Below are 922,746 nucleotides of genomic sequence, written 5' to 3'. Positions count from 1 at the left end.
GAAGAAAATACTAAGTATATTCGAGCTTCTTTCTATAAAAATAATTTAGACGCTTTAACCTTTGTTAAAAAGATCATAAAAAATAGTGATGATGGAATTAGTGATATTATCATTGAAACAGTGAAAGATGTATCTGGTAATGATGTTGATTTCCCTTTATTTATTCATAAATATGGCGATGAGGAATTTAGTCTTATTTATTCAGATGAATCTATGGGGACAAAAACACTGTTTAATGTTCTTTTTAATTATTGGGCTATATTGAAGAGTGGAGGATTATTAATTGTAGATGAATTTGATCTTCATTTACATGCTATGATATTACCTGAAATTATTAATTTATTTACAGATTTATCCATTAATACTAAAGGTGCTCAGCTTATTGTTACTACACATAATACTGAAATAATCGATAAGTTAGGGCGATATCATACGCTGTTAGTAAATAAAGAAAATAATGAAAGCTATTGTTATCGTTTAGACGAAATTCCTTTATTAAGAAATGATAGAGCAATATCTCCTTTTTATAATAAAGGGAAAATTGGAGGTGTTCCTAAAGCGCTCTTTTAATGAAATAATCTAATAAAATAAAAGGATGTTTAATGATTAAAAAGAATTTCAAAAATAATAGATTAGTCAGAGAATTTATTAAGGATATTCCTCATTATACCATTGATAAATCAGGTATTGAGAGTAAGTGTAAGTTTAATTTTGCTTATTTTGATGCTGATCAGGAAGCGGGACAAAGCTTTACTGATTGGAATAATAATATTGGTATTTCATCACTTGAAAATTTAATGGAAAAACTAAAAGAATATACAAAGGAACCATTAAATTATTGGCAGAACCAGCGTGTTGGTAGCGGTGGGCTTAAAATACTTGAATATTATGGAAAATTTCCTAGAAATACGGTTTTTAAACATCCCGCATTTGTACCTGAAGATGCTCATTGGGCAAGATTTAGATTAGGCAATAAAGTGCGGCTTATTGGTTTTGTGATCCATCCATCGACTTTTAATCATTTAACTGAAAAACATAAAGTGCAATTCGATACGAATACGTTTTATATTGTTTTTCTAGATAAAGATCATCTTTTTTACCAAATCGAAGATGAATAGCCAAAAAACAAAATAGGAAAACATAATGCCAATAGAAAAAAGAGCATTACCTTATTTTAAATATCACCCTGAACCGATAAAAACAGGTGCTTTTATCACAGATGATACCGTTATATGTGATTGTTGTGGAAAGAAAACCGATATTTACTACGAAGGGCCTTTTTTTAGTGTTGATGATATTGAAGCACTTTGTCCTTGGTGTATCGCAGATGGCTCTGCCAGTGAGAAATTTGAAGGTGATTTTCAAGATCTCTCCTCTGTTGAAGGAACATTATCAACCTATGACAGTAACGGTGAATATTCAGGTTATCAATCAGGTGTACCTAAAGAAAATCTTGAAGAGTTGATCCGTAGAACGCCGGGATATCAAGGATGGCAACAAGAACATTGGCTTATACATTGTGGCGATCTTTGTGCATTTGTTGGTTATGTTGGGTGGGAAGATATTGCTGATAAATTAGATGAATTTGTTTCTTTGGAAGACGATATTGGTGAAATAGGTATGAATATGGATGACTTACCTAATAATTTAACCAATGGAGACCATTGCCAAGGGTATTTATTTAAGTGTTGTTGTTGTGGAAAACTACGTCTACATATCGATTTTAGTTAAAAAACATTACTCAATTAATATTAAGTCTATTTTTAGTATATAGACTTAATATTAATTTTTTTAAAATAACCTATTTATATTATCTCTATTAAAAATGGAAATAGTCATTGCTCAATATTTTACGCTATAAAGCGAAAAAATAAAAAGAGGAGCATTGAATATGAACATTAAAAGAAAGATACTTATAAAATTAAACAATCTTGATTGTGATAATAAAAATCTGTCATTTCCTACTTCCCATGAAATGCATCACTCCCTTTTAACTAATATATCTTTAGTTCCAGTAATTTCATCTGTTCATCAATTACCACCTAGAAGTCATATTGATTCTATCTCAATAAACTTTAATGATCTAAATAAATATTATTATCTTAATTTACCAGAGAATAATCATTATGCTTTAGATGAAATTATTAAAGTATTAAAACAACACCCTGATATTGAATATATACAAACAGTGCCTATACAGCCTATTGAACCTCCTAATATTACGCCTGACTTTACTCAATATCAGCAATATCTAAATACACCAGAAAAAACGGTGAATATTAATAAAATTAAAGGGCTAGGAATTTGCGAAGCATGGGAACAAGAAGCCTATGGGCAAGGAATACAAGTAGCTGATATTGAATGGGATTTTAATCTTTCTCATCATGATTTATCAACGGATAACATTACATCATTATTACCTTTTAATGAAAAAACCAGTCAGGCAGATCATGGAACGGCAGTAGCTGGCTTAATTATGGGGAAAAATGATGGTAAAGGGATCACTGGACTCGCTTATAAATTAGATATGTTTTATGCCATCTCCGAATTAACTTGTGGACGTATTGATGCGATCATTGCGAGTAAACGCATACTACATGCTGGTGATATCGTGTTATATGAAATGCAGACAATCTGCGAGCATCAAGCTTACGTACCTGCGGATTATGAAATGCATATTTGGGAGGCGACTCGCGCCTTAACCGATGCTGGGATCATTGTGATTATGGCGGCAGGTAATGGAGGGGTAGATCTAGATTTGCCTGCTTATGAAAGTTATCGACAGCGTCATGATAATAATTCAATACGTGTTGGTGCTGGTTCGCCCTATACATTAAATCGATTACCTTTTTCAACACATGGTTCACCTATTCATGTACAAGCGTGGGGAGAGGATGTTGCAACCGCGGGTTATGGTGATCTATTTCGAAGTGATGATAACCATACTTATACAGCTAATTTTAGTGGTACATCGTCAGCCAGTGCTTTAGTTGCGGGAGCGGCTGCTGTGATCCAATCTTGGTATAAAGACCATACAAACAGTGTGTTAACGCCGATACAAATGCGTGACTTATTAATTAGAACAGGCACTTTTCCACTGTTAAATGACAAAATTGGGCCTTTACCCAATGTGAATAACGCAATTCTGTATTTAAAAAAACTAATAAAACGTCATTAAGAACAATAGTATTAATTCTTTTAGCACCTCCTAAATATTAGGAGGTGTTATTTAAACTTCATCTCTATGATATATAAAGTTTTTATTATCATAATAAGACTGAGATCTAAAAATAAGCACAATTTAATCCACTTTTTTGTATAAATAATAACCATAAAATAGTATTGCAAATAAACGTGATAATCAGTTTTTATAGGAAAATAAGGTGATTAGACAACTTCTAAGAGAAAATTTATTTAATCATAAACTTAGTCGTTTTTTACGATTTATATAAATCAATAGCATTTTGATTTTATTGGATTTTTATCATGCTCCTCGAAGAGTGTGGTTTATTATGAAAAACTTAAATATGAATAGTTTTTCATTGTTTATGCACCTTTTTGCTTTCAATTTCACGTCACTGCGTTTATCATTTTCCGCTTGTACTATACATACGGCGTCGCTGGTTTTGGGCTTCTGTGGAGCATAATGCTCCGGCAGCTCACACAGTCTTTTCCAGTGGCGGTTCTATCTGCATTATTCTTCGGGATAGAGTATTACCTTAAATGACTGAGAAAACATCTCTGACACCAGTTGTCGAATTAAAATCCTTAAGTAAAGGTTTCGACGGAAAACAAATTATTTCCCGCCTCGATCTCACTATCAACCATGGCGAGTTTTTAACCATCCTCGGTCCTTCGGGCTGTGGTAAGACGACAGTTTTGCGTTTAATCGCGGGTTTAGAAGACGTTGACGATGGGCAAATTATCCTTGATGGGCAAGATATTACGGATATCCCAGCGGAACAACGTTTTGTAAATACGGTTTTTCAAAGTTACGCGCTTTTCCCACATATGACTGTTTTTGAAAACGTCGCATTTGGTCTTCGTATGCAGAAAACACCTGCTGATGAGATTAACATTCGCGTTGAAGAAGCTTTGCGTATGGTGCAACTTGAAGATTTCGCACAACGCCGTCCTGCACACCTTTCTGGTGGACAACAACAACGTGTCGCGATTGCGCGTGCTGTTGTGAATAAACCAAAGGTCTTATTGCTTGATGAATCATTATCTGCACTGGATTACAAATTACGTAAACAGATGCAAAATGAATTAAAAGCCTTACAGCGTAAATTAGGGATCACCTTTATTTTCGTGACTCATGACCAAGAAGAGGCGCTGACGATGTCAGACCGGATCGTGGTGATGCGTGAAGGACGTATTGAGCAAGATGGTACTCCGCGTGAAATTTATGAAGAGCCAACAAATCTGTTTGTTGCGCAATTTATAGGTGAAATTAATATCTTTGATGCTCGCGTTCTCCATCGTATTGATGAAACGCGTATTCGTGCTGATGTTGAAGGTCATGAATGTGATATTTACACCACATTACCTGTGACACAAAACCAGAAACTCAAAGTATTGCTTCGACCTGAAGATCTCCGTGTTGAAGAAATTCACGATCTCGAAAACCTTCCTGGGCTAATTGGTTATGTTCGTGAACGTAACTATAAAGGCATGACGCTAGATTCTGTTGTTGAAATGGAAAATGGTAAGGTGGTGATGGTCAGTGAGTTCTTTAATGAAGATGATCCGGATGTTGATCACTCGTTAGACCAAAAAATTGCAGTAACTTGGGTTGAAAGCTGGGAGGTCGTGCTGGCAGATGAAGAAAACACGTAAACTATTTCAAAACATCGTAATTACCGGTGTTGTGGGTTGGTTGATGGTGTTCGTCTTCTTGCCGAATATCATGATCATTGCGACCAGTTTTTTAACGCGTGATGATGCCAATCTTGTCGAGATGGTCTTTACACTCGATAACTACTATCGCTTATTTGATCCTATGTATGCAGAAGTGTTACTGCATTCTATTAATATGGCGGTAGTCGCAACATTAGCTTGTTTATTATTAGGTTATCCCTTTGCTTATTTTCTGGCAAAAATGCCTAAAAAAATACAGCCTCTAATGTTGTTTTTATTGATAGTACCTTTTTGGACAAACTCGCTTATTCGTATTTATGGATTAAAGATATTCCTAAGTACCAAAGGTTATTTTAACGAATTCCTGTTGTGGATTGGACTTATTGATAAACCACTCAGAATTATTTATACCCCAGAAGCAGTTGTACTGGGGCTGGTTTATATTTTATTACCTTTTATGGTATTACCGTTATATTCCAGCATTGAAAAGTTAGACAAACCTTGTTTAGAAGCAGCGCGTGATCTAGGTGCTAATAAATTTCAGACCTTTATTCGTATTATTATTCCATTAACAATGCCGGGAATTATTGCGGGTTGTTTACTCGTAATGCTACCTGCAATGGGCTTATTCTTTGTCGCTGATCTAATGGGTGGTGCGAAAAATTTATTAATTGGTAACGTAATTAAAAGCCAATTCTTAAATATTCGTGACTGGCCTTTTGGTGCAGCCACAAGTATTTGTTTAACATTGGTGATGGGATTAATGCTGTTTGTGTATTACCGAGCCGTGAAGCTACTGCATAAGAAGGTAGAAATAGAATGATAGGACGGTTATTGCGTGGTGGATTTATGTCCATTATTTACGCGTATCTTTATATCCCGATCATCATTCTGATAGTTAACTCTTTTAACTCATCACGTTTCGGGATTAATTGGAAAGGATTTACCACAGATTGGTACACCATTTTATTTAATAATGACAGTCTGCTTCAAGCAGCTGGACATTCATTAACAATGGCCGTTACTTCTGCGACATTTGCGACATTAATTGGCTCGTTAGCGGCAGTTGCTCTTTATCGCTACCGTTTCCGTGGCAAAAAATTTGTCGGTGGAATGCTGTTTGTTGTGATGATGTCGCCAGATATTGTTATGGCGATTTCGTTGCTTGTACTGTTTATGATCCTAGGTGTTTCATTAGGATTTTGGTCGCTTCTATTTTCACATATTACATTTTGTCTGCCTTTTGTTGTGGTTACTGTGTACTCACGATTAAGTGGATTTGATGTGAAAATGTTGGAAGCAGCGAAAGATTTAGGGGCAGGTGAATTTACTATTTTACGTAAAATTATTATGCCTCTGGCGATGCCAGCAGTGGCTTCAGGTTGGTTATTAAGCTTTACGTTATCCATGGATGACGTTGTGGTTTCTTCTTTTGTGACGGGCCCAAGCTATGAAATTTTGCCATTGAAAATATACTCAATGGTAAAAGTTGGGGTTTCACCTGAGGTGAATGCGCTTGCAACCATCCTTTTAGGTCTATCCTTAGTATTAGTGTTAATTAGTCAGTTGATCTTAAGAGACAGAACTGGCAAAGCGTAAACATGTATTAGTGCGAGTTTCTCGCACTTTTTGGGGTCTGAAGACCAATCTGTTGGAGGTAGGCTCGCTGCCTATTTGATATTAACGCATCAACCACTGAAGGAAACATAAATGAAAAAGTGGTCCTCAGTACTTGCTGCCAGCGTAATGGCATTAAGTATCGGCACAGCATCGGCTGATGATGGTAAGACATTATATTTCTACAACTGGACGGAGTATGTTCCGCCTGGTCTGCTTGAACAGTTTACGAAAGAAACTGGGATTAAGGTGATTTATTCCACCTACGAATCCAATGAAAGCATGTATACCAAGTTAAAGACCTATAAAGATGGTGCTTATGACTTGGTGGTTCCTTCTACTTATTTTATTTCTAAAATGAGTCATGAAGGAATGCTACAAAAAATCGATAAATCAAAATTAACCCATTTTGATAATCTCGATCCTAGTTTATTACATAAATCATTCGACCCCCAAAATGACTACTCCATTCCTTATATTTGGGGTGCGACCGCTATTGGTATTAATAGTGATGAAGTTGATGTGAGTGACATAACTTCATGGGCAGATTTATGGAAACCTGAATATAAAGATAGCCTGTTATTAACCGATGATGCCCGTGAAGTTTTCCAAATGGCATTATTAAAATTAGGCTATTCAGGCAATACAACCGATCCTAAAGAGATTGAAGAAGCCTATAAAGAGCTGCAAAAACTGATGCCAAACGTATTAGCATTTAATTCAGATAATCCCGCTAACCCTTATATGCAAGGGGAAGTTAATTTAGGGATGATTTGGAATGGCTCGGCATTTATTGCGCGCGATGCGGGTGCACCTATTGAAATGGTGTGGCCAAAAGAAGGGGGCATTTTCTGGATGGATAGCTTAGCTATTCCTGCGAATGCCAAGAATGTCGAAGGTGCTCATAAACTTATCGATTTCTTATTACGCCCAGAAGTTGCAGCAAAAGTAGCTGAAAACATTGGCTATCCAACTCCTAACTTAGCGGCACAAAAATTATTGCCAAATGTGATCACTAAAGATAATTCTCTTTATCCAACAGAAGAGATTATTAACAAAGGTGAATGGCAAAATGATGTGGGTGATGCAACCGTATTATACGAAAGCTATTACCAAAAATTAAAAGCTGGACGCTGATCGCGTTTGAGTATAGTTCTGAGCCACCTTTAAGGTGGCTTTTTTATGGTGAAAAAAACGCATTTTTATTTAAGGATATAAGTTGAATTTATTTGTTGAAAGCGTAAAGGTAATTAACACTTTTTATTAGTGAGTTAATAAACTTAATTGAAGGCACAAAATGATATCTAGCGCATCAAAAGGGACGTTATATGGCATTGTTGCTATTTTTCTTTGGAGCACCATTGTTGGCTTAATTCGTAATATTAGTGAGTATTTTGGTGCCGTAGGGGGTGCTGCACTGATTTATACCACAGGCACACTCTTTCTTATTTTGATCTTAGGTGTCCCTAAATTATCACGCTTTCCTAAACGCTATCTTATCTGGGGGGGGCTATTATTTGTCACTTATGAAGTGTGCTTATCTCTGGCTTTAGGATTTGCAACAGACCGAACACAAGCCATAGAGCTAGGAATGGTTAACTATTTATGGCCTAGTTTTACGTTAGCCCTTGCCGTAATACTTAATAAACAGCGATTCTCTATTTTGCTGATTGTCGGATTATTATGTGCATTTAGTGGATTAGTTTGGGTTGTTAGTGGTGATAATCCGCTGACAATTGACGGTTTATGGACGAATATTCAAAGTAATCCATTAAGCTATATATTAGCGTTTTCAGGTGCTATTTTATGGGCGTTTTATAGTAATTTAACTCGCCTTATGTCTGGCGGGAATAACGGCATTGTGCCATTCTTCCTATTAACGTCACTTGCCTTGTGGGGGCAATATTTATTTTCTACACCCGTAGAATGGATTGTTAATACAAAAAGTATCACGCTATTGTTAATAACCGGTGCCGCTATTGGGCTTGCAAATGCTGCTTGGACAATCGGTATGATCAGGGGCAATGTGACATTATTGGCGACACTCTCTTATTTTACTCCCGTTATTTCTACTGCATTCTCATCAATATTATTGTCTACCGCACTCTCTTTCTCATTTTGGCAAGGTGTAATGATGGTGACTGGTGGCTCTTTAATTTGCTGGTTAGCGACTCGTCAAAAAACGATAAAACCACTTAAAACGGTAAAATAGAGGGTTATTAAGTTAAATATTGATGCAAATAGAGGTCATTGGCTCAATAAACGCTATTTAAAAAAAGAAGCATTTGTGTAAGTTGAAATTTTTTCACTATGCGATGAGATGAATATCGGCTTATCTATACTTATCATTTATCAGATTGCAGCATTGTTGATTAGTGATTCATTCACTTGTCACTTGGCTGTATCTCGAATTATTTAGAGTATAAGTAATACTATAAGAACAAATGCAACAAAAAAGGAATTGCTATGAAACTTGAGACACTCTCTGTTCACGCGGGTTATTCACCTGATCCAACTACAAAAGCCGTTGCTGTACCTATTTACCAAACAACATCTTATGCATTTGATGATACGCAGCATGGTGCGGATCTCTTTGACTTAAAAGTGCCTGGTAATATTTACACCCGAATAATGAATCCAACCAATGACGTATTAGAAAAACGTGTTGCAGCATTAGAAGGTGGAATTGCGGCAGTTGCCGTAGCATCAGGTATGGCAGCTATCACTTATGCAATTCAAACTATTGCACAAGTGGGTGACAATATTGTTTCTGTCGCTAAGCTTTATGGTGGCACTTATAACTTAATGGCGCATACATTCCCTCGTATTGGTATTGAGGCTCGCTTTGCTCCTCATGATGATATTGCTGCTCTTGAAGAGTTAATTGACGATAAAACAAAAGCGGTATTTTGTGAAACCATCACAAACCCAAGTGGAAATATTGTTGATATCCAAGCATTGGCCGATGTCGCTCATCGTCATGGTGTACCTTTAATTGTTGATAATACGGTTGCAACACCTTATTTATGCCGCCCTTTTGAGCATGGTGCGGATATTATTATTCACTCTTTAACTAAATATATTGGTGGTCACGGTAATTCTATCGGCGGCATTGTTGTTGATTCCGGTAAATTCCCTTGGGCTGAGCATAAAGATCGTTTTGAGATACTAAATACACCTGATGTTTCTTATCACGGGGTAAATTATGTCGAGCATTTTGGTGCCGCTGCTTATATAGCAAGATGTCGTGTTGCGCCTTTGCGTGGAACTGGTGCGGCGTTGTCGCCATTTAATGCATTCTTGATCCTACAAGGATTAGAAACACTGGCATTGCGTATGGATCGTCATACTGAGAATGCCCAAAAAGTAGCTGAATATCTGCAAAATCACGCTCAAGTTGCGTGGGTTAAATATGCAGGTTTAAGCAATCATCCTGAGCATGATTTAGCGGTACGTTATATGTCAGGTAAACCAGCCGGTATTCTCTCTTTTGGGATCAAAGGTGGTGCAGAAGCAGGAGCTAGATTTATTGATGCATTGCAGCTTATTGTTCGTCTAGTGAATATTGGTGATGCAAAATCATTAGCATGTCATCCAGCTTCAACCACTCATCGCCAATTAAATGATGAAGAATTAGAACGCGCGGGTGTTTCACGAGATTTAATTCGTTTATCTATCGGTATTGAACATATCGACGATATTCTTACAGATTTAGATCAGGCATTAAAAGCCAGCATTTAATTAATATTATCAAATTAAAACCTTCTTTATTTAAAGGAGGTTTTTTTATACTTAAATTTCTTAAATTTACTAATCTATTTTAGAAGGGCTAATTTTATTATTTTTAATATAAGGATATATAATGAATATTACTTCTATATTTAGAGATGCAGTGAATCAACTGACAACAGGAGCAGGAAAAGCAATAAACAGTGTTGTCGATTTTTTTTCTAGTCTTCGTTCGGGTATAACGGGTTTATTTAATAGTAATACTTCTTTTAGACAAGCAGCAACAGATCTGAGTCTTATTAATCATAATGATCCAAAAAAAACTTCACTCGGTAATTTAAAGGATTTTTTAAATGAAAAATGTGGAATGAATACGACAGAAGATCAAGTGAATGGAGAAATAGATAATATAGAAAACGACATATATGAAGGAAGGAATATATATGAAGAAATGAATAATAAAGAAGATCCTATATATGAAGAAATAAATGAAAATATTTTAGATTTAATAAGAAAACTCCCTGAGTCAAGGAATGAAAATAAATCATCAGTAATTGAAGATGAATATAGTATTGTAGTTGATAGCATAGAAGAATCTAGTGAAAATATTTATTCTGAGCCTTACGAGGCTGCTCTTTCTGATGGAAATAAATATAATACCATTTAAATGGTATTATATTTTTATTAACTTTTATTAATAGATGAAATAATAAACATATTTATTTTTTGATAAAAATCAAATTTTAGTCATCCTTAAATTTAAATTTAATTAATTAGATCAATTTTATAAAATAATTTTATTTTTTAAATTAAGTTTTATTAAAAAATAAAGGAATGTGAAGTCAACTCCATTATTTACATATAATAAGCCTCAGTCGAAATCAGATTGATTTCGATCAATAAGGAACATACCGACTGGTCGGTATCATCCTATGCATGAATACAACTGCGCATCACCGAAAAAAAGACCCTATCCGAGTTCAAGAGCAATTATTGGAAGCGGCAAGTGTTATTGTGGCTAATGAAGGAATAGCTTCCCTCTCTTTAAATGCCGTAGCAAAAGAAGCAGGGGTAAGTAAAGGTGGTCTACTTCATCATTTCCCCGGAAAATTAGAATTGGTGCAGGCAGTATTTAAACGGCTATTAGGTATTATGGATAGTCGCATTGCAGTTATTATGGAAAATGATCCTATTGAAGCGGGGCGTTTTTCTCGCGCATATTTAACTTATATTTCTGATTTAAAACAGTCAGACGAAAGTCGCCAATTAGCCATACTGTCTTTAGCAATGCCAAACGAGCCTATTATGCGTAAATGCTGGCGAGATTGGATGTTAGATCATTTAGCCAAAGGCGATAAATTAGATAATAGCTATTTAGGTACATTAATTCGTTATGCCGCAGATGGTCTTTGGTTATCTGAATTAACAGAAGGCCCTACGATTTCACAAGAAGAGCGTAGCGCATTAGTTGAAAGATTATCTGAGATGACATTTGACTATATGGCAAACACAGCAAATCAGTAATTTTAATCAGGATGAATGAGGGCACAATGAAATACAAAATAAATGCCTTAATTTATTACGACGCAACGGATGGCGCGATATCGTTAGAAAAAGAGAGTGTTGATACACATCTTTCTATTACCGCAAATGCGTTACTGTTTTATTTTATTCAGCATCCAGGTGTTGTTAATCGTGATGAAGTATTAAAACGTGTTTGGGATGATAATGGGCTAGTTTCATCAAACAGTAATTTAAACCAATATTTGAGTTTATTACGAAAAACATTTCGCCATTACGGTATTGAAAATATCATTGTCACTATTGCGAAAGGGCGACTAGAGTTTAATCCGGATATTTCAGTTGAACTCATTGATGATTCAACGCTATTACCTTCAACTCAAACAAATGAAGAAGAACCTATTTTAGTTAAAGATGAAGACAAAATAGCCATTGAAACAACGACACCTTTATCTTTAACGCAAACTCAAACACCTTTAGAGTCGACACAAGAAGAAGCACCGCAACAAAAACAGAAACCAGAAATTTGTTGGTATTTAGCCAGCATTGGTTTTCTATTAGGTGCAGTATTTCTTGCGGTAATTATCTTTTTTAATCAACATCAATCAAAGCCAATTTCACTGACACCATTAACACACAATGATTGTGAATTACTTTCTAATGAAGCCATGATTAACTCTGCGGTAAGTGATAATTATGTTCGCAATTTTGATGCTGTAAGAAAGAAGCTTAATTTACAGTGCGTGAAAGGTGAGCGATTCGTTTTCTTCTATGGTGATAAACTACAAACAAATGGATTGGGGCGAGTATTTTTAGCGCACTGTGCAAAGAACGAAGATAATCCATTTAGTTATTGCGACAATTACTTTTACTATTCTTGGAAATACTAATGAAAATCTCAGGGAAACTTTTATGTTTTTTATCGGCCCTGATTTTTATCTTGGTCGCTACTTATGCTGCAACAAGATTATTAACCATTAAAAATGAAGGTGTCATGGTTTGTTCAACCAAAGGCATTATGCGTTTTGAAAATATGGAAGATGAAAATGTAAATGGCAATATTCATTTTTCATTTGGTGCCAATGGTAAAGGATCAATTGTTGTTGAAGGCTATACCACCTCAAAAGCCGGATGGTTGTATTTACAACGCTATGTGAAATTTGATTATACGACCAAACGTGTTTCACCGACCGAACGTCACTATTTTGTTAGCCAATGGGACGCTAGTGCATCCTCAATCGATGAATCCCCAGACGTTATTTTTGACTATTTTATGCGTGAAATGTCAGATAGCCATGATGGGCTATTTATTAATGCACAGAAGCTAAATGAAAAAACATTACTATTAAGTTCGCTCAATTCACCGCTCTATATTTGCACCTTAAAACCGGGCAGTAAATTCGATTAACCGTCCTGATTATCCTATCTTATTTTTGCAAGGTGGCCTCTATATAGCCGCCTTTTTGTTTATCTAAAACGCGATACATTCCATCCTGTTAATTGACCTTCTCTTCTCACATAGTTTTAGGTTTAGCTCTTAAATTTAGTGCTTTGCTTATTCCGTAATTTGAACTGATTGCTTGCATGACTTTTATCGCATAAGAGGACTCATCTTTATTTTTTATACACCGCAGTAAAGGTTTAGATTTAATAAATACGGTATCGACAAAAAAATAGCACGATTTGTATATAGACTCGATTTAGCCTTTTTCAATTATTGATCTCACATTGAAATATCAGTGATATCTCGCACATCTTTCTCGTCAATATGTACTGCCTTTTTGCACCTTTTCAACATCCTCCTAACAAAGTTAATTCGCCTGCTTTTTCATCTATTTTTTGCGGAAATCAATAAATTTATAACGATGAAAAAAACAAATTAACAGCATAGATATATAAATGCAGGCATAAAAAACACTAAATAGCAGAGTTAAATTCTATATATGTTCATATCATGGATTTATATTTTGTTTTCATTTTTACGCGTTATAGTGATTTTGAAACCAAAGTCTGCGTTTAAAAAATCACCACGCAGACACAATGGGCAAACGTAAACCGTTAAACGGCTTCTCGGAGGAAATGAAAATGGGTGATGCATTAGGTCTGATCGAAACCAAAGGTCTGGTGGCATGTATTGAAGCCGCTGACGCTATGTGTAAAGCCGCGAACGTTGAACTTATTGGCTATGAAAATGTGGGTTCAGGTCTCGTGACTGCGATGGTGAAAGGCGACGTAGGCGCAGTGAAAGCTGCAGTAGATTCAGGTGTGGAGTCAGCACAGCGCGTGGGTGAAGTTGTTACATCGCTCGTGATTGCTCGTCCTCACAATGACATCAACAAGATTGTTATCAAACACAAGGCATAGTTTTTGCCTTAGGAGAACGTATGGGTGATGCATTAGGACTTATTGAAACTCAAGGGCTGGTTGCTTGTATTGAAGCAGCTGACGCGATGTGTAAAGCGGCAAATGTTGAGTTAATCGGCTACGAAAATGTGGGTTCAGGTTTAGTTACTGCAATGGTGAAAGGTGATGTCGGTGCCGTTAAAGCCGCTGTGGAATCTGGCTTAGAAGCTGCTCAACGTGTTGGTACTGTTGTGACTTCATTAGTTATCGCTCGTCCACATAACGATATTCAAAAAATCGTTGCCCAGTACAAAGTGACTGAATAACGAAGGAAATAAATATGAAAGAAGCACTAGGTCTAGTTGAAACCAAAGGTCTTGTCGCTTGCATTGAAGCTGCTGATGCAATGTGCAAAGCAGCCAATGTTGAACTGATTGGTTATGAAAACGTCGGTTCAGGTTTAGTGACAGCAATGGTGAAAGGCGATGTCGGTGCAGTAAATGCAGCGGTTGAGTCAGGTGTTGAAGCGGCAAAACGTATCGGCACTGTGGTGACTTCTCGTGTTATTGCAAGACCGCATAACGATATCGAGAAAATCGCACAACAGCACAAAGCCTGATTTTTCAGGCGTGCTGTAAAGCAAAGAAATAAGTTATTCAGCTAAATTTTTTAACTCCTGTATGGGGGAAGACATGGTTGCATTAGATAAAGATTTGCAATCCAGACAACTGGCTCGTGAGCTAGTTCGTAACGCGAAAAATGCACAACTTGTTTATGCTAAGTTTTCGCAGGAAAAAATCGACAGTATTGTAAAACACATTGCATTTGAAGCCGCTCGTCATGCAGAAGAGCTGGCAAAAATGGCAAACGAAGAGACAGGCTTTGGTAAGTGGGAAGACAAAGTCCTGAAAAATACCTTCGCGTCATTGCGTGTGTATGAACATATGAAAGACATGAAGACCGTTGGCATCATCAATGACGATAAAGTGAAAAAAGTCATGGATGTTGGCGTGCCTTTAGGTGTTATCACGGCGTTAGTTCCTTCAACTAACCCAACATCAACCATTATCTATAAAACCCTAATTGCACTGAAAGCGGGTAATGCGATTATTTTCTCTCCGCATCCAAATGCAAAACAGTGTAGTTTCCGTGCGTTAGAAATTGTTAAAAAAGCAGCGCTAGAAGCCGGTGCGCCAGCAGGTATCGTTGATGGTGTGACATTACTGACACTTGAAGCGACAAAAGAATTAATGCACAGCAAAGATGTGTCATTAATTTTAGCGACTGGCGGCGAAGGTATGGTGCGTGCAGCTTATGCATCAGGCACACCGACAATCAGTGGTGGTCCAGGTAATGGCCCTGCCTTTATCGAACGCAGTGCCGATATCAAAAAAGCAGTGAGCGATATCATCACCAGTAAAACATTCGACAATGGGGTTATCTGTGCATCAGAGCAATCCATTATCGTTGAACGTTGCATTTATAACGAAGTTCACCGCGAGTTATTAGCGCAAGGTGCTTACTTTATGAATGACGAAGAAGCAACAAAAGTGGCTTCAATGTTACTGCGTGCTAACGGCACAATTAACCCAGCAGTTGTGGGTAAAGATGCGATTTATTTAAGTCAGCGTGCAGGTTTTAGCGTACCCGCAAATACGCGTGTATTAATCGCATTACAAGATACTGTTTCACCAAAAAATCCGTATTCACGTGAAAAATTATGCCCAATCTTAGGGATGTATATCGAAGAAGATTGGAAATCAGCGTGCGATCGCGTGGTGCAATTACTGACTAACGAAGGTTTAGGTCATACCTTAGTTATTCATACCAAAAATGAAGATGTTATTCGTCAGTTCTCCTTAGAAAAACCGGTTAACCGTATTCTGATTAATACTCCTGCGGCATTAGGCGGTATCGGTGCAACAACCAATATTACTCCTGCACTTACTTTAGGTTGCGGTGCTGTTGGTGGTGGTTCTAGCTCTGACAACGTTGGCCCAATGAATCTACTGAATATTCGTAAAGTAGGTTATGGCGTGCGTACTGTTGAAGAGTTGAAACAACCTTGTCCTTTAGCACAAGAAGCTGCTCAACCTGCTGTTTCTGCTTGTGCTGTTTCTAGCGCAAATCACCAGACCAGCATTCTTGATGATGACCGTTTTCGTTCACCGTCTTTAACCCCTGTTCATGCGGAATGTGCAACTGCACAACGTCAAACTCAAGGTGATGATCGCTTTGGCGCATCTCCTTATGCAACGACGGTCAGTGCTTGTGCGCAACAAGTGATTGAACAAGGTGATATTACCGAAGAAAACGTGGAACGCATTATCAAGGAAGTTCTCGGACGTCTGAGTAAATAACTCATTGATATAAGGCGATATAAACCATGATCCTCGCAAAGGTAATCGGACACGTAGTAGCGACACAAAAAAGCCCAGAACTTAAAGGGAGCAATTTATTAATGATTGCCACTTTAGATGATGAGCTTAAGCCACTGAAAAACAAAACGTATGTTGCAGTGGATAGTGTAGGTGCAGGTATCAACGATGTTGTGTTGGCTGAAGAATACTTCGCACTGAACAAAGAGCGTTACAAAGCGATGTCAGTGGTTGCCATTGTTGAGAAGGTTTATCGGGACAGTAAGGAGTAATAACGACATGAGTGAGTTTCTGATAAAACCCAAAATTCAGTTTGGCACCAATGCACTGGATTTTCTTTCTGGGTTAACTGCCCGCCGCGCATTTGTGGTGACAGATAAAGCAATGGTGAAGTTTGGCTTTGCAAATAAAGTCACTGACAAGTTAATGCAACGGGGTATCGAGTTCCAAGTTTACGATGATGTTGCTTCAGATCCGGATATTTCAGCCATCGTAAGTGGCATGAAGATGATGGATGCGCATTATCCAGATTTGGTTATCGCACTCGGTGGTGGATCAGTGATTGATGCTGCGAAAGCCGTTATGTACTCCCTCTGGCATACCCGTAAAGAGAGCAACAGAACAAAACCACAATTTATTGCTATCCCAACCACTAGCGGTACCGGTTCGGAAGTGACCTCTTTTTCAGTGATCAAATCACGCAGTGAAAAACTGGTCTTGGTTGATGAGTTTATGTTGCCTGATGTCGCCATTCTCGATCCTGAGTTGGTGAAATCTGTACCACCTGCAATTACGGCAGATACAGGTATGGATGTTCTTTGTCATGCACTAGAAGCTTATGTTTCTAAAGCGGCATCTGATTTTTCCGATGCGATGGCAGAGAAAGCCGTCAAGTTAGTATTTGGTCATCTTATTGATTGCCACCATCAAGGTGACAACTTATCTGCTCGCGAAAAAATGCATAACGCATCTTGTATTGCAGGTATGGCATTTACTAACGCTTCGTTGGGTATTACTCACAGTCTTGCCCACGCATTAGGTGGTGTATTCCACGTTCCTCACGGTCGTGCAAATGCGTTATTGATGACACATGTCGTCGCCTTTAACGCCAATCTTCATGGTGATTGTAATAGTGAAGCAGCAAAACGTTACGCCTATCTTGCTCAAAGCTTAGGACTTCCGGCTAACACAGTAAGAGAAGGGGTAACCAGTTTAATCGTCGCCATTAATGTATTGAAAGATGAAATGGGTATGCCGAAGAGTATTCGCGATACCGGTGTCAGTGAAGCGGACTTTTATGCCCGTTTAACGGAAATGGTCGGACAGGCTTTACGAGATAGCTGTACGCCGACAAATCCGCGTGACGTGAACACACACCAATTAGAAACATTGTATCGTCAGGCATTTGCCGGTGTATCACACAGTTAATGCTCAACCGAATTAATACCGATTAGGTCAAGTAAAGAACATCAGGAGAGCCTCACATGGCCAAATATTCTTTGACGCCACGCGTAAAAATGCTGGCAGAACGTTTAGTTTCACGTAATAGCTCAATCAGTACAGAGCGCGCGACAATTTTTGATTCATTAGACAACAGCATTGCGGGTGTTCCACAAGCGATTAAGCCTGCACAACGCTTTTATGAGTTTATCCGCCATTTTCCAAGCTATATTGCACAAGATGAACTGATTATCGGCAGCCAGTCATCAACACCACGCGGTGCGATTTTTCACACTGAAGATGAAGTGCGTAGCGACTCTATCTATCGCTTCTTAAGTATTAATAATAGCGTTGCATCACCTGATTATATGCTGGTGGTAAACCAAGGTTTCTTAGCGATCAAAGCACAGCTTGAAGACAGAATTAGAAGCATTGGTAGTGCCGTAAATCGTAGCAGTATGGATGAAGCTAATTACTGTAAATCAGCTATTTATGCATGTGATGCAGCACTGTATTTTGCACAAATTCTGTCTGCAAAAGCAGAGAATTTAGCGGCAATGGAAGGTAACCCATACCGTAAAGCAGAATTATTAGATAGCGCAGCGGTATTACGTAAAGTACCTGCAAAACCAGCAGAAACCTTTAAAGAAGCGGTCCAAGTATTCTATTTACTGCAATTAGTCTTACATCTGGAAAATGGTAGCTATGCCATTAATCCAATGGGATTTGATAAAGCACTTTATCCATTCTATCAACGTGATCTCGACCAAGGTCGTTTAACACAAGCACAAGCGTATGAAATTGTTGAAAGTGTATGGCTGAAATTAGCTGAGCTTTCAGAAGTGCGTGCGACCAAAGAAGTTGATGGTTACCCAATGTTTGATGCTATGGCGCAAGGCATTGATATCAACGATCCACGTGTCAGCATTAACGAATTGTCAGAAATGCTGTTATCAGCTCGCGCTAATCTGTCAACTTTACATAGTTCACTGCAAGTGCGTTTATACAATGGTCGTATGAATTCACAACCTCAATACGCTGCACCTTCTGCAAACGTTGTTGCACCAAGCGCTGATGCAGGTGAATTCAAAGTGATGGAAGGTTTAACGCCTCGCTTACAACGCTTACGTAATCGCTATTTAGAAGCTCGCCCAAGTGTCTCTATCTACAGAGCATTAGCGTTTACTGAAATTGTCCGTAATAACCCAGGTTTACCGCCGATTTTACTGCGCGCGAAAGCATTCCGTCGTGCATGTGAAACCGCACCTATCTTAATTCAAGATGAAGAACTGATTGTTGGACACCCTTGTGGAAAAGCGCGTGCGGGTGCTTTCTCTCCTGATATCGCATGGCGCTGGGTTCGTGATGAACTCGATACCATGAGCACACGTCCACAAGATCCATTCCAAATTTCAGAAGAAGACAAAAAAATCATTCGCGAAGAGATTGTTCCATTCTGGGAAGGTCGTTCTTTAGATGAAATTTGTGAAGCACAATATCGCGAAGCGGGTGTGTGGGAATTTAGTGGTGAAACCTTTGTCAGTGACCTTTCTTATCACCAAATTAATGGTGGTGGCGATACTTGTCCAGGTTATGACGTATTGCTTTTCACCAAAGGTATGAACGGTATTAAAGCCGATGCGCAAGCAAAACTGGCTGAATTAAGCATGGAAAACCCTGCTGATATCGACCGTATCTACTTCTACAAAGCGTCTATTGAAAGCTGTGAAGGTGTGATTGCTTACGCCCATCGCATTGCAGAACATGCGCGTGAATTAGCATCAAAAGAGAGCAATCCACAACGTCGTGAAGAGTTACTGACGATTGCTCAAGTTAACGAAAACGTACCGGCTAATCCACCAAAAACACTGCAAGAAGCACTGCAAAGTATCTGGACGGTTGAGTCACTGTTTGAAGTGGAAGAGAACCAAACGGGTCTTTCTTTAGGTCGTTTAGACCAATACTGCTTCCCAATGTATGAAAACGATATCAAATCAGGTCGTTTAACACGTGAACAAGCACTGGAAATGATGCAAGCCTTTATCATCAAATGTGCTGAGTTAATGTGGATGTCGAGTGAGCTAGGTGCGAAGTATTTCGCAGGTTATCAGCCATTTATCAACTTAACCATTGGTGGACAAAAACGCTCTGGTGGTGATGCGTGTAACGACTTAACTTACCTGATTATGGATGCAGTGCGCTTTGTGAAAGTGTATCAACCATCACTAGCATGTCGTATTCATAACCAATCTCCACAGCAATATATGGAAAAAATTGTTGATGTGGTTAAAGCCGGTATGGGCTTCCCTGCATGTCACTTCGATGATTCTCATATCAAAATGATGCTACGTAAAGGCTTCGACTTTGAAGATGCGCGTGATTACTGCTTGATGGGTTGTGTTGAGCCACAAAAATCAGGTCGTATTTATCAATGGACATCAACAGGTTACACCCAATGGCCTATTGCGATTGAGTTTGTATTAAACCGTGGTCGTATGGTGTTGTTCGATAGCTATCAAGGTCTAGATACTGGTGATTTACGTGATCTGCGTACTTATGAAGATTTCGACCGAGCTGTAAAAGAGCAAGTTGCTCATATTGTTCGCTTATCCGCAATTGGTACAGTGATCAGCCAACGTGTTCACCGTGATGTTGCACCAAAACCATTAATGTCTCTGCTGGTTGAAGGCTGTATGGAACAAGGTAAAGACGTTACTGCTGGCGGTGCAATGGTTAACCATGGTCCTGGTCTTATCTTCTCAGGTTTAGCAACTTATGTGGACTCAATGGCAGCGATTCGCAAACTTGTTTATGAAGATAAAAAATACACCTTAGAGCAAATCCGTGATGCGTTATTAGCTAACTTTGAAGGCCAAGAAGAGTTGCTACGCGACTGCTTAAATGCACCGAAATTTGGTAACGATGATGATGTTGTTGACCAATATGCGCTAGATATTACGGAATGGACTGAGCGTGAATGCCGTAAATACAAAATGCTCTATTCCACTCTGAGCCACGGTACGCTGTCTATCTCTAACAATACGCCAATTGGTGAGTTAACAGCAGCCACACCAAATGGTCGCTTAGCATGGAAACCATTGTCAGATGGTATCAGCCCAACACAAGGTGCTGATAAACATGGTCCAACTGCGATTATCAAATCAATCAGCAAGATGAATGTTGAAACCATGAACATCGGTATGGTTCATAACTTCAAATTCCTGAAAGGATTATTAGATACCAATGAAGGACGCCAAGGTTTAATTACCTTATTAAGAACGGCTTCCATTTTGGGTAACGGCCAGATGCAATTTAGCTATGTCGATAATGAAGTGCTGAAAAAAGCGCAATTAGAGCCTGAAAAATACCGCGATTTGATTGTTCGCGTTGCAGGATACAGTGCTTACTTCGTTGAATTATGTAAAGAAGTTCAGGATGAAATTATCAGTCGTACTGTGATTGAGAAATTCTAATTACAGCTATAGGGATGGCGTAGGCTATCCCTTTTAATCGACAAGACAAGATTTAAATTTATCGAACAGGGATGTTTGATGCAGATTTGGAGGCGTAAAGATGGAGACGGCAGCAGAAATAAGAGGGCGGATATTTAATATCCAGAAATACTCTATTTATGACGGTGATGGTATTCGTACTCTCGTTTTTTTAAAAGGCTGTAATATCCGCTGCCCTTGGTGTTCAAATCCAGAAGGTCTTAGCAGTGAGTTTCAGGTGATGTACTCTCACGACAAATGTGTAGATTGCGGTAAATGTGTTGATGTTTGTCCGGCGGGTGTGCACTACATGACAACCAATGAAAGTGGTAAACAAGTTCATCGTGTTGATCGCGCTGTTGATTGTATTGGTTGTCGTAAATGTGAAGAAGTCTGTATCTCTGATGCCCTTGATATTATGGGAAAAGATGTTTCTGTCTCTGAGCTAATGAAAATCATCATGCAAGATTATGACTTTTACATCTCTTCAGGAGGTGGTGTCACAATCGGTGGCGGTGAAATGAGTTTACAAACTGATTTTGCGGTTGCGCTTTTACGTGAATGTAAAAAGATGATGATCAATACCGCGGTGGAAACACAAGCGACTACCAACGTGGCGAATTATGAAAAATTAGCGGAAGTGGTTGATCAATTTCTTATTGATATCAAACACATTGATACCACTCAGCATAAAGCGCTGTTTGGCATTGGTAATGAGAATGTCCGTCGTAACCTAGAACGTTTAATGGATCTCGGTGCAAACGTGGTGATCCGTATGCCTTTAGTACGAGGCTATAACGACTCTTATGACGCAATCACTGGGGCGATTAACTACGCAATGGAACTCTCTAAACGCGGCAATATTCAGCGTATCGATATTCTTCCTTATCACCAATTTGGACGTAACAAATACGAAAAATTGGAAATGATCTACCCGATAAAAAACGATCCAAGTTATACGCCAGAAGAGTTAGACAGTTTAGAAGCCTTCTTTAAGAAATTTGATTTCGATATCCGTCTTGTCCGTCACTAAGTAGGAGAGAAAGATGAACAGTTTAGGTGTAATTGAAACGCGAGGATTAACCGCAGCTATTCAAGCCGCAGATGCAGCTTGTAAAGCGGCAAATGTAGAAATTATCGGATACCGAAAAGTGGGATCTGGCTTGGTATCGATCTGTTTTCAGGGAGAGATCAGTGCAGTAAGAACAGCTGTTGATCATGGCGTTGATGTGGTGAGCCAAAAAGAGCTGGTGATTGGTTCATTGGTTATCGCAAGACCAGAGCCAAGCGTTATTACTAAACTGCTTACAGTAAAAGGTAAGAAAAAAGCCTCTATTGTTGCTGAAAAAGCACAAGAGACGGTCATTGAAAAAGTTGTTGAAACAGCCGTTAAAACAAGAGTTGAAGCTCCTGTTAAAAACGAAATTGAGCACATTGAAGTCACAAAAGAAGTGGCGGATTTGAAGGCTCAAAATATTGCTTCTGAAACTAAGGTCGCTACAGATAAAGCACAAAGCAGTAAAAAAGAGATCAAACCAGAAAGCCGTAAAGGTAAAAAATAATGATTAATCAACAACTCATGGGAAAAATTCTCTCTCGCTTACCCGCTCATGGCGTGATGTTAGGTGAGACACAAGGAATGGCTATCCCTGTTGGTATTTCTAATCGTCATGTGCATCTTTCACAGCAAGATGTTGAAGCGTTATTTGGTAAAGGTTATCAACTCACACCGTTTAAAGATCTTAAACAACCGGGTCAGTTTGCAGCAAAAGAGTGTGTGATGGTTGTAGGACCAAAAGGCTCGATCAGTAAAGTTCGTGTTTTAGGGCCGGTTCGTCCACAAAGTCAGTTAGAAATTTCAAAAGCAGACTGTTTTGCATTAGGTGTAAAAGCGCCAGTACGTGAATCAGGTGATCTGGTTGGCTCAGGTCAAGCGGTATTAATGGGACCTGCGGGTCATGTTGAATTACAAGAGCAAGTGATCTGTGCTCAACGCCATATTCATATGAGTGAAATTGACGCCAGAATGCTAAATGTCACCAATGGGCAAAAAGTACACGTTAAAACAGAAGGTGAGCGTAGCCTGATTTTTGATGAAGTTGTTGTTCGTGTCAGTGAAAAATTTACTTTGGAATTTCATATAGATACTGATGAAGCTAATGCCGCAGGACTTCGTAACAACGATAGCGTATTTATTGTCAGCTAAGACAATGAGGTGACGTAATGGACAATCAGTTAATTGAAAGGATAGTGGCTGAAATAGAAAAAAGAATGAAAAAGTCGGTGTTGTTGGCACTTACACCAGCACCGGGATACCAAGATGAAATCTGTCAGCGTATCAACACGTTTTCTCATATTCGATTTTCTCTTTTTGTCACAACACAGGCACAAGTCAGTCATGATTTGTCGAAATGGCGTCATCTAGGGGAAATATATAATGCGAGTGAGTTCGACTGCCAGCAGTTATCGACTTATCACGCACTGTTTGTTCCTTATTTTGATAAAAAGCTGGTGGGTGAAATTATTAATGGATTATTTATAAGTGAAGAAGGAAAGCTAATTCATTCCGCACTTGCTCAAAATATTCCTATTATTGCATTACCTTATTTTTGCCAACCAGAAAGTGAATTAAATGAGATTTTAGGTTTAAATAAAAATAAAGAGTACAACCTGCTTATTCAGGAAAATATTAGTCGATTAAAATCAATGGGTATTATGTTTCACTCTATAAATGATGTTGAATCTAATTTAATAAACCATGATGTTAAGCATCAAACTAAACCTGAATATAAACCTGAATATAAACCTGAAATTAAACAAGAGAATAATAATCGCTATATTACTTTGAAAGAAGTAATGAATAAGCCTGGAGAATATCATTTATCGCAAGATAAATTGACGGATTCTGCTATTGAATATTTAAAAAGTTTGAAAAATTAATCTTAAATTATATCTGATAACTCAGGAGTCTTATTATGTCACCAAAAGCTAAATCATGGCTTTGGATGCTGGCGGTTATTATTTCAGAAACCTCAGCAACCTCTACTTTAAAAATGTTTGATAATAGTGAAGGAACAACCAAAACATTATTATTAGGCTTAATTGTTGTTTTATACGTTATTTGTTATTACTCATTATCACGTGCAGTTAAAAATATTCCTGTTGGCCTGGCTTATGCAACGTGGTCAGGTACAGGGATTTTAGTGGTTTCTTCTTTAGGTATGTTGTTTTATGGCCAACATCCTGATACGGCTGCCATGATTGGTATGGCTGTTATTGCCAGTGGTATTGTGATTATGAATCTCTTCTCGAAAATGGGTTCTGAAGAAGAGGAAGAAGAAACAACTGAAACCTCTAATATTAAACAAACTGCATCGCCAGTTAATAAATAAGTCTATTTCTTGATAAATATTTTTTAATAAATCTATTTTTAATAATAGTTATTTTATTAAAACAAATAAGGATAACAATTATGTTTACCGGATTCTTATGGCTGGCGCTGTCTATTGGTTCTGAAATCACTGGTACGTCAATGATTAAAAAGACCAACGGTTTTAGTAAATTAGCCCCTTCTGTTTTAGTTATTGCTGCTTACTGTATTTGTTATTTCGCCTTAACACGCGCAATGGGATATATCCCTGTTGGTGTGGCGTATTCGCTGTGGTGTGGATTTGGTATTGTCGGTGTGACCTTAGTGGCGATGATTTTATATAAGCAAAAACCAGACTTACCAGCCATATTCTCGATGGCACTGATTATCTCTGGCGGGATAATTATGAATACATTCTCTACTATGTAGTTACATATTAATTATTTTTAATAGAAACACTGAGTGTTAGATAAAATAGACTCAGTGTTTCTATTTTTTTAAATATAAAAATCACGATATGATATTATTATACTATGATTTCATTTAACGATTTTTTTCAAAACAGATCTGAGTTTATCTTGATAACTTTAAAGATAAAATCCCCATTGCATTCACAATGGGGATTGGTTTTACGACATGACTGCTTTTTATTTATCTAAATTTAAAGATGAAATACACGACCTTCACCAGTAGGTAATTCAATTGTTAAGCTAAGCTTACCGCCTAAAGCTTCAACATAGCGTTTTAATGTTGCCAGTTTTAGATCGTTACCTCTTTGCTCTATCTGGGTAATCGCAGGTTGAGAAATTCCTAGGTGAGTAGCAAGTTCTCTTTGTGAAATATTTAACTCTTCTCTTAAGATTTGCAGCCCTGTTTCTAATATCAATTCATCAGCCATTTTTTTTATACGTTCTTGGCTTTCAGGAGAACGTTCAGCGATAGCTTGTTGAAGTGTTTTCATTGTCTTCTCTTATTGATAAAAGATATGAGGTAAACTCTCGATCCGCTATATGGATCATCGTTTGGTAAAATTTCTTATTGTTAGCTTTATTTCCTGCACATAACACAATGGCTTTTCTAGTTGGATCAAACGCAAAAAATATTCGTATAGGCTTCCCTATGTGTTGTATCCGGAGCTCTTTCATATTGGGATATTTTGAACCTTTGATGTTATCAGCATGGGGTCTTGGTAACCTAGGTCCATAAACCTCCAGATTCTGTAAGGCTGCTAAAATTCGTTCTTGTAACTCGCTACTTTGCTCTGATAACCAAGAATCAAAATTATTTGTAAGTAATACATTCCACACAGTTCACCTCATATAAGTTATAGCTTATTTTTAGAGTAATAAGCTACAACTTATATTTCAATACTCGTCAGAGTAGCAAGGTAGTGTTTATTTTTCAAAGTATTCCCATTAATAAATAAAATCCCCATTGCATTCACAATGGGGATTGGTTTTACGACATGACTGCTTTTTATTTTTTATTTTTACTGCTCACCGACTTGCTGTAACTGTTTTTGACGCTCAGTTTGAGCACTGATTTGATGGTTTCTAGCCAAGAAACTGTACATTGTTGGTAACACGAATAGGGTAAACAGTGTGCCGACTAACATACCTGACACAATAATCAGCCCTAATCCATAGCGACTATTAGCACCTGCACCACTGGCAAATAACAGAGGAATAAGTCCAATCACCATTGCTGCCGTTGTCATTAAAACAGGGCGCAGTCGGATTTTTGCAGCTTCAATAATGGCATCACGACGGTTTAGATTTTTATGAACTTGTAATTCATTAGCGAATTCCACCATTAAAATACCGTGCTTACTGATAAGCCCTATTAGTGTGACTAAACCAATTTGAGTGTAGATATTTAGCGTCACCATCCCTAAAGCGAGAGGAACTAATGCGCCGCAAATTGATAGCGGTACAGTAATTAAGATAATCAAAGGATCAACCAAACTTTCATACTGTGCCGCTAACACTAAATAAATAATGATAAGCGCGGCAATAAAGGCGAAGACTAACGTATTTCCTTCTTGAGTGAATTGGCGAGAATCAGATTGCCAATCATGGCTAAAGCCCGCAGGTAATGAATCTGCCACAGTTTCAAGAAACGCAACGGCTTGTCCCATCGTGACACCAGGTGCGGGGATCGCTTGGAAAATAGCGGCGTTTTGTTGATTAAACTGTGTCAGTTTATTGGGTTCAACTTGAGTCGTAATATTCACAACTGTTGATAATGGGATCAAAACATTATCTTGAGTACGAATATAGTGCCCAGCAAGTGCAGCTGGTGTTAAACGTTGGTGGCGTACACTTTGTGGAATAACATCATAAGAGCGACCATCCATACCAAAGCGGTTGATATAGTGTTCACCAACTAAGAGTGAGAGTGATTCACCAATATCCTGCATACGAATACCCAAACTATTGGCCTTAGCTCTGTCTATGGCAACTTGAACGACAGGATTGTTGTAATCTAAATCGCTATCCACCACGACAAACAAACCACTTTCTCTTGCTTGCTGTTTAATGTTTTCCATTGTTTCAAATAGAACGGGATAACCTAACGGGCTACGTAAAACCATTTGTACAGGTAATCCACCTACCGAGCCGGGTAAAGAAGCTAATTGGAAAGCAAAAATACTAGTACCTTCAACATTATTGACGCGGTTTTGTAAGTCGGCTTGAATTTGATCTGCATTGCGATCGCGGAGATCCCAACCATCAAAGTTAATACCACCAAAGCTAGCTGAAGGCCCATCTGTACCGTTAATTATCCAAGTGCTGTCTGTTTCAGGCAGACTCATATAAATTTCATCAAGCTTCTGATTAAAGCGCTCAGCATAAGCAAGATTTGCATGTTGCGGTGCTTTTACGGCAGTTAAGACACTCGCCTGATCTTCTGAAGGAGCCAGTTCTTGTTTTGTCTGACTATACAAAAACGGCAAGCTGACAAACACAGCTAAGGCAAAAACAATGGTTAACCAGCGATTAGCTAAAGAAAAATTGAGTACGTAACCATAATAATGAGCCAGTTTATCAAAGACATATTCGGCTATTTTAGCCATTCTGCCTTCATTTTCTTTTGGTTTTAACATTAACGAGCTCATCACTGGCGATAAGGTTAATGCCACAATACCGGATACAATCACACTACCTGCCAATGTTATGGCAAATTCTTTAAATAATGCCCCCGTTAATCCAGCCATCAAGCCAATAGGAGCATAAACGGCGGCTAATGTGATCGTCATTGCAATAACAGGGCCGGCAACTTCTCTCGCACCGACTAAAGCGGCTTGAACAGGCGATAACCCTTCTTCAATATGGCGATGGACGTTTTCAACAACCACTATCGCATCATCCACAACTAATCCGATTGCTAAAACCATTGCCAGTAGAGTGAGCAAGTTAATACTAAAACCAAAGGCAAGCATTAAACCGGCGGCACCTAACATCGATAATGGAATAGCAAGCACAGGAATAAGAACAGAGCGGAACGATCCCAAACAGAGATAAATAACTGCAATAACAATTAAAATAGCTTCAATTAAGGTTTGTACGACTTGGTTAATAGAGGCTTTGATAAAACGTGAGGTTTCAAATGCCAGTTCTACATCGACACTAGGAGGTAAGGTTTTTTCAATATCGATAAGATGATCTCTAATACCATCAACAATGACTAATGGATTCCCCGTTGGTGTCGGAAATAGACCTAAGAATACGGCTTTTTTACCATTCATAATACCGCTGGTTTCAGTAGCCGCAGCACCTAATTCGACAGTGCCGACATCACGTAAACGTACAAGATTATTGCCATCATTAATGATAACCATGTCTTTAAATTCTTCGACATTAGTGAGATCAGTATTGACATAAACGTTGGCAATCACAAATTCGCCTTCAACTTTCCCAGGGGCGGCTTGATAGTTATTACGACGTACTGCATTTGCGACATCGCTTGCCGTTAAATTACGACCAGCCAGTTTATCTGTATCTAACCACAAGCGCATCGCCAATTGTTGCCCACCAAAAACCTGTACTTTAGCAACACCATTGATGGATGAGAACATCGGTTCCACAACACGAGAAAGGTAGTCAGTGAGTTCAGGGATAGAAAGCTGCTCACTTGAAAATCCGACATAAGCTACCGCTGTAGATTCTCCTGATGAAAGCTCAATAACAGGATCATAAGCTTGTTCTGGCAACTTATAACGAACTTGATTTACCTTCGCCATTACCTGCGTTAAGGCCTGAGTTGGATCACGGTTTAATTCCATTCTGACGGTGACTAAGCTTTTTCCTTGAACAGACGAAGAGGAAATATAATCAACGCCCTCAACAGAGGAAACAGCTTGAGTAATCGGTTGTGTCACAAATCCTTGCATCAGTTCAGATGATGCTCCGGGATAATCTGTTGCAATCGTAATAGTGGAATTTTGCAACATAGGGTACTGGCGAATTGGCAATTTACTGAACGCAAATGCGCCCAGTAAAAAAATCAGTGTGCTAACAACTAATGCCAAAACAGGGCGCCGAACAAAAATATCGGTAAACTTCATTATTAACTCCCGTTATGGTTTAGTCGTCGCTGATTGAGCTAGCGTTAATGTATCTTGCTCAATAGGTTCAATTGAGATGCCATCACTTAACTTAATTTGTCCTGATGAAACAATTTGATCCCCAAGGGCTAAGCCCTCTTTTATTTCGATCATGCCGTTGTAGCGCAATCCAACTTTCACAGAGACACGCTTAGCGATAAGGTTTTTTTGATTGTCAGACTGCGCTACAAACACGGTATCTCCATAAGCAGTATAAGTGACTGCTGTTTCTGGTACGGTTAATACCATAGGACTATCTGGAGAGGTAACTTGTACACGAGCAAACATGCCCGCTTTTAATTTGTTATCGGTATTAGGTAAAACAGCTTGTACTTGTACAGTACGAGAAGGGCCAATAAGAGGATCGATGGCATTAATAGAACCTGTAAATACCATTTCAGGATAAGCATCGACTTCGATATTGATTGGCTGTTTTGTTGAAATTTTTGGTGCTGCTTGTTCATCAAGTGAAAAATTGAGTTTTAAATGGCTCGCATCGACAAGTGAAGCTACACGTTCACCTGCATTAAGGTATTGGCCTTCATGAACAAGTTTTATTCCGACAATGCCATCAAAAGGCGCTTTTATTGCTTTTTGTGCAATTCGCGCTTTTACTTCGCGAATGGATGCGGCAATCATATCGCGCTCAGATAACGTACTGTCTAATTGCGCGGCAGCTGCGACATTTTTACTATAAAGCTGTCTTGTTCGGGAATAGAGTTTATCCGCGTTAGTTAATTGCGCTTGTAAGCGTAATAACTCGGCTTGTTCAGGCTCATCATTTAATTTAGCTAAAACTTGGCCTGCTTTAACAGTTTGCCCTGACTCAAAATTAATCACAGCAATTCGACCATTGGTTTCAGCGGCTAAATAAACTTGGCGTGCAGCTTCTAATTCTCCAACACCTTGCATATTGTTTGGTAATTTTGATGATTGTACGGTTGCTAATGCCACTTTCGTGGGTGGGTAAGCAAATTGCTGTGTTGCATCTTCATCAGATGACGTAGTTGCATAAACCGCAGCACCTGCACTGAGTAAAAAGAGTGAGGCACATATCGTAATAGTAAGTTTTTTATTCATTTTATTGCCGATCCCATAGTGAAAGTTTTTATATTTCTTATCGTTTTATGCGTTAGTTTTTTTCCATAACGCTCTGAAATGACTTGCCATTGCTGTAGTGATTAATCCACCAATAACAGCGAGATGTTCTATCGCAAAAAACATCGACAACATGGCCTTATCTCCCGTCATATTCCAAAAAGTATGAACAATCACGATAGTTAAAAATAAAAAGAGAGCTAAAGCGCCAGCACCTAGCCATAAATAGCGATCGAAAAGCACTAAAAGTGAGCCACAAAGTAAAACGATCGCGGTGGCAATATTAAAAAACCAATCCGGAGTTAATCCTGCTGCACGCATTTCAGCCAAACTATTTTGGTAATCAAAAACCTTGGCAAAGCCAGAGGAGAGAAACAAAACAAGAATGAGTAATCTGGCGATCAGCCACATAGAGCGACTTTCGAGAATACGTGCAATTGAATTAGGCATTCATTTGACCTCAACATTCTTAAAAAATAAAAGTCAGCATCCCACTGACTTGACTTAATTTGAGGAGGGGACTATAAAACCTCAAGTTAAGTTGAGGTCAAGAGGAAAAAATAAAAAATGAAAAAAGAAAAAATAGATTTCAATAGAGCACTTACTGTCGGTGAGGTAGCAAAACGAAGTGGTGTTGCAATTTCAACGTTACATTTTTATGAAGAAAAAGGGTTGATAGAAAGCTATCGAAGTGCAGGTAATCAGCGCCGTTACCCACCAGTTGTATTGCGTTATGTGGCGATTATAAAAGCCGCGCAAAGTACAGGTATTCCGTTAAAAGAAATTCAGGAAATACTAGGAAAATATCCGCCAAATAGTAAATTGACCGCAGAACAATGGCACGAAATATCAACGGATTGGAAAGTAAGGTTAGATGAAAGGATCCGCCGCCTTAAGAGACTACGTAATGGATTAGATCACTGTATTGGTTGTGGTTGCTTATCGTTAAGTGACTGCCCATTACGTAATCCTGATGATATTTTAGGTGAGAAAGGTGCGGGAGCTCAGATCCTCTAATTTCCGTTAAAACGAAAATGAAGCGCTGTCAGGTTTAAAAAATTCCTCATAGTCTTCTTGGTTATCGTTCATACCTAATAAATCAAGAGTAAATTGATGATAAAAACCTTGATAAGAAAGAAGTGAAACTAACGCCTGATTAATTATCTCTTTATTGTCGCTATTTTCTAATTCGCTCGCTTGGCGTGCATAGATTAATAGTGCGACTTGGCGCTTCTCTTTTAAGGTTTGGTTATTTTCATTTTTGACATCAAATTGATTCAATAACGCTAGTACATCTTTGACACTATTAATGTTGGAGTCTTTTAATAATTGATAAAAAGAAGAATTCAATATGGCCATTAAAGGATCTGATTTTTTATTGATGATATGTTTTGGTGAAGGTGAAGAAGCTTGTGGTTCATACAACGCTTGTGACTTTAAAGTATCAATCTTCATCATCATTGTTCTCACTAGAGATGTTACTTTGAGAGGAAATATTATCGAATACATCGAATGTATTAATATATTTCAGTAGAGTTTCTTTAATTTCTTGAGTAAAAATAGGTTGGTAAGATTCAGTATAAGGGCGATGGAATTGAGCCTTGAGATCATCAATTAATAGAGTGGGATCAAAAAAAGTAATTTGATCACCCGCATGGACAGCAATTGTTTTACTTTCATGAGAGATCAATTCAATATCAAGCTTATTGAGCTTCTTTTCAAGATAACTGCGTAATGTTGCAGGGATATCGAGCGTAATTTTTTTCTCTGAAGGTATTGTTGATATTAAGCGGTGTGTAAGTTCAGTTTGAATTTCAGGGGAGTCAAAAAGTTGAGCAATGGTTGCCGTTAATTGTTCTCTTTGCTGAAACTCATATTGTGTCAGTTTCTCTTGATATTGAACTACGAAATTTAAGATATCCCCTAATAATGCCTGTAACCCTGTTCTATAAGCTTGGGTTGCTATCTCTTTACTATGTTCTTCTAGTTTATGATTAAAATCGCGAATTATTTTTTTTGCCGTGTGTTTGGCTGCTAGTTCTGTTTTATAAATATTATCAAGTTGTCGAACATAGCGAGCTCGTATTAATACACCTTCACAAGTGTATGTTAAAAGATCTTCAGGCAGAGAGCGCAGCATAATCGAGTACCAAAAGAAAAAGTGAACGAGATAAGAAAAGTGATTGAGGTAATTCAATCGATGAGGATTGTGGTGCAAAAAGAAATGTAAAGCGCTGAGCAAGTGCAATTGAAATTGAATTAATAAAATCAAATAGCAATTGATAGCCGATATTTATTGGTGCTCTATTTTCTAGAGAAATAGTCATCTTTTTATCAATATTTAAAACAGGATAAAGAGATAAAAACGCTTTTAATTGAGGTTCTAGTTGATAGTAATTACCAGATAATAAAAGCGTTTCTCTAGAGTACAAATAGCCTAAAAATAGAGCACAACGGGGAAGTAATACCCAATGAGTAAAAATTTTTTCTACAATAATATCGATATCACAATCTAGCTGATTAATAAGTTCATATTGCTGAATTAATTGGCGATTAGCTAATTTTTGCCAGATTATACTCTCTTTATTTGAAGCCAATACGTTGTAATCTGTATGAAGATAACTCAGTGGTTCATACATTACATTGGATATCATTTCGAATTGCTCAGAAGTTAGATTTGTCATTATTCTCTTCCTTCTGTGTTTTTCTGCGTCGGAATATTATCAATAAAACTGTAATGATGATGGCGATAACCATCAATAATAAGCTTAGAAATAACCAAGAACTAAGAAATGAATCAGAGCTATTTTGATAAAGTTGATTATTTATTATGTTGAACTTATTAATATTTCGTGGATACAACAAGACGGTAATATTATCCTCATTCATATCGTTAAAGGCATTATGAATAAAAGCACGAACATCTTCACTTAGCTGATCATTATCAAGCATCCCCTCTTCATAAAAAACTAATGCTGAAGCGTGAGGTGTCGGAATAATTCGCTCAGTAGGAGAGATGGGATAGCTAACATGAACTCTAGCATCAATAATATGATCAATAGTGAGTAATGATTGTTCTAATCGCTGCTCAATAGCGGAAATTAAGCGTGCTTTTTCGGCTTGTGGAGATGATACCAATGCATCAGATGGAAATAATTGAGTCACTTCAATTCGAGATAATGTGGGTAATTGATATTCCTCTAAAATTTGAATCGCAACTCCCATATCTTCTTTTTTAACAGAAATATCAAATAACCCTTTCCCTAATGCTTTACGAGTACTAGTTATTTGGTGCTTTTGTAAAACCGCTTGAATTTCCGTTGCCTGTCTTTGATCCAAATTAGTGAGTAGTGATTGATCTTTACAACCACTTAATAATGGAAACAGGCAACATAATAACGCCAATAACAAATATCGTATTTTCATTACTATTGAGCCTTGAGTAATGTTTCGACAATATTCAGTGACTTTCTAGCCAAAGTACTCGCTAAATTCATTGTAATTGTATAGTCATTAAGTGTGGTTTGCAGCTTGGTATAACTTTGAACATCACTTAATTGACTTAATGTTGTTAGTTTTTCTTGGATCTGTTTTTCATACTGAAAGCCGCTTGTCACAGTGTTAATCATCATTGACGATAAATTATTATCACTATCGCTGTTATCATTTGGCAGTGTTGCTAAATGAACGGGAACAACAGGGGTAATTGCCATATATAATCTCCATTAAATAAAAATCAACGCATATTCCCGATAATGCTCATTGCCAAGTCTTTCACAACTTTAATCGACGTTGATTGTGCATTACGCGTAATATTATATTCAGCGAGCTTGGCTTGATAATCAGCTAAGGCAGCCGCATTTGATGTATCTGCTTTTAATGCATCTAATGCAACTTTTAGTGCATCACTTTGTTTTTTTACCGGCTCTTGAAAATAATCATCAATTTTATCAATAGAGCTGACATCATCGGCAACAGGATAGGCTGGCATAATATTATTCCTCTAATTTCAATTCTAATTTACTGCTTATAAATATCACTATTAGCCTTGAGGAAAATAGCGATGTTGATTATCTAGAAAAATATATCCACGATCTTCTTGTAAAATCGCTTTATTTTTCAACATTGGATTACTTATATTTTCACGGTAAAAGATAAATTTTCTTCCAAAAATAGCCGTTTGTTTTTTGATATAAGTATCAAGTTTTTCTTTGTTTTTCCTCTCTAATAAATCATCAAAAATAAAGACGAAGCCATTGTTTTTTTCTTCAATGGTATAACCTATTGTTTTAGTTAGTTCTAATTTGTTTACATCATTAATGATGCTTGGAATTGAAATCTCTTTAATTGTAGGGGAACAATTTTCTGAAAAGTGATTATTTATGGCATCAATGATTTTTAGTTTTTCATTATCATTATGATAAATGAAATTAACAATGGGCTTGGTTTTATCTTTTAAAATTAAATGTATTTTTTTATGATTATTTTCAATCACTAAATTTTCTATTTTTGCTTTGTCTATATAAAAAACTTTATTTTTTGAGTTGTTGTTTTCTTTTGAGATGATGTAGGAATCATCAAAAATACAATAATATCCATTTTTTCCTTGGAAACCTTTAAAATTTAGACTTTTTGATACGACAGGTGTGATTATTTTTTCTGTTGATTTATTTATATAATATATAAATATTATAAGAAGTGGAATTGTTAACATTAATGTCATGAATATCTTTTTACCAGAGATCAATCTCTTCTTATTTTTTTTAAAGTAAGATGGGTTAAGAGGTAGGTCATTTCTATTACTAACTAAAAAGATAGGAATATCATTGGAATATACAGGTTCATTTAGTGGTAATGTATATTCGTTATCCACTTCTTCTGATATGAAACTACTCTCAATTATATATTTGTTATTTTCACTATTATTTTCATCAAGTATAATGGCGAGCTTTTTTTTACATTCCTTATTATCACAAGGAATGTAAAGCACCGATTTTTCATTTTTTTCTTTATTATCATTGGTTTCTTCATTTTGTAAAAAAAATGAGTAATGATTAGGCGGTAAAGGAACAACTGCTCCTTTTAATGGGCCAGAAAGAATATAAATGTAATACAACATAGATTTAGCCTAATGATAAAATGTTATTAATTCACAATGTAAATATAGTTTAGTGAAATAGTCATTGAATTTCTTTTAAAAAAAAGCACATGTTTTTTATTTGATAGTGGGTATTGATATATTACTAGTACTTTTTTTAAATAATAAACAGAAAAAATTTGTTATTCATCTTTATAGTTAATAATTAGTAATATTATTGTAATGTTATATAAGATGAAAACATAAGAATAAGTTTGTTGATAGTTTGCTATCTTTAACTTTTTATTATTTAACAAGAATAAGGTAAGGTGTTTTTTATGTTAATAAATGATATAAAAATAAGTGGTGATAAAAATATATTGCTGGGAAATTCATTGTTCTTTTGTATTCCTCTGAAGAATGATTTTCCAGTGAAAATATATGATGAAAAAAAGACTAAAATTATAAAAGGAAGGGCTTTTATTTATAATTCAAAAAATGAAGATGTTATTTTCCAATCTGAAAATCAGTCATGGAAAATTGAGAAACGATCATTTTTTATTTGTGCAAGATTATTAGCATTTATTGATTATGCACGTGATTTTTCCAAAATGACGGCAATAGGATCCGAATTTGATATTAATCAGCAGGTTTTTTATATAGAAGATACTAATAAATCCCTAGAATACGTACTAATAAATGAAGCAATAAAAGCAGAAAGCCAATTAGAGCCTCTATTTGTCACAATAAGACATAGTGAAAGTTATTGGCTTATTTTACATCTCATTAGTTATTTAGATGAGAAGAAAAGTAATATTGCACAAATTGGAGAGCGATATGGGGTATCAGGTACACATTTTAGACGACTGTGTAAACGCTATTTAGGCAATTGTGGAAAAAGTCAATTACGTTCATGGCGTGCGGCATCTTCCATTTTAACCACGCTATCAACTGATGAATCATTAACACAAATTGCCGTCGATAATGGATTTAGTTCAGCGTCTCATTTCTCAAATGAAATCAAAACGCTATTTGGTATTACACCAACAGAATTTCGTCGAATTGGTCAGCATCTTTATGAAAATAAAAAATAAGATTTATTGTGTCATTGGGCTAGTACTTTGTTGTGGCTTTTCTTTTCAAATTCAAGCTGCACAAGGAAAGGTTATCTATACACATCAGGTAAAAAAGCCTGATGTGTTTATCGCTGTTGATACTCGGGTAGAACAATTCTTTCTTGTGCTATCAGATAAATTAAATAAACCTTTTATTCTAAGTAGTGCTGTAAAAAAAGAGAGAGTAACCGGAAATTTTGATATTTCTTCACCAGAGGAAGCATTTGAATTGATGGTGAAACGTTTGTCATTACTCTATTTTAATGATGGAAAATCAATCTATATTTATGAGAGCAGTGAGATTTTACAAGAACTCTTTCAGGTAAAAAACATAGGTTTAATCGAGCTAAAAGAATATTTACAAGATGTGGGATTATACGATCCCCGTTATCCGTTACGTGCTGGTCGAGACCAACGTACTTTTTATATTTCTGGTCCTCCTGTTTATATTAAATTAGTCAAAGCTGCCGCTGAGTTTTTGGATAATGATGTACAAGAGCAAATTAATGAAAATACAAATAACCAAGTACCAGTGGGAAGTTCTCGTTATGGTGATGAATTTGTACAGATATTTCCATTAAAAAATACTTTTGTACAAGACAGAACTTATACCTTACGTGATGAAAAAGTGGTATTACCTGGAATTACTTCTGTTTTACAGCAGTTATTTATGACCTCTAAAGAAATAAAAAGAACAGCAGTGGAACCTCATCAAACGCTAGAAAATAACGATAGTCAGGAATACGATGAAGCGATAAATGGTATTGAAGAAACTAATACTCCAATTATAACTAAAGTAGGGCAATATAACGTCGAATTAGTGCCATTACCGGGTTCAAATAGTCTTTTAGTGAAAACAAGTCGAGAAGGATTGGTATTAATAGGTTCTCTCATTGCTCAATTAGATAAACCCAAAAGACAAGTCGAATTGTCATTATGGATAATAGATATTTCTAAGAGTAAAGCAGATAGTTTAGGTGTTAATTGGCAAGCAAGTTATGGTTCAGGCAAAGGCAGTTTCTTTTTTAATACGGCAAGTTTGAGTGCTGCATCTGGCTTTAATTTTTTGGGTAAAATTAAAGCATTGAGTGAAGATGGCGAAGCTCAAATGGTCTCTCGCCCAATATTATTAACACAAGAAAACACCCCTGCTATTTTTGATAATAACACAACTTTTTATACTCAAATAAAAGGTGAACGCGTTGCTTCATTAGAATCAACAACATTTGGCACAATGATTAGTGTATTACCACGTATTGGTAATTCAAATAAAGATATTGAGATGATCATTAATCTTGAAGATGGCGCAGAAAAAAAAGATGACAATGGTGATGATGAAAGTGTTGAAAAACTGCCAGTGATTAACCGTACAAATATTAGTACGGTTGCTCGAGTTTCGGAAGGTGGAAGCTTACTAATTGGTGGGTATACACGAGAAGATAATGTGAAAGCAGAAAATAGAGTTCCTTTTTTAGGTGCTATTCCTTTAATTGGTCGAGCATTCAGATATGAATCTGACAATAATAAAAAAATGATCCGTATATTTATGCTACAACCCCGTTTATTAGAAAAAACGCAGACCGAATCTTTAGGATCTGTTACTGAAAATCCATTTGAACCAATGGATAAAAAAACATCTCAGGCATTAAAACAACTTCAGGCTTTTATGAGGTAATATCATGATTGGGCCAATTAATACCTCTACTTCAACCCATTCTGCACCTAGTAATATTGGTAAAAAAATCCAACAAGAAACGGAATATAAGCAGCCTAAAATTAATGAAAATCAAAACTATCAAAATCAATTAATAGAGATATCTGATGATATGTCTATGGTTGCAACTCTTTTCTCGCAACGTTTTGGTCAACAATTAGATAAAAAGGCGAATAGAGGGCAAAGCACATTATATATTGCAGAAGAGGGTGCTGATAAAAAATTAGATAAAGTAATGATGTTATTTAGGAAATCAGGGCGAAGTTTGCAAGAATTACTTCAATACTTACGTAAAATGTTCCCCGATGAAAGTGATCTCGTGATGGTTTTGCGAGAATTACTCAGGAAAAAAAAACTAGGCGCACAATTAAATGCAGGAATTGAGAATGAGATAAATAATCTACTCGAAGGTGAGAATGGCAAGCAAATCCGAGCAGGCATTAATATTGCTTTACAAGCAAAAGCATTTGCTAAATTACTTTCTCTCGATGCTTCAACATTAAGAAATCTTTATCGTAGCTATATTAATCTAGAACTTGAACCTATTTATTTTTTTAAAATGTGGGTTGAAGAATATGATCTTAAACAATGCACTATTATTTTGAGTTTTTTAACGCAAAGCTTAATTTGTGATATGCAATCACTTACGCCAAGTTGCTCTCAAAGTTCAGAGTTTGGTTATCTTCTTGAGAGAGTTAACAAATTACGTACTTTATATAGCTTTATAGAAATAAATATAAAAAAATTAGAAATAAGCGATTTAAAAAATAAGATAGCTGAAAAAGATCTTTATCAATTGATTTTTCACGGTATGACATTTCCTGATGAAATGGAAAAGTATTTAATTTCCCTTTTGGAAAATGAGTGGCTTAATTATTTAATTAATATAAAAATGAAATTATTACAAGGGATAAAAACAATGTTCAATGAATATCCGAGTTCATTGTATTTATCTGATGATTTTAGAGATGAATGCCAAATAATTATGCAGAAATTTATAGATAATCACCTTCGATTAGAACAATATCAACAGAGAAAATAAATAAAATAATTTACGGATAATTTCTATGATTTATAGATTTCTATTGGCAATAAAAAATAGACCAGAATTAATCGTGTTGTCGGTTATGATTTTAGTTATTATGATGTTAATCATACCATTGCCAACTTATATTGTAGACTTTCTTATTGGGCTCAATATTACTATTTCTTTACTGATCTTCATGAGTTCATTTTATATTACTCGTATATTGAATTTTATGACTTTCCCTGCATTATTACTTATTACAACACTTTTTCGGCTTGCTCTTTTTATTAGTACGAGTCGATTAATCTTATTAGATGCAGATGCGGGTGAAATAATCACTTCATTTGGTGAGTTTGTTATCGGTGAAAATTTAGTCGTTGGTTTTGTTGTTTTCTCTATTGTCACTATCGTGCAATTTTTAGTTATTACTAAAGGTTCAGAGCGAGTTGCAGAAGTTGCTGCTCGTTTCTCTTTGGATGGAATGCCCGGAAAACAGATGAGCATCGATGCTGATTTAAAGTCTGGCATTATTAATAACGAAGAAGTGAAAATAAGAAGAAAAGAATTAGGTCAAGAAAGCCAGTTATATGGTTCTTTTGATGGTGCAATGAAGTTTATTAAAGGTGATGCCATTGCCGGTATTGTGATTATCTTTGTTAACTTAATCGGAGGGATCTCTGTTGGTATGGCACAAATTGATCTCTCAATTACACAAGCGCTACATACTTACACACTTTTAACCATTGGTGATGGATTGGTTGCTCAAATCCCAGCATTACTGATTTCTATTAGTGCTGGTTTTATTGTCACACGCGTTGGCGGTGAAAATAACAACCTTGGTTTTAGCATTATGAACGAGTTGCTTGCTCAAGACTTTGCTTTACTCGTGACTGCGATCCTCGCTTTTGTTATTGGTTTCTTACCTGGATTTCCAACTCCAGTATTTCTTATTCTATCTGTCTTATTAGGTGGGTATTTCTTTAAAAAACAGTGGAAAAGTAAGAAGAAAGAAACGATAACGGATAATAAAGAAGATAAGAATGAAGATAATGATTCAGATACTGATGGTAAAAAAGGACTTATTTCAAATTTATTTTCAAATAAAAATGAGTCAGAAGATGAAAATAGCTTATTAAAAGAGAATATCACATTATCTCAGGCTGAAACTTTGCCATTAATTATTACTGTATCTTCTAAGAAAAAGACATATCTTTCGAAACTTGTTTTTGAAAAATGGTTAAAAAAAGAATTTATTTTACAATATGGCGTATTACTTCCTGATATTGTCATTCATTATTCAGATAAAATTGACGATAATAGGATTATTGTTTTAATAAACGAAGTCAAGGCTGATGAGTTTGACTGTCCTTTTCCACTTGTTTATATAGAAAACCCTAATGATGAATTTTTATCTCTAGATTTTAAAATAATAGAAACAAAAGATAATGATATTAAAAATTACTGGGTGAGTAAAAATGATAAAGAAAGAATAGCATTATTAGGTTATCGATTTGAATTACCAGAGGTTTATTTTTATAAGAAATTCTCTAATTTAATTACATCTAATATTGTTGAGTTTCTTGGAATACAAGAAACGAAAAATATTCTTGATAAAATAGAAGAAAGTTCACCTGAACTATTGAAAGAATGTTATAGACAAGTTTCTATTCAGCGAATTAATGATGTCTTACAACGTTTAGTACAAGAAAAAATCCCTATTAGAAATATAAAAACAATTATAGGTGGATTAGTACAATGGGGGAGTAAAGAGAAAGATCCAATACTTTTAACTGAACATATTCGTTCTCTACTTTCGCGTTATATTAGCCATTTTTTTTCAAATAATGGAACACTTAATGTAATTATTTTATCTCATAATGTGGAAGAGATAATTCGCGGTGGAATTAGGCAAAGTTCTTCAGGAACGTTTTTAAATTTAGAACCTGCTGAGCTTGATATGATAATAGAAAAAACATCTGCTGCTATTGATGAAATTAAATATGTACAGAATTATATATTTTTAACAGCAATAGATATAAGACGATTTGTTAAAAAACTAATAGAAACACAATATCCACAATTATCTGTGTTGTCCTATGATGAAGTTACATCAGATATTGAAATTAACGTTCTACAATCTATTTAGGAGAAGTTATGTCTTTTGATCTAGCAAGTTTAATTATGGATGCTATGAATGTAATTGGGAGAAATGATTTATTCTCAGAAGGAAAATCTGTTGATAATCATTCAACAATCACAATTAGCTTGGGAGATATGCCGGATATAAATTTGTTAGTTGTTGATGAAGTTCCGATGATCTGGTCTGTACTTGGTGAATATAATGAAAATTTGTTATCACAAACCAGCACTTCATTATTATTAAATAGTATTAATAATCAAACGGAAAGCTTTTATCCTGGCCAACCAGCTTTGGTAAAAGTAGAGTCTGAATTAGAGTTACGAGCTTCATTTATGCCTATTGCTTTACAAAACGGTGAATCAATGGCAAAAGCAATCGATGAATATTTTCAAATGATGAATACTATTCACCAACAATTTATCAATTAAAAATGAATAACGTATTTTCAATATTTCATCACGCAGCTCATCCGATACGAATACAAGGCAATATTCTTGAAGTGATGTTGCGTGATGTATTTATTGGAGAGATTTGCCTATTAAAAGATTCTATTATTAATGGACAAATTATTGGTGAAGCGATTGTGATTGGTTTTCGCAATGGTATTACGATTTTAAGTATGATGGGGAGTTCACAAGGTTATTCTTTGCAAATAATCGTAGTACCAACTGGAAATGCTTTTTCTGTTGCTTTAAGCCCTAATATTTTAGGGAGTATGATTGATATTAAAGGTAATTATTTATTGCGCTTCAACGATAAGAAAGTGGTAGAAGAAAATTTCTATTCATATTTACCTATTGATGGTCATCCTCCCTCATTTAGTGATCGCCGACCTATTACAAAAATATTTGAGTCAGGTGTTCGAGCTGTTGATGGCTTATTAAGCTGTGGATTAGGGCAGAGAATGGGAATTTTTGCCAGTGCAGGAACAGGTAAAACCATGTTGATGAATATGTTTATCCGTTTCTCTCAGGCTGATATTTTTGTTATTGGACTTATTGGTGAAAGAGGGAGAGAAGTTACCGAATTTGTCGAGGAACTAAAAAGAGATAAACGCTGTGAGAAAACAGTATTAATTTGTTCCACCTCGGATCAACCTGCAATAGAACGTTGTAACGCTGCACTTGTTGCCACTACGGTTGCTGAATATTTCAGAGAACAAGGTAAAAATGTCGTGTTATTTATTGATTCTATGACACGCTACTGTCGAGCTTTAAGGGATGTGGCACTGACAGCGGGCGAGCTTCCTGTTCGTAAAGGCTATCCAGCTTCTGTTTTTGATAAATTACCTGCAATTTTAGAAAGACCAGGGGTGACTCATCAAGGCTCAATTACAGCGTTTTATACTGTTTTGCTCGAAAGTGATGATGAACCAGATGCTATAGGTGAAGAAATTCGTTCTATTCTGGATGGACATATTTATTTGTCACGAAAAATAGCGGCTTCAGGCCATTATCCAGCTATTGATATTTTAGGTAGTGTGAGTCGTATTTTTCAGCAAATAACGAGTACCGAACAACAAAAAGCAGCATTAAAAATAAGACAAATATTGATGCGTTTGCAGGATATTAAGTTATTACAAGAATTGGGTGAGTATCGCGCAGGAGAGAACGAGTTAAATGATCTGGCCGTCAATAAGCAATCGGCAATAGAGGCTTTTCTTATACAATCATTTAAAGAAAAATCAGAATTTCAAACAACATTGAATCAACTTTATGCGCTTACCTCTTAATCAGCAATTCCTGATAAATGCGATTGCGAAGCGTCAACAAAGAATAGAGAAAGAACAACAAAAGCAGCAACAATTAATAAAAGAAGCAGAAAATAGAAAGGAAGAGCAAATTTTGTTGGCTTCAGCATTAGAAAAAGAAATCCCTTTTTATGAAAAAGTAGGAATTTATTCGACTCTCTCTTTAAATCAACAAAAACGTAAACAAGCAATTATATTAGCTTCGTTGAATATATCTACTACCCAAATTAAAGAGATAGAGTATCAACTAGAAAAACTAAAAAAAGGTAGCTTATTTTTAAAAAAAGAAAGAGATGTAGCAATCAAAAAACAAAATAAAATGAAGCTTTATCTTGAAAGAAAAGCACTAGAAAAAGAGTTATATATTGAAAGATTAGAGCAAAACGAAATTCAGGAGATGGTATTATATGATGTCCATAAAGACAGATAATTTAAGATTAAATAAAAGTTTAATCAACGAACAAAATAGTGAGATTAAAACTATTTGTTCTAAAAAATCATCACCATTTTCTACAATTGTAGAATTATTACATATTGAAAAAGAAAAAATTTCTTCTGATGAGCTTAGTAAAATAAAACAAAAATTAGATGATTTTTATGATCTTGATTGTAAAGGGGATACTGAGTTAAGAGATAATTTAAAAGAAAATTCAAAAATAAAAGCTGATAACTCAGTGAATAAATTAGGTGAGAAAAGCGATAAAGATGAAGATGATTACTCAAATATAGAAGGATTATTATTAACTCAAAGGAAAATATATTCACAAGTTTGTTCTTTCACAAAAGGAAGTAAAATAGAACAAAAAGGTTTATTACATCATGTAAGTAAACAAAATAATGTGGATGATGAAATTGCCATTAAAAATGATTTAAATCCTAAGAGAGAAGGAAATATTAGTATTTCTGAGGTTAAGAAAGAAGTTAGTCGCAATTATAATGAGTTAAATGTTAGTGTAAAGAACGATAAATTTAACCAAAAAATAGAAAGGAAAAACTCGACAGATAAATTCTTGGAATATGTTGAAAATAAAAATTTTTCTAATCAAGAGAAGATTGGAAATTTTAAAAATAAAAATTTATTAATACGTGAAGAAGATAAAACAAACACTAAAGGCAGTGCCGTTATTGAAAATAATAAATTATCTGAAAAGGTTAATTACTCAGATAGTAGAGAAGTAATCAAAAATACTGCTGCAATGAATGTTAAAAATGAAAACTCAAATATAGATAGTTTATATAAAGAAAAAATAAAAGAAAATGTCAGCGATATGCTTCCATTAAGCAGCATAAAGCCAGCATATCAACAAATGCTATCAGAACCATTATCGGATAGAAAAATACTCGATATACCTGCCTTTAGTATTCTTTATAAGAAAGTATCTACTTTATCCCAACCTCCTAGTATTACTTATGTCTTTAAAAAATGGGGAAGTGAACTTCATCAAATAAAGGTGAACTTCGATATCGATAAAAAAATCCAATTAATTGCTTCTACAGGGCGAGTCTATCAATCTTCTTTAGAAAATTTTAATCAATATCAAGGACGATTATCTCTTTCATTAGAGAATGATAATAATCATTGGCATATTAATGCGATAGATCCTTCTTCTGAAAATAAAGAAGATGAAAAATGATAAGATCAGATCCTGAAAATAGTATTAATAATAAAGAAGATAGCTATTCAATGGATATCTTATCATCTTTATATACATCTCAGTTACCTATCTCTTCGGCTCATTATTTTAAAATAAAGGGTAATAACACATTAGGTTCATTTACAGGCATTGTCGAAGTTAGCCAAGTAATGGATAAAATTTATCCTGAGAAAAAAATAGATTGGGAGCTTATTCCAGAAACTTATCTCTATACACTATTTTCACAGAAATGTTCACAAATATTGTTTCCTTTTTCGAAAGAGCCTATGCCATTAATCATTGATAATATCTGTTTAGGAGAGCAAGAAAAACTTAGCTATCCCGTTATTAATACTGAAATCGGTGACATATTTATTTGTTCTTTCGATAAATATTATGAATGGACGTTGTCATCAAAAAATAAAATTAGTGCGATTGCTCAATATAAATTTGGCAAAAGCACAATGTCATTTTCATTATTAAAAACGCTCTCTTTGGGCGATATTGTACTGATTGATAGCGTAGATTTTTCACTTATTATTGGTGAAAAAAAATGGATGCGTTATCAGTGGCAAGAAGGAGAAAATGCTGTGATTTTAGATGAAAAGTTATTTGCTAATGAAACAGAGCGTGAAGAGTCAGTTGAAGATACGGAAATTACATTACAAAAAAATATAGAACTGAAAGCGATTCAATCTATTCCTGTTACTCTCTCTTTTTTACTAGCAAATAAGACTATGTTGCTTGAACAAATTGAAGAGTTATCACCGGGACAACAAATTACTTTGCCAGATAATGCATTACGCCATATCACATTAATTGCTAATGGTGTTGCTATTGCTCAAGGAGAGTTGATTAAAGTTGGTGAACGATTAGCTGTTGAAATTCAACGTGCTTATTTAAAGCAAGATTAAAGATATGGAAAGCTCAACAACACTTATTTTAACACTGTCGTTAGCCACATTAGCGCCTTTTATTATTGCGGCGGGAACTTGTTATTTAAAATTTTCTATTGTGTTGGTTATGACTCGTAATGCGTTAGGTGTTCAACAAGTTCCTTCTAATATGGTGCTTAATGCAATTGCATTGATGATGGCGTTATTTGTCATGACGCCAATAGCAAAAAATACCTATCAATACCTTATTGAAAACCCAATTGATGTTACTTCTCCTGATTCACTTGAACGATTTTCAGATGATGCATTAGGGGAATATAAGCGATATTTGTACAAATATTCTGAACCTGAACTATTAGATTTTTTTGAACAAGCACAAGGTAATCGACCTGATAGCTATGGCGACAAAGAGAACATAGAAAATTCTTTATTATCATTACTCCCTGCTTATGCACTAAGTGAAATAAAATCTGCTTTTATTATTGGTTTTTATCTTTATTTACCTTTTATTGTTATTGATTTAGTCGTTTCTTGTATTTTGTTAGCCTTAGGTATGATGATGATGAGCCCAATTACATTATCAGTTCCTTTAAAATTAATTTTATTTATCGCTATGGATGGTTGGACTCTTCTAGCTAAAGGATTAATTAATCAATATCTTGATCTGATGGCGGTAAGCTAATGGATATGGTCTATGCTGCAAATAAAGCCGTTTATTTAGTGATATTACTTTCGGCTGCACCTATTGCAATAGCAACATTTATTGGATTGGCAATAGGCCTTTTACAAACAATTACTCAAGTACAGGAGCAAACATTACCTTTTGGTGTAAAACTTGTTGGTGTTTTTGTTTGTCTGTTAGTTACGATGGGTTGGATGGGCGATAAAGTACTCGTATATGCCAAAGAAATGATGACGTTAGGATTAGCTGGATAAATAAAATGTTAATACTGTTAGAGTATGTACAACTTTATTTAATTGATCTTTTTTTACTTGTTGCAAGACTATTTCCCGTTTTTCTTTTTATTCCTTTTTTGAATAGCCGAGTATTAAATAGCCAACTATTAAAATATATTATTATTTTTTATATTGCTATGGGAATAAAACCAAGTATTTTAATTACTGATGAAATAAGAAATACATGGGAAATAATAATATTAAGTGAGTTAATTCTTGGCATTTTAATTGGGCTTCTCTTTGCTACTCCTTTTTGGATCGCTTCTGCTTTTGGTGAATTTGTTGATAATCAGAGAGGGGCAAGTATTGGCGATACTATTAATCCAACAACAGGAATTGAATCTTCTGAATTTGCTTCATTAACAGGGTTGTTCTGTGCTGCTTATTTTTTGTCAGTAGGAGGATTAAGCTCATTAATGGGTACGATAAAAGATAGCTATGATGTATTCCCGATTGGTTATTTTAATAAAGAGATTGGCTATTCATTTATTGGTCATTGGCTGAATGACATGGTCCGCACTGCAATTGTTTTAGTATCGCCTGTTCTTATTATTATGTTTTTGAGTGAAGTTGCATTGGGTGTTTATTCTTTATTTTGTCCTCAATTAAATGCATTTTCCTTATCATTATGTATAAAAGGTATTATTGCATTTATTTCACTGCTTTTTTTCTTCGCTTCTGCAATGACTTCAGAATTATATGAATTTTTTAATAATAGATACTTTTATACTATTTTTATGAGTATTTTTCATGGCTGAAAAAACGGAAAAACCCACACAGAAAAAACTCGATGATTCTGCAAAAAAAGGGCAAAGTTTCAAGAGCAAAGAGTTAACATCAGGACTTGTTTATCTTATTGGCGTTATGTATTTATTTCATCAAATTGACTTAGATGAATTTAGCCGCTTTTATCAATCTCTTTTACTTCATCCAAACAATATTACTTTAAAAAGCTATGTTAATGTTATTTCAAAGCTTTTTTTTGATATTATTCTACCGATACTTGTTGTCACTTTTTTATCTGGTGCTATTCCTTCTTTATTTAGTTCGCGTTTTAAACTTGCTACGGAAGCGATTAAAATCGATCTAAATCATATTAATCCAATCTCTGGATTTAAAAAAATATTTAGCATAAGAACAATCAAAGATCTTTTAAAAACATTATTATTTATAATTATATTTTTAGTCACGTGTTATGTTTTTATTGTTTTACATGGACATGAGATATTTATATTATATCGTTCAAGCTTAAATGTTGTTATTGATAAATGGTGTTCACTTGTTGTTAGCTTTATATTTGTTTTTTTTATTTTATCAATACCTATACTTATTTTAAATATTATTGCTGATTTTTTCATTTTTATGAAAGATATGATGATGGAAAAACATGAAGTTAAGCAAGAAAATAAAAATATGGAAGGTAATCCTGAAATAAAATCAACACGCCGGCAGATCCATCAAGAGTTACTTGATGAACCAATGAAAAAAGTTATCCGTGATTCATCGGCTGTTATTGTGAATCCAACTCATGTGGCAGTCGGTATTTATTTTGATCCCGATAATGGCATTATGCCATTAGTTTCACTGAAATGTGTTAACGATAAGGCATTGGCAGTGAAATCCTATGCCAAAAAAGTAGGCACCCCCGTTGTTCGTTATCCTGAACTTGCGAGAAAATTTTATCATAAATATCATTTGTTTGAGGTAATGATAGATCAAGATTTATTGAATATTATGGATATTCTTATTTGGCTTAAGAGAATAGAAATTGAAGGTTTGTTAAGAGAAGAGATGGATTATATACATCATTAATAAATCCCCCATGTGCATTCATATCTTAATTATAAAAATAATATATTTATATTTATAAATATAGACGTGTGTTTTATTAAAGTAATTAATTAATGATTACTTTAGAATTTATTTATTAATTATTCATCATAGATGAAAGGATTAACGTTATGTCAATATATGAAAAAATATCAGAAAAAGAACTTGATCAATTAGCGAGCTATATTGTTTCTATTGTTCAAAATGGGGCACCACTTAAGGATGAAGGCGCTATCCCTGAAGGATTTATGGAAGGAATTTATTCATTTGCATATGATTTTTACCAGAAAGGAAAACTGGATGAAGCAGAAGCTATTTTTAAATTTTTGTGTCTTTATGACTTTTATAATGTTGATTATATTATGGGCCTTGCAGCTGTTAAACAATTAAAAAAACAATATCAAGCAGCAATAGATCTTTATGCATTAGCTTATTTAAATGCAAAGAACGATTATCGACCTGTTTTTTATGCTGGGCAATGTAATTTATCATTAGGTGAAAAAGAAAAAGCTAAATACTGTTTCGATCAAGTTTCAAAAAATATCAATGATCTTTCTCTCAAAGAGAGAGCTAATGTTTACTTAGGATCTTTAAAAGATGTTCCTCTTGCTGTTTTTAATACCGATAAGGAAGAAACAGTATGATTAAAGTTAATAATGATGGCACTGTATTATCTACCCCTTTAACCTCTAAAGAGGTAGATAAGGTCACTAAAGATAACGTGCAACAAGCACAAAAAATTAATGCGGCAAGTGAGCATTTTGTCGCATCACAACTTAAGGATAAAGAAAATAATTTTTTAGCTCCTTCTCTTCGTGTACCACTCGAACAAAAAAAGAATAACCAAAGAATTAATATTCAAGGTGATATTAAATATAAGATAAATACTTTCTCATCACAGAATGAAAATAATAATGAGAAATTGATATTTAATAAAATTAAAGAGGTTGAATTAAGTAAAGATGATAAGGTAAATAAGAAATTCGATATTCTTACCAACGAAAAACACTTTTATGATCAAAGGGAAGGGGAGAATTCAAATATATCTATAAATAAATCATCATCTATACCTTCAAAATCAATTCAAACAGAAAATAAAAAATCAAATAAAGATTATGATTTTTTATTCTTACAATTATCATATCAAAATATTATTCATCAAAATATTTTAGATAGAATTAAAGATCCAGATAAGCTTGATTGTTATCTCGACAAACTAAATATTTTATCTAAAGGTATTGATGGTTTGAGAGATCAAATAAACACAGTTGTAGATGAAATTAAAAATAATAAAGATGCTTATACTGATTATTGGATGGAAATAAATAATCAAATAAAAGACAATGGTTTTAAAACAGAGGCGGAAGTTGAAAATTTCTTAAAAAATAAAAATATTCCTGACTCTTTAATAAAAGAATTACTTTCCGGAAAAGTTAGATCTAAAGAAGATATGGAAAAGTTACTTGAAAAAACTTTCCCATTTATGAAGTTACCTGATGATCTTTCAAAAATGTCATTAGATGAATTAGATAAATTATATGGAAAGTTATCTAGCTTCTTTGATAATGCTTTTAAATATATGCCTAACGTCTCTATGAGTGACGATAAGATAAATCAAATTACATCCCATAGAGATGAATTAAAAGCACTAATTAATAAGAAAGAAAATGACTCAATCAAAGAAAAACTGGAGCAAATAAGAGAAACCTATAGAACACTAACACTTTCACAAAGTGCATTAGAGCTTGAAATAATGTCTGACTCATTATCAGGAATGGCGTTATTAACTTTTTTGTTGGCTAAAACACGAGAGCTAACATTAAAAATAATGTTACAACGAACTGAAAATGAACAGAAACTGTTTGAAGAAATGCAGAAAGTTACTGAAAAATCACTGCAAGATAAAGTTAATGATCAAAAAGCCCAAATTAAGAAACAAGAAGAAATACAATTTTGGGCAGGTATTGGCTTAAAAATCTTAGGTGGATTACTGACACTTATTGCAGGTATTGCTTCTGTTTTTACGGCAGGGGCTTCAATGGCACTAGTAGCAGTTGCTGTTACACTATTTGTTGCTGATATTGCATTAACAATTGCTGATGAAGTGTATCAAGCTATACATGGTACATCATTTATGGATGAAATCATGCAACCTATCTCTGACGCTATTATGAAGGCAATAGATAAAATTGTCGATTTTCTGGTAGATATGGTTAATAGCACTATTGATGGTTTGAAGGGATTGGGTATAGATAAGAAAGCTCTCGATGAGTTAAAAAATACAATTCAAGATAAACTAAAAATGGCATTAAAAATTGCCATTACTGTTATTTTATTTGTTGCAGCGATGGCATTAAGTTTTGTGATTGGACCCGCAATGAAAGGTATTGGAGATGCTGCTAAGAAAATATTTAACCAACAAGTAAGAGATACATTAAAAAGAATATTACATGATGCACTAGAAGCCATGTTGGGAAATATGATTAAAGAAATTATTGTTCAAGCACTAGAAGAAATAATGGAAAAAATTAATCAGCAACTAGCAAAGGATATCTCAAAAAAAGCTGCTCTCATGTTAAATCGAACAGTTGTTATTTCTAAATTAGTAAATTCGACAGCAACAAATGCAGTTAATATATACAGCACTATTATTTCATCTAAGATTTTACAGTCGATGGCGGATAGTAAAAAGTTAGAAGTCATATTAGATTTAATTCAGAAGTTAATGGAAAAAATAATGGAAAGTTACCATGATAATATTGATTCACTAACTGAAATTTTAAAAAATATGAGTAATGCTTCTTCTGTAAGTAATAAAGCTAAATCAGATATGATAAAGAGCATATCTATTTAATAAAATTTATTTTAGTGAGGTTTTTATATGAATATGAAAATTGATAATAATACCAGTTTATCTGATAAATATAAATTTGAAAGTAATGACATTGAAAGTAACAAAATTGAAAAAAATGAGAATGCCAACGATAATAAATCGCGAATTAAAAAATTCGAACTAAAAATAGATGAAATCATAGAAGGAAATGAAAATAGTAAAATACCTATTTTAGTCGAACCAATAGTAAAAACACCAGATATAGATTCAATAATGAAATCACTTAATGTTGATAACGATAATGATATTTATGACCATGTTAAATCAGAAGTTTTAGGCATGTTTAATTTTTTATCTGATAAAGATATGGCTTTAATTAACAAAATTATTTCATTTTCACTGCTGATGGTGGAAATATTTAGATCATCTAGAGAAATTAATGCTGTTTTAATGAAAGTTCAATTAAATCTAGCTGAAAAAATGAAAGATAATCTTGATCATAAAGCTAGGATTATGGTGGGTGCAGCAATTGCTAGTGCGGGAGCTTCGATAGCAATCCATTCCGTAGGTGCAACAGTTTCAATACATGGAATGGGAATGTTGAATGGAGTGCAGAGTACCAACCCAACAATGATAAAAGGTAATTTAATTTCGACCACTGCAGACCCTTTAGCTAGAGTTATAGATCAGACTTTACAATCTAAAGGAATTGTACTTGATGGTGAGCAAAAGGTATTAGAAGCAAGAAGTAGTATTAATAACAATGTTATTAGTAATAACAATGATATACAACGAGAAGCTGTCGAAGTAGCAAGAATTATAATACAAGCAATAATGGCGCTTATTCAAAATAAACAAGAAGCCGCTTCTTTTATTGTTACCAAGTGCTAGAGGATAATTTTTATGAATCAAGCGGTTAATTCAAGGATGTTTAACACAGCTAATTCTTTAATAAACCAGTCATCAGCCATGGAGTCTGACTCTATTTCAAAAGAAACAATGGAATTTTTGAATAGAATTGAAAGTTTACTAATAGATATAAAAAAAGAACATAAAGATTTTAATTTTGATAACTGGATATACTGTAATAAGTTGAAAGGAAAATCGGAGAGAGAAATATATTTTTCTCTCTCTGAACAATATGATAAAAATTTTATTAAAAATAAGAAGTGTTTGAGTTTGTTAAATAAATCATCATCACTAATAAAAAATGCATTTTCTAATCACGGTTATCCTACGGATTCATTAAGTGATTTTTTTCAGGAAGTCAAACAATCTATTGTTGCGGGTAAGAATGATTATTTAGATATTTTAAAAGATATTTTTTCTAGCTATATGGATTATGTTAGAGAATTAAGAGAAGCGATGGCTTCTTTGGGCAAGTATACTAAAGCAGGAAAAAAAGATGGATATATTGCTGTTAACTTTATTGAATTTAAGAATGAACTAGAGAAAATTAGAAGCGATTATATTAATAAATTCAAAAATAAACCTTTTTTTAAAAGCGAGTTTAAATTTGAATATAATAATGAAGGGTATATTAGAAATATAGAACAGCAAAAAATAAATTATTCAAATAAATCACAGGTTGATCATGCTTTAAATTCAGTTGAAAAATTATTGATGAATATTAAGGGAATTAAAATAGTAAAGCATGATAACTCAACAAAAACAAAGAATGATATCAATATTGATTTTTGGGGTGATATTAACTTTGATGATTTTGATAAGATTATCAATGGAGTTAAAGAGAAAATACCAGATAAAAAAATATTAACAAATGAAGAGATAGAAAGTAAAAAAAATAGCATAATTGATGGTTATCGTAAGGAACTATCAGCAAATAGTCTATTTATTAATTCTGAATTAAAGAAGAAAATTGAAAGTGGATTTGAGGCGAGGGCTAATGAAGAAATTAAAAGATTAAAAAAAGAGCGAGATGAAGAAAAGTTTAATAATATGCTACAAACAGAATTTGATTTACTAAAAAAGTCAATTGATGCATTTGAAAAGAAATTGAGTAATAATTTAGATGAACTATCTAAAAAATATAGTTCAGCAAATAGTAATTATGATAATTTTGTGAAGATAATGAGTAGCACAATGAATACATTATTAGAAATGGCAAAAGGTTTTTTACGATTTTAAATTTAATATATTAAAAATAATGTAATTATATTTTAGAGAGAATGGCCTAACACTGTTAATAATATATATAGTTTTGAGTTTTTAAAGCTATCTTTTACTATTATATAAGGTTAATGTTATGGCTACTGCTATTGATTCGAATATATCTAAAGTAAGTAATGTTACAAATATAGAGAATGATTTTTATAATGAAATAACAAACGATGATTTTTACGATGGAGTTGACTATTTATTAGAAAATATAAAAAGAGAGTATCAGGATATCTATCTGAATAAATATCAAATTAATAAAAAATTAAAAGATATATCAAATAATGAAATGGTTTTTTATCTTGATGAACAATATGTAAAAAACTCTATTGGTGAACAGAAAAGTCTGAATGTAATCAGCCATGTCGCTCGTTCTATTGCAAATACTTTACCAGATGATAGTTATCCAACAGATTCATTAAGTGATTTATTTGATGATATAAAGCAGTCTATTGTTGCTGGAAAAAATGATTATTTAGATGTTTTAAAAGATATTTTTTCTAAATATATGGAATATGTTAAGGAACTGAGAGAAATATTATCTGAGTTGAGTAAAGCAACATCTGCCGGAAGTAAAGATGGATATATAAGTGTAGATGTTGATGATTTGATTAATAAATTAATAGCTTTAAAAACGAAAGTTGATAGGCCTGGTTTTTTTAGTATATGGATGTATTTTATCAAAGATGATGATGGTCGGTATTATAGAATAATTAATGGTGAAAAAGTATATTATCCGGATAACTTTGATGCAGATAATGCGGTTAAGGCTGTAGAAAAATTACTTGATCAAATAAAAGGTGTGACATCAAAAAAAGAAGATAATTCAGACTCTGTTAGACCTGATTTATCTTTTTTATTTAATGTGAGTTTAGATTTATCAGGGCTGGATAAATTAATTGATTATTTAAGTAAAATGCCGACAGGAAAACATGATATTTTACAAACTGAATTTGATTTATTGAAAAAAACACTAGATGCTATTGAAAAAGGACTTAATACAAATCTTGATGAACTTTCTAAAAAATACAGTTCGGCGAATAGTAACTATGATAATTTCGTTAAAATAGTGAGTAGCACTATGAATACATTATTAGAAATGGCAAAAGGATTTTTACGTTTTTAATTTTATATAGAGTAATGTTATGGATAATAAAATTATTTTAGGGATAAAAAAGAGCTGATATATGATTAATATCAGCTCTTGATTTTGAAAATAACTGTTTAAATTAGAATTTATATTCTACACCTAACCAGTAATTACGACCGTCTTCCATATAACCTTGAGTGTATTCATAAGATTTATCGAAGAGGTTATTAACAGAAGCATTTGCAGAAACACCATAACCAAAGTCATAATCTAAACGAAGGTCAGTTTTTGCATAACCTGCTAATTTTTCATCTTCATCAATGCGGTTATAAGTCCAACCTTGTGCTTCTTCCATAATGGTAAAGCGAACTTGTTCAACAGGAATAAATGTCATCCACATATAGGCTTTATGTTTTGGTAAGCCTTCAACATGTGCGACTTGTTTAGGGTCGCTATGGATATAGCTGTAATTTAAGCCAAGCTCTAACCAATCGGTCACATTACCTTTAGTTCCTAAATCAACACCAACATAGTCAATGCGTCCACTATTTTGATTTTGGAAGAATGCTTTGCCATCACGATAAACCGTGTGTGCCATAATCGCATCACTGACACGGTTGTAGTAAACGCTGGTTTGATAACCCCATTTATCCGTAATGTGTCCTTCATAGGTTAAATCGAAAGATAATGCGCGTTCAGGATCTAAGTCTGGATTGATGATCCCTTTTGAGCCATCTTTTGGTTTTTCAGTCGTGTAACGCTCTTTTTGAGTCGGGAAGCGGCTACGATCAGAAACAGAGAAACGAACGTTATCATTATTAGCTAATGAATATTTCGCCATCATCTCCCAGTTAAAGGCGGTTTGTTTGTTATCATCAGCGCCTTTATCGGTATCAACACTGTCGCGCCAGTCGTAGCTAATTGCACCGACTAAATCGAGATCATTTGTAGCAGCCCATTGATATTCTGTCGCTAAAGACCATGTTCTGTCTTTATAACGCATCCAATCACCATTTTTCTCTTTCTGAGAACGGTGAACGTCATCTTTCCAATGAGCGGCAAAAGAGAGTAGATCATTTTCGCGTGTATCAATACCTAATTGTAATGCGGCACCCGTGCTGTAGTCGTCATAGTGGCTGTAGTCAGCAGTATCGCCTTTTTTAGGGTACATATAGAGGGTATTTTCAAATTTATCGTGGTATGCACGGCTTTGCAGATTAATACCATCAGTGATTTGAGTGATACCGCTATAGTAGTAACTCTCTTTGTTGTAATCCGGCCATGCCCAATATTTATATTTACCTTTTGCATTAGCAGAGGTATTTGGTGGGCTATTTTTTTCACCGTCTTGTTTTACATAAGTCAGGGTATATTCGTCAGAAGCGCGTGGCGTCCAACCCACTTTGATCATGCCACGTTTGTCATCAGTTGCTGAATTATCACGACGTCCATGAGTTCCTGCTGCTGCATTATTTTCATCCGCACCAGGAATTGGCGTAAAGCGTTGTTTTAATTGGCTACCACTGATTTGAATAAAGCCTAAGTCATTACGTGCACCTAAACGGGCACTCATGTTATGTGCATAATCAGCACCACGAGCAAAACCTTGAGAATAAGCAATGCTTCCTTCTAATGGTTTTTTTGGTGTCGCTGTAGTGATATTAATTGCACCACCCATTAAGTTAGGGCCCTGCAATAATGAGGTATAACCTTTGTTAACTTCAATACTGGCCAGATCGTTAGTGGTAAAACGCGCTAAGTCTAAGTTGCCATCATAAGGAACATACGTTGGAATGCCATCAAAGAACACAGGTACTTGACGGCTATCAAAGCCACGTACTTTTATGGTGTATTCATTACGGTTGCCCGATTTTTGCATCACAACGCCGGGTAATGTTGCAATGGCTTGTGCGGCATTCACTTTATTTTGTTCAAGCATTTGCTCTTGTGTTAACACGTCTGGGTTCGCTGCAATAGGGCTACTCCAAACGGTTAATAAATCAGGTGTTGACTGCCCATAAGTGGTGTCAGCAAGTGCAATACTTGGCAGTAGAGCAAGAGATAAACAGTAGCATAGAGGTTTTAATTTCATCATTCCAATCTCAGTTCACAATCTATATATAGTTTTTTATATAACGATATGCGTAAAAATAAATGAATAAATTGAGTGCTAACAAAGTGTTAGCACTCGGTTTTTATAAAATAAAGTCACAAACTCAAATAAAAGAGGCTCAGCAAAGATATTCCTCTATGCCACTACAACCATTTCCTTGTTATAACTTCTTTCATATTGAGTAGATGTTGTCTCTATTTATTGTTGATTAAATATGTAAATACTCACTTACTTATAAGCTATTATTTTTATTTAATCTTTTGGGTAAAGACGAACTTTAATATCCGTCGGTGGTGCATAATAAGGTGAAGACGTTACCATTAAGGTAATGCCGGTTTGTGCGTATTTTTCGATAGTATTGAGGTTAATACCGCCAGCCACAGATAAGTGACAATGAGGCGCAATTTGAGGCGCTTCTTGTTGTAACTGTGAGATATCTTCAATTGAGAATTTATCTAGCTGTAAAATATCAGGCTGTGCTTTTAATGCTTCTCTTGCTTGTTCAATATCGTCGGCTTCCACAACAATGCATTTTTCAGGCGCTGCTTGGCGCAACTGCTTAACGTGTTGTGCCCAATTATCAGGCTCTGATAAAAATCGACGATGATTAGCAAAGAGTAAAATAGTTTCTGAGCAACCTTGGCGATGGATAACACCACCACCCGCAAGTACCGCTTGAGTTGCCAGTAATTTGGTATTAGGGATATTTTTACGTGTGCACGCAATTTGCCCTTTAGGTTGATAGCGATGATAGATTTCTAGCATTCTTGCCATATAGTCACTAACACCACAACTCCACTCAAGCACGTTTTGCACGACTTTCCAGCCTTGGTGTAGTGCATCAGCACGACCTTCAGCGGTGATTAAGCAATCGCCTTTATCGGCAAAATCGCCATCTTGTAGATGTGCTGTAACCTCTAATCCTAGTTTCTCTAATAAGCGACAACCTAGCGTGATCCCACTGACACAACCTGCTTCACGGCGTGTAAATGTCATTGTACCTAGCTGATCACTAATATTGAGCGCTCGACTAGTGAGATCACCATATTGGATATCTTCCATTAATAAATTATCAAGAAAGGCATCAGGATAATAAATCATAGGTTTAGCTCGCTTTCAGGGACAACATCCCAAGAAACCATTGCCCAATCACGAGTGGGTGAAATCAGTGAAACACCTTTTTCAATGCTTTCATGATAGTAATTAGTTAGGCGTACAATTTCGTCTTCGCTTAATGGCCCTACGGAGAAATTAATACCTTCAATAAATTGCTCAAGGCTATTGAAATTGCTTTGGCAATTACGGCTACGGATATAATCCACTTTAGGGTGAATACCCATTTGGTTTAGCATATTCACAGCATAAATGTATGTTGGGAGCGTAGGAACTTCACGACCCAATAAGCGAATAATGCGTTGATCAACAAAAGTCGGAGAAACGGTATGTGTAGTATAAACACGTAATTTAGCTTGGCGATTCAGCTTTAAAAGAGCCGTTTTTAAATCCATCACCAGTGTTGAACGTGATGCAACCGCGATATCACAACGAGGAAGTTCGTCCCAGCTATCTTCCCATGAGCAAGTTATAAATTCAGCGTGGTTGATACCTGCTTGTTCTGCTCTGCGTTTAGCGACAGCTAACATACCTGTACTGTAATCAATACCAATGGTTTTCTTGAATTTGTCTGCTACATGAATGCTGATAGAGCCAGGGCCACAGCCTACATCTAATAGGGTTTCTGCACCTGTAAAATCCATCATTTCACGAAATTTGATTAAATAAGGATCATTAGGATTAGCACAGGTTTCTGCCATTTTTTCAGCACGTTTATCCCAATGTTCAGGCTCTTTTTTGGTTCTTTCTGCCTGTACCATGTGGTTTTTATAAAGTTCAGCAAAATCCGTGGTTTCAATTGTGTTCATATTCTTGCCTATAGTCATTTTTATTATCAGAGTAGGCGTGAAAATGCGCCTGAATATCTGTTGGTTGTACACCATAAAGGTGCGCTAAATTATCGGGTGTCAGCAAAACTTCAGGGCTGTTTTGCAAAACAGGGGTATGAGGTGTCAGTAAAATAACATCATCCGCCAAAGAGGCTGCATGTTGAGGGTGATGTGTAGACATAAACACACTGATCCCCAACGCTTTTAATGCCTTAACTTGGGTAAGCAATTTGATTTGATTACCAAAATCAAGGCTTGCTGCGGGTTCATCCATGATCAGCAACTTAGGTTGTTGCACTAACGCACGAGCAATCAAAACCATCTGTTTTTCACCGCCACTTAAAGTATCAAAAGTTCGGTGAGCAAGATGAGAAAGCGAGAGCATTTCTAAGGTTTCCATTGCCATCGCTTTATCTTGCGAGCTAGGCATAGAGAAAAAGGAGAGATGCGCACCTCGTCCCATCACCACCATATCGATGACATTAAACGAAAAGGGGATATGTGTGGCTTGAGGAACATAGGCAACCACTTTGGCAAGCTCTGTTGGTGACCACTCACTTAGTGTTTTACCCGCAATATTAATCTCACCATCAATACAGGGTATTAGCCCTAATAGTGTTCGCATCAGTGTCGTTTTACCGCAACCATTGGCACCTAATAAGCAGATGATTTGCCCTTGTTCGATGTGAAACGAGAGATCTTTAATTAAGGTTTTGCCTTTATAACCAATGGCGAGTTGTTTCGCATTCGCAATGACCATCAGCCTTTCCTCGTTCTAAGTAACAACATTAGGAAGAATGGCGCACCAATGGCTGATGTTAAAATACCTAATGGAAGTTCAATATTGGCAATTGTGCGAGCTAATGTATCTGTAATTAACAACATTATGGCTCCCACAAGTAAGGAAACAGGGAGTTGTTGACTGAAGTTAGCGCCCACTAACAACCTTGCGATATGAGGAACAATTAAACCTAACCAGCCAATAATACCTGCGATAGAAACCGCACTTGCGGTGATTAATGTGGCTGACAAAATAAAGACAAGTCGGGTGACTTCGACGTTTAAACCTAATGCTCTGGCTTCTTCATCAGATAAACTGAGAATATTCATACGCCAGCGTAATAAAATCAGTGGAATAAATCCGACTAACATTAAGGGTGCAACGGAAATTAAATCAGAAGCCGTAATGGTCGAAAGTCCGCCTAAGAGCCAAAAGGTAATGGAAGGCAATTGAGTATAAGGATCAGCGAGAATTTTCATTAATGAGATTGCTGAGCCACATAAGGCACTGATAGCAATACCAACCAACACAAGGGAAAGCACTGGATCGTGTTGTTTCGCAAGCCTTGCAATAAAGTAGACAAGGGCAACTGTTGCCAAACCGCCAGCGAAGGCAAAAAGCTGGATCGACAACATCGATTGCCCAAGAAAAATACCCAATACAGCACCCACGCCAGCACCTGAAGAAACACCTAGAATATCGGGTGATACTAAAGGGTTACGAAACATGCCTTGATAAGCGGCACCCGCAATCGCAAGTCCTCCACCAATTAAAATTGCCGCTAGAACGCGGGGAAATCTTATTTGCCAGAAGACGGTTTCAGTGCGGTTATACTCTACATTGCCCGTTAATTTATTACTTATCAGTGTCCATAACTCACTAGTAGTAAGTGAATACTTACCACTTGTGATCGCAATTAACGCAACGATGGAAAATAATGTAAATAAAAGCGTGATGCGTACTGATTGACTCATGAATACCCCAGCAATTGCTGACATTGTTCAGCACTTAATTGCGTATGGTAAAAATGAGCAAAGTAAGCTTGCAGATCTTGAGCCGCTTGTTTTTCTATTCGAGTGTCAAAATGGCTTTGTAAGCGACGCATTCCCATTAAACGGTTGATCCCCGGAGGACCATCTAACCAACCAAATGGTAAGCCTTTAAACAGTAGCACTTTGTTGTTTTTAACGGCTTGAATACTTTTCCATACCGAGCCTTGCATAATTTGCTGATAGGCATTTTCATCTTGTGTGATGATAATTTCAGGGTCCCACATCAACAGTTGTTCTGGTGAAACATCTGTTAATCCAGTGAAGTCAGGAATATCTACCACATTTTCAAAGCCTAACGTTTCAATCGCCTCGGTATGAATAGAGCTTCTTGCACCCGTTTGTAGCCCTTTTGCACCACGGGCAAGGTAAAAACGAGGGTTTGTTTTTTGTTTAGAAGCAAACAAAGCGGCATCACTAAGATATTGCTCTGCAATAAGCGCTAATGTTTCTGCTCTTTCTGCAACACCGAGTAAAGCGCCTGTTTGACGTAACTGAGCTGGACTATCTTTTAATGTGCCATCAATTAATACATAAGGTACACCCGTTTGATCAGAAACACGTTTCGCTAATGAACGATAGGTTTCATCCACATTTCCGCTATCAATAATAATATCGGGCTCTAACGTCAATAAAGCTTCTAAAGAGAGGGTACTTCCTCGTCCTGATAAGCGCCCTAAACGAGGCAATTTACGCAGGTCATCTGAAAACAAAGGACTTTTTTCTAAATTAAGTGAGGAAAAACCCAATAATTTTTCAGGTGCTAATGCAAGTAACAATTGATCAGTCGGAGGTCCTGCACTTATTACGCGATGGATCGCGGTTGATGCCGGAACATGACCGAATTGTGCTGCAATACGTGAGGTTATTGCTGCTCTTACAGAATGCGGAAGTGCTGATAATGTCGCAATTGTCGTGAGGTAAGTTAGAAATTGTCGTCTACGGATCGCCATAAGTTCACACTATTTATTGTTTTATGTTGGTATCGTTGTTTCATTTATTATATAGCGAAGAATACTATATTTCCTTTGGCTTAAGTCAAGGGATCATCAGTCAAAATCAAATCTAAGCACACATCTGAAAAACTTTATTCGAAATAGTGTATAACCTAGGGCTATAATCAGCGTTCTTGGAAAATTAAAGCGCGTATTAATACGAGTGTTTTTGGATAGTTGCGATATAAAATGAAGAAAAAACGCCCCTCATTACAGGATGTCGCTTCACGAGTCGGTGTTACCAAAATGACGGTTAGTCGTTTTTTGCGTAATCCCGAACAAGTCTCTGAAGCTTTACGAGAAAAAATTGCGCGTGAATTAGATAGCCTCAATTATATTCCTAATCGCGCCCCTGATATTTTATCGAATTCGACCAGTCATGCGATTGGGGTATTGCTACCTTCTTTAACTAACCAAGTTTTTGCTGAAGTTATTCGTGGCATTGAATCAGTGACCGATAAATACGGTTATCAAACCATGTTAGCGCACTACGGATATCGTGCTGAAAAAGAAGAAGAACGCCTGCTTTCATTACTCTCTTATAATATTGATGGGCTTATTCTTGCTGAAAGAACGCATACACCAAAAACGATGAAAATGTTAGAAACCGCAGGTATTCCAGTGGTGGAAATCATGGATAGCGTTTCCCCTTGTTTTGATTCGGCAGTGGGATTAGATAACGTTGATGCTTCAGAACAGATGGTCAATGAGATGATCAAACGTGGATGTAAACGGGTTATCTACCTTGGCGCAAGACAGGATGAACGAACCTTAATGCGGTTACAAGGTTATGAAAAAGCAATGCAAAATGCAGGCTTACCTATTGGCAATGTGATGACGCCAAAGAGCTCATCTTATTCGTTAGGTGCTGAATTATTACATGCTGCACGTAAGCAATATCCTGATTTAGATGGACTTTATTGCACCAATGACGATATCGCAATTGGCGCCATTTTTGAGTGTCAACGTTTAGGTATTTCTGTGCCAGAGGATATTGCGATATCGGGTTTCCATGGACACGATGTTGGGCAAGTAATGACACCTCGTCTGGCAAGTATCTTTACTCCTCGTGATGAAATGGGGCAACAAGCTGCTGATTTATTGCTTAAACGGATGAAGGGTAAAATTGCTCGTGGTCAAGTGATTGATGTAGGTTTCCGCATTATTACGGGTGAAAGCATATAATTAATTAACTTATTGATAATTTTTAAAAATAATGATTTTTAAGCCCTATTGTTATGTTTGTAACAGTAGGGTTTTTTATTGAGATGCCTTTTCTCTTTCAGTGTTATTACTCTCAATTGGGCTGTGAATAAAAAGAAGTTGGTCGGATATTTTGTTGTCATTTTGTAGATCATCTTACTTTCATTTGAGAGTCGCTTCACATTTTCACTTCTTAGTTGATCTTCGTTGTTGTATTTACCTTGTCACTTCGGATATGTTACCCGTAACAGTTACGGGTAACATTACAAGAAAGACTTAATATCTGCCTTAAAGGAGCATTCTATGAACGATACCCAATCCCTACACCATGTTTTCATCTTAATGGGGGTATCAGGCAGCGGTAAATCTGCGGTCGCAAGTGGTGTAGCACAACGTACAGGTGCTGCATTTTTGGACGGTGATTTCCTCCATCCTCGCTCAAATATTACTAAAATGGCATCAGGCCACGCTTTAAATGATGAAGATCGTAAACCTTGGCTACAAGCATTAAATGATGCCGCATTTGCAATGCAAAGAACCAATAGTGTTTCGTTAATTGTTTGTTCTGCATTGAAAAAACAGTATCGCGATATGTTGAGAGACGGCAATCAATGCCTGCACTTTTTATATTTAAAAGGTGACTATGAGCTGATTGAAAGTCGTTTAAAAGCACGTAAAGGGCACTTCTTTAAACCTCAAATGTTAGTAACTCAATTTGAAACCCTAGAAGAGCCAACAACAGCTGAAAATGATGTGTATGAAATTGATATTTCAATGCCACTTGATGATGTGATTGAAAGTGCAATTAATAAGATAAATTCAGTCACTCAAGGGACTTTTGAAGGGGAAACGGTATGAGTACATTAACACTTGTGCTAACAGCAGTTGGCTCTGTTTTATTACTGCTCTTTTTTGTTATGTATGCACGCTTACATGCTTTTATTGCATTAATGATTGTTGCGATTGGTGCGGGTATTTTCTCAGGCATGCCTTTGGAAAAAATCACACAAACCATGCAAAACGGAATGGGAGGTACTTTAGGTTTCCTCTCTATCGTTGTCGCACTGGGTGCAATGTTTGGTAAAGTGCTGCATGAAACAGGGGCATTAGACCAAATCGCAGTACGGTTATTAAAGTATTTTGGTGAGAAACGTGCCAACTACGCATTAGGTATCGCAGGTTTAATTTGTGCCCTACCTCTGTTCTTTGATGTCGCCGTTGTTTTATTAATTGGCGTTGTATTTGCTGTTGCTCGCCGTACAGGTGGCAATGTAGTGAAAATGGCGATCCCTTTATTTGCGGGTGTTGCAGGTGCAGCAGCCTTCTTATTACCGGGGCCAACACCAATGTTATTAGCTGACCAAATGAATGCAGATTTTGGTTGGATGATCTTAATTGGTCTGTGTGCGGCTATTCCGGGCATGTTATTAGCAGGTCCTATCTTCGGTAACTTTATCAGCCGTTACGTTACCTTAGAATTACCAAAAGATTTGTCTGAACCAAGTTTAGGTCAAAACAAGATGCCTTCCTTTGGTTTCAGCCTTGCACTGGTGTTATTACCTTTAGTGTTAGTGGGATGCAAAACCATTGGTGCGCGTTTTGTTGAGAAAGGTTCAGAGCTGTATAACATTCTTGAATTTGTTGGTCATCCATTTATCGCTATTCTTGTCGCTTGTTTAGTGGCTATTTACGGCTTAGCAATCCGCCGTGGTATGAGTAAAGAAAAAGTGATGGAGATTTGTTCTGCGGCTATCCAACCTGCGGGGATCATTTTACTGGTCACAGGTGCGGGCGGTGTCTTTAAACAAGTGCTGGTCGATTCTGGTGTTGGCCCTGCATTGGGTAATGCTTTAATTGGTGCTGGGATGCCAATCGCAGTAGCGTGTTTTATTCTGGCGGGTGCAGTGCGTGTTATTCAAGGTTCAGCAACGGTTGCTTGTTTAACTGCTGTCGGTTTAGTTTTACCTGTTATCAATGAACTGGGTTACAGCGGTGCTCAAATGGCTGCATTATCAGTTTGTATTGCGGGTGGCTCTATTATTCTTAGTCACGTTAATGACTCTGGTTTCTGGTTGTTTGGTAAATTTACAGGCGCAACAGAAGCTCAAACCTTAAAAACATGGTCATTAATGGAAACTATTCTTGGCACAACCGGTGCTGTAATCGGTATGATTTTCTTCGCATTTCTTTGATATCTAATCTTTATTTTTCAAATTATTAGCGCGTCCTTTGACGCGCTTTTTTCATTGCTATAAATGGCTATCAAATATGACAGAAAATACCTCGTGTCTCATTAACCTATAGGTTTCTTTATTCTGTGGGCACATTGGGGTTGTCATATTATGGTTGACTATAATTCGCTTTTTATTAAACACACGGATTGTAATATTCACACAATCACACTTATACGTGATTCGATTTTAGCATCAAGCAATAAGCTACAAGATAAACTTAATTTGCTCGATGAGATGGAACATCTATTTAGCAAGATGTTGGATAATTCCCGCTTATTAACTCAATTTTTAAATGAGGTTGATACACATTTTACACATAGCCGAGAAGAGATAGAAAATTTCTCTGGTTGGCTAAAAAAAATCAAAGAGAGCGCCAGTAATATTGATAGGCTTTCCAGTCAGGCGAATCTTTTATCGATAAATTCAGCGATTGAAGCAGGGCATATAGGGCGAGAAGGCGCGGGATTTTCAGTCTTAGCCCAAGAGATGAAAAAGTTGTCATTAGAAATCCAGAAACAAGCTTCTTCTATTGCCAGTATTAATAATAATTTAGGTGCTCGCTTTATTCCCGTGAAAGAAACCACAGAAAAAAACCAAGAGCAGGTTCAACAAATAAAAATACAGGTTGAAGAAGGGCATCAAAATTTAACGTCATTGTCAGAACAAGCGAGCGAGCTTAAACATATTTTTACCTTTATTTCGATGCAGCAATTTTTTAATACCGTCAAACTTGATCATGTTTTATGGAAAGAAGCTATTTATATTCATTTATTAAATAATGATGATGAGCACTGCGTTAATCAACATACTGAATGTCGATTAGGAAAATGGTATTACCAAGGTGACGGACGGAAATTTGCAGGTACAGAGGCTTTTCGTCGTTTAGATGAGCCACATAAATTAGTACACGAATGTGGTCGTTTAGCGTTAAGCGCTAATATAAACGGCGATCAAGAAACAGTAACGCAATATATAGAGCGAATGGAACAGGCCAGTGTCGATGTTATCAAGTATGTGGATGTTTTATTAAACTCAGTGGGTTACTAATTCGCGAAATAAAAATCAGAAAAACAAAAAGGAGCGATAAGCTCCTTTTTGTGTGTTGAAAAGAGTGGATTAGCCTTTGTTCATTAATGTGTTCAATTGGCTATAAAGTGTATTGGCACTGCTTTCATAACCTTCACGAGAAAGATGAACACCATCAGGTCTTGCTAAATCATACAATGCCCACGCTTTTATGGAGCACTCTCCACCCATATAGTCACGCCAATCCCAGAATAGCGTTTTCTCTTGTTGGGCGACTTCTTTTTGAATTCTGACAATATCAGTTAGCCATTGAGGCTGCTGTGAACGACAGTCAGAGGCTTCTTTATTTTTGATTGAGTCAGACGGCCCAATTAATAAAATAGCGCTATTAGGGGCTTGCTGGCGAATTTGGCGAATTTTATCCGTAAGCTGCTGGCGATAGGCACTTAAATCAAAAGTGTCATTAAAGGCTTCGTTTGTACCATAAGCCAAAATCACCATATCAGGATGTAATTGTCCTAATGTTTCAGTCCACTGTGAACCCCATCTATCCATCATATTAATAGTGGCACCGTTAATGCCTAATGAGGATAACATCACGCCGGGTTGTTGATTGGTGATCAACCAACCACCTAATTTAACTGGCTGGTTTTTGTTAACGGTAATGCTGACAGGGAATGTCATGGCAGTCGGATTTGAAAATTGCCATTTACCTTGTGTTTGTGACAGTGAAAGGACTTTGCTTGTCGATGACTGTACATTCACCTGCGCTGTCGTTGGCGTTTTATAAAGTGCTTGTAACTGATAGCGCTGCTGAGTTACTGGATTTTCAGATAACTGTAATTTTGCCCATTTAGCTTGAGGTTCACTAATAAAACCCCCTAATGGGAAATCAGGATCGCTATCTTTTCTGCTTGAAAGCAGTGTCCATGCTTTTTTGTCACTCTGGTATTGTACGTTTGCAATACGTTGACCTGCGATATTCGTCGGAGGAATAAAACCAATACCGCCATTACCATAGTCTGCCTGAAAACGTTCACGCAACTTACCACTGAAAAAATCAGCTGCAGTATGGGAATCCCCTAACTGAACAATATGCACAGTTTGGCGACCTTGCTGTAATTTCTTAACAAAGCCCGCAAAGTGAGGATCGTGATAATTGTAAAGCTGTCTTGAACCATCAGCAGGTAATACTGTTGGTGTGGGGAGCTTCACTGTTTTTTCAGTGTCTTGGTTACAAGCAACTAAGAGTGAAACTAGAGCCAGTATAATTGAGCTACTGACTAACGTTTTACGCTCAAGGATGTGCGTTATTTGTTTCATTTACAATAACCGTAGTTTTATCTTTTACATCATCGACTGCATTATCTTCTTTAATTTCTTCTTGAAGATGAATACGTGAGAATACGTGTTGAGCAATAATTTGCTGACCTTTTAAGCTAAAATGAATGCCATCACCGGCTCTTAACTTAACACGACTGCTACCATCGCCCATATAATCAGAATAAATATCTTTCTCATATTTAAACATATCATTGACGGAAAGGTAAATTTCGCCCATTTTCTCAGCTTCTTCGCGGTAAAGTTTATCAAGATATGCCATACCTTCAGATAACTTCTGTTTACGCATATTAGGGGGACCAACCCAAATCACCGTGACATTATTCTGTCTTGCATTTTCTATAATGCCTGCAATACGTGATCGGTAGGTAGATTCCCATGCTTCACTGGCAAATTTTAAGTAGCGTCCTCCGCCATCAGGCGGCATATCCCAAGGATCGTTAGGGCCTAAAAAGACCACTAATAATTTGATGGAGTCGTCATTGGCTAAGCGTGTCGCAATAGTTTGTGGCCAATTGAAAAAGCGTGGATAGGCAAGTCCTGTACTTTGTTTACTTAAATCGATACTGCTGATGTTGTAATCCGTTTGCAGTTGACGTTTAAGTAAAGGTGCAACACCTTGCATCATTGAATCGCCCGCAAATAACACTTTATCTTCTGGTGATAAGATAATTTCTGTTTTTTGAACGATAGGTTTTAAGGCTTCTAATGCGGCATCAGACACGTCTGTAACAGAATGGTAAGGTAACCCACCCATTGCCTGCTTGCGCTCTAATAACTGAGGAAAGCGTTGCGTTAATTGAGTCGCTGGTCGTGTATACCCATTAAAGAAGTGTAAGCCAACAGCAAAGCCTTCAGGAAGCTGCTCAGGAGCTGAGGTTTGCACTATTGGTTTAGCCTGATTATCAGGATGATTAACTTGTAGGTAATCTCCATAGCTTTCTATTGCAACGAATACGCCATCACGCAGTTGTCCACCCACTTGCCAAGCATAATAGTGAGAAAGTCCAGACCAAGGTGCAGGGCGATGATATTGTTGTTGCCAAAAACGCTCTAGTGATGTTTGGTTTAGCCAAATCAGAAAGAGTGTGCTGAATAGCACCATTAAGGCAACTTTTGCTGTCTTTTTTAAGTTTGAGCAGAAATCAAAAGCTGGCATAAATAAATCCTGGCACCCCATCTGGAGACAACATGAAAATAATCGTGAGGATCAACGCAAGTGGTAGCGGATAAACATACCACGGCACTCTTTTCTCAAGACGAGCCACAATATCCCTTAATGTTACAAAGCAAGGGTAAAGTAAGAAAAGTCCCCAGAACATAAAGAGGGTTAAGCCTTCAGCTTGTAATGACGCCCAAGCACCCACACTAAAGAGTTGCTGTATTAAAACAAAAGCATCTCCCACGGTTTGACTGCGGAAAAATATCCAAGCAAAGCAAACAAAGTGGAAAGTAATTATCCATGACAACAACATATTCAATGACGATAACGCGCTTGGTGGGGTATTTTTCTTCACAGGGAAGAGACGGTGTTTAATATTTAATAACACCACACCAATTCCGTGAATAGCACCCCAAATAATAAAGGTCATAGCAGCACCGTGCCATAATCCAGAAATTACCATCGCGGCAAAGGCATTAAAGTTTTGTCTAATCACTCCTTTACGATTACCCCCTAAAGGAATATAGACGTAATCACGAATAAAGGTAGATAAACTGATGTGCCAGCGACGCCAGAAATCAGCTAAGTTTATCGCTAAATAAGGCGCATTAAAGTTGCGAGGGACAACAAAGCCCAGTAATAAGGCAATACCTGTAACAAGATTGGTATAACCAGAGAAATTAAAATAGATATGCCATGCATAGGCATAAACCGCCGTCAGCACTTGCCCACTTTGCGCTAAATCAGGCGCGTTAAATACCGGATCAACATAGTTTGTTGAAAACCAACCACTTAACCAAAAGAGTTTTGCGATAGCTAAAACAATCAGCATTATCGCCCCTTTATAATCAATGATTTTTCGGGTTGGAGCCTGAATTTGTGGAAGAAATTCTTTAGCGCGATTAATCGGCCCCGCAACTATGCTTGGGAAAAAGCATAGATAAAGAACGACATCTAAAAACGGTGCTTTAGGGATCTCTTTTCGGCAAACAGAAACGACATAACTAACTGAATGGAAAATATAGAAAGAGAGTCCTAGTGGCGCAAGCAACTCAATAAGAGGCAGCTCAATACTGAGTCCCCATTGCTGGAATGCTTGTGTCAGCGTTTCTTGGAAGAATGAGTAATATTTAAAGGCAGTAAAATAGACCGCAACTAATAACCCTAATAGCCAGTATATGACTTTAGAGGACGTGTATTTAGTTAATATATTCGCCAGTAAATAAATAAAGAGCGTGTAACTTAATAAGATAATCGCAGGACGATAATCCGCATAAAAGAGAAAAGCATAACTGACTGTTATCAGTAGAATATTTTGGATCTTGACGTGCTTTTGGAAGAGCCAGTATAGAACAAAAAAGCTAACAAAGGCTCCGAGAAACTCGAATGAAAAAAAATTCATAAAGGGCTCTAAGGGTGTGATTTAAAAGTCATACCAAACGTGTTACCCCATATATTATGAATTCTAAGCAGGCTTTCAATCAAAAGATTATCTTGTAATAAATAAAAGCCACTTTTCTCTAGAAAGAAAAGTGGCTTTTTGTCAGATGAAAGCTTGTTAAAGCTTAGCTATCTTGCTTCGACTGCAACTGAACTTGAGTGATCAGCTTTTTATTTGAGTCGAACATTTCGGTCAGATAATCGTTATAACTTGAACCCAATTCTGAGTAACCTTTCAAGTCAGTGATTAACTGGCGAGAGTCGAGTTGTTGCTGCGTCATTCTTTGCTGTGCTCTTGAGGAGCGCAATGAATTATAGGCGCGGTGCGTATTAAGATTACGCATATAAGCAATCACTGAGCCTTCAATATCAGGGTAGGCTGCATAGCCTTTGGTTTTCCCTGGAACGTTATTGCAAGACTGACTCCCACATCGCATACCGAATAGATTGTTATTTTGTTGTGCCAACTTCGATGTTCCCCAGCCAGATTCCGTTGCAGCTTGCGTTGCGACAAAGTGTGTCGGAATAATGTCAACGCGAGTTAATAAAGAATCCCAATTTACTTTTTTCGGGCTGGTACATGTAACACCATAGTATTGACAGATTTCACGCAATTTTTTCAAATCTGCGCTGCCCCAGTGCTGGGCTTTACGTTGAGCGGTTAACCACTCACGATCTCTCAAAATCTTATTATTAACATTGTCAATAATAGGAACTATGACATTTAAAAACGCTTTCTTACGCTGTGTTCCCGAAGGGTATTTTTTCAAATCTGGCAACGGTGTTGACGTGCTTTTGAAAGAATACGCCTGCAGCATCTGGGAACTGCCGGTACTGGTTGAAGCAAAGCTTACACCAGTAAATAGTAGTGAAATCAAGAAAGCGAAGACGGCACTTGTCCTCATCAATTGAGAGGGCATTGCTTCTCCTCGTTTAACTGGATAAAAATCGAACGAATACTAGCAAATTACTTTTTTCATATCTACAAAATATCGTCTCACATTAGGATAACTACGAGTGATTTGTTAAATAAATGTATAAGATTTACTGGAAAGCCTCGTTTTATAATCGCTTTTTTCCTTTAACAAAAAGTGCTTTTTTATCGTAAACTTAAATTTATCTTATGACAAAAGCGGTGACTTAACCTAAATTTAGTAAAATTAAGCGTTTTTAATGTGTCAATTTTGTTTGTTATTTAGTCAATTTTTGTTGTTTTTGGTCTAGTTTTATTATCAATTTCACGCGCTTTTTCTGTTAAATCAGTGAAATCCGCTTCACGCCAGTAGGTTTTAGGGTGCGGTAAATTTCCCATTTCCTTTGTTGGCCAAAGCTGAAATTCTGCTAATTGTTCTAAAACGTAACCAGAATAAGCACTAGGTAAAGTGAGGTAGTGAGGGGCTGTTATTTCCTCAAAAGGTAACACCGGATACCGTTGGTCTGAGATATGATAATCACGCAGTAAAACTAAGAATTTATCGGGGACTCGTTGCTGACTATCCCACCATTGTCCATCAATCACATCAAACCATTGTTGCGTTAATTGGCGGGGTTGAGCCTCTAACTGATAAAGTGCGGAAGGAATAATGCCCTGCATTGATTGATTATATTGCTCAAGGCTGGTGGCATGACCCTTTAAAATAAGTGTAAGAGAAAGCCTTGCTCCAATTAAATTGGAATAGAGATCTTCGGGTGAAAATGCAGAGATACCTTCTGAAAAACCGGGTACAGAGCGAAAACCATACCATTGTGCAATTTCATGCCATACCGCAAGGCGATAACCGAGGTGTGCAGCAAGATAGGCACTTAAGGTATAACGTTCTAATTCATTTTTAGGTGGTGTGAATGCATTAAAGCGGATTTTACGTTGTGCCAACTCATCACTTAACGTTAGCGTCCACTCTTGTCCTAATTTTGGATAGATATGGCTAAAGAGATAATAAGTGTAATCCGCGGTATCACGAATATGGGCGATATCAAGAAATCCCCCTTTATGAGAATAAATTAAGCCTGATTTTTCACTTCCTAAGCCCAATACTGCGCCTGTACCTAGCCAAAAACTATCGTTATAACGATGATTACCCAATGCTGAGGCCTCAACAACGTTATCAATACGATAGAACGGAATAGGGATTTCAAACGCTTTAACTTTTAAGTCGTAACCAAAGGCACAACAAGGTCTTAAGCCATTGGGTGCCGTTAACGGTTCGGGTGTTTGCCAAAGTTGTGTTGCTTCTTCGTGGGTAACACTATCAAGATTGGCGTGTAGAGATTTAACAGGTATGACTTGAGTGCAACCTGCAATAAATAAGAAGAAGACAATGGTGTTGATAAAAAGAAACCGCTTAAACATCAAAATGCTTCACCTACTTGAAAATAGAATCCTGTACTTTCTTTACCTATACCAAAATCGAGACGTACATTCATACGTGGTTTAAATTCAAATCGATAACCCACACCAACACTCGGTAGCCAATGACCTTTACCTAAATCACGCGCTTGGTCGCTTAACGTACCACCACCAACCCAAAGTGCAATGCCATGACGCCAATCGAGTTTTTGGCGGTACTCTAATTGAGTTGAAAATACGTGATTATCTTGATATCGCCCTTCGTAATAGCCTCGCATTTGCTGTCCATTACTCAGTTTAGATAATTGGCTCCAAGGCACATCACCTGATGTGAAACGGGCATAATTATCAAATGCTAATACCGCATTATCACTTAAGGGATAATAGTAGTTATATTGTATCTGTGTCGCATTAAAACGATTATTACTGCCCGTATCTGGTGAGTAATGGGTATAGCTGATATCAAAAGCCTGACCTTGATAAGCGTTCGGTAAAAAATCGCGACTATCGTAAGTAAATCGAACTGTTATTCCTGAACTAGTTGAACGCAAAGGTAAATCACGTGCCTTCATATAGTCTTTAAAGGGATTATCTGGGGCAGCGGCTTGTAGGTTGGAGTAATCCCACCCTAATCCTATATAGGTGTTTTTGGTAATTTGGCGCAGTAACGTGGGCGTTAGACGCAATTCTTGAGAGCGAAATTCGCCGAAATGATCTTTTACACGTCCTTCGTGATAACCCTCACCCCAATAATTGGTAGGGACATTATTTAATGTTCCTGTGAGATAAAAGCGCCAAGTATCATCAGCCAGATAAGTGTAGTTGTTAAAGTTCATGCCAAAAGCACCGGTTGATGAACCAAAGCCACTTAATGAGAGAGACGAGATTTTGCTATCAGGGCGACTATCGGCTTGATAAAGACCAACAAGGGCGATGCCTACACCCAATTCTAGCTCTGGCGTATAAAATGGGCCTGGTAATACGCCCCAGTCGATAGTTTTACTGCGGTCAAAGTTATTTTCTCCCCCTAATCCAACTAGCCATTGGTCTATTTGTTGTCTATCGGGGAAGAGTTGTGCTTGTGCTGTATGCGAAATAAATAGGCTGGCAAATGCCAGCCCAAAAATAAAAGGGTATTTAACCATTAAAAACGGAACTCACCTGAAACAAAGAAGCTATTACGGTTGTTGAAACCAAGCTCAGTGATCACATTAAAATTACGAGTCACTTCTAAACGAGCACCCACAGTTTGGTTCCATTTATGAGCAAGATGCTGTTCAACATCGAATTTCATATTAGGATCACCCATTGCTTCAATAAAACCAGCAAAATCTGGTGGGAGATTTAATCCATTAATATCTCCTTTAAAGCGTTGGGTAATATCTTGGTACATCGCACCTGTCCAAACTTGTAATTTAGTATTACCTTGACCTGATATTAAAGGCTCAAAAACAAACTCATAACCCACTCGAGGTGAGATTATTAACGCTTTAATATCACCGTCTAAAATATCTAAATTAGTTTTTGTGTAGTTTAAGTCAAAAGTAGTAAAAAATTGGTTATAACCACCCGCTAAAGTAAAACCAGCACCATAAGTTTTACCTTCAAAATCCAATTTAAACGGCTTATCTTTAAGTAGCCCATCTAATGAGATAGGACCTAAACTACCGCCCGCTAATGTGGTATTGGATGTTCCTTTGGTTTTCCCATACAGTCCATAAACATTTAAAAATGGAAAGACCCAGCTATCAAGTTTCAGCATATGGGTTTCACTTTTTTCACGAGTATGACCAGCATCTATTTTTAGTGCTTTTGCTGTTTCGGGGTTTTCTGGCATGATAAAACCAATTTTATCCACAATAATATCTTGGCGTAGATTCATATAGCTATAGCTAGCGCCAAATGGCTCTGGAATATCATAACCGCGGGCACGAGCTTCATCGCCCCAAATAGGTAAAACACGAGATTGGCTTGCTGGGGTACGAGTATCTAATGAACCTTCATTATTTAAAGCAGTACCACCGGATTGGCTAACACTTAAAGAAAGCATTGGGCGATCGCTATCCGCGTAAGAAAAGCCAGTCGCAAGAAGAGAGGCGGTTAATACCACCTTATTTAAATTGGAAAAGTTCATACATAACCCACAGGAAATTAAAAAAGTAAGTAGTAAAAGAGTAGCGGAAAATTCTAATCTTTTTCTAATTGATGGTCACCAGCTATAAGTGCGATATACAGTAATTGATGCTTGCATTTCGCATTATTATAGTATTATTAAGGGATTATTAAGTTAATATCCCTATTTCTCCTAAGAAAACCTTAATAAAACTAGTCGATTAAAATTATAAAAGAGAATGATAATTCTTCTTTTAATTATTACTGTTTTATTACTCTCCCTATTACTGATGAAATTAACATCGAAATAAGCTATTTCGGTGATAAACCGTTATGATAATAGTTGCTTTATATGGACTCTTTTAATAAAGGAACGTTATGACCTATCAAGAGCTTTATCAGTACGCTATTTTTATGCTATCTCGTCGTGATTACAGTACAAGCGAACTGCAACGTCGTATCGAACGCCGAATTCGCGAAACCGAGAAAGACTCACCGACTGCACCTGAATGCTTACCTCAAGTGATCGAACGTTTGCTTGAAAGCCAGTACCTTGATGACAGTCGCACCATTTATAGTTTTTTTCGTAGTTATTTAAATAAATCCTATGGGCCGTTACGTATTCGCCAAGAGTTACGTCTAAAAGGATTTCCTAGCGAAATTATTGAACGTGTATTAGAAGAAACAGACACTGATTGGTACGCACTCTGCCAAGATCTGAAAGAGAAAAAATTCGGTACAGCTAAACCCAAAGATTTTAAAGAGAGAGCCAAGCAAATTCGTTATCTGCAATATCGTGGGTTTACCTCGGATTATATCAATGCGCTGTTTTAACTTTTTTATTGCAAGATTTTTATGATGAAATTTATCTTAATAATTAAGAAGTTCGTAAATATTCTATTTAATTGTTTATTTACAACTTCTTTTTTATTCTTAATAATATTAAGAAGTTAATTTTATTTATTATTCCAGTAAAATATCATCATCTAATTAATATTAATATGGTGTTTTATTCTCGCTTTGATATTAAATTAAATAGCGATATCGCTCACAAATATAAATAAATGAATATTTAATTATCTTTTTTTGACTAATATATATTGTGATTTATTCAATCATTATATTTAAAAATACTTATTAATAATTATGAGGATTTATTATGAAGAAAAATAAACTTATGGTATTCACTGCAACATTATTATTATCATCAGCGGGTTTTATTTCAACAGCGTCAGCTGATGTGACGTTAAAACATGGTTATATTGATGTCCCTCCGAGCAGAGCTTTCCTTTGTTCAGCAAAAGGGAAAAATTTAAATAAAAATTGTGGTCCAATACAGTATGAACCTCAATCAATTGAAGGGACAAAAGGCTTTCCTAACGATGGACCTGCTGATGGTCAAATTGCTAGTGGTGGAAAAGAGGCTTTTTCTGCTTTAAATGTACAAAGTGCTGATCGCTGGCATAAAGTGGCAATGAAAAGTGGCGAAAATACCTTTAAATGGACATTAACCGCTAAACACAGTACAGCTTCATGGCAATTCTTTATTACCAAACCAGAGTGGGATGTAAATAAGCCACTGACTCGTGCTGATTTTGATTTAACACCATTTTGTCAACAAAATGATAATGGGAAAATACCAACAGAAACCGTAGAATTAAATTGTAATATACCCGAACGTTCAGGTTATCAGGTTATTTTAGGCGTTTGGAATATTGCAGATACAGGCAATGCATTTTATCAAGTCATTGATGCTGATTTTAAAAAATAATCCATTTAACTCAATGTAATAAATTATTTAATATCAATAATTGTATTGTAATTAATCTTATTTATTTTAAGTTATAAATAGATAGTAAATCTGAATTCTAAATTTGGAACAGTGCTAATGTTTTTTATTAAATAAAAACATGACTATTTATTATCGTTATTTAATTAATAGCGCCTTTGCTCGGGCGCTATTTTTATTGATTCTACTAGAAATCCCTCGCTCACAATGCTACTTTCTAATCTATACCTATAATTATTTAGCTTAAAAACCAACATTATTGAGGCGCGATTATGGAAATTTATTTAGATACAGCGGATATCGAAGAAGTCAGAAAACTCTCTCAAGTTCTTCCTATTGCAGGTGTCACCACCAATCCGTCTATTATTGCTAAATCGGCACAAAATATTGAAACGTTACTACCTGAATTAAAAGCAGCTATGGGCGGTAAAGGTCGCGTATTTGCACAGGTCATTGCCAGTGATGTCGATACCATGATTGAAGAAGCATTACGTATCGGAAATATTGCAGATAATACCGTGATTAAAATTCCGGTTACAGAAGCAGGGCTTGTCGCTATTAAACAATTAAAGCAAAAAAATATGCTGGTATTGGGTACTGCTATTTACAGTGTCTCACAAGGATTAATGGCAGCATTAGCTGGCGCGGATTATATTGCCCCTTATGTGCATCGAATGGATAGACAAGGCTCTGATGGTGTAAGAGTGGTAAAAGAATTACAAACTCTGATTACGATGCATAATTTACCCACAAAAATCCTAGCGGCGAGTTTTAAAACACCACGACAAGTTGTCGATTGTTTATTAGCAGGCGCTTCTTCGGTGACATTACCGATTGAGCTTGCTTACTCTATTATTCGTTCTCCGGTTGTAGATGATGCGGTAAATAGATTTGCTGATGATTGGCAAACTGCATTTGATCGTCGCTTTCTTTAGTAGGATCTACTTAGACGTTATATGATCAAGCGCTATTCTATTTATATAGCGCTTAATTGATTTTTATTTGAGATAAGCGTGAATGAGTCTTATTTGAAATATTATTTCATTATTTTTAAATAAAAATAAATAGACAAGTTTTATTGAAATAATCTTCTTTTATTAGTGATTTTAAATAGAGTGATCATCTGCCTATTTTAGCTAATTTTATAGAATTATATTATAGATACATGATTTATAACTATTATTATCTGGGTGGATTATTGACAATATAATAGATAAACGAGTATTAAAATTAAATCCTTTCCTATCATTCTATTTAATCTTTAATTTTTCTAATGAATTTTTTATGGTCATATCAGAAAGTGAAGGTAAACGATTATTGATTTACATCTAATAATAAGCCACCTTTCTGGCAATCTAAATTAAAATCTATTACTATAATCTTAGTCTATAAATGGATTATTAATATAATCTATTTCTTTTTTATTTTGTTGATTGAAATGCTTTTAAAATCAATGTGATAAATTCTGTTTTTAAAAGTGTATTTTATATTTTAATATTTAATTAATTTTTTGTTTTTACTCGGTTTAATTGTTATTACTTTGGCTTTAATAACAAAATAATAAATTGTGACGGGTGTGTTAATTAAAGGGTTTGGTTGTTAAAAATAAACTAAGTATTATTTTGATGGGTTTGTTAACTTATCAAATTAACAGGGAAAACCGATACTCCGCGGTGCAATGATAATTAACATATATAGTTATTATCTTTATTTAGTGATAAATAAATTTCATTTGTGATATTGGAGTAATTATGTGTGAAGAATACATGAGTAAGCCACTCTATCTGTCAATTGCTGATTGGGTTCAAGAGCAAGAACGTTGGGTAAGTGCAAAGGAAATCGCAAAAAAATTCGATATTCCTCAATGCAACGCAATTAATATCGTTTCTTACATTCTTTCTGATGTAAAAGAGATTGAGTGTGAAACGAAAAGTGTTCCTAACCAACTAGAAGGTAGAGGCTGTCAGTGTCAACGGATGATCAAAGTCAGTCATATTGATCCTCAAGTCTATTCACGTTTAAAAGGCCATATTCAAGAAAAAAGTAGTCAAAGTTCTCCTGAAAAATTAGCGGCGATGATCCCTCATGGATTGAACCATGAGCAAAAATGGCAATGGATGTTGTCAAAATCTCAACGTCGCTAATTTACGTGACTTCGTTTCATACTAAACAAATTGAATAATGACGACAGGCGCTCGCAACGCCTGTCGTAGTTTGTTACTGACCTTTCGGCTTTACATCTGTTGTACCACGCAAACGTGGGCGATTAGGTTCTGGTGCAGTTAATGGCGTGGTTTCAACTAAGCTTTGGCGACAACGAACCGCCAAGTCTTGATATTCGCGTGTGTTCATACGCTTCCATTCCATGTCATTATCAGTAATATCCCGCACATGTTTTGCAGGGCTACCAATCAGCATTTGCCGAGGTTGTCCTTGAAAGCCTGCTTTCACAAAGCTCATCGCGGCAACAATACTTTCTTCGCCAATCACTGCACCATCCATAATCACGCTATTCATACCCACTAAACTGTCACGCCCGATAATACAACTATGAAGAATTGCACCGTGTCCAATATGTCCATTTTCTCTAACAATGGTATCCATATCGGTATAACCGTGCATGATACAACCGTCTTGAAGGTTAGCACCTGCTTCAACAATCAAGCGCCCATAATCCCCTCTGAGTGATGCAAATGGGCCGATATAAACACCTGCACCGATAATCACATCACCAATTAATACAGCAGATGGATGAACATAAGCTGTTGGATGAACTACAGGAATAAGACCTTCAAACGCGTAGATACTCATCAGTTTTCCTCTTTGTTGTATTATCGAGATTAACGATAACTACCGGCCTTTCCACTCAGGTGCGCGTTTTTCAGCAAAGGCTAATGGGCCTTCTGTGGCGTCTTCTGAATGTAAAACACTTGGGTAATGTTTTAGCACACCACTGCGCATGAGCTTATAACCCTCTTCAATGGAAAGTTCGCTAGTGGCACGATAAATCTCTTTTAATGCCGCTACAGCCAGTGGGGCACTGTTGGCAATTTGGTCTGCAAGTTCACGTGCGCTGTCCATAAGTTCAGCGGAGCTGACAACACGGTTTGCAATACCCCAACGCAGTGCTTCGTCAGCATTCATGCGACGACCTGTCATCAGCATTTCGTTGACGATAGCGGGTGGTAAACGTTTAGGTAAACGCAGAACACCGCCACTGTCAGGTACAATACCTAACTGCGCTTCAGGCAAAGCAAAAGAAGCATTGTCTGAACACACCATCATGTCGGCGGCGAGTGCTAATTCAAAGCCACCACCAAAAGCATAGCCGTTAACCGCCGCAATGACAGGCTTATCCAGATTGAAAAGCTCAGTTAAACCGGCAAAACCACCAGCACCAAAGTCAGCATCAGGTGCTTCGCCTTCAGCCGCGGCTTTTAAATCCCATCCCGCAGAGAAAAAGCGTTCTCCTGCACCTGTAATAATCGCGACACGTAAGCTTGGATCATCACGAAAACGGAGAAAAACTTCGCCCATTTCATGGCTTGTTTTCGCATCAATAGCATTTGCTTTTGGTCTGTCTAATACAATTTCAAGTACTGAACCACGAGTTGTTAGGTGTAATGACTGGCTCATGTTGTATTCCTTTTCGTCATCAAAAATAAGCATTTATGATTGAGGTTATTAATTTGTGGTTAAACCTACCTATGCCTTATTTCAAATGCTTTTTAATCACTTTTCCTGAGCAGTTACGAGGCAAGCCGTCTCTAAATTCAACTTCAGAAGGGACTTTGAATTTCGCCATATTTTGCTCACAGAAATGGAAGAACTCTTCTTCACTCAAGGTTTCATTTTCAACCAGTACAACAAACGCTTTTATCGCTTCATCACGAATATTGTCAGGTACACCAATTACAGCCACATCTTGAATTTTAGGATGTGAAGAAATGATATTTTCAATCTCAACACAAGAGACATTCTCGCCACCGCGTTTGATCATATTGCAACTGCGATCAACGAAATAGAAAAAGCCTTCATCGTCACGATAACCATAATCGCCAGTATGTAACCAACCATCAGGCTCTAATGCTTTTGCAGTGGCATCAGGTCGGTTGTAATACTCTTTAAAAATGGTTTTCCCGGGTTCGCCTTTTACGCAAATTTCACCTACAACCCCATCAGGGACTTCGTTGTTTTGTTTGTCTCTGATTTGAGCTTGATAGCAGAAACCGGGTCTACCAATTGATGGCCAACGGCGTTTATCGCCAGGTCTGTCACCAATTAAACCTACAATGGTTTCTGTCATGCCATAAGAGGTGAGTAATCGCACGTTAAAGCGTTCAAGGAAGGCATCTTTTTCTTCATCGGCAAGATTGAGATAAAACATCACTTCACGTAATTTGTGCTGCTTTTCTTCTGATGAAACAGGTTGCGCCATTAAGGTTCTCATCATCATTGGAATACATTCCGCGACCGTTGCTTGGTATTTAAGGATCTGTTTCCAAAAGGCTCTGGCACTGTATTTTTCTAACAATACAAAGGTGGCACCCACAGAAAATGCGGCGAGTGATGCTGTGCATTGGCAGTCAATATGAAAAGCTGGCATAACCGTAAGATAAACGTCGTCTTCACGTAGTGCGTTTTGCCATGATGAGTAATAACCCGCAAAGCGTAGGTTATAGTGTGTGATAACTACGCCTTTAGGTTGAGAAGTTGTTCCTGAGGTAAAAAGAATTTCAGCAGTGTCATCCACACTTAATGGTGTGTGATGATTAAGCGTAACAGGGTGCTTGGCTTTCTCTTTTAAAAAGTCGATAACGCCTTTTTCAGCAGGCAGACTGTTTTCTGTTATTAAAAACAGTTGCGTTAAAGGGCATTGTTCATCCTGCAACATAGGTTGGTAAATAGGATAGAAATTATCGCGAGTGACCACGTAATGGGCTTGGCAGTGATTGATTATCCATGCGCTCTCTTCATACATAAAGCGCGCATTAATTGGCACCATAACAGCGCCAATTTTTGCCAAGCCAAACCAGCAAAAGAAAAATTCAGGACAGTTATCAAGATGTAAGGCAACGTGATCGCCTTTTTTTATGCCACCAGCATGAAAAAGATTTGCAGTTCTATTTATCTCTTCATTTAATTCACTGTAGCTAAATTGTCTCACGTGTCCTTGTGCGGATTCAAAAATTAGCGCTGTTTTTGTACCATAAACCTCTGCCAAATCATCCCACATCTGACGTAAGTTTTGTTTGCCAATCACATCCATTAAACTGTTACCCTATTCTTTTGCTGTAAATTCAGACGTGTTTTATGCCTATACAACGCCTGAATTTTACAGTGTTACTTTACGATTTTAGCCAGTCCCTTATCGACCAGCCCCCTGATTTGTTCGTCGCTATAACCGATGTTTTTCAAAATCGCATTAGTGTCCATGCCGTGAGATGGCATTCCACGCCAGATTTTTCCCGGATTATTTTTAAATTTAGGCATTACATTCGGCCCTTTACAGGTTTCGCCATTCATGGTTTGCCATTCGGTAATCGATTCACGCGCGACATATTGCGGATTGTCTTCAAGCTCTGGAATAGTCAGCACTTTAGCGCTGGCAATATTGAGTTCTGAAAGACGTTTAAGTACTTCTGTGATGGGTTGCTTAGCTAACCATTCATCTAATTTGTCTTCAAATAATTGACCATGAGGGCAATTAATACGGTGAATAAGTTGAGTGCCTTCAGGCACTTCAGGTGTACCAAGCAGATGAGCAAGTCCGATATCTTTGAAGATTTCTTGAATTTGAGTGATACCAACAACTTCCATCACGATATAACCATCTTGGCAACGGTAAAGCCCACAGCCTGCATAGTACGGATCTTTCCCTTTTGTCATACGAGGGCAGATTTCGCCGCCATTGAAATAGTCCATCATGAAGTATTGCCCCATACGTAACATCACTTCATACATAGCAATATCAATACTTTCGCCTTTCCCTGTTTGTTGAACTTTATACAGTGCCGCTAACGCAGAAGTGGTTGCGGTCATCCCTGAGAAATAGTCTGCGGTATAAGGGAAGGCAGGCATTGGCTGATCTTTGTCACCGTTTTGAATAAGGTAACCACTGAAAGCCTGAGCAATGGTGTTATAAGCGGGTAAGTTGGTGTATTGCGGATCGCCATACTGACCAAAACCAGATAAATGAGCGATAACTAATTTAGGGTTATGTTCCCATAATACTTCATCCGTAATACCGCGACGTGCAAAGGCTGGACCTTTACTCGCTTCGATAAAGATGTCGGTTGTTTCCATTAATTTTAGGAACGCATCACGACCTTCGTCTTTAAAGATATTTAACGATAGTGCATGAAGATTACGGCGAGAAAGTTGAGGGTAGTGAGGTTGAACGCGAATGGTGTCAGCCCATGCAACGTTTTCAATCCAAATCACTTCAGCTCCCCATTCTGCGAACATTTGTCCTGCGAATGGCCCTGCAATTTCAATTCCTGAAAACACAACACGAACCCCTGAAAGTGGGCCGAATTGTGGCATTGGTAAATGTTCTGTCATAGCGTCACCTCGTAAGTGGTCTGAGTGAAAACTCTCTCATCATTGGATGAGAGAGTTATTCGTGATTAATTAGCGATACTGTTTAAGTACTGAACGTCCTAATGTCAGGATCTGCATTTCATCAGAACCACCAGATACACGGTCAACACGAAGGTCACGCCAGAAACGAGAAATACGGTGCTCGCCAGCAATACCGACACCACCAAGCACTTGCATTGCACTATCAACCACTTCAAACGCCGCATTTGCACAGAAGTATTTACACATAGCTGCATCACCGGAAGTGATTAAGTTGTTGTCACTCTTCCATGCAGTTTCATATAACATGTTGCGCATTGAATTGAGTTTGATCGCCATATGAGCAAATTTTTCTTGAATAAGTTGGAAGCGACCAATTGCTTCACCAAATTGCACACGTTGGTTGGCATAACGCGCTGCATCTTCAAATGCACACATTGCTGTACCGTAGTTAGTAAGAGCCACTAAGAAACGCTCGTGGTCGAACTCTTCTTTCACACGGTTAAAGCCGTTACCTTCACGACCAAACATGTCTTTTTCTTCAAGTTCAACGTTGTCGAAAGTGATTTCACAGCAGCTATCCATACGTAAACCCAGTTTTTCTAACTTGTTTACTTTGATACCCGGTTTGCTCATATCCACAAACCATTCCGTGAAGATAGGTTTATCTGGAGATGCTGAGTCACGGCTCATCACAACAACGTAAGGGGTATAGGCACTACTGGTGATAAAGCATTTGCTACCATTGAGGTAAACTTTGCCATCTTTACGAGTATAAGTAGTTTGTAAGCTACCTACGTCAGAGCCTGCACCGGGTTCTGTGATAGCAGAGTTCCACATCTGTTTACCTGTACCACGGAACGCCATAATTTTATCAATTTGCTCTTGAGTCCCTTCACGCAAGACGGTGTTAAATCCACCCGGTAATTGATAAAGCACGTAAGTTGGCGCACCTAAGCGACCTAATTCCATCCAGATTGCAGCAACAGTAACAAAACCTGCATTTAAGCCACCGTGTTCTTCAGGGATAAGCAAATTGTCAATTTCCATATCCGCTAAGGCTTTGACAAAACGTTCAGGGTATTTACTTTCGCGATCACACTGTGCGAAATAAGCTTCCCAGTTTTCACTGGCCATTAATTCGCGGACACCGTCAACAAACAGTTCCTGCTCATCATTCAATCTAAAATCCATGTTAATAACCTCTTAATATGTCATTCTTTGCGTATAGCGGATCAGTCTTTCCAATGTACTTTGGCATCTTTAATAAAGGACAAGGTGACCATGATATTGACGAAAAATAGTGGGCATCCTCCAGCAATAATGGCGGTTTGAATTGGTTTTAAACCGCCAAGTGCGAGCAGAATGATGCCGATAACACCGACCAGCACAGACCAGCCGATACGCACTAATAAAGGTGGCTCAGAGCCTTCCTTCATAGAGCGACAAGTGGACATTGCTAGTGTGTAAGAACAGGCGTTAATTAAGGTGACAGTGGCAATAAAGCAGAGGATAAAGAAGCCCCACATTGTCGCTGTGCTCAACGGTAATGCCGCCCATGTTTCGATGATTGCGCGAGGTACACCGTATTGTTCAATCAGTTGTGGAATGTTGAGAATGTTTTGGTCAATCAGTTGTAAGGTGTTACCACCAAGGATTGTCCAGATTAACCAAGTCCCTGCGGTTAAACCTGAAACCATCCCTAAACATAATTCACGAACAGTACGGCCTTTAGAGATACGTGCTAAGAAGATACTCATTTGGATGGCATAAATAACCCACCATGCCCAATAGAAGACCGTCCAACCTTGAGGGAATCCACCTTTACCGATTGGGTCTGTATAGAACAGCATACGAGGCATATACATCATCAATGTACCAACAGAGTCTGTGAAGTAATTGACGATAAAGCTCGCACCACCAACGATAAATACCCAACCCAGCATTAAGAAGCTTAGGTAAGTACGAATATCACTGGCGATTTTCACCCCTTTTTGCAGACCGAATGCCACGCAAATTGCGTTTAATAAGATCCAGCAAGTGATAATGATGGCATCTAATTGCAGGGTATGAGGAATACCAAATAAGTATTGAATACATTCAGTCACTAACGGTGTTGCTAAACCAAGGCTAGTCCCCATTGCCAGAATTAAAGCAACAAGATAGAAGTTATCAATAATGGTTCCGACGATCCCATTAACGTGTTTTTCACCGATTAATGGGGTTAAGGTACTACTTGGACGGATAACTTCCATTTTGCGAACAAAGAAGAAGTAAGCGAATGCAACAGAAAGGAAACTATAAGTTGCCCAAGGTAAAGGACCCCAGTGGAACAAGCTGTAAGCAAGACCAATTTCTTTAGCTTGAGTTGAGTAAGCTTCCATCCCAAAAGGAGGGCTTGAAATATAGTAGTATATTTCAATCGAACCCCAGAAGAGGACGGCTGCTGATGTACAAGACGCAAACATCATAAAGATCCAGCTTGCGGTACTAAATTCAGGTTTATCTTCTCCTAGGCGTTTATTGGCATAACGACCGAAGACTAACCAAAACCAACCCCCGAACATAATGACCATGTACCATTCGAAGGCCCAACCCCAGACATTGGTAACATAGCTGAATACGGCATTAATCACTTCATTTGAAGCGTCAAGATCACGTACCGTTAGCCAGCATAAAATACCAACAATGATTAATGGCGGAAAAAAAACCTTCGGTTCTATTCCTGCCTTTTTATTATCTTTGCTCATAGGTAAATTTTCCAAATATATTTAACGCAGAAGTTTAAGTAGTGTTAATTCCTAATATCTAATAAAGCATTTGAGTTTATTTATGAGTATTTCGTCTATTGGTGTTTCATCATAATAGATAAATAAACTTATTGGCTAATCCACAAATCGATTAATGATGATGAATAATGGATATTATAAGAAATCCATTCTGTTATTTACTTCACACTATTCTTTTTGTCGATTTTATGTTACGTTTTATAACGTTTCGTTTTCATTGTAACTAATTGATAATTATATCTATCGTCTTGTATGTAATAGGGTTGTTATATTCCGTCTTTCAATATTGTTGATCTTGGTGGCAATATTGAACGTTAAATACCATTATCTTTATTATGTTCAATATTGTTGATCGATGTAGCAATATTGAAAGTTGTTCACTTCAATTAAAACTAATTTCAATATTGGTGATATGTTTAGCAATATTGAAACCTATCCATTCTTTATTTAGTAATGTTCAATATTGGTGACCTAGGTTTAATTTTTTAATCTCTTAATTGTGTTAATTCTATATTACATTGCCAGAGCAAATGACATTGTTTATTAATTTCAGGAGATGTAATGAATATTATTACATGTTACAAGAGTGTTCCCGACGAGCAGGATATTACGGTAAATAGCGCAGATAGTTCGCTGGATTTTTCTCGTGCTAACACCAAAATCAGCCAATATGATTTAAATGCGATTGAAGCTGCTAATCAGCTTAAGACTCAACTTGATGGCATTCAAATCACGGCAATGAGTGTTGGTGGTAAAGCACTGACAAACGCGAAAGCACGTAAAGACGTTCTTTCTCGTGGTGCTGACGAACTCGTGGTTGTGGTTGATGACCAACTTGAAGCCTCTTTACCTTACCAAACAGCGGTTGCGCTGGCGGCGGCTGCGACTAAAAAAGGTTACGACTTAATTCTTTGCGGTGATGGCTCTGCGGATCTTAGCTCACAACAAGTTAGCTTGCTGGTGGGTGAATTTTTAAATATTCCTGCAATCAATGGTATTAACAAAATTGTTTCTCTTTCTAATGACTCAATTACGGTTGAGCGTGAATTAGAAAATGAAATCGAAACACTGACTATTCCATTACCTGCTGTTATCGCGGTTTCTACCGACATTAACACACCTCAAATTCCTTCGATGAAAGCCATTCTTGGCGCTGCCAAGAAACCTGTTCAGCAATGGAGTGTTGCCGATCTTGGTTTGGATGCGATGACTGCGCGTTCAGAGCAAACAGTGGCAGCGCCGAAACAGAAAGTGCGTCAACGCATCATTATTGAAGGTGATGGCGATGATCAGATTGCTGAGTTGGCAGAACATTTACGTAAAATTCTTAAGTAATAGGGGGAGTTATGAGCCAATTTTCAACTGTTTGGGTATTTAGTGATGCACTTTCCCGTTTACCAGAATTAGTGGGTGGCGCTTCTTCATTAGGGCAATCTATCAATGTATTTACATTGAATGATGAACAAAGCGTTGCTGCTTTTAAATTAGGGGCAACAGAGGTTTTCCAATTAGAAGGTAAACCTGACGATCGCATTATCGAAGACTATGCACAGAGCATGGTTGAAACCATCAAACAAAAAGGTGATGCAGGTTTAGTGCTACTGCCTAATACACGTCGCGGAAAATTATTAGCTGCACGTTTAGGTCACCGTTTAGACGCGGTCGTTTCTAACGACGCGCAATCTTTAAAGGCAGATGGTGATGCATTAGTGGCAAAACACATGGTTTATGGTGGTCTTGCCTTTGGTGATGAAACGCTGAAAACCCCTTATTGTGTGGTAACTGCAAGCGTGGGTGCTTTTGATGTTGCACCAGAAACTGGTGCTACGGGTAATGCACAAAAAGTCGCATGGATTGCTCCAGCTCAAACCATCGTTCGCAATTCAGTTCAACCACGCGCAATCAATGCGGTTGATTTAGATAAAGCGCGCTTTGTTGTCAGCGTCGGTCGCGGTATTGGTAGCAAAGAGAATATCGCCATTGCAGAAGAGTTAGCGAAAGCCATTGGTGCTGAAATCGCTTGTTCTCGCCCTGTTGCTGAAAATGAGAAGTGGATGGAACACGAGCGTTATGTCGGTATTTCTAACCTGATGCTAAAACCTGAACTCTATTTAGCTGCCGGTATTTCAGGACAAATTCAACATATGGTCGGCGCTAATGGCGCACAAACCATAGTTGCTATTAATAAAGACAAAAATGCACCTATCTTCCAATTCGCTGACTACGGCATTGTCGGTGATTTAATGAAGATTTTACCTGCATTAACTCGTCAATTATCTAACTGATTTATTTAAGCAGGGAAGGAAACTTCTCTGCTGTTTATCGCAAATTCTGGAGATGTTATGTCCGATTCCGAAGATATTTTCGATGCCATTATTGTTGGCGCAGGATTAGCAGGATCTGTGGCTGCACTTGTTTTGGCAAGGGAAGGCGCACAAGTATTGCTAATAGAAAGAGGTAACTACGCTGGCGGGAAAAATGTAACCGGTGGTCGTATGTATGCACATACCCTTGAGCGCATCATTCCTGAGTTTGCGCAAGAAGCGCCTGTTGAACGAGTTATTACTCATGAAAAATTGTCATTTATGACCGAAACCGGCGCAATGACAATTGATTACCAAAATACAGAAGGAAAGAACCCAAAAACTGCCTCTTGGTCTGTATTACGTGGCGAGTTTGACCAATGGCTAATGGAACAAGCCGAAAACGCGGGGGCGCAATGTATTACGGGTATTCGTGTTGATAAGCTCGTTGAGCGTGATGGCAAGATTGTCGGCGTTGAGGCAGACGGTGATGTGTTAGAAGCCAAAGCGGTGATCCTCGCCGATGGTGTGAATTCCATCTTGGCTGAACAGTTAGGGATGACAAAACGTGTTGCCGCTGAAAATGTGGCGGTGGGTGTAAAAGAGATCATCGAACTGCCTGAAAATGTCATTAAAGATCGTTTTAACCTAAAAGATAACGAAGGTGCGGCTTGGTTATTCGCAGGTTCACCTACCGATGGACTAATGGGTGGCGGTTTCTTATATACCAATAAAACCACACTTTCTTTAGGTCTTGTCTGTGGACTTCACCATATTAAAGACGCGAAAAAATCAGTACCACAAATGCTGGAAGATTTTAAACAGCATCCCGTTGTTGCTCCGCTCATTGAAGGTGGAAAAATGGTGGAATATGGTGCACACGTTGTTCCTGAAGCTGGGTTGAGAATGCAAAACGAATTAGTACGTGATGGCGTATTGATTGCTGGTGATGCAGCAGGGATGTGTATGAACCTTGGTTTTACTATCCGTGGCATGGATTTAGCGATGGCATCAGGTGAAGCCGCAGCAAAAGCTGTGCTCTCTGCCATGGAGAAAAATGATTTTAGCAAGCAAACGCTAAATGAGTATCTCAAACATTTAGAAGATGGCCCGTTACGCGATATGAAAGCCTATCAGCGTATGCCTGATTTACTTGATAACCCTCGTATGTTCACCGCCTACCCTGAAATGGTAGTTGGTATCGCAAAAGATCTCTTCACCGTAACTGGCGAAGCGCCAGTACCAATGCGTAAAACCATGATGCGCCATACCAAAAAAGTGGGCTGGATGAATCTGATCAAAGATGGGATCAAAGGAGTAAAAGCAATATGAGTTCTCCCGTAAATGTCGATGTCAAATTAGGCATCAATAAATTTAATGTCGATGAGGAAAATCCACATATCGTCGTTAAAGAGCAGCCTGATATGCAGGTATTGGAAACTTTAGTCAAAGCATGTCCAGCAGGTCTTTATAAAAAACAAGAAGATGGCACCATCAGCTTTGACTATGCAGGGTGCTTAGAGTGTGGAACTTGTCGAATTCTTGGTTTAGATAGTGCGCTTGAAAAATGGGAATACCCACGCGGAACGTTTGGCGTGGAATATCGTTACGGATGATGTATCGCTACTTTTCTCCCAGTGCTGCTCCGGCCTGGGAGCTTTTCTTTTTTGCTTTATTTAGAAAAAATACCAGGACGCAGTCATGCAACCCAGAAACTTTGATGATATTCGCTTTACCTCTGTGCATCGTAGAGTGATGTTATGGGGGAGTGGTGGCCCTTTTCTTGATGGCTATGTATTAGTGATTATCGGCGTGGCGTTAGAGCAACTCACACCGTTATTACAGCTTGATACACAATGGATTGGTCTGCTTGGTGCGGCAACATTAGCAGGGCTGTTTATTGGTACGTCACTCTTTGGTTATATTTGTGACAAAGTCGGTCGTCGCAAAATGTTCCTTGTGGATATTGTGGCTATTGCCATTATTTCTATTGCGACGATGTTTGTTTCCACGCCAGTGGGCTTGTTGGTGATGCGATTCCTTATTGGGATTGTAATTGGTGCCGATTATCCAATTGCAACCTCGATGATCACTGAGTTTTCCAATAAAAAACAACGCGCTTTTGCCGTCGGTTTTATTGCTGCAATGTGGTATATCGGGGCGACTTGCGCCAACTTAGTCGGTTATCTTTTATATGATGTTGCAGATGGCTGGCGTTGGATGTTGGGCAGTGCCTTTATCCCTTGTGTCATTATTTTAATTGGTCGTTTTGATTTACCTGAATCACCGCTTTGGCTAATACGCAAAGGGCGTATTAAAGAGTGTAATGAGATGATGGTAAAACTCTTTGGTGAACCCGTAGTATTTGAAGCGGAAGATGCTAAAACAACACGTTTTATTGAGCTATTTAATAAACGTCACTTCTCTTTTGTTCTCTTTGTTGCGGTTATTTGGACTTGCCAAGTTATCCCGATGTTTGCCATTTATACCTTTGGACCACAAATTGTCGGTTTATTAGGATGGGATGCGGGAAGAAGTGCGGCATTGGGGAATGTGGTTATTAGCTTGTTCTTTATGTTTGGGTGTATTCCCGCCATGTTCTGGTTAAATCAAACAGGGCGACGTCCACTATTGATTGGTAGTTTTGGCATGATGACATTGGCATTATTAGTGCTAGGTGTCTTCCCTGATTTACCTATTTTATTTGTCATCTTAGCGTTTGCGACTTACGCATTCTTTTCTGGTGGCCCCGGAATTTTACAATGGCTCTATCCTAACGAATTGTTTCCGACAGATATTCGGGCATCAGCAGTGGGCATTATCATGTCAATAAGCCGTATTGGTACGGTTATTTCAACGTGTGCTCTTCCTGCCTTTATCGCCACTTATGGTATTAACACCACGATGCTGGTGGGTGCTGCGATCTCCTTATTCGGAATGATAGTTTCTGTCTTGTTTGCACCAGAAACTAAAGGACTAACACTCAATCAAACCTCAACCATGCCAATGCGACGAGGAAAATAACCTCTTTAATCGATGATTAATAAAATAAGTTAAGTAATTTAAATTATTTTTTATTTAGATGTTATAAAATTTAATCGTTATTGTATTTATTTTTATATTGTTTTTATTTAAATAATTACATTAATATTTATTGATAAGATTTGTTTATATCTTAAAGTGAGGTGAGTGTGTTTATATTAAAAAGAGAGTGGTTTTATTATTTTATTTAAATAAAATGACTCTCCTTTTTCTTTATTAAAAATAACACCTTTATAACGCCTTAGTTTCAAATTTATCTCATTGTTATTAATTACTCTTCAATTACAAATTGTATTTAACTCACCAAATCTAGACCTCAATCACAAATCTCTCTCAGACTATTCAAATGACGAAAAACAGTTCGTTATTTACCAAGAATGAATAATTTCCCCTACCCAGAATAAGGTCATTACAGACGTAAACACCAGCAAAGAAGCGGTTGAGTAGGTATTTATGACCTTATTAGAAACGACAGTTAAAGAATGTCTAAACAATGTAGTAAAGCAACATGCTTTACAAATAGCCTTGATTGAAAATCAAAGTAAAACAACACTGACTTGGCAACAATTACAACAAGAAGTAGAAAGTGTTGCGCGTGGTTTTTTAGCCATTGGTTTAAAAAAAGGTGATCGTTTAGGTATTTGGTCTGCTAATAGTAAAGAGTGGATAATCTGTTTTCTTGCCGCTGCTCAAATTGGAGTTCCTGTTGTTTGTATTAATTTTCATTTTAAGAAAAGAGAGTTATTAGATTTATGTCGATTAACTGGAATTAAAGCACTGTGTTTTTCAGATGGTTTTAAAAGTAATCATTTTATTGAAGTTATTAATTGCCTTTCTAAAAAAGCATCTGAAAATAAAGATGTATTACCTCAGTTATTTATTAGCATGGGAAATGAACATGCAGAAAAAAGTGTTTCTTTATCTCAATTAAAAGAAGTTAGCCAAAAAATATCAGATAAAGAATATCAACATGCGGTTGCACAAGTCAGTGTAAAAGATTTACTGACAATTCAAATGACCTCTGGCAGTACTGCAATGCCTAAAGGTGTCATGCTAAGCCAATATAATGTCATTAATAATGCAATGCTGTCAGCACAGCGCTTAGGTGTTACGCATGACGATGTGATTTGTCTTGCAGTGCCTCTGTTCCACTGTTTTGGGCTTTCTTCCTGCCTCTTTTTTGCATTAACAACCGGATGCCAATTAGTTCTTCTAGATAACTACTGTGCTGAAGATGTTTTAAAAGTGGTGCAAGACTATCGTTGTACAGTTATGCATGGCGTACCAACGATTTTTAGTCGCTTAATGAAGCATGAGCAGTTCTCTCACTACGATTTATCTAGCCTTGATAAAGGCATTATCGCAGGGGCGAGTTTTCCTCCTGCGTTAATCGATGACATCGAAAATATCCTCGGCATGAAAGGGATCACCGTCTCTTATGGCCAAACAGAAGCTTCACCTTGTTGCACTCAAACTCTCCCTAACGATGCTTTAGAGATCAAACGCAGCTCTATTGGTAAGCCTTTGCCTTTTGTCGAAATGAAAATTATCAATCCGAAAACAGGTAAGCCTGTACCAATGGGCACTTTAGGTGAAATTTGTACGCGTGGCTTCCATGTGATGATGGGTTATGACAATGCGCCAGACAAAACTAAAGAAGCGTTAGACGAAGAGGGTTGGTTACATACGGGAGATATCGGCTGTATCGATGAACAAGGAAATTATCACTATGCCTATCGCATGAAAGAGATTGTGGTGCGCGGTGGTGAAAATATCAGTCTTTGTGAAATAGAAGAAGCGATTGCTGAATATCCCGGTGTTGATGCGACAAAAGCATTTGGGGTTCCATCTGCTGACTTAGGCGAAGAAGTGATTGCCACTATTTGTGTGCAAAAAGGCCACAGCATTGACGAAAGTGAATTACGTGAATTTCTACAAGAGCGACTGGCTCGCTACAAAATCCCCAAAGAACTCCATTTCTTTACAGAATTTCCTCATACCCCTTGCGGAAAAATTGATGTGCAAGCTCTGAAATTGCAACTGGGTTATAGCGTTTCAATCAAGGATGAAAAAACCAAAGTAGCGGGTTAAGTGACAATGGATTTATCCACATTCTGACAACAGCAGTATGAAGTCTAAAAATAATTAGGAGAAGAAATGACAAGTCATAAAGCACTGGAAGGCGTCACCGTAGTTGAGTTGGCGACCTTTATCGCAGTACCTGCAGCAGGTCGTATTTTAGCTGATATGGGTGCGAACGTAATCAAAATCGAATCTCCAAGTGGCGATAACTTACGCTATACCGCACCAACAGAAGGTCGCCCATTAGATCAACATGAAAACACCAGTTTTGATTTAGAAAACGCCAATAAACGTGGAATTGTGTTAAATACGAAAACAGAAGCAGGGAAAAAAATCCTGTTTGAACTGTTAGAAAAAGCGGACATTTTCTTAACTAACTGGCGTCCCGGTGCAAGAGAGCGCGCAGGTTTAGATTATGAAACCTTAAAACAACGTTTTCCAAAATTAGTTTACGCCAGCGTGACCGGTTATGGTGATGAAGGTCCAGATAAAGATCTGCCCGGATTTGACTACACTGCCTTCTTTGCGCGTGGCGGTATTTTAGGATCACTGTACCAAAAAGGCACAGTACCTATGAACGTGATCCCAGGTCTTGGCGATCACCAGTGTGCATTAGGCTTGGTTTCAGGTGTGTTAGCCGCTTATATTCGCGCTAAAAATATCGGTCAAGGCGAGTATGTTTCAACCAACTTGTTACATACCTCTATTTATACCCAAGCTATCATGATCCAAGCGGCGCAATACCCAGATTATGGTCAGCCTTATCCAATCGACCGTCGCAATACCACCAGTCCATTTATTCTGGCTTATAAAACGAAAGATGATCGTTTTATTCAAGTCTGCATGCCTGTTTACGACGCTTATTATCCAACCTTTATTTCTTGTATTGGTCGTCCAGATTTAGCGGAAGACGCGCGTTATACACGTCTACAAGAAGTAGCGAAAAATAATCGCTCTCCTGAATTATATGACCTGATTTGGCAACAAGTTGAGCAAAAAACAGCGTCAGAGTGGGCAGATATTTTCACCAAAAACGATATCCCATTCAGCATTGCACAAACTTGGGAAGAAGTGTTGGAAGACAAACAAGCTTGGGCAATCAACACCTTCTACAACATGAAATACAAAAATGGCAGTGAAAAAGCCTTAGTTCGTCCACCAATTGATTTCTTAGAGAGTGGTTTACCTGAATACCGCCGTGGTCCTTTGTTAGGTGAAGACACACCGTCTGTATTAGCTGAATTAGGGTATAGCGCTGAAGAGATAGCAAACCTTGAAGCCAATAAAGACGTGATGACGTGGAAAGAATAATCCACTTACTTTTTTAATTTTCAGGAGAGCAAAGGCATGCAACAAGACATTTTCACAATGGGCGTTGATATCGGATCGTCTGCATCAAAATGCATCATCATGAAAAATGGTGACGCTATTGTCGCGAAGTCATTGGCATCTGTCGGTGCTGGGACATCTGGCCCTGAAAAAGCGATCAATGAAGTCTTGCGCCAATTTGGTGGCGATCTCAGTCAGATCAGCTGGATCTGCGCAACAGGATATGGCCGTAATTCGCTGAAAGAAGCCAACAAAGAAGTGAGCGAACTTAGCTGTCATGCGAAAGGCGCACACTTTCTTTTTCCGGGCGTGAAAACAGTGATTGATATCGGTGGTCAAGACGTTAAAGCACTTCATATGGATGGTGCAGGACGTTTATTAAACTTTGTGATGAATGACAAGTGCGCTGCTGGTACAGGACGCTTTCTCGATGTGATGTCGCGAGTATTAGAAACCAAAATTTCTGATCTCGCTCAAGAGGGTGCTAAGTCCACTAAAAAAGTCACGATTAGCTCAACCTGTACCGTGTTCTCTGAATCGGAAGTTATCTCCCATCTCGCAAATAACGAAACAATACCCGACGTGATTAATGGTATTCACTGCTCTGTGGCTAGCCGTATTGCTGGCCTTGCAAAACGGGTTGGTGTTGAAGCACCTGTTGTTATGACAGGCGGTGTTGCCAGCAATTTTGAAGTTGTTCGTTATGTTAGCGAAGAGTTGAACGCCTCTATCGCCACCTCTCCATTATCACAATACAACGGGGCGATAGGTGCCGCCATTTATGCCTTTGAAGCGTACCGCCATCAACTGGAAGACGATGCGTTAACAATAGGAACATCAAAATGAGCAATGTAGATATGAATGCGCCGGATTATATTCCTGCGAAAAAACGACTGCAAAAAATCGCTGCTGATGCTTATCAGCGTGCGTGGGATGCGAAAAATAGCGGTGAAAAAATAGGGTGGTGTGCCTCTAACTTCCCTCAAGAAATCGCTGAAACATTAGGTTTATGTGTGGTTTACCCTGAAAACCAAGCTGCTGCAATTGCAGCGAAAGGTGCAGGTTTAAAAATGTGTGAACACGCAGAAAGCATGGGATATTCCAACGACATCTGTGCTTATGCTCGCATCAGCCTCTCTTACATGGATATTAAACAGTGTGAAGAGATGGATATGCCACAGCCAGACTTCTTACTGTGCTGTAACAATATCTGTAACTGCATGATCAAATGGTATGAAAATATCGCTTATGAGCTGAATATCCCGATGATCCTTATCGATATTCCTTATAAAAATGACTATGACACTGATGATGTCACGGTGAAATACGTTCAAGCTCAATTTGATGATGCGATTAAACAACTCGAAAGAGTCACTGGCAAAGTCTTCTCCGAAGAGAAATTCAAGGAAGTTTGTGAGATCTCACAACGCACAGGGCGCGCATGGTTAAAAGCGGCAGAATATTGCCAATATGAACCGTCTCCAATGAATGGTTTTGATCTCTTTAATCACATGGCTGTTGCGGTTTGTGCTCGCGGTAAATTAGAAGCTGCACTGGCTTTTGAGCAACTGTGTGAAGAGATGGAACAAAACATCAAAGAGAAAAAATCGACTTATCGCGGTGAAGAAAAATACCGTGTTCTCTTTGAAGGTATTGCCTGCTGGCCTTACTTACGTGCCACATCGACCCCGTTAAAAGAGCAGGGTATCAACGTTACCGCTACTGTTTATGCCACCGCGTTTGGTGTGATTTATCAAAATAGCGACGAGATGATGCGCGCTTACTCTTACGTTCCTAACTGTGTCTCTGTTGAGCGTGCGGCGGATATGCGTATTGATGTCAGTCGTCAGAATAAAGTGGACGGCGCGATTATTCACGTTAACCGCAGTTGTAAGCTCTGGAGTGGCATTATGCCTGAAATTGAGCGCCGTATTCGTCATGAACTTAAGATCCCAACAGTGACTTTTGATGGCGACCAAGCTGATCCTCGTGTTTTCTCTGAAGCGCAGTATGTCACCCGTGTTGAAGCATTGACTGAAATTATGGCTGCTAACAAAGCAGAAATGAAAAAGGGAGACATCTAATGAAAACATTAACGGAGTTGTTTGATGAGTTGCAAGCCGTGGTGGATAACCCTGTTGCTCAATTAGATGGTTTTATTCGCAGTGGCAAAAAGGTTATTGGCTGTTTTCCTGAATATACCCCGAATGAAATTGTCTATGCGGCAGGTATGGTGCCTTTTGGTATTTGGGGTGCAGAAGGACGTGAGATCTCAGAAGCGAAGAAATATTTTCCTCCTTTCTATTGTGCGTTAGTGCTTTCTTCTCTTGAGATGGGATTGGATGGGGCATTAAACAAATTGTCTGCTGCCTTAATTCCTTCTTTGTGTGACACCTTAAAATGCTTAGGACAAAACTGGAAAGCCGGTGTACCACAAGTTCCTTTTATTCAATTAGTCCATCCACAGAACCGTAAAACACCAGCAGGTATTGCATTCTTAACTGAACAATACAAAAAAATTGCACTGCAATTAGGGGAAATTTCCGGTCAAGCCGTGACAGATGAGGCACTAAAAAATGCTATTCATCTGTTTAATCAACGTCGTCGCGCATTACGTGAGTTTTCAGATATCGCGGCACTTCATCCAAATTTAGTCACACCACAACGCCGTAATACCGTGATCAAAAGTGGTTATTTTATGGATGTGGTTGAACATACCAAAGCCGTTGAAGCCATTGTTGCACAATGCAAAACCTTGTCTCCAGAACCTTGGAAAGGGCACAAGATTGTTGTAACAGGCATTATTGCGGATAGCCCTTCAATTCTACAAATTTTGGCTGATAACAAGATGGCGATTGTGGCAGATGAAGTTGCACATGAGTCTCGTCAATTCCGCCAAGATATCCCTGAAAATAAAGCACCTTATGAGGCGATGGCAGAGCAAATTGCTCAGCTTGAAGGGTGTTCACTTTTGTATGATCCAGAGAAAAAACGCGGTCGTTTAATTGCCGATATGGTGAAAAACACAGGCGCTGATGGTGTCGTCTATTTACTGACGAAGTTCTGTGATCCTGAAGAATTTGATGCCCCTATTGTGAAGAAATTCCTCGATAGAGAAGGCATTCCTTCCATCATCATCGAAATCGATCAGCAAACTAAAACATATGAACAGGCAAGAACGGCACTGCAAACTTTTGCAGATGTGCTCTCTGCTTAACAACGTTAATCAATAGTCACAAAAGACCTGTGTGGATAGCACAGGTCAATTGAACCCTAACACATATAAGTGGGGCAATCATGGGTATTATTTGTTTAATCATCGGGCTAGCGATATTAATGATTATGTGTATGAAAGGCATACATATCTTCATTTCTGTCTTTACCACCAGCCTGTTTCTTGCTGTGACTGCATGGCTTGTATCACCAGATATGCTTAATCCTGTCGATGCACTATTACAAGTGTATACCGGCGGATTAGGTGGTTATTTTGGCAGCTTCTTCTTCATTTTCGTACTCGGTGCGATTTTTGGCAAATTAACCGCTATCAGTGGCGCTGCTGATAGTGTTGCCTCTTTTATTATTGGCAAATTTGGCGAAAGGGCCGTTATTCCTTCATTAGTTGCGGCTTGTGCCATTTTAGCTTACGGCGGTGTTTCAGTGTTTGTTGCACTGTTTACCGTTTATTCCATGATGGTGAGTTTATTCCGCAAAGCGAATCTTCCTCGCAGACTTATTCCAGCTGTCTATTTTGCAGGTGCGGGTACGTTTGTGATGATAATGCCGGGCTCCCCTCAGATCCAAAACCTTATCCCAATGAAGTTCTTAGGTACGTCAGCAACAGCTGGTTTAGTCCCAGGTATGTTGACGGCACTGTTCCAAGTCACCTTAGTCATTATTTACCTCACTTGGTTATTTAAGCGTGTAAAAGCAAAAGGCGAAGGCTGGGTTGAAGATGAAAAAACAGCAAAAGCAGAGGAAGGTAAGAAAGATCGTCAATTACCTAATGTGCTAGTTGCATTACTCCCTATGCTTATTCTGCTTGTCGTGCTGAATATCCTGAAATGGGACCCTGCTATTGCACTGTTCTGCGCGATTATTGCCGCCTTAATTGTGTATTTACGCTATCTCGATTGGAAAAAACTCGTCCCTAATTTAGCTGCGGGAACGATGGAAGGGGTGACCTCCCTCTTTAACACGGCGGTTATTGTTGGGTTTGGTGCGTTAGTCATGACCTTACCTGCGTTCAAAGAATCATTTCAAGCGATTGCTCAATCGGGTCTTAATCCACTTGTTGTGACTGCAATTTCAGTCGGTGCCTTGGTGTTTATCAGTGGTTCAGGCTCTGGTGCGTTAAGTATTGCTATGCCAATGATTGCTGCAATGTTCCCTGCAACGGTGGTTGATCAAGGCTCCTTACACCGTGTAGCCACAATGGCATCTATGAGTACAACACCTCCATTTAACGGATTGATTATTACTGTCTTTAGCGTCTGTGGTGTCAGCCATAAAGAGGGATACGGTCCTGTGGGTACATTAACCCTCGCTATCCCACTGTTAGCAATGATGTTTATGTTGCTGCTGTACACCTTTTTACCTGCATCTATAGCGACGATGTAGAAATAACGTTAACCCATTAATGCGTGCGATAAGGCGACAAACGTGAAATCGCACGCCATAGAGATAACCATAAATATTCTCAGAGGAAAATAAACATGGATTTTCAGCTAACAGAAGAACAAGTCCTGATCCGCGATATGGTCAGAGAGTTTGTTGAAAACGATATTAAACCAATTGCGGGTGCAATTGATAAAGAGCACCGTTTTCCAAGTGAAAGCGTCGCCCCGATGGCTGAATTAGGACTCTTTGGTTTCAATATTGATGAGGCTTATGGTGGTACAGAAGCGGATGCAATTAGCTATGTATTAGCAACAGAAGAGATGGCAAAAGTCAGTGCCTCTCACGCGATGATCATGGGTTCACAATGCTCTTTAACTGGCCCAATTATTCAAAAATATGCTGATGAAGAAACTAAAGCCCGCATTTTACCGGGTGTAGTTTCGGGCGAAAAATTAGGGTGCTTCTGTTTGTCAGAACCTAGCGCGGGTTGTGATGCTGCGGCTCAAGAAACAACTGCTGTTCGCCAAGGTGATAACTATGTGATTAATGGCTCTAAATTGTGGATCACCGCAGCACCTCAAGGTGCGTTTTTTATCGTATTTGCCATGACGGATAAAAGTAAAGGTGTTAAAGGGATCACTGCATTCTTAGTTGAGCGTGATAACCCGGGTATCAGCATTGGTTTACCTGAAGACAAAATGGGCATGAACGGCTCTGAAACTTGCTCTGTGAGTTTTAGTGATTGTGTTGTTTCAGCCAGCGCCATGTTAGGCGAAGAAGGTAAAGGCTTTAATATCGCGATGGAAACCTTAGACGGTGGACGTTTAAGTTGTTCTGCGCTTGCATTAGGGATCGCACAAAGTGCATTAGATGCCACGATTGCTTACACCAAAGAGCGTATTCAATTTGGTAAGCCAATTGCGGCTAACCAAGGTATTCAATGGGTATTAGTGGATATGGCAACTCGTGTTGATTGCGCACGTATGCTGGTTTATCGCGCTGCCGCTGCCAAAATGGCGGGCCTTCCTTATACCCGTGAATCTGCTCAAGCCAAACTTTATGCAGCAGAGGCTGCCACTTATGTGACTCAAAAAGCCGTCCAATTACATGGCGGTATGGGTTACACCAAATCCTATCCTGTTGAACGTCTGATGCGTGAAGCAAAACTCACCGAAATTTTTGAAGGCACAAGTGAAGTGCAACGCATGGTTATCGCTAAGCATATTTTAGCGTAATGGGATTTGAGCTTATTAATTTGTTGCATTGTGCAAAACGGAGAATGTGAATTATGAAACTTATTGCCTGCTGTAAGGTTGTTCATGACGAACAAGACATCACAACACGGCCTGATCGTACACTCGCAACCGATAATGCGGGTTTAAAAATTAGTTTGTATGACTTGAATGCCATTGAAACCGCAGTAGAAATTGCCTCTACCCTTGGTGATAGCACCGTAACGGCATTAAGTGTGGGTACAAGTGCAATGGTTGAAAACGCGAAAATCAAAAAAGACATTTTATCGCGTGGTCCTGATGCATTAACGCTAGTTGCTGATGATGCGTGTAGCGCTCTTTATTCAACAGATACTGCCAATATTATTGCGCAAGCTGCAAAAAAAGTCGGTTTTGACTTATTAGTTTTTGGTGAGGGTTCTGGTGATTTATACGCTCAACAAACGGGTTTGGCGGTAGGTGAATATTTAGGTTTACCTTGTGTCAACGCAGTAAACAAAATTACCGTTGAAGGCGACAAAATCATAGTTGAACGTGATTTAGAAAATATCACTGAAGAACTTGAACTGACATTACCAGCGATTGTGTGTGTCACTTCGAGCATTAACACACCCAAACTCCCTTCAATGAAAGCCATTTTAGCAGCGAATAAAAAACCTGTTGAAAAGCTGGGTTTAGGAGATATCGGTGTTGATATTTCTGCTCTGACTGTTGTGCAAACACAAGTTTGTGCGCCAGAGCAATCTGATCGCCTTGGTATTATTTTAGAAGGTGATTCAGATGAAAATATTGCCACTTTTGCTGAACATTTACGCCAAGCGGTTAATCAATAAGGAGATTAAAAATGGCTAGTTTACTACCTACTACCTTTGTTTATGCCGAAAAAGCGGATGATTTAGCAAAGCTGATTGCATTGGCTCGTGGTCTTGGTGAAAAGGTTAATGTGCTGTTTATCGGTGATGATGAAAGCACGCGTGAATGTGTCAACTTAGGCGCTGACTGTGTTTATTGTTTCGCACCACAAGAAGGTGTGATTGCTGACGATTATGCCGCCTCTTTTGCCGCCATTATTAAAGAGGCGGGCGAGAATGCATTGGTTCTTCTTGCTTCATCAAAACGTGCAAAAGCCATTGCCGCTCGCCTTGGCGTGACGTTAAAAGCGGGTGTCGTCAGTGATGCATTAAGCCTTGCTATTGAAAACAATACCGTGATTGCAACACACCAAGTTTATGGTGGTTTAGCACATGCTAAAGCAGAAATTCGTTCACCTTATGCTATTGCCACTGTGGGCAGTGCGCTCGATGTGGAAGCAATCAAAGACGCACCCAATGCACCTGTGGTGCAAAGTGCCTTTATCGCCCCCGCACATACATTAAAAGTGTTAGCACGTAAGCCAAAACAAGGTAGTACTGTTGATTTAGGTAAAGCGCACTGTGTTGTTGGTGTTGGACGCGGTTTTGCTAAGGCAGATGATATTGCATTAGCGTCAGCATTAGCGAAAGCCCTTCAAGGTGAAGTAGGTTGTTCTCGTCCAATTGCTGAAGGTGAAGGCTGGATGGAACACGATCGCTACATTGGTGTTTCAGGCGTGACTTTAGGTGCGGACGTTTATGTTGCTGTCGGTATTTCAGGGCAAATCCAACATATGGTCGGTGTGGATAGAGCAAAAATCATTGTTGGTATCAACAAAGATAAAAATGCCCCAATTTTCAATATGGTGGATTACGGTATTGTTGGCGACCTCTACAAAGTGTTACCTGCATTAACCGCGAAGCTTGGCGGCTAATCACCGTAGGTCGCTTAGTGATAATTTGCTAAGCGACCACACATAATAAAAGGATAGGAAAGTATGTCAGACGATATTTTTGACGCCATTATTGTGGGTGGTGGACTTGCTGGTGGTACTGCTGCCTATGTATTAGCACAAGCAGGGTGTGATGTTTTAGTGGTAGAGCGAGGTAATTTCGCTGGCAGTAAAAATATGACAGGTGGGCGTTTGTACGCACATAGTCTTGAAAAAATCATTCCCAATTTTGCTCAAGAAGCCCCTGTTGAACGACTAGTGACGCGCGAAAAAATTTCCATGCTAACGGAAACCGATGGGGTCACTTTAGATTATCAACATACTCAGCAAGAAGAGGAAGCGGCACGCTCTTATACCGTATTGCGTTCTTCATTTGATCAATGGTTAATGGAAAAAGCAGAAGACGCTGGCGCACAAGTGATCACGGGTGTGCGTGTCGATGAAGTGTTGGTAAAAGATGGAAAGGTGTGTGGTGTAAAAGCGGGTGATGATGAAATTGAAGCTCACGTCGTTATTCTTGCTGATGGTGTTAACTCATTATTAGCAAAACAGTTAGGTATGACACAAAAAGTTAATCCTCACACTGTGGCTGTAGGGGTTAAAGAGTTATTGGAATTCACGCCACAACAAATGGAAGACCGATTTGGTTGTACTAATGATGAAGGCTTAGCTTGGCTTTTTGCTGGCGCACCATCAGGCGGATATTTAGGTGGCGGATTCTTATATACCAATAAAAACACCGTCTCTTTAGGCCTTGTTTTAGGGCTACATAATGTCGACAAATTCGAAAAAACGGTTCCTCAATTATTAGAAGATTTTAAACAACACCCTGTTGTTGCACCACTTATCAAAGACGGCAAATTATTAGAATATTCAGCGCATATGGTGCCAGAAGGTGGCATGAATATGGTGTCTGAATTAGTCAAAGATGGCGTATTAGTTGCGGGAGATGCTGCTGGATTTTGCCTTAACGTTGGCTATACCGTAAGAGGGATGGATTTAGCAATTGCCTCTGGTGAAGCAGCTGCAAAAGCAGTATTAATGGCGAAAGAGCAAAACAGCTATAGCCAAAAAGAATTAAGTTGCTATCAATCGTTATTAAATGACAGTTTCGTCATGAAAGATATGAAGTTATATAAAGACTTACCTTCTTTCCTCGATAATACAAGATTCTTTACGGATTACCCGCAAATGGCTGCCAATGTCATGCATGATTTATTCGTGATTAATGGCCCAGAAAAACCTGTGCGTAAGAAAATACTGTCTCAAGTTAAGAAAGTCGGTGTGATGAACTTAATTAAAGATGGATTTAAGGGGGTACGTTCTTTATGAGTCAAGTAAATGTAGACGTTAAATTAGGCGTCAATAAATTTAATGTGGATGAAGAAAATCCACATATCGTTTTAAAGGATGATATCGATCCTGCACAATTTGAAATCTTAATGAAAGCTTGCCCTGCAGGGTTATATAAAAAAGATGAAAAAGGACAATATCTTTTTGATTATGCAGGGTGTTTAGAGTGTGGTACTTGCCGTGTTTTATGTGGCGATACGATTTTAAAAAAATGGGAGTATCCGTGTGGCACATTAGGCATTGAGTTTCGTTACGGCTAATGAAATAAATTTTATCTCCCCTCTAGAATAACCTCCAAAATGTAAACTAGGGGGGAGATAATTAATCTACTTATCTTAATGAGTGTATTTTTCGATACTCGGAAGGTGTCATAAAAAATTCAGATTTAAATTTTCGACTTAAATTAGAAATATCGCTAAATCCACATTCATAAGCTAACTGTGTAATATTTTTCTCTGCCAAGAGAGGATTCACTAAAGCTGCTTTATAATTCTCAAGACGTTTTTGGTAGATCCAACGAAGTACAGACGTATTTTGTTCTTTAAATAACATCTGTAAATAGCGCACGGAGATCCCACACGCATTTGCGCATTCATTAACACTCAAATCTGGATCAGAAAGATGTTGCTCAAGATAGTGCTGAGCAAAATAAAATAGCGTTGACCTTCCTAAGCTTTGCGGTGGTGTCGCTATACTGTATTCACTGAAAGCAGACGTAATTAAATTCAATAAAATATCGGCAAGTTGTTGTGCATGCTGTGGCGGCATTGAATCTAAGAACGGAATGTAGCGCATCACAAAGCTATAAACGAGAGAGCCGGTAATACTATTACCACGTATCGCTCTTGCAGTGAGATTTTGGGTATTACCTAAACGGGATGCCAGTTTCTCCCTTGGGATCAAAATTTTAAATAATGAGTAATCGTTATCAAAAGACCATGATACTGGTCTTGCCATATCAAAAATACAAAAGTCACCTTGCCGTAGAAATGCGGTTCTTCCATCTTGAGTAAGATGGCTGGTTCCTGAACGCTGGATTTCAATTTGAAAATGCTCTTCTAAGCTAAGTTTATGAGTTAATGGACGGCTACTCGCCCAGTGCCCATTAGACTCTAGCTGAATAAAGCGCATATTGGTCACCTGTTGCTCGACAATATTGGCATAAAATCGAGAATGAGGAGGCAATTCGACTTCATTGCATTCATAAGACGATAAAAAGCGGTCTTTTATTGTATCCCTGAATACGGAAAACCGATCTACGTCAGGGAGTTCCCGAGTCGTAAACATGCTTTTCATAGTACGCCCACTTTTATTGAAAGTATTTTGTTGTGTTGCTACTTGTCGGGTATAAAAATGCCTTAAACCAGACAAAAATAGAATAATTTTTCGATAACTTTAATCTAAAAATTAGAATAGTACGTTTAAATAATTATTGATGAAGATATCTATTATCTTCCTTGTTAATAAATTGAAGACAATATATTTAAAAGTTTTTAATTTATTTAAACTAAAGTCATGTAAATTATAGAATTAATTTATAGCATTTTTGATGCTATCATTTCTATGCTATTAATCCTAAGTTAATTTCCTATCTTTAGAGAGAGATCTCATAAATAGATTAAGAGTGATTCTTATTAATATCTCGTTTATTTCATTCTTTTCAGAGTGTGAGTTAATATGGATTTTATGTACTGGATATAATCATTTGTTAAATAATATTGTTATTTATTGTTAATCGTAGCGTTATTAATTATATAAAATATAATTAAATTTCTATAAATTTAATTATTAATAGAATTCGTAATATATATTACAACAATTCTTCCTTTGATATCATGATTTATTAATAGTAAATATATTTAATCTTAACGATGTTCACGCTTTCATTTGTTGTGAACAAATCAATATCGTGAACGTGAAATAGGTTTCTCGATTTATAAAACATTATTTATGTAGTATTTAGCCCACTAAAATAAGTGGGCTAAACATGACTATTTTTTATCTTTAACGTAGACCTTGCACACTTTCCACTAAATTGGCTAACTGTGATACTACGCGGTCGCCAATATCAGCGTTATCACCACCCAATGCCTTATTACGCATAAAGTCTTTCTTGATTTGTGTCCAACGAGTAGTATCTTTTTCGGTTAATTTTCCACGTAATTCAGCGAGTTTTAGTAAGTTCTCTTCAGCGCCCGTTGTTAGCAGTTGTGCTTCACCAAGATAGTGATCGTCTAGCAAGCGTTCAATTTCTTCATCATTCATTACCGCAGACACTTTCTCACTTAACTTATTCATATTGCGGTAACTGCCTTGCAAACGGAATGCTGGCTCTGTGCGATATTTATCTGATTGAGCGGCGCTGGCAATATATTGATGATTCACTTTTAAGATAACATTTCGTAAGGTAATTAAGTGTTTAAGTACCATTACAATTTCATTAATTTCAGCATCTGAATATGGATAACTTAATGTGTTGGTCGAAACGGATTTCCCCATTGCTTTATCCACTAAAACATAGAGATCGTTAAGATCACGCAGAGCCAGCGGTGCCAATACCGCATTGGATGTTAGGCTGTTTTCGATATAACTCAGCGCAAAGGCTTCATCCATACCCCCTAATACTTCACCTAAGTTATAAATATCAGCACGGTTAGCCAGCATATCAGGAATACGGAAAACTTCGCCTGATTCGGTATAAGGGTTTCCTGCCATCACGACACAGAATTTTTTACCCCGCATATCATAGGTTTTGGTTTTTCCTTTCCATACCCCTTCAATACGTCTTGTTCCATCACACAGTGAGATAAATTTCTGTAAGAATTCAGGGTGAGTATGCTGAATATCATCCACATACAGCATAACGTTATTACCCATTTCTAGCGCTAAGTTGAGCTTCTCAAGCTCTTGTCTCGCAGTTGCGTTGGGCGCTTGTTCCGGATCGAGCGATAGCACGTTATGTCCTAATGCAGGACCATTGATCTTCATAAAAATCAGACCTAAACGTGCCGCAGCATATTCCATTAATGTGGTTTTACCGTAACCTGGAGGGGAGATCATTAACAATAATCCCATTAAATCGGTGCGCTTACCTTCTCCTAAAGCCCCGATTTGTTTTGCCATATTGTCACCAATAATCGGCAAGTAAACATCATTAATCAGCTTGTTACGGACAAAAGAGCTTAATGGTTTGGCTTTAAATTCATGCAATTTTAAGCGCTCACGTTCATCACTGACTATTTTCTGGCGCAAGGTGAGGTACTGTCGAAATGCAGGAATAAAGTTCTTTCTTTGCCCACGCATTCGACTGAAATAATCATCTAAACTGAGTGATAACGCTTGGTTTTCAATCGTTGGGTGAGAGCCTAATAAACCTGTTACTGTAAAGTATAAATCGGCTTCGCTATAACGCGCTGATGCGACTTTATCTAAAATAATGATAGCGATAGCACCCGGAATATAAGGGGTAAGATCGGCATAATCAGGTAGAGAGCATAACCCTTGTAGCCAATTTTGGATCAGTGCCCAACGCTGTGCGTATCGCGTGCCTAAATTTTGTTGTGAACGATTAAAGTCCATCCACATATGGGCTTCTTCTAATCGACTTTGCAGTGCAACCACTAACTCTTTAGCATATTTGCTATAAACCAATTCAATGGGTGTTCTCGCCAAAGCAAAGCTTAAATATTCAGAGGCTTGTATCGGAATATAGTGTTCGCACTCAATCGGATTATTATGAAGGAATAGGCGTATATCCGCTTCGATTTCAGCTTGCAGATCGGTTAACGCGTCATCTGTATGGAATAATTGCTGAATATTCAGTGCAGTTCTTGCACGTTCAGGCCACAAAGCAGGGTATTGCTCATTTTGTTTGGTTTCCCAAAATAGTGCGGCTACTGCGCGAGCAGTCGGGTTGTAGCGTAGAAGATCGGCACTTTCACCTATTGGGAGCAGCTTTTTCAATATAGCGATCGCATCGTGATCGTGGATCCCTTTTTCATAGCCTTCTTTATAACGTGGTGTTGCGAAATCACGTACGAGCTTTTCCAGTTTTTCTGGAATGGTGAGTGCTTCTTTTAGCGTTTCGTAATCAAGGCCATCTTGACGTTTTGCTGCGGCATAAATAATGGAATAAGCGAGGTATTCTGCGCGATAAACGGTGTCAGATTCAGACTCAAGTGAGGCATTCCAATAAGGTTGTAATTGGGCTAGCTCTGCATTTTCAATCGGCTCTTGGTAATCTGTGCCTGTTAGGTATAACCAGAGTTTATCTTCTTTAGGTAAGATAGTGAGATCAAGCTCTTGCGTATTAACACTAAAACGATGGCGAGGCCCTAATTTAATGACATTACCGCCGTCTTCAAAAATATCAGTTTTATCCCGCAGAATACGAATAGCTTGGTCGCGAGAGGATTTTAGACGCGCATCAATATCATCAGCTTTGACGTTATCATTGATTTCTCTTAGCTTTTCAATGATTTCTCGTGTTTTTAATGATAGTGGATCGGATGCGAAAAATGCATTTAATTCATCTTGTGATTGCAAACGAGAAGTACGACGTTGCAGATTTTCCAGCAAGCGATTTGCTGCAGTAAGCAGGCTTTGTGAGCGACGTTGACGATCATCAAGCAGTACTTGTTTGTGCGACTCAAAGGTTTCAACTAACTCTTCACGTTTAGCGAGAATATCATCAAGAAACTCATCATGATGACTAAATTGGCTTTCAAGCTCTTCTAATTGAAGCAATAAGCGAGAAAGCTGATCGTCACAACGCTCAGGATCGGTTGCAAGGGATAATGCATTGGTGATCCCTTGGCTAAATAAGCGAAATTGTGCGCCAAATTGTGCCACGCTTTCGACACTACTTTGTGATTTGCGTTTTTGTTGTAGTCGAGCGCGGGATTGGTTTAGTTGAGCATAGATCTGTGAAATCGCGTCAATAATATGGGTTTGTTGAGTGACATCTTGGAATGTTAAAGATGCCATTAAGTTAGAAAGCATATCCAAATCAGCGGACATTTTTTCCATGTCATTCATCGGGATATCTAACTGTGCGCTGTTTTGCGCTTTTTCAATGAGATTTTCAAAAGTAACTAGCTGAGTTTTAAACGGTTGTAACGCTTTATCACTGGCAAGAAACAGCGCTGTGGCTTGAGAAACACGTTGCTGAGTTTCTGTAATTTCCGTTTCCATCGCGCTGAGCTTGGTTAAATCCATATAACGGAATTCACGCAATGAAATCAGATGCCCACGATGAGCATTCAGTGAATTTAAGCTATCAACAAATTGTTGTATATCTGTCCAGCTATCAGGCAGTGTTAAGGAGAGTAGTGATTTTTGGCGATTCACCGCTTCAAGCATGGATTTCGCAGATTGCTGACGAATACTTTCTACTTTTTCATATTCATCAAGCACTAATTCGCTGGTTTGAGCGATATCTTTGAGAAGTTTTCCAATACCCAAACAGTGTTCATCGTTAAACCAATAATAGAGATCTAATAAATTTTTAGGTTGTGAACTAAGCTGTTCATAACGAGCAATAGAAATTTGATTACCTTCAATTTCTTTTGCGACATGCAATATTTCAGAAATACCTCGCACTAAATCAGCATTACCAATTCTTCCATAGAAACCATTACGAGGCGGTTGTTTATCGGCAAATTCTTCTGAATAGAACGGGGTTTGCCAAACTTGCATTGGATGAACGCGCGTTGCTTCTTCGCCTTCACCTTCAAACAGTACCATTTTCCCGTCTTCTAACATCGCATAGCCATGACCGACTAAAGGCACAGCAAGTTTGCGTTCAATCATATTGTAATTGAAAAGCGCGAGGCGACCTTGTGAAGGCGAGTAGAAAACATATAACACGTCTTCACCATTAGGCGAACGGCGCAGACGGCGGAAATACATACCTTCCATCGGTTGATCAAAGGTTTTGTATTCACCATTTTGCAGGTAATAGCCACCAGGGAAAATAATGCCATGATCTTCAGGTAATTGGACGCAAGCTTGCCCAATCGCATCAATGCGTTGTACGGTTTGCGCCAAAATGTTGTAGACCAAATAACGCCAATTTTCTTCTCGATACGGCAAGATTTTTAACAGAATTAAACTGCCTGTTTGAGCATATTCAATTTGTGCATCATCGAGAGATTGGTTCTTATCTAATACAGCTTCACGATAAATACCTAAACCATCTTCAGTATTATTTTCACATTTAACGGTTAGATCGCCACCAGTTGTTTCGACAAAAACGGTATCAAGAATATTGATATGAGGAAAACGGCCGTTGACCGTATCTTCACGTTGGGTTTTTGTCCATTCAAAATCATAAGCAGGAGGAAGAGCAATATCGCGTTCACCACGATTATCAATATATTCAATACGTTGCTTATCACTTGAAATTGACCAACGAAAAACACGCACATCAGTAATACGAGCACCAATCTGGAAACTGGCGAGTAACTTTCCGTCACGCTCAACTAACTGTAATAGTTGCGTATTTTTATAGTAAGTATAGAGCTCAGTAAAATCTTGAATAAAGCGATTGTCGTTTAAGAACGTATTTTCATAAGGTACGGCTTCAACATCAAACTCGCCCTCATTTTCAATTAAACGATAAAGTGAAAAAACATCTTCAAGATGTGTTTCACGTTTTAATCCAAGGAAAACGTTATAACCAAATAGTAACCACTCACCTACACGAACAATATCTCTGGCTTGGCAGTTATTTTCAGTGCGAATACGAATACGGCCAATAATATCCATTTGGCTTTGACCAAATTCATCTAAGCGATACTGATTGAGCTCAGTGGCTTTTTGATGAAGTTGTTGGCCTTGTTCAGTGAGGCGTTTGCGTAAAATTTCATACGCACCACCTTGTGCAACGGCGCTATCGAGTATTTCCTGCTCGCGATTCGTATCCAGAATGTCAGACATGGTATAACGGATTTCCTTGGCTTAAACGATAAAAACAAAAGAAAAGACACAGAGATAAACGCTATGTCTTTTCACCTCCTTTAAATAAAATTATTCTTCTTTAGAGGAGTCTGATTTAGTTGTCACATCTTTAATTAGCTGACTGGCGCCTTTTGTTGCCATAAATCCATTAATTAAATCTTGAACTTCAGGATTTTTTAATAAAGAAGCGATATCGAGTTTTTTATCTTGTTGAGTACGGTTAATCAGCTTTTCAACGTTCTCTTTGGCAAAACTGCTTTTATCCATAAAACCATCAACAGCTTTACCTAAGCTTAATGCTTTAGAGAAGGTATTAAAGAAGTTGCCATCACCACCCACAATTTCAATATTGGTTTTGCTTAGAGCGGCTGCCAATACATCAGCTTGTTCGCGTGCAATTTCTTTATTGGCTTCAATAGACGCCATTGCTTGTTCAAATTGTTTTTCAAGACGCATACGGAACTCTTCGTGCGAACGTGCCGTATCGCTGAGGTGATCCATCGATTTAAATTTATCCGTTAAACCATCTGCTTCTGCTTTCAGACGTTGACGAATAACTTCGGCTTGTGCTGAACCTAATTGGCCTTCACCACGCGCTTGAGCAGCGAGTTTTTCTTCAAGGATCTTAGCATCCGCTAAACCTAGCTTCTCTTTTGCATGGGCTTGTTGTTCTTCACCACGCGCTTGAGCGGCTAATTTTTCTTCCAAGATTTTCGCTTCTGCAAGGCCTTGTTGTTGCTGAGCTTGTGCTTTAGCTTCCATCACTTGCGCTTCAGTTAAGCCTTTTTCTTTCATGCCTCGAGCTTCTGCTAATAGTTTTTCAGCAGTGACATTAGCAAGTACTAAGCCTTCTTTCTCTTCAGCTTCCGCCGTTGCTTGACGTACACGAGCTTCAGCAAGACCTAATGCTGCGTGCTCTGCTTCAATACCTTCAGCTAAACGTTTTTTCGCTTCGGCTTGTTTTACTGAGGCTTCTAATTCAGCTTTTGCCATTGTGCTGATTTCTTCAGCTTTATGTTTAGCACTAGATTCATCGGCTTCAGCTCTTTTCACTTGGCGAACTAAAGATTCTTCCGCTTCCGCTTGTGCATTAATCACAGTGACTTGGCGCATACGTTCAGCTTCTGAAACTTCACGTACTTCTTTAATGCGTTCTTCTTCTTGAGCTACGGTTTTCTCTACGGCAACACGTTCACGGATAACATTTGAGATGTTTTTACGTTCTTCTTCTAACGCTTTTTCTTTCTCAATACGTTGCAACTCAACTTCACGTTCACGAGCCACAATTTCTAATTCACGTGCACGATTTACACGTTCTTGTTCAATAGTGACGGCGCGGGTACGATTTTGTTGTGCAACTTCCACTTCGCGCATACGGTTTTCTTCACGGATCTCAATTTCTTGTTGAGTCTGAATGCGAGCTTGTTCTGCTTTAAGACGCTCTTCTTCTTGAACGCGTAGTGTTTCTGACGTTTCACGAGCGCGAATATTGTCGATTTCTCGTTTTTGGCGTGCTTCTGCATCTGCTTGTTGGCGCTCTAAAGCCAGACTTGCTTCGCGAGTTTCAACGTTTTTCTTTTGAATAGCGAGCTCTTGATCGCGCTCTTTTTGGTTGGTTTCAATATTATGAATGGCGGTAATTTCCGTGATTTTACGGATACCTTCAGAGTCAAAAATATTATTAGGATCAAGCGCTGATTTCGGGGTTTGTTCTAAATAGTCGATAGCAACGTCTTCTAATGCATAGCCGTTTAGATCTTTACCGATGACATCAACAATGCGATCACGGAAATTTTGTCTATCTTCAAAAAGCTTAGACAGTTCCAGTTGTTTACCTACGGTTTTTAATGCTTCAGAAAATTTTGCACTAAAAAGCGTACTGACTGCTTGATGATCGGAGGCTCTATCAACACCAATGGCTTTCGCGACTTTTAGTACGTCTTCAGTGGTTTCATTAACACGTAGATAGAAAGCAACCGTGATATCTGCACGTAAGTTATCCTGACAAATCAGGCCATCTTTACCACGACGGTCTACTTCTAATGTTAAAAGAGAAATACGCATAAACTCTTTTTTGTAGATAACAGGATAAACCAATGCACCCGTAAAATGGACTTTAGGTTGTGAGGTCATATCGTTGACAATTAAGGCTGTACCTTGAGGCACCTTAATATAGAAAGCCTTAAATAATCCAAATAGCCCTAAAATAATTAGGATTGTGAAACCAACGACAGTTAAGAAAGGCATAACGAAAGCCAAATCCATACTTTTTTCTCCATAGGTTCAGACGATACCGTCATTTTTTAATAGTGTTTGTCTGTTAACTAAATTGTCTTTCATCAAATGTAGATATTAGCGATGAAATTCATCTTCCGTTACGACTTGATAACTGTGAGTGGGCGCGTCATAACTAATAATAACTACGCTATCCCCTCGTTTAATATTTTCTGTTTCAGGCGCTCTAATTTGTAAAATTAAACCCGCACCTCCATCTTCTAAAACAGCTTCACCTTTGTTTTCTGTTACATTGATTGACCGTACTAACGCTAATTTACCTACCAATTGGTGTACTGATTTAGGCTTATTACGTGACATCAGTTTTTTACGGATCGGTTTTAAACATACCGCCGTAAGATTAAGTGCAATAAAAGAGGTAATGATAAAGGCAACAAAGCCTGTTAAATAACGAATAAAATTCGTTTCAATAGCACTAATAATCCAATAATTAGTAAAGTAACTGATAAACCAGCCAAAAAGGGTGAAGAAAGTTAAAATAATGGTGACAGGAATACCGGCTAATCCTAATTTAGTTAACCAACCAGCAAGCCCTGTTGCATCAACATTGATATCTAATTCACTATCAATATTAAATAAATCAATATCTAATAATCCAAAAGCAGCGCAAAGCCAATAGAAAGAGATAATAATAAGTAATGCACTAAAAATAATGCTGGGAAACGCTAGGCTATTTTGGAAAAACAAATTCATAAAGGTTCTCTTAATTTAAGAAAATGGCAATGTTATTGTCATATTAATATCTCTTATCATACTTCAAAACGTTGAAAAAGCATGTAGTTATAATCACATTCTCTATTTATTTTTCGATTTTATCTTTTATAGAATTTAATATAACTTATTGAGATAATTATAAATAATATTCGGTATTATTGCGTATAGAATCAGATCATTCTCTAAAAAATAATAAAAATATTTTCATCTATTAAATATCATTTCTTTTTAAGTGAATAAGTATTTTGTTATAAAAAATAGAAATTTATTAAATAAAAACTCTATAACATTAAAAAAACGATACTGATTGTATTGTGTATCCCATGTAACACTATTGGTGCGATTAATGAACGAGTTCCTATTCTGATTTGGCAAAACACAACACCCACAACAAAAATAAGGATAAATGTAGTGATTGACTCATATTGAGTGTGCATCGCTGCAAATAGAAGTGACGAGAGAATAATGGCTACCCATTTGCCAATATTGCCATACCACATACCTGCATTTAGTAGAAAACCTCTAAAAATGATTTCTTCAGTAATTGGAGCAATAAAGATAACTGAGAGTGCAAATAAGAAGAAGGCAAAACCTGTAATAGATTCGATTTCTGTAACCCATGAATCATCTTCAGAGCCTAAAAATAGACTAATAAAATATAATCCCACTAAGGCTAAAAAGGGGGCTTTTAGTGTACTCCATTGAAGGCGACCTAACGGCATTAATTTAATATGTTTTTGATAGGCAAACCAAATAATTAGACAGTAGGGGAGATAAATAAAAAAACTGACTAATGAGATGATATAAGGTGATTGAAATAGCGCTGCAGGCGCTGGCGTCAGTAATAGACTAAAAGAAGAGAAAAAATAACCTATAAAGGCAAGTATACAGATAAAGGAGTGATAAATTCGGTCTTTGGGAAATTCCATTTTTGTTGATCCTTGGGTGATAAATCATACCGTTTAGAGCGATATTATAGAAAACAGAGTTTAGATATTAATTATATCTAATGAAAATGATATTACTCTACTTTAATAATTAAGATGAAAATCAATGATTATAAAATATTTTGTATATTCTATTTTTCACTTTCAAAAAATGATAACGTTCTTCACTAAGAGATTTATTGTATTTCTAAAAATTATAGGCAAATATTCAATCGATTATTGACTTAATAAGAATTATCTTTTTTTGTAAACAAAAACTTATCACCTTAAAAAGTGATAAGAGATAGAAAATTAATGATCCTGACAGTCAGCTTCATTTATACAGTCACTAAATAAATCATTCCAATTTTTAGGCGGGTGACCTTTCTTTAGTTTTTTCTCAAAGACTCGGTAAGCATCAGTTTTATTGCCATAAGTTCGCAAAGTATCATTATCATTTATCCATGCCAGAATGATGATCTTTTCCTTAAAACTGAATCTAAAAAATAAACGATATCTTCCATTTACTAATTTAATTCGTGACCAATTTTTATTTTCTTCTCCTAAAGTATTACCCAACCTAAACTCTGGTGCCCGTGTATCATTTGTGATGTTTACTATAGATTTCAATACATGAGCAAAAATTTTTGTATCTGCTTGTTTCTGATAATCTTCGGGATATTTTTTTTTCAGTGCTTCAACTTTTTGTAGTAATTCATCATATTGTTGTTTAAAGCAAGGATGTGCATAGATTGTCCATCCATTCAAATCTGTAGGGAAATCCATATTATTTTATTCGTTATCGGTGATGTCATCGTCAAGGTTGATATCCATACCTTCAACTAATTCAAAACCGCGAGATATATCGAGAGGTTGAATGGTTTGAGGATGATTAGTTATATCTTGAGCGAGAAAATTAAGAAACGATGCCATAACAGGATCTTTTGATCCATCGCTGTGACGTGAGATAAGTACATCACCAGTGCTCAGTAATTTGTAGTGAATACGATCTCCACCACTAAGATGTAGAGCTTCTCTAATTGACGCGGGAATTGTGGTTTGATGACGTTCTGTTATTTTTGAATCAGCTTCAAGAGCGATGTTGTCAGTGCAAACGTGGGTTAGCATGATTTGCTCCTTTTACTTACGGTGTATGTTTTATGAACTGATTATAGATAATAGAAGAAAACAATGCAAATGCATTGCAATTTAATTGCATTGTTTTTTTGCTCTAAAATTAATTGAAAATCTATGAATACGGCTATGTCTTTAATGTATGAATTGATGTGAGGTTACGTCAGTGTTGTTAAATATATAAGAAAAGAAAATAGCTAGGATCTTGAGAGAATGATTTTCAAACCGCTAGAAAGCAAAAAACCAGCCCTAAGGCTGGTTTTTCTAAAGATGGTGCCCGAACTCGGAATCGAACCAAGGACACGGGGATTTTCAATCCCCTGCTCTACCGACTGAGCTATTCGGGCTAACGAGGCGCATTAAACCGTATTCAGCGTGATGCGTCAACGTCTTTTTAATAAAAAATGCAAAAATAAGTTTGTTTGCTTTCTTTTTATTCTATTCGAGTTTAATTTTTCATCATAAGCTATTTTTTAGTAAAAAATGCTTAAATAACAATCAGTAAAGATATTCACTTTTTTGCATATCAAAGAGAAAACTTTCTCTTTTTTTGATGATTTAATTTATTTTTCGCTACTCAACAGAGAGAAATTGAGTACAAGCGAAAAAATAACTCATTTCTTTCGTTTTCCAACACTCAAAACTAACTTAGTGCACCATTTTTACGGCATTGAGCAATCTTGAGAATATCTTCTGCCAATAATTTTGCTGTAATAATATCATCAGCGTGATGATTCACCATTAAACGGCTTAAACAGCCTTCTAAGATGAGTTCCATCTGTTTGGCAACTAACTCACTATCTTCGATATCAAGCTCGCGTAGTAGCGTTCTAGAGTAATCAAATGAGCTTTGCTTTTGACGTTGGCTTAATTGGTGAATTTGAGAGTGCTCATCAGGATATGCGCTACAAGCCGCTACGAATAGACAACCGGGAAAACGATTTTTCTCTAAACGTATCGCCAGTTGATCATAACGAGCCAGTAATTTTTGTTCGATAGTCAGTTCTTCATCTAGCATGACTTGGCGTTGCCAAATATCAATTTGCTGTCCGTGGTGGCGAAGACAATCAAAAATCAAGGCGTCTCTATCTGGCCAGAAAGGGTGAAGATCAGATTCATGGATACCAGAATCTTGAAGAAGCTCAGGTAAGGTTGCAGCTAAGCCGTATTGCTCTAACTGGATAAGTACGTGGTCTAATAACGCTTCACGTTGCACGGAAATCTCCTTAAATCACGTTGTCGCGAGAACATCATAATTAGCAGACTTTAGCTAAAAATGAAAGCAAGGAACGACAGGCTAAAATGAAAATACCCCATCTTGCGACGGGGTATTTTCTTGTTTTTTTATTTCTTGTAAGCGCTAGGCGCTTTTTTGCAATGTTTTAATTTTTTACTTCAAACTACAGGATCATACCGCCGAAGAGGAAACCAAATCCGACAGCTAATACCACACCAATAGTACCTGGGATAAAGAATGGGTGGTTGAAGACTAATTTACCGATACGAGTTGTACCTGTGTCATCCATTTGAACCGCCGCAACCAGTGTTGGGTAAGTTGGCAGAATGAACAGACCAGAAACTGCAGAGAAAGATGCAATCGCAGTTAATGGAGATACACCTAATGCTAAAGCCATTGGCATTAACGCTTTCGCTGTTGCTGCTTGAGAATATAACAGAGCAGAACAGAAGAAGAAGATAACCGCTAATAACCAAGGATGGCCAGTGATTAAGTCACCCGCAGTCAGTTTGATCCAATCGATGTTGCTTGAAACGAAAGTATCACCTAACCATGCAACACCCAGAATACAAATACATGCACTCATACCTGCTTTAAAGGTACTTGAGTTTAGGATGTTGTCAGTTTTAACTTTACAGAAAACAGTGATTAAGGTTGCAACACTCAGCATGATGATAAGAATAGCGTTAGTCGTATTCATCAGTGGAGTTTTGACAATACCTAAGCTTGGGCTGTTGATGATTGCATAAGTGACAACACACAGAACACCCAGTAGGAACAGCATTACAGATGATTTAGCACCTGGTAATGTTTCTCTACGCGCTTGGCTACCACGTAATTCAACCAGACCTTGTTCTAAACGCTCACGATAGACAGCATCATCAGACAGTTTTGAGTTAAATACCCAAGACACGATGAATGACATCAGGATGATTGCAAGGAAAGTCGCTGGTAATAAGATAGACAGCAGAGTGATGTAGCTTACTGTATTACCTTCACCAACCATTGCTGGGTTTTCCATGACAGATGCCATGTAAACAACAGCAGCAGAGATTGGAGATGCAGTAATACCGATTTGGGCTGCAACAACACCAGTTGATAAAGGACGGCAAGGTTTGATGCCTTGTTCTTTTGCAACTTCAGCGATAACTGGCAGTGTTGCTAAAGAGATGTTCCCTGTACCTGCAAATAGAGTTAAGAAATAAGTCACAATTGGCGCAAGAATTGTGATGTATTTTGGATTACGTCTTAACAGTTTTTCAGTTTGGCCAACAAGGTAATCCAAACCACCAGCAACCTGCATCGCAGAGATTGCGGCAATAACAGCCATAATGATGGAGATAACATCAAAAGGGATTGAACCAGGTTTAACACCGATAGCAGCTAAAACTAAAACCCCTAAACCACCGGCAAACCCGATACCAATTCCCCCAAGTCTCGCACCGAGGAAAATGGCCAGCAGAACGATAATCAATTCTACGGCTAACATAGCGTTTACTCCTTGAGATAATTAAAAAAATGAGAAAAATAAGTTAAATTTATGTTTTTACAATCAAGTAAAAAGGCACGTCTCTTAAAGAGTCCGTGCCTTGTGTTTTTAAGAGCTCATTCTTATGTTTAACAGTGTCATGTTATAAAACACAATTATTAATCATCGAAGCGTTTTGCTTTGTAAGCCGGGTTTTTTAAGTTCTCAACAGAGAAGATATCATCCAGTTGTTCTTCGGTTAATAAACCGCGTTCTAGAACAACTTCACGTACACTCTTACCTGTTTCAGCACAAATCTTACCAACGATGTCGCCGTTATGGTGACCGATGAATGGGTTCAGATAAGTAACGATACCGATTGAGTTGAATACGAAGTGTTCACAGATTTCTTTATTCGCAGTGATACCATCAACACATTTTTCTACTAAGTTACGGCAAGCGTTGCTTAATAGAGAGATTGATTCGAACATTGCTTGACCGATTGCTGGTTCCATTACGTTTAATTGTAATTGACCTGCTTCAGCAGCCATAGTCACACAAGTGTCATTACCGATAACTTTAAAGCAAGCTTGGTTAACAACTTCTGGAATTACTGGGTTTACTTTAGCTGGCATGATTGAAGAGCCTGCTTGTAGTTCTGGAAGATTGATTTCTTTCAGACCTGCACGAGGACCAGAGGACAGTAAACGTAAGTCATTACAGATTTTAGACATTTTCACAGCTAAGCGTTTTAATGCGCCGTGAACCATCACATAAGCACCACAGTCAGAAGTTGCTTCAATTAAGTCTTCTGCTGGAACACATGCTAAACCAGTAACTTCTGCTAATTTTTTAACAGACAGTTCTTGGTAACCAGGCGCTGTATTCAGACCAGTACCGATAGCTGTTGCACCTAAGTTCATTTCTAACAATAACTCAGCAGTGCGTTTCAGGTTTTTGATTTCTTCTTTCATCAGTACAGAGAAAGCGTGGAATTCTTGACCTAAAGTCATTGGTACAGCATCTTGTAATTGAGTACGACCCATTTTCAGGATGTCTTTGAACTCAACCGCTTTTCTATCAAAACCTGCTTTCAGCAGTTCGATAGATTCAGTTAATTTGATAACAGAGTTATAAACCGCTACACGGAAGCCACAAGGATAAGCGTCGTTTGTTGATTGGCTCTTATTGACGTGGTCATTCGGGTTCAGGTATTGGTATTCACCTTTTTGGTGGCCCATTAATTCCAGACCGATGTTTGCGATAACTTCATTGGTATTCATATTTAATGAAGTACCAGCACCGCCTTGGAATACATCAACTGGGAATTGATCCATGTGTTTACCTGTTTCTAATACTACGTCACAGGCTTTGATAATCGTATCAGCGATTTCGCGAGGAATAGTGTGAAGTTCTTTGTTTGCTAATGCAGCAGCTTTTTTCACCATTACCATACCGCGGATGAATTCTGGAACATCATTGATGGTACGATCACTGATGTAGAAGTTTTCAATAGCACGTAAAGTGTGGACGCCGTAATAAGCATCAGCAGGAACTTCTCTTTTACCTAACAGGTCTTCTTCGATACGAGTTTTATTTGACATGAGAACCTTCTTATTAAAATTTTAACTGTCTAGTTATGCGCTTGTTAATAAAATATATCGTTAACGGTTAATAATGTAATATAACTTACCGTTTTGCTTGGTACTGACACGATCATATTCGGGTTGTGAACAAATACCTTTAAGCTGGATCACTTTATAAGTAAATAATGTCCAAATATTTTCTTTTTGTGATCTATCTCATGGATTTTACAGTTCTACTTCTCTTTTTAACGCCCCTTGAAAAGGAGTGTTAGGCTCCCCATTATTATGTAGATAAACTAAGAAAAAGCGAGTTTGTAAACCATCACCTTAGATGTAGTTCACACTCCTTTCTATTAATAATATGAATCTTTTTTATAAAAAGGAGAACCAAGTGCGTTGGCTCCCATTAATTATTATCTGCCTTCTTATCTATATAGAAGCTGTTATTTTCGTCAATGTGGCATCTTCTATTGGCGTTCTTACAACACTATTCCTTGTGGTGCTGACTTCTTGTGTTGGTGTCTCACTGGTAAAAAATCAGGGCGTAAAAAATATTGCTTCAATGCAACAAAAACTTGCAGTAGGTGAAGTCCCCGCAGCAGAAATGGTGAAAAGCGTTTCGTTAATATTGGCGGGTATTTTATTGTTGATCCCCGGCTTCTTTACGGATTTCTTGGGCTTGCTGTTGTTATTACCCCCATTGCAAGCGCTATTAGTGACGAAATTGATCTCTCGAATTCAAATTTATTCAGCAGGTCATGGTCAAAGTGGATTTTCTTCTAATCAGAATGGAACAACATTCGAAGGCGAGTTTCAGCGTAAAGAGGATTCACCGAGTAACCAGCTGAATAATAAGGCTGAAGATCAGGATAACGACCATTTTTCTGACAAAAAATAATTAGCCCAAAGCATAATCAACTGAAATGGGGAAAATTTGAAAAAAAATCACACTTCTCCCCTTGAAGTTTTACCGGATGCCCCCACCTGTATCGTCATGGTACTGGTTCATCTTGGGCACTGGTATCAACCTTAATCCTGATATGGACTTTTTTATAGGAGCACTATTAATGAAGATTCGTCCATTACATGACCGTGTTATTGTTAAACGTAAAGAAGTCGAAGCTAAATCAGCAGGCGGTATCGTACTGACTGGCACAGCGGCGGGTAAATCTACTCGTGGCGAAATTTTAGCCGTAGGTCAAGGCCGTATTATGGAAAACGGCGACGTTAAACCGCTGGATGTTAAAGTTGGCGATATCGTAATTTTTAACGACGGTTATGGCGTTAAAACAGAAAAAATTGATAACGAAGACGTGCTTATCATGTCTGAAAGCGACATTTTAGCAATTGTAGAAGAATAATTTTTCTCTTTTAAGATCTTCTTAAACTGAACGAATTCAAAGGAAATATACGATGGCAGCTAAAGACGTCAAATTCGGTGTAGATGCTCGTAATAAAATGTTACGTGGTGTTAATGTTCTTGCAGATGCAGTTAAAGTAACTTTAGGCCCTAAAGGTCGTAACGTTGTTTTAGATAAATCTTTCGGCGCACCTGTTATTACTAAAGATGGTGTATCTGTTGCACGTGAAATTGAACTCGAAGATAAATTCGAGAACATGGGTGCACAGATGGTGAAAGAAGTTGCTTCTAAAGCCAATGATGCGGCAGGTGACGGTACTACAACTGCAACAGTATTAGCACAATCAATCATTGCCGAAGGCTTAAAAGCAGTTGCTGCTGGCATGAACCCAATGGATCTGAAACGCGGTATCGATAAAGCCGTTGTTGCAGCAGTCGAAGAACTGAAAAAACTGTCTGTTCCATGTTCAGATACTAAAGCGATTGCTCAGGTTGGTACAATTTCTGCTAACTCTGATGAAACCGTCGGTACTCTGATCGCACAAGCGATGGATAAAGTTGGTAAAGAAGGTGTTATCACCGTTGAAGAAGGTACTGGCTTAGAAGATGAGCTAGACGTTGTTGAAGGTATGCAGTTTGACCGCGGTTATCTGTCTCCTTACTTCATCAACAAACCAGAAACAGGCACAGCAGAATTAGAAAACCCATTCATTCTGTTAGTTGACAAAAAAGTTTCTAACATCCGTGAATTACTGCCTGTATTAGAAGGCGTTGCTAAAGCTAACAAACCTCTGCTTATCATTGCAGAAGATGTTGAAGGTGAAGCACTGGCAACATTAGTTGTGAACAACATGCGTGGTATCGTTAAAGTTGCTGCTGTTAAAGCACCTGGCTTTGGTGATCGTCGTAAAGCAATGCTGCAAGATATTGCAACATTAACTAACGGTGCTGTAATTTCTGAAGAAATCGGCATGGAGTTAGAAAAAGCGACATTAGAAGACTTAGGTCAAGCAAAACGCGTTGTTATCAACAAAGATACAACAACAATTATTGATGGTTTAGGTGATCAAGACGCAATCAGCGGTCGTGTATCTCAAATCCGTCAACAAATCGAAGATGCAACTTCAGATTATGACCGTGAAAAATTACAAGAACGCGTTGCTAAATTAGCTGGCGGTGTTGCAGTAATTAAAGTCGGTGCAGCAACTGAAGTTGAAATGAAAGAAAAACGTGCTCGTGTTGACGATGCTCTGCACGCAACTCGCGCAGCAGTTGAAGAAGGCGTTGTTGCTGGTGGTGGTACTGCTCTGGTTCGTGTTGCTAACGCTCTGCGTGAGATGGTTGGTGATAACGAAGAACAAACAGTAGGTATCCGCGTTGCATTACGTGCAATGGAATCCCCAATGCGTCAAATCGTTGCTAACGCAGGTGAAGAGCCATCTGTTGTTGTAAACAACGTGAAAGCAGGTGAAGGTAACTACGGTTATAACGCTGCAACAGATGTTTACGGCGATATGATTGATATGGGTATCTTAGATCCAACTAAAGTGACTCGTTCTGCACTGCAATTTGCTGCATCTATCGCAGGTCTGATGATCACAACAGAAGCGATGATCACAGATTTACCTAAAGACGACAAAATGGATTTAGGTGGCGCTGGTGGTATGGGCGGCATGGGTGGAATGGGCGGCATGATGTAATTCATCAGCTAACTGTTTTGCACGAAGAACCCGAGCTTAGGCTCGGGTTTTTTTATGCATTTTTACTTCAGAAGTCTCTAATAATTTATTTTTTATATAATTAGAAACAACTTATTTCTTTACAACTAGGCAACAGATCGTTTTTACTGCATCGCTTAAAAAATAATTAAATAAATTGGGGTGTTCACCATGTCTGTCGTCGCCATCGTGCTTATTTTTCTTTTTGCCGTGATTGTGAGTGTATTTATCTCTCGATTACTGTCAGAAAAAATTCCTTTGCCCTTGATCCAGATTGCTGTCGGAGCTTGTTTATCTATCTTTGGCTTTGAAGTTGATTTCGATCCGCATCTTTTCTTATTCCTGTTTATTCCTCCATTGCTCTTTTTAGATGGTTGGCGTATTCCCAAAGAGGCGTTATTCCAAGAAATTAAACCGATTATGTCGCTGGCAATTGGTTTAGTCGTAGTGACAGTGATTGGTATGGGCTTTTTTATTCACTGGCTTATTCCTTCAATTTCACTTGCGATTGCTTTTGCATTAGCGGCAATTTTGTCACCAACCGATCCTGTTTCAGTTTCGGCTATGACCGTAAATTCGCCACTTCCTTCGCGTATGACGCATATTTTAGAAGGCGAATCATTGCTTAATGACGCGACAGGTTTAGTCTGCTTTAGCTTTGCTGTTGCAGCTGCATTAACGGGATCTTTTTCTATTGCTTCAGCGACAGGACAATTTTTAGTTGTGGCTTTAGGTGGTGCTGCAATTGGATTAATTGTGGCGGGCGTTATTGGTCGATTAAATCAGTTTTTGGTTAAACGTACCGGTGAAGATCCGGCTATCCAAATTTTGATAAGCTTATTGATGCCATTTATTGCTTATTTATTGGCGGAGCATTTCCATGTATCGGGGATCTTAGCCGCAGTTGTTGCTGGTATTGCAATGCACTACGAGAAAATTGTGGGTCGTATGCAAGCCGCTACACGTATGCAAAGTAAAGCGGTTTGGGATACGGTTCAAGTTGCACTTAATGGGATGATTTTTATTTTATTAGGTGAACAACTTCCTGCAATGTGGAAAGTGTTACCTGAAGTGACGCAATCCGCTGGCGCGACTAATCCGTGGGCGGTAGTAGGTTACATCATTATTATTACGATAGGGCTTGCTGTATTACGTTTTACATGGGTGTGGATCTCGATGTCGCTGACAGTATTCCGCTCTCCTGATAAACGTTTATCTCGCCATGATCTGCGTTTAATGGCCATTATGGCAACCGCAGGAGTACGAGGTGCAATTACACTAGCAGGTATCTTAACTCTTCCTTTATTAATGACAGATGGTTCACCTTTCCCAACGCGTGATCTCGCAATCTTTATTGCTATGGGCGTTATTCTCTGTTCATTATTAATTGCAACTATCGCATTGCCGATTTTAACCAAAGGGCTATCAGAAGATTTACCGTATGAAGATGATGAAATTCGTACTCGCTTGGCGTTAAACGAAGCGGCGATTGCACATATTAATGAATTGATGAATCAACCTTGTGAAGATCTTGATGAAATGTCATTACGTATAGAAGCGGGTTCTCATTTGTTAGAAATCTACAGTCGTCGTCTTGATAGCGAAGACAGTGTGCAAGAAGGTGCACTTGATCTTAAACGCTTGTTTAGTATGGAGCGTAAATTGTCGCGTAGTGCGTTAAAAATTGAGCGAGATACATTGCAACAATTACGCAAATCTCGTCATATTAGTGAACATATTTACCACCGTTTACGACATGAATTAGATTTAAAAGAAGAAGCACTGAATCATCATTTGAGTTAATTTGGACAATATTATCTTCAGATAGCGATTTGCTGTCTGAAGATTTTTAAAAAATGAACTAATTGTGTGTTCATTCTCGCACTGTATAGACCGAAAATAAGCCAGATCGTTTTAAAAGCATAAAAGCGGTGTAGAATAGAGACATTATTGCTTTGTCTATCTCAAAGCTGAATTTGTACGTTAAAATAAGTTTAAAGCGAAAATAATATCTTAAGGCTATTGGCTAATGTGAGATAGCAATGATGATTTATTTTTGCGCATAATAGGGATGACAAGGTATATTGTTGTCGTGACTAAACGGACACTCAAATAAATGAGGGGATCATGCGAATTAAATTGTTATTGGGAGCTGCTGCAGCGTTGTTACTAGCAGGCTGTTCTGCAACAAACACATTAAGCACTGCGGGCTCACAGGTACAAATCACTGATACGCAACCAGGCAGTGAATGCCAATTATTAGGAACAGTGACAGGTGTTCAAAATAACTGGTTATCAGGTTCCCGTACTGAAAGCCAATCACTGCGAGGTGCTGCTAACGATCTACGTAATAAAGCAGCCGCAATGGGTGGTAACGTTATTTTTAACGTTGGTACTGGCGCAGGTAGCTTTGTTGATAGCTTTGCACCATTAGATAGCAAAATGAGTGGACAAGTTTATAAATGCCAATAAGGGCATTTAATTTATTCACTATTTATTAGTCTGCTAATAGATAAAAAAGCTGTAGTCACTTCATCTATTTGAACTGAGCTACAGCTTTTTTGTTTTTGTGGCATTGATTATTGCTGGCGTAACCCAAGATCTAACAATGTTTTACTCGGTTCACCACCGATTTCACGCGTGAGTTTGGGAACCATATAACCTGAAACTAAGCTCATCAGTGCTTTCATAATTTCTCTCGCTTCACTGTCTGGCACCATAAAGTGAGCAGCACCTTGTACTTTATCTAGAACGTGTAAGTAATACGGCATAACACCGGCATCAAAGAGGGTACGACTTAAATCCGCAAGGACTTCAGCACTGTCATTGACACCTCGTAATAACACACCTTGATTCAATAAAGTGACATTGGCATTTTTTAGTTTTGCACAGGCTTCTCTTAATGCATCATCAATCTCATTGGCGTGATTGGTATGCAGTACCATGATATTTTGCAAACGTGATTGTTGTAAGCGTTGACATAGCGCATCAGTGACACGTGCTGGGATGACCACAGGTAAACGAGAATGAATACGTAAGCGCTTAAGATGAGGAATAGCCTCTAATTGTGTAATCAACCAATCAAGCTCATCATCTTTCGCCATAAGGGGATCTCCCCCAGAGAAGATGATTTCATCGAGTTTTGGGTTATTTTTGATATACTCAATTGCTTTTTGCCAATTCGCTTTATTTCCTTTGTTATCTTCGTAAGGAAAATGACGACGAAAACAGTAGCGACAATTGACAGCGCAACCACCTTTGACCAGAAGCAATGCACGATTCTGATATTTATGTAATAAACCCGGCACCGCATTTTGTTGCTCATCTAACGGATCCGTAGAAAATCCCGGTGTTATGGTAAATTCAGCATTTGCAGTTAATACTTGTAAAAGTAATGGATCGTTAGGATCGCCTTTTTTCATGCGTGCAACGAATTCACGGGGAACCCGTAGCGGAAAAAGCCGTCGTGCCTGAGCCCCTTTTTGGAGATCAGCGTGATGTTCCAACGCTAAAAGTTGGAGTAATTCAACAGGATCACTGATTGCCTGCGCGAGTTGTGTTAACCAGACTTCTCTGGTGGGGTGATTATGAGTTACAATGTGTGCCATTTTTTGGCTATGCCATTTTAAATTAAAAAAGTTAGAGGATATTCATGGCTTCTTATAATACCAACGATTTTCGTTCAGGTCTTAAAATCATGTTAGATGGCGAGCCAGCCGTCATTACTGAATGTGAATTTGTTAAACCAGGTAAAGGTCAGGCATTTGCTCGTGTGCGTCTGCGTAAACTGATTTCTAACAAATTACTGGAAAAAACATTTAAATCTACTGATTCAGCAGATGGTGCTGATGTCATGGATATCAACTTAACTTACCTGTACAACGACGGTGAGTTCTGGCATTTCATGAACAATGAAACCTTCGAACAATTAGCAGCAGACGAGAAAGCTGTTGGCGAAAACGCTAAATGGCTGATCGACCAAGCTGAGTGTATCGTAACATTGTGGGATGGTCGTCCTATCGCTGTTGTTCCACCAAACTTTGTTGAATTAGAAATCGTTGATACTGATCCAGGTCTGAAAGGTGACACCGCAGGTACAGGTGGTAAACCAGCAACATTAAGCACTGGTGCTGTTGTTAAAGTTCCACTGTTTGTACAAATCGGTGAAGTTATCAAAGTTGATACTCGTTCAGGTGAATACGTATCGCGCGTAAAATAATCGCGTAGATTATTTTACTGAGTGCAACGTTAAGCACAATAAATAATTACCGCAGATAATGTTAAATATCTGCGGTATTTTTTTATTTTAATTTATAAATATTGATTAATAGGCAGTATTTTCTTTCTAAAAATTTGAGTGATTTGTATTACTGCATTATTTAATTTTTTGTGTTATTATTTTGTTTCTGATTTATTTATCCCTTCATTATATCTAATGCCAAAATAGAATGCCGTATTCAATATTGGAATTGGTAAAAAATAACCATTTTCTTAGAATGAATGTGTAGGTTGTTTTGGTAAAGATAATCCACAGCAATATTTATTTAAGTTATTTTGACTTTCCTTTAAGAGATATTGAAGAGTATAGATAAAAACATTAATCCTGTAATATTATTGATCTTTATTTTATATTTTAGTTGTACTAGGGAAACCCTTTCAATATAGACATTTACTTTGATATATCTCTTTTGTTTTTTTAGAAACACTTTATTATCTATTTAATCCTTTCTATTTGTTGTTCATTTCTTTATTTTAAAATATTTTAACGTGTCCAAAAATAACGTTTCTATACCTATTTTTTTAAATATCCTATTTAAAAATTATTTATTATAAATAAAAAATTTATTTATTTTTCAAAGATTGAGCTAGTGCCATTTGCTCGCTACACTAAAAAATACTTAAAACAATAAATCAAAAGTAGGTGAACAATGGAACATCAACACTCTGATGCAGTAAATGCCCCATTACGTATTACCTCTAAAACCCGTGATGTTGGAGGGATTGAAACTTATCGTGCTTTACCTGATAAAAAACAACGCTTAATTGGACCTTGGTGTTTTCTCGATCATTTAGGCCCTACCGTTTTTAATGATTCTGTCGATAAATTAGCCATTTCGCCACATCCCCATATTGGCTTGCAAACCTTTACTTGGATGTTAGATGGGGAAATATTACATCGTGATAGCCTCGGTTTTCAGCAAGTTATTCGTCCTCAACAAGTTAATTTAATGACAGCAGGGCATGGTATTAGCCATTCAGAAGATAGCCATGGTGATAAAAAAGAAGTTCATCTGGCACAATTATGGATAGTGCTACCAAACGATAAAAGAAATATGCCACCGCGTTTTGATCACTATCCTGACCTACCCAAATGGCAAGCCGACGGTGCTGATTTCACGTTATTAATTGGTGATTATCAAAATCAGAACTCTCCCGTATTATGTTTATTACCCATGGTTGGCATGGATATTATGGCAAAACATGCCACTCGTATTCTTTTATCATTAAATCCTAAATATGAATATGGGCTTTTTGTCTTAACGGGAGAAATGATAATAGAAGGGGAAACCTTTGCTGCGAATGAACTTGCTTATATTGGGATACAAAACTCAGAGTCATTAACGATTGAACTTAGTGATAATGCCCAAATTCTCTTTTTAGGTGGTGAACCTTTAAATGAAAAAATTTTGATGTGGTGGAATTTTATTGGTCGTAGCAAAGAGGAAATTCAGCAAGCAATTACCGATTGGAATGCGGGCAGTGAGCGTTTTGGTAAAGTGGTTAATGATGAAAGAACACCGCTGGTATCACCTTTAATGCCTTAATCCTATGTTATAAAGGTAAGTCTTAATATTACGCGTTTAAACTTAGCTGAATTATCTAAATATAATTCAGCTATTTTTTTCTTTGTACTCCACCATTTTTGATACCTCATCATAGTGACGACGAAATTGTTGTTTAGTACACACCTCTTACTGTCAACGTCATTATTGTCGACACGTCATTCTTAATCCCTTCTTGTATTTCTATCTCAATGATTTTTATCGTAAATAAATTAAATCCTCTCTTGGCATGAAATATGCTTTATCTAAAGAAAAATTGACGACAGTAATGCTGTTAAACGTTTTTCTCGGAGGATGTGGCGAATGAATCGCTTTGTAATTGCAGAGCCACAACGATGCATAGGGTGTAATACCTGTATGGCAGCTTGTTCAGAAGTTCACCAAGCTGTGGGTTTACAGGCGCATCCGCGTCTTACAGTGGTAAAAGTGGAGGATCAGACAGCACCGATGCTTTGTCGGCACTGTGAGGATGCTCCTTGTGCTCGCGTGTGCCCAGTCAATGCCATCACTCATGAAGATAATATGATCTTTCTTAATGAGAGCCTGTGTATTGGCTGTAAGTTGTGTGGTCTGGTTTGTCCTTTTGGTGCAATTACACCATCAGGCAGTAAACCCGTTAACTTACCGGCTGTTTTTGAACACTTTGTGCCTGAAGAAATGTTGGCTGATGTACCAGCAAGCCTTCCAACAACCAACCCATTCCTTGCATGGAATGTGGGTGTCCGCGCAATCGCAGTGAAATGCGATTTATGTGCTTTCTCAGATGAAGGCCCTGCTTGTGTCAACGTATGTCCAACAGATGCATTGCATTTAGTTGAAGAAGACAAACTTGAAGAGCAGATGAAAACGCGTCGCTTAGGCTCAGTGATGGAACCAATTACCAGTCTTGACGATTTATCTACTTTGACACAGGAGCGGAAGTAATATGGAACCTCTTCAGTTACTGCTGTGGTCAGTCATCCTGTATGTTGTTGGTGGCGTTATTGCACTGTTTTTAAAAAAACAGGAAGGGTTGGCAATCCTTATTTCAGGGATCAGCGCAATCATTGGTGGTGTCTTAGGTATTTTAAGTGCATTACCGGTTATTTTTGGCGGTGAGATTGCGACTTTTACCGCTGCAGGGCCTTTCGATTTTGCCGCCTTCGTGGTGCGTATGGATATGTTAGGCGCGTTTATGGTGTTCGTCATTTCATTACTGGTCAGCGTATGTGCACTTTATTCTCTTGCTTATGTACAAGAATATAAAGGACGTGGCGCTTGGAGCATGGGATTCTTTATGAATCTGTTTATTGCTTCTATGGTTGGCTTAGTGGTGATGGATAATGCGTTCTACTTTATTATCCTATTCGAAATGATGTCACTGGCTTCTTGGTTCTTAGTTATTGCTGACCAAGATGACGAATCTATTCACGCAGGTCTACTTTACTTCTTTATCGCTCACGCAGGCTCCGTGTTAATCATGATTGCCTTCTTCTTGATGTGGCGTGAAAGTGGTAGCCTTGATTTTGATTCATTCCGTCAACTCTCTCTTTCTCCTGCAATGGCCTCTGTGGTGTTCTTACTGGGCTTCTTTGGTTTTGGTGCCAAAGCCGGTATGTTGCCATTACACAGTTGGTTACCAAAAGCTCACCCCGCAGCACCTTCACATGCATCGGCATTAATGTCAGGTGTGATGGTCAAAATTGGTATCTTCGGGATAATCAAAGTGGGTATCGATTTACTGGGTGCAACTGAAATGTGGTGGGGAATTGTTGTCCTCGCATTCGGTGCAGTTTCTTCTGTACTGGGTGTTATGTACGCATTAGCAGAGCACGATTTAAAACGTTTACTTGCATGGCATACCGTTGAAAATATCGGCATCATCTTAATGGGTGTTGGTGTGGGTATGGTAGGAATGGCAACAGATCATCCTGTTATTGCTGCACTTGGCCTGTTAGGTGCTTTATATCACTTATTAAACCATGCCGTGTTCAAAGGATTATTATTCCTTGGTGCTGGCGCGATTATTAACCAAATTCACACTCGTGATATGGATAAAATGGGTGGGTTAGCCAAACTGATGCCTTACACTGCAACGGCATTCTTAATCGGTTGTATGGCGATCTCCGCGTTACCACCATTAAACGGTTTTGTGAGTGAATGGTATACCTATCAGTCTCTATTCACGATGAGTCACGAAGGTAACTTCGTGATGCGCTTAAGTGGTCCTATTGCCATTATTATGTTGGCAATTACAGGGGCATTAGCAGCAATGTGTTTCGTTAAAGTCTATGGTGTTAGCTTCTGTGGCGGTCCTCGTAGTGAGCAAGCAACAAAAGCAAAAGAAGTACCACTACCAATGACGATTGCGATGGGTTTATTAGCGCTTTTCTGTGTTGTGTTAGGTGTGGGTGCTGCTTTTGTCGCACCAATTATTGCCAATATTGCAATGTCTCTTAGCGAAACCAGCGCATTAACTGTGGCTCAAGGCTCTATGCTTGTTCCTGATGCTGCATCACAAGCAATGTTCTCTCCAGCATTAACATTTGTTTTATTAATCGCTCTGCCGCTTATCCCATTCCTGATTTACCTCGGCCTGAAAGGTAATCAACCAGCGTTTCGTCGTAAAGGTAATCCTTGGGCGTGTGGTTATGTGTGGGAAAAAGACATGGCAGTGTCAGCAGGTGGCTTTACTCAAGCATTACGTAGCATGTTTGCACCGCTTTATCGTATGCGTAAACAACTTGATCCATCTCCATTGCTGTCTCGTGGTTTTAATAAAACACAGCTCGGTGCTGAAAAGGTCGAACCATTCTGGGATGAACGCATTATTTATCCTCTGGTTCGTGGTATCCAACGCTTTGCAAAACGTATCCAATGCCTACAAGGCGGGGATTTCAGACTCTATTGTCTATACGTTGTCGCAGCGCTGGTCATCTTGCTTTTAGTCATCGCAGCGTAAGGAGAGGGACTTATGACTTTCCAAGAAGCACCTACGTTAATGATGGGAATATTCGCGTTAATACAAGCACTCTTTTTGCTGGCGATAACCCCATTATGTACAGGTATTTCGCGCACAATTCGCGCCAAGATGCATTCGCGTCAAGGCCCCGGAATTCTGCAAGATTATCGAGATATCTTTAAGTTATTTAAACGTCAATCAGTGGCACCTGAGCAATCTGGTGTGATCTTCCAAGTGATGCCGTATGTGTTACTCGGAAGCATGCTGGTGGTTGCTATGGCACTGCCTGTCTTTACAGCAACGTCACTGTTTGCAGGTGCAGCGGATCTTATCGCACTGATTTATCTGTTTGCACTTTATCGTTTCTTCTTCTCTTTATCTGGTTTGGATTCAGGAAGCCCATTTGCTGGTATTGGTGCTAGCCGTGAATTAACACTGGGTGTGTTAGTTGAGCCAATCTTAGTGTTATCACTGATTGTGGTGGCTTTAATTGTGGGTTCAACCAACGTTGGCACTATCAGTGCAACACTGGCTCAAGGTTGGGTATCTCCAACTGCCACACTGTTAGCCTTACTCGCTTGTGCTTTTGCTGCATTTATTGAAATGGGCAAAATGCCATTCGACGTTGCGGAAGCTGAGCAAGAGTTACAAGAAGGGCCATTAACTGAGTATTCAGGCTCTGGTTTTGCAATGGTAAAACTGGGTCTTGGTTTAAAACAAGTGGTTGTGGCTGAACTGTTCTTAGCCATCTTTATTCCTTTCGGTAAAGCAACAGAATTCACCTTTATTGCATTGATCATTGCGCTAGTTTTAATGGCAGTGAAATTGTTAGTAGTGTTTGTATTAGCGTCATTGGTTGAAAACAGTTTAGCGCGTGGTCGCTTCTTACTGACTCACCATGTGACATGGTTAGGATTCGGTGTTGCGGCACTGGCTCTTGTTTTCTATTTAACCGGTCTATAAGGAGCGATGATTACAATGGAAAATATAGCTCTTGCGACCTTACTCATCCCATTTGCGGGGGCGTTGATTACGTCCTTAATGCCAAATCGGATGGCGAAGTGGTTATGTACACTGTTCGCTTTATTAGCCACATTAGGAACGGTTGTTTTAGGTTGGCAGTTCCTCGCTGAAGGTAAAGTCGATACCACAATTACGCTAGTACAATATGGTGATGTTGCGCTCTTTGGTTTTACCATTGACCGTGTCAGTACATTGATTGCTTTCGCTGTTGTGTTCTTAGGATTGTTAGTGAGTTTTTACTCTACTGGCTATCTGACCAATGGCAACCGTGAGCATCCACATGATGGTACTCGTCGCTATTATGCCTTTTTACTGATTTTTATTGGTGCAATGGCGGGATTAGTCCTTTCATCGACTATTTTAGGTCAACTCCTGTTTTTCGAAATCACAGGGGGATGTTCTTGGGGATTAATCGGCTACTACCAATCTGAAAAATCACTGCGCTCAGCAATGAAAGCGTTGTTGATCACTCACGTTGCTTCAATCGGTCTTTATCTTGCAGCAGCAACCTTGTTTGTGAGTACGGGTACCTTTGAGTTAACCGCAATTGCAACTTTAGATGAACCAACCAAACTGATTGTGTTTGGCGGAATTCTCTTTGCTGCTTGGGGTAAATCAGCTCAATTACCACTGCAAGCTTGGTTACCTGATGCGATGGAAGCACCAACTCCTGTGAGTGCTTACTTACACGCAGCATCAATGGTAAAAGTCGGTGTTTACATCTTTGCTCGTGCGATTATGTCAGCAGATGGTGATGTCCCTCATCTTATTGGTTGGGTGGGTATTACGATGGCAGTTATCACGTTGATTTATGGCTTTATGATGTATCTGCCACAAAAAGATATGAAACGCCTGTTAGCATGGTCAACCATTACTCAGCTCTCTTATATCTTCCTTGCATTATCTATTTCTATCTTTGGACCGCGCGAAGCGTTCGAAGGCGGTATCGCTTATATCTTTAACCATGCCTTCGCTAAAAGCTTGTTCTTCTTAGTTGCAGGTGCGTTGAGTTATAGCTGTGGTACTCGTATGTTGCCTCGCTTAAAAGGGTTAATTAACAAATATCCATTATTGGGTGTCGGTTTCTGTGTTGCCGCACTGGCAATCGCAGGTGTTCCACCAATGAATGGTTTCTTTAGTAAATTCCCAATTTTTGCCGCAGGTTTTGAACTGTCGAGTGTTTTCTGGGTGATGACACCAATTATGGTGCTGGTACTGATTGAATCTGTTGCTAGCTTCACTTGGTTTATCTACTGGTTTGGTCGAGTTGTTCCTGGCAAACCAAGTACAGAAGTTGCACAAGGGCAACCTGTTCCTATGGCAATGCAAATTGTGATTGGAATACTGATTGTGATGTCCTTTGCATCCAGTGTTATCGCAGTCACTTGGCTAGGATAAGGGAGATAAATCATGACTGGAGCACTTATCGTAAACAATTTAGCGGGGTTAATGATGATCACCTCGCTACTGGTAATTGGCGCTAAAAAGCCGATTGCTTCATGTTGGTTTTATGCATTGCAATCTTTCGTTTTAGTGATGATCTTCGTCACTTTAGCCAATACATTGGATGCACACCAACTCACACTTTGGGCGATTACCGCCTTCTTTACTAAAGTTCTGCTTGTGCCACTTATTTTAGGATTTGCATTCCGTAAGTTATCCGATCCTAGTGCGAATATCAGTGTTATTAGCCCTGCACTTTTAATGTTGTTGGCTGCTGTTATCGTTATTTTAAGTTGGTTTGTGGTTGAGCCAATTCAAATACCAATGGTTGTTGATTTGAAACCTGCACTCGCGGTTTCTTTAGGACACTTTATGTTGGGTCTGCTTTGTATCGTGACTCAACGAAATATCCTAAAACAAGCTTTTGGTTACTGCTTAATGGAAAACGGCTCTCACTTAACACTGGCACTATTAGCGTGGAGAGCACCAGAACTGGTCGAAATCGGTATCGCCACTGACGCCATCTTTGCTGTGATTGTTATGGCAGTGTTGGCTCGTAAGATTTACCGCACGCTCAACACACTGAACGTGGATCAACTGACCGCGCTGAAGGGGTGAGGAGATGAACCAAACAACCATGTTAACAATTTTAATGTTTGCACCGCTGGTATTTTCAATACTGGCGTTTCTAAGTCCGTTATTAAAAGCGGGTGCGCGTCCTGTCGTGACGGGTATTCATGCTATTGGTATCACCGTATTGTTAATCGCTGCATTAGGGACTGTGGCAGATGTCATGTCTCATGGCGAAATATTGGCTGCTGCTAATTGGGTTCATGTGGATAGCCTAGGCGCATTATTTCTTGCCATCTTAGGTATTATCGGCTTTTTAACTGGGCTTTATTCTATTGGCTATATGAATCATGAAGTGGATGAGGGTGAAATCTCAGTGCGCACTTTGTGTAACTACTATGGTTTCTTCCACCTCTTTTTATTCACCATGTTATTAGCAATCACAAGTAATAACTTGATCTTAATGTGGGCGGCCATTGAAGCAACAACCCTAAGCTCTGCATTCTTAGTCGGAATTTATGGTCAACGTTCTTCTCTGGAAGCAGCGTGGAAGTACATCATCATTTGTAGTGTGGGTGTGGCGTTTGGTCTTTTCGGTACTATTTTGGTTTATGCCAATGCCGCAAGCTTTATGCCTGATCCAGATCAGGCTATCTTCTGGACTGAAGTGTTGAAATATACAGACCAGTTAGACCCAACACTGATGCATTTAGCTTTTGTCTTTATTTTAATCGGTTTCGGTACCAAAACGGGTTTATTCCCAATGCATGCATGGTTACCCGATGCGCACAGTGAAGCACCAAGCCCAGTCAGTGCGCTGTTATCAGCTGTACTACTGAATTGTGCGCTGTTAATCATCATTCGTTACTACATCATTATTGATGCGGCAATTGGTACTGAATTTACACGTAACTTACTGTTAATCTTTGGTTTCCTCTCTGTTGCTATCGCGGCGTTCTTTATCCTTATTCAGCGTGATATGAAACGTCTTTTAGCATATTCCAGTGTGGAAAACATGGGGTTAATCGCCGTCGCATTAGGAATTGGTGGACCGATCGGTATTTTGGCTGCTTTATTCCACACCTTAAACCACAGTCTGGCGAAAGCCCTGTTGTTCTGTGGCTCTGGTAACGTGTTATTGAAATACGGTACTCGTGATTTAAATGTCGTGAAAGGCATGTTTAAAGTGATGCCATTAAGTGCAGCGCTTTTTGCTGGTGGTGCTTTAGCGTTAGGCGGTATGCCTCCTTTCAACGTCTTTATCAGTGAATTTATGATTGTTGTAGCAGGTTTAGCTTCTCAGCACATTGGCTTAACTATCCTATTATTATTGTTATTGACCGTGGTATTAGGTGGGTTAGTTCGTATGGTGGCTAAAACTGTCTTTGGTCCAAAACCTGATGTTGTTGCTAAAGGTGAACTGGGAATTTTAACCACATTACCAATGGTCATTCTGATTGCACTTATGCTGTTAATGGGAACTCACATTCCTAAGCCTGTCAGCGAGCTGTTAGAAAATGCCGCTAATATCGTGATGAATATTGATAAAAGTGAGTCACCTACTTATGCATGGCCAACGGCTTTAATCAGCAATCCATCCACATCGGTTCAGGAGATGTAACGTGAGCTACCAAAATTATGTCAGTAGAAAAGAGGGAAAAGAATTAGGCGGAGATTATGTTGCCAAAGTTCGTGAAAAATTCCCATCAGCTGTTCTTGATGAAGAGCGACAAACCGCTGATCAATTGACGATAACAGTAAAAACGGAATCACTTCCTGAAGTGGTGGAATACCTGTATTACGGCTTAGGCGGTTGGTTACCTGTTTTATTTGGTAATGATGAACGTAGTTTAAACGGGGACTATGCTGTTTATTACGCATTATCAATGGAAGAGGGTGAAAAGTGCTGGGTTGTTGTAAAAGCCCATGTTAGCCCAATCACTTTAGAATTCCCGTCAGTAACACCGCGTGTACCTGCTGCGGTGTGGGGCGAACGTGAAATCCGTGATATGTACGGCCTTATCCCTGTTGGTTTACCTGATGAACGTCGTTTAGTGCTTCCAGATGACTGGCCTGAAGAGATGTATCCACTGCGTAAAGACGCGATGGATTACCGCCAACGTCCAGCACCAGCAACTGAAGTTGAAACTTATCCTTTCTTGAATGAAGGTAAGCAAGATGCACGCGTTGTACCAATTGGCCCTATGCACATTACCTCAGATGAACCGGGACACTTCCGCTTATTCGTAGACGGTGAAAACATTGTCGATGCTGATTACCGCATGTTCTATGTTCATCGTGGTATGGAAAAACTGGCTGAAACCCGTATGGGTTATAACGAAGTCACATTCTTATCAGACCGCGTGTGTGGTATTTGTGGTTTTACTCACAGTGTGGCGTATGTGACTTCTGTTGAAAATGCGTTAGGCATTGAAGTGCCTCGTCGTGCGCATACTATTCGTTCTATCTTATTAGAAGTCGAACGTCTTCATAGCCATTTATTAAATATTGGTTTAGCTAGCCACTTTACAGGCTTTGATACTGGTTTTATGCAATTTTTCCGTATTCGTGAAAAATCAATGCAAATTGCAGAAATGCTGACCGGTGCGCGTAAAACGTATGGCTTAAACTTAATTGGTGGTATTCGTCGCGATATCTTAAAAGATCAGCGTCTGAAAACAATTCAGTTAGTTAGAGAAATGCGTCTAGAAGTCACTGAACTGGTAGATATTCTTCTATCAGCGCCTAATATGGAACAGCGTACAGTCGGCGTAGGTATTTTAGATAAGAAAGTGGCTCGTGATTTCAGCCCAGTAGGTCCAATGATCAGAGCAAGTGGTTTTAAACGTGACGTGCGTTTTGACCACCCATTTGCAGATTATGGCAATCTTCCACTGACTCTATTTAGTTATGAAGGTGGCGACGTATTCTCCCGTGTGATGGTACGTATCAAAGAGGTTTTGGATTCAATGGCAATGATTGAATACGCCTTAGATAATTTGCCAGAAGGCCCATTGTTAACCGAAGGCTTTACTTATCAACCTTATAAATTTGCACTAGGCTTTACTGAAGCACCACGAGGCGAAGACGTTCACTGGAGTATGTTGGGTGATAACCAAAAATTATTCCGCTGGCGTTGTCGTGCTGCAACTTATGCTAACTGGCCTGTATTACGTTATATGTTGCAAGGAAATACCGTCTCTGATGCGCCGTTAATTATCGGTAGTCTTGACCCTTGTTATTCCTGTACTGACAGGGTAACGCTCGTCGATGTGAAAAAACGTAAATCTAAAACAGTTTCTTATAAAGAAATTGAACGTTACAGCATCGAACGTAAAAATTCGCCGCTCAAGTGAGGGAATGAACGATGTTAAAATTGTTTAAAACCATAATCAAAACAGGCGAAGCAACGACCAAATATCCGTTTAAGCCTCTGGATTTACCTGATGGTTTCAGAGGAAAGCCTGAATATGATGCACAGCAATGTATTGTCTGTGGTGCTTGCACCGCAGCCTGTCCTGCTAATGCGTTAACGATGGAAACGAATTTGGAAACAGGCGAGCGTCATTGGCAATTATTCATTGGTCGCTGTATTTACTGCGGTCGTTGTGAAGAAGTTTGCCCAACAAGAGCGATTGTTTTATCCGATATGTTTGAAACGGCAGTGACTAAAAAGTCAGATCTTTATATTAAAGGGACTTTTAAATTATTGAATTGCCGAGAATGCCATCAACCATTTACGCCTAGAAAATCAGTTGAATATGCGATGGAACTATTAGTGCAATCAGGTTGGGATGAGCAAACTGTTGAAGCGATGCGCCCACAATTTGAAACTTGCCCTGAATGTAAGCGTAAACATAACTTGTTATCTGATGGTCGTGAAAATATTAGTGTGGGCGAAATTGGGAGTACAATAAAATGAGTCTACCAGAAATTCCCATTAATCATCATGTTAGCCAACCGATCACCCTTGATGATCAGGTACAAAAGCTAAAACAGACATTGTTGAAAGATATTCAGCGTTCAGCTTATGTTTATCGTGTTGACTGTGGTGGTTGTAATGGTTGTGAGATTGAAATTTTCTCCGCAATTACACCGGTTTTTGATGCTGAACGTTTTGGTATCAAAGTGGTAGCCTCGCCTCGTCACGCTGATATTTTATTATTCACTGGCGCAGTAACGCGCCAGATGCGTGTACCTGCATTACGTGCTTATGAATCAGCGCCAGATCCAAAAATCTGTATCTCTTATGGCGCTTGTGGCTGTGGTGGCGGTATTTTCCACGATCTCTATTGTGTATGGGGTGGTAGTGAATCTATTGTTCCTATTGATGTGTGGATCCCTGGTTGTCCTCCAACACCGGCGGCGACAATTTATGGATTTGCTGTCGCACTGGGTTTGTTAGACCAAAAATTAAAAGGCGAATCACACATTGAAGTAGAAAATGAGAAAGCATCTCTCATTCTGCCTTCCATTCCTTTAGATGCTCGAGTGATGATTGAACGTGAAGCACGTCGTCTTGCTGGCTATTATCAAGGAAGACAAATCAGTGATCACTTCCTTACCTTATTAGAAGGTGCCACTATTCAAGAAGTGAGTGGACGTGTTGATGAATGGCTACGACAAGCTAACGATCCTCGTTTATCAGAGATTGTAAAACGCCTGGTCTATTCATTAAGCCAAGGGGGAATTTATGCCTGATGACGCTAAAGTTTACTTTTGGTCACTAAGACAAAAGTTTGTTGATAGCGATGATGATATTCCTGAGCAAGCGCAACAGGTGATGTACTATTCGCTCGCGATTGGTCACCACGTGGGTATGATTGATTGTCTAAAAACAGAGCTAGTCTGTCCTTTAGAAAAATATAAAGCATGGATTGATTTATTACCTGAAGGTGAAGCAAAACGCAAAATGCAGGGATTGCTGACATTTGGTGAAATCAATATTAACTCGGAGCATACTCACTTATTAGCGTTAGCATTTGATCCTATTATCAAAAATGACGATCCTATTTTTAGTGAATGGAGTCAAACGCTGATTAAATTACTGGGTGAGATCCACGCAGAACCTGCTATTTATTTGATTGTGAAGAGAAAACCATGAGTAAAGCAATGACAGCACCTAAAGTGGTATTAACGGTTGGCAACAGCATGATGGGTGACGATGGTGCAGGCCCTCTGCTTGCTGAGTTAATGGAAGCAAATCCTATTGATGGATGGATTGTTATCAACGGGGGAAGCGCACCTGAAAATGTCTCTTATCAAGTAAGAGAATTACAACCTCAATGTGTTGTCATTGTTGATGCAGCAGATATTGGTCTAAACCCCGGTGAAATTAGGGTGATAGATCCTGACTACATAGCGGAAATGTTTATTATGAGCACCCATAATATGCCGCTGAATTTTCTTATCGATCAATTAAAAGATGATATTCCAGATATCACTTTCTTGGGGATCCAGCCGGATCTCGTCGGTTTTTATTATCCAATGACCGAAGCGGTAAAAAATGCCGTTGATGAAGTGTATCAAGGGATCAAGTCTTGGCGAGTTGATTACTTTCCAGAACTTGAAGTCTGCGATGAAGAAGATATTGAAGAATAAAAATATAACAAGTATCCACTGATTATTTATATAAATAAAAACTAAAACATCCGCTTTGCGGATGTTTTTCGTTAATGTCACTTATATTACTCATTAACTACAAAAATGAGCACTAATGACACTTATATTACTCATTAATAAATGGCATAACGACTGATAACATGTTTTTTCTGTATAAACCTTAATTTTTCCTTTAGTTATTTCTTTTAAAAAATAAACCACCTTAACCCTTTCTTCATGGGATATCTTCAAAGTTAACTATACTTATTCTTTATTAATAATGATTTTTACTTCGAATCGGCAGAAAAGTAACTTTTTATTTAAGCATAACGAGTGAATAGCAAGAATAGCTCCATATTGAGGTTGGTATCTTTGCTATCCTTAACCAATATGTTCAGAACGAAAGTTACTTATTAGAAAGAATAAAAGGTTGGTTATGTCTTCTTTTGTACCTCAATTAAGTATTATCGTTGCCGTTTATAATGGTGAGAAATTTTTATCGAAATTTTTTAACTATTTACAAGCGCAGAAACTACCGAGTTGGGAGCTTATTCTTGTTGATGATGGTTCTAAAGATAATTCACTGAAATTACTTTATGAATGGGAAGATAAATTCCCTGATGTCACTATTTTGACACAAGAAAACCAAGGCGTTTCCGTTGCTCGCAATACTGGTTTTCATGCTGCTCGTGGAAAATACGTCGCTTTCCCTGATATTGACGATGTTATCGATGCTAGAATGTATTCTCGTTTGCTCGAAATCGCTCTTGCTGATGATTTAGATATTGCGACTTGCAATGGTAATTATGTCTATGCAGATGGACGACCTTCACGACCTATATTCCCATCTAACCGATTACATTCAACCGATGTTTTAACTGGGCCACAATGGCTAGAAATGGCATTAAATTCTAAGAAATTTTTGCATGTGACTTGGTTAAATATTTATCGACGCGAATTTCTACTTGCTCATGGTTATTATTTTGAGCCTGGTTTACATCATCAAGATATTCCGTGGACAACAGAAGCATTATTAACCGCTAAACGTGTCAAATATATTGATGAGCGTTACTACGATTACTTTATTCACTCTGGATCTGTTTCTCATACAACACCTAATGATTCTATTCATGTTAGAACAATTCATAATTACATGAAAATATTAGAAATGCTTGATGCTATTAATCAAAAGCATAAGGAAGTGTCTCAAAATATCAATGCATGTTATTGGCAAATAGCAAAAGAGGGGTTGGGGATCATCCATTCAATTGGTTCTATTCAATCTATTGAAGTTAAAAAACAGATAGTTAAAGAGTTTTTTGATAGAGGAATATGGTCATTAATTTGGAATAATGCGAAAGATTTTAGATTGCGTTGGCGTCTAGGACGACGCTATTTTAAATTAAAAAGAATATTAAATTCATAATCACAAGAGGGCACAATAATGTGCCTTTTTTATTTTCAGTGCATATTAAATAAAATGAAATAATCTAATTTCGTTAAAAAGTCACTTTATTTCGTTTTGCGCTCACTAATAAATTCAATGATAAATATATAACTTATTTATTAGAAAAATACTGTGCACTTGCTAGAAGTTTGCCATAATGAGAATTACTGCCTAATAAAAGTTTATGTAAAATCAATAAACTGTCGAATATTATTCGAGTAGTTGAATAAAAAAACTTATTATGATGCCACTGGTTTAGCCTTTATCTGTACCAAGTTGCAGAACATCATAATTATCATTGTTATTTATCTTGTTTCAGCCTCTTCATCTTATTTAGATAGAGACTGATGATAAGTCGTATCTAAAAAATCGGAGAATGTTTTATGTCTATTCGGTTTGGTTGGCGTCAATCATTAGTAACGTTAACTTGCTTAGCCGCGTTAAGCGTCCCTTTTGCAACATCTGCTCAAACGTTGAAATTAGCGATTGGTGAAGAGCCAACAGAGGGATTCGACCCAATGCTGGGTTGGAGTCATGGTAGTTATTTACTTCTTCATAGCCCATTGTTAAAGCAAAATGCGGATCTCTCTTGGTATAGCAATATGTTAAGTGACTATCAGCCAAGTGAAGATGGTAAAACATGGAAATTAACGTTAAAGCCAGATTTAAAATTCTCTGACGGTCTGCCACTTACAGCAAAAGATATCGTTTTTACCTATAACAATGCCGCTGCAAGTGGCGGTAAAGTTGATATGGGTAACTTCCTTTCTGCAAAAGCAGATGATGACTTACATGTCACTATTACATTAAAAGCGCCACAAAGTACTTTTGTTAACGTACTTGGCTCTTTAGGCATTGTTTCTGCTGATAAGTATGATGAAAAAACCTATGCACAAAAGCCAATTGGTGCTGGTCCTTATCGCATGGTCAGCTTCCAACCCGGTCAGCAATTAATTGTTGAAGCTAACCCTTATTATGCAGGACAGAAAAACGATTTTGAAAAACTCATCTTTGTTTTCCTTGATGAAGATGCTGCCTTTGCTGCTGCTCAAAGTGGGCAATTAGGCATTGTGCGTATTCCACCAGCAACGGCTGCAATCGCTAAGAATTTACCAAATACCAAATTGTGGGAAAGACCAAGTGTTGAAAACCGCGGTATTGTTTTCCCAATGGTAAAATCAGGTGAGAAGAACGCCCTAGGTTATGACATTGGTAACGACATCACCGCAGATATCGCTATTCGTAAAGCGATTAACTATGCTCTTGACCGTAAATTGTTATCAGAGCAAGTGCTTGATGGTTATGCCGTTCCTGCATATACCGGCGTAAAAGGTTTACCTTGGGATCAAACTGACGCTGCCTTCAAAGATGGTGATGTTGAAAAAGCGAAGCAAATTCTTGAAGATGCAGGTTGGAAACTGAATAAAAACGGTATTCGTGAAAAGGACGGTTTAGAAGCCAAACTGACCTTATGGTATACCAGTGGTGATGCAACTCGTCGCGATTTAGCCGAGTCAATTCGTGCGCTAGTGCAACCTCTTGGGATTCAAATGGATCTTAAATCAGGAAGTTGGGATACAGTAGAACGCTATATGCACTCAAATCCAACTTTATTTGGTTGGGGTAGCCTTGATCCTATGGAGCTTTATCATCATTACAGTGCTAATGCCGCTGGTGTTGGTTATTATAATCCGGGTTATTATAAAAATCCTGAAGTCGAAAAACACCTACAAGCCGCACTTGATGCCCATACGTGGCAAGAAGCTGTTCCTCATTGGAAAGCCGTTGAGTGGGATGGTAAAAATGGCGTTGGTGTAAAAGGTGATGCTGCTTGGGCTTGGTTGATGAATGTGCAACATACTTACCTAACTAACCCTTGTGTTGATCTGGGTACAGGAACACCTGAAATCCATGGTTCATGGTCATTATTAAATAGCGTAGATACTTGGAAGTGGACTTGTCAGTAATACGTCAAAGTGCGGGTTTTTTCCTGCGATTACTCTGCCTGCTGTTGGTGACAACAGCAGGTGTTTTTATTTTATTAAGTTTTTCACCGATCGATCCCATTAAGGCCTATATCGGTAGTGATCTACTGAATGTTCCTCCGGAACAATATCCTTTAATTGCGGCGCGTTGGGGAATTGACCAACCTTTATGGATGCGATTTTGGCTTTGGTTTAGCCAAATTATTCAAGGGGATTTTGGCTATTCCATGTTGTATAACATGCCTGTTATTGATGTTATTCGTGAGCGTGCCGGGCCTTCGTTTATCTTGCTTTTCTCAGCGTGGGTATTTTCAGGTGTTATTGGCGTTGTGATGGGATTAGTCGCAGGTCGATATCTTAATCGTTGGCCAGATAGAATTATCTCTACTTTATCTTATCTATTAGCCGCATTACCGACATTTTGGGTGGGATTACTGCTGCTATCTCTGTTTTCTGTCACCTTACATTGGGCACCAATTTGTTGTGCGTGGCCGATGGGAAGTAGTGCCGAAACGGCAACATTAAGTCAGCGTTTTTCTCATCTGATCTTACCTATGATTGCGCTTGGATTATTAGGCACTGGGAATATCGCTTTGCATACTCGCGCAAAAGTTGCCGAAGTTATGGGCAGTGAATTTATCCATTTTGCTAAGGCTCAAGGTGATAAAGGGTGGGCTATGATGCTATTTCATGTTCTACGTCATGCCATTACACCTGCACTTTGCTTACAGTTTGCATCAATCGGCGAATTGCTTGGAGGCTCTCTCTTAGCAGAGAAAGTGTTTGCTTATCCTGGATTAGGGCAAGCAACGGTTGATGCCGGATTACGAGGAGATATTCCTCTGTTAATGGGTATTGTTGTTTTTAGTACTATTTTGATTTTCTTTGGCAATAGTATTTCTAACTTGCTATTGCGACGTATTAATAAAGGAATTTTGCGAGACTCATGATTTACGATCCAAATAGGCCTTTGTTGCGACTTTTATTAGTAGCCCTCGCGTTAATTGGGTTAGTGGCGTATGGCTTTTCTGTTTCTCATACGGATATCGCAATGGATTTTCTGGCTAGGAATCAAGCTCCGTCAGATCAGTATTGGTTTGGGACTGATAACTTAGGTCGTTCTTTATGGCTACGTTGTTTCCAAGGTATGTTGAGCAGTTTAAATATCGGAGTGACGAGTGCAGTTGTTAGTGGTGCAATCGCCTTGATTTTTGCTGGTATCTCCTCAATTAACCGTTATTGTGATTTTTTTGTAAGAGGCGTTGTTGACGCGCTTTTAGCATTACCTCATTTATTACTGTTGATTTTAATTTGTTTTACATTAGGTGGTGGGCAACAAGGGGTAATTTGGGCGGTGGCATTAACCCATTGGCCTAAATTAGCTTTAATTTTAAGAGGCGAAATTCAGCGTATTAGAGAAGCTGATTATGTGATGTTATCACGCCGTATTGGTAATACTCCTTTTGAGTGCGTGAAAAAACACTATATCCCTATGCTATTACCTCAGTGGATCGTGGGAACATTGTTAATGTTTCCTCATGCCGTATTGCATAGCGCAGCCTTAAGTTTCCTCGGTTTTGGTCAGGCAGCTCATGAACCTTCACTCGGCTTGTTACTGGCTGATGCACTGCGTTATTTAAGTACGGGCTCATGGTGGATGGTGGTGTTTCCGGGATTGATTTTGATGTGCTTGGTATTGATCTTCGATCAATTTGCTAAAGCAATGCAACAGTTATGGTTAAGAGGGGCAGGATGTTAAGTTTTGAACAGCTTTCCATTGATATCGCACAATTTCGTTGGCTAGGAAAACGAAATTGGCAACCGTTGCTAAAATCAATCTCATTGGATATTAAACCCGGAAAGATGCTGGCATTAGTCGGTGGCAGTGGTGAAGGTAAAAGCCTGTTATTACAAAGTGCATTAGGACTTTTGCCTGCCAATATGCGAGTCCGTGGTGCGATTAAATTGAATGGGCATACACTAAGTGAACGGGAACTTATCGCTTATCGAGGGAATACCTTTTGTTATATTCCTCAAGGTGTGAGCGCTCTTAATCCGTTGATCTGTATCGGTGATCAATTAAGTCGCTCTGCGCGTTTAAGTGGCGCAGATGTCTCGTCTGATGATATCGTGCAACAGTTAGGGCTGTATCATCTATCAGGCTCTTTGGTAAAAACGTACCCAGCAAAACTTTCTGGTGGGATGGCAAAACGAGTGTTGGCCTGTAATGCGACACTCTCTAATGCACAATATATTTTGGCTGATGAGATCACCTCATGGCTTGATGATGAACATGCATGTTTGTTATTAGGGCATTTAAGAGAGTTATGCAATCAAGGTAAATCAGTGCTTTGGGTTACGCATGATTTAGCTTTAGCCGCACGATTTGCGGATACAATAGCGGTGCTTAATCAGGGTGAAGTTAACGAGATTATTCCAGCTAATGTGCTTAATCGCCATGAAGGTAGTGAGTGGTTGAAAACACTCTGGAATGCATTACCTGAACAGCAATTTATAAATACAAAAGAAGCATCACTTAACCCATTATAATATTGAGTTCTTAAGTTTTATTTTTATACGTTTAATTTGTTATTTCTGGAGTTATCTTTATGCCACTTTTAGAGTTAAAACAATTATCTGTGGAGCAAGCAGGTAAAGTGTTATGGCAAGATCTCTCCTTTTCGTTAGATGCGGGAGAGCGACTCGGTATTTCAGCGCCAAGTGGCACAGGAAAAACGACATTAGGTCGTGTTTTAGCTCAGTGGCAAACGCCTACTCAAGGTTCAATTCTTGTTAATGGTAAACCATTATCTAACAAGGGGTATTGCCCTATTCAGTTAGTTCCTCAACACCCTGATAAATGTTTTAATCCCTTTCGAACAACGGGAGATAGTGTTCGTGATGCTTGGTCACCAGATGAAAGTTGGTTTGAAAAACTAAGGATCAAGCAAGAGTGGTTAACGCGTAGACCTAATGAATTATCTGGCGGAGAGCTTGCACGTATTGCGTTATTACGAGCATTAGATCCTCGTACTCAAATCTTAATTGCTGATGAAGTAACTGCGCAGTTAGATGCACAAATCCAAGCTGATATTTGGCAAGTATTGATCGATGAAAGTCAGAAGCGTCCTTTAAGTTTGATTATTTTTAGCCACAATAAAGCACTACTTGAGAAGGTTTCGACCAAAGTGTGGTGGGTCGATAAAGAAGAGTATTTCTATAATAAGAACGGATAACTATCCTCTTTAATAAAAAAGCTTCCTATATTTTGATATAGGAAGCCAAATATAACGGCTAAATGTAACAATAAGGAATTAGAAGCGATAAGTGTAACTTACACCTATTTGCATATCGTGATTACGATAGGTTGTCATTTCCCAATTTACGGATGTATTGATGGAAGACTGTTTATCAAATTGATAAGTTAACCCTACATTAGCAAATGGGCGTTGTTTGAGTTGCTTTTTATTGCCAACGTGATCAATGTTTTGCTGACCTATGTAATCAATATGGCTACGGAAATCTCCTTGATGGTGCGATAAGTTCCACAATAAGCCCGCCTTAGTATTAAATATGAATGATGAACCTAGTAAATAATCCATACCTAATCCCATTTTGGCTAATAGCGAATGTGTTTTCAGTGCATCATAGTGCGCTACAAATTGCGCATTCTTAGTTTCGCTGTAGGCTGTGCGAGAAATCTGATTGAAAGTAAGCCCTGCAAACGGAGTAAGCAGTAAATTATCTGATAGTGAATAAGGATAATAAGCTTTTAAATCAATGTGATAACCAGAAACCTTAGCGTTACCCTTACCTGATTCAGTATCTGCTAATGCTTGTCTTTCAATAGAAACTTTACGATTTAAATAAGCTCCCTTTAAGGAAAGATGCAGTGCATTACTGTTTAACTCAGCATTGAGTGACGGCATTAAATCTAAGCTAAAACCAATTAAAGGTAATGCATAGCCTTGATATTGATAGCCTTTCGGTAACGAAGAGTAGACATCAGTATCAATTGCTAAACCAACAACGAATGGAATATGTTTAATGTCAAAACGATAAGCTCCACTTAATCCTGTTTGTGTCGCATTGGCTTTATTTAAATTTTGATAATGTGTAAAACCACTAATGCAAGCTTTTTCAGTGCCTACAGAGCAAGTTGCAGATGCCAGATAACGTAATTGACCTTGTTGCATATCCATTAATTTATAGCTATTTTCAGCCATTAATTGCATGGATTTATAAGTATTTTCAATATCAATAGGCTTACTAATAACAACGGATGGTTTGGTATTTGCTTTCTCTTTAGCGCGCAGTGCTAATTCGTCTTCAGCGAGTAGTATTTCTTTCGCCAAATGCTCTTTTTCAGCTTGCTCTTTTTGTTTGGCAATCTCGGCTAAGTGTTCTTTCTCAGCTTGCTCTTTTTGTTTGGCAATCTGGGCTAAGTGTTCTTTCTCAGCTTGCTCTTTTTGTTTGGCAATCTGGGCTAAGTGTTCTTTCTCAGCTTGCTCTTTTTGTTTGGCAATCTGGGCTAAGTGTTCTTTCTCAGCTTGCTCTTTTTGTTTGGCAATCTGGGCTAAGTGTTCTTTCTCAGCTTGCTCTTTTTGTTTGGCAATCTCGGCTAAGTGCTCTTTCTCAGCTTGCCCTTTTTGTTTGGCAATCTGGGCTAGGTGCTCTTTTTCAGCTTGCTCTTTTTGTTTAGCAATCTGGGCTAGGTGTTCTTTCTCTGTTGTTGTTTTATCTTGATCCTCTTTATTTTTATTTATTGCCATGCCTTGTTGTATATCAAGCGCTTCTTTGTATACGTTATATTGATATTCTCTGGCTTTTAATTCAGGTGTTAATGCTAATGATTCAAAATTATTTAAAGTATTTTGTATATTATCGAGTTCATTTTGTGCTAAATTCTCGTTATCTTGATATTTTGTATATTCACCAATGTACTTATTGAATAAATCAGGATCATCTAATTTTTTTTCTAAACTTAATTTATTTAAATTTGCTTCATTTCTTCTTTTTTCAGTCTCTTTTTGTTTTTCTAAAAGCGTGAGTCTAATTTTTTCTCTTTCTTTATTAATATCTAAGGAAAGATTATCAACTATATTCTTCATTGATGAAATGTTATTATTAGTAATTAATGCTTGATAATCTTTATCTATTTTATTGGTTTCTTCTATTTTCCAACTAACAAATTTCCAGATATTATCTTTATTATTAGCGACACCAAAAGCAACCTTACCGTCACTTGAGATAGCGTGTGCTTCAGATTCTAATTCATTGGAGTGGTTTAAGTTTGGTAGTAATAATGAAGTATCATTATCTCTAAAGTAGATAAAGGCACTTCTAGGATATCTCGATTCTAAATCTTTATTATAGTCAAAGCTTCTATTGATATTTCGTTTATATCCTTGCTCTACCCAGCCTACAATAGTATTACCATTGTCTGAAATTCCAGTAGCTTCTGAATTATAATAATCATTATTATCTGGGTTTATTCTGCTAGGAATAATGGTTTTGTTCTCTTTTGTATCGAAAATAAATGCTTGTCTAAGTAGTCTTTGATTTCGCTCATTTTTATACTTTACTCTATCTTCTAACCAGCCTACTGCAATATTATTTTTTGACATTGCATTTATTTTTGCGTCACCATGTTCTGATTTTGAAATAAAATTAATAGTGTTGTTAATTGAGTCATAAATAAAAGCAGGTTTACTTTCTGAAATAGATGATGTTCTGTTTAACGTGCCATATAAATATTTCCCATCAAAAGAAACACCTGTCAAAATAGGTTTTCTATCTATAATATCATTAATAAAATCTAAATTTAGGAAAGATTTAAATCTGTTTTTTTCTAAATGATTATTTATGTCCGTATTTTCAATATCTTTTAGTGAGATTGTTTTTTTAGTTTTATTATCATAGATAAAGTAGGACATTTTATTATAAGGAAGATAACCATTGTTAGCTTCTTTTATGGTTTCATACTCTGTTGAATAATCAGCGTAAAGGCTAAATCTACCATCTTTTGTTGTAAGGAAATAATCTTCCTTATCATAATAAGTATCTTCTTTTGAATTAAATTGATGAACCGTTTTTAGATAAGTATCATAGATAAAAAATCGTTTTAATATATTTTTTTCTTTATTTTTAAGATGATTTCCATGAGCTGTAATGTAACGGCCATCTTCTGATAACGAAAGGAAATTTATATTACTATAATGTTCAATTTCTAAACTTTGGAAATTAACCCCAGCATCATAACTTATACTGTTTTTATTATTGTTAGATAGAATAATAATGTTTGAATATTTTGATGATAATATTGTTGGCGTTGTTTTAGATGATAGCTTTCCGTGATGATAAAAATTATTTGGTAGAGTTAAGTTATTTTTATTTACTTCATAAAATTTAAAATCAATAGGAGATGTTTCTATTAATTCGTAAGTGATATATTTAGAGTAACTTAATGAAGGGGTGACTATTAGCGATATAATAATTGAAGTTTTTAATTTCTTTCTATTTATAAGCATAAGGAATGACTCCGTCTATTTTGCAGGTTTTTGAAGATTAATTTGAACGTATAAACCTGTCAATATTAGAGTGTTTTATTTAAAAAATTTTATTTTAATTATTTTAGATATTATTAGTTTTTAATTTGTTTTATTTTATTTAATATATTTTTATTATGAATATATGTTAGGTGTTTTTATGAATGTGATGTTTCTTTTATTAAGTTCTATTTTCAGTCGATTAATATCATCTTTATTGGCGGATTGCCAATTTACAGCTTCTCCATAAACACCATGTTGATGAAATGCATTAATACGAATCAATACAGATTCACCAAGTGAATTAATAAACTGCGAAAGTAATTCAATATTTTCTAAATAATCGGTTTTTTCTGGAATATATAAAAGACGTAATTCTGTAAGTAATTTATTATTAGCTAACCATTTGATTGATTCTTTAATCCGCTGATTTCCTCGCCCAGTTAAATAAATATGGATATCTTCATCCCAGCTTTTTAAATCAATCATGGCTCCATCCATAAAAGGGGCGACTTTTTGCCATCCATTAAGAGAAAGAGTGCCGTTACTGTCAATTAAACAAGTCAGATGTTTGAGATCAGGTGCTTCTTTGATTGCTTTAAAATAATCAATTAAAAAAGGTAGTTGCAATGTTGATTCACCACCGCTGACTGTCACCCCATTAATAAATGCTGCATATTTTCGTGTAATAACCATTAACTCATCAACAGTATAGGTTAAGGTCATTGGACTTGATTGCCGTGGGCATTGCTGAATACAAGTGTCACACTGTTCGCAACTGGTACTGTTCCAACTCATGACACCATTTTGCAGTGAAAGTGCTTGCTGTGGGCACGTTGGAATGCAGTCACCACAATTGTCACAGATCCCCATGGTGTAGGGATTGTGGCAATTTTTGCACCGCAGATTACATCCTTGTAGAAAGATAGCCAGACGATTGCCTGGACCATCAACACAAGAGAAGGGGAGTATCTTATTTATCGAAGCGCATCTGCTGTTCATGACTGATAACTCGTGGTTTTCGTTCAGCAATATGACAGTTTGCTGTGGCTTCATCACCTAACCAAGTAGTATTAAGACGAGAGCCTTCTTCTTTATATTTTTTCAAATCAGATAAGCGCACCATGTAACCCGTTACACGAACGAGATCATTTCCACCCACATTGGCGGTAAATTCTCTTAGTCCAGAGGAAAATGCCCCTAAACAGAGTTGCATTAGGGCATCAGGATTCTGTTTGATGGTTTCATCCACGGTTAAAATATCGCTGATCCCTGAGGTATAAAATTGATGGTGAGGAGCAACCGTCATTAAGTGGGTAACAGGATCAGGCTCTTTACCATAAGGGATACGAGTCGCAGGCGTTGTGCCGATATCAGAACTGATACCCGATTGAGCATGTAACATCGCTCGGTGGTTCCAGCCGTATTTTACGGGAGTTTCTGTAACAAATTGTGCCAGTTTCTCGCTGATCATATAGCTAAGTTTATTGGCAGATTCATTATCGCCATAAGCAGCATTTTTACCTTCTTTTTCAAGTAAAAGCGCTACTGCTTCAGCCATTCCATAAATACCAAACATCGGCGCAAAACGATCAGGCGAGATCAACCCTTCTTCAACTAAGAAACTTTGTTTAAAGAAGTTAGATTTTTCATAGAGAAACTCACAACGAGCATCAATGATCTCAATCTGTTTTTGCATATAAAAAGGCAATACATTATTAAGAAAATCGAGGCTATTTTGGCTACGCTGTGCAACCTCTTTAAGGTTTATACGCACTAAGGTGCTGCCACCACCACTTTGAGGCAGCGAGTTATAACAACTCACAATGCCGTATTCATCTTTGCCAAATACCGCATCTTGCAGCGTACCATTCGCAATGTGGGGTTTACTGCTGTGGCAAATATTGGTGATAGCTTGGTGAAGTAAATCAGCAGGCGTTGATTTCGCATCATAAATAAACGTGAGATTAGGTGCGACTTGCTGAAGTTCAACATCCACTTTAAGAATTAGACGCGTAAGAACAGAGTCTTCAGGGCCGATATTGGCGTGCATAAAGGCATCTGGTAGCGTTCTATCAAGATAGCGCCAGAAATGTTTTAATTTAGGGTAAAGCTGTTCTTCGGTCAGTTCGCCAACATAAGGCAATAAGATTTTATCAATGCGCCCTAAATAAACAGGCATAGAGGTTACAGAAGGAACATGATGATAAAGAATAGTCAGCATGTTTAAAGCATCATCAAAATCTTGCGCAGGTTCCAGTTCTAAATAGCGAGAGCCTTGTGCTAAAAACTTCGCATAATCGGGTAAGACATAACGCGGTTTATAAGGGGCGTGACCTTCATACATATCACAGATAACCCGTTCATTAAGCGCTTTAGCTGCATCCTCAGGAAGTGAGGGATAAGGCAACATATTTTCAGCTTCTAAAGCGAGAAAATGACGTTTTTGTTCAGGGGAAAGGGTTGGGTTTTCTACGATTTGTTGACAACGTTGGATAACAGATTGTTCAGTCATAACCACCTCAGTACTCAAAGAGCCAGAAAAAGATTTAAAACCTATCTTTTTAGGTTAATGACTTGATTAGAATTTACCGTGACTTTAAACAAAACCCCTTTAAAGATTAAGGAAATAGCACGAAAATACGTATAAATTAGATATATCTAAATAAAGTTATGGTTAGCTAGAAATAAAAAAAGTGAGCTCAGCTAATGAATAACTCAACCCACTTAGTGACTTCTTAATGTAATAAAAATCTATGGCTTATCTGTTTTATTCTCGGTGTCGTTATCTTTCTCTTCATCACCCTCATTTTCTTCTACTTCCTCTTTTTCAGTACGAGGCGGTAAGTTGGCAGTTAATAAATAAGGTGATTGTTGCCAATGAACAGGGGTTAACTGAAGAAGGTTATGAGAAAGCAAAAAGCCAATTGCAAGCGCAACTAATAACATGACACGTAGTAAATTTGTCGTGTTATCGACTTGGCTTGATTCAGTGACAAGCTGGTGAGTATCCAGAGTGAGTCTTAAAAAGCCTTTGGGTTTATCTTTGCCCGGTACAGGTACAACAAGTTGGTGATTAAAAGAACCGCCACTCTTTTGCCCTTCTAAAGCTAATCGCTCTTTAACAGTGACATTTTCACCACTATGCGCTATTTGTGTACCATCTTCTAAATAGAGACTGGCATCAAGCACCCGACTATCATGAGTCAGATGATTTAAATTAGCCATAATGAGGGGATTTACGTTATCTTTGCTACTGTCATCTATATAAGTGGATAAAGAGAACGCAACTTGTTCTGCCAGCGTTTTTGCAAGCTCTTCAAACTGAGTAATACGGGCGTGCTGATTTGCACGGCTAAAATAAGACGCGCCTTGCATAAGAAATGCCAATAGTGCGATACAAATCAGTATAATCGCCGTTTTTTGTAGTTTGAATTTTAGTTTGTCTTTAAGCATGTTCATCCTTTTGCGTAAGCAAGTATGTGCATGTTGCCAGATGAGTCAGAGATAGAATAGGCTGAATAACGATTATTTTGTTCAGACAGGGGAAAACAGGAGAATAAGTATGTCAAATAGTCTGACCTATTGCTATTTACCGGATGAAATCCGTAAATGGCCAGGTCTGCCATTATCACTCAGCGGTGAAGAGGTAATGCCACTAGATTACCGCGCTGGCGATAGTGGGTGGTTACTTTATGGACGTGAACTTGATAAGAAAAGAATAAGCGAGTTCCAACATAAATTAGGTGTGGCAATCGTAGTGGTTTCTTCATGGCGCATTGATGATTACCAAGTTGTGCGTATTGCAGGTAGCCTAACTCGCCGAATCCGCCGTTTATCCGATGAATGTGGCCTAGATGTCGTTCCTCTAGGTGAAATTCCTCGTTTACGCTCTCCTGGGCTTTTAGTGATGGATATGGATTCAACGGCTATTCAAATTGAATGTATTGATGAAATCGCCAAACTTGCTGGAGTAGGTGATAAAGTTGCTGCGATAACAGAGCGAGCAATGCAAGGTGAAATGGATTTTAGTGAAAGCTTAAAACTCCGTGTTGCTGAGCTTAAAGGTGCGGACGCTTCTATTTTACAAAAAGTGATGGATGATTTGCCTCTTATGCCGGGGTTAACGAGCTTAGTTCGAAAACTTCAGGCAATGGATTGGCATATTGCTATCGCATCTGGCGGTTTTACTTATTTTGCTGATAACTTAAAACAAAAATTACGTTTAGTGGCTGCTGTTGCTAATCATCTTGAAATTAAAGATGGCAAACTAACAGGTAAAGTTAAAGGTCCTATTGTTGATGCGAAATATAAAGCGCAAGTCCTTGCTCGTTTAGCTAAGGATTTAGAGATCCCAATAGAGCAAACAATTGCCATTGGTGATGGTGCAAACGATCTTAAAATGTTGAGAAAAGCAGGGCTAGGTATTGCTTATCATGCAAAACCTAAAGTATATGCTCAGGCGAAAGTGGCGATCCGCCACGCTGATCTAATGGGTGTATTGTGCATTTTAAGTGGTGGCTTAAAACACGAAGAGCGCTAAAGGCGTTTTTCTAAAATAGTTATTGTTGGGAGAGAAGTGTGGCAAAAGCAGCAAAAAGAGCGTTTGTATGTAATGAATGTGGTGCAGATTATCCTCGCTGGCAAGGACAATGTTCTGCTTGTCATGCATGGAATACAATTACAGAAGTGCGCCTTGCAGCAGCCCCTTCTTCCCGCAACGACCGTTTTAGTGGATTTGCGGGTGATGCAAAAGGTGTTAGCCGTGTTCAAAAACTATCGGAAATTAGCCTTGAAGCGTTACCTCGATTCTCCACAGGATTTAAAGAGTTTGATCGTGTATTAGGTGGTGGTGTTGTTCCCGGAAGTGCCATTTTAATCGGGGGAAGCCCCGGCGCAGGTAAGAGTACTTTATTGCTACAAACCATGTGCCGTTTAGCGACTGAAATGAAAACACTGTATGTCACAGGTGAAGAGTCGCTACAACAAGTCGCTATGCGCGCTCATCGATTAGGTTTACCGACAGCAGAACTGAATATGTTGTCAGAAACCAGTATTGAACAGATTTGTTTAATTGCCTCACAAGAACAACCTAAATTAATGGTGATTGACTCTATTCAAGTGATGCATATGGCGGATATTCAATCTTCACCGGGCAGTGTTGCTCAAGTTCGAGAAACCGCTGCTTATCTGACTCGTTTTGCTAAAACTAATGATGTTGCCATTATTATGGTAGGTCATGTGACAAAAGATGGCACATTGGCAGGGCCTAAAGTGTTGGAACACTGTATTGACTGCTCAGTGATGTTGGATGGCGAAACAGACTCTCGTTTTCGTACTTTACGTAGTCATAAAAACCGTTTTGGTGCCGTTAATGAATTAGGCGTTTTTGCCATGACAGAACAAGGATTACGAGAAGTGAGCAATCCCTCAGCTATCTTTTTAAGTCGAGGTGATGAAGTTACATCGGGCAGCTCTGTGATGGTGGTGTGGGAAGGTACAAGACCTTTGCTGGTGGAGATCCAAGCCTTAGTTGACCACTCAATGTTATCCAATCCACGCCGTGTTGCAGTGGGATTAGAACAAAATCGACTGGCTATTCTACTTGCTGTTTTACATCGCCATGGCGGATTACAAATGTCTGACCAAGACGTTTTTGTGAATGTGGTTGGTGGGGTAAAAGTGACAGAAACCAGTGCAGATTTAGCCTTGTTATTATCATTGGTATCAAGTTTTCGTAATCGTCCTTTACCGCGTGATTTAGTGATATTTGGTGAAGTAGGGCTTGCGGGAGAAATTCGACCTGTACCTAGTGGACAAGAGCGTATTGCAGAAGCAGCAAAACATGGATTTAAACGGGCAATTGTACCTAGTGCAAATATGCCGAAAAAGAATCCACCTGATATGAAAGTGTATGGTGTGAAGAAGCTGTCAGATGCGTTATCTGTCCTTGATGATTTGGAAGATTTCTAAAGGAGAAAAGTATGGGTTCTTTTGATTATATCAAACAGGCTATCAGAAAAAATGGATATACTTTACAACAAGTTGCTGATGAAAGTGATATGACGAAAGGCTATCTTAGCCAATTGATTAATAATAAAATCAAGAGTCCCAGTGCTCAAAAGATGTCGGCATTACACCAATTTTTAGGGTTAGAATACCCAGTGAAAAAGAAAACTATCGGTGTGATTTTTGGCAAATTTTATCCTCTTCACACAGGACATATTTATTTAATTCAACGCGCTTGTAGTCAAGTTGATGAATTGCACGTCATTTTATGTCATGACGAGCCTCGTGATAAAAACCTATTTATCAACAGTGCGATGTCACAACAACCGACAGTCAGTGATAGATTGCGCTGGTTATTACAAACCTTTAAATATCAAAAAAATATCCGTATTCATGAGTTTGATGAACACGGTATAGAGCCACAGCCTCACGGTTGGGAAATGTGGAGTGAGGGGATCAAAACATTTTTACGTGAAAAGCAAATAACCCCCGATTTTATCTATACCAGTGAACGGGAAGATGCGGATCAATATAATGCTTTCTTGGGTATTGAAACGGTATTGATTGATCCTGAACGCTCATTTATGAATATCAGTGGCAGTCAAATTCGCCAAGCACCTTTTAAATATTGGGAATATATTCCAACAGAAGTTAAACCCTTCTTTGTGCGCACAGTGGCGATTTTGGGTGGCGAATCCAGTGGTAAATCAACGTTAGTGAATAAGCTTGCCAATATTTTTAATACGACGAGTGCATGGGAATATGGTCGTGATTATGTATTTTCTCACCTTGGTGGCGATGAAATGGCATTACAATATTCCGACTACGATAAAATTGCTTTAGGACATGCTCAATATATTGATTTTGCTGTTAAATATGCAAATAAAGTCGCTTTTGTTGATACGGATTTTGTCACAACACAGGCATTCTGCTTGCGTTATGAAGGTAAAGAACATCCCTTTGTTCAAGCCCTGATTGATGAATACCGTTTTGATTTAGTTATTTTGCTAGAAAATAATACGCCGTGGGTAGCAGATGGTTTGCGTAGTTTAGGTAGTGATAAAGATCGTCGCCGTTTCCAAACCTTACTAATGGAAATGCTCGATAAAAACAATATCGAGTATATTAAAGTTAACTCACCTGATTATGACGAACGCTTCTTAAGTTGCGTTGAATTAGTCAGAGAATTATTGATGATGCAATCAAAGCATATTGAGTGAATACATTAATATAAAACGCCTTATGGGGCGTTTTATATTTTAGAATAAAAATAATCACTGTTCTCAAAACTCAACGCTTTCCTCTCAGAGTAAATTCCTTTTATTTATTATTCTTTATCACTGATGCCCTATCAGAACAAAATCACTCACCAAAAGATAAAAATACATAAAAAAATCTGTCAAATAAGCTATCTACGTAATAATGCTATTTTTTTCAATAAGGTGAAAAAGGTTACTGAAAATTAATGCGGGGATCTCTATTATAGATAACAGGTATAGATTTATCGGTGTGTATTTCTTTTGCCATTAGGTGTGAGGAGTCACACTCTCTATCTTCATTCGCTCAAGTGAAGAAGCAGACTATTTTTCGTAAAAGGACAAGATAATGGCGCAACCTTCCCGTGTTTCACTTCATATCAAGAAAACAGTCATTTCGTTAGCGATTGCTGCTTTAGGTTTTACCGTCTCATCAAATGCATTGGCTTATCAAAAAGTTCATCAACCAGATAATAGCTATCAGCAGTATGTCTCTCAGCGCCAAACGGTTGATAGCTTGATCCAAGATGCATTAGATGCCTTTAAGTCACCAGCGCGTGTCTCTGATGCTGGTTTTACGGGAAAACTGCCATCAAATATGGAAATTGTGGCGCAAAAACTGCAACAAGCTTATAAATTAGAGCCTTATCGCCTCGATTTATTATTTAGTACTGCTAGCGCTTATATTTATAACAATGATGTTCCTCGTGCGATTACGATTTATAAACAGATCCTAGAAGCGGCTCCTGATGATATTGATGCGCTAATTTACGTCACTTCATGGACTCGTTTTGAAGGTAAAGACAAAGAGAGCGAAGCGTATTTCGCTAAATTGAAATCATTAAATCCAGCTAAAGCTGAAGAGATCAGCCGCTTCTTTGCACAAATTGATCGCGTAAGCACAATGCCATTAAGTGATAAATTAACACAAACAGATTTAGCGAAATTAAATAAAACCAAAGATAACAACGCGATTGTGACATTGGGTTATGCATTAAATCCCGATGGTACAATGAACAAAATCTTAATTGAGCGTCTAAATAAAACCTTAGAAGTGGCTAAGCAATTGCCTGAAGCCATGATTGTCGTTACGGGTGGTGTGCCTAAAGCTCATCAAACAGAAGGTAAATTAATGGCGGATTGGTTGGTGAAAAATGGTATCGCACCAGAGCGTATTTTCCAAGAGAACTATGCGCGCACAACCGTCGAAAATGCGTTATTTAGTCGCTATGCCTTAACCAAACATCGTATTAAAACAGCCGTTATTATTAGCTCTGGTAGTCATGTTCGTCGTGCAGATGCGATTTTCACGCTTGCAAGCTGGCAAAGTGGCCCAAGTGACATTACTTATCTAACGGTTGTTGCACCAGATAAGCCATTAGCTGAATTACAAAAGGCAAGTAAATCAGATATACAAGGTATTTATCGTGATGGCTTAAAAGCGCTAGGATTATGGAGTTTCCGTAGTTATCCACTAGAAGAGCGTTAATGGGAGCGTTTTAACGTTAATTAGCTTAGAAAGGAAGCCTCCTCAATAACAAAAATGATTGAGGAGGTTTTTATTATTTTTTACTGAGGTACTAAATTTATTATAAATTTGTACACGCTTAATTTTTATTGAATTGATAACAATTATCATTACTATTGATTCTCACAATAGTTAATAATGAGAAATAAAGTGAGAATTCCTCTGATGATATGCGCATTGATGGCCTCTTTTCCCAGTTTTGCTAGTTGCTTAGCAGTAACTGAAAATATAGAAATGACAGGTCAGTTTGATAACAACAATACGTTGTGTTTTACCGCTCATTTCGAAAGCCAACGTTATGTTGAATTAAACGCAAAAGGGATACAAAACCTACGGTTAGAGAAACAAGATGGCACTCATATTCGTAGTTTATTAAAGGATATTCCCGCTGATGGGCAACAAAAAGTACGCTTTTTATTACCTGAAACGGCAAATTATCAATTGGTTGCACAAGGTGAAGCTAAAAAACAGTGGCAATTCACGTTAACAACACAGCCTTATCAACCGTTAGATAAAGATGCCGGTATTGCACCAACAAGCCCCCGTTTACAAACACTCGCAAAACAGCTTAATCAACAAAATATTCAGGCGTTTTGGCAACAAATACGTCAGGAAGGCGCTCCTCTGATTGAGCCTTATGATAATGATAAAAAGCGAGTGACTTTTTTATGGCGAGGCGCAAAAAAGAATGTCTATTTATTGGGATCACCTGATGGTAATCATGATCCATTAACGCATTTAGCCAATAGTGATATTTGGTATCGTAGTTATATCGTGCCTAACGATACATTAATGCAATATAAGTTAGCGCCAGATGTACCTGTTATTGAAAATTCAGCACCATTTGAGCAACGTCGCGCAATTTTAACCACAGCACAAGCTGATCCGTTTAATTCCCAAAATTCTCCAAGTCAATCTGAGGATATCTATAATCACTTTTCGTTATTGTCGTTAGACAGTAAACGTGAATGCCAATTGCCTGATATTCTTGATAGAACAATGAAGGGTAAGACAGAGATTGTTCGTTTTCACAGTAAGATCTTAAATAATGATCGTGAAATCGCACTTTATCAGCCAGCCCAAAAAATGGAAATACCGCGGATCTTGGTCTTATTTGATGGTCAAACTTATCGTCGCCAATATGGTATTGATCGGTTTTTTGATAAACAGATCGAGGAAGGCAAATTGGCACCTATGATGATCTTATTTGTTGATAGCATTGATAGTGATCGCCGTAGTGTTGAGTTACCACCAAACCCTGATTTTTACCGTTTCTTAGCAGATGAACTATTTGTTTGGCTAGAAAAAGAGAAGGGCGTTCACGTATCTGGAGAGGAAACGATAGTATCTGGCTCAAGTTATGGCGGATTAGCATCTTCATGGGTCGCATTTAATCGCCCTGATCGCTTTGGTAAAGTGTTGAGTATGTCTGGCTCTTATTGGTGGACGCCTGAAAATGAAGAGCCTGAATGGCTTATTCGACAATTTGAGCAAGCAGATAGAAAGCCATTGCAGTTTTTCTTAGAGGCTGGGCTATTTGAAAGTCGGGGAGATAAAGGCGGAATTTTAAATAATAACCGTCACCTTAAGCAGGTTTTAGAGCAAAAAGGTTATCCGGTTCAATCACTCGAAATGGCCAGTGGGCATGATTATATTTCTTGGTGTGAAACCCTGTATTTGGGGGCTAAAGCATTAACCCAAGAGAATGACTAGTTTAAGGCCTCAACTCGATACCTCGCTTTAACAATATGCTTTAATACAACAGAAGCTTATACATGCATTCGCGGTATAAGCTTTTTGTTTGTCATTAACTTGTCATAAAGTTGTCATCGAAATCGCTTTTACTCTTCATTTCTCTGTCATTTAACTGCCGTAAGCTTTTCCTGACTTAAAACATTAATCCTGTTTTTTTTACTTTAGAGTGCAAGGAAAAAGCTATGTCTCATCGTTACCAACGTTCTATTTTATCCGTTATTGTAACAACGCTATTGGCTGGCGCGAGTTTCTCTTCTTTTGCAGCTCCCGTTGCTGCTGATGCAATTTTGGCACAAGATCGCGCAGCAAAAGGTAATATCACGGAATTTGGCGGTGCTCGCCGTATGACTCAAGATCAAACTGAGGCATTAAAAGCAGCTTTAAATAATAACCAAGCAAAAAATGTGATCCTCTTTATTGGTGATGGTATGGGGGATTCTGAAATCACTGTTGCGCGTAACTACGCGGAAGGTGCAGGTGGTTTCTTTAAAGGTATCGATGCCTTACCGATGACGGGTCAATACACACACTATGCTTTAGATAGAAAAACACAAAAACCTAACTATGTAACAGACTCCGCCGCTTCTGCGACAGCATGGGCTTCGGGTGTGAAAACTTATAATGGTGCATTAGGAATTGATGTGTTTGGTAAGGATCACCAAACTATTTTGGAATTAGCAAAAGCCAATGGAAAGGCAACAGGGAATGTGACGACATCGGAAATTCAAGATGCAACACCTGCGGCACTGTTTTCGCATGTGACAGGACGTAAATGCTATGGTCCCGTTGAGACTTTAGAAAAATGCTCAACAAACGCATTAGAAAATGGCGGTAGAGGCTCTATCTCTGAGCAACTTTTAGTGACTCGCGCAGACGTTACATTAGGGGGCGGAGCGAAAAGTTTTGCTCAGACTGCGGCTGCGGGTGAGTACAAAGGTAAAACATTAGAACAGCAAGCGATTGAACGTGGTTATCAAATCGTGAAGGATGCAAAATCACTGGATGCGATTACGTTGGCAAACCAAGATAAACCAGTATTAGGTTTGTTCCACGAGGGCAATATGGCTGTGGCGTGGGAAGGCCCTAAAGCGACATATCATGGTAATTTGAACAATCCACCCTTAGAGTGCAAACCTAATTCTAAACTTGATCCAAATGCGCCAACACTGGCACAAATGACCAAAAAAGCGATCGACTTACTGAAGAGCAATGAAAAAGGTTTCTTCTTACAAGTCGAAAGTGCCTCTATTGATAAGCAAGATCATAATGCTAATCCTTGCGGACAAATTGGTGAAACTGTTGCATTAGATGAAGCCGTACAAATCGGTTTAGATTTCGCTAAGCAAAACGGTGACACTCTGATTATCGTGACGGCTGACCATGCTCATTCAAGCCAAATTATTGAAGCAGATGTGAAATCAAGTGGCTTAACACAAGCGCTTATCACTAAAGATGGTGCAGTAATGGTGGTGAATTACGGTAACTCGGAAGAAGAATCCCAAGAACATACAGGGGCTCAGTTACGTGTTGCTGCTTATGGCCCACACGCTGCCAATGTGGTTGGGTTAACTGACCAAACAGACTTGTTCTTCACAATGCGTGATGCGATGGGTCTGAAATAAATTTAAGTTGAATTTATAGTCTGTCTGAACTTGTAGTCGAATTGCCTTACTAAATTGTTGTATTTTCGCGCGACTTAGAGAGATACCCTCTGGTCGCGTTTTTTTATTAATAATTTAGTCTATTTAAAATAAAATGATAATAAATCAATAGGTTATTTACAGGCTGATTTTGAAAGTTACACATTCTCTGCTATAATTAACAGAATTTACAAATTAATCTATGTAATATTCTCAACTTCTCCATTGATTATTGCACTTAAGTTGCAATATCTTTTTGTCTAATAACGCTCTACGTTATTAAGGCATTACCCGTAAAAAATCTTTTCTCAGATAGATTATCTGCTCGTGGTCTTTCTCTTTTTTATGAGATTGAAGGAGAACAGAGTCAAACAAACAACGATAAAAATAAGGTTATTCTTTCTATGCTGACACTGCTTCATTTACTCTCATCAGTCGCGCTTCTTGTCTGGGGAACACATATTGTTCGTACAGGCATTATGCGTGTCTTTGGTTCTGATTTACGCCGAATTTTAGGTAAAAGTATTAATAAGAAATCCAACGCTTTCCTTGCGGGGGTGGGAGTAACGGCATTAGTCCAAAGCAGTAATGCGACGGCACTTTTGGTTATCTCTTTTGTGACGCAAGGACTGATTTCGATTACACCAGCACTGGTTATTATGTTAGGTGCAGATGTGGGTACTGCACTTATGGCGCGAGTGTTAACCTTTGATCTCTCTTGGTTATCACCACTGCTTATTCTTGTCGGGGTGATCACTTTTCTAAGTCGTAAAAAAGAGCGAGTTGGGCAATTAGGGCGCGTAGGAATTGGTCTTGGTTTAATTATTTTAGCCTTACAACTGATAGTCACCTCTGCCGAGCCAATTACCCATGCCAGTGCGGTACAAGCTATCTTTACTTCATTAAGTGGCGATACTGTTTTAGCGCTTCTCGTGGGTGCTTTATTTGCGATGGTAAGTTACTCGAGCCTTGCCGCCGTATTATTAACCGCGACACTGAGTGCAACTGGGCTAATGCCTTTATATATCAGCTTATGCATTGTGATTGGTTCTAATATTGGTAGTGGTTTGCTGGCGCTAATGAGTAGTCGAGGTCAAAGTGTTGTTTCACGCCAAGTAGTACTAGGAAGTCTATTTTTTAAATTGATTGGTGCGCTATTGGTTTTACCTTGGATTACCATCATTGCAAATAAAATTCAGCAGTATGGATTTTCACCGGCTGAAGTCGTTATCTATTTTCATGTTATTTATAATCTTGTTCGCTGTATTTTGATGATCCCTTTTGTCGGTATAATGGCGAAATTATGTCAGCGACTTATTCCTGAATTACCGGTTACTGAATCTGAAATGGCGCCGCGGTATTTAGACCAATCCGCGATTGATACACCGTCGTTGGCAATTGCTAATGCGGTTAGAGAATCACTACGATTAGGTGATGTTATAGAACAAATGCTGCAACGTTTTACTGCATTAATGGAAGGCGATCGTCAGCAAAAAAGGGAAATTAGCCAGTTAGAAGAAGAGGTGGAATTACTCCACAGCAGCATTAAATTGTATATGGCACAAATTCAACAGCATGATCTAGGAACTGAAGATTCTCGACGTTGGGCTGAAATTATTGATACAGCGATGAATTTACAACAATCATCCGCTATCATTGCGCGTATGTCGGCTGAAGTGGTGAGTAAAGGTTTAAATCATCACTTATTTTTATCGGAGGAAGGACGTCGTGAATTACAGACACTCCTTGAGCGTCTGCAAAGTAATCTGAATCTGGCGATGTCGGTATTTGTTTCCGGCAATATGGAACATGCTCGTAAATTACGTCGAGCAAAGCATCGTTTCCGTTTACTCAACCAGCGTTACTCGTTTGCTCATGTAGAACGTCTTCATTTGCATAATATGCAAAGCATTGAAACCAGTTCTCTGCATACCAGTTTGCTCGGTGATATGAAACGGTTGAATTCCTTATTCTGTGCAGTGGCTTACCACGCATTAGAACGAAGTGAATCATCATCAGAACAGGTTAATCTTTAATAATGAAAAACAATATTCGTCAATTAACAAGAAATGAAATTCCACAAGTGTGGGAAATTGATAGAACTGAGCTTATTGAAAAGCTATATGTATTAAAAGACGGAACGTTGCATTTATCAGAACAACGCTTTGATATGAAAGGTTGGCCAGAAGGTGAAGCAGAGCATTACACTCCTGTTTTACTCGAAAGTTTTGACCGAGGAGCGCCTTTCTGGGGTGTTTTTAAACAAGGTCAATTGGTTGCAGCTGCGAGTGTTGATCCGCAAAAACGCGGTCAAAATGGTACTCTACTTCAACTCTCTTTTTTACATGTTAGCCACCAGCAACGTAGGCAAGGTTTAGCACGAATATTATTTGATTATTGTGTGGAATATGCGAAGAAAAAAGGGGCTGGTGGATTATATATCTCATCAACACCTTCTGAAAATAGTGTGAATTTTTATCAGCATTTAGGGTGTCGTTTAATTGATATTCCTGATCCTGAACTTTATGAAAGAGAGCCTGAAGATATTCATTTAGTCTTTCATTTTATCAAGTCAAATAATGCTTAGTTTCGTTTATTGATCAGTACAACACATAATAAAATTAAACGCCTTATCATGAAAATGATAAGGCTTTTTTTGTTTATGACACTAATGAATAGACATAACCCTTTAAAAAATAAGGATATAAAGTAAGTTTTTTCTTTATATAAGTTGATTTAGTATAGGTGTTATATATAATAATGAAAATCATTATCATTAATGGTGGGTTATTATGGCTAAACCAACACGTATATCTCCAGTGACATCTTGGACATCTCGCATTAGTTTATGGGAAATGTTGGCGGTTTCTTCTTTACTAACAGTGATCATGCATTCTATTGCAGGGACATCTGCCTTTACGCTGGTTTTAGTGGTTTCAATGCTGTTATCCACCTTGATGCTATTTCATAAAAAATTACAGATGTGGGTAATGATCCCCGCAGGTGTTGTATTGACCTACAGTTTTATGACACTTTTAGTCGCATATTATGGATAGAGAATAGAATATTCGGTGTGTAATAGAATGGGTGTTATCACAAGGAGAAAAAAGGGTTATTGAGTGGTGCGAAGAGGGGGACTTGAACCCCCACGTCCGTAAGAACACTAACACCTGAAGCTAGCGCGTCTACCAATTCCGCCATCCTCGCAGTCTTACTCAATTAATTGTGTCTGTTGGTGCGAAAGGGGGGACTTGAACCCCCACGTCCGTAAGGACACTAACACCTGAAGCTAGCGCGTCTACCAATTCCGCCACTCTCGCATTCAGACAGGAAGCGAATTTTATGCCTTTTATTTTTGGCGTCAATTATTTTTTATCAATAAATTATCTTAGTGATGAAAAATAAAACAGCGAGAGAAATACATAAAATAGATCGACTATATTTTTTTTAGAGCTAAGATTAATAATCATTACAAAAACCAATTTCGCAATACGTTCATGAGGTTTTTTATGAAAAAAATCAATATGTTGATTGTTATTTTATCTGTGATGATATCAAGTAATGTATATGCAGAAATCTTCAAAGATAAAACGGGTCAAGTTGTTGGCTCAACCCGTGCAGGTAGTAGCGGTGAGACCATTTACCTAAATAAAAGTGGTCAAGTCATTGGTTCATCCCGTACAAGTAGTAACGGTGAGATCACTTACCTAAATAAAAGTGGCCAGGTCATTGGCTCAGCCCGTACAGGTAGTAATGGTGAGACTACTTACCTAAATAAAAGTGGCCAAGTCACTGGCTCAGCCCGTACAGGCAGTAACGGTGAGACTACCTACCTAAATAAAAGTGGCCAAATCACTGGTTCAGCCCGTACAGGTAGTAATGGTGAGACCATTTACCTAAATAAAAGTGGTCAGGTTATTGGCTCAAAAAAATGATAACTTTCGCTTGAAAATGAAAGGATTTGTTATTAGATGACTGTTTTTAGACGTAAACTGAAGACCCCCAGTAGTTGGAAAATCAATTACTGGGAGGGCTTATAACAGGGCTTGTGATTAGTCTTTTTTAGTTGCTTGGTAAACTTTGAATTTACCTGTTGATGCAAGCACTTCGTGAGAGCCAAATACATGATCCAATATATCTGGATAAGGGATAAACGAATTCGCCACAATTCGTAATTTACCGCCTCTTTTCAAATAATTTGGTGCAAGACGAATGATATCTTCAGCTGCTTCATAGCTTGTGCCTAAACCATCATGGAAAGGCGGGTTTGAGATTATCCAATCATAAGTTTCTTCAATTGCTGAATAGACATTACTTGCAATCACTCGACCTTCTAATTCATTCACGTTTAAGGTGGCGATACTAGAAGAAATTGCTGCGGCATTCACATCACACAGTGTCAGTTTTAACATTGGGTTTTTCTTACCGAGTACAGTGGCGAGGACACCACAGCCACATGCCATATCCAGTAAGTCGCCAACCATTGCATCATCAAAAGTTGAAAGTAATAAGCGGCTACCCTCATCTAATGCATTTTGGCTAAAGACGCCCGGTAATGCCATTACAGTAAGATCATCATGGCGATAAGTTTGCCACCAGTTATTACGGTCAAACAGTGTTTGATATGTTTGAGTACCAAAAAATAAGCTGCAACGGCGTGCTGAATCTATTTTTTTTAGTTTAGCGATACCGTTCATTAATTCAGTGGCACTTTTAACACCGCTACGGTTTTCACCAACGATAAAGATTTCAGTACCCACTTGTAAGTTAGAGCAAAGGCTACGCAGTTGGAAAGTGGCTTCGTTTTTATTTTTAGGCCAAAAATAGATCAAGGTATTGCAATATTTCACAAAGGACTGATCTGCAACTAAACCGAAGAGTGCGTTATCACCCATTGATTTTAGTAATGGTAGCCACTGGTGATATTGGTTGGTATATGCTCTGACACTTTTCGCCTGAATTTGCGCCGCGAAAGTATCTTGAAGATCACCTGCAATAAGTACATGCCTGTCTGCGAAATGATCTAGGTGACGAAGAATAACTTCGCTAGCAGGGGACAGTGAGGACATTATGATTATTACTCCTTAAAAAACATGAGACGCATGATATCAGATATAAAGAAACCGACGCTATTTATTGGCGTAGTTTATGCCCTCTGATACTATGTACCGTTGTTCTACACTTGATAGGTAAGCATAATGAGCCGTAAAGACAGAATGTTATCCCAACTTGGAATTCGTCAGTGGGTACTTCGTAAGCCTGCTGTGTTAAAAGGCGAGCATTCTGTTCAATTTCCGGATACAACACGTTTACTTATCATTACTGATGATACCGTTGATCTAAATAACGGGCTTTTCTCTGATATTTTTAGCGCCATGGGGATAGATAAAGACGAAATCTATTGTATTACAACAGATGATGTGAGCATGCTCACAGAATCATTTGATCTTCCCTGCTGGTTATTAGGCACTGATCTCATACTTCCCTCTGAATATACTTCTCTGAGAAGCCCTTCATTACATCAGTTATATTTTGATGCTGATGCAAAACGCGATCTTTGGAAACAAATCTATCAATATGAAGACCATTTCACTCTTAAACCCTGCTGATTTACCTTTAGCATGGCAAATTGAAAAATTAAGTCATTCATTCCCTTGGAGTGAAGAAACATTTTATAGTAACCAAGGAAGTCATTATTTTAATCTGAAAATTTGCATTGATAATATTATTGTAGGTTTCGCAATTACGCAATTAATATTAGATGAGGCAACACTTTTTAATATTGCAATCCATCCTGATTATCAGGGGAAAGGTTACGGCAAAGCTCTTTTATTAGAACTGATTGAAACACTTGAGAAAAAAAATATCACTACCTTGTGGTTAGAGGTGCGAGAATCCAATGAAAAAGCGTTCAATCTCTATGAATCTATTGGATTTAATTTCGTTTCAAAACGCAAAAACTATTACCCAACAAAGACGGGGAATGAAGATGCGATTATCATGGCTTATCCTATTTCTTTCTAATTAAATCTTTATTTAAGTTAAATTTAAAACGCCTTCTATTAGGCGTTTTTTTTATTTTATTTGAAGTATGAAAATTTTATTTTTTATTAATTGTATTTAAAATTTATCTTTATTTTTACTTAATGTAAATTTATCAAGTTAATTTCACTTTTGTCATTGTTTAATTTTAAAACGTTAGGTGATTATAACAGTGTTAAAAAGGTGAATAGTATTTGAAATAAGTAAATTGAGTATTTGTTTTTGTTTTAAATAAAGTGATTAGTCTCTAAATATAGACAAAATTAAATCTAAATAAAGGTGTATTTATATAGGATCTTATATTCAATCCCGATTTTAACCGAAAATAAATAGGCTAATTCAGGGCTTTATTAATGGTATTGGTTTTTTTAATAGCAGAGTAGTCAATCAACAACTCTCAATGCACTTGCTACATTTATAAATCAAACCATGACATTCTTCACAGAACAAATGGCTAACTGGGTTAGAAATTGTAGATCTTTGTATGTAATGCATACAGAAAAGAAGAGTGGAAATTTGCTGTACAAGGTTGATTGGTTGAAATCTATGCAATATAATCTCTTTTGGTACGGAAAAGATACGTACAAAGGAGATTATATGGCAACAACACGTCTTGATATTCGGCTTGACGAAGAGATAAAAGCAAAAGCTGAAAAAGCATCAGCGTTGTTAGGGCTTAAGAGTTTAACGGAGTATGTTGTTAGGTTAATGGATGAAAATGCAACACAGGTCATTTTGCAACACGAAAGTATTGAAGTTAAAAATGATATTTTTGATGAGTTTCTAACAGCTTGTGATAATGCTAAAGCCCCTAACCAAGCACTTATTGATGCAGTCCAACTTGCAAATAAAAGTGGTATTAAGTGAGTATAGGCAAAGAGTTTGAAGAATTATGTAAGCTAAAACATGATAGGACGTCGTTTGATTGTGGGGAAGTGGAGCTTAATACATTTCTTCAAACCCAAGCAATTAAGCATATGCAAGCTGGGATAAGCCGGACAATGGTTTTACCCAGCAAACAGTTGTTGGATAATCAAAAATACTCGATATGTGCATTTTACAGCATAACGCCTAGTGCTATACATCGAGAAACATTACCAACAAGTTTAGCCAAAAAGCTCCCTCGTTATCCTATACCTGTTTTTTTACTTGCTCAGTTAGCTGTGCATAAAGATTTTCATGGCGTTGGTTTGGGGAAAATAAGCCTTGTTCGTGCGCTTCATTATTTGTGGAAGGTAAATACCTATATGAGAGCGTATGCAGTCGTTGTTGATTGCTTAACTGATGCCTCAAAATCATTTTATGCAAAGTTTGGCTTTGATGTTCTTTGTGAGCATAATGGGCGAGTTAGAATGTTTCTTCCGATGAAAACGATAAAACAGCTTTTTGAATAAGCTGATTCATCTCTCGCCAATAAAGCACCATAATACAGTGAGATCATAATTGATGAATGTTATTACCTATCACGAACACTAGGCATCACTCCCTCAAGCAGATAAAATAGTAACCATTGATTGTTTATACAGACAAGATAGGCGAAAATAAGCGCCAATTAAGATTAACTTACGGGTTGAATGTCTTTTATAGTCACTTTAATTATTACTTATCGCAATATATCAGTGCCTTACATTCTCTCGTCTATCAACCAGAAGATCACCATTGATGTCTAATCCTATTTTTCAGCAAGAAGTTGCTCGTCGTAGAACTTTTGCCATTATTTCCCACCCCGATGCGGGTAAAACAACCATCACTGAAAAAGTGTTGTTATTCGGACAAGCAATTCAACGTGCAGGAACCGTAAAAGGCCGTGGTTCAAATCAGCATGCAAAATCTGACTGGATGGAAATGGAAAAACAACGTGGTATTTCTATTACAACCTCAGTCATGCAGTTCCCTTATGCCGATTGCTTAGTTAACTTATTAGATACCCCAGGGCACGAAGACTTCTCTGAAGATACTTATCGTACTTTAACCGCAGTTGACTGCTGTTTAATGGTAATTGACTCCTCTAAAGGGGTTGAAGATCGTACTCGTAAGTTAATGGAAGTAACACGTTTACGTGACACTCCAATTCTGACTTTTATGAATAAACTCGACCGTGATATTCGTGATCCAATGGAAGTCATGGACGAAGTTGAAACAGAATTGAAAATTGCATGTAGCCCTGTGACTTGGCCTATTGGTTGCGGAAAACTCTTTAAAGGGGTTTATCACATTCTTAAAGATGAAACCTATCTTTATCAAACAGGTCAAGGTCATACTATTCAGGATTCTCGTGTCATTAAAGGGTTAGATAACCCAGAGCTTGATGAAGCTATTGGTGATGATTTAGCAAGCCAATTACGTGATGAATTAGAGTTGGTATTAGGTGCATCTCATGAATTTGATCATGAAGCATTCTTAGCTGGCGAATTAACTCCCGTGTTCTTTGGTACTGCATTAGGTAACTTTGGTGTTAACCATATGCTTGATGGCCTTGTAAAATGGGCACCAGCACCAATGCCTCGTCAAACTGATATGCGTGAAATTACCGCTTCTGAAGAGACGTTCACAGGTTTCGTCTTTAAGATCCAAGCCAATATGGACCCTAAACACCGTGACCGTGTTGCATTCCTGCGTGTTGTTTCAGGTATGTATGATAAAGGCATGAAGTTACACCAAGTCCGCATCAAAAAAGATGTGGTGATTTCTGATGCATTAACCTTTATGGCAGGCGATCGTTCTCACGTAGAACATGCTTATCCAGGGGATATCATTGGTCTTCATAACCACGGTACAATCCAAATTGGTGATACCTTTACTCAAGGTGAAATCCTGAAATTTACCGGTATTCCAAACTTTGCGCCTGAGTTATTCCGCCGTATTCGTTTACGTGATCCGTTAAAACAGAAGCAGTTACTTAAAGGATTGGTACAGTTATCAGAAGAAGGTGCTGTACAGGTCTTTAGACCACTGGCAAATAACGATTTAATCGTAGGGGCGGTGGGTGTACTTCAGTTTGATGTAGTTGTTGCAAGACTTAAGAGTGAATATAACGTTGAAGCAATTTATGAATCCGTTAACGTTTCAACAGCTCGCTGGGTTGAGTGTAATAACGAGAAAAAACTCGAAGAGTTTAAACGTAAAAATGAACAAAACTTGGCACTTGATGGCGGCGATAACTTAACTTATATCGCACCAACGATGGTTAACTTGAATTTAACGCGTGAGCGTTATCCTGATGTTGAGTTTCATCAGACGCGTGAACACTGATACTCGTCTTACTCGTCATACTTCAAGGTGTAGCGTTGTTGACGGCGTTCATTCGCACTAGTCACATACTTGTGTATGCTCCTAGCGACTCATTTACTTGTCGCCTAGCTACAACTTGAATTATTTAGAGTAATGGCATTGGCATACTTACAGTTGTAACTTGAATTATTTAGAGTATGTAATCTAATGAAAAGGCTATATATTTTAATATAGCCTTTTTTGTGTTTTTACTTTTTTAAGTGTTTGTAGCCAATAAATCTTAGTAATAAACTCGTTTTTCTTTGTTAAATCTACTCTGCATATCACTAATATCCTGCCAAAAAGCCCTTCTCCATTTGGAATTACTCTCTTTTTTTTCTGTTAACATTGTGCCCGTTTTTATACTTATTTATAAATATATGTAAAATTTCTTATAGTTTTATTTGTTATTATTAGAATAAAATTATTAGGATTAGTCTTTATTTGTTATTTTTTACTTTATTTAACTCAAATAGCTTATTAGTGTAATAGCTTAGATTGTTAAAATTTTGTAGTACTTCATAAAAATACAGATATTAAAACACACATATTTCCTATCGCAGTTATTGTGATTAGGGGGAGAGCAATGAAACAATATAAAACGCTAAAATTAGCGTTAGTGATGTCAATGGGCTTAGCTGTTGTTAGTATGGGTGCATCAGCTGAAACATCGTGGTATAGCGAAATTAATAACAGTGGAAATAACACGGGTTATTATTTAAGTGATACTTCCATCTCGAATAAAATTAAAGATACGCTATTACCAATGCAAGATATTGATAGTGAAAATATTTCTATTCGCACTGAGTTTGGGCATGTCTTTCTTTCAGGTTTTGTTGATAGTAAAGCACAAGAAGAAAAAATCTTACAAATTATTGAAAAGATTGAAGGTGTTAAAAGCGTAGACTCAGATGTAAATATCAAATCATAAACATGATTTTCTTTTGTATTCGTCATATTCCAAGAAGATATTGTCTAATTTATTTGTATGAATACGTAAAAATAATGACGTCAAAAAGATGTGCGGGTATCCTTTAATAAGTTGTATAAAGGAGACATTATGGGGAAGTATATACCTGTCACATTAAATAATATTACGGCACTTGAATTTCAATCCTCACTACCACAAGGCAAAGTGGCTTTAGTTTGTGAAGGCGGAGGTCAACGCGGGATCTTTACTGCGGGTGTCCTTGATGAATTTATGCGATCACAATTTGATCCCTTTGATATTCTACTTGGAGTGTCTGCGGGAGCACAAAATTTATCTGCTTTTGCCTGTGGTCAGCGTGGATATGCACGTAAAATTATTAATCGTTATACAACCAATAATCAATTCTTCAATCCTATTCGTTTTGTCCGTGGTGGCAATTTACTCGATCTTGATTGGTATATAGATACAACAGCCAAAGAAATGCCTCTTGATATGCCAACAGCACTACGCCGTTTTGATGCTGGGCGTGAGTTTTATATGGTGGCAAGTCGTTCTGATAATTTTCAGGCAAATTATTTTCAACCAGATGAACCGACTTGGCTTGAGATAATCAAAGCGTCCAGTGCTATTCCTGCTTTTTATCGTAATGGTGTCTTATTTCATGATGTTGTTTATCATGATGGTGGGATCAGCGATGCTATTCCTGTGAGAGAAGCTTATCGACGAGGTTGTCGTACTATTGTCGTTGTTCGTACTGTTCCTTCTGAATACCAATACACAACAGAGTGGGTTGAGCGTATGGGAAAATGGTTTGAAAATAGCCGTTTACAGCGCTTTATGGAGATGGCTCAAGTACATATCGAAACCTATACCGAAACAATTAAATTTATCCAATCCCCCCCAGAAGATGTTGTGGTTATTGAAATTTATCCACCAACGACATTGCAATCTAGTGCATTAGGAAGTCGTTTAAGTGCATTAAATCATGATTATCATGTGGGTAGACGTTGTGGCCGCTATTTTTTGGCGACAATTGGTCAGCACTTTTCTAAGAAAAAATTCAAACAGCACGATAAAAAAGTCTTTAGCTTATTTGAACAAGAAGCAAAGGCGGATAAAGCAGAGAATGCTTCTATTATTCAACAAGGAACTCGAAGCGTACATCCTGATGTGAGGCAAATTCAGAATGAATAAATTTATTGATACTCACTGCCATTTTGATTTCCCAGTTTTTTATGATGATATTGCCAATAGCTTGTCATTAGCGCATCAAGCTCATGTTGAAAAAATAATTATTCCTGCCGTTGCCCGTTGGAATTTTGATGTTGTTGCTGAGCTCGCTAATAATCATCATCAATTATATTGTGCATTGGGGTTACACCCTTTATATATTGAAGAGCACACTGAACAACATCTATTGGAATTAGAACAAAAATTAAAAACAGCTTCTCGTTGTGTCGCCATTGGAGAGATTGGGCTTGATGACTATATGGAAAATCCTCAGCTAGAGAAGCAAGAGGCATTTTTAATTGCACAGCTTAAGTTAGCGATTAAATTTGATTTACCCGTGATCCTACATTCACGTAAAACCCACGATAAACTAAGTGCGCTTTTACGCCGTTATGATGTGCCTCGTAAAGGGGTTATTCATGGTTTTGCAGGAAGTCTGCAACAGGCAGAAAAGTTTATTCAGCAAGGCTATTTTATTGGCGTTGGTGGAACCATTACTTATGAGCGAGCACAAAAAACTCGCCGTGCAATTGCCTCGTTACCGCTAGAATATCTGTTACTAGAAACAGATGCACCTGATATGCCTGTGAGTGGTTTTCAAGGTGAACCTAATCGTCCAGAACGTATTCAGAACGTTTTTTCCCAACTCTGTGAGCTACGTCAAGGATCACCAGAGGTGATCGCAGAGCAACTCTATCTCAATAGCCTACAATTATTTGGGCTCAACAATATTACCTAGCGCTTGAATGAAAATGCGGTTTATCTAAAGGTTAAAAACACCCCTTATTTTAATCTTATTAATATGAATAGGGCGTTTGTTTATTCCCTCGATTTAAGATTGAAAATACGTTTTGTTAATCCCAAGCGCATTTTTTCTAATTAGCCTGTTCAACAAATGCGTTTTCTTTCTTGTTTATGTGATCAACTTCTCATTTGTGACTTTTGTGTTACTTTTTTCAGACTCTATTTGTGATGGATATTGAGGGTTCTTTTCTTAGACTAGGTATAATTATCCGGCAAAAAGAGTCAATAAGCTCTGGCAAGGGCATTATTGATAATCCATTAAATTTTTATGTGAACAGGGATCCTTCAATGCAACTCATTATGAGCTTGGTCGGAATGGTAACATTAATATTGATAGCCATTCTGTTTTCCAGCAATCGACGTGCAATTAGACTACGTACAGTTGGTGGCGCATTCCTTATTCAGATTGGCTTAGGTGCCTTCGTTCTTTATTCTGACGGTGGTCGCGAGGTACTTCTTGCGGTTTCTGATGGCGTTAAGAATGTTATTGATTACGGCAATAATGGGATGAGCTTCCTATTCGCAGGCCTAGTATCAGATAAAATGTTCGAGTTGTTTGGTGGTGGCGGCTTCGTATTCGCCCTACGCGTACTACCTGTTATCGTGTTCTTCTCTTCATTAATTGCAGTGCTGTATTACCTCGGCATTATGCAAATAGTTATTAAAATTCTGGGTGGTGGCTTACAAAAAGTACTTGGCACATCACGAACAGAATCTATGTCTGCAACTGCAAATATTTTCGTTGGACAAACCGAAGCACCACTTGTTGTTCGCCCTTATATTGCAAGAATGACAACCTCAGAACTCTTTGCGGTTATGTGTGGTGGTTTAGCCTCTGTTGCGGGTTCAGTACTCGCTGGATACGCGAGTATGGGCGTACCGTTGGAGTATCTGATCACAGCATCCTTTATGGCAGCTCCAGGTGGTTTACTCTTTGCTAAATTGCTGATCCCTGAAACAGAAACACCGGATGATCAAAAAGATGCGCTGGATAAAATGGCGGAAGACGAAAAACCTGCCAATATTATCGATGCCGCTGCTGCGGGTGCCTCTTCAGGTTTACAACTTGCGCTTAACGTCGGTGCTATGTTACTTGCTTTCGTTGCATTGATTGCATTAGTTAATGGTATCCTTGGTGGTATTGGTGGCTGGTTTGGTTATGAAAATTTCTCATTAGAACTAGTGCTAGGTTGGGTATTTGCACCAATTGCTTTCCTGATTGGTGTACCTTGGAGTGAAGCAACCATTGCAGGCTCATTTATTGGACAAAAAATTGTTATCAATGAGTTCTATGCTTACTCTGAATTTAGTAAATACCTCAAAGAAGATGCACTAGTCGCAGGTTCTGGATTGGTTGTATTATCGGCTCAAACGAAGGTCATCATCTCCTTTGCACTGTGTGGTTTTGCTAACCTCTCTTCTGTTGCTGTACTGCTAGGTGGTTTAGGTGGAATGGCACCAAACCGTCGTAAAGATGTAGCGCGTTTAGGTATGAAAGCTGTGCTGGCTGGTACGCTCTCTAACTTAATGAGTGCAACAATTGCAGGTTTCTTCTTTGCATTAACAGCAATGGCTGTTGTTGCTGCTTAATTGATTTTTATTGTGAAGAGCAGATGGGGTTTGCCTATCTGCTCTTTTATGTTTGTTTTCTGCTGTAATGTTAACTACTTTTATTGTGTGAGATATTTCGCAATTTGTATTGAATAGGGTCAATAGCAATATCATTTCATATTGATCACGCTTTTTTTGCGTTATAAAGACGACTTAAAGGCGCTATTCGAGTAACATTAAACCAGAAAATGACCTAATTGTGATGTTAGTCACACTTTTATGTCATTGTTTGCAAGTTGCATTTGATTAGTGTGACGCAAAGCACATCTAATTGTTCCTTAGCGTGTTCAAATAAGATGTGCTGAAACTTCATGGAATGGCGAAGGCTCAATGACGGGTCGCCGAAGTGAGCATAGCGCGGTGAGAGGGAGCTCAGCTGTCGTTGTAGCGCAAGTTACAACAACATCTTCAAGGAACCAAGTCCGCTCGCCAACAAATTTAATCGCTAACCTTAAGCGTATGCCCAAAAGGGCTTGAGAAACATCGTTGGAGAGTTTTATGACAGATTTAACCGCTGCAGCGCGCCTTGCGCTGTCTTTGATGGATTTAACTACATTAAATGATGACGACACTGATGCAAAAGTGACTGCATTATGTCATCAGGCTAAAAGCCCAGAAGGTAATACAGCCGCTATTTGTATCTACCCACGTTTTATTCCGTTAGCACGTAAAGTGTTACGCGAACAGGGTACTCCAGACGTCCGTATCGCAACCGTAACTAACTTCCCTCATGGTAATGATGATTTAGATATCGCATTAGCAGAAACCAACGCGGCATTAGCTTATGGCGCAGATGAGGTTGACGTAGTTTTCCCTTACCGTGCATTTATGGCAGGTAACGAGCAAATCGGTTTTGATATCGTTAAAGCTTGTAAAGAAGCTTGTGCAGAAGCAGGTTCTTTACTGAAAGTAATTATTGAAACGGGTGAGCTGAAAGATCCAGCACTTATCCGTAAAGCATCTGAAATTTCAATCAAAGCAGGTGCTGACTTTATTAAAACTTCCACAGGTAAAGTACCTGTAAATGCAACACTGGAAAGCGCTGAGTTAATGATCCAAGTGATCCACGATATGGGTGTTGGCAAAGAAGTTGGTTTCAAACCAGCTGGTGGTGTACGTACCGCTGAAGAAGCCGCACAATACCTTGCATTAGCTAACCGCATTATGGGTGACAACTGGGTTGATGCCCGTCACTTCCGCTTTGGCGCGTCAAGCCTGTTAGGTAATTTATTAGCCACTTTAGGTCATGGCGAACAAAAATCGTCTAGTGGTTACTAATCCATTCGTAAAATATGCCCACTTTTCATTATTGTGGGCATTACCAATGCTATAAAACCAGGAGGTTGCAGTGTTTCTTGCCCAAGAGATTATTCGTAAAAAGCGTGATGGTCATCCTTTAACTGAGGAAGAAATTCGTTTTTTCATTAATGGCGTCAGAGATAATACTGTTTCTGAAGGTCAAATTGCTGCATTAGCAATGACTATTTATTTCCACGACATGACAATGCCAGAGCGTGTTGCTTTGACATTAGCTATGCGTGATTCCGGTACAGTACTGAACTGGAAAAGCCTAAATTTAAATGGCCCAATCGTTGATAAACACTCAACAGGTGGTGTAGGCGATGTAACTTCACTGATGTTAGGGCCAATGGTTGCGGCTTGTGGTGGTTATGTTCCTATGATCTCTGGCCGTGGATTAGGCCACACAGGTGGAACATTAGATAAGCTTGAAGCAATTCCAGGCTTTGATATTTTCCCTGATGATGAGAAATTCCGCGACATTATTCGTAATGTCGGCGTTGCTATTATTGGGCAGACTAATTCATTAGCACCTGCTGACAAACGCTTTTACGCTACCCGTGATATTACTGCTACAGTTGACTCAATCCCGCTTATCACTGCCTCTATTTTAGGTAAAAAATTAGCTGAAGGCTTAGATGCGTTAGTGATGGACGTTAAAGTGGGCTCGGGTGCCTTTATGCCGACTTATCAGAAATCTGAAGAGCTGGCTGAGTCAATTGTTCAAGTAGCAAATGGCGCAGGCTGTCAAACCACTGCACTGTTAACTGATATGAACGAAGTATTAGCTTCTAGCGCAGGTAATGCGGTTGAAGTTCGTGAAGCTGTTCAATTCTTAACAGGTGAATATCGTAATCCACGTCTATTTGAAGTCACTATGGCGCTGTGTGTTGAAATGTTAGTATCAGGCCGTTTAGCGGATGATCGTCAACAAGCTCGTCAAAAACTGCAAGATGTGTTGGATAACGGTAAAGCGGCAGAAGTCTTTGGTCGTATGGTTGCAGCACAGAAAGGCCCATCTGATTTTGTTGAAAACTACAATAAATACCTGCCAACTGCGGTATTAAGTAAACCTGTATTCGCTGAGAAAGCAGGATTTATCACTGAAATGGATACGCGTGCATTAGGTATGTCAGTTGTGACATTAGGTGGTGGTCGTCGTAAAGCAACTGATGCTATTGATTACAGTGTTGGCTTAAGCGACATCGTAGCGCTTGGTGCTGAAATCAATACAGATACACCTTTAGCGATGATCCACGCTAACAGTGAAAAATCATGGCAAGAAGCTGCGGCTGAAGTCCGTAAAGCGATGGTAATTGGTGACAGCAAACGCGAAGCTTCACCAATGGTGTACCGCCAAATCAGCGAATAAGAACTCAATTACGATTTATAAGTGACATATCCGTGGTCTACGGAGAATGACACAGGAGAGAGAATTATGAAACGTGTACATATCATGGTATTAGATTCCTTCGGTATCGGTGCTGCCGGTGATGCGGAGAAATTCGGTGACCAAGGTTCAGACACTTTAGGGCATATCGCACAAGCGTTTGCTGACGGTAAAGCAGATAGAGATGGCCGTAAAGGTCCTCTTCATTTACCTAATCTTTGCCGTTTAGGTTTAGGTAAAGCTGCGGAAGAATCAACAGGTAAATTCCCTATTGGTTTAGATAAAGACGCAGATATTATCGGTGCTTATGGCTACGCGAGTGAAATCTCTTCTGGTAAAGATACTCCGTCAGGCCACTGGGAAATCGCAGGTGTTCCTGTTCTGTTTGATTGGGGATACTTCAAAGAGCTGAAAAATTCATTCCCACAAGAACTGTTAGAAAACATCGTTAAACGTGCAAAATTACCAGGTTACTTAGGTAACTGCCATGCATCTGGTACAGTGATTTTGGATGAACTGGGCGAAGAGCATATGAAAACCGGTAAGCCGATTTTCTATACCTCTGCTGACTCTGTATTCCAAATCGCATGTCATGAAGAAACTTACGGTTTAGATGAATTATATGAGCTGTGTGAAATTGCTCGTGATGAACTAAACAAAGGCGATTACAACATTGGTCGTGTTATTGCGCGTCCATTTATCGGTGACAAACCAGGTAACTTCGCTCGTACAGGTAACCGTCATGATTTAGCGGTTGAGCCACCAGCACCAACTATGTTGAAAAAACTGGTTGATGAAAAACAAGGTCACGTTGTTTCTATCGGTAAAATTGCTGACATCTACGCAAACGTAGGTATCACTAAAAAAGTGAAAGCAACGGGTATTAATGCTCTGTTTGATGCGACACTTGAAGAAATGAAACTCGCGGGCGACAACACAATTGTATTCACCAACTTTGTTGACTTTGACTCATCTTACGGCCACCGTCGTGATGTAGTAGGTTACGGTGAAGCACTTGAGTTATTCGACCGTCGTTTACCAGAATTAATGGAACTGGTAAAAGAAGATGACATTCTTATCTTAACAGCAGACCACGGTTGCGACCCAACTTGGCCGGGTTCTGATCATACTCGTGAGCACATCCCTGTTCTTGTTTATGGTCCAAAAGTTAAACCAGGTTCATTAGGTCATCGTGAAACCTTCGCTGATATCGGCCAAACTGTTGTTAAATACTTCGGTGTGTCTCCAGTCGATTACGGTAAAGCAATGTTTTAATTTTACTTCGGTAGGCATAGCAATATGCCTACCGAATTATATTTAAATAGTAAAAAGATCAATTAAAAGGAAGAATTATGGCTACCCCTCATATTAACGCAGAAATGGGCGATTTTGCTGATGTCGTTTTAATGCCGGGCGACCCGCTTCGTGCTAAATACATCGCTGAAACTTTTTTACAAGACGTGCGTCAGGTAAACAATGTTCGTGGTATGTTAGGTTTTACAGGTACGTATAAAGGCCGTAAAGTTTCTGTAATGGGCCACGGTATGGGTATTCCTTCCTGCTCAATTTACGCAAAAGAATTAATTACAGATTTCGGCGTGAAAGTTATCATCCGTGTTGGTTCATGTGGTGCAGTATTACCAGATGTTGAACTGCGTGATGTTGTTATCGGTATGGGCGCATGTACTGACTCTAAAGTTAACCGTCTGCGTTTCAAAGACCAAGACTTTGCCGCTATCGCTGATTACCAATTAGTTCAAAATGCTGTTGATGCAGCAAAAGCGAAAGATATTAAAGTTCGCGTTGGTAACATCTTCTCTGCTGATCTGTTCTACTCTCCAGATCCAGAAATGTTTGATGTAATGGAAAAATACGGCATCCTAGGTGTTGAAATGGAAGCCGCAGGTATCTACGGTGTTGCAGCTGAATACGGCGCAAAAGCACTGACTATCTGTACTGTATCTGACCACATCAAAAAAGGTACACAGACCACTGCAGAAGAGCGTCAAACTACCTTTAATGAAATGATTGAAATTGCATTAGAATCTGTTCTGTTATTAGAAGACTAATCAATACATTTCGTTGCTTAAAAATAATAAAAACCCAATTTTTAAATTGGGTTTTTTTATGTCTAATTACTCAATAAAATAAACGAAAAGCTTTAATAAGATGTTTAAAATCAATGTGTTAGTTGTTATTTTTTTAGCTTGTAACTATCTATTTTCTTGACTATCAATAGTGTATTTTGTAGCCTATATAACATAGGTAATGAGATTGAAGATCTCTATTCCTACATTTTTATAGCAAAGTAGGAGGGTAATATGAACTTTGATATGTGCATAGCCCAAAATTGTGCATCTTTTTTTAACCCGATAACAAAAGTATTTGTTGTGGTTGATTCATTTAATAATTATGAGTTTGATGTACGTACAGGAACTTTATCTCATACGGAATTTGTAGGTACGATTACCGCAACAAGTGATGAAGAATTGAATAAAAAACTCGCTGAGATCACGGCTGCCTATATATGATAACAGAGCAAGAAATAAATCAGTTAGTTGCAAATATTAATGAAATTCTTCAAGAAGATAGGGCTAAATTAAAAATATCATTCCATTTTGCAGCCGAACGACTTAATGATAATCGTAATAACCCACCAATTACTTTAAATGAACTTAGAACTATATTTATAAAATTTATTAAGCATCATTTACAGAAAATATTAGAGAAAGAAGAAGGGTTTTCTTTTACGATAAAATGTAAAAACTCAGGTATTGCAATACCTTGCGCTATTGAACATGAGTTTGATATTGGTTCAAAATGGGTAATACAGCAAGTCATTACTATTATGAGAAAATGGGATTTTAACGCTTATCACGGCGATGCCCTTTTTGAAATTTAGATAATTCAACACTTTAAAGTCATTATTCAATTTATTCTCTTTAATATATTCTCTTTAATATAGCTATTAGTTATAGGGGAGCGCTTAATATATTAATTATTAGAGCGTCAATTTAAATAATAAAAACCCAATTTTTAAATTGGGTTTTTTTATGTCTAATTAATAAAGCTAAAAACTATGGAGCATAAATATACGTTTCTAAGTAAGGGTCCATTTTGATGGAATAATCTTTGATATTATCCAGACTTGGTGTTAATGGCTCTTTACACTCTTTCTTACTGATAATGTTATTGTCTTTATAAACAATAATACCGTTAAAATTCCAGCCTCTTCCTTCACCGTCATAAACGACGTAGCTATAGTTTCCATTCTTAAAACGAACATAGGTCGATGCCCCTGCAACAAACATCTGATGTCCATAAAAGACATTATTATTGGGTTGCTGAGGGACTGGTAGCGTGATCTCTGTTTTAGCAAGTGTGCCATAACGATAAACAGGAGGCTTTCCATGTTCAACGAACACACTGACATACTTACCATTTTCAAGTTGGCAGGTAAATTCTTCAGCATGGACACTTGCGGATAATAATACGAATACAGCAGCAACAGCGATATGTGCTTTCATATTGTGTTCTCCGTTAATTACCTACTCTATTACCTTAAGTATCGGCAAAGAACACAAAATATGTAGAGTAAATATTCTGATTATTTAGTTAGGTTACTAATTTTCATTTTAACCAATATTTATAGTATTACCAGAACAATCAACTGTGATAATTTCTTTATTTATATTTTCATTAAACACTATCTATTAACTTAGCCTTATCCAATATTTTGTACCTAATAATAGTTAAAATTAAAATTAATTTGCTAATTATGAAAAATATCATAGTGTTTTCGTTTGATTTTGTTCGTTGTAATTAAATTAAATGTAATTTTTGCTGTACCAATTGTGGAAATAACAGATTAATTCAATTAATTAAATTAAGAATTCAGTAATATCAGTTGGTTAGCATGTGATTATTATATTTTGATTATATTTCAAATAGTTAATAGTATTGCAGGTGATTATTTTTGTTTATAGCTTTATTTTCACTGTGATGTCAGTCACATAAGCATATAAATGAAATAATAACATCTGTAAATTTAACTTTCCGAAGATTTCTATTGTATTGATATTAAATAAAATATTTTGTTTTATGTGGTTGCCAACAGAACCTATGTGATCGCATGAAGCACTAACTAATTTAATTAGAAAATGTATAGTATTGCTATGCAATCAATTTGAATTTTTGTCGGTTTCTATTTGGAGAATATAGTGAAAAATCAAGATTTATTAGGTCTATCTTCTGCTAACATTCTGAATGCGGAATTTGAGAAGAAATACCACGACGTTATTGCTCACTTTTTCAGCCGAGATCCGAAGTATTGGCCGATATTTCAGGATAAAACAATCCAATCGATTACACAGTTTAGAAAAACAACAACTAACGATAATGACCAATTACAACGTTACTCAAATGGGCAACAGCTATTCGATCGTTTAATGGCGGATACGCAAATCCAACAAAATATTAATTACCCAGAAAACGATCCTAATGAATTACTGATGTTAGTTTCGACACTGTGTAAAAACTGGGAAAATCCATTAGCTGTTGAAAACGTTATTGCAATGCCAAGTGATCCGGGTGTTTATGGTTCAATCTTGGGGTTAATGGGCAACCCTAACATGGTGTATTGTGAATATTCAGGTGTCGCTGATGCGTTAGAAAAAGTGACGATTAAAAAAGTCGCTAAATTGGTTGGTTACGATCCTGAAGTTGCATCTGGTGTGTTCACTCAAGGTGGCACCATGTGTAATTTATATGGTTATCTATTTGGTTTACGCAAATCTATGCCTAATTCTAAACACTTAGGTATGGCAGCAGATCAAGATTATCGCATCATTAACTCTCAAGGTGGTCACTACTCAAACATGACTAACCTTGCGCTGTTAGGTGTTGATGTTGATAACAAAACCATCCGTATTAAAGTGTCTGAAGATAACACCATTAATTTAGAGCACTTAGAGCGTGAATTAAGAGCGTGCTTTACCGTTAAGTGTAAAGTGCCAACGATCATGTTAACTACCGGAACAACAGATACCTTTGGTGTGGATGATGTGAAAGGTGTTTGTGAGTTACGTGACCGTTTATGTGAAGAGTTCGAGATCCCTGTTAAGCCACACGTACACGTTGATGCGGCTGTTGGTTGGCCGATCATTTTCTTCTTAGAATATGACTTTAGCGGTAACCCACTGGCAATTAATGATGTCACTTTAGAAGGTTTACGTCAGAACGTAGAGAAATTCAAACATCTGAAATATGCCGATTCTATCACTATCGACTTCCATAAGTGGGGCTACGTTCCTTACACCTCAAGTTTAGTGCTGGTGAAAAACGGAAATGACTTCGTTGCACTTGAAAACGATCCTGAAAACTTCACCTATTTTGAGCATGAGTTAGAAGGGCAGACTCACTTACAATCTACTATTGAATGTACACGTAGTGGTGTGGGTATTTTTGGTGCTTACTCTGCAATGCATTATATGGGAATTGAGGGTTATCAAACCATTATTGCTCACTGCCTGCAAAATGCGAACTATATGCGCCATCAACTCTTAGAGATGGGTAACGCAAAAGTTATCGTTCCTCAAAACCAAGGTCCAAGTGTTGGTTTTAAACTGTATGATCCTAACTTAGTAAAAGATCCTAACGTTGCGTTTGATTTAGAACAGACATGTTCTACTGACAAAGAAGCGTATGATTTTATGGTTCATAACACACAATGGCATAGAAAACTTTTCTTACAGCGTGGTCGAGAAGGATTATTTACTAACTGGGTGGATTCTATTGCCTGCTCTAAATATGCGAAAAATAACCGTTATGTTTATCTTCCGGGTGAAAAAGCCGTATTTATGAACCCAAATACTGAACGTGCGCATATTGATAATTTTATGAAGATTTTAACCGACATGAGTCAAAATATGAGCTCAAAAAAGGCTGCGAAAATCTAATCAAATTATTGGCTGATTAAATAAAATAAACTGTACTTTAATAGAGGAAACTCATATTAAGGTACAGTTTTTGTTTTATCGGATAATAGTTGCAGATTATCTGAGTTGGCTATCTTTACTACCACGACGATTATACCCACTAAACGTATTATTCTTTTTATCGAACGCTTCTTGGCAATTTAAACAATAGCGTACACCTGGAACGGCTTTTTGCCGAGCCAGAGAGATTGGCTCACCACATTCATCACAAAACTCTGCACTTTCACCTTGTGCCATTTGATTGCGAGCTCTTGCAATTGCATCATCAATGGTGGCATCTATTTGCTCTTGAACAGCATTATCATTAGCCCATCCACTTGCCATCATATTCTCCTATTTTAACAGTGAATATAAATACTATTATTAGGGCGATGGCGAAAAAATCAACAGAATAAAAGAGAATATAGATTGAGAAGATAGGGTGATAGAAATAAAAACCCCCTCATAAAGAGGGGGAAAATTTCAGAGGCATAATACGTCGTTGTTATTGTTTTTGTTCTCTAATAAACAGAGAAATGATAAAGAAGAGGGCGACGAATACGATAATTAGGTTAAAGCCAACAGAAACATTATAGCTTTCTGAAACCTGACCGATTAATGAACCTGCTAACGCACCGCCCAATCCTGAAGCCACATAAATAAGTCCCATCACCGAGCCACTTTTACTGGTTAATTTTGTGGCAACCGCTGCGGCTGTTGGAAATAGCACAGATAATGCAAAACCAAATACCATAAAGAGATAAACAACATCTTGCACAAAGATACGGCTAACAATAATGGCGATAAGCGAGAACAGTGAAAATAAAATCAATGTTTTGCGATCACCCAGTGCAAGGTTAATAAAGCCACCAATAAAGCGACCGATAGTAAATAAGAATGCAAAACTAGAAATAACATAAGCGGCTGTTTCTGCTTTTTGCGCATTACTCATATTCCCAATATCCATAGAGGTATAGAAAATAGGGAAGAAGTTTAAGAATGCGGCTTCAGCTGCCACATATAAAGTGATAAATAAAATAACCAGCAACAGTGATTTTTGTGTCAGTAACTCTAAAAAGTCACTGAATTTCATATCGACTTGTGCGCTACTTTCTATTTTTAGCGTACTTAATACTAAAATAATCACAGCAACAATAACGGCAACACCAACATAAAAGGTACGCCATGAAATAGAGTGTGAGAATAGATATTGTAAAATAAGTGGCGTAACAATCATCCCTACACCAAACATAGCGTTAGAGACATTAAACATCATTCCTGCTTTCTCTTTATAGAAAGTTGGAATAACAGTAACGATAGAGACAAGCATTGAGCCAATCCCTAAACCAATGACCAGATAAAAGCCAAAAAATAGCATCACGTTGAAAGCAAGGCTGGTTCCTGTTAAACCAACAGCCATCATTAATGAGCCAATAAACATCATGACTTTTAACCCTTTCTTATCGGTAAAATAGCCCGTTAATAAACTGGCGACTAAAAAGCCGATTTGGAAAAAGGTAATTAATGAGCCCACTTGGCTCATATTTAATGAAATATCATGTTGAACTTGTTCGAGAATAAGTCCTTTTGTATTTTGAATGCCACCGAGTAAAAACATCGTGACAAACAGAAGGAAAAAGACTTTCCATTTTTGTTGTTTAGCCATAATTTGATCCTGATTTTCCGCGGTGTATTATTCTTTAATTGTGTTGTTGTTATTGTTGTTATAAGCGTTATTAGGTGCATTGTGTTCACCAATCGCATCAAATAATTCTTGAGTCGCCCATCCATAGCAATAATAAAGTAAGTCATCACAAGCACTTTCTTCTGCGGCAATAACGGCTTCAATTAATTGAGCGGCAGGTAAATTCCACATTTGAATACCGCTATAAATAAAGGTATTTGGCTGTGAAAGCTGGCGAACTTTATTATTTTGTTCAGCAACAAAGTGAATAGGGAAACCTTGCTGTTTAAAGGTTTCATATGAAATATCATAAGGTAATTCAAATAAGCGTTTAAACGCAGTAAATGCACGCTCTTGGCTTTCACTATCATGAGCAAAATGATTAATTAATCCTTGAACATCCGCACCGCCCCCTAATTTGTGATAAGGGAAATGTTTAAGTGTTGATGAATAACGCGTTAATTCATGATAGTCCTGACCCAAAATCCAACTGTATGCCGGTGGCCACAAATCGAGCCATAACGTAATTCCACCCGCCGTTTGTTTGGCATCAGACAGCAATTTTTTAACTAATTGAGTCACACTCTGTTGGCGAAATAGCTGCCATGCTTTTAACAGAGGTTCTTCTTTTAGTGCAGTAACAGGTGCTTCGAAATCCCCTTGTTTTAATGAATCCGCTAAAGCCGCAAGGCGATGCTTGATTTCATTAACGGGTAAGCCTTGTTGCACCATTTTCTTTTCACAATGAGGGCAAAAACAGGTAAATAATCCCGCTGGATTGACTTCTTTACCTGCCCAATCAGGGAAACGAATGCGGTCAATTAAAAAAGTGTCATAACCGTAGTTTTGTTTTAATGCTGTGAATGTTTTTTGCCATAATTGAGCAACATCAGGGGCATTAGGGCAGAGCCAGTGTTCTTGTGGACGGCCTTTAAAATCGACAACCTGATTGTTTTCTACATCACCAATAAAATCGCCATTCAGAATATTTGCCCATGGAATGACTTTATATTTTCCACCGTCGGTGGCTTTTTTTATCGTCATTAGCGGATCAGCACCCGATAAAATGGTGGGATCAACTCGTTGGCCCAGACGAGGAAAATCAGTATGAGTATTGATATGTAGTGTACCTGTTCCCATAACCACATTATGAATAGGGTTATGAGGCAGATCGCCAACAGGGTAAGGGTTACGTTCAAATATAGTATTAATTTCGACAAATAAATGCTCAACATGCTTCATACCATCAAGGCGTTGAAGAATAGCGGGCATGCCTTCGTCTAAAATATCATGTGGGTGAAGATGTATTCCTGCCATGAGTCGCTCCCATCTCGTTTAAAGACTTTTTATTAGGGTTATCTCAATTGGATCTCGGGCATAAATTGAATTGATGGATAAACCGTGGCTAAGGCGAGAATAGCAATGCCATAAAGCGGGCCTTTTTCCCATAATTCAGAAAGCTCGATATTCACTTTGGTGTTAGCAAATAAATGTCTATCTAGATTTGCCTGAACACGCGGTAAAAAGGTGTCAGCAGAGCGTGTGATCCCGCCTGTTAATACCACTTTTTCCAGATTTGCAATGGCGACTAAATTCATAATGCCGATAGCAAGATAATCAGCCATTTCCTCAACTAAGGATTGAGCAAGCGGATCGCCTTGTTGTGAGGCTTGAATAATCTCAATGGCACTAAGATTTTCTCCTCGTAAGTTTGCCATTCGCTCACTTAAACCTGAGCCAGAGCAGAAACTTTCAAAGCATCCTTTGTTACGCCAATTGCGAAAGAGATGGTCACGAGCAAACATCATATAGCCGATTTCACCAGCCGCATTGTTTGCACCGCGGATAACTTTTCCATCCATCAGCAAGGCGGAGCCTAATCCTGTGCCGATCCCAATCAGCGCACAACTGTGCGTATGACGGCAACGGCCTTTCCACATTTCACCCACAAGTGCTGCACGAATATCATTTTCGAGTACAACGGGTACATTGAGTTTTTCTGTAAGCTGTTGTGCTAGAGGTAAATTATCCCATTGAGGTAAGTTAGGGGAGCCTTCTAGTACAACACCATTTTTGATATCGATGATCCCTGGTGTGGCGACACCGATAACATTGATCTTTTGACGGTCTACGCCGCTTTTTTCGATCACATTTTCAATACTTTGTGCAAATTGCGTAATAAAGTACTCACGATCGTCAGTATCAAAGGTAGGCTCTTGATATTCATACAACAATTCGGCATCTAAGTTAAAAACCGCATAAGCGATTTTTGTTCCACCTAAGTCAATGCTGACACCTAAACTGTGTTGAGGATCGAAGTTAACTAAAATACCTTTCCTGCCTTGTCCTGCTGGCGAACTGACTCCGCTTTCATAAACGATTTTTTCTTCAAGGAGATCGTTAATAATTTCAGACACCGTCGCTTTTGTAATCCCGCTAATTTTGGCTATCTGAGCCCGTGACAAAGGACCTTGATGACGAATGACATTTAATACAAGCGAGGCATTCATTTGCCGTAATGTATTGGGTACGTTCGGTGTCACGTTACTACTCCATTTGTTTAGAAACAAAACTAAAAGATGTTTTTTTTATATAAAATCGTCTGTGTTTGATAGTTATGCACCGTTTTATTTACTTTGTAAAGTATAAAACGACTAATTAGTTTAGAAACCATTCTAAATGAGTTTGTGATCACAATTTGATGAGTCTGATTTGTACAATCAGATCTTCGAAAAGATCTTCAATGTATATATTCGTTGCACATATTCTTAGAGCAATAAAACGACTAGAATGAAATCAATATCTATTGAACTAAAGAGAAAATTAGCATGAAAAAAGGAATGTTATTAAAAGGGTTAATAGGGATGTTACTGCTATTCCCACTTTATTCACAGGCAGTGACATTAAGTGGTTATCTTGAGGTAAAACGATTATTAGCCTTAGACCATCCTTCTAATAAACAACTAGAATCGGTGACACAAGCTTACTTGAACGGTATTGCGAATGGATTTAATTTTTATGCAGTATCAGTAAGATTGCATAATGAAGGTAATGATTTTAAGCCACTTTATTGTCCACCCAAAAAAGTCATACAAAATGGCGATTTTATGGTAAAGCATATTGATGCTTATCTTGATAAATATCCTATTGCTAAGCAAAAATATAAAGATACATCAATAGAGTTAGTTTATATTGCCGCATTACAAGATGCCTATCCTTGCGATGAATAAAAAGAAAAATAGCCACAATCCTTGTGGCTAAAATGATTTGGTGTGCTCTTTTTCTTGTTATTTACTTCAGGTTGCCTCTCTCATAAGCCCCTTGATGGAAGACACTCAAGCCGTTGCTGCTTCAACTTGTTTTACAGGAACAAGATGACAACAATCGCTTTCACCCGTTTTTTCAAAGGTTGATAAACGGGTAATTAAGAGTGAATTCATGTCTGTTAATAATCCCTCTGCTTGCAGTTTTTGCATGATGCTTTCATCGCAGTCATTGGTGTTTTGACGTTGATAAGCCACAGGCGTTACACCACGTAATACAGTCAATTGACCAGCAAGTGCAGGATTATCTGTTAATGCATATACGTTGTTGTTTGGCATAAAGCGTGACAATAAGGTCACTGATTTGCCGTTTTCGGTTAATGCGGCAACGCTTAAATGCTTGTCGTCATGGAAAGCCGTTGTGGCAGCAGCTAATGCAATCCAACGACCAGTTTGTGAATAGTAAGACGGTGATTGCCAAGGATTTTCAGCATTAGCGGCAAAAGAGCGCTCTGCACCTTCAGCTACGCGTGCCATTGCACTAACGGCTTCCACTGGATATTTCCCTGCCGCCGTTTCAGCTGACAACATGACGGCATCTGTTCCGTCACCAACCGCATTCGCAATATCCATAACTTCTGCACGGGTTGGCATTGGGCTTTCAATCATTGATTCCATCATTTGGGTTGCCGTGATCACAGGACAACCTAATGCGCGACAGCGTGCAATCAGTTGTTTTTGTGCGCCCGGTAAGCTGGCATCACCAATTTCTACGGCTAAATCGCCTCGTGCCACCATAATGACATCAGATGCTTTAATGATGTCGTCCATGTTTTCTTCACAAGAAACCACTTCTGCACGTTCAACTTTAGCAACGATTTTGGCGTGACTTCCTGCTGCAATTACTAAACCACGAGCATATTCAATATCTGCCCCATTACGAGGGAATGAAACGGCGATATAGTCTGCTTGAATGGCGGCTGCTGTGTGTATGTCTTGTTTATCTTTGTCTGTTAATGCAGGTGCAGATAAACCACCGCCGAGTAAGTTAATGCCTTTACGGTTAGATAATTTTCCACCAACAGTAACGACAGTCTCTATTTTATTATTATTGACGGCGCTGACTTGTAATTGAATATTGCCATCATCAAGTAACAGAATATTCCCTGGTGTGACTTCTTGAACAAGTTGTGGGTAGTCCAAACCAACTTGCTGCTCGTCGCCTAATGTGCTGTCTAAATCTGCATTTAGAATAAAGCTATCGCCTTGTTTTAATTGAATTGAATCATTTTTAAAGTTAGCGATACGAATTTTCGGGCCTTGCAGGTCTGCTAAGATCCCGATAAATACACGATGTTTTTCTGCGACCTGACGGATAGTTGCGGCAGTGGCCTGATGCTGTTCGCGAGTACCATGTGAAAAGTTTAAACGAAATACGTTAGCACCAGCCATAATCAGCTTTTCAATCATCTGTTCTGAACAGCTAGCTGGGCCAAGAGTCGCAACAATTTTTGTCTTACGCATAATGACATTCTCTTTTTAAAGAGGGATACCCAACGGTATCCCTTGATGACAACTTAATTAATTCATTAATCCATGGTAACTTTTTTCGCATTCCAGACTAGCGTCGCTAAAATCATGGAAACGATGGCAGAACCTATCCAGAAATACTGTACTGTGGTGAAGTCGTAATTAGTGATATCACCCACTTGAGTTACTTTAATCAGTGATGCTGAAATCAGTTCTTGAGCGGATGCTGCAATGTAAGCGAACAGTCCGATAAAGCCTTTTACTGCACCTACTGCGTTTTTCGGCATCAGGTCACAAGCGGTTAAGCCTGCTAAGAACACAACCAGACCACCCATTGCAAAACCAACCATACTTAATGCAATAGCATCCATAACACGGCTTTGTGGACCCCAGAACATCAGTGCAAAACCAGCGATGTTGGCGATACCGTAAATCAGTGTTGGAATATGACGGTTAGCGTTAAACAGTTTGTCAGAAGCCATACCCGCTAAGATTGCGCCGAAGAAACCCGCGATTGGGTAAGTTGACATTGCGAAACCTGCATCAATCAGTGAGTAACCTTTTGAACCTTGTAGGTAAAGCACTGCCCATGAACTGATTGCGTAGCGAGAGATATACATAGCCGCACATGCTGCTGCGATGATCCACACTGTTGGTTGTTTTAATACGAATAACTGAGCGCGACGAGTTTCTTTAGGATCACTTGATTTAACCGCTTCTGACTCTTCGCCATACGCAGTTGCTGGATCAGGTAAACCATAAGTACGAGGACGGTCTTTTAAGATCATCAGTAAGATGATACCCGCAGCAATACCTGCGATACCTGCACCGATAAAACCTGCACGCCAGCCGAAGAAGCTCACTATGGTTGCAGTCAAGATCCACGTAATTGCTTCACCGATATTACGCGAGCCACCCCAGATGGAATAAACCGTACCGCGCTGTTTTGGTGAGAACCACTGGAAGATGGAGACACAAGAAGGTGCTGAACCAACAGATTGGAACCAACCGTTAATACCCCATAACAGGATAAAGAACAGGCTCGCCGTTGACATTCCCATGAAGATACAAACAAAGGAAGAAGCAATTAACGAGATGGACATAAAGCGTCCAATATTGGCATAATCTGACAAGAAGCCGTTAGAGAACTTACCAAATGCGTAGGTAAAGAAGAACGCAGAACCCATTAAACCGAGTTCAGCGGTGGTTACGATACCTGCATCCAGCATAGGTTTTTTCACCACACCGAGTGCCATACGAACCACATAGAACATGGCATAACCAAGAACAAGACCAAAGAAGACCTGCCATTGGTGCTTTTTATATATTGCGCGGATCTTTTCACTTGACGCTTCTATTAGCGGCAGATCCTTTCTGGTTTTAAAGAAACTTAGCATAGAGATGACTCCGAATATTATTCATGTCTGAAGCTGATTTTGGTTTTCAGAGCTGATGCTATTCATTTAGGTCATCTTGGTGCAAAAGAGGGATTTTGAGTCATCGATGACACATTCTGCTGAATCGGTGAGTCAAATTTGTAACATCGCTATTAGGCGTTGGTTTAAAAATGAGTGAAGATATCGTCGTATCATTGTTGTAAATGGGTCATTAAGGACTCATTAGCTCAAAATAATAAATATTGCTAAATATCAGAAGTTTGAAGTTCGACACATTTTTATGTTTATTCAAAACAAAACCAGGGGTATGTCATGAGAATAAAAATAACACTAAGCCTCGTCTGTTTATTGTTTAGTTGGCTGTTTATCACACCAGTGCGTAGTGATGAGCAGCCACTTGTTATACTGACGACACTTTCAGATACACCAATGCGACCACTTACAGAGGCCTTTAGTGCACGTTATCCTGATACTAAGGTGCAAGTGGTTTATCGTCGCGTCGCGATTGCGACACGGATGATGAAACAATATCCCACACAGCCTGTTGATATTGTGATGTCGTCATCGGCTAACTTTTTCCATCATCTAGATAGAGAAGGGCTACTGGCGCGATTACCCGTCAAGTATGAAACGCCAAAATGGTTAACTCGTCATAGTGATATCTTAAACGATAAGATAACCACGGTGGGCTATTCTGGCATCGGCATTATGAGTAATACGCAATACCTACAAAAACTTGGTATTCCGGCACCGAAAAGTTGGGTCGATTTAAGTGATCCGATTTATCAAGGGCACTTAACCATGACGACGCCGGCAAACTCTGGCACGATGCAATTGATGGTAGAAAATGTGCTACAAGAGTATGGCTGGGAGCGTGGATGGCAGATCTTACTCGAAACCAGTGGTAATCTTTCTTCCATTTCTGCACGTAGTTCGCGTGTCAGTGATGCTATCGCCAGAGGCATTGTTGGCGCTGGGCCCATTATTGATAACTACGCTTTTAACCATCAAAAACGCTTTGATTTTGTTGAGTTTAGCTATTTTGATAAGTCGATTATTTTACCGGCTTATGTCGCCATTGTGGCAGAAAGCAGTAAAAGAGACACAGCAGCCAAATTTATTGCCTTCCTTTTATCGGATGAAGGTCAAGAGATCATCTATAAAAGCGATATGGCAAAGATCCCATTAAGTAAAGAGATCTTACGTAATAACGACGAACTTGCCAATAACACGGAATTTATTTTAAACAGCAATGAGGCTTATCGTCGTAGTGAAGTGGTTAATGTGTTATTTGATCAAATGATCACCCATAACTTCCCTTTAATGCGCCAAGTTTGGAATGATATCCACGAAGCAGAAAGACAGGACAATAAAACGCCAGAACGTATTTCTGCGATCAGTAAAGCTCGAAAAATAGCAAGTTCGGTGCTTATTAGCGAAAAAGAGGCTAATTCACCGACATTACAAGCATTATTTATGAAAGAAGCCGATCAGCGAGAGTATTCTGATCAAGCGTTAGCTGTGTTGTATCAATGGCGTACATTAGAAGCTGAAAGGCTTGAACAAGCATTGGTTTTATTGAAAGAGACAAAATCACCCTAACCGCCTTGTGGTTCAAATATACAGCAGGAAGCGCTGTTTTTATGAAAGGTATTACGGATGAAATTATTAGTGCCTAAACAATTTGGCAAACTAGGTAGACGCTTGTATATGGCGTTTATCTTTAGTTCTTTACTCACCTTATTGATTGGTGTGGTTATCTTTTTTATGTGGGGAAAACTGGCGACACAAATTAATGCGTCAGTGGGTGAATCTCTGCCGATGTTAACCACCAGCTATAACATGGAGCGTTATAGCACCAATTTGCAAATGCTATTAAAAGAGCGAGAGCAGACACAGAGAAAATCAGTTTCAGAGCAACAACAGCAGGAAATTCATCAGTTATTAGATAATTTGCGAGAGTTTCCTATAGAGCAAAAACCACAACGTGATTTTTATACTCAACTTGTTGATGAGCTTTCAGAACTCATTAATAAACAAGATGTGTTACTGGATAAGCGGCGTGAATTAGAAAATCGTCTTGCTCAATTATTAGGGCAATTAGCGTGGATGCATGACGCCGTTGGTGAAGATATTAAACCGCTACTTAATGAAATTGAGTGGCATGTCAGCCAAATGCTCAATGAAAAAAACGTACAGGAAAATAGCTTACAACTGTTATTAGAATCGACGTTGTTACAAGAGTTATTCACCACAGAAAATGAGTTAATTAGCTTAGTCGAGGAAATCGCGCATCAACGTTATAGCCGTGATATTGATGTCGCTTTCCACTATATCAGCGTTAAAATTGACGAAATTATCGCTTTAAATCAGAAGCTAAAAAGCTACCCGTCAACCATTGCTCATCGTCAGGTATTACAAGAGATTATCGCTATCACCCGTTATGATGGTGATATCTATCAAACACTGATTGATGATGTAGAAAACGAAAAAAAGCTTAAAGCATTAACCCCTGAATTAAATGAAAAGTTATCTCAGTTTGATAATGCGGTAAGAGGCAATGTTTTTGCCACAAGCGAAGCGCTAAACAAGCTTAATGATAATACTCGTAAACTAATGGCAACGGGGAAAATCGTTATTGTTGTGATTATTATTGCATCACTATTGCTGAGTATTATTGTGATGAAAATCTTGATTGATAGAAGACTTATCGCAAGATTGAATAAACTCAGTGATGACTTAGCGCATGTTGCCAAAGGTAATTTAACGGAGCCTGTACTGATTGAAGGGCAAGATGAAATTGGTCTATTAAGTCGGCGGCTTCGCCGATTTTGGCGTCAAATGAAAGAAGTTGAAGCCAGCAATGCGTTAAATCTTATCAATAATACCGATGCCAGTTTAATTACCTGCCACCACGATGGCAGAATGGAAACCGTCAATCCAAGTGCGGCAACGTTATTAGGAACAGGAAAAGAGCAAAGTAATAAACCTCTTTGGTTACTGTTTAGTGGTGAGGCGAGCACAATGCTTAAAGCGCAATTTAGCTCAAGCAGTCAGCTTTATCGCTTAGGGCAAAGTGAATGCACTATTCGCATGGTAAAAGTAGGTGAGCCTCATTTCTTACAATTTAATATTCGTGAATATCCGCATAAAGATGAGCATAAATATATTGTGACTATCACAGATATTACGCGCCAAGAGTTAAGCCGATTAGAGCTTCAACGGCTGGTGGCATTAAAAACACAAGATTTGCAGGATAAAAATCAGCAATTAAATGAAGAGATGTTGCGCCGTGAACAAGCACAAAAACATCTAATTCAAACACAAGAAGAACTAGTTCAAGCGGCTAAAATGGCGGTTGTAGGGCAGGCAATGACCAGCCTTGCGCATGAACTTAATCAACCACTTTCTGCAATCAACACTTATCTGTACAGCGCAAAACTGACTATGCAGATGGGAAAATACGATCAATTACCTGATTCTATCGAGCGCATTGAAAAACTATGCGCACGAATGAATCGAATTATTACAGCATTACGTAATTTCTCACGTAAGTCTTCGTCTGAAATTAGCTTTGTTTCAGCGCCATTAAAAGAGCTGGTAGATAGCGCGATGGTGCTGGTGGAGTCGCGTTCTAAACGAGAGCAGTGCATTATTACGAATAATATTCCTGATGAATTAACCATTTGTGCAGATCCAACACAAATTGAGCAAGTCTTGGTTAATTTGTTTGTTAATGCGATGGATGCCATTGCAGGTGTTGGTGAAAGTCAGATCACGATTGATCTTTTATCTGTTGATCCTAAGCGAAAATTAGTGGGGATCGCTGACAGTGGAAAAGGATTTAATTCAGCCGTTTTACCAAAACTATTTACCCCATTTACAACCACAAAAGATGTGGGGCTTGGGTTAGGGTTATCCATTTGCCGTTCAATTATGCAACGGTTTGGTTATGAAATTTACTTGGCCTCTACATTAAATGGTGGCGCCATGGTTGTTTTGGAGTTTACAAATGACACAATCACACATGCCTGATATCGACGTTTTATTAATTGATGACGATGAAGATATTCTTGAATCTTATCGCCATTTACTCAATCTTGCGGGAATGGTTGCACGAGTCACCGACTCACCAGAAAAAGCATTAAGCCTTTTAACACCAGAATGGCAGGGTGCTGTTGTTCTTGATATCTATATGCCTGCCATGAATGGTATGGAAGTTTTAGAGCGCATTAAACAAATTGACGCTCGCATTCCGGTTATCATGATCACAGGACATGGCGATATACCGTTAGCAGTAGAAGCGGTAAAAAAAGGCGCTTATGATTTTATTGAAAAACCAATTAATCCGCCTGTTTTCTTAGAGCTAGTGGCAAAAGCACATAAAGAGCGTCAATCTATTCTTTCTCTTAGAAATGCAGTAATAAGCACCACGCAAGAGAGACTAGTCGGAGATAGTGCGCAAATCACCGCAATCAGAGAGCAAGTGCAACAAATTGCCGATATCGATAAAGACTTAATGATAGAAGGCGAGATGGGAACAGGGCGTCATCTTCTTGCTCAACTATTACATGAATTAAGTCCGCATAGCGATAAAGCAATTCAAACTGTGGATTGCCAGAATTTATCTGATATCAAACAGGTTATAGCTCAAATTGAAGCGGATGAAGTAGGAACGCTAATTTTACGTTCTCCTTATGATTTATCCTCAGAAGCACAACGCTGGTTAAGCTCTTATCTGTTAGATATGGAACGCCAAGGAAAGCGCCATTTTAGAACGATTGCGATTTTAGAAAATAATACACAGCAATTAGTAACAGAAGGACGATTAATCCCTGAATTCTATTACTATTTTTCACAAATTACTTTTTCATTGCCTCCATTAAGTGCAAGACGCCCTGATATTATTCCATTATTTAGAGCTTTTTTACGACAAAGCGCACAGCGACTTGGCATTGCAGTACCAAAAATTGATCGTAATTATCTTGATATTTTAAAGCGTTACGACTGGCCGGGTAATATTCGTGAGCTACGAAATGTCGCTGAATTATATGCGGTAGGTATTGTGAAAATGGTGGATAGTGAACAACATCGAGCCATTATTCCACCAGAAGGCCCTTTAGATAATTTAGTTGATGAATATGAGCGTCGGTTAATTGAAGATGCGTTATATTTATTTGCAGGTCGGGTTAGTGATGTGGCGGATTACTTGGGTATACCACGTAAGAAGCTGTATTTACGAATGAAAAAACATGATCTCGATAAAGATAGCTATAAACCAAAGGTTTGATTTACGTTCTATTGAATAATAAAGAAGCGCCATACTGGCGCTCTTTCACGGTTTTCTTTTAAGTCACAGCATTTTAATTATCTTGCCGCTAAAGTCACAAAGTCACCTGACCATTTACTGGTAAATTCAATACGTAATGCACCTTCCCATAAACCTTCAGGTAAGGATGCTGTTGGTTGTGTTCCATTTATTACATTAAAGAGAAACGCGCTTTGAAGGTTTTTTAGCTCACTTTTTTCTGTCGCTTTATTTTCAACCACCAGCCCTTTGTTTATTCCTTTTTGATTATCAAGGATAACGGTTTCTTGATGGCTTGATAGTGTTTTACCGTTCCAGTCTGTTTTGACTGTTAACACTGAATTATCAGCAGCATTTCTAAGCTCATTACTGATCACTTTTGACGTTAATTTAAAGTCTGTCGCACCCTCAATATCTTTAACGGTGATATCGAATGTGCCGTTTTGCTCATTAAAACGGTTATTTTCTGTTACTTCAAAATGTAGGGCATTTAAAGGGGTTACACCTAATTCACTTTGTGGTTTTTTTACTGCGGTTGCTTGCCAACTTGCCACGGTTTGTATTGATGAGGTATTAGCAAAGGCTGCTGTTGCCGTAAACGCTGTCATTAATAAGCTAAGTAAGGCGTGATATTTTTTCATTATGTATTCCTATAGGATCAATCGATGTTAAGAGTAATATCGGCTAGAAAGTCTTTTTCATGAGGATTTAAATTAAATCATGACTATCTAAAAAAGATAATTCATTAGAAAAACTACCCAATAAATTTAAAAAATAGTTTATTTAAAACATCGAAAAAAAATAGGAATAAAATGTAATAAAAATAATTTTATCGTTAAAAATGTAAAATTATTTATTATCATATAATTATGTCTATTGTTGTGTCTTTTTATGATTGATATTAAAAAATTGAAAATGATAAATATGACAGAATATAAATTAATTTAATTAATTATGTATTTATAAAAATTATATATTTAACAAAGTTACAATTTCTTTCAAATAAGAGGAAATAGTAGGAAAGGTTATAAATTAGGTGGGATTACTTATTTTATAATAAAAAGGTAGCTGATCAGGCTACCTTTTTATTTTTAATCAGCATTTAGGTTAGTTTGTCGCGCAGTTATTCTCTAACCCAATATAACGGTCAAAAGCAACAATAAATTGTTTATGCTCTTTCTTTAGCCAAGGATGTTGGTAACTTTCACCGGGTAAGAGTTGTAATATCTTGGCATTTTCTTCGTCAGAATCGCATTTGTCATTTAACAGTAAACGGAAATAAGTATTACCTGTGTTTTTGATGGTGCCGGCAATATTATTATGATCATAAGCGAATTTCATTTCGCGAGGGCGGATCACCATGACAGTATTTAATCCAACGGTAGGAACAACCAAAGGCTGTTTACTGTCTTCCTGATAAGGTACTAAGTTAACTGGAGTTTCTTCAATAATAATACGGTAATAGCGCTCTTTATCGTCTTTAGCACCTTTATAAAATAATTTAAAAAACTCATGTTCATTTGGTAATAACACTTTTTGCAAAGGTGTATAAAGTATTTCACCATCATCTATGGGAAGTTGTTTTTCATCTTTTTCTTTTCCTCCCGGTTTTTCGATTTTATAAACATGAATTTTATAGAGATTGGTTCTGTCTGTATTATTAAGATAAGTACGAGAGAAAAAGGTTTTATCAGATTCAAGGGTAAAAACTTCAGAACCGACATAAAGAGCATGAGCTGAAAATGTCAGTATTGAAAGTGCTAATGTACTGATGAATTTTAATATTCTTTTCATTATATCTCTTTAATTAGCTTGTTTTAATAAATGATAATAATAAAGTCTATAATATCATCAATACAAAAATCATCATGTGTTATGAATAATAAAACGGGTATAAATACTCAATTTATACCCGTTGGTCACTTCACCCTATTTTTAGTGAACATCTGTTCCAGACCATTCAGCAAATACATTGACATAACCGCTGGCTTCTACCACACCAATCCAGTCTTCCCCTTCCATTGAGAAAAGAGAAGTACCTTCATTCATTGGGAATGTCAGTTGTAGATCGGTACGATAGAAGTAACCCTCTAACTGATAAGGGTAAGGCCATGTAGTTTGTGTCCATAAGGCTTCTTTAATGGAGATAGGCACATTATCGCAAGCTGTACGGGTTTTTACTTTTGAGCCACTTTCGTTGGTATAAGTTAGATAGGCTGAAAAAGGCACATTAATTTTTTTGTCTCTAGAGCTAAATAAGCAGTAAGGCTGGCCTCTTAATGTGACTTGAGGTCCTTCAACGGCGGCAGTAATTTTATTCGCTTGGCGAAATGCACTGGTGGTAACGATATAGTCAAAGGTTAGCGGTGGCTCTTTATCGCCGACTTTCCCTTCTCTATGAGGATTGTTCACCAGTTCTTTAGAGACAATACTAATGCCATAATCGCGAGGTTTTATAATAATCGTATTAGAAGGTGTAAATTCATAATAGCCAGATTGTGGTGCAACGGTTTTGTTATCAAAACCAAACGTAAATAATTGCTGGCTTTTAGATAAATCAATTTTACGAGTAATGAGTTCTTTTAGAAATGTTTGTGAAAAAAAGACATCAATTCCATTTTCTCCGGCAGATAAAATATTTGTAGCATAAGTTCTATCATTGTAATTATACCACTTGGTAAAGTTGCTTCCTTTTATTTTAATTGTGGCACTTTTAGGGTCAAAACCTAGCATTGGATCTATATTTAAACTAATGCGAATTGTACTGATTAATGAGCCTTTTAGTTCAGATTCTACAAGACGACAACTTACCCCTGAGACATTTGCTATTGTTGTTATAGAACAGAATTTGGAGCCTAGACCTAATATGGCATTACCATTACTATCAACAAAAATTTCTTGTAATGCATTTGTAGAAATTAATTTTAAATGTCCAACTTTTGTTAAATCGTAAATGGTCTTTTCTTCATTTTTAGGCTCAACATCGACACAACGTTGACCTCTTGATGGATCATAAAATTTATTTGTTGAACAAAAACGGTAGTCTAAAGTTGTTTGAGTATTTACTGCCATTTTATCAAAAAATAAATATGAACTGTTGGAGAAAATCCCTCTAGCATTATTCGATTGTCCATCGTTATTGAAAGCTGGGATGTGATAAGCACCATCGGCTAGGATATACTCCGCTGCATTTAATGCAGTATCCGGACAACCAGACTGATCCCTTCGGCAACGATTACCCGTAAAAGGTTCTCTAATGGGAGAATTTTCTAACCAAATATCACCATAATAATTTTTCCCCACTTTCCATGTGCCCATACCCATATAGCCTAGGCTAGCGTGCTTTTCTACAAATTTCGCGAACTCATTTGAGCCAGTGAAGCGAGGACTTAATTTTGACGTAGTAATAAAATATTCATTATCGATATTATTTTCGACAAAAAAGAATTCATTTTTGTCAGCGAATGAATTAGAAGAAAATAAAGATATAAAGATAAAACCTAATTTTTTAAAATTTATCATAATATTAGGAACCTAATTTAAAGAGATCTTAATTCCGAATCGCTAAAGTAGTCTGCGGATCACAAATCACATCACCCACCCATAGCACACCACGTGCAGATGAAAGGTCTAATTCAGCTTCACAAATTTGTTTATCATCTTGTTGCAATGAAATGACCGGATAGAGCTTATCAACATCCATCGCAAATTGCCCTTGATGATCGGTTTGTGTGTGACCGATATGGTTACGTACCTGCGCACTGGCTAACAGAGTGCCATCGGGCGATTTCATTCGACCAAATACGGTGACCATCTGTTTTAACTCAGGCTGATGTACCGCAACGTTACCCGGATAAAGCACCACGTTTTTCACACGACCCGAAGCAATATCAAAGCTATCTTCACTGTTTTTATCATTCAGTAATTCGACTTTATAAGTACCGTAAGGAGAAAGCGGAATAAAGTTATTACCGCCCGATAACACAAAGCGCTGACCATTGACGTTGGCAGCAATTTGCCCTTCGCCATCAATACCGGTTTTGACAATTACCCCTGATGTTTCTTGTTTACCACTGGCGGAGAAATTCATATCGCTATAAGCCAATGAACCTCGTGCCGTTAATGTGGTATTTAAACGATCATTATTAGGGCGGCTCATACTTAACGTACCCGTACTGTATTTGGTATCGAACATACCGTAACCGCTAACAGAGAAATCACTGTCAGTACCGTCTTTATCATGTAACAGGGTGGATACAGATAAGCCTGCATTACTAATGGCTGAATTTTCAAAGCTTTTCGATGCTGAGAGTTCACCACGCACGTTACCATTGCTGGAAGAAACACCGGCACTTAACCATGTGGCTAATGGCAGTGAGAAATCTAGTGTGACGTATTTTTCGTTGGTACTGCTTTGATTGTCATAGTGATAGCGTTGGATACCAGTACGTAAACTCATACTGCCGTAACGCCCGTTATAGAGAGTAGTGGAATACTCAAAGTTGTTTGATTTGTTTTTATCGCGTAAATCTTTGGTATAGGAGTAGGTAAATGATCCTGCATATTCCCAAAATTGCGTTAAGTTCAGGGTAGTACCAAAAGAGTAGTTATCAGAGTCATACATCGGGAAGTCATCTTTGATATTCCCTTTCTCTTTATTTACCCAAAGTGAACCAAAGCCCTTAGGTAAAGCATAAGATGCCGTGATGATATTGCGATCACTACCATCATTAGCAAAAAGCGATTGCCAACTGGTTGATAGGTTCTCACTGAGTTGTAAATTAGCATTAGTTTCAAGGACGGCTAAATCATCAAATGCATAGGTTGAGGTTTGTAAATTTAATCCTGAGAACACCCCTAAAGTAACTGTTCCTGCGCCACCGACAAGCCAAGTGTTATCTGAGTTAGAGGTTTTATATTCATTATCTCTATTTTTAATGCGTTTTTTATAATCAACATAGCCGGAGAAGATTTCCCAACGAAACTCATTAAGTGTGGCACCACGCATATTAAAGGTTTTATTCACGGTTTGAGCTTGTTTGGCGTGAACTTTACCATCAATCACCACTTCAACTTCAACTTGATAAATACCAAAAGGCAGCGGAGCGGTATCAACTTCAAAGCTTCCCATTGGAAAACTTTGAATACTTAATAATTTACCTTCCCGATAAATACGCACTTCGCCTGCGCTAGGTAAGAAAACGGTAATCGGAGTGAGTGAGAGTTGTGAATGGTTAACTTTAGATGACGAGTTATTACCGTAAGTGATCCCGTAAACTTTACTACTATTAAGTGCCGACATTGATGCAATCGACTGTAAGTTCCATGTATTTAATAGACCAAAAGCAAAACGGCGACCATTAAAGTCACGTTCAAACATGGCACGATAAAAGTCAAAAGACTGCTCTGCGGTACCTAAGCCATAAGCCGTAGCACTCAGGTTTAAGTGGTTTTCGGCAAAGCTAACAATACTATCAACAGAAAAATAGCTGTTGGTATTATCTTTTTGATTTTTTAACTGATTATTATAAATACCCAAATCATAGGTTGTGACTGCTGACATATTTCTGACAGTAGATGCACCAAGCATTTCGGTACGAGCTTGAACTTGAGTGGCAAGACCTGACTCACTAACATCTAAAGTCATAATGAAGGAGTTTAAGTCAAAGACTAAGCTTGCATCAGGCGAAAGCGTGACTTTGCCTTGTTGCTCAATAGGCATGTCTTTTAATTCACCCAATGATTCGATAATTTTTTCATTGATAGAAGCAATGTGTGAATCATCATTATCATAGGTCGGTGTGACTGAACTAATAACCAGTTGATTACCTTTAAGTACAACCAGTGCATCTGCAATTTTATTACGATTTTGTTCTTCTAAAACTGATTGATTAGAGAGGTTATAACGCAGATAAACAGGAATAGTCATACCTTCTTCTAATGCAGTGGCAAAGACACTAGGAATAATATAATTACCAATCTTTAAACTGGTTGGTTGGCTATATGTATTCTCGGACAATAGGAACATAGCAATACCTAGTGCCACCACAGATTTACGCACAAGGAGTCCTTATGAAATTAATTCACAATAATAAAATCATCGTTATGCCAAACGCCGACAGTTGCTTTTTTGCTTTGAACATCGACTTGTTTTAATTTGACACCAAGGCCCGGCATGACGTAATAGCGTTCACTACAACGGTTATTTTCATTTCTTGTCACGGCATCAGGCATACAATCACCCGTTGCAACGGTACGGAATGAACTATTTCCCGTGTTGTAGACAATGCGAGCATTTTTATCAAAACGATAACTAAAATTTTCTTGACGAGGAGCAACGACTAAAATGGTGCTTATCATTGCGGATGTGGTCGCAGTTGCTGCCTTTTGATTTTGGGTTGCACCTGTTTCTGTGACCGGATCATCACGCCAAACTAAGCGGTAATAGCGCTCTTGATTATCACTAGGGCCTTTATAGAAAATCTTGAAATTTTCTTTGGTTTTACCGGGTAAGATTAAGTTTGCTGGCGAGATCAAAATCTCGTTATTAACTAAAGGGAGCACTTTTCCATCTTCTAAAGGCGATGAAATACGTTCAATAGATAACCCGACTAAACGAGCTTGCTCGACATTATTTTCAATTTCTTTGGCAAGAATAGTTTGGTCAGACTGCATTGTTTCAGTAATGGCACCGACATGAATAGCCGAAGCGAAATGGCTATAAAAAAACAAAGGACTCAAACACGTCAATATTATTTTTTTCATTACGAATCCTTTAGGGATGAGCGAAAATTCGCTCGCCCCTTATTTATTAAAAACCAGTTTGATGGCTTACGATGTTTTACTTGGTGAAGTCGCCTTCCCAAGTTGCAGTAAACTGAACTTTAACGTCACCATCCCAGTAACCGTCTGCTAAATCAGAGAATTTAGCATCAGCACCAGCTTGTTTTGCAGACGCAATATTGAAAGTGAATTGGCCTTGACCACTCACACGTTCTTTACCGTTGTAAGCGCCATTTTGAGCTAAGAAATCCAGACCTGCAGAAGTACCAGCTGCAACGTCAACCATAGTGGTATCTGTTGAGTTAGATAAGGCTACGCCATTCCATTTAACGCCGACTGTTAATTCGCTATCATCAGCAGCACGAGTTAATTTGTCAGTAACGATTTTTGAAGTCAGTTTAAAGTCAGTCGCTTTTTCTTGACCTTGGATAGTGATGTCGAACGCACCATCTTGAGTATTAAAGCCTTTAATACCTTCAGCATAGTTAAATACTAAAGATTTTAATGGAGTAACAACTAACATACTTTTAGTATCTTTAATTGCTTTTGCATCCCATGAAGCAACTGCGTTTGCTTTACGAGTGTCTGCTTGAGCAAGGGTAGTAGCACCCATAATAGCAACAGCAAGAACCGCCAATGTCAGCTTTTTCATACTATATCCTTTATTGATTATCTATATTAGATTGCTTTTTTATCTTTCTATTAATGAAAGAAATTTTATGCGTTTATCCATTTTCTGAATAAAAGAGTCCTTCTCTAAAATGCATCATTTAAATAAATGCTATTTTAAAGAATAATTCTTTTTGATTTTTTATTAATCAATAAAATATTGTCTTATTGTTTTTTAGGTATAATGAGTCCCTAATTGCTATTTAAAGAAATAACGATTTAAATAAGAGTTATTTTTTTATTGTTAATTAATTGTGGTGTTTTTATCTGAAATGGATATCTCCTAACCCTGTGTTTTATATCTGAATACTTATTATGTGAGTTAATTTAGACAACATACTAGTATAAGTTGATAAGAAAATTCTTATAGCATTTATTGTTTAAAAAATAAAAGTTAAAATATATTTATCTATTTAACCTTGTTTCACTCCTATAGGGAGTATGGCGATTTTTATCATAAGATTTATTTCTTATTTTTTGTTTTTCAAATTATATTTTATATTTTATATTTTACTTGTTTTGTATTTTAATTTGCATATCATCCAAAATAGATGTGAAAATTATAGTTTATATTTAAATAATGTTCTTTTTTAATTTAAAATTTCTTATCGTCTAGATAATGCGATATTTACACCTTTTACGTGTCAAAAAAGAAAGTTTTTTATTATTAAAGTTATATTAAGAGTTAAATTAAGAATAACTACTATCTTAATTTGATTGTCAGAATGGGCTTTTATGAGATGATTGTTTTTTTATAAAGCGGTCAGAATGAAATAAAAAAGTAAAATAATAGTTACATTATGTTATTATTTATTTTGTTATAAATGTTGATTTATTAAATAAGAATAAAACAAGTCTATATATGATTGTGTTTAAATGATTAATCATAAAAAGGAGCTTATTTTACTTTTTTAAAATTGCTTTTTAATAATAGTAATAAATCTCGTTATAATGCTGTTATTCTAGATTGAATAATGTAGGGTTAAAAATAAAACGGGTATAAACACTAAATTTATACCCGTAGATTGAGCGGCCTGACTTTTAGTAAATATCAGTACCAGACCATTCGGCAAAGACATTGACATAACCGCTGGCTTCAACGACACCAATCCAGTCTTCACCTTCCATTGAGAAAAGAGATGTACTTTCATTCATAGGAAAGGTGAGTTGTAAATCAGTGCGATAGAAATTACCTTCTAACTGATAAGGATAAGGCCATGTGGTCTCCGTCCATAATGCCTCTTTAATGGAGATAGGCACGTTATCGCAAGCTGTACGCGTTTTTACTTTTGAGCCACCCTCATCGGTATACGTTAAATAGGCTGAAAAAGGTACATTGATTTTTTTATCTTTAGAGCTAAATAAGCAATAAGATTGTCCACGAATTGTGGTTTGAGGCCCTTCAACGGCGGCAGTAATTTTATTGGCTTGGCGAAATGCACTGGTGGTAACAATATAGTCAAAGGTTAGTGGTGGCTCTTTATCGCCGACTTTCCCTTCTCTATAAGGATTGTTTACCAGTTCTTTAGAGACAATACTAATGCCATAATCACGGGGTTTTATAATAAGAGTATTGGAAGGCGTAAATTCATAATAGCCAGATTGCGGAGCTACGCTATTTTTAAATAAAAACGTAAACATATTTTGGCTAGAGGATAGATCAATATGATTATCAATAAGTTTCTTTAGAAATTGATTAGACATAAATATATATATTTTATTATTACTTTTACCAAGTAGATCTGATAATCTTAAATAATTAGAGATAGATGTTGTATTACTATCGTATTTTTGCCAAGTGTTACTTCCATTACCAATTAATAAATCATCCCTAGAAATAAGCTTATTATCCATAATTATAGACGATACGTTAACCCGAATTCCTAGCTTATTACCGAACTCTTCAATACTGCCTTGAAAATCATATTCACCTAATGCACACATGATACCATTATTTTTATTAACTATAGTTACTTCACAAAACTTAGAGCCTAATCCTAAAATAGGATTACCATTGCTATCAATAAATATTTCTTGCAGCGCATTTGTAGATTTTAATTTCATATGTGCAATTTTAGTTGCTGTGAGATCTAGATTCTCAGTTTTCCCTCCAACATCTTGGCATGTTTGATTATTATTAATGTCATAATCTTTTGTTGTATAACATGTATAGAGATGGAAAGTATCACTGCTATTGATGCTTTTATTTTTTAAATATTCATAAAATGATTCTGAGAATGCGGGTCTGACATATTGAGATTCCCTAACAGTTCTTTCTTGATATAAATGATAAAAGCCATCTTTTTTGATAACGTCGGGTGCAAGGAATGAATCAGGGCAGCCATTACCGACCATGCATCGGTTACCTATATAAGGATAATTTACAGGGGAGTTCTCTAGCCAAACATCCATATATATTTTAGATCTAGGGGTAATTTTCATTTCATTTTTTCCCATATATCCAATACTAATATTATTAGTAGCATATTTAGATAATTTACTAGGACCAGTAAAACGGTAATCTAGATCGACCGATGTGATAAAGTATTCATTATCAACATTATTCTCTATTACCATATACCAGTTTTCTGTGGATTTACTTAATGAACTGAAAGAAAGAGTCATTAGAACTGAAAAAATAAAAAAGCGGACAATAGACATTATTATTCCTTTTAATCTCGACTCGCCAACGTAGTTTGTGGATCACAAATCACATCACCCACCCATAGCACACCGCGAGCTGACGACAGATCTAATTCAGCTTCACAAATTTGTTTATCATCTTGTTGTAATGAAATCACTGGATAACGTTTATCAACATCCATCGCAAACTGCCCTTGGGTATCGGTTTGAGTTCGCCCGATATGGTTACGTACCTGAGCACTGGCTAACAATGTGCCATCAGGCGATTTCATTCGACCAAACACGGTGACCATCTGTTTTAACTCAGGTTGATGCACTGCAACGTTACCCGGATAAAGCACCACGTTTTTCACCCGACCCGAAGCAATATCAAAGCTGTCTTCACTGTTTTTATCATTCAGCAATTCGACTTTATATTCGGCATAAGGAGAGAGCGGAATAAAGTTATTACTACCCGATAACACAAAGCGTTGACCATTGACGTTGGCGGCAATTTGTCCTTCACCATCAATACCAGTTTTGACAATCACGCCCGATGTTTCTTGTTTACCACTGGCGGAGAAATTCATATCACTATAAGCCAGTGAGCCTCGCGCCGTTAAGGTGGTATTTAAACGATCATTATTAGGGCGACTCATGGTTAATGTACCGGTGCTGTATTTAGTATCAAACGAGCCGTAACCACTGACAGAGAAATCACTGTCAGTACCGTCTTTATCATGTAATAGGGTGGACACGGATAAGCCTGCGTTACGGATAGCAGAATCTTCAAAGCTTTTTGACGCAGATAACTCACCACGCACATTACCATTGCTGGAAGAAACACCCGCACTAAGCCATGTTGCCAGTGGTAATGAAAAATCTAAGGTAATGTATTTTTCGTTGGTACTGTTTTGGTTATCGTAGTGATAACGCTGGATACCAGTACGCAAGCTCATACTGCCATAACGCCCGTTATAGAGTGAGGTGGAATACTCAAAGTTGTTTGATTTGTTTTTATCGCGTAAATCTTTGGTGTAGGAATAGGTAAATGATCCTGCATATTCCCAAAATTGCGTTAAGTTCAGCGTAGTACCAAAAGAGTAGTTATCAGAGTCATACATCGGGAAATCATCTTTGATATTCCCTTTCTCTTTATTTACCCAAAGCGAGCCCAAACCTTTTGGTAGTGAATAAGATGCTGTAATGATATTGCGATCACTGCCATCGTTAGCAAAAAGCGATTGCCAGCTGGTTGATAGATTTTCACTGAGTTGTAAATTGGCATTAGTTTCAAGGACGGCTAAATCATCAAATGCATAGGTTGACGCTTGTAAATTTAACCCGGAGAAAACCCCTAAAGTGACAGTACCAGCACCACCCACTAGCCAAGTATTATCAGAGTTGGATGTTTTATAACCATTGTCTCTGTTTTTGATGCGTTTTTTATAATCTACATAGCCTGAGAATATTTCCCAACGAAATTGGTTTAAGGTCGCTCCTCGCATATTGAAGGTTTTATTCACGGTTTGAGTTTGTTTGGCGTGAACTTTACCATCAATAACAACTTCAACTTCAACTTGATAAATACCAAAAGGCAGCGGAGCGGTATCGACTTCAAAGCTTCCCATTGGGAAATTTTGAATACTTAATAGCTTACCTTCACGATAAATGCGCACTTCACCTGCACTGGGTAAAAAGACCGTAATGGGTGTTAGAGAAAGTTGAGAATGGCTTACTTTAGACGATGAGTTATTACCGTAAGTAACACCATAAACTTTACTGCTATTGAGTGCTGACATGGAAGCAATAGATTGTAAGTTCCATGTATTTAATAGACCAAAAGCAAGACGGCGACCATTAAAGTCACGTTCAAACATGGCACGATAAAAGTCAAAAGATTGCTCTGCGGTGCCTAAGCCATATGCAGTGGCGCTTAAATTCAAATGGTTTTCAGCAAAACTCCAAATACTATCGATTGAAAAATAACTGTTGGTGTTATCTTTTTGCTGTTTCATTTGATTGTTGTAGACACCTAAATCATAGGTTGTGACTGCTGATATATTTCTGACTGTTGATTCACCAAGCATTTCTGAACGGGCTTTAACTTGTGTGGCAAGACCTGCCTCGCTGACATCCAAGGTCATAATGAAGGAGTTTAAATCAAACACAAGACTAGCATCAGGTGAAAGCGTGACTTTGCCTTGTTGCCCAATTTGTGCATCTTTCAATGAGATAAGTGAATTAATAATTTTGTCATTAATAGAAGCAACTTGAGAATCGTCACGATCGTAAGTTGGTGTGATAGAGCTAATAACAATTTGATGGTCTTTAAGTACTACCAGCGCATCTGCAATCTTATTACGGCTTTGTTCTTCTAATACAGATTGATTAGAAAGGTTATAACGCAGATAAACAGGGATCGTCATGCCTTCTTCTAATGCAGTAGCAAAGACACTGGGAATAATATAATTACCAATCTTTAAACTGGTTGGTTGGCTATATGTATTCTCGGACAATAGGAACATAGCAATGCCTAGTGCCACTACAGATTTACGCACAAGGAGTCCTTATTAAATTAATTTATAATAATAAAATCATCGTTATGCCAAATACCGACAGTTGATTTTTTGCTTTGAACATCGACTTGCTTTAATTTGACACCAAGGCCCGGCATGACGTAATAGCGTTCACTACAACGATTATTTTCATTTTTTGTCACGGCATCAGGCATACAATCGCCCGTGGCGACAGTACGGAATGAGCTATTCCCCATGTTATAAACAATACGAGTGCTTTTATCGAAACGGTAACTGAAATTTTCTTGACGTGGCGCGACAACTAAGATGGTGCTTATCATTGCGGATGTGGTCGCAGTTGCTGCTTTTGCGCTCTGTGTTGATCCAGTTTCAGTCACGGGATCATCACGCCAAACTAAGCGATAATAGCGCTCTTGATTATCACTAGGACCTTTATAGAAAATCTTGAAATTTTCTTTGGTTTTACCGGGTAAAATTAAGTTTGCTGGTGAGATCAAAATCTCATTATTAACTAAAGGGATCACTTTTCCATCTTCTAAAGGCGATGAAATTCGCTCAATAGATAATCCAACTAACCGTGCTTGCTCGACATTATTTTCAATTTCTTTTGCAAGAATAGTTTGATTTGACGGCATTGTTTCAGTAATGGCACCGACATGGATGGCTGCTGCAAATTGGCTATAAAAAAATAAAGGACTCAAACACGTCAATATTATTTTTTTCATTACAGATCCTTGAGGGAGAGCGAAAATTCGCTCACCCTAATTTATTAAAATAAACTTTATGGCTTATGGACCTTTGGTGAAGTCGCCTTCCCAAGTTGCAGTAAATTGAACTTTAACGTCACCATCCCAGTAACCGTCTGCTAAATCAGAGAATTGAGCATCAGTACCAGCGATTTTTGCAGAAGCAATATTGAACGTGAATTGGCTTTGGCCGCTTACACGCTCTTTACCGTTGTAAGCACCGTCTTGAGCTAAGAAATCAAGACCAGCCGTTGCACCTGTTGCAACGTCAACCATGGTGGTGTCTGTTGAGCTAGTTAAGTCAGTACCATTCCATTTAACACCAACAGTTAATTCACTGTTATCAGAAGTACGTACTAATTTATCGGTGATGATTTTTGAAGTCAGTTTAAAGTCAGTGGCATTTTCTTGACCTTGAATAGTGATATCGAACGCACCATCTTGAGAGTTAAATGCTTTAATACCTTCTGCATAATAGAAAGTTAAAGATTTTAATGGTGTAACAACTAACATACTTTTAGTATCTTTGTATGCTTTCGCATCCCATGAAGCAACAGCACTTGCTTTACGAGTATCAGCTTGAGCAAGAGTTGTTGCACCCATAATAGCAACAGCGAGAACAGCCAATGTCAGCTTTTTCATAAAATATCCTTTAATGATTATCTATAATAGATCGCTTTTATCTTTCTATTAATGAAAGAAACTAAATATATTGATGTGTTTTTTTAAATAAAAGAATTTCTCTTTAAATAATTTCAATGAAATATTTAAAGAATAACTCTTTTATTGATTTTCTTCAGGTTGGTTGTTATTTATTCTTTTTATTAAACCTCCAAAAATAAAAATAATTTACATTTTTGTTTATAAGTAATTAATAGATGAGAATTATTTAATATATTTTAATTTGTAAAATTAAATATAAATATAATTAAATTTTTCATATGGCACTAATCTAAACAATATAGAAAAATAAATTGATGAGAAAATTCCTATAAGTGTTATTCCTTAATTTAAATTCATTAGATTAATTAATGTATTTTGTGTTTATATTCGATTTTTTGTGTTATTTTTTTATTTTTGATTAATTTTTATTATGTTTTTCTATTTTTTGTTATGGTTATTATTTGGAATTTTTAGTTTTTTTTGAATGATTTTATTCTATAATGGATTGTATTTTTTATTTTATATTGATAATTTGCTTATATTTGGATTATAGTTCTTGTGGTGGTTTTAAATTTAAACATTTACTCACCATAAGGGTAAATTTTATTTTCAATCTATAAAATAGGCATGTTTTTTATAAATTAAAAAAATAAATCATCTAATTTTGATTTATATTTTTATATAGAGTGCAATATAATTATTTGATATTAATTATTTCATTGTAAATATATTGTCATTAAAAGATGGGGTGTCTTTTTTTGAATGTATTAAAATGATTGATTCTAAAGTTAAGTAATTAAGGTGAAATTAATATTTTAATAAATCATTGATTTATTTTATATACGGTATTAATTGTGATAGCGTTTTTCGTTGACTTACCCGCACATGACTGTGCGGGTTTTTTTATACGATTAATATGAAAAGAGGTTTATAACGTTATTGGTTCAATAACTAATTCACCCTTATTTGTATCTAATTTTAGCTTTTGAGATTCAGCAACTTTTAATAACGCAGGCCCTAAATTGACTAACATTGGTAAGCGCATTTCCGCCGCGATAATCGCACTGTGAGAGCGACTATCACCTTTTGCTAAAGCAATACCAACTAATTGGCTATCAACCAATTGAATTAAAGTCGAAGGAAAAAGCTCTTTTGCGACCAAAATAGCCGGTTGTGAAGGGGTGAAGCTTGGACGCGTTTTATCTTGTAAATGATAAAGCACCTGATTACGTAGATCACGAAGATCGAGTTCACGCGCACGTAAATAAGGATCGGTGAGGGCGCAATACAGTTGTGTTCTTTCTTGCATTTCATCTGACCAACTTTGTTGGGCACTGATCTTCTCTTCTTTAATGCGTTCAATCACACTCGTTATTAACTCATCATCATCTAACATCATGATATGGCCATTAAAAATAGCACCAATATGCTCACCTAATTTTTGGCTCGCTTTATTGGCAGTCTGTTTTAGTGCTTTTAGCGTCTCTTTTATTGCGAAATTAAGTTTGCCAACTTGAGCGCCAATATCAATCGGTTCAGATAAGTTTTCTATCGGTGATAGCTCTATTTCATGCCAAATAAAAGCAGGGGCTTTAATTTGAGACACTGGGGCTAAAATACCCTTTAATGTGATGGTATTAGAATCAGAAGGCAGCTCTTCACCAAAGCCATTTTTAGCAAGTTCAAGAAAAGCGGCAATCGCTTCATCTTCTTGCTCACCAGAGGCAATTAGCGTTATCTCATCACCTTGGCGAATTTGTATTAATGAAAGCTGATTTAAGCTGAGAGGATTAATACGTCTATCCCCTTTAACTAGTTGGTAATCTGCCTGAAAAGCAGAAAGTACCTCAACTAAAGTAGCAGCCGGTCTTACGTGTAATCCATGAGGATTACGAACAACCCAACTTGCCTCTTTGCCGTGAATTTTGACAGGGGCATTAATATCATTTTTAGGCTGAACGAAATTTTCACCCAGCTGAATTTTCTTTGGATATAAAGAATTTGAAGCTTCTTCAATCACTTTCTCTAATGACGCTCCTGACGATGCGGCGACAACCGCAGCAAGAGTGCCTTCAACTAAGGGTGCAGAGCAGAGGGTGACTTTTTCAGCGAGCTCTGGATCAAGTAACTCAATCGCAGTTTCTGCACTTAATATTGCACTGCCTAAATCCATCATCACAACAATAGATTGTGCTTGAGAAAGTGATTCTATCGCCGTCATAATTTTAACGGCATCAGTACCAATCGCATGTTCTTCATCGTTGATACCTGCGGCAACGGCAAGTTGGCAATGAGCTGGATTAAGCATCTGACTGGCAAGCTCTGCCACACCATCAGCGAGATGTTTACTATGAGAAACAATAACAATATTTATCATGGTAGACCTTTATTGGTTGCTTGTATTGGTTTCTTGGTCAGTTATGCATTAATGCTATTTGCAAGGGCTTGTATCATCAGTACCACAGAAGCACTGCCGGGATCTTTATGTCCGATACTGCGCTCACCTAAGTAGCTTGCTCGTCCTTTTCGAGCTTGCATCGGGATAGTATTTTCAGCGGCTTTTTCAGCGGCAATTTGCGCTTGGTTGAGGGCTTCTTTAATAGAAAGATCCTGTTCATTAGATTGCTTTAATGACTCAACCACAGGCCACCAAACATCACACATGGTTTTGTCATTTGGCTCTGCTTTTCCTCGACTTACAATGCCTTCTACACCTTCTGTTACCATTTCAACGAGTTGATTAAGTTCTAGATTTTGCAATGAAGCTGTGGGTTTAGCTGCACGAATAAAGAAGGTGCCAAATAGAGGACCACTTGCGCCACCAATATTTGAGAGCAATGTCATGCCTGTGGTTTTAAGGATGGTACCAATATCTTGTCCTTCAAATTCAGGTAATTTTTCCTGCACTTTTCTAAAGCCACGGTTCATATTTAAACCGTGGTCAGCATCACCAATTTCACGATCTAAATCCGTTAAATAATCACTATTTTGTTCAAACAGCAGTGCGCATTGTTGTAACCAAAGAATAATTTGAGCGTGAGTTAAAGCCATTTTTTGTTCCTTTTTCTTGTTATTAAAGACTTATTTCACCATCGCAGGTGTATTCACTGGGGCATCCCATAAGGTCAATAATTCGTTATCCACTTTTAATAACGTAATGGAGATCCCTGACATATCGAGCGAAGTACAATAAGAACCAATTAAAGAACGTTCGATGGTTAAGCCAAATTTTTCACAACATTGGGTTAAACGGTTATAAACACCATAAAGCTCAGATTGTGGTGTGGCACCTAAGTTATTAACTAAAACAATGACGCGATCGCCAGATTTTAAAGGCTGTTTTTCTTGATTTTCATCGATCCAAGTGCCGTTTTCACGATCCCAATTGCGGATCACGCGTTGATAGTGACCATTTTCAATTAAGGTATTAAACATGGCATCGACGGTATCATTCAGGGAAGTAAATTTACGACGATCAATACCCGGTTCACCGTGAATACCGACACCAAACTCCATTTCATTTTCAGGTAAAGTAAAAGAGGGTTTCCCTGCTGCTGGAACCGTACAGGCTTCTAAGGCAATACCGATAGAAAAACCATTGTTATTAATGTGATGACCTAATTTAACCAGTTCATCAAGAGAGTCGCCTCTTTCAGCTGCCGCACCCAGTAGCTTTTCGATTAACACGGTATTGGCAACACCACGGCGTCCTGCGGTATATAAGCTATCTTTTACTGCCACATCATCATCAACTAATATCGTTGCGATTTTCACACCATCGTCATGAAGCAGTTCTGTTGCTGTTTCAAAATTCAGCACATCACCGGTGTAGTTTTTCACGATCATTAAAACACCTTCACCGCTATCAATGGCTTTGGCGCAGTCATACATTTTATCAGGTGTTGGTGACGTAAATATTTCACCCGGACATGCACCGTCAAGCATTCCTTTACCCACAAAACCTGCATGCATCGGTTCATGTCCGCTACCACCGCCGGACAATAGAGCAACTTTACCTTTTACTGGAGCATCTTTTCGCGTGACATAAAAAGAGGAGGGATGAAGTTTGATTTCAGGATGGGCTTTTGCAAAGCCTTGTAGTTGTTCAGATAACACATCATCAACTCGATTAATCAGCTTTTTCATCTTAAATGCTCCATTTGAAATTTGTGTTTAGTCTTCAAACCAGAAATAGGGTTTCTGGTTTGGGTGGCTGACAAATTATTTATTAAAGGATTGGCAAACACGGCATCAATAAGCGGTGTTTGTTTTATTTAAAACATAAGAATTATTTTTATTTAGCTTAAAAATGAATCTACATCATTTGTCTTTCTATAAGAATAGGTTAGTCAAATAACCTGTCAGAATGGGAGCAAGATCATAAAAATAAATGAAAAAAAGAGTGTCTATTGGTGATGGTTACATACCTTGCAAAAGAGTGAGTGCCTTCTCTCTCTGTTCTGGAGAAAGGTTTTTAATCACATCTAATAACAAGGTATCTTTGTTTTTTGCACTTGGCATAAGGGTATGACTAAACGTGAGGTTTAAAACAAAGGTATGCCCGCATTCAGGATCACGACAAGCACAATAGAGATCGGATAACTCTTTGTGTTTACGATTACTTTTCTTTATAAGCGCTTTTTCACCGCACTCAGGACAAAAAATAGTTAAGACACGCATATCGCTTTTCTCTTTGCTAAAGGCTATCAGATAGCTTCTATATTAGCTGAAATTTGTATTATAACCAGCCTATTTATTGTTTTTTTATATAAATTTTTGTTTTAAGGCTATTTAAAGATGCTTAAAACAAGTTTGTTTGTTTTAATTGATATGAATAGTTCGGTTATTGACGGATAAGCCTTGATAACCGACGTTAACCGAACAAACTTACTAGCCTGAAATACAAACTTTGTAGATAATAGCTTCACGTTAAATGATACGGAGATAAGCAAGATATTGAATTTATTGTTTATTCTTTTTGTTGATTTTCAGTGTAAGTAAAAAGCAATAGACAAGGATGTCTATTACAAGTTAACAAGGAAGTTAGCAGTAATATAACTGAATCGCCTGTTGTTTACCGCAAATGGATGTTGCGCGTAGTTGAAATAAAAGGAACTTACGTTATCTCAATCGGGAATTTATTCAGTTACACAGGGTCGTGGCTTACTGCTAATTCTTTACAGATTATCTGATGAATGTTGGGAGGTGAGGGTTCTTTTTACGGTTAAAGAGAGTGTAATCAGAGATGAGGTGTATTCATGGATGAATATGACAGCACATTGATATCGTTAGTAATAGTGGGCGCTTTTATTGCATTAGGGAAGATGCTCGTTGCGAATGAAACCATTACATTAAGATTGTTTATCGGCAAAATTATTTTAGGCTCTGCGGTTTCTGTTGTTGCTGGCGCACTGCTTATTTTATGGCCTGGAATTGATTCTGTCGCAGTAATGGGAATAGGCTCAGCGCTCGGTATTGTGGGTTATCAGTTAGTCGAAATCTGGTTACGTAAACGAGGTAATCAATTTTTTTCAGGGAAAGAAAAAGATGATACCAAGTAAAAAGTGCAACACGTTTTCATCATAATAAAAGTCGATAAAGTCAGTTTTGTCTCGAATGACTAAGGAGTTAGGTCATGTTCAACACACAAGCGTTATATGCATGGATTGCACTACTGGCGTTTAGTTTGGGTTGGATTGCTCAAGGATGGCATCGAGACAATATAGCGTTAGAACAACGGATGTTAATAACGCAAATCGAAGATCAAGCAAACATGGATGCTTGTCTTGATCTTCAACTTTTTGTTTATGTATTAGAGGAAAATTATCCCTAATATAAAAGAGGAGATGCTTATTTTACTTAATGAATGTCAGTTCCTGACCATTCTGCAAAGACATTAACATAGCCCTGAGCCTCTACGACACCAATCCAGTCTTCACCTTCCATTGAGAAAAGAGAAGCACTTTCATTCATAGGAAAGGTTAATTGTAAATCGGTACGATAGAAATTGCCTTCTAACTGATAAGGATAAGGCCATGTGGTTTTTGTCCATAATGCTTCTTTTATGGAGATAGGCACATTATCGCAAGCAGTGCGGTTTTTTACTTTTGAGCCACCTTCATCGGTATACGTTAAATAGGCTGAAAAAGGCACATTGATTTTTTTATCTTTAGAACTAAATAAGCAGTAAGACTGACCTCGGATTGTTGTTTTCGGTCCTTCAACGGCGGCAGTAATTTTATTTGCTTGGCGAAATGCACTGGTGGTTACAATATAGTCAAAGGTTAGCGGTGGCTCTTTATCGCCCACTTTTCCTTCTCTATGAGGATTGTTGACTAATTCTTTAGAAACAATACTAATGCCATAATCGCGAGGCTTGATAATAATTGTATTTGATGGTGTAAATTCATAGAACCCTGATTGAGGTACCGCAGTATTGGTAAAGCTAAAGGTAAATAAATCTTGGCTCTTAGAGAGATCAACATTGTTTTTAATTAATTTTTTAAAAAAACTTTTTGTAAAATGAACATAAACGCCACCATTACCAGGAGTGATTAAATAAGAAGCAATGGTTGGTGATGAATAATAATATTTGGTTGAAGTAGGTGTTTGAGAGAGATAAATATCCGTTATGGTTGGTGTAAATGATAATGCGGTCGTATCGACTTTCATCGCCAGTCTCATAACATTTAAGCTTTCGCCTTTTAGCTCATAATCGACCATCTTGCAGACAACATTATCGCCCACAATTTCACAAAATTTAGAGCCTAAGCCTAATACGGCATTACCTTCACTATCGACAAAAATCTCTTGTAACGCATTGGTTGATTTTAGTCTTATATGCCCTTTTTTGGTAATCGCAAAACTTTGCTCATCTACTTTACCGTTTACAGAACGACATGTTTGGCCTAATGCCGGGTTGTAATCATTTTTGGTATAGCAGAAAAAATAATTAAAATTTTCTGTACTACCAACAGGTAAGTTTTGCATATATTGATAAAAAGAATCAGAAAATATCGCTCTAGGAATACCCGCTTCACCGCCATGAGTATTCATATAAGCACGATACATTCCGTTACTTAAAACTTGCTCTGGTCTTTGTATACCATCAGAAGGGCAATCTCTATAGGTTCGCCAGCAACGGTTACCAATAAATGGCATTTTAATTGGAGAGTTTTCTAACCAAATATCAAAGTAATTGTAGAGAGGAACAACACCTGTATATCCCATATAACCTAAACTAAGTTGGTCACTACTATATTTGGTAAAAACGTTAGCACCACTAAAACGGGGGTCCGTTTTTTGTGGGGTAATAAAATATTCGTTATCAATATTGTTTTCAATAAAAACAATATCATTGGTGTAGGTTACTGCATTACATGTGAATGTAGTAAAAAGGGCAAGTATTAATAATAGGTAATGTTTGAACATTATATGCTTTCCTTTAATTCCTGTTTACCAATGTAGTTTGCGGATCACAAATCACATCACCTACCCACAGCACACCCCGAGCTGACGACAGATCTAATTCAGCTTCACAAATTTGTTTATCATCTTGTTGTAATGAAATCACTGGATAACGTTTATCGACATCCATCGCAAACTGCCCTTGGGTATCGGTTTGAGTACGCCCGATATGGTTACGTACTTGTGCACTGGCTAACAGCGTGCCATCAGGTGATTTCATTCGACCAAATACGGTGACCATCTGTTTTAACTCAGGCTGATGTACTGCAACGTTACCCGGATAAAGCACCACGTTTTTCACACGGCCTGAGGCGATATCAAAACTATCTTCACTGTTTTTATCATTCAGCAATTCGACTTTATATTCGGAATAAGGGGAAAGCGGAATAAAGTTATTACTACCCGATAATACAAAGCGCTGACCATTGACGTTAGCGGCAATTTGTCCTTCACCATCAATCCCAGTTTTGACAATCACGCCCGATGTTTCTTGTTTACCACTGGCGGAGAAATTCATATCACTATAAGCCAATGAACCTCGTGCCGTTAATGTGGTATTTAAACGATCATTATTAGGGCGACTCATGGTTAACGTACCGGTACTGTATTTGGTATCAAACGAGCCATAACCACTGACAGAGAAATCACTGTCAGTACCATCTTTATCATGTAACAAAGTGGACATGGATAAACCTGCATTACGAATAGCGGAATCTTCAAAGCTTTTTGATGCAGATAACTCGCCCCGTAGATTACCATTGCTGGAAGAAACACCTGCACTAAGCCATGTTGCTAACGGCAGTGAGAAATCTAAGGTGATATATTTTTCGTTGGTACTGTTTTGGTTATCGTAGTGATAGCGTTGAACACCAGTACGCAAACTCATACTGCCATAACGACCTGTATAAAGTGTAGTTGCATATTCAAAACTGTTAGACTTATTTTTATCTCTTAAATCTTTAGTGTGAGAATAAGTAAATGAGCCTGCATATTCCCAAAATTGAGAGAAATTCAGGGTAGTACCAAAAGAGTAGTTATCAGAGTCATACATAGGAAAATCATCTTTGATATTTCCTTTTTCTCGGTTGACCCATAATGCACCAATCCCTTTAGGCAAGGAGTAATTAGCAGTAAAAATATTACGGTTACTACCATCTTTAGCAATTAATGCCTGCCAACTGGTTGAGAGTGTGTCCGTTAATTGTAAATTACTATTGGTTTCTAATACGGCAAGATTATCAAAAGCATAAGCAGAACCTTGTAGGTTCAAGCCTGAAAATACACCTAATGTAATCGCACCTGCGCCACCAACTAAGATCGTATTATCGCCACTGGTTGTACGATATTCGTTATTATTATTTTTGATACGCTTTTTGTAATCTACATATCCTGAATATAATTCCCAACGGAATTGGTTTAAGGTTGCGCCTTTCATATTGTAAGATTTATTGACAGTTTGGCGCTGCTTAGAGCGAACTTGACCATCAATCACTACTTCGACATCGACTTCATAAATACCAAAAGGAAGTGGTGCGGTATCCACTTCAAAGCTCCCCATTGGGAAATTTTGAATACTTAATAATTTTCCATCGCGATAAATGCGCACTTCACCGGCACTTGGCAAAAAGACCGTAATGGGTGTTAGAGAAAGTTGAGAATGGCTTACTTTAGACGATGAGTTATTACCGTAAGTAACACCATAAACTTTACTGCTGTTAAGTGCTGACATGGAAGCAATAGATTGTAAGTTCCATGTATTTAATAGACCAAAAGCAAGACGGCGACCATTAAAGTCACGTTCAAACATGGCACGATAAAAGTCAAAAGATTGCTCTGCGGTGCCTAAGCCATATGCAGTGGCGCTTAAGTTCAAATGGTTTTCAGCAAAACTCCAAATACTGTCGATTGAAAAATAACTGTTGGTGTTATCTTTTTGCTGTTTCATTTGATTGTTATAGACACCTAAATCATAGGTGGTAACGGAGGAAATATTATCAACGGTTGATTTTCCTAACATTTCCGAACGGGCTTTAACTTGAGTGGCAAGGCCTGCTTCATTAACATCTAACGACATAATAAAGGTACTTAAATCAAAATTAAGCGTAGCATCTGGGGAAAGCACTATCTTATTATTTTGATCAAAGGGTTTATCTTTAAGTTCGTTTAATGATTGGAGGAGTTGCTCATTGATAGAGGCAACTTGTGCATCACCTTCATCGAGTGTTGGAGTCACTGAGTTAATCGTAATTTTATTGTCTTTAAGTACCACTAGTGCATCGGCAATTTTATTACGGCTTTGTTCTTCTAATACAGATTGATTAGAGAGGTTATAACGTAGATAAACAGGGATCGTCATGCCTTCTTCTAACGCAGTTACGAAGACACTAGGAATGATGTAGTTACCCATCTTTAAACTAGACGATTGGCTAAATGCACTTCCAGATAAAAGGCATAAAGCGATACCTAGAGCTATCCCTGATTTACGCACAATGAATCCTTATTAAATTAATTTATAATAATAAAATCATCGTTATGCCAAATACCGACAGTTGCTCTTTTGCTTTGAACATCGACTTGTTTTAACTTAACACCAAGGCCTGGCATGACGTAATAGCGTTCACTACAACGATTATTTTCATTTTTTGTCACGGCATCAGGCATACAATCGCCCGTGGCGACAGTACGGAATGAGCTATTCCCCGTGTTGTAAACAATACGAGTGCTTTTATCGAAACGGTAACTGAAGTTTTCTTGACGTGGGGCGACGACTAAAATGGTGCTTATCATTGCTGATGTGGTCGCAGTTGCTGCTTTTGCGCTCTGTGTTGATCCGGTTTCAGTCACGGGATCATCACGCCAAACTAAGCGATAATAGCGTTCTTGATTATCACTAGGACCTTTATAAAAAATCTTGAAATTTTCTTTGGTTTTTCCGGGTAAAATTAAGTTTGCTGGTGAGATCAAAATCTCATTATTAACTAAAGGGATCACTTTTCCATCTTCTAAAGGCGATGAAATACGCTCAATAGATAATCCGACTAACCGAGCTTGCTCAACGTTATTTTCGATTTCTTTGGCAAGAATAGTTTGATCAGACTGCATTGTTTCAGTAATAGCGCCGACATGGATGGCTGCTGCAAATTGGCTATAAAAAACCAAAGGACTCAAACACGCTAATATTATTTTTTTCATCGTGGATCCTTGAGGGAGAGCGAAAATTCGCTCATCCCGTATTTATTAAAATACTGACTTTGTAACTTATGGTGCTTTAGTGAAGTCGCCTTCCCAAGTTGCAGTAAACTGAACTTTAACGTCGCCATCCCAGTAACCGTCTGCTAAATCAGAGAATTGAGCATCAGTACCTGCGATTTTTGCGGAAGCGATATTAAAAGTGAATTGGCTTTGACCGCTTACACGTTCTTTACCGTTGTAAGCACCGTCTTGAGCTAAGAAATCCAGACCTGCAGTTGTACCAGCAGCAACGTCAACCATGGTGGTTTCTGTTGAGCTAGTTAAGTCAGTACCATTCCATTTAACACCAACAGTTAATTCGCTGTTATCAGAAGCACGTACTAATTTATCGGTGATGATTTTTGAAGTCAGTTTAAAGTCAGTGGCTTTTTCTTGACCTTGGATAGTGATATCGAACGCACCATCTTGAGAGTTAAATGCTTTAATACCTTCTGCATAATAGAAAGTTAAAGATTTTAATGGTGTAACAACTAACATACTTTTAGTATCTTTGTATGCTTTCGCATCCCATGAAGCAACAGCACTTGCTTTACGAGTATCAGCTTGAGCAAGAGTTGTTGTACCCATAATAGCAACTGCAAGAACGGCTAATGTCAGCTTTTTCATAAAATATCCTTCGTAGATTAATTCTTATTACATAATGTTTTTAAATAACAGATATTATTTAAAAATGATCTGTTATTCAGTTATTTAGGCTTTAGTAAAAATACTTATTTAAAATGAATTTTAAATAGACTCATTTTAAATAAAATATATTTTTGAAATGGAAAACTGATTGTTTGAATTTTTGAATGTCAATTCTCTTTATGCTTTTAGTCAATATATTCAAATATGCGAAAAAGAGATAAAGCTAAAATAAGTGCATTTATTCTTTTTTGGATTATTTGTTTTATTTACCAATTTGTCTTGAGGTCAATTCTACAATTTAAAACTTTTATGGGGATAGGATTAATCTCATAGGATTTTCTGCTGCAAAATAAAAATATTAGTGTTTTTAAACTTTATCTCAATTTTTATACGCGTAAATCGAGTTTTTTATCGTTATTAAGTAAAGATAACTTAAGTATTTATGATTACTTATCACTATATAAAAAATTTTATTTATTCTCTTTTTGTTTTTTTTTGTTTTGTAAGGTAATTTTTAGAAATATAAGTCCACTAACTTAGTCTTTTTTGGATTTATTTTGGTGTTTTGTTTGTTTTGTGATGAGTTTCTAATTAACAGATAAACTTTATTATTGGGAGTATCTAAAAATGATTAGTGAATATTGATCTAAATTAATATATGACTGTTACTACAAATAATTCTTATTTAAATAGAGATAAAACTAATAAGAATTCTATTTCTATTCTTAGTTGGATAATAACTTTATAATGTAAATAAAAAGTAAATCAATAATGAAATATTTGTTTTTTGCTCAAAGTGAATATGATTGAAAATAACTATCATAAAATAGCGATGTGACTAAACTGCTCTCTTATGCAATTTAATATAAACAGGGTATTTATAATGATGTGGCGAAGTACTTACTTAAAAAAGAGATAATCAATCAAATAACGGTTTCGACAGAATTTGATAATGTTTGTCTTTTGCAACAGAGCAGCGGAGCGCCAACTTTCTCTGTTTTACATCTAATCGAAAAGAGTATGTAGGGTATTAACAATCAACATGGTTGAGGGAATAAAGATGGATTTCGATATCAGTTATGTTAATACGATTTTTGTTTTGACCTATTAATAATAGAAAATGTGAAGTTGAAATCGATTATTTAGAGACATTTTTTGTTTTTTAATAAGAGTTCAATAATGAAATAATAAATTAAATATTCTATTTGAGCTTTTTTATTTATAAGTGTTTTTAATGTGTTTTCATCTCTATTTTTTATTAATTTGTATCTTTTCGCCAAATTACTCTTTTTTCTAAAAGATGATTTTCATCTTCTTTTTTTGTTTTTTAACTTATTGATTTTAATCTATATAAACAAAATCCAAATAAACTGTTATTATTTCTAAAATTCCAAATATAATTTTGTTTATAACTGTTTTAAAAATATAAATATTTATCTTTAGAATATATATAAAATAAAAAAGTTATTTTTTATTTAGCTAAAGAAATTGAATAAATAACGTGTTATATCAATAGTTCATCAAAGATTAATCTCTATAATTTGGCTTTAAGTTATTAGACGCCAACTTTATCATTATAATAAATCATCAAAATGAACTTTAAACGCTTTATTTTTAAACGACTTATCCAAGTTGTTCCTATGCTTATTATTGTCAGCATTTTGGCATTTATATTAAGCCATATTTCAGCGGGTGATATTGCTGAAATTACCTTACGAAGCAAGGGGATCATTCCAACACCTGACAGTATTGCCGCGGTGAGAACAGAGCTTGGATTAGATAGACCTCTGTATATCCAGTATTTAAGTTGGCTGGCACACACCTTACAAGGTGATTTTGGTACTTCGATTCAATCTGGTTTACCTGTTAGCCAAGAAATTATGGATAGATTTCCTGCAACGTTAAAACTGGCGTTGGTTTCTACGTTATTTGCCATCATTTTATGTGTCCCTATCGCGTTAGTTTCTGTGCGTTTTAAAGATACACCGATTGACCACGGCATTCGTTTTTTAACCACGGTTGCTGCGACCTTACCTGATTTTTGTCTCGGATTATTATTACTGTATATCTTTGCGATCCAATTGCATCTTGCGCCAGTGATTGCAGGCGACAGTATGCAAAATATTCTCTTACCTGCTTTAACGCTCAGTGCAGGGTATGCCGCCATGTATACCCGTATTTTACGTAACAACTTAATTGAAGTGAGTTATACCGATTATATTCGAGCGGCTAGAGCAAGAGGATTAGGTAAAACAGCAGCCCTTTTTCGTCATGGTTTAAAAAATGCCGTTTTGCCTTGTATTACGTTAATTGGCGTGAATTTTGGTAAGTTGTTAGGCGGGCAATTTGCTTGTGAAACCATTTTTTCATGGAATGGTATTGGCAAATTTGCCGTAGATAGTATTCGCCTTAAAGATTTGCCTGTTATTCAAGGATATATCGTTGTTGTGGCGGTAACCTACATTGTTATTAACCTTTTGATAGACGTGTTGTATGTGTTTATCGATCCTAAAATAATGATGGAGTGATAACCATGCAGCCGAATTTTTTGCAGCGATTTTTACAACAACGTTTAGCAATGACTGGCGTGGTGATCATCCTCTTTCTCATTATTTTGGGTGTTTTTGCTCCTTATTTAGCCCCTCATGATCCTTATTTGACTAACGTTAAATTAAAACTGATGAGTGCTAGCGTTGATTATCCATTAGGAACGGATCAACTAGGCCGTTGTGTCTTTTCACGCTTAATTTATGGGGTCCGCACCAGCCTTTCGACAGCGGTACTTGCCACTGCATTAATGCTTAGTATTGGTATTCCATTGGGAATTTTAGCGGGATATGTAGGAGGCAAAACCGATAACTTGATTATGCGTCTTGTTGATATCGCATCAACATTTCCATCCAGTTTATTGGCATTGGCGGCGATTGGGATCACAGGTCCCAGTTTAATGACGATCCTATTGGTATTTATTACCCTTTGGTGGGCACCTTTTGCCCGTATTATTCGTGGCTCTGTTATTGCATTAAAAGAGAAAGATTTTATTCAAGCGGCTATCTCTGTCGGTTCACCTCATCGCCGTATTATATTTCATCACATTATTCCTAATGCCATGTCATCTATTATTGTTCTCGCCACATTACGTATTGCGGCGGTTATTACGCACGTTGCGGCATTTTCATTTATCGGTTTAGGCTCACAACCACCTATTGCAGATTGGGGAGTGATGCTCAGTGATAGCCGACAATATATGACGCAATATCCGATGATGATTATCTATCCTGCACTTGCCATTATGCTGTCAGTGTGGGCGCTAAATATGATTGGTGAAGGATTAAATGATGTCTTACAAAACAACGCTAAAGCCTTAGATTTAAAAAAACAGGAGGAGATTTAAGATGTGCTCTAAACCTGTTTTATCCGTCAAAGGGCTGACGACCGTTTTCCAACAACAAAAAAGTGAGTTTGTAGCGGTAAATAATATCGATCTTGATCTCTATGCCGGAAAAATAACGGCATTAATTGGAGGATCGGGAAGTGGTAAATCAGCTACGGCACTCTCTTTAATGAATTTAGTGGATAAGCCCGGAAAGGTTGTTTCGGGTGAAATAACGTTATCTGGTGAAGTGATTTCAAATAAAAGCGAAAGGCAGTGGCGAAATATTCGCGGGCAGAAAATTGCCATGATTTTCCAAGAGCCAAGAAGTGCATTAAATCCAACCATCAAAATAGAAAAGCATTTTGCCGAATCACTATCCCCTTTATGGCGAAAAAAATCGAAAACAGAAAAGCGACAACGATATAAAGATATTTTATCTCGCCTTGGATTAAGCCATGCAGATGAGTTGTTAAATAAGTACCCATTTGAGTTAAGTGGCGGTATGTGTCAGCGCATTATGGTAGGTATGGGGTTGTTATCAGAGGCGCAAGTTGTTATCGCTGACGAACCGACAGCGTCTTTAGATCTCACAACGCAAGCGGCTATTTTATATGAAATTGATCGTTTGAAATCATTGGGGATCGCCATTTTGTTGATCACGCACGATCTGGGTATTGTGGCGCAAATGGCAGACAACGTTTATGTGATGTATCAGGGCAATATTGTGAGTTCGGGAAGTGTGACTCAACTTTTTGATGAGCCTCAACATGAATATACCCAGCGTTTATTTTCAACAATAAAGCAGGGGAAATAAGATGCCATTAGTCGAAGTCAAAAACCTGTCTAAATATTATAAAAAAAATGGTGTCACAACCTGTGCGGTTGCCAATGCCTCATTTTGTATTTATCGAGGCGAAACGTTAGGTGTTGTTGGGGAATCTGGATGTGGGAAAACCACGCTTGGCAAATTATTACTGAAATTAGAACAAAGTGATGAGGGCGTTATTACGTTTTCAAAACAGGCGATCACAGATTTTAGTTTTAAACAGATGCGCCAAATTCGCCAAAATATGCAGATGATCTTTCAAGCCAGTGCAGATGCTTTTAATCCTTATTTTACCGTAGAACAAATTATTGCTGAGCCATTAATTAATTATAAACACCTTACTCGCCAAGCGCGTCAGCAACTAATCAGTAAAACATTAGAGTTAGTCGGTTTAGATAGCTCTTTTTTATCAAGACATTCTGATGCGTTATCCGGTGGACAAAAACAACGGATTGGTATTGCAAGAGCACTCGTGCTTGAGCCTGAATTTGTGGTGTGTGATGAGATTGTTTCGAGTATTGATTTTGCTTTAAAACAGCAAATCCTTACGTTAATTAATACCCTTAAAAAGACATTACAACTGACCTATCTGTTTATTTCTCATGATATCTCCGCGGTTAACTTTGTCAGTGACCGTATTATTGTGATGTATCTTGGTCATATTGTTGAAGTTATTCCTAAAATGGATAACCGTGTTCAACACCCATATAGCCAAACTTTATTATCTGCCGTATTACCGACTCATCCTTCACAACGCACGCCTTTTAAACAACAAATCTACACTGATGCACCTAAAACACTCACAGGGTGCCCTTATTACCATCGTTGTGTAAATCGACAAGATATCTGTAAGCAACAAACACCCTCTTTGATAGAAATTGCATCTGATCATTGGGTTGCATGTCATCAAATAATCAATTGATAACAATAAGATAGAAAGAGAAAAAATATGTTTAAACAATTAATACACCGTACTTTATTAGTTGGCTTTCTTTCAATAACGGCATTAACAGGCTGTAATGATGAAAAACCAACAGAAAACACCACTCAAGTCGAACAAAAAAATGAAGTTGTCGTGGCTATTTATCGTGATGGTGCAATGAATATGCTTGATGCTGCCAGTTATAATGGCCCTCATTTTGTCTTTAAGATGATTTATGACGGTTTAACAGAAGATGGCGGCGAAGGTCAGATTATTCCAACATTAGCAACTAGTTGGGATATCTCAGAAGATGGTAAAACCTATACCTTTAAACTGCGCGAAAATGTGAAGTTTTCAGATGGCACTCCGTTTGATGCCGATGCGGTTATTTTTAACTTAAAACGTTGGGTGAATAATCCTCGTTATAGCCAAATTACCGCAACATTAGTAGATTCAATGGAAGCCATTGATAAATACACTGTGCGTATTACTTATAAAAATCCTTCTTATCCTATTTTAATGGAAATGACCTATCCTCGACCTGTGCGCTTTTTAAGCCCAGCGTCGTTAGGTGAAGACGGTAAAACCTTTACTAAGCCTGTCGGAACAGGCCCTTGGATGCTAGAAAGTTATGAAAAAGATAAAAGCTTTACGCTGGTGCCAAATCCTTACTATTGGGGTGAAAAACCAAAGTTAGATCGCATTATCTTTAAAGTTGTTCCTGATGGTCAGGCGCGTGTTTTTGCCTTACAAAGTGGTGAGGTAGATATTATTGGCGGTGATCTGATTGGTAAAATCCCGATGGGAAATATTCAGGAACTAGAACAAGATAAGAAATTTGAAACATTTACCGCTGATACATTAAGTTCCCACTTTATTGCATTTAACCAACGTACACCTGAATTACAAGACAAGCGTATTCGCCAAGCGATTAATTACGCCATTGATAAAAAAAGCATTGCGGAAGATCTCTTTAATCATATTGGTAAAGAAGCGACCGGAATGTATCAATCAGGCGTGCCTTATGCGAATGCAAAAAATAACACCACATTAGCGGGTGATAAAGATAAAGCGCAGGCATTATTAATTGAGGCTGGATATAGCAAAAATGTCCAAGGAATTTTTGAAAAAGAAGGTAAGCCTTTAGCTTTTTCTTTCTTGCTAACAACAGACGAATTTCCTGAATGGAAAACCCTTGCCGAATTTATTCAAGCAGAATTAGCGCAAACAGGTATTCAAGTTAATTTAAAAATACTCGATCGTAATGGTTATACCCAATCCACCTTAGAATCAAAAGATTTTGATATGGCTTTAATGCGCACGGCTTCAGATTCATGGATGCCTCATAGCTCTATGCTAGAGATCTACGATATTCAAGCTAATAATCAGCAAGCTAAAGCATGGTATGACGAAAATCTCTCGGCGATGATTTATAAAACGTTAGCGACATTAAACGAAGAAGATCGCCAAAAAGGTTATGACGGCATTATGACCTTTATTAGTGAAGAGGCGATCACCGCACCGGTTTATCATCCTGTGACAAACTTTGCCATTAATCCTAAGAAGGTGGCTAATTTTGAAGTGGGTGTAAATAACTACGCGCCTGTTGCATGGGAAAAACTCACTGTACCTCATACATCTGAAAAATAGTCTCTACGGCGCTCTTTGCTAGCTATATCAGATCTTAGTCGCGCCGTGATTTTGCTTATTTATTTTAGTTTACTTACTGGTAGGTTTTGTTATGCAGGACTCAAAAGATAAATTATTAAAAAATTGGACAGAGGGTGCTGAGAATTACAGTAATTTGATCCAATTAGAATTAAACTGTTTCCAACGAGAAGCGTGGCTAAATATTATTCATGAATATTGTGGTCAACACGGTAAATTAAAGGTGCTGGATGTGGGAACAGGCCCCGGTTTTTTCTCTATTATTATGGCGAAAGCAGGGCACAAAGTAACGGCAATAGATTGCACTGATGCGATGGTTGATGTCGCTAAGAAAAACTTTGAAACTTACCAAGTTGATGTCGATGTAATGCAAGGCGATAGCCACTCTTTACCTTTCCCTGATGATCATTTTGATTTGGTGATTAGCCGTAATGTGGCATGGACGTTATTAGATGCCAAACAAGGTTATAAAGAGTGGTTACGAGTCTTAAAACCGGGAGCAAGAACACTGATTTTTGATGCTAACTGGAATCGCTATTTATTTGATGACGGCTTAAATCAGAAAAATAGTGAAGATATTGAAGCCTATACTGCACTGTTTAATGAAAAGCCAGCAGGGTATAGCGATGCAATGCTCGATTACCGTAAAAGTATGCCGATGTGTCAAAAAATTAGACCACAATGGGATCTTGAGACGCTAGTTACCCTAGGTTATTCAGAACTAACCTGTTTAACTAATATTAATGAGCGAGTGTATGACGAAAAACGTAAAGTGCTTTATCGCTCAACACCAATGTTTATGATTGCAGCTAGTAAGCCTTGGGTAAAAGTGACTTATTAATTGCGATAAAAACAGAGTCCTATCTACGCGATTAAGAGTGGATAGGACTTTTATGATCTTTATAATTTTTTAATATTAAGATATCGAAATAGCAGTTTTAGGTGTTGCTTTTCTTTGGTGAAAATAAGCAGTAATAAGCAACATGGCATAAAATACGGCACCCATCATCCATAACAAACCATCCCAATAAGCGATGCTATAACTATAAATAAAGGCAAATAAGAGTGGCCCAATAATTCCGGTAATATTGGTTAGGCTCACCAGTGTGCCTTGTAATTTCCCTTGCGCATTATCATCGACAGATTTGGATAAATAGCCTTGTAATGCAGGTTGTCCCATTCCTCCGGCGGCTAAGCAAATTAATGCTGGCAAGATAACCCAAACTTGACCTATCCACGCTAATAATAAGCAACCCATCATATCAATAGACATGCTGATCATAATGGTGGTTTTTTCGCCCCACTTTTGTGCTAATTTCCCGGCAACAACGGCCTGAAAGAAAATATGTAATACACCCAGAACAGCCAAAGACATGCCGACAGAGGTTGTGTTCCAATCAAAACGGTATTGTGTAAACAACACCCAGATTGTGGCAGGAATTTGCCCGATAAGCTGGATAATAAAATAGGCTGCTAACCAAAAGTAGAGGCTTTTCTTAATAAAGCCAGTGACTGAATTTGATGCAGTTTGGTTTTGAGGCGTGCTATTGGCAACAATCGCTGCTCTTTTTTGCGTTTCACGGAAAAAGAGCAAAGAGAGGATTAATAATATCGAGTGTGAAATAGCGGCAAAGATAAACGGCGTATGAGCACTGATATCACCTAATATCCCCCCTAGCATTGGGCCAATAATAAGACCAACACCAAATGCGCCCCCTAAGAAACCAAAATAGCGAGTTCGATTTTTAGCAGGAGTCACATCGCTCATCGATGATGCACATACAGCACCTGTTGCACCCGTAATACCAGCAATGATGCGCCCAATATAGAGCATCCAAAGTGTGGTTGAGAATGCCATTAACAGGTAGTCGAGTGCGGCGCCTAAAAGGGAAAACAGCAAGATGGGCTTTCTGCCGTACTTATCAGACAGTCGTCCTAGAATAGGGGCAAAAATGACCTGCATGGTAGCATAGAGCGCTAATAGCACACCGTAATGGGTTGCCAGCGAATTTTCACTGACAAATTCATTTAATAGCGTAGGGAGTACTGGCATGATAAGCCCGATACCAATGGCATCTAATACGGTGATCAGCAGTATAATAATAATTGATTTATTCATTGAGATCCTAAAAAATCTATCAGTGATAGAGTGGGTGTAAAATATCTCTATCAGTGATAGATTGTCAAGGCTATTTTATTCTGAGGTAGGTAATGGCAAAGCTAGATAAAGAACAAGTTATTGATAATGCGTTGATTTTACTTAATGAAGTTGGTATTGAAGGATTAACAACGCGTAAGTTGGCGCAAAAAATAGGTGTTGAGCAACCGACGCTGTATTGGCATGTAAAAAATAAGCGCGCTTTGTTAGATGCATTAGCAGAAACTATTTTGCAAAAGCATCATCATCATGTTTTGCCATTGCCGAATGAAACATGGCAGGATTTTTTACGAAATAACGCGAAAAGCTTTCGCCAAGCCTTATTAATGTATCGTGATGGTGGCAAAATTCATGCAGGAACACGTCCATCTGAAAGCCAATTTGAGACATCAGAACAGCAACTACAATTTTTGTGTGATGCAGGGTTTAGTCTATCTCAAGCTGTGTATGCATTGAGCTCTATTGCGCATTTCACATTAGGCTCCGTACTGGAAACTCAAGAGCATCAAGAAAGCCAAAAAGAGCGTGAAAAAGCAGAGACGGATGCTGTTGCCTATCCGCCATTATTAACCCAAGCCGTTGCAATTATGGATAGTGATAATGGTGATGCTGCATTTTTGTTTGTCCTTGATGTGATGATCTCTGGACTTGAAACAGTATTAAAGAGCGCTCAATAAATTTAAATTCGCTGACGTCCTTTTTGGCTAATTAATTGCCCTTGTATGTCAGCGATACCAATGTGGGCAATGCAACCTGCGTTAAATTGTAAATAGTCATCTTCGATGCCATCAGAGAAAATCACACCATTCTCTGGCATCAAAGATCCTAATTGCAGTGGTGAATCAGGCTCAATAGTACCAAAAGTCAGTGCAACACCAGTTGTTCTACTTGGAAACGGCTCTCTTACACTAAATTGTAGCTTTCGTTCACTCCAGCTAAAACCTTGTGACAGAGGGTGTGAAGCTTCTCCTGTAATTGCCATTGCGCCAGCAAGAATAGATTGAAACCATCCTGTTGATCCCAGTCCTGTTGATACAATAATGCCTGATGAAGATTGCACTTCTTCAGCGCCATTCCATTGCAAAATATACCGTGCAGAAGTGTGGCTTTTAGGACCAATAAATAAGTCATTAACCGCTAATAAGGATTGACCATCATTGGTTGTCGCTTGTGCAAAAGTGACTGTTTTAAATGGCATTTTTTTATTAATGGTATTAATGACTGTCTCTTTTAATTGCCCTATTTCAAAGGGTAATAATTTACCATCCCATCTTGATGGATCAGGGTTTATCGCAATGATGGGCTGTCCATTAAGGTATTTCAGCGTATTAGCTACAAGCCCATCTTGACCAATTACCACCACAATATCGTGAGGTGAGAATTGATAGCTAGGCAATAGACCTCTTTCTAAAAGTTGAAATCGTCCTAATGATTTTAAAATCAGCTCAGCTTCTGTGAGTTGCTTTTGATATAAATTGTGTTCATTGAGGTAATCCTTTACCTCAACATTGTTGTGTTCTAAATAGAATTTGGCTTGTGACCAAGTATTAAAGCGCTCAATTAATTCCTGTAAGCGGCTTTTTCTCATCACCAGCACAAAGCGAAAATCTTCGTTACGTTGCATTATTTACTGCCTTTTTTCATAAATTGGCTAAATAAATCAGGTGTGATATTCAACTCGCCGATTTTTCCTGAATTCAGCGCTAAGGTTTCAAATGCCATTGCCATTAATTGTTGTGAGTCCATTTTTGCTAGTGCCATTGCTTTTAGATTCTCAACGGGCAATTCGCGATAAGCACGCATGGTAGCTTCAATAGCATAAGCATCTGCTTCTGATTGTGTTCGCTGATTTTCAGCACTTAACGCGACCAGTTCTTTGCGTTTTGCTTCAGCATTAACCTTGGCTTCAAGGCGCTCTTTTTCAATTTCAGCTTGTTCGCGTAATAATGTACGTTCGTTTTCTAAACGTGCTTCTTCAATCTCTTGGCGTTTACGTTGAACAGATAAATCGGTTTCTAATTCAGCCTCTTTAATGGTGCGCTCTTGTTCTACTGAGAATTTACGACGAGCATAAATGGCATCATCGGCTTCTTTCAGTAAGGATTCTCTCGCTTCGGCTTCGAGTGCTTTTAAGGTTTCTGGTGATGGTGTGATTGCCGCTATAGAGACATCTAAAATCGCAATACCTAACGCCTCTAATGAGGGATGTTCAATTAATTGTTCCATCACCAAAGTCACTAATGATTGGCTAAGTAATAACGCTTCTCTAAGTGGTGTGCTTTGGATCTTCGCTTGAATTAAGGTTTGTGCAATACGTACAACACGATCACTGAGTTTGAGTGGATCTTCAGAGGCATACGATTTGCCGTTTTTGCTCAAGTTAAAGTTGAGTACTTCTGCGGCTTTTTCAGGTGCTTTAACCTGAAATGAGATTTGCCCTTGAATGCGTAAACCCTGAAAGTCCGAGGTTTGGAAGTTAAAAATAAAAGGTGCTTCTTGCGCGTTTAAAGGTAATGCCGCAATAGAGGTTGTGGCGGAGTTATACCAAAAACTCAAGCCTTTACCTTGTTGGCGAACGCGACCATTGACGGATTTGATAATGAATGTTGATGAATCAGCTTTAAAGTAATTTAAGTTAAACATAGTGTCTCTCCAATTAGTGTCCTTATGACAATAACTGAATTGTGTCCTATCGACACTATGCTTGTCAACTGATTTAGTGTCTTTATGACAAAATTTGATTTTTTGCTGTTTAGGCTTAAAATAGTTTCATCGTTTTCTAATAAAGCTTACGCCATGAATGAACAAGATTTTTTAGCCAGTTATAACCGTCGTGATTTCCTATCTCCACTGATCACCGTTGATGCCGTACTGTTTACTTACCATGAAGAGCAGTTAAAAGTGTTGTTGGTGAAAAGAGGGGAGCATCCTGAAAAAGGAAAATGGGGTTTACCCGGTGGATTTGTCGATGAAGTGCAAGACAAATGCCTTGAAGATACGGTGCTAAGAAAATTAAAAGAGAAAACGGGCGTGGTCCCCCCTTATATTGAGCAGCTCTGTTCAGTGGGAAATAGCCAGCGTGATGTAAGAGGTTGGTCGGTGACGGTTTGTTATACCGCGTTGATTGCACATCAAGCCTGTGAAGCACATATCGATACCGTGGATTCGGTGATGTGGTGCCCTATGGATGAAATTGCACAACAAAGCTTAGCGTTTGATCACCATGAATTAATTGCCCAATCGAGAGAGCGATTAAAGCAAAAATCACTCTATTCGATTGTTCCCGGGTTTGCATTACCAGAAGTATTTACCCTGCCAGAATTGCAACATGTTCATGAAATTTTGATTGGTAAAGAGATCCAGAAAAAATCATTTAGACGACGCATCGAGCAAGCTGACTTATTGATTGATACTGGAGAAAAACGCGCAGAAAGAGGACGCCCTGCAAGTCTGTATCGACTTAAAGAGGCGTCTGCGGATTATCGCTTTATTCGAAATCTTGAATTTTAATGGGCTGACATTTTACAAAGCTAGTTGTTTGACAAAGTCAGTTGTTTGACAAAGTAGTGAGCGCCATCTCGAATGGCGTCATCAGCCACTTTCATCATACGTGAGTAGTGTAAAAAGGCATGTAATGTGCCTGGATACATTTTATATTCACAAGCTAATTGATGGGCTTCTAAGGTTTTAAATAGTGTCACGCTGTCATCAATAAGTGGGTCATATTGTGCGCTGGCGATAAAGCAAGGTGGAATATCTTGCGTTAAATCGTTATTGAATAAGCAATAATAAGGTGCATCACGACTGCCAAGTGCGGTTAAATATGCATTATCATATTCTTCTAGATCTTGCTGGCGCAATCCATCCCATTCTCCCCCATAAAGGCGACGGCTGGTGGAATCGCGTAGGCCATATAATCCATACCAAAGCAAAACAGCACTAATATTGCCACAGTGAATTTGTTTGTCGCGTAGCCACAATACAGTAGCAAGAGATAACATTGCACCCGCAGAATCACCTGCAAAACCAATATGTTGTGTATTAATATCATAGTGTTTTGCATTTTGATGATAATACTGACAAACCTGTGCCGATTCATCAATGGCTTGAGGATAGCGAGCTTCGGGAGACAATGAATAGTCAATACCAATAACGGCACAACCGGTATAGCAGGCAAGCAGTCGCATAATGCGATCGTGAGTATCTAAATTTCCTAAAATAAAACCGCCACCATGCAAATAATAGAGTGTTGCGGGTGTTTTCTCTTTGGGTTTATAAAGACGTGTTAATACATTTCCATAAGAAGTACTCACCGAAATATCTTGTATGCTAAACATCTCTGGTGCATCTGCATTCCAATAACGCCTATCTTGATTATAAGCAAGACGCATTGATGAATAACCATCATTTTCTGGCGCAGGTTGCGGATTATCTGCATAAAATTGCATAACTTGCTTCATCTCTGGCGAAATAAGTTCTAGCACATTGATTTTATTTTTAGTTTTCATTCATGCCTCCAATTATCACTGTGGGGTATTGTAAATAATGAGGCTTAATAAACTGGGATCTTGATATCCAATATTGAACGTTAGCGCGAAATGGAAAGGGTGAGAGGTAAATATGTGATCTGACTTGGATTTAAATAAAAGGGCTAAAATAGGATTAATTGCACAGTTTTTCTTAACTAAATAACTCTGTTGGGAATAAAAATAGCTATTAGAAATGTTAATATATATAAACAATTAACTTGATTTAAAAATAAATAATGAAAAGAACGTTAGCAGTTTTGGGATTAATATGTAGCATTTTGTTGTTTGTCAAATACACAGTCAAAGAAATCAAAGAAATCAAAGAAATTCAAGCGATTCAAATAGATCCTGTTGATATACAAAAAGAAGTTGATAAAACAAGTAGCGAAAAGCCCAAATTACTATCACATAAACTTCCTGATTATCCAACACGAGCTCTAGACGCTAAACTTGAAAGTGATGTAGAAGTTGTGTTCGATGTTGATGAGAATGGGATAGTACAAAATATCAGAGTTTTTGAACCTGTTCATGTGGGATTTCATCGTTCAATTCGGCGTGCAATGAGAGAATGGCGTTATGAAACAGGCAAACCCACTAAAGATTTAAAAATAATCATAGAGTTCAGATTAGAGAACGAAAAAAGTTCTTATTAAAAAATGAGTATAAAGACTGAATTGATAAAAAGAGAATAACCCGCGATAAATTAAACGGATTATTCTCTTACTTTATTAATTTGACACTAATTGCACCACAACAAGTCGTCCGCCTTCTTCTGTCGATAATACAAATTGCAATCCATCTGTTAGTGCAATTTTATCGCCAATTGCTATCTGCTTTTTCTCTGGCAATACCATCAATCCATCAATACGCTCATTAACAAGCCACCATGTTGAATTGTGATAAACAAAATAACCTACACGCTTTTTCTGTTCATCGGTGGTGCGTTCATTAGGCGCAATAAGGCGATTAACATGCCAAGGAAAGAGTGATTGATTACTCCAAACCATTAAGCGGTGATCGTCGGGTCTGAAGCTACCGGCTTTTCGTGAAGAATAAAGATTTAAAATCGGCAATTGCCCTTTATATGGCGTATGACAATAAGGACAAACGGGCTGTGTTTTTCCTGAAAAAACATACCATTGCTGTTCACAATCTTTATTCTGACAAGGCTGAACTAAATCTACCGTTTTGACTAAAGCAGTTTCCCACTCATCTGCGGTAGGGCGTTGTGAAGGATCGTGCAACCCTGTAATAAAGGCTCTTTCAAAAAGAGGCGTTAGGTACGGGCCCATAATCGTGTATGGGATTTTTTCAGGATCTGCCCAAGGGAGAGATGACGGTTTTACCTGATTCAATTTTACCGCATTACTACGATCGGTTGGATGCTCAATAAACAGCGCTTTTTCACCCATAGACAATGTTTCATCACGCATTTCATCGTCAAGATCGTGAATTTTACCGCCACGTAATGGATGACGATAAAACAGATACATATAGATTAATACTGCAAGGGCGTGCCTATCGGTCGTAATACTTGGCAAGATACGGTTAGGATCTTCTTTCGGTAAATGGCTAGTTTTTACCACTTCTGGCGCAATAAAATCAGGTGTTCCCACAACATCAGGTGGGTATTTGCCGGGAACGACTAAACCGTCAATATCAATGACACAAGCATGACCTTGTTCAGGATCGATAAGGACATTTTTATAGCTTAAATCACTATGGCATAAGCCTGCGGCATGCATTCGACGCACGGCACGAGAGAGCAATAAACAGACTTTCAGGTAATTTAACAGATTGCCTCTTTCGCGAGGATCGAGAAATTTATTTTGGTTGTTGGCACTTGCAAACCATTTACCTTCTTTTTCTCGACCTTTTATTGCCAGAAAGTCGTTGTTTTTAGAACCATATTTAAAGAAAAAGTGGGATTGATAAGTCGGAACAACAATCCCAATCTTGCCTTGATGTTCGACAACATCTGTTGGCCAGCAAAAGAGGTTTTTCCAATATTCTCCGCCACTTTGCTCAAAGATATTGTGTCGATAAGAGCCTGTTATCATATCGATTCTATCTTTGGCTTGTGCATTCTGTTTTGTTTTATAGAAGGCAACAACATAGGTTCGGTCAGGGGAAAAATAGACATCTTTCATTGAGCCAGAGCCAATAATTTCATTGACGTACTGAACTGTTTTTCCACTTTGTGTTGTACAGGTAATGATCTCTGCCATGAAACTCACCCATTCTCTCTTTTATGATTACCAAGCCACAACCAGAGTGCGGTCATCGTGATTGCCTGCTGAAAAGAAATTCAGCCATTCAGCCAATGCCTTATCTGCATTTTCAGGAGAAGCTAAACAAGGCGATATTTCATCAATGAGTGCAGCCCATTTATTGGGATCTTGTAAGCCATTATCTGTTTCAAATACCGGATCAGACACCCCGTCCGTCATTAAAATAAGATGTGAAATTTCTTTCCACTTACCAATAATAATGCGTCGATTAAACTCAGTATCGTTGAGCGCACTATCATCAAGAAAACGAGTTTGCCCTGCATATTCACCACTATCAGGAATACCTAAAACGCGCACTTTTCCTGCGGGACCATAAGCCGCAATCGCACCATCTCCCATCCAAAATGAGGCAGCAAATAACTCATCATTGATACGCAAAGAAACCGTGGCTAATAACGTAGTCGAAAAAGATTTTACAGGCTCATTAATATGAATGGCTTCGTTTTTCAGGTTATTAATCGCTAATTGCGCCGCATTACGAAAGAGTTGAGCAAAGAAGCTTCCCACTTGATTAATGGCGTTGTTGTCATTCCATTGATGGATGGCTGCAAGATGAGGTTTAAATGCTTCATTCCCCTCGCTTAACTGTGATTTTAAATAGTGGCTTACGGTATTGATAGCAATGCGTGAGCCTTCACGAGAATAACGCGCACTACCCGCACCGTCCGCGACAATTAAAATATTCCATTGGCTTTGGTCATCGTGGTGAATGTGAAAATCATCATCACGGAATGTGCCTGCATGTTCATGAGAGCGACCGCGACGGCTTGCGCCTGCAATACGAATGCCTTCTTCAAGAATAAGTTTGCTATCTATATGCGCTTTGGGATAAGGGCTATCAGCGGGAGGCTCGTTGATTTGCCATAAGCTACGAGGATCAGGATTGATGATTAATAAGACGTCATTGTGATAGCGAATAGCATTAACAGACCAATGGACAACCAATGTGAAATTGCCACTTTTTGTCGGCATACCCACTAAGCAACGACTTTCAGGATCGAAGCTTATTCCAAGTGCTTCAGGAAAATCAATTGCTTCAATTTCGGCAATTTCGAGGGTATCTAGCTCTATATTGAGCGTAGAGTTAAACGCGGTACCTACTTTGGCATTAGAAAGAGTAATTTTTGCCGTAGGGCGTTGAATAATCGGCTTTTCTGTTGGCATTGGCGATGAGTGTGTTGGAATTTGTCCCGGTTTTAATGGGCTCTCTTCTGGTAATGACGTTTCTTCAGAGGCTAAATCGCGGGCTGGTGGCAATAACAGAAGAATAGGCTGTGCTTTGTCTTGTGATGTTATTTTTTCTGCCGTTTTTGCATTGATTTTATCAATAATAAAATCAATGTGTTGAGCGATTTCTGCATCTTCATACAGCGCAATAACCAGCTCTTCATGTACCGGAATGCGCTGTTGTGTCAGCGTGTCATCAATAATCAGTTTTGTGAGTAGGGCTTTTTTATCCATTAGCCTTTACCTCGTGTGACATCAAAGTCAGATTGGTTGCTGTTATCACCAAAGGTGATGTTGTTATCACACCAAGGGCAAATAACGGTTTCAGGGCCATTTACACAGAGCAATTTGCCACATTGGCAAACGGCAAAAGCAGTGGCATTACCACAATAAGGGCAACCCGGTGTGCCATGAAGTTCACTGGTATTAACTTGATATGCTGTGGCGCTGAGATCACTCCATGCAAAGTAATCTTCATTTAAGGTGTAGCAACCCGTTAAGTTAAAGCCATTAAGGTTGAGATTAAAATCCAGCCCTGAAGCTTTCATGGGTGGGCGTTCGTATTTCATTAAATAAGGTGAGCGTGTATGGCTACAACGACCAACAAAAGTGACACAAGATTCATCATAAGCACGCGCGACATCATCTTTCGCAAGACGAACAATATGCTCTGTTTGACTTAAAAGTGGTGGCGGCTCTTCGCCAACACTTCGGCTATGAGAAACCACCGACATCGTTATCCATTTAATAAAACGAGTAAAATCGCCTTCTTGGGCTTCGGTAAATAACAGTACATTTTCAGTTAATTGCGACAGTACATGTAAGTCTGCACTTAAACCTAATCCAATCGCAATTAAGTTAACTTTGTTGGCGTAGTGCGCTTTCCAGCGCTTGATCTCTTGCGCGTAATCATCGGTAGGTCTGCCGTCTGTTAAAAGATAAACGACAGGTTTCCAATCACCTTTTTGCTCAAGCGTGGTTTTTCTCACTTGAGTGTCGATTTGGTGAGAAAGCTCTCGTAATGCACTACCTAATGAAGTGCCTCCTCCTAATGGCAGTTGAGGAGGATAAAAAGAGACGACTTCAGTGAGTGGAACAATTGTTTTTGCAACACCCGCAAAGGCGATAATAGAAACATAAGCCGTTTCAAGGGCGTGTGGATCACGCCTAAGATCGCTAATAATAGTTGTTAGACCGTCATTCATCTTTTTTAGGTTTTCACCGATCATCGACTCTGAACAATCTAAAACAAAGAAAATGGGTAGCCTTCTCATTGTTGTACCTTATCACTTTATTGTGGCTGTTATGTATTGTGATGGATAAACCAAAGCCTGAATAAAATAAAAGCAAAGCCTTTTGGAGCGCTTTGCTTTTGCGGATCACAGTACCAGTTGGATTTCAGGAGGTGGTGGCGGTAGGGTATCTTTATCCGTATTCACGCCTGCACTTGAACTGCCGGATGCAACACTGGCAGAAACCCATTTAAAAAAGCCAGAGAAGGCATTGGAGTCTAGCGTTTCTAAAGCCACTACTTGAGATGTGAGCTCTTTAAGATGATCGTGTTTGGCTTTCGGACCCACAGCACAAGCGATGATCGAACCAAATGAACGTTTTTTCACTTCTTTAATCGCTTCACCATAGGCGTAAGCATCAGAAGGTGTGCCATCGGTCATTAAGAAGACGAGAGGACGCCAGTCACCTTTTTGGTCACCATCAGAGCGTTTAATATCACGATCGACACACTTGATTAAACATTCCAGTGCTGCCCCCGTAAAAGTACCGCCAGAACTAGGTACGGTGATATCAGAGAATTGGAAATCCTCTAATGCGGTTAATGGGATAAACTCACGTGCTTCATTATCATAGGTAATGATAGAGATATGCACGCTTTCTAATGCGTAAGGATCTTGTCTCAATGCATTAAGCATTGTTTGTATCCCTACGTTAACCGCATGAATAGATTCACCTCTCATTGATCCAGAAGTATCAATTAATAGGTAAACGGGAAGTCTTCTCATTAGGTGAAATCCTTTAAGTAAGAAATAAAGCTATCTGAACTTGAAGGCTCACCAATGGCGTTAAGTTTCCAGCCATTCTCTTCTCTGACTAATTCAGCAAACAGCATTGAACGTTGGTTGTTAAAGGCTTCGCCTCCAGATAAATCAAAACGAGCCATTTCTATATTTTTGGCATCAACAGCACGGATAAAGGCGTTTTGTACTTTACCGAAGTGTTGTTGTAGCTCTCGACCATTGTAAATCTGAACAATAAAGACAATTTTGGTAAATTTAGGATCAAGTGTGTTTAATTTCACGATGATCTGCTCATCGTCTCCATCGCCTGCACCTGTTCTGTTATCACCAGTTAACCAAATCTGTCCTGATTTATGTTGTAGGCTATTAAAGAAAATAATATCGCCATTGACGAGGGATGGTTGCCCACCTTCAATTTTGCCTAAATCGTTTACTTTACCGTTTTCGCCACATAAGAAGGCGATAACATCTAAATCGTATTCTTCGCTTTTTTTACCAAAAAGCCCACCAAGGAATCCGCGTTTTTCTTCGTTGATATCCCAGCCTAAACCGATAGTGACAGAGGAAAGGTCATATTCATTTTTCTTTAAACTAACACCTTGTCCTTTTTTTAAACTAACCGACATATTCATTCCTTTTTTATTTAAAGTACAACGTTAACCTCAGGAGGTGGCGGTGGTAAGTCATCAAGATCACTAATATCTTTCTTAGTTAAATCGACCTTTTGACTACCGACAGAAATACTGGCTGAAACCCACTTAAAGAATGACTTAATCGTATTGGAGTCCGCAGTATCTAGCTGTAATACAATTTCAGTGATATTTTTGAGCACATCAGTTTGTGCTGCTCGTCCTGCCGCACACGCAATAACAACACCCGTGCGTGCCGCTTTAAATTTCTCAACGCCTTTTTTCCAATCGTCTGTTGGGGCACCATCTGTCATCACAAAAACCAATGGGCGCCAATCGCCTTTTGTTTCCGCCGTGGTTTTTTGTACTTCTTTTTCAATACGACTAGAAACTAAAGTAAGTGCTGAACCTAATGCAGTTGTTCCACTTGCGACTAAATCAGGTACTTTAAAATTGATTAAATCAGTGAGTGGCACAATCTGTTGTGCGGTTGAATCAAAGGTGATGATAGAAATGTAAGCGGTTTCTAATGCGTAAGGATCTTGGCGTAGTGTTGATAAGAGCATTTCAACGCCATTTTTTACTGCTGCAATAGGTTCTCCATGCATAGAACCCGATGTATCAAGTAAAAGGTAAACTGGCAATCTTCTCATGCATTTATCCTGTGAGTGAGGTAGAAGTAAGCGATTAATATACTAACCGACTCATGAAGGTGTTCAATTGAGATAATGCTTAGTTTAATTAAATTAGAAAAAAAACGCAGTGATGATTGTCCAATATTATTAATCTGAATAAAGATCGCATGAAAAGTAAAATAAAAGAGGAATTGAGCTGCATTTCACTCCAAAATTGAGTGGCGAAGTGATTTAATTTTATTAAAGGAAGTATTTTTTATTTTGCTATCACAATAAGAGTGATGCTAAATGATTGGCTGATAATGATTAGGTATAAATACCTTTCTTCAGTTTAAAACAATAAAAACTATAAAAATCAATCAATTCAAAGTGTTAATGTGTTTTTTGTTTTTTTATTTTTAAAGTAATTTAAAATAGAGTAAGAGTATGAATTAATATATAAGTTAACTTTATTAAATAAGTATTTTTATATATTTTTCATTTTTGTTGTTTTATAAAAAGTAACTTGATATCGAAGCATCAAGTTACTTTTCTATTATTCACTTTTAATTCTTTTTTTCTTTTTCTTTCTCGGCTATTTCAGCGAGTGTTGATTGAATTAAATTTTCAATATAGTGATCAACTAATAATTCAACAGCTTCACTACGTGTAGAATTATTTAAATAAGATAATCTATCAATCTTACGTAATGCTGACATTTTTAATGAAAGTGAAACAGATTTTTTCTTATCTTTATCAAGATAAACTCGGCTTGTCATTCCATTATGACGAAGATCTTCACTGGCAGATAATGCCTCACGCATACGGCGTAATGCTTTACTATCGAGTTGACCTCGTTCAGTCATTTGATATGCGCGAGAGGCTTTGCTGTATTTTATTTCAGCGCCATAAGAATCTCTTATCTCTTTTAAAACGCGAGTTAACGTAGGCTCTGAGCATTCAAGAGCAGAAATAATCTTAATGGTTGGAACCTTTTTTCCAGAGCTTAAAAGGGTTGCCAGTGTAAAGACTCTGACCTGACGAGTGCTTAATTGCATGCTTAGTTACCACTTATTCTGTCATTTGTGTGTCAAAATATTCAGCAATAATTTCTATTATTCTTGTTCTGTATTGACAAGGATAAATAAAATAAGCTTCCTATTAAATGTAGTATAAATTAATAATTGAAATAAAAAAAATACACTTTTTTAAATAAAAAAAATCGCGTTATTCTTATAAGTTCTAGTTAAAGATAACATGCTTTAACTAGAAACTTATAAATCGAAATCAATATAAGATAATTATTTTATCTCATAGAGATTACCGCCCGTTACAGAGTATTTTATGTTGCGTTAAAACGTTGAGCATTATTTTGTTGGTTAGGAATAATGCCATAAATTTTAGCTCTGGTTAAAATACTCAATGCCCAGCGACGATGTGTTGCTGGTTCACACATTGCACCTTGTGATTTAAAGACAGCTTGTGTTGAATTTAAAATACGCAACGCATCTGAATGATCGGATTGAGATACCATGAGCGCTTGTTCAATTTTATGAATTTGCTTTGGATGGATTGCCGTTTTACCGACAAGACCATTGGCAATATCAAGTGCCAGCTCTTTATCCATAATATGATGATCATCAATATGCTCACAAACAGGCGCAGTAAGGGCAAATTGGCGAGCACCAAAGACAGCAACCAACATTTTTATCACGTAACCCATTGGACCATCATAAAGTGTTAATTGGCGATTACGTCTAAGAGAAATGACATTCATTAAGTCATTACCACCAATACGTAGTGCAATAATTCTGTTATGGCAAGGGTGAGTTAACAGGTGGTTTGCAAGCTCTGTCATTTGAATAACATCAAACACTTCTTCTGTTTCAAGTGTTGGCATCATACATAAATGCGTGTTTTCAATAATATTCCACCAAACTGGCAGAGAAGCTTGCGTGAACTTAGGCAAAACAAGACCATCGATGGCACTGACATCAAGGTTTTCAGTGATCCATTGACCCATTTCAGTGTGGCGAGGGCGAATAAACAGCAGTGGCCAATGGCTACAATCACTGTTTTTTTTATGCTCTGCCAAAGTATTTAATAACGCGGCCAAATTTTCTAATGCAACAGGAATATCGGCATCACTCACGGCATCTTCTAAACAGATAATTAAAGAGCGTAACCCTTCAATTTTCTGGTTGATGATCGTTGTTGCGATATCTGTTCGCGTTGCAGGCATATAAAGCGTTGCCCCTAAATTCCACGGGGATAATCGTTCAATCATTATTTCACCTTTTTAATGATAGTCACTGCACGATATTGACCAAGCGCTTGCCCTGCTTCAATAACAGCAATATTTTTTTCCTGCGCAAGATAAACCAATAATGCAACATCAGGATCGGCTATTTCTCTTACAAGAACATGGTCAGGTACACGACGTAAAACAGCGCGTGTGGCTTCAGCAATACCGGGTTTTATACGATTGATATTTGAAATATCATATTTGTTTGCAAGTGAACTAACGACGTTTTCGCTCAGCTTTTTTAAGTCTGATTGTTGTTCTTTAAATGTGGCGAGTGGAATATCGTTATCAATTAATGTATCAACGACTTTTCCAACAGTATCAACAAGGTAACGACTGCATTCATACTGTTTTAAATGTTGGCAATCCACAAAACCGTGAAAGCCTTTTTCAGTCCAAATTGAACGCGAAATTAATCCTGAAACAGGAGCTCCCATGATCCCAAAGGGGATAAGCCAATCTTCATCGCTGGCACTTAACCATGCACAGCCACAAGGATCAGCAAGGACGACAAGACGAGGTTGAGCTGGATAGCCTTTTCGCCCTGATAACGAACGAATAAGCTCACCTGTAATAGCGCCTTTTCCTGTCCACCCATCAACAAAAACAATACCCTCTGTACCGTGGCGTTGTTCTATCCATGAAAGTGCTTCGCTATCAATGCCCCTATCTCGAATAATACTAATACCGTAGTGATAAGAGGTTTTTCCCATTTTACGCAATGTTTGTTGCAACATGACGCCTAAAGGAACACCTGCACGAACAAGGCTTGTTAGGATTATTGGGGTATCACCAAAGCGTTCAATTAGTGATTTAGCCAACATTATGACTTCAGTTGCTAAGCGTGTAGCGCCTGTTTCTAGTGCTTTTTCAAAGAGATCTAAATGCCATGTTGTTGGCTCTGGCTCTTGACTTAGCATGTCAGAATAGTGGCGTTTACCCGACTGTATCAGCTCTTCTTTTAATTCAACGGGCGTCATTTCGATATTCACCGGTTGAAGTAGGAAATCGACATCTCCTGATACATAAGAGCCAGAAAACGGCTTATGATCCATCATGTTTATTCTCCAAAAATTTTTGTGTTAATCGCATCTGCAAATTGGCTTTGACGAGGAAGCCCATACCAACTGCATAATTTCATAAAGCGATGATCACTAAGGCTATCGCCAAGTCCAATTACAGGGAAAACACCTCGCTCAGCTTTTAATTTATTGAGCAAATAGGTGACAGCTTTGCCTTTTTCGATAGGCTCAGGTAACCAAGCAATATTGTTGCTGTTGCGATGAATATAAAAACCGTCGGTTGAAAATGTTTTTTCTATTTCATCACCTATGGCATATAGCTCGTCTAAGCGAGTGCTATCGTTATGCTTCATGACTAAATAAATAGGTAAATCACCATATTCATAGTTAATACGTGCCCAGCCATCAATGTTTCGTTGCGCCATTAATTGCGTAATTGATTGTTGTAGCGTCAACAAACGTTGTGTATAGGTCGCTAAGCTTTGAGTGATATGGCTTTGCCATTGCGCATCTGCTGTGCCTTCAGGCGTTAATATCACTGCACCGTGTGTGGTGATCGCCCAAGAATGAAACGCAATGGTGACTCGGCTAATTTCTTCTGTTCCGCGCGCAGTAACTGGAATTAAATCTGCGTGCTCTAACATCCAATCGACAAGCATGGCTTGCTCTTGAGTCATAAAGCTACGAGGTTCTAAGCTTCTATCGAGCGCACCCGTTTTATAGGGTTCTAGCGCTAATTCATCGACCATCTTACGACGTGTTTGAAATAAGGTGTCGTCGAGATCAGTTAAAATAACGGGCTTAGTCATAACTGATTACCTCAACAATAGGGGCAACTTTATTAAGGGCTTCAATCAGTTGGTGATCAATACTTTCGGCTGGTGTTTCACAACAAAGCAAAATGTGATCAAATTGTTGATGAGCTACGTTATAGACGAAGTTAGGAATACCTAAACCATAATTATCAGTAAATGTAATCGCTGATTGAATGGCAAAATTAGTTGAAATAGGTGAACGGGTTGTTGAGCTATATTTTACAATAGCACCTTGTTTTTCAAGGCGTTCAGCTAATAAGAACGGTTCCCAGACAAATTCTCCCGATCCTAAAACAAGGATCTTTTCACCCAAAGATGCATTGATGGATAAACCGAGATCGCTTGCCGGCGTTGTCATCCCTAATCGACCCCAGCTCTGTTTACCGGTGATCGCTACTTGTCCTGATGCAGTAATATTAACATTAGGCATAACAGGTAAAGGCGCGTTTGGATCGGCATCCCATTGCCATTTACCTTGAACTAAAGAGATGGTCTTAATCGGTAATGGGGAGCGCTCAGAGATAGAATCACCACTCCAATCGGTTAAGGTTACAGCGATAACTTGCTTTATATGGGTTAATCCGCCTTCTTCACGTAGTGCTGAAAGCAGGTTAATAAAGGTATTGCCTGTAGTGGCTTCATCATCAATTAATACAACCGTTTTTGCTTGTTGTACCCACTGGCGTTGCTCTGCTGTTTTAGGCAAATAGAGTAAATGATCGGTCGCGTGGCTGTGATTCTCTTTAAACTCACACAGCAATTCACCCTGATCAACAGGATGACGTGTTGACGTTAAATAAACAGCTTGTTGATAGCGATTTCTCACTTCATCAAAAACGCCAGCACCTAAACCGACCGCGGTTTCTGCCATACCAATAAACAGAACCGGGCCTTCAAGTGAGTCAGGAAATTGACAGGCAAGTTTTTGATAGGTTTCACGCATTTTTTTCGGTGAAACAGGGATATGACGCCCCAATACTTTACTGACAAATAAAAATGCACGCTTAGGATTGCGTCTTTCTGCAATATCAAATAATTCATCAAGTAACTCAATAGGGCAATTTGGCGTCACACTTAATGTGCCACAAGAAAGAAGGCGACGATAAACGGATGAGTCACTCATACTATTTTTCATTATTAATTATTATCCGTACTGATTAAGTTTGTTAACGTTGAATTGAAAACAATAGAATCGGTGATTGAGCGTATTTTTGTTGGTGTAAAATGGTTATTTTGGGCTTGAGCCTCTTCAATACTCATTAATCCTAATTGGCGTAAAGCAAAAATACCTGCAAGGTTAATTCCACAATGTTGGGTATAACCAATACCACCAGAAGGGCGCATATTAATTTCAAGTAAGAGCGGGGTGCCTTGATGATTATTTCGGGTCTGCACATTCACAAGTCCATCGGCTTTCATCGCTGTCGCACACGCTTTACCTAATTCATAAGCCTCGCCTGAAATTTCCAAATGCTGTATTGCACCCTCTTTGCGTCGAGCAACAGCGGCAATAACATTACCTTGCTCAACCACCATATCCACAGAGTATTCTGGACCTGGTAAATAAGGCATCAAGACTAAAGGTTCAAAACGTTCTACCGCCTTTAATGCATCAAGATATTGCTGAGGACTGACTTGGCGATTTTCTGGGTGATTAAACAGTGCCATCGGTGAAACTTGATTATCAAAACGCCAAAAACCCATGCCATAAATCCCTTTTACGGGTTTGATACATAAAGGAGTTTCACCAAAAGGAGGCTCTTTTATATGCGCTTCTAATTCATCGATAGATTCAATATAAATAGAAGGTACCGCAGGAAGCCCACATTGTTCCATTGCTTGTGCAAAGGCGACTTTATTATCAGCTAACTGAAGCTGTTCAAGTTGTGTGGCTCCGGTTGTTAATTTTACCCCTAACGACTCAATTTCTTGGCGGTGTAATTCAAACCATGCGCTATTACGACCCGTGTGAATAACACTCACTTGATGCTGTTTTACAACATCAGCGATAAATTTTAAGCGTAATGTCTCTTCAAGAGGTTCATAAAAAGCCCCATCAGCAAGCGATAAAATCTCATTTCGAGTATGACGATGAGATGCAAGCACAACGATCTCTTGGCGCTGCTGTTTTGCAAAGTCTTTAACACTTTGAATTATATCGCGTTGTGATGATAAACCTTCCATAAACCAAATTGTGTTATTCATTACTCTGTATACCGTGAAATAAAAGTGTAGGGTTCAAGACCTATAATCATGAAGATTTCGAAGAACTGTGTCAATCATAATATGATTTATTTGAGTTAATTTTAAAATTGGGTGATTGATTGCGTTATTATTATGATTTTCTTGTATTTTTAACATTTCCTTACAATAAAAATATCATTAATATCAATAAATTGACAAAACTTTAAGATTGAATAAGAAAAATAGTCTTGCTCATGTACTTCATCATGATATGATGATTTTCATGATATGGAATTAATCACAAATGGCGTTATTGTTTCACTCTACCTCTGAAGGAATTTAATTATGGTTTCATTAAGCAAGAATCAAACAGTTTCTCTCAGTAAACAAGCACCTACACTGAGCCATTTAATGTTTGGTTTGGGCTGGGATCCGATTAAGAAAAAAGGATTATTAGGCGGTCTTTTTGGTGGTGGTGGTTCTATTGATTTAGATGCAAGTTGCGTATTGCTTGACGCAAGTGGCAATCAAATCGATACCATTTGGTTTAGAAAATTAAAATCAAGTTGTCAGTCAGTTATTCACTCTGGTGATAACTTAACAGGTGACGGTGATGGCGATGATGAAACAATTTTCGTTGATTTAGACCGTTTACCAACAAATGTTGAATACTTGGTATTCACAGTAAACAGTTTCCGTGGGCAAACATTTAATGAAGTTGAAAACGCATTCTGCCGTGTTGTTGATAAAACAACTAACAAAGAGCTAGTGCGTTATACCTTAACAGAGCAAGGCTCTCATACAGGTATCGTGATTGCTTCTTTGCAACGTAATCATGGTCAATGGGATTTCACTGCGTTTGGTGCCCCTTGTAAAGGCCGTGTTATTAACGACATGATGCCTGATATTGTGGCTACGGTGGTGCGATAAATGAATATGACTCCAGGTGGGAACTTACCGGTTCCTAATCAAACATTAATCGTTAGAATTCAATCAGGTGCGCCTGTTGATGTTTCTGCTTTTAGACTTTATGCGTCAGGTAAAGTGAATGGCGACACCGATATGGTGTTTTATGGGCAGACAGCCAATGATGATCGCACCGTTATTTATGCGACAGCCGGAAACAGCACATCTTTTACTGTGGATTTAGCCCGTTTACGTCCTGATGTTGAAAAAATTGCGTTTACTGCGACCTGTGATGGTCAACAAACTATCGCAAATTTACAACGATTATCGATTCAAGTTGATGCTAATAACGAAGTGGTGGCGAACGGTAATGTTGATATTAACGGTCGTCCTGAAGCGGCATTAATTTTAGGTGAATTGTATCGTCGTAATGGTAGTTGGAAGTTCCGCTTTATTGCCCAAGGGTTTAACGGGGGTTTAAAACCACTCGCTGAACATTTTGGTGTGGATATTGCAGATCCTGCTCCAACGCAAGCACCAGCACCGAAACCGGCACCCGCTCCAACGCCAGCGCCAAGTTCGGTGAACTTAAGTAAAGTCTCTTTAACTAAAGAGAAACCAGCAATCAGCCTTACGAAGAAAGATGACTTCGGTAAAATTAGAATCAACCTTGATTGGCATCGTGAAAGCAAAAGCGGGAGCTCTGGGTTATTAGGTGGATTGTTCGGCGGCAATAAAGGTATCGACCTAGATATCGGTGCATTCGTTGAACTTCAACAAGGGCATAAGTCTGTTATTCAAGCATTAGGAAACGGGTTTGGCGATTTTAACCGTATTCCTTTTGTTGAATTGCAAGGTGATGACCGCACAGGAGATGTTGCTGGTGGTGAATGGATCTTTGTGAATGGGCGTGAATGGAAAAATATTAAGCAAGTGCTGATTTTCGCGTTTATTTATGAAGGTGTGCCGAATTGGAGCAAGACTGATGGTGTGGTCACTATTCATGTTCCTGATCAACCACCTATCGAAACACGCTTAACTGATGGTAATAATGGTCGAGGCATGTGTGCGATTGCCCGACTAGTTAATGAGAACGGATCAATAAAAGTTGAACGTCTCAATGAGTTTTTTAAAGGCCACCGTGATATGGATAATGCCTACGGGTGGGGATTTCGCTGGACAGCGGGCTCTAAGTGATCAAATTGATATAAGGAAAAATAACATGAGTTTTTTTAACAAATTAAAAGAAGGTTTTAATACAGGCCGTTCTGAGTTAGCCAAGCAAGTTGGTCGCTTTAAAAATAAAAAATTTATGCAAGGTACCGTTGCGGTTTGTGCGCGTATCGCCATTGCCAGTGACGGAGTGAGTTCTGAAGAAAAACAGAAGATGCTTGGTTTTTTAAAAGCATCGGATGAACTTAAAGTATTTGATACTACTGAAGTTATCGAATTCTTTAATAAGCTAATCCTGAGTTTCGAGTTTGATACTGAAGTCGGTAAAGGCGAAACCATGAAGTATATTCTGGCAATGAAAGATCAGCCAGAAGCTGCGCAATTAGCTATTCGTGTCGGTATTGCTGTTGCGAAAAGTGATGGCGATTTTGACAATGATGAAAAAGAAGCGGTGCGTGCTATTGCCATTGCATTAGGCTTTGAGCCCGCAGAATTTGGTTTGTAATTAATTTATAGGGAACCGTTCAGGAATTATTATGGTATCCACACATATTGGTTTTCCGACAGAAACTGTCATTGTCTTTGTTGTACTTGCGATTGGCGCTATTTTTATCGACTTATTTATGCATCGTGCAGATAAGCCGATAACGTTAAAGAATGCCATATTTTGGTCTATATTCTGGGTTGCTATTGCAATGGCATTCGCAGGATTCCTTTATATTCACCATGGTGCAGAAGTTGCGAGCTTATTCGTAACAGGTTATGCATTAGAGAAAGTGCTTTCCGTTGATAACTTGTTTGTCATGATGGCGATTTTCTCTTGGTTTGCTGTACCTGATCGCTTCCGTCACCGCGTTCTTTATTGGGGTATCATCGGTGCTATCGTTTTCCGTGGGATCTTTGTTGCCATCGGTACAGGACTGTTAAGTTTAGGACCATATGTTGAGGTAGTATTTGCCTTAATCGTTGCTTGGACGGCAGTTATGATGCTGAAAAGCGGTGATGACAGTGAAGAGATTGAAGACTATTCACAACATCTTGCTTATCGCTTAGTTAAACGATTTTTCCCTATATGGCCAAAAATCACAGGGCATGCTTTCGTATTAACACAAAAAGAAGTTGATGCTGAATTAGCAAAACCAGAAAACAAAGAAATTACTATCGGTCGTGGTACAAAAGCGGCGTTATATGCAACACCACTTATGCTGTGTGTGGCTGTTGTAGAGCTTTCCGATGTGATGTTTGCTTTCGACTCGGTTCCCGCTATTATCGCAGTAAGCCGTGAACCCCTCATTGTTTATAGTGCAATGATGTTTGCAATCTTAGGCTTACGTACGCTTTACTTCGTGTTAGAAGCGTTAAAACAGTATCTGGTTTACCTTGAAAAAGCGGTTATTGTGTTGTTGTTCTTTATTGCTGCAAAACTGGGTTTAAATGCAACAGATCATATCTGGCAACATGGATACAGCATTTCCGCGACAACTAGCCTATTTGTTGTGCTAGGTGTTCTTGCTCTGGGTATTATTGCAAGCTTTGTATTCCCAGAGAAAAAAGATGATGAAGGTAAGACAAATTAATAAATATTCTTGAGAAATCAGAATATTAAAAACAAAACTAAAGAGGTTATAAAATGAGCGTTTCTCTTTCTAAAGGTGGTAATGTCTCTCTGAGCAAAGCAGCCCCAACGATGAAAAACGTCCTTGTCGGACTTGGTTGGGATGCCCGTTCTACAGATGGTCAAGATTTTGACTTAGATGCGTCTGTATTTCTGTTAGCTGCAAATGGAAAAGTGCGTAGCGATGCCGATTTCATTTTTTATAATAACTTAAGATCTGCTGATGGCTCAGTTGTTCACACTGGTGACAACCGTACTGGTGAAGGCGATGGTGATGATGAAGCGCTGAAAATCAAATTAGACATGATCCCGAATGATGTCGATAAGGTTATCTTCGTTGTGACTATCCATGATGCGCAAGCTCGTCGCCAAAGCTTTGGCCAAGTATCAGGTGCATTTATTCGTTTAGTTAATGATGACAACCAAATTGAAGTTGCTCGTTATGACTTAACTGAAGATGCATCAACAGAAACAGCAATGTTATTTGGTGAGCTATATCGCCATAACGCAGAATGGAAATTCCGCGCTGTTGGTCAGGGTTATGCGGGTGGTTTAGGTTCAGTTTGTGCTCAATACGGTATTAATGCCTCTTGATCGTCGATTTATAAGACACTAACCGCTGGCAATCATAAGATGTGATTGCCAGTTTATTCAATAAAGTAGGAGCTTTGATATGGCAGTTTCCCTTGTTAAAGGTGGTAATGTTTCTCTGACTAAAGAAGCACCAACAATGTCGGTTGCTATGGTTGGTCTAGGATGGGATGCCCGCGTGACTGATGGCGCAGAGTTCGATTTAGATGCGTCAGTGTTCATGGTAGGTGAAGATGGAAAAGTACTTTCAGACGCAAGTTTTATCTTCTTTAATAACAAAGTGAGTCAATGTGGAAGCGTTGAGCACCAAGGAGATAACCGTACTGGGGAAGGCGATGGTGATGATGAGCAAGTAAAAATCACTCTATCAAAAGTCCCTGCTGAAGTGAAAAAACTGGTATTCGCAGTCACCATTTATGATGCAGAAAACCGTAAACAAAACTTTGGTATGGTCAGCAACAGTTTTATGCGCGTTTATAACAACGACAATAATACTGAAATTGCACGCTTTGACCTTTCTGAAGATGCATCAACAGAAACTGCAATGATCTTTGGTGAGTTATATCGCCACGGCGCAGAGTGGAAATTCAAAGCAGTTGGTCAAGGTTTTGCGGGTGGTTTAGGTGCGTTAGCAGCACAACACGGCGTAAATATCTAAGACTCTATTTAGCCCTCGCTTTGCGGGGGCTATTTGTTTGTGTTGATAAGAAAACAGTAAGTGATTAAGACTCTTTTTTAGTTGCCGCTTTAATCGGTGAATTTTTAGATTTACGACGACCTGTATGAAAGTGGCGCCAATGTGGATCTTGCGCTGCAAACAGCAATTCATGATCACCACGAGAATCTCCCCACGCCCTTAAATGGTATTGTGTTAAGTCTCCATATACGGCTTCTAATCGTTTTATTTTTTCACCACAACGACAGTTATTACCAATAATTTTACCTGTCAGCTTACCATCAATAACTTCAAGCGTTGTTCCTATTAGTTTAATGCCTAAGCGCTTGGCAAAAGGTTGCAACACCATCGCGGGTGATGCAGAACAAATTGTCACTTCAGCATTGCTATTCACTTCTTCTGCAACAGCGAATAAGCCAGTAGGGCGCATCAATTTAGCCCAGTAAAGCTTGCAAAATTCTTCTGCTTTTTCTTTTAACCATTGTTCATCAATATTGGTTAGAAAGGTTTTGATAAGCACTTCTTTTAGTTCATCACGAGTGAGTTTGCGTCTAAAGCAACGTAATGTTGGTAATACCATTTTAATTAAACGGCGTGAGAATTTACGTTTGCCAAAGGCGAATTTTAGAAAAGGAATAAAACTGTCGTGATAGGTTAGCGTGCCATCAAAATCAAACACTGATAACGTTTTTACGGTGTTTTTCGCGTTTTCAAATTGGGGTTGCATACAGGATAAGGCTCCGTAAATCATCAGAGTTTGAGAAATATATTTTACTTATTATATCATTGTTCTAAAAATGAGATAGAGGCGATCTTATTTATTGATAAATAATGATTTTTCCGATTTTTAACGAGGCGTGGAATAATGGATCATAAAAAACACCTCTTAGTGATTTAGGCTAAGAGGTGTGATTTTATGCTGTTGGCAAACAGAATAAGAGATTAATAGTATTCAATCATAAAGGTTGCAGCCCCATCCGCTTTACCTGCGGATATTCTGTCATCAACACGAATATAGCGTGCACGCAATGGAATGCTTACTGTACCTGCCTTTTCAGTAATGGGTTGTGCAAAAGCAGTTGGCGTATTAAATTTAACAAAATCTTCACCCACATCACCGAATGCAAGTTGTATCCCTACACCTTTTGCTGCACCTGGAACATCATTTACTTTAAAAGTACCCGGATATTCAGGAATAGTTGGATTCACAGGTTTTATGGTGACTTTGATCTCGTTTGGATCGCGTTCAGGGAATGTTTGGCCCACTTCACTTGTGTATACATTTCCCTTACCTCCTGAATAATAACCCCTAAATGCAGGACAATTGGTTAATATAATATCGGAGTTTATCCATTTGGTTGTACTACCTTTATTGGGTAATGTAGATGTTTCGTGTTTACCCAACTCCACCGTATAATCTTGGGTTTTACAACTTGATGATGTCACAGTTATGGAGCCTGAGATCTCTATATATGAAGCTACAATGGGAAATCCTGGCGCATCAACTTGATTTTTATCGGGATAATTAACATCAAGTTGCATCCGTGCAATGTTAGTTAGATCAAAAGTACCCGGTTGAATTGGACCAATTTTAATTATTGAATAATGTAATATTGGTGCAGCAAAATACCGAAGTGACTTCCGATTTTCATTAAGTTCTCGTTGTCCTTCCCAAGATAACTTAGGAATGCCAAGTGGTAATGTATTTTCTTTATTCCGGTTTGCATAAAATACAATACCTAGCCCTGGATTATTTGTTCGAAAAACATTAGATGGAATACCCGGACGTGTTACAGGTGTTCCTGCTGTGCTTAGTATTTTCAACTCCTGTCTTTCCGCAAACCAGATTACTCTATTTGGATCTTCTGAAAAATCACCAGTACACTCATAATTTAGTGCTCTGTTGTTATAATCTATTTGTCCCTGATAAACAACGGAACCTATTGGCATATCAGGCCCAACAAAAATATTACCGGTTACTATCATCGAGCGAGTAAATAAAGGGGCATCCATTGTACATTTGACATCCGGTTTTGCCATTACTTCCGCAACAGGAAAAAGTAGAAGCATTAAGGCTAATGAATTTTTAATAATCGGCTTCATACTTTATTCTCCACATACACTAGTAAGTTGAACAAAACTACTTTGATTATTTTTATCTTGTGCTGGTGCATTATAGTTAATGGTACATTGCTGTATTTCACCTGGTCCCCACTTAATCGTTAAACGACCTGATGGATTTTTAACGCGGGCGTAGAGAAGTCCTCCCTGACCAATGCTACCCACTTCACTGTTCTGTTCATCGTAAGCGACACTACCAAATGGAATAGGTCCATTATTTCTTTGGATAGTAATCAACAATGGCATACCCTTGTCAGTTTCAAAGACAACTTTAGTAATTGCACCTTCAAATGGCGCGACAAAGGCTTGAGTGTTTTGTAACTCAACGTTAGTTGACATATTTTTAGGGTTAATGGTGATATCGTTTAATTGATACGGAGTTAAGTAAGGCACTAAAGCGTAGCCAAAGCTGTTCACTTCGATACCCGGATAGCCACTTACCGCAGCACCTTGTGCACCATCAGCATCAACAATAGTAAAGGTATTACTTTGATAAGCGGATGCGGCTAAGCCACCTGACCAACCCACTAACGAACCACTTGCCCCGACTGACGCATTTTGATAGTGCTCACCAATACCGTAGGTTGCACTTAAGCTACTAAAGTTCGTTCTCGCGTTACCACTCATTGTCATACTTGAACCAACGCCGTGGTTTGTATTCATCGCGGTTACACCATAAGAGTAACGGTTATCCGCACCCGCAGAGCCAGAAATACCAAGACGTTCACCCACATAACCTCGACCATCACGAGTCACTGCTGCGGTTAAAGTTGGCATATGGTCAATACTGAGATCATATAACGGCAAGGTAAAGTTCATCTCAAAAGTGGTTTCTTTTTTACCTTCGGCATTACGGACTTGACCTACGTTTAGACCATAAGACAACCTGCGCCAGTTGTTGTTATAACCCAATTGGTACTGTAAGTCGGTAGTATCATTATTCCAGTAGTTTTGGGTATAACCAGTGACATAAAAGTTACCCCATCCCTCAGCTAACCCCTGATCGATGGTAACGTTAAAACGACTCTTTGGACGCCAGATGTTACTAATACTTCTGCCATGTTTTTCTTCATTTATTGCCTGTACCGCAGAGGTATAGTCGTAGAAGTTTTCGGAGTTAAATTTATATGCTGCAATAGTCAAGTTACTGTTGGTATCTTGAATATATTTACTGTAACTCACCTGATAACTCTGTCCGCTATTAACAGCAGAAGCTGTAGTGTTTAAATGCACTCGAGCTTGTGTGACGTCGGCAGAAAAAGCACCTAAAGGTGTACTTAATGCCAAACCAACTTGAACAGCGTAGTAATCTGCACCTGTACCCTGAACACCTGCATAACCTGTAATAATATTGGTTAAACCACGGCGGTAGGTGGCTTGATATAAAGTAGGATCATAATCTACAGACTTGGAATTTAAATGACCTGCTGCAACAGTGTAGTTATGTTGCCCAGGGCGTAATAATTGTACCAGTGAAGCATAATAAACTTTGAAGTTTTGTTGTGAACCATCGGCTTCTTGAATGGTGACATCCAAGTTACCACCATAACCAGAAGGGTAGAGGTCATTAATTTCGAATGGGCCTGGTGAAACCACTGTTTCGTGAATAACACGTCCATCTTGGCGAATAATGACTCGCGCATTGGTTTTCGCAATACCACGAATGGTTGGTGCAAACCCACGTTGAGAATCCGGTAACATTTTCTCGTCACTAAAAAGCTGGATACCTCTTAGTGGTTGAGAGTCAAATAACTGACCTGTTGTTAACACATCCCCAATTTGTACTACCCCTCTAATTGTGGTGATAATACGCTCTAAATAGTTATAGGTTGATGTGTAATCATGGCCATTGTTTTCGTCCCATGAGTAGTTACCAGTATGATGAAAACTCCATGTTCCCAAATTTACATGGCTATCAATACCAGCAAATGCGGAATCATAGTTTGTACCGTTATTTCTAGATGTAAAATAGTTAGCATTATAGTTCACTAACAGGGCGTTGATCCCTCTATCCCATAGTGAAGGGCTAACATAACCTCTCGGTTTATAGCCAACAAGTGCTTGTGGGACTTCAACATTAAGGCGTTGTATTGAAGGATCATAGGTAACGGCTGTTGAAGGAACGAGATTAACTAATTCAATACATTCATGAAGCTCCATTGCACTTTTCAGCAATGGAGACTGTTTATCATCTTTGATATTGATAAGGCTCATCGTGTCTTTAGTGAGACAGGGTTCCACTTTTTGGTTAGCCATTTCTCTAAAAGTGATTTTTTGTTTAGCAATAAAATGATTATTAACGTAAACATCAACATCCCACGTACCAGGTAATATTGAGTTTTCCTTGTCAAAACGGCTGATATCAATATCACTTTGTGACGTATTCATAAAAATAGGGTTAAATGTGGTTGCGGTATTATTATTACCATTTGTGGTAGGCAAATTATTGCCATTAGCACTTGCTGGTAAACTTTGTGTCGCAACATGCGCGGGTAATGTATTTACACCCGATAATGCACGATTACCATTCGGCAGCCATTTATTCTTTTCTGTTACTGTTATATTTTCTGCATAGGTATAAGGCGCGACTAGAAAAAAAGTCACACCAGCAGATATTATAATAGTTTTTAAAATATAACTGCTCATTTAAATATTCCCGTATATTTTATGAAATCACTGGAGAATTAAAGTTTTGATTCAACTATTTTCATTGCGCCCCAATCGTTTACATATCGATAAACGACTTTATTTCCTATATTTGTTGATATGCCATTGGGTATAGCAAAATCATGGCTACCTAATGGTGGAACTAATTCACCATCAATAGGTTGTTTATCATTTCCATTAAGAGAAATAGAAACTAAAGAAACATAATAAGGGGCATTATTGATGACTTTTAACGTGTTACCTGAAACTGAAAACTTTAAGCCTTCAGCTGCTTCAATAGGACCCATTTTATCTTTTAGCGTAACTGGACGATAAAATAGCTTTATTCTAGAGCGATAAGCGATTTGTAGTTTATTTTCTTCACCCGTTGCATTAGGTGGTATTTCTAATACGTTAAGCCAATAAATAGTTTCTTTATCTTTTGGTAAAGCAACACCACCGGTATAACCAATTCTTAATGTCTGTGATTTAGTCGGTTCAATACGGAAAACAGGTGGTGTTAAAACAAATGGAACTTGAATAGTTTCTGGAGCTGCATCAACATCTCCGGTATCAAGCCAATTTTGAATTAATACAGGTACAGTTCCTTCATTAGAAACTTTAAGCGTTACTTCTTTTTCATTTTCATTATAAATAACACGAGTGCCACTAATTACAACGGCAGCATTCACCCATGTTGGAATAATAATTAATAAACTCAAAAAAAAGCTTTTAATTAATTTGGTGGTTTTCATATTTATCTTTATTCCATTAATAAAAAGCAAACAGGAAGGAGAATTACTCCTCCCTGTTTATTTCGATTATTTATACTGCAGAGTATAAACAACGCTACTTGTTACTTTACCAGCCTCGGTTTTACCGATAGCGTAGTATTCAACAGCGTATGGTAGAGTGGCTTTTTCATCAGTAATTTGAACGTAAGCAGTTGCATTTACTTGAGAAGTATTACCAATTTTGATTGGTGCAAATGCATTGCTACCATCTAACAGTTGTAATTGAACCAGTTTTGCACCAGTTGCAGCGATATCCATGTTTTTCAGACGACCAGCGGCTTGGTCAACTGTTGCACCAGTTTCAAAGAATGCAGATACTGTTTTATGGCCTGCTTGACCGACTTTACAATCAGACAGGTTCATATTGAAACCAGTACGACCAGTTACTTGGCCAGCAGCCGTTAAAGTTGCAGTACTGACTGTAGGCAGAGTAATAGTTGCATCAGGGCCTTGGCCTTCGATATCAACTTTACAAGTTGTATCCGTTAATTCACCATTAAAAGTAATCGTACCAGTATTATCAGCAGCAAAAGCATTACCAGCCATTAGACCAAATGCCATTGCTAAAGATGCACCAATGATAGATTTTTTCATTCTAAATTCCTTCGTTTTATATTAGATAACTACGTTTTAATAAATCGCTAAATATTAAATGGTATTTAGTAATTTATTATTTGACTCGCTATTAGTGTAAAAATAAATAAAAGCTATCCGTGGCAAATAAAAACGCTTATTAAGCGTTTTCTATTTTCCTAATAATTATCTATTAATACAAAATAATAGTTTCGTCGGTTGTTAACACCCCTAACTTCATAAAGCTAATAGCTCATGAAAATAAAACATAATTAAATATTTTATTTTCATGGTTAATTGCTTATAGTGATGTTACGTAATTTTGTTAAACAAATGTTTTTAATTTAGCTGGCTAATAGTAGTACCACTAAATTCATAATCTCTTTTTTTTGATTGCGTATTTGGCACCTTTTCGTTGTAGGTACTTATTACTTCACGATTCAAATCATCCCATGATTTATCAAAAATAATGAGTAACTTATTTATTAAGCTAAGCGACATACTATTTTTCCCGTTCTCATAACGAGATATTTGTTGTTGGCTAACAGAAATTATTTTTGCCAGCTCACGACCTGATAATTTCTTCTCTTTTCTAGCCTTCTTAAAAAAAAGGCCTACTTTGATGTCTAGATCGTTCATAAATTAATTCCAATAACATGAGGTCTAATATATAGAAGTTATCACATATTAAAATTAGTCATTTAAGTTTGAATAACTATATTACACATAAATTATTGCGTAAAAATGGTTTACCCTATGCGATTACATTTTGTAATAGTCTACACCTATCAAGAGAGTAATTATTGTAAGGCTATACTTAAGCTTTAGTAAGTGATAGACATATCAATACGTTAAGTAATTTAATGAAATTATAAACTAAATTCGATACTCGTTATATGAGTTTTATTTGGGTGTAAAATCTCGTCATATAAGTTATATGTTATTTTATGTTTCACTTTTCATCTTTATAAGACGAATTGTATGAAAAGGTTAGATATTGTAAGTAAATATATTTTACGCGGATTATGGGTATTTGTGAAAATTGTAGAACGTAAGAATTCTCTGAATAAAATCAAAAATTGGGGTATATGATGAAAATGAGTTATATATCTTTATAAAAAAATTGTGATCACAACTTTTTTATTTAAAAGAATGAAAAATAAAAATTGATCTAACGCGGTAATTATTGTGGAGAATATTCATATAAAGAAGGATTTGTTGTTTGATGCTAAGTAGGTGGCTTTTTTTAAAAATATTAATTGCAATGATGTTTGGTTTGTTTTCTCGAATGTCTTATTTATCCCGCTATATGAAGTTCAAAATAACTAATGTGTTCTTCTCTCTATTTCTCACTTAAAAGGACGATAATTTTTCATTAACAATATCCTAAGTGTATATACTCTATTTTAGGTGTATCCAAAAATGGTTTATCTCAAATACATGAGCTAGATCGTAAAAATACTTAAGAGTTATTAATCTCTAAGCGATAATAGACATTTCTTGTGAAATTAAAATTTTTTATCGATTTTTAGTTTTCATTAAAATTAGTCCCTAATTGCTAACCAATTAATAACACTGAAATATTATTTCATAACGGTATATGATCTAGGTTAATACTTGAATCTAAGAATAAAAAACTAATTACCATCATTGATTGAGAACTGTGTTAATCGTTTGTATCGATAATTCTGATTAATAAGTAAATAAAATCTATTTTGTGCCGATAAATGAATGCATTTGTATCATTTTATTATCGGGGAAGATTATTTCATGAGTATTGAAAGATCAGCGAAAGTAGGTTCCATCATACTGTTAACTATTTTCTTATTATCATCAGTATTGTCGTCATTTTTTATTTATAGAATGCAAGAAAACTTTGCGTCATTGGATTCCTTGAATACTAGATTGAATAGTGTTCAAGAGGCAAGATATGAATTAGCGACCATTCGTTCTCACGTCAACTACCTAATGTTGTTGAAAACGATGACGGATGAGAACAAGCAAGAAACCATTAAATCACTTGTTGCTGAAGCGAAAGAGCTGGCAACAAAATCTAAAGCGACTATTACTCATTGGGTAGGTGTGAAGAAGATAAGCCCTGATGCCCAACGTAATTCAGAGCAGCTCTCAGTGTTATTCTATTATCTTTTAGATGAACTTATTGCACCTATTGATACGCTAGATTACACAGAATCAAATCTCTCTAACGACTTTACTCGTCTATCTGAACTTTTCGATGAATATCTTATGATCACGAAAGGTGTGAATGATGATATTAAAGCACAGCAAGCTTGGATGGTGCAGTTGTCACTTTACACAACCATTATTGCCCTGGGGATCATTCTTGTTCTTCTTTATATTGTCATTCGTTGGGTAAATAAAACGTTTATCTTTAACTTGAATACATTGTCAGCCATTTTGCAAAAAGTAGGAGAGGGTGATTTAAGTTTCACTCTACCTAAAAAACGAAATGATGAGTTTGGAACCCTGTTCTCTAATGTGGGAGAGATGCAAACTTCGTTAACATCGACTATTCAACTTGTTAAAGAAGAAGCGCTAGAGATCAAAAAAGGCTCAGCGGAAATTGCTTCTGGTAACCAAGATCTCTCTTCTCGTACCGAAGAGCAAGCAAGTGCGTTGCAACAGACAGCTGCGAGTATGGAAGAGATTAAAATTGCGGTAGTGAATAACACGGATAATGCGATTTTAGCTAACTCCATTACCGCAGAGACTCGTGATTTGGCGATTGATGGTTCTAATATCATGAATGATGCAATTAACTCGATGAAAAAAATCGAGGTAGGAACATTAAAGGTTGCTGAAATCAATGATGTGGTTAATAACATTGCAAGCCAAACTAATATTCTGGCATTAAACGCAGCGGTTGAAGCTGCGCGTGCTGGTGAACAAGGTCGCGGATTTACTGTTGTTGCAACAGAAGTGAGAAATTTAGCGGCAAGAAGTGCGGATGCTGCGCGTGAAATTAATCAAATCATCAGAGAATCCGTTGCTGACGTGGCTCATGGTCGAGAATTAGTGAATAGAACGGGCGAGCATATGCAGGATATCGTTTCTTCTATCACTAAAGTTAGCGATATTATGCAGGGCATTAGTATCGCATCAGAAGAGCAAAAAGTGGGTATTGAACAGATAGCAGTCGCTATTAACCAAATGGATTCTGTTGTTCAGCAAAATGCAGCCTTAGTTGAACAAGGTGCAACTTCAACAATGATTTTAGATGAGAAAGCACAAAACTTAACAGATAAAGTTTCAGTCTTTCAAATTAAAGAACAATATTAATAAGTTGAATTAGCCAGTTAATATCGTATTTAAAGCAGGCTCACTTTGAGTGTGAAACTTAAGTGAGCCTTTTATTTAATTATTATTTAAAACACATCTTTTTTATCTTATTAATAGAGGATGTAGATAAAATGGTAGTGTTTGTATTTGTGTAGTCTTTTTTTGATGCTATTTATTAATAATGTTTTAATTTATTTAAGTCGTACGATTTAATAGGATGCTCTTAATTAGATACTCATTAAAAATGTATTTTTCATTTAAAGAAAATAAATAAGATATTTTTAAAAAATAAATGATTCGAATACTCTTTTTATTTTAAAAATCAATTTTTTCTATTTTAATTATTTTTTTGTAAGTTTTTTATTCGTTTTTTTGAAAAATAATTACCTGTTAAACGTTTATTGATTGAAAGATAAGTTAATTTTAAAAATATCTGATTATTTATCTTGATAAGAATAATCTCAAATTTATCATTTTGTATTTTATTGAAGATTAAAGTAAAAAATATATTTTTAGATTATAATTCATTGTTTTATCTGGATTATTTTTTATTTTTTTTAAGTTTTTTGATTAAGTATAAAAACGTAGTTTCTTTAAATGATACTCTATTTTTGTCTTTATTTAATTAGATAATAAAACTAAATAAAATTATTTTTTTTAATTTTATGATTTATATGGTTTTTTTATGCGTGTTTTTCTATTTTTTATTTTATTTTTTATAAAATGTCATTGTTTTTTTCTTTATGATAAGGTTCGCGAAACATAAATAATGAAATCTATCTTTTAGAACTTTAAATAGTTTGACGGGATAATTGTATCTAATAAAATTGATATTTATTTTTTAGAAAACTAAAAGTTTCATTTTTATGGTTAAGGTTGATGCAGATTAATTATTTTAATTTGCCTTTTTACAATCAAATAGAGATGGTGGAAAATGAAATTAACTAAATTAGCGGCTGTATTGGGTTTTAGTTGTTTAATGGTTGCTGGATCTGCATTTGCAGAAGATCCTGTTGAGCCAATTACTGGCGGTCATGGACAAATTACTTTTGAAGGTGAAATTATTGATGCACCTTGTTCAATCGCACCAAATAATGACAAACAAACTGTTCAATTAGGACAAGTATCATCTTCATTATTAAAAGAAGGTGGTCGTAGTACTTCTGAAGCATTTACCATCAAATTAGAAAACTGTTCAACCAAAACTTATAAAACAGTAGAAGCAACTTTCTCTGGTTTAGGTGCGACAGGTATTGATAACGCTATTGCTATTGATGGTACAGCAAAAGGTGCGGGCGTTATTATTTCTCAATACGGTGGCAACATCGTTAAATTAGGTGAAGCAACATCACCTGCACAAGTATTATCTGAAGGCCCTAATGAATTACGTTTCTCTGCTTATTTACAAGGAAAGCAAGGCGTTGATGTGACTCCAGGTACTTTCTCATCTATTGCTACTTTTGCATTAACCTATAAATAAGACTATTAGTTCCCTGAGCCAGTTTTGGCTTAGGGACTATTTATTTGGTTACAAGTGAGAGCTTTACACGCAATAGATAGGGAAACTATGTCACATTTAAATTTAAAAGTATGGCAATGTATATTCTGTGTGATATCAAGTATATCGCTCGCTCATAGTTCCTTATTATATGCAGATGAACCTGTTGAGTTTAATACTGACATTTTAAATTTAGAGGATAGAAATAATATTGACTTATCTCGATTCTCTAAAGAAGACTATATTTACCCAGGTATTTATGAAGTTTCTATATTTATTAATGAAGATTTAATCGAGCATAATTATAAGATTAAATTTATAAAATCATCAAATAACGATAATGAAACTCTAGCTTGTATTCCTCGCGAAGTTGTCGAAAAATTCTCATTACAAGAGCCTTATTTAAAGGGGCTAACATGGTGGGGTAATGAACAATGTTTAAATATAGATTCATTGCCAAGTATGACAGTAAAGCCACAATTAAAGAAAAGTAAACTGTTTATTACTGTACCTCAAGCTTATCTAAGTTATACAGCTCAAGGATGGGATCCTCCTTCTCGATGGGATGAGGGAATTTCAGGAGCATTATTTGATTATCACCTAACCGCCCAAGATATAAAAAGAAAATCCGAAAGTAGCCATCAGTTTAGCCTTAATGGTCAAGGGACAATGGGGCTGAATATTGATGCGTGGCGTTTACGTGCTGATTGGCAAAGTGTTTATGATAATAATGATGCAGAAGATAAAAGCTTCGATTGGAAGTGGGCTCAAATTTATGCTTACCGCTCTATTAAGCCATTAAACGCAAAGCTTGCGTTAGGTGAAAATTACAGTTCATCTGATCTGTTTGAAAATATTCGATATATGGGGATAACGTTATCGTCAGAAGATAATATGTTACCGCCTAATTTAAGAGGCTATGCGCCACAAATTAGTGGTGTAGCATCATCTAATGCAAAAGTAATTATTAGCCAACAAGGCCGAGTTATTTATGAAACAACGGTAAGTCAGGGACCTTTTGCGATTCAAGATATAAATGAAAGTATTTCGGGTGTACTTGATGTTCGCGTTGAGGAAGATAATGGAAAAATCCAAGAATTCCAAGTGAATACATCAAGTGTTCCTTATTTAACGCGACCAGGACAAATTCGTTATAAGACACTGATAGGAAAACCTTCAGATGTTGATAGGAATAGAAAAGGCCCCATGTTTGGTATGGGCGAATTTTCATGGGGAATAAATAATGGCTGGTCTTTATTTGGTGGTGCCATTGTCAGTGATGAATATAACTCTTTCTCTGCAGGAATAGGACGTGATTTATTAACGTTCGGTGCTGTTTCTGTGGATATGACGACATCATTTGCAAAAAATGTTAATAATCAAAATGATGATAAACAAGGAAATGCTTATCGGATTAATTACTCAAAAAGATTTGAAGAATTTAATAACCAAGTCACATTAGCGGGATACCGTTTTGCAGAACAAGACTTTTTGACGTTAAATCAATATATTGATGGTAAGTATTACAATAGAGAGGTGAATAAAGATAAAGATCTCTATTTATTGACATTCAGCCAAAGCTTCCCTGATTTTGGCCTTAATGCTTATCTTTCTTATAGCCATCGTACTTATTGGAATAGTGAAAAAAGCGATTACTTTAGTTTTTCATTATCAAAATACTTTAATGTAGCAAGCTTCAAAAATAACTCTATAAATATTAATGCATACAGAAATAATACTTACGGAAGAAGTGATAATGGTTTTTTTATTAACTTAAGTATTCCATTAGATACAAAAACAACAATCAGTATGAATAGCTATATTAATAGTGGAGATATCGCTAACACAGTCAGCTATAACAAAACAGTTGATGATAGAAATAACTATAATATTTCAGGTGGTACGACAGCGAGAGGTCGAGCAAATGTAAGCGGTTATTATCGCCATTATGCAGACTCTGCAGTCGTTTCTGGTAGTGCTTCATATACTGATTCTGTTAGTAGTGTTGCTACATTATCTATTGACGGGGGAGCGACATTAACACCTAAAGGTGGTGCTCTTCACCGTATCAATATTCCAGGAAGCTCGCGTATATTATTGGATACAGATGGGGTGAAAAACGTCCCTATTAGTGGAAATGGCCCAAATACAACTACTAACTATTTTGGTAAAGCAATTCTACCATTAGGCAGTGATTATATGCGTAGTCGTGTATCCGTAAATATTGACGATTTACCTAGTAATATTGAAGCAAAAGGTTCAATACAGCAATTTACGCTAACCGAAGGGGCAATAGGTTATCGCAAGTTTAATGTCTCTGAAGGTGCTAAAATCATTGCAAAAATTATGCTAAAAGATGGCTCTTTTGCACCATTTGGTTCAACGATATTAAATGAATCAAATCAGGATATGGGGATGGTGAGTGATAATGGCTCAGCATATTTAGGTGGTGTTAAGTCTCATGAAATACTATTCATCCAGTTATCTGAAAATAACGTATGTAAAATAGAGTTGCCAGATTTATCAGCTAAAGGAAATTACACATCAATTTTATTGACATGTGATTGAGTTTTAAGAAATTAAAAATTAAGGTTTAAGATATGCGTCTATCAGTAAAAAAAATATCAATGTTAGCTTTTCCGTTATTTTCTTTATTTTTTATTGAAACAGTTAACGCTGCGGTTTCTTTAGATAGAACACGAATTATTTTAAATGAAGGGAAGGGTTCAGTCAGTTTAAATATCACAAATAATAGTCCTGATCAGCCTTATTTAGCGCAAGCATGGATAGAAGATCTTGCTGGTAAGAAAATAGAAGAGCCTATTCTTGCACTTCCACCTATACAACGATTAGAAAAAAACGAACAAAGCCAAATAAAGGTTCAACCTCTTGATGTTGTTACTTCTCTTCCTCAAGATAAAGAGAGTGTATTCTATTTTAATTTAAGAGAGATCCCTCCTAGAAGTGATTCAGATAATGTTTTACAGATTGCATTACAAACACGAGTAAAAATTTTTTATAGACCCGCTTCATTAATTATTGCCTCTGATAAGTTGGAACTTGCACCACAGAATAAATTAACCTTAGAAAAACAAGGTAATAACTATGTGATGAATAATCCAACCCCTTACAATATTACCTTTGTAAGTGCTAAAAAGGATTTTTCAGATAATACTATTGAAGAATTTAAATCTTTTATGATTGAACCCAATGGAAAAGAAAAAATTAATATCGGTGTGAACCAGTTTAATAAAAAACCAATACTAACCTACATTAATGATTACGGCGCTCAAATAGATATTGAATTTGACTGTAAAAGTACTCAATGTACGGTAAGTAAATTAAACCAAAGCTAATAAAGATAAATGATTAGGTTGCTGATATGACAAGAATAAGGGGTGTTTTCTTTATTTTTTTATTTTTTATTACGTCATTTTTTATCGTAAGAGAAAGTGTTGCTCAAAAAAACTTACAGGTAAATGTCTATGGAGAAATATTACCTCCAGTAGCTTGTATTATTAATAATAAAAATACGATTAAAGGTGATTTTGGTGAGTTGTATCCCACTGATTTTGATGGTAAAAAAAATAAAGTTGAGTTAATTATTCCTTTGTCTTGTAATGAAAGACCGACCAATAATATGAAGTTTTTTATCACTGGTTCTCCTTCTTCTTTTGATAATAATGCAGTTACTGCCGGACGCAGTGATATCGGTGTTAAGTTTTTTTATCTAGATAAAGAAGTTAAGCTTAAATCGGAATACAATTTTACATATACAAATACAATTAAAATTGAGGCGCTTCTGATTAAAAATCCAAATGAAAAGCTCGTTTCTGGTGATTTTACAGCAACCGCATTTCTAAATGTCGATTATCTCTAGGAGGAAATGATGAATAGAAATACATTTTCGTTCTCTTTTTTATTATTGATAATCGGTTTGTTATCGAGTGTTTCTGTTTATTCTGCAGAGGCTAAAACTTCATTAGCAACTGCAAATATAGAGCTAAAAGGGAGAATACTAAACCCTCCTCCAATCTGTACGTTTAATAATAATGATCCTATTTATGTGAATTTTGGAAACAATGTGGTTATTTCTAAAATAGAACAAGATAATTATCAGCAAAAATTTAATTATGATCTATCGTGTACAGGGGATAGTAAAGAATTCTCGTTTAAAGTTTCAGTTAAAGGTGATCCGGCTGTATTTGATAATCAATTATTAGCAACAAGTGTCACTGATTTAGCTATAAAAATCGTATTGAATAATACAGAGTTATTACCTGTAAATAAAAAAGTAAAAGTGGAGCGTAGTAAGTTACCTGAATTTAGTGCATTACTTGTTAAAAAACAGGGGGCTAATTTGGCTGAAGGTAAATTCCGTTCATCAGCATCTGTTATATTTGAATATGAGTAGAGGCTAATGAAACTTAAAAAGTTATATTTTAATTCACTCATTTTCTCTTTTCTTACCTTATCACTAATGAGTGTAAAGGCAGCAGATAATCTTTTTTTTGAAGGTAACCTAGTGAAAGAGCCTTGTACTATTTTATCTGATAATAAGTCATTAACGGTAAAATTTAATACAGTTGATGTAAAAGCATTACGTGATGGGCAAAAAACAGAAGGTATCCCTTTTATTATTACCGTTTCAAATTGTGATAACAGTGTCGCTAAAAATATTAATTTTTTGTTTAAAGGATTTGAATCTGATTCACATAAAGGATATTTGGGCATTAATATTAACGGTAAACCTTCAGGAATTGGTATCGGTATAGAAGATAAAAATAAGAAATTTATCGCAATTAATAAAGATAATAGCCAGTTTTCATTAAATAAAAATGAAAACCAATTTTTATTTAATGCCTTTTTGAAAGCAGAACCCAGTGTGGTTGTGAGTAAAAAAATCGAATTAGGAAAATTTAGTAGCACTGCCACATTTCATATCACATATCCATAATTTATGAATACGACAAAATGGAGTTAAAGTGAAAGGTTACCTTAAAGCATTATTGATATTAGCTATGATATCTTCATTTCCTGCTCAGGCGAATATTTTTTCTTATATTTCTAAAGTTGAAAATGTAAGCGGGGGGATCCCTGGGTTAGCTTATATAGGACAGATTGAACGTTGGACTCCGATGCCTGGTGTGGCCAATCCTTGTTATAATGTGGCTGGCTGTGAGGTCTATGTCGCGCATCGTCATTATGCTAATGGTACAGCCGGAACCTATTCAAGCCGAGATCCCAAAATAGCCGATGCTTCTAAATATAAAACGATGGATGAATTAAGAGAGGCATTTCTTAAAATAACACCATTACCTTACACTTTTAGGGTTGTTCATTCAGGAACGGTTGTTACATCTGAATGTGTAGGAATATTTTATGGTCAAAGAAGGAGTGCATCAGATCCTTTATTACCGGGTTCTATTTGTGGTGCAGCGCCATCACCAGATCTGGTTTGTGATTTTAATGTCGAAAATATTGACTTTAATTATAATCAATTGGCATATAATGATGTGCTAAATAATAATGCGAATGTTACTAAACAAACAAAAAGTGTAAAAATTCAATGTAACTATAATTCCAAAGTTATTATTTCTGCTACAACCAATGATGATGGTGCAATTTGGCTTAATGAAGAAAATACATTACAGTCTATTTTAAAAATAAATAATAAACCTGCTAATGAGTTGTTTGAATTACCTATTGCAAATAAAGAAACAGCCTCTCGTTATACCAACTCATTTACATTAAGTTCAGAACTTAAAAGTGTAGGAAAGCCTAAATCAGGGCCTTTTCGTGGTTCTGCGGTGATAGTTATTGTTGTTCTTTGATCTTTATAATATTAGCGGTAAACAAGAAGCCCCAGATAATTGCTTATCTGGGGCTTTAGTATTTGGTGGCCCCTACTGGACTTGAACCAGTGACCAAGCGATTATGAGTGCCAATCTATACATAATAAAATCATGATGTTACGTTAATTATCATATGGGTAGGTAGCGGATAATGATGAATAATGATGGTGATTTGGTTTCTCTGCTGCCATTTTAGTGCCATTAATTTTCATTTGAATTATCTTTAGTGGTATAATTAATTTTATTTAAATTTGGTAATGTTTTAAGAATATCTTCGTCTAATAGTATTATGGAAAAAAATTCGTGAAGAGATTTGTGTATATTAGATAATTCCAATTTAATCTCTCTTGCCAGAGAAATACGGTTATTTTGTATTTTTAACATCTTATGCACGAATGTTTCCCCGTGGTTCCTGCTATATTCTTTATCTTGTTTTTTTATTATTTCTTCTATTTTTAATTCGTTCTTTAAAATTATCCCACATTTATTTAATATAAGATTAGTTATATATGGTATATCTAATATTATATTGTGGAAATTAGCAAATTCGGCAGTTGGGTTTTTATTATTTATTTTTTCTTTAATGATGTTGTCAATTTTGTTAGTGATATTATGTAATTCTAATATTCTTAAGTCAATATCAGAATATAGTTCTTCATTTTTCTTGTCATTAAAGTCTTCGTATTTTCTAAATAATCCATAAATATAATTTGCATTATCTATTTTATGGGGGAAGTAAAAAGTTAAATCTTCTAATTGTTCAATTATAAATTTTCGCTTTGAATAATATAAGTCAGCTCTGTTTTTTTCTTCAGTTACTTTAATTTGCTTCGTAGTCTGAATTGACCTATGTGCAGATACAACAAAAGCCCCCAATATTGGAGATAAAGCTAATATTCCCAATGAGAATTTATTTATCTCCAGAAATGTGCTGTATCCATAAGCATCAAATCTCCATGGGTATGGATAACCGAGACATACTATAAAATACAAGCTGGAAATTAAAGGAAAAACAATGGCTAATCTAAATAGCCATTGTTTATGTAAACTGTCTGAGTTCAACATAAACTTATCATGCTGCACACATATCCAAATACAAATACATAAGGAAACAAGGATAAAAATTATTAAGCTCATATCTTTAACCTAACTAAAGGATTAAACGTAATTGCATCATTAAGATGGTCCGGGGTAAAGTGTGCATAACGCATAGTCATTTTAATATCAGTGTGCTCAAGGATACGCTGAAGTACCAGAATGTTACCGCCGTTCATCATAAAGTGACTGGCGAATGTATGACGTAAAACGTGAGATAGCTGCCCGGCGGCTGGTAATTCAATTTCAGCCCGTTTGATAGCAGTTCTGAACGCAGAATAACAGGAACTGAAAAGAGGCTTTGAGCCTTTGGATTTTGGCAGTGATGCGTACAGGTCATCACTGATTGGTACAGAACGGTTACGCTTACCTTTGGTTTTGGTAAAGGTAATCATATTTTTGGTAACCTGTCCGCCGGATAATTCTTCGGCTTCTGACCATCTCGCCCCGGTAGATAAGCAAATCTTCACCACCGGCAGTAAGTGCGGAGCCGAACTGTTCTCACATTCAGCCAGTAATCTGATAATTTCTTCATCAGACAGGAATGCCATTTCCTGTTCATCTGTTTTGTATGGACGGATTTTGGATAACAGGTTTTCGCCGTTCCATTCGTCAATGCGGGATAGCTCATTGAACACGGTCCGGAAATAAGCCAATTCAAGATTGACTGTGTGCGGGGTAACTTTTTTCACCCGGTCAGAACGGGTCAACTTTCCGCTGATCCGTTGTTCTCGGTAGGAAGAAAACAGCTTTGCAGTAAACTCTGTGGCGGCAGGACTACCCATAGCATCACAGGCAAACGTCATTGCAGACAGTCGCTTTGCACCATCGTTCAGTGTAACGCCATGGGAGCGGTACCATGTTTCGACCAAGTCCAGCAATGAGCGCCGGTCAACTTTTTCACCGAGCCAGAGCTTATCATCCGCTTGTTCTTTTATGTAGCGCTCATAGGCAATCGCCTCGCCTTTGGTGGCAAACAGTTTTCTGATTCTGCGGCCATTTCTACCGTTTGGGAAACATTGTACAAGCCATCGTCCATCATTACTTTTAGTAATCGACATATTTATATTGTAGAAAAGTCTAAGTTAACAAAGGTGTTATCAAGGGATATATTTTCTTTTTTCAAATAATCATATAAATATTGCTCAAGATTGCGCCCAAGTGGGAGTTTAAACCTATGTTCTTTTATGAGGGTTAATGAATAGTAATAATACTCTATGTGTCCATAGTCATTATCATGTTCATGTATATCCAATAAATCATACTGTTTTAATATTGCTTCATGACTTTTTATATCCCCTGAATATTTTAAATTCAGCTCATTGGTTATTAATGCTGCGATAGAGTCGCTTTTTTCAGATAATGACTCATTTCTATTTTCAATAAAGTTAACAATGAATTCTCGGGTTTGCCTAGGGAGGCAAGATAATTTATCATTAAGCGATGTAAGTAATTTGGCTATATCGTTTTTATTTTTTATTGATAATTCAATATCATCTTCATTATTTACTATGTAAGATATTAATTTTTTAGCTGAAGATTGTAGGGGGGTAGGTTTACTCTGCCAATGGCTAATATCAATTTTTGCAAAATTACCATTTGAATCAGGGAGAGTGAGCTCTGATAATACGATGGTGGTTTTTTCATTAGCGATGTCATATATTTTTTTTATTTTTCTCACGTCAAGATTTATTATTTTTCTCTGTAGCCATCGTATGTCTAGTATATTATCTTGATCTGAGAAAGTGATCCCATTAGTCTTTATTTTTTTATGGTTAATTTTATCCCCAATAATAAAAATATTTATCTCTTTGAATTTTTTATTGATTTCAGGAGTGATTTTTCCTAAGGTTTTTTCTATTTTTTGTTTTGTATTGGTCGTTGTAATTTGAAAGCCAATTGAATTTTTTTCATCACCTAAATCCAATCCTTTAAAATTTGATTTTTGTACGTTCAAGTTTTCTAATTTTAAATCTTTTATTATATTTAAGATGTCTTTAAAGTAATTTTCACAGAATACACTTAAGTCAGTCAAGCCAAGTGAGTTTCTGGTTTTAGCTTGTAATGATATAGCTTCTAATTGGTCGACTATTTGACCAATCATATATCCTCTCGTTATCATAATATAGTATCCTAATTACAATCAGTAAAATCACCAGTTTCAATGAAACGCCGGAATTGATCTTCGTTAAGGATGATTACGCCCATACCACGAGCTTTATCCATCTTCATCTGACTTGCGTTGTAGCCATAGCACAACAGACTTAGTTTTTTGTGACGGATTTGCGAACTTCCATATTTGCAGCTGAGGCCATTTCTTCAAGAATAGCTTTATCAGCTCGGCGAAATCCTGTGAAATGAACATCGAATGTTTCTGGTTTTGGTTCTTTAATAGTAAAAAATCCGGCCTCTATACCGCTGGATATAAACTCTTGAGCATCTTCAAGAGATTCGAAGTATTCAACAACGCGGTCTTTACTAAATGTTTTTAACTGGCCTGCGTCATCTTGCCTAACGCTAATTCCTTGTAGGTAGTCGTTATTTTCTGACACATTGATAATTAGTTGTACGGATAAATTATCTCTGGCGCTGCAATAAACAAAGAATAAAACCTGTACCATAATTACTCCACGTTAATTTCAGCAACAACCCGCCCGACAACAGTTAAATCAGCCAGGTCACAATCAAACGCCATGCCAGAGCCGGAGACACGGGCTTTTTGCATAGGCATTCTGGTTAGTGTGCGGATACTGAAACGGCCATCAATTTTTACCAGCCATTGCCCATCGAATACTTTACCGTGTTTTTTATCTACCAGGTAATAATTTTTACCATCCTGCATACTGCATACTGATTGGAGAGGATGGGAGCGGGGTACCAGCACCGAACATCACCTTATCAATCATCAGCTCGCCAGCTTCAAACATTTCACCATCAATCAGTTTATGGTTTTTTAGACGCAGAATATCGGCTGACTGGTTTTCATACATTTTCCCCTTTCCAGTGGCCAACCACTCTAAGGTGACACCAGTTTCAGCCATACACTGAACAACCAAGTCAGAGGGGAATCCACCTCGGCGATAGCGTGCTGATATTGAACTTGCTGCCATATCAAAATGCTCAGCAAGCATTATTTTTGATCCGAAACCATAAGTTTCAGTTATGCGATCTAATACAGGTGCGCTAGCGCCATCCATCACGAGTTTAAATTGGGACATAACTAACCCTATGTACAAAAAGTTCAGTTCAGCAGTTGATGGTTTACATTTTATACAGTAATGTTCAGATTTAGATACAAAATGTACACGAATGGCATCGAATGAAGCCGAACATAGATAAGAGGATTTTGCCTTATGCGTCCTAACATTACAATCGCGGTACAGGAATCATTTCTGCCGGTAGACGAGTTTTGCCGCCGTCATGGCATTACAGACCGTACGCGACATGATTAAAGATGGCCGTCTGCCGGTTCGTGCTAAAAGTCCGAATATGAAGAGCGGAAGAGTCTTCATCAACATGCTGGCGCTGACTGTTGGAGCTGCCGCAGCCTGCAACATTTCACTGGAAGCGAAGTAATTCTTTCGCTTTTTGAGAATAAAGACCATGTTTGATTATCAGGTGTCCAAACAAAACCACTTTGAAATTGCGTGTATTGCGTTTTCTACAAAGCACAAAGGTGATCTGGTCCGGATTGCGGAGAACATCGGAATGCGTCCGCAGATGCTGCGCAACAAACTGAATTCGGATCAGCCGCACATGCTGACGTGCCTTGAGCTGCTGAAACTGACCGACGAAACAGAGGACGCTTCAATACTGGACGGACTGCTTGAGCAGTTGCAGTGTCAGTCGTCAGTGCTGGTCAATGAGCTGAAGGGCGGAAACAGGAAATCATTGCGCCGGTTGTCTGGATAGGCAGTGAGGAAATCAACGTGACGTAGCTGATGTTAGACACACTCGACGTGGTAAAGAACTGGCCGAACTTACAGCCGGGCACACTCACGCCAACACCGGCACCCCGGACAACGCCACTGCCAGTAATGGCACCGCCGTCAAATCGGACGGACTCAAACAAAAATACAGCCCTGTGATTGGCTGACAATCTTCTGATGATATTGCCCGCAGACGCGGGCTTTTTATGCCTGCAATATAACCGCACCAGAGCCACTACACGTCACGCAACACCCGCGAATACAAACCGCCGTCCACAAAAGAGATCGCCCGAGTACTCAGCACCAGACGCGCAGGAACCGCACGAAGTAATTCACTTCGCCACGTAAAACGCACTACACTGCACCCGCCTGCGGTTTTTGGATCAGAAAATTATTTCAGTTTTAAAATTCTTCAAACCGATACACCAGACCGCGCCACTGCTGAGGAGTTGCAGATATCCCGCAACTGAAATTTGTGAAAGGTTTTTCAGTTTTTTTCAGTCAGAAGATCTAAAAAAGGATCGCGGTAAAAAATCAATGCATTGAAATGAAAGGAAATATTCTATTTTACGTGAGAGGAAAACGATCACCACAAACGTCGCATAATTACAAAAAGCCAGGAACGGCGTGGCATTGCGGGATTTGGAAAACTGAAATTATATAATTAATCGTTCTTGGTAAATTGATAGTAGTGATAACTACATAAACCGTCGTTATCTTGGTCATCCTGCTTCAGGTGTTCATCGCATACACTACAATTTTCGTAGTCTAATGTGTTGCCACACCACACGCATTTTTGTTCATAAATTAAAAATGTATGATGTCGGCAGGCATAACATTCTTCAATGAGTGGTTCGTCTCCATTTTGTGGATTGCAATCATGCGCCATATCAAGTCTATGAAAGAGTTCGGGGCAAATAAGATCACTATGAGCACACGATGAACAGTTATATTTAAGAGTATCTTCATCACGGTCAAAAGTTTTCCCTTCATCAATATCCTCTTGATTAGCTTTAATAAGTTTTGAACCACAGTTTTCACAACAACATTTAACTAGGTATTCTTGTAGCCCTTCAGGAATATCAGCTGATTCCCAAGAATTCTCACATACCTTAAGTTCATTATCATAAAACTCTTTGTGTGCAAGCATTATCTTCCAAGAAGAACCCAATATATCTAATGGCGACTGATGCAATTTTTCAGTAATAAAATCATGTAAAACAGGAAACAAGTTAGCAATAAAGCCGGCTAATTCCCCAAACGTATGACGAGGATGCAGGTGTTCTAGTTCATTACGGCAGTCGTGGAGTGTCTTTATAATAGCCCAATTTACATCTATGCCGAAATTGTTAAAACGCTGTTTTATTCCTTCAACATCAATAGTTGTTTTCTTGAAATTACCGTTAGGACGCCAGTTAAATCCTCCTTTATCATCAAGAACAGGCAAGATTGCAGGAGGATTAAGTATTAATTCATAAGCATCAGTTGGATCATTTACAGATGATGCGATTTTATATTTAAATAAAAGTAACATACCGGAAAATAGATTTCGTACAGATGATAATGCTCTTTCTGGCTTACTTTTTGATAATTCAAAATCCTCAATACCTAGTTGGATTGAGGTAATAGCATTTTCATATAATTTCATAGCATCAAGCATCGGTTTTTGCTTGGCATTCATTACTATTCTCCATGTTATGAAGCAATTAATTACCAAAGATAGCTAATATAAAAAATCTCTGCTGCTATTTTGCTGCCATCAGCTTGCAGATGTAAAAAAGCCACCCAGTGAAAGGTGGCTTAATACACTGATAAATCAGTAAAAAATTGGTGGCCCCTACTGGACTTGAACCAGTGACCAAGCGATTATGAGTCGCCTGCTCTAACCAACTGAGCTAAGGGGCCTAATGGGATGAGATTATACGTGCCATTTGGCACTAGGTCTAGCCTTTGAATGACTGTATGCGCAAATTCTGTTCAATCTAAACAATAAAAAAATAAAACAGAGAATAACTGTGATATCAATAACATAGTGTAATGATTAACGGATAAGCTTACGTATAGGCACAATAATATAAATAATAAGGCTATTTTTTATAAATATGTGTAGGTGAAATTTATCGTAGCTTGGATAGATTGCAGATACCGTTTTGAAATCCCATAAAAAAACGCCTGTGATATCACAGGCGTTGATTATAACTTTTATTGAAAAGTAAGTTGATTACTCATCAAGGAAGCTACGTAACACTTCAGAACGGCTTGGGTGGCGTAATTTACGCAGTGCCTTCGCTTCAATCTGACGAATACGTTCACGGGTAACATCAAACTGTTTACCCACTTCTTCCAAGGTATGGTCGGTATTCATATCGATACCGAAACGCATACGCAGGACTTTTGCTTCACGTAATGTTAAACCTGCTAACACTTCGTGAGTTGCTGAACGTAAGCTTTCTGATGTTGCAGAATCCAGTGGTAACTCGAGAGTCGTATCCTCGATAAAATCACCTAAATGTGAATCTTCATCGTCACCGATTGGGGTTTCCATGGAGATTGGTTCTTTAGCGATTTTCAGTACCTTGCGGATCTTGTCTTCAGGCATCAGCATGCGTTCTGCAAGCTCTTCTGGTGAAGGCTCACGTCCCATCTCTTGCAACATTTGACGAGAAATACGGTTCAGTTTATTAATCGTTTCAATCATGTGAACAGGGATACGGATTGTACGCGCCTGATCAGCGATTGAACGAGTAATTGCCTGACGGATCCACCATGTTGCATAAGTTGAGAACTTATAACCACGACGGTATTCAAATTTATCAACCGCTTTCATCAGGCCGATATTCCCTTCCTGAATTAGGTCAAGGAACTGTAGGCCACGGTTGGTATATTTTTTCGCGATAGAGATAACGAGACGTAAGTTCGCTTCGACCATCTCTTTTTTTGCACGACGTGCTTTTGCTTCACCGATAGACATACGACGGTTAATATCTTTAACCTGTTCGATTGTCAGTCCAGTTTCAACTTCGATTTGTTGCAGTTTTTGTAAGCTGCGTTGTACTTCTTCTTCAATACCTGCCAGTTTTTCGGACCACGGCTTATTCATTGCACGAGCGGCAGTGAACCATGTGTCATTGGTTTCGTTACCTGTAAACAAAGTAATGAAGTTTTTCTTTGGCATCTTAACTTGATCAACACAAAGACGCATGATGTGGCGCTCTTGAGCACGAACTCGGTCCATCATGTCACGCATATTGTTAACCAGATAATCAAACTGTTTCGGTACTAAACGGAACTGTTTGAAAATTTCAGATAACAATAAGATTTCAAGCTCTGTATCTTTGTGGTTACGACCTTTCGCCTTGATAGTTTGGCGAGTTTTTTCGTATTGCTCACGAAGCTCAGTAAATTTCTGACGCGCTAATTCAGGATCGATGCTGTTATCATCATCGCTATCGCTGTCATTGTCGCCATCTTCATCTTCGTCTTCATCTTCGTCTTCAGCGCTGTTGTCAACTTCATCATCATCTTTGCCTAAGTTGACATCTTCACTTTCTGCCATTTCTTCGGCATTAGGGTCAATAAACGCAGTAATTAAGTCTGAAAGACGTGCTTCGCCAGCTTCAACGCGATCGTACTGTTCAAGAAGATAAGTAATTGCTTCAGGATATTCTGCAACGGAACATTGAACTTGGTTAATACCATCTTCAATGCGTTTTGCGATATCAATTTCACCTTCCCGGGTGAGCAGTTCAACGGTACCCATTTCGCGCATATACATACGCACAGGGTCGGTTGTACGGCCAATCTCAGATTCTACACTAGAAAGTACCTGAGCTGCGGCTTCTGCAGCATCATCATCAGTATCATTTGAATTTTCTGCCAGCATCAGATCATCGGCGTCAGGTGCTTCTTCCATAACCTGAATGCCCATGTCGTTAATCATCTGGATGATGTCTTCGATTTGATCTGAATCGACGATATCTTCCGGCAGATGGTCATTGACCTCAGCATAGGTCAGGTAGCCTTGCTCCTTACCTTTAGTAACAAGTAGCTTCAGCTGTGACTGCGGGTTTTGCTCCATAAGACGGTATCCACACTTCAAAGTAATTTGGGTTGGTGTCGGTCGGCGATAACTGTTCAGCCAACAATAACTACGGAGGGGCATTTCATTGTCGATTGCTACGGTCCCCTCAGCGTAGCAAATGTAGGTTTTTAGTACCTACCGATAGCGGCAATTAAGCCGTGTTTTTAATCTTAATTCTGTGTTTACTTTTTAACGCGTGCCTGTATTATCAATTGGACTTCTTCGCGTTCATCTTGCGTTAGGCCTTCTGTTCTCTCTTTCGCAATAAGGGCGTTTAAACGTTCGTCCATTGCGGTTAAAAAAAGATGATCTAACGTGTCTGTAAAGGTTTTCTCTGCAATCTCATCTATATCTATATCGTTCCACATTGCCAATTTTTCAAGCTGTTTACCGAATTTATTCTCTCTATAGAGTTCGATAATCTGTCCTGTATTTAGGCCCGGTTGTGCTTGGCAAACGGAAACTAATTCAATAAAAAGCGATAGACCTGCAATTTTTTCTGTACTTAATCCCTCGAGAGGGGGCACTAATTTAGAGAATTCTGGGTTTTGTATCAATAGGGCGATCAATATACGCATCGGTGTTGTGCGTAATTTTGTCGGTTGATACGATAATTCGTGATTAACCGGCGTTCTACCAAATAAACGATCCATCTGCTCTATATCGGGATTTCCCGTTAAGCTTCCAAGCTCTCTTAATAAATATAGACGTAAAGTTTCACTTGGGATCTTATCTATTAATGGTCTGGCTAAACTATACAGCTTACCATTGCCTTCTTGAGTACTCAGATCCACTTGAGGAACGAGTGAATCAAATAAAAATTCTGATAATGAATGTGCTTGTTCCATACGTTTTTCAAAAGCTTCTTTACCTTCACGACGAACCAATGAATCAGGATCATCACCTTCGGGTAAAAACATAAAACGTAAAGAGCGACCATCATTTAAAAAAGGAAGGGCGGTTTCCAATGCTCGCCATGCGGCATCACGACCGGCCCTATCTCCATCATAGCAGCAAATAATGTTATCCGTTGTCCGAAAGAGCAACTGGATATGTTCTGCTGTAGTGGAGGTTCCTAATGAGGCAACGGCATAATCAATACCAAACTGCGCTAATGCCACAACATCCATATAACCTTCAACAACTAATAGCTTTGTGACGTTATTATTAGATTGTTGTGCTTCATAAAGTCCGTAAAGTTGGCGGCCTTTATGGAATATCTCTGTTTCTGGTGAGTTCAAGTATTTAGGTAAATCATCACCTAATACTCGTCCACCGAAGGCAATAACACGGCCACGTCTATCTCGGATAGGAAACATGACTCGTTGGCGAAAACGATCATAAGTACGACCATTATCGTTAGTTATTACCATACCCGCTTCAAGAAGTAAGGCTTTATTATCGGCACTTTGACCAAAACGTTTTAGGGCGTTATCCCAACCTGTTGGTACAAACCCAATAGAAAAACGGGTAATAATATCTTCAGTAAGCCCACGATGCGCAAGGTAGTTTCTTGCTTCCTGTGCATCAGGTTTATTGAGAGCGCTACTATAATACTGATTCAACTTCTCCATCACTTGATAGAGATTTTGTCTTATATGTCGTTCAATAGGGCTACTGCCTGTTCCTGTTTCATAAGGAACTTCTAACCCATGCATTGCTGCTAACTCTTCAATGGTTTCGACAAACTCGAGCCTGTCGTAATTCATTAAAAAATCAATAGCATTGCCATGCGCGCCGCAACCAAAACAGTGATAAAACTGTTTGTCGCTATTTACTGTGAAAGAGGGCGTTTTTTCATTATGAAACGGACAACACGCTGAATGATTTTTGCCTTGTTTTTTTAACGGCACGCGAGCGTCGATAAGATCGATGATATCGGTTCGAGCTAGCAAATCATTGATAAATGAACGTGGAATTCGTCCAGCCATAAGCCCTTTTACGCCTGTTGTTGAACGAGAATAAGCCGCGCTCTCAGAAGAAAGCACGGCCTTTAACTGCGACTACAGTGTCTGCATACGTTGCGGTATAAGCCGCAAAATATTAGTACAGACGAGTACGACGTGCGTTTTCGCGAGCTAATTTTTTAGCGTGACGTTTTACTGCTGATGCTTTAGCGCGTTTACGTTCAGTCGTTGGTTTTTCATAAAACTCACGACGACGAACTTCTGCTAATACGCCTGCTTTTTCACAAGAGCGTTTGAAACGACGAAGAGCAACGTCAAATGGCTCGTTTTCACGTACTTTGATTACCGGCATGTGCCTCTCACCTCAATAGAAATCGGTTTGCGCTGGCATTATTTAAGCCAGCCGACATTTAAAATGGTGCGGAATTTTACTTCAAAGCAGGGCACTTTGTAAAGAGATGCACAAAATTGAAACGCAAACTCTCACTTTTGTGTCTTTTTTGGGAGAACACGAAAAGCGAAAATCGCTAACCACACATTTAAATCACTTAAAATAGGTGGATAATTATAGAACAGAAAAAGGAATTTGTCACATGCTGGTATGTAAAAGATGTGCCGAAGGCGTATAAAATCATCGAAATAATGGTACAATCGATTTATTACGCGAGTCCGCGAAGAAGAATTTGGAAGCGTCATGCGAGTTTTAGGTATTGAAACATCTTGCGATGAAACCGGTATCGCAATTTACGATGATAAAGCCGGTCTATTAGCGAATCAACTTTATAGCCAAATTAAACTGCACGCCGATTATGGTGGTGTAGTTCCTGAACTTGCTTCACGGGATCATATCCGTAAAACAGTACCTCTTATTCAAGCGGCACTGAAAGAAGCAAATCTTACGGCAAAAGATATTGATGCGGTTGCTTATACTGCGGGCCCCGGTCTTGTTGGCGCTTTGCTTGTAGGTGCAACAATTGGGCGCTCATTAGCTTTTGCATGGGATGTTCCTGCTATTCCTGTTCATCATATGGAAGGCCATTTATTGGCGCCAATGCTTGAAGAGAAAACACCTGAGTTTCCGTTTGTGGCGCTTTTGGTTTCTGGTGGTCATACACAGTTAATCAGTGTGACAGGAATTGGCGAATACACCTTATTAGGTGAATCTATCGATGATGCTGCTGGCGAAGCTTTTGATAAAACAGCAAAATTGTTGGGATTAGATTATCCCGGCGGTCCTGTATTATCGAAAATGGCGCAGCAGGGCACAGAAGGTCGATTTGTTTTTCCTCGCCCAATGACAGACAGACCGGGGCTTGACTTTAGTTTCTCTGGTTTAAAAACCTTTGCGGCTAATACAATTCGTCAAAATGACGATTCAGACCAAACTCGCGCTGATATTGCACGGGCATTTGAAGATGCTGTTGTTGATACGCTAGCGATAAAATGTCGCAGAGCTTTAGAACAAACGGGCTTTAAACGTTTAGTGATGGCGGGTGGTGTAAGTGCTAACCGGACATTACGTGCGAAAATGGAAACCGTGATGAAGCAATTAGGTGGCGAAGTTTTTTATGCGCGTCCTGAACTGTGTACTGATAATGGTGCAATGATTGCATTAGCGGGAATGATCCGCTTTAAAGGCGGTACAGAAGGCCCATTAAGTGTGACTGTAAGACCACGCTGGCCTTTAGCTGAATTGCCCGCCCTTGAAAATAAATAATATATTGTAAAGTGTCTATTTCTAATTTGGCACATGATATCTGCAAAAGAAAAGCCACTTTAAAGTGGCTTTTCTTTTTTCAATTCAAATTTTAAACAGAAGCTAATTAATCTTCTTTTTCTTGCTCTTTCGCTTCTTGAATGATCTCTTTTTCCGTTTTTTCAGTTTTTTTCTTCAATTTGTGCCAGATCCGGCTCTCTTGGCCGCGCCATAAACGTTGAATATTGTCATGATGACGGTAAAGTACAAGACATGATAATAACGCGACGGGATAAGTGAATTCTGGTTTAAACCACCAAACGTAAAAAGGGGCAAGCAGTGCGCTGATGATCGCGCCAAGTGATGAATAGCCACTCAGTAAGACGGTGAGTAACCATGTTCCTGCGATAAGACCACTTAAATCCCAACCAATGGCAGCGATAGCACCAAACGCAGTGGCGACGCCTTTTCCGCCTTTAAAGTGGAAGAAAACAGGGTAGATATGCCCAAGGCAAGCCGCGATTGCCACAATGCCGAGGTAAAAAGGAGGCACATTTAAGTAGTAGGCGAGCCAAACAGGGAGCATCCCTTTTAGGACGTCACAGATAAGTACTGCCGCTGCGGCCGCTTTTCCACCAATACGTAGGACGTTGGTCGCTCCGGGATTGCCAGAGCCAAATTTTCTTGGATCAGGTAGTCTTGCCAGTCGGCAAATCAATATCGCGCTGGAGATTGAGCCGCACAAGTAGGCGAAGATGATCATTCCAAGTGCGTTAGCACTCATTTGTATTCTCCAATGTTTATGTAAGTTCGTTAGGCATGTATGGATAATACGCATATTTCATCGGAAGTGGTATCCGATGAGCAGAAAAAATAAGAGATGACGTGATGGATATCGTATTTATTGAGCAATTATCAGTAATAACCACAATCGGTGTTTATGATTGGGAAAAAACCATAAAGCAAAAATTAGTGTTCGATATCGAAATGGAATGGGATAACAAACGCGCATCCCAAACCGATGATGTGGTTCATTGTTTAGATTATGCCAGTGTGAGTAATGCAATCATTGACTATGTTGAGACTCGACGTTTTGAATTAGTTGAACGTGTAGCAGAAGAAGTGGCACAGCTATTGATAACTCAATTTGCTGTACCTAGAGTAAAAATTAAATTAGCGAAACCTGGGGCTGTTGCACAAGCCAAAAACGTGGGTGTGATTATTGAGCGTAAAGCTTAATTAGTGCTGATCCTGATTAAGTCGCGATTTCCATTTTATAATCGCGACTTCTCGTTGCTTGGTTAGCGCATCTCGTATTGCACTTCCTTTTAATCCACTTTCAATAATTGGCTTAATATCCACATTATTTGCAATTGCGAAAGCTTGGCAAAGAAACGCGCGTTGTGGGTAAACGAGATTTTCTAATCCTTTGCGTCCTCTAGCGTCGGCTTCACTCACCATTGCTAATTGCTCAACACGTTCAGGTTTTCGCCATGCATCAATAGCATCAAATAAGCGGATTATTTTTGAAGGGCGCATTCTATCAATACGATGGATATGATCATGAAATCTTGCCGTTAAGCGTGCCAAATCACGGATATGATTAGGAATACGATAACGCAGGCATAAGGCTTCAACTAAGGGAACACCAGCAGGACCATGTCCATGGTGATGAGGCCAATTTTCAGGAGGTGTTAATCCTTTTCCCAAATCATGGCATAAGGCGCTAAAGCGCACTGCAATATCGTCGGTTAATTGGCTGGCGATATTGAGTACCATCATGGCATGAATGCCTGTATCGATTTCTGGATGCCATTTTTCAGGCGCAGGAACACCAAACAAAGCATCAATTTCAGGGAAAAGAACGCTTAAAGCACCACATTGGCGTAGAACTTCAAAATAGACTTGAGGCGCGGGGCTCTCAAGGGCTTTTTCTGTCTCTTTCCAAACACGTTCAGCAGTCAGTGCATTTAGCTCGCCACTTTGTGCCATCGTTTTCATTAATTGCAGTGTTTCAGGTGCAACATTAAATCCTAAAAGTGCAAATCGTGCAGCAAAACGTGCAACTCGCAAAACTCTTAAAGGATCTTCTGAAAAGGCTTCAGAAACATGGCGAAGTTGTCTTGCATGGATATCATCTATGCCATGATAAGGATCGACATATTCACCATCAGCAGAATAAGCAATGGCATTAATGGTGAGATCACGACGTGCGAGATCGTCTTCTAACGTGACATCTGGTGCCGCATAACAAGTGAAACCCGTGTAACCTGAGCCTGATTTTCGTTCTGTACGCGCAAGGGCATACTCTTCATGAGTATCTGGATGAAGAAAAACAGGAAAATCTTTGCCTACTTGTTGATAGCCTTGTTGTAACAGCATTTGAGGTGTTGCACCAACAACAACCCAATCTCTGTCTTTTACTGGCATCTGTAATAGTTGGTCGCGCACAGCGCCACCAACAAGGTATATATTCACGGGATCACTGTTCCTTTGGCTGGATATTAGTTCATCCAACGATCATTACGTTTACGACGGCGCGGAATAATATGTGGAAGGATCAGACCAAAAACAAGACCTGCACCTGCAACACCACCACCATACATAAACCACTGTAAGATGATATCGCGTTGTCTGTCATCTAATTGTTGATTAGCAAAATCGAGTTTTTTCTCTGCGACAGCGAGCTTTGTTCTCATTTGTTCATTTTCTTTTTTCAAGCCATTGATGATGTCATCGCTGTTTGAAACTTTATTTTGCATATCAGTGGTGCGTTGGTTCCAGCTTTGATCGATATTCGCCAGTTTATCGCGCAGTGTTTGGATCTCTTTTTCCATAGCAGGAATACGAGTACGCATACTTGGTTGGGCACTGAGTTGGCTTTCTGGTAGCCAAACGGTACGATCTTTATCGTCTTTAATCTGTACATAACCCGTTGCTGCGTTACGAGAAATGACAGTAACGGTTGAGCCCGAGTTTAAAGAGCCAACAATTCGATACTGATTTCCTGGTCCACTGTGTACATAAGTGGATAATTCATCGGAAACATAACGAGTTTCTGCGTGTGAGCTCAGAGAAACGCCTAAGCCAAGTAAGGAAAGAAAAAGTAAGGGTAATTTTCGCATTATGTTTTCAACTTTTTTATCTATACAAGAGAATATTTTTACTGATACTAAAGAGTAAAGTTTGCGTAAGCAAATAGTAAACCAGAATGAGAACACTCTTAACTGGTAGAATATAGGGATAATCTGCCTTTTATTCATTATTGTTATTAGGCTATCACTTGCAAAATGAAAATGCGTCAAATATTTTACTAATCAATTGATTTACTTAAGGGAAATAGAATGAGCCAATTAGAAACTGAACTCAAAATGAGTGCCATACCTGCCGCTATTCCTCACATTATTCAGCGCATTCTTACTCTACCTCATCAGCACTCTGCACCTAAAAAGCTGACTAATCTTTACTTTGAGACGACAGATAATCAAATTCGTCGTTGGGATATGGGGTTGCGTATTCGTGGTGTTGATGAAAGTTATGAAATGACAATTAAAACAGCCGGTAAAGTGGTTGCAGGTTTGCATCAACGTCCAGAATATAATGTGAAATTAGAGCAACCTAAATTAGATTTAGCTCGCTTTCCAGCAGAAATCTGGCCTGAAAATACAGATTTAACCCTATTAGAAACACAACTCAATGTGCTGTTTAATACCGATTTTTATCGTGAAATCTGGCTGGTGGATTTTCAAAATAGCCAAATTGAAGTGGTATTAGATAAAGGTACTATTCGTACTCATCAATATGAGTTACCGATCGAAGAGTTCGAGTTAGAGCTTAAAAAAGGCGATGTGTCAGATGTTATCGCATTAGCGACTTATTTGGGTGAGAAGGGAGGATTGCGCCTCGCTTCTCGCAGTAAAGCGGCTCGTGGCTATTATTTAGCAAAGGATAAACCTGCTTTATCGTTGAGTGTGGTGAACCTTTCTCCTAGTGATACAACTGCTCAGCAACTCACAAAATGGTTAAGTGCAATACAAGCATTAGAAGAAGCCATTTTTGCTAACCCAACACCACCGACAATCACTATGCCTGCAATGTTGGCGTTATTTTCAGATTGGTGTAAAAAACAGTCTGATTTACCTGGATCTATGCAACAGTCACTCAATGGTATTTCACCGTTAACATTTACAACCGCAACCGACTATTATCATGTTTTATGGTTGAACTTTAAGTTATCTTCTATGGCGTGGTTACTATCTATTGCTTAATTTTCTGACAACTTGAGAGTCTATTTATGTCTGTTATCGGTGTATTTCAACAATTGTGGAATAAAGCGCAGTGTGGGTTCTCTTCTCAATTAAATGCGTTAGCGCCTTTTAGTGAGCTTGAACAACAGTTTTTTGCTTTTAGCCCTTTTGCAACAGAGCATTTACACGTTAATCCGCAATGGTTGACGGATATCAGGCAAAATCCACCAACCAGTGTGGAATGGCAGAGTTATGAGTCTCAATTAACAGAAAAATTAGCCAATATTGATAATGAAGATGATGTGATGCGGATCTTACGCCAATTTCGTCATCAACAATTAGTGCGCATTGCATGGCTACAATTTTTTCAATTAGGCGATATTCCTTGTGCACTAAAACATTTGAGCGTATTGGCTGAAACATTAATTTGTGTCGCGAGAGATACGCTTTATCAGCAATGTTGCCAACAATGGGGAACTCCCTGTGATAATGAGGGAAAACCTCAGCCATTACTGATTTTAGGAATGGGAAAACTGGGTGGATTTGAACTTAACTTTTCTTCTGATATCGACTTAATTTTTGCCTATCCTGAAAATGGATTTACGCAAGGTGGACGCCGAGAATTAGATAATGCACAGTTTTTTACTCGCTTAGGTCAAAAGCTTATTAAGGCTTTGGATCAACATACCATTGATGGCTTTGTCTATCGTGTTGATATGCGATTGCGCCCTTTTGGTGAAAGCGGTCCTTTGGTAATGAGTTTTGCAGCACTGGAAGATTATTATCAAGAGCAAGGGCGCGATTGGGAACGCTATGCGATGATCAAAGCGCGTGTGCTAGGTGCAGAAAAGAAAGAGTATTGCCAAGTTTTACGGCAAATGTTGCGTCCTTTTGTTTATCGTCGTTATATTGATTTTAGTGTTATCCAATCACTTAGAAATATGAAATCCATGATCAGTCGTGAAGTACGCCGTCGTGGTATGATTGATAATATAAAATTAGGCTCTGGTGGTATTCGTGAAATCGAATTTATTACTCAGGTTTTCCAGCTAATTCGCGGGGGAAGAGAGCCTGAGTTACAAAGTAATTCATTATTAACAGTGCTTAATGTTATCACTAAACTTGAGCTGTTAACGTCACAAGAAACCGCTCAACTCACTGAAAGTTATCTTTTTCTTCGTCGATTAGAAAATTTACTACAATCTATTGGCGATCAACAAACCCAAACCCTACCTGAAAGTGAAGAAGATAAAGCACGGTTAACTTTTGCAATGGGATTTGATGATTGGGAAACGCTTTATCAAGAAATTAACCATAAGATGCAGGCGGTTTCCGTGATATTCACGCAATTGATTGGTGAAGAAGACGAGAATGATGATGAAGATGATATCTCTGAATTTAAGCGTCTTTGGTTACTTGGGCGTTTGCCTGAAACGTCGCCATTATTTCATGAAACATTAACCATCGAAGCTCTTGGGGCGATAAATCAGACGTTACAGAATTTTCGACAAGATATTGGCAAGCGAACGATTGGACCGAGAGGACGTGATGTTCTTGATGCCTTAATGCCCAAACTATTAGCTAAAATTTGCCAGCAACCTCAAACTCTAGTGACACTACAACGTGTGACGCCTCTGCTATTAAGCATTGTGAGTCGTACAACGTATTTAGAGCTGATGCAAGAGTCGGATGAAGTTTTAACACATGTTATACGACTCTGTGCGGCATCACCGATGATCGCTGAACAATTAGCGCTTCACCCTTTATTGCTAGATGAATTACTTGATCCTAACTCTCTTTATCAACCCCTGCCTTTAGATGCGTATCGTGATGAATTACGCCAATATTTATTACGTGTACCGGAAGAAGATGAAGAGCAACGATTAGAAGCATTGCGCCAGTTTAAGCAAGCCCAATTACTACGTATCGCTGCTGAAGATATTACAGGTGTATTACCAGTCATGAAGGTTAGCGACCACTTAACCTATTTAGCTGAAGCTATTATTCATGCTGTTGTTCATCAAGCTTGGTCATATATGGTGAAACGTTATGGTGAGCCTGAACATTTAGCTCATCGTGATGGATTGGGTTTTGCAGTCATTGGGTACGGTAAATTGGGGGGATGGGAGCTAGGATATAGCTCTGATTTGGATTTGGTCTTTTTATTAGATTGTCCAATAAATACGGTGACAACAGGGGCTAAACAGATTGATGCCCGCCAATTTTATCTGCGTTTAGCACAGCGTATTATCCATTTATTTAGTACCAGAACATCTTCTGGTGTGTTGTACGAAGTCGATGCGCGTTTACGCCCTTCAGGTGAATCCGGTATGTTGGTTAGTACTATTCAAGCTTTTGATGAATATCAGAAAAATGAAGCTTGGACTTGGGAGCATCAAGCGCTAATTCGTGCCAGAATGATTTACGGCGATGATGAATTACAACAGATGTTTTCACGTATTCGTCATGAAACGTTATGTCTTTCTCGTGATGCTGATGTGTTACAAAATGAAGTGCGCGATATGCGTAAAAAAATGGTGCAGCATCTTGCACCAACACAAACAGATAAGTTTGATTTAAAAACTTCATCTGGCGGCATTACCGATATTGAATTTATCGCACAATATTTAGTATTGCGTTTTTCTCACCAATATCCAGCTTTAACTCGTTGGTCTGATAATGTGCGTATTTTTGAGTTAATGGCAAAACATCAAGTAATGGATGAAGATGAAGCTCTCGCTTTAACACATGCTTATGTCACATTACGTAATGAATTGCATCATCTGGCGCTACAAGCATTACCTGCCATTGTGGATAATCATTGTTTTATCGCAGAGCGAGAGTGCGTATTAAAAAGCAAACTGAAGTGGCTCGGTGAACAAGAGTAATGGTTTGTTGGCATGAAGTCTTATGTGTATCTCTTTTTGCCTAACAAGTTATGGTATTATTTCGGCTTATTTTGAAAATAAATGTGGAGTATGGGATGAAAGTAACGCTGCCGGATTTTAATAAGGCCAATGTGTTGGTTGTCGGTGACGTCATGTTAGACCGCTATTGGTATGGCCCAACAAGTCGAATTTCACCAGAAGCCCCAGTGCCAGTGGTCAAAGTAGATACCACAGAAGAGCGACCAGGCGGGGCTGCAAACGTTGCAATGAATATCGCGTCTCTTGGTGCTAATTCGCGTTTAGTGGGTTTAACCGGTATTGATGAAGCCGCAAAAGCATTGAGCAATACATTAAATCAGGTCAATGTGCGTTGTGATTTTGTCTCTGTTGCGACACATCCAACGATCACAAAATTACGTGTTCTTTCTCGTAATCAGCAATTAATCCGTCTTGATTTTGAAGAAGGATTTAGCAATGTTGATCCTCAACCTATTTATGAACGTATTCAGCAAGCATTGCCTTCTATTGGTGCATTGGTTTTATCAGACTATGCCAAAGGGGCGCTTTCTCATGTTCAAGAGATGATCAAACTGGCAAAAAAAGCGGGTGTACCTGTATTAATCGATCCTAAGGGATCTGATTTTGAACGTTATCGCGGTGCAACGTTATTAACGCCAAATATGTCTGAATTTGAACAAGTCGTTGGTGTTTGTAAAACCGATGAAGAGCTGGTGGAAAAAGGCACAAAATTAGTTAGAGATTTAGATCTTGAAGCGCTGCTTATCACTCGCTCAGAGCGCGGAATGAGCTTACTTCGTGCTAATGAAGCCCCACTGCATTTACCAACTCAAGCACAAGAAGTTTATGATGTTACTGGTGCTGGTGATACGGTAATTGGCGTATTAGCAACCTCTTTAGCTGCTGGTAAACCTTTAGGTGAAGCCTGTTTCCTTGCTAACGCAGCTGCGGGTGTTGTTGTCGGTAAATTAGGGACATCAACGGTGTCACCTATCGAGCTTGAAAATGCAATCCGTGGTCGTTCTGACAACGGTTTCGGCATGATGGAAGAAGAGCAACTAAAACAAGCTGTCGAATTAGCGCGTCAACGTGGTGAGCGTATCGTTATGACGAATGGTTGTTTTGATATTCTTCATGCAGGTCACGTTAGCTATTTAGCGAACGCACGTAAATTAGGTGATCGCCTTATTGTTGCTGTAAATAGTGATGCGTCTACTAAGCGATTAAAAGGTGAAAGTCGTCCTGTTAACCCATTAGAGCAGCGCATGACAGTTTTAGGTGCTTTAGGTGCAGTCGATTGGGTTGTTGCATTTGAAGAAGATACACCACAGCGCTTAATTGCCTCTGTATTACCGGATATCTTAGTTAAAGGTGGCGATTATAAGCCTGAAGATATCGCAGGTAGTAAAGAAGTTTGGGCAGCAGGTGGTGAAGTAAAAGTGCTGAATTTTGAAGATGGTATTTCTACAACAAATATCATTAACGCAATTAAAAAGAAATAATTAAGCTCTTTTATTAAGCTTAAAAGAAAGCACTCTACGGGGTGCTTTTTTTGTTATGGTGACTAATTATTATGTTCTAATATTATCAATAATTATTGTTCTCGTTTTAAATGATACTCAACAATATAATCTTGAGTGTTTCTATACATGATTGAATAGTTAATATAATCACCATGGATACTGTATGATAATGTGCTGAGTCTTAATATTGGAATGTTATTTTCTATTTTTAATAATTGACAAATATTGTTGTCTGGCATTATAGGATGAAATGTTTCGTAACTTCCCGCTATTTTTATTTGGCAAACATTCTCAATAAAGTCAAACTTAGAGCCTTCTAAATGGGTTAATGTTAAATTAGTAAAATATTTAACAGGCATATAACTATCTTCAACAATAAGCGGTTTATTATCAACGTAACGTATTCGCCTTGAATAAAAAATACGTTCATTTGAATTAATTCGTAATTTGCTAGCAATAGATAAAGGACAGGGAATAACACTAAATTCTATAACTTCACTTCTTACATTGTGGCCTGTATTTGCCATTAATTCGACAAAGCCTTTTAAGCTTGCATTTTCATGATGAACATCTTTCTCTTTAATATAAGTCCCTGAACCTTGCTTCCGTTCTAATAAACCTGCGATAACCAGTAAATCTATAGCTTTACGGATAGTCATCCTTGAAACATCGTATTGCTCTGCTAATGTTTTTTCAGCCGGTAATGTGTCACCAATTTGATATCCTGCCGAATTTATTTGAATTCTTAGGCTTTTTGCAATGTCTTTATAGATCACTTTTATACCTCTTTTTATTCTAAAAAATAGTTTTCTATATTTAGAATATCTGAGTCTAATGTTTTGATATATAGCAAAATGATTTGTAGTTTGAAAATGTGAACGTTATCAAAAAATAAAAAGTGATCTGCTTTTTTACAAAAAGGTAGATCACTTTACTTGAAAGATTAATATGAATTAGATCACGAATAACTCATTTCGAGTGAGAGAATAAAGAGAAAAGAATCTAATCTGAATTTACAGAATAAAAATAAATTAAATAGTATGTCGTCCCAGTAGCAGTAAATAAGAGGATATTTTTATGCTCAGTCAAATACAAAGATTTGGTGGAGCCATGTTTACCCCTGTCCTGCTATTTCCTTTTGCAGGTATTGTTGTAGGCATTGCAATTCTATTACAGAATCCATTATTTATTAGTGAAGATTTATTAAGACCTGATAGTTTATTTGCTCAAATTGTTCATATTATTGAAGAGGGTGGATGGACTGTTTTTCGCAATATGCCTCTTATTTTTGCAATTGGTTTACCAATAGGTTTAGCCAAAACAGCACAAGCAAGAGCTTGCCTTGCCGTTATGGTGAGTTTTCTCACTTGGAATTATTTTATTAATGCTATGGGTATTGTTTGGGGAAGTTATTTCGGCGTGGACTTTACAAATGAAGTTGGCGGAAATAGTGGCCTTACAATGATTGCCGGTATTAAAACATTAGATACTAGTATTATTGGTGCAATTATTATTGCTGGTATTGTAACAAGTATACATAACCGTTATTTCGATAAACAGCTTCCTGTATTTCTAGGTATATTTCAGGGAACATCTTATGTTGTATTAATTAGTTTTTTTGTGATGTTACCTTTAGCGTGGATAACATTATTTTTCTGGCCTAAAGTGCAAGTTGGTATTCAATCTTTGCAAGTGTTTATGGTTGAATCAGGCTCTTTAGGTGTTTGGATATATACCTTTCTTGAGCGTATTTTAATTCCTACTGGTTTACATCATTTTATTTATGGACCTTTTATTTTTGGCCCAGCAGTCACTGAACACGGTATTCAAGTTGATTGGGCTCAAAATATGCAATATTTCAGTCAAAGTACACAATCTTTAAAAGAGTTATTTCCTGAAGGTGGCTTTGCGCTACATGGTAATAGCAAAGTTTTTGGCTCTATTGGTATAGCGCTAGCTCTCTATTTTACTGCCGCGCCTAAAAATAGAGCCAAGATTGCGGGTTTACTTATACCTTCTGCATTGACCGCTGTATTTGTGGGAATAACAGAACCTTTAGAATTCACATTTTTATTTATCTCACCGTTATTGTTTGCCATTCATGCCGTGTTAGCCGCCACATTAGCGACAACGCTTTATCACTTTGGGGTTGTTGGAAATATGGGTGGGGGGATCATCGACAATTTTCTTCCTATGAATTGGATCCCAATGTTTCATAACCATTACGGAATGATTATCACGCAAATAGTTATAGGGCTCATTTTTACAATGATTTGGTTTGTGGTGTTTAGAACATTAATTATCAAACTTAATTTAAAAACACCGGGTCGTGAAGAAGATGACGAAGAGATAAAACTTTATAGCAAACAAGACTATAAAAATAAAAAGTCACAAGTTTCAGATAGTTCAAAAACAGCAAAAGAAGATCGCAAACTCGCACTTCCTAAAGGCATTCTTGAAGGCTTAGGGGGAAGTAGAAATATCAAATCCTTAAATAATTGTGCAACACGTTTACGTATTGAAGTGATAGATAACGAAATAGTTGAAACGGATGCTTATTTCAAAGGGCTCGGTGTACATGGTGTGGTGCGTAAAGGCCATGCATTACAAATCATTATCGGGCTACATGTTTCTCAAGTGAGAGACAAAATTGAACAACTTATGAAAGAAGATACACAAAAAATCATCTTGTCGGAGGCTATATAATGAAGAAGTTCTCAGTCGTAATTGCAGGTGGCGGTAGTACATTTACACCCGGTATTATTTTGATGCTACTGGAAAATTTAAAACGTTTTCCATTAAGAGCCATCAAATTTTATGACAATGATGCCGAGCGGCAAGAAACCATTGCTAAAGCTTGTGAAATAATTCTTACTGAAAAGGCACCTGAAATTGAATTTTGCTATACCACAGATCCTAAAACTGCCTTTACGGATGTTGATTTTGTTATGGCGCATATCCGTGTTGGTAAATATCCAATGCGTGAAAAAGATGAAAAAATTCCTTTGCGCCATGGTGTATTAGGACAAGAAACTTGTGGGCCTGGTGGTATTGCTTATGGTATGCGTTCTATTGGGGGAGTCTTAGAGTTGGTTGAATATATGGAAAAATATTCACCAAATGCATGGATGCTAAATTATTCTAACCCTGCTGCAATTGTCGCTGAAGCTACTCGTCGTTTAAAACCTAATGCGAAGATCTTAAATATTTGTGATATGCCAATTGGCATTGAATCACGTATGGCACAAATTGCAGGATTAAAATCACGTAAAGAGATGCGAGTTCGTTACTACGGTTTAAATCATTTTGGCTGGTGGACTCAAGTTGAAGATTTACAGGGGAATGATTTACTGCCTGTGATCCGTAAACATGTTGCTGAACATGGGTATATTCCAAAAGTGGCTGGTGAGCCAGTTGAAGCCAGCTGGAATGATACATTCGGTAAAGCAAAAGATGTGTGGGCATTAGATCCAGCAACAATGCCAAACACTTACTTGAAGTATTATTTATTCCCTGATTATGTTGTTGAGCATTCTGATCCTCATCATACTCGTGCGAATGAAGTGATGGAGCACAGAGAAAAGAATGTGTTCAGCGCTTGTCGTGCCATTACTAATGCAGGTAAATCATCGGCAGGGCATCTTGAGATTGATGAACACGCTTCTTACATTGTCGATCTAGCAACAGCTATTGCGTTTAATACCCAAGAAAGAATGCTACTGATCGTTCCTAACAACGGATCAATTATTAACTTTGATCCTGAGGCGATGGTAGAGATCCCTTGTATTGTCGGAAGTCATGGCCCAGAGCCTTTGGTAATGGGTAAAATTCCATTATTTCAAAAAGGAATGATGAGCCAACAAGTTGCAGTTGAAAAATTAGTGGTAGAAGCGTGGATTGAAAAATCCTATTTAAAACTGTGGCAAGCCATTACGATGTCTAAAACTGTACCAAGTGCGACTGTCGCGAAAGCGATTTTAGATGATTTAATTGAAGCAAATAAAGACTATTGGCCGGAATTAAAATAGTTGCTAATGGATTATTAAGGTTATAAAAAATAACCCTGTGTCTTTGTGAGATACAGGGTTTTTTCTTTATTACTAAAACAAGCAATAAAGTGAATAGATTAAGCCTTATTTTCAGCTTGAGTTTCTACCACAATTTCAACTTCTTCAACTTGGGAAACTTCAATTTGAGGTTTTGCCAGTAGACCAGCTTCTAGCTCATTTAAACGTTGTTCTAAACGATTAAGTTTTTCACGAGTACGTAATAAAACTTGAGTTTGTACATCAAACTCTTCGCGATTGACTAAATCCAACTTGTTTAATTGAGATTGCAGAACAGTGCGGATTTTTTTATCAATGTCATCACCAAAATCTTTAATGCCCTGTGGCAGAACGTTTTGGATTTGGCGCGCGACTTGTTCAAGTTTTTTCGGGTCCAACATGGGATGTCCTCACAAATAAAATAGAAAGCTGAGGCTAAGTGTAATATGAGGACAGAGGGAATAAAACCAGATATCAAGATTATTGTTACTTTTTTATTATAAATAGTTAAATAACCGTATGTCATAAAATGATTATGTGATGAAACAAAGATTGTCGCCGATTGATGATTGCCTCTTATAATTTTAAAGCGTATAGTTTCACCGTTAATCTCAGGGCGGGGTGAAAGTCCCCACCGGCGGTAGATACCTGAATACTTAGGTAAAGCCCGCGAGCGCTTTGTGTTGCCATTGTAATGCAAAGGTCAGCAGATCCAGTGTGATTCTGGAGCCGACAGTTAAAGTCTGGATGGGAGAGAATAAAATAGCATCAGTAGGATCATTGTATCCATTCCTGTTGTTTCTGCTTGTGTATTTATTAAGCAGAGATCCACTCCTAAGACTGCCCTGATTCTGGTAACTTTCATTAATTATTGAGGTTTTTTTACCATGAATCAGACGCTACTTTCCGAATTCGGTAATCCATTTGAGCGTGTTGAACTTGCTCTAGAAGCCCTTCGTGCTGGCAAAGGCGTAATGGTGCTCGATGACGAGAACCGCGAAAATGAAGGCGATATGGTTTTCGCAGCAGAAACGATGACCACAGAACAAATGGCGATGTCTATTCGTCATGGCAGTGGCATTGTTTGTTTATGCATTACAGAAGAACGCCGTCAACAACTTGATTTGCCTATGATGGTGGAAAATAACACCAGTCATTTTCATACGGCATTTACGGTCACGATTGAAGCAGCACAAGGTGTAACAACGGGTGTTTCAGCATCTGATCGTTTAACCACAGTACGTGCAGCGGCTGCTGACAATGCAAAACCAAGTGATTTAAATCGTCCTGGTCACGTATTCCCATTACGTGCTCAACCTGGCGGTGTGTTAACGCGTGGTGGACACACTGAAGCGTCGATTGATTTAGCAACTTTAGCCGGTTTTAAACCTGTTGCAGTGTTATGCGAATTAACAAATGACGATGGCACAATGGCAAGAGCACCAGAAGTAATTACTTTTGCTAAAAAGCACAATATGCCTGTGTTAACTATTGAAGATTTAGTGGCTTATCGTCTTCGTGAGGAGAAAAAAGCTGGCTGAAATTAACATGTTATAAACGACACTGAAAAACACACACACTTATATCAAGCCACTTAAGGAAACTTAGGTGGCTTTTTTCATATTTTTTGAATAACTATTTCATACTTCTTTGACTATATTTCAAGTAAGAAGGCAGTATGCTTATGTGATAAGAACACTCGCCATAAGAGGTGGTTATGGAAACAAAAATGATGCCAGCGCTGTTTATTGGGCATGGTAGTCCAATGAATGTATTAGAAGATAATACATATACTCGCCTCTGGTCAAAATTAGGGGAAACGCTTCCTCAACCTAAAGCGATTTTAGTGATTTCAGCTCATTGGTATACCGATGGGACTTATGTAACAGCAATGTCGCAACCAAAGACAATTCATGATTTCTATGGATTTCCACCAGAGTTATACGCAATAGAATACCCAGCGCGAGGCTCGATAGGCTTAGCCGCACTGATTGAAGATCTTATCGATCCGATTAAATTAAAACTCGATATGGATCAATGGGGATTAGATCATGGGAGTTGGGGAATACTCGAAAAAATGTATCCCAATGCAAATATTCCTGTTGTTCAATTAAGCATTGATGCACGCCAATCAGCACAATGGCATTATGAATTGGGGCAAAAGCTGGTTGAATTACGTAAAGAAGGCGTCTTAATTATTGGTAGCGGTAATATCGTTCACAATTTAAGAATGATGGATTGGCAAAATAGCGATGCGACGCCTTATTCTTGGGCATTAGCCTTTAATGAGACAGTCGAAAACAGCTTACGAAGCGATAATGTGCCAGAAGCGTTATTTACGATTTTATCAACAGAAGAAGGGCGATTAGCGCATCCTACACCCGACCATTTTTTACCTGCGTTGTATCTATTAGGTTTAAAACAAGAGGGTGAAAAGGTAACAGTGCTGAATAATGATATTGTGAATAAATCACTAAGCATGATGACGTTTCAAATTGGATAAAACTACCCAATAGAACCACCCAATAAAACTAATTGATAGAAATAAAAGGCTAAATTCATTTTATAGAATTTGGCCTTTTTTATATTAAATATAATGTATCGACTCATTATATTTCCCTCGTTATTGACCTTTCCAATTTTCTATATAGATATAATAAATATATTTAACTATTTGTTTATATTGATTTTATTTTTATAAAAAGAGAATTCTGATAAGCTTTTTTATCTCTCAATATAAATATTTATTATTGAGATTTTTTGTTGACATTTGTCAACGTTCGATATTAAATTAAGTTTATTGGAGGTTAATGAAGAAACATCCAAATAAGCATATTCAATCTGCTATTGAATATGCTTTAGAGCATGAATGGGTATGGATTGCTTCAGGTAGTCATTCACATACATTTTGTAAACTACGTTGTGGCAATCCAGCTAATGAACATAAAAATCATCAGATAAGTATTTGGTGCACGCCATCAAATATGGAAAATCATGCTAAGCAGATAATAAGAAAGGTTAATCAGTGTTTTTGATCTTTTAGTAAATAAAGCGACTTAGGTCGCTTTTATCGGGATGAATTTAGAGGAATAACGATGCCTTTATTTAATTTTACATTAACATTATCAGGTGTATCGAGTGATATCGATGGATTGGAAGATGCGCTATTTGAAAATGGTTGTAATGATGCTTTAGTCTGTTTTTATGGGAAATCTGTATATTTAGAATTTGATAGAAATGCAAATTCATTAGATGAAGCTATCAGTTCTGCAATAATGAATGTTGAGTTAACAGGGATGAAAATAAGAGTGGAGTCTGTAGATTCTACAATGGTAGGTTTAAGTGACATTGCAGAGCTAACAGGATTAACACGACAGGCAATAGCATTATTAAAAGATGGTTTAAGAGGTGATGGAAATTTCCCTTCACCCATTCAGCGGATAAAAGGTCAATCTCCATTATGGGATTGGTCTGTTGTTGCTGATTGGTTAGAAAAAAATAATCGTTTACATAAATGCCCTGAACTTAGCCAACATGCCAAAATATTGTGTAAATGGAATTTAGCTTTACGAATAAGTAACAATGAAAATAACATTGAATTACAAGATACCGTCGAGAAGATATTGGCGCTAAGAAGACAAATTAACGAGTAAAAATAAAAACACCCCAAAGTTAATTAACTATGAGGTGTTTGAATACAGATATAATCGATTTTAGATCAATCTAAAATAATATGCGGATAGAAGCGGGAGAGATCTTGAGTAATAAGCTCTCTATCTTCTCTAATGCAAATACCTGCGGATTGGTCGTTAACCAGCCAGCTACCAATTAATGTATAACTATCACCAAATTTTGGCAGTGGATGGAAATCTTGAACAATAAAGCCTTCTTCACCGTAAGGGCCATCTGCGACAGCAATATCCTTGCCGTTTTCAACAATACGAATATTTGCACCTTCGCGTGAAAACAGTGGCTTGATAACATAACGCGATAATGAATCAGGCGCTTTACCGTCATAAAAATATGCAGGCAGTAGATTCGGGTGATTAGGGAACATCTCCCAAAGCATTGGTAGTAATGCTTTATTTGAAATAATGCTCTTCCAAGAAGGCTCTAACCAACGAATACCTGCATCAGCCAGTTTAGTTGAGAAGTCTTCGCGGAACATAAATTCCCAAGGGTAAAGCTTAAACATATTGCTGATTATCTGATCTTGCAGATCAGTTAACTCACCACGTTCGCCTAGACCCAGATCTTCAATAAAGACAAAATCAGTCGTTACTTGGGCTTCTTCAGCACAATCTTGTAGATATTGAACTGTACCACGATCTTCTTCAGTATCTTGGCAACAAGACATATGCAGATAACGCATTCCGTATTGATCACGAAGCTCTGCGAATCGATCAATTAATTTCTCTTGAATGCTGTTAAATTGATCGGCATTTTGCGGTAAACGACCTGCATTGACTTGATCTTCAAGCCAGATCCATTGGAAAAAAGCAGATTCATACAGAGAAGTTGGAGTATCTGCATTATTTTCTAACAGTTTTGCCGGACTTTTACCGTCATACGCTAAATCAAGACGTGAATAGAGTGAAGGTTGAGACGATTTCCATGAATCACGCACAAAATCCCAGCAGTGACGCGGGATTTGAAAGCGAGTCAGTAATTCTTCACTATTAGCCACTTTATCAGCGACTTGTAGGCACATCTGATGCAACTCTTCTGTCGTTTCTTCTAACGTTTCAACCTCTTCCATTGAGAATTGATAATAAGCATCTTCAGACCAATAAGGCTCGCCATACATTGTATGAAAGTTAAAGCCAAATTCCGTTGCTTTTTCACGCCAATCCGGGCGTTCAATGATATTTTCACGTTTCATGGTTTTTAATTAACCACCTGAACGGTAAGAAGATGAACCGGTTGAGCTACGGTTATTATTTGTTGCACTGGTACGTTGAGCAGCTGCTTGTCTTGAAACCGTATTACCAAAGCCACCACGAGTTACCGTTGAGGTTGTTGATGGTTTTGGTGTCATCGCTGTTTTTGGTACGTTCATTTGACGACCGCCAACCGCAGGGCCGTAGTTACGACCTGTTGCATCCACAAATTTACCATTTGCAGGGCTTGTTGGGTTACGCGAACTAAACAGAGGTTGTGCTGGCGCACCGCCACCCATTAAGCGACCCATCATATAACCCGCCATTAATGGCATAAAGAAGCTACCACCGGAGTTAGCTTGAGCCATTTGTGAGCTGTCTGGGCTTAAATTATTGGCATTTTCAGTACTAACAGGCTGTCCATCAATAGACGCTGTTTGAGTACATTGCGCATCACCGAATTCAGCTACGCAGTCTTCTAATGTTGCGTATTTAGGTGCGGTACGCTGTGCTTCTTGCAATGCAGTGCGATAAGAGTCTTCACACTGTGCTGCTTGTGAAGGATTCGCTTGAGCACATTCTTGTGCATTCATATACAGTGAAACTGTCTCATCGCTCTCTTCACATCCTGAAAGCGCGAATACAGCAGTGATGGCGATTGCAACAGGCGCCAGACGATAAGGACGAAATGCTTTACGGAAAGCATCACGATTAATCGATTTGGTACGTTTCATTGGCATATTGATAAGATCCATAAAAGGTAAAACGTTCAAAATAAAAGCTAGGATAGGTTAAATAGTCTAGAAAATAAATAAGAAACGCCTAATCATCAGGGATAACCAGAAATTTGTGATCTTTATAAGGTTAAGGGTAATGAAATTAGGTAAATCCTCTCTTTTTAACCTAATTGTAATTAAGGTATTTGTTAATACAAGAATATAGATATTGTTGAGATCTTAATTTAATCCATAACACAATATCTTATGTGAAGAGAAAGCATAAAAAAAACCGCTTATCAGTTTATCGCTGAAAGCGGTTTTTTATAAGTGACTAACTTCTTAATTTACAATTAAGGCGCAACGTTAAGAGCAGGGCTTGTTAACGGGCGGATAATGCTGTCTGGTGAAGTAGAAATTTCTGCACCCAGTGCATTATTTAACTGAATTAAGTCATTTTCATTTAATGTGCCGCGAGCATATTCAATATTTAATTGGTTAATTAAATAGTCATAACGCGCGTTAGATAATTTCTGTTTTGCATCATAAAGTGTTGTTGTGGCATTCAACACATCAACAATAGTACGAGTACCCACTTGGTAACCCGCTTCAGTTGCATCTAATGAACTTTGCGCAGAAACAACGACTTGTTGATACGCTTTAATGCTACTGATTGACGCAGAAATATTGTTATAAGAAGAACGAGCGATTTGGACAATCGAACGATAAACCGATTCTAATTGTTCGCTTGCACTAGTAAAACCATATTGTGCTTGTTCAACTTGTGAGCTTGTTCTGCCACCAGTATACAGAGGGATACTAACAGACAAACCAATACTATTTTGACCATTGTAACTATTGCGACTATTACCTGCTGTTGCTGGAGGTAATGCGCTGCCGTGACTATGGCTATTTGATACGCCAGTTGATGCATTTAAATCTACTGTTGGTAAGTGACCTGATTGCGCTAAGCGAATATTTTCGCGCGCTAAATCTTGACCTAAACGTGCACTTAATAAACTTAAGTTACGCTCTTCAGCATCTTTTAGCAGTTTCTCAATAGAGTCTGGTGAGGTTGTTGAAAAACGAGCAATATTGAGTGAGGCAAGATTAATGTAATAGATACCACTTACTTGGCGTAGTTTTTCTAATGCATTATCTAATTGATTTCGACCAGCTACTTCTTGTGCCAGTACGCTATCGTAATTTGCACGCGCATTTTGTACGTCAGTAATTGCCACTAAACCTACGTTAAAACGTTGAGTTGTTTGATCTAACTGACGGTAAACTTGTTCTTTTTGCGCTTCAATAAATGACAGTGAATCGATAGCACGCAAAACATCAAAGTAAGCGGTCGCGGTATCTAAAATCAGTTTTTGCTGACTTGTTTGATAAGTCACATCGCTCATGCCCGCTGTTTTTTCTTGAATGTTTAATTGGCGCCATAAAGCCATGTTAAACACACTTTGAGTCAGCGTTAAATTTGCACCAATAGAATTGGATTCGGTATCTCTTGCATCACGGTAGCCGCTTTTATAATCTGCAGATGCACCTAATCCTAATTGTGGTAATAATGAGCCACGAGCTTCATTAATTTTTTCAAAAGCTTGATTTCGTTCAGCTAATGATTTGCGTAACTCAGGGTTACTGTCCTTTGCTTTTTGATAAACTTGGAGCAGATCCTCAGCCTGACTTGCAGTGCTGAATCCTGCCAAACTCATCGTGACCAAAAGAGAGAGCAGTTTTTTCATTTTAATTCCTTGTTGCAACAGTTTCGCTGAGTTGCCTCTGTTAATCTTGATTGGGGATAATTCTAGCAGATTGTTTCCCTAAGTAGGGGTAGCCATTTGTGCCATATCCTTTTATTTTAGATTAACTTTACATGAATTGTTGGCAAATTTCTTTAAATCTGTATTAAACGTAAGCAATAAAAAGACTCTTAAATGTAACTTAAGGAACATTGTATGAAGAAAAGGGAAAATACACCATTTTTATACGGTCGTGAAGATGTGAAATTGCTCAGTCAAAGAGATTTATATAAAGGCTTTTTTCGCATGACCGAATATCGCTTTAAACATCGCCTTTTTGAAGGAGGATGGAGTGAAGAGGTTAAACGTGAGGTTTTTGAACGAGGCAATGCTGGTGTTTTGCTCGCTTATGATCCTAAACGTGATGAAGTGGTGTTAATTGAGCAAATTCGTATTCCTGCGTATGAAACCAGCGAGACACCTTGGTTGCTTGAAGTGGTTGCGGGTATGGTCGAACAAGGGGAAAGCCCTGAAGATGTTGTTAGACGGGAAGCCCAAGAAGAAGCAGGGGTTGTTGTTGGACGATGTGAACCTATTGTGAGTTATCTTTCAAGTCCCGGCGGTACGAGTGAAAGAATGCATGTCTATGTTGGCGAAGTTGATGCAACAACGGCAAAAGGTATTCATGGATTAGCGTGTGAGAACGAAGATATTCGTGTTCATGTCGTGAGCCGAGAACAAGCCTATCGTTGGGTTGAAGAAGGCGTTATTGATAATGCAGCATCTGTTATCGCGCTTCAATGGTTACAACTTCATCATATTGCATTAAGAGAGCGTTGGTCAGTAATTTAATACACTAATCAATCTTTAAAGGATGTTTTTAGTAATATTATCAAGTAGAGTAACTATCTCTAAGTGTACGATATCAAATGAATTAAATTATAAAATGAAGTGAAAAAAACGTGATTGAAAGCGAGAATATTTCTCACTAATCTTTTGAAATGTGTATTGGTTGGCAGATCTTTACTACGAAAATACGTTAACATAACGGCTAATGAGAGTGAAACAAGGAAACCTTTTGGAAAGCCAGCTTGAATTATCGGTGAAACACAAAAACACCGTAAGAATATTACAAATCACAGACACCCACCTCTTTGCTAATGTGGAAGACACTCTGCTGGGCATTAATACCTATCGTAGCTACCATGCGGTATTAAATGCGATTAGAGAGCAGGGTCTTGATGTTGACTTGATTGTTGCGACAGGTGATTTAGTTCAAGATCAAACCTTTGAAGCTTATCAGCATTTTGCTGATGGTATTGCGACGCTAACACCTCCTTGTGTTTGGTTGCCGGGGAATCATGACTATCAACCTGCGATGATTGATGCTTTAAATCAGGCAGGAATTTTGTCAGCTAAACAAGTGTTGATTGGTGATAATTGGCAAATGCTATTATTAGATAGCCAAATTCAAGGTGTTCCTCATGGTGAGTTATCAGATTGTCAGTTAGATTGGCTAACACGCTGCCTTGAAAGTCAAAAGCACAGAGATACGATTATCTTGTTGCATCATCATCCTATGCCTTCAGGGTGTACATGGTTAGATCAACACAGTTTAAGAAATTCTCAAGAATTGGCTGAGCGTTTAAAAGATCACTCTCAAGTAAAAATGATGCTTTGTGGCCATATTCACCAAGAAATGGATGAAATGTGGAATGGTATTCGTTTGTTGGCGACACCTTCTACGTGTATTCAATTTCGCCCTCATTGTACAAATTTTACATTAGATACTGTTTCTCCGGGCTGGCGCTATTTGGAAATGTCACTTTCATCTGATGAGAAGGGCAAAATTGACACACAGGTTTATCGTTTAGCGGGTACTGAGTTTTGTCCTGATCTTGATGCGGATGGCTATTAAGTTATGCCTCGTATTCTTTACTTACATGGCTTTAATAGCTCACCTAAATCAGCAAAGGCGCAGGCTTTTCGCCAATGGCTTGAAGTGACTCATCCTGAAATTGAATTGTTAGTTCCTCAATTGCCACCCTACCCTCAAGAAGCCGCTCAGTTAATTGAAACGTTAGTTAAAGAGAGTGCCGATGACAAACTTGGATTAATTGGCTCATCATTAGGAGGCTATTTATCTATTTGGTTATCTCAACGTTTTAACTTACCTGCGGTTGTTGTTAATCCTGCGATACGACCGTTCGATCTTTTGCAAGACTTCTTGGGGGAGAACGAAAATCCTTATACACATCAAAAATATAAGCTAGAACCTCATCATATGGATGAGCTGCTTGCTTTGCGTATTCCCACAATCACATCACCTGAACTTATTTGGTTGCTTCAACAAACTGGAGATGAAATACTTGATTATCGTCAAGCTGTCTCATATCTTGGCGCGTGTAGGCAAACCATAGAATCGGATGGAAACCATGCTTTTGTGGGTTTTGAACGTTTTTTTCCGAAAATTATTCAATTTTTAAAGATAATTTAGCCTTTCGGTCGATTAACCTGTAAAACGTAGGTTGATGTATCTAGCCGAAAATTAATATCATATTGCCGCCAACACCTGTTATTATAAACAGTATTTTTCTAACAGCGAACCGCAGATTAAAACAATGACTCAATCAAGTTATAACGCAAAGGATATTGAGGTTCTTAATGGTCTAGAGCCTGTACGTCGCCGTCCGGGGATGTATACAGATACAACAAGACCGAACCATTTGGCACAGGAAGTGATAGATAATAGCGTGGACGAGGCGCTTGCGGGACACGCATCGAAGGTCGATGTCATTTTATATGAAGATCAATCTATCGAAGTTATCGATAACGGGCGAGGAATGCCCGTCGATATTCACCCTGAACTTAAAGTCTCTGCTATCGAGTTAATCCTAGCTCACCTCCACGCCGGAGGAAAATTCTCTAATAAAAACTATCAATTTTCTGGCGGGTTGCATGGTGTGGGGATCTCGGTTGTTAACGCCCTTTCAAAGCGTATTGAAGTAACTGTTCGTCGTGATGGCAAAATTTACCAAATTGCCTTTGAAAATGGCGATAAAGTTGAAGAGTTACACGAAATTGGCACCTGTGCAAAACGAGACACAGGAACGAGTGTACATTTTTGGCCTGATGGCTCTTATTTTGATGTTCCTCGTTTTTCGTCTAAAAGTTTATCTCACGTATTGAAAGCCAAAGCGGTACTGTGCCCGGGCGTTAATGTTTCTTTTGTTGATAAAGTAAATAACACCCAAGAGAACTGGTGCTACGCTGATGGTTTAACCGATTATTTAAGTGAAGCTGTTGCTGAATTTGTTCGCCTTCCTGAAGAGCCGTTTACTGGCAAATTTGAAGGTGATAATGAAGCCGTTGAGTGGTCTATGTTATGGCTGCCTGAAGGTGGCGATCTACTCACTGAAAGCTATGTTAACTTAATTCCAACGGTACAAGGTGGTACACACGTAAATGGTTTACGCCAAGGCGTGTTAGATGCCATGCGTGAATTTTGCGAATTCCGTAATTTACTACCAAGAGGCCTTAAGTTAACTGCCGATGATACATGGGAGCGTTGTGCTTATGTATTATCAGTGAAAATGCAAGATCCTCAATTTGCAGGGCAGACTAAAGAGCGACTCTCCTCAAGACAAACCAGTGCGTTTGTTGCAAATGCAGTAAAAAATGCTTTTAGCTTATGGCTAAATCAGAATGTTCAAATCGGTGAATTACTTGCCGAAATGGCAATTAGTAGTGCCCAACGTCGTATGCGAGCCGCTAAAAAAGTAGTGAGAAAGAAACTCACTTCAGGGCCAGCATTGCCGGGTAAATTGGCTGATTGTACTTCTCAAGATTTACGTTATACCGAACTGTTTTTAGTTGAAGGGGACTCTGCGGGAGGCTCAGCTAAACAAGCGCGAGATCGTGAATATCAAGCGATTATGCCTCTGCGCGGTAAGATCTTAAATACATGGGAAGTTTCTTCAGATGAAGTGCTAGCGTCACAAGAAGTCCATGATATTTCCGTAGCGATTGGTATGGACCCTGATAGTGATGACTTAAGCCAATTACGTTACGGTAAAGTTTGTATCCTTGCGGATGCTGACTCAGATGGTTTACATATCGCAACCTTGCTGTGTGCTTTATTTGTGCGCCATTTCCCTGCTCTTGTTAAGGAAGGGCACGTTTATATGGCGATGCCACCACTTTACCGTATCGATTTAGGTAAAGAAGTTCATTATGCCCTTGATGAATCAGAAAAAAATGCCATTTTACAACGACTAAGCCGTAAAAAAGGAAAACCTAACGTACAGCGCTTCAAAGGATTGGGTGAGATGAACCCACTTCAACTGCGTGAAACAACGCTTGATCCTAATACGCGTCGTTTAGTGCAATTGGTGATTGATGATGAGAATTATCAAGAAACCCTAGGCATGATGGATATGTTGTTAGCGAAGAAACGCTCTGAAGATCGCCGAAATTGGTTACAAGAAAAAGGCGATGAAGTTGATATCGAAGTGTAATGGATACCACAAGAGTCTGAGGAAAAAATTGAATGAGTGAATTGACTCATGATGGTGTAGAGCGCCAACCGCTCCACTTATTTACAGAAAATGCCTATCTCAACTACTCCATGTACGTCATTATGGATCGTGCATTGCCTTTTATTGGAGATGGGCTAAAACCTGTGCAACGTCGTATTGTTTATGCGATGTCAGAGCTAGGTTTAAGCAATAGCGCCAAATTTAAAAAATCAGCCCGTACTGTTGGTGACGTGCTAGGTAAATATCACCCACATGGTGATAGCGCATGTTATGAAGCTATGGTGCTGATGGCTCAGCCATTCTCTTACCGTTATCCATTAATTGATGGGCAAGGTAACTGGGGGGCTCCGGATGATCCGAAATCTTTCGCCGCGATGCGTTATACCGAATCACGCCTTTCTAAATATTCACAAACATTATTGAGTGAATTAGGACACGGTACGGTAGATTGGATCCCTAACTTTGACGGCACGATGCAAGAGCCGAAAATGTTGCCTGCACGCTTACCTAATATTGTGCTTAATGGTACAACCGGTATTGCTGTTGGGATGGCAACAGATATTCCGCCACACAATGCGCGTGAAGTAGGACAAGCTTTAGTGATGCTTTTAGATAATCCTGATGCGGGATTATCTGATGTGATGCAATATGTTCAAGGCCCTGATTATCCGACTGAAGCTGAAATTATTACCGCTCAAGACGATATCAAAAAGATTTATAAAACAGGGCGTGGCTCTGTCAGAATGAGGGCTGTGTGGCAGAAAGAAGAAGGATGTGCGGTGATCACTGCATTACCTCATCAAGTTTCTGGCGCTAAAGTACTTGAGCAAATTGCCGCATTAATGCGTGCCAAAAAACTACCTTTAGTTGAAGATTTGCGTGATGAATCTGATCATGAAAATCCAACTAGGCTTGTTATTGTTCCTCGTAGTAATCGCGTCGATTTAGAACAAGTGATGTACTACTTGTTTGTGAATACTGATTTAGAGAAAAGTTATCGCGTTAACCTCAATATGATTGGGTTAGATAACCGTCCGGCAGTAAAAGGGTTACTGACTATTTTAAATGAGTGGTTAGTTTATCGTCGCCAAACAGTCACAAACCGCTTAAATCACCGTTTAGAGAAAGTTTTACGTCGCTTAGAAATTCTCAAAGGTTTATTAATTGCTTATCTCAATATTGATGAAGTGATTGAAATTATCCGTCATGAAGATGAGCCAAAAGCAGAATTAATGCGCCGCTTTGAGTTATCTGATATTCAAGCCGAAGCTATTTTAGAGTTACGTTTACGTCATTTAGCCAAGCTTGAAGAGATGAAACTAAAAGGCGAAAGTGATGAGCTTGAAAAAGAACGCGATAGCATTGAGAAGTTGTTAAGTTCACCACGTCGTTTAAATACTTTACTGAAAAAAGAAATTGAAGCCGACGCAAAAGAATTTGGTGATGATCGTCGTTCGCCAATCCGTCCTCAAGAAGAGGCGAAAGTGGTAAATGAACAAGATATGTTGCCATCAGAGCCTGTCACCATTGTATTGTCTGAAATGGGTTGGGTACGTAATGCGAAAGGACATGATATTGATCCTAGTGGCATGAGTTATCGTGCAGGGGATAGTTATCACAGTGCAGTACGTGGTATGAGTAATCAGCCTGTTCTATTCCTTGATTCTACGGGACGTAGCTATACCCTAAGCCCAAATGATATGCCTTCAGGACGTAGCCAAGGCGAACCATTAACAGGCAAGTTAACTTTCCCACCTGATGCCAGCGTGAAATACATGTTAGCGGGAAGTGCGGGGCAAGAGTATTTACTGGCGACAAAAGAAGGTTATGGTTCTGTTCTCTCTTACGATGAGATGGAAACAAAGAATAAGACAGGTAAAGGGCTACTGACGGTTTCTGAAGAGACTGAATTATTAGCACCGTTCTTAGTTGATCCTCAGAAGAAAAATGAGCAACACTGGTTTATTATCATCACTGATAAAACACGTATTTTAGCCATTTCAGCAGAACAGCTAAATGAAATGAATAAAAAAGGACGTGGTACACGTCTTGTTGCTTTAGGGAAAGAGCAAGCTGATGTGATTGAACAAATGCTGTTCGCACCTAAAGATGAAGCATTAATCTTTACTGTTGATGGTCAGCAAGAAGTGCTTAAAGCAGAAGAGATCAACTATTTTAGCGGTAATGCGGGTGATGAACCTATTCCGTTAAAACATCTACATCCTGAAGCTGTTACCGTCATTATGTCTGAAAAAGGGCTTATTCGTTGCCAGAAAGGACATAATATTGATGCTAAATCGGCTGGCTTTAAATCCGGTGATGATTATTTTGATGCTGTTGAAGGTATGAGTAACCAACCGGTACACTTGATTGATACAACAGGTCAAAGCTATACCGTTGATGTTGATGTATTACCTTCGGGTCGTAGCAAGGGCGATGCACTAACTGAACGATTAAAAGTTCAGAAAGGTGCGCAATTACGTCATGTTGTTATGGGCGAAAGTACTGATAAGATCTTAATGGCGTCTGATGCAGGTTATGGATTTATTTGTCAGGTTGATGATTTAACTTCTAAAAATAAAGCAGGAAAATCACTACTGACTTTACCTGAAAATGCATTACCATTACCGCCACAACGCTTGAATAATGAGCTCACGGATCTCATTATGATCATTACGAAAGGCGGTAGAATGCTGATTTTTGAAGCGTCAGAATTACCAACGATGGTAAAAGGAAAAGGAAATCAAATGGTTTCTATTCCGGCTTCACAAGCAGCAAGTGGTGAGGATAACGTCGCTTGGTTACGAGTATTACCTGAAAATGCCTCTGTGACACTGCATTTTGGTAAACGTAAAATGACAATGTCGATGAATGAGCTAGTTAGCTTTAAAGCAAAACGTGGACGCCGAGGAACTTCTTTACCTCGCGGTGCTCAAGTTATCGATCATATTGATATTGAAACCAATTAAATCTAATACTTAATTGATATTGAGTGGGTCTGTTGGCCCACTTCTATTTAGGACGCTAAAACTTATGTTAGCCATTATTCGAGGCATCATTGTCATTCTTTACACCATTATAGTGGTGACGTTTGGAATGATTTATTGCATGTTTTCACCAAGAAATCCTAAGCATGTAATGACTTATGGACGCTTATTCGGCAAGTTATCTACTGTTTTTGGTATCAAGCTCGTTGAACGTTTTCCAAAAGAAGCAGAAAGCTATGGCCCAAGTATTTACATCGGAAACCATCAAAACAATTTTGATATGGTGACGATGTCAAATGCAGTACAACCTAATACCGTAACAGTGGGTAAAAAAAGCTTAATTTTTATTCCTTTTTTTGGCCAGCTGTATTGGATAACCGGTAATATTTTGATCGATAGAGCAAATCGCTCTAAAGCACATGGCACTATTTCACAAGTTGCTGATCAAATTAAATCGAAGAAGATTTCAGTGTGGATGTTCCCTGAAGGAACGCGTAGCCGTGGTCGTGGCCTTTTACCGTTTAAAACAGGTGCATTCCATGCCGCCATTCAAGCAGGTGTACCTATTATTCCGGTTTGTGTTTCTACAACGCAGGATAAAATTAAGCTAAACCGTTGGAATAATGGCTACGTTATTGTTGAAATGTTGCCTCCAATTGATGTTTCAAAATACACCAAAGATCAAGTTCGAGAATTAGCAGAAGAATGTCGTCAAATTATGAAAGCGAAAATCGAAGAGCTAGATAAAGAAGTTGAAGAAATGAATAAGCGTGATTTTCCCGGTAAATTAAATTAATACTTATTTGGTTTCTTTGTTCATAACAATATAAGCCTGATTTTCAGGCTTATATTGTTATACTCGTCATACTTCAAGTTACAGCGTTGTTGACTGCGCTCATTCGCACTAGTCATATGCTCCTAGCGACTTATTTACTTGTCGCCTAGCTGCACTTTGAATTATTTAAAACATAGATTATCAACTATTTTTAGGATTTATGTCACATCCGCGCTATTATGCTCCCGTAATTTCATTTAAGTCCTTTTGTCTTTAAATCACAGCAGCTTTTTTCCTGTCACGACATTTTTGATTATGCGATAGGAATATTTGTATTTTGTTGCGGAGAAAGTATGTCATTTAGTCGTCGCCAGTTTATTCAGGCTTCAGGCTTAGCGGTATGTCTGGGCTCAATATCTTCTTCTGTTCGTGCTGAATCAGTCAATGATAAACAATTACCTATACCGCCATTGTTGGAATCTCGCCGTGGTCAGCCTCTTTTTCTGACTTTGCAAAATGTGCATTGGGCATTCAATGGTACGCAAAAAGCGGAAGTTTGGGGGATCAATGGCTCAACACCGGGACCGACAATCAAAGTCAAAAGTGGCGATGATATAAAACTCATTTATAGCAACCGTCTTAATGAAGCAGTATCAATGACGGTGAGCGGTTTATTAGTTCCGGGGACTCAAGTCGGTGGTGCGGCAAGATTAATGTCACCCGGCGCTTATTGGTCGCCAGTATTACCTATTCGTCAGAAAGCAGCAACATGTTGGTATCACGCCAATACTCCCTTTAAAATGGCACCTCATGTTTATAATGGATTGGTGGGAATGTGGATCGTGGAAGATGAAGAGAGCAAATCCCTTCCTCTACCAAAACATTATGGTGTAAATGATTTTCCGATCATTATTCAAGATAAACGGATCGATAATTTTGGTACGCCACAATACGACAAAGAAGCCGCTAGTGATGGTTTTTATGGCGATACACTGTTAGTCAATGGACGTGAAGATCCTTATATTGAAGTCTCAAGAGGATGGATCCGCTTACGTTTAGTCAATGCGTCTAATGCTCGTCGTTATGAACTAACTGCAAATGATGGCCGCTCACTCTACCTTATCGCTTCGGATCAAGGATTATTAACCTCTCCGGTAGAGCTGAAATCAATTCCAATGGCTCCGGGTGAGCGACGTGAAATATTGGTTGATATGTCCGAAGGTGGAGAAGTCACAATTACAGCAGGGCAAAGTGCCGGCTTTATGGATAGGCTCCGTGGTATTTTTGAACCTTCAGATTTACTACGTAACGCCAATGTATTAACCATTAAACCAACTGGATTAATGTCGTTAGTGACAGACAAAGCCCCTGCGCAATTAGCGGTAGATGACACACAGATCACCACCTCTATTCAGCCTAGAACTATTCAATTGCATAACAGTCCTCCGGGAATAAATAATGCTCGTTGGGAGCTTTCACGAATTGATTTAGTGGGTAGACAAAATGGGTGGGAGCGTTGGCTTGTCACCGTACCGACACCGCAACCATTCCATATTGAAGGTGCCCGTTTTAAAGTGATTAACCATAATGGTCAGAAACCTGCACCTGCAGATTTTGGTTGGAAAGATACTGTTTGGATCGAAAACCAAAGTGAATTGCTGGTGGAATTAAAACAGCCTTCTTATTCACATTTCCCTTTCCTTTATTACAGCCAGTTATTAGAAAATGCAGATAAAGGCATGGTAGGACAAATGGAAGTCACACCTTTGGAATAAAAACTGAGTATTAGCACTAATTTAAATTAAAAGAAAAACAGTATTTTTAAAATAAAGATACTGTTTTTTTTATATTAAAAATAATGTGGATTATATTTTTTAGACTAAAGTTAAATAGAGAAAAATATTCTCAAAAACAAATTGTTAATCAATTTGATATTTTTGTTTATTTATTTAAGTTCTCTTTATTAAGTTGATTTAAATATTGTTATTAATGAGGTTAATATTGAAAGAGGTTAATTTTGACTGTTTGTAATATAATAACAAGTGATCTAACTTTGTTTAATCTATCTGTTAATTTGTGATTGCGTAGTCAATCTATCTATTTTTCTGGCATGAAATCATATTTTTGAGATGCTCTTCAAGTAATTATTTCGCTAGAAACTAGAGAATCTCCGCGTCTTTTATTTTTGATCCTTAATTAATGTTATTAAATTTTAATATAACTGAAGGTACAGAATGAACAAAGAAATAGCTTTAAGTCACCATCACAAAATGAATAAAAAAAATAAAATAAATAATAATATATTTCAACTTTCCATTGTTGCGTCAGCACTTCTTTTTTCTGGATATTCCGTTGCATATTCAGAAGCTGGGCAATTAGGCGATGCAAAAAGTTGGGAAAGCCAAGAGTATCAAAAAGACTGGGGGCTAGCTGCTATGAATGCCTCCAGTGCTTATGCACTTGGTTTTCATGGGCAAGGTGCCAAAATCGGTGTAATGGACTCAGGTGCATTATTATCACATCCAGAATTGAATGATGCTCGTTTTCATGCGGTGAAAGCTAAAGGTCAATATGGCACAACCGGTATGCGCTACCCTCAAGAATTGGGTGGGCATTATGAAAAAGGTCAAGCCTTTGATGTTGATGGAGGCTGGATCAAAGGTGTGAATGATACACACGGAACACACGTTACAGGCACTGTAGGTGCAAACCGTGACGGTAATGGTATGCATGGAGTTGCATGGGGTGCTGATGTTTATTTAGGAAATACAGGCGCAACAGACAGCAATAACTACGGTCCTTATCAAGATTACACCTACTTCTACACTGGCTGGAAAGCTATGGTCGATGCAGGGGCTCAGGTGATTAATAACAGCTGGGGTACAAACCCTCGCATTATTAAAAATGGCGACACCTTTGGTGCCGACGGTGGTAACACCTCTGTGCATTTGCCAGTAGATACCACTGCGCAAACCGAATACGAATATTTCTACTTTAAAAAAGTTTATGGCGATAAACCATCCTTTGTTGATGCCGCTTATGACGCAGTAAAAGGCACTAATGTTGTTCAAGTGTTTACAACAGGTAACCGTGACTTTGCTCAGCCTTATTATCGTCCTCTTTATCCTTACTTTAACCCTGAAGCAGAAAAACATTGGATTGCGGTTGCTGGCTTGAAACAAAATGCAGATAAATCAGGCTATGAGCTGGTTAAAGTCTTTAATGAAGCCGGTAATGCGAAGTGGTGGACAGTAGTTGCTCCAGGTTGGGGCGTTTATTCTTCTATCGTTAATGATGATGGTAGTGCTGATTGGGATACCTTTAGTGGTACATCAATGGCGGCACCTCACGTTACGGGCGCGATGGGCGTATTGATGTCACGCTATCAATCAATGAATGCGATGCAAGTGCGTGATGTGATGTTTACAACTGCCAATCACCGTAATCCAGATGGCTCTTTATATGATAGCTGGACTGCGGCTGAAGGTACGCCAGATGTGCGTTATGGTTGGGGTACACCAGATTTAGATAAAGGGATGTATGGTCCGGGTCAGTTCTTAGGTAAATTTGAATATAACTTAAGTATGACACCGCTTGATGTCTGGACAAATGATATTTCACAAACTGCGTTAGATCTTCGTGAACAAGAAGATTTAGCATGGCTGAAAGACTATCAAGAGAAGGGTATTGCGGCTGGTGGTGATTACAATCTAGGAACGGATTTTGTTGTCAATGATGGTAATCCAGATCCAACTTCTCATATTGTTAGCAAAGAAGATGCTGAAAAATGGCGTAAAGAGTATTACCAAAAACGTGCTGATGCTATTCAAGCCAAAATTGATGCTGGTTTGTATGATGGTGCTTTAATTAAGAAAGGCGAAGGCACATTGGTTATGACTGGCGATAATACTTATCGTGGTGGCACAACAGTCGAACAAGGAACGTTATACGGCTTTACCGAATCATTTGGCACTGAAGCTGTTAATGTCAACGGTGGTAAATTAAGTGTTATTGATCGCTATAACGATACTTTCACACAAAAAGGCCAATTAGCATCGAATGAGAGTCATAAAGCTAACATTAATATCAACGATAAAGGGACTTATTTAGTTACCGTCGGACATGATGTTAATGTCGGTGATATGGCATTAAATAAAGGTGCAAGTTTAGATGTTGGTGCCGATAACGAAGGTCAATTAAAAGATATCTATCTTAATAATACTGTCGTGACGGGAACCGTTAATGCGGACAATTTAGTTGATAATCGTACTAAAACTAAAATGTTAGCAAATAACAATCCAAATAGTGATTATGCATTATTTGATAAAAATGTTTCTGTAAAAGACAACACAATTACAGGTACATTAAGTAAGAAAGAAAATACCTCTTTAGCCACATTTGCTAACAATGAAAATGGCCGCTCTATTGCGAATACATTGGATAGCACCGGTCGTGGCGATTTATTCAATGTAGTATTACCAATGAATGAAAGAGATCTGAGCAAGACTTATAATTCATTGGGCAGCGATATGTACCTTAATGCTAACAGTGCAAGTGTAGTGAATGTGTTAGGTTTAACTCGCACAGTGAAAGATCAAGCAATGGGTATTGGTCAAGGCCGTTATGCTAAATTGGATAATAGCAATGCACGTATTTGGATGACAGGTATTGGCCAATGGGGCAGTGCTGATTATGGTCATAGCAATATGGATGTTGATTTCTATGTTGGCTTATTAGGTGCAGAAATTGATGTGACCGAAAATACCAAAGCAGGTTTATTCTTTGGTGCGGGTTCAACCAAATATAAAGGTAATGAACACGGTAAAATAGACAGTAACGATATCCATATTGGTGCTTATGGTGTGTCTAATCTGTATGACGTGGCTTCATTAAACTATGGTTTCACACATACTAACCAAGATAGAGATGCAAAAAGAACACTTTGGGTAGGACAAAATGCAGGTTATAACTCTACAAGTTATGATGCAAAAATTACTCAAATTTTCTTAGAAGGTGCTTATACTCAATTTAATACAAATCAGTATTCTATTGAGCCATATGCAGGATTTAGCTGGTTGCGTGTGTCAACTGATGATATCAATGAAAATGTCGGTAATATGAAATTTACCACTAAGACTGATTCACAAGATATTCAAGTCGGTACTATTGGTTTACGTGGTGGATATCCATTTATGGCTGGCAACGTTAATATGGCTTTAAAAGGCGATATTTCTGCAAGTCATTTATTTGGTGATAACCGCCCTGAATCACGCCTCTTCTTATCAAACTCTGGTGATGCAACATTACGTGGCGGCAAACTAGATAATCTATTTGGTGTTGGTTTAGGTGTTGATGCACAATTAAGCAAATCAACAACTTTCGGTATTTCTTACCAAGGTCAATATAATAGTGATGTAAGCTCAAGTGGTATCAATGCTACGCTGAAAGTTAATTTCTAAATATTATTTGTTATTTTTTTGATATTGAAAGTCCTTAGTAATAAGGGCTTTTTTTTGTATTTATTTTCATTGTTTTCATTTATAAATTTAGTTGTTTTAAATTTAAGGAGTTTTTATGCATTTAAAAGTAGAGGGTTTTTTATCATCTGATGTATATATTCATAACAAAGTAATCTCTGATTTTTATATTATTAAAAATAGACTTGATAAAATGGAGAATACTCATTTTTCTTTATTTTTATCATCTGAAAATAGAGGATTAACTCATAAGATTATTGAAAAAATAAAGTCTATTTTTAATGTGAAAAAGAAGATAGGTTCTATTAATACAGCAGGAAAATTTAATCATACTATATCTTTAACTGATGATATACGTGAAAGAAAAATTAAGGATATTGATAAAGTAACAGTTACCAAAAAACAACTACATAACTTTATTGTTGATTATAACAAGGGAGATAATTCAATATCATTTAATTGGTTTGCTGAACAATATGTTAAAACCAAAGGTGATTTGTTGTTAGTTATTAAAGTAGCGAGTTATTTAGAAAATAATAAGTATAATCTTAATCCATTAAAGCTAATCTCCAATTCTTCATGTCCATCAAATTTTTTATCTTTCTTCAGTTTGGTAATAATAGAATCCACTAATAAAGTTAAGAAAGAAATTTTCTCCAATATCATTGATGATTATTTTAATAAAAACAAAATCAACTTAGAATCTAATGAAGAAGTAAAACGAGTCGACTTTCTTTTAAAAAATAATTATATTATTGAATGGTCAGATGAATTAAAAAGTGCATTTAAAAATATAATGGAGAATATGATAAATAGAAATGTTGATCTTAACCTTTTTCTCAAAGGTGTTGATGATTTTGAACTTATTGATGTGGAGAAATATTTTAATAAATATGGATCTGCTGATAATTATGTAAAAAATTTGTGTAGTACAATACAACAATATATAACCGATTATCCAAGAAAAGATGAATGTAAAAAAATTATTAATTATATTGTTGATAGTAAATCAAAAATTAATGATTACTTTGAGAAATATTTAAATAAAATTGATGGCGATTTATTTATGGGAGTAAATAAAGAGCAATATTTAGTTAGAATTGGGCAAATTATAGACTTTTTTGATAAATATAATAAGGAGAGTGAAAAATAAAGCACCTTGATAGATGCTTTGCTCCAAGAGTGTAGTTAACTCAACGCGACTTTAATGCCTAAACCAATCAGCACAACACCTAGTACTTTATCAATTCCTTTTTGGACTTTATTAAGCACTCTTCTGACAGGCGCACTTTGAATTAATAAAACCAATAAAGGCCAGTAAACTATGGCTAAGCCCCAAATAATAAAGGCATACCACAATTTTTCACCAATACTTGAATCAACACTTAATACTTGTGTGAAAACGGCAAGAAAGAACAAGGTGGCTTTAGGATTAAGCAAATTACAGAGGAAACCTTGCATAAAGGCTTTCTTAAAACTGATTTGTGAATGCCTATCTGAGTGTTCATCAATCGAATGATTAGATTTTGAGAGTAAACTCTGAAAACCAATCCATAGCAAATAAACCGCACCTGCATATTTCAAAATGGAAAAGAGCCAAGGTGTTGTTGTGATAAGAACGGCAATACCTGCAACACAATATGACATATGCACAAGTAATGCTGCCACAATTCCCATTGCAGTCATCATTGCCGCAGATCGTTGATAACGTGCCGCATTTTTTACAACGAGAAAAAAGTCAGGACCTGGTGAGATCATACCGAGTAAAGCAATTGTAAAAACAACTAAAGAAGTTTCAAGCATAATAGCGCCTTGTATATAACAATATTATAATGATTGAATCTTATATGATTAAGTTAACACTTCGAGTATAAAGCAATTATTTATTATCAAGGAAGCATAATTTGTATCGACTCAGGTTTTAGCTTTACGTATAGTGTGAACAGTTTTTTCCCATCTTTACCCGTAGGTGTGTAAATGAATATTAGTTTAATCGCAGCATTAGCGATGGATCGCATTATTGGTATGGAAAAGGCAATGCCTTGGACATTACCGGGTGACCTCGCATGGTTTAAAAAGAATACGCTAAATAAACCCGTTATTATGGGCCGGGTGACTTATGAGTCTATTGGACGTCCTTTACCGAATCGTCTTAATATTGTTTTAAGTAGCCAGCCAGGAACAGATAGCGATGTTGTTTGGGTTAAATCTGTAGAAGAAGCTTTGCAAGCTGCTGAAAATCATGATGAAATCATGGTGATAGGTGGTGGTAAAGTGTATGAGCAATTTCTGCCTATGGCAAATACACTCTACCTAACCCACATCGATGCTGAAGTTATCGGTGATACAACATTCCCAGATTATGAGCCTGATGAGTGGGATTCAACCTTTATGGAATACCATGAAGCAGATGAAAATAACTCACATAACTACTGCTTCGAAATATTAAAAAGAAGAAAATAACAAGAATTAAATAAAAAGGGAGATTAAATATCTCCCTTTTTATTATTCCTATTTTATTAATATAAAAACAATAAAAAGTAAGATTTATTATTCTACTTAAATATTTCTTTTTATAAAAAGAGCATTATTTTAAACCAACCATTATTTATATTTTAATAAACTCATTTTATAAGAATAATATATGAGATATTAATCAATATAGAGATTTTTTATTTTCAATATCGTGTTTTTTTATACTTATTTTGCCGTAAAAAAAAATAACATATTGATTATTAATGATTAAATTTATAGTTATTTTTAGGTGTTCGTTTTTGTATATAAAATGTTCTCTTTAGAAGAAAAAAGAGCAATTTAGGTAATATGTGAGGATAAAATCAACATAGCGCAAAAGGCAATGTCGCCATTTTTGCGCTTGAAGCAGGGAGGGGATAATAAGTGAGTTATTTGGGAGCAGATAGACTAGGTTGAGTGAAATACTGTTTGTCTTCCCAACGTAAGCAAGTGAGATTTCCACCCCAACAACATCCTGTATCTAACGCATAAATATTATCAGGAGTACCTTTCCCTTCAAGAGAGGCCCAATGCCCAAATATAATGCTATAACCTTCAGGTAATTGGCTTGGTAAATCGAACCAAGGCTTTAATGGTGCGGGTGCTTCTTGTGGTTTATCTTTGCAAATCATATCAAGCTGACCATTAGGAAAACAGTAACGCATACGAGTAAGCGCATTAGTGCTAAAGCGCAATCTCGCTAGACCAGAAAGCTCTGGTGACCAGTTGTTTGGTAAATCGCCATACATTGAGTTAATAAACAAAGGGTAGCTATCACTACTTAAAATAGCTTCAACTTCACGAGCGCACATTTTGGCTGTTTCTAAATCCCATTGTGGCGTGATCCCTGCGTGAGCCATGATGATTTTCTTGTCTTCATCAACTTGCAGTACGGGTTGGCGTCTTAGCCAATTAATTAATTCATCTGCATCTGGCGCATTGAGCAAGTCATTCAGCTTATCTCTTGGTTTATTGCGGCTAATTTTTGCAAATACACCTAAAAGATGAAGATCATGATTACCCAAGACGAGTTTAAGTGAAGTACCTAAGCTTTTTACAAAGCGCAATACTTCAAGCGAATCAGGGCCTCGTGCAACAAGATCACCCGTTAACCACAATGTGTCTTGTGTAGGATCAAAACTGACTTTATCAAGAAGGTGGCGCAGTTCATGGTAACAGCCATGAATATCACCAATTAAATAAGTTGCCATAATTAGTTTATCAATGTTGGAAGTGCAAGGCGGAAAACGGGGATCTCTATTTGAAATAATCGACCATCAGTGTCAATCATTTCATAATGACCTTCCATTGTTCCCATCGGTGTTTCAAGAACGGCACCACTGGTATAGCGGTATTGTGTGCCGGGCTCAATAAGCGGCTGTTCGCCGACAACACCTTCACCACGAACTTCAGTGGTATTACCTTGTGCATTGGTGATCAACCAATAGCGGCGCAGGAGGCGAATTGCACATTTATTCAAATTATGAATTGATATGGTATAAGCAAAAACATATCGTTCATCTTCAGGGGAAGATTGGCTTTCAATGTAAACGCTTTGTACCTGTATCGCCACTTTTGATGAGGTGAACATAGTGCCTCCTGTCTCTGGCTTTATCTTATGCTTGTGAGTCTTGCTTTTGCGATAACCAGTTTGCCACTTTGCAGTATTGCTCAACAGAAATATTTTCTGCTCTTGCAGTTGGGTCGATATCAAGTGCTATCATATCTTCTGCTGTGAGTAATCCGCCTAAGCTATTACGTAGTGTTTTACGGCGTTGATTGAATGCTTGAGCGGTAATACGGCTAAGCATTGCAATATCCGTTACTGGGTATGGCTTTTCTTTGTAAGGGATCAAGCGAACAACCGCAGAATCAACTTTAGGTGCTGGTTTAAATGAAGTAGGTGGAACTTCAAGTACAGGGATGATTTGGCAATAATATTGCGCCATCACACTTAAGCGACCATAAGTTTTACTACCGTGACCAGCAACAAGGCGATTAACCACTTCTTTTTGCAACATAAATGTCATATCAGAAATTGCGTCAGCAAAACTGAATAAGTGGAACATGAGTGGAGTAGAAATGTTATAAGGCAAGTTACCAAAAACACGCAGAGGTTGCTGACGCTCTTTTGCTAATTGTGCAAAATCGATTGTCATTGCATCTTGCTGAATAATGGTCAGCTTGTCTTTTAATGTAGGATGAACTTCTAAACGAGCGGCTAAATCACGGTCAATCTCTACAACCGTCATTTTATCCATTCTTGCGCCTACTGGCTCTGTAATTGCACCTAAACCAGGACCAATTTCAACAATGGCTTCACCGGGTTGAGGATAAATGGATTCAACAATACTTTCAATAATATAGCTGTCTGTTAAAAAGTTCTGCCCGAAGCGTTTGCGGGCAAAGTGCCCCTGATGGACTCTATTATTCATTACAATTCTGTATCATATTAATGGCTAAATTTAATGCGGTGCAAAAACTGCCAGCATCTGCGCTTTTCGTACCTGCAAGTTCAAGGGCGGTGCCATGATCAACAGAAGTACGGATAAAAGGAAGGCCAAGAGTTATATTCACGGCGCGACCGAAACCCTCATATTTTAGCACAGGTAATCCCTGATCGTGATACATCGCAAGCACCGCATCAGCATGTGTTAAATATTTAGGTTGGAATAAGGTATCAGCAGGATAAGGTCCATGAAGATGAATTCCTTGCTGACGTAATTGTGTTAATGTAGGCTCAATAATATCAATTTCTTCACGTCCCATATGACCGCTTTCTCCTGCATGAGGATTAAGGCCACAAACGTAAATTTGAGGTTCTGCTATACCAAATTTGGTTTTTAAATCGTGGTTTAAAATGGTGATAATTTCATGCAGAAGCTCACCTGTAATTGCATCCGCCACATCTCGTAGTGGTAAATGTGTGGTTGCCAATGCGACTCTTAATGTATCTGTCGCCAGCATCATGACAACACGTTCACAATGGCTACGATCAGCAAAAAACTCGGTGTGCCCTGTAAAATGCACACCCGCATCATTGATAATACCTTTATGAACCGGCCCTGTCACAAGTGCTGAAAATTCGCCATTTAGGCAGCCATCACAAGCACGAGCCAATGTTTCTACAACGTATAATCCGTTGCGCGTATCTAATGTACTTGGAATGACATTAGTGTGCAGTGCGATTGGGAGTACACAAATTTGACTTGGTGTGTGTGTTTGAGGTGGCGAGGCAGGATCGTATTCAACTAATGAAAGAGGCAGGTTTAACAATTCTGCTCTTGTTTTAAGTAATTGAGGATCAGCACAAACAACCCAAGGTAAATCCCAACTCATTTGTGCTAATGAGATAATAAGGTCAGGACCAACCCCGGCTGGTTCGCCGGGGGTGATAACAAGTGGTTTTATTTGCTTAGTTTGCATTATTCTCGTTCATTATTTTCACATAAGCCCCAACTCGTAGCTCTTGCATCCAGTTTTGTACTTCTTCATTAAATTTACGGTTGAAGAGTAAACGGTATGCTTGTTCTTTATTTGCGGCATCTGTTTTATCAACACTACGTGTGTCTTCTAATTCAATTAAATGCCAGCCAAAGTTTGAGCGAACAGGTTGGCTTAATTCATTTTTATTTAAGCGCATTAACGCATCACGGAATGCCGGATCGTAAACATCAGGCATTGACCATCCTAACTCACCGCCACGTAATGCTGAACCTGGATCTTCAGAGTACTCTTTTGCTGCATCAGCAAAGGTCATTTTACCACTGCGAATATCGGCAGAGATCTGCTGTAACTTGGCATAGGCTTGCTCATCATTCATGATTGGTGAGCTTTTTAGCAGAATATGACGGCTTTTAACTTCTGTAACAGAAAGGGTATTAGTTCCACCACGAATATCGTTTACTTTGATAATGTGTAAGCCAACACCAGAGTGAAGAGGTCCTACGATTTGGCCTTTTTGCGCATTTGCTAATTCTTTAGCAAACAGAGTTGGTAATTCATCAATAGATGCCCAACCCATATTACCGCCATTTAAAGCTTGTGGATCAGCAGAATAAGTTGCAGCTAATTTACCGAAATCTGCACCATTTTTAAGCTGATTCATAATGCGAGTAATGACTTGTTTCGCTTTTTCCATTTCTGCTGGTGCAGGGTTTTCTGATAATGGAATTAAGATATGGCTCAGGTTTAGATCAATACTTTGACTTGCTTGGCCTTCGATTTGCTTAGCAAGAGAATCAACTTCTTGAGGTAAAATAGTAATACGACGACGCACTTCATTGTTACGAACTTCTGCTAACATCATCTCTTTACGAATATCTTGGCGATAATCGTTGTAAGAAATACCATCGGCTGCGAGGCGCTTTTTCATTTGATCAAGTGAAATGTTATTTTCAGCAGCAATACCTTGAATGGTAGATTCTACCGCAGCATCAGGAATATCAATTTGCATTTGCTGTGCCATTTGCAAAATGATGTTATCCATGACCAAACGCTCTAGAATTTGTTGGCGAAGAACTTGCTCATCAGGCATTTCTTGACCCGCGCTTTTCGCGTTCATTTTGACCGTCTGTAACATTCTATTGACGTCACTTTCTAGAACGACACCGTTATTGACGATAGCCGATACACGGTTTAATTCTTGTGCAGCAAATGTTGTTGAGCTGGTAGCTGCACCGACCGTGATCATTAAGCCGATAAACAGCGTTTTCCAATTTTTCATAAGTTTCCCATTATGTATTTTCCGCATCTTATTGCGGGGTGACATATTCATTCAGCCAATTCCGTAGTCTGATTAAATCAGAATGCTCTTTGATAAGGTAAGATACCGCGTTCAAGCATTTTCTGGCTACCCAAACTATGATTGTTACTTAGGCCTCTGAGTTCCACATTGACAGACCATTTATTATCAATATCGCTGTGGTCAACTTTCCAGCCAACAATTTTTCGTTCATAACCCACATTCACAGCCCAGCAACAGGTATTGTATTGTAGACCAACCATTTGGCTAACAGGTTCTGATTCTTTGGTATCAAAGTAATAAGCACCGACAAGTCCCCAACGCTCTGCTAATGGCCAACTTCCTACAACACCGACTTGTGAAATACCTTTTTGGTATTCAGGAAGTTTATTAATACCACCATCGTAAGGGCGAACACGCGTTGCTTGGATATAGTCACGATCAACATAACGATAGCTTAACTGTAGAAGGTGATCGCTATCTGCGCGATATTCCATAACGGCATCGCCCATTGAGACGCTACCTAAGCGACGGTCATATTGTAAACCACCACGCATACCCACAGTATCCGTGATCCGCCAGTAGGCATCACCCGCCCATACCATTGAACCTGTTTCATCTGTGCTATTGATAATTTCGTTACCAATAGAAGATGGGCCTGTTCTTGGACGCTCAAAGAAGTAGATTTGACCTACAGAAACGTTAAAACGTTCAACTAATTCGCTATCATAAAAACGCGAAGTTACACCAGTGGTTAATTGGTTTGCAGAAGCAATGCGGTCTAAACCACCATACATTCTATCGCGGAAAAGTCCGCCATAGTTTGATTGTAATAATGCAGAGTCAAAGTTATTGATATTTGACTGATCTTTATAAGGAACATAAAGATACTGCACTCGCGGTTCAAGGGTTTGCGTAATATCGTTTGTTTGGTATTGACGCTCAAAAACCACTTTCATATCAGATTTAAACTGAGGCAGTACACGATTAACACTGTCATCTAATTTCTGGTTAGCGTACTTTTTCTTATAAGCGTCAGGAATATCTTGATCGTAATGAGTTGCCATTAGCTTTAATTCATTATTAAAGCTTGCCCAACCCGTAGATGCAGGGAGTGAAATCGTTGGCTCAATATGGAAACGATTTGCTTCAGGCGTGTTATCTCCGACACTGGTAAAGCGAACAAATTGAGCGTAAGTACGGAAATCAAACGGCCCTACATCATTCTTGTAATAATTGAAATCAAGTTGTGGCTCTGCACGATAAGCTCTTGCATCTTTATTGTCAGAGAAGACTTGGAACTGTTTAGTGGTTAATGTGGCATTCCAGTTCTGTTGTGCATAACCCGTACTAAATTTCTGAGTTGCATAACCATCTGTAGTGTTACCATATTGAGAGGTAAAATCAGTGAAGTATTTGTTATCACTTACTTTTGTGTAGTCGATATTAAATCGCCACACATTATTCATGACTCCACTGTGTCCCCAGTAGAATAACCAGCGATTTGCTGTATCACGAGGAAGATAGCCCGCTTTATTTTCGTCTTTATCTTTATTGTATTGGCTATCGTGATTAATCCAATCAACAGCAATCGTACCTCGTCCCGGAGTGGTTAAATAACGGAATTCGTTATCTAATTTTAAACCACGACGACTGATATAGTTGGTACTGATGGTCGCATCATAATTAGGGGCGATATTCCAGTAATAAGGCAGTAAGAAATCAAAGCCTGAACTACGGGAATAGCTTCCGTTAGGAATTAAGAAACCCGAGCGGCGTTTATCACCAATCGGTAATTGAAGATAAGGGCTATAAAAGATAGGCACATTGGCTACACGAAAACGTGCATTCCAGATTTCAGCGACTTGTTCTTCACGGTCTAAAATAACCTCTGAGCCGACAACGCTCCAGCTACTATCTCCCGGTAAACAAGACGTGAACATGCCTTTATCCATAATGGTATAGCGGTTTTCGCCACGCATTTGCATTTTATCAGCGTAACCACGGCCTTGGCGGCCAACCATTTGGTAATCACCTTGTTCGATGTCCGTATCTTTATTATTAAGGTTAGACCAAGCACGAGGGCCTTTTAAGATGATTTGAGGATCATCATAAGACACATTTCCCGTTGCTGTGACCATTCTTAATGGCGTTTCTCCTTCAGTTTGTGTCAGTTCAACACTGTCGGCACTTAAGGTTTGGTTTCCCTGTTTAATATCAACATTACCTTTATATTTGACCATGCGAGGATATTCACCTTGCATATCATTTGCGGTAATGGTGACAGGCAAGCTGTTAGGATCGCCCTGTACTAATGGTTTGTTATAAACAGGAACTCCCAGTAAACATTGGGAGGCAAGATCAGCATAAGCAGGCTGACCGTATATTGTGGCCCAAACTAGGGTGGCCAGCAGTGTGGGATAACTTTTTTTCATAAGTATTTATGTGCTTCCGTCATCAGTGGCTTCGTGCTGATAAACAGCTAGAAACTAACGCAGGGAGTTATGCGACACCAGCCCAACGTTCTGAACATTGTTCTAACGGTAACCGAAAAATAGGCGTAAGCCTCATTTTTTCGATGTTTCTGTGTTGAAATAGGGTTATAGCCTTATTAGAAACAAAAAAACACCGCGCTGATGCGGTATTTCGTGCTGTATAACAACGCTAAAGTTATTCGTTTGGTCACTCATTTTACTTTAACACAATTTAAACGAAAACAGCATTACCTCTGTCCAAAGAGAAACAGTAAATCGCTTCATTTTAAGAAAAAGTCTATTTAGAGGTTGCTTGGTGTTAGGTGTGCAAGCAAATGAATAGTATGATAATGCAAAATTGCAGTCAGAGCATTGAAGATTTGAGGAGTCTATGCGCTATTGGGGAAAATTATTAGGCCTTACCATTGGTAGTTTTGCAGGAATAGGCTTTTGGGGCATTGTTATTGGTGTTTTTCTCGGGCACCTCTATGACATGCAACGAAGTAAATTAGGAAGTGGTGGGCGCTATACGCGTGATAGACAAGCTTTTTTCTTTGCTGCAACCTTTCAAGTTTTAGGACACCTGACAAAATCAAAAGGGCGAGTGACTCAAACCGATATTTCTCTTGCCAACGAGTTGATGGATCGCATGAATTTGCACGGTGTGGGTCGCCAAGCTGCGCAACAAGCTTTTAGAGAAGGTAAATCACCTGATTTTCCCTTAAGAGCCACATTGCAACGCGTTCGACAAATTTGTGTGGGACGTCGCGACTTACTTCAGATGTTTCTGGAAATTCAATTACAAGCTGCTTTTGCGGATGGTCAACTGCATCCAAATGAAAGAAAAATGCTGTTTATCATTATCGATGAGTTAGGTTTTTCGCGTGCACATTTTGAACATATATTAGCAATGATGCAGGCTGGTCAGAATTTTCATTATCAAAGCGGACAGGGTTATCAGCCTCAACCTCAAGGCCCAACGCTCTCTGATGCGTGTAAGGTACTTGGTGTTGATGAGAGTGATGATGTTAAAACCATAAAGAGAGCTTATCGAAAATTAATGGGAGAACATCATCCGGATAAACTTGTTGCGAAAGGTTTACCGCCAGAAATGATGGAAATTGCAAAACAAAAAGCACAGTCTATACAAGTTGCTTACGATTTGATTAAAAAAGAAAAGGGATTTCGTTAACATCTTGTAAAAGAAGATGATAAAAGAGAGAATTATTCCGTGATAGAGATAACTTAGGTTGAGTTGAGTTTCTTATTTATCACGGTAAAATATAAGTGAAATTTAATTATTTCATTCTCTCTTCTCTTAAAAAAGGAACTATATCCATGTCAAACGTCCGTGTTCTTGTTGGGGTTATGGGATTAGCGCTTTGCCTGCTCCTTGCTTCATTGAGTTCAGTGACTGTTTTAGTGTCATAAGACACTAAAAATCGGCAAGGCATTCAAAATGTATCGGGGATCGGAAAGCAGGATGCGTAATAAATAATTCCTGAGCATGTAACTGCAGGCGAGGTGCCATCGCTCTTGCCTGCGGGTGTGCATAAAAGCGATCCCCTAAAATAGGATGCCCCAACGCTAGCATATGTACCCGCAATTGATGTGAACGCCCAGTAATGGGTGAGAGTTTCACTCTTGTTGCATTCTCTTCATATTCCAACACTTCATAAAAAGTTTGCGCCGCTTTCCCTGTTTCATGACAGACTTTCTGTTTTGGTCGATTAGGCCAATCACAAATCAAAGGTAAATCAACTAATCCTTCTTCTTTTTCGACATGTCCCCAAACGCGAGCAATATAGGTTTTTTTCGGCTCACGTTCGCGAAACTGGCGCTTTAGTTCGCGCTCTGCTTCTTTATTGAGTGCAACAACGATAACGCCACTGGTTGCCATATCAAGGCGATGCACACACTCAGCATTAGGAAATTCTGCTTTAATACGCGACATAATACTGTCGTTATGCTCTGGCGCTTTGCCCGGTACTGACAATAATCCGCTGGGTTTATTGACGGCAATAATATGCTCATCTTGATATAAAACATGTAACCAAGGATCAGTCGGCGGGTTATACACTTCCATCATGGTGGATATCTCATCAAAACAACGGGGAGTAAAATACTCCCCGCTTTAACGGTGATTATTGGTGGGTAACGACAATTAAGCGAATTGAGTCTAAACGCCACGTTGCTTCATCTAAATGATTAAGAATATGAGTTCGTTCATTTTCAATTGCTTCAACTTCATCATCACGAATATTTGGGTTTACCGCACGTAAAGCTTCTAAGCGTGATAATTCATGAGTCAGTACGCGATCTGCTTCTTCTTTTGCTTTTTGGATAAGTCCTTTTGCTTCGACTTCCATTAAAGGTTCAGAGGCTTTAAGTACATGGTGGACTTCACTTTGTACTGCATTAACCAATTTGCTCGAAGTATGACGATTAACGGCATTTAATTGGCGGTTAAAGCTTTCAAACTCAACTTGAGATGCAAGGTTATTACCTTTCAGATCAAGTAATAAGCGAACCGGTGTTGCAGGTAAGAAACGGCTTAAATGAAGATGTTTAGGCGCTTGCGCTTCTACGACATAAATCAGTTCAACTAACAGCGTTCCCACTGGCAATGCTTTATTTTTCAATAAAGAAACGGCACAACTTCCTGTATCGCCAGATAAAATTAAATCTAGGCCATTACGGATAATGGGGTGTTCCCAACTGATAAATTGGGTATCTTCACGAGATAGTGCTTGCTCTCTATCAAAGGTGATAGTGCAACCATCTTGCGGCAATCCTGGGAAATCGGGCACTAACATATGATCAGATGGCGTTAAAATAATTAAGCTATCACTACGATCTTCTTGATTAATACCGACGATATCAAACAAATTCAGTGCAAAGTTCACTAATTCAGGATCGTTATCTTGAGCTGCAATTTCACCCGCTAACTCAACACCGACTTCACCACCGTTAGAGTGCATTTCTAATAGGCGGTCACGACCTTGCTCAAGTTTGAGCTTCATTTCATCATGTTGTTTACGACAAGCGACAATAAACTCATCAAAATCAGCTAACTCATTAGGCTGTGCAAGGTAATTAACGAGAGCATCATATTTGCTGTCATAAATAGTACGACCGGTTGGGCAAGTATGCTCAAAGGCATCTAAGCCTTCATGATACCAGCGTAATAATACGGATTGGGCAGTCCCTTCAAGATAAGGAATGCTAATATCAATGTCGCGATTTTGACCAATACGATCGAGACGACCAATACGTTGTTCGAGTAAATCAGGGTTAAATGGCAAATCAAACATAACTAGTTGATTAGCAAACTGGAAGTTACGTCCTTCAGAGCCGATTTCTGAACATAGCAGCACTTGTGCGCCTTCTTCTTCAGAAGCGAAATAAGCAGCAGCACGATCGCGTTCAAGTAATGACATACCTTCGTGGAAGACTGCCGCACGAATACCTTCACGCTCACGTAAAACTTGCTCTAATTGCAACGCGGTTGCTGCTTGAGCACAAATTACCAGTACTTTTTCATTGCGATTTGCAGTTAAGAAACCCAGTAACCATTCAACACGCGGGTCGAAGTTCCACCATGTTGCGTTTTCACCTTCAAATTCTTGGTAAATACGTTCAGGATAGAGCATCTCTTTTGCACGAACTTCGAGGCTCTTTTTGGCTGCCATAATCTCAGCCACTTTAATCGCAGTTTGATATTGCGTTGGCAGTGGCATTTTGATCGCATGAAGTAAACGATTAGGGAAACCTTTAACACCAGAACGTGTGTTACGGAATAACAAACGACCCGTTCCGTGCCTGTCCATTAACATATGGATAAGTTCTTGGCGAGATTTAGTACGTTCTTCGCCTTGTGTATTTGCTGCTTTCAGTAATGGCTCAACATCTTGCTCGCTGATCATTTCACTGATGATATTTTGTTGTTCGGTATTTAAATCATCTTCTGATAGCAAAATAGTAACGGCATCGGCAACAGGGCGATATTTTTGTTGCTCATTAATAAATTCGTTGTAGTCATGGAAACGACTTGGATCAAGCAGACGTAAACGTGCGAAGTGACTTTCTTGACCTAACTGCTCTGGGGTTGCAGTTAATAGCAATACAGAAGGAATAGATTCAGCTAACTCTTCAATTACTTGATATTCACGGCTTGGTGCATCTTCGCTCCAAACAAGGTGATGAGCTTCATCGACAACTAACATATCCCATGTTGCTTCAACTAAGTGTTCAAAACGTTGCTTGTTTTTACGCACAAAATCTAAAGAACAAATGATCATCTGTTCTGTTTCAAATGGATTATCGCTATCTAATAAAGATTCGCTATAACGGCTATCATCAAACAGTGAAAAACGTAGATTGAAACGGCGTAACATTTCAACTAACCACTGATGTTGTAAGCTTTCAGGTACAATAATCAACACCCGCTCAGCACGACCATCCATTAATTGCTGGTGGATGATCATACCTGCTTCAATTGTTTTACCTAAACCAACTTCATCAGCTAATAATACGCGGGGATTATGACGTTTACCCACTTCATTGGCGATATAAAGCTGATGAGGGATAAGACTTGCACGAATACCACGTAAACCACTTTGTGCTTGCTTAAACTGCTCGCTCATAAACTTACGTGCGCGGTAGCGTAATGCAAAGCGATCCATGCGGTCGATTTGACCTGCAAAGAGGCGGTCTTGCGGCTTATTAAAAGTGAGTTTGTTATCTAAGAATACTTCACGTAATTGTGCAGGCTCTTCAGTGTCTAAACGTACACCATGGTAGATAAGTAGGCCGTTATCTTCTACAACGTTATCGATGGCGAGCTTCCAGCCTTCGTGACTGGTGACGGTATCTCCTGCATTGAACATCACCCGCGTTATTGGTGCATCATGACGGGAGTAAAGGCGGTTTTCGCCACAGGCAGGAAAAAGTAAGGTGACCATACGGGCATCAACTGCCACAACAGTACCCAGTCCAAGCTCGCTTTCAGTATCGCTAATCCAACGTTGACCAAGAGTAAAAGGCATATATATAAACTCAGCTCTCAAATATATAATTTAGGAATTATTAATGAATGCAGTATTGCGGTGTTGTCATTAAAATCTGCGGGATAAAAAGGGCTTACTCTTTGAACAAAGAAAAGCTAATTATCACCAAAGGGGCGTTATGTTAATAGATGCAAAGCAAACCGTCACCTGCAAAATGACACAACTTAAAATGAGAGTGTCATTTGCCCATTTAACAAGGTTGAAAAATCATCTTGTATAAAAGGTAGGATTGCATCTGCAATAGGCATTAACTGCTTGTTGATATAGTGCTCGTAATCAGGTGCAGCGGTAATGTGCTCTAATGGCTCAGGCCCCAAGAGGGTAATTATATAACTAATCCAACCGCCTTGCTGATATTGTTGAGGTCTATTTTGGGATAAATTATATTCATCGGCTTTACGTGCTGCTTTGACATGAGGGGGGACGTGGTGCTGATATTCTGATAATTTTCGACGTAACCGTTTACGATACACTAATCTCTCATCATATTTTCCCGAAAGCGTATCTGCGACATAATCACGAATAAACTGCTGATAAGGTTGTTGATGAAAAATGCGCGTATAAAGCTCTTGTTGAAATTTTTGAGCGAGGGGCGTCCAATCTGTTCTGACAGTTTCTAATCCTTTAAACACCATTTTATCATTGCTGAGTCCGGCATAGCGTTTCTTACTACCCGTTTCCATGCCTCGAATTGTGGGCATTAAAAAGCGACGATAATGGGTTTCGTATTCTAGTTCTAATTTGCAATCTAGTTGATAGTTTTCAAGAAGATGTGTTTTCCACCACTGGTTAACATCTTGTACTAATTGATACCCAATCTGTTGTGCTTGCTGTTCTGTATGAGGTGATTTCAGCCAAACAAAGGTTGAATCCGTATCGCCATAAATAACTTGATAACCTTTGGCTTCAATTAACTCTCGCGTTTTTTTCATAATTTCATGACCTCGTAGCGTAATAGAAGACGCTAAACGAGGATCAAAAAAGCGACAGCCCACAGAGCCTAAAACACCATAAAAAGCGTTCATAATAATTTTGAGAGCTTGAGAGAGTGGGGCATTTTTATGTAATTTTGCGTTATCTCTTTCATGCCAAATTTGCGACACAATAGCGGGTAAGCAGTGCAGTTCCCGTGAAAATCGAGCTTGGCGAAATCCAGAAATAGAAAACTTTTCATCGGGTTGGTGCATACCTTCAATCATTCCTACGGGATCGATTAAAAAAGTACGAATAATAGAGGGATAAAGACTTTTGTAATCAAGCACAACAACAGAATCATATAAGCCGGGAGCCGAATCCATGACAAAACCACCGGGGCTATGCTCTTCGGGTTTTTCGCCTTGGTTAGGCGCAACATATCCAATGCGATGCATTGAAGGGAGATAGAGATGGGTAAATGCAGCCACAGAGCCGCCACTCCTATCAACGGAAAGTCCCGTAACACAGGCTCTCTCCAATAAGAATGCCATAAGAGATGTCGCATCAAAGATACGGTTCACTAAGACACAGTCTTGCCAATTATAATAAGCCAGTGCGGGCTTATCTTCTTTAAAGCGTCGATTAATTTCGTCCATTCTGGCGTAAGGTGTATCGATAGCTTTACCTTCACCTAATAGTGTTTGAGCAACAGATTCGAGGCTAAAAGAGGGGAAATTCCATGTCGCCATTTTCAAAGCATCGATACCATCGATAATTAAACGACCTTGAGCAGAAGCAAAAAAATGGCCTTTTTTAAATCCATGCTCTCGCCATTCTAACGGACTGTTTTGGCGACCTAATAATAAACTGACGCCATAACGTTGGGCATGTGTGTACAAAATACGCAGATCGAACTGAATTAAATTCCAACCGATAATCGCATCAGGATCGTAATGTTGCATCCACTCATTTAACTTTTCAATTAAACGCAATCGGCTACTGACATAACATAAGCGATAGCCTTCCGGTTGCTGACTTTCACTCACTATGGGCAATTCATCAGTAAGCATAAACACCACATCATCACCACAACCGGCAAGCCCAATAGAGTAAAGCTCACCAAACTCACTGGTTTCGATATCTAAAGAGACAGTTCGAAGCGCAGGTCGATAATCGGGGGCTGGTTTTAATGTAGTAATATTATTTTGCTGATAACGAAACCAAACTGGTGCGGTGATAAAGCGCTCCATCATATAACGTTCATGAGGGCGGATATCCGCTTCATAAAGGCGAATATGGTGCTCTTTAAGTTGTTGCTCAAGTTGGACAAGTTGGCGGTATTGTTTGCAATAAACGCCAAAGACGGGCTGTCTTTCGAAATCTTTTAAATCGAGAGGGCGAATTTCAATATCAGGATTTTTATTAACGAGAGAACGCAAAACAGTTTCATGTTGGCGGGCAACAAAGCCAATTGCGCGTTGCATAGGAACAGTAATTTTACTCGGGCCATTATCTGTAGCAAGCCAATAAGAGACGACAATACCTTTCGGTGTGTCGCTCCAGTGGCGAGTAAGAATAAAGCCTTGTTCCGTATGAGCAATCATGAGCACCTAATAAACACCAATAATTCACTAAAGATGTGTTTATTATAGTCAATATAGTGGTTATTTATACAGTTAATTTTGGCTGAGCTTAATTAAACGGAATACCTAAAATAAGTGATTGATCCACTTCACCATTTATTAGTGATTGTGTATTTCCATCATACACAATCATACCGTTATCTATCACAATCGCTCTTGAGGCGATTTTTGCTGCATCTTCTAAGCTATGAGAAACCATCAATAAGGTTAACGCTTTTTCACGGCAAAGTTGCTCTAGTAGTGCCAACATCTCAATGCGTAAAGCGGGATCGAGTGCAGAAAAAGGTTCATCAAGTAACAAAATAGGTTGTTCACGAACAAGGCAACGAGCAATAGCAACACGTTGACGTTGACCACCTGATAATTGAGAAGGTAAACGTTCAAGATATTCACTAAGTGCCACTTGCTCTGCTCGACTCTCTAATAGCGCTTTTTGATCTTCAGTCAGCTTTAATCCCGGATTTAATCCCAAGCCAATATTTTGCCTTACAGTTAAGTGAGGGAATAAATTATTATCTTGAAATAACATAGAAATAGGGCGTTTTGCGGGTACTGTTTTTGTATGATCTTGCCCGTTAAGAAACAGACTTCCCTTTTCTGATGGCAAAAAACCAGCAATTAAACTGAGTAATGTACTTTTACCAGCACCACTTGGACCTAATACAGCAATGCGTTCTCCTGCATTAACCGTTAGATTAAATAAGAGATGTTGGTGTTCATAGGTGTAAGCAAGGTGCTCTAATTTAATCATGAGATTTTCCAGCTAATCGTTCTATTAGGCTAAAAAGAGAGAAGCAAAGTAGCAATAAGATCATGGCTGTTACTGCACCATCTTGTGTGTGGTAAGCGCCAATTTGCTGATAAAGATAGAAAGGCAATGTTCTAAATGTTTCATTACCAAATAGGGCAACAATACCAAAATCACCAATAGAAATAACACAAGCAAAGGCAAGCGCTTGTGAGATTGGTTTTTTTAATGCACGTAGTTCTATCCAACGAAGCCGGTTTATTCCTTGCAAATTCAGTGACTGACATAAAAGGCCATAACGCGAAGCGATATCATTCATCGGATTTTCCAGCACTTTTAAGGCATAAGGTATGGCAATTAATGCGTTGGTCAAAATCACTAAAATATAAGGTGATTCAGGTAATCCAATTGTATTGTTTAATAACAGAAAAAATCCTGTTGCCAACACAATGCCCGGCATCGCCAGAATAATCAAACCACTCATTTCCATGGCTTGTCCTGCTTTTTTAAAATGGCGTAAGCGAAGCTCTCGGCTACTCCATAGCAACATCATTGTTAATACAACGCAGACAATACCCGCACCAACGGCAATAATCAGTGAAGTTGTAAAAGCTTGCCAAAGTACAGGCTGTTGTATAACACGTAGAAATTGGCTATTAAGACCATCAGTGATCACGGCCAAAATGGGCGGCACCAAAAAGAGGATCGCAAGGGTGATAATCAAACCATCGGTTATTTTGCTAAAGATTGGATCATAGGGATCACGCCAATGCAGTTTTTGACTGCTTCCCACAAAAAGAGTGCCTTTTAGCTTTTGGCTGATAAGCACTAAGCCTAAACAACAAAAAAGCTGGATCAGAGCTAAAAGCGCAGCACGATGTAAATCGTAGTCATAACTTAATGCTTGATAAATAGCGAGTTCAACCGTTGTTGCTGCGGGACCTCCGCCTAAAGCTAACACCGTAGCGAAGCTTGCAAAGCAGAGCATAAAAATCAGTGATGCTGTGGGGAGCATTTGTCGCCATAAATAAGGAAATTCCAGAAAGCGAAAACGTTGCCAGCCATTCATACCTAATTGTGAGGCTAATTGGCGTTGCTCTGATGAGATGCTTTCAAGTGCTTGCAATAGCATTCTGGTTGCTAATGGCATATTGAAAAAGATGTGAGCTAATAAAATACCTTGCAAACCATAAGGCGTAAATTGGTAGTCGATCCCTAGCCATTCACAAATTTGAGCAATCCATCCTACTCTGCCATAAACCGTTAAAATACCAAAAAGGGCGACTAAAACGGGTAACACAAGGCTCATTGCACATAGGCGTAAAAAGAGTGTTCGCCCTTTAAATTGGCGTCGATAGAGTGCTTTGGCGAGCCAAATAGCAGGTAATATTGAAAATAGTGCAGATAAAAAGGCTTGCCAGAAAGTAAAGCGAACGACATGCCATAAGTATTCATCAGCAAAAATAGAGGACAGCTCACCACTTGGCGCATTAAACCACAATGCGCCAAATGACAATAACGCCACAATAAGCAGTAAACCCGAGGCACATAGCCCCGGGATAAGCCATCTTCCCATTAGCGACTGACCGCAGATTGCCAATTACGAGTCCATGTCTGGCGCTCTTTTGCGACAATTTCAGCATCAAATTGCAATGATTTTTCAGGTTTAGGCATTAAAGAATAGACTTCAGGTAATGGCATATCTATAACAGGATACATCCAATTGGTAGTAGGTATCGTTTCTTGGAATGCAGGGGTTAACATGAACTGCATAAATTGCTGTGCTAATTCAGGTTGTTTGCTCGATTTGAGTTTTGCGGCAACTTCGACTTGTAAGTAGTGTCCTTCATCAAAAATCGCTGCGGCATAGTTATCTTTTTTATCCGCTAGAATGTGATAACCCGGGGATGATGTGTAACTAAGCACAAAATCACCTTCGCCTTTTAAGAATAAGCCATAAGACTCACTCCAACCTTTAGTGACTGTCAGTGTTTTCTCTGACAATTTTTTCCATTCAGTAGCGGTGTTTTCAGGATAAAGCGACTGCATCCATAACATTAAACCTAAACCTGGAGTACTGGTACGAGGATCTTGATAGAGGATCTTCCATTGTTCTTTGCTGTTTAGGAGTTCAGCCATGCTTTTTGGCGGATTTTGGACACGGTTTTTGTCATAAATAAAAGCAAAGTAGCCGTAGTCATAAGGTACAAAGGTATCGTCAGTCCATTTTTCAGGTAAAGTGAGTTTGGATGTATCGATATTACTTGGTGCAAAAAGTCCGGTTTCTTTTGCTGCGTGGATCAAGTTGTTATCTAATCCTAAAATAATATCCGCCTTACTTTTATCACCTTCCATACGTAAGCGATTAAGTAGAGATACACCATCAGACAGAGCAACCAGTTTTAGTTCACAATCACATTGCTGTTCAAACGCTTTTTTTATTGCAGGTCCCGGACCCCAATCTGCGGTAAATGAATCATAAGTGTAAACAGTGAGTGTGGGTTTTTGTGCTAAGGCTTGAGTCGAAAAAGTGCTCATAATGCCCAGTGCGCCGAGCAGGAAAGTAAAGCGAAGCGATTTAGTTAACACGTTTAGTTCCTCAGTAAAAGTCAGGTAGGATCTGAGGAGTGAGGATGGCAAGCCAATGAATATTGCAACATCCTGACTCAAATCCCTACGCCAGTATTAGCTGGATCAGGTTCCACGAGTTTTTCTCAGCCTAGAAATAGAAAGGCACCCCGTTGAGACTTTCCCATTGTAGATAAATACGCGAGCCATGCAAAGTCTGTTGATAGAGGTTTACCGTCTGTGAGTAGTATGAAACAATGAGTTATCTTTCAAATTTGGTTATTGAGGTAGTCTAGTGATCGATGATGATGGCTACCGCCCGAATGTAGGGATTGTAATTTGTAATCGGCAAGGGCAAGTGCTTTGGGCTCGTCGCTATGGGCAACATTCATGGCAGTTTCCTCAAGGAGGAATTAACCCTGGAGAATCGCCAGAGCAGGCAATGTACCGAGAGTTGTTCGAAGAAGTTGGGTTAAGTCGCAAGGATGTCAAAATTCTTGCCTCCACACGTAACTGGTTACGTTACAAGTTACCTAAGCGTTTGGTGCGTTGGGACACAAAACCTGTTTGTATTGGACAAAAACAGCGTTGGTTCCTTTTGCAGTTAACAAGTAATGATAAAGACATCAATGTTCAACAAAGCAAAACGCCAGAATTTGATGGCTGGCGTTGGGTGAGTTATTGGTATCCAGTTCGACAAGTCGTCTCTTTTAAACGCGATGTTTATCGACGTGTAATGAAAGAGTTCGCACCAGTAGTCATGCCGTTGCAAGAACAAGTGTCTTTACCGCGTCCATCGTATGGATATCGGCGTAAAAGGTATTAGATAACACTATGCTGACACGTTTGCGAGAAATTGTAGAAAAAGTGGCTATGGCAGCAGGGCTTCCAGAAGCGCTTGAACTCTTAGTCAAGGAAACGTGTCAGGCAATGCACACGGATGTGTGTTCTATTTATCTTGCCGATAAACAACGTAGTTGTTTTTATCTTATGGCGACCAAAGGGTTAAAAAAACCTAGAGGGCGAGCCGTTAGCCTTTCATTTGATGAAGGCGTTGTTGGTGAAGTGGGTCGTCTTTCAGAACTTATCAACCTCGCTGATGTTCGTGAACATCCTAGTTTTAAATACCTTCCTCAAGTTAAAGAAGACGATCTCCGCGCTTTCCTTGGCGTTCCTATCGTTTATCGTCGCCAACTCCTTGGTGTATTAGTCGTTCAGCAAAAAGAGCGTCGCTTATTTAATGAGAGCGAAGAATCTTTTATGGTGACGCTGGCGACCCAGCTTGGTGCCACATTATCGCAAGTACAAACTAAAGGACTTTTTGGGCAATATCGTCAAAGTCGTATTAAAGCACTTTCAGTTTCTACTGGCGTGGTCATGGCTTATGGCTGGCAAGAAGTTTCTCAACCTATTCTTGAAAATGTTTTTAAAGCCAGTGCCCTTGATATAAAAGCAGAATTAAATCGACTTACGGTGGCTTTAGAAGATGCGACCGCAGAATGTCGCCGCTTTAGTAAGCGCTTTATGGCGAATGCACAAAAAGAGAGCGCTGCTATTTTTGATCTCTACTCGCATTTACTTAACGATCCTCAGCTCAAACATAAAATGACCGCAATCATTACACAAGGATATGTTGCGGAATGGGCTGTCAAAGTGGTGGTTGAGAAAGTCGCTGCCCAATTTTCTAGCCTGAAAGATGGTTATATGCGAGAGCGAGCGTCTGATCTTAAAGCATTAGGGCGTCGGTTATTATTCCATTTAGATGATGATCTAAGCTCAACCAATATTTGGCCAGAGCGTTTTATTTTGGTGGCTGATGAATTAAGTGCAAGTTTATTGGCAGAACTACCTGAGCAACAACTTGCTGGTGTAATTGTTCGAGATGGTGCAACTCACTCGCATTCAGCCATTCTTGTTAGAGCAATGGGCATACCCGCAATTATGGGGGCGGATATCCAGCCTGAGCTTCTACATAATCGAATGCTTATTCTTGATGGTTATCGTGGTGAGATTTTTATCGAGCCCGAGCCTTTTATTACTCAAGAATATAAACAAATTATTGATGAAGAGAGTGTATTAAGCCAAATTGCAGAAGAGCAGCTTGAACAGCAAGCGGTTTTAAAAAATGGTGAGGCAGTTAGCGTTCAACTGAATGCGGGATTAAATATAAAATATGAACAACGCATTAGTGTTGGAATCGATGGCGTTGGTTTATATCGAACAGAAATCCCTTTTATGCTACAAAGTGGTTTTCCTTCAGAAGATGAACAGAAAAATCGCTACCGTGAGATCCTCTCTTTTTTCCCTGATAAACCCGTTGTATTACGTGCTCTAGATATTGGTGCTGATAAGCAACTTCCTTATATGCCAATTAATGAGGAAAACCCCTGCTTAGGTTGGAGAGGAATAAGAATATTGCTCGATCAACCGGAAATCTTCCTTATTCAGCTACGCGCAATGCTAAAAGCAAACCTCGAATTTAAAAATTTGAAAATATTGTTGCCGATGGTGACAAGTATTGATGAAATTGACGAAGCTAGAACATTACTGCTACGAGCATGTGATGAAGTGAGTCGAGAGCTAAAATGTGAATGTGCTCCACCTCCGTTAGGTATTATGCTTGAAGTACCTTCATTGGTGTTTATGTTGTCACAATTAGCCAATCGGGTTGATTTTATCTCTGTTGGAACAAACGATTTGACTCAATACTTACTTGCAGTCGATCGTAATAATACCCATGTAGCATTACTCTATGATAATTTGCATCCTGCGTTATTGCGTTCACTGAATTTGATTGCAACACAATGCCAATATTATCAGTTGCCAGTGAGTGTTTGTGGTGAAATGGCGGGCACGCCAATAGGGGCATTGCTGTTAATAGGGCTCGGTTTTAGGCAGTTAAGCATGAGTGGTCGTAGTTTACCTAGGGTAAAATACTTATTGCGCCATCTTGATCCTGTGATGTTACAGCCTTTTATGCAACAGGTGTTGCAAGCTGAAACAGCAACAGAAATTAAAAAATTGTCTTCTGAATTTATGGAACGGCAAGGATTAGGTGGATTAATTCGCGGAGGTATCTAGTAAGCCTTCGTATAAGCCTTTTCTATGTTGGTAATAAATGACCAGCACAGAAATTATTGATTAAGTGAAGTAGGGAATAATGAGTATAAGCTACCTTAAATTTCCAGAGATCGATCCTGTTATGTTTTCTATCGGGCCTGTGTCATTACACTGGTACGGTATGATGTATTTAGTTGGGTTTGTCTTTGCCTTATGGCTTGCAAACCGTCGAGCTGCAAAACCGAATAGTGGTTGGACTAAAAATGAAGTTGAAACATTACTTTATGTTGGTTTTGTGGGTGTGTTTATCGGTGGTCGTTTAGGTTATGTTTTATTCTATAACCTACCTGTCTTTTTAAATGATCCTCTTTACCTCTTTAAAGTGTGGGATGGCGGTATGTCATTTCACGGCGGTTTAATTGGGGTAATTTGTGCCATGATTTGGTTTGCTAAACGTACTAAACGTAAATTCTTCCAAGTGGCAGACTTTGTTGCACCATTAATTCCATTTGGCTTAGGGTTAGGTCGTGTTGGTAACTTTATTAACGGTGAATTATGGGGACGCGTCACATTCGATACACCTTGGGCTTTCTTATTCCCAACCTCGCGTTCTGCAGATCTCCAGCTTGTTGCCCAAGATCCAGCAACACTACTGCCAATCATTCAAGAATATGGGGTTTTACCTCGTCACCCATCACAGCTCTATGAAATGCTATTAGAAGGGGTGGTGTTATTTATTATTCTGAATATCTTTGTGCGCAAAAGTCGTCCAATAGGCAGTGTGTCAGGTTTATTCCTTATTGGTTATGGCGCATTCCGTATTATTGTTGAATTCTTCCGTCAACCAGACGCACAACTAGGATTATTTGGTGGTGTGAGTATGGGACAAATTCTTTCAATTCCAATGATTTTGTTGGGTATTATTTTTATGGTATGGGCTTATCGTCAAAATAAAAAAACACCACAAAATCCAACACCTGCTCACAAATAGTGTGAGATAAATTTTTTATTATTAGCTAATTACAAGAGAGACAACATGAAGCAGTATCTGGCATTGTGTCAACGCATTATCGATGAAGGACAATGGATTGATAATAAACGGACAGGAACCCGTTGTTTAACGGTGATTAATGCCGATCTGGAATATGATGTTGCAAATAACCAATTTCCGTTGATAACGACACGTAAAAGCTTCTATAAAGCTGCAATTGCAGAGTTGTTAGGGTATTTACGCGGTTACGACAACGCAGCGCAATTTCGTGAAATTGGTTGTAATACATGGAATGCAAACGCTAATGAAAATGGGGCATGGTTAAATAACCCTCATCGTAAAGGTGAAGACGATATGGGGCGTGTTTATGGCGTTCAAGGACGTCAGTGGCAACGCCCAGATGGCTCCCATTTTGATCAACTACGTAAAGTGATAGATAACTTGACTAAGGGTATAGATGATCGTGGCGAAATCGTAACGTTCTATAACCCGGGTGAAACTGAGCTAGGTTGTTTGCGTCCTTGTATGCATACACACACATTTTCATTAGTGGGTGATACGCTTTATTTAACCTCTTATCAACGTAGCTGCGATGTGCCATTAGGTTTGAATTTCAACCAAATACAGTGCTTTGTGTTATTAGCGCTGGTGGCTCAAATTACAGGGCATAAGCCAGGTAAAGCATTTCATAAGATAATCAATGCACATATCTATGAAAATCAATTACCACTGATGCGAGATGTACAACTAAAAAGAGAGCCATTGCCGCTACCAACATTACATATCAATCCAAAAATTAAAACGTTGGAAGATATTGAAACGTGGGTAACAACAGATGATTTTACCGTTGAAGGTTATCAGTGCCATGAAGCGATAAAATATCCATTTACGGTTTAATTTTTCTTTTGCATTTAAAGCCTCTGTTTAGTGATAAACAGGGGCTTTTTTATTTCTATCATTAACTTTAAATTCAATAAATTAAAGTCAGCTCAATATTGTTGAAAATCATTTTTTGTATTTGTTCTGAAAATATTGTTACTGCGTCATTGTTCGAAAAAAACACTCTCTTTTATTTACCTTACAAAGGTTTAGCTGCATTCTCAATTGCAGGATCTAAAGGAGAAAAAATGAACAGTAACATGGAAATAAACCTAAATAGAAAACTTGAACAAGAGAGTGAATTTGGGATAAGCCTGTTTGAAATGCTTATTGTCATGATGATCACTTCGATTCTAAGTTACTTATCAATCACGACTTATCAGCAATTTATTCATCAACGTCAATTGATACATAGTGTGCGAGAAACCATAGCCTTTCTTTCTTATCAGCGACAACAAGCGCTACTATTTAATATAAAAATTAAAATATCACTTCATTTATCGCCCAGTAACAAAGTCGTCGCTATTCCTTTTCCTCTGCGACATTCACCTGAAAAACAAACGATTTTTCAATTAGCGTCTGGTATTCAACTTAAACAATCAACCGTCTCAAATTTTACGTTTGGGGGTATTCGTCAAACCTTAAGACCAATGAGTTTTGTGCTTCAAGGTTCAGAAGGTGAAGTGAAAGTTGTTATTTCATCTTTAGGCAGAATAAGAGCATGTAGCCAGAAAATTAAGGTATTTTCGCCATGTTAAAGCGATCAATATTCTCATTTTCATCTGGCATGATGCTGATGGAGTGTCTTTTTGCCATGGCAATTAGTGGGGGTCTGTTTCTTTGTATTAGTCGAGCTTACCCTCAAGTAATGAATACACTGCACCATTGTTACCAACAATACCAATTAGATATTTTTTTAAGAGAACGGTTATTGGTACTAGAAACACAACTAAGGCGCATTGGGTATTGTCATGGTGATTGTACTCATGCATTGCAGTCAAATAGAGGGCAAATCTCACCTTTAAAAATAGGACAGTATCCTTATCAAGAAAAAAACTCCTGCGTTATTTTTGCTTATGACGTAAACAGCAATGGTCGATGGGATGCACCTTCTTCAAAAGAGAGTGATTATTTTGGTTATCGGCTTAAAAATGGGCAATTGGAGCAATTAAGAGGAGTACAAGATTGTGCTTCTTCAGGATGGCAACGATTTTTTGAAAGTCATGAGATTGAAGTGACAGAGTTTATTTTGCGCCCTTATTCAAGACGACATTTTATTAAAGATAAGCCCCTTGTTTACCTTTCAGTCTCTTTAAAATTTCATTTAAAACAATCTCCTGCTGTGAAGTCACATTATCAGAATGACATTCGGTTAAGGAATGTGACCACGTTATGAGTATTGATTTAACACACAACAAAAGGGAACAAGGGTTTGCAAGCTTACTTGTCGTAATGGGATTTATTGTTATGAGCTTATCAGCACTTGGGAGTTTTGCTTATTATTACCGGCAGTCTCAACAAATAGTGATGCAAGAGTTACAAGCACGACAAGCTTTTTTATTTGCTGAATCCGCATTAGTGTGGGGAATAAAGCTGAATTGGGAAATTTCGTCGTCACAGTTAAATAAATGGCAATGCCGTCATTTTCATGCAGACCCTAAAATAAAAAGCTGTTTATTTTTGCTCTCTTTGGAAAAGGGCTTATTACAAGGGCAAGCAGAAAGCTTAAAGGGTTATAAAATATATCATTATCAATGGGTTGGTTTTTCGAAGGACAAAAATAAATCTATTGTTGCACATCCAAATGGATGGCTAGATTATTGCCCATTAGTGCATAAGGAGTGTGCGTTATAGATAACAGTCAAAATAAATCAGAAAATGGCTCTATTTTACTTAATACAATGTTTATATTACTGTTTTTTAATATTAGTTTTGTCGCTATTATAGGGTATAGTCAATCATTAAAAGCTGATTTTCAGCAGTTAATTCAAATTCAGCAGGTAGGGCAGGAACTTTTTGTTTTATTTGAACAAATGTCTGATAAATCACCTGACTATTTCGCATCTAACCGAAAAATAATGACACGCTCACTTTTGCAGTCTGAAGGTTGTCAGCAAATAGAAGGTTATGTTGAGAATCACGCATTACCCAAAATAAGTCTGTATTACTGGTCATGCTATTAATAAGATGAGGATCTGATGTTTCATATATATCACTCAAATCAGTTATCATTACTAAAGTCACTTATGGTGCACTTTATGCAGACCAGACCACTTTCTTCTCCTTTTGAACAAGAAGTGATCCTTGTACAAAGCCCCGGAATGTCTCAGTGGTTACAAATCCAGCTTGCCGAAAGTTTGGGTATTGCTGCTAATATCCATTATCCATTACCAGCGACCTTTATTTGGGAAATGTTTACTCGGGTATTATCAGGTATACCTAAAGAAAGCGCTTTTTCTAAAGATGCCATGACATGGAAATTAATGGCATTGCTTCCTGAATTTTTATCTCATGAAGAATTTAAACCTTTATTGCATTATTTAAATGATGATGAAGATAAACGTAAGCTTCACCAGTTAGCGGGGCGTGTGGCTGATTTATTTGACCAATATTTAGTTTATCGTTCAGATTGGCTAGCTTCGTGGGAAAAAGATGAGTTAATCGAAGGGCTGAGTGAAAATCAACGCTGGCAAAAAATATTGTGGGTAGCATTACAGCAATACACAAAAGATCTTAATCAGCCTCAATGGCATCGTTCTAATCTTTATCAACAATTTATCTCTACATTAAATAATGCAGAAGAAGGGCAGCTTCAGCACTGTTTTCCACCTCGTATTTTTATTTGTGGAATTTCAGCGTTACCTCAAGTTTACTTGCAGGCGTTACAGGCTATTGGACGTCATACCGAGATCTATTTACTTTTTACCAACCCTTGCCGTTACTATTGGGGAGATATCCAAGATCCTAAATTTCTCGCTCGTCTTAATAGTAGAAAACCACGCCATTATAAACAATTACATGAATCCCCTTGGTTTAAAGATGAAATAAATGCTTCTTCGTTATTTAATGACGAAGGTGAGCAAAATATTGGTAATCCGCTATTAGCATCATGGGGAAAATTAGGTAAAGATAATCTTTATTTCCTCTCTGAACTTGAATACACCGATGTGTTGGATGCGTTTGTTGAGATCCCAAGAGATAACTTACTTCACCAGTTGCAGGCGGACATCCTTGATTTAGAAGATTTTTCACAATTAGGTACAACACTTGAAACTTATGAGTGTAGTGAAAATAAACGTGTGATTTCGCCAGATGATTATTCACTGACTTTTCATGCTAGCCATAGTCCACAGCGCGAAGTGGAAGTGCTACAAGATCAATTACTGCATTTGTTAGAGCAAGACCCTGAATTGCTGCCGCGTGATATTATTGTGATGGTTGCGGATATTGATAGCTATACACCTTATATTCAAGCTGTGTTTGGTAATGCGCCTTCAGAACGTTATCTTCCTTTTGCTATTTCAGATAGAAAAGCGCGTCAAGCACACCCTGTATTACAAGCTTTTATTACGTTATTAGAGCTTCCTCAAAGCCGTTTTACTGCCGAACAAGTATTGGCACTACTCGAAGTTCCTGCTTTAGCTGGGCATTTCTCTATTTTTGAAAATGAATTAAAACTACTGCGTCGTTGGGTTGATGAGTCAGGTATACGCTGGGGATTAGATGATGAGAATGTGGCTTCATTCTTATTACCTATTACGGGTAAAAATACGTGGGAATTTGGCTTACTGCGCATGTTGCTTGGCTATGCGATGGAAAGTGAAAATGGTCCTTGGAAAGGCGTTCTTCCTTACGATGAATCCAGTGGATTAGTCGCTGAACTTGCAGGGCATCTCGCTGATTTTCTTTATACATTAAGTGATTGGCGTACACGTTTGAGTGAAACTCGTTCATTAGAAGCTTGGCTAGAAGTTGGGCAACAATTAGTTGATGCCTTTTTTGAGTCTGATGAAGAAACGGAATTAGTCTTAGCGCTTATTATCCAACAATGGCAAAAAGTGATTGAAAACGGATTGAAAGCGCAATATCAAAATGAAATTCCGCTAGTTCTTATTCGTGATGAATTAACAGTGCGGTTCGATGATGAAAAAATCAGTCAACGCTTTTTGGCTGGTAGTATTAATTTCTGTACATTAATGCCTATGCGCTCCATTCCCTTTAAAGCGGTGTGTTTATTAGGCATGAACGATGGTATTTATCCTCGTAATATTCAGCCGCTAGGGTTTGATTTAATGGCGGAAAAACGCCGTCGTGGTGATAGAAAACGTCGTGATGATGACCGCTATTTATTCCTTGAAGCGCTTAGCTCAGCTGAAAAATACCTTTATATCAGCTATATTGGAAAATCGATTCGTGACGATCGAGAATGTAATCCATCCGTCTTAATCAAAGAATTACAAGATTATATTGGGCAAAATTTCCGTTTACCAGAGGATGGTGAACTCAATGTTGATGACAGTGCGACTCGTGTAAATCAGCGTTTATTAACACAACATAGCCGTGTTCCTTTTGCTCAAGAAAATTTCCGTATAGGTGCTTCCTTTCGTTCTTATGCCTCCGAATGGCTGCCTGCTGCTAGTGGGCAAGGGGAGGTTCATCAAAGTTTTATCGAACCACTTAATGATGACGACACAATAGATAAAGTCTCTGTTGATGCACTGGCACGTTTTTATCGTCATCCTATTCGTGCTTTTTTCCAACAAAGATTAAAAACAAATTTCGTTATTGAAGAAACAGAATTACCCGAAGAAGAGCCATTTGTGGTCAATGCACTTCAACGTTATCTATTGAATCAATGGTTATTAAAAGCATTGATTGATCAAACCTCAACAGAAACACTGTTTGAGCGTATCAAAGCAGCAGGACAACTTCCAGCAAGTGCTTTTGGTCAAATCTATTGGGAGCAACAAATAGAGGAATTACTTCCTTTAGCTGAAAAGATAAGAAGTGAACGATTAGCCACACATTCTGTCACATTAGAGCAAAGCTTTAGTGCAATACCATTGATTGGTCGTTTAAATGAGGTACAAGCTGATGGTTTATTACGTTGGCGACCTGCCAGCTTAACAGCTAATGACTTATTGCAACTTTGGATTGAGCACCTAGTTTATTGCTTGAAAGAGGGCACTGGTGAGAGTCGGTTTTACGGTAGAAAAGAGACTCAATGGTGTTTATTACCCGTTGATCCTGAGTTTGCCTATGCAACATTAGACAAGTTAATCAGTGACTATAAACAAGGGTTAAACAGCCCATTAGCGCTATTTGCGAAAAGTGGCTGGGCTTGGTTACAAGCTTGCTATGATAAAAAATCACAAGAGTTTTTACTTGATGATGAAGAGACTCTTGAAAAAGCAGAATTAGTACTGATGCAACATTTAACGGATAGCTATAATCGAGATGGTGAAATGAGTGACATGTATGTTCAGCGTGCTTTTTCTCAATTAGATGAACTTTTTTTACAAACAGTCAAACAGACGGCATTAACAATATTTAAACCAATAATTCCATTTCTGAAAAAATAAGGGAGCTCATATCAGATGAGAAAATACTTCTCGCAACTATGGATCATGTTGCTATTGATGCTAGTGAGTATCAACAGCTTTGCCGCTGATCCTCTCTGGCAAGTATTGCCAGATAGTATTGAAAAAAGTGAGAGCGATCCACGGCAATATCAAGCGATTAAACTACCTAATGAAATGACCGTATTACTGGTTTCTGATGAAAAGGCAGTTAAATCATTAACGGCTGTGGCATTACCTGTTGGAGCATTAGAAGATCCAGATAGTCAGCAAGGTCTTGCGCACTATTTAGAGCATATGGTGCTAATGGGATCGGTGAAATATCCTCAATCAGGCAGTATGTCTGAATTCTTACAAAAGAATGGCGGCTCTCATAATGCGAGTACAACGACTTACCGCACTGCGTTCTATTTAGAAGTAGAAAATAGTGCCATTAATGAAGCGGTAGATCGCCTTGCTGATGCTTTAGCTGAACCTTTACTTGATCCTAAAAACGCAGATCGTGAACGTAATGCTGTTAATGCTGAATTAACAATGGCGCGCGCACGCGATGGTATGCGTTTTTGGCAAGTCAGAGCAGAAACTTTAAACCCAGCACATCCAAGTTCTCGCTTTATGGGGGGGAATCTAGAAACATTAAGTGATAAACCAAATAGTAAGCTTCAAGATGAATTGATTAAATTCTATCAGACACACTATTCTGGCAATTTAATGAATGGTGTTATTTATAGTAATAAATCACTTGATGAATTATCTAAATTAGCCGCAGAGACTTTTGCTCGTATCCCGAATAAAAAGGCTGACGTGCCTGTCACAACAGTACCTGCTATGACGGATAAAGAAAAAGGGTTAATGATCCATCTTGTACCTGCTTTGCCGCAAAAAACCTTACAGATTGAATTTGGTATTGATAATAATGTTGCCGATTTTCGTAGTAAATCTGATGAATATATTGGTTATTTAATCGGTAATCGTAGCGCGGGCACATTGGCAACATGGCTACAAGATCAAGGCTTGGCTGAAAGTATTAGTGCCTCTTCAGAGCCTTATATTGATCGTAACCAAGGCTCATTTACGATTTATGTCGCGTTGACAGATAAAGGTTTAGCGCAAAAAGACAAAGTGATTTCTGCTATCTTTGCATATATTCGTTTAATTCAAACAGAAGGTATCAGTCAGCGCTACTTTAATGAAATTGCGAATGTATTAGATCTCTCATTCCGTTATGGCTCTATTGTAAGAGATATGAATTACATAGAAGGTATTTCGGATATGATGCTGCGTTATCCAATCAAAAATATCCTAGATGCAGACTATATTGCTGATAATTATGAACCTTCAGCGATCCTTTCTCGTCTTGATTCTCTTACACCAGAGAAGGCTCGTATTTGGGTAATTAGTCCTAATGAACCTTCTAACAAACAAGCCTATTTTGTTAATGCGCCTTATCAGGTTGATAAAATCACAGATAAGCAATTAAAAACATGGCAAGCATTATCAGACGATATTTCATTATCACTGCCAGCACTTAACCCTTACATTCCTGATAATCTTTCACTAATTGATGCGGACAGCAAAATCATCAAACCACAATTGTTGTGGCAAGATAAAAGCGCTCGCTTATTTTATATGCCATCACACTATTTTTCTGATGAGCCTAAAGCCAGTGTGACATTAAGTTTAGTGAATAAGAAATCAGACATTACTGTTAAGCAGCAAGTGACGCAAACCTTAACTGATTATCTTGCTGGTTTAGCATTAAGTGAATTATCTTACCAAGCTTCTGTTGCGGGAATGAATATCTCATCCTCATCAGGGCAAGGCATTGATTTTTCAATGAATGGGTATACACAACATTTACCAGAATTAGTTAATGCGACACTGAAAAGCTATATGAGTTTTGAATCAACTCAAGAAGAACTAGATCAGGCTAAATCTTGGTATCGTGAACAGCTTGAAGTGACTCATAACTTAAAAGCATTTGAAGCCGCTATGCTGCCAGCTCGCCGATTAAATACGATCCCGTATTATGAAGAAGCTGATAAAATCAAAGCATTAGAGTCAATTACACTACAAGATATTATTGATAATCGCCGTGAAGTCATTAAAAATTCGGCACTTCAAGCACTGATTATTGGTAATTTAACACCAGAGCAAAGCCGTGATATTGCTAAATCTGCACACGAATTATTAGGTAATCAAGGCACAGAATATTGGATCGGTGAAACATTAGTATTCAATAAATTAAATGCAGTTGAATTCCAAAATAAATCGAAGAGTACAGATAATGCATTAGGTGAGCTTTATATCCCGACAGGTTATAGCCGACTTGAAGGTCAGGCAATTTCTTCAGTGCTAGCCTCAGTTATCAAACCTTGGTTCTATGATCAATTAAGAACAGAAGAGCAACTAGGTTACGCCGTATTTGCTTATCAAGGCACTATGGGTGAGCAATCAGGTATCGGCTTTTTACTACAAAGTAATGCAAAACCACCTGTCTACTTAAATGAGCGCTATAACGCATTTTATCAGCAAGCTTACGAACGTTTGAAAAAAATGAACGAAGCTGATTTTAATCAGTATAAACAAGCGATTATTACCGAAGTTAAACAGCCACCTCAAACGTTCTATGAAGAAGTTTCTCTTTATCGAAATGACTTCCATCGTAATAACTTAAAATATGATGGCCGTGAAAAATTCTTAGCAGAGCTTAATAAGGTTACGTTAAAACAAGCTATTGAATTTTATGAAAAAGCAATTATAAAACCTAACGGATTTATTTTTGTTTCTCAAGTTATTGGTAAAGATGGCAAAGATGCTGATTACGCAGAAAATAAACAATGGAAGCGTTACACCACAGTAAGTGAATTACAAAAAACCTTACCTGTTGAGGAAATTAAAGAGTGAGTGAAGTGATACAGGCACAGCCATTAAACCCGTATACGCTTCCTCTGTACCAAAGACGCCTCATTGAGGCGTCTGCGGGAACAGGGAAAACTTATACAATAGGGTTGTTGTATTTACGGCTGCTTCTTGGATTAGGCGGAGAATCTGCATTTTACCGCCCTCTCAGTGTTGAAGAGATTTTAGTTGTAACATTTACGGATGCGGCGACAGATGAATTACGAGCACGTATTCGTAAAAATATTCATGAACTAAGACTTGCCTGTATCCGTCACGATGTTGAAAGTAGTGATAATACTTACCACGAGTTACTCAAACAGATACCTAATAAAGAGCTAGCGGCACAGTGGTTGTTAGAAGCTGAACGCCAAATGGATGAAGCAGCTATTTACACTATTCATGGCTTTTGTCAGCGTATGTTGGCGAACAATGCCTTTGAATCAGGAGTCTTGTTTGAACAAGTCTTGATCCAAGATGAATATGAGCTCAAAAAACGGGTATGTGCTGACTTCTGGCGTCGCCATTGTTATCCACTTTCTTATGATGTTGCTAATGCAGTAAGCCAGATTTGGTCTGGCCCAGAACAACTGCTTTATGAAATACAGCCTTATTTACAAGGTGAAATGCCTGAAATAGAAGGTGTGGCATTAGATAGCGAAAACGAATCAGTAAAAGAGCGTCATCAAGCGGTTATCGAAGCAATTAATAATGTTAAAACTCGTTGGAATGAACATCATCATGAAGTTGAAGCATGGATAACGGCTTCAGGTGTCGATAAACGTAGTTACAGCAGTCGTTTCTTACCTAAATGGATTGAAGAAATCACTTTGTGGGCGTCAACACTAGAAACTAAAAGCTATCAATTACCTGATTGTTTAGTTCGTTTTTCTCAAGAAACATTGAATGAGAAGGCGACTAAAGGTCCAGCGCCAGAGCATATTCTGTTCGTTGAAATTGAACGATTAACAAAGCAGAGTTTGACTTTGCGTGATGTTATTTTGGTCAACGCGATCCCTGAAATACGCCAAGGTATTGAAAATGAAAAAATGCGTCGTGGCGAAATGGGATTCGATGATTTATTAACACGTTTAGATAGAGCATTGAAACGTGAAGGTGGTGAAGCTTTAGCACAAGCCATTCGTGAACGCTATCCAGTAGCAATGATTGATGAATTCCAAGATACAGATCCTCAACAGTATCGTATTTTTGATGCGATTTATGGTGAGTATGAAAACAGCGGTTTGTTGTTTATCGGTGATCCTAAACAGGCAATTTATGCTTTCCGTGGTGCGGATATTTTTACTTATATTCAAGCTAGAAAGCAGACATCTCATCACTACACATTAAACACTAACTGGCGCTCTGCACCGGGTATGGTGAATGCAGTTAACAAACTTTTTATGCGTTCGAATGCTCCATTTTTATTTGAGCATATCCCTTTTATTGAAGTAAGTTCAGCTGAAAAAAACCAAGACATGGCTTTTATTTACCATGATAAACCGATTTCTCCTTTTAATTTTTGGCTTGCTGAAGGTGAAAGCGTTTCTACGGGAAATTATGAACAAATCATGGCGGCACAATGTGCTGCACAAATTCGTGATTGGTTATCAGCTGGGGATCGGCAACAAGCTTGGCTGATTGAACAAGATACAAAAAAATCGGTTACATCTGCTGATATTATGGTGTTAGTGCGTAGCCGTAGAGAAGCCGTACTTATTCGTGATGCACTGAATTTACTTTCGATACAATCGGTGTTTTTATCCAATCGTGAAAGTGTATTTGAAACCAATGAAGCTAAAGATCTACTTTGGTTATTACAAGCAGTTGTAACACCGGAGAAAGAGCGAGTCTTAAGGGCATCTTTAGCTAGCCGATTATTTGGTTTTAGCGCGAAGCAAATTGATGATCTGAACCGCAGTGAAGCGCGCTGGAATAGCTACGTAGAGAAATTTGCTGATTATTATGTACTATGGCAAAAGCGTGGTGTTTTACCGATGTTGCGTAAAATCATGATGGATAATCAGATTGCGGAAAACTTGCTCGCAAGCATTGATGGTGAACGTCGGCTTACAGATATCATGCATATCGGTGAACTATTACAAGAAACATCATTACAGCTTGATAGTGAACACGCCCTTATTCGTTGGTTAGCACAACAGATTTCTCATCCCGATGCGCAGTCTGAAAGCCAACAAATGCGTTTGGAAAGCGACCGAAACCTTGTGCGGATTTGTACTATCCATAAATCTAAAGGCCTTGAATATCCTATCGTTTGCTTACCTTTTGCTTGTAATTATCAAGAGCAGAAAGGGGCGCTTTATCATGATAGAGAGAAATTTTACGCAAAATTAGATATTTTTAGCCGACCTGAAAGTTTGCGTTTAGCAGATGAAGAGCGCTTAGCTGAAGATTTACGCTTACTTTATGTCGCATTAACACGATCTAAATTCTGCTGTTATGTTGGTGTTGCTCCTCTTGTTAAGGGGACTAAACGTAAGTCAGGGCTTACCGATCTGCATAAAAATGCTTTAGGATATTTATTACAGCTAGGTGAAGAAGGCGATAGTGAATTATTGCATCAATCAATCCATGCTTTATTAGATGATAATATCAGTGTAACAACGCTTGATAATATATCTGCACATCGTTATCAGCCTCAATTAATGGCTGAAACAAAACTTGAGGCTGCTATATTTAAACGCCAGATCCATGATAACTGGCGTATAACGAGTTATTCAGGGTTAACCTATCAGCATTCAAATCGTAATTCTCATTTTGATTTAGGTGATATTGAGGCTTTAGTGCAATCTATCGCACCGGGGCTTGATACAGATGCTAAAGGTGAGAAGCAACAAGGGGAGGTTGATGAAAATTCAATTCATCATTTCCCTCGTGGGGCAGTAGCAGGAACGTTCTTACACAGTTTGCTGGAAGTATTAGATTTTTCACAACCTATTGATGAACTGTGGATGCAAGGACAATTGACAGCTCAAGGTTTTGATGAAAAGTGGGCTCCTCTTTTAGTTTCATGGATGGAAACGCTATTTCATACACCTCTTAATACTCAAGGATTGTGTCTTGCTGATATCCCAAAATCACAACAACTTGATGAATTACAATTCTATTTGCCTATTGAAAAAGAGGTATCATCAACCCAGTTGACTCAATTAATTAGCCAGTTTGATCCACTATCAAAACGTTGTCCAGCTTTGCAATTTCAACAAGTAGAAGGGATGCTCAAAGGCTTTATTGACTTAGTCTTTTCTTGGGAAGGTAAATACTATGTTGTGGATTATAAATCGAATTGGTTAGGTGAATCGAGTGAGGATTACACACAAGAAGCGATGATGAATGCAATGATGGATCATCGCTACGACTTGCAATATCAACTCTATACCTTAGCGTTACATCGTTTTTTACAACAGCGCATCCCTGATTATGATTACCAAAGCCACTTTGGCGGAATTTATTACCTCTTCTTACGAGGTATAGACAAAGCGCATCCCGGAAATGGAGTTTATGCTTATTTACCTGATGAGGCTTTTGTTTTGGCTCTAGATTCACTATTTACAGGTAAAAGTAGCAAACTTGATGTAGTCGGTGAGAAATAAAAATGATCAAACTATTAGAACAAGCGATTACACAAAACTTATTACGGCCTTTAGATCTTCGATTTGCACAAATGCTGGTGGAAGATGAAAACCCTATTTTACTGTTTATATTTGCTTATTTGAGTGCTCAAACTGGAGCGGGTCATGTTTGTTTACCATTGAGTATTATTCAGAAAGATCAACTGTTTGATGGTAGACAAAAGGAGTTTGCACAAGAAATTTGGCAAAAAATGGGTAAGCCTTCTGCTAAAAAAATAGTAGAAGAATTGACTCATTGTCATTGTGTTAATCAAAGTGGCGATGATTCTCCCTCACCCATTATTTTAGATAATGAACTTCTTTATCTACAAAGAATGTGGAGCTATGAAGAGAAAGTTGCTCGTTTTTTTAGGCAAGAGCATGCCATTGTTGATATTGATGAGAATGAATTAATTAAAGTACTCGACCAACTTTTTCCAACAACGAAAGAAAGCCAAGAAACAAATTGGCAAAAAGTGGCTGCGAGTGTTGCTATTACAAGCCCTACCTCTATTATTTCTGGGGGGCCTGGAACAGGGAAAACGACAACAGTTGCTAAAATTTTAGCGGCTTTTGTGATGCTTACATCGAATGAAAAGCCGATTATTCAATTAGCGGCTCCTACAGGTAAAGCCGCTGCGAGATTAACGGAGTCTTTAGGTAACGCTTTGGCACAACTTAATTTAAGCGAAGAAGAAAATAAGTGGATGCCAAAACAGGCACAAACTATTCATCGTTTATTAGGCGCTCAGCCTGAAAGCCAGCAAGTGCGTTACCATAAAGATAATCCATTACAGCTTGATATTTTAGTTGTTGATGAAGCATCGATGGTTGATTTACCTATGATGGCGCGTTTGATTGATGCACTTCCACCAAAATGCCACGTTATTTTCTTAGGTGATAAAGACCAACTAGCTTCTGTTGAGGCGGGCGCTGTATTAGGTGATATTTGCCGTTTTTCTGAAAATGGTTTTAGTCAAAAGAGATTTGATCAAATTAATCACTTGACCAAAGGTGAGCTGGCTAAATCTACCGACATTATTCCTGTCTCTCAAACACCCGTTTCTGTCGTCAGTGATTCTCTGTGTCTGCTACGAAAAAGCTACCGCTTTGGTGAGAATTCAGGGATAGGGCAACTTGCTTTCGCGGTTAATAAAGGACAGACCAAAACAGCCATTGCGTTGTTGAAAAAAGCAGAGATTAGCCCACAACAGCTTGAAATCGCATTAGAGCCTCAAGATGTGAGCTTTATTGCTTTAGAGTCAAAAGAGAGTTATTTACTGATGATCCAAGATGCTGTTAATGCCTATCGAGAGTATCTCACTTTAGTTTCTCAAAAAGCATCACCTGATATTATTCTTAATGCATTTAACCAATACCGTCTATTGTGCGCGCGAAGAGAAGGCCCTTTCGGTGTAAGTGGTCTAAATGACAGAATTGAAATGTTATTGCATCGTCAGCGATTGATCCGCCGTCCTACAAATAGTTATCAAAGTGATTATATTGGACGCCCCATTATGATCCAACGAAATGACAGTACGTTAGGTCTGTTTAATGGTGATATTGGTATTATGCTCAATAATGATGAAGGTGAAATGAAAGCTTTTTTCCAACTACCTGATGGAAAATTGAAAGTGATCCAACCTAGCCGATTACCACAACATGAAACTGCGTATGTAATGACAGTGCATAAATCACAAGGTTCGGAATTTACCCATACAGCGTTAGTACTGCCCGATAAATTTTCACCTGTTGTTAGTCGTGAATTATTGTATACCGCATTAACACGGGCTAAACAGAAGCTTTCTCTTTATGCCTCAGAGTTGATGGTGAAAATGGCAATACAAACACGTATTCAACGTCGAAGTGGATTAATTGATAAGTTACGTTATTAGTCGTTAGTTAATAATGAAAATAATAAAAGACAGGCATTGAGAGGGATACCTGTCTTTTTTATATTTGGCAATTACTCTTTATGTAAATCTAAAATCAAAATTTTAGAACGACGTTGGTAATTATAAAGTGCTTGTTTTTCAATCGGTAGCTTATCAATTTCAGCTGGTTCAAATCCTTTTTCTTGAAACCAGTGTATGCTGCGAGTTGTCAAAACAAACAGCTTTTCTAACCCTAATTGCTTAGCATGTGCTGAAATACGTTGTAGCAAAACTTCACCACGACAAGAGCTGCGATAATCAGGGTGTACTGCAACACAAGCCATTTCACCAATTTTTTCTGATGGATAAGGGTAGAGTGCTGCACACGCAATAGTCATATTATCGCGTTCAATTATGGTGAATTGGTCAATTTCAATTTCCAATTGCTCTCTTGAACGTCTGACTAAAATACCTTGTTGTTCTAATGGGCGAATAAGTTCGAGTATGCCACCAATATCATTAATATTCGCTCTACGAACTTTTTCTGCACTCTCCATGACGATTTGAGTACCAATACCATCACGAGAGAATAACTCTTGAATAAGAGCACCATCAGATTGATAACTAAGTAAGTGGCTACGCTCTACACCACGACGACAGGCTTTAACTGCACCGCGTAAGAATCTCACTGTACCTGAATGGTAATCACCTTCTGTTTGTAGCTCTCGAATTTTATCTTCGGCTTGATTAGGTAATAGTTCAGAAACAATGTGTCCTTCTTCATCGACAACACCTTGGAATGAACAAAAACCAATTATTTTTTGTGCTTTAAGCTTTATAGCAAGCTGTGTTGCTACTTCTTCTGAAGTGAGATTAAAGCTTTCACCCGTCACAGATACCGCAACTGGGCCAATTAATACAATGGCATTACTGTCTAATTGACGGTGAATAGCCTCTTCATCGATACGACGGATTTTTCCGCTATGACAATAATCAACACCGTCATCAACCCCTAATGGTTGAGCAATCACAAAGTTACCACTGACAACATTAATATGCGCACCTTGTAATGGCGTATTGCTTAAACTCATTGATAGGCGAGCCGTAATATCGAGTTGCAACGTACCCGCAGCTTGTTTAACAATTTCCAAGGTTTTGCTATCTGTGATGCGCGTATATTTATGATAAATCGGAGATACCTTTTGCACTTCAAGAGCTGTATCTATTTGTGGGCGAGCACCATAAACAACCACTAAACGAATGCCTAGGCTATGTAATAACCCAATATCATTAATGATAGATGGGAAGTTTTCGTGAGCAATGGCTTCACCACCCAGCATAATGACAAACGTTTTGCCTCTATGTGCATTAATATACGGAACCGAGTGGCGGAATCCATCGACCAATTCGGTGCTACGCTCTTTCATAAAACCCTCTCAAGTGAATTTTTATTCGTATTTAATGTATTTTTATTCTTTTTGGAGAGGAATGGCAAGTAAAATCCTATCTTATTGTTTTCCCTGAAGGCAGAATATTCGTGTAAAAGTGAGTAATTGTGCTGTTTTTAAGTGACAGTGAAGTGTGGATTGGGTAAAGTTTTTCGTTCTTAACTTTTTTTATCTCTTTTTAGAGTTTATTGACGTTAATCGTTTTTTTGGAATATTTTCATGAGTCATTCTGAGCACAATCAAACTCGTCGTCGTCTTGTTAAAGGAATTGGCGCGTTATTATTGTTAAGTGTTAGTCCTGTTGGTCTTGCTGCCACAGCATCTATTGTTGCTGTGAGGGTTTGGCCTGCCTCGACTTATACTCGCGTGACTATAGAATCCAGTACACCACTGAAATATCGTCAGTTTGCATTATCAAATCCTGAACGTATTGTGGTGGATTTAGAAGGTATTCAACTTAATAGCACACTAAAAGGTGTTGCTAATCAGGTTCAGACTAGCGATCCCTATTTAAAACTTATTCGCGTTGGTCAAAATACACCTAAAACAGTTCGACTGGTATTTGAAGTAAAAACGCCTGTACAACCACAAATGTTTACGCTTAAACCTGTGGCTGAATTTAAAAACCGTTTGGTGTTAGATTTCTACCCAAGCCACGGCGCTGACACGGAAGAAGATCCTCTTTTAGCGCTATTACGTGAATATAACGACGGTGATTTACAACAAGCTGTACCAGCACAAACCGATACACGTAAACCGGGCAGAGCAGGGCGAGATAGACCGATTATTATCATGATCGATCCTGGCCATGGTGGAGAAGATCCGGGCGCAATAGGTAAATATAAAACACGTGAAAAAGATGTGGTTTTACAAATTGCTCGTCGCTTAAGAACGCTTATTGATAAAGACGCCAAAATGAAGGCGTATATGACACGCAATGAAGATGTCTTTATTCCATTGACAGTACGTGTTGCTAAAGCGAGAAAAATGCAGGCAGATTTATTTGTCTCTATCCATGCTGATGCGTTTACAAACCGCTCTGCAAGAGGTTCTTCTGTTTTTGCATTATCAAAAACGGGCGCAACCAGTAACACTGCACGCTATCTTGCTCAAACACAAAATGAGTCTGACTTAATTGGTGGGGTGAGTAAAAGTGGCGATCGCTATGTAGACCATGCAATGCTCGATCTCGTACAAACTGCGACTATTAATGACAGCCTAAAATTCGGTAGTGAAGTACTTAAGTTATTAGGCGGTATTAATAAACTGCATAAAAATAAAGTCGATCAGGCGGGTTTTGCGGTATTAAAAGCCCCTGAGATCCCTTCTATCTTAGTAGAAACGGCTTTTATCAGTAATATCGAAGAAGAGAAAAAACTAAAAACCGCTAAATTCCAGCAACAGATCGCAGAGTCTATTTTCAAAGGGATCAAAGCTTATTTTGCTAATGGTGGTGAATTAACGTTAGCAGACCGTAGCTAACCTCTTCCTATATCTTTTTTATATTCCAGTAGAAAGCCAAGATCATACGCTTTCTATTGGAGCTTCTTATTGTGTTTTCAGCACAATAAATCTATCCAATACAATGCGTTATTGAAATAAAAGAAATGTAGTATAGAAATCTATGATTGATAAGATTAGGTTTGTGAATTAAGAGAGAAAGTAAAAATAAGAAGGAATTTTGAAGAGAAATTGGTTGCGGGAGCTGGATTTGAACCAACGACCTTCGGGTTATGAGCCCGACGAGCTACCATGCTGCTCCATCCCGCGACTGAATTGTTGTTTATAGAATTGGTTGCGGGAGCTGGATTTGAACCAACGACCTTCGGGTTATGAGCCCGACGAGCTACCATGCTGCTCCATCCCGCGACTGATACTATAACTTACTGCTTTGTGAATTGGTTGCGGGGGCCAGATTTGAACTGACGACCTTCGGGTTATGAGCCCGACGAGCTACCAAGCTGCTCCACCCCGCGTCTCCACAGAGGGGCACTATACTCAGGATCTGCCGAGTTGCAAGTTTTTTATGAAATTTTTACAGTTTTCTTTTAAAAACGGTCAGAAATAACACATCAAGATGCAAATTTAGGCAGTTATACTCGTCCTACTTCAAGTTATTTAGAATATATACTTGATGTTTAAAAGTCATATTGATTGGGTGATAATAGAAAGTCTTAGCAATCGGTATATTCATATCTTTATTGATTTTGCTTTGGTATCTTTCTAAGTCAAAATCAACACTCAAATTTAGTCATTAAGCGGGTCAAAAATGGTTACTTGGCGAAAATCGTTAATTTTAGGTATGTTAGCGCTTGCCTTGACAGGATGTCATCGTCCAACAGAGCAAGGGCAACAGTATAAAGATGGAAAGCTTAAGCAAGATCTCATTGAGGTAAGTTCGCCAAACACACAAGGTACACCCATTAATGGCCCTGATTACTTACAACAAGTAAGTCAGATAAACCAGACATCATCTCGTTTGTACAATAGCAACAAAGAGACTTATCAGGCAGTTGAAAACTGGTTGCGCTCTGGTGCAGATACACGTCAATTACGTCAATTCAATCTTTCTGCATTTCAAATGGAAGGGGTTGATAAGTACGGAAATGTTCAATTTACTGGATATTACACGCCGGTTCTTGAAGCTCGTTTAACGCCACAAGGTGAGTTTCAATACCCTCTTTATAAAATGCCAACAAATAGTCGTTCAAAATTACCTTCTCGTGCTGCTATTTATAATGGGGCATTAAGCCAATCTTTAATTGCGGCTTACAGTAACTCCATTATGGATAACTTTATGATGGAAGTTCAGGGAAGTGGCTATGTTGATTTTGGTGATGGTAAACCTTTAACCTTCTTTGGTTATGCAGGGAAAAATGGACACCCTTACCGTAGTATTGGCAAAGTGCTTATTGATAATGGTGAAGTAGAAAGAAAAGATATGTCTATGCTCGCTATTAGAGATTGGGCTGATAAGCACAATGATGCTGAAGTAAGAAAGTTATTAGAAGAAAACCCATCATTTGTTTTTTTCAAACCAGAGCCTTTTACACCTGTTAGAGGTGCTAGTGCCATCCCACTTGTTGCACTCGCCTCTGTGGCTTCGGATAGAAGCATTATTCCAGCAGGGACGGTGTTACTGGCTGAAATTCCTGTACTTGATAATGCAGGTAATTTTACAGGTGAATATCAAATGCGTTTAATGGTGGCATTAGATGTGGGTGGTGCAATTAAAGGGCATCATTTCGATATTTATCATGGGATTGGTAAAGATGCTGGTCATATGGCAGGTTTTTATAATCACTATGGGCGAGTTTGGGTATTAAAAAAATCACAACTTAACTTATTAAACCCTTCGTCATAAACATGATTGACTATTTATCTGCTCGTTATTAACGGTAAAATTATGCAAACGACATGGCTATTGATATTAATAGCCATGATTATTTCTGTTATTTAGGTTGTTATCGCATTATGCAAAATTCATTATCAGATTCATATTTACAACGCTTTTCTGGAATAGGGCGACTCTATGGGCAAAAAGCGCTGTCTTATTTTGCTCAGGCTCATATTTGTGTCGTGGGTATAGGTGGCGTCGGAAGTTGGGCCGCTGAAGCATTAGCACGCAGTGGTATTGGTGCTATCACCTTAATTGATATGGATGATGTGTGTGTAACCAACACTAATCGTCAAATACATGCGTTGAAAGAGAGTGTGGGCCAACCAAAATGTGAAGTGATGAAACAGCGTATTTTAGAAATCAATCCAGAATGCAAAGTGACTAGTATTGATGATTTTGTCACGGTGGATAATGTCGCTGAAATGATGAATAACAACTTTGATTATGTCATCGATGCAATTGATAGTGTAAGACCAAAAGCTGCATTATTAGCTTATTGCCGTCGTTATAAAATACCCGTGATCACAACAGGCGGTGCTGGTGGGCAAATTGATCCAACACAAATTCAAGTGGTTGATTTAGCAAAAACAATTCAAGATCCTTTAGCTGCTAAATTAAGAGAGCGTTTGAAATCTGATTTTAATGTCGTAAAAAATAGTAAGGGAAAACTAGGGATCGATTGTGTTTTCTCAACAGAACAACTGGTTTATCCGCAGGGTGATGGAACGGTTTGCGCAGCAAAAAGTACGGCAGATGGTGTAAAAAGAATGGATTGTTCAGCGGGTTTTGGTGCCGTAACGATGGTAACGGCGTCGTTTGGTTTTATTGCGGTGTCTCATGCTTTGAAGAAGATGTTAGCGAAGGCACAGCGTGCTCATGATACTCGTCATACTTCAAGTTGCAGCGTTGTTTGACGAATACTCGTCATACTTCAAGCCACAGCGTTGTTGACGGCGTTCATTCGCACTAGTCACATACTTATGTATGCTCCTAGCGACTCATTCACTTGTCGCCTAGCTGTGACTTGAATTATTTAGAGTATCGACTGGTTATATATTAACTTATTAATAAATTTTATTTTTGATCACAGGTTATATGTTTCTAGCGACTCATTCATTTGTCGGCTAGCTGTGACTTGAATTATTTAGAGTATCAAACTTAATACTGGGAGGTGAGTGATTTCAATCGTGCGATAATCGCATTCACTCCGTCAGTGCGAGATTGGCTAATTTGATTAGCCAATCCTAATTGAGCGAAAATAGCTAACATATCGATATCAGCTATTTCTTGCGCCGTTTTATTTTCAACAGTGGCTAAAATAATAGTCAGCAAGCCTTTTACAATACGACCATCACTATCACCATAAACATGGTATTTGCCGTCATTGTTTAATTCGACACCAAGCCACACTCTATTTTCACAACCTTTGATCTCTTTTTCTGTCGTTTTTAATTCATCAGGTAATGCGGGTAATTTACGTGAGAGTTGAATTAATTGACGGTATTTATCTTCCCATGCTTTTGATTTTTGGAAATCCTCCAGCAAGATAGCTAAGGTAATTTCATGACCAAATGGGTGCTGGGTTGCAAGCAAAGGTGTGTTGTTATTCATTTCAATTATTCATCTTTTAAGAGTGTTAGAGCAAATTTAACGGCATTAATAAAAGCATCAATATCAGCACGTTGATTATAAGGCATAAAAGAAATGCGTAAACAGCCTGAAATATTTAATGAATCAATAAGAGGTTGCGCACAGTGTTGCCCTGTACGTAATGCAATACTTTTTTCTGCGATTAATGTGGCTAAATCACTGTGATGAACACCTTCAAAATTGAAAGAAATAACAGATGAATTGGCGGCTCGGTAACTGATAAATCCATCTAACTCACTGAGGCGCTTCTCTGCTTCATCTGCAAGCTCAAGAGCATATTGATTAGCATGATGCATATCTTGCTTTTCTAACCATGCTAATGTGGCTGAAAATGCAATAACACCAGCAACATTAGGTGTTCCAGCTTCAAAACGCTGAGGAATAGGCGCTGGAATAAATCCATCAAATGTCGCGTTAGTTAGCATCTTTCCGCCACCATGCCAAGGTGCCATCGTTTCTAAAAGCTCACGTTTACCATAACAAATACCTAATCCATTAGGGCCATAAAGTTTATGAGCAGAAAAAACATAGAAGTCGATATTGAGTGCTGTAACATCTGTTGGGTGATGAGCAATACCTTGTGCTCCATCGACAACCAGTAAGCAATTATCATATTGGTGAACACATTGAGACACTTTATCTAATGCGATTTGAGCGCCTGTCACATTCGACATTTGGCTAACGGCGACAATTCGTGTTCGTTTATTGATTAAAGCATTTAAGTTATCAATCGAAGGTAAAAAGTTATCCTCTATTGCCCAGCGGATCACGCGTGCGCCTGTCTGTTCTGCCAATATCAACCAAGGTATAAGGTTTGCATGATGTTCTTGCTCACTAACAATAATTTCATCACCAGCCTGTAACCGCGGACGAAAATAACCTTGAGCAATAAGGTTGAGTGATTCTGTGGTGCCTTTTGTCCAAATAATCGTATCACTATCAGTACTATTGATTAACTCGGCAACTTGTTGACGCGTCGCCTCATATTGTTGAGTTGTTTCTTTGGCATGTTGATATTGGCTACGGTGAACGGTTGCAAAATTATAGCGATAAAACGCATCTGAGGCCTCTATCATGGCAAGAGGCTTTAATGCTGTCGCTGCACTATCGAGATAAATAGTCTTTTCTTTAAGTGCAGGAAATTGTTGTCGAAATAAATCAGGTGAAAATACGTTCATAGTTAGGCTGTATTGGTAGACGAATAAATTTTCGCGATTTGTCGTTAAAAATAGGGCGTATAGATTATACGGTTAATTATATTTATTTATAACGGAAACCTAGGAGTATCCGTTTGTTCTGGCTCATTGTACCCATAATAACACGATTAAGATGGTGAAAGTTCACTCAATAAAAAATCGCTGAGATCAGATTAATATCCTATTTTTTCTTGTTTAAATTTATTTTGGATAAATCGTGGTGAGTTTTTTTAGAATAATGATGATAAGTCCATTATAAAAAATGGATGAAAACATCAAATTGGTGTGTGTGAGTAATGAAAAAATAGAGAAAAATAGGGAATAAAAAAAGCACCGCCTTGGCGGTGCACTATAAAATCACTATGGACAGACAGGGTAAATGTACAGGAAGTGAAAAAAAACAGTAGCATCAGCTACTAAGTCTGGAATTTCCAGACAACTTGCAAACACAACATCACAACCACAAAGCCAAAAGTTTTGCAGTATTACTACTACACAACTTTTCGTTCCGGCTTAGGAAGTGCGCTTACTATAGGTATTTACTGGCTAATCATCAAGGGACAATTTATAATGCTTCGCATAAAAAAAACTAATGATGAAAGTTAGGGTCTACTAATAGCCAAAATAGGGGTTTAAGAACCGAATATGTCTAAACGTTTACCGCCATTAAATGCGCTTAGGGTTTTTGATTCAGCGGCACGTCATTTAAGTTTTACTAAAGCCGCTGAAGAATTATTTGTGACACAAGCAGCAGTGAGCCACCAAATTAAAACATTAGAAGAATTCCTTGGGCTAAAATTATTTAGAAGACGCAACCGATCTCTTTTATTAACAGAAGAAGGGCAGAGCTATTACCTCGATATTAAGGAAATTTTTTCATCAATTAACGAGGCAACTCGCAAATTATTAGCTCGAAGCGCAAAAGGCGCACTTACTGTTAGCCTTTCTCCAAGTTTTGCTATTCAATGGTTAGTACCACGGCTATCTGGATTTAACCAAGCTTATCCGGGGATTGATGTGCGAATTCAGGCTGTTGATCGAGAAGAAGATAAGCTGGCTGACGATGTTGATGTCGCCATTTTTTATGGTCGAGGAAATTGGACAGGGTTACGTACAGACCGTCTTTATGCGGAATATTTAATTCCTGTTTGTGCGCCATCTTTACTTACAGGTGAAAAACCACTAAAAACCCCATCCGATCTGATTTATCATACACTGCTACATGATACATCTCGTCGAGATTGGCAAGCTTATGTACGTCAATTAGAGATACAAAATCAGATCAATGTGCAACAAGGGCCTATTTTTAGCCATAGTTCAATGGTGATACAGGCTGCTGTACATGGACAAGGTGTTGCATTAGTTAATAATGTAATGGCTCGTAGTGAAATAGAATCAGGTCGATTAGTAAGACCTTTTCCAGATGTCCTTGTTAGTAAAAATGCATTTTATTTAGTTTGCCAAGATAGTCAGGCTGAATTGGGTAAAATTGCGGCTTTTCGCCAATGGATTTTATCTCAAGCAGCGAATGAGCAAGAAAAGCTGGGTTTACTGACATCATCTTAATATTGCGATTGGCAAATATCTCCTAGATAGGAAGGAATAAACAGTGAATAGTCGTACATTGCTTATGTTTTCCGCGATTAGTGGCTTCTTTTATGTTGCTTTTGGTGCATTTGCAACTCATAAGCTGGCACCTCATTTATCGCCACAACATTGGGATTACATTCAGTTAGCGATGCGCTACCAAATCGTCCATACCTTATTACTTGTCGGAATAGCGGCAATGTTAATGCGTAAAACCATTTTATGGTTTTATTGGGCAGGTATTTTCTTTGGTGTTGGTATTCTACTTTTCAGTGGTAGCCTTTATTGTATGGCGCTAACACAAGTTAGGTTGTTATCTTATTTTACGCCAATTGGTGGATTTAGTTTTCTTATTGGTTGGGCTTTAATTTTTATTGGCGCTTTGCGTCTAAGGGCACCGGCGTCTCGCCATGAATAAAGTTGCATTATATTGTCGCCAAGGTTTTGAAAAAGAGTGCGCGGCTGAGATTACGGATAAAGCAGGTCAAATCGGCGTTTATGGCTTTCCTCGTGTTAAAGAAGGAAGTGGTTATGTGATTTTTGAATGCTATCAAGAAGGTGAAGCAGACAAGATCGCGCGTGAAGTGAATTTCCGTGAATTAATTTTTGCTCGTCAGATGTTTGTGACAGGTGAATTACTTAAAGATTTACCGCCAGAAGATAGAATTACACCAATTGTTGGAATGCTAAAAGGTGCTGTCGAAAAAGCGGGTGAATTGCGAGTTGAAGTTGCAGACACTAACGAAAGCAAGGAATTATTAAAATTCTGCCGTAAATTTACGGTGCCATTACGTAATCATTTACGTAATGAGAAAATTTTGCTGAAAGTTGAGAATTTTAGCCGTCCTATTATCCATGTGTTTTTTATTGCACCGGGATGTTGTTATGTTGGCTACTCTTATAGTTTCAATAATTCCGCATTTTATATGGGTATTCCTCGATTAAAATTCCCATCTGATGCGCCAAGTCGTTCGACACTGAAACTTGAAGAAGCATTTCATATTTTCATTCCTTATGAGGAGTGGGAAGAGCGTTTAGCAAGTGGAATGAAAGCGGTCGATTTAGGGGCGTGCCCTGGTGGTTGGACATATCAATTAGTGAAACGCAGTATGATGGTGCATGCTGTTGATAATGGCCCAATGGCACAATCTTTGATGGATACAGGGCAAGTTCGTCATCATCAAGTTGATGGCTTTAAATTTGAACCTACTTCTAAAAATATCACATGGCTTGTTTGTGATATGGTTGAAAAACCAGCTAAAGTGGCTGCGTTAATGACGACTTGGATTGCCAATGAATGGTGTCGAGAAGCTATCTTTAACCTAAAACTGCCAATGAAAAAGCGTTATGAGGAAGTCTCTCATATCCTTGAAAAAATAAAGTCAGAATTAGCAGAAAAAGGGATCAACGTTAAGATCCAAGCTAAGCACCTTTATCATGATAGAGAAGAGATCACGGTTCATATCCAAAATATTTGGGCGGCTTATCGACCAGATCGTGAATTCTAAAAACACGTAAAGTACATCGATTTATTGATGACAATAAAAGGCGAAGCTTCTATTAATAAGCTTCGCCTTTTTAATGGCTAGTCATTTAAATAAATATCAGTGAGTTGAGTCTTAATAATTGAGAAATTGGTTATTTTAAACGTAACTGTTGTAGATTGCCGTTTAATTGAATATCAGTACGTAATGTGGTGATTTTTCGGCTGATAAATGCAGACTCTTTATGAGTAATAAGTTTGTTTTGCCATTTAGTAGGGACATCATCAATATGCTGATAAAGCGATTCTAGATCCGGGTGAATTTGTAAAAGCTCGGTGGCACTTTTCGGTCCGATACCGGGGACACCTGCAACTTTACTGCTACTTACACCCGTTAATCCCCAATAGTCGGTAAGTTGAGAGGGCTCGACACCAAATTCGGCTCTAATAAACTCTAAATCTAACCAGCGTCGTTGAAAATAATCGCGTATACGAATAGAGGGCGAAAGTAATTGGCAATAACCTTTATCCGTTGAAATAATCGTGACTCGAAAACCTGCATTTGCTACTTTGGTTGCCAATGTTGCTGCAACGTCATCTGCTTCATCACCGCCCGAGTGCCAGCTCTGTATTCCTAAATTAAGCAACATGGCTTTAATTTCAGGTAATTGTTGCCGTAAGTCATCAGGCATTGGTGTGCGACCCGCTTTATAATCAGGTAAGAGCTGATGTCTCCAACTACCGTCTCTGTCATCTTCATCAAAGACCGCTACGGCATGAGTAGGTTGTGTGTGCCCAAGCAGTTGGTTGACGCTCTGTTCACACACAGTCTGGCAGGAAGAACCTGATGCCGCATGAATGCGGCGGATCAGGTTTAAAGCATCAATAATCAGCAAATGTATCATAATAAATTAGCTGATAATCTCATAACATGGCTGGTAAGCTGTACCGCCCGGAAGTTTCATACGATGTTGCTCAACAAAGCCCGCTAATAAAATATCCATGCGACGCATAATTTCACGATCACCATGAATTTTATAAGGGCCATAAGCTTCAATCGCCTTCATACCCACTTCTTTTACGTTACCTGCAACAATACCCGAGAACGCACGACGTAAGTCGGCCGCTAATTTCTCAGGTGACTGATCGGTACTTAAGTTAAGTGATGCCATATTTTCATGTGTTGGTTCAAAAGGAAGCTGTAAATCAGCATTGATCTTCATTGACCAGTTAAAGCTATAAGCATCACCAGTACTGCGACGATTATCTTTTACCAAAGGCATATATTTTTTCATGATACGAGCAACTTCAGGTGCATCATCAATAATAATTTGGTAATGGCGTCGAGCTTCGTCACCTAATGTATTTGCGATAAAATCGTCTAATACATTAAAGTAGTCCGCGCTTTCTTTAGGGCCAGTTAAAATCAGTGGTAATACTTGGTCTTGGTTTTCTGGTGACATAAGAATACCAAGCAGATACAGCAATTCTTCCGCTGTCCCTACACCACCAGGGAAAATAATAATCCCGTGTCCAATTCGAACGAACGATTCCAGACGTTTTTCAATATCTGGCATAATAATCAGTTCGTTAACTAATGGATTTGGTGGCTCAGCTGCAATGATTGAAGGCTCTGTCATACCAATAAAACGACTATTTTTATAACGTTGTTGAGCATGACCAACGGCTGCCCCTTTCATTGGTGCTTCCATCGCACCAGGTCCACAGCCTGTGCAGATATTGAGTTCGCGTAATCCTAATTCGTTACCTACTTTTCTGCCGTAAAGGTACTCAGTTTCATTAATTGAGTGACCACCCCAGCAAACGATCATATTAGGATCTTCATCAATATGAAGGGCTCGTGCATTGCGCAAAATCGAGAAAATAGTATTAGTGATATGAGTGCTATTTTCTAAGTTCAGGTGAAGGTCACGTTTTGCGGTTGTGATCTGTCCATGAACAAACAATATGTCACGAAGCACTGCAAATAAGTTAGCTTGCAGTGAGCGAATAATTTTTCCGTCAACAAAGGCGTCTTCAGGAGGATTGACTAACTCTAGTTTTACGCCACGTTCACGGCGCAGTACGTTAATATCAAAATCTTGGTATTTAGATAACAGTTCTTTACTACTATCAGTAAGGCTACCAGAGTTGAGAACAGCGAGAGAACAATTGCGAAACAGCTGATAAAGATCACTGCTTGCGGTTCTCTTTAGCATATCAACTTCTAGCTGTGAAAGCAGATCCATGGAACCTAATGGGCTGACATGAGTTATCACGTAGGACTCCTTTTTCTCCTGAAATAACAAACTGAAGTGCAACTGATCTTGGTATAACACAGATCATATTAACATACAGGCATTATTCCCGTTATTGTCTGGCTAATCGACTAATTTCTGGAACAAACTCACAATTACTACGCCAAGGATTGATGTCTAATCCACCGCGTCGTGTATATCTTGCATAAACAGTTAATGTTTCTGGCGCACATAATTGCATGATATCGTGGAAAATTCGCTCAACACACTGTTCATGAAATTCGTTATGTTGTCTAAATGAAACTAAATAGCGCAGTAGTTTTTCACGATCAATCTTTTTACCCTTATATTGAATAGCGACTGATCCCCAATCTGGTTGATTGGTAATAAGGCAATTTGATTTTAACAGATGGCTGACAAGGGTTTCTTCAACTTGTTTATCGGTTGTTGATTCGTTTAACCATTGCACATCAAACTGATAATTATCAATTTCAATATCTTGTTCATCAATACACTCTCCAGCAAAATCAACAATAGGTTGTGATGTAAAATGCGAAAGTGGATAAATGGTCAGATTAACTTTACCTTTAGCACAAGTCGTTAAATCTTTAAGTAAGGTTTCTTCGACGATATCCCAACTTTCAAAACGAGTCTGATTAAAACTGTTGAGATATAATTTAAAGCTTTTAGATTCAATAAGATTTTCAGTGGTTGCATCTAATTCAACATGACCAATAGCAACTTGTGGTAAGCCTTTGCTATTAAGCCATGAGAGTTCATACATAGTCCAAATATCACCACCATGAAAAGGTAAATTTTCAGCAGTTAAAGAGAGTGAATCTCGATTTAGGCTACGTGGTACACCTTGCAATAATCCGGCATCATATTGATCATGATATTGGGTCTCTTTGCCCAGAGATAATGCTTCAAGAGATTTATCACCTTGATATAAAGACATAACTTACATCCTAACTTTAACTGAAAATAAAAGAAGGCTAATTATACTATTGAAACATCAATAGTATATGAATGCTTTATTTTTGATGCTCTGAATTAGTGAGATAATCAGGTAACATAAAGGAAATTCTTATTTAAATAGATAAAACAGATAATCATGACTGAAAACATCTCCTCTGAATTAAAAGCCTTTACGCAAAAATATGTTGATTTATGGCAAGAAAAATCAGGCTTACCTCCTGCAAGTGAAGATCTTTATGGTGTTCCTTCTATTTGTATATCAAGAACAGGCGATGAAGTTGTTTACTGGTTACCGCAGCCTTTTGTAGGAACAGATAAACTAGAAAAAGTTGAAAAGGCGATGGGAATTATTATTCGTCCTGAATTGCACGATTACTTTACCACTCAGTATGCTGGTGATATGCAAGTTCGTTTTAGAGAGGTAGATTTCAGCTTGATCCAAGTGTGGAGTGAAGAAGATTTTATTCGCTTACAAGAAAATATTATTGGTCATTTAGTGACACAAAAACGTTTAAAACTTACACCCACATTGTTTATTGGTACTACAGATTCAGAGAATGAAATAATTTCTGTGTGTAATGTTTCCGGTGAAGTCATTCTTGAAACTTTTGGCAAAAAGAAAAGAGAAGTTTTAGCTGAAAATTTATCTCTTTTTCTATCTGAATTAGTCGCTGTATATAATGAGTGATGTAGTCTATAAACCTTTTTCCATGTGAGATATATCTTACAAAAAAGAGTGTGTTTTTTTATCAAAAAGTTGTCACTGATAAAAATAAAATTGATTTATTTAAGTAGAGCAATAAGTTATTAACTTATTGTTTTTATTTATAGTTATGACTCTTTAATAGTTTTGATTCTGTGGGTTGTTTAACTAATCAATTATTGGCATTCTACGTCCACCAACTAAGGGACTGCTTGGTGACCGATAAAATGTAGAGTAATCAAGGACACAGGAAATAGGATATTTCCATTTAATGTGGATACGGACTTAATCACAGGGATAGATAAAAAACGGTCTTGCTTGGATGCACGTGTTGTACAGACAACTATTTTTCTTGTCTAAAAGGAGTTTCGGCTCCTTTTATTTTTTTATTTGTTTTCTGCTATTCCATCCCAATGTTATCCTTATTCGTAAGTTTTATATAAGGGATAAATGATGACACCAGAACAACGCATTTTAGCGAAATTGCTCTTGATTGAAGAAGAGATGAAGAACATTGAGCTATGGCAATTAGAATCTCCTACTGAACAAGCATTTGAAAGTGTTGAGCCTTTCTGTATTGATACAATGAGTGCTCATGAATGGCTACAGTGGGTATTAATTCCAAGATTGTCATCGATGATTGAAAGCGAAATGCCATTACCTAATACATTTGCAATCGCACCTTATTACGAAGAAGCATTTAAAGAAGATAAGAGCCGAGATGTTACTGATTTACTCAATCATTTGCGTGAACTTGACGCAATGTTTAAATCATAAGGCCGATAATGCTAGATATTATTTATCAAGATGAACATCTTGTTGCGGTGAATAAACCTGCGGGTTGGCTTGTTCACCGCAGTTGGCTAGATAGACATGAAACAGTGTTTGTTATGCAGACATTAAGAGATCAAATTGGGCAACATGTTTTCCCTGTGCATCGTCTAGATAGGCCTACTTCAGGTGTTTTATTAATGGCACTTTCTTCTGATGTTGCTAGAGTACTTTCTCAATCTTTTGAACAACATAAAACAGAAAAAATTTATCACGCTGTTGTTCGAGGGTATGTTGAAGAGGCATCTGTTATAGATAGTCCTTTGGTCGAGGAACTCGATAAAATTGCAGATAAATTTGCAACTCAACCCCCACAAATTCAAGATTGCGTAACACATTGCCAGCCATTAGGAACTGTTGAAAAAGAGGTTGCGATTGGGCGCTACCCTACATCTCGATTTAGCCTATTAGAGCTACGCCCTGAAACGGGTCGCAAGCATCAATTACGTCGCCATATGTCTCATATTCGACACCCGATTATTGGTGATACCGCTCATGGTGATTTACGTCAAAACCGTGGTGTTGTAAATCATTTTCAATCTCATCGCTTGATGTTACATGCAAGCCATCTAAACTTAATTCATCCAATTACATTGCAGCCACTTAACTTAACAGCTAAATGGGATCTGCCTTGGCAACACCTTATTAATCAATTTGGTTGGCGTGGATTAAGGCCTGAATTAGAGCAGTATGGTGAAGATTTAGCTCATCATTTTTAATTCCTTTCTTATTTTAAATATTGATTTCAATACGTGACTATCAAGGCTTTTTTACTTAAGTCTTGATGGTTTGCGCAAATTTATAGTCTATTTTAACTATTTGTAAAATATATAATTCTATTAATTGATCTGATCACATGTTTTGAAACGTGACAGCTATCATGTATTCATCAGGCGATTTATTTTATGATGTGAAATAAATAAGACTTATCATTAGATAAGTTTATGAAATAAAGCCCACACTACTTTAAACAAATAAAAACTTACAACATATAAAAACCCACATTCCGGGAGTCTGCTTGATGTTTAAAAACCTATTTGTTGTTTTACAAAAAATCGGAAAGTCCTTGATGTTACCGGTATCCGTACTGCCTATTGCCGGTATTTTATTAGGGGTTGGTTCTGCTGATCTTTCATGGATACCTTCTTCTGTCTCTCAAGTTATGGCAGAGGCTGGTGGTTCGGTTTTCTCTAATATGCCACTTATTTTTGCTATTGGTGTTGCGTTAGGTTTTACCAATAATGACGGGGTATCAGCACTAGCCTCTGTAGTTGCTTACGGTATCATGTCTAAAACCATGATTGTGGTTGCTCCTTGGGTTTTAGGTTTAACTCCAGCAGAAATTGAGGCTCAACACCTTACTGACACAGGGGTGTTAGGGGGGATTATTGCAGGTATTATTGCCGCCTCTATGTTTAACCGTTTTTATCGAATCAAATTACCTGAGTATTTAGGATTTTTTGCAGGAAAACGTTTTGTTCCTATTATTTCAGGATTGATCGCTATTTTTGTTGGGATTATTTTAGCCTTTATTTGGCCTCCTATTGGTACAGCAATCCAGCGTTTTTCTGAATGGGCTGCATATCAAAATCCAGCTGTTGCCTTTGGTATTTATGGTGTTGTAGAGCGTGGATTAGTGCCATTTGGTTTACACCATATCTGGAATGTGCCGTTCCAAATGCAAGTGGGTGAGTACGTAAATAGTGCAGGACAAGTCTTCCACGGTGATATTCCTCGCTATATGGCAGGTGACCCAACTGCGGGTATGTTATCAGGTGGTTTTCTATTTAAGATGTTTGGTTTACCTGCTGCTGCTATTGCGATTTGGCATTCAGCACGCCCTGAGAATCGTGTAAAAGTCGGCGGTATCATGATTTCTGCGGCATTAACTGCCTTCTTAACAGGGATCACTGAACCTATCGAATTCTCATTTATGTTCGTTGCACCTATTCTTTATGTTATTCACGCTATTTTAGCAGGCTTAGCATTTGTTATTTGTATCTTGTTAGGTATGCGTGATGGTACAAGTTTCTCTCATGGATTAATTGACTTTATCGTACTAAGTGGCAACAGCAGCAAACTGTATCTGTTCCCGATTATTGGCATACTTTACGCGATAACTTATTACTCTATTTTCCGCTTTTTAATCGTGAAACTAAATCTGAAAACTCCAGGTCGAGAAGTGGAAGATAAAAATGCGAAACAAGCGGATAAAAGCGCGATGGGGCAATCTTTAGTCACTGCGTTTGGTGGTAAAGACAATATCAGTAGTTTGGATGCTTGTATTACTCGTTTACGTATTGGTGTTAAAGAAATTGAAAAAGTCGATCGTGAAGAATTAAAACGATTGGGAGCAGCTGGTGTGGTGGTTGTTGGCTCAGGTATTCAAGCTATTTTTGGTCCTAAGTCAGATAATCTAAAAACTGAAATGGATGAATACATAAGGTCTTTGGATTCAGGGGAATAATAGGTAGCAACGTTAAATGATAAAAACACCTTTATTTTTATAAATAAAGGTGTTTTTTATATATTATCAACGATGTAAATATAATTATTTTTTAAAATTATTTTTCATCATTCAATAGTATTGTTTCTATCACTTTGAATGAATAGAGAAATAATTGATGAAAATATCCTTTAATGACTTAGTAAATAGTTTGCCTGTAAATCATAAAAAAGAAAATACAAAATTTTTACTTTCGAATGAGATAACGGAATGTTTAAATACATTAACTAAAGATGATTTTTTTGTTTTAGAGGGTAAGGGAAAAGATACAGGGAAAAATATTTATATAGATAAAGCTTTTTTCCATAAAATGGAAAGTGAGCTTATTAATCTCATAAAAGATTATACTAAAGATAATTCATATCATTTGGCGAAGGTTCTTTCAGTGAATGATGTTCATAAAGTTAACTCTCCTCTTATTCGCGAAGATAAGGAATTCTTTTCATTTTTAAATTTAGATTCACTCGGTAATGTGCGAGATTTCATTTCTAAATTAATAAAAAAAACAAATTCTTCTACTCTAAAAGATAATATCTTTAATAAAGATAAATGCCCAACTATACATATGCTTTTTAAAAAAGTATTATTATACAAAGCTGAGATTAAATCATTATCTCAATTAGTTAAAGAGCTTAGTAATAAAACAAGTGAGTTAAACATTGGATGTGAATTACCCTATCAACTAGATAATCAAAATAATATACTTTTAGTTAAGCTTGGGGGGCTAGAGGCTGCTAATTATGATGTTCAATCTAATGACAAGCCTTATCAATACTCAGGTGGATCTAGCAATGGAAACAATAATTTAGAGAAAATAAAAAGTATTATTACAGAATTTGAAATTCATTTTAACTTTCTTAATGAGAATATTAGGCAGTATCATGAAGTAGTAGATAATAGCTGTTTTTTTGAAAGTGTTAAGGGAATTAATGACATTTTCAATTTTATTGATGGTAATGTAATTGAAAATATAAAAAAAATGCATTATAAATGTGATGATTTGCTGTTGTTTAATAATAATTTGGTTAATTCTTTTAATAAAATTAATAGCAATTGTAAAGAATTGAATTCATTTTATCAAAATAACATTTTTAATGTTAATGATGATGTTATTCTAAAATTAGATGTTGATAATTTAGAACACAAACTGAAAAAACTAAAGTCTAATACAGATTTGTTGAAAGGAAAGATAGAGACATTAAATGATTTCTCTACATGCGTCGGTCAGAGCAACAATGAATTTAAAAGTAAGCTTTATTATTTAGAAAATAATAGTAAAAAGATAGTTTGTGATTCAATAATGAATATTAAGGAAAAAACAAATGATTGCTTATCATTATTAGATGGTTTTATACAAAGAAAGGAAACAGGTTTTTTATCTAAGGTATATAAGTTCTTCTTTCCTGAAAAATATAATAAATCTTTGAGTTTATTAACTGATTATAAGAATGAAATTAATAAGATATCATCTTATCTTGAGAGCTATAAAGAAGAAAATGAATATTTATCTGTTCATGATATTGGTTTAATAGTTACATCAAAATTATCTAAAATAAAATATCCTGGAAATTTATTGGGTTATTTATATGGAGAAAATAGAAAGCTTGATAATTTTATTCAGTCTCTTTTTAAAAAGGATGAGTGAATTTGTTTTCTTGAGGATGAATTGAAAATATTATATGTTTAATGTTTAGTTTATAATTTATCAAACAATATTAAGTGGACTAAATATTATGGCTAAAATCGGTATTTTTGTAGGTACAGTTTACGGTAATGCATTAGCAGTTGCTGAAGAGGCTCAACGTATTTTACTTGAACATAAACACCAAGCTAATGTTTATGAAGAAGGTACGCTTGCAGATTGGGAAAAATATTCGACAGTACTTGTGATAACGTCAAGTACTGGGCAAGGTGATCTACCTGATACCATTGCACCTTTATTTTATGAACTGCGTGATAATGTAGGATATCAGCCAAATCTAAGCTATGGCTTGATTGCTTTAGGCGATAGTAGTTATGACTATTTTTGTGGTGCAGGAATGAAATTTGATGAGTTGTTACAGGAGCACCAAGCAAAGCGTATTGGTGAGGTATTAAAAATAGACGGTATGGATGTCGCAGAGCCAGAAGTATTTGCAATAGATTGGATAGAGAATTGGGTTAACCTATTAGATTAAATAGACAATAATCCAATATTTAATTGGTTAATAAAATAATGAATAATATTTTTGATTTTAAAACACCGCTTCTTGCTGTTTTATACAGTAAGTAAGCGGTGTTTTTATAAAACTGACATGCATATTAGCTAAAATTGCCCGTTATTAACGGCGAGTCAGCTTTTCTAAGTCAGCTTCAATTTCAGCAATTTTATTTGCGACAACATGCTCAAGGTGGCGCAAGTCGTCTAGGATTTTATGTTTTAAATCGACTTCTACTTGGTCTTGTTGGCAAATTTGATCTAATTCTTCAATTACATAACGTAAGTTAGTATTGATTTCATTTACTTCTTTAAAGCCTTGTCCTGATTGACCATCAGAAATCGTTTTACGTTGGCGTGGATATTTAAATTTTACGCTTTTTGCAAAGAATTCACCTTTATCTTTGCGAAAATAGATTTTTAAAATATCGTTGTTAGCTTCTTGGCGTAGGGTATAGCGGTCAATATCTTCAGGATGCGGGATCCCTAAATTTTTTAAATTATCGTACATATATTGGCACCTGATAGAAAGATGAGTGAAAGAATAGCGAACAGAATTAATTCTATCCGCTGTTCTTATATTAGTCGATAGTTCTTAACAATTCATTAATACCTACTTTCCCACGTGTCTTAGCATCAACTTTTTTCACGATCACGGCACAGTAAAGGCTGTAGCTTCCATCTTTGGAAGGTAAATTGCCTGACACAACAACAGAGCCTGCTGGAACTCGGCCATAATGTACTTCGCCTGTTTCTCTGTCATAAATTTTGGTGCTTTGACCAATATAAACACCCATTGAAATAACAGCGCCTTCTTCGACAATGACACCCTCAACAATTTCAGAGCGAGCACCAATAAAGCAGTTATCTTCAATAATGGTTGGATTTGCTTGTAGTGGTTCTAACACGCCGCCGATACCAACACCACCAGAGAGATGGACATTTTTACCGATTTGAGCACATGAACCTACCGTTGCCCATGTATCAACCATGCTACCTTCATCGACGTAAGCACCAATGTTGACATAAGATGGCATTAAAACCGTGTTGCGAGCGATATAAGCCCCTTGTCTAACGGCTGCGGGAGGAACAACACGAAAACCTTCTTTTTCAAAACGTGCTTGGTCATAATCAGCGAACTTCATAGGCACTTTGTCAAAATAGCGACTTTCACTGCCATCTATCACTTGATTGTGATTAATACGAAAAGAGAGTAGAACCGCTTTTTTTAACCATTGATGAGTCACCCACTGACCGTCAATTTTTTCCGCGACACGCAGTTTTCCGCTGTCTAGCAGTGCAATAACGCTATTAATAGCATCACGAATATGAGGCTCAACGTTGTTTGGAGTGATATCTGCACGATGTTCGAAGGCGTTATCAATAATAGATTGTAATGCTTGCATCAATAGTATTTCCTATATGTATTGTCGTGGGTTCCTATATTTTATCCTTTGAAACTAGGGCTTTTGTCAACCTTTCTACGACTTCATTCTTCATTTTTTGGTTTAATGCCTTATTTTCACTATCGGTTAATACAAAGAAATCCTCAACACGTTCACCTATTGTGGTTATTCGAGCACCATGCAATGAAAGTGAAAGATCAGCAAAAACTTTACCAATAATTGCTAATAATCCCGGACGATCGCGTGCAAATAGCTCCATATAGGTACGTTTATTATGATTAGAGGCTATAAAATTAATTTTTGTTGGAACGTCAAAATGGCGCAATTTGGCAGGTAATGAGCGAGTTTTGGCATTGGCGTTATAAGGGGCGGATACGACTTGGATAAGAGCGTTGCGGATTGCATTATATCTATCAATCGCCAGTGGTTTACCATTAGGCTCTAACACAATAAAAGTGTCCATAGCCATATTATCGCGGTTAGTAAAAATTTGAGCGTTATGGATACTTAAATTACGTCTATCTAATTCACCTGCAACAGATGCAAAAAGGGAAGGTCTATCAGCACACCAAATAAAGATTTCAGTGCCACCATGTTCGGTTTGTTGACTGATTAGTACCATTGGCTCAGCGCTATTATGCTCAATTAATGCAAGTGCATGCCATGCAATTTGTTCTGGTGTATGCCGTAAAAAATAGTCGGCATGGCAGCGCCCCCAAATTGCTTGCAATTTCTCTTCATCGACTTGTTCCATTCGTAAAATAGTTAGTGCTTGCAAACGATGATGTCGAATACGTTCACGTAAGTCGGGAATAGAGTGCATACCTTGGCGTAACTGGCTTTCTGTTGATAGATAAAGTTCACGTAATAAGCTCTGTTTCCAGCTATTCCACAGACTGCTGTTGGTCGCACAGATATCAGCAACAGTTAAGCACAAAAGATAACGTAATCGGCTTTCATTTTTTACTTCCGATGCAAACTGAAAAATAATGTCAGGATCTTGAATATCGCGTCGTTGCGCGGTGACAGACATAAGTAAGTGATGACTAACAAGCCACTCAACTAAAGCTGATTCTCTCTGATTTAAACCATGTTGCTGAGCAAAATGAGCAACGTCTTGAGCGCCTAATACGGAATGATCACCATGGCGACCTTTGGCAATATCATGAAAGAGTGCAGCTAAACGTAATAATTCAAGTTGAGGCAGTTTGGGGTAAATATCAACACAAAGCGGATGTTTTTCATGGTTTTCATAAGAAGCAAAGCTTTCAAGTTTTTGTAAAACACGAATAGTGTGTTCATCAACGGTGTAGGCATGAAATAAATCAAACTGCATTTGCCCTACAATATTATTCCATTGCGGGAAATAAGCCGCGAGTACACTGTGTTTATGCATTGGGACAAATGCACCAGAAACCGCACGAGGGTGACGTAATATCTGCATAAAAACTTGACGTGCGAGTGGGTACTCACATAACGGCTGTACTAAATGCCGGCGAGCATAACGTAAATGGCGGAGTGTTGTTGAATAAATTCCAGTGATCTCTTTATGCTCAGCCATACGCAAAAAGAGGCGCATAATAGCGATAGGATCATCGAGGAAGCAACTGTCATCAACAACATCAATTAACGAACCTCGTAGCTGAAATTCACTGTCTAATGGACGCGGTTTTACATTAGGTTGCAGAGCAAGAATAGCTTCGTCAAATAGCTGAAGTAACATATCATTTAACTCACTAACACGACGAGTTACGCGATAATAATCCTTCATCATTTTTTCAACAGGCTGATTGCCTTCACCTTCATAATTTAAAAGTTGGGCAACATTGAGTTGTCTATCAAACAAAAGTCGATTGTCATAGCGAGAAAGCACAAGATGGAGAGCAAAACGAATTTTCCATAGTGTGTATTGACACTCTAATAACTCTTGTCCTTCAGCGGGCGTTAAAAAGCCAAAATTTACCATCTCTGAAACTGATGCCGCACCAAAATGGCGATGTGCTACCCAAATCAAAGTGTGGATATCGCGCAGTCCACCGGGGCTACTTTTGATATCAGGTTCTAGATTGTAACTAGTGCTATGATATCGCTGATGTCTTTGCTTTTGTTCTTCAACTTTTGCAGCGAAAAAATCAGGTGATGGCCAAAAACCGGGGCTAAAAATATGATTAATTAATTGCTGGTAAAGCGAGTTATTCCCACAAATAAGGCGAGCTTCTAGTAAGTTTGTTGCAACCGTTAAATCTGAAAGACCTTCTAAAAGACATTCTTCCATGGTTCTAACACTGGCACCAATTTCAAGGCGTACATCCCACAGTAGTGTAATGAGTTTGCTGACTTTATCTTCAGCCTTTGGTGATAAAGGAGCTTCACTTAAAAAGAGAAGGTCAATATCAGAAAGCGGATGTAATTCTTGTCTACCGTAACCACCAACAGCAATGATACTAAGATCAGAATAATCAGATAGCTGTGTAAAGTGCCACAATTGTGTTAAGAGTTGGTCAATGAAATGGCTACGAGCTTGAAGTAATAAAGCCACATCAACATCATGATGAAAAGCATCTGTTAACCAAGACTGAAATTGTTCGATTGATTGCTTCAGCTCAGCACAATTTTGGGTATTTTCTGTCAGCAAAAAAGGGGAAGGGGGCGGTGTTTGAAATGCGTTTTTATTAGTCATTATGCGTCTTCTTTCTCAATGTTTGCTTATGACATTAAGACTAATGTTAAAACGATAACCTGACTAGTGATTCTGCCATTTCACAGCAAATAAAATAAAAAAAGCGACACATCTCGAAAAAATATGTCGCTTTTACATTTTTAGCTAAAGAAGCTTATTCGTTGATTAATACCGCAGAAATAAATGGCTCTTCTTCTTTGCGTAATGTCATGATTTCACAGCCATTATCGGTAACAACTAATGTGTGTTCGTACTGTGCTGACCAACCTCTGTCTTTGGTTTTAACAGTCCAGCCATCTTTCATTGTACGAATACGGTAATCACCAGTGTTTACCATTGGCTCGATAGTGAATGCCATGCCTTTTTGTAACACAACACCGCTATCATCTGCATCATAATGTAGAACTTGAGGTTCTTCATGGAATCCTTCACCAATACCATGGCCGCAATATTCGCGAACAACAGAATAGTCATGACCTTCAACAAATTTTTGAATTGCTTTGCCAAGTTCACGTAAGCGAATGCCCGGTTTAACCATTTTAATGGCAAGGTAGAGGCTTTCCTGAGTGATACGACATAAGCGTTCACCTTGGATTGTTGGTTTACCTACAATAAACATTTTTGAGGTATCGCCATGAAAACCATCTTTAATCACAGTGACGTCAATATTAACGATATCGCCATCTTTAAGGATTTTTTCTTCACTAGGAATACCGTGGCAAATAACATCGTTAACCGAAATACAGACCGATTTAGGAAAACCATGATAGTTAAGACAAGCAGGAATAGCCTGTTGTGCGTTAACAATATGTTCGTGACAAATACGGTCTAATTCAGCGGTGTTTACGCCAGGTTTTACGAACGGTGCGATAATTTCAAGAACTTCTGCCGCAAGACGACCTGCGACGCGCATTTTTTGAATATCTTCTTCTGTCTTGATTACAATAGCCATTTGAGTTCTTCGTCTAGATTAAAAGCCACAATACGAATTAGATAACACGCTTTGTTGTATTCATATTTTGTATTGCAGGTTGAATGAATGATGATGAGAAATAATTCTGATTACCATTTATGATATCAGCAGAAAGTAGGTGTGCCAATAAAGAGGATGTGTGCAATCTGTCTGATATCGAGAATAATGACGAACATTACGCCTTCTTAATCTGATTGTCTTTACATATTGCGCTTTTCTATTTGGTGTTTTTCTAGCAAATTGATATTAGAGCAATATTTATCATCACTGCACTAATCTCGCTTTTTTCTTTGTCTAAATGATGCGTTTTTATGTCAAATAAGGCTGTGGCAATCGTAAGTAATGGTGGTTTCTTAAGGTTATTTATGGTATAAAGCGCGCCGGAGTTCTGTTATTGCATCACACTGTGAGTAATGGCAGTAAATCTGAAACATTCAATTGTGTTAATTACACACACAAATCGGCACATAACGCCGGGGTGCTCTTATGTAAAGGCTAAACCTTTACAGCTGATGAGTCGGTCGTATGGGATTTGTGGACGAAATAACCCCAAATTTAAATTTATAGAGGTCTAAAATGGCAACTGTTTCAATGCGCGATATGCTGCAAGCCGGTGTTCACTTCGGTCACCAAACTCGTTACTGGAATCCAAAAATGAAACCATTCATCTTTGGTGCACGTAACAAAGTTCATATCATTAACTTGGAAAAAACTGTTCCAATGTTCAATGAAGCTCTGGTTGAACTGAACAAAATTGCTTCTCGTAAAGGCAAAATCCTGTTTGTTGGTACTAAGCGCTCTGCCGTTGAAGCTGTTAAAGAAGCAGCAGAAAGCTGTGACCAGTTTTATGTAAACCACCGCTGGTTAGGCGGTATGCTGACTAACTGGAAAACTGTTCGTCAGTCAATCAAACGCCTGAAAGATTTAGAATCACAATCTCAGGACGGTACTTTTGACAAACTGACCAAGAAAGAAGCGTTAATGCGTTCTCGTGAACTTGGTAAGTTAGAAAACAGCCTGGGTGGTATCAAAGACATGGGCGGTTTACCTGACGCTCTGTTTGTTATCGATGCTGAACACGAACACATTGCTATCAAAGAAGCAAACAACCTGGGTATCCCAGTATTTGCTATCGTTGATACTAACTCTGATCCAGATGGTATCGACTTCATTATCCCTGGTAATGACGATGCAATCCGTGCGGTTAAATTATATCTGACCGCTGCAGCTACAGCTGTTCGTGAAGGTCGTTCTCAAGATCTGGCTGTTCAGGCTGAAGAAGGCTTAGTCGAAGCTGAATAATAAGGCATGCTCGTAAGAGCCCTTATTTAACCAGGTATTGCTATATATTGGTTAGGGGGCCTCAATAGGCCCCCTTTACACATCTGCTATGAGAACATCTATGGCTAGCCCATAGAAAAGTCGAGGAAGAAACAAATGTCTGGAATTACCGCTGCATTGGTAAAAGAACTGCGTGAACGTACTGGCGCAGGCATGATGGAATGTAAAAAAGCGCTGGTTGAAGCTAATGGTGATATCGAATTAGCAATCGACAACATGCGTAAATCAGGTCAAGCTAAAGCTGCTAAAAAAGCAGGCCGTGTTGCTGCTGAAGGTATCATCCTTGCAGAAGTTGCTGCTGATGGTAAATTCGGTGCGCTGGTTGAACTGAACTGTGAAACAGACTTCGTTGCTAAAGATGCTGGTTTCATCGCTTTCGGTAAAGAAGTTATGGCTGCTGTATTAGCAGACAAAACTGATGATATCGAGGCTCTGAAAGCTAAATTCGAAGAAGCTCGTACTGCATTAGTTGCTAAAATCGGTGAAAACATCAACATTCGTCGTGTTGCTGTATTAGAAGCTGAAGAATTAGGTACTTACCTACACGGTGCTCGCATCGGTGTTTTAGTTTCAGCTAAAGGCGCTAACGAAGAACTGATCAAACACATTGCTATGCACGTTGCTGCAAGCAAACCAGAATATGTTCGTCCTGAAGATGTTCCTGCTGATGTTGTTGAACATGAGCACCAAATTCAGATGGATATCGCAATGCAATCAGGTAAACCACGCGAAATCGCAGAAAAAATGGTTATCGGTCGCATGAACAAATTCACCGGTGAGATTTCTCTGACTGGTCAGCATTTCGTAATGGATCCAAGCAAAACTGTTGGCGAACTGCTGAAAGAAAACAATGCTGATGTTATCAACTTCGTTCGTTTCGAAGTTGGTGAAGGTATTGAGAAAGTTGAAGCTGATTTCGCAGCTGAAGTTGCTGCAATGAGCAAATAATAACGCTTAGCGTTAACAGAACCGCCTAATGGCGGTTCTGTTTTGTTGTAATCTCCACTGGCTGTTTGCTTTTTTTTGTTAAAAAGAGAAGCTATCTAAAACCTCCAATTAACTAATCTGCTTAGGACAGAACACCATGGCTACCAATGCAAAACCTGTATATCAGCGAATTTTATTAAAGCTGAGTGGCGAAGCCCTGCAAGGCGCAGAAGGTTTCGGTATCGATGCGAGCGTACTTGATCGCATGGCTCAGGAAATCAAAGAACTCGTTGAATTAGGTATACAAGTCGGTGTCGTAATTGGCGGTGGTAACTTGTTCCGTGGCGCGGGTCTTGCTGCGGCAGGTATGAACCGTGTTGTGGGTGACCACATGGGAATGCTCGCGACAGTAATGAATGGTTTAGCAATGCGTGATTCATTGCACCGTGCTTATGTAAACGCGCGTCTTATGTCTGCATTTCCATTGAATGGTGTCTGCGATAACTACAGTTGGGCAGAAGCAATTAGCTTATTACGCCACGGTCGAGTCGTTATTTTCTCGGCTGGTACAGGTAACCCATTCTTTACTACCGATTCTGCTGCGTGTTTACGCGGTATTGAAATTGAAGCTGACGTTGTATTAAAAGCAACGAAAGTGGACGGCGTTTATTCTGCCGATCCAACCAAAGATCCTGATGCAGTACTTTATGAAACACTGACTTATCAGGATGTATTAGAACGTGAATTGAAAGTCATGGATCTTGCTGCATTCACATTAGCCCGAGATCATAATTTACCTATCCGCGTATTCAATATGAATAAACCGGGTGCATTACGTCGGGTTGTAATGGGTGAAAGTGAAGGAACTTTGATTTCTCACGCTTAATACACAGAGACAACGGTATAATTTGGCGTTAACATCTAGAGTACGCCAATTCATTTATGTCGGTATGTTTTTCATATCGACTGGAAGATAACCAGTTCCCAAGGGTTTATAACGTGATTAATGAAATCAAAAAAGATGCTCAAGAACGCATGGATAAAAGCGTTGAAGCACTAAAAAGCCAGATTAATAAAGTTCGTACTGGTCGTGCGTCTCCTGCCCTTTTAGATGGCATTGTAGTTGAATACTACGGAGCGCCAACTCCATTAAACCAAGTTGCTAACGTTGTCGCAGAAGATGGCCGTACACTGGCAATCACTGTATTCGACCGTACTTTAGCTCCTGCCGTTGAAAAAGCAATTATGGCATCAGATTTAGGTTTAAATCCTTCATCTGCTGGTACCATTATCCGTGTTCCACTGCCTCCATTAACTGAAGAACGTCGTAAAGACCTAATCAAAGTTGTTCGTGGTGATGCAGAACAAGGTCGCGTTTCTGTTCGTAATATCCGTCGTGATGCTAACGATAAAGTAAAAGCATTACTGAAAGATAAAGAAATCAGTGAAGATGATGAGCGCCGCTCACAAGATGATATTCAGAAATTAACTGACATGTTCATTAAAAAAATTGATGATGCATTAGCGCTGAAAGAAGCAGAGTTAATGGAATTCTAATTTTTATATCTTTTTTCGATAATGCCGCTTTTTAGCGGCATTATTTTTAACTATTTATTTGAAAATTCGTGCTTAATACCTTCTTTTGTCACATTATTTATTAAAGTTTTCATCTTTAATCCTCATTTACCTCGTCATACTGATATAATTCTCTTTAATTAAAACGTTGTAGACATACTGATTGATTAATAAATGAAACAAATAACTATATTAGGCTCAACAGGATCTATCGGAACTAGCACTCTTTCCGTAATTGAAAATAATCCTGATGAGTATCAGGTTCTTGCTTTAGCCGCAGGAAAAAATGCAGACAAAATGGCGCAACAATGCCTTGCTTTCCAGCCTAAATACGCTGTGATGTCTGATGAAAAAAGTGCAAATCAGCTTAAACAGCTACTCGCTAATACATCTTGTAAAACAGAAATTCTATCTGGGTCTCACTCGATCAATGAAATTGCAGCTCTTGATGAAGCTGATCAAGTCATGTCCGCTATAACAGGTGTTGCAGGATTAAAACCGACACTTGCAGCCATTGAAAAAGGCAAGAGAATTCTGTTAGCAAATAAAGAATCACTGATAACCAGTGGGCGTCTTTTCTTTGATGCAGTTGCTAGATATGGCGCGACAATTTTACCCATTGATAGCGAACATAATGCAATTTATCAAAGCTTACCTAAAGCAATTCAAGAAAACCTAGGTCATGCGTCCTTAGCTGATGAGGGTGTGACAAGTATTCTGTTAACAGGTTCTGGCGGACCATTTCGCTACACACCATTAGAACAGCTGGAAGCAATGACACCAGATCAAGCGTGCGCGCATCCAAATTGGTCTATGGGACGTAAAATTTCAGTTGATTCTGCAACAATGATGAATAAAGGGCTTGAGTATATTGAAGCTCGTTATTTCTTCAATGCTTCTGAAGAAGAAATGGAAGTAATCATTCATCCACAATCTGTTATTCATTCAATGGTTCGTTATCGTGATGGCAGTATTATCGCTCAAATTGGTGAACCCGATATGAGAACGCCAATTGCGTACTCAATGGCTTATCCTCATCGTACTCAATCCGGTGCAAAAGCATTAGATTTCTTTGAGATTCAATCTCTAGAGTTTATTCGCCCTGACTATCAACGTTACCCTTGTTTAGCGCTTGCTATTGAAGCGTCAAAACGTGGGCAAGCGGCAACAACAGTGTTAAATGCAGCTAATGAAGTTGTTGTTGATGCATTTTTACACGAAAAAGTGAAGTTTACTGATATTGCTAAAATTAATCGCAAAGTTGTTGAACATTTTGACCTATCAGAGCCTCAAAGTATTAATGATGTTCTAGAAATTGATAAATTAGCGAGATTAGAAACTCATCAGATAATCACTCAATTTGTATAATGGTGATTATATTTAATATAGGGTGTTTGTTCGTCTTTCTGGCTAATGGTATAGTTGCCGAATCACTAAAGACAATAATGAAAATTAACAGTTCATTACTAAGGCTATTGCTTTAGCAACTTTGAGGCTTTGCCAAAGGCCGTGGGTGACACGGTTTTTTTTTGTGCATAGGTTATCCGAAGAGGACTGTCTGTATCAGTATCAGATTAGCAAAGGGTTAAATTGAGTGAACTTATCCAGTGACGATTCATCCGCATCAAAACCAAAGCATGTTGCTATCATTATGGATGGCAATGGGCGTTGGGCTAAAAAGCAAGGGAAACTCCGAGTAACGGGGCATCGCGCGGGAATTAAAGCAGTTCGGGATGCGGTTAGCTTTTCCGTAAAACACAAAATTGAATCACTAACGTTATATGCATTTAGTAGCGAAAACTGGAATAGACCAGAGCAGGAAGTGAGTTCCCTCATGGAATTATTTGTTTTTGCTTTAGATAACGAAGTGAAGAGCCTACATAAACATAATGTTAAATTGACTGTCATTGGTGATATCAGCCGTTTTAGCCGCCGTTTACAAGACCGAATTAAAAGTTCTGTGGCACTCACTGCAAATAATACAGGGCTTAATTTAAATATTGCAGCTAATTATGGCGGTCGATGGGATATTACTCAAAGTGTAAAACAATTAGCGACATCCCTCGCAAAAGGGGAAATTAATCTCGAAGATATCAATGAAAATGCAATATCTTCACATCTTTGCTTGCATAATCAGCCTGGCGTCGATCTTGTTATTCGAACAGGTGGTGAGCATCGTATAAGTAATTTTCTTATCTGGCAGATTGCTTATGCTGAGCTTTATTTTACACAGGTTTTATGGCCTGATTTTGATGAACAAGTTTTTCAGAATGCACTAGATGCTTTTGCTAAACGGGAAAGACGTTTCGGTGGTACTACATCAGAAACAGATACTATAAATCTGGGAGGATAACTTGCTTAAGTATCGTGTCATCACTGCATTAATTTTAATCCCTATTGTTATTGCTGCACTATTCCTACTTCCTCCAGCAGGTTTTGGATTAGTTATTATCGCAATATCAGGCTTAGCGGGTTGGGAATGGGCACAATTTATTGGCTGGCATTCTCAAGGTAAACGTATTGCGACAGGGATCGGCTTTGCTGCATTGTTACTCGTTATGCAGTTTTCTTTGCCTAATTTTGACCACCTACTCGATACTCCAATGATAAAAAATGGTTTGTGGGCGGGTTTAATTTGGTGGATGGCAGCAATTTTATTAGTTGTAAGTTATCCGAATTCAGCCAATATGTGGAAAAATTCAGTTTTTATTAAGCTATTGTTCGGTATATTGACGATTGTTCCCTTTTATTGTGGCATGATGGCGCTGCGTATGTTGGGTTATAACACTGACACTTATACGGGCGCATGGTGGTTATTGTATGTCATGTTATTAGTTTGGGCTGCTGACTCTGGTGCCTACGCTTTCGGACGCCTAATGGGTAAACATAAAATGGCGCCTAAAGTATCACCGGGTAAAACCCTTGAAGGGTTAGTTGGTGGGTTGATTACGGCAGGTGTTGCATCGTGGTTATTTACTTATTTTGCACCTGTGACTGAAGTACCTAATAACTTGTTATTAATATCTGGCGTTGTTGTTATCGTCTCGGTATTTGGTGATCTAGCAGAAAGCATGTTTAAACGTGTTTCAGGCATTAAAGACAGTAGCCAATTGATACCGGGGCATGGTGGTGTGCTTGATAGAATTGATAGTTTGACTGCGGCTATCCCAGTCTTTGCAGGATTGGTCTTTCTGATTTCTTCTGGCTTTAAACTATAAAGGTAAGTAATGGGTATCCTGTGGAATCTTGCCGCGTTTATTATCGTTTTAGGTATTCTAATTACGGTACATGAGTTTGGACATTTTTGGGTAGCTAGGCGCTGTGGTATCTATGTCGAGCGTTTTTCTATTGGTTTTGGAAAAGCAATTTGGCGAAAAACAGATAAACATGGTACTGAATTTGTTATCGCATGGATACCTTTGGGTGGCTATGTAAAAATGTTAGATGAGAGAGTCGCTGAGGTTGCACCTGAGCGCCGTCATCTTGCATTTAATAATAAAACAGTTGGTCAACGTGCTGCGGTTGTTGCCGCGGGGCCTATTGCCAACTTTTTGTTAGCAATAGTCGCCTATTGGATAGTTTTTATGATAGGTGTTCCTGCATTAAAACCTATAATTGCAGACATTCGTCCGAATTCTATCGCAGAACAAGCAAAATTAACGCCTGGGATGGAACTAAAATCCGTTGCAGGTATCGAAACGCCTGATCAGAATGCAGTTCGTTTAGCATTAGTCAGTAAAATTGGTGCCAAAGAGGTTTCATTCGTTGTTTCAGATCCTAATTCTCTTTCTGAGAGTGAGAATATACTGAATTTACAACAGTGGAGTTTTGATCCTGAAAAACAAGATCCTATCTTGTCCCTAGGAATAATGCCTGTTGGCGCGCGATTAGACTCAAAAATTATTGAGGTTACGGTAGGTTCTGCTGCTGAAAAAGCGGGTTTACAGGCAGGGGATCGTATCGTTAAAGTTGATGGTCAGCCAATTGATACATGGCATCCATTTACTTATTTCGTTCGACAAAGTCCAAATAAAGCTTTGGAACTTCTTGTTGAACGTAACGGCTCGTCGTTGATGCTGAATGTTACACCGACAGCTGTTGCACTGAAAGATGGCACTGAAATAGGGCAAGTTGGTGCGCAATTACAAATATTACCTCCTGATGAGCAATATTTGATAATGCAGCAATACAACCCATTTTCGGCGCTCTATGAAGCATCTGATAAAACATGGCAGTTGATGGGTTTAACTGTCAAAATGATTGGCAAGTTAGTCGTAGGTGACGTCAAATTAACTAACCTTAGTGGGCCTGTTTCTATCGCGAAAGGCGCTGGAATGTCCGCTGATTCTGGTTTTATTTATTATTTGATGTTTATGGCGCTTATCAGTGTCAATTTGGGGATCATTAACTTGTTTCCCCTGCCTGTCTTAGATGGTGGGCACCTGCTTTTCCTGGTTATCGAGAAGATAAAGGGAGGGCCGGTATCTGAGCGTGTACAAGATTTCTGTTATCGTATTGGTATTATGGCACTGATGCTTTTAATGGGACTTGCACTTTTCAATGATTTCTCTCGCTTATAATTGGTAAGCAGAGACCGGTTAGGAAAACACAAAACAACGATGGCGATGAAAAAGTTGCTTATAGCGTCGCTGCTGCTGGGCAGCGCCACTGCATACGGTTCAGACGGATTCGTAGTTCAGGACATTCAATTTGAAGGTCTTCAACGCGTCGCCGTTGGTGCAGCATTACTGAACATGCCTGTCCGGGTTGGAGACTCGGTCGGTAATGATGATATCAGCCGAACTATCCGCTCATTATTTGCGACAGGAAACTTTGATGATGTTCGTGTCCTGCGTGACGGAAATACTCTGATTGTTCAAGTAAAAGAGCGTCCAACTATTGCCAGCATTACTTTCTCTGGTAATAAAGCAATCAAGGAAGAGATGCTAAAACAGAACCTTGATGCTTCTAACATTCGTATCGGCGAAACACTCGACCGTACAATGCTAGCGAATATCGAGAAAGGGCTTGAAGATTTCTATTATAGTGTTGGTAAATATAATGCAACTGTAAAAGTGGTTGTTACACCTCTTCCTCGTAACCGTGTTGACTTAAAACTCGTGTTTGCAGAGGGTGTTTCAGCAACTATTCAGCAAATCAACATTGTTGGTAATAAAGCGTTTTCTACTGCCGAGCTCGTTAACCGCTTCCAATTACGTGACGATGTTCCTTGGTGGAACTTAGCGGCTGATGAAAAATATCAGAAGCAAAAACTGGCTGGTGACTTAGAGACATTAAGAAGCTTCTATCTTGATCGTGGTTATGCACGTTTTGATATTGAATCGACGAATGTCAGTTTAACGCCAGACAAAAAAGGAATTTACATTACCATTAACCTGAAAGAAGGTGACAAATACACAGTAGAAAATACTGAAATCAATGGTAATACGGCGGGCTACACTAAACAAATTGAAGAGCTTATCGAAATTGCACCGGGCTCTCTTTATAATGGTGCGCAAGTAACTAAAACAGAAAATGATATTAAAAATCTGTTAGGTCGTTATGGATATGCTTATCCTCGCGTTATGACAAACCCTGAAATTAATGATGAAAATAAAACTGTAAAACTGCATGTAAACGTAGATGCAGGAAACCGTTTCTATGTTCGTCAAGTACGTTTTGCGGGTAATGACATCACTAAAGACTCTGTTTTACGCCGTGAAATGCGTCAAATGGAAGGTGCGTGGTTAGGCAGCGATTTAGTTGAACAAGGTAAAGAGCGTTTAAATCGTTTAGGTTATTTCGAAACGGTTGAAACAGAAACTCAGCGTATTCCAGGTTCTCCTGATCAGGTTGATATCGTTTATCGCGTAAAAGAGCGTAACACGGGTTCTCTTAACTTTGGTGTCGGTTTCGGTACTGAAAGTGGTGTGAGCTTCCAAGTGGGTGTTACTCAAGATAACTGGTTAGGTACAGGTAACGCAGTCGCTATTAATGCGAGTAAAAATGATTACTCAACTTACGCAGAATTATCTGTTACTGACCCATACTTTACCGTTAATGGTGTGAGTTTAGGTGGTCGAGTTTTCTATAATGACTTCCGTGCTAATGATGCTGATTTATCAGGTTATACCAATAAATCTTATGGTGTAGATGGTACGCTAGGCTTCCCAATTAATGAATATAACTCAGCACGTCTTGGCTTAGGCTATACTCACAATGGTCTGTCACGTATGGAACCTCAGGTTGCAATGTGGCGTTACCTAGAAAGTATGGGTGAAAACCCAGGTTTTGATAAACGTGAATCGTTTAATGCTGATGACTATAGTGTTAGCCTTGGTTGGACATTCAATAACTTAAACAAAGGTTTCTTCCCAACATCTGGTGTGAGAAGTAACTTAAGTGGACGTGTGACTGTACCGGGCTCTGACAACAAGTACTATAAAGTGACTTGGGACGGTATGGCGTATTATCCAATTGATGAAAAAGAATCTTGGGTAACGCTATTTAAAGGTCGTTTAGGCTACGGTGATGGTTTAGGTGGTAAAGAATTACCATTCTATGAAAACTTCTATGCCGGTGGTTCTGGTACAGTTCGTGGTTTCCGTTCAAATAATATCGGTCCTAAAGCGATTTATCTGCAGAAAAATGCAGACGGTACTGTAACACCAAAACCGGGCGAGCCATCTAGCGATGCTATCGGTGGTAACGCAATGGCTGTGGCAAGTTTTGAGCTGATTACACCAACGCCATTTGTAGATGATAAATACTCATCTTCAGTCAGAACATCTCTGTTTGTTGATGCAGGTACAGTATGGGATACCAACTGGAGTAGCACTAACTCAGCTTGGACAGCAGGTATGCCAGATTATAGTCGTGCAAGTGATATACGTGTTTCGACCGGTGTTGCGTTACAATGGTTATCTCCTTTAGGTCCGTTAGTATTCTCTTATGCTAAGCCGATAAAAGATTACGAAGGCGATAAATCAGAGCAATTCCAGTTTAATATTGGTAGAACGTGGTAGCGATGTAAGTAAAGTTGATGCCTGATTCACAATGCTGAAAAAGGCATCCGATTTCTGACAAAAAATTATTTTTGGTTTTAAGGAGTTTAATCGTGAAAAAATTGTTATGTGCCGCTGCCCTAGGAATGGCATTGACCATGTCAGCAGGTGTTCAAGCCGCAGATAAAGTAGGTGTTGTGAACATCGGTCAAGTTCTCCAACAAATTCCTAACCGTGATGCGGTAGAGAAACAATTGGAAAATGAATTCAAATCACGTGACACTGAATTGCAGAACTTAGGTAAAGCACTACAGACCGCTGTTGAGAAATATCAAAAAGATGCACCAACTATGAATGCAACACAACGTGCAAATACAGAGAAAGATCTGGTTGCCAAACGTGAAGCATATGCACAAAAAGCACAAGCTTTTGAGCAAGACTTTAGCCGTCGTCAAGCTGAAGAACGTAACAAAATCATGAAACGTGTATTAGACGCTGTTGATGCAGTAGCGAAGAAAGAAGGCTATGATGTGATCCTTGACGCTAACACTGTACCTTATTTCGCAGATGGTAAAGATATTACTGCTCAGGTTCAAAAACAGGTTAAATAATAGATGTTTTCAATTCGATTAGCTGATCTTGCTCAGCAGTTGAATGCACAGTTACACGGCGATGGTGATATCACTATCGCCGGTCTTGCTTCAATGAGCCTAGCAAATAGCGAACAAATTACATTTCTTTCTGATAGTCGCTATCGTGAAAAATTAAGTGAATGTCAGGCTGCTGCCGTTGTATTAACAGAGGCTGATCTTCCATTTTGTCCCGTAGCCGCACTTGTGGTGAAAAACCCTTATCTTGCCTATGCTCAAATGGCACAGATTATGGATACAACACCGCAGCCAGCAGAGGATATTCACCCAAGTGCTGTTATTTCTCCTGACGCTAAGTTAGGAAAGAATGTATCAGTGGGTGCAAATGCCGTTATCGAATCTGATGTTATCCTTGGTGATAATGTTGTGATTGGTGCCGGTTGTTTTGTGGGTAAAAAAGCACATATTGGCGATAATAGCCGTTTATGGGCAAATGTATCTGTTTATCATGAGGTTATCATTGGTAAAGATTGTCTGGTTCAATCAGGTACTGTGATTGGTTCAGATGGTTTTGGTTATGCTAATGAACGTGGTAATTGGATTAAAATTCCACAATTAGGTTCAGTGGTAATTGGTGATCGCGTTGAAATCGGTGCATGTACTACAATCGACCGAGGCGCATTAGATAACACAGTTATCGGTAATGGTGTTATCATTGATAACCAGTGCCAAATCGCACATAACGTCATTATTGGTGATAATACCGCTGTTGCTGGTGGTGTCATCATGGCGGGCAGCCTGAAAATAGGTCGCTATTGTATGATTGGTGGAGCAAGTGTTATCAATGGTCATATGGAAATCTGTGATAAAGTCACGGTAACAGGTATGGGAATGGTAATGCGTCCTATCACTGAGCCGGGTGTTTATTCTTCAGGAATTCCGCTGCAATCGAATAAAGCATGGCGTAAAACCGCAGCACTTGTGTTGCGAATTGATGAAATGCAAAAAAGGCTCAAGTCGCTTGAACGTCAAGTAGAAAGTAGCGACAAGTAACAATATACGTCATTGACGAATGTTACCCATTTTGCGACCTGCGGGTTAACTCACTTTTTGAGTCACAGCAGGTCGTGTCATTATTAATTAGACTCAGTTTTATTAGACAGGAAGAGTATTGCAATGAGTGAGAATCATACTCTGCAAATCGAAGAAATTTTAGATTTACTTCCACACCGTTACCCATTCTTATTGGTTGATCGTGTCCTTGATTTTGAAGAAAAGAAATTTCTAAGAGCAGTAAAAAATGTATCTTTTAATGAGCCTTTCTTTCAAGGTCACTTTCCAGGAAAACCAATTTTCCCGGGCGTACTGATCCTCGAAGCCATGGCACAGGCAACGGGTATTTTAGCATTCAAAAGCGTAGGAAAGCTGGAACCTGGTGAACTCTACTATTTTGCTGCTATTGACGGTGCTCGCTTTAAACGTCCTGTCTTACCTGGGGATCAAATGATCCTAGAGGTAGAATTCATTAAAGAACGTCGTGGTGTTGCTCGCTTTAAAGGCGTCGCTAAAGTTGATGGGGAAATTGCTTGCGAAGCTGAAATGATGTGTGCTCGCCGCCGTGAGGTCTAGCCTATGATAGATAAATCCGCAGTAATTCACCCTTCCTCAATTATTGAAGAGGGTGCGGTAATTGGTGCTAATGTTCGCATTGGCCCTTTTTGTGTCATTGGTGCTAATGTTGAGATTGGTGAAGGAACTGACATCAAATCTCACGTTGTTATCAATGGGCACACACGCATTGGTCGAGATAATCAGATCTATCAATTTACTTCTATTGGTGAAGTTAATCAGGATCTGAAATATCGAGGTGAACCAACGCAAGTGATTATTGGTGATCGAAACCTTATTCGTGAAAGTGTGACTATCCATCGTGGAACAACCCAAGGTGGTAATATCACAAAAATTGGTAACGATAACTTACTGATGATTAATACCCACGTCGCACATGATTGTATCATTGGCGATCGTTGTATTATTGCAAATAACGGCACTCTGGGTGGTCACGTCACGTTAGGTGATTTTGTGATTATCGGTGGTATGAGTGCAGTTCATCAGTTTTGCCAAATTGGCTCTCACGTGATGGTCGGTGGATGTTCAGGTGTGGCACAAGATGTACCTCCTTTTGTTATTGCACAAGGAAACCACGCAACCCCTTATGGGCTGAATATTGAAGGATTAAAGCGCAGAGGTTTTGCTAAAGAAGATCTTCATGCAATCCGTAATGCTTACAAAGTGCTCTATCGTAATGGTAAAACACTGGAAGAAGCGCGTGAAGAAATTGGACAATTAGTTGCTGATAATAATAATCCGCACGTCAAATTGTTCAGTGATTTTCTGGAAAACTCAGCAAAATCTAACCGCGGTATCATTCGCTAATTAGGATATGACCTTGTCAGGCCAATTATCTACTACTCAGCGTCCGTTAGTTATCGGCTTAGTTGCTGGTGAAACGTCCGGTGATATCTTGGGCGCGGGATTAATCCGCGCTCTAAAACAAATGCATCCCAATGTCCGCTTTGTCGGTGTTGCTGGACCTCTTATGCAAGCTGAAGGTTGTGAAGCTTGGTATGAAATGGAAGAGCTTGCCGTCATGGGGATCGTTGAAGTTCTTGAACGATTACCTCGCTTATTAAAGATCAGAAAAGATCTCACTCAACGATTCTCAGAATTAAAGCCTGATGTTTTCGTGGGGATCGATGCACCTGATTTTAATATCACCCTTGAAGGTCGTTTAAAGCAAAAAGGGATCAAAACTATTCACTATGTCAGTCCATCTGTATGGGCTTGGCGTCAAAAACGTGTTTTCAAAATTGGTAAAGCGACAGATCTTGTCTTAGCTTTTCTGCCTTTTGAAAAAGCGTTTTATGATAAGTATCAGGTTCCTTGTCGTTTTATTGGTCACACAATGGCTGATGCCATAGCCTTAAATCCAGACAAAAAGGCGGCTCGTGAACATTTAGGGATATCTGAAGAAACTCCTTGTTTAGCACTTCTTCCTGGTAGTCGTCATGCTGAAGTTGAGATGCTAAGTGCTGATTTTATAAAAACAGCCCAGTTACTAAAACAGCAAATTCCCTCTCTTCATATTGTTGTGCCATTAGTTAATGCCAAGCGACGAGCCCAATTTGAACAGATACATCAAAATGTGGCGCCAGAACTTGAGATACAACTTCTCGATGGGCAAGCAAGAGAAGCAATGACTGCGAGTGATGCGACTTTGTTAGCATCAGGTACAGCTGCATTAGAATGTATGCTCACAAAATGCCCAATGGTTGTTGGCTATCGCATGAAACCATTTACTTTCTGGTTAGCAAAACGATTAGTTAAAACGCCTTATGTCTCGTTACCTAACTTGTTAGCTGGTCGAGAAATTATCAAAGAATTATTGCAAGAAGAGTGCGAGCCTTCGGCATTAGCACAACAGCTTTTACCTCTTTTGACTGATGAAGAAAAAGTACGTCAATTAAAAGAGATATTTTTACAGCTACATAGCGCCATTCGTTGTAATGCGGATGAGCAAGCAGCAAATGCAGTATTAGAATTGGTAGAGAAATAATGGAATTTGTATATCCAAAAGCAAATCTTATTGCTGGAGTTGATGAAGTTGGTCGAGGTCCATTAGTGGGGGCAGTGGTTACTGCTGCCGTTATTCTTGATCCGGCAAATCCAATTGAAGGGTTAACAGACTCCAAAAAGCTAACAGAAAAAAAGCGTAATGCCCTTTATGACGAAATAAAAGAAAAAGCATTATGTTGGGCGATAGGTCGTGCAGAGCCTGAAGAAATTGATGAATTAAATATCCTTTGGGCAACTATGAAAGCAATGGAACGTGCTGTTGCGGGATTATCAATAACACCTGATATGGTTTTAATTGATGGTAACCGTTGCCCTAAATTACCTATGGCCTCTCAAGCGGTTATAAAAGGTGATAGTTTAGTTCAAGAAATTAGTGCGGCTTCTATACTTGCTAAAGTGACTCGTGATAGAGAAATGGAAGAGTTAGATAAGCTTTACCCTGATTATGGTTTTGCTAAACATAAAGGGTATCCAACTGTTTTCCATATGGAAAAACTAGCCTTATTAGGGGCAACACCCTATCATCGAAAAAGTTTTGCGCCTGTAAAACGTGCTTTAAATTTAAAGTAATCCACAGAGTAATTAAACACTATGGCAGATCCTCGTTTTATCCATCTTAGGGTACACAGCGATTATTCAATGATCGATGGATTGGCAAAAACAGGGCCTCTTGTGAAGAAAGTGGCTTCGCTGGGAATGCCTGCTTTTGCGATTACTGATTTCACTAACTTGTGTGGGCTAGTGAAATTTTATGGTGCTGCACATGGTGCAGGCATTAAACCTATCATTGGTGCAGATGTTTACCTTGAAACAGAATTATTAGGTGATGAATATGCTCATCTCACTATTCTTGCACGCAATAATGTAGGATACCAAAACCTCACTTTACTGATTTCAGAAGCTTACAAACACGGCTACGGCGCTGCTGGACCGACGATTAAACAAGAGTGGTTAACAACCTATAAAGAAGGGCTCTTGTTACTTTCAGGCGGTAGAATGGGGGATGTAGGTAAGTTCCTACTTCGTGGTAATCGAGCTTTAGTCGATCAATGCCTTGAGTATTATCAAACTCATTTCCCTGATAGTTATTACCTAGAACTGATCCGTACAGGTCGTACTGATGAGGAAACTTATCTTCATGAAGCTGTTGCACTGGCTTCTGAAAAAGGTCTGCCTGTCGTTGCAACCAATGATGTTTGCTTTCTTGATAGTGATGATTTTGATGCACACGAAATTCGTGTCGCAATTCATGATGGTTTTACATTATCTGATCCTAAGCGTCCTAAGAACTATAGCCCTCAGCAATATATGCGCACAGAAGAAGAAATGTGTGAATTATTTGCTGACATACCCGAAGCATTAGAAAACAGTGTTGAAATCGCTAAACGCTGTAATGTCACGATCCGCTTAGGGGAATACTTCCTTCCACAATTCCCAACTGGGGATATGAGTACAGAAGATTTCCTCGTCAAAAAATCACAAGAAGGTTTGGAAGAGCGTTTAGCTTTTTTATTTCCAGATCCTGAAGAGCGACAAAAAAGACGTCCTGAATATGATGAGCGTCTTGATATCGAGCTGAAAGTGATTAACCAGATGGGATTCCCTGGTTACTTCCTCATCGTGATGGAGTTTATTCAGTGGTCTAAAGATAATGGTGTTCCTGTTGGTCCTGGACGAGGTTCAGGTGCCGGTTCACTAGTGGCTTACTCACTGAAAATCACGGATCTCGATCCTCTTGAGTTTGACTTGCTTTTCGAACGTTTCCTTAACCCTGAACGTGTTTCGATGCCTGACTTTGACGTCGATTTCTGTATGGAAAAACGCGATAGAGTTATCGATCACGTTGCTGAAATGTACGGTCGAGATGCAGTATCTCAGATCATTACGTTTGGTACGATGGCGGCGAAAGCGGTTATTCGAGATGTTGGTCGTGTTTTAGGGCACCCTTACGGTTTTGTTGATAGAATCTCAAAACTTGTCCCTCCTGATCCGGGTATGACGCTAGAAAAAGCGTTTGCTGCCGAACCTCAATTACCTGAAATTTATGAAGCCGATGAAGAGGTTAAATCTCTTATTGATATGGCTCGTAAATTAGAAGGGGTAACACGTAATGCGGGTAAACATGCTGGTGGTGTTGTTATTTCACCAACAAAAATTACCGATTTTGCGCCACTCTATTGTGATGCCGAGGGAAATAACCCCGTTACACAATTTGATAAGAACGACGTTGAGTATGCTGGTCTTGTTAAATTTGACTTCTTAGGTTTAAGAACACTAACCATTATTAACTGGGCATTAGAGATGATTAATGCCCGGCGTGCTAAAAAGTCACTCGAACCTGTTGATATTGCGGCGATCCCATTAACGGATCAGCGTAGCTTTGATATGTTGCAGCGTTCAGAAACAACTGCGGTATTCCAGTTGGAATCTCGCGGTATGAAAGATCTTATCAAACGCCTACGTCCTGACTGTTTTGAAGATATGATTGCACTTGTTGCCCTATTTCGCCCAGGGCCATTACAGTCAGGTATGGTGGATAACTTTATCGACCGTAAACATGGTGTTGAAGAGATTTCATATCCTGATGTTAAGTGGCAACATGAAAGTTTACAGCCCGTTTTAGAACCAACCTATGGTGTTATCTTATATCAAGAACAAGTTATGCAAATCGCACAGGTTCTTGCGGGATATACATTAGGTGGCGCGGATATGTTACGACGCGCAATGGGTAAGAAAAAGCCTGAAGAGATGGCAAAGCAACGTTCTGTTTTTGAAGATGGTGCTATCAAAAACGGCGTCGATGGTGAGCTTGCTATGAGGATCTTTGACTTGGTGGAGAAATTCGCCGGTTATGGATTTAACAAATCACACTCAGCAGCGTATGCATTAGTTTCTTATCAAACATTATGGTTAAAAGCCCACTATCCAGCTGAATTTATGGCTGCTGTAATGACGGCAGATATGGATAACACTGAAAAAGTAGTGGGATTGGTTGATGAATGTTGGAGAATGGGCTTAAAGGTTCTTCCTCCTGATATTAATAGCGGTCTTTATCATTTCCACGTAAATGATGAAGGCGAAATCGTTTATGGTATTGGTGCCATTAAAGGTGTGGGTGAAGGTCCGATTGAAGCAATTGTAGAAGCGCGTCAGCAAGGCGGTCACTTTAAAGATATTTTTGATCTCTGTGCTAGAACAGAAACGAAAAAATTGAATCGCCGAGTGATGGAAAAACTGATAATGTCAGGCGCATTCGACAAACTGGGGCCTCATCGTGCTGCTTTGATGTCTTCATTAGAAGATGCATTAAAAGCTGCAGATCAACATGCTAAAGCTGAAGCAATAGGGCAATCGGACATGTTCGGTGTGTTAGCTGAAGCTCCTGAACAAGTTGAGCGCTCTTATGCCAATATCCCTAAATGGCCAGACCAAGTCGTTTTAGAAGGTGAGCGAGAGACTTTAGGTTTATATTTAACAGGTCATCCGATCACTCGTTATTTAAAAGAAATTGAACGATATGCGGCAGGAACACGTCTAAAAGATTTAGTACCAACACCTCGTGGTCAAATGGTGAAGGTAGCAGGCTTAGTACTTGCTTCTAAAGTGTTTACAACGAAACGTGGAAATCGGATCGGCGTTTGTACCTTAGATGATCGTTCAGGTCGCTTAGAAATTATGTTATTTTCTGATGCATTGGATAAATACCAACATTTATTAGAACAAGACAAGATTTTAATTGCTACTGGGCAGGTCAGCTTTGATGATTTCAATGGTGGGCTTAAAATGACAGTCCGCGAACTTATGGATATCAACGAAGCTCGTGAAAAATATGCACGAGGACTTGCTATCTCATTATCGGACAGGCAAATTAATGAGCAATTATTAAATCGTCTTCGCGACGTTTTAGAACCTCATCGTTCAGGCACGATACCGGTTCACCTTTATTTTGAAAAGCATGATGCCTGTGCACGTTTACGATTTGGTGCGACTTGGCGTGTAACGCCAACAGATATGCTTTTAACGGATCTGCGAACTCTGCTGGGTAATGAGCAGGTAGAATTAGAATTTGACTAAAATAGGAATGTTATGAGTCTTAATTTTCTGGATTTTGAACAGCCAATTGCCGAGTTAGAAGCGAAAATTGATTCGCTAACCGCAGTTAGCCAACATGATGAAAAAATTGATATTAATATCGATGAAGAAGTTTCACGCTTAAGAGAAAAAAGCCTAGAGCTAACGCGTAAGATTTTTTCTGATCTTGGTGCATGGCAAGTTGCACAACTTGCACGTCATCCATTAAGACCTTACACACTGGATTATATTCATCGTATCTTTACTGACTTCCAAGAATTAGCAGGCGATCGTGCTTATGCTGATGATAAAGCTATTGTTGGTGGTATCGCGCGTTTAGATGGTCGTCCTGTTATGGTTATTGGGCACCAGAAAGGACGCGAAACAAAAGAGAAAATCCGCCGTAATTTTGGTATGCCAGCGCCGGAAGGCTATCGTAAAGCGCTTCGTTTAATGGAAATGGCACAACGTTTTAATCTTCCTATTATCACCTTTATTGATACTCCGGGTGCTTATCCGGGAGTGGGTGCAGAAGAGCGTGGTCAATCAGAAGCAATCGCACGTAACTTACGTGAAATGTCACGCTTTGGTGTGCCAATCATCTGTACTGTTATTGGTGAAGGTGGTTCTGGTGGTGCGTTAGCCATTGGTGTTGGCGACAAAGTGAATATGCTGCAATACAGCACTTATTCTGTTATTTCACCAGAAGGTTGCGCATCTATCCTTTGGAAAAGTGCAGACAAAGCACCATTAGCTGCTGAAGCGATGGGCATCACTGCAAACCGTTTAAAAGAGCTTAAGTTAATTGATACGGTTATTCCTGAGCCTTTAGGTGGCGCACATCGTCACCATGATGAAATTGCAGCGTCTTTAAAAGCACAAATTAAATCTGATTTAGAAGAGTTAGATGCATTTGACTCTGAAGAGTTAACAAACCGTCGTTACCAACGTTTAATGGAATACGGTTACTGCTGATAGTGTGATGCTATTTAAAAATAAAAGAGAGCCTCATGTTGATAACATGAGGTTTTTTTTATCCCTAGAACTATCTCTTCCTAAGACAATAAAATCAAGTGATATTAACTGTAATATATTATATATCAATGTGTTAAGTCGATCTCAAAAACAATATTAATTTACTTTTTCACTAAAAGAATAATAAGTCGTATCTATTATTTTATAGAGTCATTTACTTCTTTTATGAGGAAAAAGCGATGATATCGTTTAATGGTAAAGTTGGAATTATTACAGGCGGTAATAGTGGTATTGGTTTAGCTTCTGCGGAAAAGTTTTTATCCTTAGGTGCATCAGTTGTTATCACTGGCAGTAATTTAGCTCGAGGGCAAAAAGCAGAAAAATACCTAAAAGAGAAAGGGCTTTTAGGTGAATTTATACAAATGGATGTGAAAAGCGAAAAAGAGAACGAACAACTTATTGATTATGTCGTAAATAAATATGGACGATTGGATTTCATCTTTGCTAATGCTGGTGTTTTAACTGATAACATCGCAGATAAATTAGAGTATGAAAAATGGAAAGGAGTATTAGATGTTAACCTTAATGGACTCTTTCTGATTAATCGTGCAGCAATTCAATATTGGCTGAAAAATCAATTATCAGGTGCGATTGTTAATTGTAGTTCGATTTGTTCCTTTGTTGGTCAACATGAATTTCCTGCCTATTGTGCATCAAAAGGCGGTGTTAAATTATTGACACAAACACTTGCTATTGATTATGCAAGCAAAGGTATTCGTGTTAATGCGGTTTGTCCGGGATATATCGATACACCTTTATTAGATGGTCGTGAGCTAGATAAGCAAAAGCTAGCGACGCTACATCCTATTGGTCGCCTCGGTACACCAGAAGAAGTCGCTAATGTTGTGGTGTTTTTAGCTAGTGATGCCGCGTCGTTTGTTACCGGAGCTTCTTATTTAGTAGATGGTGGTTTTACTGCCTAACGCTATTTTTAATATAAAGCAGAATAATCACTATTCTGCTGATTTTTTATTTATCTCTTACTTCTATTCTTTACTGTCTTTTTTGTTTAAACGCTTTATTATCAAAAATACAATTTTAACAATAAATCAACTATTTTGGTTTTTATATGGCATTTTCAATTACCATAAGATCTCTTATCTACGCATTGTTATGTGTGTTGATTTGGAGTTTTATTCCCGTTATTTCTCGTATAGGGCAAGCTTCTTTAGACAGTTTTCAATTTTTATTCTGGTCCAATGTTTTCTCAATGATTGCAGTTATTCTCACTGCACTTTTTATGAAGAAAACACCAACACAATTATTTATTTTGTCTAAATCGACCTATTGGAAAGTGTTTATTCTTGGTGGGTTAGATTGTCTATTCTATTTATTGCTCTATTACGGTTACACATTAGAGAATGGCATTGCGGTATTGGTGATACAGTATAGTTGGCCATTATTAATTATTGGATTATCGGTTATTTTACTGAAGGATAGGCTGACTTTAGGGCAAATCATTGGGGTTATTTTAGGTTTTATTGCCGTTATTATCACCTTCACCAAAGGAAATATTACATCAATTGCTGTCGATAATCCTCAAGCCTTATTACTCGTTTTTGCTGGTGCCTTTTGTTTTGCATTAATGTCTGTACTTTCCAAACAATTCTCACTCGATGCTTACATGAGTACGGTATGGTTGTTTGTTTTTTCAACACTTATTTCATTGATCCTAATGTGGATGTTTAGTGAGTTTAAACTACCAGATGCTCCATCTTGGCTCCCTGTCATTTTAAATGGTGTATTAATCAACGGTGTCTCTTATATTTTATGGTTTAAAGCCATGAACAGTGGTGAGTCGACTAAAATAGCTTCTGTTGTTTTCCTTTCGCCTGTGCTTTCAATGATTTGGTTAGTCGTTATATTTCACGATCCTTTTGTTATTGCTTATGCAGTAGGGCTAGGTTTGGTATTAATTGCAGGAATACTTTGTATTCGTGCAAAATCAGGTAGAAAAGCTTAACATAATCATCTGAATTCACTGATAAATGACGATACGATGAAACAGGAATACGGCTTACTCCTTAAAGAAATCAAACAACAAATTGATCCTTACACTAAAATTTTGGTGGGTTTTAGTGGTGGAGTAGATTCCACAGTTTTATTACAAGGGCTTGTACGTTTACGTGATGAATTCCAATTACCTTTAGAATTAACGGCTATCTATATTCATCATGGATTAAACATCAAAGCAGATGAGTGGCTTGCTCATTGTGAACAATGTTGTCAGCAATGGAGTGTTGATTTTATCAGTGAAAAAGTGAATGTAGATCCTAAAGAAGGCGGTCTTGAAAATGGTGCAAGAGAGGCGCGTTACCAAGCCTTTCGTCGATATTTACAGCCACAACAAGTGCTAGTGACTGCTCAACATCAAGATGATCAAGCCGAGACCTTTTTACTGGCTTTAAAGCGAGGCAGCGGCCCTGCTGGGCTTTCTTCAATGCCAGCAAAAATGGCATTTGAAAATGGCTATTTACTTCGACCATTACTCAATATTACGCGTGAACAAATCGAATCTTATGCTACTGAACAAGGGTTAGATTGGATAGAAGACGATAGTAATCAAGATGACCGCTATGATCGCAATTTTTTACGGTTGCGAGTTATGCCCTTATTGGCTCAACGATGGCCTCACTTTTCACAAGCGGTGACTCGAAGTGCGGCATTGTGTGGAGAACAAGAAGCACTACTAGATGAACTATTAGATTCTGAACTTAATGCCTTAATGGACAGTGATCATAGTTTAGATATCAATCAATTGGCTCATTGTAGTGTTATCAAGCGAAATGCTTTATTGAGGCGCTGGTTTGCTGAACACAATAAGACCATGCCATCAAGACAACAAATTTTACGATTATGGCAAGAGGTCGCTTTAGCCAAAGAAGATGCTGAGCCTCGATTACAATTTTATCAAGATGAAGTTAGACGCTATAAACAGCGTCTTTATCTAGTTCCAATCATTAAAGAGCCTGTTGGACACATTATTGAGTGGCAGCTCAATGAGCCTTTGTATTTACCTAATGGATTAGGGGCTTTATCACTCGTTGCCGAAACAGGAAAAAATACCGTTAGAGCGCCTTCAAGTGATGAAAAAGTCACAGTGCGTTTTGGTTTAACACAAGCATCTCTGCGTATTGTAGGGCGAGAGCACGCTCGACATAGTAAAAAGATTTGGCAAGAGTTTGAAGTTGCACCTTGGCGTAGAACCAAAATTCCTTTGATTTATTATAATGATACGTTAATTGCAGCTATTAATACGTTTGTTACTTTTGAGGGAAAAGCAACATCAGAACACGCTATTACTATTGAGTGGCGAGAGGCTCATGAATGAACAACCGCCGGCTGGCGGTTGTTCCTTATTCGGTTATTCCGATTTTATAATGATTGTCCCAAGTTCGGGATTAGAAAAACTGGCAATAATATCCAGTCGCAAATCTTTAGAGCCTTCAGACGTTTTGACTTTTAGGTATTCAACTTTCTTGCTTAAGAAAAGGTCATCCGCGATACCTTCAATAAGCTCACCATCATGCAGTTCAATATGGAGTGCTAAACCACGCTGGCATGCTAACTCCAGATACTCGTAATCATCACAGTTAATTGGTTGATATTCTGTATTTGTTGACATATTCCCTCACCACTCTTTCGTGGCGGTGTTGCCGCCAGTGAATAATTCAGAATAAAATCATTATGCTGTTATTCGATGTGAGCACAATAGTTATTATAATAATTTTCTGAAATAGTTCTTTATTAGAAGTGATTTGAGAAATAATTAACAATTATGGGTGCATTTGTCTTAAAGCTTGTTTTATTGCCCCCTTTTATTTTAAAAAATGTTAGAATCATATTGAGAATGATTTATTAAAAAGTACCCAGAATGTAGGGAGTCGATGATGGGGAAAAAACTTTTATTTGCAGCCGTTGCTGCTGGGTTATTTGTACTGTCAGGTTGCCAAAATAACATTGGCTTATCACTTGATGGAAAAATTGTAGACCAAACTTACAACAGTATTCTGCCTTGTGCCGATTGCTCTGGTATCGACACGACAATTCTTGTTAATCAAGATGGCTCTTATGTTATGGAGCAAAGCTATCAAGGTTCACCTGATGATAAACGTAGTTTCTTTGAATCAGGAACATGGGTATTAGGTAAAGATAAGCTGACGTTGACTAATAGTTACGGTGAAAAGAGCTATTATTTACCTCGTGAAGATAAATTAGTCATGCTTGATATTGATGGCAACGTCATTAATTCAGAACTAAATTATACTTTAGCTAAGGTTCAGCCTAAACAGCTTGCGGGTGAATTTACCTACTTTGCCGATGCAGGTACGTTTAAAGATTGCCAATCAGGGCGAGTTTATGCAGCTAATGGTATTGAATTAGAAAAAGGCTATTTCTCAACCGGTGTTGATGGTGGAACACCTGTTTACCTCGAAGTTAATGGTTATTACAGCATTCGTCCTTCAATGGAAGATGGTAAATATGATCGAGCTTTAGTGGTTACAGATGATAAGCCTCGTTTTAATCGCCATGGCTCTTGCGGAAACCATCGTGGTGGCAGAAGTTAAGTTTTGGCGGTTTTGTTTTGATAAAAAAATCGCTTATTGAATAGCCTTGCGTTTATTAGACAGTTAAAATGAGTTGAGTAAAGACTGAGTCCGGTATTGAGCTGAACTCAGTCTTTTTCATTTTAAGTTTATCTGTGCAGTATTATTGTGCTTGATATCTTCATAAAGTATTTTTCTAATTCATCTATCTCTTTAAATTACTTCGTATAAAAAAAATTTTATTTTTAATATATCAAAGAAATTTCCTATTACTGCATTATCTAAATAATTTCCTTTTCGTAATGTATTTTAAATAACCTATTATTTTTAAAGATATTACAACAATAACTTATTTTATATTGTTCTCTAGCCAGCGCTCATGAGTAGGAGAAACTGGAGAGGGGGGAGTGGAAGGCGTTAACGTTGAATGTTGCTGTTCATCTGAGATACTACTTTCAGTTTCTTGTTTATGTCTATTGCGTTCTTCGGCGCGCGCCTTTTCTTTCTGGGTTTTTATCACATGATCAACGGGAAGAAGGGCGGTATCAAGGACAACATCAATAGGTAAACTGATAATTGAGAATATAGGGTACATTCCCAAAGTAATTAACCAAGCATAAGGTTCATTAATAATTTCGACATCAGTATCAGTACCTCGGTAATAATCATTACTACTCTTTGCTCTATTTATTGTTCCACATCCAGATAATATAAAAAGAATACCAACTATTGCTCCAAATCTTTTCATAATATTTCCTATGTAAATTTAAAATAATAGAAAAATAGTGAGTTAAAATAGCCATTTATATAACGAAATAATAAATAACATACTCGTTTTAATTTATATTTATTACTAGATCATTCTGATAAAAACAGCTAACTGCGCGATTATAATGATTTGGGTCAAAGAACCTCAATATGCTGAAATGAGTGTTTATCAGCAGTATATGACTTTATTCGGGAAGTTAGAGCAGGAAGGAAACGTATAAAAAAGATGTAATCGGCGATTGATATATTATTCTGATTATAGTTACAAGCGTGTCTGAGAGACACGCTTGTTATTTATCAATCAAGCCCCTTAAAGATAAGGGGCCTAATAATTAAGCGAGTTGCTCTTTAATAAAGGCAACAACATCGTCAACATTGACTAGTGATTTATCATCACTACGACGCGCTTTATATTCGATTTGATCGTTGTCTAGGTTACGATCGCCGATCACGATAGTGTGTGGAATACCAATAAGTTCCATATCAGCAAACATCACACCTGGACGCTCTTTACGGTCATCAAACAGAACATCAATACCTTGAGCACGTAACTCGTCATAAAGTCTGTCAGCAACTTCTTTAACACGATAAGAACGATGCATATTCATTGGTAAAATAGCTACTTGGAATGGAGCAATCGCATCTGGCCAAATAATACCGCGAGCATCATGGTTTTGTTCAATAGCGGCAGCAACAATACGAGTTACACCGATACCATAACAACCCATAGTGACGATTTGGTTATGACCTTCTTCGTTTTGTACCGTTGCTTTTAATGCTTCTGAGTATTTTGTGCCAAGTTGGAAAATATGACCAACTTCAATACCACGTTTGATCAGTAATGTTCCTTTGCCGTCTGGGCTTGGATCGCCTTCAACAACATTACGGATATCAGCAATTTCAGCAACAGGCAGGTCACGCTCCCAGTTGATACCAAAATAGTGTTTACCATCAACGTTTGCACCAGCACCGAAATCACTCATTACAGAGACAGAACGATCCATAATTACTGGCAGTGGCAGATTAACTGGGCCTAATGAGCCTGGACCTGCATTTACAGCTTGGCGGATTTCAGCTTCAGTAGCGAAAGTTAAAGGTGCTGCAACGATAGCGCATTTTTCTGCTTTAACTTCATTAAGCTCGTGGTCGCCACGAACTAATAATGCAACTAATGGGTGACCACTTTCTTTCGTACCATGAACAATCAGTGTCTTAACTGTTTTTTCAATTGGCAAATTGAACTGTTCAACTAATTCAGCAATTGTTTTAGCATTTGGGGTATCTACTAAACGTAATTCTTCAGTTGCAACTGCACGTGGCGTTGCAGGCATTACTGCTTCTGCTAATTCGATATTGGCTGCATAGTCAGAGCCTGTTGAGAAGACGATATCATCTTCACCGCTGTCAGCTAAAACTTGGAATTCATGAGAGGCGTTACCACCAATAGAGCCTGTATCTGCAAGCACTGGACGAAAATCTAAACCAATACGAGAGAAAATTTTGCTGTAGGCTTCATACATTCTGTCGTAAGTCTCTTGTAAAGACTCTTGAGAGATATGGAAAGAGTAAGCATCTTTCATGATAAATTCGCGAGAGCGCATAACACCAAAACGAGGGCGTACTTCGTCGCGGAATTTAGTTTGAATTTGATATAAGTTCAGCGGAAGTTGTTTGTAAGAGGTAATTTCATTACGAACAATATCAGTAACAACTTCTTCGTGAGTTGGGCCTAAAACAAATGGGCGCTCGCCTCTGTCTGAAAAACGCAGTAATTCAGGGCCGTATTGTTCCCAACGACCACTTTCTAGCCATAAGTCAGCGGGTTGAACAACGGGCATTGAAATCTCAAGTGATCCAGCGTTATCCATCTCTTCACGAACAATTTTTTCAATTTTTCTTAGAACACGAACCCCTGTCGGCATCCAATCATAAAGACCAGAAGCGAGTTTACGGATCATGCCTGCGCGAAGCATAAGTTGATGGCTGACAATTTCTGCATCAGCAGGTGTCTCTTTTAAAGTAGAGAGCAAATAGTGGCTAGTACGCATTATTAGGTTCCATTAGAACAAAAATACTTAGGCTGACTGTCACGCCAGTCTACATCAATATAATTAGAGAAAGACTCTAGAGCGTGTTGATCTTTGCTGCTTATTTTTACAGCAAAAGAAATTTATAAAACAAGCAACATATTCAACTATTTTGAGTTTGGGCATTGATTGACATTAACAATGACCACTTAAAAATAAAAACAGCCCTACGGGTTCGATTAAAAGACGTTTCACTCATTTTATTCTGCGTTGAGAGGCGCTAGCTTAGTTCACTAGGCGGCAAGTCCCTCTCCTTGCCTAAAATGCTTTTAATTCGAATAAAATCGACCATCAAAGGTCAACACGCTCTAGTCTACCAGTGACTTAGGTCTGCCAAAAGGGGCAAAGCATTTTTTTCAATCTGATTTGTCTAAAGACATGAGAATGACTCTCAGATTAGACTATTCATGATAGCAATATCAATGAAGATAATAGCAAGTTACCGCGGTTCTATACTAAGAACAAGTGTCTGTTGTCCATTGACTTGCCAGCGAACATTAAATTTGAGTAAGTGTACCGCATAAATTCTATCACTTTGTTCGCCTTTTTTATAAGCAGGACGAGGATCTTGCTGTAATACTTGGGTAATAAAACGTGAAAGATGAGGGTAGTCATTGGCATAGTGTTGCAGTTGTTCTGATGCAACCTGTGAAAAGAAAATGGGCATTTCGTTACTTGGTGCTTCTTGTGCAAACCCTGCAATTGCATTTGGGCGCGATTCTGCAAACGGTAAATAAGGTTTGATATCAAGAATAGGAGTGCCATCCACTAAATCAAGGCTACCTAATTCTAAAATAACAGACTGGTTGTCCGTATTTACTTTTTTCAATTCAACCAATGACATGCCAATTGGGTTAGGGCGAAAGGTTGAGCGCGTTGCAAATACTCCAATTTTGGCGTTTCCGCCTAATCTCGGGGGGCGAACGAGAGGATGCCAACCTTGTTGGGCTGTTTGATGAAAAACAAAGATCAACCAAAGGTGACTAAATTGCTCTAAGCCTCGAACTGCATCAGGGTGATTATAAGGCGTGTGTAGAATAAGTTGGCCGCCGCCATCCTGGATTAATCCAGGTTGGCGTGGAACGGCAAATTTTTCTTTATAAGGGCTCGAAATATACCCTATAGGATTCATTTGGTAGGTGTTCATTTTGTAATGAGTAATGCTGTGCCTTCACAAATAGCAGATTGGTAGCAACCTAAGCCTGTGACAATTTGGCATTCATGTAATAAAACGGCATTCGCATTTTTGTAGGCAGCTTTTGTTGCCATTCTTTTTTTAGCAATAGGTAGACTTGCTGGTGGATCTTGTAATGTTTGACGACAAGATTCACCGGCGACAATCCCGAGATCTTTAAAAGGAGCTCCTAAAAGGTCTTCAGTTTTTTCAACAATACGTACTGAAGGTAAAGTTTGTGACCTTGGTTTTTGTGGTTGCCCAGGTTTATTTAAACGCATATCCGTAAATTTAGACTGATCAACATCAGATGATTTTTGCATTGAACAGCCTGTCATAAACAGCGCCATGATGCCAATAAGTAGCAAGCGCATGTGCATGGGTAATATCCTCTTTATTATTGTCTATACAAAAATTAAACGGCACTAATTTAATGCAAATTAACCAAGTAAAAAAGAGAAAGGCGAACAAATGTCCGCCTTTTTTATAATTAAGTTAAATTTTAACGTATTACCAGCCTTTTACAGCACCGCCGTTAAAGATTTTATTTGCAGCACTATCTACTTCATCCGTTTGGTAAGCTTGGATAAATTTCTTCACATTTTCACTGTCTTTATTATCTTCACGGGCAACAATGATATTTACATATGGAGAGTCTTTATCTTCAACAAAAATACCGTCTTTTGCTGGCGTTAAGTTTACTTGGCTAGCATAAGTTGTATTGATTACCGCTAAATAGATTTTTTGATCATCTAATGAACGAGGTAATTGAGGTGCTTCTAACTCGACTAATTTTAGATTTTTAGGATTTTCAATAATATCTAAAGACGTTGGTAATAAGCCCACACCATCTTTTAATTTAATTAATCCTACCTTTTCTAATAACAGCAGCGAACGACCTAAATTAGTTGGGTCGTTAGGGATAGCCACTTGAGCGCCATCAGGTAAATCAGCTAAATCAGTAATTTTTTTAGAGTAACCTGCGATAGGATAAATAAACGTATTTCCTACTGCTGTAATTTTGAAATTACGATCTTTAATTTGCTGATCTAAATAAGGTTTGTGCTGGAATGCATTAAGATCGATATCACCACGACTTAATGATTCATTCGGCATTACGAAGTCATTGAAAGTAACGAGTTCTACATCAAGACCATATTTATCTTTAGCAACTTGTTTTGCTACTTCGGCAACTTGTTGCTCAGAGCCAGAAATAACACCAACACGAATATGGTTTGGATCTTTTTCTTTTTCACCACAACCAGCTAATGCTAATGCGCCAACTAAAGCACTTACGACTGCGAGCGATTTAAATTTCAATGACATACATTTACCCTTATTTGATCCGTTAATTAAAAGGTTTCGATTTAATAATTGGAACCTTCAATTTAATTATTTATGTGTTGTCAGCTTCACTAAGCGATCGCCGAAAAACTGAATGATAAAAACAAGAATAACGAGTAGAACAATCACAATATTCATTACAGTTGCATTATAGCCAACGTAACCATATTGATAGCCAATTTGACCTAAACCACCTGCACCAACGGCACCACCCATTGCGGAGTAACCCACTAATGTAATCAGTGTAATAGTTGCAGCGTTAATCAAGCCTGGTAAAGATTCTGGTAATAAAATTTTCTTAATAATTTGCATTGGTGTTGCACCCATAGAACGAGATGCTTCAATTAATCCTTGTGGGATTTCCAATAGTGTATTTTCGACCATACGAGCAATAAAAGGTGCTGCTGCAACTGTTAATGGCACGATGGCTGCTTGCAAGCCAATAGATGTTCCTACAACCAAGCGAGTAAAAGGGATCATCCATACAAGCAGGATAATAAAAGGAATAGCCCTAAAGATATTCACAAGTGCTGAGATGACACGATAGGCAGGTGGATTTGCCATAATCTGTTCAGGACGTGTGACATAAAGTAAAACACCAAGCGGTAGTCCGATAACAAAACCAAAGAAGCCTGAAACGAAGGTCATGACTAAGGTTTCCCAGATCCCACTAATTAATAAATAAACCATTCCTTCAGACATAACCGAGAACCTCTACTTTCACATGATGCTCTTCTAAAAACGCAATCGACTTTTCAGTATTACCATTCTTACCGTGTAGTTCAGCTAACATCACGCCAAACTTCACTCCACCGGCATAGTCCATTTGTGAACTCAAGATATTAATATCTGCGTCAAAACGGCGAGCAACGATGGACATTAATGGTGCATCGACTGATTGACCATTAAATTCAAGTTTCAATAATGGGAATAAACCTTCTTCCCACTCTGGTTTCATTCGTTCTTTGTAATCTTCAGGAATATCTAATTGTAGTGTTGATTGAATAAAAGCCTGAGAAACAGGTGTTTTTGGATGAGAGAAAACTTCACTCACTGCATCACTTTCAACTAATTCACCACCACTTATTACTGCAACCTGATCACAAATGCGTTTTACAACATCCATTTCATGCGTGATTAATAAAATGGTAAGGCCTAAACGACGGTTAATGTCTTTTAATAATTCTAAAATAGAACGTGTTGTTGCTGGATCAAGTGCGCTAGTTGCTTCATCACACAATAAAACGTTTGGTGAATTTGCTAGTGCGCGTGCAATTGCAACACGTTGCTTTTGTCCGCCAGATAAGTTTGCTGGGTAATACTCTTTCTTATCTGACAAACCGACTAATTCAAGTAACTCATTAACACGCTTATTAATTTCAGCACGAGGCGTACTATCAAGTTCTAATGGCAGTGCCACATTATCAAACACTGTACGAGAAGACAGTAAGTTGAAATGTTGGAAAATCATACCAATACCGCGACGTGCTTTTGTTAATTCTTTATCAGATAACTTAGTTAGATCACGACCATCAACAAGTACTTCACCTGAAGTTGGTTTTTCTAACATGTTCACACAACGTATAAGTGTACTTTTACCCGCTCCTGACGATCCGATAACACCAAAAATCTGCCCTTGAGGCACATGCAGGTTAATGTTTGATAGCGCTTGTATAGAACGCTCTCCCTGCTTAAACACTTTGTTTATATTCGTCAGTTTAATCATGTTTTTCTTTATATAAGTAGATATGGGACATAAAGACTATTCTGCCCGAGTTAAAATAGATGTTAAGGCGTCTAGACGGCTAAGTCAATAAAAAAGAGTTGAAGAGTAATAAAGAAAGAAAGCCATGGATATCATTCTCTATATAAGAAAAAACATGCGATACTAATAAAAATATCTAAATGGAGTAATGCTGTGAGCAAGGGGATTTCTGCGATTTTCTTAGATCGCGATGGAACTATTAATATAGACCATGGTTATGTGTCTGAAATTGATAACTTTGAATTTATCGATGGTGTTATTGAGGCAATGGCTGAATTAAAAGCTATGGGATATGCCTTGGTACTAGTAACGAATCAATCGGGTATTGGTCGTGGCTACTATAGTGAAGATCAATTTTTACATCTAACAGAGTGGATGGATTGGTCTTTGGCTGATAGAGGTGTTGATTTAGACGGTATCTATTATTGTCCTCATCATCCAGATGCCGCTGTAGAAGAATATAAGAAAGAGTGTGATTGTCGCAAACCAGCCTCAGGTATGTTTATGGATGCGAAAGCACAATTAAACATCGATATGGCTTCTTCTTATATGGTTGGCGATAAAAAAGAAGATATGTTGGCAGCAAAAGGTGCAGGAGTGGGGCATAAAATTCTTGTTCGCACAGGAAAAGAGATAACTGAAGAGGCACAACAGTGTGCAGATTTCGTTCTCGATAGCCTTGCAGACTTGCCAAAATGGCTAAAAAGCCACAAAAAATAGGCACTTCGTTTAATTTACCAACAAACGAACATTTTTTTTTAAAAAACTATTGCCAGCCTCAGAAAACTCCCTATAATGCGTCCTCGTTGTCACGGCACAGGGCGCTAAGCGAACTGACTGAGAGAACGAAGAAAAAAAGTGAAAAGCCTTGGAAATAAACGCTTGACACTGAATGAGGAAGATGTAGAATGCACCTCCTCGCAACAACGCAGAAGACCGGAAACGGCAGCGAAAGTTGCACTGCTCTTTAACAAATTATCAGACAATCTGTGTGGGCACTCGCAGAGACGATATCTTCTAAAATATTAGATGTATCAAGTCTTGAAGAGTGAACAACAAAAGTAAATTCATTTATGAATAGCTAAGTTTTCGATTTCTTTGAGCATCAAACACTTTTAATTGAAGAGTTTGATCATGGCTCAGATTGAACGCTGGCGGCAGGCCTAACACATGCAAGTCGAGCGGTAACAGGGGAAAGCTTGCTTTCTTGCTGACGAGCGGCGGACGGGTGAGTAATGTATGGGGATCTGCCCGATAGAGGGGGATAACTACTGGAAACGGTGGCTAATACCGCATGACGTCTACGGACCAAAGCAGGGGCTCTTCGGACCTTGCGCTATCGGATGAACCCATATGGGATTAGCTAGTAGGTGAGGTAATGGCTCACCTAGGCGACGATCTCTAGCTGGTCTGAGAGGATGATCAGCCACACTGGGACTGAGACACGGCCCAGACTCCTACGGGAGGCAGCAGTGGGGAATATTGCACAATGGGCGCAAGCCTGATGCAGCCATGCCGCGTGTATGAAGAAGGCCTTAGGGTTGTAAAGTACTTTCAGCGGGGAGGAAGGTGTTAAGATTAATACTCTTAGCAATTGACGTTACCCGCAGAAGAAGCACCGGCTAACTCCGTGCCAGCAGCCGCGGTAATACGGAGGGTGCAAGCGTTAATCGGAATTACTGGGCGTAAAGCGCACGCAGGCGGTCAATTAAGTCAGATGTGAAAGCCCCGAGCTTAACTTGGGAATTGCATCTGAAACTGGTTGGCTAGAGTCTTGTAGAGGGGGGTAGAATTCCACGTGTAGCGGTGAAATGCGTAGAGATGTGGAGGAATACCGGTGGCGAAGGCGGCCCCCTGGACAAAGACTGACGCTCAGGTGCGAAAGCGTGGGGAGCAAACAGGATTAGATACCCTGGTAGTCCACGCTGTAAACGATGTCGATTTAGAGGTTGTGGTCTTGAACCGTGGCTTCTGGAGCTAACGCGTTAAATCGACCGCCTGGGGAGTACGGCCGCAAGGTTAAAACTCAAATGAATTGACGGGGGCCCGCACAAGCGGTGGAGCATGTGGTTTAATTCGATGCAACGCGAAGAACCTTACCTACTCTTGACATCCAGAGAATCCTTTAGAGATAGAGGAGTGCCTTCGGGAACTCTGAGACAGGTGCTGCATGGCTGTCGTCAGCTCGTGTTGTGAAATGTTGGGTTAAGTCCCGCAACGAGCGCAACCCTTATCCTTTGTTGCCAGCGCGTGATGGCGGGAACTCAAAGGAGACTGCCGGTGATAAACCGGAGGAAGGTGGGGATGACGTCAAGTCATCATGGCCCTTACGAGTAGGGCTACACACGTGCTACAATGGCAGATACAAAGAGAAGCGACCTCGCGAGAGCAAGCGGAACTCATAAAGTCTGTCGTAGTCCGGATTGGAGTCTGCAACTCGACTCCATGAAGTCGGAATCGCTAGTAATCGTAGATCAGAATGCTACGGTGAATACGTTCCCGGGCCTTGTACACACCGCCCGTCACACCATGGGAGTGGGTTGCAAAAGAAGTAGGTAGCTTAACCTTCGGGAGGGCGCTTACCACTTTGTGATTCATGACTGGGGTGAAGTCGTAACAAGGTAACCGTAGGGGAACCTGCGGTTGGATCACCTCCTTACCTAAGAGATACGTGTTATGTGCAGTGCTCACACAGATTGTCTGATGAAGAACGAGCAAAAGCGCGTCTGCGAAGCTGACAAGAGTCCCCTTCGTCTAGAGGCCTAGGACACCGCCCTTTCACGGCGGTAACAGGGGTTCGAATCCCCTAGGGGACGCCAATTGCGCGGTATGAGTGAAAGGCGTACCACACTATGTCTGATGAAAATCAGAGAATAGTTAAGATAATTCGCATGAGTTATTTTACCTATTATGCTCTTTAACAATCTGGAACAAGCTGAAAAATTGAAAACAAATCAATATATCACCGAGGTATATTGATGAGTCTCTCAAAATCTCAGACCTTGAAGTGTGAACTCAAGACATTGGTCTTCGAGAGAAACATCTTCGGGTTGTGAGGTTAAGCGAATAAGCGTACACGGTGGATGCCTAGGCAATCAGAGGCGATGAAGGACGTGCTAATCTGCGATAAGCGTCGGTAAGGTGATATGAACCGTTATACCCGACGATTTCCGAATGGGGAAACCCAATATCCAATGGATATTATCATGACGTGAATACATAGCGTCATGAAGCGAACCGGGAGAACTGAAACATCTCAGTACCCCGAGGAAAAGAAATCAACCGAGATTCCCCTAGTAGCGGCGAGCGAACGGGGAACAGCCCAGAGTCTTAATCAATAGCAGCATCAGGAGAACGGTCTGGAAAGTCCGGCAGTAAAGGGTGATAGCCCCGTATCCGAAGATGCTGTTATTGTGAACTCGACGAGTAGGGCGGGACACGTGTTATCCTGTCTGAATATGGGGGGACCATCCTCCAAGGCTAAATACTCCTGATTGACCGATAGTGAACCAGTACCGTGAGGGAAAGGCGAAAAGAACCCCGGCGAGGGGAGTGAAAAAGAACCTGAAACCGTGTACGTACAAGCAGTAGGAGCCCCACCACTAAGCTAGTGGTGAACTCACAGCGATTCTTTTGCATGATAATGTGCGGTAGACGGAGCGAAAGCGACGTCCAACCAACAAAATCAAGCAGAGGAGGCTTAGTGGTGGGGTGACTGCGTACCTTTTGTATAATGGGTCAGCGACTTATATTCTGTAGCAAGGTTAACCGTATAGGGGAGCCGTAGGGAAACCGAGTCTTAACTGGGCGAATGAGTTGCAGGGTATAGACCCGAAACCCGGTGATCTATCCATGGGCAGGTTGAAGGTTGGGTAACACTAACTGGAGGACCGAACCGACTAATGTTGAAAAATTAGCGGATGACTTGTGGATGGGGGTGAAAGGCCAATCAAACCGGGAGATAGCTGGTTCTCCCCGAAAGCTATTTAGGTAGCGCCTCGTGAACTCATCTTCGGGGGTAGAGCACTGTTTCGACTAGGGGGTCATCCCGACTTACCAACTCGATGCAAACTGCGAATACCGAAGAATGTTATCACGGGAGACACACGGCGGGTGCTAACGTCCGTCGTGAAGAGGGAAACAACCCAGACCGCCAGCTAAGGTCCCAAAGTCATGGTTAAGTGGGAAACGAAGTGGGAAGGCTCAGACAGCCAGGATGTTGGCTTAGAAGCAGCCATCATTTAAAGAAAGCGTAATAGCTCACTGGTCGAGTCGGCCCGCGCGGAAGATGTAACGGGGCTAAACCATGCACCGAAGCTGCGGCAGCGACACTATGTGTTGTTGGGTAGGGGAGCGTTCTGTAAGCCTGCGAAGGTGTACTGTGAGGTATGCTGGAGGTATCAGAAGTGCGAATGCTGACATAAGTAACGATAATGCGGGTGAAAAACCCGCACGCCGGAAGACCAAGGGTTCCTGTCCAACGTTAATCGGGGCAGGGTGAGTCGACCCCTAAGGCGAGGCTGAAAAGCGTAGTCGATGGGAAACGGGTTAATATTCCCGTACTGGTGGTAACTGCGATGGGGGAACGGAGAAGGCTAGGTTGTCCGGGCGACGGTCGTCCCGGTTCAAGCATGTAGGCAGAGTGATTAGGCAAATCCGGTCACTTAATGCTGAGGTGTGATGACGAGCCACTAAGGTGGTGAAGCAATTGATGCCCTGCTTCCAGGAAAAGCCTCTAAGCTTCAGGTTACCAACAATCGTACCCCAAACCGACACAGGTGGTCAGGTAGAGAATACTCAGGCGCTTGAGAGAACTCGGGTGAAGGAACTAGGCAAAATGGTGCCGTAACTTCGGGAGAAGGCACGCTGGCGGTAAGTGAAGTCCCTTGCGGACGGAGCCGAAGCCAGTCGAAGATACCAGCTGGCTGCAACTGTTTATTAAAAACACAGCACTGTGCAAACACGAAAGTGGACGTATACGGTGTGACGCCTGCCCGGTGCTGGAAGGTTAATTGATGGGGTTATCCGTAAGGAGAAGCTCTTGATCGAAGCCCCAGTAAACGGCGGCCGTAACTATAACGGTCCTAAGGTAGCGAAATTCCTTGTCGGGTAAGTTCCGACCTGCACGAATGGCGTAATGATGGCCAGGCTGTCTCCACCCGAGACTCAGTGAAATTGAACTCGCTGTGAAGATGCAGTGTACCCGCGGCAAGACGGAAAGACCCCGTGAACCTTTACTATAGCTTGACACTGAACATTGAGCCTTGATGTGTAGGATAGGTGGGAGACTATGAAGTGTGGACGCCAGTCTGCATGGAGTCAACCTTGAAATACCACCCTTTAACGTTTGATGTTCTAACCTAGGTCCATAATCTGGATCGGGGACCGTGTCTGGTGGGTAGTTTGACTGGGGCGGTCTCCTCCTAAAGAGTAACGGAGGAGCACGAAGGTTGGCTAAGCATGGTCGGACATCATGCGGTTAGTGCAAAGGCATAAGCCAGCTTGACTGTGAGAGTGACGGCTCGAGCAGGTACGAAAGTAGGTCTTAGTGATCCGGTGGTTCTGAATGGAAGGGCCATCGCTCAACGGATAAAAGGTACTCCGGGGATAACAGGCTGATACCGCCCAAGAGTTCATATCGACGGCGGTGTTTGGCACCTCGATGTCGGCTCATCACATCCTGGGGCTGAAGTAGGTCCCAAGGGTATGGCTGTTCGCCATTTAAAGTGGTACGCGAGCTGGGTTTAGAACGTCGTGAGACAGTTCGGTCCCTATCTGCCGTGGGCGTTGGAAGATTGAGAGGGGTTGCTCCTAGTACGAGAGGACCGGAGTGAACGCACCACTGGTGTTCGGGTTGTCATGCCAATGGCATTGCCCGGTAGCTAAGTGCGGAAGAGATAACCGCTGAAAGCATCTAAGCGGGAAACTTGCCTCGAGATGAGTCTTCCCTGTCACCTTGAGTGACCTAAAGGAACGTTTAAGACTAAGACGTTGATAGGCTGGGTGTGTAAGCGTAGCGATACGTTGAGCTAACCAGTACTAATGAACCGTGAGGCTTAACCTGACAACACCGAAGGTGTTTTGTCTGAGAGACAAACAGTAGATGAAGTAAGCTTGTTTAAGATTGAATATTGCTGGTTATGACGAGAAATCGAAGTAACGGGTAATAAAACCGAATTTGCTTGGCGGCCATAGCGCAGCGGACCCACCTGAACCCATGCCGAACTCAGAAGTGAAACGTTGTAGCGCCGATGGTAGTGTGGGGTCTCCCCATGTGAGAGTAGGGAACTGCCAGGCATCAATTAAAGCGTTAGTGTTCAATAACATTAATCGCGCAAAGAATACGCGGAGCGGTAGTTCAGTTGGTTAGAATACCTGCCTGTCACGCAGGGGGTCGCGGGTTCGAGTCCCGTCCGTTCCGCCAACATTAAGAAACCTAAGTCTAACGACTTAGGTTTTTTTTTGCTTAAAATTTAGAATAAACCACAAATTAATCAGAAATTTTTAAGTAATCATAACTATTATGCATAAAAATAATTACTTTTGTTGATTATAGTATCCTTTTAAAGGGTGAGAGCGAAGCTTGCCTTTGGTATACTTCAGTTATAGCAAGATATCTTGCTGTTTATCTGAGGTTGCTAATGGCGAAAAAACCGACTTATTCAGTGCGTTTTGTGGCAGGTCAACCTGTTGAAAGGATTGAGCCCAGCCCGCCTTTAAGTGAAAGAAAGGATACACTACCTATCGGAATGCCTCTTTACACTGAAGGCACTCTAAAAATTGCGGTTTGGAATATCTATAAACAGCAACGACTCAATTGGCGTAATATGTTGGAAACGCTTTCAACAGATACGCATTTGCTTTTGTTACAAGAAGCGCAAACCACACCAGAGCTTGTCCGTTTTGCTGGCACTCATCATTTAATTGCAGATCAAGTTCCAGCCTTGGCTTTTCAACAACACCCAGCAGGTGTGATGACATTATCAAGTTCTCATCCTATCTATTGTTGTCCTCTCAGAGAAAAAGAGCCTTTTTTAAGATTACCCAAATCCGCATTAATTACGGTATATCCGCTCATTACGGGTGATCATTTAATGGTCATTAATGTACATGCAATTAATTTTAGTTTTGGTGTTGATGTTTATCAGCGTCAATTAAGTAATTTATCTGTTCACATCACGCATCATAAAGGACCCGTTATTTTAGCGGGTGATTTTAATGCATGGAGTCGCCCAAGAGTCAATGTATTAAAACGTTTTGCGAGAACGTTAAGACTTAAAGAAGTTATTTTTGATAATGATTGGCGAACAAAAGCCTTTGGTAAGCCTTTGGATTATATTTTTTATCGAGGATTATCGCTAAATAATGCAGAAGTACTGATCACTGATGCCTCAGATCATCATCCTTTAATAGCAACATTTTATTAATGAGTGATTATAATATTAGTTAATATTCAAGCGTTAATATTAAAATTAAATATGATTATATCAATTATCAATTAGATATATTATTTTATAAGTAATTTATCTATCTATTTAATCTATTTGTTATATTAATACCTTTTACTATACTTTTTTTGTTCTATCTAATATCACTAGATATAGGAAATAAAATGCCAACAAAAAATATAGTTATTATTGGCGGTGGTACCGGCGGAACTATTCTTGCTAATATCCTTGCTAAAAAATTAAATGACGAAATATTTTCAAATAAAATTAAAATAACGCTTATTTCAGATAATCCTAATCACTATTACAAACCTGCATTTATGTATATTGCATTCAATCTTTTTTTAAAAGAAGAGCTGATGCGATCAGAACGAAGCTTATTAAGACCTGAAATCGAATTTATTATTGATAAAGCAGAACGTTTTGACTTTAATAATAAAATTATTTATTGCGAGTCTAATAAAAAATACAATTATGACTTTTTAGTATTAGCAACAGGTTGTGTTCCTAGTCCTCATAGAATTGAAGGCTTAAAAGAAGCGGGAAATCATTTCTACCAATATGAAGCCGCTAGAACACTTGCTGATAAATTAGCTAAAATTGAAAAAGGTCGTGTATTTATTACGGTTAGTTTTCCTGAAACACCTAATGTACCTCATCAATGTGGTATTGCCCCTATGGAGACAACATTGATGCTGGATGAACTTCTTCGCCAGCGTCGAGTGAGAAATAATATTGAGATTGTTTATACCTATCCAACAGTTGCTCAACTTTTAAGAAACTGCCTGTTTATGCAACAAGAGGTTTGTGAAGTTCTTCCTGCGGTATTCTCTGAACGAGATATTAAAGCGAAGCGAGGCTTTACATTGAGTCATGTTGATCCTGATAAGAAAATTGCTTACTCAAAAGAGGGCGAGGCAGAACCGTTTGATATCCTTATGAGTACTCCACCTATCACTGCGGTTGAGGCGATCCGTAACACAGGTTTAAGTGAACATAATAATGGTGAAGGTTGGTTACCTACTGATCCTGAAACATTGCAAGTCTATGGTCTAAATCAAGTGTATGTTCTTGGTGATACGGTTGATTTACCAATTAGTAAAGCCGGTGGTAGTTGTCATAACCAAGCGGGAGTGATTGCAAATAATATCTGTGGTGAGCTTCGTTATGGTTATCCTGCTGCGATTTATGATGGTCGAGTGCAAGCTGTTGCACAAATGGGATTATCAGCAGGTATGCCATTACAGTATGACTATAAACATGACGTAATTCCTACACCACCAACAAAGCTGGGCGGGCTATTGCGTAATAGTTATAACCGAGGCTTATATTGGGCAACCGTTAGAGGATTATTATAGGGGATACAATAATGAGTGAGAATAATTTAAGCCCAGCAGATATTCAACTATTATCTGATGAAGATAAATTACATCTTCAACATTTATTAGAAAAAGCAAGACCATTATTGGCATTAAAGCGGTTTGATAATATCGTCGATTTATTATCTTTAATATCAGATTCAATAGATATTATGGATAATGCAACAGTTGAAAAACTTTCTGTTGCATTTGAAGAAACATTAATTCCAGTTTGGGAATTAAGTGCTGCTTATAATATGGCAAAGAAAGAATCTATTTATCAAGATAAAAAATATACATTAGGTTCAACTTTTGCATTATTAAGAAATCCTGATACCCTTAAAGGGATCTCAATTATTCTAAGAACAGTTCAAATTATCGGGGAAAATAACCAGCGAATAGAAAGTTAATTAATATTTAGGAGATATAATGACGCAAAGTAATAAACATTTTAATACTCAAGCAATACATTATGGTTATTCTCCGTTAGATTCTCAGGGGGCATTAGTGCCTCCTGTTTTTCAAACATCTACTTTTGTTTTTCCAACGGCACAATATGGTGCTGATTGTTTTGCCGGAAAACAAAAAGGGCATTTTTATTCTCGGATCTCAAACCCTACATTAGAGTTATTAGAAAAGCGTTTAGCTCAATTAGAAAATGGTGAAGGTGCTGTTGTTTTTTCATCTGGTATAGGCGCAATTACTTCTAGTTGTTGGTCATTGCTTAAACCTGGTGATGAACTTATTGCAGATATGACTCTTTATGGCTGTACTTTTACGTTTTTCAATCATGGGCTCGCTAAATTCGGCGTTAAAATAAAGCATGTTGATTTAACTAATCTCGAAAAATTAAAAGAAGCGATCACAGAGAAAACAAAACTCATTTTCTTTGAGACTCCAGCTAATCCCAATATGCGAGTGAGTGATATCACAAAAATATCAGAAATTGCACATCAGCATAATATTTTAGTCATGGTAGATAGCACTTATTGCTCGCCTTATTTACAGCAACCTTTGGGGCTTGGTGCTGATATTGTTGTGCATTCTATGACTAAATATTTATCGGGTCATGGTGATGTAACAGCAGGTGCAATTATTACTACGCATGCCCTAGCAGATAAAATACGAGTTGAAGGTTTAAAGGATATGACTGGTGCTTGTCTGTCTCCTCACGATGCCTCGTTAATTTTACGAGGCATAAAAACGTTAGGCATAAGAATGGAACAGATCTGCCAAAATGCGCAGTGTATTGCACAATATCTTGAAGATAATCCTAAAGTCGAAACTATTTATTATCCTGGGCTAGCTTCATTTCCTCAATACGAACTTGCTAAGCGTCAAATGCGTTTAGCTGGAGGTATGATCGCCATTGAATTAAAGGGAGGAATAAAAGCAGGTAGAGAGTTTTTGAATCGCTTAAATCTCTTTAGCCGAGCGGTGAGTTTAGGAGATTGTGAGTCTTTAGCTCAACATCCCGCGACAATGACCCATGCTACTTATAGTGCAGAAGAACGACAAAGGCATGGTATTAGTGATGGTTTGATTCGATTATCAATTGGTCTTGAAGATGTGAATGATTTAATTGCTGATTTAAAACAAGCGCTGGCTTAGTGAAGATCGCATAATAAAGAAAAAGGCTGTGAATTAATCCACAGCCTTTATTGTTTAGCTCAGAATTGTTGACTCAGAAAAGTGATTTATTTCTGGTTCATTCTTGGTTTGATACCTACATAGTAGCCGATAGTTAAAATAGCTACCCATACCATACCGACAACCAAAGCCATTCTGGTTGACTCAAAATAGCCTAAAATTGCAATAACAAACGCCATAAAGACGATAGTCAGTGCTGGAGCAACAGGCCATAGTGGAACAGGGAATTTCAGTGTTTTCACTTCATCTGCGCTCATCTTACGACGCATCGCAACTTGAGAAAGTAAAATCATTAACCACACCCAAACTGTTGCAAATGTCGCAATAGAGGCGATTAAAACGAAGATTTGCTCTGGGATAAGGTAGTTAAGTACTACGCCCAGCAGCAAGACGACAGACATTACTAGCACAGTCATCCAAGGCACACCATTGCGAGTGAGCTTCATAAAGGATTTTGGTGCTTGTCCTTCTTGAGCCATGCCATACATCATACGACCAGCACCAAAGATATCACTGTTAATCGCAGAAATTGCGGCTGTGATAACCACGAGGTTTAAGATATTTGCAGCTGAATTGATCCCTAGATTTGAGAAAATCTGTACAAATGGGCTACCGTTATGGCCGATTTGTTGCCAAGGAAAAATGCACATTAGAATAAAAATCGTCAGTACATAGAACAATAAGATACGAAACGGTACAGCATTGATAGCTTTAGGAATGGTTTTTTCAGGATCTTTAGCTTCACTGGCAGTAATACCAATTACTTCAATCCCACCAAAGGCAAACATGACAATGGCGAGCGAGGCGATAACCCCTTCAATACCATTTGGCATAAAGCCACCAAACTCCCATAAGTTAGAGATACCAATAGGGTGTTCAGTTTGTTGACCAAAGCCATACATCATAATGACAACACCACCAATTATCATGGCGATAATTGCAGTGACTTTAACAATAGAAAGCCAAAATTCCATTTCACCAAATATCTTCACATGGCAAAGGTTTAAGGCACCAATAAAGCAAACTATCCCTAATACCCATATCCATTGATCAACATCTGGGAACCAGAGTTTCATATAGAAACCAAATGCCGTGACGTCAGCTAGACAGACAATCAGCATTTCAAAAACGTAGTTCCAGCCCGTTAAGAAGCCAGCTAAAGGCCCCATATAATGGCTTGCATATTGTGAAAAAGAGCCTGCAACAGGATGATGAACCGCCATTTCACCTAATGCACGCATAACCATAAATACTGCCGCACCACCAATAAGGTAAGCAAGCAATACAGCAGGACCCGCTTTCTCAATGGCAGCCGCAGAGCCATAAAATAAACCTGTACCGATTGCAGAGCCTAGCGCCATGAAACGAATGTGCCGCCCTGATAATCCTCGTGAAAGTTGATTCTCTTTTTGCATCTAAAGTATTCCCATCTCTGTCCAACAGAGGAATGCTATCCTCTTTTTCAGTGTCTTCTCGCACGTTAGCTATTCAAAACAAACCATGTACCTTATCATAAAGCCTCTTACGGTGAGATAGTTATCTGTAATAATCATCAGCATTCATTGGATATCAGAGTTTCTTATGCAATACCCCATTAATGAAGTGTTTCAAACCTTACAGGGTGAAGGTGTTTTTACTGGCGTTCCTGCGCTTTTTGTTCGATTACAAGGTTGTCCTGTAGGTTGTAGTTGGTGTGATACCAAACATACTTGGGAAAAAGAAGACGAAAAAAAAGTTCCTCTTGGTGATATTCCTATTAAAACGCAAGAAAGTGATGCTTGGGGAGAAGCCAGCGTTGCTCAGATTTTATCACTTTTCCAACAACAAGGTTATAGTGCAAAACACGTGGTTATCACAGGAGGCGAGCCTTGCTTATATGATTTACGTCCTTTAACAGAAGGGCTAGAGCAAGCAGGTTTTGCCTGTCAGATAGAAACCAGTGGCACTCACGATATTTTATGTAGTGAGAAGACATGGGTGACACTTTCTCCAAAAGTGGGCATGAAGGGGGGCTTTACGGTATTAACCAGCGCAATCAATCGTGCTAATGAGATAAAGCACCCAGTTGGACGTGAAAAAGATATTGAAGCACTGGATGCCTTACTGACATTACGCTCAGAGCACCCTGCACCTGTTGTTGCTTTACAACCTATTAGCTGTAAAGAGAGTGCGACAGCACTATGTATTAAAACCTGCATAGCGCGTAATTGGCGTTTCTCAATGCAAACGCATAAATATTTAAATATTGCGTGACCGTATTTTTAATATAAAAAAATCAGCCAATAAAGGCTGATTTTCTTTTAGGTGATAATGGGTTAATGTTAAAACCGATTTATTCACCGCGATAAATACATCCTGCTGTACACGTCTCTTTCACCATCACCGCAGATAATAATGGCAATGACGGTTTTACTTGTTGCCAAATCCATTTTGCCAGCACTTCGCTGGTCGGATTTTCTAGACCTTCAATTTCATTAAGATAGTAGTGATCTAAACGCTCAAGAGTAGGTTTAAATGCGGCTTTCACATCAGCAAAATCAATAAGCCAACCTGAATGTGCATCAACTTCACCTGTTAGCTCTAATCTAACAAGAAAGGAGTGCCCATGAAGACGTCCACATTTGTGGCCTTCAGGAACATGTGGCAAATGGTGAGCGGCTTCAAACTGAAAATCTTTAAAGATGGTGGTTGTCATCAAAACTCTCTTGACTTAATTAGTAAAAAAAAGACACAAATAGTACGAAGTGTACCAGTGTAGCCGATTTAGCGTATCACGCCTAATCTCCCTTAATCTTAATGGCTTATTATGTTCCTTTTTGCTTATTGATTATATTGGTAAAGGAAACCGATAAATAAATTTAGCATTTAAGGTTATTAGATAGAGCCAACAGGTCTTTAATTCACCTTCTAGTCGTGGGATACCCTCTCAATATTAGAAATATTATCAAAGAACAATAAAGCACAGATAAGTGCTTCGCTTTTTAAGGCAGGATAAATGAGCAATCAACCTCCATTATTATCAATGCTTCCATTAACACCGGAGCAATTGAATAAATTACAGGACGCAACAAAAGATCTCTCAACAGCGCAAATTGCGTGGTTATCTGGCTATTTGTGGGGGCAGCTTAATCCTTCTGTTGTATCCGCATCGACAGCGGTTACTTCAGTACACGTACCAGAGCAGGAAACCATTACATTGATCTCTGCTTCTCAAACGGGTAATGCGCGTCATCTTGCCGAACAGTTACGAGATAATCTGGTTGCTCACAAATTGAATGTAGAACTATATTCCGCAGGTGAATATAAGTTTAAGCAGATCCATAAAACAACAACCTTGATCATCATTACATCTACGCAAGGAGAAGGTGATCCTCCTGAAGAAGCAATCGCTTTTTATAAATATCTGAACTCTAAAAAAGCGACTGAAATGAAAGAAACGTCTTATGCAGTACTGAGCTTAGGTGATACTTCCTATGAGCATTTCTGTAAGGCAGGAAAAGACTTTGATGAGCGAATTGCACAACTGGGCGCGACACGCTTATTACCAAGAGTTGATGCTGATGTTGAATATCAAGCCGTTGCGGATGAATGGATAAAACAGCTTACAGAGATCTTAAAGGCAAGAGTTCCGACACAAAGCACGCAAGTCTTACAACAAACGCAATCAGGTACGACGGATACAATTGAGTCATCTATTTATCATCGAGATGCCCCTTTTACTGCCACATTACTGACTAATCAAAAAATTACAGGCAGAAATTCAGATAGAGACATTCGCCATATTGAAATCAGCCTTGACGGTTCTGATTTGCAATATCAACCCGGTGATGCACTGGGAGTTTGGTTTAATAACTCGCCTGAAAAAGTTGATGAACTGATTGCTTTGTTGTGGCTAAAGGGTAATGAGTCTGTCACATTAAAATCTCAAACATTCACCTTAAAAGAAGCGTTACTGCATCATTGTGAGCTAACTCAAAATAGCGCACCTATCGTAAAAGCCTATGCCCAATTGACGCGGCATGAAGATCTATTGTCATTAGTGGCTGATAAAACCATGCTTCAGCAATATGCAGACAAACACCCTATTAATGAGATGGTACGCCAATATTGTGCTCAACCTACGGCACAAGATTTTGTTGATATTTTACGTCCACTGACTCCTCGCCTTTACTCTATTGCATCGTCACAACAAGAAGTCGAAGACGAAGTACACCTTACTTTAGGGGTTGTACGTTATGACGTTAACTCTCGAGCTTATACCGGTGGAGCCTCTGGATTTTTAGCTGATAACTTAAAAGAAGGCGATAGCATCAATGTTTTTATCGAAAAAAATGCGCATTTTCGCCTACCTGAAGATAACACCGCACCCGTCATTATGATTGGTCCAGGTACAGGTATCGCACCTTTTCGAGGTTTTATGCAACAGCGCGACAATGACGCTGCAACAGGTAAAAACTGGTTATTTTTTGGTAATCCTCATTTTGTAGAAGATTTTCTCTATCAAGTGGAATGGCAACGTTATGTCAAAAGCGGTCTGTTAACTCATATCGATTTAGCATGGTCACGAGATCAAGCACATAAAATTTATGTACAAGATAAATTACGCGAACGTGGTAGTGAGATTTGGCAATGGTTACAGCAAGGTGCTTATCTTTATGTCTGTGGCGATGCGTCACGAATGGCAAAAGATGTTGAGCAGGCGTTGTTAGATATTGTGATGGAGTATGGCAATAAAAATATTGAAGAAGCAGATGAATACTTAAGTGAGCTACGCCTAGAACGGCGTTATCAGAGGGATGTCTATTAAATGAAATCACACACTCAAGCGCCCTTAGTGGTTGAAGGGAAACTGGCTGATAGTGAACGCATGAAAAAAGAGAGTCACTTTTTACGCGGCACTATTACAGAAGACTTACAAAATGGTTTAACGGGTGGTTTTGAAGGCGATAACTTTCTATTGATCCGCTTTCATGGCATGTATCAACAAGATGACAGAGATATTCGCGCTGAGCGTGCGGAGCAAATGTTAGAACCTCGTCATGCAATGATGCTGCGTTGCCGTTTACCCGGGGGCATTATTTCGCCTAAACAGTGGCTTAGCATCGATAAGTTTGCGACTGAAAATACGCTTTATGGCAGTATTCGTATTACTAATCGTCAAACATTTCAATTTCATGGCATTTTAAAAGGCAATGTAAAACCCGCACATCAAATGCTGGTGGCAACAGGTCTTGATGCTTTAGCGACAGCGAACGATGTTAACCGTAACGTGTTATGTACTTCAAACCCAGTGCAATCTTCATTACACCAAGAAGCGTATGAGTGGGCGAAAAAAATATCAGAACATCTGTTACCTCGTACTCATGCTTATGCGGAAATTTGGTTAGATAAAGAGAAAGTAGCAACAACAGATGAAGAGCCTATTTTAGGAGAAACCTATTTACCGCGGAAATTTAAAACCACGGTGGTGATCCCACCTCACAATGATGTTGATCTTCATGCTAATGATATGAATTTTATTGCGATTGCTGAAAACGGGCATTTAGTTGGTTTTAACGTGCTTGTGGGGGGCGGTCTTGCAATGACGCATGGCGATAAAAATACCTTTCCCCGCTTAGCCAGTGAGTTTGGTTATATCCCTATTGAGAATACATTGGCAATTGCAGAAGCCATTGTGACGACTCAGCGTGATTGGGGAAATCGAACTGAACGCAAAAATGCAAAAACAAAATACACATTGGAACGTGTTGGCGTAGAGACATTTAAACAAGAGGTTGAACGCCGTTCAGGAGTAACTTTTGAAGCTATTCGACCTTATGAATTTACCCATCGAGGCGATCAAATCGGTTGGTTAAAAGGTGTTGATGATAAATGGCACCTTACTTTATTTATTGAAAGTGGGCGATTGATTGATACGCCTGATGCTCCATTAAAAACGGGCGTGGCGGAAATTGCCAAAATTCATCAGGGTGATTTCCGACTGACTGCCAATCAAAATTTGATTGTGGCAGGTGTACCAGAAAGTGAAAAAGCCAATATTGAAGCGATTGCTCGTCGATACGGTTTGATTAATAGTGAAGTTACAGCACTGCGTGAACATGCGATGGCGTGTGTTTCTTTCCCTACATGTCCATTGGCAATGGCAGAAGCTGAGCGCTTTTTGCCTTCATTCACCGATACCCTTGATAGTTTGATGACAAAACATGGTGTGAGTGACGAGCATATTGTTGTACGTGTAACGGGATGCCCAAATGGTTGTGGTCGTGCTATGTTGGCAGAAGTTGGGCTGGTGGGTAAAGCTCCTGATCGCTACAACTTGCATTTAGGGGGCAATCGCATTGGGACACGTATTCCTAGAATGTATCGTGAAAATATTACTTCGCAAGAAATCATTGCAATACTCGATCCACTGATTGGCGAATGGGCGATTTCTCGTCATAACAATGAAGGGTTCGGTGATTTTCTTATCCGCACTAATATTGTTAAACCTGTACTGAATTCAGCGATTGATTTTTATGAAGTGCAGGAGGCGGTATGAGTCTATTTCAGCTTGCTTCGCTAAAACAGTTACCTGTTGAAGAGCAAACACATGCTTTGAGTGAGATTAATCAACAGTTAGATCAATTAAGCGCCATTGAACGGGTTACTTGGGCTTTAGAACATTTGCCTAAAGCCTATGTATTAAGCTCTAGTTTTGGTATCCAAGCTGCGGTATGTCTGCATTTAATCACTCGACAATATCCTGATATTCCTGTGGTTTTGACCGATACAGGTTATTTATTTCCTGAAACCTATCAATTTATTGATACGCTGACTGAGCAGTTACAACTTAACTTGAAAGTCTATCGAGCTGAAATATCTTCATCTTGGCAAGAAGCGCGCTACGGCAAACTTTGGTTAGAAGGTATTGACGGTATTGAACGTTATAACCAGATAAACAAAGTAGAGCCGATGGAGAGGGCATTAAAAACATTGCAGGCTCAAACATGGTTTGCAGGTCTTCGCCGACAACAAGCTAAAAGCCGCGAGCATTTGCCAGTGCTTTCAATCGCAAAAGGGATCTTTAAGTTTTTACCTATCGTTGATTGGGATAATAAGCAGGTCTATCAATATCTTAAAGAAAACGACTTATCTTATCACCCTTTATGGGAGCAAGGTTATCTCTCTGTGGGAGATACTCATACAACTCGAAAATGGGAAGAGGGTATGAGTGAAGAAGAAACACGATTTTTTGGCTTAAAACGCGAGTGTGGATTACACGAATAACGCCATTATCTACCAATAAATAATTGGGGGAATAGAGTTTATCTATTGCCCTTTTTGTCTTTTCTAAAATAAATAACTAATTGAAAATACTTTGTTTTCTCTTATTCCTTTCTGTTCCATCACATAGCTTTTTGTCATTTCATAACCTCTAAAGCACCTTTTATAGTCATTAGTTATAAAGTGAACAACGAAGGTGAAATGCGCGTATGGATTACCTACCCTTATTTGTGGAATTAAAAGAACGCCCAGTGTTATTGGTTGGTGGTGGTCATGTTGCTGCGCGTAAAGCTTTACTGTTGTTAAGAGCAGGCGCTAGCTTAAGAGTAATTGCACCTCAGCTATGTGATGAATTACACCTTGCTTATCAGCAAGATAAAATTGAATGGGTATCAGCAAAATATCAATCTGAACATCTATTAGGAATGATGCTTGTGATTGTAGCCACTGATGACAGTGTGCTTAATCAGCAAGTTTATCTTGATGCACAAGCACGGCATATTTTTGTCAATGTGGTGGATTCACAACCTCAATGCTCATTTATTTTTCCGGCAATTATCGATAGAAACCCCATTTTGATTGCCATTTCATCGGCGGGAAAAGCACCCGTTTTGGTGCGTATGATCCGCGAGAAATTAGAAGCCTTATTGCCAAGCTCTTTAGGCGCAATGGCGACAATAGCCGGAAAATGGCGCAATAAAGTGAAACAGCACTTAGAGACTTTTCAAGCTCGTTGTCGTTTTTGGGAGCAAGCCTTCAGTGGTAAATTTGCTTCTTTAGTGGCAAGCGATCAATTAGCACAAGCAGAAGCTTTGCTCGAACAACAATTGAAACAACAAGAGTGCCAACAAGGAGAACTTGCATTAGTTGGGGCTGGTCCCGGTGATGCAGGGTTATTAACACTGCGCGGTTTACAGGTTATTCAACAAGCTGAAGTTGTGCTCTATGACAGTTTAGTGAGTCCAGAGGTTTTAGAGCTTGTTCGCCGTGATGCTGACACTATTTGCGTAGGTAAAAGAGCCGGACACCATAGTATTTCTCAAGAAGAAACCAATGCACTGATCGTGAAATATGCGCAACTTGGCAAACGTGTTGTTCGATTAAAAGGGGGCGATCCCTTTATTTTTGGACGAGGTGGTGAAGAAATTGAAGTTGCTATTGCGCATGGGATCTCTTTTCAAGTAGTACCGGGGATCACGGCTGCAAGCGGAGCGAGTGCCTATGCGGGTATCCCATTAACCCATCGGCAATATGCTCAAAGTGTCACCTTTATGACTGGGCATTGTAAAGCAGATGGGATCGAACCGGATTGGGCATCGTTAGCGCAAGCTAATCACACTCTCGCTATTTATATGGGGACAGCAAAAGCAGAGCTTATTAGCCAGCGTTTAATCAAACTCGGACGTTCTCCATTAACGCCTATCGCCGTGATTAGTTGTGGCACGCGTCGTGATCAGCAAGTCTTCACGGGAAATCTAACACAATTAGCGCAGTTAGCTGAAAAAGCACCGACTCCCGCTTTATTAATTGTTGGGGAAGTCGCTGCACTACATCACCAACTTGCGTGGTTTGGTGACAGACATGCTTATCAATCCTTACCGTCACTCCATTCACCTTTGGTTCATTTTGCCTAAATGAGGTTGTTATGAATGAAACACAGTTAACTCATCTTCAGCAATTAGAAGCAGAAAGTATTTATATTCTGCGCGAAGTTGTCGCTGAATTTGAAAATCCCGTCATGCTTTATTCAATAGGCAAAGATTCCTCGGTGATGTTGCATTTAGCTCGCAAGGCGTTTTATCCCGCGAAATTACCTTTTCCTTTATTGCATGTTGATACAGGCTGGAAATTTCGAGAAATGTATGAATTTCGAGATAAAACGGCTAAAGAATATGGCTTTGATCTTAAAGTTTATCGAAATCCACAAGGTGTAGAGCTTGGAATTAATCCGTTTATTCATGGTAGTGCAAAACACACCGATATCATGAAAACAGAAGGGCTAAAGCAAGCCTTAGATAAATATGGTTTTGATGCAGCATTTGGTGGTGCACGCCGCGATGAAGAAAAATCACGAGCCAAAGAGCGTATTTATTCGTTTAGAGATAGAAAGCATCGCTGGGACCCGAAAAACCAGCGCCCTGAATTATGGAGAAACTATAACGGACAGATTAATAAAGGCGAAAGTATCCGAGTATTTCCGTTATCTAATTGGACAGAACTCGATATTTGGCAATATATCTATTTAGAAAATATCGACATTGTTCCGCTCTATTTTGCAAAAAATAGACCTGTTATTGAGCGTGATGGCACTTTAATTATGGTTGATGACGACAGAATTGATCTAAAACCGGGTGAAGTTATCGCACAGCAAAAAGTGAGATTTAGAACGTTGGGATGCTGGCCATTAACGGGGGCGATCCCTTCTCAAGCAGAAACACTCCCTGCCATTATTGAAGAAATGCTGATTTCCACCAGCAGTGAACGACAAGGGCGTTTAATTGACAGTGATCAGTCGGCATCAATGGAACTGAAAAAACGCCAAGGTTATTTTTAATCGGAGGAAATATGGGACTTTTAGCCATAAAAACGAATCAACTTGTCGCAGGTGAAATTGCACAACAGGGCGGTGTAGAGCGCTATCTCAAGACTCAACAGAATAAAGGATTACTGCGATTTCTAACCTGTGGCAATGTCGATGATGGAAAAAGCACACTAATAGGACGTTTACTTCATGATACAAGGCAGATCTATGAAGATCAGCTTTCTACATTACAAAATGAAAGTAAAAAGATCGGCACTCAAGGTGAAAAACTCGATCTTGCTTTGCTGGTGGATGGATTAGCAGCAGAAAGAGAGCAAGGGATCACTATTGATGTTGCTTATCGCTATTTTTCAACTTCAAAGCGTAAGTTTATTATTGCTGATACACCCGGACATGCTCAATATACCCGCAATATGGCGACAGGTGCATCAACCAGTACGCTTTCTATTCTGCTGATCGATGCTCGAAAAGGTGTACAAGAACAAACTCGACGACACAGTTTTATCAGCACACTCCTTGGGATCCGCCATTTAATCGTTGCAATCAATAAAATGGATCTGGTGGATTATCAGCAAGCAACTTTTGATTCGATCCAACAAGATTATCTTCATTTTGCCGATCAGCTCCCAACGGATCTAACCATTGAGTTTGTCCCTATTTCCGCCCTTGATGGTGACAATGTGGTTTCTCCCTCATTGAATATGCCTTGGTATCAAGGAAAAACATTGCTTTCATTATTGGAAGATGCGCCGGTTAAATTAGGTTCAGACATGCAATTGCTACGTTTTCCTGTGCAATATGTAAATCGCCCAGATTTAGATTTTAGAGGGTACAGCGGTACGGTGTCTTCTGGTGTTCTTTATCAAGGTCAACAAATCAAAGTATTACCTTCGGGGCAACGTTCTACTATCAAACGTATTGTTACTTTTGATGGCGATTTAACACAAGCGAGTGCAGGACAAGCCATCACACTTGTTTTAGCTGATGAAATTGATATTAGTCGAGGGGATATTATCGTTGATGATAACGATACAACTGCCAATATTAGTACTCATGCATTAATTGACGTAGTGTGGATGTCAGAGCAACCCTTAGTGCAAGGGCATACTCTAGACATCAAGATCGCAGGCAAAAAAAGCCGTGCCAAAATAGAGAATATCCATTATCAAGTGGATGTGAATAAGCTCACCCAACAAGTAACAGATAACTTAAGTTTAAATGCGATTGGTAGTGTTGAAGCCTCATTTGAAGAGCCACTGGTGCTGGATAACTATCAAGCTAATGCAGATATGGGGGGGCTTATCTTTATTGATCGACTAAGCAATGTCACAGTTGGCGCTGGGCTTATTCGAGAAACAAGAGATAACGCGATACAAACTACGACACAATATGATGCTTTTGAAGTCGAGTTAAATCAACTTATCCGTCGCCATTTTCCCCATTGGGGAGCGAGAGATCTTCTTGGAGGAAAATAGTGGTGATAAGCAACGATATTATTTGGCATCCTCATAAAATTGGATTAAATGAACGCGAATCACAACAAGCACACAAAGGATGTGTGCTTTGGTTTACAGGTTTATCTGGCTCAGGTAAATCCACACTTGCCGATGCACTAGAACAAGCGCTTTATCAGCATTCACAAAAACATTCACTCATTCATACCTATCTATTGGATGGCGATAACTTACGTCATGGATTATGTCGTGATCTCGGATTTAGTGCTGAAGATAGGCACGAAAATATCCGCCGTGTGGGTGAAGTGGCTAAATTGATGGTAGATGCGGGACTGATTGTCTTAACGGCTTTTATCTCGCCTTACCAAAAAGACAGACAACAAGTTAGAGGAAGCTTTGATCAAGGAAGATTTATTGAGATCTTTGTTGATACACCACTTTCTATTTGTGAAGCCCGTGATCCGAAAGGGCTTTATCAAAAAGCAAGACGCGGTGAGATAAAGCAGTTCTCAGGTATTGATTCGCCTTATGAGCCGCCCATTGATCCTGAATTACATTTAGACGGCACACTTCCTATAAATACCCTTATCCAGCAGATCCTCACATACCTACGGCAAAAACAAATTTACTGTTAATTTTATGATGGTATTAAATTATCTCTACACAAATACCCGATAAAAAGGGGATATGTGTAGAGATAATGTATGTATTTAGAGTAAAAAATGCGTATTACGCCATGCTATTTCAATGCGGATTCACACATTAATTAAGTGTCCATTTATTTATAAATAACCCCCATAGCACTTCATCTTAATAAGAAAAAATCAAACCTTAGTCTGAATTTTATAGAAGTTATTCACGTTTATAGTGAGGATAATAGGAATAATAATGTAATATATTCCAGCACTTTTGTGGCGTCTGTGGTTGAGTTGTGGGATGATTAGCCCATTAATCTTGGGGGTGGTAATGGGGAAATTAACAGTCTTACTTCTGATTTTACTTGGCTGGCTACAATATTCATTGTGGTTAGGTAAAAATGGTATCCATGATTACAACAAAGTAACTCAAGAAGTTGAATCTGCATTGGCGCAAAATACGCAGTTAAAAGAGCGTAATGATCGTCTATTTGCAGAGATTGATGACCTCAATGGCGGGCAAGAAGCACTAGAAGAGCGTGCTCGTAGTGAATTAGGAATGATAAAGCCTAATGAGACATTTTTCCGTATTGTGAGCGATAAATCTCAACCACGTCGTTAATTTATTGAATTAATAGTGTGTCCTGATACAAATATCATAATGAATATAACAAACTCTACTCTTCCTATTGTTGCCGTTATTCCGGCAGCCGGTATCGGAAGTCGAATGCAATCAGTCTGTCCAAAACAATATTTGAAGATTGGCGGATTGACTATTCTTGAACATACCATTAATGCCTTATTGAAACACCCACGTATAACGCAAATTATCGTGGCGATCAGCCCTAATGACAGCTACTTTCACACTTTACCTTTAGCGCAAGATGAAAGAATAATAACGGTTAATGGTGGTGGCGAACGTGCTGACTCAGTATTGTCAGGTTTAGCGTATGTTACTCAACATTTTCCTGAAAACACATGGGCATTAGTTCACGATGCAGCAAGACCTTGCCTACATTTTGGCGATCTTGACCATTTAATTAAACTCATTGATGAAAACGTTATGGAACCTCACTTTTGTGGTGGCATTCTTGCGACACCTGTTCGCGATACAATGAAACGTAGTCATCAACAAGATAATCATATTGAACAAACAGTAGAAAGAACAACGCTATGGCATGCTTTAACGCCACAATTCTTTCCTGCATTGTTATTAAAACAAAATATAGAAAATGCACTCTCTCAAAAAGCAACGATCACTGATGAAGCCTCAGCGATGGAGTTTGCTGGATATGAACCTTTATTAGTTAAAGGTCGTGCAGATAATATCAAAGTTACTCAGCCAGAAGATTTAGCGCTTGCAGAGTTTTTCCTCTCACGCCAAATCACCAGTATAAGGAACACATAATAAAATGAGAATTGGACACGGTTACGACGTACATAAATTTGGCGGTGAAGGCCCTATTATTATTGGCGGTGTCAGAGTTCCTTATGAACAAGGGCTGTTAGCTCACTCTGATGGCGATGTCGTATTACATGCAGTGACAGATGCTATTTTAGGTGCAGTGGCAATGGGTGACATTGGCACATTGTTTCCTGATACCGACCCTGCATACAAAGGTGCAGATAGCCGTGTACTCCTTCGTGAAGCCTTCTCCCGCGTAAGAGCAAAAGGTTACCGAATTGGTAATTTAGATGTCACGATCATTGCTCAGGCTCCAAAAATGCTACCTCATACACCACAAATGCGCGTCAATATCGCAGAAGATCTTCATTGCCACGTTGATGACATCAATGTGAAAGCGACCACAACAGAAAAGCTTGGATTTGTCGGTAGAAAAGAAGGCATTGCCTGTGAAGCCGTTGTTTTACTAATGAAAGAGTCATTACCTGAATGAGTGATTTACCCGAACTCCATTGGTTACATGGAAAACCACAAGCAACAGGTTTATTAAAGTCAATCCCTGAAGATTTTATTGTCTGTGAAGATCTTGGCTTCACCCTTGATGGGGAAGGCGAGCATGTCATGGTGAAAATCAGAAAAACAGGTTGTAATACGGCTTTTGTTGCTGAAAAATTAGCAAAATTTGTTGGGATCCATCCTCGTGATGCCAGTTACGCTGGTCTAAAAGACAGAAATGCAGTGACTGAACAATGGTTTTGTCTGCGTATGCCGGGTAAAGAGATGCCTGATTTCAGCCAGCTCGCTTTAGAAGGTTGTGAAATTCTAGAAACGACTCGTCAACAACGTAAATTACGTATAGGAACACTAAAAGGTAATCACTTTACATTGGTGTTACGAGAGATTTCTGATCGTGATTTTGTTGATGCTCGTTTGGCGCAAATAAAAGCAAAAGGTATCCCCAACTATTTTGGTGCTCAACGATTTGGTCGTAATGGTGATAATTTACGACAAGCCATGCGTTGGGCAACAGACGAAATCCGCGTAAAAGAACGAGGAAAGCGTAGCTTTTACCTCTCCGCAGCCCGTAGTGCGATGTTTAATCATATTGTCAGCAAAAGATTGGAATGTGATTTATATTCAAAAGTGATGCTCGGTGATGCAATGCAACTTCATGGGCGAGGTAGCTGGTTTGTTGTTGATGAAGCAGAACTAGCTCAAACACAAACTCGTTATGAAGAGCACGATGTTCATATTACTGCGCCTTTACCGGGTAAAGGTGATTTAGGTACCCAATCACAAGCATTAGATTTTGAAACTGAAAATCTGGCAGAATATGAAGCCTTCTGGTCGCTAGCTCGACAAGAACGTGTTGATAATACAAGACGTGCTATCAATGTATTACCAGAAAATATGTCATGGAATTGGGTAGACGATACCACTGTTTCTCTGTCATTCTTTTTACCCGCAGGAAGCTTTGCAACTAGCGTTGTACGTGAATTAATTTTATTAGGGAATGATGATGCTGAAAATATTGGTGAGTAATGATGATGGTGTGATGGCAAAGGGGATACAGACCCTCGCTAAAGCGTTACGCCAGCGTTATGATGTACAAATTGTTGCACCTGATCGTAATCGTAGTGCTGCATCTAACTCTTTAACAATCGACAGACCTCTACGCAAGCAAGAGCTTGAAAATGGGGATATTGCAATTGTTGAGGGGACACCAACAGATTGTGTTTATCTTGGTGTAAATCACTTAGTGCGCCCTCGTCCTGATATTGTGGTTTCTGGTATTAATCATGGTCCTAATTTGGGTGATGATGTTATTTATTCAGGTACAGTTGCTGCGGCAACAGAAGGGCGTTTTTTAGGTTTGCCTGCCATTGCTGTTTCACTTGATGGTGAAACGCACTTTGAGACAGCTGCTCAAGTAACTTGTGAAGTCTTGGCAATGTTACAACAAGTACCTTTAAGAGCGGGCAATATTCTAAATATTAACGTACCTGATATTCCTCTTGATGAAGTAAAAGGTTTCCGTATTACACGCTGTGGTAGTCGTCATGCATCACAACATGTTTATACACATACTGATCCTAGAGGGAATAGTCTTTATTGGATTGGGCCTCCAGGCGAAAAAAATGATGTAGGTCCTGATACAGATTTTGCTGCTGTTGATGAAGGTTATGTTTCGATAACCCCATTACATGTTGATTTAACAGCCTATAAAGCACTTGATTTACTACAAAATTGGTTAAATAAAGCAGAGGTCAAAAAAACATGTTAAGTCGGTCAATGAAAGACTTACTGACAATGTTAAAACAACATGGCATCAAGGATGAGAGCCTGTTGGAAGCAATGAGTAAAGTACCTAGAGAGCTTTTTATTGATGAAGCGCTTTCTCATAAGGCTTACGAAAATACGGCTTTGCCTATTGGCAATGGGCAAACTATTTCACAGCCTTATATTGTCGCCAAAATGACAACATTACTGGAATTACAAAGTACAGATTCTGTATTAGAAATTGGTACAGGTTCGGGATATCAAACTGCCGTATTAGCAAATTTAGTCCATCATGTTAGTTCTGTTGAGCGTATAAAGATATTGCAATGGCAAGCTAAACGACGTTTTAAACATCTTGATTTACATAATATCTCGACACGTCATGGTGATGGATGGGAAGGTTGGTCATCAAAAGCCCCTTTTAATGCCATAATAGTGACAGCATGTGCAACAGAAGTACCACAACAGTTATTGATGCAGTTAGCCGATGGTGGCAGGATGATAATACCTGTCGGTGAACAACAACAAATACTGAAGTTTATCCGACGTTTAGGTAATGATTTTCACTACCAATCTATAGAAACAGTTAGATTTGTTCCTTTAATTGCAGGCGAGTTAGCATAACTTCCAGATAAATCTGACCGTTTTTTATTACTGCTTTTTAATAGCTTGTCGTAATCTGCACTAATAAATGAAACATTTTCAAAAAATTGCAGTCTTTTTGTTTAACTCGACAAATTGCTAGATGCTAATGCCTTTTTAAAGGGAGAAGGAAGTATGAATTCAGAAAGCCCAATTAAGCATGTCCGCTGGGCAATCATGTGTTCGGTAATTGGATTTGCATTAACAGGCTGTGCAGATACACCTTATCGTCCTGCACCAATTACCTCTGTAAATGATAGCTCTTCAAATAATACGGTATCAACCGCACCTGTAATGACTAACAGTAATGCGACGCCTATTGAAAGAACTACCCCCTTACAATCGTCACCTCCTCCTTCAATTAAGGTGAACTCCGCTTCGTCTAATGGAGGCGTGGTTCAATCGCAAAGCCAGCCTCGTCCTCAAACATCGGTTGCAGCTCAAAATGTAAGTACTGATGGCACTGGACGCATTGTGTATAACCGTAACTACGAGAGTATTCCTAAAGGAAACTACAACGGTAATACATACACCGTAAAACGTGGTGATACCATGTTTTATATCGCTTGGATAACAGATAGTGATGTAAAAGAACTGGCGTCAATGAATAACATCCCAGAGCCTTATAGCTTAAACGTAGGGCAAGTGTTGAATATTGGTAACCGTCAGGTCAATACGGGAACAAATACCAATGTCAACACATCGGTTATTAATCAATCAAGTAATGCTGGTGTTCAAACGGCGCATACCAAACCAACAAACAATGGTGCAATGGGACCATTAATTACTAAACCAGCAACAACACAACCGAAGACAACGACTCCGCCACCAACAACAAATACCACAACTGCGGCAACACCTGCACCTACGGCGGTTTCTGGTAAGTGGATTTGGCCTGCACAAGGCAACATTATCGAAAGCTATTCAAGTGCGCCGGGTGGTAATAAAGGTATCGATATCGGTGGTACAAAAGGTTCACCAATTGTTGCAACTGCAGCGGGTAAAGTGGTTTATGCAGGTAGTGCATTACGTGGCTATGGTAACCTCGTTATCATCAAGCATAATGACGAATACCTCAGCGCATATGCACATAACGACACCATTTTGGTACGCGAACAGCAAAATGTGAATACAGGTCAGCAAATTGCCACAATGGGTAGCTCTGGAACCAGTTCTGTCCGACTACACTTTGAGATCCGTTATAAAGAAAAATCACTCAACCCAATGAGTTATTTACCTAAGAAATAGGTAAGTGATTTTTTACACGTATAGTGAATAATCCTAAAGTTAAGCCCTCTTTTTTACAAAAAGAAGAGGGCTTTTTCTTATCTGTAATTAATTAAAATATTGAAACAAAATAAATTTTATCTAAGTATAAGTGCTTATTTAAAGATTATTAAAAATGAGAGGTCAATATAAAATTATAGATAACGCTAAATTAGATGGTTGATTCTCAATCAATGAATGCGTATGCTAAAAATTGTTATATAAAAAATGAATAAAGATTCGTTGTTATGAAAAGATGAACTATAAAACAACCTCTTGTTTAGGTAGGTATTTTCTTTATTAGATTATCTTTTTAATAATAGTACGTAATATAAATTATTGGATATTATTTTATTATTATGGATTTTTATTTGTTTTTTTAGATGTAAATAGTCACAAATAGCGCATCAAATGGAGTAATTTTACGTATAGATAAATATACGTAAAATATAATAAAAAAACTGTTAATAACCTGCACTCAATAGTTAAGTTATATATTGAATAAAGAAAGAATAAAATTAACAGTAAAATAGATTATGTTATCTTTTATTTTGTAATTCGTTACAAGGGAAAATCAGTAAACCCGTTGTGTCGTGACACAGCGATAAACTGGTAAACAGACTTTAATTATGAGTCGTTTACCTAAATTATCAAGGGTAGGAGCAGCTGATGAGCCAAAGTACGCTAAGAGTAGACGAGTTATATACAGATGAAATTGAAGAGAACATGGAAGAGTTCGATGAAGTTGCTGCAAAAGAGGCAGAAAATGAGTCTGATGCTCAAGACGAAATTGAACTTATTGAAGGAGTCAACCAGCGTGCGCTCGATGCAACTCAGCTTTATTTAGGAGAAATTGGTTATTCTCCGTTGCTGACCGCGGAAGAAGAAGTTTTCTTTGCCCGTAGAGCGTTGCGAGGCGATATTCCTTCAAGACAACGAATGATAGAAAGTAACCTACGTTTAGTTGTTAAGATCTCTCGTCGTTATACAAACCGAGGTCTTGCCCTGCTTGATTTGATTGAAGAAGGGAACTTAGGACTTATTCGTGCTGTTGAAAAATTCGATCCTGAAAAAGGCTTCCGTTTTTCAACTTATGCGACATGGTGGATACGTCAAACTATTGAACGTGCCATTATGAACCAGACTCGTACTATCCGCCTTCCCATTCATATCGTTAAAGAGCTGAATGTTTATTTAAGAACAGCAAGAGAATTAGCACATAAACTCGATCATGAGCCTAGTGTTGAAGAGATTGCACAAACACTTGATAAACCAGTTGAAGATGTGAGTAAGATGCTGCGTTTAAACGAACGTATTACTTCTGTTGATACCCCAATTGGTGGTGATTCAGATAAAGCCTTACTCGATATTATCTCTGACGAAAATGAAGAAGGGCCGGAAGCAACAATTCAAAATAATAACCTCAAGGAAAATATCATAAAGTGGTTATTTGAATTGAATCCTAAGCAACGTGAAGTATTAGCACGTCGTTTTGGATTATTAGGCTATGAAGCAGAAACTTTAGAAGATGTTGGTAGAGAAATTGGTCTAACAAGAGAAAGAGTTCGTCAAATTCAAGTTGAAGGACTACGCCGCTTAAAAGACATTCTACAAAGTCAGGGATTATGTATTGAAGCACTTTTCAAAGCATAGTTAGCCACCCTTTTTCTGTTTATAGCTTTAATTGACAGATTGTTATTACCAAAGCCGATTAGAGGATTTACTAATCGGCTTTTCTTTATCTTGTATTATGCGATTCAAAACGATAAAACAAGAGCGCAGTCTTGCACCTTGTTAGCCTGATGAAAGTGATAAAGGAAGATATGAAAGATTATTTTTTAAACGTTAAATTAGAACGTTGCGATTTTAACCAAAGTAAAATCTCCCCGAATGGAATGGTGAGATTAATAGCATCAGGTAAAAACTTCTATCTTAATGAAGAGGATTTTGCTAATTCTCAAGATTTTCTTAAACGATTAAAACAAGGCGATGAGCTTAAAATCTGTGCTGAATTATTGAAAGATGGCAGTTTCTGGGTGCAATGGATTTATCATGATACAAAAGGAAGGCTTGAGCCTGAAAGAAAATTCACGCTAACAACAAAACAACAAAAATGGTTATTGCTTGCATTTATTCTGACGCTTGTTGGCGGTTATTGGAGCTATTTTTCGATTCTCCATCTTGAAGTGAATTTCTTTATCGTTGTTTCTATGGTTATTGCATGTGGTGCTGTGATAGCGGGGATCAGTTATATCGGAGAAAAAGCTTATCGCTATTTTCAGCGCACCAGACCTAAACATAGAAAGAGAATAAAAGCATTAGATAAAGTTATCGCCAAGCAAGCCTTGATAGCTCCAGATGGCGAGCATCTCATTATTACTGGAATAAAATCGGCACCATTACCTTCATTGACTGTGAGTAAAAAATCGTTTCCTCAAATAAATCAAAGTAAAGTACAACGAGTTCGAGGAACAATACAAATTCATAGTACTAATAGAATTAAAATGCATCATCGCAACGGCGAGACGGTGATAATGCAAGTATCCTGCCTGATAGATAATCATCCTTTCGTATTAAGTTATAGAGAACGCTCATTTTATTCTGATCATAATCTGTTTCTTGCTAATGGTGATGATGTGGAACTGTTCTTTTGGCAAGCTGAAGATAAGAACTCGGGACCTGTTGTCTTGGGTGTTTATAATCATACAGATAATGGCGCTTATTCAATATCAGGACAAATGTATATTGGTCACCAGCGTACATATCGTTTATCACTGTTAATAGTCGCATTAGTCAGTGTTTTTATTTTCTCAATGGTTGCAAGTTTCTCTATCTCTGATGTTTATGATAATGGCAATTATTGGGATAAATGGGATTGGTATTCTATTGGTGATAGCTTTTTAGGAATGGGGATTATCTATGGCTTAATCATGAGTGGCATAGCCTTTTTAACTGCCTTGTTTTCAAATCTTTATATTTTGTTATCAGAAAAAGGTCATAGCAGTTATCAAACCTATTTTTTACTTCAGCAGCAATGTGTTGAAAGCAAACAACCGCTGTATATTACGGAGCTGCGCCAATGAATCCTTTTTTCCGTAAGCCTTTTATTATTATCACAAGTTTATTTATTTTAAGCTTATTGCTTTTTTATGGCGTGCTTTTTCATGGATTCGCTTCTAAGTGGCAATGGAAAAATGAGAACTCTTCTGAATTATCTTCATACCCTTACTCTCACTATGATTGGCGTAATACTTTTTATGCTTCTAGCGGGATGTTAATTAAAACTGAATCTGATAGTGGGCGATATGATGTAGATATTTATGGCAGACTTCATCGCCAAGATAACCAGAGAAAATATACGTTGTACTTTTCTGATAAAGAAGGTATGCGCTTTGTATCACAAGGTCAAGGTAGCTTTTATAACGCTTACTGTATTGTTGATAAATGTGTTTTATTTACAGAGCAGGGACGACAAACTATAGATTTGACAGAGTTTACAGTAGCAGATTTAATTCCTTGGCAAGAGACTAACAATGGTTATTATCGTTTTCCTTTAGCGCTTATTGGTGGAAAATTACTCTTTTCACAAACAACATCGCAATTAGTATTAGTTGATAATAAGACGATATTAACAAGTTTAGATGAAGGCGAAAGTTGGGAATATTCAGTTAATACTGAAGATCTGGTGAAGCAATATTACGCTGAAGATTTCGGTGAGTTTACACAATTTCATTACGCTCTATCAGGTGATTCCCTCATTATTTTTTATAATCACCATTACACTACAAATACGTTAGAAATCACGCTAAATTTAGTGAATAAAGAAGTGACAAAAACGCGCTGGCTCCCTTTGCGTGTTAAAGAAGTTGCCCAAAATGCTAATGGTGATACCTATCTTATCACTCAACACGCTTCTCGTGATCTCTATTCTGTTGTTCGACGTCAATCTGATGGGAATTTAACCACTTTCTATGAAAGTGGTTATAAATATATAAATGATTTAATGGTAAGTAATGACAGCTTAATTCTAAATAAAGGTTATAACGATGATAAAGTCACGTTAGTTTTTTCATTGAAAACAAAAGATTATACATCTTATGAGAAAGTTACTGATGATATGATGTTTAACCCTGCTTTATCATCATTTGTTCGCTTATTTGACAACTATGGTGATAAAGACACTTTATTGTTATTGGGTGAGCGACTGAAATATAGCCATGCTTCAATTAATTAATTCTGTATTTATCTTTGATTATCTTAGTTTGAAAAATTAAAAAGTCAGCCATAAAAAAGGCTCTGTAAAATCAAACAGAGCCTTTTTGCTATCAGTATTTAGTATTTAGTATTTAGCATTTAGTGTGACTTATTTTGCCATCTCTTTTAAACGATAGAGTTGTTCTAATGCTTGTCGAGGTGTTAACGCATCAGGATCGATTTTATCTAATGCTAATTCAATGGCAGAAGGCTCAGCTTCTGTTAATAACATCAGCTGTGACGTTTCAACATGACCAGAGCCAGTATGACCTGATAGCATTTCAAGCTCTTTTAATTTCTGCTTAGCGCGACGGATCACCTCTTTTGGTACACCCGCTAATGATGCAACGGCTAAACCATAGCTTTTACTTGCAGCACCTTCTTGGACGCTGTGCATAAAGGCAATAGTATCGCCATGTTCAACAGCATCTAAGTGAATGTTTGCAGTACCTTCAAGTTTTTCAGGTAGTGTCGTTAATTCAAAATAGTGGGTTGCAAAGAGAGTCATCGCTTTAATGCGATTTGCTAAGTTTTCAGCACAAGCCCAAGCCAGAGATAATCCGTCATAAGTGGATGTACCCCGACCAATTTCATCCATTAAGACTAAGCTGTTTTCTGTCGCATTGTGCAAAATATTGGCGGTTTCTGTCATTTCAACCATAAAAGTAGAACGTCCAGAAGCAAGATCATCAGAAGCACCGACACGCGTAAAGATTCGATCGACTGGACCAATTAAGGCTTTTTCAGCAGGTACAAAGCTACCAATATAAGCAAGTAAAGTAATTAATGCTGCTTGGCGCATATAAGTACTTTTACCGCCCATATTAGGGCCTGTAATGATCAATAAACGACGTTGAGGTGCTAATTGTAATGGATTCGAAATAAACGGTTCGCTAAGGACTTGTTCAACAACAGGGTGACGTCCACCAGTGATTTGAATGCCTGTTTTTTCACTCAATTCTGGGCGAGTATAATTTAATGATTCAGCTCGCTCAGCAAGGTTAGAAAGAACATCTGTTTCAGCTAAAGCCTCTGCACTAATTTGTAATGCTGTAAGGTGAGGTAATAGCTTTTCAAAAATCTCTTCATAAAGCATTTTTTCGATAGCTAATGCCTTACCTTTAGAAGTTAATACCTTGTCTTCATACTCTTTTAATTCGGGAATGATATAACGTTCAGCATTTTTCAACGTTTGACGACGAACATAGTGCATAGGCACTAAATTGCTTTGCCCGCGACTGACTTGGATGTAATAGCCATGTACACCATTAAAGCCAACTTTTAGAGTATCAATACCCCATTTTTCTCGTTCACGGATTTCAAGTTTATCAAGGTAATCACTTGCACCATCGGCTAATGCACGCCATTCATCTAACTCGGCATTATAGCCAGAGGCAATAACACCACCGTCACGTACTAATACAGGTGGTGTTTCAACAATGGCGTGTTCGAGTAATTCACATAATTCATCGAACTGGCTAATACGCTTTTGTAATTCTTTAATATAAGGCATATCAGCTTGTTCAAGCACTTGATGAATATCGTGATATTGCTGGAAAGCATGGCGCATACGAGAAAGATCACGAGGACGTGCGGAGCGTAGAGCTAAACGTGCTAAGACTCGCTCTAGATCACCAACTTGTCGTAAAAAAGGTTGCAGTTCAAAATAGAGAGGCTGTAATGCACTAATAGCATCTTGACGTTTGATAAGTTGTTCACGTTGGCGCAAAGGCGAGTGTATCCAACGTTTCAGCATGCGGCTTCCCATAGGGGTAACACAAAGGTCAAGTACGGATGCGAGTGTGTTATCCGTTCCACCTGCAAGATTTTGAGTTAATTCGAGATTACGACGAGTTGCCGCGTCTAAAATAATTGAATCTTGAGGGCGTTCCATAGTGATGCTACGAATATGGGGCAATGCAGTGCGTTGTGTATCTTTCACATATTGTAATAAGCACCCAGCAGCACAGAGTGCCAACTGTGCATTTTCAACACCAAAGCCTGTTAAATCACGAGTACCAAATTGCAGATTCAGTTGTTGTCTTGCTGTTTCTGGTTCAAATTCCCAAATAGGGCGACGGCGCAAGCCTTGCTGGCGCTCAATCAGTGCCATCGACTCAAAAGTTTCTGGATAGAGTAATTCAGCTGGATGAGTACGTTGCAATTCGGCAATCATGCTTTCACTATCTGGCATTTCAGTAACACGAAAACGCCCTGATGTGATATCTAACGTTGCATAACCAAATGCGCCATTCTTATCTTGCCAAATAGCGGCTAAAAGGTTGTCTTGGCGCTCTTCAAGTAAGGCTTCATCAGTGACAGTACCCGGCGTTACAATACGAATAACTTTGCGCTCAACTGGGCCTTTACTGGTTGCAGGATCGCCAATTTGTTCACAAATAGCGACAGATTCTCCTAGTTGAACTAATTTAGCGAGATAGTTTTCAACAGCATGATGCGGAACGCCTGCCATAGGAATAGGCTGGCCTGCGGACTGACCTCGTTTTGTTAATGAAATATCTAATAAGCGAGAGGCTTTTTTAGCATCATCAAAAAACAGTTCATAAAAGTCACCCATACGATAGAACAGTAAGATTTCAGGATGCTCTGCTTTAATTTTAAGATACTGCTGCATCATTGGTGTGTGGGAGTCTAAGTGTTGAATGTCAGTCATGTTGTTGTCTGTCTTAACGTATTGAATTTTGAGTTATTTGTGAAAATCTGTTGTTACACCGCATATCGTTCTATTTCACAAGCATTGTATGATCATATCACAAGGTTTCAGTTCATTGTTTTAATTATCTTATAGTCAGCACTAAACAAGATAACACTTATGAGCTAAAAGTAGTCAGCAAAATGAGGCCATGAAACCGAATAGTAAAGCTAGGGCTGATACGGGTGAGAATACAGGTTTACGTGTATTTTGTGGCGCAACAGGCATTAAGACATTTTTCTACCGTTATAGTAGCTCAATTACACAAACTTACCCAGCCAAGGATTAGTAATTTTACTCAAACTTCATTGATTGAAGGAGGCGAGAGCCAAATTACAAGAGTTAAAACAACTACACCAATTAGATCGATTCCCTTCTACAGAGTTAAAAGAAAAAACTGAATAAAAAACAGGAATAGTTGCAGTCTTATAAAACACATTTAACAGTAAAGGAACTTGTTGAACTTTATTTAGTTGAACGGATTGAAGATCGTAAAGGTAAAGATGGTAAAACAATTTCTGGCTCAAGAAAGAAGAAAGGGCAAATAGATGTTCGTCGTATGCTTGAAGCTGATGCTGTCCGTGTTTTAGGTGAGTTTATGGCGCATGAGGTGACCCGAAAAGATGTGATAGAACTCATGCGTAAACTGTCGGTAGCCTATGAGTTTGCAATCGGTCTAGGTACTTTGATGATAATTTTGCTAACCCCGCTTTATTGGCGAAATTGAGCTTGCAGCAAGCTAAGTTTAAGCTAACCAGTAATAAAGGTATTCGCTATTTAGACGATAACGAATTCAAGAAATTTCTATCATGGTTGCCTAGTTCTGTTTACACAAATGTTGTGAAAAATGTTTTTCGTCTGACGCTTTGGACGGGTTGCCGAACAGGTGAAGTGTGCGCAATGGCTTGGGATGATGTGGATCTTGAAAAAGGCACTATTCATTTGAAAGAAACTAAGACAGGAATTGAACGCTACGTACAATTGCCTCATCAAGCAATCACCTACTTGAAATCAATGCGCATGAACTCCGATAAATACCTTTTTCCATCTCAAGTAACCAAGTTACCCATTCAGCAAAAGTATCTAACAGAATGTGCATGGCGTTTACGTAAAGAAGACAAAATGTTAGATATCCCTGATTGGTCACCTCATGATTTACGTCGAACAGTACGTATGATTTATATCGTTATGAGAGTGAATGTAAGGTGTGGTTGCAGAAGTGGGCGGATCATATGGTGAGAATATGATATATAGTGCCATAATCTGGTAATTATCTGAGTATAATAATTGCTTGATGCTAGATTTATACCTCATTAATATGAGGTATAAAAATTATCAAATCGGGGTTAACTGATATTTACGATTTATAGCATCTGAAAAAATAGTATGTCTTTTGGCATTTCTTTTTAAGTTTTGAACTAAGCCAACCAAATATGTATTTAAATTATCCATATTATCTAATAATTCTCCTATATTATTTAATATGGTATAGATATCATCCAACTCAGGAGAGGCAAACTGATTCAGTCTGGATGTAATGGCAGTGTATAACCAAAGAAGAGCTAAAGCGGATTTTTCTGACTGGTTAGTGCAACAAACTGTAAAACCATTGTATTCCCCTGATGTGAGAGATTGTTGAAAACTAACTTGTTCTGAAAATAAGGGAGAATATCGAGTGATTATAACGCCGGATTCTAGCAATAATATATAATCAGGCAACCAATCTTTACTAATTAAATTGTCAATAAATAATTTATCAATATCTTTCCCTAAGTTATTACAGCCACATACAACAATTGAGATAGGTGGTGATATATTAGTTTTCATAGAAGTATCTATCATGTCCTTCCATTTTGAAAAAGAACTGTGAGACTGTTCAATGGCATTATTTAATTGGCTATAAGAGTTTTTTAGTTGAATTGTAGTAATAACTGATGTAAATGGGAGTACAGGTTTTTTTTGTTGGCTCATTTCTAAGTTAAATGATTCACGAGCTAGACTGATTATAATATCAATCTCATTACTAATTTGAGAGTCAGGACTATAAAAATATCCATTCTTTACTAAATATGTAGGTGGTAATTGCCTAGTTAGCATATCCATAAATGCTTTTTCAAAAGGAGCTCCACTATCTGCGATATTTTGCATATCATGAAGTGCTTTTCCTTGAGCAACAGCGCCTAATAGTTCACTCAAGTTGACTTGAAACTGTTTCAATAAATCCATGATATTTCCAATAATTATTTTATCACTTGATTAAACCTTGGGTGATTTTTTATAAGATATGGTTTTATTCTATCTATAGAATCTTTGCTTCTGGGATCTCCAAAAAATTTTACACGTTGAATAGAATCATTTTGTTTATTTAATTTAACTCTATCTGTATATTCATCAGCAATCATCGTACATGATACTGTAGTCATTTTATCAGAACTGGATTTAATTTTAACATTACAAGATGTATAAAATACAACAGCGTCAATCTTACCACTCAAAATTATTTTATTAAATATTTGTTTATATCCTTCCATTTCTTTAGTTAAGAAATTATGTAATTCTTTATAGACTATTTCTTTATTATCAATCTCTTCTGATAACCTTCTTTTTTTGTAATCTAAATGAGGTTCAATATTAAAGGCAACAATTCCATTAAAGGGTACAAAATCATTTTTTTTAGATTCATCTTTATTTCTCCCACCTAAACGAACTTGTCTATATCCAGAGCGTAATTGACTTTTGAAATTTTCTGATTTATTTATGGTTTTGCATGCAATATAATAAGGTCCACAAGGAAGGGTTGCAATTATATCTGGTTCACCGAGTGAAACAGATAACCCTAATTCTTTTAAATAAAGAAAATATTCCAATTCAAATACTGCATCTTTACCTTTAGAGTGAGTGGTGGTGTTAAGTTCTAAATTTTCGGTAGCAATTCTGTGTAGAATTTCTGTAAATTGTTTAGGGGATTCATTAGAGCAAGCCAAAATAGCTTCAAATATTCTTTTTGCTGTAATAATTTTTAATTTTATATTGACGTTAGAATTTTCGAACATATTACTAGCATTATCGCACAATATGAGCATGTTATATAAATCTTTATTTTTTCTTATTTTAATTTTGAGTTTGGAGTATATTTTTCTGACTTCATAACTCATTTTTTCAAGTTCTTTAAAACTGGTGAAAATATATTTATAGTCATTTTTCATTAATTTTCTCACAATTAAGTTTATTTCTATTAATAATAAGAAATTATTTGGGTTATGTATATAGTTAAAGATTAAATAAAAGATTAAATAAAAGCCGACTTTTCCAATAAATCAAATACCTTAAATAATCCCCACCATCCTCTTGCAGCCCATGTACCAACGGTTTCATACTTTTATGGAGTAAGTCAGGCCACTCGCCAACCCCTTTTGGTTGATGAATATTTTCCTCACATAGGTTTTCCCATCCAGCCTCATTTGGCACCCATAAGCCTTGCCACTCTTCTTGTACGATACGGGGTAGCTTCCAGAAGGGCTGATAGCTAATACGCCCATGCTGCCGCAGTATGTCTAGTGGGGTTTCAGGGCGCAGCGTGGCAAGAAAACGGTAAGAACTGGCGTTGTTGCGGAGTGTGTCCTGATAAATGTCATCGCTGTGGGTATCAATCAGGTGTTCAAAGGGTGAAACAGATCCCAATACATTGGCTGTACTGCCGTCTATCTTGATTACTTCAACCCAGACTACAATACATTGCCAGACGATAGCCTGAATCAAACAATGGTATTCTAGGGATTGAGTATCCAGTGGTGAATCAGGGAATAACGGTGTTTGTGCTGTCTCAATAGGTTCTGCAAAGACTGATGTATTGAAAGAGAGGTAGTGAGTTGGGTGGCCGTTCTTTTGAATTAGGTACAGGTTTTCAATATTTACCCAGCAAGATGAAATGGGCATATTTAGTCAATGGGTACAATTATGATATTAAAGGCTGTCAGTTGGCTATCTTAGAGCAAGAATTCAAGAAATATGGTATTGGCACTGACCCGCTATCAGTACTAGAAACTGACGTTATCAAAGATACACTAGGGGTAGATGATGACCTCATTAAAACTATCCGTTATGGCTCGATATTCAATGCAGGTTCTGTTAGTTCGTCACCGAAAGGAAGTATGGCGAAAAAGCTAAAAAAGCTTTATTCCGACGATTATGTATCAGAAATGCTGAAACATTGGGAGTTAGAAACGAAAGAGCTTCGCGAAAGCATAAATCAACTCCTTGACGAGTATCTAAAAACAGGAAAGAAAAATAGGTATGGGCTTTTTGTCGTGAATGCGGTTGAGCAACCATTTAATACGACAAAGCGAAAAACAAAAAATGGGGAATGGAAAAAGTGGCGTCGTGATGTGATGCGACGTAAGCTACTCGCGCATATGATACAAGGGCTAGAAAGCCGTGTAGTCTATGATTATGTAAGCTCGCACAGCGGTGTTTGTGCGCTAGAACATGATGGATTTGTGAGTTTGCATGAACTGTCTGATGGTGATTGGATGCACCCATATTTGGAGATAGTATTGAAGCATCATTGTTTATAGTGAATCGAAATTAAATTTTTGGGAGCAGGTACTATCTCCATGGCACAGAATCATACTTAATTAAGTGGCAGTTCTGTGCCAGAAACGGACATAGAAAACACGATGTTATAAGATTAGGTGCATATCTCCGATCGCATTCATTGGACGTAATGATCGTACTAAGCCGATCTCAAAGGAAAGCATTAATCAGGTAATTGAGCTATTAGGATAAAAAGGAAGGCTGACGGGGAATGGTTTTCGTCACACATTGAGTACCATTCTGCACGAAGAAGGATTCAACTCTGCATGGATCGAAACACAGCTTGCACATGTGGATCAGAACGCTATTCACGGGGCTTACAATCATGCACAGTATTTGGAAGGGAGACAACAAATGATGCAGTGGTATAGTGATTACATAGATAGCTTGTCTAGAAATAAACTTCCGCAATTTTTTCTTCAAAAAAAGCAGTATGAACAATAAATCTAGTTGATGCATACAAAGGTTTATTGTTGATAGCAAGAGGAGCGCCACAATCATGAATGTACAGAAAACCAAATTTTCATCTAAAGAATTCCTAAGGCGCCGTCGCCCTGAAAAATTTTCTGATTCAACAATCAGAGAGACTGGTACTTTAGATAGAGTTGTACTGGAACACTTCCTCTCTACGCTAAATACAAGAAATCAAGAATTACAATTCGAGGATTTTGCAAAAAAAATATGTGAAAAAATAATTTGCCCTAATCTCCTTGAACAGACTGGTCCTGTAGCAGGGGGGGATGGTAAAACTGACACACAAACATACCCTGTTTCGGAACAGAATAAGCTTCTTTGGTTCGAAGGTGTTAATGATACATCAAATAAAGAACGTTGGGCCTTTGCGGTAAGTACACGTAAAGACTGGAAGAAAAAATGTCATGAAGATGTACTTAAGATAAAAGAAACAAAGCGTGGGTATACTAAAGTATTTTGCATAACGAATCAATCTGCAAAGTCCAATATTCGTTCAGAGGTCGAGGATACACTAAAAACAAAAACTGGAATAGATGTCCGTATATTAGATATTAATTGGCTATTAGATCAAATTTACAAAAACCATTTTGAGCAATTGGTTATTGATTCATTGTCAGTTCCAACACAATATAAAAGAGAAGTTATTTTTGGAGAAAATGATTATAAGAAGCATAAAAAATATGAAGAATTAACCGAGTATATTAGAGAGAAAATAAACCCTGCTGAAATTTCATATGAACAAGTAGATATATTTTTAGTAATTGCAGAGTTAAGCGCTGAACTTGAGAAACCACTAATTGAAACACAAGGTCTATTTGAAAGAGCTATAAAAATCTCAAAAAAATTCGGGACTAATCAACAATTGCTAGATGCGTATTATCAATACGCCTGGAAGTCCCATTTTTGGATGGAAGATTTTAATCTCTTCGAAGAAAATCTTCAATTAGCGTATGAAAGTATAGCATCATCAACTAATTCCTCAAAATGGGAAAAAGTTTTAAATTTAATAACCGTTCATAAAAGTTATATTAGACTTAACAACGCAACATCTACAATCGACATTGAGAATATTGAACGTAACATGCTCGCCAAACTAGATGAGATAGCTGACGATGATTCACGTCCCAGTAATGCGCTCACAGCGAGAACTCACAAAGCCATTTATAAACTGATAACGTTTTCAGATGTAGAAGATGCTTCGGTTGTATTTGAAGAGTTACATGAAATTTTTAAAAATAGTGGGAATTTAATAGGCTATCCGTTTGAGAAAAACTTCCAACTTTTGAACGAACTAGATGACATTTTTTTCGATGTAGATGCATATGAAAATTTATTAGACTATATGACTGAGCAATCTGCTGTTAGAGGTGGTGAAGTTAAAGGGGCATTATTAAATCTGCGAAGAGGTATAAAGAGGCTTCAAAATGGTCACCCTTATCAGGCAATCAAGTATTTAGGAAAATCTTTTATTCCACTCTATAAAGAGGAATCACGAGATAAATTTATATTAGCATCAAAAGCTATTGCTTATGCTTACGAATCCATTGGATTGCTATGGAGTTCACGTTCATGCTTGCTTCTATCCGCTTCTTTGATTACAGATAACTTCTGGAAGTATGATGAGATATCTTTAAAGCAGGCTGAAATTTATTATAATTTATGTCTAACAGAAATAAAACTAGGGAAATTAGCACATGCTCTTTTATGGTATGAACTGTTTTTAATAATTAACGAGAATATCAGTGATAGCTCGTTCGGCGATAAAGAAAATCAGCAAGTCGATTTTTACATAAGTCAACTCATTTTGAACACTGACCTAAAGGGAATAAATCGACAGAGTAATATCCCCGATGAACTCGATAGATTAGGCCTTTTTGTATCATCGGGATGTCTTAAATATGCTTTAGGTTATATTGAAGATTTTGAACGTGAGTACGGAGTTACTGCCGATAAAGATCATAATGATTTCTTGCAAAAAATACGTGACTTTGATACTGGATTTAATAGTAAGGGCATAAAAGATAACCATGACAAACGAGGAGTACATACATCTTTTATTTTTGGATGCACTATAGAAATTAACTTTCCGAATCGGTCACCATTTATAGAGTTTTCAACTAATGTCTTATCACTTTTAGAGGGTGCTTTTGCAACCTGTACGATTGACAACATCTATCTTAAAGAAGCATTTCTAATTATTGAAGTAATAGCAGATGACGATGATGACTTATCCTTATCACATGAAATAAATAGCAATAGTGGAAAACTAAATCTTACAATAAATTGCGCTGGTTTTGATGTAAGTGATTTTAGAATCGAGGCGCAACAAGAAATCACTAATGAATTCAAAGGATTATTATTCAATCTTCTCCCCGAATTATTTTTTATAAAAAATACAGAATACATTGAAAAAATGATCTTCGAAGATGCTGCATTCGACAGAGCAATTAGTTTTGGTGCCTGTATCAAATCTATTGAAAATGTTCTTGGTAATGATATTGATCAACAAATTAAGAAAATTTATTCCGCCAGTTCTGAAAAGAAAACTTACCCTCTTTTAAGAGATAAATCCTGGGATAGTGAATTTTCGAAAGTGTTGGAGATCGAGGATATAAAAGCTCCAACATCCGGTAAAGGAAGAATGCCTGAAGAGGAACTTAACTTCGAAAATATAACACATAAAGATTATTCCATACAAAGTCTAATCAAACCTCGTCTATGGGATAGAACACGCTGGCAAGGAGTAGGTTTCGCTCAATTAAAATCGTGTTATCCAGGATTATATCTATTATTTAAACACCCCGATATAGGTGAGGATATTTTTAAAGATCTTATATCATCAGTAGGCTTGGTAGATAGTAAAGCCAGATTACGGGTTTGTATTGTCAAGGGCATCTCAGTTAAAAACCCAACTCATTATAGAGTACTAATATCTGAAAATATGATGACAACTCCATTAACTAAAAGAATGACAATGATCAGTAGAATTAATACGATGACTCCTGATAGCAATGTCAATCTAGAAAGATTTCTTACTGCGTATCAGGCCTGTGGAAAATTCTATCTTGGATGTGATGCGATGTTAAAAAATATTGTTCCTGAGCATCCACAAAGAGATAGTTTAGGGATAGAAATGAGTACGTTAGATGTTAGGTGGGCTTGGGAAATTGGGTTAAATGATGTTGATTGTATTGGGGTTAATTTAAAAGAAGATGACCCCTATATTCCTAATGATGTAACTGAGATCCCATTATTGCAATTGATAAACAGTAAATAAAATGTTTGCCAAGAATACCGCCTCTTAAGGGGGCGGATTCTAAACAAATCTTTAGCCTCTTCACTAATACTATTAGTGTTATTGCTTTCACAATAAATTGCTGACCTACTCCCCATTGCTTAACAAGCATCGAAGTAAGTATACATTCTGAACTTCCGCTTTTCGCTCTAAGTAGACGGAAATGAAACAACGTTGTGCTGTGAAATTTTTAACTAGAAAAGTGATCTATGTTGCCATATAAAACAACGATGATAAAATGCACTATCGTCAGTTTGAAGTGAGACTACCATGAAAAAGAATGAATTAATTCAAGCAACAAGACCAACTCGTACTCAACTCATTCGTTCGGTCGCAACCTCTACGGCGATTGAAACAGGGCAAGAGTCTCGTCGCCTAGAAGAAGCAATGAAAGCTAAGCGTGAGAAGTTTGGACACTTGAAACTTGCGATTTAGTTCGCTTTCAAGGCTTCGTTAACCCAATATTTCATGGGTTCATAGTTAAGGTTTAACCCAGCGTGGATTGCTGCAATGTACTGCTCGGGATGTTGAGTCCAACTTTCATAGTCTAACGGCTGAAAACCAGCTTGTACTGCCATCACATCCGCGAGTAAACGCGATAAGCGCCCATTTCCTTCCCTAAACGGATGTATCAGAATTAACTCCACATGTACCGTGGCAATAGCTTTTATGACTTGTTCTCGGCTCATATTGGTGCAAGGCGTATACTTTGCTAGAAACTCTTTTTCAAATTGAGCAAGTAACTTTGCGACACGACCCGCAGGGGCAAACATAAAACCACCCTTGCTAATATTCACTGTACGTAATTGACCTGCCCACTCGTAAACATTCCCTAGCCATTGGCGGTGCCAACGCTGAATAAGTGATACGGTAATTTGCTCAGTGGGAAATTGTTCTTCGAAAATGACTTGATACAGTTTTTCTAACAGGACAAGCTCAGCATCATTGATATCATCAACGTTTGAAAGCCCTAGCTTGTTAGCTAGCACTTCTTCATCAGAACCATCAGCAAATTTTCCTTCGCTATTAGATACATCATATCTATTCATTTTATACTCGCCATACTTCAAGTTGCAGCGTTGTTGACTACGTTAATTCGCACTAGTCACATACTTATGTATGTGACTAGCGACTCATTTACTTGTCGCCTAGCTGCACCTTGAATTATTTAGAGTATTTACTCGCCATGTTTTAAGTTGCAGCGTTGTTGACTACGTTAATTCGCACTAGTCACATACTTATGTATGCTCCTAGCAACTCATTTACTTGTCGCCTAGCTGCACCTTGAATTATTTAGGGTATTTACTCGCCATGTTTTAAGTTGCAGCGTTGTTGACTGCGCTCATTCGGACTAGTGACATACTTATGTATGCTCCTAGAATTATTTAGAGTATAAGCGCTGGCTAGGTTAAATGAAAAATAACTACCTATAAATCAAAGAATTAATTAAGTGTAGGTTAAATTATAGGTTTTGTCGGAGAATCAATAAATATCGTTACATTTCAACGCTAACACACCCATGCATCATTGGTGTGTGGGAGTCTAAGTGTTGAATGTCAGTCATGTTGTTGTCTGTCTTAACGTATTGAATTTTGAGTTATTTGTGAAAATCTGTTGTTACACCGCATATCGTTCTATTTCACAAGCATTGTATGATCATATCACAAGGTTTCAGTTCATTGTTTTAATGATCCAAATATCTTTTTAGACCAAAAGCCAAATAATTTTACGCACTATAATATCGTTGATTCACTATTTATGACAATCTGCACTTTTCTGAAAATTCTTTATTTTTAATTTATTACATATTGATTTTAATGATATTTTATTACATTGATAAATAAAGTGGGATACCTTTCACAGACAAAATATAAATACGCAAATGACGAAAACAAGACAAGATATTTAGATGCTAAACATAAGAAAATCATCTCTTTTGCGGTACAACTCGCATAAAAAGAGTTTGCTTATCCAGCAACATCAAGATGATTATTATCGAGTATTAGGTGAGGCTGATAAACAGAGTGATAGTACCTGCTTTATTGATTTTATATTAAAGCTTATTGCTCAGGCGTTAAAAGAAGGAATTGAAAATAGCTAATATAGGATATCTATAAATTCTTTAAAAAATATTTATAAATATATAACGTTATATTTAAGTAAATATACTTTTCTGATTGACTCTAAATACTCTTATAAAGAGTATTGTTGAGATGCTTCAAATTAATTTAATAAATAATAGTCATTAATTATTAAACTCATTATAGTTTATAGTGAAGTTATTACTTAATAATATAATGAGGGATTATGAAAAAGAGCATATTGGCATCGATAATAAGTCTTTTATTAATATCAGCAGTAGGTTGTGACAATTCAAATGAAAATTCGAATACAGGCACACCTTCGCAAGATAAAAATAAAACAGAGCAAACAACACAATCTAAGCCTGATTCAAAAAACACTCAATCTGATGAAGTTCAATTTAGCCAGAAAATTGAAAAAGGTAACTTGTGGTTAGCAACGTTTAACGAAGATTTTGGCACCATCATTCAGAAAAAAACCGGCAGAATTTCGGGCACAATTAACATTAATCTTTTAGATAACACGGAGAAAGTTTTAACAAGTTTAAGTTCTGATAATGGCAAAACCCTTGATCTAACACCTTTCAAAATACTCGAAAATGAAGCAGAGACAGATCAAATAAAAAGAATGAAAGCGAATAGTGCGCTAATGCCTGTTAGAAGTACCTTCTCTATGCATTTGAGCGAATCAGGCGCCGAACGTGCTCAAGAGTCTTTCGAATTTATGAAAACATTTTCTCCTACACTCCCAGAGTTAGACGCTGTGGGGAATGCTTATGGTGAAAGTTATGTTGATCTATATAAGAAACTGCTGAAGTTGGGCGATTATCTCGTTGTAAAAGAAACATACCGCTTAGATGATTTTGCACAAGCAAGTACTTTGTATGAAGATGTGAAAAATGCTTATGCCAAACTAATCGATGAGAAAGAAAAAGCCGCTGAGGCATATGAAAACTATTACCAAGCAATGCATATTGAAGAGCTTGAATTAGTGAAAAAAGAAGGCTTGGTTGTTCGTTATCAAATTATGCAATCATTGGATACAGTAACCAATACTCTTGATTCAATGAATCCAGATAAAATTGATGTGACTGCACTCTCTGCGGCAATTACCAAAATTGAGGCACAATCAATTGAGTTAGGAAAAGTATTTGGTGATGAAGCATTGCTAAATAAAGAAAATATGAAAAGTACTGATTATTCAGTTAAAGAGTATTTAAAACTATACCAACAACTTGTTATTGAGTTAAAAGTATTAGAGAAAAAACTCAATGAGAATAAAGATATATCAGGTAGCTTAAATACAATTTCAAATGAATATAAATACTTGATAGAGAACTATAACTCTTTAATAGCGAAGTAATATTTACGCTATAAAAATGTAAATCGCACTTTAATAGTGCGATTTTTCTCGCAAAATTTATCTTTTTTACTGTGTTTTATTAAACATTAAATGATTGTTAGAAAAAGATGATACAAACTAATGCTCAGAAGAGTCTTGAAATAGAGTGGAATGCTAGGAAAAAAACATTAAGAATGTAATCTATCTTTATATAATAAAATTATAAATTAATGATAAGTATTCATTCTTATTCTGTATTCTTACTTTATTATAGTTGTGTTATCTATTTTGCTCTTTGGTTTAATTTTACTGATAAAAAATGCGTTTTTATCGGTGCAATATAGGACTATCTATATGGACGTACTGCGTTTTTTACTTTCTCTCCCTTTTAAACTGATCCGTTTATTTGGGTGGATCATTGTTTTTTGTATTCGTCTTTTAGAGAAGATACTCAGCCCATTTATAGGGAAAATACAATGGAGTACGCCCGTCTGGATTGACTTTGTTGCCCGCCATTTACGAAAGATCGAAAATGGTATAGTAGGTCACCCTAAAACCGCATTAGGTTCTATTGTTTTTCTTATTGTTGCGTCATTTGGCAGTTATTACGGTTATCACAGTTATCTCAATCGACCTGTTCCTATCGATGTCGCTCCTATCGTTGTACAAAATGTTAATGTGAAGCTTACAGGCCCTGCTCAGATTAATTATGCGAATGATAATCCTCAATCCCAGAAAATTATTTTATCTTTTTCTCGGTCTGCGGCACCTATTACGCTTATTGATAAAGAGGTAACTGAAGGTGTGACATTAACACCTGCGATTGAGGGTAATTGGCAGTGGCAAAATGGCTCGACCCTTGTATTTACAGCTAAAAAGCCTTTTGCTATGGGCAATGAATATAAAATTCAGCTTGATGAAACTAAACTATTAGCACCACAATTTTCATTGAAATCAAATAAATATGAATTTAAAACAACCTCTTTTGATTACAGTTTAGGAAATAGTGAGTTTTATCAAGATCCTCAAAATCCATCACAAAAACACGCCATTATAAAGATCTCTTTTAACGCTCCTGTCGATATTCAGAGTTTTGAAAAACGCCTTTCAATGAAATACGGCGATAATGAAAAGCTGAAATATGTCATCAATTACGATAATAAAAAATTAACGGCTTGGGTTCACTCAGAGCAATTAACGCTAAAAGACATTAGTAGCAAGGTTTTTCTTAAAATTGAACCGGGTATTGCAACAACAGTAACCGCCAATACAACATTAAAAGAAAAAACATATCATGTTGAGATCCCAAGTCTATATAGCCTTAATGTTTCAAATGTAGAGAGCGAATTAGTTGAGTCTGAAAATGGGAAAGATGCGCGGGTAATTATCATTTCATTAAGTGATGAATTAAATGAAAAAGAGATAAAAAATGAAGTTTCTGCGTGGTTATTGCCTCAACACAATTTAGAATTAGAGAATACTGACATTCGCCAAGATGAAGACGATTATTACGATTGGAACTTGAATGATGTGAGTAAAACTATTCTTGCTCAGTCAGAAAAGCTAACGCTTGAGATGAATGATAATGAGCAAGAAAATCAAGCCAATTTTGCTTTTAAATACAATGCGCCAGCTTATCGCTATATATTGGTTAAAATCCCAAGTGGGATAACATCTGTGGGCGGATACCAACTAAAAGAAGATCGTTACCAAATTGTCAGTGTGCCTGACTATCCGCAAATGCTGAACTTTGTTTCTGAAGGTGCTTTGCTTTCTATGACGGGTGACAAGCGGATCACCGTTTCTGCTCGTAATTTACCAGGGCTACAACTTGATATAAAACGAGTTATTCCAGGTCAGTTACAACACATTGTTTCCTTTAAAGATAAATACTTTACTTCAACACGATTTTCTCGCCTTAATGATGAATATTTCACGGAACACTTTACTTATCAAACAGCATTGAATAATGAAAACAAAGGTGAAATTCAATATAAAGGTATCGATTTAAGTCGCTATTTATCTGCTGATCCTAATGCTAGGCGCGGGATATTCTTATTAAAACTCTCTTCATGGGATCCTAATAAAGCATCCCAAACAGACGAAGATGAAGATGAATACTATGAAGATGATGATGACGAAGAGCTTTCTGATGGGCGCTTTGTTGTCGTGACAGATTTAGGGATCATTGCTAAATCATCAATTGATGGTTCTCGAGATGTCTTTATACAATCTATCTATAACGGTGCGCCTGTTAGCGATGCGAAAGTCTCAGTTATTGCTAAAAACGGGACAACATTATTGAGCAAAATGACTAGCGCTGATGGTCATGTCGTTTTCCCTAATCTTAAAGATTTTAGAAATGAACAAACTGCCGTTCTCTTTTTAGTTGAAAAAGATGGCGATATTTCATTTTTACCAACAGATGCTTATTACGATAGGCAACTTAACCTATCTCGTTTTGATATCTTCGGTGATGATACACCAAGAGATCCGCGTACTCTCGATAGCTTCTTATTTTCTGATAGAGGCGTTTATCGACCGGGTGAAACCTTCAATATTGGTCTTATTACACGTACCTTTGACTGGAAAACAGCCCTTGAAGGCGTACCTTTGCGTGTTGAAGTCCGAGACCCTCGTAATACATTGATGTTAAATCAATCTATGGTGTTAAACGAGTTTGGTTTCAATGAATTAAGCTATACCACATCAGAAAACTCGCCCACTGGAGATTGGAATATCTATCTCTATTTAGTTGGTAAAAATAATGAAGATGCCAGCTTATTAGGTAGCACAACGATTGTGGTTAAAGAGTTTGAGCCTGATTTACTTAAGGTTGCTCTTAATCTAACGCCAGATAGACAACAAGGATGGGTGAAACCTTCTGAATTAAAAGCTTCAATCGATGTACAAAATTTATTTGGCACTCCGGCACAAGATAGACGAGTTGTTTCTAAATTAACCTTAAGGCCAATTTATCCTAATTTTTCACGTTATTCCGATTATCGTTTTTATGAAAACCGTCGTAATCACGATAGTTTTGAAACAGATTTAGAAGAAACAACAACGAATGCCGAAGGGTTGGCCGATATTGATTTGGGGTTAACATCTTATGATGATGCCACTTACCAATTACAACTTATTTCTGAAGCATTTGATGCTGGGAGTGGTCGTTCTGTAACAGCTGCTGCGCGAGTTATGGTATCTCCTCATGATTATCTGATTGGCGTTAAAGCAGATGGAACGCTTGACTATATTAATCAAAATGCACAGCGCAATCTCAATTTCATTGCGATTGATCCGACATTAAAACAAGTTGCTCAAGAAGCATTAACGTTAGAACGCTATGAGCAAAAATACCTCTCTGTTTTAACTCGACAAGATTCAGGTGTTTATAAATATCAATCTAAACTCAAAGAAGTGTTTATTGATGATGTTTCACTTTCCATTGATGAAAAAGGAAGTTCTTTTGCATTAGAAACACAAACACCGGGTAACTTTGTGTTATTAGTCAAAAACAAAGAAGGCAGTGTACTTAATCGCATTAACTATACAGTTGCGGGTAATGCGAATGTGACTCGCTCACTTGATCGCGAAGCAGAATTACAACTCACTTTAAATAAAGACACATATAAAGCGGGTGAGGAGATCGAGATTGCCATCAATGCTCCTTATGTTGGCAGTGGTATTATCACGATAGAGAAAGATAAAGTTTATTATTGGCAATGGTTTACATCTTCAACAACAAATTCGGTACAAAAAATCCGTGTTCCTGCGCAATTGCAAGGTAATGGCTACATCAATGTTCAATTTGTTAGAGATATAAACTCTGACGAAATATTTATGAGCCCACTTAGCTATGGTGTTGTACCGTTTAAAGTCAGTCGTGAAAATTTCCAAGCTCAAATCGAATTAGAGTCACCAGATGTTATCAAGCCGGGCGATACCTTGCCGATTACGGTAAAAACAGATAGCCCACAACAAGTTGCTGTTTTTGCTGTTGATGAAGGTATCTTGCAAGTCGCTCGATATAAATTAAAAGATCCATTAGATTACTTCTTCCGTAAGCGTTCATTAGAAGTTGAAAGCACACAAATACTGGATCTTATTTTGCCTGAATTTAGCAAAATGATGTCACTGGCTTCAGCGCCGGGCGGTGATGCGGGTGAAGGTGTCGATCTCTACTTGAATCCATTTAAACGCAAGAAAGAAGAGCCAGTCGCTTATTGGTCTGGTATTACAGAAGTAGATGGAGAAGCTGTCTTTAATTACAAAGTGCCAGAGTATTTTAATGGCAAAATAAGAGTTATGGCGGTATCTGTTACACCAAATCGTATTGGAAATACGCAGCGCTATACGACTGTGCGTGATGATTTTGTATTAAGTCCACATATTCCTACTACAGTGGCGCCTAATGATGAATTTGATGTCACTTTAGGTATCGCAAATAATCTGACTGACCTTAACGGTGTTGCAACTAAGCTTGATGTGACGATAACACCAAAAGCTCAATTAGAGGTTATAGGACAGAACAGTTACCAATTAGAATTAGGTGAGAAAAAAGAAACGGTAGTTTCCTTTAGACTAAAAGCGAAGTCACAATTGGGTAATGGGGCTATCACTTTCGCAGTGAATACTGAAGGTAAAGTGACTCAAAGAACGGTGAATCTCTCTATTCGCCCAGCTTCAGCTTATCGCACTCAATCAAGCTTAGGTCGTATGGATGGTAAAGAGCAGAGTGTTACATATATTCGCCAAATGTATGATGAATATGCGAAAAGAGATGCACGAGTTTCTTACTCGCCTTTAGTACTAAGCAGCGCATTAGCGCAATATCTGGCTAATTATCCTTATAATTGTTCAGAGCAAATAACCAGTCAGGCAATACCGTTGTTATTCCATCAACGTAATCCTGAAATGAAGGCGATATATTCACAAGATAAAATTCGCACTCAACTTGAACAGACAATGGCAACATTACTGACTCGCCAAAATGGTCAAGGTGCTATCGGAACATGGCGTTCAACACCATCGACTGATCCATTTGTGACCTTATATGTCGTTCAATTCTTACTTGAGGCACAAGAGGCGAATTACCCTGTATCAGATACGCTATTACGTTCATCCAATGAATACTTAACTAAGCTTGCCGTCAATGCAGGGTTAAATAATCAAGATGAACTTAGAATGCGTGCTTTTGCCGTCTATTTGCTAACACGCCAAGGTAAAGTGACGACGGGTGAAATTGCGGCTATTCAAACGCGAATGCAAAAGAATTATCCAAAAACATGGCAAAGTGATTTAGGTGCTTTATATCTAGCGGCATCTTACAAAATGCTGAAAATGGATAAACAAGCGGATGAATTACTCAAGCCTACATGGCAAGAGCTAAGCAAAGCTTATAGCAAAGCGTGGTGGTCACATGACTATTTAGATCCGCTGATCCAAGACAGTACAAGGCTGTATTTGATTGTGAAACATTTTCCAGAAAAAGCGGGAGATATTCCGCCACAACTACTGGAAAATATGGTTATGAGCTTTAAAGAAGAGCGCTATACCACACAGTCATCAGCAATGAGTATCTTGGCATTAGAGCATTACACTAAACAGATCCAAAATATGGCAACGCCGACACAGCCATTAACTGTAAGTGTAAAAAGTGGTGAAAATTCACCAGTTGTTATTTCATCTATGACAAATGCTACTGCGATAGGCCAGTTTAAAGCAGGTATTAAAGAGATCTTATTTAATAACCCAACGAATAACGCAGCTTGGTATGTTGTGACACAATCTGGTTTTGATAGTGAACAACCTAAAGAAGCACTTTCACAAGGACTAGAAATTTCTCGTGACTATGTGAATGAAAAAGGCGAGGTTGTTAATAGTGCAACCTTGGGTGAAAAGCTTTATGTGCACATAAAAATCAGAGCGAATGCAAAACAAGGTGTGAATAATGTCGTGCTGGTGGACTTGCTACCTGGTGGTTTTGAAGTTGTACAACAATCAATGGACGACGTGGACAATCCTGAAGTCGAATGGTTATCACCAACCAGTAGCAAAGGAACACGTTGGTCACCAGAATACAGCGATATTCGAGAAGATCGTGTCATTATTTATGGTACTGCATCTCAACAAGTACAAGAGTTTGTCTACCAAATTAAAGCCACTAATTCAGGAATATTCTCTATACCGCCAGCATTTGCAGAAGCTATGTATGACAGAGAAATACAAGCATTAGCGATTGGTAAAGGTGCTATGACTGTCAACAAACCGACGCAAAATAATGGCAATGTAAAATGAAATTAGTTTGGGTTTCAAACGCTTGTTTCTGGTTTTTTTAGAATGACGAGAAGCAAGCGAGTTTTACAAAACATATTGATGGGTGGCTTTTTAGTCGCCCTCTTTTGTGTAGGATTTCGTCTTTTTCCACATCCAGCACTATCAGAAGGCTTTTTATCTTCAACTGCCTACTATGATAGCAATGGAAATTTACTGCGTTTAACACTCGCTAATGATGAACGTTATCGATTGTGGACGGATTTAGACGATATTTCGCCCTTGATGGTAGATAGCGCTATGCGATATGAAGATCGCTGGTTCTATTATCATGTTGGATTTAATCCTTACAGTTTAATTCGAGGCTTTTTTGTCAGTTATGTTTATGGTGAGCGATTACAAGGTGGTTCAACGATCACCATGCAACTGGCTCGCATGCATTGGCAATTAAATACACGTACAGTAGGAGGCAAATTTGTTCAGGTATTACGCGCTATTCAATTAGAACTCAGTTATTCAAAACATGATATTTTAGAAGCTTATTTCAACTATGCACCTTATGGGCGAAATATAGAAAGTGTTGGTGCTGCGAGCCTGATTTACTTTAATAAAAATCCTAAAGAATTAACGTTACCTGAAGCGTTAACACTTGCCGTATTACCTCAATCACCGAGTTACCGAATCGAGCCAAATAGTGATGGTATTAGTCTTTCTTTAATGAAAACGCGTAATCAGCTTTATGATTATTGGCTGGAAGAACATCCTAAAGATGCCGATTTATCTGCACTGTTTCAATTACCGCTTCGGCTACGCCAGCCTGAAAAAATACCTTATATAGCCCCCCATCTAGTCGAGCAAATTGAAAAACAGGAAAAGTTTAATCCAAGAAAACTTACAACTATAGTTACAACGATTGATCTTCCATTACAAAAACTAGTTGAAAAACAAGTTGATGCGTTTATTGAACGAAATAAACATCTTGGTGTTAAAAATGCCTCGGTGATCCTTGTTGATACACGAGATATGGGCGTTAAAGCGTTAGTTGGTTCGGCTGATTATTATAATGCTGATATTCATGGGCAAGTTAATGGTACTAATGCAAAGCGTTCACCAGGTTCAACATTAAAGCCTTTTATCTATGCATTAGGGATAGAGCAAGGCATTTTACATCCTCGAACAATTTTAAAAGATGTGCCTTCTACCTTTGGTAGCTACGCACCAGAAAACTTTGATTTACGCTTTTTAGGACCTATTTCTGCCACTCAAGCGTTAAATTACAGCCGAAATATTCCCGCTGTGTCGATAGCCTCTCAACTGAAAAAACCAACGCTTTACCAGTTTCTACAAATGTCGGGTATCAGCAATATGGCGAGTGAAAGACATTATGGACTATCTCTGGTATTAGGGGGCGGTGAAATTACAGTACAAGAATTAGCGAAGCTCTATGCAATATTAGCCAATCGAGGTCAACTTAAACCGTTAAGAATGCAAAGTACAGATGCTATTGCTAAGCCTATTCCGTTATTAAGTGAAGAAGCGAGTTTTATTACGTTGGATATGTTAAGTCAACATCGAAGACCTGATGATACTTTGGCGCAAAAATCAATGACACTACCCGTTTATTGGAAAACTGGTACATCTTGGGGATTTCGAGATGCATGGAGTAGTGGAATTTTTGGGCCTTATGTTTTAGTTGTTTGGATCGGTAATTTTGATGGTAAAGGGAATAGTGCGTTAATTGGGGCTGAAGCAGCAGCACCTCTATTTTTTAATATCATAGATAATATTGTTGCAGACTATCCGAATTTAAATGAGCCTAGATTTAAGCTTCCTGAAAATATTAAGCAAGTCGATATTTGTTTGGCGAGTGGTAATTTACCTACGCCATGGTGTCAACGGAAAGGTAAAACATGGTTTATTCCGGGTAAATCACCAATTAAAGTTGATACAATTTATCGTCCTTTAGCAATTGATAAAGCGACGGGAGAGGTTGCTTGTCCTCCATATAATGAAGATCAGGTCAAAATTGAAGTTTTTGAATATTGGCCTTCTGATTTAGCTAAAGTATTTGCTCAAGCTGGGTTACCAAAGCGAACACCACCTTCTACTGCCCACTGTAAAAATGGAGATATGGCTATTACAGGAATGCCTCCTCGTATATTATCACCATTACGTAATACCACTTATACTTTAAGGCGTACTTCATCACCAAATACGTCAATTGTATTTAATGCAACAACGGATAATGACAGCAATATTATTTATTGGTTTGTGGATGATGCTTATCTAGGAAATAGTACAAATCAGCGCTCAATAGAATGGTATCCCAAAGAGAGTGGTCGCTATCGTATTCGTGCAGTGGATGATAAAGGAAGAGCTGATACGCGGAATATTCGTGTTGATATTATTGGTGTGATTAACAAACAAGAAATCGAAGCACATTAATATTGGGGTTAAAGTCTGTAGGTTTTACTTAATGTTTTCCTTAACGCCAAAATATTAATCTCTATCGTTATCTTATTCTAACTGTTATTGCTCTATATTGTTGCGAGATTATTATTAGGTAAAATATTGAAAAATTTATTTTATCTCGCGAGCAAGGAAGAAATAACCAGCATGAAAACTAGAATTCTAAAATTAGCTTTATTAGGTGCATTAGCGTTACCGTTAGTGGGATGTGGTGATGCAACACCTAATTGTGATAGCACTGAAGCAAAGAACTTAGTGGTTGATATTACAAAAGATGAATTACGTGATCAAAAAATGGCTGCTGTGATCGATCAAATTAAGATCAAAGTAGAAAGCGTACGTACACGTGAACATGATGAGAAGAGAGATACTTACTCATGTGCTGCTGAACTTTCTTTTGAAGGCAAAGGCGGTAAAAACTCGATTCCGATCACTTATACCATTGAAAGTACAGATGACGGCAAAGAGTTTTACGTTAACGTATTTGGTTTGTAATTGATTCAGATAAAAAACCATCGTTATGATGGTTTTTTCTTAAGAGGGTATATGACTGATTTTGATAAACAGGGAGATTTTTGTGATGGATCATTAAAAAACAAATACTTAGCCATCATAAATTTAGCAAGAAATACGGTTTTAAAATATGATGAATTAGAAGATAATCTTTTATGCTCTACTAATTTAGTCGATGTTCTTAATATTAATGAAAATAAGCATAGTATTATTTTAAAGAAAATATTAAATAATAAAAAAGGTAATGAGTATAAATTTATCCCTTCTTTTTTAAAACGGGTTTTAAAGAAAGAAATTATCTTTAATTATAAAGAACTAAAAATTAAAACAGAAAAGAATCGAGTTGATATTAGTATTGAAGATGGATTTTATGCAATTATAATAGAAAGTAAAGTTTGTAATGCGCCAGATCAAGAACGACAATTAGAAAGATATATTGAAAAATTTATCTCTGATGGGTATAAAGAAGAGAATATTTTTGTTTTATATTTAACGGGATATAAAAAAGAAGGTTACCTGCCTGAGAGTCTTGGTAAGTATAAAGAGAGTAATAAGGTTTATTTTAAACTTTCTTCATTTGAATGTGAAATATTAATGTGGTTAGAAAAAGATGTTTACCCTCAGATAAATAAAAACAATAAAGTTTTTGATTCTTTTGTGTATCAATATAAAGATAGCCTGAAAATTAAATTTCTAAATAAATATGAAAAAGAAAAAAATAAAATGAATGATGAAATAAATGACTATATTCTTAATGCAATAAATGTATCTGATAATTACGTTGATGACGGAATTGATGAAATAAAAAAGATCATTAATGATACAGAATCATTAAGAAAAAACTTAAATACTCTCTTAATTAGAGAAATAGAAAGAGTTTTTACTTTATGGGGAAATAAAATAAAAAATGGTTATCCTCAGTTAGAATTTTCAGATGACAACTGTGAGATAAATGAAAAGTATATTGGTGTTTTAATCGATTATAATAAAAATAAATTTTCTGTTGCTATCGAAAAAGATAGTTCGAATATTTATATTGGTGTGAAAGTTCATTCTTATAAAGAACCAGGACTTAATGAAGAAATTGCTAAACTATTAAATAACGTATTTGATGCCTCTTATAAAATAGGAGTAAATTATTGGTATGGATGGAAATATATCGATGATTATGGGCAGGTTTACTCTAATTTTGAATTGTTATTGAACAAGATAAACCAAGAAATAGAACTGCTATCTGAGAATAAAAAGTAGATATATAAATACCGCCCTATATATCTACTTGTAATAGGAATTATGCTAGATCATCCAGAAATTCGGGGGATGGAACAAAGAATAATGTACCCGTTACAGGGGTGCTGAATTTAAGTAATTTATCCGTATGCCCTTCAGGTGTGCCTGCAAACATATTTTCTAACATACGGTTAGTCGTTGAAAAATAACGTGCATAACCAATAAAGTAAGTACCATATTCATTTTTAGATGGATTGGAAAAAGGCATATTGGCTCTGACAATTTTTAAATCTTCACCGTTCTCATCTTGAATATTGGTGACAACATTGTGTGAACCGGGCTCTTTTTCTTCATCGGTTAATTCCACATCATTAAATTTATGTCTACCAATGACTTTTTCTTGTTCGATAAGAGGCTGCTTTTCCCATGCTTCCATATCGTGTATATATTTTTGTACAAAGGCGTAACTGCCACCTGTAAATTCAGGATCTTCATCACCAATTACGGCATAAGAAGCCCGTTCATCTTCATACTCTGGGTTTTCAGTTCCATCGACAAAACCAATAATAGAACGTCCGTCAAAATATCTAAATCCATGAACTTCATCAACAGGCGTAACAATATTCTTTAGCTTTTGGCTGATGATAGATGCTAATTCGTAACAGGCTGAAACTTTGAGCGCTCGAATATGGAAAAAAAGATCGCCCGGAGTAGAAACCGCAGTATAAGTATCACCCTTAATTTCTTTAAAGGTATTTAATTCTTTAGGTTTAGGCTGATTGGGAAATAACACAGTCCATGCATTTGCACCGAATCCCATTACACAGCTTGTTTCCAATTCAGGAAAACGTGTTCTTATACTACGTATCAGGCCAGAAAAATTATTACAAAAATCGATCAGAGTATCGCGGTTTTCAGATGAATGGGTGAGGTTAAAAACTAAAAAATAAGCATTCTCACAGGGTGATTTCGTAACATCTTGGTATTTCATAGTGATCCCTAAATGACGAATAATAGATGAATAGTAATTAAGTTATATTTACAAAACATTGTTTTTTAGTTTTACACCAAAACCCTCTCTATTACAAAGAGAGGGTTTGATTATTATTCGGATTTTTATCAATGAATAATATCGTAAATGCTATTTCTTTCTCTATTCTTTATAACGATAATGCTTTGTATTAATTAATATTTTCATGGCTTTGATAAACTAAAGATAAGTGTGGATGTTGCCATAAACTTGCTGGAGTGACAGTGGTCCTTTCCCAAGGTATTTGCCCAATAAACCATAATTTCCAAAATTGTAATTTGGCATTAGGATTTTTGCTTAATAATTCTTGGAATGTTTCTATTTCACCCACACGAATAGAGAGTGCTGATTTATAAATATCAAAAACAAATTTAGAGCAAAACTGGCGGGAAGAATCGTATTTAAAACCTGTATGGTAAAGCTTATTTAATCTTTCAGGAACTTGTGCAACAAGTGCATTTTTTTGTTCATCAGAGAGTTGTGTTGATAGCCGGCGTATTGCATAACGTTTGCCCGCAGAGCGGTTAATAAATCGAGTTAATGTGGTTGTGGTTGAAAGTGGAACTCGGCTTTCGGCAACTAAATAATCCTCACCATTATGACCAATAATAATGCCAACATGATTACTCCAGCATAAAGAAGCTGAGGAAATTTGACGAAATAAAGAGGTACCAATACACGTAAATACGATATCACCAACTTCTAATTTTTGTGGATAATCAATTTTTATCATCATTATATGACCTATTAAATAGAAACATAATCACCATTTTTTGACCATAATAAGTACATAAGGTTTCTATTTGATAACTCAAGGAGCTTAAGATAAAAAGAACACTCCGATTTAAGGCATTCTTAATTTTAAGAGGGATATCATTATTTATTCAGAATAAGAAGATAAAGTTAGAATATTAAATTAATATTTTAATCGAGTAATAAAGATATATTTAAGTAAATTAACTTAGTTGTTCATCTGAAATATCATATTTCACGATCACACTATTTTCATAAAGTAATTCTGATGTAATTAATTGAGGAAAAGCACCCACATTGTTTTTAGTGTAAATATCTCGCCAAATTTCATTACAGCGATATACATGCTCTCCCTTTTTGATAAAAGAAGAAGACTTCTCATAAATATGATAACGATATTCCCTTGCTTCGCTACAAAGGAGTTCGCCTTCTAACTGATGTTCAGCAACATGTAATCTTATTTGGTAATCATAAGGCGTTGGATTATATAAGACTAAATCTACATAGTTATAAAAAATAGCAGCTCCTGAGCCAAAAGGAAGTACTCGTCCTTCATCAGGAAAGGGATCAAAACTATGATTTGCTTTTTCAATCACTTGTAATTCAGAATGTAGTGCTAACCAATGTATTAAATTACTCGCCTGACAAATTCCACCGCCTACACCTTTTCTTGCTTCACCATAGGAAAGCTGCATACCATCAATAAAGCCTCTTTTATAGCTAGGCTTACCGACTAAATAACAAAAAGAGAAATATTCTCCCGGTTTTATCACTACGCCATCTAACGCTTTTTCAACTAATTTAAGATTCGTTATTTTATTGTATTGTAATTGAATATCACTTTCGCCACGACGACTAATTAATTTAGATGTGTGTTTTAAATAACGGTAAGAAAGCCGTTGTTCTGGTTGAACATCTCTGCTGTATTTTCGGCCTGAAAAGCGCCAACTAAGAGAACGAAATAAACGACGCTGTGCCACTCTCAAAGTATAAAGAATAGGGTGATAAGACGAGAGTGTTCTGCGCATAAAATCCTTTTAAACAATAGCAAATAGAATGAGATAAACGTGAGTATAATAACGATTTAATGAGGATATTGATACGCTGATATCCTTAAAATAATAGGGCTAAGAATTCAGCTAATAAATTTAATTATTAATATCTTTCGTTAAAATTTGAGCTTGAGATTGTAAGATAGATAAAAAATTCTTGGTGGCTGGAGAGATATACTTTTCTTTATGATAAAAGTAGCGAATACCTCGGCTAAACTGAATATCATCAAATGCAATTTCACATAAAAGACCTAATTTTAATTCTTGCATGATAGATAAACGAGATAAAATTGAGATCCCTAAACCGTGAATAACCCCCTGCTTTATTCCTTCTAAGCTATTTATTTCCATCACATTTTTAAGTTCTTTATTATTTTCTTGGATCCTATCTAATAAAAAATCACGGGTAGCAGAGTGCTCGGGTTTGATCAGAAAAACCTCTGATGCGATATCAGAAAATCTGCAATGTTTCTCTTTTGCCAGCCAATGTTCAGGTGAACAAATAAGTACTAAGGGATCGATAAGAAAGGTATCAAGATGATATTCCGTCGGATCTAAATAGATATGATCAGACATGATCAAAAATTCTAATTCTTGGGTATCAAGCTTACGGATAAGTTGTGTTGAGCTTGAAATATCCATGCTTAATTTCACATCGGGATATTGCTCTCTAAACTGCGCCATAATTTGAGGTAATAGATAAACGCCAACAAAATGGCTAGCGCCAAACTTAATTTCACCTTTAGAGGGATCATCAAATTGTCGCATATGCTCAGAAGAGGATTTTACTAAATTAATAATCTGGGTTGCGTACTGCTGATAAACCTTACCTTGGGGGGTTAAATAAAGCCGATTATTGATCCTTTCAAACAACGTTGTTTGCAATTCTTCTTCCAGTTTTCTGATTTTAATACTCACACTGGGTTGAGTGCAGAATAGGCGTTCTGCGGTTTCAGTAACATTAAAACCGTTGGCAAGTAGTAGAAAAGCATCAAGTTGGCTTAAATTCATATTAACACCATAAATTATTTTTATAGTTATAATATATTAATACAATTATCTTTATACCTCAATATTTCTATACTGGACTTCCTACCCTACACATTAAGAGGAATCGGTTATGGAAAAGACTGCGAAGCGAGATGACATCGCTAAACCAGCGCCATCATCACCAAAACAAAACGGTAAGAAAATAACCTTAAAAACAATAGGAATACCTTTAGCTTTATTGGTATTGCTCGTTTTATTTTTTATGCCAACACCAGATGGATTAAGTATTGAAGGGCAAAAAGCCATTGCTATTTTTTGTGCTGCGTTAATTTTATGGGTATGTGGTTCTTTACCCATTTATTTAACCTCAATGCTCGTTATTGTTTTACTTCCAATAACGGGAACTGTCGCAAAAGAGAAAGTGGTTTTCGGTACATTAGGTTATGACGTTATTTGGCTGATGGTTTCTGCATTTGTTTTAACGTCCGCCATGATCAAATCGAATATTGCCAGACGCTTTGCTTTATGGATGATCACCAAATTTGGGCAAACACCCAAAAAAGCGTTATTTGTCCTTATTTTAATTAACTTCAGTTTAGTTTTCTTTGTTCCTTCAACGACTGCACGCGCGACATTAATGGTGCCTATTTGTATGATCTTATTAGAGATACATAAGGCAATTCCCGGAAAAAGTAATTACGGGAAATTAATGATGTTACAAGGTGTACAAGCTGATGCTTTGGCAACATCCGGTGTAATGACGGGTACTGCCGCTAATATTATTGCGGTTGGATTTATCAATTCACAAGCTGGCGGTTCTATTGGTTATATGGATTGGCTAATTGCCTCTTTCCCATTAGCTATTGTTGGTATGACTATCTCCTTTTTTATTGGATTAAAACTATTCTCTTTTAAAGGGGAAGTGGATTTTGAAGGTTCACTAGAGAAATTAAAAAAAGAACGTTCTCAACTTGGTGCATTAACTAAGAATGAGAAAAAAGCCATGTATATCTTTTTAATGGCAGTGTTCTTATGGGCAACCGAAAGCTATCACCAAGATATGTTTGGTTTCAAAATTAGTGTTTATATGACAGCTGTTATTGCTGCCATTCTCTGTCTGATGCCTCGTATTGGCTTATTAACGTGGAATGAAGCCAATATCAAATGGGATCTAATGATATTTGCAGCAGGTGCTTATGCGGCAGGTAATACCTTAGAATCTACAGAAGGCGCACAATGGCTAATTGGTAAGATGGTTTATGGACTTGGGCTAGAAAATATGAGCACTACAATGGTTTATATTGTGGTTGTCTTTATCTGCATGTATAGCCATTTAATTTTTACCAGTAAAACAGTAAAAACAACCATCTTAATTCCAGCCATTATTGCACTTGCTAAAACATTGGGCATGGATCCGGTTACATTGGCATTAGCTGCGTCATTTACACTGACTTATACCATTACCTTACCACCACATTCGAAAGTAAATACTATCTATTTCTCAAGCGGCTACTTTAGTGTGTTAGAGCAAATGAAATATGGATTAATTACCTGCTTTGTCGGTGCGTCGGTAATTTCTATTGCGATATTCACTTGGTTCCAAATTCTTGGATATGGTCTTTAAACCATTAAATTAAGGAATAATAATGAGACTAATTTTATTAAGACACGGTGAAACCTTATGGAATATGGAATCACGCTTACAAGGACATGCTAATTCTTGTTTATCACCAAAAGGCATTAACCAAGCAATGGCGATAAAAGAGAGTATTAAATTGTTATCACCCGCTAGGATTATTACGTCAGATTTAGGGCGAACAGTACAAACCGCAGAAATTGTTGGTCATCCTGAAGCAGTTAAAGAGCCATTATTGCGTGAATTAAATATGGGGGAATGGACGGGGCAGCGAAAACCAGAACTCATAAGACATCATGCAGATAAATACAAAAATTGGCGAGCAGGAACATATACACCACCTAAAGGCGAAAATTGGTTTGATTTTTGTGATCGCATTGGTGCAGCATTACAAGGCTGGGTACATAAAGAAGACAGTGATTTATTAGCGGTTGTGCATAGTGGTGTTATTCGTGCAGCCTGCAAAGTATTCTTAAATCTGTCACCTGAGTTTTTATTACCCGCAACACCGGGCACAATAACGATATTTAATTTTGATCTTAATTCTGATAAAGCACCAAAATTAGAAGCCTATAATATTGGCTCTTATATGCCAGATAAGAATGTTGCTGACTAAGATTAATAAGAAGTGGTTTTCAAATTAATCGTAATATTTTAATTCTATAAAAATATTCAAAAAAACTCCGATATTAAATCAGAGCAAGGGGGCCCCTTGCTCTTTTTTATTTAAAATTAAACTATTAAAACCTTACCAATATCCCAGTACTTTCCACCATACACTACCAAGGGTTATCCAAACGATAAGGTTAACGACACTCATCACAAATCCTGTTTTCCACCATTCGCCCAATGTGGCGTAGCCGGAACCGAAAATAATGGGCGCAGTACCAGTGCCGTAATGTGTTAATGACATCATTAATGAAGATGAGAACGCCAAAATAAGCCCTAATAACATTGGTGGTGCGCCAAGGGCTAAACCAGCCGCATAGAAAGCGGCAAACATGGCGGTAATATGGGCGGTAGTACTGGCAAAGAAATAGTGAGAATAAACATAGATTAGTACCAGTAATATCATGCCACTGACCCAACTTATTCCCATACTATCAATACTTGCCCCTACGCTGAGTGACAACCATTTAATTAATCCTAATTTTCCTAAGAAGGATGCCATCATTACTAATGCAGAGAACCAAACTACGGTATCCCATGCACCTTTGTTTTTTAAAATATCATCCCAATTCAAAACACCTGTACATAATAAAATAGATAAGCCAATAAATGCCGCCGTTGTCGCATTAACGCTAAATCCATCTCCAAATAACAACGCAGGGACTCCTGCCCACATAATTAATAATAAGGCAAAGACGGCAAGGGTTATTTTTTCAGGTAATGAAATAGGCCCTAATTGTGCTAAACGCTCTTTAGCAAAATGAGGTGCATTTGGGGTGCTGGTTATTTCAGGTTTATAAAGTAGATAAATAACAATAGGCATTAAAATTAATGAAACGATGGCGGGCACAAACGCAGCAATTGCCCACATAGACCAACTAAGCTCATGTGTAGGATCAGTTTCACTGATAATTAAACTCACGATAAGTGGGTTAGGAGCTGTTGCCGTAATAAACATGGCAGAAGTAATAGGATTTATATTGTAGTTCACTAAAGAGAGATAACGACCTATTTTACCACTTGTGCCATCTTCTGCTTTAGAGTTAAAACTATCTGATATTGAACGCATAATCGGGTGAATAATTCCACCACCACGCGCGGTATTACTTGGTGTTACAGGGGCTAATATTGTTTCAGCAATAGCCAATGAATAGGCTATTCCAATGGTTTTTTTGCCAAATAGTGAAATAAAATAATAGCCAATTCGAGCGCCGAGTCCGGTTTTATTTAGACTCATAGAGACCATAATGGAGATACCAATTAACCAGATAAGATCATTGGAAAATCCACTTAATGCATCACCGATAGCGGCTTTAGTTGAATTAGGGTTAGTGACACCAGTGACAGCAACTAATGCGATAGCAATAATAGAAACGGCACCGATAGGGAGAGCTTTACCAATAATAGCGGCGATAGTTCCAACAAAGAGTGCTAATAAATGCCAAGCATTGGGGTCAACTCCTTGTGGCACGGGAATAAGAAACCAGATAATAAGGGTAATAGAAACGGCGATTAATGTAGGTATGGGTCGTAATGGAGTTAATTTATTCATCAGGTATTCCATTAGGTTGCAGGTTAAATAAATAATCGGAAGTAAAAAAATAAAGCGAATAAGTATTTTTATTTAAGATGATCTTATTAACATATTATTAAATATTCATTGATTAGTGTCATAAAAATAAAATTATCTATTAACTTAATTTTAAAATAAGAGATTTTATGTAACTCAATGTTATTGAAATATAATGTGACTATTTATCATTTTGTTTTTATTGGTATTTTTTTATTACAACTAAACTTTAATAATAAAAACCAATTCCAATGATAGGTGGAAATAAAATATAATTATGGTATGTGAATTTATCCCATGTCACATTTATAATATTAAATTGATAAGGTTATAACAGATTGTGTTATTATTTTTGGTCATCTTTATTTTATTAACCTATGTGATTATAATGTTATTAACAATAGCTGAATAATAGTAAATAATATTTACAATTACTTTTGCCATAATATCGGTGCCTGAAACAATTCAGCTGAATATTGAAATAACCTAATAGGTGATACGCATGAAGTATGATTTAAATGATCTCTACTATTTTGTGAAAGTCGTTGAGTTTGGCGGTTTTTCTCAAGCAGCAGAAACATTAGGTATACCTAAATCTAAACTAAGTCGTCGTATTGCTGATTTAGAACAGAAACTCAATGTCTCTTTGATTTATCGTTCTACACGTCAATTTCATGTCACCAAAATCGGGCAGACATTTTATCAGCAGTGTAAAAATGTAGTCTCAGAAGCTGAAATTGCAGAAGAAGTTATTTGTTCAGCGCAAGGGCACCCACATGGCACCATTAAACTCTCGTGTCCTGTCGCATTATTGCAAATTTATATTCAAGATATTTTGGTCGATTTTATGGAAAAATATCCGGATATTAATATCCAGATATTAGCTATTAATCGTCCTGTTGATGTAATTAGTGAAGGCCTTGATTTAGCCTTGCGAGTAAGAGCATTACCGCTAGATGATTCAGGTTTAACGATGAAAATTCTAGGTTATTCTCGGCGTGTTCTAGTCGCCAGCCCTTTATTATTTAAAGGACAAGAGATCCCCGATTCGCCAGAACAACTGGCAGACTATCCTATTTTGGCAAATAGCGAACACTCACAACAATATACACTTACTTTAACTCATGAAAATGGTACGGTTTCCACACAACATGTGACTCCGAAATTAGCGACAACCGATGTTATTACACTTTATAAAGCAACACTAAAAGGATTAGGAATAACTCGATTACCACTGAGTGTGGTTGAAAAAGATCTACAAGACGGCTCGTTAATTGAAGTGTTGCCAAGTTGGCGTTTTCCTAAAGATGTTATTCATGCAGTTTATCCGTCAAGAAAAGGGTTATTGCCTGCTATTCAGGTATTGCTGGAATACCTTGCTGATAATATGTCGCCATTGAAAGAGTAAGTGCAATATAAAAACGGCTCCAAATATTAAAGGGAGCCGTTTGATTTTTATTGTTTGTTGCATGAAATAAAAGTGTTATTCGTTAGGAATACGACCAAATTTACCTTGGTTAAAATCATCAATAGCTTGTTTGATTTGAGCTTCGCTATTCATGACAAAAGGGCCATAACCTACAACAGGCTCATTAATAGGCTCACCACTGAGATATAAAACAATCGCATCTTCAATAGCTTCAAGATTAACTGAACCACCTTCATTATCTAAAATTACCAAATCACCTGTTTGTAGTTGAGTTTGATTATCAAGATAAACACTGCCATGTAAAACCACTAAGCCAACATAGCGATCTTTTTTCGTTGGTAATGTGGCCGATTTTGCACTCTTTAATTGAATGTCCCACACGTCAACGGGTGAAAAAGTTTTTGCTGCGCCATGTGTGTCGTGATAATCACCGGCAATAATGCGCATTTGTCCGGCATTATCTGCTAAAGGAAGTACAGGGATCGCGCTTTCTTTTAGCAATTGATAGCCAGCAGGTTCCGATTTAGCCTCAGATGGAAGATTAACCCACAATTGCACCATATCTAACACACCGCCTTCTTTGGTAAATGCATCAGAATGATATTCTTGGTGTAAAATACCTGATGCCGCGGTCATCCATTGCACGTCACCAGGGCCGATTACGCCACCTTCTCCGGTGGAATCATGGTGTGCAACTTCACCTTTATAAACGATAGTGACCGTTTCAAACCCACGATGAGGGTGTTCACCGACACCACGATTATGTCCTTGAGATGCAGGAAAATCAGTAGGGCCTGCTCTATCTAAAAGTAAAAATGGGTTTAAATACTTACCATGATTACCATAACTAAAGAGTGAGCGAACATGAAAACCATCACCAACCCAATGTTGACGAGGCGCTTTATAAATACCTATGATCTTTTTCATAAAATGTTCCTATAAAATTTCTATAGGGCCTATTTTAGAGCGACTAATATATTTAAGTAGTGCCAAAAATAGGTTTCATCATCCTAAAAATAGAACAATAATAAAATGTTTCAGTGTTCTATTTTTAGAATAGTGTTTATCAGAATTGCTACTACCGAGCTTTTAATTAATTGATTATTGTTTATTACAACGAAAGAGAAACAATATAAAAATGTTTTTCTCTAATATTGTTCTTCAATCATGTTAATAATCAACTTTATTAATTAAAAGGAATAAATAAATGAGCACTCCAGCAAATTTTAATGGTCAGCGCCCTGTAATTAATCCAGAAGATGCTGTTATGTTATTAATTGATCACCAAAGTGGTTTATTCCAAACGGTTGGTGATATGCCAATGACTGAATTACGAGCGCGTGCTTCAGTATTAGCAAAAATAGCAACATTAGCTAACATGCCTGTTATTACAACGGCTTCTGTACCACAAGGTCCTAATGGTCCATTAATTCCTGAAATTCACCAAAATGCACCGCATGCGAAATATATTGCACGTAAAGGTGAAATTAATGCTTGGGATAATCCAGAGTTTGTTGAAGCCGTTAAAGCAACAGGCAAAAAGCAATTAATTATTGCCGGTACTATTACGAGTGTTTGTATGGCATTCCCTGCAATTAGTGCCGTTGCTGAAGGTTATCAAGTCTTTGCAGTGATTGATGCATCAGGTACTTACAGTAAAATGGCTGAAGAAATTACCTTAGCTCGCGTCGTTCAAGCGGGTGTAGTACCGATGGATACCGCAGCAGTTGCTTCTGAAATTCAAAAAACATGGAACCGTGCTGATGCAGCAGAATGGGCACAAGCATATACTCAGATTTTCCCTGCTTATCAGCTATTAATTGAAAGTTATAGCAAAGCTCAAGATGTATTAAAAAATAACGAAGTTTTAGATTCTCAGCGTTAATTAATTTTTAACTCTCTTTGTACTTTGTATTCTCTGTGTTTAAAAATGCCTATAAAGTATTTTCTTTATGGGCATTCTTTTATAAAAATATATTAGGAAAATATAATGAAACTTATTTTATCTGCCATCATATCATCATTATTACTTGTGCCAGCAGTACAAGCTAATGAATATAAACTTGAACCAACGCATACTAAAGCCATGTTTTATATTGATCATTTTGGGACTTCAACTAACAGTGGTGGTTTCTATGAAATTGAAGGTGATTTAACCTATTCACCAGAAAACAATATAGGAAAAATAAACGTTTCTATTCCAGTTAAAACATTAAATACGGGTTTAACGGCATTTGATAATCATGTGAAAAGTGCCGATATCTTAGATGCAGATAAATACCCAACAATTCAATTTTCTTCAACAAAATGGTATTTCTCTGATAATAAACCCACATCCATTGAGGGGCTATTAACGATGAAAGGAAAAACATTGCCAGTTAAATTAACAACAACCAAGTTTAATTGTTATGAAAGCCCTGTGTTTAATGCGCCAGTCTGTGGTGGTGATTTTGAAACAACCATTAAACGTTCAGATTGGGGTGTGGACTTTTTAGTTAAAGAAGGGATGGCTGATAATATGACATTAAAAATTCAAGTAGAAGCAATTAAGCAGTAACTTAAGTCATATATTAAATATTCTTTCTATTTTAAAAGCCTTATTAAATACAAGGCTTTTTTGTTATTTGATAAAATAAAATGTAATTAAAAATAAAGGTTAATTTGAAAATTTAAGAAAGAAAAATAGCCTTTTTTTATTTGTTGATAATAATTATTTATTGCTGTATGTTATAAAATTGTAACTTACAAATCATTTCTCTTTGTTTTATTTGAAAATTATAGCTTAATGATTGTTTCTTGTTCGTTAAATTCCCCTCTAGAGTTTTTGATTTTATTCCTAAACCAATAAACTTTTCTCATCATAATTTATTTAATAAATATCGTTCCATTAAATAAAAATTTTTTACAATAAATAAGTGTGACTTCTATCACTCTACATTTTGATATTTCTTCAGTATGTTTATACGCAGAGATTAGAAATTAATAAATCAGACATTTATTTATATTGCTTAATAACTTAAGCAAATAGGCTTCTTATTATCAAAAAAACGAAATGCAAATAGATATGTGCTGTTACATATATTAAATGCGTTAAGGATATCATAATGATCCATGCTTTTATTAAAAAAGGGAGCTTTCAGGATTCAGTAAGCCTGATGATTATTTCCCGAAAATTAAGTGAAGCCCCAGAGGTGGAAGAAATTTCCGTCATGATGGGAACACCAGCGAATAAATCTCTTCTTGATGTCACCGGTTTCTGGCATGACATGTTTAACGAAGCAACACCGAATGACATTTGTGTTTCGATTAAAGCGGAATCAGACGATCCAGCCATTATCGACATGATTTCTACTGCGTTGGAAGAAGCACTTGCAGAAATTGCAAGCGGTCAAAAAGGCGGCAACAAATTAACGACAGTACGTAGCTGGCGTACCGCTAAACAAAAAAGCACTAATGCCAATATGTTGCTCATCTCTATTGCTGGTGAATATGCTGCTGAGCTAGCAGATACTGGTTTAGAAGATGGTTGTAACGTTATGCTGTTCTCTGACAACGTATCTATCGCAGATGAAAAAGCATTAAAAGAAAAAGCAGCGGCGAAAGGTCTGATCGTTATGGGACCTGACTGTGGTACGGCAAATATTGCAGGTGCTCCTCTTGCTTTCGCTAACATTGCACCGAAAGGCTCAATTGGTATTGTTGGCGCATCAGGTACTGGTATTCAAGAAATTACCTCTCAAATCGTTTTACAACGCCAAGGTATTTCTCACTCAATTGGTTTAGGTGGTCGTGATTTAACAGAGCAAATTGGTGGTATCAGTGCAATCACTGCTATCAATATGCTGGCAGCTGATCCTAATACTCGTGTTATTGCTTTTGTTTCTAAGCCACCAGCACCGGCTGTTCGTCAAAAAATCATTGCAGAAATGAAACGCCATAATAAACCGATTGTGGCTCAATTCTTAGGAACAACACCTGAGAAATTCCAAGACGACAATATCTATTTTACTCGTACTTTAGATGAAACCGCACGTATTGCGGCTGAATTAGCGCGTGTTGAAGATATCGCAGCAGAATTACCAAAAGTTGCAGGTAAGAAAATCATTGGTCTTTATGCTGGCGGTACGTTAGCGGCTGAGTGCGCCATGTTGTTATCTGAAAAACTTAATGTTGAAGTCGATAACGAGCATAAACAAGGCACGATGCTAGATGCAGACGGCCACAAAATTATCGATATGGGTGATGACTTCTATACACAGGGTAAACCACACCCAATGATTGACCCATCTACACGTAACAAATTTATCAGTGAGCTAAGCAATAAAACAGAAGCTGGCGTGTTACTGGTTGATTTTGTTATTGGTTATGGTGCAACTCAAGATCCAGCCGGCGCGTTAATCCAGGAAATCAAAAAACTGAATGAGAAACGTGGCGAAGCTAATCCACTGATCACTATCGCAACCATCACTGGTACTGAAGACGATCCACAAAACCGTAGCGAACAGCAAAAACAGCTGAAAGAAGCGGGCATTATTGTGATGGATACGTTGCCAGAAGCCGTTTTATTAGCAAAAGAATTAATCCAGCCACATCCAGCAGAAGCACATGCTGAAGTGTCGCCACTGCTTAACGGGATCTCTGTGATCAACGCAGGATTACGTAGCTTTGCAGACGATCTGCAATCAAGTGGCACCCCTGTTGTTCATTATCAGTGGGCACCTGTCGCAGGTGGCAATAAAAAACTGGCTGAAATATTAAAGAAATTGAAATAAGGAATTGCAGATATGTACTCAACTATCGAACAAGCGAATGAAGCAGTTATCGAACGTATCCGTGAAGCCCGCCCTCACTGGTGTGATGTTAGCTTAGCAAAAGAAGTTGTTCCTGCTTTAGAAACAGGTAAAAGATTACTTCATGCTGGTCCTCCAGTAACTTGGGGCGAAATGAGTGGTCCTGTTCGCGGTGCATGTATCGGCGCTTCTTTATTTGAAGGCTGGGCAGAAACTGAAGAGCAAGCATTAGCTATGTTGGAAGCAGGTGAAATTGAGTTTATTCCTTGCCATAACGTAAATGCAGTAGGCCCAATGGGCGGTATTACTTCTGCTCATATGCCAATGCTGGTTATCAAAAACCACATTCATGGTAACTACGCTTACTGCAACATGAATGAAGGTATTGGTAAAGTGATGCGCTTCGGTGCTTACGGCCCAGATGTGCAAGAGCGTTTACATTGGATGCAAAATAGCTTAGCACCAGTATTAAAAGCAGCGATTGCAACGTTTGAAAACGGTATCGATCTGACTGCAATTATGGGTCAAGCAATTACGATGGGTGATGAATTCCACCAACGTAACATCGCTGCATCTGCACTGTTACTGCGTCAGCTGGCACCAGTATTAGGCACTTTAGATTTCGAAGAAGCTGAAATCACAAAAGTGACTAAATTCCTGAGCATTACAGACCAATTCTTCCTGAACTTAGCAATGGCTTACTGTAAAGCGGCGATGGATGCTGGTGCTCAAATCAAGCAAGGTACTATCGTCACTGTAATGACACGTAATGGTAGCAACTTTGGTATCAAGATCAGCGGAATGGGTGACCAATGGTTTACCGCTCCAGTAAATACACCACAAGGTCTGTTCTTCTCTGGTTTTAGCCAAGCAGACGCAAACCCAGATATCGGTGACAGTGCAATCACTGAAACTTTTGGTATTGGTGGCGCAGCAATGGTTGCGGCTCCTGGTGTAACACGCTTTGTTGGTGCATCTGGTGGTATGGATGCAGCGCGCGAAGTGACTGAAGAAATGGCTGAGATCTACCTTGCTCGTAACATGATGTTGCAAATTCCGACTTGGGATTTCCAAGGTGCATGTTTAGGCTTAGATGCACGTCGCGTTGTTGAAACAGGGATCACTCCACTGATTAATACGGGTATTGCACATAAAGAGCCGGGTGTTGGTCAGATTGGTGCAGGTACTGTACGCGCACCTTTAGGCTGCTTTGAAAAGGCGATAGTTGCTCTTGCTGAAGAGCTAGGTATCGACGCTTAATCTCGTTTTCTAACGACAAAGTAGCAGCAATAAAGGGGGCATTATGCAAATTCAAGCACTTCAAACCAGCCAGCATATCACTGACTTTGAAGGTGAGATTAAATGTGTGGGCATTTATGACCATGCTTTGAATTTCATTTGCCCTCAACAACGCTTAATCACTTTTCATCGTGAAGGAAGAGGATTAAGCCCGATGGGATGGTTACTGAAACAAGATGACTTTGATTATTTTGCAAAACAGTGCCATCCCTCGATGGCGATGAACCTTAAAAATCATCAAGCAACACTCGCAAATAAGCTCACATTGATCGCAGGTCAAAGTGAGAATTTGCGCTTACAAGATAAAGCGGATTTAGATTTGCGTTGGTTAGAAAGTTTTTTTTCTCTGTTATCACCCGCGATTGCAACGGGGTTATATGGATCACTGAAAAATTACCGTCAAATCGCGCAACTCTGTGAAATTAAGTTATTAACTAAGCTGTTTCATAATCAGCTATTAGGCAATGCTGTTAACTGGGCTATTTTTACAGGGAAAGGCCCCGGATTAACACCAAGTTCAGATGATATGCTGGTGGGTATGTTATTTGCACATTATTTAGTCGAGCCAGAAAATAAACTTAATCATTTTTTTAATAACACACCGCCTTTATCTGAATTGACCACTATTGTCAGTAAGCATTATTTGGAATATGCCACACAGGGAATATTTTCTACCTATCTCATTCAACTAGGTAAAAAAATAAAGAATAAAGAGATTATTTTTAAGGATATGTTGGAAATACTCTCTATTGGTCATCATTCCGGCGCGGATACATTACTGGGATTATGGATTGGTTACCAAGCTAAAAAACAACAACAGCATATTTATTAATTTTTTTAATAAAAGAATTTATATAAACATTCGGATACGGATAATTATGAAAACAATTGTTATTGCTTTAGGCGGAAATGCATTATTGCAACGCGGAGAAGTTTTGTCTGCTGAAAATCAATATAAAAATATTGAATTGATGTCAGAGACAATTAATAAATTAGCTAAAGAGTATCGTGTTGTATTAGTACACGGTAATGGGCCTCAAGTTGGATTACTTGCGCTACAAAACCTTGCGTATCAAGATGTTCCTGCATATCCATTGGATATCTTAGTAGCAGAAAGTCAAGGTATGATTGGTTATATGATGATGCAAAAAATTAATCAAAATAACCCTGAACAAGCTATTACAACGGTAATGACTCGAGTTTCAGTGGATATTAATGATGAAGCATTTAATGACCCAAGTAAATTTATTGGCCCTATTTATGATGAAGCTGATAAAGAAGAATTAATTGCTAAGTATCAATGGACATTTAAACAAGACGGTAAACATTATCGCCGTGTTGTTCCATCACCAACACCGAAAAAGATTATTGATATCGAGGCAGTAAGACTTTTATTAGATAAAGGTCATATTGTTATTTGTGGTGGCGGCGGTGGTATTCCAGTCAACAATTCAAATAATGAATTTATTGGTAGTGAAGCTGTTATTGATAAAGATTTAACTGCGGCTTTAATTTCTCGTGAATTAAATGCAGAGCACTTTGTGATTTTAACAGAGGCTGATGCTATTTATAAAAATTGGGGTACACCAGAACAAGCTGCAATTCGTGAAGCAACACCAGAAGAACTTGCACCAATGGCTGTCGCTGATGGCGCAATGGGACCAAAAATTATGGCAGTGAGTGATTTTGTTAATGCAACAGGGCAACAAGCTCATATTGGTGCATTACAAAATATTCAACAAGTTATTGAAGGTCAGTCTGGCACTTTAATTTATAAGTCTTAATAAAAATTCTTTCAGGAGCGTCATTATGAACGATGCACAAGTGAATGAGAAAGGCAAAGTCCCTTATTGGGTCAAACTGACCATTATCTTCTTCTTTGGTTGGATTGCGCTGTATGGTAGCCGTGCCATTGTTGGTCCTTTAATGGTAAATATTGGTGCTGAGTTTGATCTGTCTAAAGCTCAACTTGGCTCCATCATGAGTATTTTCTTTATCGGATATACTGCACTAAATATTCCATCAGGCATGATTGGTGACTATTTAGGTAAGAAAAAAGTATTAGTAACAGGTGTTGTTCTCTTTGGTGGATTTACCATCATTGCGGGTATGATGCCAACTTACGTGACCTTTATGTTTGCATGGGTCATGGTGGGGATATTCCAAGGTTTCTATTATGGCCCTCAGTATGGTTTATCTTCAGAAGCGATACCAAAGCATCGTATTACATTAGGTAGTGCGATTATTAATAGTGGTATGGCATTTGGTCTGTCTATTGGTTATTACATCTCAAGTATTTCTGTTGGTGAGATGGGAATGAGCTGGCGTGCTCCGTTCTATATTATTGGTGTGCCAATCATTATCATTGGTTTAGTGATGTTATGGATCATCAAAGATAAGCCAAAAGGACAACCTGCGACAGAAAATGGCGCTCCAAAACAGAAAGTTAAGCTGACATTTAAAGATTTATTTGGTAATCGCAATATCAACCTTGCGTATGTCACCATCTTTTGTTCAATCTATGGCTTCTTTGTATTAGTAACTTGGTTACCGTACTACTTAGAGACTGAGCGTGGAATTACAGGAACTCAAATTTCAACTATCGCATCATTAATGCCATGGTTTGCTATTCCTGGTTCACTTATTTTTAGCTGGGTTTCAGATAAAATTGGTCGTCGTAAACCTGTATTACTGATCATGTTACCGTTGTCATTAGTCGCTATTCTTGCTGTACCAATGTCAGAATCAATGCCTGTATTAATCGGTGCTCTGATCCTTTACGGTATTGTAGGTAAAATCAGTACAAACCCAGTACTTGTTGCTGTGGTTGCAGATAACTCACCGCGACATGCACTAGGTACATCGTTTGGTGTTTATAACTGTATCGGTATGTTGGGCTCTGTTTTTGCACCAACATTAACAGGTTTCTTATCAGACAAAACAGGTAGCATGGACTCTGGTTTCTACTTTGCCGCTATTCTGATTTGTATCGGTATTGTGGCAAGTCTCTTTATTAAAGAAAGCAACAACAATAATGAAGAAGCTAAAGCGTAGTACGCTATTCAGATAATCACTGAATAAACAGTAAAAGGGCAAACTTCGGTTTGCCTTTTTAATTTAAAGGATCGTAAAACGATTGCACGCTAGGATGATTTTGCTTAAACAACTCCACTAAATAACTTACCACAGCGCCTTTTTTATCTTCACACCATGCTAATGATAGAGGGGAGTTATGACGACGATTTTTCACTTCTTTTGCAATTAGCTGTCCGCTATCAATAAGCGGTTTACATAAACTTAATGGCAAAAATCCTATTCCCACGCCTTTTAAATGGCAGGCTAATTTGGTGTGTAAATCAGGTACACGAATTTCATGCTGACCTGATAAGCGCCATGCAGTGCGTTTAGAAAGATGACGAGAGGTATCTTCGACGTTTACAGCAGAATACATACGCATTTGGTCATCACTTAATATACCACTAACATTGGCTAAAGGATGATTAGGCGCGACAACAAATTGCCATTGAATTTCGCCCATTGCACAAATGTTAATATTATTCTTAAGGGATTCATTACCAGTAACGCCGATAGCAAAATGATAATCTTCGTTAATAAGCGCATCCCAAACACCCATATAGACTTGGCGAGTAATATGAAACTGAGTAGAAGGAAAGCGTTGATGAAGACAAGCCAACATACTGGCAACCGCAGTGCGATCATAGAGTAGATTATTGATGACAATATTCACTTGATGTTCGACACCCGCGTTCATTTGCTGAAGTTCCACAGGCATTGACTCTAACCATACAATCCATTGACGACATTTTTCTAATAGATATTCGCCCGCGGGTGTCAGTGTAACGGTTCTTGTGGTGCGATTAAAAAGTTGTGTACCGATATTTTCTTCTAATGTTTTTATACGGTAACTAATTGCTGCTGATGTTTTATGAAGCACATCGGCTGCTTTGGTAAAACTTTGGCAATCGGCGACCTGTATAAAGGTACGTATCATTTCTTGGTCTAACATATCTTTTGTCCTGGTAATAAGAGAGGCAAAATATCAGCAGATAATGCTGAACTAAAAAAAGCAAACAGAGCAAAGCTTACCTATTTTTTTTGAGGTCTATACCGCAAAGTAAGACAACTTCTTATCGTGTTAATGGATGTTATTATTTTTGGCTTATTGTTGTTCGCCGTATGAAGTTTTGATTATTTATAGATAAGCGATAAAGCATACTAACAAAAAATTTCATCAGATGATGGGCGCAAATAAGAATATCTGTATTCTATTTGTGTGATTGCTTTCACGTTTCACTCATCCTTTTACTGACGAAGTTAAGATATCAGTAAAAGGTGGTGATAGTCAGAATAAAAAGTGGATCATCACTGAGATGCCAAAAATAGAGATCACGCTATTTTAAATGGATAGGTAAAAAAGAGCAGGTGAGTCAGATTAAGTGCAAAGTGAAAAGCGGTTGAAACCCAAAGCCGACCACTCCACATCCATGCTAATCCATAAATAATACCCGCCAGTGAAGCAAATATAATTAACAGTAATCCGCCTGCAAAATGCGCTAATCCAAAGATAATGGCTGCTATTAATAGCGCAACATAAGGGGGAAGATAACGTGATAATGTTTGTTGAATAACACCTCTAAATAAGGCTTCTTCAGCAAGTGATACAAAAAAGAGGTTAGCGAGAATAAAGGCAGGTAACCATGATGGTAAATGTAATTCAATCGCCAATCCTCCCAGCTTTACAGCGATCAATAATAGTGCAGGAATGGCAATAATTAGCATTGCCCACTGTAATTTATTTGCTTTTTTTAATGGATCGCAGACAAAAAGTGTAGGAATAAAAATCAGAAGAATAAAAGGTAATAATGCTTTATCGGCATTGAAATAAAAAGAAAAAGGGGCGCTTTTCATCCCTATAATGGCATGTGAAAGGTAACGTAAATTGTTAAAACCAGGAATAAGGTGAAAAGTTAATCCACTGGCAATAATAACAAGTGCGAGAATGATGATTGCTCTAAGTAGAGGCTGTTTTTTATAGCGAGAATAGGCGAACGCGAGTAAGAGAATGCTAAAAATAACTGGCAAGGTTTGCCATGTAATAACACCTGTTATAAATGCGCTAAGCGCTGTAAATATCAATGTAATAAACGCAAGCGTGCGATTGAAACCCAGAAATAATAAAGAAAAAGCAAGAAATAGCCAAGTGATCATAATTGTAAAGGATCTAAAATAAAAAGGAGCGCTAGGGTAAAAGATAGCAGCCTTCTAGGCTATCATTATAAATAAAAAAGTAGAGAAATCAGACCTGTTTACTCGCTGTATTTTTATTTAATATTTTGATTTATATATAGAATATATAATATTGATTTTTAATCTAAAATTAAAACAAATGTTTAATTTATATAATGATAGTCAATTTGTGATATTAAATTAGTGAGTTATTAGCATGAGTAAACAGAGAATATAAAAATGCCGATGGTTTAATATCGGCATTTGAGTCTACATTGGGCTAGTTTTATTTTTGATTAAACAAAGGAAAACTAAACGTAAAAATAGCGAATAACATGGAAGAATATAGGTGCTGCAAAGCAGAGCGAATCCATTCTATCCATCATGCCACCATGACCTTCGATCATCGTACCAAAATCTTTTACGCCACTGTCTCGTTTGATTGCAGACATACATAAACCACCCGCAAAACCTGCCAATGTAATGACTAAAGAGAGTAAAAATGCCGCCCACCATGAGAACGGTGTTGCCCACCATAACATCATGCCAATAAGGCTGGCGGAGATAATTCCACCAAAAAAACCTTCCACTGTTTTATTTGGACTTAATTTAGGCACGATAGGATGTTTGCCAAATAATTTACCAAACACATATTGAAGTACGTCAGAAACTTGCACCACTATCATTAAGAAGAGCAGTAAATTGATATTACGGCCTTCAAAACCTTCTATTGGTAACATTAAAAGTGCAGGCGCATAACTTAGGCAATAAATTGCTATCATCACGCTCCATTGTACTTTTGCCATACGTTCTAAGAAGTGGCGAGTGTCACCTGAAAGTGCCATACGTGTTGGTATTAATAAGAAGGCGTAAACCGGGATAAACACCGCCATTAAGTTATACCATTGCACGCCAACAAGAATGTATTGGATAGGTAATATAACGAAGAAGCACCAAAAGAGCGCTTCATGGTCGCCACGATGTGTGGGCGTTAAGGTGATCAGTTCGCGTAATGCAAGCCATGAGATAATGGTAAATAGGACGACAGAGCCAATTGCTCCAATTCCTATGGCAACACCTGCGATAATACACATTACCCACCACGCGTTGATCCTTGAATTAAGATTAGTGATAGTGGATGTAGGGCCTTTTACGGCAGCTAAAATAGCACCAATAATGCTGGCGACAATTAAGAAAGAGAAGAGCCCGATAAAGATCCATAGGACTTCATTATTAATACGTTCCATTGTGTAGCTCCTCTAACGCACTTTTTGCTCTTACCAGAAACTCTTGTTTACTTTCATTTTCATGAGTGGAGCCAATAGGAGCACCAAAAATCGCACTGCAAATAACAGGAACAACTAAGCGAGAACCTTTAGGGAGGACTCGATTTAAGTTTTCCAGATAAATAGGGACTAATTGCACATTCGGATTTTTACGAGAAAGATGCCAAAGACCCGCTTTAAAGTCTTGAATAGATTCGCCGTTACCTCGAGTACCCTCAGGAAAGATAATTAAAGAATCACCTCGGTCTAAAATTTCTTGCATCAGAGCAAGTGCGTTGACTTTATTTGGTGTCGATGATGCTGAGTCATTAGCCGGTTGTTCTACGATCTCTTCACAAGAATTTTCTTCTTGTGGAAAATTCATTTTGGCAGCATGACGAGGAATAAGGATAGCTCTAAAGATGCGACGAGATAAATAACGGCGTAAGCGGTTTTTATTCCAATAATCTTCAGCGGCAACCGGATGAACATAAGGGCGAATATTGGGCGAAAGACAAGACCAAATAACTAAGCCATCAAGATGACTAGAGTGGTTAGCGTAATAAATACAAGGTGTATCTTTCGCAATAGGAGAGGTTTGTTTAGCGCGAATACCCGTTAAGAATCGACAAATAGAGACTAAAACGGATGATACCACTTTTGCATCTAAAGCAAGTTTTCCATTTTTCATTAATCAGACACCTTGTGCTAAATCCCGTAAAATTCGACGGGTTCTGAAAATTGTGGTCAGCGTTGAACCTAAAATAATAATCCATAATGAAATAAAAAAGAGCCATATTCCCCAAAGACTCGGAATAAATGCAGCAATAACAGAAACAGTAGTTAATAGCGCCATTCGGTGTTGTTTTGCCATAGGACCTGTAAATTGTTGGTCTAATCCACAAGCACCACCTAATACGCGAACATAAGCGGTCATTACCGCAAAAAAAGCGCCCACCCAGCTCAACGTAATTGCCGTAGAAAAGTCAGAGGAGAGTCCATAACCGACACCTAGAATAATTAAAGTATCGGCAATTCTGTCAGGTAATTCATTATAGACAGCACCTACTGGGCTTTTCATGCCGCCTTCGACGGCAACCATACCATCTAATAAATTACAAATTAGGCGACCTTGGATCATGATAGCTCCAAGTATCAATAAAATTGAGCGTAATAATCCAGATGTGTAAAAGAGAGCACAAAAGAGTGATAAGCCTGCAAGTAATGCAAATACGACACTAAACACAGAAATACCATTAGGGGGTGCCCCTTTTTGTTGTAAGTAGCGACTGCACTTTGTAGCCCAGTTTGTTTGCCTTGCTTTTATAGGACGACGGTTTTTATCTTGAGCGTTCATTTTTCTTTGTAAAAGGCGAGTTAGGAAGGTATAGCATAAGGGTATTTGTACAAAGTGAGAATAAGAATAAACGTATAAGTTTATCTTATATTTTTTTTATGCCGATTAATTCCATTTTGTTATGCTCATATTAAGACTATAAATCAATCAGTAATAATCATTTGTTTTTCTAGGTGTTAATACTTATTCAAATCTAGTGCATTATACTTACATGATAAGATCATTTAATGATGCTCTTTATTTGAGTATTATTAAGTAGAAATGGTAAATAATGTATTACGTTAATTAAACTATAAAGAGAATAAATTTCTTAAGTAAAAGGGAGTATAAAGGGAAATACTTATTATTATTTCTTATTTTACTGTTTAAATAATCGCAATTAAAACACTTCGATTAGAATATTCTTATAAGTAATTTTTTGTTTAAAATGAAAATCAAAACGCATAAACAGTCTTTAAATGGGCATAAAAAAAAGAGACAGGAATTCCTTTTGTATTATTTTTTAATCATTAATAATTTTCTTCGTAAAATAAGAATAAAGAAAATGAGAAACTAAAAATGAGAATACTCATCTTTATAATAAGTAAAAAATGATTTATATCAAATGAAGAGCTTCATTTATTCTTATATTGCTATTGTTAATAAAAAACAATCATAATAGTTATTAATAATAGCGATTATGAAAATAATATATACAAGTGTTTTAAATTGAAATTAAACGAACACTAATGAAAGGGTGGCATCAAAATAAGTTGCCGCCCTTTCTATCGTAGAATGGTGTTTAACGTATTAATTATTCCCATATTAGGTGTAATTCATCCAAAATAGAATATTTTTAGAAGTACAGCTTTCTCTCATTAATAAAATATAATGAAAATAAAACAGGTCATATCGTTATATCGCTAGATAATACAACCCATTGATAAATAGAAATCACATTGTAAATCAACTTGCTCTTAAGTCATATTTCTTAAAGAAATCATATTCTTGAACTAATTGTGGTAGTGATCTTATTTTCAATTTTGTATACATATTTGAACGATGTACTTCAACGGTACGAGGCGATAGAGAAAGTTTTTCTGCCGCTTCTTTGCTCGTATTCCCCTCAAGGATCATCTCCATAACCTCTTTTTCTCTATTAGATAACTTACCAAATTTATCTTTTAGAGATATATATGTTCGGAATTGCTCAACTTCACTTTCATAATGTAGGAAAGATTCCGAGACAATATTAAGAAGTTCATTCACATTTAGAGGGCGAGTTAAATATTCAAAAGCCCCTGATTTAAATGCGCTACGACAACTCTCAATGGAACTATCCCCAGAAATAATAATAACAGGGATGATGTTTCTCAATTTATTGAGTTCTTTAATCAGTGCAATTGATGGCGCTGCACTGCTTTTTGTATTAATTATGATGCACTCTTTATGAGCTCCTTTTGTCGATGAAAAATAGTATTTCAAGAAAGCCTGTTCATTTGAATAGGTTTTCACATTCGCCGCTAAAGAAGAAAGAACGGCTTTAAGTTGAACTTTTGTACTGTCATCTTCAAAAGTGATTAAGTGGATTATTGATTCCATATGTTGCTCCTGGTTTTACTCTGCTCTTTCACTAAAAGTGAATGAGTAACGAAATTTGACTAATTTATAAGTTTTTTATGTAGGGTGACATTCACGCAACGGAGCCATATTCAGAATATATCAAATTAAAAATGATTAATACTTCTGTATTATATTATAGATAAAATATCAGAACTTTGTTTTGTTTCAATATTTGTATTTTATAGATAAGAATAATTCATTTCTATAATGAAGGAAGGAGATAACTATTATTAATTGTAACTAGGTTTTTTCTCGTAAGTGATTTTAACTATATTAAACTCATTTAATAAGTAAAAAAATAATATATTTAGGTGTCTTTTTATGAGGCAATTAATAGTCGCATTTAGTTACAATTCAATTCCCTTTGTGGCTTTTTGACTTTACTTCTTGTAAAATAGCACTTTATTTCTATTGATCCTTTTTAATAAACCAATCGAGCCAATGCTATGGCGTCACTGAAAGATGTAGCTCGACTTGCATCCGTTTCTTTGATGACAGTCTCAAGAGCGATTAATAACCCTGAGTTATTAAAACCAGAAACACTGAAACAAGTCCAAAATGCGATTGATCAACTTAACTATGTTCCAGATTATTCTGCACGAAAAATTCGTGGGCAAGGAACAAAAGTATCATCAATTGGTGTTCTGGCAATTGATACCGCAACGACACCATTTTCTGTGGAAATGATTTTATCGATAGAGCAAACCGCAAGAGAATTTGGCTGGAGTTCATTTGTTGTCAATTTAACTGCGCAAGATTGTTATGAAAATGCCATTTGGCAGCTTTTAGCTCAACGTCCAGATGGAATTATTTATACCACGATGGGCTTGCGTGAAATCACCGTGCATGAAAAGTTGCTTGATAAGAATTTAGTGTTAGCAAACTGCTTGGATAAAACGCACGCTTTTCCAACTTATATTCCCGATGATTATCATGGGCAGTATTTTGCGATGAAAAAGGTCATCGAAAAAGGGTATCGCCGCCCTTTATGTTTCTATATACCTGAAGAGTCTGTTGCAGGTCCTATTCGTCGTAAGGCTGTTGAAGATGCTTGGCAAGAGGCTGGGCTACCATTGGCGAACTTACAACAATATACGATGATGTTTGGAGATGAGCACTATCGTGATGTGATTGAAATATTGAAAAAGCATTGTGTTCAACAAAAAGCAGATTTTGATATTCTCATTTGTGGTAATGACCGTATTGCATTTCTAGCGTATCAAGTTTTACTTTCTATGGGATTACGTATTCCAGAGCAAGTGGCTGTTTTGGGTTATGACAATATGATTGGTACAGGAGAGCTGTTTTATCCACCATTAACAACGGTACAATTGCCTCATTATGAATTAGGTAAAGAAGCGACGTTGCATATCATTCAAGAACGGAACCATAGAGATACAGTACACGTACCTTGCCAATTAGTTGAACGTGAGTCTATTTAAAGACTCACGTCTTACTTAACTTATCAATATCAGTAAATACTATTTAACTGCCAATATTCACCATTAATCAGTGTTGCATCACCGTTCATGGCAAAAAGACGTAATGTACGAGCATCTTGTTGAGCATAATATCGACTGCTAAAGGTGAACTCACCTTTGTTTACAAAGATTTCAATTGATGAGCGATCAATGAAAATACGTAAATTCAATTCACAACCTTCAGGTAATGGAATACTTCGAGCGCCACTGATATTGTGCTGAGGATAATGACGATTAAGAACTAACCGGTGTGATTGATTATCAACAAAGAGCTCAAGTCCTTCACCTAGCCATAAGCCGAATTTTTCAGCGTTACTGTTTAAAGATAATGTTAAGTCGAGTTCGATAGCTGGGGTGTTATCGAATAGCTCTATGGATTGATTACTGAGTGTTAATGGCTGGATAGACTGTTTTTCTTGGCGCAATGATTCGACTTCTTTAATGGGGATCATGCGTAAGCGATTTTTGGATTTATCAAAAGTGATTTCACGAGGGAGCGTAAAACAGCCAGACCAAAATTCAGATTTTGAAGGCATGGGCGAATTCCACATATCCATCCATCCCATAGAAACGCGACGACCATCAGGTGTCGTAAATGATTGTGGCGCATAATAGTCATGGCCATTATCAAGTTCAATAAAATGCCCTTGTAGTTTAAAGGGTTGGTTTGGTGACCACTGACCAATTAATGCACCAGATTGAAAGAGGTTGCGATATTGATAGCCTTCGGCTCGTTTTCCTTGTGGTGAGAAGACGATTGCAAATTCATTTTCTTGGCTAATAGGGAAGAAATCAGGGCACTCCCACATATAGACATTTTTATCATCCGTTTTTCCTAAAACAGTGTAATCATTGTTCCACCGCTGATCTTCCACAAATAAGGTGTCGCTAGAGAAGAGTAGGACTTGTCCTTGATCTTTTTCATCACGAGCACCAACAACCATCCACCATTTACCTTCTTGATACCAAACTTTAGGATCACGAAAATGCATATAACCTTTAGGGGGTTCTAAAACGATCCCTTTTTTCTCAAAATGAATACCATCTTCACTGATAGCAACACATTGCGCTTCATAGATTTGGCTATCATCACCTTCGTCTGCTAACCAGTTGTGTCCTGTATAGAAAAGATAGAGTTTGCCTTCATGGCTAATGGCTGATCCTGAGAAACAACCACTTTTGTCGTAGTCATCCCCTGGTGTTAATGCAATAGGTTGGTGTTGCCAGTGGATCATATCGGTACTTGTGGCATGTCCCCAATGCATAGGTCCCCAATCTTGGGAATAAGGATGGTGCTGATAAAAAGCATGATATAAACCATCATGATAAATAAGACCATTAGGATCGTTTAACCAACCCGCAGGTGCGGCCAAATGAAACTGGGGATAAAATTTATTGCCTCGTTTTTCAATCAAGGTATTTAAGGCTTTTGTTGATTGTTCTAAGCGGTGTTTCATATCATTATCCTTATTATATGTCAGAGTTATTAGTGTGTTTTTAAGATCACTGAAAGGGTAAAGAACAGATGTAATCACACTATTACTCTTGTTGTTAACGATAACATTTATAGTGAAAAAAATACGATATATGAGATTGACTTTATCATATTATCTTATTATGTTAACGTTATCAGTGTGGATTTACGAGCAATATCTTTATTTATTCGTTATGAATAGCCATAAAAACAGAATATAGTTAAGAAAAATAATTGCTTATCTTCTGGAGAGATTATGAAAGTCTGGTCTTTAGGTGACGCTGTTGTTGACTTGATCCCATTGCAAAACATGCAATATGAAGCATGTGCTGGTGGTGCGCCAGTCAATGTTGCTGCTGGCGTTGCTAAACTCGGTCAACAAAGTGGTTTTATTGGGCGCGTAGGTGAAGATGCGTTCGGCCATTTTATGCAAAAAACACTGTTTGATCTGGGTGTTGATACTCGTGCAATGGAATTTGATGAGTTTCACCGTACCAGTACTGTTCTTGTCTCTTTACAAGAAAATGGTGAGCGTGATTTTACTTTCTTAGTTGCTGAGTCTGCTGATCAATTTTTAACAGAAAAATCTTTACCTGCATTTGAAAAAGATATTTTGCATTTTTGCTCTTTAGCATTAGTGAATCCCATTTGTCGCTCGACCTTAGATTGTGCGATCAAAAGTATTAAAGAAAGTGATTCACTACTGAGTTTTGATATTAATTTACGTCCTCAAATGTGGCGTGATCATGAAGAAATGCGTGAAATTATCGATAATTATGCGCATAAAGCAGACATATTAAAATTATCAGAAGATGAGCTAACATGGATGACACAAGAAGTGACATTGAATAATGCACTCAAAAAATTAGAAATTTATCCCGCTCGTTTAAAAGTGATCACTCAAGGCTCTAAAGGTTGTTTAGTTTTAACGCCAAATACGCAAGTCGCATTTAGTGCCTTTACTGTCGAATGTATTGATACAACAGGTGCTGGTGATGCCTTTATGTCCGGTTTGTTAGCTGCGCTTGCTGAATATGGTTTTGCTGAAGATGAACAATATCTATCAAAAATAGTGACGCAAGCAGCTGCTTGTGGCGCTTTAGCCACCACTCAAAAAGGGGCGATAGCTGCGGCACCAAGTCGTAAAAAATTACATGATTTTGTTCAGCAACAACCACCTTTACATGTTAGGGAGATTTTCTAACAACTCATCCATTTTTTCTGGTTGTGGTTTTTACCACGGTTTTCCCTTAATGGTATTTTCCTATTCTCCATTTATAACTACTTTTCTCGGAGTGGTTATTTATGGAGATTTTTTTATCTCGTCTATTCGGTTGTGCTGATGTTTGATCAATCAATCAGCGATGCTGATCATATTGTTCTGTCTGTTTTAAGCGTATGATATTAAATCTTATTGACTTTTATTGATGGAACATTAAATGTGGGCTCAATCGGGCGCGGTATTAGCCATTTTTTCTTATATTCTTTGGGGAATAACCCCTCTGTTTTATCGGCTGTTACCCGGAGCACAACCGTTAGAAATGTTGGCTCAGCGTTTGATTTGGTCTATCCCTCTTTTATTACTCGTTCGACTCTTTATTAAAAATAGAACACGATGGCGCGCAGTTTTACAAGATAAGCGCTCTGTTTTTATGTGTCTATTTAGCTCAATGGCTATGGCAGTTTCTTGGTGTACGTTTACTTATGCATTAACACATCAACAAGTATTAGAAGCGAGTTTGGGGTATTTTATTAATCCGCTTTTCTCAATTTTATTAGGTGTGATATTTCTTAAAGAAAAGCTTAATCCAGCAGAAAAATGGGCTGTTACCTTAATTTGTGCAGGTGTGGGTTATCAATTATGGATGTACGGTGAATTGCCTGTATTGGCTATCATGATGGGTGGTGCATTTGCTGTATATGGCTTGATCCGCAAGTTTATTCGTTTTGATGTGATCACCTCTTTATTTATGGAAACACTTTGGTTAATGCCATTAGCAATAGGTGCCACTATTTGGTTGTTTATAACAGATAAAAGCGCACTACCTTCTGCTGATAATCTGACTCGTTTTTATTATATTCTCACTGCACCCGTCACTATACTGCCGTTATTGTTCTTTACCGCAGCAGTCAAACGAACCACATTAACTGTAATTGGATTAGCACAATATATTGAGCCTACTATTCAGTTTTTACTGGCTGTTTTCTTATTCCATGAAGCTTTTGATGAAGTAAAAGGTGTGAGTTTCTCTCTAATTTGGTTAGGGCTTTTATGCTGTATTTTAGCACTTATCCGAAAACGCCTGAATTATCTAAAAATTCAAAAAGGAAAACGTAGCCAAACAGTGTAATTATTTTATTTCTCTGTTTGATTATTTTTTTGTCTGGCTATTTTTCTATCAAGCTAAATCCGCTATGCTATATGAAAAGCAATCGTTTGCGTGATTGTGGTTTTTATTAATGGTGAGGATAAAAAATGACAGTGTTGGGTACGGCTCTTACGGCAAATGCAACAAAAGTGATGTTATTAGGTGCTGGCGAACTAGGAAAAGAAGTCGCGATAGAGTGCCAACGCTTAGGTATTGAAGTGATTGCAGTTGATCGCTATTTCAATGCTCCCGCTATGCATGTTGCACATCGCCATCATGTTGTAAATATGCTTGATATCGATGCATTAAAGCAAGTTATTGAACAAGAGCGACCTGATTTTATCGTTCCAGAAATTGAAGCTATTGCAACAACGTTACTGGTTGAATTAGAACAAGCGGGGCAAAAAATTGTTCCTTGCGCCCGTGCAGTAAAGCTGACTATGGATAGAGAAGGGATACGTCGATTAGCCTCAGAAACATTACATTTACCTACATCAAACTATCAATTTGTTGATGATGAAGTGAGTTTTAAAAAAGCCGCTTTAGAAATAGGCTTCCCTTGTATTGTAAAACCCGTCATGAGTTCATCCGGAAAAGGGCAAAGTGTTATTCGTGGTGAAAATGATTTAGCTCAGGCTTGGACTTATTCGCAAGAGGGTGGTAGAGCAGGTAAAGGGCGCGTTATCGTTGAAAAAATGATCCCGTTTGATTTTGAGATCACTTTACTAACTATTCATGCTGTTGATGGTATCCATTTTTGTGCCCCGATTGGTCATCGACAAGAAAAAGGGGATTACCGAAGTTCGTGGCAGCCTCAAAAGATGAGTGATATCGCACTTGCTAAAGCAGAACATATTGCGAGTAAAGTGGTTGAGAATTTAGGGGGCTATGGCTTATTTGGTGTTGAGTTATTTGTTCAAGGTGATGAGGTATTCTTTAATGAAGTCTCTCCTCGCCCTCATGATACTGGGCTCGTGACATTAATCTCTCAAGATTTATCAGAGTTCGCGCTTCATGTCCGTGCTTTTTTAGGCTATCCCATTGGTGGTATTCGCCAATTAGGCCCTTGTGCATCAGCGGTTATTTTACCGGAGCTTCATAGTACAAATATCGTTTATTCTGGTATTGAAAAAGCGTTGAAGGCGAATCGCCAAATTCGCCTTTTTGCTAAACCTGAAATTGCCGGCTCTCGTCGTTTAGGTGTTGTACTTGCTCATGCAGATACAATAAAACATGCATTAGATGAAGCAAACGCAGGTGCTAACGCTATCATTGTAAGTGATGCTCAAAAATAACGATATAACATAAGGTTACTTACCGCTAAGAAGAGAACTTAACTTAGCGGTAAAAATCCAGCTTTTATAAAATACGCTTTCGCATAAGGAGATAATATCTCTTGATATAAACTATAAGCCTGAGAATGAATAAGTGTCGCACAATAGTGCGCGGTAACATTAAAAGGTTTTGGAATATCGAAGATCTTTAATTCAGGAAATTGGCTTAATTGTATTTGGTAGTGCTGATAACCAATGAAAGCATCTGCTTGATGTGTGGTAATTAAATAGTGGGCTGCCATTCTACCTTGAGGAATGGTAAGTGAATGCTCACCTCCAACTAAAGAGAGTGCTCGCATTTTTAATGCCTGACTTAACTTTGGGTCAATCTGCGCAATATTATCAAACAGTTGCCAACTATAATCCCCTGATGGATCTGTTTTTGGTGTGGATATCCCTAATTTTAATGCGGTATTTGATAATACGCTAAGCCAGTTATCTTCTTCATTTACATCATTACGACGAGCAGTAATGCAAAGCTGATTAGCAATAAAAGGAGCATATTGTAGTGCGAGGCCTTTATCGATTAATTGCTTTGCATTATTTTCGTCAGCAGAAAGAAACAAATGACAGGTTTCCCCTTGTTCAATGAGTTGACGCAAAAGTCCTGCGGGTCCAAATGTAAGTACCCACTTCTCGCCTGTTTTTTGCTGGTAATGCTCAATAAAAGCAGGGAGTGTTGTTTTTAAGCTACCTGCTGCAAAAAGGGAAAATGTCATGATGTTATATCCTACTCTTTTCCTTGATATTGAGTACGATAGAATTTTTGATACCAATCATTAGCGGCTTTTTGTATATCAATATCGCTAAATTTTTCAGGATATAGTTTTTTTGCCATCCACAATTCACCTATTGCCATGGCTTCAGGCATTGGGTATCCCCATGCTTTCGCATATTCAGGCATTAAATAAATTCGATTATTTTTAACCGCACTAATAACCTGCCAACGCGTATCTTGTTTGATTTCATCAACAACTTGAGGGTATCTGTCTTGAATAAAAATGACTTCAGGGTCCCATGCAATAACTTGTTCTAGTGAAACTTGCTTATAACCTTTAACGGTTGATGCGGCGACATTAAATGCACCTGCATGTTCCATCATTAATCCTGTGTATTTTCCTGAGCCATAGGTTGTTAAGTCTGGATTAGCCATATAAGCCCGTACTCGTTGCTCTTTAGGAATATCTTGTAAGCGCTGACTAACTTGTTCACGTTGTTTAAAGGTATCGTTAACTAATGCTTGTGCATTCTCTGATTTATTGACGATATCACCAATCAGCAAAATACCTTCTTTTAGTCCTTCGTTATAGGCTTGCTCTTCATTTTGTAATGTTGGGTTAAGTGTTGATTTATCATCATTAACTTCTTTACGTAATGAAATCGCCACAACTGGAATACCAAGAGCAGAGATCTTATCAATCATCTCTTTTGGGGCGTAGTTAGTCACAAAGACAACTTGAGGTTGCAGCTTTACTAAGCTTTCAGCATCAAAACTGGTGAGATCGCCGACTTTAGGTGTGTTTTCTAGAGATGGTGCTAGTTGTGCATATCCATCACCAAGTTGCTGCTTCCAATTGGACATCACACCAACAATTTTATCCGTTGCATCAAGTTGAACCAATAAGTTCAGAGTTTGATGTTGTAAAACCACCGTTCTTTCTACTTTGTCTGGAATGGTAACGGTGCGACCAATTTGGTCTACGATTTGTCTATCTGCGTAAGAGATGGATGAGAGGGAGAGTAAGCCAATACCTAGTAAACAGTGCTGTAATAAAGCTTTCATAGTCATAAACCTAAGTTAATATCGCTGTATAATAAAATATACAGCTAAAAATATACAGCAAGTATTATTTTGGCTCAAACTTTAATCATATAAGGTGCTTAATCACTTTTATTAGCTTAATTTTTTACTCGACCCTTGAAACTTGCTTAACTATCCCCACTTTTTACTCATATTGATTTTTTTCGCCAAATTAGGATTAATTGAGGTAAAAATGAGTATGAAAGGTCAGGAAACAAGAGGATTTCAGTCAGAAGTTAAACAACTTCTTCAATTAATGATCCATTCTCTTTACTCCAATAAAGAAATTTTCCTTCGCGAATTGATTTCGAACGCATCAGATGCGGCTGATAAATTGCGTTTCCGTGCATTATCAGATGCAGCGCTTTATGAAAATAATGGTGAGTTGCATGTGCGCATTTCCACTGATAAAGAAGCTCGTACTCTAACTATCAGTGATAATGGTATTGGTATGACTCGTGATGAAGTCATTGATAATCTCGGTACTATTGCAAAATCAGGTACAAAATCATTCTTAGAATCTATCGGACAAGATCAAGCTAAAGATAGCCAACTAATTGGTCAGTTTGGTGTCGGATTCTATTCTGCATTTATCGTTGCAGATAAAGTGACAGTACGCACTCGCGCAGCTGGCGAAAGTGCAGATAAAGGTGTTTTTTGGGAATCTGAAGGCGAAGGTGATTACACCATTGCTGATATTGAAAAAGCAGATCGCGGTACTGAAATTACGCTTCATTTACGTGAAGGTGAAGATGAGTATTTAGACGATTGGCGTCTGCGTAGCATTATTAGTAAATATTCCGACCATATTTCTCTGCCTGTTGAAATTGAAACAAAAAATGAAGAAGACGGCACAGTAACATGGGAAAAAATTAATAAAGCGCAAGCACTTTGGACTCGTAATAAAGCTGAAGTGAGTGATGAAGAGTATAAAGAGTTTTATAAACATATCTCTCATGACTTTGCAGATCCATTAAGCTGGGTGCATAACCGTGTAGAAGGTAAGCAAGAGTATACAAGCTTATTATATGTGCCTTCAAAAGCGCCTTGGGATTTGTGGAATCGTGAACAACGTCATGGTTTAAAACTGTATGTCCAGCGCGTCTTTATTATGGATGAAGCTGAGCAGTTTATGCCTAATTACCTGCGTTTTATCCGTGGGTTAGTGGATTCTAATGATTTACCGCTAAACGTTTCTCGTGAAATTTTACAAGACAGCTCTGTTACACGTAACTTACGCAGTGCGTTAACTAAGCGTGCATTGCAGATGTTACAAAAACTGGCAGAAAACAAGCCGGAAGAGTATCAAGCATTCTGGAAAGAGTTTGGTTTAGTCTTAAAAGAAGGCCCTGCAGAAGACTCATCTAACATTGAAACTATTGCTAAATTACTACGTTTTGCATCAACACATAACGATAGTGATGCTCAAACAGTTTCACTGGAAGATTATGTTGGCCGTATGGTCGAAGGTCAGGAAAAAATTTACTACATCACAGCAGATAGCTATGCCGCTGCGAAAAATAGCCCTCATTTAGAGCTGTTCCGCAAAAAAGGTATTGAAGTACTGTTGTTATCTGATCGTATAGATGAATGGATGATGAATTACCTGACTGAGTTTGATGGCAAATCATTCCAGTCTGTCAGTAAAGCAGATGAATCTCTTGATAAACTTGCTGATGAAGAGAAGCAAGCTGAGCAAGAAGAAACAGATAAACAATTAGCACCGTTCGTCGAACGCATTAAAACCTTGCTAGGAGATAAAGTTAAAGATGTGAAATTAACGCATCGTTTAACAGATACTCCAGCAATCGTGACAACCAGTGCTGATGAAATGACAACACAAATGGCTAAATTGTTTGCAGCAGCAGGACAAGAAGTGCCAGAAGTGAAATACAACTTTGAGCTAAATCCAAATCATCCATTAGTGAAGCAAACAGCTGAGCTAACAGATGAAGCTCTATTTGCGGATTGGGTAAATTTATTACTCGATCAGGCATTATTTGCTGAAAGAGGCTCTTTAGAGGATCCAAACCAGTTTATTCGCTTAGTGAATCAACTTTTAGTTCAAAAAGCGTAACTGTTTTCGTTTTCAAACATTTAAACCACGTTTATCTGAAAAGAGAGCGTGGTTTTTTCTTTTTCGATAAAAAATAAAATGCAATCGCTACCGTGATTTCTTGAGAGATGACCTCACAAAATGGTATGGTAATGCGTTTTCGAGTTTAAATATAAAAAATTAAATGCAAGGGGATTTACGCGATGCGTATCATTCTGCTAGGCGCTCCAGGCGCTGGTAAAGGCACTCAGGCTCAATTCATTAAAGAAAACTATGGTATCCCACAGATTTCAACTGGTGATATGTTACGTGCAGCAGTAAGTGCAGGTACAGAACTAGGACTGAAAGCAAAAGCACTGATGGACAATGGTCAGTTAGTGACTGATGAATTAGTTATTGCGTTAGTTAAAGAGCGCATCAAACAAGACGATTGCCGTAATGGTTTCTTGTTGGATGGGTTCCCAAGAACAATTCCACAAGCTGATGCAATGAAAGAAGCGGGTATCAACGTGGATTTCGTACTGGAATTCGCTGTACCTGATGAAATCATTGTTGATCGTATTATTGGCCGTCGTGTTCACGCACCATCAGGTCGTGTTTATCATGTGAAATTTAATCCACCTAAAGTGGAAAATCGTGATGACGTGACAGGTGAAGAATTAACAACACGTAAAGATGACCAAGAAGAAACTGTTCGTAAACGTTTAGTTGAGTATCATACTCAAACTGCACCGTTAGTTTCTTATTACCAAAATGAAGCTAAAGCAAGCAATGCGAAATACTTCAAAGTTGATGGTACGCAAAAAGTAAGCGAAATTAACGCTGAACTAAAAAGTATCCTTGGCTAATTCGTCATTGTGATGATTAATCCCGGTTGAGCCGGGATTTTTTTTAACTTAATGATGTGCTATTGAGTGTATTGGGAATTTGAAACGCGTATTTACTTTAGATTTGAAGGAAACAACAGGATAGACATTAGATATGAATATTGTATGGAAGATATTTTCATTTATATATTTTGTTTTTCTATTGTTTTTGATAAAGATACTTTCAATTTCTGATTATGAATGGATGGTGGGAGAAGGCGATATAAAAAATCTTTGCCAGCTTCCATTAGGCGGACGATATACCATTGAGCCTATTTTAGTACTTATTCCAGGTGTTTTAATGCTCCTTTTAAATAAAAGTAAAAAGATAAAATATGTGTATATTGTGATTACAGGAATGTATCTTTTTTGGTCATTCTTTTTGCGATTTAATTGGTGCTAAACATTATCCCAAATATCTAAATCTACTTTGAAGGTTTGTAATCACTTTATTGTGAGATGAGTAATATCTTCAGATTACCTTTGTTTTTTTCTTTGTTAAAGAATGTGTAAAAAGAACAATCCAATAAATTGACAAGCACAATCTATTATTTTCCTTTATTCTTCTACTCTTTGGTTATCCTAATAAAATAACTCTAAGGAGTCATAGTATGAATGATGCTAAGTATGGTGTTCTTTTGGTTAATCTTGGCACGCCTGATGCGCCGACAACGGGTGCTGTTCGACGTTATTTAGCACAATTTCTTAGCGATCCTCGTGTTGTTGATGTTTCTCCTTTGATTTGGAAACCAATATTACAAGGGGCGATATTACCGTTTCGCTCACCCAAAGTTGCTAAGTTATATCAACAGATTTGGATGGATGAAGGATCACCTCTGTTAGTTTATAGCCGAGCACAACAACGTGCTGTTGCTGAGCGATTACCTAATATACCGGTGGAGTTGGGGATGTGTTACGGCAATCCATCGCTAAATGAAGGGGTTGAGAAGCTATTAGAACAAGGTGTTGAGAACATTATTTTGTTACCACTGTATCCTCAATACTCTTGCTCCACTTCTGCTGCGGTATTTGATGGTGTTAGTCGCATTTTTAAAGATATGCGTACAATACCTTCTCTTCACTTTATTCGCAGTTATCCTACTCATCCGCTTTATATCAAAGCGCTTGTTACCTCTATTGAGAAAAGTTTTCAGCAATATGGTAAACCCGATAGTTTAATTCTCTCTTTTCATGGTATTCCTGAGCGCTTTATCAAAACGGGCGATATTTATTATGATGAGTGTTGCCTCACAACAGAAAAACTAAAACAGCAATTAGAAGAACAGTTAGGTTATCCTAAAGAGCAAGTCATGCTGACATTCCAGTCACGCTTTGGTCGTGAACCTTGGCTATCACCTTATACGGATAAAACGATGGAAAAACTGGGAAGTGAGGGTGTTGAACATGTACAGGTTGTATGTCCGGGATTTTCATCTGATTGCTTGGAAACATTAGAAGAAATTAATGAACAGAACCGAGAGTTCTTTATTCATGGTGGTGGCAAACAGTACGAATATATTCCAGCATTAAATGATGATCCAGAGCATATTGACTTGCTAGAAGCGATGATCCGAGAGGTATGCGAAAAATAATTACTGAATTCTATAAATAAAATTATCGGATTTGATGATATATTAATTTGATCATATTTCAGTTATATATAAACTTATCTTTTCTCATTTTTTAAGTCTTTTAGTGGGAATCACTAAAAGTGCTGATAAACGGACACTGCATTACATAAATTTAGGCAGGAAAATGAATAGTAAGCTTTCAAAACCACAATCTTCAGAAATTGATAAAGGACATTTTGACGATTTCTATCTAAAACAGAATGATGAGATCGATCTTTTTGAATTATTTTCTGTTATTTATAAATCAAAATTTGTCATTATTGGTATCACGTTATTATTTGCTATCGTTGGCTTTACTGTTGCAAGCTTTTTACCACAAAAATGGACGAGCCAAGCTGCAATTACCAAGCCAATGCTTGATGAAATGAGGCAATTAAAAGCAACATTGACTGAGCTTAGCTTAGTGGATGTTGATACAGGTGTGAATGGTTCATCTGTTTATCAAAAGTTTATCAATAACTATAACTCTCGTGTATATCGTGAAGAATATCTGGTAAGTACGGATTATTACAAAAATTTGCTGGCTAAAATGGATGAGCCAACACCTTTGGATAAGCGTAAATTAATTGAAGAAATTATTATAAAAGACATCAACTTAAGCTCTTCAGATGTTAAAAATAATGAAGATGAGTTTAGTGGTGAAATTAATTTAAGCTTCACTGCACCAACCCCTGAAGAAGCTTACGATTTACTTTCTGGTTATATTCGCTTTATCTCTACCAAAGTACGTGTAGAAGTAAAAGACGAAATTGATGATCAAATTGAGCGTAAATTAAGTTTTGCGCAAAAAGCCTATGAAATGGATTTAGAGCGTATCGCTAATGCGCGTAACGTTAATGTGCAACGCTTAAAATATGCATTAGAAATCGCAAATGCAGCTGGAGTTAAAAAACCAATTTCAAGTGAAGGCGCACAAATTAAAGATGATCCTGATTACTCTATTGCCATGGGTTCTGATGCGTTAAGCAGTAAATTGGCTATCACAGAAGCTATCACTGATCCAACAACAGTGAGCGCTGATCTGAAAAACCGTTTATACAATATGAAGCAGTTAGAAAAAGTAAAATTAGATGACCTTCAATTTGTACCATTCAAATATATGTTGAAGCCTTACGAACCGACTAAAAAAGATGCACCTAAACGCGCTCTGATTTTAGTTGGTGCCGCTTTTGTTGGTTTCATTCTTTCTGTTATGGGTGTTTTACTGAGCTATATGGCAAGAAGCCGTCGTAAAACTGCATAAAAATATCTTTAAATAAGTAGGTGTACTGACGTACACCTACTGTCTCTCCTATAATATTGTGTTAACATTGCGCATCTTTTTTAGCTGTGTAGCATCGTTCACAATGAAATTCCCTGGCAAACGAAAATCCAAACACTATTTTCCCGTTAGTTTACGAGATCCTCTATTACAACCCATCATCAATATGACGGAGAGCGAATCCTCTCGCGCTTATATCGTAGGTATTGACCAAACATTGGTTGATATTGAAGCGAAAGTTGATGAAGAGTTTATTAACCGTTATAACTTGAGTCAGGGACACTCTCTTGTTATTGAAGATGATGTCGCAGAGGCACTTTATCGTGAATTAACAGATAATAATCTGATAACACACGAATTTGCTGGCGGTACTATTGGTAATACGCTACATAACTACTCTGTATTGGCTGACGACCGCTCGGTGTTATTAGGTACTATGTGTAATAACATTCAGATTGGTAGCTATGCTTATCGTTATTTATGTAACACATCTAGCCGTACTGATCTTAATTACCTCCAAGGTGTTGATGGTGCCATTGGGCGCTGTTTTACGCTGATCACGGAAAATGGTGAACGCACATTTGCTATTAGCCCCGGCCAAATGAACCAGCTTAAACCTGAAAGCATTCCGGAAGAGGTGATCGCAGAAGCTTCTGCTTTGGTATTAACGGCTTATTTAGTTCGTTGCAAACCGGGCGAACCGATGCCGTTAGCAACCATGAAAGCGATTGAGTATGCGAAAAAATATGATGTACCTGTCGTTCTCACCCTTGGTACAAAATATGTTATTGCAGATGATCCACAATGGTGGCGTGATTTCTTAAAAGAGCACGTTTCTGTTGTCGCAATGAATGAAGATGAAGCGTTTGAATTAACGGGACATGCTGATCCTCTGTTGGCTTCTGATGTTGCTTTAGAATGGGTTGATTTAGTGCTTTGTACCGCTGGACCTGCTGGGCTCTATATGGGCGGTTATACAGAACATAGCTTTAAGCGCCAAACCACACATCCTTTATTACCGGGTGCGATTGCTGAATTTAATCGTTATGAGTTTAGTCGTGCAATGCGTCGTAAAGATTGTGAGGAGCCAGAGAAAGTCTATTCTCATATTGAGCCTTATATGGGTGGCCCAGAAAAAATCATGAATACAAATGGTGCGGGTGATGCAGCATTGTCAGCATTACTGCATGATATTACAGCGAATAGCTATCACCGTATCAATGTGCCAAATTCAAGTAAACATCCTCGGACTTATTTAACTTATTCATCTTTAGCACAAGTGTGTAAATATGCTAACCGAGTGAGTTATCAAGTACTAAGCCAGCATTCTCCACGTTTGACGCGCGGTTTACCTGAAAAAGAAGACAGCTTAGAAGAAGCTTATTGGGAACGTTGAGTTTATATTGTTTCTAAGTCTTGTTTTATCTAAGCGAAATAAAAAAACCTATCAACATTTATTGATAGGTTTTTTTATTGACTTAAATTTTAAGGGTTTAAGTGGTTATTAGTATTTGATTATTGCGCTGCACTAGGTGCAATGATTTGTTGACCATTTTCAGGTGTATCATCAATAGCACAACCAAACTCAACTTCTTTAATTAGCATATCTGCCATGGCGGATGCTGTTTGATCTTCATCGATAATGACGTGATTTGCTCCTTTTTCAAGGATAAAAGAAGCTTCTTCATCATAGTTAGCACGCACGATAATATCGTCAAAATGAGCACGAACAATGATGTTTAAATCAGGGTTCATACTTCTTGCAGTTTCTGCGATATCGGCTGCTTCATAACCATTAGGTATCGTCAGTAATAAAGATTTAGCACAATCAATACGAGCTAAAGCAAGTGACTCTTTAGTTGATGCATTACCCAGTACTGTGTTTAAGCTTTTCTCTTTTAATTCAGCGAATTTATTACGGCTATTTTCGATAATAACCAATGGGATAGATTGAGCTAATAATTTCTCCGAAAGCATACTTCCTGCTCGTCCATAACCGACGATAATAGCGTGACCACAAATATCAACAGGGACAGGCATCTCTTCTTCCAGCTCTTCTTGTTGTAGCTGTTCCACTTCTTCTTTGGTTTCTGTTTTTGCCAGATAACGGTCTAATAAAGAGAACAGAACTGGGTTTAGCATAATAGAGACTAAAGCACCGGCTAAAACAAGGTTACGCGCATCTGGCTCTAAAACGTTCAGTGCAACGCCAAGACCTGCAAGAATAAAGGCGAACTCACCAATTTGAGCAAGGCTGGCTGCAATGGTTAAGGCGGTTCGTCTGGAATGCCCAAACATTCGAACAAGCACCAGCGCAGCTGCGGATTTACCAATAATAATGATAGCCAGTGTTGCTAAGATACCCAATGGATGCTCAATTAATACCATTGGATCAAATAGCATACCGACAGACACAAAGAACAGAACAGCAAAGGCATCACGCAAAGGTAAAGTATCCTGAGCCGCTCTATGGCTTAAATCAGACTCATTAAGCACCATACCCGCAAAGAATGCCCCTAATGCGAAGGATGCATCAAATAAGGTCACAGCGGCATAAGCAATACCTAAAGCAAGAGCGAGTACACATAGTGTAAATAGCTCACGAGAGCCGGTTGCTGCTGTTTTAGCTAACATCCAAGGAATAAGCTTACGACCAACAATCATCATGATTAAGATAAAGGCGACCACTTTACCGATTGTGATACCTAAATTAATCATCAATTGAGAAACATTGGTTTGATCGCTACTTTCCAGCATACTGGCGATAGCAGGGAGTAGAACAAGGGCTAACACCATGGCTAAGTCTTCAACAATTAGCCAGCCAATCGCAATTTGACCTCGTTGGCTATCAATCAAGCCTCTTTCTTCAAGTGCTCGTAAAAGAACAACAGTACTTGCTGTTGATAGACACAAGCCGAATACAATGCCACTAAATAAACCCCAGCCAAAAAATGCCGATAATCCCAGTCCTAATAGTGTTGCGACTGCAATTTGAGCAATAGCACCCGGAATAGCGATGGCTTTTACTGCCATCAGATCTTTTAACGAAAAGTGTAAACCCACGCCAAACATTAGCAGAATAACGCCAATTTCAGCGAGTTCAGGGGCGAGAGAGGTATCAGCAACAAAGCCGGGAGTAAATGGACCAGCGAGTACACCCGCAGCAAGATATCCTACTAAAGGTGAGATTTTTAGCCGTTGAGCGATCATGCCTAAAATGTAAGCAAGTGCTAACCCACCAACAATGGTGGTAATGAGGGGTGTTGAATGCGGCATCAATTCTCCTTCTTTTTATAAAACTACATGTATCGGGGGGCGAGTAATATAGCAGGCTGATAGTTTAACGTATTCATGCAATAAATTCGCTAAAAATTATCGATTATTTATAAAAATAGCAAGTTGATTGAGTTTTTTGATGCAAATGCACTTTTTTATGTTATTTTAATCAGTCTTACCTTTTAAAGTAAGAAATACCCTGTTACCCGTTCATTTAGATAACAGGGGAAATTACAAGTTATTCGGTTTTATCTACCCCAATGTTAGGGAGAAAAATGGTGAAAATACCTAACAGTGGGAGATAAGCGCAAATATGATAGACATATTCAATACTCTTCTGATCTGCAATATACCCTAAGACTGCTGCACCAATACCACCCATCCCAAAAGCAAGCCCGAAGAAAAGTCCTGAAACCATGCCTGTTTTACCCGGAATTAACTCTTGAGCATAAACTAAGATAGCAGAAAATGCTGATGCCAAAATCACACCAATAAATACAGTCAGTACGCCAGTCCAATAAAGGCTGGCATAAGGGAGTATCAGTGTAAAAGGCGCAACACCTAGAATAGATCCCCAAATAACGTATTTTCTGCCAATTTTGTCGCCTACGGGGCCACCAATCATGGTGCCAGCAGCAACAGCAAAGAGGAAAACAAATAGGTGAATTTGTGCATTCTGTACTGAAACGCCAAATTTATGTATTAAATAGAAAGTATAGTAGCTACTGATGCTTGCAAGATAAAAATACTTAGAAAAAATCAGAATAAGTAAAATGGCTAAAGAGCCAAAAAGGGCTTTACGTGGCAATATTGATTTATTATTTAGTGCTTTAGGTTGTTTTTTCTGAGCTTCTTGTTGAATTTTATACCAACGGCTAACTTGTAATAGCACCACAATAGCCAATAACGCAGCAAGAGAGAACCAACCCACATTTCCTTTGCCATAAGGTGCAATTAGTAAAGCGGCTAAAAGAGGGCCTAAAGAACTGCCTAAATTTCCGCCTACTTGAAATAGTGATTGTGCAAGTCCGTGTCTTCCACCTGATGCCATTCTAGCAACGCGAGATGATTCAGGATGAAAAACGGATGAGCCTGTGCCGACTAATCCCGCAGCAAGTAATAACATTGGGAATGTATCAGCAAAGGCGAGGAGAATAAGCCCCGTTAACGTAAAACCCATACCAATAGGTAATGAGTAAGGCTTAGGATATTTATCAGTATAGAGGCCAATAAAAGGCTGTAATAAAGATGCTGTAATTTGATAGGTCAACGTTATCATCCCTATTTGCACAAAACTGAGTGAAAACTCGGATTGCAACATAGGGTAAATAGCTAATATCAATGATTGGATCATATCATTGAGAAGATGTGAAAAACTGATAGCAGTTAAAATACTAAAAACGGTATTACGCTTATTGGCTTTTCGTTGTAAAACATCGGTTTCTTCTATGGGAAGCGTTGGATCGGCATTGCTCATTTTAGTTCCCTGTCACATTATTTTGTTAATAAATTGTTTCTGTTTTTATTAGTCTAGTTTACATCTATTTGGAGTTGAGTGCTTTTGTGAGAAATAGAGTTTGATTCATGTCTCAAAAAAACTATTGGATCAATGAAATAATAAAAAAATTATATAACCTACGTCATAAAATACAGCAAAAGTATTTAACTTCTGTCTTCTTTTTCTACAGTAGAACCATGGCAGAACCTTCTCAATAAATAATATACATGGGGATATACCATGAGCTTATCTTTTAAATTATCAGCATGCGCATTAACGGTTTCTTTAGCGATGGCGCCTGCGATGTCTCAGGCATGGGAAAAGGATAAAACCTACGAAATTACTATTTTGCATACCAATGATCACCATGGCCATTTCTGGCATAACGATCGTGGCGAATATGGTTTAGCGGCACAAAAAACGGTTGTTGATGACATTCGTAATGAAGTGGCTAAAAAAGGTGGTAGCGTACTGCTGTTATCTGGTGGTGATATCAATACCGGTGTTCCAGAATCTGATTTACAAGATGCCGAGCCTGATTTCAAAGGTATGAATCTTGTGGGTTATGATGCAATGGCTCTTGGTAACCATGAATTCGACAATCCATTAGATGTTTTACGTCAACAAGAGAAATGGGCAACATTCCCATTCTTATCTGCAAATATTTATCAAAAAAGCACGGGTGAGCGTTTATTCAAGCCTTACACCATTTTTGATAAGCAAGGTGTCAAAATTGCAGTATTAGGTTTAACAACGGATGACACTGTACGTATTGGTAACCCAGCGAACTTCCCTGATACCGAATTCCGCAAACCTTCTGATGAAGCTAAAAAAGTGGTAGAAGAGCTGCGTACAACGGAAAAACCAGACATTATTATCGCAGCAACTCATATGGGTCACTACGATGATGGTAATCATGGTTCTAACGCACCGGGTGATGTGGAAATGGCTCGTGCATTACCAAAAGGTTACCTTGATATGATTGTGGGTGGTCACTCACAAGATCCTGTTTGTATGTCTCAAGAGAACAAAAACTACAAACAAGCTGATTATGTACCGGGAACACCTTGTGCACCAGATAACCAAAATGGTACATGGATTGTTCAGGCTCATGAATGGGGTAAATATGTTGGTCGTGCAGACTTTGAATTCCGTAATGGTGAATTTACGTTAAAACATTACCAATTAATCCCAATCAACTTAAATCAAAAAGTGAAGAAAGACGACGGTACAACTGAACTTGTCTACTACACGAAAGAAATTGCTCATAACCCTGAAATGATGAAACTGCTGACACCTTACCAAGAAAAAGGTGGCGAGCAACTGAATGTTAAAGTGGGTGAGGTTGTTGGTAAATTAGAAGGTGATCGTAGTAAAGTTCGCTTTGTTCAAACCAACATGGCACGTCTATTATTATCAGCTCAAGCTGAACGTGCGAATGCAGACTTTGCAATTATGAGTGGTGGTGGTGTGCGTGATTCTATTGAATCTGGTGATATCACTTACAAAGATGTACTGAAAGTACAACCATTTGCGAACGAGCTGGTTTATGTTGATTTTAAAGGCGAGGAAGTCGAGCCTTATCTGTCAGCTGTTGCATGTATGAAAGTAGACTCTGGTGCTTACGCACAATTCTACAATGTTAGCTTAACTGTAGATGCAGACTGTAAAGTTAGCGATGTTAAAATTGCGGGTAAACCATTAGATAAAACGAAGTCTTACCGCATGGCGACATTAAACTTCAACGGTATTGGTGGTGATGGTTATCCTAAGATTGATGTTCATCCTGCGTATGTAAATACTGGTTTTGTTGATGCTGAAGTGCTAAAAGGTTATATCGAAGCACATTCTCCATTGAAAGCTGATGATTTCGAACCTAAAGGCGAAATTGTTTACAAGAAATAAGCTCAGTAAGTAACGCTTATATAGACAAAAGGCGACATTAATGTCGCCTTTTATTTTGGGTCTAAATCACGTCAATTTCTTATTTTGAGGATGAGCCTTAAAATAAAAAATCATTAATGATTATGACTCTTTGCGAATAAGTGCGAATTGAGCGCCTAATACAGTACCTAAATCTTTTGCTGATAATTCAATATCTAAACCACGTTTGCCACCAGAAACAAAGATAGTGTCAAATTCAAGGGCTTGTTCATCAATTACTGTCGGTAGGCGTTTTTTCTGACCTAATGGGCTTATTCCACCCACTAAATAACCCGTGACCTTTTGTGCAATCTGTGGATCTGCCATATCTGCTTTTTTTGCCTTAAAGCACTTAGCAACAAGTTTTAAATCTAACTGACCAGAAACCGGTGTTACTGCAACAGCAAGATTTTTAGCATCACCATTTAAAGAAACTAACAGTGTTTTGAATACTTGGCGATTATCTAAACCTAATTTTTCAACGGCTTCATCACCAAAATTATGGACATTAGCATCATGCTCATAAGGATGAAGGGTAAATTTGATTTTTTGTTTTTCCAGTAAATTTACAGCGGGAGTCATAGCTATTCCTATTTATAAGGTTAGAACAATATTTTTATGCTTGGTGCGTTAATAAATCGATCAAGTTCTCTTCACCAAATAAATGAAGGGCACCTACTGTCACTACATAACGACCAGCTGGTAATTTTGATAATATGCTTACCCATTTTTGGTTACGGCTTTCCATTAAAATATCAAATACAGCTTTACTAAAGGTATTCGGTAAAGGCGGTTGTTTTTCTCTACTATTATAATTTAACCACCAATTGATCATGATTTGCAATGTACGTGCGTTCTCGTGCCAATTTTTTAATGTGTCTTCGAGTAATTGCTGACCATCATCAGGGAAATTTAATAATAATGCGACCTGACTCCCAATGCCTTCGAGTTCAATAATCCTTTTTTTGTGTTCATTAGCCTGTTGGATAACTTGATAATCAACGCCGTATTGCGGTTGTAATCCAAGTTGCATTGCTTGGGTAGATTGTAAAATCAAAGCAATTTGCCAAAGAGGCTTATTCTCAAGTTGAGAAAGTGAGAGCGCGAGATCTTCGCAATAGCGTGTAACTTGAGAGAAAAGAGGAGTATTTAAGCGCGTTTCTAAAGACTCTCTAAAAAGAGATGATTGATCAAAAGGTTGAACGTCAGTTGAAATATCAGCTTCAACAATAATAGCATCTGCATTTTTTATTTCGTTGATAAGCACGTTGGAAAGCGGTGACATTGTAGGAACACCCATATGGATACTACCCACAAGGTGTAAAGAGATATTATTCGGTAGCGTAATATCAACAGCAGGATAAGGGTAGTGAGTAGTGTTTTTTATTCCTACCCACTGTTTGATTTTCTGAAAAATACCCGTCATTGATATGCTCCTTTGAGTATAGAATTACAAAGTTTCAGCATAACGGATTTGAAATGGAATGAAACAACGAAAACTAAGCTTTACTTAGCTTTCGCCGTATTTACGTTATTTACCAACTCACGCCGACACCACCAGCAGATACCCAACTATTGCTTTCATTCCATGCTGTCGAAGCTCTTATTTTAATATTTTCATTAATACGATATTGCATACCCCAAGCAAGTGCTGTGGCATTACGATAATTACCAATACCAATAGCAGTACTAAATGTAGCATTATCAGTAAAAGGTAAATTACTCATTGCGGCTACAGAAGCAATGCCTTGATTGGCACGTTTCTCAACTTTATAAAAGCGATTTTGAGTATCAGATTTAAAGTGCTCAAAATTTTCTTTAAGTGCATTAAATTGGCTTCTATCTGTCGATTGCTCATTATATAAATGAGAAAGGTGGTTTTTTAGAGGTAGTCGAATGCCATTAATATTAACATTATTAATCGTATTTTCTTTTATTTCATTGATTTCTGATGTGTTATTGATAATGCTATTTTTATTTAGCTCAATATTGTTTTTATTTTCATTAACTGTAATTTTGTTTTCATTAATATTGACGGTGTTTTTATCAATTTTATTTTTATTCTTTTCTATATAATTAATGTTATCTGTGATTTTTTCTCTGTTTTTTTCAATCTCATTACTATTATCTGTAATATTGTTTTTATTTGTTTTTGAGTTTTTTATCCCCGCCAAAATATCGACTTCATGTTGTTTTATTTCGTTAGCGTTATCTGTGATTTTTTTTTGTTGAAACTCAATATCATCTCTTGTTCTTTGTTTATGATCTTGAATGGAGTTTTTAATTAGATGGTCTTCTTGTTCTAAGCTCTTTACAACTCGATTTATTTTCTCATCTGTATTTTCATCTAATATGAAAAGTGATGAGTTTTTAGTTTCAATATTATCAATATATGTATAAAGATCTTGTTGATTATTTATTTTTGCTAAATCTATTCCTGGCTTTTCTGTTGTGGTAATAATTATTTTTTCATTTTTACTCATGATATCAATTAGTTTTTCACGATTTAACGAGAGGGTTTTATCGCCTTTTTTTATGAATAATGAAGTGAAATAATTAATTGCTTCATTCTTGAAAATTGTATTGTCAGCTTCTATTTCAATATGCCTATCATTATTAACTATATTATTAACAATATATTCTGGTGCATCTTTGATCTTCTTTTCTTCAAAATGGTTTGCAAGATCTTTTGCTATTCTTTTGTCTAATTTAATTTGAAATGTATTTGGATTATATCTGCTTATTTGGACATAAGAATCATTAATTATTTTGTCAAATAAAGGATTATTTATAAATTGATGATTTTTTGCAAGAGTATCATATTCAGGCGTGATTACTGAGTTTGATTTATCAATTAATTTATTGGTATCTGAAAAAACATTTGATGAATAAACTAAAGATAAACTAATAAGAAAAAATTTGTTGTATTTCATCTGCAAATCCTTTTGATATTGAAATATATTCTTGGTGTTTATTTTTCAAGTATTTTAAATTTTTATATCTATTTCACTATAAATAAATAACCTTATTAAGTTTTTTTATATTAATTTTATATTTATTATTATGAATAATAAAAACTAATGAAATCTTTATAAGATATTGCTATTCTAGCAATAAGAGGGCGGAGTGATGACTCTCTTGTATAATGAGAAATTCCTCTTTGACTGGCCGATAGAAATGTCGGCTTTTTTTTAACCTTTTGATAATATTAATAATCATTAGAGAAAATTTAAAAATAAGATAATAAAAAACCCCTTTTACCGATCAGTAAAAGAGGTTTTAATATAATATGTCTTAATAAATCTTTAGGTGTTATTGCTTAGGTTTGAAACGCAATAAACGGTTTGCATTACTTACAACTGTGATTGAAGATAGCGCCATTGCTGCACCTGCAACAACTGGATTTAACAGTGTGCCAGTGAAGGGATAGAGAATACCTGCCGCAATCGGAATACCTAAGCTGTTATAGACAAAGGCACCAAAAAGGTTTTGCTTCATATTACGCAGCGTACCTTTTGAAATTTCAACAGCATCGGCAACACCATGTAAGCTATGGCGCATTAATGTGATTGCTGCTGTTTCAATGGCGATATCACTACCACCACCCATTGCAATACCAACATCAGCTTTGGCTAATGCAGGGGCATCGTTAATACCATCCCCAATCATTGCAACACGACGACCTTCAGCTTGAAGCTCTGTAATGGCTTGTGCTTTACCTTCTGGCATAACACCAGCAATAACCTGATCAATACCTGCCTCTTTTGCAATTGCATTGGCAGTAATTGGGTTATCTCCCGTTAACATCACTAAGCGATAACCTTGATGATGTAAACGTTGTAATGCACTTACGGTATCTTCTCTAAGTGGATCACGAATAGAAAGTAAAGCCGCAATTTTTCCGTCTTGCGCTAATAAAACAGGAGTAACACCTTTGGCGGCTTGAGAATCAATCAGTGAATTAACTTCGCTAATATCAATACCAGATCCAAGCATTAATTTAGGGTTACCTAAAAGTACTGTTTTACCATTAATTTCGCCACTTAATCCCATACCGGCTAATGTACGGAAATTGTTTACTTCTGGTAAATCAATACCTTCAGCACGCGCTAAAATAGCTTTCGCTAATGGGTGATTAGAACCATTTTCTAGTGATGCTGCCAATGCAAGCGCTTGAGTGTCATCTACTTGATTGAAAGTATGAATTTCAGTGACCTGAGGCATACCTTCTGTCAGTGTTCCTGTTTTATCAAAGACTAAAGTATCTAGCTTACTGGCTTGTTGTAGTGCATCTGCATCACGGACTAACACACCATATTCAGCCGCACGACCAACACCTGAAATGATCGACATAGGTGTTGCTAAACCTAAAGCACAAGGGCAAGCGATGATAAGAACGGTTGTGATAATCACCAGTGCATAGGTAATTTGTGGAGATGGGCCAAAGAAATACCAAATAGCTCCTGCAACAAGCGCAATAGCGACAACAACAGGCACAAATACACCCGAGATTTTATCCGCTAACTGGCCTATTTCAGGTTTACTACTTTGCGCTTGGCGAACTAATTTAATAATACGAGCCAGTGTTGTTTTACTTCCCACTGCCGCTGCTTTAAATAGAACAGAACCATCTTGAACTGTTGTTCCAGCATGAATAGTATCACCCACTGTTTTTTGCTGTGGAATTGGCTCGCCTGTCAGCATTGCCTCATCCATCCACACTTCACCTTGGATAATTTCACCATCAACCGGCACTTTATCACCTGTTGCTAAACGTAAAGTCATTCCTTGTTTAACATCAGCCAGTGGCATTTCAACTTCACCGTTTTCAGTTATCACTCTTGCTGTTGGTGGAGTTAAATCTAATAGTCGTTCTAGCGCTTTAGATGAACGCTGGCGCGCTCTTTGCTCAAGCATATGTCCCAGATTGATTAAACCGATAATCATCGCACTGGCTTCATAATAGAGATGCCGAGCTTGAGCTGGGAACACTTCTGGCCATAAGTTTACAGTAATGGAGTAGAGCCAAGCTGTTCCTGTTCCTAACGCAACGAGGGTATCCATTGTTGCACTGCGGTTTTTTAAACTTTGCCATGCGCTACGATAAAAATGGCCACCAGCAACAACCATAACAAACAGCGTTGCAATACCAATACCTAACCAGATGCTGTGATTAGCTTCGGTCAGCATCATATTGTCGCCGATCATTCCCCAAATCATTACAGGAATACCAACGACTAATGCCAACGCAGCTTGCCAGCGAAAACGTTTCATATTGGCAACAGCAACTTCTTGCTGACGTTCTCTGCGTTTTACATCGTCTTGAATAATTTCAGCGCCATAACCTGCTTTTTCAATGGCAGTAACGAGTGCATCATGATCGATTTCACCCGTTACTAAAGCACTACGCTCAGCAAGATTTACACGCACATTTTCAACACCATCAACGGATTGTAATGCTTTGTGAACCTTGTTTACGCAACTCGCACAAGTCATGCCATCGATTAAAAGCTGAACACTGTCGTCATCGTCAGTGTCGATTTCAGCGCTATTATCAATATCAGCATTCTCAACTGGAATATCACAAACAGCCGCTGACGATGCTTCCAGTTGTGCATGCGTTTGCGTCAGCGGCTCAGTTTTTGGGAAATCAGTACCTGCTAGTTGAGCTTCAAAACCCGCTTCTGTAATGGCGTCGATTAACGTTTCAGCGGTTGCAGAACCCGTCACTTTTGCATGTGTCAATTCAACTTCAGCTGTTTCAACACCTGCAGTATTTTCTAGCGCTTTTTTAACTGAACCGACACAGTGACCACAATTTAAGCCTGATAGAGTTAAATGAATTACGTTGTCAGCAGGCGCTAAGCTTGCTTGAAAACCTTCAGCCGTAATGGCTGCAATTAAAGTATCCGCATTTGCGTCACCAAAAATTTCAGCTGACTCTTTTGTTACATTAACGGCTGCAACACCTTCAACAGCCAATAATGCTTTTTCAGTTTTACCAACACACTTCATGCAGTTAAGTCCGCTTAGGCTTAATTTTACATCAGGTTGTGTTGCAACACTTGCTTCATAGCCTGCATCTTCAATTGTTTTGATTAAGCTTTCAGCAGTTGCATCACTGTCAATTTTAGCGTATTGAATAGTCACAATTGCCTGCTCTATGTCATTGCGAGAATCAAGAGCTTTTTTTACACTGTTAACACAGTGAGAGCATGAAAGTCCTTTCAATGCGAGTATTATAGTTTTTGCCATGTTAATTATCTCCGTCATAAAAGCGTTACCTCTATTATTGCGCAATATTCGGTAACTTGCTTTCTTTAAAGGTTTTTTCTTATCAGAGATAAAGGCTAAACCTTTCCGCAAGGGGAAGGTCAAGGGGGAATTTTGAATATTAGTGAAATCGCAAGTAAAACAGGATTAACGGCTAAAGCTATTCGGTTTTATGAAGAGAAAGACTTGATAACACCACCGGGAAGAGGTGAAAACGGCTATCGTTATTATCAGGCTCAACATATTGAAGAGTTAACATTATTGCGCCAAGCAAGAGAAGTTGGCTTTAGTTTAGAAGAGTGCCGAGCTTTATTAATGTTGCTAAGAAATCCTTCTCGTCATAGTTCAGACGTGAAAGAAGCCACCTTAAAAAAAGTGGCTGAAATTGAGAAAACAATTAATGAGCTTAATGCCATTCGTCAGCGATTACTTTTATTAGCCAGCGAATGCCCGGGTGATGACGGAGCAGAGTGCCCAATTATCAATCATTTGTCAGGGTGTTGTCATCACCAGAAATAGTCGGTTTAAGTGCGATCACTTGTAAGGTAATACCATCAATTGCGGTCACTATTACCTTATCACCAGCAAGTAATGGCGTGTCTGAATAAACACGCCAACTACCATCAGCTAATTTAACGCGACTAAAACCGTTTTCCGTATCTGATAATAAAACAGCATGAACACCAATGAGTTGGTGACTTTTCTGATTTAAGTTCTCGGCTTCTTTTGATTGTTTTCTGCGTTTAAGCCAAAGGTGCCAAAGAACAGCACTAATAACCGTTAATATCGCAAATAAAACACCTTGAATAGGCCAGCTAATAGGCAGTATCCATGCAATCAACGATACACATAGAGCCGCCATTCCTGACCATAAAAGGTATCCTGCTGTTCCTAACATTTCTGTAATTAACAGCAAGCCACCAAGACAAAGCCAGAAAAGTGCAGGTTGAGCACTAATCCATTCAATCATAATTAATTGCTCTTGTTGCCAGAGTCACTTTTTTTGGTATTGAGTAATTCAGAAATACCGCCAATTGCACCCATGAGATTACTTGCTTCTAGTGGCATCATAATAACTTTACTGTTATTAGCTGAACCAATTTGAGACAGCGCATCAGTATATTTTTGAGCAACAAAGTAGTTAATTGCTTGCATATCACCTTTGGCGATGGCCTCAGATACCATTTGTGTTGCTTTGGCTTCAGCTTCTGCCGCACGTTCACGGGCTTCTGCTTGTAAGAATGCAGATTGACGCTCACCTTCAGCTTTTAGAATTTGTCCTTGTTTCTCACCTTCAGCTTTTAAGATAGCGGCTTGACGAATACCTTCAGCTTCAAGAATGTCAGCACGTTTAGTTCGCTCAGCTTTCATCTGCGCATTCATTGCAGAAATCAATTCTTTTGGTGGGCGGACATCACGAATTTCGATACGAGTAATTTTGATACCCCAAGGGTTTGTTGCATCATCAACAATCAGTAAAAGGCGACTGTTGATTTGATCACGCTGAGAAAGAATTTCATCAAGTTCCATTGAACCTAACACTGTACGAATATTAGTGAGTGTTAAGTTAATAATGGCAAGCTCGAGATTATTGACTTCATAAGCGGCTTTTACAGGATCGATCACTTGAATAAAGCAGACTGCATCGATGCTGACGTTGGCGTTATCACGAGAAATAACTTCCTGAGAAGGAATATCAAGGACTTGTTCCATCATGTTGATACGGCGACCAATACGATCGACAAATGGCACGAGAATTTGAAGTCCTGGAGTCAGAGTACGAGTGTAACGACCAAAACGTTCGACAGTCCACTGGTAACCTTGTGGAACGGTTTTAACACCGCATAAAACTAAAATAATAGCGAATAAGATAATAATACCAATGACTATTTCCATATACCTGTCCTAAGTCTGCTTTAATAAGAAAGTAAAATTAATAAAGTAAAGAATACACCATACGACGATATTTAGACGCTAAATTATCATTAGTGCCTAAGGCTGATAAAATATCCATCAGGGTTTTCTTAACTTGCCCATCACCTGCATTTAGATCTTTTTTGATAAAGCTAAATAGCAACTCTAATGCCTCTTCATTACGGGCAACTTCATGTAATTTTAGTGCAAGTTGAATAGCAAGATCGGTATTTTCAGGCTGTTGATTAAAATCGTTCTGTAATTGTTGAATTTCAGGCGTATCAGCCGCCTGTTTTTGTAATTCAATTTGCGCTAACAAACTATGGTAGTAGCTGTCTTGATCTTGTAATGGGATGGTGATTAACAGAGTTTGTGCTTCTTCACTTTTATTTAAAGAAATTAAAGCACCTGCTAGTGCAAGTGTAATTTCACTATTTTTAGGTGCGAGCTGGTGAGCTTCTTTTAGTAGCGGTAATGCTTCTTCTGCTTTTCCTTCAGAAAGTAATTGTGCAGCTTGTGCTGCTTTCAACTCTTCTGGTTTAGGTAATACGTTGGCTAAAATTTGACGAATTGCTTCTTCAGGTTGAGGACCTTGGAAGCCATCAACTGGACGACCTTCTTGCAATATATAAACAGTTGGAATAGCGCGTAGACCAAATTGTGAGGCAATCATTTGTTCAACATCACAATCTAATTTTGCCAAAATAAACTGATCAGCAAATTCGGCTGCTAGTTTATCTAATGTTGCGCCAAGCTCTGCACAATGAGGGCTACGTTCTGAATAGAAATACATCATGACTGGTTTCGTCATGGATTGTTCTATAACTTGTTGAATATTTGATTCATTTACATCAACAATATGTGCAGTTGCTAACATTAACTTGCCCCTTTTTGAGAGTTTTAAATATAGATGCGATTTATAAAGCTATTTTATTAATAAGTAAGGGTGGATCCTGAAAAATCAAGCCTTGCCACTTTGGCGACTGAGAATTGCATCCATTAAAATATCAGGTAGAAAACGCTTTAGTATTCTGACAGCGTGAGTTAATAAGGTTACGGGATAACGTATCTTAGGTTTTGGGCTTTCTAAAGCATGAATAAGCTTTTTCACCACATCTTCAGGCGTTAATGTGAAACGACTCGCAATCCCCGGATTTTTTACAGGTTTATCTTTTTCGGCTTGAGCGACATTCTCAGTGAAACAAGTTCGTATTGGTCCCGGCTCTATTAAACTCACCTTAACTCCAGTATGCGCTATTTCCATTCTTAGCGCATCAGACCATGCTTCTACCGCATATTTACTGGCAGCGTAAGCACCTCGACCGGGTGTCGAGATAATCCCCATTACAGAACTCGTTTGAATAATGCGCCCTTCACCATGGGGTAACATGGCTGGTAGAAGTAATGTAGTTAGCTGATGTAAACCAAAAAAGTTAGTCGAAAACTGTTTTTCCATTTGTTGGCGAGTAATGGCATCTAATGGGCCATAAACGCCAAACCCACCATTATTAAATAATCCATATAAACGACCGTTTGTCAGGCGAATAACTTCTAGTGCCGCATTTTCAACACTTTCTGGATCATCAAGATCAAGATGAATAGGTTCTAATCCCAGTGTTTCCATGCGTTCAAGGTCTTCACCTTTACGGCAAGCAGCAAGAACTCGATAGCCTCTTTTCTTTAGTGCTTTTGCCGCGCAGAGTCCTATTCCACTAGAACTTCCTGTAATCAATACCGTTTTTTGCATAATTTTACAATTAATCTCGTTTAATCTACGTCAACTACTGTCAGAATAGTCTAACGTGTTAAGTAAGGGGATAATGTTTCATCCATCCACTGCGTAATAAACGGCTGAGCATCTTCATTGGGGTGTATGCTGTCATTTTGCATCCACTCAGGTTTATCAGCGATTTGTTCCATATAAAAAGGAAGCAGAGGAAGCGCATTATCTTCAGCGAGTTTTGGATAGATCGCTGAAAACGATTGTGTATAACGTTTACCGTAATTAGGTGAAATCATTATTTGCATAAAAAGTGGCGTTGCACCGGCATCTTTCACTTGTGTAATGATGTTTTGTAATGCCTCTTTTGTTTGTGCAACAGGGTATCCCTGTAAACCATCATTTGCACCTAATTCAATTAAAACCCAGCGTGGTTGATGCTGTTTTAATAAATCAGGAAGCCTATTTTGTCCCTGAAAGGCAGTTTCACCACTAATGCTTGCATTAACAACATTAATTTCAGGGTAGGTTGTTTTCCATTTATCAGCAAGGCGTTGTGGCCATGCGCTTTCAATCGAAAGACGGTATCCTGCACTCAAGCTGTCACCAAAGATCAAAAAGGTATCAGCAGCAATTGCCTTAAAGCTAAACATCATCATAACGATAAGGAAAAATGTATGTCGACGGAAAAGGTTCTTGAAGTTCATCAGTTAACCAAACAAGTAGGACAAGGTGATAGTCAGATCTCTATATTGCAGGGTGTTGAGTTAGTTGTCGAGCCTGCACAAACAATTGCGTTAATTGGTGAGTCAGGATCGGGAAAATCGACACTGTTAGGGATCATTGCTGGATTAGATGATGGCACCTCTGGCAGCGTGCATTTGATGGGCGAAGATCTCACAAAAATGAATGAAGAAGAGCGTGCCAAGTTGCGCGCTCAACATGTTGGGTTTGTTTTTCAATCATTTATGTTGATCCCAACATTGAATGCACTTGAAAATGTGCAGTTGCCCGCATTATTAAAAGGTGAGTCAGAAAAGCACAGCCATGCGCGTGCAGTTGATTTACTTAAGCTGTTAGGATTAGGTGAACGTTTATACCATATGCCAGCACAGCTTTCTGGCGGTGAGCAACAGCGCGTTGCATTAGCAAGAGCATTTTGCACTCAACCAGCTATTCTTTTTGCGGATGAACCAACAGGAAACCTTGATCGTAAAACTGGTGATAAAATTGCTGACTTGTTGTTCTCTCTTAACCGAGATTATGCAACAACTTTGATTTTAGTTACTCATGACAATGAGCTAGCAGCTCGTTGCCAAAGACGATTACGATTAGTAGATGGACAACTTAAGGAGGAGTCATGATTTGGCGTTGGTTTTGGCGTGAATGGCGTTCTCCTGCACTATTAATTGTTTGGCTTTCTTTAGCACTGGCAGTTGCTTGTGTGCTTGCTTTAGGGCGTATAGGTGATCGCATCGATAAAAGCATTTATGCTCAAAGTCGAGATTTAATTGCTGGAGATTTAGTCTTACGTGCATCCTATCCCGTTGATGAAAACTGGCTTACAGAGGCGAAAAAAGAAGGGCTAACTCTGAGTCGCCAAATGCAATTTACCACAATGTCTTATGCTCCTGAAGGTGATACACCTCAGCTTGCGTTGGTGAAAGCCGCAGATAACCTATATCCACTGTATGGTGAGTTAGAAACAGAGCCAGCAGGGTTAAAACCTGAAAAAGGAACTGCGCTTGTCGGTGCCAGATTACTTGAATTACTTGATATAAAAGTCGGCGATAACATTGATGTAGGTGACGCTACATTTACAATCAGTGGTGTATTAATTCAAGAGCCAGATAGCGGGTTTAATCCTTTTCAAATCGCACCTCGTATTTTAATTAACCTTGATGATGTTGAATCAACTGGAGCGGTGCAACCCGGAAGCCGCCTGACTTATCGCTATATGTTTGCGGGCGATGAAGCTGTGATTGATAGTTATCAGCAACGCTTCGATCCACTATTAAAACCAGACCAGCGTTGGAATAGTTTAAAACAAGACAGTGGAGCGCTTTCACAATCAATGGAGCGTGCGAAAAACTTTCTTTTGCTCTCTGCTCTATTAACGCTATTACTTGCTATATCGGCAGTTGCCGTTTCAATGGCTCATTATTGCCGTAGTCGTCATACCTTAATTGCGGTATTAAAAACACTAGGTGCAGATAAACGAGCATTGAGAAAGTGGATTGTTGGGCAATGGGGAGTGATCCTCATTGGTGCGATTGTTGTCGGTTCATTAGTCGGGCTTATTTTTGAGGCGATACTGCTACAAATTTTAGCGCCTGTTTTACCTAAAAGTTTGCCTGAAGCGAGTTTCTTACCGTGGGTATGGTCTGTGGGCTCTTTACTGTTAATTGCTTTATTAACAGGATTAAGGCCTTATTATCAACTAATGGCGACACAACCTTCCCGTGTATTAAGAAGTGATACCACGGCACCTATATGGCCTCTGCGTTATTATTTACCGATTGTAGGCTTAATTATTGTCGGTGCTTTAACACTTTTTGCGGGAACGGGCGTTTTACTCTGGTCAATTCTATTTGGTGTTGTTGTTATTGCTTTTCTACTTGGAATAATTGGCTGGTTAGGATTATGGGTATTAAAGCAGTTTAAATTCCGCCAACTCAGCGCACGTTTAGCGGTGACTCGTTTATTACGACAACCATTTCAAACGATGACTCAACTAGCGGCTTTCGCGCTTTCATTTATGTTATTAACGCTTTTAATCCTTATTCAAGGTGATTTATTAGACAAATGGCAAAAACAGTTACCAGAAGATAGCCCTAATTATTTTCTAATTAATATGTCTGCGCCTCAAGTTCAAGAAATTAATACTTTATTGGCAAAGTATAATGTTGAACCTACGGATGCATTTCCTGTGGTATTAGCGCGTTTAACACAAATTAATGAGAATAATGCCAAAGAGTGGGCAGATAAACGTGATGCTGGTAATAACACTGTTCGTCGAGAGCTTAACTTAACGTGGCATAGCGAATTGCCAAAAGATAATGTGATTGTTGAGGGAACATGGCCTCCAGTAGGGAATGGTGTTTCTCTTGATCAAGGTGTTGCTGAACAACTCGAAATTAAGTTAGGTGATGAATTAACATTTGTCGGTGATACTCGTGAATTTAAGTCCATTGTGACTAGTATTCGCCATGTTGATTGGGAAAATATGCGTCCTAATTTCTTCTTTATCTTCTCTGAAGAAGGGTTAAGTAATCAGCCAGAAAAATGGATGAGTAGCTTTTACTACAATGGCGAAGAGGCACTAATTACGGCACTTAATCGGCAATTTCCAACCGTAAGCGTATTAGATACAGGCGCATTAATTCAACAAGTTCAACAAATCTTACAGCAAGTCAGTCGAGCATTGGAGATTATGGTTGGATTGGTAATGATCTGTGGTGCGTTATTGTTAGTTGCTCAAATTCAGGTAGGAATGACACAGCGACGTATTGAGCTGGTGGTATATCGCACATTAGGCGCAGGTAAATCATTATTAAGACGGACTCTTTGGGCTGAATTTGCATTGTTAGGTTTAATGGCAGGATTAGCTGCGGCGATTGGTGCCGAGGTTGCATTAAGCTTATTACAAATATCAGTGTTTAATTTTCCTTGGCAGCCCCAATGGGGAATGTGGATCACCGTACCTATTGTTGCCGCACTATTACTTTCATTATGTGGCAGTATTTTAGGGATCAGACTGTTGCAAGATAAAGGGCAGTATCGACGAATTCAGGGTGAATAGTTGAAATAAATAAGGCTCATAAATAGAGTTAAATAAAAATGCTGATGCTATTAAACATCAGCATTTTTTATGGGAAAAGATAAGACAATTATTCTTTTATTACATAAGCATAAATGCGCTTACTGCCATCATCTTCATCATAAATATAAACACCTTGAAGTTCAGTTGAAAAGCCCGGTAGCTGATTAATTGTGACTTCAAGTGCCTGAAAATAGCGTAAAACAGCACCACCCCAAATTTCACCGGGCACAGCACATAAAACACCCGGCGGATAAGGTAAAGCACCTTCCGCGGCAATTCTGCCTTCTAATTTATTTAAAGGTAAAAACTCAACATTACCACGAACAAACTCAATATTAGCTTGTTGTGGACTTAGTGCCCGCTTAGGGAAATGACTTTTTCTAAACATCTGCTTTTGCAGTAGTTTAATATTGTAAGTGACACAAATATCATGCATTTCCTGACAGAGTTGACGCAATGTATAACCCTGATAGCGAGATTGATAGCGATGACAAACAGAAGGCAATATTTTTTCTAATGGCACATCTTCAACTAAGTACTTTTCAAATTGAACAATCAAAGAGGTTAAGCGATCAAATTTTGCTTGGTGCTCTGCGGGAGTCAGCAAAAATAAGATTGAATTAAGGTCGCTTTTTTCAGGAATAACACCGTGTTCGCGTAGATAATTTGCCAAAATAGATGCTGGTACACCAAAGGATCCATATTCCCCTGTATGAGGATCGATCCCCGGCGTTGTAAGCATTAATTTACAAGGATCAACAAAGTATTGATTGGTGGTGTAACCTTCAAATGAGTGCCAATTATCATTAGGAATAAAATTGAAAAAACGTTGATCGTGAGCGATTTCATCTGTGTCGTGATCTTGCCAAGCAAGTCCATCAACCATCTCAGGAATAAATGGCTTAATAAACTGGCACTGCTTTAGTAATGATTTACGAGCTTCGATGCCTTGTTTTACGCAATTCATCCACATGGCTTCACCACTTTTACCCGAATGCATTTTGGCATTGACATCAAGAGCTGCAAAAAGGGGATAAAATGGGCTGGTGGACGCATGCATCATAAAAGCATTATTCATACGTTTATGATTAACATAACGTGATTGCCCTTTAAGGTGCGCATCTTTTTTATGTATCTGCGAGGTTTGTGAAAAGCCCGCTAATTGCTTATGAACTGATTGAGTAACCAGAATACCAGGATCGTCTTTATTAAGCGTTAGTAACAAAGGGGAACACTGTTTCATCATCGGAATGAATTGTTCATAACCAACCCATGCAGAATCAAATAAAATGTAATCACAAAGATGACCAATCTTATCGACAACTTGTCTTGCGTTGTAAATCGTACCGTCGTAAGTACCCAGTTGAATAACAGCTAAGCGAAAAGGGCGTTTATCGAATTGGCGTTCTGGCGTAATTTCTGCGATTTGTTGGCGTAAATAGTCCTCTTCAAAGCAATGTGCATCTATGCCCCCGATAAAGCCAAAGGGATTACGAGCAGTTTCTAAATAAATAGGTGTCGCTCCGGCTTGAATTAACGCGCCATGATGATTGGATTTATGGTTATTTCTATCAAATAGCACTAAATCATTTGGTGCCAATAAGGCATTTAAGGCAACTTTATTAGAAGAGGATGTTCCATTTAAAACAAAATAGGTTTTATCGGCATTAAACACTTGCGCCGCAAAAGTTTGCGCATCATAAGGCGCACCTTCATGAATAAGTAAATCACCCATTTCAACATCAGCATTACAGAGATCAGAGCGAAATAGATTCTCACCAAAATATTGATAAAACTGTTCGCCTGCGGGATGACGACGGAAAAACTCTCCACCTTGATGGCCGGGACAATCAAAAGCAACGTTCTTTTCGGCAACATAATTCACTAAGCGTGAAAAAAATGGTGTTGTCAGACTCTTTTCATATTGCTGTGCAGCTTCATTAATCAACGCACTATTTTTTTGATGCGCATTTTTATCTGTGATCACAATCCCTGAAACTTGATTAAGCAATTCAGCACTGAGTGCATCATTAAGATTAACTGCAATAAATACGGGGAGTTGAAAGCCTGTTTGATAAATGCGATCTAATTCGCCAGACTCAATATCTGACAATGACAACACTACTGCTGACACTTGCGTTAAATTTGCATCAACAATATCAACAATCGGACGTTCACAATAAAAATAGTGTGAAAGAGTAGGGTGACACGCCAACTTCATTTTTTTCATTATGCTCGCGTTTTTATCAATAGAAGAATTGGCGAACAATATACTTGGTTGTGAATGTGATTGAAATAAATTAAAAGACAAATAAGATGATTTTATGCATTTAAAGCGCATAAACCACCACTTTGATAAGTGAGTGAATGGATAAGTCTATGAGAAAATAAACTTATCCATTTTCTATTATTGGGTAATTGGAGAAGGTTTTTCGATATAGACCGTTTGAGATGGAAAGGCAAAATCTGCGCCATGTTTATGCACAATCTCAATTATCTTTAAATAGACTTCTTGCTGCGCTTCAAGCCACTGTGCCCACACTGTTGTTTTGGTAAAACAATACACCATGATATTGAGTGAAGAGTCTGCAAATTGATTAAAATAGACTAACAACGTTTGTTGCGTGTCGATTTTGTTATTTTGCATCAGCATGGTGCGAATATCTTCAACGATAACGCCTATTTTATCTGAATCTTCATAACGTAAACCAATTTCAGTTTGAATACGTCGATTAGTCATTCTTCCCGGGTTTTCCACACTAATAGAGGAAAAAATCGAGTTGGGAATATAAAGCGGTCGATGATCAAATGTGATGATTTTGGTAATACGCCAGCCAATTTCGACTACAGTACCTTCAATATTACGATCAGGAGATCGTACCCAATCACCAATATTAAAAGGGCGATCGAAATAGAGCATGACGCCAGAGAAAAGATTACTTAATACATCTTTACTTGCCATGCCAATGGCGATACCACCTAATCCGCCAAATGTCATTAAGCCGGATAAGCTCATACCAAAATGCTCACCAAACAATAAAATGATAATGACAAATAGAGTGATTTTAAATATGCGAGAAATAATACGAGCAGAAGTAGGATCACTGCCTTTTTTAATTTGAGCTTTTTCTAACCGATTAATTAGTAAGAAAAATTTCCTCATTAAAATTAATGCAATGCCGACATAGGTGAAAAAGTTAATCATCCTAAAGGAGATAAAGTGGAGATTAAAATCGACCACAGCCATTTCACAATATTGGCTTAAGATAAGCACTAAACTACAAAGCAAGATAGCTTGGCTGATATGAATAATAATATTTCTACGACGTTTTTTCTTTTTGTCATGAAAAAGAGATACGACGACAAAACCAACAAAACAGGCTAAAGCTATGCCAACACCTATTGAGTATTTTATTATTAATGCATCATTCATCAGCTTAACGTCTCCTTAGAAAATGCGTTCTTATAATACGAAACTCACTATCTTGCTTATTTAATGGTTACTTTTCTTGTTCACTTGCATGCTGAAATTTAGGGTAGGTTGGTGGCTTCATAAACAGTGTGACCGCTAAAATCAGTAAAACAGGGATGGTTAAAATCAAGAATGCAGGTGTGAAACTACCTGAAATATCTTTGATTGCCCCTGCAAAGAAAGGTGCTAAACAAGCCAGTGTTGAAATTAAATTCATCACTGAAAATAGCTCAAGGTAAGGAGAGCGACCAAAATAGTTAGCAAGCAAAATACTTGATGCTAAGAACGTCATGCCATAACCGATACCGACACAAACCGTAAATAAGATCAGGTAAACCCAAGAATTAGCCATACTTAGCGCGAGCAAGCCAATGATAATAATGCTTAAACTTGCGATAAGTAATTTTTTAGGTTCTAACCATTCACCAATAGCTCCACCCGCTAAGCGTGAAAAAGCATTGATAAAAGCCATACTACTTAAGAGTGTTGCAGCAATAGTTTCACCAAAACCATTTTCAATAATATGTGCAACAGCAAAACTATTGACCGTGATCCCACACCATAAAAAAGCCGTGTAAGTAGCTGCAATAACATAAAATTGCCATGTTCTTAAAGCATGACGAGCCGTCCAAATCTCTTTAGTTTGATAGATACGTTTTGTGGTTTGAAGTTGGCTAATTTTTTTGGCGTGCTCTTGCTCTTTAGTGCCTTCGCGTAAAAATAAGATAGTGAGAAGAGTAACAACAGTGAGTGTGATCGCTGAAATAAGCCAGTGCATTCGCCATGTATGCCATAAATGGGTTGCTAAAAAGTATATCCAAGGTCCAGCAACACCACCTAATCCACCAATGGTAAAATAGACACCAAAGGCAAAAGATTGTTTTTCAAATAAGCGGGAAATAACATAAGTACCGGGTACGGTAGCCAGTAGCGTAAATCCAATACCTAACAGTGCAGTACCGAGAAAATAACGCGAAATAGTGTATGTTTCATAAAGAAAATAGAAACCACTGACAAAAATAATCAATCCAATAAGTAATGTAAGACGAACGCTTAATTTACGGATCAGCAATGTAGGTAAAAAACTCGCAAGACCACAGGTTAATCCTAATAACGTAAAGCCGAGGCCTGCTTGAGTCCAGTTCCACTCTAGCTCGTTTATCATACTAGGGAGAACAACACCTAAAGAAGTAAATGTGGTTGCGGTAGCTAAAAAATACACAAAGCCCAATAATATCAGCATACTCCACTGATAAACGGGACCAAAAATCTGTTGCGTGGCTTGCATCCTGACTCCATCAAATGGGTGCAGTAACCTGAATAATCAGGAGAAAATAGCGAATAACAGACCTTGTTATCTAAGGTCTGTTCGTTTAAAGGCTATTATTCTCTAACTTTATGAGTCGGACTGCTAGCTTAATTTTTCTAAAGCCCATTTGATAGGGTACTGATAGGCATCATCAAGCATCAAGCTTAATGATTTGAGGGTCTCTTTCAGTGGTTGATTATCGCTATGTACAAGATTGAGATGGCCCACTTTGCGGACAGGGCGAACTTCTTTTTCATACCAATGTAAATGAACTAATGGTAATGAAAGCCATTGAGGGTTGACATCAGTGCCAATCAAATTAACCATTACCGCCGGTTGGCAAACCTCAGGTTTTGGCATAGGTAAATCTAAAATTGCACGCAGATGTAACTCAAACTGGCTAATTGAGGCACCATTTTGTGTCCAATGGCCACTGTTATGAACTCGAGGGGCTAATTCGTTAATAAGTAATTTATCACCAACGATAAAGCACTCCATCGCCATTACACCCACATAATTGAGCTTATTAAGGATGGCAGTCAGCATTTTTTCCGCTGATTGTTGTAGTTTTGACGCAGGTGTTGGTAAGGCGACACTCATGCGTAAAATGCCATCTTGATGCAGGTTGTGAGTCAAAGGGTAGAAAACACAGTTTCCATTGCTATCTCTTGCACCCACTAATGAAACTTCACCTAAAAAGGGAATACCTTGCTCAACAATGCATTCACCATAAATTTCAGCAGGTAACTGTTGTTCTTCTCCAGGATGAATACGCCATTGACCACGACCGTCATAACCACCAACTCGGCGCTTCACAATAATAAAGTCACCCAATTGAGCGAAGATATCAGGCCATTGTGTTGGTGACGTTAATGGTTGCCAAGGTGCTGTTGCTAAACCTAGTTCATCAAGAAGTTGTTTTTGAGGCAATCTATCGGCAAGCAATGGGAAAATATCACGGTTTACAAAGTTAGTATGACGCTCTAATTCTTTGGTGAGAGCGGTTTCAGGCCAGCGCTCAATTTCAGCTGTGATTATACTTTTTTGATAGGGAACGGCTTCAGGCTCTGCATCTAATCCGACTGGGTAAACTGCAATTCCTAAAGGCTCACCGGCTTGTCTTAGCATTCGTCCTAATTGACCATTTCCAAGAACACAAACTGGCTTCATAGTGCCTCCCTTGGATCAGGGTTATTTAAGACATCATCAGTTTGTGCTGTACGCCATGCTGTTAGTGCTTCAAAAATAGTAGGGGAGTGTAATGCTAAAATTTGAGCGGCTAATAAAGCGGCATTGGCGGCACCTGCTTTACCAATCGCTAATGTTCCCACAGGAATACCTTTCGGCATTTGCACAATAGAGTAAAGGCTATCAACACCGCTTAATGCAGCACTTTGAACAGGAACTCCTAATACTGGGACGAGCGTTTTTGCTGCGAGCATACCCGGTAAATGGGCAGCACCACCTGCTCCTGCAATAATGACATCAAAGCCATTACTTTTGGCTTGTTCTGCAAAGCTAAATAGCTTATCAGGGGTACGGTGTGCAGAGACAATCTCAACATGATAAGGAAGTTGTAGTGCGTCTAGTACATCAGCGGCATGAGACATTGTTGCCCAGTCGCTTTTAGAGCCCATTACAATAGCGATACGAGCGGAAGAGGTATTTAGACCAACTTGAGAAGACATTACTTAACTGCTCCTGTAAGCATAAACGGATATAGCCTAATAAACTGAGCATGATAGTATCACGCTAACACGCATAGGAAAACGTTTGCGTAAAGAAAAAACAGCCTTTTTATGAAGAAAATAAGCAAAACAACTTAGAAGGGGAAATGAATAAGTTCTATTTTTTCAGCTGTCACTTTAAACATAGAACCTTCAGTATGCCAAGCACCTAATACACCACGATAATGTATTTTATCATCAATATTAACAGTGTGAATTGCTGGACGATGAGTATGACCGTGGATCATCCATTCTGTATTGAAATGCTTAAAAGTATCAATCACAGCCTGTGGGTTAACATCCATAATGGCATCAGACTTATACTGATTTTCGTGCTGGCTACGCGAACGCATTTTGTCAGCGATACGCAGTCGAATAAATAAAGGCAGTAGTGAGAATAAGCGCTGAATAAATTTATTATGCACTTTTTTACGGTAACGTTGATACGCTTCATCATCTGTACAAAGTGTATCACCGTGCAAAATTAGGATGCGATGCTTCTCAATTTCGAGCACTTTTTCTTGTGGAAGTAAGGTGATACCACTCTCTTTTGCAAAACGAGAGCCAATTAAAAAATCACGGTTTCCATGAATAAAATAACAAGGTACTCCTGCATTTTTTAGCGTCATCAGAGCTTGAGCTATTTGTTGATGCAAAGGATTAGGATCATCGTCACCTATCCAAAAATCAAAAAAATCACCTAAGATATAAAGTGCTTTTGCATGAATAGCTTGTTCTTTTAAAAAGCGAAGAAAACCGGCAGTGATTGCCGGTTCATGTTCACTTAAATGCAGGTCTGCAATAAAAAGCGTACACATAAAAAGTGAGGCTTATTCGCTAACCGTTACACTTTTAATGACGATATCTTCACGAGGAACATCTTGGTGGAAACCGCTACGACCAGTGGAAACCGCTTTAATTTTATCAACAACGTCCATGCCTTCAACAACTTCAGCAAAGACACAATATCCCCAACCATTTGCATTTTCAGCACGGAAGTTTAAGAAATCGTTGTCTGCAACGTTGATAAAGAATTGAGCAGTAGCAGAATGAGGATCGTTTGTACGAGCCATTGCTAATGTACCACGGTTGTTTGCTAGGCCATTGTTTGCTTCGTTTCTTACAGGTGCTTTGGTCGCTTTTTGGTTCATACCTGGTTCAAAGCCACCACCTTGGATCATAAAACCATTGATGACACGGTGGAAAATAGTGTTATCGTAGAATCCTTCTTTACAGTAGTCTAAAAAATTTTCTACGGTTGCAGGTGCTTTGTCTGCAAATGTATTAATCACGATATCGCCGTAATTGGTATGAAAAGTAACCATATTCAGATCCTAATATAATTTTAGCTTTACCCAGATTTGGGCATAAACAACAGTCCCGTTTTTATATCACAGTTGCCTAATTTAGTCAGTATGCATCTTTTTCTCGCTCTACTTTTTCTTGCCAAATAAATCAGTAATAGAAAGAAAAAACACTTTTCGCCAAAATTTAGCCAAATAAATCAGTAATAGAAAGAAAAAACACTTTTCGCCAAAATTTAGCCAAATAATAGAAGTTTGATTGTTCACTATCAACGATTGAACAGTGAAAATAAGCGTTAAGCAGAGTAAGATAAAAGCTCTAATCTTGCGTTTGCTTTGACTGCAAGATCCAATATCCTTATTAATATCATGCTATAGTAGTTGTTATTTTCTTTTATATAAAAACGTAATAAACACGTACAGTTGAAAACGGGAACGTCCACTGATGCTAAAGATCTTTAATACTCTCACTCGCCAAAAAGAAGAATTTAAACCTATCCATGCAGGAAAAATAGGTATGTACGTGTGTGGCATCACTATTTATGACTTATGCCATATTGGTCATGGACGTACATTTGTGGCTTTTGACGCCATAACCCGTTATCTGCGTTACTTAGGATACGATGTTAACTATGTTCGTAACGTAACGGATGTGGATGATAAAATCATCAAACGTGCGATTGAAAATAATGAAACATGTGAGCAATTAACGACTCGTATGTTAGCTGAAATGCATAAAGATTTTGATGCATTAAATATTGCTCGCCCTGATTCAGAGCCGCGTGCAACACACCATATTGCTGAAATTATTGAATTAACAGAAGCGTTAATTAAACGTGGACATGCTTACGTTGCCGACAATGGCGATGTAATGTTTGCGATTGATACCGATCCTGATTATGGCTTACTTTCTCGCCAAGATTTAGAGCAACTACAAGCCGGTGCTCGTGTTGAAGTGGCTAACGTAAAACGTAATCCAATGGATTTCGTCTTATGGAAAATGTCTAAACCGGGTGAACCAAGCTGGGAGTCTCCTTGGGGAGAAGGTCGTCCGGGTTGGCATATCGAATGTTCTGCGATGAATGGTAAAGAATTAGGACATCATTTTGATATTCATGGTGGTGGTTCAGACTTAATGTTCCCTCATCATGAAAATGAGATTGCACAATCAACTTGTGCCCATGATGGTCCTTACGTTAATTACTGGATGCACTCGGGTATGGTGATGGTAGACAAAGAAAAAATGTCTAAATCACTTAATAACTTTTTTACTATTCGTGATGTATTGGCTTATTACGATGCTGAAACCGTGCGTTACTTCTTATTATCAGGCCATTATCGTAGTCAACTTAACTACACTGAAGAAAACTTAAAACAGGCTCGCACTGCATTAGAGCGCCTCTATACTTCATTACGTGGAACTGATGCGAATGCACAGCCTGCGGGTGGCGAAGCGTTTGAAGCGCAATTTATTGATGCAATGAACGATGATTTCAATACACCAGAAGCTTATTCAGTTTTGTTTGATTTAGCGCGTGAAGTGAATCGCCTCAAATCAGTTGATATGAATGCAGCGAATGGCTTAGCGGCAGTGTTACGTAAACTTGCTAAGGTATTAGGCTTATTAGAGCAAGAGCCAGAGTACTTCTTACAAAGTGGCGCTAAAGCGGATGATGCTGGTGAAGTTGAAAAAATTGAATCATTAATTCAACAGCGTAACGATGCTCGTAAAAACAAAGATTGGGCTGCGGCTGATGTTGCTCGTGATGCATTAACAGCGATGGGAATTGTTTTAGAAGATGGTCCTCAAGGAACAGTTTGGCGTCGTAATAATTAATACAATGATTGAGTAATTACACTTAATACGTGTTTAATATAAAAATATCGGATATTTAATATCCGATATTTTTTTGTCTGATGATTATTTTATTGACTAATAATACTGGTTTCTCTTTCGCTATCTTTTTGTTTATCTTCAAAATAAGAAATCACATTTTCAGAGAAAAAAAGCCGATGCGTTAAGATAACGATAATAGAAAAAACAACAAAGCCAATTTCTGACATATTTGTCAATGACATCGAAATACTAAGTATAAAAAAGAGTGAAATAGATAAACATACCCATGAGATTTTCAAAAAAGAGTAAGCATTTTTACTGTTTCTAGCGAGTTTTATCCATGCTGTAACTTGCATTATCATCGTTATAATTAGACACAGCATGATGAACAAACCCACAAGCATTGTTTGACCGCCACCCATTGCCATTGCTAATAAATAAATTGGTGCCCCGGCAACTAATATAAATAAACTGACACCTAAAAATAATACCGAAATAACTTGGATCCATAAAAGTACTATGGGCCTTTCCATAACTTCTCCTAAAAACAGAAATAAGTTTTTATTGGCTTTAGAATATCTTTATTAATTTTTATTAAAGTGAAGTTTATCGAATAAATAGAAAAAATAAAGTTTGATTTAATAATAAACAAATATTAATCAATTAAAGAGATTCTATTTTAGAGTTTTCATAACATAGCGTTAATATATTTAATGAAGGCAGTGGTAATTCTACTTAATATTATTCAATTTACCACTGGGTGTTATTACTTATAATTTTAGAGGGGTTAATTCTACTTCTGCCATCATTTTTGCTAATTGTTCACGATCGTGAATACCAACATTAGTTTGGCTTACAGCAAGTGCAGAAACAGCAGTAGCAAGACGTAAGGTGTGCTCACTGGTTTGTCGCATCATTAAGCCATAAATTAAACCACCTACCATTGAATCTCCAGCACCAACCGTACTTACAACATCACACTTAGGCGGTTTTGCCATCCATGCACCAGATGCATTTACCCACATAGCACCTTGTTCACCTAATGAAATAACAACATGAGCAATACCTTGCTGACGCAATGTTTGTGCCGCTTGTACAACATCAGAAAGCTCAGGTAAAGGTCTGCCAGCCCAAATCTCTAATTCATGATGATTGGGTTTAACCAACCAAGGGGAGGCTTTTAATCCTGCGACAAAAGCATCTCTGCTACTGTCGAAGATCAAGCACATACATTCGCCACGTAAGCGTGTCATCCATGCAGTGAAATCATTGAGATCAACACTCGGAGGAACACTACCGCTGACACAAATCATATCAAATTGACCCGCCCAACTTAGCGTGTCGTTAACAAAGCGAGTCCAGTCTTGTTTTGTAATTTCAAAACCAGAGAAATTGAAGTCAGTCACTTTGCCATTGGGCTCTGTGAGTTTGACATTAATTCGAGTACGGCCTTCAACCATTTGAAAACGGTTCGCGATACCGGAGTCACTAAACTCTTTTTGAAATCCATCTTGGTTTTCTTTGCCTAAAAAACCGCCAACAGTAACATCAACGCCAAGGCTTTTTAAAACCTTAGCCACATTGATGCCTTTACCCGCAGCATGGAAGCCAGCCGTTTTAACACGATTAACTTCACCAAGTTCAATGGGATTACTTAAACCGACAAGATCATATGCAGGGTTAAGTGTGATGGTTGCTACTCTGCGTTTCATGCTAGTTCCTTACCTTAAATAAAAGAACAGGCATCGATTTTTGCTGTGATTTAGCAAAGATAGAGATACCTTGAGTGGGTAAGCCGAGCATAAAATCTCCTGTTAGATAAAGGGCAAGAAAGGCTTAAATATCACAAAATAACAACTAAAATAGTATCATTGAGCTGAATCGTTTCAAATTATAACCTGTAATTTAGTACAAACAATGTTCTTTTGCCTAATGAAAGTAGAAATAAATTAGATCTAAATCACATTTATGGGCATTTAAACATGAATAAACGGATAAAAGTATCAATAAAAAGGGTTGTTGCTGAAGTTTTACAGTAATGGTTAAAAAGTGTTATCCATATATAAAATAATAACTTATAGCACTTCTTTTTATCTATTTTTTTATAAAATGTACAATTTGCTGAACAGTGACAGGTAATTATAACCATAGATGGGCTTAAAAATGATGATCTAAATTTAAATATATTAAATTAATTTCTATGGTTTTATTTTAATTCAATGAGTTATGTTGATTTGTCTTTTTAGAATATGACTAAATAAGAAAAAAGAAGGAGAAAATGTGGATTAAAGGTAAAAAAGGATTAAAAAGAAAAAAAGCGAGGCTAAGATAGCGACGCTTTTTCAATATTAATTAATTTGCTGATTATTTGCTAACGCTAACGGAAAACTCACCATAGGTGACCACTTTTCCAGCAACAATTTTACAGCGTTTACGGGTTTCAATTTCACCGTCAACGCTCACTAAACCTTCAGCAATGACACTTTTAGCAGAGGCTCCGCTTTCAGTCCAACCTTGAAGTTTTAATAAATCACAAAGCTCGACATAGTCGTGCCCATCTAATTGAAATGTTTCCATCGATTAATTATTTCCTGTTTCAGGGTCGTGGTACTCTTCGCATGCTTGCAAAGTATTTTGAATAAGTGTGGCGACTGTCATTGGACCTACACCACCAGGGACAGGAGAAATCCAGCCTGCACGTTGAGATGCTGCCTCAAAATCAACATCTCCGACAACTTTACCACTTTCGAGACGGTTTATACCGACATCAATCACGATTGCACCCGGTTTAATCCACTCACCAGGAATAAAGTTAGGTTTACCTACCGCCACAACAACTAAATCCGCATGCTCAACATGAAAGCGCAGATCTTTAGTAAAACGGTGAGTAACTGTTGTTGTACAACCCGCAAGTAATAGTTCTAAGCTCATTGGGCGACCAACAATGTTTGATGCACCAATAATAACGGCATTTAAGCCATTCATAGGAATATTACAACGCTCTAGTAGTGTGACAATACCACGAGGTGTGCAAGGGCGTAATTTAGGTGCTCGTTGGCATAGGCGGCCGATATTATAAGGGTGAAAGCCATCCACATCTTTATCAGGATGAATGCGTTCTAAAACCTTAACATTATCAATTCCGGCAGGTAAAGGGAGCTGAACGAGGATACCATCAATGGTGTTGTCTGCATTAAGCTGGTCGATGAGATTTAATAAATCAGCTTCACTGGTAGTATCTGGTAAATCATAAGAGCGAGAAATAAAGCCTACTTCTTCACAAGCGCGGCGTTTACTTCCAACATAAATCTGTGATGCTGGGTTATCACCCACTAAAATAACAGCTAAACCAGGCGCTCGTTTTCCTGCATTAATACGTTGTTTTACTTTTTCTGCAACTTCGCTTCTGATGGTCTGCGCAATCGATTTCCCATCTATAATTCTTGCTGACATCTATACATCCAAATTATTCAATTACGGTATTGGTCTATTTTGTCAGATCAAGAGCAATCTGTCAGTCGAATACTTGCCATATTTTAACCATATAGTTTGATATCGTTGAAAAAGCGTTGACTCTCAGAATGTTGAACGTATAATTCACACCCGTTATCAGCAGTGATTGCTGACGTCTAATCTCTTCTAGGCGCCCTTAGCTCAGTTGGATAGAGCAACGGCCTTCTAAGCCGTAGGTCACAGGTTCGAATCCTGTAGGGCGTACCATTTAAAATCAAACACTTACACTCATTTTAAATTCTCTACTTTTCTTAAGTGGGACGTATTTGGGACGCAAGTGCCAAAAATACTGTCTATTTGCTTTGCATGTTCAGTTAAATGATTAGGCGCTAGATGAGCATATCTTCTAACCATTTCGATATTTTCCCAGCCTCCCATTTCTTGTAATGCTATTAGCGGAACACCAGATTGAATCAACTTGTATTTTTCTAATTTGTGGTGTCATTTTTGTTTGTTGTGTTGTACAACTAATTATTAACTCAGATATTAATAATTTAATAAAATAGGACTACATTAATATTATAAAAACCTTACAGGAAAATCATGGTGTTTACCTTAACCAAAATAACTGAAAATGATTGGGATTTTTTCAGAAAGTTATATGCAGATGCTGGGATAATGAGGTTTATTTCTGATCCACTAAATGAACAGCAAATTAAAGATGCCTTTGATAGTCGCCTGCCAGAATGGAATATAGAGTCTTCTCATTGGTTATGCTTTGTGATCCGTAGAAAAGTTGACGGGCTCCCAATGGGGTTAACCGGCTTAGTAATTCTTGATAATGTTGAACCTGTAGCCGAGGTGGGATACATAATCGCGAGTGAATTTTCTGGTATGTCTTTGGCTACTGATTCATTATCTGCCTTATTATCACTACCCGAACTATCTGCTATTTCGCGCTATCAGGCCGTGATCACAAGCGGAAACAATGCATCAGTACGCGTTCTGGAAAAAAATGGATTTACCCTTAAAGAGATCATTAAGGATAATTACACGATTGGCGGAGTTATGTTTGATGACTGTATTTATATGCTGAACAAAAAACTGAGTTAAATTAGCCAATAAATCTTAAAGGTCGCCATGTGCGATCTTTTTTCGTATATAGTTACCGTAAATCATCTAGTTTAATTACTGCTGAAATAAGGGATGAATTTTATAAAAAATCACAAGGTGATCTTCAAAAATGAAATTACTAGCTATTTTTTCACTCTTATTTTCAACATTCGCAATGGCTGCTAATCAATGCAAGCCTGATGATATTTGTTTATCTTTCAAAACTAGTAAAGATGAGCTTTCTATAGCATGTAAAAATATAGAGTCAGCAGAAATTGACACTCATATACAAGAAAACGATTCCTTGGGAATTAGACTTAAAAATAATACTGGGTTGAGTGGTTTTTCTGTTAAAAATATCGGTCAAATAGCAGATATTAATATCAACGGAGTCAAATATACTCAGGCTGTCATCACATCTCGTATGGATACTTCTATTAGAGTTACGATAACTTCAAACCCTAACTTTCAATTAGTAGGTGATTTGATAAAGTGTGTTAATTAGAGCTGTTAATTAAACATGATACTAGTAACCTTAATATTCTCTAAAAAAATCAATTATTTAATTATATTCAATAACATACGGATTTAATAAAAACAGTATAAACGGAATAAAATATGCCTTTACCTAACAGATTGAAACCAATAAAAATAAGTAAAGCTAAACTCAATGAGTTGATCGATTTACTACGGAAGATAACTAATAAAATCGATAATGGCGGAACTGAAGATGATCCTGATATTAAAACCATGATGATAAATTGGAACGCACAAGTAGTAACACCTTGTGAGTTTTCAGATTTTCGTGATTATAATTCTTGGACAAGCGCAAAAGAGTTTACAAAAATAGCATTTAATCAGGTGAAATATCTGGATGATCTGACTTATGAAGAGTTAATTAATATTGTTGATTTTATATGTTTAGCTGAAGGCAGTGAATCTGAACAATCCTATGCAATGCAGTTACTCAAAGTAAACTTCAAATCCTTTTCTTCAGATCTTATTTATTGGCCTGATGAGTATTTTAATATTGAAGAAGTCGATGATTTATCATCAGAAGAAATAGCGGCTTATTTGATGGAAGGATCTAATCGAAAATTATCTAGCGCTCCAGAACTTCGATTAAAATATTCAATTCCGAAAGATATTAACAATTGATTATTTATTTTAACAATAAATCAAGCGATTGATTTTATAAATAGATGATGTTTTATTTAAATACAAGAAGATGAAAAATTGCGATGTTTTTTAACTAAAATAGTTTAAATATTAAATCAGATAGCGCTAAACAATATTATTGTATTTTTATCTAAGATTACGGCGCTTCTTATTTCTTGATATAACAATTTCATTTGATGACAAAGTTGTTTCAGCCCAAGCATTTAGCATTGGTGACATTATTTCGGGTGTAATCAACAAACTTTGTGGCGATATTCTCAATATTAAAGCAATAGCAATAAGCTGATCGACTGTTATCTTAAGATGCCCATTTTCCAAACGCGAATAGTGCTGCTGACTGATGCCAAGCCTTCTTGCCATCTCGATACCTGTTATTTTTAATTGCTTTCTTTTCTGTTTAATTCTCTGACCTACAACAATATTAATTGAACTCATATTAATCCCTCTTTTTAAAAGAGATTACCGTAAAAACACTTAAAGATCGATATGAGCGATCAAAAATAGATTATTAATAGTCATTATCTATCAATTTTTATTTATTAAAAGATTTAAACCGTTTTACCTAAATCAAATAATTAGATAAATTACATTAGTCTTTAGCAGTATTTTTGTTTGTTAATGACGAAATAGGAGTGTTAATTAAGAATAATATGAGCTAATTGGAGATTAGTAAGAATGGAAGGCTCCATTTTGCAGAGTCTGTTTGAAACGATGGATGATGATCCGTATCCGATAAGTATAAGTTAATGTTTTTCAAATGATTATTTGATTAAGCTATCAGCTATTCAGATTTTTATCATAAAATAATATTTTCTTTACCCCAGTTTTCTACCCAATCAATTAATTCATCCAACTGATTTTCAGAAAATACCTTTATACCATGTTGACGTAATAAGGTTGTTGCAACACCTTCACCTTGCTTTGTCACACCAGAGAAATTGCCATCATAGATATATTGGCTACCACAGGTTGGGCTTTTATCGGTTAATAGGGCAACGATACAGTTAGAATCTAAAGCTGTGCGCAAAGCAAGCCATGCTGCAAGTTGGTAATGGGCTGTCACATCGTTACCCGTGTTTTCAATCACTTTTGCGCTATTTTGCATAACTTGATAACCATCAGCTTCCAATATTTCAGCCGAGGCTCTAGGTGTTGGCAACCCAGCTGCAAGTTCAGGGCAGTGGATCACTAATCGTTGCTCTTGTTGCCACTGTTCAAATACTGTATTTAATTGTGCTTTTTCTGTGTCGTTATAACGAACCTTAAATCCCATCAGGCAAGCACTAACGAGTATTTTATTTTTCATATAAATTTAGTGATATTACATCCAATTAATGAGATATGTGTTTTGATAGAATTTATATTCTTGGTTGTTATCGTTCAATGCATTTAGAGGATACAATTCTGTTTAAGCACAAAAAGTCACGGTATTTCAGTATTTATAGAACTATTGTGATAAGGTTTCAAATAGAATATTAATAATACCAAGACAGTAGGAAGAAAATATGAAAAAAGGATATTGGATTACATTATTTCTACTGACTTTATTTACCATTCTTATTTTTTTGGCAATAAAAGATATTAAAAATACAAAAGAAAGAGGTTACACCTACACTAAATATAATATCTTTTCTTATTATCTTAATACATCTTCTGTGATTAAATCAGTACCTAGAATTTCGGATGACTATTTTTTCACTGGTGATGGAATTATTGATAGAGGATTTAGAAACGGTAGTGTGACATTTTGTCTTATTACTGATTGGAATAAGGCGTATCTACAATTAAGAGAGTTTACCGATAAATTAGATTTTCCAGTTTATTATGGAAATCCTAAAGTAAGAGATAACGAACAATATCTTGAGATTTATAAATATGATAGTTGTTTGCATATAAGTTATTCTGAAAATTATTTTCGATATTAGTGGATTATTTTAGTGTTTTAGTTAAAGTTGAATTTTCGTTTTTAACTAATTCACGAAAAACCCATTTTTTAGAATGCACTACTAAATCTCCCCAGAGAAAAGCCCTATCAAAAGGGCTTTAGATATTAATTGTAGTTGGATATTTGCTATGAACGTTATTATTTAATAACAGTAGAGAAAGCTTTTGAAAACATTCTATTTAAATCATCAGTTGAACGTTGCGCTGAGCGCTTTTGAGCTAGCTTTTTAGAGGCTGTGACGCTATTGGGATCGAATGTAGTTCGAGATGCAACAGAAAGGGCTACCGCACAGGCTCTTTCTTTAGCGTTATTATTAACTTTAGCCATTTCTTTTTCTCCTTATTTTTTATTTAGATGAATTCTCACATAAAATAAATTTGTTATCAATAGATGAACACTTAACTCAATATTTTTTTATTTCTCTTTTTATTTGTAGCTTTAAATAATCACAGCAGTGACTTATAACCTTTTAATGGATATGGTGATAAAAACCATTTTATTTTTTCATTATCTTTAAATTTAATTTTCATTTCTAATAACATATTCTCAGATAAGCAAAATGGAAAGAAATGATAAAGATGAGAAACAAAAATAAAGGCATCGCCCTCATTATCAAAATAATCAGTATCTAGTGTTAATATTAAAGATAAACAACGATGTGGTTTACCCTTTAAAATATAATCATAAGTCTGACTATTTAAATCAATACAGCCATCCAAGGATTTTTTTATTTTTCTTGTAACTTGTTTATCTAGTTCTGAATAAATTAAATAATCACTTAGCATATTTTTTATTGTTGTAATAGACATCAGCATAAAAGCATTAGCACTATAATGTGATAACAAATGCCAATAACACTTATCGTCAACAATAGGTGGAAAACATTCTGATAAAGGTGTGATATTTTTGAGTAACAGATTATCAGGCATATTTTCACTGTGTGCATTCAGCACACCAATGCTGTTATCTTTATATTTTTCAAAGCCAATATATGTACAGGAAAAATGTAGACTTGGTGGAGAGATAAGTTCCTCGCCTTTATTATCATAGAAATGAACCGTATAGAAGGTTCTTCCGGTGATATCTTTATCTATTGTTAAGGAATAGAAAAGAGAGTTTTGATATTGAGGCAATAGGCGAGATGCTGATGTTAATTCAGTTATTGAATAAAAATGACAATAAATACCACGCTCTTTTTCATGTGGCTCTAATGAAAGCATGATTTCAGATAAACTTGAAAGATAATGGTTATCTGGAATAGGCAGTAAATAAGATGATTTATTCTCTTGAAAATCAAGGATAACTGTATGATCTTTCTCTTTATCAACAGTAGGAATACAGTTAAGTAAAAAACAGTCTTGGCATTGTTCTTCCGTTAATGAAATTTGCTTATTTAAATAAATATTGACTGTAAATTGAGTGCTTTTTCCCCAATCTAATTGTTTGATAATCACGGGAATATCTAAGCTAATAAAATGATGAACATGAGGAAGATACAACCCCTCCAATAATTGTTGTGGTGCTTTCGGGGTATTCTCTGATTGTGGAAAAATAGGATAATCTTTACCAATTTGAGAGTTAAAACAAAACGTTGCATTGTCACCATGATAACTTTGATCGGCATGTTTTAATTCAATATAGTCAAAATGTTGTGTCAACCCAAGTAACAGCGTATCTGCAATATTCTTGATTGGGCTAAGAAATAAATTTAGCGAGCAAGATTGCATTTGCTCTATATCGCCAAGGTAGGCAAAAGTTAAAGAGATACAACTTTTATTAGGTTGATGTGTCACTTGTTTCTCAATAAGAGAATAAGGCTCGATATATAAATCGCGACAAGTTGAAAAACACTCGTTATTACTGCCTAAAGCGCTACTGTTTTTAGGAATGTAATAACTGTAGTTAATTTCTTTATCACAACTGATTTGAATAATGGATGTTGACGGCAACCCTTTTATTGCTTGAGAGCCGAGACGCTGTAATAAAGGGAGTGTAATTTCAGGGAATGCATCATCAATTTTTTCTTGCAAATGAGCAGAAAGAAAGGCAAATCCCTCCATTAAATAGCTGGTTTGAGGATCATCTGGCTCTAAAACTTCCGCTAAATGTGGTTTTTTTTGTGCGTAGGATTTAGCCAGTTTTTGCAGGTATTGCCTTTCTTTTAAATATTTAATTTCGCTCATGTTAATCTAATATCACCCCTTTAATAATAAATAATATCTGCCATGATTTCTGGTTATTTTTAATATGAATAAGGCTTTAATCCTAACTCTTCAGCTTCTTTTTGCAGGAGATAATATCGTGCCAATAATCCATTAATATCTGCATCGAGATTATTAATTAATGCGGGAGAGATAGACTGCTCTTTACTTATTTCTTGTGAAAATGCATATAGCTTATTTTCAATAGGAACAGCTTTATTATGGCTTTTTTGAATTTCATAAATGGCTGTTTTTAAATAAGAAAGGGTAAAGCTTCCTCTGTTACGTTCTTGTTGAACAATCCTATCGGAAAGCTGTTGAATTAATTTATTCGTATCTGACCAACTGCTGTCAATTGGTGCGTTTTCTAATCGTGTAGTAAGGATATTTTGCCATTGTCGTGTTGCGTAAGATTGATCAGCATTATTAGGCCAAAGTTTTTTCGCGACTTCCAACATATGATCTGATTTTCTTAAAGCAAATATAGGAGACTGTTTTTCCATTAAAACAAGGTTATTTGCATATGAACTGATATTTGGTTGATATAACCATTGTGTAATGGCACCTTCAGGTTGAGCGATAATTGCAGAGAGTTCTTTTTGCATCGGCAGATAAATCGCCATACCAATAGTAATAAAAATAGCACTGCTACTTAATAGTCCAATAAAAAAGCCTTTTTTCGCACTCATTGGTTTTTTCTCAAGCGGCGGATCGTCATATAAAACAACTTCGGCGATAGGGTTAGGTTTAGAAGTATTGTTTTCTTTAAGTTCATCAGATGTACTGATATAGACAATAGGCGGAATTTTAACGGCATTATTACTACTTTTTTGAGTCGAACTTTTTGTATTTTGTTCTAAGGTTTTCGCTGCATTTTGGAAAAACCAAAGTAAATTTTCTAGCTTTGGTAATTTAGGCCAATCCGTATGAGCGAGTTGGTCGATAATTAATTGCAGAGCCCTTTCTGAACGATAAATTAAACGTAAATCAGAAGGCGAAAATGTTAACTGACGTAATAAAGCTCCCGCTTTGGTATTAAACCAATTTAAAACATCACACCGATGATTTGGTTGAGTAGGCCAAAGATTATCCCATTGACTTACCACTATATTGGCAAGCAATTCGCATCCTTCAGTAAAACCATTTAACCCATTTAAATGAAGACGAGCTAGCGTGTAATAAGTCCCACTTTGCAAGTCGATACCGTGGGTTTTAAATAACGTTAATGAGAGAGACTCAATAAGAGTCCAACTGATCTCTGGTTGAGAAGGATGATTAAGTTTATTAAATTCCGCTTTTAATGCGATAAATTCAGGGATATCTAAAGGAGAGCCTGCAATTTTTATCACAAATTTTTCTTTTGGCGTATTCATGAATGATCCTATCCCCTTATAAATATAAGGGGAAATCAGTTAATAAAGGGTTTCAGGTAATTTGAAGCGAGTAAATAATCCACCAAAGAAAGGATTATTAGATTCATCGATTGTGATCCGATATGTCATATCACCATTATCAAGGGTGAATTTCACATCAAAAGAGTGCGGCTTTATATTAGTAAGCTTGCCACCATTAATGAGGCGCATTTGTGCCCAAGGGCCATTAAATAAAACAGCTCGAGGTGATTTATCGCCAGAAATAGGCACTAAGGTCAGCTTGCTCTCAACATTTGAACGCATTGAATTAGGCCAAACCATATGTACGGTATGGCTTCTGCCGTGTGAATAATCGAGTAATTGCCCATCAAGATTTAAAACACTACGACGCTTATTACCGGTAAGAGAAAGTGCTTCAATAGCAAATTGCGCTTCTAAATTGCCTTGTGCATTAAAGAATGTATTTCTAATTCGATTTGCAATTTCGAGTTGTTCTAACACATCCGGACGAATAAGTGATTGACCATCACTATTTTCAATCAGGTTGTTTTCAACAAAAAGGCGTAGATTTTGCTGATAGAAGCTATCTAATGTGCCGTTTGGTTTGAAAAAGCGTTCAAACTCGCTTAAAGGGACATCTTGTGTCGTTGCTGCATTAAACGGATAGCGACCTACAATGTAGGTATGATATTGCTTAACAACGGTTTCATTCCACTCAACTTCCATGTAGCGGATAGCTTCTTTTTGTACAACATTCCACGCTTGATCTGCTAATTGTCCTACCCAACGATTCATTGGCTCAGGCAATGTTTTAGCTGATTGAGATAATTCAAAAATAATGTCGCGATTATTATCTTCAAGGCGAGAAGTCACCGCCTTTAATGCCGCTTTACCCGGCACAGGTGAATTATAAATACCTAATAAATAACGATGCAGTTCATTTAATTTTTGATTGAGGTTCTGTAAATTCTCACCATTATTGCTGACAAGAATTTCAGTTTGAGGTGCAAATTCTTTATCTAATCGTGTGAGTAATTTATATTTCAATTCATCCATTAATGCCTTTTGATCAGCAATTGGTAGTGAACTGTCTATTTTCGGCAATGTTGTATTATCTCTTAATACTTGCAATGCACGACGGATGGGTTGTTCACCGCTAATAATCTGCTCTAATGCATTAATTTCATCTTGTAGTGATTCAAATTCTCTTATTTCAAGATTACTCATAGCTGCACGCCATTGAGCCGTATAATCATTTAGATATTGTTCGGTGATTTGACGTTGGATCTCTTTTCTATCACTTTCACTGTATTGGGTATTTGTACTTAAATTTAATACCCATGCATCCAAAAAGGTCAGATCTACCAGCTCATCATTATGTTGAGTAAAGTAGTTTGTTAGCCCATACAGCGTTAGAAGCTGAGGCATTTGAAGTTTATCTTCATTAATAGCGGTAAAAATAGAGTCAAAGCTAGGGCCAACTTGATGACGTATATTTAATGGTGATGAGAGAACTTGGTTCGCTTTAAGGCGCAAGGTTTGATAAACACGTTGATAAAGCGGTAAACGACTTAACTCTTTTTGCGCTGTATCGATTGGCTGAGTAAATGGTGTAAAAGCATTAATAGCAGTTACTTCACCTGCCTTACGTTGAGTTTGCCAATCGGTATGTTTTAATGCGTATTGTAAATGTGACATTAATTGAGATTGAATATCTCTCTGTCCTGTAAATAAGCGACTCCAATAATTAGCCATGAAGTTTTCAACAATCTCATTATTACGCCCACTCTTATCTTCAAGCATGCGCATAATGCGTAATATCTCTAGCTTTTCCTCACTACCTGCTGGTGCTTTTTTCAATTCAGTCAGTAAAGAATTCATTATTGAAGGCAGATAATGTTCTGTTATCAATTGGAGATAAACATTTTCGACATAAGGGCCGACATTCTTTCCTTGGTATAACCCTAGGTCAGAAAACGTGTCACTTTTCTCGCGATAATTACCGTAAGCTAATGTGGCATCTAATAATGGGTTTAATACCGCAAGCTGCTCTTTTCCTGCGGTATTAGTGGTAATCGTCGCTTCTGAAGAGCGAAATGATTTCACTTCATTAAGTACATTTTCGCCAGATTGGTAATTTTTACTGTAATAATGGCTCCAGCCATTCCATAAAGCGATAATACCAACAACACTAATAGCGGAAGCTAATAGAACTCTTCTACGATGTTTTTTAAGCCAAAATTGACTTTCAGCAGCAAGATTTGGCTCTGATAACAAAACATCTTGAAAAAGTGATTGCGTAAAATAGCTATGAGTTTCTGCGATAGGCCAAGTCGCTAATGGTGCTGTTGGTAAATGATATTGAACCGATGCTGTTTGACTAAAGAGATTATCAACCTGACCAACTTGTGTTGCTGAAGTGAGATATATCCCTCTTAATTGAATATCTTGCTCTTTATTACTGGACGTTAATGCATTAAGCAGGCTAATAACGTTAGTTTTTAGCCCTTGGATTTGTCGAATAAAACTAAATAACTTAGTACGTTGGCTTTCATCAACGCGATTGAGCATCATCTCAGGAAGGGCGCTATTCATTTGGCTCACCCACTGTTCCCAAAATGCATTAAGATCTTTTTCCCAATTATTTTCGCTATTTAATCGGAATGTTACACCTAATATTTCATCACGCTGTTTGGCTTCGAGTGACTGAAACATAGCGTCAAATCCCTGTAATAAATCGAGCTTTGTAAACACGATATAAATAGGTAATTGACTATTAAAAGCGATGCGAACTTCTTGTAACCGCATATGCAATGAAGCAATAAACTGGCTATTTTTCTCTTTATCGTTTGTCAGTAGTTGTAATGTATCAATAGTAAGAATAATGCCATTCATTGGTTGACGAGAGCGATGTTCATTTAACCAGACTAATAACTCATTCCATAATCGGTGATAAAGTTTCGGCTTTTCTAAAATAAGATTGGGTTGTGTAATTAACTTACCTTCTGGCATTAATAATATGGCTTGGTCTGCCAATAACATTTTTATATGCAAAGGTAATTTTTGCTCACTGACAATATTTTCAATAGGCGCAATATCTAACGTATTGAGGCTATTTTTTAATAATGTTTTTTTACCACTTTCATCAGTACCTAGCACAAAATACCAAGGCTTTTGATAAAGCGCATTAGTGTGCCCATTTTGATGTTTAATAAATTGCGATTTCCAATAATTTAAATAACGGTTCTGATGTTCAATATCATTAAGTACAGGATCGACAATTGCGAGTTCAACATCTAATTTCAGACCTTCAAGTTTTCTCACACGAAGCCATGTTGCAATACCAACCCAACTGACAACAACTAAAATAGTGATAACTGTCGCTAGCCAGCGCGCACTGAGCGATCTTAATGGGTAATCTCCTTTAAATTCATAATTAGCTCCCCACCACCAAATCCAAATGACAAATAGAGCTGGAATTAAGGCAATAAAAAGTAAAAACAAGGATTTAATTTTTGATTTATCAGCAAAGAAAATTTTTTTTATAAAATCCGTTATTTTCTTTCCAGAAAGAAATGACCAATTCATTATTATTCCCTATGAGAAGACAAGTTTTGTTGATGTTCCACTTTTGATGCTAATTGATTTAATAAATTGGGTTCCCACTCTGATAATGAATATCGAAGCGCATCTTGATAAAGCTGATTAAAATAAACATTTGCGATGGAACTCATCTTTGACGCTTCAAATAGTTGTGCTGAGAGTAACTGCAAATAAAACCGCTGGCGGGGTTCTGTTGTGATTGAAATAGCGTTATCAATCATCAATAACGCGGCATTAAGACCTTCTCGTTCAAAGCAGGTCATAATTTCTTGTTGTTCACTTTGTAGCGATAACGCAGGGCTCGCTTTATTATTCGTTTTGCTTTCTAAGCTATTTAGCCATTGATGAGTTTCTTCTGAAATAAAGAGCGTCATATCAGAGAAATAGAGATGGCTAAGCTGAGGTAATCTGGTTAAAAACAGTGAAAGCTCTTGAGCAATCGCTGATGAAATAGAAGTTAGCCCTAATGATTGAGCGGCTTGAGCTGCAAGATAGTGACCATCTAACCAGTAAGGAGCCAACGTTAAGCTTTGTTCAATTTCATTGAGTAAAGTGAGTGTTGGTTGCATAAGTTGCGCTTTGTAATCGGTCACTCTATCTATTGCCACTGCCGCTAGAGGTGTTTTACCTTGCTTATCGCTCATCGGAAGTGTTTGAATATTATGCCAAATAGCATATCGGCGTAGGCGATAACCAACCGCATCATTAGGGGCTTGTTCACAAAGAATGCCAGCGACTTTTAATAGTGTCTGTTTCCATTGGCGATCATCACTTTGATTAATTTCAACGTGAGGTTGCGTTGCCTCTGAAGTCACGCTTGCTGGAGGTTGAGAAGGTGTTTTTACTTCATTAATGGATTCTGCTTTTACACTTTCTTCAGTTGTAATGGTCGATTTTTGTGTGTTTTCTATATGTTGATACGCTCGGCTTAATTCATCCATTTGCGTAGATAAATTAGGCTGATTGGTGTGCCAAAATTGAGCTAAATAGGCAAATTCACCCAAAATATCATCACGTTGTTCTGATGTGGCTTGCTGGCAAAAACTGTTTTTGACTGATTCAAAACGTTTAATAATTTGTTGTGCTAAACGTAGTTTTAAACGTGGATTACTAGGATAGCTGTTATCCCAATAATGTTGCATATAGGCGCTGGCAACCGTGGCAGCAATAACTAGCTCTTCAGGGACAGCAGCATGTTGCAGTGTTCTTAGAAAATGCACCAATAGACGAAAGTCTTTGGTTTGTGTTGCGAATAGTTGTAATGCACGACGTTGAAGATCATCAATATCTAAAGTGCTATGGCTTAGTGAGCCAAATTTTATCATTTCATTTTCGATATATTCCCAGTCGGCACTATTTTCATCAAGCTGGCTACTTATTTTAGCCTCATCCAAAGGTGCTAAAAGTTGTTCTCGCCATGTACAAAGCGTTTTTGTTGTCATTTTTATCACCAATGACAGGCGGAACGCAGAGGTTTTATCTCTTCGTTAATGCCTGAAATATTAAAGGTTAATTTCTCATCATTCGCTAATTTGATGGTTAGTTTTGTGCTGGAAAGTAGTTGTTTGATTTCATCAATACCGGGTATGCCGCGGCTTGCTTCAAGCAAATAACCGTCTTCTCGTAGAAACCATTCGCTACTTAGTTGTGTTTTGTCCGTGATGAGCTGGATGTTTCCTGCAGTTTGTTTTTTGGGTAACGCAATTTGCATACGAGTAATGTTGTCGATACAACTGAGCATTAAAATAGGGCGGGGTGGCTGATATCCCATGGCTGGGATCGTCATAATGACGGGATAAGTTCCTTTGTTATTGGCTGTCACCATAAATCCCGCTGTATAGTTTTCACGCTTTATTTCATGCTCTACCGCTAAGCGCCAAATATCGCCCATCGCACTGATATCAAAAGTAGAAGTTTGTTTGTTCTCAATATTAATTTGGTCATAACAAGATAAACGAATAAGTTGAGATACCTCTTCACGACATTGAGAGAGCGCTTGTTCAGTAAGATTAACTTCATCCTCTTGCGCCTGTGCAAAGGCGTTGTTGAGTAAACAGAAAGCCAGAAAAATGAAATAAATAATCCGTGAATAAATCATTCAAGACATCCATATTTTTTTAATTTATATAGAAGAGATCGCTTTGAAATATTTAAGTTTTCAGCAATTAAATTGAGATCGTCATTACTGCTTTCTTGTTGATAACGCAGAATTGACGCTTCATAGCGTTCAGTGGCTAAAGTAAGATCGTTCACTTCAGCGAAAGAGTGCGTTGATGCTCGCGTTGAAGTTAAATTCGATACGGATAATGAACGTAATGTCTGATTAATTTTATCTTCTTTTTCTTGTTGTAATTTCAATAGATATTGCAGATCAGCAATTTTTTGTTGTGATTGAGAAAACGCCAAGATGCTTTTTAATTGATGATGAAAAATATTGCAGTAAATAGAGAAGATCCCTTGCTCATAAACGGTTTCATCGAGATCTTGCCCTAACATAATAATTAACCCACAAGGCTTATTATTCAGATCAGTAAAGGGAATACTAAACAACCCGCAATGCACAGGTTGTTTGGCGATAAACTGTTGTAAGGCGTGATCGCTAATATAACTGCCCTGTTTTAGATCATTCCAAAGTACAGATTGTGGTTGTGATAGAAGCTGGATCAAGGGGTGATCCGCTTCTGTAATATCGACATCCAAATGTTTTTTCTCTACTTTCTCACTAAGATCAATGCTCCAGCTCTCTAAGCGGTTCTCTGATTTATTAATCATTGAAACAATAAGTGCGCTGAATGGACTACGAGGCATACTGAGCTCAAGAAATTGGCTGATCAGTGAGTCCACATCTAAACAAGTTAAGAGAGAGAGCGCATTTTTCAGTCTGTGCTTCATAGTTCTACATTTACCTCTGCAATAAATTGGTTATCTTGCGTTGATAACCGTATCGTCCTGATATCTTCATTTCGTGCACTGTGTTGCAAGAGAAGAAGTGAAAGAGGAGGGAGTAGTGCGCCATCAATAATGGATTCTAAAATTCTTGCTCCGTTTTCTGCTCGTGAAGCACGTTGCAATATTTCATCTGAAACAGTGTCTTCTAGCCTGATTTCTGCATGAAAACGTTGTGTAAGTAGTTCAGTTAAGCGTGTTAGTTTGTAAGTAATAATCTCTTTGAGAATAGCCTGCGTTAACGGTAAAAACGGAATAACTTCCATACGTGCTAAAAGAGCAGGTTTAAAGAAAGTGGTTAATTCTGGGTAGAGGGCATCATGCAACTCATCCGGTTTATCGGCATGAGCCATAATGATGTGATCGCCCAAGTTAGAAGTTAAGAAAAAGGCGACATTCTTACAGTCAATAATACGGCCTTCTCCATCGGCTAACTCTCCTTTATCAAAGGCTTGATAAAACAGGTTTAAAACATCGGGATGGGCTTTTTCTACTTCATCAAGTAATACAACAGAATAAGGTTTTTTACGAATAGCCTCTGTTAATACTCCGCCTTCGCCATAACCTACATAACCTGGAGGTGAGCCAATTAGGCGAGAAACCGTGTGTTTTTCCTGAAATTCAGACATGTTGATCGTGGTTAAATACTGTGTTCCACCAAACATTAACTGAGCAATTTGAATAACAGTTTCTGTTTTACCGACACCACTTGGTCCTGCTAACAAGAATGCACCAAGAGGACGACCAGAACGGCGGAGATCGGCGCGCGCTGTCAGTAAGTGTTTATGAAGATGCTTAATGGCGAGAGTTTGCCCTTTGATGCTTTGTTCAAGATAGGTCGGAAGCTCTGTCACCACTAATAATGCATCTTGTGATAAGCGATTAAGAGGTACGCCTGTCCATTCAGCAATAACGGCAGCGATTTGTTTTTTATCTACATGAGGAGAGACTAATAGAGAGTGTTGATGTAATTCAGTTAACTCTTCATTTAGAGCATTTAAGCGAGATTTTAGCTCATCACTATTATTTTCAACACTTTCAGTGTTTGTCTCTTCTTCAAGTGATTTAGTCAATGCTGATAATAAAGTTGATCGTAATTCAATAATTTCACGAACAATATTTTTCTGTTTTTCCCACGCCTGTTGAAGCACTTCAATTTGTGTTTCTATCTCAATAGACTGATTGTCTAATATCGCCAAGCGCTCTGAATGATCTTTTAAACCTAATTGCTGTTCACGAATTAATACATCTCGCTCCATCTTGATTTGATGGCGTTGCGTTTTTAATGCTGATAGCTGTTTAGGTGGAGTTGAAAGATTGATAGCTGCACGAGCACAAGCGGTATCAAGCACATCAATGGCTTTATCTGGAAGTTGGCGACCAGAAAGATAACGCTCACTTAATTGTGCTGATGCACAGAGCGCTTCATCATCAATAAAAACTTGGTGCGCTTTTTCATAGATAGAGCGTAACCCGCGCATAATAATAATAGCTTCATCGGCAGTAGGCTCTTTCACTTGAACAAGTTGGAAGCGACGCGCTAATGCGGCATCTTTCTCAAAGTATTTTTTGTATTCGCTCCAAGTGGTTGCTGCGATAGTACTTAATTCACCACGAGCTAATGCAGGTTTTAGCAAATTGGAGATATCTAAGCCACCTTGCTGATTTCCTGCACCAATCAAGGTATGAGCTTCATCAATAAATAAAATAATAGGAGTCGGTGATTGTGCCACTTCTTGCATAATGCCTTTAAAGCGTTTTTCAAATTCACCTTTAACGGCAGCACCAGCTTGAAGAGCGCCTAAATCCAATGTTAATAACTCACATTCTTTGAGTTTTTCAGGAATTTCGCCAGCGATAATACGTAAGGCTAACCCTTCAATTAAGGCACTTTTACCGACACCCGCTTCACCGACAACCACGGGGTTGTTTTTACGACGACGGCAGAGAATATCAATCATTAAGTCAATTTCATGATCACGACATAAAACCGGATCTAGCTGGTTATCTCTTGCTTGTTGCGTCATATTTTGTGTAAAACGCGCAAGCATAGAGTCCGATTGAACATGACTATTGGATGATTTATTAGCTTCTGCTATTGGTGCTTCTGCTGATGTCAGCGTCCACTCATCAAAGTTGAGTTTGAGTTGTTCTCTATTGATTTGAGAGAGTAATTCGACTGCTGATTTAGGCAAATAGCGATGAGGCATTTGCAATAAAGTGAGTAATAACGCGCCTGAACGTAATTCGTTATGACTAAGCTCTGCTGAAGCCAATAACCAACTATCTTTAAGCCATTCCACTAATAGTGGGGAAAAGCTTGGATAACTTTGTGTCACGCTTTGGTGCTGTACAGAGTTAAGATCTAAAAGCGCTGTTAATTCAGTTGGATTGATATCAACTTTATTAAAAATAGTGCGGATATCCGTTAGTGGTGTTTCCAGCAGTTGTTGTAAAAATTGGTCTACTGTAATTTCAAGTTGCTGCTGGCTTACACAAAACGCAGCCGCATTTTCTAAAGCGTGTTTAGCAATAGGGTGAAGTCTATTAACTAATGTTGAGAGATCAATCTGGATCATAAGGGCGTCCTAGCTAAGAAGTGTATTAAGCTGTTCCAAAATATTGAGAGTTTGATGTCTCAATCTAGAAGCATAAATAGCATAAATAATTGTGGCGAAGATCAGTGAGCCAATGGCGATATAACGAACACCAAAGCGTTGTCCTAAGCGATATTGATGTGATTTAGTGCCATTTTCTTTGTATAAAACAACAGGTTGAGATTCACCTTTAAGTTGTTGGATCTGTTTTTGAAGTTGGCGAAGTAATTTATTAAAGTCATCTCCATAGCCATTGCTGACTTTATAGCGACCGCGATAACCAAGGCATAAACAGAGATAAATAAACTCTAATAAATCAAGGTAACGTTTAGGTTCACCTAATAAGCGTTCTATTAATACGAAAACCTTTTCACCACCCCATGATTCATTATGAAAATGAACTAACAGGGATTGTTTTACCCAATCGTTATCTTGATCCCAGCCTAACTCTAATGCTGCTTCATCAATAAATGTGCATAACACATAGCGGAATGAAACAATGGCACCTGGCTCATAACCGTGAGTTTGAAGTTGTTGTTCAATGGCTTGAATGTCAGTGACCACTTGTTGAAAAAGCTTTTCTGATAGCGGAGTTGCTGACATTGATTTCATTCTGATCACCATACCCAGCAACGGTGTCGCGACATCAATCATTGGATTGATGTTGTTACCGCGTAATGGCAATTGATATGATTTATGGCTCACTTTTTTTTCAGTAAGTTCTTGTATTAATGATAAATCACTCATGTTGAGTTCCACTTCTTATTGCCCAAAGTTGAATATCAAGTTCAGGGAATTGTCCTGATACGTGGAATGCAATATTTCCGTGTTTCTGTATATCAGCCCATGATTCACCTTGAGGATCTAAGCGGAAATAGGTATAGCCTGAGTGATATGGCAATTGACGAGGAGCGGTTGATAACGGAATGAAGCCAACACCAGGCATTTGAACACTGACTAAATCACGAATTTGATTCACTGAAGTGACTTTTGCCTGTTGCGCGAATTGGCGACGCAATTGCTCTTGAGGTAACTGAGCGCGTACCGCAATAATAAATTCAGCACTTTGCAGAAGTTGTCTGTCATGAATTGTCGCAACACGAATACCATGTTCTTGTTTTTGCAATGGAATTGGCACCGCTCTTGGTGTGAGAACCACACTTAGCGCTTGTCGAATAGATTTAATTAGAGGTAAAAAGCCCGATGCCAAGTCATAGTGTCGATAAATCGGTAATTTATCAGGCAAACGAGAGCCATTAGTAAAGGTTTGAATTTCACCATTAAATTGAAGTAGCTCTTTAAAGAGTTGCTCTGGGTGAACCACTGTCTGCTTAGATAAATGTGAAAACTGAGGATAAGCACGATTAAGTAGCTGTAACATCATAAATTCAGCAACATCGGCAATACCTTGTTGACCGGGGGAGCCTATACGCTCTGCTATTTGGCGTCCTCGCTCAAATAAGGCACCTTCAACTTCAGCTAAAAACTCAGCTAAAATAGGGCAAATTCTTGAATTTAAACAGGTAGGAATATAGTTTTTATCGAGAATTAAACTACCATCAGCGCTGATCTCTCTTATTTTGCAAATTGGCAACATCACATAAGCGTCTAGCTCTGTTTTTCCTAATTTTAAAATAGGATTAAGCTTTGCAATATTAAGCTGACTGATATCTCCATTCTCAGTATGCAAATCACGTACTTGTGTTAATACATCGCTATAACGAGCTAATAAATGATTACCATTATGGGAATGAGAGATTTCACTGACTGTGTTGTTTTGTAACGGCAATGCCAAATAGACCACATTGTCACTGCCTTCATTAATTTGTGAAATATCAATAGGTGAAGGAAGATTATCTTGCTGTGGAATAGAAAACAGCGTGCCGTCAGGCATAATGCCAGAAGCTTCTTTAAGACCAATACGACCAAGGCTTAATAATTCAGTATTTAGCGTCAATTGGCTTAAACCATAGTAATGAGCGTGATAAGTTTTTATCAGCGTTTCAATAATATAGTCTTGATAACGTTGCTGTTGCTGAAAATGCTGAGGCTTAATAAACAACCCTTCATGCCATATCACTTTATTTTTTGTCGACATTGTTATTGATCCTCTTCTTTTCTAAATTCAATTTCATTTTCTTTGATATGGACTAGCAGATTGTAATAATGACCAATCCCATTGATTTTTAATATTTTCTTCCATTGAGTAACATTGACGTCAGAGTAATAGGCAATGATCCCGATATACTTATTCTTTTTATCCAACTCAATGGGATCGAGCGGCTTATATTGATCAGGTAAAAGGGTGTAATCTTGATGATCGATATAATTTCTCTTTAATAGTTTTTTCAGATCGCAATCTTCTTCAATAATTTGGTCTTGATCTAAAGAGGCAAAGATCGAATCTTCATTCATATAAACAATTTGTAATTGAACCGGTGTTGCTTCTCCTTGATGATTAGGATTGATTTCAGGCTCAGCTAATAATGTGAATGAGACAACCGAGGATTGCTCTTTTTCTTTACCCACGGGCGTTGATGGGTCCCATATGACTTTGCCTATTTTTGACATGGCTTCAATAGGGCCACTGCACCCACTTAATTGGGTGGCTACAAAAATAAAAAAGAGATAAGCCATGAATGTTTTTATCGACATATCACACCTCATCGAGCCCTTTTCTTAAGGCTCGGTCATAAGCGTGGGTATAGACCTCATAAAACAGTTTCTCAAAACCTTGTTGGCGAGATGATGCTAACTCGTTGTAATAATTGGTATACATATCCCAAGCCCAAGCGCTATCACTTGGAGTATTGTCGTAACTACGACGATAATGGGAAAAGCGTTTTAATAAATGCTCTGGCGAGAATGCTTCTAATAGTGTGGTTAATGCAGCGGAAATGGCTTCTTGATTAGCATAATAATGTAATTGCACATTATGTAAGCTTTCTGCGACAGCCGAAGGCGCAGATAAATGTACAGGGCTACGTTCATCGGTAAACATTAAACGCATAACACTGTCATATTCATTATTTAAACGAAGCGGATTATCTTCAATTGGGCGCAGTTGTTTATCTTGTAAATTTTCCTGCTGTTGTAATGCCAACAAACCTTTTATTGCAGATTGCGTCGTTTTTCCTAATTCAATAAGAAAATCATTTGCTTGCTGTGAATTTTGTAAGTTAAGGTGTACGCCTAGCCCTTTCATTAATGGATTAATTGCGACATAGTCTACGTCTGCATTTGTTTCATTATCTTGAGACGTTATTTCTGGCAAATCCATAAATTCCTGAACCATGAGATCTCCCTGGTTATCTGAACGAGGCGAAGAAAGAGCGTAGTGATGTGTGTTAGATGATGAGCCTTGAATAAGCTCTAAGCTTTCGCTTTCAAGGGCTTTTAATGGATCATGTGTCATTGAGCCTGAAACTGTCGGAGCTAAAGGCATAATATGGCTTTCTGTTTTATGAACCGAAGGGGAATTTTTTTGTAGCAGGGGATCGAGCGGATTATCATCAGTCTCGATCAACGATTGTGGTGTCATCGCCATAAGATCAGGCTTATTGTTTTGCGTTAAATTGATATTAACGGATAAAACAAGTTGCCCAATTTTGATCTGATCATTTTGAGATAAACAGACCGCCCCAATATGAATGGGGATCAGGGCGTTGTTAATATAAACAGGCTCAGCCAGTGTTTTTAAACAAAATTGTTTATCTTGCCAAGCGATAGCGCACTGTGTAGATGCAATAGATGATTGAGTATCTTGTATTACCCAGTGTGATTGTTTACTGCTACCAATCGTGCCACCAAGTTGCGTGAATTGACTATTTGGTACATAGCCACTTTCAAGCAACTCACTATTTATTAAGCGAAAAGAGATTGTGGGTAAATAATTATCCATAAATATTATTCCAAAATAGTCATTGTCACACTAGGATTGGCTTCTGGTTTTCCGAGAAAACTTTGCCAACCTAATTGATTGTGTTGTTCTTTACCTAAGCAGATCCCATATGCCTGTTTGTCGGCGATACGCAGGCGTAAATCCCATGCAAGTTGTTCATGCATGATGTAAGAAACAAAAGTAATAAGTGACAAAAAGTCCTTGCCATTGGGAAGAAACGACATATAGCGATCGAGTGGTAATTCACTGATTTCAATCGTGCATTTACCATTGCAATCATAGATATGAGAGCCAATATTAAAATTCTCACCTAAAACCATTTTGGGGCGAGATTTCTGTCCGGAATGACGAGCAATAATCCCTAAACGGTTTTGTTGATCTTCAGGGATAGGTACTTTGCGTATTTCCCATCCGATCAATTCAACTTTTTCTAAATCAAAACAGTGAGAAATTAAGCTACAAATAACATCGGGAGAGCGACTCGGACTGGCAAGCAATCCAGCATAAGCCAGCATTTTGCTGTGGTTGATGTTCATCATGCCACGATTGGCTTCACTTCCTAGCCCTACCAAAGAGAACATATGACGAGAAAATGCGTCGTGGCCACCATCTTCGAAACAGATGTAATAGCGATATTTACGCCATATACGATGGAGTAAAGTCACTAAGCGGTGATTAAATAAATTAAGATAATCCGTTAATTGATTGGCTTGTTGAGCTTCTTCCCACGCGAAATGATCAAGGTAATAACCCGGCAATGGCGATTGGCTACCATGTAAACCCAAAAAAGAGACTTCAAGATCAAATTGACCTTGTTCATCTTGGCGTAATGAAACGACATCACGAGTTGGAAACGCGGTATTAGCGCTTGATCTAAACTGAATAACGCTTTCATTATTCAATGCTGTTTTTTGAGAATGCAGTTTATTAAGCAACTCAACTAATTGATAGAAGCTGTATTCAGTAACAGATTTGCCCGCTTTTTTATTTAGCCAGCTTTGTATTTTCTCAATATCTGTTATTTGAGTATTTGCTGGTTTATTTTCGCTGGCCAAAGATAAATTTCCTTATTATCTAAATTAATAACTTCCAATTCGTGAAACATATTAACGCTGGTATAAAGGGTGAAAAATTGTGCTAATACAGAACAAAATAGATACATCGCTCCTTCTGAAATAAAGGCATTTTGATGTATCGATAATGTTGTTTTCACACCTCTTACTAGTAAGCCTTTATATAAATACTCGATAGACTCTGTTTTTAAATTTGTGATTGCATCGAGGCATTTTTGAGATTGACGAGCTGATTGCTGATGAAACGTCGCTTTAAAATCATATAGCTGTAAGATTTGTTTGAGTGCGGTTAAGCTCAATAGAGATTGATAATTAATAGATAAATTAGTGAGTTCTGACCAATACAACGTATTTCCTAATAAAGGATAAAGTGCTTTTGTTGGCTTAATAATATTACTAGCAGATAACACCCCTGAAATAACGTTGTTCTCATCAAGCTTTATCGAATGAGAAGACAATGAAGAAGCTAATGTACGATTAGTACAGTTCATTGATACTGAAATGCTTTCTTCACAATTTAGTAAATCAGCTTCATTGTTTCGCACAAATGACAAGGTGTGTTGATAACCATAATTTGATTTATGATGTGCTATTTTTAAACGGTAATAACCCGTTCTTTCGGGATTATCTTGATTATTTTGATGATGAAAACTCTCAAAAGCTGTGTATCGTGTAATATAAGAACGCTGATTCGGAATATAGCGCAAACCTTGGACCGTATTTATCGAAAAAATATCATAACAATCTTGTTTTTTATGGCTTTTATTTAAAACATATTCTGTTTCTTTTCCCGTTAAATTTATCGCTTCACTTTCTGATCCAAATAAATTAACAGCGGGTACGCAATTTATCTTTATGCAATCTTCCGTGATTAGCATGGCTTCTGGAATATCACTGTCAAATTGAATTGATAATGTAAAAGTATCAGAAACCAAAGCAGGAGGGATGTTATCTAATCCTTGAATGGATAAAGACATAAAAGCTTCAGGAAAACAAAAATATTCCTGCAATAAGCGATATCCTTCATAACTGTTTTTCGGATAAGGCAAAAGAGAGTCTTCCGCATGAAAACCAATCGGTTCAACCGCAAAATTCTCTAAGGTAAATTGACGCTGAGCCGTTGTTATTTTTGCTTTTTTAACTTTGCTATTTAATAAATAAAATAACTGAGTCGTTGTATAGGAAAGACCATTAAGATAAATACACAGTTTCTCTAAGCCAACTGTGGATAGCGACTGTAATTGGTTTAGAGAAAAATGAATATCTAACGTGTCTTGATTTTGAGTCACTTGTGCTATTTGTATTGGAAGTACCCATAAATCACGACACTGCGTAAATTGGCATTTATGCCAATTATCTTCATCATTTTCGGCTAATTCATTTTGAATATAGAGTGGGCGGCTAACAAAAGGTTGCCCCTTTGCTATTTTTATCGCACATTTTTGAGTGGCTTCAGTACGATATTCTATTGCTGTCATACTAGGAAATGGACGCGCGTAAGCAGGCCATAGCATATTAACTAAACTGTTTGTCAGTTCAGGAAATTGTCTGTCTATTTGTTCTCGTAAATTACCTGATAAATAAGCAATGCCATCTAAAAGCCGCGCTGCATCAGGATCACGCACTCTTTCAGATATTTGATTAATAAGCTGCGGTTTTTCAGTTGCAACATATTGTTCAAGTTTATCGAGATAACTTAATTCATTATTAAAATAGTGATTTGAAGACATATTAAAATTGCGTCAATTGATATCTACGGTTGCTGTCTAATTGCACGTTAAATTCAATAAGCTGCTTTTGATTTTCTAATAAGATAAAAGCCGTAATATTAAATTGCAGTGACAGGGGCTCTGCTTCATTTTCTATAAAATGAACAGTGACATTGCTTATTCTTGGCTCATAAGTCGTAATGCAATCCGCAATAATATTGGATAAATGAACCTTGAAATCGACTCCTGTTAATGTCGCATCGTTTAAATCAGGAACGCCTAAAGCAGGAGTACTTTGGCAACCTAAAGGTCTGCTATTTAAAACCTGATTTAAATTTTGCTTAATTGACATGAGTAACGCTTGGATTTTCGCGCGTTGGGAAGAGCCTACGCTCTTCCCTTGTATGCGCTCAAATAAACTGGAAGCGGGGTTGTCTTCCAAATTATATAGAGCTGTCATCGCACTTATTCCTTATCTAAGCGACCAACAAGCGATAACTCAAAGTTTGCACCCATGTATTTAAAATGGGGGCGAACTTGAATAGCCACTTGATACCAACCTGGATCACCATCAACATCAAGAACTTGGATTTGAGCTGAGCGAAGAGGGCGTCTACTACGAACATCTGCTGGTGGATTTTCTTGATCCGCAATATATTGTTTTAGCCAGATATTAAGCTCACGCTCAAGATCTTGACGCTCTTTCCATGAGCCAATTTGTTCGCGCTGTAGGACTTTAATATAGTGAGCTAAGCGATTGATAATAAACATGTAAGGAAGTTGAGTTCCTAACTTATAGTTAGTTTCTGCTAATTTTCCTTCACGTGTATTAGGATAGTTTTTCGGTTTTTGTACTGAATTTGCAGAGAAGAATGCCGCATTATCACTACCTTTACGCATTGTTAAAGTGATAAAACCTTCTTCTGCTAATTCAAATTCACGTCTGTCAGTGACTAAAACCTCTGTTGGGATCTTAGTTTGTAATTCACCCATCGCTTCAAAGTTATGAACAGGTAAATCACCCACAGTTCCGCCACTTTGAGGACCAATAATATTTGGACACCAGCGATATTTTGCAAAGCTGTCATTAATACAACTTGCTAATAAGAAAGCGGTATTACCCCATAAATAATGCTCATGGTCTTGTTTCACATCTTCAGAGTAATTAAATAACTTAATTGGATTCTCAGTAGGTGAATAAGGTAAGCGCACTAAGAAACGAGGTGCTGTTAAACCTAAATAACGTGCATCTTCAGATTCGCGTAATGAACGCCATTTTGTGTGAGCGGGGCCTTCAAATACTGATTTTAAATCTTTAATAGCCGGTAATTCAGCATAGCTATTAATGCCTAAGAAATTAGGTGAAACAGATGAAATAAATGGCGCATGAGCCATTGCGCCCACGGCACTGACGTACTGCATTAATTTCAGATCAGGCGTGGTGTTATTAAAGGCATAGTTACCAATCACAGTCGCGACAGGTTCACCACCAAATTGACCATAGCCTGAAGAGTAAACATGCTGATAAAAGCCGGATTGTACAATCTCAGGTGAAAACTCAAAATCTTCTAAGAGCTCTTCTTTTGTTGCATGTAAGATATTGATTTTAATGTTTTCACGAAAATCAGTACGATCAACAAGTAATTTTAATGAACGCCATGAAGATTCAATTTCTTGAAATTTTGGCGCATGTAAAATTTGGTCGACTTGAGCACTTAGTTGAGTGTCTAACTCAACAAGCATTTTATCAATCAGCAGTTTATTGATTGGCTCTTCTTCTGATGGATTAGCAAAAATATTACTAATAAAGGCTGCGACGCCTTGTTTGGCAATATCATAAGCTTCAGTTTCTGGCGACATTCTTGATTGTGCCATAATTTCATCAAGCAAAGAGCCACCAGATGTTATTGCCTGCTCTTGTTGGGCTTCATTAACTAAAGACATAGAATAATCCTCTGTAAATATTATTTTTGGCTAGCAATATCGAGCTCTTTGAGTAACTGTTCGCGTGTGGCTTCATTTTCCAGAAGCTCTTGCAGACGTTTTCTAAAAGCAGGAATATTGCCAAGAGGACCTTTTAGCGCAACGAGCGCTTCTCTTAGTTCTAATAGTTTTTTTAGCTCAGGAACTTGGCGTGCAATATTATCAGGAGAAAAATCTTGTAGTGATTTAATCTCTAAATTGACGTTAAGATCAGACTCACTTTTTTCATCTAATGCATTTGGAACCGCAATATTTAGATTAATACCGGCGCTTTCCATAACAGAATTAAAGTTGTTCTGGTTTATCGAAATGGTTTTACGATCTTCAATGGGGGTTTCTTCCGTCTTCCCTTTCATATCGCCCACAATAAGCATATTTAAAGGTAATTCGACTTCAGATTGAACACCACCATCATTAGGGATGTATTTAATATTAATACGTTCTTTGGGCGCAACACTACCAAGAGTATTTTTACTCATTTAAACTAAGCTCCTTATTTAGCTTAAGTTCTTAATTAAATACTCAGCGTATTGATGAATAATTTAAATTAAGAAATACCTATCCTAGGCAATAATGTAATTACCTTATATGAGTTTAATTTTCCTGGTAGAAATAAAATAATAACTAAAAATAAAATAATAAGTAATTTTTTCTAATATATGCATTTAGTTTTATATAAAACCGTCCTTGAGTCAATAAGAAATATTTAGTGTTTTTTACTTTTCATTACATTTAATTAGTGTCGTATTTAATTTAAATATAATGATTTAACTTTATAAGTAAGTTTTTTCATCTATTTTACTCATATTATGCAACTCGATAGGGATAAATTAATTTATATTTAATTTAAATTGCAAATATGGAAAATAGAAATTTCACTATGAATTATTTATTCCAAGATTCTATAAGTATAAGATATTTAACGTTAATTTTACTTTAATTTCTGTTCAGCTATTTATTTTATTTTTTTATATTTAATGTTTGTTTTGATGAAAAATAGAGCTGTGATATAAGTGAAAATAATGTAACCTGTCGTTATTATTATGATTGAAAGTTAAATTTGATATAAGGGAATAATATTAAGTGAAATTATTTGATAAAAACAAGAAGGAATTCTTAAGTCATTTCGAATATGATTGGTAAGATTTTAAATGATATATTACTTATCTCTGATTTATAGACAATATGATATTTAACTTAAATAAAGGTAATTTACTCGCTACCATTATCCTTTATTTTGTTTATGGAATATTTTCCATTCGATATCACTATTGAAGCCTGAACGATAATGGCAGACGATAGAGCCTGAACTATTCCACGGATCGTAAGAGACACCAATATGCATTTGTTGACTTGCAATCGGGAGTTTGATTCCGGTTTCTTGGTGAAACCATTGTTTTAGATTGTGGGTTATTTTTCCTTTAGGGCTATTTTGTATTCCATCCATTAATTTTTCGGGTGCCAAGTACCATGAACTTAGCAAGGTGTTTTCATTTGCGGGTGATGTAAAATGAGTGATCAAAAATAACCGACCATATCGGTTTTTCGCTTTACCTAAAACTAACCGATAAGCGACAGTTTCACCCAGTGAATTGGTTATCCATTTTTCCTAAGGGTAAAGAGAAGTTATGATATCTTTCAGGGTACAGGTAGGTGTTAAGTAGATATCGTTATTTATGATAATCGTATTTTTTTCTGTGTAGCTAATCATAGAGCATCATGAGATATTTATTGTTAATAATCTTAGTGTAATTTAATCAATTGAGCATAAAACGGCTATGAGTAGTATCTTAAAAAGTAGTGGTGATAAAAATATCATTATTAATTAAATCTAATGCAATGTGAAAATTTAAGGTTGACTGAAAGTAAACTATATTTCCTTTTCGTTCTATACTTACAAATGGGTTTGAAGTTGTTGAATATAAAAACCACAATATATTATTATTTATATCTGTTTTGACAATAAAACCATCACTCCCCATTTCACCTTCACCACAGAATAGAATGTATTTATCATCAATCAATATTTTATTATTTATCTGAATTTCAGACCAAAGATCATCATTACTTTGAAGTAAATCATCGAAGGTTGTTTTACCTTTATATAAAAGGAAATATTCCTTTTGATAGGAATGTATTAATTGAGGATTATCAATAAAATCAATGTCGATAAATCTTATCAATCCAGACGGCTCACAAACAAGATCCAGTCCGATTAGCTTATTATTTATCCATTTGTTTTGGATGGGGTTAGTTGGGTTTTTCATAATTTATAACGTATTAAAATAACCATTTGGAAAAATTTATGATAAGTGTTTTTTATAAAACTCTATTTTTTTAGGATGACTGATAACTCTAAAAGCTCTATTAAAATATAGTCTTAACCAGTAAGCATGAATATAATTAAAATACTCATGTGGTTATTTTCTGAAAAATTCATAATAGATTCTAATGTTTCTATAATTTGTTTTTCACTAAAAATTTCATTAGAGGATTGTACAATGATATTTTTTAATTTCATATAAATTTTATTAAATTTATTTACACTTAGAGGATCTTTTGATTTATCGTAATTAATAAATAATGCTGACTCTATATCATAAATAAAAAGATCATCAATTAAAGTAAGTTTATTTTTTAGTTTTTTAATATGATTAACAAAACTTTCACTTTGGATAGATTCTATAACAGGGATGATAATAGTATTGTGATATAAAATTTCAAGATATTTATCTTCAACCGTACTATATAAATTTATAAGAAAATCGCTATCAATATCGATTAATTCAATAATCGGCTAAAAAAAGAGTCATTTAAATTAAACCATATATTAAATGAAAGAATTTCATCACATTTTTCTTTAATCTTGTAAATTCTGTTTTCCATATTAATCCAATGGTGACTAATTAAGAATAGGTTGTATTATAACTAGATAGTAGTCTGATAGATTATGCTTATTAAGTTCACCTAGCTTTTATAAAAATCAAGTATTATAATGGTTTTTTATTATAAAATAACATTGTTCATGTAAAAATTCTAGTTGTGTATTTTTATTATTTTCTTTATTAAATTTCTTTAATTTATATAAAATTTTATCCCTGAACAATTATTTTATATTCAATAGAGTCTGCAATTATATGTACCCATTCTTTTGAAGAAAAGAACTCTGCTAAAAATGAAAATGAATATTTTCCACCTAGATGAAAATATTTTTGGTAGTTTGGCAAGTGTTCTATAAAATGTATTCTATCAGTAACTTTTATAAATTTCCCATTTGTTGTATCTATCGTCCATGATAGCGGTGCATCAATATAGCTTGCATTTCCAAATTTCAATTCAATAAAATAATTTTGGTCTGTTATATCCAAACATCCTTTAACGATTAGATCATTTTTATGGAAGCCACATATTTCCATATCACACCAATCATTTTCTTTTAAAATAGAGCTTATTTTTTCTATATTCATAATGCCAACAATATTTTTAATAAGATATACGGGAGGTGAAAATATTATGACCAACAGTTTTCAGTACTTAATTTAAGTAAAGAACTCATCATATATAAAATAATAATTTAATGCATGAATATATTCGTTTATAGTTGAATCATTCAGGCCCATTCCACTCAAGCTTATCTTTTAAATTTTCTGGAACTAATTTAAATAATAATTTAATGTTTTTTTTATGGGAATTATAGTTGTTAGAATATTGTGAGCTAGCATTTTCTAAATAGTAACGAGCGTGATTATTAAGAAAATATACATCATGTTCAGTCATTTGTGGATAGGATAGTGATTTGACAATATCATGCAATAATTCTGCTTCTTGATAGCAAGTCTTGTCTAATGCTTTTCTTAAAGCGGATAGGGTTTGAATGTTTCTGATATAGGATAATACTTTGTTAAGCATGTCAATATATATACTTGTCTTGTCCATTAAATTTAAATCCTGTTTATTTCTTAATAAGCCGCATGATCAGGTAAAATATATTCTTCCGTGTCTTCATCATAGTAGAAATAACGATTATAATATAGCTAATTTTCTTTATAATCATATGATCTGAAAAAGTATCTATTGGAAAAAGCTTTTTCCAAACTAATGAAAGGAAACATTGGTCATTTATTATTATCCATAGGCCAATCTGTTATATTCTCTAAGTATGCACCACCACCGATATAACCTATTTTATGATCTACACTGTCTATAGTAATTTTATTAAATCCGATTAGTTACACCTTACTTAATAACAACATTTAGATTTTACATATCTTCTTGCTGTCCCCAATTGTTGTTGTGAAATTATATTGCTATCAACAAATAATAGTTGTATAGCTTTAGACATTAATTTCATTTCTAATCGAGTTAACGAAGCATATCTCATTTATACGTTAATTTCATAGTATTGCGTAATATACTTTCAGTCATAGGAACCCAATCATGATGTTCTGGCTTGTATGTTATTTCAGTGAATATTATCGATATCGTTCAGAGTAAAGATTTATCGCATTGATAATTCCAAATAGGGTAATGATTTAATGAGATTATAATACTAGGTATGGCATTAAGTTCTTCCAGCTTGCTTTCAAAGAAGGATTAATATTTTTTTGAAAATTTAATTCCTCTAATATTTAACTTATTTATTTCTTTAAAAAGTTCTTCATTTATAATCAAAACTCTTGAAAATGATTTAGTCAATATTACGATTGCTTCATTATCCAGTATATTTTCGTTTATAACTAGTTTCACTATTTCATCAAAATAACCATGATCCATCGTATAGATAGATTTTTCTTTATCAATAAAATCTATATCATATAGTACATGAGCAAAATAAAAACTATTCTCATATATTATTTTTTTATGGGTAAGAGAAACAGGAAAGTATTCTATTTTAGAATTAAATATGTCAAATATACCTTTTAACTCTTTGGATACTATTAATATTGGGCCACTCATAAAAAAATCACTGGGCTTATTTTTAGATATTACTTTTACCATTAATCTAGGAAAGTCATCTCCTAATTTTTCAGGTAAAGATACTTTATAGTCTAAAATCTCTTGTATGTTTTCGACTACAGCATCTGTATAATATTCATCTTCATATGTTTCTTCTATAATATAATACATATTACACCATATATTTATTATAAGGAGTTAGTTTGTTAACTTAAAATTAAAAGTCAAGGTAACCACCTATAGCTTTTGAGGGGGAAGTGTTATTTTCTATTTCAAGTTTATCAATAAAATCTTTAAAGTTATTAGCAACTAATGTTAGCCCGGAAGCAATTTGTTCATTATTAAAAGAGGGGAGTTTTTCATGATCCCAAAACCATATGGTTCCTTTTATATTTCCTTGATTGCATATACATATTTGATTTCCACCAGATGAACAACCAATAGGTATAAATTTTATTTCAAGATCATTCTTATATGTTTCAATCATTTCAAAAATAGTATAGCCTTTATTGATATTATCTAAACCATAAAAATAATCGATAGTATCTAATCCTTTTTCATCGGCCCATGGTGAAGATTTACTGCCTTTGAAAATTACTATTGCATCAAATTTTATATTACTACCAAAATATAATAAAAAATCATGATAATCCTTAGGTAATACACCTATTATTCTCTCAAGATTTTCTAAAAGGGTGACTTTTTTACTTACGTCAATTGATATAAAATTTACTCTTAAAAATTTGAGTTTGCTTATCATTTCTTATCTTTATTTAAGTTTATTATATCGGATACTGAACTGATGACTTACTGCTGGTTTGATACTAATAAGTATAGATCAATTTCTTTCTCACATTGGTACATTAATTTAAGTGCGGCGTTGTCATAATCACTATAAATTTCTAGATATCCTCGAGTCATATTTTTTGTAATATTATCTTTTAAATTTCCTGATTCTAAAGATAGAAGTACTTTTTTATAAAGTTTTAAAATAGTGTCTATATTATCTTCATTTTTAGTTTTTTTTAGTGCATTTAGCATGTTGATTATTTCATTTATTAAACAGATTAATTCTTTTTTATTCATACAATTATCCTTATCTCTAATTGCACATCCTGTAATTAACAAATATTTAAATTCTTTATTCCAAAAATCTTTTCTTACATATGTCATATTGTTTACCTTATTTATTCTATAGTTGGTTAAATTATTTTTTATTGACCATCAGTTAGTAGTAAAATGGTATTACTTCTTATTTTTTATTTAGAAAGGATTTTTAATTTTTGTATTGCATTTTCATTTCCTATGCTATTTATTCCCCAGATACATTTTACAGCAAGCGAATAATTATCATCAAAATCTAAATATTCTAGTTTCAAATTTGCTGCTAAATATAAAACATAAAAACTTGATGGGCTTCTATATTCTTTTAAAAGTCTAGCTAAGTCTTCATGCTTATAATGCCATTTCTCAATATAAATATACGGTGTTGATAAATTTAAATTTTCATTGATGCTCATGAATTTTTTAGTCTTTAATTAAATTTTAGCATAAATGTGTAACATAATATTCATTTTTTAGTATATTAGTAAAATCCACATTATACGGAATGTAATAAAAGGAAAGATGAAAGTTTTTCCAAATAATCAATGTTGTTAATTACCCAATATTTTTTATTTCTAGGTAGAATATTTTATCTAGATTACGCATGAAATCAGTAAACTCACCATTCCAATCATCTGGTACATACCTCTCTAGTGGTGTATTTCCTGGGTATGGATAACATGCACTTAACTTTTTTGAATCAAAATCAATAAATGCAATTGGAAATATATTATAAACTTCCCACCAAGAAGATGATTCCTTTATTCTATTCTGTATTACTTCTAGTTTTTTATTATCGAGCATAAAAGGAAAAAGGTTCTCAATAAAATCTCTTTTGTTTTTATCATTAATAACTAGAATACCAAATCTATCATCTGCATTATCTTCAGAACAAGTTATATTTTTATCGATAAAATCTTTATTCCATTTATATCTATCCATTATCCATATTTCTCTATCAGCTTGATACCAATTAATTATATTTTTATATTTTATTGCTACAATAACATCATCATCTGATAGAAAATGATTATTCTCTTCTGACATATAAATACCTTAAATTATTTTTATTTTATTTGAACTAAAGTTACCTAATAATCTGGTGCACTATCGGTATAAACCGAGGTGTTTTGTACCATCTGGTTGCCAAATCATAGGTAATCGACACGATGAACACTTTTATTTTTAAAGAGTGAATTGGCAGCGAAATAGGGTGATCATCAATCACTTTTTTTACTGCGTCGTACCCCAAAAGCATCATAAGTAGCAACTTAGTGCAATATGGCACGCACGTGAATAATAAGGTTATTATGATAGTTAATTATATCTACTACACCATCATATTTTAGATAAGTAATACCCAAGATTTAATCCTTTAAAATCCCCACTTCTTATATAGAAGTTACGGTTTATTATTTTACTAATTATTTTAAGAAATAGTTTGTTATTTTTACCGCAATATTTTTTTAAATCTAAAACTTCAGCAGGGCACTTCCTTATGACATAATAAATATAATTCATATATATGATGTTGGATATAAAAAGATTACACTTTGATTGATTTTCATTAAGACAATCTATTAGTGCGGAAAATATCTTTTTTTTATCACTATGGTACTGATTAACAAATAAGTTAGGGTGGGAATAATCTATATATACATCATCATACGGAAGTTTATATTCACATTTAGTATCAAGTAAAAAATCTATCGTTGCCAATTGAAACTGTTTTATAGTGTCTAGTTTTTCTTTATTACTATCACGAGAAAACTTAGATGCTACTATATGGACTGTCTTTATTAATTCTTTAACATCAGTAAATTTATCACTTTCAATGTTGAATAATAAAGTCTCTTCTCTAACTATAAAATATTTTGAAAATCTATCCCCAATTCCTAGCTCATAGATTAAATAATTAAAAAAATCAGACTTACTCTCATCTTCATCTAATACACCAGTAGCACTTAAATTAGATTTGAGTTGATTCACAAAATAAGTTACAAATATGTTTTTATTTTCATAGTAAGCGTTACTGTTTATTAAAAAAATAGAAGGTATAATTCTTAAAAAGGAGAAGAAAATATCATGATTTTTATACCCTCCTTGATAAATTTCTTTTTTTGCCTTTTCAAAATCAAATAAATCGCACCACCATGAAAGATATAAAGAATCATCATCATTCCTTAATGATAATAATTTTTCATAATCATCATCCCAATTGGAATAAATAAAATCACATTCATCCATTGGCAATGTCCTTGGGTTAAATAGCATCTTTAGCTTATAATTATATATTTCACTTATTGCGACTGATAATTCATTTTTATTTGGCACTTTATTCTTCCTTCTTCTTTAATTCATCTTTTCTGACATAATTTTTAATTTTTGACATGAAATTTATATGAGAACTAATCATATTTTTATTATAATTTAAAATTAAAGATAATATTAGTATTAGTCTTCTAATCCTAGTAGATTATATTTTTCTGTCATGTCTACATCTTTAGTGTTAATCCAATCAATTTTTTTTGATAGCTCTAACGGGTTTTTAGAAAAATCTTCTATTACTAAGAATGCTTTTTCTGGGGAGATACAAGATCCTATAAAGATGAGATCAAGTTGGCCATCCAAATCAATTAACTGATTCATTTTGCTTTTATCTCCTAAAGAGTAGAACCCTGAGCTACCATGGCTATAAAGTAATGAAAAACTTCCTTGTGCTACATTATGAGAATAAAATAAAGTGGAAATAATTTTTCCATTCTCAGAGAAATAACGATTAGCCAGAGTTGTGTGAGATTTAGTCCAAATATATTTATTTTCTCGATAGGATAGAAAAAAAAGACTATATCTTTCTAGGTGAAAGTTTTTAGAAATTTTCCCATCTGGATAGCTAAACTCAAAGTAATTCACGTTGACTCTCCTTTTAGTTTAAAATACAAACGAATTAGAAATACTTTTATTAGTCCGTTATAGTTAATTAGATATTAATTTTTTAATATCAACTCCTACCCATGATAGTTCTTCAGGTGTTGAGTGCTTATTTTCTGGTTTTAAACAACGTGGAGGTAACAATTTTTACCCACATAATAATATTGAAATGTATATTTTTGAATTATAGTCAATGACTCTTTGCTTTCGTAGCCAGTAATATCATAAATATTAGTATCTATAGTATTTTCTCATACATAATTGATACGTGACTCATAAATCATTACGCCATCTTCATTACAATGCTAATATTTTTTTGAATGATTTTTTATTTGGCCACCTAGTCTAACTTTACTTAAGCCATAGCAGGTGTGCCATTAGCATAAATTGGCGTTTCTTGCACCATCTGGTCGCCAGAGAACAAAATGAATTATAAATGATTTTTAAAAGACTATAAAATAGGCTTATTATTAAAAGGTTTGGTTGTAATAATGAAAGAAAAGATCAATAAATATTATACGATGTGATTAAGCTATAGAATGTGAAAGTTAATTATCATATTTATAGCTTGATTTTATTAAACGAGAAGTGCAGAGTAATATAATTATTTCATTTTTGTCAATGTTGTAAAGTTATTGAGGACCATTCCATTCTAGCTTGTTTTTTAAGTGTTCTGGAACAATGCTAAATAATTTTTTTATATCGTCTTGATGAGAATAATAATTTGCACATTCATCATTGTTGGTTTTTTCTAAATAGAATCTAGCTTGATTGTTCAGGAAATATATATCATTAGAGGTCATTTCCTCATTAGCAATAAACATTACTACATTATGTAACAGCTCTGCTTCATAATAACATGATTTATCAAAAGCCTTTCTAAAATAATGACGTGTTTGCACGTTCCTTATATAGGAAAGTGCTCTCCACAACATATTAGAATATATCTCAATTTTTTTCATAGTTAAAACCTTAATTTATCTAATAATCCGATAGGATCTGGTGAAATATATTGCCCTGTATCCTTATCATAGTAGCGAAAGCGATTGTAATACAAGCCACTTTCTTTATCTTCATATTGTCCAACAAAACGAAAATGACATTCGGTATATTCAGGGTCATTATCGGCATAATCATCGTGAGATTGCCAAAACGCCATTTGTCCCCAGGTATTTAACCGTCCTGCCCAACTAACAATGCCTTTTTCGCTAAAAATTTCGCGTGGCGTGCCTTGATGGTCAGTGACGACATAATGCAGTTTTCCACGTTGATAACGGGCTGTTGGAGTAATTTCACCGGGTTGATAGAGCCACTGAATTTGCGAATCATAAGCGGGTGTACCATCGGCATAAATCGGGGTTTCTTGCACCATCTGGTCGCCAGACCAAAGGTAATCAACACGCTGAACGCGTTTATTTTTAAAGGGTGAATTGGGCGGTGAAATAGGGCGATTATCGACCACCTTACTTTTATTGAGTCGTCGCCCAAAAGCATCGTAAGTGTAACGCCAGCATTCCCCTTCAGGGTTAAAACAGGCAATAAGTTGATTAAGCGTATTCCATTGGTAATACCACGTTTTTGTTCGAAAACCGTGTTGATGAACCACTTTTTGGGTTAATCGACCATTAATATCATAGTGATAATCTTGATAACCTTTGGCAGTGATACGGCGAGTGACACGGCCTTTTTGTTGCTGTTATCCAATAATCCAGTTACGGTGTAATGGCTAAAATTAGAAAAATAGGTTTGGCTTTGGCATAAAATTCTTGTCTGTTTATCCGCTCATAATAGAGTCGCCATAAATGGTTCTAACGGTATTGAATTTCATGTTCTATAAAACGTACTTCACGAATGATTAAGTTTTATCATTAGTATTATAAGAATTTATTCATGTAGTAGTTTATCACTCAAAATTTTTGAGTAACATATGGACTTGGGTATAACCATACATGAAAAGTTAATTTTATTTTTGCATATAATTAGAGTAATCGAGTTCTTAGTTTTTTAGTGAGTTCTTTAATATATTCAATATCACCGAGATATAAGTAACCATCTCCATGGTCAGGTAGTGATAACGTATTGTTTATAATGCTATTTAAAATTAATAGTTTTGATTTATTCATTTGAGTCTCATATATAAGATCAATATCTTTTTCTTTGTCAAGATCACTTTTTTTGATAAATTCCTCTATGCTTTTAATTGCCTCTTTTTTGTTTTTATATTTTTTTTTAAATTCAATGTTGAAATCTAAATCTCCTATAATAGTAAATTCAATAGATACTATATTGTCATCAAGATATATTGCTCTCTCAACTAAAGGGGGGGCTTTTAACTCTCTATTATCTATTATTTCTTTCATTTTTCACTTTTCCTTTCTATGGAACTATTATTATTCCTGCTTTGGTACCATTTTTAAATAAAATATTATAATGAGGATTTAAATCATGTAGTTTATTACTCGATTCATGTACAACATCAGACAAGGGATTTCTTATATTATATAAATCACCTCGATAAGTACTAACTGGTTGTTTCCATACATCACCAAATACTGTTCCACGATATAATTCACCTGATTTAGCGGGGAATAAATCTATATGAGGGCGAAGCTCTGGCATGTTATCTAATAATTGTCTTGCTTCTTCGACATTTCTAACTGTAACATCCTTACCTTCTCTAAGATTGGAAATATTTTTCCGTTGTGCTGAATTAAGTTTGAGTAGCTTATCACAATCCTCACCCGCCAACCCAAACGGATCAACCCACCCTGTTGGACAATACACATACCCATACGGATTAAAGCCACCTAATAATCCGATAGGGTCAGGTGAAATATATTGCCCAGTGTCCTTATCATAGTAGCGAAAGCGATTGTAATACAAGCCACTTTCTTTATCTTCATATTGTCCGGCAAATCGAAAATGACATTCGGTATATTCAGGGTCATTATCGGCATAATCATCATGAGATTGCCAAAACGCCATTTGTCCCCACGTATTTAACCGTCCTGCCCAACTGACAATGCCTTTTTCGCTAAAAATTTCGCGTGGCGTACCTTGATGGTCAGTGACGACATAATGCAGTTTTCCACGTTGATAACGTGCCGTTGGGGTAATTTCGCCGGGCTGATAGAGCCACTGAATTTGTGAATCATAAGCAGGGGTGCCATCAGCATAAACTGGCGTTTCTTGCACCATCTGGTCGCCAGACCACAGGTAATCAACACGCTGAACGCGTTTATTTTTAAAGGGAGAATTGGGCGGTGTAATAGGGCGATTATCGACCACCTTACTTTTACTGAGTCGTCGCCCAAAGGCATCGTAAGTGTAACGCCAGCATTCACCTTCAGGATTAAAACAGGCGACAAGTTGGTTAAGCGTATTCCATTGGTAATACCATGTTTTTGCTAGAAAACCGTGTTGATGAACCACTTTTTGGGTTAATCGACCATTAATGTCGTAATGGTAATCTTGGTAGCCTTTAGCGGTGATACGGCGAGTGACGCGGCCTTTTTGTTGCTGTTGTGCCAGTTGTAAAAAAGCACCATGCGCATCAGACGGAATAAACTGATGCTCTGTGATGTTCAGGTTGTTATCGTACTGAAACTTTTCACTTTGACGTTCAAACTGGTTGCTGTATTGGGTTTCAATAATTTGGTCGTTGGCGTTATAGCGGTATTGTGTGCGGTTCCAACGTGCATCATCGATATTGACCAGATTAAAAGCTTTATCGTATTGATAACCTCGATGAACATCGGTCGAAATGGGTGGTTGGAGCGGATTATCGTGTAATGATTGTAAAAAGGATTCTGTACCTCGTCCTGCACGTTGATGCGCTAATAATCCAGTAGCGGTGTAATGGCTGGAGTTGGCAAAACCGGCTTGGCTTTGACGTAAAAACTCTTGCCCCAGTGCGTTGTAGCTAAACTGCAAGGGTGCATGTTGATTGACTTGCAGTGAAGTCAGTTCATGAAGTTGACCGAAAACATAATGAAGTTCACGCTCACCAAAGCGGGTTTGGGTGAGAATATCGTGCTCCTCATCCCATTGATGCGTAATCTCTTGTCCGTTTATCCGTTCACAACATAAATGCCCTTGGTTGTCATACTCAAATTCCACCACCGAATCAGGATTGGTGGCACGAATAAGTTGCAAACGTTCATTGTATTGATAAGTGGTTGTAGAAAGGCACTTATGCTCAATATCATCGACAAGCCAAATGCTTTGTTTGGTAACTAATCCTGTCTCATCATAATGATAACGGAGTTCATGATTTATTTTCTACATTTATTATATTACAATTATTATCTATTAGAATGGACATAAAAATATCATAATAACTATGATTAATTGGACTAATTCGTTCTAGGAATTTTTTTAATTTTTTATCATTTTTAATATAAATATTTATTTTATTTCCGTTGGCTGTGAGATCGCCTAATAGATCATTAAATCCATAGAAATCTTTTCCAATATATCCTTTTCTTCCCCAAAATGCTTCGCCAAGCATACAGAAAAAATCAAGAATGTTATTTACGTTATCTAAATTAATGTGAGGGTTTAATATTATGTTTTTATTTAATGGTAATGTTTGTTGCCAATATAGGCATGAAGTTAACCATGTTTTTTTTGATTTTTCACATTTATTATTTTTCCAATAAAATATTTCATTTCCATTTGCCCATTCTTTTAAAATATTAGAAATAGCTAATGGTGGTAAATCAGTTGTTTTTATCGTTAATGATAAATTTTGACCTTCATTTAACTTGATTTCATTATCTAATAAATTACTATCAAACTCATAAATACATGTGTTATTTATATAAAATGATATGTTAATTATGTCATTTGTTTTTATTTTGATACTGTCGGAAATCTTTATTTCATCTGATTTAATTAGAAGAAAAAACATATTCTCATTATCAATATGGTTTAAGTCTAAGATATCAAGATTATATGCTGAGATAATTTTCATCCCATTAATACATATATAGTATTTTGTATGCTCCACTATGCTCGCCTTAAGTTAAATATTATTTGGTTGGCTTATGTCCTGGATATTTACCACCATCGGGATACCATGGGCTCGGAAATTTATAGACTTTTTCATAATCATGATTCAATACATATCCATATACTTTTTGACCATTTGGTAATGTCTGCTCAAGAATACGATGGTGAGGATCGACACCTTTTCCAGTATGAACAACTTGCCACTCTTTTGCACCAATCCAGAATTTATTGGTTTTTCCTTTCCTATCTTCTAAGGTTTTTTGAATACCTGTATTAGCATGTACTCTTGGTGTACCTTCGCCAGTAATAATTTTTTCATATTCTTGCCTAATACTTTTAGGTACTGGATTGAATGATGACAACTTAAGAAGCTTATCACAATCCTCACCCGCCAACCCAAACGGATCAACCCACCCAATAGGACAATGCACATACCCATACGGATTAAAGCCACCTAATAATCCGATAGGGTCAGGTGAAATATATTGCCCAGTGTCCTTATCATAGTAGCGAAAGCGATTGTAATACAAGCCACTTTCTTTATCTTCATATTGTCCGGCAAATCGAAAATGACATTCAGTGTATTCTGGGTCGTTATCGGCATAATCATCATGAGATTGCCAAAATGCCATTTGTCCCCAGGTATTTAACCGACCTGCCCAGCTGACAATGCCTTTTTCGCTAAAGATTTCGCGTGGTGTGCCTTGATGGTCAGTGACGACATAATGCAGTTTTCCACGTTGATAACGTGCCGTTGGGGTAATTTCGCCGGGTTGATAGAGCCACTGAATTTGCGAATCATAAGCCGGTGTACCATCAGCATAAATCGGGGTTTCTTGCACCATCTGGTCGCCAGACCACAGGTAATCGACACGCTGAATGCGTTTATTTTTAAAGGAAGGATCTAAAAATGAAGAAAGAGGATATTAGTGTATTTATTTTTATTTAGTTATTGAATTATGAATATTGTAGATAGAATATTAACACTCCCTTTTTTATTATAATACTTTTTGGTTTTTATTGTATATCTTGATTAATTATTATAAAGGCATTGTTAATACAATGCCTATTTTATAAATAAAAAATAAATTATTTATCTGAGAGCCAATCATTTTTAAATGAAATACTTTTCCATGATGCTGTTCTTTTTCTCTTTAGCCACTTTTCTAATTTTTCCCCATCTGGTTTCCCTGTTTTAGTATATTTCATTGGGATTAATAGTAATAAATTAACCTCTTCATTTTCAGGAATAGATATTTCTTTTTCTTGATGATCGAAAGAATAATCAACGGTAACGAGTGCATCGATTTCATCAGGCCAATGAAGGTGTTTCCATTGCTCATCATTTTTATCTAAAATAAAACCTTCTTTAATGACTTCACTTTTTTTATAATATTCAGAGAGTGAGGAAAGTAATTTCATTGGGAAATTATCTTTGTAATCACTTTGGAATATTGCCCGATTAATTGGCCAATTATAAGGCAAGCAGATTAAAAATTCAGTGTGAGGTAATCTTTTAAAATTGCCGAAGGTAAAAAATAATTTATGGTAATTACCATTTCCTACCCATGATGTCATTAACCTAATATTATCAGAACAATATTCATCAGTTAGAATAGGGCCAACATTTTTATAAATATGGGAGAGAATACCATCACCTTCAATGACGCCAGCTTGCATTTCTTCGAATGCTTTTCGTCCTCCCATTGATTGTAAATATTGAGCAACATCGGTATGCCCATAGGATATAGCGAGATCTAAAGCGGTACGATTGAAATTCATCTGTAGGCGGTTAATATCTGCGCCAGATTTGATAAGTAATTTGACAATGTCTAAATGACCACCACAGGATGCCTCAATTAATGGTGTTGTGATCCCTCGAGGATCTCCATCAACCCATGCTTTATTATTAAGCAAAAGAGTTAATATATTTATATATCCTTCAAATGCGACCTCAACAAGAGGTGTTAGATAGCTACTATCTATCACATTGGTATTGAAACCTTTATTTATTATGAAGTCACATAATAAATATTTACCTTCTTCTGAAAATCTATGTAATAGTGATTTATCAAATTTAATCTCAGATAAGTTTAAATCTTTTAGATATTCTGATAGTTTTTCTACATTTTCGTCTTTTATTATTTTATATATATCTATGTTATTTTCTTTCATAAAACTTACCTTTTATCATTTCTTTCCCTAAATCATTTAAAGCTTCCTCTACAGCATCTTTTCCTTGAGGTGCCGCAGTTATTATTTTTTCGTGAACATGTTGTGCCGCTTTTATTGTATGAGCACCACCACCATTTCTAGCCCAAGTGAAATTTCTTAAATCTGTATTTAGATCAATGCCATAGTATTTAAGAACATCTTGTGCTTGAAGTATATAATTTCGATTTTTTTTAGACCAATTTGAAGGTGCATTCTCTCTAACTTTATGGTGTCTATGTGGGTTTTTCATTCCGTCAGGTGCGGGCCCTAGTTTTTCTAGATCTTCTTTAGATAAACGGCATTTTTCCCAACCCCAAGGATCAACCCACACTAATCCATTGGGGGCATATTGATACAGATTTAACCCACCAGCTAACCCAATCGGGTCATGCTGGGTAAATCGACCAATATCAGGATCATAATAGCGAAAGGTATTATAGTGTAAACCTGTTTCCCTATCGAGATATTGCCCCTGAAAACGTAAGTTTTGATCACGATTTTGAGGATAATAATGAAACTCTCCTAATTCAATTTCTGTTTTACCCCAAGAGGTGAAGCGAGCTTGCCATTGAATATCACCGTTACCATCAACTAACGCATCAGGTGAACCATTAGGCTGGCAATGAAAATAAAAAACAGTTTGTTTATTTTTTAATGTATCAACGCGCGCTAAGGGAGAGTAACTGCCCACATCTTCATAGATATAGAGCATGTCAATGCCGTGTCGATATTCGCTTAATAATCGCAAGCCTTCCCATAAAAAGGTAGTCGTACCACAAGTGTGTGCTTTTAAAGGTAAGCGCTGTTGTGCCTGTGGTAGTTGTAGTGCAGGAAGATATTCGACAGTTTTATGTAAACGACGCCCTAATGGGTCGTAATCAAATTGGACAAAACACCGTTTTTCTTCTGGATTAACAGGATGATGAAGTACGGTTTTTAAACGGTGCTCAGCATTATAGGAATAAGTCCAAGAGCCAGTATCAGTGCGTTTCTCAATCGTCCTACCATAAATATCATATTGATAATAAATTCCTTGATATTCAGTAAGACGATTATGTTGGCAGGGGGTGGTTGCCCTTTCTTGTAATAAGTTTGCCGCAGCATCGTAATAATAAGTTTCAGGCGAATAACGATCACTTTGACGCAGTGTTAAGTTATCGGTCGCATCATATTGATAATGCTTCCAACCATAGGGTACTGTTTCTTCTTGTGTGGTGATTAAATTATGGCGTAAGTCATAATCCCAACGGGTTTCATTGATAGGGCGTATATATTGCCCCTGATGATATTGAGCTTGTCGAGTTAAACGGCCTAGGCGATCATAACTACGCCAATTGACCCTTTTTCCTTGAGTTCGACTAATTTCTCGATGCAAATTATCACGAGTAAATTCAGTAATGACCGTATCGTCAAGATTGATTTGTAGCGCATGCCCACTGCCATAATAAAGTGTTTTTAGTGCTTTTCCGTCAGGTAATATCGTGGATGTTTTATTACCTAATACATCATAGGTATAGTGAATTTTGCCGCTTAAAGTGTGTTCTTTAGTGAGTTGCCCTAATTTGTCGTACTCGAAATGGGCAAATTGTGAATAGGGTGATTTGCCTTGTGATGTAAAGCGAGCATGAGTCAGTTGCCCACTGAGAGTATATTGAAAATGGGTAATTCCATCAGGTGTTTGTTTTGCAATAAGTTGGCTTAATGCATTATAACGAGCAGAATGAGCAAAGGCTTGGGGGGTATTAGCTGCGAATATTTGTTGGATCACACGATCACACACATCATATTGGTACTCGGTTGCAACACCATCTAGGCCTATTTCAGAAAGTAGGCGGTTATTTTCACCCCAGATAAAGTGATAAGGCTCATTATTTTCATTGTATAACGAGAGTAATCGACCGCGTTCATCATAGTGACGTACGATGGAACCTTGTTTAGGATTAATGGACTTATAAAGTAATCCGTAATCATTCCATTGATAACGAGAGATAGAGCCATCAGCTTCTTTAAATTGATAAAGTCGTCCACAATTATCCCAATAAAATTGATGGCACCAACCTTCAGCGCGTGTAATTAACTGTGGGCGACCAGCAATATCATATTCGATATAAGAAGATCCGTGTTCAGCATCTTCAGTTTCAATAAGTTGGTAGCGAGAGTTATAGCGATAATGGGTGATTTTATTGGAGCAATCTTGGTAACGTGTCATTTGACCACGCACATTATAGCTTATATGAACCTTTCCATTGTTAGCATCAATTTGAGTTATAACTTGACCAAAAATATCTCGTTCAAATGTGGTTGTTTGGTTTAACGCATCAGTTTCAGCAATTATCCCATGATGAATATCGTAATGAAATGAAGTTTTACTACTATCAGGTAAAGTGATACTACTAATTAAGTCTCGAGTAGATAACCAAGATGTCAGTGTCGTCTTACCATGGGGATCTGTTTCTTCTGTTAAACACCCATTTTCATCATAGTGGTATTGCCATTGTTCATTTAATGGTGAAATGGTTTTGCTGAGTAACCCAAGCTCGTTCCATTTATATTGCCATGTATTATTTGCTTCATCGATATACTCTGTGACTAAAAATTGCTCATTCCAAATATGGGTATGTGATAGACCATTAATATGAGTGACTTTCGTGGTTTTGCTATCGATTTGATAATCAATAACACAGTGTTCACCTGCGTTTGTTTTATAGTCAACAACACGCCAATCATCAAATTTTTCCCATTGATAATCACAAACTAACCCTTGTGGTTTTGCATGTTGTATTAATAAATTGTGGTTGTTGTAGCGATATTCTCTGGTGATAATATTGCTAGCATCAATAACTTTGGTGAGTTGACCTTGTTTATTGTAATGGTACGTTGCTAAGCAAATATTTTCACTTTTATTATTTTGTTCATAAATATGGGTAATACGCTGAGAATGTAAAGGATCTTGGTATTGAAAAATAATCTGAAGCGATTCTGCTGTATCTGTGATTGAACTTAGCTTTTGTTGTTCATCATAGTGAAATAATAATCCATTACCGTATTCATCACTAATGGATAATAAAGAAAGTGTTGTACTATTTTCAGTTAAAGGACCAAATAAGCGCCAACAAGAGCCATCACTATCACCAAGAGTAAGATAGCCTTTTTCATTAGCTGCAATAATAAGACCTTCAGAAGGACTGAAATATTGAATTTCAGGCTCAATGGATGAAAAACGCAGCTCTCGTCCACCCATATCATGGTAACAATAGCCTTTATTTTCTCGTATAACACAGGTCTCAAACGTGGTACTCCAACCTTGTCCAAATAACCCATTATTTTTATTACGGCTATTATAAATTCTTTGCCAAATAAACGGATATCTCGATGGAAGAGTAAAGTCGAGTTCATCTTCATATAAAATCTTCGCCCCCGTTGCCGCATGAACAGGATTGAATACCGCACTGACAGCATTAGTTAACCTATCAATTCCCATCCCTATGCCTGACATCGCTAGCATACAAGGCATATTTTTGAAGATAGTCTTAGGTTTCCCTCTCAGCATTGAAGCTGCCATATACATCAATTCTAAACCGGGTAGTTTGCCACTTTTTATGGGACGAACAACAACATTCCCTCCTCCAATGGCGACATTAGTTGAAACAATTTCTGAAACTTTTGCTTCACACGTTGATCTGTCATTAGCACGTACTGCAGGTAGGTCGTTGATCGAGACTTTATCCGAACCTTCTGCCATATATTGTATTGGCGGATGTTTATCACAAAGGATACGGTCATTATCAGCTTCAGTAGTGGCACCTTTCGGGATATCAACGGTGGGTTGAATAAGTTCAGAAACGAAGGTTTTGCCTGTATTAAGCACCATACTGGCATAATCTAAAAAAGAATCATTTTTTTTTGCTGGAGGAATATTAGCCGTTTCTGTTTCTGTGAGTAAACGACCTGCAGCACGAGCGGCTCGTTTGTCGTTGATAAGAACATTATTTGAGCCTGTGGCAATTTTTCCTGCGGGTGAAGGCGGGAAAATTGCATTAGCAAAATTAGTACAGCCTTGGGAAATAGAATCTCCTAATTTACTTGCACTAATGATAGCTCCTGCAATAAAACCAGAAGCGATACAACTCCCACCAACAGCGGTCGCTACTGCGGCAGCTGATGCACTAACAAGCCCTAGCGCAGGGGCAGCAACTACAGCAATTGCGGCAACAGCAGCACCTGCGGCCGCATAAACAACACCTTCAGCAACAATAGAAACAATATCAGCCCACACACTAGTATGAATAATTTCATCATGCTCTCTGGCAGCGTTAGGAAGAGTCATAAAAGCATCCTTTCTTTTTTTATTTAATAATTAATCCGTTAGTACTATTGAATTTTTGAGTTTTACCCAATATTGTTCATCCTCATCATTAAAAGGTTGAGGAGATGTATAACTAAATAAAAGAATGCGATTATTATTTACTAATAAAATGGCAAGTTGACGTTGATAAAATTTACTACCACTACGTAAGAAAGAAATATTAGTTTCTAATGCCTCAATATAATTAGTTTCGTTAAGAGTAATAATATTAAAAGGAGATATTGTTATATTGGTGGCAACTTGTTTTAGTTGTTCACATTGTATTTTTAATTCTTCTTTAAATGTTTTTCCTTTAGATAATTCACTTCTTGCTACAATTAATGAACATTGTGAATGAGGTTCACGGAAAACATTCATACTAGAGTCTTTCCAAGTAGCGGAAGGTATAAGAAATTGTGCTTCATTGATTGTGTACATAGTGATTATTTCCCTTCACTTGAAAAAATATTGTCAATAGCGGTTTGTAAACTGGATTTATCACCAATACCATTAACAGAGACACAAGGTGATGGTGTACTTGGATTTAACCCTAAGACCCCTCCAACCGTGTTAATTTCCCCTCCATTATCAACGGTGATATTGAATGATTTTCCTTTTAAATTAATGGCACCAGAGGCGCTGAGTTCTAATACACTTTCTCCACATTCCAAACGAATGCATTCCCCAGAACCAATAAAATATTGCCCTACTGCTTGATCGGTACGGTATCCTCCGGTTAAAAGAGAGGAGTTGCCTTTTATGGCAATGTCTTGTTTTATAACAACTTTTGTGTTTTCAACGCCTTCAATAGTGTTACTTTCATTACCACCAACATTCTTGGTTTTATTTTGAAAAACAGTGAGAGATTGGTCATTTAAAACAGTGGTATTCATATCCTTCTGCGCATGAATAAAAATCTCCTGCTTACCACCCGCATCTTCAAAGCGCAGTTCGTTAAAACCATCCCCTTTATGGGTCTTGGTTTTGATTGTTGTACGGGTCATATTTTCAGGGAATTTCAGCGGAGGTGCGTTGCGACCGTTATAGGTGCCCCCTGTAATAATCGGTCTATCAATATCGCCATTAAGATAAGAGACAATCACCTCTTGCCCGATACGTGGTACAGCAGAGAAACCATAGCCATTGCCATTCCAACCCATTGCTACACGTACCCAGCACGAGGCACTGTGATCGGGCTTGCCATAGCGATCCCAATGAAAATAAACTTTTACGGCACCCACTTCGTTGACGTAAATTTCCTCACCCGGAGGACCTACCACCGTGGCAACTTCATCACCATCAGCCGTCGGTTTGTAATGATGTGGCGGTCGCCATTCTTGCGTACCAGGAATAAATTCGACGCTATTAGAAAGCTGTGTTCCTTCGCCTCCGCTATTATCTGCCAAGGGTTGCACGCCATGATGTGAAACTTGAATAACTTGCCAGTTATCATTCATCATTAAACTAGGGTGATTGCTCAGCGAGAAAATCTTGCCCGGCATTAAGGCAAAACAGTTGGTGCTAGCGCGTCCAACACGACTGCCGTTGCGCAGTTGTTCAAAACGAATGGCAGTGAAAGGGGCAGCTTGTGCATCTTCTTGAAAGCGTCCATAGCTTTCGAACACGCTATGTTGACCACCTTTTTCTAATTTGGCTTGATGCGCTAATGGGTAAGAAGGGCGGATAAAGTTATTGTCTTTTTGAATGGTTTCATCCACACAGAGATATTCGCCGTATTGCCATGTGGTCGCTGTGCTATCCGTAATATCGCTTTCAGCTTGCGGGTTATAGGTCAGGTGAATACCTGCTGTCATTCCCATATGTTCATCGCTATAAAACAGTTGGTTCTCTTCAAACCAAAAGTTAATCCCTTCTTCAAAGGCTAAACGGCACCAAAACGCATAGGCAGATTCCCGTTTTTGCGTGGTATAGGGGCGTTTTTGGTGTAAATCATCACGGTAAAATTTGCTGTCGGCTTTGATATGGGCTTCTTCTAACAGCGTTTTTAAAATCTCAGGCACTTTTTTATGCTGGAAAATACGGCTGTCTTGATTAAGCGTCATCACCCACATTTCAGGGCGAATATCGAAGTGATACCACGTTTTTACACCGTCGGTATTGCCTTGTACGGCACCGGCTAAGATCCCGCGTACAGTACGGATTTCTTTGCCATTACGCTTAACAGTTAATGAGGACGCCACACCCAATAGCGATTGAAAATCGATAAAAGGTAAAGTGGTGACTGCGCTAATTGACAGTGAAAATAAACGTGATAACCCTTCGTTTAAATTAAATTCAGTGACTTGAAAAGTGCTTTCCGGTAAGCCTGCAATTTGGCAAGTGAAGACTAAACCAGAAGGTGATGCCGCACCTAATAGCGAATCTAACAGTTGTGCATAGGCTTTATTTTTAGCCAACCCTTCAGAGAAGGTAAGTCCCGGTACATCGTCGTTATTTATTCCACCGGCAAAACCGCCACCGGGAATAAGCGATGAGGCTTGAGAGGCCATTGACGAGGCTTGAGAAAGTCCTTGTTGTGCCGTTTGAGCTGTAGCGAGGGCTTGCTGAGTAGAGGCCGAAAGTGTCGATGTTGCTTTAGCAATCGCTAGATCCTGCGCTTTATCGAGCGCCTTCTTTTTTAATCCACCAAGCTGAGAGGTGAGATTATTTTTTTTATCTTTCGCAAACATCATTCGCTCCAATATCCACTGAGCAAGCTACCGCTTGTTTTATCCATTAAGAAAATACAAAGAAACACCCACACACCTTGGTGTGCAGGTGAAAAGAAGGATTAACCTTCGAGAGGGGCGCGCCAGTCGTCAGAGCCAGACGTGCCTGCAACCGTGTGTTCCCAATCAATTTTGCGGTAAGACAGGGAGACTTCGATCAGTTGTGTGAAGTCTGATTTGGCCGGATCTTGGCAGTGTGGCATTTGGCAATCGATGTTGACGATAGTCGCATCGGTTAATGTGGTGGTGAAGAAATGCTCTTGTTTCCCTTCAACCGAAGTGCGATACCATTTTAAGGTCGTTTTTGGCAGCATTTCGCCTGAGGCTAATGCGTTATACAGCAGGGGAACGGCTTTATTTAACGCCACAGTGAAACGGAATGGTTTATGGGCACGTTGACCTGAAGGCTGACCCGATTGTGGATCTGTCGGTACAGTGACTACGTGAGAGAATGCTTGCACTAGCATTTCATCTTCGTGGCCTTGAACATAAATATTACCGACGGATTCCGCGGTAAATGCACCCGCAGTGATGTTACCTTGAGTTTTCCCTTCGATAGAGATATAGCATGGAGTTGGCATGGCAAGTCCTTAATTTACAGTGAATAATCGTTTCTCAACAAAATCATTTTGTTGAATTCCTTTCGATAAAAATCAGCCAGTGCGCACTGCGATTTGATAAGAGTAGCTTAAGTAATTTTGAAGGGAAGTAAAGAAAGGGGAGGAGAGAAAGGGTGTTGTATCCTCGTAGGATAAGTGACTTAGCGTAAAATAATTGTTCACACGATATTTACTGCTTTCGTTTCTTATAATAAGTGTATTTACTTATACAATTACCTTTCGTAAATGTCCGAAATCTCGCTAAAGCCAGTCTGTTCTAATGTACATGGATTTTTAATATGTAACAAAATGTGTATTTTGTTTCAAATTGTAACAGCGTTGATTTTAAAGGAGAAAAATAGACTTATTTTGTAAGATTGGTCTAAAAAAGATTTATTTTGCTATTGGTTTAAAAATGAACACTTAAAATTTAGTTATATAAAGAGATAAATATAATCTTAAGTAGGGTCATTTTAACTATCTCCTTATTTTCTTCCGAATCACCATCAAATAGCCAGTCTATTATTATGTTTCTTATCATTATTTCCTTTTTATGTACTCAATTTATTGTTTTAGTAACACTAGTAATTTTGTGGATTATTTGTTAATCAATTTATTTTATCCAGCTTGTTTATTTGTAAGTTGAATATGTAATCAACCTATATTTAACAAATGGTTTGTAGGTCTTTAATAGTGAAAAATTTCATGTTTTGATGAAAAAACCAAAAAAACAACTAGTTTTATATGCTTTCATTTTACTTAATGCGATTAAATAATCGATAAAAAACAAAATGATAATTAATTCCCTTCTTTGTATAAGTAAATTAAATAGTACGGATTTTTAAGAAAAAAATAGACGAAAAGATTTACAAATACTTTACTAATAGTTTACAAATGAAATAAGATATCGTTATTGTTTTAATGCTAATAATTCATTGAGTAAAAGGAACGTGTAAAATGGCGATATCTAGAAGAAAATTTATCATTGGTGGAACAGTAGTGGCTGTCGCTGCTGGTGCGGGTATTTTGACACCAATGTTAACTCGCGAAGGGCGCTTTGTTCCGGGTACGCCAAGACATGGCTTTGTTGAAGGTACTGAAGGTGCTTTACCAAAACAAGCTGATGTTGTTGTTATTGGTGCGGGTATTCTTGGTATTATGACAGCGATTAACCTTGTAGAACGTGGTTTATCTGTTGTGATTGTTGAGAAAGGTAACATCGCTGGTGAGCAATCTTCAAGATTCTATGGTCAGGCGATTAGCTATAAAATGCCTGATGAAACGTTCTTATTACACCATTTGGGCAAACATCGCTGGCGTGAAATGAACGCAAAAGTAGGCGTTGACACTACTTATCGTACACAAGGTCGCGTTGAAGTTCCTCTTGATGAAGAAGATTTAGTTAACGTAAGAAAATGGATTGATGAAAGAAGTAAGAATGTTGGCTCAGATATTCCATTTAGAACCAAAATTATTGAAGGTGCTGAATTAAATCAACGTCTTCGTGGCGCGACAACTGATTGGAAAATTGCTGGCTTTGAAGAAGATTCAGGTAGCTTCGATCCAGAAGTTGCAACCTTCGTTATGGCTGAATACGCTAAAAAAATGGGCGTTCGAATTTACACTCAATGTGCGGCTCGTGGCTTAGAAACACAAGCGGGTGTGATTTCTGATGTTGTAACAGAGAAAGGTGCAATTAAAACTTCTCAAGTTGTTGTTGCTGGTGGTGTTTGGTCACGCCTATTTATGCAAAATCTCAATGTTGATGTACCAACACTGCCTGCATATCAATCTCAACAGTTAATCAGTGGCTCACCAACAGCTCCGGGTGGTAACGTCGCTTTACCAGGAGGCATTTTCTTCCGTGAACAAGCTGATGGTACTTATGCAACCTCTCCTCGTGTTATTGTGGCGCCAGTAGTGAAAGAATCCTTCACTTACGGTTATAAATATCTGCCATTATTAGCTCTACCTGATTTCCCTGTGCATATTTCTTTAAATGAACAATTAATCAATTCATTTATGCAATCAACACATTGGAACTTAGATGAAGTTTCTCCGTTTGAACAGTTTAGAAATATGACTGCACTGCCAGATTTACCTGAGTTAAATGCTTCATTAGAAAAATTAAAAGCAGAATTCCCTGCCTTTAAAGAATCAAAATTAATTGATCAATGGAGTGGTGCAATGGCTATCGCACCAGATGAGAATCCAATTATTTCAGAAGTTAAAGAGTACCCAGGTTTAGTGATTAATACAGCAACAGGTTGGGGTATGACAGAAAGCCCAGTATCAGCAGAATTAACAGCTGATTTATTACTTGGTAAAAAACCTGTTTTAGATCCAAAACCATTTAGCCTTTATAGATTCTAATTAGGCTAAAATGCAAAAACCCTCTTAATAGAGGGTTTTTTATGTCCAAAAACTGAGTGTATTTTAATTCACAAAGGTTTTTTTAACACGAACAGAGATTTTAAAATAAGATATCCAGATAACAGCATGGAAGACACTTCTAATAATATCAAAAATATATTCAGACTCTACAGGAAGCTCGAATACTTTGTACATTAATAAAATCATGAATCCTTGTGATGCAATATTCGCTATCAGAAGGCTAATGTAAAGTGTGGGTGTTTTTTTACGTTTTTGAAAGAAAAAGATTGTGGTGATCGCAATAAGTACGAATAAGGCTAAATCTAAAGTAAATCCTAAGCCGATAAAATAGCGTCCCATGGTTGTGGTATAACTATAAATAGGAAAAACTTCAGTAAGTGTTTGATAGAGATTAAATAATCCTGTAATAAGCATAAACAATAAACTTAATGCAGGCAGAAAAAGCCACCCACCAATCTTTTTAAATGACTCTTTTTCACATTCGTCACAATACTCAGTATATTGTGGTATCTCTTTTTCACCACATTTAATGCAAGTCCATTTTTTCATGTTTATTTCCTATTTATTCTTAAATGTTAATAAATTCTAATCTATTTCAATTCAAAAACAATATATAAATGATTTTATAATGAATTAATTTGAAATTGCAAATAATACAGTAAATTTAACCACATAAAGGTAAATTTATTTCATTTTATATCTTTAAATATAGTCAAATTTATTTAACTAACTGGTGAAATAAATAACTTTTAATTAAAGTAATTAATGTTTAATGAAATTTAATCCCAGAGTAATAGTATTGAGCTAATGCTTTGTTTATATACCATTTTTTCTTTTTTAGCTAAAATAATGGAAATAGGATAATTAATGATTGGTTTTATTTTGTTTCTTATCTATATGTTAATAAAAATAGAGCAACATGTTTTGTAATTTATGTTATTTATATATTGCTAATAATCATTGAAATGACAAAAAATTATTCTGTGTTAATAATTAAAATCTAAGTTAACTTGTTGTATTTAATATCTATATTTGTTTTGGCATATAATACTATGGTATTACTCTAAATTCGATGTTGATTAAAATAATATATAGAAATGTAAATTATTTTAAATTTTAAATATCGGAATAACCTTATTAACAGCATTAATAATAATAAGTAATGTTACGGTTATTCAACAACTAATGATTAAGTATTTTCAGTTTATGGTTTGATGGTTTATAAACTATAATTCGGTGTTTTATCGATGTAATCATCTAATAAAAGAAGGAGAGTAAAGGGATGATTAACACCAAAGTTGGGAATAGAATAAAGATGATAAGAAGACAATTGAAAATAACAGAAAATGAGATGTCTGAAAGGTTGGGAATAAGTATGCTACATTATTCTCAATTAGAAGATGGGCATTTAAAAATAACAGTAGATCAATTGATTACTATTTCTTATATACTTGGTGTCACACCTCAAAGTCTTATCTTAGAGGCAAAGAAAACAGATTTTATGGTTTTTGAGGACAAGCAATCGATAACGCAGCCAAGTGAGATAGTTATATTTAGAAAAAAGAAAGTCGTTTAAATGTCGTGTTGGAATATCATTTGTTGATATTGAGTTCTGATAAATATATTGAGTTATTTTTTAGTTGCTTTAATTAAAATTCTATTTCTCAAAACTCAATAAATAATAGCACAAAAGCCATCTTATTATAGGATGGCTTTTGTGTATTTAATGGCAGGATGTTGTACCTGTTATATGATTTATAGCACCGTTTCTAATCAACAGTCTCTGCATATCTTTAAGATTATTTTGGCAAGCATAGCTCAATGCACTGTGATTATAAGAGAATAATGATTTATCTTGTGTTGTAGTAACAAGATTAACATCTGCACCTTTAGAAATAAGGTATTTTACGGTTTCAAGACGATTATTGCTGGCTGCAATCATAATTAATGTTTCACCATCGCTTTCTACTCTTTGGTTATTGAGCTCGATATCGCTTCTCATTAGGTCGTGAATTTTTTTTACCACATTGACGTTATTTCCTAAGACTGCTGATTTAAAGACATTATAAACATCACCTCTATCCGTCGCCCAAAGGCTTGCACCTTGAGAGATGAGGTAATCTACCATCTCTTCATCACCAATAAACGCAGCCCATCCTAGTGCTGTTTGCTCTAAGCTTCCCGTGTCTTTTGCTTCAATATTTTGACCATTGGCGAGCATCTTTTTGACTTCATTTAAATCACCATGTTTTACAGCATCAAACCATAGTGCATTTCTGCCTGTACTTGGTGAAGTATAGAATACCCGATGTGGTAAACGTGATTTATTAGCCAACTCAATCATATCAGAATAATTTGATTTAAAAGATTGATACTCGGGTGGATTATTTTCATTAATAATCAATGCTTGTGCGCCAAAAGAAATCAATGACAATGAAATAACAAACATTTTTATATTCATTTAAACACCTTACAATCTAAATAATTAACAAAACTTATTACAATTAGTTTATTAAAAATTAATATTTATTAGTGTTGATAATTGAAACAGAATGTAATTAAGGTGTGTTTTAGTAATACGTATTTGTAATAAAGATAAATCTTATTAATTGATTTGTTTCTTTAGTGATTTAAAATACGTATTTTTACTTGTATTTTGTTGAATATAATGAGAATTATTCATTTTTAGTCATTATGTGATAATTTAATTGTGTCATGCACTGATGGTTTAATACTGTAATTTTATTATTATCTTCTTTTTTAGTTATTAATTTAAAAGCTATTTTGTAATAACTCGTTACTTTTTAATGAATATTTCTATCAGTATTAAAAATAGTGCAATTATGATTAATTTTTAACTTTTCAATATTTAATTTAATGATAGGTTATTTTGTCGATTTTATAGTCTTTTTCATCTATTGTTATTTTTGATTTTAATGTTGAATTATTGTTTTTAATTATAAATTCTTCATTTGATCTATAATTTGTTTCTGATTGAGAACCAGTAAAACTTATATTTAAACTAAAATTATTTTTTTTACTGAAAATATAGAGATTAGCAGAGGATAGTTTATAATCAGGATAGCGAATATCTCTTTTCTCATAATCAACTAATGGTAATTTGTTTTCTTTATTGTTCATGATTAAATATATTTCTGATTCTATTACCTTATTTTTATCATTTTGATATACAAGGTCTAATAAAATTTTGTATTCATTCTCATCAGGAAATGTAAAGTTTATTGAACCAATATTAGTTTTAGAAGATAAAATATCTTCTTGATTTAGTGTAATATCTGCAACTTTTATTGGTCTTGGCTGATTATTATAATAATTAATAACAGGTTCTGATCGAGTATTGTTAGATGGGCTTATTCTTTCATCTTCAGAGTCAAAAATTATTTTAATAAAATCTATAGGGCCAACAAAGATAGCTCCTCCATAAGGTGAACCCATAATACAACCACTTAATAAACTAACAATGGTAATAAGGATTAAGTTCCTTATAAAATACATATTTTTTCCTTATTTAGAACGTAATAACGAATATCGATTTAATAGTTGTTTAAAATGGTTATCTATTTGTTGATATTCATAGTCTGAAATTGCATTTTGTGTTGGTTGCTTTTCAAGTAAGCGTAACTCTTCCTCTAAAGGCTTAGCTTGGTTGAAATGTTGGCGAGCTTTAAAAATAATCGATTTTAATTCAGAGCCTGTTATGTAATTTTTAGGATTACCATCAAAGCTATCTAGCCTTTGGCTTAATCCGTCGAGTTCAGCCATCCCTTTAGACCATTGATTGAGTTGTTCATCCGTGGTGGCATTTATTTTTAGATTATTTCTCCAAAGCTGCGTAAATGATAAAAGCTCTGGATTATCTTCATACTGCTCACTTAAATAACTGATTACTTCAAGTCCATAACTCTGTGCCCATGTGGGAGAAAGTAACGCGAGTTCATCTAAACGTTGTTGTATCACATCAATCTGCTCAGAATTGAGTGTTTTTGTTATATTTCTACCATTTGCAGTTTGTTGTTCAATAAGAGAGCCTGCGTGGGCATTAATGGTTGGAATATAAGGAAAAGCATCTGTTAGATTGTTATTTTTTAATTCAGATAACCAAAAATAGAATAGGATAACGAAAAACAAACTACTGGTTAGTGTGCCAATTAAAATCCCTCGCCATAGCTCCTGTCGATATGTCTTTTTTATGGGAGGTTGTAATGAGATGGAAGAGGATATATAGGTTTTGGGTGGTGTAATACCTTTATTAATGTTTTTGGGCGTAGGTGATGTAGATAAAGTCGTATCGATAATTTGTGGTGAGATCTTTTCTTCTTTATTGAGAGTAGAGGATAGTTCAGGAGCGTTAAAATTATTATCTAATGTGTCTGCATTCTCTAATTGCCGCGCTTGAGCAATAACTAAGTTTTCTAAATAATCAAATTGAACGAGATGTTTAATTTCTAAAGTTTGAAGGTGATGATTGATATTCTTTAATAATTCTTCAATTTGATAAAGGATAGATAAGTCGGAATAAACAAAAGTTGTACCACGAATACCAGAGACTAGCTGTTGGCTTAAGGATGAAAGAATATTGATACGAGTATGTGTTTGCACTGGCCATAATGTTTGCCAATGTTGAGTCAATATATTATGAATAAGGTAAAGACCTTCATTTAGGCCATCAAGTCCAGCTTGATATTGACGACATATGACAAACCAAGAAGCGGTTTGAAGATCGACACCATTTTGATTAAATAAAGCGATACACAATTCATGGACATACTGCCAATTAATATCTGGGCGAGCTGGATGAAATCGTTTATCAAGTTCTTCTTTAATAGCAAGAAATTGATTAAATACACGAGGATCACCTCCAATTGAAAGTGAATCTAAGTAAGAATTCATAGTTGCCTCAAGTTAATTTAAGGTCTCAATAATATAAAAATAAATCTAAATAAAGAAAAAGTAAGAATAAATAGAAAGAAATAACATCATGATAAATAAAATTGTTTTTTTAAATGATGGAGAAATATTCTTCCATCAGGTGAAAACTCAGTACCATAACGTATAAGCCCTCTTTCATGTAATTCAATATCTAAAGAATAACACAATTTTCCAAATTCATTTTCAGGTAATATACCTAGTGTTACTGATTTTATTCTAGGTTCATATTTTAGTAATGTTGTTGATAATATAGACATTACCTTATGTGAGCTTCCAGGTAGCCCTTGAATTATTTTGCTCATATCAGGTAAACCATAATCAGGCAGATGTTTTAATGTTCCTGCTCGTGAATTTAATATTCGACGAATATTATCCATAACAGAAAGAATAACCTGATCTTCTTCTGATATAGAATCAACAGGTAGCCCACCTGAAAAATAACCCGTTAGCATTTCATAAAGAGATGGTTGTGGCATCGTTATTTTTTATCCAAAGATTGTAATGTAAGTGTATTTTCAGCAAGTTCAATTTTACGTGCTTTATCAGGATCGAGTTCATTTTTAGGAATAACAATTCGCCAGTTATTTTTAGCTTCATCTGGTGTGTGAAACATCGTGGCAATAGCGACAAATTCGGTTTCTTTCTCCATTGGCATATCTAAAGAAATAGATTCACCTGGTCGAATGCGTAAATCTTTTTGTGCTAATAAAGAGGATTTTAAAACATCGTTATTTTGATTAAATAGTGAGAGGTAATCACTATCATTAAAAGTATCTGCTGACTTTAGTTGGAATACTCGAACAATAACAGAAAGTGACGAACCATTATCATCGGTATTAAGTGCTTCTCTCGCAGTAAAATCTAAATGCAATATTTTGATTTGTTTATAAAAAATAGACTTAGTTAAAGAGACTGTACCATCACTGATGGTTTGAGTTAAACCGCAACCCGCGATTGCAAATGTTGCTATAAATAACAGTGCTAATCGGTGGGCACGAGAAAAAAATGTTTGTGATTTAAAATTGATAATTGCCATATTGATCACTTTTATAATGTTGAGTGCGAGGGGTTAGATATTGGTAAAAGCCAAGTCCAATGGTGATAAAAGACGCGGTTAGTGTTTCAATTTGGTTGTGAGGTCGCATGACGGCGGTTCTACCTAATTGCACACCTTGGTTTTTAGAGGTGCTCAATGTTGCATCAGGTAATAAGTTTCGAGGTAATGTTAAACGGAGCCGCGCATTAACTCTTGAGCCTAAATAAACACGAAGCAGTGCCATAAAGTCTTGATAAATACTGCCATCAGGTAACCAGCCTTTTGCTTCTTCCTTATTTTCAGTGTGTAGTTTTATTAATACTTGGCTATTTACATCAATAGCATAGCGACCTAAAACGGGCTTGTTTTCTAATGTTATCGGTTGTAAGCACGATATGATTGTGGGGGTATCTAGTGCAATTCTTCGAGGATCATGAGGCGCAATACTGACTTTCGTCGATGGTGCTAATAATTTTACTAATGCGCTAATGCCTTCGGCTGTACGTGTTGGTAAACGCAAGATCCCTAACAGTGCTAAAAATCGAGATAGGGGGGATTGCACATGATTTGCACAGCCCGGAATACCTAAACCAATTAAGCCATAAAGATATTGTGATGTTTTATCTGATCCGCCTTCCCCAAAGGTGGCGGGATAAGAGTATTTGCGCCAGATCCGATAAAACTGAGTCGTCAGGCGATGGTTAAAGATATCTAAAAAATCAGTGAGTGAATCCGTACCATCTCGGTATTGTGCAATATCGTCAAGGTAAGATGTTGGAAGTGGTGATGTGATACCATAAAGCCCCAAAAAGGTAGTATGTAAGCTTGGTATTGTGCTTTTTCGGTATTTATCTAGAGGATCAGTTCCTTTGAGTTCTGTCGCAGGAAAGCCCATACCACGATGTGGTCGAAAGCGAATAGGATCGGTTTTTGGATCATGAGAACTTCCTAATTCAGGTAATTCGGGGCTGGTTTTTTCAAGTAATTGACAAAAGCGATAGAAATTCACATAAGGTAATTTTTCGCCTAACGCCTGAATTAACGGGGTAGCTGTGGGTTGTGGCTTTCTTTCCATTGAATTCGTTTTCCTGTTGGCAAGATAATCAGTGTTAATTGATTAAAAAGATGAACATCGGCATAAAGTGCAAAAAAGCGGTTAAGCATTTCACCAAATAAATGAATATCACCTTCACCATTAAAACCATTGCTATCAATCGTGACTTCGATATCAATACCTCGTTGTAAAAAACCTTTTTCAAAGCGTTCAATTAAATGATGTTCAACATGAATAATGGCGTCGAGTTTTCGATGGTTCATATCATCATCTCGCCAATCATAAAGTGCGAGAGTGCCTCGTAGTACTTCAGCATTATCCATCATGTTAAGAAAGCTTGAACCTAAATGACTCAACACTCGCCAGTGGAAACGATCTTCTGAAGGAGGATAAAGAGGAAGTGTTGGCTTACATAAATTACATACAGTGAGTGGGATTTGTAAGGTTTGTTCTGTTCTATCAAGTAAGGTACTTTGCAGTGCTTTGCGCGGTAATTGCCCATTAGTACCCGTGAGTTGTAATGAAAGGGTTTCTGTCTGAGTTGCTAAAACAATCTCTTGTTTTTCTCCTCCTAATATAAGCCAAGTATCATGAAGCCCCGTAACACCACGCTTTACTCTGGTATGATAATAACGTTCAGGTGCATTATGCCGTAACATGCCTCCACGATGGCGAAAGCTGGTAAATGGTACATAAATCGCTTCATTTGTACGTTGAGAGCCATGTACGCTATCAACACTATAGATTTCAGTGTGTCCATCTTGAACACGACGCGGTCGTAATAAATATTCGCTTTCTAATCCATTAACAGTGAGTGGATCAGCTTCTATATTGAAAAGGTTAATAACCGGTACGCAATGTAAACGGATATTTTCTTCATTTAATGTAAGAGAGTTATCCCATAATGTATTGAGAACAAGATCTAATTCAAACTCAGATGTTTCTTCAGGAAAATGAATATCATCTAATCCATTAAGTGAAACAAACATAAACTTTTCACGGAAAGAAAAGTATTCAAGTAATAATTGATAACCACTAAATGTGGTATCTCCTTTAGGCCAAAGAGTGTCTGTATCCTGAAATCCTCCCGGTGAAAAATAGAGAGGGATTGCTATTCTATCTTTTGATTGAGGAAGTTTTAGATAAGTTTTTGCAACTTGTTTAGTTAATGCCAAATGCAGTGCATTGGTTGTCGGAATATCGCCAGATAAATAAAATGAGAGTTTATGAAGGCTAATTTCAGACCAATTAATCATTTCACTGCATTTAAATCTCAGTCGAATAATTGAACGACCATCGGGCTCAGTCGTTAAATTTACAGCGACAATTTTTATTGGATTGAGCGTTAAATCTTGAGTTGTTCGATAATGACAAATCGTTTTTTTAGGACCAATAGGGCGAGAAAGAACCTCAAATTGAGCAGGGATCTTATCTGCTATTTTCATTTTTTGAATATCTGGAGCCAATTCAACAATTGATAGTGAAGGGATTGTTTGTAAATAGTGAGGCCATAATAAGCTGACAAGACCTTCTGTTAATTCAGGCAAATCATCATCAATTTTTTGTCTTAATTGCCCCATTGAGAAAGCAAAGCCTTCAAATAAGCGCTCAACAAAAGGATCGGGCGTACCTGCTTTATCTAAATCGAGCATCGCAGCTCTATCGGGGTGTGCTTGTGCAAACTCTTTTGCAGCTTCTCTAAGATAGCGCATTTCTGCATCAAAATAGCGAAGGGTTAAATCATCCATTAATTTGATACCTTGATTTGTCGAGTAAAAGATTAAGAATATAAAATCGCAGAGCGAACGGGATCGATAGCGGTTAATTCACTGAGTAACAGTTCCATTTGTTGTTCTATGTGGGGTTTATCTGAGGTGTTACGTTGGATTTTTGCTCGGTAAAGATGAAGTTGTCGTGCTTTCACTTCAAAAATATAGTTAGGCTCCCATTGTGTTAATGACATTGAAAGCGCTTTTTTATCGAGTTCTCGTAATAAGTTTAATGCCAGATCGTGACGAGCAAATTGTTCTGCTACTCGCGCCATAACGAGGTTTAATAACCATTTTTGTCTTGAAGTGCTGATATCAGGACGGTGTTGTAGCCATTTTAGTGCAACCTCTATACCTTCATTATCCGCTTGTGTGATAGCCTCAGTTTCTAATGCCAATATCGGTTCATCTTCAGATTGGTGAGAGTAACTATTTGATAACCCTTGCATAGCATCAAAGTTTTCTTCCATAACATGTTGTTTTATCCAACTTAATGTCACTTCATCGGCAAAGGGCGTACCGTCTTCCCATGATAATTTTTCTAAATCAGGAAGGCGGGTAAGAAACTGTTTTAAATCGTTTTTTATAATGTCAGACCATGCATTCCAAGGAGCAGGTGATTTACTGAGTGCTTGATAGAGATACCATTGCACATCTAACCAAAAATGGTTAACACCTTCTGCAAAAAGCTTATCAGCTTGTTCTGCAAGTTCACCCCAACTTTGTTGTAAATAGAGACGTTTAAGCTGTGCTCTGGCGTCAGTTCTTGGCGGGGAAAGGCGAGTACAACCTTGCTGATCTTGTGGGGGAAGTTGATGAAGCGTATCCCATCTCACTACTTTCATTAATCTATGTCCTGCTAACCAGCCGCTAGGTTGATTGCGTAAGTAGTTAGCAAGCATTTTAGATTGATCTAATAATTCACGACCTGACTGTATTGTTTCTATTGGTGTGCTTTGTGATAAAGAAGAAGACGTTGAAGCCGAGTTATAAGTGGATTCATTTTTGCTGATATTTTGTGGTACTAATGAGCTTGTGCCACCAGATTGAGCAAGGCGTTTTTCGAGTGCTTGATGTAATCCTGCAAGCTGTGGTCTTTCAGCTTCATTCCATGTTTCAAGCTCCGCTTCAATAGTGGCTAATAAGGCGATAATACGAGAAAACTCATGATGATCGACTTCAGGATAAAGCGATAAGCTATCTAAAACGCGTTGCCCTGATAACCACTCTAAAGCAGATTTTCTACTCGTGGCTCGGCTAGGTAATAGCGTGTCGTGATAGCGAATAAGCAACCCACTTAAAAGCCCTAAAGAATCGGCAAGTCCGTGTTCACCTTCTTTGTGTAAGCGTGCCCAAATATAATAAGTCACCACGCGCACATCTTTGCAGGAATTGAGCAGTAATTTTTCAGCAAGTAAACAAATCAGTTCAGTATCAGCGCCAGAGAGTTTGTTGACTTCTTCTTTCATTCGCTCAAAGTCATCTTCATAACTGGGATCATCACCCACAGGTTGATTAGGGGTAATCGGTAATAACCAACGATCCCATAAAGCGATTTGTTGTTGAGCAAGTTGTTGCACTTTGTTTGTATCATCAGCAAAACATGATGAAATTAAGGTATCCAATAAGGACATAGTGAGCGTATTTCCTTTTGAGATAATAGAGAATGTGATTTTTATTTAATCTAAAAAAATCTTTTCTGGTAAAACAAAATTGCGCAATTGCAAGAGTACGATTGGACCCTCGCCCATTTCAGTTCTTAAGGTATAGTTTAGCGATTGCCCATTTAAGGTTTTCCAACTGACAGAGTAACTACTGGTGCTACCGGCATAAGGGGCAATTTTGGCATCTTCCAATAAACGAATAATGCCCCAGACGCCGCGATAATCACCATAAATACGTGTACCTGTATTGGTGGTGATCCAACTGAGTGATGCACCAGAGGCAACGGTATCTGCCGGCCAAACAAAGCGTTGCCATTGAGGTTGTTGGTTATCATAGATAAGAGATTGTTTATCTATCATTAGGTGGGTTTGCATAATGTCAGGTGATGTACCTGGGCGTAACTCAAAGTAAAGACGCGCTTCACCATTCGCAAAAACCACATCCCCTAAGTAGCTTAGTTTATCTAAGGCTTTTAAGAACTCAGGGTTAAAGGTTAAGCCTTGTGCATTGGTGGTATCGGGTACCCAGTGTGTACCTTCTTTATGCAAAACACCGTTAAGGTGAGTTTCAAGGAAGCGCTGAATACGACCATTATCAGGGCGTAGATATTGCGCCATTAAAGGTAATGAGATTTCACTTTGCGTATTTTTGAGTGGATAGCGACCACCAAATGCCATATTCCAGTCATTAACAACGGCATTTCGCCATTGAGTGTTAATACCTTGCGAAGTGGGCGCTAATAACTGTTGCCATGCTTGAGACATGGGTTGCACAAGCAATGTATCACCAAAGCTATTCCACTCTTGCCCAAAGCTTGCTGCAATCAAACTGCCGTAATCTCGAGTTTCTGATAAATCGACGGTTTTTCCTTCAAAAACACTTCGAGCCAATGCTTGAGACATGGCTTGTGGATCGGGGGCATTAACAACTTGTTGAAGTTTTAAGCGAACTCTAGTCACGCGTGTGAGGTAGGCTTGTAGGCTTAACGCATCACTGTTTTGCGCTGAAGATTGAGGATCGGTAAAGGCCAGTATTGGCGCAAAAACAGGCTCTAGAGGGCCGGTGAATTCTGCTTTTTGACTAATAACCGGTTGTTGTTCTTTGTTTAATAAATCTTTGGCTGAGTTAACAAAAGAGTCTGCTAGTTTTTCTTGTTGGCGACCTGTTTTACCTTGATAAGAAAGTGTATTCATTAAGGCAATAATAGGGGATTGTCTGACGTCGCTCATTAAAGTGAGTTGATCAATGGTATCGGAGAGACTTTGTGTTTCTCGCCACTGCAACCCATTGAGGAAGCTTAACCAACTGCCTGAAAAATCATTAAAATAGCGTTCTGTGAGATTTTGCTGGAGCTTTTCTGGTGAGATATCAATATCGGTCTCTTTTTGTGTGTCACTTAATACCCAATCTATTTCTTCGCGTCTCTCATGAACGGCTTTTTTAATCGCCGGTTCAATCGATTCTTCCCATGCTTTACGTGTAAAAATACCGGGTACCGTATCTGCTGAACTTAATAAGAAACTGACATCCGTATCACCAGTCATATCATCTAACGTCATATCCGCAAAGTTATGCTGTGCTTGTTGTAAGATTTTTTGGTACAGCGCAGACTCGCCATTACGTTGGCCAATTTGGCGAATAAGAATAGTTCGGCTTCCGGCAACTAACGTACGATTAGGCTTGATTGTCCATTCATTGTGATAAGGTAATTGAGAGGCATAGAAGGTTAATAATTCCGTTCCTAATGTTTGCCATTCTCCCTCTTTTAATCCGTTATATTCAGGCCAAATACTTAATGCACTTTCAGTGAAGAATGCAGGGTCAATACGGGAAGGATCACCCATCATCAAATAGGCTTTTAAGACTTGATATGCGGATTGAGCGCCTTCAATTCGTTCTGCACTTTCAGGCGGAAATTGCATAAACGCGTGAAGATAATTTTCAAGATGTTGTTGGGTTGAATCACGTAATAACGGCAACATGGATTGGCTATAAACCGGCCATAGATGACTAAGCAATGCGTTATTACTGCTTAATCCAAATCGTAACCAAAATGGAACAGAAGTTTTCTCTCGATAGCTTAATAAACCGAGTGTTTGTTGTAAGCCATATTGTGCCTGTAGGCGGGCAAATTCAGATTGATGATTGTCTGTTGCTAACTGCGCTTGTTGCTGGCTTTGGGTAATTAATTGGCGATTCATAAAATAAGAAACTACCATTCCAATTCCCCACAGCGTCATGGCAGTTGCGACGGTATATTGCAAAATACGTTTGGAGTTTAGACCTAAAGGCGATGCTTTTAACTGATAGGGCAGTTGTGAATTTGCGGTAATTAACGCTTTCCAATGGGGATTTGATGTCCACTGATTATTCTTTGATGAAGTTACAGACACATTCTCATAAATAGGTGTACTAAAGAGTACGCCAGCGAACGGCAACGAGTGATAACCCGATAAAAGCGGAGTCAAGTTATTGGCGAGTTTTTCACATCCTTCATGTTGAAGAAAACGCGCTAATGCTAGTAGGTAAGTGTGTGTTGGGTTATGCAAGACAGCGTGTGTGCCTTGTTCCATTAATGCGGGTAAAAGCGTTTTTAAGTCATTAGAAAGTATTTCAGACGTCGCTTTTAAAGGTGCTGAATAAAGGACTGTGGGGGCTTCATTTGTTGTTATTTCACCGTTATTACTGATATTCCAAAGCCAAATGGGGGCTTGCCAGCGTAATTGACGAAATAGCTGGTGGAAATAACGGCTAGCTGTATCTGTATTGGTCGGATTTAAGTGATTAAATAAGGAATGACCAAGCGGTTGTTGCGATAAGTTATTCTCTGACACCCAAATAACCGCATCGAGCGGACGACGTCGGCGCAGTTGTTTTAAATCTTGAATTAAATTTTCATCAATACTTTGATGGATATCGCCACCATAGATAAGCAATGTTCCATTGTTTTCTTGCCAGATATCCGTTGTTAGATTAGGAGTGAGTTTTTCTATAGAAGTCGAGGTGCCGATGAGGAGTTGGATTGATAATTTTGACTTGTAAGTGAATGAGTAATTTTCTTTTATATATTTATTCCAATCATTTACTCTGTCATTTAATTTATTTAATTTATTTTCTTTATCATTATCTTCAATATCCATAATTATATTGGGTTTAAAGTAACGAGAAAGGAAAAAAAGTACAACTAAAGAGAAAATAACAGAACCAATCATTAAGTACGATTGAGTTGCTGTTATGGATGTTTTATTGAAAATAATAAATAAAAACACAATTGTAGCTAATGAAATTATTGAAATAATGACAAAGAGTGAAAGATAGCGTGTTATTTTTGATTTCATTATAAATTCCATTTTTTGTTAAGCGTTTTTAAAAAATGAATTTTCCAGTAAAAATTAATATAAATTTTTTTAATTACACTAATTATTATGATAGTAAAAAGAAAGGAGGCTGACGTAATTATTATTCTTTCACTGTTAAATTCGATGTGGTCAATTATGTTATTAAAAATGACAGAAGTAAGAGCAAAAAAACTAACCAGAAGCGTACCTAGTGGAAATGATGGTTTTGGTATATTCAAGTAATGATTGTCAATGTGTGATTTTTGAACTCCTATTGTTTGGCAGTAATAGTTTTTATCTAATTTATAAAATAAAATCTGACTAGTATCTTTAAATTTTGATAAGTAAATGAGTGCCAATAAATGATATATAGATAATTCTTTATAATTATCTATATATTCATTAAAAAAGTAACCTTGAGTATAGGTTTCTAAAGATAATTGATAACTGTTTTCGCTTCTTAATTTCAATATGATATTATTTGAATTTTCCTTTTCAATATCAATGAAATTAACTTGTTTTATATCTTTATTCTGTTGTTGTTGGATTAATGACATTGTTTTAATATTTTCATCTATATTTTCCATTTTAAATGGCATTGGATGAAAAAGTGTCAAAAATTCTTTTTCTTTACTAGAGGAGAGTATAATTAAACTTGAAAATTCATTTTTTTCATTAGTGTTTAATGCATAATAATTTATTGAGAAAATAAGTGTGATTGATTTTTTATTTTTAATTACATTAAATTGATTGTCGTAATTTGGTTTGGCTTGAAAGATGATTTCATAATTAATTAGATAGCCATTTAGAAAATATTTTATTTTATCTTTTATAAAGTCACTCTGTTCAAATAAACTATTTATTATAACAAAATACTTTTCTTTTTTACTGATTTCTATATCTTTAATACTATTTGTTAAGAGTTTTACAATATAAAAAAATCTTTCTTCACCAACAATATCTTCTCTTTCTAAATCTATTAACTTACTGTTTGATTCTGCTTTCTCAAATAAACTTTCGTTATTGAAGTCAGAAATGGTTGTTAAGTTGTGAGATATTATATTTGAATAGATTAAATATAATTTATCTTGTTTGGATTTGATCCATTTAGTCAATAAATCTGCTTGCCAAAAGCACCAGTAAATATATAGTGTTTTTTTTATCTCCCAAAATAAGACATAAATAGACACTAAAAATAATGAAAAAAGAAAAATGATTGAAAATAATATAAATCCATCATCACTCGTAATATAGCTTCTAAAATCAATTTTTAACGAAAATTTTAAAATTAAAAAATAAACTATATTTATAAATATTATAAAGCTACTTAAAGTTAATAATGGGAATGGTTTTTTTTCCCAAGGTGGCGGATTGTGAGGAGGTATCCAATATTTCATTTATATTTCCATATCATTACAACTTGAATAAACAATAGATCCACATTGTGTTTTACAACCATCAAACACAATACCTTTACCATTCTCATTATAATGTGAACTACTTTCAATGATTTGATTATCCCCATGTAGAGGACATGAGACAATATCATAAAGAAGCGTAGCTTTTTTTCCATTAATAATAAGAGTAGAGCTCGATGATATTACGTGTCCTCCATGAGAGGTTGGATCACCTAATCGAATGATATTTTTCATTTTATTTTCTCTAAATAAATTATTAAATTTTTGATAAATCGGGATTGGATATTTCTTCTGGTATATCAGGAAGATCTAATTTTCCGGTTTTCACATATTCATCACCACCATTACTCAACCAGTCTGCTTGGCGACGTAATTCAGCCATCATTTCCGGGTTATTAGCTTGGGAACAATGCCCAATAGGTAAATCGAAGGCTAAGATTCGATGTAGTAAATGAACATTTAGAGGTAAAGTACCGTGATCATTAGGGCGGCAAATATAATCTCTTATACGTATTCTCATTTCATCCATGGTTTCATATCTTTTTGATACATTTTTCTCATTGGGTGTAGCTAGAGGGTCTTTCCTTAATTTATTTTTTTCTTTATCGGTTAATTCAACTAAGATCCGATTCTCATAAGAGTATAAATATTTTAGATAATAATATTCTCTAGTAACAGGTTCATATTGGTTATTTTTATATATAACACCTCCAAATTTTTTAGGAGGCTCATCACTATCTAAAAAACCAACATCGAAATTTTTTTGCTCATAATCCTTTATAGGAGTAGGAACTTCGGGTGCATTAATATTTAGAAACATATTTTTTTCAGGTTCAGGCCATACAAAACTATCTATTATGGCTGTTTTATTATCCCAAAATGGATAGCCATCTCTAAACCTTCCATTTTTATCTGTAAATACAGTAAAGATACCATTTTGAGGGTCGGGTTTTTCTCCACAAGGTGTATTGCGTGCTAACATGCGAACAAATAGAGTTTTACAAGAGGAGAATATAGGATGTGGCTGTGTTTGACCATGTTGTGTAATATTAGGAATAGCACTCCAACCAATTGATCCTAATGGAGATGAGCCCATGACTCTATCATGAGGATTACAATAAATATAAGTATTTCCATGGTTATCTCGTTCTTGAACTGTGCCACCATTCTCTATTTTTATACTATTAATTTTTTTTGATGGTGTTTCTACGTTTATTTTTCTACTTATCTCTGTATTAAAAGGAGTCCAATTTTTTCTTTGTTCAGTTAATCCAACAATTAAATTATTTTTATTATTTTTGAGTTTGTTTTTATTTTCTGCAATTTTATCAATGATCTTTTTTAACGTTGCTATTCTTGTATCCCTATCAATATTTTCACTTAAAGGATAGGAAAAAGTATTTAATGTTTTATCTTCTATGGCATAAGGTGAGTTTAATACAAATAGTGCATCTGGAGCTTCAATTGCGCAAGCAGCTAGTGCAATCATAGTACCTTGGCTATGAGAAACCACAGTGACGGTGTCATCTTTATTGTTCTTTCTTATTTGCGCTATTAATTTGGCTAGCCGCCCTGCTGCATGAGCAAAATATTGTCGAGATGGTGAAGACGTAAGTAAAGTATCTGTTTCAGGGTTAAATGCTTGAACATTAACTGGTATAGGAAATGGAGCAGGAAAAGGAATTGTTGCCCATAGCTTAGGCCAGCTACTAAAGCCATATTCACTCCATAAGCTTTTAAGGTGATTACAACCATTTTGGAATGGGCCACCTTCCCATAAAAATGGACCTTTATCTTTTAATTTTTCATAAATAAATATTTTACGTTTTTTAAATGAGAGTGATTGATATTCTTCAGCAATACGATATTTTTCTTTATCTTCTAATGTCCATTTATTTTGATCGGTAGAGCTATATTCTGGATTAACTATTGCGTTTTTTAATTGATGGTAACTTTCGCCCGCTATATTTTTTAAAGGTATTTTATAGTCATCCCATTTATCATCATCTGAGCGATATCCCCAATGAAAACGTATAATAGGGGAGTTTCCTAATTCAATTAACTCTCTTATAGGTTTTTTATAGATATAATGGCTATCATCAAGGTTATTTTCATCTAATATAAAAGTGGGTTGATAATACTTATTAGCTGTTAGTTTATAAGGTGTATTGGTTAAGTTTAATCTTTCATTTAATCCATTACATATATTTTCTTCCGCAGTGGAATACCATTCTCCTTCTGAATGAACACCATGAACAAGAATAATTATCCCAGGTAAATTAGGTTTTACATGTATTTCTCCACCGATATTTGTTGCATTTGTACAAGATTGCCAATAGTAAGAACCATCAAGACACATTTTCTCTTTTAACCAACGAGTAGTCTCTTTATTATCACCATTATTCATAAAAGTTTCCTTTATTTTGAAATAGGATAAATAGCTGGGTCACTACAATCAAAACGAGTTTGCTCAGAAGGTGTTTTTAAAGTAATGGATGGTGTTTCCTTATCGCCTACATCATCATGAATATAATTAGAGTCGGAAGGATCAAAATAGAATTTACGCCACCAAGGGGAATCAAGTTCATCATTTTGTTGTCTATAAGAAGACTTACCTAAATAGAAGCCATCTGATGTGACAATAATATCAAAATTAGCAGAGTAATATTCAGGATCATAAGTCGTAATACCAAAGCCGGCATTTGTAGGAGCAAATTTTTTTCCTCCATTTAATGTGACTAAAATAACATTGATGCATCCATATTTTGTTCCAACGCATTGACTATATCGGCTACTCAGTACGGAAGGAAAAGCGAAAGCATCATCTTTATCAGTTGACCAAATTAATCGGCCTTTATAGCGGCAAGCTGACGAATCCAGAATTTTTTGATGAATACCTTTTTGTGTATTGTTGTAGTAAGTCATTCCTCCTCGTTTCTGGTTATATTGTTCTAGTGTAAAAAAACGATGTTCATCAATACGATAAATAATACTGGGTGGTGCCAGATTTTTAGCTTCTTCAAGAATTGAATGTAGATGAACTAAATCATCTTCTAGCATTTTTATAGTGGCTTTTTCTTTTAATGATAAACAGCCAGAAAGTAAGGTGGTGCTAATAATAAAAATAAAAGGTAATTTAAATAAATTAATTAACATGGTTTATCCTTATTAATTATTAGCTTATTTCAGGTTTTTAATTTAAGTGGAAATTATTTTTTATTTAAAGGGTTTTTTATAATATCGGGCATCTCGAAAGGAGTTAATTCTCCACTTACCATATAATCATCTAAACCACTCTGCCAATCAGCAAACTTTCTTAATTTATTCATTTTTTCTGGAGATTTACCTGTTTCGCAATAACCAATCGGTAAATCATAAGCGACAACACGCGTTAAAAACTTTTCATCTTTAGGTAATGAACTATGGTCAGTGCCTCGTTGTATATAAGTACGAAACCGGTCACGACTCTCTTTCAGTGTTTCGAACCGATGAGTATTATTTTTTTCACCTGCATGAAGATTAGGATCATCGCCACGTGCTTTTTTCTCTTCATCAGTTAAAGATACTTGGATCCGATCATAATCATAAAAATCAATTAAATAATAATAGTCAGCATCAATAGGTTGATTTTTTTTCGGATGAACTTGACCAAACCCATAGCCATATAATCCTTTGTTTTCGCTTGCGGCTTCAAAATCAGTAATACCATTTGTATAAGTTTCATCAAATTCTAGCATTTCATTGCTTTGGATGGGGTTAGGTACTTCGGGGCCATTAATATAAATTTTGGTATTCTTATCGGGTTTGGGCCATGTCAAATAATGCTTGGGCTTAGTATTATTTTCCCAAAAAGAGGTTCCATCACAATATCGGCTTTTGTGATCACAAAAAATAGTACTTTTATTGGCATCTGTCGGTGAATCTGGAGGGCCTCCGCAAGGCATGTTTCTACCTAATATACGGACATATAACGTACACTCTTCTTGGCTCGTAAAAAATGGTGAGAAAGAATATTGTTTTGTTTCGCAATTAAATATATTAGGAATACCATTCCAGCCAATACTACGAAGGGGACCCGCTCCCATCACACGATCATGAGGATTACAATAAATATAGGTTCTTCCATGGTTATCTCTTTCTTGAATAAAATTATTTTCAGTTAATTTAACTGAGCTGTCTTGTGAGGTCGCATTGTTATCATTTACTTTTCGAATTTTATCTTTAGGTGACCAACTTTTTCCCTCCTCATTTAGCCCCACAACAAGGCCTTTATACCCACAGGGATGATTTTTAAGCTTATCTTTATTTTCAGCCACCTTATTAATAATGGCCTGAAGGGTAGCTTCTCGTTGTTCAGCATTAATTTGTTCACTAAGAGGATAAGAGACAGCATTTAATTTGTAATCATGTAAAGCATAAGGAGAATTTAACACAAAAAGTGCATCTGGTGCTTCAATGGCAGAAGCGGCTAAGGCAATCATGGTGCCTTGGCTATGGGAAATCACACTGATAGTATCATGAGAATTATACTCTCGGATTATTGCGATCAATTTCGACAGTCTTTCCACGGCATGAGCATAGTAATTGCGTGGAGGACTGTCTGTTAATAATCTATCTGATTCAGGATTAAACCATTGCAAATCAATAAAAGCAGCTACACTTCCAGAGAAACCGCATTCGCTCCATAAACTGAATAATTGATTAGTCCCATTTTGAAAAGGACCACCATTCCAATAGAAAGGACCATATCTTTGAGATAATTTTTGAGAAATAAATAAACTTTTTTCTTTAGCGCTAGTTAGTGGAAAGTATGGGTCATAATGATCTGTTTTGGGTACAGATAAGGTGGAGTATTCTTGATAACTTGCTTTAATAAAATCCTCTTCTTCTGAATTTTTATTATCATCTGGTTTTGTTATAATATTTTTTTTTAATCGAAGGTGACTATCTCCTTTTTTATTTTTTAATGGAATATTATATTTCCCTATTTCATTATCATTAGCGCGGTATCCCCAATAAAAACGAATAATAGGGGAGTTATTTGATTTTTTTATTTCGTGTGAGTTATATTCATTATAATATCGACTATCTTCAATATTGTTTTTATTAGCTTTAAATTCATTTTTATAATATTCATTAGGTATTAATTTAAATTCTTCAGGGAGATTTAATCGTTTATTGAGTCCTTCACATAAATATTCTTCGGCATCCTCATACCATTCCCCTTCAGAGTTAACTCCATGAACAAAAATAATAATACCGGGTAAATGGGGTTTAACATGAATTTCTCCACCGATATCAGAAGCATGAGTGCTTGATTTCCATTCTTGGGTACCATCAAGGCATTCTTTGGGTTTTAACCACCGGGTTGTTTTTGTATTATCTTGGCTCATCACGTTTATCTTTTAAATAGAATAGAGAAGGGTGAGTATTAAAATAAATTTATTTTACTAACTGATAATCTACGCCATAGTCACCTAACTTTGACATTGGGGAAATAGAGGGATCACTGCAATCAAATTGAGTTTGTCCTGATGGAGTTTTTATTTCATAGGAAGGGGCTTCTAACGCATAAGGCTTTGATATTCTATTTTTTATATCCTCATTTGTATCATAAGAGTATTTTTCCCAATATAAGTCACTTAATGGTTCTTTTTGAGGAGGGGGAGCATAGCCTTTTCCGATATAAAAGTGATTATCTGTTACCACAAGGGTAAAATATTCAGTCTCTTTCACTGGGTTGAGTGTTTTATTGCCCAGAGGCATAACTACAGGCATGAATTTCCCTTTAACGTACTGTAGAATCGAGCTTTGGCAGGCATCTCGACGTCCTGCACAACCTTCCCAATTACTATCCACAGCAGGAAAAGCAATATACTCATCAGATTGTGCAGCCCAAATTAGTCGTCCACGAAAGTTACATGCCGAACCGTTATACACTTTAAAGTGAGCTTGAGTTTGTGTGTTGTTATAAAACGTATAGCCTTCGCGTTTTTCATTAAATTCTTCGAGGGTAAAAAATCGATGGTCGTCAATGCGGTAAATAACCACTGGAGGCTTAAATGTTTTTCGTAACTCTTCTAATTGACGTTGCTGTTCAATCTTATCTTTTTCCGCTTTAATTGCGGCTTTTTCTTTTAATGATAAACAGCCAGAAAGTAAGGTGGTGCTAATAATAACAATAAAAGGTAATTTTAATAATTTAACGAACATGGCTTATCCTTATTAATCATTATGCTGTTTTTATTTTACCGTTGTTTTTGTGTGGCTTAATTAATGCACATTTGTTTTTTTAATAAATGGAGGGTATTTTTCTGGCTCATTTTTTTACCTTTTATTTTTTAATGAATAATAACAATATAAAAAAGAAACTCTATTTTTTAATTCTATAATCTTGCCCATAGTCACCTAACTTTGACATTGGGGAAATAGAAGGGTCACTGCAATCAAATTGAGTTTGCCCTGAAGGAGTTTTCATTTCTGGATTGGGCGCTTCTAATGTATGAGGTTTCGATGTATTATTTTCCACTTCTTCGAGTGTTGGGTAAGGGTACTTATCCCAAGATAAGTTACTTAATGATTCTTTCTGAGGAGAAGAACTGTAGCTTTTTCCAATATAAAAATGGGTATCTGTCACCACAAGGGTAAATTTTCTCATTTCATTAACGGGATTAAGTGTTTTATTACCCACCGGAGTAATTAGTGGAACCAGCTCACCTCTATAATAGCGTAAAATCGAGCTTTGGCAGGCATCTCGACGTCCTGCGCAGCCATACCAATTGCTGGCAGTCGCTGGAAAAGCAATATAGTCATCCTGTGTAGCCGCCCAAATTAAACGTCCATGAAAATTACATGCTGAACTGTTATACACTTTAAAATGAGCTTGAGTTTGTGTGTTGTTATAAAACGTATAGCCTTCGCGTTTTTCATTAAATTCTTCGAGGGTAAAAAAGCGATGGTCATCAATACGGTAAATAATCACCGGAGGCTTAAATGTTTTTCGTAACTCTTCTAATTGACGTTGCTGTTCAATCTTATCTTTTTCCGCTTTAATTGCGGCTTTTTCTTTTAATGATAAACAGCCAGAAAGTAAGGTGGTGCTAATAATAACAATAAAAGGTAATTTTAATAATTTAACGAACATGGCTTATCCTTATTAATCATTATATTGTTTTTATTTTACTGTTATTTTTGTGTGGGTTAGTTAAGGTACTTTTTGTTTTTTAACAAATGGAGGGTGTTTTTGGGCACATTTTTACCTTTTGTTTTTTCAATGAATAATAAGAATATAAAAAAGAAACTCTATTTTTTAATTCTATAATCTCGCCCATAGTCACCTAACTTTGACATCGGGGAAATAGAGGGATCACTGCAATCAAATTGAGTTTGTCCTGAAGGAGTTTTCATTTCTGGATTGGGAGCTTCTAATGTATGGGGTTTCGATGCATTATTTTCTACTTCTTCGAGTGTTGGGTAAGGGTACTTATCCCAGGATAAGTTACTTAATGATTCTTTCTGAGGAGAAGAACTGTAGCTTTTTCCAATATAAAAATGGGTATCTGTCACCACAAGGGTAAATTTTCTCATTTCATTAACGGGATTAAGTGTTTTATTACCCACCGGAGTAATTAGTGGAATCAGCTCACCTCTATAATAGCGTAAAATCGAGCTTTGGCAGGCATCTCGACGTCCTGCACAACCTTCCCAATTACTATCCACAGCAGGAAAAGCAATATACTCATCAGATTGTGCAGCCCAAATTAGTCGTCCACGAAAGTTACATGCCGAACCGTTATACACTTTAAAGTGAGCTTGAGTTTGTGTGTTGTTATAAAACGTATAGCCTTCGCGTTTTTCATTAAATTCTTCGAGGGTAAAAAATCGATGGTCGTCAATGCGGTAAATAACCACTGGAGGCTTAAATGTTTTTCGTAACTCTTCTAATTGACGTTGCTGTTCAATCTTATCTTTTTCCGCTTTAATTGCGGCTTTTTCTTTTAATGATAAACAGCCAGAAAGTGTCGATGTAGACAAGAGTAAAATAAAAAAATAGGATAACTTGTATCGCATTATTCATTTTCTCCATAAGGTAATAATTTAATTAGAATATCGTTTATTGCATTAGAATTTATACGAGTTGTTTTACCTTCGGAGTCAGAAATGCCTTTTATAATTTCGCCACTAGGTAATGTAATTTGATAACGCTGATTAGCAATCGGTTCTCCCGAAAGTGGGTTTTTAATAACGAACCATTCACTAAATTCTTCTGGTGAAAAAGATTTCATGGCACTTTCTACACTTTGTGGACCTAATTTTTGAATGCCATTATTTTTAATTAATAACTTTCCAGGTCCTCCAATTTCCACATTACCATCTTTAATTCGTATATATCCACCACCACAAGATAAGAGTAGTTCCTCTTGAGCTGATAACACCATTTTTTTACCACTACTTATTATTGAATCTTGTGTAGACCATGTTGATAGCCGACCATCTTGTGCTTGAATTTCAATGTCACCAGTTTTGGTGAAAATTTTTGCTCCCATTCTGGAAAAAAAACTCATCATTTCACCAGCAGCTAACGTGAATTTTTTAAATGCACCAATATCAACTTGTTGGCTTGCTGTTAGAGTGAGATTTTCTTCAGCCGACAGTTGTAAATTATCGCCACTGGTTAGTGCTATTCCGTCAGGGGCAGTGGCTAAGAGCACTGATTTTTTTAATTGGATTAATTTTTTTTCTAGGCTTTCTTGCTGTTGCTGGATATTAGAAGCGAGAGCACTAGCATGTTCTGCACTTTTGGTTAGAGTTTGCATTTCTATTAATGCAGCAGTGAGTTGTGACTGCGCCTCCTCCATTGCCAGCACTTCACCACCTGCTTTGGCTTGATTATCTGCACTAATAAACAATCCTTTACCTGCTCTTATTGCTCCCCAACTATCAGTGCGTAACTCAAAACCTTCACCACGTTTATCACGATTGGCATCGACAATATGACCTAAATTTAATTGAGATTTACCCCCATATTCGGTACTGAGTTTAATATGCTCTTCACCGCGTTTATCTTCCATTCGCAGCTTATTATTTGCAGGAGTACGAATAACATTACGTGTATTGTTTCTATCCGTTACATGATCGGGATGGCGAGAATCATGCAATGCATGGGCGATATAAGGTCGGTCTGGGTCGCCCTCATGAAAGGCGATAGCGACTTCAGTACCTTGAATTAACGGAAAATGCATCCCATAGGTATCGCCCGCATAAGGTTTTGCCAAGCGTACTGGCATACTTTCATAGCCCATGGGTTTTTCATCACGGTCGGCATCAAATTTTACCCAATAAAAACCGTGTTCATTTTGGTGAGCGTAAATATCGTTATCTTTTGCACTAGTAATACGCGCAGTCAGTGTGCCTGTAATAATTGGACGAGGTTTAACAACTGGACGCCAGCATAGTGTTTCACTGTAAGGAATGGCATTAAATCGTACTTGTAGTGCTTTTTCCCGACCACCACTAAAGCGTAGGCGAGTGATTAAAATAGGTGATTGAAACACAGACGGTAATGATGAAGGTATTGCGTTATCAGTGATAGAAAGCACTTGGAGCGGTGATAAAAAGTCGGCATTACTTTCGCCTTTTAAGCGCATTTGTCGAGTCAGAAAACGTTCATGATCGAGTCTTGCCCAAAAGTTAGCAGTTTCTGCTTCAGGTGTGAGTTTATCGCCACGAGTAAGATGTCTTGCTTGGTAATGATAAACTTCACCATAGTGGATTTCATCACCTTCACCACGTGTCATATCAGCAACCGCAGATAATAATGTGTCTTGCGCTTGTCGATGGTTATAGTCTTTTGTTAATACATTTTGCTCGACAACTTGATGGTGTAATGATAATCCCCACACACTTTCTTGGTGGTTATCGTTCATACCGGAAGGGCTATTGAGAGGTAATGTTTTATCAAAGATATAAGCACTTTGGCGATCGGCAAAATGGATAACTTCAGTTTGTGTTTGGTCTTGCAAATAGAATGAGTAAAAAATACCGACTTCACTTAATAGTCGTTCTATAAATTGACGATCACTTTCATTGTATTGATTAATTTGCTCGCGTTTGGGATATTCATTTTTAAGTGTAAATTCAAACTCCCAATCTTTAAAATTATGTTCACGTAAAATTTGGCTTACAACATCGGGCACAGATTGATTGAGAAAAAATCGATGAGAGCGGATTTGATGACGTAATAATGCAAAGACAGGCTCAATAACGAGTTGATAACGCGCTTCATCCACAGATCCTGATAAACGCCGAAATTGTGTGATAACACCATGAACTTGTTTGGTGATAGGCTCTTGCGTTGCCAAAGCGGTAATACTGTTAATTGGCGGTGTAAAAGATAGGGTTGCACTACGACGCAAGAGTTGTTGTGGCTGTAAATCTTGAGCTTGGCAAGTAAAGGTAATTTGATAATGGTAGGTATCACTTATTGCTTCGCGTCCGGTGAAGTGTTCTACATCAAATAAAACATCACATCCTTGTACATTAAGATGATAGCGATTTTGTCCATTAAGTAGAGTCTGAGTTGTTTTTTTTAAGTTCATAGCTGAATTATATAAACACATCCCGTTTGTTTATTATTAACAAACTTTCGGTGTTTATCCTTGTGAAGGAGTTTTAATTGATATAATAACGTTTAATAATTGTAGATATTATTTTTCAATAATTACTTGTAAATCTTGCATAGTATTATTTAATTCTTCTTTTTTTTGTTGCTTAATAAGTTCTGATATTTGATTAACTAAATAATATGTTGGAGGAGGGAGTTTAGTTATATCTATAGGAGTTTCTTTTCCTGTCGATAAGTCTACAAATATAATTCCATATAAAGGTTTATATGCTATACCTAGTAGTATTATTGTATCTAAATAACTAGATGTTCCTTCAGGTTGCATAATTAATTGCATTGATTTATTTGATTTGTAACCAAAGTAGATCATTCTTGATAAAAAATAACTACTAAAAGGCTCACGAATACCACTTTCAGAGTGCATAAACCATGCACGGGAATCATGTATTTGATCATCAAGCAAACTAATAACGTTTTTAAGGTCTACATCTTGAGTTATTTTTCTCATTGATAAAGACATTATTTTTTTAAATATGATACTACTAATCGCTTTTAAGCTTAAGTATTCTTGCCTTTCATCTTGAGTTGTAGCTATGTAAACAAGCTTATTAGTAGATTGAAATGCTTTTAGTAAATCTGATTTTAATATAACGTCAGATGGAAATGTTATTTCAGGGGCATTTTGACATTTTTCTAGATTTGTTTGGTATATTGATGAGCTTTCACCATGTACTTTTTTAAACCATTGTGCTTCTTGTTGACATTCTACTTTTGATTTTTGGTTTATTTTTATTAGAGGTGTAGGTCTGGATACTCCTTTTAAATCTTCTAATTCAAATTTAAATTCTAAAGATGCCTCCCATAACTGACCTCTAGCATTTGTTGCATCAAAAAGTGGTGGCCCTATATTTTTATCACTTGGTTTCCAATTAGAAAGGTCGGTTATTGTCTTTTTTTCTTTATCTCTGAGTGATGTTTTCTCAGCTATATCTTTTGCTTTTTTCTCATATTCTAGAGCTAACACAGCTGTAGCTTGTCTTGAAAATTTAGCATTATAAGGTTCGACTGAAATGTCAGGGTGTTGCGGTGCATTTGTAAAAAATGGTTGATACGTTAAATTAATTTCTTCACTTTGTTTTGTACCATAGCGGCCAATTCTCCAGGCTGTGATTAAAATAAGCTGAATTTCCATAGCATATTCTAAAGTACTCATGACAAAACGTGGAGGTATAAAACATAAGGTTTCATTACTAGTAGCAGTAATATGATTAGATAAAGCAAACTGTTCAGGTAAAGTATAGTTTCGCCAAGAATTGAATTTATTAACTAAATCTTCTGATATTGCAAATTCTTTTAGAGTTGATTGAGATATTATCCGAAAAGAATATTCATTTTTAATTTCTGGTAATTGTATAAGAATATCTTCTCTAATCGCTAATGGTGCTCCTGCATCGATTGCCGCTGCATACATATCATGTAATGTGATTTGTGATAATAATTCTTTATGGTGATTCCTTGCTTTACCTTGGTCGCCTGGTGGATAACCTCCACCAATATCAGAGTGTACTCCTGGGTAAATGACTTCAACAGAATTCAAGGGATAATGGCCTTCAGGTGCCCGAATTGAGTCAACAGTAAAACATTGTCTCTGTTCATGGGCGGCAACAAGATGACAAACATTTTTGACAAGTGACGACTTTGGCAACTGCTGTGTACCACTTGCCCAACCATTATGTCCTGTAGCACCAGGTACTACATTAGCTAACCCCACTGCGGCAACAGTGTCAAATAAACCTAGAAATTCAACGGAAACAGGTAAACTATAAATGGTTCCCAAAGGACACGGTTTTTTCCATGCGTGAGGTAACTCTTCAAAATGATAATTTAAAAATTGATTAAGCCAGTAAACAAAAGTACGTGCTTCTGCTGCACCTCGAGAAAATCCATAAGCGTAAATTTTTAAAGCGACAATATGCGGTTTTACTTTAGATATTTTCCATTTTAAAGGTTTAAGAAAATCGTTTAATGGTTTGACGGGATTATAGGTTTTATTAAATTTACTGTATGCGGAACCAACGATTAATCCTAGGCTACCCATAGCGGCGGCTCCAGTGGCACCATAAAAAGTATCAGTAGAGTCTAGATCGGTATTTATCATTGATTCAAAATTTAAATCTGTACTCATTTCTTTAAGTAAGGCTCGTTTATCTGCTAAAGAGAGACCATCACCGGTTACTGCATGGTAAATAGCATCACAAACTTGAATTAATCCCCAACTTATTCGAGCTTCGCCACCGGTTGCAAAAATTAATCCATCAGAATAGTACTCATCAGTGCCGATATCTGGAAAAGGGGTACCAACACCAGGAATATAATAACTATAGAAACCCTTATTCTTAACTTCATTCTTTTCAGGAGAAGAGGCATGATAAAGCTTAGCAACATTAGAGGGATGAGGTGGAGTTGACGCCTCAGTATCATTATAATTATTATTATTTGTACCATCAAAAAATAAACTCACGTGTAATGTTTTACAACATAACGCTTTTTTTTGTTTTTTAGCGTTTTGATAATATTCTATTTCTTTATTTGTTAGTTTTTCATGATTATCACGAATTTGTTTCTGAGTAAGTTCTAAGCGCCCATCTTTAGGAAATAAGGGAGGAGCCCAACAAGGATCACCTTGTGATCTTATGGTTGAAATAGCTTTAGTGGCTTCTGCTTCTATAGTTTCAATAAAAATGGAGTTTACTTGCTTGGACATGTTTCTGGTTCCTCCATATCATCGGGTTCATTGACTGGATAGTCAGGGTGTCCCCATGATTTGCAAGACAAGGTGATCTTGACTTCTTGGCAGGGAAGAAAATGCACTTTGACATCACAGGGGTCGTCATATTCGGGAATTTCTACCATTTTGCTATAACGACGGTAATTGGCCTCATGTAACCTCATATATTCATCGTAGTAAGGATCGCTAAACTTGGGAATATCACCAGGGTAAGCATTGGGATCGACCTCCCATTCCACTTTGACCCATTGATTCGGCGTCCATTTGGCAGGCACGACAATACAACAGGTTCCCCCCCCCCCTTTGCCATAATAGCCATTGACCATAAACCAATTTACAGAGGTACCTTTGACATGGTTAAACCCGTGTAAATTCCCAGCAAGGTAGTCATCTTGTGGTTTTTTCTTGGGGAAAAACAGTGAGCTCACGGCAACAATGACAAGAATAACACCAATGACAATAACTTTTTTACGGGTTATTTTTTCGAGCATATTGCAGGCTCCTCCATCTTTGTTGGAACCGAAATAGGGTAATTAGGGTGTCCTGGGGAATAACAAGATAATGTGATCCGAACCTCTTGGCAGGGAAGAAAATGCACTTTAACATCGCAAGGATCGTCATACTCAGGAATTTCTACCATTTTGCTATAGCGACGATAATTTGCTTCATGTAGCTTCATATATTCATCGTAAGTAGGATCATTAAATTCAGGAATATCACCAGGGTAAGCATTGGGATCGACCTCCCATTCCACTTTGACCCATTGATTCGGCGTCCATTTGGCGGGCACGACAATACAACAGGTTCCGCCACCCCCTTTGCCATAATATCCATTGACCATGAACCAATTTACAGAAGTACCTTTGACATGATTAAACCCGTGTAAATTCCCAGCAAGGTAGTCATCTTGTGGTTTTTTCTTGGGAAACAACAGTGAGCTCACAGCAACAATGGTAAGAATAACACCAACGACAATAACTTTTTTACGGGTTATTTTTTCGAGCATATTGCAGGCTCCTCCATCTTTGTTGGAACCGAAATAGGGTAATTAGGGTGTCCTGGGGAATAACAAGATAATGTGATCCGAACCTCTTGGCAGGGAAGAAAATGCACTTTCACATCACAGGGGTCGTCATATTCGGGAATTTCTACCATTTTGCTATAATGACGGTAATTGGCTTTATGTAACCTCATATATTCTTTGTAGTAAGGATCATTAAATTTAGGAATATCACCAGGGTAAGCATCGGGATCGACCTCCCATTCCACTTTGACCCATTGATTCGGCGTCCATTTGGCGGGCACGACAATACAACAGGTTCCGCCACCCCCTTTGCCATAATAGCCATTGACCATAAACCAATTTACAGAAGTACCTTTGACATGATTAAACCCGTGTAAATTCCCAGCAAGGTAGTCATCTTGTGGTTTTTTCTTGGGGAAAAACAGTGAGCTCACCACAATAACGATGAATGTGAAAATAATTATAGTGAGCGTTTTACGAGTCATTTTGGCGATAGATCTTAGTTATTGTTAGTTTGGCAACTCATCACTAAAACTCAATGTAATACCTTCTTCTTCATTAAAACCTAAAATGACATATTGTGATTTTTCAGCATTGGCTTGGCGTAAAAGGAGTTGCTGGCTAAGAATAGGGAGAATTTGTTGATTAAGCAGGCTATCGATATTTCTCGCACCTGTATCTGGTAATAAACAGGCATCTACAATGGTGTCGTAGAGAGTTTCTTCGACAATACCTGTTAATCGATAGTGAGTGTAAAGTCGCTTGATCACATTTTTTAATTTCATCTCAACAATAATGCGTAGTGCCGTTGCATCAAGAGGACGGTAAATTAATGTTTGGAAACGAGCCAGTAGTGCGGGTTGAAAATGGTCACGTAAAATAGGGCGCAGTGTCTCTTGTAAATCGCTATCTGTACTTAATGGTGACTCTTCCAGTTGTTGCATTAAATAATCACTGCCTAAATTTGCAGTCATTAAAATAACGGTATTACGAAAATCAATTTCACGACCTTCACCATCACGCATAAAGCCTCTATCAAATACTTGATAGAAAAGATTTAGAACATCGCGATGTGCTTTTTCAACTTCATCTAATAACACAATGCTATAAGGGCGTTTTCTTACTGCTTCGGTTAATACACCACCTTGACCGTATCCAACATAACCTGGAGGTGAGCCTTTTAATTGGCTGACTGTATGTGCTTCTTGATATTCAGACATATTGATAGTGATTAGGGATTTTTGACCGCCAAACAGACATTCTGCCAGCGCAATGGCTGATTCTGTTTTACCTACACCACTTGGACCCACTAATAAAAATACGCCTTGAGGACCGTTTTCAGACACTAATCCTGTTCTAGATGCACGCAGACGTTGTGCTAATGCGAGTAAAGCACTGTCTTGTCCAACAACGTATTTTGATAAGTTACTCTCTAGCTCTAACAAGCCGATTTGTTCATCTTTAAGAAGGCTTGAAAGTGGAACGCCTGTCCAATCAGCAATAACCGTTGCCACTGTGCGAACGTCTACATCAGGGTTTAAAAGTGGTGCTTCTTGTTGTAATTGTGAGAGTTGTTGCTGTAACAGTGCAGATGTTGCGGTATTTTCGGGATCTTGTCTGCTTTCAATTAGCTGACAGATAATCTCTTTTTCTTGCTCAAAACGCTGTTCTAAGGCTTCAAGTTGAAGTGCTAATTGGGCATCTTGAGAAGATAAATCAGATAACTTGGTTTGATTGGTTAAATTACCAATAGTGATGTCATCAAGTATCGCTTTTTGTTCTAGTTCAAGTGCATAACGTTTGGCTTTAATACGGGTGAGTTCTTCAGGTAAGGTGTCTAAACTCATTCGAATACGCGCACTGGCAGTATCAAGTAAATCAACAGCTTTATCAGGAAGTTGGCGACCCGTTAAATAACGACGAGATAAGGTGACGGCTGCTTTTACTGCATCATCAGTGATGTGTACGCCGTGATATTTGGCATAACGGGATTTTAATCCTCGTAACATTAAAAAGGCTTTTTCATCATCAGGCTCGTCAACTTTAACGATTTGAAAACGACGTTCTAATGCAGCATCACGTTCAAAATATTGTTTGTATTCTGACCAAGTGGTTGCCGCGATAGTCCGTAATTCACCGCGAGCCAATGCGGGTTTTAATAAGTTAGCGGCATCGGCACCACCGGCTTGATTACCTGCACCAATAATTGTATGCGCTTCATCGATAAAAAGTAGAATTGGTGAGGGTGATTGTTGAACGGCATCGATAACGTTTTTTAAACGCTGTTCAAACTCACCTTTTACTCCCGCCCCCGCTTGTAATAGACCTAAATCTAGAGTGCGTAATGAGGTAGTTTGTAAACTGATAGGAACATTTTTTTCAGCAATACGTAATGCTAATCCTTCAACAAGTGCGGTTTTACCTACACCGGGCTCTCCAACAAGAATAGGGTTGTTTTTACGGCGACGAGAGAGAATATCGACCATTTGACGAATTTCATCATCTCGACCAAATACAGGATCAATTTCACCCAGTCGCGCTTTTTCTGTCACATCAAGAGTGAATTTATTTAATACCGCCTGTAATGCATCACTAAGAGTATGACCAATTACGGCGTTATCTGTCGTTGAAGATGGAGTATTGGTTTCATTATTTTCAGCAAGGGGGGCTTCAGGTAAATGATTATGTGAAGCTAATTGTTGAATTTCTGGCCTTTCATCAGATTGAGCATCAAGTAGAGGTCTTAATCGTTGTAGTTGTGTCTCACCTAATGTCATTAAAGGCCAAAGTGCATCAAGTGGAACTAATGCTGGTTGTTTAGTCATCGTATGCAATAAGTGCACACTGCGGATTTGTTCGATATCTTCATCAAGAGAAGCAATGACCCATGCATTTTTAATTAATTCTAATAAGGTTTTGGATAATTGAGGTCGGCTACGTACAGAGCGGGGCAATTTATCAATCGCATCAAGTAAGCTTTGCCAAAGTGCAGATAAATCCCATTCGTAGCGACGTGCTAATACAGTGATATCACTTTCACCAAGTTCTAGAATTTTTAATAGCCAGTGTTCAATAGTTACTTCTGCGTGGGCACGGGTTTGGCATAATGAGGCAGCCGCTTCTAGCGCTTTTGCACAATAAGGATTTAACCGACGCAATAGCATGACAGATTGATTTTCCATGTTCTCTCCCAGTAATGAAGTCCCTATTGAGGGAATTTAGGTACGCTACCGCCCTTAGCCGTAGACCGAGGCTCATAAGGCATACTCGTCATATTTCAAGTTGTAGCGTTGTTGACTATGCTCACTCGCACTAGTCACATACTTCTGATACTCGTCATATTTCAAGTTGTAGCGTTGTTGACTGCACTCACTCGTGCTAGTCACATACTTTTGTATGCTCCTAGCAACTCATTCATTTGTCGCCTAGCTACACCTCGAACTATTTAGAGTATTTATTTGTTAAATTTTGAGTTATAACGCTTTACAATAATTGGTAGTTAAAACAGGCGGTTAACCGCCTGTTTGTTTCGATTTTACGCAGTAGCGCGTTCATTCCATGAATCTGAATGAATGATATTTCCGTCTTTGTAAGTCCAAGTGATTTTTTCGTAACGCAATTCAACTTCTTCGAGGTGATTGTGTTTTTCTTTAGTCGGATCTTTGATGTTGTGCATCTTAGGAGCCACTTTGACTACCTTGACGTTTTCAAGCGTAGTATTGAAATATTCAACTTCTTGACCTGCATCATCGATGCGATACCACTTAAACTCTGCTTTTTTCAACGTTTGCCCAGTTGTAACCGCCTTGTATAAATACGGGCTGGATGCATCAATTTCTTTTACGAAGATAAATGGAGTATGGATACGTGTACCGGTTAATTTGCCAGTATTGTTATCTGTTGGAATGTACAAGTTGTGATCTTGAGCGACGACTTCGATACTGCCTTCACGATCTTGAACATTAACAGAACCTTTGATGTCCGCATTACCGTCATCTTTCAACCAGAGGTATACAGGAATAGCCATAATTACATCTCCTTTCTAAGGTTTAGTTGCCACCATCCTTCAGTGGCGTAAGGTCATCAGCTAATACCTGACAAGCATCAGCTTGAGGTATCAGGCGAATTTCAACTCGACGATTACGAGCCCGACCATCGAGTGTTGAGTTGTCTGCAACAGGCTGATGCTGACCATATCCTTGCACTGCAAAGCAAGATGGTGCGATATCGCTGGTTTTGATCATCCAATCACGCACGGCTTCAGCTCGTTTAAGAGAAAGTTTTTGGTTTAAATCAGGATTACCGGTGTTGTCGGTGTACCCTGAAATGACAATTAACCAGCCTGGTTTGGCTTTTATATTGATAAGCGCATCAACAAGTACTTTGGTGGCCTCATTTTTTAATTCGTATTGACCCGATGCGAAGAGGGCAAGGCTATCTAACGTCACCATTTCAGGAACTTCTTGCACGATGATAGGAGCTGGTGGCAGTGGTGGAGCCCATGAACTAAGCAAGGCGTGCAAATAAGGTAAGATGTTATTGCCTTGATATAACGCTAAAGAGTAGCGAGCAGGAATACCTTCTCGTTGCCAATGAGAGAGAAACGTTGCATCTGAAAGTAACTGTTGATAAGCCACTTTTTTAGGTTCTAAATTTTCATCAGTAATGCTTTTAAAGTGGTTGATATCATGACTGTTATCGTAAATTAATTGCTTGTTATGATGGTAGCTACCAGAGAGAGCACCAATAAGAAATAACCCACAAATTACGCCAACAACACCAAAGGTCGTTTCTATTTTTAGTAAATTGACATCGTGAGAAAGTTTATTAATCACAATGTCTGGTAGTGGTAATTCGTCGCTGTTATTTGATGCTTTGGTAATAGTCGGAGATAACGTGGTTTTATGGTGAATAAATTGAGCCCAGCTGTTATCTGAAATGGTAGGTACGGTCGTAAATTGCATTGCCCAAGCAACAGGGATCAGGCTTGGAGCACCAGATTGAGCAACAGTAAGCAAAGGAATAAATTCACTTTTTAACCAAGCAAGTAATTGATCAAGCCAAAGTGCCATGGTGAGCTGGTTTTCGGTTTGTTCAGTATTTTGTGATAACCATGTTGAAACAGGTTGGGTCGCTAGATTGTCAGAGATAACCAGTAATTCTGGTTGGTCACTTAAATAGGTTATCCATGGTGTAGTGTCATCAAAATGTGAATTGAGGTAATTAACTGGGGAGTTAAGATAAAGCGTCACCCAAAAAGGTAATGTTTTACCTGCTTTTTTATTGCTTTCATGAATAGCGCGACGCCAATTAAGTGTTTCTTGAGTCACTTCTTCTTGTTGTAATTGTTGTTCAGGTAATAAGGCGTATAACAGTGACAATTGGCGTAATTGTAAGGGAGCAATATCAACAATATGTTGAGTGATGTTGATCAAATCGATAGGAGAAGAGGCACAAATATACCAACCTTTAGCTGTCTCTCGATAGGTTTGATTTTCATGAAAAAGAGCTTGTGATTGACCACAAACAATAATAACTGCACCTTGATAGTTATCAGGAGGAAGCTGGCTTGTAAGTGCATCTTTAAGGTAAGGAGCACTTTTTTGTTGGCGGAAAAACCAAACACATAAAGTCAGTGTGACGATACAAATAAAGGCCGTCAGAAAAAAGGAGATCTCTTTACCAAAAGACCAAAATCCCCAAAGCAACCACAATAATAAGCTTGCTGAAAACAATGTAATACACTGTTTTATCCTATTTTTTTGCATCACTTTCCTTGAGTTACCCATTGTTGAAGTAAATTTTCTAATGACACAGAAAAGCCCCACCACAGCATTGCAATCACCACAATTCCCCCAAACCAACCAAGCCAATAAATATGGCGACGATTCATTCGATGTTTGGGTTTCATCACTAAAGGTAAATCACTTGATAGTGCATAGGCGGGAAGTTGAGTATTAAGTAACTCAATAATTTGTTCTCGTTCGGGTGCATCGGTTTGGCGATATTTACCAACAAAACCCAGAGTGATCACACGGTGAAAACAGATAAGTACATCATTGTTGGGTGCGGGTTCATTTAATAGATCACGTAACCTATCCCACAGTTTGTCGCCAGCTTCTAACGTATTGAAATACTTAGCTTGTAATGGAGATTGTATCCACTGTAAATAACCATCATCGCGCTCAGTTCGGTTCATCACGCTTTCATCAATTAAAGCGCATTGTGCATAAAGCATGTTTTCAATGGCTGATTGGGAATAGCCTTTTTCTACGAGCTGTTGGCGTGTTTTATCAATATGTTCACAGACGCGCCGATAGAACGCTTTACCATCAGTAATTTCGGCACCTTGGCGTAGCTGACATACCATTAACCAAGTATCAGCAAAAAGCATATCAATCATGTTATTTTTAGCTGTTCTTGTATTCGTTATCATGAGCGAAGCACCGCAAAAAGTTCGAGTTGAATTTCACCTAATGTTCCCGGTACATAAAAGGCACAGTGACCTGATCCCAACATGGCTTGACCTGCTGGGTTATTAAGCTCAAGGGCAAAATAGTGATTTTCTAAACGCAGAGGGATAGCCGCAGGAACATGTGTTAACGGTTGTAATGGAATACCGTTAAGTGCCACGTTAACCACACTGGCAACATCGTCATTACTACCTGCTTTGCAAAGCAATGGAAATTGAGTGATCAATAAATGAGCTGGCAACGCAGAACGCACGGAAAGATAGAAATCGGCGTCTTCGCGTAGGCGAGGATCATGCAGTTCACCACGCCAGAAAGGTCCTTCTTTATCAAGCGCAATACTAATCACACGTGAAGGTAAACTCGCTTCTAATAGGGTATTAAGTAAGCTAAATAAAGGTGGGAAAACCTGTTCAGGGGATGAGTGTTGATAAAGAGGAATATCACCATTTTCATGATCGAGTGAAAATGTCAGTAGTGCACCCGCTAAACGTACTAATTCACGATAAAGAAGTTCAGGGTGGCGCCCCATTGATGATAGTAATTCGCTTAATACTGGTTCAGCGCTATTAATCGCATTTAGTAGCCAAAAAAGCGAGACATCAGCAACCGCAAAATCTGCCATTTGCTCATTATTTTCGCGACGCATAGTCATTAGGCGACGGCGCTTTGCGACTAAGCGGTGCATGAATTCTGAAAACAATATGGTTAATTCAGGGCTTGCACTACAACTTAATAATGGGGGAATAAAATGCTTATCTATTTCCCATGCACCTTGTGCATTACGAATTAATCGAGCAACAGGGCAAGTCATATATGCGCTATTTTCTTCATGGGCATAACGCAAAGTAATACTATGTCGTAATACAGCGATGTCAGTTTGTTCTTGCCCAATTAAATCTTGGACTTTCATCCACTCTTGATAGAACTGTTGTGGTCTATCAGAGCGTCCCTCTTGCATAAGATTACCACCATTGGCTTGCAATAAAGGTAAGGCAAGAACGATATCAAGTGTTTGATGTTGAGAGTAATGGCTGAGTTCATTGACTGGCGGTAAATTGTCAGCCAGCGTTGTATCAATTAGGGTGCCATCGGGAAAACGAACGATGAGTTTTTGTGCGCTAAGGCGAGAAATCGTTAAGGCACTTTCATCAAATTCAGCACAAATAACGCCCCATGCTGATGCAATCGTCATATTGGCGATGGTGCTAATGAGATAGCTATCCCATCTTGCTTGTTGTTGAAATTGCTGAGGAGCCAAAAAGGCCCCATCACTCCAGAGGGGGCGGTATATTTTCATCCGTGCTTCACCTTATGCTTTCGCTTTTGGCATTTGAGATACTAACGAGAGATCCACATCCATTCCTTCCACTTGGAAGTGCGGAACGGCGTACAGTTTCACTCTGAAAAAGCCTGGATTATCTTCAATATCTTCTACAACCACTTTGGCGTCGCGAAGTGGGTGAGAGGCTTGTAAGTCATCACTTGGATCAGTCATTTCAGTAACTAAACTACGAACCCAATTATTTAATTCGAGCTCTAATAAGCGACGATCTTTTGTGGTACCGATATTTTCACGCTGAATTAATTTCAGATAATGAGCAATTCGTGAAAGGAGGAAAATATAAGGTAAGCGTGCATTGATACGGCTATTAGCTGTTGCATCAGCCGTTTCATAAATAGCGGGTTTTTGTGCTGAATTTGCAGAGAAGAAACAAGAGTAATCACGGTTTTTATAGTAAGACAACGGAATAAAACCGAGGTTGGCAAATTCAAACTCTCGTGTTTCAGGGATCATGACTTCGGATGGAATTTTGACCTGACTTCCTGTTCCTAAATCATAAAGATGAATAGGTAAATCTTTTACCGCACCGCCAGCCTGAGGACCACGGATTTGTACACACCAACCATTATTAATAAAGCTTTTAACCATATTGGCAGCAAAAGCAAAGGTCGCATTTGTCCACAAATATTTCTCATGGTCTGGGCCTTTTACTTCTTCAATATAGTTAAAACTGCGTACAGGAACAGTTTCTGGGCCATAAGGAAGACGACCTAAAACACGAGGCATTGTTAAACCAATGTAGCGGGCATCGTCAGAATCGCGGAAAGATTTCCATTTGATATATTCAGCACGGTCAAAGTAGTTGCTGATGTCTTTAATGGCAGCGACTTCTTCCATAGAGTCTTTACCAAAAAATGCAGGGCCAACTGAGCCAACAAATGGCATATGAGCAGATGCTGATATTTTTGCAATATTGCGTAACAGAGCAATATCTTGAGGACTACGATCAAACTCATAATTAGAGATGATTGCTGCAATAGGCTCACCACCAGGAGTGTCGTACTCTTCAATATAAGTGTGGTGATAAAGACCACTTTGAATCGTTTCTGGACAATCTTCGAAATCTTGTCGTAAATCGTTTTTGGCAACATCCAGAAGTTCAATTTTTACATTTTGACGAAAATCAGTGCGATCAACTAAGAATTTTAATCCACGCCATGCTGATTCAATTTTTTGAAATTCTTCGTGATGCATGACTTCATCAAGTTGTTCACTAATTTGTCTGTCTAAATCAGCGATGTGATGATCGAGTAGATTTCTATCTAAGCGTTCAATTTTTTGACCTGAAGATTTTAATCGGTCGAGAAAAACTTGAACGGCAACAGTAACGCGCTCATTTGCTGTTGTATCTGCCAGAGCACTATTGTCTTGGAAGATATTAATATCACTCACCTGAGAAACGGGTGTGAGGTTGATTTTCTCAAAGAGAGAGGCGTAAACACCGCTATTGGCGGGCTCATCAAGTACAGTTGTTGTACTTTTTGAAATACTTTCGCTATTAACTGACATAAGCATAATCCTGTAATGATAAAACCCAATTAGTCTTTTTTCGGTGCGAGTTGAGATAACTCTTCGCGTAATTCATCACTTAATGCAGGATCTTTAAGGATATTTTCGAGTTCACGACGAAAAGTGATGTTATCAAGGAGGTTAGATTTCAAATCACGTAAGAGATTACGCATTGCCAGCATGGCGCGCAGTTGGGGTATTTGGCGAGCAACTTGTTCTGGTTCAAAGTCTGTCATCTCTTTAAATGACAGATTGATGCTTTCCTCACTACCATCGTTAGCTAATGTGTTTTTTACAGTAAGGTTGACGGAAGGGGAAAATTCAGTAAGAACGCTGTTGAAGTTATTTTTATTAATATTGACCTTTTCTCTTTCTGAAAGAACGCGTTTATCCTTTCCGTTGCTGTAGTCACCAATGGCCAATAGTTTTAAAGGCAACTCAACTTTTTTCTGTGCTCCACCTGTATGTAAGTCGAGTTTTATATTTACCCGCGCTTTAGGAACTTCATTTTGAAAACTATCTGACATAATAAAATCCTTGTATTAAACGAATAAAGGATCTCTTGAGAGTGGGAATATTAAGTAATTTCACTACCAAGAAATTTATCTTAAGGCATACCTCCTTATATTAAACAAAATTAAATAAATCAATTTATCTTAACGTTTTTAAGAGATATCTCTAAAATCAAAATGAAATGGAAAGAAAGGATATTAAGGATTGCTGGAGATATATTCCAAATAAACATCATAATTTGATGTTTATTTTATATATTATTCAAATATTCGATAGTGTGTTTCTATATTGAGCCGTTTTAATTGATTTGATTGGTATATATACATAGTAGATAGGTTTATTGATAACATTAAGTATAATAAAGTGGTGTTACTTTATTTGTGTGTGGATAATAAAAAAAGGAAATAAAGAAATAGAAATGAAGAGAGTGAATTAAAATAAGTGTAATATTTTACACTTATTATTTTATGGTAATTAATACTTATTTTATTAAGTATTAATAGTCAGAATAAAAAGTTTTTACTTGTACTATTATTAAAATATATTGATCTCGAATTGTTACTGTTTTATCTGATTTTTATAATAAATAACTATTTTTATAAACATAAATTAAAATTATTTATTTAATTTTTTATTTCTGATTTATAAAATTAAAAATAATTTATCAATCTACTTATGACAGTATTTTTTACCGTTAAGTTAAACAAAATAAGTGTTAATAATCTTTTTTTGATGAACTAATATAAAGTTTTTTTTATGTATACATAGAGAGAAAGAAGCGGAGAATAATTAATCATTAGATTAGCCTTTTTAGTGTGATAGGGAATGGCTTTAATAGTTATAAAAAAGGGGAGTTAATCCCCTTTATATCGTTAATACTAATTAATTTAGCTATTTTAGATAACCTAACGGCCAGTGTTTGAAATAAATATGATTCGCTTGCCAGTCTACTTTTTCTGTATTGTCGCTTAATAAATGGCGAGCCACCGTAAAGGCAAATTCAAAACTCACACCTAATCCTTTTGCACTGATAAATTTACCATCAACAACAACATCTTGATCAAGATAATGACCATCGTCATATTTATCTGCCAATTTATCGCCTGTGCTGTAATTACGACCTTCAAGAAGATGGTGGGCCGCTAATACTTTTGCTCCAGAAGAGCATAGCGCACAAATATATTTATCTTCGGCAATATGGCGTTTGATAAATTGAATAACTTGCTCGTTAGCGCATAAACGATCTGTACCTTTAGGGCCTCCCGGCATCATTATTGCGTCATAACTGTGAGTCAGTTTTTCAGTTAATAGAAAATCAGCACTGATTTTAGTTTCAAAATACGTATTTAATACCAAAGTATCCATGCAAGAAAGTACATCGACATGAATATCAAGACGGCGCATGATATCAATAAAAACAACAGCTTCACCTTCTTCAAATCCATCAGCTAATAAAACGGCAACCTGTTTCATTTTATTTATCCCTTATGTGTTTTTAGTAATGAGTGGATACTTTGAATATGATTAACAATGGTTTCTTTATCTTGTTTATCAATCGTATCAGCTGTGGCAATCCAACTTCCTCCGCAAGCAACAACTTGTGGAATAGCAAGGTAATCACTCACGTTATTTAAACTAATTCCACCCGTTGGCATAAATTGGGCTTGAGCATAAGGTGCAGCTAATGCTTTGAGCATTTTTACACCACCAGAGGCTTCTGCGGGGAAAAATTTAAGTAAGGTTAAACCTTTTTCAAGAGCAACTTCGATTTGGCTTGGATTGTTAATTCCCGGCACAATATCAATGCCGTTATGCAGACAATAATCGACCGTACTTGGGTTATAACCCGGAGAGATAACGAAGCTTGCTCCAGCTTCTTTTGCTATATCAGCTTGCTGTGCGGTTAATACCGTTCCTGCACACAAAATGAGTTCAGGAAAATGTTCATGCATTAGCTTAATCGCTTTAACTGCCGCAGGAGTACGAAAGGTAATTTCGGCAACAGGTAGTTGATTTTGGGTTAAGATTTCACCCAGCCAGATTGCATCTTCAGCGCGATTAATTTGGATCACGGGGATCACTTTCAGTGATGAAAGAGTATCAACAATTGACTGTGTCATGGTTATCCTTGATTAGAGTGTAGAATGAATCAGTAATTTCATGAGGAATGATGGCGCCATGGTGTTGGATGACGAACCCTGCTAAGGTGTTTCCCCATAAACAGCACGTTGCTAAGCTGTGATTTTGTAGCCAAGCAGCAATAAACGCGGCATTAAAAGAGTCACCAGCGGCGGTGGTATCAATAACAGAGTTAATGGGTTTTGGTGAAATGTAGCCATTGGTTTCACCTTCAGACCAAAATGCACCTTTAGCTCCCAATTTGACAATGACACTCTGATTACCCCATTGATGAAGGCGTTGTGCTATTTCTTGTTCAGTCAAAATAGGTTTTTGCCAAAGCATTTGTTCATCATCACCCGTGACTAAAGCGATATCACTAAGTCTATACAGCTTCTCAAACCACTCTTGTGCATGAGGTATTGAATCCCATAAGCGAGATCGATAGTTTGAATCCACAATTAAGGTGATCCCACGCTGTTTAAGGCGAGTTAATTGCGTGAGTAAAGCTTCTTTCCCTTCTGACGTTAAAATAGCAAGAGAAATTCCGCTGAGATAAATCACACTATTATCAGAAAGTGCATTGAGATGTGCTGCAAAACGGCTATCAGTCGCAATATAACGTGCCGCTGCATCATTACGCCAATAGTGGAAACTACGCTCACCAAAAGCATCAATTTCAATGGCATATAAGCCAGGAAGTTTTTCGGGAAAAGTAATAACAGATTGGCAGTTAATTCCTTCTTCTTCCCATGCTTTTTGCATTAAGGCACTGTAAGTATCAGTGCCTAAACCAGTAATATAGCGAGGATGTAATGAAGGGATTAGTCGTGATAAATATAGTGCTGTATTTAACGTATCACCGCCAAAACGTTGTTGTTGCGGTAAAAAAGGTTGACCACTAAGCTCTATCATACATTCGCCAATAATGGCGACAGTTTTGTTTGTCTTCACAGTTTCCCATCACTTTTACAGACACGAATTTTATCTGCAACCACAGCTTTCATTGCAGTTTTGCCCGGCACAAGGTAATGACGAGGATCACTTGCATCAGGGTTATCTAAGAAGTACTGCTTGATTGCGTTAGAGAAAGCTATTTTTAGTTCAGTTGCGACGTTAACTTTGCAAATACCTAAATCGATACAACGTCGCACATCTGCATCAGGAATACCGGATGCACCATGAAGTACTAAAGGGATGTCTGTTTTTTGACGAATAATTTCTAAGCGATCAAAGTCGAGATGAGGTTCATGTTTGTACATGCCATGTGCTGTACCAATTGCAACAGCTAATGAGTCAATTCCTGTTGCTTTGATAAATTGTACCGCTGAATCAGGATCGGTGAATAGGGCATCTTTTGTATCAACGATAAGATCATCTTCCTGTCCTCCAAGACGACCTAATTCAGCTTCCACAGTGCAATCCCAATGATGGCAGAAATTGACCACTTCTTTGACGATGCGAATATTTTCTTCGAAATGAAAATGAGAGGCATCGATCATCGCGGATCGTACACCTGAAATGACTTTATGACAGATATCAGGAATATCTTCATGGTGATCTAAATGTAGAGCAACAGGGATACGATATTGTTCTGCAGCCTGCTGACAAATAGAGATCAAATAATCACTACCTGCATAAGCAAACGTGCTTGGTGTACCAGCTAAGATAACAGGTGATGCCATCTCAGCTGCCGTTTCCATCACAACTTGAATGGTTTCCAAGTTATGAATATTAAAAGCAGGCACAGCATAATTTTCACGCTGTGCTTTATTGAGCATATTACGAGTAGAAACCAGATACATGTTTGCCTCTCACCTTTCGTTTAATTACGAATAATAATAAACGAAAGAAATAGAAAGGTAAAAGATCTAAATCACATTTTTATTGCCTTCGCACTGAAAGCAAATGAAAGGCAACTAGAAAAAATGTGCCATTTTAGAGCTATAACTGGTGATCCCTTTGCGTAATAAGTTGTTTTTCGGTCGTCTTGACTGTCCTATCACGGTTTCAGCGACTTTTTGTGCTAAGGTCTGTTTTTCTAAACGGCGAGTTAACGGTGTTTGTTTTTCCGTATAATCTTCACAAAAAATGACACTCACTTCTTGTGTTGCTTTCACTCCAGTTACTAAAGCTTGAATAGATGGAATTTCGAAACGAAAGTTATCTTTTTCGATAGGCAAAGGTAGTGAAGGCGTTTGCCATAAATTGATACGGTCAGCGCAATAAAGCGCGATAATTACGGCGCGTAATGACCAAAAACTACTGGCAGGACCACTGTAGTTATCAACTAAACGAGGATCATGAGTAAATAAACCTTGAGTTGGAGCACCATTTTTTAATGCACCTTGAGATATAAAATAACGCAAGCTGCTTTCAAAGGCGCGTTTTGCCTCACCTACTTTTACTGAAGGGCAGTGTAAATCGACACCAGCTAATAATGGAGCAGAAACCGCAAGGCGATAGCAGGCGCTACGACCAAAGAAAGGAATACCTTTTGGCGTCATAAAATAAAGGTAGTGTTGATTAAAGGTATTAAGTGATTGAGTAATAAATGTCGTATCAAATTGAGGATCAATCTGTGCTAGCCAATACAACGAATAGTAAAACCCCCACGCATTGTAGTAATCATAATTACCTTTTGCACCATCACGAAACCATCCATCACCAACATAAAACTCTTTTAATCGTTCATAGCGCCAATGGGCAATCGTGTCTTTTCCTGTGAGTGCTTTAATCACAAATTGGACGGTAAGAGGGAAGAAATGCCAGTTATTATCGACAATCTTGCAGTGATTAACTTGTTCGAACCAAGCAATAATTTGTTGTTGTGTTGCGGGCGTTAATGTATTCCACACCCATTCTCGGCTTATCCAAAGAGTAAGCGCTAAATCAGATGCTTCACAAATTCTCTGATCGTAATCTTCGAGTTTTCCCCAATATCCTTTATGAAGTGGATCAGTACCATGGATAAAGCTTTGTTTGATCATTAAAGGTAAGTTGAAAGGTTGCTGATTTAATCCCATCAGCGTACTTTTTTTGCTACTAACAGTCCATGCAGCAAGTAGAGGAAGTACTCTGCTAACACCTTCAAGAGCATCAGTTCTTGCTGTTTGTTGCCCCGGGCTTCCGGGATAATAAGCATGAGAGTAACCCCAGACTTGGTAATGATGAAAAGCCTGTGTGACATATTGTGTCAGCATTTCGCATAAAGAAAAAAGTGACTGGTTTTCATCATTAAAAAAGTCAGTAATCGTTTTATCATAGCGACGATAAGCAGATTTTCTGACCAATCGTCGAATGATATTCTCCTTAAATAAGCGTTGGTAGATTGCTACATTTGGGTGCTCATAAGGGAGTTTAGGACGTGCTGAAGATGCAATTTCAATAGCCATTTTCGTATCTCAGAAAAAAGACGCATCCTTGCGAAACAAAACGGAAGTTGAATATTAAGGTTTTGCGGAATCCACCAGTATTTGATAGTGATCTTGTCTCCAAAGAACAGGCTTTGGCTTATCCTTGATCCACTGGTAATAGGCATTTTTTAGCTCTGTCACTTTTTGTGGATTTTGTTTGGCAAGATCGATTGATTCAGCCGGATCACTTTTATCGTTAAAAAGTTGAGGCTGATTTTTTCCATCATCATAAAAATAGAGTGCCCATTCGCCGTCACGTACAGCCCAAGCACCTTTAGAGAGTTTTTCTAAATTAGGATTTGTAGGTGGTGTTTTACGTTGATAGGTTATCCATTGATGATATCCGTGCCAAAACTCTTGGTTTTCTTCGCTGTAATGTTTAGTACCGGGGCCGGCCCAATAAAGATAATTGTGAGGGGATTTTGTTGTTTCACCTTTAAGTAAAGGCATGATGTTTTTCCCTTCAACATTTAGATTGTCGGGAATAGCAATACCTGCTGTTTGTAATGCCGTCGGTAAAATATCAAGTGCAGAGATCATCTCATCACTTTTCATTCCGGCTGGAATAGTACCGGGCTGATAGGCAATAAAAGGCACTCTAACGCCACCATTAAACATTTGCCCCTTAAAGCCTCTATCCATTGCATTCATTGGCATTGGCGATTCATTAACTGCGCCATTATCTGATAAGAAAAAGATCAGCGTGTTTTCCAACTCACCGTTTTCTTTTAACTTTGCAATAATTTGACCAATCCCTTCATCGGCTGCATTTAAGGCAGCAAAGTATTTGTCTGCTTCAACATTACCAGTATCAAACTTCTCCATATATTTAGTGGGTGAAGCTTGTTCTAGCGGAATATGAGGAACACTGTAAGAGAGATTAATAAAGAAAGGTTTATCTTTATGTTCATCAATAAATTTTAATGTTTCATCTGTTAAAAGATGCGTGGTATAGCCCGGAGCAGGAACATTGACACCATTACGCCAAAATGCAGGTGAGTTCCATAAAGCTACGCCCGATGCATAATAACTAAAGTCATAATCGAAACCGCGCTCATGAGGAGCATAACCTGCTTCTGGTGTTGAAATCATATTGTCGTGATAATCGCGAGTTTGCTTACTTTCATTAATTTTCGGTTTGCGAATAACTTTTGCATTATGCCATTTACCAATACTGGCAGTGGCATAGCCATTTTCTTGGAAAAGTGAAGGTAATAGTTTGATATCTTGGGGGATACCTAAAATGGCATCGTCATTACTGTAAGTACCAAAGCTTGCTGGAGAACGCCCAGTAAAAATACCCGCTCGGGAAGGACCACAAACAGGATGGGCAACAAAGGCATTGGTCATTTTAGTGCCATTTGTTGCCATTTCACTGACATTGGGCATAGCAATGCGCGCCGCTTCTACCATTTTATTGATATCGCCTTCATAACGTGGCGGTGTGGGTCTTTGCGCTAACGCATCAACATCTAAGGTATCCAGTACAAAATCAAGTTGTCCTGTACCTAAATCATCCATCACTATTAATAAAATATTTGGCTTTTCAGGCGTACCACCTGCATTAGCTGAGATTGGAATGCTTAAACACGATGTAGCAATCAGCCCCGCTAGTAGGCTTTTTTTAACAGAAAGTAAGGTCACGGATTGTCTCCAGAATAAACAAGATAAAATAAAAGAGGGGTTACTTTAGGTAGTTTCTTTTCATTGCAGGAAGCGCATCACTAGCAAGACCTCCCCGTGAAATGGCTTGCTGCATTAGTTGCATACCTATCGCTGTATGATGAAATATTTGTTTATAAGAGCGACACAGGTAGTTATGGCGATGTTTTTCACCTTCAATAGCAATAATGCGATGTTTAGGGCAACCGCCATAACATAAGCTTTGTACTTCACATTGCTTGCAGAGGCTGGTTTGTTTGTCATATTTATTTTGACCAAAGCGCTGTTGCTGTTTTGAAGTGGCTAAATGAGCAAGGTTATTTTGATGGATATTGCCTAAATTATTGGCGGGATAAACATAGTGATCGCAAGAATAAACATCACCATTGGCTTCAATGATCAATGCCTGACCACAGGTTTTAGATTGAATGCATGTTGATGCAGGATATCCCATCCATGTGCCTAACAAACTATCAAATAAACGAATGTATATTTTTCCAATATCGCCTTGGCGTATCCATTCATTAAACACTTCAGTCATAAATTGTCCGTAGCCTTCAGCAGGAACGGAAAATGGCGCTAATTGTGCATTGGGACCCGGAGCGTAATGACCCCCGTGAGTATGAGGAAAGCGTCTATCAACTTCGACAATTGGGATAAATTGAAAGAAGGTTGAGCCTAATGCTTTTAAGGCTTGATAGGTTTCTTTTCCTTTATTCCAATTTTGGTCATTAACGACAGTGAGTGTATTAAATTCAACGCCATACTCGTTAAGTAGGTTAATTGCCCGTTTTACTCTTTCAAAAGTAGGGCTTCCATTAACCGAAATACGATATTTATCATGAACGGCTTCAATACCATCAATTGAAACGCCTAATAGAAAGTGGTTATCAGCAAAGAATTGCGCCCACTGGCGATTAATGGCGATTGCATTGGTTTGTACACTATTTGTAATCGTTTTGCCGTTAGCAAATTGCTTTTGGTATTTGACGACTTGTTCAAAGAAAGCTAGCCCTGCAAGCGTTGGCTCACCACCTTGCCATGAAAAATCAACCTGATCGCCACCGTGTGATTGAATATAATCTTTAATATAACGACGCAGCACACCATCAGGCATGACTATATGACCAGCCTCTTTTTCTTCATCTTGAAAAATATTTTCTTTTTCCAGATAAAAGCAGTATTCACACTTAATATTACAGTGGTAGCTTGTAGGTTTTGCCATCATATGAAAATAAGCAGGTTGATTTAATGCCATTAGTCATTTCCTGAGTTTCTTTTTTATCCTGTTACATTACGTAAAATTTATCAAAACAAAAGAGATTAAAATCACAAATACGAAATATCGAAAGTAATTGAAAGTTATTTTCGAAAGTTTAGAGTGTGGGTTTTCGATTTCAATACTTTCGATTTGATACTATTTCAGGGTTTATTGACTATTTGAGCTATTTATCTTGATTTGTTTTTCGAAAATAAATGAATGTAGTGAAGTTTTACTCTGTATTTTTTGAAGTTTAGTTGTATTAAATCTATATTATTGTGTTTTATATAGCGATATATGGTGTAATCATAAGTATAGCGTTGCGTTATATCATTTTATTTATTGGAAACTGGTGGCCTCAAGGCTATTATTGAAGCTACACGAAAATAATCGTAAGCAATCGATGGTGATTCGAAACTTTGTGAAAGAGATCAAAAGTTTTGTTTTTTTGCATTGTCGGTAAAAATTGGCGTAGTAAACTACATTCGAAACCAATCGAAAGAAAGTCTTTTGGTTTCGTAAGGAGACGAAAGTGAAAGCGGCAGTTGAGAGGCGTATGGAAATCCTCGATATGGTAAACCAACAAGGTAAAGCCAGAGTCGAAGATCTCGCTGAATTATTCAAAGTCTCAAGTGTCACTATCCGCAGCGATCTAAGTTTTCTTGAGAAAAATGGTTATATCGTTCGTTCTCATGGTGCAGCAATTCCTAATACAGGATTTATTGCCGAATTGAGTATCCACGAAAAACGTGGGCAAAACGCGAGCATAAAAACATTAATCGGGAAAGCTGCCGCAACGCTGATAAAGGATGGAGACACCGTCATTCTTGACTCGGGGACAACTACTCGCGAAATCGCGACACATTTAAAGTCGCGCGAAAATGTAGTGGTCATGACTAACGGTCTGGATGTCGCAATGGAGTTAGCAAATACCTCAGGTGTGGAAGTATTAATGACCGGTGGTGTATTGCGAAAAAGTGCGTTGTCTTTTTCAGGCTCACAAGCTGAAAATAGTCTTAGAAATTACCGGTTTGATAAGGTTTTTCTAGGCGTTGACGGATTCGATTTACGCGTTGGTATCACCACACACAATGAACAGGAAGCCAGTCTTAACCGTTTAATGTGTGATATCTCAGAAACGATTATTGCGGTTGCAGATTCTACGAAATTCAGTAAACGCAGCTGTCATATGATCAGAGAATTTGGTGATATCGATATCTTAGTGACCGATTCAGGTATCCCTGAAGAATATATTCAGGAACTGAAAGAGCACAAAATCGAAGTGATTATCGTCGACGATAAGGCATCGTAATTTGCTAACTCCATTAGCAACACCGCCGGTGTTGATTATGGAGTTAGTATTTAATGCATCCTTTAGAAAAGATTGTTCAGCAACACAAATCAGGCAAACAGAATGGCATTTATTCTGTTTGTTCTGCCCACCCTTTAGTAATAGAAGCAGCTCTATTACAAGCGCTGGATAATGATTCCTTTCTGCTAATTGAGGCCACCTCTAATCAGGTTGATCAGTTTGGTGGTTATACGGGAATGACTCCCGCTGACTTCTACCAATATGTCATTGAACAAGCTGAAAATGTGGGTTTTCCTATCGAGAAACTTATTCTTGGTGGTGACCATCTAGGGCCTAATCGTTGGCAACATCTTAACGCTGAAGAAGCGATGGCAAATGCAGATGTGTTGATTGCACATTATGTTGCCGCGGGTTTTAAAAAAATTCATCTCGATTGCAGTATGTCTTGTGCTGATGATCCAATTCCTTTAACGGATGAAATTGTGGCATCTCGCGCAGCACGCCTTGCTGTGATTGCAGAAAACACAGCAAAAGAGACATTCGGCACAAGTGATATTGTTTATGTTGTTGGTACAGAAGTTCCCGTTCCGGGCGGTGCTGCTGAAGAACTTGATACTGTTGAAGTGACTTCACCTGATGCCGCACGCAAAACATTAGAGTGCCATCGCCAAGCTTTTCAAAATGTGGGCATTGGTGATTGTTGGGAACGCGTGATTGGTTTGGTTGTTCAGCCTGGCGTTGAATTTGATCATACGGGGATCATTGATTATCAACAAGAAGAAGCACAAGCATTAAGCCAAGTGGTAAATGATTATTCTCATCTTGTTTTCGAAGCCCACTCTACGGATTATCAAACTAAAGAAGCTTATAAACAGTTAGTTCATGATCACTTTGCCATTTTAAAAGTAGGACCTGCATTAACTTTTGCAATGCGTGAAGGTTTATACGCACTTTGCTCTATTGAAGAAACATTATTCCCTCAAGAACAGTGCTCTAAATTACGTGAAAAAATGGAGCAACTGATGTGCCGTGAACCGGGCTTTTGGCAAAAGTACTATCATGGTGATGAGCGTCAACAAGCCTTTGCTAGAGTGTATAGTTTTAGTGATCGTATTCGCTATTACTGGCCTGATGCTGAGATTAATGCCGCCATCGACACATTAATGGATAACTTATCTATTAAACCTATTCCATTACCGTTACTAAGCCAATATCTGCCTTATCAATTTACCCAATTTAGAGAAGGCATGATTGACGGATCGCCTGAATCTTTTGTTATTGCGAAAATTCGTGATGTGTTATCGGTTTATGCCGATGCGTGCTATGTCCATTAATTGAGGGAAACCATGGAATATTTAAGTTATCAGACCGCTCAATTAGAGCAACTGAATGCATTTTGGACTGCGAAAGAAATTGAGCAACAACCAGAATGTTGGAAGAAAACATGGCAATCAGTAAAAGAAAAACGTGCTGATATTGAAGCCTTTTTAAATAAAGCGCTGGCAGTACCTCATGCGCGAATTATTTTAACTGGCGCGGGTACGTCTGCATTTGCTGGGAAAGCATTGGCTCCTATTTTAAGTGGCCATACAAAACGTCGCGTCGATGCGATTGCAACAACTGATTTAGTGGCTGATCCACAAGAATATTTAGCAGAAGACATTCCTACGTTATTGATTTCTTTTGCACGTTCAGGCAATAGCCCTGAAAGTGTGGCTGCATTAGATGTTGCGACTGAATGCCTATCACAGTGTTATCACTTGGTGCTGACATGTAATGCAAATGGCAAGCTTTATGAGTATTGCCAAAATAACAGCAGTGCATTGGCATTGTTGATGCCTGAAGAATCAAACGATCGTTCTTTAGCGATGACCTCTAGTTTTTCATCCATGATGATGGCTGCGGTAACCATCTTTTTAGGTGATAACGTTTTTAGTGACTCGATTGCTCCGTTTTTTAGTCACTATAAAGCGCAGTTTAATAAAGCAAATCAAATTATTAGGGATAAATACGCCGGGAAGTTTAAACGAGTTATTTATCTTGGAAGTGGTGGATTACAAGGCTTAGCACAGGAAGCTGCGTTGAAAATGTTAGAGCTTACTGCGGGTAAAGTGGTTGCTAGTTTTGATACTCCACTAGGCTTTCGACATGGACCTAAGTCTATCGTAAATAAAGAAACTTTAGTGGTGATGTTTTTCTCGAATGATCCTTATACACGTCAATATGAGACTGACTTATTACGAGAGGTTATTCACGATAATGCATCAGGCAAGGTGATCGCGATCACCGCACGAAATGATAACGCTTTCTCACCAGAGAGTTTTGTTTATATTCCTGCGTTAGAGAACTGTTCTGATGTGGCGCTATTGTTCCCTTACTTGATGTTGGCGCAATCATTCGCATTTCACAGTTCCATTGCACTAGGGAATACGCCTGATAATCCGTCTCCGACAGGAGAAATCAACCGTGTTGTACAAGGCGTCACAATTTATCCGTTCTCACACAAAAAAGACGACACACAGTCTGCTTTAAATTAATAAAATATAATAAGAGAGCTAATCATGAACACACCGAATATTGTCTGGACCCGCATTGATGAACGTTTACTCCATGGTCAAATCCGCATTACATGGGGTAAACATACAGAAGCAAACCTGATTTTAGTGGCTAATGATGATGCAGCAGAAGGCCCTAATGCCGCATTTATGCAAGCAGGAATGAAAGCGTCAGCGGGTGGTGAATACGCTGTTCGTTTCTTCTCTATTCAAAAAACTATTGATGTTATTAGTAAAGCATCGCCTCGTCAGAAAATTTTTGTTCTGTGTAATAACCCAAAAGATGTTGCCCGTTTAGTGGAAGGCGGCGTGCCCATTACTCATTGTAATGTTGGCAATATGCATTTTCATGAAGGGAAACGTCAAATTGCGAAAACCGTATCAGTCAATGATGCCGACATTGAAGCGTTTAAAAGCCTCGTCGCAAATGGGGTCACTTGCACAATCCAAAACACACCCGATCAGACACCTGTTGATGTGCTAGCGCTCGCATCAGCCTGATAATTTCCTGAACAAAAAACCTGCATTAGCAGGTTTGAGGATTATTTATGATTTTTGAAGCTTCTTTAGTGGCTTTATGGGCCTTTTTTTGCGGTATAGATAAGTATGACGTTGCATTAAATATTCACAGACCACTCATTACTGGGCCTGTTGTTGGCCTGATTATGGGGGATATGCAGGTTGGATTAATTGCAGGTGCAACGTTAGAACTCGCATGGTTAGGATTGGTTCCTAACGCTGGTGCTCAGCCGCCAGATGTGACTTTAGGTACGATTGCTGCTGTTGCTTTTGCAGTAATGACAAACCAATCACCTGAAGTTGCCATGGGAATTGGTATGCCTATTGCGGTGCTAATGCAAATGCTCGTGATTGGTTTCTTTGCTATGACGGCTTTCACAATGGGGAAAGCGGATAGATATGCGGAAAGAGCTGATGCAGCCGGAGTTTCTCGGTTACTTATTATCACAATTACGGTACGTTCATTACTCTATGCTTTAGTTGCCTTTGTGACGGTCTACTTTGGTGAACATGCGGCTCAATGGATTGATGATAATACCCCGAAAGTGTTGCTTGAAGGCTTAGGCATCGGAGCGAAAATGGTTCCTGCTATTGGTTTCGCAATGTTGTTGAAAATCATGTGGTCAAAAGAAGTCGCTGGTGTGTTCTTCATTGGTTTCGTGATGACAACCTATCTAAAACTCCCAATTATGGCAGTCGCGATTTTAGGCGCATCAGCTGCTGCGCTCTACTTCTTCTTTAGTGGTAACAACAAAAATACAAGTCAGCAGAATGAGGATTTCGAAGATGGTATCTGATAATAGCACCGCATTGAAAACGCAGGATAAAACAGAAACGGGTTCTTTGATTGATGGCATTGATGAGTATCAAGATACCACCGTCAGAAAAGTTATCACTAAAGGCGACCTTTGGAAGTGTGCATTCCGTGGTTTGTTTATGGAAGGTAACTTTAACTTTGAACGTATGCAAGGTGGTGGATTTGCCTTCTCGATTATCCCAGCATTAAAGAAGATCCATGGGAACAATAAGCGTGACTATGCAACATCACTGAAAAACCATCTGCAATTTTTTAATGCCAGTCCTAAGCTGTTTACCTTTTTATTGGGTACAGCCGTTGCAATGGAAGAAAACAAAGAAAAACCATCGACTGTTAACGTGATGAAAGTTGCGGGAATGGGACCAACAGGGGGCATTGGTGATGCTATCGACCATATGACTCTGATGCCACTGACATTAGCATTGGGCGCATCTATTGCTATGGAAGGTTCGATTGCGGGGCCTTTTGTTTTCTTCTTCTTGTATCAAATTGTTCACTTTTTAGTGTATTTCGGGCTGATGTTTATGGGCTATCGCGCAGGAACCGCTGCGATGGTCAATATGAGTGATGCCACCGAAAAGCTAGCTAAAGCTGCCAATATTATGGGTATCTTTGTCATTGGGGCGCTCTCCGCGACCTTTATCAAGGTGCAAACCACCGCCTCGTTAGAGCTGGGAGGAAAGGTGGTTGAATTGCAAAGCGCGCTCTTTGACAAAATCATGCCGAATTTACTACCTCTGTGCTTGGTTTTCCTGATGTACAAAATGGTGAAAAGCACCGGTTTTTGGGGTAAGCCTCCGGTATTGATTTTCTCAACTCTTGCATTTGGCGTTGTCGGTCACGTATTAGGATTCTTATAACAGAGAACCTTTACCACCGTCGTTATTGTCAATCGAGAAATACATTATTAACTTGCTATAAACGGGCAGGAGAGGTTTCTGCTGCCCGCAAGGAGTCACTCATGATAGGTCTTATTGTTTCAGGACATCTTAATTTTGCCTCTGGTATGGCATCAGCCGTAAAAGCGATTGCCGGTGAGCAAGAAGATATCGCATTTATCGATTTTGTTGAGTCAATTTCTCCTGATGAACTTGAAGAAAAAATGCGTGAAGCGATTAACTCAATGTCATGTCAGCAATATCTATTTTTAACAGATTTACCCGGTGGAACCCCTTGTAATCGTGCAATGGCAATTATGATGCAAAATCCTGCTGTTGAAGTGTTAGCCGGTGTGAATCTACCGATGATCGTTAATGCGGCTTTCGAACGAGAAGGGTGTTCAACATCAGAGTTAGTACAAACATTACGCGAAATAGGTCAAGACAGTATTCAAGATATTCGTGAGCAATTGGCACTAATAGACAGCAATGATGCTGAAGAAGAAGACGGTTTATGAGCCAGCAATATGCCATTTTAGCCGACAGAACCTTTACACCAGAAGGCATTCGTTATCTTTGCTATGTCCGTGTTAAAGGCGATGTTATTGAATCAATCACCACGCAAGCGCCAACAGATTGCCCCATTATTCGCCTAAAAGGGAAATCGTTACTACCCGGTTTTGTGGATATTCATATTCACGGTCGTGAAGGTGCTGACGTAATGGATGCGACTCAAGAAGGGTTACAAACCATAGCTGATGCGTTAGTGAAAACAGGTGTAGTTGCATGGGTTGGTACAACAGTAACAGCACCAATGGATGATATTCGCCAAGCATTATCACAAGTACGTACATTTTTATCGAAGCCACAAACTTCGGGTGCATTGTTACTTGGGAGCTTTTTAGAAGGACCTTATTTTACTGAGCGTCATAGAGGCTCTCATCCTGTGAAATATCTAAAAGCACCAACAATATCAGAGCTAGAAACATTGCTTGAAAGTGCGGGTAACACATTATTGCGTGTCGCTGTTGCGCCGGAAGCACAAGGTTCGATGGAGGCGATTGATTGGTTGGTCAATCGAGGCATTAAACCTAGTGTGGCGCATACAGCGGCAACTTATGAACAAACATCAGATGCATTTTTACATGGTGCTGATTGTGGGGTGCATTTGTATAACGGAATGACGGGACTCCATCATCGTGAACCGGGATGTTGTGGTGCCGTGTTGTATCACAATGTATTGGCGGAATTGATTGCAGATGGCATTCATGTTCACCCCGTTATGATGCAATTAGCGTATCGCATGAAAGGTTATCAACAACTCGCTTTAATTACAGATTGCATGCGTGCTGGGGGATTACCTGACGGTGATTACACGCTGGGCGCTCAAACAGTTAGCGTCTCCCAAGGTCAGGCAAAAACAGCAGATGGCTCTTTGGCTGGGAGTACATGTAGCTTAGACAGTGCATTAAGAAATATGGTGCAACGAGCACATGTTCCTGAATGGGAAGCAGTACAAATGGCGAGTGCGATCCCAGCCGAGTATCTCGGTATCGGCGATAAGTTGGGTTATATCAAAGCAGGGCGACAAGCCAGCTTTGCTGTGGTGGATGAATGTTTTCATCTCACCGATACATTCATCAGAGGAAATCATATTTACTCTGTATCCGGGGAAAATGTATAGCTTTTTTAGTTATGCACCCATCAGTAAAAATGAGGTATTTATAATGGAAATTCGTCAGCCAATTCATAGTGAACATGCTAAAAGGCTTGATACAGAAGGACTTCGCAAGGAGTTCCTGATTGAAAACCTATTCTGTGAAGGGGAAATGAATCTCACTTATAGCCATATAGATCGTATTATTGTTGGCGGTATTGTTCCTACAACACAGCCTTTAGCATTAATGGCGGGTAAAGCGTTAGGCGTTGATTTTTTTCTAGAACGACGTGAGTTAGGAGCCATTAATATTGGCGGTGCTGGTAAAGTGGTTGTTGATGGTGATGTCTTTGACATTGGTCCTCGTGAAGCGATTTATATCGGAATGGGCGCTAAAAGTGTCGAATTTACCAGTGACAGTGTAGAAACACCGGCACGTTTTTATATGAATTGCGCGCCAGCTCATCATACTTACCCAACTCGCAAAATAACGCAGCAACAAGCATCACCAGAAAAAATTGGGAATGCAGAAAACTGTAACGTTCGTACTATTTATAAATTCTTACACCCTTCAGTTCTGCCAACATGCCAATTATCTATGGGTATGACGGTTCTTGAACCGGGTAGCTTATGGAATACCATGCCTTGCCATACTCATGAACGCCGTATGGAAGTGTATCTCTATTTTGATATGAAAGATGACAATGTGGTTTTCCATTATATGGGAGAGCCAACGGAAACGCGTCATTTGGTTGTTCGTAACGAGCAAGCGGTGATAAGCCCTAGTTGGTCAATTCACTCAGGTGTGGGCTCAGCATCTTATACCTTTATCTGGGGAATGGTTGGTGAAAATCAGGTTTTCCACGATATGGATCACGTAGCAATGAAAGATCTGAAATAACCACGAATAGTCACATTTTTCTTCTTATCCTACATATAAAAAGATGTGGCTATAAAGCCACATCCTAGAGGTTATTGTTATGAATTTATTCGATTTAAATGGCAAGGTTGCTATTGTCACTGGTTGTAATACCGGGCTAGGTCAAGGCATGGCTATTGGTTTAGCCAAAGCGGGTGCAGATATTGTGGGAGTTGGAATTCAAGATGCGCCAGAAACTCGCCAACAAGTAGAGGCATTAGGGCGTCGTTTTCATTACATTACGCAAAATTTAATGAAACAAGATGGATTACAAGCGCTGGTGGATGAAGCAATTTCTGTCATGGGGCGCATTGATATTTTAGTAAATAATGCCGGTATTATTCGTCGAGAAGATCTTTTGGAGTTTGGTGAAAAAGATTGGGACGATGTGATTGATATTAATCAGAAAACACTATTCTTTTTATCCCAAAAAGTGGCTCGCCAATTTGTGAAACAAGGAGAGGGGGGCAAAATAATTAACATTGCTTCTATGCTCTCTTATCAAGGGGGTATTCGTGTGCCTTCTTACACCGCAAGTAAATCTGCAGTAATGGGGTTAACTCGTGCATTGGCGACTGAACTCTCTCAGTACAATATCAATGTAAATGCAATTGCTCCGGGCTATATGGCAACAGATAACACAGCGGCTCTGCGTGCTGATGATGCTCGTAATGCTGCTATTGTAGAGCGTATTCCTGCTGGACGTTGGGGAACTCCTGAAGATGTTGCAGGTCCTGCGATTTTCTTAGCCTCTAAAGCCAGTGACTATGTTAATGGATACACCATTGCTGTTGATGGTGGTTGGTTAGCTCGTTAATTTCATGGAGAAATAGGATGGAACACGCTAATACAGAGACTTTGCAAAGAGAGCTTGTATTACAAAACATGAAGCGAGTGTATCGTTATCAATCGGCTAATCAAGTTCGCAGTGTTCGTCGCCGTAGTGGTAAAACCCGTTTTATTAAAGATACAGATTGGGAACGCGGTGTTTTATGGAGTTGTGTAAGTGCGGCATGGCAAGCTACACAAGACGAAGAATATCTTAATGGCATATTGAATTACACACTGCATACAGGGTTTAGAACAGGTCCTAATGCTCGTTTTGCTGATGATCATGTTTGCGCTCAAGCTTATCTCGCCATTAGCCCGCTTTTTGAACAATCTGAAGTGATTGAACCAACAATCAAAGCATTTGATATCATGCTTAATGAGCCAAAGCCTGGCCGCGAAGATTGGTGGTGGTGTGATGCGCTTTTTATGGCGCCTCCAGGATTTGCTGCATTAGCTGAAATCACCAATGAACGACGCTATTTAGATTATATGCACACAGCTTATTGGGATGCGATTGACCATTTACGTGATCCTGAAACAGGGCTTATCTTCCGTGATCATCGCTATATTCCTGATGGTCAAGGTAATGAATTACGCGAAGCTAATGGTGAAAAAGTATTTTGGAGCCGTGGTATTGGTTGGGTTTTAGCTTCGATACCTCGCATCTTAAAATATATGCCTGATGATTATCATGATCGTGAACGTTATATTGCATTGTTTAAAGAATTAGCGACCTCCATCCTAGATTATCAACATGAAGATGGTTTTTGGCGGACTAGTTTACTCGATCCCGATAATTTCCCTGCTCCAGAAAGTTCAGCGACAGCGTTATTTTGTTATGGATTAGCATGGGGAATTAATCAGGGAATATTAGAGAAAGATGTGTATTTTCCTGCATTAAATAGAGCATGGTCAGCATTACAAACCTGTATTCATGACAATGGCATGATAGGTTGGGTTCAACTTCCGGCATTTAACCCTCGTGAAGTGAAGTTTGAACATAATATGGATTATGGTGCTGGTGTTTATTTATTGGCAGGAAGTGAAGTTTTAAATCTTTTGTAAAATTGCTAGAGCTTTGATATTGACGCTTTGTTGTTTTTCTTGCGCTTCACATGCCTTCCGCGCAATATTTTCCTATCTAGGATGCCGACCAAAAAATAAGGTCGGCTTTTTTATTTTAAACTTGGGTGCTGAGATAAATACACAACTCTTGGAAAAGGAAACTGTGGGGGATCGCTCCCCCACAAGATTAATATAAAGTAAACGCTATATTAATCTGAATAATTAAATATCCAGTAGTTGGTGTGAATAAATAAGGTATTTACTCTCTAATAATACGTGATTCGATATTATCATCGTCACGATCATCAGTCCGATTAAAGAATATTTTTTCATTTCCTCTTGCACTCCGATAAAAATGGAGGCAGAATCAAATTGTCTATGTTTGAGTCCGCCTCGGTGAATATACAATATATTGGCCGGGGCTTTTCTCTTTCTGGTACTTGCAAAATGCTTGAACCAGATTGATCCAAGCACCCGCGAAGAGAATAACAAAATAAGCATTGAGCACAACACATTTATTCTCAATAATAAAGCTAGCGATTTATTTTCGTTATTTAAAATAATTAATTGATTCGTTAATTGGGATAGCTAATAAAATAAGAGATAACAATAATCTGTTACCTCTTATTATAATTTGGGTGCTGAGATAAATACACAACTCTTGAAAAAGGAAATTGTGGGGGATCGCTTCCCCACAAGATTAATATAAAGTAAAAGCTATATTAACCTGAACAATTAAATATCCAGTAGTTGGTTTGAATAAATAAGATATTTACTCTCTAATAATACGAGATTCGATATTATCATCGTCACGATCATCAGTCCGATTAAAGAATATTTTTTCATTTCCTCTTGCACTCCGATAAAAATGGAGGCAGAATCAAATTGTTGGTGTTTGAGTCCGCCTCGGTGAATATACAATATATTTTCCGGGGCTTTTCTCTTTCTGGTACTTGCGACATGCTTGAACCAGATTGATCCAAGCACCCGCACAGAGAATAACAAAATAAGCATTGAGCACAACACATTTATTCTAAATAATAAAGCGAGCGATTTGTTTTCGCTCTTTTAAATAATTAATTGATTCGTTAATTAAGGTAACTAATAAAATAAGAGGTAACAATAATCTGTTACCTCTTATTATAAATTTGGGTGCTTAGATTAAACCGTAATCAATTAATGAGAAAACTGTGGGGGAATGCTCCCCCACAAGGGAAGTGTTTATTATTGATAAACTTAACCTGAACATTTATATATTCACTATTAATGGTGAAATTCTCGATTGGATTATTATAGAATAAAGTTATCAGTAATACCGTGATATTTATACTAATAACAATCACACTAATCAGAGAATGTTTGTTCATCTTCTTGACAGCTCCTTTATAAGGAGGCAGAATCAAATTGTTAGGGTTTGAGTCCGCCTCGGTTAATATGAATATATTTTCCGGGGCTTTTCTCTTTCTGGTGCTTGCAAAATGCTTGAACCAGATTGATCCAAGCACCCGCGCAGAGAATAACAAAATAAGCATTGAGCACAACACATTTATTCTCAATAATAAAGCGAGCGATTTATTTTCGTTATTTAAAATAATTAATTTATTCGTTAACTTATTTTTAATAAAAAAGAGTCTCGATGTTTTTATGTCGAGACTCTTTAGTTTAAAAGTTACGAAATTTACTTAACTAAATTAATAACAGTAGGCGTTGCCTGTATTGTTGACGTAGTAATAAGAGTATTGTTATTTTGGTGCTTAATAATAACACCGGCTTGAGGTGTTGCTAATTTCCATATTCCTTTTACGGTAATGGTACTATTTATTGGTTGCGATTCTGCTGTAAGCCAATGACGAGAATAAACACTGACTTCAATTTGATCACCTTTATCATCGACTTGGTCTTTTTCTATACCTTGATATAAATTTAAATCAGGGTTAACAATATTTAATGTTAATTGCTGATTTTGTGTTTTAGCCATGACCATAGCAGGTGCATCACTGGATAATAATGTTGCATCCGCTGATTTTAACTGAGTGGCTTCAAAAAAAGCATATCCTTCTTCTTGGGTTATTTTATCTTTTACCGCATGAAGCTGATCATTATGTTGTAATACCGTGTATTCAGGGGCTTTATTACTTTGTGCTTCGATAGCTATTGCATATTCATAATTTGCATTACTCGGTGCGTTACCATGAGAAATAACAGCTGTTGCAAATACTTGTTCTGTTGGTTTTGAATTTCTATCATCAAGTGAATGTTGTTTTTGATAACTAAACTCTACAGTTTGTCCTTTAGTTAGCTTATATAAATTACCAGCAGGATCAATTAAAGTATCTGCATTATTTAAAGTTAATTGAGTACCTAATTGATTAATCTCTTTGCCATTAATTATCACTGATTGTAATTTAGGAACAGCGAACTGGAATAGTGTTGTTTCTGTCGAATGTTGCTTATCATCATTTTCAATACCTGAGCCTAAAGCGATCACTCTATTATCAAATAAGAAATAGGATTTATTTGCCTTCAAGCTCTGTTGTTGATACTTACTGTGGCCATGTAATTTCATAGCAAACATACTGTTGTTATTTAATGTATTGGCACCAGAATAACTCTCAGTTGAAAGCAACATTTCTTCAATACCCGCACTAGGTAATTGATTAAGTTTTGCCTCAAGTTCGTTATATGGAAGATGGATTGTGGTTGTTCCCGGATATCGATTCCAATCCCATCCAGCATGGCTAAATCCAGACTGAGTCAAATCAGCAGGAATAATTTCCAATTGCCCATATTGCAAATAGCGTCCATAACGATTGTTATTTTCATAGCTTTCATTACCAACAAGATAACGACTAAAACCTCGAGCAATCGCAAGCCAGCTTTGTTGTGGTGACTGAGTTGACGCTCTGCGTTGTATTGCCATTGATGCATAATTCATTGCCCATGCACCAACAGGTTCATTTTCAGCCTTAATACCTTCAAAATGTGCTTTGTTATCTAATTTTGCATAAGCAGCGGATAATGTGGGATCTAGCTTCTGTTTACCATCAGGAGTTCCTGCTAAGGCCATCCATTTAAATGGAGCGATCCCAATTTTATGTAATCCAGTGGGATGACGGCCACTTAATACCACCGGAATTTGTGTCTCTTTAGTGTAGATCCGCATTTTTAACAGAACATCTTTTAAACGCTCATGTGCTGAAGTTGATAAGCGAAAAGGCGAGCCACTTAACGCATAAACACTTGGTGCTAAACCTCCAAATGCGTCTTTAGCGTAGGCTGGATAATGTTGTGAATGATGAAAAATAGAACCATCAGATTTAAAACCACCGGCAACGCCTTTTGAGCTTAGAATGGTTTTATTTAGCCAGCTTTGTAGTTGTGCTAAAGCCTGTTGGCGCTGTTGATAATCTGGCAACATCAGTAAGCTTTTTATCATCCACTGTAATTGAGTGTTGAGAATATCAACGTTTGCATCAACGATTTCATCGTCTTTTTCGAAAATTCGTCCAGTGGCGTTGTACCACATCATTGCTTGTTGAGTGGGGGCTAAAAGGTTATTTTTTGCAAGAATATGGCGCCCAATAAACCATGCATCAAAAAGCTCTCTGGTTTGATAGCCAACATGAGTGATAATTTGATAACCACTACCTTGTGTAAAACCTTGTTCAAGGACGTAACGAGTTCCTAATAAATAGAGATCTTCTAATTTTTTTCGATCGGTTGCTGATAAGGAATTACTACGCAAGTAAATTGCAGTTTGAAGAAGTGTTTTACCCACATCTCTTAGCATATTAGCATCAAGCAATGCTTGTTTTGTCTCATCACTAAATACACCTTCGACTTTCATAAAGTTTTGCCGGTTAGGATGATCTAGTGCTTTTCCTGTTATTGAGCCATCAGCGTGTTGTGTTAATTCTAATTTTTCCCAGAGCGCTAAATTTTTATTGAGCATGTCAGAGGTGATTTTTTTATCGCTACTAATTCCCTGATAATACTCAAAACGCTGGTAAATTGATGCCATCTCAGATTGATCGTCATGAAATTCGGTATCAAAATTTAGAGTTGGATAATGCGCTTTAAACATCTGATCGTACATCAGTAAAGCACTCCAGTTTTTACTGACCATTGTATTCACTGCATTATTTACATATGGTGTTTGATAGTCAGGAACTGCCCAACGATTGTCTAAAGGTACACTCATAATAATTTGATCAAAAAAGAGCGTTCCAGCCTGATTTGGGGCTGTTATCACTAATTGATCAAATTGACCTGTTGCAGTGCCTTGCATATCGCGAAAAGGAACTGCAATACCTCTCCATCCCGTAAAATCTAGTTGAGTATCAAAACGTAATGCAATTTTATTATTTTGTTTAAATGCAAATGTTAATGGGGAAGATTGAGGTTTTTCATTATAAATCCACATCATAAAAGTGAGTGGTGTTGCTGTATTTTTATTGTCTTGGTAATTAACAATATTATTTAGTGTTAATGTTGTTTGTGGTTGATATTGCCATTTGAGTGATTGTTCACCATCTTTTGCATGCTGTTTACTCAGTGATAATTGATTATTATCTGACGTAGTGAGGGTATTAGGTATTTCACTCTCAAAGAGATAAATATCACCGAAAGTTTCATGGGAAAGGGAAGGTAATGCCTGTGCGGGTAATGATAAACATAAGCTTAATGCTATTGCATGTGCTAAAGGGTTTTTTATTAGCATAATCAGATTTCCTGCAAATAAAAAAGGAACGCAAGTGCGTCCCTTTTAGTGATATCAAGAGAGAGGTGAAAGTTTGATTTCTTGTGGAATACCAAAGTAACTGGTAAACGTCAGTTCAGTGCTATCACCTGAAACGTTATATTTTACTTCGCTATTTTTATCAGTAGGTTGCCATTTCCCGTTGACGATGACACTGATAGTAACGGCAGTTGCTGCTTTCTGGCGTGTCATGTTTAAATCCGGTGTAACAGCACTAACAGTGAGTGTATTTCCTTGATGATGAGTCATTACAATCGCAGGTTTATCAACCTTTTTGATCCATTTATCTTCGATTGACGCAGATTGATAAAAGGCATACCCCGTCACATTGCTGAGTTTATCGTAAATAATATGAACATCTTTATCTTTACGAAGAACCTGATATAACCCATTATTTTCACGGAATTTTTTAGCCATTTCTCCCATTTTTTCAGGAGTTGCATCTAAAAAGACCATATACTCATAACTAGAATCTTTAGGTTGAACACTGTGATCAATCCATGCTGAACTGAAGTTTCCTTCTGTTGGCTGGCGATTTTTATTTTCAGCCGAAGTTTGGTGTTGACGACTGATATTCACTTTGTCAGCTTGAGTAATTAAATAGCCATTACCGTTGCTATCAATTAACCAATCACCTTGTTTTAGTGTTGTTTGATAAGGTAGCGCTTCAACTTTTTGCCCATTAATCCAAATGGTATTTAATGATGGCGTTATGGCATGTTGAAATAAGGTAGTTTCAACATTTTTATTCTTATCACTACTATTTATATTGCTACCAATAAAAATTAAGTGGTTATCAGCCGCTAATACACTCTTTTTCGCAGTGAAATTAGGATCAAAACGCTCAAGATTAGCAGGATAAATCAGATCAAATGCCATCATGCCATATTGACCTTCAAGGGCTGATGTTCCACTAAATCCACGCTCTCCACGCTGCATTAACGTATGAGGCTTAGGGCTGTCTAACTCTTTAAGAGGAAGATGAATTGTGGTTGCCCCTGGCATTCTATTCCAATCCCAACCTTCTTGTTGATAGCCTTGCGAAAGCTGCGAGCCATTACTGACTATCTGGGCTACACCATGGCTTTGATAACGACCATAGCGGTTATCTTTGTTATAAATTTCAGATGACCAAACATTGGTGTTATAAGCTTTTAATGTCACCATTTTATCTTGCCAGCGATGAATACCAAAAGCACCACCATTAAAGGCATAGAAGCCTTGAGGTAAAGCAGCTGGCGCAATAGTTTCCCCAAAAATAGCATTCGACTCATTTTGAGTTTTATCACTAATCGCAAGATAAATAGAAGCGAGCTTTTTATCAGGAGATGGTTTTGCAGACATTGCAAGCCAGTAATAGCCTTGAGCAACTGATTTTAACGAAGGTGAGTTAAAGGGATGTCGCCCTGCAAGAGGTAATCCGACTTCTGGGTTACTGTAAATCCATGCTGAAACCATCGCTTTTTTCAGGTTATTCCAACCGCTTTCACCCACTGAAAATGGTGTGCCACGTAGTAAATAAATAAGCTGAGAGGCATTTTTAAAGGCAGGGAAAGAGTAACCCGGATAGTTACCTTCATGTCGCCACGCTGTGCCGTCAGGACGTAAACCATCTTTACCGCCTGATGGTACTTGGGTTAATGCCCCAGTGATGTAATGGCTGAAAGTATTAACTAAGTTGATGCGTTTTTGATCATCAGGCTCTAGCAGTAATAAGGCTAAGTGCTGACGAGATAAGGTGTTGAAATAGTCTAAGTCTGAACTATCTGCTCCTACCTTCATATCAAAACTACTTTTAAACTCTCGTGAATACCACAGTAATGAGTCATAAACTTGAGTTTGTAGATTTGCTTCTTTTAAGGCATCAGACATTAATAGTGTAGAAATATACCACCAACGAGAGCTGTATCCCCAGTGATGGGTTGTGACTAGTGCACTCCCTTTAACAAAGCCTTGATCTAATAAATGCTTTGTCATTAATAAGTACATCTGTTTTAACTGAGCTTTTTGTGTCAGATCTTTTTCAAGAACATAAGCACGGCTGATATTAAACATTAATGTCGTGTAGTTACCAAGAATGACATAATTATCAAAAAGCGGCTTATCTTGAGTATTAAGGTTTTCTGGCTGATAAATAATAGTTTGTTTATCCGTGATCAGATGTCGCCCTTGTATTCCACCATCCGCTAAAGTGTGAATATTGAGTGCATCAAAGTCACTTTTTAATTTACTAATATTTTCTTCTAGTGCGAGGTTTGTCTCTTTTTCACCACCGACAAATTCATTAATCAAGCGTTGACGAATAAGATCAACCGCTGCTAAGTTTTCAGGTGTCACGGGTAACTGAGGTTGAACGTTATGAAATTGGATCTCAGGCTCTGATAAGCGTGTTTTAACTTGATAATCAGACCATTGATAGCGAGCATCATCGATAGAAAACATAATGCGATCGATATAGATTTCACCCTGACCTACATTAGAAGGGGCTTTAAATCGAATGCTGTCGACATTAGCACCTAAAGAGCGACCAATGCTGTCTTGAGTACCATCAGAAGAGGTATTCATTGCATTTAAGGTCATCTCCCGATTTTCAAGATCGTTATTTAAAGAGATCCCAATAGCACGCCAGCCAGTGAAATTTAGTTTTACTTTAAAACCCGCTTGCGCCTCACTTGTTGAATTGAGCTTTTCCCCAAAATCGATAGTAAGATAACCATCAATGGGTTTTTCATTATAAAGCCAAAATGATAAAACAGGTGTTGATGCTCGTCCCCATGCTTTAGACGCTTCTTTATCTGTTGGGACAATAAGTTTTTTATGCAAAGTAAAACTACTGCCACCTTTCCATTTCCACAAAATGGATTGGCTTCCCATAATGCTACGTTTATCAGATAACGTCAGTGTTGAGTTTTTATCTGATGAAAAGTCCTCTAATGGGTTACTTTGCGCAAAATGATAGATTTCTGACTGCATCAGATTTTTAGGATCAAATGCAGGATTGCTGGTAGCTGCAAGCGCGTTATAAGGGGCTGATAATAGCCCCAGTGTTATAGCAAGTGCAGTAAAGCGAAATATCGGCATTATTTTTCTCCTTAGAAACGTTGGCTAACGGTGAAGCCAATGCGTCCTTCATTGAACTTGTCATAACGCTGATATCCCATTGTTGTGCCTAAATTTAACGATTGGGTAATATCAAGATTGGCACCTAATTCAGCACTAATAATGTCGCCACCAACGCGATTTCCTTTAATATCGAAGGTGCTTCCTCCTGTATTAAAATAAGTGAGGCTATGACGTTGATTAATATTATTGTCACCTGCAATATCTTTGAAATAACGTAGATTAAGGGATGGAGTTAATTTGCCATAAGAGGTTTGATAGCTATTCCATAAAGCGACTGAACCACCTAATTGATTAACAGCGTAGCGTTGACCATAAGTTCGCATAGATAATGCAGAACCCGTTTCTTCCCATGAATCAATATTTAGCCATTGATATTGGTAAGTCAGCATTGGTTTAATATGGATGAAATCAAAATCAAAATAGGTTCCAGCGTTAATTTGATAACCTAATTGCACACCAGAATAGTTACCTTTTGCTTTGGTATTTCCTTCCCATCCAGTATTACCACCGATATCTCGTTCGCTATCAACAGTGTAATAACCAATATTTAAATTACCGTTTAGGAATAATGTGTCACTATACCAACCGGTGTAAGGCATAAATTCAAAATGGTTAATTTCTTTATTTGCGTTACGTTGTTTGGCATCAGCCTTTGCGTAGTTATAAGCAAAAGAAACACCGATAAGAGCATCTTGATTAATTTCGTAATCAGTACCGATTTGAATACCTGTGCGGTAAGTGTTGTAACCGTTAATTCCACCTTGATTGCTTTGCGTACCATAACCGTACAACACATTAGCCCAGCTATTCCAGCCAGCTTCTCTTTCTTCAATAGGTAATTGGTTATCATAGCGTAAATAGCGATGAGCAATATTATTGCGCATATCTTCAACCATGATTAATCCCGCTTGAATATCACTACCATCGGCAATAGGGGCTAAATCATTTGATAATGCAGCAATATTATTGTCGTCATTTCCAGCTGCGACTAATAGGCTCAGTGCTTCATCTGAGACTTGGCTACGCGTATTATTAAATTCATTTAATACAGTTGGAATAACAAAATTGGCTGCTGCTAATCCATTTTCACTGACACCACCACGTTCGGCAGCACTAATAAAGTTATTACCACCTTCGTAGCTAATGCCATAACGCGCAACTAATTGATTGCCACTAACACCACCGCTAATATTAGGTGGTGTAGTCTCTAACCATGAATCTGTTTTTTCTAATAACGGTGAAACATCGGGTGCAATAGCATTCGCATCTGTAACCGTAATCCCAGCTTCATCTTTAATAGCTGAATTGGAAGAAATTAATACGATATCTTTATTAATGATGTTATCGACACTGGTGCCTTTAAAATCCAATTTGGCTTGGCTACCTTTTTTAAAGGTGACATCACCGTCAACATGAAGAATAGTTTCATCAGTATTGGTATTATCATCAAGGCGGAAAATTAGCTGGCTATTTTCCTTATTCATGAAATTACCTTCCCAGTGGATCGTTCTATCTTTTCCTTGGATAGTTAAATTGCCGTGATTTTCAATTAATGGAACACCTGTAATTTTATATCCATCAAATAGGGCATTTTGAGCACCACCTTGATAAGCGAAATTTATTTTGGTATCCGCATGGCCATTTCCTAAAATATCACCGTGGATCTCGCCATTTACATCACTTCTAAAGCCTGTTTTCAGTGTTCTAAAATCAATGGCTGCCGTTTTTCCACGAATAATGGCACTGTCTCTGATATAAACTCCCGTACCTCGTTTAGGGAAATCACCTTCAACCAATATGGCTGTACCATTTTCACTGGTCACATTAGCGCCATTTAAGTTGATATTACTGCTAAAAGAAGCCCCTTGATTTATTTTGATGGCGCTGGCTCCATCACCAGTAACAGTAATATTTTTTGTAATTGCTTGAGCCTTGTATTCTGTTGATGAGCCATTAAATACAACGCCATCACCTTGAGAAACAGTAACATCTTTATTTATTTGAGCTGTATTCCCGTCATTAATATTAACTGTTTCACAGATATTTAAAGTAGGATCACATTCTGCCGCCCATGCTGAACCATAAATAGCTGATAAAATAGCAGCGCTCAAAAATAACAATTTTTTATTTTTCACAATATAACTCCATGAACAATTATATGATTTTAATTATTAGAATGTTGCTCGGAATGAAACTTTGAAATAATCCTGAGTTGATTTACTTCCATCGTTTTTATTTTCAACTCGTTCATTATAATATTCCGTCATGACTCGCCATTGAGGTGATATTTGATAAGCCATTTGTAAGGTATAACGTGTCATATCTTTTTCGATATAAACGCCTTTATTTGTTCTATCTTCTATTTTTCCAAAAATAGATTTACGCATTGATGGAGAAACAATTAATCCTATTGGAGTCGTCCAGTTTACATACATACGTAATTGTTGATTATGGTTTGTTTCTTTTGTGTCGTATTCTTCATGTCGTATTGCTTGTTTACCACCATCAAAATAAGCCACAGTTGTATTAATATTAGGAGTGACAAAATAACGTAGACCCGGTTCAATTTCCCAGCCTAAATAATCCGTATTTGTGACTCCATTACTACGTTTGTCTTCTTTCTTTTGTAAGCCAAATAAAACGCTACCCGTTAAAACCCAATCTTTATTAATTGGAAATTGGTAATTGGTTTTTGATTCATAAAAATCAATGGTTAAGCGGCTACCATTATCATAGTTCGTCAGATCTTGACGTACTTTTAAACCGGGTTGGATCCAACCATTATTTAATTTAAAACGATAACTACCCTGTAAATCATAACGTTGATAACGGTTCTTATTGTCATGCTCACGTTGACGAAAACCAACATCGAAATACCAGTTAGATTTATCTGGATTAATATTAAAATCCACACGATAACCAGCATAGTTATTTGGTGTATCGTAATCTGCTGTTTCCCAAGAAAACATGGCGTTGACATTAGCTGCCTGAGTATGAAAAGAAGTTAAACCTAAGCCAAGAAGAGGTAAAAAAAGAGCAATACGAAGTTTGTTCATGGTATATATCCAATTCTTTATTCGCTTTTATTTGTGTCAGTTTTTAGGTGTAGGACATCTTTCCCTTTATATTATTAAAAGGATTTTTTATATCAGCGAATTGGGTTTATATATAGCGCCATAAAATTATGGCGCAGATATTTTTATTATTTTTCTTTACATGTCGATATTGTTTTATTTAATTTATTGGTTGTTGCCGTAATGAATTCAGTAGCGCGCCAAGAATCTCCTGTTTTTTCCAACCAAGGGGTTAATTCTTCTTTAATTAATTTCTCAATTAAAGTCATATTATCTTTGGCAATATTTTTCATTTGATATGGATCGTTCACATTGTCATATAAAGTATATTTCAATGGTTGCCCATCTTGTCTATCTATAACCAAAGTATGAGTTTTGGTTCTTACCCCTCGTTTACCAAATGAAGGTTCACCATAAGGAATAAAGAGATAAAGCTGAGAGTTTGCTGTGTCGCCTTTGCCTGTGACTACTCTATCTGCAAGATCAGTACCTTCTACTGAATCAGGGATCCATTCTGATAAACCAAGTAGCCCTAAGATAGTCGGATAAATATCTGGTGCTGACATTAATGCATCGTCAGAACCCGGTTTAATTTTACCTGGTAAACGAAACATCATAGGAACACGCATGGATTCTTCATAAGGATTATTTTTTGTTGCTTGTCCATTTGCTCCTAAGCAACTGCCATGATCAGAGAAGAAAACAACAAGAGTATTATCTGCAAGACCTTGTTTTTCTAATTCATCTACGATGCGACCAAATTGCTCATCAACACCATTGACCATCGCCATATATTCTTTGAAATATTGAGGGCCATAACCTTCTTGATATTCAGTATCCCACTGCACATTAGGACGTGTATTTAGCTCTTTTGAGGTCTTACCTTGATAAGCATCGAGGTATTTTTTCGGTACTTGATCATAAGGTGAATGAGGTGGATTCATTGAAACCACTAATGCAAATGGTTTTGAATTGTCTCTAAATTGATTATTTTCATTTTTGAGGAACTTGATTGCCATATCAGCTTCATGTTCAGGTCCCCATTGATCAATGTAAATTGGCTTATCACGAGGGGTATCGTTTGCCCAATACATTGGTTTTAAATGTAAATCGTAAGTGCCATAAGAATACCAAAAATCAAAACCATGGCGTCTATCTGGTGCTGCCCATTCATTCCAATAGCGGCCTTCCATTGGATTGTTATAACTTTCAATAAATGGTTCGTAAGGCGCATCAAGGTGCCATTTACCGATATAACCAGTGCTGTAATCGAGCGATTTTAAAACATCAGACCAACATTTAGCATAAGGAGATAAATCAATACCTACTTTACCACCGTAGTCATGCGCATTTCCTGTAATACCATTACGAACAGGGTATTGGCCTGTCATAAACATGCCGCGAAATGGAGAGCAAAGAGGGTAGTTTGAAGCCATCTGCGTCATTACTTTGGCTTGCTTCGCAAATTTATTCAAATTAGGTGTAATTGAAGGGTCTTCCCCCATAAACTGTAATGCATGAGCACGCATTTCATCTGGGAAAACAATTAATAGGTTAGGGGCATTCTCTGGACGCGATCGCGTGTTAGAAGCCGAATTCCCTGAATTAGCAATAACAGGGGTAGAAACAGTCATTGCTGCACCGCTGGCTGCGAGTCCTTTGATAAAAGTTCTGCGGGAAACAGTCATTGCTTCCTCCTATTTTACGTTTACTTTCGAATTGGTGGCTTTTATCTTATTTATACTTTTGTGTAAGATCAAAAAGTAAGTTAACGAAAGATCAAGAATTGAAAGGGAGATCACAGAATGATGTCAAATTGTAAGCAATTTGACAGCTAAAATAGGAGTTGAGATATTGTTAAGAATAGATTAACTTTTTATTGTTTTATATATTACACTGATTTATATGGATATTATTTATTTTGTGATGGCGATAGCAAAAATACTTAAAAGCCTCCATTTTTTGCCAGAAAGCTGAATAACAGAAAGTGTAAGTATTTTTCTTTCGTTTGTTTTCATTATCCTTTAATGACCCACCAAGATGTGCCTTTGAACTCAAAATTTTTAACGATCTCCATACCTAATTTTTGATGTGCTTTTAGTGACCGAATATTTTCACTATTCACAAATGCAATAGGATGCCCGCCATGTAAAGAACAGATCTGCTGGTAGAGATCTTTTAATAGGGATTTTCCACGGTGAGATTTATCTATACACACAGGACCGTAAAACCAATTATTTTGTGTTATTTCTGGAAAGTGTTGATTAATAGCTTGAGCAATTGGTGGGATCGAAAAAGAGGTAACAGGAAAGCTAAAAACAACAGCCACAATATTTTCTTGGTAAAGTGCAACAATGGTGTTAGTGCTACTTTGATACATCGCCTCAACTTTATCTAGAGGATATTCGCCATATAATCCACCTTGCTGAGATTCGGAATTTGCCTGTAATAATAGTGCGACTGCATTAATATCTTTGGAGGTCATTTTTTGAAATATGTAATTCATTTTTTATTCCTTTTTACTCTAGCTTATAATCCTAGTATATAAAAAATAATCTATATTACAAAAATATATTAGAAATACTAAAGTTAAACTTATCAATTTTTCATTAGATAATTTATTTTTATTAATTATGACTTGAAATACTTTTTATAAAAAAAAGCAGTAATATTACGTAGTAATTACTGCTTTAATTATAAGGTTATCTTTTAATAATTTAATTATAGAAAAGAAGATCGTTTACCAACCATAAGCTAATCCACCGCCAATAATAATTTCTTTTTCACTATTAATGGAGGAGTTTAATCTAAATGCAATATCGTTATTCGGCTTATATTGTACACCGCCAGCAAATGCTGTGCCTGTTCGATAATTACTAATACCAATTCCACCACTTAAGGTGTGATGACTAAGATAAGGAATGCTAGTCATTGCAACAGATGAAGCAATGCCAGCAAATACTTTTTTCTCTAACGCAATAATTTCTTTATCTAAATTTGCAATTGAATCTGTGATTTCAGCCTGTCTTTTTCTGTAATAATTATCAAAATCATTAACATGGGTTTTGAGATCACTGATATCTGTACTGACAGTTCTCTTTAGCTGATTGATGGCATTATTTGTTGCTATTCTATTTTTATCTACCAGTTTTTTAGTTTGAATAAGATTAACGGCATCTGTATTGTTTTTACCATCACTAATATTAACTAATCGAGAAGTGTGTTTATTTTCAATATTACCAAACGATACTGTATTTTCTTCCGTTGCTAATGAATTAGTCCCAATAGCAACTGAGTGTGTATTTTTAGCTTGGCTATTTGTTCCTATTGCAATTGAACCGTTACCAGATGCGTTACTTTTTTCACCTAATGAAATACTAGGAATATTAACGACTATTGGATCTTCTTTATTTTCTTTTATTGAATGAGTATTAGAATAGGAGAGGGTTGGAAATAAGAAAACAATTAAAAATAATTTTTTAAATAGCATTTAATTTAATCCTGTAATGATCTTTGGTGGTATTAATTAATGCTAAATGATTGCTTTTCTCATCACAAATAAAACATTCTGTATTTGCTCTTAAAAATAGTTTTAAATAAAATACTAAGCTATTTAATATGTAGTTAATAGTTATATTTAATTAAATAGTATTTTATAATTGTCCATTTTATAACTATCTATTTTATGGAAAGCTGCACCTTAATTAAGATGCAGTTTAGGATATAAAGTTATTAATTTTTTTTTCTAAAAGCAAAAGCGACGGAAATTGCTTGTAGTAAACACATTGTTGACGTTTGAGAACGAAAGGTTTTTATTTGAGCTTCTTTAACTGTTAAACAAACATCACTTAGACTTGCTAATGGGCTAATTGGACTATCAGTAACAATAATCTGTTTTGCTTCTTTGTAAGTCGCCATTTCACACATTTTTTGCATTTCATCTGAATACGGGTGGAAGTGAATGCCAAAGAGCACATCACGATGTGTAATATTTCTCAATTGCTCTTTGTACATCCCACCTAGGCTGTTGACAAAAACAGTCTCACAAGGGATATGCGAGAGAGCATGGAAAAAGTAACTTGCAGCACTGAATGAGTGATGAAAGCCACAAATATAAATTGTGTCAGCGTGTTCGAGTAATTGTAATGTTTTATTTAACATTTCTCTGTGAGTCTGATTTGCCAATTGTTGCAATGAATGGCTATTTGCTTGTGCAAATTCTTGCAGAATATAGGCAGGCTCATTCAGATTAGGAAGCTCCTCTTTATATTTTTGTTTATAAGTTAAATTTTCATTTTCGTTTATCATTTCATTCATCAAATGATTTTGAAATAATTGTTTCATTTCATTAAAGCCATTGAAATGAAATGCGTTGGCAAAACGAATTAATGTCGATGGAGGAACATTTGCTTTATCTGCAAGGATCGCAATTGTATCAAATGCCACACTGTTTTTATTATCAAGTAGATAATGTGCAACCTGCTGTAGCCTTTTACTTAATCCATTATAGCGGGAGCGAACTTGTTCCTGTAGTTCATTCAGATTTGTTGCAGTAGACATAGTGCCCTCAATAAAAATACTATTGTAATTGTAGTGTTTTTTGCTTGAGATTTGAATGTTTTTAGCTAATAGCAATTAAAATGAAATATAGAGTTAATTTCAAGTAAATGAATGACCTAAAGGTAATTATTTGATGTTTAAAACTCTATTTTATTTATTCTTTATTACTTTTATTATCACTTCTCGAAATTAATTTTCTTTATTTGAAACTAAATGAAATTATTATTTCATTTAACTAATGTGATATTAATAATAATGTTGATTTTATTTGAATGGATTAGCCTTATTTGACCTTGTTTGTTTTATATTGTCGGAAATTTAACTTAGATTGTTATTTTTATTTGCTAATATTGTCTCTATTTAAAATGTGGAGTGTTTTAATATCTTTGTGCGCGATGATTGATATTTATAATACGACACTTGTTTTATTTGTTAATGATAGTAATTTATCACTATCTTAATTTAAATTTATTTTTATTGGTTGAAATTTTTATATGCAAAACGATCATTCGTGGATTAATTTATTAATGTACTATTGTCATGATCACTACTCAGAAATGATGCCAGTTATATTTTTTGTTTGTATTGTTGGGATTATTTTTGGTGTTGTACGAGAAATGCGCTGGTTATCCGTTTTTTTTACGGTTCCTCTCATTATTATTGTATTTTGTTTAATAAGCTCTAATTTAGAATAAGTAAAAAATACAATTGTTTTTATGGTTGGACAATTGTTGTATTGATCTTATTTCGCCTCTTATTTTTACTTCTCCATCTATTCTTTTTATTATGTATATAAACACCTGCCAATACACCTATCTTATTTTAAAAAAATCCGATCCAACAATGTCATTGATTAGATAATCAACAGAGTGACTAATAAGAGCCCATTACTTATTGATTATTATTGATAATGATAAGCAAATTATTTGTTGGATTATGGGCTAACAATTTATTCTCAATACACTAAACTAGATAACATTATTGTAATGAATTAGAAACTATTGGATTTTTATTATGCAATGGCGAAATAATGCGTCTCGCTATGGGCACTTGTCTCTCCTTTTACATTGGGGGTCGGCGCTGACTGTCTATGGTATGTTTGCTTTAGGGCTGTGGATGGTGACGCTAGGGTATTATGATAGTTGGTATCATTCTGCACCTGAAATACACAAGAGCATTGGTATTCTTTTGTTTATTATTTTGATAGTGCGTGTGATATGGCGTTGGATCTCTCCATCTCCTAAAGCTTTATCAAGTTATAGTAAGTTGACACGCATTAGTGCCCATATTGCACATATGCTTTTATATTTAATCTTATTTTCTATTCTGATTAGTGGTTATTTAATTTCAACCGCTGATGGACAAGCTATATCTGTATTTGATTGGTTTTCTGTGCCTGCCATTTTTACAGGGGAAGCCGAGCAAGCGGATTTAGCAGGTGATATTCATCTTTATTTAGCCTGGTCAGTGGTTTTATTATCGTTATTACATGCTGCTGGCGCTTTAAAACATCATTTTATTGATAAAGATGTCACGTTAAAACGCATGCTAGGAATGCGAACTAAATAATTAAACTTATAAAACGAAATTATGGAGATAACGATGTTTAAGAAAGCTTTATTAGGTTTAACCGCAGGTGCGTTGTTATTTAATGCAAGTACTGCTTTAGCCGCAGATTATGCTATTGATAAACAAGGCCAACACGCATTTGTACAGTTTCGTATCCAACATTTAGGCTATAGCTGGTTATACGGCACTTTTAAAGATTTCGATGGTACATTTAGTTACGATAAAGAAGATCCATCAAAAGACAAAGTTGATGTTGTGATTAAAACAGGAAGCTTAGACACTAATCACGCAGAACGTGATAAGCACTTACGTAGCGCTGATTTCTTTAATGCAAGCAAATATCCTGAAGCCCGATTTGTTTCAACTCAAGTTACTCGTGATGGCGAAAACTATGTTGTTACCGGTGATTTGACATTAAATGGTGTGACTAAACCTATTTCATTAAATGCAAAATTAATTGGCGAAGGTACTGATCCTTGGAAAGGTTATCGCGCTGGTTTTGAAGCAACAGGTAAAGTGAATCTGAAAGAGTTTAATTTTAAATCAGACTTAGGACCAAAATCACAAGAAGCAGAATTAATTATCTCTGTTGAAGGTGTAAAAAAAGCGTAATTAAATGCTTTTTTAGGGCAACAAAGCCTCTTATTACCTAGATGATTTATAAACCGATACCTTAACGTATCGGTTTTTTTATGCACAATTATGATGAATGATCTTATACTTAAGTACTAATTCTTATTTTTTATAGGATTAATATTTATGTTGAGGCTTTATCTATTTTAAGTCCGTACAAAGAAAGGTCATAACCAAGAAGCTATCCATTTGTTTAACAGGAAAGAGTCATAATGAAAAAATTACGCCATACTTTTTTGGGCACTCTACTTATATCTGGTTTTTTTACAGTAGGTATTACAGATGCTGATGCATGTACTCGACTTGTTTATTTAGGTGACAATAACCAAATTATCACAGCTCGCTCGATGGACTGGAAATATGACATAGGAACAAATTTATGGATATTTCCACAAGGAATGCAACGCTCAGGAGAAGCGGGTGATAACTCAATAAAATGGACATCTAAATATGGAAGTGTGATTGCATCCGGTTATGATATTTCTACGACAGATGGTATGAATGAAAAAGGTTTAGTGGCTAATTTATTGTGGTTAGCGGAATCAGATTATCCAGCATATACCAAAGAGAAACCGGCAATTTCAATTTCTGCATGGGCGCAATATGTGTTAGATAATTTTGCTTCAGTTGAAGAAGCTGTGAATGCATTAGACAGTGAGCCTTTTATTGTATTAACAGATAAAGTTCCTGGGCAAGATAGAATGGCAACATTACACCTCTCGCTTTCAGATGCAACGGGAGATAGTGCCATTATTGAATATATTAATGGCAAGCAAGTGATTCATCACAGCAAAGAGTATCAAGTGATGACGAACTCACCTATTTTTTCAGAACAATTAGCGTTAAATAGTTATTGGCAACAAATTGGTGGAACTGTGATGTTACCGGGGACTAACCGAGCTTCAGATCGCTTTGCCAGAGCTTCTTTTTATGTTAATGCTATTCCTAAAGCTCAATCGAGTAAAAAATCTCTTGCTAGCGTATTTGGTGTGATCAGAAATGTATCTGTGCCTTATGGATTAAGTACGGTTGAGTCACCAGAAATTTCATCTACACGCTGGAGAACTGTTGCTGATCATAAAAATCAATTATATTTTTTCGAATCAGCATTATCGCCGAATACCTTTTGGGTTAATTTAAAGGAAATTGATTTTTCAAAAGAGAATGGAAAAGTAATGACATTACCTTTAGGTGAAGAGCAGTCGATAATCTATTCAGCGAATGCGACAAGTCATTTTAAACCCGCAGAACCTTTTAAATTTCAAGGATTAGATAATATTCCTTTAAATAACTAGCTGAGTATTTACGATATCTAATATGAAATTATCCGCAATACTAAATGTGATAGAGACATCTAAAGTGACAAGAAAAATGATGTCTTTATTACTTATCTTAAATGGTATTTTTATCATTTACTCTATTTTGCTGTCTCGTGGCATTTATCTGGATTGGGAAATTCATGGGTTTTCAGCATGGCTTAAATCTTTAGGGGTATTAAAACTTCTTGATATACCCAAGGTCATGTTGGCTTGTGCCTTAATCTTGCTTTCAATATTTATGTATTTGGGCGTCAGAATTGCGTGGTGCGTTTCTTTGATTTTATTAGCCACCATTATTTTTCTTGATGTCGCTGTTTATCAGCAAATGGATTTTCAATCCTATTTTTCTTTTATTTTAGCGATTGGGCTGTTAATGAGTTGGCGTGCATTTCCGCATCATAGTTTAACTAGTGCTGGCTTTGTGGCTTTTATCTGTATCCTTTCTTTGCTGTTATTCTCAATGCTGGGAAGTCTTTATATTGGTGATGAGTTTAAGCCTCATATTACAACGTTGATGGATGCGTTCTATTTTTCTATTGTCTGTATGACGACACTAGGATTTGGCGATATTGTGCCAATTAGCACGAATGCACGTATTTTTACTCTCACTGTTGTTATCTTAGGAATAACTGTTTTTACTACGTCCATTGTGTACGTCATGGGATTTCTTGCGCGTGGCACTCGCGATATTGTTAAGAAAAGGATCGCTAAAATGCATAATCATTTTATTATTATTGGTTCATCAGCATTAGCTTCTCAATTAGAAAAAGGGCTGAGAGAGCAAGGAAAACCGGTTATTGCGATTTGTACCGATAAAAGTAAAGCCTCTTATGACACGCAAGCCAATATTATTGAAGGCGATCCTACTAATCTTAAAACATTGCTATCTGCCAATATTGCGAAAGCGAGTTGGGTGGCGACTTTATCTGAAAGTGATGCAGAAAATACCTTTATTTTACTGACTATCCAAGAATGTTCTAATGTCGATGCCAAATTGATCACTATTATTAATCAAGATGAAAATAGAGATAAAATCAGTCGGTTACGCCCAGATATGTTGTTCTCTTTAGCATCATTAGGTAAAGAAATTATGATGAAAGTTTTGTGTGGTGAATCTATTTCTTCATCGGATGTGACTGATTTGCTTTTAAACAAATATTTAAAATCATAATTTTGATAAAACCTTCTTTACGAAAGATAATGATTACCATAAGATGTATTTAAAATGCATCTTAAGTGAGGTTGAATTATGGAACTTGTAAGTTATAAAACAATGCCAGAGTGGACTCGTACATCCATTCCTTTAGCGTTATTAGAACGTCATAATACAAAGGAAGGCACTTATGCTCAAATGCGGGTATTGCAAGGTAACATGACATTTGTTGTTTTTAATGATGATGGTTCACAAATTTCAGTGGAGTGTGATACTGAAAATCAGCCACCTTTAATTCAACCTCAACAGTGGCATAAAATAGATAAAGCAAGCGATGATGTTCTTTGTCAGCTCTCTTTTTTATGTGCTCCTGAAGATAAGCTATTTAAAGAAAACGACTTATCATTACCACATTCTGAAGTGCGTTATATGGCAACGTTTACCCAACCTTGCAAGGTGTTAGATTTAGGTGCAGGTCGTGGTCGAAACAGTTTTTATTTAGCGTCTCAAGGTTATGATGTAACAGCGTTAGATATTAATGCTTCACATATTGATGCCATTGAAGCAGTTAAAACCAAAACAGGGTTAGCGGTAAAAAGCGGCTTATATGATATTAATGAAGCTTCACTGACAGAGAAATACGATATTATTCTTTCAACGGTTGTATTGATGTTCTGTCAACGGGAACGTATTGAAAGTATTATTAAAAACATGCAGGAATGTACCAACTCTAACGGTATTAATGTGATTGTTTGCCCTGTTGAAACGCCAAATAGTGATCCTGCTGAAATTCCATTTAAAACCTTTTTACGTCCAAACGAATTAGCTGATTATTATAAAGACTGGGAAATTATTAAATATAATGAAAACCCAGGGCATCTACATAAAACAGATGCAAATGGAAATCGTATCGCCTTAAACTTTGCTACTTTAATCGCACGTAAAAAATAGTTAAGTTCAATCGTCTCTTTTTAAATACCCCAAATAATTGGGGTATTTTTTTGTCTGTTTAAGCGAGTTTTATTGTTGTGGTAATTTATCACTTTTAATGTCATCGGCTTGGTTTGTTTGTTCTTTTGCCTCAGACTTTTGCAATATTCGTTCTAATAAAACCGTATAAATAGGGCGGCCACCTAATAATTGAGCCAACATTGTTGCACCTAAACAGGTAATGATCATCGGTAGGATAAGTTGATAATTATCAGTCATTTCTAATACGAGGACGATCCCGGTTAGAGGTGCTCTTACGGTTGCTGCAAATAAAGCGCCCATTCCTGCAATAGCAAACGTACCAATTTGAATTTGATAATCAGGGAAAAGTAAGGTTGCAGTTAATCCGAAGGCGCTGCCAAATAGCGTACCTAATGCCAGAGTGGGGGCGAATATACCGCCAGGAGCACCAGAGGCAAAACTGATAATGGATGTTATAGTTCGTAAAACAAAGAAAAGTAATAGCGCGATAAGAGAATATTGCCCTGTGCTTAATGCTGGAATAATACTAAATCCACCCCCCGTTATTTCAGGAATAATTAGTGCTAATAAGCCACAAAGCCCACCAATGATCCCGCCTGTTAAAACGAAACGTGATGTTTTATCTTGATAAAAATGTTGAAACTGGGTTTGAACATAAAAAAGTAATTTACTGAAAATAACGCCAATAATGCCAAATAACATACCCAAAACTAAATACAACCAGAGTGTATTTAGTGGTGCAGATGAAAATTTACCGATATGAATAACACCATCTTCACCATTAAATAGGCGAAAAACAATGCAAGACATAATCACGCCAATAAAGACGGCTTTAATTGAAATAAGGCTGTATTTAAATTGAGGACGCATTTCTTCAATAATAAATAAAATACCAGCCAGAGGAGCATTAAAAGCCGCAGTTAATCCTGCTGCGGCTCCGGTCGCTAATAGAGTATGGCGTGACTCTTTATCTTTTACTCGAGAAATATCATTTACGAGCTGACCAATATTGGCACCTAATTGTACCGTTGGGCCTTCTCGCCCTAATACCATTCCAGAACCTAAAGTCCCAATACTGGCAATAAATTTTACAGGTAATACTCGCCACCAACGAACAGGGCGAATATCTATCATGGCACCTTCAATTTCAGGTATTCCTGAGCCCCCTGATTCGGGTGAAATTTTCTTGACTAAATAGTATCCCAGCATTGCCAGAATAGAGGAAAAGAGTAATGTGCAGATCGCTAGAATATAAGGATTGGTAAAGGTTTTAATAAATTCTTCTTGTCGAAAATGAATCACCCAACTAACGCTTTTTTCAAATAAAACACCCACTAGCCCAGCTAAAGAGCCGACTATAGCGGACAATAACAGGATCTTTAGTGGTGCAAGGTTGGTTTCTTGCGCTTTTCTGAACAGATTAAAACGTCGTTCATTTTGGCTGTTTTGTGCTGATTTATGATTATGCATAACTTTGATTGAAGTATTGTAACGATGAACCTAATGATAGCGTAATTTAATAATGAAGTGATATTTCTCACATAACTAAGCCAATTTTAGAGTTAGTCGTTTTTTTTTCTAGCATATTTTCACTTTTTCATCTTTAGTGTAATTGATAACAAAAAATACATATTTAGATAACATTTGGACGAGAAAGGGTAAATTATGGATTTCATCACAAATATATTAAGCGCTATAAATGGCGTGGTATGGGGAGTTCCGATGCTTGTCGGTATTCTCGGTATCGGCCTTTTTATGCAGTTTCGACTTGGCTTTTTACCGATTAGGAAGTTAGGAACAGGATTTAAGCTTTTATTTGAAAAAAATGATAAAAGAGGTGAAGGGCAAATATCGCCATTTAATGCCTTAATGACCGCGCTATCTGCCACCATCGGAACCGGTAATATTGCTGGTGTTGCAACAGCGGTTGTCTTAGGTGGTCCCGGTGCATTGTTCTGGATGTGGATGACCGCATTAGTGGGAATGGCAACCAAATATTCAGAAGCCGTACTTGCTGTACGTTTCCGTGAAGTTGATAAATACGGAAACTATGTCGGTGGGCCAATGTATTACATCAAAAATGGCTTAGGTAAAAACTGGGTTTGGCTAGGTACTGTTTTTGCTGTCTTTGGTAGTTTTGCGGGATTTGGTATTGGTAATACAGTACAAGCAAACTCTGTCGCTGATGTACTGGAAAGCAACTTTGGTATTTCGACGACAATTACTGCTATTGTGCTCGTTGTTTTAGTTGGTGCTGTACTCATCGGGGGCATTAAGCGTATTGCTGATGTTGCCGGTAAATTAGTTCCTATTATGACTGTCGGCTATTTTGGTGCAGGTATTGTTGTTCTCGCACTGAATGCGACTGCGATCCCTGATGCAATTGTCCTTATTGTTAAATCAGCATTTACGCCTGTTGCTGCTCAAGGTGGTTTTGCGGGTGCGGCTGTTTGGGCGGCGATCCGTTTTGGTGTAGCGCGTGGTGTTTTCTCAAATGAAGCTGGATTGGGTAGTGCGCCTATTGCCCATGCGACGGCAAAAACACAAAATCCTGTTCGCCAAGGTTTAATTGCGATGTTGGGGACTTTTATTGATACCATCATCGTCTGCTCTGTTACCGGATTAACCATTGTTATCACAGGGCAATGGTTAACAGGGCAAAGTGGAGCAACATTAACCGCCGCATCGTTCTCTACCGCTATTCCGGGAGGTAACTATATTGTGGCAATTGCATTAGCTATTTTTGCCTTTACCACGATTTTAGGCTGGAGTTTTTACGGTGAAAAATGTGTGCAATATCTTTTTGGACCTAAAGCGATTATGCCATTTAGAGTTGCATGGCTAATTGCGTTACCGGTTGGTGCGACACAATCGTTAGAGTTTGTGTGGTTATTAGCCGATACACTCAATGCAATGATGGCTATTCCTAACTTAATTGCATTAGCTTTATTAAGCCCTGTTGTTTATCGCTTAACAAGAGATCATATAAAAGATGTTAACGCCGATAATATTGAATTAGATAAAGAAACTCACTCAGTGAGTAAAAAAGAAGCCGAAGCAGAGTAACTCGTTCTCACTTATTGGCTAACAACACAACATAAAACCGCATGCTTTATCGCGATAAGTATGCGGTTTTTTTATGGTGATAACTTGAGGTTTGAGAAATTACAGATAATAAAAAGCCTTCTGGGGAGAAGGCGAAGAGATGAGTATAGATATTATATTTATAAGAATTTAGAAAAGAGAGAAAATCTTATTCTTTCATACTGATGAAGATGTTTTTCACTTGGCTATAAGCATCTAACATCATTTTATGTGTTTCACGTCCTAAGCCTGATTTCTTGTAACCCCCAAAAGGTGCGTGAGCTGGGAGTTCGTGATAAGTGTTGACCCACATACGGCCGGTTCTTACTGCTTTTGCAACACGTAAGGCACGGTTAATATCTTGAGTCCAAACACCACCACCAAGGCCATATTCAGAGTCATTCGCCATTTCGATCACTTCATCTTCATTATCGAATGGAATAACACACAATACAGGTCCAAAAATTTCTTCTCGGGCAACACGCATTTGGTTTGTTGCATTGATGATGATGGTTGGACGAACAAAGAAGCCGTCATTATAACCTTCACCCGTAATACGCTCACCACCTGTTAAAACAGTTGCACCTTCTTTTTTCGCGAGTTCAACATAGCCTAAGATGGTATCCATTTGATCTTGGCTAACTTGTGTCCCCATTTGTGTATTCGGATCAAGTGGGTCGCCGACACGAATACTCTCAAATTCAGTTTTTAATGCTTTCAAAAATTCATCATGAATATCTTTATGTAAGAACAAACGTGAACCTGATTCACAAGCTTGTCCTTGGTTCATCAATATTGCCAATGCTGAATATTTGACTGCTTTTTTCATATTCGCATCAGGGAACACGATATTGGCTGATTTACCGCCTAATTCCAATGTTGCTGGAACCATTTTTTTCGCCGCAGCTTCTGCTACGGTATAACCCACATTGGTAGAGCCAGTAAACGCAAGTTTATCAATATCTTCGTGCTCTAAAATAGCTTGTCCTACAACAGATCCGCGTCCGGTAACAATATTAATTACACCAGCTGGTAATATTTCATTTAAAATACGACCTAGCTCTAATAATGAAAGGGAAGTCAGTGTTGCTGGATTAATCACCACGGTGTCACCCGCTGCAATCGCTGGTGCCAATTTCCATGCTGCCATTAATAATGGGAAGTTCCACGGAATAATTTGACCCACCACACCAATAGGTTCGCGAATAACAAGGCTAATGGTATTTTCGTCTAGGACGGCACTTTCATCGGTATGAGAGCGTATCACGCCTGCAAAATATCGAAAATGGTCAATAGAGGCAGGTAAATCTATGTTTTTCGACTCATTGAGTGGCTTACCATTATCTAATGACTCAATCCAAGCAAAGCGTTCTTGTTCCTGCTCTAAGCGATCCGCGATTTTTAATAAGAGGGCTTGACGCTCAGCTGGTGACGTTTTACTCCATGTTTTGAATGCTTTACGAGCAGCACTGACTGCGCGTTCAACATCTTCAGCACTACCAGATTGGTATTCACTTAATAATTCACCCGTAGCTGGGCTATAAGTTTTCGTTGTTTTTTGCGATGTGCTAGATACCCATTCTCCTCCAATTAGCATTTTATAACTTTCTAGAGGACGAAATTCTGATGGAACATTATTTAATTTAATCATTTTTAATCTCCAATGTAGGGATGAGCATCATTCAAATGTGTAGTTTCATTTCGTAATACTCGTGCTAATAACATATCTCAATTGAAATAATTTGATTAGCTATTGATGCAATAGGTGATATTAACTATAAAAAATAGTAATGAATATTACTGACTTAACAAAAATGGATAAACTTAATCGTTTCATCTCTCAGTATTTATATGATTAAACAAAAAATAACCGTCAAAAATCATTAAACATTCCTTCTTATTTCGTCATCATCGGCACAATGCAATAGCGCTCTCTTTTTTGGGAAAATTATTTTGAGGCTTAAGCAAAATCAAAGGATAAAAAAAGGGATATTAAAAAATTTGCTAGAAATTGCGTTAGATCAAACAACATTTAAATTGTTCAATATTGCCCTTTCGCTCTTATAAAAATGGCGTATTCTTATGTTGCATCTGGAATACAACTTATAAAAATAAAGCATGATCTTTTATTAGAAGGAATACGATATGTATTGTGTGCAATGTGAACAAACAATGAAAACGCCTGTAGGTAATGGTTGTGCCTATGCGCAAGGTATGTGTGGTAAAACAGCAGAAACTTCAGATCTTCAAGATTTACTCGTTGCAGTATTAGAAGGACTTTCAGCGTGGGCTTTAGCGGCGCGTAGTGTTGGTATTATTGATCATGATGTAGATAGCTTTGCTCCTCGTGCTTTTTTCTCTACGTTAACTAACGTCAACTTTGATTCTGATCGCATTGTCGGTTATGCGAAAGAAGCTATCTATTTCCGTGAAAGTTTGAAATCTCGCACTTTAGCGAAAAATGCAGCCATTCAAGTCACTAACCCTAGAGCTGAAATTCAATTAGCGGGTAGCGATTTAGATAGCTTACAAAAACAAGCTCAGCTTTTTGCTTTAAATGCAGATAAAGCGCAAATCGGTGATGATCTTCATGGATTACGTATGCTGTGCCTGTATGGCTTAAAAGGGGCTGCGGCTTATATGGAGCACGCGCATGTTTTAGGTCAGTATGACAATGAAATTTATGCAGAATATCACCGTTATATGGCGTGGTTAGGTACTGATCCTTCTGATATGAATGAGTTGTTAGAAAATGCGATGGGCATTGGTCAAATGAACTTCCGCATTATGGCTATTCTTGATAAAGGCGAAACTCAAGCTTACGGTAACCCAACACCAGTTACTGTTAACGTTCGCCCTGTTGCAGGTAAAGCTATTTTAATTTCAGGTCATGACCTGAAAGATCTGCAAATGCTTCTTGAGCAAACTGAAGGTAAAGGGATCAACATTTATACTCATGGTGAAATGTTACCTGCCCATGGTTATCCAGAACTTAAAAAATACAAACACTTAGTGGGTAATTACGGTAGTGGTTGGCAGAATCAGCAAATTGAGTTTGCAAAATTCCCTGGCCCTGTACTAATGACTTCAAACTGTATTATTGATCCGAATGTAGGTAATTACGGTGACCGTATTTGGACTCGTAGTATTGTTGGCTGGCCGGGCGTAAAACATATTACTGGTGATGACTTCTCTGAAATGATTGAACAAGCACAATCATTAGAAGGCTTCCCATACAATGAAATTGAGCATTTAATTACAGTTGGTTTCGGTCGTGAAACACTATTAAATGCTGCTGATACTGTGATTGATTTAGTCTCACAGAAAAAATTACGCCATGTTTTCTTAGTGGGTGGTTGTGATGGTAGCCGTGGTGAACGTAGTTACTACACCGATCTTGCAAGAGAAATTCCACAAGATTGTTTAATTATGACTTTGGCGTGTGGTAAATACCGTTTCAATAAGCTGGATTTCGGTACTTTAGAAGGCTTACCACGCTTACTTGATGTGGGTCAGTGTAACGATGCTTACTCAGCGATTATGCTAGCGGTTAACCTTGCCGAGAAATTAGGTTGTGGTGTGAATGACTTACCACTGTCTTTAATTCTCTCTTGGTTCGAGCAAAAAGCGATTGTTATCTTATTGACTCTGCTTTCATTAGGCGTGAAAAACATTTATACCGGTCCAACAGCACCTGCATTCTTAACTGACAATCTGTTGGCGGTACTAAATGAGAAATTTGGTATGCGCTCTATTACTACACCAGAACAAGATCTTAAAGATATTCTTTCTGCTTAATGTTTTAAATTCATTATCATTACCGAAGCCTACGGGCTTCGGTGAAGGATCAATATCCATGACGATGCCTACTTCTCTTTGTCCTAATCGTATGCAAGTTCACTCTATTCATCAGGAAACACCTGAAGTGTGGACGCTAAATTTAATTAATCATGACTTTTATTCTTATAAACCAGGTCAATTTGCACTGGTGAGTATCAATAATAGTGATGAAACAATGCGCGCTTATACCATTTCATCTTCTCCGGGATTAAGCCCATTTATCACTTTAACCGTTCGTCGTTTAGAAAATGGCGTGGGTTCAGGTTGGTTAACATCACAAGTAAAACCGGGTGATTATCTTTGGTTATCTGATGCTCAGGGTGAATTTACTTGTGCAGGTAAAGAAGGTGCGCGCTATTTAATGTTGGCGGCAGGATGCGGTGTTACACCCGTTATGTCGATGACACGTTGGTTGTTAAATAATCAACCTAAAGCAGATATTACAGTTATTTTTAATATTCGCGAGCAAAGCCAGTTTATTTTTGAGAAAGAGTGGATCGAATTAGCAAATGCATATCCATACAATCTCAATTTTATCATGATGCCAAAATTGCCTGATAATAAAGGGTTATTTAGCGGTCGCATTTCTCAAGAAAAATTAGCCGCATTAGTCCCTGATATTGCGAGTCGTACTGTCATGTGTTGTGGCCCAAATAGCTATATGGAAGACACAGGACGTTTTGCAAGAAATCTTGGCGTACCTGCTGAGAATATCTTTATGGAACGTTTTGGTGATGAGCCTGTTTGTGTTGATGAAAACGAACAATTAACCATGACTATTCGCCATCCATTATCACAAATTAAAGTTCCTGTTGGTGTAACTTTATTATCAGCAATGGAAGAAAATAAAGTTCCTGTTTTTGCAGCTTGTCGTGCAGGAGTTTGTGGTAGTTGTAAAACGCGCATCGCGAGTGGTGATTATGATGTCAGTAGTACCAGCACATTAACGGCTGAAGAGATAGCTCAAGGTTATGTCTTAGCATGTAGTTGTCGTTTAAAAGGAGATGTTGAGCTCGCTTAACCTCTTTTTATTAAGTATTTCCTTCTATTTTCCTGTTTTTCTTACCCTGTTAATTTATTAACAGGGTTTTTTATGCCTATTCCTCCCATTAAAAAAACGAATAATCTGGAAAATGCTTCCCTTTATTTTAAATTAAAGACAGCTTTTATTTATTCAGAATAATAAAAGTATTGGAAATGATGACTCATTAAAAATATATTTTAGTTAGTGGGGAGTTTCCTTATAAACATTCTGCTATTATTTAAATTATTGACTGGGTAAGGGGGGGTATATGAAAAAATTGTTAGTTATTTGTTTATTTAGTGTCATGTTATCTGGCTGTGAAAAACCTCAACAAACCCTTGATGGCTCTAATGTAGAGTCACTACGTATCTCAATTGTTGAAATGCGTAATTCTCTCCCTCTTGATGAACAATCGCGTTTTGATGAAGCAATAGAATTAGCTATTCTGAATGATATTAATTTTAATGATTTAGTTATCGCTGGGCGTCATAAAAATGCGGATATTATCACTCGTAAAATGTGCCAATCATTAGATGGTAAAACGGTAAAAGAGATATTTTTGCAAGCAGAAGAAATAAGAGTACAAAAATTAGCATTTAAATAATCAATTAATAAACAGATTTCTTCTTAACTATACGATTTTAACTTTCGTAGGAAAGCCTCATTTCTTTTTTATATATTGGTTTCGAATGGAATTATATTATTTAATTGTATGATGAATGTGATGGCTATTTTTCAATAGAACTTAAACAAAATCGTTATCGTGCTTTTCATTATATTGTGAGTGGTTATAATGCGCGCCGCATTCGCAAGAAAAGTGCAGTATCTCGTTAGGCGAGGCTCCTATACAAACACAGGTTACTGATCTGACGACGTCGAGAGACGCCCAAGATTAGGACAGGATATATCGACCGAAGGTATATCCCCATGTAACTTCCAGTATTCATCGGATACGTTGTATAGTGCTAAAACCGAGACGTGTAGATAGCTTTTGCATTCTCGCTTCTGGTTTCGCCCCTATGGAGAACTGATTTGCTAAACACAAACAGTAATAGGGAACCACAAAAATGAAATTCAATACTCAAAACAAAATGGATGCTGTATTAGTTGCAGATGCATCCTTAAACACACCTCAAAACAACTCAACTCAAGACCAATACAATCGTTTAAAAGATGATGCAACGGTTAGCGCTTATATGAGCCAGTCTTATATTGCTGTTTCTGTCGCTGATTCTGTTGAAAATGTGAAAGCTCAATTAGTTAATGATTTAAAAGATGAATTAATTCCAACCTATTTATATGTGGTGGATAAAGATAATTATCTAAATGGGATTTTGCCCGTTAAATCATTATTAACAGCTGCGAATGATCTGTTTGTCTCTGATGTGATGCGTCAAACCTTTTTTTCTGTCTCACCAGAACAGAATCGACATGATGTTTATCAACTGATTAGCCATAGCGGTTTAGACAGCGTACCGGTGATGCATTTTGGAAAGTTAGTCGGTGTTTTACGTCCTCAAGATATTGCTGAATTAATTGAAGATGAAAATACACTGGATGCACAAATGCAGGGTGCAACTTCACCTTTAGAGCAGCCTTATTTAGAAACCAGTCCGGTGACATTATGGCGTAAACGTGTTGTGTGGTTATTGATGCTGTTTGTGGCAGAAGCGTATACCAGTACGGTATTACATGCTTTTGAAGACAGATTAGAAGCTGCAATTTCATTAGCTTTCTTTATTCCATTGCTAATTGGTACAGGCGGAAATAGTGGTACGCAGATCACCTCAACATTAGTACGTGCTATGGCATTAGGGGAAGTGAGCTTACGTAATGTTTGGTCTGTATTAAGAAAAGAGATAACCACATCCATAATGGTCGCACTGACTATGGGTATTGCCGGTTTTGTGCGTGCTTGGTTCTTAGGTGTGGGTATGGAAGTGATGATTGTTGTTGGCTTAACGCTCGTTTCAATCACTGTTTGGAGTGCGATTGTTTCGTCTGTTATTCCAATGGTATTAAAGCGCTTAGGTATCGATCCTGCGGTTGTTTCAGCACCGTTTATCGCGACTTTAATTGATGGTACAGGTCTTATTATTTACTTTGAAATCGCATCTCATGTGATGAGCGAGTTTGCTTAAGACAATCCCATATATTTATTCTCAAGATAAAGCCGATGTGACTTAATCAACACATCGGCTTTATTTTTATCTACACGAGTTCGCGTTCAATAAATTGTAAAATCGCCTGACAGTGGCGACAACGGTATTGTGTTTCTCCGCGTAATACTTTGTTATGACGGCGAATAGTGAGCTGGTGTTTCTCTTCACAATGGCAAGCATAAGGAAAGGTCTTAGCTTTAACGGCGCTGACATCAAAATGATGAGTACGTTTAGCTGAAACTTGTAATACTGTTTCCATCATCCATTTCCACTCTTTCCCATGAGGCGCTACACGACCAAAATGGCGATTAACTAATAAATGAGCTAATTCATGAGGAATAACTTCTTCAATAAAATTCTGTTTATTTTCAATCAATAATGTAGGATTAATACGGATTTCCCAATTTGCATAATAGGCACTGCCTGCAATAGTTCCTCTCTGATTATAATGTAGAGTAGGTTCTGGGTAATTTGTATTAAGATAAAGATTAGCCTGCTGCAATTTTTCACGCAGTGTTCGCATAACGCTTTGCACTAAGGCGATGGGGACTCTTACCGTTTTCATGTTACAGAGCATATAGCGCCTTATACAAACACGCAATAAAAAGAAAACTTGCACAATATATAAATTAACATATTATTAAAAAGTATATTGATTATGGAGTTTACCATGACACAACGAGTTCAACCTGATTTATTAGATGCAATGAAATTGGCGGCTAATGAAGCGTCTAGTATGCTTAAGACGCTAGGAAATGGCGATCGCCTCTTATTATTGTGTCAGCTAAGTCAGGGCGAAAAAAGTGTGAGTGAATTAGAAGAGAGTCTAGGTATTCGTCAACCGACACTTTCTCAACAGCTAACCGTTTTGCGTAATGAAGGGTTAGTGAATACTCGTCGTGATGGAAAACGTATCTTTTATTCTATTGCTGATGAAAAAGTTCTTGTGCTACTCAATACGCTTTATCAGCTTTATTGCCCGATAGCAGGTTAATTTATGAATATAGATTGGGTTCACTTTACGCCTTTAAGTGCGGCAATTGGTGGGCTTATGATAGGTGCAGCTGCCGCCATTCTACTGTTATTTAATGGTCGCATTGCAGGAATAAGCGGTATTTTAGGTGGTGTGTTATCAACAAAACAGCAGGGAAATGGTTGGCGTTGGGCATTTTTACTTGGCATGCTAATCGCACCTACACTGTTTTATTTTTTTGATAAACCTTTGTCGCCAGTGATTGAAACGTCACCTTGGATGCTAATTATTGCTGGGGTGCTGGTGGGAGCAGGCACTCGTTTAGGTAATGGTTGCACTAGCGGTCATGGCATTTGTGGGTTAGCACGATTATCACGTCGCTCGATGGTGGCAGTTCTCGTCTTTATGGTGACTGCATTTATTACCGTTTATATTCAGCGCCACGTAATAGGAATAGGAGGCTAAGAAAATGACCAAGTTTGTTGCTTTTCTTTGTGGTCTTCTATTCAGTGCAGGATTGATTGTTGGTGGAATGAGCAATCCGCAAAAAATTCTGGGTTTTCTGGATATCACGGGAAACTGGGATCCCTCTTTATTGATAATTATGGGGGCAGGATTGGTTGTCAGTGTAATTGGTTACCAATTAACACGCCGTAGTCAACAAAGTATTTTAGCGTGTCCTTTAAATATTCCGACCAATAAAGTGATTGATAAACCATTGGTGTTGGGTAGTGTATTATTCGGTCTTGGTTGGGGATTAGCTGGAATTTGCCCAGGTCCTGGTTTGGTATTAGCAGGTGCTGGGTTTTATCAAGGTATTTTATTTGTCCTTGCCATGATTGTGGGTTGGTTGCTCGTTGGGTTTTTTCGTAAAACGCAATAATGACAACTTACTATCGCAATATTAGCGAAAGCGTTAAACGGGAAGCCAGTGCTTCCCGTTTGTGTATTTAATACATTTAAACATTATTTAAAGTCAGCATAAGGAATAAGAGGATTTGGCGGTAAATCTAAATCACCATTCCAACCATCAAATGAATAACGTAAGTACATTAATGCATGACTTGGGGTATAGTTTTTTGCTTGTTGAATATCAATAGCTGCACCAATAAACCAATGTGGTGTAATTCGATGTTCAACTAATGCTCTTGCGGTATAACCAAAACCATTGCTGGAGTCTCCTTCATCAACAGCGTCACGCTCTTGATAATAAAGTCTCATCATCTCTTCTCGATCCTCAGGGCTAAGCCCATTCATATAGCGATTGAATTTATCGGGAGAAATGAGATTTTGTAAAGGATAGCGCTTTCTGTCATCTGTTTGGGAGTAAGACCAAGAAAGAGAGCCTGATAATTCCCAAGACCAATTTTCAGTGCGTTCACGATAATTAATTGGAACCCCTAAAGAGACATATTTTTGAGGACTATAATAACCACCTTGACCTAAAGTGTATCCGCTTAAGTCTTTATCATAATGCCAAAGCATTGTGCTTAACCCGACAGAAACGCGGCGATTGTTCTCATTGATAAGTTTATAATAATAGCCACCCATTCCTCGAATACTGCTATTATCTTCAACGTTTTTACCCGTCAGTTTATCAACAGAAACTTCGCCCCAATAACCGTCTTTTCCGCCTAAGTCATAGCTTCCACTTAAACGAACGCCAGTTCTTCTCACTCCGCCCCATGTTTGGTTAGTCCAAATATCTCGTTGACCAGCAAAAGCCAGTTGCGAGCTATTAACTGGACGACGGTGAACATCAAGTGTCCAGCCCACATTAAAAAGATCATAATTATAGGCGATTTTACCAACCCAATCAGTTACCTCGAAACCCAGTGGTGTTGTACCAAGATCCCATTGCCATTGGCCATTTTCCCAGCCAATTGCAGGGCTAACACCAAAGGATTTTTGTTCTAGCGGGAAACAACCCGTGCGATAGCAAGTCCCAAATTTAGAGTCATAAGGTGAAGTACCCAGTTTGCCACTGCTGAGATTAACTAAATCTGCCCGCCAAAAGAAACGACCATCATAAACAGGGTGATCGAGTTGTAACATTGTGGTGTGAGCGCGTAGTTTCGAATAGCCTTCGCTACCACTAGAGCCCCAATAATCATGTTCAAGAGTAAAACGCCACTCTTGTTGACGATAAAGAGAGTGAGCATCAGCTCGTAAGCTTCGAGATAGCCAGTTATCTTTTTCGTCATTACGCATTAATGTGGTGTACTCAATATTATCTTTTGGCAACCTATCTGTTATTCCATCCTTGATCATCGCTTGTTGGTAATAATAGTGAGCTTGTTGACGATGTTGCTCATCACGTTGAAAACGAGCAATATCGCGTAATACTAAAGCATCAGCACTGTCTGGCTCCGTTTCAATTTGTTGTGCCAAGTAAGCAAAATAGTGTTGTGCTTTTTCTGTATTCCCCACCTCTTTTTCTGCATTGGCAACACGTCTAATAGAGTTGCTATTAAACTGGTTGGGTGAAAGTGTTTCTATTTTCGTAAGATAGTATTTTGCCTGTGCTTGTTGCCCTTGTTCCAAGGCAATATCTGTTGCGCCTAATAATGCCGTTTCATTGTTAGGCTCTAGATTTAAAGCGGTATGGTAATAACTTAAAGCTTGTTCAAGATTATTTCGCTCTTGAGCCCAGTTCGCTAATAGTAAATAAGTCTGAATTTTTTGCTCTGGTGGAATATGAGCAAAAAGGTAATCAACAGCCTGTTGTTCTTGTCCTTTTGCGCGTAGAGACTCTGCGTGCGCTAATATTTCACCAAAACGTAATCGACTATCTAACGCTTTCATACTCTCGCTACGCTGAGACAAAGGAATTGTTTTTAGCGTATCAAGTGCTTGAGTTTCTCGTCCTGTTTTATTGAGATATAGCGCATAGGCGTAAAGACGAGATGGATCATTAGGGAGGCGGTGATTTAGTTGATTAAAATACTCTTCAGCTTCAGAGTCTCGTTGAGTTATTAATAAATCATCAGTAAGCCGATAAATATTCCAAACATCATTAGGATAATCTTTAGCAATTGCTTTACGTTTTTCAATCGCACTAAAGTATTGCTCTTGATGCTCATCATCAGCGGCTAAATCTTGTCTTATGCCAGAGATAATATAGCCATAATCTTCTGCCAAATTTTTATATTGTCTTGGCGTTAAACCATTAATAAATTGTTGTGCTTTATCATGTGACTGTTGGCGATAAAGTTTTGCGAGGCTATGTAACGTCGCAGGGTGATTGGGTTGATATTTTAAAGCTTGTAAATAATGGCTTTCAGCAACATCCAACTCGCGTTGTGCAACGGCAATGTCACCTAAACCAATATAAGGCTCGCTTTCATAAGGGCTTAACTTATTGAGTTGGTTAAAATATCGTTCAGCTAATTCATAATCTTGTTTTAAGAGCGCTTCATCACCTTTTGAAAGCAGATGCCAATATTGATTAGCCTGCAACATGGATCGCCATTGACCGCTATTATCATGGTTGGGTGATAATTTCAGCGCTTGTGAAAGATAATAAATAGCCGCACCACGCTGATTTGCGCGAGAATAACGTACACCTAAAGCACCTACAACATCCGCATTATCAGGTTGTTGTCGTGCTTTTTGTTTTAAGGTCGCAATAGGCAGAGAGGCAACCTCTGTTTTAGGTTTTACAGAGGAAGCCGTACTGGTTGTGCCTGTTGTAACCACTGATTTTATTGTGGATTGTTGCTGGTAGAGACTCGCTATTTTCTCATTCTGAGGATATTGGCGATAAATATGATCCAGTCTATCAACCTTATCATCATGAGAAGATTGCATAAGCACTTGAATATATTCCAGTGCTAAAGTCTCATCCGGTGGCATTCCTCGATAAATTTCATCGTATAAATTGAGTGCATCATCATAGCGCCCAGCTGTACGGTAAAGCTGGGCTCGCTGTAATTTTTGCCGATTAACATCCGTTGTCAGTGATAAGGTTTTTATTGCACGTTGATATTGCTCTGATTGAGGAAACTGAGTACCTAATTGAGTAAATAACTGTTGTGCTTTTGCATTATCTTTCTGTTTAACGGCAAACTGAATTTGCATTAATAAGATATTAGGATCATTGGGTTTAATTAACGCTAAACGATGCAACGATTGAGCCACTAAAACTTCATTTCCCGTGGATGTTCCTAATCTCACTTGCTCTTGTAAAAAGGCTTCCGTTGTCTCTTCGCTGGCTTGCGTGACAGGCAAAATGCCTGTCAGCAAAAAGAGAGCAATAACAGAGTGGCGATGTGTGTGACTAAATTGCCACATAGCTTAATCCTTAGCCGCTAAACGACGTTGGCTTCTTATTTTCATTGCTCGCCAAATAAGAAGAGAGACAAGAATAATGCCGATAATTGCCGCTAAACCAAGCCATATAGGGTGAGATGCAAACACATACCAAACTTCTTCCCACCAAGGTAAATAACCGACGAAATAAGTGTCACCCACACGTAAGCTATTTACGCCAGATTCTCTGACTAATACCACTGAACCATGCATAGCATCACGTTTACCGCTATCACTGATTGCCTCATTTAACAGTTTGTAACCTTGTGTACTATCGGCTAATAGTGCGATAACGCTACGTTGTGAAAAGAATGGAGATTGGAAACCAATAATTGCACCCATTGATCCTTTAGACGTCAGGGAGATACGGCTATCAGGGCGTTTATCAGTCGGTTGATAACTTGTGTGGCTAAAGATACTGATCTCACGAGAAGGCAGAGTGATTTCACTACGTGCTTTATCAATCAGTACATTCATCTGTTTATCATTATTTAATGCTGGTGGAATTGTGCCGATAAGCAGCAGATCCGCATCTCTTTTTTGTACTTCTTCTAATGAATCAGTTAATGAAACATTCAGTGCTGGATAACCTGTTTGAGCACCGATATTCCCCGTTGAAATTAATAGGGTAGATAACTGCGTTGGTGAAGGTTGTTTATTAACAAAAATCAGGGTTTCAGACAGATCCGCATAACGGCTAAATGGGAAACCAGCATGGCTGTAAACGCGTAAGTCAGGCAGTGCAATATAGTGTCGATAATCACCAGTGAAATTAAAACTAGATAAATCATCAATTGCCACTGCATTTGGAACCGGTTGATAAGTAATACATTGATCTAGTGAACCACCCGGAATTGGGTTGGTGTAATCAAAGGCAAATGTGATTTGGTTACGTTCACCCAGTTTTACTGCGGGAATATTCAATAAATTCTTATGCTCAATCCAACCTTGAATAAGCGGTAAATAAGCGATAACGAGATTATCTTTTTTATCTTTCTCAAGAGGATAAGCTTTAATGAAATGGTCGTTTACTGAGATAGACATACGAGAGTCATCTTGAAATGCAGGTGCGGTATAGCGATAACGCAATTGCATTTGTAATCCCGTATTATTAAACATAAAGAGATCAGGCGGTAACGTCATATTCAACGTAATAGGATTCGGTTTTAATCCGCGAGATTGCAACTGACCTTCATAGTCTTGTAACGTATTAAAATAGATAGGTTTATTCAGCTGTACCCATTTTGGCGCATCATAAGGCTCTCGAGGGATCAATTTTTTTACTTCATTAATTGTAACGACATTTCCTCTAAAAATAACTTGTCCACGGGCTATTCCGTTTACGGCAGTGATCAAATCATTATCATCACGCCCCATAATAAGAAGTAATTTAATATAAGGATTAGTTGGATGTGTCAGCATTTCGATAGTGGGTGCTTTAACATCAGGATGTTGTTTTAAAAATGCCGGTTTTTGTTTATTAGTTGCAAAAACAATACTGTGTTGATTTGGCAACGCATCATAATAAACAGGATAATTTTGCTTACGCCAATCAACTTGAGTACCAAACCAAGAAGAGAGTATAGCTGCCGCTTTCTGTTGGACTAGATTAGGCGACTGATTGAACACCATCGGCAGTGTTAATTCGCCAAAATCACGACTGTCAAAAAATGGCTCTGGGAAGTGCGCTAATTCATTACCTAAACGGAGTGATTGAAAGGTTAAATTCAACTGACTGCTTTTACTCACATCAAGCCAGAGTGTGGTATTTGCTTGGTTCTCACAAATTTCACGATAATGGCCAATAAAAGAGAGTTTTATATGGTTAAAATCTTGAATAAATAAGGGATCAATTGGTATCGTAATTTGGTTTTTCTTACCTAAATCTTCCTGTTTTAAGGTAATAACTCCCATTAATTCATCATTTAAATAGACATTAAGATGAGATTCCACAGGAAGGAGTGATGGAGACGGTGTAAATTCTAAATCGAGAGTCGCTTTTGAAATATATTCATCACTACGTACACCAAATTCTAAATAGCCGTCAGGGCTAACACCGGTTAAATGAATAGCGCCATAACTAGGTGCTGTCTCTGAAAATCTTAATATTTTCTGGCGAGCTGAAGGTGTGATATCAGCAGAAGGCAGTTGTGCATTTACAGGCACTGCTTGAGAAACAACTTCAGGAGCCGCTTCAGTTATTGTAACAGGTGGCGCTGAAATATTGGTTTGCGCTTCTTGCGTTTCATCTCCATGAACTGAAGAAGTGAGCATAAATAAGGCAAATATGAGAAAACGTTTTTTCATTATTGTTACCCATGATCTTATTGTTTATTAATAAATTCCCAGAAAACTGAGTTTTTCCTTCAAGACTGATGAAATATTTGTGAAACATTTACGCGTTGAGGGAGTAACGATGAAAGCCACAGCAAAAACAAACCGAGTAAGCGAAAAGTGGCGTAAATAAAGTAAGGAGCACGTTTTAATAAGGTGTTATAACCTTGCATGCTGATAAAAATGATGTTCTTGAGACTACTTAAAGGTCTGTCGGTTGGAAGTTCATTTTGCCAATCAGCCCAAGTATCGGCTCGCTCAAAAGTACACGCAGTAAATTCGATAGCTTTTTGCGTTGTCATTTCAAGAAGTTGTAACCCAATAATTTGCCCATCAACACGTGAAATATTGGCTTTAAAGGCGTGTTCACGCTGATTTTCACTGAGTAATAGAGTGATACTTTCATTTGGAGAGAGTGAAAGTATGACATTATCAGGTAATTGAATGGCACAGCTATTATCAGAAAAATCATAGAGATAACAGCGATAGAGAGAGCCATTATTTAACAGCAACATGGCAGGAACTTTAACGCGAACGCGAGGGAAACGGCGTTGTTGCTTTGTTTCGACAGAAACTGCAATAGCAACACCCAGTAAGATAAGGTTATAGCAAACCCACAATAAACACATCACAACAGCCCAAGCTTCATCAGGATCGCCTGTTGCAATGCGCCAAAAGGCAAACAAAATACCCAATAAATTTAGGTTGAGAAAGAGTAAGTAAGGGCGGTTAATTCGCCAATCGACAAAACCTTCTTCCATCACGCCACCTTTGCCAGTAACGTTGAAAGTCCCTTTATGAGGAGAGAAAAGAGTACTCAACACTGGGCGAGTGGTGTACCACGCCAAAATTGTTTCATAAACTTCACCCCAGAATGAGTGGCGATAAGCGCCTTGTAACTTCGCACTTGCGAGTGAAATATGGATCAAATACGGTACAACATAGAGGGCGATGGCAACCGCAGGTGCATAAATGATATAGGCGTGGAAAAAAAGAAACGTCAGTGGTGCAAGTAAGAAAACCATCCGTGGAATGCCAGAGAAAAAGTGCAACATAGCATTTAAGTAACAAAGACGTTGTGGCAGGCTCAAACCTTTACCAAAGAGTGGATTATCAAGTCGGAATATTTGAACCATTCCTCTTGCCCATCGAATGCGTTGGCCTATGTGCGCGGATAATGATTCAGTCGCTAAACCTGCGGCTTGTGGAATGCGAATATAAGCTGATCTCCAGCCATGACGGTGTAAACGTAATGAGGTATGCGCATCTTCTGTAACTGTTTCAACAGCAATACCACCAATTTCATCTAATGCAGTACGACGTAAAACGGCACACGAGCCGCAGAAAAACGCTGCATTCCAAGTGTCATTTCCATCCTGAACTAATCCATAAAAGAGTGTGCCTTCATTCGGCGTTTCACGGAAATTATCTAAATTACGTTCAAAAGGGTCGGGTGAGAAAAAATGGTGCGGTGTTTGCACCAAAGCCATTTTTTCATCTTTTAAAAACCATCCCATCGTAAATTGTAGAAATGAACGTGTTGGAATATGGTCGCAGTCAAAGATAGCGACAAATTCACCAGAAGCGAGAGTTAAGGCATGATTGATATTACCTGCCTTAGCAAAATCGTGTTTTTCTCGTGCGATATAACGAATACCCACTTCTTGAGCAAACGCCTTAAATTCAGGGCGGGAGCCATCATCAAGCAGATAAATAGTAAGCTTATCTTTAGGCCAATCTAAATTTAAGCTGGCATAGATGGTGGGTTTAACAACTTGTAGATCTTCGTTATAGGTAGGAATGAAAATATCAACGCTTTGCCATTGCGTAATGTCTTCAGGCATAGAAACAGGTTTTCGATGCAGTGGCCAAATACATTGCATAAAACTGAGGAATAGCACACACCAGGCATAAGTTTCAGCCAATAAAAGCAGTAAACCGCAAAATAAGCTGAAATTATCAATCCAATAAAGGGTTGATTGATAACGCCACCAAATATATCGACATGCAATTGTCAGTGCCAACATAACCATTGCAATTGAAGAGAAACGCCCCGGAATATCACGGATAGCTAAGGCAACTAACCAAAGAACAATCACAAAAACAAACTGGAACGTAAGATCAAACGGTTGAGTAATACTGAGTAAAATAAAGAAAATGGCAAAAATAGCGATAACGGAATAGAGAACATACTGCCAAAATGGCGTGGTTTTTTTCTTATGTTCAATGATGTCAATCGCGATAGGAGTGACATGAACAAAGAGTTTTTTGTATGTTTTTCGAATATAGGAAATCAGTTGTGTGGGTTTTTTAATCAGCAAATGCGCGACATAATGACAAGCTAGCCAAATGCTTTGCAACAAATAGCGTATAGGATCGAAAACTTTAGGGCAACGGGGATCGATATGAGGATATAGCTCTTGTTGTTTTCTGGCAATTCTCCGCCAGAAAGGGGATTCCATCCGTAAAAAAAGCCACATAATGCCCATAAATAGCTCGCAAATAATAGCCGCGCTACGAGATGCACCGTTATGGCGATAAAACTTGTAGTAACGAATAAGAATGTGTTGTGTCACATTCTTTTCGACTTTTTTCGTGGCATCGTAAGATGATGGCATTATGGCTGTCCCTCTTTCCTCTCAAATAACGAAAAACACCATTGAGCGAGTTGCGATATTTCTTCTACTAACATGCAATTAGCTCGGTAATCATATAAAGGTAAACGTGAGGCACACGCCTCTAATGAGGCTTCATCTCGATGAAGAACGACAGGGCATAATGGAAATGGCGTCGTTTGCCAAAATTGATAAAAATCTTGGTGAATTTGGCTGGTGGCACGAAATTGGTTAATCAGTACGTATTCATTTTCGATAAATTCGTGTTGATTAAGGCGAATATGACAGTTGCTTTCTGCCATTGCCACGGTGAAAAAAATATCCGCTTTTTCTATCCAAGATGTGAAAAGAGCATCTTCTGTGTGCTGTAAATCCATTAAAATAATGGCATCAGGGTGTAGCTGAATAAATGTCGTTAAAAAATGGGTAAGATGTTGTTTTGCTGAAAATGATAATTGTAAGAACAAATTATCCTTTGTATTAACCAAACCAAAAGGTAACACTTGGTAGTGTGGTCGATAGTAAAAAATACTCTCCTCTATTGATGTCTCTGCTAATAATGCCTGACTTAATGTGGTATTTTTTTGCTGTGCTGGAAAATAAAAAGACAAAATATTTTCAGTGCAATTATCAATAATAAGCACTTCTTTATTTTGTTGATTAAATTGTCGAGCAAGGGCAATTGCCGTGGATGTTGTACCCACTCCACCTCGAAGCCCTTTTAATACAATAAGTGGCATAGTCAGCCTCATTTAGTCATATAATGAAATGCATTAAGTAATGGCCAGCGATAAATAAGCTCACTATTTACTTCTTCTTTATTGATATCCTGATAGTGATAGTTATTTAATGAAAATAATTTTTTTAGTTTATCAATGTCCTTATTTAGATTATTTTTTTCTATTTTTATATTTGAGTTAATAAAAGTTTCATTTTTCATTTTAATATCCTCTGGATAAAAGAAAAATAAATCTCTATCGAAATTAAAATCTCGATAAAAATAGGGGGTAATTAATAATGCTTTCTGTTTATTTAAACCACCTATTTTAGAATATGCTTTAAAATACATTATTTCAATTACGTAAAAACACATAAAATAGATATTTATTATCTTATTTTTATAAATTATGGCTATTGATTTTCTTTTTACATTTATATTTTCTGTTTTTTTTAATTTCGTCTGTTAAATAATAACGGAAAGAGTTTAGCTACAAAATAAAGCAATAAAAAGAAATGTAAATTAGCTGTTTATAACAATATATTAAATTGTTCGAATCTGATGATCATATTTGTATGTTGATCTGTATCATTTTTCATATAAAAATCATTATATTATAGTCTTTTAATGATTGTTTTTGTGTTTATGTTGAGGCGTTTGTTTACTTATTGCTACTTATGTTTATTAATTGTTATTCGATGTTGTTAATGTGTATTTTGTTTTGTTTTTGTTTCGAAATATAAAAATAAGATAACTCTGTGTTTCATTATTTAATGTAAATAAATCATCATTTTTAAAAATAGACGCTATTATATAAATAGAACGTTGAGTATTTTGTTTTTGAATCCAAATTAAATAAGTTGGATTTCGTAATTGTTTTTATTTTATATAAGAGGTCAGTGTTTTCTGACTAGGTTTTCTTTTTCGTTATTTTTTATTTAAGGGTTTTTACTTGGTTTTAAATAAATATTCTCTTATATGATCGTTTAGTAGTTAATTAAATATCAGAAGTAATAAAAAGACAGATATGAGTAATCATATAACTGTTGAATTGGATTTATTTATACTAAAGAGTAGGAAATCAAAATGAACAAATCTAATACAACCCAGTTCGATTTTTTACATTACTGGCATGGGTTGGGAGCATGGAATTTCTATTTTTTACTAAAGTTTGTTTTACTTTGGTATGGTTATTTAAATTTTGATGCTTTTAGCAATTTACTTTTTCTTGCCTTTTTATTGTTCCCATTACCAAAAAATATTTGGCATAAAATGCGTAATTGGGTCGCTATCCCAATAGGGATAATATTATTTTACCATGATACTTGGTTACCCAGCTTTTCAACGATTCTTGCCCAAGGTGGACAGCTTAAACAGTTTTCCTTTGATTACCTTGTTGAGTTAACTGTTAACTTTATCAATATCAAAATGATAGGTGTCGCCTTTATTTTGTTAGTGGGCTACCTTTTTATTGAACAGTGGATGAGGGTATCCGTTTTTATTATTGCGGGGGTGTTGTGGCTAAATCTTGGTGGGTTTACTCATTTTTCTCAAGGTGTGGTGCCTGCCGTTTCTGCTAATTCTTTCACACAAGAAAGTAATATTAGTACAGAAAAAAACACTGTAGTAGTCAAAGCGCCTGAAGTATTACCAGCATCAGTTGAACCGCAAGTTTCCCCTGAAGTTGTACCAACGAAGGAAGTAGAGACTGCATCTATTAATACCGTTTATCCACCACAAAAACTGAAGGTTAATAATAAGGTATTGGATGATTGGCTAACACAGTTTTATGGTTATGAGAAAAAACGTACAACACCATTCCCTGCGCAGTTAGCAGCCAATGCTCAGCCTTTTGATATCTTAATTATTAATATTTGTTCACTTTCTACTGCTGATGCGGCGGCGGTTGGGCTGCAAGAGCACCCTATTTGGGGTAACTTTGATGTGTTATTTAGTCACTTTAATACCGTATCTTCTTATAGTGGTCCTGCATCATTAAGATTATTACGCGCAAGTTGTGGTCAGACTCACCACTCTGATTTATACGATCCCGCAGATGCACAATGTTTGCTGATGGATAATTTATCGTCATTGGGATTTGCCAAGAAATTGGTTCTCGACCATAACGGGAAGTTCGGTAATTACCTCAAAGAAGTTCAGCAACTCGGTAATCTTAATATCGCCTTACAAGATCAAGAAAATCTTTCTCATCAAATTACCGCATTTGATGGCACCAAAATTTACAACGATAAGGAAACATTACAACGTTGGTTGCAAGCGCGTGAACAGTCTAATGAGAGCCGCTCTGTGACCTTTGTGAACTTGGTGTCATTACATGATGGTAACCGTTATGTAGGCGAAAATAGCACCGCTGATTATGGTAAACGCGCCTCTACATTGCTTGATAACTTAGATAGCTTTATGAATGAGCTAGATAAAAAAGGAAGAAAAGTGATGGTGGTGATTGTGCCTGAGCATGGTGCTGCGCTACAAGGTGATAAGACACAAATGTCAGGGCTAAGAGATATTCCAAGCCAAAGTATTACTACCGTTCCTGTTGGTATTCGTTTCACCGGAATAAAAGATAGAGCACAATTTTATCCTCCTGTGATTGTCGATGAACCCAGCAGCTATTTGGCTATCTCTGAGTTTATTTCTCGTAATGTGAATGGTGATGTCTTTAACCAATCTATTATTGATTGGAATGCATTAGCCAGTGAACTTCCTCAAACTGCCAATGTTGCGGAAAACCAAGCTACGGTTGTGGTTGATTATCAAGGGCAGTCTTATATCAAGTTAAATGGAGGTGAGTGGATTAACTACCCTAATTAACTTTTTATAGGAAACAGTTTCATCATAAATCTATGTTCTCGTTTTCTCCTATTGAGACCCCCGTATGATTGCGGGGTTTTTTTATGAGTTTTATAAATAGAAGCCATAAAAAAACCACATCTATTAAGATGTGGTCTTATCAAAATCAATAACGTGATGTTCTTGGCAAGAGACTTATTTTAAGCCTGCTGCTTCACGTAAGATTTCAGCTTTATCTGTTGCTTCCCAAGGGAATTCAGAGCGACCAAAGTGACCGTAAGCAGCCGTTTTTTGGTAGATAGGGTGCAGTAAATCTAGCATTTGAATTAATCCATAAGGACGTAAGTCAAAGAATTCACGCACTAACAGAATCAGTTGTGCTGTTGGGACTTTTTCAGTACCAAATGTTTCTACCATAATTGATGTTGGCTCAGCCACACCGATTGCGTAAGAAACTTGAATTTCACAACGATCTGCTAAACCTGCAGCTACGATATTTTTAGCTACGTAACGAGCAGCATAAGCGGCTGAACGGTCAACTTTCGATGGATCTTTACCAGAGAAAGCACCACCACCGTGACGAGCCATACCGCCGTATGTGTCGACAATGATTTTACGACCGGTTAAACCACAGTCGCCCATTGGTCCACCGATAACAAAACGGCCTGTTGGGTTGATGAAATATTTAGTTTGTTCATTTAACCATTCTGCTGGCAGAACAGGTTTAATGATCTCTTCCATCACGGCTTCATGCAGATCTTTTTGTGAAATCTCTTCAGAATGCTGAGTTGATAATACAACTGCATCAATACCAACAACTTTATTGTTGTCGTATTGGAAGGTAATTTGGCTTTTCGCATCAGGGCGTAACCAAGGTAAAGCACCGCTTTTGCGGACTTGTGCTTGACGTTGAACTAAACGATGAGCATAAGTAATTGGAGCAGGCATTAATACGTCAGTTTCGTTGGTTGCATAACCAAACATTAAACCTTGGTCGCCAGCGCCTTGCTCTAATGGATTTGCACGATCAACGCCTTGGTTGATATCAGGTGATTGTTTACCAATCGCACTGATAACTGCGCAGGAATTAGCATCAAAGCCCATGTCAGAACTGGTGTAGCCGATTTCACGAACAGTGTTACGTGTAATTTCTTCGATATCGACCCAAGCTTTGGTGGTAATTTCTCCGCCTACCATAACCATGCCTGTCTTAACGTAAGTTTCGCAGGCAACGCGTGCTTTTGGATCTTGTTCTAAAATTGCATCCAGAACAGCATCAGAAATCTGATCTGCAATTTTATCTGGATGACCTTCTGAGACTGATTCAGAAGTAAAAAGGTGTGTAGTCATTATATCTCGTTACCTTAATACAAACGGTTTAAGGATGGATGTTTTAACATCTAGACGTCTATTTTATGACTCTTCTCTCTTTAATTCCAGCTTTTTTTAATCAAATATAGGGATAAAGTAGAATCAAACAGTTAATCTTATTTTTGTTGCTTGCTATTTTTGTATCAAGAAAAGAGAGATTAGAGAAAAAAAAGTTTTTTGTACTTTTTGCTTTGCATTTTTAACTAACTAAAGGTATAACCTCGCGGTTACTGTGAAATCTGAACACAGTGTAAACCGCAGGATTTCTGATCCTGTTTCTCTGTTAGGGAAATGGCTTATAAGTTTAAGCCATGTGTGGAGTGAATGGGTAATGATCCATTGTCTACAGGTTAGTCTTTTCAAAAACCAAAACAGTACTCGCCAATACTATACACGTAGTATATCTAGAGTAATTTCCTCTTTGAGCTCTTTCTCTTTAGAGCGAAGTTGTCTGTTACTTGCCAATAGGTGATTGTGTTAACTCGTTATAGGTTAACTCAAGAACTTTCTACTATTATGTCCCGCGTATAGCTGGATAATCATATAAAAATATATAGTGAGCCATTACTTCCAACTGTTATTTATCAGTCGTTTCAGATTTTTGTCGGATAATTGACTACTATGGTGACAGGCAAGGTATAAACTCATACTCCCTAAGGAGAATGTCATGAATGATAACATCGCTCGTAAGATGCAGCAGACCTATAACATTGCATATTGGGGTGGCGGTTACTATTTAGCGAATAATCGGGGAAATATTAGCGTTTGTCCTAATCCTGATGTTCCTAATGCAACTTTTGATTTAACCGAATTGGTTAAACGAGTTCAAGAAGAGCAATCGAACCTGCGTTTACCTGCGCTTTTTTGCTTTCCTCAAATACTACAACATCGTTTACGTTCGATTAATGCTGCGTTTCATCGCGCGCGTGAATCTTATGGTTATAAAGGTGACTATTTTTTAGTTTACCCAATTAAAGTTAACCAACAACGTCGTGTTATTGAGTCATTAGTCAATGCAGGAGAGCCTTTAGGTTTAGAGGCTGGTTCTAAAGCAGAATTAATGGCAGTACTTGCTCATGCCAATATGACAAGTTCTGTGATTGTTTGTAATGGTTATAAAGACCGTGAGTATATTCGTTTAGCACTCACTGGTGAAAAACTTGGGCATAAAGTTTTCTTAGTCATTGAGAAAATGTCTGAGATTAAAATGGTTCTTGAAGAAGCTGAACGTTTAGAAGTTATTCCACGTTTAGGCGTTCGCGCTCGTCTTGCTTCTCAAGGTTCAGGTAAATGGCAGGCAAGTGGTGGTGAAAAATCAAAATTTGGTTTAGCCGCGACACAAGTTCTGCAATTAATTGATATGTTACGCCAAGCTGACCGCTTAGATAGCCTGCAATTACTGCATTTCCATTTGGGATCACAAATGGCGAATATCCGTGATATCGCAACCGGTGTTCGTGAATCTGCACGCTTCTATGTTGAACTGCACAAACTGGGCGTGAATATTCAGTATTTCGATGTGGGTGGCGGTTTAGGTGTGGACTATGAAGGTACACGCTCACAATCTGATTGCTCTGTTAACTATGGCCTTAACGAATATGCGAATAACGTTATTTGGGCGATTGGTGACGCGTGTGATGAAAATGATTTACCACATCCAACCGTTATTACTGAATCAGGTCGTGCATTAACAGCACACCATACAGTATTAATTTCTAATGTAATTGGTGTTGAACGTAATGAATTTACGGCAATTACACCACCTGAAGATGATGCAGCAAGACCGATTGCAAGCCTTTGGGAAACATGGGAAGAGATGCAAACTAAAGGGCATAGCCGTTCATTACGTGAATGGTTACACGATAGCCAATTAGACTTACATGATGTGCATACCCAATATGTTCACGGTATGTTAAGTCTGACAGAGCGTGCATGGGCAGAAGAGCTGTATTTGAATATTTGTCGTCGTATTCAGTACGATTTAGATCCAAGCAATCGTGCCCATCGTCCTATTATTGATGAGTTACAAGAACGCATGTCAGATAAGTTCTATGTTAACTTCTCATTGTTCCAATCTTTACCTGATGCATGGGGTATCGACCAGTTATTTCCTGTATTACCGATTGAAGGGCTAGATAAACCGCTTGATCGTCGCGCAGTGCTACTCGATATCACTTGTGACTCAGATGGTATTATTGACCATTATGTTGATGGTGATGGTGTTGAAACAACGATGCCAATGCCAGCTTATGATCCTGAATATCCACCAATGATCGGCTTCTTTATGGTTGGGGCTTATCAGGAAATTTTAGGCAATATGCATAACTTATTTGGTGATACGGCAGCGGTTGACGTTTACCTTGATGAAAAAGGTAATCTGACTTACGTGCAAAGTGAAGAGGGCGACACGGTTGCTGATATGCTTCAGTACGTTAAGTTAAATCCTACCGTGCTGTTAGATCGTTTCCGCACCCAAGTAAAAAATGCACAGTTAGATGAAGCGTTACAAGAGCAATTCCTGACTGAATTTGAAAGTGGTTTATACGGTTATACGTATCTGGAAGAAGAAGAGTAATTCTTCACTTTCCAATGCAGGAGTGATGTTATTAAACATCACTCTTTATCTATCATATTGATTTGTATGTTGCTTATTTTAAATAAGCAACAGAGGTAATAGCATGAAAAATAGTACGTTAGGTAATGAGACTGATAATTCATTGATCTCTAATGCATTTGGTTTTTTACGTTTTCCACTGAATTTTCAGCCTTATAGCAGTGATGCAGATTGGGTTATTACAGGTGTGCCTTTTGATATGGCAACATCAGGTCGTGCAGGAACTCGTCATGGACCAGGCGCTATTCGTCAAATTTCAACGAATTTAGCGTGGGAAGGTAATCGCTGGCCGTGGGATTTCGATATGCGTGAACGTTTAAGCGTTGTCGATTGTGGTGACTTAGTGTTTAACTTCGGTGATGCACAAGATATGAGCGATAAATTACAAGCTCATACAGAGAAGTTATTAGCCGCAGGTAAAAAATGCTTAACGTTTGGTGGTGACCATTTTGTCACGCTGCCTTTATTACGTGCCCATGCAAAACACTTCGGTAAAATGGCATTAGTTCATTTTGATGCGCATACCGATACTTATGGTAATGGCAGTAAATTTGACCACGGTACTATGTTCTTCCATGCACCAAATGAAGGATTAATCGATCCTAACCACTCTGTTCAAATTGGTATTCGTACTGATCATGACAGTGATAATGGTTTCACTGTATTGGATGCAGCACAGGTTAACGATCGCGGTGTGACTGATCTCGTTGATCAGATCAAAGGTATTGTTGGTGATCTCCCTGTTTATCTGACTTTTGATATCGACTGTCTTGATCCTGCGTTTGCACCAGGAACAGGAACACCAGTTGTAGGCGGCTTAACAACAGATAAAGCACTGAAGATCTTACGTGCATTACAACCGTTAAATATTGTCGGCATGGATTTAGTTGAAGTTTCTCCAGCTTACGATCAATCGGATATTACAGCACTTGCAGGGGCAACCATTGCTCTTGATATGTTGTATCTGCAAGCCGCAAAAAAATAATTTCTGTTAATTTCAGAAAATAAAGACAAAGCGATATCTGTTAGGTATCGCTTTTTTTATGTTTGTTTTTTGAAAAAAAGAACGCTTTTTTATCTTGATGATTGTCTGTTATAAGTTACACTTTATTTGTAATTTATAAGCGACAATCAAGTGACTTGGCAATAGGGATAGCAAATGCCATATAAAATAGTACGTTATCAAGATAATAATCAAAAAGTACCCTATACGGATTGGATTAAGAAATTAAGAAAACGTGATCCTCAAGCAGCAGCAAAAGTAGAAGTACAAATATCACGAGCCTGTGTCGGTAATTTTGCTGATCATAAGTTTGAAAGAGAAGGTGTTTGGGCTTTACGGATTAATTATGGTCAAGGGTATCGAGTTTATTACTCTGTAGAGAATGGGCTTATAATTCTCTTATTAGTTGGAGGTAATAAAGGAACTCAGCAAGCAGATATAGACAAAGCAGTGAGTTATCTTAAAGATTATTATGTAAGGATAAAAAATGACAAATAAAATAGAAAAAATGAAACAAAATAATATCCCTGCATGTATTGATCATGATGCTGAATTGATCAAAGAACTGCGAGAAGATCCTGTTTATGCAGAAATTTATTTACAGACAGCATTAGAAGGTATCTATGAACCTGGAGGCGTTGGTGCGTTTCTTATTGCATTACGGCAAATAATCGAAGCTCATGGTGGTGTAGGTGAAATAGCAAAAAAATCAGGTCTTTCTCGACAGCATATTTATCGAGCATTATCTGAAAATGGTAATCCGACTTTAACAACACTCACAGAAATAACACGAGCAGTGGGTGTTAGGCTGGCTTCTTCTCATTGCATTTAGAAAAATAAACCAGAAAGTATCGTATTAATAATAATGCCCTGTGTGATTTAGAATAATGACACAGGGTATTTTATTGCGAGTGATTTATAACGAAACTAAAGCTGAAAATAACGAGCAAGCAGAGGGGCGGTAAAATTCTTTTTTAAATAGAATCCTCTGGGTAAGGTCATAATACGTTGCCCATCTTCACCAATCGCTTCTGTTAATGCTTTGCTGTTTGCTGCTTTGGGACGGATTTGTAAGACTTGCCCGTGGCGTGCGGTAATGCTTTCTACTTTACCTAACACAATCATGTCCATTAACTCTTCCCAATCATGACGTAATAGTTCTTCTTCAGTACTATTAGGGCTCCAAAGTAACGGAGAGGCGACGCGACGTTGTGATAATGGTATTTCCCTTTCTCCTTCAACGGGCACCCATAATACTTTTGAGAGCTTACGTTTTACATGGCTATTTTCCCATGTAATACCGCTGTTTCCGGTCAACGCTGCGACACAGACAAAAGTGGTTTCTAAAGGCATGCCCAATCTATCAATTGGAATGGTTTTGAGCTCAATGCCCAATTCACTGAAGTCTTGTTCAGGTTTGCTGCCTGCACTTGCGCCTAAATAGTATTCCAACAACATGCCTACCCAACCTTTATCTCTTTTTAGATCAATTGGGATAGGGAGTTGTGCAAAAGCGGCAAGTTCACCAAAAGTATAACCCGCAAGCGCTTTTGCTCGTTCGAATAAAACCTGCTCATTTTCGGGGGCGACTGGTGGCGTAAACATAGTTATTATCTTCTTGTATAAATAATAGACAGAAAAAACAGGTTGTTGATAACGTATTTAGCTTTATTTTATTTAAATCATAATAGCATGATATATCATCATTTTTTTGAGTTAATTCGCTAATTGAAATTTATAATTCCAAGTTGTGCACGGTTATCCTGAAATCATAAACAGGCTTTTACACTAGGTTATCCACAGCTTTATGGGATAACTCACAGAAAGTGAGATCACTGTTCTGATTTACAGCCTTGACTTTTGCAGATATTTGCCAAAATTATCCTATTTTGTCTAACTAATCGGCATAACCTGTGGATAAAACACCCTATGGTTATTTTTTGTACGATTTAAGCGAGAGGACCTTTTAATTGTTTTATCCAATCGCTGAAATAGGCATTAAAATTTGGCTACTAATTTGAATTATAAGTGATATTTTAAAATTTGTATCAACAGGCTTTCTAACAATACAAAAACTATACCCTGATTATCTCACTCTTTTTCACATAGATATCCACAGAAAAAGTGAATAAATCCCCTAAGTGTTTATGTGGGTGTTTATAACTTTCAAGGTTTCTGTGAATTAACACAAATAATGACTAATTTGAACACTGAAAAGAGACAACAACCTATTTTAGCTTTGGTGTATCGATATCCGGCGTAAACCACGCTGATTTAAAATCAAACCAGCCAAAGGTATTCATTTTGACACCTCGTATAGTTCTCTGCCCTTGTAGCTCTAGTAAATGGTGAAATAGAGGATAAAGCCAAATATCTTGTGTTAATTGGCGACACCACTCTTCAAGTGGCAAGGATTTTTGGTGCCATAGTGTGAGCTCTTGTGAAAATGATGCGCCTAAACATTGGTGAAAGAGTGGTAATTCATAAAGTGCAGCAAAAATTGAGAACTCTAAAGGTTTATAAAAATTCACTGTTGCTAACCAAATATCACTATCAGCTTCTCCGTAATACCACTGCTCATAATCAAGCACTTGAATGGTAAGTTCAATATCATACTGAGATAAAATACTTTTTATTAAATCTGCAATAGTGCTGTATTCATGATGCTCTTTATAAAGAGTGACAGTCAGTTTTGTTAATGAAGGAGGTTTTGGATGTTGGCGGATTAATTTACTGTGATGCCAATGAAGTAATAATCCATAAGCAGGAGACCAATGGCGTTGATAGAAAGGATCACAATGCGTCAGCATATTAACAGGGGTTAACACACTGCTTAACCACTCTCTTATTTCAGTCTGTTGGCACTGTTTTGAGCGACTATCATAAAGTAGGAAATAGCATCCTTCTTCTTTACGGCTTTCTAGTGAGTCTTTATTGGTATCATCATCTGTTAAATGAATAGTTGAACAGACCATTTTGTTATTCAGTTCTGGAACTACCCAGATATCAATTTCATCTAATAATGCCCGTAAGCCAAAATAGCGATTAAAGGCTTTGATTTGCAGCTTATGTTTATCATTAGCGATAACCTGATAAGCGCCAGTACCAATGGGACGTTGTGCAAAAGAAGGAAGTGATGCCCATTCTTGCGGCAAAATAACGGCTTGTGGACTTCCTAATAACGTTGCAAATTGCTTATCCGCTTCGCTTAAGAAAATATCTAGCACATAAGGCTGAGGCGAGGAAATTTGTTCTATATGTGCATAAAGAGGGTTACAGTGTTTCATTCTCATTAAAGAAGTACTGATATCTTCAAGGGTGAGCTCACGACCATGATGAAAATAGATAGAAGGACGTAAATAAAATCGCCAATGTTGCTCTGTGACCATTTGCCAATGATGAGCTAATTCGGCTTCGACTTCTCCATTTTCCTCTTTTAGATGCACTAACGAGTTAAATATCTGACTCATTAAATGTAATTCAGAGCGTCTTAATGGTGTTCCCGGTAATAAATTCCTAAAAGGGCGATAGTAAATAATACGCAGTAATTGTTGTCCGGGATGAAAGCTTTTTTCAATTTGAGAGAGCACCATTTGCCGTACTGAGTCTTTATCGCCCATTAGTGCGACAAGCTTTTCAATATCATTCTCTTCTATCAGCCTTTCAGCGCGATTTTGTTGGATCTCAAGTGCATTAGAGTGAAAAATAAGCGTGGATTTTTTACCTCGACCGACTTCCGCTTGCCAATTTATCCAACCTATTTCTTGCATCTTATTTAATAAAGAGCGGACATGACGACGCGTGCAATGCAGGGTTTGTGCTAATTCTTGTAACGTTGTTTCGGTCGCTTTTCCCTGAAAGGCTTGCCATAAGCGAATAAATTGTAACTCTAAGCGGGGTGAGATCATAAAAGAGGAAATCCCTTGATAAAGTGATCAATTTTAATTTCCTTATATTAGACCGATAATGATTGTGTTTAAAGTTAGCTCTCATGTTAGTTATCACAAATTACGAATACTGACAGACTCCCCCATTTGAGCATTCGGTGATTACCGGCCAGTGATGATTGATCACTGGCTTTTTTATTGGTTATTTATAGGAAGGCTTTTGTTGGGACAAAAAAAAGCCGTAAACGAATTTACGGCAAGAATGACAAAGTAAACATCACAGAAAGTAGAAGAAGGTGAAAACTGCTTTAATTAGCGCATAAAGGCAGGTTGTTTTGCCTCGTAAGCACTAATGTCATCTTGGTGTTGCAGTGTTAATCCAATACTGTCTAATCCTTCAATCATGCAGTGGCGGCGAAATGAGTCGATTTCAAAAGAGAAATGTAATTCACCCGCTCTAACCTCTTGTGCCACTAAATCTACGGTAATGGGGGTGCCTGCATGTTCTTTTACCCAATCAAATAATTGTGAGACTTCATCATCACTTAATTTGATTGGTAATAATTGATTGTTAAATGAATTCCCGTAAAAAATATCAGCAAAACTGGGTGCGATAACGGCGTGAAAACCATAATCAGTTAATGCCCAAGGCGCGTGTTCACGAGATGATCCACAACCAAAGTTTTCTCGAGCTAATAAAATAGATGCACCTTGATAAATAGGCTGATTCAAAATAAAGGCTGGGTTAGGTTGAGTGCCTTCATCGTCCAAAAAACGCCAATCGTGAAACAGGTGCTTACCAAAGCCAGTACGCGTCACTTTCTGCAAAAATTGCTTAGGAATAATGGCGTCGGTATCCACATTTGCTGCATCTAAAGGAACCGCAATACCCGTGTGTTGAGTAAATTTATTCATCATGTTCTCCTTTAAGATGCCACTGCAAATGTACGAATATCTGCAAAATGACCATTAATCGCTGCCGCCGCCGCCATTGCAGGACTGACTAAGTGTGTTCGACCTCCACGACCTTGGCGACCTTCAAAGTTACGGTTGCTGGTGGATGCGCAACGTTCGCCCGGATTTAATCGGTCGTTATTCATCGCTAAACACATTGAACAACCCGGTAAACGCCATTCAAAACCTGCTTCAATAAAGATTTTATCTAAGCCTTCTGCTTCAGCTTGCGCTTTAACAGGACCTGATCCCGGAACAACAATCGCTTGAACATGGGATGCAACTTTATGGCCTTTTGCGATTTCAGCAGCTGCTCGCAAATCTTCAATACGCGAGTTTGTACAAGAGCCAATAAAGACTTTATCGATAGCAACATCTGTTAAGTTGACACCTTCACTTAATCCCATATAAGCCAAGGCTTTTTCAGCAGAAGCGCGTTCAACAGGATCGTTAAAGCTATTTAATAACGGGACTATTTGATCAATAGCAATAACTTGCCCTGGATTGGTGCCCCATGTAACTTGTGGCGCAATATCAGCGGCATTAATAGTGACTGTGGCATCGAAAATTGCATCGTTGTCAGACTTTAAGGTTCTCCAATAAGCGACAGCTTCATCCCAAGATTGATCTTTAGGTGCAAATTGACGTCCTTTTAAGTAGTCAAAAGTGGTGTCATCCGGCGCGACTAAGCCTGCTTTGGCGCCCATTTCAATTGCCATATTGCATAAAGTCATTCGACCTTCCATGCTTAATGCTTCAATGGCTTCACCCGCAAATTCAACGATATAGCCTGTACCACCGGCACTACCTAATTTGCCGATAATGGCTAATACGATATCTTTCGCGGTGATCCCAATAGCGGTTTTACCCTGAACTTCAATTTTTAATGTTTTAGCACGAGACTGTTTTAAAGTTTGAGTTGCTAAAACATGTTCAACTTCTGAAGTTCCGATCCCAAAAGCTAATGAACCAAAGGCACCATGAGTTGCAGTATGTGAGTCACCACAAACAATGGTCATTCCCGGTAAGGTTAAGCCTTGCTCCGGCCCCATTACGTGAACAATCCCTTGATAAGGATGGTTTAAGTCATACAGCGTAACGCCAAATTCTTGGCAGTTTTTCATCAACTCTTGCATTTGAATCCTCGCCATATCACCACAAGCATTAATATCTTTAGTTTGTGTTGATACGTTGTGATCCATCGTTGCAAAGGTTTTATTCGGTTGACGAACAGGGCGACCTTTTGTTCTTAATCCATCAAAGGCTTGAGGTGATGTCACTTCATGCACTAAATGTCTATCGATATATAAAATGGGTGTTTCATCACTCACTTCTCTGACAACATGTGCATCATAAATTTTTTGATATAATGTTTTACCCATGTTATGCCCCTTCATGAATATACTGAGCGATACGATCACCCATTTCTGCGGTTGTGATTGCGTTGCCATTACCGGCTAAATCTGCGGTGCGATAGCCTTTTGCTAATACTTGTGTGATAGCATCTTCAATGGCTTGAGCTGCATTATCTTCATTAAAGCTATAGCGTAATAACAGTGCGGCAGACAGAATTTGTGCAATTGGATTCGCAATGTTTTTACCTGCTATATCAGGCGCTGAGCCTCCTGCGGGTTCATATAAACCAAAGCGCTCTTCGTTAACACTGGCAGATGGCAACATTCCCATAGAGCCGGTGATCATTGCGCATTCATCCGATAAAATATCGCCAAAAATATTGGAGCACAGCAACACATCAAATTGAGATGGATCTTTAATTAACTGCATTGTTGCGTTATCGATATACATATGTTGAATTTCAACATCTGGGTATTCTTTTGCGATCCCAGTGACAACTTCACGCCATAAAATAGAGCTTTGTAATACGTTAGCTTTATCAATTGAGGTTACTTTATGACGGCGTTTACGTGCTGATTCAAACGCAAAACGTGCAATACGTTCAATCTCATAACGATGGTAAATTTCAGTATCAAAAGCACGCTCTTGTGCGCCTTCACCTTCACGACCTTTAGGCTGACCGAAGTAAATACCACCTGTTAATTCACGTACACAGAAAATATCAAAACCACGTTGGGCGATATCAGCACGTAATGGGCAGTAGGCTTCTAAGCCTTCATATAAGCGAGCAGGGCGTAAATTACAGAACAATTTAAAATGCTTGCGTAATGGCAATAAAGCACCGCGCTCTGGCTGTTCATTTGCAGGTAAGTGTTCCCATTTAGGGCCACCGACGGAACCAAATAAAATCGCATCGGCTTGTTCACAACCCGCTAAGGTATCTGCTGGCAACGGAGTGCCATGATTATCAATGGCAATGCCACCGATATCGTATTCTTTTGTTGTGATATTGAGTGAGAAACGCTTACTAACCGCCTTCATCACTTTTTGTGCTTGAGCCATGACTTCAGGGCCAATACCATCTCCGGGTAATACTGCAATATGATAATTTTTTGACATAATTAAACCGCTTCTTGTGTTGTATGTTGTTTGCGTTTTTCTATTTCGACTTGCTCTGAGCGCCAAATGCTATTGATAACGTGGATCATGGCATTCGCAGATGAACCTACGATGTCAGTTTCTAAACCCATCCCATGAAATTTACGTCCTTGATATTCAACGACGATATCAACTTGCCCTAAAGCGTCTCTACCTTCACCTTTAGCAGTTAATTGATAAGTGACTAATTTCAATGGATAACCTGTTGCACGAGAGATGGCTTGATAAACCGCATCGACGGGACCATTACCGGTTGCTGCTTCAGTAATTTCTTTGTCACCATGAGTAATACTGACACTTGCGGTAGCAACGGTTGATGAGCCCGATTGAGTATTAAAATAGTTCATTACAAACTCATCAGGCTCTTGTTGCTGTTGTCCCATAAATGCTAAAGCTTCCAAATCGTAATCAAAGACTTGGCCTTTTTTATCGGCTAAACGTAAGAAGGCAGAATATAAAGTATCCAAGTTATAATCTGTTTCGCGATAACCCATCTCTTCCATTCGGTGTTTAACTGCGGCACGACCTGAGCGAGAAGTTAAATTCAATTGCACTTCTTTTAATCCGATAGATTCCGGTGTCATGATTTCGTAGGTTTCGCGATTTTTCAAAACGCCATCTTGGTGAATACCCGATGAATGCGCGAATGCATTGGAGCCAACAACCGATTTATTAGCATGAATTGGCGTATTACATAATTGGCTGACTAATTGACTGGTACGATAAATTTCTTTGTGATTAATCCGTGTTTGAACATTCATCATTTGCTCACGAACTTTTATCGCCATAATGACTTCTTCTAATGCACAGTTACCCGCACGTTCGCCTAAGCCATTAATTGTTCCTTCTACTTGTCTTGCACCTGCTTGTACTGCAGTAATAGAGTTAGCAACTGCCATGCCCAAATCGTCATGACAGTGAACAGAAATAATGGCTTTATCAATATTGGGAACACGCTCAAACAAGTTGGTGATAATGCCACCAAATTGGTAAGGCGTTGTATAACCTACGGTATCTGGAATATTAATGGTGGTTGCGCCAGCATTAATTGCGCTTTCAACAATTCGGCATAAATTATCGATATGGGTACGGCCTGCATCTTCGCAAGAAAATTCTACGTCATCGGTATAGCGACGAGCACGCTTTATCGAATTCACGCCCATTTCAATAATATCTTCGAATGATTTTTTCAATTTGTGTTCAGCATGCAGTGCTGAGGTTGCCAAGAATACGTGGATACGAAAAGCCTCTGCGACTTTTAAAGACTCCGCTGCAACATCAATATCGTTATCAACGCAGCGTGCCAATGCACAAATACGGCTATTTTTTATTTCGCGTGCAATGGTTTGCACGGATTCAAAATCACCAGGAGAAGAAACAGGAAAGCCAGCTTCAATGATATCCACACCTAAACGCTCTAAAGCGTAAGCAATTTGTAACTTCTCTTTTACGCTTAAGCTCGCCTGCAATGCTTGTTCGCCATCTCTCAATGTGGTATCAAAAATAATCACGTCGTTGCTCATAATCTGTTCCTTTCTCTTTTTATTTGCTGTTTGCGCTCTCCCAGGTATAAAAAAACCCGCGACTAGCGCGGGTTTTTCTCTCTAAGGGCAGGTGTGTTTCACTTTTTACCCATAAGCCGACCGCGCATAAAAGTTGCGAGTAGTAGTAGGCTTGATAGTAAAATTGCGTTTAACATGAAACATCCTTAGGTAAGTTCTCAATAATCTGTATTTATTGATACCTAATACCAATAAAGATGTCAAGCGTTGGAATTTATTAATTCATTTATCAGTGTTATTTATAAAATTTTTATAGTGATTCTGACTAATATCTAAATTTTTACTAATGATTATAACTATTAAGCATTCATTGATTGGGTTAATGTTCCATACGTTGTTTGAAAAAGAGTGAAATGAAAAATCAAACAATTGTTTGCTTTTTTTTTAATCAGCCAGTTGATAAAGAAAAAAGAGGGCGTTAGGGAAGGGATGATTAATAAATGTGAGCAACGTTTTGAATGTAAGAATAAAAATCATTGTATTATAAATGATGATAGATACCGGATACCTATTTTAGGAATGAAAGTACATTATTTTATTATGATTTTTATCATACTTTGTTTTATTATTTGCAAGGCAGAAGGTAAAACAGGTTGTAATATATATTGATATAATCATTTTCTATACATGTAATTTTAATGTCAAATTTCATCACTTATATGAAATACGTTTTTTTATTGATATGAAACTTATGTGTTTAGTTATATTCATGGATGATGAATAATAAATTTTAATAAATAGTTTAAGTAATAGTTGAAGCCTATCTATTATTAATAATATCTCAGTTAATAATGTTTATTTGGCTATTATGATAACATAGTGGAGTAAGAAATGACGGATTACACATCAGCAACAGTTACCAGCAGAGAATCAACAGATATTCATTTACGTAATGTTGATCTTAATTTATTAACGGTATTTGATGCTGTTATGCAAATGCAAAATGTTACCCGTGCTGCACAAGTATTGGGCATGTCACAACCCGCAGTAAGTAACGCTGTATCTCGCCTTAAGGTTATGTTTAATGATGAATTATTTGTTCGTTATGGACGAGGTATTCAACCTACGTTAAGAGCTAAACAACTTTTTGGTCCGGTGAGACAAGCCTTACAATTGGTTCATAACGAGCTTCCAGGAGCAGGATTTGAACCAGAACAAAGTGAGCGCATATTTAATTTATCTATTTGTAGCCCTCTAGATATAAAATTAGCACCAAAAATAGTTGAACAAATTAAAAATGAAACACCCAATATTAGCGTTAATATTAAATCTTATTTAAATAGCAATATAGAGCACCAACTAAAATACCAAGAAGCTGAGTTCTTTATTAGTTATAAAGAATTTGAAAAGGCTGAATTTCATTCGCAACCACTATTTAATGATGAAGTTGTTTTGGTCGTTTCTAATAAACATCCTCGTATTAAAGAGAATGTAACCCAAGAGATGTTATTAAATGAGCAACATTCCATTGTTTCTTTAGATGATATTGGTTCATTTAGTGCGCCGTATTATAAAAATACTCAATTGGAAGATTTAATCACTTATCAAGGAACCGATTTAAATAGTGTATTAAATATTGTTTCTAGAACTTATTTGGTTGCCATTGCACCGAAATGGTTAGTTGAGAGTTATTCTGAACAATTAGATATTAAAGCCGTGCCGTTACCTTGGGAAAAAACAGAGCGTCCATGTTACCTGATTTGGCATGAGTCAACAGCGCGTGATAAAGGCCACTTATGGATGAAAAATTTATTAAGTGAAGTTTGTCAAAACTAGAGTGTTTTCGCTCATAATTAGTATTTAATACTAATTATGCAGAAATAGTGGCAGATAACGTTAGTTACTCAGCTAATGACCAAGATGGCGTTTATGCAGTTAGATAAACTAAATTGGATTGCTGTCACTATTTTTGCCCTTTCTTTGTAATAATGACTCTTATTCGTATTATTACTATGTTAAACCTATTTTTTGCAATAATATCGCCCTCATTCTATTGTCATTGATTAAGTTATAACAATTACTTATTGTTATTTATCAGCTTTTCTTTTTAGCTTTCCATAAAAAATAAGACCATCATATTTAATTTTCTCACTGTGATGAGATAGCCTTTTCTGACAAAACTTTTCATAACTCACAATTTTACAAATTTATGTAAAATTGAATTCCTTTATTTTGGCGGATCACTTAGACTTTTATTCGAGTCAGCGAACAGGTGTAAGCTGAAATTGTAAGAGAGATATTTTCTCCATTTCGGTTTCATAACACGGTCGCTTTTCCATAAATAGCAGGAAAATTATGATAACTAATAATAATCTTCATGATTATCATATAATTAGAAGATTGCAGATGCGGTTTTTGCACAGCGGGAATAAAATTGCTTATCGTCAGTGGGATGCTAAGCGAAATATCGAAATGTCATGGGAGTTGGTTGAAAAGAAAACACACGCGCTCTCAAATGCATTGTTAGAAATGGGTGTGAATGTTCAAGAGAACATAGGGATCTTTTCTCAAAATACCATTGACTGGTCTTTGGCTGATATTGCTTCTTTGCAACTACGTGCCGTAACCGTTCCTCTTTATGCAACAAGTAGTGTTGAACAAGCCGCTTATATTTTAAATGATGCGAATATTCGCATTCTTTTTGTTGGCGACCAAAAGCAATACGATATTGTTTCTGAATTATTAGCGTTATGTCCTCAGCTTGAACATATTATTGTGTTTAACTCCGATGTTGTGTTAAACGAAAATACACCTTCATGCTATCTGGAAGATTTAATTAACCAGACACAATTTCAGCATGACGAAGTATTAAAACAACGTATTAATGAATGCAGTTTAGATGATCTGTTTACTCTGATTTATACATCAGGAACTACAGGTGAACCTAAAGGCGTTATGCTTGATTATACAAGTCTGGCATCGCAGCTTTATCTTCATGATGAGCGTCTCTCATTATCTGATAAAGATGTTTCGCTCTGTTTTTTACCTCTTTCTCACGTTTTTGAACGCGCGTGGAGCTTCTATGTGATGCACACTGGCGCGGTTAACGTGTATTTAACGGACACTCATGCTGTTAAAGAGGCAATGAGTGCAGTTAAACCGACGGTGATGTGTGCTGTTCCTCGCTTTTATGAAAAAGTGTATAGCGCTATTCAAGAGAAAGTGTCTCAAGCTTCTGTGTTTCGTCAATTTATCTTTAAATGGGCGATAAAGCAGGGTGAAAAACAGCGTGAAGCACAACTGAATCAGCGTCAGCAAGGGTTTATTTCCCGCTTATGTTATCGCTTTGCAGATAAAAAAGTCTTAAATCCATTGCGTCAAATTTTAGGTGGACGTGTTCGCTTTTTACCCGCGGCAGGTGCTCGTTTAGATGATGCAGTGATCCGTTTCTTCTTGGCTGCCGGTATTAATATCAAATACGGCTATGGTATGACAGAAACCTGTGCCACAGTTTCATGCTGGGAAGAGAATAAATATAAGTTAGGCTCTATTGGTACACCATTGCCGGGTGTTGAAGTGCGTATTGGTGCAGAAAACGAAATCCAAGTACGTGGCAGCATTGTCATGAAAGGGTATTTCAATAAGCCTGAAGATACGGCAGCTGCCTTTACAGAAGATGGTTGGTTACGTACTGGAGATGCAGGCGCACTTGATAGTGATGGCATGTTGTTTATCACGGAACGTTTGAAGGATTTAATGAAAACGTCGAATGGTAAATATATTGCACCACAAATGATCGAAGGAACATTAGGGCAAGACCGTTTTATTGAGCATATTGCGGTAATTGCTGATACACGTAAATTTGTTTCTGCACTTATCGTGCCTTGTTTTGATGCATTAGAAGAACATGCGCGTGCATTAAATTTAAAATATCAAGATCGTATGGAATTATTACGCCATACCAAAATTAAAGAGCTATTTGATGAACGTTTACGTGAAATGCAAAAAAACTTTGCAAGTTTTCATCAAGTTAAGCGCTTTACTCTTCTTGCTGAAGGCTTTTCAATGGAGTCGGGTGAATTAACGCCAACATTGAAACTTCGCCGTAAAATTATTTCTGAACGTTATCGAAACGAAATCGAATTAATGTATCAAGATTAATTTTAATTGATGAAAAAGCACCTAAAGGGTGCTTTTTTCTTTTGAAATTACTTATTGATAGATAACGATGATTGAAATAATTGATAAAAGACATAAACGGAAACGTTGACGCATACGGTTTTATCAGTAAATTGTGTTAAAATGCAAACTCAGATCAGCATGATGACTGAAATTCATAGCAATATGTAACAAATAACACATTTAATAATTAAAAGAGGCTAATGTGAAACTGGATGAAATCGCCCGCTTGGCTGGTGTTTCACGAACAACAGCAAGTTATGTCATTAATGGTAAAGCGAAACAGTACCGTGTAAGTGACAAGACTGTTGAAAAAGTGATGGCGGTGGTCAGAGAGCATAATTACCACCCGAACGCTGTTGCCGCGGGATTACGTGCTGGTCGTACGCGTTCTATTGGTTTGGTTATTCCTGATTTGGAAAATACCAGTTATACCAGGATCGCAAATTACCTTGAACGACAAGCGCGTCAACGCGGTTATCAATTACTGATTGCCTGTTCAGAAGACCAACCAGACAACGAAATTCGTTGTGTTGAGCACTTACTGCAACGCCAAGTTGATGCCATTATTGTTTCAACAGCATTGCCACCAGAGCATCCTTTCTATCAACGTTGGGCAAATCGCTCATTACCGATTATTGCATTAGACCGAGCATTAGAAAGTGAGCATTTTATCAGTGTTGTTGGCGATGACTTAGAAGATGCCAAAATGTTGGCAACAGAACTAAAAGCATTCCCTTCGCAATCTGTACTCTATTTAGGCGCACTTCCTGAACTCTCTGTGAGTTTTTTACGTGAACAAGGTTTCCGTAATGTATGGAAAGATGATCCTAGAGAGGTTACCTACCTATATGCAAATAGCTATGAACGAGAAGCTGCTGCGGCTGCTTTTTCTGAATGGTTAAATAACAATCCAATGCCTGATGCATTATTCACGACTTCTTTTGCTTTATTACAAGGGGTTATGGATGTGACATTACAACGTAGTGGTCGTTTACCAACGCAATTGGTTATTGCGACTTTTGGTGATCATGAGTTATTGGATTTCCTTGAGTGTCCTGTTTTATCTGTCGCTCAACGCCATCGTGATATTGCAGAGCGTGTGTTAGAACTGGTTCTTGCAAGTCTTGAAGAAGAACAAAAACCACAAGCGGGTATTACACGTATTCGTCGTGATTTATGCCGTCGAGGCAGTTTGGGACGTGCACGTTAATTGATGTCACTCTGTTGGTAATTATCTGCATTTATACTCATCCCTGTTTTATTAAACTAAAACGGGGATGTTTTATTTGATTTAAGAATGTCGAATAGCTTAGAGAATATTAAAATTGAGATTAATCTTAAGCCTTTTTTTACTATTTCTCTCATTTTACTAAGTTAATAGATTAAATTTTGACATATCCATAAGTGATATTGCTTAAATTTAATAAGTAATTAATTTTATTTTGGGAAACTTAAGAAAAAAATAAATAACTATCTTCATGATATTGAATTATTTTTTTTCGTCTTGCTATTTTTATTTATATAAAAGCAACCCCGAATTATTATGTTGGCTAAAGGTAAATGAACTGCAATAAATTAGTTTTTTATAATAAAAATCATGATTTACTGATTATGATTTCTTTATCTGTTTTTCCTCCTTGTAATCGCTATAAATAATTACTTTTCGTGATTAAAAATAGAATTGGAAAAATAATCTCTATTAATCATGGTGTTAATATTTCTCTTTTCCTTTTTGTCGATAATTTAAACATTTCGGTGTGCCTATCAAATTACTGTAAATATAAATAAAGCTTCCTATATCTGGCTTGACAACGTTTTCATACCATCCGTAAACTCTATTTGTGGGGATTTGTGGGATAATGTGGTGTAAATTACAAAGCTGAGGGTAATGAGGATGTTTCGTGGAGCAACACTCGTTAATCTTGACAGCAAAGGGCGAATAACAGTTCCTTCCCGTTATCGAACAACGCTGAGTGAGATTTCTGAAGGTCAAATGGTTTGTACCATTGATCTCAATCAGCCATGTTTATTGCTTTATACCCTTCCAGAATGGGAAAAGATTGAGTTAAAATTAGCGGCTTTGTCCTCCATGAACCCTGCGGAACGTCGAGTTCAACGTTTATTATTAGGTCACGCCAGCGAATGCCAAATGGATAGCGCAGGGCGTCTTTTGTTAGCTAGCACGCTAAGACAGCATGCGGGGCTAACAAAAGAGGTCATGTTAGTCGGTCAATTCAATAAATTTGAGTTGTGGGATGAGCAGGTCTGGTACAAACAGATCGAAACAGACATTGTAGCCGAGCAAACCTCACAGGAACCGTTATCGACACGACTATTGGATTTATCACTTTAAATAATGACAACGAATAATTTTAGCCATACCAGTGTATTACTGGATGAAGCAGTGAATGGCCTGAATATAAAACCTTCAGGTATCTATATCGACGGAACATTTGGTCGCGGAGGTCACTCTCGTCTAATTTTATCGCAATTGGGCGAACAAGGTCGCTTGATAGCGATAGACAGAGATCCGCAAGCCATCGCAGTTGCGAATGAAATTGATGATGCTCGATTTTCTATTGTTCATGGGCCTTTTTCAAATATTGAACAGTATGTTAATGAGCTCGATTTAGCTGGAAAAATTGACGGCGTATTACTGGATTTAGGTGTTTCTTCTCCTCAACTTGATGATCCTGAACGTGGTTTCTCGTTTATGCGTGATGGGCCTCTTGATATGCGTATGGACCCAACATCAGGGCAATCAGCTGCACAATGGCTGATGACAGCAGAAGAAGACGACATTACATGGGTATTGAAAACATTTGGTGAAGAACGCTTTGCTAAACGTATTGCTCGCGCCATTGTTGCTCGTAACAAAACAGAAGAGCCTTTGACTCGAACCAAACAATTGGCTGATTTAATTAGCGATGCAAGCCCAGTTAAAGAGCGTCATAAGCACCCAGCAACACGTAGTTTTCAGGCAATTCGCATCTATATCAATAGCGAGTTAGATGAAATTGAAAAAGCACTAAAAGGTGCCGTTTCTGTTTTAGCACCAGAAGGGCGTTTATCGGTAATTAGTTTCCATTCGTTGGAAGACCGATTAGTGAAGCGTTTTATTCGAGATGAGAGCAAAGGGCCTGTTGTTCCTGCTGGTATTCCTCTCACAGAAGCGCAGATAAAAGAGTTAGGAAGTGCTCGCTTATCGAGTATTCATAAGATGAAACCGACAGGCGTGGAAGTTGAAGAAAATCCACGGGCACGAAGCTCTGTATTGCGTGTAGCACAACGTATTGAGGAATAAATGTCTACTGAACGACACTCACTACCGGGAGTTATAGGGCAGGATTTACTGCGTCATGGCAAATTACCTGTGTGTTTATTGATTGCTGTGATTATTTCTGCGGTGTATGTCGTGACGACAGCACATAAGACACGTTTATTGACAGCAGAGAAAGAGCGTTTAGTGCTGGAAAAAAACGTATTGGAGATCGAATGGCGCAATCTCATTCTTGAAGAAAATGCATTGGCAGACCATAGCCGAGTAGAACGTTTTTCAAGTGATAGTTTGGGAATGATCCATGTTGACCCAACAAAAGAGAACATCGTGGTTACTAAATAATTAAGGCAAGTATGAAATTTTCACGTTCGGCAAAAGCGAAAGCAAAGACAAAGTCAAATGCCAAACTACGCAAGCCTGAAGAAAAAACAGGATTTGTGAGTTGGCGTTTTGCGTTGCTTTGCGGTGGTATTGGTATCGCTTTAGCCGCGCTATTAATCCGTGTTGCCTATTTACAGATTATTAATCCCGATCCCCTTATTCGTGAAGGGGATATGCGTTCTCTACGTGTGCAAAAAGTACCGACAGCAAGAGGCATGATCAGCGACAGAATGGGCAGACCTCTTGCCGTTAGCGTGCCAGTTTATGCTATTTGGGCTGATCCTAAAGTTGTATTAGATGCTAATCCTGATATGACGGACTCGCGTTGGTTAGCGCTTGCTGATGCACTGAAAATACCAGTGAATCAAATTGAGCAAAAAATTGTTGCAACGCCTTCCGCTCGTTTTATCTATTTGGCTCGCCAAGTGAATCCTGAAATTAGTGATTACATTAGTAAATTAAAAATCACTGGGATTAATATGCGTCAAGAATCAAAACGCTATTATCCGTCAGGTGAAGTAACTGCTCACATCATCGGTGTAACAAATATTGATGGTGATGGCATTGAAGGTGTTGAAAAAAGCTTTAACCAGTGGCTCACCGGTGCTCCCGGTGAGCGCGTTGTTCGTAAAGATGGTTTTAACCGTGTTATTGAAAATATCGCTCAAACAGATAGCCAAGCTGCTCATAACCTGATGTTAAGTATCGATGAGCGTTTACAATCTGTGGTTTATCGCGAATTAACCAATGCGGTTATTAAGAATAAAGCAGAGTCAGGAACCGCGGTTTTAGTTGATGTAAATACGGGTGAAGTGCTGGCGATGGCAAATAGCCCATCGTACAACCCAAATAATTTAACGGGTACACCTAAAGACGCGATGCGTAATCGTGCTATCACCGATATTTTTGAACCGGGTTCTACCGTGAAACCGATGGTTGTGATGAGTGCACTTCACAATCATATCATTAAAGAAAATAGTGTTATTAATACTGTTCCTTATCGTATTAGTGGGCATCAGATAAAAGATGTGGCGTTATATCATGAGCTTTCGATAACAGGAATATTACAGAAATCGAGTAACGTTGGTGTTTCAAGACTGGCGTTAGCGATGCCTGCATCTGAACTTGTGGATGTTTATTCACGATTTGGATTCGGGAAGCCAACTAACTTGGGGCTAGTTGGCGAAAGTAGTGGCATATTTCCAATAAAAAAACAGAGGTGGTCCGATCTTGAAAGGGCCACCTTCTCATTCGGATATGGGCTAATGGTAACGCCGTTGCAGTTAGCGCGTGTCTACGCAACGATTGGTAGTTTTGGTATTTATCGTCCTCTCTCTATTACGAAAGTTGACCCTCCTGTACCGGGAACACGAGTCTTCCCAGAGCCTGTGATGAAAACGGTCGTACACATGATGGAAAGCGTTGCATTACCCGGTGGTGGTGGTGTGAGTGCTGCAATCAAGGGTTATCGTGTTGCGATTAAAACAGGGACAGCGAAAAAAGTAGGACCTGACGGAAAATATATCAATCAATATATCTCTTATGCGGCGGGTGTTGCACCTGCAAGTCGTCCTCGCTTTGCGTTAGTTGTGATAATCAATGAACCTAAAGCAGGTAAGTACTATGGGGGCGCAGTATCCGCACCGGTGTTTGGCACAATCATGGGCGCAGTTTTACGCACAATGAACGTAGAACCTGATGCATTGACGCCAGACGATAAAAGTGAATTTGTAATTAAAAAAGAAGAGGATACAAGTGGCCGATCCTAACTTAAGTGACCTATTAGGGGCACTCGGGATACAAGCACCGTCATTGATGCTCAAAGACATGACACTCGACAGCCGAAAAGCGGCGAGCGGTGATCTTTTTATCGCCATTAAAGGTCATGAAACTGATGGTAGACGCTATATTCCTCAAGCAATTGCTCAAGGTGTTTCTGCGGTATTAGCGGAAGCGCAAGATGTTGCAACGCATGGCGAAATCCGTGAAAGTCACGGTATTCCAGTTATTTACATTGATAATCTTAATGCGGAATTGTCAAAATTAGCTGGGTATTTTTATCATCAACCTGCGGAAAAACTGAAACTAATTGGTGTTACTGGGACTAACGGAAAAACGACAACAACACAATTGTTAGCACAGTGGGCACAAGGTTTAGGTGAAACCAGTGCTGTGATGGGAACAGTAGGTAACGGGCTTTTAGGTCATGTTGTTCCTGCGATGAACACCACAGGATCTGCGGTTGATATTCAATTAGAATTACAGCAATTATTAAATCAAGGTGCGACATTGGCGGCTATGGAAGTTTCTTCTCATGGTTTAGTTCAAGGTCGTGTCAGTGCATTGCCTTTTGTGGCGAGTGTATTTACGAATTTAAGCCGTGATCACCTTGATTATCATGGTGATATGGCAAATTACGAAGAAGCAAAATGGTTACTGTTTTCCACGCATCAAAGTGGTGAGAAAATCATCAATGCGGATGATGCCGTTGGTCTAAAATGGCTATCTCGTTTACCTGACGCTGTTGCAGTAACAATGGAAAATAAATTGCCACAAAATTGGCAAGGTCGCTTTGTTAAAACAACTCGTATTAATTATCACGACGCAGGCGCAACGATTCACTTTAGTTCTAGCTGGGGTGATGGTGAAATTGAAAGCCCACTTATGGGTGCTTTTAATGTCAGTAACCTTTTGTGTGCTTTAGCGACATTATTGGCATTAGGATACCCGTTAAATGCCGTTATTAATGCTTCATCGGCACTCACACCTGTTTGTGGTCGCATGGAAGTATTTAGCGCAGATAATCGTCCTACGGTTATCGTCGATTATGCTCATACCCCTGATGCTTTAGAGAAAGCGCTTCAAGCAGCTCGTTTACACTGCACAGGTAAACTGTGGTGTGTATTTGGTTGTGGCGGAGATAGAGATAAAGGTAAGCGCCCACTAATGGGAGCGGTCGCAGAAGAGCTGGCTGATAAAGTTGTTATCACTGATGACAACCCTCGTAGTGAAGAGCCTCAAGCGATTATCCAAGATATTCTTTCAGGTTTAATGGAGCCGGGTCGTGCGATTGCTATTGAAGGTCGAGCAGAAGCAGTCACTAACGTGATTATGCAAGCAGATGCCAATGATATGATTTTAGTCGCTGGTAAAGGGCATGAAGATTATCAGTTAGTTGGTTCACGTCGCCTTGATTATTCAGATAGATTAACCGTTGCTCGGTTATTGGGGGTGATAGCATGATCCCTCTATCTTTAGAAAATATTGCACAAGTTACTAAAGGCACATTGAGCCATATTGCTAAAGGCTCAGCGGATCAATTCATCATCAAATCGATTTCAACAGATAGCCGTAAAATTGATGAAGATTGTCTGTTTATTGCATTAGCGGGTGAGCGTTTTGATGCTCATGATTTTATTGCTGATGTAAAAGAAAAGGGCGCTGTTGCAGTTCTAGTTAATCGTGAGATTGATGTTGATTGTCCGCAAATTATTGTGAAAGATACTCATCTCGCAATGGGTGAAATTGCGGCACATATTCGTTCATTAAGTCACGCCAAAATTGTGGCACTGACGGGCTCTTCCGGAAAAACTTCCGTTAAAGAGATGACCGCTTCTATTTTGCGTCACTGTGGCGAAACACTGTATACACATGGCAATTTAAATAACGATATTGGCGTACCTTTAACGCTGTTTCGTTTAACACCTGAACACCGTTTTGCAGTTATCGAATTAGGTGCAAACCATATCGGTGAAATCGCCTATACCGTAAATATGGTAAAACCAGATGCTGCATTGGTAAACAACCTCTTTTCTGCACACATTGAAGGTTTCGGCTCACTGGAAGGTATTGCTCAAGCTAAAGGCGAAATCTTTACACACTTAAAAGAGCAAGGTACAGCCATTATTAATCTTGATAGTAATGACTTACCTCTGTGGCAACATCATTTAAATGCGCGCCAAACACAATGGTCGTTCTCTTTATCCGCACAACGCAACGCAGATTTTTATCCTACTGATATTGCCGTTAAGCAATTCATCACAAATTTCACCTTACACACACCTGAAGGTTGTGTTGAAGTTACTCTTCCATTACCGGGTCGCCATAATATTGCGAATGCTTTAGCGGCAAGTGCACTTGCGCTATCTGCTGGAGCGACGCTTGAAGATATTCGCCTTGGCTTATCGACATTAAAAGCGGTACCGGGAAGACTGTATCCTGTTGAGTTAACTTCAGGAAAAATGGTGTTAGATGACACTTACAATGCGAATGATGGCTCGATGATTGCGGGCTTACAAGTGCTCTCTCAATTACCGGGATATAAAATTTTTGTCGCTGGGGATATGGCTGAATTAGGTAAAGATTCAGAAAAATGTCACCGCGATGTTGGTCGTTTTGCTCACAGTGCTGGTATTGATAGTGTCTTTACTGTTGGGCATCACAGCCATTTTATTAGTGATGAAAATCAAGGTGGTCAGCATTTTGCATTTAAAGCCGACTTACTTGCTCAATTAATTCCATTATTACAGCAGCATGATGTTGTTTCAGTTTTAGTAAAAGGTTCACGAAGCTCCGCGATGGAAGATATCGTGAACGCATTAAAGGAGTGCTTTGAATGTTAGTTTGGCTAGCCGAATATTTGGTTAAATACCATACATTTTTTAATGTGTTTTCTTATCTGACATTCAGGGCGATTGTTGGTTTATTGACGGCATTAATTATTGCTTTGTGGATGGGGCCTCATCTCATCGCATGGTTACAAAAAATGCAGATTGGACAAGTGGTTCGTAGTGAAGGACCTGAGTCGCACTTTAGTAAACGTGGTACACCAACAATGGGCGGGATTATGATCCTGTTTTCTATCTCCATCTCTACACTGTTATGGGCAAGATTAGATAACCCTTACGTTTGGTGTGTATTGCTGGTTTTAATTGGTTACGGCGTGATTGGATTTGTTGATGATTATCGCAAAGTTGTTCGTAAAGATACCAAAGGCTTAATCGCACGTTGGAAATATTTCTGGCAATCCGTATTAGCACTGGTTGTGGCATTTAGCATGTATGCCATTGGTAAAGATACGCCAGCAACACAGCTAGTCGTTCCATTCTTTAAAGATGTCATGCCTCAATTAGGCATGCTTTATATTTTACTGGCTTATTTCGTCATTGTGGGAACAAGTAACGCCGTTAACTTAACGGATGGTTTGGATGGCTTAGCCATTATGCCAACTGTTTTTGTTGCTGCCGGTTTTGCATTAGTTGCATGGGCGACTGGTAACGTTAATTTTGCAAGCTACTTAAAAATTCCTTACTTGATGCATGCAGGTGAATTGGTGATTGTCTGTACCGCTATCGTTGGTGCAGGCTTAGGTTTCCTTTGGTTTAATACTTACCCAGCTCAAGTATTTATGGGTGATGTAGGCTCTCTTGCATTAGGTGGCGCATTAGGAACGATTGCGGTGTTATTACGCCAAGAATTCTTATTAGTCATTATGGGCGGTGTATTTGTTGTTGAAACACTCTCCGTTATTTTACAAGTCGGCTCATTTAAGTTGCGTGGTCAACGTATCTTCCGTATGGCTCCAATTCATCACCATTATGAATTAAAAGGCTGGCCTGAACCTCGTGTTATTGTCCGCTTCTGGATCATCTCACTGATGTTAGTGCTTATTGGTCTGGCGACATTAAAGGTACGTTAAAATGGCAAATTATCAGGGAAAAAAAGTAGTTGTTGTTGGGCTTGGAATAACAGGCCTTTCCTGCGTTGACTTTTTTATCCGCCAAGGTGTTACGCCTAAGGTTATTGATACACGCCAAAAACCAGGAGGCTTAGATAAGCTTCCTGCTGACGTTGAATATCATACAGGTAGTTTTCATCAAGCATGGCTTAACGATGCTGATTTAATTATCTCAAGTCCGGGTATTGCACTTTCAACACCTGAGCTTGTTGAAGCGGCAAATCATGGCGTTGAAATTGTCGGTGATATCGAATTATTTTGCCGTGAAGCCCAAGCACCTATTGTTGCAATCACTGGTTCTAACGGTAAAAGCACCGTGACAACGATAGTAGGTGAAATGGCAAGCGCAGATGGTATTCGCGTTGGGGTCGGTGGCAATATTGGTGTTCCCGCTCTGACCTTATTAACCGAGCCTCATGATTTATATGTATTAGAGCTATCAAGCTTCCAATTGGAAACGACTTACAGCTTACAAGCTGCGGCTGCAACGGTATTAAATATTAGCGAAGATCATATGAATCGCTATCCGTTAGGATTAGAGCAATACCGTGAAGCAAAACTGCGTATCTACGATAACGCTAAAACCTGCGTTTATAACGAAGATGATGCATTAACGTTACCTTTAGCAGGTAAAGATAATCGTTGTGTTAGTTTTGGTGTCGGACAAGGTGATTATCAGCTTGATAACACAAATCGCATTTTAAAAGTGAAAGGTGAGAAAGTCCTTTCGACAGCTGAAATGTATCTGTCAGGACAGCATAACTATACCAATGCATTAGCCGCATTAGCGCTTGCTGATGCAGTGGGTATTTCTCGTAAAGCTGCAACCGAGGTACTGAAAACGTATCACGGTCTTGCTCATCGTTTTCAATTAGTTTATTCACATCAAAATGTACGTTGGATAAATGACTCGAAAGCGACCAATGTGGGAAGCACAGAGGCGGCATTACGAGGGCTAGAAGTTGAAGGCACTCTGCATCTTTTATTAGGTGGAGATGGGAAATCGGCTGATTTCTCTTCTTTATTGCCTTATATCAGCGGCGACAATATTCGTCTGTACTGTTTTGGACAGGATGGACAAGCATTGGCAAATTTACGACCAGATGTCTCTTTATTAACAGTGACAATGGAAGAAGCCATGCGAGCTTTAGCACCGACTGTAAAATCAGGAGATATGGTATTGCTCTCTCCGGCATGTGCAAGCTTAGATCAGTTTAAATGTTTTGAGCAGCGTGGTGATGAATTTGCGCGTTTAGCAAGGGAGCTTGGCTGATGAGCATATTCGCAATGCGAAGATTAAAACAGTGGCTAGTGGGCAGTTATCAAACTGAGAATACGGCATTTGTGCCGTATGATCGCACTTTGCTCTGGTTTACTTTCGGATTAGCGGTTGTCGGCTTTGTTATGGTGACATCGGCTTCAATGCCGGTGGGTCAACGTCTTGCAGAAGACCCTTTCTTATTTGCGAAACGTGATGGCATCTATATCGTTGTCGCATTTTGTATTGCGTTAGTCACTATGCGTATTCCAATGGCAATTTGGCAACGTTATAGCAGCTTGATGCTGTTTGGCTCGATACTTCTTTTATTGGTGGTATTGGGAGTTGGGAGTTCAGTAAATGGTGCTTCACGCTGGATTGCGGTGGGGCCATTAAATTTCCAGCCTGCTGAATTATCAAAACTTGCACTGTTTTGCTATCTATCGAGTTATTTAGTTCGAAAAGTTGAAGAAGTTAGAAACAACTTTTGGGGTTTCTGTAAGCCGATGGGTGTGATGTTAATACTGGCTGTTTTATTGTTATTACAGCCAGACTTAGGAACGGTTGTGGTTTTATTCGTAACAACATTAGCGCTGCTATTTTTAGCGGGCGCTAAAATTTGGCAATTCTTAGCTATTATAGGCTCAGGAATTGCGGCTGTTGTTATGTTGATTATCGTTGAACCTTACCGTGTTCGACGTATTACTTCTTTCTTAGAGCCTTGGGAAGATCCATTTGGTAGCGGTTATCAGCTTACACAATCTCTAATGGCATTTGGCCGTGGGGATTTACTGGGACAAGGTTTAGGAAACTCAGTACAAAAATTAGAATATTTGCCTGAAGCACATACCGACTTCATTTTCTCTATTCTTGCCGAAGAACTTGGTTATATCGGTGTGGTTTTGGTGCTTTTAATGGTATTCTTCATCGCTTTTCGTGCGATGCAAATTGGACGACGTGCGCTGATCCTCGATCAACGTTTTTCAGGCTTTTTAGCTTGCTCTATCGGGATCTGGTTTACATTCCAATCATTGGTCAATGTAGGCGCAGCAGCAGGCATGTTGCCAACAAAGGGATTAACCCTTCCTCTTATTAGTTACGGTGGTTCGAGCTTGATTATTATGTCAACCGCCATCGTGATGTTATTACGAATTGATTATGAAACACGTCTAGCACAAGCTCAGGCGTTTGTAAGGAGCCCGAAATGAGCGAGCGTAGACGCCGTTTAATGGTTATGGCTGGTGGTACTGGGGGGCATGTATTCCCAGGACTGGCTGTTGCTCATTATCTACAATCCCAAGGTTGGGAAATCCGATGGTTAGGAACGGCAGATAGAATGGAAGCCGATTTAGTGCCTAAACACGGTATCGAAATTGAATTTATTCGCATCTCAGGCTTACGTGGCAAAGGAATTAAAGCGTTAATCGCAGCCCCTATTCGTATTATTAAAGCGATTTTCCAAGCTCGTGCCATTATGAAGCGCTATCAGCCAGATGCTGTACTTGGTATGGGTGGCTATGTTTCAGGTCCGGGCGGTGTTGCTGCTTGGATGTGTGGGATCCCTGTTATTTTGCATGAGCAAAACGGTATCGCTGGATTAACCAATCGCTGGTTATCTAAAATTGCGAAACGTGTATTACAGGCTTTTCCGGGGGCATTTCCTAAAGCTCCTGTGGTTGGAAATCCCGTTCGTGAAGATGTATTGGCACTTGAAGCACCTTCAGTACGATTAAAAGAGAGAACAGGGCCTGTTCGTGTACTGATTATTGGTGGTAGCCAAGGCGCTAGAATTTTAAATCACACCTTACCTGTAGTTGCAGGTTTGCTAGGTGAACATGTTACAATCTGGCATCAGGCAGGAAAAGGTGGCGAAAGTGATACAAAAACACGCTATCAGAACGAATTAGCAAAAAATTCAGTTAAATCTGAATATAAAGTTACTGAATTTATTGATGATATAGCGCAAGCTTACCAATGGGCTGATGTTGTGGTGTGTCGTTCAGGTGCATTAACGGTCAGCGAAATTGCCGCAGCGGGATTACCCGCTATTTTTGTTCCTTTCCAGCACAAAGATAGACAGCAATATTGGAATGCACTGCCGCTAGAAAAAGCGGGTGCCGCGCGAATTATCGAGCAAAATGATTTAACTCCAGAAGTCATTGCACAAACCCTGAAAAATTGGGATAGAGAAACCTTGTTAGCGATGGCAGAGAAAGCAAAAAGTGTTGCGATTACGGATGCCACAGAGCGCGTAGCAAATGTGATAATCGAAGTGGCAAAAAAATAAACGTAACTTGTAACCATTAACTTAGAGTGAAGAAGTAAATAGTGAATACACAACAACTGGCAAAATTAAGATCGTTTGTGCCTGAAATGAGAAAAGTTAAGCATATTCACTTTATCGGCATCGGTGGTGCGGGTATGGGGGGAATTGCCGAAGTGCTGGCTAACGAAGGTTATGAAATCAGCGGTTCTGATTTAGCACCGAACGTAGTCACACAACAGCTCGTTGCCTTAGGCGCAACAGTCTATTTTAATCATCGCCCTGAAAATATTCGCGGCGCAAGTGTTGTTGTGGTTTCGACAGCAATCAGTGCTGAAAACCCTGAGATTATTGCAGCAAGAGAAGCGCGTATTCCGGTTATTCGTCGTGCTGAAATGCTGGCTGAATTGATGCGTTATCGTCATGGTGTTGCGATTGCCGGAACACATGGTAAAACCACAACAACAGCGATGATTTCAAATATTTATGCGCAAGCGGGTTTAGATCCTACTTTTGTTAATGGTGGACTTGTTAAATCGGCTGGCACGCATGCTCGTTTAGGTTGCAGTCGTTATTTAATTGCTGAAGCTGATGAAAGCGATGCATCATTTTTACATTTACAACCCATGGTTGCTGTCGTTACGAATATCGAAGCAGACCATATGGACACATATCACGGTAATTTTGACAATCTAAAAGAGACGTTTATTACTTTTTTGCACAATTTACCATTCTATGGCCGTGCAGTGATGTGTCTGGATGACGATGTCATTCGTTCGATTATTCCTAAAGTAGGGCGTTATATTACGACTTATGGCTTTAGTGAAGATGCTGATGTTCGTATTACGCATTATGAACAAAAAGGTGCTCAGGGCTTTTTCACTATATCTCGTGAAGGTATGCCAGATTTGCAAGTTGTCTTAAATGCACCCGGTCGTCATAACGCATTGAATGCGACGGCTGCAGTTGCTGTAGCCACAGAAGAAGGTATTGCTGACGAACATATTTTAGCGGCATTACTTAACTTCCAAGGTACTGGGCGTCGTTTCGATTTCTTAGGTAACTACGGTCTTGAGCATGTTAATGGTCAAGAAGGTGAAGTGATGCTAGTGGATGATTATGGTCATCATCCAACAGAAGTTGATGCAACGATTAAAGCAGCGAGAGCAGGATGGCCAGATAAACGTCTAGTGATGATTTTCCAACCTCATCGCTATACCCGTACTCGTGATTTATATGAAGACTTTGCCACTGTTCTCAATCAAGTTGATATTTTATTATTAACAGATGTTTATTCTGCAGGGGAAGCGCCTATTGCAGGTGCCGATAGTCGCTCACTTTGTCGAACAATTCGCCAACGTGGGAAGCTAGATCCTATCTGGGTTTCTGATGTGGATAATATTTCATCAATATTAGCGGGTGTAATAACAGATAATGATCTTGTTTTAGTTCAAGGTGCTGGAAATATTGGTAAAATAGCGCGTCGCTTAGCAGATACGAAATTACAGCCATCTTTCAGCGAGGATTAAGACGGATGTTTGAGCAAGTGAACATCATTTATGGTGAAATAGTCAATAAAACAACTGTAATGATGGAGTGTTATGAAGAAAGTAACACTGAATTGGCGAAAAAAATGATCGAGAATTCGCTTGCTCAAATCTGTGTTGAGAAAAAATTTCAGTTAAAAAGTAAGAAAAACGAAGAAAAATTCGCAATTTCTTCTTTTAAAGTAAATAATTCTCAACAGATTGAACAATTTAGTGATTTAATTATCAAACCTAAAGGTGTTCATAAAGTATATATATGTAGGAAAAGTATTAATCGCTGGAATATCGGACAAAAGGATGGGCGATTCTCTCGTTTAAACGTTGCTCAGGAGTTAGTGGGTTAATATGTCACAAGCAGCGCTAAATATAAAAGAACATAAAGAGAAGCAACATTCTGACAGACCGAGTAATGGTACTTATTTATCAGGATTAATCTTTTTCTTATGTGTGATTGCCACCATCGTTTGGGGTGGGATACAAGTGGTTAACTGGATGAAAGACGCGAATCGTCTACCAATCTCAAAACTTGTATTAACAGGCGAGCGGCATTACACAACGAATGATGATGTGCGTCAGGCGATTTTGTCTTTAGGACAGCCGGGCACATTTATGACACAGGATGTGAATATCATTCAGCAACAAATTGAACGGATGCCATGGATTAGGCAAGTCACTGTTCGTAAACAGTGGCCTGATGAACTTAAAATCCATCTGGTAGAGTATGTTCCCTTTACCCGTTGGAATGATACTTACTTTCTTGATAAAGAAGGGCGTGTTTTCAGTCTGCCAACGCAGTTGGAAACCAAAGGAAGTTACCCTTTGCTATATGGCCCACAAGGAAGCGAAAAAATGGTGTTGTCAGGTTATGTCGCAATGAGAGATCAACTTCTTGCTAGTAACCTGAATTTAAAAGCAGCGTCAATGTCTGCCCGTCAAGGATGGCAATTAGTTTTAGACAATGATGTCCGATTGGAGTTAGGTCGTAAGGATAACGAAAAACGGATCGCTCGCTTTATTGAGTTGTATCCGATACTGCAACAACAAACAGATAAACGAGTTGATTACGTGGATCTGCGTTATGACAGTGGTGGTGCAGTCGGATGGGCTCCTTTATTACTTGAGAATGAATAAACAAGACGTGGCAGATGACACGATGAAGGCGAAGGCAGAACAATAATGATCAAAGCGACGGACAGAAAATTAGTAGTTGGTCTTGAGATTGGTACGGCCAAAGTAGCCACCCTTGTCGGTGAGATCCTGCCTGATGGCGTAGTGAATATTATCGGGGTGGGAAGTTGTCCATCTCGGGGCATGGATAAAGGTGGCGTTAACGATCTCGAATCCGTCGTAAAATGCGTGCAACGGGCGGTAGATCAGGCTGAATTAATGGCTGACTGTCAAATATCTTCAGTATATTTGGCGTTATCAGGCAAGCATATCAGTTGCCAAAATGAGATTGGCATGGTGCCAATTTCAGAAGAAGAAGTGACTCAAGATGATGTTGATAGCGTGGTACATACCGCGAAATCCGTCAAAGTAAAAGATGAACACCGTGTTTTACACGTGATACCGCAAGAGTATGCCATTGATTATCAAGAAGGGATCAAAAACCCAGTTGGATTATCGGGTGTGCGTATGCAGGCTAAAGTTCATTTAATTACCTGCCATAACGATATGGCAAAGAATATTGTAAAAGCAGTTGAACGCTGTGGGTTAAAAGTAGATCAACTGATTTTTGCGGGACTGGCTTCAAGTTTCGCTGTATTAACAGAAGATGAACGTGAATTAGGTGTGTGTGTTGTTGATATTGGTGGCGGTACAATGGATATCGCTATTTATACCGGTGGAGCATTAAGACATACCCGCGTTATTCCTTATGCAGGCAATGTTGTAACCAGCGATATTGCTTACGCTTTTGGCACACCGCCAAATGATGCGGAAGCTATCAAAGTTCGTCACGGTTGTGCATTAGGATCTTTAGTTGGTAAAGATGAAAATGTCGAAGTTCCAAGTGTCGGAGGCAGACCACCAAGAAGTCTGCAACGACAAACTCTTGCTGAGGTGATTGAGCCTCGTTATACCGAACTGCTCAATCTTGTTAATGAAGAGATTTTAAAAGTTCAAGAACAGTTACGCCAGCAAGGGATTAAGCATCATTTAGCCGCAGGTATCGTGCTAACAGGTGGTGCTGCACAGATTGATGGACTTGTTGAATGTGCTCAACGTGTTTTCCACACGCAAGTACGGATCGGTAAACCGTTAAATATTACCGGGCTAACAGATTATGCGCAGGATCCCTACTACTCAACAGCGGTTGGGCTCTTGCATTACGGTAAAGAATCTCACTTTGGTGAGGAAACTGAAACCGAGAAACGCTCTGCTGTCGGTGGTTTATTTAAGAAACTCACTGGTTGGCTAAAAAGAGAGTTTTAATAATCAGACAAATTTAAAAAGAGGTCGTTTGAGCAAGCGGCCCTGAGAAGGCACAAAACGGAGAGAAATTATGTTTGAACCTATGGAATTAACCAACGATGCGGTGATCAAAGTCATCGGCGTTGGTGGCGGCGGCGGTAATGCGGTTGAGCACATGGTTCGTGAACGTATTGAAGGCGTAGATTTCTTTGCAGTCAATACGGATGCTCAAGCGCTACGTAAAACAGCGGTCGGACAGACTATCCAAATTGGTAATGCCATTACGAAAGGCTTAGGTGCAGGTGCAAATCCTGAAGTGGGCCGTAATGCTGCTGAGGAAGACCGCGAAGGGTTACGTGCAGCACTTGAAGGTGCCGATATGGTCTTTATCGCAGCAGGTATGGGCGGTGGTACGGGTACTGGTGCTGCGCCTGTTGTTGCAGAAGTGGCTAAAGAATTAGGCATTTTGACCGTTGCTGTAGTAACTAAGCCTTTTAATTTTGAAGGCAAAAAACGCATGGCATTTGCGGAGCAAGGTATTACTGAGTTATCAAAACATGTTGACTCATTAATCACTATTCCAAATGACAAATTATTAAAAGTACTTGGTCGTGGAATTTCATTATTAGATGCGTTTGGTGCAGCTAATGATGTATTAAAAGGCGCAGTTCAAGGTATCGCTGAGCTAATTACTCGTCCAGGTTTAATGAACGTTGACTTTGCTGACGTAAGAACTGTGATGTCTGAAATGGGTTATGCCATGATGGGATCTGGTGCTGCGAAAGGTGAAGATCGTGCTGAAGAAGCAGCAGAAATGGCGATTTCAAGTCCATTATTGGAAGACATCGACTTATCTGGCGCACGTGGTGTGTTAGTCAACATCACTGCAGGCTTTGACTTACGTCTTGATGAATTTGAAACAGTGGGTAATACCATTCGTGCATTTGCATCAGATAATGCGACTGTGGTTATCGGTACATCCCTTGACCCAGAAATGAATGATGAATTGCGTGTGACTGTGGTTGCAACAGGTATTGGGATGGACAAACGTCCAGAAATTACACTGGTAACTAATAAACAGAATCAGCAAAGCGCAATGGAGAATCGTTACCAGCAAATGCAAAATAGCATGTCTTCTTTCTCTGCCGTAGAAGAAAGCAAGCCTGCTGCAAAAGCCGTTAACGAACAATCTACTCAGGCAAGCAAAGAACCGGATTATTTAGATATCCCTGCGTTCCTGAGAAAACAGGCTGATTAATCGCCAAAAAGATTGGCATCTCCGCTTTTTGTGCTAAACTGTCCTGCCAATTATAAGTATAATGATTGGTAGGACGGATAACATTGCGAGATAAAATGATGATCAAACAACGGACATTAAAACGAATTGTACAAGCAACTGGTGTGGGACTTCACACGGGTAAAAAAGTTACGCTTACAATGCGTCCGGCGCCAGCAAACACTGGGGTCATCTACCGTCGTACTGACTTAAATCCACCGGTGGATTTTCCAGCAGACGCAAAATCAGTTCGTGACACTATGTTATGTACTTGCTTAGTTAACGAAGACGATGTGCGTATATCAACCGTTGAGCATTTAAACGCAGCACTGGCTGGTTTAGGCATTGATAATATCGTAATTGAAGTGAATGCACCTGAAATTCCAATTATGGATGGAAGTGCGGCACCTTTTGTTTTCTTGTTACTTGATGCAGGCATCGAAGAACTTCGTACTGCGAAGAAATTCATTCGCATCAAAGAAACAGTACGTGTAGAAGATGGCGACAAATGGGCAGAAATGCGTCCATACAACGGGTTTAAATTAGATTTTACTATCGATTTTAATCACCCTGCCATTGATGCAAGTACACAGCGTTATAAATTAGATTTCTCCGCGGAATCTTTTATGAGCCAAATCAGTCGTGCTCGTACTTTTGGATTTATGCGTGATATCGAATATTTACAATCTAAAGGATTGTGTTTAGGCGGAAGCTTCGATTGTGCAATCGTAGTTGATGACTATCGTGTTCTCAACGACGATGGTCTGCGTTTTGAAGATGAATTCGTTCGTCACAAAATGTTGGATGCAATCGGTGATTTATTTATGTGTGGCTATAACATTATTGGTGAATTTACCGCGTTTAAATCAGGTCATGCACTGAACAATAAATTGCTCCAAGCTGTATTAGCAAAAGAATCTGCGTGGGAATTCGTCACATTTGAAGACGAAGCGCAAATGCCAGTGGCATTCAAAGCTCCCTCAATGGTCTTTGCTTAATTCCTGCGAAGGAAAGCGCGTTAATTATCTCTAATTAACGTTCATCTTTGGCTGTACTTGTACTCTCTCCGGCAAGTGCAGCCAACCGTTCTAATTTCTCTCTTAATTTCTTCGGGCTTTTTTCAGCCAAATACTTCAATGATTGTGCGCTTTCCAAACTTAAGTGACGTCTCTTTATAGGCGCTTGCTCTTTTAATGATGATATTAAAGATCTTTTTTCCTGTTTTATTCCCAAAGACGGATTTATTTTGATGTCTATTGAGGATAAGGATGGTAAAATTTCTTGTCTCAATGCGGAAAGTAATGACGGGGTTTCATAACGTAAACGAGTTAACCAACTTGCGTTTGCAACTTCAATAATTAAAATAGCACTGCGATAATTTGCGACACGGCACTTATCTCGTAAAGGAACGGGTAAAAGAGCCATGACGGCGCGATTTAATTTTAGTAAAATCGTTGCGCGCTGTTGTATAAGTTGTAATGTACTCTTGTTGGAACCTTCAAGTTCAATGAAGATTTTTTCCAATGATTGTGGGTAACTATCCCGCATAGATTTTGACTCCACAAAATAAAGATTAATGAGCAACGAAGGTTAATGAGCATTATAAGTTTTTGGCGACAGTTTGGCAGGCGATATTTTTGGTCGCATCTGCTTTTAGGGATGGTAGCAGCAGGTATTGGAATACCTTCGCTGTTGTCTGCTCATGCCGAAAATCCACAGCAAACTGATACCCCTCTATCTCAAAACCGCCAAAGTCAGGCACTTATTGCGTTTGATAACTTATTCTTACGCCAAAGTGTACAGAATCCTGCTTCATCCTTCACCTTTAATTACTGGCAACAACACGCAGTAAAAAATGTAATTAAACAGCTCTCTTTTGCATTCACCATTAATTCGCCTGAATTGATGGTTAAAGCCAAAGATGAACCGTTACCTGTTTCTAATGTTGCAGAGGTTATGCTTGATACTCTGTATGCCTTATTAACAGAGACTCCATCATCAGCGCTAAGCAACCTTCCTCTTTCTGGCTATGTTTTAGTACAGAATACAAATTCCTATCATACCGGATTATGGCTTGCACAAATCCGCGGTATTCGCGCAGGGCCTTACCTAACAGCTTAATTGAGTCACTTAATCTAATAAGATTATGATTATCTCTGTTTATCGATAGATGCAGAGGCTGTTTTCGGCGTTTCACGTCATAAATGAGAATAAAGATTTATGTTAGGTAAAATTGTAACCAAAATTTTTGGTAGTCGTAATGATCGTACAATCCGTCGTATGCGTAAAATTGTTGGTGAAATTAATAAATTAGAACCAGAATTTGAAAAGCTGACTGATGATGAGCTAAAAGCGAAAACAAATGAATTTCGTGAGCGTTTAAAGAACGGTGAAAAAGAAGAAGATATTTTACCTGAAGCATTTGCAACCGTACGTGAAGCAAGTAAGCGTGTCTTTGGTATGCGCCACTTCGATGTACAGTTAATCGGTGGTATGGTTCTAAATGAGCGTTGTATTGCAGAAATGCGTACAGGTGAAGGTAAAACATTAACTGCAACATTGCCTGCATACTTAAATGCGCTATCAGGTAAAGGGGTTCACGTTGTTACCGTCAATGACTACTTGGCACAACGTGACGCCGAAAATAACCGTCCTCTGTTTGAATTCTTAGGTTTAAGTGTTGGTATCAACTTGCCAAATATGGCGCCACCAGTAAAACGCGAAGCCTATAATGCTGATATCACTTATGGTACGAACAACGAATTTGGTTTCGACTACCTGCGTGACAACATGGCATTTAGTCCACAAGAACGTGTTCAACGTAAATTACACTATGCATTAGTGGATGAGGTTGACTCAATCTTAATCGATGAAGCGCGTACTCCGCTGATCATTTCAGGTCCAGCAGAAGACAGTTCTGAGCTTTATATCCAAATGAATAAAGTGATCCCTCACTTGATTTCTCAAGAGAAAGAAGACTCAGACACTTTCCAAGGTGAAGGTGATTACTCTGTTGATGAAAAAACACGTCAAGTGAACATCACAGAACGTGGTCTGGTTAAAATCGAAGGGTTATTAGCAGATGCTGGAATGATGAAAGAAGGGGAGTCTTTATACTCACCTGCAAACATTATGTTAATGCACCATGTGACGGCTGCATTACGTGCTCACGCGCTATTTACCAAAGACGTTGACTACATTGTTAAAGATGGCGAAGTTATCATTGTTGACGAACACACGGGTCGTACAATGCAAGGTCGTCGTTGGTCTGATGGTTTACACCAAGCTGTTGAAGCAAAAGAAGGTGTGAAGATCCAAAATGAGAACCAAACATTAGCGTCAATTACATTCCAAAACTATTTCCGTTTATACGAAAAATTAGCAGGGATGACCGGTACTGCGGATACTGAAGCATTTGAATTTAACTCTATTTATCGCTTAGAAACCATTGTTATCCCAACTAACCGCCCAATGGTACGTAAAGATCTACCTGACTTAGTCTATATGAATGAGCAAGGTAAATTTGCAGCTATTATTGAAGATATTCGTGAACGTACTCAAAATGGTCAGCCTGTTCTTGTGGGTACCATTTCAATTGAAAAATCAGAAGAAATTTCTAAAGCGCTGACTAAAGCGAATGTTCACCATAACGTACTGAATGCGAAATTCCACGCAATGGAAGCAGACATCATTGCTAACGCAGGTTTGCCTTCAGCGGTAACTATCGCAACTAACATGGCTGGTCGTGGTACCGATATCGTGTTAGGGGGGAGCTGGCAAACTGAAGTGGCTAAGCTTGAAGAGCCAACTGAAGAGCAAATCGAAGAAATCAAAGCTAAATGGAAAGAGCGCCATGATGCAGTATTAGCATCAGGTGGTTTACATATCATTGGTACTGAGCGTCACGAATCTCGTCGTATTGATAACCAGTTACGTGGTCGTGCGGGTCGTCAAGGGGATGAAGGTTCTTCTCGTTTCTATTTATCTATGGAAGACTCCTTAATGCGTATTTTTGCTTCAGACAAAGTGTCTGGCATGATGCGTAAATTAGGTATGAATGAAACCGAAGCGATTGAGCACCCTTGGGTAACCAAAGCGATTGCAAATGCACAGCGTAAAGTAGAAAACCGCAACTTTGATATTCGTAAGCAACTGCTTGAATATGATGACGTAGCAAATGACCAACGTCGCGCAATCTATACTCAGCGTAATGAATTACTGGATGTGGCAGACGTAAGCGAAACTATCGATAGCATTCGCCAAGACGTCTTCACTTCAATGATTGATAACTATATTCCACCTCAATCACTGGAAGAAATGTGGGATATCGAAGGCTTAACGGCATGTTTACAAAAAGACTTTGATTTAAATTTACCAATCAAAGAATGGTTAGATAAAGAGCCGGAATTACATGAAGAAACATTGCGTGAGCGTATTTTAGAAAAATCTATCGAAGTTTATAAAGCGAAAGAAGAGATCGTTAGTGCTGAGATGATGCGTAACTTTGAAAAAGGCGTGATGTTACAAACGCTGGATTCACTGTGGAAAGAGCACTTGGCAGCAATGGATTATTTGCGTCAAGGTATCCACTTACGTGGTTATGCACAAAAAGATCCAAAACAAGAGTACAAACGTGAATCGTTCGCCATGTTTGCTAACATGTTAGAATCACTGAAATATGAAGTGATTAGCACGCTAAGCAAAGTACAAGTTCGTTTACCAGAAGAAGTTGAAGAGTTAGAACGTCGCCGTCGTGAAGAAGCAGAACGTTTAGCTAAACAACAGCAATTAAGCCATGAAGTGACAAAAGAATCTCAAATGTCAGCAGTAGATGGTCAAGTTGCCGCAGGTAAAAAAGTGGGTCGTAACGAACCATGCCCTTGTGGATCAGGTAAGAAATTTAAGCATTGTCACGGCCAATTAGGTTAATTTATCCATTGATAACAATGGTTATTTAACTTTTTGTTGAACAAGAAAATCCCGCTTAGCAATAAGCGGGATTTTTTATGGTTGATAGAAAAACTAAATTGAAGAGCGAAGGTGGGAAAGGTGACTTTTTGTTGTTTTACTTTCAGAGTCTGACTTTGGCTCAACTAGCCCTGCAATAATCGGGCAATCAGGATTGTTATCACCTTGGCAATCTTTCGCTAAGTGTTCTAACGTTTTTGTCATACGTTGTAGTTCAGCAATTTTACGATTGAGCTCTTCAATATGGGAGAGTGCGATAGATTTCACATCTGCGCTGGCGCGTTCTCCGTTATTCCATAAAACTAACAACGTTGATATCTGTTCTGTTGAAAAACCAAGTGCTCGAGAATGGCGAATAAAACGAAAGCAAGCTACGTCTGCATCTGTGTAATCGCGATAACCTGAATCAGTACGAATAGCCTTTGGAATTAAGCCAATCTGCTCATAATAACGGATCATTTTGCTTGAAATACCGGACTTTTTTGCTGCTTGACCAATATTCATTATGTTCCCCTTATCGGATAATAAAGCGCTCTCTATAAGTATAAGGTAGTCGCTTTATAATATTGAGCCAGACCTTTGTTGAGTCTGGCTATAAATAAAATCAATCTATTAATGTGTTTTTATTGGTGCTTGAAAACGTTTTAGTCGTAAGGCGTTACCCAAGACAAATACACTTGAAAGCGCCATTGCGGCAGCGGCAATGATGGGTGAAAGTAACATGCCATTAATTGGATAAAGCATGCCAGCCGCGACAGGAATTAATAAGGCGTTATAAGCAAAAGCCCAAAACAAGTTTTGTTTGATATTGCGAATAGTTGCTTGGCTTAAAGCTATTGCATCAACGACACCGCGCAGATCACCCGACATTAACACCACATCAGCAGCTTCAATGGCGACATCGGTTCCTGTACCAATCGCTAACCCAACATCAGCTTGTGCAAGCGCTGGAGCATCATTGATACCATCACCAACAAAAGCGACTTTAGCGCCTTTATGGCTAAATTGCTTTAAGGCTTCGACTTTTCCATCAGGAAGTACTTCAGCCGCAATTTCATCAATACCTAACTGTTTAGCAATCGCTTTTGCTGTGGCTTCGTTATCACCAGTGATCATGGCAACTCTCAAACCTAAATCATGTAACGCTTTGATTGCTTCAGGGGTTGTTTCTTTAATCGGATCTGCAACTGCAATAATGGCAGCAAGATGTCCATCAATGGCTGCATAAAGAGGGCTTTTGCCTTGCTCACCGAGTTTCTGTGCTGAAGAGATAAAGTGACTGACATCTAATCCAAGTTGTTTCATAAAGCGATCAGCACCAACAGATACGGCTCTTCCTCCTACTGTTGCACTCACGCCAAAACCCGGAACTGCTTCAAAATTTTCAACTGTTGCGAGCGTTAATCCCGCCTCTTTAGCCGCATTGACAATAGCTTCTGCAATAGGATGTTCCGAATAAGTTTCAATAGCAGCAACAAGGCTTAAGGTTTCATTATATTCAAAACCTTCTGCTGGAATTAAATCTGTTAATTCAGGACGGCCTTTTGTTAATGTGCCTGTTTTATCAAGAGCGACAACATTGACATCACGTAAGGCTTGTAAGGCTTCACCTTTACGGAAAAGAATACCCAACTCTGCTGCACGACCTGTACCCACCATAATGGATGTTGGCGTTGCTAATCCCATTGCACATGGACAGGCAATAATTAACACAGCAACGGCATTAATTAACGCAAAGGTTAATGCAGGATCTGGACCAAAAGCTAACCAAATAAAGAAGGTGATTGTTGCACCTAACATAACCGCCGGCACAAACCACATGGTGACTTTATCAACAAGTGCTTGAATAGGAAGTTTAGAGCCTTGAGCTTCCTCCACTAAGCGAATGATTTGTGCCAATACAGTGTTAGAGCCAACTTTGGTGACTTTAAAACTAAAAGCACCTGTTTTATTGATAGTTCCACCCACAACGTCAGAACCAATCTCTTTCGATACAGGTACAGGCTCGCCGGTTATCATGCTCTCATCAACGTAAGAGTGACCGTCAATAATCTCTCCATCAACAGGTATTTTTTCACCGGGGCGAACAAAAACGATGTCTCCCATCACAACTTGATCCAGAGGAATTTCCAGTGTTTCACCATGACGAGAAACTCGCGCTGTTTTGGCTTGCAAACCAACTAAACGTTTAATCGCTTGAGATGTATTTCCTTTCGCCTTGGCTTCAAGCGTTCTTCCTAACAAGATCAAGGTGACAATCACAACAGCGGCTTCAAAATAGATATTGGCTGTGCCCGCAGGTAGGACTTGAGGAATAAAGGTTGATACCACTGAATAGCCGTAAGCGGCGGCTGTACCAACAGATACTAATGAGTTCATATCAGGAGCACCGCGTAATAACGCAGGTATCCCTTTTTGGAAAAAGCGTAAACCGGGGCCAAACATCACAATAGTGGCGAGGATAAATTGAATATACCAATTTAGCTGTTGCCCCAGAGTTTGAGTGACCCAACCATGCACACCGGGAATAAAGTGCGATCCCATTTCAATAACAAAAACAGGTAATGTGAAGACGGTGGCAATAAGTAATGCGCGACGTAATGAACGTTCCTCTTTTGCACGGCGCTCTTCACCTACATCGCGAGTATTTGCTGGATCATCGGATAAACGACGAGGTTTATAGCCAGCATGTACAACAGCGACCTCTAAATCGGTGATCGATACTACGCCTGACAAATAGCGCACACGAGCGCGTTCAGTTGCAAGGTTTACCGTGGCTTCTAATACACCGGGAACTTGAGCCAGTGCTTTTTCTACACGGCCAACGCAAGATGCGCAGGTCATTTCTTCAATTGCCAGCTCAGTTATCTCTTCGGGTACTTTATAACCTGAACTTTCAATGGCGCTCACGGCAACTGTGGGATCAGGTGTATTTGTAAATGTAATATCTGCACGTTCAGTGGCTAAATTGACAACAGCATCTTGTATTTGTGGTACGGCTTTTAAGGCACGTTCGACACGACCAACACAGGATGCACATGTCATACCTTCAACAGGTAAACTCAGCCGATTGGCAGAGGACAACGTAGTCTTAGTGTTCATCAAAAATCCCCTCTTAAATATGGTATGGGATAAAGCTTAGGCTTTACCATTAGGGGAAGGTCAAGGAGTCGATGGCGATTTAATTTCTACGATAAAATGTATCTTTCTATTTTAAATTCAATGACTTATCTTCTATTTTTTTATTTTCTGCATTTAATTTAAATCTTAAAGAAGCGTAAATTTATTGGATGTTCAGCGAAATCTAAGCAGATAAATAAAAAACCCGCTTATTGTGATAACAAGCGGGTTTGGCTTACAAAAGAATAGGCATTACTCTTTTATGGGGTATCTATTATTTTTCAGAAATAGACGATTTTGTGTTTACAGTTTCATTAACTTTAACAGGTGATTTTAATGATAAGTCACCACCTGCAAGTTGTTTCACTAAATCAACAGCAGATGATTTCAGATCAAGATCTGCACCTGCTTCATATTGATGACCTTCAATATTGTTTAATTGAACGTTGCTACCGCCTAAATCAACCTGACCTTGCTCACTTTTAATTTCAGCACCTGTAAGCTTAGTTGTACCACTTACATTCAATGAAATATCATTTTTGCTAGTTAAGGTTGTGGTTTGAGTAACTGCATCATTATCAATATGAGAAACTTTAATATCTGCATTTGCCGTATGACCTTCAGCACCTGTTACGATATTTTTGATACCGTTACCTACTGTGCCAACGCCTTTATCAATTTTGGCTTTTGTCTCGCCACTGATACCGGTTTTATCTGCGATAGTTGAAGAGAGTGAATTGTATTTATCAGAGATAACATCAGTTGCAGATTTAATACCTGAATCAATGGTCTCTTTGATAGTGTCTTCTAATAATGATCCACCTGCCTTGGCTGTTTTATCAACTTGGCTAGATTTAGGATCGTTGTTGTGGTTATAACCAACATTGACATCAACAGCAACATGACGATCACTGTCTTTCTGGCTAGTTACTGTAAAGTCACCACCCACATTACCCGTTACATTATCCGCAGAAACATTTGCACCAGAAAGAGCGAAGTTTTTGTCGCTATTTACAGTTAATGTACCTGTTTCTACTGAAGCATTTTGGTGTGTGGATTTTTGTTGATCTTCAACGTTTACTAAAACTTTGCCACCAATATCATGGATAGAGGTTGCTGGGTTTTCTTCAGTCACTTCTTTTGGCGTCGTATTGGTTTGTTTGCCATTTAAAGAGATATCAGTACCCCAGTTGTTTTTGTAATCCGTAGATTGTGCTGATGTTAGCGTAGTATCACCAGATTGAGAGGTTAATTGCGTATCTTTGCTATTAACTTTAGTACCTTGAAGATTAACAGAGCTACCATTAACAGTTAAATTACCTTGGTTAGCAATGGTTCCACCTTCACGAGAAACACTCTTCTCATCTTGCTTACCAATAGCAAATTCAGCGCCACCTAAGCCATTGACAGAAGATGATTTGTCTCCTGTTTTTTGACCGAAGCCTGCTTGTAATCCACCTGATAAGTTCTTACCTGTTTCAGTACGCTGAGATTCTGTTGCTTGGAAATCAACTTTGTTAGTTGCAGTCAGAGCAACATCATTTTCGCTGGTTAAATGAGTGCCTTGTAAAGTCAGATTATGACCTGAATTTAACTCAATACCTTGAGAGCCATTCACTGAACCTGCTTTTGCTGTTGTCTGATCTTTTTGATGATTTGCACCACCTGCGTTAAAGCCACCACCGTAATCTTTACTATCTGGTGTTGTACCTACTTTCAGGTTTGCACTGCCATTTACGTTATGTTGACTTTCAGTGTGGGTATCCGTTGCTTGTGCAAGCGTTAAATCACCGCCAGCATTAATGACAGTTTTACCTTCTTGAGCGTCAAACTTAGCGCCTTCATAATGTGCATCTTCACGTACATTAATATTGATATTGCCAGCTGAATTAAACTGGCTACCTTCCGCTTTGGTGGTGGTTAGGCTTGTGTCAGTGGTTTTACCTTCACCTTTAATCGCTACGGTAATATCGTTGCCTGTTTTGGTGCTGACACCTACTTGACCGCCACCGGTTGTTTCATGGAAGGACTCTTGGTGTTTGTTTTGTGCTGCTTCACTGGTATGAGTGTTAGCAGTTAGTGAGACATCACCTTGGGTAGATTGATAATGAGTACCTTGGTCATGTAGCGTTTTATTGCTGTCAGTATTAATTTTACCCGCAGTAATTGATGTAGAAACCGCTTGGCTATCGCTTTGTGATTTCTGGCTACCGCCACCTTTAACACCGACTTCAACACCCACATTTGGTGCTTCTAAGTTACTTAAGTTAGCAAGATTACTAATGGCATCTTTAAAGGTGACTTTTTTATCAATACCTTTGTTGCTGTCAGGATTAACAGCAGTAGCTCCATCTTCAACGGCTTTCTTAATCGGCTGAGTAACACCGCTGTAATCAAGATTAACACCCACATCGACACCGATATTTAAGGTATCTGTTTTAGATGTTGCACTGTCATTTACAGCAAGGTGATTGATATTTTCACCTGACTCTTTATACGCACCATCAACTTTGTGTGATGCACCTTGATGCGTCACATCATTGTTTGCAGTAATGGTTAAATCACCTGCAATTTGAGTTTCGCTACCTTTATTTTTGGTGATATCAGTTGTTGTATGCTGTTTGTCATATTGGAAATCAGCTTTACTACCGATCTTATCAACACCACCGGTATAGCTAAAGCCACCTGAAATGGTTCTATCTGTACTGTCAGTCTCTTTTTTGTTTTCTGTTGAAACAAAGGCAACATTGTCACCGGAAACAGTGGCATTACCTGCGGTTGTTTTTAAATCAGAGCCAGCAAAAGTGACATCTTTATCCGCTTGAACTTTAACACTGCCACCACTGAGAGTCGATCCTACTTGTTCAGTTTCAGTGCTATTGTTTTTGTTGGATGTATGAGTGATATGAAAACCTGCGCTATATTGCTTATCTTCAACTTCTTTAGCATGACCGGTGATCTCTAATGATGTTTTTTCATCATTGATTTTCGTGGTTTGCTGTGCAGATCTGACGTTGATATCACCTAAAGATTCAATGCCTAACTCATCAGCACTTTTAATTAAGCTACCAATTACATTGACATCTTTGCCACTGACCACAGTTAACTCTGCATCAGAAACTAATTCACTACCCGTTGAATGCTGTTGGTTAGTTTCATTCTTGTGGGAGTTTTTAGTAATGTTAAATGCAGTACCTGTACGTTCATCTGTTTTAGTGATGGTTTCGCTGATCGCATTATCAATAACAACATCGCCTTGAGTCGTTTTAACAAAGGCACCTTGATTGCCTTTGACTTGACTACCTGTGATTTTGACACTGTTATCTGCTGCAAGTAGCAGTTGTCCGTCAGCAGTCAATTGTGTTGAATGGCTGACTTCTTGTTTATTGTTATTGTTCTTATTATTACCACCGCCGATACCACCCCAAACAACATGATTATCGGTTACTGTTTTATCATTGTTGGTATTTTGAACATTAAGATTGATATTCTCTTTAGCGTTAACAACAACATTCTCATTAGAATGTAATTTTGCACCTTGAGCAGTAACAGAGCCTTCAGCATTTAAGCCCAGCGTTTTACCCGCAGTCAACTCACTGCCTTTTAAGGTTTCTGTTTGATGGCTATTGCTCCAGCTACCTGTTTCTAAACGAGACGTATGGTTACGTTTGTAGCCATTTTCACTACGATTTTCTTTCTCAACTAATCCGTTGATATTGATATCTTGATTAGCATTAATTGCCAGTGTGTTACCCGCATTAATTTTGGCACCTTCAAGTGTTACATCACCTTTAGTTGCTGTTAATGTTGCATTGTTTTTGGCATCAATGTGGCTACCAACTTGCTGTACCAGCTCTTTTTCTTTAGTGACATCATATTGCCAAGAATAGAACCAACGATTATCAGTATCGGTGTCTTTTTGCTGTAACTGTTTGCCATCAACTGTTAAATGAGCACCTTGTAATAAAATATCATCACCCATTAAATCAGAGGCTTTGATTTGGTTTTTATTATCAGCAACTAATGTGATGTTTTTACCTTTTAACTCTGTTTTTGTCAGAGTCTGGCTTGAACCACTGTTATTAACAGCAATACCGCCACGGTAATTTTGATAGTTTTCACTGCCATCTTTATCATAGCTGTCATAGCGAACTTGGCTATCCGTTTGAATATTGTCCGCTCTGACACTTAATTCGTTATCAGCAACAAATTTACCCGTTAATTTAACACCACTACCTTCTGCCGTATTGATGATGCGGATACGACCAGATTGCATACTACCAAAGAAATAGCTATCTAAAGCAGAAGCGGGTTTTTGTGATGAAAGAATATCAAAACGTTGAGAGAACGTATTTTGACCTGTTAATGCAGAAATTTCTGCGGCAGTTATTTTGCCTCGGCTATCAATACGTGGTGCAATTAAATCTAGAAGGCCAGGAGCGTGTAATCCGTTTTTACCAATAGAAAGTAAATTCGTATTGTTAAGCGTGCTATAACCTTTTAATTCACCATTTTCAAACAGTGGATTACCGACAACCAAAGAAGAACGGCTGGTATTGATAAAACCGCATCCATCACAGGTAATACCATTTGGGTTAGAAAGTACATATTCCGCAGCGATACCAAAAACTTCTTGCTGACCTAATAAGAACGAAGGATTTCGGCTAACGACTTCATTTAAAATTAAAGAAGCTGCTTGCCCATTTAAATTGCTGTTGGCATTTAATTGCCCAGCAAGCTGTGATTGTCCTGCCTCTAAAGAGTTGTTAAAAACAGCACCTGGTTTACCTACATTAAAATCTTGATATTGGTTATGAGAGATACCTTCGTTATTTGGTGTAACGATATTAATGACTTGAGTGCCACCATTGACTGATGAAACATTCGGTCCTTGATTGCCCGCATCAGGAACAATACCGCCAGCATATGCATTTAGTGATACGAAAATGATCGCTAAAGATGCAGCAAGCCTACCCGAAGGAGAGAGCTTGAAGTTTTTTGATTTCATAGAGTTTTCTCCGTTTATTGCTATGAGTGTGAATCAAAATAAATATGAAAATCTAACTAACACTTGAGTAGGGTCTTTGGTTTTATTGGAATTTGTTTGGCTGTAAAGCAAATGCCCCTTAGCAACTTCAATATCGAATTGTGCTTTTTGATATTGGAGATTTAAGCCCGAACTTAGCCCATAGCCACTACGCCATCCTTCATAGTTACCATGTTGTTGAACACGGCCAGCATCGAGACCAATTCGAGGGGTGATTGAAAATGTGTTTATCCGATAAGGATAAGAAAGCGTATTACGTAAGTAGCCGCCGTTATCGCCAGAAAGTGTGCTTTGGTCAAAACCACGGATTGCGTTTTTATCCGTTAAACTAAGCCATTCCACACCTGGTAAGGTGTCAGGGCTATATTGACCAAAAAAGGCGCTATTGAATAAAAATGTAGAATTCGATAAGGAAAAACGATGTTGCCAATTGGCAAAAAGCTTAACTTTTGTAAAGCGATAGTCATTACCATTGCCATTAGCAACGCGAGGTGATTCATCTGCACCAAACCAACTAATGGCTTTTTCTGCGCTTAAATTAACGCTAATGACACCACTTGGCACAATGTGTAAGTGGTTGATACCTAACTCTACCGTTGTCAGTGCAGGGCTACTGAGATCAAGGCGGATTTGGCTAAAATAGTTACGTATCCGCTTATGTGTTATCTGCATGTTTAAGGTGTCAATTTGTTTTTGACTACGATAAAAAGCGTAATCTCCCCTTAAACCAACTTGTGTCGTATCACCAGATAAACGTACAGTACGTGTTTGCAATGCTTGATGAAATTCATACTCCGAATAGCTACCAAAAGTACTGAATGTCAATGCACCATAAGGTAAAGAATAGAGTAGGGTGTAAGCACGATTAAAGCGTGTATTTGGATTATCAGTGGTAATACTGGCATTTAAACTGGCAAAGTCAGATAACCCTAATGGGCTGTCTAAGCTTGCATTGGTTCGAACTAACCAGCGCCCTGAGTTTTTTTGCCCATAGTTATCACTTGAAATATTTAGATGCCACGGTGCTTGTCGCTGATTTGTGAGCTGAATAATAGAGCCACCTAGTTGCGTACCAGGCAATATATCGAGTTTAACTTTATTCGACTGTAAGCGGTTTGCTTGATCAAGCCCCTGATCCAGTTTTGAAAGTTTAAGAGGCTCTCCTTCAACATGAGGGAAAAGTAGCGTAGTGTTAACGCCTCGATCACCACCTTCTATTTTTTCAATAAAGCCTTCAATAACATACAGCCCAAGCTGTTGCTCTTGATTTGGGCGTAAAAATTGGACTCTGGCAGTGATATAGCCATGTTGAAGATAGCGTTGGGTTAACTCTTTGACTAAACGGTTAACGTCAGCACTTTTTATGCATTGCTCTGGTAATGGTGTTAAGGAATCAAGATCTTTTTCATTAAGTAAAGTAATTCCTTGAACATATACACCATTAATAGGCAAACAATGTTCTGATTCAGTAATAAGTGTGGGGGTAGGTGAAACCTCTAATGCATTTTCTTGAAGTTGTTGATAGCGATTTTGTTCAATAAGTTGGTTTATTTCACGTTGGCTATCTTGTAATGCGCGCCGCGATTCTCCCATCGAGCCTAAATAACCGGCGTCATTTGCTGTTAATCCACAGGTTGAAAATCCACTTAATAGTGTTAATAAAATAACTTTTTTTCTCATTTTACCTCAATATAAAGGTATTAATTCAAATATAAATAATATTGCTTAAATATAGAAAGATAATAATTAATGTTTTTATATTATCGTTAATTTTAGAATAATAAATACCGGGTACTCTCAATATGAAAAGAAATTAAAAATCGATGAAATAAAGATAAATTTTTATCTATTTCGCTATTAAATAGCGACATAACTAAAATGATTAATATCTCAAATAGTATTACTTAAACAAATGATTCATTTAAATGGCTTCTATTATGTTGATTTTCATAGTTATAATTTTCTGTGTTATTTTTTCTTCTTGCTTAAGTTACCATCGATTCAGCTATGCTAATTAAAACTTTTTCATTTTTTATAAAGAGACGATAAATAATGAGAGGGGATTCGAAGATATGAAAAAGAAGCAGGTTAATTAGCTTTTCATTTGTTGTTTATAAGTTTATTAAAGTTGTATCCTGGAATAAATATTTCATGAATTATTATTTCATTTTAATGAATAAAATGCGCATTAGAGAAGTAAAGAGATTAGGGTTTTATTGTTAAATTATTAATCATGGTAAAAAGTATGGTTATTTAAATACAACTTTCATTTTGTGAAAATGCAATATAAATACATGTATTACCACTTAGTGTTATCAATAAAAATTTAAGCCATAAAAAATAGTTTATTAAAAATTAAAGTAAGTGATAGTGATCACGTTAATATGTTATTTATTATAAATAGTGTGATTTTTGTCCAAAATATACTATTGTTATATTACTAATTGTGTTTAACTGTTATATAAATTAGCGTGTAAATTGTACTATTTCCTGACTATAAGGGTTAAAGTATGTTCTCATCATTTAATGTTTTAATAATATTAAGAGGTTTCTTCAGATTGAAGAAATGGTTTAATATTGATTCTGAACTCGCCTTCTACTTTCCTGAAAAATAATCCTTTTTTATATCCATTCAAAATAATTTAATACTCTTTTTCCGTTTAATTTAAATGGGAAGATTATTTTATTTATTCTAATTTTATTATTTAATTTATATTAAAGGTATTATCATGGCTAAAAGAATCGTAGAACCATTCCGTATTAAAATGGTAGAAAAAATCCGTGTTCCTTCAAGAGAAGAACGTGAAGCCGCATTAAAAGAAGCAGGATATAACCCATTCCTATTACCAAGTCATGCTGTTTATATTGATTTATTAACAGACTCTGGTACTAACGCAATGAGTGATCACCAGTGGGCAGCAATGATAACAGGTGATGAAGCTTATGCAGGTTCAAGAAACTATTATGATTTAAAAGACAAAGCCAAAGAATTATTTAACTACGATTATATTATTCCTGCTCACCAAGGACGTGGTGCTGAAAATATTCTTTTCCCAGTATTATTAAAATATAAACAAAAAGATGGAAAAGCGAAAAATCCTGTATTTATTTCTAACTTCCATTTCGATACAACAGCAGCACACGTTGAATTAAATGGCTGTAAAGCAATTAATATTGTTACTGAAAAAGCGTTTGATTCAGAAACCTATGATGATTGGAAAGGCAATTTTGATATTGCTAAATTAAAAGAAAATATTGCTAAACACGGTGCTGATAACGTTGTTGCCATTGTTTCAACAGTGACCTGTAATAGTGCTGGTGGTCAGCCTGTTTCAATGGATAATTTAAGAGAAGTTTACGAAATTGCAAAACAGCACGGTATTTTTGTTGTTATGGACTCAGCACGTTATTGTGAAAATGCGTATTTCATTAAACAGCGTGACCCTAAATATAAAAATGCGACCATCAAAGAAGTTATTTTAGATATGTATAAATATGCTGACGCATTAACAATGTCAGCGAAGAAAGATCCACTGTTAAATATCGGTGGCTTAGTCTCAATTCGTGATAATGAAGAAGTATTCACATTAGCAAGACAGCGCTGTGTACCAATGGAAGGCTTTGTTACCTATGGTGGTTTAGCAGGTCGTGATATGGCTGCAATGGTTCAAGGTTTAGAAGAAGGTACTGAGGAAGAATATCTGCACTATCGTATTGGTCAGGTTCAATATCTGGGTGACCGTTTACGTGAAGCGGGCATTCCGATTCAATATCCTACTGGTGGACACGCTGTTTTCGTTGACTGTAAAAAACTGGTACCGCATATCCCAGGTGATCAATTCCCAGCTCAAGCTGTAATTAACGCACTTTACTTAGAGTCTGGTGTTCGCGCTGTTGAAATCGGTTCGTTCCTACTTGGTCGTGATCCTGCTACGGGTGAGCAAAAACACGCAGATATGGAATTTATGCGCTTAACCATTGCACGTCGTGTCTACACTAACGACCATATGGATTATATTGCTGACGCACTTATCGGCTTAAAAGAGAAGTTTAAAACGCTTAAAGGTCTTGAGTTCGAATATGAACCACCTGTATTAAGACACTTTACTGCTAGATTAAAACCTATCAAATAAATAATACTCCACAATAATAATGGCTCTCGTGCAATGCGAGAGCCCTATCCTTATTTCAGTAAGGACTAAAAAATGGAAAATAAGTCGGTAAATAAAGAACCCTCAATTATTGTAGGGGGATTTGTGTTGGGCGGCGCCATGATCGGTGCGGGAATGTTTAGCCTACCAACAATAATGTCTGGTGCTTGGTTTATTAACTCACTCTTTATATTATTTATTGTCTGTTTCTTTATGTTTCATTCTGGAATTTATATTCTTGAATGTATATCGAAATATGGTGCAGGAACAAACTACTTTCATATATCGAAAGAGTTATTACCTAAATGGGCGTGTTATCTCGCGAATGCGTCTTTGATATTTGTACTATATATATTAATTTATGCTTATATCTCTGCTGCGGGTTCGATCATTTATGAAGCTTCATCATTATATGGGCTTAATTTAAATCTTAGAGTGATATTCTTTGTATTTACCATAGTGCTTGGAGCTACAATATGGTGGGGCGGCGCTTGTGCCAGCCGTTTAACCTCAATATTTTTATTTATTAAGATTGTTCTATTCGTATTAGCATTCTCAGGGTTATTCTTTAAAGCGAGAGGTGATTTATTATTTACTGCAACCTTTGAAGGTAAAAGCCAATTATATCTTTATCCTTTTATTTTTATCATTATTCCTTATGCTATCACCTCTTTTGGTTATCATGGTAATGTTTGTAGTCTTTATAAGCTCTATCATGAAAATGAAAGAAAAGTTGTAAAAAGTTGTGTGATTGGTTGTGTTTTAGCATTAGTGATTTATTTACTTTGGATGATTGGCACGATGGGGAATTTACCTCGTGAGCAATTTATTACAATTATCCAAAAGGGCGGTAACTTAGATGCCTTTATTGATTCTTTATATACTGTTTTAAATAGTAAATATATTGAAGGATTTTTATTATGGTTTTCTATTAGTGCCGTATTCTGTTCATTTTTAGGGGTAGCGATTGGTCTGTTCGACTATATTTTAGCATCACTAAAATTTGAAGATAACAAAACAGGGCGCTTAAAATCTGGCGTTTTATGTTTTACGCCGCCGTTACTATTATGTTTACTTTTCCCTAATGGTTTCTTAATTGCGATTGCTTATGCAGGAACCGCAGCGTGTGTATGGGCAATTATTTGTCCTGCGGTTATGGCGCTGAAAGCCCGTGAGAAATTCCCAAATTCAGGCTTTAAAGTGTGGGGAGGCAAAGGATTAATTTATGCTGTTATTGCTTTTGGTGCAGTAGGGATTATTTGCCAAACATTAGCGCAGTTCGGTTTCTTACCTATTTATCGTTAATTAATTGAGATAGTTAGGGGAAGAAAACCAGAGTAGCGCCGTTGGATATACGTTATAATAACGCTAAGTTGTTATAATAATGTGACTATTCAATAGGTTGTCTATGATGGATAAAAAGAAGCTACATATTGCTGCGGGTATTATTTGTGATCAACACAATAATGTCTTTATCACCCAACGCCCTCTAAAATCGCATATGGGGGGATTCTGGGAATTTCCGGGGGGAAAATTAGAAGATAAAGAGACTCCAGAGCAGGCGTTAGTTCGTGAGTTACAAGAAGAAATCGGTATTGATGTAACGCAATGCTCACTTTTTGAAACGGTAAAGCATGATTTTCCAGATAGACACATTACCTTATCCTTTTTCTTAGTCACGCAGTGGGATAATGAGCCCTATGGCAAAGAGGGACAAGAATTTAAGTGGACATCGATTAGATCGTTAAATGCCGATGATTTTCCGCCAGCTAACCGTACTATTGTGGCGTTATTGCAAAAGTAAGTAAAAGTAGAATAGTGCCAAATAAGCATCTATAAATAAAATAGCCACTCAGTCGAGTGGCTATTTTTTATGTTCAGGATTGGCACATTAAAAGTCTTTAGGCTCTTGTTGTGGCGCTTCACTCCAATCATCGCTGTCATTAATATCGCTTTGGCTTGGAATGCGTTTTGATTCATCTGCCCATTCGCCTAAATCAATAAGTTGGCAACGCTTACTACAAAAAGGGCGATAAGGGCTACTTTCATTCCAAACAACTTCTGTTTGACAGGTTGGACATTTTACAATTAATTCTTCGCTCATTATCTCTCCTAGATTTCATTGGTGCTATTTATGCTCATATCAATAAACATAATGTTAGCAACAAGCGATCTCAAAAGGTAGCTCTAGAGGGACGGTTCCATTTTCGCTATCAAGTGGTAAAAAGCGGATCGCATAGCGATTTTTATGCCCTGAAACTTGAGGATAAATTTGGTGATCAATGGCTATTTTAAGACGTAGCAATTCACCTTCTTCAGCGCTGTCTTGGTAAAAACCACGGTGACTAAGCGCAGGCTTAAACGTATCTGATTGGCGAATAAGCATGAGCAAACTATTTAATGCATTTTGTAATGGTAATAAACCCGTCAGCCAGCTTTGTAATCTTTCATCACGAGTTGCTTGGGGTAAGCTTAACCATAAATGTAAGGCTGGCACATCAAAGTTACAGCATCCACCGGGAATACTTAGACGCTGTTTGACTAAACTAATGACTTTATCTTGTTTTAAATGTTGACCAATGCGAGGTGCTTTACTTAGTACGGCTGCATTTTCAGCTAGTTCATCAATAATCTGAGTGACAATCGCTTTATCAACATTAGGAAATGAAAGCCATTGCTGTAATTTTTTTTGTCTTTTTTCTAATTCTTTAAGTAATTCAGCACGGATTTCACCACGATCAAGGACTTCAATAAATTCTGATATCGCACGGAAAAACGAGAGTGCTGTGGGTAATGAATCAATTGCACGAAAACTGTTAATTTGAATCAATGAGTTTTCAATTCTAAGCCATGAACGCATTTTTTCATTGAGGGGATGTTCGAAGATGATTGTTGTGATGTCATCACTCATGGCAATTGTCCTGTAACGCTTGTTGAGCTAATTCTAAGTAATGCTGATGGAGTTGCTTAACTTTTCCAATCATATTTTGGCTATTATCGTGATTTTCAATAATATCATCAGCGACGGCTAATCGTTCCTGTCTTTGAGCTTGAGCCTTTAAAATATTGAGAACTTGCTCTCGACTGACACCATCTCGTTTCATGGTTCTTTCTATTTGCTCTTCTTGTGTAACATCGACAACAAGAACACGAGAGGCGAGATGCGTTAATTTATTTTCAATTAATAATGGAACAACCCAAATAAAGTAGGGCGCTTTGATTTGTTGTATTTGTCTTTGAGTCTCTTGCTGTATCAATGGGTGAAGAAGATTGTTAACCCAAGTTTTTTCTTCATTATTTTCAAAAATAATCTGGCGCAATTGTGCTCGGTTTAATGAGCCATCGGGTAGCAAAATGCAGTCGCCAAAATGCTGATGCAATGCATTTAATCCTAAAGATTGAGGCTCTACCACTAATCGAGCAATAACATCAGCATCGACAAGCGGTACACCTAATGAGGCAAAAGCATTAGCAACGGTAGTTTTACCACTGCCTATTCCGCCTGTAAGAGCAACCGTATAAGCCATTTGTGTTTATCTGTTTTTAATGAATTAAAATTTACTATTAGTCTAGGTATTCTAAAGCCTAATTTTGTTTTTATCACAAGATAATAACCGCAATATTTGGGTTTTATTCGGTTATTATGATAGATGATTTTCTGCTACCCTGACATCCTACCTCATAATGTGTAATAGAATTACCATCAATCAATAAGTTAGTGCAATACATAGTAACAGCATGTTACTCATAAAATTTGTGATTCACTGTATAGTATCACCTAACTGTAATATAGGAAGATACATAGCAATGATTAATGTGCCAATAATCAATGCAATGACCGTCATCAGTATTGGCTCTAACCAAGCACTAATGGTATTTAATTGCTCATCGAGTTGATGATAAAACCAATCACTTAATTGCTGGCAAAAGTAGAGCAACTGCCCCGAGTTTTCTGCACAAATGATAAACTGATAACAGATAGGCGTAAAAAGAGGTTCATTTTTCATAAATAAGCTCAATGATTTACCTTGCATAATGTGATCGCTCATTTGAGAAAGCACTTGCTTATAAATAGGGTGTGTAAGTTGTTCTACTCCTATTTTTAAACCTTGTAATAAAGGTAATCCGGCTTGTTGTGTAATACTTATTATCTGAAAAATAAGGTGTAATTGCTGATACTTTAAAAGCTTACCTAAATAAGGAATATGAAGAAAAATGGATTGTTCAACAAAATACAATAGTGAAAAAGAGTGTCGAATTACGCGATAAGCAACGATTAGTCCTATAAAGATAAACACTATCATACTGATATAATCAGTAAGCCATTGCGAAAAAGTAATTAGGCTGAGTGTTAAAATAGGAAGTTCTGTATTAAAGGCACTGTATAAAGATTGGTATTCAGGCAAAACATAGAGCAACATAATACTGGTAATAAAAGTTAATACAGTGAGTAAAAAGGTTGGATATTTAAAGGCTTTTTTGATTTTTTTAACAATCTCTCGATGTTTCTTTAATTGTATTATTTGAAGCGTAATAACTTCATCTAACTTTCCACTTTCTTCACCAATAAAAATAAAACGACTCAATGAGATTGGAAAATAAAGTGGGTAGCGAGTTAATTGTTTAGAAAGAGAACCTCCTTGCATTAAGTTGAAAATGATATCTTCTAATACGCATTGCCAATGTGAGTAACGACATTCGTCTTTTAATAGTGTTAATGCAGGAAGAAGCGCTAAACCTGAATGAAGTAATAGAGCTAATTGTTCGAATAATTGAATTCGATATTGCTTATCAGTATCTTGAAATAAAACAATTTTGAATAAGCGTATTTTTATGGGGAGCTTTTGTTGTTGTGTTAGTTTAATAAAAGCCTCGTTATTCGAGGATGCAAGTATTTTTCCAGTACACCATTCTCCTTGATAAGTTAATGCATCATAACGATAAATTAGCTGTAATCTCATTCAATATCTCCTAGTGTTTGATAAACCTCCTCGAGTGTTGTTATTCCTTGTTTAATTAATGAAAAGCCAGAATAGAGTAAATGATAAGGGGATGAAGGTGTTTGCTTTGAAGGCTCAAAGCAGTCATAGATAGCCGTTCTTCCGTTATAGCCTGAACAGCATTGCTGGCAACCAACCGCTTGCCAGTTTGGTAATTCGACCATTTCTTTATTTATATTTATATGCTGTTTATTGGGTAGGCATATTTTGCAGTGTGGACATAAACAACGAACTAGTCGTTGTGAAATAATTAAGCTAACACAGGAATGAATAAGATCTTTTTCAATTCCTAAGTTATATAGACGCATTAATGTAGATGAAGCCGAATTAGTGTGTAAGGTTGATAATACAAGGTGCCCTGTTTGTGCTGCTTTTATTGCCATTTCAGCGGTAGATTGATCACGTATTTCACCTACCATAATAATGTCAGGATCTTGGCGTAGTAATGCCCGTAATATTGTTGTGAATGAGATACCTGATTTTTCGGAAATTTGAATTTGATTAATACCCTTTAAAGGTAATTCAACGGGATCTTCAACACTATTTACATTTAGGTTTTCTTTATTTAAATAACGTAAACAACTATATAATGTGAGCGTTTTTCCACTTCCCGTAGGCCCTGTAACTAAAATCATTCCTTGTGGCAAATTTAAATATTTCTTTAATAACGTTAAATGTGAGGGCTGAAAGCCCAAATGATTTAATTCTGGTTGTTGTAAATTATTGATAAGCCGTAAAACCACTTTTTCACCATATAGCGTGGGAAGTGTCGCAATTCGTATTGAATAGTTTTTTTCATGATAAGACCAATTAAACTGCCCATCTTGAGGTAATCGCTTCTCTGCAATATTTAAGTTAGCGAGTACCTTTAAGCGAGTCACTATTTCTTCAGAGAATTCATCTGGAGGTGAGGAAAATTGATATAAATGGTTATCTATTCTGGCTCGAATTCTTACACTGATTTGTTGTGGCTCTATATGTAAATCAGAAACACGTTTTAAAATACTTTCACGTAATAGATACTCAATAAATTCTGTTGCAGAGTGTGCGATATCCATTCTTCATCTCTTTATTACTTTTTGATTTATCTATGTTGTATTTAATGTTGTCTTCAATGTTTAAAGTGCGTAATAGGAACACTCAAGATGAGTGCTCCTTTATATTTAAAAGCACTAATATGATTTTAAAATCTCACTGCACTGTTTTTGTAACGCAAGATTTGTTGTAGAACATTGTGTTTTCCATACTGGAACAAGGTCGTTAATTCCGTTCTCTAACGACATTGTGATTGTCAGACCATCAAGTTGTGCTTTCCCCGTTGCATTAATCACACTGTGTAACACATTTATATCGGATAAATATCGACTACGAAATTGTTGCGGTATAAAAGAGGAGTCAGAATTACAGTGTTGAGGTTCGTTTTCATAACGACATAATTCTACCCCAGAACGATAAGGTGACAGTGTTTGTAAGACATCAGTTAATGCGGCTTTTTGGATATAACCTTGATAGGCGGGAATAGCAACTGAGCTTAAAATTGAGATGATAGCAATCACAATCATAAGCTCCATTAGGGTAAAACCATTTTCATTAGAGTGATAATTAAGTACATTCATCTAGCGTCCTCCTTGAGTAATAGACACTAGAATTATGAAAAAAAAGGACTTTATTGGCGAATAGATAAAATAAAGTTTGAGTAAAATATCGAAAAGAAAAAGGAGATATACATATTTAACCTTTATTATTGAGGGAAAGTTCGCATTTATTGATGAGTATGAGTTAATAAAGTTATTGATAATGGCTAAAACAAAATAAAAGAGGGTTGATGTGGAAATTAAACAAGGTTGGCTAATCGATGCTAGACAGGTTCCTTCACCTAATCATGATAAGAGGCCTGAAGGTGAGCTTCCTTCTTTATTAATTGTTCATAATATCAGTTTGCCTCCAGGGCAATTTGGTGGGCCTTATATTGACCAGCTTTTTACCAATACATTATCAGAGCGAGATCATCCTTTTTTTAGTGAGATTGTTAACTTAAGAGTATCTGCTCATTGTCTTATTCGCCGTGATGGAGAAATTGTGCAATATGTGCCTTTTACTGAAAGAGCGTGGCATGCTGGCGTTTCTTTATATAAAGGCAGAGAAAAATGCAATGATTTCTCAATCGGTATTGAGCTTGAAGGTACTGATGAGTGCGATTTTACCCAGCAACAATATCAACAATTAGTGAAGATAACTCAATCGCTTATTGCTCTTTATCCCTCCATTAAAGAGAACATTACCGGGCATAGTGATGTTGCACCAAATAGAAAGACCGATCCGGGGCCTCACTTTGATTGGGCTTATTACCGCAGTTTGTTAACAAAATAACCACCTTAAATGAATTTAAAGATATTAAATATGAATTTAAATTCAAAATAATATTGCTGTCACGCTTCAGTTTGACTGTTTATGTGTTTAAAAAACGTTAAAAAATTTATTTTTAACGTTTCTAGATAATGCGATCTAGTTATCACTTTTGATGAATTTTTAAAATAATTTGTTAAAATTTGCAGGTTTTTATGATTTCGCTCAACAACTGTATGGACAGTTAGTGAATACTTTGTTACTTTATTATCCGTTATATTAAATTGGTATTACCAATTGACAACTCAATCACTAAGGTAATAGTTATCCAATAATGGCTTCCAGCAATATGGCTTATACAAAAATCCGCCAACCTAAGCTTTCTGATGTTATTGAGCAACAGCTTGAGCATCTGATTTTAGAAGGTACTCTGCGCCCAGGAGAAAAACTCTTACCTGAGCGTGAGCTGGCGAAGCAATTTGATGTATCTCGCCCTTCATTGCGTGAAGCTATCCAAAAATTAGAAGCTAAAGGCTTTTTACTCCGTCGCCAAGGCGGTGGCACTTTTGTTCAGCACAATCTCTGGCAAAGTTTTAGTGATCCTTTAGCTCAACTGCTTAGCGGGCACCCCGAATCTCAATTTGATCTTTTAGAAACTCGTCATGCACTTGAAGGTATTGCTGCATATTACGCTGCATTACGTGGCACTGATGAAGATCTTGATCGTATCAAAGCTAGCCATGATTGCATTTTGAAAGCCCATGAAAAGGGTGATTTAGCCGCTGAGTCTGAAGCTGTATTGCAATATCAATTAATTGTCACGGAAGCTGCTCATAATGTCGTTTTATTGCATCTATTAAGATGCATGGTGCCAATGCTTGAGCAAAATATCCGCCAGAATTTTGAGTTTCTTTACACTCGTAAAGAGATGTTAACAGCAGTAAGTGAGCATCGTAGTCAGATTTATCAGGCTATTATTAATAGAGAGCCAGAAGCTGCGCGTGAAGCATCACATCGCCATTTGGCCTTTATTGAAGATGTTTTGTTGGATATGAGTCGTGAACATACTCGCCGTGAGCGCTCTCTGCGCCGGCTACAACAACATCCTGATTTATTTTAGTAGCACAGATCCTGACCGCTGAATCTGTACTACCTATCGCCCTGTGATTTTCAGGGGAAGCGGTAATAACAGCAGGGCCTATCTTCCCGTCATATCAGATGGGTATAACGGGAAGATAGGCTCCCATAACCATTAAAAACAGATAACAGATAAGGAATACACCATGTCAGATATGCTGAAAAATGACGTGGATCCGATCGAAACTCGCGACTGGTTACAAGCGATCGACTCGGTCATCCGTGAAGAAGGTGTTGAGCGTGCACAGTTCCTGATTGATCAGGTATTAAAACAAGCCCGTAATGGTGGTCTTAATATCGCTTTAGGCGGTTCTGTACACAGTGATTATATCAATACCATTCCTGCTGAAGATGAACCCGCTTACCCTGGCAATCTGGAATTAGAGCGTCGTATTCGTTCTGCTATTCGCTGGAACGCAGTAATGATGGTTCTGCGTGCATCCAAAAAAGATTTGGAACTCGGCGGACACATGGCGTCATTCCAATCTTCTGCAACTTTATATGAAGTGTGCTTTAACCACTTCTTCCGCGCGCAAAATGAAACTGATGGCGGTGACTTGGTTTACTTCCAAGGTCATATCTCCCCAGGTATCTACGCTCGTGCATTCTTAGAAGGTCGTTTAACAGAAGATCAATTAAACAACTTCCGTCAAGAGATTGGTGGTAAAGGTTTATCTTCTTATCCGCACCCTAAATTAATGCCTGAATTCTGGCAGTTCCCAACAGTTTCTATGGGGCTGGGACCTCTATCTGCAATTTACCAAGCTAAATTCCTGAAATATTTGAATCACCGTGGCTTAAAAGATACGACTAAACAAACTGTTTATGCGTTCTTAGGCGATGGCGAGATGGACGAGCCAGAATCTAAAGGTGCTATCACCATCGCAGTTCGCGAAAAATTAGACAACCTGTGCTTCGTGATTAACTGTAACTTACAGCGTCTTGATGGCCCAGTTACAGGTAACGGCAAAATTGTTAACGAATTAGAAGGTATCTTCGCGGGTGCTGGCTGGAACGTTATCAAAGTAATGTGGGGCGATCGTTGGGATGAGCTTCTGCGTAAAGACACTTCAGGTAAACTCATTCAATTAATGAATGAAACTCTGGATGGTGACTACCAGACATTTAAATCTCGTGACGGCGCTTATGTTCGTGAGCACTTCTTCAATCGTTACCCAGAAACAGCTGCATTAGTTAAAGATATGACTGATGATGAAATCTGGGCATTAAACCGTGGTGGTCACGATCCGAAGAAAGTCTTTGCTGCATTCCAAAAAGCAAAAGACACTCAAAACCAACCAACTGTTATTTTAGCTCAAACCATCAAAGGTTATGGTATGGGTGAAACGGCAGAAGGTAAAAACATTGCTCACCAAGTTAAGAAAATGAACATGGATGGCGTTCACCATTTCCGTGATCGTTTCAGTATTCCTGTTGCTGATGAGCAAATCAAAGACCTGCCTTATATTACTTTTGATAAAGACTCAGAAGAATACAAATATCTGCACGCACGTCGTCAGGATTTAGGTGGTTACCTACCAGCTCGTCGTCCACGTTTTGAAGAAAAACTGGATATCCCAGCACTGGAAGATTTCAGCCAATTACTGGAAGAACAATCTAAAGAGATTTCAACAACTATCGCATTCGTTCGTGCTCTGAACGTAATGTTGAAAAACAAATCTATCAAAGATCGTTTAGTTCCAATTATTGCGGACGAAGCACGTACTTTCGGTATGGAAGGTCTGTTCCGTCAAATCGGTATCTATAGCCCGAATGGCCAACAATATACGCCTCAAGACCGTGAGCAAGTTGCTTACTATAAAGAAGACGTTAAAGGTCAAATTCTGCAAGAAGGTATCAACGAACTGGGTGCTGGCGCATCTTGGTTAGCGGCTGCAACATCTTACAGCACTAACAATCTGCCAATGATCCCATTCTATATCTACTACTCAATGTTTGGTTTCCAACGTATTGGCGACTTATGCTGGGCTGCGGGCGACCAACAAGCTCGTGGTTTCTTAGTCGGTGGTACTTCAGGTCGTACAACACTTAACGGTGAAGGTTTACAGCACGAAGATGGTCATAGCCATATTCAATCGCTGACTATTCCTAACTGTATCTCTTATGATCCAGCATTCGCTTATGAAGTTGCTGTAATCATGCAAGACGGTTTAGAGCGTATGTATGGTGATAAACAAGAAAACGTTTATTACTACATCACTACACTGAACGAAAACTACCATATGCCAGCAATGCCAGCCGGTGTTGAAGAAGGTATCCGTAAAGGTATCTACAAACTGGAATCACTGGAAGGCGAGAAAGGTAAAGTTCAGTTACTGGGTTCAGGTTCTATTCTGCGTCACGTTCGTGAAGCAGCACAAATCCTGTCTGCTGAATACGGTATTGGTTCTGATGTTTATAGCGTAACTTCATTCACTGAACTGGCTCGTGATGGTCAAGATTGTGAACGTTGGAACATGCTACACCCATCTGAAGCACCGCGTGTACCTTACATCGCTCAAATTATGAATGATGCGCCAGCTGTTGCCTCTACTGACTACATGAAACTGTTCGCTGAACAAGTTCGTACTTATGTACCAGCAGATGATTACCGCGTATTAGGTACAGATGGTTTCGGTCGTTCTGATAGCCGTGAAAACCTGCGTCACCACTTCGAAGTTGATACTTCTTATGTGATTGTTGCTGCATTAGGTGAATTAGCTAAACGTGGTGAGATTGATGTGAAGGTTGTTGAAGAAGCAATCAAAAAATACAACATCAACCCTGAAAAAGTAAACCCACGTCTGGCGTAAGAGGTAAAGTGAATGTCTATTGAAATTAAAGTCCCAGATATCGGTGCTGATGAAGTTGAAGTCACCGAAGTGATGGTGAAAGTGGGCGACCGTATTGAGGAAGAACAATCCTTAATCACTGTAGAAGGCGACAAAGCTTCTATGGAAGTCCCATCACCACAAGCGGGTGTAGTTAAAGAGATTAAAATTGCCGTGGGCGACAAAGTCCAAACAGGCTCTCTTATCATGATTTTTGAAGCAGAAGGTGCCGCGCAAGCAGCACCAGCTCAAGCCGCAGCACCTGCACCAGCAGCAGCGCCTGCAACAGCTGCACTGAAAGAAGTTCACGTTCCAGATATCGGCGGTGACGAAGTTGAAGTTACTGAAGTAATGGTAAAAGTGGGCGATAGCGTTGCTGAAGAACAATCACTGATTACTGTTGAAGGCGATAAAGCTTCAATGGAAGTTCCAGCACCATTTGCTGGCGTAGTGAAAGAAATTAAAATTGCAACAGGTGATAAAGTGAGCACAGGCTCTCTTATCATGGTATTTGAAGTTGCAGGTAGTGCACCTGTTGCTCAAGCAGCTCCAGCTCCAGCGGCATCTGCACCAGCAGCATCAGCTGTGAAAGAAGTGAATGTTCCAGATATCGGCGGTGACGAAGTTGAAGTTACTGAAGTGATGGTAAAAGTAGGTGATTCCATCTCTGAAGAACAATCACTGATCACTGTCGAAGGTGACAAAGCTTCAATGGAAGTTCCAGCACCATTTGCAGGTGTGGTTAAAGAGATCAAAATTGCAGTGGGCGACAAAGTGAAAACTGGCTCACTGATCATGACTTTCGAAGTTGCCGGTGCAGCACCTGTTGCTCAAGCACCAGCGGCAGCCGCGCCAGCGCCAGCAAGTTCTGCACCAGCAGCACCCGCTAAAGCACAAGCGACTGCGCCAGCAGCGAAAGAAGAATTTGTTGAAAATGACGCTTACGTTCATGCAACACCTGTTATTCGTCGCTTAGCGCGCGAATTCGGTGTGAATTTAGCGAAAGTAAAAGGTACTGGTCGTAAAGGTCGTATCTTACGTGAAGACGTTCAATCTTACGTGAAAGAGTTAATTAAACGTGCTGAATCAGCGCCGGCAAATGCAGCTGGCGGATTACCAGGCATGTTACCTTGGCCGAAAGTTGACTTCAGCAAGTTTGGTGAAATTGAAGAAGTTGAATTAAGCCGTATCCAGAAAATCTCTGGTGCTAACTTAAGCCGTAACTGGGTGATGATCCCTCACGTAAATCTGTTCGATGAAGCAGATATCACTGAGGTTGAAGAATTCCGTAAACAGCAAAATAAAGAAGCAGAGAAGAAAAAACTGGATGTTAAGATCACTCCGTTAGTCTTCGTAATGAAAGCTGCAGCGAAAGCACTGGCAGATATGCCACGCTTTAACAGCTCTATCTCTGAAGATGGACAGAAACTGATCCTGAAAAAATACATCAATATCGGTATTGCTGTAGATACACCGAACGGTCTTGTTGTTCCTGTTTTCAAAGATGTTAACAAAAAAGGCATTATCGAACTGTCTTATGAGTTAGCTGAAGTTTCTAAGAAAGCGCGTGCAGGTAAACTGACAGCAGCAGATATGCAAGGCGGATGTTTCACTATTTCTAGCCTTGGTGGTATCGGTACTACCGGTTTTGCACCAATCGTTAACGCACCAGAAGTTGCGATTATGGGACTTTCCCGTTCTTCTATGAAACCAGTATGGAACGGCAAAGAATTCGTACCACGCTTGATTTTACCAATGTCATTATCTTTCGATCACCGTGTGATCGATGGTGCTGACGGTGCTCGATTCATCACTCTGATTAATCAGTACATGAGTGATTTACGTCGTTTGGTAATGTAATTTTAAAACCGGTGCTTAGCGCCGGTTTCTCTGATTACAGTGATGGATTTTACAGTCATACATCTTAGGTTGTGAGATCCGTCATGTTAGAGCGCTTTTCAGTTTATTAACATTTCTGTAAACTGCATGCGGTATGTAAGTCTCGGTGTTAAATATGGATTATCGTCTGACTCGCCGGACAAATAAATAATGAGGTCACGATGAGTACTGAAATTAAAGCACAGGTAGTGGTTCTCGGTGCAGGCCCTGCGGGTTATTCCGCGGCGTTCCGTTGCGCTGACTTAGGTTTAGAAACAGTTTTAGTGGAACGTCACTCTACTTTAGGTGGTGTTTGTCTGAACGTGGGTTGTATCCCTTCTAAAGCGTTACTCCACGTTGCTAAAGTTATCGAAGAAGCGAAAGCATTATCTGAACACGGTGTTGTATTTGACGCACCAAAAACAGATATCGACAAAATTCGCATCTGGAAAGATAAAGTTATTTCTCAGTTAACTGGTGGCTTAGCTGGTATGGCTAAAGGCCGTAAAGTGACTGTCGTTAATGGCGAAGCACGATTCACTGGTTCTCACACATTGTCTGTTGAAGGTGCTGAAGGTACAACTACCATCACTTTTGATAATGCAATCGTTGCTGCCGGCTCACGTCCAATCGAATTACCATTCATTCCACATGAAGACCCACGTGTATGGGATTCAACAGATGCACTGCAACTGAAAACTGTACCAGAGCGTTTACTGGTTATGGGTGGCGGTATCATCGGTCTGGAAATGGGTACGGTTTATCACTCTCTGGGTTCTCAGATTGACGTAGTTGAAATGTTTGATCAGGTTATTCCTGCTGCTGATAAAGACGTGGTTAAAGTATTTACCAAACGTATCAGCAAGAAATTTAACCTGATGCTAGAAACCAAAGTAACTGCGGTTGAAGCAAAAGAAGATGGCATCTACGTAACAATGGAAGGCAAAAAAGCCCCAGCAGAACCACAGCGTTACGATGCAGTATTAGTTGCTATCGGTCGTGTACCTAACGGTAAATTGTTAGACGCAGGTAAAGCAGGTATCGAAGTTGATGATCGTGGCTTTATCCATGTTGATAAACAAATGCGTACTAATGTACCTCACATCTTTGCTATCGGTGACATCGTTGGTCAACCAATGCTGGCTCACAAAGGTGTCCACGAAGGTCACGTTGCAGCAGAAGTTATCTCTGGTAAGAAACATTACTTCGATCCTAAAGTTATTCCATCAATCGCTTATACTGAACCCGAAGTTGCATGGGTTGGTATGACTGAAAAAGAAGCGAAAGAGAAAGGCGTTAGCTATGAAGTGGCTTCTTTCCCTTGGGCAGCATCAGGTCGTGCAATCGCATCAGATTGTGCAGATGGTATGACTAAACTGATTTTCGACAAAGAAACTAACCGTGTTATCGGTGGTGCAATTGTTGGTTCTAATGGTGGTGAACTGTTAGGTGAAATCGGTCTGGCAATCGAAATGGGTTGTGATGCTGAAGATATCGCATTAACTATCCACGCTCACCCAACGTTATACGAATCAATCGGTATGGCTGCGGAAGTATTTGAAGGTAGTATCACTGACCTGCCAAATCCAAAAGCGAAAAAGAAAAAATAAGCGACTCGTTTACTGAAAAACAGTTTACTGAAGTAGTTTAAATGATAAGGGCTAAGTTCTTTATAGAACTTGGCTCTTTTTTTATGTCTTTTTGTTGAGGCTAGCGTTGCTTAACTAAGGGGAATATTGGCGATTAGGCATTTTTGTCGTTTATTTAACCGTGAATTTGGCTTTAGTACTAATTTGGGGATGAAAAAAACTATAAAAAGTGTGGTTATTAACCAAAATCTTGGTTAAAAGTCCCTGTTATATATTTTGTTTAAGTGTTTTAATCTGAATAAGTGGATATTTGAATCTGATTAATGTTACTTTTATGTGAACGAATTAACATCGTGTTGAAGATTTGCTATGCTGATAGCCCTTAGCTGGGCATAATTTTACAACCTCTTATGTTTTATGCGAGCAAAAGATCCTCTGACCTGGCATCCTTCAACAGACAGGGTGCAGACAGCCGGGTTATACAAAATGACAAAGAAGCGAGGAGACAGTCGTGCTAGAAGAATACCGTAAGCACGTAGCAGAGCGTGCAGCTGAAGGTGTCGTTCCAAAACCTCTCGATGCCACACAAACAGCCGCACTTGTTGAGCTATTAAAAAATCCCCCTAAAGGTGAAGAAGAATTTCTTCTTGATTTAATTGTTAACCGCGTTCCACCCGGAGTTGATGAAGCTGCCTATGTTAAGGCGGGTTTTTTAACTGCCCTCGCGAAAGGCGAAACCACATCACCTCTTATTACTCCAGAAAAAGCAGTTGAATTATTAGGCACCATGCAAGGTGGCTATAATATCCATGCTTTAATTGACGCTCTGGACAACGATAAATTAGCTCCAATTGCAGCTAAAGCGCTTTCTCATACATTACTGATGTTTGATAACTTCTATGATGTTGAAGAAAAAGCGAAAGCAGGTAACGTCTATGCTAAGCAAATCATGCAATCTTGGGTTGATGCACAGTGGTTTACTGAACGTCCTGCATTAGCAGAAAAAATTACTGTTACCGTATTTAAAGTCACTGGTGAAACTAATACCGATGACTTATCTCCAGCACCTGATGCTTGGTCTCGTCCTGATATCCCATTACATGCTTTAGCAATGCTGAAAAATGCGCGCGAAGGCATTGAACCAGATCAACCGGGTAGCGTAGGTCCTATCAAACAAATCGAAGCGTTAAATAAAAAAGGCTTCCCACTGGCTTATGTCGGTGACGTTGTAGGTACTGGCTCATCACGTAAATCAGCAACTAACTCTGTACTTTGGTTTATGGGAGACGATATTCCTTTCGTTCCTAATAAACGCGGTGGTGGTGTTGTTCTTGGTGGCAAAATCGCACCTATCTTCTTTAATACTATGGAAGATGCAGGCGCACTCCCTATCGAAGTTGATGTTTCTAAATTAAATATGGGTGATGTCATTGATATTTACCCGTACAAAGGTGAAATTCGTAACCATGAAACGAATGAGTTACTGGAAACCTTTGAGCTGAAAACCGAAGTATTAATTGATGAAGTTCGTGCTGGTGGTCGTATTCCATTGATCATCGGTCGTGGGTTAACATCAAAAGCGCGTGAATCACTGGGTTTACCAGCTAGCACACTGTTCCGTCATGCTAAACCTGTTGCAGAAAGCAATCGTGGTTTCTCATTGGCTCAGAAAATGGTTGGTCGCGCTTGTGGTCGTACTGGTATTCGCCCGGGCGAATATTGCGAGCCAAAAATGACCTCAGTGGGTTCACAAGATACAACAGGCCCAATGACTCGTGATGAGCTAAAAGACTTGGCGTGCCTTGGTTTCTCTGCTGATTTAGTGATGCAATCATTTTGTCATACCGCGGCTTATCCAAAACCGGTAGACGTTACAACGCATCACACCTTACCTGACTTTATTATGAACCGTGGTGGTGTTTCACTGCGTCCGGGCGATGGCATTATCCACTCATGGTTAAACCGTATGTTATTACCTGATACTGTCGGTACAGGTGGTGACTCGCATACTCGCTTCCCTATTGGTATCTCATTCCCAGCAGGCTCTGGCCTAGTGGCTTTTGCTGCGGCAACAGGGGTTATGCCATTAGATATGCCAGAATCTGTTCTGGTACGTTTTAAAGGCGAAATGCAACCGGGTGTGACACTGCGTGATTTAGTTCATGCTATTCCTTATTACGCAATTCAAGACGGTTTACTGACAGTTGAGAAAAAAGGTAAGAAGAATATTTTCTCTGGTCGTATTCTTGAGATTGAAGGCTTACCAGAACTGAAAGTAGAACAAGCATTTGAACTTGCTGATGCATCAGCAGAACGTTCAGCGGCGGGTTGTACCATTAAACTGGATAAAGCGCCTATTATTGAGTACTTGCAATCTAATATCATCTTACTGAAATGGATGATTGCTGAAGGTTATGGCGATCGTCGTACCATTGAACGTCGTATTACTTCAATGGAAAACTGGTTGAAAGATCCGCAATTACTTGAAGCTGATGCAGACGCAGAATATGCAGCTGTGATCGAAATTGATTTAAATGAGATCAAAGAGCCAATTCTATGTGCGCCTAACGATCCAGATGATGCTCGCCTATTATCTGAAGTGGCAAACAGCAAAATTGATGAAGTGTTCATTGGCTCTTGCATGACCAATATTGGTCACTTCCGTGCTGCTGGTAAACTGCTTGATCAACACAAAGGTCAATTACCAACACGTTTATGGGTTGCTCCACCAACAAAAATGGATGCTGCTCAATTAACGGAAGAGGGCTATTATAGCGTCTTTGGTAAGAGTGGAGCACGTATCGAAGTACCGGGTTGTTCACTATGTATGGGTAACCAAGCGCGTGTTGCTGATGGTGCAACTGTTGTTTCAACCTCAACACGTAACTTCCCTAACCGCTTAGGTACAGGTGCTAATGTATATCTTGCCTCTGCGGAGCTTGCAGCGGTTGCTTCATTACTAGGTCGTTTACCAGAGCCACAAGAGTATCTGGATTTCATGAATAAAGTGGATGAAACAGCAGAAGATACTTATCGCTATCTAAACTTTGACCAACTAGAGCAGTATACCGATAAAGCAGACCAAGTTATTTTCCAAACAACGGTATAACGGTTAATTTATTGCTTTAAAGTATTTAATATGAACAAACGGGAGGCAAATGCCTCCCGTTTTTTGTTATTTTTGTCATAATAAGAATAAGATATTTTTTTATTAAAAAAGCGAGAGCTTTATAAGGGGCGTACACCATGGATTATGAATTTCAGCGAGATCTCACTGGCGGTATACTAGCCCGTTTTTCGATGGATCATGAAGCAATAGGCTATTGGCTGAATGATGAAATTCAGGGCGACATTAGTCTTATCGATCAAATTCTTGAAGAAATGGAAGGTATTAAAGGTAGTGAAAGACAGTGGGAACTTATCGGTAAAGAATACAGTCTTTCTATTGATGACGAAGAAGTAATGATAAGAGCCAATACCTTGCATTTTGAAACAGATGAAATGGAAGAGGGGATGAGCTATTACGATAACGAAAGCATCTCTTTCTGTGGTTTAGATGATTTTGCTACCATGCTACAAAAATATCGGTTATTTATTCTGGAAAATAGAGGAAATTAACAATTCCTATATATTTTTGGAATAAATCTGCCACAATATACTATTGAATTACTATTCTTTTCATTACGTTTTTAAGTTTAAAAGGTGGTCTAATGAATGAATTACCCGCTAGTTTAGATGAAGCAACAGGTTGGTTTGTGGCAAATCAGGATCTCTTTATTCAATATGCTGTGAATATTATTGCGGCATTTTTGATCCTGTTTGTTGGTCTTTTTGTGGCAAAAATGATTGGTAAAGGTGTCGCAAGAGTTTTAACGTTGCGCCACATTGATGCCACTGTTGTCACATTTCTGTCAGTTCTTGTTCGTTATACCGTTGTTGCTTTTACCTTAATTGCGGTATTAGGACGATTAGGGGTTCAAACTGCTTCTGTTATTGCCGTACTCGGTGCCGCCGGTTTAGCCGTTGGTTTAGCATTACAAGGCTCGCTGTCTAACTTTGCTGCTGGTGTGCTGATTGTTATTTTCCGTCCGATCCGTACTAATGAATATGTAATGATCGGTTCTGTTGAAGGTACAGTGAGAGATGTGCAGATTTTCTCAACCACATTACGTTCAGCTGATGACAGAATTATCGTTATTCCAAATAGCAAAATTATCAGTAGCGAAGTTATCAACTTAACGCGTGAGCCTAATCGCCGTACACAAATTATGGTTGGTGTGGCTTATGATGCTGATATTGATAAAGTGAAACAAGTGCTGGGTGATGTTGTCGCTAAAGACAAACGTATTCAACATGATAAAGGTGTGACTATCCGTTTACATGAAATGGCACCGTCTTCATTAAACTTTGTAGTACGTGTTTGGACTACGAATGGTGATGCATGGCCTGTTTATTGGGATTTGATGGAAGATTTTAAACGCACATTAGATGCGAATAATATCGGTATTCCATTCCCACAAATGGATGTTTATATGCATCAAACGCAAAGTGCGACAGCGAAAGCAGAATAGTCTCACAAGAATAAATGATATAGAGCCACGTTAATAACGTGGCTTTTTTGTATGATAAGACAGGAGAAATAATAAGATAACACAGATGACGAAAGGGATTGGATACTAAAGATGGAGATAATCTTAAGGAGTTTCTTTTTCGTTTTTCATTATTTTGATAGTTATATTATATTTGCTTTGGCGCTTTTATTGTTGTGGTATTCCCATAAAGCAGAGAAAAAGCGAACACGTATTATCTTATTTATTACCGCATTAATTGTGGTAACACCTCATGTTACTATCTGTTCTAATTTTATTTTTATGTTATTAATGAATATGGCTATTTCATCCTATTAATCCTACTGACATTTTATTTTTCCTATTTTATCGCCATTAGTTTTTCTTATTATCAATAAGAATGATTCATTTCCTCTAATATCAAAATCCCTCTATTATTCATCTAATATTAAACGAATAATTATTAAGGTATTTTGCATGTTTACAACTTTTTTTCAGGGGTTTTTGTTAAGTGCAGCAATGATTTTGCCAATTGGTGCACAAAACGCCTTTGTTTTACAGCAAGGAAGTAAAAAACAATTTCACTTGATGAGTGCGTTTTTATGCGCTTTAAGTGATGTGATTTTAATTACGGCAGGTGTCTTTGGTGGAAGTGCTTTGCTTAGCCAATCAGAAATACTTTTATTATTGATCACTTGGGGAGGTGTGGCGTTCTTACTATGGTATGGCTGGAGTGCATTTAAAACTGCATTTTCAAAAGATATTGAATTATCACAAAGTGAAAATCAGGTAAAAAGTCGTTGGCGAGTGATTGTGACATTAGTTGCCGTGACTTGGCTTAACCCTCATGTTTATTTAGACACCTTTGTTGTGATAGGTAGCATTGGCGGACAATTAACATCAGAACTGCGTCCTTGGTTTACATTTGGTGCGGTATTTGCCTCTATAAGCTGGTTTTTTGCGTTATCACTATTAGCAGCTTGGTTTTCTCCAATATTAAGTAAAGCACGCTCTCAACGTATTATTAATCTGTTTGTAGGATGTGTAATGTGGTTTATTGCTGTTCAATTAGCAGCGCAAGGATGGAAAACTCTCTTTTAATCTTAAAGAACTTTACATCAGATATGCTAAGGTTCTTCTTAGCCATAAAAAGATGGTCTTAAAATTTATTATGTCGGGGGTTTTTGTGAAATTAAAAGCAATTGTATTAGCATCCGTGTTTACGCTGGGATTACCTTCATTTGCATTAGCGGCGTCTGAGCCAGAAGGACCACATATTACAACATCGGGTAATGCGACAATTAAAGCCGCTCCTGATATGGCGACATTATATATTCAGGTTAGCGAAAGAGCGAAAGATGCCGCCCTTGCTAAGAAACAAGCTGATGAACGAGTCGCAAAATATTTTGCTTTCTTAAAAGAAAACGGTGTTGTGAAAGAAGATATTGATGCGGCTAATATCCGTACTCAACCAAACTATGAGTATGATAAAAAAGCAGAGCGTTCAGTGATTAATGGCTATACCGCAACACGTACTGTGAATGTCAAAATTAAGAAACTAGAGCAGCTTAATACATTACTTGATGGTGCATTAGCGGCTGGTTTAAATGAAATTAATAACGTTGAGTTTGGCGTAAATAATCCAGAGCAATACAAGTCAAAAGCACGTGAAGTTGCGATTAAAAATGCCATTGATCAAGCAACATCTGTCGCTAAAGGTTTTGGTGCTGATTTGGGTGCTGTTTATAGCGTGAGCTATCGCGCTCCAGAAGCCACGCCTTATACTATTGGGCAAGTTCGTATGGATTCAATGGCATTAAAAGCGCAAGCACCTGCTGCTGTGCAAGAAACCTATGAACAGCAAAGCATCGAGTTTAAAGATTATGTTGATGTCGTTTTTGAATTAAAACGCACTAAATAATCATGCAGTGATGAAAAAATAGGCTTCAATATGAAGCCTATTTTTTTGAGTTAATTAAGATGAAACCACGTATTATTCTTCATCTTGTTTTAAAACTTTACGACCAAAATCAATGAGTGCGTCTGTCACTTTTCTCATGGTTCTACTTTCTGGTGCAAATCGGTGCCAATAGAGCATACGTCGCTGGCAAAGTCCCGGTGTCAAATCAACCAATTCTCCGCTTTTTAGTTCATTAGCAATTTGCAGATGAGGGATCATACAACAAGTTGAACCTTGTTTAGCTAATTGCACAAAGGCTTCAGAGGAGTTCACGATATGGCACGGTACACTGCCCGGAGATAAACCGAAATTTTGTTGTAAAAATGCCTGATGCATATCATCAAGATGGTCAAATGCCACTGCTGGTGCTTTTAATAATGAAGATTTAGTTACACCGTTGGAAAAGTAGCGTTGAGCAAAGTCAGGAGAAGCAACAAATAGGTAATCGAGAGCACCTAATTGATCGACAAGACAACTCGGTAGTGCTTGAGGCTGAATACTGATTGCGCCAACGACTTCGCCTCGTCTTAATCGTTCTTGAGTGCGAGTTTCATCTTCAACTTGAATATTGAGACGAATAGGCAGTTGCGTTAATACGGGATGTAACGCAGGCAATAACCATGTTGCTAAACTGTCCGCATTCACCGCTAAAGAGAGTAAAAGAGGTGTGGAACCACTATTTTCATCACCTAACCATTGCTCTTCAAGTAATTCTACTTGATGCAATAGTGCTAATAATTTTTGCCCTTGCTCTGTAGGTTGAGGTGGAACAGTTCTGACTAAGAGCGGTTGTCCAAATAAATTTTCTAACTGTTTGATACGCTGAGAAACGGCAGATTGTGTAATACATAATTTTTGCGCAGCTCGTTCAAAGCCACGCTCTCGAATGACGGCATCAAGGGCTTGTAATGCTCGATAATCAGGGCGTTTCATTAACAGACTCTCTTCGATTTTATATTCTATTGCTTACTATGCCATATTTTTCGTTGCAATGAGTTAAAATGTTGCTTCTCAGTTTTTGATGTGTCTCGTGCTAGTTTTGAATGCAATATGCTATTCTTAGTCCATTAACGTGATAAATAAGGTTTTTTTAAATGACTCAGGATGAATTGAAAAAAGCAGTAGGTTGGGCAGCGCTTGAATATGTAAAACCAGGCACGATTGTTGGTGTCGGTACTGGCTCTACGGCTTCTCACTTTATTGATGCATTAGCAACAATGAAAGGTCAAATCGAAGGCACAGTTTCAAGTTCAGAAGCATCAACTGCAAAATTAAAGAGTTACGGCATTCCCGTTTTCGACTGCAACGAAGTCGATTCTTTAGATATCTATGTTGATGGTGCTGATGAAATTAACCATCAAATGCAGATGATCAAAGGTGGTGGTGCGGCATTAACGCGTGAAAAAATTATTGCGGGCGTAGCGAAAACATTTATCTGTATCGTTGATGAATCTAAACAAGTCGATGTGTTAGGTAAATTTCCACTACCCGTAGAAGTTATTCCAATGGCGCGCTCTTATGTTGCGCGTGAACTCGTTAAACTGGGTGGTTTACCAGAATATCGTGAAAATGTGGTAACTGATAACGGTAACGTTATTTTAGACGTTCATAATTTAACAATTCTTAACCCTATTGAACTGGAAAACAAAATTAACAGTATTCCGGGTGTTGTCACTGTAGGATTATTTGCTAACCGTGGCGCGAATGTTGTTTTAATGGGCACTTCTGAAGGTGTGAAAACCATTAAGTAATTCTTTTTAAGATAGGTAGCTATGGCTACCTATTTTTTAAATTATTTTAGAAACTGCAAATTCAGTGATATATATCACACGATAGTTATATCTCTCTTTAAAATCCTGCCATTTTCAAAGTCAAAATCATTTTACTCGGTAGAAAATCACTTTATTTACCGCTTATTCTGTCATCACTGCAATCGGTTGTATTGCCACAAAATCTATTTTTGTTATGTTGATGAGACAGGATTTTGTTTTTCATTAAATGTAATAACGATAGGGCAGGGTAAATGGTCAAAGTATCTTTGGAAAAAGAAAAGATAAAGTTTCTACTCCTTGAAGGTGTGCACCAAAGTGCAGTAGAAAATTTAAGAGCTGCGGGTTATACCAATATTGAATATCACAAAGGCGCATTATCGGACGAAGAATTAAAAGAAGCTATCCGTGATGCACGTTTTGTTGGTCTTCGTTCCCGCACTCACTTAACAGAAGAAATTTTTGCAGCCGCTGAAAAATTAGTTGCTGTGGGATGCTTCTGTATCGGTACTAATCAGGTTGATTTAGACGCCGCTGCTCGTCGCGGTATTCCTGTATTTAACGCTCCTTTCTCAAACACCCGTTCCGTGGCTGAGATGGTGCTTGGTGAATTACTGTTATTACTGCGTCGTATTCCTGAAGCAAATGCGAAAGCGCATCGTGGAGTTTGGGATAAACAAGCCAAAGGCTGTTTTGAAGCACGTGGTAAAAAACTGGGTATTATTGGTTATGGTCACATTGGTACACAGTTAGGTATTTTGGCAGAAAGCGTGGGTTTAGATGTCTATTTTTACGATATTGAAAACAAACTGCCATTAGGTAATGCAACACAAATTCGTCATCTCTCTGAACTGTTGAATATGTGTGACATTGTCAGTTTACATGTGCCAGAAACACCATCAACCAAAAATATGATTGGGCATGAAGAAATTCAGCGCATGAAACCGGGCTCAATTCTTATCAATGCTTCTCGTGGGACTGTGGTTGATATTCCTGCGTTATCACAAGCGCTAGAATCTAAACATTTATCAGGCGCAGCAGTTGACGTATTCCCAACAGAGCCGGGTGCAAATAACGATCCTAACGATCCATTTGTTTCTGAACTTATCAAGTTTGACAATGTGATATTAACACCGCATATCGGTGGTTCAACTCAAGAAGCACAAGAAAACATCGGTTATGAAGTTGCGGGTAAATTAGCGAAATATTCAGATAACGGCTCTACATTATCTGCTGTTAACTTCCCTGAAGTATCACTGCCAAGCCACGGTGATGATGTAAACCGTTTACTGCATATTCATGAAAACCGCCCAGGTATGATGAACAGTATCAACAAAGTGTTTACTGAAGAAAACATCAACGTAGCTGCACAGTATTTACGTACATCAGGTAACGTAGGTTATGTTGTGATTGATATTACAACACAAACGAAAGCTCAAGCTGAATTAGTGTTACAAAAAATCAAAGCATTACCGGGAACAATCCGTGCTCGTATGCTTTACTAATTATTGATACATTATCGGTAATATATTGAAGGCTCGAAATATCGAGCCTTTTTTGTTTTTATTAAATCTTTATTAAATTTTAATTATTGAATTTGTTGCTGCCATAATTGGTAATAGAGTGCTCGATTTTCTATTAAATGAGTATGTGTCCCTTCTTCTAATACCCTACCTTTATCTATTACATAGATATAATCTGAATGCACTAATGTATTTAGACGATGTGCAATACTAATTACGGTTCTGTTTTTACAAATCTGAGGTAAGTTCGCTAAAATTTGTGCTTCTGATCTGTAATCTAATGCTGATGTTGCTTCATCTAAAATAAGAATACGCGGATCGGTTAACAAGGCTCTAGCAAGCGCAATACGTTGACGCTGTCCTCCTGATAAGTTGTGACCTCTTTCTCCAACTTGAGTGTTAAAACCTAAAGGGAGTTGCTCAATAAAGTCTAAAGCGCCTGCAAGTTGAGAAGCTTCTATTATCTCTCTTTCACTCGCACTGGGTTTTGATAAACGAATATTCTCAATAATCGAGCCACTAAATAAATAACTCTCTTGTAAAACGAGACTAATACTTTGGCGTAAAGAGAGCGGATCGGCGATAGCGAGATCCATTCCATCAATATAAATTTGTCCTTGTTGAGGAGTATAAAGGCGTTGGATCAAACGTGTAAGAGTGCTCTTTCCTGAACCAGAACGACCTGTAATACCAATAAACTTACCGGCAGGAATAGATAAAGAGAGTGCTTCTATGATATCTGGTGTGTTATTGGCGTAACGGAAATAAACATTTGAAAAAACAATGCTTCCTTTGATTTTAGGAACGGTTGCTGTTCCATAAGATTGATGCTCGGTAGGTGTGTTTAAAATATCGCCAACACGACGTAAAGAAATGGTTGCTTGCTGAAAATCTTGCCAGCATTGCGCTAAGCGTAAAATAGGCTGTGTAATATGTGCAGCAAAAAGATTAAAAGCAATAAGCTCACCTACACTCATTTGTGCTTTGATAATTAAATTAACGCCTTGCCATAAAATAGTGGCTATCGCGATTTTATGGATGATAGAGATAAGCTGTTGTGCAAATAACGCTTTTTTAGCACCAGAGAAACGCTTATTAATATGATCTGTAAGTTTGTATTGCCATCTTTCTATAAATTTATTTTCTGTTGCTGTTATTTTTATGGTTTCGATACCGTTTATTGCTTCTGTTAGTAGACTGGTATTATCCGCATTAGCTTGATATTCCTGCTCAACCCAATAGCGAATAAAAGGACCACAAATAAGCCAAAGCAGAAAATAGAGTGTTAATGCACCTAAGGTTATCCATGTTAAAAGTGACGAATACATGAACATGACAGAAATAAATACGATAATAAAAATCAGATCAAGCAATAGCATAAATGCAGAGCTAGTAATAAATTGTCGAATATGTGAAAGCTCTTGAATACGAGTAATGATTTGCCCTGATTGGCGTTGATTAAAAAAATGACTAGGCAAGCGGATAAGATGTTGGAATACTTTTCCTGAAAGTTCAGCACTTAACTGACAAGAAATAAAAACATATAGCTTATCGCGCAAATAAAGATAGAGGGGTTCGGTAATAGCAATCAGAATCAATAAATAACCCAAAAGATGTAGGTTAGATAGATCCCTTCCTGTTAGCACTTTATCAATCATAATTTCAAAAATTAAAGGACTGACTAATGCAAATAGTTGACAGCAACAAACTAAAATAAAGATAAAAAGCAATGCGTTTTTTTGTCTTAATAGAGAAGGAATAAACCAGCGAAAATTAAACTTAGCTGATAATGGTGAAGGCTCTTTAGTAATAAGTAATAGTGTATTAATCTCCTTTTTTTTATCAATAATAAACTCAATTTCAATACTATTCTTAGGATCAAAAACAATAAGTTTTTCCTTTTTTATCTCCTTTAAGATATACCAATGCTTATCTATTTCGATAATTGTGCTAATCATAGCGCTGTTTTTTTTGTCATAATCCAATATATCAAATTGACATTTTAAATTGAGTAATTTAGCTGATTCAAAAATATTCCACTTATTAAGATGGTTGTCACAACCAAGAAAATGAATGATCTGTTCTTTTTTTATATTTCCTCTGCCTTTTTTAGAAAAATAAAGTAATCCATCAATAATAGAGTGGTGATATTGGTTTTCTTCCATATTAGTTATATTTTCCATAATATAAGGGATCTTATTTTTATTTTTCAGTGAGTGCATTATGACGATAAGCTTCTATTGGGCTTAAAATATAATCAATGACACGACGTTGTTCAGTGATTATTTCGGCAGTTAAAGACATACCCGGAATGAGTCGATATTCCCTTTGGCTATTTTTAATTGTCTGTCTGTTTAATCTAATAGTTGCGGGATAAACTAAGCCTAATTGATCGTGCTGAACAGCATCTTTAGCAATATTAATAACTTCGCCTTCAATGGTGCCATAGCGTGTATAAGGAAAAGCATCTATTTTTATCATTGCTTTTTGTCCTAGATGAACAAAACCAATATCTTTATTGAGCAAATTAACTTCTGCAATATTATCTTGGTTATCAGGTACTATTATCATCACACCTTGTGATGGTTGTAATACGCTACCTAGTGTATGAGTTGAAATTTGTTGAACTGTACCTGTTATGGGAGAGCGTACTTTTTTTAGTTGTTGTTTCTTTTGAAGATGGCTAAGATTTTGATTGTAAATAATCAATTCACTTTCATACTGTTTATATTTATCATGCCATTCTAGATATTTTTGTTTCTCTAATTGATTTAGATTTTGCTTTTTCTGTTCTTCTTGGCTTTTTAATAGGTTATATTCTGAATCTTTCGTTTTTATCAGTCTGTTTATTTCTAGTAACTCTTTTTGATTTTCTAGATACTCTATCTTACTAATAAATTTTTTTATATACAGTGTTTTTTTCAATGTGAATCGTTGTTCAATGTTTTCTTTTAATGCTTTTAATGATAATAAATCATTGTGAGTCATTAATTGATTTTTATTATTTACTTCAATTTCTGTCTCGATTACTTTTATATTACTATCAAATTCTTCCTTTTCTTTTTGATAACTAATTAAAACATTTCTTTTTGCTTTTTTATCTAACGTATTAAAATGATAAAGCTTTTGAGGCGATGTTTCTTGGCTTAATGTTTGATAGCGTATTTTAAACTGTAAAATATTATCAATTTTTTTTCTTATTCCTATTATTTCTTCATCAATACCTAATATATCAAGTGTTAGTAATATATCGCCTTGATTGACTTTTTGTCCTTCCTTTACATGGAGTGTTGCTAATCGACTATGTTCATATATTTGAATAAGTTGAGAATGTCCAATAGCAATAAGTTTACCTGTTGCCGGGGATTGTATATTCAATTTACCGAAATAAGCCCATAGAAGAAAGACAATAACATTTAATGAAATAAGTATTGCAATATAACGACTATAAGGTGTGATGGGTTTTTCGATAAGAGCGATATGGTTAGGGTAAAAATCATAATTTTTTGCTTTATCTTTACGCTGAAAAATAGAGGATATATTTAGTTTCATTTTCAACATCCTTGTTGAAGTTGCCAAAGTTTTTTGTAATAACCACTGTTTGCAATTAATTCTTTATGGTTTCCATCTTCAATAATTTGCCCTTTATTTAACACAATAATACGAGAACAATTTCGAATAGTTGAAAGGCGATGAGCAATGATAATAACGGTTTTATCTTTAGCAATAAGGGGGAGGTTATTTTGAATTATGGCTTGGGAGTTATCATCTAAAGCGCTGGTGGCTTCATCGAAAATTAGAATTTTAGGTGAGGATAATAAGGCTCTGGCAATCGCAATACGTTGGCGTTGACCTCCTGATAATGATGTTCCTCCTTCTGTAATAAGCGTGTCATATCCTAAGGGAAGCTTTAAAATAAATTCGTGAGCACCTGCTATTTTGGCAACGTGAATAACTTCTTCTAAAGAAGCATGTTGATGAGTTAATCGAATGTTATCAAAAATACTTAAGTTAAATAAAAAGTTCTCTTGTAATACAAAACCGATTTGTTGGCGTAGGTTAGTTAAATGAAACTGTGTAAGAGGAATACCGTCAATTTTTATACAGCCTGATTGTGGAATATAAAGACCTGAAATCATTCGCACTAAGGTGCTTTTCCCCGAGCCTGAAGTACCAACAATACCAATAACTTCATGTTTTTTAATATGTAATGAAATATTATTTAAAATAACAGGAGTATTGCTTTGATAATAAAAACTCACCTTATTAAAGGTAATTTCACCTTTGATATTGGATTGCCGTGTTGCAGTATCCTGCTCTTTAGGAAGATTAAGAATATCTTGTAAGTTATAGATAGCGTTTTTTGTTCTGATATATTTACCCCAAACATCAATTGCCGTTGCAAAGGGTTGTAAACAGAATCTAAGGAGCATCATGAACGCAATAAGTTGACCTATTGTTATCGAAAGAGAAATGACTTCATAGGCACCTAGCCATAACAGTAATGCCATCGTTGTTTTATTAAGAAATAACACAATAAAGCGCGAGAAATTATCAATATTTTGAAGTGATAAGCTTTTAGAGGTGACCTGATGAATTTGTGTATACCACTGTTGTGTAAATCGAGGCTCAAGCGAAAGGCTTTTAATTGTTTCAATCCCCCCTAAACTTTCGGTAAGAAATCCAGTATTAATTGCCGCTTTTTGATAAAGCTGTTGAACAGCAAGCTCTATTTTAGGTGCGAGAAATTTAGCTAAAATAAAGTAAAAAGGGATCGTGGTAATAAAAAATAAAGTGAGTTTTAACGAAAATATTGCCATTGCAACGATAAATATAAAGATAAAAGAAAAATCGACAATTAGCATCAATAACGTATTAGTAATAAATTCTCTAATAATATCTAATTCTTTTACTCGAGCGACAATGGCACCAGTTTGCCGAGATTTAAAATAACTAATCGGTAATCTAAATAAATGTTCGGTCAGTTTTAAGCTTAGAGTGATATCAATTTTATTTGCTGTGTGGTGATAGATGTACTCTCTAATTCCTTTTAGTACACCTTCATAAATAGCAATAAAAACCAAAGTAATAACTAATAAATCAAGTGTTAATAGGGCTTGATGAACAATTATCTTATCCATAATAATTTGTGTAACTAACGGAGTTGCCAATAGTAATAATTGCAAAACTAATGAATAAAACAAAATACCATAAAAAATGGTTTTATGTTTTTTAAATACAGGGAAAAACCAAGCAATGCTGAATTCATTATTTGATTTGAAATCAAGGTAATAGATGGTTTTCATTTTAAATAAACTATCTCTACTAATAGTTTCTGTTTTATCTGTTTGAGTGTTATAAATAAGAATGTTGTTGTTATTGTTTTTTAGTAAAATAAATGAATTTTCATTGTTATCTATAATAATTAACTTATGGTTTATTTGTTTTTTTAATAAAGTTGATTTTTTTATTTTCTTTAATTTAAAGTTGTGCTCTTTTTCTAATGAATTTACTGTGTGATTGTGTTCTGTTTTTATTTCTTTATTTTCAATTAGGCTGATAATAATGTTAATGCATTTAATTAAATGAATGTCTTTATTATTCATTAGAGTAAATACCTTTTTATAGAGGGAATATAAAAGGTATTTAAGAGTGTTTTTTTTATAAAAAATATAAAAAAACACAGATAACTATTGATACTAAAAAATAGAATAGTTTAAAAACACCATCTTTTTTCAGGAGTAATAATTTCAGGTAATGGAACATCCCAATCAGCGGTAGGGAGAGAATCAACTTGTTGGCAAGTGTGAGCAAGCCCCATTGGGTAAAATGATTTTTGTTGCCAGTTTTCTAACGTCCTATCGTAAAAACCGCCTCCCATACCTAATCGTTGACCTTGTGCATCAAAAGCGACTAATGGTGTAAAGATAATATCAATATTAGAGATGGGAATAACCATGTTCACATTTAAAGGAGGTTCAGAAATATTAAAGCGATTTTTTACTAACGGAGTCGAGGGTGTGTAACGTAAGAAAAGGAGATGATGGCGATGAAATGGGTGTAATACGGGTAAGCAAACTTGTTTATTTAATGTCCATAACTGGGAGATCAAAGGTGATGTATCAATTTCACCATCAAAAGAAAGAAACAGTGCAATAGTCTGTGCTTGTTTAATTTTAGGATGAGCAAGAACTTGCTCGCATAATTTATCAGCTGCTTGTTGTTGCTCTTCTAATGTGAGTAAACGACGTTTTTGGCGAATAGCTTTGCGGATCTCATCTCTTTGTTGAAAAAGTGAAGTGTGCGTCATTCATCAATCCATCAATAAGCGGTTGGTATTAAGTAGAAACCATCATTTTAATCAATTTATCACACTTTAGAGGTAAGAAAGCGAAGAAGTTGAAGATATGAGAATGAAGGCATAAAAAAAGTTCTAAACATTAAGTAGTTATAAAATACTTAGTGTTTAGAACTTTAGTAGGAGGTCTCCAAGATGCCGCCGCAAGCTGTAACCCTTGAACCCATGGTCCAAGGTGAACATAGTGTTGCTGCCATTAGGCTGCCTGAACGAATCGGGTATGCTCACAAGCAACAGATCACCACGTTCTATGTGTTTCGAATATCGGCTCAGGGGACTGGCCCGCTGGCAAACATCTCAGAGAAATTTGGTGGGTGCGCTAAGCACCTTATCTATGAACTATTGTATTATTTTAATTGTAGAAAGCAACCTATTATCTGTGAATTTCGTGGTGTACGCATGCTTTCTGAACAAATCTACTTCGCAGTTGAAAAAGTGCGATCATGGTGCTTGCCTTGATCGTGTAAAGCTTGTTCAATGGATTGTTGTAGCATTTTTATTTTCTCTTCCATGTTGTAGGCATAGTCTCTGGTTTTTAACTTTTCTTCTGCCAACTCATGACTCATATTTAATGCCACGATAAAAATTAAGTGCTCTGTATTGGAAACACCACTGCGTTCTTTGAGATCTTGTAATCGTTGTTCCAGTTCAGCAGCAGAAGCCAGTAAAGCATCTCTTTGTTCTGGTGGGCAATTGACACGTAATGAACGCCCAAAAATTTGAAGATCAACGGGTTGTGCGGACATGATTCCTTCCTGACATAAAATCTGTGCTACGTGTTTAGTAGTGTATACGGTTATAACGCTGTATTAAACGCTATTACTGCAAAAATTCCAATGATTAACATGGCTTAACTGGTACAGCGACTTCTATTGATGGTAGCATATCTTGAACTATTCCCCTAAATGCGACGTTTATTCTTATGTCAAAACAGAACACATTACCGAATTATCAAACTATTGATGCACTATTACAGCAACATACAGTACCTTTAACCGCGGCTGAAATGCATGGTTTGATCACAGGATTTATTTGCGGTGCAGTGCGTGATAGCAGTTGGAAAACCTTATTACACGATCTGACCAATGAAGGTTTAGCTTTTCCTAAAACGCTATCAGAGCCGCTTGAAGAGCTTTATCACATCACCTACGAACAGCTCGATGACAGTGTGTTCAATTTCTCGATGTTAGTACCTGACGAATCTGAATCTGTTTTTCCAAGAGCTGATGCCCTTGCGGGGTGGGTTAATCATTTTCTTTTAGGTCTGGGGGTTGCTCAACCTAAGTTGTCTGATCATAAAGAATTGACCGAAGTGATTACTGATTTACGTAATATTGGTGCGCTAGGTTACGAAGAAGACGAAAACCAAGAAGAACTTGAAGATGCGCTTGAAGAAGTCAGTGAATATGTAAAAGTATCCGTTCAACTTTGTTATATCACTTTTGTCGCACCAAAAGACAAAGGAAATGATGAACAAAATGAGCAACGTGTCTTACATTAATTGCATCATTAATTTCATCATTAATTGCATCATTAATTAGATAACCATAAAGATAAATGAAAGACAGGAGTGGGTATGAATAAGCAAGAATTTTTATCCCGTCGTCAGGCATTATTAGCACAAATGAAGCCTGCGAGTGCAGCTATCTTTTTTGCCGCACCACCAGCGCAACGTAATGCTGATAGTGAGTATCCTTATCGCCAACATAGTGATTTCCTTTATCTAACCGGTTTCAGCGAGCCTGAAGCTATTCTTGTGCTGATTAAAAGTGATGAAACACATAATCATAGTGTACTTTTTAATCGTGTTAGAGATTTAACCGCTGAAATTTGGTTTGGTCGTCGCCTTGGACAAGAAGCAGCACCTGAAAAATTGGGTGTTGATAAGGCACTACCTTATGAAGATGTGGGTGAACAACTTTACCAATTATTAAACGGGTTAGATGTTGTTTATCATGCTCAAGGTGAATACGCGTTTGCTGATGAGATAGTCTTTAGCGCATTAGAAACGTTAAGAAGAGGCTCTCGCCGCAACTTAAAAGCACCACAGACCATTATTGATTGGCGTCCAATTGTTCATGAACAACGTCTGTTTAAATCTGATTTTGAACTTGAATTACTGCGTAAAGCCGGAAAAATTACCGCATTAGCACATACACGTGCGATGCAAAAATGCCAGCCGGGTATGTATGAATATCAACTTCAAGGTGAGATTGAACATGAGTTTGTTTCTCATGGTGCGCGTTTCCCTTCTTATAACAGTATTGTCGGCAGTGGTGAAAATGGTTGTATTCTGCACTACACCGAAAATGAAACCAAAATGCGTGATGGAGATTTAGTTCTCATTGATGCAGGCTGTGAATACGAAGGTTATGCTGGTGATATCACCCGTACTTTCCCTGTTAATGGTAAATTTAGCCGTCAACAACGCGAAATTTATGACATCGTCTTAAAATCCATCAATGTTTCTTTGGAATTGTACAAACCTGGTACAAGTATCAAAGAAGTCACAGAGCATGTCGTGTATATCATGGTCGAAGGACTGGTTAAACTGGGCATTATGCACGGTGAAATCGATCATCTTATTGAGACAAAAGCCTATCAGCGTTTCTTTATGCATAGTTTAAGCCACTGGTTAGGTCTTGATGTTCATGATGTTGGTCATTATGGCACTGAGCGTGACCGTATTTTAGAACCAGGTATGGTACTGACCATTGAACCGGGGCTTTACATTGCACCAGATGCAGACGTGCCACAAGAATATCGCGGTATCGGTATTCGTATTGAAGATGACATTGTTATCACGGAAACAGGCAATGAGAATTTAACGGCATCTGTTGTTAAAAATCCTGATGAAATTGAAGCTCTGATGGCAGGAAAAATTTAAGGCTAAAATCAGCATGAATGTGATTATTGTGGGTGGTGGAATGGCAGGTGCGACATTAGCACTTGCACTCTCTACATTAAATAAAGGTAAGATTTCAATTTCGTTAATTGAAGCAAGAGAGCCTGACAATGGGCATCCTGGGTTTGATGCAAGAGCGATTGCATTAGCACATGGAACAGCAAAACGGTTAGAGCAAATCGGGCTTTGGTCAACATTAAAACCTTTTGTTACCCCCATTAATCACGTTCATGTCTCTGATAGAGGGCATTGTGGTTTTGTTAATATTCATGCACAAGACTATGATATATCAGCACTGGGTTATGTTGTTGAATTACATGATGCAGGGCGTCAGCTTTTTGCCAAGTTGAAAAAACAATCTAATATCACACTTTATTGCCCTGCTAAAGTTGAACAAGTTCAACGTAATATCGATTCTGTTGAGGTAACACTTGATGATGGTACGCAATTATCGGGTGACTTACTGATTGCCGCTGATGGTACGAACTCACCTATTGGTCACCAGTGCCATATTCAATGGCAACGAGAGCCTTATAACCAAGTGGCTGTGATTGCTAATGTCAAAACGCAAATCGATCCTCAAGGTAAAGCTTTCGAGCGCTTTACGGAATTTGGTCCATTAGCCATGTTACCAATGAGTGAAGGGCGCAGCTCATTAGTGTGGTGCCATCCGATTGAAAAGCTGGATGAAGTTTCACAGTGGGATGATGAAACAACTATCGCACATTTACAGCGTGATTTTGGCTGGCGTTTAGGAAAGATAGAGCATATTGGCAAGCGAAATTGTTACCCTTTAGCACTACAAAAAGCCAATCAAATTATTGGTCATCGTTTAGCGTTAGTTGGAAATGCCTCGCAAACACTTCATCCTATTGCAGGACAAGGTTTTAACCTCGGTTTACGTGATGTTATGGCGCTCGCCAATACGATCACCCAAGCGATTAATGCCAATACCGATATTGGTAGTTATCGAGTACTCTCTCAATATCAACAACTTCGACAGCAAGATAGAGAAAAAACAATCTCTATTACCGATGGGTTGGTGAAAATGTTTGCAAATCGTTGTGTGCCACTGATTATTTCTCGCAACTTAGGGTTAATGACGATGGAATTGCTTCCAATGATGAGAGATAAATTGGCGCATCAAACATTGGGCTGGACAGACTAGACAAGCAGAAAAGAACAGCGCGCTCTAAAATAATCGCTTTTTAGGATACTTTTATTATGAAATCATTTGATGTTGTTATTGCTGGTGGTGGAATGGTTGGGCTTGCATTAGCCAGCGGATTACACGGGTGTGGATTACGTATAGCGATAATAGAAAATCACCCAGTAACGAAACTTTTTCACCCACAGGATGATTTTTCATTACGGGTATCTGCTATTAATACAGCCAGTGAAATGTTGCTGAAAAAATTAGGTGTTTGGGAAAACTTACAAGCACTACGAACCGCACCTTATCAAGGTATGGAGGTTTGGGATCAAGATAGTTTTGGTCGTATTGAATTTTCAGCACAAAAAGAAGGGTTCAGCCATTTAGGCTCTATCATCGAAAATAACCTTATTCGTGAAGTGCTTTGGCAAAAATGTGAAAGCCACAGTGATATTACCTTCTATTCATCAACGCAGATTGAGCGTGTGGTGTGGGGGGAAAATGATGCATTTATTACCCTGAATGATGGTGAGATGTTGACGGCAAGATTAGTTGTCGGAGCCGATGGTGCTAATTCATGGTTACGCAAACACGCAGATATTCCCCTGACTTTTTGGGATTATGAACATCATGCCTTAGTTGGCACTATTCGTACTGAACAGCCTCATGATAATGTTGCACGCCAAGTCTTTCATGGTGAAGGCATTTTGGCGTTTCTACCGCTTTCTGATCCTCATACTTGTTCTATTGTTTGGTCTTTACCAAGCAACCTTGCTGAAAGTTATAAAAACGCAGAAAAAACCTTATTTGAACGCACATTAGGTGTGACCTTTGATATGCGTTTAGGTCAATGTGAGTTGATAAGTGATCGCATGACCATACCATTAACAGGTCGTTATGCTCGTCAATTTGCGGCTCCTCGTTTAGCACTATTAGGTGATGCTGCACATACTATCCACCCTTTAGCTGGACAAGGCGTTAACCTCGGTTTTATGGATGTTGCAGAGTTAATCGGTGAGATCCGCCGCTTAAAAGCAGAAGGTAAAGATTTTGGTGAATATCTCTATTTGAGACGATTCGAGCGTCGTCGCAAACATGCCGCAGCCGTCATGCTGGCAAGTATGCAAGGATTTCGTGAACTTTTTGCTGGCAACAACCCAGTTAAAAAACTGGTTCGGGATATCGGCCTTTCGTTAGCAGATAGTTTACCGGGGGTAAAACCTAAGTTACTTGAGCAAGCAATGGGACTTTCTGATTTACCTGAATGGTTAAGTGATAAAAATTTCACTTCAGTTGAAAAAATCTAATTCCTCGCTTATTTCACATTACTTTTATTTATATCTGACTGAAGAAATAGAACTAAAAAAATCTATTTTTTCAGTCTATTCTTTGCACTAATTCCTTTTTTTCAGTAATTCCTCGCTAAAAATGAGCGCTGATACGCATAATTGCAATCATTAGTTCTGCATACCCATATGTCTACATTATGATTAAGAGACACTATACCCTATTTTAACTTATGGTTTATTTTTTCTCACAATGCTAAGTTCAAGGGGATGGTATCGTTTGCGTTGTACGTTAATTGCTCGTGTTTGTTAAATCTATGTTTAAAAATAAACTTAAGCTTAAGATTAACACTATGATTTCAAATCAAGTTTAATTTTATATTTAACAAATGCGTTCTCTGAATAATCTAAAGTAAAAGTAGAAAGAGGGAAGAATGGCAAAACAGACTCCGTTGTATGATGAGCATGTAGCCTGCGGTGCTCGTATGGTCGATTTTCATGGTTGGATGATGCCCTTGCACTATGGCTCTCAAATAGATGAACATCATATTGTACGTCGTGATGCAGGTATGTTTGATGTTTCTCATATGACCATTGTTGACTTACATGGCTCACAAGTTAAAGATTTTCTACGTTATTTATTAGCGAATGATATCGCTAAACTCACCGAAAAAGGTAAGGCACTTTATACCGGTATGCTAAATGCATCAGGTGGTGTAATTGATGATCTTATCGTTTATTACTTTGATGACTCTTTCTATCGTCTCGTTGTGAACTCTGCTACCCGCGAAAAAGATCTGGCATGGATTGAACAACATGCTTCAGATTATGTTGTGGATATCACTGTACGCGACGATTTGGCATTAATCGCTGTTCAAGGTCCTCATGCACAAGAAAAAGTACAAAGCTTATTAACCGAAGCGCAACGCCAAGTTGTTTCTGCTATGAAGCCTTTCTATGGTGTAGAGCTTGGAGACCTGTTTGTTGCAACAACAGGCTATACCGGTGAAGCTGGTTATGAAATCGCAATGCCAAAAGAGCAAGCAGTCGATTTTTGGAAAAAATTATTAGCTGTGGGGGTTAAACCCGCAGGATTAGGTGCGAGAGATACATTACGTTTAGAAGCGGGAATGAACCTCTATAGTCAAGAGATGGATGAAACTATTAATCCACTTGAAGCGAATATGGGATGGACGATTGCATGGGCACCGGAAGATCGTCAATTTATTGGTCGAGAAGCATTAGAAAAATTACGCGCAACAGGCACAGATAAACTTGTTGGTCTTGTGATGCGAGAGAAAGGTGTGTTGCGAGCAGGTACTGCCGTACACTTTACTGATGATTTAGGTGAATTAAGAGAAGGTATTATTACAAGTGGTACTTTTTCGCCTACATTAGGCTTTAGTATTGCATTAGCAAGAGTTCCAGCAGGTATAAAAGATAGCGCAATTGTATTAATGCGTAATCGTGAGATGCCAGTAGAAGTGGTAAAACCTGGTTTTGTTCGTTCAGGTAAAGCATTGGTATAACACGCACAATAATTTTAAATGGAGAGTAAGGTCAATGAGTCAAATACCTAGTGAATTAAAATACGCACAATCTCATGAGTGGATACGTTCAGAAGGCAATGGTGAATACACTATCGGTATTACTGAACATGCACAGGAATTATTAGGTGACATGGTGTTTGTTGATCTACCAGAAGTGGGTAGAGAAGTGGCTGCTGGTGATGATTGTGCCGTTGCGGAATCAGTAAAAGCGGCATCAGATATCTATGCACCATTATCAGGTGAAATTATCGCAGTAAATGAAGAGTTAGATGGTTCTCCAGAGCTGGTAAACAGCGCACCTTACGGAGAAGGTTGGCTATTTCGCATTAAAGCAAATAATGAAAGCGAATTAGATGACTTACTTGATGCCGCAGGTTATCAAGAGCTGGTAGATAGCGAAGAGTAAAACGAAGCGCCCCGTCAAATTAATGCCGGGGCGTTTTTATTTGTTAGCTTGTTATCGTAATACTATCTCAACACGCTTTAAGCCGTGTGCTATTTACCTATCCATTCATAGTGAATTCAGGAAATTACTTGCAATGACACAGACTTTAAATCAGTTAGAGTATCGCGATGAATTTATTCGTCGCCATATTGGTTCATCACCAGAACAGATTAAAGAGATGCTCAGTGCTGTTGGCGTCTCCTCATTAAATGAATTAACTCAAAAAATTGTTCCAGATAATATTCAATTAGAGACACCACCGAATGTGGGTGCAGGAGCAACAGAGCAAGAAGCCTTGGCTGAACTGAAAGCGATCGCCAGCCAAAATAAACGTTTTACTTCTTACATTGGAATGGGTTATGCGCCTTCTGTATTACCTCCTGTGATTTTGCGTAATTTACTAGAAAATCCGGGCTGGTATACCGCTTATACACCGTATCAGCCAGAAGTTTCTCAAGGTCGTCTAGAATCACTACTGAATTTCCAACAAGTTACAATTGATTACACTGGAATGGATCTCGCTTCTGCATCACTGCTAGATGAAGCAACGGCAGCAGCTGAAGCAATGGCAATGGCAAAACGTGTAAGCAAATTAAAAAATGCGGATCGTTTCTTTGTTGCTGATGATATTCACCCTCAAACCTTAGATGTTGTCAGAACCCGCGCTGATACCTTTGGTTTTGAAGTGGTTGTTGATAAGGCTGAAAAAGTATTAGAGCTCGAAGGTGTCTTTGGCGTGCTATTACAACAAGTCGGCACAACGGGCGAAGTTCATGATCACAGTAAGTTATTAGCAGCACTAAAAGAACGCAAAATTATTACTAGTGTTGCCGCTGATTTAATGGCGCTGGTGGTACTCACAGCACCGGGTCATCAAGGTGCTGATATCGTATTAGGCTCAGCGCAACGTTTTGGTGTACCAATGGGTTACGGTGGACCTCATGCGGCATTCTTTGCTTGTCGTGATGAATATAAACGTGCGATGCCGGGGCGTATTATTGGTGTTTCTCGTGATGCTGCGGGTAATCGTGCATTACGTATGGCGATGCAAACGCGTGAGCAACATATTCGTCGTGAAAAAGCGAACTCCAATATTTGTACATCCCAAGTCTTACTTGCCAATATCGCGGCTATGTATGCGGTTTATCATGGACCTGAAGGATTAAAAACCATCGCTCAACGTATTCATCGTTTAACGGATATTTTAGCAGCGGGTTTACAACAAAACGGTATGGTATTACGCCATAAAACTTGGTTTGATACCTTAACGATTGATACTGCAGATAAAGCGGCTGTATTACAACGCGCTAAAGATGCTGAAATTAACTTACGTACCGATATTGTGGGTGCCGTGGGTGTAACACTAAGCGAAATTACAACACGTGAAGATGTATTAAAGCTTGTTGAAATTATCAGTGGTAAAGCATTAGCTGGTGATATTGATGCACTTGATAGACAAGTGGCTTCTGCGTCAGCATCAATCCCTGATTCTATGCAACGTAAAGACACTGTGCTGACACATGAAAACTTTCATCATTATCACAGTGAAACAGAAATGATGCGCTATATGCATCGTTTAGAAAATAAAGACTTAGCATTGAATCAAGCGATGATCCCATTAGGTTCATGCACAATGAAACTAAATGCTGCCGCTGAAATGATCCCAATCACATGGCCTGAATTTACAGAGTTACATCCATTCTGCCCAGCTTATCAAGCGAAAGGCTACCAAGTGATGATTGGACAACTCTCTAGTTGGCTTGCTGCATTAACGGGTTATGATGCGATGTGTATGCAACCAAACTCAGGTGCCCAAGGTGAATATGCCGGTTTATTAGCTATTCGTCGTTATCACCAAAGTCGTGGAGAAGGTGCGCGACATATCTGCTTGATCCCAAGTTCGGCACACGGTACTAACCCTGCTTCTGCTCATATGGCAGGAATGACAGTGGTTGTCGTCGGTTGTGATGATAACGGTAATATCGATATTGCGGACTTAAAAGCTAAAGCAGAAAAACATCAAGCTGAACTCTCTTGTGTGATGGTGACATATCCATCAACGCATGGTGTTTATGAAGAAGGTATTCGTGAAGTTTGCGAGATCATTCATCAATATGGCGGACAAGTTTATCTTGATGGCGCGAATATGAATGCGCAAGTGGGGATCACCACACCGGGCTTTATTGGCTCTGATGTTTCTCACTTAAACTTACATAAAACCTTCTGTATTCCTCATGGCGGTGGTGGCCCAGGTATGGGACCTATTGGTGTGAAATCACACTTAGCACCATTTGTACCGGGACATTCTGTTGTTGAAATGGAAAATGTCACTACACAAGGCGCGGTTTCTGCAGCTCAATTTGGTAGCGCTTCAATACTACCAATTAGTTGGATGTATATTCGTATGATGGGCGCACAAGGGCTTAAACAAGCAAGCCAAGTGGCTATCTTAAATGCGAACTATATCGCGCAACGCCTGAAAAATGACTATGACATTCTTTATGCTGGCGCTGATGGTTATGTTGCACATGAATGTATTATCGATATTCGTCCATTAAAAGCGAATTACGGTATCAGTGAAATGGATGTGGCTAAGCGTCTAATTGATTATGGATTCCACGCTCCAACCATGTCATTCCCTGTTGCGGGGACATTAATGATTGAGCCAACAGAATCCGAAAGTAAAGTTGAAATTGATCGCTTTATTGAGGCTCTGCTTTCTATTCGTGCTGAAATTGCACAGGTAGATAAAGGTGTATGGCCAATTGACGATAACCCATTAGTTAATGCGCCTCATACACAATATGAATTAGTGCAAGAGTGGTCACATAGTTATAGCCGTGAATGTGCGGTGTTCCCAAGTGAAGCAACGAAACAAAGTAAATATTGGCCAGCGGTTAAACGTCTTGATGATGTGTATGGCGACCGCCATTTACATTGTTCATGCGCACCAATCAGTGATTATGAATAAGCTTTAATCTAACAATATTCCTAAATAAAATACCGATGGTTAAGTTAGCCATCGGTATTTTTTTATTAACAAATTCAGTCTTGAATATATTACTTCAGCCAGCCTTTTTTCTGCGCCTCTAATAATTGAGGATAGAGATATTGCCAAAATTCTGGCCACTGTTTTTCAATAAACAGATTACGCGCTAATACTTGCTCTAAGCGGATATTATTTTCAACCCAGCTTTGACCTTCATTATGTAAATTCATCAGCATTGGCATGGTGCGATCAAGAATATTGGCAAACTGAGATTCTGGTGTTTCAGCTGCATCATATTCCAGCCATAAATTGAGGAAATATTCACTTTGTGGCGAAGGTAATAAAGCAAAAATACGTTTTGCAGCTTTTTGCTCGTGCTCTTTAATTGCTTCACGAGCAGCAACGTCATACACCATCACATCGCCAGCATCTATTTCAACGATATCGTGAACAAGTGCTAACTGAATAGCACGTCCCATATCAATATCACCTGCATACGGCTGAAAACTCATTGCTGCAACAGCAAAGTGCCAGCTATGTTCTGCAGTATTTTCAGAACGACTATTGTCTAATACATTATTTTTACGATAAACACGTTTTAGTTTATCTAACTCCATAATAAAGTTAATCGTATCAGAGAAGGGGCCAAATGCCCCTTTAGGTAATTGTGTCATAAAAATCCGTATTGGTATGATAAATAAAAATTACTCTTCTTCTAAAGAATAAGGCAGTGGTTTAATGGATAGACGGCTGATGTTATCGCCTTGAACTCTAAATACACTATCGAGCTCCATATCGTTATTCATAACAACTTCAGCCAAAATAGTATTATCAGCCATACGTACAGCACTTAATACCGTTCCTGTTTTACGCCATTTATCTTCGCCTAATTGCCATTCAACGCTACCGCCAATTTCAGGTAATTCAGTACCACCCCCTGATAATAGGTACATTGCACGTTTGTTGGCACCTCTAAATTTTGCGCGAGATACCATTTCTTGTCCGGTATAACAGCCTTTTTTAAAGCAGATACTCAGCGGCAATGCTTGCAGATTTGTTGCTTGAGGTAAGAATTGCTCAATATTTGGAGTATCAATAATAGGATATCCAGCCTCGATATCTAAGGCTAACCATTGCTCGCTATTACTGGTTTCGGCTTTTAATGTTGTTGCAAGATTTTTGGCTGTTTCTTCATCTGTAACGATTAAAAAACGTTCGGTAGGTAAAGGTAGCTGAAGAATATAAGTATTATCGTGATTAACAACTTCATTTGCTTTACGAGGGATCTCTGGGAAGTAATCGGCTAATGCAAGAGCAGCACCTTGTCCAGCTAATCCTAATAAAACGCTATCTGTATTTTCAGCTAAGGTTACTTTTGAAAATACGGCATATTTTTTTAATTCAGTCAGTTGTTTTTGCGCGACGTTTTTACGCAGAATATAAGCAAAACCTTCTTGCTGGTGGAATAAGCGGAGCGTACTCCACATTTTACCTTTTGCTTCACAGTGTGCAGACAATGTATGTGTCGTTGTTGGAAGGGCTGCAATATCCGTAGTGAGTTGACCTTGTAGATATTTTTCACTGTCAGCACCTGTTGCTGTTATCAGTGACCATTCATCTAAAGAAACCAGTGTTAATGGCAAATTGATTGCTGCATGAGGGCGTTTAGCCTGAGTAGAATTTTGAGTCATGATGTCACCAGCTATTAAATTAATCAGATACACCAGTTATGGTAAAAGAGTGACAAGACAATGCAAGTCATTATTATTTTAACGCACAGAAAATGAACCTGATAAATAACAAATGAAAGCGTGTTCAATAGGTTGTCTATGAGACTAAACCTGCAAACTGTGATCATTTTGATGTTAAAAATTTTGCGATAAGACTATCATCAGGGCTAGGAAGAAATAGTGGTATTTCTTGATTTGAACAATGTAAAGAGCAGAGTATGACTATCGATATAGAGAATAAAGCACGAATTAACTGGGCATGTCGTCGCGGAATGCGTGAACTGGATATTTCTATCATGCCTTTTTTCGAGAATGAGTACGATACGCTATCTGATAACGATAAAGCGCTTTTTGTTCGTTTACTAGAGTGTGCAGATCCTGATTTATTTAACTGGTTAATGAATCATGGACGCCCTGATGATGATGCTCTCTATTATATGGTGAAATTAATCCAAGAGCGCAATAAAGCGAGAATGGCGGAGATCGTTGATAAATATTAATAAAATAGATTATCAAATCAGCGATAGATCAAATAGTAATTAAGATTGATTAAAAATGACGCTTTTATTTTCTCATCAAATAAAGGCGTTTTTATTTTTATATAAAAAATTAATAATACTAATAACCCTCTAAAATTTACTGAAATAAAAAATGTAGTTACGTTAAATTTGCGCACCATCTCTAAAAATGATGGCTTAAGTCGCCTTTTTTCGATGTTTTTCACTTTATACTAAATAAATCAGGTATGCTGGCTTTATTAAAACAACGATTAAAAAAGAATAGAAATTACGTATTTATTATTAAGTTATATTATTTGAGCACATATTAAATAGAAAAAGTAACCATTAATAATTGAGCTAAAATGTAAGATAAACTATTTGCAAGGCTAAGAAAGAAGTTACATTATAAATAGGTTGGTCTTTATTATCTTTAACTTATTTATATCCGTATAGAATTACAGCAGGAGTTAATATAACTCGTGGTTTTATGGAAATCGCACCTCACAGTATCATGGTTCACTCAACTCTTCTCAACGGTTGCTTATGTTGCCTTTGTGATAGGTTTACTGTTGTATCCGTGGCCTCCTGATTTTATTTATGTTTGGGTGCCATTGTTACTGTTCCTGATCGGCAGTTGGTATTTCACACAAAAGAATATTAGCCGTATCAAGGGGGATTTTGTTTTACTGAATGGAAATCGAATTCAATGGAAACTGCATGAATGGCAAATAACAAAACACCCTTGGATCAGCCGTTTTGGTACTCGAATAACGTTGACTTCTATTTTAAATAAAAAACAAATCACGTTATGGGTTGCTTTTGATAGTATGACAGAAAATGAGTGGCGTAACTTCTCTCAGTTATTAATGCAATATCCAGATATTTAATACCTGGATATTATATTTATAGGTTTTCTTCTACTTCACGTAGAATTTGCATACACCATTGTGATAAACGTTCATCAGTTTCTTCAAACTGGTTAACGTCATCTAATGCAAGACCAACAAAATGCTTACCATCATCTGATAAAGGTTTTGGGCTGACAAATTCATATCCATCAACAGGCCAGAATCCAATAAACTTAACACCACTTGGTAATAAATGATGATAAAGCATACCAAGTGCATCAAGAAACCATTCGCTGTAATCAACTTGATCGCCCATTCCATACATTGCAATAAGCTTATTTTTTAAATTTAATGTTGGCAATGTATCCCAAATATTGAGCCAATCTTCTTGGATCTCACCAAAATCCCAAGTTGGAATACCTAAAATAAGGATGTCATATTGTTCCATAAGCGTGATATCACACTCTTGAACATTATGAAGATCAACAAACTCTTCACCGAGAATATCACGAATTTTTTCTGCTGCCATTTCGGTGTAACAGGTGCTAGAACCGTAAAATAGACCAATTTTCATAAAGGTTTTTAGGATATTTTTGCCAATAAAGGTCACTATTGTACCAGAAAATTTTTTTTATAAGGCATAATGTAAAGGCGATAAGCTAAAGAGAGGGAGAGCAAGACTGTGTCACAAACCAAATTATCGACAAAAAAGACAACTCATACCAATGAAGATACTGATATTATCATTGAACAATTTCTCGACAATATTTGGTTAGAGCAAGGCTTATCCGCTAATACACTCAGCTCTTATCGTTTAGATTTACAAGCATTAGGGCAATGGCTTGCACATCACCAATTAGATTGGTTATCGGTTACTACCTTGGATTTACAATCTTTTCTCGCAACGCGTTTAGATGAAGGTTATAAAGCCAGCAGTGCAGCCCGGTTACTCAGTACAATGCGTCGGTTATTCCAATATTTATATCGTGAAAAATTACGTTTAGACGATCCTAGTGCATTGCTTTCAACCCCTAAGCTTCCCAAACGTTTACCAAAAGATTTAAGTGAACGACAAGTTGATGATCTACTCAATGCTCCCTGTATTGATGAACCACTTGAATTACGTGATAAAGCGATGCTTGAAGTCCTTTATGCGTGTGGGCTTCGTGTTTCTGAATTAGTGGGATTATCTCTCTCTGATATTAGTTTACGACAAGGCGTGCTACGCGTTATTGGTAAGGGCGATAAAGAACGATTAGTTCCTTTAGGTGAAGAAGCTATTTACTGGCTAGAGCAATATCTGCAATATGGAAGACCCACTTTAATGCAAGGCAAAACGGACGATGTTGTTTTTCCTAGCTTAAGAGGGCAAAAAATGACACGACAAACGTTTTGGCATCGGATAAAACATTATGCCGTGATAGCAGGAATAGACACTGAAAAACTATCACCCCATGTGTTGCGTCATGCATTTGCAACACATCTCTTAAATCATGGAGCAGACTTGCGTGTTGTACAGATGTTATTGGGGCACAGTGACCTCTCTACAACACAGATTTATACCCATGTTGCAACAGAGCGCTTGAAAGCGCTTCATCAGCAACATCACCCAAGGGGATAGCCGCTAAATAGCCGGCGTTAAATAGGAATTCAAATGAAAAAGAAATTATTCTGGTTGCCAATATTATTAAGTATGGTGTCAATGCCAGTGCTTGCTGACAATGCTTCTATTGAAGCGCAATTGGCTAAAATGCAGATTAAAGCAGAGAGTATTCAACCAACGCCGATTGTTGGATTAAATGCAGTGTTATCAGATAAAGGCATTTTTTATATTACAGATGATGGTAAATATCTGACCGCAGGGCCTATTTATAATATTAGTAGTGGTGAGCCAGTTAGTATCGCTAATCAAGTTATTATGAAAAAAGTAGACTCACTTAAAAATGAAATGATTGTTTATAAAGCGCGTAATGAGCGCCATATGATCACCATTTTTACCGATATCAGCTGCCCTTATTGCCAAAAACTTCACCAAGAAGTTCCTGAACTGAATAAACAGGGTGTAACAGTGCGTTATTTGGCATTTCCTCGTAACGGTGTTGGCAATAATATTGTGAGTAAAGAAATGAATGCTGTGTGGTGTAGTGGTTTTCCTAATAAATCATTAGACAGTGCATTTAAAGGTGACAAAATTATCCCCATTGATGAATGTGCAAAAATCAATATCAATGAGCACTTTAAATTAGGCACCATGATGGGTATTCAGGGCACTCCTGCTATTGTATTACCTAATGCCAGTATTTACGGTGGATATATTTCTGCTCAAAACCTTGTTGAATTATTAGATAAAAAAGAGAAGTAATTACGTTTTATGGTCACTATTGAACCGACACTGCGTCGTCGAATTGCACAGGCAACTCAATTACCGGATAACTTAGATCCCTTATTACGACAAATTTATGCTAATCGTGGAATAACATCTGAAGTTCAACTAGAACGATCGTTAAAAGGCTTACTTCATTATCAAGCATTAACAGGAATAGAAACGGCAATTTCATTACTGATTGAGGCGTTACAGCAACAATCTCGCATTGTTATTGTTGGCGATTTTGATGCTGATGGCGCAACAAGTACTGCACTTGCGATTAAAGCATTACGTCAAATGGGATTTAAGCAAGTTAGCTATCATATTCCTAATCGCTTTGATGATGGCTATGGTTTAAGCCCTCAAGTTGTTCATGACGTTGCTAAAAAGGGGGTTGATCTCATTATCACCGTTGATAATGGAATTTCCTCTTTTGAAGGTGTGGATACAGCTCATGAATATGGTATTCGTGTCCTCGTTACGGATCACCATTTACCCGGACAAACTTTACCCGCTGCTGATGCGATTATTAATCCTAACCTGACAGATTGTTCTTTTTTATCTAAATCATTAGCGGGTGTTGGCGTTACGTTTTATTTAATGACGGCATTAAGAGCTGAATTAGAAAAACAAGGTTGGTTCGAGCAACAAAACTTAGCTCGCCCCAATATGGCGGATTTTCTCGATTTAGTTGCACTAGGTACAGTAGCAGACGTTGTTCCTCTTGATGAAAATAACCGTATTTTTGTTTATGAAGGATTACGCCGAATTAGAGCGGGTCGTTGTTGTGTAGGAATAAAAGCACTTACGGAAGTTTCTCGTAAAGAGCTCGCTCAACTAGTCAGTAGCGATTTAGGTTTCTCTTTAGGGCCTCGCTTAAACGCAGCCGGACGCCTTGATGATATGTCTGTGGGCGTTGCTTTACTTTTAACCGATAATATTGGTTCTGCGCGTGAAATTGCTAATGAACTTGATGGATTAAATCAAACTCGGCGTGAAATTGAAGCGGGTATGCAAGAAGAAGCTTCAACTATTTTCCGTCAATTTATGGGAACGCAACATGATTTACCAAATGGTTTAGCTATCTATCATCCTGAATGGCATCAAGGTGTTGTGGGTATTTTAGCTTCTCGTATTAAAGAAAAATTGCATCGTCCTGTTATTGCTTTTGCACCTAGCGGTGATGGTCTGTTGAAAGGCTCTGGTCGTTCAATAAGTGGTGTACATCTTCGAGATGCATTAGAACGATTAAATACATTAAATCCGGGTTTGATGGTGAAATTTGGCGGGCACGCAATGGCGGCAGGGCTTTCACTTGAAGAGGATAAATTCCCGCTGTTTCAGCGTCATTTTTCGTCTTTGATGGCAGAACTGGTTTCCGATGAACAGTTGCAAGGCGTCATTTTATCGGATGGTGAGTTGAGCGAAAAGCAATTATCACTACCTATCGCAGAAATGCTAAGAGAAGCAGGGCCTTGGGGACAGGCGTTTCCTGAACCTCTATTTGACGGTAAATTTACGCTGTTACAACAACGTATTGTGGGCAGTAAACATTTAAAAATGATGCTTCAGCCTGTAAATAGCCATTTAATGATTGATGCGATTGCATTCAATGTTGATATCAATATGTGGCCTGATAATAGTATTAAAACGGTTGAATTAGCCTATCGATTGGATGTAAATGAGTTTAGAGGGCAACGTAATGCACAACTGCTTGTTGAGCACATTTGGCCTTGTTAACGCGAATAATTAAACAATTTATCGTGATATAAAGGGTAACGTTGTTATGGCAACAACTATCTGGTAGACAATTGTATATAAATGCTATAAACCCGCTGATATATCCGTTACAATATGCGGTTCAAAATTTATTCCAATTGTTTTTGAAAACAACATAAAGACGAAAAAGTATGTTTGAAATCAACCCCGTAAAACACCAAATAGAAGAAGTCTCTGAAAGAACAAATGTTCTCAGGGGGTATCTTTGACTATGATGCCAAGAAAGAGCGTTTAGAAGAAGTTAACGCTGAATTAGAACAACCTGATGTATGGAATGAGCCGGAAAGGGCACAAGCATTAGGCAAAGAGCGTTCATCTCTTGAGGCTATCGTAGAAACAATCGACCAGTTAGATCAAGGACTAGAAGATGTTTCTGGTTTACTTGAATTAGCGGTTGAAGCTGATGACGAAGAAACATTTAACGAAGCCATTGCTGAATTAGATGTATTAAATAAAAAGCTTGAGCAATTAGAATTCCGTCGCATGTTCTCTGGTGAATATGACAGTGCGGATTGCTACCTTGATTTACAAGCAGGCTCTGGTGGTACAGAAGCGCAAGATTGGGCAAGTATGCTGATGCGCATGTATTTACGTTGGGCTGAATCAAGAGGCTTTAAAACAGAAATTATTGAAGAATCTGACGGTGATGTTGCAGGATTAAAATCAGCGACAATCAAAATTATTGGTGAGTACGCTTATGGTTGGTTACGTACAGAAACAGGTGTTCATCGCTTAGTTCGTAAAAGCCCATTTGACTCAGGCGGCCGTCGCCATACCTCATTTAGCTCTGCCTTTATTTACCCTGAAGTTGATGACAATATTGATATTGAAATCAACCCTGCGGATTTACGTATTGACGTTTATCGTGCTTCAGGTGCGGGTGGACAGCACGTTAACAAAACAGAATCTGCGGTGCGTATTACCCACGTTCCAACAGGTCTTGTCACTCAATGCCAAAACGATCGCTCTCAGCATAAGAACAAAGATCAGGCAATGAAGCAGATGAAAGCGAAGTTATACGAGCTGGAAATGCAAAAGAAAAATGCAGACAAGCAAGTAATGGAAGATAACAAGTCCGATATTGGCTGGGGTAGTCAAATTCGTTCTTATGTTCTTGATGATTCACGTATTAAAGATTTACGTACTGGTGTGGAAACGCGTAATACACAAGCAGTATTAGACGGTGATCTTGATAAATTTATTGAAGCTAGCTTAAAAGCGGGCCTGTGAGGAAAAACATGTCGCAACAGCAACAAGGTGCGGAGCAGGCACCTGATTTAAATAACGAACTGCAAACACGCCGCGAAAAATTATCTGCTTTACGCGATAATGGTAACGCATTCCCAAATGATTTCCGCAGAGATTCTCTGTCTGACGAATTACATCAAAAGTATGATGCAATGAGTGCAGAAGAGTTAGAAGCAGCGAATGTGGAAGTTTCTATTGCAGGTCGTATGATGACTCGCCGTATTATGGGCAAGGCATCTTTCGCTACATTGCAAGACATGGGTGGCCGTATTCAGCTTTATGTTTCTCGTGATGATTTACCAGAAGGTATCTATAACGAGCAATTTAAAAAATGGGATCTGGGCGATATCTTAGGTGCTCGTGGCCGTGTTTTCAAAACGAAAACAGGTGAATTAAGTGTTCACTGTACAGAAGTGCGTTTATTAACTAAAGCACTGCGCCCGTTACCGGATAAATTCCACGGTTTAGCTGACCAAGAAATGCGTTATCGTCAGCGTTATTTAGATCTGATCTCTAACGAAGAATCGCGCAAAACTTTCCAAATTCGTTCACAAGTTATGGCGGGTATCCGTCAATTTATGGTGAACAAAGGCTTTATGGAAGTTGAAACGCCGATGATGCAAACTATCCCTGGTGGAGCAAGTGCGCGTCCGTTTATTACTCACCATAATGCGTTAGATATCGATATGTATCTGCGTATTGCACCTGAGTTATATTTAAAACGTTTAGTTGTCGGTGGTTTTGATCGCGTATTCGAAATCAACCGTAACTTCCGTAACGAAGGTGTATCACCACGTCATAACCCAGAGTTCACCATGATGGAACTCTATATGGCGTATGCAGATTATCGTGACCTGATTGAATTAACTGAAGAATTATTCCGTACATTAACTGAAAATGTACTGGGCTCTTCATTAGTGAAATATGGTGATCAAGAGTTTGATTTTGGTAAACCATTTGCCAAATTAACCATGAAAGAAGCTATCTGCAAATATCGTCCAGAAACCGTAATGGCTGATCTTGATGATATGGATAAAGCAGTTGCTATTGCTCAGTCTATTGGTATTAAGATTGAGAAAAGCTGGGGCTTAGGTCGTGTTCAATGTGAAATTTTTGAAGAAGTTGCAGAAAGCCACTTAATTCAGCCAACATTCATCATTGAATACCCAGCAGAAGTTTCTCCACTGGCTCGTCGTAACGATGATAATCCATTTATCACTGACCGCTTTGAATTCTTTATTGGTGGTCGTGAAATTGGTAATGGCTTCTCAGAACTTAATGATGCTCAAGACCAAGCAGAGCGTTTTGAAGATCAAGTTCGCCAAAAAGAAGCGGGTGATGCAGAAGCGATGTTCTTTGACCATGACTACATCACGGCATTAGAACACGGCTTACCACCAACAGCTGGTTTAGGTATTGGTATTGACCGTATGGTGATGTTATTTACTGACAGCCATACCATTCGTGATGTTATTTTATTCCCGGCAATGCGCCCTAATAAATAATTGTTATTTTAAATAAACCCTTAATTTAACAATAGCATTAACGAAGAAAAATAGAGTTATAAGGCCACCGAAAGGTGGCTTTTTTGTTTTTTAAAACAGTTAATTATCTTTTTTGCGACGATTAAATAATCATTTGAATAAGAAGGGGATTGTCGTTCAATTAGGGAAGCGTATAATCAGGAAAATCAATCGCGGGCGTAGTTCAATGGTAGAACGAGAGCTTCCCAAGCTCTATACGAGGGTTCGATTCCCTTCGCCCGCTCCAAACAACCCACAAACTCATCTCTATCTCTAATCTTCTTATAAATCAACTAGTTTATTAACTCATCATCTTCAAAATTTGTGACTGCTTTGGAAATTTATATAATTCACTACTTAGCATTTTTTATACCATTTAGTCTATACAATAAATTGATTTACATAGATTTATTTTTAGAAGTAGGATTGAAAATATAATAAGATGATATGATTTAGTGAGTTTTAATAAGTATAACCTTAGTATATTGGTATTCACATTTAACATATTATGTAATTTAGGAAATTATATGCATTTAGAGTTCAAAAGACTCTCACAGATAGAACCCTCACATATTGTAGAACTTAATAATCACCCTGCGGTTTTACGACAAATGCCTTTGGGCAGTCCTAATTTTGATATCGAAAAAAGTATTTTATGGGCAAAAGATAAAGACTCTCAATGGGATGATAATGGGTATGGTCCTTGGGCATTTGTTATTGACGGTGTGTTTGCGGGATGGGGGGGACTTCAAAAAGAAGGAGATGATGCTGATCTTGCATTAGTTCTTCATCCCAATTATTGGGGAATGGGTAAAATAATTTATGCTGAAATTATTCGTAGAGCATTTGATGAAATGAATATTGAAAGCATCACAATTTTGCTTCCTCACTCAAGAAAAGTAACAAAAACAGTTTCTCGTTATGGATTTAAACCTGATGGGGAAGTTTGTTTTGACGATATTAGTTTTCAGCGCTTCAGATTATTTGCAGATAAAAATAGAACCATTTAGTTTGGTTTATATCAATAGGCGAGTTAGTTCGTATCGCCTTATGTATACCCATCCCATCCTATAAATGTGATTCATTAATCACAAAATAGTTCTATTTAGCTGTTATTTCGCATTTCTCGCATATTTTTTAATAAGAATTTTTTAATAAATCAAAGGGGGTGAGTTCAATTAAGTCACCTCTTATGTGTATAAATAACTTGGTTTAAAAGATTAAGAATACCTTAAAATTTATTTTCTCTTCAAATATTCTTTCTTTAACTATCCTTATTTGTTTTTATCGCAATCATTATATCAACGTTATGATTTTAAATGATTTTTTTGTTTTTTATTTAAGATTATAAAAAATGATACATAAGTAACATTTTTGCTTCTTTCACCTAACTCTTTTTATGTATAGAAAATTAAAAACCAATTTATAAAAAACTTTAGTAAAAAATTAAAATAAATTGAAAAAGTGTCGATAAGAGTACATTACGCCCTATTGGGCTTACTTTATCTTGTTAGTTGAGAAATTCGATGCAGAAACTTCGTAACATTACTATTCGTCTGATGATGATAATCATCCTGGGGACATTATGTGTGTTATTTGGCAGTGTCAGTCTTTATAGCGCATGGTCACTATCACAAATATCTGAAGGCAATCAATCTGATAATCAAATAATAAAACAAATGGCTGCACTCAGTCAGGGAAATGATCAGTACTTTCGATTCACTTCTCGATTAAATCGCCTCGTTGAGGAGAAAGCAGAAGGCAAAGAAGTCGATTTTACACAAGCACAATTGGCGATGGAAAATATGGAAAAGCAGATTACGTATATGAAATCTGTTTCTCCGGGGCCGATGGATGCCAAAGTATCAAAAGAGTTAATGGATGTATGGCAAGCTCTTTTTGAGCAAGGAGTAAAAAAGCAGATGGAATTAGCGCTCAATGGCACCATTGAGCAATATGAACATCATGCAAAAAATGTGACACCTGCGTTGAGTCGTGAATTAGGCAATGTGAGTGAAAATTTTAATAATGCTGCAAATATAAAAATTGATAGCACCATTGAAGAAGTGGATGAGCTTATTGAAGTGACACAAATTGTTATTATCATTAGTGCCATTTTAGGGGGAGTTATTCTGATCCTCACTGACCGCTATTTAGTGGCAATGCTACAAAAGCCACTTGAAAGTATTCGCCAGCATTTTGTGAAAATTACAGAGGGCGATCTGAGTCATTCCCTTGAGCCTTTTGGTAATAACTGTGCTGGGCGATTAATACCGCTATTAAATGATATGCAAAATAGCTTGCATGAAGCGGTAAGCACTATCCGTATGGGAAGTGAAAGTATTTATCGTGGTGCATCTGAAATTGCCAAAGGGAATAACGATTTGGCTTCTCGTACAGAAGAGCAAGCAACGGCATTAGAGCAAACTGCCGCCAGTATGGAAGAGATAACAACTGCCGTTAATCAAAACATGGAGCACGCTTATCAGGCGAGAGAATTGGCTGAAGTTGCATCAGTGACCGTTGAAAAAGGCAATGAATTAGCTGAATCTGTTGTAACAACAATGGATGGGATCTCTGATAGCTCAAGTAAAATTGCAGATATCATCAATGTTATTAATAACATTGCATTTCAAACGAATATACTTGCTTTAAATGCATCAGTAGAAGCAGCAAGAGCTGGATCTCATGGGCGAGGATTTATGGTCGTCGCCAATGAAGTGCGTAATTTAGCAGGAGATAGTGCCAAAGCGGCTAAAGAGATTGAAGTACTTATTGCTGACTCCACTACGCGAGTAAGAAAAGGGGCTAGCTTAGTCAGCGATATGGAAAAAACAATGGAAGACATTTTGACGGGAGTTAAACAGGTAACGTCAATAATGAAAGAAATCACTATTGCATCTGAAGAGCAAAGTAAAGGTATTGGTCAAGTGAGTGTGGCTATTACTCAAATGGATGGCGTAACACAACAGAATGCCTCTTTAGTTGAACAAGTTTCAGCAGCAGCCATTTCATTAGAAAGACAAACCGAAGAATTACAGCAATCGGTACAAAAATTCAATCTAGCTCATCGTTGATATAGAAAAAATTTATAAAATATGTGTCTAATGTGGTAAGTTTTTACTCGTTAGGCGCAAAAATATTATAAATATAAAGGTTACATTCTTATTATTCTTGCTTTTATTTAACAGTATCAATGAGCTTAACTTGCTCATTGATTGAGTATTTAAGTCCTCATGTTTTATTATTTTTATCATGTGAAACAGAAAATTATTATCCAAATTAAAACGCTCTATAAATAACAATGTTATTTTGTTTATACTCAATCAATCAAAAAGTACTTTCTATTTTAATTTTCATAATCAATCAATCAGTGATTATGTTAAAGCTTGAAGCGATTTGATTTTTTAAAGATGTAGATATAAATCCTCTCTAGTATAAATAATAATAAAGAGAGGGTGATGAAGAATATTGCCTTATGCTTAGATTATTTTTTTTATATATTGTTCTGTCTTGCTTATAACATCTTGGTATTGAGGATGATCGATATAAGCATCATTGACGGTCTTATTTATATCTTGGATCACTATTTCTTTTTGCTTATCTGTCAAAGTCAATAACAAGGCTTTCAAAACTACTTTTACTGCTGCAATTTCATACTCTATATTGACAACTTTTTTTTCCATAAGATCCTCAAAAGGACGATAATTTATTGCTGTGTGATAAATTTTTTTCATATTAATTAATTGTTTAATTAAATCCAAGAAAAAATTAAATTGATAAAAAAATATACAATTTTATCGCATTTTTTTCATTAAAATAGTAAATATGAGGATATTTTAGATGTGTGAAATAGACACTCAGTAAATTTAACTTAGTGTTGTATTAATGAAAGGAAAATCACGGTATATCCTATATAAAATAATCAATAGGATGCTATTAGCACCCTATAAAATTAGGGTGTAAACTTAATAGCAATAGCAAATATTGTTTTCATTAGGCTTGAGTAAGCTTCTTCACATATTGCTCAGTTAAGTTAATAACTTCATTGAGCTGAGGGTATTTGTTTGATGTATCCTCAAGTACTATAGATATATTGCCCAACATATCCCTTCGTTGTTTATCACTTAGCGTGGAAAGTAAAGATTTGATAACAATTTTTAGAGCAGCAATTTCGCATTCAATTTCTTTTAAATTTTTATCCATGATTTACCTGCCAGTATTTAATGGATGAGTAATATAGGTAATTTTTTTGTTTATCACAATTATAGAAGCATATTATTTAGAGATGTATCGCACATTATGGCTAATATTCTAGCCTAATATAAATTATTAAAAATAATTATCAAATTGTAAATTTTATATGTGGTAGTAAGTTGAAGTCTTATTGATATTCTCTGACTTTAGGGCGAATAAGATAAATGATTAAAATTGATCTCGAGTCTGGTTCTATTTAAATTTCTTTATTTTTGATTATATAATAAACAATTCTTAATAGTGATAATAAAAAACATATCTTTTAAAGATAATCTATTTTTGTCTTTTGTTGTTTAATAGGAAGTGAACAAGAATAGTGTTACTTTTTACCTATGAAATACCAAAACTTTTATTTGTTAGTAGAGATATTATAACCAAATAAATTACATTAACCTTGATGATAAAAAAGAAAAAGAGCTTATGTTTTTTTACATGAAGCTCTTTTTAGTTTGTTCGATTATTGATTATTTTGCTTAACAAAAGCAACGTAGGCATCAACCCAGTTTTGCATAAAAGTTGCTGTTTTCTCTGAAAACTGTCCATTCTCAACCATGCCGTCATACCATTTTAGATAACATTCTGGTTGATTTAGGGTTGGCATATTCAAGAAGGCTAACGAATTACGTAAATGCTGTTGAGCTATTGCTGTACTAATATTACCAGTTGAAACACCAATAATACCCGCTGGAATTTTATCCCAAGCACTTGTTCCATAAGGGCGAGAGGCTTGGTCAATGGCATTCTTAAGTGCCCCTGGCATTGAACGATTATATTCAGGGGTGATAAAGATGATGCCTTGACATGCTTTTATTTGTTGTTTGAAATCGACAACAGAAGAGGGGGGATGAGTGTCATCGTCTTGGTTATAGAGAGGGAGAGCACTAATATCGATAAACTGACAGGTAAATTCTTGAGGAAATAACTTAATTAAGGCATGTGCTGTTTGTTTATTAAACGAATCTTTTCTTAAACTACCGACAACGATACCAATTTTAAAATGACTCATCTTAGTTCTCCTATTTTGAAGGATAAAATGAATATCAAAGCCTATATTAGATATTCATTTTTTGATTTTATCTCGGTATTAAAAAACAGCAACAAAATATAAGAGTATTTTTTACACGTAAATTACGTAAATAAATGATAAAATTAGTATTATTATTTTTATTATTATCTGGTATTATTCCATCAATATAAAAAAACGATCAGTTTATATGACAACATTTTTACTAAATAAATCCGATATTCAAGATTTGATGCATTTAGTGTGATGTAAGTAGTATTTTAAGAAAAAATAAATGAAATGATAGGAACACTCATTGCAACCAAGAGTGTTAGCCTATTTATTTAGTATGCAGTAGGTAATAGAAAATTATAATAAAATGGCTTAAAATGCGACAACTCATATGCTCTTATTTAAGTCTGATCGGAATTAAGGAAAAATGATGTCCTTATTACAAAATAAAAAGAATGTCCTCGCTGTATTTATGGCAACCAGCGTCCTCGCCCTATCAGGGTGCGCGTGGACTGATCACACTCGTCCAATTGAAACGCCAGCGCCAGCACAAACCACACAGCCTGTAGCAACTACTCAACCAGTGGCTGTTGCACAACCGCTTTCTATGGCACCAGCTGCAGAGCCTGCTGATAGTGGTGTAGATGCAAGAAAATTGGGACTAGCACCGCAAAGTGCTTGTATCAAACAACTTGATTCTTTGAAAACTTTTTCTCCATCTGATTATCAATCCATGATGAGCTCATTTAAAGAAATTAGCGAAATCAATGCGATGTACCGTAGTGTTCAAGGTACAGCAAGTAAAGATAGTTTAGATTTATTAAAAATGAGTATCGAATCAAAAACAGAAGTTTTATGTGCAAAAGTTCGCTATTTGTCGATTATGTCAGTTAATTCGACATTAAAAAAATTAGGTGAATAATTACTATGAAATTAAAGCAGAGTGTTTGTCTCGCTTTTATGCTGTTTCCAACACTGTCGTTTGCCAATAATGAGTTTAATTCTGTTATTGAAGATTTTGACCGTTATTTTGAAACGCAAGAGCCAATTAAAATTGAGCCTAAAACATCTGCTACAATTTCATCGTCAACGAGAACCGGTCAGGCGAATCGTGGAGTAAACCGCACCACAGCGACTCAACAAACAAAACCAGAGCAACGAGTTAAACCTTCTACGCCAGCTAAAACAGATAATCAGGCAGTTGAACCTATTAAGACTCCTGATATCACGCTGGCAGAAAATTGCCCTGTGTTACCTGCTGATTATTCAAAATTAAAGAGTGATTACACTCGTTATTTAACTCCGTTGCTTTCATTTGTTCCGATTAAACCACAATTTACACCAGAGGATCTTAATCGGTATAGTTACAGAAATAACGCAACGATTTATAACCCGTTAGCGCTTTATTCAAAAGAAAGTTATGCAAGGCCTCAACGTAATGACAATTTCTTGTTAGATATTATTCCAGGAACATTTTATTCTGTAACGGCCATTCCTTTCCATTTTGCATATCAATTCAATCGCTCTGTACTCGATCGTAAGCAACCTCTTTTTAATAAAGAGCTCTTAAATCGTTTAGCAGATACGAGAAGTAAATACCAAACTCTGTATCAAAAATACACAGAGCAGGCAGCTATAACAAAAGAGCATTTAGAAAAACTTCAAAATGCAAATAACCAAATTAAACAATTAGAATTGACGCTGGCTGAAACAGAAGAAAAATTAGCTACGGCGAATAACTTGCTTAGTGATGACACGTTGAAACAGGCTGTTGCCAAATTACAAAGTGATTTAGAAACAACAAAAAAAGAACGTGATTTATTAGTTAATCAGTTAGCTGAAAAAGAGAACGTATTACAGGCAACAACAGTAAAAAATACTGAATTAGCAAAACAGCAACAAGATTTTGAAAAACAAGCGGGAATACTTAAAACCCTAGAAGCGAAATATACTCAGCTTGAGCAAGAAAAAGATCAATTACAATCGCAGTATCAACAGGCTCAGGCTCTGTTAAAAGATGACAGTGCTAAAAAAGAGATTGATAAATTACAAAGTTCACTTGAGAGCATAAAAGTAGAGCAAGAGAAGTTAATTAGTCAATTGAATGAAAAACAGACACTACTTGCGAAAATTGAACAAGAAAAAGAAGTTATACAGGCTCAGTATATCGAATCTCAGCAGTTACTAAGTGGTAACAGTAAGCAAAAAGAGCAAGAGTTAGCTAAATTAGAAACTGCTAAAAATAAAGAGATAGCAACATTAGAAAATTCGTTATCAACAATAACGACTGAGCAAGAAAAATTAACTAAACAACTTTCAGATGTACAAACTCAATTAGCAGCAATAAAGAAAGAGAAAGACGATGTGCAGGCTCAATTTGCACAGGCTCAACTATTGCTAAAAGATGACTCTGCGAAAAAAGAGATAGATAAATTACAAAGCACATTATTGAAGATTACATCAGAACGTGAAGATTTATCTAAAGAGCTTGTATTAAAAGTTGCGGAAGCAGAAAAACAGCAAGATGCTAATAGCAAACTTGTTGAGGATCAGCGCAAAGAAATAGCACAACTGAAAACACAAGTTGAAAAAAGTAATCAGGAACAAGCTAAACTTAATAAATCGCTTTTAGCTGTTCAACAGCAAAAAGAGCAGGTAGATGAAAAATTAAAAGCGATCCCAGAATTAAAAGCACAGTTAGATAACAAGGTCACGGAACTAGCTGACTTGAAGAAGAGTTTATCTGCTGGTGAAAAAGCCGTTGATAATTTAATTACTGATAAAAATAATCTGATAGCTAAGTTAGAGAAAGCGCAAAGTGAGCTATCGAATAAATATCAAACATTAGATACACAATTTAAAGAGAATAATATTGCATTAGCTCAAGTCACCACGAGCAAAACAGAGAGTGAAAAAACGTTAGCATTGTTAGAAAAACAACTCACTGAAAAGCAAAATACAACGGATAAATTGAGTGCTCAATTAGCTGAAGCAAAAGTACAATTAGAAAAACAAAATACAGAAAATGCACAGCAAGTTAGCACGTTAAAGCAACAACAAACAGAATCTATTGCTAAATTAAATGAGCAAATTAAAGCAAAAGATGCTGAATTAGCGAAAGTTAATACAGACACTAGTAATATCTTAAAAGAAAATAAAACGCTAAAAGAACAGCTGGAGAAAATGGCTGGTGAAGGGCAAATGATCGCAGGGCAACTTGCTTATGCTTACTCGATTATTGGTAAAGATAATGCCCAGCGTAATAAATCCATTTTATCTGAGATCCAAAAACAGAATTACGTACAATATGACGATAATACCTACTTTAAAATATTAAAGCAGGGTAAACCTGAGCCTTCAATTGCAGGTAAAACGGTTGTATTTACAATGCATGAAGAGTTAACTGATGGTACTGTAACTCTTAATTATGATAAAGCTAAGCCACTTATTTTACCTTACCGACAATTGCCGTTACCACTGAATACCTTTATTGCAAAAGCTGGTATCAATGGTAAAGCCAAAATTTATATAAAACCCGGTGGCGGTTATGGAAAAAATGGTGTGCCAGGACAAGTACCACCAGAATCTATGTCTATTGTGACAATTGAGATCTTAGATATTAAATAGAATAATTAAAAGCTAACATCAGCTCTTCTCTTTTTATTGAGAGAAGAGCTGAAACTTTATTATCGCCATAAAAATTCATCGTTTCTTAAGCAAAGCTCTCTTTCTAGCAGCCAATCTTTTAATTTTTGACAGTTTTCAGGATTTTCCGGAATACTGTTTAAAATCTCCCACAGTGGTTTTATTAATTCAGAATTTGGCGTTATGTTTTGGATATAATCTAAAGTATTATTAATTTCAACATTAAAGATAGGTTCATTTTTCCAATTATCGAGGAGCAATTGGATATCTTTCTGTAATAAGTCATCAATAATAATTAGTCTGACTTTATCTGCATTAAGCTTAATATTGATATCATCTAAAGATAAAAAAGAATCACTTTTATTTGATAGTTGTTTTTCTTCAAATGACTTAATATTTTCACACTGCTTAATTTGAAGCTCAAGCTCTCTTTTGGTGTCATAAAGCGTGAAAAGCTGAGGAGTAATATGTTGAGCCCACCAAATAAAAAGTGGCTTTATTACGGCTTGAATTAAGCGCATATGCTCATTGATATTGACCGTTGCTTTTAATGATTTATCCCAATCCGCTGGTGTTATTGTGGAATGTGACTGTTCTGCATGAAACGAATGTGCGAAACTAATAACATCACGTATTTCTTCTTTAGATATTACAACAAAGCAGTATTTCTTTCGTAAAAACCAAGTGGACTGTAATAAACTGTCCAAGCTTTCACGACATAAAACACGAGATAATATTTTTATTTGTTGCTCATTAACATCACATGCAGTAACGATGTTTTGATTTGAACGCAAAGAAAACTGTAGATCAAACAAGTCATCTACAGTTTTTTCATTGTTGGGTGCCATTATTTTTTTTAGTAAGGCTAAATAGTCATAATAATGGGCTTTGGTGCTATATGTATTTTCTTGTATCACGATATACAACTCACTCATAAGAATAGATTTCAAGTATTCTAACTATGAATGACCTTTAGATATTATGATATTCGGTCGGATTTTTTATAATTTTGATCTGATATTTCTCGCTTTGCTCGGCGTCATATTAAAACGACGATGATAGCTTTGTGTGAAGTAAGATTGACTTGAAAAGCCAGATTCCATTGAAATATCAACGATACTCATTTCAGTGGTGAGTAGTAGTTGATGTGCATAAATAATTCGTCTTTCACAGATCCATGTTCTTGGTGAAGTACCATAAACATGATTAAAAAGCTCTTTAAACGTAGTTAATCCCATTCCAAATTCACGAGCAAATTGTTTGAGTTTCCAATTTTTTAAATGATTTTTTTCCATAAAAATCTTTAAGCGGTCAACTTGACGATGGCTAAGTTGGCGCAATAACGCCATTAAGTCAGAACCTTGCTCAGTTGAAAGTAATAGAATTAAAAGCTCTTCAATACGTAATTGTGTGAAGGCTTCAGGGCAAGATTGAACAGTAAGATACTCAAAGCCATTACTACAAAATTGAATAAGAGGTGAGTTTTGAAAACAAATAAAAGCACTGGAAAACTCTTCATCCCTTTCTATTTGACACAAGATATCATTGTATTTAGACATGAAGTTTCTTAAGAAGTCATCAGAAAGAGGGATATAAATAATATCAGTAGGCTCTGCACCTTGTGTTTTTATTGTATAACTACCTTGTTGTAGAAAAAGAACTTGGTTTTCGTTAGTTATCACTGTGTCAGTACAATTTTGCAATGTAAGTGCATTCTTTCGGATAAGAAAGATTGCTTTTTGTTCATTTTCTAGTATTTGATATTGTGGATAAAAATAAGATCTTTTTTGAATAGCACAATCAGATCGCTCGGTTTTGTCACACTGTATTGTATTCATGTTTCGCCCAAAATTATTATATAAGTATCACTGTATTTTTATAAAGGTAGATATCAGAATATTTATAAAAACACTTCTTTATTATTGAGTGTTATTAAAAATAAAAAAGAGACTATTTTCTTCAATTTGATGTGGTTTTTTTTTTAGATATTAGGCATTACATTTTGTTTTGCTAATTTAAGATAAGTCATTTTGTTAATTTAAAGGCATTGCTTATAAATTGCAAAAAGAAATTAAATACAGATAAGTTTTTTCTGTGGGGTGTTCAGTAATAGTATAAGAATTAATGTAATTAATAATTTACGCTTTACGATGGTGTAAATAAAATCCATATATAACAATCGGTTATTTTTATTTTTTTCTTTACAGTGTAAAAAAATAATAAGTGCATTTAAAATGCAAAATTCATTACAAATACTAGGTTGTAATAATAATGAAAATTAATTGTTATAAAAAAATTAAAATAAATAAGTGTAAAATATAAATATAAAGAAGATTAAAATTGAAAAAGACAGTTAATAACTATAGTTATATTAACCTAGGTAATCAAGGTATCATTTCTACATACCATAAAATGGGCTGCAAATCATAAAATCAAAAAAATAGTACACAAAAAATGTATTATTCACCTATCTATTTTATTCTTTTGCCTTTGGTTTTTATTGTTACTGTGATGAAGATCTCGTATTTTTTTCATTAAAACGAAAATAGGTTTGATTTTAGATATTGAATTTTTTTGAATGAATTTTTATAAAGATATAGATTCAGACAACTAATGTTAATTTTCAATGAAAAATATTTATCTAAAAGGACTGATAATCATCACTATTTATTCACATTAAGCGTAAATTATTAAAATAGTGATTCTACCTCTTAATTTAATTAAATCTTATTTCGCTCAAGGAACAAATCAAAAAACTAAAAGGTAATAATAGGCTTATTACTGGCATTATGCTTGCCATCTATTTATTAGAATGATGAATGCATAAGTGTATTTATTGTCAGGGAGGTAAGGATATAGCTAATTATGGAGAATAAGCGAACACTGCGAAATATGATATTCAGCGGGATATGGATAATTTGGACTCTCGCCTTAATTGCCTTTTGGCGTTATCAAATGGCAGGCGAATTTTTGATTATTTTAATCCTAATTTTTAGCATTATTATTTATTCTATGACGTTGAGGTTAAAAAAAGCCGCTATGTTTAGTCGTAAAACTGAAACACCAAAAGCAGCAGAGCCTGTTGCACCAGTAATAACAGAAGAGAAAAAACCGATGCCAGAGCAAAAACTATACACGATTATTGCAAAAGGAACGGTATTCCAAGGCGATATTAATGTTGAAGGCGATATCCAAATTTGGGGTAAAGTAGCCGGCAATATTAATGTCAAAGATGGCGTTATTCGTGTTATGCATGCGGGGCAAGTTGAAGGTGAATTAACAGCACCTGATATTATTATTGATGGTTTTGTAAAAGGTATCTGTGCTGCAAATAATTTAGATATTTTAGAACACGGTGAGTTACGTGGTACTAGCCGTTGTGGCAGTATGTCTATAAAGCGTGGTGGTATTTTTACTGGGCAATCAGAGCAAGTTGAACATCAAGCAAAATCAGTTGCTCAACAACGTGTTGTTTCAATAAAAGAAAGCTCTAATGCAAATAAAGATAAAGTTGTTGCTCCAGTAGAAAATCAACTAAAAGAAAATAAAAAATAAAGTACCATTTTTCTTTTCATTGTTCGTTGCTTATCCTATTTTATCGCTATTGTCTTAATTTTATATAAATAGAGAATAACGATGAATTTAGATACTCCCAGACTACACCTAAGAGAATGGCGTGAGAGTGATAAAGCGCCATTTTTTTCTGAAATCAACTCTTCACCTGAAGTGATGCGCTATTTTCCTTGCACTTTATCTCAATTAGAAAGTGATAATATGGTTGAGACTATCCGTGAAAAATTTATTAAACAAAACGGATGGGGAATGTGGGCAGTTGAATTAAAAGAGACTCAAGAGTTTATTGGTTTTGTTGGATTAAATATTCCAGCCGCGTCTTTGCCATTTAATCCCTGCGTAGAAATTGGTTGGCGGATTGCACAAAAATTTTGGCGAAAAGGCTATACCTATGAAGCAGCTTTAGCTGTATTTAAATGTGCGTTTGAAACGCTGGGATTAGAAGAGGTTGTTGCTTTTACCGCAGTTTCAAATCTTCCATCTCAAGGTGTGATGCAAAAATTGGGTATGCGCCAGTCTGATAATTTCTTTCATCCCGCATTAGATAAAGCACATCCTTTAGCGGAGCATGTTTTATATCGATTGAATAAATCTGATTTTATTTTTCCGTCGAACGAATAGCTCGCTTTTTCTCGGGAAGAGGAGGAACGGGCTTTTTATCATCAATAAGATGACGTATTGCTAAGATCGGATGATAAATTAACATTCGAGGCCCTGCCCAGCGCATGATCTGTTTCATCGTTTCTCGTTTGGCGGGTTGATAACAGTGAATTGGACATTGTTTACACGCCGGTTTATCTTCACCATAACGACATTTATCTAATCGGTTATAGGAATAATTGATTAATTGTTGATAATAATCTGAGTCAGCTTCAGGATGTGAATGAGCATAAAGGCGAACCATTTTTTGAATGGTTTTTTTCTCACGATTTATTCTTTTTCCTGACATACCTTTCTCTCTTAGTAATATGTTGCATTTATCATGCATCTTATCATCAAGCCGATAGAGACGCTAAAATATTATTTAATGCGTAATGATAAAAAATTTTGTCAAAAAGACTTTTCTTTTTTCTTAGAATATAATACTGTATTTATATACAGTTTATTTGCCTTTAAATGGTGAAACCAATGCGTGTGGAAATTTTATTTAATAAACAATCTAAGATAACCGACTCATTATTTCCGCTCTTAGAACACGAACTGAGAAAAAAGATCATTCCAGAATATCCAGATATGCAGTTTCGTATTGCCTTTAGTAGCATGAACTCGATTCAAGTCACAGGCATAAAAGATGAAACTAAGCATGAACACATAATGGAACTTATTCAAAGTGTTTGGGAAGATGATGGTTGGTTGCAAACAGACGATGAATAAAGTGCAGTAAAAATTTAGCAAATAAAGTAATTACGATTGTCAGAATGAATTGGCTTTTTACTTGTTTATATAAAAAGCCAATGACATAGAAAAGGAAATCGCTGGCAATCGGGTTTTAAAACTGTATATCTATCAATGATGACAAATCTTATTTTCACTCGTTGTAAATCCACCCTCTGCTGGAATAAATTTACCTTTCCTTTCTAAGAAATCAACTAATTCAGTCGCTGTCATATTTTCAGCTGAGCACGTATGAAAACGTGAGTCATTACCGAATTGTTTATGGATAGCATCAATTAGCGATGTTTTAGTAAATGCAGTCTCTGAAGAAAGGATCATTTGCAAAACTTCATGACCATGTATTGATGACATATTGAGTACCCTAAAAAATAAAAGATACATTAATTATGCATCTTTATGAGAGGGTATCTTTGTTTTTAATCATAAAAAGCGATGACATTATATCATCGCTTAAAAAGAGCCTTATTTTTCACTTCGTTGAAGTATTTTTTGCATTTCATCTTTAAGATGAAGTTTTTCTTTTTTTAGTTTGGCAACTTCGTCGTTATAACCAGCTCCGTTAGGACCTTCTAGTTTTGCAATTTCTTGATCGAGTCGATGATGTTTATCGTAGAGAGCTTCAAAGCGGGGATCACTATTTCTTAATTGAGAAACAAGGGCTTGTTGATCTGAGAACATATAACCTCCTATGAAAAGAAATTGGGTCTCTATTTCAGTATAATCATAGATTGGCTATCTGCATGGTAGAGCATCACAAATTTACATTTCATGAAAAAACGTGATTTTTCTTTTTAAAACATTCAGAATTATCCACTCATAGTACTATTTACTAAGATGTTAGCATTCAAGCACTAAAAATATTAGTATTCAGATAATGAGCAATAAAAACATCTGACTAATTTTGTTAACGGCGAAGTGTTCGCTGTAAATATGGAGAGAGTGATGAACAAAGTAATATTATCTTTAGTAGCGGCAATGTCTTTATCTGCGTGTGCACAAGCTACCGACAGTTTAGATAAAGTTGCACCTTATCCTAAGGCTCAAGAAAATCAAGTTCGTCATGTTATCGAGTTAGAGAAAAAAGATAATGAAAGCAATTACCAAGTTGAATTAATTATTGGTAAAGAACTTAAAGTAGATTGTAACCATCAGTGGTTTGGTGCGGATCTAGATGAAAAGAATTTAGAAGGTTGGGGTTATAGCTATTATGTTGTTGGCGATTTGAATGGCCCAATGTCAACAATGATGGGATGTGCTGACAATACGAAAAAAGATGCCTTTGTACAGGCAAATATGGGATCAGATGCCTTCATCCGTTATAACAGCAAATTACCAATTGTTGTTTACACACCAAAAGATGTTGATGTGAAATATCGTATTTGGTCTGCTGCTGAGACGACTCAAGATTCAGTTAAAAAATAACGACTAGCCTTATTTAGGACCGGTCATAGTGTACTAAAAAGCCCTTTGTTATTGAGACAAAGGGCTTTGTCGTTATTAAAACTAAATATTAGCGAATAACTAAAACTGACATTTTGGCATGGCGTACAATTGATGACGCTGTTGAGCCTAATAAATAAGAGGAAACATTAGGTCTATGTGACGCAATCGCAATCAAATCAGCATCAATATGGCGAGCATATTCTAAAATTTCATCTTTTGCGTTACCAACGCCAACATTACATATAATCTGCTCATCAGGAATTTTTGCATCTTTAATCATTTCTTGTAGCGCAACAAAAGCAAGACGAGTACGTTCTGACGAATCTTTGAATTTTTCAGGAATAGCAGCGAATTCGATACCAAAGAAAAGTTCAGCATTAGGAATAACGGTGAGGAAGTGGATCTCAGGTTTACCCACCTTTGCTATTTGTTCAATGTGAGCGATCAGTTCCTGAGAAAGTTCATCTTCTAAAATATCAATGGGAACTAGGATTTTCTTATACATTACAAACCTCACTTAGCGTTAGTTTAAAATATTTACCATTATCGCCTAATAGTAAAAAATAGCTGTGATCTGTGTTTTAAATAAGAGTGAGAATGATTATTTACTGCTTTACATTATTAAGCATTAAAAATTAAAAACAGTCTGAAATAATATTAACAATATAATGAAAAATAAGTTATATACCTTAACTTGTTGACAGAAAAGCACATTAATAATGTTGTATTAAAAATAAATTTCTTTTTTTCTCATTAAAAATAGAAAATGCATAAAAGAATGATTATCAATTATATTATTGTTCTGTATCTATAAGATTTTATTGATAAAAATAAGAGACATAAAGATTTAAATATGGCATATTAATAGGCAATGACATCTCAATATGATGTCTGGACAGCAATCTTAGTCCCTAAACTGGATTGTTATTCAGAGTCGTCCTTTATCCTCACCAATGAGTTATGGAACCTGAAATAACCTATGGAACTCTATTTATCTATGGCAATAGAGTAGGCTATTTAAAACCAAATAAGATTATTATTATGACACATAATCACATTGATGATATTGAGTTGGATCGGGCTGATAATAATCAGTCTGAAAAATTTAAGGCAGCTAAAAAAAGTACGTTAGTGAGTGTTTTTGTCAATATCGTTTTATCCATTTGGCAAATTACAGTGGGCTTTTTCTCACACTCTCAAGGTTTAATTGCTGATGGTATTCACTCGCTTTCTGATCTTATTGCTGACTTTGTTGTTTTAATTGCTAATAAAGGTAGTCAGAAACAACCTGATGCGGATCACCCTTATGGGCATTTTCGCTATGAAAATGCGGCATCACTTATCCTTGGAACTATTTTATTAATTGTTGGTTTGGGAATGGTATTTTCTGCCATTCATAAAATTTTAGATCCATCTACTATTCCTGAAGTTCATAGTGTTGCTTTATATGTGGCTTTACTTGCATTAGCGGCTAAAGAAGGATTATTTCGCTATATGCTTGCGGTTGCAAAAAAAGTGGACTCAAATATGTTAGTCGCGAATGCTTGGCATGCGCGTTCTGACGCAGCTTCGTCATTAGTTGTTGCAATTGGTATTATCGGAAGTTTGGCTGGATTTAAATTTTTTGACCCATTAGCAGCATTAATTGTCGGACTATTTGTCGGTCGTATGGGATGGCGTTTTACTTATCAAGCTCTGCAAGATTTAATGGACAGAGGGGCAGATGAAGAAACGCTAGAAGAGATTAAACAGATGCTGGTTTCAACACCGGGCGTGCAAGGCGTTCATGATTTAAAGACACGTCGTTCAGGTGATTATTTACTCGTAGATGTACACCTTGAAATCAAAGGTGATCTCACGGTCAGTGAAAGCCACGAGATTGTTGTAAATGCACGTAATAAGGTTTTGCAAAATAAACAGATCTTGAGTGTGATGGCGCACGTTGATCCCGCTTAAACTTATTTGAATACTTAATAAAAAAGGTAATGATGGATTTTCATTACCTTTTTTTGCACCTTAAAAAGCGCCATTTACCACTTTAGAAATTGACGCAGTTTTCTTTTACATTATTACTCAGTGCTGCAATTAGATTATCTACTGCACATTCAGCCATCGCATAGCGAGTCTCTTTTGTTGCAGAGCCAATATGTGGAACAGCGACGACGTTTTTCATCGTTAATAAAGGTGAAGATGAAGATAGAGGCTCTTTTTCAAAAACATCCAGTCCAGCGCCCGCGATCTCTTTTTGTTCTAATGCATTGATAAGCGCCAATTCGTCCACCACAGCTCCACGCCCTGCGTTAATTAAATAAGCATCAGGTTTCATCATCGAAAATTGTTTTTGCCCCATTAGATGATGCGTTTCTGGTGTTAATGGTAACGTGATACATACGAAATCAGATTGCTGTAATAAGGCTTCTAAAGAGCAATGCTTTGCAGAAAATTTATCGTTCACTTCTGTATATTCTGTCCGTGAGTGATAAAGAATATTCATATTAAAACCAAAGTGTGCACGTTGTGCCAAAGCCTTTCCTATTCGACCCATGCCAATAATACCCATGGTTTTATGATGAACATCAGTACCGTACCAATCAGGTGTGATACCTTTAACCCATAAACCTTGTTTAACATTATCAGCAAGTTCAGGGATACGTCTTGCTACGGCAAGGACTAATGCCATCATGGTATCTGCAACGGTGTCTGTTAATACGGTTGGAGTATGCATTAGTTTGATATTACGCTTGGTGAGGGCATTAACATCAACATTATCATAGCCAACAGATACCGTTGAAACGGCTTTTAAACGAGGCGCTAGGTTAATAAAGTTTTCATCGATATTGCCACCAGCACCTAGTAGTCCAGAAGCATTGGCGAGCGCGGAACGGAAATCATCAGATTCTAAAGAGAGCGTTTTAAATTGTTTGATATCAGCAAAATCAGATAGTTTTTTGTACAGTTTTTCGGGAAGATCTTGGTAGAGCAAGACAGTCGGTTTCATTATGTTCTCCATTCGATACTCGTCATACTTCAAGCCACAGCGTTGTTGGCTACGTAGTCACATACTATTGTATGCTCCTAGCGACTCATTCACTTGCCGCCTAGCTGTAACTTGAACTATTTAGAGTATCTATACAATAAAACACTTATTAAGTTGTAAGTATCTATACAATAAATCACTTATGAAGTTGTAAGTATCTATACAATAAAACACTTATTAAGTTGTAAGTATCTATACAATAAAACACTTATTAAGTTGTAAGTATCTATACAATAAAACACTTATTAAGTTGTAAGTATTTATACAATAAAGCACTTATTAAACAGTAAGCATTTTATTGAGAGTGTTCTTACTCCGCTTAAACATATTAGCGGGGATGTTAATAAGGTATGATAAAACGTATTGAATGTCAGTTTTATCATGTAATTAACTGATTGATTGAGATGTAACCGTTTACTTTGAATGGGTACTATTTTTAGTAGTGAAGAGGTGGGATGTATTACGTATTTTATTAACTTACTGTAATACAATTCTAAACTAAGATTTTTATAAAATTTAAGTGTGTGCGAAAAGCGTGTAAACGTTTACACTAAATGTCGGTTTGATCACGAAATGATTCTGTTGATCTTGCTAAACTCTGTGTCAGTGAACAGAAACCGTCTTGCGCTTTTCCTTTGAATTGAATCAAAAGAGGTGAATGTGGAAATATTAGTAACAGGTGGTATGGGATATATCGGTAGTCATACTTGCGTACAAATGATAGAAGCAGGCATGACACCGATTGTTTTAGATAACCTTAGCAACGCGAATGAAGAAGTCCTTAATCGTGTTGAAGCTCTAACAGGTAAACGCCCTCTGTTTTATAACGGTGATATTCGTGATGACCAGCTATTAGCATCAATCTTTGCTAAGCATTCTATTCAGTCTGTTATTCATTTTGCGGGATTGAAAGCGGTTGGTGAATCTGTTCAGAAACCAATTGAATATTATGACAACAATGTTAATGGCACATTGGTGCTAGTACGTTGTATGCGTGATGCGGGCGTAAAAAGCATTATTTTTAGCTCATCAGCAACAGTTTATGGTGATCCTCAAGCCGTTCCTATTACTGAAGATTCGCCAGTAGGGGGTACAACTAACCCTTACGGCACCAGTAAATATATGGTTGAGCGCATTTTATCTGACTTATTTGTTGCGGATGAAAGTTGGTCTATTAGTTTGCTACGTTACTTTAACCCAGTAGGGGCGCATCCATCAGGAACGATGGGGGAAGATCCTAAAGGTATTCCAAATAACTTAACCCCTTATATTTCTCAGGTGGCAATTGGTCGTCGTGAACAAGTGGCTGTTTTTGGTGATGATTACCCAACAAAAGACGGTACAGGTGTTCGTGATTATATCCATGTTATGGATCTGGCTGATGGTCATATAGCAGCATTAAATGCGTTAGGTAAAAAAGCGGGCTTACATATTTATAATCTGGGAACCGGTAACGGGACTAGTGTAATTGAAATGATTGAAGCATTTCGTAAAGCTAGTGGTAAACCTATCCCTTATCAATTACAAGCTCGTCGTCCGGGTGATATTGCAGAATGTTGGTCAAGCCCTGCAAAAGCAGAGAAAGATTTACATTGGAAAGCTATTCGTTCAATTGATGATATGGCAGCGGACGCTTGGCGTTGGCAGTTACAAAATCCAAATGGTTATTTGAAATAAGATTTAAAATATTCAGATAATCTTGAATAAATAAGAGAGAAGGTTATGTCGAAACTGATTTTTGATCCTGTTGAACATCCTCATCGTCGTTATAATCCGTTAACTGGTCAGTGGATTTTAGTTTCCCCACATAGAGCGAAACGACCTTGGAACGGCAAAGATGAAAAGCCTCAGATTGCGACACTTCCCTCTTATGATCCTCACTGCTATTTGTGTCCGAATAACACTCGTGTCTCTGGTGATAAAAATCCAGATTACACAGGAACGTATGTCTTTAATAATGACCACTCTGCATTGTTGCAAGACGAATATCATGTTGAACCTTCATCGAATCCTTTATTTCAAACTCAAGCCGTAAAAGGAATTAGTCGAGTCATCTGTTTCTCTCCTGATCATGGAAAAACCATTCCTGAATTACCCGTCAGTAGTTTACGTAAAATCGTTGATACTTGGGATAATCAAATAGAAGAACTCAGCAAAGAATATCTTTGGGTTCAAGTGTTTGAGAATAAAGGTGAAACGATGGGGTGCTCTCAACCTCATCCTCATGGACAAATTTGGGCGAGTGATTTCTTACCTAATGAATTAGCGCGAAAAGATACGCAATTAAAAGCTTATTTTGAAAAATATGGGCGCAATCTATTAATCGATTATGTTGATGCTGAATGTAAAGATACAAGTCGTACCGTAGTTGAAACAGAGCATTGGCTGGCGGTCGTACCTTATTGGGCTTCTTGGCCTTATGAAACGATGTTATTGCCTAAAACGCATATTCGCAGAATGAGTGAATTAAATAGTGCTCAGCGAGATGATCTTGCCATAGCAATGAAAAAATTAACAAGTCGTTATGATAATTTATTCCATTGTTCTTTCCCTTATTCCATGGGATGGCATTTTGCGCCTTCTTTTAAAGACAATAGAAATATCGATCACTGGCAATTACATGCGCTTTACTATCCGCCATTATTACGTTCAGCTACTGTGCGCAAATTTATGGTGGGATATGAAATGCTGGCGGAATCGCAAAGAGATCTAACGCCAGAACAAGCCGCGAATAATTTACGTCAATTAAGTGATATTCATTATAAAGAACAACGCTAATGGCTTTTAATACAGCGAAGATATTTTAATTAATCTGCTTTTTGCGCACGAAATAAATTAAACCAAACATCTCATTATTTACATAATGTTGTGGTGGGATTTTTATTACTTAATTTTAAGCTAAGGATTTATTATGCAGGCACTTATTAATAATGTGACTCGTTCATTTTCATCTATTTTTGGTTACGCACCTACACATTTTATTCAAGCGCCTGGTAGGGTAAATCTTATTGGTGAACACACTGATTATAATGATGGGTTTGTTTTACCTTGCGCCATTAATTATCAAATGGTCGTTGCCGCAGCAAAACGAGAAGATAACATTATTCGTGTCATTGCGGTTGATTACCAAAATGAAGTTGATGAATTTAACCTTGATAACAGTATTGAGTTTGTACCTAATAAAATGTGGGCTAACTATGTTCGAGGTGTTATTCATTTTCTACAAAAAGATAACTACTCTTTTCATGGTATGGATATCGCGATATCCGGAAATGTTCCTCAAGGTGCAGGGTTAAGTTCTTCTGCTGCATTAGAAGTTGCCATTGGTCAAACGCTTAAAACACTTTATCAATTACCTATTAGCCAAAAAGAGATTGCACTAAATGGTCAAAAAGCAGAAAACCAATTCGTTGGTTGTAACTGTGGCATTATGGATCAGCTTATTTCGGCTTGTGGTGAAGAAAATCATGCACTATTAATCGATTGTCGTTCATTAGAAACGTCAGCCGTAACGATGCCTGAAAATATGGTTGTGATGATTATCAATACCAATAAAAAGCGTGGTTTAGTGGATAGTGAGTACAACACCCGTCGCCAACAGTGTGAAGAAGCTGCTCATATTTTAAATGTGACTGCATTAAGAGATGCCACATTAGAGGATCTACTCGCTAAAAAAGCAGTAATGAGTGAAGTGGTTTATCGTCGGGCACGCCATGTTATTACTGAAAATAGCCGTACATTAGATGCAGCAGAAGCCTTACGCCGTGGTGATCTAACCACGTTAAGTCAGCTAATGATGCAATCACATCACTCTATGCGTGATGATTTTGAAATCACCGTTAAAGAGGTTGATTCATTAGTTGAAATCGTGAAATCAGTGATTGGTGATCGTGGTGGTGTGAGAATGACTGGTGGTGGATTTGGTGGTTGTGTCGTAGCATTAGTAACACCAGATTTAGTGGATAAAGTCGTTGACTCTGTTAAAGCACAATACGAAGCTAAAACAGGATTAAAAGAAACTATCTATGTCTGCTCTGCAAGCCAAGGAGCGGGCTATTCGGAGGCAAAATAATGGCGACTAATGAGCTTCGTTTTCTTGACCCTGAGCAAATGACAGCACAACCTGCATCAGATGGAAAACCTGCACAAATAGTGGTGCTTAAAAATCGTTTTGGTATGTCTATCTCTTTAATGGATATTGGCGCAACTTGGTTAACTTGTATTGTACCGGTTAATGGATATCGTCGAGATGTGTTATTAGGCTCTGCGGATATGAATGCCCATAAACAACAAACTGCGTATTTAGGTGCAACGGTTGGGCGTTTTGCTAATCGTATTGCAGGGGCTAAGTTTGTAGTCGAGGGGCAGGAATATAAAATTAGTGCGAATGAAGGTAAAAATACCTTACATGGTGGTAAGCAAAACTTTAGTCATCTTCGCTGGGGGATCACTGCACAATCCTCTCAATCTGTCACTTTTTCACTGATCTCTAATGATGGAGACCAAGGTTTTCCCGGTACGGTGAAGGTAAGTGTGACCTATACACTGACAGACAATAATGAAGTATGTATTAATTATCACGCGATGAGCGATAAAACAACGCCATTAAGCTTAACTAACCATGCTTATTTTAATCTTGCTGGCGAACATACTGAACGCACGGCACTTGAACATGATTTAAGAATTTGTGCGACTCATTATTTAAAAAATGGTGAAGGCAACATTCCTACGGGGGAGTTTGCAAGTGTAATAGGAACAGGGTTTGATTTTCGTAAATTAAAACGTATTGGTCTGGATTTTATGGTAGATGAGTGCCAAAAAGCCGCAAATGGCTACGATCATGCGTTTATTTTAGATAAGAAAGCGATTGAAGATAAAACCCCTGTCGCAACCGTTATTGCACCTGAAGGCGAGCTCAAAATGGATGTCTTTACAACCATGCCTTCTGTTCAGTTCTATACAGGCAACTTTTTGGTAGGAACAAGAGGAAAGAGTCGTCATTACGGTAATTACTCAGGATTGGCATTAGAAACACAATATTTCCCAGATGGCCCTAATCATCCAGAATGGCATGAAAATCAAGGTGTTTTACCTGCAAATACAGCGTGGAATAGCCAAACAATCTATAAGTTTTACTCGTAACAATAAAAGGAAAGTGTAAACGCTTTCCTTTTCACTATTTATTTGATCTTTTTACTTTTTAAATTTCACTTCTTCGCTGATAATCAGGCCACTTAAATTCTATTACTCCCTTTTTTCTTTGTTTGTAGATTAACGGCTCGTTATTTCTTAACCAGGAATAAAGGTGATCCATAAGGGGTGGATATGGCGACTATCAAAGATGTAGCAAAAGAAGCAGGAGTTTCTGTTGCTACTGTGTCTAGAGTCATTAATAACTCGCCGAAAGCAAGCCAAGCATCTATAGAAACCGTTAATGCAGCGATGCAAAAATTAGGCTATCGACCTAATGCGGCAGCAAGGGCTTTGGTTAGTCAGAGTACGCAAACCTTGGGTGTTTTAGTGCATGATGTTTCCGATCCCTTTTTTGGCACTCTTGTGAAAGCGGTTGATAACATTGCAAGACAATCAGGAAAACACATCTTGGTCTGTAATGGTTATCATGATGCTCAAGATGAACGCCAATCTATTGAGTTATTGATTAATAGTCGCTGTGATGGTCTTGTGATCCACTCAAAAGCACTCTCTGATGAAGAATTGCTAGCTTATGCTCATGAAGTTAAAAGCATGGTGTTGATTAACCGCTTTATTCCTGAAATTGCTGAACGTTGTGTCGCTTTAGATAATTATAAAGGGGCTTGGATGGCAACCGAGCATCTGATCCGTCAAGGTCATACCAAAATCGCTTATATTTCATCTACTCATCATATTGAAGATACAACTCAGCGTCTTGCTGGTTATAAAGCTGCATTGGAAGCCAATAATATCAAGTTACCTGAAAGTTATATCGAGTATGGTGAGCCCGAAGGAGAAGGGGGCGAAAAGGCAATGATGCATCTGCTAACCAAATCAATCGATTTTACAGCTGTAGTGACTTACAACGATTTTATGGCTGCGGGGGCTTTATCTGTTCTTGATGAAAATGAAATCCCTGTTCCTGAAAAAATTTCCGTTATTGGCTTTGATGACGTATTAATTGCACGCTATATTCACCCTCGTTTAACCACAGTGCGTTATCCTGTACAAATGATGGCAGAACAGGCAGCAGCACTGGCCATCAGGCTTTCTAAAGGTGAAATGCTCGAACAAAAACAACGTATTTTTTCGCCAACATTAGTTCAACGTAATTCTGTTTTTAATCTTAGCCACCTCTCTTAATCTTAATTACCTCATTTATTATTCAGCCAAGTTGATCCTCTTAATGAGCTTTATGAGATTAAGAGGTTATTCTTACTTGAGCTGTGTAATCGTTATCATTCTTTGGCTTTTTTTAACGATTATTTAGATATCTGAATTTTATTAAATAAAATAGCCATCGTGTTTTAGGCTTAAATATTGCTTTACTCGTCATGGTAATCGTTTGTTTTCCTATTTTATGATCCATTTACGTAACATAAGCGATAAATTTGTGAACAGAGTAACGGAAAAGGATTGTGAAAACGTTTACATTAAAATCCTATTCTCTCTATGGGTCTGAAAGGAAAATATTATGCATACAGAAGGTGTTGGGTTAAGCACAATAGATTATGCAATTTTTGCCCTCTATGTCGTGATCATTATTAGTCTAGGATTATGGGTTTCTCGTTCTAAGGATGGCGAGAAAAAAGGAACAAAGGATTATTTTCTTGCAGGTAAAACCCTTCCTTGGTGGGCAATTGGTTCTTCGCTTATTGCAGCTAATATTTCAGCAGAACAATTCATTGGTATGTCTGGTTCTGGTTTCTCCATTGGTCTTGCTATCGCATCTTATGAATGGATGGCAGCACTGACATTAATTATTGTTGCTAAATACTTTTTACCTGTCTTTATCGAAAAAGGTATTTATACCATTCCTGAATTTGTCGAGAATCGCTTTAAAAGTCGTAACTTAAAAACCATTCTTGCGGTGTTCTGGTTAGCGTTATTTATCTTTGTTAACTTAACATCGGTACTTTATTTAGGTTCATTGGCATTAGAAACCATCCTTGGTGTACCAATGATGTATGCCATTGTTGGTTTAGCATTATTTGCTGTTATCTATTCACTTTATGGTGGGCTATCTGCTGTTGCGTGGACAGACGTGGTACAAGTGTTCTTCCTTATTCTTGGTGGTCTGTTTACCACAGTATTAGCCGTCAGCTATATCGGTGGAGATGGTGGGATCATGGAAGGTTTGAGCAAAATGACACAAGCCGCGCCAGATCACTTTAAAATGATCTTAGAGAAAGATAACCCGCAATTTATGAACTTACCGGGTATCGCGGTGCTGATTGGTGGTTTATGGGTTGCTAATCTCTATTATTGGGGCTTTAACCAATACATTATCCAACGTGCTTTAGCCGCTAAATCTATCAATGAAGCACAAAAAGGGCTCGTGTTTGCTGCATTCTTAAAACTAATTGTGCCTGTTCTTGTCGTTGTGCCGGGTATTGCTGCATTTGTTATTACCACTAACCCTGAATTAATGGCAGGTTTAGGGACTATGGCACAAGAGCATATTCCAACGTTGTCACAAGCAGATAAAGCCTATCCTTGGTTGACTCAGTTCTTACCAGTAGGTGCAAAAGGTGTTGTTTTTGCTGCACTTGCCGCTGCAATTGTTTCATCTTTGGCATCTATGCTTAACTCTATCGCGACTATTTTCACGATGGATATCTATAAAGAATATATCGGACCAAAAGCTTCAGAAACACGCTTAGTGAATGTGGGGCGTATTAGTGCGGTTGTTGCTTTAATTATTGCTTGTTTTATTGCACCTTTATTAGGTGGTATCGATCAGGCATTCCAATATATTCAGGAATATACAGGCTTAGTGAGTCCGGGAATTTTAGCGGTATTCTTGTTAGGCTTATTCTGGAAAAAAACAAATGCAAAAGGTGCAATCATTGGTGTGGTTTTATCTATACCGTTCGCATTGTTCCTAAAATTAATGCCATTGGGTATGCCATTCCTTGATCAAATGATGTACACCTTTATGTTTACTACGGTTGTAATTGGTTTAGTTAGTTTAACTTCAACTAAAACAGATGACAGCATAGGGGCGATTGCATTAACAGATAAAACCTTTAAAACACAAAGCGGATTCAATATTGCTTCCTACGCCATAATGATCATCTTATGTGTGCTTTACGCCGTATTCTGGTAATAACAAGATTGTAATTTGTTAATTTTCTAAATCTAAAAATACCCTACAAAACGAGACAAAGCAGATGGTTATGCCATCTGCTTTTTTTGTGTCCAAGATCTGCTATTTCTGCACTTAATCGGAATGGCACTTATTTGCTTTGATACAGATTAAAAAAAAACACTAAATATGAAAAGAAAATCATTCTCATGATTATTTGATTAAGATAATATCAATCATTCTCATTATTATAAACGTTATAAATTCAGGGGATCTTTATGAACTTTAAAATGGGCGTATTAACAGCCTGTATTTTATCTGCCTCTTACCCGCTGTATGCACAAGAAAACAAAGAAGAAAAACTTGTTGTATCAGCATCAGGGTTTGCTCAACAAATTACAGATGCACCAGCAAGTATCACCGTGATCAGCAAAGAACAACTGGCGAAGAAACCCGTTCATGATTTAGCCGATGCAGTAAAAGGTGTTGAAGGCGTTAGCATTAATGGTAATGCCAATAAACAAGAAATCACGATGCGTGGTTTACCGGGTGAATACACACTTATTCTTGTTGATGGTCGTCGCCAAAATAGCCGTGAGTCACGTCCGAATGGGAGTGGTGGTTATGAAGGTGGTTTTATTCCACCAGCAGATGCGATTGAACGTATAGAAGTTATTCGTGGACCAATGTCATCTCTGTATGGTTCAGACGCAATGGGTGGTGTTATCAATATCATCACGAAACCAGTAACAAAAGAGTGGCACGGCTCTGTTGCACTTGGCGGTACACTGCAACACAACCGTGATGCCGGCGATTCTATTAATGGTGATTTTTATCTTTCAGGACCATTAATTGAAGATAAATTAGGCTTACAGCTTTACGGTAGTAGCTACTTACGCGCAGAAGATAAAATCACTTATGGTCAAGGTCGTAATGACAATAAAAATATTACGGCGAAATTGGCATTCACACCGACTGATAATCAAACCATTTTATTAGAAGCGGGTCGTAATACGTTACAGCGTACAACGACACCGGGTAAATCCATGAGTGAATTTACTATCCGTGGTGGAAAAGCGGATGAAAATAAAATGCTAGAAACTAATAATGACCGTAATCATTGGGCATTAACCTATAAAAATCAGTTTGATATTCTGCACTCAGAATTAAGTGTTTATCAAGAACAGACAAAACGTATTACCAAAACAGAAATGATTAATAAGGTGACAAAAGAGCGCGAGAAGTATTATGAAGATCGTCGCCCTGAAATCACTAATACTGTTTTTGATGCGAAATTTACCGCTTTCTTACCTGATAACGTGATGACTTTTGGTGGACAATATCAATATTCACGTTTAAAAGATGAATCATCTACGGGTTCTGGTATTAAACAATCCACTATTACAGCAGATCAAAAAGCGTTATTCCTTGAAGATGAATATAGCGTGACAGACAACCTCGCGTTAACTGGTGGGGTGCGTCTTGATGATCACGAATATTACGGTAATCACTGGAGTCCAAGAGCGTATGCTGTTTATCATTTAACGGATGAATTTACTTTAAAAGGCGGTGTGGCGAAAGCCTTTAAAGCACCAAGCTTACGTGAAATTAGCCCTGAATATGGTACTTCAACTGAAAAAGGCCGTGCAATTATGTACGGTAATCGTGATTTAAAACCTGAAACATCAGTCAGCCAAGAAATTGGTATTGGTTATGATAATGGGGATGGTGTTACCGCAAGTGTGACTTTCTTTAATACTGATTTTAAAGATAAATTAACGAACTATGACACTGGCGAAATAGATCCAATTACAGGTTTAAAACTGTATCAATACGATAATGTGGGCAAAGCAAACATTAAAGGGATTGAAACAGCGGTAGGATTCCCGATTGCTGAAAGCTGGCATGTCAATGCGAACTACACCTATATCGATTCAGAACGTAAAAGTGATGATGAAAAACTAGGTTCAGGCGAATCCTTAAAAGGTTATCCATTAGATTTAACACCAAAACATAGCGCTAATGCACGAGTTGACTGGCAGTTTGATGAAGCAACCAGTTTTTATGCCAATACGGCTTATACTGGGAAACAAATCTGGGCAGCTCAACGTAATGGTTACACAGGGGCACGTTATCGTAGTGGGTATACAACCTTTGATTTAGGGATGACCTACAACTTTAATAAAAATACCATGTTTAACTTTGCGGTATTAAATATTACAGATGAAACAGGGCCTGCTGTAAATGATAAAGGTGGTAACTGGGTTGTCGATGAAGGTCGTCGTTATTGGGCGAACATTAAATATAGCTTCTAATCGAGCCTTAATTAACATAAACCCCGTATTAAATATGGGGTTTATTTTTTATGGCTCTCTATTATTTTCATCTTAATGGTGCACTTTTTAAATTACCGACAGAGTATCTGATTTATGCGAATACTAATGTTATGTGGAATGATTATGTTATCTGCGGTTGCTCAAGCTAGGCCTAACCAAGAAGTTCCGGAAATTGAGTCTCAGGCTCACTCTTATTATCAAATTACAAATAAAGAAGTGGCATATGAAGGAAAACAATATCGCCTCTTTCTTGCTATTCCTAAAAACACCACTAAGACAGCGTTAATTTATAGTGTCGATGGAAATGCGCAGTTTCCGCTGATGATAAACGAAGCCATAAAGCAGAAAAATAAACCGCTACCTGCCATTATCAGTGTGGGATATGTAGGTGATAAAGCTTACTTTATTACAGAGAGAACGCATGACTACACACCAAGTGTAAAAGGTGAAGCATTTAGCCGAGGCGGAAATGCAGAGAATTTTTATCAATTTTTCTTAACGCAAGTAAGACCTTATGCGTTAGAGCAACTTGCCAAAGAACACGTTTCTATTACTCAGCAATCCTTGTTTGGTCACTCTTTTGGCGGTGTATTTACCCTCTATGTTCTATTCAATCATCCAGAAACATTTCAACGCTATATCGCAGCAAGTCCATCATTATGGTGGGGAAAAGGCGAATGGGTGAAAAAAGAGCAATGGCAATCTATTCCTAATGATATTTATATTGCAATAGCCTTAGGTGAAAAAGAAGAAACCCCAGATTTAAGTCGATTAAGTGAAGAGCAACAGAAAAATTACCAAGAGCGTAGTAGTTGGTTAACGCAACGTCAGCTATGCCAATATCTATCGGAAGCAGGAAAACAGTGTGAATTTTATCTGTTTGAAGGTAAAGGTCATGGAGGTTCAATTCCCGATGCAATTAATATTGCTTTAGAAAAAAGCATAGAATAAACAAAAGCATCTCTTTATTTTTAGCTATCCTATTGGCTAACGATAGGATAGTAATGAATATTTATTATTTTGGTTTTGTTTTATACGTATTTATTCGTAATTTTCTTAATAAAAAATACTTATCTTTTAATAAAAATAAATATCAGATTAGAGCTATTTCTTTTTGGTAGAAAAAGACGATAATCATGATTGATATAAATAAAATTGTTTTCTGGCATTAGATTTTATAATTTTATTTATCATCATTTAAACGCTATATTCGCGTCTCCTGAATTTAGGGACGCCATCCACTGTTTTCACCTTTGTTTCTTTTATCTTTCCTAGATAAAAGAACCGCCTCTATCAGGCATCGAGAAAACAGCGCATCATCAACCGTTTTGATTGTGGAGACGAGGGTAGTGAAACAGAACACTACTTTGGTACGCAAAGGCGACAGTACATTAGTACCTGTGGCTGGGTTAACGGTATTTGCTATCGCGTCAGGCTATTTAATGAGTTTAATTCCACTGTCTATGAGTAGTTTTGGAATGGATACGCTCTATGCCAGCTGGTTAGCAAGTATTTATTTTATTGGATTATTAATAGGTTCAGTCATGATAGAGCCTATTATTGCAAGAATAGGGCATCGTCTTTCTTTCGTTGTATTTTTATTATTGCTGGCAGTGACTGTTGGTGTATTGCCTTTAATGCCTTATTTATCAGCATGGATGGTTTTCCGTTTTATTGGTGGTATGGCGGTTGCAGGTATATTTGTTGTTGTCGAGTCATGGCTATTAATTGGCGATAATCCTAAAGAGCGAGCTAAACGCTTAGGTTTTTATATGACCTCGCTTTATGGTGGCACAACATTAGGACAATTGGCGATTGGTGCAATTGGTACACAAGGCGCTATCCCATTTATGGCGATATTAGTTTTATTATTAATCGCTGTATTACCGCCTCTGCTTTTTAAGCAAGGGCAGCCACAAGGGCACGATCATAAAAGTTTGTCACTTAAGCAGATGAGCCGATTAAATAAAGCAGCTCTAGTGGGCTGTATGGTGTCAGGTGTTGTGATGGGCAGTATTTATGGCATGATGCCATTAGCTTTAAATCAAGGGCAATTTACAACAGACCAAATAGGTGTGTTGATGGCAGCGATTATTTTAGGCGGTATGGTGGTTCAGCCTATTATTAGCAAATTGTCTGTGATGATAAGCAAAACACTGTTATTAGCGATGATGTGTTTAGTGGGCGTGTTTGCTATGGGACTGACATATCTTTCTAGCGATTATATGGTGCTTATTATTGCACTGGCGCTATTGGGAATGTCTTCTTTTGCACTTTATCCTATCGCTATTACATTGGCGTGTGATCATGTGAATGCGAGCTATATTGTCGCTATTACACAAGTAATGCTATTAAGTTATAGCATTGGTTCTGCTATCGGGCCTTTAGGGGCGGGTATGTTTATGGCGCAAGCCAATAACGGCATTATGAATTTCTTCTTTGTGGTGTTATTAGTGACGGCAATTTACATGCTTTTTGCAAGTTTACGTCGTAAAAGCCATATTGTGTTGAACTAAACCGTTTTCTCTTACTTGTTCTCTTTCTTATTCTCTTTCTCTTATTTATCAGCCGAGTTTACCGTAAAGGTGGCTCGGTTTTTTATATCTATTCTAAAAACGAATTAAGACTTCCCTTATATTTTTATGTTGTGCTTTATCAGTATAAACAGATAACGTCATTCCTTTCTTAAATAATGGATTTAACTTTTTCATGGAGAACATACAGTGAATATAATGAAAATTAGCGTTTTACTCTTACTCACTATGCCTTTTTCAAGTGCCCAAGCGATAACTTCAGAACAAAATAAAAAGCTGGTGGAGTACGCTACTGATTTACCAAGAGCCGTATTTTACGACTCTGATTATCGTAAAATAGATTACCCAATGGGAGATGTACCTGCTTATAAAGGGGTATGTAGTGATGTGATCATTCGTAGCTATCGTGGCATTGATATCGATTTACAAAAATTATTGCATGAAGATATTAAAGCAAATTTTTCAGCTTACCCAAGTAAACGGATGTGGGGATTAAATAAACCTGATACAAATATCGATCACCGCAGGGTTCCTAATTTAGAAGTCTTTTTCACACGCAAAGGAAAAGTAAAACCAATTACAAAAAATGCAGAAGATTATGTTCCAGGCGATATTGTTAGCTGGCGTTTAGATAATGGGCGACCTCATATTGGGATTGTCGTAAATAAGAAAAGCTGGGATAACCAACGCTATCTCGTTATGCATAATATCGGGTTTGGACAAGTCGCTGAAGACGTTTTATTTTCATGGAAAATAACCGGTCATTTTACCTACTAAATAGGTGAATGAAGAAAAATTGAAGCGTTTAGTCTTTTGCGGAAAATAAAATAGAAGTAACAGCAGTAAAATAAAACTGAAATTTAAACAATAAGTAAAATAATGCCCATACTGATTTTATCTAAAGTATGGGCATTATTTCTGGGGGAGAATATTTTCATCAGAAATATTCATAATTATTCCTCTAAGCCACCGAGTAACATACTAACGACAGCAGTAGAACAGATAAAAGAAAGGAAAAGGATAAAAAAAGAGCTACTGATCATAATGCCCTCCAAATTTATTGCTATTTTTAAATAAAAAACCTCACTAAACACAAGTTATTAATTCATTACCTTATATACTAGGTCATTTAAAAATAAAGTCAAACTAACGTATTATTTAATAATGATTTTTTGTTTTTTAATTTTATTTTTTATAAAAATAAATATATTGGATAGTATTAAATGATCAGGAGGGGCTTAACCCCTCTGATGTCTTACGCGGTGTGAGGCAAGATGGTGTGAGTTAATGGAGGCAAACCATAAGCCGCTCTTGCACGATCACAAGCTTCATTAGGAATACCATTTACCCAAGATTGTTGAAACTCACGACAAGGAGAAGGGCGTTGTTCGTAGATGGAACAGCTTACACATTCTCCCACTTCACCAATCAGTTTGTCACAACGTGGTTTTTTAGAGTTGGTTCCTTTCATGCAAGAGAGAAAAGGTGTTAACGGTTCTGTTAATTCATCAGGAACCACACCTCCACCACTTACCATTTCTGCCCAATAGAACGAAACTCTAAAATAGGCGCAACAAGCACCACAATGCATACAGGGATTATCCTGCATATAAATAAAATCGTTAGAATGTTTGCTCATACCAGATACCATTTTATCTGACGTTAAAGTGACAAAACGCACCTTTTAAGGGTGCGGTAGCTTAAGAGAGGCAAAAAAAAGACAGAGAAACGATGCTTCTCTTAGAGCAACCATTATGCGCCGAATGAAAAATATTTTTCAAGAGAAATGTTTCTGCATATAGAATATATTTATCACAAAACAGACTATTATTTTGGAAAATAAATACAGATAGACTATATGACTTAATGGTAAGCGGTGATGCTATTTTATCCTCTGTAAAAACCACAATATAAATAGTATTAAAAATAATCAAAAGATCAGATTTTAGATAAATAAAAGCCTTATCAAACTTGATAAGGCGATAATAAAAGAAGTGTAGATGAGATGCTGAAAAAACGAGCTGGCGATATCTACTAATAAGCTTTTCTAAAATGGTCCTTTAAAAATAAATAAGGCACCAGCACCAATCAAAAGAAAACCAATAAAGTGATTTAAAGTGAAATTTTCGCCTAAGTAAGTCACCGAAAAAATAGCAAAAATAGTTAATGTGATTACTTCTTGTATGGTTTTTAATTCTGCTGCACTGTAGTAATTATGACCAATCCGATTTGCGGGTACAGCAAAACAATATTCAACAAATGCAATCAACCAGCTTAAAATAATGACAACAATAAGAGGTTTATTGCCATATTTTAGATGGCCATACCAAGCAAATGTCATAAAAACGTTGGAAATAATGAGAAGAATAATGGGCGTAAATTTATAGAACATATTGGTGATACCACTGGTCGTTTTTAGGCAAAAATTTGCCAATAAGAATGGTATGAGATTACTGCAAAAAAAGTTGATTTTCTATTGCGATGATAAGAAAAAAATAGCCAAAATTAAAAGGGTAGTTTTTTTTCTCTATAAGAAATTTTGCAATTTTATCAACAAAAAACAAAGTTGAAGTAATAAACCTCTATTTTAAAAGCTATTGGCTTAGTTTTAATCTATTGATGTTGTGTTAAATAACATTTTTGCAATAAAAAAATAAGCAAAATAGATTTAAACAAAAAAGACATTAATAATATTTTCTTATTATTGCTCGATTGAAATTTAAATTTATCGAGTAAGATACGATATATCCTAAAATGATGTCGTTCGCACTAATAGATGTGATATTAGTTATTTTATACATTATGTTGAATATAAATTTTATTATAAATTCCTATAAGGAGTTCGCGTGAAGATAAGTTTATTTCTGATCTCTTGTAGCTTACTTACAGTTAGCTTTTTTTCTTCGGCACAAGGCAAATACGATCCATTGGCAAAATGTTATGAAGTGACAGCAAACGAGCCGAGAACAGCCGTACAAGCTTGTTTACTGGATGAACTAAAACTGACAGAACAGCAAATGAATGTCATTTATGACAAAAGTAAGAGCGATCTTGAAGATACTGATTCTGTTGCAGCCAAAAGTGCTATTGATGCATTAGCCAGTTCTCAACAGCATTTTATTCAATTTAGAAGCGCTGAATGTCAACGACAATCCGCATTATTAATGGGCGGATCGGGGGCTGGAGATGTTTTACTCGCATGCGAAATAAAATTAAATCAATGGAGAGCAAAAATTTTATTGAATAATTAATTGGCGAATAATAGAGAAAAACCCAAAAGCAATTAACTTATCTTTTGGGTTTAATTTAGGAGTCAATGATTGACTCTGACTGTTAGTTATTTTGTTATCGTTTTAACGTTATTTTATCTTGAATTAGCAATCTTCAATAATAAGATAAGCCGCATGAACAGGGCCATGAACCCCCCATACTTTAATCAATTCAATATCAGCGGTAGAACTTGCACCACCGATTAAATTGATACAAGACGGCATTCTTACGCCTTCTTGCGCCATTTTATGTAAACGTTCAGCAATTTGAGCCACTCGAGGCAAGATATCGCTTTTACGCAGGATAACAATTGAGGTTTCCGGTAATAAACTAACGGCACGCCCTTTTTCTGGAGACGAAAATAAAACAATCCCACCAGATTCCGTTAAGCCTGCTTCAGCATAAACAATCCCGATTTGCGAGCGTTCAGCATGAACAATGTTTTCACGTCCAAGGGCTGGATCCCAAATATAGGTTTCGTATTTTTCGCTAACTGCTTTTGTGACTCCTAGTGCATCTAAACGCTCATCACCACTGATTACCACCGAACCTTTACAATCATAACTTTCACAGAGTTCAATTAGGCTATTAATAACTTCATCAGGTTTGCTAACAACACATTTCACCATTTGAGTCTGTGCAAAGTCAGTAAACTCTTTGCATAGTTCATCTTGGGTTAAATTAGTTAAGCGAGTTTTCGCTAAATCATTAATCGGCGTAGGTTGTGGCTGTGGCTTATGCGCAATAGGACGCCCTAATTTTTCAGCAATAGTTTGCAGAAATTCATTACGGTTTTGTTCGTTTAACATATTATTTTTTTCCTTCTGCTTTATGGCGTTTAAACCAACTACGGAAGCTATAACCATCTGGTTTAGGGAGATCACGCGATTCCATCCAATCATTCAGAACACTGATTTTGATTGGTGTAGAGCCATTTTTGATCATTAATCCCGCCATTTTCGCGCCGACATTCATACCCACTTTCCAAAGAGCAGGGTGTGAATTGAGATAGTTAAACATACCAGTGACTCGACGCTCTGCTTTCGGTGTTAAACCGGTTTCAGCCATCACTCGACGATGTTTTAAAATCAACTGAGCTAAAGGAATTTTGACTGGGCAAACCACATTACAAGCATTACATAATGAGCATGCATAAGGGAGATCGTGGAAATCTTTATAACCCCCTAATAGTGGAGAAATTACTGCTCCAATTGGACCTGGATAAATTGAGCCATAAGCATGGCCACCAATATTACGATAAGCAGGACATGTATTTAGGCAAGCACCACAACGAATACAACGCAAAATATCTTTAAATTGTGAGCCTAAAATTTCAGAACGCCCATTATCCACAATCACTAAATGGAACTCTTCAGGGCCATCAACATTGCCTGCTTCACGAGGCCCTGTCACCCAAGTGTTATAACTGGTTAAACGTGAGCCAACGGCACTACGACATAACATGGTTATCAGTGGATCGACTTCTTCAAAAGTAGGAGCCACACGTTCCATACCCATAACGGCTATATGGGTTTTAGGTAATGTTGTGGTCATCCTTGCATTACCTTCATTAGTGACTAAACAGACAGTGCCTGTTTCAGCTACGGCAAAGTTACAGCCGGTGACACCAATATCAGCAGAAAGGAAATCTTGTCTTATGCGTTGTCTAATGAAAAGTGTCATATCTTCAGGCGTTTCACTGCCTTCATAATTGAGTTTTTCATTTAACACTTTGCGAATTTGATAACGGTCTTTGTGGATCGCTGGAACCACAATATGAGATGGTGGATCGTTATCTAATTGAAGAATATATTCGCCGAGGTCAGTTTCGATGATCTCAATGCCTTCATTTTGTAAGGCTTTATTCATCCCAATTTCTTCGGTGACCATGGATTTAGATTTTACAATCTTCTTCGCGTTTTTCTTTTTGGCAACTTCACAAATATAACGAGAGGCATCTTCTGCTGTTTTTGCAAAATAAACATGGCCTCCATTTTCAGTCACTTTTTCAGACAATTGATAGAGATAAGCATCTAAGTTTTCAAGAACATGGTTACGGATTTGTTCAGCGCGATCACGCCACTCTTCCCAATTACCCAGCTCCTTCACCATAATTTGACGGTTAGCCCCAATACGTTCTTGCGCCATAACAACCGCATTACGCATGATCGTGTCTTTCATTTCATGTTCTAGACGAGGTCTGAAATCTATATCACTGGTTTTGATAGACATAAGCAGGCTCCCTTATTGGCTCATTAAAACTTGTGCAATATGCAACACTTTTACAGGACGCTTTTCACGACTTAAACGACCTTGAATGTTGATCAAGCAGCTTGTATCGGCACCAATGACATAATCAGGGCTCACATCCATAATATGTTTTACTTTTTCAGTCACCATTTCGCCTGAAATTTCAGACATCTTCACGGAGAAGGTACCCCCAAAGCCGCAGCAGGTTTCTGAATTTGCAAAAGGCAACATTTCAAGACCTTCAACATGTTTTAGCAGCGTTAAAGGCTCACTTACGACACCTAACTTTCTGGTTAAACTGCATGATGGATGATAAACCGCTTTACCCGGAAGGCGAGCGCCTACATCAACAACACCAAGGGTGTTAACAATAAAGCTGGTTAAATCAATAAGACGATTGGCGACACCTTGTGCCCGTAATGCCCATTGAGGTTCATCCGCAAGATAAGTTGGATAACCTTTAATGGCATAAGTACAAGAGCCTGCGGGTGAAATAATGGGATAGTCGTTCACTTCCAATGTTTCAATTAACGATTTCATGGCAGGTTTTGCGTTATTTACATAACCGCTATTAAGCGCTGGCTGACCACAGCAACCTTGGCGTTCTTGAAATAAGACTTCACAGCCTAATTTTTCAAGTAACAAGACGGTGTCTCGAGCTGAATCTGCTTTCAGAACATCACCAAGACAGGTCGCATAAAAATTAACTTTCATTAATCGAACTCCAAAACATCGCTCAGATGTTGTCATTTTTACTAAAGATAAAATTCTTTTATTGCTTCGTTATAAGAGGAGAAGGGAGTGGAGTAAACACGCTCCCTTTTCCTTATTAATTAGTTCATTAGGTGATAAATAATGCCGATTTTTGCCCCAAGAATAACGATGTAGGCGATACAGTATTTTAAAGTTTCACGCATAATGGCACTGCTTTGGCCATCCATTTTTGTTGCAGAGACGGCAATGGCGATACTTTGCGGTGAAATCATTTTACCGCCCGTTGCACCTGAGGTATTGGCAGCCGCCAGAATGAATGGATCAATATTAAGTTTAGCTGCTGCACTGGTTTGTAACTTGCCAAACAGCACGTTAGAGTTGGTGTCGCTACCTGTTACAAAGGTTCCTAATGCACCGATCACCGGAGCAATAAAGATAAATCCTGCACCCGTGAAATCGACTAAGGTTTCAGCGATACTGCCAATCATGCCACTGAAATCCATAACCGTTGCCATCGCTACGATCGCCGTGATGGCAATAATGGAATTTTTCAGTTGGATAGTGGTTTTAACCAGAACAGAGATAAGTGTTGAAACACTTGCACCTTGAATGGTGCCACCCACAAAGCTTGCTAGAATAATCAATACACCCGGAGTACTTAACCAAGCAATAGTTTGATATTCCGTTTGTGTTTCACTTAATACAAATGGGATCTTTGTGGAAATCGCGCCCGCCATACTTTGGATCGCAGGGAATAAAGGTGAGCACGCTAAGATAAAGATAAAGGTAAATAGATAAATAGAACTCGCTACTAACAACTCTTTCCCAGTGTGCTTTTTGACATTTTTTTGTTTGTCACCACTGTTTTTCATGCGTTTAGCAAGGAAAATCACCACAATTAAGCTGACTAAACTACCTGCAAACGCTGGTAATTCAGCACCTAAATTAGCAGCAACGATATATTGAGGGATTAGTGTACTGATACCACACATTAAGGTAATAAATCCGACACCTTTAATCGCTTTAATTCCGCCACCCGCAATGGCAACAATAACGAAAGGCAACAGGATATTGAATAATCCCAACTGAATAATAATGGTTTTACTCAGTACTAATACATCAAGCCCTGTGTTTTGAGCCAAAATAGAAACTGGAATACCCACAGCACCAAAAGCAGTAGGAACAGTATTGGCAACTAAAGAGGCAACGGCGGCTTTAAAAGGATCAAATCCAAGCGCAATTAAAATACCGATAGGAATGGCAACCGCAGTACCATAACCCGCAACCGCTTCAAGAAAGCCACCAAAACACCATGAGATAAGTAGAACTTGCACTCGCTTATCATCACTAATGCCAGCCAGTACATCTTTGAGTACATCCATGCCACCTGTTTTTAGCATTAGGTTATAACTATAAATAGCAGCAAGAATAACAATGATTATCGGCCACAATCCTTTAACTGCACCATAAAGGACAGAGACCGAAGCAAATTGAATGGTGTTGTTCCAATGGAAAATAGCAAGTGCAACAGTTATCACTAAAGACACAAGCACTGCATGGTGAACGGCTGATTTCATTTTTAAGATCATAAAAATCAAAACCGCTAAAGGCACAATGCCTAATAAGAATGATAGATAGTCTGACATGATTATTTTTATCCTTAAGTTTGCAATTTTTATCGTTTATAACTGCGTTGGCAAACCTATAAGTTGGTCATTATATAATTGTGTAGGGTACTAGGTTTTATTAATGCTCTACTTTGCTGAAACGATAAATCATAAATAAAAAAAGATAGTTACTAACCTAAACAATGAAAAATATCATCACTTAGGAAATTGTCAGGTTAGATTAGTTGGCTATTGTAGGGAATATTTATTGAGATGTAATAGAATAAAATCAATTGTGTGACAAATATAAAAAAATTCCTTTTTTCTCATTATTTGCTTGTTAATTGTCGTGTTTTTTGATGTTCATCAATGTAATTGGATTGCTAATGTTGTTATCAGATTGGTTTTTGATGAAAAAAAGAGCGATATTAATGGTTTTAGCTATGTAATAAAAAAATGAACGTAAGTCTAAAATGCCATTTTTGATGATAAAAATGGCTATCAATGTCTAAAATAAACATAAGATAATCTAATTAGTTTTTTTTCGTACTCATTCTATTAACAAACAGACTGAAAATTTTTTATTTTAATATTTAATTATTCTAAATTTAATCTTTTAAATTATTTAAACTTTTTATTGTTTTACTTTTATAATATCTTTTTCTTGTTTTCTTATGTTTAATTAGATTTTTTCTTTAATGTTTTTTTATTTGGTTTTATTTTTTGTTTTTATATTGATCTTTAATTTGTTTTTTCCTTTTTTTTATTTGTTACTTGTTTGTTTGAGCGAAAAAATATTATTTTCTCTATTTTTTCTAATATGTTTTAAATATTATAAAAATATAATTAATTATTATTGGTTTATTTTTTCTTTTTAATTTAATCATTTTAATTATACAAAATTAATATTTTTATATTAACTGTTTAAACAAATAACAAGATGATTTTATCATCAATGATTGACTTCTTTTTACTTCTAGGATCGTGCAATTGCTAGGTTTTTCGCTAATGTTAATTGTAATACAAATCAGCTAGATAATGAAAATATAATGAGTGAGATAAATAGTAAATGAGAATAGTTCTTTCTAACTTTATGTAACTAAAGGTATAGGTAAAGTGATCTTGATCGTATCGGTAAAAGTGAAAATCTTATTTTTGTTCTTTTTTACACATCAGAAAGTATGAAATAAATTATTTCTAATAATAGAAAAATATTTATTTAAGGATATTTTTTGTTTTTTTTAAAGTGTTTAAGTTGATTGTTATAGAACAAAGATAGGAAGTGAAATATTTTTGAAGTTGCAGCCTCATTTTTCGATGAGGTATTAATTTCACCTTGATAATTGTCATACAAATATAGAAGGGAAAATAGGTGACTAAAAAGTGAGTTTGTCGATAATTATTTTTGTTTTAACTACGTAATAATCTCTAGCGAAATGTTTTCTTTAGCGAGTGAGTGTATTGCTGTCTGTTTTAAGCTCTATAATCTTATCTCACAATAAGTGATATTACCCTGAGATTATTATGGGAACATAAATAGTGAAAAGATTATTTTCGTCATTAAATAGCCCTGTTTTGATAACGGAAATCAGCGATTATGTTAGCAATGTTTTAGGATTTAACATTTGACGCTGTCCATTACCTCTGAAATAAATTGGCAAATACAAACAGTTTGTCTGATATTGGTAAAATTGTTTACATTTTATTACCAGCGTTGTTGCAGATAAAAAAAAGAACCAAAGTGTGAGCTAGGTTCCTTTTTTTAGCCAGCTGGCGTTATTTTTAAGACCACTCTTTTATCTTATCGAGTGGCCTTGATATATAAGTTAATGCAAAAGTGAATTAGGGGCGACTGAGTTGGAAGTAATTCACTAATTTATTCAGATTAAGCGCTTGTTCATTAAGTGAGCTTGCAGCGGCTACGGATTCTTCTACTAATCCCGCATTCTGTTGAGTTGTTGAATCAAGCTGACTTATAGCATTATTGATTTGCGATATACCATCGCTTTGCTCATTACTTGCTTGCCCAATTTCTCGTAATAATGCGCTAATTTCTTCAACATCCGTGATCATTTTTTGAATTTGTGAGCCAGCTTGCTCAACTAATTCCATTCCTTCTTGTGTTTGAGTTGATGAATTATCGATAAGAGTGCGTATATCATTAGCGGAGTCTGCACTTTTTTGTGCTAATAGTCTGACTTCACCAGCAACAACAGCAAAACCTTTACCGTGTTCACCTGCTCTAGCGGCTTCAACCGCAGCATTTAGTGCAAGAATATTTGTTTGGAAAGCAATGGCATCAATTAAGTTAATGATATCTGTCATTTGAGATGATGAGCTATTAATTGCTCGCATTTTTTCAGTTAACTGAAGCATCATTTCGCCATTATGGTGTACGGCAATCTCAGTTTTTTCAGCAACATTAATCGCATCATGTGTATGATCTGCCGTGTTTTTAACAGTCGAGGTCATTTGCTCCATTGAGCTTGCGGTTTCTTCTACTGATGTTGCTTGTTCTTCTGTTCTTGCCGCTAAGTTTTGGCTACCAGCAGTAATTTGCTCTGCTGCTGACGAAATATTTTCAGCGCCATTTTGTACATTTTGCACAACATCTAATAGATGCATTTTCATTTCTGCAAGGGCTTGTAATAATATCCCCGCTTCATCATGATAATCAGTATTCACTTCTTGTGTTAAATCCCCATTTGCAATGGCTTTTGCAAAGTTGATTGCTTTCTCTAATGGGAGAGTAATACCTTTAGTAATAAACCACCCCAAAATACTGCCGACAACAATACTGACAAGTGTTAATAATACTAAAAATATCCTTTTTTCAATAAAATCACGTTCAACAGCGTCGCCTGCTTCTTCCATCTTTTGATTTTGTAATTCGATAAATTCTAATATTTTATCGCGATACTTTAATTGAATAGCGGAAGTTTTTGTGATCAATTCATTGACTGCGGCGTGTCTGTTATTTTCATTAAATGCCTTCACCACAAAGTTTTGAGAGGTTATATATTGCTGACGAATATCATAAACCTCAGCTAAGATTTTTTTTGACTCAGCATCGTGTGTGGTTTCGTCTAATTCTTTCAGCAATTGTGCAACTTTAGCGGTGATCTCTGCTTTTTTGCTCTCTTGCTCAGCCGCTAGACTTCCTTGCTCATCAAGCATAGTGAGTTGCTGGAATATAATAAACTCATTGAAATTATTGATCAGTAAATTGGCTCTGACTGTGGCTGGATAGATATCATCAACAACATCATGAATATCTTGATTCGCACTGTTTAAACCCATTAATGCGAAACTGGAACCCAACATAATTAACATCACAAAAGTTGTAAATGCGATAGTTAACTTTGTACGAATTTTAAAGTTTTTAAAGAACATGCTTAACCCTGGATAAATAATAATTAATAAGTATTGGTAACTTATTTAAGAACAAACAGTATCGGTTAGCAGTGACAGAACTTTAGTCATTAAACTAAATAAAGGGAGATAAAAAGGCTTGCATTGATTTTTAACACACTATTTTTATTGTGAAAAAGAGATCTCCTCCCTTTTTTTATCTAAATGTGCTTAGTATTTAAGTTTCATTAAACTTTATAAACTTAGACAGAAAGTAATGAAAAATTAAAGAGATCCTTTATTTTCCGTTAACAATTGTTTGTTCGATTTTAATATTTGTTAATTAATTTTGAGGTGTTTAGAAGGTAGAATAAAGGTGGAGAGATTATAAGAGTGGCTAAATGTACGCTATCTAAGACTCGCTCACCTCTGAAATACTTTTGGTTATGATAGACTGGATGACTTAAAACAGGTGAGTTTATGGTTAATGTTAGATGTATTTTAACACCCTATATTTCTTATACTTAATCGACTTAAAGGTAACGCTGTATGCGCAGTGTATTTATATTTTTGAGCATATTTATTTTAGGATTTAGTCATATGGCGTATTCCGATCAAACCCTTGTCTTTATAAGACATGGTGAAAAACCTGATAATGATAGTGGGCAGTTGACCTGTAAAGGATTAAATAGAGCATTAGCCCTGCCTGATGTGCTTATAAATCAATTTGGCAAACCTGATGCATTATTTGCAGCCGCACCTAAACAAAGTAAATTAGGTAATTCATTACGTTCACTTCAAACGATTTCGCCTCTCGCCATTAAAACCTCATTGCCTATTCATCTTCAATATCATGCTAAAGAGATAAAAGAATTACGCGAAGATCTGCTCAGTCAGCAATATGAAAATTCAGTTATTTTTATTGCATGGGAGCACGACAACTTAGTCAAAGTTGCACGAGATATCATGAAACAAGAGGGGGGAGATCCTAAGTTAATCCCTAAATGGAAAAGTAGTGATTTCGATAGTATCTATATCTTAAAGATTATCCGAGAGGGCGATAAGAAAAGCGTCATATTTGAACAAAGGCAACAAGGGTTAGATAGCGTATCGGAAGTTTGCCCTAATTAATGGGTATCTTATCTAACACTAAAAAAACAAAATATTTAAATAGAGTTATATAAGATAGATTTAGAACACTCTATTTTTACACACAAATTTAATGCTATTTGAAGCAATGCGGGAAAGATATGCAAAATGAAGTTATACGCTCAGTAGAGCACGAGATCAAAGTACACCTTGTAAACTCATTTACTCGAAATAATAAAGGTGGCAATCCTGCTGGCGTGGTACTTAATCCCCCTCAATTAAGTGATGAACAGAAAATTGCTATTGCTAAAGAAGTCGGCTTTTCTGAAACGGCATTTGTTTATCAAAGTGAAGAGACTGATTTTAAAGTTGATTTTTTTACTCCCGAAGGAGAAGTTGATTTCTGTGGTCATGCTACATTAGCCGTCTTTTTCACTTTATCTTCACTCAACTTATTGGCTTCTGGTCATTACACACAAAAAACAAAAGCAGGTATTTTAAGCGTAGCGATTGATACTGAAAATGTTGTTATGGAGCAAACACTACCTGTTTCACGACAAGCTCCAAGTGTTGACGCTGTGGCAGTTGCGCTGGGGATAAATCGTGAAGTTATCTTAGAAACAGGCTTACCCATTGAGATATTTTCAACGGGATTATCCGATATTTTGATCCCTGTGCAATTGGGGAAATTAGATACGTTAAAACCTAATTTTGATGCAATAGCAAATCTAAGTCGTGAATTTAATACTATCGGTTTTCATGTTTTTGAGCTTAGCCAAGATAAAGAAATTACTGCTCATTGTCGCAACTTTGCGCCTTTATATGGTATCAATGAAGAGTCTGCTACAGGGAGTTCTAGTGGCGCTTTAGGCTGTTATCTTGTTAAGCATGTTTTCCCTCATAAAACACATTTTCTATTAGAGCAAGGGCGTGCAATGCAATGCTCCTCTCTTATTCACGTTATTATTGATTCAACGGAAAAGACGATTAGTCGAGTGAGAGTGGGCGGAAAAGCGACAACGATAGGCTCGAAGATTATTACTCTTTAAATAGCTTGCGGTATTTTATATCAAGTTATTCTTAATAGGCTCTAGTGTAAAAGCTAGAGCCTTAATATTTAAAAATAGTATTTATTAACTCGTTATCTTTATTGATATCAAAAAATTGTATATCAGCGTAAAAAATTGCAAGTTATCTGTTTTAACGTTGACCATAAAGTTAACTCCAAGGTTTATAGTTTATATAAACCAGAGAATGGAGGTGCGTATGGGATTTTTACAATATCTATTTGGTAACCGATTCGGCGGTGGTAAACATGGAAATTCCCACGGCAATAATAATGAGAACAAACATGGTAGCTATAATAAAGGAGGTGGACATCATGGTGGGGGGAGTAATAAACATGGAGGAGGTAATCGGGATTATGCCAATGTACCTCGTGGGCAAGAGGAGTTAAATAGCCCCAATAATAATGAAGTAAATCAATCTCAATACTATGCTAAATATTGCACTTTCTGTGGGGCGGGACAAAAGTCTGATGCATTATTTTGTAGTCAGTGTGGTGAAAGGCAAGTGTAATGAGTTTAATCAAGATAAAGAGGTTACTGTTGATTGAACAACGAACAGTCCATACAAATTAAAGCGGTTTGTATCGAGGCGGATACAAACCGCTTAATTATAGATAAAGATACGATAAAAAATTAATACATATATTTAATACCAAATACTGCCTGTGTATCGCTATAGCCAGAATCCCCGATCTGTTGAGAGACATTTCCCCATAAATTTAGGTTTTTATTAATCTGACCTTCAATACCAATTTTCACTTCCCCGACATTACGGTTTCCGGTGACGTTAAACTGTTTACCATCCATTTTCACGCCATATTGTTTACTGTTATAAATCCAGTTTGCTTCTACAAAAGGCTCGAAGTTACGATCTTTACCTTCATCGATAGCATTATGACCATATAGGTAAGCCCTTAATCCCAAACGTGTGCGGATATTATTTTCTCCGCTACTACTTACTTGGGTTCCATTAACTTCAGTATGATCATTGGTTTTTACACCCTGCCAAGTGATCTGAGCTTTAGGCTGTAAATAGAAAGTATTGACCATATCATTGGTGGTGGTGTATTCCCCTATCTTAATGGTATAGCCAGATTCAACAGAAGCCGTGATACCTCGTGATTTATATTTCTCGGTAGCAAGCTGATGGCCGTTAACCTCATGATCAAACCAGTTATAAAGTGCCCATGTATCAACATATAATCCTGATTTATCTACCTCATTTGCATACCAAGTACCGTAAAGTCCTACACTGTAACCACTTGTATTACCTTTAGAATCATAGCCACTATAGTGATTTTTAGTTTTACTATTTTGGTGAGCGTATCCTGCCATCACACCTACATGATATCGATTAAACCCGTCGGTTGACCACTCGGCGACATCACCGCCAAGTTGGACAACATAACGGTTATCCCGTGTTTTTAATTGCCCTTGCGACACTTGAGAACGACCAAAGCCACCAACATTGCGTAACCATATTGAAGTCACTTTAGTTTCGCCTGTTAAGACATCGGTATATTGCGTTTCTCCAAGGCGATCATGGAGTCGCAGATCAAACAGATTATTGGCAGCTTGCATATTATTAATATAACTACCGATTTCAGGTCTTGTGATCGGTGTAACAGGTGGCTCCGGCTTAACAGGGTCTACCGGATCGACGGGGTCAACAGGGTCAACTGGGTCAACGGGGTCAACAGGGTCTACCGGATCGACTGGGTCTACCGGGTCGACAGGGTCAACAGGGTCGACAGGGTCAACAGGGTCAACAGGATCGACGGGGTCAACAGGATCGACGGGGTCAACAGGATCCACAGGGTCTACTGGGTCTACTGGGTCAACGGGGTCAACAGGATCGACGGGGTCAACAGGGTCAACAGGGTCTACTGGATCGACAGGGTCAACAGGGTCTACAGGGTCTACAGGGTCAACAGGGTCTACTGGGTCAACAGGGTCGACAGGGTCTACAGGGTCAACGGGGTCTACAGGGTCTACTGGGTCAACAGGGTCTACAGGGTCAACTGGGTCAACTGGGTCGACAGGGTCGACAGGATCAACGGGGTCGACGGGGTCAACAGGGTCGACGGGGTCGACAGGGTCAACAGGGCCGACAGGGTCAACGGGATCGACAGGGTCAACAGGGTCGACAGGGTCAACAGGGTCGACAGGGTCAACGGGGTCGACAGGGTCGACAGGATCAACCGGGTCAACGGGTGGTTCCACATATAAACTAGTTAAATACCAGTTTTTATAATCTGTTCCCGAAATATAACCACCACGCAGTAGGGTGTAATCATAGGCACCGGCAACAATACGGCCACTTTGTTTAAATTCCCCAAGAGAATTGCCAGATACGGTAATTAACTCAATGCCTTTCTCTGTTTGAGCTCCTTTACCATTAAGGTTGTTTACATAAACAGTGGTGTTACCTGAGCTATTGCCATCAATGATTAACTTATCTGTTTTTGAATTATCATCACCCAGTTCCGTATTGAAAAATAGAGAACCATTATTTGATTGATAATTATTAAGAATATTTAAATGTGTTTGTGTTTGACTATCCCTTGAAAGCTTGACTATTCCCCGGTTATCTAACGAGGAAACAGTTTGACTAAATCCATCGAGATCAAGGTAGCTTCGATTTTTAATATCGACACTTTTTCCAAATGAATTTTGATTGCCTGCTTTTAGTGTTCCATCGTTAATAACAACAATGCCACTATGCTGGCTGTTATTGCCAGCTAATGTGATGGTATTGGTATTATTTTTTACGATATTGATGGTATTAAGAAGGTTAGATGAAAAATCATTATCATTTTGGTAATTGAAAACTAACCCAGCTTTTAGTGGAAACTTATTGCTATCAAATTGGTATGTATTATTTCCAGTAAAACCTTCTATATTTGTGACTTGCAATTCACCCGATAAACCTCCATTACCATGAAAAATAACCGTATCATAAAATTGGCTGTCTTTATTTAAGGTGATTTTATTGGTGGTAATATTTCCCCCTGCAAGCAGGTTGATAACGCTTTCTCCAGAATTACGTGGAAAAAGTGACATTCTACCAAGAGTTATTTCTTCAGCAGAGACTGAACCTCCATTTGCAATGATAATTTCATGACTGACGTTATCGCCTAAAATAAGGTTTTCTTGTGCTACGATTTTAGATTGATTTCCGGTAACAACAACGACTGGATGTGGTTTTTCTTGCGCTAAGGGATCAATATATCTTGATTCGCCTGTTCCTAGGGTAATATTTTTAGCTTTTATTTCAGCGCTATCTTCTACTCTTAATAAACTTAGTAGATTGCCCCCTGTTGTAAAATATTCACTTACATCAATTGATGAACCTTGACCTGATAACAATAGGCTCATTGTGGATTTCATGCTTGACATTGTATGAACACCAGCATAAAAGTTTTTAGCTTTAACTTGACCACCCGATAAAATATTAAGCTCACTAGGAGCATCCGGGTGGGCATTGCCCATATTTTTGGCAAAATAAAAATCTTCTTTAACGTTTAACAACCCTTTATTTGTGATATTTACAACTGTTTTTATTAAGGCATCGTCATTGTTAATGTCCATATCATGAATGGTGACATTCCCTGCATCAACGACCCCTTCATTATCAATATTTATTGTTACAGAGCCAGATGGGAGCCTATTACTTTTACTTAAGGAGGCTTCTAAATTATTATTAACTTTAAAAAGAGAACCTTTTCCGTTTACGTTTAATGTATAGTTTCCACCACCTTCCACAAAGACACGAGTGAAATTCCCCATAGAAAATGCATCAGTGTAAACTTGACCACCATTAATAATATCGATATTTGACTGAGATGTTGTATCTGTGCTTTTAGAATAAAGATCTATAATGCCGAAATTTAATGTTTTACTGTTATTCCAGACTGAATCACTTCCTGAAATGATGACTTGTCCTGTTTGCCCTATTAAATCTGCTATATTTGTACTCTGAGTTTCGAGGGTTCCTGCATTAATCAGCATTTTCCCGCTTTTTATATACAAATCACCTAGATTTAAAATTTCATTTTTATCATTCAGCTCTTTAATTTCACCATTTTGAATGGTGGTGGCATTACCAGCAGAAGTAAATAAAATTAAAAAAAGATAGTTAGAAGGGTAATAAAGTTTCTTCTTTTTCATATAAAACATTCCTTGATATTAAATGTTTATTTATTAAATCAAGCCATTAGAGATGTAATGATGCACAGCGCGCAATTGAGCTACTGGCACGATCACAGAGTGTTTAAATTATTTTTAGGCTCGCTTAATTATATTAAGGAGCTTTATTTTTAATCTTTAATAAATTATCTAAATTTGATTAATTAAATGGAAAAATAATGAAAAGTATTATCGTTTAAAACTGTCATAAACAATTTATGATAATAGGTATGGGGAATACCTCTTTAGTGTTATTTAGTATTAATACTATAATCAAGGTGGTTATTATTTTCCAAGTATTTTATATAAGGATTAACACTCATGATCCTTTTGTCTAAATAGAAAAAATAAAAGGTTTTTAATTTCGAAACCTTATTAAAAAGGACGATTTAATTCTAATGTTATAAATGAGAATGATTCTTTATCATAATTTAAAGTTAAAATTTAATTTGATCTAGTTATAAAGTTAATCCAGTGTCTAACTCCTAGAATAGGGAGATTCACTGGAAAACTATTTTTACAGTCGAAAATAGATATATAATTATTGGGTTATTTTTATTTTATTCTTTTAGTGATTGGTTTTCCAATCCACTAAAATTATTTAGGAATAGTTAGTTTTTATATAAAAACAATACATCCATTATCTCTTAATTTTTTAATTATTGTTGGTTCTGTGGTGAAGTTGTTCCAACGTAAATCTAGTTTGGTGAGTTGTGTTAAATTAATCATGCTCTCTGGTAATGTTGAAAGCTGATTTGCACGTAAATCAATATATTGGATTGAGGATATCTCTCCAATTTCATTAGGTAGTTGAGTTAATTGATTAAATCGAAGATTTAGTGTGGTCATGTTTTTTAGATTAGCGATATTAGATGAAATTGAGCTAATTTTATTATTATTAAGATCTAATATTCTCACTTGTTCTAGGTGATTAATATCATCAGGGAACTCTGTGATTTCATTATTCATTAAATAGATTTCACGAGCATTAATTAAGTGTGAAATAGAACCTGAGATATTAGTAATTTTGTTATTATAAAGTCGTAACTCTTTTATCGACTTTAGTGCAATATAGCTTTTAGGAATTTCTTTTAAGTTATTATCAGTTGCATTTAAATATAATAGATTACTGAGTGCTGATAATGCATCTGGTAATTTCTCTAAGTTATTATCACTAAGATAAAGAAATTGTAATTCTTTTAATTTTCCTATCTCATCAATAATATGGTTGATTTTATTATGCCCTAAATCAAGCATTTTTAGCTGAGTTAGTTTTGCAATTTCAATAGGAATATGGGTAAGTTGATTGCAAGAAAGGTTAAGTACATTGAGGTACTTGCATTCGAGAATAGATAAAGGAAAATGCACTAACTGGTTGTTGTAAGCACTAATTACTGTATAAAGAAAAGGTGATGTAATAAAGGAGTCTATTTCTTTATGATCTGCTGAGTCTAAGTTTAACTCTGATTTTGATGTTGAGTGCTGATGTAACATTTATATTCTCCCTATCTTAAATCATCTATGTGTAGTTATTGGTGAGTTGATTTTTTATTATTACGCTGTCATTTTAAAGAAAATGGACAATAGAATGAAGATAAATAAATTATAAATGATGACTCATTTTCTGGTTTATCTCTTCGTTAAAATATTTTCGATTATGTAGATGGCTGGATTTAAAATTACGTAGCTTATAGTAAGTGTTAAGCATGTTCATTTTTAGGGTTTTGTTATATGACGTACTTAGGTTAAATAATCAGTATATTGTAGATGTTTTCCCATTTATAAAAATAATAAGTAATATTTTTCGCTTTAAATAAAAGGATGTTATCTATGTTTAAGAGATACAATATTAAATTAGTTACGGTTAGATTAATATTTATTTCATTTGTTTGTTCCGTATTATCAGGTTGTCTTTCATTTAATTTGATATTAGCTACTGATCATGAAGCAGGTTACCGAAAATCTGATTGGGGATCGGATACCATTACTGCTTTTTCATTAGCGAATGACAGTAATGGAGATACTGGGTGGGTATTTGTTGGTGAAAAATTTGACTACTTATTGAGCAAGGGCGGCGATAATATCGTAACTATATTGAAAGATCCGGTTATACTCAAAGATAAAATTACAGTTAAAAAGCCAACACAGTTTATTATTGTTCCAGAAAAAAAAGAGTTCTCAGGAAAAATTCAAATTCATTATCGTTGGACTAATAATGAAGATAGGTTTGCAATTCTTAATTATGGTTTTACATGTAACTATACTTCAGGGATATGTTTATTATTGATAGAAGATTTAGTGGGTACCATACATCAAAAAGATAAAGAGCAAGATAGAACCCATTTAATGCAATTCTATCATCCATTCAAAGTTGAATTTTACCAACATAAACCAAACCCCTTTGGTCCAAAAACCGCTCGAGTATTACTACCAGTAACATTAGCGTTGGATATTGTGACATCACCTTTGCAGTACCTGTATTTTACAACTAAGAGATAATTAGGTAGGTAGTTATTGTGAATATAGCTGGAACGTCGAACTTTGGCTTTGACCTAAGTATATTCAAAGGTTATACCCTTTATTTTTCTCTCTTTAAAAACCCCAATAAAAACAATGGATTATTTGCTGATGTTTTTTATAAGGTAAAAGTGGTTAAACCTTGCTAGCACCTTGCTTTAGCTCATTTTTTTGTAATAATGCTATTGTTCACTGCCGCATAGGCAGCTTAGAAATATAGATGCGGCAGCGGCAGCGGCGCCCATTGGTTCACTGCCGCATAGGCAGCTTAGAAAATAGAAAACTTTATTGCTATGTAAGTCTGTATGTTCACTGCCGCATAGGCAGCTTAGAAAAGAGACGATAAAGCCTTGATTGATGATGGATGGTTCACTGCCGCATAGGCAGCTTAGAAACAAAGGTTCTAGGTGGGGTTGAATATCAACCGGTTCACTGCCGCATAGGCAGCTTAGAAAATTGCCAAGTTCGTCGTGAAGTTTTCTTGCTTGTTCACTGCCGCATAGGCAGCTTAGAAATTAACCCAATTAGTTCCCTGCATTAGATGCCTGTTCACTGCCGCATAGGCAGCTTAGAAAAACGAGCCTTTTTCAAATCTTCGACTGGGTTAGTTCACTGCCGCATAGGCAGCTTAGAAATACCCAGTGCAAACCAGTATTAATGGCTCTTCGTTCACTGCCGCATAGGCAGCTTAGAAAATTCTAATTATCGAAATCCTAGACAGCATTACGTTCACTGCCGCATAGGCAGCTTAGAAATACATAATAGGCATCCTCGCCTAACGGATCGAGTTCACTGCCGCATAGGCAGCTTAGAAATAATTCGAGCGGTGCTTTTGGTGCTGTTAAGCGTTCACTGCCGCATAGGCAGCTTAGAAATCATATCGAGATAAGCAGCCCCTAGGGGTGCTGTTCACTGCCGCATAGGCAGCTTAGAAAGCCCCAATTTTCAGCACCAAATCCGTCTGTATGTTCACTGCCGCATAGGCAGCTTAGAAATACCGATAATCAGTAAACCAGAATGTTAGATTGTTCACTGCCGCATAGGCAGCTTAGAAATGCAACTCAAATTGTTTAGGCAACATAGTGCCGTTCACTGCCGCATAGGCAGCTTAGAAATTTCTTAAACTAATAACACCGTAGCAATAATTGTTCACTGCCGCATAGGCAGCTTAGAAAAGTGCGCGGTAAGTAAGTAATTTGAGCCATAAGTTCACTGCCGCATAGGCAGCTTAGAAATTGGTCTTACAATAACAAAGTTTCAAATGGCGGTTCACTGCCGCATAGGCAGCTTAGAAATATCTCTAATTTAGGGGGTATATTACCGCCTAGTTCACTGCCGCATAGGCAGCTTAGAAAATTAACGGACGAAATTCGTCAAAGGATGGAACGTTCACTGCCGCATAGGCAGCTTAGAAATCGATAGTCGATAGCAGACTGCGCATCTAAGCGTTCACTGCCGCATAGGCAGCTTAGAAATAGCAGATATTTTTTTGAAACATCATAGAATCGTTCACTGCCGCATAGGCAGCTTAGAAAGCGCTAAACGTGCAGGGCAAAAAGTCGAGCCAGTTCACTGCCGCATAGGCAGCTTAGAAAATTATCAATACCAAGTAACCACTGTTCAAACAGTTCACTGCCGCATAGGCAGCTTAGAAATTATAGTAGCCATTGCGGTAGAAGATACGCACGTTCACTGCCGCATAGGCAGCTTAGAAATGTGTAGATTGATAGCTGTCTTAACGCATCCCGTTCACTGCCGCATAGGCAGCTTAGAAAACGAAATAAAATCATTCACCACGTAAAACGCAGTTCACTGCCGCATAGGCAGCTTAGAAAACCACACGCACACTTTCAATCGCTTGAAAATCGTTCACTGCCGCATAGGCAGCTTAGAAATTAACCCGGAAACACCATTAATACCTACTTTAGTTCACTGCCGCATAGGCAGCTTAGAAAGGTAACTCTGAAGGTAATGACCCTGACGGTTCGTTCACTGCCACATAGGCAGCTTAGAAAAAGCCTAAGCGTTCACGTAAGAAACAAGAAGAGTTCACTGCCTCATAGGTAGCTTAGAAAATGATAAAAAATCAGTTGATATAGCGGGTAAAGTTCACTGTCGCGTAAGCAGCTTAGAAAAATTCCAGAAAGTGCTAATGAAGATATGATTATGTTCACTGCCGCGTAGGCAGCTTAGAAAAAAGTGGAAACGTGAAGATTATGAGCGAATACGTTCACTGCCGCATAGGCAGCTTAGAAATTTATAATAATTTCTGTTGTATAACGCTTAACGTTCACTACCACATAGGTAGCTTAGAGAATTTATTTAATATATTTAAACCTTTCGCTGTAGTCACTAAAACATATTTCGCTTCTATATTCCTTCCTTATTGTATTTAGAAATAGCTATTTGGCGTTTTTGATAATTAAATTTTCCTTAATAGTTCACATATATGCAATTTGCTCATGTCATGCTTACTCCTTAATTGATATTGTTTGGAGGTGACTAAAAGAGGCTAAAGTAATGGAAGATTTATCCCCCTCCGATTTGAAAACCATTCTTCATTCTAAAAGGGCCAATATGTATTACTTGGAATACTGCCGAGTGATGCAAAAAGATGGTCGTGTTTTATATCTCACAGAGTCGAAAAAAGAGAATCTCTACTTCAATATTCCTATTGCTAACACTACCGTTTTATTACTTGGTAATGGGACATCAATTACTCAAGCCGCAATGCGTATGCTTTCACAAGCCGGTGTATTAGTAGGTTTTTGTGGTGGAGGCGGTACACCACTGCATATGGCGACTGAGGTGGAGTGGTTTACTCCGCAAAGTGAGTATCGTCCGACTGAATATCTACAAGGCTGGCTTTCTTTTTGGTTTGATGATGAAAAACGACTCGAAGTTGCTAAGCAATTTCAAAGAGCTCGGATTGGATATTTACAAACAGTATGGTCAAAAGATCGAGAATTAAAAAGCCAAGGATTTATTTTTAAGGATGAACTGATACAACAAGCATTATCCACTTTTTATGAACGCACTGATAAAGCAAGTAAAAGCTCAGATTTACTACTCACGGAAGCGCAATTGACAAAAGTTCTTTATAAGTACGCAGCTAACAATACCAGCCTTAAAAACTTTACTCGTCAGCACGATTCCACAACCTTAGCTAATGATTTTTTGAATCATGGTAATTATTTAGCTTATGGTTTAGCCGCCAGTTGCTTATGGGTACTTGGTATTCCACATGGCTTTGCTGTCATGCATGGTAAAACCCGTCGTGGAGCATTAGTGTTTGATGTTGCAGATTTAATCAAAGATGCAGTTATTTTGCCGTGGGCATTTGTATGCGCTAAAGAAAACGCCACCGAACAAGAGTTTCGTCAGCAAGTGTTACAGGCTTTTATTGAGCATAAATCGATGGAGTTTATGTTTAATACAATTAAAGCGATTGCCTTGAATGAACCTTCTGTTGAGAACGGAGGTTCAGAGCCATGATGGTGACTTTTGTTTCTGAGTGCGAAAAGAAAGCTCTCAAGAAAACTCGCCGTGTTTTAGATGCTTTTGCTGACCGAATCGGTAACAACACTTGGCAAACATTAATCACTGAAGATGGACTGCAAACAGTCAAAAAAATGCTAAGAAAAACGGCGAGTCGAAGCACTGCGGTAAGCTGTCATTGGATCCGAAGCCGTTCACGTAGTCAGCTACTTTGGGTAGTGGGCAATCGTTCTAAATTTAATTTTGAAGGTGTCGTTCCTGTTAACCGAACTTCACTTAATCTTGAACATCGAGAGTGGGAGTCTGGCTGGTATTTAAACGAAATAATAGTACTAGCCAGCGCATTAGCGGGTTTATTTCATGACATTGGTAAATCTAACGCGCTATTTCAAAAAAAGTTACAAGGGAAAACACAATCGAAAGGTGAGCCTTATCGACATGAATGGATCTCACTTCGTTTGTTTGAAGCTTTTACTAAAGGAAAATCAGACCAGGATTGGATAAAGCAGCTTGCCGAGTTAACCGATGAAAAGGTTGCAAAAGTCTGTAATACTCAACTGACACAAACAATCTTTATTGATGCTCCTAATAAGCACCAAAACCCATTTTCTGATTTAGCGCCATTTGCCAAACTTATTGCGTGGTTGGTGGTGTCACATCACCGTTTGCCTAAAAATAATGATCCGAATAAGCCAGTTAATATTTCTGACATGAATTTATGGCTCTCCCATTGTTTTGATTGCCATTGGAATTCCCCTAATGCACTGGATATGTCTAAATATTCTCAGCAAGCGCAAAAAGACAATTGGTCATTCCCCAGTGGAACGCCATTTTTAAGCCATACTTGGCGGAGAAAAGCTGCAAAATTAGCAGTTCGCGCACTGAATACGCCATTACTTGTAAATAGCTACATTTCTTGGTTTGAACAGCGATTTGTCAGTCATATGGCACGTTTATCACTTATGTTGGCGGATCATTACTACTCTTCTCTTCATTTGGATGAAGGTCAATTTGTTTGGCGTGATCCTGATTATGGCGCTATTGCAAATACTGATCGGCAATCAGCCCAAGGTACAAGTACTGTACCGAAACAGCAATTAGATGAACACAATATTGGTGTTTCAGTTAACGCTCAGCGTTTTGCAAGCAACTTACCCGTTTTAAAATACACTCTACCAGCGATTGCACAACATAGGCTCTTTTCGAAAAGTTCAGGAATTGAAAAATACTACTGGCAGGATAAAGCGTATAAACAGGCTAAAGCTATTAGCAAAGCAACTGAAAATCAGGGTTTTTTCGGCGTTAATATGGCGTCTACTGGGTGTGGTAAAACTATTGCTAATGCACGCATTATGTACGGTTTAGCCGATGAACGAGAAGGCTGTCGTTTTTCTGTTGCATTAGGGTTACGTACATTAACGTTACAAACGGGTGATGCATATCGTGATTTACTCAAATTGGGCGATGATGAATTAGCTGTGCTAATTGGTTCACAAGCAGTAAAAGCCCTGCATGAACTCAATAGCTCAGAATTAAACCACGGTAGTGAATCCTCTGAGGATTGGTTTGAGCAACTATTTGTTAGCTATGAAGGGCAAATATATGATGGCCGATTAAAACACTGGTTGAGCGCGAGTCCGAAACTTGAACAACTAGTCAGTGCGCCGGTTTTAGTCAGTACAATTGATCACTTAATGCCAGCGACAGAAAGCCAATCAGGTGGTAAACAAATCGCACCAATGCTTCGATTACTTACATCCGATTTAGTGCTTGATGAGCCGGATGATTTTGGCTTAGAAGATATGCCTGCACTATGTCGTTTGGTGAACTGGGCGGGAATGCTTGGGTCGCGTGTGTTGTTATCATCAGCAACATTACCACCATCTTTGATTAAAAACTTATTCGATGCTTATAAAACTGGGCGTGAACATTTTAATAAAGCGCAATTCGTACAGCAAAATGAACTGCCAATTTGGTGCGCTTGGATTGATGAATTCACTACACAAACACAAGAAATTTCTCAACTTAGGGATTTTGTCACCACACATCGGCAGTTTGTTGATAAACGAGTTACTGAACTGAGTAAAAACGATAAGCCACTTCGTCAAGGCTCAATTATTCATGTTGAAGAGACACAATTAACAGACTCTTTGAGTCGAACAGCGTGCCAACAAGTAATTTATCAAAGCGTAGCCAAGACTTTTCATCAACAAATTCATCAATTACATCAAGTTCATAGTATTGAGTCACCTTGTGGTAAACGTGTGTCGTTAGGGGTGATCCGTATGGCGAACATCAATCCTATGGTTGCAGTAGCTACAGCATTAACCCAATTATCGCCACAGGATGGATACCGGATTTGCTACTGTGTTTACCATTCTCAATTCCCATTGGCAATGCGCTCGAACAAAGAGCACAAGTTAGATCGACTGTTAGAACGTCACGCACCCGATGCATTATGGCAACAACCAGAAATTATGCAGGTGTTAGATAAATCATCAGAACAGAACATCATATTTGTGGTGTTGGGTACATCTGTGGTTGAAGTTGGGCGTGACCATGATTATGACTGGGCAATTGCAGAACCGAGCTCAATGCGCTCATTAATTCAGTTAGCAGGGCGAATTCAACGTCATCGACAACAAGTTCCAACTCAATCCAATCTGATTGTACTCAATAAAAATATTCGAGCGCTTAAAGGAGAGCCAGTGGCGTATTGCCAGCCTGGTTTTGAAAGTAAGGCATTGCCGTTATCTACACATGATATTACTCAACTTCTAGGTACAGAATTACAACATATTTCGGCGATCACGCGCGTTAAAGAACCCACAGATAAGTACAAGCTAGATGGTAAAGATTTTTTATTCGATCCCAAAACGCTGGGGCAAAGTGCTTATCCAGTGCAAAACTTCTTAGTGCAAGAACATCGTGCATTGAGATTTGCGTTGGAGTCCATATCAAAGCCAGAATTTTATTATAGCGGTAAAGAAGCTAACCGTTGGTGGGCGGATGGAGTCGGTTTGTATGCAAGTTGGAATGCGGAGTTTATTCAACAAACAGAGTTTCGCAAATCAGAAAGACAGGAAGCCTTTGTTTTACGGTGTGATGACGATGGGCAATTAGAGTGGAGTCAATTAGACACTACCAGTAAGCCTTACCAGTACGTACCTAAATCATCGCGTTTTCAGATGATTGAGATGAAATTAGCTGAGGGATGCCAATGGTGGTTTGATGCATCACCTATCCATATATATGAGCAGTTTGCTAAACAACTTGGTCAATCATTAACAAGAACCAGTGATCGATTAGGTGAAATACAGCTACGAGCAGAAAAAGAAGATCAAACCATTGAGTGGGTATGGCATAACCAACTCGGTGTGTTTCAACAAGAAAATAACTAAGGAAAGCGAATGGACGGAACATTAAGTGCCGCGATCGCGGAATATATAGAACAGCGAAAGCAGGAGAAGTTAGAACCACTGCAAAAAAAACTCAATAGAACATTAGAGAAAAGTAGCGATCCTGTTGAAATTGCACAGGCGAAAACAGAATATTGTGACAATGCTGCACCGATAGAATTAGAGTTTGAATTTAAAAATTGGTTATCAAGTAAAGCTAAATTAGCAAAGCAAATCACTATTGCTACACATGCGCCGAAATATCTAAATGGTGATGCTAAGGCGAGTGGAATATATTTGGATAAGTTTGAAATACTCAATAGCCGGTATCTCGTTACTCAACATATTCCGAACAAGAGTATTGATTTTATTGGAAATGCTGCAGTTTTAAATGTTGCAACGCTTTTAAAGATCGAAGTGAAAGGAGAATCATTAATCGATCAGTTAAAGGCTAATCATATCAATGCGCTTAAATGTTTTACTGATGATCAAGATTTATTAGATTTATGGAAAAATGGATTTAAGCAAGCGCTTTATGACGAAAATATCTCAGCTCATACGTTAAGTAAACAGGTCTATTTCCCAAGTAACAACGAGAAAGAAGAGTACCATTTGTTGTGTCCGCTTTATCCTTCAGCATTATCTCATGAGTTATATTTTAAAATTCGGCAGTCTCGATATGGCGATTCAAAAGAGATCCGTGATGCCTACAAGAAAGGGCTATATGACGAGCGATTGAATGTATATTTCCCTGAAACCGCAGTGCAGATGTTTGGTGGTTCAAAACCTCAAAATATTTCTCAGTTAAACAGTGAACGTCATGGGCAGGGCTTCTTACTCAATTGTGGATCGCCTACATATCAAGCGCAAACAAAGCCACCTTTACACAGTCTATCTATTTTTAATCAACCATTCTCGTTCCAAACTAACGCTTTGATTCGTGAATTTAAGGCGTTTTTAGCAGGCTTAACAGAGAAAGATCGCAACTTTAAAACGCGTTATCAACGTGACTATCACTATGTTAAGCCATTAATAGATACTTTGTTGAATCTTGTCGCTGAAATTCAATCGATTCCTAATAGTTCAGGGTGGACTAATTCTCCAGAGTGCAAAATGAAGCGTGCTCATCAATTGCTATTAGATATTGATAACCCTGATCTTGCATTTCAACGTGAAAGAGAACAAGGCGATTGGCTGGAAATTGTTGCCAATGATTTTTCACATTGGTTGTTACGTAAATTAGAAAATAAACAAGTGTATGTACTGGGGGATGTTGAGCATCGTTATTTTAAAAAACTATGTTTAAACGAACTGCGTACCTTCGAACGCATCTCTGTGACATTCGAGGAGAATAACGCATGAAGCATTATCTATTATTAAAAAAAATGGATGTACAAAATGTTAATGCTATTGCTGGATTGACGTATGGCTTTCCTGCCGTGACCAACTTCTTAGGTTTTGCTCATGCTTTATCACGTAAATTATCGCCAACACTGCCTGTGAGTTTAGGGGGCGTTGTCATTATTAGTCATAAAAATGATGTTCATGTGCGTCGACCTAGTGGAAAGGGAGACTATGTATTTGCATTAACGCGTAATCCTCTGACACCACAAGGTAATACTGCTCCAATTAATGAAGAAGGGCGTATGTGGATGCAAATTTCATTATTAATTGAAGTTGATGGCGTTGTTGGTGGGGATAGGCAAGCTGAACAAAACTTATTATCAAATATAAGAAGATTAGCTCCAGCGATGCGACTTGCTGGGGGGCAGATAACGAATATTGAAAGCATTCAACTGTTAACCAGCGAAAAAGAGCAACAACACGCATTACGCCGATTAATGCCCGGTTTTGTACTGGTTGATCGCTGTGATTATTTAGCTGCACATTTTCAGCATTTACAACAACAAAATGCGTCTAGCACCTTAATGGATGCATGGTGTGATTTCGCTACACTGAAATACAAGGCAATCCCACAAGAAGGTGAAGACCTTACTGACAATGGAGAGAGCAAACGAAAAGCAAATTGGGAGTATCAATCGAAGCCTAACAGCGGATATTTGGTACCCATTTCTACGGGCTATTGTGCCATTTCAGAATGTTACGCTCCAGGTCAAGTCGCTAATGTTAGGGATACTTCTATTCCAGCTACTTTCGCTGAAAGTGCTTACTCTGTTGGTGAATGGCTCAGTGTGCATCGCTTAGTCAATATCCAGCAAGGTATCTGGCGTTATCACTACGAGTATCCGTGGTATTTGGCAAAAGGATTAGCGGTTCAAGAAGATATTCCTGAACCTGATACGATTGAAGAAAATGCTGAATTAACTGGCTTTGACCCTGATTTTATATAATTTAAAAGGATTGAAATAATGGCTAATAAGAAACTAGAAACTCCGTCCGTACTCGCTTTTGAGGCTAAATTGATCCCATCTGATGCATTAATGCTTGCGGGTAATTGGGGTCAAGATGAATGGTCAGCGATTATGATTGGTGAAAAATCAGTTCGAGGCACCATTTCTAATCGCCTTAAATCCGCTTTGGCCAATGACCCTGTAAAATTAGATGCAGAGGTAGCGAAAGCAAACATACAAACAATAGATACAGCTGCGTTATCTCATCATACAGATACATTAAAAGTTGTTTTCTCATTACGAATATTGGGTGGTTTGGATATACCATCTACCTGTAACTCTCCAGATTATCAACAAGCCTTAGCAGAAAAAATTCATGCCTACCAAGCCGAAACTAAGTTTAAAGAATTGGCGCAACGTTATGCGATAAACATTGCTAACGGTCGGTTTTTATGGCGTAACCGAGTAGGTGCAAAAAATGTGAGAGTAGATGTAAATGCAGCAGGTAGGGTGTTTACATTTAATAGCTATGATTACAAATTGCATGAATTTAAAAGCAATGAGCAAGTGGATGAATTGGCTGAGTTGATCCAACAAGGCTTGCAGGGTGAAGCCATGTTTTTGAATATCACTGCTTACTCGCAGCTTGGTGAGGGTCAGCCAGTATTTCCATCTCAAGAACTAGTGATGGGGGGAGGAAAAGGTGATAAGAGCAAGTTTCTCTATCAGTTAGGTGGACAAGCGGCAATGCACTCGCAAAAAATCGGTAATGCGCTTCGAACCATTGATACTTGGCACTTAGCCGTTGAAGAAGTCGGTCCAATTGCGATTGAGCCCTATGGCTCTGTCACAAATCGAGGTGCGGCTTATCGTCAACCTAAAGAGAAAATGGACTTTTATAAATTGCTGGATGGTTGGATGTTGAAAGACCAAATTCCAACAATAGAGCAACGACATTACATTATGGCGATGCTGATCCGTGGTGGTGTCTTTGGTGAATAAGGGTGGGAAATGAAGTATTATCAAGATATAACACTACTTCCTGCAACTGAGATTTCGTTAGGCTTTATTTGGGAGAAAGTGTATCAACAAATACATTTGATGTTGGTAGAGCATAAGTTAGGCACGAACGTATCAGAAGTTGGACTGAGTTTTCCTGCTTATGGAGATAAAACTTTTCCATTAGGGGATCAATTGCGTTTATTCACAGAAAACGAAGTATCACTTTCGCGTTTAGATGTGGCGAAATGGTTGCTGCGATTGAGTGATTACGTACGTATTGAACCTGTGAAAGCAGTACCAAATGATGTTAGGGAATATGCCTGTTTTACGCGCCATAATCCTAAATCTCAACAGCATCGCTTAAAGCAACTGGAACGCCGAACTTCCTACTTAGCACAAAAACATGGAGTTGATGAAGATATTATGCGGGCGGAACTTTTGGCATCAATTGAGCAAAAATCGGGTGAAAGTAAATTGCCATATATTAATGTGCAAAGTTTATCAACATCTACTGAACCTCAGTTACGTCATAAGTTTATGCTTTTTATTCAATGCGATAAGTCAAATTCGCAATTGGGCAATATCAACACATTTTCTTGTTACGGTTTGAGTCAAAAAGAAAAAGGGAAGCAGACTTTTGTACCTTGGTTTTAGCCTAAGTATTCAATGGTGAAACCCTTTATTTTTTGCTCTTTAAAAATCACAATAAAAACAACAAGCTATATGCAGGCGTTTTTAATAAGGTAAAAAAGGTTAAACCTTGCTAACGCCTTGCTGTAGCTTGTTTTTTCGTGATAATGCTAAAGTTCACTGCCTCATAGGCAGCTTAGAAATTGCGTTCATCTTCAAAACCACGAGATAAGAAGTTCACTGCCTCATAGGCAGCTTAGAAACATAGATGCGGCAGCGGCAGCAGCGCCCATTGGTTCACTGCCTCATAGGCAGCTTAGAAAATATCCATAATGAATGCCTGAATGGTTAGTGTGTTCACTGCCTCATAGGCAGCTTAGAAATAGACGTCAAAACCACTTCCCGCATCAAAATAGTTCACTGCCTCATAGGCAGCTTAGAAACGCAAGAGCAGGAACCATTTTAAGAAAGTTACGTTCACTGCCTCATAGGCAGCTTAGAAAGCATCAAAATAGTCATCATAGCAAATCCCCCAGTTCACTGCCTCATAGGCAGCTTAGAAAGTTTTAATTTTGACGTATTGGAGTTAGATCCAGTTCACTGCCTCATAGGCAGCTTAGAAATATGTGCAATGACGATGAAGGAATGTTGATTTGTTCACTGCCTCATAGGCAGCTTAGAAAAGTATCTAGCGTCATGCTTTTATCGGCTTTCTGTTCACTGCCTCATAGGCAGCTTAGAAATCACTGTCTCCCTAGGCATGGGGATAATTCCAGTTCACTGCCTCATAGGCAGCTTAGAAATTCGGTAACAGGTGCTTAAGATGATTGGATTTAATTAGGTGACATCAGACTGCGCGGGACAAATTGCAGACACAAAAAAGCCCGCAGGGCTTGCGCTGTACGGGCTCTTAGGACTTCATCGGATGACTCTGGTAATCACCGATGGAGAATTTTGGTGGAGCTGGCGGGAGTTGAACCCGCGTCCGAAATTTCTACATCCTCGGTACTACATGCTTAGTCCATCTTTAATTTCACTTACCCACTGCGGACAGACGCGCCATGAATAAGCTAGCTTGATTAAGTTTAACGCTTTGACCCCAAGCTAGGTCTCCACGCGATCTCTTTTGGGTTTGACCTCTCTTGATCCCCGTCTTAAGAGCGGAAGCTAGGGAGAGAGGGCTCTAAGCAGGTTATTAAGCTGCTAGTGCTTCGTACTGATTGTCGTTTGCGACTATCTTTTTTGCGGCTTTTTACGAGGCCAACCGCCCCTCGGCATGCACCTTGGGTTTCGCAAATCCCGTCGAATCCAGAATCAGCCCCAAGTTGTTGAAAGCGAGTATATCAGAAAAATACTTGTAATTGCTAGTACTTAACGCAATTTAGCGGTTAGCATTTTTCATGATACGTGCTTTGTCTAATTTCCACTCACGATCTTTAATGGTATCGCGTTTATCGTGATCTTTCTTACCCTTTGCAACGCCAATTTTGATTTTGCACCAAGCGTTTTTCCAATAAAGAGAAAGAGCAACAACGGTGTAACCATCACGGTTGATTTGACCGTAAAGTGAATCTAATTCGCGTTGCTTTAATAATAGTTTACGGGTACGAGTCGGGTCACAAACGACATGGCTTGATGCAACATTTAAAGGAGTAATGGTTGCACCAAAAAGATAAGCTTCGCCATCACGCATGATAACATAGCTATCACTGATGTTTGCTTTACCGGCACGCAGTGATTTAACTTCCCAGCCTTGGAGCGCCAAGCCCGCTTCTATCTCATCTTCGATGAAATATTCATGGCGAGCACGTTTGTTTAACGCAATGGTCGCAGAACCAGGTTTGTGTGATTTTTTCTTTGTCATAATGTCCACATTATACTGTATGAGCAATAGAAAGAAATCATTTAACCGACTGTTTTCTTTTCAATTGCATAAAACTTAAGCTATATTCCATTAGATTTTTAATTAGTCACTGTTCAATGATATGATCACACACAGTGTTGTCGTACAGGAATAACTATGCCTCAGATTAGTCGATCTGCTCTTGTCCCTTTTAGCACAGAGCAAATGTTTAAACTGGTTAATGATGTTCTTACTTATCCTGATTTTCTACCAGGATGCGTTGGAAGTAAACTGATCAAAAGCACACCAGAAGAAATGATTGCATCAATAAATGTCTCTAAAGCGGGAATTAGTAAAACATTTACTACCCATAACTTTTTAAAGACTAATGAGCGTGTTGATATGCGTCTTGTTGATGGTCCCTTTCGTAAATTAACTGGGGGATGGGTGTTTACCGCACTTGATGATAATGCGTGTAAGATAGAATTTCAGCTAGACTTTGAGTTCACTAATAAATTAATTGAGTTGGCTTTTGGACGTATTTTTAAAGATTTAACGAACAATATGGTTCAGGCGTTTACTCACAGAGCGAAAGAGATCTATCGTGACTAAAATATGGGTAGAGGTAACCTATGCGTTACCCGATAAGCAGTATCTTATCCCTGTTGAACTAACGTTAGGGGACACGGTTGAACAAGCCATTATTGCTTCGAATATCTTAACGATTTGTAATGATATTGATTTGACCAAAAATAAAGTGGGTATTTATAGTCGGCCAACAAAATTAAGCGATAATGTGCGAGATGGCGATAGAATTGAAATTTATCGACCTTTAATTGCTGATCCTAAAGAAATGCGTCGTAAACGTGCTGAAAAGGCACGACAAAAAGCGGATTGATATATTATATAAAACGCGCCCTGTTTGAGACCATTTCTGAGATTATATGGAAGATAAAGATTAAGTCCTTGCAAAATTGAGCGAGGACTTTTATCTGATCCAGATGTTTAAACGGGTATCTTTACAACGACTTTTTTAATTACATCAGATGTTTTTGCACCTATACACATTGGTTTATGTACTTCACTAGGAAAGAAAACAGCAAAATCACCTTCAAATAAAGTCACTTTTTGGTTGTTATCATGATTAGGTAAGAAAAAAAGATCTGGACCTTTTTCAATAATATCCATTTTATCAATTTCATTGAGACTATAATAAATATCTTCACATCCACTAATCACCATCTGTATATCAATATATTTATGGTGAAATTCTGCGATTTTTTCTTCTGGTTTTCCTGGTTTCTCTGAGGTTATCATATAAAACCAATCTTTGTTTTCTGGTCTATATGTTCCTGTATTAGCTAATTTTAATGACTCCATTGATAATGAATTTTCGCTTAAAATATTAAAAAGTATTTTATTTAAGTTTTTAATTTTGCTTATATTTCCAATAATCATAAGAAACCTTAGAAAAATAAATTATCTAGTAAATGGTAAATTTTAATTAGTGCTAATTTAGGCAATAAAATACCATTGAAATAATAAAAAGTTATTTCATTAATCTAACTTAGCACTGAATTTAAAGGTTAGTTATTTTCTATTAAGCTTTATTCTTACCGTCTTTAAATGTTTTCATAAAATAAGCGGTATGCTCGCTTAATTTATCCCATTCGCCTGATGCAATAAGATCTTTTCTAACAAGTTCACTACCAACACCAACAGCAATTGCACCTGCAGCGGCGAATTCGGCTGCATTATGTAGTGATATTCCACCTACTGGAATAATTGCGAGTTCATTTAAAGGCCCCATAATTTCTTTTAGATAATCGACTCCCAATCCATTTGCTGGGAATAGTTTTAATAAATCAATACCCATACGATAAGCTTGTAACATTTCAGAAGGCGTTACGACAGCTGGGATCATTAGGCGTTGTTTTTCATGAACTATTTTAACAACTTCAGGATTAAAATCGGGTGCTAAAACGAAAGTAGCTCCAGCATCAATAACTAACTGAGCCATTATTGGATTAATGACTGTTCCTGCTCCAATCCACATTTTATCGCCAAGAGCTTTACTTAAACGAGAAATACTTTCTAAGTAATTACTGCTATTGCAAGTCACTTCAATGACTCGCACACCACCTTCATATAAAGCTTGCGCTATTGGTAAAATTTCATCAGATGAATATCCTCGAATAATTGCAATCATCCCTGTTTCATCTATAGCTTGAATAACGCGCTGCTTAATCATTTTAACCTCTTTTCTTTAAAAATAGTTTGTAACGCTTTGTTTTAAAATTAAATTCTATAAATCTTTTACAGGAGTTATAGGTTCTTTCACAATAAACCAGTAACAAAGTGCTGCACAGCCAGCAATAATTCCACCACTTACAAAAGCAAGAGTATATGAGCCTGTCGCATCAGCAATAAGTCCAGTGACGAGTGGTGATAATGATCCTGCAAAATAACCTCCGAAATTTTGAATACTACCAACAGAACCAACCATAGATGTTGGAGCCACATCACCTGGTAATGCCCATCCTGTTGCAGATACAGCTGAAAGTAATGCCATCGCAATAACCAACAACACCATTGTTGACATTAAGCTGGTTGCAAAAGGAACAGCAACAACTGTGGCACCCGCTAATAATGCTGCAATACTGATTGTTGCTCTTTTAGCAATAAGTGAATCTTTAAATATTTGACGATCAATTAACCATTTAGAAATATATCCACCTGCAATAGCACCGACAATTCCACCAAAATAAGGAACGCTGGCTAAAATACCTAATGACTTTAATTCAACGTTTTGAGTTTTCATTAAATAAAGTGGCAAGAAGGTAGTGAAAATATTCATCATCCATACATAACAGAACCAACCTAAAATCATTCCCCAAATACAGCGAAATTTAAATAATGAAGCCCATTTTATTTTGATTTCAGTTTCACTATTTTTTTCTTCAGTGCCACCGCCACCTTCTTTAATATAATCTAATTCTTCTTTACTAATTGTTGGATGTTTTTCTGGTTGATGATAAAGGTATAAAAATAATAATACGAAAACTAAACCTATTAATCCCGCAATATAAAATAAGCCACGCCAACCAAAAGGAACTATAATCGCGACTAAAATTGGAGGCGCTATAGCAGGGCCCCATTTAGAAGCCGCATCCCAAAAACCAGTTGCAAGCGCTCTTTCTTTTTTAGGGAACCAAGTTGCTGTGATTTTTGCAGCTGCGGGCCAGCATGGTGCTTCCGTTACGCCTAAAATGCCTCTTGCAAATAGCAATGTTGCTAAGCTACTACAAGCTCCAGTCAGCATTGTGGCACCACTCCATAGGGCAATAGCCCAAGCGTATATTTTTTTAGGGCCGAAACGGTCAACTAACCAGCCTGAAGGTAATTGGCACATAGCATAAATTAATGCAAATACTGAGCCCATTAAACCAATATCAGTATTTGTTAAATTGAGATCTTTCATCATATCTGGTGCGGCAATAGATAGACTTGCCCTGTCGATATAATTAATAATTCCGCCTATTAATAATAGAAAAACAACAAACCATCTTTTATTGCTTCTCTTTTTTGTTACTGTATTTTTATTATTCATCATTCAATACCTGCAATTATTATTTTTTGTAGGATATAAATATCTAAATGATATTTTTGTGTTTAGCGATAGCTAAAGCACCATGTAGGGAAAGTGGTGTTTGTGTACTATCAATAGTAATAACTTCTCCGATGAAATAAGGATCGTGTTTAATTAACTCAGCTAATCCATCCCTTAATATTGATTTTCCACAAATCACTATTTTGGTCTGTTTAGTTAAGTTGAGTGCTTTGCTATTTTTTATTGCTTGCAGATCTTCTTGTAAAATAGAGCCAAGTAAGATATTTGCTTTTTGATTTATTGTTAAATCGCCAAACATATCTAGTACTCTAATTGAAAAACAACTACGTGCTAATCCAACTTGCAGGTTATTTTTTGCTCCAAGTAAAAGGGCCTCTTTATCTATTTCATTAGCAAATTGATCGTGTAGTGAGTTTGCTAAAATAGTATTTTTTGTGATGATATCTAATAACTCACCCGCAATTGTCGTAATACAACCTTCAATACGATTAAATTGATCGATCTTAACAAACTTAGAATGTGAACCTGGTAGGGCTATAAGAGCAGGTCCTTGTAATTGATTAGAGTCTAAAACGCCTATTGCTTCGGTTTCTTCACCTCTCATCATATCCATAGCTTCATAATTATCTGAAGTCACTAAATCTGCATTATTCTTTACACCAGGAATAAACCAAATAGGTTGAGAGCTTATCTCCGGTATAATTTTAGAACTTATTCTTTCTGAGATTTCGTTGAGCCCAACAGGTGCAACTAAGTGAGAGATTTCATGTAAGCCTAAATTTGAGGTGATCATTCCAGAGGCTAAATAAGTAATTTGCTCATCAGAAGAAATTTTTGCTTGCTCTAAAGCTTCTTCAATAGCCTCTTTTATCGCGCTAATTAAAGTATGAGTATTTCCTGTAATTGCCGTATTTCTCACACCTATAGGACGTGAAGATTTAGCTAAAACAGCATCATTTTTCCAAATACAAATTCGTGTATTTGTTGTTCCCGTGTCAATTGTAACTACATACATAGTAACCTCTGTATTTATTGTCCGCATTTACGGATTGAGTTCGTATATGTGATCTATGATATTCGATACTTTTTATTTATGTTTGTCTTTTTTATTACAATACGATCAACCTCACACTTTTGATTGAATGAGAAATTTAATTAATTGATTTATATTGTTATTTTATTTTTTGGGTGAGGGCGTGATTTTTATAAAAAAAAGATAAATTTGAAATCAGGGAGAGAGCTTTTGATTGAACAAATATAAAGCACCATACTGTTCAATTGTTAATTATCAATATCTTGTATAAGATAAATAACTATTAGAATTAAAGAGCTAACTATCGTGGAAAAAAAGATTAATCGTTCTGTTGCTCGAGCGTTAGATATGCTCGAGTTAGTGGCAAAGAGCCCTGATGAGCTCACCATATCGGAAATTAGCCGACAATTAGACATTCCTAAAAGTACCGCATTCGATATCATTACGACACTATTAGATAAAGGTTATTTAGATCTTGCTAACGAAAGAGTCAAGTCACTTAAATTAGGGCTCAAATTATTTCAAACGGGTTCTGTGTATTTAGATCAGACTCCATTGCATAAAGCAGCGCGTTCGGTTTTAGAAACTTTATCTGAGAAAGCAAAAGAGACCTCATTTTTAGCTATAGAAAATGATGGGTTACTTGTTTATTTAGATAAAGTTGAAAGCCCAGAATCTGTACGCACTTCAGCAGGTATTGGTTCTAATAATCCGATGTATTGTACAGGATTAGGAAAAGCCTTATTAGCGACAATGCCAGATGAAAGTATAAAAAATATTATTACGCGTATGGGGGGATTAAAACCAATTACACCTTATACCATTACTGATGAGAAACAATTCTTTAAAATTATTATGGAATCTCGTCAACGAGGTTATGTTATTGATGATCGTGAACATAACATGGATGTATTTTGCGTGGCTGCACCAATTTATAATGCTTATGGTAAAGCGCAAGCCGCAATTAGCATTGCTAGTCTGTTTACAAAAATAAAAGATAATCCAGAGAGGATCACTTTTTTGGGAGAATTAATTTCTGCAGCAGCCCTTGATTTATCTTGCCATATTGGGTATCGAGGTAAAAAACTTTATAGTGAATTCTAGTAATAAAAGCACACTTCTTTGTATTGCTGCGGTTAATCAATAGATAAAAACACACCCCAACGTCATATTTAACGTATGGGGTGCAATTCGTTTTTGCCAATCTTATACAAAACTAAGTTTTCTTAGCACTGTAATCGCATTACGATTTTGTCGCTGGTGCTGAGAAGTTAGGCATATTGCCTTGCTTATCAATCTTAGTCAGTATGCCATTGCTATCAAAAGTCAGAGTAAGAGTCTCTTGACGTACTTCTTGATGACCAGGCTCTTCGCGGAAAACATAATACCAAGTTTGGCTTCCGAAAGGATCTTTAAGCATTGGCGTACCAAGGGCAAATTGAACTTGCTGCTGTGTCATTCCTTGCTGAACTTTTGCGACTTCGGCTGGCGTTAAATAATTTCCCTGATTGATATCTGGGTGATAAACCAGTCTCTCGAACATAGAGCAACCTGAAGTCATTACGACTAAAGATAAGGCGGCAACTTTTAACAGTTTAAAACGCATGGTTATTACATTCCTTTTAGGGTCATAGTGACGATGATAATCGACAACGCAGCAATTGAAAACCTTTCACGCTCTGCCTATGACCCTAAATATCAATAAAAGTTTGTTAATCGTTATGCAGCCAACAAATCTTTTGCATTTGCTAAGGTATTTTTGGTGACTTCACTACCTGCTAATAAACGAGCGAGCTCTTGTAGGCGTTCTTTTTTCGATAACAGTTTCATGGTTGTTTCTGTTTCTTCACCATTTGTCTCTTTATTGACGAAATAGTGTTGGTGACCACAACCTGCAACTTGAGGCAAATGAGTGACACACATAACTTGAGTAGACTCGCCTAACTCACGTAGTAATTTACCCACAATAGCTGCCGTTGGACCGCTGATACCCACATCAACTTCATCAAAAATAAGTGCTGGAGTATCCATTTTTTTGGCTGTGATCACTTGGATTGCGAGTGCAATACGTGATAACTCACCGCCTGAAGCTACTTTAGAAAGTGCTTGATGAGGTTGCCCCGGATTTGTGGTGACATTAAATTCAACTTTTGTGGCGCCATCGATTTGCAGTGAGCTGTCATCAAAATGGGTATCAACAGTAAAATAACCATGAGGCATAGATAACTGATGCATACTGTTAGTGATAAGTTGACTTAATTCACTCGCATATTGTTGGCGAACTTGGTGTAATTGTTTTGCGACATCTAATGCAATTAAGTGGTCAGCTTTGACTTGTTCTATTAAAGCATCACAATCATCATTTTGACGAAGTAGGGCATTCTTCTCTTCAATTAATTGCTGATGAAGATCATAGAGTTCTTCAGGCGCGACGCGATGTTTACGTGACAAACTAATATACTTAGACATGCGTTTTTCTACTTCAAATAAGCGATTAGGGTCCATCTCTAAGCGATCACTATAGTGACGAAGCTCATCACTCACTTCACTAATTTGGATAGTGGCTTCTTCTAGCATCTCTAATAATGAATTGAACTGACTTTCCATTGAGGTTAGTTCAGTAATTTCATGTTTAGCCACATTGAGCATACTTAAAATATTTTGCTCTTCGTTGTCACTTAAAATTTGTAAACTATTTTGGCTTAGCGTTAAAAACTGGCCGCAGTTAGAAAGACGTTTATATTCTTGATCTAATTCTGGGTACTCACCTTGTACTGGTTGAAATTCATTGAGCTCTTTTAAGTGGTAATCAACCAGTTGCTGCCTTGCTTCCCGTTCTAAAGAGAGTTGTTGAAAAGCAGCTAAAGTTTGGCAACTTTGATGCCATGTTTGATAAGCCGACTTCATGTTTTTTAATAAAGCAGGCTCATGGGCATAGATATCAAGCAGTTGTTTTTGATAGCGAGGTTCTAACAGTTGCTGGTGAGCATGTTGCCCATGAATTTGAATAAGTAATGAACCAAGCTCTCTTAATTGTGAAAGAGGTACGGAAGTGCCGTTGATAAAACCACGAGAACGCCCATCAGTAGAGATAGTTCTTCTTAATAGGCATTCGTTATGATCATCAAGATGATGTTCTTCAAGCCAGCGTTGTGCTGATGGCGTATCAGAGAGTGAGAATCGTGCACATAAATCGGCTCTAGTTGCACCTGGGCGCACCATATTGGCATCACCACGGTTACCTAAGCATAAACCTAGAGCATCAATTGCAATAGACTTACCTGCGCCAGTTTCGCCTGTAATGGTGGTCATGCCACCAGAAAAATCGATTTCAAGTTCACGGACTATGGCAAAATGACTAATGGTTAATTGAGTCAGCATAGTGCCTCTCCTGTGTATAAAAAAATATCTGTAATTACATACAGTATAAACTGGTTTTTTATACAGTAAAGTAGGGAGGCACAAAAATTAGAACATTTTTTTCGACCAACCTAATTTTGAGCTGAGTGTATTAAAATAGTTGTAATCAGTTGGGTGAACTAAATTGAGTTTTTGACGACTTCTCTTAATAATAACTTCATCACCTTCTTTAATCGGTAACACTAATTGGCTATCGCAGCTGACTTCGTAATCGATATTTGTTTGTGAGAATTTTAAGCGGATTTGGCTATCACTGCTGATAACTAAAGGACGCGCTGATAAGGTATGTGGGAACATAGGCACAAGCGCAATAGCATCAAGGTTTGGCGTTAAAATAGGGCCACCCGCAGAAAGTGAGTAGGCGGTTGATCCCGTTGGTGTTGCGATAATTAAGCCATCAGAACGTTGAGAGAAAGCAAAGCGATCATCAATGTAAACTTCAAACTCAATCATATGAGCGACTTTACCGGGATGAAGAACGACTTCATTGATTGCTGTACCAATGCGTGTTCTTTGACCTTCAGCGCAGACCCGAGCTTCAAGTAAGAACCGTTTTTCTTCACGATAGTGTCCTGCTAATACATTGGTTAATTGCTGTAAGGCATTATCAGGATCAAGATCAGTAAGAAAGCCTAAATTTCCCCGGTTAACACCAATCACTTTGATATTATAACGAGATAAAACGCGCGCAGCGCCAAGCATATTGCCATCACCACCAACAACAATAACAAGATCGGCGACTTTGCCAACTTGTGTTAAATCACCTGTTTGTGCATTTTCTAGTTTTAGTTCTTGAGCAACCTGTGTGTCAATAATAACGTCATAGCCTTGAGCCAATAGCCAATGATAGAGCATTTCATGAGTTGAAATTGCTTCAGGATGGCGTGGATGACCAACAATGCCAATGCATTTAAAGTGTTTTTCTTCCGTTACGGTATTATCTGGCATTTTTTTACCCTCGTTTTGCGCCAATTCCTTGAAACCCGTTTATTGATCCCCATAATAAACTAAATATGAAGATGAATACTAAAACTACGCGGAGATGTTCATGAGTAGTAAAGAACAAAATGTACATGAAGAGCAAGTCTCAAAAGAAAAAGAAGGAATGGAATCTGCAATGAATGAGTCTCAAGAGCCAACAATGACCGAAGAAGCACAAGCGGACTTTAATGCTCAAGCTGAATTAGTGGAAGCATTAGCGCGTGTTGATTCTCTTGAAAAACAACTTGAGCAATCTCAAAAGACAGAGCGTGAAGCCATGATCCGTGCTCAAGCTGAAATTGAGAACATTCGTCGCCGTACTCAACAAGATGTAGAGAAAGCACATAAATTTGCGCTTGAGAAGTTTTCTAATGAGTTATTGCCTGTACTCGATAATTTAGAGCGTGCTTTATCTGCGGCTGATCATGAAAATGAATCATTAAAGCCAATGATTGAAGGGTTAGAATTAACTCTGAAATCATTCTTAGATGCTGTTCGTAAATTTGGTATCGAAGTGGTTGAAGAAAAAAATGTGGTATTCAACCCTGAAGTTCACCAAGCGATGACTTTAATTGATAGCCCAGCACATGAGTCTAATCATGTTGTTGATGTTATGCAAAAAGGATATACCTTAAACGGTCGTTTATTACGCCCAGCTATGGTTATCGTTTCTAAATAATATCGATAAAACATTCGTTATCACATGAGTTATTACATGTAGATAAAGTAAACCGCACAATACGAAGATTATTTAATATTCTTGTTATTGTGCGGTTTTATGTTTTATAAGGCGATATTATTCAATAGGATCAAGATGCCAATTGATCGGTGTGCGACCTTGCTGTTGTAAAATATCATTGGCTTGTTTGAAATGACCACAACCTAAAAAGCCTCTATGGGCAGAGAGTGGTGATGGATGAGGTGCTTTTAAAATAACGTGTTTATTGGTATCAATAAAACGTCCTTTTTTCTGGGCATGAGCGCCCCAAAGTAAGAATATAACCCCGTCTCGACGCTGATTGATCTGTTCAATTACTGCATCAGTAAAGATTTCCCAACCATAGTTAGCATGAGAGTGTGCTTGGCCTTTCTCTACTGTTAATACTGTATTAAGTAATAAAACACCTTGTTTTGCCCAGCTTTCTAAATAGCCGTGGTTAGGGCGTTTAAAATCAGGGTATTCTTTTTCAAGCTCTTTATACATATTGACTAACGAAGGAGGCGCTGGCACGCCCGGTCGTACTGAAAAAGAGAGTCCATGTGCTTGATTAGGGCCGTGATAAGGATCTTGCCCTAAAATAACTACATTCACATTATCAAAAGGCGTAAAACGAAAGGCATTAAAAATATCTTCTTGAGGTGGATAAACGATTTTACCTGCGGCTCTTTGTTGTGCGACTTGAGACATAATTTGATGAAAGTAAGGCTTTTCTTTTTCAGTGCCTATCACATCATGCCAAGTTAATGGTGTAGTCATAACCTAAAATCCTTGTTGATATCTTATAGTGTCTAAGCTTACCGATTTCATCAGGGGAATGAAAATATTACGACCTAAAAATAAGAATTAATTGATTTCTCAACTTTTATTTGAAAATTTACAAAAAAAATTGCAAATCAGCTATAAATGATTGTTGATTTAAAACAACACTTTGCACCTTATGGGCTAAAGTGCTTATGAATTTTATTGATATTTATCAAAGAATGACGCCATTTATACTGGTATATAAGTAGACAGAAACATTGGTTAGACCAAATACCCAAGTTCTGATATGAGATTGGAATTTGATTTTGCGCCCAAATTGGAGGTCGAAATGATTACTGGTATCCAAATTACTAAAGCTGATAACGACGATTTATTACATTCTTTCTGGTTATTAGATGATGAAAACGGCGAAGCTCGTTGCATCTGTGCTAAAAAAGGCTTTGAAGAAGGCCAAGTGATTAACCGTAAAGAGTTAGGCAATATCGAATACCGCGAAGTGCCTGTAGAATCTAAACCGGTTGTTCGTGTAGAAGGTGGTCAACACCTTAATGTTAACGTATTAAGCCGCGAAACACTGGAAGATGCTGTTAACAATCCTGAGAAATATCCTCAATTAACTATTCGTGTTTCTGGCTATGCAGTGCGTTTTAACTCACTGACTCCAGAACAGCAACGTGATGTTATTACTCGTACTTTCACTGAAAGTCTGTAATTTTCACTAAAGTCATAAGTTAATAATAAGCTCGATATGAAGATATCGGGCTTTTTTTCTATTTATCTATTTTTTTATTTTTCTATATAAAATAAGAAAAAAGAGAGAATAACAAAAAACCGTAACTATGTTATATAGCTACGGTTTTTTATAAGATCAAAAAGAGTACAGATTATTCGTTATCAGTATTCGTTTCTTTTGCTGGTGCAGTAGGAGCCACTTTCTTTTCTGTATGCTCAGTAACAGCTTTGCGACGTTTACCGATATTTTTACGATCGCGAGTCCGCACTTTTTCTTTAACCGCTTTTTTCTCTTCTTCTTTTTTCGCTTTGCGTTTAGCTAGCACTTTTTTAGAAGGTTTGAATGTTGCTTTCAGGCTTGGTGCTTTAGTTTCTGGACGTAGTTCAGCAACAACGCGATATTTAATAGGCTCTTGAACGTAACGACCAATTTTCCCTAATAGTGGGTGATCGTGAGCTTCAACTAATGAAATTGCGATACCTTTACGGCCTGCACGTCCTGTGCGACCAATGCGGTGCAAGTAAACATCCGCAGTACGAGGTAAGTCAAAGTTGAAAACGTGTGTGATGTCATCTAGATCAAGACCTCGAGAAGCAACGTCTGTGGCAACAAGTACATTCATTTTGCCTGATTCTAAACGTTTGATTGCATCATTACGCTGTGTTTGCGCCATTTCACCTTCAAGGTAGCTACATTTAATACCTTGTTTTTCTAGCGCAGTGACAAGCTCTCTTACACGCTCTCTTTTGCGAACAAAGACAATCGATTTTTTAACATCGTCTTGCTTCAGTAATGCAGCAAGCAACGCTGTTTTATGTTCGAGATTATCAGCATGATAATAGAACTGCTGAATTTTTTTACGTTCACGGCGAGATGGATCAGCATTAAGTTCAACTGGTTCGTTGAGGATGCGCTGTGCAAAATCAATAACTGCGTTACCTTCCAATGTCGCAGAGAACAGTAATGTCTGTTTGCGCCAGCGAGTTTCGCCTGCAATCGTTTCGATATCGTTAGCAAAACCCATATCTAACATACGGTCTGCTTCATCTAAAATCAGCATTTCTACCGCACGGCAGTCAAAGTTTTCTTCTTTGATGTACTGTAATAAACGACCTGTTGTTGCAACAACGATATCTTGGTTCTCACTGAAGACTTCAGCGTGATTCATATAAGCAACGCCGCCCGTGATAGTGGCGATATCTAAATGTGTATGCGCACATAATTCTTTTGCCTGCTCTGCAACTTGCATAGCAAGTTCGCGAGTTGGTGTCAGGATAAGAATACGTGGTGGGCCTGATTTTTTACGTGGATAATCAAGCAAGTGTTGAATTGCTGGAAGCAAAAAGGCCGCAGTTTTCCCTGTGCCTGTTGGCGCAGAGCCTAAAATATCGCGCCCATCCATTGCTGCAGGAATTGCATCTGCTTGAATAGCAGTAGGACGTTGATATCCTTTTTCTTCTAATGCGGTCAATAAACTTTCATCAAGTTCAAGACTGGAAAATGTCGTGGCTGTCATTGTATACCTCTGTTTAGGGCGCGGATTTTGACATTATCCCCCGCTAAAAGCCAGAGGATTTACCGCTATCACATTATATTACCGATAGACGAAGGTATTCGTTGTTTTTAGGCTTAATCTAAATAAGCGTGCATCGTATACAAATAGTTTAATGTTAAGATAGGGGTTGCAGAAGCGTTATCATACCATATATCTCTTTTCCAATGACATGAATGATAAGTAATAAAAAAGAGATAGTAATACGAATCAATAGAGCCAATAAATGAATCAAAAGAAAGTGAAAAAAGCGGGATTACGCAAAGGTGGTTTTACATTTAAACAATTTTTTGTAGCTCATGATAAGTGTGAAATGAAAGTGGGTACAGATGGTGTTTTATTAGGGGCTTGGGCACCTATCGATAATGTAAAAAGAGCGCTTGATATTGGTACGGGTAGTGGATTAATTGCATTAATGCTGGCTCAACGAGCGAATCAAATTGAGTGTATTGATGGCATTGAACTTGATGAAAAGGCAGCATCACAAGCCACGGAAAATGCTCAAGAGTCACAATGGCATTCATTTATTCATATCCATCATGATGATATTTATCATTATGCTGAACAAGCGCAAAACAAGTATGATTTGATTGTAAGTAATCCTCCTTATTTTGAACCTGCAATTGCTTGTCGTAATGATGTTCGTGAACAAGCACGTTATACAAAAACCTTAACGCATGAGGGATTGCTGGATAGTGCGCAATCACTTATCACCGAAGATGGTTTGTTCTGTGTTGTATTACCTTACTCTATTGGTGAGCAATTTATTGAAATCGCAGAAAAAAAAGAGTGGAATATTGCAAAACGCGTTAATATTAAAGACAGTGCAGATAAACCTTATCATCGAATTTTGTTAGCCTTTCAAAAACAAAATCAAAGCAGTGTCGAATGTAGTATAGATGAACTTATTATTCGTAATAATGAAGGGCATTACACTGACAAGTTTCGCTCTTGGGTGACTGACTTTTATTTGTATTATTAAATCTATATTTAATAATACATTGTTTAAGATAATATATATTGTTGTAAGTAATCGTATATATTTAAATAATATCATTGTGTTATCGTTTTTTTATTGGCAAATTGCATTTTGGGTGGATGATCACCATGATGATTTTTTTGTGATTCATCTCTTAAAATAATGATTGAATTGAACTTCATACTATTTTTGCACTCTAAGTCTTGTAGCTCATAAAACGAGAAGGAATAACGAGAGTAAATATGACGGAGTCATTTAAAAATAGTGCGAAGCTTGACTTCGGGAGAGTCCATCTCTAATGAGCGAGCAGTTAACGGACCAAATGTTGGTTGAAAAGGTACAAAATGGTGACCAGAAAGCCTTTAATTTGCTGGTTATCCGCTATCAACACAAGGTAGCAAGCCTGATTTCCCGTTATGTACCACAGGGCGATGTGCCAGATGTTTCGCAAGAAGCCTTTATTAAAGCTTATCGTGCCATCGGTTCTTTCCGTGGAGATAGTGCTTTTTATACATGGCTTTATCGCATTGCTGTGAATACAGCAAAAAATTATCTGGTTGCACAGGGGCGACGTCCGCCTTCGAATGATTTAGATGCGAGTGATGTTGAAAACTTCGAATCACCAAATGCACTAAAAGAAATTTCGAACCCTGAGAATTTAATGTTGTCAGAAGAGTTACGGAGAGTGGTTTTTCACACCATAGAGTCATTACCTGAAGATTTAAGGGTTGCTATTACACTTCGGGAACTTGACGGACTAAGCTATGAAGAGATAGCGGTCATTATGGATTGCCCTGTCGGAACAGTACGTTCACGTATTTTTAGGGCACGAGAAGCTATTGATAATAAGGTTCAACCATTAATACAAGAGTTTTAATTGTGGGTGAACCATCATTGACTGAAGGGTACTTTTACATGCAAAAAGAAAAACTTTCTGCATTTATGGATGGCGAAGTTCTTGATAAAGAATTAATGGGTACAATTGCTCGTGATGACTCTATGAAAGAGACATGGCAACGCTACCATTTAATTCGTGACACAATGCGTGGTGATGTAGGTGAAGTAGTCCACTTCGATATCGCAAGTCGCGTTGCGCTCGCTTTAGAGAATGAACCTGTTCGCATAAGTCCTGAACAACAACGAGAGCAGCAACCTGCGCCATCACAATGGCGTCAGCACTCTTTCTTACAAACGTTACGTCCTTGGGCAAGTCAGTTAACTCAAATCGGTGTCGCGGCTTGTGTTTCATTAGCTGTTATTGTTGGTGTTCAGCAATATAATGGAAAAAGTGGTTCTGAAGATTTCCAAGTAGATACACCCGTATTTAATACTCAACCTATTATGGGTTCAGGTTCGCCTGTAAGCTTAAATCTTCAAAATGATACTTTAGGTAAAGACCAGCAAACACGTTTACAAGAGCGTAATCAACGCCTTGGATTAATGTTGCAACAGTATGAGTTAGATCGTCGTATCTATAATGCACCACAAAATGAAGCGCCAATCAGCGCTCAAGGTGAAACTCAACCTGCAGCAGCACAGTAATAATAGATGTGAATGTATAAATAACGTGTGGGAATAAAACAGTCGTAATGAAAAAATCATGGTTATCCACCTTATTGCTGGTGGGCAGCCTGTCAATGCCGATACAAGCCTTGGCGCAACCTCAAACAGGTAGTGTCGAGGCTTTGTTGCAAAAGATGGGTCAGACAAGTCAAAGCTCTACCTATGAATTATCTTTTATCAATATCAATTCTCAAGGTATTGTTCCTATTCGCTACCGTCACACTCTTATTGATGGCAAACCACTTGCACAATTAATGCAAATGGATAGTACTCGCCGTGAAATTGTTCAACGTGGCAATGAAATCAGCTATTTTGAACCCGGTTTAGATGCCTTCAGCTTAAGAAATGATCATATCGTTGATTATATCCCTTCTATCATTTACCAAGATTTCAAGGAATTATCGGGTTATTATAATTTTATTGATGCGGGTAGAACGCATATTGGTGATATTCCAAGCCGAGTTGTTCGTGTGTTATCAAAAAATAATGACCGCTATGATTATGTTTTGTTTATTGATGAAGAAAGATATCTACCTTTAAGAGTCGATCTTTTAGATAAAAACAATGACATCATTGAACAGTTTAGAGTGATCACAGTTAATGAAGGAAGCGAGGTCGAAACTGAGCTTAATTCTCTACGTACCGTCAATATGCCACCTTTATTACTTGTACCTAAAGCTAAACCGTTAGTTTATAACTGGTCGGTCAGCCAATTGCCTGAGGGTTTTAAAGAGGTAAAACGTAGTAACCATCAAATTTCTGAAACTGAATTTAGTCAGTCGATTTTATTTAGTGATGGTTTATTTGACTTCTCTATTTATGTTAATAAAAGTGGCCAGCAGGTTAATTCGCCCGAACGCGATAAAATGTTAAGGTATGGTCGTAATACAATTTATACCTATGACAAAGAAGGTAATGAAATTACCTTTATTGGTCAGTTACCGTTTCCTACGGCACAAGCAATAGTTAATAGTGTTGTATTTACGAAAAAGTAAAAGGGTATAAGTTATGGTTAAAGAGTGGGCAACAGTTATACATTGGCATGAAGGACGTGCGTTATTACGCTACGGCTCTTCTTCTGGCTGTGGTAGTTGCCAAGCTCGCGCTGCCTGTGGCTCTTATTTATTGAATAAAATAGGGCCAGAGACAGTTCATCAACTTGAACTTCCCGTTGCACAACCTTTAGTTGAAGGGCAAAAAGTGGAAGTGGGTATACCTGAAAATAATCTACTTCTTTCTGCAATGTTGGTGTATTTAACACCACTTATTGGCTTATTTATCGTTGCTGGCATTGCGAGCCTTTGGTTTTCGAGTGAATTTGCTATTTTTTGCAGTGGGCTTGTGGGCGGCGCTCTTGGTTTTTTATTTGCCAAAAAAGTAGCGACTTGGTGGAGCAAAGATGAAGGTTTTGAACCTATTGTATTGCAAATAGGGCTTCCACCTCATGAACTTAAAGTTCAATTTCAAGAATAATGAGTTGATTAAAGAGATGGGGCATTTGCCCCATTATTTTTATCATGCTGCTTTTGTAATAATATCTATCTTAAATTAACACGTTTCTATATCTGGAAATTACCCGCAAAAAATTACAAATAAATGCAAGTCTTAGCATAAATGTTTGTGTTTGATGAACGTTTCTTTGAGTATAATGTCTCTAGTGTGTAGAATGCGTCATCAATAATAACTCCTGCAATATAGAGTTTTCGCTTTGTGTCCATGAATGACTCCAAAGCCAGATTTATAGAGCAAAGCAATAGAGAAAAATAATTTCAGAATGAAAAACATACGTAACTTTTCCATTATCGCACATATTGACCACGGTAAATCGACGTTATCAGATCGAATTATTCAAATTTGTGGTGGCTTATCAGATCGTGAAATGGCTGCGCAGGTTCTTGATTCTATGGATCTTGAGCGTGAACGTGGTATTACAATCAAAGCGCAAAGCGTAACCTTGAATTACACCGCTGATGACGGTGAAGTTTATCAGCTTAACTTTATCGATACCCCAGGACACGTTGACTTCTCTTATGAAGTATCTCGTTCACTCGCTGCGTGTGAAGGCGCCTTATTGGTCGTAGATGCTGGGCAAGGGGTTGAAGCGCAAACATTAGCAAACTGCTATACAGCGATGGATATGGATCTCACCGTCGTTCCTGTTTTAAATAAAATAGATTTACCAGCAGCAGAGCCTGAGCGTGTTGCTGAAGAGATTGAAGACATTGTAGGGATCGACGCTACAGATGCAGTGCGTTGTTCTGCAAAAACAGGTATTGGTGTTAAAGAAGTTATCGAACGCCTTGTTAAAGAAATTCCAGCACCTGAAGGTGATGCAGACGCTCCATTACAAGCTCTGATTATTGACTCTTGGTTTGATAACTACCTTGGTGTTGTTTCACTGATCCGTGTTAAAAACGGTAAAGTCAGCAAAGGCGATAAAATCAAGGTAATGAGCACTGGTCAGATTTATAACATTGATCGTATTGGTATTTTTACACCAAAACAAATTGATACGACATCATTAAATTGTGGCGAAGTAGGCTGGGTTGTTTGTGGTATTAAAGATATTTTAGGTGCGCCTGTTGGGGATACCTTAACAGCAGCACAAAAACCAGCAGATAAACCATTACCGGGCTTTAAAAAAGTTAAGCCACAGGTTTATGCAGGTCTATTCCCAATTAGCTCTGACGACTATGAATCATTCCGTGATGCATTAGGTAAATTAAGTCTGAATGACGCTTCATTATTCTATGAGCCAGAAAGCTCAACCGCGTTAGGTTTTGGTTTCCGTTGTGGTTTCTTGGGTCTTCTGCACATGGAGATCATTCAAGAACGTTTAGAACGTGAATATGACCTTGACCTGATTACAACCGCTCCAACCGTAGTTTATGAAGTTGAAATGACTAACGGTGATATTGTACTAGTGGATAGTCCGTCTAAATTACCACCGCTGAATAACATTGAAGAAATCAGAGAGCCTATTGCTGAATGTCATATGTTATTACCGCAAGAATACTTAGGTAATGTCATTACTTTATGTATCGAAAAACGCGGTGTTCAAACCAATATGGTCTATCATGGTAATCAGGTTTCATTGACTTATGAAATTCCGATGGCTGAAGTGGTATTAGATTTCTTTGACCGTTTAAAATCAACATCACGCGGTTATGCTTCTTTAGACTATAACTTTATCCGCTTCCAAGGCTCTAACATGGTACGTGTAGATGTCTTGATTAATGGTGATCGCGTTGATGCTTTAGCATTGATTACACATAACGATAATGCACCTTATCGTGGTCGTGAGTTGGTGGAAAAAATGAAAGAGTTTATTCCACGTCAACAGTTTGATATCGCCATCCAAGCGGCAATTGGTAACCATATTATTGCTCGTTCAACTGTTAAACAGTTACGTAAAAACGTATTAGCCAAATGTTATGGCGGTGACGTTAGCCGTAAGAAGAAACTGTTACAGAAACAGAAAGATGGTAAAAAACGTATGAAGCAAATTGGTAACGTAGAGCTACCACAAGAAGCGTTTTTAGCCATCCTTCATGTTGGTAAAGATAAATAATTTAAGGAGAAAACATGGCTAACACGTTTGCCTTGATCCTAACGCTGGCAACGCTAATAACGGGAGTTTTTTGGGGAATTGAGCGCTTTAAACTCAAGCCAGCCCGAAAAGCAAAACTAAAGCGTCTTCAAGAGATGACGCAAGGGACCGAGGATCAGCAAGAGTTAGCAAAATCAATTAATAAACCAAGTTGGGCGGAGACATTAGGCTCTTTATTCCCAGTCTTGATTATTGTTTTGATTCTGCGTTCATTTGTGTATGAGCCGTTTCAAATACCTTCTCGCTCCATGATGCCAACCTTGTTGGTTGGCGATTTTATCTTGGTTGAAAAGTTTGCTTATGGATTAAAAGATCCAATTACACAGACAACGTTAATTAATACAGGGAAGCCAAAACGAGGCGATATCGCAGTATTTAAATATCCTCGTGATCCTTCTACTGATTTTATTAAACGTGTTATTGGATTACCGGGCGATAAAATTGTTTATGATATGATGTCGAAAAAACTTCATGTCTATCCAAATTGTGATAAAGCCATTTGTAATGAAGAAATTTCAGTAACTTATGGTACAGCTTACCCAAGTGAATGGACGTTGTCATTACAAAATGTACCGGGTGGTCAGCGTATTAATGGTATGAAATCTATTCCAATTGAGGAGCCTATTTCAACAGCAACTCAATTACGTGAAGAAGAAAGGGTAGAAACGATTGATAAAGTCTCTCACCGTATTATGACAATACCCGGTGATATGACGATGCCAGAGTTTATTCAACCCGGATTACCTGTCGGTACGTGGATTGTTCCTGAAGGTCATTACTTTATGATGGGTGACAATCGAGACGGTAGCTCTGATAGTCGCTTCTGGGGCTTTGTTCCAGAGAAGAACTTAGTCGGTAAAGCGACAACGATCTGGATGAGCTTTGAAAAAGTAGAGAATGAATGGCCAACAGGTGTTCGTTTTAGCCGCATCGGTGGCATTAAGTAATAATTAACAAAATAGCGACAGCATTCCTTCTTATCTAAGTGTAGAATATGTCGCTTCTTTAAATATGATTGGCTCCTGTTATTGACAGGAGTCAGTGCAAACGCAACAGTTCTGTTATCCAACTCGATAATTTCTCGTTGTCTTAAACAGATTTGTTGCGTGTGCTTCAAATTAAGTTATGGAAATTGATCGCACATGAATACTTTATTAGTAAACCAGTTACAAAAGAAACTGGGCTATACTTTTACGCAAAATGAATTATTACTACAGGCTTTAACGCATCGTAGTGCCAGCAGTAAACATAATGAACGTTTAGAATTTTTAGGTGATTCAATTCTAAGTTATGTGATTGCTAACGCACTTTATCATCGCTTTCCTCGTGTTGATGAAGGTGATATGAGCCGAATGAGAGCAACGCTTGTTCGTGGAAATACACTCGCTGAATTAGCGCGTGAATTTGAACTCGGCGAATGTCTACGTTTAGGGCCAGGAGAATTAAAAAGCGGCGGTTTTCGTCGTGAATCAATTTTAGCGGATACGGTGGAAGCTTTAATTGGTGCCATTTTCCTCGATAGTGATATTCAAAATATCGAAAAAATTATTTTAAATTGGTATGAGAATCGTTTGGCTGAAATCAGCCCGGGCGATAAGCAAAAAGATCCTAAAACTCGTTTGCAAGAGTATCTGCAAGGCCGTCATTTACCATTACCTTCTTATATTGTGGTACAGGTTCGTGGCGAAGCCCATGATCAAGAGTTTACGATCCATTGTCAGATAAGCGGTATCGAACAACCTGTCAAAGGGATGGGTACAAGCCGTCGTAAAGCTGAACAGGCCGCTGCTGAACAGGCATTAATACAACTGGAGCTTGAATGAGCGAAGAACAAACCTATTGCGGATTTATTGCGATAGTCGGTCGCCCAAATGTGGGAAAATCAACACTACTGAACCAATTACTGGGGCAGAAAGTTTCTATTACATCACGTAAACCGCAGACTACGCGTCACCGTATCATGGGTATTGATACAGATGGTGCTTACCAAGCAATTTATGTGGATACACCGGGCTTGCATATTGAAGAAAAGCGAGCCATCAACAGACTGATGAACCGCGCAGCAAGTAGTTCAATTGGTGATGTTGAACTGGTTATTTTCGTTGTTGAAGGCACCAACTGGACGCCTGATGACGAAATGGTATTAAATAAATTAAAATCATTACGTTGCCCTGTTTTATTAGCAATTAATAAAGTGGATAACGTGACTGATAAAACCAAGTTACTTCCACACATTGGCTTTTTAAGCCAACAAATGGATTTTCTTGATGTAGTACCAATCAGTGCTGAAAAAGACATGAATATTGATACGATTGCGAAAATCGTACGTAAATGTTTACCAGAAGCGACTCATCATTTCCCTGAAGATTATATTACTGATCGCTCTCAGCGTTTTATGGCGTCAGAAATTATTCGTGAAAAATTGATGCGCTTTTTAGGTGAAGAATTACCTTATTCTGTCACTGTTGAAATCGAACAATTCGTTACCAATGAGCGTGGTGGTTATGATATCCACGGATTAATTCTGGTTGAGCGTGAAGGCCAGAAGAAAATGGTTATTGGTAATAAAGGTGCGAAAATCAAGAAAATTGGTACCGAAGCCCGTATGGATATGGAAGACTTATTTGAAAACAAAGTTCACTTAGAACTTTGGGTGAAAGTCAAAGCGGGTTGGGCTGATGATGAACGTGCTTTACGTAGCCTTGGCTATGTGGACGATTTAAAGTAGGTAACTGAAGTGGATGGCTGGCAACGTGCATTTGTTATCCATGCTCGACCTTACAGTGAAACGAGTTTGTTACTCGATTTTTTCACTGAAAACGAAGGGCGGGTACGCATATTGTCAAAAGGTGCACGAGGCCGTCGTTCACCCTTAAAAGGGGCACTTCAACCTTTTACTCCTTTGCTCATTCGTTGGAGTGGGCGAGGAGAAGTTAAAACACTTCGTGATGCTGAACCTATCTCTTTAGCATTACCACTGACAGGCTCTGTACTCTACAGTGGCTTGTATCTCAATGAGTTATTATCTCGCGTTTTAGAAAATGGTACTTCTTATAGTGTACTTTTTTTTGAATACCTTTCCTGTTTGCAAATTCTTGCTGCTAGCGATACTACACCTGAAGCTGCACTGAGACGCTTTGAACTCGCGCTATTAACACAACTGGGTTATGGTTTAGATTTTCTGCATTGTGCGGGAAGTGGAGAGCCAGTTTCAGATTCGATGACCTATCGTTATCGAGAAGAAAAAGGTTTTATTGCGAGTTTAGTGGTTGATCATAATAGTTTTACTGGATTTGAATTAAAATCCTTAGCCAGTCGCGAATTTCCTACTGTTGAAACATTAAAAGCGGCAAAAAGATTTACTCGAATGGCATTGAAGCCCTATTTAGGCGGAAAACCATTAAAAAGTAGAGAACTTTTTAGACAATTTGCCATTAAAAAAGCCCCAAAGAAAAGAGCATTGATGGTAGAACAGTAATATTGTCTTTTTCTTCTCTATGGAATGTGTAAACTAAGGTAATGCAACGTTATTTTTCAGGAGAAGAGCATGTCTGATATTCTACTTGGCGTTAATATTGACCATATCGCCACCCTTCGTAATGCCCGTGGCACAACTTATCCCGATCCTGTTCAAGCGGCTTTCATTGCAGAACAAGCTGGTGCTGATGGTATAACTATCCATTTACGTGAAGATAGACGTCATATCACTGATCGCGATTTAATGCTGATAAGCCAAACGGTTCAGACAAGATTAAATCTGGAAATGGCAGTTACTGAAGAGATGATCGAGATCGCTTGTCAAACTCAGCCTGATTTTTGCTGTTTAGTACCTGAAAAACGCCAAGAAGTGACAACAGAAGGTGGTTTAGACGTTGTTGGCAATGAAGAAAAAGTTGCTGATGCAATTAAACGCTTATCTTTAGCAGGTATCAAAGTTTCTCTATTTATTGATCCTGACCATGAGCAAATTAACGCAGCCGACCGTGTTGGTGCGCCTTTTATTGAGATCCACACTGGCGCTTATGCTGACGCTGAAGATGAAATGGCTCAAGAAAAAGAGTTTGTCCGTATTCGTGATGCAGTCACTTATGCTGCATCTAAAGGTTTAAAAGTGAATGCAGGACATGGTCTGCATTATCACAACGTACAACGTATTGCGGCATTACCTGAACTGTATGAACTGAATATTGGTCACGCTATTATTGGTAGAGCCGTATTTAGTGGATTAGCGCCAGCGGTTGAAGAAATGAAACGCTTAATGCGAGAAGCGCGTCGCTAATGGCTATTGTTGGTTTAGGTATGGATATCGTCGAGATATCACGTATCGAAGATATTATAGGGCGTTCTGGTGAACGCCTTGCTCGTCGCATTCTTACTGATACTGAATGGGAAATTTATCAATCCCATAAACAGCCAATACGTTTTTTAGCTAAGCGATTTGCAGTAAAAGAGGCGGCGGCAAAAGCATTAGGAACAGGTATACGTTTAGGATTAGCTTTCAACCATTTTGAAGTGCGTAATGATGAGTTAGGCAAACCCACCTTGCATTTTTTAGCGGTTGCCAAAGAGATGGCAGAGAAAGCGGGGATAAACTCTATTCACGTAACACTTGCTGATGAACAGCGTTATGCTTGTGCGACAGTTATTTTAGAAAAATAGCTCTCTTAGATTTATCACCCACAAAATCATCGATTAAGGTTTAGATCTTATCTGCGTGATGGATCAACACAAATTTTTCCCATAATTCATCTTGAGATTCAGTATGAGCAGGATCAGTGATGATCGTGTTAGTAATCGGACAAACCGATTGGCAAGTTGGTTTATCGTAATGTCCTACACATTCAGTGCAAAGATCAGGATTAATTTCATAAATTTCATCCCCCATTGAAATCGCATCATTTGGACACTCTGGTTCACACATATCGCAATTGATGCATTTCTTCGTAATTAGTAAAGCCATATCAGTCACTTAATATATAAATTATTAAATTTCAGTAACTTATATCTTGCACTTATATGTTACCATCTATCAGTTTTGTGTCGCTATATCCGATAAAGTAGTGTTTTATCATTCAAATAGGAATATTACCCCAATCTTTTTGCTTAATAGGCACTAAGTAAGGGGGGAGTAAGGTTACCATTTATAGGGAATTTCCTAAAGTGGCATCGCTCAAATGGTTTATTAGAATGTATAAATAAAATATTAAATACTTGCTAATGAAGAGAAATGAAAGCCAGTTGCACTAATAACATTTCGCAATGTTTTTAATGTTGGGTTTCCTGTTGGTGATAATGTTCGATAAAGCGTTTCTCTAGATACTCCTGCTTTTTTGGCAATTTTTGCCATACCGCCCCGAGCTTCTACGACATGGCGTAATGCCATAAGAAAAGCTTCTTGCCCACCATCTTCATCAATATCAAGGAAGGCTTGGTGTAAATATGCTTTTGCAAAACTAGGATCTTCACGCAAAAGCTCAATCATTGCGTCATCGTGTAAACGAGATTTTGGCATAATCTACCTCTTTAAATAATCTTTTAGACATAGGATGGCTTTATTGATGTCAGCATCCTGAGTTCGTTTATCTCCTGCTAGAAGTAGCAATATAATTTCGCCATTGATTAAACTATAGTAGACGCGATAACCCACACCTTGATCAATTCGTAGCTCCCAAATGCTTTCACGACAAGGTTTATGATCACCAAAACACGCACTTGCCATTCTATTTACTCTCGATGCAATTTTGGCTTTAGCAACAGGATCACGTATCTTTCTGAAGTAGTCGGCATATAAGTCTTTGCCATCTATTGTTAGATAATGTTTGATAGTTTTCATTGGCAAAATGTAGCTTATAAGCTACGTCAACACAACTATTTTTGTAGCTTATAAGCTACTAAAATATATCAGTAATATATATTTAAAGCAAAACTATCTAAATAGAAAAACAAAAACAAAAACAAAAACAAAAACAAAAACAAAAACAAAAACAAAAACAAAAACAAAAACAAAAACGAAAATGAATAACAAAAAATAGTATTTTTTGTGGTATTCCGCACACCTAACACTCTGTTATTGATGTTAAATAATGCAATAAATAAGGGGTATACTATGCCAACACTGTTCAATATGTGGACATTTGCGCTTTTGTCCTTGGGTTTGGTGCTAACACCGGGCCCTAATATGATTTACCTGATTTCACGCTCAATCTCTCAAGGGAAAAAGGCCGGATTTATTTCATTAATCGGTGTGGCTGTTGGCTATATTTTTTATATGTTATTAGCTGCATTTGGTATTACAGCTATTTTTATGGCTGTGCCTTATGCTTACGATACATTAAAAATTTGTGGTGCTATTTACCTTTTTTATATCGCTTGGCAATCTATTAAGCCCGGTGGGCGTTCTATCTTTCATCCCAAAAAATTACTTTCAGGCAATACAACAAAGCTCTTTGTCATGGGCTTTATCACTAACCTACTCAATCCTAAAATCGCATTAATGTACTTATCACTGTTACCTCAATTTATTAGCCTTCAAAATGGCAGTGTTTTAAATCAATCACTAGTGTTAGGTAGTATCCAAATTATTATTAGCATTGCGGTAAATGCATTGATTGTTATTGCCGCAGGCTCTATTGCTGGGTTCTTTATGCAAAGGCCTCGTTGGGCATTGGTTCAACGTTGGTTTATGGCAACAATCTTAGGCGCTTTAGCCGTCAAATTAGCTACTGAAGCGCGCGTAAACTAAAGTTTCATCTTGCTATCTTTGTCATAAACAATTCAAGACAATTTCTTTAGTTATCAATAGAAAACAGGGTACAATATCCCGCTATATGATAATGAAGAGATATCCTTGTGAATAAAGTTAAAGATGATATTTATTGGATGCATAAAGCGATTGAGCAAGCGCAAAAAGCACAAGAAATCGGTGAAATACCAGTCGGCGCAGTTTTAGTCGTTGATAATAAAATCATTGCTAAAGGATGGAATCATTCAATTATCGATAACGATCCCACTGCACACGCAGAGATTATGGCATTACGCAAAGGGGGAAAGCATTTACAAAATTATCGCCTACTTGATGCGACTCTTTATATTACCCTTGAACCTTGTGTGATGTGTGCCGGAGCAATTGTGCATAGTCGGGTAAAACGGGTGGTTTATGGTGCCTCAGATTTAAAAACAGGTGCGGCAGGTTCATTTATTGATATCTTACAGCATCCCGGAATGAACCATAAAGTTGAGATAACTTCAGGTGTATTAGGTGAAGAGTGCTCACAGCTTTTAAGTCAGTTTTTTAAAATGAGAAGGGCTGAAAAGAAACAGCTTAAAAAGCAAAAAGCCAGTCCAGCCATAATCAATACTGAACCAGCAATAAAAGAATAATATTTATTTACTGATAATTAAGGGTATATGTTGCTTGGGCTTGGAAAGGGCCTGTTAGCAAAGTTTGATTTTTTAGTGCAGAGGGTGATGCCTCAACATACGTCATAAAATTAAATTGAATACGTTTATTATTAAGAAGTCGAGTTGAGCTCGGCTTTTTTAATTGGATCACATTGCGTTGCACATCAGTAAATACAATCCCGATACTTTTAGGATCTTCAGATCCATTGCCGACGACAGCAAGGTGATTGGGCATTGTAGGATGCTCTTTCCCATCTAGCGTGATTGTGACACTTTTATAAATATCCTGACTACAATTTTCTAAACTAATACTAAAAGCAACGGGTTCACTTTTTTGAAAGGTATAGAGATCTTTGGCAGATATCTGCTTAAAATCAATTACCTTATTTTCATCACCAGCAACAATGGTACAACCATGTGCAACAACAACACCTTTAAATTCCATATCGCCGCCAATAAGCTCTGTCACAGCAAAGGCAGAAGGTGAAAGTAATAATAAAAGAGAAATCGCCGATTTTATTATTGGATTTTCCATTACATAAACTCCGCCACTAAGGTGGCATGTGCTGAAAACTCACCTTCTGTAATTTTGCTCCCTGCCTTTGCAATAGGAGCAGCAGTAACTTCCCAATTACCTTTAAAATTATTCAGCTTCCCGACAGAAAAATATTGATTAGGTGGCACAATCGTTCCTGATTTGTCTCTTAAAACAATACCTAAATTTGTTCTATCTACAGGTCCTGTTGTACCAAGGTAATTAGGGTTAAAGCTGGCAACACCAGAACTTCCTGTTTGAATTTTAAACATAATTCGACTGTTAGGATTAGTAAAACTACCACCTTCACATTTTATTGGAATATTGCGCGTGATCTTGTAGTTTTGACCATTCAAATAGTCAGAAGTATTACCGACATTGCCAAAATCAAAGGTAATTGGAGAGCCATTATTAAATGTGCATTTATCTTCAGTGGTCAGTATTCCTGAGCTAATCACTAATTTTGAAATTGGTTCAGGGCCATACTCTTGATATAAGCCATTACCTACACGGGCATACATTTGCGCTACAGCTTGCCCTGTTAATGAAACCCCATTAATAATCGGTTTTTTTAGACGAAATACTAATACACCGCTACTTCCTGATGACATATTGGGTTTTGGTGATTCAGGAACGCGACAGCCTTGTTGCCCATTTCGATTATTAGGCTTTTCAATAAAAGGAACTGTAGGAAGAGAATCAGGGCCCCAAATAGAAAACTTGATCTGAACATCGACGTATTCATTAAGTTCATAGTAATTATTACCTAAATAGCGTAGGTCAGAATTCGCCATATAATAAGTGCGAGAATTAGGAACTAAGGGATCTTTAGGGCAATAAACTGTTGCTAAATATCTATCAGGTAAAGAAAAATTTACTCTGGCAGTTTCACCTGGTCTGTTATTAGGAAATGTTGCGTTATTTAACTCAACTCTAAAGATATTAGGGCCGCCAACGGTACGAACCTCACCATGAATGTATGCAGAAGCAACAATTGGAGTACATAACATTGCGCCAGTAAAAAGTAATTTTAGCGTATTGAAATAAAAATTTGCTGTTGTTAATTTCATTTTATTCCTACTGGCGTCAAGTTAATTAATATTTTGGTTGTTGTTCTTTCGGTGCCGCTGTACAGCTATTTTGTTGGCAAACAAATTTTAATTCTGGGTGTCCACCGTAGTCATTTACATACATCATGTAAAATTGATTGACGCCATTGGTTTTAACTGGAATTTCCAAAGATGATTTAGGAGCAACCATTAAACCAGGGAATGTGGTTAACTTATCGCTATCTTCACCATTCAATTTATTAGAAAGCCCAATAATAGTGATGTAGTAAGGTGTTGGGTTTTCAGCAATAAATTGATTACCTTGCTTTTTAAACACTAACTGATCTTGCCAAATCATACCCGGCTTTTCAGGAATAATGGCAGTTGGGCGGTAGAATAATTTAATGCGAGACTGCATTGCCATTTGTAACACGTTAGCTTGTTTTGGTGCTGGTGGAATTTCACGCACATTTAAATAGAATAGTGATTCTCTATCTTGTGGTAAAAGTCCAACTTCTGCTGTTTTGGTTATTCTGACAACCCCTTTTTGGTCGCCATCAAGACGCTGTAAAGGTGGCAATGCCACTAAAGGAGAGGCAATTTTTTGTCCGTGTTCATTTTCAACCCATGACTGAGCTAAAAAAGGAATGTCAGGGCTAGTGTTCTTTAGATTTACACTAGCTGAATTCTCGTTGCCCGTTAATACAATACGAGTTCTATCTAATGACACGCCCGCTTGAGTTGTACTCACTATGCTGAGTGCAATTAATGAGCCACAAAAAAGCGTTTTGAGTGTGTTGAATGAGTTCATACAATTATCTCTAGTAATTCATTTTGTTCATTAAAATCCCTGACATAATAACAATTCACGTTTTAGAGGATCGTTAATTGCGGCTGGAATTGTAATCGTACACTGGGTTTTACCACCCCAGATCACGTTTAATGATTCATTAAGGTTAACACCGGCGATATAAACTAAACCATCTTCCATCACCATTCCCATATTTTCACCGTTTTTATTGGTGACTTCGGCACCAAATGGCGGATATTTTTGATCGACAGTTTGTAAGATAGCCATTAAGCGCTCACCTTGGCGAACAGGGAATTTATAGTAGCCAATCGCACCTTCAGTTAATGTTGCAGAAGTAATGGCTTTGTGTGTTTCAATATCTGAATCCATTTTATCAACATCAATACGAGCATCAACATTGTTATAACTAGTTAAGTCAGTTAATACCCCAATACCAAATAGATTTGTAGTCGTACTTTGGTTATTAAATGGCACACCTGCAACACCATCAGTATCAACCATCATGCGGGCAGTACTTGATGTCATGCTACTACTATGTAATGCAGCACCATGGCGTGTCGCAGTAAATCCACCTTTAACTGTTGCGCCTACTGCAACGTAATTATCTTGTTGATAGCTTGCATTGGCGTTAATTTCTGCATATTGCGAACGGTGTTGATAATAACCATCAGTATTGGCTTTATTGTCTGAGCTTAAACCTGCACGGACACGCCATAGATTATTATAATTGCTATTATCAGAATAAGAGGCCATTTGGTTCACTTTACCGTTACTGTCTTGCAAGCTATAACCAATGCTTTTGCCGCTTCCTAATGGCACTGAAATGTTGAAAGAAATACTATCATCAGTATTTCCCTTATACTGAGTACGGAATGCAGATAAGTTAGTATTAATCTGCTCTATACCCATAATAGAAAAATTACGGCTTACCGTAGCACCATATTGTTCTTGTGTATTTTTATCCCAATAGTTTTGGTGTCGATAAGAGAGGTAAAGTGTTGTCGATTTTTCAATATCATCAGCCCAAAAAGTTTTGTTACCTGTAATGGTATACATCTCTTTTTCATAACCATTGTTATTAATATCGTTATAACGCTCATCTATATATTGAGAGAAAGATCGGAATGTTTTCTCTGAAAAACGGTAGCCCGCAAAAGTAATCGTACTATGGTATTCATCGAATGTTTTAGCGTAGTTCAGTTTGAATGACATCCCGTTGATATTTTCATTATCATAAGTTTTGCTATAAGACTGAGTAATATCACCTGAGAGTGTACCCAAACGACCCATATCGTGACCTAAACCTAATGACCACGCATTGTAATCTTTAGCTGTCAATAAAACCCCACCATACAGTGACCATGTGTTGTTCATACCCCATGAAAAATCACCTTGATAAAAAACAGGGCCTTGCATTTTATGGTTGTTGAGCGATGACTGACCCATTGATGTGTTATAACGCACAGAGCCAGGACGAGTCATATAAGGTAGGTTGGCGGTCTGTACTTGGAATTCATTTACCTTACCGTTTTGCTCTTCGACTCTAACATTTAATTGACCTTGTACTGTGTCTTGTAAATGTTTAATAGCAAAAGGACCCGCAGGTACTGTGGTTTCATAAATTAAGCGGCCATTTTGCGTTACAGTCACTTTGGCATTGGTGTTTGCGATACCGTGGATTTCAGGTGCATAACCTTGCAAAGAAGGAGGCAACATTCTTTCATCACTTTGTATATTGGCACCTGTAAAACGAAAGCTATCAAAAACTTGAGAGTTTAAATAAGTTTCACCCAGCGTTAGTTTTGCTGCTTGGTTAGGTAATGGTTTATAAGCGTAAATCTGATTCCAATCAAAGCTATTATTTGATGAATATTCAGATGAATAGTTTCCTTGATATTCGGCACGTAGTCGCCATTCACCAACGTTAATTCCAGCTTGTCCATAACCTGTCAATGAGTTGTTATTATTGCCTTTATTCGGGCGAGTTGATGTACCTGTCAAGGTATAGTCAACTAATAACCCAGATACACCCGGATCCCATAATTCAGGTGGTGTCCAATCTGTATCTTCATATTTCATTAATGAGCGAGGCATAACAATATCAAGGATACCGCCATCATTTTTGATAGAGATACCCGGCAATTGACTAATATCGAAACATTCTGGCGAGATTTCTTCGATAAATTTTTGATTTTCTTCGTTAACTGTTAACTTTTTTAGAAGAGTAGGGTCAATACAAGCGATAGAGTAATTAGGTTTCACTTCAACATAATTAATGTTTTGGCGAGGAAAGTCACGGCCATTTATACGGATATCTAAGTAGTACATACCCGGAATAATGTAATTAGAAGTTGCAAAACGAGATAAATCGACATTATCTCTGTCTTCGGCATCTAGCATGTGAATGTTAAATTCCACAGAATCATCTTGCTCGGCTTGAGCGAAAAACGCTAAGCACAATAGCAAAATGGCACAAATGTTTTTCCATATTGTGCTGTGAAAAAAAGAAATTAACATGAATAAACGCCTAATTATTAATTAAATAAAAACTAATTAAATAATGAATATTTATTTAATTACTTTTTATTTTATTCTTATTAAATTGAAGTGTTTTATCAAATTTAACGCAGAGGAAGCCCTCTGCGTTAATGCAGTAATTAATCTATTATTTAATTAATTTAAATAAATAAAACGATTACTGATAATCAACTTGGAAGTTGATAACGGCTTGGAATTCACCTGGAGTTACAGTAGCGTCTGCTGATTCAGCTTGAACGTAAGCAACGAATGGGATCTTAGAAACACCATTAACTAATTGTACAGGTGTTGTTGCTGTGTTCCATTTTACTGACTTGCTGCCAGCATCCATTAAGCCAATACCTGCGCCAGAAGCTGAGCCAGATACGAAAGATGCTAAGTCTTTATTTGTTGCATTAACAACGCTTGGTGTATAGCTAACAGTAGCTGTTTTTGCTACGGTAGTATCACAGTCTTGTAATTCGATATCTTTTTTAACGTTACCTGCTTTCTGCATATTTGCTAATGCAGAAGTTGGAATTTCACTGAAATCAACAATAACAGGACTTGAAGAAGCTGCTAATCCACAAGCTGAATTAACAATTTCACCTTTTAATTGAATTTCGCCTTTAGTTGCGCCAACTTTTGGTGCAGGAGTTTCAGCAGTTGCAACAGAATTAATACCAAATACTAAAGCAGCAGCTAAAGCAATTTTACTCAGTTTCATTATAGATAATCCCTTGAAGATCGTGCGTATTATTATTTATAGAAAAATAATATTAATGTCGGAATATAAAAATTGATTTGCATTATATTTCGAGTTGTTTCGAATAATGACTGGTTTATATGATATCAACAAAGACGTTCTATTTGATATAACGTTTTGTTGATTTACTCAATTTTCATATTTAATCTTGCCTATTCCATATTAATAGAGTTTTGTATAGATTTATTCTTTTTATTACTCAGTTTATGGGTGAAAAAGTTTATCAGGCAGATAAATTTAATAGACAATATAATTAACATTGTTTTAACTTTACGAAAAGTAATGTTATTAACATTCAGTTAAGAAAATTAATGAAATCAATTATAGATTATCATAATATATATAATTCAATAGGTTAGATGTTAATAAAAGCATGTTTAGGTTAATTTTTGTTGCAAAAAAAGTTTCTCAGAAAATAATAATCATAAAATGAATAATAACTAATGAGATAATTCCTACGTATTTAAGTTAATTTTTTCTTATATTTCGCTTATTCTGATAGTCTTAAAATGACTAATTGGATCATTTTAAATACAATTTACTCATTAGCTGAGTGTTTTAACTAATGAGTGTTACATTTTTTAACACATGTATTTTTCCTATTTTGGGTAAAAAATGGGATGAAAAAATGTAACAATTTTTAATATTAAGAAAATATTAATTTAGGGATTGCTTTTAATGGTTGGAATGATTATTGAATAGTAGAAGGGAAATAAATAAGCCTCTGTAAAAGAGGCTATGTTGTTTAATAGACTGTTTTTAATATCAAAAATTATTGATAAGCCATATCTTGAGTTAATGACAATGATGATCTTTCTTGTTCTTCATCGTTATCACTCTCTTTATCTTTAGATAATATTTTATTTTTGCTCTCTTTGGCTTGAAGGTAACCGACAAGGCTGAGCTGATATCGTCGAATGTTTTCAACGTAGCGATAAGCCTCATGGCCTCTGGCATAGCCGTAAGGGAGGTCAGCATAATATTTCTTTTGGCTAAGTAGAGGTAATCTTGATTTTACATCTAGCCAACTGTCAGGATCGGCATTTTGTTGCTCAGTAAGCCTTCTGGCATCAAGCATATGGCCAAATCCCATATTATATGCTGCTAATGCAAACCAAATTCTTTCATCTTCAGGGATAGAATCGGGTAAGCGCGAAAGAAGATGTTTAAGATATTGCGCTCCTCCTCGAACACTTTCTTCAGGATCAAGCCTGTCAGTAACACCCATACTTGATGCAGTAGGGCGAGTTAACATCATCAACCCTCTAACACCCGTTGGTGATGTAGCATGAGGATCCCAATGTGATTCTTGCCATGCCATCGCTGCCAATAAGCGCCAATCGAAGGTATCTGCATACTTTTCAAAAAGAGGCTGATAATTTGGCAAAATAGAATCTATCGCTGTAATAAAAGAGATAGTATCGAAGTAATCAAACGTACCTACATGGCCAAAATACTTTTCTTCAAGTCTTGCTAATACATCTTCTTGAGATAATTGATTAAAGTAATCGAGCATCGCTGCATATAAGCTATTATCTTCACCATCTGGCAGATACCATGTTAGTGGACGACTTTCAGTGACTTCAAATCCTACAGCAACATTAGGATGAATGCGCTGTTGTACAGCAACACTGATTGAGTCTGCTAATACATAGGTTATTTTACCTTCCGATAAGGCTTCTAGTAGTTGTGAGGTTGTCTGATTATCTGATTCTTCCCATTCAAGTTCGGGATATTGCGTCTCTTTTAGTGTTCGCAATAAGCTTGCATGAGCAGAGCCAGCAGTGACAACAAGACGCCCATCTAACGCATCAAAGCTACGTGGTCTTAATGTCCCTTTACGATAAATAAGCTGTTGAGAAACTGAAAAGTAAGCAGGGCCACTGCGTGTCGTTTCTAATCTCTCTTTATTGTAAAGTAATCCGGCAGCGATAAAGTCAGCTTTATTATTCTCCAAATCATCAAACATTTGGTTGATATTTGTCCGCATATTAACGACAAGTTTCACGCCTAGGTAATCTGCAAAGCGTTTCACTAATTCATAATCGAAACCTACGGGGTCCTTTTTATCGTTCATCGTTATCAATGGTGAAGGTATCGTACTAATTCTTAACTCACCACGAGATAAAATCTTATTTATCTGCGCTTTTTGCCTATCCGGCCATGTAATATTCAACGCGATAATAGCCGCTGAAAAGAGCGCTATGATAACGATAACGAAATAGTTTATCCTTATATTATTCAATAGGTTGGTTCTCGTTAACGTTGTTTATTGTTGTGTGTAAAATCGTCATTTTAACATGGATAAATTTCCAGTAATCGAGCATTTTGCTTAACATATTGGCAAGACGCAACTTGATTACACCAATTAATCATTAAAACACTCTAAGTTAAATGCCGTTATTTTGTTCACGCAAACGGTTTCGTCTGAGCGGTTATTCTATTATACTAGGCGCGTTTCCCCTGAATGACTGATCAGGCTAGCTGCTAAAAGAGAGAACTCAATACTATGGAAATCCTGCGTGGCTCCCCCGCTTTATCCGCATTTCGTATCAATAAATTACTCACTCTATGTCAGGAAAATGATCTTCCTGTACAAGGTATATACGCGGAATTTGTCCATTTCGCGAAAGTGGAAGGGCAGTTATCAGAAGATGATCAAATTAAATTACGTCAACTACTGCATTATGGGCCTTCATTAACAGAACATGAGCCTGTTGGGGAAATGCGAGTTGTTACGCCTCGCCCGGGAACAATTTCACCTTGGTCTTCTAAAGCGACAGATATTGTACATAACTGTGGTTTAGCCAAGGTTGTTAGAATTGAACGTGGTATCGCCTACTTTATTGAATGCGGTACGATGACAGATATTCAGTGGCAACAACTTTATGGTTTTATTCATGATCGAATGATGGAAACCATCTTCTTCAATTATCAAGATGTAAATGCACTTTTTGCCGAGCAAACTCCGGCACCACTAAAAACTATTGATGTGCTTGCAAAAGGCAAAGATGCATTAGTAAAAGCGAATATCGAAATGGGGTTAGCACTTGCAGACGATGAAGTTGATTACTTAGTCGATGCATTTAACCGCTTACAACGTAATCCAACAGATGTTGAGCTTTACATGTTTGCACAAGCTAACTCTGAACACTGCCGACACAAAATATTTAATGCTGATTGGATTATCGATGGTAAGGCTCAAGATAAATCATTATTTAAAATGATTAAAAATACGTTTGAGCAAACGCCTGACTATGTCATGTCAGCTTATAAAGATAATGCAGCGGTAATGGAAGGCTCTGTGGCGGGACGTTTTTATCCTGATACAGAAAAAGGGCATTATCACTATCATCAAGAACCTGTACATATCTTGATGAAAGTAGAAACACACAACCACCCAACGGCTATTTCACCTTGGCCGGGAGCGGCAACGGGTTCTGGTGGTGAAATTCGCGATGAAGGTGCAACTGGACGTGGTGCAAAACCTAAAGCGGGTTTAGTAGGATTTTCAGTTTCTAACCTACGTATTCCTGGGTTTGAGCAGCCTTGGGAAGAAGATTTTGGTAAGCCAGAGCGCATTGTTAATGCATTAGACATCATGACTGAAGGTCCATTAGGTGGTGCAGCATTTAATAATGAATTTGGTCGCCCTGCATTACTAGGCTATTTCAGAACCTATGAAGAACAAGTTAATAGCCACAATGGTGTTGAAATTCGCGGTTACCATAAACCCATAATGCTAGCAGGTGGTATTGGTAATATTCGTGAAGATCACGTACAAAAAGGTGAAATCACAGTTGGTGCTAAGTTGATTGTACTTGGCGGACCTTCAATGAATATCGGTCTTGGTGGGGGTGCTGCTTCTTCTATGACATCCGGTCAATCAGATGCGGATTTAGATTTTGCCTCTGTTCAGCGTGATAACCCAGAAATGGAACGCCGTTGCCAAGAAGTTATCGACCGCTGTTGGCAATTAGGTGACGATAACCCGATCTTATTTATTCATGACGTTGGTGCTGGTGGTCTTTCTAATGCAATGCCTGAACTAGTCAATGATGGCGGTCGTGGTGGTCGTTTTGAATTACGTGATGTTCTTAATGATGAACCGGGTATGAGCCCACTTGAGATCTGGTGTAATGAGTCTCAAGAACGTTATGTGCTAGCGGTATCGCCAGAAAAAATGCCTCTATTTGATGCGTTATGTCAGCGTGAAAGAGCGCCTTATGCCGTGATTGGTGAAGCAACGCAAGAGCGTGAATTAGTATTAAACGATACACACTTTGATAATAAACCGATTGATATGCCATTAGACATATTATTAGGTAAAGCACCTAAAATGTTGCGTGATGTAAAATCACTGAAAACAGAAGGTGAGTATCTCTCTCGTAAAGATATTGATTTAAAAGATGCCGTTTATCGTGTTCTTCATTTACCTGCCGTTGCTGAAAAAACCTTCTTAATTACTATTGGTGACCGTACTGTAACGGGTATGGTTGCGCGTGATCAGATGGTTGGGCCTTGGCAAATTCCTGTTGCTAACTGTGCTGTTACCACAGCAACATTAGATAGCTATTATGGCGAAGCGATGTCTATTGGTGAACGAGCACCGATTGCACTGTTAGATTTTGCAGCATCTGCACGTATGGCTGTCGGTGAAGCACTAACGAACATGGCAGGTTGTGATGTAGAAGCGCTTAATCGTATTAAGCTTTCGGCTAACTGGATGTCAGCAGCAGGTCATCCGGGTGAAGATGCGGGTTTATATGACGCAGTAAAAGCCATTGGTGAAGAATTATGCCCAGAGTTAGGCATTACTATTCCTGTGGGCAAAGATTCGATGTCAATGAAGACACGCTGGCAAGATAAAGATGGGAAAACCAAAGAGGTTACTTCTCCGTTGTCTTTAGTTATTACGGCATTCTCTCGTGTTGAAGATGTGCGTAAAACAGTGACACCTGAATTATCAACACAAGCAGGAAACCGCTTGTATTTGATTGATTTGGGCAATGGTCATAACGCATTAGGTGCAACGGCACTAGCACAAGTTTATCGTCAATTAGGCCAAAAAGCGGCAGATCTTCGTGATGTTGAGCAGTTGAAACAGTTCTTCAATGTGATGCAACAATTAGTCAATGATGGCAAATTGTTGGCTTATCACGATCGTTCTGATGGTGGATTATTTGTCACACTCGCTGAAATGGCATTTACAGGCCATTGTGGCTTACATGTCGATATCAGTGCTTATGATGAAGATATTCTAGCGGGACTCTTTAATGAAGAGCTAGGCGGTGTGATCCAAATTAGTGCTGAACATCAAGAGGTTGTAGAAGCATTATTTGCTGAATGTGGCTTATCGGATTGTTTACACTATTTAGGTCAAGCAACAGAAAATGATGCCATTATTATCCAAAGCCGTGAAACCGAAGTTTACAATGAAAAGCGCAGCACATTGCGTCTTTGGTGGGCAGAAACAACATGGCAAATGCAACGCTTACGTGATAATCCAGAGTGTGCAGATGAAGAGCATCAGGCAAAACAAGATCTCAACGATCCGGGTTTAAATGTGAATTTAACCTTTGATCCAAATGAAGATATTGCAGCCCCTTATATTGCAACAGGAAGTCGCCCTCGAATTGCAGTATTAAGAGAGCAAGGTGTTAACTCTCATGTTGAAATGGCAGCTGCTTTTGACAGAGCTGGTTTTGATGCTATCGACGTTCATATGAGCGATTTGCATTCTGCTCGACGTTCACTGAGTGATTTTGATGTGTTGGTGGCTTGCGGTGGATTCTCTTACGGTGACGTATTAGGTGCTGGCGAAGGTTGGGCGAAATCTATTTTATTTAATTCTCGCTTACGTGATGAGTTTGCTCAATTCTTTGAGCGCCAAGATACCTTATCTCTTGGTGTCTGTAATGGTTGCCAAATGATGTCAACATTATCAGAGCTTATTCCGGGGGCAGATTTATGGCCTCGTTTTGTTCGCAACCGTTCTGAGCGTTTTGAAGCGCGCTTTAGTTTAGTGAAAGTGACAGAAAGCCCATCATTGTTATTACAAGGTATGGCGGGTTCACAAATGCCTATCGCTGTTTCTCATGGTGAAGGTTTCGCTGAATTCCGTAATGCTGAACAATTAGCGCAATTAGAGGCTCAAAATTTAGTGGGATTACGTTTTGTGGATCACTACGGTAATCCAACAGAACAATATCCATTAAATCCTAATGGCTCTGTAAAAGGGATCACAGCGGTCACTACAAAAGATGGCCGTTCAACTATTATGATGCCTCACCCAGAACGTGTGTTTAGAACGGTTAGTAATTCTTGGCATCCCGATAACTGGGGTGAAGATAGCCCTTGGATGCGTTTATTCCGCAATGCAAGAAAACAATTTGATTAATCAAATGTAAAATTATCTTAGTGATAAATACATAAAGCCTCTACATTGCTAGAGGCTTTATTTTATTGATAATAAAAGGATTATTTTTTGTTGTGTAAAAACGACGACACTCATTGTTTTTGGTGTCTCTTTTTGGCGACATTTAATTGGTTGAAATATAAGTAATTATTAAATTTAGGGTAACTCTGTCTGGATATGGAGACAGCTTAGTTGTTTTATAACTAGATAAAAAAGAGTTATAAATGAAATATTAGAGGTGTGTTTTTATTTTTAGTTGTTTTTCAATTGGTTATATTTATTTTTTGAAAGTTGGCACGGCTTGTGCATTATATAAATCAGTTGCTCATTCAACTTTTTATGTCGGTCCACAATATGGGTGGGAACATACCACATAAGCCAGGAATGACGCCAGAGTAAGGTGCCTACCGTCCAACATCATGATACTCGTCTTCGGACCTTATCAAACACAGGGCGACACGTGGAGTGAGGCACCACCTTCATTCTCTTTTAGAGAAAAAAGAGATGAAATATTGACGAGCGGAATATCTCAATAAGATATTCCGCTCTCCCACTTCTAGAGCCTGTCAAATTTCCTCGTTTGTGTTTGTTCTCTATGCCTGATTTTCCCCATGTCGGACTTTTTTCTTGTTATCAAGTCATGTAGCATCGCATTACTCTAATAGGTGTTGAGATGATTTCATTGAAAAAGTGGCGTATTTTCCCTCGTTCTTTAAGACAGCTCGTGATAATGGCATTTTGGATGGTGCTATTACCTTTACTTGTACTTGCTTATCAGGCCTATCAAAGTCTTGATCAACTAAGTAATCAGGCGGCTATTACTAATAAAAATGCACTTGCAGATACTGAACGCAGTGAAGTGATGCGAAATCTAGCGATTGAAATGGAAGGAAACTATCGTCGGTATTGTGTTTTACGGGATAAAACCGATGATGATATGTATCAGCAACGCTACCAGCAATACACCAAACTCTTCTCGACATTACAACAAACCATTATTCCTCTTTCTGCCTCTAAAGAAGCGAATGTGCTTAATACCTCTCTTGAAAAACTAAAATCCATTCAATGCGAAAGCAGCGAACCCACAAAAGAGATGCAACAAGCCCTAGAACAGTTCTCTTATGCCAATAACCGTATTGTTGTATTAACTAAAGAGATTATTTTTAGCCGTGGCGAACAACTTCAGATGGCAATCGCTGAGAAAGGGCGCTATTTCGGCTGGCAAAGCCTTATCGTTTTTGTTTTCAGCTTGATCCTCATTGCGCTATTTACTCGAATGATTATCGGCCCAGTTAAAGGGATCGAAAAGATGATCAATCGATTAGGCGAAGGTCGAACACTCAATAATAATTTAGATACTTTTCAAGGGCCACGAGAGTTACGTTCATTAGCACAACGTATTATTTGGTTAAGTGAGCGTTTAGCATGGCTTGAATCACAACGACATGAATTTTTGCGCCATATTTCTCATGAGTTGAAAACACCGTTAGCCAGTATGCGAGAAGGTACGGAATTATTAGCTGATGAAGTTGCGGGTCCTTTAACTCTAGATCAAAAAGAAGTCGTTTCAATTCTCGATAATAGCAGCAAGCAGTTACAGTTATTAATTGAACAACTACTTGATTACAATCGTAAACTTTCTGAAGTTCCTCAACAAATCGAAGAAATTAACTTGACTCAATTAGTGAATGATGTGGTATTAGCCCACAGTTTACCTGCGAGAGCTAAAGATATTAAAACGATAATTTCACTTAATCTAACCACTTGTCGAGCAGAGGCAACATTATTATCACGAGTTATCGACAATCTCTACTCGAATGCGGTGCACTATGGTGCTGAATCAGGTAATATCTGGATCTCTAGTTATCAAGTTGAACAGAAAATAGTTATTGATATAGCCAATAAAGGAACACCTATCCCTGAATCTGAACAAAAAATGATTTTTGAACCCTTTTTCCAAGGATCTTTGCTACGCAAAGGAGCTGTAAAAGGCAGTGGTTTAGGTTTAAGTATTGCTCATGACTGTATCAAGAGAATGGAAGGTGAATTAAGTGTTGTTCCTTCTGACTATGCCGATGTCTGTTTTCGTATTGAATTACCGCTACTTTCTGAGATTAAATAATGCAAATCAGGTCACAAAAACAAGCATCTCCTCACCATGAGTATAAAAAAATAAATAAGAAGATGCTTGGTATTGAATTGTTATCTATGGCCCCTGCATCGACTAGAAAAATCGCATTAAATTGGAAACAGTGTTTCTTGTTTATTATGTTCCCACTGGTTCTTTCAGGGTGTACACCAAAGTCGCTAACTGAGGCACAAGAGCCAGAGCCAGAAATCCCCGTTGTTAAACAAAAAACGATTGATTATCGCTGGGCTGAATGTAAAACATTGAGCTCATTTTATGATGAAGGCATCAATAACGCGCTTTATTGGTTACGTGCCATTGAATGTACAAACCGCATAATGACGACGGAAGCACAACGCCAAGCAAACAGTGTTGTTGTTACTGGATGGGATGATGCATTTTATAAAAGTATTTTATTAGAGCGTGCGGGAATGACGATTGCCGATCGTCGAACACAATTAGTGTTATTAGAAAGCTATAAATTACAATTTCCGAGTTCTATGCGAGTTCTATTATCGACATGGATTGAGAACCAAACGCTTATTCTCTCTTTAGCGGAAGAAAAGAATCGTTATCGTCGTTTAACCACTGAAACAGATAATAGAATTGATGCGCTAAGAAAAGAGAATAATGCGTTACAGCATGAACTAAGTGTCACATTGAAAAAGCTTGAAAGCCTTACCCAAATTGAACGGCAGTTATCGAATAGAAAACAGAGTGGCTCTGTTGATTCGCTATCCCAAAATGAAGATTTAGCGGAAAGTGCAACAACAGCATCTACGGAAACAGAAAAAGTGAATGCAGAGAAACCTGTTACCGAAAAAACAACTGTTGAAAAACCAGCTGAAAAACCCGTTTCGACGCAATCGATAACAGAGAAGCCAAAGGGTGAGGAAAAACAACCTTCTGCAACAGCGGTTAAACCAGAGCCTTCAAAACCAGAATCTACGAAACCTGAGGCGGTAAAACCAGAGCCAGTCAAAACTGACACACAAGACTCAAAACCGACTGAAGCAGGATCTAAATAAGGAGAATGTGCATGGCTGGCCATAAATCAGCAAATCTTTTACTTGTCGATGACGATCCTGGGTTATTAAAGTTACTTGGTATGCGATTAACAAGTGAGGGTTTTCATATCTTCACCGCTGAAAGTGGACAAGAAGCACTAAAACTTCTCTTAAAAGAAAAAATAGACCTTGTTATCAGCGATCTCCGAATGGATGAAATGGATGGGATGGCGTTGTTTGCTGAGATACAACGGCAACAACCTGGCATGCCGGTGATCATTCTTACGGCTCATGGCTCTATTCCTGATGCTGTAGCTGCAACACAGCAAGGTGTATTTAGCTTCTTAACTAAACCCGTTGATAGAGACGCACTTTATAAAGCGATTGATGAAGCGCTGGAACTTGTCACTATTGTTTCAGATGAAGAGTGGTCAAAAGATATCGTGACACGTAGCCCGCAAATGTTACGTTTATTAGAACAAGCAAAACTAGTCGCTCAATCTGATGTCAGTGTGCTTATCAATGGTCAAAGCGGTACGGGTAAAGAAGTTCTTGCTCAAGCCATTCATCGCGCAAGCCCTAGAGCGAAAAAACCTTTTATTGCTATTAACTGTGGTGCCTTACCTGAGCAACTTTTAGAATCTGAACTATTTGGTCATGCGAAAGGTGCTTTTACAGGAGCTGTGAGTAGTCGTGAAGGATTATTTCAGGCAGCCGAAGGGGGCACTCTATTTTTAGATGAAATTGGCGACATGCCAATGGCATTGCAAGTTAAATTATTACGTGTTTTACAAGAGCGAAAAGTTCGCCCATTAGGCAGTAATCGCGATATTGATATTGATGTACGTATCCTTTCTGCAACGCATCGTGATTTACCTAAAGCGATGGAACGTAATGAATTTCGTGAAGATCTGTTCTATCGTTTAAATGTGGTTAATTTACGTATTCCGACATTAAGTGAGAGAGCTGAAGATATTCCTATTCTTGCTAATCACTTATTGAGAGAGTCAGCGAAACGCCATAAACCTTTTGTCCGAAGCTTTTCAACCGATGCGATGAAATGCTTAATGACAGCAAGTTGGCCGGGTAATGTGCGTCAATTAGTTAACGTTATTGAGCAATGTGTTGCATTAACAACAGCCCCCGTGATTAGTGAAGCGCTTGTAACACAGGCCTTACAAGGTGAAAATACGGCGCTGCCCACATTTGCAGAAGCAAGAGGTCATTTTGAAATGACCTATTTGAGAAAGCTTTTGCAAATGACAAAAGGCAATGTGACTCAAGCTGCACGTATGGCTGGGCGCAATCGAACTGAGTTTTATAAATTGTTATCTCGTCATGAGCTAGATGCGAATGATTTTAAAGAATAACCTTTTCAGATAACGAATATATTTTTAAACTAACTTTCCTTTTATGCGGAAGATAGCGGAGAGACTAATTTTTATGAGTCGTAAACTAAAACTCGCCATGGCTCAACTTAATTGGGTTGTTGGTGATATTGAAGGTAACTGCGAACGCATGTTATCTACCGTTAAAGCACAAGAAGATGCCGATCTGGTCATGTTTTCTGAGCTGGCTTTATGCGGTTACTCTCCTGAAGATCTGCTATTTCGTCCTGATTTCCAACAGCGTTGTGAAACACAACTTACGCGTTTAGAACAAGCAAGCAAAAAAATAGCGATTGTTGTTGGTCATCCTTGGTGGCAAAACGGCAAAATTTATAACGCACTTTCATTTTTCTATAAAGGTGAATTACAAGCGCGTTATTTCAAACAGCAATTACCTAATTATGGTGTGTTTGATGAGAAGCGTTATTTCCAACAAGGAAATGAGCGTTGTGTGGTTCCGTTTAAAGGTTATCACTTAGGTTTGTTAATTTGTGAAGATATCTGGATCAATGAACCTATTGATGCATTAAAACAAGCGGGTGCTGATCTCGTTCTATCTATTAATGCTTCACCTTATAATCGTGAAAAACCGCATGTTCGTACACAGCTCATTAAAGAACATTGCCAAAGAACACACCTTCCAGTGATCTATCTTAACCAAATTGGTGGTCAGGATGAGTTGGTATTTGATGGTTGTTCAAAAGTATTTGATGAACGGGGTGCTATTACACATCGTTTAGCTGCATTTGATGAACAGACTGCTATTGTTGAATTCGACGAATTAAACATTATCCCAATGGCAGATCCTGCTCCAGAACTTTCACCTTTAGCGCAAGTTTATCAAGCATTAGTACTTGCAACGCGTGATTACGTCACTAAGAACGGTTTTAAAGGGGCTATTCTAGGGTTATCTGGTGGTATTGACTCTGGATTAACCGTTGCTATCGCCGCTGATGCTTTAGGCAAAGAGAGTGTTCAGGCTGTTATGATGCCATTTCGTTATACTTCAGAAATGAGTATTCATGACGCTAAAGAGCAAGCAGATTTATTAGGTGTTGAGTTTGATACGGTTTCTATTGAACCTATGTTTGATGCTTTTATGGCGCAGCTTGCACCTATGTTTAAAGATACTGCCGCAGATACTACAGAGGAAAATCTACAAGCACGTTGTCGCGCTGTTATTTTAATGGCAATGTCGAATAAACGCCGTCGTTTAGTATTAACTACAAGCAATAAAAGTGAATCAGCTGTGGGGTATTCCACATTGTATGGTGATATGGCTGGTGGTTTTGATGTACTAAAAGATGTACCTAAAACATTAGTATTCGAGCTTTCTAAATATCGTAATACACTTTCACCTGCTATTCCTCAGCGTGTTATTGATAGACCACCATCAGCAGAACTTGCACCGGGACAAACAGACCAAGATAATCTGCCTCCTTATGATATTTTGGATGCCATTCTTGAAGGCTATGTTGAGCAAGATAAATCTGTATCTGATTTAGTTGCGGCTGGATTTGATGAAGCGACTGTCCGTAAAGTGATAAAATTAGTCGATATTAATGAATACAAGCGACGTCAAGCCCCTGTTGGGCCACGTATTACAAGTCGTAATTTTGGTAAAGATCGCAGATACCCAATTACAAGCGGTTTTGGTCGCCACAACTGGTAATAGCAGGATAATACGATGAAAAAAATTGAAGCGATAATTAAGCCGTTTAAATTAGATGATGTAAGAGAAGCACTCGGCGAAGTGGGTATCACGGGAATGACCGTAACAGAAGTGAAAGGTTTTGGTCGCCAAAAAGGGCATACTGAGCTTTACCGCGGTGCTGAATACATGGTCGATTTTTTACCTAAAGTGAAGATTGAAATTGTTGTCTCTGATGAAATTGTTGAAACTTGTGTAGATACAATTATGACAACGGCACAAACAGGTAAAATTGGTGATGGTAAGATTTTTGTCTTCGATGTGAGTCGTGTTATTCGTATTCGTACTGGCGAACAAGACGAAGAGGCTATTTAGTTAAGCTATATAGTAATTAAACTTAAGCCAAATATTTATATTATTTATTTTTATTAAAGCCCGATATTTTTAATCAAAATATCGGGCTTTTTCTTTTTCTTGCGCATAATTCATTTTTTAATGTTTTGCCTATAATGCTATTTATATCTTATGCAAGTCTATTGAAGATACTGAACAATTTATTTTACTATTTTTTATGAACTTTAAGGCACAAAATGTTATTCAATAACTTTTAAGGAAAGTTATTATCATCATATTAAAAAATTATTAAGGTATGGGCAAAATAGTGTTTAATTATTTATTAAAGCGTCTCGCTTTATTTTTATGTGCAGCAGTGTTAATCGCTATCACAACGGGATTTATTTTTCTTGATATTTTAGTTCTTGATAATGGTATTTCTGAAACGTCAGTAACTGAATTAGGTCAAGAAATCATCGTCGCCATTATTTGCTTATTCTTTTTTATTAAAGCATGCCAGAACAGTGAACAACGGGGAGCGTTCACGCTTATTATGGGCTTTTTCTTGTGTATTTTAATTCGTGAGTTAGATGGTGTTTTTGATCAGATTGCACACGGATCTTGGGTTTGGTTTGCTCTAACGGTGACATTTATTTGTATTGCTATTGCAATTAGAGAAGGTAAAAGAACGTTAAAAGGCTTAATTCACTTCATTACTCACCCAAGCCATGGGATGTTAGTTGCTGGTTTATTATGTATTTTATTGTTCTCTCGTCTATTTGGCATGGGAATACTTTGGCATAAATTATTGGGTGAGGATTATAACCGCGCCGTTAAAAATATGGTGGAAGAAGGCAGTGAATTATTTGGTTATACGCTCTGTTTAATTAGTGTTATTTGGTATGGTTTTTCTGCCAAAGATCATGTTATTCCCGCTGCGATTGAAAATAAATATCGACCATAAAAAGGTAGTGAAATAACCAAGAAAAGCGCTGATAAATATAACCAGCGCTTTTTTTATTCAATTTAAAATTGAACGTTAATGAAGGTATTTTTATTGTAAGTCTTGTGTAATAACAGCATGAGGACCAAAACATTCATAATGAAGCTTTTCACTATTAATACCCAGTTCCATAAGTTGTTTAGCAACAGATTGCATAAAAGGTAATGGGCCACAAAAATAGAAATGCATATCAGGAATAGCTAACCAATCTTCAACTTGTTTTAATGTCATTAAACCTTCGAATTGATAATCTTTATTTTGTACATCTTCAGTGCGTGGTGTGCGATACCATATCGCTTGTTGATAGTGTGAAAGTTGATTGCTGACTTGATTAACCTCATCTTTAAACGCATGAACGCCACCATGTTCAGCCGCATGTAACCAATTAATATTAGCTTGATGAGCTGAAAGTGTGTGCAACATCGACAGCATTGGCGTTAAACCTACACCTGCTGAAATTAAGGTTACGGGGGTTGTTGGTGATACATCTAAATAGAAATCGCCCCCTGGTGCGGCAACTTGCAAAGTATCACCTTCTTGAATATGGTCATGAAGAAAACTCGATAAAATACCTTTATCTTCGCGTTTTACTGCAATGCGATAGGTTTTATTATTTGATGATTGAGTTAATGAATATTGACGTATTTCTTGATTTTCAAGGCGCTCATCACGGATATAAAGGCTTAAATATTGTCCAGCTTGATAAGGAGTCACAGAAAGTCCATCTTCTGGCTCTAATTCAAAACTGGTAATGACATCACTTTGTTTTACTTTATGTTTAACTTTAAAGTTTCGTAATCCTCTCCAACCGCCGCTTGTTTGTTCTTTTTGCTGATAAATTTGTTCTTCACGATTGATAAAGACATCAGCCAATACTTGATAAGCTGCTCCCCAAGCATCTAACACCTCTTGTCCAGGACTAAACATCTCATCAATTGTTGCTAATAAATTTTCACCGACGATGGGATAGTGCTCAGGAAGAATATTTAAACTGACATGTTTTTGTGCAATTTTCTCAACGGCAGGCAAAATGGTGGCTAAGTTTTCAATGTTCGTCGCATAAGCGCATATCGCATTAAATAAGGCTTCGCGTTGTGCGCCACTGCTTTGATGGCTCATGGTGAAAATATCTTTTAATTCTGGATGGCGAGAAAACATTCGGTCATAAAAGTGGGCGGTTAATGCAGGACCCGTTTTAGCAATGAGGGGAATGGTTGATTTAATTGTCGCGATAGTTTGTGCATCTAACATAATTGCTCCTGAAAGATTTTCAGTTTATTGTGAATTTTTATAAATTGTATTTTATATGCAACTTATCTCTTTTTGATTATTTTGTAAATCTCTGTTTTTATTTTTTAACAAAAAATCTCAATTCTTAGAGAATGATGCGGGGTGTTTGCAAAATAAGGCGAGATGTGCCTCAAAAAGGGGAATAAGTACAGGATAAAATTGGGTTGTTAAAAAGTAATAATGTGCTGTTATAGTTGGATGGCAAACGATTGCGTATTTTTTCATTAGGGGCTATCTCAATGAAGAAAAAGAGTTTACACTGTATGCCATTCTTTCTCCCGCATGGGAGTTTGTCTTTAGTGAAGTTAGCTGAGTCAGGAGATGTGAATGTTAAAACGTGAAATGAATATTGCTGATTACGATCCAGAATTATGGAATGCAATGGAAGGTGAAGTGACTCGTCAAGAAGAGCACATCGAACTTATTGCTTCTGAAAACTATACCAGCCCTCGTGTTATGCAGGCGCAGGGATCTCAGCTGACAAATAAATATGCTGAAGGCTATCCGGGGAAACGTTACTACGGTGGTTGTGAGTATGTGGATGTTGTAGAGCAACTGGCTATCGATCGTGCAAAAGCATTATTTGGTGCAGATTACGCTAACGTACAGCCTCACTCAGGCTCTCAAGCGAATGCCGCTGTCTATATGGCATTGTTAAAACCAGGTGATACTGTTTTAGGTATGAACTTAGCGCAAGGCGGTCACTTAACTCATGGTTCACCAGTTAACTTCTCTGGTAAACTGTATAACATCGTACCTTATGGTATTGATGAATCAGGTAAAATTGATTACGAAGATATCGCTATTCAAGCTAAAAAACATCAACCAAAAATGATCATTGGCGGATTCTCTGCTTATTCTGGTCTGGTTGATTGGGCTAAAATGCGCGAAATCGCAGACAGTATTGGTGCATTCTTATTTGTTGATATGGCTCACGTTGCAGGTATGGTTGCAGCAGGTGTTTATCCTAACCCTGTTCCTCATGCACATGTTGTTACAACAACAACCCATAAAACTTTAGCAGGTCCACGCGGTGGTCTTATCCTTGCTAAAGGTGGCGATGAAGAGTTTTATAAAAAACTGAACTCTGCTGTATTCCCTGGCTCTCAAGGTGGCCCTTTAATGCATGTTATTGCAGGTAAAGCGGTTGCATTAAAAGAAGCTATGGAGCCAGAATTTAAAGTTTATCAGCAACAAGTTGCTAAAAACTCGAAAGCAATGGTAGAAGTTTTCTTAGATCGCGGTTATAAAGTAGTGTCTGGCGGAACTGAAAACCACCTGTTTTTATTAGATTTAGTTGATAAAGATATTACAGGTAAAGATGCAGATGCTGCACTGGGTCGTGCAAATATCACTGTTAACAAAAACAGCGTACCAAATGATCCACGTAGCCCATTTGTAACTTCTGGTGTTCGTATCGGTTCTCCAGCGATTACACGTCGTGGTTTTAAAGAAGCGGAAGCTCGTGAATTAGCCGGTTGGATGTGTGATGTCCTTGATAATATCAATGATGAAGCGAACATTGAGAAAGTGAAACAAAAAGTCTTGGATATCTGCGCTAAATTTCCAGTTTACGCATAAGTTTGTAACGATATAATAAAACCCGTTGTACAAGCCCGCTTCGAGAACTTGTTCTTGGCGGGTTTTTTTGCATCTTAAAAATGGGGGATTGGATGGTTATTCCATCAACATTGTGGCTTGCCTTAGATTATTTTACCTATTTCTTTTCATACGGCATCTTTTTACCCTTTTGGTCCATATGGCTAAAAGGTGAGGGTGTCGATCCTGCAATGATAGGTCTGTTATTAGGTGTAGGTTTAACCGCACGTTTTGTTGGTAGCCTAATTTTAACGCCTGCGGTAAAGGATCCGTCAAAACTTATTACTGCATTGAGATTGTTTGCTTTTCTCTCATTACTTTTTACTGTTGCATTTATGATGGGTAGCCATTGGGCATGGTTATTCTTTGTAATGACAGGATTTAACGTTTTCTTTTCACCGATGGTGCCTTTAGGGGATTCTCTAGCTGGAACGTGGCAAAAACAGTTTCCTTTTGACTATGGGAAAATCCGCGTTTGGGGCTCAATCGCTTTTATTATTAGCTCATCATTGCTAGGTGTTTTAATTGATGCTTTTGGACATCCCATTATTCTTTATGGATTGATTGCCAGTACTTTTGCACTATTCCTGACATCTATGCTCCGCCCTAAAGTTATGCCACAGGGTAAAGTGAAAAAAGCAGAACACAGCAATGTGTCTTTTATGAAACTCATTTCAGATGGACCAGTTTGGCGTTTTCTGTTGTGTGTCTCTTTACTGCAAGGTGCGCACGCTGCTTATTATGGTTTTAGTGCACTTTATTGGGAAAAAGCAGGGTATGACACCGCAACAATCGGCTATCTTTGGTCATTAGGTGTGGTTTCAGAGGTGGTTGTTTTTATGCTCAGCCATCGTTTATTCCGCCGCTGGAGCGCAAGAAATCTACTCTTACTTTCTGCTTTTGCTGGACTTTTACGTTGGGGGTTAATGGGTAGTTTTACCGCATTACCCGCACTTATTGTTGTTCAAATCTTACATAGTGGTACGTTTACGGTGTGCCATTTAGCGGCAATGCGCTTTATTAGTGCACGTCAAGAGCACGAAATTATTCGTCTACAAGCGGTGTATTCGGCTTTGGCGATGGGTGGAAGTATTGCGATCATGACCATTGTCTCTGGTTGGTTGTATGAAAAACTTCCTAATCAAGAGTCGTTGATCTTCTGGTTAATGGCAGCATTAACGATCCCTGCTATGTTTATCAGACCAAGAGTACAACCTCAAAATACCTAATTTCTCTATTTTATAAAAATTAAGATCTGTAATGTCCCTTGATATTGCAGATCTTTTTATTTTCTCCTTTAAAAGCGCATTTTTTGATCAAACGAATAATTGACCATTCTAAATATTAGGTTTAGATTTAATTCATTCAAATGAATGAATGCAAAAAAGGTATTGTTATGAACAATAAATCAGTGATCCCAGCCAGTTTTTCTTTACAAGAAAGAGACAGACGCTGGCTGTTAGCTAGAGATATTATGAAAGATAATCAGTTAGATACATTGATTGTCTATGGTGATAGAGAATCCGCCGCGCCGGCACCATTTTGTATTGATCACTATTTTACAAATGACCGACTAGGATCGGTTGTTATTTTTCATGAAGATAAAAAACCATTGATAGTCACTTTTGCACCAATGATGATCGCCGATCATATGCAAGCAAAGCTACGTGGTGATTTGCAGTGGATTGATGAAGATAATCTTGTTGTAGGAAAAACAGGGCGTAATATTGCTCAATTACTAAAAGAAATGGGTGTGCAACAAAATGCACATATTGGTGTTATTGGCTTAGAGCCTTATCCTCCATTCTATTTTGATGGTGCAATGCCATTTAATACTCTAAACGGTATTAAGGATGCATTCCCTTATGCGAAATTTAGTTGTGTTTATCGTGATTTCTTTAAACGTGCATCCGTTAAAAGTGAAGAAGAACTGACACATGTAAGATATGCCGCCGCTATTGGTGAAGCAATGAGTGAAACAATGCGCGTCACAACCAGACCTGGGGCGACAGAAGCTGATCTTGCAGCTGCGATTACTGCAACTTGCTTATCCAGAGGTGGGTTTACGGCTGAAATTCTAATGGGATCAGGCTCTGAGTATATCGGTTGGGGTCCTCCTGCTTGGCAATATCGCTCACAAGCACCTCGTGAAATTCAAATGGGCGACATTGTGTTATCAGAAATTTTCGCTTTATATGGGATGTATGAAACACAACACCAAGCCGCTGTTGCAGTGGGGAAAATTCATGATAATTTAGAAAAAGCCGCTTTGGTTGCTCGTGAATGCTATGAAATAGGTGTTGAGCATTTAAAGGCAGGCATTACTTTTGGTGAAGTGGTTGATTTAATGGAAAAACCATTATTACAATCAGGGGGATGGCATGTGCATCCTCTTATCCATAGCATCAATCCTTATGGACCTATTGGTTTTGGTACTGCTCCGGGTATCGAATCATTACCATTGGCGAGTCGTTATAAACAAATTGAACGATTACCAAACCCGGGTCGAGAGCTTGTATTACAAGAGGGCATGACGTTTGCGTTTGAACCTAACTGTGGCTTTGGTCATCACTTATGTAACTTAGGTGGTACGGTTGTAGTTGGTAAATGTAAAGGGATTGAGTTAAATTCAAACTCAACACAATTAATGCGGGCTGATTTATAAGCCTAATAATAAATAGTTAATAAACAATGAAAAACACCAGTAAAACCGCGATAAGTACAGAACAGACTCAAGAAAAGTTAGTACAAGAAGGTATTAAGCTTTTTGCACTACACGGAATTAGTGGGTTGAGAACGAGACAACTTGCGCAGGATGCTGGTGTTAATCAATCAGCAATTCCTTATCATTTTGGTGGAAAACTAGGCGTTTATACTGCCGTTATTCAATATATTGCGACAGAATTAGCGTCAGAAATTCATTTTGACCAATTTGATAATAAGCTTCAGTTTTTATTAAAAGAAAATGAGTTAGATCGTGAATTACTTGCTTCTCTGATCCCTTTATTAGTCTCGGGATTAACGCGCGCTTTATTAGCACCTGAACGCCATTATTACAGTCAGTTGATTTTACGTGAGCAACTGGAGCCAACTGAAAATTATGAGCTGATTTATCGTAATTTAATTGAGCCTTTTCATTTACGACTATCTCATCTTATCGAATTAATCGATAAAAAGAGTGACACATTAACGACTACTATTCGTGCTCATGCCGTTATTGGGCAAATACTTGGGTTTGTGATCGCGAGAAAAGCATTTTTATTACGTATTGATAAACAGGAAATGACATCGCAGTTATTAGATAAAATAGCCCAAGAAATTAGCCAATTATCAGTAAATGCACTATTAACAATAAATCAGTAGGTAATAAAAAAGACCATAATATTATGGTCTTTTTCTTTGTATATATTTTATTCGTATCAACGAAATTAACGTTTTAATGCATCTGTTAATTCACTACGAATTTCAGCTAATAATGCTCTGACAACACGTGGATTACCTGCAACAATATTACCTGTTTGTAGGTAGCCATGATTACCAGTAAAGTCAGAAACGATAGCACCTGCTTCACGAGCGATTAATTCGCCACCTAAGAAATCCCAAGGTTTTAAGCCAATCTCAAAGAAACCATCAACACGACCAGCTGCAACATAAGCTAAATCTAAAGCTGCTGAACCAGTGCGGCGGAAATCAGCACAAGGTACAAACAGTTTACCTAACATATTCATGTAAGCAGCTGAATGTTGTTTGCTTTTGAATGGGAAACCAGTCGCAAGAACTGCACCGTCTAAATCGCGAGCGTTAGAGCCACGTAGACGATAACCATTTAACTGTGCACCTTGACCACGAACGGCTGAGAATAATTCGTTACGCATAGGATCGTAAACAACAGCCACTTCAGTACGGCCTTTAATGCGTACAGCAATAGAAACAGAGAAGTGTGGAAGACGTTTAATGAAGTTAGTCGTGCCATCAAGTGGATCAATAACCCATTGTATGTCGTGATCTTCACCGAGTAACTCGCCACTTTCTTCCGTAATAATGGTGTGTTTTGGATAAGATTTACGGATGATTTCAATGATTGCTTGTTCTGCGTCACGGTCAACGTTAGTGACAAAATCATTGGTACCTTTCTGATTAGTTTCTACAGATTCAGGATTTTCGTAATTTTTGGCGATTAAATTACCAGCCTTACGTGCGGCACGTATGGCAATATTCAGCATCGGATGCATGGTTATCTTCCACAAGATGTTAAAGAACGGGGATAAAAAACGTGCGAGAGTATAACAGGCATTCGTGTTTCTGGCTACAATTGTGATAAAATAGATGGATCACAAAGCAATTAACAAGAAATCAATGTTAGAAAATATTCGCATCATCCTTGTAGAAACCTCGCATACAGGCAATATGGGCTCTACAGCTCGTGCTATGAAAACCATGGGATTAACCAATCTTTATTTTGTTAATCCAAAAGAAAAACCAGATTCACATTCTATTGCCCTATCAGCAGGTGCAAGTGATGTTATTGGCAATGCACATATTGTTAATAGTATCGATGAAGCGATTGAAGGCTGTGGTTTAGTCATAGGAACAAGCG

Annotated in this window: 772 protein-coding genes, 11 tRNA genes, 3 rRNA genes, 2 other RNA genes, 4 pseudogenes, 2 CRISPR repeat arrays and 3 riboswitches (2 of these 797 running past the window's edge); of the genes and pseudogenes, 434 read left to right on the top strand and 358 right to left on the bottom strand. The window is 37.7% G+C overall.

Annotated features, from left to right (window positions below):
• The 27 genes from EHE21_RS16885 to EHE21_RS16755 all read left to right on the top strand — a co-directional run.
• Window positions 1-570, top strand: partial view of an AAA family ATPase gene (locus EHE21_RS16885; RefSeq protein WP_194951330.1) — the end only. 624 nt of this gene lie to the left of the window's left edge; the window shows 570 of its 1,194 coding nt (coding positions 625-1,194); the start codon falls outside the window, past its left edge; it ends in the stop codon at window positions 568-570.
• 32 nt (window positions 571-602) lie between these two features.
• Window positions 603-1,118: a hypothetical protein gene (locus EHE21_RS16880; RefSeq protein ID WP_194951329.1), complete on the top strand. Its 516-nt coding sequence runs from the start codon at window positions 603-605 to the stop codon at window positions 1,116-1,118.
• Window positions 1,119-1,143: 25 nt separating this feature from the next.
• Window positions 1,144-1,731, top strand: a complete 588-nt coding sequence (gene cbrC / locus EHE21_RS16875) for a PF03691 family colicin E2 tolerance protein CbrC (protein ID WP_194951328.1) — start codon at window positions 1,144-1,146, stop codon at window positions 1,729-1,731.
• 160 nt (window positions 1,732-1,891) lie between these two features.
• On the top strand, window positions 1,892-3,178 hold the full coding sequence (locus EHE21_RS16870) for a S8 family peptidase (RefSeq protein ID WP_194951327.1): 1,287 nt from the start codon (window positions 1,892-1,894) through the stop codon (window positions 3,176-3,178).
• Window positions 3,179-3,723: 545 nt separating this feature from the next.
• The gene (gene potA, locus EHE21_RS16865) at window positions 3,724-4,839 is read left to right on the top strand and encodes a spermidine/putrescine ABC transporter ATP-binding protein PotA (RefSeq protein ID WP_194951326.1); all 1,116 of its coding nucleotides are present in this window, start codon (window positions 3,724-3,726) and stop codon (window positions 4,837-4,839) included.
• Entirely contained in the window at window positions 4,823-5,683 is an 861-nt protein-coding gene (gene potB, locus EHE21_RS16860; protein WP_023583058.1) for a spermidine/putrescine ABC transporter permease PotB, read from the top strand. The genes potA and potB overlap by 17 nt, the downstream gene beginning before the upstream one ends.
• The gene (gene potC / locus EHE21_RS16855; RefSeq protein ID WP_088494431.1) at window positions 5,680-6,459 is read left to right on the top strand and encodes a spermidine/putrescine ABC transporter permease PotC; all 780 of its coding nucleotides are present in this window, start codon (window positions 5,680-5,682) and stop codon (window positions 6,457-6,459) included. The genes potB and potC overlap by 4 nt, the downstream gene beginning before the upstream one ends.
• Before the next feature lie 111 nt (window positions 6,460-6,570).
• Complete coding sequence (potD, locus tag EHE21_RS16850; RefSeq protein ID WP_194951325.1) at window positions 6,571-7,614, top strand: spermidine/putrescine ABC transporter substrate-binding protein PotD; 1,044 nt, start codon at window positions 6,571-6,573, stop codon at window positions 7,612-7,614.
• A 160-nt stretch (window positions 7,615-7,774) separates the two neighbouring features.
• The gene (yddG, locus tag EHE21_RS16845) at window positions 7,775-8,689 is read left to right on the top strand and encodes an aromatic amino acid DMT transporter YddG (protein WP_194951324.1); all 915 of its coding nucleotides are present in this window, start codon (window positions 7,775-7,777) and stop codon (window positions 8,687-8,689) included.
• A gap of 254 nt (window positions 8,690-8,943) precedes the next feature.
• Window positions 8,944-10,218, top strand: coding sequence for a bifunctional O-acetylhomoserine aminocarboxypropyltransferase/cysteine synthase (locus tag EHE21_RS16840; RefSeq protein WP_194951323.1), 1,275 nt, complete (start codon window positions 8,944-8,946; stop codon window positions 10,216-10,218).
• Between the two features lie 121 nt (window positions 10,219-10,339).
• A complete protein-coding gene (locus tag EHE21_RS16835) occupies window positions 10,340-10,873 on the top strand; it encodes a hypothetical protein (protein WP_194951322.1) in 534 nt (177 codons plus the stop codon).
• Between the two features lie 269 nt (window positions 10,874-11,142).
• Complete coding sequence (locus EHE21_RS16830; protein ID WP_088494441.1) at window positions 11,143-11,730, top strand: TetR/AcrR family transcriptional regulator; 588 nt, start codon at window positions 11,143-11,145, stop codon at window positions 11,728-11,730.
• A 26-nt stretch (window positions 11,731-11,756) separates the two neighbouring features.
• Window positions 11,757-12,617 (top strand): transcriptional regulator, encoded by an 861-nt coding sequence (locus EHE21_RS16825; protein WP_194951321.1) that lies wholly within the window; start codon window positions 11,757-11,759, stop codon window positions 12,615-12,617.
• Entirely contained in the window at window positions 12,617-13,135 is a 519-nt protein-coding gene (locus tag EHE21_RS16820) for a FidL-like protein (protein ID WP_006536331.1), read from the top strand. The genes EHE21_RS16825 and EHE21_RS16820 overlap by 1 nt, the downstream gene beginning before the upstream one ends.
• 677 nt (window positions 13,136-13,812) lie before the next feature.
• The gene (locus EHE21_RS16815) at window positions 13,813-14,091 is read left to right on the top strand and encodes a BMC domain-containing protein (protein WP_004249182.1); all 279 of its coding nucleotides are present in this window, start codon (window positions 13,813-13,815) and stop codon (window positions 14,089-14,091) included.
• Between the two features lie 20 nt (window positions 14,092-14,111).
• A complete protein-coding gene (locus tag EHE21_RS16810) occupies window positions 14,112-14,396 on the top strand; it encodes a BMC domain-containing protein (RefSeq protein WP_006536329.1) in 285 nt (94 codons plus the stop codon).
• A gap of 14 nt (window positions 14,397-14,410) precedes the next feature.
• Window positions 14,411-14,689: a BMC domain-containing protein gene (locus EHE21_RS16805; RefSeq protein WP_006536328.1), complete on the top strand. Its 279-nt coding sequence runs from the start codon at window positions 14,411-14,413 to the stop codon at window positions 14,687-14,689.
• Between the two features lie 73 nt (window positions 14,690-14,762).
• Window positions 14,763-16,430, top strand: coding sequence for an acetaldehyde dehydrogenase (acetylating) (locus EHE21_RS16800; protein ID WP_088494443.1), 1,668 nt, complete (start codon window positions 14,763-14,765; stop codon window positions 16,428-16,430).
• Window positions 16,431-16,456: 26 nt separating this feature from the next.
• Window positions 16,457-16,720: a EutN/CcmL family microcompartment protein gene (locus EHE21_RS16795; RefSeq protein ID WP_036934514.1), complete on the top strand. Its 264-nt coding sequence runs from the start codon at window positions 16,457-16,459 to the stop codon at window positions 16,718-16,720.
• Window positions 16,721-16,727: 7 nt separating this feature from the next.
• Entirely contained in the window at window positions 16,728-17,876 is a 1,149-nt protein-coding gene (locus EHE21_RS16790; protein ID WP_161710765.1) for a 1-propanol dehydrogenase PduQ, read from the top strand.
• Window positions 17,877-17,932: 56 nt separating this feature from the next.
• A complete protein-coding gene (gene cutC, locus EHE21_RS16785) occupies window positions 17,933-21,361 on the top strand; it encodes a choline trimethylamine-lyase (protein ID WP_194951320.1) in 3,429 nt (1,142 codons plus the stop codon).
• Between the two features lie 100 nt (window positions 21,362-21,461).
• On the top strand, window positions 21,462-22,412 hold the full coding sequence (gene cutD, locus EHE21_RS16780) for a choline TMA-lyase-activating enzyme (protein WP_194951319.1): 951 nt from the start codon (window positions 21,462-21,464) through the stop codon (window positions 22,410-22,412).
• 13 nt (window positions 22,413-22,425) lie between these two features.
• Window positions 22,426-22,941 carry a BMC domain-containing protein gene (locus tag EHE21_RS16775; RefSeq protein ID WP_194951318.1) on the top strand — a complete coding sequence of 172 codons (516 nt, stop codon included), beginning with the start codon at window positions 22,426-22,428 and terminating at the stop codon, window positions 22,939-22,941.
• Complete coding sequence (locus EHE21_RS16770; RefSeq protein ID WP_194951317.1) at window positions 22,941-23,585, top strand: phosphate propanoyltransferase; 645 nt, start codon at window positions 22,941-22,943, stop codon at window positions 23,583-23,585. Before EHE21_RS16775 ends, EHE21_RS16770 begins: the two co-directional genes overlap by 1 nt.
• 17 nt (window positions 23,586-23,602) lie before the next feature.
• The gene (locus tag EHE21_RS16765) at window positions 23,603-24,319 is read left to right on the top strand and encodes a hypothetical protein (protein WP_194951316.1); all 717 of its coding nucleotides are present in this window, start codon (window positions 23,603-23,605) and stop codon (window positions 24,317-24,319) included.
• Window positions 24,320-24,354: 35 nt separating this feature from the next.
• Window positions 24,355-24,771, top strand: a complete 417-nt coding sequence (locus tag EHE21_RS16760) for a DMT family transporter (RefSeq protein WP_088494450.1) — start codon at window positions 24,355-24,357, stop codon at window positions 24,769-24,771.
• An 80-nt stretch (window positions 24,772-24,851) separates the two neighbouring features.
• A complete protein-coding gene (locus EHE21_RS16755; RefSeq protein WP_004245856.1) occupies window positions 24,852-25,178 on the top strand; it encodes a DMT family transporter in 327 nt (108 codons plus the stop codon).
• Window positions 25,179-25,410: 232 nt separating this feature from the next.
• Here the strand turns inward: EHE21_RS16755 and EHE21_RS16750 are convergent, their stop codons facing one another.
• The 5 genes from EHE21_RS16750 to EHE21_RS16730 all read right to left on the bottom strand — a co-directional run bounded on the left by EHE21_RS16750 (window position 25,411) and on the right by EHE21_RS16730 (window position 30,903).
• Entirely contained in the window at window positions 25,411-25,710 is a 300-nt protein-coding gene (locus tag EHE21_RS16750; RefSeq protein WP_075673532.1) for a helix-turn-helix domain-containing protein, read from the bottom strand.
• A complete protein-coding gene (locus EHE21_RS16745; protein WP_194951315.1) occupies window positions 25,682-26,056 on the bottom strand; it encodes a type II toxin-antitoxin system RelE/ParE family toxin in 375 nt (124 codons plus the stop codon). The genes EHE21_RS16750 and EHE21_RS16745 overlap by 29 nt, the downstream gene beginning before the upstream one ends.
• 182 nt (window positions 26,057-26,238) lie before the next feature.
• Entirely contained in the window at window positions 26,239-29,316 is a 3,078-nt protein-coding gene (locus tag EHE21_RS16740; RefSeq protein ID WP_194951314.1) for a MexW/MexI family multidrug efflux RND transporter permease subunit, read from the bottom strand.
• Between the two features lie 12 nt (window positions 29,317-29,328).
• Complete coding sequence (locus tag EHE21_RS16735) at window positions 29,329-30,435, bottom strand: efflux RND transporter periplasmic adaptor subunit (RefSeq protein WP_194951313.1); 1,107 nt, start codon at window positions 30,433-30,435, stop codon at window positions 29,329-29,331.
• 45 nt (window positions 30,436-30,480) lie between these two features.
• A complete protein-coding gene (locus EHE21_RS16730) occupies window positions 30,481-30,903 on the bottom strand; it encodes a DoxX family protein (RefSeq protein ID WP_194951312.1) in 423 nt (140 codons plus the stop codon).
• 117 nt (window positions 30,904-31,020) lie between these two features.
• Here EHE21_RS16730 and soxR point away from each other — a divergent pair, with 117 nt between their 5' ends.
• On the top strand, window positions 31,021-31,470 hold the full coding sequence (gene soxR, locus EHE21_RS16725) for a redox-sensitive transcriptional activator SoxR (RefSeq protein WP_075673527.1): 450 nt from the start codon (window positions 31,021-31,023) through the stop codon (window positions 31,468-31,470).
• Window positions 31,471-31,476: 6 nt separating this feature from the next.
• Here soxR and EHE21_RS16720 read toward each other — a convergent pair whose 3' ends face one another.
• The 7 genes from EHE21_RS16720 to EHE21_RS16690 are packed head-to-tail and all read right to left on the bottom strand — an operon-like array spanning window position 31,477 to window position 35,572.
• Window positions 31,477-31,914: a hypothetical protein gene (locus EHE21_RS16720; RefSeq protein WP_228766707.1), complete on the bottom strand. Its 438-nt coding sequence runs from the start codon at window positions 31,912-31,914 to the stop codon at window positions 31,477-31,479.
• Window positions 31,898-32,593 (bottom strand): type III secretion protein, encoded by a 696-nt coding sequence (locus EHE21_RS16715; RefSeq protein ID WP_194951311.1) that lies wholly within the window; start codon window positions 32,591-32,593, stop codon window positions 31,898-31,900. Before EHE21_RS16715 ends, EHE21_RS16720 begins: the two co-directional genes overlap by 17 nt.
• Window positions 32,574-33,137: a type III secretion protein gene (locus tag EHE21_RS16710; protein WP_194951310.1), complete on the bottom strand. Its 564-nt coding sequence runs from the start codon at window positions 33,135-33,137 to the stop codon at window positions 32,574-32,576. The genes EHE21_RS16715 and EHE21_RS16710 overlap by 20 nt, the downstream gene beginning before the upstream one ends.
• Complete coding sequence (sctJ, locus tag EHE21_RS16705) at window positions 33,118-33,879, bottom strand: type III secretion system inner membrane ring lipoprotein SctJ (RefSeq protein ID WP_194951309.1); 762 nt, start codon at window positions 33,877-33,879, stop codon at window positions 33,118-33,120. Before sctJ ends, EHE21_RS16710 begins: the two co-directional genes overlap by 20 nt.
• 2 nt (window positions 33,880-33,881) lie before the next feature.
• Window positions 33,882-34,166, bottom strand: coding sequence for a type III secretion system inner rod subunit SctI (gene sctI / locus EHE21_RS16700; protein ID WP_194951308.1), 285 nt, complete (start codon window positions 34,164-34,166; stop codon window positions 33,882-33,884).
• 23 nt (window positions 34,167-34,189) lie between these two features.
• Entirely contained in the window at window positions 34,190-34,444 is a 255-nt protein-coding gene (locus EHE21_RS16695; RefSeq protein WP_194951307.1) for an EscF/YscF/HrpA family type III secretion system needle major subunit, read from the bottom strand.
• Window positions 34,445-34,495: 51 nt separating this feature from the next.
• The gene (locus EHE21_RS16690) at window positions 34,496-35,572 is read right to left on the bottom strand and encodes a PrgH/EprH family type III secretion apparatus protein (RefSeq protein ID WP_194951306.1); all 1,077 of its coding nucleotides are present in this window, start codon (window positions 35,570-35,572) and stop codon (window positions 34,496-34,498) included.
• A gap of 296 nt (window positions 35,573-35,868) precedes the next feature.
• On the opposite strand from EHE21_RS16690, the gene EHE21_RS16685 reads away from it, so the two are divergent.
• The 18 genes from EHE21_RS16685 (at window position 35,869) to EHE21_RS16600 (ending at window position 54,730) form a co-directional block, all read left to right on the top strand.
• Window positions 35,869-36,624, top strand: a complete 756-nt coding sequence (locus EHE21_RS16685) for a helix-turn-helix domain-containing protein (RefSeq protein WP_194951305.1) — start codon at window positions 35,869-35,871, stop codon at window positions 36,622-36,624.
• Entirely contained in the window at window positions 36,608-38,320 is a 1,713-nt protein-coding gene (gene sctC / locus EHE21_RS16680) for a type III secretion system outer membrane ring subunit SctC (RefSeq protein ID WP_194951304.1), read from the top strand. Before EHE21_RS16685 ends, sctC begins: the two co-directional genes overlap by 17 nt.
• 4 nt (window positions 38,321-38,324) lie before the next feature.
• A complete protein-coding gene (gene sctW / locus EHE21_RS16675; RefSeq protein ID WP_194951303.1) occupies window positions 38,325-39,401 on the top strand; it encodes a type III secretion system gatekeeper subunit SctW in 1,077 nt (358 codons plus the stop codon).
• 25 nt (window positions 39,402-39,426) lie between these two features.
• On the top strand, window positions 39,427-41,532 hold the full coding sequence (locus EHE21_RS16670) for an EscV/YscV/HrcV family type III secretion system export apparatus protein (RefSeq protein WP_194951302.1): 2,106 nt from the start codon (window positions 39,427-39,429) through the stop codon (window positions 41,530-41,532).
• A gap of 8 nt (window positions 41,533-41,540) precedes the next feature.
• Entirely contained in the window at window positions 41,541-41,954 is a 414-nt protein-coding gene (locus tag EHE21_RS16665; protein ID WP_194951301.1) for a type III secretion protein, read from the top strand.
• Window positions 41,955-41,956: 2 nt separating this feature from the next.
• Window positions 41,957-43,258 carry a type III secretion system ATPase SctN gene (sctN, locus tag EHE21_RS16660; RefSeq protein ID WP_194951300.1) on the top strand — a complete coding sequence of 434 codons (1,302 nt, stop codon included), beginning with the start codon at window positions 41,957-41,959 and terminating at the stop codon, window positions 43,256-43,258.
• Window positions 43,242-43,706 carry a type III secretion protein gene (locus tag EHE21_RS16655; RefSeq protein ID WP_194951299.1) on the top strand — a complete coding sequence of 155 codons (465 nt, stop codon included), beginning with the start codon at window positions 43,242-43,244 and terminating at the stop codon, window positions 43,704-43,706. Before sctN ends, EHE21_RS16655 begins: the two co-directional genes overlap by 17 nt.
• Window positions 43,684-44,910: a hypothetical protein gene (locus EHE21_RS16650; protein WP_194951298.1), complete on the top strand. Its 1,227-nt coding sequence runs from the start codon at window positions 43,684-43,686 to the stop codon at window positions 44,908-44,910. Before EHE21_RS16655 ends, EHE21_RS16650 begins: the two co-directional genes overlap by 23 nt.
• Window positions 44,907-45,824 carry a FliM/FliN family flagellar motor switch protein gene (locus EHE21_RS16645; RefSeq protein ID WP_194951297.1) on the top strand — a complete coding sequence of 306 codons (918 nt, stop codon included), beginning with the start codon at window positions 44,907-44,909 and terminating at the stop codon, window positions 45,822-45,824. The genes EHE21_RS16650 and EHE21_RS16645 overlap by 4 nt, the downstream gene beginning before the upstream one ends.
• 4 nt (window positions 45,825-45,828) lie before the next feature.
• Window positions 45,829-46,488: an EscR/YscR/HrcR family type III secretion system export apparatus protein gene (locus EHE21_RS16640; protein ID WP_194951296.1), complete on the top strand. Its 660-nt coding sequence runs from the start codon at window positions 45,829-45,831 to the stop codon at window positions 46,486-46,488.
• Window positions 46,488-46,742: a type III secretion system export apparatus subunit SctS gene (gene sctS, locus EHE21_RS16635; protein ID WP_194951295.1), complete on the top strand. Its 255-nt coding sequence runs from the start codon at window positions 46,488-46,490 to the stop codon at window positions 46,740-46,742. The genes EHE21_RS16640 and sctS overlap by 1 nt, the downstream gene beginning before the upstream one ends.
• Window positions 46,743-46,747: 5 nt before the next feature.
• The gene (gene sctT / locus EHE21_RS16630; protein ID WP_194951294.1) at window positions 46,748-47,521 is read left to right on the top strand and encodes a type III secretion system export apparatus subunit SctT; all 774 of its coding nucleotides are present in this window, start codon (window positions 46,748-46,750) and stop codon (window positions 47,519-47,521) included.
• Window positions 47,514-48,575, top strand: coding sequence for an EscU/YscU/HrcU family type III secretion system export apparatus switch protein (locus tag EHE21_RS16625; protein WP_194951293.1), 1,062 nt, complete (start codon window positions 47,514-47,516; stop codon window positions 48,573-48,575). The genes sctT and EHE21_RS16625 overlap by 8 nt, the downstream gene beginning before the upstream one ends.
• A 149-nt stretch (window positions 48,576-48,724) precedes the next feature.
• Window positions 48,725-49,237, top strand: coding sequence for a type III secretion system translocator chaperone SicA (sicA, locus tag EHE21_RS16620; RefSeq protein WP_194951292.1), 513 nt, complete (start codon window positions 48,725-48,727; stop codon window positions 49,235-49,237).
• Window positions 49,234-51,447 carry a type III secretion system translocon subunit SctE gene (gene sctE / locus EHE21_RS16615; protein ID WP_194951291.1) on the top strand — a complete coding sequence of 738 codons (2,214 nt, stop codon included), beginning with the start codon at window positions 49,234-49,236 and terminating at the stop codon, window positions 51,445-51,447. The genes sicA and sctE overlap by 4 nt, the downstream gene beginning before the upstream one ends.
• 27 nt (window positions 51,448-51,474) lie before the next feature.
• Window positions 51,475-52,317, top strand: a complete 843-nt coding sequence (locus EHE21_RS16610) for a type III secretion protein (RefSeq protein WP_194951290.1) — start codon at window positions 51,475-51,477, stop codon at window positions 52,315-52,317.
• Between the two features lie 12 nt (window positions 52,318-52,329).
• Entirely contained in the window at window positions 52,330-53,574 is a 1,245-nt protein-coding gene (locus EHE21_RS19020) for an IpaD/SipD/SspD family type III secretion system needle tip protein (RefSeq protein ID WP_194951289.1), read from the top strand.
• A gap of 118 nt (window positions 53,575-53,692) precedes the next feature.
• Window positions 53,693-54,730 (top strand): IpaD/SipD/SspD family type III secretion system needle tip protein, encoded by a 1,038-nt coding sequence (locus EHE21_RS16600; RefSeq protein WP_194951288.1) that lies wholly within the window; start codon window positions 53,693-53,695, stop codon window positions 54,728-54,730.
• Between the two features lie 103 nt (window positions 54,731-54,833).
• Here EHE21_RS16600 and EHE21_RS16595 read toward each other — a convergent pair whose 3' ends face one another.
• The 6 genes from EHE21_RS16595 to EHE21_RS16570 form a co-directional block, all read right to left on the bottom strand.
• The gene (locus tag EHE21_RS16595; RefSeq protein ID WP_194952702.1) at window positions 54,834-56,786 is read right to left on the bottom strand and encodes a TonB-dependent receptor plug domain-containing protein; all 1,953 of its coding nucleotides are present in this window, start codon (window positions 56,784-56,786) and stop codon (window positions 54,834-54,836) included.
• Window positions 56,787-57,059: 273 nt separating this feature from the next.
• Window positions 57,060-57,908 carry a ModD protein gene (gene modD, locus EHE21_RS16590; RefSeq protein WP_194951287.1) on the bottom strand — a complete coding sequence of 283 codons (849 nt, stop codon included), beginning with the start codon at window positions 57,906-57,908 and terminating at the stop codon, window positions 57,060-57,062.
• Window positions 57,905-58,729 (bottom strand): class I SAM-dependent methyltransferase, encoded by an 825-nt coding sequence (locus EHE21_RS16585; protein WP_194951286.1) that lies wholly within the window; start codon window positions 58,727-58,729, stop codon window positions 57,905-57,907. Before EHE21_RS16585 ends, modD begins: the two co-directional genes overlap by 4 nt.
• Entirely contained in the window at window positions 58,716-59,510 is a 795-nt protein-coding gene (locus EHE21_RS16580; protein WP_194951285.1) for an ABC transporter ATP-binding protein, read from the bottom strand. The genes EHE21_RS16585 and EHE21_RS16580 overlap by 14 nt, the downstream gene beginning before the upstream one ends.
• Window positions 59,510-60,505 carry a FecCD family ABC transporter permease gene (locus EHE21_RS16575; protein ID WP_194951284.1) on the bottom strand — a complete coding sequence of 332 codons (996 nt, stop codon included), beginning with the start codon at window positions 60,503-60,505 and terminating at the stop codon, window positions 59,510-59,512. Before EHE21_RS16575 ends, EHE21_RS16580 begins: the two co-directional genes overlap by 1 nt.
• The gene (locus EHE21_RS16570) at window positions 60,502-61,533 is read right to left on the bottom strand and encodes an iron ABC transporter substrate-binding protein (RefSeq protein WP_194951283.1); all 1,032 of its coding nucleotides are present in this window, start codon (window positions 61,531-61,533) and stop codon (window positions 60,502-60,504) included. Before EHE21_RS16570 ends, EHE21_RS16575 begins: the two co-directional genes overlap by 4 nt.
• A gap of 231 nt (window positions 61,534-61,764) precedes the next feature.
• On the opposite strand from EHE21_RS16570, the gene gntR reads away from it, so the two are divergent.
• From gntR to EHE21_RS16550, 4 genes are all read left to right on the top strand, one after another.
• Window positions 61,765-62,760 carry a gluconate operon transcriptional repressor GntR gene (gene gntR / locus EHE21_RS16565; RefSeq protein WP_088494486.1) on the top strand — a complete coding sequence of 332 codons (996 nt, stop codon included), beginning with the start codon at window positions 61,765-61,767 and terminating at the stop codon, window positions 62,758-62,760.
• 321 nt (window positions 62,761-63,081) lie between these two features.
• Entirely contained in the window at window positions 63,082-63,636 is a 555-nt protein-coding gene (gntK, locus tag EHE21_RS16560) for a gluconokinase (RefSeq protein WP_194951282.1), read from the top strand.
• Complete coding sequence (gene gntU, locus EHE21_RS16555) at window positions 63,633-64,970, top strand: gluconate transporter (RefSeq protein WP_088494488.1); 1,338 nt, start codon at window positions 63,633-63,635, stop codon at window positions 64,968-64,970. Before gntK ends, gntU begins: the two co-directional genes overlap by 4 nt.
• 150 nt (window positions 64,971-65,120) lie before the next feature.
• Window positions 65,121-66,059, top strand: a complete 939-nt coding sequence (locus EHE21_RS16550; RefSeq protein WP_194951281.1) for a methyl-accepting chemotaxis protein — start codon at window positions 65,121-65,123, stop codon at window positions 66,057-66,059.
• 69 nt (window positions 66,060-66,128) lie between these two features.
• Here the strand turns inward: EHE21_RS16550 and EHE21_RS16545 are convergent, their stop codons facing one another.
• From EHE21_RS16545 to EHE21_RS16515, 7 genes are all read right to left on the bottom strand, one after another.
• Window positions 66,129-67,361 carry an SGNH/GDSL hydrolase family protein gene (locus EHE21_RS16545; protein ID WP_194951280.1) on the bottom strand — a complete coding sequence of 411 codons (1,233 nt, stop codon included), beginning with the start codon at window positions 67,359-67,361 and terminating at the stop codon, window positions 66,129-66,131.
• Window positions 67,336-68,538, bottom strand: a complete 1,203-nt coding sequence (locus EHE21_RS16540) for a GDSL-type esterase/lipase family protein (protein ID WP_194951279.1) — start codon at window positions 68,536-68,538, stop codon at window positions 67,336-67,338. The genes EHE21_RS16545 and EHE21_RS16540 overlap by 26 nt, the downstream gene beginning before the upstream one ends.
• Window positions 68,525-69,943 (bottom strand): MBOAT family O-acyltransferase, encoded by a 1,419-nt coding sequence (locus tag EHE21_RS16535; RefSeq protein ID WP_194951278.1) that lies wholly within the window; start codon window positions 69,941-69,943, stop codon window positions 68,525-68,527. Before EHE21_RS16535 ends, EHE21_RS16540 begins: the two co-directional genes overlap by 14 nt.
• Before the next feature lie 163 nt (window positions 69,944-70,106).
• Window positions 70,107-70,901, bottom strand: coding sequence for a protein bax (locus EHE21_RS16530; RefSeq protein ID WP_194951277.1), 795 nt, complete (start codon window positions 70,899-70,901; stop codon window positions 70,107-70,109).
• 275 nt (window positions 70,902-71,176) lie between these two features.
• Window positions 71,177-72,331 (bottom strand): DUF4056 domain-containing protein, encoded by a 1,155-nt coding sequence (locus EHE21_RS16525; RefSeq protein ID WP_194951276.1) that lies wholly within the window; start codon window positions 72,329-72,331, stop codon window positions 71,177-71,179.
• Entirely contained in the window at window positions 72,331-73,473 is a 1,143-nt protein-coding gene (locus EHE21_RS16520; RefSeq protein ID WP_194951275.1) for a BamA/TamA family outer membrane protein, read from the bottom strand. The genes EHE21_RS16525 and EHE21_RS16520 overlap by 1 nt, the downstream gene beginning before the upstream one ends.
• Window positions 73,473-74,462: a hypothetical protein gene (locus EHE21_RS16515; RefSeq protein WP_194951274.1), complete on the bottom strand. Its 990-nt coding sequence runs from the start codon at window positions 74,460-74,462 to the stop codon at window positions 73,473-73,475. The genes EHE21_RS16520 and EHE21_RS16515 overlap by 1 nt, the downstream gene beginning before the upstream one ends.
• 356 nt (window positions 74,463-74,818) lie before the next feature.
• Between EHE21_RS16515 and EHE21_RS16510 the strand changes: the two genes are divergently transcribed.
• From EHE21_RS16510 to caiF, 4 genes are all read left to right on the top strand, one after another.
• Entirely contained in the window at window positions 74,819-75,274 is a 456-nt protein-coding gene (locus EHE21_RS16510) for a regulatory protein RecX (RefSeq protein ID WP_194951273.1), read from the top strand.
• Between the two features lie 325 nt (window positions 75,275-75,599).
• Window positions 75,600-76,211: a lytic polysaccharide monooxygenase gene (locus EHE21_RS16505; protein ID WP_194951272.1), complete on the top strand. Its 612-nt coding sequence runs from the start codon at window positions 75,600-75,602 to the stop codon at window positions 76,209-76,211.
• A 290-nt stretch (window positions 76,212-76,501) separates the two neighbouring features.
• The gene (fsa, locus tag EHE21_RS16500; protein ID WP_194951271.1) at window positions 76,502-77,164 is read left to right on the top strand and encodes a fructose-6-phosphate aldolase; all 663 of its coding nucleotides are present in this window, start codon (window positions 76,502-76,504) and stop codon (window positions 77,162-77,164) included.
• Between the two features lie 816 nt (window positions 77,165-77,980).
• Window positions 77,981-78,373: a carnitine metabolism transcriptional regulator CaiF gene (gene caiF / locus EHE21_RS16495; RefSeq protein ID WP_088494508.1), complete on the top strand. Its 393-nt coding sequence runs from the start codon at window positions 77,981-77,983 to the stop codon at window positions 78,371-78,373.
• 73 nt (window positions 78,374-78,446) lie between these two features.
• Here caiF and caiE read toward each other — a convergent pair whose 3' ends face one another.
• From caiE to caiT, 6 genes are all read right to left on the bottom strand, one after another.
• Window positions 78,447-79,040, bottom strand: coding sequence for a carnitine operon protein CaiE (caiE, locus tag EHE21_RS16490; protein ID WP_165122290.1), 594 nt, complete (start codon window positions 79,038-79,040; stop codon window positions 78,447-78,449).
• A 39-nt stretch (window positions 79,041-79,079) separates the two neighbouring features.
• Complete coding sequence (gene caiD, locus EHE21_RS16485) at window positions 79,080-79,865, bottom strand: crotonobetainyl-CoA hydratase (protein ID WP_088494510.1); 786 nt, start codon at window positions 79,863-79,865, stop codon at window positions 79,080-79,082.
• Between the two features lie 76 nt (window positions 79,866-79,941).
• Window positions 79,942-81,498: a crotonobetaine/carnitine-CoA ligase gene (caiC, locus tag EHE21_RS16480; protein WP_194951270.1), complete on the bottom strand. Its 1,557-nt coding sequence runs from the start codon at window positions 81,496-81,498 to the stop codon at window positions 79,942-79,944.
• Between the two features lie 74 nt (window positions 81,499-81,572).
• Entirely contained in the window at window positions 81,573-82,793 is a 1,221-nt protein-coding gene (gene caiB, locus EHE21_RS16475) for an L-carnitine CoA-transferase (RefSeq protein WP_088494512.1), read from the bottom strand.
• A 69-nt stretch (window positions 82,794-82,862) separates the two neighbouring features.
• Entirely contained in the window at window positions 82,863-84,005 is a 1,143-nt protein-coding gene (gene caiA, locus EHE21_RS16470; protein WP_023582983.1) for a crotonobetainyl-CoA dehydrogenase, read from the bottom strand.
• A 41-nt stretch (window positions 84,006-84,046) separates the two neighbouring features.
• Window positions 84,047-85,561, bottom strand: a complete 1,515-nt coding sequence (gene caiT, locus EHE21_RS16465) for an L-carnitine/gamma-butyrobetaine antiporter (protein WP_194951269.1) — start codon at window positions 85,559-85,561, stop codon at window positions 84,047-84,049.
• Between the two features lie 600 nt (window positions 85,562-86,161).
• Here caiT and EHE21_RS16460 point away from each other — a divergent pair.
• The 16 genes from EHE21_RS16460 to EHE21_RS16385 all read left to right on the top strand — a co-directional run bounded on the left by EHE21_RS16460 (window position 86,162) and on the right by EHE21_RS16385 (window position 103,622).
• Window positions 86,162-86,935, top strand: a complete 774-nt coding sequence (locus EHE21_RS16460; protein ID WP_194951268.1) for an electron transfer flavoprotein FixA — start codon at window positions 86,162-86,164, stop codon at window positions 86,933-86,935.
• An 11-nt stretch (window positions 86,936-86,946) separates the two neighbouring features.
• A complete protein-coding gene (locus EHE21_RS16455) occupies window positions 86,947-87,885 on the top strand; it encodes an FAD-binding protein (protein WP_088494515.1) in 939 nt (312 codons plus the stop codon).
• 57 nt (window positions 87,886-87,942) lie between these two features.
• The gene (gene fixC / locus EHE21_RS16450) at window positions 87,943-89,235 is read left to right on the top strand and encodes an FAD-dependent oxidoreductase FixC (RefSeq protein ID WP_194951267.1); all 1,293 of its coding nucleotides are present in this window, start codon (window positions 87,943-87,945) and stop codon (window positions 89,233-89,235) included.
• Window positions 89,232-89,519, top strand: coding sequence for a ferredoxin-like protein FixX (gene fixX / locus EHE21_RS16445; RefSeq protein WP_023582978.1), 288 nt, complete (start codon window positions 89,232-89,234; stop codon window positions 89,517-89,519). The genes fixC and fixX overlap by 4 nt, the downstream gene beginning before the upstream one ends.
• An 85-nt stretch (window positions 89,520-89,604) precedes the next feature.
• The gene (locus EHE21_RS16440; protein WP_088494517.1) at window positions 89,605-90,927 is read left to right on the top strand and encodes an MFS transporter; all 1,323 of its coding nucleotides are present in this window, start codon (window positions 89,605-89,607) and stop codon (window positions 90,925-90,927) included.
• A 471-nt stretch (window positions 90,928-91,398) separates the two neighbouring features.
• Window positions 91,399-93,036: an AMP-binding protein gene (locus EHE21_RS16435; protein ID WP_194951266.1), complete on the top strand. Its 1,638-nt coding sequence runs from the start codon at window positions 91,399-91,401 to the stop codon at window positions 93,034-93,036.
• Window positions 93,037-93,102: 66 nt separating this feature from the next.
• Window positions 93,103-94,338, top strand: a complete 1,236-nt coding sequence (locus EHE21_RS16430; protein ID WP_088494519.1) for a CaiB/BaiF CoA transferase family protein — start codon at window positions 93,103-93,105, stop codon at window positions 94,336-94,338.
• Between the two features lie 36 nt (window positions 94,339-94,374).
• The gene (locus EHE21_RS16425) at window positions 94,375-95,202 is read left to right on the top strand and encodes an acyl-CoA dehydratase activase (protein ID WP_228766706.1); all 828 of its coding nucleotides are present in this window, start codon (window positions 94,375-94,377) and stop codon (window positions 95,200-95,202) included.
• Window positions 95,199-96,440: a 2-hydroxyacyl-CoA dehydratase subunit D gene (locus EHE21_RS16420; RefSeq protein WP_194951265.1), complete on the top strand. Its 1,242-nt coding sequence runs from the start codon at window positions 95,199-95,201 to the stop codon at window positions 96,438-96,440. The genes EHE21_RS16425 and EHE21_RS16420 overlap by 4 nt, the downstream gene beginning before the upstream one ends.
• A complete protein-coding gene (locus EHE21_RS16415) occupies window positions 96,440-97,573 on the top strand; it encodes a 2-hydroxyacyl-CoA dehydratase subunit D (protein ID WP_194951264.1) in 1,134 nt (377 codons plus the stop codon). Before EHE21_RS16420 ends, EHE21_RS16415 begins: the two co-directional genes overlap by 1 nt.
• 80 nt (window positions 97,574-97,653) lie before the next feature.
• Window positions 97,654-98,973 (top strand): GntP family permease, encoded by a 1,320-nt coding sequence (locus EHE21_RS16410; RefSeq protein ID WP_072069069.1) that lies wholly within the window; start codon window positions 97,654-97,656, stop codon window positions 98,971-98,973.
• 95 nt (window positions 98,974-99,068) lie between these two features.
• Complete coding sequence (locus EHE21_RS16405; protein WP_088494521.1) at window positions 99,069-100,208, top strand: acyl-CoA dehydrogenase family protein; 1,140 nt, start codon at window positions 99,069-99,071, stop codon at window positions 100,206-100,208.
• A 53-nt stretch (window positions 100,209-100,261) separates the two neighbouring features.
• Entirely contained in the window at window positions 100,262-101,038 is a 777-nt protein-coding gene (gene fixA / locus EHE21_RS16400; RefSeq protein ID WP_088494522.1) for a putative electron transfer flavoprotein FixA, read from the top strand.
• Between the two features lie 11 nt (window positions 101,039-101,049).
• A complete protein-coding gene (locus EHE21_RS16395) occupies window positions 101,050-101,991 on the top strand; it encodes an FAD-binding protein (protein ID WP_194951263.1) in 942 nt (313 codons plus the stop codon).
• 63 nt (window positions 101,992-102,054) lie between these two features.
• Complete coding sequence (locus EHE21_RS16390; RefSeq protein WP_088494524.1) at window positions 102,055-103,341, top strand: FAD-dependent oxidoreductase; 1,287 nt, start codon at window positions 102,055-102,057, stop codon at window positions 103,339-103,341.
• Window positions 103,338-103,622, top strand: coding sequence for a ferredoxin family protein (locus EHE21_RS16385; protein ID WP_075673872.1), 285 nt, complete (start codon window positions 103,338-103,340; stop codon window positions 103,620-103,622). Before EHE21_RS16390 ends, EHE21_RS16385 begins: the two co-directional genes overlap by 4 nt.
• A 70-nt stretch (window positions 103,623-103,692) precedes the next feature.
• Here EHE21_RS16385 and EHE21_RS16380 read toward each other — a convergent pair whose 3' ends face one another.
• The 11 genes from EHE21_RS16380 to aspA form a co-directional block, all read right to left on the bottom strand.
• Window positions 103,693-104,658, bottom strand: coding sequence for a helix-turn-helix domain-containing protein (locus tag EHE21_RS16380; protein ID WP_088494525.1), 966 nt, complete (start codon window positions 104,656-104,658; stop codon window positions 103,693-103,695).
• A gap of 708 nt (window positions 104,659-105,366) precedes the next feature.
• Window positions 105,367-110,301: a DNA repair ATPase gene (locus EHE21_RS16375; protein WP_194951262.1), complete on the bottom strand. Its 4,935-nt coding sequence runs from the start codon at window positions 110,299-110,301 to the stop codon at window positions 105,367-105,369.
• 90 nt (window positions 110,302-110,391) lie between these two features.
• Complete coding sequence (locus EHE21_RS16370; protein WP_194951261.1) at window positions 110,392-112,587, bottom strand: flotillin family protein; 2,196 nt, start codon at window positions 112,585-112,587, stop codon at window positions 110,392-110,394.
• An 87-nt stretch (window positions 112,588-112,674) separates the two neighbouring features.
• Window positions 112,675-113,310, bottom strand: a complete 636-nt coding sequence (locus EHE21_RS16365; protein ID WP_194951260.1) for an OB-fold-containig protein — start codon at window positions 113,308-113,310, stop codon at window positions 112,675-112,677.
• Between the two features lie 302 nt (window positions 113,311-113,612).
• Entirely contained in the window at window positions 113,613-114,260 is a 648-nt protein-coding gene (locus EHE21_RS16360; RefSeq protein WP_194951259.1) for a CPBP family intramembrane glutamic endopeptidase, read from the bottom strand.
• 309 nt (window positions 114,261-114,569) lie between these two features.
• The gene (locus EHE21_RS16355; protein ID WP_194951258.1) at window positions 114,570-115,043 is read right to left on the bottom strand and encodes a type II toxin-antitoxin system YhaV family toxin; all 474 of its coding nucleotides are present in this window, start codon (window positions 115,041-115,043) and stop codon (window positions 114,570-114,572) included.
• Between the two features lie 6 nt (window positions 115,044-115,049).
• Window positions 115,050-115,385, bottom strand: a complete 336-nt coding sequence (locus EHE21_RS16350) for a type II toxin-antitoxin system PrlF family antitoxin (RefSeq protein WP_088494531.1) — start codon at window positions 115,383-115,385, stop codon at window positions 115,050-115,052.
• 277 nt (window positions 115,386-115,662) lie between these two features.
• Window positions 115,663-115,738 (bottom strand) — tRNA-Phe (locus EHE21_RS16345).
• A 296-nt stretch (window positions 115,739-116,034) separates the two neighbouring features.
• Entirely contained in the window at window positions 116,035-116,607 is a 573-nt protein-coding gene (dicD, locus tag EHE21_RS16340) for a division control transcriptional repressor DicD (RefSeq protein ID WP_194951257.1), read from the bottom strand.
• 184 nt (window positions 116,608-116,791) lie between these two features.
• The gene (locus tag EHE21_RS16335; protein ID WP_194951256.1) at window positions 116,792-118,117 is read right to left on the bottom strand and encodes an anaerobic C4-dicarboxylate transporter; all 1,326 of its coding nucleotides are present in this window, start codon (window positions 118,115-118,117) and stop codon (window positions 116,792-116,794) included.
• 158 nt (window positions 118,118-118,275) lie between these two features.
• Window positions 118,276-119,700, bottom strand: coding sequence for an aspartate ammonia-lyase (aspA, locus tag EHE21_RS16330; protein WP_088494534.1), 1,425 nt, complete (start codon window positions 119,698-119,700; stop codon window positions 118,276-118,278).
• Between the two features lie 373 nt (window positions 119,701-120,073).
• On the opposite strand from aspA, the gene EHE21_RS16325 reads away from it, so the two are divergent.
• From EHE21_RS16325 to EHE21_RS16305, 5 genes are all read left to right on the top strand, one after another.
• Window positions 120,074-120,580 (top strand): FxsA family protein, encoded by a 507-nt coding sequence (locus EHE21_RS16325; protein WP_088494535.1) that lies wholly within the window; start codon window positions 120,074-120,076, stop codon window positions 120,578-120,580.
• Window positions 120,581-120,749: 169 nt separating this feature from the next.
• On the top strand, window positions 120,750-121,043 hold the full coding sequence (locus EHE21_RS16320; protein ID WP_036914050.1) for a co-chaperone GroES: 294 nt from the start codon (window positions 120,750-120,752) through the stop codon (window positions 121,041-121,043).
• Between the two features lie 52 nt (window positions 121,044-121,095).
• Window positions 121,096-122,742: a chaperonin GroEL gene (groL, locus tag EHE21_RS16315; protein ID WP_194951255.1), complete on the top strand. Its 1,647-nt coding sequence runs from the start codon at window positions 121,096-121,098 to the stop codon at window positions 122,740-122,742.
• 189 nt (window positions 122,743-122,931) lie between these two features.
• The gene (locus EHE21_RS16310; RefSeq protein ID WP_194951254.1) at window positions 122,932-124,563 is read left to right on the top strand and encodes a Na+/H+ antiporter; all 1,632 of its coding nucleotides are present in this window, start codon (window positions 122,932-122,934) and stop codon (window positions 124,561-124,563) included.
• A 324-nt stretch (window positions 124,564-124,887) separates the two neighbouring features.
• Window positions 124,888-125,232, top strand: coding sequence for a DUF4156 domain-containing protein (locus EHE21_RS16305; protein WP_023582946.1), 345 nt, complete (start codon window positions 124,888-124,890; stop codon window positions 125,230-125,232).
• A gap of 107 nt (window positions 125,233-125,339) precedes the next feature.
• On the opposite strand, the gene epmB is transcribed toward EHE21_RS16305, so the two are convergent.
• A complete protein-coding gene (epmB, locus tag EHE21_RS16300) occupies window positions 125,340-126,368 on the bottom strand; it encodes an EF-P beta-lysylation protein EpmB (RefSeq protein ID WP_194951253.1) in 1,029 nt (342 codons plus the stop codon).
• A gap of 44 nt (window positions 126,369-126,412) precedes the next feature.
• On the opposite strand from epmB, the gene efp reads away from it, so the two are divergent.
• From efp to EHE21_RS16205, 19 genes are all read left to right on the top strand, one after another.
• Complete coding sequence (gene efp, locus EHE21_RS16295) at window positions 126,413-126,979, top strand: elongation factor P (protein WP_088494539.1); 567 nt, start codon at window positions 126,413-126,415, stop codon at window positions 126,977-126,979.
• 709 nt (window positions 126,980-127,688) lie between these two features.
• Window positions 127,689-128,585 (top strand): pirin family protein, encoded by an 897-nt coding sequence (locus tag EHE21_RS16290; protein ID WP_194951252.1) that lies wholly within the window; start codon window positions 127,689-127,691, stop codon window positions 128,583-128,585.
• A 321-nt stretch (window positions 128,586-128,906) separates the two neighbouring features.
• A complete protein-coding gene (locus EHE21_RS16285) occupies window positions 128,907-129,527 on the top strand; it encodes a 4Fe-4S dicluster domain-containing protein (protein ID WP_075673437.1) in 621 nt (206 codons plus the stop codon).
• A 1-nt stretch (window position 129,528) separates the two neighbouring features.
• On the top strand, window positions 129,529-131,544 hold the full coding sequence (hyfB, locus tag EHE21_RS16280; protein WP_088494541.1) for a hydrogenase 4 subunit B: 2,016 nt from the start codon (window positions 129,529-129,531) through the stop codon (window positions 131,542-131,544).
• Window positions 131,545-131,556: 12 nt separating this feature from the next.
• Window positions 131,557-132,507, top strand: a complete 951-nt coding sequence (locus EHE21_RS16275; protein ID WP_006536164.1) for a respiratory chain complex I subunit 1 family protein — start codon at window positions 131,557-131,559, stop codon at window positions 132,505-132,507.
• 6 nt (window positions 132,508-132,513) lie between these two features.
• A complete protein-coding gene (locus tag EHE21_RS16270; RefSeq protein ID WP_088494542.1) occupies window positions 132,514-133,965 on the top strand; it encodes a hydrogenase 4 subunit D in 1,452 nt (483 codons plus the stop codon).
• Between the two features lie 12 nt (window positions 133,966-133,977).
• Window positions 133,978-134,628 carry a hydrogenase 4 membrane subunit gene (hyfE, locus tag EHE21_RS16265; RefSeq protein WP_036934333.1) on the top strand — a complete coding sequence of 217 codons (651 nt, stop codon included), beginning with the start codon at window positions 133,978-133,980 and terminating at the stop codon, window positions 134,626-134,628.
• Window positions 134,629-134,632: 4 nt separating this feature from the next.
• Window positions 134,633-136,201: a hydrogenase 4 subunit F gene (locus tag EHE21_RS16260; RefSeq protein WP_088494543.1), complete on the top strand. Its 1,569-nt coding sequence runs from the start codon at window positions 134,633-134,635 to the stop codon at window positions 136,199-136,201.
• A gap of 1 nt (window position 136,202) precedes the next feature.
• Window positions 136,203-137,936, top strand: a complete 1,734-nt coding sequence (locus EHE21_RS16255) for an NADH-quinone oxidoreductase subunit C (protein WP_088494544.1) — start codon at window positions 136,203-136,205, stop codon at window positions 137,934-137,936.
• Window positions 137,937-137,947: 11 nt separating this feature from the next.
• Window positions 137,948-138,502 (top strand): hydrogenase 4 subunit H, encoded by a 555-nt coding sequence (gene hyfH, locus EHE21_RS16250; protein WP_075673442.1) that lies wholly within the window; start codon window positions 137,948-137,950, stop codon window positions 138,500-138,502.
• Window positions 138,499-139,281: an NADH-quinone oxidoreductase subunit B family protein gene (locus EHE21_RS16245; RefSeq protein WP_072069032.1), complete on the top strand. Its 783-nt coding sequence runs from the start codon at window positions 138,499-138,501 to the stop codon at window positions 139,279-139,281. Before hyfH ends, EHE21_RS16245 begins: the two co-directional genes overlap by 4 nt.
• On the top strand, window positions 139,274-139,684 hold the full coding sequence (locus EHE21_RS16240; RefSeq protein ID WP_088494545.1) for a formate hydrogenlyase maturation HycH family protein: 411 nt from the start codon (window positions 139,274-139,276) through the stop codon (window positions 139,682-139,684). Before EHE21_RS16245 ends, EHE21_RS16240 begins: the two co-directional genes overlap by 8 nt.
• Complete coding sequence (gene hycI, locus EHE21_RS16235) at window positions 139,681-140,181, top strand: hydrogenase maturation peptidase HycI (protein ID WP_088494546.1); 501 nt, start codon at window positions 139,681-139,683, stop codon at window positions 140,179-140,181. The genes EHE21_RS16240 and hycI overlap by 4 nt, the downstream gene beginning before the upstream one ends.
• A gap of 436 nt (window positions 140,182-140,617) precedes the next feature.
• Window positions 140,618-141,607, top strand: coding sequence for a glycosyltransferase (locus tag EHE21_RS16230; RefSeq protein WP_088494549.1), 990 nt, complete (start codon window positions 140,618-140,620; stop codon window positions 141,605-141,607).
• 404 nt (window positions 141,608-142,011) lie between these two features.
• Window positions 142,012-143,595 carry an ABC transporter substrate-binding protein gene (locus EHE21_RS16225; protein ID WP_088494550.1) on the top strand — a complete coding sequence of 528 codons (1,584 nt, stop codon included), beginning with the start codon at window positions 142,012-142,014 and terminating at the stop codon, window positions 143,593-143,595.
• A complete protein-coding gene (locus EHE21_RS16220; protein WP_088494551.1) occupies window positions 143,580-144,563 on the top strand; it encodes an ABC transporter permease in 984 nt (327 codons plus the stop codon). The genes EHE21_RS16225 and EHE21_RS16220 overlap by 16 nt, the downstream gene beginning before the upstream one ends.
• Window positions 144,560-145,372, top strand: coding sequence for an ABC transporter permease (locus EHE21_RS16215; RefSeq protein WP_088494552.1), 813 nt, complete (start codon window positions 144,560-144,562; stop codon window positions 145,370-145,372). Before EHE21_RS16220 ends, EHE21_RS16215 begins: the two co-directional genes overlap by 4 nt.
• On the top strand, window positions 145,366-146,163 hold the full coding sequence (locus EHE21_RS16210) for an ATP-binding cassette domain-containing protein (protein WP_194951251.1): 798 nt from the start codon (window positions 145,366-145,368) through the stop codon (window positions 146,161-146,163). Before EHE21_RS16215 ends, EHE21_RS16210 begins: the two co-directional genes overlap by 7 nt.
• Before the next feature lie 59 nt (window positions 146,164-146,222).
• Entirely contained in the window at window positions 146,223-146,849 is a 627-nt protein-coding gene (locus EHE21_RS16205) for an ATP-binding cassette domain-containing protein (RefSeq protein ID WP_194951250.1), read from the top strand.
• Between the two features lie 78 nt (window positions 146,850-146,927).
• On the opposite strand, the gene EHE21_RS18950 is transcribed toward EHE21_RS16205, so the two are convergent.
• From EHE21_RS18950 to EHE21_RS16185, 4 genes are all read right to left on the bottom strand, one after another.
• A complete protein-coding gene (locus EHE21_RS18950) occupies window positions 146,928-150,143 on the bottom strand; it encodes an autotransporter domain-containing protein (RefSeq protein WP_228766705.1) in 3,216 nt (1,071 codons plus the stop codon).
• 153 nt (window positions 150,144-150,296) lie between these two features.
• Window positions 150,297-151,163, bottom strand: coding sequence for a YjjW family glycine radical enzyme activase (locus EHE21_RS16195; RefSeq protein ID WP_194951249.1), 867 nt, complete (start codon window positions 151,161-151,163; stop codon window positions 150,297-150,299).
• Window positions 151,135-152,676: a YjjI family glycine radical enzyme gene (locus EHE21_RS16190; RefSeq protein WP_194951248.1), complete on the bottom strand. Its 1,542-nt coding sequence runs from the start codon at window positions 152,674-152,676 to the stop codon at window positions 151,135-151,137. Before EHE21_RS16190 ends, EHE21_RS16195 begins: the two co-directional genes overlap by 29 nt.
• 239 nt (window positions 152,677-152,915) lie before the next feature.
• Window positions 152,916-153,617, bottom strand: coding sequence for a YtjB family periplasmic protein (locus EHE21_RS16185; protein WP_194951247.1), 702 nt, complete (start codon window positions 153,615-153,617; stop codon window positions 152,916-152,918).
• Window positions 153,618-153,726: 109 nt separating this feature from the next.
• Here EHE21_RS16185 and serB point away from each other — a divergent pair, with 109 nt between their 5' ends.
• The 9 genes from serB (at window position 153,727) to EHE21_RS16140 (ending at window position 165,405) form a co-directional block, all read left to right on the top strand.
• Window positions 153,727-154,704 (top strand): phosphoserine phosphatase, encoded by a 978-nt coding sequence (serB, locus tag EHE21_RS16180; RefSeq protein ID WP_075672712.1) that lies wholly within the window; start codon window positions 153,727-153,729, stop codon window positions 154,702-154,704.
• Between the two features lie 38 nt (window positions 154,705-154,742).
• On the top strand, window positions 154,743-156,134 hold the full coding sequence (gene radA, locus EHE21_RS16175) for a DNA repair protein RadA (protein WP_194951246.1): 1,392 nt from the start codon (window positions 154,743-154,745) through the stop codon (window positions 156,132-156,134).
• An 11-nt stretch (window positions 156,135-156,145) separates the two neighbouring features.
• Entirely contained in the window at window positions 156,146-157,390 is a 1,245-nt protein-coding gene (gene nadR, locus EHE21_RS16170) for a multifunctional transcriptional regulator/nicotinamide-nucleotide adenylyltransferase/ribosylnicotinamide kinase NadR (protein ID WP_194951245.1), read from the top strand.
• Window positions 157,391-157,775: 385 nt separating this feature from the next.
• Window positions 157,776-158,915, top strand: coding sequence for an ElyC/SanA/YdcF family protein (locus tag EHE21_RS16165; protein WP_194951244.1), 1,140 nt, complete (start codon window positions 157,776-157,778; stop codon window positions 158,913-158,915).
• Between the two features lie 219 nt (window positions 158,916-159,134).
• On the top strand, window positions 159,135-160,667 hold the full coding sequence (locus tag EHE21_RS16160; protein ID WP_228766704.1) for an alpha/beta hydrolase-fold protein: 1,533 nt from the start codon (window positions 159,135-159,137) through the stop codon (window positions 160,665-160,667).
• A 224-nt stretch (window positions 160,668-160,891) separates the two neighbouring features.
• A complete protein-coding gene (gene phoA / locus EHE21_RS16155) occupies window positions 160,892-162,331 on the top strand; it encodes an alkaline phosphatase (protein WP_194951243.1) in 1,440 nt (479 codons plus the stop codon).
• Window positions 162,332-162,753: 422 nt separating this feature from the next.
• On the top strand, window positions 162,754-164,385 hold the full coding sequence (locus EHE21_RS16150) for a Na/Pi cotransporter family protein (RefSeq protein WP_194951242.1): 1,632 nt from the start codon (window positions 162,754-162,756) through the stop codon (window positions 164,383-164,385).
• Window positions 164,386-164,387: 2 nt separating this feature from the next.
• On the top strand, window positions 164,388-164,936 hold the full coding sequence (locus EHE21_RS16145; RefSeq protein WP_194951241.1) for a GNAT family N-acetyltransferase: 549 nt from the start codon (window positions 164,388-164,390) through the stop codon (window positions 164,934-164,936).
• A 205-nt stretch (window positions 164,937-165,141) separates the two neighbouring features.
• A complete protein-coding gene (locus EHE21_RS16140; RefSeq protein WP_194951240.1) occupies window positions 165,142-165,405 on the top strand; it encodes a DUF1435 family protein in 264 nt (87 codons plus the stop codon).
• Between the two features lie 64 nt (window positions 165,406-165,469).
• Here the strand turns inward: EHE21_RS16140 and EHE21_RS16135 are convergent.
• A tRNA-Leu gene (locus EHE21_RS16135) sits at window positions 165,470-165,556 on the bottom strand.
• Between the two features lie 26 nt (window positions 165,557-165,582).
• Window positions 165,583-165,669, bottom strand: a tRNA-Leu gene (locus EHE21_RS16130).
• Between the two features lie 189 nt (window positions 165,670-165,858).
• Between EHE21_RS16130 and EHE21_RS16125 the strand changes: the two genes are divergently transcribed.
• On the top strand, window positions 165,859-166,284 hold the full coding sequence (locus EHE21_RS16125) for a hypothetical protein (protein WP_194951239.1): 426 nt from the start codon (window positions 165,859-165,861) through the stop codon (window positions 166,282-166,284).
• A 117-nt stretch (window positions 166,285-166,401) separates the two neighbouring features.
• Here the strand turns inward: EHE21_RS16125 and rsmC are convergent, their stop codons facing one another.
• Entirely contained in the window at window positions 166,402-167,418 is a 1,017-nt protein-coding gene (gene rsmC / locus EHE21_RS16120) for a 16S rRNA (guanine(1207)-N(2))-methyltransferase RsmC (protein WP_088494568.1), read from the bottom strand.
• 129 nt (window positions 167,419-167,547) lie between these two features.
• Here rsmC and EHE21_RS16115 point away from each other — a divergent pair, with 129 nt between their 5' ends.
• The 15 genes from EHE21_RS16115 (at window position 167,548) to EHE21_RS16045 (ending at window position 181,828) form a co-directional block, all read left to right on the top strand.
• Entirely contained in the window at window positions 167,548-167,958 is a 411-nt protein-coding gene (locus tag EHE21_RS16115) for a DNA polymerase III subunit psi (protein WP_023582915.1), read from the top strand.
• Window positions 167,927-168,373 carry a ribosomal protein S18-alanine N-acetyltransferase gene (gene rimI, locus EHE21_RS16110; protein ID WP_023582914.1) on the top strand — a complete coding sequence of 149 codons (447 nt, stop codon included), beginning with the start codon at window positions 167,927-167,929 and terminating at the stop codon, window positions 168,371-168,373. The genes EHE21_RS16115 and rimI overlap by 32 nt, the downstream gene beginning before the upstream one ends.
• A gap of 615 nt (window positions 168,374-168,988) precedes the next feature.
• Window positions 168,989-169,258 (top strand): DUF1778 domain-containing protein, encoded by a 270-nt coding sequence (locus EHE21_RS16105; RefSeq protein ID WP_194951238.1) that lies wholly within the window; start codon window positions 168,989-168,991, stop codon window positions 169,256-169,258.
• Window positions 169,255-169,785, top strand: a complete 531-nt coding sequence (locus EHE21_RS16100; protein ID WP_194951237.1) for a GNAT family N-acetyltransferase — start codon at window positions 169,255-169,257, stop codon at window positions 169,783-169,785. Before EHE21_RS16105 ends, EHE21_RS16100 begins: the two co-directional genes overlap by 4 nt.
• A gap of 268 nt (window positions 169,786-170,053) precedes the next feature.
• Window positions 170,054-171,643 (top strand): peptide chain release factor 3, encoded by a 1,590-nt coding sequence (gene prfC / locus EHE21_RS16095; RefSeq protein ID WP_194951236.1) that lies wholly within the window; start codon window positions 170,054-170,056, stop codon window positions 171,641-171,643.
• Window positions 171,644-172,247: 604 nt separating this feature from the next.
• Window positions 172,248-172,592, top strand: a complete 345-nt coding sequence (locus tag EHE21_RS16090; RefSeq protein WP_194951235.1) for a BON domain-containing protein — start codon at window positions 172,248-172,250, stop codon at window positions 172,590-172,592.
• Between the two features lie 129 nt (window positions 172,593-172,721).
• A complete protein-coding gene (locus EHE21_RS16085) occupies window positions 172,722-173,786 on the top strand; it encodes a patatin-like phospholipase family protein (protein WP_194951234.1) in 1,065 nt (354 codons plus the stop codon).
• Window positions 173,779-174,561: a TatD family hydrolase gene (locus tag EHE21_RS16080; protein WP_194951233.1), complete on the top strand. Its 783-nt coding sequence runs from the start codon at window positions 173,779-173,781 to the stop codon at window positions 174,559-174,561. Before EHE21_RS16085 ends, EHE21_RS16080 begins: the two co-directional genes overlap by 8 nt.
• Window positions 174,562-174,914: 353 nt before the next feature.
• Window positions 174,915-176,216: a NupC/NupG family nucleoside CNT transporter gene (locus EHE21_RS16075; RefSeq protein WP_088494573.1), complete on the top strand. Its 1,302-nt coding sequence runs from the start codon at window positions 174,915-174,917 to the stop codon at window positions 176,214-176,216.
• Between the two features lie 519 nt (window positions 176,217-176,735).
• A complete protein-coding gene (deoC, locus tag EHE21_RS16070; RefSeq protein WP_064721106.1) occupies window positions 176,736-177,515 on the top strand; it encodes a deoxyribose-phosphate aldolase in 780 nt (259 codons plus the stop codon).
• A gap of 70 nt (window positions 177,516-177,585) precedes the next feature.
• The gene (deoA, locus tag EHE21_RS16065; protein ID WP_006536108.1) at window positions 177,586-178,908 is read left to right on the top strand and encodes a thymidine phosphorylase; all 1,323 of its coding nucleotides are present in this window, start codon (window positions 177,586-177,588) and stop codon (window positions 178,906-178,908) included.
• Window positions 178,909-178,974: 66 nt separating this feature from the next.
• Window positions 178,975-180,201 (top strand): phosphopentomutase, encoded by a 1,227-nt coding sequence (deoB, locus tag EHE21_RS16060; protein ID WP_194951232.1) that lies wholly within the window; start codon window positions 178,975-178,977, stop codon window positions 180,199-180,201.
• Window positions 180,202-180,278: 77 nt separating this feature from the next.
• Window positions 180,279-180,995, top strand: coding sequence for a purine-nucleoside phosphorylase (gene deoD / locus EHE21_RS16055; RefSeq protein ID WP_036934279.1), 717 nt, complete (start codon window positions 180,279-180,281; stop codon window positions 180,993-180,995).
• A gap of 252 nt (window positions 180,996-181,247) precedes the next feature.
• Window positions 181,248-181,457, top strand: coding sequence for a hypothetical protein (locus tag EHE21_RS16050; protein WP_109410045.1), 210 nt, complete (start codon window positions 181,248-181,250; stop codon window positions 181,455-181,457).
• Entirely contained in the window at window positions 181,454-181,828 is a 375-nt protein-coding gene (locus tag EHE21_RS16045; protein WP_194951231.1) for a hypothetical protein, read from the top strand. Before EHE21_RS16050 ends, EHE21_RS16045 begins: the two co-directional genes overlap by 4 nt.
• A 175-nt stretch (window positions 181,829-182,003) precedes the next feature.
• Here EHE21_RS16045 and EHE21_RS16040 read toward each other — a convergent pair whose 3' ends face one another.
• Window positions 182,004-182,453: a hypothetical protein gene (locus EHE21_RS16040; protein WP_088494576.1), complete on the bottom strand. Its 450-nt coding sequence runs from the start codon at window positions 182,451-182,453 to the stop codon at window positions 182,004-182,006.
• Window positions 182,454-183,146: 693 nt separating this feature from the next.
• Here EHE21_RS16040 and EHE21_RS16035 point away from each other — a divergent pair.
• Entirely contained in the window at window positions 183,147-184,883 is a 1,737-nt protein-coding gene (locus EHE21_RS16035) for a pyridoxal phosphate-dependent decarboxylase family protein (RefSeq protein ID WP_194951230.1), read from the top strand.
• Between the two features lie 96 nt (window positions 184,884-184,979).
• Here the strand turns inward: EHE21_RS16035 and EHE21_RS16030 are convergent, their stop codons facing one another.
• The 4 genes from EHE21_RS16030 to EHE21_RS16015 form a co-directional block, all read right to left on the bottom strand.
• The gene (locus tag EHE21_RS16030) at window positions 184,980-185,246 is read right to left on the bottom strand and encodes a DksA/TraR family C4-type zinc finger protein (RefSeq protein ID WP_194952694.1); all 267 of its coding nucleotides are present in this window, start codon (window positions 185,244-185,246) and stop codon (window positions 184,980-184,982) included.
• 160 nt (window positions 185,247-185,406) lie between these two features.
• Window positions 185,407-186,567: an MFS transporter gene (locus EHE21_RS16025; RefSeq protein ID WP_099660231.1), complete on the bottom strand. Its 1,161-nt coding sequence runs from the start codon at window positions 186,565-186,567 to the stop codon at window positions 185,407-185,409.
• 27 nt (window positions 186,568-186,594) lie between these two features.
• A complete protein-coding gene (locus EHE21_RS16020) occupies window positions 186,595-187,902 on the bottom strand; it encodes a hypothetical protein (RefSeq protein ID WP_194951229.1) in 1,308 nt (435 codons plus the stop codon).
• Window positions 187,903-187,940: 38 nt separating this feature from the next.
• On the bottom strand, window positions 187,941-189,128 hold the full coding sequence (locus tag EHE21_RS16015) for an ROK family transcriptional regulator (protein ID WP_228766703.1): 1,188 nt from the start codon (window positions 189,126-189,128) through the stop codon (window positions 187,941-187,943).
• A gap of 285 nt (window positions 189,129-189,413) precedes the next feature.
• On the opposite strand from EHE21_RS16015, the gene EHE21_RS16010 reads away from it, so the two are divergent.
• The gene (locus EHE21_RS16010) at window positions 189,414-189,815 is read left to right on the top strand and encodes a hypothetical protein (protein WP_166540073.1); all 402 of its coding nucleotides are present in this window, start codon (window positions 189,414-189,416) and stop codon (window positions 189,813-189,815) included.
• 105 nt (window positions 189,816-189,920) lie between these two features.
• Here EHE21_RS16010 and pyk read toward each other — a convergent pair whose 3' ends face one another.
• Both pyk and EHE21_RS16000 read right to left on the bottom strand, forming a co-directional pair.
• Complete coding sequence (pyk, locus tag EHE21_RS16005; protein WP_194951228.1) at window positions 189,921-191,372, bottom strand: pyruvate kinase; 1,452 nt, start codon at window positions 191,370-191,372, stop codon at window positions 189,921-189,923.
• Window positions 191,373-191,437: 65 nt separating this feature from the next.
• The gene (locus tag EHE21_RS16000; RefSeq protein WP_194951227.1) at window positions 191,438-192,775 is read right to left on the bottom strand and encodes an MFS transporter; all 1,338 of its coding nucleotides are present in this window, start codon (window positions 192,773-192,775) and stop codon (window positions 191,438-191,440) included.
• A gap of 312 nt (window positions 192,776-193,087) precedes the next feature.
• Here EHE21_RS16000 and EHE21_RS15995 point away from each other — a divergent pair, with 312 nt between their 5' ends.
• From EHE21_RS15995 to EHE21_RS15985, 3 genes are read left to right on the top strand one after another with little or no spacing between them, the layout of a single operon-like run.
• Window positions 193,088-194,377, top strand: a complete 1,290-nt coding sequence (locus tag EHE21_RS15995; protein WP_194951226.1) for an ABC transporter substrate-binding protein — start codon at window positions 193,088-193,090, stop codon at window positions 194,375-194,377.
• A 57-nt stretch (window positions 194,378-194,434) separates the two neighbouring features.
• A complete protein-coding gene (locus EHE21_RS15990; RefSeq protein WP_194951225.1) occupies window positions 194,435-196,810 on the top strand; it encodes an ATP-binding protein in 2,376 nt (791 codons plus the stop codon).
• Window positions 196,788-198,065, top strand: a complete 1,278-nt coding sequence (locus EHE21_RS15985; protein ID WP_088494586.1) for a sigma-54-dependent transcriptional regulator — start codon at window positions 196,788-196,790, stop codon at window positions 198,063-198,065. The genes EHE21_RS15990 and EHE21_RS15985 overlap by 23 nt, the downstream gene beginning before the upstream one ends.
• 77 nt (window positions 198,066-198,142) lie before the next feature.
• Here the strand turns inward: EHE21_RS15985 and EHE21_RS15980 are convergent, their stop codons facing one another.
• The 14 genes from EHE21_RS15980 to EHE21_RS15915 form a co-directional block, all read right to left on the bottom strand.
• Window positions 198,143-198,724 carry a common pilus major fimbrillin subunit EcpA gene (locus EHE21_RS15980; RefSeq protein ID WP_194951224.1) on the bottom strand — a complete coding sequence of 194 codons (582 nt, stop codon included), beginning with the start codon at window positions 198,722-198,724 and terminating at the stop codon, window positions 198,143-198,145.
• A 466-nt stretch (window positions 198,725-199,190) separates the two neighbouring features.
• The gene (locus EHE21_RS15975) at window positions 199,191-199,877 is read right to left on the bottom strand and encodes a fimbrial protein (RefSeq protein WP_194951223.1); all 687 of its coding nucleotides are present in this window, start codon (window positions 199,875-199,877) and stop codon (window positions 199,191-199,193) included.
• A 141-nt stretch (window positions 199,878-200,018) separates the two neighbouring features.
• The gene (locus EHE21_RS15970; protein ID WP_194951222.1) at window positions 200,019-201,401 is read right to left on the bottom strand and encodes a fimbrial protein; all 1,383 of its coding nucleotides are present in this window, start codon (window positions 201,399-201,401) and stop codon (window positions 200,019-200,021) included.
• 232 nt (window positions 201,402-201,633) lie between these two features.
• Complete coding sequence (locus EHE21_RS15965; protein WP_194951221.1) at window positions 201,634-204,144, bottom strand: CS1-pili formation C-terminal domain-containing protein; 2,511 nt, start codon at window positions 204,142-204,144, stop codon at window positions 201,634-201,636.
• 17 nt (window positions 204,145-204,161) lie between these two features.
• The gene (locus tag EHE21_RS15960) at window positions 204,162-204,848 is read right to left on the bottom strand and encodes a hypothetical protein (protein WP_194951220.1); all 687 of its coding nucleotides are present in this window, start codon (window positions 204,846-204,848) and stop codon (window positions 204,162-204,164) included.
• A gap of 76 nt (window positions 204,849-204,924) precedes the next feature.
• The gene (gene ecpA / locus EHE21_RS15955; RefSeq protein ID WP_194951219.1) at window positions 204,925-205,518 is read right to left on the bottom strand and encodes a common pilus major fimbrillin subunit EcpA; all 594 of its coding nucleotides are present in this window, start codon (window positions 205,516-205,518) and stop codon (window positions 204,925-204,927) included.
• A gap of 1,058 nt (window positions 205,519-206,576) precedes the next feature.
• Window positions 206,577-208,196, bottom strand: coding sequence for a fimbrial protein (locus EHE21_RS15950; RefSeq protein ID WP_194951218.1), 1,620 nt, complete (start codon window positions 208,194-208,196; stop codon window positions 206,577-206,579).
• Between the two features lie 11 nt (window positions 208,197-208,207).
• Window positions 208,208-210,718 (bottom strand): CS1-pili formation C-terminal domain-containing protein, encoded by a 2,511-nt coding sequence (locus EHE21_RS15945; protein ID WP_194951217.1) that lies wholly within the window; start codon window positions 210,716-210,718, stop codon window positions 208,208-208,210.
• 17 nt (window positions 210,719-210,735) lie between these two features.
• Complete coding sequence (locus EHE21_RS15940; protein WP_194951216.1) at window positions 210,736-211,422, bottom strand: hypothetical protein; 687 nt, start codon at window positions 211,420-211,422, stop codon at window positions 210,736-210,738.
• A gap of 63 nt (window positions 211,423-211,485) precedes the next feature.
• Entirely contained in the window at window positions 211,486-212,085 is a 600-nt protein-coding gene (gene ecpA, locus EHE21_RS15935) for a common pilus major fimbrillin subunit EcpA (RefSeq protein ID WP_194951215.1), read from the bottom strand.
• 949 nt (window positions 212,086-213,034) lie between these two features.
• The gene (dhaM, locus tag EHE21_RS15930) at window positions 213,035-214,483 is read right to left on the bottom strand and encodes a dihydroxyacetone kinase phosphoryl donor subunit DhaM (RefSeq protein WP_194951214.1); all 1,449 of its coding nucleotides are present in this window, start codon (window positions 214,481-214,483) and stop codon (window positions 213,035-213,037) included.
• Window positions 214,484-214,524: 41 nt separating this feature from the next.
• Window positions 214,525-215,157: a dihydroxyacetone kinase subunit DhaL gene (dhaL, locus tag EHE21_RS15925; RefSeq protein ID WP_194951213.1), complete on the bottom strand. Its 633-nt coding sequence runs from the start codon at window positions 215,155-215,157 to the stop codon at window positions 214,525-214,527.
• A 30-nt stretch (window positions 215,158-215,187) separates the two neighbouring features.
• Entirely contained in the window at window positions 215,188-216,252 is a 1,065-nt protein-coding gene (gene dhaK / locus EHE21_RS15920; protein ID WP_194951212.1) for a dihydroxyacetone kinase subunit DhaK, read from the bottom strand.
• Window positions 216,253-216,525: 273 nt separating this feature from the next.
• Window positions 216,526-216,786 (bottom strand): ogr/Delta-like zinc finger family protein, encoded by a 261-nt coding sequence (locus EHE21_RS15915; protein ID WP_023582814.1) that lies wholly within the window; start codon window positions 216,784-216,786, stop codon window positions 216,526-216,528.
• 578 nt (window positions 216,787-217,364) lie between these two features.
• Here EHE21_RS15915 and EHE21_RS15910 point away from each other — a divergent pair.
• Both EHE21_RS15910 and EHE21_RS15905 read left to right on the top strand, forming a co-directional pair.
• Window positions 217,365-217,667 (top strand): phage holin family protein, encoded by a 303-nt coding sequence (locus EHE21_RS15910; protein ID WP_109394151.1) that lies wholly within the window; start codon window positions 217,365-217,367, stop codon window positions 217,665-217,667.
• Window positions 217,668-217,741: 74 nt separating this feature from the next.
• A complete protein-coding gene (locus tag EHE21_RS15905) occupies window positions 217,742-217,939 on the top strand; it encodes a hypothetical protein (protein ID WP_165122375.1) in 198 nt (65 codons plus the stop codon).
• Window positions 217,940-217,965: 26 nt separating this feature from the next.
• Here EHE21_RS15905 and EHE21_RS15900 read toward each other — a convergent pair whose 3' ends face one another.
• From EHE21_RS15900 to ecpA (EHE21_RS15885), 4 genes are all read right to left on the bottom strand, one after another.
• A complete protein-coding gene (locus tag EHE21_RS15900; RefSeq protein ID WP_194951211.1) occupies window positions 217,966-219,537 on the bottom strand; it encodes a fimbrial protein in 1,572 nt (523 codons plus the stop codon).
• Between the two features lie 13 nt (window positions 219,538-219,550).
• Window positions 219,551-222,061: a CS1-pili formation C-terminal domain-containing protein gene (locus tag EHE21_RS15895; protein WP_194951210.1), complete on the bottom strand. Its 2,511-nt coding sequence runs from the start codon at window positions 222,059-222,061 to the stop codon at window positions 219,551-219,553.
• A 17-nt stretch (window positions 222,062-222,078) separates the two neighbouring features.
• Complete coding sequence (locus EHE21_RS15890) at window positions 222,079-222,765, bottom strand: hypothetical protein (RefSeq protein ID WP_194951209.1); 687 nt, start codon at window positions 222,763-222,765, stop codon at window positions 222,079-222,081.
• A 66-nt stretch (window positions 222,766-222,831) separates the two neighbouring features.
• Window positions 222,832-223,431 carry a common pilus major fimbrillin subunit EcpA gene (ecpA, locus tag EHE21_RS15885; protein WP_194951208.1) on the bottom strand — a complete coding sequence of 200 codons (600 nt, stop codon included), beginning with the start codon at window positions 223,429-223,431 and terminating at the stop codon, window positions 222,832-222,834.
• Between the two features lie 1,613 nt (window positions 223,432-225,044).
• Between ecpA (EHE21_RS15885) and EHE21_RS15880 the strand changes: the two genes are divergently transcribed.
• The 6 genes from EHE21_RS15880 to EHE21_RS15855 all read left to right on the top strand — a co-directional run bounded on the left by EHE21_RS15880 (window position 225,045) and on the right by EHE21_RS15855 (window position 231,085).
• Window positions 225,045-225,980, top strand: coding sequence for an ABC transporter permease (locus EHE21_RS15880; protein ID WP_088494600.1), 936 nt, complete (start codon window positions 225,045-225,047; stop codon window positions 225,978-225,980).
• A gap of 5 nt (window positions 225,981-225,985) precedes the next feature.
• Window positions 225,986-226,846: an ABC transporter permease gene (locus EHE21_RS15875; protein WP_194951207.1), complete on the top strand. Its 861-nt coding sequence runs from the start codon at window positions 225,986-225,988 to the stop codon at window positions 226,844-226,846.
• A 1-nt stretch (window position 226,847) separates the two neighbouring features.
• A complete protein-coding gene (locus EHE21_RS15870) occupies window positions 226,848-227,642 on the top strand; it encodes an ABC transporter ATP-binding protein (protein WP_194951206.1) in 795 nt (264 codons plus the stop codon).
• Between the two features lies 1 nt (window position 227,643).
• Window positions 227,644-228,576, top strand: coding sequence for an oligopeptide/dipeptide ABC transporter ATP-binding protein (locus EHE21_RS15865; RefSeq protein WP_194951205.1), 933 nt, complete (start codon window positions 227,644-227,646; stop codon window positions 228,574-228,576).
• A gap of 27 nt (window positions 228,577-228,603) precedes the next feature.
• Window positions 228,604-230,226 carry an ABC transporter substrate-binding protein gene (locus EHE21_RS15860; protein WP_194951204.1) on the top strand — a complete coding sequence of 541 codons (1,623 nt, stop codon included), beginning with the start codon at window positions 228,604-228,606 and terminating at the stop codon, window positions 230,224-230,226.
• Window positions 230,227-230,317: 91 nt separating this feature from the next.
• Window positions 230,318-231,085, top strand: coding sequence for a class I SAM-dependent methyltransferase (locus EHE21_RS15855; protein ID WP_194951203.1), 768 nt, complete (start codon window positions 230,318-230,320; stop codon window positions 231,083-231,085).
• Window positions 231,086-231,160: 75 nt separating this feature from the next.
• Here EHE21_RS15855 and tet(H) read toward each other — a convergent pair whose 3' ends face one another.
• Window positions 231,161-232,363: a tetracycline efflux MFS transporter Tet(H) gene (tet(H), locus tag EHE21_RS15850; protein WP_194951202.1), complete on the bottom strand. Its 1,203-nt coding sequence runs from the start codon at window positions 232,361-232,363 to the stop codon at window positions 231,161-231,163.
• Between the two features lie 92 nt (window positions 232,364-232,455).
• Here tet(H) and tetR(H) point away from each other — a divergent pair, with 92 nt between their 5' ends.
• Complete coding sequence (tetR(H), locus tag EHE21_RS15845; RefSeq protein ID WP_194951201.1) at window positions 232,456-233,079, top strand: tetracycline resistance transcriptional repressor TetR(H); 624 nt, start codon at window positions 232,456-232,458, stop codon at window positions 233,077-233,079.
• A 2-nt stretch (window positions 233,080-233,081) separates the two neighbouring features.
• Here tetR(H) and EHE21_RS15840 read toward each other — a convergent pair whose 3' ends face one another.
• Both EHE21_RS15840 and EHE21_RS15835 read right to left on the bottom strand, forming a co-directional pair.
• The gene (locus EHE21_RS15840) at window positions 233,082-234,026 is read right to left on the bottom strand and encodes a sugar kinase (protein ID WP_194951200.1); all 945 of its coding nucleotides are present in this window, start codon (window positions 234,024-234,026) and stop codon (window positions 233,082-233,084) included.
• Window positions 234,026-235,045, bottom strand: a complete 1,020-nt coding sequence (locus EHE21_RS15835) for an SPFH domain-containing protein (protein ID WP_194951199.1) — start codon at window positions 235,043-235,045, stop codon at window positions 234,026-234,028. Before EHE21_RS15835 ends, EHE21_RS15840 begins: the two co-directional genes overlap by 1 nt.
• A gap of 153 nt (window positions 235,046-235,198) precedes the next feature.
• On the opposite strand from EHE21_RS15835, the gene EHE21_RS15830 reads away from it, so the two are divergent.
• Complete coding sequence (locus EHE21_RS15830; protein ID WP_194951198.1) at window positions 235,199-235,912, top strand: NUDIX hydrolase; 714 nt, start codon at window positions 235,199-235,201, stop codon at window positions 235,910-235,912.
• A 20-nt stretch (window positions 235,913-235,932) separates the two neighbouring features.
• On the opposite strand, the gene aes is transcribed toward EHE21_RS15830, so the two are convergent.
• Window positions 235,933-236,910, bottom strand: coding sequence for an acetyl esterase (gene aes / locus EHE21_RS15825; RefSeq protein ID WP_194951197.1), 978 nt, complete (start codon window positions 236,908-236,910; stop codon window positions 235,933-235,935).
• 257 nt (window positions 236,911-237,167) lie between these two features.
• On the opposite strand from aes, the gene EHE21_RS15820 reads away from it, so the two are divergent.
• Entirely contained in the window at window positions 237,168-237,584 is a 417-nt protein-coding gene (locus tag EHE21_RS15820; protein WP_194951196.1) for a TonB family protein, read from the top strand.
• Window positions 237,585-237,659: 75 nt separating this feature from the next.
• On the opposite strand, the gene EHE21_RS15815 is transcribed toward EHE21_RS15820, so the two are convergent.
• The 12 genes from EHE21_RS15815 to EHE21_RS15760 form a co-directional block, all read right to left on the bottom strand.
• On the bottom strand, window positions 237,660-239,159 hold the full coding sequence (locus EHE21_RS15815; protein WP_098941929.1) for a helix-hairpin-helix domain-containing protein: 1,500 nt from the start codon (window positions 239,157-239,159) through the stop codon (window positions 237,660-237,662).
• Between the two features lie 27 nt (window positions 239,160-239,186).
• Window positions 239,187-240,683, bottom strand: a complete 1,497-nt coding sequence (locus EHE21_RS15810; protein WP_228766702.1) for a PP2C family serine/threonine-protein phosphatase — start codon at window positions 240,681-240,683, stop codon at window positions 239,187-239,189.
• Window positions 240,683-241,723: a TerY-C metal binding domain-containing protein gene (locus tag EHE21_RS15805; RefSeq protein WP_194951195.1), complete on the bottom strand. Its 1,041-nt coding sequence runs from the start codon at window positions 241,721-241,723 to the stop codon at window positions 240,683-240,685. The genes EHE21_RS15810 and EHE21_RS15805 overlap by 1 nt, the downstream gene beginning before the upstream one ends.
• A gap of 105 nt (window positions 241,724-241,828) precedes the next feature.
• The gene (locus EHE21_RS15800; protein WP_075672662.1) at window positions 241,829-242,467 is read right to left on the bottom strand and encodes a vWA domain-containing protein; all 639 of its coding nucleotides are present in this window, start codon (window positions 242,465-242,467) and stop codon (window positions 241,829-241,831) included.
• On the bottom strand, window positions 242,467-243,108 hold the full coding sequence (locus EHE21_RS15795) for a TerD family protein (RefSeq protein WP_088494615.1): 642 nt from the start codon (window positions 243,106-243,108) through the stop codon (window positions 242,467-242,469). Before EHE21_RS15795 ends, EHE21_RS15800 begins: the two co-directional genes overlap by 1 nt.
• A 17-nt stretch (window positions 243,109-243,125) precedes the next feature.
• Window positions 243,126-243,764: a vWA domain-containing protein gene (locus EHE21_RS15790; RefSeq protein ID WP_088494616.1), complete on the bottom strand. Its 639-nt coding sequence runs from the start codon at window positions 243,762-243,764 to the stop codon at window positions 243,126-243,128.
• A 527-nt stretch (window positions 243,765-244,291) separates the two neighbouring features.
• Entirely contained in the window at window positions 244,292-244,783 is a 492-nt protein-coding gene (locus EHE21_RS15785) for a hypothetical protein (protein WP_023582799.1), read from the bottom strand.
• A 284-nt stretch (window positions 244,784-245,067) separates the two neighbouring features.
• A complete protein-coding gene (locus EHE21_RS15780; RefSeq protein ID WP_109394135.1) occupies window positions 245,068-246,012 on the bottom strand; it encodes an HpcH/HpaI aldolase/citrate lyase family protein in 945 nt (314 codons plus the stop codon).
• Window positions 246,012-247,088 carry a cysteine protease StiP family protein gene (locus tag EHE21_RS15775; RefSeq protein WP_194951194.1) on the bottom strand — a complete coding sequence of 359 codons (1,077 nt, stop codon included), beginning with the start codon at window positions 247,086-247,088 and terminating at the stop codon, window positions 246,012-246,014. The genes EHE21_RS15780 and EHE21_RS15775 overlap by 1 nt, the downstream gene beginning before the upstream one ends.
• A gap of 2 nt (window positions 247,089-247,090) precedes the next feature.
• A complete protein-coding gene (locus tag EHE21_RS15770; protein ID WP_194951193.1) occupies window positions 247,091-247,861 on the bottom strand; it encodes a hypothetical protein in 771 nt (256 codons plus the stop codon).
• Window positions 247,854-249,002, bottom strand: a complete 1,149-nt coding sequence (locus EHE21_RS15765; protein WP_416384041.1) for a phosphoribosyltransferase domain-containing protein — start codon at window positions 249,000-249,002, stop codon at window positions 247,854-247,856. The genes EHE21_RS15770 and EHE21_RS15765 overlap by 8 nt, the downstream gene beginning before the upstream one ends.
• 2 nt (window positions 249,003-249,004) lie before the next feature.
• On the bottom strand, window positions 249,005-250,072 hold the full coding sequence (locus EHE21_RS15760; RefSeq protein WP_194951192.1) for an ATP-grasp domain-containing protein: 1,068 nt from the start codon (window positions 250,070-250,072) through the stop codon (window positions 249,005-249,007).
• A gap of 324 nt (window positions 250,073-250,396) precedes the next feature.
• On the opposite strand from EHE21_RS15760, the gene EHE21_RS15755 reads away from it, so the two are divergent.
• The 6 genes from EHE21_RS15755 (at window position 250,397) to EHE21_RS15730 (ending at window position 254,994) form a co-directional block, all read left to right on the top strand.
• Entirely contained in the window at window positions 250,397-250,981 is a 585-nt protein-coding gene (locus EHE21_RS15755; protein ID WP_072064329.1) for a TerD family protein, read from the top strand.
• Window positions 250,982-252,154, top strand: coding sequence for a TerD family protein (locus EHE21_RS15750; RefSeq protein ID WP_194951191.1), 1,173 nt, complete (start codon window positions 250,982-250,984; stop codon window positions 252,152-252,154).
• Window positions 252,155-252,179: 25 nt separating this feature from the next.
• Window positions 252,180-252,635, top strand: a complete 456-nt coding sequence (locus EHE21_RS15745) for a tellurite resistance TerB family protein (RefSeq protein ID WP_023582792.1) — start codon at window positions 252,180-252,182, stop codon at window positions 252,633-252,635.
• A gap of 31 nt (window positions 252,636-252,666) precedes the next feature.
• Window positions 252,667-253,707 (top strand): TerC/Alx family metal homeostasis membrane protein, encoded by a 1,041-nt coding sequence (locus EHE21_RS15740; protein ID WP_194951190.1) that lies wholly within the window; start codon window positions 252,667-252,669, stop codon window positions 253,705-253,707.
• 53 nt (window positions 253,708-253,760) lie between these two features.
• Window positions 253,761-254,339 (top strand): TerD family protein, encoded by a 579-nt coding sequence (locus tag EHE21_RS15735; RefSeq protein ID WP_072070083.1) that lies wholly within the window; start codon window positions 253,761-253,763, stop codon window positions 254,337-254,339.
• Between the two features lie 79 nt (window positions 254,340-254,418).
• The gene (locus EHE21_RS15730) at window positions 254,419-254,994 is read left to right on the top strand and encodes a TerD family protein (RefSeq protein WP_023582790.1); all 576 of its coding nucleotides are present in this window, start codon (window positions 254,419-254,421) and stop codon (window positions 254,992-254,994) included.
• 64 nt (window positions 254,995-255,058) lie between these two features.
• Here the strand turns inward: EHE21_RS15730 and EHE21_RS15725 are convergent, their stop codons facing one another.
• The 6 genes from EHE21_RS15725 to EHE21_RS15700 form a co-directional block, all read right to left on the bottom strand.
• Window positions 255,059-255,739, bottom strand: coding sequence for an HAD family hydrolase (locus tag EHE21_RS15725; protein ID WP_194951189.1), 681 nt, complete (start codon window positions 255,737-255,739; stop codon window positions 255,059-255,061).
• Window positions 255,740-255,954: 215 nt separating this feature from the next.
• On the bottom strand, window positions 255,955-257,082 hold the full coding sequence (locus EHE21_RS15720) for a fimbrial protein (RefSeq protein WP_194951188.1): 1,128 nt from the start codon (window positions 257,080-257,082) through the stop codon (window positions 255,955-255,957).
• Window positions 257,083-257,118: 36 nt separating this feature from the next.
• Window positions 257,119-259,779: a fimbria/pilus outer membrane usher protein gene (locus EHE21_RS15715; RefSeq protein ID WP_194951187.1), complete on the bottom strand. Its 2,661-nt coding sequence runs from the start codon at window positions 259,777-259,779 to the stop codon at window positions 257,119-257,121.
• A gap of 38 nt (window positions 259,780-259,817) precedes the next feature.
• Entirely contained in the window at window positions 259,818-260,534 is a 717-nt protein-coding gene (locus tag EHE21_RS15710) for a molecular chaperone (protein ID WP_194951186.1), read from the bottom strand.
• Between the two features lie 66 nt (window positions 260,535-260,600).
• Window positions 260,601-261,167: a fimbrial protein gene (locus EHE21_RS15705; protein WP_194951185.1), complete on the bottom strand. Its 567-nt coding sequence runs from the start codon at window positions 261,165-261,167 to the stop codon at window positions 260,601-260,603.
• Window positions 261,168-261,485: 318 nt separating this feature from the next.
• Window positions 261,486-261,785 carry a helix-turn-helix domain-containing protein gene (locus EHE21_RS15700; protein WP_194951184.1) on the bottom strand — a complete coding sequence of 100 codons (300 nt, stop codon included), beginning with the start codon at window positions 261,783-261,785 and terminating at the stop codon, window positions 261,486-261,488.
• Window positions 261,786-262,916: 1,131 nt separating this feature from the next.
• Here EHE21_RS15700 and EHE21_RS15695 point away from each other — a divergent pair.
• The 8 genes from EHE21_RS15695 (at window position 262,917) to EHE21_RS15660 (ending at window position 271,778) form a co-directional block, all read left to right on the top strand.
• Entirely contained in the window at window positions 262,917-264,446 is a 1,530-nt protein-coding gene (locus EHE21_RS15695) for a methyl-accepting chemotaxis protein (protein ID WP_194951183.1), read from the top strand.
• Between the two features lie 934 nt (window positions 264,447-265,380).
• Window positions 265,381-265,926: a fimbrial protein gene (locus EHE21_RS15690; protein ID WP_165122412.1), complete on the top strand. Its 546-nt coding sequence runs from the start codon at window positions 265,381-265,383 to the stop codon at window positions 265,924-265,926.
• An 87-nt stretch (window positions 265,927-266,013) separates the two neighbouring features.
• On the top strand, window positions 266,014-268,512 hold the full coding sequence (locus tag EHE21_RS15685; protein ID WP_194951182.1) for a fimbria/pilus outer membrane usher protein: 2,499 nt from the start codon (window positions 266,014-266,016) through the stop codon (window positions 268,510-268,512).
• A 32-nt stretch (window positions 268,513-268,544) separates the two neighbouring features.
• Window positions 268,545-269,300: a molecular chaperone gene (locus tag EHE21_RS15680; RefSeq protein ID WP_194951181.1), complete on the top strand. Its 756-nt coding sequence runs from the start codon at window positions 268,545-268,547 to the stop codon at window positions 269,298-269,300.
• A gap of 26 nt (window positions 269,301-269,326) precedes the next feature.
• Window positions 269,327-269,824 (top strand): fimbrial protein, encoded by a 498-nt coding sequence (locus EHE21_RS15675; RefSeq protein WP_194951180.1) that lies wholly within the window; start codon window positions 269,327-269,329, stop codon window positions 269,822-269,824.
• Between the two features lie 9 nt (window positions 269,825-269,833).
• Entirely contained in the window at window positions 269,834-270,358 is a 525-nt protein-coding gene (locus EHE21_RS15670; RefSeq protein WP_194951179.1) for a fimbrial protein, read from the top strand.
• A gap of 6 nt (window positions 270,359-270,364) precedes the next feature.
• Window positions 270,365-270,901: a fimbrial protein gene (locus EHE21_RS15665; protein WP_194951178.1), complete on the top strand. Its 537-nt coding sequence runs from the start codon at window positions 270,365-270,367 to the stop codon at window positions 270,899-270,901.
• 28 nt (window positions 270,902-270,929) lie between these two features.
• Window positions 270,930-271,778 carry a hypothetical protein gene (locus tag EHE21_RS15660; protein ID WP_194951177.1) on the top strand — a complete coding sequence of 283 codons (849 nt, stop codon included), beginning with the start codon at window positions 270,930-270,932 and terminating at the stop codon, window positions 271,776-271,778.
• Between the two features lie 222 nt (window positions 271,779-272,000).
• Here EHE21_RS15660 and EHE21_RS15655 read toward each other — a convergent pair whose 3' ends face one another.
• The 6 genes from EHE21_RS15655 to EHE21_RS15635 all read right to left on the bottom strand — a co-directional run bounded on the left by EHE21_RS15655 (window position 272,001) and on the right by EHE21_RS15635 (window position 276,112).
• Entirely contained in the window at window positions 272,001-272,936 is a 936-nt protein-coding gene (locus EHE21_RS15655) for a hypothetical protein (RefSeq protein ID WP_194951176.1), read from the bottom strand.
• A complete protein-coding gene (locus tag EHE21_RS15650; RefSeq protein ID WP_194951175.1) occupies window positions 272,933-273,955 on the bottom strand; it encodes a tyrosine-type recombinase/integrase in 1,023 nt (340 codons plus the stop codon). The genes EHE21_RS15655 and EHE21_RS15650 overlap by 4 nt, the downstream gene beginning before the upstream one ends.
• A 2-nt stretch (window positions 273,956-273,957) precedes the next feature.
• Window positions 273,958-274,998, bottom strand: a complete 1,041-nt coding sequence (locus EHE21_RS15645) for an SMEK domain-containing protein (RefSeq protein WP_194951174.1) — start codon at window positions 274,996-274,998, stop codon at window positions 273,958-273,960.
• Window positions 274,999-275,158: 160 nt separating this feature from the next.
• Complete coding sequence (locus EHE21_RS15640; RefSeq protein WP_228766701.1) at window positions 275,159-275,515, bottom strand: hypothetical protein; 357 nt, start codon at window positions 275,513-275,515, stop codon at window positions 275,159-275,161.
• Between the two features lie 2 nt (window positions 275,516-275,517).
• On the bottom strand, window positions 275,518-275,736 hold the full coding sequence (locus EHE21_RS19015; protein ID WP_324187747.1) for a phage repressor protein CI: 219 nt from the start codon (window positions 275,734-275,736) through the stop codon (window positions 275,518-275,520).
• Window positions 275,723-276,112, bottom strand: a complete 390-nt coding sequence (locus EHE21_RS15635) for a helix-turn-helix transcriptional regulator (RefSeq protein ID WP_324187746.1) — start codon at window positions 276,110-276,112, stop codon at window positions 275,723-275,725. Before EHE21_RS15635 ends, EHE21_RS19015 begins: the two co-directional genes overlap by 14 nt.
• Before the next feature lie 202 nt (window positions 276,113-276,314).
• On the opposite strand from EHE21_RS15635, the gene EHE21_RS15630 reads away from it, so the two are divergent.
• Window positions 276,315-276,470: a hypothetical protein gene (locus EHE21_RS15630; RefSeq protein ID WP_324187745.1), complete on the top strand. Its 156-nt coding sequence runs from the start codon at window positions 276,315-276,317 to the stop codon at window positions 276,468-276,470.
• 27 nt (window positions 276,471-276,497) lie between these two features.
• A complete protein-coding gene (locus tag EHE21_RS15625; protein WP_194951173.1) occupies window positions 276,498-276,806 on the top strand; it encodes a phage regulatory CII family protein in 309 nt (102 codons plus the stop codon).
• 681 nt (window positions 276,807-277,487) lie between these two features.
• Here EHE21_RS15625 and EHE21_RS15620 read toward each other — a convergent pair.
• The 5 genes from EHE21_RS15620 to rpsU form a co-directional block, all read right to left on the bottom strand.
• Complete coding sequence (locus tag EHE21_RS15620; RefSeq protein WP_194951172.1) at window positions 277,488-278,504, bottom strand: hypothetical protein; 1,017 nt, start codon at window positions 278,502-278,504, stop codon at window positions 277,488-277,490.
• Between the two features lie 147 nt (window positions 278,505-278,651).
• Window positions 278,652-278,728, bottom strand: a tRNA-Ile gene (locus EHE21_RS15615).
• A gap of 316 nt (window positions 278,729-279,044) precedes the next feature.
• Complete coding sequence (gene rpoD / locus EHE21_RS15610) at window positions 279,045-280,901, bottom strand: RNA polymerase sigma factor RpoD (RefSeq protein WP_109373053.1); 1,857 nt, start codon at window positions 280,899-280,901, stop codon at window positions 279,045-279,047.
• A gap of 185 nt (window positions 280,902-281,086) precedes the next feature.
• Window positions 281,087-282,835 carry a DNA primase gene (gene dnaG, locus EHE21_RS15605; RefSeq protein WP_194952689.1) on the bottom strand — a complete coding sequence of 583 codons (1,749 nt, stop codon included), beginning with the start codon at window positions 282,833-282,835 and terminating at the stop codon, window positions 281,087-281,089.
• 112 nt (window positions 282,836-282,947) lie between these two features.
• A complete protein-coding gene (gene rpsU, locus EHE21_RS15600; RefSeq protein WP_001144069.1) occupies window positions 282,948-283,163 on the bottom strand; it encodes a 30S ribosomal protein S21 in 216 nt (71 codons plus the stop codon).
• A 342-nt stretch (window positions 283,164-283,505) separates the two neighbouring features.
• Here rpsU and tsaD point away from each other — a divergent pair, with 342 nt between their 5' ends.
• Window positions 283,506-284,528 (top strand): tRNA (adenosine(37)-N6)-threonylcarbamoyltransferase complex transferase subunit TsaD, encoded by a 1,023-nt coding sequence (gene tsaD / locus EHE21_RS15595; protein WP_194951171.1) that lies wholly within the window; start codon window positions 283,506-283,508, stop codon window positions 284,526-284,528.
• A gap of 106 nt (window positions 284,529-284,634) precedes the next feature.
• Here tsaD and plsY read toward each other — a convergent pair whose 3' ends face one another.
• Window positions 284,635-285,291, bottom strand: coding sequence for a glycerol-3-phosphate 1-O-acyltransferase PlsY (gene plsY / locus EHE21_RS15590; protein WP_075672895.1), 657 nt, complete (start codon window positions 285,289-285,291; stop codon window positions 284,635-284,637).
• 104 nt (window positions 285,292-285,395) lie between these two features.
• Between plsY and folB the strand changes: the two genes are divergently transcribed.
• The gene (folB, locus tag EHE21_RS15585) at window positions 285,396-285,746 is read left to right on the top strand and encodes a bifunctional dihydroneopterin aldolase/7,8-dihydroneopterin epimerase (protein WP_075672896.1); all 351 of its coding nucleotides are present in this window, start codon (window positions 285,396-285,398) and stop codon (window positions 285,744-285,746) included.
• On the opposite strand, the gene EHE21_RS15580 is transcribed toward folB, so the two are convergent.
• A complete protein-coding gene (locus tag EHE21_RS15580; RefSeq protein ID WP_194951170.1) occupies window positions 285,747-286,985 on the bottom strand; it encodes a multifunctional CCA addition/repair protein in 1,239 nt (412 codons plus the stop codon). It abuts the gene before it with no gap.
• 26 nt (window positions 286,986-287,011) lie between these two features.
• A complete protein-coding gene (locus EHE21_RS15575) occupies window positions 287,012-287,632 on the bottom strand; it encodes a TIGR04211 family SH3 domain-containing protein (RefSeq protein WP_088494638.1) in 621 nt (206 codons plus the stop codon).
• A 219-nt stretch (window positions 287,633-287,851) separates the two neighbouring features.
• Here EHE21_RS15575 and EHE21_RS15570 point away from each other — a divergent pair, with 219 nt between their 5' ends.
• From EHE21_RS15570 to hldE, 3 genes are all read left to right on the top strand, one after another.
• Window positions 287,852-288,775, top strand: a complete 924-nt coding sequence (locus EHE21_RS15570; protein ID WP_194951169.1) for an inorganic triphosphatase — start codon at window positions 287,852-287,854, stop codon at window positions 288,773-288,775.
• A 26-nt stretch (window positions 288,776-288,801) separates the two neighbouring features.
• Window positions 288,802-291,642 (top strand): bifunctional [glutamate--ammonia ligase]-adenylyl-L-tyrosine phosphorylase/[glutamate--ammonia-ligase] adenylyltransferase, encoded by a 2,841-nt coding sequence (gene glnE / locus EHE21_RS15565; RefSeq protein WP_194951168.1) that lies wholly within the window; start codon window positions 288,802-288,804, stop codon window positions 291,640-291,642.
• Window positions 291,643-291,737: 95 nt separating this feature from the next.
• On the top strand, window positions 291,738-293,162 hold the full coding sequence (gene hldE, locus EHE21_RS15560; RefSeq protein WP_194951167.1) for a bifunctional D-glycero-beta-D-manno-heptose-7-phosphate kinase/D-glycero-beta-D-manno-heptose 1-phosphate adenylyltransferase HldE: 1,425 nt from the start codon (window positions 291,738-291,740) through the stop codon (window positions 293,160-293,162).
• 92 nt (window positions 293,163-293,254) lie between these two features.
• Here hldE and EHE21_RS15555 read toward each other — a convergent pair whose 3' ends face one another.
• The gene (locus tag EHE21_RS15555) at window positions 293,255-293,959 is read right to left on the bottom strand and encodes a GntR family transcriptional regulator (RefSeq protein ID WP_088494641.1); all 705 of its coding nucleotides are present in this window, start codon (window positions 293,957-293,959) and stop codon (window positions 293,255-293,257) included.
• Window positions 293,960-294,260: 301 nt separating this feature from the next.
• Between EHE21_RS15555 and EHE21_RS15550 the strand changes: the two genes are divergently transcribed.
• On the top strand, window positions 294,261-295,889 hold the full coding sequence (locus EHE21_RS15550) for an alpha-glucoside-specific PTS transporter subunit IIBC (protein WP_194951166.1): 1,629 nt from the start codon (window positions 294,261-294,263) through the stop codon (window positions 295,887-295,889).
• Window positions 295,889-297,211 (top strand): 6-phospho-alpha-glucosidase, encoded by a 1,323-nt coding sequence (locus EHE21_RS15545; protein WP_088494643.1) that lies wholly within the window; start codon window positions 295,889-295,891, stop codon window positions 297,209-297,211. The genes EHE21_RS15550 and EHE21_RS15545 overlap by 1 nt, the downstream gene beginning before the upstream one ends.
• A gap of 98 nt (window positions 297,212-297,309) precedes the next feature.
• On the opposite strand, the gene ubiK is transcribed toward EHE21_RS15545, so the two are convergent.
• A complete protein-coding gene (ubiK, locus tag EHE21_RS15540) occupies window positions 297,310-297,630 on the bottom strand; it encodes a ubiquinone biosynthesis accessory factor UbiK (RefSeq protein ID WP_088494644.1) in 321 nt (106 codons plus the stop codon).
• Window positions 297,631-297,832: 202 nt separating this feature from the next.
• Window positions 297,833-297,992, top strand: a riboswitch (FMN riboswitch).
• A 124-nt stretch (window positions 297,993-298,116) separates the two neighbouring features.
• Between ubiK and ribB the strand changes: the two genes are divergently transcribed.
• From ribB to EHE21_RS15520, 4 genes are all read left to right on the top strand, one after another.
• On the top strand, window positions 298,117-298,770 hold the full coding sequence (gene ribB / locus EHE21_RS15535) for a 3,4-dihydroxy-2-butanone-4-phosphate synthase (protein ID WP_023582768.1): 654 nt from the start codon (window positions 298,117-298,119) through the stop codon (window positions 298,768-298,770).
• A 176-nt stretch (window positions 298,771-298,946) separates the two neighbouring features.
• A complete protein-coding gene (gene ygiD / locus EHE21_RS15530; RefSeq protein ID WP_194951165.1) occupies window positions 298,947-299,732 on the top strand; it encodes a 4,5-DOPA dioxygenase extradiol in 786 nt (261 codons plus the stop codon).
• A 307-nt stretch (window positions 299,733-300,039) separates the two neighbouring features.
• Entirely contained in the window at window positions 300,040-300,264 is a 225-nt protein-coding gene (locus tag EHE21_RS15525) for a hypothetical protein (protein ID WP_072070061.1), read from the top strand.
• 60 nt (window positions 300,265-300,324) lie between these two features.
• Window positions 300,325-300,882 carry a helix-turn-helix transcriptional regulator gene (locus tag EHE21_RS15520; protein ID WP_194951164.1) on the top strand — a complete coding sequence of 186 codons (558 nt, stop codon included), beginning with the start codon at window positions 300,325-300,327 and terminating at the stop codon, window positions 300,880-300,882.
• 65 nt (window positions 300,883-300,947) lie between these two features.
• Here the strand turns inward: EHE21_RS15520 and EHE21_RS15515 are convergent, their stop codons facing one another.
• The 3 genes from EHE21_RS15515 to tolC all read right to left on the bottom strand — a co-directional run bounded on the left by EHE21_RS15515 (window position 300,948) and on the right by tolC (window position 304,576).
• Window positions 300,948-302,111 carry a glutathionylspermidine synthase family protein gene (locus EHE21_RS15515; protein ID WP_075672907.1) on the bottom strand — a complete coding sequence of 388 codons (1,164 nt, stop codon included), beginning with the start codon at window positions 302,109-302,111 and terminating at the stop codon, window positions 300,948-300,950.
• Between the two features lie 9 nt (window positions 302,112-302,120).
• Window positions 302,121-302,849 carry a DUF1190 family protein gene (locus tag EHE21_RS15510; RefSeq protein ID WP_072070058.1) on the bottom strand — a complete coding sequence of 243 codons (729 nt, stop codon included), beginning with the start codon at window positions 302,847-302,849 and terminating at the stop codon, window positions 302,121-302,123.
• A 329-nt stretch (window positions 302,850-303,178) separates the two neighbouring features.
• Window positions 303,179-304,576, bottom strand: a complete 1,398-nt coding sequence (tolC, locus tag EHE21_RS15505) for an outer membrane channel protein TolC (protein ID WP_194951163.1) — start codon at window positions 304,574-304,576, stop codon at window positions 303,179-303,181.
• 213 nt (window positions 304,577-304,789) lie between these two features.
• Between tolC and nudF the strand changes: the two genes are divergently transcribed.
• The 10 genes and pseudogenes from nudF (at window position 304,790) to EHE21_RS15460 (ending at window position 319,503) form a co-directional block, all read left to right on the top strand.
• Window positions 304,790-305,425 (top strand): ADP-ribose diphosphatase, encoded by a 636-nt coding sequence (gene nudF, locus EHE21_RS15500; RefSeq protein WP_194951162.1) that lies wholly within the window; start codon window positions 304,790-304,792, stop codon window positions 305,423-305,425.
• 226 nt (window positions 305,426-305,651) lie between these two features.
• Window positions 305,652-306,491, top strand: coding sequence for a 3',5'-cyclic-AMP phosphodiesterase (gene cpdA / locus EHE21_RS15495; protein WP_098941962.1), 840 nt, complete (start codon window positions 305,652-305,654; stop codon window positions 306,489-306,491).
• Between the two features lie 3 nt (window positions 306,492-306,494).
• The gene (gene yqiA, locus EHE21_RS15490; RefSeq protein ID WP_088494652.1) at window positions 306,495-307,070 is read left to right on the top strand and encodes an esterase YqiA; all 576 of its coding nucleotides are present in this window, start codon (window positions 306,495-306,497) and stop codon (window positions 307,068-307,070) included.
• Window positions 307,071-307,194: 124 nt separating this feature from the next.
• Entirely contained in the window at window positions 307,195-309,090 is a 1,896-nt protein-coding gene (gene parE / locus EHE21_RS15485; RefSeq protein WP_088494653.1) for a DNA topoisomerase IV subunit B, read from the top strand.
• 32 nt (window positions 309,091-309,122) lie between these two features.
• Window positions 309,123-311,303, top strand: a pseudogene (gene parC, locus EHE21_RS15480) (DNA topoisomerase IV subunit A); the annotation flags it as partial.
• A 51-nt stretch (window positions 311,304-311,354) separates the two neighbouring features.
• Complete coding sequence (locus EHE21_RS19055; protein WP_412178937.1) at window positions 311,355-312,080, top strand: DNA gyrase C-terminal beta-propeller domain-containing protein; 726 nt, start codon at window positions 311,355-311,357, stop codon at window positions 312,078-312,080.
• Between the two features lie 64 nt (window positions 312,081-312,144).
• Window positions 312,145-312,894, top strand: coding sequence for a 1-acylglycerol-3-phosphate O-acyltransferase (locus EHE21_RS15475; RefSeq protein ID WP_194951160.1), 750 nt, complete (start codon window positions 312,145-312,147; stop codon window positions 312,892-312,894).
• A gap of 332 nt (window positions 312,895-313,226) precedes the next feature.
• Window positions 313,227-314,648 (top strand): cell division protein FtsP, encoded by a 1,422-nt coding sequence (gene ftsP / locus EHE21_RS15470; RefSeq protein WP_194951159.1) that lies wholly within the window; start codon window positions 313,227-313,229, stop codon window positions 314,646-314,648.
• A 459-nt stretch (window positions 314,649-315,107) separates the two neighbouring features.
• On the top strand, window positions 315,108-318,332 hold the full coding sequence (gene pta / locus EHE21_RS15465; protein WP_194951158.1) for an autotransporter Pta: 3,225 nt from the start codon (window positions 315,108-315,110) through the stop codon (window positions 318,330-318,332).
• Between the two features lie 115 nt (window positions 318,333-318,447).
• On the top strand, window positions 318,448-319,503 hold the full coding sequence (locus tag EHE21_RS15460; RefSeq protein ID WP_194951157.1) for a hypothetical protein: 1,056 nt from the start codon (window positions 318,448-318,450) through the stop codon (window positions 319,501-319,503).
• Between the two features lie 35 nt (window positions 319,504-319,538).
• Here the strand turns inward: EHE21_RS15460 and EHE21_RS15455 are convergent, their stop codons facing one another.
• On the bottom strand, window positions 319,539-320,153 hold the full coding sequence (locus tag EHE21_RS15455) for a LysE family translocator (protein WP_194951156.1): 615 nt from the start codon (window positions 320,151-320,153) through the stop codon (window positions 319,539-319,541).
• A 174-nt stretch (window positions 320,154-320,327) separates the two neighbouring features.
• On the opposite strand from EHE21_RS15455, the gene folA reads away from it, so the two are divergent.
• A complete protein-coding gene (gene folA, locus EHE21_RS15450; RefSeq protein ID WP_099074448.1) occupies window positions 320,328-320,813 on the top strand; it encodes a type 3 dihydrofolate reductase in 486 nt (161 codons plus the stop codon).
• A gap of 440 nt (window positions 320,814-321,253) precedes the next feature.
• Here the strand turns inward: folA and apaH are convergent, their stop codons facing one another.
• The 6 genes from apaH to lptD form a co-directional block, all read right to left on the bottom strand.
• Complete coding sequence (gene apaH, locus EHE21_RS15445; protein ID WP_088494661.1) at window positions 321,254-322,075, bottom strand: bis(5'-nucleosyl)-tetraphosphatase (symmetrical) ApaH; 822 nt, start codon at window positions 322,073-322,075, stop codon at window positions 321,254-321,256.
• A gap of 2 nt (window positions 322,076-322,077) precedes the next feature.
• Window positions 322,078-322,455, bottom strand: coding sequence for a Co2+/Mg2+ efflux protein ApaG (gene apaG / locus EHE21_RS15440; RefSeq protein WP_006535978.1), 378 nt, complete (start codon window positions 322,453-322,455; stop codon window positions 322,078-322,080).
• 25 nt (window positions 322,456-322,480) lie between these two features.
• Entirely contained in the window at window positions 322,481-323,299 is an 819-nt protein-coding gene (rsmA, locus tag EHE21_RS15435) for a 16S rRNA (adenine(1518)-N(6)/adenine(1519)-N(6))-dimethyltransferase RsmA (RefSeq protein ID WP_088494662.1), read from the bottom strand.
• Window positions 323,292-324,290 (bottom strand): 4-hydroxythreonine-4-phosphate dehydrogenase PdxA, encoded by a 999-nt coding sequence (gene pdxA / locus EHE21_RS15430; protein WP_194951155.1) that lies wholly within the window; start codon window positions 324,288-324,290, stop codon window positions 323,292-323,294. The genes rsmA and pdxA overlap by 8 nt, the downstream gene beginning before the upstream one ends.
• Complete coding sequence (gene surA, locus EHE21_RS15425; protein ID WP_228766700.1) at window positions 324,280-325,590, bottom strand: peptidylprolyl isomerase SurA; 1,311 nt, start codon at window positions 325,588-325,590, stop codon at window positions 324,280-324,282. The genes pdxA and surA overlap by 11 nt, the downstream gene beginning before the upstream one ends.
• A 77-nt stretch (window positions 325,591-325,667) precedes the next feature.
• Window positions 325,668-328,043 carry an LPS assembly protein LptD gene (gene lptD, locus EHE21_RS15420; protein WP_194951154.1) on the bottom strand — a complete coding sequence of 792 codons (2,376 nt, stop codon included), beginning with the start codon at window positions 328,041-328,043 and terminating at the stop codon, window positions 325,668-325,670.
• A gap of 430 nt (window positions 328,044-328,473) precedes the next feature.
• Here lptD and djlA point away from each other — a divergent pair, with 430 nt between their 5' ends.
• Complete coding sequence (gene djlA / locus EHE21_RS15415) at window positions 328,474-329,274, top strand: co-chaperone DjlA (protein ID WP_194951153.1); 801 nt, start codon at window positions 328,474-328,476, stop codon at window positions 329,272-329,274.
• Window positions 329,275-329,517: 243 nt separating this feature from the next.
• Here djlA and rluA read toward each other — a convergent pair whose 3' ends face one another.
• From rluA to thiB, 6 genes are all read right to left on the bottom strand, one after another.
• On the bottom strand, window positions 329,518-330,171 hold the full coding sequence (gene rluA, locus EHE21_RS15410) for a bifunctional tRNA pseudouridine(32) synthase/23S rRNA pseudouridine(746) synthase RluA (protein ID WP_006535967.1): 654 nt from the start codon (window positions 330,169-330,171) through the stop codon (window positions 329,518-329,520).
• Window positions 330,172-330,226: 55 nt separating this feature from the next.
• Window positions 330,227-333,130, bottom strand: coding sequence for an RNA polymerase-associated protein RapA (gene rapA, locus EHE21_RS15405; RefSeq protein WP_194951152.1), 2,904 nt, complete (start codon window positions 333,128-333,130; stop codon window positions 330,227-330,229).
• A gap of 185 nt (window positions 333,131-333,315) precedes the next feature.
• Entirely contained in the window at window positions 333,316-335,670 is a 2,355-nt protein-coding gene (locus EHE21_RS15400) for a DNA polymerase II (protein WP_194951151.1), read from the bottom strand.
• 88 nt (window positions 335,671-335,758) lie between these two features.
• Window positions 335,759-336,460 carry a thiamine ABC transporter ATP-binding protein ThiQ gene (gene thiQ, locus EHE21_RS15395; RefSeq protein WP_075671766.1) on the bottom strand — a complete coding sequence of 234 codons (702 nt, stop codon included), beginning with the start codon at window positions 336,458-336,460 and terminating at the stop codon, window positions 335,759-335,761.
• Window positions 336,453-338,057 (bottom strand): thiamine/thiamine pyrophosphate ABC transporter permease ThiP, encoded by a 1,605-nt coding sequence (gene thiP / locus EHE21_RS15390; protein ID WP_194951150.1) that lies wholly within the window; start codon window positions 338,055-338,057, stop codon window positions 336,453-336,455. The genes thiQ and thiP overlap by 8 nt, the downstream gene beginning before the upstream one ends.
• The gene (gene thiB, locus EHE21_RS15385; RefSeq protein WP_201161583.1) at window positions 338,033-338,995 is read right to left on the bottom strand and encodes a thiamine ABC transporter substrate binding subunit; all 963 of its coding nucleotides are present in this window, start codon (window positions 338,993-338,995) and stop codon (window positions 338,033-338,035) included. Before thiB ends, thiP begins: the two co-directional genes overlap by 25 nt.
• A gap of 115 nt (window positions 338,996-339,110) precedes the next feature.
• Window positions 339,111-339,208: riboswitch (TPP riboswitch) on the bottom strand.
• A gap of 112 nt (window positions 339,209-339,320) precedes the next feature.
• Between thiB and rppH the strand changes: the two genes are divergently transcribed.
• From rppH to recD, 12 genes are all read left to right on the top strand, one after another.
• On the top strand, window positions 339,321-339,851 hold the full coding sequence (rppH, locus tag EHE21_RS15380; RefSeq protein ID WP_036934096.1) for an RNA pyrophosphohydrolase: 531 nt from the start codon (window positions 339,321-339,323) through the stop codon (window positions 339,849-339,851).
• An 8-nt stretch (window positions 339,852-339,859) separates the two neighbouring features.
• Window positions 339,860-342,106 (top strand): phosphoenolpyruvate--protein phosphotransferase, encoded by a 2,247-nt coding sequence (gene ptsP, locus EHE21_RS15375; RefSeq protein WP_088494671.1) that lies wholly within the window; start codon window positions 339,860-339,862, stop codon window positions 342,104-342,106.
• Window positions 342,107-342,185: 79 nt separating this feature from the next.
• A complete protein-coding gene (gene lgt / locus EHE21_RS15370) occupies window positions 342,186-343,076 on the top strand; it encodes a prolipoprotein diacylglyceryl transferase (protein WP_194951148.1) in 891 nt (296 codons plus the stop codon).
• Window positions 343,077-343,121: 45 nt separating this feature from the next.
• Complete coding sequence (locus EHE21_RS15365; RefSeq protein WP_088494673.1) at window positions 343,122-343,973, top strand: thymidylate synthase; 852 nt, start codon at window positions 343,122-343,124, stop codon at window positions 343,971-343,973.
• A gap of 230 nt (window positions 343,974-344,203) precedes the next feature.
• Window positions 344,204-344,713, top strand: coding sequence for a potassium:proton antiporter (locus EHE21_RS15360; protein WP_228766699.1), 510 nt, complete (start codon window positions 344,204-344,206; stop codon window positions 344,711-344,713).
• Window positions 344,707-345,351 carry a prepilin peptidase-dependent protein gene (locus EHE21_RS15355; RefSeq protein ID WP_194951147.1) on the top strand — a complete coding sequence of 215 codons (645 nt, stop codon included), beginning with the start codon at window positions 344,707-344,709 and terminating at the stop codon, window positions 345,349-345,351. The genes EHE21_RS15360 and EHE21_RS15355 overlap by 7 nt, the downstream gene beginning before the upstream one ends.
• Window positions 345,348-345,809 carry a DUF2509 family protein gene (locus EHE21_RS15350; protein ID WP_194951146.1) on the top strand — a complete coding sequence of 154 codons (462 nt, stop codon included), beginning with the start codon at window positions 345,348-345,350 and terminating at the stop codon, window positions 345,807-345,809. The genes EHE21_RS15355 and EHE21_RS15350 overlap by 4 nt, the downstream gene beginning before the upstream one ends.
• Window positions 345,797-346,138 carry a hypothetical protein gene (locus EHE21_RS15345; RefSeq protein ID WP_228766698.1) on the top strand — a complete coding sequence of 114 codons (342 nt, stop codon included), beginning with the start codon at window positions 345,797-345,799 and terminating at the stop codon, window positions 346,136-346,138. Before EHE21_RS15350 ends, EHE21_RS15345 begins: the two co-directional genes overlap by 13 nt.
• A 15-nt stretch (window positions 346,139-346,153) precedes the next feature.
• Window positions 346,154-349,537 carry an exodeoxyribonuclease V subunit gamma gene (gene recC, locus EHE21_RS15340; RefSeq protein WP_194951145.1) on the top strand — a complete coding sequence of 1,128 codons (3,384 nt, stop codon included), beginning with the start codon at window positions 346,154-346,156 and terminating at the stop codon, window positions 349,535-349,537.
• A 15-nt stretch (window positions 349,538-349,552) separates the two neighbouring features.
• A complete protein-coding gene (ptrA, locus tag EHE21_RS15335; protein WP_194951144.1) occupies window positions 349,553-352,441 on the top strand; it encodes a pitrilysin in 2,889 nt (962 codons plus the stop codon).
• Window positions 352,438-356,049 carry an exodeoxyribonuclease V subunit beta gene (gene recB / locus EHE21_RS15330; RefSeq protein ID WP_194951143.1) on the top strand — a complete coding sequence of 1,204 codons (3,612 nt, stop codon included), beginning with the start codon at window positions 352,438-352,440 and terminating at the stop codon, window positions 356,047-356,049. Before ptrA ends, recB begins: the two co-directional genes overlap by 4 nt.
• A 2-nt stretch (window positions 356,050-356,051) precedes the next feature.
• Window positions 356,052-357,962: an exodeoxyribonuclease V subunit alpha gene (recD, locus tag EHE21_RS15325; RefSeq protein WP_194951142.1), complete on the top strand. Its 1,911-nt coding sequence runs from the start codon at window positions 356,052-356,054 to the stop codon at window positions 357,960-357,962.
• A gap of 71 nt (window positions 357,963-358,033) precedes the next feature.
• On the opposite strand, the gene argA is transcribed toward recD, so the two are convergent.
• Window positions 358,034-359,368 (bottom strand): amino-acid N-acetyltransferase, encoded by a 1,335-nt coding sequence (gene argA, locus EHE21_RS15320; RefSeq protein WP_088494679.1) that lies wholly within the window; start codon window positions 359,366-359,368, stop codon window positions 358,034-358,036.
• A gap of 240 nt (window positions 359,369-359,608) precedes the next feature.
• On the opposite strand from argA, the gene amiC reads away from it, so the two are divergent.
• Window positions 359,609-360,871 carry an N-acetylmuramoyl-L-alanine amidase AmiC gene (gene amiC / locus EHE21_RS15315; RefSeq protein ID WP_088494680.1) on the top strand — a complete coding sequence of 421 codons (1,263 nt, stop codon included), beginning with the start codon at window positions 359,609-359,611 and terminating at the stop codon, window positions 360,869-360,871.
• Window positions 360,872-361,082: 211 nt separating this feature from the next.
• Here the strand turns inward: amiC and EHE21_RS15310 are convergent.
• From EHE21_RS15310 to EHE21_RS15300, 3 genes are all read right to left on the bottom strand, one after another.
• Window positions 361,083-361,159: transfer RNA gene (locus EHE21_RS15310), tRNA-Met, on the bottom strand.
• A gap of 22 nt (window positions 361,160-361,181) precedes the next feature.
• Window positions 361,182-361,258: transfer RNA gene (locus tag EHE21_RS15305), tRNA-Met, on the bottom strand.
• Between the two features lie 30 nt (window positions 361,259-361,288).
• A tRNA-Met gene (locus EHE21_RS15300) sits at window positions 361,289-361,365 on the bottom strand.
• 293 nt (window positions 361,366-361,658) lie between these two features.
• On the opposite strand from EHE21_RS15300, the gene mltA reads away from it, so the two are divergent.
• Window positions 361,659-362,753, top strand: coding sequence for a murein transglycosylase A (mltA, locus tag EHE21_RS15295; protein ID WP_194951141.1), 1,095 nt, complete (start codon window positions 361,659-361,661; stop codon window positions 362,751-362,753).
• Window positions 362,754-362,863: 110 nt separating this feature from the next.
• On the top strand, window positions 362,864-363,703 hold the full coding sequence (tcdA, locus tag EHE21_RS15290) for a tRNA cyclic N6-threonylcarbamoyladenosine(37) synthase TcdA (RefSeq protein WP_194952686.1): 840 nt from the start codon (window positions 362,864-362,866) through the stop codon (window positions 363,701-363,703).
• Between the two features lie 244 nt (window positions 363,704-363,947).
• Here the strand turns inward: tcdA and csdE are convergent, their stop codons facing one another.
• Window positions 363,948-364,400 (bottom strand): cysteine desulfurase sulfur acceptor subunit CsdE, encoded by a 453-nt coding sequence (csdE, locus tag EHE21_RS15285; protein ID WP_194951140.1) that lies wholly within the window; start codon window positions 364,398-364,400, stop codon window positions 363,948-363,950.
• A 5-nt stretch (window positions 364,401-364,405) separates the two neighbouring features.
• On the bottom strand, window positions 364,406-365,617 hold the full coding sequence (gene csdA, locus EHE21_RS15280) for a cysteine desulfurase CsdA (RefSeq protein ID WP_194951139.1): 1,212 nt from the start codon (window positions 365,615-365,617) through the stop codon (window positions 364,406-364,408).
• A 663-nt stretch (window positions 365,618-366,280) separates the two neighbouring features.
• Between csdA and EHE21_RS15275 the strand changes: the two genes are divergently transcribed.
• Genes EHE21_RS15275 through rlmM form a run of 3 tightly spaced genes read left to right on the top strand, consistent with a single transcriptional unit; the run spans window position 366,281 to window position 368,730 of the window.
• Window positions 366,281-367,201, top strand: a complete 921-nt coding sequence (locus EHE21_RS15275) for a transcriptional regulator GcvA (protein ID WP_023582728.1) — start codon at window positions 366,281-366,283, stop codon at window positions 367,199-367,201.
• 43 nt (window positions 367,202-367,244) lie between these two features.
• A complete protein-coding gene (locus EHE21_RS15270; RefSeq protein ID WP_075671732.1) occupies window positions 367,245-367,640 on the top strand; it encodes a DUF423 domain-containing protein in 396 nt (131 codons plus the stop codon).
• The gene (rlmM, locus tag EHE21_RS15265) at window positions 367,633-368,730 is read left to right on the top strand and encodes a 23S rRNA (cytidine(2498)-2'-O)-methyltransferase RlmM (RefSeq protein ID WP_194951138.1); all 1,098 of its coding nucleotides are present in this window, start codon (window positions 367,633-367,635) and stop codon (window positions 368,728-368,730) included. The genes EHE21_RS15270 and rlmM overlap by 8 nt, the downstream gene beginning before the upstream one ends.
• 130 nt (window positions 368,731-368,860) lie before the next feature.
• On the opposite strand, the gene xni is transcribed toward rlmM, so the two are convergent.
• From xni to queF, 3 genes are all read right to left on the bottom strand, one after another.
• Complete coding sequence (xni, locus tag EHE21_RS15260) at window positions 368,861-369,610, bottom strand: flap endonuclease Xni (protein WP_194951137.1); 750 nt, start codon at window positions 369,608-369,610, stop codon at window positions 368,861-368,863.
• A 6-nt stretch (window positions 369,611-369,616) separates the two neighbouring features.
• Complete coding sequence (gene ppnN, locus EHE21_RS15255) at window positions 369,617-370,984, bottom strand: nucleotide 5'-monophosphate nucleosidase PpnN (protein ID WP_036913815.1); 1,368 nt, start codon at window positions 370,982-370,984, stop codon at window positions 369,617-369,619.
• Window positions 370,985-371,075: 91 nt separating this feature from the next.
• Window positions 371,076-371,921 carry an NADPH-dependent 7-cyano-7-deazaguanine reductase QueF gene (gene queF / locus EHE21_RS15250; protein WP_165122473.1) on the bottom strand — a complete coding sequence of 282 codons (846 nt, stop codon included), beginning with the start codon at window positions 371,919-371,921 and terminating at the stop codon, window positions 371,076-371,078.
• A gap of 156 nt (window positions 371,922-372,077) precedes the next feature.
• Here queF and syd point away from each other — a divergent pair, with 156 nt between their 5' ends.
• The 6 genes from syd (at window position 372,078) to EHE21_RS15220 (ending at window position 378,158) form a co-directional block, all read left to right on the top strand.
• Window positions 372,078-372,629 (top strand): SecY-interacting protein, encoded by a 552-nt coding sequence (gene syd, locus EHE21_RS15245; RefSeq protein ID WP_194951136.1) that lies wholly within the window; start codon window positions 372,078-372,080, stop codon window positions 372,627-372,629.
• Between the two features lie 468 nt (window positions 372,630-373,097).
• A complete protein-coding gene (locus EHE21_RS15240; RefSeq protein ID WP_098942002.1) occupies window positions 373,098-373,421 on the top strand; it encodes a YqcC family protein in 324 nt (107 codons plus the stop codon).
• A gap of 8 nt (window positions 373,422-373,429) precedes the next feature.
• On the top strand, window positions 373,430-374,194 hold the full coding sequence (gene truC, locus EHE21_RS15235; protein ID WP_194951135.1) for a tRNA pseudouridine(65) synthase TruC: 765 nt from the start codon (window positions 373,430-373,432) through the stop codon (window positions 374,192-374,194).
• Window positions 374,195-374,496: 302 nt separating this feature from the next.
• Window positions 374,497-375,942: a PTS glucose transporter subunit IIBC gene (gene ptsG / locus EHE21_RS15230; protein ID WP_088494691.1), complete on the top strand. Its 1,446-nt coding sequence runs from the start codon at window positions 374,497-374,499 to the stop codon at window positions 375,940-375,942.
• A gap of 157 nt (window positions 375,943-376,099) precedes the next feature.
• Complete coding sequence (locus EHE21_RS15225; protein ID WP_194951134.1) at window positions 376,100-377,626, top strand: hypothetical protein; 1,527 nt, start codon at window positions 376,100-376,102, stop codon at window positions 377,624-377,626.
• An 88-nt stretch (window positions 377,627-377,714) separates the two neighbouring features.
• The gene (locus EHE21_RS15220) at window positions 377,715-378,158 is read left to right on the top strand and encodes a flavodoxin (RefSeq protein WP_194951133.1); all 444 of its coding nucleotides are present in this window, start codon (window positions 377,715-377,717) and stop codon (window positions 378,156-378,158) included.
• 144 nt (window positions 378,159-378,302) lie between these two features.
• On the opposite strand, the gene EHE21_RS15215 is transcribed toward EHE21_RS15220, so the two are convergent.
• From EHE21_RS15215 to map, 4 genes are all read right to left on the bottom strand, one after another.
• Entirely contained in the window at window positions 378,303-378,689 is a 387-nt protein-coding gene (locus EHE21_RS15215) for a DUF3461 family protein (protein WP_006535910.1), read from the bottom strand.
• A 70-nt stretch (window positions 378,690-378,759) separates the two neighbouring features.
• Entirely contained in the window at window positions 378,760-379,584 is an 825-nt protein-coding gene (dapD, locus tag EHE21_RS15210) for a 2,3,4,5-tetrahydropyridine-2,6-dicarboxylate N-succinyltransferase (protein WP_194951132.1), read from the bottom strand.
• Between the two features lie 34 nt (window positions 379,585-379,618).
• Window positions 379,619-382,264, bottom strand: coding sequence for a bifunctional uridylyltransferase/uridylyl-removing protein GlnD (gene glnD, locus EHE21_RS15205; RefSeq protein ID WP_194951131.1), 2,646 nt, complete (start codon window positions 382,262-382,264; stop codon window positions 379,619-379,621).
• Window positions 382,265-382,418: 154 nt separating this feature from the next.
• Window positions 382,419-383,216: a type I methionyl aminopeptidase gene (gene map, locus EHE21_RS15200; RefSeq protein ID WP_194951130.1), complete on the bottom strand. Its 798-nt coding sequence runs from the start codon at window positions 383,214-383,216 to the stop codon at window positions 382,419-382,421.
• A 597-nt stretch (window positions 383,217-383,813) separates the two neighbouring features.
• Between map and rpsB the strand changes: the two genes are divergently transcribed.
• The 20 genes from rpsB to tilS all read left to right on the top strand — a co-directional run bounded on the left by rpsB (window position 383,814) and on the right by tilS (window position 406,747).
• Window positions 383,814-384,539, top strand: coding sequence for a 30S ribosomal protein S2 (gene rpsB / locus EHE21_RS15195; protein WP_023582712.1), 726 nt, complete (start codon window positions 383,814-383,816; stop codon window positions 384,537-384,539).
• A gap of 135 nt (window positions 384,540-384,674) precedes the next feature.
• Window positions 384,675-385,526 (top strand): translation elongation factor Ts, encoded by an 852-nt coding sequence (gene tsf / locus EHE21_RS15190; RefSeq protein WP_194951129.1) that lies wholly within the window; start codon window positions 384,675-384,677, stop codon window positions 385,524-385,526.
• Between the two features lie 136 nt (window positions 385,527-385,662).
• The gene (pyrH, locus tag EHE21_RS15185) at window positions 385,663-386,391 is read left to right on the top strand and encodes a UMP kinase (RefSeq protein WP_023582710.1); all 729 of its coding nucleotides are present in this window, start codon (window positions 385,663-385,665) and stop codon (window positions 386,389-386,391) included.
• A gap of 113 nt (window positions 386,392-386,504) precedes the next feature.
• Window positions 386,505-387,062, top strand: a complete 558-nt coding sequence (gene frr, locus EHE21_RS15180; protein ID WP_088494697.1) for a ribosome recycling factor — start codon at window positions 386,505-386,507, stop codon at window positions 387,060-387,062.
• Window positions 387,063-387,254: 192 nt separating this feature from the next.
• Window positions 387,255-388,448, top strand: a complete 1,194-nt coding sequence (gene ispC, locus EHE21_RS15175; RefSeq protein ID WP_194951128.1) for a 1-deoxy-D-xylulose-5-phosphate reductoisomerase — start codon at window positions 387,255-387,257, stop codon at window positions 388,446-388,448.
• 283 nt (window positions 388,449-388,731) lie between these two features.
• Window positions 388,732-389,433 (top strand): polyprenyl diphosphate synthase, encoded by a 702-nt coding sequence (uppS, locus tag EHE21_RS15170; protein ID WP_228766789.1) that lies wholly within the window; start codon window positions 388,732-388,734, stop codon window positions 389,431-389,433.
• A 1-nt stretch (window position 389,434) separates the two neighbouring features.
• On the top strand, window positions 389,435-390,298 hold the full coding sequence (gene cdsA, locus EHE21_RS15165; RefSeq protein WP_088494699.1) for a phosphatidate cytidylyltransferase: 864 nt from the start codon (window positions 389,435-389,437) through the stop codon (window positions 390,296-390,298).
• A gap of 9 nt (window positions 390,299-390,307) precedes the next feature.
• Window positions 390,308-391,660, top strand: a complete 1,353-nt coding sequence (gene rseP / locus EHE21_RS15160) for a sigma E protease regulator RseP (RefSeq protein ID WP_194951127.1) — start codon at window positions 390,308-390,310, stop codon at window positions 391,658-391,660.
• A gap of 39 nt (window positions 391,661-391,699) precedes the next feature.
• Window positions 391,700-394,105, top strand: a complete 2,406-nt coding sequence (bamA, locus tag EHE21_RS15155) for an outer membrane protein assembly factor BamA (protein ID WP_194951126.1) — start codon at window positions 391,700-391,702, stop codon at window positions 394,103-394,105.
• 92 nt (window positions 394,106-394,197) lie between these two features.
• Window positions 394,198-394,695, top strand: a complete 498-nt coding sequence (locus EHE21_RS15150) for an OmpH family outer membrane protein (RefSeq protein ID WP_036934019.1) — start codon at window positions 394,198-394,200, stop codon at window positions 394,693-394,695.
• 3 nt (window positions 394,696-394,698) lie between these two features.
• Window positions 394,699-395,727, top strand: a complete 1,029-nt coding sequence (gene lpxD / locus EHE21_RS15145) for a UDP-3-O-(3-hydroxymyristoyl)glucosamine N-acyltransferase (RefSeq protein WP_088494702.1) — start codon at window positions 394,699-394,701, stop codon at window positions 395,725-395,727.
• Between the two features lie 123 nt (window positions 395,728-395,850).
• Window positions 395,851-396,303 carry a 3-hydroxyacyl-ACP dehydratase FabZ gene (gene fabZ / locus EHE21_RS15140; protein WP_006535887.1) on the top strand — a complete coding sequence of 151 codons (453 nt, stop codon included), beginning with the start codon at window positions 395,851-395,853 and terminating at the stop codon, window positions 396,301-396,303.
• Between the two features lie 3 nt (window positions 396,304-396,306).
• A complete protein-coding gene (gene lpxA, locus EHE21_RS15135) occupies window positions 396,307-397,110 on the top strand; it encodes an acyl-ACP--UDP-N-acetylglucosamine O-acyltransferase (protein ID WP_088494703.1) in 804 nt (267 codons plus the stop codon).
• A gap of 7 nt (window positions 397,111-397,117) precedes the next feature.
• Window positions 397,118-398,290, top strand: coding sequence for a lipid-A-disaccharide synthase (gene lpxB, locus EHE21_RS15130; RefSeq protein WP_194951125.1), 1,173 nt, complete (start codon window positions 397,118-397,120; stop codon window positions 398,288-398,290).
• On the top strand, window positions 398,290-398,880 hold the full coding sequence (gene rnhB / locus EHE21_RS15125; RefSeq protein ID WP_006535883.1) for a ribonuclease HII: 591 nt from the start codon (window positions 398,290-398,292) through the stop codon (window positions 398,878-398,880). Before lpxB ends, rnhB begins: the two co-directional genes overlap by 1 nt.
• A gap of 21 nt (window positions 398,881-398,901) precedes the next feature.
• Window positions 398,902-402,384 (top strand): DNA polymerase III subunit alpha, encoded by a 3,483-nt coding sequence (dnaE, locus tag EHE21_RS15120; RefSeq protein ID WP_194951124.1) that lies wholly within the window; start codon window positions 398,902-398,904, stop codon window positions 402,382-402,384.
• Between the two features lie 12 nt (window positions 402,385-402,396).
• Window positions 402,397-403,356, top strand: coding sequence for an acetyl-CoA carboxylase carboxyl transferase subunit alpha (gene accA / locus EHE21_RS15115; protein WP_088494705.1), 960 nt, complete (start codon window positions 402,397-402,399; stop codon window positions 403,354-403,356).
• Between the two features lie 239 nt (window positions 403,357-403,595).
• The gene (locus tag EHE21_RS15110) at window positions 403,596-404,339 is read left to right on the top strand and encodes an SDR family NAD(P)-dependent oxidoreductase (protein ID WP_194951123.1); all 744 of its coding nucleotides are present in this window, start codon (window positions 403,596-403,598) and stop codon (window positions 404,337-404,339) included.
• Between the two features lie 146 nt (window positions 404,340-404,485).
• Window positions 404,486-405,379, top strand: coding sequence for a DMT family transporter (locus EHE21_RS15105; protein WP_194951122.1), 894 nt, complete (start codon window positions 404,486-404,488; stop codon window positions 405,377-405,379).
• Between the two features lie 36 nt (window positions 405,380-405,415).
• Window positions 405,416-406,747, top strand: a complete 1,332-nt coding sequence (gene tilS, locus EHE21_RS15100; protein WP_194951121.1) for a tRNA lysidine(34) synthetase TilS — start codon at window positions 405,416-405,418, stop codon at window positions 406,745-406,747.
• A gap of 33 nt (window positions 406,748-406,780) precedes the next feature.
• On the opposite strand, the gene rof is transcribed toward tilS, so the two are convergent.
• Entirely contained in the window at window positions 406,781-407,041 is a 261-nt protein-coding gene (gene rof / locus EHE21_RS15095; RefSeq protein ID WP_194951120.1) for a Rho-binding antiterminator, read from the bottom strand.
• A 262-nt stretch (window positions 407,042-407,303) separates the two neighbouring features.
• Here rof and nlpE point away from each other — a divergent pair, with 262 nt between their 5' ends.
• On the top strand, window positions 407,304-407,984 hold the full coding sequence (nlpE, locus tag EHE21_RS15090; protein ID WP_088494710.1) for an envelope stress response activation lipoprotein NlpE: 681 nt from the start codon (window positions 407,304-407,306) through the stop codon (window positions 407,982-407,984).
• Between the two features lie 328 nt (window positions 407,985-408,312).
• Here the strand turns inward: nlpE and EHE21_RS15085 are convergent, their stop codons facing one another.
• The 7 genes from EHE21_RS15085 to metN form a co-directional block, all read right to left on the bottom strand.
• Window positions 408,313-408,711, bottom strand: a complete 399-nt coding sequence (locus EHE21_RS15085; RefSeq protein ID WP_194951119.1) for a YceK/YidQ family lipoprotein — start codon at window positions 408,709-408,711, stop codon at window positions 408,313-408,315.
• Window positions 408,712-409,063: 352 nt separating this feature from the next.
• A complete protein-coding gene (proS, locus tag EHE21_RS15080) occupies window positions 409,064-410,779 on the bottom strand; it encodes a proline--tRNA ligase (RefSeq protein WP_194951118.1) in 1,716 nt (571 codons plus the stop codon).
• 478 nt (window positions 410,780-411,257) lie between these two features.
• Complete coding sequence (tsaA, locus tag EHE21_RS15075) at window positions 411,258-411,965, bottom strand: tRNA (N6-threonylcarbamoyladenosine(37)-N6)-methyltransferase TrmO (protein ID WP_194951117.1); 708 nt, start codon at window positions 411,963-411,965, stop codon at window positions 411,258-411,260.
• The gene (gene rcsF, locus EHE21_RS15070) at window positions 411,962-412,372 is read right to left on the bottom strand and encodes an Rcs stress response system protein RcsF (protein WP_088494713.1); all 411 of its coding nucleotides are present in this window, start codon (window positions 412,370-412,372) and stop codon (window positions 411,962-411,964) included. The genes tsaA and rcsF overlap by 4 nt, the downstream gene beginning before the upstream one ends.
• A gap of 130 nt (window positions 412,373-412,502) precedes the next feature.
• A complete protein-coding gene (locus tag EHE21_RS15065) occupies window positions 412,503-413,318 on the bottom strand; it encodes a MetQ/NlpA family lipoprotein (RefSeq protein ID WP_075671666.1) in 816 nt (271 codons plus the stop codon).
• Window positions 413,319-413,384: 66 nt separating this feature from the next.
• Window positions 413,385-414,038, bottom strand: a complete 654-nt coding sequence (locus tag EHE21_RS15060; RefSeq protein WP_023582692.1) for a methionine ABC transporter permease MetI — start codon at window positions 414,036-414,038, stop codon at window positions 413,385-413,387.
• A complete protein-coding gene (gene metN / locus EHE21_RS15055; protein ID WP_088494714.1) occupies window positions 414,031-415,062 on the bottom strand; it encodes a methionine ABC transporter ATP-binding protein MetN in 1,032 nt (343 codons plus the stop codon). Before metN ends, EHE21_RS15060 begins: the two co-directional genes overlap by 8 nt.
• 192 nt (window positions 415,063-415,254) lie before the next feature.
• Here metN and gmhB point away from each other — a divergent pair, with 192 nt between their 5' ends.
• From gmhB to EHE21_RS15005, 10 genes are all read left to right on the top strand, one after another.
• Window positions 415,255-415,821 (top strand): D-glycero-beta-D-manno-heptose 1,7-bisphosphate 7-phosphatase, encoded by a 567-nt coding sequence (gmhB, locus tag EHE21_RS15050; RefSeq protein ID WP_194951116.1) that lies wholly within the window; start codon window positions 415,255-415,257, stop codon window positions 415,819-415,821.
• A gap of 396 nt (window positions 415,822-416,217) precedes the next feature.
• Window positions 416,218-417,760, top strand: a 16S ribosomal RNA gene (locus EHE21_RS15045).
• Between the two features lie 84 nt (window positions 417,761-417,844).
• Window positions 417,845-417,920, top strand: a tRNA-Glu gene (locus tag EHE21_RS15040).
• Window positions 417,921-418,157: 237 nt separating this feature from the next.
• A 23S ribosomal RNA gene (locus EHE21_RS15035) occupies window positions 418,158-421,165 on the top strand.
• Window positions 421,166-421,282: 117 nt separating this feature from the next.
• Window positions 421,283-421,398 (top strand): 5S ribosomal RNA (rrf, locus tag EHE21_RS15030).
• Together the 16S, 23S and 5S rRNA genes with 2 tRNA genes alongside form the textbook arrangement of a ribosomal RNA operon.
• Before the next feature lie 50 nt (window positions 421,399-421,448).
• A tRNA-Asp gene (locus EHE21_RS15025) sits at window positions 421,449-421,525 on the top strand.
• A 217-nt stretch (window positions 421,526-421,742) separates the two neighbouring features.
• Window positions 421,743-422,528: an endonuclease/exonuclease/phosphatase family protein gene (locus EHE21_RS15020; protein ID WP_102949462.1), complete on the top strand. Its 786-nt coding sequence runs from the start codon at window positions 421,743-421,745 to the stop codon at window positions 422,526-422,528.
• 185 nt (window positions 422,529-422,713) lie between these two features.
• Window positions 422,714-423,907 carry an NAD(P)/FAD-dependent oxidoreductase gene (locus EHE21_RS15015; RefSeq protein WP_194951115.1) on the top strand — a complete coding sequence of 398 codons (1,194 nt, stop codon included), beginning with the start codon at window positions 422,714-422,716 and terminating at the stop codon, window positions 423,905-423,907.
• Window positions 423,908-423,918: 11 nt separating this feature from the next.
• Entirely contained in the window at window positions 423,919-424,317 is a 399-nt protein-coding gene (locus tag EHE21_RS15010; protein WP_194951114.1) for a hypothetical protein, read from the top strand.
• 19 nt (window positions 424,318-424,336) lie between these two features.
• Entirely contained in the window at window positions 424,337-425,518 is a 1,182-nt protein-coding gene (locus EHE21_RS15005; RefSeq protein ID WP_194951113.1) for a methionine gamma-lyase, read from the top strand.
• A gap of 86 nt (window positions 425,519-425,604) precedes the next feature.
• Here the strand turns inward: EHE21_RS15005 and EHE21_RS15000 are convergent, their stop codons facing one another.
• The gene (locus tag EHE21_RS15000; RefSeq protein ID WP_088494719.1) at window positions 425,605-426,972 is read right to left on the bottom strand and encodes an amino acid permease; all 1,368 of its coding nucleotides are present in this window, start codon (window positions 426,970-426,972) and stop codon (window positions 425,605-425,607) included.
• Window positions 426,973-427,138: 166 nt separating this feature from the next.
• Between EHE21_RS15000 and queE the strand changes: the two genes are divergently transcribed.
• Window positions 427,139-427,810, top strand: a complete 672-nt coding sequence (gene queE / locus EHE21_RS14995) for a 7-carboxy-7-deazaguanine synthase QueE (protein WP_088494720.1) — start codon at window positions 427,139-427,141, stop codon at window positions 427,808-427,810.
• 79 nt (window positions 427,811-427,889) lie between these two features.
• On the opposite strand, the gene queD is transcribed toward queE, so the two are convergent.
• The gene (gene queD / locus EHE21_RS14990) at window positions 427,890-428,255 is read right to left on the bottom strand and encodes a 6-carboxytetrahydropterin synthase QueD (RefSeq protein WP_088494721.1); all 366 of its coding nucleotides are present in this window, start codon (window positions 428,253-428,255) and stop codon (window positions 427,890-427,892) included.
• Between the two features lie 297 nt (window positions 428,256-428,552).
• On the opposite strand from queD, the gene cysJ reads away from it, so the two are divergent.
• From cysJ to EHE21_RS14905, 17 genes are all read left to right on the top strand, one after another.
• Window positions 428,553-430,364, top strand: a complete 1,812-nt coding sequence (cysJ, locus tag EHE21_RS14985; RefSeq protein WP_194951112.1) for an NADPH-dependent assimilatory sulfite reductase flavoprotein subunit — start codon at window positions 428,553-428,555, stop codon at window positions 430,362-430,364.
• Window positions 430,365-432,095 carry an assimilatory sulfite reductase (NADPH) hemoprotein subunit gene (gene cysI / locus EHE21_RS14980; protein ID WP_194951111.1) on the top strand — a complete coding sequence of 577 codons (1,731 nt, stop codon included), beginning with the start codon at window positions 430,365-430,367 and terminating at the stop codon, window positions 432,093-432,095.
• Window positions 432,092-432,823 carry a phosphoadenylyl-sulfate reductase gene (locus EHE21_RS14975; RefSeq protein ID WP_194951110.1) on the top strand — a complete coding sequence of 244 codons (732 nt, stop codon included), beginning with the start codon at window positions 432,092-432,094 and terminating at the stop codon, window positions 432,821-432,823. The genes cysI and EHE21_RS14975 overlap by 4 nt, the downstream gene beginning before the upstream one ends.
• 206 nt (window positions 432,824-433,029) lie before the next feature.
• Entirely contained in the window at window positions 433,030-434,454 is a 1,425-nt protein-coding gene (gene cysG, locus EHE21_RS14970; protein ID WP_194951109.1) for a siroheme synthase CysG, read from the top strand.
• Between the two features lie 11 nt (window positions 434,455-434,465).
• The gene (gene cysD / locus EHE21_RS14965; RefSeq protein ID WP_194951108.1) at window positions 434,466-435,374 is read left to right on the top strand and encodes a sulfate adenylyltransferase subunit CysD; all 909 of its coding nucleotides are present in this window, start codon (window positions 434,466-434,468) and stop codon (window positions 435,372-435,374) included.
• 11 nt (window positions 435,375-435,385) lie between these two features.
• Complete coding sequence (gene cysN, locus EHE21_RS14960; protein WP_194951107.1) at window positions 435,386-436,837, top strand: sulfate adenylyltransferase subunit CysN; 1,452 nt, start codon at window positions 435,386-435,388, stop codon at window positions 436,835-436,837.
• Window positions 436,837-437,451, top strand: a complete 615-nt coding sequence (gene cysC, locus EHE21_RS14955; RefSeq protein ID WP_194951106.1) for an adenylyl-sulfate kinase — start codon at window positions 436,837-436,839, stop codon at window positions 437,449-437,451. The genes cysN and cysC overlap by 1 nt, the downstream gene beginning before the upstream one ends.
• A gap of 331 nt (window positions 437,452-437,782) precedes the next feature.
• Window positions 437,783-438,073, top strand: coding sequence for a cell division protein FtsB (ftsB, locus tag EHE21_RS14950; protein ID WP_036913758.1), 291 nt, complete (start codon window positions 437,783-437,785; stop codon window positions 438,071-438,073).
• A 39-nt stretch (window positions 438,074-438,112) separates the two neighbouring features.
• Window positions 438,113-438,859 (top strand): 2-C-methyl-D-erythritol 4-phosphate cytidylyltransferase, encoded by a 747-nt coding sequence (ispD, locus tag EHE21_RS14945; RefSeq protein ID WP_194951105.1) that lies wholly within the window; start codon window positions 438,113-438,115, stop codon window positions 438,857-438,859.
• Window positions 438,860-438,863: 4 nt separating this feature from the next.
• Window positions 438,864-439,349, top strand: coding sequence for a 2-C-methyl-D-erythritol 2,4-cyclodiphosphate synthase (gene ispF / locus EHE21_RS14940; protein ID WP_023582677.1), 486 nt, complete (start codon window positions 438,864-438,866; stop codon window positions 439,347-439,349).
• Window positions 439,346-440,398 carry a tRNA pseudouridine(13) synthase TruD gene (gene truD / locus EHE21_RS14935; protein WP_088494729.1) on the top strand — a complete coding sequence of 351 codons (1,053 nt, stop codon included), beginning with the start codon at window positions 439,346-439,348 and terminating at the stop codon, window positions 440,396-440,398. Before ispF ends, truD begins: the two co-directional genes overlap by 4 nt.
• Window positions 440,376-441,140: a 5'/3'-nucleotidase SurE gene (gene surE / locus EHE21_RS14930; RefSeq protein WP_088494730.1), complete on the top strand. Its 765-nt coding sequence runs from the start codon at window positions 440,376-440,378 to the stop codon at window positions 441,138-441,140. Before truD ends, surE begins: the two co-directional genes overlap by 23 nt.
• Window positions 441,134-441,760, top strand: coding sequence for a protein-L-isoaspartate(D-aspartate) O-methyltransferase (locus EHE21_RS14925; protein ID WP_075673789.1), 627 nt, complete (start codon window positions 441,134-441,136; stop codon window positions 441,758-441,760). Before surE ends, EHE21_RS14925 begins: the two co-directional genes overlap by 7 nt.
• A 153-nt stretch (window positions 441,761-441,913) precedes the next feature.
• Window positions 441,914-443,026 carry a murein hydrolase activator NlpD gene (gene nlpD / locus EHE21_RS14920; RefSeq protein WP_194951104.1) on the top strand — a complete coding sequence of 371 codons (1,113 nt, stop codon included), beginning with the start codon at window positions 441,914-441,916 and terminating at the stop codon, window positions 443,024-443,026.
• 687 nt (window positions 443,027-443,713) lie between these two features.
• Complete coding sequence (gene rpoS, locus EHE21_RS14915) at window positions 443,714-444,697, top strand: RNA polymerase sigma factor RpoS (protein WP_023582671.1); 984 nt, start codon at window positions 443,714-443,716, stop codon at window positions 444,695-444,697.
• 170 nt (window positions 444,698-444,867) lie between these two features.
• Window positions 444,868-446,127 (top strand): hypothetical protein, encoded by a 1,260-nt coding sequence (locus tag EHE21_RS14910; protein WP_194951103.1) that lies wholly within the window; start codon window positions 444,868-444,870, stop codon window positions 446,125-446,127.
• Window positions 446,124-447,278, top strand: coding sequence for a hypothetical protein (locus EHE21_RS14905; RefSeq protein ID WP_194951102.1), 1,155 nt, complete (start codon window positions 446,124-446,126; stop codon window positions 447,276-447,278). Before EHE21_RS14910 ends, EHE21_RS14905 begins: the two co-directional genes overlap by 4 nt.
• 129 nt (window positions 447,279-447,407) lie before the next feature.
• Here the strand turns inward: EHE21_RS14905 and mutS are convergent, their stop codons facing one another.
• The gene (gene mutS, locus EHE21_RS14900) at window positions 447,408-449,972 is read right to left on the bottom strand and encodes a DNA mismatch repair protein MutS (protein ID WP_194951101.1); all 2,565 of its coding nucleotides are present in this window, start codon (window positions 449,970-449,972) and stop codon (window positions 447,408-447,410) included.
• 190 nt (window positions 449,973-450,162) lie between these two features.
• Here mutS and EHE21_RS19010 point away from each other — a divergent pair, with 190 nt between their 5' ends.
• The 3 genes from EHE21_RS19010 to EHE21_RS19000 all read left to right on the top strand — a co-directional run bounded on the left by EHE21_RS19010 (window position 450,163) and on the right by EHE21_RS19000 (window position 451,250).
• Entirely contained in the window at window positions 450,163-450,300 is a 138-nt protein-coding gene (locus EHE21_RS19010; protein ID WP_324187744.1) for a hypothetical protein, read from the top strand.
• Between the two features lie 129 nt (window positions 450,301-450,429).
• Entirely contained in the window at window positions 450,430-450,738 is a 309-nt protein-coding gene (locus EHE21_RS19005; RefSeq protein WP_324187743.1) for a hypothetical protein, read from the top strand.
• 2 nt (window positions 450,739-450,740) lie between these two features.
• Entirely contained in the window at window positions 450,741-451,250 is a 510-nt protein-coding gene (locus tag EHE21_RS19000; protein ID WP_324187742.1) for a tyrosine-type recombinase/integrase, read from the top strand.
• Window positions 451,251-451,346: 96 nt separating this feature from the next.
• Here EHE21_RS19000 and EHE21_RS14890 read toward each other — a convergent pair whose 3' ends face one another.
• From EHE21_RS14890 to EHE21_RS14880, 3 genes are all read right to left on the bottom strand, one after another.
• Window positions 451,347-452,237: a DUF6602 domain-containing protein gene (locus EHE21_RS14890; protein WP_194951100.1), complete on the bottom strand. Its 891-nt coding sequence runs from the start codon at window positions 452,235-452,237 to the stop codon at window positions 451,347-451,349.
• 14 nt (window positions 452,238-452,251) lie between these two features.
• Entirely contained in the window at window positions 452,252-453,217 is a 966-nt protein-coding gene (locus tag EHE21_RS14885) for a hypothetical protein (protein WP_194951099.1), read from the bottom strand.
• Between the two features lie 64 nt (window positions 453,218-453,281).
• Window positions 453,282-453,770, bottom strand: a complete 489-nt coding sequence (locus EHE21_RS14880) for a hypothetical protein (protein WP_228766697.1) — start codon at window positions 453,768-453,770, stop codon at window positions 453,282-453,284.
• Window positions 453,771-453,880: 110 nt separating this feature from the next.
• On the opposite strand from EHE21_RS14880, the gene EHE21_RS18940 reads away from it, so the two are divergent.
• The 4 genes and pseudogenes from EHE21_RS18940 (at window position 453,881) to EHE21_RS14860 (ending at window position 458,808) form a co-directional block, all read left to right on the top strand.
• A complete protein-coding gene (locus tag EHE21_RS18940) occupies window positions 453,881-454,585 on the top strand; it encodes a hypothetical protein (RefSeq protein ID WP_228766696.1) in 705 nt (234 codons plus the stop codon).
• A 127-nt stretch (window positions 454,586-454,712) separates the two neighbouring features.
• Window positions 454,713-455,048 (top strand): annotated as a pseudogene (locus tag EHE21_RS14870) (tyrosine-type recombinase/integrase); the annotation flags it as partial.
• Window positions 455,049-455,103: 55 nt separating this feature from the next.
• Entirely contained in the window at window positions 455,104-458,355 is a 3,252-nt protein-coding gene (locus EHE21_RS14865) for a hypothetical protein (protein WP_194951098.1), read from the top strand.
• A 288-nt stretch (window positions 458,356-458,643) separates the two neighbouring features.
• The gene (locus EHE21_RS14860; RefSeq protein WP_194951097.1) at window positions 458,644-458,808 is read left to right on the top strand and encodes a hypothetical protein; all 165 of its coding nucleotides are present in this window, start codon (window positions 458,644-458,646) and stop codon (window positions 458,806-458,808) included.
• Here EHE21_RS14860 and EHE21_RS14855 read toward each other — a convergent pair.
• Window positions 458,805-459,422, bottom strand: a complete 618-nt coding sequence (locus tag EHE21_RS14855) for a Fic/DOC family protein (protein WP_194951096.1) — start codon at window positions 459,420-459,422, stop codon at window positions 458,805-458,807. The genes EHE21_RS14860 and EHE21_RS14855 overlap by 4 nt on opposite strands.
• An 860-nt stretch (window positions 459,423-460,282) precedes the next feature.
• Between EHE21_RS14855 and EHE21_RS14850 the strand changes: the two genes are divergently transcribed.
• The 6 genes from EHE21_RS14850 (at window position 460,283) to EHE21_RS14825 (ending at window position 472,305) form a co-directional block, all read left to right on the top strand.
• On the top strand, window positions 460,283-460,474 hold the full coding sequence (locus EHE21_RS14850; RefSeq protein ID WP_194951095.1) for a hypothetical protein: 192 nt from the start codon (window positions 460,283-460,285) through the stop codon (window positions 460,472-460,474).
• Window positions 460,475-460,680: 206 nt separating this feature from the next.
• Window positions 460,681-461,817 (top strand): DUF3829 domain-containing protein, encoded by a 1,137-nt coding sequence (locus EHE21_RS14845; RefSeq protein ID WP_194951094.1) that lies wholly within the window; start codon window positions 460,681-460,683, stop codon window positions 461,815-461,817.
• A gap of 333 nt (window positions 461,818-462,150) precedes the next feature.
• Window positions 462,151-468,096: an alpha-2-macroglobulin family protein gene (locus EHE21_RS14840; RefSeq protein ID WP_194951093.1), complete on the top strand. Its 5,946-nt coding sequence runs from the start codon at window positions 462,151-462,153 to the stop codon at window positions 468,094-468,096.
• 42 nt (window positions 468,097-468,138) lie between these two features.
• Window positions 468,139-470,517, top strand: coding sequence for a penicillin-binding protein 1C (gene pbpC / locus EHE21_RS14835; protein WP_194951092.1), 2,379 nt, complete (start codon window positions 468,139-468,141; stop codon window positions 470,515-470,517).
• A 171-nt stretch (window positions 470,518-470,688) separates the two neighbouring features.
• Complete coding sequence (locus EHE21_RS14830; RefSeq protein ID WP_088494739.1) at window positions 470,689-471,036, top strand: hypothetical protein; 348 nt, start codon at window positions 470,689-470,691, stop codon at window positions 471,034-471,036.
• 51 nt (window positions 471,037-471,087) lie between these two features.
• Window positions 471,088-472,305 (top strand): PD-(D/E)XK nuclease family protein, encoded by a 1,218-nt coding sequence (locus EHE21_RS14825; RefSeq protein WP_194951091.1) that lies wholly within the window; start codon window positions 471,088-471,090, stop codon window positions 472,303-472,305.
• Between the two features lie 40 nt (window positions 472,306-472,345).
• Here EHE21_RS14825 and EHE21_RS14820 read toward each other — a convergent pair whose 3' ends face one another.
• From EHE21_RS14820 to EHE21_RS14805, 4 genes are all read right to left on the bottom strand, one after another.
• Entirely contained in the window at window positions 472,346-473,275 is a 930-nt protein-coding gene (locus EHE21_RS14820; RefSeq protein WP_194951090.1) for a Dyp-type peroxidase, read from the bottom strand.
• 190 nt (window positions 473,276-473,465) lie between these two features.
• Entirely contained in the window at window positions 473,466-474,044 is a 579-nt protein-coding gene (locus tag EHE21_RS14815; RefSeq protein WP_194952682.1) for a YebB family permuted papain-like enzyme, read from the bottom strand.
• Window positions 474,045-474,270: 226 nt separating this feature from the next.
• Window positions 474,271-475,095 (bottom strand): VanW family protein, encoded by an 825-nt coding sequence (locus tag EHE21_RS14810; RefSeq protein WP_194951089.1) that lies wholly within the window; start codon window positions 475,093-475,095, stop codon window positions 474,271-474,273.
• Between the two features lie 120 nt (window positions 475,096-475,215).
• Window positions 475,216-476,130: a LysR family transcriptional regulator gene (locus EHE21_RS14805; protein ID WP_194951088.1), complete on the bottom strand. Its 915-nt coding sequence runs from the start codon at window positions 476,128-476,130 to the stop codon at window positions 475,216-475,218.
• Window positions 476,131-476,239: 109 nt separating this feature from the next.
• Here EHE21_RS14805 and EHE21_RS14800 point away from each other — a divergent pair, with 109 nt between their 5' ends.
• Window positions 476,240-477,733, top strand: coding sequence for an SLC13 family permease (locus EHE21_RS14800; RefSeq protein ID WP_098942054.1), 1,494 nt, complete (start codon window positions 476,240-476,242; stop codon window positions 477,731-477,733).
• 22 nt (window positions 477,734-477,755) lie between these two features.
• A complete protein-coding gene (locus EHE21_RS14795) occupies window positions 477,756-478,361 on the top strand; it encodes a histidine phosphatase family protein (protein WP_075674356.1) in 606 nt (201 codons plus the stop codon).
• A gap of 132 nt (window positions 478,362-478,493) precedes the next feature.
• On the opposite strand, the gene EHE21_RS14790 is transcribed toward EHE21_RS14795, so the two are convergent.
• On the bottom strand, window positions 478,494-479,966 hold the full coding sequence (locus EHE21_RS14790) for an anion permease (RefSeq protein ID WP_109395419.1): 1,473 nt from the start codon (window positions 479,964-479,966) through the stop codon (window positions 478,494-478,496).
• 520 nt (window positions 479,967-480,486) lie between these two features.
• Here EHE21_RS14790 and EHE21_RS14785 point away from each other — a divergent pair.
• Window positions 480,487-481,392: a LysR substrate-binding domain-containing protein gene (locus EHE21_RS14785; protein ID WP_088494750.1), complete on the top strand. Its 906-nt coding sequence runs from the start codon at window positions 480,487-480,489 to the stop codon at window positions 481,390-481,392.
• 75 nt (window positions 481,393-481,467) lie between these two features.
• Here EHE21_RS14785 and EHE21_RS14780 read toward each other — a convergent pair whose 3' ends face one another.
• Window positions 481,468-482,340 (bottom strand): pirin family protein, encoded by an 873-nt coding sequence (locus EHE21_RS14780; RefSeq protein ID WP_194951087.1) that lies wholly within the window; start codon window positions 482,338-482,340, stop codon window positions 481,468-481,470.
• 280 nt (window positions 482,341-482,620) lie between these two features.
• Here EHE21_RS14780 and EHE21_RS14775 point away from each other — a divergent pair, with 280 nt between their 5' ends.
• The 7 genes from EHE21_RS14775 to EHE21_RS14745 all read left to right on the top strand — a co-directional run bounded on the left by EHE21_RS14775 (window position 482,621) and on the right by EHE21_RS14745 (window position 490,556).
• Entirely contained in the window at window positions 482,621-483,298 is a 678-nt protein-coding gene (locus EHE21_RS14775) for a hydrolase (RefSeq protein ID WP_088494752.1), read from the top strand.
• Window positions 483,299-483,403: 105 nt separating this feature from the next.
• Entirely contained in the window at window positions 483,404-483,970 is a 567-nt protein-coding gene (locus EHE21_RS14770; RefSeq protein ID WP_088494753.1) for a YceI family protein, read from the top strand.
• 547 nt (window positions 483,971-484,517) lie between these two features.
• Window positions 484,518-486,185, top strand: coding sequence for an acyl-CoA synthetase FdrA (locus EHE21_RS14765; protein WP_088494754.1), 1,668 nt, complete (start codon window positions 484,518-484,520; stop codon window positions 486,183-486,185).
• 12 nt (window positions 486,186-486,197) lie between these two features.
• Window positions 486,198-487,463, top strand: coding sequence for a DUF1116 domain-containing protein (locus EHE21_RS14760; RefSeq protein ID WP_194951086.1), 1,266 nt, complete (start codon window positions 486,198-486,200; stop codon window positions 487,461-487,463).
• A gap of 43 nt (window positions 487,464-487,506) precedes the next feature.
• Window positions 487,507-488,334, top strand: a complete 828-nt coding sequence (locus tag EHE21_RS14755) for a DUF2877 domain-containing protein (protein WP_194951085.1) — start codon at window positions 487,507-487,509, stop codon at window positions 488,332-488,334.
• A 46-nt stretch (window positions 488,335-488,380) separates the two neighbouring features.
• Window positions 488,381-489,286 carry a carbamate kinase gene (locus EHE21_RS14750; RefSeq protein WP_088494756.1) on the top strand — a complete coding sequence of 302 codons (906 nt, stop codon included), beginning with the start codon at window positions 488,381-488,383 and terminating at the stop codon, window positions 489,284-489,286.
• A gap of 25 nt (window positions 489,287-489,311) precedes the next feature.
• A complete protein-coding gene (locus EHE21_RS14745; RefSeq protein WP_088494757.1) occupies window positions 489,312-490,556 on the top strand; it encodes an MFS transporter in 1,245 nt (414 codons plus the stop codon).
• A 58-nt stretch (window positions 490,557-490,614) separates the two neighbouring features.
• Here the strand turns inward: EHE21_RS14745 and allS are convergent, their stop codons facing one another.
• From allS to EHE21_RS14715, 6 genes are all read right to left on the bottom strand, one after another.
• Complete coding sequence (gene allS / locus EHE21_RS14740; protein WP_194951084.1) at window positions 490,615-491,529, bottom strand: HTH-type transcriptional activator AllS; 915 nt, start codon at window positions 491,527-491,529, stop codon at window positions 490,615-490,617.
• 380 nt (window positions 491,530-491,909) lie between these two features.
• Complete coding sequence (locus EHE21_RS14735) at window positions 491,910-492,731, bottom strand: CPBP family intramembrane glutamic endopeptidase (protein ID WP_194951083.1); 822 nt, start codon at window positions 492,729-492,731, stop codon at window positions 491,910-491,912.
• A gap of 329 nt (window positions 492,732-493,060) precedes the next feature.
• Complete coding sequence (locus tag EHE21_RS14730; protein ID WP_088494760.1) at window positions 493,061-493,996, bottom strand: phosphatidate cytidylyltransferase; 936 nt, start codon at window positions 493,994-493,996, stop codon at window positions 493,061-493,063.
• Window positions 493,983-494,705: a lysophospholipid acyltransferase family protein gene (locus tag EHE21_RS14725; RefSeq protein WP_194951082.1), complete on the bottom strand. Its 723-nt coding sequence runs from the start codon at window positions 494,703-494,705 to the stop codon at window positions 493,983-493,985. Before EHE21_RS14725 ends, EHE21_RS14730 begins: the two co-directional genes overlap by 14 nt.
• A gap of 3 nt (window positions 494,706-494,708) precedes the next feature.
• A complete protein-coding gene (locus tag EHE21_RS14720) occupies window positions 494,709-495,371 on the bottom strand; it encodes a CDP-alcohol phosphatidyltransferase family protein (protein ID WP_194951081.1) in 663 nt (220 codons plus the stop codon).
• Window positions 495,372-496,316: 945 nt separating this feature from the next.
• Window positions 496,317-496,952, bottom strand: coding sequence for a response regulator transcription factor (locus tag EHE21_RS14715; protein ID WP_088494763.1), 636 nt, complete (start codon window positions 496,950-496,952; stop codon window positions 496,317-496,319).
• Between the two features lie 467 nt (window positions 496,953-497,419).
• Here EHE21_RS14715 and EHE21_RS14710 point away from each other — a divergent pair, with 467 nt between their 5' ends.
• Window positions 497,420-498,415, top strand: coding sequence for a LacI family DNA-binding transcriptional regulator (locus EHE21_RS14710; RefSeq protein WP_088494764.1), 996 nt, complete (start codon window positions 497,420-497,422; stop codon window positions 498,413-498,415).
• A 29-nt stretch (window positions 498,416-498,444) separates the two neighbouring features.
• Here EHE21_RS14710 and EHE21_RS14705 read toward each other — a convergent pair whose 3' ends face one another.
• Entirely contained in the window at window positions 498,445-499,911 is a 1,467-nt protein-coding gene (locus EHE21_RS14705; RefSeq protein WP_194951080.1) for a glycoside hydrolase family 32 protein, read from the bottom strand.
• 273 nt (window positions 499,912-500,184) lie between these two features.
• Between EHE21_RS14705 and EHE21_RS14700 the strand changes: the two genes are divergently transcribed.
• The 3 genes from EHE21_RS14700 to purT all read left to right on the top strand — a co-directional run bounded on the left by EHE21_RS14700 (window position 500,185) and on the right by purT (window position 503,592).
• Entirely contained in the window at window positions 500,185-501,132 is a 948-nt protein-coding gene (locus EHE21_RS14700) for an aminoimidazole riboside kinase (protein ID WP_194951079.1), read from the top strand.
• Between the two features lie 235 nt (window positions 501,133-501,367).
• Window positions 501,368-502,279 (top strand): EamA family transporter RarD, encoded by a 912-nt coding sequence (gene rarD, locus EHE21_RS14695; RefSeq protein ID WP_194951078.1) that lies wholly within the window; start codon window positions 501,368-501,370, stop codon window positions 502,277-502,279.
• Window positions 502,280-502,404: 125 nt separating this feature from the next.
• Window positions 502,405-503,592 carry a formate-dependent phosphoribosylglycinamide formyltransferase gene (gene purT, locus EHE21_RS14690; protein ID WP_194951077.1) on the top strand — a complete coding sequence of 396 codons (1,188 nt, stop codon included), beginning with the start codon at window positions 502,405-502,407 and terminating at the stop codon, window positions 503,590-503,592.
• Between the two features lie 38 nt (window positions 503,593-503,630).
• Here the strand turns inward: purT and modA are convergent, their stop codons facing one another.
• Window positions 503,631-504,350, bottom strand: a complete 720-nt coding sequence (modA, locus tag EHE21_RS14685) for a molybdate ABC transporter substrate-binding protein (RefSeq protein ID WP_194951076.1) — start codon at window positions 504,348-504,350, stop codon at window positions 503,631-503,633.
• Between the two features lie 11 nt (window positions 504,351-504,361).
• Entirely contained in the window at window positions 504,362-505,414 is a 1,053-nt protein-coding gene (locus EHE21_RS14680; protein ID WP_324187741.1) for an ABC transporter substrate-binding protein, read from the bottom strand.
• A gap of 211 nt (window positions 505,415-505,625) precedes the next feature.
• Here EHE21_RS14680 and htpG point away from each other — a divergent pair, with 211 nt between their 5' ends.
• The 6 genes from htpG to EHE21_RS14650 all read left to right on the top strand — a co-directional run bounded on the left by htpG (window position 505,626) and on the right by EHE21_RS14650 (window position 512,642).
• The gene (gene htpG / locus EHE21_RS14675) at window positions 505,626-507,509 is read left to right on the top strand and encodes a molecular chaperone HtpG (protein ID WP_194951074.1); all 1,884 of its coding nucleotides are present in this window, start codon (window positions 505,626-505,628) and stop codon (window positions 507,507-507,509) included.
• Between the two features lie 182 nt (window positions 507,510-507,691).
• Entirely contained in the window at window positions 507,692-508,336 is a 645-nt protein-coding gene (adk, locus tag EHE21_RS14670; RefSeq protein WP_088494772.1) for an adenylate kinase, read from the top strand.
• A gap of 133 nt (window positions 508,337-508,469) precedes the next feature.
• Window positions 508,470-508,757: a DUF2645 family protein gene (locus EHE21_RS14665; RefSeq protein WP_194951073.1), complete on the top strand. Its 288-nt coding sequence runs from the start codon at window positions 508,470-508,472 to the stop codon at window positions 508,755-508,757.
• A 208-nt stretch (window positions 508,758-508,965) separates the two neighbouring features.
• Window positions 508,966-509,946 (top strand): ferrochelatase, encoded by a 981-nt coding sequence (hemH, locus tag EHE21_RS14660; RefSeq protein WP_194951072.1) that lies wholly within the window; start codon window positions 508,966-508,968, stop codon window positions 509,944-509,946.
• Window positions 509,947-510,109: 163 nt separating this feature from the next.
• Window positions 510,110-511,228, top strand: a complete 1,119-nt coding sequence (gene wzz(fepE) / locus EHE21_RS14655) for an LPS O-antigen length regulator Wzz(fepE) (RefSeq protein ID WP_194951071.1) — start codon at window positions 510,110-510,112, stop codon at window positions 511,226-511,228.
• A gap of 103 nt (window positions 511,229-511,331) precedes the next feature.
• Entirely contained in the window at window positions 511,332-512,642 is a 1,311-nt protein-coding gene (locus tag EHE21_RS14650; protein WP_194951070.1) for an inosine/guanosine kinase, read from the top strand.
• 119 nt (window positions 512,643-512,761) lie between these two features.
• On the opposite strand, the gene ybaL is transcribed toward EHE21_RS14650, so the two are convergent.
• Together ybaL and EHE21_RS14640 are read right to left on the bottom strand one after the other, a co-directional pair.
• Window positions 512,762-514,522 carry a YbaL family putative K(+) efflux transporter gene (gene ybaL, locus EHE21_RS14645; protein WP_194951069.1) on the bottom strand — a complete coding sequence of 587 codons (1,761 nt, stop codon included), beginning with the start codon at window positions 514,520-514,522 and terminating at the stop codon, window positions 512,762-512,764.
• Between the two features lie 238 nt (window positions 514,523-514,760).
• The gene (locus EHE21_RS14640; RefSeq protein WP_194951068.1) at window positions 514,761-515,999 is read right to left on the bottom strand and encodes an MFS transporter; all 1,239 of its coding nucleotides are present in this window, start codon (window positions 515,997-515,999) and stop codon (window positions 514,761-514,763) included.
• Window positions 516,000-516,260: 261 nt separating this feature from the next.
• On the opposite strand from EHE21_RS14640, the gene ushA reads away from it, so the two are divergent.
• On the top strand, window positions 516,261-517,925 hold the full coding sequence (ushA, locus tag EHE21_RS14635) for a bifunctional UDP-sugar hydrolase/5'-nucleotidase UshA (protein WP_088494779.1): 1,665 nt from the start codon (window positions 516,261-516,263) through the stop codon (window positions 517,923-517,925).
• Between the two features lie 120 nt (window positions 517,926-518,045).
• On the opposite strand, the gene ybaK is transcribed toward ushA, so the two are convergent.
• The 4 genes from ybaK to copA form a co-directional block, all read right to left on the bottom strand.
• Window positions 518,046-518,525, bottom strand: a complete 480-nt coding sequence (gene ybaK, locus EHE21_RS14630; protein WP_088494780.1) for a Cys-tRNA(Pro)/Cys-tRNA(Cys) deacylase YbaK — start codon at window positions 518,523-518,525, stop codon at window positions 518,046-518,048.
• 34 nt (window positions 518,526-518,559) lie between these two features.
• Window positions 518,560-519,369 (bottom strand): TraB/GumN family protein, encoded by an 810-nt coding sequence (locus EHE21_RS14625; RefSeq protein ID WP_194951067.1) that lies wholly within the window; start codon window positions 519,367-519,369, stop codon window positions 518,560-518,562.
• Window positions 519,370-519,478: 109 nt separating this feature from the next.
• On the bottom strand, window positions 519,479-520,876 hold the full coding sequence (locus tag EHE21_RS14620) for a YadA C-terminal domain-containing protein (RefSeq protein WP_194951066.1): 1,398 nt from the start codon (window positions 520,874-520,876) through the stop codon (window positions 519,479-519,481).
• A 379-nt stretch (window positions 520,877-521,255) separates the two neighbouring features.
• On the bottom strand, window positions 521,256-524,198 hold the full coding sequence (gene copA, locus EHE21_RS14615; protein WP_194951065.1) for a copper-exporting P-type ATPase CopA: 2,943 nt from the start codon (window positions 524,196-524,198) through the stop codon (window positions 521,256-521,258).
• A gap of 132 nt (window positions 524,199-524,330) precedes the next feature.
• Between copA and cueR (EHE21_RS14610) the strand changes: the two genes are divergently transcribed.
• Window positions 524,331-524,735, top strand: a complete 405-nt coding sequence (cueR, locus tag EHE21_RS14610) for a Cu(I)-responsive transcriptional regulator (protein ID WP_194951064.1) — start codon at window positions 524,331-524,333, stop codon at window positions 524,733-524,735.
• On the opposite strand, the gene EHE21_RS14605 is transcribed toward cueR (EHE21_RS14610), so the two are convergent.
• The 5 genes from EHE21_RS14605 to tesA all read right to left on the bottom strand — a co-directional run bounded on the left by EHE21_RS14605 (window position 524,698) and on the right by tesA (window position 528,557).
• On the bottom strand, window positions 524,698-525,186 hold the full coding sequence (locus EHE21_RS14605; RefSeq protein ID WP_194951063.1) for an NfeD family protein: 489 nt from the start codon (window positions 525,184-525,186) through the stop codon (window positions 524,698-524,700). The two genes, cueR (EHE21_RS14610) and EHE21_RS14605, sit on opposite strands and share 38 nt — an antisense overlap.
• A 2-nt stretch (window positions 525,187-525,188) precedes the next feature.
• Window positions 525,189-526,112 carry an SPFH domain-containing protein gene (locus tag EHE21_RS14600; protein ID WP_088494787.1) on the bottom strand — a complete coding sequence of 308 codons (924 nt, stop codon included), beginning with the start codon at window positions 526,110-526,112 and terminating at the stop codon, window positions 525,189-525,191.
• A gap of 37 nt (window positions 526,113-526,149) precedes the next feature.
• On the bottom strand, window positions 526,150-527,007 hold the full coding sequence (locus EHE21_RS14595; RefSeq protein WP_088494788.1) for a co-chaperone YbbN: 858 nt from the start codon (window positions 527,005-527,007) through the stop codon (window positions 526,150-526,152).
• An 84-nt stretch (window positions 527,008-527,091) separates the two neighbouring features.
• Window positions 527,092-527,877 (bottom strand): SDR family oxidoreductase, encoded by a 786-nt coding sequence (locus tag EHE21_RS14590; RefSeq protein ID WP_194951062.1) that lies wholly within the window; start codon window positions 527,875-527,877, stop codon window positions 527,092-527,094.
• 50 nt (window positions 527,878-527,927) lie between these two features.
• On the bottom strand, window positions 527,928-528,557 hold the full coding sequence (gene tesA / locus EHE21_RS14585; protein ID WP_194951061.1) for a multifunctional acyl-CoA thioesterase I/protease I/lysophospholipase L1: 630 nt from the start codon (window positions 528,555-528,557) through the stop codon (window positions 527,928-527,930).
• Between tesA and ybbA the strand changes: the two genes are divergently transcribed.
• A complete protein-coding gene (gene ybbA / locus EHE21_RS14580) occupies window positions 528,528-529,214 on the top strand; it encodes a putative ABC transporter ATP-binding protein YbbA (RefSeq protein ID WP_165122565.1) in 687 nt (228 codons plus the stop codon). The two genes, tesA and ybbA, sit on opposite strands and share 30 nt — an antisense overlap.
• The gene (gene ybbP / locus EHE21_RS14575) at window positions 529,211-531,652 is read left to right on the top strand and encodes a putative ABC transporter permease subunit YbbP (RefSeq protein ID WP_194951060.1); all 2,442 of its coding nucleotides are present in this window, start codon (window positions 529,211-529,213) and stop codon (window positions 531,650-531,652) included. The genes ybbA and ybbP overlap by 4 nt, the downstream gene beginning before the upstream one ends.
• 88 nt (window positions 531,653-531,740) lie before the next feature.
• On the opposite strand, the gene EHE21_RS14570 is transcribed toward ybbP, so the two are convergent.
• From EHE21_RS14570 to ppiB, 7 genes are all read right to left on the bottom strand, one after another.
• Entirely contained in the window at window positions 531,741-533,903 is a 2,163-nt protein-coding gene (locus tag EHE21_RS14570) for an ornithine decarboxylase (protein ID WP_194951059.1), read from the bottom strand.
• A gap of 177 nt (window positions 533,904-534,080) precedes the next feature.
• Window positions 534,081-535,106 carry a mechanosensitive ion channel family protein gene (locus tag EHE21_RS14565; RefSeq protein ID WP_194951058.1) on the bottom strand — a complete coding sequence of 342 codons (1,026 nt, stop codon included), beginning with the start codon at window positions 535,104-535,106 and terminating at the stop codon, window positions 534,081-534,083.
• A gap of 67 nt (window positions 535,107-535,173) precedes the next feature.
• Window positions 535,174-536,433 carry a CynX/NimT family MFS transporter gene (locus EHE21_RS14560; protein ID WP_194951057.1) on the bottom strand — a complete coding sequence of 420 codons (1,260 nt, stop codon included), beginning with the start codon at window positions 536,431-536,433 and terminating at the stop codon, window positions 535,174-535,176.
• A 123-nt stretch (window positions 536,434-536,556) separates the two neighbouring features.
• Window positions 536,557-537,624 carry a 5-(carboxyamino)imidazole ribonucleotide synthase gene (gene purK / locus EHE21_RS14555; RefSeq protein WP_194951056.1) on the bottom strand — a complete coding sequence of 356 codons (1,068 nt, stop codon included), beginning with the start codon at window positions 537,622-537,624 and terminating at the stop codon, window positions 536,557-536,559.
• Window positions 537,621-538,142: a 5-(carboxyamino)imidazole ribonucleotide mutase gene (gene purE, locus EHE21_RS14550; protein WP_088494797.1), complete on the bottom strand. Its 522-nt coding sequence runs from the start codon at window positions 538,140-538,142 to the stop codon at window positions 537,621-537,623. The genes purK and purE overlap by 4 nt, the downstream gene beginning before the upstream one ends.
• 134 nt (window positions 538,143-538,276) lie before the next feature.
• A complete protein-coding gene (locus EHE21_RS14545; protein WP_194951055.1) occupies window positions 538,277-538,999 on the bottom strand; it encodes a UDP-2,3-diacylglucosamine diphosphatase in 723 nt (240 codons plus the stop codon).
• Between the two features lie 12 nt (window positions 539,000-539,011).
• Window positions 539,012-539,506 (bottom strand): peptidylprolyl isomerase B, encoded by a 495-nt coding sequence (ppiB, locus tag EHE21_RS14540; protein ID WP_006533972.1) that lies wholly within the window; start codon window positions 539,504-539,506, stop codon window positions 539,012-539,014.
• A gap of 424 nt (window positions 539,507-539,930) precedes the next feature.
• Here ppiB and cysS point away from each other — a divergent pair, with 424 nt between their 5' ends.
• Complete coding sequence (cysS, locus tag EHE21_RS14535; protein WP_088494799.1) at window positions 539,931-541,322, top strand: cysteine--tRNA ligase; 1,392 nt, start codon at window positions 539,931-539,933, stop codon at window positions 541,320-541,322.
• Window positions 541,323-541,411: 89 nt separating this feature from the next.
• Here the strand turns inward: cysS and EHE21_RS14530 are convergent, their stop codons facing one another.
• The 4 genes from EHE21_RS14530 to folD form a co-directional block, all read right to left on the bottom strand.
• Window positions 541,412-541,855 carry a hypothetical protein gene (locus tag EHE21_RS14530; protein WP_194951054.1) on the bottom strand — a complete coding sequence of 148 codons (444 nt, stop codon included), beginning with the start codon at window positions 541,853-541,855 and terminating at the stop codon, window positions 541,412-541,414.
• A 237-nt stretch (window positions 541,856-542,092) separates the two neighbouring features.
• Window positions 542,093-543,034, bottom strand: a complete 942-nt coding sequence (fruK, locus tag EHE21_RS14525; protein ID WP_194951053.1) for a 1-phosphofructokinase — start codon at window positions 543,032-543,034, stop codon at window positions 542,093-542,095.
• Between the two features lie 652 nt (window positions 543,035-543,686).
• Window positions 543,687-543,899: a ribosome-associated protein YbcJ gene (gene ybcJ, locus EHE21_RS14520; RefSeq protein ID WP_194951052.1), complete on the bottom strand. Its 213-nt coding sequence runs from the start codon at window positions 543,897-543,899 to the stop codon at window positions 543,687-543,689.
• A gap of 3 nt (window positions 543,900-543,902) precedes the next feature.
• Window positions 543,903-544,775: a bifunctional methylenetetrahydrofolate dehydrogenase/methenyltetrahydrofolate cyclohydrolase FolD gene (folD, locus tag EHE21_RS14515; RefSeq protein ID WP_075673948.1), complete on the bottom strand. Its 873-nt coding sequence runs from the start codon at window positions 544,773-544,775 to the stop codon at window positions 543,903-543,905.
• 190 nt (window positions 544,776-544,965) lie between these two features.
• Here folD and EHE21_RS14510 point away from each other — a divergent pair.
• Window positions 544,966-545,042, top strand: a tRNA-Arg gene (locus EHE21_RS14510).
• Between the two features lie 21 nt (window positions 545,043-545,063).
• Here EHE21_RS14510 and EHE21_RS14505 read toward each other — a convergent pair.
• Window positions 545,064-545,252, bottom strand: a pseudogene (locus tag EHE21_RS14505) (tyrosine-type recombinase/integrase); the annotation flags it as partial.
• Between the two features lie 126 nt (window positions 545,253-545,378).
• Between EHE21_RS14505 and EHE21_RS14500 the strand changes: the two are divergent.
• The 3 genes from EHE21_RS14500 to EHE21_RS14490 all read left to right on the top strand — a co-directional run bounded on the left by EHE21_RS14500 (window position 545,379) and on the right by EHE21_RS14490 (window position 547,046).
• Window positions 545,379-545,888, top strand: coding sequence for a GNAT family N-acetyltransferase (locus EHE21_RS14500; RefSeq protein WP_194951051.1), 510 nt, complete (start codon window positions 545,379-545,381; stop codon window positions 545,886-545,888).
• 130 nt (window positions 545,889-546,018) lie between these two features.
• Entirely contained in the window at window positions 546,019-546,393 is a 375-nt protein-coding gene (locus EHE21_RS14495) for a hypothetical protein (RefSeq protein WP_088494805.1), read from the top strand.
• Window positions 546,394-546,506: 113 nt separating this feature from the next.
• Entirely contained in the window at window positions 546,507-547,046 is a 540-nt protein-coding gene (locus tag EHE21_RS14490) for a hypothetical protein (protein ID WP_194951050.1), read from the top strand.
• Window positions 547,047-547,193: 147 nt separating this feature from the next.
• On the opposite strand, the gene EHE21_RS14485 is transcribed toward EHE21_RS14490, so the two are convergent.
• On the bottom strand, window positions 547,194-547,502 hold the full coding sequence (locus EHE21_RS14485; RefSeq protein ID WP_194951049.1) for a helix-turn-helix domain-containing protein: 309 nt from the start codon (window positions 547,500-547,502) through the stop codon (window positions 547,194-547,196).
• A 361-nt stretch (window positions 547,503-547,863) separates the two neighbouring features.
• A complete protein-coding gene (locus EHE21_RS14480; protein ID WP_194951048.1) occupies window positions 547,864-548,373 on the bottom strand; it encodes a DUF523 domain-containing protein in 510 nt (169 codons plus the stop codon).
• 199 nt (window positions 548,374-548,572) lie between these two features.
• Here EHE21_RS14480 and EHE21_RS14475 point away from each other — a divergent pair, with 199 nt between their 5' ends.
• The gene (locus tag EHE21_RS14475; protein WP_194951047.1) at window positions 548,573-548,992 is read left to right on the top strand and encodes a hypothetical protein; all 420 of its coding nucleotides are present in this window, start codon (window positions 548,573-548,575) and stop codon (window positions 548,990-548,992) included.
• Between the two features lie 158 nt (window positions 548,993-549,150).
• On the opposite strand, the gene EHE21_RS14470 is transcribed toward EHE21_RS14475, so the two are convergent.
• The 39 genes and pseudogenes from EHE21_RS14470 to EHE21_RS14280 all read right to left on the bottom strand — a co-directional run bounded on the left by EHE21_RS14470 (window position 549,151) and on the right by EHE21_RS14280 (window position 594,271).
• Window positions 549,151-549,339: a hypothetical protein gene (locus tag EHE21_RS14470; RefSeq protein ID WP_194951046.1), complete on the bottom strand. Its 189-nt coding sequence runs from the start codon at window positions 549,337-549,339 to the stop codon at window positions 549,151-549,153.
• A 119-nt stretch (window positions 549,340-549,458) separates the two neighbouring features.
• Window positions 549,459-551,195, bottom strand: a complete 1,737-nt coding sequence (locus EHE21_RS14465) for a type VI secretion system baseplate subunit TssF (protein ID WP_194951045.1) — start codon at window positions 551,193-551,195, stop codon at window positions 549,459-549,461.
• 59 nt (window positions 551,196-551,254) lie between these two features.
• On the bottom strand, window positions 551,255-552,586 hold the full coding sequence (locus EHE21_RS14460; protein WP_194951044.1) for a VasL domain-containing protein: 1,332 nt from the start codon (window positions 552,584-552,586) through the stop codon (window positions 551,255-551,257).
• A gap of 39 nt (window positions 552,587-552,625) precedes the next feature.
• Window positions 552,626-556,174, bottom strand: coding sequence for a type VI secretion system membrane subunit TssM (gene tssM / locus EHE21_RS14455; protein ID WP_194951043.1), 3,549 nt, complete (start codon window positions 556,172-556,174; stop codon window positions 552,626-552,628).
• 2 nt (window positions 556,175-556,176) lie between these two features.
• A complete protein-coding gene (gene tssA, locus EHE21_RS14450) occupies window positions 556,177-557,631 on the bottom strand; it encodes a type VI secretion system protein TssA (RefSeq protein WP_194951042.1) in 1,455 nt (484 codons plus the stop codon).
• A 5-nt stretch (window positions 557,632-557,636) separates the two neighbouring features.
• Window positions 557,637-558,287, bottom strand: a complete 651-nt coding sequence (vasI, locus tag EHE21_RS14445; protein WP_194951041.1) for a type VI secretion system-associated protein VasI — start codon at window positions 558,285-558,287, stop codon at window positions 557,637-557,639.
• The gene (locus tag EHE21_RS14440; protein WP_194951040.1) at window positions 558,284-559,081 is read right to left on the bottom strand and encodes a Fis family transcriptional regulator; all 798 of its coding nucleotides are present in this window, start codon (window positions 559,079-559,081) and stop codon (window positions 558,284-558,286) included. The genes vasI and EHE21_RS14440 overlap by 4 nt, the downstream gene beginning before the upstream one ends.
• Window positions 559,078-561,714: a type VI secretion system ATPase TssH gene (gene tssH / locus EHE21_RS14435; protein ID WP_194951039.1), complete on the bottom strand. Its 2,637-nt coding sequence runs from the start codon at window positions 561,712-561,714 to the stop codon at window positions 559,078-559,080. The genes EHE21_RS14440 and tssH (EHE21_RS14435) overlap by 4 nt, the downstream gene beginning before the upstream one ends.
• Window positions 561,715-561,723: 9 nt before the next feature.
• Complete coding sequence (gene icmH, locus EHE21_RS14430; protein ID WP_088494819.1) at window positions 561,724-562,479, bottom strand: type IVB secretion system protein IcmH/DotU; 756 nt, start codon at window positions 562,477-562,479, stop codon at window positions 561,724-561,726.
• Window positions 562,472-563,830 (bottom strand): type VI secretion system baseplate subunit TssK, encoded by a 1,359-nt coding sequence (gene tssK / locus EHE21_RS14425; RefSeq protein ID WP_088494820.1) that lies wholly within the window; start codon window positions 563,828-563,830, stop codon window positions 562,472-562,474. Before tssK (EHE21_RS14425) ends, icmH begins: the two co-directional genes overlap by 8 nt.
• 2 nt (window positions 563,831-563,832) lie before the next feature.
• Window positions 563,833-564,387 (bottom strand): type VI secretion system lipoprotein TssJ, encoded by a 555-nt coding sequence (gene tssJ / locus EHE21_RS14420; RefSeq protein WP_088494821.1) that lies wholly within the window; start codon window positions 564,385-564,387, stop codon window positions 563,833-563,835.
• Window position 564,388: 1 nt separating this feature from the next.
• The gene (gene tagH / locus EHE21_RS14415) at window positions 564,389-565,633 is read right to left on the bottom strand and encodes a type VI secretion system-associated FHA domain protein TagH (protein ID WP_088494822.1); all 1,245 of its coding nucleotides are present in this window, start codon (window positions 565,631-565,633) and stop codon (window positions 564,389-564,391) included.
• A gap of 5 nt (window positions 565,634-565,638) precedes the next feature.
• Window positions 565,639-566,688, bottom strand: coding sequence for a type VI secretion system baseplate subunit TssG (gene tssG, locus EHE21_RS14410; protein WP_194951038.1), 1,050 nt, complete (start codon window positions 566,686-566,688; stop codon window positions 565,639-565,641).
• A complete protein-coding gene (tssF, locus tag EHE21_RS14405) occupies window positions 566,652-568,436 on the bottom strand; it encodes a type VI secretion system baseplate subunit TssF (RefSeq protein ID WP_194951037.1) in 1,785 nt (594 codons plus the stop codon). Before tssF (EHE21_RS14405) ends, tssG (EHE21_RS14410) begins: the two co-directional genes overlap by 37 nt.
• 1 nt (window position 568,437) lies before the next feature.
• The gene (tssE, locus tag EHE21_RS14400) at window positions 568,438-568,875 is read right to left on the bottom strand and encodes a type VI secretion system baseplate subunit TssE (protein ID WP_194951036.1); all 438 of its coding nucleotides are present in this window, start codon (window positions 568,873-568,875) and stop codon (window positions 568,438-568,440) included.
• Window positions 568,876-568,880: 5 nt separating this feature from the next.
• Window positions 568,881-570,359, bottom strand: a complete 1,479-nt coding sequence (tssC, locus tag EHE21_RS14395; protein ID WP_194951035.1) for a type VI secretion system contractile sheath large subunit — start codon at window positions 570,357-570,359, stop codon at window positions 568,881-568,883.
• Between the two features lie 20 nt (window positions 570,360-570,379).
• On the bottom strand, window positions 570,380-570,877 hold the full coding sequence (gene tssB / locus EHE21_RS14390) for a type VI secretion system contractile sheath small subunit (protein ID WP_088494827.1): 498 nt from the start codon (window positions 570,875-570,877) through the stop codon (window positions 570,380-570,382).
• A 746-nt stretch (window positions 570,878-571,623) separates the two neighbouring features.
• A complete protein-coding gene (locus tag EHE21_RS14385; protein ID WP_194951034.1) occupies window positions 571,624-571,920 on the bottom strand; it encodes a hypothetical protein in 297 nt (98 codons plus the stop codon).
• A 268-nt stretch (window positions 571,921-572,188) separates the two neighbouring features.
• On the bottom strand, window positions 572,189-572,665 hold the full coding sequence (locus tag EHE21_RS14380) for a hypothetical protein (RefSeq protein ID WP_194951033.1): 477 nt from the start codon (window positions 572,663-572,665) through the stop codon (window positions 572,189-572,191).
• Window positions 572,666-573,490: 825 nt separating this feature from the next.
• Complete coding sequence (locus tag EHE21_RS14375; RefSeq protein ID WP_194951032.1) at window positions 573,491-573,865, bottom strand: hypothetical protein; 375 nt, start codon at window positions 573,863-573,865, stop codon at window positions 573,491-573,493.
• Between the two features lie 139 nt (window positions 573,866-574,004).
• Window positions 574,005-574,334, bottom strand: coding sequence for a hypothetical protein (locus EHE21_RS14370; RefSeq protein ID WP_194951031.1), 330 nt, complete (start codon window positions 574,332-574,334; stop codon window positions 574,005-574,007).
• 657 nt (window positions 574,335-574,991) lie between these two features.
• On the bottom strand, window positions 574,992-575,525 hold the full coding sequence (locus EHE21_RS14365; RefSeq protein WP_194951030.1) for an imm11 family protein: 534 nt from the start codon (window positions 575,523-575,525) through the stop codon (window positions 574,992-574,994).
• A gap of 46 nt (window positions 575,526-575,571) precedes the next feature.
• A complete protein-coding gene (locus tag EHE21_RS14360; protein WP_194951029.1) occupies window positions 575,572-576,114 on the bottom strand; it encodes an SMI1/KNR4 family protein in 543 nt (180 codons plus the stop codon).
• Window positions 576,115-576,161: 47 nt separating this feature from the next.
• Window positions 576,162-576,527 (bottom strand): hypothetical protein, encoded by a 366-nt coding sequence (locus tag EHE21_RS14355; RefSeq protein ID WP_194951028.1) that lies wholly within the window; start codon window positions 576,525-576,527, stop codon window positions 576,162-576,164.
• Between the two features lie 86 nt (window positions 576,528-576,613).
• Window positions 576,614-576,874, bottom strand: a complete 261-nt coding sequence (locus EHE21_RS14350; protein ID WP_194951027.1) for a hypothetical protein — start codon at window positions 576,872-576,874, stop codon at window positions 576,614-576,616.
• Between the two features lie 139 nt (window positions 576,875-577,013).
• Window positions 577,014-577,505 (bottom strand): hypothetical protein, encoded by a 492-nt coding sequence (locus tag EHE21_RS14345; RefSeq protein ID WP_228766695.1) that lies wholly within the window; start codon window positions 577,503-577,505, stop codon window positions 577,014-577,016.
• Window positions 577,506-577,796: 291 nt separating this feature from the next.
• Window positions 577,797-578,792, bottom strand: coding sequence for a hypothetical protein (locus EHE21_RS14340; RefSeq protein WP_194951026.1), 996 nt, complete (start codon window positions 578,790-578,792; stop codon window positions 577,797-577,799).
• A gap of 120 nt (window positions 578,793-578,912) precedes the next feature.
• Complete coding sequence (locus tag EHE21_RS14335; protein ID WP_194951025.1) at window positions 578,913-579,371, bottom strand: hypothetical protein; 459 nt, start codon at window positions 579,369-579,371, stop codon at window positions 578,913-578,915.
• Between the two features lie 650 nt (window positions 579,372-580,021).
• Complete coding sequence (locus tag EHE21_RS14330; RefSeq protein WP_194951024.1) at window positions 580,022-580,351, bottom strand: hypothetical protein; 330 nt, start codon at window positions 580,349-580,351, stop codon at window positions 580,022-580,024.
• A gap of 2 nt (window positions 580,352-580,353) precedes the next feature.
• Window positions 580,354-580,995, bottom strand: coding sequence for an RHS repeat domain-containing protein (locus EHE21_RS14325; protein WP_228766694.1), 642 nt, complete (start codon window positions 580,993-580,995; stop codon window positions 580,354-580,356).
• A gap of 373 nt (window positions 580,996-581,368) precedes the next feature.
• On the bottom strand, window positions 581,369-581,749 hold the full coding sequence (locus EHE21_RS14320) for a hypothetical protein (protein ID WP_194951023.1): 381 nt from the start codon (window positions 581,747-581,749) through the stop codon (window positions 581,369-581,371).
• A 16-nt stretch (window positions 581,750-581,765) separates the two neighbouring features.
• Window positions 581,766-583,544 (bottom strand): RHS repeat-associated core domain-containing protein, encoded by a 1,779-nt coding sequence (locus tag EHE21_RS14315; RefSeq protein ID WP_228766693.1) that lies wholly within the window; start codon window positions 583,542-583,544, stop codon window positions 581,766-581,768.
• Window positions 583,545-583,656: 112 nt separating this feature from the next.
• Window positions 583,657-584,400 (bottom strand): hypothetical protein, encoded by a 744-nt coding sequence (locus EHE21_RS14310; RefSeq protein ID WP_194951022.1) that lies wholly within the window; start codon window positions 584,398-584,400, stop codon window positions 583,657-583,659.
• A 391-nt stretch (window positions 584,401-584,791) separates the two neighbouring features.
• Window positions 584,792-585,268, bottom strand: a pseudogene (locus tag EHE21_RS14305) (RHS repeat-associated core domain-containing protein); the annotation flags it as partial.
• A gap of 223 nt (window positions 585,269-585,491) precedes the next feature.
• Window positions 585,492-586,577, bottom strand: a complete 1,086-nt coding sequence (locus EHE21_RS14300) for an ankyrin repeat domain-containing protein (RefSeq protein WP_194951021.1) — start codon at window positions 586,575-586,577, stop codon at window positions 585,492-585,494.
• Complete coding sequence (locus tag EHE21_RS14295; protein ID WP_194951020.1) at window positions 586,564-590,943, bottom strand: RHS repeat-associated core domain-containing protein; 4,380 nt, start codon at window positions 590,941-590,943, stop codon at window positions 586,564-586,566. Before EHE21_RS14295 ends, EHE21_RS14300 begins: the two co-directional genes overlap by 14 nt.
• 30 nt (window positions 590,944-590,973) lie before the next feature.
• A complete protein-coding gene (locus EHE21_RS14290; protein WP_194951019.1) occupies window positions 590,974-591,399 on the bottom strand; it encodes a DcrB-related protein in 426 nt (141 codons plus the stop codon).
• A 5-nt stretch (window positions 591,400-591,404) separates the two neighbouring features.
• Complete coding sequence (locus EHE21_RS14285; RefSeq protein WP_194952679.1) at window positions 591,405-593,651, bottom strand: type VI secretion system Vgr family protein; 2,247 nt, start codon at window positions 593,649-593,651, stop codon at window positions 591,405-591,407.
• A gap of 101 nt (window positions 593,652-593,752) precedes the next feature.
• Window positions 593,753-594,271: an Hcp family type VI secretion system effector gene (locus EHE21_RS14280; protein ID WP_036939804.1), complete on the bottom strand. Its 519-nt coding sequence runs from the start codon at window positions 594,269-594,271 to the stop codon at window positions 593,753-593,755.
• Between the two features lie 975 nt (window positions 594,272-595,246).
• Here EHE21_RS14280 and EHE21_RS14275 point away from each other — a divergent pair.
• Complete coding sequence (locus EHE21_RS14275; RefSeq protein ID WP_088494837.1) at window positions 595,247-596,662, top strand: NAD(P)/FAD-dependent oxidoreductase; 1,416 nt, start codon at window positions 595,247-595,249, stop codon at window positions 596,660-596,662.
• A gap of 63 nt (window positions 596,663-596,725) precedes the next feature.
• On the opposite strand, the gene EHE21_RS14270 is transcribed toward EHE21_RS14275, so the two are convergent.
• Window positions 596,726-597,232, bottom strand: a complete 507-nt coding sequence (locus EHE21_RS14270; RefSeq protein WP_194951018.1) for a DUF2569 domain-containing protein — start codon at window positions 597,230-597,232, stop codon at window positions 596,726-596,728.
• Window positions 597,233-597,965: 733 nt separating this feature from the next.
• Between EHE21_RS14270 and EHE21_RS14265 the strand changes: the two genes are divergently transcribed.
• Window positions 597,966-598,259: a helix-turn-helix domain-containing protein gene (locus EHE21_RS14265; protein ID WP_194951017.1), complete on the top strand. Its 294-nt coding sequence runs from the start codon at window positions 597,966-597,968 to the stop codon at window positions 598,257-598,259.
• A gap of 147 nt (window positions 598,260-598,406) precedes the next feature.
• Here the strand turns inward: EHE21_RS14265 and EHE21_RS14260 are convergent, their stop codons facing one another.
• From EHE21_RS14260 to EHE21_RS14085, 36 genes are all read right to left on the bottom strand, one after another.
• Window positions 598,407-599,144, bottom strand: coding sequence for an ankyrin repeat domain-containing protein (locus EHE21_RS14260; protein ID WP_194951016.1), 738 nt, complete (start codon window positions 599,142-599,144; stop codon window positions 598,407-598,409).
• Between the two features lie 413 nt (window positions 599,145-599,557).
• Complete coding sequence (locus EHE21_RS14255; RefSeq protein WP_194951015.1) at window positions 599,558-600,139, bottom strand: hypothetical protein; 582 nt, start codon at window positions 600,137-600,139, stop codon at window positions 599,558-599,560.
• A 69-nt stretch (window positions 600,140-600,208) separates the two neighbouring features.
• Entirely contained in the window at window positions 600,209-601,594 is a 1,386-nt protein-coding gene (locus EHE21_RS14250) for a VasL domain-containing protein (protein ID WP_194951014.1), read from the bottom strand.
• 86 nt (window positions 601,595-601,680) lie between these two features.
• Window positions 601,681-602,109, bottom strand: coding sequence for a type VI secretion system baseplate subunit TssE (tssE, locus tag EHE21_RS14245; RefSeq protein ID WP_088494841.1), 429 nt, complete (start codon window positions 602,107-602,109; stop codon window positions 601,681-601,683).
• 2 nt (window positions 602,110-602,111) lie between these two features.
• A complete protein-coding gene (gene tssJ, locus EHE21_RS14240; RefSeq protein WP_194951013.1) occupies window positions 602,112-602,669 on the bottom strand; it encodes a type VI secretion system lipoprotein TssJ in 558 nt (185 codons plus the stop codon).
• The gene (gene tssG, locus EHE21_RS14235) at window positions 602,650-603,744 is read right to left on the bottom strand and encodes a type VI secretion system baseplate subunit TssG (RefSeq protein WP_194951012.1); all 1,095 of its coding nucleotides are present in this window, start codon (window positions 603,742-603,744) and stop codon (window positions 602,650-602,652) included. The genes tssJ (EHE21_RS14240) and tssG (EHE21_RS14235) overlap by 20 nt, the downstream gene beginning before the upstream one ends.
• A complete protein-coding gene (tssF, locus tag EHE21_RS14230) occupies window positions 603,708-605,471 on the bottom strand; it encodes a type VI secretion system baseplate subunit TssF (RefSeq protein WP_194951011.1) in 1,764 nt (587 codons plus the stop codon). Before tssF (EHE21_RS14230) ends, tssG (EHE21_RS14235) begins: the two co-directional genes overlap by 37 nt.
• A gap of 32 nt (window positions 605,472-605,503) precedes the next feature.
• Complete coding sequence (gene tssA / locus EHE21_RS14225; RefSeq protein ID WP_194951010.1) at window positions 605,504-607,126, bottom strand: type VI secretion system protein TssA; 1,623 nt, start codon at window positions 607,124-607,126, stop codon at window positions 605,504-605,506.
• 45 nt (window positions 607,127-607,171) lie between these two features.
• The gene (locus EHE21_RS14220) at window positions 607,172-610,495 is read right to left on the bottom strand and encodes an ImcF-related family protein (RefSeq protein ID WP_194951009.1); all 3,324 of its coding nucleotides are present in this window, start codon (window positions 610,493-610,495) and stop codon (window positions 607,172-607,174) included.
• Window positions 610,495-611,892, bottom strand: a complete 1,398-nt coding sequence (locus tag EHE21_RS14215; RefSeq protein WP_194951008.1) for a hypothetical protein — start codon at window positions 611,890-611,892, stop codon at window positions 610,495-610,497. The genes EHE21_RS14220 and EHE21_RS14215 overlap by 1 nt, the downstream gene beginning before the upstream one ends.
• A complete protein-coding gene (locus tag EHE21_RS14210) occupies window positions 611,893-612,147 on the bottom strand; it encodes a PAAR domain-containing protein (RefSeq protein WP_166539674.1) in 255 nt (84 codons plus the stop codon).
• A 22-nt stretch (window positions 612,148-612,169) separates the two neighbouring features.
• The gene (locus tag EHE21_RS14205; protein WP_194951007.1) at window positions 612,170-614,320 is read right to left on the bottom strand and encodes a hypothetical protein; all 2,151 of its coding nucleotides are present in this window, start codon (window positions 614,318-614,320) and stop codon (window positions 612,170-612,172) included.
• An 11-nt stretch (window positions 614,321-614,331) separates the two neighbouring features.
• Window positions 614,332-615,069, bottom strand: a complete 738-nt coding sequence (locus EHE21_RS14200) for a hypothetical protein (RefSeq protein WP_194951006.1) — start codon at window positions 615,067-615,069, stop codon at window positions 614,332-614,334.
• A 53-nt stretch (window positions 615,070-615,122) separates the two neighbouring features.
• The gene (locus EHE21_RS14195) at window positions 615,123-617,306 is read right to left on the bottom strand and encodes a hypothetical protein (RefSeq protein ID WP_194951005.1); all 2,184 of its coding nucleotides are present in this window, start codon (window positions 617,304-617,306) and stop codon (window positions 615,123-615,125) included.
• Between the two features lie 49 nt (window positions 617,307-617,355).
• Window positions 617,356-618,126, bottom strand: a complete 771-nt coding sequence (locus EHE21_RS14190; RefSeq protein ID WP_194951004.1) for a hypothetical protein — start codon at window positions 618,124-618,126, stop codon at window positions 617,356-617,358.
• A gap of 160 nt (window positions 618,127-618,286) precedes the next feature.
• Entirely contained in the window at window positions 618,287-619,057 is a 771-nt protein-coding gene (locus EHE21_RS14185; RefSeq protein ID WP_194951003.1) for a hypothetical protein, read from the bottom strand.
• Window positions 619,058-619,215: 158 nt separating this feature from the next.
• Window positions 619,216-619,983, bottom strand: a complete 768-nt coding sequence (locus tag EHE21_RS14180; protein ID WP_194951002.1) for a hypothetical protein — start codon at window positions 619,981-619,983, stop codon at window positions 619,216-619,218.
• Window positions 619,983-622,511, bottom strand: coding sequence for a type VI secretion system Vgr family protein (locus tag EHE21_RS14175; RefSeq protein ID WP_194951001.1), 2,529 nt, complete (start codon window positions 622,509-622,511; stop codon window positions 619,983-619,985). The genes EHE21_RS14180 and EHE21_RS14175 overlap by 1 nt, the downstream gene beginning before the upstream one ends.
• Before the next feature lie 108 nt (window positions 622,512-622,619).
• Complete coding sequence (locus tag EHE21_RS14170; protein WP_194951000.1) at window positions 622,620-625,301, bottom strand: T6SS phospholipase effector Tle1-like catalytic domain-containing protein; 2,682 nt, start codon at window positions 625,299-625,301, stop codon at window positions 622,620-622,622.
• Window positions 625,286-625,816, bottom strand: coding sequence for a DUF3304 domain-containing protein (locus tag EHE21_RS14165; RefSeq protein ID WP_194950999.1), 531 nt, complete (start codon window positions 625,814-625,816; stop codon window positions 625,286-625,288). The genes EHE21_RS14170 and EHE21_RS14165 overlap by 16 nt, the downstream gene beginning before the upstream one ends.
• Window positions 625,801-626,331: a DUF3304 domain-containing protein gene (locus EHE21_RS14160; protein ID WP_194950998.1), complete on the bottom strand. Its 531-nt coding sequence runs from the start codon at window positions 626,329-626,331 to the stop codon at window positions 625,801-625,803. The genes EHE21_RS14165 and EHE21_RS14160 overlap by 16 nt, the downstream gene beginning before the upstream one ends.
• The gene (locus EHE21_RS14155; protein WP_194950997.1) at window positions 626,316-626,834 is read right to left on the bottom strand and encodes a DUF3304 domain-containing protein; all 519 of its coding nucleotides are present in this window, start codon (window positions 626,832-626,834) and stop codon (window positions 626,316-626,318) included. The genes EHE21_RS14160 and EHE21_RS14155 overlap by 16 nt, the downstream gene beginning before the upstream one ends.
• A gap of 24 nt (window positions 626,835-626,858) precedes the next feature.
• Complete coding sequence (gene tssH / locus EHE21_RS14150; protein ID WP_194950996.1) at window positions 626,859-629,531, bottom strand: type VI secretion system ATPase TssH; 2,673 nt, start codon at window positions 629,529-629,531, stop codon at window positions 626,859-626,861.
• 353 nt (window positions 629,532-629,884) lie between these two features.
• Window positions 629,885-630,376, bottom strand: coding sequence for an Hcp family type VI secretion system effector (locus tag EHE21_RS14145; protein ID WP_023583757.1), 492 nt, complete (start codon window positions 630,374-630,376; stop codon window positions 629,885-629,887).
• Window positions 630,377-630,398: 22 nt separating this feature from the next.
• Entirely contained in the window at window positions 630,399-632,117 is a 1,719-nt protein-coding gene (locus EHE21_RS14140; protein ID WP_228766692.1) for an OmpA family protein, read from the bottom strand.
• Window positions 632,117-632,785: a type VI secretion system protein TssL, short form gene (gene tssL / locus EHE21_RS14135; protein WP_194950994.1), complete on the bottom strand. Its 669-nt coding sequence runs from the start codon at window positions 632,783-632,785 to the stop codon at window positions 632,117-632,119. Before tssL ends, EHE21_RS14140 begins: the two co-directional genes overlap by 1 nt.
• Window positions 632,782-634,119 (bottom strand): type VI secretion system baseplate subunit TssK, encoded by a 1,338-nt coding sequence (gene tssK / locus EHE21_RS14130; RefSeq protein ID WP_194950993.1) that lies wholly within the window; start codon window positions 634,117-634,119, stop codon window positions 632,782-632,784. Before tssK (EHE21_RS14130) ends, tssL begins: the two co-directional genes overlap by 4 nt.
• A gap of 12 nt (window positions 634,120-634,131) precedes the next feature.
• Complete coding sequence (tssC, locus tag EHE21_RS14125) at window positions 634,132-635,679, bottom strand: type VI secretion system contractile sheath large subunit (RefSeq protein WP_194950992.1); 1,548 nt, start codon at window positions 635,677-635,679, stop codon at window positions 634,132-634,134.
• 23 nt (window positions 635,680-635,702) lie between these two features.
• Window positions 635,703-636,200 carry a type VI secretion system contractile sheath small subunit gene (gene tssB / locus EHE21_RS14120; RefSeq protein WP_088494861.1) on the bottom strand — a complete coding sequence of 166 codons (498 nt, stop codon included), beginning with the start codon at window positions 636,198-636,200 and terminating at the stop codon, window positions 635,703-635,705.
• 877 nt (window positions 636,201-637,077) lie between these two features.
• Window positions 637,078-637,659: a DJ-1/PfpI family protein gene (locus tag EHE21_RS14115; RefSeq protein ID WP_088494865.1), complete on the bottom strand. Its 582-nt coding sequence runs from the start codon at window positions 637,657-637,659 to the stop codon at window positions 637,078-637,080.
• 5 nt (window positions 637,660-637,664) lie between these two features.
• Window positions 637,665-638,306: a bifunctional 4-hydroxy-2-oxoglutarate aldolase/2-dehydro-3-deoxy-phosphogluconate aldolase gene (locus tag EHE21_RS14110; RefSeq protein WP_194950991.1), complete on the bottom strand. Its 642-nt coding sequence runs from the start codon at window positions 638,304-638,306 to the stop codon at window positions 637,665-637,667.
• Window positions 638,287-639,258, bottom strand: a complete 972-nt coding sequence (locus EHE21_RS14105; protein ID WP_194950990.1) for a sugar kinase — start codon at window positions 639,256-639,258, stop codon at window positions 638,287-638,289. The genes EHE21_RS14110 and EHE21_RS14105 overlap by 20 nt, the downstream gene beginning before the upstream one ends.
• Window positions 639,255-640,109, bottom strand: a complete 855-nt coding sequence (locus EHE21_RS14100) for a tagatose bisphosphate family class II aldolase (RefSeq protein WP_194950989.1) — start codon at window positions 640,107-640,109, stop codon at window positions 639,255-639,257. Before EHE21_RS14100 ends, EHE21_RS14105 begins: the two co-directional genes overlap by 4 nt.
• Before the next feature lie 114 nt (window positions 640,110-640,223).
• Window positions 640,224-641,699: a DUF2264 domain-containing protein gene (locus EHE21_RS14095; RefSeq protein WP_194950988.1), complete on the bottom strand. Its 1,476-nt coding sequence runs from the start codon at window positions 641,697-641,699 to the stop codon at window positions 640,224-640,226.
• A 54-nt stretch (window positions 641,700-641,753) separates the two neighbouring features.
• A complete protein-coding gene (locus tag EHE21_RS14090) occupies window positions 641,754-643,364 on the bottom strand; it encodes a sulfatase (RefSeq protein ID WP_194950987.1) in 1,611 nt (536 codons plus the stop codon).
• A gap of 40 nt (window positions 643,365-643,404) precedes the next feature.
• Window positions 643,405-644,640, bottom strand: a complete 1,236-nt coding sequence (locus EHE21_RS14085) for an anaerobic sulfatase maturase (RefSeq protein ID WP_194950986.1) — start codon at window positions 644,638-644,640, stop codon at window positions 643,405-643,407.
• A 535-nt stretch (window positions 644,641-645,175) separates the two neighbouring features.
• Here EHE21_RS14085 and agaR point away from each other — a divergent pair.
• The 11 genes from agaR to EHE21_RS14030 all read left to right on the top strand — a co-directional run bounded on the left by agaR (window position 645,176) and on the right by EHE21_RS14030 (window position 655,196).
• A complete protein-coding gene (gene agaR, locus EHE21_RS14080) occupies window positions 645,176-645,955 on the top strand; it encodes a transcriptional repressor AgaR (protein WP_194950985.1) in 780 nt (259 codons plus the stop codon).
• Window positions 645,956-646,008: 53 nt separating this feature from the next.
• A complete protein-coding gene (gene kbaZ / locus EHE21_RS14075; protein WP_194950984.1) occupies window positions 646,009-647,289 on the top strand; it encodes a tagatose-bisphosphate aldolase subunit KbaZ in 1,281 nt (426 codons plus the stop codon).
• A gap of 12 nt (window positions 647,290-647,301) precedes the next feature.
• Complete coding sequence (locus EHE21_RS14070; protein WP_194950983.1) at window positions 647,302-648,492, top strand: SIS domain-containing protein; 1,191 nt, start codon at window positions 647,302-647,304, stop codon at window positions 648,490-648,492.
• Between the two features lie 24 nt (window positions 648,493-648,516).
• Window positions 648,517-649,011, top strand: coding sequence for a PTS N-acetylgalactosamine transporter subunit IIB (gene agaV / locus EHE21_RS14065; protein ID WP_023581440.1), 495 nt, complete (start codon window positions 648,517-648,519; stop codon window positions 649,009-649,011).
• 47 nt (window positions 649,012-649,058) lie between these two features.
• A complete protein-coding gene (agaW, locus tag EHE21_RS14060) occupies window positions 649,059-649,826 on the top strand; it encodes a PTS N-acetylgalactosamine transporter subunit IIC (RefSeq protein ID WP_088494875.1) in 768 nt (255 codons plus the stop codon).
• Window positions 649,816-650,706 (top strand): PTS system mannose/fructose/sorbose family transporter subunit IID, encoded by an 891-nt coding sequence (locus tag EHE21_RS14055; RefSeq protein WP_088494876.1) that lies wholly within the window; start codon window positions 649,816-649,818, stop codon window positions 650,704-650,706. Before agaW ends, EHE21_RS14055 begins: the two co-directional genes overlap by 11 nt.
• Window positions 650,707-650,807: 101 nt before the next feature.
• Window positions 650,808-651,242 carry a PTS galactosamine/N-acetylgalactosamine transporter subunit IIA gene (agaF, locus tag EHE21_RS14050; RefSeq protein WP_194950982.1) on the top strand — a complete coding sequence of 145 codons (435 nt, stop codon included), beginning with the start codon at window positions 650,808-650,810 and terminating at the stop codon, window positions 651,240-651,242.
• Window positions 651,239-652,408 carry an N-acetylglucosamine-6-phosphate deacetylase gene (nagA, locus tag EHE21_RS14045; protein ID WP_088494878.1) on the top strand — a complete coding sequence of 390 codons (1,170 nt, stop codon included), beginning with the start codon at window positions 651,239-651,241 and terminating at the stop codon, window positions 652,406-652,408. The genes agaF and nagA overlap by 4 nt, the downstream gene beginning before the upstream one ends.
• A 43-nt stretch (window positions 652,409-652,451) precedes the next feature.
• Window positions 652,452-653,282, top strand: coding sequence for a 5-dehydro-4-deoxy-D-glucuronate isomerase (gene kduI / locus EHE21_RS14040; RefSeq protein ID WP_098942140.1), 831 nt, complete (start codon window positions 652,452-652,454; stop codon window positions 653,280-653,282).
• A 79-nt stretch (window positions 653,283-653,361) separates the two neighbouring features.
• Window positions 653,362-654,117: a 2-dehydro-3-deoxy-D-gluconate 5-dehydrogenase KduD gene (kduD, locus tag EHE21_RS14035; protein ID WP_098942141.1), complete on the top strand. Its 756-nt coding sequence runs from the start codon at window positions 653,362-653,364 to the stop codon at window positions 654,115-654,117.
• Window positions 654,118-654,134: 17 nt separating this feature from the next.
• Window positions 654,135-655,196 (top strand): glycoside hydrolase family 88/105 protein, encoded by a 1,062-nt coding sequence (locus EHE21_RS14030; protein WP_194950981.1) that lies wholly within the window; start codon window positions 654,135-654,137, stop codon window positions 655,194-655,196.
• 1,678 nt (window positions 655,197-656,874) lie between these two features.
• Here the strand turns inward: EHE21_RS14030 and EHE21_RS14025 are convergent.
• From EHE21_RS14025 to EHE21_RS13990, 8 genes are all read right to left on the bottom strand, one after another.
• Window positions 656,875-659,916, bottom strand: coding sequence for a chondroitinase family polysaccharide lyase (locus EHE21_RS14025; protein ID WP_194950980.1), 3,042 nt, complete (start codon window positions 659,914-659,916; stop codon window positions 656,875-656,877).
• A 54-nt stretch (window positions 659,917-659,970) separates the two neighbouring features.
• Window positions 659,971-663,036: a chondroitinase family polysaccharide lyase gene (locus EHE21_RS14020; RefSeq protein ID WP_194950979.1), complete on the bottom strand. Its 3,066-nt coding sequence runs from the start codon at window positions 663,034-663,036 to the stop codon at window positions 659,971-659,973.
• Window positions 663,037-663,047: 11 nt separating this feature from the next.
• Entirely contained in the window at window positions 663,048-665,213 is a 2,166-nt protein-coding gene (locus tag EHE21_RS14015; RefSeq protein WP_194950978.1) for an autotransporter outer membrane beta-barrel domain-containing protein, read from the bottom strand.
• Between the two features lie 36 nt (window positions 665,214-665,249).
• Entirely contained in the window at window positions 665,250-666,134 is an 885-nt protein-coding gene (locus EHE21_RS14010) for an OmpG porin family protein (protein WP_194950977.1), read from the bottom strand.
• A 146-nt stretch (window positions 666,135-666,280) separates the two neighbouring features.
• A complete protein-coding gene (locus tag EHE21_RS14005; RefSeq protein WP_194950976.1) occupies window positions 666,281-667,840 on the bottom strand; it encodes a sulfatase-like hydrolase/transferase in 1,560 nt (519 codons plus the stop codon).
• Window positions 667,841-668,169: 329 nt separating this feature from the next.
• On the bottom strand, window positions 668,170-668,658 hold the full coding sequence (locus tag EHE21_RS14000; RefSeq protein ID WP_194950975.1) for an N-acetyltransferase: 489 nt from the start codon (window positions 668,656-668,658) through the stop codon (window positions 668,170-668,172).
• Window positions 668,659-668,892: 234 nt separating this feature from the next.
• Complete coding sequence (locus EHE21_RS13995; RefSeq protein WP_194950974.1) at window positions 668,893-669,642, bottom strand: YadA-like family protein; 750 nt, start codon at window positions 669,640-669,642, stop codon at window positions 668,893-668,895.
• A 242-nt stretch (window positions 669,643-669,884) separates the two neighbouring features.
• On the bottom strand, window positions 669,885-670,712 hold the full coding sequence (locus tag EHE21_RS13990) for a MurR/RpiR family transcriptional regulator (protein ID WP_088494885.1): 828 nt from the start codon (window positions 670,710-670,712) through the stop codon (window positions 669,885-669,887).
• Window positions 670,713-671,726: 1,014 nt separating this feature from the next.
• Between EHE21_RS13990 and EHE21_RS13985 the strand changes: the two genes are divergently transcribed.
• The 5 genes from EHE21_RS13985 (at window position 671,727) to tehB (ending at window position 676,337) form a co-directional block, all read left to right on the top strand.
• The gene (locus tag EHE21_RS13985; RefSeq protein WP_194950973.1) at window positions 671,727-672,281 is read left to right on the top strand and encodes a cytochrome b; all 555 of its coding nucleotides are present in this window, start codon (window positions 671,727-671,729) and stop codon (window positions 672,279-672,281) included.
• Between the two features lie 33 nt (window positions 672,282-672,314).
• Complete coding sequence (locus EHE21_RS13980; protein WP_194950972.1) at window positions 672,315-672,893, top strand: YceI family protein; 579 nt, start codon at window positions 672,315-672,317, stop codon at window positions 672,891-672,893.
• A gap of 230 nt (window positions 672,894-673,123) precedes the next feature.
• Window positions 673,124-674,209, top strand: a complete 1,086-nt coding sequence (locus EHE21_RS13975) for a linear amide C-N hydrolase (protein ID WP_194952674.1) — start codon at window positions 673,124-673,126, stop codon at window positions 674,207-674,209.
• 22 nt (window positions 674,210-674,231) lie between these two features.
• Entirely contained in the window at window positions 674,232-675,404 is a 1,173-nt protein-coding gene (locus EHE21_RS13970; RefSeq protein ID WP_194950971.1) for an NAD-binding protein, read from the top strand.
• Window positions 675,405-675,482: 78 nt separating this feature from the next.
• Entirely contained in the window at window positions 675,483-676,337 is an 855-nt protein-coding gene (gene tehB, locus EHE21_RS13965; RefSeq protein WP_088494891.1) for an SAM-dependent methyltransferase TehB, read from the top strand.
• A gap of 69 nt (window positions 676,338-676,406) precedes the next feature.
• Here the strand turns inward: tehB and clcA are convergent, their stop codons facing one another.
• Complete coding sequence (clcA, locus tag EHE21_RS13960; protein ID WP_194950970.1) at window positions 676,407-677,828, bottom strand: H(+)/Cl(-) exchange transporter ClcA; 1,422 nt, start codon at window positions 677,826-677,828, stop codon at window positions 676,407-676,409.
• Between the two features lie 195 nt (window positions 677,829-678,023).
• On the opposite strand from clcA, the gene EHE21_RS13955 reads away from it, so the two are divergent.
• Entirely contained in the window at window positions 678,024-679,424 is a 1,401-nt protein-coding gene (locus tag EHE21_RS13955; RefSeq protein ID WP_194950969.1) for an alanine/glycine:cation symporter family protein, read from the top strand.
• Window positions 679,425-679,611: 187 nt separating this feature from the next.
• Here the strand turns inward: EHE21_RS13955 and EHE21_RS13950 are convergent, their stop codons facing one another.
• Complete coding sequence (locus EHE21_RS13950; protein ID WP_194950968.1) at window positions 679,612-681,093, bottom strand: aldehyde dehydrogenase family protein; 1,482 nt, start codon at window positions 681,091-681,093, stop codon at window positions 679,612-679,614.
• Window positions 681,094-681,587: 494 nt separating this feature from the next.
• Between EHE21_RS13950 and hcp the strand changes: the two genes are divergently transcribed.
• The 4 genes from hcp (at window position 681,588) to mgtE (ending at window position 686,447) form a co-directional block, all read left to right on the top strand.
• The gene (gene hcp / locus EHE21_RS13945; RefSeq protein WP_098942158.1) at window positions 681,588-683,240 is read left to right on the top strand and encodes a hydroxylamine reductase; all 1,653 of its coding nucleotides are present in this window, start codon (window positions 681,588-681,590) and stop codon (window positions 683,238-683,240) included.
• 58 nt (window positions 683,241-683,298) lie between these two features.
• Entirely contained in the window at window positions 683,299-684,303 is a 1,005-nt protein-coding gene (gene hcr / locus EHE21_RS13940) for an NADH oxidoreductase (protein ID WP_194950967.1), read from the top strand.
• Window positions 684,304-684,574: 271 nt separating this feature from the next.
• Window positions 684,575-684,910: a DUF6694 family lipoprotein gene (locus EHE21_RS13935; RefSeq protein WP_088494896.1), complete on the top strand. Its 336-nt coding sequence runs from the start codon at window positions 684,575-684,577 to the stop codon at window positions 684,908-684,910.
• A gap of 215 nt (window positions 684,911-685,125) precedes the next feature.
• A riboswitch (M-box (ykoK) riboswitch) is annotated at window positions 685,126-685,297 on the top strand.
• A gap of 76 nt (window positions 685,298-685,373) precedes the next feature.
• Complete coding sequence (mgtE, locus tag EHE21_RS13930) at window positions 685,374-686,447, top strand: magnesium transporter (RefSeq protein ID WP_088494897.1); 1,074 nt, start codon at window positions 685,374-685,376, stop codon at window positions 686,445-686,447.
• Window positions 686,448-686,517: 70 nt separating this feature from the next.
• On the opposite strand, the gene EHE21_RS13925 is transcribed toward mgtE, so the two are convergent.
• Window positions 686,518-687,033, bottom strand: a complete 516-nt coding sequence (locus EHE21_RS13925; RefSeq protein ID WP_153050569.1) for a SprT family zinc-dependent metalloprotease — start codon at window positions 687,031-687,033, stop codon at window positions 686,518-686,520.
• 105 nt (window positions 687,034-687,138) lie between these two features.
• Here EHE21_RS13925 and EHE21_RS13920 point away from each other — a divergent pair, with 105 nt between their 5' ends.
• The 3 genes from EHE21_RS13920 to EHE21_RS13910 are packed head-to-tail and all read left to right on the top strand — an operon-like array spanning window position 687,139 to window position 688,324.
• Complete coding sequence (locus EHE21_RS13920) at window positions 687,139-687,462, top strand: ArsR/SmtB family transcription factor (protein ID WP_036912417.1); 324 nt, start codon at window positions 687,139-687,141, stop codon at window positions 687,460-687,462.
• Between the two features lie 3 nt (window positions 687,463-687,465).
• Window positions 687,466-687,906 (top strand): YeeE/YedE family protein, encoded by a 441-nt coding sequence (locus EHE21_RS13915; protein ID WP_194950966.1) that lies wholly within the window; start codon window positions 687,466-687,468, stop codon window positions 687,904-687,906.
• Window positions 687,907-687,910: 4 nt separating this feature from the next.
• On the top strand, window positions 687,911-688,324 hold the full coding sequence (locus EHE21_RS13910; protein WP_194950965.1) for a DUF6691 family protein: 414 nt from the start codon (window positions 687,911-687,913) through the stop codon (window positions 688,322-688,324).
• Window positions 688,325-688,407: 83 nt separating this feature from the next.
• Here EHE21_RS13910 and bcsC read toward each other — a convergent pair whose 3' ends face one another.
• The 5 genes from bcsC to bcsR are packed head-to-tail and all read right to left on the bottom strand — an operon-like array spanning window position 688,408 to window position 697,770.
• On the bottom strand, window positions 688,408-691,734 hold the full coding sequence (bcsC, locus tag EHE21_RS13905; RefSeq protein ID WP_194950964.1) for a cellulose synthase complex outer membrane protein BcsC: 3,327 nt from the start codon (window positions 691,732-691,734) through the stop codon (window positions 688,408-688,410).
• Window positions 691,735-691,737: 3 nt separating this feature from the next.
• Window positions 691,738-694,059 (bottom strand): cellulose biosynthesis cyclic di-GMP-binding regulatory protein BcsB, encoded by a 2,322-nt coding sequence (gene bcsB / locus EHE21_RS13900; RefSeq protein WP_194950963.1) that lies wholly within the window; start codon window positions 694,057-694,059, stop codon window positions 691,738-691,740.
• Between the two features lie 59 nt (window positions 694,060-694,118).
• Window positions 694,119-696,704, bottom strand: coding sequence for a UDP-forming cellulose synthase catalytic subunit (bcsA, locus tag EHE21_RS13895; RefSeq protein ID WP_194950962.1), 2,586 nt, complete (start codon window positions 696,702-696,704; stop codon window positions 694,119-694,121).
• Window positions 696,704-697,441, bottom strand: a complete 738-nt coding sequence (locus tag EHE21_RS13890; protein WP_194950961.1) for a cellulose synthase operon protein YhjQ/BcsQ — start codon at window positions 697,439-697,441, stop codon at window positions 696,704-696,706. The genes bcsA and EHE21_RS13890 overlap by 1 nt, the downstream gene beginning before the upstream one ends.
• A gap of 8 nt (window positions 697,442-697,449) precedes the next feature.
• Window positions 697,450-697,770, bottom strand: a complete 321-nt coding sequence (gene bcsR, locus EHE21_RS18935) for a cellulose biosynthesis protein BcsR (RefSeq protein ID WP_228766691.1) — start codon at window positions 697,768-697,770, stop codon at window positions 697,450-697,452.
• Window positions 697,771-698,505: 735 nt separating this feature from the next.
• On the opposite strand from bcsR, the gene bcsG reads away from it, so the two are divergent.
• A complete protein-coding gene (bcsG, locus tag EHE21_RS13880) occupies window positions 698,506-700,251 on the top strand; it encodes a cellulose biosynthesis protein BcsG (protein ID WP_194950960.1) in 1,746 nt (581 codons plus the stop codon).
• Window positions 700,252-700,425: 174 nt separating this feature from the next.
• Here the strand turns inward: bcsG and metK are convergent, their stop codons facing one another.
• Window positions 700,426-701,580, bottom strand: a complete 1,155-nt coding sequence (gene metK, locus EHE21_RS13875) for a methionine adenosyltransferase (protein ID WP_194950959.1) — start codon at window positions 701,578-701,580, stop codon at window positions 700,426-700,428.
• 688 nt (window positions 701,581-702,268) lie between these two features.
• On the opposite strand from metK, the gene speA reads away from it, so the two are divergent.
• The 4 genes from speA (at window position 702,269) to EHE21_RS13855 (ending at window position 706,050) form a co-directional block, all read left to right on the top strand.
• Entirely contained in the window at window positions 702,269-704,176 is a 1,908-nt protein-coding gene (gene speA / locus EHE21_RS13870; protein ID WP_088494907.1) for a biosynthetic arginine decarboxylase, read from the top strand.
• A 103-nt stretch (window positions 704,177-704,279) separates the two neighbouring features.
• The gene (speB, locus tag EHE21_RS13865; RefSeq protein WP_036912424.1) at window positions 704,280-705,200 is read left to right on the top strand and encodes an agmatinase; all 921 of its coding nucleotides are present in this window, start codon (window positions 704,280-704,282) and stop codon (window positions 705,198-705,200) included.
• Between the two features lie 174 nt (window positions 705,201-705,374).
• Window positions 705,375-705,716 (top strand): type II toxin-antitoxin system RelE/ParE family toxin, encoded by a 342-nt coding sequence (locus tag EHE21_RS13860; protein WP_194950958.1) that lies wholly within the window; start codon window positions 705,375-705,377, stop codon window positions 705,714-705,716.
• Window positions 705,706-706,050 carry a DNA-binding protein gene (locus tag EHE21_RS13855; RefSeq protein ID WP_165122740.1) on the top strand — a complete coding sequence of 115 codons (345 nt, stop codon included), beginning with the start codon at window positions 705,706-705,708 and terminating at the stop codon, window positions 706,048-706,050. The genes EHE21_RS13860 and EHE21_RS13855 overlap by 11 nt, the downstream gene beginning before the upstream one ends.
• Before the next feature lie 95 nt (window positions 706,051-706,145).
• Here the strand turns inward: EHE21_RS13855 and mutH are convergent, their stop codons facing one another.
• The 6 genes from mutH to leuA all read right to left on the bottom strand — a co-directional run bounded on the left by mutH (window position 706,146) and on the right by leuA (window position 714,096).
• A complete protein-coding gene (mutH, locus tag EHE21_RS13850; RefSeq protein WP_194950957.1) occupies window positions 706,146-706,823 on the bottom strand; it encodes a DNA mismatch repair endonuclease MutH in 678 nt (225 codons plus the stop codon).
• A 623-nt stretch (window positions 706,824-707,446) separates the two neighbouring features.
• Window positions 707,447-709,126, bottom strand: coding sequence for an HTH-type transcriptional regulator SgrR (sgrR, locus tag EHE21_RS13845; RefSeq protein ID WP_194950956.1), 1,680 nt, complete (start codon window positions 709,124-709,126; stop codon window positions 707,447-707,449).
• A 291-nt stretch (window positions 709,127-709,417) separates the two neighbouring features.
• Window positions 709,418-710,023, bottom strand: a complete 606-nt coding sequence (leuD, locus tag EHE21_RS13840; protein WP_088494910.1) for a 3-isopropylmalate dehydratase small subunit — start codon at window positions 710,021-710,023, stop codon at window positions 709,418-709,420.
• 8 nt (window positions 710,024-710,031) lie between these two features.
• Complete coding sequence (gene leuC, locus EHE21_RS13835; protein ID WP_194950955.1) at window positions 710,032-711,441, bottom strand: 3-isopropylmalate dehydratase large subunit; 1,410 nt, start codon at window positions 711,439-711,441, stop codon at window positions 710,032-710,034.
• A gap of 1 nt (window position 711,442) precedes the next feature.
• Entirely contained in the window at window positions 711,443-712,534 is a 1,092-nt protein-coding gene (gene leuB, locus EHE21_RS13830) for a 3-isopropylmalate dehydrogenase (RefSeq protein ID WP_194950954.1), read from the bottom strand.
• 2 nt (window positions 712,535-712,536) lie between these two features.
• Window positions 712,537-714,096 carry a 2-isopropylmalate synthase gene (gene leuA / locus EHE21_RS13825; RefSeq protein WP_023581485.1) on the bottom strand — a complete coding sequence of 520 codons (1,560 nt, stop codon included), beginning with the start codon at window positions 714,094-714,096 and terminating at the stop codon, window positions 712,537-712,539.
• Window positions 714,097-714,966: 870 nt separating this feature from the next.
• Here leuA and leuO point away from each other — a divergent pair.
• The 19 genes from leuO (at window position 714,967) to lpxC (ending at window position 737,409) form a co-directional block, all read left to right on the top strand.
• Window positions 714,967-715,911: a transcriptional regulator LeuO gene (gene leuO, locus EHE21_RS13820; protein WP_194950953.1), complete on the top strand. Its 945-nt coding sequence runs from the start codon at window positions 714,967-714,969 to the stop codon at window positions 715,909-715,911.
• 519 nt (window positions 715,912-716,430) lie between these two features.
• Complete coding sequence (locus tag EHE21_RS13815; RefSeq protein WP_194950952.1) at window positions 716,431-718,236, top strand: AMP-dependent synthetase/ligase; 1,806 nt, start codon at window positions 716,431-716,433, stop codon at window positions 718,234-718,236.
• Between the two features lie 223 nt (window positions 718,237-718,459).
• Window positions 718,460-719,467 carry a catabolite repressor/activator gene (gene cra / locus EHE21_RS13810; protein WP_075670767.1) on the top strand — a complete coding sequence of 336 codons (1,008 nt, stop codon included), beginning with the start codon at window positions 718,460-718,462 and terminating at the stop codon, window positions 719,465-719,467.
• 684 nt (window positions 719,468-720,151) lie between these two features.
• A complete protein-coding gene (gene mraZ / locus EHE21_RS13805; RefSeq protein WP_088494916.1) occupies window positions 720,152-720,610 on the top strand; it encodes a division/cell wall cluster transcriptional repressor MraZ in 459 nt (152 codons plus the stop codon).
• Between the two features lie 3 nt (window positions 720,611-720,613).
• Complete coding sequence (rsmH, locus tag EHE21_RS13800; protein ID WP_098942181.1) at window positions 720,614-721,561, top strand: 16S rRNA (cytosine(1402)-N(4))-methyltransferase RsmH; 948 nt, start codon at window positions 720,614-720,616, stop codon at window positions 721,559-721,561.
• Window positions 721,562-721,879: a cell division protein FtsL gene (ftsL, locus tag EHE21_RS13795; RefSeq protein WP_023581490.1), complete on the top strand. Its 318-nt coding sequence runs from the start codon at window positions 721,562-721,564 to the stop codon at window positions 721,877-721,879.
• A gap of 11 nt (window positions 721,880-721,890) precedes the next feature.
• Window positions 721,891-723,687: a peptidoglycan glycosyltransferase FtsI gene (ftsI, locus tag EHE21_RS13790; protein WP_194950951.1), complete on the top strand. Its 1,797-nt coding sequence runs from the start codon at window positions 721,891-721,893 to the stop codon at window positions 723,685-723,687.
• Window positions 723,674-725,161, top strand: coding sequence for a UDP-N-acetylmuramoyl-L-alanyl-D-glutamate--2,6-diaminopimelate ligase (gene murE, locus EHE21_RS13785; RefSeq protein WP_194950950.1), 1,488 nt, complete (start codon window positions 723,674-723,676; stop codon window positions 725,159-725,161). The genes ftsI and murE overlap by 14 nt, the downstream gene beginning before the upstream one ends.
• Window positions 725,158-726,540: a UDP-N-acetylmuramoyl-tripeptide--D-alanyl-D-alanine ligase gene (gene murF / locus EHE21_RS13780; RefSeq protein WP_194950949.1), complete on the top strand. Its 1,383-nt coding sequence runs from the start codon at window positions 725,158-725,160 to the stop codon at window positions 726,538-726,540. The genes murE and murF overlap by 4 nt, the downstream gene beginning before the upstream one ends.
• Window positions 726,534-727,616: a phospho-N-acetylmuramoyl-pentapeptide-transferase gene (gene mraY / locus EHE21_RS13775; protein WP_023581493.1), complete on the top strand. Its 1,083-nt coding sequence runs from the start codon at window positions 726,534-726,536 to the stop codon at window positions 727,614-727,616. Before murF ends, mraY begins: the two co-directional genes overlap by 7 nt.
• A gap of 1 nt (window position 727,617) precedes the next feature.
• On the top strand, window positions 727,618-728,928 hold the full coding sequence (gene murD, locus EHE21_RS13770) for a UDP-N-acetylmuramoyl-L-alanine--D-glutamate ligase (protein WP_194950948.1): 1,311 nt from the start codon (window positions 727,618-727,620) through the stop codon (window positions 728,926-728,928).
• Window positions 728,928-730,121 carry a cell division protein FtsW gene (gene ftsW, locus EHE21_RS13765; protein WP_088494922.1) on the top strand — a complete coding sequence of 398 codons (1,194 nt, stop codon included), beginning with the start codon at window positions 728,928-728,930 and terminating at the stop codon, window positions 730,119-730,121. The genes murD and ftsW overlap by 1 nt, the downstream gene beginning before the upstream one ends.
• A complete protein-coding gene (murG, locus tag EHE21_RS13760; RefSeq protein ID WP_088494923.1) occupies window positions 730,118-731,200 on the top strand; it encodes an undecaprenyldiphospho-muramoylpentapeptide beta-N-acetylglucosaminyltransferase in 1,083 nt (360 codons plus the stop codon). Before ftsW ends, murG begins: the two co-directional genes overlap by 4 nt.
• A gap of 41 nt (window positions 731,201-731,241) precedes the next feature.
• Window positions 731,242-732,705, top strand: a complete 1,464-nt coding sequence (gene murC, locus EHE21_RS13755; protein WP_088494924.1) for a UDP-N-acetylmuramate--L-alanine ligase — start codon at window positions 731,242-731,244, stop codon at window positions 732,703-732,705.
• A gap of 5 nt (window positions 732,706-732,710) precedes the next feature.
• A complete protein-coding gene (locus EHE21_RS13750) occupies window positions 732,711-733,067 on the top strand; it encodes a hypothetical protein (RefSeq protein WP_194950947.1) in 357 nt (118 codons plus the stop codon).
• Between the two features lies 1 nt (window position 733,068).
• Window positions 733,069-733,854 (top strand): cell division protein FtsQ, encoded by a 786-nt coding sequence (gene ftsQ / locus EHE21_RS13745; protein WP_088494926.1) that lies wholly within the window; start codon window positions 733,069-733,071, stop codon window positions 733,852-733,854.
• A 45-nt stretch (window positions 733,855-733,899) separates the two neighbouring features.
• Complete coding sequence (gene ftsA, locus EHE21_RS13740) at window positions 733,900-735,156, top strand: cell division protein FtsA (RefSeq protein ID WP_098942190.1); 1,257 nt, start codon at window positions 733,900-733,902, stop codon at window positions 735,154-735,156.
• Between the two features lie 70 nt (window positions 735,157-735,226).
• On the top strand, window positions 735,227-736,393 hold the full coding sequence (ftsZ, locus tag EHE21_RS13735; RefSeq protein WP_088494927.1) for a cell division protein FtsZ: 1,167 nt from the start codon (window positions 735,227-735,229) through the stop codon (window positions 736,391-736,393).
• 98 nt (window positions 736,394-736,491) lie between these two features.
• Window positions 736,492-737,409, top strand: a complete 918-nt coding sequence (gene lpxC, locus EHE21_RS13730; RefSeq protein ID WP_036913397.1) for a UDP-3-O-acyl-N-acetylglucosamine deacetylase — start codon at window positions 736,492-736,494, stop codon at window positions 737,407-737,409.
• Window positions 737,410-737,443: 34 nt separating this feature from the next.
• Here lpxC and EHE21_RS13725 read toward each other — a convergent pair whose 3' ends face one another.
• Window positions 737,444-737,959 (bottom strand): DUF721 domain-containing protein, encoded by a 516-nt coding sequence (locus tag EHE21_RS13725; protein ID WP_194950946.1) that lies wholly within the window; start codon window positions 737,957-737,959, stop codon window positions 737,444-737,446.
• A gap of 45 nt (window positions 737,960-738,004) precedes the next feature.
• Here EHE21_RS13725 and secM point away from each other — a divergent pair, with 45 nt between their 5' ends.
• A complete protein-coding gene (gene secM / locus EHE21_RS13720) occupies window positions 738,005-738,532 on the top strand; it encodes a secA translation cis-regulator SecM (RefSeq protein WP_075670795.1) in 528 nt (175 codons plus the stop codon).
• 99 nt (window positions 738,533-738,631) lie between these two features.
• Window positions 738,632-741,340 (top strand): preprotein translocase subunit SecA, encoded by a 2,709-nt coding sequence (gene secA / locus EHE21_RS13715; RefSeq protein ID WP_165122762.1) that lies wholly within the window; start codon window positions 738,632-738,634, stop codon window positions 741,338-741,340.
• A 93-nt stretch (window positions 741,341-741,433) separates the two neighbouring features.
• On the opposite strand, the gene cueR (EHE21_RS13710) is transcribed toward secA, so the two are convergent.
• From cueR (EHE21_RS13710) to EHE21_RS13695, 4 genes are all read right to left on the bottom strand, one after another.
• Window positions 741,434-741,883, bottom strand: coding sequence for a Cu(I)-responsive transcriptional regulator (gene cueR, locus EHE21_RS13710; protein ID WP_088494931.1), 450 nt, complete (start codon window positions 741,881-741,883; stop codon window positions 741,434-741,436).
• Between the two features lie 108 nt (window positions 741,884-741,991).
• Window positions 741,992-744,481: a heavy metal translocating P-type ATPase gene (locus EHE21_RS13705; protein ID WP_194950945.1), complete on the bottom strand. Its 2,490-nt coding sequence runs from the start codon at window positions 744,479-744,481 to the stop codon at window positions 741,992-741,994.
• A 292-nt stretch (window positions 744,482-744,773) separates the two neighbouring features.
• Window positions 744,774-749,507: a calcium-independent hemolysin HpmA gene (gene hpmA / locus EHE21_RS13700; RefSeq protein ID WP_194950944.1), complete on the bottom strand. Its 4,734-nt coding sequence runs from the start codon at window positions 749,505-749,507 to the stop codon at window positions 744,774-744,776.
• A gap of 33 nt (window positions 749,508-749,540) precedes the next feature.
• Window positions 749,541-751,226: a ShlB/FhaC/HecB family hemolysin secretion/activation protein gene (locus tag EHE21_RS13695; protein ID WP_194950943.1), complete on the bottom strand. Its 1,686-nt coding sequence runs from the start codon at window positions 751,224-751,226 to the stop codon at window positions 749,541-749,543.
• 830 nt (window positions 751,227-752,056) lie between these two features.
• Between EHE21_RS13695 and tnaC the strand changes: the two genes are divergently transcribed.
• The 4 genes from tnaC to mutT all read left to right on the top strand — a co-directional run bounded on the left by tnaC (window position 752,057) and on the right by mutT (window position 755,501).
• Complete coding sequence (gene tnaC / locus EHE21_RS19050) at window positions 752,057-752,161, top strand: tryptophanase leader peptide (protein WP_088494935.1); 105 nt, start codon at window positions 752,057-752,059, stop codon at window positions 752,159-752,161.
• A gap of 114 nt (window positions 752,162-752,275) precedes the next feature.
• Window positions 752,276-753,679, top strand: coding sequence for a tryptophanase (locus EHE21_RS13685; RefSeq protein ID WP_075670808.1), 1,404 nt, complete (start codon window positions 752,276-752,278; stop codon window positions 753,677-753,679).
• A 72-nt stretch (window positions 753,680-753,751) separates the two neighbouring features.
• Window positions 753,752-755,002 (top strand): aromatic amino acid transporter, encoded by a 1,251-nt coding sequence (locus tag EHE21_RS13680; protein ID WP_088494936.1) that lies wholly within the window; start codon window positions 753,752-753,754, stop codon window positions 755,000-755,002.
• A gap of 106 nt (window positions 755,003-755,108) precedes the next feature.
• Complete coding sequence (gene mutT / locus EHE21_RS13675) at window positions 755,109-755,501, top strand: 8-oxo-dGTP diphosphatase MutT (RefSeq protein WP_194952670.1); 393 nt, start codon at window positions 755,109-755,111, stop codon at window positions 755,499-755,501.
• A gap of 87 nt (window positions 755,502-755,588) precedes the next feature.
• Here the strand turns inward: mutT and yacG are convergent, their stop codons facing one another.
• The 6 genes from yacG to ppdD all read right to left on the bottom strand — a co-directional run bounded on the left by yacG (window position 755,589) and on the right by ppdD (window position 760,313).
• Window positions 755,589-755,801: a DNA gyrase inhibitor YacG gene (gene yacG / locus EHE21_RS13670; protein ID WP_088494938.1), complete on the bottom strand. Its 213-nt coding sequence runs from the start codon at window positions 755,799-755,801 to the stop codon at window positions 755,589-755,591.
• Between the two features lie 54 nt (window positions 755,802-755,855).
• On the bottom strand, window positions 755,856-756,608 hold the full coding sequence (gene zapD / locus EHE21_RS13665; RefSeq protein WP_102949476.1) for a cell division protein ZapD: 753 nt from the start codon (window positions 756,606-756,608) through the stop codon (window positions 755,856-755,858).
• Window positions 756,601-757,224 carry a dephospho-CoA kinase gene (coaE, locus tag EHE21_RS13660; RefSeq protein ID WP_088494939.1) on the bottom strand — a complete coding sequence of 208 codons (624 nt, stop codon included), beginning with the start codon at window positions 757,222-757,224 and terminating at the stop codon, window positions 756,601-756,603. The genes zapD and coaE overlap by 8 nt, the downstream gene beginning before the upstream one ends.
• 234 nt (window positions 757,225-757,458) lie before the next feature.
• Window positions 757,459-758,658, bottom strand: a complete 1,200-nt coding sequence (locus EHE21_RS13655) for a type II secretion system F family protein (protein ID WP_194950942.1) — start codon at window positions 758,656-758,658, stop codon at window positions 757,459-757,461.
• A complete protein-coding gene (locus tag EHE21_RS13650; protein WP_194950941.1) occupies window positions 758,655-759,755 on the bottom strand; it encodes an ATPase, T2SS/T4P/T4SS family in 1,101 nt (366 codons plus the stop codon). The genes EHE21_RS13655 and EHE21_RS13650 overlap by 4 nt, the downstream gene beginning before the upstream one ends.
• Window positions 759,756-759,869: 114 nt before the next feature.
• Window positions 759,870-760,313 (bottom strand): prepilin peptidase-dependent pilin, encoded by a 444-nt coding sequence (ppdD, locus tag EHE21_RS13645; protein WP_194950940.1) that lies wholly within the window; start codon window positions 760,311-760,313, stop codon window positions 759,870-759,872.
• Between the two features lie 211 nt (window positions 760,314-760,524).
• Here ppdD and ampD point away from each other — a divergent pair, with 211 nt between their 5' ends.
• From ampD to EHE21_RS13595, 10 genes are all read left to right on the top strand, one after another.
• Complete coding sequence (gene ampD, locus EHE21_RS13640) at window positions 760,525-761,067, top strand: 1,6-anhydro-N-acetylmuramyl-L-alanine amidase AmpD (RefSeq protein WP_194950939.1); 543 nt, start codon at window positions 760,525-760,527, stop codon at window positions 761,065-761,067.
• Between the two features lie 325 nt (window positions 761,068-761,392).
• A complete protein-coding gene (gene pdhR, locus EHE21_RS13635) occupies window positions 761,393-762,163 on the top strand; it encodes a pyruvate dehydrogenase complex transcriptional repressor PdhR (protein ID WP_075670940.1) in 771 nt (256 codons plus the stop codon).
• Window positions 762,164-762,326: 163 nt separating this feature from the next.
• Window positions 762,327-764,993, top strand: coding sequence for a pyruvate dehydrogenase (acetyl-transferring), homodimeric type (aceE, locus tag EHE21_RS13630; RefSeq protein WP_194950938.1), 2,667 nt, complete (start codon window positions 762,327-762,329; stop codon window positions 764,991-764,993).
• Between the two features lie 12 nt (window positions 764,994-765,005).
• Entirely contained in the window at window positions 765,006-766,871 is a 1,866-nt protein-coding gene (gene aceF / locus EHE21_RS13625) for a pyruvate dehydrogenase complex dihydrolipoyllysine-residue acetyltransferase (RefSeq protein WP_194950937.1), read from the top strand.
• A gap of 200 nt (window positions 766,872-767,071) precedes the next feature.
• Window positions 767,072-768,499 carry a dihydrolipoyl dehydrogenase gene (lpdA, locus tag EHE21_RS13620; RefSeq protein WP_075670832.1) on the top strand — a complete coding sequence of 476 codons (1,428 nt, stop codon included), beginning with the start codon at window positions 767,072-767,074 and terminating at the stop codon, window positions 768,497-768,499.
• 490 nt (window positions 768,500-768,989) lie between these two features.
• On the top strand, window positions 768,990-771,587 hold the full coding sequence (gene acnB, locus EHE21_RS13615) for a bifunctional aconitate hydratase 2/2-methylisocitrate dehydratase (protein ID WP_194950936.1): 2,598 nt from the start codon (window positions 768,990-768,992) through the stop codon (window positions 771,585-771,587).
• A 137-nt stretch (window positions 771,588-771,724) separates the two neighbouring features.
• Window positions 771,725-772,096 (top strand): YacL family protein, encoded by a 372-nt coding sequence (locus EHE21_RS13610; RefSeq protein WP_088494947.1) that lies wholly within the window; start codon window positions 771,725-771,727, stop codon window positions 772,094-772,096.
• Window positions 772,097-772,188: 92 nt separating this feature from the next.
• Window positions 772,189-773,049, top strand: a complete 861-nt coding sequence (mscS, locus tag EHE21_RS13605) for a small-conductance mechanosensitive channel MscS (protein WP_194950935.1) — start codon at window positions 772,189-772,191, stop codon at window positions 773,047-773,049.
• A gap of 474 nt (window positions 773,050-773,523) precedes the next feature.
• Window positions 773,524-774,147, top strand: a complete 624-nt coding sequence (gene argO, locus EHE21_RS13600) for an arginine exporter ArgO (RefSeq protein WP_194950934.1) — start codon at window positions 773,524-773,526, stop codon at window positions 774,145-774,147.
• 85 nt (window positions 774,148-774,232) lie between these two features.
• Window positions 774,233-774,967 carry an oxidative stress defense protein gene (locus EHE21_RS13595; RefSeq protein WP_098942211.1) on the top strand — a complete coding sequence of 245 codons (735 nt, stop codon included), beginning with the start codon at window positions 774,233-774,235 and terminating at the stop codon, window positions 774,965-774,967.
• Window positions 774,968-775,039: 72 nt separating this feature from the next.
• Here EHE21_RS13595 and EHE21_RS13590 read toward each other — a convergent pair whose 3' ends face one another.
• Entirely contained in the window at window positions 775,040-775,939 is a 900-nt protein-coding gene (locus EHE21_RS13590; protein ID WP_088494952.1) for a LysR family transcriptional regulator ArgP, read from the bottom strand.
• 161 nt (window positions 775,940-776,100) lie between these two features.
• On the opposite strand from EHE21_RS13590, the gene rpiA reads away from it, so the two are divergent.
• Both rpiA and serA read left to right on the top strand, forming a co-directional pair.
• Window positions 776,101-776,757 carry a ribose-5-phosphate isomerase RpiA gene (rpiA, locus tag EHE21_RS13585; RefSeq protein WP_072069239.1) on the top strand — a complete coding sequence of 219 codons (657 nt, stop codon included), beginning with the start codon at window positions 776,101-776,103 and terminating at the stop codon, window positions 776,755-776,757.
• Between the two features lie 272 nt (window positions 776,758-777,029).
• Window positions 777,030-778,280, top strand: coding sequence for a phosphoglycerate dehydrogenase (gene serA, locus EHE21_RS13580; protein ID WP_088494954.1), 1,251 nt, complete (start codon window positions 777,030-777,032; stop codon window positions 778,278-778,280).
• Window positions 778,281-778,363: 83 nt separating this feature from the next.
• Here serA and EHE21_RS13575 read toward each other — a convergent pair whose 3' ends face one another.
• From EHE21_RS13575 to zapA, 6 genes are all read right to left on the bottom strand, one after another.
• Window positions 778,364-780,481, bottom strand: a complete 2,118-nt coding sequence (locus EHE21_RS13575; protein WP_228766690.1) for a type I secretion system permease/ATPase — start codon at window positions 780,479-780,481, stop codon at window positions 778,364-778,366.
• Window positions 780,482-780,500: 19 nt separating this feature from the next.
• On the bottom strand, window positions 780,501-781,850 hold the full coding sequence (locus EHE21_RS13570) for an HlyD family type I secretion periplasmic adaptor subunit (RefSeq protein WP_228766689.1): 1,350 nt from the start codon (window positions 781,848-781,850) through the stop codon (window positions 780,501-780,503).
• Window positions 781,851-781,852: 2 nt separating this feature from the next.
• Window positions 781,853-783,904, bottom strand: a complete 2,052-nt coding sequence (locus tag EHE21_RS13565) for a peptidase domain-containing ABC transporter (protein ID WP_194950932.1) — start codon at window positions 783,902-783,904, stop codon at window positions 781,853-781,855.
• A gap of 110 nt (window positions 783,905-784,014) precedes the next feature.
• Window positions 784,015-784,608 carry a 5-formyltetrahydrofolate cyclo-ligase gene (locus tag EHE21_RS13560; protein WP_194950931.1) on the bottom strand — a complete coding sequence of 198 codons (594 nt, stop codon included), beginning with the start codon at window positions 784,606-784,608 and terminating at the stop codon, window positions 784,015-784,017.
• Between the two features lie 171 nt (window positions 784,609-784,779).
• A non-coding RNA gene (ssrS, locus tag EHE21_RS13555) (6S RNA) lies at window positions 784,780-784,963 on the bottom strand.
• A gap of 109 nt (window positions 784,964-785,072) precedes the next feature.
• Window positions 785,073-785,402 (bottom strand): cell division protein ZapA, encoded by a 330-nt coding sequence (gene zapA / locus EHE21_RS13550; protein ID WP_023581530.1) that lies wholly within the window; start codon window positions 785,400-785,402, stop codon window positions 785,073-785,075.
• 176 nt (window positions 785,403-785,578) lie between these two features.
• Between zapA and EHE21_RS13545 the strand changes: the two genes are divergently transcribed.
• The 7 genes from EHE21_RS13545 to gcvP all read left to right on the top strand — a co-directional run bounded on the left by EHE21_RS13545 (window position 785,579) and on the right by gcvP (window position 794,966).
• Window positions 785,579-786,157 carry a YecA family protein gene (locus EHE21_RS13545; RefSeq protein WP_194950930.1) on the top strand — a complete coding sequence of 193 codons (579 nt, stop codon included), beginning with the start codon at window positions 785,579-785,581 and terminating at the stop codon, window positions 786,155-786,157.
• 75 nt (window positions 786,158-786,232) lie between these two features.
• Entirely contained in the window at window positions 786,233-787,543 is a 1,311-nt protein-coding gene (gene pepP / locus EHE21_RS13540) for a Xaa-Pro aminopeptidase (RefSeq protein ID WP_194950929.1), read from the top strand.
• A gap of 13 nt (window positions 787,544-787,556) precedes the next feature.
• Complete coding sequence (ubiH, locus tag EHE21_RS13535; protein ID WP_194950928.1) at window positions 787,557-788,729, top strand: 2-octaprenyl-6-methoxyphenyl hydroxylase; 1,173 nt, start codon at window positions 787,557-787,559, stop codon at window positions 788,727-788,729.
• 56 nt (window positions 788,730-788,785) lie between these two features.
• Window positions 788,786-790,021, top strand: a complete 1,236-nt coding sequence (ubiI, locus tag EHE21_RS13530; RefSeq protein WP_088494959.1) for an FAD-dependent 2-octaprenylphenol hydroxylase — start codon at window positions 788,786-788,788, stop codon at window positions 790,019-790,021.
• Between the two features lie 413 nt (window positions 790,022-790,434).
• Entirely contained in the window at window positions 790,435-791,529 is a 1,095-nt protein-coding gene (gene gcvT / locus EHE21_RS13525; RefSeq protein WP_075670858.1) for a glycine cleavage system aminomethyltransferase GcvT, read from the top strand.
• Between the two features lie 34 nt (window positions 791,530-791,563).
• Window positions 791,564-791,956, top strand: coding sequence for a glycine cleavage system protein GcvH (gcvH, locus tag EHE21_RS13520; RefSeq protein WP_100159082.1), 393 nt, complete (start codon window positions 791,564-791,566; stop codon window positions 791,954-791,956).
• A gap of 133 nt (window positions 791,957-792,089) precedes the next feature.
• Window positions 792,090-794,966: an aminomethyl-transferring glycine dehydrogenase gene (gene gcvP / locus EHE21_RS13515; RefSeq protein ID WP_194950927.1), complete on the top strand. Its 2,877-nt coding sequence runs from the start codon at window positions 792,090-792,092 to the stop codon at window positions 794,964-794,966.
• Window positions 794,967-795,055: 89 nt separating this feature from the next.
• Here the strand turns inward: gcvP and EHE21_RS13510 are convergent, their stop codons facing one another.
• Together EHE21_RS13510 and ygfZ are read right to left on the bottom strand one after the other, a co-directional pair.
• On the bottom strand, window positions 795,056-795,658 hold the full coding sequence (locus EHE21_RS13510) for an HD domain-containing protein (RefSeq protein ID WP_006533678.1): 603 nt from the start codon (window positions 795,656-795,658) through the stop codon (window positions 795,056-795,058).
• A gap of 30 nt (window positions 795,659-795,688) precedes the next feature.
• Window positions 795,689-796,675, bottom strand: coding sequence for a tRNA-modifying protein YgfZ (gene ygfZ, locus EHE21_RS13505; RefSeq protein ID WP_194950926.1), 987 nt, complete (start codon window positions 796,673-796,675; stop codon window positions 795,689-795,691).
• Between the two features lie 263 nt (window positions 796,676-796,938).
• Between ygfZ and sdhE the strand changes: the two genes are divergently transcribed.
• Both sdhE and EHE21_RS13495 read left to right on the top strand, forming a co-directional pair.
• Window positions 796,939-797,214: an FAD assembly factor SdhE gene (sdhE, locus tag EHE21_RS13500; RefSeq protein ID WP_075670946.1), complete on the top strand. Its 276-nt coding sequence runs from the start codon at window positions 796,939-796,941 to the stop codon at window positions 797,212-797,214.
• Window positions 797,215-797,693: 479 nt separating this feature from the next.
• A complete protein-coding gene (locus tag EHE21_RS13495) occupies window positions 797,694-798,101 on the top strand; it encodes a protein YgfX (protein WP_194950925.1) in 408 nt (135 codons plus the stop codon).
• A gap of 16 nt (window positions 798,102-798,117) precedes the next feature.
• Here the strand turns inward: EHE21_RS13495 and fldB are convergent, their stop codons facing one another.
• The gene (gene fldB, locus EHE21_RS13490; protein ID WP_088495999.1) at window positions 798,118-798,636 is read right to left on the bottom strand and encodes a flavodoxin FldB; all 519 of its coding nucleotides are present in this window, start codon (window positions 798,634-798,636) and stop codon (window positions 798,118-798,120) included.
• 108 nt (window positions 798,637-798,744) lie between these two features.
• Here fldB and xerD point away from each other — a divergent pair, with 108 nt between their 5' ends.
• The 8 genes from xerD (at window position 798,745) to EHE21_RS13450 (ending at window position 808,054) form a co-directional block, all read left to right on the top strand.
• Complete coding sequence (gene xerD, locus EHE21_RS13485) at window positions 798,745-799,683, top strand: site-specific tyrosine recombinase XerD (protein ID WP_194950924.1); 939 nt, start codon at window positions 798,745-798,747, stop codon at window positions 799,681-799,683.
• Between the two features lie 33 nt (window positions 799,684-799,716).
• Window positions 799,717-800,424 carry a bifunctional protein-disulfide isomerase/oxidoreductase DsbC gene (dsbC, locus tag EHE21_RS13480; protein WP_088494965.1) on the top strand — a complete coding sequence of 236 codons (708 nt, stop codon included), beginning with the start codon at window positions 799,717-799,719 and terminating at the stop codon, window positions 800,422-800,424.
• 9 nt (window positions 800,425-800,433) lie between these two features.
• Window positions 800,434-802,167, top strand: a complete 1,734-nt coding sequence (gene recJ / locus EHE21_RS13475; protein WP_194950923.1) for a single-stranded-DNA-specific exonuclease RecJ — start codon at window positions 800,434-800,436, stop codon at window positions 802,165-802,167.
• 170 nt (window positions 802,168-802,337) lie between these two features.
• Window positions 802,338-803,436, top strand: a protein-coding gene (gene prfB / locus EHE21_RS13470; RefSeq protein ID WP_099074846.1) for a peptide chain release factor 2 whose coding sequence is annotated in 2 segments (ribosomal slippage) — window positions 802,338-802,412 and window positions 802,414-803,436 — 1,098 coding nt in all. Because the reading frame shifts where the segments join, the coding sequence is not laid out codon by codon here.
• An 8-nt stretch (window positions 803,437-803,444) separates the two neighbouring features.
• Window positions 803,445-804,959: a lysine--tRNA ligase gene (gene lysS / locus EHE21_RS13465; protein ID WP_194950922.1), complete on the top strand. Its 1,515-nt coding sequence runs from the start codon at window positions 803,445-803,447 to the stop codon at window positions 804,957-804,959.
• 191 nt (window positions 804,960-805,150) lie between these two features.
• A tRNA-Gly gene (locus EHE21_RS13460) sits at window positions 805,151-805,224 on the top strand.
• 280 nt (window positions 805,225-805,504) lie between these two features.
• A complete protein-coding gene (locus EHE21_RS13455; RefSeq protein ID WP_194950921.1) occupies window positions 805,505-805,987 on the top strand; it encodes a GNAT family N-acetyltransferase in 483 nt (160 codons plus the stop codon).
• Window positions 805,988-806,503: 516 nt separating this feature from the next.
• Complete coding sequence (locus tag EHE21_RS13450; protein ID WP_194950920.1) at window positions 806,504-808,054, top strand: methyl-accepting chemotaxis protein; 1,551 nt, start codon at window positions 806,504-806,506, stop codon at window positions 808,052-808,054.
• A gap of 405 nt (window positions 808,055-808,459) precedes the next feature.
• On the opposite strand, the gene EHE21_RS13445 is transcribed toward EHE21_RS13450, so the two are convergent.
• The 3 genes from EHE21_RS13445 to EHE21_RS13435 all read right to left on the bottom strand — a co-directional run bounded on the left by EHE21_RS13445 (window position 808,460) and on the right by EHE21_RS13435 (window position 810,240).
• Window positions 808,460-808,663, bottom strand: a complete 204-nt coding sequence (locus EHE21_RS13445; RefSeq protein ID WP_194950919.1) for a hypothetical protein — start codon at window positions 808,661-808,663, stop codon at window positions 808,460-808,462.
• 310 nt (window positions 808,664-808,973) lie between these two features.
• Window positions 808,974-809,183 (bottom strand): sigma-S stabilization anti-adapter protein IraP, encoded by a 210-nt coding sequence (locus tag EHE21_RS13440; RefSeq protein WP_098942235.1) that lies wholly within the window; start codon window positions 809,181-809,183, stop codon window positions 808,974-808,976.
• 508 nt (window positions 809,184-809,691) lie between these two features.
• The gene (locus EHE21_RS13435; protein WP_194950918.1) at window positions 809,692-810,240 is read right to left on the bottom strand and encodes an NADPH-dependent FMN reductase; all 549 of its coding nucleotides are present in this window, start codon (window positions 810,238-810,240) and stop codon (window positions 809,692-809,694) included.
• A gap of 439 nt (window positions 810,241-810,679) precedes the next feature.
• On the opposite strand from EHE21_RS13435, the gene EHE21_RS13430 reads away from it, so the two are divergent.
• On the top strand, window positions 810,680-811,171 hold the full coding sequence (locus tag EHE21_RS13430; RefSeq protein WP_228766688.1) for a hypothetical protein: 492 nt from the start codon (window positions 810,680-810,682) through the stop codon (window positions 811,169-811,171).
• 5 nt (window positions 811,172-811,176) lie between these two features.
• Complete coding sequence (locus EHE21_RS13425; RefSeq protein WP_194950916.1) at window positions 811,177-813,876, top strand: sugar transporter; 2,700 nt, start codon at window positions 811,177-811,179, stop codon at window positions 813,874-813,876.
• A gap of 59 nt (window positions 813,877-813,935) precedes the next feature.
• Here EHE21_RS13425 and EHE21_RS13420 read toward each other — a convergent pair whose 3' ends face one another.
• Entirely contained in the window at window positions 813,936-814,811 is an 876-nt protein-coding gene (locus tag EHE21_RS13420; RefSeq protein WP_228766687.1) for a T3SS regulon anti-activator ExsD domain-containing protein, read from the bottom strand.
• Between the two features lie 84 nt (window positions 814,812-814,895).
• Window positions 814,896-815,732, bottom strand: coding sequence for a helix-turn-helix transcriptional regulator (locus tag EHE21_RS13415; RefSeq protein ID WP_194950914.1), 837 nt, complete (start codon window positions 815,730-815,732; stop codon window positions 814,896-814,898).
• A 1,201-nt stretch (window positions 815,733-816,933) separates the two neighbouring features.
• Here EHE21_RS13415 and EHE21_RS13410 point away from each other — a divergent pair.
• Complete coding sequence (locus tag EHE21_RS13410) at window positions 816,934-817,449, top strand: bactofilin family protein (protein ID WP_226892275.1); 516 nt, start codon at window positions 816,934-816,936, stop codon at window positions 817,447-817,449.
• A gap of 81 nt (window positions 817,450-817,530) precedes the next feature.
• Window positions 817,531-818,088 carry a GNAT family N-acetyltransferase gene (locus tag EHE21_RS13405; protein WP_088494976.1) on the top strand — a complete coding sequence of 186 codons (558 nt, stop codon included), beginning with the start codon at window positions 817,531-817,533 and terminating at the stop codon, window positions 818,086-818,088.
• Here EHE21_RS13405 and EHE21_RS13400 read toward each other — a convergent pair.
• Window positions 818,066-818,416, bottom strand: coding sequence for a nitrous oxide-stimulated promoter family protein (locus EHE21_RS13400; protein WP_194950913.1), 351 nt, complete (start codon window positions 818,414-818,416; stop codon window positions 818,066-818,068). The genes EHE21_RS13405 and EHE21_RS13400 overlap by 23 nt on opposite strands.
• Window positions 818,417-818,595: 179 nt before the next feature.
• Here EHE21_RS13400 and EHE21_RS13395 point away from each other — a divergent pair, with 179 nt between their 5' ends.
• Window positions 818,596-818,841 carry a DinI-like family protein gene (locus tag EHE21_RS13395; protein ID WP_036934877.1) on the top strand — a complete coding sequence of 82 codons (246 nt, stop codon included), beginning with the start codon at window positions 818,596-818,598 and terminating at the stop codon, window positions 818,839-818,841.
• Between the two features lie 132 nt (window positions 818,842-818,973).
• Here the strand turns inward: EHE21_RS13395 and EHE21_RS13390 are convergent, their stop codons facing one another.
• Window positions 818,974-819,213 (bottom strand): YecH family metal-binding protein, encoded by a 240-nt coding sequence (locus tag EHE21_RS13390; protein ID WP_023581559.1) that lies wholly within the window; start codon window positions 819,211-819,213, stop codon window positions 818,974-818,976.
• A 111-nt stretch (window positions 819,214-819,324) separates the two neighbouring features.
• On the bottom strand, window positions 819,325-819,540 hold the full coding sequence (locus tag EHE21_RS13385; protein WP_023581560.1) for a DUF465 domain-containing protein: 216 nt from the start codon (window positions 819,538-819,540) through the stop codon (window positions 819,325-819,327).
• Window positions 819,541-819,804: 264 nt separating this feature from the next.
• On the opposite strand from EHE21_RS13385, the gene eco reads away from it, so the two are divergent.
• A complete protein-coding gene (gene eco / locus EHE21_RS13380) occupies window positions 819,805-820,284 on the top strand; it encodes a serine protease inhibitor ecotin (RefSeq protein ID WP_193775149.1) in 480 nt (159 codons plus the stop codon).
• 88 nt (window positions 820,285-820,372) lie between these two features.
• Here the strand turns inward: eco and EHE21_RS13375 are convergent, their stop codons facing one another.
• Window positions 820,373-820,810: a universal stress protein gene (locus EHE21_RS13375; RefSeq protein ID WP_023581562.1), complete on the bottom strand. Its 438-nt coding sequence runs from the start codon at window positions 820,808-820,810 to the stop codon at window positions 820,373-820,375.
• 536 nt (window positions 820,811-821,346) lie between these two features.
• Here EHE21_RS13375 and EHE21_RS13370 point away from each other — a divergent pair.
• Window positions 821,347-822,261, top strand: a complete 915-nt coding sequence (locus tag EHE21_RS13370; RefSeq protein WP_194950912.1) for a cation diffusion facilitator family transporter — start codon at window positions 821,347-821,349, stop codon at window positions 822,259-822,261.
• Window positions 822,262-822,343: 82 nt separating this feature from the next.
• On the opposite strand, the gene ghrB is transcribed toward EHE21_RS13370, so the two are convergent.
• Window positions 822,344-823,303: a glyoxylate/hydroxypyruvate reductase GhrB gene (gene ghrB / locus EHE21_RS13365; protein WP_194950911.1), complete on the bottom strand. Its 960-nt coding sequence runs from the start codon at window positions 823,301-823,303 to the stop codon at window positions 822,344-822,346.
• Between the two features lie 699 nt (window positions 823,304-824,002).
• On the opposite strand from ghrB, the gene galE reads away from it, so the two are divergent.
• The 10 genes from galE to EHE21_RS13315 all read left to right on the top strand — a co-directional run bounded on the left by galE (window position 824,003) and on the right by EHE21_RS13315 (window position 837,270).
• A complete protein-coding gene (gene galE, locus EHE21_RS13360; RefSeq protein WP_088494980.1) occupies window positions 824,003-825,019 on the top strand; it encodes a UDP-glucose 4-epimerase GalE in 1,017 nt (338 codons plus the stop codon).
• Window positions 825,020-825,064: 45 nt separating this feature from the next.
• The gene (locus tag EHE21_RS13355; RefSeq protein WP_194950910.1) at window positions 825,065-826,120 is read left to right on the top strand and encodes a UDP-glucose--hexose-1-phosphate uridylyltransferase; all 1,056 of its coding nucleotides are present in this window, start codon (window positions 825,065-825,067) and stop codon (window positions 826,118-826,120) included.
• Between the two features lie 133 nt (window positions 826,121-826,253).
• Entirely contained in the window at window positions 826,254-827,414 is a 1,161-nt protein-coding gene (gene galK / locus EHE21_RS13350; RefSeq protein ID WP_194950909.1) for a galactokinase, read from the top strand.
• Complete coding sequence (gene galM / locus EHE21_RS13345) at window positions 827,414-828,484, top strand: galactose-1-epimerase (protein ID WP_194950908.1); 1,071 nt, start codon at window positions 827,414-827,416, stop codon at window positions 828,482-828,484. The genes galK and galM overlap by 1 nt, the downstream gene beginning before the upstream one ends.
• Before the next feature lie 183 nt (window positions 828,485-828,667).
• Complete coding sequence (locus EHE21_RS13340; RefSeq protein ID WP_088494984.1) at window positions 828,668-829,678, top strand: substrate-binding domain-containing protein; 1,011 nt, start codon at window positions 828,668-828,670, stop codon at window positions 829,676-829,678.
• A gap of 331 nt (window positions 829,679-830,009) precedes the next feature.
• Window positions 830,010-831,644 (top strand): sodium/sugar symporter, encoded by a 1,635-nt coding sequence (locus EHE21_RS13335; protein WP_194950907.1) that lies wholly within the window; start codon window positions 830,010-830,012, stop codon window positions 831,642-831,644.
• A 257-nt stretch (window positions 831,645-831,901) separates the two neighbouring features.
• The gene (locus tag EHE21_RS13330) at window positions 831,902-833,938 is read left to right on the top strand and encodes an IreA family TonB-dependent siderophore receptor (protein WP_194950906.1); all 2,037 of its coding nucleotides are present in this window, start codon (window positions 831,902-831,904) and stop codon (window positions 833,936-833,938) included.
• A 114-nt stretch (window positions 833,939-834,052) separates the two neighbouring features.
• Window positions 834,053-834,910, top strand: a complete 858-nt coding sequence (locus EHE21_RS13325; RefSeq protein ID WP_228766686.1) for an alpha/beta hydrolase — start codon at window positions 834,053-834,055, stop codon at window positions 834,908-834,910.
• Window positions 834,911-835,308: 398 nt separating this feature from the next.
• A complete protein-coding gene (locus EHE21_RS13320) occupies window positions 835,309-836,475 on the top strand; it encodes an MFS transporter (protein WP_099074867.1) in 1,167 nt (388 codons plus the stop codon).
• A 216-nt stretch (window positions 836,476-836,691) separates the two neighbouring features.
• Window positions 836,692-837,270 carry a DUF1287 domain-containing protein gene (locus EHE21_RS13315; RefSeq protein ID WP_194952667.1) on the top strand — a complete coding sequence of 193 codons (579 nt, stop codon included), beginning with the start codon at window positions 836,692-836,694 and terminating at the stop codon, window positions 837,268-837,270.
• A gap of 478 nt (window positions 837,271-837,748) precedes the next feature.
• Here EHE21_RS13315 and EHE21_RS13310 read toward each other — a convergent pair whose 3' ends face one another.
• Together EHE21_RS13310 and EHE21_RS13305 are read right to left on the bottom strand one after the other, a co-directional pair.
• Window positions 837,749-838,132: a YkgJ family cysteine cluster protein gene (locus tag EHE21_RS13310; protein ID WP_088496001.1), complete on the bottom strand. Its 384-nt coding sequence runs from the start codon at window positions 838,130-838,132 to the stop codon at window positions 837,749-837,751.
• 408 nt (window positions 838,133-838,540) lie between these two features.
• Entirely contained in the window at window positions 838,541-838,885 is a 345-nt protein-coding gene (locus tag EHE21_RS13305) for a DMT family protein (protein WP_075670926.1), read from the bottom strand.
• A 454-nt stretch (window positions 838,886-839,339) separates the two neighbouring features.
• Between EHE21_RS13305 and umoC the strand changes: the two genes are divergently transcribed.
• Window positions 839,340-839,744, top strand: coding sequence for a lysozyme inhibitor LprI family protein (gene umoC / locus EHE21_RS13300; RefSeq protein WP_075670928.1), 405 nt, complete (start codon window positions 839,340-839,342; stop codon window positions 839,742-839,744).
• A 123-nt stretch (window positions 839,745-839,867) separates the two neighbouring features.
• On the opposite strand, the gene EHE21_RS13295 is transcribed toward umoC, so the two are convergent.
• From EHE21_RS13295 to EHE21_RS13275, 5 genes are all read right to left on the bottom strand, one after another.
• Window positions 839,868-840,572, bottom strand: a complete 705-nt coding sequence (locus EHE21_RS13295) for a LutC/YkgG family protein (protein ID WP_194950905.1) — start codon at window positions 840,570-840,572, stop codon at window positions 839,868-839,870.
• 1 nt (window position 840,573) lies between these two features.
• The gene (locus EHE21_RS13290; protein ID WP_075670932.1) at window positions 840,574-841,995 is read right to left on the bottom strand and encodes a LutB/LldF family L-lactate oxidation iron-sulfur protein; all 1,422 of its coding nucleotides are present in this window, start codon (window positions 841,993-841,995) and stop codon (window positions 840,574-840,576) included.
• 12 nt (window positions 841,996-842,007) lie between these two features.
• Window positions 842,008-842,727, bottom strand: coding sequence for a (Fe-S)-binding protein (locus EHE21_RS13285; RefSeq protein ID WP_100159049.1), 720 nt, complete (start codon window positions 842,725-842,727; stop codon window positions 842,008-842,010).
• A 119-nt stretch (window positions 842,728-842,846) separates the two neighbouring features.
• Complete coding sequence (locus tag EHE21_RS13280) at window positions 842,847-844,373, bottom strand: L-lactate permease (protein ID WP_102949478.1); 1,527 nt, start codon at window positions 844,371-844,373, stop codon at window positions 842,847-842,849.
• A gap of 1,803 nt (window positions 844,374-846,176) precedes the next feature.
• The gene (locus EHE21_RS13275; RefSeq protein WP_194950904.1) at window positions 846,177-847,727 is read right to left on the bottom strand and encodes a methyl-accepting chemotaxis protein; all 1,551 of its coding nucleotides are present in this window, start codon (window positions 847,725-847,727) and stop codon (window positions 846,177-846,179) included.
• 507 nt (window positions 847,728-848,234) lie between these two features.
• Between EHE21_RS13275 and EHE21_RS13270 the strand changes: the two genes are divergently transcribed.
• The 3 genes from EHE21_RS13270 to EHE21_RS13260 all read left to right on the top strand — a co-directional run bounded on the left by EHE21_RS13270 (window position 848,235) and on the right by EHE21_RS13260 (window position 850,352).
• On the top strand, window positions 848,235-848,816 hold the full coding sequence (locus tag EHE21_RS13270; protein WP_194950903.1) for a histidine phosphatase family protein: 582 nt from the start codon (window positions 848,235-848,237) through the stop codon (window positions 848,814-848,816).
• 119 nt (window positions 848,817-848,935) lie between these two features.
• Complete coding sequence (locus EHE21_RS13265; protein WP_194950902.1) at window positions 848,936-849,823, top strand: PhzF family phenazine biosynthesis protein; 888 nt, start codon at window positions 848,936-848,938, stop codon at window positions 849,821-849,823.
• A 217-nt stretch (window positions 849,824-850,040) separates the two neighbouring features.
• The gene (locus tag EHE21_RS13260; RefSeq protein WP_194950901.1) at window positions 850,041-850,352 is read left to right on the top strand and encodes a hypothetical protein; all 312 of its coding nucleotides are present in this window, start codon (window positions 850,041-850,043) and stop codon (window positions 850,350-850,352) included.
• Window positions 850,353-850,474: 122 nt separating this feature from the next.
• Here EHE21_RS13260 and EHE21_RS13255 read toward each other — a convergent pair whose 3' ends face one another.
• Window positions 850,475-854,011, bottom strand: coding sequence for an autotransporter outer membrane beta-barrel domain-containing protein (locus tag EHE21_RS13255; RefSeq protein WP_228766685.1), 3,537 nt, complete (start codon window positions 854,009-854,011; stop codon window positions 850,475-850,477).
• A 636-nt stretch (window positions 854,012-854,647) separates the two neighbouring features.
• Window positions 854,648-855,523 (bottom strand): leucine-rich repeat domain-containing protein, encoded by an 876-nt coding sequence (locus EHE21_RS13250; protein WP_194950900.1) that lies wholly within the window; start codon window positions 855,521-855,523, stop codon window positions 854,648-854,650.
• Window positions 855,524-855,859: 336 nt separating this feature from the next.
• Between EHE21_RS13250 and EHE21_RS13245 the strand changes: the two genes are divergently transcribed.
• The 7 genes from EHE21_RS13245 (at window position 855,860) to cas6f (ending at window position 867,449) form a co-directional block, all read left to right on the top strand.
• Complete coding sequence (locus EHE21_RS13245) at window positions 855,860-856,528, top strand: hypothetical protein (protein ID WP_228766684.1); 669 nt, start codon at window positions 855,860-855,862, stop codon at window positions 856,526-856,528.
• A gap of 205 nt (window positions 856,529-856,733) precedes the next feature.
• Window positions 856,734-858,862: a CRISPR direct-repeat array (repeat unit 28 nt; unit sequence GTTCACTGCCGCATAGGCAGCTTAGAAA).
• A 204-nt stretch (window positions 858,863-859,066) separates the two neighbouring features.
• Window positions 859,067-860,041, top strand: a complete 975-nt coding sequence (gene cas1f, locus EHE21_RS13240) for a type I-F CRISPR-associated endonuclease Cas1f (protein ID WP_194950898.1) — start codon at window positions 859,067-859,069, stop codon at window positions 860,039-860,041.
• On the top strand, window positions 860,038-863,445 hold the full coding sequence (gene cas3f, locus EHE21_RS13235; protein WP_194950897.1) for a type I-F CRISPR-associated helicase Cas3f: 3,408 nt from the start codon (window positions 860,038-860,040) through the stop codon (window positions 863,443-863,445). The genes cas1f and cas3f overlap by 4 nt, the downstream gene beginning before the upstream one ends.
• 9 nt (window positions 863,446-863,454) lie before the next feature.
• Window positions 863,455-864,804 carry a type I-F CRISPR-associated protein Csy1 gene (csy1, locus tag EHE21_RS13230; RefSeq protein ID WP_194950896.1) on the top strand — a complete coding sequence of 450 codons (1,350 nt, stop codon included), beginning with the start codon at window positions 863,455-863,457 and terminating at the stop codon, window positions 864,802-864,804.
• A complete protein-coding gene (gene csy2, locus EHE21_RS13225; protein ID WP_194950895.1) occupies window positions 864,801-865,793 on the top strand; it encodes a type I-F CRISPR-associated protein Csy2 in 993 nt (330 codons plus the stop codon). Before csy1 ends, csy2 begins: the two co-directional genes overlap by 4 nt.
• Window positions 865,794-865,811: 18 nt before the next feature.
• A complete protein-coding gene (gene csy3, locus EHE21_RS13220) occupies window positions 865,812-866,795 on the top strand; it encodes a type I-F CRISPR-associated protein Csy3 (protein WP_194950894.1) in 984 nt (327 codons plus the stop codon).
• A 9-nt stretch (window positions 866,796-866,804) separates the two neighbouring features.
• The gene (cas6f, locus tag EHE21_RS13215) at window positions 866,805-867,449 is read left to right on the top strand and encodes a type I-F CRISPR-associated endoribonuclease Cas6/Csy4 (RefSeq protein ID WP_194950893.1); all 645 of its coding nucleotides are present in this window, start codon (window positions 866,805-866,807) and stop codon (window positions 867,447-867,449) included.
• Window positions 867,450-867,600: 151 nt separating this feature from the next.
• A CRISPR array of direct repeats spans window positions 867,601-868,228; the repeat unit is 28 nt; unit sequence GTTCACTGCCTCATAGGCAGCTTAGAAA.
• 152 nt (window positions 868,229-868,380) lie between these two features.
• On the opposite strand, the gene ssrA is transcribed toward cas6f, so the two are convergent.
• Both ssrA and smpB read right to left on the bottom strand, forming a co-directional pair.
• Window positions 868,381-868,747: a transfer-messenger RNA gene (gene ssrA, locus EHE21_RS13210) on the bottom strand.
• A 59-nt stretch (window positions 868,748-868,806) separates the two neighbouring features.
• The gene (gene smpB, locus EHE21_RS13205) at window positions 868,807-869,289 is read right to left on the bottom strand and encodes an SsrA-binding protein SmpB (protein ID WP_088495016.1); all 483 of its coding nucleotides are present in this window, start codon (window positions 869,287-869,289) and stop codon (window positions 868,807-868,809) included.
• Between the two features lie 156 nt (window positions 869,290-869,445).
• Here smpB and EHE21_RS13200 point away from each other — a divergent pair, with 156 nt between their 5' ends.
• Window positions 869,446-869,880 (top strand): SRPBCC family protein, encoded by a 435-nt coding sequence (locus tag EHE21_RS13200; RefSeq protein WP_006533588.1) that lies wholly within the window; start codon window positions 869,446-869,448, stop codon window positions 869,878-869,880.
• Entirely contained in the window at window positions 869,870-870,166 is a 297-nt protein-coding gene (locus tag EHE21_RS13195; protein WP_375804068.1) for an RnfH family protein, read from the top strand. The genes EHE21_RS13200 and EHE21_RS13195 overlap by 11 nt, the downstream gene beginning before the upstream one ends.
• Before the next feature lie 107 nt (window positions 870,167-870,273).
• Here EHE21_RS13195 and EHE21_RS13190 read toward each other — a convergent pair whose 3' ends face one another.
• The 4 genes from EHE21_RS13190 to EHE21_RS13175 all read right to left on the bottom strand — a co-directional run bounded on the left by EHE21_RS13190 (window position 870,274) and on the right by EHE21_RS13175 (window position 873,914).
• On the bottom strand, window positions 870,274-870,726 hold the full coding sequence (locus EHE21_RS13190; protein ID WP_194950892.1) for a YhcH/YjgK/YiaL family protein: 453 nt from the start codon (window positions 870,724-870,726) through the stop codon (window positions 870,274-870,276).
• A gap of 142 nt (window positions 870,727-870,868) precedes the next feature.
• The gene (locus EHE21_RS13185) at window positions 870,869-871,519 is read right to left on the bottom strand and encodes a bifunctional 4-hydroxy-2-oxoglutarate aldolase/2-dehydro-3-deoxy-phosphogluconate aldolase (protein WP_194950891.1); all 651 of its coding nucleotides are present in this window, start codon (window positions 871,517-871,519) and stop codon (window positions 870,869-870,871) included.
• Window positions 871,520-871,573: 54 nt separating this feature from the next.
• A complete protein-coding gene (locus tag EHE21_RS13180) occupies window positions 871,574-872,881 on the bottom strand; it encodes an MFS transporter (protein WP_194950890.1) in 1,308 nt (435 codons plus the stop codon).
• A 40-nt stretch (window positions 872,882-872,921) separates the two neighbouring features.
• Entirely contained in the window at window positions 872,922-873,914 is a 993-nt protein-coding gene (locus tag EHE21_RS13175; RefSeq protein ID WP_194950889.1) for a 2-dehydro-3-deoxygalactonokinase, read from the bottom strand.
• A gap of 324 nt (window positions 873,915-874,238) precedes the next feature.
• On the opposite strand from EHE21_RS13175, the gene EHE21_RS13170 reads away from it, so the two are divergent.
• Window positions 874,239-875,036 carry an IclR family transcriptional regulator gene (locus EHE21_RS13170; protein WP_194950888.1) on the top strand — a complete coding sequence of 266 codons (798 nt, stop codon included), beginning with the start codon at window positions 874,239-874,241 and terminating at the stop codon, window positions 875,034-875,036.
• A gap of 139 nt (window positions 875,037-875,175) precedes the next feature.
• Here the strand turns inward: EHE21_RS13170 and bamE are convergent, their stop codons facing one another.
• The 3 genes from bamE to nadK all read right to left on the bottom strand — a co-directional run bounded on the left by bamE (window position 875,176) and on the right by nadK (window position 878,300).
• On the bottom strand, window positions 875,176-875,538 hold the full coding sequence (gene bamE / locus EHE21_RS13165; protein ID WP_088495022.1) for an outer membrane protein assembly factor BamE: 363 nt from the start codon (window positions 875,536-875,538) through the stop codon (window positions 875,176-875,178).
• 113 nt (window positions 875,539-875,651) lie between these two features.
• Complete coding sequence (recN, locus tag EHE21_RS13160; RefSeq protein WP_194950887.1) at window positions 875,652-877,313, bottom strand: DNA repair protein RecN; 1,662 nt, start codon at window positions 877,311-877,313, stop codon at window positions 875,652-875,654.
• Between the two features lie 87 nt (window positions 877,314-877,400).
• A complete protein-coding gene (nadK, locus tag EHE21_RS13155) occupies window positions 877,401-878,300 on the bottom strand; it encodes an NAD(+) kinase (RefSeq protein ID WP_083629114.1) in 900 nt (299 codons plus the stop codon).
• 100 nt (window positions 878,301-878,400) lie between these two features.
• Here nadK and grpE point away from each other — a divergent pair, with 100 nt between their 5' ends.
• Window positions 878,401-879,012, top strand: coding sequence for a nucleotide exchange factor GrpE (gene grpE / locus EHE21_RS13150; protein ID WP_088495024.1), 612 nt, complete (start codon window positions 878,401-878,403; stop codon window positions 879,010-879,012).
• 117 nt (window positions 879,013-879,129) lie between these two features.
• On the opposite strand, the gene ung is transcribed toward grpE, so the two are convergent.
• Entirely contained in the window at window positions 879,130-879,810 is a 681-nt protein-coding gene (ung, locus tag EHE21_RS13145; protein ID WP_194950886.1) for a uracil-DNA glycosylase, read from the bottom strand.
• Window positions 879,811-880,144: 334 nt separating this feature from the next.
• On the opposite strand from ung, the gene grcA reads away from it, so the two are divergent.
• Complete coding sequence (grcA, locus tag EHE21_RS13140) at window positions 880,145-880,528, top strand: autonomous glycyl radical cofactor GrcA (protein ID WP_023581591.1); 384 nt, start codon at window positions 880,145-880,147, stop codon at window positions 880,526-880,528.
• Window positions 880,529-880,700: 172 nt separating this feature from the next.
• Here the strand turns inward: grcA and srmB are convergent, their stop codons facing one another.
• Window positions 880,701-882,065 (bottom strand): ATP-dependent RNA helicase SrmB, encoded by a 1,365-nt coding sequence (srmB, locus tag EHE21_RS13135; RefSeq protein WP_227718984.1) that lies wholly within the window; start codon window positions 882,063-882,065, stop codon window positions 880,701-880,703.
• Between the two features lie 262 nt (window positions 882,066-882,327).
• On the opposite strand from srmB, the gene trmN reads away from it, so the two are divergent.
• The 12 genes from trmN (at window position 882,328) to acpS (ending at window position 892,912) form a co-directional block, all read left to right on the top strand.
• On the top strand, window positions 882,328-883,083 hold the full coding sequence (gene trmN, locus EHE21_RS13130; RefSeq protein WP_194950885.1) for a tRNA(1)(Val) (adenine(37)-N(6))-methyltransferase TrmN: 756 nt from the start codon (window positions 882,328-882,330) through the stop codon (window positions 883,081-883,083).
• A gap of 295 nt (window positions 883,084-883,378) precedes the next feature.
• Entirely contained in the window at window positions 883,379-883,957 is a 579-nt protein-coding gene (gene rpoE, locus EHE21_RS13125) for an RNA polymerase sigma factor RpoE (protein ID WP_006533574.1), read from the top strand.
• Window positions 883,958-883,995: 38 nt separating this feature from the next.
• Entirely contained in the window at window positions 883,996-884,622 is a 627-nt protein-coding gene (gene rseA / locus EHE21_RS13120) for an anti-sigma-E factor RseA (protein ID WP_267463810.1), read from the top strand.
• A gap of 47 nt (window positions 884,623-884,669) precedes the next feature.
• Entirely contained in the window at window positions 884,670-885,638 is a 969-nt protein-coding gene (rseB, locus tag EHE21_RS13115) for a sigma-E factor regulatory protein RseB (RefSeq protein WP_194950883.1), read from the top strand.
• A 13-nt stretch (window positions 885,639-885,651) separates the two neighbouring features.
• Window positions 885,652-886,116 (top strand): SoxR-reducing system protein RseC, encoded by a 465-nt coding sequence (gene rseC / locus EHE21_RS13110; RefSeq protein ID WP_023581597.1) that lies wholly within the window; start codon window positions 885,652-885,654, stop codon window positions 886,114-886,116.
• 301 nt (window positions 886,117-886,417) lie between these two features.
• A complete protein-coding gene (gene lepA, locus EHE21_RS13105; protein ID WP_088495030.1) occupies window positions 886,418-888,214 on the top strand; it encodes a translation elongation factor 4 in 1,797 nt (598 codons plus the stop codon).
• Window positions 888,215-888,228: 14 nt separating this feature from the next.
• A complete protein-coding gene (lepB, locus tag EHE21_RS13100) occupies window positions 888,229-889,200 on the top strand; it encodes a signal peptidase I (RefSeq protein WP_194950882.1) in 972 nt (323 codons plus the stop codon).
• A 195-nt stretch (window positions 889,201-889,395) separates the two neighbouring features.
• Complete coding sequence (gene rnc, locus EHE21_RS13095; RefSeq protein WP_069367822.1) at window positions 889,396-890,076, top strand: ribonuclease III; 681 nt, start codon at window positions 889,396-889,398, stop codon at window positions 890,074-890,076.
• Window positions 890,073-890,981 (top strand): GTPase Era, encoded by a 909-nt coding sequence (gene era / locus EHE21_RS13090; protein WP_023581601.1) that lies wholly within the window; start codon window positions 890,073-890,075, stop codon window positions 890,979-890,981. Before rnc ends, era begins: the two co-directional genes overlap by 4 nt.
• Before the next feature lie 9 nt (window positions 890,982-890,990).
• A complete protein-coding gene (recO, locus tag EHE21_RS13085) occupies window positions 890,991-891,731 on the top strand; it encodes a DNA repair protein RecO (protein ID WP_088495032.1) in 741 nt (246 codons plus the stop codon).
• Window positions 891,732-891,800: 69 nt separating this feature from the next.
• Entirely contained in the window at window positions 891,801-892,532 is a 732-nt protein-coding gene (pdxJ, locus tag EHE21_RS13080) for a pyridoxine 5'-phosphate synthase (protein ID WP_194950881.1), read from the top strand.
• Window positions 892,532-892,912: a holo-ACP synthase gene (gene acpS / locus EHE21_RS13075; protein ID WP_069367826.1), complete on the top strand. Its 381-nt coding sequence runs from the start codon at window positions 892,532-892,534 to the stop codon at window positions 892,910-892,912. The genes pdxJ and acpS overlap by 1 nt, the downstream gene beginning before the upstream one ends.
• Before the next feature lie 40 nt (window positions 892,913-892,952).
• Here the strand turns inward: acpS and EHE21_RS13070 are convergent, their stop codons facing one another.
• The 3 genes from EHE21_RS13070 to EHE21_RS13060 form a co-directional block, all read right to left on the bottom strand.
• Window positions 892,953-893,213 carry a YfhL family 4Fe-4S dicluster ferredoxin gene (locus tag EHE21_RS13070; protein ID WP_075673672.1) on the bottom strand — a complete coding sequence of 87 codons (261 nt, stop codon included), beginning with the start codon at window positions 893,211-893,213 and terminating at the stop codon, window positions 892,953-892,955.
• Window positions 893,214-893,456: 243 nt separating this feature from the next.
• On the bottom strand, window positions 893,457-893,765 hold the full coding sequence (locus EHE21_RS13065; protein ID WP_194950880.1) for an addiction module antidote protein: 309 nt from the start codon (window positions 893,763-893,765) through the stop codon (window positions 893,457-893,459).
• 3 nt (window positions 893,766-893,768) lie between these two features.
• Window positions 893,769-894,086, bottom strand: a complete 318-nt coding sequence (locus tag EHE21_RS13060; RefSeq protein ID WP_088495035.1) for a type II toxin-antitoxin system RelE/ParE family toxin — start codon at window positions 894,084-894,086, stop codon at window positions 893,769-893,771.
• Between the two features lie 273 nt (window positions 894,087-894,359).
• Here EHE21_RS13060 and EHE21_RS13055 point away from each other — a divergent pair, with 273 nt between their 5' ends.
• Both EHE21_RS13055 and tadA read left to right on the top strand, forming a co-directional pair.
• Window positions 894,360-894,995, top strand: a complete 636-nt coding sequence (locus EHE21_RS13055) for a LysE family translocator (RefSeq protein ID WP_098942283.1) — start codon at window positions 894,360-894,362, stop codon at window positions 894,993-894,995.
• A gap of 107 nt (window positions 894,996-895,102) precedes the next feature.
• Entirely contained in the window at window positions 895,103-895,633 is a 531-nt protein-coding gene (gene tadA, locus EHE21_RS13050; protein WP_088495037.1) for a tRNA adenosine(34) deaminase TadA, read from the top strand.
• Window positions 895,634-895,640: 7 nt separating this feature from the next.
• Here tadA and EHE21_RS13045 read toward each other — a convergent pair whose 3' ends face one another.
• The 6 genes from EHE21_RS13045 to mltF all read right to left on the bottom strand — a co-directional run bounded on the left by EHE21_RS13045 (window position 895,641) and on the right by mltF (window position 903,577).
• Window positions 895,641-896,189 carry a fimbrial protein gene (locus EHE21_RS13045; protein ID WP_194950879.1) on the bottom strand — a complete coding sequence of 183 codons (549 nt, stop codon included), beginning with the start codon at window positions 896,187-896,189 and terminating at the stop codon, window positions 895,641-895,643.
• Window positions 896,189-897,259 (bottom strand): fimbrial protein, encoded by a 1,071-nt coding sequence (locus EHE21_RS13040; protein WP_194950878.1) that lies wholly within the window; start codon window positions 897,257-897,259, stop codon window positions 896,189-896,191. Before EHE21_RS13040 ends, EHE21_RS13045 begins: the two co-directional genes overlap by 1 nt.
• A 25-nt stretch (window positions 897,260-897,284) precedes the next feature.
• Complete coding sequence (locus tag EHE21_RS13035) at window positions 897,285-898,049, bottom strand: molecular chaperone (protein WP_109392980.1); 765 nt, start codon at window positions 898,047-898,049, stop codon at window positions 897,285-897,287.
• 30 nt (window positions 898,050-898,079) lie between these two features.
• Window positions 898,080-900,566, bottom strand: coding sequence for a fimbria/pilus outer membrane usher protein (locus tag EHE21_RS13030; RefSeq protein WP_194950877.1), 2,487 nt, complete (start codon window positions 900,564-900,566; stop codon window positions 898,080-898,082).
• 178 nt (window positions 900,567-900,744) lie between these two features.
• A complete protein-coding gene (locus EHE21_RS13025; RefSeq protein WP_075670446.1) occupies window positions 900,745-901,293 on the bottom strand; it encodes a fimbrial protein in 549 nt (182 codons plus the stop codon).
• Between the two features lie 811 nt (window positions 901,294-902,104).
• Window positions 902,105-903,577 carry a membrane-bound lytic murein transglycosylase MltF gene (gene mltF / locus EHE21_RS13020; protein WP_194950876.1) on the bottom strand — a complete coding sequence of 491 codons (1,473 nt, stop codon included), beginning with the start codon at window positions 903,575-903,577 and terminating at the stop codon, window positions 902,105-902,107.
• A 264-nt stretch (window positions 903,578-903,841) separates the two neighbouring features.
• Here mltF and purL point away from each other — a divergent pair, with 264 nt between their 5' ends.
• The 7 genes from purL to EHE21_RS12985 all read left to right on the top strand — a co-directional run bounded on the left by purL (window position 903,842) and on the right by EHE21_RS12985 (window position 915,221).
• Window positions 903,842-907,732, top strand: a complete 3,891-nt coding sequence (gene purL, locus EHE21_RS13015) for a phosphoribosylformylglycinamidine synthase (protein WP_194950875.1) — start codon at window positions 903,842-903,844, stop codon at window positions 907,730-907,732.
• A 691-nt stretch (window positions 907,733-908,423) separates the two neighbouring features.
• Entirely contained in the window at window positions 908,424-909,872 is a 1,449-nt protein-coding gene (locus EHE21_RS13010) for a sensor histidine kinase (RefSeq protein ID WP_194950874.1), read from the top strand.
• A complete protein-coding gene (gene qseG / locus EHE21_RS13005; protein WP_228766683.1) occupies window positions 909,872-910,906 on the top strand; it encodes a two-component system QseEF-associated lipoprotein QseG in 1,035 nt (344 codons plus the stop codon). Before EHE21_RS13010 ends, qseG begins: the two co-directional genes overlap by 1 nt.
• Window positions 910,907-910,917: 11 nt before the next feature.
• On the top strand, window positions 910,918-912,255 hold the full coding sequence (gene glrR, locus EHE21_RS13000) for a two-component system response regulator GlrR (RefSeq protein WP_023581612.1): 1,338 nt from the start codon (window positions 910,918-910,920) through the stop codon (window positions 912,253-912,255).
• Window positions 912,256-912,328: 73 nt separating this feature from the next.
• Complete coding sequence (locus tag EHE21_RS12995; RefSeq protein WP_088495045.1) at window positions 912,329-913,945, top strand: NAD+ synthase; 1,617 nt, start codon at window positions 912,329-912,331, stop codon at window positions 913,943-913,945.
• A gap of 15 nt (window positions 913,946-913,960) precedes the next feature.
• Window positions 913,961-914,299, top strand: a complete 339-nt coding sequence (gene glnB / locus EHE21_RS12990; protein ID WP_023581614.1) for a nitrogen regulatory protein P-II — start codon at window positions 913,961-913,963, stop codon at window positions 914,297-914,299.
• Between the two features lie 274 nt (window positions 914,300-914,573).
• Window positions 914,574-915,221, top strand: a complete 648-nt coding sequence (locus tag EHE21_RS12985; protein ID WP_194950873.1) for a hypothetical protein — start codon at window positions 914,574-914,576, stop codon at window positions 915,219-915,221.
• 90 nt (window positions 915,222-915,311) lie between these two features.
• Here the strand turns inward: EHE21_RS12985 and hmpA are convergent, their stop codons facing one another.
• A complete protein-coding gene (hmpA, locus tag EHE21_RS12980) occupies window positions 915,312-916,511 on the bottom strand; it encodes an NO-inducible flavohemoprotein (RefSeq protein WP_194950872.1) in 1,200 nt (399 codons plus the stop codon).
• Between the two features lie 366 nt (window positions 916,512-916,877).
• Between hmpA and glyA the strand changes: the two genes are divergently transcribed.
• The 4 genes from glyA (at window position 916,878) to EHE21_RS12960 (ending at window position 921,512) form a co-directional block, all read left to right on the top strand.
• Window positions 916,878-918,131 carry a serine hydroxymethyltransferase gene (glyA, locus tag EHE21_RS12975; RefSeq protein WP_088495048.1) on the top strand — a complete coding sequence of 418 codons (1,254 nt, stop codon included), beginning with the start codon at window positions 916,878-916,880 and terminating at the stop codon, window positions 918,129-918,131.
• 92 nt (window positions 918,132-918,223) lie between these two features.
• Entirely contained in the window at window positions 918,224-919,378 is a 1,155-nt protein-coding gene (locus EHE21_RS12970) for a 3-phenylpropionate MFS transporter (protein ID WP_194950871.1), read from the top strand.
• A gap of 167 nt (window positions 919,379-919,545) precedes the next feature.
• Window positions 919,546-920,814, top strand: coding sequence for a M24 family metallopeptidase (locus tag EHE21_RS12965; RefSeq protein WP_194950870.1), 1,269 nt, complete (start codon window positions 919,546-919,548; stop codon window positions 920,812-920,814).
• Window positions 920,815-920,840: 26 nt separating this feature from the next.
• Complete coding sequence (locus EHE21_RS12960; protein ID WP_194950869.1) at window positions 920,841-921,512, top strand: CerR family C-terminal domain-containing protein; 672 nt, start codon at window positions 920,841-920,843, stop codon at window positions 921,510-921,512.
• A gap of 65 nt (window positions 921,513-921,577) precedes the next feature.
• Here the strand turns inward: EHE21_RS12960 and suhB are convergent, their stop codons facing one another.
• On the bottom strand, window positions 921,578-922,381 hold the full coding sequence (suhB, locus tag EHE21_RS12955; protein WP_023581619.1) for an inositol-1-monophosphatase: 804 nt from the start codon (window positions 922,379-922,381) through the stop codon (window positions 921,578-921,580).
• Between the two features lie 124 nt (window positions 922,382-922,505).
• Here suhB and trmJ point away from each other — a divergent pair, with 124 nt between their 5' ends.
• A protein-coding gene (gene trmJ, locus EHE21_RS12950; protein WP_088495051.1) for a tRNA (cytosine(32)/uridine(32)-2'-O)-methyltransferase TrmJ crosses the window boundary here: on the top strand, window positions 922,506-922,746 show its beginning. Its footprint extends 488 nt past the window's final position; 241 of the gene's 729 nt are visible here — the first part of the coding sequence; it begins with the start codon at window positions 922,506-922,508; its stop codon lies off the right edge, out of view.

Origin of the sequence: Proteus sp. GOKU (genome assembly GCF_015475555.1) — a bacterium.
Taxonomy (GTDB): domain Bacteria; phylum Pseudomonadota; class Gammaproteobacteria; order Enterobacterales; family Enterobacteriaceae; genus Proteus; species Proteus mirabilis_B.
Note: the sequence above shows the minus strand (reverse complement) of the source record. Positions and strands in the feature narration are given on the sequence as shown.

Coding starts and splice junctions, on each gene's coding strand:
- EHE21_RS14010 (WP_194950977.1), bottom strand. CDS start 666,134: ATGAACAAACTTCGTATTGCTCTTTTTTTACCTCTTCTTGGCTTAGGT.
- ribB (WP_023582768.1), top strand. CDS start 298,117: ATGAATCAGACGCTACTTTCCGAATTCGGTAATCCATTTGAGCGTGTT.
- EHE21_RS15625 (WP_194951173.1), top strand. CDS start 276,498: ATGTTTGATTATCAGGTGTCCAAACAAAACCACTTTGAAATTGCGTGT.
- purE (WP_088494797.1), bottom strand. CDS start 538,142: ATGTCTTCTCAAGTTGGTCTAAATACCTCTTCCGCTCGTATCGCTATT.
- EHE21_RS16695 (WP_194951307.1), bottom strand. CDS start 34,444: ATGCCAGCCTATCCTGTTGCCGATGATGTCAGCTCTATTGATAAAATT.
- EHE21_RS15675 (WP_194951180.1), top strand. CDS start 269,327: ATGACAAGAATAAGGGGTGTTTTCTTTATTTTTTTATTTTTTATTACG.
- EHE21_RS16790 (WP_161710765.1), top strand. CDS start 16,728: ATGAGTGAGTTTCTGATAAAACCCAAAATTCAGTTTGGCACCAATGCA.
- EHE21_RS14210 (WP_166539674.1), bottom strand. CDS start 612,147: ATGAAAAATATCATTCGATTAGGTGATCCAACCTCTCATGGAGGACAC.
- tsaA (WP_194951117.1), bottom strand. CDS start 411,965: ATGAACACCTACCAAATGAATCCTATAGGGTATATTTCGAGCCCTTAT.
- aspA (WP_088494534.1), bottom strand. CDS start 119,700: ATGTCAAATAAAACTCGTATCGAAGAAGACCTGTTAGGTAAAAGAGAA.
- EHE21_RS16025 (WP_099660231.1), bottom strand. CDS start 186,567: ATGGCTAAACAACAAAAATGGAAAGTCTTTTTCCTTCTGTTTGTCACG.
- EHE21_RS14665 (WP_194951073.1), top strand. CDS start 508,470: ATGAATATTGTATGGAAGATATTTTCATTTATATATTTTGTTTTTCTA.
- cysI (WP_194951111.1), top strand. CDS start 430,365: ATGAAATCACACACTCAAGCGCCCTTAGTGGTTGAAGGGAAACTGGCT.
- EHE21_RS14275 (WP_088494837.1), top strand. CDS start 595,247: ATGGCGATATCTAGAAGAAAATTTATCATTGGTGGAACAGTAGTGGCT.
- EHE21_RS14355 (WP_194951028.1), bottom strand. CDS start 576,527: ATGACATATGTAAGAAAAGATTTTTGGAATAAAGAATTTAAATATTTG.
- EHE21_RS13445 (WP_194950919.1), bottom strand. CDS start 808,663: ATGGAAAAAAAAGTTGTCAATATAGAGTATGAAATTGCAGCAGTAAAA.
- plsY (WP_075672895.1), bottom strand. CDS start 285,291: ATGAGTGCTAACGCACTTGGAATGATCATCTTCGCCTACTTGTGCGGC.
- EHE21_RS14570 (WP_194951059.1), bottom strand. CDS start 533,903: ATGAAAAAAATGAAGTTGGCGTGTCACCCTACTCTTTCACACTATTTT.
- EHE21_RS16335 (WP_194951256.1), bottom strand. CDS start 118,117: ATGTTAGCCGTAGAATTGATTATCGTTCTGCTGGCCATTTTCCTCGGT.
- EHE21_RS14270 (WP_194951018.1), bottom strand. CDS start 597,232: ATGAAAAAATGGACTTGCATTAAATGTGGTGAAAAAGAGATACCACAA.
- EHE21_RS14290 (WP_194951019.1), bottom strand. CDS start 591,399: ATGTACACAATCAATGAAGCACAATTTCTTATACCTTCCGCTACTTGG.
- EHE21_RS14755 (WP_194951085.1), top strand. CDS start 487,507: ATGCAAATTCAAGCACTTCAAACCAGCCAGCATATCACTGACTTTGAA.
- EHE21_RS14625 (WP_194951067.1), bottom strand. CDS start 519,369: ATGACGGGTATTTTTCAGAAAATCAAACAGTGGGTAGGAATAAAAAAC.
- EHE21_RS15790 (WP_088494616.1), bottom strand. CDS start 243,764: ATGAGAAGATTGCCAGTTTACCTTTTACTTGATACATCGGGTTCTATG.
- EHE21_RS14735 (WP_194951083.1), bottom strand. CDS start 492,731: ATGATCACTTGGCTATTTCTTGCTTTTTCTTTATTATTTCTGGGTTTC.
- soxR (WP_075673527.1), top strand. CDS start 31,021: ATGAAAAAAGAAAAAATAGATTTCAATAGAGCACTTACTGTCGGTGAG.
- EHE21_RS15795 (WP_088494615.1), bottom strand. CDS start 243,108: ATGTCGGTTAGTTTAAAAAAAGGACAAGGTGTTAGTTTAAAGAAAAAT.
- EHE21_RS15005 (WP_194951113.1), top strand. CDS start 424,337: ATGACGCAAAGTAATAAACATTTTAATACTCAAGCAATACATTATGGT.
- EHE21_RS15000 (WP_088494719.1), bottom strand. CDS start 426,972: ATGCAAAAAGAGAATCAACTTTCACGAGGATTATCAGGGCGGCACATT.
- EHE21_RS13725 (WP_194950946.1), bottom strand. CDS start 737,959: ATGCGGGATAGTTACCCACAATCATTGGAAAAAATCTTCATTGAACTT.
- EHE21_RS16360 (WP_194951259.1), bottom strand. CDS start 114,260: ATGGAATTTCCCAAAGACCGAATTTATCACTCCTTTATCTGTATACTT.
- EHE21_RS15950 (WP_194951218.1), bottom strand. CDS start 208,196: ATGTCTATTGTCCGCTTTTTTATTTTTTCAGTTCTAATGACTCTTTCT.
- folA (WP_099074448.1), top strand. CDS start 320,328: ATGAATATTAGTTTAATCGCAGCATTAGCGATGGATCGCATTATTGGT.
- EHE21_RS16415 (WP_194951264.1), top strand. CDS start 96,440: ATGAAAACATTAACGGAGTTGTTTGATGAGTTGCAAGCCGTGGTGGAT.
- EHE21_RS16370 (WP_194951261.1), bottom strand. CDS start 112,587: ATGGATTTGGCTTTCGTTATGCCTTTCTTAACTGTCGTTGGTTTCACA.
- queE (WP_088494720.1), top strand. CDS start 427,139: ATGCAATACCCCATTAATGAAGTGTTTCAAACCTTACAGGGTGAAGGT.
- csy2 (WP_194950895.1), top strand. CDS start 864,801: ATGAAGCATTATCTATTATTAAAAAAAATGGATGTACAAAATGTTAAT.
- tssL (WP_194950994.1), bottom strand. CDS start 632,785: ATGATAACGAATACAAGAACAGCTAAAAATAACATGATTGATATGCTT.
- EHE21_RS14180 (WP_194951002.1), bottom strand. CDS start 619,983: ATGCGATACAAGTTATCCTATTTTTTTATTTTACTCTTGTCTACATCG.
- EHE21_RS16160 (WP_228766704.1), top strand. CDS start 159,135: ATGGCCTCTTTTCCCAGTTTTGCTAGTTGCTTAGCAGTAACTGAAAAT.
- EHE21_RS14190 (WP_194951004.1), bottom strand. CDS start 618,126: ATGTTCGTTAAATTATTAAAATTACCTTTTATTGTTATTATTAGCACC.
- tesA (WP_194951061.1), bottom strand. CDS start 528,557: ATGAACTTCAAGAACCTTTTCCGTCGACATACATTTTTCCTTATCGTT.
- EHE21_RS15515 (WP_075672907.1), bottom strand. CDS start 302,111: ATGAAACGTGAAAATATCATTGAACGCCCGGATTGGCGTGAAAAAGCA.
- ptsG (WP_088494691.1), top strand. CDS start 374,497: ATGTTTAAAAACCTATTTGTTGTTTTACAAAAAATCGGAAAGTCCTTG.
- EHE21_RS16275 (WP_006536164.1), top strand. CDS start 131,557: ATGACTTTCCAAGAAGCACCTACGTTAATGATGGGAATATTCGCGTTA.
- EHE21_RS14480 (WP_194951048.1), bottom strand. CDS start 548,373: ATGAAAAATAAAATACTCGTTAGTGCTTGCCTGATGGGATTTAAGGTT.
- EHE21_RS16825 (WP_194951321.1), top strand. CDS start 11,757: ATGAAATACAAAATAAATGCCTTAATTTATTACGACGCAACGGATGGC.
- rlmM (WP_194951138.1), top strand. CDS start 367,633: ATGAATAAAGTTGCATTATATTGTCGCCAAGGTTTTGAAAAAGAGTGC.
- kduI (WP_098942140.1), top strand. CDS start 652,452: ATGGAAATTCGTCAGCCAATTCATAGTGAACATGCTAAAAGGCTTGAT.
- cysS (WP_088494799.1), top strand. CDS start 539,931: ATGCTAAAGATCTTTAATACTCTCACTCGCCAAAAAGAAGAATTTAAA.
- EHE21_RS16125 (WP_194951239.1), top strand. CDS start 165,859: ATGAAAAAAATCAATATGTTGATTGTTATTTTATCTGTGATGATATCA.
- EHE21_RS14220 (WP_194951009.1), bottom strand. CDS start 610,495: ATGAAATCAAAAATAACACGCTATCTTTCACTCTTTGTCATTATTTCA.
- csdA (WP_194951139.1), bottom strand. CDS start 365,617: ATGAACGTATTTTCACCTGATTTATTTCGACAACAATTTCCTGCACTT.
- speB (WP_036912424.1), top strand. CDS start 704,280: ATGAAAAATAGTACGTTAGGTAATGAGACTGATAATTCATTGATCTCT.
- EHE21_RS13315 (WP_194952667.1), top strand. CDS start 836,692: ATGAAAATTAGCGTTTTACTCTTACTCACTATGCCTTTTTCAAGTGCC.
- folD (WP_075673948.1), bottom strand. CDS start 544,775: ATGTCAGCAAGAATTATAGATGGGAAATCGATTGCGCAGACCATCAGA.
- EHE21_RS13305 (WP_075670926.1), bottom strand. CDS start 838,885: ATGTTCTATAAATTTACGCCCATTATTCTTCTCATTATTTCCAACGTT.
- recJ (WP_194950923.1), top strand. CDS start 800,434: ATGGTCACTATTGAACCGACACTGCGTCGTCGAATTGCACAGGCAACT.
- EHE21_RS13010 (WP_194950874.1), top strand. CDS start 908,424: ATGATTTCATTGAAAAAGTGGCGTATTTTCCCTCGTTCTTTAAGACAG.
- EHE21_RS16390 (WP_088494524.1), top strand. CDS start 102,055: ATGTCAGACGATATTTTTGACGCCATTATTGTGGGTGGTGGACTTGCT.
- EHE21_RS14805 (WP_194951088.1), bottom strand. CDS start 476,130: ATGAATTTAAGCCAACTTGATGCTTTTCTACTACTTGCCAACGGTTTT.
- EHE21_RS16880 (WP_194951329.1), top strand. CDS start 603: ATGATTAAAAAGAATTTCAAAAATAATAGATTAGTCAGAGAATTTATT.
- EHE21_RS13435 (WP_194950918.1), bottom strand. CDS start 810,240: ATGAGTCATTTTAAAATTGGTATCGTTGTCGGTAGTTTAAGAAAAGAT.
- rseP (WP_194951127.1), top strand. CDS start 390,308: ATGGGTATCCTGTGGAATCTTGCCGCGTTTATTATCGTTTTAGGTATT.
- syd (WP_194951136.1), top strand. CDS start 372,078: ATGACTGAAAACATCTCCTCTGAATTAAAAGCCTTTACGCAAAAATAT.
- bamE (WP_088495022.1), bottom strand. CDS start 875,538: ATGCGTTTTAAACTGTTAAAAGTTGCCGCCTTATCTTTAGTCGTAATG.
- EHE21_RS16640 (WP_194951296.1), top strand. CDS start 45,829: ATGGAAAGCTCAACAACACTTATTTTAACACTGTCGTTAGCCACATTA.
- EHE21_RS15915 (WP_023582814.1), bottom strand. CDS start 216,786: ATGCGTGTCTTAACTATTTTTTGTCCTGAGTGCGGTGAAAAAGCGCTT.
- EHE21_RS15240 (WP_098942002.1), top strand. CDS start 373,098: ATGACACCAGAACAACGCATTTTAGCGAAATTGCTCTTGATTGAAGAA.
- ubiI (WP_088494959.1), top strand. CDS start 788,786: ATGAAATCATTTGATGTTGTTATTGCTGGTGGTGGAATGGTTGGGCTT.
- EHE21_RS13245 (WP_228766684.1), top strand. CDS start 855,860: ATGTTTAAGAGATACAATATTAAATTAGTTACGGTTAGATTAATATTT.
- cas3f (WP_194950897.1), top strand. CDS start 860,038: ATGATGGTGACTTTTGTTTCTGAGTGCGAAAAGAAAGCTCTCAAGAAA.
- EHE21_RS14380 (WP_194951033.1), bottom strand. CDS start 572,665: ATGAAAAACCCAACTAACCCCATCCAAAACAAATGGATAAATAATAAG.
- EHE21_RS15525 (WP_072070061.1), top strand. CDS start 300,040: ATGAAGAAACATCCAAATAAGCATATTCAATCTGCTATTGAATATGCT.
- EHE21_RS16685 (WP_194951305.1), top strand. CDS start 35,869: ATGTTAATAAATGATATAAAAATAAGTGGTGATAAAAATATATTGCTG.
- EHE21_RS15785 (WP_023582799.1), bottom strand. CDS start 244,783: ATGCAATTAAGCACTCGTCAGGTCAGAGTCTTTACACTGGCAACCCTT.
- EHE21_RS16810 (WP_006536329.1), top strand. CDS start 14,112: ATGGGTGATGCATTAGGACTTATTGAAACTCAAGGGCTGGTTGCTTGT.
- tssB (WP_088494861.1), bottom strand. CDS start 636,200: ATGTCAGATAGTTTTCAAAATGAAGTTCCTAAAGCGCGGGTAAATATA.
- EHE21_RS14715 (WP_088494763.1), bottom strand. CDS start 496,952: ATGGAATCAATAATCCACTTAATCACTTTTGAAGATGACAGTACAAAA.
- EHE21_RS14530 (WP_194951054.1), bottom strand. CDS start 541,855: ATGGAAAGGCCCATAGTACTTTTATGGATCCAAGTTATTTCGGTATTA.
- EHE21_RS15890 (WP_194951209.1), bottom strand. CDS start 222,765: ATGAAAAAAATAATATTAGCGTGTTTGAGTCCTTTGGTTTTTTATAGC.
- EHE21_RS14780 (WP_194951087.1), bottom strand. CDS start 482,340: ATGAAAAAGATCATAGGTATTTATAAAGCGCCTCGTCAACATTGGGTT.
- tssC (WP_194951035.1), bottom strand. CDS start 570,359: ATGTCTTTAGTTAATGAAGCCCAACAAGAGCAGGCAATAACATCTGGT.
- EHE21_RS13340 (WP_088494984.1), top strand. CDS start 828,668: ATGGCGACTATCAAAGATGTAGCAAAAGAAGCAGGAGTTTCTGTTGCT.
- ybaL (WP_194951069.1), bottom strand. CDS start 514,522: ATGCCGCATTCAACACCCCTCATTACCACCATTGTTGGTGGGTTAGCA.
- ispF (WP_023582677.1), top strand. CDS start 438,864: ATGAGAATTGGACACGGTTACGACGTACATAAATTTGGCGGTGAAGGC.
- EHE21_RS14255 (WP_194951015.1), bottom strand. CDS start 600,139: ATGGGTTCACCTTATGGAGGAGCTATCTTTGTTGGCCCTATAGATTTT.
- speA (WP_088494907.1), top strand. CDS start 702,269: ATGAATGATAACATCGCTCGTAAGATGCAGCAGACCTATAACATTGCA.
- deoD (WP_036934279.1), top strand. CDS start 180,279: ATGGCTACCCCTCATATTAACGCAGAAATGGGCGATTTTGCTGATGTC.
- EHE21_RS13385 (WP_023581560.1), bottom strand. CDS start 819,540: ATGTTCTCAGATCAACAAGCCCTTGTTTCTCAATTAAGAAATAGTGAT.
- EHE21_RS14485 (WP_194951049.1), bottom strand. CDS start 547,502: ATGAGTTCAATTAATATTGTTGTAGGTCAGAGAATTAAACAGAAAAGA.
- EHE21_RS15010 (WP_194951114.1), top strand. CDS start 423,919: ATGAGTGAGAATAATTTAAGCCCAGCAGATATTCAACTATTATCTGAT.
- era (WP_023581601.1), top strand. CDS start 890,073: ATGAGCGAAGAACAAACCTATTGCGGATTTATTGCGATAGTCGGTCGC.
- leuC (WP_194950955.1), bottom strand. CDS start 711,441: ATGGGTAAAACATTATATCAAAAAATTTATGATGCACATGTTGTCAGA.
- efp (WP_088494539.1), top strand. CDS start 126,413: ATGGCTTCTTATAATACCAACGATTTTCGTTCAGGTCTTAAAATCATG.
- potA (WP_194951326.1), top strand. CDS start 3,724: ATGACTGAGAAAACATCTCTGACACCAGTTGTCGAATTAAAATCCTTA.
- rcsF (WP_088494713.1), bottom strand. CDS start 412,372: ATGCACATGCGCTTGCTACTTATTGGCATCATGGCGCTGTTTATGACA.
- ppiB (WP_006533972.1), bottom strand. CDS start 539,506: ATGGTTACTTTTCATACCAATTACGGCGATATCGTGATTAATACATTT.
- EHE21_RS13510 (WP_006533678.1), bottom strand. CDS start 795,658: ATGACACAATTACCTAAAGGGGCATTTGGCCCCTTCTCTGATACGATT.
- EHE21_RS15350 (WP_194951146.1), top strand. CDS start 345,348: ATGAGTATTGATTTAACACACAACAAAAGGGAACAAGGGTTTGCAAGC.
- glrR (WP_023581612.1), top strand. CDS start 910,918: ATGGCTGGCCATAAATCAGCAAATCTTTTACTTGTCGATGACGATCCT.
- ispC (WP_194951128.1), top strand. CDS start 387,255: ATGAAACAAATAACTATATTAGGCTCAACAGGATCTATCGGAACTAGC.
- ftsA (WP_098942190.1), top strand. CDS start 733,900: ATGATCAAAGCGACGGACAGAAAATTAGTAGTTGGTCTTGAGATTGGT.
- EHE21_RS15275 (WP_023582728.1), top strand. CDS start 366,281: ATGTCTAAACGTTTACCGCCATTAAATGCGCTTAGGGTTTTTGATTCA.
- rimI (WP_023582914.1), top strand. CDS start 167,927: ATGAAGACCATTTCACTCTTAAACCCTGCTGATTTACCTTTAGCATGG.
- EHE21_RS15640 (WP_228766701.1), bottom strand. CDS start 275,515: ATGGTACAGGTTTTATTCTTTGTTTATTGCAGCGCCAGAGATAATTTA.
- tcdA (WP_194952686.1), top strand. CDS start 362,864: ATGCAAAATTCATTATCAGATTCATATTTACAACGCTTTTCTGGAATA.
- apaG (WP_006535978.1), bottom strand. CDS start 322,455: ATGTTCACCTCATCAAAAGTGGCGATACAGGTACAAAGCGTTTACATT.
- EHE21_RS14840 (WP_194951093.1), top strand. CDS start 462,151: ATGGACGTACTGCGTTTTTTACTTTCTCTCCCTTTTAAACTGATCCGT.
- murD (WP_194950948.1), top strand. CDS start 727,618: ATGGCAAATTATCAGGGAAAAAAAGTAGTTGTTGTTGGGCTTGGAATA.
- EHE21_RS14545 (WP_194951055.1), bottom strand. CDS start 538,999: ATGTGTACGCTTTTTATTGCAGACCTGCATTTAAGTGAACATGAACCG.
- tssJ (WP_088494821.1), bottom strand. CDS start 564,387: ATGTCGATAAAAACATTCATGGCTTATCTCTTTTTTATTTTTGTAGCC.
- EHE21_RS14770 (WP_088494753.1), top strand. CDS start 483,404: ATGAAACTTATTTTATCTGCCATCATATCATCATTATTACTTGTGCCA.
- EHE21_RS15810 (WP_228766702.1), bottom strand. CDS start 240,683: ATGGATAAAAAAGCCCTACTCACAAAACTGATTATTGATGACACGCTG.
- EHE21_RS13990 (WP_088494885.1), bottom strand. CDS start 670,712: ATGTCTACTGCAACAAATCTGAATGAACTACAGGAACAAGTTCGCTCC.
- EHE21_RS14025 (WP_194950980.1), bottom strand. CDS start 659,916: ATGCTAATAAAAAACCCTTTAGCACATGCAATAGCATTAAGCTTATGT.
- EHE21_RS16460 (WP_194951268.1), top strand. CDS start 86,162: ATGAATATTATTACATGTTACAAGAGTGTTCCCGACGAGCAGGATATT.
- EHE21_RS13610 (WP_088494947.1), top strand. CDS start 771,725: ATGGATTATGAATTTCAGCGAGATCTCACTGGCGGTATACTAGCCCGT.
- EHE21_RS13855 (WP_165122740.1), top strand. CDS start 705,706: ATGACAAATAAAATAGAAAAAATGAAACAAAATAATATCCCTGCATGT.
- cysJ (WP_194951112.1), top strand. CDS start 428,553: ATGAGCAATCAACCTCCATTATTATCAATGCTTCCATTAACACCGGAG.
- murG (WP_088494923.1), top strand. CDS start 730,118: ATGAGCGAGCGTAGACGCCGTTTAATGGTTATGGCTGGTGGTACTGGG.
- EHE21_RS16365 (WP_194951260.1), bottom strand. CDS start 113,310: ATGAATTTGTTTTTCCAAAATAGCCTAGCGTTTCCCAGCATTATTTTT.
- EHE21_RS16350 (WP_088494531.1), bottom strand. CDS start 115,385: ATGCTAACCCACGTTTGCACTGACAACATCGCTCTTGAAGCTGATTCA.
- fixA (WP_088494522.1), top strand. CDS start 100,262: ATGAAACTTATTGCCTGCTGTAAGGTTGTTCATGACGAACAAGACATC.
- sctS (WP_194951295.1), top strand. CDS start 46,488: ATGGATATGGTCTATGCTGCAAATAAAGCCGTTTATTTAGTGATATTA.
- ybbP (WP_194951060.1), top strand. CDS start 529,211: ATGATTTGGCGTTGGTTTTGGCGTGAATGGCGTTCTCCTGCACTATTA.
- pdhR (WP_075670940.1), top strand. CDS start 761,393: ATGGCTTATACAAAAATCCGCCAACCTAAGCTTTCTGATGTTATTGAG.
- leuD (WP_088494910.1), bottom strand. CDS start 710,023: ATGATGAATAAATTTACTCAACACACGGGTATTGCGGTTCCTTTAGAT.
- metN (WP_088494714.1), bottom strand. CDS start 415,062: ATGATTAAACTGACGAATATAAACAAAGTGTTTAAGCAGGGAGAGCGT.
- lpxC (WP_036913397.1), top strand. CDS start 736,492: ATGATCAAACAACGGACATTAAAACGAATTGTACAAGCAACTGGTGTG.
- galK (WP_194950909.1), top strand. CDS start 826,254: ATGCAGGCACTTATTAATAATGTGACTCGTTCATTTTCATCTATTTTT.
- tssH (WP_194950996.1), bottom strand. CDS start 629,531: ATGGAAAATCAATCTGTCATGCTATTGCGTCGGTTAAATCCTTATTGT.
- EHE21_RS13750 (WP_194950947.1), top strand. CDS start 732,711: ATGTTTGAGCAAGTGAACATCATTTATGGTGAAATAGTCAATAAAACA.
- EHE21_RS16775 (WP_194951318.1), top strand. CDS start 22,426: ATGAACAGTTTAGGTGTAATTGAAACGCGAGGATTAACCGCAGCTATT.
- nlpE (WP_088494710.1), top strand. CDS start 407,304: ATGATGGGGAAAAAACTTTTATTTGCAGCCGTTGCTGCTGGGTTATTT.
- deoB (WP_194951232.1), top strand. CDS start 178,975: ATGAAACGTGTACATATCATGGTATTAGATTCCTTCGGTATCGGTGCT.
- EHE21_RS16765 (WP_194951316.1), top strand. CDS start 23,603: ATGGACAATCAGTTAATTGAAAGGATAGTGGCTGAAATAGAAAAAAGA.
- nagA (WP_088494878.1), top strand. CDS start 651,239: ATGAGCCAGCAATATGCCATTTTAGCCGACAGAACCTTTACACCAGAA.
- rseB (WP_194950883.1), top strand. CDS start 884,670: ATGAAAAAATCATGGTTATCCACCTTATTGCTGGTGGGCAGCCTGTCA.
- rpiA (WP_072069239.1), top strand. CDS start 776,101: ATGACTCAGGATGAATTGAAAAAAGCAGTAGGTTGGGCAGCGCTTGAA.
- EHE21_RS14910 (WP_194951103.1), top strand. CDS start 444,868: ATGAAAGATTATTTTTTAAACGTTAAATTAGAACGTTGCGATTTTAAC.
- allS (WP_194951084.1), bottom strand. CDS start 491,529: ATGTTAGACCAAGAAATGATACGTACCTTTATACAGGTCGCCGATTGC.
- EHE21_RS13655 (WP_194950942.1), bottom strand. CDS start 758,658: ATGAGATTACAGCTAATTTATCGTTATGATGCATTAACTTATCAAGGA.
- EHE21_RS15815 (WP_098941929.1), bottom strand. CDS start 239,159: ATGGCAGAGATCATTACCTGTACAACACAAAGTGGAAAAACAGTTCAG.
- EHE21_RS15105 (WP_194951122.1), top strand. CDS start 404,486: ATGGCATTTTCAATTACCATAAGATCTCTTATCTACGCATTGTTATGT.
- sctN (WP_194951300.1), top strand. CDS start 41,957: ATGAATAACGTATTTTCAATATTTCATCACGCAGCTCATCCGATACGA.
- dnaG (WP_194952689.1), bottom strand. CDS start 282,835: ATGGCTGGACGAATTCCACGTTCATTTATCAATGATTTGCTAGCTCGA.
- srmB (WP_227718984.1), bottom strand. CDS start 882,065: ATGACAGCCACGACATTTTCCAGTCTTGAACTTGATGAAAGTTTATTG.
- ubiH (WP_194950928.1), top strand. CDS start 787,557: ATGAATGTGATTATTGTGGGTGGTGGAATGGCAGGTGCGACATTAGCA.
- EHE21_RS16410 (WP_072069069.1), top strand. CDS start 97,654: ATGGGTATTATTTGTTTAATCATCGGGCTAGCGATATTAATGATTATG.
- mraZ (WP_088494916.1), top strand. CDS start 720,152: ATGTTTCGTGGAGCAACACTCGTTAATCTTGACAGCAAAGGGCGAATA.
- sctW (WP_194951303.1), top strand. CDS start 38,325: ATGATTGGGCCAATTAATACCTCTACTTCAACCCATTCTGCACCTAGT.
- EHE21_RS14730 (WP_088494760.1), bottom strand. CDS start 493,996: ATGGAACGTATTAATAATGAAGTCCTATGGATCTTTATCGGGCTCTTC.
- gntK (WP_194951282.1), top strand. CDS start 63,082: ATGAACGATACCCAATCCCTACACCATGTTTTCATCTTAATGGGGGTA.
- tssK (WP_194950993.1), bottom strand. CDS start 634,119: ATGAAAATATACCGCCCCCTCTGGAGTGATGGGGCCTTTTTGGCTCCT.
- tssJ (WP_194951013.1), bottom strand. CDS start 602,669: ATGGCAATTATCAATTTTAAATCACAAACATTTTTTTCTCGTGCCCAC.
- EHE21_RS12995 (WP_088495045.1), top strand. CDS start 912,329: ATGAGTCGTAAACTAAAACTCGCCATGGCTCAACTTAATTGGGTTGTT.
- ygiD (WP_194951165.1), top strand. CDS start 298,947: ATGGAAACAAAAATGATGCCAGCGCTGTTTATTGGGCATGGTAGTCCA.
- EHE21_RS14000 (WP_194950975.1), bottom strand. CDS start 668,658: ATGAATTACATATTTCAAAAAATGACCTCCAAAGATATTAATGCAGTC.
- EHE21_RS13910 (WP_194950965.1), top strand. CDS start 687,911: ATGACCAAGTTTGTTGCTTTTCTTTGTGGTCTTCTATTCAGTGCAGGA.
- EHE21_RS16145 (WP_194951241.1), top strand. CDS start 164,388: ATGAAAAACAATATTCGTCAATTAACAAGAAATGAAATTCCACAAGTG.
- EHE21_RS16570 (WP_194951283.1), bottom strand. CDS start 61,533: ATGGCGATCCGTAGACGACAATTTCTAACTTACCTCACGACAATTGCG.
- EHE21_RS15880 (WP_088494600.1), top strand. CDS start 225,045: ATGAACTTTAAACGCTTTATTTTTAAACGACTTATCCAAGTTGTTCCT.
- cbrC (WP_194951328.1), top strand. CDS start 1,144: ATGCCAATAGAAAAAAGAGCATTACCTTATTTTAAATATCACCCTGAA.
- EHE21_RS14760 (WP_194951086.1), top strand. CDS start 486,198: ATGTACTCAACTATCGAACAAGCGAATGAAGCAGTTATCGAACGTATC.
- EHE21_RS16795 (WP_036934514.1), top strand. CDS start 16,457: ATGATCCTCGCAAAGGTAATCGGACACGTAGTAGCGACACAAAAAAGC.
- EHE21_RS14720 (WP_194951081.1), bottom strand. CDS start 495,371: ATGAACGCTCAAGATAAAAACCGTCGTCCTATAAAAGCAAGGCAAACA.
- glyA (WP_088495048.1), top strand. CDS start 916,878: ATGTTAAAACGTGAAATGAATATTGCTGATTACGATCCAGAATTATGG.
- EHE21_RS13285 (WP_100159049.1), bottom strand. CDS start 842,727: ATGAAAGTTAATTTTTATGCGACCTGTCTTGGTGATGTTCTGAAAGCA.
- EHE21_RS16715 (WP_194951311.1), bottom strand. CDS start 32,593: ATGCTGCGCTCTCTGCCTGAAGATCTTTTAACATACACTTGTGAAGGT.
- EHE21_RS15970 (WP_194951222.1), bottom strand. CDS start 201,401: ATGGGCACATGGAAAGTGGGGAAAAATTATTATGGTGATATTTGGTTA.
- EHE21_RS14640 (WP_194951068.1), bottom strand. CDS start 515,999: ATGAGCAATGCCGATCCAACGCTTCCCATAGAAGAAACCGATGTTTTA.
- ppdD (WP_194950940.1), bottom strand. CDS start 760,313: ATGAATGTACTTAATTATCACTCTAATGAAAATGGTTTTACCCTAATG.
- EHE21_RS13920 (WP_036912417.1), top strand. CDS start 687,139: ATGACACAACGAGTTCAACCTGATTTATTAGATGCAATGAAATTGGCG.
- tssA (WP_194951010.1), bottom strand. CDS start 607,126: ATGTCCTTATTGGATACCTTAATTTCATCATGTTTTGCTGATGATACA.
- EHE21_RS13860 (WP_194950958.1), top strand. CDS start 705,375: ATGCCATATAAAATAGTACGTTATCAAGATAATAATCAAAAAGTACCC.
- EHE21_RS13405 (WP_088494976.1), top strand. CDS start 817,531: ATGAATTTAGATACTCCCAGACTACACCTAAGAGAATGGCGTGAGAGT.
- EHE21_RS16580 (WP_194951285.1), bottom strand. CDS start 59,510: ATGGTCATTGCGAATGCGAAACAACTCGCCATTGGTTATAAAGGCAAA.
- EHE21_RS16225 (WP_088494550.1), top strand. CDS start 142,012: ATGTCTATTCGGTTTGGTTGGCGTCAATCATTAGTAACGTTAACTTGC.
- EHE21_RS16430 (WP_088494519.1), top strand. CDS start 93,103: ATGACAAGTCATAAAGCACTGGAAGGCGTCACCGTAGTTGAGTTGGCG.
- bcsG (WP_194950960.1), top strand. CDS start 698,506: ATGAACAAATCTAATACAACCCAGTTCGATTTTTTACATTACTGGCAT.
- EHE21_RS14005 (WP_194950976.1), bottom strand. CDS start 667,840: ATGACTGTTTCCCGCAGAACTTTTATCAAAGGACTCGCAGCCAGCGGT.
- icmH (WP_088494819.1), bottom strand. CDS start 562,479: ATGAGTGATTTATCATTAATACAAGAACTTACTGAAAAAAAAGTGAGC.
- rsmC (WP_088494568.1), bottom strand. CDS start 167,418: ATGTCCTCACTGTCCCCTGCTAGCGAAGTTATTCTTCGTCACCTAGAT.
- EHE21_RS13455 (WP_194950921.1), top strand. CDS start 805,505: ATGCATTTAGAGTTCAAAAGACTCTCACAGATAGAACCCTCACATATT.
- EHE21_RS16610 (WP_194951290.1), top strand. CDS start 51,475: ATGAATATGAAAATTGATAATAATACCAGTTTATCTGATAAATATAAA.
- mgtE (WP_088494897.1), top strand. CDS start 685,374: ATGAAATTCAATACTCAAAACAAAATGGATGCTGTATTAGTTGCAGAT.
- EHE21_RS13325 (WP_228766686.1), top strand. CDS start 834,053: ATGCGAATACTAATGTTATGTGGAATGATTATGTTATCTGCGGTTGCT.
- leuA (WP_023581485.1), bottom strand. CDS start 714,096: ATGAGCAACGACGTGATTATTTTTGATACCACATTGAGAGATGGCGAA.
- recN (WP_194950887.1), bottom strand. CDS start 877,313: ATGCTGACTCAATTAACCATTAGTCATTTTGCCATAGTCCGTGAACTT.
- EHE21_RS15800 (WP_075672662.1), bottom strand. CDS start 242,467: ATGAGAAGACTTCCCGTTTACCTATTAATTGATACTTCTGGATCAATG.
- thiQ (WP_075671766.1), bottom strand. CDS start 336,460: ATGATTAAATTAGAGCACCTTGCTTACACCTATGAACACCAACATCTC.
- EHE21_RS15700 (WP_194951184.1), bottom strand. CDS start 261,785: ATGAACGATCTAGACATCAAAGTAGGCCTTTTTTTTAAGAAGGCTAGA.
- EHE21_RS16185 (WP_194951247.1), bottom strand. CDS start 153,617: ATGCTTAAAGACAAACTAAAATTCAAACTACAAAAAACGGCGATTATA.
- epmB (WP_194951253.1), bottom strand. CDS start 126,368: ATGGCACACATTGTAACTCATAATCACCCCACCAGAGAAGTCTGGTTA.
- EHE21_RS14280 (WP_036939804.1), bottom strand. CDS start 594,271: ATGCCAACTCCATGCTATATCTCTATCGAAGGGAAAACTCAAGGTAAC.
- EHE21_RS14195 (WP_194951005.1), bottom strand. CDS start 617,306: ATGAGCCAAGATAATACAAAAACAACCCGGTGGTTAAAACCCAAAGAA.
- EHE21_RS13370 (WP_194950912.1), top strand. CDS start 821,347: ATGACACATAATCACATTGATGATATTGAGTTGGATCGGGCTGATAAT.
- EHE21_RS19055 (WP_412178937.1), top strand. CDS start 311,355: ATGTCTGAAAAAGGGCTTATTCGTTGCCAGAAAGGACATAATATTGAT.
- EHE21_RS14115 (WP_088494865.1), bottom strand. CDS start 637,659: ATGAAACAGGTTGCCGTTTTATTAGCTGATGGATTTGAAGAAGGTGAA.
- EHE21_RS13985 (WP_194950973.1), top strand. CDS start 671,727: ATGCAATGGCGAAATAATGCGTCTCGCTATGGGCACTTGTCTCTCCTT.
- ptrA (WP_194951144.1), top strand. CDS start 349,553: ATGAGAAAATACTTCTCGCAACTATGGATCATGTTGCTATTGATGCTA.
- EHE21_RS13890 (WP_194950961.1), bottom strand. CDS start 697,441: ATGCCACTTATTGTATTAAAAGGGCTTCGAGGTGGAGTGGGTACAACA.
- EHE21_RS12970 (WP_194950871.1), top strand. CDS start 918,224: ATGGTTATTCCATCAACATTGTGGCTTGCCTTAGATTATTTTACCTAT.
- agaW (WP_088494875.1), top strand. CDS start 649,059: ATGATTTTTGAAGCTTCTTTAGTGGCTTTATGGGCCTTTTTTTGCGGT.
- EHE21_RS14055 (WP_088494876.1), top strand. CDS start 649,816: ATGGTATCTGATAATAGCACCGCATTGAAAACGCAGGATAAAACAGAA.
- hycI (WP_088494546.1), top strand. CDS start 139,681: ATGAGTAAAGCAATGACAGCACCTAAAGTGGTATTAACGGTTGGCAAC.
- cas1f (WP_194950898.1), top strand. CDS start 859,067: ATGGAAGATTTATCCCCCTCCGATTTGAAAACCATTCTTCATTCTAAA.
- amiC (WP_088494680.1), top strand. CDS start 359,609: ATGAGTCATTCTGAGCACAATCAAACTCGTCGTCGTCTTGTTAAAGGA.
- EHE21_RS16770 (WP_194951317.1), top strand. CDS start 22,941: ATGATTAATCAACAACTCATGGGAAAAATTCTCTCTCGCTTACCCGCT.
- EHE21_RS13025 (WP_075670446.1), bottom strand. CDS start 901,293: ATGAAACTGAGTAAAATTGCTTTAGCTGCTGCTTTAGTATTTGGTATT.
- pyk (WP_194951228.1), bottom strand. CDS start 191,372: ATGCGTAAGACAAAAATTGTTGCGACTCTTGGCCCAGCTAGCTGTTCA.
- EHE21_RS14295 (WP_194951020.1), bottom strand. CDS start 590,943: ATGACTCTTCCTAACGCTGCCAGAGAGCATGATGAAATTATTCATACT.
- ftsB (WP_036913758.1), top strand. CDS start 437,783: ATGGGGAAATTAACAGTCTTACTTCTGATTTTACTTGGCTGGCTACAA.
- tsaD (WP_194951171.1), top strand. CDS start 283,506: ATGCGAGTTTTAGGTATTGAAACATCTTGCGATGAAACCGGTATCGCA.
- EHE21_RS14785 (WP_088494750.1), top strand. CDS start 480,487: ATGAAGTATGATTTAAATGATCTCTACTATTTTGTGAAAGTCGTTGAG.
- EHE21_RS14165 (WP_194950999.1), bottom strand. CDS start 625,816: ATGCTCGAAAAAATAACCCGTAAAAAAGTTATTGTCATTGGTGTTATT.
- djlA (WP_194951153.1), top strand. CDS start 328,474: ATGCGCTATTGGGGAAAATTATTAGGCCTTACCATTGGTAGTTTTGCA.
- EHE21_RS15755 (WP_072064329.1), top strand. CDS start 250,397: ATGGTTTCATTAAGCAAGAATCAAACAGTTTCTCTCAGTAAACAAGCA.
- EHE21_RS16285 (WP_075673437.1), top strand. CDS start 128,907: ATGAATCGCTTTGTAATTGCAGAGCCACAACGATGCATAGGGTGTAAT.
- trmN (WP_194950885.1), top strand. CDS start 882,328: ATGAATCAAAAGAAAGTGAAAAAAGCGGGATTACGCAAAGGTGGTTTT.
- EHE21_RS16835 (WP_194951322.1), top strand. CDS start 10,340: ATGAATATTACTTCTATATTTAGAGATGCAGTGAATCAACTGACAACA.
- EHE21_RS13040 (WP_194950878.1), bottom strand. CDS start 897,259: ATGAAATTAACAACAGCAAATTTTTATTTCAATACGCTAAAATTACTT.
- EHE21_RS16755 (WP_004245856.1), top strand. CDS start 24,852: ATGTTTACCGGATTCTTATGGCTGGCGCTGTCTATTGGTTCTGAAATC.
- EHE21_RS14725 (WP_194951082.1), bottom strand. CDS start 494,705: ATGAAAAATGGAAAACTTGCTTTAGATGCAAAAGTGGTATCATCCGTT.
- EHE21_RS13430 (WP_228766688.1), top strand. CDS start 810,680: ATGTCCTTATTACAAAATAAAAAGAATGTCCTCGCTGTATTTATGGCA.
- EHE21_RS14595 (WP_088494788.1), bottom strand. CDS start 527,007: ATGTTAGCAACTGCACATATTGTTGATGTAAATGAATCAAATATTCAA.
- lepA (WP_088495030.1), top strand. CDS start 886,418: ATGAAAAACATACGTAACTTTTCCATTATCGCACATATTGACCACGGT.
- ecpA (WP_194951219.1), bottom strand. CDS start 205,518: ATGAAAAAGCTGACATTGGCGGTTCTTGCTGTTGCTATTATGGGTGCT.
- pdxJ (WP_194950881.1), top strand. CDS start 891,801: ATGTCTGATATTCTACTTGGCGTTAATATTGACCATATCGCCACCCTT.
- tssH (WP_194951039.1), bottom strand. CDS start 561,714: ATGATCCAGATTGATCTCTCAACATTAGTTAATAGACTTCACCCTATT.
- EHE21_RS14330 (WP_194951024.1), bottom strand. CDS start 580,351: ATGAAAAAAATTGAGATATATTCTAATATGTTGTGGAGAGCACTTTCC.
- rsmA (WP_088494662.1), bottom strand. CDS start 323,299: ATGAATAATAGAGTCCATCAGGGGCACTTTGCCCGCAAACGCTTCGGG.
- EHE21_RS15630 (WP_324187745.1), top strand. CDS start 276,315: ATGGCATTACAGACCGTACGCGACATGATTAAAGATGGCCGTCTGCCG.
- ftsQ (WP_088494926.1), top strand. CDS start 733,069: ATGTCACAAGCAGCGCTAAATATAAAAGAACATAAAGAGAAGCAACAT.
- EHE21_RS14495 (WP_088494805.1), top strand. CDS start 546,019: ATGAAATTACTAGCTATTTTTTCACTCTTATTTTCAACATTCGCAATG.
- rpoD (WP_109373053.1), bottom strand. CDS start 280,901: ATGGAGCAAAACCCGCAGTCACAGCTGAAGCTACTTGTTACTAAAGGT.
- rpsU (WP_001144069.1), bottom strand. CDS start 283,163: ATGCCGGTAATCAAAGTACGTGAAAACGAGCCATTTGACGTTGCTCTT.
- EHE21_RS15365 (WP_088494673.1), top strand. CDS start 343,122: ATGAAGCAGTATCTGGCATTGTGTCAACGCATTATCGATGAAGGACAA.
- surA (WP_228766700.1), bottom strand. CDS start 325,590: ATGAAAAATTGGAAAACGCTGTTTATCGGCTTAATGATCACGGTCGGT.
- EHE21_RS14110 (WP_194950991.1), bottom strand. CDS start 638,306: ATGACACAGTCAATTGTTGATACTCTTTCATCACTGAAAGTGATCCCC.
- EHE21_RS16140 (WP_194951240.1), top strand. CDS start 165,142: ATGGCTAAACCAACACGTATATCTCCAGTGACATCTTGGACATCTCGC.
- EHE21_RS15835 (WP_194951199.1), bottom strand. CDS start 235,045: ATGTTTAACTTAAATTACTTTAAAGCTGATTCATCAACATTCATTATC.
- pepP (WP_194950929.1), top strand. CDS start 786,233: ATGAATAAGCAAGAATTTTTATCCCGTCGTCAGGCATTATTAGCACAA.
- grcA (WP_023581591.1), top strand. CDS start 880,145: ATGATTACTGGTATCCAAATTACTAAAGCTGATAACGACGATTTATTA.
- EHE21_RS13395 (WP_036934877.1), top strand. CDS start 818,596: ATGCGTGTGGAAATTTTATTTAATAAACAATCTAAGATAACCGACTCA.
- EHE21_RS14750 (WP_088494756.1), top strand. CDS start 488,381: ATGAAAACAATTGTTATTGCTTTAGGCGGAAATGCATTATTGCAACGC.
- sicA (WP_194951292.1), top strand. CDS start 48,725: ATGTCAATATATGAAAAAATATCAGAAAAAGAACTTGATCAATTAGCG.
- EHE21_RS16840 (WP_194951323.1), top strand. CDS start 8,944: ATGAAACTTGAGACACTCTCTGTTCACGCGGGTTATTCACCTGATCCA.
- mltA (WP_194951141.1), top strand. CDS start 361,659: ATGGTTACTTGGCGAAAATCGTTAATTTTAGGTATGTTAGCGCTTGCC.
- EHE21_RS16525 (WP_194951276.1), bottom strand. CDS start 72,331: ATGTTTAAGCGGTTTCTTTTTATCAACACCATTGTCTTCTTCTTATTT.
- EHE21_RS13030 (WP_194950877.1), bottom strand. CDS start 900,566: ATGTTAATTTCTTTTTTTCACAGCACAATATGGAAAAACATTTGTGCC.
- proS (WP_194951118.1), bottom strand. CDS start 410,779: ATGCGTACTAGCCACTATTTGCTCTCTACTTTAAAAGAGACACCTGCT.
- EHE21_RS16520 (WP_194951275.1), bottom strand. CDS start 73,473: ATGGTTAAATACCCTTTTATTTTTGGGCTGGCATTTGCCAGCCTATTT.
- EHE21_RS14250 (WP_194951014.1), bottom strand. CDS start 601,594: ATGAATTCTTACTTAGATTCACTTTCAATTGGAGGTGATCCTCGTGTA.
- EHE21_RS13410 (WP_226892275.1), top strand. CDS start 816,934: ATGTTTAGTCGTAAAACTGAAACACCAAAAGCAGCAGAGCCTGTTGCA.
- EHE21_RS14565 (WP_194951058.1), bottom strand. CDS start 535,106: ATGAATGATGCATTAATAATAAAATACTCAATAGGTGTTGGCATAGCT.
- EHE21_RS16045 (WP_194951231.1), top strand. CDS start 181,454: ATGATAACAGAGCAAGAAATAAATCAGTTAGTTGCAAATATTAATGAA.
- cysG (WP_194951109.1), top strand. CDS start 433,030: ATGGATTACCTACCCTTATTTGTGGAATTAAAAGAACGCCCAGTGTTA.
- EHE21_RS13440 (WP_098942235.1), bottom strand. CDS start 809,183: ATGGATAAAAATTTAAAAGAAATTGAATGCGAAATTGCTGCTCTAAAA.
- EHE21_RS13070 (WP_075673672.1), bottom strand. CDS start 893,213: ATGGCTTTACTAATTACGAAGAAATGCATCAATTGCGATATGTGTGAA.
- EHE21_RS16290 (WP_194951252.1), top strand. CDS start 127,689: ATGGAACATCAACACTCTGATGCAGTAAATGCCCCATTACGTATTACC.
- EHE21_RS16440 (WP_088494517.1), top strand. CDS start 89,605: ATGCAACCCAGAAACTTTGATGATATTCGCTTTACCTCTGTGCATCGT.
- EHE21_RS16010 (WP_166540073.1), top strand. CDS start 189,414: ATGAAAAAAGGAATGTTATTAAAAGGGTTAATAGGGATGTTACTGCTA.
- dhaL (WP_194951213.1), bottom strand. CDS start 215,157: ATGGCTTTAACTCACGCTCAAATTATTCTTTGGTTACAACAATGCGCA.
- aceF (WP_194950937.1), top strand. CDS start 765,006: ATGTCTATTGAAATTAAAGTCCCAGATATCGGTGCTGATGAAGTTGAA.
- EHE21_RS16455 (WP_088494515.1), top strand. CDS start 86,947: ATGAGCCAATTTTCAACTGTTTGGGTATTTAGTGATGCACTTTCCCGT.
- leuB (WP_194950954.1), bottom strand. CDS start 712,534: ATGTCAAAAAATTATCATATTGCAGTATTACCCGGAGATGGTATTGGC.
- hyfE (WP_036934333.1), top strand. CDS start 133,978: ATGACTGGAGCACTTATCGTAAACAATTTAGCGGGGTTAATGATGATC.
- EHE21_RS16040 (WP_088494576.1), bottom strand. CDS start 182,453: ATGAAAGCACATATCGCTGTTGCTGCTGTATTCGTATTATTATCCGCA.
- EHE21_RS13055 (WP_098942283.1), top strand. CDS start 894,360: ATGCCAACACTGTTCAATATGTGGACATTTGCGCTTTTGTCCTTGGGT.
- zapA (WP_023581530.1), bottom strand. CDS start 785,402: ATGTCCGCACAACCCGTTGATCTTCAAATTTTTGGGCGTTCATTACGT.
- coaE (WP_088494939.1), bottom strand. CDS start 757,224: ATGGCTTATACGGTTGCTCTTACAGGCGGAATAGGCAGTGGTAAAACT.
- EHE21_RS14845 (WP_194951094.1), top strand. CDS start 460,681: ATGAAAAAGAGCATATTGGCATCGATAATAAGTCTTTTATTAATATCA.
- EHE21_RS14300 (WP_194951021.1), bottom strand. CDS start 586,577: ATGAAAGAAAATAACATAGATATATATAAAATAATAAAAGACGAAAAT.
- accA (WP_088494705.1), top strand. CDS start 402,397: ATGAGTCTTAATTTTCTGGATTTTGAACAGCCAATTGCCGAGTTAGAA.
- EHE21_RS16650 (WP_194951298.1), top strand. CDS start 43,684: ATGATGTCCATAAAGACAGATAATTTAAGATTAAATAAAAGTTTAATC.
- EHE21_RS15635 (WP_324187746.1), bottom strand. CDS start 276,112: ATGTCCCAATTTAAACTCGTGATGGATGGCGCTAGCGCACCTGTATTA.
- rseA (WP_267463810.1), top strand. CDS start 883,996: ATGCAAAAAGAAAAACTTTCTGCATTTATGGATGGCGAAGTTCTTGAT.
- dsbC (WP_088494965.1), top strand. CDS start 799,717: ATGAAAAAGAAATTATTCTGGTTGCCAATATTATTAAGTATGGTGTCA.
- yqiA (WP_088494652.1), top strand. CDS start 306,495: ATGCCTCGTATTCTTTACTTACATGGCTTTAATAGCTCACCTAAATCA.
- lpxB (WP_194951125.1), top strand. CDS start 397,118: ATGACCTTGTCAGGCCAATTATCTACTACTCAGCGTCCGTTAGTTATC.
- EHE21_RS14800 (WP_098942054.1), top strand. CDS start 476,240: ATGGAAAAGACTGCGAAGCGAGATGACATCGCTAAACCAGCGCCATCA.
- EHE21_RS14925 (WP_075673789.1), top strand. CDS start 441,134: ATGTTAAGTCGGTCAATGAAAGACTTACTGACAATGTTAAAACAACAT.
- EHE21_RS13200 (WP_006533588.1), top strand. CDS start 869,446: ATGCCTCAGATTAGTCGATCTGCTCTTGTCCCTTTTAGCACAGAGCAA.
- suhB (WP_023581619.1), bottom strand. CDS start 922,381: ATGCATCCGATGCTGAATATTGCCATACGTGCCGCACGTAAGGCTGGT.
- parE (WP_088494653.1), top strand. CDS start 307,195: ATGACTCAATCAAGTTATAACGCAAAGGATATTGAGGTTCTTAATGGT.
- EHE21_RS15990 (WP_194951225.1), top strand. CDS start 194,435: ATGAAATTATTAGTGCCTAAACAATTTGGCAAACTAGGTAGACGCTTG.
- bcsA (WP_194950962.1), bottom strand. CDS start 696,704: ATGCCATCATCTTACGATGCCACGAAAAAAGTCGAAAAGAATGTGACA.
- lysS (WP_194950922.1), top strand. CDS start 803,445: ATGTCGCAACAGCAACAAGGTGCGGAGCAGGCACCTGATTTAAATAAC.
- EHE21_RS15830 (WP_194951198.1), top strand. CDS start 235,199: ATGAATGAACAAGATTTTTTAGCCAGTTATAACCGTCGTGATTTCCTA.
- EHE21_RS16600 (WP_194951288.1), top strand. CDS start 53,693: ATGGCTACTGCTATTGATTCGAATATATCTAAAGTAAGTAATGTTACA.
- htpG (WP_194951074.1), top strand. CDS start 505,626: ATGAGTATGAAAGGTCAGGAAACAAGAGGATTTCAGTCAGAAGTTAAA.
- qseG (WP_228766683.1), top strand. CDS start 909,872: ATGCAAATCAGGTCACAAAAACAAGCATCTCCTCACCATGAGTATAAA.
- EHE21_RS14865 (WP_194951098.1), top strand. CDS start 455,104: ATGAATGTACAGAAAACCAAATTTTCATCTAAAGAATTCCTAAGGCGC.
- pbpC (WP_194951092.1), top strand. CDS start 468,139: ATGACGAGAAGCAAGCGAGTTTTACAAAACATATTGATGGGTGGCTTT.
- murF (WP_194950949.1), top strand. CDS start 725,158: ATGATCCCTCTATCTTTAGAAAATATTGCACAAGTTACTAAAGGCACA.
- cutD (WP_194951319.1), top strand. CDS start 21,462: ATGGAGACGGCAGCAGAAATAAGAGGGCGGATATTTAATATCCAGAAA.
- EHE21_RS15650 (WP_194951175.1), bottom strand. CDS start 273,955: ATGTCGATTACTAAAAGTAATGATGGACGATGGCTTGTACAATGTTTC.
- rnhB (WP_006535883.1), top strand. CDS start 398,290: ATGGAATTTGTATATCCAAAAGCAAATCTTATTGCTGGAGTTGATGAA.
- EHE21_RS16670 (WP_194951302.1), top strand. CDS start 39,427: ATGATTTATAGATTTCTATTGGCAATAAAAAATAGACCAGAATTAATC.
- hemH (WP_194951072.1), top strand. CDS start 508,966: ATGAATGATGCTAAGTATGGTGTTCTTTTGGTTAATCTTGGCACGCCT.
- EHE21_RS13425 (WP_194950916.1), top strand. CDS start 811,177: ATGAAATTAAAGCAGAGTGTTTGTCTCGCTTTTATGCTGTTTCCAACA.
- EHE21_RS16815 (WP_004249182.1), top strand. CDS start 13,813: ATGGGTGATGCATTAGGTCTGATCGAAACCAAAGGTCTGGTGGCATGT.
- EHE21_RS14705 (WP_194951080.1), bottom strand. CDS start 499,911: ATGAAACACCGCTTAGAACAATCAACAAAAGCCTTAAATACCTTGATT.
- EHE21_RS14185 (WP_194951003.1), bottom strand. CDS start 619,057: ATGTTCGTTAAATTATTAAAATTACCTTTTATTGTTATTATTAGCACC.
- tnaC (WP_088494935.1), top strand. CDS start 752,057: ATGTTCTCATCATTTAATGTTTTAATAATATTAAGAGGTTTCTTCAGA.
- caiF (WP_088494508.1), top strand. CDS start 77,981: ATGTGTGAAGAATACATGAGTAAGCCACTCTATCTGTCAATTGCTGAT.
- EHE21_RS15725 (WP_194951189.1), bottom strand. CDS start 255,739: ATGCAACCCCAATTTGAAAACGCGAAAAACACCGTAAAAACGTTATCA.
- EHE21_RS16870 (WP_194951327.1), top strand. CDS start 1,892: ATGAACATTAAAAGAAAGATACTTATAAAATTAAACAATCTTGATTGT.
- EHE21_RS14885 (WP_194951099.1), bottom strand. CDS start 453,217: ATGAAAAATGACTATAAATATATTTTCACCAGTTTTAAAGAACTTGAA.
- gcvH (WP_100159082.1), top strand. CDS start 791,564: ATGAGTCAAATACCTAGTGAATTAAAATACGCACAATCTCATGAGTGG.
- EHE21_RS16380 (WP_088494525.1), bottom strand. CDS start 104,658: ATGAAAAGCATGTTTACGACTCGGGAACTCCCTGACGTAGATCGGTTT.
- EHE21_RS13815 (WP_194950952.1), top strand. CDS start 716,431: ATGATAACTAATAATAATCTTCATGATTATCATATAATTAGAAGATTG.
- EHE21_RS14205 (WP_194951007.1), bottom strand. CDS start 614,320: ATGAATAATGGTGATAATAAAGAGACTACTCGTTGGTTAAAAGAGAAA.
- groL (WP_194951255.1), top strand. CDS start 121,096: ATGGCAGCTAAAGACGTCAAATTCGGTGTAGATGCTCGTAATAAAATG.
- bcsB (WP_194950963.1), bottom strand. CDS start 694,059: ATGAAAAAACGTTTTCTCATATTTGCCTTATTTATGCTCACTTCTTCA.
- EHE21_RS15760 (WP_194951192.1), bottom strand. CDS start 250,072: ATGAATAACACAATTTGGTTTATGGAAGGTTTATCATCACAACGCGAT.
- EHE21_RS13955 (WP_194950969.1), top strand. CDS start 678,024: ATGGATTTCATCACAAATATATTAAGCGCTATAAATGGCGTGGTATGG.
- EHE21_RS13260 (WP_194950901.1), top strand. CDS start 850,041: ATGGGATTTTTACAATATCTATTTGGTAACCGATTCGGCGGTGGTAAA.
- rpoE (WP_006533574.1), top strand. CDS start 883,379: ATGAGCGAGCAGTTAACGGACCAAATGTTGGTTGAAAAGGTACAAAAT.
- EHE21_RS16245 (WP_072069032.1), top strand. CDS start 138,499: ATGAGTCTACCAGAAATTCCCATTAATCATCATGTTAGCCAACCGATC.
- prfC (WP_194951236.1), top strand. CDS start 170,054: ATGTCTAATCCTATTTTTCAGCAAGAAGTTGCTCGTCGTAGAACTTTT.
- EHE21_RS16210 (WP_194951251.1), top strand. CDS start 145,366: ATGTTAAGTTTTGAACAGCTTTCCATTGATATCGCACAATTTCGTTGG.
- EHE21_RS13035 (WP_109392980.1), bottom strand. CDS start 898,049: ATGAACTCATTCAACACACTCAAAACGCTTTTTTGTGGCTCATTAATT.
- rapA (WP_194951152.1), bottom strand. CDS start 333,130: ATGCCTTTTACTCTTGGTCAACGTTGGATTAGCGATACTGAAAGCGAG.
- EHE21_RS13980 (WP_194950972.1), top strand. CDS start 672,315: ATGTTTAAGAAAGCTTTATTAGGTTTAACCGCAGGTGCGTTGTTATTT.
- EHE21_RS18950 (WP_228766705.1), bottom strand. CDS start 150,143: ATGCTTATAAATAGAAAGAAATTAAAAACTTCAATTATTATATCGCTA.
- kduD (WP_098942141.1), top strand. CDS start 653,362: ATGAATTTATTCGATTTAAATGGCAAGGTTGCTATTGTCACTGGTTGT.
- tssE (WP_088494841.1), bottom strand. CDS start 602,109: ATGCCACAACCATCTCTTTATGAAATGCTAACGGGTTATTTTTCAGGT.
- tolC (WP_194951163.1), bottom strand. CDS start 304,576: ATGAAAAAACTGCTCTCTCTTTTGGTCACGATGAGTTTGGCAGGATTC.
- EHE21_RS16550 (WP_194951281.1), top strand. CDS start 65,121: ATGGTTGACTATAATTCGCTTTTTATTAAACACACGGATTGTAATATT.
- EHE21_RS15870 (WP_194951206.1), top strand. CDS start 226,848: ATGTGCTCTAAACCTGTTTTATCCGTCAAAGGGCTGACGACCGTTTTC.
- grpE (WP_088495024.1), top strand. CDS start 878,401: ATGAGTAGTAAAGAACAAAATGTACATGAAGAGCAAGTCTCAAAAGAA.
- tssM (WP_194951043.1), bottom strand. CDS start 556,174: ATGAATTGGTCATTTCTTTCTGGAAAGAAAATAACGGATTTTATAAAA.
- EHE21_RS16090 (WP_194951235.1), top strand. CDS start 172,248: ATGAAACAATATAAAACGCTAAAATTAGCGTTAGTGATGTCAATGGGC.
- EHE21_RS16435 (WP_194951266.1), top strand. CDS start 91,399: ATGACCTTATTAGAAACGACAGTTAAAGAATGTCTAAACAATGTAGTA.
- lpxA (WP_088494703.1), top strand. CDS start 396,307: ATGATAGATAAATCCGCAGTAATTCACCCTTCCTCAATTATTGAAGAG.
- EHE21_RS16190 (WP_194951248.1), bottom strand. CDS start 152,676: ATGACTGAACAATCTGTTATCCAACGTTGTCAACAAATCGTAGAAAAC.
- argA (WP_088494679.1), bottom strand. CDS start 359,368: ATGAAAGAGCGTAGCACCGAATTGGTCGATGGATTCCGCCACTCGGTT.
- cueR (WP_088494931.1), bottom strand. CDS start 741,883: ATGAATATTGGTCAAGCAGCAAAAAAGTCCGGTATTTCAAGCAAAATG.
- EHE21_RS15715 (WP_194951187.1), bottom strand. CDS start 259,779: ATGAGCAGTTATATTTTAAAAACTATTATAATATCTGCTGGTGTGACT.
- EHE21_RS16740 (WP_194951314.1), bottom strand. CDS start 29,316: ATGAAGTTTACCGATATTTTTGTTCGGCGCCCTGTTTTGGCATTAGTT.
- nlpD (WP_194951104.1), top strand. CDS start 441,914: ATGAATTCAGAAAGCCCAATTAAGCATGTCCGCTGGGCAATCATGTGT.
- EHE21_RS14200 (WP_194951006.1), bottom strand. CDS start 615,069: ATGTTAATTAATTTATTTAAATTACCTTTTATTTTTATTATTAGCACC.
- rpsB (WP_023582712.1), top strand. CDS start 383,814: ATGGCAACTGTTTCAATGCGCGATATGCTGCAAGCCGGTGTTCACTTC.
- EHE21_RS16105 (WP_194951238.1), top strand. CDS start 168,989: ATGGCAACAACACGTCTTGATATTCGGCTTGACGAAGAGATAAAAGCA.
- nadK (WP_083629114.1), bottom strand. CDS start 878,300: ATGCCAGATAATACCGTAACGGAAGAAAAACACTTTAAATGCATTGGC.
- EHE21_RS16530 (WP_194951277.1), bottom strand. CDS start 70,901: ATGCCCTCTCAATTGATGAGGACAAGTGCCGTCTTCGCTTTCTTGATT.
- EHE21_RS16595 (WP_194952702.1), bottom strand. CDS start 56,786: ATGAAATTAAAACCTCTATGCTACTGTTTATCTCTTGCTCTACTGCCA.
- EHE21_RS15735 (WP_072070083.1), top strand. CDS start 253,761: ATGAGCGTTTCTCTTTCTAAAGGTGGTAATGTCTCTCTGAGCAAAGCA.
- EHE21_RS16115 (WP_023582915.1), top strand. CDS start 167,548: ATGAGCCGTAAAGACAGAATGTTATCCCAACTTGGAATTCGTCAGTGG.
- EHE21_RS14710 (WP_088494764.1), top strand. CDS start 497,420: ATGGCGTCACTGAAAGATGTAGCTCGACTTGCATCCGTTTCTTTGATG.
- EHE21_RS16050 (WP_109410045.1), top strand. CDS start 181,248: ATGAACTTTGATATGTGCATAGCCCAAAATTGTGCATCTTTTTTTAAC.
- lpxD (WP_088494702.1), top strand. CDS start 394,699: ATGTTTTCAATTCGATTAGCTGATCTTGCTCAGCAGTTGAATGCACAG.
- hpmA (WP_194950944.1), bottom strand. CDS start 749,507: ATGAAATCAAAAAACTTCAAGCTCTCTCCTTCGGGTAGGCTTGCTGCA.
- EHE21_RS16395 (WP_194951263.1), top strand. CDS start 101,050: ATGGCTAGTTTACTACCTACTACCTTTGTTTATGCCGAAAAAGCGGAT.
- rseC (WP_023581597.1), top strand. CDS start 885,652: ATGGTTAAAGAGTGGGCAACAGTTATACATTGGCATGAAGGACGTGCG.
- EHE21_RS16750 (WP_075673532.1), bottom strand. CDS start 25,710: ATGAAAACACTTCAACAAGCTATCGCTGAACGTTCTCCTGAAAGCCAA.
- tsf (WP_194951129.1), top strand. CDS start 384,675: ATGTCTGGAATTACCGCTGCATTGGTAAAAGAACTGCGTGAACGTACT.
- EHE21_RS14905 (WP_194951102.1), top strand. CDS start 446,124: ATGAATCCTTTTTTCCGTAAGCCTTTTATTATTATCACAAGTTTATTT.
- ecpA (WP_194951208.1), bottom strand. CDS start 223,431: ATGAAAAAGCTGACATTAGCCGTTCTTGCAGTTGCTATTATGGGTACA.
- EHE21_RS14860 (WP_194951097.1), top strand. CDS start 458,644: ATGAAAAAGAATGAATTAATTCAAGCAACAAGACCAACTCGTACTCAA.
- sctC (WP_194951304.1), top strand. CDS start 36,608: ATGAAAATAAAAAATAAGATTTATTGTGTCATTGGGCTAGTACTTTGT.
- EHE21_RS15550 (WP_194951166.1), top strand. CDS start 294,261: ATGCTCAGTCAAATACAAAGATTTGGTGGAGCCATGTTTACCCCTGTC.
- EHE21_RS12965 (WP_194950870.1), top strand. CDS start 919,546: ATGAACAATAAATCAGTGATCCCAGCCAGTTTTTCTTTACAAGAAAGA.
- rpoS (WP_023582671.1), top strand. CDS start 443,714: ATGAGCCAAAGTACGCTAAGAGTAGACGAGTTATATACAGATGAAATT.
- gcvT (WP_075670858.1), top strand. CDS start 790,435: ATGGCAAAACAGACTCCGTTGTATGATGAGCATGTAGCCTGCGGTGCT.
- EHE21_RS14975 (WP_194951110.1), top strand. CDS start 432,092: ATGAGTCTATTTCAGCTTGCTTCGCTAAAACAGTTACCTGTTGAAGAG.
- serA (WP_088494954.1), top strand. CDS start 777,030: ATGGTCAAAGTATCTTTGGAAAAAGAAAAGATAAAGTTTCTACTCCTT.
- glnE (WP_194951168.1), top strand. CDS start 288,802: ATGTCTGTTATCGGTGTATTTCAACAATTGTGGAATAAAGCGCAGTGT.
- EHE21_RS15855 (WP_194951203.1), top strand. CDS start 230,318: ATGCAGGACTCAAAAGATAAATTATTAAAAAATTGGACAGAGGGTGCT.
- csy3 (WP_194950894.1), top strand. CDS start 865,812: ATGGCTAATAAGAAACTAGAAACTCCGTCCGTACTCGCTTTTGAGGCT.
- glnD (WP_194951131.1), bottom strand. CDS start 382,264: ATGACTAATAAAAACGCATTTCAAACACCGCCCCCTTCCCCTTTTTTG.
- EHE21_RS13565 (WP_194950932.1), bottom strand. CDS start 783,904: ATGAATAATAAAGACATTCATTTAATTAAATGCATTAACATTATTATC.
- uppS (WP_228766789.1), top strand. CDS start 388,732: ATGGATGGCAATGGGCGTTGGGCTAAAAAGCAAGGGAAACTCCGAGTA.
- EHE21_RS15645 (WP_194951174.1), bottom strand. CDS start 274,998: ATGATTGGTCAAATAGTCGACCAATTAGAAGCTATATCATTACAAGCT.
- EHE21_RS16270 (WP_088494542.1), top strand. CDS start 132,514: ATGATTACAATGGAAAATATAGCTCTTGCGACCTTACTCATCCCATTT.
- fabZ (WP_006535887.1), top strand. CDS start 395,851: ATGAGTGAGAATCATACTCTGCAAATCGAAGAAATTTTAGATTTACTT.
- potC (WP_088494431.1), top strand. CDS start 5,680: ATGATAGGACGGTTATTGCGTGGTGGATTTATGTCCATTATTTACGCG.
- eco (WP_193775149.1), top strand. CDS start 819,805: ATGAACAAAGTAATATTATCTTTAGTAGCGGCAATGTCTTTATCTGCG.
- ftsP (WP_194951159.1), top strand. CDS start 313,227: ATGTCATTTAGTCGTCGCCAGTTTATTCAGGCTTCAGGCTTAGCGGTA.
- mraY (WP_023581493.1), top strand. CDS start 726,534: ATGTTAGTTTGGCTAGCCGAATATTTGGTTAAATACCATACATTTTTT.
- pdxA (WP_194951155.1), bottom strand. CDS start 324,290: ATGCAAACTAAGCAAATAAAACCACTTGTTATCACCCCCGGCGAACCA.
- tssA (WP_194951042.1), bottom strand. CDS start 557,631: ATGACAACAAAAACGCTTTGTACATGGCGAGAACAACTTTTAGCACCT.
- EHE21_RS15110 (WP_194951123.1), top strand. CDS start 403,596: ATGATATCGTTTAATGGTAAAGTTGGAATTATTACAGGCGGTAATAGT.
- EHE21_RS16505 (WP_194951272.1), top strand. CDS start 75,600: ATGAAGAAAAATAAACTTATGGTATTCACTGCAACATTATTATTATCA.
- EHE21_RS15620 (WP_194951172.1), bottom strand. CDS start 278,504: ATGAATGCCAAGCAAAAACCGATGCTTGATGCTATGAAATTATATGAA.
- EHE21_RS16420 (WP_194951265.1), top strand. CDS start 95,199: ATGAGCAATGTAGATATGAATGCGCCGGATTATATTCCTGCGAAAAAA.
- EHE21_RS16075 (WP_088494573.1), top strand. CDS start 174,915: ATGCAACTCATTATGAGCTTGGTCGGAATGGTAACATTAATATTGATA.
- EHE21_RS16085 (WP_194951234.1), top strand. CDS start 172,722: ATGGGGAAGTATATACCTGTCACATTAAATAATATTACGGCACTTGAA.
- ygfZ (WP_194950926.1), bottom strand. CDS start 796,675: ATGACTCAAAATTCTACTCAGGCTAAACGCCCTCATGCAGCAATCAAT.
- EHE21_RS16515 (WP_194951274.1), bottom strand. CDS start 74,462: ATGAACTTTTCCAATTTAAATAAGGTGGTATTAACCGCCTCTCTTCTT.
- rarD (WP_194951078.1), top strand. CDS start 501,368: ATGTGGGCTCAATCGGGCGCGGTATTAGCCATTTTTTCTTATATTCTT.
- hyfH (WP_075673442.1), top strand. CDS start 137,948: ATGTTAAAATTGTTTAAAACCATAATCAAAACAGGCGAAGCAACGACC.
- EHE21_RS13705 (WP_194950945.1), bottom strand. CDS start 744,481: ATGAACACTAAGACTACGTTGTCCTCTGCCAATCGGCTGAGTTTACCT.
- thiB (WP_201161583.1), bottom strand. CDS start 338,995: ATGAGCACTTTTTCGACTCAAGCCTTAGCACAAAAACCCACACTCACT.
- dhaM (WP_194951214.1), bottom strand. CDS start 214,483: ATGATAAATATTGTTATTGTTTCTCATAGTAAACATCTCGCTGATGGT.
- ung (WP_194950886.1), bottom strand. CDS start 879,810: ATGACTACACCATTAACTTGGCATGATGTGATAGGCACTGAAAAAGAA.
- yacG (WP_088494938.1), bottom strand. CDS start 755,801: ATGAGCGAAGAATTAATTGTAAAATGTCCAACCTGTCAAACAGAAGTT.
- EHE21_RS16205 (WP_194951250.1), top strand. CDS start 146,223: ATGCCACTTTTAGAGTTAAAACAATTATCTGTGGAGCAAGCAGGTAAA.
- sctJ (WP_194951309.1), bottom strand. CDS start 33,879: ATGAAAATACGATATTTGTTATTGGCGTTATTATGTTGCCTGTTTCCA.
- EHE21_RS16030 (WP_194952694.1), bottom strand. CDS start 185,246: ATGGCAAGTGGATGGGCTAATGATAATGCTGTTCAAGAGCAAATAGAT.
- nudF (WP_194951162.1), top strand. CDS start 304,790: ATGAAGAAAAGGGAAAATACACCATTTTTATACGGTCGTGAAGATGTG.
- EHE21_RS15905 (WP_165122375.1), top strand. CDS start 217,742: ATGTTCAACACACAAGCGTTATATGCATGGATTGCACTACTGGCGTTT.
- EHE21_RS16305 (WP_023582946.1), top strand. CDS start 124,888: ATGCGAATTAAATTGTTATTGGGAGCTGCTGCAGCGTTGTTACTAGCA.
- ptsP (WP_088494671.1), top strand. CDS start 339,860: ATGCTGACACGTTTGCGAGAAATTGTAGAAAAAGTGGCTATGGCAGCA.
- EHE21_RS14775 (WP_088494752.1), top strand. CDS start 482,621: ATGAGCACTCCAGCAAATTTTAATGGTCAGCGCCCTGTAATTAATCCA.
- dnaE (WP_194951124.1), top strand. CDS start 398,902: ATGGCAGATCCTCGTTTTATCCATCTTAGGGTACACAGCGATTATTCA.
- fldB (WP_088495999.1), bottom strand. CDS start 798,636: ATGAAAATTGGTCTATTTTACGGTTCTAGCACCTGTTACACCGAAATG.
- EHE21_RS13250 (WP_194950900.1), bottom strand. CDS start 855,523: ATGTTACATCAGCACTCAACATCAAAATCAGAGTTAAACTTAGACTCA.
- mscS (WP_194950935.1), top strand. CDS start 772,189: ATGAATGAATTACCCGCTAGTTTAGATGAAGCAACAGGTTGGTTTGTG.
- EHE21_RS14375 (WP_194951032.1), bottom strand. CDS start 573,865: ATGAATATAGAAAAAATAAGCTCTATTTTAAAAGAAAATGATTGGTGT.
- EHE21_RS15780 (WP_109394135.1), bottom strand. CDS start 246,012: ATGATTGAACGATTATCCCCGTGGAATTTAGGGGCAACGCTTTATATG.
- EHE21_RS13545 (WP_194950930.1), top strand. CDS start 785,579: ATGTCAAAACAGAACACATTACCGAATTATCAAACTATTGATGCACTA.
- EHE21_RS15690 (WP_165122412.1), top strand. CDS start 265,381: ATGAAATTAACTAAATTAGCGGCTGTATTGGGTTTTAGTTGTTTAATG.
- cysD (WP_194951108.1), top strand. CDS start 434,466: ATGAATGAAACACAGTTAACTCATCTTCAGCAATTAGAAGCAGAAAGT.
- EHE21_RS16165 (WP_194951244.1), top strand. CDS start 157,776: ATGGCGCAACCTTCCCGTGTTTCACTTCATATCAAGAAAACAGTCATT.
- EHE21_RS14855 (WP_194951096.1), bottom strand. CDS start 459,422: ATGAATAGATATGATGTATCTAATAGCGAAGGAAAATTTGCTGATGGT.
- leuO (WP_194950953.1), top strand. CDS start 714,967: ATGACGGATTACACATCAGCAACAGTTACCAGCAGAGAATCAACAGAT.
- ispD (WP_194951105.1), top strand. CDS start 438,113: ATGAATATAACAAACTCTACTCTTCCTATTGTTGCCGTTATTCCGGCA.
- potD (WP_194951325.1), top strand. CDS start 6,571: ATGAAAAAGTGGTCCTCAGTACTTGCTGCCAGCGTAATGGCATTAAGT.
- surE (WP_088494730.1), top strand. CDS start 440,376: ATGCTGAAAATATTGGTGAGTAATGATGATGGTGTGATGGCAAAGGGG.
- EHE21_RS13390 (WP_023581559.1), bottom strand. CDS start 819,213: ATGTCATCAATACATGGTCATGAAGTTTTGCAAATGATCCTTTCTTCA.
- cas6f (WP_194950893.1), top strand. CDS start 866,805: ATGAAGTATTATCAAGATATAACACTACTTCCTGCAACTGAGATTTCG.
- EHE21_RS16710 (WP_194951310.1), bottom strand. CDS start 33,137: ATGACAAATCTAACTTCTGAGCAATTCGAAATGATATCCAATGTAATG.
- fruK (WP_194951053.1), bottom strand. CDS start 543,034: ATGAAACGCAGAGTAGCAACCATCACACTTAACCCTGCATATGATCTT.
- EHE21_RS13415 (WP_194950914.1), bottom strand. CDS start 815,732: ATGAATACAATACAGTGTGACAAAACCGAGCGATCTGATTGTGCTATT.
- EHE21_RS14820 (WP_194951090.1), bottom strand. CDS start 473,275: ATGAAATACCAAGATGTTACGAAATCACCCTGTGAGAATGCTTATTTT.
- ftsZ (WP_088494927.1), top strand. CDS start 735,227: ATGTTTGAACCTATGGAATTAACCAACGATGCGGTGATCAAAGTCATC.
- EHE21_RS15355 (WP_194951147.1), top strand. CDS start 344,707: ATGTTAAAGCGATCAATATTCTCATTTTCATCTGGCATGATGCTGATG.
- metK (WP_194950959.1), bottom strand. CDS start 701,580: ATGACTACACACCTTTTTACTTCTGAATCAGTCTCAGAAGGTCATCCA.
- EHE21_RS15960 (WP_194951220.1), bottom strand. CDS start 204,848: ATGAAAAAAATAATATTGACGTGTTTGAGTCCTTTGTTTTTTTATAGC.
- gntR (WP_088494486.1), top strand. CDS start 61,765: ATGAAGAAAAAACGCCCCTCATTACAGGATGTCGCTTCACGAGTCGGT.
- sctI (WP_194951308.1), bottom strand. CDS start 34,166: ATGGCAATTACCCCTGTTGTTCCCGTTCATTTAGCAACACTGCCAAAT.
- folB (WP_075672896.1), top strand. CDS start 285,396: ATGGATATCGTATTTATTGAGCAATTATCAGTAATAACCACAATCGGT.
- serB (WP_075672712.1), top strand. CDS start 153,727: ATGTCAAATAGTCTGACCTATTGCTATTTACCGGATGAAATCCGTAAA.
- EHE21_RS15865 (WP_194951205.1), top strand. CDS start 227,644: ATGCCATTAGTCGAAGTCAAAAACCTGTCTAAATATTATAAAAAAAAT.
- fsa (WP_194951271.1), top strand. CDS start 76,502: ATGGAAATTTATTTAGATACAGCGGATATCGAAGAAGTCAGAAAACTC.
- bcsC (WP_194950964.1), bottom strand. CDS start 691,734: ATGTGGCAATTTAGTCACACACATCGCCACTCTGTTATTGCTCTCTTT.
- EHE21_RS14600 (WP_088494787.1), bottom strand. CDS start 526,112: ATGGAAATAGTCATTGGTATTATTATCTTATTCGCTATTATTTTAGTT.
- EHE21_RS16020 (WP_194951229.1), bottom strand. CDS start 187,902: ATGGCAGGAATACATCTTCACCCACATGATATTTTAGACGAAGGCATG.
- EHE21_RS15360 (WP_228766699.1), top strand. CDS start 344,204: ATGAACAGTAACATGGAAATAAACCTAAATAGAAAACTTGAACAAGAG.
- EHE21_RS13915 (WP_194950966.1), top strand. CDS start 687,466: ATGAATATAGATTGGGTTCACTTTACGCCTTTAAGTGCGGCAATTGGT.
- EHE21_RS12985 (WP_194950873.1), top strand. CDS start 914,574: ATGGGCAAAATAGTGTTTAATTATTTATTAAAGCGTCTCGCTTTATTT.
- smpB (WP_088495016.1), bottom strand. CDS start 869,289: ATGACAAAGAAAAAATCACACAAACCTGGTTCTGCGACCATTGCGTTA.
- EHE21_RS13575 (WP_228766690.1), bottom strand. CDS start 780,481: ATGGAAAATATAACTAATATGGAAGAAAACCAATATCACCACTCTATT.
- phoA (WP_194951243.1), top strand. CDS start 160,892: ATGTCTCATCGTTACCAACGTTCTATTTTATCCGTTATTGTAACAACG.
- EHE21_RS13065 (WP_194950880.1), bottom strand. CDS start 893,765: ATGCCAAAATCTCGTTTACACGATGACGCAATGATTGAGCTTTTGCGT.
- EHE21_RS16645 (WP_194951297.1), top strand. CDS start 44,907: ATGATAAGATCAGATCCTGAAAATAGTATTAATAATAAAGAAGATAGC.
- EHE21_RS16510 (WP_194951273.1), top strand. CDS start 74,819: ATGACCTATCAAGAGCTTTATCAGTACGCTATTTTTATGCTATCTCGT.
- EHE21_RS13290 (WP_075670932.1), bottom strand. CDS start 841,995: ATGTCTATCAAAACCAGTGATATAGATTTCAGACCTCGTCTAGAACAT.
- ybbA (WP_165122565.1), top strand. CDS start 528,528: ATGTCGACGGAAAAGGTTCTTGAAGTTCATCAGTTAACCAAACAAGTA.
- EHE21_RS13045 (WP_194950879.1), bottom strand. CDS start 896,189: ATGGAAAATCCAATAATAAAATCGGCGATTTCTCTTTTATTATTACTT.
- fixC (WP_194951267.1), top strand. CDS start 87,943: ATGTCCGATTCCGAAGATATTTTCGATGCCATTATTGTTGGCGCAGGA.
- EHE21_RS13925 (WP_153050569.1), bottom strand. CDS start 687,033: ATGAAAACGGTAAGAGTCCCCATCGCCTTAGTGCAAAGCGTTATGCGA.
- aes (WP_194951197.1), bottom strand. CDS start 236,910: ATGAAAACTAAAAATAAAATCAATGTGCTAGAACTTATTTCGCCAGAG.
- mutH (WP_194950957.1), bottom strand. CDS start 706,823: ATGTTTACGCCACCAGTCGCCCCCGAAAATGAGCAGGTTTTATTCGAA.
- EHE21_RS16385 (WP_075673872.1), top strand. CDS start 103,338: ATGAGTCAAGTAAATGTAGACGTTAAATTAGGCGTCAATAAATTTAAT.
- EHE21_RS15730 (WP_023582790.1), top strand. CDS start 254,419: ATGGCAGTTTCCCTTGTTAAAGGTGGTAATGTTTCTCTGACTAAAGAA.
- EHE21_RS16425 (WP_228766706.1), top strand. CDS start 94,375: ATGCAACAAGACATTTTCACAATGGGCGTTGATATCGGATCGTCTGCA.
- deoC (WP_064721106.1), top strand. CDS start 176,736: ATGACAGATTTAACCGCTGCAGCGCGCCTTGCGCTGTCTTTGATGGAT.
- EHE21_RS13330 (WP_194950906.1), top strand. CDS start 831,902: ATGAACTTTAAAATGGGCGTATTAACAGCCTGTATTTTATCTGCCTCT.
- EHE21_RS15770 (WP_194951193.1), bottom strand. CDS start 247,861: ATGACTAAGCCCGTTATTTTAACTGATCTCGACGACACCTTATTTCAA.
- EHE21_RS15840 (WP_194951200.1), bottom strand. CDS start 234,026: ATGCAACGTAACGAAGATTTTCGCTTTGTGCTGGTGATGAGAAAAAGC.
- acpS (WP_069367826.1), top strand. CDS start 892,532: ATGGCTATTGTTGGTTTAGGTATGGATATCGTCGAGATATCACGTATC.
- gntU (WP_088494488.1), top strand. CDS start 63,633: ATGAGTACATTAACACTTGTGCTAACAGCAGTTGGCTCTGTTTTATTA.
- vasI (WP_194951041.1), bottom strand. CDS start 558,287: ATGATTTATTCACGGATTATTTATTTCATTTTTCTGGCTTTCTGTTTA.
- bcsR (WP_228766691.1), bottom strand. CDS start 697,770: ATGTATTTTAAAGCATATTCTAAAATAGGTGGTTTAAATAAACAGAAA.
- sctT (WP_194951294.1), top strand. CDS start 46,748: ATGTTAATACTGTTAGAGTATGTACAACTTTATTTAATTGATCTTTTT.
- copA (WP_194951065.1), bottom strand. CDS start 524,198: ATGGCAAAAACTATAATACTCGCATTGAAAGGACTTTCATGCTCTCAC.
- secA (WP_165122762.1), top strand. CDS start 738,632: ATGTTAGGTAAAATTGTAACCAAAATTTTTGGTAGTCGTAATGATCGT.
- EHE21_RS15085 (WP_194951119.1), bottom strand. CDS start 408,711: ATGAAAAGATTTGGAGCAATAGTTGGTATTCTTTTTATATTATCTGGA.
- EHE21_RS14155 (WP_194950997.1), bottom strand. CDS start 626,834: ATGACTCGTAAAACGCTCACTATAATTATTTTCACATTCATCGTTATT.
- EHE21_RS12960 (WP_194950869.1), top strand. CDS start 920,841: ATGAAAAACACCAGTAAAACCGCGATAAGTACAGAACAGACTCAAGAA.
- EHE21_RS13175 (WP_194950889.1), bottom strand. CDS start 873,914: ATGTATGTAGTTACAATTGACACGGGAACAACAAATACACGAATTTGT.
- purK (WP_194951056.1), bottom strand. CDS start 537,624: ATGAAGCCAGTTTGTGTTCTTGGAAATGGTCAATTAGGACGAATGCTA.
- EHE21_RS15740 (WP_194951190.1), top strand. CDS start 252,667: ATGGTATCCACACATATTGGTTTTCCGACAGAAACTGTCATTGTCTTT.
- EHE21_RS16000 (WP_194951227.1), bottom strand. CDS start 192,775: ATGCTAAGTTTCTTTAAAACCAGAAAGGATCTGCCGCTAATAGAAGCG.
- EHE21_RS15510 (WP_072070058.1), bottom strand. CDS start 302,849: ATGCCAATGAAACGTACCAAATCGATTAATCGTGATGCTTTCCGTAAA.
- EHE21_RS14365 (WP_194951030.1), bottom strand. CDS start 575,525: ATGTATTATATTATAGAAGAAACATATGAAGATGAATATTATACAGAT.
- caiE (WP_165122290.1), bottom strand. CDS start 79,040: ATGAGTATCTACGCGTTTGAAGGTCTTATTCCTGTAGTTCATCCAACA.
- EHE21_RS16405 (WP_088494521.1), top strand. CDS start 99,069: ATGGATTTTCAGCTAACAGAAGAACAAGTCCTGATCCGCGATATGGTC.
- EHE21_RS15020 (WP_102949462.1), top strand. CDS start 421,743: ATGGCGAAAAAACCGACTTATTCAGTGCGTTTTGTGGCAGGTCAACCT.
- truC (WP_194951135.1), top strand. CDS start 373,430: ATGCTAGATATTATTTATCAAGATGAACATCTTGTTGCGGTGAATAAA.
- hcp (WP_098942158.1), top strand. CDS start 681,588: ATGTATTGTGTGCAATGTGAACAAACAATGAAAACGCCTGTAGGTAAT.
- EHE21_RS13590 (WP_088494952.1), bottom strand. CDS start 775,939: ATGAAACGCCCTGATTATCGAGCATTACAAGCCCTTGATGCCGTCATT.
- clcA (WP_194950970.1), bottom strand. CDS start 677,828: ATGCATAATCATAAATCAGCACAAAACAGCCAAAATGAACGACGTTTT.
- EHE21_RS14360 (WP_194951029.1), bottom strand. CDS start 576,114: ATGATAAGCAAACTCAAATTTTTAAGAGTAAATTTTATATCAATTGAC.
- caiT (WP_194951269.1), bottom strand. CDS start 85,561: ATGAGCAAAGATAATAAAAAGGCAGGAATAGAACCGAAGGTTTTTTTT.
- EHE21_RS13180 (WP_194950890.1), bottom strand. CDS start 872,881: ATGATGAATAATAAAAATACAGTAACAAAAAAGAGAAGCAATAAAAGA.
- EHE21_RS13280 (WP_102949478.1), bottom strand. CDS start 844,373: ATGTCAGACTATCTATCATTCTTATTAGGCATTGTGCCTTTAGCGGTT.
- EHE21_RS16575 (WP_194951284.1), bottom strand. CDS start 60,505: ATGAGTCAATCAGTACGCATCACGCTTTTATTTACATTATTTTCCATC.
- ftsI (WP_194950951.1), top strand. CDS start 721,891: ATGAAATTTTCACGTTCGGCAAAAGCGAAAGCAAAGACAAAGTCAAAT.
- apaH (WP_088494661.1), bottom strand. CDS start 322,075: ATGGCAACTTATTTAATTGGTGATATTCATGGCTGTTACCATGAACTG.
- EHE21_RS19020 (WP_194951289.1), top strand. CDS start 52,330: ATGAATCAAGCGGTTAATTCAAGGATGTTTAACACAGCTAATTCTTTA.
- EHE21_RS16690 (WP_194951306.1), bottom strand. CDS start 35,572: ATGTTGTATTACATTTATATTCTTTCTGGCCCATTAAAAGGAGCAGTT.
- EHE21_RS16535 (WP_194951278.1), bottom strand. CDS start 69,943: ATGAATTTTTTTTCATTCGAGTTTCTCGGAGCCTTTGTTAGCTTTTTT.
- pyrH (WP_023582710.1), top strand. CDS start 385,663: ATGGCTACCAATGCAAAACCTGTATATCAGCGAATTTTATTAAAGCTG.
- sctE (WP_194951291.1), top strand. CDS start 49,234: ATGATTAAAGTTAATAATGATGGCACTGTATTATCTACCCCTTTAACC.
- mutS (WP_194951101.1), bottom strand. CDS start 449,972: ATGACTGACATTCAACACTTAGACTCCCACACACCAATGATGCAGCAG.
- zapD (WP_102949476.1), bottom strand. CDS start 756,608: ATGAGTGATGACATCACAACAATCATCTTCGAACATCCCCTCAATGAA.
- EHE21_RS13970 (WP_194950971.1), top strand. CDS start 674,232: ATGAAATTATCCGCAATACTAAATGTGATAGAGACATCTAAAGTGACA.
- EHE21_RS13995 (WP_194950974.1), bottom strand. CDS start 669,642: ATGCTATTTAAAAAATTATTTTTAATTGTTTTCTTATTTCCAACCCTC.
- EHE21_RS15750 (WP_194951191.1), top strand. CDS start 250,982: ATGAATATGACTCCAGGTGGGAACTTACCGGTTCCTAATCAAACATTA.
- EHE21_RS15705 (WP_194951185.1), bottom strand. CDS start 261,167: ATGAAAAAATCTATCATTGGTGCATCTTTAGCAATGGCATTTGGTCTA.
- potB (WP_023583058.1), top strand. CDS start 4,823: ATGAAGAAAACACGTAAACTATTTCAAAACATCGTAATTACCGGTGTT.
- EHE21_RS13185 (WP_194950891.1), bottom strand. CDS start 871,519: ATGATTAAGCAGCGCGTTATTCAAGCTATAGATGAAACAGGGATGATT.
- EHE21_RS15695 (WP_194951183.1), top strand. CDS start 262,917: ATGAGTATTGAAAGATCAGCGAAAGTAGGTTCCATCATACTGTTAACT.
- lpdA (WP_075670832.1), top strand. CDS start 767,072: ATGAGTACTGAAATTAAAGCACAGGTAGTGGTTCTCGGTGCAGGCCCT.
- EHE21_RS14460 (WP_194951044.1), bottom strand. CDS start 552,586: ATGAATACGCCAAAAGAAAAATTTGTGATAAAAATTGCAGGCTCTCCT.
- EHE21_RS15980 (WP_194951224.1), bottom strand. CDS start 198,724: ATGAAAAAATATCACGCCTTACTTAGCTTATTAATGACAGCGTTTACG.
- EHE21_RS14590 (WP_194951062.1), bottom strand. CDS start 527,877: ATGCAAAAAACGGTATTGATTACAGGAAGTTCTAGTGGAATAGGACTC.
- tssK (WP_088494820.1), bottom strand. CDS start 563,830: ATGTCGACAAAAAATAAAGTGATATGGCATGAAGGGTTGTTTATTAAG.
- EHE21_RS15065 (WP_075671666.1), bottom strand. CDS start 413,318: ATGTCATTGAAATTTAAATCGCTCGCAGTCGTAAGTGCTTTAGTTGGC.
- EHE21_RS15860 (WP_194951204.1), top strand. CDS start 228,604: ATGTTTAAACAATTAATACACCGTACTTTATTAGTTGGCTTTCTTTCA.
- recC (WP_194951145.1), top strand. CDS start 346,154: ATGTTTCATATATATCACTCAAATCAGTTATCATTACTAAAGTCACTT.
- EHE21_RS16260 (WP_088494543.1), top strand. CDS start 134,633: ATGAACCAAACAACCATGTTAACAATTTTAATGTTTGCACCGCTGGTA.
- rof (WP_194951120.1), bottom strand. CDS start 407,041: ATGTCAACAAATACAGAATATCAACCAATTAACTGTGATGATTACGAG.
- EHE21_RS16585 (WP_194951286.1), bottom strand. CDS start 58,729: ATGAACACAATTGAAACCACGGATTTTGCTGAACTTTATAAAAACCAC.
- EHE21_RS14070 (WP_194950983.1), top strand. CDS start 647,302: ATGGAATATTTAAGTTATCAGACCGCTCAATTAGAGCAACTGAATGCA.
- EHE21_RS13310 (WP_088496001.1), bottom strand. CDS start 838,132: ATGAGCAAACATTCTAACGATTTTATTTATATGCAGGATAATCCCTGT.
- EHE21_RS13400 (WP_194950913.1), bottom strand. CDS start 818,416: ATGTCAGGAAAAAGAATAAATCGTGAGAAAAAAACCATTCAAAAAATG.
- EHE21_RS14095 (WP_194950988.1), bottom strand. CDS start 641,699: ATGGCTATTGAAATTGCATCTTCAGCACGTCCTAAACTCCCTTATGAG.
- ybaK (WP_088494780.1), bottom strand. CDS start 518,525: ATGACTCCCGCTGTAAATTTACTGGAAAAACAAAAAATCAAATTTACC.
- purT (WP_194951077.1), top strand. CDS start 502,405: ATGACAGTGTTGGGTACGGCTCTTACGGCAAATGCAACAAAAGTGATG.
- adk (WP_088494772.1), top strand. CDS start 507,692: ATGCGTATCATTCTGCTAGGCGCTCCAGGCGCTGGTAAAGGCACTCAG.
- EHE21_RS15520 (WP_194951164.1), top strand. CDS start 300,325: ATGCCTTTATTTAATTTTACATTAACATTATCAGGTGTATCGAGTGAT.
- EHE21_RS15985 (WP_088494586.1), top strand. CDS start 196,788: ATGACACAATCACACATGCCTGATATCGACGTTTTATTAATTGATGAC.
- EHE21_RS15875 (WP_194951207.1), top strand. CDS start 225,986: ATGCAGCCGAATTTTTTGCAGCGATTTTTACAACAACGTTTAGCAATG.
- tilS (WP_194951121.1), top strand. CDS start 405,416: ATGAAACAGGAATACGGCTTACTCCTTAAAGAAATCAAACAACAAATT.
- EHE21_RS15545 (WP_088494643.1), top strand. CDS start 295,889: ATGAAGAAGTTCTCAGTCGTAATTGCAGGTGGCGGTAGTACATTTACA.
- EHE21_RS15475 (WP_194951160.1), top strand. CDS start 312,145: ATGTTAGCCATTATTCGAGGCATCATTGTCATTCTTTACACCATTATA.
- EHE21_RS13935 (WP_088494896.1), top strand. CDS start 684,575: ATGAAAAAATTGTTAGTTATTTGTTTATTTAGTGTCATGTTATCTGGC.
- EHE21_RS15225 (WP_194951134.1), top strand. CDS start 376,100: ATGAAAATATCCTTTAATGACTTAGTAAATAGTTTGCCTGTAAATCAT.
- cysN (WP_194951107.1), top strand. CDS start 435,386: ATGGGACTTTTAGCCATAAAAACGAATCAACTTGTCGCAGGTGAAATT.
- EHE21_RS15710 (WP_194951186.1), bottom strand. CDS start 260,534: ATGAAAACCACCAAATTAATTAAAAGCTTTTTTTTGAGTTTATTAATT.
- EHE21_RS15900 (WP_194951211.1), bottom strand. CDS start 219,537: ATGTTCAAACATTACCTATTATTAATACTTGCCCTTTTTACTACATTC.
- EHE21_RS14795 (WP_075674356.1), top strand. CDS start 477,756: ATGAGACTAATTTTATTAAGACACGGTGAAACCTTATGGAATATGGAA.
- EHE21_RS15575 (WP_088494638.1), bottom strand. CDS start 287,632: ATGCGAAAATTACCCTTACTTTTTCTTTCCTTACTTGGCTTAGGCGTT.
- EHE21_RS14440 (WP_194951040.1), bottom strand. CDS start 559,081: ATGAAGCACAGACTGAAAAATGCGCTCTCTCTCTTAACTTGTTTAGAT.
- EHE21_RS14890 (WP_194951100.1), bottom strand. CDS start 452,237: ATGGATTTATTGAAACAGTTTCAAGTCAACTTGAGTGAACTATTAGGC.
- hcr (WP_194950967.1), top strand. CDS start 683,299: ATGACGATGCCTACTTCTCTTTGTCCTAATCGTATGCAAGTTCACTCT.
- EHE21_RS13685 (WP_075670808.1), top strand. CDS start 752,276: ATGGCTAAAAGAATCGTAGAACCATTCCGTATTAAAATGGTAGAAAAA.
- agaF (WP_194950982.1), top strand. CDS start 650,808: ATGATAGGTCTTATTGTTTCAGGACATCTTAATTTTGCCTCTGGTATG.
- cutC (WP_194951320.1), top strand. CDS start 17,933: ATGGCCAAATATTCTTTGACGCCACGCGTAAAAATGCTGGCAGAACGT.
- EHE21_RS14100 (WP_194950989.1), bottom strand. CDS start 640,109: ATGTATCTGGTTTCTACTCGTAATATGCTCAATAAAGCACAGCGTGAA.
- EHE21_RS16665 (WP_194951301.1), top strand. CDS start 41,541: ATGTCTTTTGATCTAGCAAGTTTAATTATGGATGCTATGAATGTAATT.
- EHE21_RS14085 (WP_194950986.1), bottom strand. CDS start 644,640: ATGGCATTAAATCAACCTGCTTATTTTCATATGATGGCAAAACCTACA.
- nadR (WP_194951245.1), top strand. CDS start 156,146: ATGGGTTCTTTTGATTATATCAAACAGGCTATCAGAAAAAATGGATAT.
- hmpA (WP_194950872.1), bottom strand. CDS start 916,511: ATGTTAGATGCACAAACTATCGCGACAATTAAATCAACCATTCCCCTC.
- EHE21_RS13275 (WP_194950904.1), bottom strand. CDS start 847,727: ATGTTCTTTAAAAACTTTAAAATTCGTACAAAGTTAACTATCGCATTT.
- ghrB (WP_194950911.1), bottom strand. CDS start 823,303: ATGAAACCGACTGTCTTGCTCTACCAAGATCTTCCCGAAAAACTGTAC.
- EHE21_RS16735 (WP_194951313.1), bottom strand. CDS start 30,435: ATGAATAAAAAACTTACTATTACGATATGTGCCTCACTCTTTTTACTC.
- ybcJ (WP_194951052.1), bottom strand. CDS start 543,899: ATGGAAACATTTCAATTAGATGGGCACGACTATGTCGAGCTTTGTGAT.
- EHE21_RS13560 (WP_194950931.1), bottom strand. CDS start 784,608: ATGACGCACACTTCACTTTTTCAACAAAGAGATGAGATCCGCAAAGCT.
- caiA (WP_023582983.1), bottom strand. CDS start 84,005: ATGGATTTTAGATTGAATGATGAGCAGGAACTGTTTGTTGACGGTGTC.
- EHE21_RS16080 (WP_194951233.1), top strand. CDS start 173,779: ATGAATAAATTTATTGATACTCACTGCCATTTTGATTTCCCAGTTTTT.
- ftsW (WP_088494922.1), top strand. CDS start 728,928: ATGAGCATATTCGCAATGCGAAGATTAAAACAGTGGCTAGTGGGCAGT.
- secM (WP_075670795.1), top strand. CDS start 738,005: ATGAGCATTATAAGTTTTTGGCGACAGTTTGGCAGGCGATATTTTTGG.
- EHE21_RS13650 (WP_194950941.1), bottom strand. CDS start 759,755: ATGGATATCGCACACTCTGCAACAGAATTTATTGAGTATCTATTACGT.
- EHE21_RS15775 (WP_194951194.1), bottom strand. CDS start 247,088: ATGATGGATCATAAGCCGTTTTCTGGCTCTTATGTATCAGGAGATGTC.
- EHE21_RS19010 (WP_324187744.1), top strand. CDS start 450,163: ATGAAACCGAATAGTAAAGCTAGGGCTGATACGGGTGAGAATACAGGT.
- EHE21_RS16540 (WP_194951279.1), bottom strand. CDS start 68,538: ATGCCAGCTTTTGATTTCTGCTCAAACTTAAAAAAGACAGCAAAAGTT.
- csdE (WP_194951140.1), bottom strand. CDS start 364,400: ATGAATAACAACACACCTTTGCTTGCAACCCAGCACCCATTTGGTCAT.
- argO (WP_194950934.1), top strand. CDS start 773,524: ATGTTTACAACTTTTTTTCAGGGGTTTTTGTTAAGTGCAGCAATGATT.
- EHE21_RS14490 (WP_194951050.1), top strand. CDS start 546,507: ATGCCTTTACCTAACAGATTGAAACCAATAAAAATAAGTAAAGCTAAA.
- mutT (WP_194952670.1), top strand. CDS start 755,109: ATGGATAAAAAGAAGCTACATATTGCTGCGGGTATTATTTGTGATCAA.
- hldE (WP_194951167.1), top strand. CDS start 291,738: ATGAAAGTAACGCTGCCGGATTTTAATAAGGCCAATGTGTTGGTTGTC.
- EHE21_RS15570 (WP_194951169.1), top strand. CDS start 287,852: ATGAGCCAATTAGAAACTGAACTCAAAATGAGTGCCATACCTGCCGCT.
- EHE21_RS16655 (WP_194951299.1), top strand. CDS start 43,242: ATGCGCTTACCTCTTAATCAGCAATTCCTGATAAATGCGATTGCGAAG.
- EHE21_RS14790 (WP_109395419.1), bottom strand. CDS start 479,966: ATGAATAAATTAACTCCATTACGACCCATACCTACATTAATCGCCGTT.
- EHE21_RS13695 (WP_194950943.1), bottom strand. CDS start 751,226: ATGAGAAAAAAAGTTATTTTATTAACACTATTAAGTGGATTTTCAACC.
- purL (WP_194950875.1), top strand. CDS start 903,842: ATGGAAATCCTGCGTGGCTCCCCCGCTTTATCCGCATTTCGTATCAAT.
- EHE21_RS14475 (WP_194951047.1), top strand. CDS start 548,573: ATGAAAAAAGGATATTGGATTACATTATTTCTACTGACTTTATTTACC.
- ecpA (WP_194951215.1), bottom strand. CDS start 212,085: ATGAAAAAGCTGACATTGGCTGTTCTCGCTGTTGCTATTATGGGTGCA.
- EHE21_RS14745 (WP_088494757.1), top strand. CDS start 489,312: ATGAACGATGCACAAGTGAATGAGAAAGGCAAAGTCCCTTATTGGGTC.
- EHE21_RS14030 (WP_194950981.1), top strand. CDS start 654,135: ATGGAACACGCTAATACAGAGACTTTGCAAAGAGAGCTTGTATTACAA.
- EHE21_RS14620 (WP_194951066.1), bottom strand. CDS start 520,876: ATGAAATACAACAAATTTTTTCTTATTAGTTTATCTTTAGTTTATTCA.
- hyfB (WP_088494541.1), top strand. CDS start 129,529: ATGGAACCTCTTCAGTTACTGCTGTGGTCAGTCATCCTGTATGTTGTT.
- rluA (WP_006535967.1), bottom strand. CDS start 330,171: ATGATGGAAGTGTATAACCCGCCGACTGATCCTTGGTTACATGTTTTA.
- tssB (WP_088494827.1), bottom strand. CDS start 570,877: ATGAGTAAAAATACTCTTGGTAGTGTTGCGCCCAAAGAACGTATTAAT.
- EHE21_RS14370 (WP_194951031.1), bottom strand. CDS start 574,334: ATGGACAAGACAAGTATATATATTGACATGCTTAACAAAGTATTATCC.
- EHE21_RS14500 (WP_194951051.1), top strand. CDS start 545,379: ATGGTGTTTACCTTAACCAAAATAACTGAAAATGATTGGGATTTTTTC.
- EHE21_RS15910 (WP_109394151.1), top strand. CDS start 217,365: ATGGATGAATATGACAGCACATTGATATCGTTAGTAATAGTGGGCGCT.
- tssF (WP_194951011.1), bottom strand. CDS start 605,471: ATGGATGATTTAACCCTTCGCTATTTTGATGCAGAAATGCGCTATCTT.
- galM (WP_194950908.1), top strand. CDS start 827,414: ATGGCGACTAATGAGCTTCGTTTTCTTGACCCTGAGCAAATGACAGCA.
- EHE21_RS16195 (WP_194951249.1), bottom strand. CDS start 151,163: ATGAACAGCAGATGCGCTTCGATAAATAAGATACTCCCCTTCTCTTGT.
- EHE21_RS16240 (WP_088494545.1), top strand. CDS start 139,274: ATGCCTGATGACGCTAAAGTTTACTTTTGGTCACTAAGACAAAAGTTT.
- EHE21_RS15665 (WP_194951178.1), top strand. CDS start 270,365: ATGAAACTTAAAAAGTTATATTTTAATTCACTCATTTTCTCTTTTCTT.
- EHE21_RS14825 (WP_194951091.1), top strand. CDS start 471,088: ATGACTGATTTTGATAAACAGGGAGATTTTTGTGATGGATCATTAAAA.
- EHE21_RS16230 (WP_088494549.1), top strand. CDS start 140,618: ATGTCTTCTTTTGTACCTCAATTAAGTATTATCGTTGCCGTTTATAAT.
- EHE21_RS14700 (WP_194951079.1), top strand. CDS start 500,185: ATGAAAGTCTGGTCTTTAGGTGACGCTGTTGTTGACTTGATCCCATTG.
- rsmH (WP_098942181.1), top strand. CDS start 720,614: ATGACAACGAATAATTTTAGCCATACCAGTGTATTACTGGATGAAGCA.
- EHE21_RS16310 (WP_194951254.1), top strand. CDS start 122,932: ATGTCTGTCGTCGCCATCGTGCTTATTTTTCTTTTTGCCGTGATTGTG.
- bamA (WP_194951126.1), top strand. CDS start 391,700: ATGGCGATGAAAAAGTTGCTTATAGCGTCGCTGCTGCTGGGCAGCGCC.
- EHE21_RS16730 (WP_194951312.1), bottom strand. CDS start 30,903: ATGCCTAATTCAATTGCACGTATTCTCGAAAGTCGCTCTATGTGGCTG.
- sgrR (WP_194950956.1), bottom strand. CDS start 709,126: ATGATCTCACCCCGCTTAGAGTTACAATTTATTCGCTTATGGCAAGCC.
- EHE21_RS15400 (WP_194951151.1), bottom strand. CDS start 335,670: ATGATTGCTCATACGGAACAAGGCTTTATTCTTACTCGCCACTGGAGC.
- EHE21_RS15060 (WP_023582692.1), bottom strand. CDS start 414,038: ATGTCTGAAGGAATGGTTTATTTATTAATTAGTGGGATCTGGGAAACC.
- EHE21_RS14650 (WP_194951070.1), top strand. CDS start 511,332: ATGAAATTCCCTGGCAAACGAAAATCCAAACACTATTTTCCCGTTAGT.
- EHE21_RS16800 (WP_088494443.1), top strand. CDS start 14,763: ATGGTTGCATTAGATAAAGATTTGCAATCCAGACAACTGGCTCGTGAG.
- EHE21_RS15655 (WP_194951176.1), bottom strand. CDS start 272,936: ATGAGCTTAATAATTTTTATCCTTGTTTCCTTATGTATTTGTATTTGG.
- kbaZ (WP_194950984.1), top strand. CDS start 646,009: ATGCATCCTTTAGAAAAGATTGTTCAGCAACACAAATCAGGCAAACAG.
- pta (WP_194951158.1), top strand. CDS start 315,108: ATGAACAAAGAAATAGCTTTAAGTCACCATCACAAAATGAATAAAAAA.
- csy1 (WP_194950896.1), top strand. CDS start 863,455: ATGGACGGAACATTAAGTGCCGCGATCGCGGAATATATAGAACAGCGA.
- EHE21_RS13375 (WP_023581562.1), bottom strand. CDS start 820,810: ATGTATAAGAAAATCCTAGTTCCCATTGATATTTTAGAAGATGAACTT.
- EHE21_RS15215 (WP_006535910.1), bottom strand. CDS start 378,689: ATGTACGATAATTTAAAAAATTTAGGGATCCCGCATCCTGAAGATATT.
- tssF (WP_194951037.1), bottom strand. CDS start 568,436: ATGTCTTCAAATCACTATTTTAATAATGAATTAAGTTATCTCGATAAA.
- EHE21_RS14140 (WP_228766692.1), bottom strand. CDS start 632,117: ATGCAAAAAAATAGGATAAAACAGTGTATTACATTGTTTTCAGCAAGC.
- EHE21_RS13335 (WP_194950907.1), top strand. CDS start 830,010: ATGCATACAGAAGGTGTTGGGTTAAGCACAATAGATTATGCAATTTTT.
- EHE21_RS14810 (WP_194951089.1), bottom strand. CDS start 475,095: ATGCGCAGAACACTCTCGTCTTATCACCCTATTCTTTATACTTTGAGA.
- EHE21_RS14020 (WP_194950979.1), bottom strand. CDS start 663,036: ATGCCGATATTTCGCTTTACTGCACTTGCTATAACACTGGGGCTATTA.
- yddG (WP_194951324.1), top strand. CDS start 7,775: ATGATATCTAGCGCATCAAAAGGGACGTTATATGGCATTGTTGCTATT.
- tssG (WP_194951012.1), bottom strand. CDS start 603,744: ATGGAAAGAAAGCCACAACCCACAGCTACCCCGTTAATTCAGGCGTTA.
- EHE21_RS15220 (WP_194951133.1), top strand. CDS start 377,715: ATGGCTAAAATCGGTATTTTTGTAGGTACAGTTTACGGTAATGCATTA.
- EHE21_RS16150 (WP_194951242.1), top strand. CDS start 162,754: ATGCTGACACTGCTTCATTTACTCTCATCAGTCGCGCTTCTTGTCTGG.
- EHE21_RS15685 (WP_194951182.1), top strand. CDS start 266,014: ATGTCACATTTAAATTTAAAAGTATGGCAATGTATATTCTGTGTGATA.
- EHE21_RS14260 (WP_194951016.1), bottom strand. CDS start 599,144: ATGAATATAAAAATGTTTGTTATTTCATTGTCATTGATTTCTTTTGGC.
- EHE21_RS14350 (WP_194951027.1), bottom strand. CDS start 576,874: ATGAGCATCAATGAAAATTTAAATTTATCAACACCGTATATTTATATT.
- map (WP_194951130.1), bottom strand. CDS start 383,216: ATGGCTATTGTAATCAAGACAGAAGAAGATATTCAAAAAATGCGCGTC.
- EHE21_RS13450 (WP_194950920.1), top strand. CDS start 806,504: ATGCAGAAACTTCGTAACATTACTATTCGTCTGATGATGATAATCATC.
- ubiK (WP_088494644.1), bottom strand. CDS start 297,630: ATGTTGGACCCGAAAAAACTTGAACAAGTCGCGCGCCAAATCCAAAAC.
- EHE21_RS15820 (WP_194951196.1), top strand. CDS start 237,168: ATGAAAAGAACGTTAGCAGTTTTGGGATTAATATGTAGCATTTTGTTG.
- EHE21_RS15680 (WP_194951181.1), top strand. CDS start 268,545: ATGCGTCTATCAGTAAAAAAAATATCAATGTTAGCTTTTCCGTTATTT.
- caiB (WP_088494512.1), bottom strand. CDS start 82,793: ATGACAGAACATTTACCAATGCCACAATTCGGCCCACTTTCAGGGGTT.
- EHE21_RS13355 (WP_194950910.1), top strand. CDS start 825,065: ATGTCGAAACTGATTTTTGATCCTGTTGAACATCCTCATCGTCGTTAT.
- EHE21_RS14265 (WP_194951017.1), top strand. CDS start 597,966: ATGATTAACACCAAAGTTGGGAATAGAATAAAGATGATAAGAAGACAA.
- EHE21_RS13190 (WP_194950892.1), bottom strand. CDS start 870,726: ATGATTATTGGAAATATAAGCAAAATTAAAAACTTAAATAAAATACTT.
- lptD (WP_194951154.1), bottom strand. CDS start 328,043: ATGAAAAAAAGTTATCCCACACTGCTGGCCACCCTAGTTTGGGCCACA.
- EHE21_RS13270 (WP_194950903.1), top strand. CDS start 848,235: ATGCGCAGTGTATTTATATTTTTGAGCATATTTATTTTAGGATTTAGT.
- truD (WP_088494729.1), top strand. CDS start 439,346: ATGAGTGATTTACCCGAACTCCATTGGTTACATGGAAAACCACAAGCA.
- EHE21_RS14170 (WP_194951000.1), bottom strand. CDS start 625,301: ATGTCCAAGCAAGTAAACTCCATTTTTATTGAAACTATAGAAGCAGAA.
- aceE (WP_194950938.1), top strand. CDS start 762,327: ATGTCAGATATGCTGAAAAATGACGTGGATCCGATCGAAACTCGCGAC.
- EHE21_RS14175 (WP_194951001.1), bottom strand. CDS start 622,511: ATGAACTTAAAAAAAACAACTCAGACTCTACTTAATGGACAAAATCGC.
- rnc (WP_069367822.1), top strand. CDS start 889,396: ATGAATACTTTATTAGTAAACCAGTTACAAAAGAAACTGGGCTATACT.
- EHE21_RS15460 (WP_194951157.1), top strand. CDS start 318,448: ATGCATTTAAAAGTAGAGGGTTTTTTATCATCTGATGTATATATTCAT.
- EHE21_RS16215 (WP_088494552.1), top strand. CDS start 144,560: ATGATTTACGATCCAAATAGGCCTTTGTTGCGACTTTTATTAGTAGCC.
- EHE21_RS14465 (WP_194951045.1), bottom strand. CDS start 551,195: ATGAGCGAAATTAAATATTTAAAAGAAAGGCAATACCTGCAAAAACTG.
- EHE21_RS13255 (WP_228766685.1), bottom strand. CDS start 854,011: ATGAAAAAGAAGAAACTTTATTACCCTTCTAACTATCTTTTTTTAATT.
- EHE21_RS15745 (WP_023582792.1), top strand. CDS start 252,180: ATGAGTTTTTTTAACAAATTAAAAGAAGGTTTTAATACAGGCCGTTCT.
- EHE21_RS19015 (WP_324187747.1), bottom strand. CDS start 275,736: ATGCAGGATGGTAAAAATTATTACCTGGTAGATAAAAAACACGGTAAA.
- tagH (WP_088494822.1), bottom strand. CDS start 565,633: ATGGATAATTATTTACCCACAATCTCTTTTCGCTTAATAAATAGTGAG.
- EHE21_RS14285 (WP_194952679.1), bottom strand. CDS start 593,651: ATGTTTGCGAAAGATAAAAAAAATAATCTCACCTCTCAGCTTGGTGGA.
- EHE21_RS14680 (WP_324187741.1), bottom strand. CDS start 505,414: ATGAAAGCTTTATTACAGCACTGTTTACTAGGTATTGGCTTACTCTCC.
- EHE21_RS16320 (WP_036914050.1), top strand. CDS start 120,750: ATGAAGATTCGTCCATTACATGACCGTGTTATTGTTAAACGTAAAGAA.
- EHE21_RS15455 (WP_194951156.1), bottom strand. CDS start 320,153: ATGCTTGAAACTTCTTTAGTTGTTTTTACAATTGCTTTACTCGGTATG.
- EHE21_RS15975 (WP_194951223.1), bottom strand. CDS start 199,877: ATGAAAAGAATATTAAAATTCATCAGTACATTAGCACTTTCAATACTG.
- agaV (WP_023581440.1), top strand. CDS start 648,517: ATGAACACACCGAATATTGTCTGGACCCGCATTGATGAACGTTTACTC.
- EHE21_RS15670 (WP_194951179.1), top strand. CDS start 269,834: ATGAATAGAAATACATTTTCGTTCTCTTTTTTATTATTGATAATCGGT.
- EHE21_RS13060 (WP_088495035.1), bottom strand. CDS start 894,086: ATGAAAACTATCAAACATTATCTAACAATAGATGGCAAAGACTTATAT.
- gcvP (WP_194950927.1), top strand. CDS start 792,090: ATGACACAGACTTTAAATCAGTTAGAGTATCGCGATGAATTTATTCGT.
- EHE21_RS14160 (WP_194950998.1), bottom strand. CDS start 626,331: ATGCTCGAAAAAATAACCCGTAAAAAAGTTATTGTCGTTGGTGTTATT.
- EHE21_RS15940 (WP_194951216.1), bottom strand. CDS start 211,422: ATGAAAAAAATAATATTGACGTGTTTGAGTCCTTTATTTTTTTATAGC.
- EHE21_RS16760 (WP_088494450.1), top strand. CDS start 24,355: ATGTCACCAAAAGCTAAATCATGGCTTTGGATGCTGGCGGTTATTATT.
- EHE21_RS13295 (WP_194950905.1), bottom strand. CDS start 840,572: ATGTTAAACGAACAAAACCGTAATGAATTTCTGCAAACTATTGCTGAA.
- EHE21_RS14605 (WP_194951063.1), bottom strand. CDS start 525,186: ATGATTGAATGGATTAGTGCTCAACCTGCACTTTTCTGGCTTTGTCTT.
- EHE21_RS16625 (WP_194951293.1), top strand. CDS start 47,514: ATGGCTGAAAAAACGGAAAAACCCACACAGAAAAAACTCGATGATTCT.
- glnB (WP_023581614.1), top strand. CDS start 913,961: ATGAAAAAAATTGAAGCGATAATTAAGCCGTTTAAATTAGATGATGTA.
- dhaK (WP_194951212.1), bottom strand. CDS start 216,252: ATGAAAAAGCTGATTAATCGAGTTGATGATGTGTTATCTGAACAACTA.
- caiD (WP_088494510.1), bottom strand. CDS start 79,865: ATGAGCCAGTCATTACACCTAACAACTCGTGGTTCAGTACTTGAAATT.
- modD (WP_194951287.1), bottom strand. CDS start 57,908: ATGATTTATTATCCTGATGCCTTTCTTGATAATTTATTAATGGAAGAT.
- fixX (WP_023582978.1), top strand. CDS start 89,232: ATGAGTTCTCCCGTAAATGTCGATGTCAAATTAGGCATCAATAAATTT.
- EHE21_RS14345 (WP_228766695.1), bottom strand. CDS start 577,505: ATGTCAGAAGAGAATAATCATTTTCTATCAGATGATGATGTTATTGTA.
- EHE21_RS13950 (WP_194950968.1), bottom strand. CDS start 681,093: ATGATTAAATTAAATAATGTTCCATCAGAATTTCGTCCTCTAGAAAGT.
- caiC (WP_194951270.1), bottom strand. CDS start 81,498: ATGGATGTGATTGGCAAACAAAACTTACGTCAGATGTGGGATGATTTG.
- ushA (WP_088494779.1), top strand. CDS start 516,261: ATGAGCTTATCTTTTAAATTATCAGCATGCGCATTAACGGTTTCTTTA.
- EHE21_RS16355 (WP_194951258.1), bottom strand. CDS start 115,043: ATGGATTTCCCTACAGATTTGAATGGATGGACAATCTATGCACATCCT.
- EHE21_RS14145 (WP_023583757.1), bottom strand. CDS start 630,376: ATGGCTATTCCTGTATACCTCTGGTTGAAAGATGACGGTAATGCGGAC.
- EHE21_RS14320 (WP_194951023.1), bottom strand. CDS start 581,749: ATGAAAGAAATAATAGATAATAGAGAGTTAAAAGCCCCCCCTTTAGTT.
- EHE21_RS14850 (WP_194951095.1), top strand. CDS start 460,283: ATGCTAAACATAAGAAAATCATCTCTTTTGCGGTACAACTCGCATAAA.
- EHE21_RS16720 (WP_228766707.1), bottom strand. CDS start 31,914: ATGATGATGAAGATTGATACTTTAAAGTCACAAGCGTTGTATGAACCA.
- tssE (WP_194951036.1), bottom strand. CDS start 568,875: ATGACAGCTCTATATAATTTGGAAGACAACCCCGCTTCCAGTTTATTT.
- EHE21_RS16545 (WP_194951280.1), bottom strand. CDS start 67,361: ATGAAACAAATAACGCACATCCTTGAGCGTAAAACGTTAGTCAGTAGC.
- EHE21_RS13680 (WP_088494936.1), top strand. CDS start 753,752: ATGGAAAATAAGTCGGTAAATAAAGAACCCTCAATTATTGTAGGGGGA.
- tssC (WP_194950992.1), bottom strand. CDS start 635,679: ATGCTTATGTCAGTTAATAGCGAAAGTATTTCAAAAAGTACAACAACT.
- EHE21_RS13570 (WP_228766689.1), bottom strand. CDS start 781,850: ATGAAACTAAATATATCCTCTATTTTTCAGCGTAAAGATAAAGCAAAA.
- lepB (WP_194950882.1), top strand. CDS start 888,229: ATGGCTAACACGTTTGCCTTGATCCTAACGCTGGCAACGCTAATAACG.
- EHE21_RS14470 (WP_194951046.1), bottom strand. CDS start 549,339: ATGGCTAAAGTTAATAATAACGCTAAAGAAAGAGCCTGTGCGGTAGCC.
- EHE21_RS16820 (WP_006536331.1), top strand. CDS start 12,617: ATGAAAATCTCAGGGAAACTTTTATGTTTTTTATCGGCCCTGATTTTT.
- EHE21_RS14560 (WP_194951057.1), bottom strand. CDS start 536,433: ATGCAAGCCACGCAACAGATTTTTGGTCCCGTTTATCAGTGGAGTATG.
- EHE21_RS14215 (WP_194951008.1), bottom strand. CDS start 611,892: ATGAAATATTGGATACCTCCTCACAATCCGCCACCTTGGGAAAAAAAA.
- EHE21_RS16805 (WP_006536328.1), top strand. CDS start 14,411: ATGAAAGAAGCACTAGGTCTAGTTGAAACCAAAGGTCTTGTCGCTTGC.
- recD (WP_194951142.1), top strand. CDS start 356,052: ATGATCAAACTATTAGAACAAGCGATTACACAAAACTTATTACGGCCT.
- queF (WP_165122473.1), bottom strand. CDS start 371,921: ATGTCTTTATATCAAGGTGATAAATCTCTTGAAGCATTATCTCTGGGC.
- EHE21_RS15720 (WP_194951188.1), bottom strand. CDS start 257,082: ATGCTTCTACTTTTTCCTGTTGCGGAAGTAATGGCAAAACCGGATGTC.
- EHE21_RS15805 (WP_194951195.1), bottom strand. CDS start 241,723: ATGAGAAGGCTACCCATTTTCTTTGTTTTAGATTGTTCAGAGTCGATG.
- EHE21_RS15015 (WP_194951115.1), top strand. CDS start 422,714: ATGCCAACAAAAAATATAGTTATTATTGGCGGTGGTACCGGCGGAACT.
- modA (WP_194951076.1), bottom strand. CDS start 504,350: ATGACATTTTCCCTTTTTGCAGCAGGTAGCTTAAAAACAACACTCCCT.
- EHE21_RS15995 (WP_194951226.1), top strand. CDS start 193,088: ATGAGAATAAAAATAACACTAAGCCTCGTCTGTTTATTGTTTAGTTGG.
- dapD (WP_194951132.1), bottom strand. CDS start 379,584: ATGCAAGCATTACAATCTATTATTGATAACGCCTTCGAACATCGTGCA.
- xni (WP_194951137.1), bottom strand. CDS start 369,610: ATGATACATTTGCTGATTATTGATGCTTTAAACCTGATCCGCCGCATT.
- EHE21_RS13265 (WP_194950902.1), top strand. CDS start 848,936: ATGCAAAATGAAGTTATACGCTCAGTAGAGCACGAGATCAAAGTACAC.
- EHE21_RS15765 (WP_416384041.1), bottom strand. CDS start 249,002: ATGAAAAATAGTATGAGTGACTCATCCGTTTATCGTCGCCTTCTTTCT.
- tehB (WP_088494891.1), top strand. CDS start 675,483: ATGGAACTTGTAAGTTATAAAACAATGCCAGAGTGGACTCGTACATCC.
- EHE21_RS16375 (WP_194951262.1), bottom strand. CDS start 110,301: ATGTCTGACATTCTGGATACGAATCGCGAGCAGGAAATACTCGATAGC.
- lgt (WP_194951148.1), top strand. CDS start 342,186: ATGAGTATAAGCTACCTTAAATTTCCAGAGATCGATCCTGTTATGTTT.
- EHE21_RS14830 (WP_088494739.1), top strand. CDS start 470,689: ATGAAAACTAGAATTCTAAAATTAGCTTTATTAGGTGCATTAGCGTTA.
- ftsL (WP_023581490.1), top strand. CDS start 721,562: ATGTCTACTGAACGACACTCACTACCGGGAGTTATAGGGCAGGATTTA.
- EHE21_RS14765 (WP_088494754.1), top strand. CDS start 484,518: ATGATCCATGCTTTTATTAAAAAAGGGAGCTTTCAGGATTCAGTAAGC.
- EHE21_RS16830 (WP_088494441.1), top strand. CDS start 11,143: ATGAATACAACTGCGCATCACCGAAAAAAAGACCCTATCCGAGTTCAA.